Origin of the sequence: Sphingobacterium sp. JUb56 (genome assembly GCF_014191365.1) — a bacterium.
GTDB classification, from domain to species: domain Bacteria; phylum Bacteroidota; class Bacteroidia; order Sphingobacteriales; family Sphingobacteriaceae; genus Sphingobacterium; species Sphingobacterium anhuiense.
Genome location: NZ_JACHWL010000001.1, coordinates 519044 through 1441789, shown reverse-complemented (window position 1 = coordinate 1441789; position 922746 = coordinate 519044). Strand labels below are relative to the sequence as shown.

The window sequence follows — 922746 nt, the reverse complement described above, 5'->3', positions numbered from 1 at the left end:
CTACTTTGATCTTTGAAGCTGAAGAAAAAAGAGCTTGGGCGGTTTCTGCTCTTGAGGAGAAAAAGTATGCGGATGCTATTTATCATGCCTACAGTACTTTTATAGGTTGTGCTAAAGCATTATTATTGGATAAAGGTGTTAATGTGAGTTCACAGCATGCTGTGATCCAGGAGTTCCAAGCGCAATTTGTGGGACAACATATTTTTGAATTGGAAACTACGTTCCCAGAACTGGTTTTGCAAATAAATAAGAATGAGCCTACTCCAGAGTTTGCTGAAAACTACCTTGAGAGCTTGAATACATTCTTTAACGCTGTGTATGAGTATAGAAATGCGGTGAAAGTTAATTAATGAGGAGGATAGAAGATGAATATTAAACCAAAAGTAACTTTGGTCGGAGCGGGTCCTGGTGATCCTGAATTGATCAGCTTAAAAGGTATAAAAGCGATAAAGGCAGCGGATGTAATTTTATACGATGCTTTAGTGGATGAGAGTTTATTGGATTTTGCCAGTGCAAACTGCACGAAGGTATATGTTGGGAAAAGAGCGGAACAGCTTTCTACTTCACAGGATCAGATCAACCAGTTACTGGTCGATTATGCGCTGACTCATGGTCATGTGGTGCGATTAAAAGGCGGAGATCCATTTGTATTTGGACGTGGTGGTGAAGAACTTGATTTTATTAATCAATATGATATCGAAACAGCGGTTATTCCGGGTATTTCCTCTAGTATCGGATTAACAGGCCTCCAAAAGATTCCTTTAACTTATCGTGGTATAAGTGAAAGTTTTTGGGTGATAACTGGCTCTACAACTGAAGGAAAACTCTCAGAGGACTTATATGCAGCTGTTAAAACAAATGCAACAGTAGTGGTGCTGATGGGATTTGGTAAGCTAACAGAAATAGTCACATTATACAAACAGCATGGTAAAGAAAATCTGCCTATTGCATTGATTCAAAATGGCTCTATGCCAAATGAAAAAATTATTATCGGTACGATTGACGATATACTGGACGAAACTCAGGAAAAACGCATTGGTGTACCGGCTATTATTGTTTTGGGCGAAGTTGTTTCTAAGCATCCGAATTTTAAACATATTATAGAAAAATACGCAACTGTTTAAATGAATACGCTATTTCCAATTTTTGTCAAGCCAGATCAGATTCACATTTTATTAGTGGGAGGTGGACCGATCGGGTTAGAGAAATTTCAAGCAATCATTCAGAATAATGATAAAGCGCATATAACAGTAATTGCGACTAAAATATGTCATGAATTTAAAATCATCATGACGCAATATAAGCATATCGTTTTTGAAGAGCGTGATTTTGTGGAATCGGATCTTGATGAAAAACATCTCGTGATGCTGGCAACAAACAATCATGAACTTAATGATCAAATAAGAGCGTTAGCGAGTTCAAAACATATTTTGCTAAATGCGGCAGATAAACCGGAACTATGTGACTTCTATCTTGGATCGATCGTTAAAAAAGGTAATTTGAAAATTGCGATTTCAACGAACGGTAAATCCCCGACAATTGCAAAAAGAGTAAAGGAGTTTTTACAGGAAATGCTTCCTGAGGAGATTGATGAAACATTGGAATTGATGAGCCAGTTGCGGAATCAATTAAAAGGTGATTTTCAGTCAAAAGTCACGGCGCTGAATAAACATACAAAATCATTAATTGAGAGAGATGGAAATTAGTGGAATTAAAGAACTTTTATCAGGAAAACAGGGAGCGGATCTGCTTCAGGTTATTACTGAACAATATCCTGATCAGGTTGTATTTTCGACATCTTTCGGTATCGAAGATCAGATTATTACAGATTGGATAGGAAAGAGCAAAGTGAATATCAAAGTTTTTACTTTGGATACGGGAAGACTTTTTAAGGAGACTTATTCGTTATGGAGCAGAACTGCTGAGCGCTATGCGCTAAAAATTGATACGTACTACCCGAATACCGAAAAGGTTCAGGAATTTGTTTCTGAAAAGGGGCCGAACTCATTTTATGAGTCTGTTGAAAATAGAAAATCTTGTTGCTACATACGCAAAATAGAGCCTTTACAGCGGGCTTTGCGAGGTGCCAAAATTTGGATAACAGGAATTAGAGCGGAGCAATCGGCGAATCGTCACGATATGGAGTATATCGAGTATGATGAGGGGAATAATATTATCAAAATTCATCCGCTATTTGACTGGACTTTTGAGATGGTTACCAATTATATTAAAAGCGAGCGTATACCTTACAATATACTGCACGATAAGGGTTTTCCGAGCATAGGATGTGAGCCCTGTACCCGGGCTGTTCAGGAGGGTGAAGATTTTCGCGCCGGCCGATGGTGGTGGGAAGATCAGAGTAAAAAAGAGTGTGGATTACATGTGACAACAAAATAAAGCAAGATTAAATGGATTATTTAGATCAACTAGAAGCAGAATCAATCTATATATTACGTGAAGTGGCCGGGCAATTTGAAAATCCTGCGCTCTTATTTTCTGGTGGAAAAGATTCTATTACTTTGGTTCATTTGGCATTAAAAGCATTTAGACCGGGTAAATTTCCTTTTCCACTGGTGCATATTGATACAGGTCACAATTTTCCGGAAACCATTGCATACCGCGATTGGTTAGTAGAACAGATCGGTGAAAAACTGATCGTAGGACATGTGCAAGATAGTATCGATGCTGGTAAAGTTGTTGAGCAGAAGGGAAAAAATGCCAGCAGAAATGCTTTACAGACGGTGACTTTACTGGATACAATTGCTGAAAATGGTTTTGACGCCTGTATTGGCGGGGCACGTCGTGATGAGGAGAAAGCAAGGGCTAAAGAACGTGTATTCTCTGTTCGTGATGAATTTGGACAGTGGGATCCGAAGCGCCAACGTCCTGAATTATGGAATATCTTTAACGGAAAAATCAATAAGGGCGAAAATGTCCGCGTATTTCCAATATCAAACTGGACGGAACTGGATGTTTGGAATTACATCAAACGGGAGAATATTAAACTTCCAAGTATTTACTTCAGTCACGAGCGTGAAGTGATCACCCGGAATGGCCAATTAATGGCAGCTGCGTCTTTCTTAAACATCGATGAAGAGGATGTTGTGGAAACAAAATCGGTGCGATTTAGAACAGTCGGTGATATGACCTGTACTGCAGCTGTGGACTCGCAGGCTACTGCCTTAGATGATATCATTGCAGAAATAAAAGCCTCTACAGTAAGTGAGCGTGGTGCCCGAATGGATGATAAAGTTTCTGAAGCGGCAATGGAAGACCGAAAAAAACAGGGATACTTCTAAGGAGCAATGCAATAAGGTTTGGTGACTAATACAAAAATCTAGAAAATGAAAATTTTAAAATTTATAACGGCTGGTTCTGTTGATGATGGTAAAAGCACATTGATCGGCCGTTTATTATATGATACAGATTCGATACTGGACGATCAACTGGAAGCGATAAAAAAGGCTAACCGCAAAAATAATGATGGGACTGTGGATCTAGCAATTTTGACCGACGGATTGAAAGCTGAACGTGAACAGGGAATTACGATCGATGTTGCTTATAAATACTTTCAAACAGAGCACCGCAAATTTATCATTGCTGATGCACCGGGACACATACAGTACACATGCAATATGATAACAGGGGCTTCTAACTCTGATCTCATCATTATATTGGTCGATGCGCGTAAAGGGGTTATTGAGCAAACAAAGCGTCATTCTTTTTTAGCAAAACTACTTGAACTTAAAAAAGTTTTAGTGTGTATCAATAAAATGGATATGGTGGATTATAGCCAGGAAGTGTTTGAAAACATTAAAGCTGATTATCAGACCTTAGCGGAACGTTTAAAATTGACTGATGTTGATTTTATGCCGGTTTCTGCACTGAAAGGTGACAATATTGTGCATCCTTCGGAACATTTGACTTGGTATGAGGGACCTTCTTTATTGTCTTATCTCGAGACGATAGAATTTAAAGAGGCAGATCAGCAAGCTTGGCGTTTACCGGTACAATGGGTGGTAAGGCCACAGACTGAGGAGTTACATGACTACAGGGGATATGCTGGACGTGTTGTTGGTCATGGTCTAAAAGTAGGAGATGATGTGCTAATTTTACCTTCTTCTATTAAAAGTAGCATCAAAAGTATTGAACTGGCTGGAGTAGATCTGCAGGAAGCGGAAGATGGCCAGTCGGTTATTGTCCATCTTGCAGATCATGTTGATATCAGCCGTGGTGATACCATTGTAACGGCTCAAAATTCGGGTCTGGTGGAACGTAATTTTGAAGCGAATATCTGCTGGTTTGACAACAAGGCTCTGGATACGAATCAAATTTATTTGTTTCAGAATTTCGGTAGAACGACAAAAGTGAAAATAAATGAAATCATTCATAAAGTGGATATCAACAACCAGGAATATAAGTATGGTGAAGGGATAGCTCTTAATGATATAGGCCGTGTACAGATTAAGGCCGCTGAAGATATCTCGTTTGATCTTTACCAGGATCACCAGGCAACCGGCAGGGGCATTATCATTGACCCGCGCACTAACTTAACAGTTGCGGCTGTTATGATTGAAAGCGTTGCTTAGCAGGCGAGGGGGATAGAAAGTCAAGTAAATTACTTTTTAATTAACATGAAAAAGGGTGGCCAATAAGGCCACCCTTTTATCATTAACATTTTTTATTCTTATTTCCAACCTCCACCTAAGGCTTTGTATAACACTAATTGATTTAAGATCTTTTCTTCTAGAATATTGACCTGCTCAATTTGAGCAGCAAGGGATTCTCTTTGACTGGTGATGATCTCTAAGTAATTGATACGGCCTGCCAAAAATAAATCATGAGCGGAATTTACGGATGATTCTAAGGCAACGACTTGTTCATTTTTGTGCTGAAAGCGTTCAATAATATGATCTTCTGTCAGTAAGGCATTGGATACTTCGTTATAAGCCTGTAAAACAATCTTCTCGTAATTCAAGAATGAAATACCAAAATTTCCTTTGTACTGTTCATACTGCGTCTTTAATTCTCTTTGATTAAAAATCGGAGCTGTAATGCCACCGAATAAACCGTAAGTTGCCGATTTATTGATGTCAATCAGTTTATCGAAGCTAAATGAATTTAAGCCGATAAAAGGAGATAAGACTACTGCGGGTAAAAAAGCAGCTTTCGCAGCATGAACTTCATGCATGGCCGAAACCATCTGATGAGAGGCTTCGCGGATATCTGGTCTCAGTGCAAGCATTAATGCAGGATCTCCAGAAGCCAATTTATCAAACAGGTGTACTTCTTCCAGCTGAATTGCAGTACGTTCAATAGGCTGATTCACACGTCCAATAAGGAAATTGATGTGATTTTCGAGAATACTGATTTCTTGCTTTGTCTTAGCACGATCTGACTTGGAGTTTGCTAGAATAGCTTTAAACTGCTGAACAGCTAATTCGGTCGCTCGACCCGCTTCTTTTTGTACTTCAATAATAGCTAAGGCTTTTTCCTGCAGTTTTAGATTTCTTTCAAAGACTGCTAACTGATTATCCAGACTGATGAGCTGATAGTAGGCAGAACCAATATTGGTCACCAATTCGGTCGCAATCAATTGCTTTGCTTCAAGCTGTGCTAGATAATTCTCGTACGATGACTGTCTCAGATTTTTTAATTTGCCCCATACATCGATTTCCCATGAACTGCGCAGTCCTACAAAATAATCTGGAATAGCAGGTGATGGAATCTTTTCGTCTGATTTTAAGTTTTCTGAAAAGTTACTATCGTAGTTACCAATGCCTTCTTCTGTATAAAAGCCATACTTTGTCAAACCTGCGCCAACTTCAGCATTTACTTTTGGAAATAGCGCAGCTTTTTTCTGTTTGAAGCTTGCTTGAGCAATCTCAATACGCTTTATCGCCATTTGTAAATCATAGTTATACAGTAATGCTGAATCCACAAGGGCAATCAGTTTTTTATCTTCAAATACTTTTCTCCAAGAAATCTGACCTATCGAACTATCGGTTTGCACATTTGCCGGCGAAAATTTTTCGGGCAATGCTGTCGCTTGCATTGGTGTCAGCTTTTTAGGAACAGAACAGCTCGATATTAAAATAACAGCAAGCACAACAGAAACTACTGTTGCTAATTTCTTCTTCTTAACTTTTGTTGTTCTTTTTGAACAGAGAACATAAAGTGCAGGTATAATCAAAACACCGATTATGGTTCCGATCAACATACCTCCAACGGAAGCGGTACCAATTGTTCTGTTACCGATAGCACTTGCTCCAGAGGAGAACATCAATGGAATAAGTCCCGCCACAAAGGCAAATGATGTCATTAAAATTGGTCTTAGACGTGCTATCGCGCCGTCGATCGCGGCCTCCACAATGGACATACCCTGTTTGTTTTTGAGTACTGCATATTCGACAATCAAAATCGCATTTTTCCCTAAAAGCCCAATCAGCATGACGAGTGCCACCTGTGCATAAATATTATTTTCTAATCCCAATAACTTTAAGAATAGAAACGCTCCGAACATACCGGCGGGAATACATAAGATAACAGGTAAGGGCAAGAAGAAACTTTCATACTGCGCCGCCAATAGTAAGTAAACAAACAATAGTACTAAGGCGAAAATGTAAATAGTTTGATCGCCAGAAGCAATCTGTTCTTTAGTCATACCTGACCATTCAATACTATAGCCTTGCGGTAAGCTCTTCGCAATCTCCTGAATGGTTTCAATTGCTTGTCCGGTACTGAATCCAGATGCCGGCTGCCCATTGATCATGGCGCTTGTAAACATGTTATAGCGTGTAATCTGTTCCGGTCCAAATACGCGCTTCATGGTAATAAAGGCTGAGTAAGGAACCATTTCGCCATTATCGGTTTTCACAAAAAGATTTAAAACATCTTCGGGCTGTTTCCGATAATGTGCGTCTGCTTGCACCATTACTTTATACATCTGTCCATAACGAATGAAATTGGTGGCGTAGAAGCTACCCATAAGTGTTTGCAATGTATTCATTGCATTATCAACAGATATTCCTTTCTTGGCCGCTAAATCGTAGTCAATTTCCAACATATACTGCGGAAAGTTAACGTCAAATCCTGAAGAAACGCTTTCTATAGCTTCGCTGGCGTTTAGTTTATTCATGAATTCTTCCAATACAACAGCCGTTTTATTGAGATCTTCAGTTCCTGTTTTATCCAGTAAACGAACCTCAAAACCTGCGGCATTACCAAAACCGGGAACGGTAGGCGGAGGGAAGAACTCGATCTGTGCATCTGCGATATGTGCTGTTTTTTCTTTGAGTTCATTCATCACATCATCAACTGTCTGCGCACGGTCTTCCCAAGCTTTTAAATTGATCATTCCCATACCGTAGGATGAACCTGATACTTCTGTCAAAATACTATATCCGGCAAGAGTTGATACCGTTTCTACGGACTCTAAACTTCTTGATATACGATCTACTTCATCTAACGCTTTCTCTGTTCTATCAACTGTGGCTCCTGGAGGTGTTGTGACACTGACATAGACCATACCTTGGTCTTCCGTGGGAATAAAACCGGATGGTAGGATCGCACTTGTTCCCCAAGTTGCTACAAAAGATAATACCAGAACAAGTACTGTAAGTCCGCGACGGCTTACGGTTTTCGATAAAAATCCACGGTATTTTCCAGCTAATTTGTCGTAAGCTTGATTGAATTTTTTAAAGAAACGTGTCATCCAGTTATTTTTCTCTTTCTGATCGTGCGGATTCTTTAACATGATCGCACAAAGTGCGGGTGTTAATGTCAGGGCATTGATGCCGGAGATAATAATAGCTGAGGCCAATGTGAGCGAAAACTGTCGATAAAAAATACCGACGGGTCCATCAAGGAAGGCTACGGGTATAAATACGGCTGACATGACCAAAGTGATCGCAATTACAGCAGTACCCACTTCTTTCATTGCCGCTAACGTGGCTTCCATAGGTGGAAGATTTTCCTCTTCCATTTTGGCAAATACGGCCTCGACGACGACAATACCATTGTCAATTACAATTCCGATCGCTAATACGAGTGCAAATAGTGTCAATAAGTTGATTGAGAATCCGAGCATCTGCATACAGAATAGTGAACCGATCAAACTCACTGGAACAGCTAAGATCGGGATCAATGTCGCTCTAAAATTCTGTAAGAATATAAATACGACAATAAACACCAATAAAAATGCTTCAAGCAGGGTTTTGATAACACTGGATATCGATGCATCTAAAAAGCGGGAAACATCATAACCCATTGTATATTTCATACCTGCCGGGAATGTGGCTTTTTGTAATTCCGCCATTCTATCTTTAACACGTTTGATAACATCTTGTGCATTGGATCCCGGCAATTGCTTTAACATGATGGAAGCCGAAGGTCTACCATCAGTTTTAGAAACCATTTCGTAATCTAATGAGCCGAATTCGATCTCAGCAACGTCTTTTATACGGATAATAGAACCATCTGCATTTGCCCGAATAGGTACATTGGCATATTCTTCCGGTTCCGAGAATTTTCCCGGATAACGAAGTACATACTGTTGCATATTGACCATTTTATCCGAGCTTATACCCGTTTGACCAGGGGCAGCTTCGATATTTTGTTTACGAAGGGAAGCAATTAGTTCGTCGGTTGAGATGTTGTAAGCCGCTAACCGATCAGGTTTAACCCAAACACGCATCGCGTAATCACGCATACCCATAATCTGAGCAAAACCAACGCCTTCAATACGCTTGAGTTCCTTTAAAACATTGATATCTGTAAAATTGTAAATAAAGCGTTCATCAGCAGTTTCATCTTCAGTATACAGATTGAGATACATCAACATACTGTTTACCTCTTTTTCTGTGGTAACACCTGCGCGTGTCACTTCCTCGGGAAGCTCATCTAATACTGTTGTTACCCGATTCTGCACATTTACTGCGGCAATATCGGGATCAATTCCAACTTTAAAAACGACTTGAATGAGTGTTGTTCCATTGTTAGTGGAAACGGTATTCATCGAGGTCATACCTGCAACACCGTTGATCGCACGTTCCAGCGGAATGGCAACAGCATTGGTACTGACTTCCGCATTTGCTCCTGTGTAATTTGCGGTAACAACGACCGACGGAGGGACAATATCTGGAAACTGGGTAACAGGTAGTGTAAATAAGGCCAATAATCCTAGTAACGTTATAAATAATGAAATTACCAACGATAGGATAGGCCTTTTTATATAAACATCAAACATAAAATATTTTTAAAACAAAGTTTTTATAACTTAACAGGGATTACTTCCACCTTCATACCATCCTTCAAGGATTGTACACCTTCGTATACGATCTGATCTGTATCAGACAAACCTCCATTCACGATATAGTAATGCCCGACACGTTGGCCAGCTTCAAAAGATTTCATCGAAACAGTTTTATCTTTATTTAAGATATAGACGTAAGTTTTATCCTGAATTTCAAAAACAGATTTTTGATGTACAAATTTGGTGTCGCCGGTCTGTATTGGAACAGAGATTTTACCTGAAGCACCATGCTTTAACATGCCCTGCGGATTTGAAAACCTAGCCCGTAAAGATATTGATCCTGTGTTCTTCTCAAATTCACTCTCAACAATGGATGCCTTTCCAGGATATGGGTACGGATTACCGTCAGCGAGGATCAGTTTTACATCTTTGTTAAAAGAGTCTTTGTTAAACGATGAGTCAGATACAATACTTAAGTACTCATTTTCGGAAATGTCAAAGTATACATTTACTTCGTTAAGTGAGGAAACAGTCGTTAGTAAAGAACCTTGCTCTAAGAGTGATCCTTCTTTTAGGGGAATACGATCAATCTTACCATCAAAAGGAGCACGTACTAATGTGAAATTCAACTGCGTTTTAGCTTGTTGCATGATCGATCTTGCTTCTTCGACCTTTGACTCCGCAGCTGTATATTGTAATTTAAGTAATTCGACTTCTGTTTTACTTACGATGTTTTTCGCGGCTAGATCTTTTGTACGTTCTAACTCAAGAACCACTTTTTTGACATCTGTAAGTGCTGCATTAAAGTTGGCTTTTGCGCGCGCATAATCGGCTTTATATTCTTCATCACTGAGTCTGAACAATACTTGACCTTTCTTTACTGCAGCACCTTCATCCACATAGATGTGTTCTAAAAAGCCACTTAAACGTGATCGAAGTTCAATATTTTTGACTGATTGTATATCAGCAATATAGTCTTTGTAAATTGTGGTATCCATAACAACTAAATTGGATACAGGTACTTTTTTAGGAGCTGTACTTACCTGTTTATCATTGCTTTTGGCTGTGCAGGCAGATAAAATCGCTAGGCATGACAATGCATACCAAGACATGGAACGTGTTTTCATATAAAAAATAAAATGTTAACGAATAGAATAAATCAATATTAAATATTGATTACTAGAAAATTAGACTCTTAAAATCTAATTTAAAATTAAAAAATAGGGCAGGGGATAAACTAGAATAAACTGTATCGGTAGAGATACTGATAGTAACCTGATAAGCAGGCATTTTTCTTACTATAAAGCGGGTGCTTTTTCTGTTTTAAAATTGATAATGCAGAATAAACAAGCCCCAGAACGAAAATAAAAACGGATAAAATCTGAGGATTAAAATTGAAAATACGATAATCGTCAAATTGAACTTCAGAATCTTTTTCAGGAACTTCAATGGGAATATCCAACACATCGTCAAGAACAAATTCAAGTAATGAATCTCCGGTAAAATATTGTGTGGAAATATTTGATGCACGCGTATTGGTATTGACGCCAGCCTGATAAAAAAGGATGTTCAAGTAACCAAATAATGCCAAGAAGTGAAATATTTTAATCCACATAAAAAACAAATATATAAAATCAAATAGTTATGCTGGAACAACCACATAAATATTACAAAAGAAAAACATTGTCTTAATATTTGATGCAGCTGTATTTTATCAAAATTCCTAATCGCTGAGATTTCAATAAAAAAAAATGAACGGACAATTGTCCAGATAATCAAAATCTCAGAGATGGTTTTTTAGAATATAATTTCGCTGTTTTTTGTAAAATGTCCGAATTTAAAAATTTAATGAAATTCATATTTTTCATTTCGATTATTGATCGATCCATTTCGACAGGAAATTTGTGTACAGTTTTATTTAGAGTTCATCTGGTTTGAATTGTATTGAAGTTAGCCACATAAGATGAACAGTAATATGCAGGTGGTATTTTGATTAAGTCATACAGATCAATATTGATTGATTCTTTAGCACAATAAGCCTTTGGTGGTTATATCACATGAACAAAGTCTTATAAATAAAATATTTCCATGTATAAATGAAACTACCGCCATTATATGGAACCCTTGTAAATGAGCATATTAATAAGTCATATAATTTATATTATGTTAAATAGAAATTATATGATCATCCCCTGCATACATTTATATCTAAAATTTGTTTACCAAAAATGACTATTTCGCAACATCGTATTTAAGTTCATCTAGGTGTTTTTTAACAAATTATTACTGCGCTATATCAAGCTACTACAGTACAATTTATAATCTTCAGAATCTTTTCAAGAATGGTTTTATACGGGATTTTGATTCATCTATGACAGCTAGGTATATCGATGTCGATTGTTTTAAATTTCATTTCTATAATGCTATCAGATTGATTCTTTTCGATTCATAATACCGTTATATGCTATTGAATATCATGCTTTTATTTTGTAAATTAGATCATCAATGTATCTGTAAATGTGTAAATCGTATGAAAAAATCAAAATGGATTATAGACTCTGCCCACTCCTCGGTACAATTTCGTATTACTTATTTGGTAATAGCCTCTATTAGAGGAAGTTTTAACACTTTTAACGGTTTCGCTGAATGGGGTGAGCATTTTAAAGAAGCCTCTATACAATTTAATATTGATGCAAACAGTATCAATACAAATGTGGAAGAAAGAGATAAACATTTGAAAAGTGCTGATTTCTTTGATACAGCACAATACCCGACAATCTCATTTAAATCCACTAGTTTTAAAAAGATTAAGGGTGAGAAATTTAGATTGGAAGGCCATTTAACCATGCATGGTCATACAAAATTGGTGGAGCTACAAGTGGAATATAATGGTAAAATAATTGATCCACAAGGTCAGGAAAAAATTTCATTTGAGGTGACCGGAAAAGTGAGCCGATGGGAATTTGATATGAAATATAATTCAGTTTTAGAGGCCAATAGTCTCTTGATTGATGAAGATATTGATATTTCAATTCAATTGTTACTCAATAAAGAGCAATAAATTTATTATTTTGCGTGTGTAAATTAAATACTGTATCAAAATGGCACACGAACTTTTGGCAAAACTGGCGAATAAAGAAATTATTTTTTCAGATGTTTTGAACTACATAGCAGCTCGTTATGAGCACACCCCTACTGCATTTACGAATGGAAATCAAGTAAATCAAGAGACGGAAAATCAAGGCAGTGCAAAGATTCTTGCTTGTGCTAGTTTAAACAATTTAGATAAAGATCAGACTCTTGCCCTATTTGCGGAACATTATGAGGCTGTTTTAAATGATCCTGATGGTGATAATCATCAAAACATACGTCAATTTATGATTAGTGGCTGGGATGGCGTATCGTTTAGCGGTGTTGTTTTAACGCTGAAATTAGAGGCCTGATAATAAAAAAGCCGTTATTTTCATAACGGCTTTTTTTATGCAATAAAACTTGGAACTTGTCATTGATTAATGCGAATGTTCTCCGGAATTAGTCATTTTGGCTAATAAAAAGAATGCCCCTTTTTGAACAATCTTCGTATGTTCATCTAATTCTTTTATAGGAGTAATTGCGGTATATCCTCTTGAGGAAACTCCTTTAACAACCGGAACTCTTTCATATTCGTTACCTACTTCTCCATGGTTGTGGTCCGCATGATCTTCGTGACTATGGGTATCAGCTTCTTTTGGTTCTGATCCATGTGCTTTATGGTCTTCCTTTAATATGAAAATGTAATCTTTACCTTCGGCACTTACAATACAATCTGTGGGAACAGCAAGTGATTTTTCATCTCCAATAACAACTGTACCTTGAACCTGCATGCCATTAATAAGTCCTTCTTTGTTGCCTAAAACCTGGGCATGAACTGCGATTGCATTGGTCTCTTTTTCAAAAGCCTGTCCGAGCTGATCTATTTTTGCTTCATATGAAGCATTAGCGTTGTTAACAGGAGAAAATAGAATTTTTTGCCCTTTTTTCACTTTTGAGAAATCTTTTTCATATACATACATATCCACATGCAATGCATCATTATTGACAATTTCTAAAATTGGCGAAGACGCCTCGATACGCGTTCCAATCAATCCTTGAATCGAAGCCACCACTCCCGAGATTGGCGCCTTAATCGTAATTTGTGAAGAAATGTGCAAAGACCCTCCTCCGGATGACAGCTGTCGTGACAAACTGTTCTTTTGAGCTTTCAAATTGGCTAGTTCGACCTCAACTTGCTGTAGCTTTTTTAAAGGTGCAGCGTTTCCTTCTACTAATTCCTTCTGACGGTTGACTTCAATCTGAGTTAATGAAATCTGATTGTTAATCAGTTGTAATTGCTCTTGCATTTTAATCAGATCTGGATTGAGCACTTTTCCTAAAATCTGTCCTTTCTTAACAAAATCTCCCGGTCTAGCGTAAAGTTCTTCCAAGACTCCACCATATACAGATGTCACGTAGGCTTTTTTATCATTCGGCACATCAAGCACACCATTGAGTACTAAGCCATTACTTAGCATCTGATAGGATAAATTTGCATAGGTTAATCCTACCTGCTTTTCTTGGGCTGCTGTCAATGTAAGCGCCTCTTCCTCATGCTCTTGCTCCCCTTTCTCTTCTGTTTGCTGTTTTTCAGTTGAAGTATTGGTTTGACATCCTAGAGCGATTACGCTACTAGCAAAAAATAAACTATATCGAATTAAAAACTTTAGTTTCATGATACTTAATTTGAATGGTAATATTGATATTGAATCACACTTTGATTGTACGCATTCAAAGCTGTTAGGTAATTTATTTTTATATCAATGGACTGTGATAGAAATTGGATAAGATCTGCGTAACTGATTTCACCACTTTGATAGGCTAAATTGGCAGCTTTCATAATGCCCTCGGATTGCTTTAATCCTGATTGTTCATAAAACTGCAATTGCTTCTCATTTTTGGTGATTTCCTTCTTTGCATTACCTTGTTGCGCTGTAAGGCTTATTTTCAGCTGCTCCAATTCTTGTCTTTCTATTGCCGTCTCCAATTCAGCTATTTTAACTTTATTATGGTGATATTTATTAGAGAATAAAGGCATATTCATCGTTAGTGATATACCGGTAACAGGATTCCGTTGTCCCCAAAGTTTTTGGGAGAAAGCTCTACCAGAAAAATCTGGCAACTTGGTTTTTTGCTCCATTTTGGTATTTGCTTCAGCCATCTCTATCGATTTCTGCTGTATTTTAAGCAAAGGATGATCACCTATTGAATCTGGCAATTGAAAAGCACTTATTTTTTGCAGCGCACTCTTGATCGGTAAAATCAAGTTGTTGTTATTTAATAAAACGCTGAAGTTTTGTGCGGCAATGGCTAAATCCTGCTCATTTTGTAGCATAATGGTTTTATTTTCTTGCCATTTTGTTTCTGCTGCCATCTGCTCCAAACCGGCGGCTTCCCCTGTTTTTACCCGAAGTTTTGCGGATTCAAATAATTTTTGATGGGTACTATCCAGCTGTAGAAAGAAAGCTTGTCTAGCTTCTAGATAAATAAGCTGATAGTAATTTAAAGATACATCCCTTATCAGTTGTTTTTTCGCATCTTCTCTTTGCTCCAAAACCATTTGGGCATTCTTTTTTAAAAATTCTTTTCTAGCCTTATAAAACCCTGGCCAGGCGAAATCTTGACTTAACCCAACTTTCCATAATCCATTTGGCTCTAAAGGGGAGAAATCTTCATTCTCTACAAAAATTCCTGTTTTGCCATCGAAAGATTTCTGTTGGTCAATCTGTGATTTTTCAAGTTCTAATGCCGTGTTTTTAAAATTGAGATTGGCGTCCAAAGCTTGTGCTATAGCTTCTTCCAATTGAATCCTTTTTGGATTTTCTTGCGCTAAACTTATTGTAGAAAGTGATAAGAAAGCCAGCACTAATGATGTTATGATTGTCGATTTCCCTATTTTCATTTTCTTAGTATTAAAAAATAAGACATATAAACAAGGTAATACAAAAAGTGTCAAAAAGGTTGCAGACAACAAACCTCCTATGACAACTGTTGCCAACGGTTTTTGTACTTCTGCTCCAGCTCCCGTACTTAGAGCCATTGGTAAAAACCCTAATGAAGCCACTGTCGCAGTCATCAACACTGGTCTGAGTCGAATTTTTGTCCCTTCCCATACCCGCTCAAATACATTGGAAATTCCTTCCTTCTCCAATTGATTAAATGTGGAAATTAAAACAATACCATTCAGTACAGCTACTCCAAATAATGCTATAAACCCTACACCTGCGGAAATACTAAAAGGCATATCGCGGATTAATAGTGCAAATACTCCACCTATTGCACTCATAGGTATGGCTGTGAAAATTAGTAAGGATTCTTTAATTGACCTAAAAGTCAGGTAAAGTAATATAAAGATAAGCAACAATGCGCCCGGGACTGCCAGTGCTAATCTTTTAGAAGCTGCATTTAGATTTTCAAATGTCCCACCGAAAGTATAGTAGTAACCTGTTGGCATCACATCCATCTTTGTCAGTTTTTCCTGAATCTCATTTACTACTGAAGTAACATCGCGCTCTTTTATATTAAATCCGATCACGACAAGCCTCTTCCCTGATTCTCTGCTGATCTGTGCAGGGCCATCTTTTATACTAATGGTTGCCAGTTGGCTCAATGGAATCTGATCTCCATCCCCAGTTAAGACTGGTAGGTTTTCAACATCGGCCATTGACGTTTTATATGCGCTATCTAAACGAACAACAAGGTCGAATTTCCTTTCATTCTCATATATCGATCCTGTGCTTGTGCCAGCGAAAGACATAGCAATAACTTTATTTAAGTCCTTGACTGTTACGTTGTGCAGGGCTAACTGTGTTCTGTTGTAAACAATCGAGATCTGTGGTAGCCCTGTTGTACGTTCAATCTGTGGTGCTGAAGCTCCTTCAACACTTTGTACAACTTGACCTACACGACTTGCAATCGTTGCAAGTGAGTCTATATTTTCACCAAATATTTTTATGGCAACGTCCTGTCTCACACCTGTCATCAATTCATTAAATCGCATCTGAATAGGCTGCGATGCTTCAAAGAATACACCTGGAATGACGGAAAGTGAATCAAGCATGCGCTCTGCTAGTCCCGTATATGTATCCCCGGATTTCCATTCTGACATTGGTTTCAAGGTGATAATCATATCTGTTGCCTCGGGCGGCATTGGATCTGTCGGGATTTCGGCACTACCTGTTTTGCCTACAACAATTTTTACTTCGGGAAATTTTTTAATAATTTTCGCAGCCTGCATGGATGTTTCTATACTCTGCGAGAGTGAAGATCCTTGTGGTAAAATACAATGAAATGCATAATCTCCTTCTTGTAATTGCGGTATAAATTCACTGCCCATTTTACTAAATAGGAAGCCGGAAAAACCTAAGAGTGCTACTGTTAATAATAATAGTGTTCTTCTTATGCGGACAGCCTTTTGAACTAATGGTGCATACCATTGTTGCAATTTGGCCATCATCTTATCGGCGAAAGTAATTTTGTGGTGAGGCTTTTTGGATAAAAACAGTGCACTCATCATCGGTATATAGGTAAGTGATAATAATAGCGCTCCTATAATGGCAAAGCTAACGGTTTGCGCCATAGGGCCAAACATTTTCCCTTCGACCCCTACCAGTGTTAATATGGGTATATAGACAATGAGGATAATAATTTCACCAAATGCGGCGCTATTTCTGATTTTTGAAGATGATTGGTATACTTCCTCATCCATCTCAGCCTGATTCAGGACATGCTTACTTTTTCTAAGCCCCAGATGATGCATAGTTGCCTCCACGACAATTAAGGAGCCATCGACAATTAAACCGAAATCGATAGCGCCCAGACTCATAAGGTTGGCACTTACACCAAATAAACGCATCATTCCTAATGCAAACAGCATTGATAATGGAATTGCCGAAGCTACAATTAAGCCTGCTCTCAGGTTTCCTAGAAAAATGACTAAAACAAAAATGACGATCAGGGCACCTTCAATCAAATTTTTCTCAACCGTTCCAATAGCACGATTAACCAGATCTGTTCGGTCTGAAAAAGCTTCAACTACAACATCTTGAGGTAGAGATTGTTTAATTCTTTCGAGTTTTTCCTTTACTGCTGCGACTACTTCTGCGGAGTTCTGGCCTTTTAGCATCATAACAATGCCGCCTACGGCTTCTTTTTCTCCATTATAAGTCAGTGCACCATAGCGTACTGCAGCACCTTCACGTACTTCTGCGACATCCCTAATATAAATAGGGAAGCCATTTTTATTTTTTACAGCAACATTGCCGATATCTTCCATGGATGTCAAAAGACCAATACCCCGTATAAAATAAGCACTGGGTTTTTTATCTATATATGCGCCACCTGTGTTTTGATTATTTTCTTCCAGGGCTGCAAATATTTCATTGATTCCGACACCGGTAGCTTTTAATTTATAAGGATTAACAGCAACTTCATACTGTTTTAGTTTTCCACCAAAACTATTGACTTCAGCAACACCAGGCGTTCCATATAGTTGTCTGGCGATAATCCAGTCTTGCATTGTTCTGAGATCTGTGGCAGTATACTTTGATTCAGCCCCTTTTGCAGGATGAATAACATACTGATAAATTTCACCAAGTCCCGTACTAATCGGCGCTAATTCTGGACTTCCGAGACCTTCCGGTATATTTTCCTTTGCTTCCTGCAGTTTTTCGCTGATCAATTGCCTTGCAAAATAAATATTGACATCATCGTCAAAAACTGCGGTAACAACTGAAAGTCCAAATCTGGATATCGAACGTAATTCTACCAGATCCGGTAGATTTGTTAATTTTTGTTCGATCGGATATGTGACGAATTGCTCCACCTCTTGCGTTGCTAAGGCCGGAGAACTTGTGATTATTTGTACTTGATTATTGGTAATATCTGGATTAGCATCTATGGGAATGTGCAATGCACTCCATAGTCCCCAGACGATCCATATCAGTGTAAAGAGTCCGATAATAATTTTATTACGGATACTGAACCTGATGATTGCGTTCAACATAATATTTTACTTAAAATAGCTATACAAAATGCTCATCATGAAGATAAGCGAATGAAAAGTAGTCAATTAAGACTTTATCGTAAAATTATGCGAGCTGGGGCGGTTGCCAAATACTAGAGTAATCAAACGAATATAAATTGGTTTCGTACGCAATTTTTCGTTTTGATTCTAGTAATACTATAATAAAGGAAATGGTATTTGTTTGTTCGATATTCAATACAGTAGAACAACAAGAGCAGATGCAAAAAGGTGAGCAATAGTCCTGATGTTCATCAGAATGACCCTTATCTTGCGTTCCGGTTATGTGTATAGCGGTGGCCTCCTGCACTTGGTCTGCACAAGGAACCATCGTTAACCCGATGAAGTATAAGCATAATATATAGACGAATATCTTCAAATTTATCGATTGAATCTACTACAAAAATAATAAATTAATCAAGAATATGAAATTAAACGGCTATTTTTAATTTTCACACATAACTGCAAGTTTTTATAAAAAAAATGTAATGAAATAAGATTAATTTTTATATATTAGCAATTCAAAAGGGAAAATTTACTATAATACATGTCAAACACTTTTAACGAATTCATAAATTACGTTGAGAAACGCAATCCGAATGAACCAGAATTTCTACAAGCTGTACAAGAAGTTACAGAGGATTTAATTCCATTTATTTCTAAAAGTCATCCAGAATTACTTAAGCTGAAAATCTTAGAAAGATTAGTTGAACCTGAGCGCGTTATTTCTTTTCGCGTTGCTTGGTTAAATGACAAGAACGAGGTTGAAATCAATAGAGGTTACCGCGTGCAGATGAGTAGCTCTATAGGTCCATATAAAGGTGGATTACGTTTTGCTCCTTCTGTCAACTTAAGTATCTTAAAATTTTTAGCTTTTGAACAGGTGTTCAAAAATAGTTTAACAGGTTTACCTATAGGTGGCGGTAAAGGCGGTGCAGATTTTAATCCGAAAGGTAAGTCAGATGCTGAAATCATGCGTTTCTGTCAAAGCTTTATGACCGAGCTGTTTAGACATATCGGTCCGGATACAGATGTACCAGCTGGAGATATCGGCGTTGGAACACGAGAAATTGGTTATTTATTTGGCCAGTATAAAAGATTGCAAAATGCATTTACAGGCGTATTAACAGGTAAAGGAAGTTCTTGGGGTGGATCTTACACGAGACCGGAGGCTACTGGTTATGGTTTGCTTTATTTTGTTGAATGCATCTATGATTTCAATAATCAGGATTTAAAAGACAAAATCGTTGCTATTTCAGGTGCTGGAAATGTAGCGTATTACGCTGCTGAGAAATCAATCCAATTAGGTGCTACGGTAATTACGCTATCAAATAGTCAAGGAACAATCTATGATGAAGAAGGAATTACTTCTGAAAAATTAGCGTACATCGGAACTATCGGACGTGATTTAGATCAATATGTGGTTAAATATCCGAATGCAAAGTATTTTACAGACAAAAAGCCTTGGGCGTTTAAATGTGATATTGCACTACCTTGTGCTACTCAAAATGAGCTAACAAAAGAGGATGCGTTAACATTAATTGCTAATGGCTGTCAATGTGTAGCGGAAGGTGCTAATATGCCTTCAACAGCAGAAGCTATCAAAGTCTTCCACGATGCGAAAATTAGTTTTGCACCAGGGAAAGCTGCTAATGCAGGGGGTGTAGCTGTATCTGGCTTAGAAATGTCGCAAAATTCTATTCGCCAACAATGGACTAAAGAAGAAGTCGATTGTAAACTAAAAGATATCATGGTTAATATTCACAAAACTTGTGTTAAATATGGTCATGACAAAAATTACATCAATTATTTAAAAGGTGCAAATATTGGGGGATTCCTGAAAGTTGCCCGAGCAATGACTGAACAAGGCATCGTTTAATTTAACGTTGTATTTTTTCCATATAAACGGTTAATCCCTAAGTGGGATTAACCGTTTTTTTATTTACTTTGTAAAAAATAGCAACATGAGAATATTAGCAGAATTACCACATCCTGATTGTAAGATATCCATCTTTGGTATGAATCAAAAATTCATCATTAAGTTTGAACAAGGGACATTGGAACAGTCATATAAGATTGCAGAAACCGATATCGTAGGCGGTGTGAATGGTGTCTTCGAATTACTGGATGAAACCTTTATCGCGGAAGTGTTAAACCACTTCAGTATCATGCGTAAATCCTTTATTGTTGCCTTTGATCGATATGATTCATAGGTTAATAAATTTGATACAAATCACTTATTATCAATTCATTAGAAATTGATAACATCTAAAACAAAATTAAATTTGGTCATAAGGTAGGCGTATTTCAGTATTTTCTACAACATAGCTAATTTAGTTGTACCTTGAGTATATGTAATCTATGTAAAGCATTGTAAAACAAATAGCTACACAAGACCGCAAAATATAATTTGGTTTAATAAATAAGTGCTTTTAACAAAAAAAAGGATATCCGACTGGATATCCTTTTTCTTTGTACGTTAGCTATTTATTTTTCAAAAAATCATCTATTTCGGGCGGAACCATTTGAGCAATGGAGCCCTTATTTTTCCAGACATCCCGAACGATAGTCGAAGAGATATGGGCAAGTCCACTCCTGCTCATCAAGAAATAAGTTTCGATCTGCGGAGCTAACAATAAATTGTTTTGTGCAATGCTATTTTCAAATTCAAAGTCAGCAGTATTGCGAAGTCCTCTTAGCAAGAAATTCGCGCCGACCTTTTTACAGAAATTAATCGTTAACCCTTCAAATGAAACGATTTCAATTGCCGGATGATCTTTGAAAACAGCCTGGATCGTATATAACTTGTCTTCTACAGTTAATAAGCCTTGTTTGGCACTATTTACTCCAACTGCGATATAAATCTTATCAAAAAGAGGTAAAGCACGCTCCACTAAGTCTTGATGTGCTAATGTAAAAGGATCAAAGGATCCTGCAAAAACCGCAATCTTCATAATTTAAATAGTATAAAATGAAAATGATGAATATCCATACTTCCGTTTTTCAATAAAATTTGGATGTGGATCCATTTCCCGGGTGGAAGGATGTTCAATAATCAATAAGCCTTCTTTATCCAAAAGTCCGCTATCTAAAATAAGGTGTGCCAGCTGCGGCAGTTTTGGAATATCATATGGTGGATCAGCAAAGATAAAATCAAACTTACCTTTGGCTGTTTGAATATACTTGAATACATCTGCTTTTTTAGCTTTTATAGTGGATATGTTCATTTTCTTTGCTGTATCCGTAATATATTGAACGCATTTAAAATGCAGGTCTACTGATTCAACTGAAGCTGCGTATCGAGAAGCTAATTCAAAACTGATATTACCAGTACCTGCAAATAAATCTAAACAATTCAGTTCATCAAAATCCAGTCGGTTTTGTAGAATATTAAACAAAGCCTCTTTTGCGATGTCTGTAGTTGGTCTTACTGGTAAGTTTGTGGGTGGATTAAGACGTATACCACCATATTGCCCTCCTATTATTCGCATAGTATCGCGTCAAATAATGTATTATATTTTTTAAAATTGATTCCTTCGATATCCTTATTGATATGAGCCTTACTTTTAGATTCTAAGTGCGCTATGGTTGTCGAATATCTTTCTAAACATTTACGATAGGTATCATTAGGTATTTCGCCTGATATCAATACTTTAGAAACCTGATCAGTTAGTGAAAATTGTTGTATAATATTTAAAATGTAGTAATTTAAATCATCTGCAAAATGCACATCAAAAGAATTATACAACATAAATTGCCCATTTTGAAACAAGTATAAATCTACCAAATGATCGGATACAAAATGTACACCTAAAACGGAACCTCTAATTGGAACAAGATCTTGGGCCTGATCTAATATAATGCAGAACTCAGGGAAAATTTCTGCATCAGGGAAAAGCGCTTTCCATCTATTATATAAGATGAGATCGTATTCAAACACGGCAACAATTCCCAAATTTTTCATTTCATAGGTGTGAATATGATTGGGAACATGTTCTACCAAGTATGGTGCATATTCGCTTAATCGATCTTCTTGAAAAACCTCCTTAGGAATGAATGTTAAACTTTGATGAGGAATGACCACCTTAACATATCGAAAAGGTAAACTTAGGATTTGAGTAGCATCCAATTTTGGGTTTTCGGCGTCATATTCTAGCAACAGATTCAGATTTAACTGCTTGTCCGTAACTGCAATTACATCTTTGCTAAAACCCGCTTTCGCAGATAAGGTGTATTCTGGCAAAAAATGGATATTAAACTTCTCCGATATATAATTCATATTTATGCTTTCCAAATTCAATTATTAAATTGTACAACCTAACAAAATTAACTTTTCTAAACGATAAGACAAACCTTTTAGATAACTTTGATGGTGCTTATTAAAGATTTATTGATCCAACGCTTTCCTTGGACAGCGACTCCGCAACAAAATTCTGTTTTTGAACTGTTAGCTCAATTTCTGAGTTCTTTTCATACGCAAGATTGTTTTGTATTAAAGGGCTATGCCGGAACAGGTAAAACAACGATCATTTCCGCTCTAGTGAAAACCCTTCCCTATATCAAGAAGAAAGCGGTCTTGCTTGCTCCGACGGGTCGAGCGGCAAAAGTAATGAGTTTCTATTCGGGTAGACCTGCACTGACCATCCACAAGAAAATATACCGTAAGAAAAATGCGGTTTCTTTTCAGCTGGATTTCACTTTAGCTGAAAACCTGCATGAAGATACATTATTTATTATCGATGAATCTTCCATGATATCGAATGAAAGCGTCAACATGTTTTCGAAAAGCTTATTGGACGATCTTGTGAAATATGTACGAAGCGGTAAAAACTGTTCGATCATGTTTGTGGGTGATACCGCCCAGCTACCGCCGGTGGGTCTGTGGGAAAGCCCTGCTCTTAATCCGGCTTATTTAGAGCATGAATTTTATTTTCATCCTTATACCTTCGAATTGACAGATGTTGTTCGGCAACAGAAAAGTTCTGGAATTCTTTTTAATGCGACAAAGATCCGGCAGGAAATAAATCTTGAAGAGCTGGAAGGCACCTACCCTTTCCCTAAATTCATAACAAATGGATTTAAAGATATTTACCGAATGACAGGTGAACGTTTAATTGAGGGAATTAATTATGCATATGATAAGTTCGGAATCGAAAATACAATGATAATCTGTCGTTCCAATAAGTCTGCTAACTTATACAATCAGCATATCCGTAACCAGATTCTATTTCGAGACGAGGAGATTACAGGTGGAGATCATATCATGGTCGTACGCAATAATTATTTTTGGCTTCAAGATAATGGGATTGAAAATGGCTTCATTGCTAATGGTGATATGGCGAAAATAAGAAAAGTAAGCAACGTGCATGAGCAACATGGATTTCGGTTTGCGGATATTACTCTTGAATTTATGGATACTCAAAATCAAGAACCAATAACATGCCGTGTTATTCTGGATAGTCTCTATACAGACAGCCCTAATCTTCCTTATGAGGAACAGAAAAAACTGTACGAGGCAGTGGCGCTGGATTACGAAGATATTTTCTTAAAACAGGATCGACTGGAAGCGATTAAGAAAGATCCCTATTATAATGCCTTACAGATAAAATTTGCTTTTGCGATTACCTGTCACAAGGCTCAGGGTGGACAATGGCCAGCTGTTTTTGTCGACCAAGGCTATTTGACAGATGAAATGTTGACTACCGAGTTTTTAAGGTGGCTATATACTGGAATTACCCGGGCTACAGAAGAGCTCTTTTTAGTCAATTTTAATGAAAAGTTCTACTCTTAGGGCTCTTTAACTAAAATTTTACAAGACTTGCTTCTTTCTCATGTGATTACTTAATACTTTTGATTTATAAATTTCACATAAAACTAAAGAATGAATAAGATTTACTTATTCTTAGGACTGTTGCTATCATGTTTTTATGCTACAGCCCAAGAATCAACCTCACCACCTAAAGCAAACTACCTGTTAGCGTCAAAATTTTCGCCAGATAGGCTTAAGAAAATGATTTTTTCTACTACGGTTAAACCAAATTGGATAAACTTTTCTGATCGCTTCTGGTACGATTTCACTACACCTCAAGGAAAAAACTGGTACTTAGTGGATCCTGCTGCCAATAAAAAAGAAACACTTTTCGATAATGAAAAATTAGCGGCACAAATTACGAAGATTGTAAAAAATCCATTTGACGCTCAACATCTGTCTCTTCAGAATTTAAGATTTACAAAAGATGAGAAGAAAATCAGATTTGAGGTTGCCAGTACTAAAGATACAGTAAAGTCAAAAGAAGAGATTGAGAAGCTGAAAGTGAAAACTGACACGATAAAAAAGAAGCTTTTCTATCTGGAATATGATCTGGCAACACAGAAAGTCATTGAGCTAAGCGATAAATCAAAAGAGAAACAGCCTCTATCATGGGCAACCTTCTCTCCTGATACCAATACCGTCTACTTTGCTAAGGACTTTAATTTGTACTGGATGGATCGCGCCAATTATGAAAAAGCGGTTAAGAATGAAAAAGATTCAACAATTGTAGAACATCAGATCACTAAAGATGGCGTACAATATTATGCTTGGGCGGGTGATGAATATAGCACCACTACAGGCGACGATAAGAAAGATGAAGATCTTGTGAAGCGCAAGCGTGTATGGATGAACTGGTCTCCTGATGGTAAGCATTTTGTTATTACACGTAAAGATAACAGAAGTTTAAACCCGTTATGGGTGATTAATAACGTAGGAAGTAAACGTCCTACTTTAGAGACCTATAAATACCAGATGCCAGGTGAAATAGATTCTACGGAAACTCAAATGTTCATCTTCAAGGCTTCTGATAAAACTTACAAACAGATAAAAGTTGATGCTTTTAAAAATCAAACGATAAGTAATTGGTCTAAAACCACAGATAAAAATAGCTACAAGGGTGATTATTTTATCAATTACTGGTTAGGGTCAAATGACGCATTTTACATCGCACGTTCTAGCCGTGATTTGAAACGTATCGATTTGGTTAAGGTTAATATAGACGGATCAATTAAAGTGTTAGTTGAAGAGAGGTCTAACGTTTATCAGGATATCAAAAAGCCTTTATTAATTAATAATGGTGCTGAGTTTATCCATTGGTCACAACGTGATGGCTGGGGACATTTTTACCTGTATGATAATCAAGGTAATTTGAAACAGCAGTTGACAAGTGGATCTTTCAATTGTGAAGAAATTACAGGATCTGATATGGCAACAAGAACGTTGTATTTCACGGCTAATGGTCGAGAAAAAAATGAAGATCCGTATTATTTACATCACTACAGTGTGGGCTTTAATGGTGGAAATCTAAAATTATTAAACCCAGGAAACTTTGATCATCAGGTTGATGTCAGTGAAAGTTCTCGTTACTTTGTTAATAATTTTTCTAGGGTAAATACGATTCCAGAAATCGCTTTATACCATACAAATGGTAAGAAATTAATGACCTTAGAAAAGGCGGATCTATCTTTACTTTTTGCTGCTGGTTATAAGTTTCCGCAACCATTTAAAGTAAAAGCTGGTGACGGTATTACTGATCTATATGGTGTTATGTATAAACCATTTGATTTTGATAGCACCAGAACTTATCCCATTGTGGAATATATCTATCCTGGACCACAAACGGAGGCTGTAAATCAGTCTTTTGGTAGAAGCATGGATAGAATTGACCGCTTAGCACAATTTGGCATGATTGTCATTACAGTGGGTAACCGTGGTGGTCATCCTGCTCGATCACAATGGTACCATACATTTGGCTATGGTAACTTAAGGGATTATGGATTGGAAGATAAAAAGGCCGCTGCTGAACAATTGGCAGACCGCTACAAGTTTATTGATATCAACCGTGTTGGAATTACAGGACATTCGGGTGGTGGATTTATGTCAACTGCAGCAATGTTGGTATATCCTGATTTCTTCAAAGTAGCTGTTTCTGGTGCTGGAAATCATGAAAATAACATCTACAACAGATGGTGGAGTGAAAGACATCATGGTGTAACGGAGAAAATTAGTGCCAAAGGCGATACTACATTTGCTTATCAGATCGATAAAAATACAGACTTAGCAAAAAATCTTAAAGGTAAGCTTCTGATTGCAACTGGTGATATTGATAATAATGTACACCCGGCTAATTCTATTAGAATGGTGAACGCTTTAATCAAAGCAAATAAGCGTTTTGACTTCTTGCTTTTACCTGGTCAACGTCACGGATTTGGTGATATGACAGAATATTTTTTCTGGAAAATGGGTGACTATTTTGCAGAATACCTAATCGGTGATTCAAAAATTGAAGAAGTCAATATGACTGAAATGAATAGAGAAATACCGTTGAGTAGATAATCAATGATTACAAAACAAAAATTAGAAATTTTTTCCGCTATCTATACTCAGTATCAGGTAGCGGATTTTTCTTTGGATATTTTACAAGGATTATCTTTACTTGATCTTTTGGCGCTGTCTACATATGAAGCGGATAAGCAACTTGCCTTTAGAAGCGCCTGGATGTTCGAGACCATTGTTTTAAAAGATAAAGCCTTGCTTGACAAGAGTAACTACCAAATGCTGATTAAAAATCTGACAGATTTAAATAATTGGAGCTGCGCTAGAAGTTATAGCAAAGTATTAATGTACATCACCTCTCCAAAAGTAAATCATATCCGCTTGTCTGATGAAGAATATGATTGCATAATTGACGTCTCTTTCAAATGGTTAACTGATCCAAGTTGTCCGGTTGCTGTAGCTGCAAATTGCATGGATATTTTAGATCAAATGAGTAAAAAATATGCGTGGGTTAAAGAAGAACTTTATGCACAGGTCGAATATTTATTGAGAATAAACCCTACTCCAGCGATTAAAAGCAGGAGTTTGAAAATTTTGAAAAAGTACATCAAATAGGTTAAACTAAAATGCTATGACTTGCTTTCGCTCTCTTATCTTCAAGATTTTAGAGATGTCCACCATCATCATAGCATTTAATTACTATTTTTCAGATAACTCTAGCGCTAAAATAGTGTATTACCTTTATGTGAATATGCTCGCCCTAGGTGTCTAAAAGCAGCTTCAGTACATTCTCTCCCTCTCGAAGTTCGCATTAAATAACCTTCTTGAATAAGAAAAGGTTCATAAACTTCTTCAATTGTACCTTCATCTTCTCCTACGGCAGTAGCAATGGTTTTTAAACCAACAGGACCTCCTTTGAATTTATCTATGATGGTGGTCAGAATACGATTATCCATTTCATCCAAACCATTTTCATCCACGTTTAGGGCATTAAGTGCATATTTTGCTATCTCTCGCTCAATAGAACCTGTTCCTTTTATTTGTGCAAAATCCCGTGTTCTTCTCAACAGGGCATTGGCTATACGCGGTGTTCCTCTGCTTCTTCTTGCAATTTCATAGGCACCTTCATCTGTAATGGGTGTTTTTAGGATATCTGCAGATCTCAGTACTATGGTGGTCAATAACTTAACGTCGTAATATTGTAATCGCGCATTAATCCCAAATCGCGCACGTAATGGAGATGTTAATAGTCCTGAACGTGTTGTTGCTCCAATTAAGGTGAATGGGTTAAGCGATATTTGCACAGATCGTGCATTTGGTCCGGTCTCCAACATGATATCGATCTTGAAGTCTTCCATTGCTGAATAGAGGTATTCTTCAACAATCGGGCTTAACCGGTGGATTTCATCTATAAACAAGACGTCACCCTCTTCCAGATTGGTCAGTAATCCCGCCAGGTCACCGGGTTTATCCAGAACGGGTCCTGAAGTAATTTTAATACCTACGCCCATCTCATTGGCGATAATATTGGAAAGTGTCGTTTTACCCAATCCTGGGGGGCCATGAAGTAATACATGATCCAAAGACTCGCCTCTTAATTTTGCAGCCTTAACAAAAATATTAAGATTCTCTAAAATTTTCTCCTGTCCCGTAAAGTCCTCAAAAGCCTGAGGTCGCAATACACGTTCAATGTCTCTGTCTGTATGACTTAAGTTTTCCGCATTTGGATCTAAGTGTTCATTCATTTACGCTTTCCTTTCTTCAATTTAATTATACTTTCGCGTCCAACTTGAAATCTTTAGTTGAATAACACCAAAAAAAGCTTCTTTAAAAATACTGGTACTCATTTTTGAAGTACCTTCTGTCCGGTCTGTAAAAATAATCGGTACTTCGACCACATTAAACTTATATTGTATCGCCGTAAATTTCATTTCTATCTGAAAGGCATAGCCCACAAATCGAATTTTATCAAGCGGTATACGCTCAAGAACTTTCCGTCTAAAACACACAAAACCGGCTGTAGCATCTTGGATATTGATTCCGGTGATAAACCGTACATAAACAGATGCGAAATAGGACATCAAAACCCTATTCATCGGCCAATTAACGACATTGACCCCTTTGATATAACGAGATCCGATACTCATATCTGCACCATCTAAGCAACTTTGTCTTAAACGAATTAGATCTTCAGGATTATGGCTAAAATCTGCGTCCATTTCAAAAATAAACTCATATTCTCGTGCTAATGCCCATTTAAAACCATGGATATAAGCAGTGCCAAGTCCTAATTTCCCTTTGCGTTCCTCCATGAACAAACGTCCTCTGAATTCCGCTTCAAGCGATTTTACGATTTGTGCAGTCCCATCTGGAGAACCATCATCAACGATTAAAATATGAAAAGGTACTGAGAGTGAGCATACTTTGCGAATTATTTTTTCAATATTCTCTTTCTCGTTATATGTAGGTATGATAACTAAACTATCGGCCACTTTAAAAACATTTTGTGTGTGGTAAAGTTACTAATTTTATTGGGATTTTGACGTGCGTTTAATTGGTATAATGAGGTGTTCTGCAAAATAAAAAAGTCCACTATTTTGCAATAGCAGACTTTTATTAACCAATTATAAACTTAAATTATGAGACTACAAATATAGGATAAAGGAATGGTAAACCAAACTAATTTGCGGGTTGATGCGTCTTGATAACACAAAAATTACAAATACAGCGATTAGCGATCGACTTCGCCTAATACGATGTCCATAGAACCTAATATAGCGATCAGATCCGCAATTAAGGTTCCTTTTCCTAATTCAGGTAAAACGGAAAGATTGTTAAAACTCGGCCCTCTTGCTTTCACACGCTTAGGAATGTCTGTCTTTTCTTGTGTTACAAAGTAAAATCCTAATTCACCTTTCGGATTTTCTGCTCTTACATAATAGTCCTGTGCTTTTAAATTCACCTTTTTAGGTACAAGTGCTCGTGGGTCAAATGTATCTGTACGCGGAAATTCTTTTAATAGTCTTTCCAAACATTGTTCGATAATCTTAACAGATTCTTTTACTTCATCGACCCGGATTTTGTATCGGTCCCAGCAATCTCCGAGCGCTCCCATCTCTCCTTTTCCAACAGGGATTTCGAAATCAATTTCTGGATAAACAGAATAACCGTCAATTCTTCTCAGATCCCATTTGATTCCTGAAGCTCTTAACATCGGACCAGAAACACCATAATTGATCGCGACATCTGCAGGCAACACACCAATATTTGCTGTTCGGGATATGAAAATCTGGTTCTCGGTCAACAGTTCATCGAGTTCGACCAATTTTGGTTTAAAATAAGTTACAAATTCAGCACACCTTTCTTCAAAACCTACCGGTAAATCGTAAAATAAGCCTCCAACCCAAATGTAATTATAGAGCATGCGTGAACCGGATACCCATTCAAGCATATTCATGATATGCTCCCGATCTCTAAAACACCACATAAACGGCGTAAATGCACCTATATCAATTCCATAGGTACCGATACCAATTAAGTGCGATGCTATTCTATTTAATTCGCAGACCAGAACACGTATATATTCAACTCTTTTTGGTATTTTATCGTCGATACCGAGCATGCGCTCTACCCCCATTACAAATGCATGGCTATTATTCATCGATGATAAATAATCCAGACGATCTGTAAATGGAATACTTTTACCATAATTCATTGATTCCGCATGTTTATCAAAACAGCGATGCAAATAGCCTAAATGTGGAATGACTTCTTTTACAAGCTCTCCATCTGTAATCAATTGAAGCCGAAGCACGCCATGGGTAGATGGATGTTGCGGGCCCATATTAATAATCATTTCTTGAGAGCCAATGCTATCTAAATGTTGTTGGTATTTTTCTAAAGCTGCAGTATACTTCGTATGCGACATATTTTTGGTTATCCAGTTCTTATTTTATTTAATTGCTATGCCATGATAACTTTCAGGGTCTTGATAATCCTTTCTTAAGGGGTATCCTTCCCAGTCATCAGGGAGTAGAATACGTCTAAGATCAGGATGATTCGTGAAAAATATACCCATGAGATCAAAAGCTTCCCTTTCATGCCAATCTGCAGTTTTCCACACTGCGGCTAACGATGGTACTTCGGGTAATTGCTGTAAATCACGATCATTTGCAACGGCAACTTTTAACACCAAAGTGTGTTGGTATGGTATAGAGGTCATATGATAAGTTACCAAAAATCCAGCATCACCTAAATCAACTGCCGCAATATTATTTAAAAAATCAAAATAGAAGCCTTCTTGATCCCTCAGGTAATAACAGATTTGTTCTAAAAATGCTTTATTAACAAATAAAGCAGACTGCAAACCCGATTCCTCAATCTTTTCGATAGCCTCTTCCCCGAACTGCGCAGTTATTGATTTTGAAATTTCGTGTATATTCATATACTATGGTGCTAAACGGGTTATTTTCCATGAATCTGAAACTTTCTGAAAAGCAATCCGATCATGCAGGCGGCTTGAACGCCCTTGCCAGAACTCCATATATAGTGGTTTAATTAAGTATCCTCCCCAAAATTCGGGACGAGGTACTTGCTCCTGGTCTTTAAATTCTTCTGTTAGACCTGCCACTCTTTCTTCTAAAAAATTACGGTTTGGAATGGTATCACTTTGAGGTGAAGCAATAGCGCCAATACGGCTTCCTTTTGGTCTTGACTGAAAATATTCATCAGAGTCTTCTACTGGTAATTTTTCTATCAATCCCTCAATACGTACCTGACGTTGCAATTCTGGCCAGAAAAATAGTACGGCAACATGAGGATTAGCATCCATTTCTGTTCCTTTACGGCTATTAAAATTTGTAAAAAAACTAAAACCGTTCTCTTTAAGATCTTTAAGCAAAACAATTCTGGAAGAAGGTAGGGAAAACTCTCCTACGGTTGATAAGACCATTGCATTGGGTTCAAGAACCTCACTATGAACAGCTTCGTTAAACCATCTTTCAAATTGCACTAAAGGATCATTGCTTACTTCGCTTTCACACAGATTACCTAATGCATAATCTTGTCGAATAGCGGCAATATCTTTATGTTCGATTGCCATGACTTTGATTTTTTGTATGTCACAAACATACTAAATTCACTTATTTTTATCGACTAATCTAGTATAAATTAATCTGCAAAATGACTTTGGCATTAATTTTATTGTATAATAAGTCTAATATGTATCGCAATGTTTAACGAACTTGACCCAAAGGCTGGCTGTTTATTAATATCTGAACCTTTTATGCTCGACCCGCACTTCGAAAGATCTGTGATTTTATTGTGTAATCATAATGAAAAAGAAGGTACTTTAGGATTTATTCTAAATCATAAGGTTGTGGGCTGTATCGGTGATTTGGTTGAAAAAATAGCGAATTGCACATTTCCACTACATATTGGTGGACCTGTAGCACAAAATGAGGTATTCTTTATCCACTCAAGATTTGACTTATTGTTAAGTGGTGACGAAATTCGTGAAAATATCTATTTCGGCGGAGATCCAGAATTGCTATTTTCACTTATTAATGATCATAAGATAAAAGAAGATGAAGTCAAGTTTTTCTTAGGGTATTCGGGCTGGCAACCAGAGCAGTTAGATAAAGAAATTAAGGAAAATAGCTGGGCTGTACAGAACAAGTTTTCAACGGGATTGGTGTTTGAAAAAGATACAGAACTACTTTGGAAACAATCTGTTATGAGTCTGGGACCCAAGTATGCTCATGTGGTTAATTTTCCGCAGTCTCCTAGTCTAAATTAAATTGTAATTTTTATGAATAATATATAATATTCACTATTTTTTAGTATATTTGTGTCATTAAGCAGAGTCCTTACGTTTTAAAACATATCAATTTTATCTTAATTCGAGATATGGCTTTCACCTTTGAATTTATTTAATGCGCTGACTTTTGTTTACTTAAACTGCTATAAATTGAGTAGTTTAATATGGTTTAATATTAATTTTAAATAAATAAATGAGTAGTTCAGAAAGTTTTAGCAAAAAAGAAAAAGAGAAGAAAAAGTTAAAAAAGAAACAAGATAAGGAACAAAAGAAAGAAGAACGAAAAAACAATACCGATAAAGGTAAAAGTTTAGAAGAAATGTTTGTTTATGTCGATGAATATGGAAATATAACTTCTACTCCTCCTGATCCAACAAAAAAAACAAAAATTAACGTAGAAGATATCGCGATATCAACTGCTAAATATGAAGCAAACCCTGAGGATTTAATCAAATCTGGTATTGTGAATTTTTACAATACAGACAAAGGTTTTGGTTTCATTCGTGATCTCAAGACTCAGGATAAAATATTTTTCCACGTTAATGGTCTGATTGATGCTGTTAAAGAAAACGACAAAGTAACTTTTGAAACTGAAAAAGGATTGAAAGGTATGAATGCCGTAAATGTTAAATTGCAAAAATAACATTCAAGGTTAACGATATTAAAAAAGGGATTTAATTCATTAAATCCCTTTTTTAATATCGTTATTTTAACAATTTTACTTCATAAAGATCCTTTCGTCGATCCTTCATCACCTTGACGGTTCCATATTCATGCAGGTCACGAAGTGCATATAAATCGACATCTGCAATTAGCACCATCTCGGTGTTTGGTGTAGCCTCTGCTTTTATCGCATTATTTGGAAAGGCAAAATCCGAAGGTGTAAATACGGCCGATTGTGAATATTGGATATCCATATTATTGACCCGAGGTAAATTTCCTACAGATCCGGCAATAGCCACATAACATTCATTCTCAATTGCGCGAGCCTGTGCACAGGTTCTAACACGGATATAGCCATTCTGTGTGTCTGTCATAAAGGGGACAAATAAGATCTGCATTCCTTGATCGGCTAGAATACGGCTCAATTCTGGAAACTCAACATCATAACAAATCAGCAAACCTACTTTCCCGCAATCTGTATCAAATACTTTCACTTCATTACCTCCGGTCATCCCATAATATTTACTTTCATTGGGAGTAATGTGAATTTTTTTAAATGAATCCAGTTTACCGTTACGATGACAGAGGTAAGATATATTATATAGTTTCTTGTTTTCCATAATGGGCATCGAGCCAGCAATGATATTGACATTATAGGAAACAGCAAATTGTTGGATTTTATCAATAATTTCTGATGTCTTCTCTGCTAGTTTCTCCATTGCCAACCTTTCGGGCAATTCATTATACGGACTCATTAACGGTGAATTGAAAAATTCTGGAAACATAATAAAATCTGTTCCATAATCGCTCACGGTATCAACAAAGAATTCAATTTGATCAAAAAAGGCATCAATATTATCAAATAAACGCATTTGCCACTGTACTAAACCTAATCGAATAGTTTGTTTGGTTGTGGAAATAGAGCGTGTTTCTGATTCGTAATAGATATTATTCCACTCCAATAAGGTTGCAAACTCCATCGATTCTGAATCTTCAGGAAGGTAATGCTTCAATATCTTTTTGACATGAAAATCATTGGACAATTGAAAGGTTAATGTTGGATCGAAAATTTCTTTACGTTTTACTTTTTCAATATATGTCCTTGGACTCATTTTATCTGAATAATTGTGATAATTGGGAATCCTTCCTCCTGCTACGATAGATTTTAAATTCATCTGTTCACACAGTTCTTTACGTGCATCATATAAGCGCCTTCCTAACCTCAGTGCGCGATGATCTGGATGTACAAAGACTTCTATACCATAGAGTGTATCGCCGTCGCTGGTATGTTTTGAAAATTTTCCGTCATCAATAATTTCATAGTAACTATCGTATATATTACTTTTTTTTGAGTTCAAAATGATGGAAAGTGCGCAAGCTACGACATGACCGTCGATTTCTACACATAATTGTCCTTCAGGAAACATATCGATTAAATCGACAATATTTTCTCTTGTCCAGACATCTCCTACTCCTTGGTAAGCTTCGGTCATTGACCTTCTCAAATCAACATAATCTTTCTTCGTCAAGTTCCTGACTTGAATATCCATATAATATAATTTTAGTTATCTAAATTTAAACAAAATTCAAGCCTAAAAGCATCGTTTATGTGATATAAAAGAAAAAGAGCTAAAACCTACGGCTTTAGCTCTTTTGTAGAAGCTTATTTATTGCATTTTACAATGCGAAAAATTACGCTTGACCAGTTGTTCCACCAAATGGGAACGCAACAGTTGGATCACCACCGATTACTTCTGCATCAGCAGTTTGGTTTCCAGCAGCAATAGCGTCAAAGCGAATAACATTATCTTGTAATGCACCTAACAAACGTTTAGCATGTTCTGGTGTCAAAACGATTCTAGATTTCACTTTAGCTTTCGGCACACCTGGCATTACACGTACGAAGTCAATCACAAACTCTGTGTTTGAATGTGTAATGATCGCTAGATTTGAGTAGATTCCTTCTGCTACTTCTTCTGTCAACTCGATACTCAATTCGTTTTGATTTTGATTATTTTCCATAAAATTTATTATAAGTATTTAATATATGTTATTCTTATTATTTGCTAAAAGTCCTAAAGTCCTGTCCTGTTTCAATATTCAATAATGTTTCATAGATCAGGCGGATGACATTGTCGACATCTTCTTTGTGTACCATCTCTACAGTAGTATGCATGTAGCGTAAAGGTAATGAAATCAATGCAGATGGCACACCTCCATTACTGTATGCAAATGCATCAGTATCGGTACCTGTAGAACGTGATGATGCTTGACGTTGGAAAGGAATTGCATTTTTTTCTGCTACCTGAACCAATAATTTGTTTAAATTAATCTGAACTGCCGGAGCATAAGATAATACAGGTCCTCCTCCAGATGATAAATCACCCTGCGTAATCTTGTTAATCATAGGAGTCTGAGTATCATGCGTCACATCTGTAACGATCGCAACATTAGGTTTGATACGCTGTGCAATCATTTCAGCTCCACGTAGACCGATTTCCTCTTGAACAGAGTTTACGATATATAAACCAAATGGTAATTTCTTTTTATTTTCTTTGAGTAAACGCGCTACTTCAGCTATCATAAAGCCACCAGCACGGTTGTCCATAGCACGACCTACATAATAGCGGTCATTAAGGATGCTGAACTCATCTTCATAAGTAATAACACAACCTACATGAATACCCAAAGCTTCTACTTCGTCCTTGGAAATACAACCACAATCTAAAAAGATATTTTTTAATGTAGGTGCTTCTTCTTTCTCTCCTGAACGTGTATGTATTGCTGGCCAACCGAATACCGCCTTTACAATACCTTTATCAGTATGAATATTTACTTTTTTAGATGGTGCGATCTGGTGGTCGGAACCACCATTGCGAATCACATAAATTAAACCGTCCTTCGTGATATAGTTAACGAACCAGGAGATCTCATCAGCATGTGCTTCTATAACAACTTTATAGTCAGCTTCTGGGTTGATAACTCCTACAGCAGTACCATAGTTATCCGTGAATGTTTCGTCTACATACGGCTTTAAATAATCTAACCATAAGCGCTGTCCCTCCCATTCAAATCCAGTTGGTGACGGATTATTAATATATTTTTCAAAAAAAGAAATCGAGTCCTTTGTTACTATTGAAATATGTTTATTTTCTTTCTTCTTCTTGTCTGCCATGCTCCTAATTTTATTTCCGATGTCAAATTATGAAAAATTATAGTAACCACAAAAGTAAAAATTGAATTTATTTCATCTGTGCCCATATTGGGCACTTTTCTTGCTTTTTTAGCTTTATTCCGATGCAATCATGAGCTGAAAATGATTTTAAACATTATATTTACGCTTGTAAAAAAATTAATAGACAATATGGAGAATTTATTCAGCGTCATACATTGGAATTTAGATCCTGAAATATTTAAAATTGGCACTTTTGGTCTTCGTTACTATGCTTTATGCTGGTTAGCGGCATTTGCGGTATCGTATATGATCATGCTTAAAATATTCAGAAATGAAAATAAGAGTCAAGAATTATTGGATCAATTGAGCATTTATATCTTTCTAGGAACTTTAATTGGCGCTAGATTAGGACATTGTCTATTTTATGAATTTGATTATTATAAAGATCATTTATGGGAAATGGTATTACCATTTAAATTTGTAAATGGTCAATTTCAAATGACTGGATTTGCAGGTTTAGCTAGTCATGGTGGCGCGATAGGTATATTGGTCGCATTATACTTATTCTGCAGAAAAACGAAAACAAACTTTCTTTGGCTGGCAGACCGCCTTGTAGTGGTTGTACCAATTGCAGGAGCCTTCATCCGTTTAGGTAACTTTTTCAATTCGGAGATTATTGGTACACCTACCGATAAACCATGGGCGATTGTTTTTGATCATGTAGATCAAGTGCCTCGTCACCCAGGACAACTTTATGAAGCTATTGCCTATATCATCATCTTCTTTATTATTGTTTACTTATTCAAAAATAAAAAGTTGCAAAAACCCGGAGCATTAATGGGACTCTTTTTTGTCTTACTTTTTTCTGCTCGACTTTACCTCGAAAGTTTCAAAATTGACCAGGAAGCATTTGAACAAGGAATGGCTTTAAATATGGGACAGCTCCTAAGTATTCCTTTTATATTAGGTGGACTTTATTTTATGTTTAGAAAGCCTAAATAAGTAAAACGTTAATTAGAGGATCTTTAAGATTGATATAAAAAAAGCTTAGCATAGGATGTGCTGAGCTTTTTTTATGTGGAAGGTATACCTTTTGTGATTGCTTCTTTTCTAAAATTCAACGTGTCTAATATATACTATAGCCATCGTTTGATAGTACTAATGCATTAAACTGTTCTACTACTATATGCGTTGACAAATGCTTGTTACATTTTAGAGACATCATCGAGGTAAAACACGATCTATCCCCTCTATTTTCTGGCTAAAATATGTCAATACTGATTTAAATATTTTAATAAAACCAAAAGGAGACTTTAATTTGATAATAACAGGTGCTGTAATTTACAGTGAAAAGCAAACAAAAAAATCGGCTAGAATGAAATCATCCTGTTTTAATAGTATTGTTACAATTCTAAAAAAAACCTTATCTAAGTAAACAGATAAGGTTTTTATGGTTAAATATAGTTCAACCTATTTAGAATTTGATCCTATATTAGTTAAAGATATAACGAATACCAACTTGAGCAGACCATCTAGAAGAAAGATCTTGAACATAATAAGGTACATTACCATTAACGTTCGCTAATCTATACGTAGGTTTCTTAGTGGTCCCCTCATATCCAGCGAATGTAACTGGTATAAAACTATTGTCAAAGAATCCTCCGGAACCATTATACTGTTTACCCCAATCATTATTTAATAGGTTTCCAACATTCATGATATCAACCGAAAGTTGTAATTTATTTTTTGTACTACCAATATTGGTAAATAAATCTTGAACAATCTTTAAATCAAATTTATGAGAGAAAGGTGTTCTAGCTGCATTTCTTTCCGCATATTGACCTCTTCTGGATTTTAAATAATCATTTGATTCAATAAAGCTATTGAGCGCATCCCATTGTTGCTGTGGGGTTTGTTCTTTATTTTGGACAAATGTAATCTCTGATTGATCTTTCGGAATGTACATTAAGTTAAACTGATTACTAGGTGAAGATGCATACCCCGTTAAGTTTCCACCAGCTAGATAAGAGAATCTAGCCCCTGACTGTCCTGTATAAACTAAAGAAACTGATGTCCCAAGATGTTTAAGGTACTCTTTCGAGAATGATAAAAATCCAATTACACGACTTCCCGTACTGAATGGATTGTGTGCAAGAGTCACATTATTTGAACCATTTACTGAAGCAACCCGGTACCAATTTGATTGATTCTGAGAGGAAGTGCCGGAAATTAGATCCTTGGCTGCTGTATAGGTATATGCTACTGATGCATCTAAGCCAAACAAGAAACTTTTTGATAATGACGCAGTAGTAGACCAAGAATAGCCCTTATTGACATTATTTACATAGATAACTTCACTGTAGTTATCTAATACACGACGGTTATTGTTATTGGCATCATACACAAGACGGTTATCCGCTCCTTCTAATGTTCCAATTGGTCTCTCTAAATTTATATCTCTAAAATTGAATGCACTTAAATTCTTCGAATAAATCAATTCTAATGTTGCTTTGATGCCATATGGTAGCACTTGATCTATTCCTCCTGAAAAGCGGGCAATTTGCGGTAATTTTAAATTACGGTCAAGTACCGTAATATTTCCGGATGGAGTAACAGTTCCTTGATATTTAGGCAATTTATTAACATCGCTAATAAACGGAACATTAGCATCGGTACCGTTACCAAGATTATTACCACCTAGTAATGCTCCACTTTGCGTAAAGGCGCCTGCTGCCCATACAAATGGAACGCGAGAAGTAAATATTCCCATTCCCCCACGTACTATGGTAGAGCGATCTCTATTCACATCCCAGTTAAAACCTATTCTAGGAGAAAACATAAAGGCAGGACGTGGCATACGGTTGGTTTGAACATCGTACTGCTTAGCTAGGATAGAGTTGTTAAAATCGGTATTTTCCAATGGTTTATCCAAATAAATTGGAATATCTACACGTACACCTGCAGTAATTTTTAAATTATCCTGCATTTGAAATTCATCTTGAACATAGAATCCCAATTGAACTGCATTGAATTTGGCACCCTGACGAGGATCATCAGTATTACTATAGCTGAATTGCATGCTATTGGCCATGCCACGTTCAAAATTCTCAATTGCAGTATAGGGTTTTCCTGTTGCAGGATTTACATCTCCTACTTTAGAATCACTGAAAACAAATGCTCCATTCGAATTTCCTGTATAAGCATTATACATCTTGTAGAATTCATTTTGTGTACCAAATGTCAATGTATGAAGACCTTTATACCACGTTAAATTATTAGATAATGTATATACATCCTGGTCCAATTGATTGATATTACTAAATGGATCTGTTCCCAAATAATAGTTACCTGTTACCGTAGTTGGTTCTCCATTTACCTCAATTTGTCTTGGAACATTTATACGAACATTCGGAAATAAGGGATTTTTATAACTTCTCGCATCTCGAACTCGTGAATAACCTGCAATAAAGCTATTAGCAAATGAATTACTGATACGGCTACTAAATTCCAAGGTGAGCGCATTAGATTTAAAATCTTTTAATATGGCACCATTACCAAATGTCAGTGATGTAGCTGTACGAGTATTGCCAACATCTGTACCGTCTACGTAATTGTATCTTAATGAAAGTTTGTTTTTTTCGTCAATATTCCAGTCCAAACGCGTCATAATTTTATTGGACTTATTTTCATCTACTAGGTCTGTAAAAGAACCTGCATCATAACCATATTTATTCCGAGCAATATCATAAATACGTTGCGCATCGGCTTCTAGTAAATTCGATCCGGTTGAACCAACTTGAAAATTTTCTGGAGTTTTGCTTTTTGTATGCTCATAGTTCACAAAGAAGAATAATTTGTCTTTAACTATTGGTCCTCCAAGACGTACTCCATAAGTTTTCTCAGAAAAATCAGCTAATCTTGTCCCCTTTTCATTATCTTTTAGCAAAGCATTTGGAGTCTTCCCTGTTAAGCTTTGATTTCTAAAATAATGGTAAACTGAACCTTGAAATTGATTGGTTCCAGACTTGGTAACCGCTGAAATCCCTCCCCCTGCAAATCCACTTGAGCGGACATCAAATGGTGCCACCTGAACAGACATCTGTTCAATGGCATCTAATGAGATCGGACTGGTTCCACTACCACCTCCGTTTAATCCATTTGAGTTAAGTCCAAAAACATCATTCGTAACTGCTCCATCGATAGTGAACTGATTGAACCTATTATTCATACCACCGATGGATACCGATTGTCCTTTTACATCAGCTTGTGGTGTCAATCTTGTAAAATCTTCAATTGAGCGTGAAACCGTAGGTAAATTTTCTAACTGTTTTCTAGAGATAGACGTTTCAGCGCCAGTTTTTAAATTTTTTGATCCTTTAGTCCTTGTAACAGCTACTTCATCAAGCATAGTTTCGCCTGAACCAAATTTACCGTTAATAATGTACGGTTGTCCCAATTGAATATAAACATCATTATAAACGATCGGTTGTTGTCCTACATAGGTAATTTCTACCTTATAAGGACCTCCTACACGCATTGCAGGAAGATTAAAACGACCGGCAGAATTTGAAGATCCTGTGTACGCTGTTCCTGATGGTACATGGACTGCTTTAATGGTGGCTCCAGAAGTAATTTGACCACCAGATTGTGTTACTAAACCAGTCATGCTACTTGTTGTTACTTGAGCGTGAATAGTGCCATAACTTGCTAATACAAGTGCAAAAAAGAGTAAAGGTCTTTTCATAAAGAAAATTTTTATTATAAATATGCCTCAAAAGTATAAAGAGAATTTAACATTGAAAGCACTTAACAAAAACTTAACCTACTCATAACAAGAGTCTTCAATTAGATGCTTTTCTATTTAAATAAGTAATGATTGATAAATTGAGAATTTTAACAAAATTTAACATTCGTTTTTATAATTATTATAATTGATGCATTCAATAATTGCAAAAAAGACAATGCAATCGATTGTCATAATGGATCATTTTGGAGCAAAATAATTTTGAAAGTTTACCTGTTTTGTAATATTAATCTCTAAATAAAACAAAAAAACAACTTAAGTGTTTAGGATCCCTTCCTCGTATGCTTGAACAGCCATTCGTAAATTTCATCTTGATGAAAAAGGCGTTCTACACTCCCATGTGTACCACCTGGAATTATTGTCAACGTTACATCAGCTTCAGGATCTGCTTTCTTAATTGCATTGACTATTTTTTTTGATTCTGACATGGGTACAGCACGGTCACGATTTCCATGTTGTACCCAAAGTGGTACCTGACTTAGGTTGTCGGCATACTTAACACTTCCACCTCCACATATAGCTACTGCCGCTGCGATACGATCTGGATATTTACCTGCTACATCCATTGTGCCGTATCCGCCCATACTCATTCCGCAGATATATACCCTATCCGGGTCGGCGTTATAATGTTCGATAGCATAATCCACAATCTCAATAACTTTATCAGGATCCCATCCGCCTCTTGACTGTGGAGCGATTACGATACCAGGAACCTCCTGACCTTTATTCATCGCATAAAGTACGCCATATCGTTTAACACGATCAAGATTTGTACCCGACAGACTCCTTCCGTGGAGAAATATCAAAACGGGCTGTTTATAGCCTGGTAGGTTATCGATCTGTTCTTCTTCTGGTAAATTCAATAAAAAAGGATAGGTCGTCTCCCCTTTAATCGCCTTTAGTTGGGCATATACTTCATTATTCCAGATGCTACAGATTAGCATGAAAATAATACCTAAAAGCCAAAAATTACGTTTATGAGAATTGTTTATCGTATGCATAAGAAACAAAAATACATTTTATTCTGAATCAGCAAAATAGATATTAATATTAATTAACTTCTTTTTTATAGAAAATTCGAGGTAATTTTAAGTTTTCACAAGTAAAACATGTCGCTAAAAATTTTACATACAGCCGATTGGCATTTGGGTAAACGATTGGATTATTTCTCCAGATTTGATGAACAAAAAGAAGTACTGGATGAAATTGTTCAGATAGCAGATCAAGAACAAGTTGATCTTGTTATTGTCGCTGGAGATCTGTTCGATGCGTTCAATCCACCTGTCGAAGCTATTGAACTCCTTTATAAAACACTTAAACGCTTAACGAAAAATGGTTCCAGACCTGTCATTGCCATTGCCGGGAATCACGATTCACCGGATCGTGTAGATGCTCCTGATAGCCTTGCGAGAGATTGCGGAATTATTTTCGCGGGTAAACCCAACATGAAATTTAATCCTTATCAGGTTGAGGGCGGATTTGAAATCACTAAAGGAGATATCGGTTTTCTTGAAATTAAGCTTCTAGGTCATGATTTCCCAATTCGTCTCATTATAACTGCCTTTGCTAACGAACATCGACTCAAAGAATATCTTGGTGAAGATGAACAGATCGGGCTCAATGAAGTTTTAAGTAAAAAATGGAGTTCGCTGGCCGATTTATACTGCGATGATCAAGGCGCTAATATTTTGGTTTCACATCTATACATGAATAAAAAGGGAGGTCCTGTATTAGAGGAGCCAGACGGCGAAAAACCTTTGCGTATTGGTTTTGCAGATACTGTTTATACGGAATGTATTCCTCCTCAAATTCAATATACAGCTTTAGGTCACCTGCATCGCTACCAAGAAGTGGGGGGACATCGTGCACCAGTTATCTATTCGAGTAGTCCACTTTGCTATTCTTTTTCCGAAGCAGGGCAAGATAAAAAAGTGGTGACTGTAACGCTGGAGCCACACAAAGAGGCGGTCTATAAAACGATCAACATCCAATCTGGAAAAAAATTAATACGAAAAAAATTTCATTCTGTTACAGATGCTATTGATTGGCTTACAGTGAATCAAGATTGTTTAGTTGAACTAACACTTGTTTCAGAAACATCTTTAACACAAGGTGAAAAGAAACGTATTGAAGATAGCCACCCGGGTATTATCTATATCATTCCTGAAGTGAACAGTAGTGCTATCTATCAAAACGAACCCATATCCAGAAGAAGTAAAAGTATTAACGAAAATTTCTCTGATTACTTCCGATATCGAAATAATGACCAATCTCCATCGGAGGAATTGATAGCGCTATTTAACGAAGTTCTGGGTACTCAAACTGAAAAGGAGAATTAACGATTATGTTGCCATTATATCTATCCATAGAAGGGTTATATTCCTATCAATCAAAACAAGAAATAGATTTTACTGCTTTGACAGCGGCCGGTCTTTTCGGGATTTTTGGAAAAGTTGGTTCTGGAAAATCAACGATTCTGGAAGCCATTACTTTTGCCTTATTTGCAAACACAAACCGCTTAAACAGCAACAATAGAGCCTACAATATGATGAACTTAAATTCCAATCAGTTGCGGATTGAGTTTCATTTTATTGGAAAAGAAAACAAAAAGTATGCGTTTGAAGCTTCGTGGCGAAGAAATAGCAAGCAGTTTGAGAAAGTTACGACACCTGTACGAAAAGCTTATGTTTTTGAAGGTGATGAAAAAATACCACTTGAAAGTACCGATGCTGAAACTATATTAGGCATATCTTACAAAAACTTCAACCGTACAGTTATTGTACCTCAGGGGCAATTTAAAGAGTTTCTTGAGCTTAAAGGAGCTGAACGCTCGGGCATGATGAAGGAACTTTTTAATTTAGATCATTATGATCTATTTTATAAAGTCGCTTCTCTAAGTAAGGAAACAGAACTGAAACTCCAAAATATTTCTGGCGCAGTACAAACTTTAGAGGATTACACAGAGGAAAGTATAGCTGACTTGCTTTTACAATTGGAAAATGAACAATTGAAGCTCCAAGAAGTCACAAATACACATCAACAATTAGATCAACAACATCAAAAATTATTTGAAGTTCAACAGTTCCATAAAGAAATAGCTATACAGAAACAAGCTTTTGCTCAATTAAGTGCCGAACAAGGTACAATTGAAAATTTAAAGAAGCAGATTCTGTTATTTCAAAAAGTTGATCGTATTTTTAAGCATGCGCTCGATAATCTCGCAGATCTACAGACAGAGGAGTTCCAGCTAACACAAGATTTTGCTCGAACGAAACATCAATTAAATGCAGTCCATACAGCACTGTTAACAGCAAATAGTGCATATAAGATAGTAGAGCAGGATTTTAATCAACTCGATAATAAAAGAATTGCTGTTGAGGATATGAGAAATATTGTTCATATTTTAAAACTGCAAGTTGATATCAAAAAAGAAGCTGAACGATTAGCTAATGGACAGATTGTGCTGCAAGGTGTTGACCAGCAGATTTTAAATAAACAAACGTTAGTTCAGGAAAAACAGCAAGAAATTACCAATCTTAAAGCAAGCCGTGTTGCAAGTAGTTTATTAATGACTATAAATGATTGGTATTCAAAACAAGAGCAATATATTAAAACGCAACATGATTTAGAAGCAGATTTAAAAATTAAGCGAAAGGATTATCAGGATATCATACTTCAATTCGAAAAGGAAAGCCTCACTCCTACATCCTGGCGAGAGAAACTTACTGAAGATGAGAAGAGTGCATCTATTTTACTGGAAAGAATTCAGTCGGATGAAAATAAAATTCAGGTAAAACAGCAGTTAGCTAACTTTTCTCATGCTTTGACAGCTGGAGAAGCCTGTCCTTTATGTGGTTCCGAGCACCATCCACATATTATGCAAACAGAGGATGTTTCTGAGCAATTGGTTAAACTTAAATCTGAGAAAACTCATGTGCAAGAAACAATACTGCAAATTCAACAGCGTCAACAACGATGCATCCAACTAGATGCAAACCTGATAACATTGCAAAGGGATATAGATAAAAGTGTCGAAAAGTTGAATACGCTAACGATAGAATTAAATCATCACCTGACTCAATTCACGTGGACTAACTTTCAGCACAATGATCGTACAAGTTTCGATCAATGGAAATTGCAGGCTGAATCCATTGAACAGGCCTGTACACTAACAGAATCGACTTTAGCAGCAATTCAAAAGGAATTAGATGATCTAAAGATTAAAAAGGAAAAATACAGTAATGGTTTGAATAGTATTGCTCTTAGTAAATCTACACTTGAAGGACGATTAAGTATTCATGAACAACTGATTAAACGATTAAAATTATCGGAATTCGAACAATTTGAAATATCTGAAATTGAAATATTGATTACACAATCACTTCAATCAATAGACCATATAGAGCAGGAATACAATAGGTTGCTAAATGAAATTAATCAATTCAATATTTCTATAGCATCACTTTCTACAACAAGCAATACGTTAGAAATGCAATTAAAGAATAAGCAATCTAAGATAACATTGCAGCAGAAGCTGCTTGAAGAACTGTTGCAACAGCATGATTTCGTGTCTCTTGACGCTGTAAAAGAAATATTAAAACAGCAATATGATCTTGAAAAAGAAGAATTACGTATCAAACGATTTGAAGAGCATTTTGCTATTGTTAAGGCCAATCTGGTACAATTAGAGCAGAAAATAAATCAGCAAGCTGTTGATATTTCCCAGATTACAAAAATCAGCCAAGATCTGCAATTGGCAAAAGAAGCCAAAGAAATGCTGATAGGTCAATTGCAATCTCTCAAAGATCAAATTCTAATTTCAAAAAAGCGATACGCTGAGAAAGTAGAATTGCAAATTGCTTTCGATAAATTGGCACTTCGGAATAAGAATTTAAGTATTTTATCAAATCTCTTTAAGGGAAATGGTTTTGTTGATTACATTTCAACTCAATACTTAGAGGACCTATGTCATATCGCCAATCATCGTTTTGAAAGACTAACTCGAGGTCATCTGAAACTAATCATCAATAGTGAAAATGATTTTGAAGTAATGGATCATTTAAATGGTGGTAAATCACGATCTGTAAGGACATTATCGGGTGGGCAATTTTTTCAGGCATCTTTATGTTTGGCTCTAGCACTAGCGGAGAGCACGCGTAGTCTCAATCAGAATGAAAAGAATTTCTTTTTCATTGATGAAGGATTTGGAACTCAAGATACTGAATCTGTCAATTTAATTTTTGAAACTTTAAATGCCCTTCATAAAGAAAATCGTATTGTAGGAATTATCTCTCATGTTGATGAATTACAGGAGCGCATCCCTGTTTCAGTTAAAATTGTGAAAGATGAAGATTTAGGAAGCCTGATTCTAAATGACTTTTGAGTGCTAGAACAAGAACACATTACTTATAAAGCGCTGTGATCCTCTATAAATAGAAAGAGAGGCAACACCTCTCTTTCTATTTTACAGCATTAAATGCTCTCTTTGTGGGCAATTTCGAGGTTTATTATCACATCTCTTATATCACCTTCCACAAAGGATAAATTTCCAATGACAAAAACACCTTTATTTGAACCGTTTTTCTCCGTGATTCCATAAACTGTGTTTTCGTCATCCGGATTCGAATCTCCTTCATATCGATAAATATAATCAATCTTATAATTAGATGGATTTGCAATCAAAGAATCCAGTTCAATGTTATAATCTATTGTATACCCCGCTTCTTTCAACTTCTCTAGGGCAACAGTAGCTGAGTCATATTTATTTCTATCTTCCATAATCTTATATCTTGATCTTTAATAAAATAACAATTGGAACAGCAAAGTGTTTTTTATCATCTGGTTATTTTTTGGTAAACATACCAACAATATCATCTATGGCACTACCATCTTTATTCTTATCAAAAAAGTCGGAGATCTTGTCTGTCAATCCTCCTGAAGTAGTTGTGGCTGTTGGTTCATTTTTATCAGCACCGAATATATTCCCGATTATATTCCCTAATCCTCCTCCAGAACCCGTATTGCCACCTAAAAAGCCTCCCAGCAGATCACCTAAAGGATTACTCGTTCCATTTTGCGCGGCATTTGCTTTTTCCTTACCCAAATAACCCATAACAATAGGTGCCAGGGTAGCCAGTACTCCTGTAACCTGAGCCGAACTAAATCCACTTTTCTCCGCTAATCCAGAAGCAACATATTCAGTCTTACTGCCAAAGATGTGCTGCACGATCTTGTTGCCGTCTTCTGTAGGTCCCTGTTCGATTACCTCATCGACATGATCCAATATTTCACCGTTATGTTTTGTGTCTAATGCATTAGCAAAACCTTTAGCCTGACTGGTGTCGTCCTTACTTTGATTATATTTAATTGCTCCCGCGATCAAAGGAACCGCTATTGCTAATATCCAAGTTGCTTTGGTGCTGTCAATTCCCAGCTTTTTGGACAATCCTGCAGCCATTTGATTACCAAGGCCACCTGTGATTAAATCTGTCATTCCCATAATTTCATCTGTTTTAATTGCGTTTAGAAATTCAAAACAATAATTAAGCCAATGAATTGGATTAACCCGAGCTGATTAGCCACAAAAAAAGAGGTTATTAAACCTCTTTTTTTCTAAATTATATAGAAACTATCTTTTATAATACTTTAAAGCTTCTGGAAGCAATTTTTGAATATCACTGATACGTCTTGCATCACTAGGGTGAGTACTTAAAAATTCAGGATTCCCTTTAGACCCGCCACTTGCCATGCGTTCCCAAAATTTAACAGCTTCAGCAGGATTGTAGCCCGCCATTGCCATAATCACTAAACCCATACGATCTGCTTCAGATTCATTCCCACGCGAGTATTTCAATGACGTTAATTGACCGCCAATACCGTATGCGTTATTGATAATCCCGGCATAACTACTCCCTGCAGTTGCAACCCCAATAACACTACCAATTGCTTGTGTAGCATATTGACGAGACATCTGCTCCATAGAGTGACGTGCTATTGCATGGGCAATTTCATGTCCCATTACTGTCGCTAATCCAGTTTCATTCTGCGTAACTGGAAGAATACCTGTGTATATAGCTACTTTTCCACCGGGCATACACCATGCATTGACTTCATCGCTTTGCACCAAATTAAACTCCCAACTGAAATTAAATTGATTTGCAATACCTTGCTGCGTAAGGTATTGATTAACGGCTATCGCCAGTTTATTACCAACTTTTTTAACTAAAGTTGCCTGACTTGTACCTGTAATTACTTTTGTTTTTGAGGAATTTAAAAATTGTTTGTAAGAAGAAGCCGCTTGTTCCTGAATTTCACTATCACTCACCAAACTCAACTGCTTACGTCCAGTAATCGGCACAGTCGAGCAGGATGCTAAAGTAGCTCCAATCAGGAACATACTTGTATATTTAAAAACCTTTTTCATATTTTAAATGTTAAACACTGCATTAGATTGTACCCAACGCAATTCCTATGCCTAAATTTTCTTCTTTTTATTCTTGAAAAGATAAACTTTAGATTCGTGTCCCTTTAAGAGGCGTTCGATATTCTTTTGATGGGTAATCAATATCAATGCGCAGATCGCGATGCCATATAATAGAACTGAAGGAATAGATGTTTTAAATAAGAAGGCTATGCTAAAAGGAAAGGTAAAACCTGCCATTATTGAACTTAATGATACATAATGCGTTGTCAACAAGATTACAATAAAGACCGTAACGCAAAGTAATGCGGCGGGAGCATGAATTGCGAGGATCATGCCAAAGAGTGTTGCCACTCCCTTGCCTCCTCTAAAGCCAGCAAAGACAGGAAATAGATGTCCTAAAACAGCAATAACACCAAGTGCCAATTGATAGTTAACAAATTGGACATTACTGGTACTTTGCCCCGCTTCTATTAAATAAGCTAGATTTGTAGACGTGAACCCTTTAAAGATATCGACGAACATCACCACAGCACCTGCTTTTGGTCCCAAAACGCGAAAGGTGTTGGTTGCACCGGCATTACCACTTCCATACTCTCTAACGTCAACGCCATAAAATGCCTGTCCAAACCATACCGCAGTTGGGATTGAACCAAATAAATAAGCTAGTACTACTGCACTTACTAAATAAATAGAAATCATTAATTATTGTTAAATCCTAAACTAATTTGGCCTTTAAGCTTAAATCCAAACTTTTTACAGAATGCGTCAATGCTCCAACCGAGATAAAATCTACTCCGGCTGCTGCATATGCTTGAAGTGTGTCTTCTGTAATTCCTCCAGAAGCCTCAGTGACAAATCTTTCTGCAATAATATCGACAGCTTTCTTCACATCTGAGGGACTAAAATTGTCTAACATGATGCGGTCGACCTTACCAAAGGTAATAACTTCAGCTAGCTCCTCAAAATTTCTAACCTCAATTTCAATCTCAATATGCTTATTTAAGGTGTCTCTGTAGGCATTTGCGCGAGTTAAAGCCTGCGTGATACCTCCACTGTAATCAACATGATTATCTTTAATTAAAATCATGTCATACAAGCCAAAACGATGATTGGTTCCCCCTCCGATCTTTACCGCTTCTTTCTCTAACAAACGTAACAAGGGAGTTGTTTTGCGCGTATCTAATATTTTCGTTTTTGTTCCGGCTAATAATTTCGCATATCGGTTTGTGGTTGTCGCAATCCCGCTCATGCGTTGCATCACGTTTAAGATCAAGCGTTCGGCTATTAGGATACTATGGATTTTTCCTTTCAGGATTAAGGCTATATCACCAATTTTTACACTCGCTCCATCATGAATTAGCACATCATGAGCAAGTGTAGGATCTATTTGATTGATAATTTCTAATGCAATCTCTACCCCAGCAAGTATACCTTCTTCTTTAACAATTAATTTAGCCTCTCCAGCTTTGTCTTTAGGAATCGTTGAAAGTGTTGTATGATCACCATCTCCGACATCTTCTAGAATTGCCTGTTGAACGAATTTTTTAATATATTCTTTTTTTTCCATCATGAGTCCTCACAAAATATGTAGCGAAGATGGAAATTTAAATTTTATTCAAGAAAATAATTTGGAATTATTATTTAGAAGCCTGTTTTTCAACTCTAAATTCTTCTATAGTTTGTGTAGATTTTGCCGAACTTATCTTCACAAAAACTCGAAACAGATTTTTATTACTGGTAAGTTGATATACGTAATAACTGTAATTGGTTTTATTTGTAATTTTCTGTATTAATTTTACTGCACCTGGTTTGTTTTTAGAGAAAAATGACTCTAACAACATTTCAGCCTGAAATTTGGAATATTGGCCATCCTCACTTAAGATTGATAACGTTACATTTGTCGCAAAATGCCGTGCTATATTTTTGGCATTCCCTGCTTTCAATTGCAGCATTAAAGCATCGTTAATATCAGAAATAAATAAAGAAGATTCATACCTTGGTAAGCTGTTCTTGTCAATATTATTCGCTGATATGCGCATAGTTATACACATAAAAAGACTTATAAAAAATAGGATCTTTTTCATTAATTATAGAAATTAAACTCTGTGTAGTTCAAGAACTTACCCAATAGTTATTGTGTTAAAGACTAGCTTTGTGATTTGGTAGATGATTCACATAAACAATGCCAAATTTATATAAATTTTACATTAAACAAACTTTAATTCTTCATTACATTCCTCATAATCTTGAATTATCAGTTGTTTTAAATTATATTTGCTTATATAATTATGGAAAAAAAAGTAGCACTATTAATCCTAGACGGATTAGGATACGGAAAAGAAGATCAATCTGACGCAGCATTTGCGGCAAATACTCCTTACTTGGATTATTTGAAGGCGAACTACCCCAATTCAAAACTAGTAGCTTCTGGTGAAGCTGTTGGTTTACCTGAAGGTCAAATGGGTAACTCTGAAGTTGGACATATGAATTTGGGCGCAGGACGTGTGGTTTATCAAGAATTAGGCCGCATTCATAAAGCTGTTCGTGATGGTATTTTTAATACGGACATCACTATTCAAGACTCCTTTAAATATGCTTTAGCAAATAATAAGAAGGTTCATTTTATCGGTTTATTGTCCGATGGTGGCGTTCATGCACATACAAGTCATTTACGTGGTCTATGTGATGCTGCAAAACATGCTGGTTTAACTTCAGATCAGGTATTTATACATGCTTTTCTTGATGGACGCGATACAGATCCAAATTCTGGATTAAACTATGTGAAAGAATTGCAAGATTTCCTACCTCAGTCTGTCGGTACTCTTGCGTCAGCAATCGGTCGTTATTATGCAATGGACCGCGACAATCGCTGGGAGCGTGTAAAACTTGCGTATGATTTGATGGTACATGGTACTGGGACTGAAACTAAAGATTTACAAAACGCTATACAAGAATCATATAATCAAAACATTACAGATGAATTTGTGCAACCGCTTGTCTTAACTAATGCTGCAAATCAACCTGTTGCCACAATTCAAGATGGAGATGTCGTAATCTGTTTTAATTTCCGAACAGACCGAGGACGCGAGATTACTATTGCTTTAACGCAAAAGGCGTTTCCAGAGTACGACCTGAAACCATTGGATCTTTATTATATTACGATGACGTCATATGACGAGACATTTAAAAATGTTAAAGTCATCTTCCATAAAGACAATTTAAATAATACTTTAGGTGAAGTTTTAGCTACTCATCATAAAACACAGGTACGTATCGCAGAAACTGAAAAATATCCACATGTCACATTTTTCTTTTCTGGAGGACGTGAACAGGAGTTTGATGGAGAACACCGTTTGTTGGTACCATCTCCTAAAGTTGCGACTTACGATTTACAGCCAGAAATGTCTGCACAAGGCATTACTGATGCTATTATAAAAGATATTGAAGAAGCGCAACCAGATTTTATCTGTCTGAATTTTGCAAACCCAGATATGGTCGGACATACAGGTGTATTTGACGCGGTAGTAAAAGCGGTTGAAACAGTAGACAATTGTACTAAACAAGTTGTTGAAAAGGGTTTACAATACGGATATTCATTTATCATCATTGCTGATCATGGTAATTCCGAATTTATGGTCAATGCTGATGGATCAGTTAACACTGCTCATACAACAAATCTTGTTCCATGTATTTTGATCGATAAGGATTATAAAAGCATTAAGGATGGTAAATTGGGTGATATAGCGCCTACTGTATTGAAATTACTAAAAGTTGAGATCCCTGCCGAAATGGATGGCGAGGTATTGATTCAAGACTAATATGAAAAATAAACGTATAGGTAACGCACTCTCTTTATTAATTATAGGGGGTGCGCTCCTACTATCGTCCTGTCAAAACGACAAAACGGTGCAAAAGCAAGTAAAAGGATCAACTCTTTCTCTGGATTCATTTTTTAATTCTGAAATTGAAAAGTTAACAAAATTGAATCCAACGGTTGAAAAAACGGTCATTAAAGACTCCGATGAGGAAGTGAAATCTTTGAAGATCCCAAACTGGCAAAATGAACTAAGTGGATTTATAGCTGCTGATATTACAAAAAATGCTGATGCCAGTTTGTATAATTTTAGAGAAGAAGATTGTAAAACAATTTATCAGGCCAAAGATCCCGGATTAGCGATTCAGTATCTCGCTGTGGAGCATGATTTAAAAGGTAAGATTAGACAGGTTGTCATTGAAAGAAAAGTAGACAATAGCTTATATTCGAGTGAAGAAAAACTGACGTATGATGTTGACTCTATTTATAAAATTGAAAAAAATCAGGATATTCTGATATTGGGAAAAAGTCATTATAAAATTCTAGGAAAGTTTCTGAATCACTAAAATTTAGAAACCTCTCCTACATCTCAAGTAATTAAACAAAAAAACACCATATCGCGATATGGTGTTTTTTTGTTTTTGAAAGATTACTTCAAGTTATCTCTGTAAATTTTAGCTTTTTTGATTTCTGTTTGAATGTCTTTACGAGAAGCATCAAAAGTTAAAACTTTTTCAAAATCTTTTACTGCGTTGTTATAAGCATCAGTTGCAACTGCTTTATTGTAATTCGCAACTCCGGAAGTTCCAACTAAAATACCATAGTCACGGAAAGCTAGCGCTCTATTTTGATAAAGCTTCACATCACTTGCATTTAATGCAATCGCTTTAGAATAATCTTCGATAGCAGATTTTAATAATGCTTCACGAGCAGAACTGCTCAATTTTGTAGATGTTTGAGTCGCTAAATTATTATTTGCTTTTCCTTTAAAATAGTAACCGTTTGCATTTTTACTGTCCAAAGCAACTACTTTTCCGAAAGACTCTGCTGCCTTTTTAAATTCGCCATTCTGAAATTGAGAGTAACCTAACATATATAATACATCTGGATCTTTACTTTCCACTGGCAAAGACTTTTCTAAGTAAATTGCTGCTTTTTTGAAGTCACCATCCAATAGTGCTTTTTGACCTAAACGAACATTTGGATTCGAATGCTCTTCTTGTTTTGCTGTCTGTGCAAAAGATGAAAGTGACATCAAGGCAAATGCACCAGTAAATAAGCCTAATTTAATCGATTTAAGAGTCATATTTATTTAATTACGTTTCAATTTAAAGTATTTAATTCATATTCAACCGCTTAGTTTGTGTTGTTGAAATTCCGTTTTACTTGACTTCAACATACAACGCTAAATGCGTATTCAATATTACAATTATTATGCCTATTTACACAATAATAAATTGAATAATGTGACAAAATTCACATGTCAGACTGTCTTTTTTTCTTAAAGCACTGCATTAATGGATCATTCGTTTTCAAATAATAGGTTGGCATCTTACTTGCAATACCCTACATTCACAAATTTAAAATAACTTTTTATCAGAATTACGACATGTTGTCATAAACTGACATAAAAATATTAATATACCTTAACATAATATGAGCAAATTCGAAACATTTGATTTCAATCAGGCGATTCCCATAATATCTGAAGATACCGAATTCTTTCCATTATTAAGTCAACAAGATGAAGATGACATGCGCAATGCAGAGATTCCGGAGTCACTATCGATTTTGTCTTTACGCAATACAGTTTTATTTCCTGGAGTAGTTATTCCAATTACTGTGGGTCGGGATAAATCCATCAAATTAGTTAAAGACGCTTACCAAGGAGATAAAACAATAGGTGTTGTAGCTCAAAAGGATATGTCTATGGAAGATCCTACTATTGATGAGCTTTATCAAGTCGGAACTGTAGCACACATCATCAAAGTTTTACAGATGCCTGATGGTAATACAACGGTGATTTTACAAGGTAAGCAACGTTTTAAATTGCTTGAAGCTGTTCAGACCGAACCTTATCTAAAAGCTAACGTTGAGAAATATAAGGAAGAGAAACCGAAGTCGACTAAGGAATTTAAAGCCTTAATAGCGACTTTAAAAGAGATGGCTCTTCAAATTATTCAACTATCGCCGAACCTACCAAGCGAGGCAGGTATTGCCATTAAGAATATCGAGAGTCCGACTTTCCTTATTAACTTTATTTCTTCTAATATCAATGTTGATTTAATTCAGAAACAACAGTTATTGGAATTATTAAATGCTGATGAGAAGGCTCGCCTTTTATTAGAGTTATTAACTTCTGAAATTCAAATTTTAGAACTTAAAAACCAGATTCAAAATAAAGTAAGAATAGATTTAGATAAACAACAACGCGATTATTTCTTAAATCAACAGTTAAAGACGATTCAAGAAGAATTGGGCGGAAACACTCCCGATTTAGAGATTATCGAATTGAAAAAAAGAGCATCAAAGAAAAAGTGGAATGAAGTTGTTGCTAAGCATTTCGATAAAGAAATTGAAAAATTAGCACGAATCAATCCTGCAGCCGCAGATTATTCTGTTCAGATCAATTATTTAGAATTATTACTTGACCTTCCTTGGAATGAGTTTACAAAAGATAATTTTGACCTGAATAGAGCACAAAAAGTACTGGATAAAGACCATTATGGGTTGGATAAAGTTAAGCAACGTATTATTGAGTATTTGGCCGTATTGAAATTGAAAAACAATATGAAGGCTCCTATTTTATGTTTAGTAGGCCCTCCGGGAGTCGGTAAAACATCATTAGGGAAATCTATTGCAAAAGCATTAGGCCGTAAGTATACTAGAATGGCCTTAGGTGGTGTGCGTGATGAAGCAGAAATCAGGGGTCACCGAAAGACGTATATTGGTGCAATGCCAGGTCGTATCATTCAATCTTTGAAAAAAGCAGGTGCAGCGAACCCTGTATTTGTATTGGATGAAATTGATAAGATGAGTGCTGACTTTAAAGGAGATCCATCTTCTGCCCTATTAGAAGTTTTAGATCCGGAGCAAAATACGAGTTTCTATGATCATTATGTTGAGATGGAGTACGATTTATCTAAGGTCATGTTTATCGCTACAGCTAACTCCTTAAATAATATACAACCAGCGCTCTTGGATCGTATGGAGATTATTGAAGTTAATGGTTATACGATCGAAGAAAAAATTGAAATTGCCAAGAAACACCTTATTCCGAAACAGCGTGAAGCACACGGATTAACAGCAAAGGATATTTCGTTGAAATCTAAAATTATTGAGAAAATAATTGAAGAATATACGCGAGAATCTGGTGTACGTGGTTTAGAGAAAAAAATAGGTTCTACTGTCCGTGGTATTGCAACTCGCATTGTTATGGAAAAAGAATACAATGTCAATATTAATGATAAGGATCTTGTAGAGATTTTAGGTGCTCCTATTTTTGATAAAGATAGTTATGAAAATAATGAAGTTGCTGGTGTTGTTACAGGGTTAGCCTGGACTTCTGTCGGTGGCGATATATTGTTTATAGAGTCAAGTTTGAGCCCAGGTAAAGGAAAAATGAGCTTAACAGGTAACTTGGGCGACGTGATGAAGGAATCAGCTTCCATTGCAATGGCTTATCTACGTTCGCATGCTGAAGAATTTGACATTGATTACCGCGTTTTCGATCATTGGGATGTACATATTCACGTTCCAGCAGGAGCTACACCGAAAGACGGGCCTTCGGCAGGTGTAACCATGTTGACGGCATTAACTTCCCTATTTACACAGCGTAAGGTTAAAGAAAACTTAGCAATGACAGGTGAGATTACTTTACGTGGAAAAGTTCTTCCTGTTGGCGGTATTAAGGAGAAGATTCTGGCAGCTAAGCGAGCGAATATCAAAGAGATTATTTTATGTAAATCTAATCAAAAAGATATTGAAGAGATCAAAGAGAGTTATATCAAAGATATGAAGTTTCACTATGTGACGGAAATGGCTGATGTCATTGCGCTCGGATTATTGGATAAAAAAGTCAAGCACGCAAAAGATCTGACTAAAGGATTAGAGCCAAAGAAATAGTCAAAATTTTTCTAAAAATTAAAAGCCGCTATAAATAAATTTTTATAGCGGCTTTTACATGTAGACACATGAGCAACTCTGACTAGACGTCGACATACCTGAAATAATTAAATAAAAGATTGGAAAGGTCTATAAACACAAAATGCTTTCCGTTAGGAAAAGCAAGTGTCTAATTTGTGATTTTAAAAGCGTTGAGAATTATTTCTCAAGCTTGTCATTTTCTTTTTTCAATGCTACGGGACGATCTTCTTTGATTTCCGTTTCCATAAAACCCCAGTTAGTCATGTAATACATGTATGGGTTTTGTTCAATTTTTGATTTTCTTGTTCTTTCTCTTTTTATCATATATATATTGTTTTGATTACTTCATATCATTCAAATATCGAGCCAAACTCTCCTAAATACTGTTTATTAGTAATTATGAGTGTTCCTGCTGTTCTTTTGTAAGGATCACACTTAACACTTACAAATTGTAAATACTCGAAATGATACCGCTTATTTTCAAGGCTAGAATAAGTGCTGTTTAAATATTAGTTTTGACTTCTTTAATACCCAAAAGTTTAATTGACAATTAAAGACAGCTATTATATACTATGATTTTTAATGATTTACAGCAACTATTCATGAAGGTGGATGTGCAAGATTGTATTCTTTAGGGGGAATCTTATTTCTACAATCATCAGAAGATGTAGATAAATGCTCAAGAATATACGCTTATGGTGAAGGTATCATAATGAAGAGATAATTTTTAAAAAATTTACACTAGTATCAGATTTTTTTAGATAATAAACCGGGCATTTAATAAGAATGAAATGCCCAGTTTATTATATACAAGCTTATTTTTGATAATTCAACTACTGCTGTATTGCGCCTAAGACTTGAGCAATTTTTTTGAAAAGTTCGGTATTCTGATAATAACCCAAAAAGTTTTGAGCCCCGGGGCCATATGCCATTACAGGCACCATCATCGCACTGTGATCATTAGACGCAAAGCTGGCTTGTATACTGCCTGTTTTTACATCAGCATCTAATAAAGATAATGCGCCAGTTTCATGGTCTGCTGTTACCACTACAAGTGTCTCACCATTCTGATCAGCATAACGAAGTGCTTCGCCGACTGCCTGATCAAAATCCAAAGCTTCTGTTACCACATAGTTTAAATCTCGCGCATGGCCACCATAGTCAATCTGAGCCCCCTCGGCCATAATAAAGAATCCACTTCCCATTCCATGAAGTTTGCTGATGCTCGTTGCGAGCAATTCTTTTAAAATAGTACCTCTACCATCTTTGACAGCTACCATATCTTGTTCATTAAAATAAGCTACTGTTTTCTCTGATTTGGCGTTTTTTAATCCGGTTAGGTTATCAACAACTTGATATCCGGCTTGATTTAATTTTTTTTCCAATTCATATTTTCTTTCTTTTTCCCGATAAGGTCCAGGTAGTTCACCTGCCAATATTTTAACATCCTTATTCTCGATGAGCGCTTCTGTAATTGCAATGGATGCATTTCGGTCTATATTTGACGCATAAAATGCTGCGGGAGTCGCATCCGAGGCATCCCCTGTGGATAGTATTCCGCTTACCTTTCCAATTCTTGCTAATAGTTCAGGTAATCTCAGTAACCTATTACCAGATGTGTCTACGCTTATCGTACCGTTATATGATTTATGCCCGGTAGCAATTGCTGATCCCCCAGCTCCTGAATCTGTATTACCTGGACTGGCTGATGTTGTTAAAGAGAACCCTACATGTTTCATCTGAGCCATATGCAACTGACCACGGTTGGCAACCATAGCAGCTTGAATATGACCTAATCCCATACCGTCTCCTATTAACAGAATCACATTTCTAACTGTACCCTTACTCCCATCTTTTGCAAAATTAGGTTGATACACAGCGTATGGTTTATTTGCCGTAAAACGTGAACTCTCCAAATCATTTAAATAAGCTTTTAGTACATCAGGATGATCTGTATTTAACCAGGTAACGCCCATTTTTTCTAATACTATCCACGTATTGACACTTTCAGGTGCACCCCAGAGACGAAATGGTTTACCCCATTTTCGTGCCTTTGCTCCTTGCTGTTCAATTTTCATTTGCTCTTGCTTCGTTGGCACCCCCTTCCCGTTCCATTGCGTATAGTTTCGTAAATTATCGCTCATCATAGCTAACCGTTGCAGTTGCTGGCTGGTGTATGTGTTTTCAAATCTACCGTCAAAGGATATGTAGTCTGGATAGTTTTTAAAGAGAGCAGGTGACGGCATATTGCCACTGATGACAATTTGAATAGCATGTTTATTTTGTTTGGGATCTACTAGGTAACGATAAGGTGCTAACAGGTTTACTAATTTTGGCATCATAATCTGAAAATCTTCTTTCAAATCTAAAACCAGCTGTAAGTTTTTACTGCTGTCAGCAAAGGGATGTTGCTTATTTTGTTTAAATAAGTTTGCCAAAGGCTTTATATATAGATTTTCCAAGGTTCGCCCTGTTTTGATATCTTTAGCCTCATGCGCAACATATAAGGTATCACCTCGTAGGAATAGGTCTGCTTCAATGGATTCCATTCCCGCATAATAAGCACGTAACATGGGAATATCCTGTTCATAATCATTATGACTATGACCACGGACCCGAAGTGCATGGTGCTGCTGATGCGTATTATACATGAGTTTATCAAAACGATTAACAGTTGTAGCTGTTTCCTGTGCATCAAGTCTGACCATTATCCCAACTAAGGGCAGTATTAATAATAACTTAGCAAATTTCATTTTCATTCTTTCTATTGGACAAAAAACGACAGACCTGATCGCTCTTTCGCATCTTTCTAGCCTGCCGTCTTTGTGATTTAAGTTATTTTTAGGATAATTTTACCATCCCTCATTTTGACTGATCCCAGAATTACTCAAATCTGATGGCGGAATTGGCCATACATGATGAATAGCAGGATTAAAAGTTCGGGCAGGCCAAACTTGTACTATGGTGTAGCTAGAAGTTGGATCAGTTTTAGCAATATGTTGCCTTCCGGTTGCTGGTCGTGCATAGGCCGCTTGGGCATCACCCCAACGAACCAAGTCACTATGCCTATCGGTATATTCTGCAGCAAACTCTGAACGACGCTCTCTTTTTAAATTAACCATTGTTGCGCCACTTATTGCAGGGAGCCCTGCGCGGTTACGTACCAAATTAATCTCCACATCTCCAGATTTCCCTTGTTTAATCTGCGCTTCGGCTTTCATCAAAAGAATATCTGCATAACGGATTAAAGGAATATTTAGATCAGAAGTCGGATAATCTCCACTAGGATTTAAATGTTGATCCTTTGGAAAACGGAAAGGTTGCATATACTTTTTGAACTGAAAACCAGTTTGAGAATTAGACGAATAATATTTCCGATCCAATCCAAATAACGTAAATGTATCGTTAAATTCAAGTATGGTTGCCTTTTTACGATTGTCACCTGATTCGAAAGCGTTATACAATTCTAAAGTGGGGTGAAAATATCCCCAACCATTATAAAGTCCGTAACCTGTATTTTCAAATAATACAGCCGGCAATATGGAACCCTGAATTTTATTAGAAACTACAGAAAAGATATATTCAGATGAAAAATTGTTTTCGATGTAAAAGACGCTTGCAAAATCTGTTTCTGGTTTTCCTGTATTAATTAATTTACGGCCTGATCCTGAGTTGGTCACCATATCACAGTACTTAACAACTTGCGTCCATTTACTCTCGTCATATCGTGCCCATTGCAAATTTGTTTTGGCTAAATAGGCATAAGCAGCGTCTTTATGCGCTCTTCCTAAATCACCTGCTCCATATGTGTTGACAAGTGGCAATAGCTCTGCTGCCTTTAAAAGATCCCCTTCAATCTGTGCTAAATTCTCTTTTACATGCGTCGGTCGTACAAATTTAATTTCATTCATATTTGCATCTGTAACGATGGGAACACCAGCACGTTGATCTCCATAATATTGTGACAAATAAAAATAGGCATAACCTCGCATGAAATACGCTTGTCCTAACACGTGTTTTTTTACGTTATCGCTAATACTCATAGCTGGCACTTTAGTGATAATGGTATTTGCACGTTGTATGATCTGATAAAATTTCTTGTACATACTATTAATGCGGCTTTCAGCACCTGTAGCAGTAAAATTACGCACTGCTGCTGATCCTGCATCTGTACGTCCAGTGACCATATCGTCCGATGCGTTGATAAACCAAAACAAACCTCTTCCGAACATATTATCGTCATTGAAATGTTCATAAAGACCATTACTGGCAAATATCGCATCTGCTTCTGTCTTCCAGAAGTTTTCATTGGTAATTGATCCTTTTGGAGTCAGATCAGTAAAACTCTTACTACAGCCCTGTATACCTATGCTCAATCCTAGTAATGCTATTGTAATGTATTTGTATTTTTTTATGGATGGTGTTTTCATGATTTTCATTCTTAAAAATTAACATTTAATCCTATCGTGTATGTCTTGGCTAAAGGATAATTTGCTACATCTAATCCAATACTGCCGACCTCTGGATCTATACCAGAATAAGAGGTAAAGGTGAACGGGTTTTCCGCAGAAAAATAAATCCTAGATTGCAGTTTATTCAAAAACTTAGGTAAGTTATAGCCAACAGTAATGTTTTTTATACGAAAATAATCGCCACTTTCAAGGTACCAATCTGATATCGTTCCGTAATTAGCATTTGGATCTTTAGAAGAAAGTGCTGGAATATTACTATTTAGATTATCCGGCGTCCAGGCATTTAGGACACGATTATCCAGATTATAACCCTGTAAGCCCGCGTTATAGGCTGTGAATTTATATCCGTTAAAAATTTTTGCTCCTGAAATTCCATAGGTTAATACATTTAGATCAAAGTTTTTATAATCTAAATTAAGGGCAAAACCATAGGTGAACTTAGGAATCGCACTACCCATATATACACGATCATCAAAACTGATTTTACCGTCACCATTTGTATCTTCGAATTTTAAATCACCAGGACGTGCAAAGGGTTGAATAAGCTTACCATTTAGGCTATGCGCCTGTACTTCTGCTTCGGAATTAAATATTCCGGTATTCGGAATCAAATAGTAAGAATATAAGGCTTGTCCTGGCGTGGACCGATATGGAGACAATATACCCCTAACTTCTCCTGGATTTTCAATAAATTCGCTATTAACTCCATTCAGATGTAATACCTCATTACGATTGAAGGCAATATTAGCATTTAAACCAAGTCTCCAATCTCCAAATTGATGATTATATTTTCCGCTAAATTCAAATCCCTTGTTCATCACGTCACCTGTATTAATTGTAGGGCCTCTCTGCATACCTGAGTGTGGATCTGGAAGAATTTCATTGATCATTCCGATGGTCTTTTTCCGATAATAATCTGCTGTAAAACTTAACTGATGAAATAAAGTCATATCCAGACCGATATCCCATGATTCGGAAGTCTCCCAGATGAGATTAGGATTACCTTGTTTGATCATTGCAAAATGGCGTACCAAAATACCTTCCGACCCTAAAGGTGTGACAGTACCGCTATTCAAAGGTAAGTTATATGCGTATTTATCAACAGTTTGAATGTTCCCGATCTGACCCCAAGAAGCGCGTATTTTTAAATCATTAATAAAGTCACTTTTAAAAAATGATTCTGAAGAAATTTTCCAGGCTCCCGAAATTGATGTAAATACATCCGATCGATTATTTATTGGTAAGCGCGAACTGCGATCCTGCCGGATACTTGCTCCTAAATAATACCGTCCTGCATAATTGTAATTAACACGAGCAATAGCAGATGTTAGTGCATCTTCCCAGACATCACTTGTTGGAATTCCTGGTATAGATTGTGCATTCTCGATATATTGATACCAATCGTCTTCCCGTTCAAATCCCATTCCCTGAATGTAGTATTGTTCATACTTTGTTTTCTGAGCAGAGTATACTGCTACAGCGTCAATCTGGTGATCACCAAAACGTTTCGTATAATTCAATTGCTGATCCCAAATCCAACGATCTGTACGAGCTTCTTCTTGCGTCAAATAATTGTTGCCATTTGATCTTCCAATTTCTGGTATTTTGGGATCAAATCTTTTTAAAGAATACCGATTTATATCCAAAACAAAATTAGATTTGAAGGTTAGACCATCCCATAAATCCACTTTGGCAAAAACATTACCATTGAGGTTAAGTGTCGGATTGTTAACTGTTGGACGTAGAAGTAAAGCTACTGGATTATAAGTATCACCATATGCAGATGAAAATTGCGATAAATTAAAAGGAACAGTACCGTGAAATAATCCTTTCTCATCATATACAGGTGCTGCAGGATTCATATAAATTGCATTGATGATCGATCCACTATAACTGCTAGATGTATTTGTACCTCGAGCGGTGGTATGGTTGACATAAAAATTTTGTCCTAATGTCAATCGATCAAAAAAATCAAATTCGGATTTCAAACGATAAGCAAAACGTTTGTAACCTGTATTCAGCAATAAACCTTCCTTATCGTGATAACCAAATGAAGAATTATACCTGGATCGTTCTGATCCACCAGACACCTGCGCATTTGCATTTAAAATATTCCCTGTTCTGAAGATTTCATTCATCCAATTGGTACGGGTTTCCTGTCCCCAAGGATTTAATGTCGCATTATGACCATCGGCAGGATTCACTCCATCTCTTTTCGCTGCATCATTATAGGCTTGGGCGTATTGTGTCGCGTTCAAAGCAGTCGGTAGATTACTCGCATTTTGCCAACCTCGATACAGATCGACACTTAGTTTGGGCGCTCCAGCTTTACCGCTTTTAGTTGTGATCACGATAACTCCAGATGATGCCTGAGCTCCATAGATAGCTGCAGAAGCTGCATCTTTCAAGATATCCATGCTTTCAATATCATTTGGATTGATAGGTCCGCCATAATAGGGTGCTCCATCGACTACATAAAGTGGCGATTCGGCGTTTAGTGTCCCCATTCCTCTAATCATCACTTTGGGCATTGCCGAAGGATCGCCACCTGCTGACATCACCGTTACTCCTGCAACGTTTCCTTGCATCAGATCTGCCACGTTAGTTAATGGACGAGCAACATTTTCTGCGACATTAGGTAAAGAGCTTACAGCAGTTGTTAAATCTCCCCTTTTTTGCTGACCGTAACCAATGACAACCACCTCATCAAGAGCTGAAAGTTGCTCTTTCAATGTAATCAAAATTGAGTTACTATCACCACTCTTTATACCTTTAAGCTCTTCAAGGTAAGATTCGTACCCAATCATGGAAACCTTTATCTTATACTTCGCATCTTCATTTAATTCTTTAAATACAAATACACCTTTTTGATCTGTCGATATACTCGTGACAACTTGTCCTTTCGTATCTAAAAGTACAACCGTCGCTCCTGTTTTGACAACACCATTATTATCCATAATGGTACCTCTTATTTGCCCATTGGACTGGGCATAAGATTGCAGAGCAACGGAGATCGATAGCATTGTCAATAATGCTCTTAACTTCATCGGGTTTCTTTTCATTTCATTTAGTCTTTTAATTTGTAGGTGGTTTGTACCGCATGAACTAAAATTTAAACGGTATTATTTACTTCTTTTATTGCTTTTTATTTTTAATGATTATACTGTTATTGCTATGGGTATAGGTAAGTTCATTCATCTGACAAATAATGGATAGCATAACATCCAGTGGATAATGTTCTTCAAATTTCCCAGTAAAGGATAGTCCTTCAAGAGATACCTCTTCTAGATTAATGATTACACCCTTTAGTTTTACAATCTTAGAAAACACCTGTGGAAGTGGCGTCTGATCAAACTGCAGGCCACCCTCTTGTTTATGTTCGTCTGATTTCACGTTGTCCGCTAATTTTAGATTGTTCGCTTTTTCTTGTCGATCAACTAATAAAGCTGTTTTAAAATGATCATCAATCAATAACTGTTGTCCAGGCTTGAGCACCTGATCTTTCATTTCAAATGGACTGCGATTCGTTGATTTCACAACTATTTTTCCAGATATTAACCTAACCGATAATTTACTTTTAGTATAACTATCGACTGTAAATTCAGTACCAAGTGCCGTTGTTGTATAACCGTTGGCGGATACAATAAATGGTCGTTGCGCATCATGGGCGACATTAAATCTCGCTTCTCCAATTAGTGTCAGTTTTCTATCGATGTTTCCATATTCTTTTGTATAATAAATATTACTATTAGGGGATAAAATAATCCGAGATCCATCTTTCATTTTATAGGTAAGCGTATCTGTACTGCTGTTGGCAAGTTCATATATGAGTGGTTCTGGTATTTGTACTGTTGTACTGGGAACAGGCAAATTTGTTTGGACAAAGTGATACCCAAATATTCCCATAGCCAATAAAATGGAAGCGGCAATAGACCAGCCTATTTTTAAACGACGTCGATTAGGTAATGCTTTGATCACTCCCATTTTTTCATGAATACCGAATAACATCTGTTGATACTCTTCTTCTGTTGCCAATTTTTCGTTTTCATGTACTGTTGCAAAATCATTCCGAAGTTCCTCCATTAGAGGGTGTTTGGAATCTTCTAAGTCGGACAATAGTTTATGCTGATCATTTTTAGAAAGTTTTCCTTCCCAAAAACGAGTAATTAAATTAAGAATCTGTTGCTTCATCAATAGTAAATACACAGGAAATTTCCAAAGGGGATGCTTTTGTTGTTAAGAAATTATTAATAAAACATCAATTAAACATGTGGATACATCGCTTAATACTAAAGACATGATCACGTATGAGAAAGATTATATTTGAGCCTTAATGTAAACGCAATACTCTTGCTTTTATACTTATCAAAAAAAGACAAATAATCTTTGGGAGAGATGAATCACCCAACGTACTTAAAAAGAAATAATAATTCGAATTTTACGGAGGTACAAAGGATTATTTTTTTTTGTAAAAAAGCCTTTTGTAAAGTACTTATGAAGCGGTTTACTATGATTCAGATCGGAATGTTCCGGAGATAAGGCAATAAGGAGTGGATAAAAAAAATTAAAGATTCGCGAGAAGAAAGACGATGAGTAATGATCTTTCTGCATAGGCAGGGTATTGCTTAGCGACATATTCTCTAATGGCTTTGTTCGATTGTTTGAGATAATCTGCTACCGATTGTGGGCTAAGTCCTAAAAGATCAGCTACATCTTCTTTTGTGCGCCCCTCATAACGACACAATTTAAATACTTCCCGTTTTCTTTTTGGTAATACGGCAACGGCTTCTTCCAAGATTTCCATTTGCTTATTGAAAATTTCTTCTTGAATACTGCTATCTTCCTCGGCATAAATTTCTTCGGGATAATTGGCAATATACGCAACTGATTCTTTCAACTTACTGCGTAAAACATTAAGCGATTTATTATAACTGACAACAAATAACCAGCCTCCAACAGGACGATCAACCTGTATCTTAAATCGATTCTGCCAAAGCGATAAAAAAACATCTTGCAACACTTCCGTCGCTAATTCACGATTATCGATTAATTTTAGAATATTTGCATGTACAGGTTTATGATACCGCGCATATAATGCATTGAAAGCCTTTACGTCTCCCCTCGACATTGCTACGATTTCTTCAATTTCTGTTACCGTTTTATTCATGTTAATTGATATGTTTTATCTTCTACATCTGTGGTTTTGTGGTTTGAAAACCACGGGCAAATTTATTTAAAAAACAAACAGCTTAATCCTTTTAGGAGGTTATCAAATTGTTAAGAATATGGGTTGTTTCTGGTAATTAAATAATTGGTTACTTATCGTAAATATACAAAAATGATCTACATTACAAAATAAGATTTATGCAGTTTAATGGATGACTTGTACAAGGGTAATGCTATCATTCTGAAATTATATTTCATCACTATCTGAGAGAAGCGAATTGCAATAGATGTAAGGCAGATGGAGAAAGGGAAATTTACATATACTATGAATACATGGGAATTTAAGTCACTAAAACCTGATTTTGGAAAAACAAGACAGAACTAGGATACAAAAATAGCTAACCTGTATAATACAGATTAGCTATTAAAATCATAATGCTTATAGCACGTCAAGACCACTACTTGACACTTGCAGCTACAATTTCTGCAACGGAGGGAATACCTGTTTTTTTCCATATAGGTTCACCATTCTTATAAAGAATTAATGTTGGTATGGAAGTTATTTTAAAATCTTTAATTATTTCAGGATTTGCATCTATTTCTACTAAAATTGTTTTGATATTATTTTCCGCCTTGCTGTTGATTGAATCTAATACTGGTATTACTTTTTTACAAGGGGGGCAATAGTTTGATCCGAAGTCAACGAGAACATATTCCTGAGATTTCAATGCTGTTTTAAAATCAGCCAATAAAATTCTATTTTTATTTACAGTTGCTACCTCTACTGGATATCCTGCTCCGATCCAAGCTGAAATACCAGGTGCCAAAACATAGATCTTTGTAAATCCACGTTCTGCGAGTAAATTAGCGATTTTTGTAGATCGCCCGGTTTGGATAGAATAGATAAAGACTGGTTGACTTTTAATTAATCGACCCAATTGCTGTTCATAACCTTTAACGGCAGGATCGATCTGACGAGCTTGTGGTAAATGTGCCTGTTCATATTCTTCAGCACTGCGAGCATCTAAAATCTGAGGCTTATCCTGTTGGCTTATTTTTTCATGAAATAACGCCGCTTTTACGCGAAAATCTTTTTGTTCTCTCTTCTCCTTCTCTATCGGAGATGATTGGTTTTGTCCTTTGCCATCAAACACTGTGATGACCAATAAAATTAGGATTAATGTAATCTGTTTTTTCATTTGTTAAACACGATATAAATGTCGAATTTTCTTAAATTGTTACGAGTTCATTTTTTAGAAAAGATAATTCACTAAAAACGGAAAGCGGGTGCTGCTATTTCTTGTGTCTTACTTTTTCTAAATTCTTTCATAGATACCGGTTCACGATCCTCAAGTTCGGCGAAATCAACAACACCGTTTATTTTAGCCCATTTGAAATATGCTTGAGATAATTGGGATACCACATCATGATTTTGGCTAGCAACATCTTTTATTTCAGTAGGGTCGTTTTCTAAATTATACAATTCCCATTTATAAGAGGGCCAAGTTGAGATCAACTTCCATTTGCCTATTCGAGCCGCGCGATTACCGGCACGTTCCCAGAAAAGTCCTTCAGGTCTGTCAATTTTATTCTTATCATCAAAAATAACAGGCAACAGATTTTTACCTTTTAAATCATTGGTTTTTAAACCCTTGTATGTTTTTGGATATGTCGCTCCTGCTAAAGCGTAGAATGTTGGTGCTAAATCAATAATATGTCCCGTCCCATTTTTAATGGTATTTGCCTTTATTCGATTAGGAAACCAAGCTATAAATGGTGTATTAATACCACCTTCATATGTGTAATCTTTAAATGCTTTATAAGGTGTGTTGGAAGCATATGACCAGTTTTTACTCTGTGATTCATACGAACCTGTAGTGCCTACAGGCCCTGAGTTTATTCTTGCGCCATGATGCCACTTCACTAAATCTTCAGCTGGAGCTCCATTGTCGGATAAAAAAACAATGAGTGTATTATCCAGTTGATTATTGTCTTTCAATTTCTGGATAAGGTGACCAATACTCTGATCTAAGCGGTCGACCATAGCGGCATATATTTCCATTTTCTTTGCCCACAATTGACGTTGATCAAAAGATAGTCGGTCCCAATCGTAAATATCTTCATCACGTATTGATAATTTGGTATCAGGTGTAATTAAACCTAACTCCTTCTGACGTTTAAATCTTTCTTGACGAATTGCTTCCCAGCCTTTATCGTATTTCCCCTTATATTTTGCAATATCCTGAGGTAGCGCTATTAAAGGCCAGTGTGGAGCTGTATGAGCTAAATAGAGGAAAAAGGGTTTTTTATCATCTTTTACTTGATCCAAAAATGATAAAGCATGTTGATTGATTACATTGGTAGCATAGTTTTCAGGAAGTGGATATCCTTGTGCATCTGTTTCACCTTTAAAACCCGGCGCACCTGAATCAGAACTCTTTTCATCCTTTGGAAATACGAGATCAAAACCACGCTGCCAAGGAAGGCTCGTCCCTTTGCCAGATACATGCCATTTACCGGATGTGATGGTGTTATAACCGTTTTCCTTCAATACTTCAGCAAGGGTTAGTGATTCTTGATTAATATATCCTTGATAAGCAGGTAATCCGAGGTCATTAGAAAAATAGCCTACTCCAGCTTTATGCTGATACTGCCCTGTCAATAAAGACGCACGAGTGGGTGCACAAATGGAATTATTATAGAACTCACGTAACCGCAATCCTTCTGATGCAAGCCGATCTAAGTTGGGGGTTTCAATCTCACCTCCGTATGCGCCAAGATCTGAATAACCCAAATCATCGGCTAAGATTAGCACGATGTTAGGCTTTTTTTGCTGTGCTACACCAAGTGTCGTTAGGCTTGCAGTTAAATATAATATGGAAAATATTTTTTTCATGGTAATGTTTGATTTTAAATGTTAGCGAAATGAGGATTGTCCTTTGATTCGGTCATAATTGACAACGTCGTTTTCTTTTGCCCATTTTCGATACAGTTCTTCAAGCTGTTTTACAACTTGAGGATTCTGAGACGCGACATTATGATTCTCTCCTCTATCTGTATCGATGTCATATAACTCTACATTATTCCCGTTACGATAGGTAGACACCAGTTTCCATTTTCCGAAACGGACAGCTCGATTGCCGGCACGTTCCCAAAATAAAGCTTGATTACGCTCCACCTGTGCCAGATCAGTATTTAACAGTTTTCTAAGGCTGACTCCGGGAAGTGTATTGGTAGCGGTCCCATAATTCGTATTTGGGTACTTTGCTTGGGCATAATCATATAATGTTGGAGCAATATCAATTAGATGTCCAGTTCCTCTTTTAATGGTGTTGGCTTTTACTTCCTTAGGGTACCAAACAATAAAAGGAGCGCCAATACCGCCCTCGTATGGGTTATCCTTGTAACTTCTTAATGGTGAATTTCCCATTTGTGACCAATTGCTATTTTGCACATCATAAGATCCTGCAGAACCAACAGTACCCGTGTTTCTGCTTGTATAAATACGGGCTCGATCACCACCTTGTGCACCATTGTCAGACAAAAATATAATGATTGTATTGTCATCAACTTTTAACTCTTTTAGGGTCTGACGAATCTTACCGATACTTTGATCCACACGATCAATCATACCTGCAAATACTTGCTGTCTTCTTTTCCAGTATTGTTGCTCATCATAGGTTAATTTATTCCATCCTTGCGTTAATGTATCTTTAGCACTTATTTTCTGCTTCGCAGGGAATACGCCTTGTTTAATAGCATTTTCATATCGTTTTGTGCGTAAACTGTCCCAACCAATAGTATAAGTTCCCTGATACTTTTGCGTTTCTTCTTCTGGTGCCTGTAGAGGCCAGTGTGGTGCATTAAAGGCTAGGTATAGAAAGAATGGCTTTTTATCATGATGTTGCTCTTTCAAAAATCCAATTGCCTGATCGGTAATTTCATCGGTCAGATATCGATCTTTAGGTAAGTAGAAGGGTTTATTATTCTTGTACAAAGGCACTGTCGCTTGAGTAGAATCGCTGATTTCATAAAAATTAGACGCACCTCCTACAAAATTGAACGACCGTTCAAATCCTCGTTGTGCTGGCCACTGATCGTAATCGTCCCCAACATGCCATTTGCCTGATATAATAGTGGAATAACCTGCCTTTTTTAAGACTTCTGCCAACGTTGGCGATTCTTTATTCAAGAAACCTTGATATGCAGGAAGTCCAAGGTTTACATTGAAATAACCTAGTCCTGCCTTATGGGCATATTGCCCTGTCAATAAAGATGCTCTTGTTGGAGCACAGATCGAGTTGTTATAAAATTCTTGAAAACGAGTTCCTTGAGATGCCAATTCTGTTAGATTTGGGGTATGGATATCAGATGCACCATATGGTTCAATATCTGAAAAACCGAGATCATCGACCAAGATCAAGATCACATTTGGACGTTTGTCCTGGGACCATCCAGCGAGGCTGCTTAAAGTCATTAAGAGCGTCAATAAATAATAGTTTCTTTTCATTATGTGAAATTTTTAATGAATGTGAATTGATTTTAATTATTAACCCAATCTGGATGCTGTTTAAGATTTGGATTTAAATTCAGTTCGCGTTGTGGCGTGGGAAAATGAATATGTCTTGGAGCCGCATTTGTTTTACCTGCGGCCTTTAGTTTTGCAACATAATAGGTTGCCCCTCTGCGCGCTAAGTCAAACCACCTTTGATATTCAAAAGTTAACTCCTTCCTTCTCTCTTCAAATACTGCTTCTCTAAAATCATCTTTACTTAAATTTTTTTCGATATCACCTGTTGCTGCACGCATTCTAACTTTATTTAGAAAAGTCTGTGCTAGTGAACTTGATCCATTGAGTTCATTTTCAGCTTCTGCCAATATGAGCAATACTTCAGCATAACGAATAATGGGTAAATTTTTAGAAGATTGACTTTGGTTGCCTACTACACTCTCATCATAATATTTATTAAATTGAGGTTTTGCAAGAGCATAATACTTACCATCGACCGGAGAAATCATCCCTGTAGTAAATGTGGTATTTAAACGTTTATCCTGTTTAGAAAAAGTACCATATAAACCACCTTCAGCATGCCAAGCATCCGCATAGTCACCATTAATACCCGGAATATCCGCAGGTGCAGATCTACTTGCAAGCGAATTTCCCTGATATCCACTGTTCCCTTTGAATTGTGCAGAGAAAATATGTTCAATACCGTTTTTCTTATCGATATTGAATACATCCGTAAATTCGGGAAACAAATCATATCCCTCTTTATCAATTACATCCTGTGCTTTTAATTTTGCATTTGACCAATCTTGTTGTGTTAAATATACCTTTGCCAGTATACTTTTGGCAGCTCCTGATGAAGCTCTTCCTTTATCGTTGTCACCGTAAGATTTATAATTGGGTAGATTTTCTGCATCTTTAAGATCTGCAATAATTTGGTTATAGACTTCTTTTTCAGAAGCCTTGGTTACATAAAGCTCTTCCGTGCTAAGTGATGTTACAGGTTTTAGAACTAAAGGAACGGGACCAAACCAACGAACTAAATTAAAATAATGCAGTGCTCTTAAAAACTTGGCTTCATTAATTAAACGCTTACGGATTGCGTCATTAATCTTTTCAGGTGATATCAAAGCGATGTATTCTATATTTTGATTTGAAGCATTTATAGCGTCGTAACTTTGTTTCCACAATTGTTCCATCCGGTCATTCGATGCATCGTGTGTCAAGTTACTGATCGCACGTACATGTGCATTCCGCGCTCTTGGTCCGGCTTCATAATCATCAGTCGCCATTTCTACTCCAATTTGAAAAAGACTATTATAGATGGACTGTCCGCTTTCATATAGTTTGCGATATGTTCCGTTAACAGCAGAAACAGCTTGATTTTCATTCAGATAAAACTGCTCAGAAACCAGTAGACTTTCCGGTTTCTCATCTAATTTTGAGCATGATACGATTCCAATCAATAATGTGGATGCGAATAATATATTTGTAATTTTCATGTGCCTCTGGATTAAAATGTTAAAGAAAGACCTACTGTGAGGGAGCGTGAAGCTGGATAAATTCCAGAATCTGTCCCTATCTGTACGTTACTACCTGATGTCACTTCAGGATCAAAACCTTTGTACTTACTCCAGGTAAGTAAATTTTGTCCAGATAGGTATACGTTCAAATTGGATATTCGAGTAGCATTTAATACATGTTTAGGAATGGTATAGCCAAATTGAAAAGACTTTAATCTGACAAATGAACCATTCTCAACAAACTGATCTGAAAAAATTGGAGCAGGATCTAATTTCGCTCTAGGATAGCTTTGACTGGCATTTGTTTCAGTCCATCTGTCTAAAGCATCTGTTGATGCATTTTGTTGTCCCGTAAACATTTCCAAGTTTTGACGATTGATATTAAGTAACTCATTTCCAACTGTTCCTTGTATTAAAAAAGTAAGATCAAAGCCGCGATAAGAAAGCGTATTGGTTAGTCCAAAAATAAAATCTGGTTGTGCATTTCCAATGATGCCACGGTCATTTGCTGTTGTAAATTTACCGTCACCGTCGATATCTTTGTAAAGACGATCCCCAGCTTTTGGTATGGCATTTCCAGTAAATAAACCTTTAGTTGATTCCTCTCCTTTTTGTAAAATTCCATCGATCTGTGTGCCATAAAAAGTTCCGAGAGGTTCACCAACTTTAATGATATAATTTCCAGAAATATAAGATTGTGCTCCTGTACCAATGGTTAATACTTGATTTCGATTGAATGAAAAGTTCACATCTGTATTCCAGACAAATTTTCCATTTAGGTTCCTGGTTTTCAAGCCAAATTCAAATCCTTTGTTGGAAACTGAACCAAAATTCTGTAAAGAAGATGCATAACCTGATGTCCATGGAATTTCAACATTAAGTAATAAATCGGTGGTTTTTTTGTAGTAGTAGTCTAAGGTAAACTGTAGTTTACTGTTAAATAGCGCAATATCAAATCCTCCATCATACTGATAGGTCGTTTCCCAACCTAAATTTTTATTTGGTATACGTTGCGAAGCAAAACCGGTTACTATTTTATTGCCAAATAAATAATTTAAGTTATATAATGTCGAAAGCGACTGATACTGACCGATCTCCTGGTTGCCCGTAGTTCCAAAACTAGCTCGGATTTTTAAATCATTGACCGCACTGAACGTTTCTTTAAAAAAGCTTTCGTTGCTAGCTCTCCATGAAAAAGCTAATGAAGGAAAATTTCCCCATTTATTATCAGCTCCAAATCTAGAGCTACCGTCGCGCCTGATACTGGCTGATAAATAATATTTATTGGCATAATTATAATTTACACGAGCCAGATAAGAATGCAGTATCCAAGAATAAGCATCGGAATTTGGACGGACAAGGGTTGATCCACTTTGCAGACTGTTATACAAAAGATCATCCGTTACGAAATTTTCAGCTCCCGCGTTGAAGGTCTCATTCTTTGCTTCCTGTTGCGTAAATCCAACTAAAGCATTTAAATGATGATCTTGAAAAGAAGTGGTATAGTTTAACGTATTTTCATTCAGCCATGAATATGAATCTAGATTACCTAAATTTGCTTTTCCATTGTTACCTGCCCCCTCGTAGATGTAAGAAGGCAAATAAAATTTATCGGTCCTATTGTTTAAATCTACACCTAATAACACTTTCGCTTGAAGCCCTTCTATAATATCATATTGAGCAAATGAAGTTCCCAAAATGCGTAATGCGTTTGATGTATTGGTGGTTTCTTTTAATGTTGCAATAGGATTTGCAAAAATGTTTTCAAACGGATTTCTTAATGTGTAGGATCCATCGGCATCATATATGGTTGCGGTTGGAGGCATTATCAATAATGCATTGATAATTCCTGATGGTGCAATTTGAGATGTTGTTCTGTTAATTGAAAAATTAGCGCCAACATTTAAGCGCTTAAAAGGATTAGCATTGATATTGGAACGGAAACCTAAACGCTTAAAATCTGTATTTTTAATTACTCCATCTTGGTCAAAATAATTAGCTCCAATAAAATATTGCACCTGTTCAGCTCCACCTGATAAAGATAATTGATGATTCGTAATCTGTCCATTTTGGAAAGCTTCTTTTTGCCAATTTGTTCCTGAACCTAATTGATCGATTTTGTCTTGTGTGAGGTACTGAAATTTTCCCAGATTCGGATATGCATCATATAAGGCCTCATTGCGAAGAATAGCAAAATCTGGAGCTGTTAGGACATCTATTTTTTTTAACACCTGTTGTTGTCCTATACTACCATCATAGTTCAGTTGTACACGACCTGCTTTACCTTTCTTAGTTGTCACCAATATTACGCCGTTAGCACCACGAGAACCGTAGATTGCTGTTGCAGCAGCATCTTTTAAAACTTCAATACTTTCGACATCACTTGGATTGATGCTCGACATGGGATTGACAGGAGTTCCACTACCTACTCCAGTACTCTCTGTTTGATTATATATGGGAAAACCATCAATAACATATAAGGGTTCATTTCCCCCCTGAATAGATGCGCCTCCACGAATACGTATACTGACACCACCGCCCGGCTGCCCAGAAGTTTGCGTAACCTGCACCCCTGATATACCACCTTTCAAAGTCTGATCTAGCGATGATACATTCTGTTTCAATAAAGACTCATTTAAGGAAGCAACTGATCCCGTCAAATCGCGGCGTTTCTGCGTACCATAGCCTACCACTACGACTTCATCAAGATCTTCCGTAGTAGGGCTTAATTCAATTACAGTAGGTGATGTATTGATAACAATCTTTTTCTTTTCATACCCGACAAAAGATACAATCAGCGTAAAAGGGAGTTTTTGACCTGTGACAAATTGAAACCGCCCATTTCCATCTGTTTTTACACTATGTGTTACTGCTTCCAATTGCACAGTAACACCTTCAATGGGTTCTTTACTGGAAGCATCGATAACTGTACCAACTAAGGAGGCATTTATTATCGGTTTAGGTTCTATTTGAGCATACAGCGAATTCAGGCTGCGTATTAAGAACAAAATAAGTATAGAATACCGAAGTACTCCTAATTTTTTCATAGTTTTACGGTGTTTAATAGTGAATACTTACAAGTGCCAACGCCAATTGAAGACTTGTGGTTCATTATATCCAAACTTGGGGGAGCGTTAAAGCTTCCCCTATTTTTTTAAAGAAGATTTTTTGAAATTAGATGCACATTCGCATCCAGCAGGAAGGGAATTAAAGGAAACATAATCAGTCACGGAGACTGCTCTTGTAGATGGGTTAGTAAGATTGTTTTTCATAAACTTTGTTAAATAATGAATATTAATTTCGGTTTCGTTTGCCAACGCCAATTGAGTAACGATAAGGCAAATATAAAAATAAATTTAATAAAGTCTACCAACTAAGTAGATTTTATGTAATTATTTTTAAAACCTGAACTAAAGCACCATATAGCATCGTTTATTAATCATATTATCTGTTAAACAAATTTTTATATTGGCAACAATGCCAATGCATTAACATCAAAAAAGGAAATGAAAAATCGGATAAAGCTAATCTGTAGCTATTATCCGATTCAGTTATTAAATTTTCACTAAAAATACTGGGGTACTTCTATTTTTTTTATTGAGGCATGAACATGTACCATTTAGTTTGCATGATTTTTTAACCATTCTAAGCGTCTTTGATCAGCAAGATGTTTCACTTCGAAATGCTCAAATGTTGCGTTAAAACCATTACCATCAGGACATGCCGCCATTAAGCCCACCATAACAGGTGTATTATCTTGTAAATAGGCATTACGCATTAAAGTATAACTTTTATCATCAAAAGAGTAAAATATCTCTACAGCATCCAACCTCCTTACAGCTTTTATCCATACGTATGGAATGGCTTTTTCTAGACTGATGATACTCCAATCACTGGTGCGGTGTGTCACGACAGTACTTAAATTGTATTTTCCATCAACAAACTCGATTCCTGCTTTAATATAATTTTCTTTATCAATCCGTAGCATCAATCCCATCTGATCAAATCTCGCTTTATAGTCAGCAGAAATTTTTACTTTTGTCTCAAACTCACCACCATAAGTTCCATAATAAAATGGAGCATCGTCAACAGTAAATCCATAATGTGATATACGCCAATAATCACTCTGGGGTGTTACGAACATACTCAGCGTTTGGTCCTTTACCTCCCACTTTGCCGGTTCATTAAACCACTGCATTTTCGTTAGATTTTGTGCCATTGTCAACTGTTGGCAAAGAACAGTCATCATAAGTAGTATTAATTTCTTCATCTCTGTATTCAAATAATCTTATAATTTTTTACTTTAGCAAAGGTATACGAGCGTTTAAAGATTATCAATACTGATAAATAACCATTTTTTAAGATATGAATAACATTGCAGGAGTTCTTAACGAAAAGCTTTTAGAGCAAGTATTTGAACAAGAGCCAGATCCTCACAAACTGCTTCAGCAATGTCAATATATTGCACAATTTTATGCTCATATTGAAAATTCGATAGCGGTTTTGAGTGATCTTAAAAATGACAAAAGCTATATCTACAACGGAGGGCTTGCCCAAACACTAGGATTATCAGATCATGATTCAGAGATTGATTCCATATGGGAAGATGCAATTTTCAAGCTTATTCACCCTGATGATCTACTACGGAAGCATATCCTTGAATTGCAATATTTTCATTTTATAAAACATATACCTCTTACTGACCGTCACAATTTTCATGTCATTAGTAAGATCAGGATGTACAATCAGGAAGGTCAGTATATATGGATATCCCATCGCATGTATTATGTTCAGAATTCACCTAATGGCAGTATTTGGTTAGCCCTATGTTTATACAATTTTGCACATTTGTCCGATAACACAGAGTCTTACGAGGGCTTTATTGTGAATAGTGTTACAGGGCAAATTATTCAACCTGAAAAACAGGAAAGTAGCAATTTATTATCCAAGCGAGAGATAGAAATTCTTAGTTTAATAAAAATTGGCAGACGCAGTAAAGAAATTGCTGATGACCTCTCCATCAGTATTAATACTGTCAATCGACACCGACAAAATATTCTTGAAAAACTTCGTGTTACGAATTCAATTGAAGCATGCCGGATCGCATCTTCTTTAAACTTGTTTAAATAGTTGATATAGATGACCTATTTTCCCAAGCGATATAATTTAAAATCGGCGTCAAATTATTTCTTGACGCCGATTTTAAATAAGATTGCTATAATAATAAATCCTAATCCAGTTAATATGGGGGGTAATAGATTTCCTCTAATTCCAAAGTAAATCATCAATAAAGCGACTATAATGAGCAGTATAAGTAGTATGGTCTTCATATTTATGTATTGAGCAACACAGTGTGTTATCATAAAGCTACTTAAAAAAAAATAGACAGATCCTTTACTTTTTAAACATCCGTAATTTATACCATTATAAATAATATTCTTACCATTAGTACCAAAATCTCAATTATTTACTGACCTCATTCAATAATGCTAAATCTTCCTGATCTAAAGTGATTTTAGGAGCATCAAATAGCGTTTTCAATTGATTATTACTCGTTGCGCTTACTATTGGTGCTGTAATTAATGGATTGGCCAGTAGCCACGCTAAGGCTATTGTTGCTGGTTGTGTATGATATTTCAATGCGATTTTATCAAGAGCAGACAGCACATTTAATCCCTCAGCATTTAAATATTTCCGCACTCCTTCACCACGCGCACTCTTGTTAAGATCTGATTCATTTCTATATTTTCCTGTTAGAAATCCGGCGGCTAATGACCAGTATGAAAAAGTACTTAAATTGTATTTTTCAACTAAAGGCGCGTAATCTTTTTCAAAAGTAGTGCGTTCCATCAAATTATAATGTGGTTGAAGCGCTACATATTTCGGAAAATTGTTCTTCTCAGCAACATCAAAAGATTCTATCAATCGCTTAGGGGATAGATTAGAAGCTGCAATATAACGAACTTTACCAGCCTTAATAATCTCGTCATACGCAGATAATGTTTCCTCAATTGGTGTTATTTGATCATCAAAATGCGTATAATACAGATCGATATGGTCTGTACCTAAACGCTGTAAAGATTCATCAACGGATTTCAGGATATGTTTTTTACTGATATCAACAGGATGTTCTTTTGTTTCAGATCCCACTTTTGTTGCAATGACAATATTTTCTCTGTTATTACGTAGCTTCATCCATTTTCCAATGATAGTCTCAGACTGGCCTCCTACTCCATTCACCCACCAAGAATATGTATCTGCAGTATCCACAAAATTAAAACCTTCATCTACAAACGCGTCTAAAATATCAAATGATTCTTTTTCATCTAAAGTCCATCCAAAAACATTACCTCCAAAATTGATCGGAGCAATTTCTAAATCTGTATTTTTAATTGTTACTTTTTTCATGTTTATTCAAATAAATATTTCAGTAAAAATAACTTATTCACATTTTAATAAATTCATCAGTTTGTCAAGATGTTGACTCTTTAGTTCTAATAAAGTTATAATATCTTAGAACAAAAAGAGTAATATTATAGAAATGTATGTCTAATAGAAAAAGCCATATCTAACGATATGGCCTGATATAAAACCTATATTTTTCAGTGAAATTTTCTATTTATATGAGGTGACGGAGTCCGTTATTTTCCAAGTCCCCTTATCGTTGATTAAAGTTACAATGTCAATCTTGGTAAAGCTATCGAATTGCATGATCACTTTGGCAATAGCGTAGTCTTTGGAGGTTTCTAAAATCTGTGTAGTAGTCTTACAGTTTAATCGCTCTCCTTTTTGCTTTTTAAAGAAGTTAATAAGTTCTGATCGACTATTTGTTTTTGCATGTGTCCCTTGGACTTTCTGATTAAAATCGCTTGCAAACAACTGCTCTAATCCTATTGATTGTCCTTCGGTAATGATTTCTATATATTGACCAATTGCTAAGTTAGCTGTAGAAAGATTAACCATACTTTTTTCTGGTTTATCTGCCGCCATAGTAATGCTACCTAAAGTTACTAATGCTACCGCTGCGAATGTTTTTACTAACGTTGTCATCATGTTTTATTTTTTAGTACTCGTTTGTTGTGCTTTAAATGAGTAGATTTTTGGATAATTTTTCCCTTAATAATTTCCTTTAACTTTCTGATTCAAAATTAAGACAAACAACGTATATTGTTTATTACATTTAGATTAACAATATATTAAACTCGCTAAAAAACAGTATACTGAAGGTGAATAGACAATCCATCATTATTAAAGTAAATGACGTCGCGTGAATGCATGTTATAAATTACGTCCCTGTTAAATGTATATGAATAGATATTTTAAGCGGTTCGAGGGAAAAATAAATAGATAAAAAAAGAGAGTAAGTTCATCTTTAAAATGTCTTACTCTCTCTGAGATTGTCTATAATAATTTTAACACATCGCCTATATAATGATAACACTTATATAAATAACTTTATCATGTACGGATGATCTTATGTATAAATTTACATCCTGATAATTCGAAATGATTATAAAATAAAGAACTACCTAACAACATGTTATTTAATTGACTTCTGATCTTTTTTCTCTAACAATGCGATATACTTAGCATAACCTTTCGTAGCCATTTCATCTTTAGGAATAAATTTGATAGATGCACTATTGATACAATATCTTAAACCTCCTTTATCTGCAGGACCATCATTAAAAATATGTCCTAAATGTGCATCGCCTGTCTTACTGCGCACTTCAGTACGTTCCATTCCGTATGAATTATCCGATAGTTCCTTCACTATTTTCTCACTAATCGGTTTTGAAAAACTTGGCCATCCACAATCCGACTCAAACTTATCTGAAGATATAAACAATGGTTCGCCTGTCGTCACATCAACATAGATCCCTTCTCTAAATTCATTCCAGTACTCATTATCAAAAGCTCTTTCGGTAGCGTTTTTTTGCGTTACATTGTACTGGATATCCGTAAGTTCTTTTTTTAAGGTTTCTTTATCCTTTTTTTTATATTCCCCCACTTTGACAGGATTTGCCTTCTTTGCTAATTCAAATAAATCTGCTCCTATATGACAATAGCCTCCAGGATTTTTGTCCAAATAATCTTGATGATATGTTTCTGCATCATAAAAACTCTTTACAGGTCCAAATTCTACCACTATTTTCTTTTGCGGATAAGCCCTCCCTAATTCCTCAATTTTTTGATGTACTAAACTTTCATCTTCTTTATTGGAGAAAAAAATACCTGTCCGGTATTGGGTTCCTATATCATTCCCTTGTTGATTTAAAAGTGTTGGATCGATCGTTTTGAAAAACAAGTCAATTAACAGTTCTAAATCAATTTCTTCGGGGTCATAGACAACTTTAACGGTTTCTGCAGCTCCTGTTACACCTTTAGAAACTGCCTCATAAGTTGGTTTTACAACTGTTCCATTCGCATATCCTACTTCTGTAGCAGTAACACCTCTTACTTGTTTAAAAAAATGCTCTGTACCCCAAAAGCATCCTCCTGCAAAATAAATTTCTTTTGTTTTACGATTCATGTCGGTTGGTATTTTATTTAGTGGCTCTATTGTCTTTTTCTTTAAAGCAAGACCCATTGCCATCAATGTGACAACTCCAATAGAACATATCAATATTATTAATGTATTTTTCATTGTTTTATGTTTTAAACTGTCTTATAACTTACCAAATGCATACCAAATCCTAGATACATCAGATCTTTAAGTATAAAAAAATCTGTATAGGGTACGCCATCTATAATCTTCCACATATTTGGTGTGGTGAATAAGTAACTCAATGTCATCAGGAATATGACGCACATTGCAAATCCTGCATATTTTTTCAGTTCGTCAAATTTTAATGTCAGAATCAGTAAAATTGCTACCAAAATTTCCACTACACCAACTATATTCGATACGGTTTGCACACTCAATATGGTATACATCCAAGCCGATAGTGGATGATTTTCTATCAGTGGTTTAATCGCATTTGCCTCCGTAGGTGTAAACTTAAATATTCCTATCCAAAGTAAAATAAGAACTGCTCCTCCAAACGAAATATAGTAACCTAACGAAGACCCTATATTTGGATCATTATTTTTGTTTTTTGCATGCATTTTGATTGATTTTAAAGTTCAGTGATGTTTCTTTACATCAATAGTCGCTGATACTTTCAAATCCTGACAAAAAAGATTAAGTTTTAATTTTACTTTTTATTTTACTTTTAAACTCCTGTATATCATTTTCATGAATAACCTGATTATGCCCTTTATTCAGATTGTTGCGCAAAAGTGTATCCATAAAAATAAACTTTCTCTCATAAGCGCGGCACCATTTACAAATAGAAAGATGTCCCTTTAATCTTAGTCTTTGAATTAATGATAACTCGTCAGCATTTTGCAGTTCAATTAACAAAGTCGTCTCAGAACAAGAGAGCAGTAAAAAGTGTATGGTTCTTTTTAACATAGTAATGTTTTAATTTTGAGTATTAAACCAATTATTTTCCAAACAGGCCCGTAATTGTAAACGACTTCTCTGAAGTATTTTCCAAAGGTTAGTCGTTGTAATTCCGGTTTCCTGACAAATTATAGCTGCCTTTTTTTCTTCGAGATAATAAAGCTTTACAGGGATTTTCCACTTTAAAGGAAGACCTTCTAAACACTCCTCCAAAGCAATATGGAACTCTTTGTCATCCAGCAGATTTTGTTCTTCGTTCCACTCATATAGTATATCATCACTTTTCCATGATCCTGATTCATCAAAAAAATAATCCAAACTGATCTGATCGTTATGACGGTACTTTTTACGATAGAAATCAGCAACTTTATTCTTTAAGATACGCATGAGCCAAGTTAAGGGACTACTATTACCCTTGAAGTTAGTATATGACTCAAAGGCATTTATAAAAACATCTTGTACCAAATCCTCGGCATCTTCTTTATCAGACACTAAATACATTGCTCTTTTTAATAAGGGCAGACTGTATTGGTCAATCCACCTATTAATTGTCTCTATCTTTTCATTCATGCTGCGATTCAAATATACTGGTTTATAAAGTTAAAGAATAAACTTCTGACTTCTATCAACATTAACCGGACGATGTAAGCAGATTGGGTAGATTAATGCTAGATAAAAGGAAGTTTAAATATACTTTTCATTTTAGTTCAGACAATTTATCTTGTTAGAAAAAAAGATATATAACGAATTGATTATCAACAAATAATATATTATATTTACAGATAGGACTAACCTAACATTAAAAAAAAGATCTCATATATTGAAACTTATGCTAATTAAAAAGAATGAGAAATCGTGTATAGCGTTTTTTTCCTTTCAGCTTATTATTGTGTTAATACTGCTAATATCTACTGTCTCACCCATTTTTGCGAAAAAGAAACCTAGTAAGGTTATAGTCGCCTATGTAACTTCCTGGACATCAGATATACCCGATCCAACACAGATTACACATATTAATTACGCATTTGGTCATGTTAATGATGCTTTTAATGGTATTCGTATCGATAATGAAACACGGTTACAATCGATTGTCGATCTGAAGAAAAAATATGCTCATCTTAAGGTATTATTGTCGATCGGTGGTTGGGGAAGTGGCCGATTTAGTGAGGTGGCCTCAGATAACACTAAAAGAGAGCAATTTGCCCAAGATTGTGCTCGAGCTGTCAAACAATTTCATTTAGATGGTATTGATATTGACTGGGAATACCCTACTAGTTCGGCCGCAGGTATATCTTCCCATATTAATGATACCCATAATTTTAGTTTATTGATGAAAGCGATTAGAAAAGCTATTGGCACTAAAAAATTGCTAACTATGGCTTCTGTGGCAAGTGGTAAATATGTGGCTTTCGATATAGTTGCACCTTATCTAAATTTTGTCAATATCATGACCTACGATTCCGGTAATCCTCCTTACCACCATGCGAGCCTATACCGATCAGCATTGTCTGGTAATACAACATGTGAAGAAGCAGTAGCAGCACATATTACCGCGGGGATGCCTGCTCACAAACTTGTTTTAGGAGTACCCTTTTATGGAAGAGGAAATAAGGAAGAAGTTAAAAGTTTTATCGATTACAAAGACTTATTAAAGCTACAAGGATTGGAAAAAAAATGGGATGATGTTGCAAAAGCGAATTACATGGTCAATCAACAAGGAGAATTTGTTTTGTCCTATGAAAGCCCTGAATCCATCAGGCTCAAGTGCGATTTTATAAGAGCAAAAGGTTTATTAGGAGCTATGTATTGGGAATATGCTGGTGATACAGAAGAAGGAATACTTCGAAGTACAGTTTATTCAGGAATATTCGAGTAATCAACAATTGAACATAAGTACAGGAATAACCTTATTGTGAAAGAATGGAAAAGCAAAGTTTATTTTATCATAAGCGGAATCCAGCAATTGATATGATGCGGGCACTGACCATGTTGATTATGATCTTTGTTAATGATTTTTGGAAAATTCATGACGTTCCACATTATCTTGAGCATGCTGCTTATGGAGAAGATTTTATGGGGCTAGCAGATGTTATATTTCCATGCTTTCTTTTCTCTGTCGGTTTATCCATACCTTATGCAATCGAGATACGGTATACTAAAGGATATGAATCGCTATCGACAATAAAACATATTTTGTCCCGTACATTTGCACTTTTGATTACTGGAGTTTTTATCGGAAATTCCGAAGCCGGGCTAGCGGCAGACACTCCTTATTCAATCGCTATCTATTGGGTACTGATGATCCTAGCTTTTGTTGCCATCTGGAACGACTATTCAAAGGTTACGAATCATCGAATACAAGGCCTGATCCCCATCTTCAAAATAATAGGTGTACTCATACTTCTCTATTTAGCAATTAGCTTTAGAGGAGCAAATGGATCTGTATTTTCTTCGAATTGGGGTATTCTTGGGATGATTGGTTTTTCTTATTTCTTTTGTGCGACTGTTTATTTACTATTTTCTGATCGACAGAAATACCTATTTTACAGTGCTGTCATCCTTATTTTGATCGCAATTCTTAAAACGCCATTAAAAGCAGAGTTTGGTGGAACTTCAATCTTAAATCTACCAAAAGGTAATTTTATTGACGGATTCATTGCACTATTTCATATCGGCAATGGCGTATTAACAGCTTTCACCATGGGTGGTGTAATACTCAGTATGTCACTTGCTAAAATGGAAAAATTATCTAAAAGCATGCAATGGTTCTATATCATTTTATCTGGGTTGATCAGTTTAGCGATGGGATATTTCTGTCATCAATATTGGATTGTAAATAAAATCTCGGCGACATTACCTTGGTTATTTTATGTCTTATGTATTTCTCTCTTGACATATACTTTAATGGATATCTTAACCTATTATAACTTGACAGGATGGTTTAAATGGATCAAACCAGCTGGTACAAGTACACTTACTACTTATTGTATACCTTATTTGTATTATGCAGCCTCTAGTTTAACCTTAATTACATTACCCGATCAATTAACCTCTGGGTTGCCAGGTCTTCTTAATTGCTTTCTTTTTGCTATTTTAGTAATCTGGACAGCTGGCCTTTTTGAAAAAATGAATATAAAACTACGGCTATAAAACATAGAAAATATGATTATGTTGTGTTCTAAATAAGCTTTGATACCAGCACCATAGCTGACTTAAATATTTACCTTATATCTATAATGAGAAATTCGATTCGAGCTGTACTTCTTTTTTTCGCGGTATTTACAACATGTAACTTAACTGCCCAAGTGCATAACAGGTCAAAGTCTTTAACAGTAGTGAGATTGAAAACGGATATAGCTGATCCTAAAGATATCCCTCTTTTTTTTAATAAAGCGGCTATTACCTATCAAGCTATTGATCAGGTGAATTGGGCTACATATCCCTATAAACCGCGGGTTAGTTTTGCTATTGCATATACCGATAAGGCCTTATTAATTCATTACCTAGTGGAGGAGAAACATGTACGGGCTGTTACTAATCATGATAACGGGAAAGTATTTCAAGATGCATGTGTTGAATTTTTTGTCCAACCTCAGGCCTCTGATTTAACCTATTATAATTTTGAATTCAACTGTATCGGAAAGTTATTATTGCAGGCAGGTAAGCCTGGAAAACGTGCATTGGCCACAGAACCTATATTAAACAGTATCAAGCGATGGTCATCTTTAGGTAGCGATCCTATCAATATTCAAAATCAAACAACCTCTTGGCAACTAGCTGTCATCATACCATTAACTGCTTTCTATTTAAATCCAATGGATTCATTTGCTAATCAAAAGTTTAAAGGGAACTTTTATAAATGCGGTGATAAATTGGAACAGCCTCATTATTTATCTTGGTCTCCTATTCATTTACCGCATCCACAGTTTCATGCTAAAGATTTTTTTGGAAATATAAACTTTCAATAAAGATGAGTTAGATCTTTCGTATTATGTCTCTCATCCTATTTTCTTAGCAAGAACTTTATAAAACCTAATTCTGATGTAGTTTTCAGGTTTAAGCACTGATATGATCAAATTTAATCCAGGACCTGTATTTAAAGTAACCCTAGAGCATAATAAACTTTATGGACAGGTTGGTCATGATAAAAAAGAACTTGTACCCTTTGCAAAACATAAATTCTTCGCGCAAGACCTAGATTCTTCCCCTATCTTTCAGATTGATTCCAAAAACAAAATCATTGGTTTAAACAAAATTCAGAATAGTGAAATGAAAGCACATAAATTGTAGTCAAATTAGTGTTAATATTGGATATCTAGTATAATGGAGTTAAATTTGAAATAAAAAATGGCGTTCAAGCACATCTTTAAAGTAGCACTAAGTTGGTTTTCAACAGAGAAGGTAGCTTCTACTAAATCTAAAGTTTATAGTAAAAGCCATCACATTTCTATTGAAGGGAAAAGTGATCTGGCAATCTCTGCCGCTAAAGCTTTCAAAGGGGATCCAAGTCTATACAATCCAGAAGATCTCTTGCTGAGTAGCTTAGTTTCATGCCACATGATGTCTTATCTTTATCTTTGTGATCAAAACAACATTGAGGTCATCTCTTACACAGACCATGCAGAAGCTATATTAGAAGTTAATTCAGATGCTAGTGGCCGTTTTGTGGAGGTAATACTAAAACCTGCAGTGGTTATTTTAAATCCGGAGCAAATTGCATTAGCGTTAGATTTGCACAAAAAAGCTAATCAACTTTGTTTTATAGCCAATTCGTGCAATTTTCCTGTAATGCATAAGCCGACATGCCTCACAGAATAAAAATATAATAGGTACTTTCCATAAAAGACAGGTATATAAATAACGCATATAACTTCGCAATTTTCTTGGGTATATGATAAAATTCTTTACTTTCGCTGTTCATTAATACATACATGATATATGAACAAAGAAATTAAAATCTTTAGAGATACAGCTAAAAGCAGAAAGTTATTAATCAGTTCTGGAGCGATCTGTCTAGTCCTGGGCATTGTATTTATTTATGGATTAGGCACTTTTGACGATATTTTTAAAGCAAAGGTAGCAGTGGCTAGTGGGGCTGTATTTTTGATTATGCTGATTTTCGTGATAAAGAGTATCATAAATATGAATGATAAGTCTGCAATTTTTGAATTGAATGAAAATACTGTAAGCGGAAAAACCTCACCTCTATCAAGAGGTATTGGAGCAATTAACTGGAAAGATGTTACTGGTTTAGAGGTTCAAAAAGTTGGTGGCGATACTTTGGTGGTTGTATACTTAACGAATGTAGCATATTACCAAACAAAACTTTCCAAGATGTTTTGGAATATGGCTTTTGATAAACAATCGCAAGAATTACAGATCATGTATTCTGCTTCCGAAATTGATATGAGCATAAATGAACTCTATGACTTGTTTGTATCTTACTGGAAACAACAAGTTGCATAGTTATTCATTTTCGATAATATGAATGGTCTCCTGTAAAACCATCATACTATAATATAAACCTTCATTTCCGATTATGCGAAAAGACTTTTATGGCACTATTATTTAATTAAGGTCGATCTACTAAATTTCCAAATTTAATAAAAATACAAAAATAGAGAAGGCTTATCCCATCACAGATAAGCCTTCTCTTAATTACCTTCTTATTCTTCTCTTAAGGTTATGTAAGATCGATTATTTCCTACTATTGTTCCCAACCTAATGTTTGCACTAAGTTACTTCCACTCAACACCATTTGACTATTGGCGATAGGATAATAGTAGTGCTTATTTTTAATAAAGTTTTTCTTATTATCCCTAGCAACAGTAAACATAATATGTCCATTACTTCCATTCTCTAGGTAAATGCTATTATTATTACCATTTGCATCTTTGAGGTAGTAAAGTGTAATGTTCTTCAGTTGTTCTGGAGTAAACCCAGCAATAGGACCTGTATCTTTTGCCGATTCTAATATAGCTATATCGGCATTCCCGTCACCGGTGACATCCATTGCACCTAACGCCTTTACATACATACCTTGCTGTTGATCTGCAAGACGTTCACCAACTTCCCATCTAAAAATATCACGATAGCGCTGGCCTTCACATGCTAATTCAACCCGTCTTTCTCTTCTAACTTCTAAAATTAGTCCAACATTTCCTTTTACATTAGGATAGTATTGTTGCAATATGGGATCTACAGCACCCATCGCTTCACTTAAAATCATCGCTGGCATAGCAACACGAGCTCTAATCTCATTGATCGATTTGTCCAGGTCTGCTTGACTATTCAAAATTCCAAGTTCCGCTTTAGCTTCTGCATAGATTAATAAAACCTCAGCATATCTAAATACAAATGCATCCGTGTAAGAAGCTTCCCAAGCTATCATTTCTGATACCTCTGGATAAAACTTAATCTGATTATACCCACCTAAAGTTGGTTTCAACCGGTGTGGAGTTTTTGCGTCAACAGATTGAAAACCTGGTTTCATAAATGTTTGTGCAAAACGTGGATCTCTATTAACAAATATCTCATCCACATTTTTTGTTTTATAATTAGGCTGATTGGTAAATCTACTGCCGTCCTTCATCAAATAACTCTCCATCAGTGTCTGACTTAAAGCCCATTCATAATCCAATACCGTATGCGTATTCCGTCTCATACTTAGATCTTTATCATAATCGATAAACATAATAGTTTCCGGATTTGACTGAAGATTTTGACTGATAAACAAGTCTCTGTAAGCTCTATCTACACCACCGGCTTTACTGATCTGGAAGCCACCCTCATTTATGATTTTCTCCGAAGCAGATACTGCTCTTTCTAGAAACGTTTTAGAACTAGCAGCCAAACCTAAGTAGGTATGATATTTACGGTATGTACCTTCTTGCAGTGCAAACTGTGACAGCTGTGCTAAAGCAGCCCATTTAGTTACAGTCGATTTGTGTCCGTCAGGTTTTATATGGGCTGCTGCAAATTCTAGGTCAGCCATAATAGAATCAACCACCAAATCCCTGCTGTCTTGCTTTTTATGTAAAGGTTCAGTATCTGCTGTACCTAAAGTATTCCCATACCAAGGTACATCATTATACATATTGACTTTATCAATATAAAAGCGAGCACGGAAAAATTTGGCTATACCAACATAATGGTTAACTTCTTCTGCACTTGCATTTTTAACTCTACTATAATTTTCTAAAAAAAAATTAATATTTCGCAAGGTCGACCAGCCCCATACACTCGCATTTTGAGGTGTTATACCTCCCCTCATCATTTCATCTATAGCGCTTCCTGAATTATGATGGGCCAAGTTATCCGTTCCGATATCTGCGATCGGTGAACTTAAAGTATTGTAAAAACTATTTGTATATGTTTTTAAATCTGTAATATTATTGAAAAAAACTTCTTCAGTAACTGATGTAGTAGGATATCGATCCATAAAATCATCATTACAACTTGTTACTAGGGCAAACATACTCATTAATGTACCCCCGACGATTATCCATCTATTTATATTTTTCATGATACATTTCATTATTTAAAAATTAAAATTCAAGCCCAAAGAATATGTTCTTTGAAATGGATAAGCAGTTCTATCCCCTACAATCTCTGGATCTAAATAATCCATCAATTTCGTAAATTCAAAAAGATTTTCGCCGCTGGCAAATAAACGAACGCGATCCACTCCCCATCGATCTGTCAACGATTTTGGAAAAGTATAACCGACCGTAATATTTTTAACCCTTAAATAGCCCGCATTTTGTAAATATTTAGTTTGTGTAGCTGCCAATTCGATTCCACTTTGCTCAGCTACATAAGATTTAGGTCTAGGCAAGTATCCATTTGGATTATCTGGCGTCCAGTGATCTAAATTAAATTTTGTCAAACTCGCCCAAGGTTGAGCATAGATACCCCAAAAATAATGGTCGCCTCCAGGAGGATAATAATTTCTCTTACCGACACCTTGCAAAAATATACGGAGGTCGATTCCATTCCATGCCGATGTTAAATCAAGGCCATAAGTGTATCGCTGTCTTGAGTTACCGATCACTTTATAATCACCAGGGTTTGCTAATGTCCAATCACCGTTATTGATCTTTCCATCTCCGTTTATGTCCGCAAATTTAAGATCACCTGGCTCGAGGCCTCTTGTACCCGGATAAGAAGTAACATCATTCTGATCAGCATGTGCCTCTATTTCTGCTGCTGACTGAAAAAAACCTAATGTGGTCAATCCCCACATTTCACCGATCTCCTGTCCTACATAGTAATCATTTAAGTTATTTTTAGGATTGCTAAATTTTTCTATGTAAGCACGGCTGTCAGCAAGATTAAAGCGAGTTGCAAAGGAAAGAGGTTTAGAACCGACCATAAACTCTTTATTAAAACCAAGGGTGAACTCCCAACCTTTTGTCTTTAAATCTGCTGCATTTTCTAATGGTACTCCGGTACCGAGAACAATAGGTAACGTACGACCCGCAGTCAGCATATCTTTTGTCATACGTTGATACAAATCAAATGATCCAAAAAATTGATTACCAAAAAGGCCGATATCTACTCCGAAATTTGATTGTGTAACTGTTTCCCAAGTTAACGTAGGCGAGACCAAACCAGGACTTGTTACATAAGCAGGGCGTTTACCATCTAACACAATACTTGTACCTTTTCCCATATTTGCGATATATGGATAATAGTTATCACGCAGATCTTGATTAGCCAATGACCCATAGGATCCGCGTAACTTCAAATTTGAAACAGACGCACTTAGCGGAGCAAAAAAGTTCTCCTTTGAAATCACCCAAGCCCCAGAAACTGATGGGTTAAATGCAAATCGATCTTTTTTAGGAAATCTTGAAGAACCGTCATATCTCAGATTTGATTCAAAAATATATCGCTCTTTATAACTGTAGTTAATTCTAGCAAATGCACCTCTGACCGACCATGCATAGTCAGATGCACCAACTGAAGGTGTTTCTCCTGTGGCTAGTCCAATAGTAGGCAAAGAATTGGCAATCAATTGATCACGTGAGGCTGAAAACGACTCATAAATACGTTCTTCCTGATTAAAACCAACCATTAATGAAAAATAGTGATCCTTTAATGTCTGTTGGTACTGGGAATACAGATTATATACATTATAGCGGGTTTCATCACTTCCATTTGAAGCTGAGCTATTGAAAGCTTGGCGTTTGATAACACCTGGACCTGTACTAAATTCCAGTGGCACCACAAAATAATGACTTTTACCGGATACCCTTCTAAATGTTGCATCACCATTTAAAGTCCAAACATTTTTTAGTAGATCGATCTTAGCTCCAAAACTGCTTTGAAAATCATTGACTCTGCGAACACTTCTTCCTCCATCGGCAACAGCACCGATCATACTTACACCGGCTTCTGTATAGGTTCCGTCAGGATTGCGTACCGTATTTAATGAGGGCTGGCGGTTAACATTATGCCAATAAAGATAACCTTGATCAATAGCAGATGGTTGGTCATATTTATCTGCAGTATAGGTTGTATTATTAGATAATGTAAACCAATCAGTTAATTTATAATCTCCCTTAGCTCTAAAATTGTAGCGATCATAGGTATCTGGACTGATTCTGAGCATACCATTTTGTCTATAATACTCTCCAGAAAGATAAAATGAAGACTTTTCATTTTTTTGAGATATATTGATGTTGTTCGTGTAAGAAGGCTGAATATCTTTATATACTTCTTTGAACCAGTCTGTTGAACCTAAATAGATATAAGCATTAGGATTTTTTGGATCCACAATCACACGTGGTAATGAAGGATCATCATTTAAAGCTTTACCATATTCGAGCATCCTTTCATCATAAAGATTATACCAAGGAGCACCCATGATATTCCTATACTTCATGACTTCATATGGATTATCTTCAATGTCGACCGTTCTAGTTATTGCTTTAGCTGCAAAAATTGAATTGGCGGCTACCTTTATCTCTTTACTTGTTCCTGTTTTTGTCGTTACTAAGACCACACCAAAAGCAGCCCGGCTACCATAGATTGCTGCAGATGCGGCATCTTTTAAAACCGTAACACTAGAAATATCAATGGGATTCATTCTGTTTAATTCATCATTTGTGGCCGGAACGCCATCAATCACAATTAATGGTCCACCGCCAGATAATGATGTATACCCCCTTACATTAATCCCAGGTGAACTATTTGCTCTACCACTCGTAGGCGTTATGTTTAGATTAGCCATAGCTCCCTGTAGCCCAGTACCAACATTAGTAATCGGTCTGCTATCCAAAAACTTTTCACTGATCTGGTCAACAGCACCAGATAAATTGACTCTTTTTTGAGTTCCATAACCCACGACAATAACTTCATCCAAGTGCGACTCTGCGCTTTCCATTCGGATATTGATCACCTTTTGATTTGCAACCTGAACCTCTTGATCTTTGTAGCCTAAAAAACGGAAAAGTAAAATGCCATTTTCTGGTACACGAAGAGAAAACCGTCCATCTGCATCTGTCTTTGTCGAAAGGCCAGATACTCCCAAAACGGATACAGTTACACCCCGCATAACCCCAATAGAATCACGCACTGTACCAGATATTTCAATATCTGTTTTATTTCTTTCAGTAATAACGATTGTCCCCCCCATTATCTCAAATGCAAGATTTTGACCTTTTAGTGCCCGATTTAAGACGGTGCGAACATCTGATTTAGAAACAGACACATCTAAAAGATCGGTCTGCTCGAGTAATTTTTCATCGTAAAAAAAACGCAATTTAGTCTGCTTAGATATCTCTTTCAGCACATGCTCTATTTTCGCATTCTTCATCGAAATATTTACATTCTGAGCATATCCCGATGCTTGGGCCCCGAGTGTAAACAACACAACCAGCATACAAATTAACTTCATAATTAGCAGGATTTTAAAAACATAGGCATAGGGTCGACTCCTCCGATCATCCCGGATTATTATAGGAGAAAAAAAATTCATAACTTTGAATAGTTAAAGGTTGATTAATCTATAGAATTCACATTTCAATAAATTGCCTTTTTCCATTTGGGAGTGCGTCAACACTCCCTTTTTTTATGGATCTGGCCGTAAACTAGTATTTGTTAGGTTTCGATCATATCATTCAAATTTTAAGGTTTATAATTCTGTTATTTTATAATTACTTTTCGTCCATCAATTTCAAATTTTTTCTTAGTCACATATGCCAATGAATTTAGAATTTCGGAAAGTTTCAATTCACGACTTAAAGAGCCTTTATAAGATGAATTTAAGGTCAAAGCTTCAGCATTAATAATTTCAACATCATACCATCGCGCAATCTGTGATAAAATATCTTGAAGATTGTTGCCGTCAAAATAAAACTCTCCTCGTTGCCAAGCTATATGTTTTGAAACATCTGTTTGTTGGATTTTAATTTCATCACCTTTTATCAAAGCCTCTTCTCCCGGAAGCAACTCATGTTCGTGATTTCCTTTTAGAATCTTTACTTTACCTTCAACAAGAGTTGTATTCACTTGATCTGCATAAGCATTAATGTTAAAACTTGTACCTAGAACTTCAACAGTACTACCTTCGACTTCAATGCGGAAGGGCCTATTCTTATCCTTTTTCACTTCAAAATAAGCTTCACCTGTGAGCTTTACCCGACGCTCTTTTACACCAAAAGCATCCGGATAATCTAGTGTAGAAGAAGAATTTAACCAAACCAATGTACCATCCTCTAATTCCAATTTATATGTGCCAGCATTGGGTACTTCTATAAAATAGTTGCTGGAATGCGGGACATTACTCTTATTTAGTTGATGGTCTTTTATTTCACTTTTTTTACCCTTATAAGATAGATAAGCATAAGAAGACCCAGGCAGGATATCATTTTTATAAGTTCCAGTAGAATCTGGTATTTGTGCTGCCAAATGGACTTCCTTTAATTGAATATTATTTTTCACGAAGTATAATGTAGCAATACTCACGAGCACTATAACAGCGGCCGCTACGGAAAATCTTTTCCAGTCAAACATCTTTCTCACTGGATTTGAATCAGAAGTAACATCTAGCTGATCCATTACGATAGATTTTGATCTACCTAATGATTGAATCCGTTCGGTATCCGAAGTCTCTTGAGACTGGTCATCTTCAATTGAATAAAACCAATTCAAAAGCAGTCTATGTTCTTCAGGTGTACATTGACCATCCAGATATTTCTGAAGTAATTGTTTTTGAGAATCTATGGGTTTATTTTCCTTCATACATCCTTATAACCCGACTTCGGGTGAATAAGTACCGAAAAAAAGTAAAATAATTATTTGAGTTTAAATTTGAGTCTATTCAGCGCCATAGAAACATTATTCTTGACAGTCTGCTCAGATAAAGAAAGTTGATTGGCAATGTCTTTTATTGACATATCTTCACTCCTGCTGAGTCTAAAAACAGAACGCATAGTATCAGGCATACGAGACATTTCATTTTCTAAAAGCCTTGCAAGTTCTTTAGCGATCAGTTCATCTTCACTGGTATTGCCGATAAGATATTGATCTTTATTAATCTCAAGATAATCAAGATGACGATTTCTTTTTTCACTTTTAATAAGCCAATCAATCATCTCATATTTGGCCGCTTTAAATAAGTAAGGATAAATGGAATCACCCACTTCAATTTTGCTTCGTCTATTCCACATAGAAATAAAAACTTCCTGTATTATATCTTCGACATCTGGAATAGATTCAATCCGCTTTTGGATAAAACGAAAAAGAATATCCGAATATCGATCGAATAAAATTGAAAAGGCCATTTTATTGTCCTTCTTTAATTCCTCAAACAATTCGCTATCAGACCACGTCTTCATGATTTCTTACTCTTGATCAATTTAAATTGCATACTAGAACTTTACATTCCTTCAGTTGCAAAGTTATAATTGGTGTGTTAAGATAGCGTTAATATAATATTTAACAAAAAACAAATCACATTTTTAATCTGGTTTTTATTAAAAATATTCATTAATCAACTAAAATGTAGTGATCTATCGATGCTACGGTTTTACATAAAAATGAAATAATTCCGGACTAAGACTGCTTATTTAGATAAATTAGTACCTCCACATATAAAATGCAAATTCTAATTATAGTACAAAAGCCCTAGGTATTTAAACATAGGGCTTTTGAACAGTGATTCATTTCCATCTATCAAATTTATAATGAACCTTTGAATTTGATACCTTTAAAAACCCGGATGGGGTTACCACGCTCTATTTCAGCATGATTATGCCATTGGAGGTCTTTTTCTTGCTTAACAGTCAGATCCTGCATATTCATGATCTTTAACGCAAGACGTTCTGTTGCTAATTTTTTATTTTGTAATTGGGATCTTGTATCCATTGCTACGACCATTAACCCTGTCGGCATATGAAGTGCGCGAACAGCAGAACTAACTTTATTTACATGTTGTCCACCAGGTCCCGAACTTCGTATCATTTGATAAAGAATATCATCTTCCGAAATTGCTACCTCATTCTTCTCATTAACAATAAACAAAGCAATGAACCAATTTTTTCTTTTATGAAAAGTACGAAATGGACTTGTACAAGTCCATTGCAAAGAACCTGTCCACGATTGAAGAAATATATCGATATCGTGTCCTGTTAATTTACAAATTGCAGATCTTATTAACTCCCCCTCACTCTGCTCTTGACTCACAATAGTCACCAATATCTGCTTTTCTAATGCTTCTCTTTTAAAAATACTTAACACCTTTGTAAGGAAAAAGTCACACTCCTTGGGTCCTTTTCCTGAACTTAATTGAATATATACTTCCATTTTATTAACTTTCCATACGAACAAATTTTGGTTTGAAAATTCCCAAAACTGTTACTAATTCTTTTTGATAACTCATCACTTTTTCAATATCCTTATAGGCCATCGGTGATTCGTCCATACTGCCTCCGATAACTTGAACACCAGCATCGGCTAATTTTTTACTCATTGCTGTTTTGGTAAAAAGGGATTTTGCATCAGCTCTCGAATATAATCGTCCCGCACCATGTGAAGCGGAATTTAAACTTCCCACATGTCCCAAGCCTTCTACTAAGTAGCCTGGTGCGGTCATCGATCCGGGGATAATTCCCAAAACACCTTTACCTGCCGGCGTCGCACCTTTACGATGTACAATACATTCCTGACCACCGACCATTTCCTTCCATGCAAAATTGTGATGATTTTCGATTGTCACTTCAATACGCTTACCCAAGGCCTTAGCAATCCGCTGATGGATATTTTCATGACATGCTTTTGCATAGTCTCCTGCCAAATTCATTGCTAACCAATATTCCTGCCCATCATGTGTATTTAGGTCTAACCAAGCAAGGTGCTGTACTTGACGTGGTAAAGGACATTGCTTTTTAGCCAGATATGTATAATGTTTTGCAATATTTGCTCCCAATCCACGAGAACCACTGTGTGACAATACGGCTAAGTATTCACCAGCAACAAGTTTCCATTCAGGTTTGGGGTGTGTAAGTTCAATAATTCCAAATTCAACGAAATGATTTCCACCACCTGAGGTTCCCAGTTGCTTATAAGCTTTGTCTTTCAAGCTTTTTAAAAGCGGGATGTCCTGAAATTCGGATCGATAGAATAACTCATGGTCACTTTTGTTTTTATGCGTTTCATACATTCCAAATTTGGTGTGTTCTGATAAGATATTTAAAAGCATAGCATCTTTCCCTCTTATGAACGAGCCTGGCAAATTAAAAATAGACATACTCATACGACATCCAATATCTACACCAACACCATAAGGAATAACAGCCTGATGTGTAGCTAAAACGCCCCCAATAGGTAGACCATATCCCGAATGTGCATCGGGCATTAATGCGCCCGCCACTGCAACAGGAAGTTTTAAAGCATCATAGAGTTGAAATTTAGCCTTTTCATCAATCACATCTTCTCCAAAAATGGAAAATGGAGCGCGCTGTTTCAATAACTCCTGCATTTTCACTTCAACAGGCTTGATCAAACCCTCTGCTAACTTGCCCCAAATCCCATGATGATGAAAGATGCTAGGGTTAGACAATACCGCACTTAATTCTTGTAAGACAGCTTCTTTCTTCTCACGCTTTCTATAACGTTGTATTTGATTTAAACCAATATTTATTGTATTATTTTGAGGAAAACCTAATTTTATGAGGTCTTTCCCTGAGATTTTACTTCCCATGATTGTATTATAAAATTGAAAAATGTGTTAAAAAAACACAGTGAATATTTGGAAACAAGTTCCAATAATTGTCAATTCGGGAAAATTTGCATGTAAAATATAGAATAAACAAAAAAGCCCGAATTATCTTCGGGCTTTTAATATAATGATTTGATAGAATCCTTTATATCTGGGCACGAAGAACCATGACCGCATCTTTTGCAGTAATGTTAATGGATGTTATAGTAACTATAGACATTTTTGTGTTCTCCGTTTAAAGGGTTATTATTATTATTTATCGTGACAAATATATTATTTATTTTGAATTAAGTAAAAATTATTTTAAAAAAATTTATGATTTTGATTTTCGTATACAATCATTAATTTAATGGAGGATGTTCAATTTTAGATATAATTGTCAAGAACTAAAAAAGCTCCGGTTGATACCGGAGCTGATCTATAAAGTACTTTTATATGTAAAATATTTATTGTGCAACGGAAATCAAGACTTTCCATTCGCGTGTAGTTCCATCTGCAGAATACACTTGATACTTGAAATAACCTTTAGAAAAATCGCTAACTACACCTGCAACAGGTGCCCCCTCCAATGGTTCGATCTTTGTACCATAATGGGTAAATCGAATAGCCATTTTACTTAAATCAGTTCCTTTTACTGCAATAATGGTTATTGTTGCATTTTCTGGATTAACAATATTGGAGGAAGTAGGAATAGCATTGTATTTATATCCTGTTACAGGCTCACCATATCCCAGTTCATTCGTTACTTCTATATAATTAAACAGAACGGCTGTTGTTATAAAAGCTTTATCTCCGTAACTTCCTTCATCAAGTTCAACTCTAGGTTTCAAACAGGAAACCAACGAAAAGAGAAGTAGAAAAAAAGAGAAAACACTTACTTTGATATATTTCATCATTTTATTATTTAAAATTTTCAAATTAATTTATCCGATTAGTTCCATCCAGGATTTTGTCCAAGTGTTCCACCATTTACTTGATAGAGCATTATTTGTTTTAGTGGAATACCATTTAAATAATCTCTATTTTTATCAATATACAATCCGCGTCCGCCACTTAAAAAATCAGCTACCTTAAACCAAGGATTGATTCTTCCATCAGGGAAACGCGACACATTAGATCCTACTGTAAGTTTGAAGCTATTTTCATATTTTTCTACTACATAGCCATCTTTCCTAATCTGACTATACAGTGCAGGGTTATTACCTTGATCTAAGGAAAACTGTTCTGGTGTTCTGTTATAATAATCCAAATATTCTTGTAACAAAGCTCCTTTGGGCTGATATCCATTGATAACTTTTTCATACACGGCCCATCTTTTCAGATCATTGAGTCTATAACCTTCTAAAGCCAATTCTACCATTCTTTCCCTCCGAACTTCATTAACTAGAGCAGATTCGGATTTGTCGAAACCATATTCTTCATTGTAATTGGTACCTACCCCAGCATTCATTTGCATCGGTAACATTCCCACCCTTGCTCTCATTACATTAATGGTTTTGTCCAGATCTGACTGCGTAATACTTCCTAAAATCGCTTTCGCTTCAGCAAGTGCCAATAAAGATTCTTCATACCGCATCAAGATATCATCAGTCTCGCCTTTTGTGGCTTCTTGTGCAAATACAGCACCTTTAAAATTACGATACCCCGTAGATGTAAAACCTTCAGTATAGGGAGCCTGATGGGCTATAAATGGATATCTAAACGGATCGCCATCTCCGCCTCGTCCTGTTAATTTATTTTGCGGACCTCGGTCTGGTGTCCAGACCGTCTGTTTAAAACGCGGATCCAAATTATTACCCAAATCGTTTAATGAAGGTGTATAATTCTGTCCAAGCGGCTGAGGCGTGCCATCCTTTCTTAAATAAATATCAACCAGATGATTAGTTATTGAATGACCAAAATCCTTTATTTTAAAAAAGAAATTGTGACTGTAAGCTAGCTTAGAGGCATCATAGACTTTATAAAGAAAAACACCATCTATGTTACTGGCATCCTTTTGAGAAAACAATTGATTGTATGCCATCTCTTTGTCACCTGCCATCGTAAAGATACGGCTACCATGACGGTTCAATAATATATTTACAGTCGGTTCAATCAATTTCAAAAACTCTACACCATCTTGACCGGTCATAGCAAATGGTGTACCTTTTTTATTGTGATAATACTCCCAAGTTCCTTCATACAGGGCAACTCTAGCTTTTAAGTTTAATGCGGCCTCTTTATTTAATCGACCAGCCATTGCAGCTTGACCTTCACCTTTCCAGTGCAATCGATCTATAGCTGAATCGATATCACTTATTATCTGTTTAGCGACCTCGTATCGGGAAGATCTCGGTTTGTATAATTTATCCGTATCCTGTTCCGTAAGCAGTTCATTAACTATGGGTACTCCACCGAAGTTTTGCAATAAATTGAAATAGTCCCAAGCTCTAAAGAAATATCCTTCACCGATATAATGCTTTGCTGCATCTGTCTTTTCAGCATTCAAATTTGCATAATGAAGAAAGTAATTATCATTACGGAGACCAACGTAACCATTGTCCCATGTGCTGTTGACATCTGGTGCTGTAGAAGCCGTACTCCATCTATTCAAGCTTGCCGTCACCGAAGTCTGCATTATCATCACATCTGTATTTAAATCCAACCCAAGATTACTATTTCCGCCACTAACAGAACCACTCCCGCCCATCGTATTATATTGAGGTGCAAGTTTGGAATACAATCCATTAGTGTAAATCTGAAGGTCAGATGCTGTTTTGAAAAAATTAGTCGAATTGACTGATGTCAATGGATCTCTGTTTAAGAAATCTTTAGAACAAGAACCCGTCAGTACCACACATACAAACATCATCATTTTGTGGTATTTATTTAATTGTTTATGAGGTTTCATATTTATATTTTAATTTCTAAAAAATGAGATTACAAAGTCAAATTAACACCCAATGAAAAATAGCGCAATGGAGGGTACCCATTTGTACTCGCTGAGAAAAGTCCGCCAAGATTACTCAGAAGCTCAGGATCATACTTTATAAATGATTTATTATATAAAAATCCAAGATTCTCACCACTGAAATAAATATTTGCACGTTTCAATTTCACTTTAGACAAAATTGTTTGTGGAAGATCATAATCAATCGTTATATTACGTACCCTTAGATGGGCTAAGTTGAGTGTATAACGATCAGAAGCTAAGGTTCTACTGGTATTTAAAGCTGGAAAGAAAGCATCCTTATTAGTTGGTGTCCAATAACCAAGCTTGGTACTTTCTTCAAATGCTGGAGTGTAGAAATATGCAGTACCACCGCCACCTGCACTACTTCCCCATACCCAATCAGAGCTTGTAAATATTTTCCAATGCATGACCCCCTCAAGGACAGCTGAAAAATTAAAATTGTTCCAAGAGAATGAAGGAATAATCGAGTAAGATTTACGGGGATAATTAAAGCCATTTTTTATTTGATCACCCTTACTATACCAAAAACCTCCTGTTCCAGATCCAATATAACCATCACCATCTAAATCTTTATAGGTTAAATATCCAGGATAGTTATATTCTCCAGTAAGAGTTTTACCACTTAAGTCTGCAGTATTCTGAGCTATTCCATCGGCCTGATACATATAATTTTGACCAAATAGTTCCCCTACTGTCCAAACTCCGCTTCGGGCACCACTAGCATTTGCAGAATACTTGGTGACATATCCGATATAATCACTCATGTTAAACTTCACATCATATGTAAATGGTTTATTTGCCAATTGAAATTTGTCATTCCAACCAATACTCAATTCCCAACCTCTGGTTTCAGATTCCGAATTATTCAATTGTGGAGCACCGGTACCTAATACTGCTGAGACAGGATTTGCGGGTCCCATCTGATTAATAATCCTACGTTGATACCATTCATAGGTAATATTTAATCTCCTATTTAAAGTGGTTACATCCAGTCCAAGGTTGAGGACTGTTGGTTTCGCCCATGTTAGTGAAGAGCTCACTAAACCAGGAGCACTAGCTACATTCGAAAAATTACCGCCTAAAAGCGTATTTTTATTTACAGAAAATCCAAGTGTGGGTAGGTAGGTATAGTAGTTACTTGATCCCACAGAGGTCAAATCTCCTGATGTTGACCATGATACACGAGGTTTTAATTCACTAATAATGTCTTTTAAAGGCCAAAATGACTCCTTAGCCACATTCCATGCACCAGATATTGATGGGAAAAATCCCCATCGTGATTCGGGAGAGAAACGAGAACTAGCATCTTTTCTTCCTGCAAATTTGATCATGTACTTCTGTTGATAATCGTAGCTCGCAATACCGTAATATCCTAAAGTTGCCCACTCATACATATTATCACCCGCTACTGGATTATTTGCAGCGGCATTCAACGCCTCGATCACATCCTGAGCAAAAAGATCCGTTTTACTGCCGCTCAAAGACTGATAATTATTTTCTTCAGCCTGCATACCCACTTGTACTAAAACATTGTGTTTGTCTGCAAAATTCCTACTGTACTGTGCATTTAATTTAGCGAATTGATATTTCTGAAGTCCACTAGACTTAGCGATGCTACTAATATTTGCAGAGCGATTATTTTGAATTTTTGTTCCATCTGGAAGCTCTGTATATGCGACTTTATCTACTTTGGTAAATTGTGAATTATTGACCCTATAAGTATAGTCTCCGTTAATTTCAAAATATTTGAATGGCTTCAGAGTCGCTCCTCCTGTCATGACAATATCATTACGCTCATTGGTTATTGAACCACCCTCACCCATTATTCCAGCAGCACCTAATATCCATGAATAAGCATTACCAGACGGCACTTTTAGAGGAGTTGCAAAATATTGCATCATGCTACCAAAAATATCGCCATAATTAGCTATTGAGCTACCCGAACCAGCATCTGTTGCAGAGCCCGCTCTGTAATTTGGACCTTTACTTTGTTGCAAAACATAGCTTACATCAGTCCTCAAATCCAACCAATCAGCCGCTTTATAATTCAACTTTGACTGCAGGTTATATCGTTTATTATCATTAAGATCTCCCTTAAATAATCCTTTAGTTCCATTGTAACCAAAACTGGAGAAATACTGTGCACGGTCTGTTCCGCCACTTAAATTTACATTGTGCTGACTACTAACCGCCGATTTGTTTAAATAAGCATCATAAAGCTTTGTGGTAGCAAAAGACTGTTCTCTTGTCCAGTTCTTAAAACCAGCATTTGTTGTTGGAAACTGACCGTTTTCAATGTACAATTGTGCCTTATCTCCAAACTGTGCCCGCAATTCATCGAAAGAGGGGTCATTCCAGTCTTTCCGAAGCCATGCTTCCATTCTTTGAATCGTAATAGCATCAACACCATCTGTTCCTGTTCCATCAGGCCAACCGTTCTTTTGCGCCATATTGATATATCTGGCCCAATCAGGAGAATTTGGTTGGGTTGGAAAAGTTACTCGTTTACCGATCTTCACATTTCCGGAATAAGTAATGGACATCTTTCCAGATTTACCACTCTTTGTGGTAATTAAAATAATCCCATAGGGAGCACGAGATCCGTAAATTGCTGTTGAAGCACCGTCCTTTAATATGGAAATACTTTCAACATCATTCGGATTAACATCCTGAATTGGTCTTTCTACTCCGTCAATTAACACGAGAGGTGAAGCAGATCCATTGATAGCGGTAAATCCCCTGATATTTAATGTTGGATTGCTTTCTGGAGCGCCGCTCGGCATTCTGATGTTCAACCCTGGAGAAAGACCGATTAAGCCATCAGCAACATTACGAATTGGACGGTTTGCTAATTTTTCACCACTTACAGTAGCTACCGCATCTGTTAAACTGCTTTTCTTTACTTTCCCATAAGCTGTAATCACTACTTCATCCATTTCGAATAGGTTTTTAGCAATCACCATCGTAATATTGGATAAGTCTTTAGCGGTTATCTCTTTTGTTGTGTAACCCACCCCTGTGATAACGATAATAGCACTGCTGTTACTCACCTTAAATTGAAAATTACCCTTTACATCGGTCCTGGTACTATTCTTCGTACCTTTTTCAGTTAGGTTGATTCCTTCGATCGGATTTCCTTGCTCATCTTTTAAAGTACCTTTCACATTAAAATTTTGTAATGGGCGGCGGGTCTTTGATGATAGATGTTTATTGATAGGCGATAACAAGTTATTCTGATCAATAGCAGTGATGGCAAATGCATTATTTTTTGAAAAGATGAGGGCTAGAGATAGCACACTCGACACTATTGACACTCGAACAATAGGGGCAATAAACTTCCCTTCCCATTTGTTTACGAGAGAAATATTTTTCATATTTGAAAAAATAAGGTTAATTAAAAAACTCGAACTCTTTTGATTCCTTTAAAAGGAGATGTTGTCGCATCTCCTTTATCATTATATATATTTATCTACCCATAAGCTGTTTATTTATATTAGATTTAATGTGGTTAATACTTTTTATTAGAAAGATGATTTAACAATAATACTCAATTTGTTTAAAGTTTACAAATATTAAATTTAAAACGCAAAATATCAACAAATATATCAATTGTGTTTAGCTATTGTAAAGTACTAAGGTTAAGAAATTGTTATCTTTTCTTTATAAAATGTACATATCCTGTCGCGAATAAAGCAGTGTTAACGTGAATTCTTTTTAATGATTCATTCATTCACTTATATATTTTTTTGAATTCCCCCGCTAATTCCCACATTTTAAATATTACAGGAATTTTAAAGCTAAAAAAGCCCCCAAAAAAAAATTTCGAAAATCACTTTCCGAAATTTTTCAATAAATAGATTTATTACAAATTGATCAATTAATGTCTAAAGTCTGATATGCTTTTGCAAGATTGACTAGTTCTGGTAAAGCTCGGAAAGTAAAATAAGCGATATCATCATCTTGTCTTTCCCGAAGAAGTTTGGTATAAGCATTTACACTTGCATTAATATGTTCCAAAAATAACTTGTTCCACTTACTTTCGGACTCATCACTGTAATATAAAAAAGATTTCTCTCCTGCTTTCCAGATCTGCTCAAACTGATTTTGATCTAGATCAATGGTTTTACCCTTGATAATGTCGACCAATATCGGTTGTGTATTTTTATAATAATTTCTGATCTGTTTGCATAATACAAGTATATCCTTATTCTTACTGTGTTTTTCCATCAACTGTGTCATCACCAGCCCCTCAGTTCTCATAAAAACAATGTCCCTCAGTATATGCTCATCTTTATAATCCTGCGAAATAACAGCCGAACTTTGAAAAAGTAAAAATATAGTTATGATAATTGAGTATGTTTTTGAATGTGCTTGCATACGATTTGAATTAATGATAAATATTGGGTTGTCACTATTTTACTATAATGGAAGCAATAAATGTGCTTTCTTTTGACAATTATCATTAAAACAGGTATTTATAATAATAAATAAAGAGTTTACCACCTTTAAATGTATTTTTACTTAGAAAATTTTTTAAAGTCCAATGTACAAGTCTACTACACGACATCGAGACCAAGCTACAATTCTATTATCTTCCCATATTTTCATCATTATATGTAATTATCATAGATTTAATAATTTCTATAAAATTCATGAACATAAATCCATTAATAAACGAATACTAAAATATATAGCAACGACATTGCGGTTAAAAAAGACAAATTCACACCTTAATATTATACTAATTATTTTAGTTTTATTTCATTTTTCAAATTAATTTTAGAAGGATTTTTGCACTCAAAAATTGAACTAATTTATTTAGTATCCGGAATCTCATTTTCTCTAATAAATGAGATTAAAAAGAGAAATTAAAATAGCTAACATTTTTAGTTTAATTGATGAACTAACTTATTTTCAATAAGATATAATCACAAATACTTGTGTTTCATTTTTAAGTCATGTTATTAAAAGCACTATGAATCCCTTTAAAATCCATATTTAAAATATGTATAATAAGAAGATTTGCCAATGTTATTGTGAACAAAAAAATATGTGGTCGAAAGACAAGTTCATCCATTTAATTTAGATACTTTGCCAGTACTTCACCTATCACCATCTACTCCGCTATAAAAATACTTTACCCTCTGATGCAAGTAAATTCCATTTGAAAAATTTAAAGTCCTTTTTTTCAACCTCAACACAGGTCACAGGAAAGCTTATAATTATATTTTCGATGTTTTTGTCGTAAACATAACTAGTAGCGTCAGAGAGTTTAAAACAATATAATATCGTAATCAAAAAAAATCCAACCTAGACTATAACTGTATTTTGATACCTAATGAAATATTACGCCCAGGAAGCGGCGCGAGGTATTTCAACAATGAGTTTTGAGGGCGTGCTTCTACATTTAGCAAATTATGACCCGATAAGTAATATGTCAAAACATACTCCCTAATTTTAAAAGAATAACCAACTTGTGCGGCGAGTAATGAATAAGATGGCATCGCTGGCTCAAGATTTATATTTTTCCCAAGGTAGCGTTGCTTTAAATAATGATCAAAAGTTGTATTCCAGTAAAAACTGTTCAAAGTCATCGTCGTAGATACGCCATATCTACTTGTTGGCAAATTAGGCATATAGTCGCCCTCCGCCCAAGTACGCATTTTATCATCAGCAGTATTTTTATTTTTGACAAGATCTGCAAAAGTATTTAACTCAAAACTATGTTTATCTTTCCATTTAAAATTATAGGAAGCTTCCAATTCCCATCCTTTGATTTCTGTATCAGAAGCACGCCACTCTTTCACCAGAAAACCGCCAGAACGAGATATACCGGTGTGACCGAGGTAAATATAATTATCATAATTGCTACTGAAGTATGTTGCTGCCAGATGGAATCCACCTAAATTTAATCCCGTACCAAGCTCATAAGATCTTGCCGTTTCTTTACTCAAACGATCATCTCCATTTTCCTCTACCAAAATTGCAAAATGGTCATTTCCCGCATACAGTTCGTTGACCTCTGGAGCACGCTCAGCATGAGAATATGACGCCTGAACATAAGCAATATTTAATAGATGATAACGAATATCACCAGAAAACTGATTCAGATCAAAATCTCTTGGTGTCAATTTTCCACCGGCCATGCCTCTACTGGGTGTGTAACTGTTATCAGAAAGAACACGTCTAGCCACCCAGTCATGACGATAACCGTAATTGACTGTAAATAAATTATGTTCATATTTCTGCAATACAAAAGCTCCCAATTCTCTACTTAGATTGTTGGGAAGATATTTCTGTTCCCCTACCCCATCCATCCGTATAGATGAAAAATCTAAACCACTTATAGCTGTCCAATCTTTACTGAACTGATGAAGTAGTTCTGATCTTGTCGTATGTCTACGTGTATTAAATTTGTTCACCTGATAAATACCGACAAGTTCACGATCATCAGCAAATTGCATCGAATAATTAAATTTTATTTCCGTTATTTGTGAAAAAGATGGTTTAATAGCGCTTTCCATTGATAGGATATGTGACCAAGCACGGGTATTGACGGGTTCATATATTGGAGCTGGCAAAACAACATCATGACTATGTTTTGGTTTTGCCGCTTGTGCAAATCCTGGCACACCATAATAACCTTCTAGAGCCCGGTAACCAATTCCCACGCTGTAGTTTTCTTTAATAAAGCTACTCCCAATATTAACCGAGCGGCTTTCAGCATGACTATTAGGCATAATACCACGAGTAACCGGAACATAATCTGTTATACCGTGAACAACTTGTGTGTAAAGGGCTGTTGCTGGGTCCTGTCCAGCAATGTATTGGTCATTAGTAGGATTAGGAACCTGCTTACCACCAATAAACGAGTATTGCTGAAAAGTATAAAGATCGGCCTCGGACAATCCCCAATCGGGGTCATTCATATGGTTTTTTACAAATTGACTTATATACGGATATAAGGATAGGTTGCGGATAGTTTCCCTATCTACGTGTACCTGTGCCATTGTTTCTGTCAAGTGATCGATAGTCGGGTCGTACGCAATAGGAGCTTTTGTATTTGCGGGAATCTTCAGGTTTTTATGACTCTGATTCATTCCTCCTATATTCCAAACCCAATGTTTCCCAAGATTACCGGCAATTTGTAAGGCCTGGCGATTACCACTATTAGTTCCAATTTCAACAATTGCTCTTCCTGACGATTTTTTTGAAAGTAATGACTGTGGAACGGTATTATCCTTCATATCAACAGCTCCACCTATTGCCTTGCCACCATATCGTACACTTGCAGAACCTTTATAAATATCAATACCACTTAAATTATCCATATCCAGATTGACATTCAAATTAGGACTCATCCCAGAAAGGTCATGCATGGAAATTCCATTGCTAAGTATTTTTACTCTATTACCGCTTAAGCTCCGAATCATAACGCTTCCAGAATTTGGTCCAAAAGAAGCATTTTGCACACCAGAAATATGACTGAGACTCGCACTCAAAGTTTGTGTCTGGATCTGATCTAGCTTTTGTCTATTAATTTCTACACGACGAATATTGTTTGTTTTTATGCCTATAACCTGTGCACTTGGAAGTTTTATATTTTTCAAAGTGTCAAGAGGAGTCTTAATTTGTCCCGAACTTTCCGCACAGAATAGTAAAAATGCGATGAAAAGAGGATAAGCAATAGTATTATTTGAGGTCATCATACCTTGTTTTACATATATTTTCATGCAAAGGTATAAAACAATACTGTTAATGCAACATAATTGCATTAACAGTGAGCGATAATTATTTTCTCTTTTAGTTAGTAATACAGTTGGAGATTTTAAAAAAAAGTGAGAACATGCTTATAAACCTGCTCCTACTTTACTAAAAGACAGTTTTTAAATTGCTTCAACAAAATTTAAAATTATATTTATTCCTCAGATTAAATTTTCTATGGTACTTATTATCCCGATCCAAATCATACTGTCATACAGAACCTTCTATTTATCAGATTTTCAGCGACACCTCAGCTATATCTAGAAAAGTATAAGGCAGGCTTTTCATTAGTATCTACTGTAAAAAACTGAATTCCTTATAAAAATAGCAGAGGCATATTTTCAATCAACGTCAATACAGGTATTGTGACTGTACTAAAATTGAAACATTGGAAGCTATAACTTAACAGATTTTAATTAAAATCCTTAAAATTATCGATATGAAGTTTACTACTGACCTCACTATGGTGATAGCCACAGAATCATAAAAGGTTACGCAAGCTCGCATTTTAATCAACGATAGATTACCTGCTTATCTCATTTTATAGGCTTCCCACCATTCATCCAACATGTCGATAACCGGCAGAATCGTTTTCCCCATTTCACTCAATTTGTATTCGACTCGTGGCGGTGATTCGAGATAAACTTGTCTACAGATGATACCATCGCGTTCAAGCTCACGTAACTGCAACGTTAATGTTGTCTGGGCCATATCTTCCATGTCTCTTCGTAACTCGCCGAAACGCTTTGGGCATTGCTGTGCGATGGTTTTAATTAGCAATACCTTCCATTTTCCACCTATAATTTTAAAAATTCCGTTGACATCGCAACAACTTTCCGAATTTTTGATTTTTTTTTCTTCCATAAGCCACTTATACTGAGCATTAGTGCATAAAACCATACTAAGTATGCATCTTATAACTACTTGATATCGCTAATTATCACGCTTAAATTTGATCGATAAAATTACTAAAAACAATTGATATGCGTTTCCAAATTACCGATTTACTCAAAGTTTCCGTGCTCTCTGCCGGCATATTTCTATTTGTGGTCGATCTCTTCATTATTAATGTATCTTTACCAACCATGCAGAAATCGCTGCAACTCAGTACCAGCGATACTCAGTGGATCATTATTCTTTATGTCATTGGATATGCCAGTCTGCTCATCAGTTCCGGGAATGCGGGTAATTATTATGGCAGAAAAAAGATGTACCTCATCGGCATGCTGGGATTCACGATTTCGTCATTTATATGTGGCTTTTCTAATCATATCATTATTTTACTGCTTGGCCGATTTTTACAGGGCGTAAGTTCTGGTATTATGGTCCCACAGGGAATTGCGTTGGTTACTTCACTCTTTAAACAAAAAGAGAAACGCACTCTAGCACTTGGTATTTATGGAAGTATAGCTGGTATAGCATCCGTACTCGGGCAATTGTTAGGCGGTATCCTGCCCGATCAGTCCTGGATGAGTGACAGTTGGAGGTTGATTTTTTTAGTAAATATTCCTGTAGGCATATTGGCCCTACTGTTAGTTTATATCATAATTCCTTCTATTAAACCTGATGTTAAAGCAAAAGTTAGTGACACGCCCATCATCCAACTGTTTGTTTTATTGATTGGATTAATCTGTCCCCTTATTCTGGGGCCTGAGTTACACTGGCCTGTATGGACCATAGTGCTACTTATTGTCTCAATCTTTCTCTTAGTTACATTTCTGCAGCACCAAAAAAAACGAGAACAGTATGGACTTTCATCTCTTATCAATTTCTCATTATTCAAAAACAAAACCTTCAATATAGGTCTAGGGGCCGCATTTAGCTATTATATGGTACAGGATGCTTATTTCATTATCAATTCTAACTATTTGCAAGTTTACAAAAACTTTACACCTACCATGACGGGTATCGCATTTGTATATCAAGGCATCGGATACGTCCTAGCGAGTATTATTGTAAGCAAACATGTTCAAAAAAATGGAAAATCAGTTATTTTATTTGGATTAGCAATCATGGTTGTAGGTTTAATAGCGCATTTGTATATTTATAATCAACCTACAATAACCATCCATCAGATACATATCTTATTTTTCTTTTACGGCTTAGGTTGCGGTACTGTACTACCTTCACTTATGACGATGGCATTGAAGGATATTAGGACTGATTTAATCGGTACTGCATCCGGCATTTACCTCACCATTCAGCAGATTTCTATCTGTATGGGTATTGCATTAGTAGTGGGTATTTACTTTCACAATCAAAATACAACACTTTTAGGTATAGAAAACTTAAGTCATGCTTACAGCATAGCAACTCTCACTTCGATTACCTTATTAACATTTGTGATTTTTTTTATCTCGTTCTTACCATACAGAAAACAAAAATAATGAAGGGAAAAAAACCTCGATCACTAATCTGCTTAAAATAAGACTTCGTAATTTACAATTTTTTATTTATTTTAAACATTTAAACCATTTTGAAACAAAACTAATTATGAAAAAATCACTCAATCTAGCACTAGCTTTACTATTAGGGTTCTCTGCCAATGCCCAACACAAACTTGATAAAATATGGGAAACAGATAGCATCATCAATCTACCTGAGTCTGTGCTACCCGATACGGAATCCGGAATTTTATATGTGTCAATCATGGGAAACAGTGCTGATGAGAAAGATGGAATCGGCGGTATCGGCAAATTGGACATGAACGGAAAAGTGATGAACCTAGAGTGGATTAGCGGACTTCATGCACCAAAAGGTTTAGCTAAGCACGGTAATACACTTTATGCTGCAGATATAACTGATGTTGTAGTTATCGACATACCTTCTAGTAAAATACTTCTTAAAATTCCAATTTCCGAATCCGTATTTTTAAACGATATTACGGTAAGTGACAAAGGTGTAGTTTATGTTTCAGATACACGAACAAAAAAAATTCATCAGATCATCAATAATAAACCAAGTATTTATCTTGAAAATATTAATGGAGTCAATGGATTAAAGGCGATTGGTAAAGATCTTTATATCGCCGGTGGTGATAAACAATTACTTAAAGCTAATGAAAAGAAAGAAATCACAGCTTTAGCAGAACTACCTTGTGGAGGAGATGGTATTGAGCCAGTCGGCAATGGAGATTTCGTATATTCCTGTTGGGGTGGCTACATTTATTATGTATATGCTAATGGCAAATCAGAATTACTTTTAGATAGCACAACAGAAAAGAAAAATACAGCAGATATCGGTTATGATCCTATCAAGAAGATCGTTTATGTACCTACGTTTTTCAAAAAGAGCGTTGCTGCTTATCAACTAAAATAACATATTTTATTACACCTTTTTTAATAATACTATAGTTGTTTGCAACTACTTTAAACAACTATAGTTTGTTTTTTTTGATCCATAAAATAATTTTGCCTAGATAAAGTATATGAAAAATACATCTGATTAAGGATCTATCGTCGATTTAAGTGCTTTATAAAAAAATACGCTATAAGTGTACAAGCTGCACTAGACATGTTAAGTTTTAAAATTTATAACGATGACTTCGTGACTTTTCTTTGTCCAGTTTCGTTAAGAAAAAACGTTAAGATAATAGCTAGTATTATACCCCCTATCCAGAATAATCCTGTCGATTGAAAATGAGATGATTTGTTTATTCCTAAAGACAGCGTTTGTCCGAAAAACTTACTAAATATAGGATTTAATAGCGTAGTTACACCAAAAGTTATAAAGTTCATCGCTCCGGTAGCGCTACCTTTAACCTCATCTGGGTTAGACTCTTTAATAACTGCATAAGGAATCATTGCAGCTCCTGAAGCAACACCAAATATAAAATTAGTAGTATATACAGATATCAGATCTGGAAAAAAAAGAATCTGGCCAATTGCTAAAATCATAACCACAGCACCAACTAAAAGAACTGGCTTGCGCGCACCAATTTTATCCGTTATATAACCCAATAGCGGGCAACCTAGTACCCATCCCATAGGAATCATGGCACTTGCAATTGTTGCAGCATGAAAACTAAAATCTTTATCCTCCTGAAAAAAAGCCACACCCCAGGTCATGGCAAATATCGTTGTAGGAGCAAACAATAACCCGGATATCAAACCACATAACCAGGACTGGGGATTAGAAAAAACAACCTTATAGGGCCATAAAATACCTTTTGAATCTATGGTTTTCACAGGTGCATTTTTATCTTCATTTTTCGGTATAATAAGTAACAGGCCGAAAGCCACTACGATAGTGATCAAACCAACTCCTAACCAAAAATCGCTCGTTTGTAGTCCTTTTTCAACCCACGGTCCAACAACAAACTGTCCAGCAGAACCTGCAAGCATACCTACACATTGTGTAAATCCTATGGCAGTAGCTAGCGACTTCGCAGAAAATCCTTTTGAAGCAAGGTACACACATCCCGGAAAGGCAAATGCACAGCCTGCGCCTTGTAATAATCTGCCGGCATTACCAGCAAAAGAACTGGAGAGTACAAAAAGCAGGCAACCAAGACCTAAAATCAATGTACCTGTAAACAAAGAATATTTAGCCCCAAATTTATCAAGAGCAAGACCCGCCAATAAACTAACGATAGAATAGGTGTAATAATAGGTGCCTATAATACTAATAAGATTAACCGATGTTACGTTAAATTGTTCAGCCAATTGGGGTAACATGACTGCAGGAGATGAACGGATAACATAATCTAAAAAATAGAATAAAAGTCCAAATATCCATGCAATAACATATAATCTGGTTGATGATACTTTTTTTAGTCCCATATTACTTCTTTTATCTATATAAAGATAAGAAATTTTAAACCACCGAATTCTCCTAATTATATTAAATAATTAATCATGTTTAATCAATAATGAAATTTGTTTTTCTAAATGCTTATTTTGCTGATTAGCCTGTTCCATGGTCAAGCCAGAGGGAATGCCAGGTCTTTTATGCTTAGTATAGCGTAGCAAGGCTAGTTTCATTAGTTCTTGGTTCTTAAGAACAGCCTCATACAACTTGGGTAAATAAGTATGCTTAGCAACGTACTCATCCCACTTGATCACTTGCGGAAATGTAGGATTAAGATAGGAAATAATTGACCTGGCCATTAACCAGTGTCCCTCCTGCTCTGGATGTATACCATCCGGAGCCAGCTTATACGTGGGATCAATCCGTCTTCTGGATTCTAAGTATTTTTTCATGGGAAAATGAAGATCTATAACTTCCCAATTTTTATTCTTCCGCTGTTCTAATAGCCAAGTTGAATATCGATCCAATACTTGATTATATCCGTCAAGACCAAGATCTGGATCATCATGAACGGGCGGTGTAATCAATATAATCCGTTTTACACCACTTTTAAGCGCCTCCGTATATAATTTTTCTATACCGTCCTGATAAGCTTTGAAACGCACACTGTCAAAAGGGAGATAAATGCCGTCATTCATTCCGTAACATGCAAAAACAACATCAGGTTTGATCTTCTGCAATATACTTTCCAACCGATCGAATAAACAAGGTCTTGCAAACTCACCGTTCGCATGATTGTCCTCACTAAGCCCAGAAACAGTCTCACTTGGAAGCCCAAGGTTAATTATTGCAGTACCTTTTATAAAATGACTACTTAGAAGAACACTTTCTATCATCGCGACATATCGACCATCATAAGTTATGCTATTTCCAAGAAATAAAATCTTTTCGGCTCGATTCAAATGCAACAGAGAATTAGATTTTTGTTGCGCAACTAAAATCGAACAAAAAAAACTAACAATTATTAAAAGAGAATAATTTTTCATAAGTGGTATATTTATCAGGGAACTTTGTAAGTTAAAAATTTTTGCTATTTTCAAATTAAAATTATGATGTTTAAATAATTTAAAGAATATGATCTGATAATTCTATGTCCAGAGACTAAATATAATATATTGGCTGGTAATTAATAGATTATTTTTATTAAAATCCTCCAATTTTTGAAGTTAAAAAAACAATAGTAATCACCATTTAGTACTTTTAAAAAGTTTGATGGAATTAACCAAATGAGCTTTTGCTCTTAAAAATTTCCTCGGTTTAGACCAGGACTTAAAACAGAAAAATTTAATGTTGATTTTGCGATTGTCAAATCGCATATTTAACTTACTATTATGAACAAGGAAATTCAGGATTATATTATTACCTACTATCTGGATCTGATGTCGCCCGAAGAGAAGCTTGCATATAAACATGCTCATTCCACGCTAAAACTAGATGGCAGTGAAAATTTAGAGAAAATGCAACGAATATACCTGAAGACCGGATGGCTTACAAAGGATCAAACCGTATTGAGTCTTCTTAACAATGGTTTAGAAAAATTCAATGAAAATACGGCAACCCGCATATTGCGAGACCACCACCTGGATATCGTTTTCAATTATTGTCCAAAATGCCACAAGCTAGCCCGGACACCAACAGCAAAGCAATGCCGTTTTTGTTTTCACGACTGGCATAAAGAAAATAACAATATAACTGACTGTGATTTGTAACTAAACACGTAGATTAAGATGCTTTGCAAAAAAGCACCGCTACATTTGAAGCATTCTTGAAACAACATGAAATCCCAATATTTCAGATATCTCCACTGAGACTAATAATTAATTTCCAGCTATTTTTATAAAAGGATATATGCATTATTAAATTTTAATGCAATTAAAGAAGATGAAATATTACTTATAGCAATTCTAAAAATAAGTTCTATTCAAATAGTATCTGTAAACAAGAGAGCTAAAACAGAAAACAAAGATGAATCTAAAAGTGGCTTTGTTTTCATTTTGTTCAACTATCTTTGCTTTGCATTATTATTTTAACATGAAATTACTAAAAGACCGAATTTTAAAGGATGGTAAAAGCTTTGAAGGCGGAATATTAAAAGTTGATAGTTTTATAAACCATCAGATGGACCCTATTCTTATGAAATCTATAGGTGTAGAGTTTGTCCGTCGCTTTGGGCATCTACCAATTAATAAAATCATAACGATTGAAGCAAGTGGCATTGCTCCTGCAATAATGCTTGGATACTTATTAGAACTTCCCGTGGTATTTGTCAAAAAAGCTGTTCCGAAAACAATGAATAATATGTTAACGGCCTCGGTTTATTCTTACACCAAAGATAAAACATATGATATATGTGTAAGTACTGACTTCTTAACTAAAACTGACCAGGTAGTTTTTATCGACGATTTTTTAGCCAACGGAAATGCTTCTATTGGAGTTTATGAACTGGTAAAGAAAGCTGGAGCCACCATGCTGGGTATGGGATTTATTATTGAAAAATCTTTTCAAAAGGGAAATGAGCGCCTACAGGAATTAAATATTCAAATAGAATCTCTCGCACGTATTAAAACATTAGGTGATAATCTTATCGAGTTTGAAGACTAAAAATTACCTCATTCTAATTTCATCTTCTGGCATAACGCTATAGCATCCAGCTATGGGGATCAACATTCATCATTAGTATTAAGAGGCTTTAGTTTTAACACTATCGCCTCATTTTTAAGCTTGTGAAAATCATTTTAGTCCTTCTTCTCATGAAGCGGAAAGCCACTACATCTTTGTTTTAAACAAACAAAAGTATTTCTAGTCATACTTAATATTAAAATCCTAAATTGTTTATATGATACTTTCAAATCTGATCATATGTATACTTTTATTCAATATTTTACATTTCTGTAAATCAATATCAAAATAAATTATACAAACCGGTTTTGATATCTACTAATTCTAGTCTATTAATAATTTACAAATAAATACGTCTTTTTAAATGAAACAAAATCCCCTTCAAAATTGTTGATAAGACGTAAACTCCTATAATCTGCATTTTTATTAAATGGCTTATATGATGATGATTACAGATGGCTAAAGAGCGATTTATGCTGAAAGATAAGAGATCTGTATAATAATTATGAAGTAATTTGTCATGAAATCAGGTTATAATAGATCGTAACCAGTAATTAAACGATATGAATATGATAGAAAAAACAAAAATTGGTATCTGGATGGACCATTCATTTGCCAACTTGATGGATTATTCAATAAATCCTATGCAGACTAAAACTATTGAATGCAACTTTACCCATGAGGATAAGGAAGAGGCACTAAAACGTAGTGAAAGTGTCATGCATAATAAAAAACAGAATGAGCTATCCGAATATTATAAAGAAATAGCTAAAATAATCAAACAGTATGATGAAGTACTCATTTTTGGTCCAACTGATGCAAAGATTGAGCTATACAATACTATTAAAGATGATCTAGCATATGCTAAAATTAAAATCGGAATAAAACCTGCTGATAAAATGACCGAAAATCAGCAATACGCTTTTGTTCGAACATATTTCACCTCTAATTAATATTGAACGGATTCTTAAAACATCTGAGGGGAGACAAAACTTGATCAGCACTAAACTCCCCCTCTTGTATGATGTCTAAAAGGTAAATAAAATCAATATCAGTTCCTTTCATCGTCCTTAAAAAACTTTCACCTATTCACTAAACACTCCAAAATTTATGATATTCCTGTTTTATAGCTAAATATATATGAAGAAAAATGCTGATGTTATTATTATTGGTGGTGGCCTTGCAGGTTTAACAGCTGCATTACATTTAACAAAAAAAGGATTAAATGTCACATTAATTGAAAAATATAGTTATCCTCGTCATAAAGTCTGCGGGGAATATCTTTCAAAAGAAATATTACCTTATTTGAATTGGTTGAACTCAGACATTTTACAAGTATATCCAACAAATATTAACACACTTATATTTACTCATCAAAATGGTAAAACTGCAAAAGCAGACTTACCGTTGGGAGGCCTTGGCATCAGTAGGTATTCGCTGGATAATTCTCTATATCTACAAGCAGTAAAAATGGGATGTACCGTTATTAAAGCTACAGTAACAAAGGTAACATTTAATGAAAATGCATTCACAGTGATGACCGAAAATCAGATTTTAATAGCAGAAATCGTATTGGGAGCATTCGGGAAACGATCGAACGTGGATCAGGTCCTAAAACGTAATTTTATGAATAAAACTGCCCCGTGGCTAGCCGTAAAAGGACATTATTCCGGAGAATTTCCTGATGATGTAGTAGCACTACATAACTTTAAGGGTGGTTATTGTGGTATTACAAAAGTTGAAGACAATACTATAAATATGTGCTACCTGGCTGATTTAAAATCATTTAAAAAGCACAAGAATATAACAGAATTTGAACAAAATGTTCTTTACAAGAATAAACACATCAAATACTTTTTTGAAAATAGCACATTACTTTTTGATAAACCACTTACAATAAGTCAAATATCATTTGATAAAAAACCGATCATCGAAAACCATATATTAATGATCGGTGATACTGCCGGCCTTATCCATCCCCTCTGTGGCAATGGCATGGCCATGGCTATGCACAGTGCTAAAATTTCGTCAGAGCTAATCGTCGACTATTACACAGGTAAAATCGTATCCCGAAAATTATTAGAAAAAAAATTCACACAACAATGGAAACAAAATTTCGAAAAGAGACTCTTAATCGGAAACCTGTTATCGAAAGCACTTCAACATCAAACCATCACAACAGTATTGATCAGGATCGCAACGATGTTCCCCTCTCTTCTTCCTTTGATAATAAAGCAAACACACGGTAAAGCAATAACAATCAAATGAGAATAAATACCGATAATAGGACAGAAAAAACCGAATTAATGGATGATTTTTCACTCCAAGGTGAAGAATTACGAGAAGCTCTAGATAAAATTGCACGCATCAATCAATTTCTTGGAGGCAATAGTATTACACTTAATGGCGTAAAGCAATTGTTAGCACACGTTGATCGATCTAAACATATCACTGTTGCAGATATAGGTTGCGGTAACGGTGATATGTTACGTATGTTAGCCGAATACGGTATTAAGAACAATATTAATTTTAAAATGATCGGTATAGATGCAAATGAATATACGATCAACTATGCTCGAAAATTATCAACAAGCTACGCTAATATTGACTATGTATGCACTGATATATTTGAAGAAAATTTCAAAACATTAAAATACGATATTGCACTTTGCACCTTAACTATTCATCATTTTACTAATGAAAAAATAATAGATTTAATTACTATCTTTAGTCATAATGCCTCTGTAGGAATAGTTATAAACGATTTACAGCGCAGCAAATTTGCTTATAGACTTTACCAAATGGTATGTTTTGTTTTTAGATTAAACAGGATGTTGCAAGAAGATGGATGTACATCGATATTGAGAGGATTTAAAAGAAATGAACTACAAAGTTTTGCAAGAAAACTAAATTTAAAGAATTATACCATCCAATGGAAATGGGCCTTTCGTTACCAATGGATTATACCTAAACTATGAGTGTAAAGATCGTAACTGTTGCAAAACAACTGCCGAAATATTCAAGCGATACAGTTGAAATACTTCCTATGCTAGATACTTGGCTTTATGGACAAGAAACACGTTTTATAAAAAAAGTAAAAAAAATATTTGAAGGTGCGGCAGTAAATACACGGTATTCAATTATGGATCCTATTGAAGTATTTACAGCAACTTCTTTTGAAGATAAAAATAACATTTACAGCCGTGAAGTTATTATCCTTGGTGAACAAGTGCTTGAGAAAGCACTTAAAAAAGCGGGATGGGATCCAAGCACCTTAGACTATATTATTACTGTAAGTTGCACCGGTATTATAATCCCTTCTTTAGATGCGTATCTTATAAATAAACTGAAACTACGACAGGATATCGTCAGATTGCCAGTTACAGAGATGGGCTGTGTAGCAGGAGTATCGGGTTTGTTATATGCCAAAAACTTCCTCAAAGGCAATCCTAACAAACGAGCCGCAGTAATAGCGATTGAAGCTCCGACTGCTACATTTCAACTGGATGATTTTTCAATGTCAAATATTGTAAGCGCGGCTATTTTTGGTGATGGGGCAGCTTGTTGTCTACTTTCTTCTTATGAAGAAGATTATGGTCCCAACATACTTGATGAACAGATGTATCACTTCTTTAATACGGAGCATATTATGGGATTTAAACTGACCAATAGTGGTTTGAAAATGATACTTGGCACTGAAGTTCCGGATACCATAGCACAACATTTTGGTGATATTATACATCCGTTCTTAAAGAAAAATAATTTAGAAATCAGAAACATAGACCATATGATATTTCATCCCGGAGGAAAAAAAATCGTAATGACGGTCGAAAAACTATTTTCAGAATGGGGTAAAAATATTGATCACACAAAAGAAATATTATTGCAATATGGCAATATGTCAAGTGCAACTGTTCTTTACGTCCTAGAGCGCGTCATGGATAAAAATCCCATACAGGGAGAATTAGGTTTGATGTTAAGTTTTGGTCCAGGATTTTCTGCCCAAGGGCTTTTATTAAAATGGTAATGTACAATGAACGTAAAAGATATTATAGCAAAATTACCCTATACTAAACCATTTTTATTTGTCGATGAGCTGCTTCATATTGATGAAAATGGAAGTATGGGTACATATACCTTCGATGAAAATCTAGATTTCTATAAGGGACATTTTAAAGAAAAACCGGTTACTCCTGGAGTGATTTTAACAGAAACTATGGCGCAGATAGGTCTTGTTTGTCTCGGCATTTACCTTCTTAATAATGAGCTAAAAAATACTTCAATTGCATTTACATCTGTCGAAATGCAATTTTTAAAACCTGTATATCCAAATGAAAAAGTTACTGTAATTTCTCAAAAAATATATTTTAGATTCGGCAAACTCAAGTGTAACATCAGTATGAAAAACGAAGCCGAACAGATTGTTAGTCAAGGTATATTTTCAGGAATGTTAACCACTGAGCTATGAACCGAGTTGTAATAACGGGATTAGGGGTCGTTGCTCCAAATGGAGTTGGCGTACCTGCTTTTACCGATGCTATTAAAAATGGTATATCTGGAATACGCCAGGATGAACAATTACAGCAATTGCAGTTTTTTTGTCAGATCGCAGGAAAACCCCAAATTACAGATGAAATAAAGTCAGCGTATTTTACCGATCTTGAACTTAGAGGTTTTAACAGTAGCGGAATACTATATGGCGTCATTGCAGGTGTTGAAGCTTGGAAAAATGCCGGACTTCCGATAGAAAATAATAATGAGCCTGATTGGGACAGTGGAACTATATTTGGATCAGGAACATCAGGCATTGATAAATTGCGCGAAAGTATCTATAAAATTGATGATTTACAGACGCGTAAACTTGGTAGCAGTGTTGTTGCTCAAACTATGAATAGTGGTATAAGCGCATATCTGGGCGGAAAATTAGGACTAGGAAATCAGGTAACCACGAATTCTTCGGCATGCGCAACAGGGACCGAAGCAATAATAATGGCCTATGAGCGTATAAGATCAGGAAAAGCAAAACGCATATTAGCCGGCAGCACTTCAGATAGCGGCCCCTACATTTGGGCTGGATTTGATGCTTTAAGAGTTTGCAGTTCTAAATATAATGACAATCCTGAGGCAGGCTCCCGTCCTATGAGTGCAACAGCAGCAGGATTTGTACCTGCATCCGGTGCAGGAGCACTAATTATTGAGGACTTGGAAAGTGCGCTAAAACGAGGGGCAAATATTTATGCAGAAATTCTAGGTGGTAGTGTAAACTGTGGGGGACAGCGGGGAAATGGTACGATGACTGCTCCAAATAGCAAAGCTGTTCAAAGATGCATTATTGATGCTCTCAAAAACGCAACTATTTCAGCAAATGATATTGACGCAATCAATGGTCATCTTACAGCAACTGCTAAAGATAGTATTGAAATAGAGAACTGGACAAAGGCATTGGGCAGAAGTCATATTGATTTTCCCTACGTCAATTCATTAAAGAGTTTGATAGGACATTGCCTCAGTGCTTCAGGAAGCATTGAAAGTGTAGCTACAGTTCTGCAACTTCATCATGGGTTTTTATTTGGAAATACAAATTGCGATGATCTACATCCAGAAATAGCAACTCATATTGATGCCTCAAAAATACCGACAAAATCTTTTAACATTAATTTAAATGTAATAGCCAAAGCTAGCTTTGGATTTGGTGATGTGAATGCTTGTGTAATATTTAAAAAATTTGAAATTTAATCTTATGAATAAAGAAATGTTGATAGGTAAGTTAAAGGAAATTATAAAACCTTATACCACGAATTTAGAAGCATACGAAAACCTAAATGAAGACACCGATTTTATTAATGATCTTAACATCAATTCTGCAAATCTGGTAGATATTGTACTCGATATTGAACAAATATTTGATGTTGTCATCGATAATGCTGATATGGAACGTATGTTAAACGTGAGAACAGCCGTCGAAATTATAGAAATCAAATTAGAGCAGAAGTGATTGGTAATGATATCATAGATATACAGAAATCCCGTCAAGAAAGTAATTGGAAACGACATGGGTTTCTGGAAAAACTATTTACAGAAGAAGAACAGTGCTTTATAGCCAATAGTTCTGATCCAGAAATTATAGTATGGCTGATGTGGAGCATGAAAGAAGCTGCGTACAAAATCCTAAATAGACAGACAAAAAAAAGAGAATTCATTCCTAAGAAACTGATTTGTAAAATATTATCACAAACCTGTTTTAGTGCAACTGGTCAAGTATTGTATATCGGAAATATCTATCATACAAGAACTTTTTTAGCTGATGATTTTATCCATACTATTGCTGTTAATGACTTAGAAGATCTAGATTTCGTAGTGGAAATAGACAAAAAAGAAATGCTAAAAGATATAAATGGAATACCTTGGTTATGTATTACAAACTCAAATCAATATAAAGCAGCTTCAAATAGCAACCATGGTCGCTTTGAAAAGACAGTGACAATTAAAAGTAAATAATTCTAAATCAGGATCAATTTAATTGCGAAAGTTGCTGAAACCATTTTTAGACAAGGAAAAACTTTAATGATAATTAAATATGCTTACGAATACATTAGTATCCCTTTTTGAAAGAGATCTGAAAAAATTAATAACTGAAATAGAACTTTATGAAAATGAATCCAATATTTGGCGGATTGAGAAAAAGATCTTGAATTCAGCGGGAAATTTAACCCTCCATTTAATTGGTAACTTAAACACTTATATAGGTAAAGAGATCGGGAAAACTAACTATGTAAGAAATAGAGATCTTGAATTTTTAGAAAAAAATGTTCCGAGAAAAGATCTAATTACGAAAATAGAAGATACAATTGAAACCATTAGACTTGCACTAAGCCAAATAGCAGATGAAGAATTAGATAGCGAATATCCCATTTTAGTGTTTTCAAAAAAGACTTCAACCGAGTTTTTTTTAATTCACCTGACAACACATCTCGCTTATCATCTCGGACAAATAAATTATCATAGACGTTTAATCGAAAGCTAAAAAAAATTAAATAAGTTGAATTTCAATATCAAAAATCCCAAATATAAATTAGCAATTTAATAATAGAAAGACCAAAAATAAAAATCCGGCTAACTGTTGCTGATTATTTTCCTGCAAGGTTAAGTTGGATACTTTTAGCCACAATAGGTTTGATTCTAATGACTTGTAAAAGTTTGGGAGAGGCAGATGAATATGACAACTTGATTAATATTATCAAATTAGGGTAATTTTAGAATATTAAAAAAAGCCATTCTTAAAAAGAATGGCTTTACTATTTATGTAAATAAAGGTAGATTTATTTCAATTTCCAGATCGATCCCATCATAATCCAACATTCTTAATATAATTTAAAACGAGGTCGAATTCCGCTCCTTCTAAACACTGTAAATGCGCAGGTTGTTTAATAGCAAAAATGAGACCAAAGAAGCTATCTATTAAAAAATAATTATTGTTTTGCATAAAAATGTTTCAGTAAAGCTTACAAATAAAAAACGCAGTAATTTATCGTATTAGATTATCGGAGGAATAATTGTTTTTACCGGAATGTGTTTAAGTCTAAAATATATAAAAATTGACTACTATTCTTTAAAATAAAGTTAATAATCTCTTTTCTATTAACCTTGTAAGTCATACTGTTACTATTATAACTTATAAGGCCATTACAAGGGATTTCCTTTCAAATAGTTCTTAACCACATTACGAATTCATCTTCTTTAGAACCTTTTCAAAAGTATTAATATTTCTACTTGTAAATTGATCTCTAAGTGTCTTTTTACCCAAAATCTTTCCAAATGCTGAATCAAGCGTGTTTCCTTTAGGGACCTGCCAGTAGAAAATATGATTAACTATTGCTGCGCTCTCATTGGTATTTTGTGTCGCGTCCTGAAATTCAGCCATTAAAACTGTTTCTATTCCAGTATCTCCGACAAATGCATAGATATGAAAATCCGTAGTCTTTTCAAAAGGAACACTTTCCCAATATAATACCGTATCACGCTCCGACTTTATAAATAAAACAGCTTCGTAAGAAAAATAAGCTGACATGGACTTTTCCAAAATTAACTTTAATTCGATCTCGTTTTTATGTGATGAAAAAACAATATTACCAGATGCGATTATGGACCTAACATCCTGCATTCCTGCATCCCTAAAAACCTGACATACATCAGCCATCTTCATGTTGGTTCCTTTGACATTTACACCCCTCAGAAAAGCACAGTACTTCATAATTCTTAAAAAATTAAGTCAAAATACATACAATACATCATTATACGTTTATTTACAAATAGGACTCATTCATCAACTTGCAATTTCTTCAATATTAATTTCTCAGTTGGTAAATCGTCTTCAATCCCAATAAAATAACTTTCAAATCCAAATTTTTCAAGTAATTTTTTAGAAGCCATATTTTCTGGATCAATAATTCCAATAACCGCTAAATCAGGATATAAATTATGCGCTACATCTAGTAATTTTCGACAGATTAAAGATCCTATTCCATTTCTCCAAAAATTCTTTTTTATAATATAACCTATTTCAAGAATGCTCTCATCATGCTTATATCGCTCCAACTTGCAATCTCCCACAAATTCATTTTCTTCAGTAAGAACCTTAAAATATCCTAATTCACGTTCCTTACTATTGATTTCAAGAATACGATCGAACTTTGCTCTAGCCTGATTTTCATTCAATCCATTTCCAGAAATATATTTCATTAAATCATCTTCACAAACAAGTGTTTTGAAAGAGTTAAAATCTTCCGGTCCATACTTCTGTAAGTTTATTTTCATTATCTTCTATGATAAAGTGATTTATAAAACAATATTACGTCTAAAAGCACACCCCAGCTCGATAATAGTCTCCGTTTTGGCAATACCTGCAATACTGTCTATTTTCTCATACAATAATTGTCTCATATGCTCATGATCTTTAGCGATGATCTTTAAATATAGCGTATAGTTTCCAGTAATATAGTAACATTCTGTTACCTCAGGAATTTTATGAAGCTCCTCAATTATTCTTTTTGAATCATGATCTTTTTCAAGAGATATTCCAGTAAAAGCTCCCCAATCGTAACCCAATTTTTTTTCGTCCAAAACAGGCTTAATTCCCGTAAGAATACCTTGATCCATAAGGCGTGTAATACGCTGATGGACCATTGTATTGGAAACTCCTAGTTCTGTAGCTATAGCAGAATACGCCATGCGTCCGTCTGCTTCGAGCTGTTTCAAAATCTGTATATCAAAATCATCCAAATGATTCATGGTTATTTTTAATTATTAAGTTTAGAGTTAAATTAAATTTAATAAGCCACTAATTGAGTGAATTTAAATCCATATTAGGCTATTAAAATTAAATATCGTACATTTATTTCATAATTCCAATTACAAATAATATGGCAGACTTAACAAATTTAGCAAAAAGCAATGCATTCATTGCAAAGGAAAATAAATATGGTGCCCACAATTATCATCCCTTACCTGTGGTTTTAGCAAAAGGAAAAGGAGTATTTGTGTGGGATGTTGAAGAAAACCGATACTTTGATTTTCTTTCGGCATACTCAGCGGTAAACCAGGGACATTGTCATCCAAGGATTATTAAAGCCTTAACCCAACAAGCTGAAAAGCTTACCTTAACTTCAAGAGCATTTTATAGTGATAAATTAGGTGATTTTGAAGAGTATCTTTGTAATCTGTTTGGTTTTGATAAAGCTTTAATTATGAATTCCGGTGTTGAAGCCGTAGAAACAGCCATGAAGTTATGCCGTAAATGGGCTTACTTAGTTAAAGGGCTTCCTGCAAATCAAGCCAAAATAGTCTTCGCTAGTGGTAACTTCCATGGTAGAACCATATCCGTAATTTCTGCTTCAAATGATGATTCGGCAAGAAAAGATTTTGGACCTTTCTTAGATGGGGTTACACAAGTGCCTTATAACGACGTTCAAGCATTTGAAGAATTACTAAAAAATGATACGAACATTGCTGGATTTATTGTTGAACCCATTCAGGGCGAAGCTGGAATTATCGTTCCAAGTGATGATTATCTATCTCGTATAAAAGCACTTTGCAAAGACTACAATGTATTATTTATAGTCGATGAAATTCAAACTGGTATTGCAAGAACAGGAAATATGCTAGCCTCTTTTGATATTAAAGATACCAATTCAAATACAAAGCCTGATGTTTTAATTTTAGGAAAAGCACTTTCTGGAGGTGTACTTCCGGTTTCTGCTGTTCTAGCAGACGATTATATTATGCTGACTATAAAAGCTGGAGAACATGGTTCAACATATGGTGGGAATCCCCTAGCCTGTGCAGTATCCATGGAAGCTCTTCAAGTGATCATAGATGAGGATTTAGCATTAAATGCTGAAAAAATGGGTATAATATTCAGAGAAGGCCTTCAAGAAATGATGATAAGATGTCCCATAATTAAAGAAGTCAGAGGAAAAGGATTATTAAATGCAATTGTAATAGATAGCAAAGAAGAAGATAATACTGCTTGGGAAATTTGTCTAAAATTTAAGGAAAATGGATTATTAGCCAAACCTACTCACGGTAATAAAATTAGATTAGCTCCCCCATTAGTAATAACAGAAGATCAAATTACGGAAAGTCTATCAATTATAGAAAAATCACTTCATCAATTTGCACAAAAAATATGAATAGATCGATTAAATTAATTAAAAATAGATCGGATATTGGAGCAGGTACCCGCGGTTCCGACCTAGGGATTGACGCTATCGAAATTGCTGCAATTAATAAAGGAAGTCAATACTTCAATAACTATAATTTTATAGATATACAAACGCGCAATAACACTGTTTATGATCCGCTTGTTAATCCATTTGGTAAGAGAATAAAGCAGGTCTTACAGCAGTGCAAATTATTGGCAATAGCTGTTGAAGATAGCTTACTAGAAGAACAGTTTCCCCTGGTTTTTTCAGGAGACCATTCATCTGCAATTGGTACCATTAGTGGTATAAAGTCGGCATATCCAGAAAAAACATTAGGAGTAATATGGATAGATGCTCATGCTGATTTACATTCACCCTATACCACACCTTCTGGTAATTTACATGGAATGCCTTTAGCGGTGGTATTAGGTACGGACAATTTAGAAAATCAAATTAATAATGTTGATGCAGAAACCAAACAATATTGGAATAAATTAAAAACAATAGGAACTTCCCAAGCTAAAATAATAGCAGAACACCTGATCTACTTTGGTGTTCGCGATACCGAATTACCAGAAGAAAATCTAATTGCGGAACTGAATATAAAAAAATACCAAGTAGAGCAATTACGTGATATGGGAATAAAATCCTGTGTTCAGAGCACCCTTCAGCAATTGGAAGGATGTGACCATATTTATGTTTCATTTGACGTTGACAGTATGGACAGCGAGCTAATTTCTAACGGTACTGGTACACCAGTACCCAAAGGATTTAATCAAACGGAAATAACATCATTGCTTCAAGAAATTATTGCATCTAATAAAGTGGTTTGCTTAGAATTTGTAGAGGTAAATCCCCTTTTAGACAGTCAAGGGAATAGAATGGCAGAGGTTGCGTTCGAAATTTTAGACCAAGTGACAGCATCTATTGAAACTTTAAAATCAGTATCATAATTTCGATATGATTTCTTGGAATTGAACAATTGAAAATAAGAATTATTAGTTTCTAATTTCAATTGTTCAATTATTGTTATGCAGAGAATTCGCAACCATTTAATCCAATATACAATGATTCAGCATGTAACATTCTAATTAAAAATTTGTAACATTGTTACTATAATTATTTAAGAACAAAATAAAATGGTAAGATAAATTTAAACTGATCTACTATTTGTTATATACCTTAAATATATTGGCTAAAAAAATGTTATGATCGGCAAATTTTTCAGAAAATTCTATTTAGACATAGTCATCTGGACCATTTTATTGTTACTTCCCTTTATCACCTATCTCTATCAACCAGATAAGATTTCGGAGTTTAAGCCCTACTCTGCTCTATCTCATCTAGCCAATATTATATTTTTGGCAACAAATTTTTATTTACACTGCTATTATGTCGCACCAAAATACTTCTTTACACGCAGAAAGTTTCTGGTGCTTTTAATTGCTTGTGCTTTTTTATCCTATGTCGCGCTAAACTATGCTATTGTATACTTTAATCCTAATGGAGAATTGGCACATTTCACAAAAGAAAATATACTTTTCGTACGACTAGTGATCGGTCCTGGAATTATATATTCACTTTGTTTAATTACGTCATCCATGATTTTTCTATATGGGGAACAGGCCAGGCAAAAAGAATTAAATAAGCAGATTGCTTTGGAGAAAACAAAAGCAGAATTAACAATTCTAAAACTTCAGATCAGTCCACATTTCCTATTCAACACCCTTAACAACATCCGCTGGTTGATCCGTAAACAATCACCAGATTCTGAAGATACGATCGTCAAATTATCCGAAATATTGCGGTACATTCTCTATGAAGTTGATGGTGCAAAAGTAGAGCTCTTTAAGGAAATCGAGCATATGCAGAATTTTATTGCCTTACAAACACTCCGTCTTCCGATAGCTGGAAATGTGGATCTCGAAATTGAATCTAATCTAAAAAATAGATTGATACCACCTTTACTATTTATTCATTTTGTAGAGAATGCATTCAAATATGGTGTAGACAGTAAAAACAGTCCAGAAATCAAGTTTCAATTCGCACAGATTCCAGGCGGTATAATTTTTAAGTCCAGCAATAAAATACTACAGCATACAGAACTTCGAACAAGTGAAGGAATTGGATTAACCAATGTTCAGCGTCGCTTGCAACTGTTATATCCAAATCGTCATGATCTTTCCATTACAAAAACGGATGACGGTTATTTCCAGGTACTACTCAAATTGATGACCGATGAAAATTAAATGCTTACTTATAGACGACGAACCATTTGCTTTAAACATCTTAGAAGACGATTTATTAAGCTTTGATAAGGTTGAAATACTGCACAAGTTTAACTCGCCAATCGATGTCGTCGATTACTTGAGAGATCATGAAGTCGATCTGATTTTCTTGGATATACAAATGCCGGAAAAATTAGGAACACAATTTATCCGCGAACTTACTAATCCACCTTTATTTATATTCACTACGGCATATCATCAATATGCTGTGGAGGGTTTTGAATTGAATGCAGTGGATTATCTATTGAAACCCATTGCAAAAGAAAGATTGACTAGCGCTATTCGAAAGGTTGAAGACATTATGCTTTTACGAGCAAATCAAAATAATACAGTAGATCACATCGTCGTCAATGTTGAGTATAAAAAGATTAAAATATTTATCAATGAAATAAGTTACATAGAAGGATTAAAAGATTATGTTAAAATCTATATGGTAAATCGGAATGCTCCACTTCTTACCCGTAGTAACCTAAGAGGTATGGAAAAAATTCTGCCAGTAAAAGATTTTTTAAGAATCCATAATTCATATATAGTAAACAAAAATAGAATTCAGCACGTCGCTCTAACGAAATTAACACTTCCTGAGATTGCACTGCCAGTAGGCAAAAAATATGTTGGAAATATCGAAATTTTCTAAATTAAATTCTCTTGTCGATACTAACATTTGTTTCAATAACTTCATTCGTCTACACATTTACGCTGTCTGTCTACAGATCATTGTGTAGATTAAAAATCCTTCTCAAATTTGTCGTATATCAGACCTCTATTAAAAAGGGATAAACAAATCGATAAAAAAAGAATAATGAAAAGATATATATCAACGCTTATTGTAGCAACTGCAATATCAACTGTGCATGCTCAAAATACCGCTGAAAATTCACCTACAAACGTAAATAAGTCTGAAGGTACAATCTTTGGTCAAATTATAGACAGTCAAGGAAAACCTATTTCAAAGGCTTCGATTAATCTCTTTCAGGTTATCAAAGATCAAAAAAACAATCAGGAAAGAGAAATATTAATAAGAAGTACAAGTTCGCTGGAAAATGGAAATTTTAACTTTTCAGCTATTTCTAATACCAATAATTGGAAATTAAAAATCAGCTCAATAGGTTACGCAACGCTCGAGCTAAATGTTGATCATAGTGATGATAAAAAAGTCTTAAACAAAAATATAGGAACTATTGTACTTAAAAATGACAATCAACAACTTGCAGAAGTAACTGTCACAGGTCGAAAGGCTTTATTGGAAATGGATATTGATAAAAAAGTATTCAATGTGGAAAAAAACATCGTAGCAACTGGCGGTACTGCTATCGATGTACTTCGTAATATGCCATCTGTACAAGTAGATATCGATGGAAATGTCAAGCTCAGAAATGCTGCACCAACCATTTTTGTAGATGGAAAGCCTACAACACTTTCACCAGATCAGATCCCCGCAGATGTCATCGAAAAAATAGAGATCATCACAAACCCTTCTGCAAAGTACGATGCCTCAGGAAGTATGGCTGGAATTTTAAATATAATCCTTAAAAAAAATAAAAAAACAGGATATAATGGTATGGTTACCCTAGGTGGAGATCGATTTGGCGGAACTAATTTTATGGGAAGCCTCAATGCACGTCAAAACAAATTAAACCTGTCATTTACAGGAATGAATATGCGAATGCGTACGAATACTGAAGGAGATAGTCATAGAACGAGTAATATAAATAACATAAATTCAACTGTAGATCAAGATATTGAAGGAAAAACAAAAGGTATGATCACTTTTGGAAGACTTGGTTTAGATTATGATTTCAGTCCACGAACTTCATTATCAATTGCCGGAGTTTTGGTTGAAGGGAAATTTCGTCCAAATGAAGAAACCCTAATATCAACACAATCTGAAGGAAAAACCTCATTAAGCAATCGAATTTCGGAATCCGAACGAAGCTTTAAACCAAGAGGTCTACAGGCCGGAATAGTGCAGAAATTTAAAACAGAAGGTGAGGAATTAACTGTTGACTTTAATTATTTCGGAGGTAATAATAATTCAAACGGTCTTTACACCACAAATTATCTCAATGATATAAACCAGATAACAGGCACAAAAAAACAACAGAACATCGGTTCTGGAAATAATAAATTTATTACTATCCAAACGGACTATGTTAAGCCTTTCAAAAATGGAATGAAATTGGAGACCGGTCTTCGTGCCCAAATTAATAAATTAAAAAATCTCAACGATAATTCAATACAAGATATTGGTGAAGAAGACTTTAAAAATATTTCTTCAGCATCCGCTAATTACGATAGTAAAAATAGCGTTTATGCCGCTTACGTTTCACTCGGAGGAAATTTTAAAGATTGGGTATCCTATAAAGTAGGTCTACGTGCTGAAAACTCAACTTATAATGGAGAACTTTTAAATACTAATGAAAAATTTAAGAACAATTATCCATTAAGCCTATTTCCATCTGTGTTTTTAAGTAAAAAACTGACCGAAAAAGATCAAATCCAGATGAGTGTCACGCGTCGCGTGAATCGTCCTAATTTTTTTCAAACGATACCTGTTATCGATTATACAGACAGTTTAAATATTACGAAAGGTAATGCCGATCTTGTTCCTGAATTCACGACTTCTGGCGAGCTTTCGTATAGTAGAACACATGGAAAAGGCACTTTTTTAGCTTCAGTTTATTATAAATCTACCAATAATTTGATTACCAGATTTTTGACTCAGGAATTAAATCCGGTAACAGGCAAGATGGATTTTATAAATACCTATATTAATGCCAATTCTAGTAAAAACTATGGTGCAGAATTTACATATACCAATAATCTTAAAAAATGGTGGGATTTAACCGCAGACCTTAATTTCTATAATTCAAAAATAGAAGTTGACGACAGTACCCCGTCTGAAGCAATGTGGACAGTATTTGGAAAATTGAACAACACCTTTAATGTTAAAAACAATTGGAATCTTCAAGTCGCATTTGAATATCAAGGCAAAACAAATATGCCTGTCACACAAGGTCAGTCATTTGGTCCTCCAATGAATCAAGCACAAAGCTCATCCCAAGGATACATCAAACCTTTTTATGGTGTCGATCTAGCTCTCAAAAAGAGTTTCTTAAAAAATCAAGCTGCCTCAGTAACTTTAGCTGTGAATGATATTTTCAGAAGCCGAGGTAATACAATTGTATCTTCAGGAGAAGGGTTTACACAATCTTATTATCGACTTTCAAATCCTCAACTAATCAAATTGAACTTATCTTATCGCTTTGGAAAAATGGATATGAATATGTTTAAGAAAAACAAAAATCAAAATTCGATGGAAGGAATGCAGATGCAGTAATCTACCCGTACAATAACAAATAGAGGGGTGTATATAGATCTTAATCTATATACACCCCTTTACTTTATTTTAATCTAATTGATTTAACTTACAAAAATGAAGAAGTTGATTAAGATACTAACATTAAAATAGGGACCTTGGCATTAACTGCCAATTTTTTTGAGGCACTTTTTTGAAAAAACGAAGCGATAAATCCAAGTTTACGGGGTACAGTGATCAATACATGAATATTATGTTCTTGAACATATACATTTAGTTTCTCAACAAAATCTTCACCTTCCAAATAAGAGTAAGTCGGTTCAAGACTATCTAAACTTGCATGCAAAAAAGATTGTTCCTCAATTAAATCAGCTGCCTTATGCTTCCCTTGAACACTTACATTTACAACATACCATCTTAAAGATAACAATTCTTGTAAATGAAATATTGTTTTCACGGGCAATCGTTCATCTAAATGCATTAGATCCACTGCAAGGATCACATTTTTAAAGATATGTACTTTATCCATATCTGGCACCAATAAAAGGTTATACAGATGTGCCTGTATCAGCTCATTGGTAATAGTACCAATACTATTTTTACCATTATCATCATTTCCTCTCATGCCAGCAATAACTAGGTCAACATGCCCCTCTTCGGAAATTCGCTCCATGCCATCTAAAACAGTAAAACTATCATGTCTTGTATGGACGTTTGTAGCTGGTGAAACATTTAATAATTCCTGTTTCAAAAGAAGCATTTTTGAGTCTACTGCCACAATATCTGTTTCATCTACAAGAATTGGTGGCGGTATAAACTCGCCAACATAGTAAAATCCTCCATTTAGATACCCTAAGGAGTGGTATATGATGACTTTTTTTATAGCTGTTTGCTTAGCAAGGGTCAAGAGTTGATCGAAAGCATGTCTAGCAGGAACAGAAAAATCGGTTAAAAAAACAATTGTTTCCATGATCGTGATTTCTTGTAATGTATACTCGATTACTAAACAACCGAATCTTATTTTTAGTTTAAAAATTAAGAAAATAATACACATTAATCTAAATGCATAAATAAATATTCCGAATAAACTAGAAATGTCTTATGAACGATTACGCAAGTTGTTTCATATTTATAATTAGTTTTTCGAACCGAAATTTGCTAATTTTAATTTTTTCGGTTTTCAATTATTGGTCTGTTCCCATAGTTTATAGTAAAATACGTTGAAAACCTGGCAATTGTCTTTAATAATTATATAAAACTTATGTACATATATAATATCCACTGGATCCTTAAATTTATTTTTAATTTAGCTATAATCATCCTGATCAGTAGATTCTTCTATGCTCCTTTTGATGATAAGTTAGCTGATACAAACCTTGTTTACATATTACCATGTATTGGATTAATCAGTAGCTATTTATATCTCTCAGCTTGGTTTGGTTGGAAAAAGAGCTTTTACATCATACTTTATTTAGTAGCATACCTGATCTTCATGGGATATTTTTTGCTAAATCATCTATTGCCAAAATGGGTTGATAATACAATAATAATCTTAACTGTATCTGTAATCGGTTATTTTTGCTATCGCATTATTAATCGTATTATTAAAACAATGATTTATCGCTGTAAAGGAATTAAGAGCCGTATTAATACATACGTAATTCGAAATAAAAGAAATAAGTGATCTTTTCAGGAAGCTGGAGAATGACGTTAAAAACATAAGAACTTATACATAGATATGAAATCTAATATCGATAAACTGAAGTTTCCAATTGGTAAATTTATTGCGCCAAATACAATAGATAATGGAACGATAACAAAATGGATTGGAATTATACAATCTTTCCCAGATCTTCTAAAAAAAGAAGTTCAAGAATTATCGGAAGAAGCATTACAAAAAACCTATAGACCTAATGGTTGGTCAATAAGACAAATAATACATCATTGTGCTGACAGCCACATGAATAGTTTAATCAGATTTAAACTAGCTTTGACAGAAGATATACCCGTTATAAAACCATATGCTGAAGATCTTTGGGCAGAACTTATTGACTCAAAAGAACTTGCTATTAATTCTTCTATAAATATGCTAGAAGCTCTACATTACCGCTGGGTAGTTTTACTACAAAATATGACACCTTCGGATATGGCCAGACAATTTAGACATCCTGATTCGAACGAACTCATTAATATTAAAACAAATATTGGACTGTACGCTTGGCATTGTGAGCATCATATTGCACATATTAAAATCGCAAAAATGAATAAGGAATAGTCAATTTAAAATATTATGAAGGTAATAAGTTTTTTATAAAAATAAGCTAGCATTTTTTTGTAAAATTGCATTAAATTAAAAAGGTAAATTGAGATATTTTTTCCATATCGCCTATCAGGGTCAGAATTATAATGGTTGGCAAAGACAACCTGATGTAGAAAGCGTACAAGAAGTTTTGGAAAATACACTCCATAAAGTATTAAAAGTACCAACCACCATATTTGGTTGTGGCCGTACAGATGCTCAAGTCCACGCTAGTCAGTACTTTTTTCATGCGGATATTGAGAAAGAATATGATTTCGACTTATTATTTCGACTCAATAAGGCTCTTCCTGATAACATCGCCATTTACGATATAATAAAAATGGAAGGTAAGCCGCATGCTCGTTTTGATGCAGTGCATAGAGAATATGATTACTTTATTCACACGTACAAAGATCCTTTCTTAAGCAATCAAAGCTCATTATACTTATATCCCAAATTAAATTTAGACAAAATGAGTGAAGCTGCAAAATTGCTCTTAAAATATAAGGATTTTCGTCCCTTTTGCACACATCCTGATAAAAATGAACATACAATCTGCCACGTAACAGCTGCAGGAATATTTGTCAATACAAAAGGTGATAGAATTCGGTTTAATATTTCCAGTAATAGATTTTTAGGTAAGATGATCAGAATTCTAACCGGTAAACTTTTAAAAATAGGTAATGGGGAACTAAGTATTGATGAATTTGAAAATCATTTAATTACATTAGAACTTCCCAAAATATTGAGACCGGCCCATCCAATAGGTTTGTATCTATCCAAAGTTAACTATCCATACCTAAATCTTCCACCACGCACTGATTTTTTAACACCTTCCCAAAGTTCCGACTGGATTTCTATTTAGATACCCAATATTAAAAAAAATAAAGTATGCAATCCTATCTAGATACTTTTCATAACAAATAATGTTAACTTTCTGATATTAGTGTTATTACTTTATCAATCGGTCGACCGATAACGGCCTTACCATCTTTTAAAACAATAGGACGCTCAATTAGAATAGGATACTCCAACATAACGGAGATCCATTCTTCATCCGAAAGAACAAGATTTTTAAACTTTTCTTGAAAAATTGATTCATTACGTCGTATCAGCTCAAGAGGTTTTAATTGAAGTAAAGTGACCAGCTCAAGCAATTCATCTTTACTAGGAACATCTTGAAGATACTCCCGTATTGATAAATCTACATCTTTCGATTTCAATAAATCTAATACAGCACAGCTTTTACTACACAATTTGTTATGATATATCTTTATCATGATCCAAAATCTAGAGTATTATATCTTTTTTAATCACTTGAACTTCAGCACTAATTCGTACTTCATCACTAACCACAATATTACCAGCTTCTGTAACAGCATCCCATGTTAAACCAAATTCCTTACGACTAAGTTGCCCGCTTAAAGAAAAGCCTGCTTTTGTTTGGCCATAACTATCGACCACAATCCCGCCAAACAAAACTTGTAATGTAATAGCTTTGGTAATATTTCCTATTGTCAAATTTCCGGTTAGTTGCGCTTCATCCCCTATTCCTACATATTTAACACCAGTAAATTCTAAATAACGGTAGGCTTCAGCATTAAAAAAATCAGCTGACTTCAAATGTTCGTCTCTTTGTGTATCATTGGTATTGATAGAATTTATCTCCGCTTTAAATGCTATATTCTTAGCGGTATTAAAATCATTAGAAGTAGTTTCAAGATCAAGTGTGAACTTCCCAAAATAACCTGTTATCGTTGTAATCATTAAGTGTTTCACTTTAAAAGCGACTTCACTATGACTTGGGTCTATTGACCATTTGTATGTTGCCATAAACTGTTATTTTAATTAATTAGGTAGATATCTAATAATTGCAAAAATAAGGATTACTAAAAATCTAAAAATTGATTTAGATCATTTGTTTGATACGTTGAGTATGCTACTTTAGGCTAAATTAATTCCTATTCTCAACGCTTGCAATCCTTTAACACCCTGTAATTCTTCCAATTCCAATTCTTCTAGATCATCTAATAAAGATCCGCTCTTTTGTAGATATTGAATATATCCTAAATATTCCTTTTCCTCACGCTTTGTAAAATAGACAATAGCAATTTTACCCGGCTGAGTAAGGCGTTCGTTCGAACCTTTAATAGTCACTTTATCGATTCTCTTTTTTATAATCTGATAGCGAATATTATAAGCTCCCTCTACATCAAATCGGTGTTCATCTGTTCTAAAATTAATATCGATCAACGTAGCATTAACAAAAATAAGCTGCGTTGTTAGTAAACGTTTCTCCATTTGATCCAACAGACTATGTGTAATTTTTGCAATCGCCGCCATTGACGTCAATTGCCAAAGTCGGATATTTTTTAAGTATATCTCATTGAACTTTTTGTCTGGAGCGATAGATTGGCCTATGTAAATATCATATTCAATACCATCTGATCTAAATTTTTCAAAATAACAAGGGTAAGAATTTTGCAATTCCTTTTCAAATAACTCCAGATAACCACTTATTCCACTATTAATTAAACGTATCGATTTTTCTAAAACATTACGATTTTTATAAACAACCCCATTTAAAGGATGGATAGCATTTTCATATGCGGCAATAATCGGATGAGATTCTTTTAAATTCTCCTTAAAATAAGTGAGAACTTCAGCCACATTTTGATTAAAAAAGTCATTAAGCTGAATCTGCATACTATCCATTAATTCTTCATTAATTTCCTGTAACCATCTTCGGCAGTTGAAAATCATTTCATCAAGAATAACAATACTATTTAAGTGTTTCAATTGAATTAAGACATTCTCCAATAATTCTAATTGAACAATCATGTCCTGAAAAGCCGCCTTATTTCTTTCAATAGTTGAATTTCGAATATCGATGGCACCGTACAACGGATATATTTGTTCAAATTTAATATCACCAACAATAGGTTTAGGTTTATCTTGTTCTATTCTTTGTAAATATTCCCAAGCCTCTTGATTAAACTTCCACTGTACTGCTGATTGAAGAGATGTAAATTTTTCCTTTATAACCTCGTTTATTTTTGTCTGAAACTCAACAATTTCATCTTTTAGCAACTGTGCTAGTAAGGTACTTGCACTAAATATTCGAGCCAAAATCTGTTCATCAAGAACTGCATCTGTTTTTGTAAAGACTTCGATAACACCTACGATCTCTTTATTATGGGCTATGGGAATCAATGCATAGTTGACGATGCCCAGATCTTTCAGTCGTTCCCAAAGGAACGACATAGTTTTATCTTCAATAGGAAAATCTTTACTAAAAACAAGAATTTGGGGTTGCTTAATAAATTCATCCAGCAACTCTTGAATACGTTGCTCACTTCCTTTATTAATTTTTAATAAATCCAATAAAGCTGACGTTTTCTTTTCTTTAAAATCAAATACGACTTTGTTATTCAACTTAAAAAAAGGTAAAAGAGAAAATTCAATAGCAGGATTTCCTGCTAATGTTCTTAAAGCCATAATCACGTGTCCATAAGAATCTGCTTCATCAATTCCCCTTATAATGATATTTTTTATATTTTCAAGCGCCTGTTGTTCAGTAATATCAGTAACTGTTAAAATAGAAAAACCATCCATTTTGATTTTATTCAATGGAATCAAAGTTTTTATTATCTCAAAATTTAATGTTTTTGAAAACTCATCAATTACTTTTATCCGATCAAAAACAGGTAAATTTCCGATTACTTTTACATCTACAAAAGTATGATCGATATTGATCCGGTAATACTTTTGTAGTCCAGTCAATGCATCGATAAAGGAATGAATTATCTCAAAATGCTTTGCAGATTTTATCCCATATAACCTTTCTAATATAAATGAATACAACATCTGGATTTTCTCAGAAAACCCAACAGAATCATGTGCTAAAGCAAGTTGATTATCACATCTATACTGTTCAAGTAAAACATAGAATTTATCTGTTCCAAAACATATTTTTTGTCCTAAAGGAAAGCCCAATGCCCAATAAGTGTCCTCATCATCTTGTAATACTGGATTTAAAGATGCATGAATTAGTCTAAATTCGTTTTCAAATTGGTGAATATTGTGCTTATCCAAAGGACCATATTTTGCAAATGCTTGATTAAAATCCTTTAATACACTAGCTAAAAAGTTCTTTTTAATTGATATTTCATTTTCACCTTTTCTTTTCAGATAATTCAAAAATGGGTCAAAAGAAAGGTGGGTTTCAATTTCAGGAAATTGATCTTCCTCCTCATTTATTATAGTAAATAATGCTGATTGCATATTAAAAAATTAAATTACTAACACGACCCATCACATTTAAGATGGGAATGTGATGCAGAGTAGATTCAGTTCGTTATTTATTTGTGATTTCTGTTTTATAAGGTATCCGGTATGCATAATCTGCCTTAATACCCTTATTATCGTAAGTATAATAAGTAATCTGAGTACTTCTATCCAATAATAGATCCACAGTAACAAAACCCTGCATTGAATTTTTATAAAGTAAGTTACTATTACTTTTTATAGATGAGCTTTTTGCTCCAGAACCGCTAACAATTTGATATTGATCTCTTTTTTTTATAAACTGTAAGCCGTGATCGTGACCAGATATGTAAACATAATTCGGAACTCCCTCAAATACCGCATTTACTTGTAGTTTTAAACGTTTGTAATCCGAATGATTCATATCTTCAGGATTTGAAAACACTGTTGATCTCATTAATGGATACAATGATCCAATTACAGGTAATGGAAGGTAAAAATTTTTATTCAATATTGTAAGTGGAAAAATATGGTCCTTCCACGAATAGTAACCCGCATGAACACCGTATGAATAGAAAGGATGATGTGAAGCAACCAAAATTGTTTTATTTTTATTCTTATGAACCAATTCCTTCAGTTTTTCTATAACTTTAACTTCAGAATCACAGCCACATCTAATATTAGTATCGATCTTTTCATGAGGAAAAAGCCACCATTCACTATCATAGGCAATAATAACCAGATGATCTGAAATAGGAATTTCTACCGGATCAGGACAGCCATTTTTAGGAACTAATTGCAAAAGTGAATCTTGTTGTGCATCCAGAAAATTTCCTTGAGCTCTGATCTTTGCTAGTCCCTGTTTCCCCATCTTATCCCAATCATGATTGCCGGGTATAAAATATACCGGTGCATCAGCGACTCGCATAGGTTCATACTGTGACCTTAAGATCGATGCTGTTTCCAATTCTTCCTTACTACCGGGTAGCCCCATACCACTGGGGTAGATATTATCCCCCAAAAACATAACAGTTGTCTTCCCTTTTAAAACCAGTGCGGCGGCAAGTGGAATAATCGTTTCCTGTTTAAAATTAATCTCACCGGCATCACCAATAAAAATAACTCGGTTTACTACACTATCTTGTGCAAATACCCCAGTCATTAAAAATGAAAGAAGTGTAACACATAAAAATTTCAACATCTTTTAATTCAATTTAAATTTTAATAATGTTGCTTTATTTGCTTTATCTCCACCCTCATTACCAATATATAAACTGCCCGAATCATCAAATGCAATAGCTTCAGGCTGATTAAAAAGTGACGGATCTAATGGAAATGCGCCAACCACCTCCCATTTTTCATTTGCAACAACTAACATTTTATTAATCGAGGACAAAATATACCACTCGTTTGTCCGCTTGTTTTTAGTCAAAGCTGATGGCCGAAACTGTTTTCCTTTTAAACTACTAATTAAGTCAATTTGTTTCTCATCAATTTTAAATTCCCCTTTTTTGAAAAAATCACCCTCTTTAGAAAGTCCCAATACATAACCAGTAACTGTGCTAGACAATTTATCAACAGCACATTTCTTACATATAATATACAATAAACTGTCTGATTGAGAGGCCGCTAGTGATTCATATTCAGCTTTAGGAATCAGGTCTTTTCCTACTTTAACATTTGTAGCTTCCCTTTGAAGTATATCACTGTAAGGAAACGAATAGACTGTACCTTTACTTTCTAGCACTACAATATATCCATTACTGATGGCAATTCCCTCGTAGTCACCTTTCTTTGCAAACTTGATCTGCTGGTACTGGTGTTCACCTGGCGCAAAATAATACACCAGACCATTTTCATCCTCGTTTGCAAAGATATGTTTGGAGCTTTCTGCAGGAAATGCTATTCCAGATAGTTCATGAAGAGCATCTGGTAAAAATAATTTTTCTCCTTTATTGAAATCATAGCCCTTTGGACTCCTATAAACTTGAGTAGTTTGTGCACATGCTGTCAAGAAAAATAGACTAGCAATAGGCATACATATCAATAATAATTTTCTACCATTCATTTCCTTGCTCATTTAGTTGTTTACAATAATCATAAATACACTCTTGGGCGCGAATACCTTTATCAACAGATCTTTCGATGGAATCCATATGTTCATCCAGAACTTCAGCAGACGTATCGTCTTCCAATTGTATAGCAATAATTGTTTGAATCTCCTTTTTTAATCGTCTATTAACAATCGGAAAACAAACTTCTATCCTATTGTATATATTACGGTGCATCCAGTCTGCCGATCCTAAATACACCTGTTCTTGACCATTATTGTTAAATATAAAAACTCTACTATGTTCTAAGTATCTATCTACAATACGTCTAACGCTAATATTTTCACTTAGACCGGCAACACCCGGTATTAGACGACAGATACTCCTGACTATTAATTGAATTACCACTCCAGCTTGACTTGCCTCATACAACTTTTGGATCATGCCCTTTTCTTCTAAATTATTGACCTTAATAATAATCCATGCTGGCAATCCCATCTTTGCAGATGCAATTTCCTGATCGATGAGCTGCATAAAACCTGCTGCCAAATTATATTGTGACACCAGTAAATACTTGAAATGGGTACTATAATAGGAAGTTTGATCTCGTCTTTTTTTTAACACATTAAACACCTCCATTACTTCTTGTAAGATTTCTTGCTGAGCAGTCAATAAAACATGATCAGCATACCTATGGGCTGTTTTTTCATTCAGATTGCCCGTAGAAAGTAAACCAAAATACTGGACGGCATTACCTTGTTTTGTTTTTACTAAAGCAATTTTAGCATGCACTTTTAAATTTGGAATACTATATAGTACATTTACACCTGCTGCTTTTAATTTCTTTGCCCAATAAATATTATTTTCCTCATCAAATCTCGCTTTTAATTCCACGAAAACAGTTACTTTTTTTCCATTTTTGACTGCATTTAATACTGCATGTAGAATTTTAGAATCACTAGCTACCCGATACATGGATATATATATTTCTTCCACATCTCGACGAACCGCTGCCTCATTAAAAAATCTAAGCACCACATCATAAGACTCGTAGGGAGTATTAACGAGGATGTCTTCAACACTAATTTCATCTAACAAAGATAAAAATGAAGATTTAAACCGATAAGGTATTGGAGGTTGAGGTCTATATTTCCACTCTTTTTTATCAATCGGAAAAGAAAAAAAATCTTTTAGATTATGATAGTTACCTCCTTTTATACAACTAGATTTGCGAAGTTTAAACAACTTAATCAATGCACTTAAGAGATCATCTGGAAGATCTGGCTGATAGAGTAAACGTGTCGCTAGCCCAAAATCTCTTTTTCTGATCTGCTTTTCAATTTTCAGAAGCAACGAGCCTTCAAATTCATTATTTAACTCCAACTCTGCATCACGAGTCACCTTAAATGAATACATACCTGTAATGAAGTGATCTTTGAAAATATCTGGAAAGTTTTGCCTAATAATATCGTCAATAAAAACAATATACTTTTTATCTTCAGTGGCAACATAATAGAATCTGGGAACTTGATCCGACGGAATAGAAATCATTCCCAACTTATCAAGTTCCCCTTCTTTGAAAGTAAAAACAAAATAAAGTTGATTGTTTTTTGGAAAAAAAGTGACATCTTCGATAATAGATATTTCTAAGTATGATGCAATCCGTTCATAAAAATAATCTTTAGTTTGGTTAACAATAGTATCGGGGATTGTTTCATTATAGATGAAATGAATGTTAGCTGATTTTAAAGCAGGAATGATTTCACTTACCAAGATACTTCCAAAAAGAGATAACTGTTTTTTTATGCGTAACTTGACCTGTTTATAGATTTTAACGTCTTGCGAGTCATTATCTATGTTTTCCTGATGTTTAATCTTTTTCAAAGCAAGCAGTACGGGCATTCTAACCCGATAAAATTCGTCCAGATTTGAAGAGAAAATTGCTAAAAAATTAATTCTCTCTAATAGCGGAACTTGTTTTTTACCTGCTTCTCTCAAAATACGCTCATTAAACGATAACCAGCTCAAATCACGATTATAAAGACGTGTACTCACTTCTTCACTTTCAATGTTTAGCATACATTAGGAATTAATCAATACAACAATAATAAACGCACATACGGATACAATCAACCCGTACATAAAAATATTATAAGCTAATCGAAGTAATTTGAACTTTCTGCCCAACACAACACCCTGAGAATAGACATCTTTTATTAAAGTACTATACAGATAATCACGCTCTTCCATCATAAGTTTCATTCCGCTATTATAACTCTCTAGATTCATTCTGTAAAAGTTACCAAAAAACAACAAATTGACTTTTTTACTTTTCAAATCTTCATCGGTGTATTTTCCGTCCGGAACAGATGGTCGCGTTGCCAGAATAGCAATCACCATAGTTGCTAAACTAGTAAATAATAAAATTGATGTAGGAAATATTAAATGAGCATTATTGTCTAATTTACGTAATAGGAGCGCAATAACAACAGATAATATTATCGAATTAACAGTGATTAGGATATTGGATTTATTATCAGCCATATCACTTAAACGCTGATTATTAGTCGAGGTGATGCGAAACATTGTCTCAATCCCTCTTTCAGGTCTCCCGTTCTTTTTTTCTTGATCAGCAGTTCCAGAATTTTCTTTTTGTTTCAAAACCGTCATATTCTGCTGCTTTTTATTTTCTAGTAAATTACGACCATAATCCGTATGATAATGATGATCTTCCATTAATTTAATCGTATTTTTTCGCCACTCATCTTTACTCACTACATATCCACAAGCTTTCGCTTCTTGACGCATCAATTTATTGCGGGCATCAAAGCGATCGCTGCCTAAGTGAAATAAATCAGCATCACAAACAATTTCTTCCAATAGATTCTTTGGTGATTGCGGTAATTTTGTCGCTAATATACAGCCAGACACAGACTGAATAAAACTATCATTAACATCTTTTGAATGAAGGAAATCTGAAGCAATGGCCGCACTCCTCTCTTCATGACTATCTTTGCCATGAACACAATAACCAAGATCATGAAAATAGGCTGATAACGTTACAATTGCGGTGTCGCGCTCTTCAAGATTATAATAACTTGCCATTTTCTGAACTGCATCCACAACCTCCTGCGTATGTGCATCATTATGGAAGCTGAATTTTGAAAGGTCATGTTCATCCATATACTTATGTACAAATTCGGCCGTTTCCTTTATCAATTGAGAGTAGTCCATAAAATATAAATTAGTTTGGGTTGATCGTAATCAATACTGATTCAATATACATTACTATTATTTAAAGATAAGAATTAAATAATATCTTCTTAAGATCCATCCAAACAAAGATCATTTATTTTTGGCAGATATGGATGAAAATAATCATCCTAAAAGATACGATAAATAATAATATTACATTTTTCAAAAAAAGCCGAATACATTTTTGTATCCGGCTTTTTTTATCATTATTTATAAATTAAGGTTACATATAGCACTTTCTCTTATTTAAACTGATTTATAGGTTTTGATACCGTTCTGAGTTTCGTATCATTATTTTGTAATTCCACCCATGCAAAATATACCTGATCTCCTACAAGCTCCATCTGAGGAAAACCACTCTTTCGACTAGATGAAAGTTGTGTAACTTTTCTCAACGGACCGCTTGTACCATCTTTATTAACGAGCATCGCATATAGATAAGTTAAATCACCTTCAGTTTGCATCCAGCTTACTATCGCTTGGTCAGTATCAACAAGGGCTACATCAACACGCCCAAGTACACCCTTGTTACTGATCAATATAGGATCCATAAACTGCTCTCCACCATTACCTGAAAACACCAGTTGCACACGAGGAGTTTCATCTGATGCAGTAAACCATGCAACCGCTAAAGTATTACCAATAGCAGCTGATTTTGGTCCATTCACAGGACAACCCTGGATAAACCAATTATCGGCATGAATAGGAACCGGTTTAGTCCACCCATTTCCCACCTTTCTTACAATAACAATATCACGTATATTATCAGAAGTACAGTCTCTATACAGTACCACCGGCCCATTTGCTGTTAGGCTAGTAGTCGTTTGACAGCAAGTACATGCACTGTCATCAACAATAGTTTCATCTTGTATTTCACCCTGAGCTGTTACTTCCGCAACCCTTACACTCATTGTTCCACTATGATGTCCATGAGCATGAGCATCAGTAACCATATTTCGACCATCTAACCAAGTAACCAAAAAACTACTGTCACGATAAGGAATCATAGATACAAATCCATGTTCAGTAGCCGTATGGTCACTGTGCAACAATTTATAATAAGTAGATCCTTGATGATCAGAAACATTAAATTTAATATCATAAGCCATCTTACCTGTGGTTGAGAGTTGTAGATAATGACTCAATATCTTCCCTTTATGCATAGTAATCATAGGATAATCGGCCCAATTCACAAACCAGTTTTTACCAGAAGCTAGTAGTACCTGTGGTTGCCATTTCCCGTTTTGAAGCTTACTGTACCGTAAGCTAGGATTCGAGTTAGATACTGTATCTACCCAAGATAAATATAATTGCCCCATATAAGACGTTAGATGTGGCAGAACAGCATTTGATCCTTCTTCAAATGGAATTTCCTGAAAATCAGTTTCCTTTTTCAGCTTATTATCACATGCAGACAGCAATAGTATCATATATAGCAATCCAATTATTTTAATTGTATTTTTCATAAGAATAACTTTTAGTAACCAATAGTTTGTTTCATTCCACTAGCGCTAATTTCATTAGCCGGAATCGGATAGATCATTTTTACAGATATAGCTGGTATATTCAAATTTTTACTATTAAGTCCAGTATTGATATGATCAGTTAGCTTCCTTTCTAAAGCCGTTCCAGTTCTGATCAAATCATAGATTTCATGCCCCTCTAGTGCTAATTCTTTCCGTCTCTCCTTTGCAATTCTATTTAATAGCCCCACACCACTTTCAGTAGCCCTATCCCGTTGAAAATCGCCAGTTCTTCGTTTAATCAACATATTTAAATAACGAAGTGCAGCTTCTTCTCCTCCTGTGGCCCCATTTGCACAAGCCTCAGCAGCAATTAACACAATCTCTGAAAGCCTGATGACAGGAATGTTATGAATACTTAAGCCAGACCCACCACTTCTATTGATGTATTTCACAAAAGCATTCTTCGTCCCTTCCTTATCAGTCAATAGTAGATTAGCACGTGGATCTGCAACATATTCCCGCAGTAAATCAATAAAAGTCTGTGTCGCTAAAATATCTCCCTGTCCCCCTGCTCTAAAATCAAATTGAGCACCTAAACCATTACTCCCCGGCGAGTTATCATTTGTGACACTGAGCTCAAATATTGATTCAGAAGTATAATCTGAAAAAACATAATTCGTCAATCCCATCAGTTTTTCTTCAGGTATAACTTCCATTACTTTTTGAGCATAATGAAGTGCCATCTGCCAATTCTCTTGATACAAATATACTCTTGCCATAAGCGCCTGTACTCCAACTTTAGTAATATACTTGGAACTCCCTGCTGCGGGAACACTCTCCTTTAGCAAAGTTTCAGCCATCTGTAAATCCATCAAGATCTGATTGTATGTCTGTGCCAGGGTTCCTCTTTCAATAACCACCTCATTTGGTGTAAGCTTTAATGGAATCCCCTGTGACTTTCCTTTATCCTTTATCCATGGATATGCAAATGTTCTGGAAAGATCAAAATAGACCATTCCACGTAATGCCAAAGATTCAGCTTTAATTTGTGCACGAAGTGCATCATCACCAATAGCACGATCTATATTAGCCAAAATAAGATTGAGGTTGCCGATTACTTTATAACATTGCAACCATAATATCGACGCACTACCGTTGTTATTACCACTTTCTTCATAACGATATTCGATCTGTTCATAATTTCTTGGATTGTATATGGTTTGTACGAATCTAAAATCTGAACTTTTTACGGCAGATCGCTTATATAGCACTCTTCCCAAATAATTACCATTTGAAATTTCATTATATGATCCCGCGAGCAAGCGTTTTAACTTGTCTACCGAATTGATCACCAGTTCTTCTGATATGACATGATCCGGCTTTTGATTTAATAAGTCCTTCTGACACCCCATAAGGATTGTCAAAATCAGCATAAAAGCTCCACTTATATAGTATTTATTTCTCATGTAAGATATCTTATAATTTGAATTGAACGCCTATTAAAACACTTCTCGAAGTTGGCGTTTGAAATAAATTGACTCCATTAGTAATTGCTTCAGGATCAAAATCGTCTAATCTTGTCCATAAAAGCAGATTATCGCCTTGAATAAAACAGGTAGCACCTTGCAAAAACCTAAATTTATCCAAATGATAGCTCAACCGTATATTTCTAACCTTTAAATAATCGGCATTATATAGATGTCTGGTAGACACATCATTTGAAAAAGTATTATTACCGTTAATGCGTATCGGTACTTTTGAATCTGGATTAAGTGGGGTCCAAGGGTTCAATTGAGCTTTTGTGCTTGTAAACTGTGGTAAAAAACCATCATCATCACGTTTAAATGCAGTCCAATCATAAGCTTTGCCTCCAATTCCATAATTTAACAATACATCAAGACTAAATTTTTTGAAATTAAATTGATTTAAAAAACCTCCTTGAACCTTTTGTACAGCGTTTCCGAAAATTCCAAATCCGGCCTCCTCTGCATTTGTCGTCAGCTCGCCTGTTCTTCTTCCATCATTAAGAACATGGTAGCTTGCCAAACCATTTTCATGGTTTACTCCAGCATAATCTCTTAGATAAAATGAATTTAAGCTTTCGCCAACTTTAGTAATAAGGGGATTTTGACCGTTGGATGAACTATAGGTCGGAATAAGATCAGATGGTAACTTAGTAATTTCATTATGGAGGATGGTCCCATTAATACGTGTATCCCACTTCAAGTCTTTATGGTCAATTACTCTGTATTTCATACTAAATTCCCAACCCCAATTCTTCATTTCGCCATAATTTTGCAATTGGCTAGTGAATCCTGTAGTTGAAGAAACCGGTATATTTAACAATAAATTGCTCGTTTTTTTATTAAAATAATCTAATGTAATATCTAAAATATTAAACAATCGCGCATCTAAACCCAAATCAATATTTTTACTTAGCTCCCAAGATAAATTCGGATTAGCTAACTGTCCATAAGACAATCCCGATTCCGAAGCATAAGCCTTACCTGCCGTCGTGAAAAAACCTAAAGAAGCATAAGAAGCTGGCGGCAGATTTCCGTTAGTCCCCATACTTCCTCTAAGTTTTAAAAGATTAATTTTATTATGATTAATAAAATTCTCATCAGAGATTAACCATGCTCCCGAAACCGACCAAAAATTACCCCAACGGGAATCTTTTCCAAATCGCGATGAGCCATCACTTCGTATACTTCCAGAAATAAAATATTTATTGGATAAATTATAATTCAAACGACTGAAATAAGAAATCAAAGCATAGTTATCCGATTGACCATTCCATGACCACAATGTTCCAATACTGCTCGAAGACAATAATTCATTATCCAAAATATCATATCCTGAATTATTAATGGACTTCATTTTGGATTCCTCTGCCTCAAATCCAGCAAGAATATCAAAAGAATGCTTATTTATCCTATTTTGATAAGACAATATATTAGAAGTCATTAATTGAGAACGCTGTCCCTGAGCAACATAAAGCGCTCCATTCCATTGTCCTCCTCCAGCTCCAAATACTTTATTATCATATAAAGTCTCTTCCAGACTTTGATGATCAATACCTAAAGTTGATTTAAATTTAATTGAATAAGGTAATACTAATTCTGCAAAGGCTGACCCCCTTAACCGCAAATCTTTATTTTCATATTTCCCCACTTCAATCACTCCGATAGGGTTAGCATTTTTTTCAATGAGATTTGGTAGGTCTGCTATTCCCTGATAACCGTTTTTATCATATATAGAAGCTGCCTGCGGCAAGACCCTAGCCATAAATAAAGGATTTAATCCGCCAACGTATTCTGAATCATACTGTCCGCTATTACGGTCTGATTGAGCGACAGATAAATTTGCTCCTAAGTTTAACCATGATTTAGCCCTATTCTCCATATTCAACCTACCGGATTTTCGTTCTAGGTCAGATTTGATAATCGTACCATTTTGTTTTAGATATTCACCCGATGCGTAAAAAAGAGTCGACTCATTCCCTCCACTTGCAGCAATAGAATACTGTTGTGTAGTTCCTGTTCTGTAAATGGCATCTAACCAGTTTGAATTCGCATCATCATGACCATAAACGGAAGAATAATCTTTTTGAGCCAAAGATTGATAATGTTGTAACAACTGTGAATCGTTATAAATACGGGTATAATCCGATCCTTCATTATTTTGAATATATTGATTCACCTGACCAACTTGCCAAAGCTGTTTAAAGTCCTGATTTGAAATAGTCTTCTCTTTAGTTAGATTAGAAAGTATTCCGCCTTGCGAAAGTACACTGAGAATAGTTTCCCCCTTACGTCCTTTTTTTGTCGTGATTAAGATAACACCATTTGCAGCTCTTGAACCATACAGAGAAGCAGCGGCCGCATCTTTCAAAACAGTAATACTTTCAATATCATTTGAATTGATGGATGTCAGTGGATTAATTTGATTAACGGCACCGTTACCTCCTATTTTTGAATTGTTATCACTGTTCATAACAACTCCATCCAATACATAAAGAGGTTCTCTAATTCCATTAATCGAACCCATCCCCCTAATCTGAACACTCGACTTACCACCAGGTTGACCGGTAGTATAAACAAGAAGGCCTGTCACATTTCCCTGCAATGAAGTCTCAAAACTTGCCGCTGATGTTTTCGTTAAGTTATCCGCTTTTATCTCCTGTAACGAGCCCGTGAAATTACGCTTATTGGCACTGCCGTATGCAGTCACCACAACTTCATCAATAATACTCGACTCCTCTTCTAGCGTAACCAAGACTTTATGCCCTGCATTAACTTGGATAAGCTTATTTTTAAAACCAACTGCAGAAAATTGCAATGTGACAGTATTATTATTAGTTTTTAATGAAAATTGACCGTACTGGTTCGTTTGAGTGCGATTAACTGTTCCCGCCTCGACTACAGTCACATGAGCAATTGGGTTACCCTTAGCATCCTCAACGGCCCCAGTAATCGTAATCTGTTTAAATAAAATCTGGTCTGGATATACTCCTGCAAATAGCGTCCGACTATTGATCAATTGCAATGTAATGATCAAGCCGAGCACATAACCTAGTCCCATAGGACTTTTAGATAGTGGCATAATGACATAAAATACTTGTTTGGCTCACATGACAGTCGCTTACATTATAGTTCATATAATGCAACAAAAAACTTCATAATCGGAACCATCCAATTGTTAAAACTGATGTAAAATAAGGCCTGTAGCCATAGGATACTGATGTGAAGTTCTCTAAAACTTCAATTCAGAAACAAAATATTTTATGTAAACTGGGGAGGACGAAAAGGATTTCCTAGATATATTTTATTATAATTAACTGGGATATAAGCAACTTTACTAGATTTTTGTATAATAGGACTTAAGAAACAATGTTGAATTTCTTTGATCCAATCAACTTGAACCATTGCATTATCAACCGGAAGGCGATCAGATTGTTCCTTTTTCTTGGATTCTGCGATTTTCTTAGCCAAAAAACAAGTACCTTCACAATGCAACATCGGTTTATCTTTGTTCACACAAAAATACTCCTTGATATAGTTGACATTCGCCAAATAAAAAAGCGTAGGAACAAACGGTTTCATTAGAAAGACCATAGTCATTGTCATAATAAAAATTCGTCCTAGATTCATTCTTTGTTGAAAGTCAATTTGGGCAAAAATAGCTTTTATAAATATCCAAAACAAAGATTATCTATTAAAAATAAATATCAAATACTAAAGTGAATATTCACACAAATAAATACAACAAAATATATAACAGTTAATTATAAAACTTTTCTAACTTAATAATAGAAGTATAATTCCAATCAAAGCTGGTAATGCTTGCTTAAAAAAAATACCTTTTTCTGCTGTTGCAGCCCCATAAATACCCGCTATAAAAACACAACTTAGAAAAAACAAAGCTATATTATGTTGCCATAAAGAGTCTCCTATTAAAAGCGACCAAAAAAGACCAGCAGATAAGAAGCCGTTGTAGAGGCCTTGATTTGCGGCTAGAACTTTGGTATCCTTAAATAAGTGTTTAGGTAAAGATCTAAATGTTTCCTTACCCTTGGTTTCCCATGCAAACATCTCTAACCATAAAATATAAAGATGTTCTACAGCAACAATACCAATCACAATTTTTGCTGTAATTCCAATAATTCCTTCCATGTAAGTAATATAAAAATGAATTTAATCAATATTTTTTAATAAGAGGTTTATCAATAATATATAGTAAGAAATTAACACTTACCTTTTATGCATCAGTAATAATGGAATACTGGTATTTAATGTTAACTTTTTTGTTTCGCTTTTATGAAATAAATTTTCTAAAAAACCTCTTTTAAGAGGTACTGCAACAATGAGTCCAACTTGTTTAGACTGTGCAAATTGTAGTAAAACCGGCACGGTATCTTTGCTTTTTAAATAGTGAAACTCAGGATTGAGATCATCGATAAGCTCATGTAAAACGGTCTGCTCCTGTACTACAGATACCGCATCCATATCATTTTCCTCACCAACATTGACTACAAAAAGATGTGCGTTTAGATCATGTACAAAATCTTTTAGCTTCTTATCAGGAAGAATTTGAACAATATTTTTTAGGTCGCAAGCCAGCATTACATTATCCATACGATATGATTTCGAGTTTGAAGGAACAAGCAGAAGATCTAAACTATGGTTTTTCAGTAAATGGGCAGGTATTTTTCCAACACTGTTTTTACCCCCATCATCACTTCCATTTATACCTAATACGACAAGATCAATATTCTTCTCCTGTACGATTTCATGAACAGCCTCAACAACAGGTTTAGAGTCAATCAAAACATCGATCTCGACATCTTGCAATGCTTCTAATAATTCATTGCGAAATTTTTGAAGTGTGGCAATTGAATTTTCAAATAATTGATGTTCATCACCTAGAATAGGAATTTTAATTCCATCAGGCACCAATGTGTCAATACCTTGAGGACCAAATGAATGATAAATCAATATCCGTTCTATACCAAGCTGTAATCCATTTTCTTTGATATAACCTATTGTTTGCTCTGTAGCGGAAGAAAAATCGGTGAGAATAAGAATAGACTTCATAATCAAATCATTTAATTGATAGCTACATATCCATTTTTCTAGAAAATAATTGACCAATAAATCAATATTTTCCACATTAAATATCCACACAACAATTATGCCTGTATAATGAACCTAACACAGTAAAAATGACAACGATTACATTAAAATAAATCATCGAATCGAGTACTGGCTTTCATTGATTTTAACACTAATTTTCATTAAATTAGTAATGAACTAATCTATGAGCAAGATCAATGGATTAATATTGAGCCTTATAAAAATTTAGGGAAAATACTTTCAAATCAGAAAAGAGCATGTTCGGCACCTCATTAAATCATTAATAAACGATCATAAATGACTTCAAAACTATACGTACACTCAATAAACGAAACCACTACAAAATGACTAATTCCAAAATTAAAGTGATCATCACCGGCGCAAGTGGAATGGTCGGAGAAGGTGTCCTACAGGAATGCATTGCTGATGATAAAGTTCAAAGTATTCTTGTCATTGGTAGAAAACCTTGTGGATATTCGGGAGGGAAAATTAAGGAAATCCTGCACAGCGACTTTAGTACTATCTCCGTTATTTCTGATCAATTAAAAGAATATGACGCATGTTTTTTCTGTGCCGGAATTTCATCTTTAGGCATAAATGAAGATCAATTTACCAAGATTACTTATGATCTAACCTTAGGTTTTGCAAAAACCTTTGCTGAGGTCAATCCCAATAGCATATTTTGCTACATATCTGGAGCGGGTACGGATAGCAGTGAAAAAGGGAAACAAATGTGGGCAAGAGTAAAAGGAAAAACAGAAAATGATCTTTTGAAACTTCCTTTTAAATCTGTTTACAATTTCAGACCAGCATTTATGAAGCCCAATAAAGGGGCTAAAAATGTAAAAGGATTTTACAGAGTAATTAACGCTATTTTTCCATTATTGAGAGCATTCAATAAAAACTATTTTTTAACGTTACAAGAGGTAGGAAAAGCGATGATAAATATTACTGTTAACGGATATCCATCACATACTATAGAAGTTAAGGATATCGCAATTCTTGCTAATAATAAATAAGGATAATCCAATTTCCCTTAGTTCCTATTAAAAAATATTATTCACTAAATATGCACCACATAATTATTTTACATATTTATCCCCTATAATCCAATAGAGCAATTTGCGATTGCTCTATTGGTATTATTCGACAACAACTATCTTTCAAACTAAGGCTACATGCGATAATACTCCTCCCACCCTTTTGCAGGTGGAGGGCCGGCCAATAAAGCATTAGCAAAAATGTCATTGACAATTTCGTTCTTTTCAGAATCAAAAATAAGCTTTGTATTTAAACGCTGTGCAATAACACCTAAACAAAAAACTTGACTCAATGGCCCGGCTATTTCAAACGGCGATCTTGTTTTTTCTTCACCTTTACATCCCTTTAAGAAATTAGCAAAATGGTCTGATGGCGAATTTGGTACCACAGGTAACTTTGACTGCAGTTCTTGCGCTTTAGATTCTGGAATGATTTGTAACGTACTTCCATGTGAACCGCCTTTAAATAGAAGATCTTTACTATAGATAATTTTACCTGGGTTCAATTTTGCTGGTTCAAGCTTCCCTGTACTTGGTGCAGGAATATTTGGATCTAATCCTGAAACACCATAACCTTCAGGTATCGGAGGAAGATTGTTCAATCCATCGTACCAATTAATATCTACTGCAGGCATTCTCCTTCTTTTTGGAAAATGAAACTTAAGTGTAGAAGACATCGGAAAGAAATATGAATTATGTCCTTCCAGATTAACGGCTGTAATTTCAGTAGGTAAACCCAGATTAAGAAATTCATGAGCAGTATCCAATATATGTGCTCCCCAATCACCAAGTGCGCCCATGCCAAAATCATACCAGCATCGCCATTGCCCATTGACGAAATCTTTATTATAGTCATGCCCCATAGTCTGCATCTGCCACAGATCCCAATCCAATGTCTGAGGAACAGCTGTAGCAGCTGGAAACCTTTTCATATGCACATCCCAACCATGCCATCTACGAGGCATATTCATGTGTGCATCAATACGCGTCACATCCTTAATAATTCCAGCATCTTTCCATGCTTTAAATTGAAAATAATTAGATTCCGAATGTCCCTGATTACCCATCTGCGTGACTAGCTTGGGGGATTTCTTTGCTTTATTTGTCATCAATTCAACTTCCAGAAAAGTTCTTGCCATAGGTTTTTCTACGTAGACATGCTTCCCAAGATCTAAAGCTAACATTGTAACCGCGAAATGGGAAAAATCAGGTGTTCCAATACTTACAGCATCAATCTGATTAGACATTTTATCAAACATAATTCTGAAATTCTTAAATCGGGGTACATCAGGAAACATCGAAAGAATCTCCTGTGTATGTTTAGCGCCCAGATCAACATCGCAAAGGGCAACAATATTACATAAACCGGTCTTATATAACGATTTGATGATTTCTCCAGCTCTGTTTCCCAAACCTACGCAAGCTAAATTAACACGTTCATTAGGCTTCGCCAAATTAATGTTTCCAAATACACTATTTGCCATTAATACAGCTCCACCCGCTAACGCAGATTTTTTCATAAAACTTCTACGCGATAAATAATGATTCATACTTTTATAATTTAGTTACTAGCATTGATTTTAATACTTCGGAATGATACTTGATCGCCATGATCCTGCAATAGAATATAACCTTCATTAGCCTCTCCAAAATTCACCCAATCCTTATATTTGCTTTTTGCAACCAAGTCCTTAAATTCTTTAGAACCTCGTTCATAGCTCAACATTTTAACACCATTCAAATAGTGTTCAACTTTATTATCGGCAGTCACTACAACACGACCTCTATTCCACTCACCAATTGGTCTGCGAGCACGTCCATCTTGATTTGATGTCATCAAATCATACAGTGAAGCCAATGTACGATTGCCATCTCTACCTAACTTTGCGTCTGGATGCAGCTTATCGTCCAACACCTGATACTCCAAGCCTATAGCAGATCCTTTTGTCTTCTCTTTGAGTGTTACAAAATATTTAACGCCGCTATTAGCTCCCGGACTGAGTTTAAATTCAAATGATAGATCAAAAACCTTATATTTAGCTTTTGTCACAATATCGCCACCATTAGTGGACTCACCACCATTGGACTTCAAAACCATTAATTGCCCATCTTTTACTTCCCAACCCTTTTCCGGAAATTTTGCCCCATTAACACTACGCCACCCATTGCTGCTCTTTCCGTCAAATAGCAATTTAACTCCATTTTTTTTCTCAGAAGCAACTACGTCGTTAGGTTTTAGATTTACGATGTAAATATCTTTAGGAAAAGCACGAGATTTTAAATTAGAAGTTTGGATCTTGATATTTTTAAAGTAAACCTTCTTTCCATCTAATTTCTCAGGTATACTATGTACTTGTAGACCTATAAATCCAGATCGGTCAATTGTATCCACGACATAGGAGACCGGAATATCATTTACCCAGGTACGTAACTCATCTCCAATAGCTTCAATGCGGATATGATTATATTCTTCTTGCTTATAAGCCTTCTTTGCATTTTCATTTAGATCCAGCGGATAAAGCCAACTACGACGTGCCTCATCATATATTCCACCTGTCCATGATCTTGAAGTAGGATCAATTTCAACCTGACGACCATACACCCGGCCAAGTCCGCCATTCGCAGTAGGGTCTAAATGACTCCGTGTCTGAATACCCGAATTTGTTTGGTCTCCCTCAAGTTTCACATCTAGCTCTAATATAAAATCACCGTATTCCTTATCGGTGATTAAAAATGAATTAGGTGTCCCTTTAGTCATCCGTCCAACAATAGCATCCCCTTCTACAGAATAGGGTGCCTTGCCTCCTACAGATTTCCAGCCATTTAATGTTTTCCCATCAAATAGACTCATCCACCCTTTTTCTGTATCTGTATTCATCTGAGCATATGAGAATACGCCATTACTTAACATTGCACCGATAAAGACTGCTTTGACAATTGCATTTTTTTTCATTGGAATTATATTTTTAAACAAGATGAATCACGTATAAAGCATGAATTGATCTATAATAGTTTCACCTACATAATTAGTTATTGAGCACAAGGCTCATTTTATTCATATTTAATCAATATGATCAGGACAATCACTATATGTTTTCACATAAATTGCAATGATAAATGCTTTAGTAAAAACAATAATTAAAGAATTTATGAAATTAACTCATAAATATGATTATTGATCAAGAAATAATATAAAACGGTTTACAATTGAAAACATACATCATGGTAATTTTTCAATCAGTTGGTTTATCATTTTATTAAAATTAAAACAATAGTATCAATTACATCTCTAAAAATCCACCAAAACAAATTAATTATTTACGAAAACGTTTGAATATGTCACTTATAACACATACTTACATTTCATATGCTACACTTAAAAAAAACAAATTAGCGCATTTAAATAACCGCAAAAAGATGAATTTACATTAATTAACAATTATTTTAAACAAAAATCTATTAATTACTGTTATGGAATCAGTAGCGATAGTGAAAAAATATTTCATTAAGTAAGGTACTTAAAAAGCATCAATTAACATATTAAGCGAACCAGATTAGCTTAGATTTTAGAATGGAAAAATAAATTTTAAAAAGAATGCTCATTATTTAGTAAAAATTAGAAATAAGAAAAAATCAGTATCATGAAAGAAATCACCTCAAAATTTGAAAAAGTACTTAATGCATCTAGTTCTTATGGTAATGTAAATCACGAACCCGATTCAAGCAAAGAACAACAGCGAAATACTCCTCAGAAATCAATGCCATTTTCCGATCAAATTGGTAATTATCAACGCAATAAAGGTATTCCCCCAAAATCTTATCGAAATAGTAAAGTGTATATTATTGGAAGTGGTATTGCAGGTATGTCGGCCGCTTACTATTTCATAAGAGATGGACATATTCCTGCAGAAAACATAGTCTTTCTAGAGCAACTTCACATTGATGGCGGTTCCCTGGACGGATCTGGGAATGCTACAGAAGGCTATGTGATTCGGGGAGGACGAGAAATGGATATGACCTACGAAAATTTGTGGGACATATTTCAAGATATTCCTGCTCTTGAAATGCCTGAACCTTATTCAGTTCTTGATGAATACCGTTTGATCAATGATAATGACTCCAATTTTTCCAAAGCACGGTTGATCCATAACAATGGAGAAATTAAGGACTTCAGCAAATTTGGATTAGCAAAATTAGACCAGCTTGCTATCATTAAACTTTTATTAAAGAAAAAAGAAGATTTAGACAATATCACGATATCGGATTACTTTAGTGAGTCATTTTTGAGCAGTAATTTCTGGACTTTTTGGCGAACCATGTTTGCTTTCGAAAACTGGCATAGTTTACTGGAGCTAAAACTATACATGCATCGCTTTCTACATGCTATTGATGGGCTAAATGACCTATCTTCGCTTGTATTTCCAAAATATAACCAGTACGACACCTTCGTTACACCATTACGTCGTGTATTACAGAAAAAGGGCGTTAATATCAGATTAAATGTATTAGTTAGTGATCTACATATTCACAGCAATACGGAAGGGAAAACCGTCGAAAGTATCATTACTGAACAAGATGGAAAGGAAGTAATCATTCCAGTAGGAAAGGAAGATTTTGTGATCGTTACTACAGGCTCTATGACCGAAGATACGTTTTATGGCGACAATAAAACAGCACCCATTATTGAAATCGATAACAGTACAAGTGGACAAAGTGCCGGATGGAAATTATGGAAAAATCTCGCTGCTAAGTCGGAAGTATTTGGAAAACCAGAGAAATTTTGTAGTAATATTGAAAAGTCATCGTGGGAATCAGCTACATTAACTTGTAAACCTTCTGCTTTAATTGATAAACTGAAGGAATATTCGGTAAACGATCCATATTCTGGAAAAACAGTTACTGGAGGTATAATTACGATTACAGATTCCAATTGGTTGATGAGTTTTACCTGCAATAGGCAACCCCATTTCCCTGGACAACCTGACGATGTACTCGTTCTATGGGTATATGCATTGTTTATGGATAAACAAGGTAACTACATCAAAAAAACAATGCCAGCATGTACAGGAGATGAAATTTTGAGCGAATTATGTTTTCATCTAGGTATTGTGGATCAATTGGATGATGTGATTAAAAACACCATAGTAAGAACTTCATTCATGCCATACATCACCTCCATGTTTATGCCTCGCGCCAAAGGAGACCGCCCAAGAGTAGTCCCAAATGGTTGCAAAAATTTAGGCCTTGTGGGGCAATTTATTGAAACAAATAATGATGTCGTGTTCACCATGGAAAGTTCGGTGAGAACAGCACGAATCGCAGTATATGAATTACTGAACCTGAATAAGCAAGTTCCAGATATTAATCCTTTACAATATGATATCCGCCACCTCTTGAAAGCGGCTAAAACTTTGAACGACGATAAGCCTTTCGTTGGAGAAGGTCTATTAAGAAAGGTATTGAAAGGTTCATACTTTGAACATATTTTACCAATAGGAAGTAACGAAAATGATGATCATGAATCTTTTGTGCAAGAACAGATCACCAAGTTTAAAGACTGGATAAAAGGTATAAAAGGCTAATCAGCAACATTAAATCCAATGTAATTACAACAGTTACATTGGATTTTTTATTTTAATCATCGCAAACGATACAGTTAAAAAGAGATTTTCTTAATATTTCCTATTTGGATGATTTCGCATAATGGAATAATAAGACGCTGTAAAAGCAGCTAAACTTTTATATCCAACCATAAAACCAATTTCACTTAAAGTATGTTGTTTCGTATCGATGAGCTCAATACTCTTGAGCACCCGAATAAGTTGTATGTATTTTTTTAAGGTTATTCCTGTTTCCTTTTTAAACAAACGCTGCAGTGTACGGATTGACAATGTGGACTGCGCGGCAAGTTCTTCAATTTTAAGGTTTATAGTATAGTGATTATTTATATAATTGCAAACAGACAACAAACGTTGATCTCCAGGTACAGGTATTTGTAAGTAATTGCTCTCTTTGCAAAAATTAGGCAGACTAGTCTGCAATGCTTTTAAGAATATAGCCTGTTCTTCATCCTCATTAAGAAGTTTATTCCATTTTGATGCGTAACGAAGCATCTCTATTAAAACAGCCGGTGCAGGAAATACATGAATGTCCTGAAAAAAACTGTTTTCTAAATCAGATTTAAATAAGACGACCATAAGTTTCACCTGTGAAGCTTCCGAAACAACACGATGTTTGAGACCCGAAGGAATCCAGATAACATGATTTTTAGGAACAAGGTATATATTACGATCCAGATGAAAATACTGGTACCCCTCTTCTACAAAAGTTAATTGACTTCGCGCATGAAGATGCTCATGTTCATCATGTTGCCAATTATCTTCATACCAAACATACATATCCTTTGGAATAAGATCTACATAGATTCCTTTACCTTGTTCCGTAAGTCCGCATTTCGATCTGTCGTTTTGCATGTTGTTTTTGGCAAATTTACTAAAAATGACTTACCTAATTTTGTAAGTGAACATAATAATTAAGATCTATGATTAACTTACGTAATATATTAATCGCATTAATATCAATATTTTCAATTGTAGCACACGCACAACAAAAAAAAGCGCGTGTACTTGTACTCATACATTCCGACAATGGAAGCACTTATGAGCTTGCTAAAGAATTTGCAAAAGGACTAGAAAGTTCCAATCAAGCAGACGCAATTATCAAAATGGTTAAAAAAAATGAGCAAGCAAAATTAAAAGAAATTCCTGTTGCTACCCCAAATGAACTTTCATCATATGATGGAATAGCTTTTGGTTCACCCATTTATTTTGGGAACATGAGTACTGCTATGAGCGAATTTTTATCAATGACTGTCGATCTTTGGACAAAACATGGTTTGGAAGGTATGCCTGCTACCGTTTTCATGTCTGCAGGTAGCGGCGCGGGTAAAGAACTAGCCATTCAATCCATTTGGAATAGCCTCGCTGTACATGGGATGGTACTCGTTTCAAATGGCATTCGTGGTAATGAAAAAATTGACGTCAAAATTCCACAAGGTAACACGGTATTGGGTACAACAAGTCTTTCCTCTGCAAAAAATGTCGAAAGACCAAGCGAAAGTGAGCGCTATTTAATTAAGCTCCAAGGTGAAAATTTTGCCAAAATTGCACTTGCCTTAAAAGGCACCTTCTTTAAGAGCACTGTTCCTTTGTTAGAAAATAAAACAACAGTTGCATCAACATTAAAACAAAAAAAGATTACACTACCAGAAGTTCCCCAACCAGCAGGTAATTACAAACCTTACATTCGTACAGGTAATTTAATCTTCATCAACCAGGTAGCGTTAAAAGACGGAAAGATTCTTAACCCTGGAAAATTAGGAAAAGAACTCAACGAACAACAAGTAAAAGAAGCGACCAGAACAACAATGCTGAATGTGATAGCTGTGCTAAACGAAGCTGTTGGCGGAAATCTCGAACAGGTTAAACGCTGTGTTCAGTTAACTGGAATATTCAATACACCCGAAGGTTATACCAAGCATGCTGACTTAATGAACGTAGCCTCTGATCTTACAGTTGATGTTTTCGGAGAAAAAGGAAAGCATGCCCGCGCAACATTTGGTGCATCTTCCATTCCTGTAAATTCTGCTGTTGAAATTCAAGCTATCTTTGAAATTGACTAAAAAAATTAAGCTTCATTGTTCATCAGCTAAAAACTTCCATTTGGTCCTAGAGCTTATAGAAATCTGGTGGATCCCTATCTTTTTCAATTGAATCCCATTATCCTTGCCCTGTTAAAGGAAAAAATAAAATATATTTGCCACAGATCACCAAATGATGTTACTAAAGCGAAAATAAGCAGGTACATCAGAAATTTATTTAGAAATGGAAATAAGAAACAGCACAGCTCATGATATTGAGGATATCTTCAAAGTTTACGAACAGGCCTCAGCATATAAACTACAAGTTGGTAATAAAGGTTGGAAGGGGTTTAAATTAGCTCAGGTACAAAAGGAGATCGATGAAAATAGACATTTTGTTATACTAGAAGGATCAGTTGTAGCTTGTACATTTGTACTTACTTTCAAAGATGATGTTATCTGGAAAGAATCTGCTAACGATAACGCAATTTATATTCACAGAATAGCGACAAATCCTCTATTTAGAGGAAATTCTTATGTAACAAAAATCGTCGCTTGGGCTAAAGAATATGCAATTGCAAATGAAAAAAAATTCATTAGACTAGATACTCATAGTGGGAATGATAAAATAAACAACTACTACATAAGCTGTGGTTTTATATTTAAAGGAGTAAGTCAAATTAAATGGACCACAGAATTACCTGAACATTATAAAGAAGGATCATTTAGCTTGTTTGAGATAGCATTATAAAAAAACTATTCGCTTCTTATCCTCAGCAAGATAAGAAGCGAATACTACATATTGATCCAATAATTGATCTTCATCATAAAAGTATTGCTTGCGGGTAACCCAAACATCCGATCTAGATTATTTCCCCAGCCGGTTTGATAAATCTCGTCACGATTAGATCGATTATGTTCCCAGACAAGATACAAAGTAGATCCAGGAAGATACTCCCAGCGCGCAACTAAGTTTGAGCGAAATTCATTAAAACTAAAGTTTGGATCTTTGAACTTTAGCACATGGTTTCCTTTATCAACTTCATAAACACCTGAATTAAAACTTATTTCCTCTGCAGTAAACGTTCTAAAACGATCCTCATAAGTGTGAGAATTTGTATTCGCGGCTTCTTTAAAGTGATCATATTTAGCAACTGAAGTGAAAGGAGAACCATAATATTGAATTGAAATATCAGGTGTTAGATTCATCTGCATATTTAAGGTAATACCATAGGTTTGTTGTTTCATACGCCCCATAACATAGGTCGTGCGATCTGTACTGTTTTCCGTTGGTAAAATACTATTTACATATTGCAGATTATCTTTATTCCATGCATAATTTAGCTGTCCTGTAAGACGAACATGGTCCCCTAACCGGAAGATCATACTTGGGTGTATTGCATTATACCCTGTCTCTTGTTCCAAATAGTGTCGCCCATTATAATCTAATTTAAAAACGATCCGTTTTGCACGATCTGAACTAACCATTACATTAGATTCAAAATTAGAATTCAATCTTAAGTCTGGCCCTCCACGAAGTTGACGGCTATCAATGGTATTCCAGTTAAAGGTTTCCTTGATATCCATTTCGATACGACGTTTCGTACTTAAACTCCTCCAACGGAGTGCAATATTATTATTAATAGCCTTTCCACCATAATTCCACATATTTTTCTGCGTTAGATTAATTCCTGCAAAACGAAATGGGCCCCATGGATCTGTTTTTCGATAGGTGATCTCAGATTCATTAAATTTAAAATCAGATTGACGAAGATACCCCACATTGTTAAGATCGAATCCCGGTGATGACCAACTAAAAGTTTCTGCAAAATTCCATTGTGCATTTCCTCTCTTACCCACTTTTACATAACCACCTGTACCTTGTAAGATCTTCTTATCCGGATCTAAATTCAGATACCCCGAGCCTGATTCACGTTGATAATAGTGGGTCGCATTCATTTTCGTATTAAGGATCGCATCCGCTGAGCCATGTAAAGTACTGAACATACCTTTTGCATCGATATAGTAAAGACGCTTAGCAAAGTACTGCGTAAAATCAACTCCACTTGTGAAAGCATTTTCAACCATTGCATCTTCCAGATGTTTTCTTCCTAACTTACGATTTACCGAAGTTACCATACCACCTAATAGCGTATTACCTTCCCAATTTTTTTGTACACGAGCCACCGTATAATTGGTTAAAGGCTCTGTAATCTCTTTATCGGGTTCACCATTTCGCATCAGTTTAGAAGTAGTCTCCGCAGTAATGCTTTCCAGAAACCCAACTGTAACACCATTTCTGTTCGTGCCCGTTAACTTCATAGCACCTAAAATGGGAATAGGATTTGGTGTGCTCGCAAAACTTGTCAGATTATCTATATTTTTGGGTCGATAAGTAGGCATTGCTCCTATTCTACGGGAGTAAAACATCATCCCCTCTTCATTATTATCAAACTCCAAAATATGTTTACCTTCAAGAAAAAAAGGTCTCTTTTCATCATAAAAAATCTCGAAAGCAGATAAATTCATGACCGACGGATCCAGTTCAACCTGACCATAATCTGGATTTATAGTCATATCCAGTGTAAAATCATTCAGTGCAAATTTCGCATCTAAACCCGCAGTGGCTTGCCACCTGCTCCCTTTCTGAAAAGGGCTGTTAGGTACTTTCGGATTTCGGACAAATTTGCTCATCGTGTATGGCAAAAATTCAATTCCTCTTGGCTTTGGCAAGTCTGTCATACCGTGCATCTCTCCAAAAGAAAAAACATGTCCATTATTTTTTATTGGAATTAAACTCCAATTCTGGACCTCATTATTTCTCCGAATGATACGCCTTACGTGTAAACCCCAAATACCATCTTCATTTTTCTGATTATAACGTAATTGACTAAAAGGAATCCTCAGTTCTGCCGTCCAGCTTGAATCTGCAAGGTCGATATTCGTCCGTCCTTCCCACACAGTATTCCAACTCAGATTGACAGATAATTTATCCGTCACCGTCAAATCTGTCTTATTTCCCCCCAGATTAACATTAAATTCAGATGCCACACGATAATCATGATAGGTGTCAAATGCAATACTGATCAAATCTCCATTACTGTTATCATCGCGATTACCAATAAATGCATTCATGGTTTCCGGGTGTACATCCTTACAATAAACTCCTACATAAACATTTTCATCATCATAAAATATTTTCATCCGAGTCCATGAGGGTGTATAAACGCGTTCAAAAGGAATTACCTGAGAAAACTTTTCCGACCATTCTCCCTTATCCTTCCATATAGTTTCATCCAGTTTCCCATCAATTCGAGGCTGTTCTCCTGTAAGTTTTGTAATATGATACGCTCTTTTATAAGCGCTGTCTAAAGAAACGACCTCTTTTCTTTGATCCTGAGCCTGACATAGACTATGGATGAACAAAGAAGCCAGGAAACAATAATATTTCATAAATTATCCAATTATTTTTGTAGGTTCTATATAATATTGGTGTTATATATAAGTCAATCGACCAAGTTAAATAAAATAAATCATACTATAATTGAATTTGCAACAGATTATTAAGATAACTTCCTTTGTTAAGAATTAAAATTCAAAAAAAGCATACCGAACTCAGTTCCTAGCATCAATCTATAAACATCCCAACAATATTTCTCGCAAGTAAATGGAAAATTAAATGAAAACACTATCTTAGTAATCAATAGCTAATTATTTAAACCTTTTTATGATTAATTACACTAATAACACGACCATATACTGGAGTTTTGGAAAAAAAATAGGATTCCGTTTTTCTTTCGTTTTTATTTTATTATTTATAGTGATATGTAATAACGGTTCATTCCCTCTTTTCAGCTTCATCAATAGACCATTGATTATGCTAATGCATATCTGTACACCATGGTTTTCGAAAAATATATTAAAATATCAATACGACTATTCCATTTTCTCCAACGGTAGCGGAGATACTTCTTATGACTGGGTAACACTTCTGATATTAGTTATCATTGGAGTTCTGGGAACCATCATTTGGACCTTGATAGATACTAAAAGAAATAATTACAATAAGTGCTATTATTGGTTGACGGTCTTTATTCGCTATTACATTGCATTCATGCTCATCAACTATGGTGTAAGCAAATTGATGCATGCGCAAATGCCGCCTCCAGGATTGACCAAGCTTATGCAACCTCTAGGTGAATTTTCTCCAATGGGATTGGCATGGAATTTCTTTGGTTTTTCGAAAGGATACAATATTTTTATTGGCATTGTGGAGGTAATGGCAGGCCTACTCCTGTTTAGGAAAACAATGGTTTTAGGCGCTTTAATCACAGTGGCTACAAGTTTAAATATAATGGCCATAAACTATTTTTACGATGTACCTGTAAAGTTGATGTCAACTGCACTAGTCTTATTATCGGTATTTTTATTACTTCCATATCTCAAATCTTTAACAGATCTTTTTTTCAAAGGCGAGTCTAGTCAACTTAAGCAAATTAATAGGCCAGTGTTCAATAGAGCATGGAAAAAGTGGGTTGCATCGATATGCAAAGTCTTAGTGATTATGCTGTTTATCTCAACCCAGCTATTTGGTGTTTTTAATCAAAAAAAATTAATAGCACAATATTTAAAAAAATCGCCATTATATGGTATCTATCAAATTGACACAAGTTCACAAAAAAGAGTTAGCATACCCAATGATTGGTCATTTCTAATCTTTGAATATGAAGGAAATGCACGAGCTCGTGATAATTTTTACAATGTACAACGAATCGGAGTCGGCTTTAATACATCAGAAAATAAGATGACCTTAAACAATTACACCTTTGATTATAAACTGGAGGAGAATGGTGATGTGCTATTAAAAGTAAAAATAAAAGAGCGATTGGAAGAAATCAGACTTAAAAAAAGAGATCCGAAAACATTTGAGTTAATGAATCGTGGTTTTAACTGGATACAGGAATATCCGCACAACAAATAATTGTATCCAATCATTAATCAAAAAACTCTTATTTAAATAGCCTGTTAAAGAAAGAACCTGAAGATTCAATGGCAACATACAATTCTTCATTTTCAACTTTAGTAGGGTATATCTTAATAAAATCCCCTTGTCCGGGACAACCTTTGCCACTTGTCAAATTAAATCTATGCCGGTGATAAGAACAAACAATCTCTTCACCTTCGCACCAAGCCGTTACAAATGAAGCTCCCGCATGTGGACATTTCCTAGAAAATGCTTTCCAGCCATTTGCATTATGCAAAATACACAACCGGGTACGCCCCGCTTCTACCTCATAAATTCGGTCTTCAACATAAATACTCGTCTTATCGATCTTATACCATTGCAACATAATTAAAGATACATAGAAAGTTTCGACTTATTTTTTATCTTTGCGTAAATTCAAAAAACTAGCATATTTTATGGCTTTACAATGCGGTATCGTTGGATTACCTAACGTAGGTAAATCAACACTATTTAACTGTTTGTCTAACGCTAAAGCACAAGCGGCAAACTTTCCTTTTTGTACTATTGAACCAAATGTTGGGGTTATCACTGTTCCTGATACCCGTCTTAATAAATTAGCTGAATTGGTTAATCCTCAAAAAATTGTTCCAAATACAATTGAGATTGTTGATATCGCTGGTTTAGTAAAAGGCGCTTCTAAAGGTGAAGGTCTTGGTAATCAATTCTTAGGGAATATTCGTACAACAAATGCAATTATTCACGTTTTACGTTGTTTCGATGACGGCAATGTGATCCATGTTGATGGATCTGTAGATCCTATTCGTGACAAAGAAATCATTGATACTGAGTTACAGTTGAAAGATTTGGATACTGTTGTGAAACGTATTCAAAAAGTAGAAAAAATGGCCAAAACAGGTGGAGATAAAGATGCAAAACGCACTTACGAAATCTTATCTATTGTAAAAGACCATTTAGAAGCTGGTAAATCAGCTCGTACAGCACCTCTTGAAAAAGACGATTTCGATTTCATTCAAGATTTAGCATTACTAACTGTAAAACCTGTATTATATGTGTGTAATGTGGACGAAGCTTCTGTCAATACCGGTAATGCTTATGTTGACCGTGTAAAAGAAGAAGTTAAGGATGAAAATGCACAGGTATTAATTATTTCTGCTCAGATTGAATCGGAAATTGCACAATTAGAAAGTTTTGAAGAGCGTCAGATGTTCTTAGATGATCTAGGTTTAGCAGAATCTGGTGTTTCTAAATTGATCGTGGCAGCTTATTCACTACTGGACTTAGCAACATACTTTACTGCTGGTGTGCAGGAAGTTCGTGCTTGGACAATTGAAAAAGGATTTACAGCCCCACAAGCAGCAGGTGTTATCCACACAGACTTTGAAAAAGGATTTATCCGTGCAGAGGTCATTAAATATAATGATTTTATCGAATTAGGATCTGAGGCAGCTTGTAAAGAAGCTGGTAAATTATCGGTAGAAGGAAAAACATATATTGTTGAAGATGGTGATATTATGCACTTCAGATTCAATGTATAATTAATATTAAAATAATTAGAAAGGGCTGAAAATAAATATTTTCAGCCCTTTTCGTTTTAGTCATATAACAATACACCCGATACATTCCAGCTGCTGAAGCTTGTTCCCTCGCTTTCGCCTTGCGGAATATGAACACGGACAGTATGCTTTCCAGATTTAAGTTTTCCTATATCGATAAAAATAGGATAAGTTACCGTTCCTGGACACCAATTAGAACGACTCAAATCCGAAGAAGATAGACCATTAGCAAAATTTCCGGAAGCAGGATTACTTAATCGATATGATCCACAATCATTACGCCATGGTGTAAAGCTAAATAACGGCACTTCGTTAAGAAATATACGATTTGTTTTAGGGACAAATTCATCACCATTCCCCCATCCACCATGTCCAGTAGTAACATAGCGCAGTTGAACATTTTCCGCATCCTCCTTCAACTCAAAAGTTACTGCCAAACCTTGATCCTTATTGAACATCGTTCCATACTCCTGCCCACCCATTTCCATTACATTAGTAGTATTAAAAATTGGCAGTAATTTTTTTAATGATTGGCTTCTATCAAAACCCGGATGTACCGTCAATTCAAGACTTATCTCATGGCCATTTTTATCATAATTTCCAATAAAAGCACCTACATAAACTTCCTGATCACTGATAGCCCCCGCAAGCTCGCTGATATCCTGTCTATATAATACAGAATCTTGCCAGGTCTTGCCCTTCAATTTTAAATAATTAAATTGACTCACACCAAAAGGTGTAAAGAAGCGCATAAGCTCTAAGATAGGAGAATAATTAGCCGTACGGATCACGCCTTGGTATTTTTTACCATTACCATTATCATAAAACGGTAGCGTATTCATCCCTTTTTGCATACCATCTAAAAAAGACAGTTGCTGATCTTGTGGAATAATAAAAACAGAACCTGTACGATCGTAAGCGTCACCTTTAGATTTTTCAGTCAATTGCACAAATACAGTTTGTCCTGGATTAATCTTTGGAATTTTCACTTTTTTAACAATGACAGTACCATTTGCAAATCTTAAAATACTATCCGATTTACTATCATCAGAGAAGCTGATCTTTTCATTTTTAAAGACAGGAACTTGTGTAAACCTGCTTTTCCACAGCTCATCTTTATAGGTCAAATCATCAACATAAACCAATGACTGCGGCAAGTTTAATGACGTTGGCCATTCCTTTAGTTTTTCTATTTTACTTGCTGTTACTGCAGAATTACCATTACGGACTACTTCAAGTACAAAGCCAAGGTTCTGCCCTAAATCTGAAGGACCACCTTTTACCTTCAGCTCGGTCGTATACCAGATATCAATGCTATTCGAGTTTACACTTGTTTTTGCCCTATAGCAAGTATAGCCTAATATTTTTTTAGTTTCCTTAGTAATTTCCAAATTTTGTTTATTGATCGCATTGTAATCAATTGTACCTATTTGTTTCATTGCATTGACCCGTGTCATCTTATAATAAGCATTTGAAGGTCTTTTAATAACAAAAAGCTCATAAGGCATCTTCGCTTCACCGCTCATAATCTTACGGCTTGTAATCACTGTTTGCTCGGTATTTGCATAAACTAAAGTCGGATCCTGCGATTCCATAACTTTATTGTTACTGGAACGCTGATATTCAACTAAAATGCCTTTCTGAGCATAAAGTGATTGGAAAAAAAAGAGAGATAGAAATAGATATAATATACGCATAGTATGGAATAAATGATTAATCTTCAAATTTAAAAAAATGATTGATAATATGGCTATAAAATAGAAAAGCCTGAGAGAATCGAGCGATTTCCCAGGCTTTAAAGTACCTCTTGAAAGAGGTAATCAACCTAAACCTACGTCAAAGGTAAAATATATTTATTATTCTTACAAAATAATTATTTGAACACTGAAAAAATAATAAGGAAATATAGTGTAAAACGATACATTATTTATTATTTATCAATAAAAAATAAAGCTAAAAATACCATTACTGCAACTCTTTTAACCAGTAATAAGATATTGGTATGCCCCATTTGGTATGGTGTAAATCCAACACAATAACGTTTTTTGAATAAAAAACAGTGAAATCAAAATAAAACCTATATAATTAGAAAAATGACAATATTAAAACTTAAAAGATAAATAATATCGCTATAAATAAATAAAGGTTTTCAAACGGGGAGAATGAAAACCTTTAAAACCAATTATAAACCTAAATTATGATGCAACAAAGATAGTGTATATATTACACTATAACAAATTATTTATTCTTATTTTTTTTAATAATATTAAATTGTAGTGATCTTACTACAATTTAGAATGATTCTAAGTGTTTTTATATCCTCAGATTATCTTTATCTTTGTATAAAATCAGAAAAACACATGTTTACAGGAATTATAGAAACCTTAGGAAAGGTCAAAGATATTGTCAAAGAAGATACAAATATTCATTTGTATATCGAGAGCCAGATTTCCAATGAATTAAAGATAGATCAAAGTGTGGCCCATAACGGAGTTTGTTTAACCGTTGTTGGAATTGAAGAAAATTTGCATCAAGTGACTGCAATTGATGAAACACTGCAAAAAACAAATCTTCAAGATTTAAAGATTGGCGATGTCATGAATATAGAACGTTGTACGCAGGCCAATGGGCGTTTTGACGGACATATTGTACAAGGTCACGTTGATCAGGTAGCAACATGTATTAACAAACAAGATCAAGATGGAAGTTTCGTATTTACATTTCAATATGATCCAAAGCTTCAGAATATCACAGTTGAAAAAGGATCTATTACAGTAAACGGGATTAGCCTGACTGTAGTTAACTCTAAAATTGATCAATTTTCTGTCGCAATTATCCCCTACACAATTGAACACACAAACTTAAAAAATGTAGAAGTAGGTACAAAAGTAAATCTGGAATTTGATATCATAGGCAAATATGTATCAAAAATTATGGCTTTGAGAGGTTAATCTCAAAGCCATATTTCATGTTACTCCAAATAATGTCCTTGTCGCATCAGCAATGCCCTGTACTTATTAAAGACACTTGATTTTGATACAAAGCCGAGGTAATTCCCATCCTTATCAATCACTGGTAATATCCATACATCATCTTTTTTCATCTTAAGCATGACCGACTCCATATCTTCTTCATGTATTTTAACAAGATCAGTAGGTGTTTCCGCTAACTTACTAAAAGGTTGGTCGATACCTTCCTCCTCACCCAATAAAATAGAAAATAACCGTTCGCTATATAAGATACCGAGCAATTTGCCCTTTTCAGTAACAATAGGAAAAATATTACGCTTACTGTGAATAATATCAGACTGTCTCATTTTAGGGGTTTCTTCAGGTCTTAGTATGACAAAATTAGTTTCTAAAACATACCTTACCTTCATCATACTCAATACAGATCGATCCTTGTCCTCGTAAGACAGCAAGTCTCCTGAATCAGCTAAAACTTTCGTATAAATAGAGTATTTCAGTATCGATCTATTAATTAAATATGAAATGGAAGTGACAAGCATTAGCGGTACCATCAATCCGTACCCTCCAGTGATTTCTGCGATTAGAAAAACACCTGTCAATGGTGCATGCATGATTCCACTCAAGGCGCCGGCCATGCCGACCACTACAAAGTTAGGAACATTCAATTCTGTTATTCCTGTCAGATTGACTCCATAAGCAAAAGCAAAGCCCAATAGCCCGCCCATCACCAGACTAGGACCAAAAACACCGCCGTTTCCACCACCATTAAGGGTAAACAGAGCGGCAAATGATTTGGCAAAAAGAGTTAAGACCGAATAAGCTAATATTACAAGCCCGATATCCTGATAATCTGCAAATAGACTATTCTTAACAATGGCATTAAATTGACCATTCAATATTTGCTGAATCGCAATATATCCTTCTCCGTAAAGAGCAGGGAAGATAAAGATCATCAACCCCAATGATATGCCACTAACCCACACCTTATTGTAAGGATTTTTAATATTAGTAAACCAATTCTTTACAATACTGCTGATTTTCGCAAAATAAACAGAATATCCACCAACCAATAAAGCTAACAATAAGTAGAAAAATAGTGCTGATACCTCCCACTCTGTACTAAAAGTGTGAAATAGGGGTTCACTATACAATGATTGTGCAACTACCGATGCCATTGCAGCCGAAATCAGTAACGGAATAAGCACCGGAATAGAGAATTCCGGTAATAAAATTTCGATGGCGAACACCATCCCAGCTAAAGGGCTGTCAAAAGCGCCTGCGATACCAGCTGCAGCCCCACAAGCCAATAGCATCGTCACCTCTTTATATTGCAAGCCAAAAAATCGCCCCGTATTAGATCCGATGGCAGATCCACTCATCGCAATAGGTGCCTCTAATCCACAAGATCCTCCAAACCCAACGGTTATAGCCGAGGTGACTATCTGCGAATAGACATTGTGAACAGGAATCTGACTCGATTTTCTGGAAATGGCATAAATAATCGGTGTTATACCGTGCTCAAGATGTTTTGCCTTTAGCACCTTACGCACATACAAGACACTCAAAAGAATACCTAATAATGGGAAGAATAAATAGAATGAATATTTATAATGCCAATCCACATCATCCTGTAAGGTCGAAGCAATAAAGTGCGTTAATGCTTTTAACACAGAAGCAGCTACCCCACCTATAATCCCGACTACAAAAGCTAAAATAATGATAAAGTTTCGATTCGAAATTTTATGCATCCGCCAATGATTAAGCGCATCTAATTTCCTATTAAGCCTGCCTCTTAATGTTTTACTATTCATTTTATATTATTGAAAACTTAGAACCTCTTTCTTTTTCTTTGATTTAAACTTCTCCGGTATTGCTTCCATAATCTCACGCGATAACGCTTCAATAGCTTGTTTTTTGACAAAATTCTGTGTTGTTACAAGACTTATTTCACGGACAGGTTCCGGAGCTTTAAAATAACGAATCCGGTTTAGCTGATCTTCATTATAATCTACAATAGATAATTCGGGTAATATTGTAATTCCCGAATTGATATCCACCATCTTTTTTAAAGTCTCTACACTCCCGGTATTATATTCAAAACGACCAGAACTATCATAATTATGTTTATGATGGCAGATGTTTAATACCTGTCCACGCATACAGTGACCTTCATTCAATAACCAAAGCTTATCCTCTCCGATATCATCAGAGCTCAACATCTTTTTACCGAAAAGCGGACTGTTTTCCGAAATATATGCAACAAAGTTTTCATAAAAAAGTGGCTTTTCAATTATTCCTGCTTCATGTAATGGTGTCGATAAGATCCCGCAGTCCAAAAGTCCTACTTTCAACTCGTGAACAATTCTTTCGGTGGTATACTCCCAAATTTGTAATTGCATTTTGGGGTATTTATCCATAAACCGTGTTAGAACCGTCGGTAACAAATAAGGGGCTATCGTCGGAATCACTCCTATACGTAACTCTCCGTCCAATTCACCATTTTCATTTTGGACAATCTCCAAAACTTTTTTACTTTCTATCAGAATAATACGAGCTTGTGCAATTATCTTTTCTCCAATTTCAGTAGGAATTACAGGTTGACGGCTTCGGTCAAAAATTTTAACTCCAATAGACTCCTCCAGTTTCTGGATTTGCATACTTAATGTGGGCTGTGTTACAAAACATTTTTCGGCAGCGGCTACAAAGTTTCTATATGTATCAACGGCGACTATATACTCTAATTGAATGAGCGTCATCTTATCAATTTTATTTATACAAAAGTAACAAACATATTTCATACCAAATGATCGAATCGCAATCGAAAGATATGTACTTAATATTTTTTATCTTTGAGCTTCGATCGGACAGAACAATCCTATTTAATAATATATAAACAAACATGAAGTTACTGAATACAAAATCCTGGAGTTTACTCCTACTTTTAGCAACAGCTGCCCCTACTATCCATGCGAAATCTCCTGACGAAGGAATGTTTCCTCTTAGCGAATTGAATAAAGCGGGATTGAAAAATGCGGGACTAAAAATAAATGAAAAGGATATCTATAATCCAGGAAAAGTTGGACTAGTTGATGCTTTAGTACAAGTAAGCGGATGTACGGGTTCATTTGTATCAGGAAGTGGATTGATCATCACGAACCATCACTGTGCATTCTCAGCAGTACAGCTTGCGAGTACTCCCATCAACAACTATCTTAAAAATGGTTTCGTAGCACAGTCACATGAACAAGAAATTGAAGCAAGAGGACTAACTATACGTATTACAGACTCTTACGAAGATGTTTCTGAGAAAATTCTGGCGGCAGTTGCACATATCACGGATCCATCCGAAAGAATAACAATTATTAAGAAAAAGCAACAAGAACTGGTAGAACAGGCTCAAAAACAGGATCCAACGATCAAAGCTGAAGTTTCTGAAATGTTTATCGGTAAGACATATGTACTATTCCGATATAAAACAATTGAAGACGTACGCCTAGTATATATTCCTCGTCAAAACATCGGAGAATTTGGAGGTGAAACCGACAACTGGATCTGGCCAAGACATACAGGAGACTATTCATTCTTACGTGCTTATGTTGGTAGAGATGGAGCATCTGCAAAATATTCAAAAGAAAATGTCCCTTACCAACCGAAGAAGTTTTTAAAAGTAAACCCAAAAGGTGTTAATGAGAATGATTTCGTCTTCATTTTAGGGTATCCAGGTAAAACATTTAGACACCGTCCTGCGCAATATATTCAATATCAACAAAATTTTTTACTGCCTTATGTTTCTAATTTGTATGAATTTCAAAATGAGCGCATGTACGAAGCAGGAAAAACAGATAATGATGCCGCCCTTTACTTAGCGACACGTATTAAAAGAAACGCTAATGTTTTAAAAAACTATAAAGGAAAACTAAAAGGTCTTCGTAATATTGATTTAATAAATACCAAAATAAAAGAAGATCAAGCGCTAAGTACTTTTATCAATAGCAAATCAGATTTAAAAAATAAATATGGTACTCTGATGGATGATATTGATGGCCTATACAAATTAATCAATCAAGACGTCTACAAGGAAATGTGGATGAATAATATCTACACGAGCACGAGTTTAATGCGCGTTGCAAAAGAAATAAATACGTTTAAAGCCGCGATGCTACAACAAAGTACATCACAAGATCAAAATGCTTTTTTTGAAGCTAATATTAATAAGTTAAAAACAAACTTAAAAGGTATCTACGAAAGTTACAGCATGTATGCAGATCTCCGTATCTTTGCTAAGATGCTAGCTGACGCACATGCTTTCCAAGGGAACAATCAAATCGAAACAATTCAAAAACTGAAGTTCCAAGATAATAATCTTGCAAGTGCATATGCCGGGGAACTTATTACAGAATCGAAATTAAATAACAGCGCAGCAGTATTTAATGATATTTTATCAAATAGGACTAATCTATTGGCTTATTCAGATAACCTAATGAAATTTCAATCGTCGTTAGAACAAGATATTCAGCAATTTGCTGTTGAGCAAAAAAGAAGAGATGGAGTGTTAAATAAATTGATGGGAGATTATGTGGCAGTTAAGGAATTGTATCAGTCTAAAAACTTTATTCCTGATGCGAACTCCACATTGAGACTAACATTCGGAAACATAAAAGGTTACTCTCCTGTTGACGCTACTTACATGAAGCCATTTACAACACTAGCAGGTATTATACAAAAAGGCAATCTTGGAGAGGCAGATTTTGAATATCCAGCTGAAATAAAAACTGCTTGGGAAAACAAGAATTTTGGACCATATGTTAAGAAAGAACTGAACGATGTACCTGTTAATATGCTCTATAATATGGATACTACCGGAGGTAATTCAGGATCTCCTATTATGAATGCATATGGCGAATTGATCGGAGTCAATTTTGACCGCTCATACGATGCAACCATTAATGATTTTGCATGGAACGATAGTTATAGCCGTTCGATAGGTGTTGATATCCGTTACGTACTATGGGTAGCAGACAAAATTGACAATGCTCAATTTATATTAAAAGAAATGGGTATATAAGTATCCCCTGCAATAAATAATAAAAGGCTTATCGTATTTCCGATAAGCCTTTTATTATTATTTAAATCTCAAACCAAACTATAAATCTCCATCGTTTGTTAATCTTCCAAACCCAAATATATCCGTACGGTCGTCTTTCTTTCCCAAAATTATATTTCGGATCACCTGTGCGGCAATCATACTAAATGTTATACCATTTCCGCCATATCCCAATGCATAAAGCATTCTTTTTTTACCGGGCCAGCTACCGATAAATGGCAAACCATCTGCTGTAGAAGAAAAAGTACCACACCACGCCATATTGACATCGATAGCAATATCCGGATATAATTTATTGAATTTCTTGACCAGTTTTTTAACTTTTCCCTTTAACAAACGGTTCCGTTTATCAGGATCTCTAAATTCCTCGTCTTCCCCTCCCATCATGATACGATTATCTGCGGTTGTACGCATATAGAAATAAGGTTCCGCAGTTTCCCATATTAAACTTCTTTCTTTCCAAAATTGACCTGTATGAATAGGCTTAGAAACTAGAGCATAGGTTGAATTAAGATTCATAACCTGTTTTGGCAAAAATTGACCCGCCTCAAATCCTGCGGCAATGATCACATATTTACAGCGAATCTTAAACCCATTATTCGTCACTAGTTCATACCCATTTTTCACTTCATAATAATGATCGATCTGAACTGGAGAAAAAATTGGAAGTTGATGTTTTTTTTGATGATACTTAAGAATACCGGTCGCAGACTTATAAGTATCCATTTGTGCAGATGTATCATTATATAATGCGCCAAGACCTGCAATTCCATATTCCTTCTTTAATGCTTTCCTATTTAATAAACGAACAGGAAGGTCATGTTTCACCCTCGCCTCATATTCATCTTTAATACTACTCCATCCTGCCTGATCACTTGCCAGATAACATGTTGAGACACGTTTAAAATCACCCTTCACACCTGTTTTCTCAAATACTTGCTCGATATCTGTAATGGACCTTAAACTTGCACGATAAGCGCCAACTGCACGAGCTTCACCGATGTCCTTAATCATTTCATGAAGAGGAACATCAATTTCATATTGCAACTGTGCTGTACTAGCAACTGTACTGCCATTTGATACGATTCTTTTATCAAAAATAGCACACTTTATACCGTATTCACAGAGCTCGTGCGCAACTAGTGTTCCTGTAATACCAGAACCAATAATTGCCACATCAATTTCATAATCATTTTCTAAGGGATTGTTATAATCGTAAAGCGCATTTTTAATAATCCAAAAAGGTAATCCTGCGTATAAATCCATAAATTGTATTTACAAATACAACATTGGGTTTGGCAATTTGTTTTTTCTTAAAAGAAAAACAACACCAACAAATGAAAATAATAATTCGTATTTCCTAAAATTCAATTAGATTTGAAGGATCATTAACAGTAAATCACAGACATGAATTATCTCTATTTCTTATTATTTTGGATTTGTCAGATCGTTTCAACTATTATTTTTAAATATGGCGGAATTCACCCAAAATACCACTGGTCAGCATTAGTTGCGGGTAATATAATTCTAATCACTGCAAGCTGGTTTCTCATTCAATTATTCAAAACATTTCCACAGCCGATTGTAATTGCCTTGTGTTCAGGGGGCACATTTTTAACAGTTCAGCTGGCGATGGCTCTTGTTTTTAAACAACATTTGACCTGGATGCAGATCCTTGGTTCTACAATCATTGTAATAGGAATGGTGCTGGTGACCTTTGGTGGAAAAGAATAAGCAGTCTAAACCGATATTCTCCATAAATTGTATCAAACTCAGTGTTTTGCAATCGATGGAGAATATTTTAAGTAATTTTAAAAGCGAAGACCAATACTTAAATAAGGACGAAATCCTTCTTTTGAAAAACCTCCAACAGCCTGAATAACTAAAAGATCAGCAGGAATAAAATAAAAGCCACCGCCATACCCCATGTGCCAGCGACTAGAGGATTCGTTTTTCATCCAAACTCTACCCACATCGTGAAAACCAATAAGTCCTACAGTGCCAGGAACCAAATAGGAATCATAACTAAAAACTTTAAAACGTAACTCAAAATTATTATAGAGCATAGTTTGTCCACTGAAACGTTTCGAGTTAAAGCCACGAAGGCTATTTTCACCTCCTAAATGCGCATATTGAAAGATTAATGGATCACCGATCAGTGTTTCAAATCCAGTGCGATTGGCAAGAGTTATCCAGTCGCTTTCATTAGTCTTATAAAAGTTGAAAATAGATCTTAATCTTATAAATTGATTATCGTTGCTCTTTAGCTGTGACTTTGCCTCAATCAGATTATCCCAGAAAATACCTTTTTTGGCATTATCTTTTTGATCACGACTATCGTATTGAACAGATCCTAAAATTCCTGTAAAGAAAAACTTACCAAATACAGGTATAGCTGGATTTTCTGCGGCATACTTTTCAAAAAAATGTCCCTCATTAGCTTCTTCATGGCTCATAATAAATTCTGAAGAAGAACCCATCTTCCATTTCCAGTTTTCAGCAAATTCTCTCTTCAATAAAAAGTTGGCATAAATAACGTCATATCGGTTTCTATAATATTGAATCCCACGTTCTTTACGCTGTTCATAATCTGTATTATTTCCCAAACCAAAAAAGTTTTCTTGGTTTTTAGGTCCATCAGATTCCAATTGAATCAAGAGGTCATTTTTATTCCATATCGATTTAATATCGGCATTATATTTAAAACTAAAGGACTTGCGTCCAGTTGTATAATGCGCCCAAAATTCTTGTTTAAAAGCATAAGGTTCTTTTCGAAAGCCCTGTTTTTCGATCAAATAACCAGCCCCGAACAAAAGGCCTTTATCTACTCCATATTGTAAAGAAGCCAACACACCGGTGCGATCATATTTGAAACTATTTCGATCATAACGATGCACTAAGGTATCATTTGACAATTTTAGATTTATAAAAGGCGTGTTCTTAAAATTAGGTTGAACTTCCTTATCATCATAAATATAAACAAGTTTACCGTTCTCAAAATTAGGGTCTATGCGGTAATCATCCTTCCCCTTACCCCCTATCAACCGAAGCTTTATTTTCGATTTATTTTGACCACGAATATCATATACATCTGAACCATCAAGCCCATAAACCCGTAATTCTTTTGTCTCCTTCGGAAGGAATGTTCTTTTAACCAGTTTCCTCCCTTCAGATCCATCTTTCTTTTTATTTCTGATTTCTAGCTCAAGCGAACCGTCAGTATGATAGTTAAAATAGAAAAACTCATTCTTAGCTGAAGTGGCGATATCAACGTTCTTTGCTAGATCACCATAATAATCTAAAGCAGTAGACATCAGATTATCTCTTCTAGCACGTATATGACCTTTAAGCTGTTCTCCACCCAATCGTACAATAGTATCTGGCATCTGTGCTATTGCTTCATCTATAACAGCATCAGTAACAACCGTTTGTACAAATTTGATCTCCTCTTTCCAATCCTTTCGATCCAAATGGTTTAAGAAATAACGGTCAAAATGTCTTTCATTAAAATTCCACTGACCGACATTGCGAATATGATCACCAAAAGGTTGCAAGTGCGCTTTCAGCCACTGCATGGATAGTAATACCGGAAGTATACCCGATGTTTTATAATACACTTTATCACGGTCTCTTGGTACTGGACTATACACTTTCTTATCGTCAATCTTTTTAGAATCCCATCGCCAATTATCCTCATGACGATCCCAATCTCCTAAAATGAAATCAAGTAGTCTTGCACGCAATGTTAAACGCTGATCCACTTGAATATCATTATCTTCCTCCAACTTTCTTTGCGCTTTAAGTGTATTGTCAGTTTTCGCATCTTCATCCTCCAAAGGGACTCTTGGCTCAAACATATAAGCTCTATTTTTAAATACAGCACGGTGTTCTTCTAAACCTGGATCATCACCAACAAAGACCAGTTCTGGACTAGCATGTGGGATTTTTAATACCCGATTAAAAGTCGGTACAGTTAGCGCTCCAAATGGATGAGCAATCGAAATTTGATCCTGAACAATATCCTTTGCAATCGTATTTCTCAAATGTTCAGGCAGACTCCTTTCCGGAAATTTATTAATAGACCTCAAAACCCATTCTCTACCCGTACTGTCTCTTAAACGTAGCGATTGTGTTTGCATACCTCCACCAAGCTTGACAACAGTAAGACCGCCAAGTTCCTTTTGAAGATGCATGACCCGCATTTTAACCGGCGTATTGTATAGTTCACGATAAGAATCACCTAACCAGAAACGATGCAACTTACTCACTTGATCATATGTAGGATCGATCATGGCAACTGCCGAATCACCTTCCATTTTAAATGACGACTGCCCACATACATGAGATACATTAGTGATGAACAATAGTGTACTTACAATGCTGTAGACATGCTTTTTAAGATGAAGGTTTTGATTATTCATACGGTAATAATTAATACGAGGTCAATTTTGAAACTAAAATACAGTAAAAAATTTAATTGCACTTCTGCTTTTCAATAGAAGTCAACAAAAATCATCACATTTGGTTGTAAGAATAGTGTTATGGGACTTGCCTTATACTTTTTCTTTTACAAATTACAATATAACTGCAGCACTGCACTTTGGATGTTTTGCCATAAAAATGCCCCCAGAAAGCATCTAACTCTTCGGGGGCAAACCTAAATATCAAATTCTTTTAATTAATCTTTCTTAACGAATTTCTTGAATTTTTTCTTTTTAGAAGGTTTCTTCTTTTGATCAGAATAACGTGTTGGATCATAAACCGGTCCTGCAGAAAAGCCTTCAGGTAAATCCAATTTTTCTATGCTTGAACCGATAAGCTCTTCAATTTTTGCAAACCGCGGCTGATCTTTCTGGTTCACAAATGTAATAGCTGTTCCTGTTGTCGCCGCTCGTGCTGTACGGCCGACGCGGTGGATATAATCTTCAGGGTCTGGAGGTACATCATAATTGATAACCAAACTGATACCGACGATATCAATACCTCTGGAAATAACATCTGTACCAATTAATACATTTATCTGCTTCGCTTTAAAACGATTCATGATATCTTCACGTTGTGCTTGCTCCAAATCAGAGTGGAATGCTTCTACTGCGATACCGCTTTTATACAGATCAGTACTCAACCGTTTGACAAACTCCTTTTTGGAAGCAAAAATAATCGTACTCGTATAAGTTGGATTAGTAAGAATATGCTGTATCAATGCCGTCTTTTGGTCATCATAAACCATATAAACTTGCTGATTAATTCCTTCAGAAGGTTTTGATAAGGCAATATTAATCTCGGTCGGATCATGTAAGATCTGCTTAGCCAATGTCCTGATTTTACCTGGCATCGTCGCTGAAAATAAAAGATTCTGTCTCTTTTTTGGCAAAAAGCTGATGATCTTCATAATATCTTCATGAAATCCCATATCGAGCATACGGTCTGCTTCATCCAATATGAAATGTTTTACTTTATTAAAATGAAGTTTTCCTGATGCTAAATGCGCTATTAAACGTCCAGGAGTAGCAACAATAATATTTGCTCCTTCCTTAATTGCTGTCCGTTGCTGTTCATAATCCATGCCATTTCCACCACCATAAACAGCAATTGAAGTTGCCCCAGTGAAATAGCCAAGCCCCATGATTTGCTGATCAATTTGCAAAGCGAGCTCTCTGGTAGGAACTAAAATCAAAGTATTTATATAATCGGATTGTTCTTCAGCTATTTTATGTAAAACAGGCAATAAATAAGAAGCTGTCTTCCCTGTGCCAGTCTGCGCGCAAGCGATCAGATCTTTATGTTGCAACACAACAGGTATGGCCTGTTCCTGTATGGGTGTTGCATCTTCATATCCCATGCTATCTAAGCCTTCTTCCAATGAAGGTGCTAAACCAAATTCTGTGAATTTCAATATTTTTTTCTTTTACTGTAAAAATCAGGATAATGTAGGCTTTTTTTTCTAATTTACCGCATAGAAAATCCAAAAGATTGATTTTTTATTGGAAAATTCATGAATTAGCTGGGAATTATTAAATTAATTTAATGCTAAATAAATAATTGAAAAAATCTACGTAAGGTAATGAATTAAAAAAGGTCCAATACGTTACATATTAGACCCCCTCTGTATAAACCTAAATTAGAAATGCGAATTAGTCTTTCTTCACAAAATAGCGATGCTCAATAACTTCTACACGTTCTACATCGTCTTCAATGGCTTTTTTTATTGCACATTTTCCAGTTATACCACGGTAAACTAAAGCACCACCCAAAGATAATCCAGAAAGTGCCGTTAGTGGATGTTTAATCAAATACCGAACACCTGCACCTAATATAAAACCTCCAGCCACAACAGAAAGGATACGTTCTGAAGTCTCAATAGTACCATTCTCACATTCTTCGTCTATTTTACTTTTTACTTTGCTTATTACTTTATCTACTATCGCGCCCATATGTATAAAATTTATAAGTTCTTCTGTAATTAATAACAAGCAGTACACTATTTTGTTTTTGTTTACTAATAATTATTCCGTTCTTTGGCCACACAATGTTGCAACGATGGAAATTATAGGGTACACTTTGTCTATTTTCATCGGTATCACCCTCGGATTAATCGGTGCTGGTGGTTCCATATTGACAGTACCAGTCTTAGTCTACCTATTCCATATACATCCTACACTAGCAACGTCCTATTCCCTATTTATTGTTGGAAGTACAAGTTTCATAGGAAGTTTCATCAAAACAAAGGAAAAATGTGTAAATTTCCGGGCAACATTATACTTCGGAATTTCCTCTGTTATCGTTGTACTTTTAGTCCGTAAAGTTTTACTGGTCCATATACCCGAAGTTATTCTAGAAATCAACCATTATCAGCTTACAAAATCAACGTTAACCATGATCTCATTTGCTACATTGATGCTCGGATCTTCGTGGAGTATGATAAAAAACAAGAAAATTCAATCTAGCCCTCAACATCCAGTTAAACAACATACCATTAAGATGATTGCATGGGGCATTGGAATTGGACTTGTAACCGGTTTTTTAGGTGCTGGAGGAGGATTTCTGATCATACCGGCCTTAGTTATATTGCTTCATATGCCTATACGTATAGCAATAGGCACATCATTATCAATCATTACGATCAATTCTCTTATTGGTTTTCTTGGCGATATCGATCATATAACGATAGACTGGAATTTTCTGTTCAAGCTGCTTACCATAACAACCTTGGGTGTTGGAATAGGAAATCAACTTCAGAAAAAAATTCAAACAGATCATCTAAAGCCCATATTCGGCTGGTTTATATTTATTGTTGGTATTTATATTTTAATTAAAGAACTCTTTTAGCTACTTTTAATAGCAATGGCAAGTAAATTGCAGGAGTACATTAAACTGTAACCATAATCTAATATGCTGGTAAAAAAATACTCTGGAGAACTAGTTCCATTTAACAGTGACAGCTTACGTCATTCTTTAACGCGATCTGGTGCCAACAATGAACAAGTTGAAAAAGTTTATACACAAATCAAAGAAAAACTATTTGACGGGATAAGCACAAGAGAGCTATATCAGTTAGCTTTTGAAGCACTAAAATCGCAAAGAAATTCTTTTGCAGCTCGATATAGCCTAAAAAAAGCACTTCGTGAATTAGGTCCTGAAGGTTTTTATTTCGAAAAATGGATCGCACGCTTATTTCAAGAATATGGTTTTGAAAGTACCACAGGACAAACAATCCAAGGCCACGCAGTTTCTCACGAGATAGACGTTGTCGCATCGAAAGGAAACGAGATGTTGGCCATAGAGTGCAAATTTCGAAATGATATAGATGCGAAAATTTCAGTGACAACTCCCATGTATTTCTTATCCCGATTTAAAGATATCAGTGATATATCCTATCATTTCTTCGGTCAAAATAAAAAATTCACGCAAGGATGGCTCGTTACCAATGCCTATTTAACTTCAGACTCCAAAGACTTTGGTAAGTACTATAACGTCAATTTTCTTTCATGGGACTACCCAACAGACAATAGCATAAAAAAAAGAGTGGATAAAGCTGTTTTTTATCCTGTAACCTGTCTCACAACCCTTACAGATGTAGAAGAGAAAACTTTATTACAGAACCAGATCATACTCGTGAAAGATATTATCAATAATAAAGAAGCACTCAAGTCGCTAAAATTAGACTCCGAAAAGTTAAGGTTAGTACTTGAAGAGGCTAGAGAATTAATTGACTATAAACTTGAAGAAGAGTAAAATCAAAGCTTTAGTACGCACCTACTTAGCCTTCAAAACCAAAATAAAGTTCTTATTGTCGCCTTATTCTTTAAGAAATAAAGCGACAATAAGATATAAAATAATCTACTTTCAATAATCTACTAACAGAAAAAAATCAACACATTTCTTCCAATTCCATTAAGAAAATTAGATAACACTTATGATAGATCAATCGGATAATAAATATCACCATAAATTTTTAAATCATCCAGCACAACAGGATTTTCAAATATTCCAAACACAGAAGAACCTGAGCCCGACATCGCGGCATATAATGCGCCAGATGAATACATTGCATCTTTAAGTTCCTTAATTTTAGGAAATTGCTCGAATATAGTTAGTTCAAAATCATTGTTCAGATAATACTTCCATTCCTGGATTGGCAACTGAATAATGGACCTTAAATCAAACTCAGGAGTTTTGGCAGCAACTCCGCTATAAGCCTCAACGGTAGATATGTGAATATTAGGATTCACTATAACAATATAGTATGCGCTCAAATTGACCTCAATAGGAGCAAAATCAGTCCCAATACCAGTTGCATACACCGGTTTATTTTCAATAAAAAATGGACAGTCTGCGCCCAGCTGCTTCGCATAATTTTCCAGTTGTACAACAGATAGTTGCAGCTCAAATTGATCATTTAGCATTTTAAGCACATAAGCTGCATCTGCAGATCCACCACCCATGCCAGCTCCGATTGGTATTCTTTTTAATAAATGAATAGCAACCGAAGGAATATCAAAATCTTGTTGAATTAAATGATATGCACGCTCACATAAATTCATACCCTTTCCAGGGATCACAATACCCTCCGACGAAAAAGTTGTACTACCGGAACTTAGTGGAACAATTTCAACAGCGTCATAAAGGTTAACGGGGTAAAAGATCGTCTCTAAATCATGATAACCATCAGGTCGCTTACCTACAATATGAAGACCCAAGTTTATTTTAGCATTTGGAAAAGATAGCATAAAAGATATTTAATAAAGATCAGTGATAAAATTATGGATTCTATGTTAATATTCAAAAGTACCTGCTAACCAGATAGGAACTGTAAATTCTTCAATGAGATGTGCTAATTTATAATTTTTATAATTATCTACGGTCAACCAAGTTACTTCTTCAAGCTCTGCCTGTGGTATTATAACTAATTTTTCCTTAAACTCAATTCTAAAAACGTCACCTCTAACGAGCGTATCAGCTTCATTAACTGCTTCGGTTTCATGAAAGCCCATATATTCTAAATCTCGTGATAAAATATCCAGATCTAATTCTTCTTTTAGCTCGCGAATAAGGGCTTGAGAAGATAGCTCACCTTTTTCAATTTTACCACCAGGCATCATAAAATAGGATGAGCCTTTTTTTCTTACAACCAAAAGCCTATTATCAGCATCAACAATCATTGCACCTGCTAAATAAATCTTATTCATAGTTTCTCGTTTTAAGATGCCATAAGTGGCATCATGTTATAAAGTAAAAAGCGACTATTTCCATAATCGCTTTTTATATATTCATTTCTAACACTATTATGTATCTAAACCTTTTAAAAGTGTTAAATATCTTTCAATAGCTTCTCGCTTTTTAGCTGTAAGATGATAGTTCAAACTTGATGTAAGATAATGATGGTAATCAAAATCCTTATATTCAGGCAATCCTGGAATCACAGCTTCAGGATGCGAAACTCCCAGTTTTAAAGCTTCATTAAATGAAGTGATAAAAGCTTCCGGTAACTGCTTTTTACTGACCCAAACTGCGAACGCAAAAGGAAGACCTGTAAATTCTTTCCAGGTAAGTCCAAGATCGTAAACATAAGGGACTTCATTCTTTTTGCCAAATGTTCGGTCTCCTATCAAGACATAAGCATCCGCCTCATCTATGTTGGCAACAAGTTTAACTTGACGCTTCCAGTGATGCTTTAACAACACGCGTGCTAAACCATTAGAAGTGCGTGATTGCTGATCCAGATATAATGTCTGGATTTCTTCAATCGGTTTATGGGAAAAAATAAAAACCGAATCAACAGCCCCCTCTGTACCGATACAGTAGTCGGTGATGATATGCGCTTGAGGAAGACTTAATAACGCCGCTATGGGAATAATCCCCAAATCAGCTTTATCATCAATTACTTTGTGTGCACATACACTCGGATTATCCAAGCTCAATTCGATCTGATCTAAAACTGCAGATTGTCTAATCCCATTTAAAAACGGCAATGTATTCGTATACGAAACTGCCGATACTCTCACTTTATCCATTTGTCAATACCTCTAGATGTTTCGTATTATAATAGTCAATGATTTCAAATTGATCATTATCATACGTTAATTTATATAAGGCAGTGTTTGTATGAGGAAATTCATCCATTTTTGAGGCATCTACACCTGTCAATAGGCAAAGAATAATACGTAAGGCACGACCGTGCATACAGACAAGTACGGTTTCTTCATGCTCTTGTTTAACCATATGTGCTATGGCATCACTTTGACGTAACATCAATGCATTAGGAGATTCCCCCTCATCTACACTGACATCCAATTCACCATTTTTCCATGCTGATACCAGCGCATTGAATCCACTCATGATAGATTCGTCTTGCTCTTTACCTTCGTAGATTCCCCAACTAATTTCATCTAAGCCCTCGAGCTCTTGCCAAGAAATACCATCTCTAATAAAAGATTCTACTGTTTGATGTGTTCTCAACAAGGTTGAGGTATAAATTTTATCAAACGGGATATCTTTATAAGCATCATAAAAAGCTTGAGCCTGTGCCAATCCCGTTTCATTTAGAGGAGAATTCACGCCACGTCCCTGAACAATACCTTTCAAATTCAGATCAGTTTGTCCATGGCGAATAAAATAAAAAGTCTTTTTCAAAATATATCTTAATTATTTACAACAGGAAGTGCATAATAATTCTTCTTCTTGCTATCGTCTTCAAAAACCACATCCTTGTAATCTGTGACAACATGATATAAGGTATCACGCTCTATTGGATGACGTCCTACCTTTCTAATCAACTCAACCAATTGTTGCGTCGACATACCGGGATTCTGTTCCTCCGCTCCTGCCATACTGTAAATCTTCGTCGTATCATCCAGTGTTCCATCGATATCGTCAACACCAAATGCTAAGGACATTTGTGCAGTATCCCTTGAAATCATTGCCCAATACGCTTTTATATGATCAAAATTATCTAGATAAATACGTGCTATCGCATAATTTCTTAAATCTTCAATCACAGAAACCTCAGAAATATGTGACATTTGATTTTCTTTATTTCTAAATTTCAATGGAATAAAGGTTTGAAAACCGCCAGTCTTATCTTGCAACTGACGAAGTCTTTCCATATGATCTACACGATGCCAAAATTGCTCGATATGACCATAAAGCATGGTTGCATTGGTATGCATTCCCAACTTATGTGCCTGTTCGTGGATATCCAACCACTGTTCAGCAGTACATTTATCATGGGCAATCTGCTCTCTGATCTCCGGATGGAAAATTTCAGCCCCACCACCAGGCATCGAATCCAAACCACAAGATTGCAAATACTTCATACCTTCATAATGACTCAATTTAGCCTTTTTGAAAATATAATAATATTCCACAGGAGTCAATCCTTTAATATGCAATTCCGGACGATGTGCTTTACATTTTTTAAAGAACTCCGCATAAAAATCAAGATTTTGCTTCGGCACCACACCACCTGTAATATGTACTTCCGTTACAGCTTCATCATCATACTTCTTCACGATATCCATCATGCCTTCCACATCCATTTCCCATCCTTCAGCACGTTCCTTGATCATACGGGAGTATGAACAGAATTTACAATCGTAAACACATACATTAGTAGGCTCAATATGAAAATTACGATTAAAAAATGTGATATCCCCGTGTCTTTTCTCACGAATAAAATTCGCCAAAACACCTAAATAACCCAATTCGGCTTTTTCATAAAGGTATACCCCTTCATCAAATGTGATGCGTTCCTCTTGCAACACTTTATTCGCTATATTTCTTAACTCACTATCCAAAAGCGGATTAGAAATTAAGAAATTTAATTTTTCTTTAGCATCCATTAGCATGTCTCCTAGTCTATAACAAATGTACCAAAAACAAGGCTAAATTCGTAGAATTTAGCCTTGTTTTTGGTACTGCAATATATGTTGAACAACAATTAATCTGTGAACTGTTGCATATCTATTAATTTCCGGTATAAACCCTCCTGCTGAATCAATTCACTATGGCTACCTAATTCCACAATTTGACCAGCATCAATTACGACAATTGTGTCGGCGCTCTGAATCGTACTTAGACGGTGTGCAATAACAACTGTAGTACGATTTTCCATCAACTTATATAAGGAATCCTGAACCAATTTCTCAGATTCAGTATCCAAAGCTGATGTTGCTTCATCAAGCAACATAATGGGAGGATTTTTTAAAACAGCACGGGCAATACATATACGTTGGCGCTGCCCTCCAGAAAGTTTAGCCCCTCGATCACCGATATTTGTTTCATAACCCAATTCTGTTTTTAAAATAAATTCATGAGCATTCGCGATTTTTGCAGCAGCTTCAACCTCTTCCTGCGTAGCAGAAGTATTAGAGAAAGTAATATTATTAAAAATCGTGTCATTAAACAAAATGGATTCTTGATTAACTACTCCAATCATCGTGCGCAAAGACTCTTGATCGAGATCTCTTAAGTCTATTCCGTCAAAAAGAATCTGACCGCCGGTAACATCCATAAACCGTGGTATCAGATCTACCAGTGTAGATTTACCACCCCCGGATGGGCCTACTAGCGCAATTGTCTTACCTTTTTCAATAGTCAAATTGATATTCTTCAAGATGCTCTTTTCACCATAAGAAAAATCAACCTGTTGAAATTCAATCGCTTCTTTAAAATCGGTAACTTCCTTAGCATTAAGCTTATCAGTAACTTCACTTTTGGTATCAATCAATTCCAGTACACGCTCACCAGCAGCGATACCATTATGAATATTGCTAAATGCGTCAGTTAATGCTTTTGCAGGACGCATAACTTGGGAGAATATCGCGATATATGCAATAAATTCCGACGCACCAAATTCATCACTACCTGACAAAACTAAATTTCCCCCATATAATAAAATAATCGCCACCATGATTACACCTAACAATTCGGATACTGGCGAACCCATCTGTTGCCGTCTTGCCATAGCACGCATAATACCGGCATAACGATCGTTCTCATCATTGAAGCGTTTTTTAACAAAATTTGTTCCATTAAAAGCCTTAACAATACGGGCTCCTGATAAAGCCTCATCTAAAAAGGAAATCATATTCGCATACGAAGTTTGTCCTGCGATTGCTTGCGCCTTTAATGTTTTCACAATCTTCGATATAAAAAATGCAGAAACAGGGATGACCAACATGGCAAAAAGAGTCAACTTGGTCGATATAGCAAATAGCATAACTAAATATGCAACAAGTTGAAGCGGCTCTTTAAAGGCTACTTGCAAAGTGCCTGTCACAGAAAACTGTACCACCTGAACATCTGAGGCTATTTTTGAAATAATATCTCCCTTTCTTTGTCCATTAAAATAACCTAAATGCAGATCCATCACATTATTAAAAACCGTTTTCCGTAAATTCAATAAAGTATGAATACGTAAGTTTTCCATAATGCGTTGAGATAGATAGCGAAACAGATTACTGATAAAAACAGAAAAAATAATTGCAATACATACATATTGTAATGCTTTATAAGGGCCAAACTCTTGATTGGCAAAATTTGCATAATAGTTGAAATAATCCAGAGGATTATAACCAACTGGCTTTACCAAAATCACCTGAGTAGCAGGTTCACCCTTAATAAATAAGGTATTTAACAAGGGAGCTAACAAGGCCAAGTTTAATGTACTGAATACAACTGTAATTAATGTACAGATAATATACGGAATAGCATATTTCTCAATGGGTTTGGCAAAAGAAAGTAATCTAAAGTATGTTTTCATTTATGATATTAAGGTAGCAAAAATACTAAAATTACGCGCAATATATAAGGAATACTTTAAAGGAATGAAATCTTGCACTTGGATGATATTAAAAATTTAATTCAATAAACACCAATTTAAACGACATTATACTAGTATTTTAATAGAAAAAGCCTAATTTAGTCCTTGTAAATTGTAAAATACCAGAACATAATGCAAATAGAAGTTGCCAAAAGGTTGCAACAAACCGAAGAATATTATTTCTCAAAAAAATTAAGAGAGATTGATGAGCTCAATAAAGCAGGTGCTCGCGTGATTAATTTAGGCATCGGAAGCCCCGACTTACCTCCTCACCCTGAAGTTATTCAGACCTTGACGACAGAAGCGGCTAAAACCAATGTACATGGCTATCAGAACTATAAAGGTTCACCTGTTTTGAGGCAAGCAATTGCAGATTGGTATCAACGTTATTATCAGGCAACATTCAATCCAAATACAGAAATTTTACCTTTAATAGGCTCTAAGGAAGGTATTGTTCACATTTGCATGACTTACTTACAAGAAGGTGATGAGGTTTTAATACCAAATCCGGGATATCCAGCATATGCGGCAGCAGTACGGCTAAGTGGAGCCACGGCAATTACCTATGATTTATCTGAAGAAACAGATTGGTTACCTGATCTTAAAAAGCTTTCTGAAAACGATTTATCAAAAGTAAAATTAATGTGGATCAACTACCCTCATATGCCAACTGGTTCGAGTGCAAACGAAGGATTTTATCTTGAATTGATTGCTTTTGCAAAGGCAAACCATATTTTAATCTGCCACGACAATCCTTATAGTTTTATCTTGACAGACAGCCCTAAAAGCATTATGTCTATTGAAGGTGCAAAAGATGTTGCCTTGGAACTTAATTCATTAAGCAAATCCTCCAATATGGCCGGATGGCGAATCGGTATGTTAGTGGGCGCAGAGGCACGGATCAATGAAGTATTACGTTTTAAAAGCAACATGGATTCGGGAATGTTCTTACCAGCTCAATTAGCAGCGGCCAAGGCATTGCAGTTGGATCAAACATGGTATCAAGATTTAAATGCAATCTATCACGAAAGAAGACAGTTGGTTTTCGAAATCATGAACCTGTTGGGCTGTACATATAAAAAGAATCAGGTCGGTTTATTTGTGTGGGCCAAAATTCCAGATAATTACGAATCAGGCTACACGTTAAGTGATGAGGTGTTAGATCTATCACGTGTCTTTATTACTCCCGGAGGTATATTCGGAAGTGCTGGAAACAGCTATATTAGAATAAGTTTATGTGCCTCAGTTGAAGTATTAAAAGAAGCAATTGCTAGAATAGAACAAGCAAAACAAACGAATTAAGATTGAAATAACATGATGAATATAGCCATTATTGGCGTCGGTTTAATTGGTGGCTCCGTCGCCATGAAACTAAAAGAAAAAAAATTCTGTGATCAGGTTTTTGGTGTTGACAAAAGCGATGCTAATCTAACGAAAGCATTGCAAATAGGCTTCATTGATCAAAAGGCAACATTAGAGGAAGCTTTAGAAAAATGTAAAGTGATCATTCTCACAGCTCCAGTTGATGCGATAATCACATTAGCGCCCAAATTATTGGATCTCGTAAAAGATCAAGTCATCATTGACATGGGCTCTACCAAACTAAATATTTTACAGTTAATCTCGGAACACCCTAATCGTGGCCGCTATGTTGCCGCCCATCCAATGGCTGGTACCGAATATTCAGGCCCCGAAGCAGCATTACCAAATTTGTTTAAAGATAAAATGATGGTTTACGTTGAGGCATTTAAATCTGATGAAGATGCGTTCGAATTAACAGATTCCATTACCGAACAACTGGAAATGCGGACGTCATTTATGACTGCAGAGGAGCATGATACACACACAGCCTATGTTTCCCATATTTCTCACCTGACTTCTTTTGCTCTAGCGCTAACTGTTTTAGAGAAAGAGAAATCGCAGGGTCGAATATTTGAATTGGCAGGATCTGGTTTTGAATCAACGGTACGCTTAGCAAAAAGCTCACCGGATATGTGGACACCTATTTTCAAACAGAACAGAGTTAATGTACTCGAAGTGTTAGAGGAAAACATCAAGCAGCTGCAGGCTTTAAAAGATGCCATCCAAAATGAAAATTACACTCAATTACACAAATTGATTAAAAAATCAAATAAGATTAAACGTATTATTAAATAAAACCCACTTGCTCCAACTGGCAAAGGCGAATTATTGTTTCATACAAAGTAATGGGAAGAAAGCATAGGAACTCGCAAGGTTCCTATTTTCTTTTTTATAAAAAAAGATCACAGGATCATCGCTCTGCCGTTGTTTGTTTAACACCGTATGCTTCGGTTATATTGCTTTCAATTACTGATATGGATTTCATCCACGACGTATAAACATATCGGAATAAATAAATGCTGCCCCCATTAACTACCAATACTTACATAATAGTGAGAGCTTACGATCAATTACGAGTAGAATTAGAAGTATTTTCTAAGAAATAGCATAAAATATTTTGGTTTGTAAAAAGCAAGGCATATATTTGCAACGTAGTTCAAATAGAAATACATCTAATCAACACCTCTTAATCAGGTCTTGATTTATAAAGAAGTGGCGAGAGACTGGCTCAATGACCCACTGGCAACCTTCAAAATACGTTTGAAAAGGTGCCAATTCCTGTCCAAAGTAATATTGCTTTGGAGGATATAAATGAAACGACAAATGATAATAACATTACAACAAAACAAGAAGGTAAATTCTAGCACCAACGTAACAGATACAAATATTCCATCAAAACAGATGCGAATGCTTTTGCACATGTTTACGTTTTCTTGTTAATCAATCTTTTTTAAAATTTATTGATTTCAAGTACATATCCATGTGCACAATCTCACCCCTATTTTTTATTAACGAATCTTCAACTAATTAATTATAACTACAATGTCTACAAATAAAAATTTAAAATTCGAAACACTTCAAGTGCATGCTGGTCAAGTTGCCGATCCAACAACTGGAGCGCGTGCAGTACCTATATACCAAACCAGTTCATACGTATTTGAAAATGCAGAACATGGAGCGAATTTATTTGCTTTAAAACAATTTGGAAACATCTATACACGTCTGATGAATCCAACAACAGATGTATTTGAGAAACGTATTGCTGCATTGGAAGGTGGTATCGCCGCTGTAGCAGTCGCTTCTGGACAGGCGGCACAATTCATTGCATTAAATAATATCGTAGAAGCTGGTGAAAATTTTGTTTCCAGCAGTAATGTATACGGTGGTACATATAATCAATTTAAAGTAGCATTTAAAAGAATTGGTATTGAAGTACGTTTTACTAAAGAAACAACAGCCGAGGAGTTTGAATCACTAATCGATGAGAACACAAAAGCTTTATACCTAGAAACAATTGGAAACCCAAGTTACGATATTCCAGATTTTGATAAGATAGCAGCTGTTGCTAGAAAACATGACTTACCACTTATCGTAGACAATACTTTTGGAGCTGGTGGATATCTATTTAAACCTCTTGAACACGGCGCTTCTGTAGTTGTAGAGTCTGCAACAAAATGGATTGGTGGCCACGGAACAAGTATTGGTGGTGTCATCGTTGATGGCGGTACGTACAACTGGGGAAATGGTAAATTCAAACAGTTTTCTGAACCTTCAGAAGGATACCATGGATTAGTTTTTTCAGATGTTTTTGGCGTTAATGGCCCATTTGGAAACATTCAATTTGCAATCCGCGCACGTGTTGAAGGACTACGTGATTTTGGACCAGCTATTTCACCCTTCAATTCATTCCAATTAATCCAGGGCCTAGAAACATTATCACTTCGTGTTCAGCGTCATGTAGACAACACATTAGAAATTGCGAAATGGTTAGAAGCCCATCCGCAAGTGGAAAAAGTGAATTATCCAGGGTTAAAAAGCTCTCCTAGCTATGCAAATGCACAAAAGTATTTAAAAAATGGATATGGTGCTGTTCTTTCATTTCAAATAAAAGGTGACGTGACAAAAGCCGATGCTTTTATCGATAGCTTAGAGCTAATAAGTCATCTCGCAAATGTGGGTGATACGAAATCATTGATCATACACCCTGCGGCGACTACACATCAACAACTGAGTGAAGAAGCTCAAAAAGCTGCAGGTGTATTTGTAGGATTATTACGCCTATCTGTCGGTATCGAACATATTGACGATATCAAAGCAGATTTACAACAGGCCTTCGATAAAATTAAATAATTTCAGATAGCACTATTATATAAAAGCGTAAAAAAAACTATGAGTAAGAAATTAACGATTGGAATGTTTGGATTTGGGGTTGTAGGACAAGGATTGTACGACATTATCAAGACTAAAAACTTAAATTTAGAAATTAAAAAATTTGTCATCAAGAACGCTGACAAAAAAAGATCATTACCTGCTGAATTATTCACAACAGATGCTGAGGCTATTCTTGGTGACCCTGAAATCAATACCGTAGTAGAATTGATCGATGATGCTGATGCGGCTTACGCACTGACTGTTCGTGCATTAAAATCTGGAAAAAACGTTGTTTCTGCAAATAAGAAAATGATTGCCACGCATTTAGAAGAATTAGCGGCAATACAACAAGAATACGGAACAAGTCTACTATATGAAGGTGCAGTATGCGGAAGTATTCCAATTATCCGCAATTTAGAAGAGTATTATGACAATGAATTATTACATGCCGTGACCGGTATTTTTAATGGCTCCTCTAATTTTATATTGTCTAAAGTCTTCAACGAAAATCAACCTTATGCAGATGCACTAAAAGAAGCGCAGGAATTAGGTTTTGCTGAAACTGATCCTACATTAGATGTCGGTGGTTTTGACCCTAAATACAAATTAACGATCGTCGCTGCTCATGCTTATGGTATCAATGTAAATCCTGACGATGTTTTCAATATCGGTATTGATAAATTAGGAGCACAAGATATTCGCTTTGCAAAAGAGAAAAATTTCAAGATCAAATTGATCCCTACTGCTCGAGAAATAGATCAAAATAAAGTGGTTCTTTATGTTATTCCTAAGTTTATCAGTTCGGAAAACATTTTATTCAATGTTGAAAATGAAAATAACGGCGTCCTTGTAAAAGCAGCATTTGCAGATGAACAATTTTTCTACGGTAAAGGTGCTGGAGGTCATCCTACCGGATCTGCAGTATTATCTGATATTACAGCGCTACGTTATGACTACAGATATGAGTACAAGAAGCATTTAAATACAGATGCATTATCATACAGTACCGATCATGAAATCAAGGTGTACTTGAGATATGAAGATGACAGCCTAGTTGAAAAATTAGGTTTCACAAAAATTATTGAAAGATATTATGCTCCTGATTTTAAGTACGTTATTGGAACAATAAATTTGAAGAAAATCACAGACCTTAAATCTGAAATAAACAAAACAGGAAATTTTATAGCTGAAATTGCCTAAATTAATAAAAAGTACCGAATACCAACCAACCCTAACACTTGCTAATCACAAGTGAAAAACGTTGGATCTACTTGTAGGTTCAACGTTTTTTTATTTATCATCACCCCAATTCACTTCTATAAACCCCGTGCTGCAGCCACTACAAATCATGACTTATATTTAACAATTTAGATCTTTCATTAATGGCATTACTTACCACATAATTAGGTTCAAAACCATTTAAACTGCTATTTTTTGTTAAAAAATAGCATATTTAGAACTATAATAAATATGTGGCAGAAAATTTGCTTAATATCGTTAATATCACTATATTGTGATGTTACTAAAAATATTATAAATTATGGCTAAGTGGTTAACAATTCTACTGATAATGGTAGGCAACTTGGTTTTTGCAGATACCAATACAATTAATGCACAAGAACACTCGAATTCTAGTTATATAATTCTTGCGGTTGTTGCTTTATTGGCAATAATCTATATTCTATATAGAAGACAAAAAAGAAAATTTAACGATTAAGGGCATAAAGGGGAAGTGAAACTTCCCTTTATGCCTTAGTGTTTCCATATCTAATATCATCCTCCCGCCAATCATAGGTCATTCTAAAAGACCTTCATCACGAAAACTATAATACCCATTGTCTGTAAAAATAATGTGATCATTAACCCGGATATCCATTATTCTCGAAGCCTCCGCAATCTTTTTTGTCAGAATTTTATCCGCTTTACTTGCTTCACGCGAACCCGATGGATGATTATGAATTAATATCATAGAATGAGCTTTACAATTAAGAGCATTTCGTAGAACAATGCGAACATCAACTGGAGTAAAATCATTGCCTCCACGGCCTATTAATTGTTTATCCAGCACCTTACAAGCTGTATTTAAATACAAAACCCAAAATTCTTCGTGAGGAAGATCTTGTAACTGGTACCGAAAATATTCATAGACCCGCAGACTACTATTTAACAAAGGTTTTTCAATATATTCAGATTCCTTGCGTCTACGTCCTAGTTCAAGTGCGGCGACAATCGTAATCGCTTTAGCTTCACCTATACCTTTAAACTCACAAAGCCGCAATACCTCCATTTTGGAAAGACTATCCAGATTGTTTTGAACACTGGATAAAATACGTCTGCACAATTCAACTGCAGTTTCTTGCCTTGAGCCCGAACCAATAAGAATAGCAAGCAACTCTGCATCAGACAGTGAACGACGACCTTGCTCCAATAATTTCTCTCTAGGACGATCTGCCTCCGCCCAATCTCGAATGACCAGTTTGCTCATATCACAATAATAAGGTGTAAAAAAGGTTTATATAATCTACTAATTTAATCATAAATTTAAAAACTTAAAATAATTAGTATCAATTATTTAAATAAATTTTAGCATTTCAGAGCATACATGAGCATGCATTCTTTTTTTCAAATCGTTTTGAAATCTTATATTTGTAATTGAACATTTATTTTAATAAAATGAGTAAAGCGATTATTAAAACAGAAAAGGGCGACATGACTGTACAATTTTATACAGCAGATGCTCCAAATACCGTTGCAAATTTCATCAAATTAGCTAAAGAAGGATATTACGATGGATTAAGTTTCCACCGTGTGCTACCTGACTTTGTTATTCAAGGTGGATGTCCAAATTCACGTGAAGGTGCTTCTGGTATGCCTGGAACAGGTGGCCCAGGTTACAAAATCGACTGTGAGTTAACCGGTGAAAACCAATTCCATGATAGAGGCGTATTATCAATGGCACATGCAGGCCGTAACACTGGCGGATCTCAATTTTTTATCTGCCACAGCCGTAACAACACTGCTCATTTGGATAGAAATCATACTTGTTTTGGAAAAGTTATTGAAAACGTTGATATTGTAGATGATATCCGTCAAGGTGACCGTATTTTAAGTATTGAAGTTATCGAAGACTAGTTCTCAATAAGAAAAAGTGTATTATGAATTTAAGAGCATTAGTTTCTGTAACAGGAAAACCAGGATTGTTCAAATTAGTTGGACAAAATAAAGGCGGATTTATTTTAGAGACTCTCGACAGCGCTAAAATTAAATCGGTAGTAAGTTTATCTTCTACGAAAATGGCAACATTAGAAGATATTACAATTTATGGCGAAGAAGAGGAAATTCGCTTATTGAATGTTTTTGAAACAATCAAAGAAAAAGGATTAACTGTAGATCCTAAAGCAGATGGTCAAGCATTACGTGATGCTTTCCGCGAAATTGCACCAGGTCACGATGAATCTCGCGTCTATTCGTCAGATATTAAAAAAATCTTTACATGGTACAATATCATTAAAGATTTACCTTTATTTGAAGAAGAAGCACCGGCTCCTTTAGTATAATTTAGGATAAAAAAAAGAGAGGGTCTTAACATATGTTAAGACCCTCTCTTTTTTTATCTTTAATTTTCTACTTTCCTGCTTGAACAATTCCTTTACAGATATCCGATATCAATGCTGGTCCCTCATAAATAAATCCTGTATAAATTTGAACAAGACTAGCCCCAGCATCAAGTTTTTCAATTGCATCTGCCGCAGAATGAATCCCGCCAACACCTATAATAGGAAAAGATCGGTTTGATTTTTCTGAAAGATAGCGAATAACTTCTGTCGAGCGCTTGGTCAAGGGAGCTCCACTCACCCCTCCCATTTCTTTAACCAAATTTTCATCACTTTGAAGCCCCTCTCTAGATATCGTAGTATTTGTTGCAATGACACCAGCAATACCCGTTTCTTGAACAATTTCAACAATATCATCCAATTGACTATTTGTCAAATCTGGAGCAATTTTAAGAAGAATAGGTTTCTTATTTAATTTTCGTTTATTCAATTCCTCGAGCGTATTTAAAATATGTTTCAGAGGCTCCTTTTCCTGCAGATCACGAAGTCCAGGAGTATTTGGAGAACTGACATTGACAACGAAATAATCAACATAATCAAAAAGTGCATTGAAACAATAAATATAATCATCTACCGCCTGTTCATTTGGAGTGATTTTATTTTTACCGATATTTCCACCGATTAAAAGTCCTTTACGATCTTCAGTAGTTAAATGTTTAAGACGATTAGCCGCAACGTCAGCACCTTGGTTATTAAAACCCATACGATTGATTAATGCCTTATCAGGAATTAAACGAAACATCCGTGGTTGATCATTTCCTGGTTGAGGTCGTGGCGTTACAGTACCAATTTCAATAAAACCAAAACCAAAATTGGCCATATCAGTGATGTATTCGGCATTTTTATCAAAGCCTGCAGCCAATCCTACAGGATTTTTAAATTTAAGGCCAAATACTTCGCGAGCCAAATTCGGATTTTCATAGGTATACAGATTGCTTAATAATTTTTTAGCACCCCAGATTTTTGAAAACATTTTTAATCCCCCAGTCACCGTATGATGAGCAGATTCAGGATCCATTGAAAAGAAAATAGGTTTTACCAACTTGTACATATGCACAAAGGTAGGCAAAGAAGAAGAAATTTCATTACTTTTGCAATCGAAATGATATCAATAAATAACTTAACATTCGAAATAGGCTCTCGCGCATTGTATGATGAGGCCAACTGGCATATTAAACCTGGAGATAAGGTAGGTCTAATTGGAGCCAACGGTACCGGTAAATCTACTTTGTTGCGATTGATCGTAGGACAGTATACGCCTACTTCAGGAAGTATATCGATGGCGAAGGACTTAAAAATTGGTTACCTAAATCAAGATTTATTATCTTATCATTCTGATAAAAGTATTTTACATGTAGCAATGGAGGCGTTTGAGCGCCAAAATCAATTACATACTGAAATAGAAAACTTACTCCAAAAATTAGAAACAGACTATTCTGACGATATTCTAAATAAATTAAGTGACAAGCAGATGGAATTCGAAGCTTTAGATGGCTATAGTATCGAATTTAGGGCTCACGAAATTTTAGCGGGCTTAGGTTTTTCAGAAGATGAGCAGAAACGTCCGTTAGCGACCTTCTCCGGTGGATGGCGCATGCGTGTCATGCTGGCAAGAATCTTATTGCAGACTCCAGACATTTTATTGCTGGATGAGCCTACCAACCATATGGATTTACCTTCTATTAAATGGCTGGAAAATTACTTGCAAGGCTTTGAAGGTGCGATCGTCATCGTCTCACACGACAGGTACTTCTTAGACCGTATTATTAAAAAAACGGTAGAATCCCGCAAAGGTAAATTAACGCTGTACGCTGGTAATTACAGTTTTTATTTGGAAGAGAAAGCACTAAGAGGTGAAATTCAAGCTGGTCAATTCAAAAATCAGCAAGCTAAAATCAAACAAGAAGAACGTTTGATCGAACGTTTCCGTGCGAAAGCCTCAAAAGCAAAGATGGCACAATCCCGTATTAAGGCTTTGGATCGAATGGAAAGAGTGGAAGATGTTGACGATGATAATCCAACGGTAAACTTTAGCTTTAAATTTTCAAAACCATCGGGAAGACATGTTGTTACCTTAGAAAATGTATCGAAATCTTATCCAAACCTCGAAATTTTAAGAAATACGGAGGGGATCATTGAAAAAGGTGATAAAATAGCCTTGATCGGTGCCAATGGTAAAGGTAAATCGACCTTGTTGCGTATTGTGGCAGGTGCAGATACCGAGTATGAAGGGAAATCTGAACATGGCCACAATGTATTGCAAACGTTCTTTGCACAGCATCAATTGGAAGCCCTGCATCTGGAAAACAGCATAATAGCAGAGATGCAAGCTTTTGCGCCTAAACATACAGAAACGGAGTTACGTTCAATCTTAGGCTGTTTTCTATTTTCCGGTGATGACGCATTCAAAAAGATCAAAGTCCTGTCTGGAGGCGAAAAATCACGTGTTGCACTAGCAAAAGCATTAACAGCTGATGCTAACTTCTTAGCACTAGATGAGCCTACCAATCACTTGGATATGCAATCGGTTAATATTTTGATTCAAGCGCTTCAGCAATTTGAAGGTACCCTGATTGTCGTTTCTCACGATCGTTACTTTCTGGATAATGTTGCCAACAAAATATGGTATATTGAAGATAAAGAAATTAAAGAATACCCAGGTACATACCAAGAATTTGAAGAGTGGAATTCAAAACGTGTGATCAAACCTGAAGAAAAAAAGGTCGAGAAAAAAGTTGTAGCAGAAGAACCTAAAAAAGTCAAAGCTGCTCCTTCTGAAGATAAATTCAAACTGATCAGCAAAAAGAATAAAGAACTAGCGGCATTAGAGGTTAAAGTAGCTGAAAAAGAAGTTCTTCTAAAAGCACTGGAGACAGAATTGGCAAAAGAAGAGATCTATTCCAACGCAATCAAATTACAAGAACACACGCGTAATTATAATTCCTCTAAAGCAGAATTAGAACAATTACAAAAAAATTGGGAAGATTTAGCTGAAGAAATTATGGAATTGGAAGATTAATTACACTCACTTAATTAGAAAGGTATACAATAGGCAGGCTTATTGTATACCTTTTTTTATTATGAAGGAATTGTGAATATAAACTGGATCGAAAATATCTTATACCCGAAAGTATTTTTAAATAGACGGAAAGCAACAAAGTATTTCCAAGGAAAAACTATTTTAATCACCGGAGCAAGTGAAGGTATTGGAAAAGCCTGTGCAACACTTCTTTCCAAATTCCAGGTACACCTCATTTTAGTGGCTCGATCACAAGAAAAATTAGAAGAAGTAAAAGCAATTGCCATCCAAAACAATTCCACTGCGTCCATCTACGTGACAGATCTATATCAAGAACAACAAATAGATCAACTTATTGAATATATTCATGCAAGACAGATGACGATAGATATCCTTATTTCTAACGCAGGTAAATCGATTCATCGCAGTTTGACAAAATCCTTGCCGCGCTACCATGATTTTACAAGAACAAACATGCTGAACTATTTGGCCCCAGTGAAATTGACATTAGCACTTACTCCTCTTCTATCACAGCAAAAAGGTCAGATTATCAATATTTCTGCGCTCAATGTTCTGCTCCCACCTGCACCACATTGGGCTGCATACCAAGCATCAAAAACAGCATTTGATCAATATTGCCGATCAAACCAATCTGAATGGAAAAAAATGAATGTAAAGCTAAAAACAGTCTACTTACCATTGGTAAAAACAGAAATGATAGCGCCTAACGATCTTTATAAAAACTTTCCTGCCATGCAAAGTAGTGAAGCAGCCTTACGTATTATAAAGCTCATCTTTGGTACGGGCAGTTATTCTAGGCCATGGTGGTCTCCCTTTCCTATAACAATCGGATTTTTTATTCGAAAAATATGGGATAAATTTTAACCATATTCCTATGAGATTACGACAAAAAATTGATTTCGCTATTCAAGTATTTAAATCCCTCCTATATACGCTTCAATCAGGTATTAATTTATTTACTTTATTGAAATCAATTCGGAAAGCAAAAGATTCCTACTTAAATGATGGTAATCGTACCATAACTTATGCAGCTCTGTATGATGAAACCTGTCTTACGATTGAAAAATTAAAAATAGTACCCAAAAACAAGCTATCTTCCCGAGTCATTCTCATCGCAGACAACAGTTTCAATTTTATTAGCTATCTATTTGCCCTTTCCGCACTTTCAAAAGAGGTAATTATCATGAGTTCCCAATTATCCGATCTCCAATTAGAGAAAATTTTGGATAATTATCCTCAGGTTCTAATGCTAACAGATAACAAAGACCGATTAGCAAATCTACGTACAAAGTCTTTGATCTATTCTTTTGCGGAAATTAATGTATGCGTCATCAATAAAGTCTCTCATAAAATAAGACGAAACAATGGTAAAATAACAATTTTAAGTACAGGTTCTTCAAATATTCCAAAACCCATTGAACGTAAACTCAATATCTCAAAAATATGGAGTCCATTTACAGAATTAATTTCAAAACTTGGGCTACTTAACTATTCCTCTACTTTCATTACAGTTCCATTTTATCACGGTTATGGTCTTGCAAGTTTGATTTTAGCACTATTTTTAAAGCACAACCTACACTTCACCACAAAATTTAGCGCTAAATGCATTACTCAATTCACGAACAACAGAATAGAATGTTTGGTTCTTTTACCTTCTATGATTCCCAAATTCATTGAAATAGATCAAAATGCACTGGGCCTGTTCCGATGCATTATTTCCGGAGCAGATAAACTAGAAGCAACATGGGTATCATGTATTCTAAATCAATATCCCGAGACGAACATATATAATCTCTATGGAACCACAGAATTGGGAATCTGCAGCATTGCTACCCACACGGATTTAACAAACAACAACAATACGATTGGCCGATTTCTAAAAGGTATCGAATACCACTTGCAAGCAGATCAGCAGCTCAAAATAAGATGTCCATGGATACACGATCAGTGTAAAAATCAATATGTAAGTACTGGAGATCGCATACACCAGGATAAAAACGGATTATTATATTATCTTGGCAGAACAAACTCTTCATTTAATATTGGCGGAGAAATTATTCATTTCAGTGAATTAGAAGAAAAAATAAACAGTTATAAATCCGTTGCCAAAACTAGAATTCTCGTATCTAAAAATGAAATGATGATAAGCGAATTGAATTTAGAACTTACCTTAAAAAAAGATTCGGCATTTAATGAAGCAGAATTTAGAAAATGGCTCAATAGGACATTCCCTAAATACTTGCAACCAAAGTCCCTTCACTACAACGATAATTAATCCGTTCGGCTACAATAAAAAACCCTCAACACAGCACATCTATTACCACCTATATATCAACAAATTAAAGATATATTTGTAAATAAAAAATTAAGATTAATTATAATAAAATTCCTTAATCGGCTCAAAATGGATGAGTCTTTCATTGAATTTATTAATGTTCTCCATCTTACCAGATAAGTCATAGATCACAGCCAATTCACCACCTAGCTTTTCAATAGTTTTCCGATTGAATTTCACCTTAAATTTTAGAGCCTCATTTTCGAAATTCGTAACCTGTTCAAAGTCACAATCCATAAATCGTACATGCACGGTACGAATTAAATAATACCGCGATAGCATCAATTCAATTTCTTGAAATAAGGATAAGATAATAACCATGAAGAAAGTAAAAAACATTGCTAATTTTGTTTCTCCTATTCCCGAGATCATACCTAACCCTGCTGTTGACCATATCACGGCGGAAGTCGTTAAACCTTTTACCGACAATTTTCCTTTAAAAATAACACCCGCACCGATAAAACCAATACCAGTAACGATATTAGCGGCAATACGATCATCACTCCCATTGCCACCCATCATTTTTGAAACAACAGTAAAAACAGCTGAACCAAAACAGATCAAAACAATCGTTCTAAATCCAGCTGCTTTATTTCTATATTCCCGCTCAAAACCTATTATAGCGCCACAAAATATGGCAACCAGCACATTCCAGATGTATTGATTATCAAAGAAATTCAACAAAGAGTCCATAATTGACGAACGTATTATAAATATGCATAAGTAATACCATCACCACCGCGGTCCTGATGTTCGTCTTCAAATCGGGAAATATGGCTGTATTTTCTTAAATAATCACGTATAAACTTGCGTAAAATACCATCCCCTTTACCATGAATAATTTTTAAAGAAGGGTAACCGATCATTACTGCTCTATCCAATACTTTCTCCAGCTCATATAGCGCATCTTCGGTGCGCATACCGCGAAGATCAATCTCAGGATTGAAATCAGCTACAGCATGTGCAGAAAGTGTCTTAGATCCAGCTTTTGCTGCTTTCTTCAAATCTTTACCCGCTAACTTGATAACATTTTTGCGCTTCTGCACCGTTCTCAGTTCACCCATCGCCAGAATAAGATTGTTTTTTGCAACCTCTAATACAACAGCCTCATTTTCCGAATCGATAATCTTTACCCAATCGCCAACAGCAATTTCCTCTGTTAAATCAGCGGTAGCAATAGGTTTCTTCTCGATCTTTTTATCCTTAGGTAGTATGGTCGAGAATGAACGATCCAAATTGGCACGAATTTCCTTAGTCTTTTCTTTATCAGCCTGAGCAGACTTAATCTCTGCTACTGTATTTTCAATTAATTTATTGGAGTTTTTTAAGAGTATCTGGGCTTCTTCCTTTGCTTTTTTGAGAATTGTCTTTTTATTCTCCTCCAAATAAGATTGTAAATCCTCGTATTCAGATTTTATTCGGATCAATTCCTTTTCTCGTCTTGTTATAGCAGCTTTTGTATCAAATATTTCCTTCTTCTCGCGCTCCAGATCTACCAAAAGTGTATCTACTTTTTTCTGATGGTTTCCAACCTTCTGTTTTGCTAAATGAATAATCTCTTTATTCAATCCAATTTTTTGCGCAATTTCAAAGGCGTAAGAACTCCCCGGTTTTCCGATCTGCAAGATATAAAGCGGTTTCATGGCGACATTATCAAATAGCATCGAAGCATTTTCTAAACCAGGTGTTTGATTTGCAAATACTTTCAGGTTCGAATAATGCGTCGTCACAACACCGCGAATGTTCTTTTTATTTAAAGTTTCCAAAACAGCCTCAGCAATGGGTCCTCCAAATAATGGATCAGTACCCGTACCAAACTCATCAATTAAAATAAGCGTTCGAGCATTCGCAAACTCTGTAAAATACTTCATCTTAGAAAGATGAGCGCTATAAGTACTTAAATCACTCTCTATCGACTGATCATCACCAATATCTGCAAAAATTTGCTTATAAATCCCCATTTTGGAGTGCGCATCAGCGGGTATTAACAATCCGGATTGCAACATGAGCTGCATCAATCCTACTGTTTTCATACAGACAGATTTACCTCCAGCATTAGGTCCTGACACCACTATAACACGCTGTACATCGTCAATCTTGATATTGAGAGGAACGATTGTCCCGCGGTCGTGCCCAGCATTTAGTGTCAGTAAAGGATGGCGCGCATTCACTAAATTTATTTCAGCCTCTTTGGATAATTCAGGCATTTCCGCCTCAATATCTAACGCAAAAAGTGCCTTCGATCGAACAAAATCTACCTTAGTAAGTAAGCCATCATACGAAAGCATCAACGGTATATGCGGTCTCAATTTGGTTGTTAACTCGACTAAAATACGTATAATCTCACGTCGTCTTTCAAACTCCAAATCTCTAACCTTATTGTTCAGGTGAAATACTTCTTCAGGCTCTATGTAAGCAGTTTGTCCCGTAGCAGATTCATCATGAATCAGTCCTTTCACCTTACGTTTATTCTCAGCTAAGATAGGAATACAAAGACGGCCGTCTCGAATAGTCAAATTACCGTCAGCTGTCCATCCGCTGTTCTGCGCGCTTTTAAAAATGATATCAATTCTTTTACGTGCTTCCTGTTCTGCTTTCAAGATGCTTTGAGAGAGATCAAGCAACAGGCGTGAAGCATTGTGCTTCATTTTACCCCGATCATCAATGATCATTTCAATATCACGGATAATCTGCTTTTCAATAGGAAGATGTTCAAACAGTAATTCTAAATTAGGATACTGCCCTTCCCGATCATTGAAATATCGGATGATAGCATAAACAGTTTTCAACGAAAGAAGCACACGATGAAACTCCTCCTCCATTAAAAAGGCGCCTTCGACTTTAGCTTTTTCAACTAAAGCACGAATAGGATATAAATGATCAACTGGCAAAGCATCATCAGTTGTTAATAAATCTTTAAATTCATTCGTTTGACGTAAAAACTTGTCTATCTGATCAAATCGGGTTTGTGGCTGTATCTTATCAACCAAATTACGCCCCGACTCACTGATACATTTTTGTTTTATCAATTCCTTAATCTCGGCAAAACCGAGCTTATCACTTGCGTTATTAGGATAAATCATGTTTCTATTACTATTTATTTAACCGGTTCTGGAGAAAGAATCTCCGTTTTTTGTTTGACCTTTCGGTCAAGTAAAAGAGGTTGTTTAACCGGGTTTCTCACCTCCTTTACATCAGTTTTAAGAGGTATATCTTCAGAAGCCTTGACCGATTCAAGTTTAGGTCCCTGGCCATTTCGTATGGATTTGGCCTCAACTTTCTTAGTAGCAGTCGAATCGCTTTTGGAAGTAGCTGGTACAGACATATTTTTAAGTAAGAATGTGCCTAGATTCAAATTACCTTTTAAACCCGATTTATTATAAAATTCTTGCGCTGCCTTTTTGTAATCCCATTTTACACTATCTTGTTTATAATTTAGGATTAGTTTTTTCTGCGACTCATAAAGTTCTTTAAAATCATTAATGCGAGTTAAACTATCTTGAAAATGTGCATTCTGTATAGAATCTTTTCGTCGAATAGAATCCATTCTGACCTGGTCAGTTTTGATATAACCGTCATTCATATTTTTCAGATTCTTACCGACCTCCTCATATATCTTGTTCATCACTTCGGCATCACTACCATAAAAAGAAAGATTTTTCTTAAAAGAAGTGGAATCCAAATCATACTTTTTGAACGTATTGTCATATAACGGAAATATAACGCGCTTTGCACTATCCGAGTTTAATGTTGACAGATAAGCATCAGTTATATAAATCTCCGTTAGGACCTTCACAAAATCCTTTTTTGGAATAATATCTTTCTCATTTGTACTTTTACAAGAAACAAATAAAAAAATCAGAGCAAGTACATTCAGTATTAATCGTTGCATTTCGTAATTTTGTACAAATTTATAAAAAGGCCTGACATTTGTCACCCTTTGAATTCTTAAATATACAATTATCATGAGTATTGCAAGCAACCTAGAAGCGATTAATTTAGAAGTTAAAGCGCTCGGCGTTCAACTAGTCGCTGTATCAAAAACAAAACCGAATGAAGATATCATGGAAGCCTATGAAGCTGGGCAACGTGTTTTTGGTGAAAACCTTGTTCAAGAACTTGTTGAAAAATATGAATCATTACCAAAAGATATCGAATGGCATCTTATTGGTCACTTGCAAACAAATAAAGTTAAATACGTAGCTCCCTTTGTAACCTTAATCCATGCTGTTGATTCTTTCAAACTTCTGAAAGAAATCGATAAACAAGCCGCTAAAAACAAGCGTGTGATCGACTGCTTACTTCAGGTACACATTGCTGAAGAAGATACTAAATTTGGTTTTGACCATGCAGAATTAATCGAAATGTTACGCGATGAGGAATTTTTAGCTTTAAAACATGTCAACATCCGTGGCTTAATGGGTATTGCAACCAATACAGAGAATGAAAAAGAGATCAAAGAGGAGTTTTATGAGCTAAAATCATTATATGATGGTATCAAGGCAAGTTTCTATCGTAAAAACGAAAGTTTCAATACGCTGTCGATGGGTATGTCTTCTGATTACAAATTAGCAATAGAAAAGGGATCTAATATGATCCGGGTGGGAAGTACTATTTTTGGAAAACGCGTCATCAAACATTTTAAAAACAATGACTAAAGCAATTATTAGAACTGCTGTTGAAGCAGATTGTCCTGCAATGCTGGAATTAATTAAAGAACTTGCCATATTAGAAAAAGCACCCAATGAGGTAACGGTCTCTATGGAAGAGTTTATTGACGCAGGATTTGGACAAAACCCAATATGGGGAGCTTTTATTGCAGAATTTGATGGGAAAATCGTCGGAATTTCACTATATTACATTCGTTATTCCACTTGGAAAGGAAGAAGGCTCTATCTTGAGGATTTAATTGTGACAGAAAGTATGCGTGGCTATGGAATTGGCAAACAACTTTTCGAAGAAACTATCAATTACGGCAAATCTAAAGGATATCAAGGCATGGTTTGGCAGGTTTTGGACTGGAATGAACCTGCTATTCAATTCTACCGAAAGTATAAAGCGGACTTCGATGCCGAATGGATTAATGTATCGATAACATATTAGAACAGAAAAGGACGGTTAAATTACATGAAACCAAAATACTATTTCAACCCCTCGATCATTTTTGCATTAATTGCCATTACTTCATGTACTGGTAACGATACGGCAAAAGAACAAAAAAAAGCTAGTGGTGATACGCTTCATTATGATATGAAAGAAGTGCATCGGTATAGCAACTTTTTTGTGAAAGAAGGTGAAAAAATAGACACAACATTCTTCAGAGCTAAATATCCACAATTCAAGGATACCGTCATCAACACATTACTCAATCAATCGATTAATTTAGAAGGTGATTCTGAAATCAGTATTTCAGCCAAAAGATTCGTCGATGCATATGATGAATATGTAGAAGAAAATAGTGGCAGTTCTTCTGCAGCCTGGTTTCGGGATCTACAGGCAAAAGTATATCAAAATACCCCTAAGTTTATCAGCATAGAAACCAACCAAACCGAATATACCGGTGGTGCTCATGGTGACCATTTTACTCTTTTTACACATTATGATATCAATTCAGATCAAAAAATAACATTAAACGATATCATAAATGAAGAAAATCAGAAAGAATTGATTAAAATTGCAGAAAAATACTTTCGCAAACTGGAAAATCTATCTGACAAAGAATCTTTAAATGACAAGTTCTTTTTTGAAGCTGGCAATTTTGCCCTTGCAAACAATTTTGCTTTAGACAAAGAAGATCTACTTTTCTATTACAATGTATATGAAATTAAACCCTATTCTGGGGGAAACACAGCACTAAAAGTGCCATATAAGGATATAAAACACTTGATTTCAAACAAGGGTCTAGAATATATCAATAGTATTAATTAGCAATCAACCTCAACGTAATCCTATCCGATGCAAGTTTTTAAATTTGGTGGCGCATCAGTCAAAGATGCTGAAAGTGTAAAAAATTCAGCACATATTATCTCTAAATATAAAGTGGACGCTTTATTGGTCGTCGTATCGGCCATGGGTAAAACCACCAACTTATTAGAAGACGTAACAAAAGCATATCACCAAAATACAGGTGAAGCATTTGAAATACTTGAAAAAGCCAAAGCATTTCATTATAACATATTATCCGGTTTATTCGAAGATTCCAATCATCCCATATTTGATGAAATCGCCAATTGTTTTGTCGAAATCGAATGGATATTAGAAGAAGAACCACAAGATTCTTTTGATTATTTATTTGATCAAATCGTTTCTACGGGTGAAATCGTTTCTTCCAAAATTCTAGCGGCTTATCTCAATCACATTGGTGTAAAATCCCAATGGTTAGATGCCCGCAACTACATCATGACCGATAACACCTATACCGAAGCGCAGGTTAACTGGGAAAAGACAGAAGCTATTATTCAAGCTGAGATCCCAAAAATCCTTAGCGAATATATCGGGGTCACACAAGGATTTATAGGCTCGACATCCGAAAATTTCACGACAACATTAGGTCGTGAAGGATCAGACTATTCGGCAGCAATCTTTGCAGCATGTTTAAATGCTGAACACGTGACAATCTGGAAGGATGTACCAGGTGTACTCAATGCCGATCCAAAATGGTTTGAAAAAACTGAATTGATACCTGAATTATCTTATACAGATGCAATTGAATTGACCTATTATGGAGCAACCGTTATTCATCCGAAAACAATTAAGCCACTTCAGAATAAAAATATCCAATTAAATGTGCGGTCGTTTCTAAATCCGGAAGTGCCAGGAACTAAGATCAAGAGCACAAATGTATCTTTACCTGTACCATCGTTTATTTTTAAGGTCAATCAAATTTTGATATCCATTTCACCGCGTGACTTTTCATTTATTGTAGAAGATAATCTGCGCGATATTTTCAATTTGTTTCACCAATTCCGCATTAAAATCAATATGATGCACAACAGTGCAATCAATTTTTCAGTTGCTGTAGACGATACCGGTCAAAACATCCTGGAAGTACTGGACGAATTAAAGAAAAAATTCAAAGTCAATATTGAAACTGGCCTAGAGCTTATCACCATCCGTTACTATAACCAAGAAACAATCAATAGAGTTTTAGTGGATAAACAGGTGATCAGCGAACTGAAAGATACCTATACTTGCCAGCTTCTTGTAAAAAAAATATAGATGAATACACTTATCCTTCAAAAGGAGGTTCAAGATTTTATTAATCAAAATGAATCAGAATCTTCCGCTAAATTAGCGCTAAAAAAATCTCCTTTTGAAGGAATTACCTCGTCTGAACTTGCGGCACAAATAGATGGCAGACAGCGATGTCGCAAAAAAATTCCGCTTTGGGCAGAAACTGCGAACATATATTACCCCGATAAATTAAACTTAGAACAATGTTCTTCGGAAAAAACAGCGATATTCAAAGCATCACTAATTCCGGAAAATGTTACTTTAATCGATATCACAAGCGGCTTTGGTATTGATGATTTTTACTTTTCAAAAAAAGCTAAAAAAGTAATTTCCTGTGAGATCAATCCGCAACTTGCACTCATATCTCAATACAATGCCAAGCAATTACAAGCTAAAAACATAGAAGTTATCGCTTCAGATGGAGTAGACTATATTGCTAAAAATAAAGATCTTAACATAGGGTATATATACATAGATCCTTCCCGCAGGGTTGCGCAGCAAAAAGTTTTTATGTTGAGTGATTGCGAACCCAACATCGTTTCCTTACAGAAAAACTTTCTACAAAGAGCAGCCCATATCATGATAAAAGTTGCTCCTCTTCTGGACATCACAGCAGCATTGTCAGAACTGAACCATGTCAAGCAAATCTATGTCATTAGTCTCCAAAATGACTGTAAAGAGCTACTTTTCATTCAAGAAAGAGATTTTTCTGGTCAACCTGAGATTACCGCTGTCCGTATTTTTGGTGACAAAACACAACAATTCACATTCACACAGGAAGAAGAAACTAAAACGGTCACTTCATTTTCAGCACCGCTGCGTTATCTTTATGAACCTGATGTGTGTCTTACTAAAGCTGGTGCTTTTAAGAGCATAACCAAAGCATTTGATCTTAAAAAACTGCACCAACATACGCACCTATATAGTTCAGAAATTTACCAAGAAGATTTCTTAGGGAAAATTTATGAAATCATCGAAGTTATTCCGTTTTCCATCTTCAAAAAATCAAAAGAAAAATTAAGAACAAACGCTGTAGCTAGAAATTTCCCTTTAAAAACAGAAGTACTAAAAAAGAAATTTAAAATTATGGATGGCGGTGAATTACATAGTTTCTTTACTACAGATCATACAGGAGAACTGATTGTCATCCACGCGACACGAAAATAGTAAAGCGACAATACCATTACATATTTTCCTAAAATAAAGCATAATTTTATTATATGAGAAATATTGCTTTATCAGCTTTAGATCTTGCGCCAATCAAAAAAGGTTGCACAACGTCAGAAGCATATAACAGAACCATAAAAATAGCGCAACATATTGAGCAGTTAGGATATAAAAGAATCTGGGTAGCAGAACACCACAATATGGAATACATTGCCAGTTCAGCAACCTCGCTCGTTATTCAGCACATTGCAGCAAACACCAAAACCATTCGTGTTGGATCTGGAGGTATTATGCTACCGAACCATTCGCCCCTTGTCATTGCAGAGCAATTCGGTACCTTAGAGACTCTTTATCCAAATCGTATTGATCTTGGATTAGGCAGAGCTCCTGGAACGGACCAAGAAACAGCAATGGCATTACGTCGCAATAATTTTAATACAGCATACCAATTTCCACAGGATGTTGCGGCACTGCAACAATATTTTAGTGACAGTAATGTTGACTCCAAAGTAAGAGCTTTTCCGGCCGAAGGTCTAAACGTTCCTTTATATATTTTAGGATCCAGTACAGACAGTGCCTATTTAGCCGCCAGCCTTGGACTACCCTATGCATTTGCTGCACATTTTGCACCGGCACAACTTGCTCAAGCAAGTGCCATCTACCACCAGAACTTCAAACCGTCAGCTAGTCTTTCAGCACCATATTTTATTGTTTGTGTCAATGTAATTGCCGCGAAAACAGTAGAAGAAGCCGAATTACAGTCAACAAGTGTAAAAAATTTATTTGCGGGGATTCTAACCAATACAAGAGCACCATTGTCACCTCCAACATTTGAGGTTATTTACAAAGGGATTCCAAGTATTGAGCAAGCCGCAGACAATATGCTTTCCTGCAGCTTTATAGGAGACAAAGAGACCATCAGAAAGGAATTGGAACCGTTCATCGAAAAACTACAAATCGATGAACTTATGGCCATATCTTATATTTATGATGATCAAAAATGTCTTGACTCATTCCGCATATTGAAAGAAGCATTAACAGATTAAGAAAGTTTATTTACATCGTGCATTAAAATTTCTATATTTAATTATTCAAATTATAATGCACGATGAAATATTTAAGCCTTACAGCACTATTTATAACACTTATTTTTCAGTCCTGTCAAAATCAGAGCCCGGTTAATAAGACAATTCCTAATGACACTGCCGCTAGTGAAATAACAAGTGACACAAATGCAGTGAGCAGTCCTAGCATCAAAACCTCTCCCAATAAAGAAGCATCCATATTTATGATAGATACCTATCGGATTTATGACGATTCAGAAGATCCGAGCAAGATTTTAAATGATGAATGGTTGGACCTTTATGAAGAAAATGGAGAATATTACCTTGCAAAGGTCGATTATAAAATTGAAAATGGTTTCAGTGAATGTGCTGGAGTACCCACGAAAGGAGTAATTTCAAAAAGAAATTCCATCCTATTTCTCAACTTCCCTTTTTTAAAAGCAGGAAAAATTGAAAATCTAAAGATCACCAAAGCTGAAATATGGCCTAAAGAAACTGTTCAGTATAATTTTAACAACCAGAAATACTTGTTAAAAGGATATGGTGACATTGTAGGAACCAATATTCAAACAAATGAGCAAAACCATGAAGAAGTCTTTCACGATGTTAAGAATTATAAATTAACATGTTCATTCAACGGAAACTCAGAAATAAACATGTTCAAAGCTGACCAATTTAATGACACTTTTATCAAAACATTATTTGTAGGAGATATTGATCGTGATGGAAAACTTGATTTTATTATTTCAACCCCGACCGATTACGAAGAAAACAGTATTATGCTTATCCTTTCGTCTCAAATAAGAGATAACGATATGGAGAAAAGCAGCTATAAGCAAGATGTGCAATTTGATTGTTAACGATGAAAATAAAGGCGATCATACAGGATTTCAATCCGGTTCAAAAATGTATATTTTCATTTTCCATTAGCATCCTAACAGCTGTTATTTGCTATTGTCTAAATATAAACCTCATAATGAGTGCTATACTTTTTTGGATTACCTTTAGTTTGAGTTACAGCGCTGTGTCGTGGTTTATCTTTTATCAGATGCCCGTAAACCGAATTGTTAGAAAAGCGGCATCCGAAGACGGAAGCCGTTTATTTGTATCCATTTTTATTTTAATGGCAAGTTTTGCCTGTTTGTTCGCTGTACTTCTCATTATTATCACAGATAATACGACCGATATGCCCAAGGGCGCAAGCATCAGCATCTGTGTATTAAGTATGATGAGCTCTTGGTTTTTGGTACATACGACCTATGTCTTCCATTACGCACATCTGTACTATGCAGACGGTGCCACTGGTAAAGGATTGGATTTCCCAGGAGATGAAAAACCTGACTATATGGACTTTGCATATTTTTCATTTGTGCTCGGTTGTACATTTCAAGTTTCTGATATTGAAGTTTCGTCACGAAAAATTAGAAGAGTGGTTCTGTTTCATGGATTACTCGCTTTCGCTTTAAATACATTTGTTGTTGCATTAACAATAAATATTATTTCCGGCCTTATACATTAACCAAAAAATTTGTACTGGCTACAGCCCCTTTCTGGATCAATACAAAAAAATCAAATAGCATACCGTTCTACAACGCTAAGCTTCGTTGCAAAATGCCCATTTAAAAAGAAAACGCACCCATCGAGCGATGGTGTGCGTTTCTAATTGAAAGGGAATTGAAAGGAATCTTTATAATTTCTCTGCATGTTGTGAAATATCCATACCTAATAACTCCTCCTCCTCAGATGCACGAAGGGGTGAAATCAGATCTGTTATTTTCAACAATAAGAAAGCAACAATTAAAATAAAAGCAGCGGACGCAAACAAACCAATTATATGCGCCTTAAATAGGGTTATTTCACCAAAAAATAAACCGTTATGCTCAACCACACCATTAATTTGTTTATGAGCAAATACCCCCGTCAAAATCATCCCTACAATACCTCCAACACCATGACAAGGAAAAACATCTAGCGTATCATCGACCTTTGAACGGGTACGCCAATCGACCACAAGGCGACTTACAATTGCCGCTACAGCACCAATTACTAATGAATGCGGAACAGTTACAAATCCGGCGGCCGGCGTAATCGCAACCAGACCCACTACTAGACCAATACAGGTTCCCATTGCAGATGGTTTAGTACCACGGATAGCATCAAAGAAAATCCAGGTAAGTGCAGCTGCTGCCGAAGCCGTCATTGTTGTTGATAGTGCCGTCGAAGCAAGGCTAGAAGCAGAAAAGGCTGAACCTGCATTAAAACCAAACCAGCCAAACCACAGCATACCGGTACCGAGCAATACATAGGTTACACGTGCAGGTGTATGATGACCAGGCTCTCTACCCTGTTTTAAGTAAATCGCTGAAGCCAGTGCTGTTAAGCCCGCTGACATATGTACGACAGTTCCTCCGGCAAAATCCAAAACACCCAGCTTAAACAATAAGCCATCAGGATGCCAGGTAGCATGTGCCAAAGGAGCATATATGAAGACGAAAAATAAACAGATGAACAAAATATAAGATGTAAAACGGATGCGCTCTGCAAAAGCCCCCGTAATAAGCGCCGGTGTAATGATCGCAAATTTCAATTGAAACATAGCAAACAGTGCAAATGGAATCGTTGGAGCACCCACCCAAGGTTTACCATCAATTACATGATCAAACATAAAATACGTCATCGGATTACCGATGAAACCTCCGATACTATCTCCAAATACTAAACTGAAACCAAAAACAACCCAAATAACACTAACAACAGCCATACAGATGAAACTTTGAAGCATCGTTGAAATAACATTCTTCTTTCTTACCATTCCACCATAAAAATACGCTAAACCTGGTGTCATAATTAGCACTAATGCCGTTGAAGTCAACATCCATGCTACATCAGCTCCATTATATTCATAATTTCCATCATTTTTAGGTAAAGAAGGAAAAAATAGTGCCATTAAAACTATTATTACCATAAAATAGAAAGGAATCGCTGTTTTTTTAATCATTTTTAATTGTTTTGTTAATCAATATCCAAATTAAGGTAAAAATTACAGTAAAAACAATATTTATTTCAAATATTTTCAAATAAAACATCAAAATTCTACAAAAACACAAACAACAACAGATATATAATGCATTTTACTCAATATAAAACAGAAAAAGGGGGTAGAAACTTAATTCTACCCCCTTTAACAAGACTTATATAACAAAAAACTACATTTGTCTACTTGATATTATCTTAATAATACTTGCTTAAGCACCAATTTGCTTATCCAGTTTCTCACTTAGCACTGATTTTGGTACAGCACCGATTTGTTTATCGACAATCTCACCATTTTTGAAGAATAATAACGCAGGAATATTACGAATTCCAAAACGAACTGAAATTTCTGGGTTTTCATCAACATTTACTTTTCCGATTACCGCTGTATCAGCATAATCCTTAGCCAACTCTTCTACAATTGGACCTACCATACGACATGGACCACACCACTCTGCCCAAAAGTCAATTAAAACTGGTTTGTCTGATTTCAACACAACTTCTTCAAAGTTGCTATCTGTAATTTCTAAAGCCATATTTTTATTTTTTTAACCGAAGTTATTTGATAATTATTATTTACTCATTTATAAGAACAAATATAATAAAGATGTCCGTAATATAAGTGTAATATTAAATTGACACCATTTAATTCAATCGATAATTTACACCTTCAAACTGCTCTATAGCCTCTAAGAACTCATTTGTCAAGTTGATACGCTTTAATTTCGCAGGCATCTCAATAGAAATTTCATCCTGCGGATCCCAAATTTTGAAACGCAGTTGACAATTCGGGACCACCCCTTCGATCTCATTTGAATCCAGCACTTGCTTCATCTCCTCTAAAAATAGATCATTTAATGCTGGCAATGCAATATTAATAGTGAAAATTTTAGCCATTTTCTCTCTCAAATCCGACAATAGCTGGATACCCTTGATCTCAAAACCCCAGTTCCCAACTTGCTTAAACCTTTCTTGCACCAAACCTCGGAGCTGCACAAAATAGCCTTCTTCGAGATATCCCTTGAACTTCACATAATCTTCACCAAAAACCATTATTTCATAAGAGTCTGAATAATCCTCAATAATGAAAGAACCAAAAGGCTTACCCGATTTTGCAATACGATGGTTGGCAAGAGCAATAATACCACCGATAACAACCTCCTTATTTTTTATCCGATTAAAATCCAACAAAACATCTTCTTCAACTTCAGAAGCCTTAACCTTATTGATTAACTGCAGATCACTCACTTTGTTTTGACAGAAATGCTTAATCTCAAACTTATAGTTATCCAAGGGATGACTAGTCAGATAAATACCGATTACCTCTTTCTCGTACTTTAATTTTTCGATCAAACCCCATTGTGGACAAGAAGCCAATACAGGTTCTGGAAGCTCAGCCGCACCATCTCCACCAAATAAACTTACCTGAGCCGAATTTTCATTTTCCTTGAATCGCTGTGCAAACTTAATCGCTTTTTCCAAACCCGTGGAATTATCTTCACTGTGAAAATATTGAGCACGGTGCATATTTTGAAAACCGTCAAATCCACCCGCATAAGCTAAACTTTCAAAAGCTTTTTTATTAGCGGCACGCAGATCAATCCGTTTTGCCAAATCAAAAACCGATTTATAGGGCCCCTTCGCACGTGTCTGTACAATCGTATCAACCGCTCCTGCTCCCACACCTTTAACAGCTCCCATTCCAAATCGGATCGCACCACGATCATTCACAGTAAATTTATAATGTGACTCATTCACATCTGGAGCCAATACTTCAAGTCCCATGCGCTTACACTCCTCCATAAAGAAAGTGACCTGCTTGATATCATTCATGTTATTTGAAAGTACAGCTGCCATGTATTCCGCCGGAAAATGCGCTTTTAGATAAGCCGTTTGATAAGCAATCCAAGCATAACAGGTCGAGTGCGATTTATTGAAGGCATAACTTGCAAAAGCCTCCCAATCTGTCCAAATTTTTTCTAATACTTTCGGGTTATGTCCCTTTTCAGCAGCCTGAGCAACAAACTTAGGTTTCATCTTATCCAAAACCGCTTTTTGCTTCTTACCCATAGCTTTACGCAACACATCGGCATCACCTTTGGAGAATCCTGCCAATTTCTGAGAAAGAAGCATCACCTGCTCTTGATATACAGTAATACCATATGTTTCCTGCAAATATTCCTCACAAGCATCTAGATCATAAATAATAGGCTCTGTCCCGTGCTTACGCTTGATAAAACTGGGGATATACTCCATTGGTCCAGGTCTATAAAGGGCATTCATAGCAATTAAATCCGCAAAAACCGTTGGTTTCAGATCTTTCATATGCTTCTGCATACCCGGAGATTCATATTGGAATACCCCAACCGTTTCCCCTCTTTGGAATAACTCGTAAGTCAATTGATCATCAATAGGAAATTCATCGGGATCTAACTCCAGGCCATTACTCAACTTCACGTTAGCGACCGTATCCTTTATTAAGGTCAATGTTTTTAACCCTAAAAAGTCCATTTTCAACAAACCGGCAGATTCAACAACAGAGTTATCAAACTGTGTCACATATAGATCTGAATCTTTTGCTAATGATACAGGAACAAAATTAGTGATATCGTCAGGAGTAATAATTACCCCACAAGCATGGATACCTGTATTACGCATTGAACCTTCCAATACGCGGGCCTGCTTAATCGTTTCCGCTTCAAGACCCGCACCTTCCGATATGGCGATCAGACGATTAACAGCTTCCAGTTCATCTGCGCGCAAAGTCTCTTTCAACGCTTTTTCATCCATATTGAAGATCTTTGCCAGCTTCAAATTTGGAATCAGTTTTGCAATTTCATTGGCTTCCTGCAAAGGCAGATCCAGTACACGAGCCGTATCTTTAATAGACGATTTGGCAGCCATGGTACCATATGTAATAATCTGGGCTACTTGCGAAGCTCCATATTTATCAATTACATACTGCATCACGCGACCACGACCCTCATCGTCAAAGTCAATATCAATATCGGGCATCGATACACGATCGGGATTTAAGAAACGCTCAAATAGCAAATCGTATTGTATCGGATCCAAATTTGTAATCCCTAAACAATATGCTACAGCAGATCCAGCGGCAGAACCACGACCTGGACCAACAGAAACCCCCATTTTACGAGCTTCAGCAATAAAATCCTGTACAATCAAAAAATATCCAGGATAACCGGTCTTCTCAATGGTAGTTAACTCAAAGTCCAGGCGCTCCATAATATCGTCTGTTACACCCTGCTTGTAACGACGCTTAGCTCCTTCTATAGTTAGATGTCTTAAATACTTATTTTCCCCCCTCTTACCATGATCTTCCTGATCTTCTGCAACCTGAAATTCCTCAGGGATATCAAAAGCCGGTAAAAGAACGTCACGGTATAAAGTAAAGATTTCAATTTTATCGACGATCTCTTGAATATTGATAATCGCCTCTGGTATATCCTTAAATAGCTTCTTCATTTCTGAAGCAGGCTTGAAGTAATATTCCTGATTAGGTAATCCAAACCTAAAACCTCGCCCCCTTCCTTTCGGTGTGCTCAACTTTTCACCATCCTTCACACACAACAAAATATCATGGGCGTGAGCATCAGGCTTATTGATATAATAGGTATTATTCGTCGCAATCAGCTTTACATCATGTTTACGAGCCAAACTGACTAGCGTCGTATTTACGCGGTCTTCATCCTCCTGACCATGGCGCATCATTTCAATATAAAAATCATCCCCAAACTGATCTTTCCACCAGATCAAAGCTTCTTCAGCCTGATTTTCACCGATATTAAGCACTTTATTGGGCACCTCTCCTTGAAGATTCCCAGACAGGACAATTAAATCCTCTTTATATTGCTCAACAACCTTTCTGTCAATACGAGGTACATAATAAAACCCTTCCGTATAGGCTACTGAGGCCATTTTAGCCAGGTTATGATAACCTTTTTTATTTTTCGCTAAAAAGACAATCTGATAACCATTATCTTTTCTTTTCTTATCAAAATGATCATCACATACGAAAAACTCACAACCCACAATAGGTTTGATTATTTTCTCCGTAGGACTTTCTCCAGCAGCTTCTAATTCTTCATTTTTTGCTTTCGCCGCTTTATTATGATCGCCTACTTTAGAAACAAAATGAAAAGCACCCATCATATTACCATGATCGGTCAATGCAACAGCTGGCATGCGATACTTCGCAGCAGTATCCACCAAATTAGCTATAGAAATTGTTGATTGCAGGACCGAAAACTGAGAATGATTATGTAGATGTGCAAAATCGGCATTTTCAAAATCATTCAGCACATCATGATCAATCACAACTTCCTGACCACCACTTGGCTGACTGCGCTTTCTAATTTCATCTGAAGCCGCCTTCAGATTCACGTGCTTTAAACCAACAGTTGGAATTACTGATGGGTTCTGCTGTTTAAAATCTACAAAATATCCTGTATCAGTCTGTAACTGATCAACAGTAAAAACTTCCCTTCTAACTAATTCAAAAAAACAACGTGTAGTTGCTTCCACATCGGCAGTTGCATTATGTGCTTCAGCAAAGGGAACTCCAAATAGATACGAATGAAGTTCAGTTAAATTTGGTAATTTAAAACGACCTCCACGTCCACCAGGCAATTGCAGTAAAGCAGCTGTAACCTCAGTACAGGTATCCAAGATAGGCATTTCACCCATAGGAGATTGAACATCATAACGATAGAACTCGCTACCCATAATATTCAAATCAAAACCAATATTTTGACCTACAATAAATTTGGCTTTGGCTAATGCTTCATTAAACTTAACCAGAACATCTTGAATGGGAACACCCTGTTCTGTCGCTAACTCGGTCGAAATACCATGAATTTTCTCGGAGTCATAAGGAATATTGTAACCATCCGGCTTGATCAGATAATCCTCATGCTCAAGCAGATTACCCATTTCATCATGTAACTGCCAAGCTATTTGAATACATCTGGGCCAATTATCAGTATCTGTAATCGGCGCATCCCAACGTTTGGGTAATCCTGTTGTTTCCGTATCAAATATAATGTACATACCTTAATTCTTTATTCTTTCCTAAACAGCTAAATATCAACAACTAAAAGACTTTCAAACAGATTAAAACAGACCTGTTTAAAAGTTTACTAATTTACAAATTTATTCCTCACTAAAGCTGAAAAACAAGTCATTTTACTAAAAAAAATAAGCTCATTTTTCATCTTTTCGCCTCCCCTTATCCTGTTCAAACAAAAACTGCGTTGTGCAAAAAAAGCAATGAACTTAAGCCATCTTTTTAAAAGCTTTTACTAATTCACTAACAGCCTGATCTAATTCATTTTCAGACAAGGATGCAAAGCCAAATCGAAATGCATTTTGAGTTTCATCGATACGAACAATTTCAAGCGAACAGTTCAAAAGTAAATCATTCACCAAAAACGGAGGCTTTAACCGCACCCAAATGGCCATTCCACCAGCAGGCAAGGAGAAATAAATATAATTACCTAATCGATCCCGTAAAAGCTGATCCAAATAATCCCTTCGTATTTTATAGCAACGTCGTGCTTTTTTCAAGTATCTGTTCAACTCTCCCTCTTTAATTAACTCGGCTAAAGCATGTTGCATATAACCATCTCCTCCCACATCAATTATCTTTCTATAGGCAGTACACTGCGCAATGAATTTTTCTGGAGCAACCATAAAACCAATACGGATCGAAGGATCTAAGATTTTGGAAAAAGAACCGATATAGATAACATGCCCCTGATGATTACTACTGGCCAATGGTAAATAAGGAGATGAGGTATAATGATAATCATAGTCATAATCATCTTCAATAATCACAAATCCATACTGTTCAGCTAATGCTAATAATTTCATTCTACGCTCTACCGAAAGCGTAACTGTGGTGGGATAATGATGATGTGGTATAACATATATCAAGCTGATTTTTTTCAACTTACACCAAGCTTCCACGGCATCCGTATCAATACCATCCTCATCAACCGATACCGAAATAACCGATGCACCGGTATCTTTAAAAACCTGATTTGCCAATGGATAGTTGGGTTCACCAACAAGCACATGTGAACTATTATCCAGTAAAAGTTGTGCTGCCAAATATATACTCATTTGCGCTCCATGAGTAATCAGCACATGTTCCACCCCCATAGTGAGACCTCGAGATTCGATCAGATGATTCGCCAATTGCTCGCGAAGCTTGAGCACACCTTGCCCCGTACCAATATTTGCAATCTTCGAAATTGTTTTCCGGTTTGTAAAAGTCCGATAGGTCTTCAATAAATCATCAATTGGTGACAATCGTATATCAGGATATCCGTCATCAATAAGCACCTTATCAAATCTTTCCGCGATCTCAACCGACACTTCTGGCTGAGATTTTTTATACGAAATGGGAAGATCTTTTCCGTACCCCGTACGCACGAATGGCCTATTCCATTTTTGGGCCTTTAAAATTGGGATAAAGTTTGAAACAGCAACATATTTACGCGGTTCCACAATAATCCAGTCCTGAGACTGGAGCTCTTCGTAAGCAGCGATCACTGTTTTACGGTGAACAGCAAGATTTTTTGCCAATTCACGACTGCTGGGCAGATGTGCCCCAGGTTTTAAAACCCCATCGCTGATCGCATTAATGATTGAAATCGAAATCTGCCTGTATAGGGCAATATTACTCGATTTATCAATGGTTATAATATGTTCAAAAGGAAGCATACTGGACTACTTAATTACTTAAAACTGGAGCACAAAGGTAGTCCTATTTAAGAGTAATTTTGTCATAACAATTAAAAAAAGAAAATATGAAATCAGAAATTAGACAAGCAACATTAGCAAACCTTGACGAAACAGCAGTATTATTTGATTTATACCGTGTTTTTTATCGTCAGCAACCAGATCTTGAAAAAGGAAAAGCTTTTCTTAAAGAAAGATTTGTAAATAGCGAATCGACGATCTTCTTAATCTATGTGGATAATCAAGCAGTAGGGTTTGTACAGCTTTATAAACTTTTCCATTATACAAAACTAGCTAAACAATGGTTATTAAGTGACTTGTATGTACACCCGGACTATCGCGGCCAAGGTCTATCGATCGCGCTTATTGATCGCAGTAAATTATGGTGCGAAGAAACAAATGCTTGTGGGCTAATGCTGGAAACAGAAAAAACAAACATAGTCGGCAATAAGTTATATCCGAAATGCGGATTTGAATATGATGGATTACATAATTATTATCATTGGTGGAAATAAGCATACTGGAATGGCGAACGTAAAACGTTCGTCATTCTTCAAAAATTAAACTCAAGCTTTATTCAAAAATTAATAAATTGCCACCATGAATATTTCCGATCTGATTATTACTAAGAACGAGCAGACTGAACTGGCTAATATTTTTCTTAATCAAGAGAACAATGCTTCCATACAGCAGTTAATAAAAGAATATACCTACAGCGAAGAGCTCCTTCAATATGGACTACCTGTAAACAATAAAATCCTCTTGCATGGAAGTTCCGGATGTGGTAAAACAACAACCGCCAAAGCAATCGCGCAAACACTGGGAAAATCCATTTTAACACTAAACCTCAGTACAATTGTCTGTTCCCGTATTGGCGAAACATCTCAAAACATAAAGCAAATATTTGATAAAGCGGCCCGCGAAAAGGCTGTCCTGTTCCTAGATGAGTTTGATCAAATTGCAAAAGCAAGAGGTAATGACGACAAAGATGTTGGGGAGATGAGACGCCTGGTTAATACACTGATTCAACTCATCGATTATTTACCACAGACCGTATTATTTATCGCTGCAACGAACCATGTATCCATTATTGATAAAGCATTGCTGCGCCGATTTCAATTACAGATCAGCTATGATTTACCATCACAGTTAGAATTAGACAAGTATTATGATAAGCTTGTCGAAAAATTCCCTGCAGATATCAAACTGTTTCAAAGAAAATATGAGATATCCTACGCAGAAGCTCGAGATCATGCTTTCACACAAGTTAAAGCAAGTCTGATAGCAAAATTGGAAAAACAATAAAATCACGATGATATGACTAACACAACCTTAGAGAATCTGAAGGTAATTGAAGATAAAATCAAAGCATGCTGCCTGCTAAACAATCGTGACCCCAAAGAAGTCAAACTATTATTAGCGACTAAAACAGTTCCGGCAAATCGTATAAAAACGGCTTTACTCGCAGGATATACATTAATTGCAGAAAATAAAGTTCAAGAATTAAGGGACAAATATGACGATTTAAAAAATATTCCGCATACCAATCATTTTATAGGCCATTTACAAACCAATAAAATCAAATACATACTCCAGCATGATGTCACTTGTGTGCAATCTATAGATCGGTTTGATCTAGCCCAAAAAATAAATCAAAGATTACAACTTGAAAATCGAACGATAGACATTTTAATCCAAGTGAATACTTCCATGGAAGAAAGTAAATTTGGCATATCACCTGATAAAGCCATTGATCTGATACGACAGATAGCCATATTAGAAAATGTAAAAATTAAAGGGCTAATGACCATTGGTCTATTCAGCGCAGAAGAAGATAAAATTCGTGCCTGTTTCCGATTATTGAAAAACCTCCAGCAAGACATTATCAAAGCTGAAATACTTGGCGTCGAAATGACAGAATTGTCCATGGGTATGAGTGGCGATTATGAAATTGCTATTGCCGAAGGAGCAACAATTGTACGCATAGGGACAGCAGTATTTGGAAAGCGGATATATCCAGACTCCCACTATTGGGACGAAAGTAAAAACTAATATCACAAAAAAGGCTTTCCAATGAAAGCCCTTTATATCCTGTTATAATTAAGAATTATTTTGCATCCAAAATAATAACCTCAACTCGTCTATTCTTTTGACGACCTTCTGGAGTTTTATTATCTGCTACAGGTTTAGTCTGACCAATACCCTTTGCCGCGATTCTAGACTCTGCAATTCCAGCATCTACCAAAAACTTTTTTACCGAGTTAGCTCTCTTTTCAGCTAACCATTGGTTATACTCCACAGTACCTGTCGCATCTGTATGCCCATCAACACGGATCTTACTTTTATTTTCTTTTAAAAGTGTTGCCAATTTACTCAATTCCGCTTTAGCTTTTTCTGTTAAATAAGAAGAGTTTGTCGGAAATAGCAAATCTGATGAAATCGTAAATTTAATTCCTTCATCTGTACGAGTAGCATCTTCAAAATCACGTTTAACGTTTTTCAATCCATCATCAGTACCATCAATACTAACAACAGCACCTGGATTAACAATTACAGCTTGTTGTTTACATGAAAACAAAGAAATTGAACAAAGCAAAGCAACAGCAATACTATTTATTTTTTTAATCATCGAATGTTTAGATTATTTATGAAAGCAAAAACTAACTGTAAAGATATAAAAAAAAGTGAACTCAAGAAAAACAGAAAGGGATACAGATCTTAGACATAACGCTACAAGATCTTGTATCCCTTTAATTCGTGCAGCAGTTTCGCTTATTTCTTATGATAGATCTTTTTAATAGTTGCATTAACCTCCGGTATCTGGTTATACAATTTCCAGATCAATCCAGATTTTGCATTCTCCATTAAAACAGCCACACTCGCCTGATTTTTCGCATTAAAACCATCGGAAACATCATTATTTTTCAAATCAATCCAAGATCTAAAACCATATTGGGTAAACAGCACCTTAGCATATTGATCATAAAATTTGCGCAAAGATTTTTGACCGATCTCCTGTTCGAAAGCAACAGCCGAAATTGCGATTGCTGGATTCACTAAATAATGCCCCACGCTATCGCTCGGATTCTGTACTCCCCAAATATCTGTATAACTAGATCCCAAGTTTAATTCATTATCCCTTCTTTTATAAGCTAAAATATAATTACTTGCTAGCTCACCATAATCGACATAACCATCGTATTTTCCGCTCGGATCTAAGGTTAAAAATGGTTTATAAAACTCAATCAAACTTTTATTTAAATCGCCAATTGCAATTTTTTTACCATACAGCATATGTTTTTCAAAGATCAAACTATCTTCAAAGGATACGGGGGTAGCTGGTTGTACCTGCGGTATGATAAGCCCACCATTCATATGTGAAGCAGCTCCTTGATCAACTGTCGATGGAGATAAACGAAGTAAACTATCCGCTAGAGGTAATTTTTTAGCATATCCATTCAGGTAACTCGCTTCCGTCAATGGATAAGTCGGAGAAGACATCGCTAATAAATAAGCACTTAAACCATCATTCAGGCCGTTTAAAACTTTAGACTGATAGGTGCTATCTACAGCTGACCACCGATCCATCAGTGCATCAGGATTTGACTTTGATGTTAGCTTTTGCCAATTCACCCGCTTCCATAATTTCGTTACATCCTCTCTAAAATTGTGTTCATCAGCAACATCCTTTGAAAAATATTCCCGAGCAACAAGCAATCCTTCCATAAGTTTCGTCGTCGCTTTAACATCATACATCTGTACGCCATCAGTATAAAATGGCACGCCTTCCCTTCCATCATAAAATGCCGTAAATACACCCTCATGATGCTGAGCCTTGTTTAAAAACTTGATCATCCTACTCAAACGCAACAATAAAGCTTGACGCGAAATAACATTGTTTTCAGCACCAACCAATAACGAAAGAATTGCATAACCCGATTCTTCTATAGAAACTATAGCCTTCTTATTTGATTTATTTGGTAGAAAAAGACCACTGTTGATATCATAGTTCTCAATAAAATAATTGACATTTGTCAATTTGATTAAGTTCGAAAGCTCTATATCACTTGCAGGTTTGGTTTGAACTTCTTTTACCGAAGAAAATGGAGATTCCAGATAATCATAATCTACCCATGCGATCTTATAGTAATATTTTTTATTATATTCTTCGACAAGATCATAGCATTTTTGCATAAAAACTGGTCGAATGGCAATCGCTTTAAAATCAACATTATCTGTCGATCTGTAAATTTTTATATACCGGATACTTGGTGTTAACGGCAGTTGCCATTGAAGCTCCACCTGCTTATCAATACTGGAGACCTGTGATAGAATAGCTCCTGAAGACAACTTGACGCGTGAAGGATTTTTAGGTAAAAACTCCAATTGATCTAAAAACAGCTGATGCGTCATCTCATCAGTTCCGTTTTGATGAAAAACCACTTCAGAAACTGCTTCCCCTGCTTTTAAATTTCCAAATTTTGACAAGGGTATCTCTATATTAAGCCAAGTATCATGATCAAAGTCATCTATAAATGGGGAAAGTTCTAAAATATTAGTTTCAGAACCATTTTGAAGCAATTGAATTTTCGGAAGAGTTTTTTCTTTCGTTTGCGGTGTTTGCACATACATTTTAATTGTCAGCACATCACTGGCCTGGACCTGATAATTGATCTTATGGCGATCATTTAGTAAAGCAACCTTCCAATTTCCAGCATTTGATGACAAATAACGGAGTGAAAGTGAATTTCCTGGAGTAAAAAATAAAGAATCTGTAGTCGGTAAATTTTTCTTTACATTCTGTACCCAACTGTCTCCCGAATATTCCACCAAGCTTTTGGCATAGTTACCTGACAAAAGACTGTTCTCAAACACAACTTCAGGGTAAGTTTGTGCAGACAAGGTTGTTGCAGTAGAAATAGATAAACCGATTATGAATAGTAATTTTTTTGACATGCGCATAAATTGATAATAAACATCAAACAAAAAGTAAGCCATCTATACTTTAATGAATCACAAATGTAATAAAGGATTTCCAATGTAAATGTCATACGTAATTTTAATTTCGGAAAAAATGCACTAATTTAGCCATCTGATTTTTTCATAACAACTTTATATGAAAACTACATTTGAATTTGAAAAGCCAATTGCAGATTTGCAATTGCAGATAGAAAAAGTGGAACAAGTTGCCGTAAAGACGAAAGTCGATATGAGTGCAACTGTGTTAGAGCTACAAGAAAAACTAGCGAACGCTGAAAAAGAGATATACGGTAATTTGTCTGGTTGGGAAAATGTGCAGATGTCGCGTCATCCGGAGAGACCTCAAACATTTGATTACATTAACATGATCTGTGATGATTTTATCGAATTACACGGAGATCGTACTGTAAGAGATGATAAAGCCATCGTCGGTGGATTTGCATCGATCGGAGGTCAATCAGTTATGGTTATCGGGCATCAAAAAGGAAAAAACACCAAAGAGCGTCAATACCGCAACTTTGGTATGGCTAACCCTGAAGGATACCGTAAAGCTCTTCGCTTAATGAAAATGGCAGAAAAATTCAACAAACCTGTCGTTACATTGATCGATACAATGGGTGCATACCCAGGTTTGGAAGCTGAAGAAAGAGGTCAAGGAGAAGCCATAGCACGCAACTTACTGGAGATGTCGGTACTAAAGGTGCCTATTATCTGCGTAGTAATCGGTGAAGGTGCTTCTGGTGGTGCATTAGGTATCGGTATCGGTGATCGTGTATACATGCTAGAGCATACGTGGTATTCTGTCATCTCTCCTGAATCTTGTTCCTCTATTTTATGGAGAAGCTGGGACCACAAAGAAAAGGCGGCAGAGGCATTAAAATTAACCTCTAAAGACATGCTTGGCAATGGCCTTATCGATGGTATTATCAAAGAGCCACTAGGTGGAGCACATCAAAACCCTGAATTAGCGGCCGAGTTATTAAAAGCAAAATTGGTTGAAGATTTAGCGATTTTGATCGCCAAAGACGAAGATGTTTTGGTGGACGAACGTATAGCGAAATTTAGCAAAATGGGTGTAGTAGTTGAATAGCACTACCATTCACAACAAAATAAAAGGGACGCTTTAATAAAAAGTGTCCCTTTTATTTTGTCCCGCCCCTCTCCAGTACAGAAAATAGAAAAAATAAGATTTTAAAAAAGAATACGTTACAACATATTTCAAAAAAATTAGCAAATATATTTGTTCCCTTTGCTAGATTTTTCTAGCTTTGCATCACTCCAAACAACGAAGGAAACTTCATAAGAGTAAGATTCCGTAGCTCAGCTGGTAGAGCAATACACTTTTAATGTATGGGTCCTGGGTTCGAATCCCAGCGGGATCACAAAAGAAAAGCTAATCTTATGATTAGCTTTTCTTTTGTATAAAACGGTTAAATTCGAATATCACTCCCTGCTTCTATCAATCAATCATTGGAACTTGTAATGCTATAAATGATACGATCATCAGCTATACCATTTACAATAAAAATGAACTTGATGCAGTCATCTGTTGACTATTGTTATGTAGAAATAAGATATAGATATCAAGAGAATGAGTGCATAATCATACGAGTAATTCCAATGCTCATTATTAAAACAAACGAAGCGTAAAGAATTCATTAAGTACAAGTGAAAACTTTCCTGACAAATAATTTATTCTAATGAAAAAATCAAATAAGGCCATATCAGCGGCATTACTATCTATGGTCAGTGTCCAAGGTGGTGCCTCTATCGCTAAACAGCTTTTTCCTGCCATAGGAGCAACAGGAACAAGTATGTTGAGAATTGGCCTGTCTACCGTATTGCTAAATATTATAAATCGTCCTAAATTCTTTCAATTCACGAAACAACAATGGTTATATTGCGCTATTTATGGAATAGGAATTGCCGCAATGAATCTTATTTTTTATTTAGCCATCCAACGCATCCCCTTAGGGCTGGCTGTAACGGTAGAATTTATAGGTCCACTTTTTCTAGCCTTATCTTTATCCCGAAAATGGCTAGACGTCCTTTGGGGATTAATCGCTTGTGCTGGTATTCTATTTATCGTTCCATGGCAAAGTAACAACATTGACTTAATCGGACTTCTTCTCGCATTTCTAGCGGGTATATTTTGGGCAGTCTACATTGTTATGGGAAGCAAAGTGACCGGCATTATGCCAGGAAAAGACGCTGTAAGCACGGGAATGCTATTTGCAACCCTAATTATTATACCCTTTGCCCTATGGGATGGTGGTATTTTTAATCTTACCCCAATGCTGTTTTTAAAAGGACTGGGCGTCGCTGTACTTTCTAGCGCAGTACCATTTTCACTAGATTTAGTGGCTTTAAAAAGACTTCCAGCAAAAACATTTAGTATTTTAACAAGTTTGCAACCGGCATTTGCCGCCCTATCAGGTATGATATTCTTATCAGAACGTCTTACACCGTTACAATGGATTTCCGTTGCTTGCGTTATAAGTGCAAGTATGGGCGCTACTATTTTCAGTAAAACGAAACAACAGATCGAAGAATAATTAAGAACGATCTATCCTACATACGAACAATATCACAAAAGCGCTATCTCCCGATAGCGCTTTTTTTATGTCAATCGAATAAGAAATAAGTTATAGAAACAAATCGACCATAAACTAAAAGAAATAAAATCAATGAAAATCCGTTAAAATAAACGGATATATTATTTTATCTTTATTATCGACATCATATCGTCACTCAAAATCTAAATTGATTACCATGAATAATTTCGATTGGACATCATTTACAAAACGTATCGCGATTAAAGCCTCTCTTTCCGAGATTTATGAAGCTTGGTCTGTTGCGGCGAATTTAGAAAGATGGTTTTTGGAACGTGTCATTTTTCGTGATGCGGCAGGAAATCAGCTTGAACAGATCAACCCAGAAGAAAGCGGCATGCAGTACGATTGGTATTGGTACCTGGATCCGACGCCCATGCATGGAGAAATCCTTAAAGCAAATGGTAAAGATTTTCTCCAGTTTACATTTGAAGGTACCAGTATGGTTGATGTGACATTAAGTACACTTCATGAGTATGTTATCGTAGAATTACGGCATCACCATATTCCACAGGACGATCACTCAAAGCAATACATTCGTCTGGGATGCTCTAATGGTTGGGCATTCTATTTACATAATTTGAAATCAGTATACGAAGGAGGTCTCGACCTTCGTAATAAAGACCCTAGAATCGGTAATATGATCAATAACTAACAAACACCAATAAACCAGCTTTCAACGAAAGCCAGTCAACCTTTTATCACGGCACTACGGAGGAACAACGCCGTATATGCTGGTCGTTATCATCAATACCTAGTCCTGCAGCAATTCCATTTCTCTTTTCAGGTTTTCTTTTGCCCGTACTTCAAAACGGTTATAAAAATAATCTGTTTTAAAAATCCGGTCCATGGACAGAAAATGAGTTAATGCTTTCTTGCGACCAGAGTGGTACTGTACATCTGGATAAATCTGATATTCCAAGCGGATATTTGTATAGTATTTTGCATATTTCTCCCATGGTTGTCCCAAAATAGAAAGATCAGCATCAGTAAAATAATTTGTGTCCTGATCGTTAGAAATTAAGTGCGATTTTGTCGCCAGGATCTGTTCGGTGCATGTCAAGATAATTGCTTCGGAAACAGCAATCTCTTTCATCCGTTTTACGGCAAAATGAGCACTTTCATCTTCATTATTCTGTTTTGACGCATCGTAGATAATATCATGATAATAAAGTGTAAACAATAGAGCTTCCCAATTCTTGATTTTCTCTTTTACAGCCGTAAGTTCAAGCAGCAGATTTTCAAGATGATCTAAAGTATGGTAATGTCTGAGAGTATCACCATAATAGGCTTCTACCTCCCTCCATAAGGAAGCGATCAATTGCTCATCTTTCGTATAATTTTTCAATAGCCCCACAAATGTTTCTTTAAGTATCATCGCTTTTAGATTATCATCATGTTACCGAGCAGATCTGATGCCACAGATTAATAAGTTATTATTCAATAAATGAAAATGATGACATTCATCAATTTATGTGACATCTATCACCTCAAACATCTTGGCACGCCGGCAGTATTTAAGTAACTTAGTATGAAATAAAAAAGCATAACAATATGGATAATACAATGAAAGCAGCACGATGGTATGCCGCAAAAGATATCAGGGTAGAATCAACGGAGATCCCAGCTCCAAAAGCGAAACAAGTTAAAATTTCAGTTCAGTTTGCAGGAATCTGCGGCTCCGACTTACATGAATATGTCCATGGTCCACAGCTCATCCCGGTAGCCGCCCCCTATCCGCTCAATGGACACCAGGGCACAACCACATTAGGACATGAATTCTCCGGAATTATTGATGCCGTGGGCGAAGGTGTACATCATTTAAAAGTTGGCGACCGGGTAGTCGTAGAACCAATCTTTAAAAACTTTGATAGCCCCTTTATTGCAAACGGAGAATACAACCTGTCAGAACCATTAGGCTTTGTTGGCCTATCTAGCAATGGCGGATTTGCTTCTTACGTTGTAGTAGAGGATTATATGGTGCACAAAATACCAGACACTATGTCCTTCGAGAAAGGTGCATTGGTAGAACCCGCAGCAGTAGCAGTTTATGCGGTCATGCAAAGTAATCTAAAAATCGGCGGGACTGTTCTAGTTTCCGGAGCCGGTCCAATTGGTTTATTATGTGTTCAGGCGGCCCTGGCAGCCGGAGCTAGTACCGTTATCGTAACCGATATCGCCGACAAACGTCTTGAAAAAGCAAAATCTGTAGGCGCTACACATATCATCAATGCGAAAGAGGACGGTATACCCGAAAAAATTAAGACCATAACAGGTCTCGGAGTAGATGTTTTCCTTGATTGCGCAGGTGTACAAGCCTCCTATACAACGGGTATCACGAGTTTAAAAAATGGAGGAACCGCTGTATTAGTAGCACTATTTGGAAAACCTGTTACAACTGATGCGCTCGATCAAGTACTTCGTGAAATCACCATTAAAGGAATTATTGCCTATCGCAATATTTTCCCGCAAGTCATTGCACTGATCGATAGCGGTAGGATGCCGGTAGAGAAATTGGTTACACGCAAGATTGTTTTAGATGAAATCGTCACGAACGGATTTGAAGCCTTAGTTAACGATCCTACTGAAGTTAAGATATTGATTGATATACAAGCAAGCTAAATTTAAAAACAACAGCCCAAAAGTTGGTTCAAAAATAATCATCAGGAATAAACAGCAAAGCCCAATCGAAAGATTGGGCTTTTTAGCTTTCGGACCAAAGAAAACGACTTTAAACCCTATTCGTTAATTATTAAACATTTCATAACCTCAAAAAACTACCAACCTCGTGATCAGCACCATTAACTGACAAAAATTCACCAATAGCCAACCGTACGTGATCACAATAATTTGAAATTCTTGAAAAAAAATTTGCGTAGTCAAATAACTACACTTATATTTGTAGTCAAATGACTTCATAATTTAAAACTAACCAGCACTATGGAGATTTGGAACATAAAAAACCGATATATAATTAAAGAAATCGTGTAGCGATGTACTTATTTAATTCCAGAACAGTAAAAGATCAAACAATGGATCGAAAACTAACATGCGATAAATAAGGTATTAAGTAATACCGCTCAAGTATAAACAGATCAACATACGAATTGTACCGATTAAAAAACACAGTATGAAAAAGAGAGATAAAATCATCTATTGGTTTTCTACCATTTGGCTAAGTTTAGGAATGGTGTCAACTGGAATTGTGCAGATCATCCACATGGATGAAGAAGTTCATAAAATGAAAGATCTAGGCTATCCCTCCTATTTTCTCACCATTATCGGTATTTGGAAGCTGCTAGGAGTAATTGCCATTCTCCTTCCAAAGCTCCCAGTAGTAAAAGAATGGGCATATGCAGGATTTTTCTTTCTAATGTCGGGCGCAATTTTCACCCACCTTGCAGTTGCTGATAAAGCAGTCACCTATTTTGGTCCTGCGCTGTTACTCCTGCTCACGATTATTTCGTGGTATTTCAGACCAGTTGAACGTAAAGTTGAGAACAGATGAAAATAGAACTGAATCCAGGAGTTGACAAATATTTGATAGATGGCTGTATGCGTTGCAAATATGGCGGTACACCATTATGCAAAGTCAATAACTGGAGAGAAGAATTAGAAATGCTCCGCCAAATTGTACTGGAAGCGGGTTTGAAGGAAGAAATAAAATGGGGTGCACCTGTATATACCTCCCAAGGAAAAAATATTGTTTCCGTTGCTGCATTAAAACAATCCGCCAATATCGGTTTTTTTAAAGGAGTATTATTATCCGACGATCATAAAATCTTAACCCAACAAGGTAATTTACAATCGGACAGGATCATCAAATTTACCAATATAGCAGAAATCAAAAGATTAGAAAATACCTTAAAATCGTATATATCCGAGGCCATAGCGATAGAAGAAAGTGGTCAAAAGGTAACATTTCAAAAAAATCCAGAACCTGTCCCCGAAGAACTCCTACAGGTATTCGAACAAGACTCTAAGTTAAAAACAGCATTTTACGGATTGACACCGGGGCGGCAAAGAGGATACATCATTTATTTTTCACAACCCAAAGTAGCACAGACAAGAATTGGAAGAATTGAAAAATACCGACAACAAATTATAAACGGTATAGGATTAAACGATAAATACAGTTCCAAATAGCGTTAATAAAACATGATCATAAACACATCAAGCAATGACAGGACAGATCATAATAGATTGAAGTGTTAAAGCGACTAAGAGCATAACAATGAATTTAAGAAGAGACGTTTTTCAAGCCCTTGCCGATCCGACAAGAAGAGCAATATTGCTACTGGTTGCCTCACATGCGATGCCTGCTGGAGCCATTGCTTCCAATTTTGACACATCCAGGCCCACCGTTTCTAAGCACCTGCAGATTTTGACCGAATGCGAACTCCTAAAACCTGAGCAAAATGGCCGGGAAATCTATTACCATCTCAATCCGCAAAAAATGAAAGAAATTGCAGATTTTATCGAACCGTTCCGCCAGATGTGGGATGACAGATTCAATAAATTAGAAGCCGTAATGAAAAACTATATAGCCAAATAATCATGGAACAGAAAACAAAAATCAGTGCTGAACATGACAAACAAGAAATCATCATCACACGCGAATTTGATCTTCCTCTAGAATTGCTTTTTAAGGCATATGAAGATGCTGATCTCTTTGAACAATGGATGGGTACAAAAGTACTGAAACTGGAAAACAAGAAACATGGTGCCTATGCATTTGAAACATCACACGATGGCACTGTTGTATTTCGGGCAAACGGAACAATCCATGAATTTGTACCAAACGAAAAAATCACAAGAACATTCGAGATGGAAGATAGTCCATTCCCTGTTCAGCTTGAATACCTCACATTTGAACCCTATACAGATGCAAGCAGTAAACTTACTATCCAGATTATTTTTAAATCTGTTGCTTTTAGAGACCAGCTGCTCAAGATGCCTTTTGCACAAGGCATCAATATGGCGCACAATCGGTTAGAGGAGATCTTAAATACACAGAAACAAGATTAGGACAACTCAATCTATTAACAGACCGTTTCTTTGTCTATGAATTACTTCTAGCTGTTCCAGACAATAAATCAGGCCCTATACTTAAAAAACAACCATTATGAACACACAGGTAGAACATTTCTTTGAAAAAACACAACAATGGTCCGAAGAGTTCAATTTACTTCGTGATATCATTACTGAAAACAAATCCTTAGAAGAAGAATACAAATGGATGCATCCATGCTACACGCTCGATGGAAAAAACATCGTTCTGATTCATGGATTTAAAGAATATTGCGCGCTCCTGTTTCATAAGGGAGCTTTACTCAAAGATCCTGAAGGTATATTGATCCAGCAAACAGAAAATGTACAGGCAGGCAGACAGATCAGATTTAAACATATAGCAGAGATTATCACGCTAAAACCAGTTATTCAAGCTTACATACGGGAAGCCATTGAGATCGAAAAAGCAGGATTAAAAGTGGAAATGAAAAAAGTGAACGACTACCCTATTCCTGAAGAATTCCAGCAGGCACTGGCACAAGATCAAGAATTAAATACAGCATTCTATTCCCTAACACCTGGACGACAAAAAGGATATCTATTTTATTTTAATCAGGCGAAACAATCCAAAACTCGGCAAAATCGAATTGAAAAATATTATCAGCAGATCCTGGACGGCAAAGGGATTGATGATTAAAGGCCAGTAAAACCGAGCCCTCTATCACAAAATAAAGAAACCCGGTTTTACTATCCTTTACCACCACATCAATCTAATTATTTGGGTATCACATTCTCTGCACGAAGACGTTCAAACAAGTGGACAAATGCTTCTTCGGTATTCTGGTAAGCCGTAAATCCCAGTTTTCGGCTATTGGCCATATCCACCATCACTTCGATAGGTCTGCCCAGATCAAGATCTGTATGCCATGGTGAAGCCAATTGAAAAAGTTCATGCTGTTCCAGTCCATACTCCTTTACCATATCAGACCACAATTGACCATCATTTTTAAGTTGTTCGGCAAGAGGCCTCGGCTCTCCATGAAATCCTTCAGCCTCAATGCCGAAATATGACGCGATGCGCTCCCATAACCAACTCCACCGAAAGACATCGCCGTTCACAATATTAAAAGCCATATTCTTAGCTTCCTCAGTCGTCGAAGCCCAGATTAACTGCTTCGCCAGAACACCAGTATCCGTTACATCCGAAATTCCGTTCCATTGCGCTTCCGAACCCGGCCAGATCAATTTCGCCCCTTTTTGTTTACAAATACTGGCATATACGGCAAGCGTTACCCCGAGATTCATCAAATTACCGATCGCATGCCCGATAACCGTATGCGGCCTATGTATACTCCACGTAAATCCATCTCTTGCCGAAGCTTCATATACCGCATCTTCCTGAGCGTAGTAAAAATTAGGATGACTTAGTCTAGGCTGTTCTTCCCGAATAGGTGTATTAGGAAATACACCCGTAGCTACGTATGACTCAAAAGGACCTAAATAATGCTTTAACCCCGTTACCAAAGCCACATGCGCAACAGTTTTCTTTTCAGACAGAACATCGAGAAGATTACGGACAAGAGCACGATTTACAATAATATTTTCTGTCTCATTGTCTTTCCGCATCCATGTTGTAAAAAACACATGTGTTGGGTAAACATTTTCAAGTGCGATCTTTAGATTTTCAACATCCATAAGATCAGCTTTTACCGGAATTACGCCGTTATCAGTTTGACCGGGATGACGTGCCAAACCATAAGTTTGCAATCCATGGCCAACAAGCTCCTCAGCCAAACGACTTCCCGTGATCCCTGTTGCGCCAACTACTAATGCAATTTTATCCATTGTTATATCTCTTTAAATTTCTACAACAAAGTTCGCTGCATTAAAAACTGAAAGAGATGATACAGATCAAGAAATTCCATTGATCCAGATCAATGAAATTAATCTGTAGATGCAATTTTCTTACGGATTCTACTCAAGGTTTCAGGAGCCAATCCCAGATAAGATGCCACCAGATGTTGCGGCACACGTTGCATAATTTCAGGACTAGCCTGTAGCATACGCTGAAATTTTTCTTCAGCAGTATAGCTGTTCGAACTGATCAGCCGTTCATCTTTTGTAACCAAACTATTTTGATAGAGCATTCTAAAATACCGCTCCATCACCGGGACCTCTTCCATCAATTGTTCATAATCTGCCCGCGATAAAAGCAGTAACTCTGTATCTTCAATAGCATCTATATAGAGAATTGCCGGTTGCTGATTAATAAAACTCTTAAAATCAGACACCCACCAGCCTTCCCATCCAAAAAGGCTGATATGCTCATTTCCTTTCTCATCCAAACGGTACGATTTGATAAGACCTTTTTTCACAAATGAAAGATGCGTACAAACAGCTCCTTCTTCCAAGATATATTGCTTCTTTCTGATTTTTTTGAATGTAAAAAAAGAAGCTATCGCCTCTTTGTCACCACGAGAGAGCGTCACTTTTTTTTCAATATGAGAAAATAATACTTCTAACATGAATTTTCATTTATAGCGTACTCAAACTTAAATAAATTTGTTTTATTTACCCCAGAAAAACCTGCTAAACACCAAACATATTCACGTACGCATCTGTTTTATACCCGATATAAAAACATTAAACCCAAAGACATGATCATTCAATATTTGACAACCGAATTCGAACAAGAGGTCAACAACACCCGTAAATTACTGCAGGCAGTACCTGAAAAAGACATACACTACAAGCCAGCAGCTATTTCCTGGACAATGGGAGAACTGGCACAACATATCGCAACCATTTATTATTGGTACGTAGGCACATTTACAGATGATGTATATGATATGGCCACCGATCATCTTGAGCGCGGTGCACCTGATGATATCAAAGCCACGCTCGAACTTTTTGAAAAAAATGTAGCACGAGCCAGAACCGCTCTATCAACACTTACAGAAGAAAAACTACGCGATCACTGGACAATGAAAGCAGGTGAACGCATACTCTTAGGCCCAATGGAAAGAGGCATTGTGGCACGAGGATTCCTTTTTAATCATATTTATCATCATCGCGGAGAATTGATTGTCTACCTAAGAGCAACCGGAAATAAAGTGCCTGGACTGTATGGTCCTACTTACGAAGACAGCAAAAAGATGTAAACGCAAGTCATGCCACAGTAGAGCGAAATTTTTCATGCAGATCAGTTACAAAACTAAAATGACAGAACAAATTAATCCCATACCAGACATACCCAATGATAGATCTGCTATGGGATTAATATTAACTGTTCATTTAAGACAAAACGTGACACGAAATTTCATCCTATTCGTCGCTTAGTTTAAAACCTTTTACAATTTTCTGACCAGGCATATGAAACTCCAAAACCAGGCTATCTGGCGTATCCTTTAGGACATCCAGGCCGATCACACTTTCATATCCCACCTTAAGATTATCATTTTTCAGGAAATCGGCATCGGTAAACAAAATCACCTTCTCAACAATTCCTTTATTTTCAATAATCTGTAACCGCGGACGAGCCATCACACTTTGAATAAGCTGTACTCTATATTTCCCGGTATCTGGTGTATAGTACGATCGTCTTTCCATGCCCGTACTTGAAAATAGAATACCAAAAAAAGGCAACATCATCGCGGCTATGCTAAACAATAGCCCCAATACTAATACGATACAGTATATTTTCGTATAAATACTTTTCCAGAAAATAATTAGAAATGGAAGCGTCGTGAGTAACCATATCCAAAAGACCAAGCGGTCACTCCAATACCCCGCCAAACTGATCTGCCACGTCAGTATAAGTGTAATATCGACCAACATGATCAGTGAGATCAACATATAAGCGATATAAAACTTTTTTCTACCTGTCACTTTTTGCATAACTCCATTAGATAATTTAACGACAACTTCATTAACGGCTAAAATAGAATTATTCTCCTGAAATTAAACTATGGGATCATATTTATATGACTCGCCTTCACTAAGGAAGGAAAATACGGCAACACTTCCGCTCCCAGCTCATCAATAACATCGGCAATAGGTCTCTTACTGAATTGAATCCCTAAGGCTGCATGATTGACACCCGCTTCTTGCCATTCATGTAACAGTTCCAATAAACCATTCCTTCCTGTTTTAAGCACAAATCCACCCTGCAATGGCGTTCGAGGAAAATTGGGATCTTCCGTTAGTTCAATCCATTCATTGGTCATATGAGGCTTAAAAATCTGATCGGGAATTAAGTCACGCCAAGCTTTTATCTTTTCTCCCAACGGCCTAACATGTAATTTCGACGTTGTTGCTCCCGGATAAGTAATCCAGCCATCCCCATGTTCAGCAATCCAGGAAAGAGGCTGTTGACTGCCACCGGTTATTAAACTCGGAATATATTCTTGAACGGGTTTAGGGATAAGATCCAATCCGTCAATGTGGGTCAGCTCAGACTTAATTTTTGGATAATGTTCCTTATTTAAGCGTCGAAAATCCTGTAAAACCTGTCTAAAACGTTCACCTCGATGCTCAAAATCTAATCCAAATGCAGGAAATTCAATCGATCTATCCCCCGATCCTACTCCTAGCAATAATCTGTTATTGGATAGCTGATCTAAAGATGCGGCTGTCTTTGCTAAAGAAATCGGGTGCCAGAAAGGTAAAACAATACTTCCTGTTCCTAATGCAACCCTGCTTGTCTGTCCGGCGATAAAAGATAAATAACTAAAAGCATCATACACTTGACCAGCATCACCAAAACTCGGATCAAACATCGGAATATCACGAACCCATATCGACGCAAAATCTAAGCGATCGATCTGTTTTATATATGCCATATGCTCCTCAACTAGGGGAAGCTTTCCGGTATATACTTCTAAGGGAAGAAATAGGCCAATAGTCAACACATCTGGAGCAAATACACGGTTAAATGCATAGTGGTTTTCAAAGTTTCTTATCATGTTCTAAAATTTTAATGTAAAGCATTATACTATTTCGATATATCTAGATTTATAGATATATCGGATTAAAAAAAGGAAGGCTTCTTACCTTCTGAAATGAATTATCAAATAAAATGAGTGGTATGTACAGATCTAAATCAGGTCAATAGCTTATTTAAAGATTGTGTTCAGATCCGGATTTCCTTACAGCACCGTAACTGCATTAAAAACTGATCCCTAAAATCAACAAAATATTTCGACATATCTAGATTTATAGATATACTTGAGTAAAAAAAATGAAGATATTTATATCTCCATCCATCAAATAAATAATGAGTAACTACAGCGTATTCTTGATATAAGAAGCCAATTCCTGAAGTTTTTCCTCATTTCTCTTATAATAAGTCCACTGTCCCTCCCGCACAGATTTCAACAAACCACAATTCACCATCGATGTCAAATAAGATGATATCGTTGATTGGGACAAACCTGCCTTCTTTTGGATGACGCTCATACAAACACCATAATCCGTTACCTCCGGTTCAATATCTTCGGCGATAAAATTAGCATGCGGATTCTTCAACCACTGCAATATCTGTAACCGATGTTCATTTGCTAAAATCTTAAAAATATCAACCATATCTACATATCTAATAATCTCGAAACAAACATAACAATTAAGCGCTCCATATTTGTTGTCTTTATGTCATTTTGATATATTTATTAATGAGCTTTTCAACAAAGCAACATTGAGCTTTTGAGCAAAACAGCCTCTTTATAATCCCGCTACCTTTGAATAAACAAATCAGCAGAACATGAAAAAGATAAATCAGATTTATGTAAACGGTGCCTTTATCACACCACATGGGACAGAAACTTTTGATCTCATCAGCCCCACTACTAATGAAAAATTGGGTGAAGTTACCCTTGGGGACGAAATGGATACCCATATTGCGGTCCAGGCCGCAAAAGAAGCATTCAAAACATTCTCTAAAACAAGTAAAGAAGAACGTATTGCTTACCTGGAAAAACTACATCGTGCTGTCAGTAAGCGCGAAGAAGAACTGATTGCTATTATGGTCGAAGAATATGGCGGAACTTACCAATTTTGCCAAACCAGTGTGCAGATTGCGATCGCGTCATTCCCAACAATGATCGAAACACTTCAAAACTATGACTTTGAAAAAACTGTTGGACAATCACAAGTCCGTATGGAGTCATTAGGGGTTGTCGGCATCATCACCCCCTGGAACGCCAGCAATGGTTTTATCTGCAGTAAGCTTGCCACAGCTATTGCTGCCGGATGTACCGTCGTCATCAAGCCTAGCGAAATGAGTGCCCAACAGACACAGCTTATTGCCACATGTTTCCATGAGGCGGGTTTACCTAAAGGCTTATTCAATATCGTAAATGGTCTAGGAAATGTTGTAGGCGCCGCAATAACCAATCACCCTGATATTGCCAAAATATCCTTCACCGGTTCAACTGCGGTTGGCAAAACAATTGCTAAAGGCGCAGTAGATACGATGAAACGTGTCACTTTGGAGCTTGGTGGCAAATCCCCGAATATTATTTTAGAAGATGCCGATTTAGAAACCGTTATCCCCATGGCTATCTATGGCGCTTATATGAATAGTGGCCAAGCCTGTATTGCTCCTACCCGACTGCTAGTCCCTGCGAGCAAACTAGATCAGATCAATGCTTTAGCACAAGCCACCATCACACATGTAAAAGTCGGTAATCCTGCAGATCCAGATACCCATGTAGGACCTATGGTAAGCCATAAGCAATATGAAAGAGTTCAACAGTTCATTCAGATCGGACTTGATGAAGGAGCAACGTTACTAACAGGAGGTCTGGGTAAGCCAGCAGGTTTGGAAAAAGGTAACTTTGTTCAAGCCACCATCTTTACAAACGTTCATAATGATATGCGTATCGCACAAGAAGAAATATTTGGTCCTGTCCTCTCCATCATTCCGTACCAGAGTGACGAAGACGCTATTTCCATTGCAAATGACACCACTTACGGTCTAGCGGCATATATCAGCTCACCAGATCTTGCACGTGCCAATCGCATAGCATCACAGATTGATGCAGGAAGAATCTGTATCAATGGCTTTAAACACGACCCACAGGCTCCTTTCGGAGGATTCAAACAGTCAGGTATCGGCCGAGAGTTCGGAACTTATGGATTAGACGCATATTTAGAACCTAAAGCAATTTTAAGCTAAATAGCTAAAATTCAACATCCTTATCTTAAATTTGCATCAGAGATGGAAACAAAAAAAGACAACATTCAGGCATCGGGCATTGCTTATTCGTGTTACGCGACAAAAAGCAGAGAAGGAGAACACTTCGTCCAAGAATGCACCTTCACCTATCAGATAGCTGGTTCCCTGGTGCTGAATGATGGAAATCAAACCTACATTTCCAATGCGGGAGCATTTCGTCTGGTAAGGAGAAATCAATTGTTAAAATTTATAAAGGAACCGCCTGAAAATGGCGAGTTCCGATCTTTGACTATTTTTCTTAACCAGCAGACATTAAAAGATTTCAGTCTCGAATACGGCATTAATGCGGAACAAAAACAATATGATCAACCTGTCTTGGATATTGAAGATCATGTACTGTTGCATAGCTATTTTCAATCTTTGATGACGTATCACCAGACCCACAGTTTTGACAATCCCAAACTCGTTCAGATTAAAATGAAAGAAGCGATATTACTCCTCCTACAGATCAATCCTGAACTCAAAAATGTATTGTTTGATTTTACCGAACCGCATAAAATAGACTTAGAAAGCTTTATGAACAAAAATTACCACTTTAATGTTCATTTAGAACGATTTGCCTATTTAACAGGTAGAAGTCTGGCAACCTTTAAAAGAGATTTTGAAAAAACATTCAATACCACACCTGGACGCTGGCTGCTGCACAAAAGACTACAAGAAGCATATTACCTCTTAAAAGAAAAAGGTAAGGCAGCCTCAGACATTTATTTGGAATTGGGATTCGAAGACCTTTCCCATTTTTCATTTGCCTTTAAAAAAGCATTTGGCGAGGCTCCTTCAAAAATCATGAACCGATATAGCCCGGTCAATACCGCTTCTTTCAACAGCATGTAATTAAGCCTAACCATTCAGCACCCCATACATGAAAATATTTTATAAAACTATGCTCATCATCCTCATCCTTATCATCGTATTCGTTGCGATTATAGTCCTGTACATGCAACAGCCCAAATTTGGTAAAGTACCAAGTGGCGCTCGGCTTGAATTAATTAAGAAATCACCCAATTACAAAGACGGTAAATTTGTTAACTTTAGCCATACCCCTCAAATCGTTGAAGATGCAAGCTATGCGAGCGTACTCTATGATTACTTTTTCAAAAAAATAGACCGGAAGAGTCCACTGGAAAATATACCGACCATAAAAACAGATCTGCAGAACTTGTCCCGCAAGGAAGACGTATTGGTCTGGTTTGGGCACTCCTCTTATTTTATGCAAATAGACGGAAAACGCATGTTGGTCGATCCCGTATTCAGCGGAAGTGTCTCTCCTGTTCCCGGAACCAATAAATCATTTAAAGGAACAGACATTTATACAGTAGAAGACCTACCGGAGATTGACTATTTATTTATTACCCACGATCATTATGATCACCTGGATTATGAAACCATTATCAAATTAAAAACAAAAACCAAGAAAGTAATCTGCGGACTTGGTGTGGGTTCACATCTGGAATACTGGGGTTACAATCCTCAAGATATAATTGAAAAAGATTGGCATGACAGCATTTCACTCGACAGTGGATTTACCGTATACACAACTCCTGCAAGACATTTTTCAGGTCGGTCTCTTCAAAGCAGCAAGACACTATGGATGTCCTATGTAGTACAGACGCCAACGATGAAAATCTTTATCGGCGGAGACAGTGGCTATGACACCCATTATGCGGCTATTGGTGAAAAATTTGGTCCTATTGATCTAGCTATTCTAGATAATGGGCAATTTGACAGCACTTGGCGTTATATCCACCATCTCCCTGAAGAAGTATTAAAAGCAGCAAAGGATCTGAAAACGAAGCGTCTATTCCCGGTGCATAACTCCAAGTTTGATATCGCCAATCATTCTTGGGATACGCCATTAATTCAGATTACCGAATTAAATAAAGAAGCGCATATTCCATTGATAACACCTATGATCGGGGAAGAGGTATTGCTAAAAGACGATCAACAGCAATTTAAACAATGGTGGGTAGGCAGAAAATAACGCACTAAAAATAATAAGTAGCATCGGACTGTAAAGAAAATAAATTATTTATAGTCCGATACAACAATCATAATTTCAAATAAATGCTATCGAAATTCATGTTTCTTTACATATGAAAAACATTAAACCGATGGCCATCGGGGTCCGCAAATACAAAACCATAATATCCCTTTCCAAAAGCTGCAGGCTTAGAAATCAATGTTCCACCAGCATCTTCCACCTCAGTAGCCCAACGATCCGCCTCTTCTGTACTTGATGCGGCAAGCGTAAAAATGATTTCATTAGATTTGGATGTATCTGCCATAGCCCCTAACATCGCCTCGCGAAGGATATGCTTTAAGAAAAAATGGATTACAAAATGATCTTCTCCAAACAGAAAACTTGTCAGATCTGCTGATCGCCCATTGGATTGAAAACCCAACGCAGTATAAAATTTTGTTGTCCGGTCTAAATCGGTCACTGCCAAATTAGACCATATCTTTTTTGGATTCATACGCTACTATCTTTTATATCTATTATAAAATTAAGCAAATCAAATTCTATTCTACTTCTCATAGGACAAGTAAATCACATCACCTCCTTAAACCTTTCATATCCGCACAAAAGGATGACACTTAATTTGTTTGAATTTTATACATTTACACCATGAAACAAGCAGAAAGTGTCAATGATTTTTACAGCCGCTTGCCAAGTCATGCACCCACTCATGTGCCATTGGACAATGCAGGCATCGGTCATATCAATGTTTTCAGTCGAGAGACCTGCGCAGTTGTAAGTCCCTATAGCAGACGTGATTTTTATAAAGTTTCCCTGATCATTGGCAAAGGAAAGATTTATTATGCCGATAAATGGATCCAGATTGATCGACCAGCACTGCTTTTTTCGAATCCCATTGTCCCCTATTCTTGGAAAGCTGAATCCGAACAACAGTCCGGTTGGTACTGCCTCTTCACAGAAGATTTCATTCAACATAGTGAACGCACAAGTCAGTTACACGACACGCCCTTATTTCAGATCGGATCTAATCCCATTTTCTTCCCAAACGAAGCCCAATTAGCGGAGTTGTCCTTTATTTTCCAGAAAATGCAGGCCGAGATGTCTTCCACCTACGCTCACAAATACGATGTATTGCGCAGTTATCTGCACTTGATCATTCATGAGGCTATGAAAAACAATCCGACCACCAACTTTCATAAGTATGTGAATGCTACTTCTAGAATATCCGCCTTATTTCTCGAACTACTGGAAAGACAATTTCCGATAGATTCACCAGCACTCGTACTCAAATTGAAGAACCCTGCAGATTATGCCACTGCACTATCCCTGCACATCAATCATCTTAACCGCTCGGTCAAAGAAATAACGGGTAAAACCACTACAGCACATATCGCCGCACGCATCATCAAAGAAGCAAAAGCTTTACTGCAGCATACCGATTGGAATATTTCCGACATCGCCTACAGTTTAGGTTTCGAATACCCCTCTTACTTTACACTATACTTTAAAAAACACACCGGCATGGCACCCACACAGCTGCGGTAGATTGTTTGATTATTATAACAATCTGTTTGATCGTTATAAGTCAGTTTTTGAGACCGTGCACTACATTTGTATAAACAAAATGAGAACATCATGAAATACAGAAAACTCGGCACAACAGACGAACAGCTATCCGCATTAGGATTGGGTTGCATGGGTATGAGCTTTGCTTATGGACCTACGGACGATAAAGAGAGCTTAGCCACATTAGAAAAATCCCTTGACCTGGGCATCAATTTCTGGGATACCGCCGACATGTACGCAAATGGAGCAAATGAAGAACTGATCGCTAAAATTTTAGTCCCCAATCGGGAAAAGATCTTTATTGCTACTAAATTTGGATTTCGCTTTAAAGATGGGATTGCAGGACCAAGCAATGCCGCAGGAACATATTTTGACGCTTCGCCCGCATGGATGAAAATTGCCGTTGAACAAAGTCTCAAGCGACTTAAAATTGATACCATTGATCTGTATTATGCACATCGTGTCGATGCCAATATCCCTATTGAAGAAACTGTCGGTGCAATGGCCGATCTCGTTAAAGAAGGAAAAATACGATACCTTGGACTGAGTGAAGCTTCGCCGGCATCATTAAGAAAAGCACATGCAGTACATCCCATTTCTGCACTCCAAAGCGAATACTCCCTGCTAACCAGAGATGTAGAAAGCGAGATTTTGCAGACAACACGTGAACTTGGGATTTCACTTGTGCCCTATTCACCTCTAGCTCGTGGTTTAGTAACCAATACGCTCCAGATGGATACCCTTGCAGCCGATGATTTTCGAAAATCTTTACCACGCTATCAAGAGGAAAACATCGTCAATAACAATAAACTGGTGGTCGGATTTGCGGCCTTAGCCAATCATATAAATTGTACACCAGCACAACTTGCTTTAGCATGGGTCTTAGCACAGGGAGAAGACATTATCCCGATTCCCGGAACTAAAAAAAGAAAGTACCTGGAAGAAAATGTAGGTGCAATTGATGTTCAACTAACACCTGAACATTTAACAGAAATTAATTCCCTGATCCAAAGATACCCCATCTTGGGAGAACGTTACAACGAAGGGTCTATGAAACTCGTGAATCAATAATGGAGAAAAAATCGAAGCAGGCCAAAAATAAAGTCCTGGTAACGAGCATCTATTTTAAATAAGGAATTCATCTATAGAAAAACAGAAAAAGCAACACCATGGTGTTGCTTTTTCTGTTTTCAGATCAACGATACCAATCCAATATTAATCACTTTTTGTCTCAATAACCAGAGGAACAATAATAAAGGCAATAAGTCCGGCAGCTATTGCACTGACGATTACATTGCCAAATTGCTGAAACTGAAGTCCTGATAAAAATCTCAAAGCAACAATAAACAACATCAGCCCCAACAGCAGTAACCAGTACATTAAACGAGCAGAAGTTAAATTTTCCTTTTGAACAGGTAGTTTATAAATAGCAAAAGCAATAACGATCGCACCAATAAAACTAGAAACATGTTGCAATATCTTTACAATAGGCACTTGTATACCCAGAAGATTAATCGAAGTTGCCAGCTCAGAAAATCGCCGAACAAAATAACCATCATCGTGTGTAAAACTGTCCCATAACACATGTGATAGCGCACCGATAAGCACTGAAATAATAACGATTGTCCAATTCTTTCTAAAATAACGATTCCAGTCAAACTGTTTAAATACAAAACACCTTGATTTGAGGATGATAGGCATATTATCAACTAAGCTATTACGAACTATATTGTGAAAAATAAAAGCAAGTACTAGTCCTAATGGTAGATCAAACCATAATAGACCTGCGATTGTATGACTATAATCGCTCCTAATCTTCATTCTCAAAAAGTATTCAAAATCAGGCGTCAAACTGCCGATAACAAGTCCCGTCAAAGAAAACCAATGTCTTGGTAAATATGTCAATGGCAATACCAATGCAGGATGAGAAAATGTAAAAGGCATCTATTCTTTAGTTTTTTGTCAAATTACAAAATATACCCCAAATCAAAAAAGTTATATTCATCCTCTTGATGAAGGACTCAAAAATATCCGCAATGACAAACGTTTGCATGACCGTTTTACTTCGAAAAAACAGAAATAAGGACAGCTCTGTCGATCAGCTGCATTGCTTTGAGAACACGTATTAATCTGATTACAATGGCCGTAAATGCATTTTTAAACCAATATCCACTTTGAAATCCTGATCTATTAAACTATGTTTGTACATAATATATCGGACATAAAGCCCCCAATATAAAACCTTAAATCTTTTAAAAACCGAACTTACTAATTTATTAAAATGACAAATTGGTTCAGAAAAAACATGTCGGTCGTTATGATCGCTTTCATCAGCTTTCAGGCACAGGCAAATTCTACGCCCAAAGTCTACGACTTAACAAAGTATGGCATCAATCCCAATACGGGGAAAAACAGCAGTGCAACCCTCAATCAAGCGATTCAGAAAATAGTTACTGAGGCTGGAAAAGGTAATCCTATAGTAATCAAATTCAAAAAAGGACGTTACGATTTCCATGAAGAAGGAGCACAAAAAAGAACCTATTACATCTCCAACCATGATCAGGACAATCCTAAGACCGTTGGTATTACCTTAGAAAACCTCAGCAACATCACCATAGACGGACAAGGGTCAGACCTGATCTTTCATGGACGTATGTTACCCCTTTCATTGGTTGAAAATCAAAACCTCAGCCTTAAAAATCTGCATATCGACTTCGAGCAACCCCAGATCTGTCAGGTTAAAATCTTAGAAAACGATACCCAAGCAGGTACAATCACGTACCAGACTGCTCCCTGGGTCACTTATACCATCAAAGACAGCACCTTTTACAATACCGGTGAAGGTTGGGAAATGAAACCCACCTCCGGTATCGCTTTTGAAGAAAAAACAAAGCATATCGTGTACAATACCAGTGATATCGCAGTGGGCACAGCACATGTAGCAGAAATATCAAAAGGAATCATCAAAGCCTTCAAGTGGAAGAATTCAAAATTAATACCCGGAACAGTCGTTGCCATGAGAAGCTGGCATAGACCTAATCCCGGTATTTTCGTGCACAAAGGTAAAGACACCAGATTAGAAAATATATCAGTTCACTATTCCGAAGGAATGGGTCTCTTAGCGCAACTGACTGAAAATATTTATTTAGAAAAATTCAATGTCTCATTAAGAGGGAAAAACGATCCCCGTTATTTTACAGCACAGGCAGATGCAACCCATTTCTCAGGCTGTAAAGGTGTGATCATATCCAATAATGGACGATATGAAAACATGATGGACGATGCGATCAATATTCATGGTACCTATCTCAAAATCACACAAAAACTGGACAATAAAACCGTAATTGCAAAATACATGCACGAACAGTCCTATGGTTTTGACTGGGGCTATGCGACCGATTCAGTACAATTTATCCAATCCAAAACAATGGAGCTCTGGGACAATAAAAACAGTATTCAATCCATCGAAGTAATCCGTAGAAAAGATAGCGATCCGATCCAGGATTTCAAAATTGTATTCACAAAACCCTTAGATGATTACATCGATCCAACCAAATTGGACATCGGTATTGAAAACCTGACGTGGACACCAAAAGTAGAGTTTAAAGGCAATACTGTACGAAACAACAGAGCACGGGGTGCACTGTTCAGTACTCCTCAAAAGACCGTAGTGGAAAATAATCTATTTGATCATACCTCAGGAACAGCCATTCTTTTATGTGGCGATAGCAACGGCTGGTACGAAACAGGCACATGCCGTGATATCACGATCAAAAACAATAAGTTTATCAATGCTTTGACCAACATGTTCCAGTTCACCAATGCGGTGATCTCCATCTATCCAGAGATTCCAGACTTAAAAAACCAGCAGAAATACTTCCATAGCGGTATTAAGATCGAAAACAACTATTTTGAAACTTTTGATAAGCCGATTCTATATGCGAAATCTGTAGATGGCATTACTTTCAATAACAATACGATTAAGACAAATAAGGAGTATCCGGCATTTCACTGGAACAAAAAGGAAATTTTGTTTGAGCGCGTTATCAATGCCAATATCAAAAATAATACGATTGATGGTAAACCTTTCGTTTATCCTGCTAATTAATCGCAGCTTATAAAAAGTAAAAAGGCCAATCTCAATACAGGAGATTGGCCTTTTTATTTCTTACCCTATCCCGAATGGATTCGGTCACAGTGATCATTATGAGAACTGCAGATTCAGCTGATCGAGCATCAAAAATAATTCATTTTCTTTCTATGCACATGACATTGGTCAAAAGTTACTCCTGTTGAATCCACTCAAATTTACCGTTATTCATGTAAATGATCCCACCACCACAAGCTTCTGCCTGGTGGATAAAAACACCATCATGCGGTAATTTAATTTTATCCTTTTCATCAACCTCATCTGCTGTCATAATTTCACCTTCATCACTAACATTATTATAATAGATCTCTCCTCTCGGCGCTTTTTCAAAAATACCGACCCAGTCAATATCATCAAATCCCTGACCTAAAATATCCTGTCCCATTCCTAGATAGGTAGTTTTTTTGTTGCCGAAAGACACTTTAAGACCATATTTATTGTTCATCGTATTTTGAACGATATGCACCGTATCCAACCGGCTGTCGCCATCCATATCACAGACAACAACATTGGGATCATGTTTTTTAGAAATCACGATGGTATCAGCCAATACCGTTCTTTTATCTGCCTGCATAACTAGAGAATCACGTATAACGAAAGTGCTGTCTTGATCCGCAGTTCTATTTTGTACGGTATCTGTTGCTCTATTTTGGCAACTGCACACCGTCAACGTTATACCAGATAACAAAACAAACAGTCCCAACCAGTTTATATTTCTCACCATAGCTCCATGATTTCAATTTCTAATAACGATTACGAAGTATAAAATTATCGGATTACTTAGCTGCCACAAGCAATATAATACGTCGGCACACCATCCACTTCAGTAGGTTCTTCGGCAATACCCTCGAAAAATACATGGTCGCCAAGTTCCTTATTTGCCTGTTGATTATGTGCCTTCATCAAAAATTCCAAAGCACTGAAATTCTGACCATTATCTGCTTTAAACTGAGCTACAATCTCGACCTGATATCCTTCATCATCGGCCTCCCCATCAAAAATATCCTCATCCTCCGAAATCAGACGTTCATTCTCCAGCAAGTCCGATGGTTTCATGATCCAGGCTTCATATTGGATCTGCACCGCTGAGGCGTCAAGTACGATCTCATTCGGATTCCATCGCTCGGCCGACCCGAAAATATCTTTTTGGTATTGCATTACCTCCTCATCAAATAGTGCTGCATCTGTGTACGCTTCCGAAGAAAAAGACCAGGCAATCTGATTTAAAGTCGATTTACGTTCCGTATTTCCTTCATTATTATCCATTAAATCAGCGTAAACCGTAAATGTCTTTTCAATAATCTGATCTTTATTATCCCAGTACTGTAGATCCAGGACCTCAGAAATTTCATGCTGTTCAGCATCCGTTAGATAATTCGGAATATCCCACAACTTCTCTATTTCTTTATTATCCTCCAGATGTTCAATAATTTCATATTGCTTTTGTATAACAGCTAATGACTCCGTTGCTTTTAAGCGCATCAATGCCCTTACCGCATGGCCATAACAAGCCGTTCCCCAATTACAGAAAAACTGAAGAAAACCGCCATTATACATATCCATTTCAAGTTTCCAAAGCGCTGCCAATTCCTGTTCGTGCTCCGACAGGGCGTTCCAATCGTTCTCATTATTGCTGAGCTTATCAACAAATTGTGAGGTAAAATCAAACCATTTTTTATCCAGATCAGCACCATCATTTGTTGGAGGTTGCTCCATTTTATTTTTCAGCTCCTGAACACACCATTCCTCAAAATTCTTAGCCGTGCTATCCCCTAACGCGGCACTTTTTTGAAAATAAGGCAATGCCTTTTCATATTCCTTACCATAGTAGTAAGCATAGCCCACCCTAAAATTCCACAAGGGATCTTCCGCTCCTGCCGTACGTTCCGACAGTAAAATGTCAAGCGCTTTTCCGTAATCCGAAATATTATTATAGGCCCGTCCCAGCATGTTTTTCAACGTATAGGTTAATTCCGATGCCGGCAGTTGTTCAAGCGTATCAATAATTTGACGGTGCTTACTTTTCTCATGCCATAGATTGAGCTGTTCAATTAATTTATCGTCCATTTTTTAGTTTTAATCATTACCGTTAATACGATCAAATTTTAGTCCGCTTTTAATTTTAACGGAAGCTCTTCCAAATTATTTTTAGCCGTTATCTTTTCTATTTCACCTTGCTTATTAATTTTACAGGTAACAACTACTGTTATTTTCTGTTTACTCATCGTAAGCTTCTCAAACACACTAAACGTATTTTCCTCATCTAAAACAACATAATCACGCTTTGTTTTACCATCAGGTCCAGTCGAAGTTAAAAATAAAGAAGAAGGTACAGCATGCACTGGAAAATCCTGTTCGGGCAATAGACTGTCGATGATGGTCACCTGCTCACCATTAAAAAATTCAACTTCCACCTCCGGATTAACCAAATCAGCATCCTTCACAAACTGAAGACGCCACGCATAGGGTGTGCGATATTTTTTACGCCATTTATCGTATGCCTGCGGATTAGCCGCAGTATGTGTCTGCTCAACCCAGTCTTTTGATGCACGAAGTCTTCCCAATTCCTCCTGGATCATCTGACGTTGACCAAGTTCAATCTCCGTACTATCTATTTTTTGTGCCTGATAAAAACTCACTTCGACAGCATTTCCCCAATTTCCGCCAACCCATAACGCTGCATCTCCTCCCGGTGCCAATCCGACAATAATTTCATCATAAGTCCGATGGAATACGCCATTATGATTCTTCGCTTCAAAACCCTTCTTAAACAGGCCACTTATTTTTTCTTTATCCAGGGCCACATTAAGTTTATAATAACAATCTTCCACAACAGAATACCAGGAAAGACGCAAGCTGTCCGGCATCACCAGAGCACCCTGATCCGAACTCATAAAAGTAGACGTACCTATCCCCCAGCGACTATCGTAAAATTTATTGTCAATATCCGGAAAAGCATTATTTCTACTCCACGATTCAATAAAAAAACGACCTTCCACCACACGAACCGGATAGCCTTCAGGATTGGATATTGCAGGTTCCCATTCGTATTTTTCAGAACTGCGCCATTTCCGCTCAACCGTCATTTCAGACCGGGAAACCGTCGTATGCTTAAGAATAAGTACGATATTCGCAATCACGGCAATCAAACAGTAGATACCGATGATCCACATTTGCTTGACGGTCAATTCTTGGCCCTTTGTACCTGTACCACAAATGATCAGCAGCACAATAAAGTGGAGTATAAACTGAGACAGTAGAATCACAACCCCTAACAGGTTGGCAAAACTAGCCCATATACCATGCGTTTCAAATGCAACACCATCTCCCAGAAAGAGATAAAACAAAAAACCAAAGCCCGTAAGTGCACCAGCTATTAGCAGGATTTTATGGAGGTGTATTAAAGTCATGCTGTTCTTATCTTGATGAGCGGTATTGAAAGATTAAAGTCTTAAATATAAATTGGTATTAGCGGCAATAGCCAGTACTCAAATATACACAACTCCTCTTGATTTCAAAATCGCAAAAAACGGTACCCAGGCATATTTTAAACGTCCTGGATACCGTCCCTTAATCAGCCACTCTTAAAAATAGGTGTCACTGACAATTTCTTAATTGCGAAGAGCCCAGCTATTTATCCAGCCACACCACCTTTTGCTCACTCACATGTTCTTTTCCTAAAATATCTCGGTACAGGGCAGGCTTCCTTGCCTTGATATATCGGTATCCGCCCGCTTTCACCAACTTATCGGCAGTTAGTTCCGCTACACAGATTTCATTATCCAATGAACGGCATTCCGCCATGATATCACCATAAGGATCGATAATCATCGCACAGCCATTCTTCAACTGATCGTCATCCATACCGATAGGATTTGAAAAAACAGCATATATGGCATTGTCATAGGCACGTGCAGGTAACCATTTCATCAGCCAGCTGCGGCCTTTCAACCCGTCAAACTCTTCCCGAAGTAACGTAGCATTTTCTTCTTTATTTTCCCATAATTTGGCATCTACAAATCCAGCACCTGGACGTGTTGAAGGTGTACACATGGTTACATGCGGCATAAAGATCACCTGCGCACCAAGTAAAGTCGTCGCCCGAACATTTTCAATTATATTATTATCATAACAGATTAAGACCCCACATTTCCAGCCCTTGATCTCAAAAACGGTATAAGCTGTTCCCGGAGAAAGATGCGGATTGATAAACGGATGCAGCTTTCGGTGTTTCGCGATCAGACCTGTTTCATCAACACAGATATACGCTTTAAAAAGATTACCGGCAATATCTTTTTCAAAAAGGCCGGCCAAGATGGTCATTTTATATTTTTTAGCGATTGCTGTTAATGCGTTTACTGATGGACCATCAGGGATCAGCTCCGCGAGCTCCAGCATGTCCTCACGGGAAAGGTTGCGGGCAAAGGTATAACCGGTAATTGAACATTCATGAAAAGCAACCACATCAGCTCCCTGTTCTGCCGCTTCAGCAGTAAGCTTTTTGATCAGGTCAAGATTATAAGACTTATCTCCACTTCGATTTTCAAACTGTACACTGGCAATTTTTAAGTTTTCCATTGATTTCTAATTTTTTAAAACCATTAATGATTCAAAATTATTGGGATGAACACGCAATAAATTGGAAAAAACCGACAATATCGTTTTACAGCACCTGCATCAGGTTGATCGCAAGAAGATGATCATGATGGCGATACTGCATCGGGGTAACACCTGCCTGACGCTTGAAACAATTATTCAGATGCGCCTGATCATAATAGCCACAGGCATATACAACCTGAGAAAGGTTAACATCCGAAGAAGATTTTTGCAATGATTTGAGAAAATGCTGGAACTTGATGACGTCTATAAATTTCTTAGGAGCGATTCCGACCTGCTCTTTAAACTTGCGCTCCAATTGCCGTTCCGTTACCGGCAGTTTTTGGATCAGGTCAGCAACAGCAATCATTCCGTTTGCTTGATAAATCAAATCTAAAGACCCATGCATAAGACCATCTTGCTTTTGAAACCGATTCACGCGGCATATCAACAGCTTTTCGATCGCTTTTATCGCTTCAGAAGGGCTTTTAGAACTCAATACCTGCTCCTCCATATCACTTCCCTCCTGACCAAAAACAGTACGCAAAGGTGTAATGGTATTGTTCAATTCATAAGCCGATAAGTTCGTCAGCGCATGCAGACCATGTGGATGGAGAACCACAATCAACATATCCAATTTTCCGACCGACTTGATATCATTAAAATGTGTCATCTGTCCATAAAGAAAACTATGCGGCTGTTTACTTCCCGATTCACAAGCATTCACCTGTAAGAAAGGATCTTTAAAGTGGAAGACCAAACCCGGATTGCCATCCGAAAACAAGCGGTAATCGGCATACCCATCATGATCATGCTTGATGATGAGGTAGTGTTTTACAATAGCGGAAAGCATCAATGACGGATACAGCTGCATAATCTCAATAGATAATTTAACAAAGGTAATCCATTTATTCTGATGGAAGAAACAGCTTCGGGTCAAAACCTTCCAGATAATCAATTTTCCAGATACCGTTAGCTAACACAGCCTTCGCTTTATAATTAAAGCCATCTCCCCACGACCAGTTGAAAGTGGCCAGATTGTTGGCAAAATTTGCATCTTTTAATATGATCTTTTCCCAGAAATTATCTGGATTATCCTGACAGTTGCACCAAGGATTTGCTCCGTTACCAAATGGCGGAAGTTCACCCACATACCATACCCACGATTTGTTTCGGAGTTTCTCGTCGATGATCAAGCCTATATTATCATAATTGGAAATAAACTGATCCGTGAATAGATTTGTTTCTCGCAGTTCGTTGATTCTCTTTTTATGTATTTCCAGATCAAGTCCCGCGTAAACACTATCCGCTTCTTTTAGTAGTAAGGGTTCAAAATCCACATGAGTGCTCTTGGTTTCATTCCATTTATACAGTTCCTTTACCTTATTATGTAAGTCCCCTATCAAGTCGATCACGTTACTTTTCCGGGCTGTTTCCTGTTCTTTTCCTTTTGATGCCCCAGCATTCCCATGATGGTTGCAGGCAGAAAAGAGCACTAATGCAAGTAATACGGTGGTTAATTTCGAATATTTCATGTTAATGATCAACTTCATTAAGGTTTACTATATAACGATCCTTTAAGTTCTTTAGTAGAACATCAAATAGTTAATTGCTGTGCTAAAATTAACATATTTCACTATAAATAACTACCTTCAAGAAAGATTAAATAAAATAGAGCCTGTTAACAATAAAAATATGATGAAACAACTAGCTATACTCCTTATACTAGGATTCAGTATGGGTACAGCCGATGCACAGATTACCAGCATTTCGGTCAATAAAGCAAATTTCGAAAAATCTAGTATTCCCTTCAAAGGAAAAAGAGTGCTACAGGTAGAGCATATCACCACAGCAAATGAAGATAATTTTATTGTATTCTCTAAAGAACAACGGAATGCAGATCCCGATCACCTCTATATCCAGCAGTTTCAAAAAAATAACGACAAATGGACTGTTGTTGCCGAAGACCATGTCTCAGAAAAAGATATCGTCACTTCCGTCTGGGATGCCCGCAAAGCTTTTTTTGATGCCGATAAAGATGGAAAACTAGATGCTATTTTTGTCTATTCACGACATCCAAAAGGTGATATGGACAAACAGCTTAGCTGTATCGCTCTTGTACTCTACAACAAACAGTTTTACAGATTACAGGCAGATCAAGCAGATGGCTACCAAAAGACGACCTATTCGGATAATTACAGTCAGTTGCCTGAAGTGATCAAAACACAAGTAGGACAATTCTGGGAAAAACTAGATAAGGATTAAAAACATAGCGCTACGTCTGTATCGGACGAAGCGCTATGCGGAAATTTCAAAAATAAATTATAGAGAAGCTAAGACCATCTTTTCTTCATCTGCCCCTATTTTACTGATGGTATAGCGTTTAATATCGACATGCTTCATTTCGTCCAGCGCCTGTACCACATCCACCGCCCGTGCTTCCTTACTTGGTTTGATCAATACGATCATGTCCTTGCCATCCGCCTTTGCAGGGATCTCCAATTTCATTCGATCCAATACTTTTCTTATCCCATTCTTACTGAGGTCAGTGAACTCCGGTTTCGAGATCGGATGGTTAAAATCGCCATGATACCACATCAATCCTTTATCGGTTAACAGAAGCGATACCACACGCCTTTCGTCCAATAATATTGGTTCATGCCCAGATTTATCAGGCATTGCGATATCTAGACGATGAGGTTTATTTAATGTTGTCGTCAGCATAAAAAAAGTGATCAATAAGAATGCAAGATCCACCATTGCTGTCAGATCGACTTTAGGAGCCAGTTTTTTACTTCTGATTTTCTTTTTTCCTGCTTCCGGTTGTTTTTGATTTAGCTCTGCCATGATGTTCTAGATTAAATGATAGAATTGGTTAATACTCATCTTTAAGATGCCAGTATCAATCATATTCCATATTATTTTTCAATAAAAAAGATGCATGATCAATGTTCCTCATCCAGTACTCCAAATGTCTTAAGCTTATTTTCATACGTAAATCACAGCATTTCAGCGGGCAATAACATCCTAAAATCAACTAATCCATTCGCTGATCACTACTACCCAAACACCCGATTGGTCACCCTATGAGGCTGCGATTGAAGTGTTTTATACAGAAAACAGTCAAAAACTAGCCGAAAAGAAAAATATTTGCTGTACAACTGTGATTTTTTGACACGCACTGCGAATAATTAAGGAAATAAGTTTAATTAATATTTTTAACAATGGAATTTTCAATAACTGCTGCCACTTTAAATCGTATGCTACCGAAGCGGGTAGCACCTGTTTTCCATCATTGGAAACCGTACTTTCAGGTTACTAACATCCAGCTTTTCTGGTCGAGCATAGCAAAGTTCGTTTTAGCAAACATTTCTGCGCAAAGCCTTATTATGGATAAAGCAAGAGATAAAAACATCAGGTATAACCCAACAACTTTACCTAAAATTAAGAGTTGGCATGCGCACTTATCATGAACAAGCAGGAACAAAAAGAATTCTTTCAGCAAATAATTGAACAGCACAAAGGAATTTTGTTCAAAGTTGCCCGTGTGTATTGCCATGACGAGCATGATAGGGATGATCTGATGCAGGAAATGATGATACAGATCTGGCAATCTGTTCCGAGATATAAAGAGCAGTTTAAAATATCAACCTGGTTATACCGTATCTCACTCAATGTCGCGATTTCCTTTTATCGGAAAAACACAACGAGAGCAAACCGATTCACGGTTCTCAATGAGCAGACATCAGATTTATACAAGGAAGAAAAAGTAGAAACAGAACAGCAGCTGGACTTATTAGAACAGTTTATCAGTGAATTGAGAGAATTGGACAAAGCCCTTATATTGATGTATCTGGAAGACAAAAGCCATCACGAGATGGCAGAGATTTTAGGGCTATCCGTCAGCAACATAGGAACAAAAATTGGACGCATCAAGGATAAATTAAAAACAAAGTTTTCACAATAAAACCATAAATAAATGAACGAGTTAGAATTAAAAAAGCTTTGGCAAACGGCACAGGAAAAGTTGGATACTAACCTGGCTATCAGCACACAAAATACAGCAGCTATTACGCATATAAAAGTGGCGCATTTCCTATCATCAATGAAGCCGATCAAGCTTTTCACGATCTTAGTGGGGGTCGTCTGGGTCGGTCTTTTAGGAACAGTAGTCGTTTACTTATTCTTAAACGCTTTCCCTAAAACAAATCTCTTTTTTCTGTTTTCAGCTACGGTGCAAGTCATACTGTCGGCCATTGCATTAATCACCTATAGCTACCAGCTTATCACCATTTATCAGGTCGATATCAGCGGCCCCATCTTAGAGACACAAAAGAAAATAGCTCATTTAAAATCAACCACCTTATGGGTCACCCGTCTACTTTTCTTACAGTTACCGGTCTGGACCACCTTTTATTGGAATGATAGCATGCTGGACAATGGAAGCTGGCTGTTATGGTTTTTACAGGGCAGCATAACCTTTGCATGCACTTATCTGTCCATTTGGCTTTTCATCAATATCAATTTTGAAAATAGAGATAAGAAATGGTTTCGCTTTATTTTCAACGGCAATGATTGGACGCCCCTACTAAAGTCAATGGAACTTTTAAAACAGATTGATGCCTATCAAAATGACAATAAACCACAGCAAAGCAACCTGAGCTAAATCCTTAATACACCCCACCATCCAGCTATTCGACGATTGTTATGCAATAACATTTGTTCGCATTTTTCTTCATCTTTTTATTAAACCGAAAAGATGAAGAAAATAAACAAATTAACGACATTTAGCCACCCATTAACACCTCAAAACCGGCTAATATTTCGTATATTTATCATTTAAGAATAATGCATCTTGAGGCCCTCAAAATAGACATTTAAACAACCTACACCCCGTATTTGCAGGCTGTTTTCACTGCGTTTTTTTATCCTTGTAGATTATTCGCAGACGCAAAAAAATACTGTTGCGGTAACCTGAAAAATAAGGATATATTTTGATCCAAAGCAGTACATGAACACGGCTGCCAAAAAATTATAAATAGGAACGCTTACTTGTCAATAGACCCTATTCGCAGGATACATTTCTTAAAGAATAAAACATCATAAGCTGTGCACATACGGCACTAATTTAAAAACAACATACAGATGGATATCATACTGATCAAAGTACTGGGTATAAATTTTATTGCAACATTAGTCAGATCGACATTTGGATTCGGCGAAGCCTTAATCGCAGTTCCGTTATTAAGTTTTATTCTGCCACTCGATATCGCAGTTCCCATGTCCGTCATGTTATCCGTCGCCATTGCCTTATTGGTCGTCGTTCAGGATCACAAAAAAATAGATGTTAAAAGTGCCAAATACCTCGTACTTGCTGCATTGATCGGCCTGCCAGCCGGTTTGGGTATGCTGCTGTATGGCAATGATAAATGGATTAAAATCGGATTGGGAATATTACTAATTGCATATTCAGCCTATGCCTTAACTGCTAAAAACACACAGGCTAAAACAGCAGATCATAACAGCTTATGGCTCTGGACCTGTGGTATAGCTTCAGGTGTATTGGGTGGAGCCTTTGGCATCAACGGTCCTCCGCTCGTTGTATACGGAAAAATCAAAGGCTGGAATCCCAGCGAATTTAGAGCAACCTTACAAGGTTATTTTTTACCTGTCAGCTTCATCAGCGTAGTCGGTTATTATTTTAAAGATCTCATCACAGAAGAAGTTGTCCTCTATTTCTTAAAATCAATACCCGTTATGATTCCGGCTATCTATATCGGCAGATGGTTAAACCACCGGATCGAACATAAAAAATTCTTTATATACGTGTACATCGGATTGATCATAATCGGCCTTGTCTGTATTATCAATACATTTATATAAACATTGTACAGTTATCTTTGGAGCGCTACAGACTGTTATTCTCGCATAATGTTCACTTGCATAAGCTGCTTTTACGTAATACCGTATCCGTACAAATCGATATCCACAGCAAGAAAGCAGGAATCAATCTTGTTGTGGCAAATTTAGCCAGATTTTCAAATAAGATTGACTCCAGATCTAAGGTAATTGGACTTTGAAAACACGATACGGTAATTCCGTTCTGTTCTTTCCATTGCTCCAATTTGGGTCCTGTGGAAGTTGAGCACAAGAAAAATACAGAAAGCCATCTGTTCCGATGCCTAGTGAATCTGGCCAGAGTAATCTTGAATCCTGTACTAAAGTATGCAAGTGACCATCTGGACTTAAATACTTAATCGTATAGTCCAAGGAGTTGGTTAAATAAATATTGCCCTTTTTATCGGCAATCAGTCCATGTGTCACACCCACATCCCCCATATCTTCAACTTTCGACTCCAATTCTTTCTCGGTCAAAGATTCATCGGTCAAATATTTCGTTTCGATGCGATATAAATGTGTTTTATTAATCGGTTTAAAATAAAAATATTTAAAATCATGCGTTAAAGCAATACCATTCACATTTGACATAAACGGTTTACCGTTTTTATCCCGCATTTCCACTCCATCATACACAAGTATCAGATCAGGATCGGCTAAAGTAAAAGATGTCTTTTCTAAAACTTGACGTGTTTTCCCTGTTGCTAAATCCAGTACAATAATTGCCGCTTGACCAGGATCTGATAGATAGGCTTTATTCTTTTGGACATCAACACGCACATCGTTCAAACCCGATTTAGATTTATCCAGATCATCAAAGCTATAGCGCTTCTCAACTTGATTTGTCCGGGTATTGATTTTTAATAATTTGAACTGCCCTTCTGCAGCTTCGCCTTTATCACCAAAAATAGAACCTGATGGTGCAGGTTTCGAATCCAATACCCAAAGAAAATCATTCGCATCAACATACAAATCCTGGACGCTCACAAAATGCCCGGCTTCTTCGCCCGGTTTATTCCATTCTTCATTCGGATAAGGAACACGTTCGCCGTTCACAATTTCTGTTAATCCGTACTGATAATCGGTATTTTGTTTCGGAAAAGCCACAAATAGCCGATTAGCAGTGTTTACACTTACGCCAATGGCCCGATATTTCCCAAAAGAAGCGGCTTCTATCAGCGCATCGCTGTGGTATTGCTGAGCTAAAGTATGATCCATAATTCCGAATAAAGTCAGTACAAAGACCATGTTATTGATCCATTTCATTATTTTAATCTATTTTAGTTTAAGTACGGTCCAATAAGCATTACAACCGTGCGTAATGCAAAAAAGCGATAGCAAAGCAACTTCCAACATTTAATTTCCACTGATAGCAAATAGCTATTCCATAAAATCAAGAACCTGTGCTAAGCACATCTTTTCCTATTTTATACAATTGGTATCGCGCAAGCTGAAAGGCATGTGATCACTACTTTGCTATGGCCATTCCGCTATCCTTTTAACTACTTTTCAATTTCTTCATAAATTCTAAAATTGCCGGACGTAAATCCTCAAACAAAGGATTTTCTTTGTTTTTCAACATAACTTCCGTAAACAATTTCAGTCCCAAAGCAAATTCAGTCGCTGTTTCCTTATTATCAAAAATCTGTTTCGAACTGATCACCTCAAAAATGTTGAACAGATCATCATGATTATCAAAATTTAAATGTAAAGATTTTGTTCCCGCATCTCCATTCTTCAGACTAACTTCTTTTAATTCTAATTGATAAGCATTATTTCTTTTTTCCATAGCTCTCTAAAAATTACTAACAAATTCATTAATGGTATCTATTTCTTCTTGACTTAAATGGATCGCAATTGCCTGCGCATTTTGAACCGCTTGATCTGCATTTCTTGCTCCTGCCAAAGCAACAGTAATTCCCGCCCTTTCGATGGTCCATCGCAGCACCAATTGGGCTAAGGTAGCATGATGCTCATCAGCAATCGGTTTTATTTTCGCCAGTAAGTCATTGGTCTTAGCAATAAATTCAGGCTGAAAATGCGGTAAATTTGCACGATGGTCTCCTGGTTGAAATTGATAATCCGTTGTTATCTTACCTGTCAGTAACCCTCTTTGTAATGGACTATAAGCTAAAATCGATTTATTGTTCACCACACAGTAAGAAACGGTTTCCTCTTCAATACCCCGATTCACCATACTGAACGGAACTTGATTGGATACCAATTTCAACGTTTTTTCAGCTTCCTCCATTTGTGAGGCACTATAATTACAGACACCGGCATAGCGCACCTTGCCCTGTTCAATCAACCGGCCAACGGCTTCAAACGTTTCACTTATTGCAGTTGTCGTATCGGGCCAGTGAATTTGATACAGATCAATATAATCTGTCCCTAGACGGCGTAAACTCTGTTCACATTCGTAAATAATACTGTCCTTCCCCGCAAACTTGTAGATATCGATCGCTTCACCCGCATTGTTTTTACTATGCATTGCTAAATTCCCCTCTGCCAGATCCCAACGCATGCCAAATTTGGTCAATAGCTGGACCTTATCCCGCGAAATTCCCTTAATCGCCTCACCGACGATTTCTTCACTCGTTCCCTGACCATAGATCGGTGCAGTATCGATAGCCGTTACACCGACATCATAAGAAGCTTTGATCGCTTCGATTGCATCGTTTCGATCCGTACTGCCCCACATCCAACCTCCAGCGGCCCACGCACCGAAAGTAATCGCTGAAATCTCTAAATCACTATCTCCTAATTTCCTGTATTCCATTGTTTTTTATATTTTATGTTCTAAAATTCTAATTCGCTTGATCATATTTCTCACTTCAGTTTTCCGACCGGCTAAGGTCATACTCTTATAAAACAGTTAACTTGGGATGTTGTTTCCTGTTAACCTGAATATCGTTGTAGCTTACCTCAAAAAACGATTTGCCCAGTTGCCCACATATTAGAGCGAAACTTACATCGTTTTAAAATCAGTCGGACGCATATTGGTCAGCTGGGAAAATGTATTACTGAATGCCGAAATATTCGAATAGCCCACTTCATAGGCAATTTCGGTAATCGTAAGATCCGTGTCCTTCATCAATTCCATCGCACGGATCACCCGGAGCATTTTCACATACTGCACAATAGAAATATGCAATTTGCTTTTGAACAACCGCGTTAAAGTCCTCACACTATAACCAAAAGTTCTGGCAATGTCCTCCAGCGCCAAAGATTCACTTATTTTCGAACGTAAATAGTTCGTGATAGCATTCAGACGGGTGTCATCGGTAACCGGAAGCTGAATTGCAAATTTCTTCAGATGCTCCTTCGGCAACAGATTTTTCACCGTATTCAAAAACTCAAATTCCCAGGACCCCTGAAAAAAATCACCCTGCCATTTTTCACTGAAGACGAGCATTTCGGACAAGAGCTTACTCACCGGATAAATCCCCAGTTCATCGTAAAAACCAGCATCACCCTGACTGGGGTAGTAAAAATTGATAATCTGTAAATCCTTGGTATTGAACATCAGATTATGGGAAAAATGGCCCGGGATCCAGATATAATGATTAGAAGGAATATAAAAGTCCCTTTCCTGCGTCTGCAGGTAAGCAATCCCACCGTAAACCAGTAAAAGCTGCCCCTTATCATGCTGATGGGCGAGCAATTGCTGTTCCGTCTGTTGACGGATCACCAAAATCGAATCGGGATGCTGATCGATATTCTTAATGAGCTGCTTCAAAAGATCCATATGGCCCAATTTAACAAACTTTAGGCTAATTATATAAAACACCTCCTCTTTTCTTCCGATAATTTTGCACAAAGATTATTATACAGCATACAAAAATGAAACAGTACCCCTTTTTAATCATCGCATTGATCGGCAATCTTTTCCTCACAAACGCTTCTTTCGCACAAGCTCCTGATAGTACCTGGACATTGGAAAAGATATGGGATCTCGCCGCAAAGCAGAACCGGCAGCTGCATCTGGCGAATTTAAGTGTACAGGAAAGCAGGACCAGTATCCAGGAAGCACGGGACAAACTGCTTCCCGATCTGGCAGTATCCGGAAATTACGCCCTTAACTCCAAATTTCTAATTTACGACAATGGTCTCTTTTCAAAACCGCAGGATGTTCCCGTTTCCAGTTATGGCTATGGCTTTGGTTACAACCTGGATTTCAATATTTACAATGGTGGAAGGGATAAACGAAATATCCACATCAAACAAGAAGAGCAGCAGCGCAGACAAGTTGAATTTGAACTGCAACATGACAACATCAAGTTTGCCATCGCCCTAGTCTATTACGAACTGTATAAGTATCTATGCTACCATGAATTTCTGCAGACAGAAATCAAAACTGAAAAACAGCAGCTCAGCAGCATCCAGAGCCTACATAAAAATGGTGTCGTCCTCAAAAGTGACGTCTTACGTACTTCGGTCAAGCTCTCGCAATTGGAACTCAGTTTGTCGGACGTGGAGAAAAAAGTAGTGCTGGCCAAACAAAGGCTCAATATACTCATCGGAAGAAACGAAACCGAACCACTGGAAATTCCTATTCAGGAAATCGTGAACTTAGATGCTGGCAACCTGGCAACTTATGCAAGCTATCAGGCAGAGGCCCTCAGTCAATCGCCGGAATTTAAAATCACCCAAAGTGATATCAAAATCAGCGAGCTTCAGATCAAACAGGCAAAATCCACCTTGCAGCCTAAGATCTCCTTGTATTCACATTACAACTACACGTATCCGCAAGTATCCTTTTATCCCTACTCCAACGATCCCTGGGGCTATGGACAGACCGGTATCAAGATGCAGTTTGCGCTAGACAACCTCTACAAAAGCAAGCATACCATCGCACACGCACGCAATCTCAGCGAACAGCAGAAAGAAAAAGCAAACATCAAAAAAGATGAAATTTCGGTCAGGGTCAAGGAAGCATACCTGCAACAGCAACAGGCACTCGAAAGCGTCACAACAGCAACCGACAATATCATCCAGACGACCGAAACTGTGCGGGTCATCCGAAACAGCTACCTCAATCAGGAATCCCTGCTCACCGATCTGCTCGATGCAGAGAACATCCTGCTGGAATCAAAATTTAATTTAACACAAGCACAGGTCAATCTAAAATTAAGCCATATCAAGCTTCTGCTGATTACAGGAGCACTTTAATTGTAAACACCATGGACAAAAATAAAACAGATAAAATTGTAGTCGCAATCACCAAATGGTTAGGCATCTTATTATTGGTCGGTATCAGCAGCTGGTGCGTCGTCTATTTCTGGAAAGGATATCAATACGAGCAAACCAACGATGCGCAGATCGATGCCTACCTCTCACCCGTAAACGCAAAAGTCGGTGGATACATCAGCAAGATTTATTTCCAGGATAACCAACAGGTAAAAAAAGGCGATACCTTATTGCTCATCGAGGAAAGTGAATACGGCCTGAAACAGGAAGCCGCATTGGCCGAACTGCTGAGTTCAAGTGCAAAACTCCCGATCCTCAGTGCCCATGAAGATACCCAGCTCAAGACCATCGAAGTGATCAAAGCACATCTTTCCGGATCAAAGGCAAAACTAACACAGCAACAAAAAGAATTTAACCGCTATCAGAACCTGCTAGCCGAACAATCCACCACACAGCAGAAATTTGATCATGTGGAGGCAAACTTGGCCATCAATCAAGCAGATTATGATGAATCGCAGGCTAATCTGCAGGTTGCGCAGTCCAAACTGCAAGATTTCAAAGCTCAGCGATCGGCGATTGAGGCCGAAATCCGGATCAAAGAAGCCCTGCTCAAAAGACAGGAATTGGATGTCCGCTACACCGTGATTACCGCACCTTTTGATGGGCAACTGGGTAAAAAAAACATTCAGGAAGGACAATTGGTACAACCGGGACAGACCTTAGCATTTCTCACCAATGATACCGAAGAGAAATGGGTCGTGGCCAATTTTATGGAAACCCAGATCGGCAGCCTACATATCGGAAATAGGGTCAACATTGAAGTTGATGCCTTTCCTGGAGAACAATTCACCGGAACCATCCAGTCCATTTCCCCCACTACCGGATCGCGCTACTCCCTATTACCTCCAGATAATGCCACCGGTAATTTCGTGAAGATCATCCAGCGCATGCCTGTCCGCATTAAACTAAACCAAAGCCAAGGGCTAGACAAACTCGCTGCCGGCATGAACGCACATGTATATGTGGTAAAAAACTAAAGATGCAAGCACATAAAATTCCTTTATTTAAACACTGGGTATCCGAGTGGCTGGCCAGATCGGTTATCTTCGCAATCCTGATGACCTGTTTATTCAGTTTTGCCCTCTACAGCAGTCCTGTAACCGTGATGGGGTATTACGGCGTAGCAACCACAGATGTACAATATGCCATGGTACTCATCTATGGATCCACAGTGACATTCTTGGCGCTCGATTCCCGTATTGTGAAATACTTCACCTCACGCAAATACCTCTTGATCGGATTAACGACCAATGGTATCTGCACATTGATTTGCTTCCATAGTAAAAGCTGGCCCCTCTTTCTCATCTGTCAATTTGCACAGGGCATCACCTGCGCACTGCTATCGAGTATTGTACTCCATCTGGTGTTCCCCAGACTGCATAGCACCCGGGCCAGAGTCATCGGGTACACCATCCTCTATGCTGGCATTCAGATTTCTATTCCACTTTATTCCATCTACTGCAGCATGGTACTTCATTATCTGGATTTTAACTGGCTGTTTTACGGAGCCAATATCTTACTGCTGCTGCTCACCGCTACCGTATTGATCACGATGGATGCCAAAGCAAGATTGCATAAAAAGATACCGCTCTATCAGGTGGACTGGATCGGCTACCTCTTCTATACCAGTTTTGTACTGCTCTTGGGCTATATCCTGATTTACGGAAGGCAGCTGGGCTGGTTCAGCAGTACCGTGATCTGCCAGCTGGTTCTGGCCGCAGTATGCATCCTTATACTTTTTATTATCAGGGAAATGCGCTTAAAACGTCCGTTGATTAATCTGCGGATTTTCAAAGCGAAAAACTTTGTTATCGGTCTTTTACTGCTTTTTGTATTTTACCTCTTCAAAGGCAGTACAGGACTGACCTACAGCCATCTGGAAACGATCTTAAAAACCGATCCTTTACATACCATTCCCATCTGGTTGGCTGTCATATCCGGAACAATACTGAGTATGTATGTAACAGCGCGCTTTATACTATTGGGAACCCATCTGATTCGGATGATCATCGTCGGATTTATCATCATGGGCCTGTATTATAGCTATATGCTGTTCTTTATTTCCGTGACCGGATCGACAGCAGACTTTATATTGCCTATGTTTATCTATGGCATTGCGACGGGAGTTTTATTTGTGCCTATCGTAACCTTCACAGCATCCGCTGCTCCTGCTAAAATCGCTGTAAATGCATCACTGATCGGTATTCTGGCTCGATTTATCGGATTTTGCAGCAGTATGGCAATTAACAACGAACTGCAGTTATTTACCCGGGCCGCGGTTCAGGATCAGGTACGCCATGCGGTCAACCAGATCAATCCGCAGTTGCCCCTTACCTTGCAGCAGATCGAACAGACCTATCAAAATGCAGGTAATGACGGCTTAAAATCGCAGGTGGCCGCCAATGCCTTCTTCAATACCATGCTCAAAGAACAGATCCTCGCCCGCGCAAGCCGCGATTATTATGACCTGATGCTTACCGGAGTCGTACTGGTCATTATTATGCTGATCTTTTTACCCAAAATGCAACAGGTGGTACTGAGATTGACAAAATTCAATGTTCCTTATTAGATCTGACCCCATGTGCAAAAATAAATCAAAACCAATACAGCGCCTCTTTGTTTACCTAATGTCAGAAGGCAAGGCACATGTACGATATTGATCTAGGTCAATAATTATAACGGTGTTAACCTTTATTTTTGTAGCATCATATTAGAGAAGAAAATAAAAAATTTATAAACAAATTTAAACATTAAAGTTATGGCAAATTGGAGTTTAGACAAAGCACACAGTGAAATAGAGTTTAAAGTAAAACACATGATGATTACTAACGTAAAAGGTCAATTTCAAGATTTCGACGTTACGATAGATAGTGATTCAAACCATTTAGAAAATGCCAAAATAGACCTGACCATTCAGACAGCGTCTATCAACACGAAAAACGAACAACGTGACGAGCATTTGAAAAGTGCAGACTTTTTTGATGTTGCGGCCAACCCGACCATTACATTTCATGCTACGAGCAGTAAAAAAGACGGTGATGATATTAAATTAACAGGCGATCTAACGATCAAAGGCATTACCAAATCCGTTACATTCGACGTGGAGTTTGGTGGTGTAGCAAAAGATCCTTGGGGTAATGAAAAAATCGGTTATACCGCTACTGGTAAAATCAACCGTCAGGATTTCGGATTAACTTGGAACGCGGCTTTAGAAACAGGTGGATTGATGGTAAGCGACGAAGTAAAATTCCAAGCGGATTTTCAGTTCATTGTGACGAAATAAGCAACATATACCCTTATAAAAAAAGTCATGCTCCCATCAGAAGCATGACTTTTTTATATATGTACGAGATCGATAGTTGCCGCACTAAGCAGGCACTTTCCGTCCTTTCTCCCGATCCCATACCCGGTGACCTTTCATCGCTTTGATAAAGTCTGCCGTCAGGTTATTTTTTGATTCGAGTACCACGCCGGCATCTTTTTCCTGCTTGGCGATATACGATCCTGCAATTAATTTTTCAGCACCTTTAGCAAAGGCCAAAGCCTTACAATGTCTAAATCCTTCGTTGATAAAATGGATATAATCCGGCTCATCCTCCAATGTTGCAACCGAATCACCATCGGGTGTATAGAATGCATCATAACAGACCGAAGCTTCCGTCAGATAAGTATGCTGGATTTCTGCTTCTCCACCTTCCTTAAACTTCACGTTACCCGTATGTGTCGAGATCAGAACGGCCTCAGCACCCTCCGCTTCCAATGCTTTTTTCATCTCATCGACCGATGCTTTGCTCACACCATCTGCCACTAGAAAAGCCACTTTCCGAGTTTCAATCGTTCCTTCGCCCGGAGCGGTAGCCATACTCAATGCGGCAGATTTCTCAACCTCTGGCTTAGGCGCTTTCACCGGATATTCCGGATGGTTCTGACGCGCAAACTGTAACGTCAGTTCATCCAGTTGCTCCGGAGGTGTCAATCCCAGATTGGCACCCACTCTTTTCGCCAGTTCCTGATCGATCTGATTTAAGATCGCCAGCTCCCGTGTACGGATAGCTACCGAATTTACTTTAGATAGCTCAAAACTATAACCACTGATGATATGTTCCTTTTCAGGTGCTGTCTGCGAATTGAAAAACAAGCGGGCTTGTGTAAAGTGATCAGCAAATGACGAAGACCTGCGTCTTACTTTATAGCCATCCACTTTTTCTTCATGGCTCTTAAAGCCGGTCTCGCCTTTTAACATGGCCTGATAGGGACAACCGCCACCCAAACTATTTGGGAAATAGCTGACGTTGCCTTTCAGGATATCCTGTCTGCCAAAACCGTCTTTTTGATTGTTATGTTTACCGTTGACCGGTCTATTGATCGGAAGCTCATGAAAATTAGGACCTCCCAATCGGTAATTCTGTGTATCTGCATAAGAGAATATACGTCCCTGCAATAAAGGATCATTGGTCAGGTCAATACCCGGTACCAGACGTCCTGGATCAAAGGCTACCTGCTCGGTTTCTGCAAAGAAATTTTCCGGATTACGGTTCAGTGTCATCGTTCCGATAATCGTCACCGGAATTAATTCTTCCGGAATGATCTTCGTTGCATCCAATAAATCGAACGAATATTTCTGTTCATCCTCTTCCGGTACAAGCTGGACACCCAGATCCCACTGTGGAAAATTACCCTTTTCGATATTCTCCCACAGATCCCGGCGTAAGAAATCCGAATCAAATCCCGATAATTTTTGCGCCTCGTTCCATGCCACCGAATGCACTCCCAATTTAGGTTTCCAATGAAACTTCACAAAAGTGCCTTTACCTGCTGCATTGACAAATTTAAACGTGTGGACACCAAAACCTTCCATCATTCTAAAAGAACGTGGAATAGCACGGTCGGACATTGCCCACATCAGCATATGTGCAGATTCAGGCATCAAAGAAATAAAATCCCAGAACGTATCATGAGCCGATGCGGCCTGAGGCATCTCATTATTCGGTTCTGGCTTAACAGCGTGGATCAAATCCGGAAAGTTCATCGAATCCTGAATAAAAAATACCGGAATATTGTTACCCACTAAATCATAATTACCCTCCTCCGTATAAAACTTTACCGAGAATCCCCTTACATCGCGCGCCAGATCAGTCGATCCTTTGAAGCCCGCAACGGTTGAAAAACGGATAAATAACGGCGTTACCGTACCTTTCTTTAAAAAAGCGGCACTGGTATATTGAGAAACATCTGCTGTCGCTTCAAAAACACCGTGAGCACCAGAACCTCTTGCATGTACCACGCGTTCCGGAATCCGCTCGCGGTCAAAATGAGCCAGCTTATCTTGAAAAATAAAATCTTCTATAAGTGCAGGGCCACGTTCTCCTGCTTTGAGCATGTTGTTGTTATCATTGATCGGAACTCCATCATTCGTCGTCAATACCCGATTGGCATTGTCAATCGTATGCTCCTGAATCTGTTGCACTTTTTTGTTTTCTTGTTGCTTAGCCATGTTTAAATAAAGTTATTGATGAAGATTAGAACATGTCGGTACCCTTCACATGACCGACACTATTACTAGTAACAACGTAACCTCCGATTTGTTTCCAAAGATCCCCGGCGCAACAAGCCCCGACCGAAGACGTAAGACTGAGCGGCAGTCTTTCTAGAGTCAATTTAAAGGTAATATAGTTTTAATAAAAGGTAATAAACTTGCATTTTTATTCATTCTAACCTCCTATTTTTAACCTAATCATTTGTTTCGTCAAATAATCAAGCGGGAGATTTTTAGCGAAACACCTGACAGCCAGAGCAAGATCACGTATAGCAATTGCCTAAATCCGTACATATACGGTTCGTCCCGAATAAGATGCAAGTACCCCTTTTTTCAATACGATCATTTAGAATAACCCATATATCCTTTAACCAAAAACAACTGTTATGAAAATTTACCATCTCGTACTTGCAGTGGCCCTTTTATTCGGTTCCTGTAAAAGAACAGAAATTCTCACCCGTATTGATGCCAATACGAACACCCTCGACACCGTCTACACGTCAGACCACCCCTACAACCTCAACGTCGTCTTGTTTGTCCCCTCGGACATGGTTCCCAATCCCGATTACGAAAGACGTATCAGCGAAACACTGATCTACCAACAAAACTTTGTCAAAACCTGGATGCAGCATTGGGGACATGGCGACAAAACCTTCGGATTGTTAAAAAATGCTTCCAATAGGGTCAAAATCCATGTTGTACAGGGCAATCTCCCGACTTCCTCCTATCCATATGAGGGTGGAGAATCGGCCATGTGGCAGGAAATCACCACGTATTTTCAGACCCATCAAAAATCCAGTGACCATTACCTGATCCTGACCACGGTTAATAAGTTCGGTGAACAAAATGCGCCGTACTATGGCATCGGAACAAAATGCTACGGCATCGATTTCCCCGATATGGAGATCGCCAATATGAGCCGTACAGATACAGCTGGACTGGCTTCTTCCTGGATCGGAGGCAATACGCATGAGATGATGCACGGTCTCAATCTGCCGCATAATGGCGGTCTGGTGTCGCAGAACAATCTCTACGGTACACCGATCATCACCGGAAACGGTGGTACTTTTGTCGTAGCACCGACTTATTTAGATGCCTGGGATTGTGCTGTACTGAGCCGCGGACAGGTGTTCAGTACCACAACTCGTTCGGACTGGTATGCCGCTGCCAATGCGAAAATCACCAAATTGAATGCCCGCTATGACGATGCTACACAAAAAGTAATTGTATCCGGACGGTTCAGCAGCAACAAAAAGGTGGACTTCATCGGCTTTACCAACGATGCCAAGCGCAGTGCCGGAGATGGTAACTACGACTCTGAAAACTGGGTAACCACCCCGATCGGTCTGGATAGTTTTTATACCGAAATCGCCATTACCGAATTCAAAGACCGAAGCAACCTACAGAATGATTTTACGATCAGCCTGATCCATGAAAATGGCTACAGACATTGGAACAGCTACAGTTATCAGATGCAGAACGGTAAACCCGATATTCAGTTTGGCGACAGACCCGAATACAATAAAGCAAACTGGAGTATCGTTGCCGTAAGTTCTGAAGAGACTCAGGCAGAAAGTGGTCAGGCTGTGCATCTCATCGACGGAGATAAAACAACGCAGTGGGTGAGCCGCTGGACGGGAGCCAATTCTACCCATCCGCATTTCTTTACCATCGATATGGGAGTCTCAAAACCGGTGAACCGCTTTACCTTTGTACAGCGCTCTGGAGGAAGTAAACCCAAGAATATTCAAATTCAGGTCAGTGCCAATAACAGCACCTGGCAAAATGCCGGCAGTTATGTGCTCCCGGATGCGGCAGGACCTGCCTACGTGACTTTACCCAATAGCCTAACCTTCCGTTACTTTAAAGTGACGATTTCAAGTGCCACCGATGGCACCCAATGGGCGGCGCTGAACGAAGTGGGCACTTATCAAGATTAACCTTAATTTCATCAAAAAAGCTCCTGAACGGATCCGTTTAGGTGCTTTTTAAATATATAGCTAGCAACAGGCTGCGTCACAAGCCACAGATCATTCCCTTTTCTTTTACCTAAAAAAAGAAAACCAGGCTTAAATGCCTTTAGATTTCATTCAAAAAATCACTTAAAGACTGATCTTTTCCTACTGGTAGTTTTTTACGTAAACGGTACCGGTGTATTTCAACTCCTCTGACCGTAATATTCTGCAACTGCGCGATCTGCTTGGTGGTAAAATTCAATTTCAGATAAGCACAGACTTTAAGATCATTCCGTGATAACCCCTCGTGATTGGATTTCAGCTTATTCAAAAAGCCATCATTCAGTTCATCAAAATGCAGCGCAAACTGATCCCAGTTGGCACTATTTTTCTCTACATCTTTCAGTAAATTGTTGATCCGTTTTAATTCCGAAGCCTCTTCCTCACTCCCTTCTATTTTTGCCAGTTCATCACGGACTTTAACAAGCGTTCCCGAATTTTCCAAAAGCTGCATACTCGCACTGGCCAGCTCTTTCGTTTTCACCAGGACTTCCTGTTCCAGCTTTTCATTATTGAGCTTGACAATTTCCTTTTCGCTCTTTTCGATTTCCAACTGATGGATGTAGCGGAGCTGTGCCATTTTCTTCTCATATTGGAGCTGTTGCTTTTTCCAGACCTGCTTTTGCACCTTAAAAAAGAGATAGATGCCCAATGCTCCCAATAGAATATAGACCAGCTTTGCCCAGATGCTCAGATACCAAGGTGGTAGAATCGTAAAATCATAGCTAACGGTTTCGGAGATCTGATTTAAATTGTTTCGAACCCGAACCTGAAAACGATACTTTCCACTGGGCAGGTTGGTATATGATTTTTCAGCAATATTCTCCCATGCAGACCAGTTCTCATCATAACCGACAAGTTGATAGCTGAACTCCATATGTTCATGGATACCAAAACTTGGCGAAGAGAAAGCAAACTGAAAAGAATTGAATTTGGAGGCCAGCTCCAACCGTTCCGCACGGAGCTGTTCGTAAGTTCCGGTGGAGTTTTTCGTGAAATACCCGGCAAATAGAATACTGTCCTGCGCTGATTTTGCCGTTACCTGCGACAATAGCACAAGTGGTTTCCGCGCTTCCTGAATATACTTTTCATAGTTGATATGGATAATCCCTTTTTCAGCACCGATATAGATGTTGTTTTTATCATAGGTATTGATATGATCAAATCCCGAAGTATTCATGCCTTCAATTTCTGGAAATTTGATAAGCTGATAGCTCTTATTTTTTGCATCAAATTGTGCGACCCCGACGTATTTATCTGTACAGTACCAGATATTGCCCTCTTTATCCTCCTTTAGATATCGGATCGTCAGACCATCAAATTCCTTATAATCAGCAGACTTGACAAACGCATTTTTGGTATAATCGTAGGTGTACAGTCCCTTTTCTGTAGCAAAAACGATCTGATCCTTAATCTTGAACACAAAATTCTGATAGTCTGACGGTAAACCATTCTTCTTCGTTAAGAGAACAGCATCGTAAGCATGACGGTCTGCCGCCAAGCGTATGCGGTAAATGCCACGATAAGGATGCGAGGCCCAAATTGTATTTTTATCATCCAGTTCTAAAAAGCGATATGAATCCACAAACCCGCGCAACTGACCGCCGGACTGAAAAATACCGTTTTGATAATTTAACAGCTCTAAACCCTGATAAGTACCCACCAGAGCCTGATTTACCGGATAAACGGAACTCAATGGCAGTACATTCCAGGTGCCTGTCCGATTGGACAGCGGCAGTAAAGCTTGATCCTGAATCTGAAACAATCCTTTATTGTGCCCCAGTAATAAGCGTCCGTTCAGTTCTTCCAGCAACCAGGCCTCGCCACCATCACTTTTCGGAAAAAGTGAAAAAGAACTCAACGAACGGCTCTGATCTTTCAGCCCTTTGCTGATAGGTGCCACATATACCCCGTTGGATGAAGATAAATAAAGCTTATGATCAAAGATCAGCGACGATAGCCCAGTCACCTCATTTTCAAGATTGGGACGCAGATACCGTACCGCAGATCCGTACGAAATCACCGAAATCCCATTGTCACTGGCCACCCAGATATTTTTTTGCTGGTCCACAAATACCGCTGAAATATTCTTGTTCACCAAACCTTCCCGAATACCGATGCGTTGAATCGTTTTCCCATCGCGATCACGGATATGACAGCCCTCTTTTGCATTGCCGACAACGAAGGTGGAGTCATCGATACGCGCGGCAGATGGTGTATAACTATCATCCCAGCGCTCCTTATTCAACTGCAATAATACCCTGTCTTTCAACAAGTAGTTCTGGTTATTTAAAGTAGATAAGACGATCCGGTCTTTACCCAAAGGAAGCATCGATGCGATTTTCATTTCGCGATAAGGCAACGTTGCCAGCACGGGTGACCAGTGGTTATTACGGTAGACCAATAAGCCATTTTTTTTATCTTGCGCAAAAAGCGATTCACCCACTTTACCCATAAAATACCATTCCGCGGCGGCGGGATGTACCGTTATTTTTTGCCCTTTGAGTTCAAAAATCACATTGGTCGCCCTAAAAAAAACAGACTGTCCAAAAGACAGCGTATTCCAGATGTCAGCAAAATTGCGGTACTCCTCCGGAATCAGGGCTTTCAGTGATGTATACGTCAGACCACCCTGCTCAGCAGGTTCGAAGTATCCAAAATCTCCCTGACCGCCCACATAGATCCGATCATGGCTGTCAATCCATAGCGAACGGATAATGGTATGGTTGGGCAACGCATAAGATTTCCAGTACCGCCCATCAAAAGTAATCAGCCCTTCACTGTTGCCAAAATATAGAATGCCCCTGCTATCCTGTTTAATATCCCAGGTCCGGCTCCCGCCACCATATACGGTTTTATTATAGTTATTGACTAAGGGTAATCCCAATAAATTCTGTCCGCACAAAGAAATCGGTGCTATAAAAAAAACGAAAAAATAAAGGAATGCGAGATACTTCATATACTGTTTATAAGGGTTGACGTACAATTGACGTACCCCAAATATAGCGATTTTAACCGCATTAACGCAACATGAAGTAGTAATGAAGTAGTGTTTAAATTTAACTTATGCCTATCTAAATCTAATTTTGAGCTAATTATAAACATTCCTAAATTTTTTAATTCAGCAAGCATGAAAAATAATGTTAGCATCATGGCAAGTGTTGCTCTTCTGTCTTGTCTTACCCATACGGTAAGTGCACAGAGCAGAACGATCACAGGTAAGGTCACAAATGAACTGGGGATTCCGCTAGTGGCAAGTATTACCTTATCTGGAGGTTCCAAAATTGGAACAAGTAGCAACGAGAACGGAGATTTCTCCCTCACTATTCCCCAAAACACCAGTTATTTGACCGTCTCTTCTTTGGGCTATGAAACCAAAACAGTCACCATCACCGGCAATGCCGTCAACATCCAATTAAAGGCTAATGCCGATTTTAATCTGGATGAAGTCGTGGTAGTCGGTTACGGTACACAGCGCAAAGGGGATTTAACAGCACCTATTTCAACGGTCAATATGCAGGATATGGCCAAACGTACGGTTTCCAATTCGATGGATGCCCTTCAGGGTGCCGTTGCAGGTGTACAGGTCGTGAGCTCAGGAGCTCCGGGATCAACACCCTCCGTGCGCGTCCGCGGTGTAGGCTCGTTCAACAATGAAAGTCCGCTGTATGTTGTCGATGGGATGTTTATGGATAACATTGATTTCTTAAACCCCAATGACATTGCCGATATCTCCATCTTAAAAGATGCATCCGGTGCTGCCATCTATGGTGTCCGTGCCGCAAATGGGGTTATCCTCGTCACCACAAAAAAAGGAAGCATCAATATGAAATCGCGTGTCACCTACAATGGATTTGCAGGTTTCCAGACCCCGACCAATATCTTAAAAATGGCCAATGCGCAGCAGTATGCCAATTACGCCAATGCGACCGGAAATGGTGCCTTTGTCAAAAAATCGGTTGAAAAGTATGGTGGTACCGAAGCCAATCCGGCCATGGATACCGACTGGTTCGATGAACTATTGCGCTCAAAAGCACTCATCACGAACCATAATCTTGACATCATGGGTGGCAGTGAAAAGATTACCTATGCTTTTGGTCTCAACTACGTAAAACAAGAAGGCATCATGGACGCTAAAAACAACAACCAAAAGTTTAACATGCGCATGCAGGCCGATGCTAAGGTTACAGATTGGCTGAAAGTTGGATTCATGGCACATTTAAATAACTTTAAATCCTACCACCCTAATAATGCGGCTTTCCGTCAGGCGTATTTTGCATCGCCTTTATACCCTGTTTACGATCCAACCATCGAACTTTCAAAACCTGAAAAGTTCGGATCCAGCACGGCAATCGGGATGCAGTCGGGATTTTGGTACAACAATCCGATCGCGACAGCCTTCTACAACAACAATCAGACGAAAGGATTTCAGATCCTGCCGAGTTTCTATGTAGAGGCAGAACTATGGAAAGATAAAATTACCTTTAAGTCACAGCTCAGCCAGCGCTATCAATCGACACATAACATCGGCTATAACCCAATTTATTACATCGATAACGACCAGCGAAATGACCGCTCTTTCCTACGTTCGGCACAGGCACGTAACAACAACTACATCTTAGACAATTTATTGACGTATAAAGATGAAGCCGGCAAACACCACTGGTCGGTCCTATTGGGACAGTCGACACGTGAGGAACGCTGGCGTGAAACCTGGGTGCAGGCCAATGATGTACCTGAATCGGAAGAATTCTGGTATGTAGGTGTTGGCGCTCAGGGAATCGGTTCGGCAACAGGATACGGTGAGAACGGCTCCCGAAATGCCGGTATATCTTATTTTACGAGAGGAACGTACGATTATGACAACAAATACTTACTGACCGCTACTTTCCGTGCTGACGGAAGTTCAAAATACCAGACCAAGTGGGGCTATTTCCCATCTGTGGGTTTAGGATGGGTGCTGACGAGAGAGAAGTTTATGGAAAACCAAAAGCTTTTCAATCAACTGAAACTCCGTGGAAGCTGGGGTAAACTGGGGAATGACGGCATCCAGCCCAATGCAGGCTATGCAACCGTGTATTCCGGAAACAATTTCTCAGGCATCTTTGGCAGTGAGGGCACGACAAACGGAACCCGTATTCCGGGATACCGTGTCGGCAGGTTCTTTTCACAGGTCCGCTGGGAGGTCGTGGAAGAATGGGATGGCGGGATAGATTTTGCCTTGTTGAACAACCGTCTGAGCGGTACATTAGACTATTACCACAGAACAACCCATGATCTTGCCTTCAGCAGACCTATTCCATTTTCGTGGGATCGCGTATATGGAAATTGGGGCAGTGTCGCCAACAGCGGATGGGAGCTTTCGCTTCAATGGAAAGATAAAGTCGGTGCATTGGGCTATTCCATTGGCGGAAATGTAACGACATTGAAAAATACCGTTAAAAATCTGGGCGGACTTGAGAATATCATGAACGGTTACCCGGAATGGTCGGCAGAATTTCCGGCCAGAATCCAGATCAACGAGCCCATCAACTTTTACTATGGTTATGAAGTCGCTGGCGTGTACCAAAATCAGGCGCAGATCGATGCCGATCCAATAGCAAAGGCGTACAATGAGCAAAATCCAAACGCCCCTATTTTACCGGGGTATCTCCAATATAAGGATCAGAATAATAATGGCGAACTGGATGAAAACGACCGTATCAATCTCGGAAACTACCTGCCAAAGATCACCTATGGCTTCAACCTGGCATTCGATTACAAAAAGTTTGACCTAAGCGTCGCCTTTCAAGGGGTAAGTGGCAATAAAATCCATAACCTCAACCGGGCTATGCGTAGAAAATACAATCAGATGAATGTGGATGCGGCCTTTGTTGATAAGCTATGGACAGGTGAAGGAACAAGCAACACCCATCCATCGGCAGCAGGTTCGGTGGCTTCATGGAACCTACAGGCTAGTTCGTTCTTTGTCGAAAGTGGTGCTTACCTCCGTGTACAAAATATTCAGTTAGGTTATAGTTTTGACTTCCCGAAAATGCCAACCCGTATATTCGTTACGGCAGATCGACCTTTTATGTTTACCAAATACAACGGTTTTACTCCTGAAGTATCCGGAATGGGATTTGATGCCAATGTGTATCCAATTGCATCAACGTACAGCCTAGGAGTCAAAGTTTCCTTTTAATTTTTAACCTTACTTTTTAATCTTATGAATACCTTTAAATATATCCTCATAGCAAGCTGTATAGCAGTACCGTTATCCATGACGAGCTGTAAAAAGTTTTTGGACAAGCCTCTTGAAAACCAGCAGCGTTCGGAAGAAATCGACTACAGCAACCCTGCCCTGATGTACAGCCCCGTTTCTGGCGTATACCGCTCGGCAGCCGATGACAACCTGGTCCATTGGATCGATCTATCCATCCGCTGCATGCGCGATGATGATTACCTGCAGGCTGCTCCCAGTCCCAATGATAATCCGGAACTCATGGCCATCAAAAACTTCCAGAACGATGTAACCGTACAGTCGTACTGGGGACTGAACCAATCGTGGATCAGTTACTACAGTCTGGTCATCGCAGCCAACAATGCCCTGATTGAACTGGACAATTTCGCTGCAAAAATACCGGCCGGCAACAGCAAAGACCTCAACCTCAATAAGCAGTACAAAGCGGAGGTGCGTTTTCTGCGCGCATATGCCCACCTGATGGCCTCCCGCCTCTTCGGAAACGTTCCTATTTTGATCGACAGTGAAAATATTGGACGTCTGGCGACCATTGAAAAGAGCACTGCGGCCCAAGTAAGACAATTTATCATTGCTGAAATGAATGAATGCATCGAAGCACTGGAAGATGCACGTCCAAATCAGTCCATCCATATCGGTGCAGTGACCAAGTATACGGCACTGCTCCTCAAAGCCAAAGCCGCAGCAGATCTTGCCGGTAATGATAACAGCAGTCCGCACTGGGAAGAAGTCCTGGATGCGACCAATAAGATCATTGCGAGCAATAAATTCTCCTTATATCCAAACCTCTACGAGCTCTTTAAGCTTCCCGGAAAACTGGCCAATGAATCCTTATTTGAACTGCAATATTCCGATTTTGGTGTAGGTACTGGCGATATTGTACGTCCCGGAGTAGACTGGGGAACATTCTTTAGGTGGCAGGGACCGTCGGGTGATCAAAAAGGAAGTCCCATCTCCGGAGCGGGCTGGGTACCGCCATCTCAAAATATTGTCGATTTCCTAACGAACCGTGGCGATGTTGAACGCTTGAAAAACACGATTCAATACTGTGGCATCAACGGTAATCCTGCTACTTCGGTTACCACCCCGAGCGGTGATGTGGTCTATGGCAATCCATTTGGTATCAAATATTTCAACGGAAAAGCGTATCTTCCTAAAGCACAGATGACCGAAGGACGTATGGAATATGGCGCCAACAATAATGTTCGTATCTTACGTTATGCAGATGTATTGCTTCTAAATGCGGAAGCAAAAGTACGGAAAGGACAAAATGGCGACGAACCGTTCCGATTGGTACGCGAAAGAGCTAAATTGGGTGCTATTGCCAATGTGACGTTAAACCAGATTTTAGACGAGCGCAGGGCAGAATTTGCCTGTGAATGGTGGGGTGAACGTTTCAATGACCTGGTACGTACCGGCAAAGCAAAAGAAGTATTTGGCGCTAAATTTATTCCTGGTGTGAGTGAATCATTGCCTATACCGCAAACGCAGATCGATGCTAACCCTAACTTCAGATAAATCATGATGCATATAAAAACAGGAATTTTATGTTCCCTGCTCCTTTTCAACGTACAGCTGGCGGTATCGCAGGACAACAAACCCGTCAAAACCGTCATCGCTAAAGAAAACGGTGGTTATACCATCAAGCGTGACGGGCAGCCGTATTTTATCAAAGGCGCTGGTGGCAGCAATTATATGGATCGTCTAAAAGCGTATGGAGGTAACTCCATACGTACTTGGAGTCCACAAAATGCAGGCAAAATATTGGACGATGCGCATCGCTTGGGACTTACCGTGACCTTAGGACTGGATGTACGGGCCGAAAGACACGGATTTGATTACAACAATCCCGAACAGGTAGCACAACAATTGGAGGGCATCCGCAAGACCGTCCTGCAGTACCGCAATCATCCTGCACTCTTGGCCTGGGGAATCGGCAATGAACTGAACCTCCATTACAGTAATCCCAAGGTATGGGATGCCGTCAATGCGATTGCAGTAATGATTCATGAACTAGACCCTAATCACTTGGTGACAACCATGTTGGCAGGTATCAACCAAAAGGAATTTGATTATATTCAGGAAAAATGTCCGGCGATCGATCTGATTGCTGTACAGGTATATGGAGGGCTCGCTTCCGTACCACAACAGATTAAAAGTGTCGGCTGGACTAAACCTTATATCGTGACCGAATGGGGTCCTACAGGGCACTGGGAGGTGACACAGACACCTTGGTCTGCTTCCATAGAAGAGAACAGCAGTGAAAAAGCTGCTGTCTACAAAAGCCGTTATGAAGCCTCTATCGGCACAGACAAGAACTGCCTAGGGTCTTATGTCTTCTTATGGGGACAGAAACAAGAGCGCACCCCGACCTGGTACGGACTGTTCACCGAAGCTGGTGAAGAAAACGAAGTGGTCGATGTGATGCAATACCTCTGGTCAAAAAAATGGCCTGAAAACCGTTCCCCACATGTATCGTCCCTCCTGTTAGATGGAAAAAAGGCGGCTGACTTTGTTTATGTCGAACCGGGTAAAACTTATCCCGTTGCCGTGTCTGTAAACGATCCGGATGGCGACAAGTTAATGACGCGCTGGGAGCTCCTGCACGAAAGTACCGACCTGAAAGAAGGTGGTGACCGTGAAGAAAGACCGAAGGCTATTCCAGGACGTGTGGCAGATGAGGGGCAGCAGCACACACAGCTCACAGCTCCTGCGGAAGAAGGCGCATACCGGTTGTTTGTCTATGTTTCCGATGGTCATAACAACGTGGCTACTGCCAATATCCCATTCTATGTAACGGCTAAAAAGTCAAACACCAGCGCCGCAGCCGCAAAAAACACTTACCGCTTTTCGACTGAACCTGTGTGGGCTGACGAATTTAATTACGAGGGCTTACCCGACACGACCAAATGGTCGTATGATGTAGGTTCAAAATATAACGGCTGGGGCAATAATGAGGATCAGTATTATGTTGCATCTTCGCTAAAAAACTCGGTCGTCGGTAAAGGGGTCTTAAAAATCAAAGCTTTAAAAGAAAGCAAAGGCGGTAAACCTTACACTTCTGCCCGATTAGTGAGCAAAGACAAAGGTGATTTCCTGTACGGCCGCTTTGAAGCTCGTGCCAAATTACCGCGGGGACGAGGCAATTGGCCTGCGATCTGGATGCTACCAACAGCATCTAAATATGGCAATTGGCCTAACTCGGGTGAGATCGATATCTTGGAACACGTGGGTTACGATCAGGATGTGCTCCATATCTCAACCCATACCAAAGCCTACAACCATAATATCAACACCCAAAAAACAGCAACAACAAAAGTAGCAGGTGTTTCCGATGATTTTCACCTTTACCGTGTGGATTGGACGCCCGAATATATCAAAGGATTTATCGATGATCAGGAGATTTTTTCTGTTGAAAATGAACATAAAACCTTTGCCGAATGGCCCTTTGATCAAAAATTTCACTGGCTGCTCAATTTAGCCATCGGCGGAAATTGGGGCGGTAAACATGGGGTTGATGACAAGATATTCCCGAATGTTTTTGAAATCGATTACGTCCGTGTATATGAACTATTACCTTAGATCATATTTATTATACAGCTATAATAGAGCACATAACAGCTAACACAATAATTTAAAAGACCTTTTCAGCTATGGGCTGAAAAGGTCTTTTTGTTATACTACTTCGAGAGATCGATTCTGTTTAAGCTCCCGTTAAATCCCGAAACTTGAGCAGGTAAATCTGCCAGTTTAACTTCATGCTTATCATCCGCTCTTATCGCGCTTACTTTTACCGAACCCTTATTTTTGATGTTTTTCGGGATCTCAATAAAGCCATAGGACTTATAGGGAGCCTCATGATGCCCCAATAAAGAACGAGGCCCTCCACCCAGGCAACCGCTGTGATATAAAATCACCGATTCCTTTTTGGCAGGGTAATACACATGTTGATGACCCGATAAATACAGGTCTACCTGATTTTCTTTCAAAAACTGCAAGGTCTCATCAGCATGCTCCAGAACTTCTCCTGGTTTACTTTTACTTTCAACGAGTGCATATAAAGGCAGGTGACCTAATACGATTTTAAATCTCGCCTCTTTAGCCAAAGGGCTATCCAGCTGATCCTTCATCCAGCTTTTCACTTCAGCTGGGATTTGAGATGATGATGCATCCCAGGAGATCATGAACACATTATTTTTTAAATAAGAAAAGTAATACGGAAAATGACTGCTATCAATGAAAGTAAGATTGACATCAGCTTTATGATTGGCCCAAAATGAGGCCGAAACTTCACGGTCCAGCACAAAATTGGGAGAGGCATCGTGATTGCCCATCGTAAATCCAAATGGTACGCCAGAAGCCTTTATAGGTTGCAGTACAGCCTGATCAAATCCCTTCCACATAGCCTGAATAGCATCTCTCGTTAAAGTCTTCTTTTGTCCTGCAACCATATCGCCACCGCACAAAATAAGATCTGGCTTTAATGTTGAAACACTTCCCACTAAATCCAACACTTCCTGACTGTAAGTCGTAGATCCATAACTATCATTTAAATCCGATATAACTAAGATCTTCAGACTTTTATTTTGCTGTTCCTTGATGATATCCTTGTCAGAAATCTGAGAAAATGCAGGATGAATAAAGATGATCAGCGCAAAGCAGCAAAGTAAAGCCAATAAATTAGATTTCATATGTTAAGGTTTGAAGTACTAGTTTCAAATGTAAAACTATAATTTTATAATCCAGTTAAAAACGGAAATCATAGCCAGTAGCATTTTTAACTTCAGAAAATATTACTCCAGCACCTTTTTCTTATGATTAATACCCCAATCCTTCAGTGCATAAATAACTGGAGTCAGCGTATCGGCATATTCCTCCAGCTGGTAGGAGATCTTTACCGGATATTCCTCGATAACAACTCTCCTGACCAGCTTATGCTGCTCCAGATCTTTGAGTTCTTTTGCCAAAACTTTGGGCGAGATCCCAGGAATACTCTCCTGGATATCCGTGAAACGATCATTACCGACACCAATGGATATAATAATAGGTATTTTCCATTTACCATTGATAACATCCAACGTGTCGCGCACTGGTCTTATGGTTTCTAGACAGTCACAGTGAACTTTTTTTTGTGCCATTGTTTTAGTTTTAAATATAATGAAAAGCGGATTAGGTTAATGTTAATCCGTGCTATCATCCGCATTGATTTCGCTCATTACTTCAGCAAACAATTCGGTCGACTTGATTCGATCCTTGAAATCATAGATTGTCGATACGACGATCAGCTCATCCACTTGAGTTTGCTCAAGGAACGCCTTAGTCTGTGCTTTTACAGCTTCCTTAGTGCCCACAAATGAGTATTTCAGCATCTGATGTACACTTGGATGATGGAAAATATCCTGCAAATCCTCTGTCATTTCTGTCGGTGGATGCAGCGGTTGAGAATTTCCGGTCAAGATACCCAAAAACATTCGGACCACTGATGTAAACAATTTTTGTGCTTCTTCATCCGTTTCCGCAATAATCACATTAACACCCGCAATCGTATAAGGTTTTTCCATCATTTCAGAAGGTTGGAACTCTTCCCGGTAGATTTTTAATGCCGACATTAAATGATCTGTCGCAAAATGGCTTGCAAATGCATAAGGCAATCCTTTTCGAGCGGCGAGATGCGCACTATCGGTACTTGATCCCAAAATATAAATCGGCACATCAGCACCTTCTGCAATCGGAGCCCTCACCTTACCCGTACTGTTGGATTCTGAAAAATAATGTTCAATTTTCTCAATTTCCGCAGGAAAAGAGTGCGCAGCTTTCATAAAGTCCGAACGGATTTCCTGAGCCGTCAGTGTATCTGTACCCGGAGCTCTTCCCAGACCTAAATCAATCCGGTTTGGATAAAGATGCGCCAATGTTCCAAATTGCTCTGCAATAATCAAAGGCGAGTGATTGGGTAACATAATACCACCCGACCCTACTCTTATTTTACTGGTGTTTTCGGCTACATATAAAATTAATAGCGAAGTGGCACTGCTGCCTACCGAAGCCGAATTATGATGTTCCGCAAACCAGTAACGTTTATAATTATTTGCTTCTGCTACTTTAGCCAATTCCAGCGAATGCTGTAATGTCTGTCCAAATGTACTGCCTTCTGAAACGATGGCGAGTTCTAAAATGGAATGAGCGGTATGTTTTTTCATGTTTTTGTATTTTTGATTTAATTAAATCCCTTGATGCTTTTAAAAATTTCTGAATGCTGGTTTTGGAAGTTCGAGGTTTCCGCGCAGCGTTGTTTCTTCGTACTCCGTATGGAAAATTTCGCGTTCTTGTAAAATAGGAACAACCAGTTCGATAAAGTCTCGGAGACCATAGGGATGATCCTGTTTAATGATCAGCATATCCATTATTCCCTGTTCGTGCCATTCTTGAATTTCATCAGCTACACTTTCGGCAGACCCTAAAAACAGCGGTGGAGCAATTCGCTGATACCGATTTAGTACAGCCAGCTCCATATATTTCTGATGCGCTTCAGCATCCGTTCTCCCCACGATCGGGTTTTGCGAAGTGGCGATGATAAAGTTGTCCTGGTTTCTTTGTTTCTCATCCAACTTTCTTCTCAACGCCATAGCGGTATGTTTTGTCTCTTCCATGGAAAAGCCTCCTATAAAAGCACCATCTGTGTAAGTAGTCGCAATATCAACGAATGTTGGCGAGCTACCTGCGGTGTATAGAACAGGTCTTCCCTGAACAGAACGGCTTATATTCAAAGGACCTTCAACAGAAAAATATTTTCCCCTGTAGTTTGTTAAATGCATTTTGTGTGGATTCAAAAAGATTCCATTTTCTTTATCTCTTACAAATGCATCGTCTTCATAAGTGTCCCACAAGTTCCTTATAATTTCTAAAAACTCGATATGCATGGGATACTGATCTGCTTTCGACAAATGACCCCGACTGAAATTTACCATCCCTCCCGGATTGGAAGTAATGGCATTCAGTGACACTCTTCCGCGGCTTATTTTATCCAATGACAAAACCTGACGCGCAATATTATAGGGATCTGTATAAGAACTTGAAGCTGTTATAGAGAGTCCTATTCGTTCGGTTTTCATCGCTAAGGCAGACATAATAGAAACTCCCTCGAACATACTCAGATAATGTGGAATATTCCCGGGACCAACATGACTGACATCAATCAAAAATAAACTTTCAAATTTGGCATCTTCCGCAAGTTTAGCCTGCTGAACGTAAAAGTCGATATTTTCGCCTGCGTCTGATGGCATATCCGGATGTTGCCAAGAGGTATGATTCCATCCAGGTCCATCAATTATCGCAGCGAGTTTCAATTTCTTTTTATTACCCATAATACGTGGTGATTTATATAAAAGGCGCCATCTCAATTCGAGATTTTCTTAAGTATTGACCGCACCAATTTTACACCTTGCAAAATTACAGCAAAATTACTAACCAAAAGATAGTAGTTACCTAAAGGAAAGTGAAATTTATAAAGGGCAATTAGAGCACTTCTAGCCGTTTAAATCCAAAAGTCTGCTTTCCTTCAGGAAAGGCCTATACAAATGATAGTGAAATAGCGATAACTTTGTGCTGTGCGAAAGATCATTCCGAACAGCTTTTGAATAGAAGTCAAATGATAGCATGAATACAAGATAATCCATATTAAAATAAGGAGCATATGAAAATAGGAATAATAGGTACCGGTGCAATAGGCGGAACAATCGCTAAAAAAATGGCTGCAGCTGGTCACCAGGTGAAAATTAACAATACAAGCGACATGGATAAATTGAATGCGCGCGCTCAGGAATTAGGTGTTACAGCTGCCGATCAGAAGGAAGTGGTGAAAGATGTTGATGTGATCATTTTAGCGATACCGACCATAGCAATACCGAAATTACCTCAAGATCTTTTTGCAGACGTTCCTGAAGAGGTCATTGTGGTCGATACCTCCAATTATTATCCCTTCCGTGATGCTGATATTGAAGAGATCAAAAATGGAAAAGTAGAGAGCATCTGGGTATCTGAGCAATTGGGAAGACCTGTCATAAAAGCATTCAACAACCTATTGGCGGAAACACTTGCCAGTTGTGGAAAAGCTACTGGAACTCAGGACAGAATTGCAATGGCAATAGCGGGTGATGATGTTGAGGCCAAAAAAGTAATTGCGACATTAGTTAACGAAGCGGGATACGATATCGTTGACGCTGGTCCACTTTCAGAATCCTGGAGACACCAACCCGGAACCCCAGCCTACTGCACAGAATTGAATGCGACAGCACTAAAACAAGCATTGGCGGACGGCGTGAAAGAGGATGCGCCCATTTTGAGGGATAAAGCTATTGCCGAACTTTCAGCTATGTCTAGCTATCCTTCGCATCCAGAGGTTGTAAAATTCAATCGAGCATTATTCGCTTGAGAAAATAGCGTTGTCATATTTAAACTTGACCTACGATGCATAACTTGCAGGTAACGTTAGATCTTATAATCTCACATGAATGATAATATATATTGGAAAATATGGGTTACGATCAGAATCTACTATATACTTTCACTTTAGATCATAACAGTTATAATGCTACAATACAACCCGTAACACAATTAATCCAAAATCAAAAAAGTCTATTCAGCTAATCGCTGAAAAGACTTTTTTTGTTGATTCCATTGCTGCAACATGTTCTTGTTAAGCAGATCATATCCCTCATTTTATATAAATACCCGAAAACAAATAGTCTTCATCAAAGTTAAGAGTAACCTTACCGTTCCCTCTTTTGACTTCTATATAATTCGAAAATTTTAGATCATTGAAATTGATGATGTCATTTTTGTTGAATAATTTGATAGCTTCCTTAAAAGAGATTCCAGGGCGAAGACCATTGTCAAATGAAATATCCACCTGTTTAAAATCCTGCAGGCTATAGCCACTTAAAAGATTGTTTTTGGGATTCTCACCATCACCTTGACCTGCAGAAAAATAGAAAAAGAAGTTTTTGTCTTTATTGTCATAAGATACTTCCGTGGTCGAAGCCGTACTGCCGTCGATCACAACCGTCCGCTCAAAATTTTTATTCGTAGATGAGGATACGAACTCCTGTTCCGTAGTTTTCCCTACGACCAGCTGATTGAGGTTCCAATCTTTGTCTATTTTCACAACAGGCTTATCTGTCACTTCCTTTTCAGGACTGGTATTTTTAAGCAGTTCCTTCGTATACGCCTCCTGATCACATCCCCCAAAATCAATCGTTCCATTCATAATATCCCAATAACAGGTTTTGGAGAGATCTGTACTGTTTAAAACGATCAGTCGGTCATAATCTGGCGCAAAGAAGATGTATTTTTGCTCTTTCGCGACATTCCAATACAGCCCGTTATCGGTATTCGGATTTTTAGTTCCTTTTCCATACCTGCTTTCCAGTTTTGCAAGTATCTGTTTCTTGAAGTCCTCCGTTTTCATTTCGATCCGCATTCCGTAGATGGTATTTGCTGCTTGGTAGTTTTTTAGGATTTCAGCAAGCTCATTCTTGTCTTTGAAAGATCGCACGTCGATATGACCACCGCCCTGTTTCGTCAGGCTGTCTGTTTTAAGCAATTCGGAATCGATCTGGAAAAATACCTTTTGGCCCGTCAGATCAAGACCGTCAAAAGTATAGTTTGCACCATCATTTATTTCAATCATCAAGCAAAAGGGGTATTCAACCGTTTCAACACCGATTGTTTTAGGTTCAGCAAAATCAATGAGGCTCTCGATGCTTTCATTCAAGTGCAATTGGGAAAGATCTATCTTGTCGCGGTCTTTACAAGATACCAGGACAGGAAGCAGAGCAAATAGTAGGATAAGTTTTTTCATAAAGTTCAATTCAAGGTCATGTACGCTAGCGTAATAAATCCGCAATGGTTTCTTTTCGTTTATTTTTTCTTAACAGCTCAGACAGGTTGTCTTCAAATATCGTCCACCTTCGTTGCTGTCCAAAAGTATCATGCAGATTTTTCACAAAACGTTTTGCATCTGCCTGATTATTTGTTAACAGTAAATATTCAAATAGTTCCTGATAATTGTTGAGCCCATTTTTGTTGATCATCAAGTCCGTCAGATCGCTGGTCCTGTTGATGTTATTATATTGCAACAGCACCGCTTTTAGATCCTGGTGAAGTGTCAAACTTAACGTTTCCAAGTCCGTGTCCTTTGTGATCAAGTAACCGTCATCGACGGCATTGATCAGCGAAGAAATCCGATCTTTGAAATAGCACTCGTACTCTTTCGGTTCCACAAGTTCCGATCGACCTATCACTTTATCGATAACGGTCGAATGAATACCACAATTGATATAAAATTTTGTCTGTTCAGAACTGTTCCCATGGCTATTTTGAACGTTCAAAAGGAAAACCAGATCAGCATATCTTTTATAAAAATTCATCCCTTTCTTCGTGAAGCCATTTTCTTTCAGTAACGGTTTTACCACTTCTGCGATCAGCTGATTAAATTTTTCTTTCATTGTCTGGGATCAAATATTATCTTAAAGGGTCTAAAAGAGGCACATCGGTTTGCCAATATCCATTCGAATTACTCCAATAGATAACAAAACACCGCCGGGTTTAGTTTTGAGCCATACCATCAATGACAGACGGTAGTACCAGTCCATATATATTGCCAAAGCTCACGGGGCAATTTAGAAAAAATAGCGCAATCATTTTATAACTTAATATACGATGCATAACTTGCAGTTGACTTCACATATTATAATCTCATATGAATGCTATAAAAGATACATTGCGAGCACATATCGAAAAAATCGTCAGCCTTTCGGATGAGGAAATATCATTGCTATTTGATCATTTCACATTTCAGGAATTTAAGAAAAATGAACTGATCATCGCAGCAGGTCAACCGGTTAAGCATGTCTACTTTGTAATTTCAGGATTGGTAAAGCTAACATATACTGATAGTGATGCAAAGGAACATCTCATTTCTTTTGCGATGGAAGACTGGTGGGAAACAGATTTCGTAGCCTTTTATTCCCAGAGCCGCGCTACCTTATCGTTAAAATGCATTGAAAACACACAAATGCTTTGCCTTACCCTAGAAAATTTTGAGAAGCTATGTACGCAAATGCAAAAGATGGAGCACTTTTTCCTTAAAAAATCAATTGCTGGACATATTGGCTCGCAACAACGTATTTTATCATTTCTTACTTCCAGTGCAAAGGAAAGATACGAGCAGATCATTAAAAACCAGCCCTCTTTGATACAGCGAATTCCCAAAACATTGTTGGCATCCTATCTCGGCGTATCCCGCGAAACATTGAGCCGCATCTTATAAGACATTTGAAAACTGTGATATTTGTCACACGCTCATATAAAGCAACATCTTGATCTTTGTACCATACTTTAATAAAACATTAAAATGGAAAAAAAGATCATTAATCCATGGACTTGGCAAGATGCCCGAAGCTATGTCCAGGCAGTAGAAGTGAAACATGTTGAAAGCACCTTGTATGTATCCGGCCAGACAGCGATCGACGAGCATGGAATTTCAAGTGATGAGCATATGCGCGTCCAACTGCAGAAGACATTGGAAAATCTTGAAAAAGTAATTCGTGAAGCTGATTTCCAACTCAAGAATATTGTCAGGCTCAATATCTACACAACAGACTCAGCGGCATTGTTTGAAAATTTTGATCTTTTCCAAGAATGGATCGATCGGAACCAAATCAAGCAAACAAGTACAGTACTGGAAGTACAGCAACTATTTGAAACCCTAAAAGTTGAATTAGAAGCTACGGTTGTTAAATAAACGAGTCAAACAACGCTTTATACTTTACCCGTTATTTTCTGGCGGTGCATCTGCCCCCATTCATACATTGTTGAGATTACTTCATTAAGGGAAACGCTATAAGCAGTAAGCTCATATTCAACTGAAATTGGTCTTGTATCAAGAACCGTCCTGCTTACAAGACCATTTGCTTCAAGTTCCTTGAGCTCCTTGGATAAAATTCTGGGCGATATTCCAGCCTCTTTGGCAAGCTCACGAAACTTCATTTTTCCCCCTCTTAAAATGGATATCAAGACCAATTTCCATTTACCCCCTACAATATCTAAGGTATCATGAAGTGTAAGCCACGCCTTCCTGCATTCATCATCAGTGGCTGGTAGTAGACAGCGATCTTTATTCATTGTGGTATCTAATTTTTGATGATATCCTTTTTGTAACCCATAGCAAAGGTATAGAATTGAATCAATAATTTTGCTTCATCAATTCAATTAATAGTATATAAAACACAGGTAAACACCATGGATAGTACACAAAAAACAACCCTTGCACAACATCTTTTTCAGAAGCATCTTTCTAAATTCACTAACCCAGAAATGTCACGGGAAGCATATGCGGCATTATTTACAGAAGACGCCGTTCAGCAGTATCCTTATGCCCCTGCTCCATACGCAACAGAGCTTATAGGCAGAGAAGCTATTGCCGACTATATCACAAATGTCGTTAATGGTGCGACCAACTGGCAATTTAAAAATTTTGTATTCACATCAACAGCTGATCCTGATACTTTCTTTGTCGAATTTGAGGGCGGTGCTGATGTGATCGCTACGGGCAAATCTTATCAACAAATCTATATTGGTCGTATTACATTACAAGATGATAAAATTTTAAGCTACCGCGAGTACTGGAACCCGATCTGGATCATGGACGCATTTATGTAGGTCAAATTAAAAAGGGAACTTCCATTCTATTACGACTGTTCTTTTACCTTAATTCCTTTTGAAACTATTTTCAAAAGGAATTAGTTGTTTATACTGATTTAACTAATTCTACCGGCATCCCCCTTCTCATCCTTATGCTGATTTATTTAAGGGTTATAAGTTTATGATATGCATCACGAATTTTACTACAGGTGCCAAATAGTACCGCTCCATCGTTTGAATGATACAAGTTTCGGTTTCTTTCAAACAATTTTAAAAGTAGTCATTACTATAATTTTGTCATACACAATATGAAACATATTTAAAGTTAACAAAATGAAAACAGTACTAATAACGGGATCATCTTCAGGAATAGGAAGAGCATCTGTATTGAAATTCAGTAGAGAAGGATGGAATGTCATCGCAACAATGAGAAGTCCCGAAAAGGAATTTGAATTACAAAAGACAGCACATATCCTAGTCACGGCTCTGGATGTCAATAAACCAGAAACAATTGACACAGCAATCCAAGCAGGGCTTAAAAAATTTGGAAATATCGATGCAGTCGTCAATAATGCCGGCGCTGCTGTGTTCGGTGTTTTTGAAAATGCTACACAAGAGCAGGTGACAAATCTTTTTAACACTAATGTATTCGGTCCGATGCATGTTCTGAGGGCGTTACTACCACATTTTAGAAAACAGAGATCTGGAACAGTCATTAATATAACTTCGACTGGTGGTAGAATTACATTTCCAACTTGTAGTCTCTATCATGCAACTAAATTTGCTTTAGAAGGATTCACCGAAGCACTGGCGTACGAACTTATACCTTTTGGAATCAGAACTAAGATTATTGAACCTGGATCAACAGACACTAAATTTATTGGCGCTGCTGAAGGAACACCCGGAGATAACAAGGAATACGAAGAATTTATTAATATTGGACTGCAAAACTGGATAAAATACGATACAATGACTTCGTCGCCAGAAGAAATTGCAGCTACCATTTTTGCTGCCGCAATAGATAATACCGATCAGCTACGTTATATAGCTGGTAAAGACGCAGAATTATATATCGGAAAATTACAGAATGATGAGAATCAAAACTACGTTGATTACATGCGTGCAAGATTTATCCCGGAATACCTGAATAAAACCCCTATTGAATCATAAAAAGTAAAAAATATTCGATCAGAAGAACAAAAAATAGAATATTATATATTTGTAAATACGTTCACCTATCGCGCCCTAGATAGTTGAACGTATTTATAATATGCAATTCATCTAATGAAATAGGCATGCGTGAAAAATACATAAATCATACACAAAAGTTCGCAGACTTTGAATCCTCTGCTCGTTTTGATCAGAAATATAATGATCAATCCTCATCTTTCCGATTTTTCAATTCTTCCGATTGCGCAACCGGAAATACGATTGCATACCGGAGAAGGGATTTTTATAAAATCAGTTTATTGAAAGGCGATTATATTGTTCATTATGGCGATGAAAGTATTAGCGTATCAGGCCTATCATTATCTTTTTTTTCACCTTTAGTTCCCTATACGATTGAGGTATTGAAAGAGGAAGAAAACGCGGGTTTTATCATTTTCACAGAACTTTATTACGATTCATTTTTTAAAAGCAGTATCTCGCTATTTCCTATATTTAATGGAAAAAATAAACCAATTTATAATATCCCGGCAACGCTAATAAAAGAAGTTGAAAATTTATTTTATAAAATTGAAAAACAGAGTCGCTCTGCATATGTATTGAAAGACGATATGATCCGAAATCATATCAATGAATTGATGCACATTGCTCATACGCTTACTCCAGTAGCCGAAAGAAATCATAAACTTACTTCCAAAGAACGTCTCTATACTATTTTTAATGAGTTATTAGAAAGACAGTTTCCGATTGATAGTTCAAAGACTTCATACCTCCGTACTGCAAGTAACTTTGCTGCATTATTGCATGTGCATGTGAACTATCTCAATCGCATTTTAAAAGAAGTGACAGGTAAAACAACCAGTACACTTCTTTATGAAAGGTTACTAAAAGAATCAATTATTCTTCTTAAACACACGAACTGGAGCATATCAGAAATTTCCTTTTCTTTAGGTTTCAAAGATGTATCACATTTTAATCACTTTTTCAGAAAGCAAACCAATGCCACACCAAGCACTTTCAGGAGCTAATGATTAAAAATTTAAGATATCAAGCGATATTTTGTCCAAAGTATCAAATACGCTGTTTACAACAGCCCTTAATACGGATTCCTGACTGTTGACTTATTAGGTACCAAACTAATGGGGTTGTGAAATTGTTGTATTCTAAACGATATCATTTACTAAGTATACTATATGCTCACAACGGACAAAGAAAAACGGGAATCAGGAGATTTTTATAAAGACGCACTACTCCTCTTACAGGAGTGTGAGTGTCAGTTTATGTTAGGCGGTGCTTTTGCCATGTTCCACTATACGGGCATCTTTAGAGACACCAAAGATTTGGATATCTTCTGCAAGAGCAGTGAATATCCTAAAATTCTGAAACACTTTGCCGAAAAGGGTTATCAAACCGAGCTGACGGATGTAAGATGGCTTGCAAAAGTCTTCCATGGCGATTATTTTATCGATATTATATTCGATACCGTAAACAATATCTGTACAGTAGACGACAGTTGGTACGAACGGGCACCAAGCGGTCATTTTGCAGACGTACCTGTTAAATTTATTCCCGTAGAAGAACTCCTTTGGTGTAAAATTTATGTGCAGAACCGAGAGCGTCACGATAGTGCTGACATCAACCATATTCTGTTGAAATATGGAAAAAATGTAGATTGGGAATTACTGCTGAAACGCTTAGACCCACACTGGCACCTTCTATTGGCTCAATTGCTTATTTTCCAGTTTGTATATCCTTCAGACTATCGTGAGATAATCCCCAAATGGTTATTTGACGAACTGATGAGAAGAGCTGCAGAGCAATATGACATTCCCTCTCCCGTCGAAAAAGTATGTCGCGGTCCGCTTATTGACCAAACCCAATATGAGGTAGATGTAAAAGAATGGAATTACAAATCATACACGATAACGACAATATAATCTATGGAAGTACGCAAAAAAACGAGAATCGCCGCCATGGCGGATATACATGTTCGTGTTTCAGACAAAGGATTGCTCAAGGGCATATTTGAAGAATTAAATGAAAAAGCCGATGTACTGGCGATATGCGGTGATCTGACTGATACTGGAGACGAAGAAGAAGCTAAAATATTAGGTGAAGAATTAAAAGCATTGCGCATACCTGTTGTCGGCGTTTTAGGCAATCATGATTACGAAAAAGGCAGACAGAAAATCATCAAACAAATTCTGACTGAACATCATATGACTATTTTAGATGGCGAATCTATTGTCTTAGCAGATGTTGCATTTGCAGGTGTAAAAGGATTTGGAGGTGGATTTGATCAATATATGCTGTCTATTTTCGGAGAAGATATGATGAAGCAATTTGTGCATGAAGTCGTCAATGAATCTTTGCAGCTTGACCGTGCACTGACTCGGCTAGAACAAGAATGTCCTCATCTGCCTAAAGCCGTACTCCTACACTATGCACCGATAAAAGATACCGTTGTAGGTGAACCCGAGCAGCTGTTCCCTTTTCTTGGCTCTTCACACCTGGCAGAACCCCTGACCAGAAGACAGGTGTCGATTGCCTTTCATGGTCATGCACATGGCGGCACACTCAGCGGTCATACCACAAGTGAAATCCCCGTATACAATGTCGCTCTTCCGGTATTAAAACGGGAGAAAGAGGGTCAGTCCTATTTAATTGTAGAAGTTTAAAATTTTTCTGATCAAAAAAGGTCTTAGGCAACGACCTTATTACCCTTCGTCTTTTTAAATTCTGATAAGCTCATCTGATGCCGTTTTTTGAAAAACTTATTCAGATGGCTTTCATCTGAAAAACCAAACTCTGTGACGATTTCATTGACACGCATATCACTGAACAGCACCCGGTGTTCAATCAAGCGCATTTTATAATTCAAGATGTACTGCTGAATCGTTTCTCCGGACTGATTTTTAAAGTAACTGCCCAGATAGGTTTCTGAAAACCCGAATTTCTTCGCGATCACAGCAACTTTCAATAATGCGGGATCATGGATGTTGCCTTGGATATAATCTATAATCTGAATCACCCTCTTATCCGAATTGGAGGTAATCTGCTCCGCTCGCATCTTCGAAATATTTCGTGCTGCGATGACAATCAACGCATTCACGTAATTCAACGTCAGCTCATCCTGATACAGATCCGGATGATGGATACCATGAAGCAGTGATTCCACAATCGAATTGACTAAAACAACATCAGGCTTATTCTGTAAAATACAGCCCGACAAAAAAGAAGCACCGTACAGGAGGCATTCCATGGAATTAATGCTGTTCCAGGGGTAGTTTTTCACATAACGTTCACTGAACTTCACAAGCAACAGGTCTGTACTTTCCAAGATTTCGAGGTGATGCTGATCATTTGGTGTCAGGAGAATCAGACTGCCTTTACTGTAAGAAGCCATATTGTTGTTGATGTTCAGAAATCCTTTTCCAGAAATAACATACACAATCTGAAAAAAGGAAAAATGCATATCCCGTAATGGACAACTAGCGCCCTGATGGTATTCCACCTTGACCAATTCATCGATGTTCTCGCGTTTCATAAGGCAAAAATACCTAATTATCATGAAAATATACTGATTTTTCACATTTTTTCTGTTCAATTTTGCCATACATAAATTTTAACAAATAATGAAAACATCAATTTACGTCTTAGCACTTGGCGCTTTTGGCATTATAACCACAGAATTTGGGATCGTCGGCATCCTACCGACCATCAGTCGGCAATTTGACGTATCCATCGATACGGCAGGTTGGCTGTTGAGTGCCTTTGCGATCACCGTCGCCGTTTCCTCCCCTTTTATCACCTCATTTACGACGAAGATAAACCGAAAGCTATTGCTCTCTCTGGTCATGAGTATCTTTGTATTTTCGAATTTAATTTCCGCCTTTTCGACCAACTTCAACATGCTGATGGTCGCCCGTATCTTACCTGCGATCCTGCATCCGCTATTCTGGAATATCGCCATCGCCATTGCATTTAAAGAAAAGGGTGCAAAAGGCGTTTCTACCGTTATGCTGGGGTTAAGCTTAGCGACGGTACTGGGTATCCCCCTCACCACCTATGCCGTAGATCTGTTCCAGAACTGGCAGGCTTCCTTTTTCCTCAGTAGCGCAATCAGTTTAATCGCCTTTATCGGTCTATTGCTCTTTATTCCTTCTATGCCGGCCGATCAGGCGATATCGACCAAAAATCAGGTCGAAGTGTTGAAAAGCCCGCTTCTATGGCTCAATCTTATTTCTACCATAGCCACTTTAGGAGCCATGTTTGCCAGCTATACCTACCTGACCGCCTATCTGGAAGAGATTACCAAGATGGACGGTGCGCAGATCAGTATGATGCTGCTCCTTTTCGGTGGCATGGGAACTTTAGGAAACTGGCTGATGGGACTGGCCCTGAACAGAAATGTACTCTTAACCGCCAGACTGTTTTTAATACTCTTAGTCACGGTACAGATCCTCGCTTACTATTTTGGCGGACATTATATTCCGATGGTCATCATCGTATCCCTTTGGGGGATGATCCATACCGGCGGATTTTTGGTGTCCAATATCCGGACCACGCAATCTGTTCCGCATCATGCCTTAGAATTTGTGAACAGCCTACTGACTTCCTCTTTTAATATCGGAATTTCCTTAGGAGCATTTCTAGGCGGAATAATCAGTGTACATTATGGTGTTCATTACGTTTTATGGGTGAGTATCCTGTTGCTGTCGGTTACGTTTATCCTAAGTTTTGTAAGCTTCCCGAAGAAGATCTCAGAAAACGAAGAAGAAAACCAATTGGACAGAGCTGCATCAGCCTGTGTACACTAAATGAGACGAAGGTTATATTATAACCAAAGAGCGCTTCCATATGGAGGCGCTCTTTGGTTATGATTTATACAATACCCATAAAATTGCTATTTTATCGTAATAAAACATGAACTCCTAAAAGGTGTAGTCAAGTTTGGTATAATGCAAACCAAAAATTCTAGAAAGAATATAATTGTAACGAAAAAAACACGATTATTTATAAAAACTATCAGCTAAAATTTCACTATTTTAGCTGAAACATATTTTTAGTTCAATCCATGACAGAGCCTAATCAATTGCTTTTCTTTTTTAGTGCATTAGGTGCTTTCAACGGTTTGCTACTTTCTCTTTATGTTGCGATCAATACAAAGAAAAAGGTTTTTGCCAACTATTTTTTAGCTTTCTTGTTACTGGTGCTAAGTATCCGGATTATCAAATCCGTCTTTTTCTATTTTAATCCTGAATTATCCAATATTTTTATTCAGATCGGTCTTTCCGCTTGCATTTTGATCGGCCCGTTCCTGTTTTTGTATCTTAAATCTTTTTCCGGCAACAAGAATTCCAGTTGGGTCGTTCATATCCTGCCGTTTATCGTGGGCATTACAATTTTAGGAATTGCCTATCCTTATACCGAACATCGAGGTGTCTGGAGCCACTGGATTGTCCTGGGTATTTACATGCAATGGCTGGTTTATATGATCGCATCATTTAAATACCTGATACCAATTTTAATTAAAATAAAGGCAAAAGAAAAATTAATGGATTTCGAGGTATGGTTGCTCAGTATTTATACAGGTGTTGCCATTATTTGGTTCGCTTACAAATTTGGTGCTTACGCCTCTTATATTGTAGGGTCATTGTCCTTTTCTTTTGTTTTCTACTTAATTCTGTTACTTATCATTTTTAGAAATAGCCGGGAAACTACTTTTTTCCAGGAAAAAGAAAAATACAAAAATAAAGAAATTGATACCGAAACATTAGATCTCATGCATCAGAAACTCGCTATCATCGTTGATCAGGAATTATTCCTGGATCCCAATTTCACCCTTGAGACCGCAGCAAAAGAACTAAAAGTGACAAAGCATCTGTTGTCCCAGTATATCAATGAAACCTTGGGGAAATCCTTTTCCAACCTCATCAAAGAATATCGGATTGAAAAAGCAAAACAATTATTGGAAAAAGAAAGCAATTACACCATCGAAAGTTTAGGTTATGACAGTGGCTTTAGCTCGAAGTCAACTTTCTTCACCGCATTTAAAAAAATCACCGGTTCCACTCCTGCTGAATATCAAAAATCACAGTCCAAATAAGTTCTATTTTATAACATCGAACTTCTTATTTATAACCTAAAACCCCTTTCAATAGCCTTTCTCAGATATTTGAACTTATTAATTTTAACAATTTCAAATCATTAAAAAAATGAGAAAAGTACTATTATTTATCGGGCTAATTCTGTTGATGCTACAGGTTAACGCTCAAACTGATGATGCCAATAACGACTGGAATTTGGTTCAAAAAACCCTAAATCTCTACCTAGACGGAATAGGCACGAGCGATTCCATCAAGGTTTCTAAATCTTTTCACGATTCTTGGCAATTGAAATATTTTGAGGATGACAAGATAAATATCATCAAAAAACCAAAATATATGGAACGTTTTGACAGTGCTCCCCATGCAAAATCGGCTAAATGGTCGGGACGTATTGTCTTTATTGATATCACCAACACTGTTGCCGTCGCAAAAGTGGAAATCAGCACAACAAAATTACTGTTTACCGATTACTTTAATCTCATGAAGACCAGTGACGGCTGGTATATTGTCGATAAAATTTCGACCAGAAGTCCGCACAGAACCTTAGAAACCCCAACTGCTTCAGCAAAATAAAAATCGATCTAACATGACAAAACTATTCATATTGCTACTTGCTATTGTAGGTTTGAATGTAAACATTCACGCGCATATAGATTTAAATGTCAGTATTCAAACACAACATAAAATCTTGTTTGTTACCTCAAATCAGGATTTTTACGGAAACACCAAGATCAGTACATCCAACCATTTCGGTGAAATTATTCATCCTTACGATGTTTTTATAAAGGCGGGGTTTCAAGTTGATTTCATCAGCCCCAAAGGTGGCGCCATCTCTATTGGTTACCTCAACACTTCCGATAGTCTCCAGAAGAAGTACCTGTATGATGCGTGGTTTATGGATAAATTGGAACATACATTGAAACCAACCGAAATAGTGGCAGATAATTACTCCGCCATTTTTTACAGTGGTGGTGGCGCTGCTATGTTCGGAGTAGCGGAAGACCAGACCATTCAGCAGATCGCCAGAGACATCTATAATAAGAATGGCGTTATTTCCACCCTCTGTCACGGAACAGCCGGAATAGCTTATTTGAAGGATCATAACGGTAAATCGCTTTATGCAGGAAAAAAAATTACCGGTTACCCCGACAAATTTGAAGATACCGAGATGGACTATTACAAAGCATTTCCGTTTTCAATAGACCAGGCCATTAAAAAAAATGAGGGCAATTTTGTTTATTCCGACAAGGCTGGAGATGGCTTCTATATAGTCGATGGCAGATTTGTAACAGGTCAAGATCCAAGTTCAGCGACGTTAGTGGCTAATGAAGTGGTGAAAATTTTAAACAAAAATATAAAAAGCACCAGTCCTGTTTTTCAAACCGATTCAGAGCAAGTAACAGCAACACTTCTGCATTACATAGAGGGAACAGCAAACGGACAACCAGAAAGGCTTCGCAAAGCCTTTCATCCCAATTTTAATCTATACACCGTAGCAAAAGATTTTTTATGGACACGCTCTGGTCAAGAATACATCGCGAATATAAAAGTTGGAGAAAAAGTAAATAGAATCGGGAAAATTATCTCCATTGACATTGAAAAAGATGCAGCCATTGCCAAAGCTGAAATTGTAATTCCCAATGTGCGCAGGTTTACCGATTATTTCTTACTCCTAAAATATGAGGGTACCTGGAAAATAGTTCATAAAAGCTATTCGTGGATAGATTTACCCCCAACGGAAAGCAAGTAAATGATCTGATCTATTTTCTCGCTCTATTACTTTCAACTGGATCAGCACTTTATTATGACTTTTATGGGAACAGAATTAAATAATGATCACAAGCCACTACGCTGCAAGATAAAAAAACAGCACTTCCATACGGAGGTGCTGAACTTATTAATGATACATTATGAGTCTTTTTCTACGATAAATTATCACATTACCATCATTTAATATTCGATTGCCGGAAAGAAGCTCAGCACACTTTTGCTATAAACTTTTGTTTGCTAAAATAAGAAACGATTTTCTTCGTTTATGATTGTATCTATGAATTAACATCAGCTTGTGAGCCAATAAGGCATCAATTTTGTGTTATACTATTGGTCTGGCTAGAGACGTAATAAAAAAAGGTAATTAACTATTTTTATTATATCTCCGAGATGCCTGTCAAGCATTAATTTTTAATTTTAAAAACTATGAAATATCCGTTAATTATTTGCGCTCTCCTAGCGCTGGCAACTTTAGGATCAAGTTGTACCAGTAATAAAAAATTTGCCGCACTACAAGCAAGTTACACCCAACTACAGCAAAGTAATCAGGACCTGAGCAGTCGCTTACAGGCATCTGAAAGTGATTTAAACGGTTCAAAAATACGGATTAAGAGTCTCGATGAGCAGATTGCTTCCGAAAAAGCAAATGTTGCCGCTTTACAGACAGCTTTAAACAATTGTCTAAATTCCAGCACGCAGGGAAATGCTAATGTTTCGAAACTTGTCGATGAGATTAATTCGTCCAACAAATACATTCAGCAGCTTGTCAATAGCAAAAACAAAAGTGATTCACTTAATTTAGTGCTGACCAACAACCTGACACGCTCCCTAAGCAGAGAAGAAATCAGAGATGTTGATATCCAGGTATTAAAAGGTGTCGTCTATATATCCCTTGCTGATAATATGCTGTACAAATCTGGAAGCTATGAGATCTCAGACAAAGCAGGTGAAACATTAGCGAAGATTGCCAAGATTATCACCGATTACAACAGTTACGATGTATTGATTGAAGGTAACACCGATAATGTGCCTATCAGCATGCCTAATATCCGCAACAACTGGGATTTAAGTACGTTAAGAGCTTCATCCGTGGTGATGGCTTTGCAGAACAATTATGGAGTAGATCCAAAACGTTTAACCGCAGCGGGACGTGGCGAATATAATACCATCGCACCTAACGATAACGAAGCTGGAAAAGCAAGAAACAGAAGAACACAGATCATCATTACCCCTAAGTTAGATCAGTTTATGGAACTTATCGGTAAAGCGCCAGAAACAAGTCTGGACTAAATAATTGATGGTTTACAGCTGCAACATTTGTTATTCGAATGGCAGCGAAATCCAAAAAGAAAAAGCTAATCGAAAGATTAGCTTTTTCTTGTTTAAAGACCTTGATTACCTATTTAACGGATCGGTTATCGACGGTAGTACTGTAATAATCAATTTTATTGCTTTACCAAGAGCATATCCTGCAACAATTGGTTATTTTATTGCCATCTGACAAGGATCTCAAATTCAAGGGCTAAGTACTGCATTACATAACCACTAATAACCAACTTATTACGTATTATTATTTTTTTAGGATGTAGTCCTTACCTTTTTCTTTAAACCAATTATTTAGCTTTTCAATTCTACTTTTATTGAAGTCCATAAACCTAAAGTCAAGTGATGTTAAAGTATCCATTGCTGTTAAAAAATAAAATTGCTCTGCTTTTAGTTTCGTGTTAATTTCTTTTAGTAATAACTCTTCCAACATGGGCAAGGTTTGCAGAATTTCGGGATTCTCCCAAACTTTCATACAATCAAATTCCAATTTTTTCAACTTTGTGAGTTTAGCTAAGCTTGGTAATGTCTCTACTCTTGTAGCACCAAGTCTTAAAGACTGTAAGTTTTGAAAGTCTGCCAAAAAATCAACATTTTCTAACATTTTTATCGAAGTAATGCTCAGGTTGATCAGGGTCTCCCTATTAATTTGGTTAAAATCACTTGACGTTATACAATTATCAATACTCAAATGCCTAATATTATTCAAAGTTTTGAAAAAACTAAACGAATTAATTGTAGTAGATAAATGCAGATTAGTCAATTTACTACAACTTGACAAAGGCTCTAATGCCATAAATTTTCCTGTCAAACTAATACTGGACAGTTGATTTAATTTTTCAATAAAGGAAAGATCAAGCTTTTTTTTAGGTTCAAGTCGTAAACTTGTCAGTTGCTCCATTTCTGCAACTTCTTGTAAAGAAGTATTATTAAAACCATTGAAATAAAGTTTTTTAACATTACCCATTTTTGTCAATAATGACAGTTCTTCATTTGTTATGATGCGATTATCAGCAACACTCCAAACATGAAGAATTAAATCTGGTCTTACCTGAAAAACGATTTCATTTAGATCTTTTAATACGGATAATGCTTCCGCTCCAAAAGCAAATGTTACAGAAGCATTAGGTCGCAATATTTGAATTGCATCATTCATTTTAACGTTTGTCCAAGGAACTCCGTTCATGGAATGAATCCATTTTTCTGCCATAACTTATCCTAACGAAAACCTATTTTAAACACTTATTACCAATTACTGATTGTATTCGATTTATCAATAATCTGTTTTACGATTGCATTAAGATGAGTATTCAGTCCATTGGTAGCATCTTCTAAAATCAATTTGCCATTTTGGTCATAAATCGCCACTCGATCGTTCTTGCCTTTAACAAGATTTAGCGTCGTCCAGCCACTATTGCCATAGCTTCTTCCAGCTCTGAAAGTTCCTTCGTACCATCTTTTAAGTTCAAAAGTAGGACTGTTGACCCGAATCTTGCCATCTTTAAAAAGAAAGGACAAGGTATACGACAGGTCATATTTATAATTCGTTTTTCCAAAACCACCACTGCTATGTCTCACAGGTATGGCTTTTTCTTCATATGCTGTCAGTGTAATACTTTCACCTTCCAGGACACTGAGACCTTTTTGAGGATTGCTGTACAGCGAATTTATGGCATTGAGTACATTCTTGTACAAATCCGCCTGTTTTACGTTAGGAACATCTACGACAGCAAAATCTTTATTGTCGTTGGATACAAAACCGTTGGCTGTTAGTTTAAAATATTGCGCAAAACTCAGCTGTGTAACCAGCAAAAGTATCACCATACCTAGCATTTTCTTCATATTCATCATCTTGAAAATTTTCAATTCTACCTTTGTTGCTGGATTCATGATTTAAATCATGCATGATCCAATTTGGATCAACAAAAATATAATTATTTGTCAAATGGCAAAAAATAAGTTTTAGAGATACGTGATTTTCAGAAGGCCACTTCTTTATTTCAAAGTAAATTACCAGTTATTGATCGTTCCAGATTTATCAATGATCTGTTTTAAGAGTGTATTAAAATGACTGTTTAAACCATCGTAGGCATCTTCAAATCTTACTTTTCCATTATCTTCAAAAAGATATAATTTCGATTTTCCGACTTTTTTCAGGCTTAACGTAACCCATTCATCCCCACTCCAGCCACTTGCTCCTTTGTAAGACCCTTCGACATATCGTCTCGCTTCAAAATCAGGACTGTTGATCCGAATCTTACCGTCTTTAAAAAGAAAAGTCAGTGTATACGATAAATCATATTTACGAAGTGTTTTTCCCAGCCCATTAGAAAGTTTTATCGGTAAAACTTCCTCCTCATAGGCTGCTATACTAATACTTTCACCCTCAACGACACTAAGCCCTTTTTGAGGATTTCTGTATATGGTATTAATCGCATTGAGAACATTTTTATATAAATCCACTTGCTTTACATTCGGGACTTCCACCACCGTATAATCACTGTTGTCGCTGGATACAAAACCCTTAGGCGTTAGTTTAAAATATTGAGCAAAACTCATCTGGGTGACCAGTACAAGGATGACAATACCTAGCATTTTTTTCATATTCATAATTTTTTAGTATTTTAAATGAGCTGCTTTCTCTTGGATCAATGATTGTTCCATTTTCCTAAATTACGCCCTTTTTTGTTTTAAAATTTACGTAAATAGACTGGAGACCAATTTTGATTGCCGTTTTGAGTATTTCAGTTGCATTTGGATACAAGAAACACGAAGTGCTTTGGTGGTTTTAGGCGCTTCATTAATCTGTTATATATTGACACGAATAGGACTACAAACACGACAGAAAATAAGGGCGAACATACAACAGCCATTTGGCAAAATAAAACAATAAAAAACGAAAACACGATAGCTAACAAGGTATTGCCAAAAGAGGGGCTGAAGGAAATCAATTAAACTTTTTAACTATATTTGAATAGGTATTTCTATTAAATGGCGATGTTAAAAATCCCCGTAGCAACTTTATGATTCGCCAACAGCTAAATATAAACAAAATGTCAAAATCAGTCCTAACCATAACATTAAACCCCTGCATTGATAAAAGCAGTACGGTTAAAGGGCTTGTACCCGAAAAGAAACTGCGTTGTGAAGCTCCAAAATATGAACCCGGTGGCGGAGGTATTAATGTATCACGCGCATTAAAAAGATTAGGGATAGCATCAACTACAATTCTTACATCGGGAGGCAGGACAGGGAAACTTCTTGAAGAGCTTTTGCAAAAGGAAGAGCTTGATATTTTGCCTTTGCCGGTTGGAAATGAAACAAGAGAAAACTTTATTGTTGTAGATACTTTAAATAATCAACAATTCAGGTTTGGTTTTCCGGGGCAACCTATATCTGAGGAAGAACAAATCAATATTTTAAGAACTATTGAAAGCATAAGTACTTTTCCTGAAATAACAATTATAAGCGGCAGCTTACCTGAACAAGTTAAACCGGAATTTATAAAGGACATTATTCAGATATGTAAGCACAAAAACAGCAAAGTCATTGTAGACACCTCTGGTAAAGCATTGGAAATAGCTGTGAACGAGGGTGTTTTTCTTGTGAAGCCGAATATTGGAGAGTTAGCAGCTCTTTCAGGAAAAAGCGAATTGACCGAAACCACAATGGATGAAGCCGCTAAAAATTTGATACAAAACGGTAAAGCGGAAATAATTGTTGTTTCTTTAGGTGCTAAAGGTGCTGTACTGTATTCTGAAAAAGGAAAGATACAACAAGCCGCTCCCCTTGTAAAAGTCAGGAGCACTGTCGGAGCAGGAGATAGTATGGTCGCAGGTATGGTTTCTGTTATGGTAAATGAGGGAAATGCGGAAGAAATATTGCGTATGGGCATTGCTTGTGGTACAGCGACCACAATGGCAGAAGGAACTGGGCTTTTTTTGAAGGAAGACGTAGATAATTTATACCAATATCTCCTCCAAAAGCATAAGGGCAATGGTAAATAATCAACCGGGTTAGACGTAAAAAAAAACGGTAAGATTATTCAAATAAAAAAGTCCTGAGGCATTTATATGAATATCATCTGTGAAAATTTTATCATTTAAAAAAGCCGTTTACATGATTGCAAACGGCTTTTTTTGAATTAGTAACGATATGCGTAGTGTATTAAACTGCTATAGCCCAAGTGAATCTCTGATCTGCTTATTAGATTCCTTTAGGATAGAATCCATATTAGTAATATTACTTTCTTTGATAAATTTATTATTATTGACCAGATCTTTTTGGATTAATTCATAATATTCAACAGGAATTCCTTTGGCTACAAACTCTTTTTCACTTAAGTTGAACACCATCTTATTATCTTTTACGGCAAGATTTTCATAAGTAACAATCGCAAGCTTTTTTAATAATGCTTGCTGTTCAGGCGTTCGTAAACTATCCGGTATCTGCTGTACATAATGATAACCTGATTTAAAATAAGGCTCATCCTTCTTAATTTCCGTTACTTTTTTATTTTCTACTGTTTTATTACTATTCTGACATGAGAATAATATTAAAATTATAAATGGAATAAAAACAAGCTTTTTCATCCTTCCAAGATAACGTTTTTTTTATGTTGTTGCCTTCCAATTTGCTTTACCTCCATTAGAATCAGTAGTTTGAAAGGTAAAACTAACGGAGATATTAGAAGCATCAAGATCTACATCTATTGAAGTCCATGATACATCGCTTCATTACATATTTCTGAATTGACGTTCCGAATAACAGGTTGGAATACTCCCGAACTTTCCATTTGGAGAATTTAAGATACGTAGCAACATTATCCATAACATCCGCGGAATTACTTTTAATGCACCATTTTGCAGTTCACCCTATTGTTACTTATGCAAAAAACGCATTAAATAATAGTAAAATAGCATTTTTTTCCATTAATACATTTGATACTTTTACACTTAGAAAGAGGATAAGGTATATTTAGAATTAGATAATAACTAAACTTAAAATCACATCTATTGTATTTAGAAGCATGATCTACGAATTATCTTATAGATCAATTCAAATACAAAAAAACTTCAATTCAACTTTAAAAATATGAATGCAAACCATCCAGAAATAAAAATACGCAAGGCAGTTGCTGCCGACAGTGAAAAGCTGTGGCTTCTGATGAAAGAATTGGCAGTCTTTGAAAATTACATCGAATCATTTGCTATTACACCAGATATCGTTTTAGAAAGTGGCTTAAAAAAAAGTCCTCCCGACTTTTACGCTATCGTTGCTGAAGATGGGGATGCACTCGTAGGTATGCTGGTATATTACTTTCTTCCGTATACGGCACAGAACAGACCGTCGATCTATTTAAAAGAACTATTTGTGGATACCAATTACAGAGGTCAAAAAATCGGAGAACAGTTAATGAATGCATTACGTATCGAAGCTGAGCATAACAACTGTGCACAAATAAAATGGACCGTAGCACCTTGGAACGAATCTGGAAAAAAATTCTACGAACGGCTGGGTGCAAATGAGAATACAGAATGGTTAAACTATGAGTGGAACATTTCAAAATAAAAAAAATGGAAAAAATCAATATCAAAAAGGTCACTTTAAGTGATATAAAAGATTTACAAAAAATTGGAAAACAAACGTTTTTCGAAACATTTTCCGAAAGCAATACGGAAGAAAATATGAAAAAATATCTTGAGGAAGGTTTTTCAGTAGATAAGTTGACAGAAGAACTGACCAATCCGTATTCAGAGTTTTATTTTGCTTTAGATAACCAGGAAGTGATAGGATACTTAAAACTAAATGTTGGAGAATCTCAAACTGAAGAGCAGCATCACGAAAGCTTGGAAATAGAAAGGATTTACGTATTGCAGGATTATCACGGAAAAAAAATCGGTCAGATTCTTTACGAAAAAGCGCTACAGATCGCATTGGAAAGAAAATCTGAATATGTATGGTTAGGTGTTTGGGAAGAGAACCCTAGAGCGATAAGCTTCTACAAGAAAAATGGTTTTGTAGAGTTTGACAAACACATATTTGTTCTAGGTGACGATGAGCAAACTGATATCATGATGAAAAAAATGCTGTAGTCATCTTTTAATATGAAAAGTAAAAATCTGTTTATACTGCTTCTGATTCTTGGAACAGCTTTTTGGGGCATTTCATTTCCGGTCACAAAGACTGCCATAGGGAGCGGGTCATCGTATACATTTTTATTTTACCGATTTTTTCTGGCCACAATAATTCTTTCGATACTTTTTTTTAAGTATTTTTCTAAAATAGATAAGAGCATATTAAAAAATGCTCTTCTCCTTGCTGTACCACTCACGTTCGGAATCAGTATGCAGACATTAGGAGTCAAGATGACCTCAGCCTCTCAATGTGCTTTTATTGCTGGCATCTGTGTTGTAATAATTCCCATTATAAAACTGGTTTTCTTTAGACATATAGTAAAATTAAAAATTTGGTTGGCAGCTACAGTTGCGTTGATGGGTTTGATGATAATCTCCGTCAATAAAAACTTCAGCATTGGACTAGGTGACTTGTATACATTTATAGGTGCCATAGGATTTGCAGTCTATTTAATAAAGGTGGAAAAGTATAGTCTACTGAAGAATATTTTACCTACGATTGTTCCTATGTTTTTCTTTTGTACCATTATTATGTTTGGTTTTACAGTGATGGATAACAATACAGTATGGATTCCGCAAAACGAAGGTTTTTGGTTAGGTATTTTGTACTGTTCAATATTTTCAACAGCCTATATGTATACCATATCCAATATATCCCAGCGATATATTTCCGCTGAAAAAGTAGCTATTATTTACTTGTTCGAACCTATTTTTGCGGCAGTGGCGGCCTACTTTATTTTAGATGAGAGTTTATCCATAAAATTATTGCTCGGAGGAAGCCTCATTTTTATTGGAACTCTGATCTCGGAATTGAAGTTTAAAAAGAAAAGAACTTTAGAATTGTCAGAGTGAGCATCCTATCTCTACATTACTTTTGATCCCATCAACAAAGGCTAAAAACTTTTCAAAGGTAGCAACCAACAGATTTTTAAAATCAAATATTCCCGATAAAGAGAATTTAATTTTGTTAATCTATTTTACAATCACTAAATTTACAAAGAAAACCAAATGTGATATAAGCAAAAATAGAGCTTTTAACTTTATAAGTTTAATGAAATGAGAATACCCGCTATCAATATTCGATATATCCTTATACTTTTTATAGGAGCTATCGTATTCCAATCCTGTACAAAAACAACTCCCGAAGAACCAAAAGTAATACCTGAGCCAGAACCTGAGAAAGGTCCAGACCCGATAAAGGATCAGACATATGTTTACAGCTCGGAGAGCCAATTGGAATTTGGCCTTTATCAAAATAATGCGTTAATATCTTCATTTGGACAAACTGATCAAGAAAAAAAATTCAAGAATCGTCCAAAATATTTCAGGCCTCAGGCCATGACCCTCAAAAAGGATTCACTGTTCATTACTAAAGCTGGTGGCTACAAAGAGTCGTATAAAATAAAATGGGAAAAAGAAGATTTGTTTATTTATCAGGATCAAAACAAGGATTGGAAACACTTTGCTACCAAGAACGACAAAAATGAGATCTCATTAAATATTGCACTCTATAACAGCCAATTAAAAAGCGAAAATTCCAATGCCCTCCGCTCGGGTCAGCTTTACAATCCATCGTCGATCAATGACATATTGAGTGATAAAAGTAGAGCCGCTATGAAAACGATCTGGTTAAAGATCAAGATTATTTATGTACCCGAAAATGTAAAGTCATGAAAGTAAAAATACTCATACTACTATTGAACCTATTTTGTTTAAACGTCATAGCACAAGAAGTCGACGATGACAGAGACAGGATTTTCACCAATAAAAATATTGAGAAACTATACCTAGGTGCAATTATGAAGATCAGTTCGCTCAATGCGGATAATTATGAATTTGTCGAAGCTCCAAACCTTCCGCCTGTAGATTATTTACAGACAACAGATGTCACGCTCATAGTTCCGAGCAAATCTGCGATGATCAAATTTATAATGAAAGATTTTGATGAGGATGTATTACCAGTAATAGTAAGCGAATCGTCACCCCATACCCGAAAAGTAGCATCTTATGACAAGTTAGGGGCATTTTTTGGTCAAAAAATTAATGCAGAAATAATGCTTGCAGTCAACCCAAAAGCTAAAAATTCCAAACCCCTATATGCTGCAAAATTCACCAATCTTATCTATAGTTTAGATTGTATGCCCGATTTTGCCAAAGCAAGAGCACATGTTGCTATGAAGGGTCGTGACCCACAGGACTATATGTATGTTGATGGAATCTCCTTTGGAAGAGCCGCATCAATTTTCATTGAGTCTGATGCGGACTATGAAACGATAAAAACATTGATAGAAAAAAAATATTATAAAAGAGCAGTAACCGAGCAGGACGAGGCAATCTTGGCAAATTCAACCATTCATTTCCAAATTTCGGATACAAAGCAAGTAGACCTTCTGGACGGAGACCCTTTTGAAATTATTCGTCATTATCTGACTACCCCTATCACAAAAGAAGATTTCCTAAGACCAATCTGGTTTACAGGATCTGATTTAAAAGATGGCTATATGGTAGTTACGCCGTAGAAATATTTGAACATGATCACATTTCAATGATTATAGCTTGGCACAAAGTATAAAACCTAGTTACGCATTGGATAAGATGGCGCCGGATAATCCCTGTCGACATGCATTTTATTGATCAAAATATCGTTGATCCGTTCACGCATGCGCTTATCATCGACCGAAATTTTTAGAATTTTGTTGCTATAATACGTATCGCTTTTAAATTCGCTTTCAATTTTATTGGCAAATGTGGGAGCCAGCGATTTATATGCAAATGAAAGCTCAGTTTCGTTTTCTGCTATTTTTTTTACGGTCAGTGTCCAGATAAACCCGTATTCAAAAAATAAAAAGCTTTTTTTTATCGGCACAAACTGCGTTTTTTTGCCTTTTAACTTGTAATTATAGAGCATATAAATACTTGGTTTGGAAACGTCTTTTGCTGCCGCTGCGACCAGCTTATTATACTCTTTTTCGTTATCAACAAGAATTTCAGTACTTAAACCTTTTTCCTGGATTTCAAAGGTAGCCGTAGTATCTGTATGCGCCAGGGCTTTAACCTCCATATCCTGATCAATATACCAGCCGGGCATATCTGGGATAGCATCTTTTACACGTTCAAAACTTGCCTTTAATTTGGTAGGAAGCAATTTACTGGTCACCGTTTGCGCATGCAGACCATCCACTGCAGCGATAAAAAGAAGCATTATACAAAGATATTTTCTCATCATGATTATATTCATTTAGCAATACTAAGAACTCCCGTAAATTACACGTTTTATCGCTGGCAATCTATAACCAATTTATATTTGAGGGTCATCGTTTACAATTCGTAAGGTATTTGTCTCCATTCGTACGCTTCAATATTGAATTCCCCTTACCCCTCGCCTTCTTAAATACCACCGCCCAGCAGCTTATTTTTCTAAATGAGTTCTGTAATGGGCTTTAGTTACATATTATGGCTTCCTAGTTTTTCCATTACTTCGCGAGGAGCTGGAATGCGAAGAGAAGGATCAGGAGTTTTCTCATAACTAGTCTTTTATATATATCCTTTTCACCCGGGGTGAAATCGATGTTAACACTTCATAGGTTATTGTTTTGCAGTAGTCTGCGAATTCTTTTAAACTTGGTTTTGCATTAAAGATGGTGACCGTATCACCCTCTTTTACATTTGGGATATTGTCTACATTGATCATCATCATATCCATACAGAGATTCCCTACGATGGGTGCCAATACTTTGTTTACTCCCAAACTTCCCGTCTGGTTGCCGATAAGTCTTGGTATTCCATCAGCATATCCTACAGGAATAGTAGCAATTCTTGATGGATGATCTGCTTTGTATCTTCTGCTGTAACCTACAGATTCTCCGGTATCAACCGTTGATATCTGTGAAATTACGGTTTTAAAACTTACCACAGACTGAAGTTGTTTTTGTATTTCACTACATGGTGACTCTCCGATCATTCCGATTCCAATTCTAACCATATCATACTGATGGTCTGTATAGCTTGTTATTCCTGATGAATTCAGGATATGTCGGATAGGAATGTAGTTCAGTTTTTCAATCAGATAACTGGAATTTTTTTCGAAAACGTCAAACTGTCTGATTGTAAATTCTTTTTCTTCAGGCATATCAGAAGATGATAAGTGACTGAATATACTTTGGACTTTTACATTCTTTTGTCTTAAAGTTTCGCTTAGCTGATCTAATTCAAAATCTTTAAAACCAAGACGGTGCATTCCTGTTTCAAGCTTGATGTGAATAGGATATATTTTATCATAGCCGGATTTTTGAACTGCTTCATAAAACAGCTCTAAAACTCTGAAACTGTAAATTTCGGGTTCCAGATTATATTCAATAATCGCTTCATAGCTGTGCTGTTCAGGATTCATGATAATAATGGGAGTCGTGATTCCTTTTTTACGAAGCTCAATACCCTCGTCCGCATATGCAACTCCCAGATAATCAATATGATGATGCTGTAAGAATTCAGAAATTTCGTAGCTACCCAATCCGTAAGCGTTAGCTTTTACCATCGCCATCATTTTCGTCCCTGATTTCAGTAGGGATTTGTGATAATTGATGTTATGCAAAATGGCATTAAGGTTAATCTCCAGAACGGTATCGTGCTTTCGCAGTTCAAGGATATCTTTCAGTTTCTCTATTTCAAATTTTCTGGCTCCTTTGAGCAGAATAAGCTGATTTTCAATTTCAGTAAGATGCTTACTGTCAATTAATTCTTGGGTATTGAGGAAAGTTGAAGTTTTGGACTTGAATAATTCAGTGAATTTTGATATTTCTTCCCCAATCAGGAAAACAGAATCAAACTTTTGATCATTGACTAGTTCAGAGACTTCTTCATAGAGTTCTTTGGAATTAGAATTAACCCCTACGATATCTGTTAAGACCAGTGATTTTTTAGATTTCTTATATTCATTCAGAAATTGAAGCGCCGTTTTTAGGGAATCAAGATCCAGATTAAAAGAATCATTAATAATCATATTATTTTTAATTCCTTCAATGGCTTCCAGACGCATTTCTACAGCTTTCAGAGAGTTGATCTTCTCAATGATCTTTTGATTATCAATATTCAGTTCTTTTAAAACCGTTATCAGAGCCAATGCATTAGTCAGTGTAGCTTCGTCCTTCTGATGAACAGGGAATGAGATTTCTTCGTCAAAATAAACAACAGTAATATTATCATCCTTGGTAATACCTTCTTTAATGAAAACATTATTATTATTTTTAAGTCCGTAAGAAATTATTTTTTTACTTGAATACAGTTCGTGTATCTTCTTGGCAACCAATAGATGATCGCCATTGTAAACAATAACCTTAGAATCTTTAAAAAGCTTTATTTTTTCGTCTATCAATTCTTCTTCCGATTTAAAATTGGCTGCATGGGCATTCCCGATATGGGTAAGCAATCCAATCTCCGGATGAAAAATATCTTCAAGTTTCTCCATCTCGTGAGGCTTTGAAATACCTACTTCAAAAATCCCAAGTTTATAAGAATCGTTGATCTGCAGTAGAGATAGTGGGAGGCCAATCTGAGAATTAAAACTTTTTGGACTTTTTACGGTTGGAAATTCATTCCAAAGGCACTGATAAAGCCATTCCTTAAGAATGGTTTTTCCATTACTTCCGGTAATTCCAATAGATTTAATATGAGAATGTTTAAAATGATATTGGGCGAGTTTCTGAAGGAAAGCAACCGAATTTTCGACAAGGATCCATGTTACATTTTCAAACTGCGGATATTGATGCTCAGAAATGATCACACTGATACCGCGGTCTATTGCAGATTCAATAAATTTTTCACCGGAATTCTTATGCGTATTGATCGCAATAAATGCCGTATTCTTTATAGAATAAATAATCCTGCTGTCAAACGCGATATTTCTGATCACTAAATTTTTATCACCCATGATCTGTGCATTGGTGATCTCTGCAATTTGTTTTACTGTATAGTTCATTGGTATTCTTGCTGCTTTATTTTGAGAAAATTGAATTAATCTGTTGCTTTGCCTTTTTTTTCAATGTTTTACCACTAAAAGTTAATTATTTTTTTTGACCAGTATCAATACACAAAATTATTTTCGGTGTATCACCATTTTTTAGGCCGTTACATCCAATATTTCAGTCTTTTTCGGATGCTGAATGAAAATTCCAAACCTGATAAAAGGAGTCTTTATAAATTTAATCTGTGTTTATGGTCATTAATCCTTTATGGGATTTAGTGTTTTACTTTATTATTCTTTTTATTAATTGAACTGATTTACCGGGCAAATTTCTTTGTACCTCCCACACAAAGGATTACACCGACTGTAACGGCCAACATACCAATACTAACATGTTCGTGAAGTAAATACGCGGCTAACCCCAAACCAAAAAACGGTTGTAACAACTGTAGCTGTCCTACGGTCGCAGTGCCGCCCTGTGCTAACCCTCGATACCAAAAGATGAAACCAATAAACATACTGAACAGTGACACATAGGCTAGGCTCACCCAAGCTCCTGTACTAACACCCTCCAACGATGACGGCATATAGATAAATGTGAGTGGTAACATTACAGGCACTGAAAGTATCAATGCCCAAGAGATTACCTGCCAACCGCCCAGTACCTTTGTCAATTTTGCCCCTTCGGCATATCCCAATCCACAAATAATAATAGCGCCAAGCATTAGCATATCACCAATAGGTGAAGCTGACAGACCTTCCGCCACTGCAAAACCTATCACCAAAAGACTGCCTATAATAGAGAAAAACCAAAATATAGATTTTGGGCGTTCGCCACCACGAATGATGCCAAACAAAGCCGTTGTCACGGGTAATATCCCTAAAAATACAATGGAATGAGCCGAAGTAATGTATCTCAATGCTAATGCACTCAATAAAGGAAAACCTACGACAACACCAAGGGCTACAATAGCCAAGGGTAAAATGTGTATTCGTTCCGGGCGTTTTTCTTTAAAGAGCAACAAGGCAATAAGGGCAAGTATTCCCGCAATGGAAGCACGGGCAACCGTCAGGAACACAGGATTAAGTTCTAAAACCGCTATTCGCGTTGCCGGTAACGAACCGCTAAATAATACGACACCAATAAAGCCGTTTAACCAACCTTGTGCTATGCTATCTTTTACTTTACTCATACCCGATTCTATCATTGTATATTATTTTTATGCAAAATTCGGATATTTACATAAATAAACACAGTTACAGTTTTTGATATCTCAATGGATACAGTTAAATTTACAACATGAAAAGAGATTTTTTATACAATGAGATAGCTGGAAACATTGCCAATAAAATCAAGGCAGGTATTTTGAAAGCGGGGGAACGTTTGCCGTCTATAAGAATATTGAGCAAAGAACATGGAATAAGCATGAATACAGCCAAAAGGATTTATCTTGAACTGGAAGCACAATCACTTGTACAGTCAAAACCTCAGTCAGGTTTTTTTGTTAGTCCATTAAGTTATTTAAAACTTACGTTACCAGAACCTAGTGCGCCCTTGTCTGTTTCCAATAATACAGAGCCGAACGATTTAATTAATGATGTTTATTCCACTATGGGACGTAATGACTTAACGCTATTTTCTATCGGTGTCCCCTCTGGCAGTTTATTGCCGTTGGCAAGGCTGAAAAAAGAAATCGTACTTGCCACAAGGGAACTAAAAGAGGGTGGTACGGAATATGAAACTTTACAGGGCAATGTAAAGCTACGGAGAATGATTGCTGCTCGTTCATTGTCTTGGGAAGGGAATTTAAAGGAAAGCGATATCATAACATCACATGGTTGTATGAACGCTTTGTCGTTGTGCCTTATGGCATTAACGAAACCAGGCGACACCTTAGCATTAGAAAGCCCCTGTTATCCGGGTATTCTGCAACTTGCTGTTAGTTTAGGACTGAATGTAGTCGAAGTGGCTACACACCCTGTCAGCGGAATAGATATTCATGCTTTGAAAAAATTGTTACCTAAGATAAATGTTTGCCTTTTAGTACCCAATTTCAACACACCTTTGGGATATTGCATGCCCGATGAAAGCAAAAAAGAAATAGTAGCCCTTTTGTCAATGGCTAATATTCCGCTTATTGAAGATGATACTTATGGGGATATTTATTTTGGTGCTGAGCGTCCGAAATGCTGTAAGTCTTTTGATATGGACGGTAATGTTTTGTGGTGTAGTTCTATATCTAAGACCCTTGCTCCTGGTTATCGTGTTGGTTGGGTTGCTCCCGGTAAGTACAAAGACCAAATACTAAAATTGAAACTTGTACACTCTTTATCTGCTACATCTGTAGTTCACGAAGCTGTTGCCAACTTCTTAATGACAGGCAGGTATGACAATCATCTTCGTCGTTTTCGTAAAACGTTGCAGGAAAACTATCAGCATTATGCGCTGGCCATTGCTGAGTATTTCCCTTATGGAACTAAAATAAGCAGACCACAAGGTGGACTTGCGTTATGGGTAGAATTTCCAAAAGGAATTGATACGGTCGAACTGTACAAGTATGCCTTGAAAAAGCAAATAAGTGTCGCACCCGGTAGAATGTTTACTTTACAGAACCAATTTCAGAATTGTCTGCGTCTTTGTATAGGCTTACAGTGGACGGATGATTTAAGATTGAAATTAAGACAGCTGGGGAATCTCGCGAAAATTTTCTTAAATAATAATTTTTCTTAAAGCATTGACTTCTTTGGTTAGTTTTGAGCAAGCTGACGAATAGTAAATCATCCCTAGTAGATAGAAATTGTAAGGTTCGAGCTCCAAGAGGTCACCCTGTTGGTACTCAAACATCTTGTCAATAAAAAACACAATAAGAGACAGTCTATTGTGCTGCTTGTTAAATAATTAAGACTTTACGATGTGATTTTAAAAGAGTTAATCTTCTTCTTCATCAACTGCGAAATATTCAGGTGTATTTAACCTTATTAAGTCAATGACATCATTTTTGTCCTTCACCGCGTTTTCTCTTATCGTTATTAAGTTTGTCATTGTAATTGCCAATTTTGATGGTTCTATTTGAGTTTTGGTGTGGCAATTAGCTTGACCGCTAATAACAAAAGTAGTTAAGTTTTTAACCAAATAGGTTCAAATAGAAATGAATCAAGGTATAGACCACGAATAATCATTTATTTTTTTACGTAAATAAATCCTTTTTTACCTGATTGAAACTCGACCTCAATTCTTTTGTAATCATCCACTTCATATTTATCCGCGTTTAGTGTTTCAGTTTCTGATATTTCGAAAAGCATACCTTCAACTTTATCATCTAAGTTTCCTGTAGGTTCAATTATTGGATGAAATTGTTGTCCGCTTTTTCGTAAAACTTCGGGGTCCGTAATTTCAACCATTTTTAAAATATACCCTAATAAAGTATCTTTCTCTCCAGTGAGCAGTCTACCAAAAGTTTCCATTTGCACTTGCTCTTTCTGTAAGGTTCCGTAAGAAAATAAATTTTGCATTTTTAAATTAGTTTTATCAAGTATAGACTTGTTATATCATTCATAATTTTTTAAAGTCTGGCTCATATTTTATTAGAATCTTTTTTTCAGCACATGACAAAAACTATAAGTTATTGACATTCAGTAAAATAAGCTACTTAACACTTATGTAAATAACTGATATTTAGTAAATTAGATGATGTTTTCTAGGCAATCAACTAAGCGCACAAATACCAATCAAGGGTGCGAAGTTACAAAAAAATGTTGTGCGCAAGCCAACTAAGATTAGTTCTAGAGCACAGCTTTGAAACAAAAATCAAAAAAGCCCGATTGAAATTCATTTTGATGATTATTATAACCAATTTATATTTGAGGGTCATTGTTTACAATTCGTAAAGTATTTTTCTCCATTCGTACGTTTTAACATTGTTTACACAACCACCTAGTAGACTACTTCTCGTGCAATTTAGCATCTGATTGTCAGTGACAATGGAGATGTTTTCTTTTTTCACAACAGCTGTCACTCCCTAAATTGCTTTATTATTTTCCTTTTGGAATATTTAATATCTCTTGTTTAAATTCCTTTGTCAAAAGCGGTAACAAGTCATCATAATCGAACAACCCCATTGGAGAAATTTGAATGTGCTCAACAGGATACCAATTTTTTGCAAACCTTAATATCGCTTGTTTTGCATTATCGATTTGCCCTGTCAGATAAAAAAGTCTTGCGGCATTTATGTGGATATCATCTAGGAAAATTTTAGCAGCAAACTTTTCATAATAGGCTAGACTTTCGTCCGTATTTCCTGACTCTAGCATAAAGTGAAGCAGGTATTCCGCTCCTTTTTCACTATCAAATGTCAATTTTGGTCGATACTGCTTTAATTGTGCAATAAATTCAGCAGTTGATTTACCGTCTTTTACAATTTTGAGCGGTTTACGCGAAATACTCAAATCATTTTCACCCTTTAGTTTAGCTAAATGACGTTCAATTTGAAACCTATAAGTACGTATCTGATGTTCAGGTAAATTTAATTTTTCTTTTTCAGTCAAGAAATTGCTGTAAAAAGTCTCTGCTCTTAAAATACTGCCCGTCATTAGAGCCGTATTTGTGTATGCAGAAAAGTGCTCACTTAAAACGTTTCCAGCATACCATTGCTCATTAAAAGGCAAACCATTTTCATCGTTTGTCATCGCACTTTCGTAATTGCTGTTGAAGTAATTTATCTCCGCATGAACTATAGCTTTCTGAGGTTCAAAGCCTTTTATTTGCTCTAACTGCTCTAGACCAATTTCAATTTGTCCACTTCGTAAAGTGTCCAAAATATCTCGTAATTTTTTCGGTATTTTTACTATGCTCATTTTTAAATTTCAATACTTTGGCGGAATTATTACTTTAATGTCTACTGTAAAATTTAGTCGTTAGAGACTACTTCATTTCAAAAATTTCTTTAAAAAGCCAAACCTGCCTTTAGGTTTATGATCACATTCATTTTCCAATCCTTCCTTATAAAGCCGTTTCAATATTTTCTCATCCGTACCTCCGTACCGTAGACCCGCAATACATGAAACCTGCATAGCACATATCGCTCTTTCCAATTCATCTGGAGTTTCTGGCTGTTTTTTAAAATAGCAATGTTCGTATTCAGCTTTCGAATGATCAATGAGGTCAGGCGCCTCAAATTCCGGAGCCCCGCAACGAATACAAGCATCATTCTCCACATAAAAATCTCCTTGAGAATTTTCTGGGTACCTAGCAGGTGGCTCCTTGCTCTGTTTTTTTTCAAATATTTTCATTGCGTTAGTATTTAAGGTGGTTTCGCATTCTTTTTTCGAAATTTAATCATTGTTAAGATCAAAAGATCTTCAATGTTGTCTCATTGAAACAAAAACAAGCAGCTCTGTAGCAAATTTTGTTACAAAGCAATTGTCCCCTTTGAGCTAGTACTAATTTACTGAAAAAATTCATTTAAGCTTCAAAACCGATACTTTTCAGAATATTGGAAATTTATATTTTTTCCCTATAATAGGAAAAACTTGATAACTCTTCTTTTCTTGTTTAATTTTAGTAAGCATATATAAATTTCCCATTTTATTACTAATTATGATTAGTGTTTTAACGAACCTAAGGGAGCTCATAGCAGCCTATGGTATCCCTCATTTGAACAAAGAAGAAGATGAACAGATCGATCAAGATCTTTTAGAAGCGCTAAAGGATATTGAGATCAATTCGCATACAAGATACCTCAGTCATGGTAACCGTGAGCTCGTTCAACAATCCTTCCGTATTTTCTACAGTCAATTGCGACGTATGTTCAATATTATTTACCGTAAAAAAAATCAGCAGGTTGATTCAATAATATTGAAATTTCATGAACTCTTTAAGACATATGAAGATATATACAGTCAAGATATGAATCTTGAAGAACCATTGACCGATTATCAATATCAGCTTTTAAAAATAGAATTGCAGGAGAAATTCCCTACGTTAAAAGAAGCACTTTTAAAAAAGAAAATAGAAATACATCTGCTGGCAGAAATCCAATCAGCAATTGATAATCATTTCAACAGCGCTGTTTGCCAGATCTGTTATTATCATTATCTGTTTTTCAGTAAGTTATTACAGTCGTTAACCCATATTGCTGGGGACAACCGCAATAAAGATTGGGAACGTCGTTTTATCGAGACCATCATCAATATCAACTTCAATCATATGGGATTCTTTAATCGATGTACGGAGCTGATTAACTATCAGCTTCAAATTCTTTGCGAAAACCATCAAATGATGTGTATTGATATTAACCGGCTTAGAATAAGTCAAGCCTCCCGTGATCCTAAATTATACTTTGATCCTACCCGTAAGCATCTTGCAGATCTCCTCATCGAATATGTGGAACAAAGAAAAACCGTTAAACTAAAACCTATAGCGGCAACCGAAACCAAACCTGAAGAAGTAAATAAAATAGAGGAGCTTAATAAACCCGCAGAAGTTGAGAAACCGGAAGGAATACCGACGCAATTGTTTGCGACCCATATCAATCTTTTTACGCATTACATGCATCTTGCTGACGTGTACCCCCAAGATATGACCAAACGAGAAGTCTGTTCCTATGTTTCCACTTGTGTCCGGACCAAACGTGGGCATTTGGTATCTAAAGATAGTCTGGAAAAATTCGATAGACAAAAACTGGAAAGTGGAGCAACTCATGTCCACGGCATTTTGACAAAAATGCTGCAGGCTATAGAGCGTGATTTTGACCATTTGGGCGGAAAAAATCGCAGATAATTTAATAAATTTTTAGAAATCAGGGACTCCCCCCATAATTTCTCATGTACAAACCAAATAAAGGTCAATATTCAAGCGTAATAGGCTTGAATGACCTTTTATAACAAGAAATTCTTCTACACCAATTTCGCCTCATTTCTCCCCTTTGCTAAAAGGGAGCTCATTTTAAAGCCCTTTAAAACAGGTTCCATCTCAAAAAAGTCTCCCCTCCAAAATGTTCGTTTTCGTATTAGTTTTGAATTGAAGCGTACGATAGAAGTAGTACAAGCGCTTTCCAAAGGTGACTATATCGAACCAAAAGAACGCTATAGTCCCCTTTGTTAAAGTAAAATGAATGCGCTACTCTTTAAGTAAGAGATTGATTATAAAAAAATTAATCGTCGGTGATGTTGGATGCCGCCTGTTAATGTGAAACCAGCCATGACTCCCTAGCTCCAAAAGAGCTAGGGTTTCAATGAATAAAATTTAAAAAGAATATGATAAAAACAGATAAGACAAGAAAAAGTAAAATACTACCGCCATACCCGATTTGAGATCTGAATTTGTCCTTTATTTTGAAATAGACAAATGGAAATAAGAACTAAAAACAATAGCTATGAAAACAGATAAGACAAGTATCAAGCGATACAGACAAAAATTTGCAGTCTTCCCCATAGGCGGGTAAGAGCAATAAAAGCCCTGCTGTTTATCTTTATGATAGATACACCCTTCGGGGTAACTCAGCAGGCCGGACCGTAGAATTGACAACTCTGCACCTCGCAACCAAGGATAAATCAATTTTTCAGTTTATTATTAAAAATGGGCAGTTCAAAACTTTTAAAATTGTCTGTAATAATAAGCTTCATTATTACTAAAGAAGACCAAGATGGCACTATTTGAAATCATAGATCCCGCACATCCTGCTGAGCAAACGAGTTATACTCCTGCAGGATCGCCCCCTCCTAATTGTTTAGGAAATAACCAAATTTGTACAATCAATGCGACAAATTCAGGAGGACAACCCGTTATCAATCAAGCTTTATTAAGCGAAATGGTAACTGCACTAAATACACGTACAAGCAGTGCAAATGTTAAATTGAAAGCTTAATTCGCTTTAATTGAACAAATGGAAGGCTGAAGAATAATCTTCAGCCTTTCTAATTATCACTTAGATCGAACTACCAAAGATAAAATAGGCTTATCTACGCGCTGTAAATCAAATCCATTTTTATTTAAAACAAGTTTTAAACTGTCAAAATCTGTTACTGTCTCCGTATTTATTTCTATATCGCTTACATTTTCTAGCTCTATAGGAGGAAATGCCGTATTAAAGATTTCAAGCATCGTAATCCAGTTTCTGAGGGATGTCTTCTTTTTGATATTACTAACTAAAGGGAGATTTGCTTGCAATGCTCTTACAACCCAGATAGATGATTTTTCATATTTGAGCTCAACACTCAGATTCAAGCGATTGCTAAGATCATTAATTATAGCTTCCATACGCTTTTTATGTTCTAGCTTTAATGACCAAGTTGTTTCATAACCAAAAGCATGCTTTTGCATCCATAAAGATTCTGGTATAGAATCCAGATTCTCAAAATCATTCACGTCAACATTTTGAAGAATGATTCGTTCTTTCTTCATTAATGGTAATTGCTCCAATTGTCCAAAAAGGTAAAGGAAAGCAGGTACGGTAGTAACATTAGTCATCTTAACACGGACATGGTCACCAATCGTATCAACGGCATAATTCAATGCCGCACCATTTATATAAGGCAACAATTTGCTGTAAAATCCTGAATCGACACGATGCGATACTGTTTGCTCCTCATAATAAAAATCATCTTTCATTGGCCATTCTGATACGGACTGACCAGTAAGTATCTGTTCTATATTTTCGGCTGTAACCATATCGCCGGTTGTTATTGCAGCTACCTTTCCTTTATAAATCCAGACGACATGGGGAACACCTTGATGCGGGAAAATCTTAGTCAATGCGGTATCTTCAACAACTAAAGGAAATTGAAGATTTTTCATATAGCTATTATGGCTTACTAATTTAGTGATTCTTTCCCGCGACTCAATTCCAACAGGAAGTATTTGTATTTTACTGTTAAAAATAGTCTGCAATTTATTATTTTTTGGCATTGCTTCAATACAACTTCCGCAAGATGAGGTGAAAAAATCTAGTATTAACAGTTCTTTTCCAAGACTAGTGACATCAATAGATCGTACAGGAGAATTTATAACCTGTAACGGTTGAGTATAGCTAAAATGATCACCTATACGAAGTGATTTTAATTGACCACTTACTAAAAATGGCAAATAACAAAGTATATATAATAGTGTTGTTAAGTTTTTCATATTATCTGATATTTTGAGTTATTTCTGGAGCTAAACCGACTACTCCAGAAGGGATTAAAAATGCGTATCGTAGATCTCCTATTGATAAATCATATCGCTTTCCATCCATCATTCTGATCAATGGTTTGCCAAGCAGCGGAATCAAACTTAACCGTTTTATATCCATCCATCTCACATTGCGCATAATAAGAGATTTTCTTCTCTCCTCCAGAATTTTGGAAAGCGCTTCTTCTTTATTTAAGGCTGTAAATTTTACAAATTCTGAAGACTTCCATCTCGTAATTAATAGCGTGTTAAGTTGATCCATTCCCGCATCAATTTTATTTTGATGCGCATATGCTTCTGCCAAATTGAAATAAACTTCATCCAATACCAATCCTGCAAAAGAAGTATAATTGTTTTCACCATCATATTTACCTTTAAAGGCATACACATCGGGTTCAACATTCCTGAAATAAAGCACCTGTCTTAAATCCATTTCCATATAAGATCGGTACAAAGTACTGTCTACATAAGCTACGTTTGGATCCAGGCAGTCAGAAGTCAAAGTTGTAGCATGAAACAGTGTTTCACTGTTAAACCTAGAAAAAGGAGCGTCTGAATTGATGTTTAATGTATTATAGTCTATTAAAACCAAGTTTTGATTAAGTACTTCTTTCGAAGATGAAACCGTTAGGTTATAATCTCCTATAATCAACCCGAGTCTTGACATTGCCGCATAAGCGGCCATTTTTGTGGGGCGCGTTTTGTAATTAGAGCTCATGGGTAACAGTAAAGAAGAAGCAGTCAAGTCTTCCAGTATCTGATTATAGGTTTGCTTGAGTGATGATCTTTTTGACTGCTCATCGACAGAAGCTGTCTGTCTCAATACCAAACCAAGATCTTGATCTGCCGTGCTGGTATTATAAGGCAATGTAAATAGATTTGCTAATTGCATATATGCAAACGCTCTAAAAAAAAGGGCCTCCCCTTTCACACGATCATAATGACTGACATCTCCTTCTCTGTTGATATCTTGTAGAACTTCTAGAACCTGGTTAGCATTGAACACCACTTTATAGCAAGAAGCCCAATTTTCAGTAGCAATATCGGTTTGCGAATTCCATAAATAGCTGTCTCTATCTGCATTTTGGGTTATTGCTTCAAAGGAAGTACTTGTTAAATAATAATGATCAGAGGCGATCTCTCCCACAACCGGGTAACTATTATTCATGGTATAATAATCATCCAACAACGCATCACAATCCTTAAGTGTACTTGGAACAGTCATTTTTTGATTTGGTTTAACTTCTAAAAAAGAATCACATGAAACTAGAGAAACGAGGCTTACCAAAAAGAAATAATATATATTTTTCATCATATTCAGTTTTAAAATTAAAGACTCATATTAACGCCAAAAGAAACTGACAACGGAAAAGGTATTGCATCTCGATATTCAGGATCTATGCCCACGTTATTTTTGCGCCAGAGCATAACATTCATATTTTTAACGAAACCATATATAGAAAGATCCTTGATATACTTTAATCGTCCAACACGATAAGAAATCAAAATATCCTGCAAACGTATATTTGCTCCGTCTTCTACCCAATCGGTAGTTCCACTGTTAAATCGACCACGGAATATATCAATAGGATAATTTAACGATGGTACATTTGTATACATTTCATCACCAGGTTTTTGCCATCTTTGGTTATAATCGCCATAACCTACCCTATTTTCTGCCGCAGTCTGTTGATTAAAGGATTGTCTAAAAAATTTAAATCCCCAACGCGCTTGAATATTGAACGTCATAGAAAAATTCCCCACCGTAAACTCGTTACCAAGTGAACCATAATAGCGAGGAACGCCAGAACCGACATCTAAGATATTTTCCATGCCTCCATACATAATCCCTCTGTAATTTTTACTGATTTCTCCATCAAGATATCCTCGTGGATCACCAGTCTCAGGGTCAAGGCCTGCTGAGCGGTACGCAAATACAGTCCCTACATCATATCCCTTCCTATATTGTGAACTGGTAGATCCAGAAGTCATCACATAATTATAAGGAAAAGCAAATTTGTAGTCATATTTCTGAACTCGAGTTCTATTGCGGTTTACCAATAGTTTTGTTTTCCATTTGAATAACCGAGTTTCTATATTCGAACTATTTATTTCAAGCTCCCACCCCTTTCCTTCCAATTCACCACCATTTTTTATTGTGGATTCAAAACCGATAGTAGGATCGATTAAAACAGTACTCATCAAATCTTGAGAATTTCGCTTATACCATTCAACAGACCCCATCAATCTATTACCAAAAAAACTATAATCCAGACCAAGATTAATCGTACGAATTTTCTCCCAGGACAAAGAAGGGTTAGCAGGAGAAGTAATATTGGCATAGGGCAGATTTGTCAAAGGTATCGTACCGTTATAGTAAATAATAGATTGTGCGGCATATTCAGCATTTGCATGTCCACTAAAACCGAAGGATCCCCGTAATTTCAAAAGATTGATATCCTTAGAATTTAAAAACGATTCTTTATTGATCTCCCAGGCAGCACCGATAGACCATAATGGTTGCCATTTTTGATTTGTCTTTGCTCCAAAAAGATTCGAGGCATCTTTTCGAATATTAGCAGATAGGTTGTATCGGTTGAGATAAGAATAATTTGCGTTAGCAAGAAATGATACGTATCTATTAATAGTCTTTTCAAAAGCATCTGCAGTCGAAATGGCACCTCCTCCAAATTTTTGGTTTAAATACGGAAATATGGAAACGGCATCAATTGGAATAAAATTAAGATTGGTAGGATCATATCCAAATTGGGTATTAACATCGCGCTCAAATTGTTTCTCTCTCACTTCGGCAGCACCAAGAAAATCAACCCGATGAATACCATCCTTAAAAACAGGTGAATAATTGATCTGCACTCTTCCCATCTGAGTTTGATTTCCCGTATTACTCAGGGACAACCTATCACCAACTGGAATCGGTGTTTTCAAAAGTTCAACATCATTCCATTGACTGTAATAGTTAATAAGATTTCTCATTTTAAACGATTTTAATCCTAACCAATCTGAAACCTTTACTGGATTATATTGATAATTGTAAATCAACTGCACATTGAGATCAGGCTTAAATTGATATGCCATAGAAATAGTAGCCATTAGATTTTTGGATTTTAAAATCTGCGAATTCCCATCAACTTCGTTCAGCAGGTTGTAAGTCCAGTCCTGTAACTTTCCATTTCCCGCGGTATCACGAAAAGCCTTATTTACAGGTACTGCATCATTTGGAATCGGTTTACCCGAAGCATCTACCAATCTGAGATAAGGCCATGCTAGTCCCCCTGCCCCTGCATCAAGAGCACCATAAGCAATACTCTGATCTATACTGGCATCCCTTGCATTTACGTTTGTAAAATTGATGTCAGCAACAATGTCAAGTTTAGATAGCGGAGATACCTTTATGAAAGATCTTAATGTGGTCCTTTCATTATCAGAAGAAATCTTGTTATTGATATTTTTGTCATAGCCCGCTGAAAAACTATACGAAATCTTATTGCTACCTCCCGAAAGATTCAGTGCATATTGCTGGTTGATAGCATTTCTATAGACATATTTATAATAATCATCACGAATATCATAGGTACTGTAAAGGTCCATTTGCGTCTTTGCCTCAGCAGATGACAGGTTTCCTTTTCTCATTTCATCCAAAAGCTTTACCACAGGGCTCACTGTAGTATAACTATAGGTATCATTCAATCTCGAATTAAAATAGCCTTTGTCAAATAAAAAAGTTTCATATTCAATAAAATCTTTACTGTTCATAAAGGGTAAAGCATATATATCTGGCTTCTTTTGAATGGTTAAGTTTGAATTGAATGATAATTTTGTAGCACTATTCAAACTCCCCTTTTTTGTCGTTAAGACAATGACACCTCCACCTCCATAAATGCCCCATAATGAAGTCGCAATTGCATCTTTAAGTATAGACACCGATTCGATATCATTCGGATTGATATCTCTTAAATCTCCTTCATACACCACATTATCCAAAATAATAGTCCGTGAAGGCGCACCCAGTAAAGCAGATTTACCTCTCATTTCGAAACTATAATTGGGGACAGATTGGTACTGTGCACGATCAAGCCATTTGAATTCTTTATCAATACGCAAGCTATTGCTCATATTTTCCAATCGATCGATAATAGATGAGCCAACACGCTTGTTCAACTGTTTATTATCCACAAATTCAAAGCTCCCTGTTGCTCGCTCTTTTGGGATTTTCTGAAACCCCGTACTCACCACTTCTACTTCGTCAAGCTGGTTTTCAATAGCGTATAGTTGCACAGACAACACCGCGCCAGATGTATAATCCAGTTCTAGAGTTTTATAGCCGACAGACGTAAACTTCACTTTGCCGGTACGCTGGGATACAGCGATATTGAAAGAACCGTCTTTCTTGGTCGATGTCTTCACATTGTCCGCTTCAACACGCACGGATACAGCCTGTAATGGCTTCTTATCTACAGCAGAAATAACCGTTCCCTGCAGCACATAATTTTGCTTATTCTGAGCTTGTGCGGATACCGATCCGAAGGTCACTATCAGCAGTAAGATCATTACCGCTGAAAACCTTGATTTTAGTGATAGCTTTACAAATCCCTCATTCACAACATCACTAACACCTCCTTGCGCTTGATTTGAAAAGCATTTTAAGCGATTAGACTTATTATTAATGCAAAACCACTCAGATGCCCGGCAAAAGAAATTGGATCGCTTAAATCCTCTTATTTGAGATAATGAACTTTCCGTGTAGGGATTAAGTATGGATGAAGCATAGATAATGCGTTGATAGTGCGTTAGTAGTGCGTAAACAGGTACCGTTTTACGCACTATCCATGCATTACCAGTACTTAGCATACGCATTACGGACGCTTGGGCAACACATGAACAACCATATCCCCGTACTTGCCTAGCACAAGCCATTCCAAGCACTGCTAAGCTACTAACCTCACTAGCTCTTTGGTAGCTCTCCAGTACATCCGCAGTACCTTTTTGGTACCTTTTCAGTAGGGCATTCGTGAATAAACCGTACGCTAACCGTATATCAAGAACGATTTTAGCAAGTACATTTTTCATGAAAACCATAAAAAAAGCAAAGCCATTGGTTCGGATCTTGTTCGGACTTTCTTTTAACCTTCTTTTACCCTTGTAGTAAGTTTCCCCGTAACTGCAACACACTTGCACCGTAGTTGCGCCGTCCTTTTCCTGGTACACTTTCTCCTCCCTTTTTTCACCCCTTTTTCTACTTCCACTCAGGTTTTGCTCGACCGTGCTTCGACTTTTCATGCACTGTAGCCGATGAAATCCCGATGCCGACCCGAAGCCCAGTCGCAGAAAATTAGAAGTTGGTGTTAAGTTGGTCAGGAAAAAATCAGGATTTACTCTACCTAATATCTTTTGTTTGACACCTGTTCGAGTGTTGTTCGACTGCGCTTCGACACGTGTTCGACACTCCTTCGAGTCTTGTTCGGGTGCTGTTCGACTGCGCTTCGACTGGCCTTCGGGAACTTGCCGAACAGCAGTCGAAGAACTGCCGAATGATTTCCAAATCAGTCCCGTACCAGTCCCAAGGTTATCCCGAACGTTTGTCGAACCTTCATCGAAGGCATATTGACTGATAAAATCAACACTAGTTGCATGTGCAATATTATTTTCTAGCGCATTTTTAGCAACAGAATATTCAGGTAATTCCGTATCCTTTCTGCTCAATAGCACACCTTCCCTTTCAGGCTTAAATAGCTTCCGGAGATAATCCCAGAACTTGACTATATATTGTATGTTTATGTTCATTATTTTAATTTTTTGGACATAAAGCTTCCCTGCTCCATTTACTACCAAGGGAAGCTTGATCATCAAGCCTTTTTCCCTAGGCAGCATCCGGAGATCACAGGTAGTGAAACTTTATTAATACTTTTCTTTTGTTAATGCTTACTTCTTCCGTATGATCATTGTGGTCAGCTCGTCCCAGATCAACTCTACCGATTCGCCATCTTCAGTGTTGATCGGTCTACTGTCTTTCACTACCGAGAGTTTCTCGATTTTCACTTCCAACTGAAAGTGCTCATTTAGGTCATTGATGATCCGTTGCTGATAGTCTTCTCTTGCGGTATTGACAGGCACGGTGAGCTCATATTCATATAAATGCTTACCTCCGTAATAGCAGCTTCTACAAGGAATATACTTTACGCGGTCTTCACCTAAAACGATGATCTGCTCTTTCGGAAAATTACTGGGCAGTCCAAAGGCATACAGGTAGCACTCATAAACGGCCATGCACACAAAATTTATCCGCAGTACATCATTACGGGTGCCATGCAGCACAGAAATAAAGGGACTGATATCTTTTTCCGAAGGAACCAGCAAAGAATAGTACCGTTCCTTTGGACGTTTGTCTACTATAGCCTTGGGCACATAGGGCATACGACCTCTGGATCTAGTCAGTGTAGCATTTTTCAATGCTGTTTTGGATAAAAGTGTAGTCATAATCGGTTTTTTAATAAATGGGACGCACTTTTCACTCAAAAACGAAGACAGTTCTCTCTCTGGGGACAGCGCATAGCTCTCCCAATAACAAGTATTTTGCATTTTTTAAAAGTTTAAATTGGTTCCCTTAAAACCGAACTAATTGGACATGGCTCGCGCCGTAAGGAAACCAGTTAAAAAAATATTAAATCAAGAAAATGCAATTTTACGTCGTCGTCAATTGGTTATCTAATGGTCTTCATTATTGCATTATTTGGGTTAAAGAACAAGAACCGACTTTCTTTTATTGATGTAATTCAATAAAACTTGATGACAAAAATTTGCTTTATAACTGGAAAAGTGTAATTTTAGGTTACGAAGACTAAAATCCGATCCAATTTAGCCTATGCAAGCAATTGTATATCAAAATGAAAGTCGGTAACATAAGCCATCATAGTATGGGAACAAGCTAGTTTTAACCTTATTAGAACGTAATTTTTAGTATTAAGTATGGTCAGCAAACCACACTTTTACTAAAACGCGCCTTTTAGATTTGGAACAAACTTCCCCTTTCCTATTTATACTTATGTTTTACTAAACGCCCTATTCTGGCGCACAGGATATGTTCTTTATTAAAGTTAAATTGGCAAACCGATGACTCTGATCCTCGATCATGTCTTGAGTGGTTCTGTGGGTGGTTACTTTTCGTTTAATCATAATTTTTTTTTGGTTATGACAACGATATCTTGAGAAGAGTTCTAGCTGAAAAAACCAGCAGGAACGGTCTTTACTCCTTCTAAATTGGAGGGAATCCGCCTGGCAAACCTCTCTAATAGTAAAAACTATTAGGGCCCTTAGAAGTACAAACGCAAAGACCGCCCCTACTGGTATTATACAAAGATATAATTTCCAGTAACAAATGGGCGACCTTACGGTACTCTCTTGGGCAAATTTGGCGGATTTTCCAATAAGAGAGACATCGTTATGGAGAGTATTTATTTCTTACCCTCTACATGTCGCATACATAATGTAAACAAATATAGGACATTAAATCGAATATTACAAATTTGTAAAATAGTTTTTATGAGTAAATCTCAATCTAAACAATATATAGATCCTGAGTCGTTGAGTCTATTTAGACAAACTTTTTGGGGAAAATGCAAAACAAGTGGAATTACATTAGAAGATCTTGCAGAAAGAACTGATCTAAGCTATATTCAAATTTTCAGAATAGTTAGAGGAAAAAATAATACATCATTAAGTAATGTTATGGCAGTTATTAAAGCTGCTGAATTCCAACCTTTTGAAATATTCACATTTAATATTGAAATTCCGGACTACCCTCCACTAAGAAAGTATCGTCAGGACCAGAAATTACCAAAATCACCTGGTGCAATATTTTACCTGAGGGCATATATAGAAAATGGAGTCTTTGAAGGGAAGTCATTTACTCCCGCTGAGTTTAAAAATCTAGTAAATTCTGATCTAGATTCAAAATTTAGTGACAAAGATTTCTCGGTTGCATTTAGTAAAATATTCAATGGTCTTCAGGATAAGAATCCTTTAAAAAGAGTACAAGAAGGAAGCTCATATAGATACTTTTTGCTTTCCGAGGATGATAAAGATGTAATACTTACTGATAAAAGGAAAATGAAACGAACAAAATGACATTCGGGAAAAGCATACGCTTATATTTAAAGGAAGGCACTGTAACTAGCTTAAAATTTGGAGAAATTGTCATTCATACAATTCAGGCCATTTCATGTCCACGAAGAAGGTTAAATGATTTAATTAATGATCAGGAGTTCAAATCAGAAAAGTTTTAAATAAAAGTGGAATACATGACATACAAATAGTTTAAATTAGATTAATTGGGCGTCAATAATTAAAAATTACAAATAAATATTATAGTACCTATTATGTTCAACTTAGGAATAAATAATTTTCGGAGTTTTCAAAATCAAAATTTTAATTTTAAAAGAATTAACATTTTGATTGGAGAAAACAGTGGTGGCAAAAGCTCTTTGTTAAAGTTTCTATTATCGCTTAAGCAGACAATAGATTCTCCCAATGAATCAAATTTAAAATTGAAAGGCGATTTTACTGATTTGGGGAATTATGAAGAAATGATTTATAACAGGGAAAAAAGCAGAAAACTAGAATTCTATTTTGAAGCTAAAGACGAGCACTTTAAACATGTAATCGAGAATATTAATTTTTATGATCGTACAGAAAAAGATTTAGCTCTTGATGGATATATTCGTTTTAAGCATTTAGAGAACAGCACGACAAAGTTACATATCACCCTTTCAAATAAATTGGATGTACATTCCAATATAAATCTTAAATTTTCAAATGATTTACTTGGAGAATTACAACTTGAGCATATAGATATGCTTGATGATGAAAATTACAAAGAAATCTACTGCAACTTGAAATTTAAAGATTTACTGGGAGAAGAAAAAATTATTCAAAACTGTGTTTGTTATAAAGAAGGATTCTTATCCTTACTTGATAGTTCTTTAAAAACTAAAGTAATCGAACAATACGACCACCATACTTATTATAATATTCTTTATCTCTTAACCTTCCAAAACTATATAATTCAAGAGATTAATAAAATTAAATTTGTTAACCCAATAGGCTCTTCGCCGAAAAGATTCTATTTTCACGAAGACAAGAAATCCACTTACAATACAATCGATATTGAAAAGCTGATTAATGTTCTAGGCGACCCATCGTTAACGCCACGAGAATATCAAGACAGAATTACATTACTTAACAAAACTATTAATAGCTTTGGTATAGCAGAGCAAGTAGATATTATTAAAAATAAAGAATTTCCAGTCCTAGGGCTTAATGTAAAAACAAATGACTTTTGGTCTAATATTACAGACGTGGGATATGGAGTGTCTTTACAACTTCCAATCCTATTTCAGGCCTTATTATCGGAGAACTATACTCGAAAAGGACAGATATTACTTATTGAACAACCTGAAGTTCATTTACACCCATCCCTTCAAGCCAAGTTTATTGATACTTTATTAAGCATCGGTAATAAAAATTCATATTTTATTGAAACCCATAGTGAGCATATTATTCGAATGCTGCAGGTTATAGTTAAAAACAAAAAATTTAACGTTACATCTGATGATATTTCAATATATTATTTTAAAAGAATTAAAGATAAGTTTGAAATTACGCAACATACTATATGTGAAGAAGGTAGATTATCACCATCATTTCCATCAGGATTTTATGATGCCTCATACTCACTTGTTAAAGAATTATTATAATGAATATTATATCAGATTTAAATACTTTTAAAAGTGCTTTCAAATTAAAGGTTAATAAGGATTCACATGAAGACTTGGCGATTTTTCTTCAAGAAAACAACACTCATATAATTTCACGAGAATACGTGGATATTATCGAAAAAGAAGTTGAGAACACTGATCTATGGGAAACAATACTTAAAGAACTGATGGACGAAGGAAGATTAAAATCCTTAAAATCTACCAGCAATAATGCGAATGAAATATGTGTAGAAATGTATAATACATTTAAACAATCCCCATGTGTACTGTTAACAAAAGATAATAAATCTATTGATTCAATGGGCTACAATAATATTGATTTGAAAAAAGAGGAAAACAAGGTCATTAAAAAAGTATTAAAGGACTCAACTTGCATAGTGACTGTACATGATTTTGATAATGACGAGAAAATAAAAGATTTTTTTAAAAAAATCTTTTCATTGCAAACTCTTAATACTGACATTTTTATTTTCAACAGAGAGTTCGACTTAAGATTTTTAAATCATTTCAAAGATGCAAAAGTTCATTATTACACTCTATTAAAAAATAAGCATTATGATCAATCTGACTTGAAAAGTGATTCAAAAAATAAAAGAACTTACGAAATAATAGGTGGCAGGATGAGGTGCTACTATACCTTTAATAGAAAGATTATCCATGAAAGAAAAGTAATAATTGGTAATTTAATCATTTCTCCAGATAACGCATTTATTAATTTAAATATAAATGACCCGACTTGGCAAATAACCATAAGTAATAATCCAAGGATTTCATCTAAATGGAAGGAAAAGTGTAATTCATTCTTACGCCTCAATTAGTTATAAAAAACTTTATAGCAAGACCTTTAAAGATAAAAGGTTCAATTACCTGTAAGCTTGAAAAACTTTAGATTATGAGGAGTTTAACTCAAACCATCTGATAATTAAAAAATGCATCACCAAGTGATTTAATGGGTACATTAATCACTTGGTGATGTTATTCAAAATAAATACATTAAGAGCGCAGCAAACCTGATAAAATGTAAATTATTTGAGTCACAGATAAACTCCCTATTTTTTTTATATTCTATTAATTAAGCACCTTATTTATAGTTTCGTCAATAAATTCTCTCAAACTAAAATTCTGTCCCGTCCTAAAAAACTTTACAGATTGGGCATTTTCGTCTTCAAGTCGGCGCAGTTTTCGGATTTCCGAAACTCCTAGACCGCAGTATTTCTTTTTCCAATTGTAAATATAGACTCGCTGACACCCAATGCACAGCAGCAACAGACAGCTGCTTAAGCCCTGCCATGGGAACAGCAGACAAGACAGAAGCGGGGAAGGTAAATAGACGGATAGCGCGAGAAATATCTTTTAGCTTGGTTTACATTTTGATAAGTACCACTGAGAAGCTATAATTAAGTTTAATTTTTGTATATATTTGATATAAATGAATGAGAGAGTATTATATCGTTATCATCAGTTAACTTCGATCAATTATGTATTGGTTATAGATAAACAGCCGACAACACTTTCATTCATTCCACCTTCCGAGTTTCATAATAATGTTCTACGCTTTATAAGTTTTCTCCCGAAAGACATACTACAGATGAAGGACTCGCTTAGTTATTTTGAGACTACTTTAAGAAGCGGATTTAGTGACCCATATCATTTCCATGTTAAATACAGTGAAAATCTGGAAGAGTATTTAACTGTGATGCCCAAAAACAGAATTTATTTGTTTTTTGTGGATATGAATTCAACAAGGATTGATAAGATCAATCAAATTCTATTTTCGCTCCATTCCGATCTTAGGTATTATTGCTTCATAAACGATCAAGATAAGAAATGTGTGAGATTACCTAACGAGGTTCACAATCCTGGACATTTTATGCAACTAGTTTACGAGAAACAGAGGGCAGTTTTCCAATTAATGGGGATTCCTCCAATATTATTGACTCCTGAAGTTTCTATGGGTTGGGATGGTTACTATGATTTCCCTTCCTTTATCCCAGCACAATCTAATTATAGGGTTGCAAATAGCATAATTGGAAATTTCGATTATGGCGAACGAATTAATAATACTATTACCGAAGAGCAACTTCTCACACAATCTAGAGGATACGAAGAGGCTAATATAAACTCGAAGTCATTTATAAGGCAACAACTAATAATCGATCAAATAGATAAAATTGATTATTTCTCTGAAACCTGTTTTGAAGAGGGGCTTGTAAATCAGGTATATGAAATTGACCCGGTTCTGGCACCACTGATTATCATTGCCCCTTTTCAAAATCCAGATGTTCAATCTTTTCTTGATGGGAATAGTGGAGAAGAGTATAGAGAATACTTCTCGACATTGAACTTTGAGCAGACCCAAAACTATATACATTTAACAAAACCACCTAAATCGGCAAAGGCTCTATTATTTACTTCCCAATTAATTACGCTGAAAACTCAATTTCTAGATGATGTTGCCTTCCTTCATAGCTCTTTTACATTTTCGCCGATAGTTCGTTTACCTGCACAAGGAAAGACGTTGTATCGGAGTCTGTCTTTTTTTAGAACAGAGGTAGCGGGTAGACTGACTGCTCCAAATAATCGTACCAAAGTATTAAGGACAATCCAGTCTTTTGGTCAGGAGTTTCGTAGGAGGGCGATATCACCAGAACTTCTACAGCGACTAGCTGATGACAATCGTCAAATTGTAGCTATAAGCGATCTCCCTGTCGAATGGCTGGATATTAACGGTGTACCACTGAGTTTTACACATGATGTATGTCGCCTGCCAGAAACAGCTCTACATGGATTAATGGCTAACTTTGTTTCTCATGAACAGCGACAGTATTTAGTACCGCGAGATATTTTAAAAAAAACTCTAGTAGTTTTTGGTAACAATGAACCGGAATTCAGTCGATGGCATCCTGCCGTTAAGCTATTAGCAGAAGAAAATGATGTGATTATAAAAGAGTGTTTTTCAATTGAAGCATTGAAAACAGCAGTAGAGGAGGTTAAACCTCATTTGTTAATAATAGATAGCCACGGAGCATATGATAAAGAGAGTAAATCTTCTGTACTGTTCTTTGGAAGCGAAAAATTGAATGGAAATCAGGTAATAGAGTTTCAAATCTCAGCACCTTTGGTATTTCTTTCTGCCTGCAGTACGGCACCTACATATGGAACGATTGATACCATCGGCAATGCATTTTTTGAAGTTGGTGCGTTATCTGTAACGACAACATACTTACCAATCAGTGTAGATTCAGGGACAATACTGTATATTCGAATGCTTAATAATTTAAAAACTGCATCAAACTCTGCAATACATCAAAACTGGTTGGCTTTCATAGCCCATCTGTTACGAACTTCTGCTGTTGAAGAAGCCTATAAGCGTTATGCCTCTAAGCATTCGCGAGATTTGAAAGCAACAACGGAAGCGCAAGCAAATGATTATACTTACTTGCTGTCATTTTACGAGCGGAGAAATATTTATGAAAAGCTGTTGAAGGGTGAAGGCCCAAGTTTAATCGGTTCCTCGGCAGAATTTCTATTTTATAGTGTTTTGGGACGGGCGGACTTAATCAAGTTTCAATCTTGGGCAGAAGAGTTTAAAAAAAAGAATCATACGATTATGTAAACCCATTCTGTACAACACATCTTTAAGTTTGGTGCATATTCCGGGGATGTTGACCCCTTTCCGGAGATACTGACCCCTCTAAAGAGTAGTATCTCAGTCCAACTGATGATCTGACAATATTACTTCTTTTCCCTAAACTTGTTCCTTTCTTATGTAAAGCTTTCCAAAAGAAAAGAATTTGACATTACGCGTGTCAAAATGACCCTAATAGAGATAGAATCTGTACGATGATCGTATGGAAAACATGCTTAATAAAGGTGGATAAGTTTGGGTACCCAGGCCAGATCAACTCTAGTATTAACTTCCCCCCCGTTGGAATAGATCACTTCGACCTTTTGGATCGTATTGTTTTTTGGTAAGACCTCAATAAAACCTGAAGAGGTTTTTCTTCTTTGCAGACATCGATCCAATAAGCTAAAGTATGGATCTTGATACCGTGAAAAGAACAAAACTCATGTTGTGTCTGGTCACTGCTACGCCACTTTTCAACTAAAGATAGCATATGACTCCTTTTTTCTTGTGCTGTATTTATAGAAACAAAAGTAATTAACACAAATAATCATTCAAATATGTACTTGCTAGGATGCATACACTCCTGCAGTAATACATACTTTAAAAAAGCCATTAATTATGCGATGGAAAAACTGCAGAAAAAATATAAAAAGATGCAAGAAAACTCTTAATTCTATAAATATTAAACTCAGAAAAATGTAATGCATTCCTAGTATTAGACCAAAATATAAAGGTTTAGTAACAATTGATGTTTTTTGAAAAATCAAACATTAAATGATAAAGGATTACACTTTTTTCTGACACTTTGTGACATGAACAATATGAGAAACCAAAATCTACAACAATTTCCCTGTATTGCAAGTTTTGTGTAGTATTTGTCCCTGAAAAATCAGTTGCTAACAAATTATTAATTGAATCAACATTTATATTAATATCAATTGGATCTATAACAAAGCCAATCATACCATTTGTTCTATAATAAGTCGAATACTTCTCTGAAATAAATCTACATATTCCTTCTGATATGTATTCAGAGTTCAAACCTGATTTACCTGCTACATTTTTTGAACTTAATCTTTTACATTCAATAACATAATAAGCTTCATCATTAATAAATGGGTTTACTGGCATTATTCTTATATCAATTCTGCCAGTATTTTCCGGTAATTCAGGATCAAAAAGATAGCCGGTCATTCCATATTCTGTTTTAAACCACTGTTTTTTTAGATAATTGTAAAGAATAAAATCTCTAATACTATTCTCATTGTTGCTTAATGTTATATTATTTACATATATAAGTTTATAACAAGCAATCATCTTCGCCAATATTCCTTCAAATTCGGCATTGTAAAACATATCATTATTAGCATAACCAGATGCATTCAATTCTCCAAACATCATTTCCATTCCCTTCCAGCTTTTAGAATGGCATCAGCAAATTCATTCACATCTAAATGACCGATGGCTTTGTGCCAAAGTCGCTTTTCATTTGGTTTAAAAATATAAAAATAGTCTTTTTCAAATCCTCTTACATCTTTCTGTATAAAGAGTTTATCTGTAACTTTCTCAGAACCTATTTTTATCAGGAGTGATATTATTTCCCAGTCTCTATCTTGCTTGTTCACCCAAACTATTTCAGTTTTAAAAGAATTTATAGGAACAAGTTTAAAAAACATACCAACAATTTGATTAGTATACCAGATTTCTACAACAAATTTATAGTCATTATTACTAAGATAGGATTGGAAACGATTGATAAATAATTTGGCATAACTTTCTAGTTCTAGATCTTTTTCTTTGATGGAGAAAAACAATTGCTCATATTTTTCATGCCTCATTATCATAGGTATAATTACTCGATTTGCATAATCAAGTAAGCTAACCTCCTCACTACTGATTGAAAATGAATCAATTATACAATCATCAAGTTCTAATTGCTTATCCCTAATCAACATCTTTAAAGTTGGATCTTGTAGCACTTTGTCATTACTGTATTGGTCTGATAAAAGCTTTTCTAGAGATTCTACGGCTAGCGAGATTTTTTCGGTCTCTATTAGTGGAATATTGAGTTTTTCTTCATCATGTGACTCTTCTCTTTCTATTCCAGAAGAACTGAATGTCATCAAATTAAAATACGAGAAAAAAGTCGAGTTTAAAATACCCGATATTTGCCTTAACGTTTTTATTGTGCTATCATCTTTTCCCTTAATCCCTGTTAAAGAACTTTTATAGACTGAATCTTGATAACAAACAGCAGATACAGAATTCAAATTAGTATTTACACCTCCTGAAATTAATAAAACAGGAGCTTTATAAAGCTCTTTATTCCTTGTCCTGTGTACAATATCAAATTCCCATTTCTTTCTATTCTCTGGATTTATCCAATATTGCTTAATATCTAAACGTGTATCTATAAATGGCTTTCCCAACATATCAAAAGCATCATTTTTATCTCCACCGCCGACCATTACCCCCTGTCCTATAATAAGATCACTACCATTTTTTATCCTATCCTTTAATGTTAAATAATCAGCTTTTAACCTTTCAATTAAATTGAAGTCAAGATAAGTACCATAAACTAAGACCTTCCAAAGCCAGTCAAATTCCTTTAATTTACTTTGTTGAACTTTTTTAAAGTCCGTTCGGTTGATGGTAAATATTTTAAAAAGTGAGAAAAATCTACTTGGCTTTAAAGCAATATGCTCTATGATATTAGCATCTGTAGTAGTGTTATGGGCATAGCTGAAAAATAGGACACACGCGGGAGCAATTGCTTTGTCATTAGATTTATCAAAAACCTCACGTCGCACTGGTGCTAATTCAAAAACCCTTTTTAAAATAAAGTTATGCAAGAAGTATTCTCTAAAAGATTTACTTTGTAGATTATAAAGAACCTTGCTTGTAACTATTAATGCGCACTTAGTTACTGATTTTGAAAAGTCACTACTTCTTAATAAAAATGCTTGTGCGATTTCTTTATTTCCAATATTAATTTTTGGTGAATTAAATTCCGCCTCTTTCTTTTGTCTTTTTTCAATATATTCAACATATAAAGGTTTTTGTTTTTCTCCTTTTCCTCTCATCCAAGGAGGATTTCCTAGAATAAAGTTAAACTCAATATCTTTGAATTGGTTGTTAAATGTAGCGTTTTCATCAAAAAAATCTGCTTCAAAGAAATTTGAATTAAAAAGAACTGGAAACTTGAATGTCTCTATAGCAGGAGGCTCCAAATAGTCCAATAAGGTAAGGTAAATTGAAAATACGGCAACTTGAACAGCACTTAAATCTTTATCTACACCATAAATATTTTCTTTAGCTAAATTTTTTATAGCAGTTTTGAATTTTTCATCCTTGACCTTTATACCAGTATCTTCAATATACTTCTCAATAATTTTTCGAAGTGTTTCTACAAGAAAAATTCCAGAACCACAAGCTGGATCAAGCACTTTACAATAAGAATAATTGCCAGATTTCTTTGACAAGGCTTCGTTAAATTTAAGTTCTAATTTACTAGTGTCTGACAAATGTTTTTCTACTGTTTCTTTTAGAATGTAATCCACTAAAAAAAGTGGTGTATAATAAGCACCTTCTTCTTTTTGATTGTTTTTACCTATGAACATTTCATAGACATTACTAATAAACTCAATTGGTATAATGGAAAAATCATACAACTCAAAGAGTGATGGTTGGTTCTTGGCTATATCATCACCAAGTAATAACCTTTTTAACACTTGATAATCGCCTTTCCCTACTTGTTTATATTCGCTTGATGATAATGGAAATAAATCACCATTAAAACCTTGGTCCTTATCTTCTATGTATTCAAAAAAAGCTTGTATCTTTTCTGGATTATCTAATAACTCACAAAACTCTAAATTAGACCAAGTACGTGACTTGCCATCAAATTTCATTTTAACTTTTCGATCAATTAAATATCGCACAAAAATGATTTTGCCTAAAATTGCATTAACAAGTTTAGATCTTTTTTCATCGCCTTCAACTAGAATTTCACGTGCAGCTTTGATATTTTGTAATAAATGATAATCTACTCGATTTTTATAATCTAAGTGTTCTTTATATTGCTCCCAAGTTCTTCCTGTTACTAATTCAAAGTATGTAAAATTCGTAAGCTTATCCGCATTCCCAAGCTTTTCTAATGACTTATTCTCTTTTAAATAGTTGAATCCATTAAAAATTTCAACAGACTCATTCTCTATAAAAATAACAATCGGGCATTCATTGAAATTCCAAATAGCTTCATGTAGTTCAGACTTATTTTTCCTGTTTTCGAAAAACAATACCATTGGTTTATTATCAAACACAAAAATAGCATCAGGCTCAATTTTGCGTTCAATCAACCTTTTCACCCTATTAGGAAAAGAAGTTTCGATTTTCCACTTATCCTCTCTAATAAGAAAAAGACCGTTTTCCTTATTTAAACCGAGCTTCGAAAATATTTCAATTAATTTTTTCATTTGCTCTTGCAATATATCATTTTAGACACACATCTCGTATCTATTTCCTCAATAAATATTGTTACGTTTTTATAACCAAAAACCACAAATCCTCTGTACATGCGCTCCATGCCTGCGTTCCACATGTTCTTAGTATAATATTTTATCATATTTAACTTTTGTCCCATTTATTCAAACTATCAATATAAAAATATCGTTAATAATGAACTCTTTTAACACCTTCAAAAGTAAGCATAAACATTTAACATCCCACTGAATGAAAATGTAAACAGTTTATTATATAACTAATTGAGCAGTTCCTCCAAATCACTTAATTACACAAAAACTTTTATTTAAAATTGCCCTAAAGGTTTGATTTAGACCTATAATGTAATTATAAACTTAAAATGTGACTCCATAAATAATATATACATTATAAGATCAACTTTTATTCTTTATTATCCAACTAATGAAATCCGTATCCACAAAACTACAATATTTACTAATAATATTAGCTAAAAAGTTTTTATTTTATCATTTATTGTCGTACTTTTAGATAGATAAATCTATTATGAAAAATAACACACGGATCACGAACGCAAGTATAGAATCGGCAGATTTGCCGAAAGACACCAAGCACGTCATAGCGGAATATATCTGGAATGGATTTGATGCGAAAGCAACTGAGGTATCAGTAGATATAAGAAGTAATGCACTCGGATTTATCGAAAGTATCAGCATTCGAGATAATGGTGAGGGAATAGCAAGGGAAACACTGGACTATTCTTTTGGCAATTTCTTGGATTCTCTGAAAAAAATAATTTAAAACGAAGTTCTTATACACATGGAAAAAAAGGAAAAGGCCGCTTTTCTTTTTCTTTATTTGGTACTCGCGCAACTTGGAATACATCTGTTAAGGTATGTGACGAGCTATTTTCTTACACCATACGTATATATCGTGATGCTAAAGAACAATACGAAATCAGTAATATCAAAGTATATGAAAAAGATAAAGGGACTGATACAACTGTAAAGCTAGAAGGTATCTTTGGCTTTACAGCTGCAGCACTAGAATCTGAAGAACTTAACGATTTCCTTGCGCAAGAATTTGGCTGGTACTTACATCTCAATCGGGATTCGGGTTACAGCATACTTATAAATGGAACTGTGTTTAATTATAATAATTTGATCCAGGCAACGGACAGCAACATATTCACACTCTATAGTAGCCAAGAAAACTGCTACAGTTTCCAGGTCAATAATATCCGGTGGAAACAACAAATCGGAGTCCGCTACTATTATTATTTTTTAAATGGCAACAAAACCGAGATTACAAAACTGCTGAGTAGTTTTAATAATAATGTAATAAACTTCCACCAATCGGTGTATATAGAGTCGGCTTTTTTCGACAATTTTGAGCAAGATGATATCGCTGTATCTGTGGATAGCAACCTCTTCAGTGAAAAGGAGCCCCAAGTAGTTTATCGTAACTTATTGTCCGAGTTACACGATTTTATGGACCGCAAGCAAAAAAAGTATATTCGCGAGCAGGCTGTAACAGTATAACTGGAGCAGCTTAAAAAGAAAGCCCTTCTACCTCACTATAGCAGTCTGGAAGTAGATGTAAAACGCAAAAAAGTTTTATTGTCTCTTATACAAGAACTATAGATTGCAGATCCACGTGTATTTGTAGTTGTCAAACCCGATCTGATACGAACTTATTTACGTTTATTTGATTTGCTCCTGCAAACTTACCGTAAACAGGATATACTGCCTCTATTTGAAAATGCGATAGCTCTATCGGATAAGGAACGGAAGACTATTAAAATGATATTAGAGGGATAGTTTTGAAATTATTATTTGGGAAATATTTCGGTATACTCTTATCCAGTACTCCCATTTCGATGATTTAAAGTTTTCCAAAAAAGAATATAAATTTAAAAATCCAAATACCATTCATAAATGAAAGATAACGACAACAAAGAATTTAATAATAAAAATATAATCCTACATAGTTCCTTTAAGCATATTAGTCTTATCTTGTTATACTGGAATTGGAAATAGGTTGAATAGAATATTTTCTTTATAACTTTAACTTTTAAAAATACTAATCTATGTGTAAAATTCTCAACTGGTTATCAGAAAACCAGAATTGGAAAGATTTTCTAATTCCAATTATTGGTTCAGGAATTGGTGTTATTGGAGCATACTTAATAATGCTTCATCAAATTTACAAACAACAAAAAAATAGCAATTTAGAGATCTCTGACAATCAATCGTTATTAAGATCAGTGTATGAAATAAATTTAGACATTCTTAAAAATAGAATAAACACGACTCTCACACCTTTAACAGAGCATAAGGATCGAATTTTGATTGAAAAATTAGATTTTTCTATTACTATTTCTGAAATTTACATTAATACTTTTGATCTATTACAACAGATTGACTACGTTAAGCTTTACGAGTCATATAGACCAATTTTTCTATCTTCAAAAGCAAATCTATTTAGCGATTTTATAAACTCTTATGATAATTATAAAAGATTACAGTATTTAATGACCAAAATAAACAGTGAATTTCAAAGTTTTTTAAGATACAACAATGAAATTAATGCAAAAATTTCCTCTAATAAATCAAATTTCACTGATATCTATAAAATAAACTTACAAAGTGAAAAACCTCATTATAAAATTATAAAGACTCACATGGATTTATATTATAAGCAAATAGCAACAGTCGAAACTAATGAGGGGTATATCAGTTTTATGAATGCCTTGTTCTCAACACGTGAATTACATCATAATTTAGATGAAGATCTATTTGCAATCATAAAATTAGTTAAAAATAATCTTATGCTGGCGCACGATTTAAATAATAACTCACTATTATTATACTCATTTTTGGAAAAAGTTTTAGAGGAAATACCATCACTTCTTCTGAACATTCAATCTTTTATAAATAATGCCAAAGCGCACTATGATTTAATGGCTGATAAAAAAGTTACTTACATATAAAGATATACATTTTATCAAAAAATCTCTCGACGTGGCCTTTGCTAAACATATGATTTAACTTACTTATAAAAGTTAATGGATTGGGATATTTTCCAGTTATCACCATCGTTGACCAAGGTGATCAAATCGGCCTTATTAAACCCTTCAAATTGTTGGGTCACTTTTGCAACCATATAATCATCCGACTCATCAACTATAGTGGTAATTGTTTTACAGTTCAACTGCTCACCTTTTTGTTTTTTCAAGAGTGAAATAACTTCTGAACGGCTGTTCGTTTTATCTTCTGATGCATGTACTTTCTGATTAAAATCTGATGTAAACAATTGCTCTACTCCTGCCGACTGTCCCTCTATCATAAACTGCTACGTAATGATCAATTGCTAAGTCTGCTGTGAATAGATTGACTACTGCTTTCTTAGATTTATCTCCTACTGGTTTGCCTGCTGCCATAGTGAATGTAGATACTGCGATCAAGGTTGTGTTTGTTCATGTATTTGTCAAGATTGTCTTAAAGGCAGGTGCATATCCTAATTTTTCAATTCAAATTGAATAGAAAAATGATACGTACTAAAATTATTAAGTAACTTTAAAAAGAACTATAAGCGAGAGTTACCATGAAAACCGGAGACCCAATTGATCATCATTACGTTCCTAGAGTTTACCTAAAACGATTCGTAGATGAGGACAACTATTTTCATCAACTATGTAAACAATATAGGAGCATTTCAAGAAAAACTACTCGACAAGTATGTTATGAAAAGAATTATTTCAAGATTCAACGTGAGGAATCTAAAATAATTAGAGGTATCAGCGATGATTATTATATTGAAAAAAATGCTTTCACATCGCAAGAAAATAGCTACTCCGATCTTGCAGATCTGATATCTCAAAAACAAGAGGTATCTTTTAAAATGACTAGATCTCAACTCGAACTTTTACTAGCAACGCTTGTCACAATAAAGCGACGAAATCCTACTACACGAGACTCACTGACAAATACCTTGAAAAAAGACGTGTCGGCGGGAGGGCTAGAAGAGCGATTTAAACCATATATGGGGCTAGCGAGAAGAGTTGATAAAGTAGACCCAACAATCTACTTAAGAAAAATGAAAGAGGAATTTATTAATGAACCTTCAAAAGCTGAAGACCTATACACGGGTTCATTTATAGATCAGCAATCGACAATTGTCAAAAAAGTAACAGAGACCTTTTTATTATCAGCAATTCAAATCTATCATGCCCCAACTGGACATGAATTCTTTACTTCTGACAATCCAGGCTTTGTATTAAGTGGAAATGAAGTTATCAATTTTGGAGGCTTGGGAGATTCCTATCTTTTTGGATTTCCAATCAGCCCTACAGTATGCTTAATTATTGATAGTGATAAAATAGCACAGCAATCGGTCGATGGCTTTACAATTTTTCCAAAGGTTTGTACAGAAGAGGAATTAGAGCGTATAAACTGGGCAACAGCATTAATTGCAAATAAAAAACTCTTCATGAAAGATCGTGATTATATGGCAAATTTTAGGGATAGATATATGAAATAGACTATCAAATTTATATCATTAAACTCTAATCACAATTACGAATATTTAAATGAAGTAGTCAAAATTTAATCTGACTACTGCATTTATAAAAAAAAGATATTCCTATTCATAAAATCTAGAACAGAGGAATTTGAGTCTCTTGCTCTACTTCAACATTAACCTGTGCCATCAAATTATACAATGGTATTTCCCCATTTAGTACCTCAAAGCTGACTACAAATGCATAATCGACATCTTCTTCAACATTTTGCTCCCAGCCCTTGTGCCCAACAACGGCAAAAGAGAGCTCATTCGGAAGGTTATAAGATTTTACAGTTGCCCAATCCTTCTGATTGGCATTTGCGTGCCTTTATATAAAAAAATAAGTTTTTCAGTTAATTTATTACTGCTTAATTTACAATTACGCGCAATGATAAGTAATCTTATTTTACCCAGTATACGGGAAACCGTAAAAGAGAGAAAGGAGGAAAACATTCGGCTTTATCGAGTCTGCATAACAAACCCTACATAATTTATACTACAGATTGCAATTGCGCCTTTGTCTTTCGATTCGTTTCAGGAATAAAAATGATAATTACACCTTTTATATTAATTCAAAATCAATTACATTCATCGCTGATAAAAGTCTTTTTTATTTCCTTTTGTAGTATATTAGCAAATACTATATCCCTTATGCTAACAGTGATGCAAATTTAAAATTCAGTCTGCCATTTTCGCCAAGCCACAAACCATCTGTAATTTTATAAATACGACAAATACAAAATGAGAGTTTATAAAACGGGACTTATTCTGATTATTTTAAGTTGGATTGCTTGCTTAAATCTTTATTGGATAATATTTGGAGGACCAGTTTTTATAATCGGACTTTTGATAGTATGGCTCTCTAAAATCAAGCTAAAGACAAAATTACTAACGACCTTTTTACCACTGCTACTTTGGTTTCCTGGAATGCTTGCATTCGTCTTTTTAGCCTCAAAGCATATGACACCACAGACCTTTCTTATTCCTAAAGACTTTAGAGGTCAAATCACGCTAATTTATAATGAGCCTTGTGGACAGACTGTTCCAAAAGTAGACGGAAGACTGATTTACAAAATTCCAGATAATGGAGTTATGATACTCACAAACAAATTTGAGACTGGTATCATAGACCAAGAGTATTATTTTGTTGATAACAACTGGAACAAAATAGAAAAAATACCTGAACTTATACAGCAAGACTTTAACGAAGACTACACACTTGAAAAGAACAAAAATGAGCCTCCAAGAAATAGAGGCGGTGCCCCAATTTTATGTTTGCGCGCTGATATAATTTTAAGGTCAAATGCTGTGCGAGAATCAAATTGTTCAAGAGCATGAATCGATCTTTCCTGTTTTCTAAATTAATAACAAAGGTTGGTATGTGAATATTTTTGTACATAAATGGAACAGTACTTATTTAGCGAAGAAAATTCCAGAATCAAATTCGCCAACTTTTTTTAGTCTCATAGTGCGACTTTTATTCTCACCTGTTACTTTAAAATCCATAATATCTTTATCAATACGCTTTATTTGAAATAAAAAAGAACCAGAATTACCATCGGGGGTTGAATAATCATATCCCTCCCCCTTTATTAATCCGTCTTTAATTTCAGTTATCTTAAAATGCTTAGTTATACCGGTTCCTTTTTGCATTATTTCAAAAAAACCTGCCTTATTAATTGACAGCTTTTCCAAAAAGCCAATTTCTGTTGAAGACCAAAGCCCATACATAAATGTTTCGCATGAATCCATTTTCTGAGACATTGTGTTTTGAGAATACATTAATAAAATTAAAGATAGCGAAGAAAACCAAATTTTTTTCATAACCAAATAATTTATTGTAAATACTCTAGTTAGATATTTACAATACAAATTACAAAATATTATTCTAATTATCAAACATATAGCGCAATTGTTGGGTTAAATAATAGAAGTATAGACATTACCCTCTGAAAGTGAAGATATACATATTAACTGCGAGCTTTATTTTGCTAGAGCTTCTAAAAATTGGGATTATGTCGCAGCTGAAAGCTTTTTTAAAACGCTACAAACTGAAATGGTCTACCATAGAAAATTTCTAGATCAGCAGTCCGCAAAACTGCGTAGTTGAGCGTTATGTTTTTCGTGTGCTAGCGCGGGGGATCCATTTCTAACAACTAATCTGCTAAGCTAATAGCTACTTGTAATTGCGGATAGTCATCACTTACTTCATTAACTTGATCAATACTCGTGAGTGATATATTGTTATTAAACACTTCAAATTTTAGTATGAAATTGTCTTTTTTGTTGTAAAGTAACCCATGCTCTTTCCCTTCAGCATCTTCATAGTAACCGACTAATAGCGTCCTTTCTAAATTAATGTTGTTTGATATGATTAAATTTTTCAAATCAAACCATTCATTATGTAGTAATGCTGTTAATTCTTCTATTTCTAATTTATAATCTTGGAATTCTTCTGTAGTTATTTTCATGGTTAATAAAGGTTTATAGGATCTTAATGTACTGTTTAAAATGAAATTGTTGTTTATAAATTCCTATCAAAAGCCTTGTTTAATTTATGTTTTATTTTCCGTTAAACTGCTTTTGAAAATCAAGTCTGGAAGCGACTGATTGAAATCAATCTTTTGTAAGGCTAACTTTTTCATAGTTCAAAATTATCTACTTTTTTGTGTGAAAACTTCAGCGTATAATTTATCTCTCCTACTTTTTTTGTTGCAATTCGTGCTTGATTAAGGTCAAGCCGATAATCTTTGAGACAGGTTTTGATACTGCTAACCGCTTTTTCACTGTCTACAACCTTACAAAAAAAATTTAATTTCTTTTGACCCATATCAAAACCATCCACATCGCCTACTCCATTCCAGCCTAGATGGTCTTTTAGATATTCTTGCACCTTGTCTTTTAGCCATAAATCTCTTTTATTTCCTAATTCACTCTTTAAAGGAAACTGAACAACAACCCAATGGTGATTATCTTCATCGATTTGATAATAGCCATTACTTTCACAGTCTTTACAGAAATTATGTACAAAATCGTCATTTGCATTTTTCGTTTCAATCGGTATCTCTTCTACTTTTCCCTTATAACCAACTTTTCCATAGTGAACAATGGCTACTTTTCTGTTTTCGTCAAACCAAGTTTCTTTGTAAAGTAGTTGTTCTTTATCGTCAGTTTTATAATATTTTATCATGGTAAGTTCACTCTATTTATTGTGTACTGGAGTCGTTCTGACCAGCATATCCAATTAATTTTCGATAGTTTTCATAATCTTATCCATTTTTTATTGGTTATTATAATTAAAACAACAGCTTCATATGCTAAAGTCTTTAATAAACAATAACCGTTGACAAACATTGCTCCAACTTACATGCCTAAATTATGCTGGCATCTGGTTAAATGTTAAAAGTAAATAATGATATATTATGACTATTTTCAGAATTATAACCGGAAAGCGAAAATTCTAGTGGATTTTCTTCAAAATGAAGTCGTCGGTATCGTCTTTATTATAAATTACAATTACCTTTTCTCCTATTTCAAAATATGAAGGGTAAGTTCCAACAGAATATCTGCGTCTGACGTTCTCCTTATACAAAGTTTGATATCTGACTACTGGATAGTAGACATTGATTCTACTCCAGAGATCAAAATCTAAATCGACAATAATTCCTTCTGTTCTTAGTCCGTTCTTTTCTAATCGACGTTTCTGCTGTGTCCTCAAAACCAACACATATACTATTACAGTACTGATAAACAGAACGAAGACTACAGTGGTAAAATCATCCATCTTCATTTAATTTTTGTTAATTACTTTCTTAAACCAATTGTTGAAATAATTTGTGGTAGCTTCTTTATACTGATCAATTGATTCTACCATTATTACTTCATTTGAGGGATCTATCTCCGTTCGTTTCATTTCAAAAGTAAAAGATACGACATTCCACAGTTCTATTTTATCATTCCAGATATGATCTTTGTTTGACCTATGGGAAGAACTGGATAGAATGGCAAGAAAATCAATTTGCTGCTTGTTTATTAATGCTTAAAGAAGCAGTATTATTAAGGCTTATGATGTGGCAGTTGAGCAATGGAATCAGTACACCAGTTTTTTAATGTTATAAAGCAATGATGCAGTATAGGATGAAAAGTCTTGGATTAATAAGATATTGTAAAAACAATCCTATTGATTGGTGTAATATTATGTAACCAGAGAATGAAGGTGAACATATTAAAGGTATTATATAGCTTATGATGAAACAATTTTAAGCGTAAAATGCACGTCTCGTTCTGAAAAAACTTTATACACTATAGTTATTCCATTTGAATTTACAGTATCGTGATTTGCCTCGCATTGACAAATCTGGGCACCTTGTGGAACGATAGTTCTCACTCGTATAGGTACCAGGATATTGTCAAACTCCTTATAATTTGATCTAATCGGATAACCTATTGCGCCATAAAGGAAGATATTTCTTCGCAGATCTTGGAGATATTATTTTTGCCACTAATACTATGCCCCTCGTTTTCTAAAATTTTTATTCGTGCCCCAGACTCTTGATGTTTCTTCAAAAGTTGTATTCTATCTTTATTGTAGAGCATGAAATCTTTATCTCCAAAAATATAAAGTGTGCTGATGTCTTTAATAAAAAAATTAGAATCCGTACCAATACCCGAGAAATCAATAAAATGATCAAAATTATATTTTCCTTCCTTAATAAGTTGTTGCGCAATCTTACTGCCATAACTTACTCCCACCAATGATATCTTTTTAATCCTATTATTTTTTATAATTTTATCCAAATCATGTCCAATCGATCGCACTTGATATTGAAGCGACTCATGATCTGGCACACCCAATAATTCCCTTTTATTTCCCTTACCTGTTGATCCCGGATAATTTATTGCTATCACACCGACCCCACTTTCCAAAAGAGAGTAAAAATATCTATTGTACCTCAAAGAAACTTGCTCATTTGGCCCTCCATGCAGCCACACAACCCAAGAATTTTCCTTCTTTAATGGATAAAAAATCAGATTATCAACTCCTTCATATTTAGAATCCGTAACAACCCTATACGGTTTAATATCCAAATGCTGTCCAAGAATATCTTTTAACTCACCTTGGTCATTTATAAACAAAGAAGCCGGTTTGTTCAAATCTGAATACAACATTAAAATGCTATCTTGCTTTAAAAACGCATCATAAAGAACTCCTTTACTTTTTATTGGCACATCGTCTGAAGAAAATGTTAATCCTACATTCCTAATATAGGATACGCTAGAATTGTCGGCGATCTGGCTTAACAAAAAAATATCATTATTTTCTACAATCGAATCTATTATTAGATTTTTAGTTTCATCAAGTACAAAAATAGAATTGAAGCCATTAATATGATCACTTAAAAAATATAATTTATCTTGATTATATTTTATCTGTCTACTTCCAACAAATTCGGATGTGGACTGCCATAATTTTTTAAAAAGATGATCTTCAAAGCTAAAAGACCAAATATCCCCCTCAAAATCCTGTAAATAAGCTTTATTATTTTGCCCTTTAAAAAGAAAGCGGAAATCTACAGATGATGCTAAAAGTGACCATGTGCTTTTATTTACATCATACAACTTAATTTTTCCATTCTCCAACATTAACAGATTATCCTTATTTATAAAAATCGGATCAGAAAATTCAGCATGCGAACCATTTGTTATGTTAACTTTCAGTTTTTTTAAAAAATTGTAGTAAATCACATCATAACCAGTTTTATTAGTTCTTTCCGTTAAGAACACACCACAAGTACAATCCATTGAGAAATCACGTGGATAAGTATTCTGATTTAAATTAAAATCCAAATATTCGATTTTTCGGTAATTGCTAAATATATTGGAAATAAGTAAAGGAGTAAAGTATCCTTGCTTATTGCTTGACAATAATACCTTCCCACATTGTTGGTTATAAATAATCTTTTTATTTATTTCAAATGGACCTGCCTTTTTATTACAATTGTAAAAGGTAATACTAATTAATACGACAAAGGAAGCGATCCCAAAACTTCTTTTCAGTGGGGCGATATAAAACATAATTAACTTTTCCTATGATATTATTTCTACTAACAGAGCCGAAAGTCCTCGAATCAGTAGAGAAATTTCGGTTGTCACCCACGAAATAAACTCCACCTCTGCTAACTCTTTCCGATAATTCACTTACACTATCCAATTCAAACTGAAAATTCTGTAATGTCAACAAGTTAATTTCATCCGGTGTTAAATTTAATTTATAAAATGAGTATACTCCGGGAATAGCAGGCCGTATTGTCTGGAAATCAAATTTCGAGGAGCTCTTGATTCTGTTTAACTGCGAGTTCTCGATTTGAACATTATAAACTCTTTTAACAAATTTATTGTTATTCTCTTTACCATTAACATATATTCCAGATTTGAAGTTATCTACTGAATCATTCTCGACAGCTATCATACGTTTTACCATAATAGTGTTATTTCGTATAAAAGTTACTACATCGTCTCTTTTAGGCTGATAAAATCCTAAAAACCTTTCTCCTACTTGTCCAAAAATCAAATATCGCTTAAGCGAAGCCGGAATTGATGGGCCATACGCTAGTTTGTTGACTAAAATAATATCGCCCTTTGTCAAGGTATTTTCCATCGAATTACTCGATACTCGAAACACATCCAATAAAAATGTTCTCACTATTATTATTAAAATATACACTAAAATCACCTTGAAACAGATGCTCCACCATGACTTATTTTTAACCAAAAACAATAAAGTTAATAGAGCTATTATTAAGACGAATAAAATGACCCAGAAAAGCATTTTTACTAATTATTTTTTATGTATTCAAGATAATAATTTCGCAATTCAGGATTCAAAACAGGATTTCCTATCACTTTGATTCGATCTTTTTGATCTACAAGTAATACTTGGAATCTTTTATCCCAAATATTATTTCGAACTGGAATAAAACGAGCAGTATCGGCTTTCCAATTGAGTTTGAATTTTAACTTTGAAATTGTTTCTTTATCAAAATCAGCAGGATCTGGTGAAAAAATAAATATATTTAATGACTTATCATCAGGACTTATAGATCTAAGATCATCTGAAAACTTCTCCCAAAAATCGAGTTCCTTTACACATTGACTACAAGTACCATCAATATATGCGAAAATCCTATGCTTAGGAATAGTATCACTATCTTCCGTTTTAACATGCTCAAAATATGGAGCATCTGTAGGATAATAAAATGTTTTGTCCAAATGCTCTTTAAGGGTATTTTCGACTTTATTTTCCCACTTCTTTTGTTTAGCAGATCTGTTTCCACAGGAATAAAAGGTCAAACAAGCAATTGCAAATATTAAGATTAGTTTCATTATATTAAAGAGATGTCAAATTTTACAACTTCGGGTGTATTGTTTTCATTAATAGTTATTGCATAAATCGCCTTATTATCTTTTGCCACTGCAATTCGTTTAATTTGCTTGTCAGTATTCAAGGTATATGCATGTTTTCCATCAGTACTAATTACCCTGATTACACTTGAAGCAGACTTCTCCTCCATAGACTTTCCAGAATATAATCCATATACATAGTTATCTGTAACAGCTAGATCAGTATATCCCATTTTTGATTTACTAGTAAAATAATAAACTGGAATTCCCCTGATTTCATCAAAAATAACACTTTCAGGTTTCGAATAATGATAGTTAAAATGCTCATTATTTTCAAGATTAACAACATCCAGCATATCAGCATTAATTGTGGCTGCAACCACTATTTTTTGGTTAGGACTTATTTCAATTAATGAACTATATATCGAAAGATTCATTGCTTCCGATATGGAATCATTATATTTTGTAGGCAACGAAAGTAAACTTTGTTGGTACGCATTATTCTTTCTATTATATATCGTAATTCGCCCTTTCATATGTTCCTCACTTGAGCAAATGATCAAATCCTGTGACAATAGCAGGTTTTTATCAGTTACTTTTATTGAGGATAAATTTTCTAAGCCAACCATACTTTCATTTAATGCAAATACTTTTCCTGAAAACAAATCCGATATAACTAGTCGATTATCTACAATATTCATTCTACCGATAATTCCTTTGCCCATGATATCGTTTCCTTCTAAAACATATCTAGCTTTCCTTTCTCCTTTGAGAGTATAGGACTCCAACATAGGGCGTGTATTTTTGTTACCGATATAGATGAGAGAGTCATTCAAAGCTATATCCCATGGGTCGGCTAACTCAATCGAACGTATTAACACTTTGCCTGAAATGTCCATATGGACAACATTGGAATTTTCAAATTTGAATGAATTAGATTGACAAGAAACAAAAATGAGAATAATAATGCTACAGCTAAAAATTTTAAAATTGTTGATCATAAATAAGGTTAAATCCATAGAGGAATGATAAGAGTGGGGAAATTGCCCCACTCTTATGAAATGTTTAAAAATTACCAATTAACGAAAGGAATTCCGTAACCATTCATGACGATCTGTCCTGTATTAATAATACATGCTCGGTCATTAACTGCTCTACATCCAGCCTCTGCAGCTGAAGCATTAAGCAATTTTAGATTATCAAGGGATTCTAATGTCGTAACACTATTACTATTGGCATTTATCATGTTAAACCCAATAATTACTGCAAACACAGTCAAACTAGATAATAATTTTATCTTCTTCATAAAATATTTTTTAAAAATTAGCAGTAGGTATTCCTGATCCAGAAATTGTAGTGCCAGCGATCGTTATAACACAAGGGTTTGCTGCCGGCTTACAATATGCCTCACCTGCAGATGCATTCATAATTTTGAAATTATCTAAGCCTTGTAAGGAATATTCTACAGGTTTATCAGATGTCATAAAGTTTAATGTAAAGACTCCCGCCAAAATTAAACCACCAAATAAAATTTTCTTTTTCATATTAATGATTTACATAAGGTTGGCCAACACCAGAAATATTAGCATTAGGTACGCTGATATCACATGCATTCTGCGTAACAGGTTTACAATACGCTTCTCCAGCGGAAGCATTTAAAATTTCCAGATTAGCAATATTCGAATTTGAAATAGATGTAAAAACTGTTTCTGTTAAACGAATATTGGCAGAAATAGCGATGACCGCGCAAGCGCTAATTCCGACAAATAATTTGATCTTGATCATAACTAGTTGTTAGTATAAGGCTGTCCTGTACCTTTAATAGTTACACCACCGGAAGTAATTTCGCAACTATTGGACGAATTATCCTTACAATATGATTCTCCAGCAGAGGCATTTAATACCTGTAAGTTATTTAAAGCTGAAATAGTACTCTTAGCATCATTTGAAGAAGCATTAGAATATACAAAATTGCAAGCGGCTATTCCTAAACCTAAAACTGCAAATACAGAGAAAATTGATTTCTTTTTCATAACAAAGTAAATAGTTTAAATTTGATTAAAATTAAATAATTAGCTGTCGCGAACATGCTATATCAAATCTAAAACAATAATTTATATTAAACAATAGTAAATGTGCAATAATTTAAAACTATTGTTTCAAAAGCCATTTATTTACACTATCCCTCATTTCCTTTACAACTAGTTGATCTGACTCATTACTCCTAAATAGAAATTCCTTTGCTCTGTTTTTAAACTTAACCTCACTACGGGAATTATAATACATTTTACACAATAAATATTCTCCATAAAATAATTTAGGTACCATAAACAAAGCATCCTCGTAATATCTTTCAGCAAGTTCATATTTTCCTTGACGACTTAACGACTCAGCATAAAGCAAATAATTGTTGACATTAGGCCTAATTTTAACAGTACGTTTACTTACTAGGTCAGACACGTAGTAGTTTTCAGTTAAAAATAATACTTTCGCATAATGGTCTAAAAAAAGGGGATTATTATTTAAGTATCCTAAAGAATATACTTCGTCATAAAAAGATTTAGATCGTCTAAAATCACCATTGTCATAATAAGCTATAGCGGATTTCCATTTCTTAAATGAACCATAAACTGATAAGCAAAAATTTAAGTAAAAAACTGCTAAAACTAATAGTGATAGTGAAATAACATACACTCCATTCTTTTTGAAACCTGGAAATACAAGAAGATTATGATTGGTATCAATAGATGATATTAGACCCAAAATAAAAAATAAATAAATGCAAATAGCTGGAATCTCACTCGGATACGAAAAAAGAGAAAAGATACAAATAGTCAAGCAACTAGCCTTAAGAGGCTTTGATAATTTTGAATTAAACTTAGGTGCGAAAAGATAATACAGCATGATTGAAAGCAATAACAAACCCACAATACCAAGTTCAAACCAGATTAGTAGCAGGTCATTATACAGATACTCCACATTATCAGCAATAGATAAATATTTACTTGTTGTATTATTTTCGAAATAATCTCGCTGAAAGAGCATGTAGTTTTGCTTAAAAGACCCAATTCCGTTTCCTAAAAAAGGACTTTTTTCAATACCAGTTAATGAATTCGTCCAAATAAATAATCGTCCATTTGCAGATTTATATTTATATAGATAAACAAAACCACAAATAAAAATTACTGATACCATTACCAAGATCATGTAGCTTTTTTTTGCCAGAAGTTTTGACTTAACCTCTCTAACAATTTCATCATTCCAGTATAAATAGCTAATAGAAACAATTACTGCTAAAAAAGCAGCCCGGGAATCTGCAGAAAACAGTAATATCACAGAACCTACCATCACAATATAAACTATAATCTGAAACAAGGTCTCAAACCTCCCCTTAAATAAGTTATAATTTTTATAATAACAAAGTGGAACAATCATTGCCAAGAAACCGGCATAAGGAGCTGGGTTAAAAAAGGTTCCAGAGATCTTAAACATGGAATTTGGGCTCTCTATTAGATTTAAAATTTGGAGTTCACCTATAAAAATCTGTAAAATAGAAGAGGCTAACATCAAAACTATAGTAACTTTCAGATTAAGTTTACCAGAGAGCTTTCCTACGAAATAAACAATTAATAATGCAAGAAAATAATGCATGTGAGCATAATCAGGCATTCTACAAAAGAGGTAACAAAAAAAAACAACAAGAACAAGATCAAATTTATTTAAAATAACTCTGTCTCGTTTTAAGATTAATATACTTGAATAAATAATAAGTATCGGCATCAAAATATATACATACACCTTTTGTCCGAATACACTTGGATAAGCAACATCAAAAAGAGCCCCTAAAGGACAAATTAATAAAATTGCATAAAATAAAAAATTAATAAATCTCATTTGGAATAATTTGTTTTTATATATAACTTAGATCACTTTAATAACTTAATTTTAAATTTAGAGATTATATCCATATTATGAAGAACAATAAAATAAATTATTTTCACTTAGCACTATTTTTAGCGATATTTTTAAGTAATTTAACAAGAATTGCAGCTTCAGAAAAAGTTCAGATTTCTTCCAACGTAAAAATTGACAGTATACTATTTTTTATTGACGGTGAAAAGAAAATAGCAAATCAGGAAGTAGTAGAATCTGTGAATAATGAAAATATTCACAGAAGCTTTTTGTTATTTGGTGAAAATGTACAAAAGGCTTTAGGAAGTAATCAAGTAATGATTATAATTACTGACAAAAACAAAGATAGCGCAAAGGTAAAAAATTTACTAGCAATAATTAACAAAAATAACCTAATTAGATCAAAACCAATCGAAAACGAAATAATAAACAAACAAACGATAGATGAACCAAACAAAGGTTTTAGTAAAATGTATGTTCTAGATCTTAAAACAGCCGGTATAAATGAGATGGAGCAACTCACCAAAGAGCTACAAAAAAACAATATTTACACTTCACCTATAAAATACTCTTTTTTAGAAGGTAAACTTAACAGTTTAGCTTTTTCGTGGAATTACAACAAAATTAACAAAGAAATTAAATGTAACGACATCAATGATCATAAAAACTATCTTCTTATATTAACAAATGAAAATGGTGTAATCGAAATAAAAAAAGTAATTAAATAGTTTATGACATTTTATTGTGTTGCAATCTAACTTTGTGAATTATTTTAAATTACAGAAAAGCCTATAACTAGGTTGTATATGACCATTATAATATAATTCATTCAAAATGATATTTAAGCGTTAAGTTTAACCTATCCAGACGCCAAATATAACCTATAAATATACTTCTTCATGTCAATTAAATTATTCTTAGTATTTTTAACTAGTATTCTTTTCTTTAATTTATCGCTTGGACAAAGAAAATTAAGTGGTATCATTTACAATAAAATAGACACTACAGCTACAGTGGGTCGTAGTACAATTTATCTGATCAAAAAAACCGATTCTATTCTTCTATCACATACCTTTTCGGATCGCAATGGAAGTTTTTCTTTAAATGTCCCTGCATCAGATTCTGCCACACTTATCGTCTCAACCAAGGGCTACATTGATTATAATGAAGATTTTATTTACACAGATAAAATGAAAATGATCTCAATAATTAAAAATTCCATAATTCTTGATGAGATAAAAATTCATAAAAAAATTCCAATACTGATCAAGGGGGATACAATAGAATATAATGCTAATTCGTATAAAACGGAGAAAAATGCTAATGTAGAAGAGTTATTGAAACAACTCCCGGGTTTACGAATAGATAGAAATGGTGAAATAACGGCTAATGGAAAAACTGTAAATAAAGTATTACTCGATGGGGAAGAATTTTTTGGCAATGACCCCACCCTGCTAACAAGAAATATACGTAGCGATATGGTAGATAAAATACAAGTTTATGATACCAAATCGGATTTCGAAAAGCTGACTAATATAAAAGATCAGAGCCAAAGCGAAAAAACAATTAATGTTAAATTAAAAGAGGATAAAAAAAGAGGGCAATTTGGAGAACTTTTTGCAATGATAGGTAATCTTAAAAAGTACGATGGCCAGGCTAAATTAAATAGATTCAACGGAAGTTCTAAATTTTCTATTTATGGTTTAATAGGAAATATAGGAACTACTTCTTTATCTATTTCGGATCAAAACAAATATGGTTTTAACATAAAACGCCCCGGAATCACGGTACTGAACACAAATACTTCCTTAAATTCATTTAATGGGAGATACGATGGAGAAGGATCACCTCAATCATTTTCTGCCGGAGGACATTATAGTATAACAGCAAATAATTCAAAAACAACGTTAAATACCAATATTGTTTCAAGTGGTATTGACCTTGAAAAAACAAGCAATTCCTTTGATCAATTAATTACAAATACTTTCGATTACAATAGGGAGAACAATGCATTTAATAAAAGTAAAATTCGAAAAAATAATTTTGACGTAATCATAAAGCACAATATTGATTCACTATCTGATTTAAAATTCGATATTAACTATTTTCAACAAAAAACAACACTTAATGAAATTGCAAGCGGAAAACTCATTACTGGAGATAAAAATTTTAATTATCTTAATACAGTAAATAGCGATGGTCAAGAAAACTCGTTTAATATAGTAGGACGTCTGACTAGAAAAATTGGACAAAAGCAATCTCTCTCTTTATCAGGAACTTTTAACACTGCAAATAATAATGGGAACACAAGTGTTTATTCAATTAGCGATAATAAAATAGGACTAAATCAGTTAAAAAACAATGAAAGAAATATGTCCGTAATTGCTTTGGATGCGATTTATTCCTATAAATTTAACAAAACTTTCTCCTCAATTCTAAGTTACAGCTATTTAAGAAATACTAACAATGCGGATTTACTATCATATAACCGCGATACTTCACAATATTCGACACTTGATTCTTCAACAAGTTCATTAAATAAAATAAAACAGACTGTCCATTTACTTAACCCAAGCTTCAAGTATAATTTAAAGAAAGGAGCAATATCTTTTTCTAATACTTTTCTTTTTTCAAACACGAAATTAACAGATAACTTATTCAATCAAGGAGTGGTTGATAATATTTTGAATGCAAATCCACAGTTTAAAATAGACTTAGATGTTTCAACAAAATCATCAATAAGCCTAAAATATTTGGGAACGACAATCCAGCCTTCAATTACTGAAAGAATACCCTATTTAGATAATAGTGATCCTCAAAATTTAAGAGTAGGAAACCCAAATTTAAAATCAACATTTAAAAACACTATTTCAGGTACTCTAAATTACTTTAATCCAATTAATAGTGTGTTCTTGGGAATTGCCGTTGCACATAACCAGATCTTAAAACCAATCATCTATGACTTAAGTATAGATAATGAAGGTATTAAAACCTATCGTGCACAAAATGGAGAAAAAGCGTCATTAAATGAGGAGATTTCTATTTTTTTTGGTAGAGAATTGACAAAAAAAATTAGAATTGGATCAAACTTAAGTACTTCATTTAATCAGTTTTACAATAAAATTGACGATAATTTTACAAAAAATTCAATATTAAAAATCTCTCCTGAATTTAATATTTCTTATACAGATTTACGTATTGCTAGAATTTCATATTCAGCAAACCCATACTATGAAAATTTTGAAAATAATATTTCTTCCATTAAAATGGGAGGTTTATATAGTTTTAAAATGCATTTTGAATTTGACCTATACAAACTTAAAAAAATAACAAATTTAAAAATTGATGGTTGGTATGAACAAAAATTTGGAAATAATAATTTTCTACCATCATATAATCAAAATTTACTCAACGCTAAGCTCTATAAGGAAATACTGAAAGACAAAAATCTACAGCTGTCATGCGGAGTTTACAATTTATTAAATTCCAATACACGATACTCAAGAAGCCTATATCAGAGTATGCAAAATCAAATTTATGCAAATACAATTCCAAGATTTTATAACATTTCAGTTAAATATTCATTTTCAAAATTTTAATAAGATGAAGCCATTATTATTACTCGTCATTTTGTCTTTCACAAAAATCACCTCTATAGTAGCTCAAAATCAAAGTAGCGAAAATCTAATTATTTATGAAAGAAGTCTTAATATGCATGCATTTATAAAAGCACAGAACAATTCAGATCAATCTATACCTATAGATCTAAAAATTAACGAGTATAGAAAAACAAACCCTCAATTTTTAAAAGTTAATTATAAACTAGAATTTGATAAAGATCATTCTTTCTTTCAAGAAATTAAAAATTCACAAAATACAAATGGGGGAATTTATGAACAATACACTGAGCTTCAAATAAGAAATACGATATATACAAAACATGCTGATAGCATGTATCAAATCGAGAAAGAATTGTTCAATAACAAATTTTTCATAAAAGACAAAAAAAAACAAATACGCTGGAAAATAACAAACGAGAACAGAGAAATTTTAGGATATACCTGCATTAGAGCAAACGGTGTTTTAAATGATTCTATCTATGTTGTTGCTTTTTTTACTCCATCTATTCCATATGATGTGGGACCGGAATGTATTGGTGGATTACCTGGAGCGATTCTTAACCTTTATTTACCAGATGATAACGTATCTTACATTTCTAAAGAAATTAATAATATAGCTATTGGTACTAGCGGGAATCAAGCATTTATCAAAAATTTTCCAAAACATACAATAAATTTCCAACAATTTCAAGAACAGGTTTATCCGCTAATAGATAAGCTTTACGCGGGTAAGAAAAGAATAAAAAGATTGATAGAGCTTTAACTGGGTGTTCCGCGATAAAGTACATCAATGATTCCGTTGCAAAGTACCCTTTTTTTATGAAGTTGCTTAGAAGATTACTTTCTCTTTGTTAGTATCCGGTCGACGAACTACACATTTGATTGTTTGATGATTTGTTTATAATTCTGCAGGAAAAGGCCTTTTAAGTTTTTGCAATTTATTGATATATTTAACTTCCATTTTTATTTCTCTAAATATTTAAAATTAATCAACATTTAACGAGCTTTATATTTTTTTTAGATAAAAACAAACAAAGCCACATCTCTCGACGCGGCCTTTACTAAACATATGAAATTTACTTAACTTACTTATACGTGTTGATAGATTGGGATACTTTCCAGTTGCCACCATCATTAACCAAGGTGATCAAATCGGTCTTGGTAAATCCTTCGAATTGTTGAGTCACTTTTGCTACCATATAGTCACTGGATTGCTCAACAATGGTAGTACTGGTTTTACAATTTAACTGCTCTCCTTTTTGCTTTTTCAAGAAGGAAATTACTTCTGAACGGCTATTGATCCTATTTGTTGAGGCCTGAACTTTCCGATTAAAATCTGATGTAAACAATTGCTCTACTCCTGCCGACTGTCCCTCTGTTATAACTGCTACATAATGATCAATGGCTAGATCGGCTGTGGATAGATTGACAACCGCTTTTTTGGAGTTGTCTCCTACTGGTTTGCCTGCTGCAATAGTGAATGTTGATACTGCGATCAAGGCTGCTGCTGCGAATGTTTTTGCTAAAGTGTTCATAAATATCATTATGTTATATTGTTAGTTTATTGTTCTTAATTGTTGATTCAAAAGTAGGGTGTAAATCGTTCCTACGCTATGGCAATTAGACTAAACCAACTAAAAACTCGGTGAATGGTGGAAATGGCTAGGTGAAGTGGTTGAACCTGGAGTGGAGTTATTCCGCTGTCCCCCACTTGTCCATAACAAAGGCACAAAAAAAACCGCTTGGTCATCCCAAACGGTTCTGTATATTTTAGAACACTGTTCTACTTCAGTTTTTCGATCTCTTCTTTGGAAAGACCGGTACCCTTAGCGATTTGCTCTACAGGTAAACCCATCTCTTTAAACCTCAAAGCTGTTTCAATGGCTTTCTTATGCTCGCCTTCAGCTTTTCCTTCAGCAAGTCCTTCAGCTTTAGCTACTAATGATGCTTTTTTAGCTTCTTCCAATTGCTTTTCTAGTCCTCCCAATTGTTCCTCTAATCCTTCTTGATACATCCGCACTGCTTCAGCATCCCACTTACGTTTTAAACTAATATCATACATAGTCCGTTCCTCCTTTGTCAATTTTGCGTAGCTGGCCAACTGAAAGAAGCGTTGAAATACTTCGGAATTCATAATCCTTGGCAGGGTCTTTAACGTAGACATATTCTTGAGCATAAAGAATACTTTGTCCAGTTCGTCTTCAACCTCAGCTTCGCTTTTAACAAAGTTAATCAATTCCATATAAATAAACCCAAATCCTTCATAGAAAATTTGTCCTGAATCTCTATGACACAGGCAGGTATCGTGAAAATAGGTTTTATGATCACCTCCCGGCATATGAAAACCGTCCATCAGGACAATTGTATAAACCTCGGGAATGGCATACCCCCAGGCTTTACGGTTCCCTTTGGGTGCTGTGTCTGAAATGACCTTGCTGGCATAATACAGCATACGTTGCTTCAGGTTGGTCTGTGTACTGGTCTGCATCTCGATGATGATCTCTTCTCCTGTACTGATCTGGACTACAAGATCAAAGATAACTTTGCCGATCTCTTCGGTCGCTCCGATACGCTCGGTATCCCGATAAGTAAGATCTGTGATGATCTTACGACCACGAAAGATGATGTTTAAAAAGTTGATCAGGTTGACCTTGTCTCCGAATAACCGCTTGAATCCTTCATCGGTGGTTGGATCAATAAATACGGGTTCTGCATGTGCTAACATAATTTTAGGATTTACTTAAATAATCAATTACATAAATCAAATATGATAAAAACTAAAAATATTAGCCGATTATTAAACGTTTGTAGTCGTTTGTAATCGTTTGCTGTCGGCTAGCAAAAATTGGATCAATATTTCGAGATACAGTAGAAAAAAGAAAAGCCACATCTCACGACGTGGCTTTAACTAAACATATGATTAAACAATAAATTACTTATAAGAGTTGATCGATTGGGATACTTTCCAGTTACCGCCATCATTAACCAATGTCACGAGATCTGTTTTGGTAAAACCTTCAAACTGCATGGTTACTTTGGCGATCATATAGTCACCAGACTCCTGTACGATTGTAGTATTGGTTTTACAGTTTAACTGCTCTCCTTTTTGTTTCTTCAAGAAGGAAATAACTTCAGAGCGGCTGTTAGTTTTATCTTCTGATGCCTGTACTTTCTGGCTGAAGTCTGTTGTAAACAGCTGCTCTACTCCTGCTGATTGTCCTTCTGTCATAACCGCAATGTAATGATCAATGGCTAGATCTGCTGTGGATAAGTTGACTACTGCTTTTTTAGGGTTTGCTACCTCTGGTTTGCCTGCTGCCATAGTGAATGTTGATACTGCGATCAAGGCTGCTGCTGCGAATGTTTTTGCTAAAGTTTTCATAATATCTTTATGTTATATTGTTAGTTTTTTGTTCTTAGTTATTGATTCAAAAGTAGGGTGTAAATCGTTCCTACCCTATGGCAATTAGACTAAACCAACTAAAAACTCGGTGAATGGTGGAAATAGGTAGGTGAATCTTTCTAAACTTTTTTGATTGGAAAGGAATTGTGATTAAATGTAAACCAAAAGTTGAGTTTATGAAATACTGCGATGGATTGGCTAAACTTTTTTGTAAATTAGATTCATAAATACAAATGTAATCGGTATACAAAAAATCAGACGTTTTATTAAAATCTTAATGCTTTATTTCGGATTTGATCATATCACAAAACAAAAAAGTAAAATCTGAATAATTTTTTTTGTCTTTAAGGATTTCAATATTAAAAACGAAGGGATCTGTCCATTGTTCAGTTGAATCTATGATGCCCCAAATCATTACTCCTTCAAATGTTAATATATCATTATTTGTTGTAACGCGAGTTATGAGACTGTCATCGATCCACTTCTTTTCATCCCAATCAATATGATATTGTTTTAAGAGTGACTCAAGTAATGCCGCTAATAGAAATGACGTGTCTCCTAATTTCTTATTTTGATACATTAACAATGTATCAAAATGTTCACTTTTTTCAAGGTACATAATTAGCTCTTCAAGTAACATTTCGAGAATTTCTTTTACTGATTTCATATAGTATTGCCCTAAGAATTTTTCTATTGATTTTATTAGATCCTATTTCGCTCCTTGTCTTTGACCTTGCCCCATATCTGCTCCCATTTTAGAAGTTACTTCAATTCGCTTTTTAAGTCTTTGATTTAGCTCTTTTAATGTTAGTTCAGCGGAGATCTAAGCGATATTAAACGGATCATCATAACTAATGTCCTCCTCCCCAAAAAGTGGCCATTTTAAAAGTATAGAATTCGGACCAGAATTACTAATTTTAAATAGGAGTACTCAAAATGAAAAAATCGAAGAAAGTTATGCTTCGATGAGCTCGCTTCGGTCGGTTACCGAAGCACAGATCCGCTTTGCTCTCAAGCAGTCCGTAACCGGGCACCGGATGGAGGAAGTCTGTCGCAAACCGGGTATCAACGGATCAACATACTATGTTCATAATCTGCACATTGTCAACCTAGACTATGGTCATTGGATACAGCAAGAAAAGCCAGATGAAACCTACCCAATCAATTTTAAAATGCCTTGAAAAACAAAATGCTTAATAAAGAGAGTGTCCTCAAAGCCGAACAGATTAGAGACAGTGGTTGGAAAAAAAATTATCAGTCCAAACAATCTGTTTGGCTTGATTATGACTCGAAAAAGTCTAATCTTCATTCATTAAAATGGAGTGGAGCTGTTGATGAACCGCTGTGCTTAGGCTGGATTGACGGGACAACAAAGCGAAAATTATATAGATTTGCTATTAGCAAACCTTTTATATGCTAAACAAAAATCCAAAATAGATACGCCGATCCTGAAAAAATCTGCTTAAAGAAGAGAAATCCATATTTGGATTTAGTAGTAATTCAGACAACTTCACTAAAAAAATGCTGAAATACTTTTGCTGAAAAATGACAAGTTTTCTTTATATTTAAAAAACATAAACTGATAAATTTACCAGATGAAATATTCATTTTTTAACATTAACAAATGTATAGTATACTTCATATTACTTTTCTTTGCTATCCCTACAAAAGCGCAGGAAACTATTGTTACCTACATGAAAAAAAATGGTGGATACACGGCAAATAAAGATTCTGCTGATTACACAAATATACTCCGCCTTATTCCTAATGAAGCTGGAGTACATGAATTGAATGAATACTATCCTAACGGAAATCTAAAGCGACATGGTTGGGTCAAAACAACTGATCCAAAACGGTTATACTTTGAGGGGACCCTAGATACATACTATGATAATGGCTCCTTAGAATCGAGTACAACTTATGTAAATAATAAATTGGCAGATACCGTAAAAAGATATTATAACAATGGCATTTTGAAAGAAAATAGAATTTACTTCAATCTAACAGAAGCACCTAACGAGTTCTTATCGACTGATATGAACAGTAGATTAATTTATTATGCTGATTCTACAGGTACCGTTCAGATAAAAGATGGTCATGGTAAGGTAGAGCTAAAAAATGGTCAAGATGTAGAACGAGGAAGTTATTCGGGAGGTCTTCGAACAGGCTATTGGGAAGGTTCATTTATAAAATCAAAATATCAATTTGAGGAATGGTATGAAAATGGTGTTCTGACAAAAGGAACAACAACCGATAGTCTAGGAAAAAAGCATCCTTATGAACAACGTGAGATACAACCGGAATATAAAGGTGGAATACCAAAACTGATGATGTTTATAGCACAAAATTATGAATTTCCAAATGAAGCATTAAAAGCTCAAGTAAATGGTCAAGTAATGATTAGCTTCGTAATAGATACAACGGGTGTACCAGTTGATCTTAAAATAATCAGTGATCTTGGTTATGGAACAGGACAAAAGGGAATTGATGTCGTTAAGAAGGCTAAAGAATGGATTCCCGGATACAGAAGAGGTATTCCGGTGCGTGTGCAATATTTTATACCAATCAGGTTAAATTCACATCCTGCTCCAAACAAATCATAGTATCCTATTTTGCATCTGCTTAAGAATAACCTGCATTTGACGGCTAAGTTCTTTATTGGGTTTGTAATAAAGTATTGCTTGCTGCTGTTCGAACTCCGCCTGGGCATAAAAACCTACTTGATATAAGAGTCTGGCCATTGTGTGATGATATCTTCCACTATTTGGATATAGTGAGATTACTTTTTGTTGCCATCGAATAGCATCAAAAAGTGCATTAACATTATTTTTTCCAAATACCAGAATTTGCTCCGAACCATAATTTAAGTTCCGTGCCTGCTCGTCTTTAATGTACTGAAGACCTACGTTTGCAGTTTTCATATAAAGCGCATTATCGGCACTGTCTAGAACAAAACTCCGGCGGAAGTCTTTTGTCTGCCGAGAAGCCGCAAAATCTACTCTTGATATGGAATCTGGCTCAATCCTATAAAAACTATTATCATAATAGTCTTTTGCCATCGAAACATAAGAAACGGAATCTTTCATAAGGCGTTTGTACTCTAAAGGATAAAATCTATGTGAAATTTCTCCACGTAAATAATTTGGCTTCCAGGTAGTATAGCTAAAATAACCAATACTTTCAGCTAAAGAAAAATCCTTTTTATTCAAAGCTTCTCTAAAAGTTTGTTGAATGATCCTGTTATTTATTTTCACCCGCTGCGGCAACGGCAAGGTTGAATACAGGCTATCAACCATCTTGCTATTCGTTCGCGCTAAGAGATAATTTTGACTATTATATACTGGGCCGCTACTGAGCAAAAATATAACGGTCTCAAAATTATTTAATTCCTGAACGGTTAGTTGCGCAAGATAATCACTTAGTAACTGCTGATCGGTATATAAGTCTAATGATTGATATTGCGTGAGTAATGTTGTCAATAGCACTCTATTTCGCATACCTTTCCGATATTGTTGTGTCAGCTTACCAAGAGTCTCGCCTTTGGCAAGGGTATGAACAGAATCGATTAGACGAACTAAAGTCTGTTCATCTTTTATTGGAAAATTGTGTCGTAAAATAGGAATACCATCCTTATCGGTAAAGAGATATATTGGAGAACTAAGAGAAAAAATCTTATTTAAGGGATGATTAAAATCATCTCGTTTAAGCTGGACAGTTCCTGTGACAAACTGTGTTTGCAATTCATCTATCATCTTTTGTGAAATCTGATTTTTAAAAGGTAAAAACTGATCCCCATTATTATGAATGACAAGAAACATTGGTTTGTCACCTTGTTTTGCTTCATTTAAAAGTTCGTTGTAATTCTTATCCTCAGGAAACTTAGATTGAGCATTCACTGTAAAGATAAAAAAACAGCTTAAAAAGAACAAAAATTCAGATTTATAAAAATGATGAAAGCTCATGTGTTTATATGATTAAAAATTACAATCTAATATATAAAAAACAATCTTTAAATAGCAACGATTTTTTTTTAATTATAAAACTAATTATTGCAAGAAAAATCAGAGGAAATTATTTAATCCATTTTAAAATGGTTAGAACGACAAAATGCTTCATAAGGTGGTATCCTCAAAGCCGAACTGATTGGAGACAATGGTTCGAAAAAAAACATCAGTTCAAATAATCTGTTTGGCTTGTTTATTATGCAAAAAAGTCTAATCTTCATTCATTATGTTAGAGCGAAGCCGTTGATAAAGCACTTTGCTTCGGATGGAGTGGCAGCACAAAAAAACAATTGACGAAGTTGTAAAAAGTGCAGAGCAGAATCGTAATTACGCTAACGAAACTTAATGAAGACTAATTATCTCTAATTCCATTTTCATAATGATAATGATCTTGACTTGCACATGTAAATTGTTGGATAAAATTTGGCATCAGTTGAGATTCTTTTTTTACATTGAAAAAACTATTAAATAATGCCCAGTCGTACACTCCTTCATCAATTGGATATTCTGTTAAAACTCCTGATAATTTATATCTATCTATCCATATTTCTGCCTTTTCAATTGAAGTAAAAACCCCACTTGAAAACCTTCCTCCTTCACCATGAAAAACCCAAATTGTCTTTAACCTATCATTCATTTTTTTATTGATTATTGTAATTAAACAGCAGCTTCATATGCTAAAATCTTTACCAAACGATAGCCGTTGACAAACATTGCTCCAACTTGTATACCTAAATTATGCTGGCATCTGATTCAATGTCAAAAGTAAATAATGTTTTATTATTACTGTTTTCAGAATTATAACTGGAAAGCGAGAATTCTAGTGAATTTTCTTCAAAATGAAATCGTCGGTATCGTCTTTATTATAAATTACGATTACCTTTTCTCCTATTTCAAAATATGAAGGGTAAGTTCCGACAGAATATCTGCGTCTGACGTTCTCCTTATCCAAAGTTTGATATCTGACTACTGGATGGTAAACACTGATTCTACTCCAGCGATCAAAATCTAAATCGACAATAATTCCTTCTGTTCTTAGTCCAATCTTTTCTAACCTACGTTTCTGCTGTGTCCTCGAAACCAGTACATATACTATTACAGTACTGATAAACAGAACGAAGACTACAGTGGTAAAATCATTCATTTCCATTTAATTTTTGTTAATTACTTTATTAAACCTATTGTTGAAATAATTTGTATTAGCTTCTTTAAACTGATTAGTTGCTTCTACGATTTTTTAAAGGTTCACTTTTACATTTAAATAAAAGTTTCCCCATTTACTCCAAACGGTTATTTCATTTGAGGATTTTACTCTACCATTCATATCATGAAGTAATTGGAGGTGCGCGATGATAGTAACACCAACAGAAATAAGTACAAGATTCTTTCCATAATTTAGTCCGGATTTCCTTAAAACTATATAGATATTTTAGAAATCATCTACAATATAAACTGAAAATCAAAGATTAAAAAATGAAAAGCAAAATAATGATATACTTAGCGATAGCGCGTAATGCTATGTAATCTTATTTTGTTCATTACACTAGAAATCGCAAAGAGATGAAATGCGGGAAACATTCGGTCTTTATTCGAGACTGCTTCGCCCCTTATTCGGAACGCCTCTACTGTTTCTCTACTCTGCCTATACATTGCCTATACTGTTTCTATAGAGGCGAGGTAGACAAACAGTATACAAACAGTAGAGGCACAGTAGACATTTCCCGAAGCCTTCCCGAACAGCTTGTGAATCATGAGCGAAGCTGACTGCTATGTATGATCTTCCAATAAATATAGATACATACCTTTCATATAATCGGAAAATATTTTTGAATGTCCATACATTTTTTTCAATTTGATTTTTTTCGCGCCGAAATACTCAAGAGCTCTTTCTTTGTTAAAAGGGCCTTCACAATATTTATTAATGCTCTTTTCACAATCAACAACGCACGTATCCAAATGAAAACTTAAAGATTTATTTATGAACCAATAATTTGTATCTGCGGTCAATTTATTAAAAGTTTCTACAGCTATTACGTTGTTATTTACAGCAGCACCTAGGACATGTACATGATACTTACCTGTCGAGTCATAATGTAGATCGTAACTTGGCACAATATATATACCTGCAAAGCAACCACTATTATCCTTCTCCTTACAATAAACCACCACATCATCTTCTTCTCTATCGCCTTTCATGATGTGAAATCCATTGCCTAAATTATTCTTCTCACTATTTGAACACGAAAACAATGTCATAAAAATAAGAGTTGTTATAAATATCTTCATCTTATCAAAATTTTGAGTCACCTACTTTAGGATACTGTGGTCTAAAAATTCAATTATGCTGATCCATAAGGATGTATTCATCATCATGCCGCTCTCGCCAAATTCCAACGTATGTGTACACAGATTTAAGTCACGCTGCATTTATCAGATCAATAATTGTTTTTTATCTGCACTGATGATCCCTCTGGGGTTTCCTTGCTATTTTAAAGATACTTATAATTTATATTATTTATCTGTCATTTACCTTCACAATCGAGCTCATCGCTACGCTCTTTCAGTTATTTTTCACTCAAGTTGGGTAAGCTTCAAAATGTTTAAATAAAATTATATCATTATCCATTGTCGATCTCTCCAGGTCATCTTCATATGGATCAAAACTTATTTTATTATTTTTTTTAATGCTTTTTGAGCTTCCTTTCTTACAAGAGGTTTAGGGTGATCAGTCAATATTGTTATTTTATCTTTTGCTTTTTGTGATTTAATTTTTCCAAGTGCTATTAAAGCGTGAGCAACTACTTCATCATCATTAAGCAAATTTATTAGGACATCTTCCACTTCTGCAGATTTAATTTTCCCTAAAGCGAAAACAAACATCTGTCTTGAAGTTCCGTTTGTTTTATCCTGAACAATTGGTAAAATGCTCTTGACGTCATCTTGAGTAATTGTCATATCTACGGTATTGCCAATAGCCCAACGTAATGAATCATTATCTTTAGGAATTTGGTGATACATAGTGATTAAATAAGGAGTTGCCTTTCCTTTCGCTTCTTTTACAGCTAATGCCCTTATTATTCCTTCTATATTTCTTTCATGATAATCTTTTTGTAGGTGATCTAATAGAATTGGGATAGCATCAGGATATCGTTCATTTGTATTAACCAAATCCCATACAGAATTTATTTTAATTCCTATTGAATTAAGATCGTTCACTAATTGTGCGACCTCCTCTCTTAAAGATTTTTCTAAAGCAATTCTTATTTCTTCTTTTAATTTTAAATCTTCACTAGATTTAAATGGTTTAGTGATTAATTCTTTAAATTTCTCATTCAATTCATGTATGTTCACATTCATGACTATCTATTTAACTGGAATATGTTTATGAATTATTTTTCCTGCATCTATTAAAGTTTGTAATGGAGCAGAAATAGTAGTATTTGGTCGTGTGATATAAATTTATACTTTCATTTTAAAAAAAAATGAAAGTAGTACTTGCCACTTATTACTTATATCTAAACAGAATCATATAAACAAGCTTTCATGTCCATTTTGAACTTTTCTTTATCAAAATCTTTTACAGCCTTGGGCAGCTTATCTAAATTTGATAAGGACTCCAATATTCTAGTTTTTAAAAGTTCTTGTTAGATAGGTCTGTTGAACCATATTATAGCTCACAATATTAATCACACATTCAGGTATTTCCAAAATGTTTTCAAGCGTATGTTTAGAACTATTATCCCGCGCCCTGCTTGTAACCGAAAAAACACATATCGGAGGATTAATACTGACAACATTAAAAAAACTAAACGGACTTAAATTAATCTTACCGTTTTTATCAATAGTGGATGCGAAGCATATCGGGCGGGGTGCAATGGAAGCGTGCAAATAACTTTGTATTTCCGTTTGCGTTAATGATGAAATATCAAAAGTTTTTAAGCCCATTTAAATTTTTATTAACGTGAGTTTGGAATTAGAAAAGTATACAAAAGATATGGTTTCTGCGTGCTAAATGATTGCCAACAATATATACACTAATACCAAAATCCTGTGCTTAGAAATGAAGTTACAAAAATCTTTGTAAACACTCCTACTACACCATACAGAAAACATTGATCAATGCGATAAAACTACCCACACATCTACAACAAAGGCAAAAAAAAACCGCTTGGTCATCCAAGCGGTTCTGTATATTTTAGAACACTGTTCTACTTCAGTTTTTCGATCTCTTCTATTGAAAGTCCGGTACCCTTAGCGATTTGCTCTACAGGTAAACCCATCTCTTTAAACCTCAAAGCTGTCTCAATAGCTTTATTGTGTTCGCCTTCAGCTTTTCCTTCAGCAAGTCCTTCAGCTTTAGCTACTAATGATGCTTTTTTAGCTTCTTTTTTAGCTTCTTCCAATTGCTTTTCTAGTCCTTCTTGATACATCCGCACTGCTTCAGCATCCCACTTACGTTTTAAACTAATATCATACATAGTCTGTTCCTCCTTTGTCAATTTTGCGTAGCTGGCCAACTGAAAGAAGCGTTGAAATACTTCGGAATTCATAATCCTTGGCAGGGTCTTTAACGTAGACATATTCTTAAGCATAAAGAATACTTTGTCCAGTTCGTCTTCAACCTCAGCTTCGCTTTTAACAAAGTTAATTAATTCGAGGTAAATAAACCCAAATCCTTCATAGAAAATTTGTCCTGAATCTCTATGACACAGGCAGGTATCATGAAAATATGTACTCCGATCACCTCCCGGCATATGAAAACCGTCCATCAGGACAATGGTATAAACCTCGGGAATGGCATACCCCCAGGCTTTGCGGTTTCCTTTAGGTGCTGTGTCTGAAATGATCTTGCTGGCATAGTACAGCATGCGTTGCTTCAGGTTGGTCTGTGTACTCGTCTGCATCTCGATGATGATCTCTTCTCCTGTACTGATCTGCACTACAAGATCAAAAATAACTTTACCAATCTCTTCGGTCGCTCCGATACGCTCGGTATCCCGATAAGTAAGATCTGTGATGGTCTTACGACCACGAAAGATGATGTTTAAAAAGTTGATCAGGTTGACCTTGTCTCCGAATAACCGCTTGAATCCTTCATCGGTGGTCGGATCAATAAATACGGGTTGTGAATGCGCTAACATAATTTTAGGATTTATTTAAATAATTAATTACATAAACTAAATATGATAAAAACTAAAAATATTAGTCGGTTATTAAACGTTTGTAGTCGTTTGTAATCGTTTGTTGTCGGGTAGCACAAATTGGATCAATATTCAGAGATACAGTAAAAAGAAAAGCCACATCTTACGATGTGGCTCTGACTAAACATATGAATTTAACTTACTTATACGTATTGATGGATTGCGATACTTTCCAGTTGCCTCCGTCATTGACCAAGGTAACTAAATCGGTCTTGGTAAATCCTTCAAATTGCTGGGTCACTTTTGCTACCATATAGTCACCTGATTGTTCAACAATGGTAGTACTGGTTTTACAGTTCAACTGCTCTCCTTTTTGCTTTTTCAAGAATGAAATTACTTCTGAACGGCTGTTGATCTTAGCTTCTGCTGCCTGTACTTTTTGATTAAAATCTGATGTAAACAATTGCTCTACTCCTGCCGACTGTCCCTCTGTCATAACCGCAACGTAATGATCAATTGCTAAGTCTGCTGTAGATAGATTGACCACTGCTTTTTTGGAGTTGTCTCCTACCGGTTTGCCTGCTGCCATAGTGAATGTTGATACTGCGATCAAGGCTGCTGCTGCGAATGTTGTTGCTAAAGTTTTCATAATGTCTTTATGTTATATTGTTAGTTTATTGTTTCTAGTTGTTCTTAGTTGTTGATTCAAAAGTAGGGTGTAAATCGTTCCTACCCTATGGCAATTAGACTAAACCAACTAAAAACTCGGTGAATGGTGGAAATGGCTAGGTGAAGTGGCTGAACATTTCTAATTTTAGTTTAGTAAGTATTGAGATTAAAAGGAGAGTTTATCGAAACCAAATTATCTTTTGAAACATTCAGTCATATTGAGAAATGGAATTCAAATTGTAATTAGTAAATTCGTATAGGACACAAACATGTTAATGGCTAGTCATTAAAGTTGAAAGACCTAAAGCAATATGATAAATGATCTCAAAATATTAGATGAATCTCCAGAATATACGTTAGGCTATATTGATGAAGATATAATTTTAGTCAATAAAGGGGAAAAGATAGCTATATGCATTGGAGATATGTATGGAAACCCATATTGTGGATTGATCGTAAACAAAGTATGTATAATCGGAGGTCAACATCTTTTAATCTGGGATAATCATCAAATAACTAAATTGGACACGGTAGGTTATATAGTCCAAATGCGCATTATGAATGATGATATGATCAAGCTTTTAATTGATCCTTGGTCCACGGATGCATCAGTCTGGCAATTGAACTTAAAAGATAGGATACCCTGTAAAATAAGCGATTTTGAAAATCTTAAAAACATGCCATATACAGAAGAATATACTTGGTGAAAGCATAGATTAAAAAAATAATAAATGATTAACTTTTATAAATGGAAAAGTTCTATTTTATAATCAAGCAATATTAAATTAGAGATTTCATTCAGTTACTAAAAACAATTATGTGTCAACAATATTAAAAGAATATAAGCAATTTTTAAGAACCAATTTCAAAGAGCTTAGGCTTAGAACACCTTTGTTCTACAGGTGGGATTTCGGACTTCGCTTTGACTTACAAACTGAGGAAACCGGTACAAACGAATACTTTCAGGAGGTAACAAAACGTGCTTCAACAATTTTTCATTCTGTATTTGACAGTTCTGATAAAGTATTTTTAGTTTATATGGACCATAAATATAAACGGCAGAAAATAAGATTATTAAACTTTACATTTAAGCAAATCGAGAATCTGCAACAGACTGAGATTAGTTATACAAAAGAGAAACGGCTCCATGAACCAAGTGAGAAATTTGACGTTAGAAACATAGCTATTGTTAAACTGACTACCGACCGAATACATCATCAAAATATACTAACAGCAATTGGGAACACCGATTTTCCTCCAAGAAAACCTAGGTTAGACAACAACTCAATTTTCACAAACAAAGAAATTTATTTTATCAACATTGACAAAAAACTAATCTTTCATATGTATGACGACAGAGGCCTTGACCTGATATCAGCTGATAAAGAATCATTAAGGTCTATCTATGAAAAATATAATGACTGGATTCTTGATAATGACAGAGAAAAGATTCAGAAACAGTTTGAATAAATGGAATCTCCATAATTACTTTATCAATGCTGAAAAGGTCTTCTTGAAGAAGAAAAGAAAACCTTTTATTATTTATATCATGGATGTTTTATTAATACTGATTGTGCTATACATTCAATTCTGTTATTCCTGTTTCTGCTATACTTCCAAAGCCTCAGGTTTCAGGATATTGAAAAGCTTAGTGAAAGTGAATAGAATCACGGATTTCTCTCTGCGTGATGCATTCCTCGCAAAGAGTAAGATGCAGGAGATACCCAATGCAAACAACGTCCAATCTTTATGAATTGGGCGTTGTTTGCATTACAAGCCAATTAAGGAACAAGACTATAACCGTCTTCTTCTTTACCAGCCTTATGAAGTAAACGCATATATTCCTTATTTTCTAACGGATAGTAAACTAATTTTATAGATCGTAGACTTTCCGAAACTTTAACTTCCTTCCATTTTAGGTAAAAAATAGTCAGTGTATCTCGATGAAATCGATATACAAATGGGGAGAGTCCCTTCATCGTGTTCAAAGTATCTGATCTTGTTTTAAGTCTATTTATATCCTTTGTGATGACCGTATATTGGTTGTCATCCGTAACACCCCAATTAAGTGTATTGATATAAACTTTTTCACCAGTACTTGACACAAGTTCTTTAGTATTGAGAGTATCACCAACGCTATCACAACTACCGCACAATAGCATCAATATAATAATCAAGCTAAACAATGGTTCATTATTTCTTTGTTCCATAATTAATACCTTGTAAGATTCGACGACCAGAATAAGATTCTTCACCATAGTATGGGGCTGGACCAAAGGATTTCCCGAACATCATTATCAAACCAATATTTTTAATCGACAATTGCCCTTGCTGATATGCTCCAGCTTGCTTCATACAGGTCAGTCCAATAATTTTAAAGTGCTGATGGAGATGCCATAACATTCAATCCGGTTTGTGGATTTAAATAAAATGTTACAGGATTATTAGCATTCCTATATGTCCCCTGAATTATTTGTGTTCCTGATGCGTTAATATGTTTCAAATTAAAATCATTCATTGTTTGATAAAAATCATTAGAGAATTTACCGAATATCTTTTGTGCATTATTAATTTTGTCATTGATCATTAATTAGGCTATCTCTTAATAAATTTGAAATTTAAACAAATTTATTAGATTCGAGAAAATAAATTAAGTATCCTTTTAAGGAGTATGGATTAGGAAAATGCACCGAAACTGCTTAATTTGAGACTTCCAACTTTCTTAGCTGATGAATTGCTTCCTGTAAAATAGTAGAAATAACAATATACTCAAGCCTATTTTAACGAGCATCCAAGTTGCCAAGTCTTGGTTGGTTGCATACCATCCTAAAGCAAACTCTAGGCTAAAAACACAAAATAAGATCAGTAGTCTATTCCGCTTACTTTGTCGAAAAGACAATCTTACAGGAAGAAATAATAACACTACTTCAAGTATTGGAAGAGAAAGCAACATAAATACCGCCAAGAAAAACCCTTCAACGTTAACCCTTCCAAAATCCCATTTGGAATTACCTTCTAAAAAAAGATAGATATAAAAAATTATCCACTTCACCGCGATATATCCACCAAATTTCACAAATGCTCCCATATTTTTATATATGTTATTATGGTAATCTAATATAAAACTAAACTATCATCAATAGCTAGATTTTTTGTAATATGGGGTTCAACACATCATAATCTGACCAATCACCAAAACCTTTAAATTTCAGATTTTGACTCCACGAAACCATGGCTCTACATTCAAAACAGATTTTAGCGATTCCAATACACTTTTTGTCTTTATAAAAAACTAGGATATCACGAAACTCTTGTATGCATGAGGTATCGAAATAATGCTTTCGAACTTTTGAAAAAAATAAAGAATCTATAGGTCTATAAAGAGACTTATTGATTGAGCTATTTGAATATCCTATTTCTTTCAATCTAGGTAGCAAAGAAATATCAACCTGACTGTCTTGCAGTACAGACAGCAAAAGGTTATCTTTCTCGATTTTATTTTGCTTATCCTCCAATTCGCTTATCTTATAAAGATCAATTGCAATCGAATAATGCTCTAATGAATCAAAATTTGAGAATACTAAAGGTGATCTTTCTTCGGTGTTAGATTCGCTATTATTTATACAGCTCTGTACGTAAATAATACTAAATATACTGCAGGCTATAAAAAGAGATGCTATTTTCATATTTATCATTCTCATGTCTATAAACAGCTATTGCTGTTATTCTAATTTTCAAAAACCAAAGCTCTTTTTATCGGAGAGATTCGTTTCTTTCAAAAGTCTTATCATAACATTTAAAATTAGTAATTCATCTCAGAATGCTATACTTTTAAAATGTAATTTTTTGGGGAGGATGTCACCTCATATTGAGAATTCCTAATTCATCACTAAGATCTACCTTTTGCCTCCATTCTGCTTCTTCTTTGCATCTAACATTTAACAAATCGACCTCTTTTCTAGCCGCCTTTAACATTATATATTCATATATGGGGAAATTACCTGCTTCCCATTTTTTCTTATATCCAACCAATCCAAAATCAGTCAGAGCTTCCTCTAATGACAAATAAATACAATCAAATAACTCCTCTGTTTTAATGTTTATATTGAGTAGCTCCTCTTTATACTCCGAATTAGAAGGTGATAATTCATAAATTTTGATATTGATGCAGTAATCAAGTGAATGCATGCTTATATTCCATTTATAATTCACAAAATCGTCCTGCCAAAGTACATCGGTAGAATACGGAAAATAGATACTATCATTTTCTTTTACTATTTCATATATGAAAAAAAACTTGTTAAGTAACTCCTGAAATTTATCTCCATAATTTGAACTATGACCTATTTTTAATCGCTTTGTATCTGATAAAAACTCAGCAACAATATACCCTAATGTTTCAATTTTAAATTTAACTTCCATTTTTATTTCTCTAAATATTTAAAATTAATCAACATTTAACGAGCTTTATGCTTTTTTTAGATAAAAACAAACAAAGCCACATCTCACGACGTGGCTTTGACTAAACATATGAATTTAACTTACTTATACGTGTTGATGGATTGGGATACTTTCCAGTTGCCTCCATCATTGACCAAGGTGATTAAATCGGTCTTAGTAAAACCTTCAAATTGCTGGGTTACTTTTGCTACCATATAATCACCTGATTGTTCAACAATGGTAGTACTGGTTTTACAGTTCAACTGCTCGCCTTTTTGTTTTTTCAAGAAGGAAATTACTTCTGAACGGCTATTGGTCTTATCTTCTGATGCATGAACTTTCTGTTTAAAATCTGATGTAAACAATTGCTCTACTCCTGCCGACTGTCCTTCGGTCATAACTGCTACATAATGATCAATTGCTAAGTCTGCTGTGGATAGATTCACTACCGCTTTTTTAGAGTTGTCTATTGTTGGTTTAGCTGTTGCCATAGTTAATGTTGATACTGCGATCAAGGCTGCTGCGAATGTTTTTGCTAAAGTTTTCATAATATCTTTATGTTATATTGTTAGTTTTTTGTTCTTAGTTATTGATTCAAAAGTAGGGTGTAAATCGTTCCTACCCTATGGCAATTAGATTAAACCAACTAAAAACTCGGTGAATGGAGGAAATGGCTAGGTGAAGTTGTTGAACCTGGAGTGGAGTTATTCCGCTGTCGCCCACTTGTCAATAACAAAGGCATAAAAAAAACCGTTTGGTCATCCCAAACGGTTCTGTATATTTTAGAACACTGTTCTACTTCAGTTTTTCGATCTCCTCGATGGAAAGTCCGGTAGCCTCAGCAATTTGTTCTACTAATAAACCCATCTTTGTAAGCTTCAAAGCTGTCTCCATAGCTTTTTTGTGCTCGCCTTCAGCTTTTCCTTCAGCAAGTCCCTCTGCTTTAGCTGTAATTGATGCTTTCTTAGCTTCTCTTTTAGCTTCTTTCAATTGCTTTTCTAGTCCCTGCAGCTTCCCTTCAAGTTGTTCTTGTTGTTCCTGTTGGTACATCCGCACTGCTTCAGCATCCCACTTACGTTTTAAACTAATATCATACATAGTCCGTTCCTCCTTTGTCAATTTTGCGTAGCTGGCCAACTGAAAGAAGCGCTGAAATACTGCCGATTTCATAATCCTTGGCAGGGTCTTTAACGTAGACATATTCTTGAGCATAAAGAATACTTTATCCAGTTCGTCTTCAACCTCAGCTTCGCTTTTAACAAAGTTAATAATTTCTAAATAGATAAACCCCAAACCCTCGTAAAAAATTTGTCCTGAATCTCTATTACACAGGCAGGTATCGTGAAAATAGGTTTTATGATCACCTCCCGGCATATGAAAACCGTCCATCAGGACAATGGTATAAACCTCGGGAATGGCATACCCCCAGGCTTTACGGTTTCCTTTGGGTGCTGTGTCTGAAATGACCTTGCTGGCATAATACAGCATACGTTGCTTCAGGTTGATCTGTGTACTCGTCTGCATCTCGATGATGATCTCTTCTCCTGTACTGGTTTGGACTACGAGATCAAAAATAACTTTACCGATCTCTTCAGTTGCTCCGATACGCTCGGTATCCCGATAAGTAAGATCGGTGATGGTCTTTCGACCACGAAAGATGATGTTTAGAAAGTTGATCAGGTTGACTTTGTCTCCAGATAACCGCTTGAATCCTTCATCGGTGGTTGGATCAATAAATACGGGTTCTGCATTTGCTAACATAATTTTAGGATTTATTTAAATAATTAATTACATAAATCAAATATGATAAAAACTAAAAATATTAGCCGGTTATTAAACATTTGTAGTCGTTTGTAATCGTTTGCTGTCGGCTAGCACAAGTAGGATCAATATTTCGAGATACAGTAGAAAAAAGAAAAGCCACATCTCACGACGTGGCTCTGACTAAACATATGAATTTAACTTACTTATACGTATTGATGGATTGCGATACTTTCCAGTTGCCTCCGTCATTGACCAAGGTAACTAAATCGGTCTTGGTAAACCCTTCAAATTGCTGGGTTACTTTTGCTACCATATAGTCTCTGGATTGCTCAACAATGGTAGTACTTGTTTTACAGTTCAACTGCTCTCCTTTTTGCTTTTTCAAGAATGAAATTACTTCTGAACGGCTGTTGATCTTAGCTTCTGCTGCCTGTACTTTTTGATTAAAATCTGATGTAAACAATTGCTCTACTCCTGCCGACTGTCCCTCTGTCATAACCGCAACGTAATGATCAATGGCTAGATCTGCTGTGGATAGATTGACCACCGCTTTTTTAGAGTTGTCTCCTGTTGGTTTAGCTACTGCCATAGTGAATGTTGATACTGCGATCAAGGCTGCTGCTGCGAATGTTTTTGCTAAAGTGTTCATAATGTCTTTATGTTATATTGTTAGTTTATTGTTCTTAGTTGTTCTTAATTGTTGATTCAAAAGTAGGGTGTAATTCGTCCCTACCCTATGGCAATTAGACTAAACCAACTAAAAACTCGGTGAATGGTGGAAATGGCTAGGTGAAGTGGCTGAACATTTCTAATTTTAATTTAGTAAGTATTGAGATTAAAAGGAGAGTTTATCGAAACCAAATTATCTTTTGAAACATTCAGTAATATTGAAAAATTTAATTCAAATTGTAATTAGTAAATTCGTATAAGACACAAACATGTTAATGGATAGTCATTAAATTTGAAAGACCTAAAGCAATATGATAAATGATCTCAAAATATTAGATGAATCTCCAGAATATACGTTAGGCCATGTTGATGAGGATATAATTTTAGTCAATAAAGGAGAAAAGAAAGCGATATGCATTGGCGATATGTATGGAAACCCGTATTGTGGATTGATCTTAAACAAGGTCTGTATAATCGGAGGTGATCATATCTTAATTTGGGATAATCATCAAATAACTAAATTGGAGATGGTGAGTGATATTGTCCAGATGCGCGTTAAGAATGATGATATGATCGAGTTTTTAATTGATCCTTGGTCCAAGGAGGCATCAATCTGGCAATTGAACCTAAAAAATAAGATACCCTATAAAATAAGCGATTTTGAAAATCTTAAAAACATGCCATATACGGAAGAATACACTTGGTGAAAGTATTGATTAAAAAAATAATAAATGGAACCGATATTCAGGTGTGCAACTAGAAAAGCAATTGACGAGCTAGCACAAGAGCTCAACCTATCAAATGAGGAATGGATGCAGGATTTGCCTATTGAAGTCACCAATCCCTCTGATATTGACAGATATCTTGATCACTATAAGACATTAAATGATGATGATAAGAAGTTTGTGTTAATGGAAGGAATAATAGATGCAATGGAATACCAACCTACAGAAACGTTATTTAATAAAAATTGTGATAAAGTAAAATCGCTTTTGGAAAAGGATTTTCAAATTCATGCATACACAATTTATTATTGGGCTTGCTTTGACATAGAAAACGTAGAAGAATGGTGGAAAATAACTCCTATTATGAGAAAAATTTGGCAAGACAATCATAGCGAATATATTTAATATACTAAAATACGTATCTACACAATTTATAATTTTGATAACTGTGGTCAATATGGGTTATAGCCAGATCAATGATACAACACAAAAAACTTTTAATTTTGCTTCTGATATATTGACGCACGGCGAGTATGTAGCGTATCAATATAATGTGCCAGACCCTAACGAAGAGCAAATGGCATTTATGATTAAAATGCAGGCAAGCTTAGCGATGCATAAGGATTGGGTAAAGGGGGTATTGCAAAATCTGAAACCTAGAGATCCAATGCCTTATCATGAGAATCTCGTAATCACAAAGGATGAATATAGTATATAAACAATTTATCATTAAAATCATAGATGAACCGGATTATGAAAATGATTCATCAGATAATATATTTAGATATTCTAAAATTTATTCTGGGAATGACTTCACTTACCGTATAACATCAAAACATGGTATCAAAGTTTATCATGAGGGTCAAGTTATCTACAGTTGCATAATCACCGGTACGGCAGGGGCAACAAGTGTTAATCAAAATTCTTACATCATAGACGAAGATCAACTCGTAATATGCTGCAGTGATACAATATTTTGTTTATCATTACCTGATCTCAACTTGATGTGGAAAATGCAGACTGACCCAATCACTTGTTTTCAAATTTTTAAACATAATGACGACTACCTCGTTCATGGCGAAACTCAAGTAACAAAGCTTAATAAAAACGGTAAGATAATTTGGAAATTTGAAGGTGCTGATATATTTGTTTCCCTTGATGATGAATCATTTAGGATTGAAAACGACAGTATACTATTGATGGACTTCTCTAATAGAAAATATAAAATCGATTTTGATGGTAAAATAATAGAAGGAACCAAATAACTTTGATAAATGGAAAGTTCTATTTTATAATCAAGAAATATTAAATTAAAGAATGCATTCAGCTAATAAAAACAATTATGTGTCAACAATATTAAAAGAATATAAGCAATTTTTAAGAACCAATTTCAAAGAGCTTAGGCTTAGAAAACCTTTGTTCTATAGGTGGGATTTCGGACTTCGCTTTGACCTACAAACTGAGGAAACCGCTACAAACGAATACTTTCAGGAGGTAACAAAACGTGCTTCAACAATTTTTCATTCTGTATTTGACAGTTCTGATAAAGTATTTTTAGTTTATATGGACTATAAATATAAACGACAAAAAATAAGATTATTAAACTTTACATTTAAGCAAATCGAGAATCTGCAGCAGACTGAGATTAGTTATACAAAAGAGAAACGGCTCTATGAACCAAGTGACAAATTTGACGTAAGAAACATAGCTATTGTTAAACTGACTGCCGACCGAATACATCATCAAAATATACTAACAGCAATTGGGAACACCGATTTTCCTCCAAGAAAACCTAGACTAGACAACAACTCAATTTTCACAAACAAAGAAATTTTTTTTATCAACATTGACAAAAAACTAATCTTTCATATGTATGACGACAGAGGCCTTGATCTTATTGCCGCCGATAAAGAATCATTAAGGTCTATCTATGAAAAATATAATGACTGGATACTTGATAATGACAGAAAAAAGATTCAAAAACTGTTTGAATAAATGGAATCTCTATAATTACTTTACCAATGCTGAAAAGGCCTGCTTGAATAAGAAAAGAAAACCTGATATTATTTATATCTTTAACAAGAAAGATTATAACCAATTTAAAGAAATGGATGATTTACAGGACAAAGCTTGGTATGCGTGCTATGGCTCTAATCTTTTGGAAGAGCGTTTCCTTTGCTACATATTAGGTGGACAACCGGCAGGTGCAAAAACGGTATATGGTGGATGTCTTGATAAAACAATACCCTCTGAAAGTGAAGACATGTATATTAACTCTGAGCTTTATTTTGCTAGAGCTTCTAAGAATTGGGATAATGGTGGTGTTGCTTTTATCAGAACGACTTTTAGTCCTACTATAAAAACAATGGGAAGGATCTATCTGATAACAAAGGGTCAATTGATTGATATAGCTAAGCAGGAAACGAACACGGTATCTGGTCTTAAAATGGATTTTAATAAGGCTATACTGGACGGTTCTTATATATTTAAAGAAAAGTCTTGGTATGGTAATCTGTTATATATAGGACAACAGAACGATTATCCAATATTCACCTTAACAAATGAAAGTGATAACCAAACGGAAACTAAACCTAGTGCAGACTATCTAAAGACTATATGCCAGGGTATAAAACAAACGCATGGATTTGATGATTTTACAATCTTAGATTACTTAAAAAATAAGCGCGGTATAATAGGAAACTACACCGATGAGCAATTGATGCAAATCATAACTGAACAATAGAGCAAAACAAAAACTTACATTATCGACTATGAAATACACCATCACATGCATTCTTCTACTTATTACAACTCTAATATTTGGACAACAAATAACGTATTCAAATTGGAAAAAAGAAGCAAAAACTGAAATACGTCTTCTACCTAAATATGGAAATGCTGTCAAGACTGAGGAGCAAAAAACACTTGATCAGGAACTTATAAAGGCGTATTTAGAAAAAGCTGGAACGAATCGTAAAGCTTCTGACCTTCTTGTTAAACAAGGCTTTGATTATTTATATAAGCAGGACTTAAAAACAGCCATGTATAGGTTTAATCAGGCCTGGCTTCTCGACCCGACAAATGCAGATGTATTTTGGGGATTCGGTGCTATTTATTTTTCATTCGAGGATTTTGAAAGTGCAATGCAGCAGTACGACGAAGGTTTGAAATTAAATGCTAACAGTTCCAACATTCTGACCGATAAGGCAACTGTTTATATGACAAGGTTTATGGAAAATCATGATGATAAAGATTTCAATTTGGCTATAAATAACTTTAAAAAATCTTATTCTACTGATCCCAAAAACCAAAATACCCTTTTTAAAATGTCAGTATGCTACTTTGTAAAAAAGGACTGTGAGAATGCTTGGAAGTATTACAATGAATGTAAAAAACTTGGCGGTAAACCAATAACAAAGGAATATACAGAAGCTTTAACACAAGGTTGTAAGAAATAAACGCCTGCTGAATAATTGGACAAACTTATCTACTTTTTTTGAGTATGATGAGCAGGTTCGCAAGACTATCTACACCACTAATCCTATTGAAGGAATGCACCGTAAGGTCCGTAAAATTACGAAACCGAGCATAACGACCTCATGAATACCTATAAAAAAAATACGAATGAATAAACTAGAGATGCATGCAGTTCTGAGCAAGCTCTTATCAAGTTAATATTCCTGATAATAAAGGACATCTCTAAAAAGTGGACAATGCCGATGCACAACTGGGGCTTGACGATATCCGGGCTTTATATTAAATTTGGACATAGGCTCAAGCTGGATAGAGGCTTTTAGAATTAAGCTAATTATCCAATGACACAGTTTGAGTTACACTCCCTTCTTGTTCTCCGAAAGGAGGCCATATTATAAGATATAATTTTTCAACTTTCTGTCCAATTAGCTCTTTAAATTCTGTCATCTACTTATTTAATTGGTATTGCTTTCACATAATGTGAGTTTGAAGTCTTGTTAATTACTGTAATGAATTCCCCATTTAATTTTGTAACTAGCATTTCCCCGTTATTGGTAATATGCATTAATACATTATCTGCCTGACCAGGCCATGCACCAGTTCTTGTTAATGTTGAATTAAGATTATTATATAGTTGATTTGCGGCACTCCTCAATTGTGGCACCATTTTTTGAAGTTGTTGAATGCTATATTCTCCAAATCCGAGTGCATTAGACATACCTAAATAAAATGTACCTCTATTAGCAACTTCCTGCTATTTCCTTTTCTCTTCCTCTAATTTCGTTAAATCCTAAACTAGTTTCGTTAAATTCCAATTCATTCTCATACACTTTAAAGTAAGAAGCGCCGACATAGTATTTTTCATTTTTAGTTTCTATCTCAAATAAATAATTTTCGTTAGTACTCAAAAAAGAATTTACCGTGGAGTAGTTAATGATTTCTTTATTGTTCTCTACCAAACTAATTGATAAACCAGATAAAGATGTGAATAATTGAATATATCTCGTGCCAAAAAATATGATATCGATATTCTTAAAATTATCCTCATCCTTACTGGCTCTTAACAATAATTGACCATGACTTATTACAAAATCAAAAACTGTAAAATATTTATTTGATTTAAAAATTTCTTTGCTCATAATTTATCGTTTTTAAAATGGACTAGGTTTTACTTTTCCATTGAAATAGAACGTAGTTCGTTCTAATGCTGCGGGATTCGAATATAATTGAAATAATTCCGCTTAAGTTGAGTAAGCTTCAAAATGTTCAAATAAAATTATATCATTATCCATTGTGGATCTCTCAAAGTCATCTTCATATGGATCAAAACTTATATAATAAAATCCATCACATTTTAAAAGTTTAAACATTTCTATGTTGTAGAAAAAAGACATAGAATTATAATTAAATCCATATTCTTTCACAACTTGAAATACTATTTTCATTTCTTTTACTTTTGAACCTTGGATTTTAAAATTTACTTCCACGCAAAGAACATCGTCTATCAAACATACATTAATACGATATATCACCGCATTTGACAAATAAGCTTGATTTACCAATATGTCTAGTAATTCATCATCCTTTCCTAAATACACCATAGTACAGTTCCTTTATTATTAGCATTTGAATCATTATTATCTTGATTATAACTCGAATTAAGCATCATCGGATTCAACTAAAAATTGCTCCGTATACCATCATGTCTCATACATATCCCAATTGAGGATACTTATTGCATGAGATACTACTCCAATAGCTGTTACAAAAAAAATGCAGTAGTGATAATTTAATATTATGTCGTTCCTCCAATAAAATATGGACTTTTGTCAATTTGATTAGGACACAATCTCGCACATTTACATAACTTAAGATTTAACAATAAATATTGTTAAATCTATAAAAAATAATTTCTAATAATAACAATGATAAAATATATGAAATGACAAACAACTGGACTAACAAATAAATAATCCAAAAAATTGCTTTGAATTTTATTTCGGTTCAAAACAACTATATAGATTGCAGCTATTAATAAAACCAATAACATGGGGTTAGCAACTCCATTATTATATTGGTTTTGAGCTTTTCGTAAACAATCGGATTCTAAACTAATTCCAGTAAAGTTAAAATTTACCACAATAAAATAATTAATAACAATTAATACACTAGCTAATGAGGGCAGTTTTATATTTTTCATAAAATTATTTTAAATTCATTCATTTGTTCATATTCTGATAACTAGCATTTATTGTTCTTTGATCTTCCGAAAATTCCCTCCGAATGACAATTCATTATAAAAGAGAAGAGCTAAGGTATTAGCTAATCCCTTTTCATCTTTATTTTTATCATTGTTTTTCAATAAAGAAAGTGTTTCTTCTTTAACTGTAAATGTTGCCTCTCAGGGAACTTATCCCAATAATTATCGAAATGATGATCTCTACTAAATAATCCTTTATAAAACTTCCAAAAATCAAACATTATTTAATAATTTTAAAGATATTAATCCAATTATTAAACATATATGTATTAGAATGTATGCCTAGATTCATTGCAGAACCCTCTGCCTTTCATAATTGATTTCCTCGACCAGTCCAAGTTCTTGCCCCTGCTGCTGTACTGTGCATTACGCCAACTTTATTAAAGTAATTCATTGCGCCACATTTAATATTAAATTGTACCAAAACATCATATTTGTTTGGGTAAAGTAACATACTATAACTTTTCGTAGTTTGCTGAATCCTGTGGTAATTACAAAAGGGATTGTTAAAGAATGAATACAATTCAAACCATATTTTCATTATTGGTTTTATTGTCTTTCCTCATATATAATCTCAAAAAATAAATTTTCTGGCCTTTCACCTACAAAACTCTTTACAAGATCATAAATATTCTCGTTTTCCATCGAAAAACCACTAAAATCAACACTGTTTGCCAAACTTGGCTGGGTACTATCTTCTGTTATATAAAATCCATCTATTCCTAAAATAGATACAGTGTCTTTCTCGCACTCCTCAATAAATTTTAATGTATCTTCTTTTGAATAAAGATTCAGTCCCCCTCTCTTCAATATCCGATCTTTAAATAAATTCGCGATCTTATTCATAATTATTTTACTATATATGGCTTAATAACTGTCTCATCTGGTATCCATTTAGGATCCAAATCTATTATTAATTTGAATAACTTCATTATTTACGTTGTCTTTGATGACATAAGAATTAATTTTTTCGAAATATGCAGGGGAGTCCGATTTTTAAACTGACACTGTTCTACTATAGGTTTTGCTAACTGATACTTGGGTTATAATTGCCCCAAAACATCTGAATAGATACCAAAATTGATTATGAATTTGATTACGTCTGTTGTACTATCTAGGTTTTCGAAAGTTCACAATCCCATTATTTTCACATAATTTCCACTAAAAGCTATGCTCCTTTTTATTAAACCCACTTGCTTTAGCAAGGTGAGTTACGCTTTCATAAGATCTTTAAACATATTCATTACTTTTAGCAGTTTTATTGATTTAAATCAAATTTCAGTTCTTTACTTTTTCCAATCCAGACCACATCTTCTTCAGCACCTTTAAACATAACATAACTAGTTTCCTTTTGCGTAATATCCTTCCAAGACATCCCTTTAGTAATAAATTTCTTTCCTGAACTACGAAAAAAACTAAAAGCTACGTGCTGATAATGAAACCAAATAAGTGGTAACAAATTTATCACTTCCTCGTTAAGATTAGTCCCTTCAAATGAAATTTCAAAATTGTTATAAATGAAGTTTTTTTTATCATTTAAAACTAAATTCAATTTTGATAATAACTCTGAATCAGTATAATCTGGTCTACTTGCATTTATGTAAAAATAGCCCATTTTCTCACTTAAATTTAAAATTGCATTAATTAAACAATTTCTGTCAGAATATGTATTTTCAAAAGATTTAATAGACAATAAATTCCCTCCTTCATTACTATGAATTTTATGTTCTTTCATTATTTTATTTTCTTTATTTGCTAAAAAAATGGAGCCTTTAACATCGACGCTAAAGCTGTGTCCTCGAAATCAACACATATACTATTACAGTACTGATAAACAGAACGAAGACTACAGTGGTAAAATCATTCTTCTCCATTTAATTTTTGTTAATTACTTCCTTAAACCAATTGATGAAATAATTTGTGATAGCTTCTTTATACTGATTAGTTGCTTCTAAATAAAAGCTTGCCGATTTGCTCCCAACTGTTACTTGATTTGAGGATTTTACTCTACCATTCACATCATGTAGTAATTGGTGGTGCACGATTATAGTAACACCAACAGAAATAAGTACAAGATTCTTTCCATATTTTAGTCAGGATTTCTTTAAAACGATATGGATGTTTTAGAAATCATCTACAATATAAACCGAAAATCAAAGATTAAAAAATGAAAAGCAAAATAGTGATATTCTTAGCGATAGCGCGTAATGCTATGTAATCTTATTTTGTTCATTACACTAGAAATCGTAAAGAGATGAAATGCGGGAAACATTCGGTCTTTATTCGAGACTGCTTCGCCCCTTTTTCGGAACGCCTCTACTGTTTGTCTACTCTGCCTATACATTGCCTATACTGTTTCTGTAGAGGCAAGGTAGACAAACAGTATACAAACAGTAGAGGCAAAGTAGTCATTTCCCGAAGCCTTTCTGAACAGCTTGTGAATATGTAGCGGAGCTGAATACTGTAATATTCATTTGAATTCCTGAAAAGTGATGATTTTTTTTTCGATTTACGCAGTTAAATAAGGCTTCATCAAATTTTTAAAGACCGCGAAATCGAATTGATAGAGCAATGCATAGCCATTTCTAACTAACGTTCTTAACGGCTGCAATATCAATCTAAACTTTGGAGGTTCTGAATTTTATTATAATACTTTTGTAAAAGAATATCCATAAAATAATCACCCCTATAACTAAATTATATACACCCAGACTCTTGTCTGAAGAAGCATACAGATACGTATAAATAAAGTATTCGGCGATATATAATAAAAGAATGAAGAATATGAACCATCTTGTGCTCTTGAATGTCAAAATGAATTGCAACGGAAAAAACATGATTAATATCATGGGAATGATATATATTATTACATATAAAGTATAATCTAAGCTGAGTTTAAATATCTCCGCATGTGTTGTTGCATTGTCGAGCACAATGTGTTTAAACCTATCACCAACAAAAGCAAGGACAGTAAAAAAAACGATATATTTTAAAAGTAAATATATAAAAACACTTATTCCATTTATTTTAAACATTGGATTTGCAAATAAAATCGACAGTATAAGTTAAGCAGTTCTTTTTAAATTCTCATTTAGAGTATTCTGTTTCAAAAGGGAATTGAAATTAATCTTTAAATAAGTCTTCCATAATTAAAAGTCCTACATTACCTAAAATCCCTTCGGGATCATCAATTATTATCTTTCCAAAAATATCTTTTTTTATAGTTGCACTATGTCCATTACTGTCACTAGCATCATAATTTCCGAATATATCCTTTTTTACGGATATACGATTACCCTTATCATCAGAAATTGTTTTTCCACCTAAAATATCAGTGCTTATTTTCTTATGATTTCCTTTGTCATCACGAATATTTATATTACCCATGATATCTTTTGATACTATCGTATTATTCCCTTTGTCGTCACGAATATTTACATTACCCATAATATCTTTTGATACTGTTGTACGATTCCCTTTTTCGTCACTTATCTCTAAATTACCCATTGTATTTTTACTTACTGTGGTCTGACTAGCATGATCTTTTATTACCACGATATTACCTGAGAAATCTTCCTTAATACGGATTTCAGAACCATTTTCAGTCACTTTCGTAAGATTGCCAGAATAGTCTTGCTTGTATTTGATATTTTTAGACCACTGATCTGAAACAGTAATATTACCCCAGCTATCAGTTGAAATTTTTATATGGTTTTTATCTAAACCATCCGAAATTGCTGATTTTATAATGTAGTTTTTCATATTATTACTCAGAGTATCAGCGCCGTGAGAAAATAGGTTCTGTTCGGAACAGAGATCAGCCTTTATTGCAGTTGTAGAAAATACCAATACAAAACTTAATATGATAAATAAACGATCCATATGTCTGCGATTTATTATTAAATATACACTTTTTTGTGATCCTAAATTGAAAAGGAATAGATTGAAAAATTGATATACCTTGTGCTAAGTAAGAGCAGATTGGATTTGACAAAAAGGACAAAAAGGTATCTATAACTAAATTGATTGAGCGTTTAAAGGACTCTTCTATTTACAGTATACTGAAGAAATTGATCAATGCTATAAAACGGAGTTTGCTTGCTATGAAAGCAGTCAAAGTGCTCAAACCTAAAATAGATACCAAGATTTATTTTAGGTTTGTTGGTAGAAGAAAAAAAGTATTGGCAGTTAAATAATAGACATGCCCCAAATGGTTTCTAACTTTTTGGGGCATGTTTAAAAGCTTATACCTTTCGACTCTTTTTTATTGTTGTAATTATGCAATTAGCAACGGACTATCAATCTGCCAATAATTTGTCTACAGCTGTTACTAAATCATTCTTCTCACTAGGTCGTGGTGCTTTCATATTGACAAAATTACCGTTCTTATTCAGTAATAGATAGGAAGGAAAGCTATTGATCCCCAGTCTGGTTTCTATCAGTGATTGCTGTTCATCTTCTAGGTTATAGTGGAATACATTTTTGCCTTCCAGTTTTTTAAGTTTGATAAAGTTTTGCCATGCAGCTTTTGGTGTTCTGTTTGCAAAATAGATAAACACAACATCTTTTCCCTCTAATGCCTTTTTTGCTGCTGGAGCATGTTCCATCTCTGCAACACATGGTCCACACCAGGTTCCCCAAAAATCAATGTATACAACTTTACCTTTATGCGGCGCTAGAATCTCTGCCAGTAATTTATCAGCATCTTTGGATGCTTTGAGATGCTCCGTTCTTTTTAAATTTTCTTCATATTGTAATGAACTATTTTCCAGCTTTGATAGTTTATCATTTTTTTCCTTAATCTCGTTAACAAAGTATGCATTGCTTATAGGACTAGTGATCTCAAACAATGTTTCTGCACTATATGGGACCGGTGTAGATTTAAAGTGTCTGATTATATTTTGTGTATGATAAAGATCCCGCAAATCTGGGCTTAAATTTTTGACATAATATTGCAAAGGATTTGTAAGATAGAGGTTTAATAAAGTTCTTTCTTTGATCATCTCTTGATATTCATCAGCCATTAACATATACCTTTTCTGAATGGTCGAATCTTTCTGGATAAGCTCACTTAGTATTAATTGATCTTGATTATTCCGGTTTCTATTACTGACTAACTTTGAATACAAAGCTATGTCTGGACTGGTCGTTATTTTTTTATTAACGATCAGATAGTCAATTACCTCATTATGGTACACGGCAGCTTCATAAGTAGAGTCTGTTTCTTTTACATAATCGATGTAATCATTTAAGAATGTGCCGTTATCATTAAGAAGACTTCTAGGTTTAAGATTATTATCGTAGAAATTTTCTTTAACTTTCGTCATATATAGTGTCGAAAATTGTTCTTTCGTCTTGCGGTCTAATGAATATTTCTTTTGCATGAGATCGAAGGCAATCTGATAATTTGAAGATTGTTCAATAAAATATTTGGCTCTGTCTGAAAGTGTTGGTTGTTTTTTAAAAAAAAGAGCATCAACTTGTCTTAAACTATCTAATTTTTTCATTTCGTAAGTAAGAAATTCATCCCCCTTAAGTTTATGTTCATACATGTATTTTTCTCTAGCTATCGCTGATGTAATTCTAAATTCCTGGGAATAAGCATCTATAAAACGACTGTATGCTGTTAATTCATTCTGAACACGAACATCTACACCAGCAAATAACAATTGTTTGGTATCTAAATCATAAAAGAGCGTGTATTTTTTACCTGGTTCAAGTACAGTCTGTATGGTACTTCTTTGCCAATCTATATAAACTTGTGCGCTATTGGACATCGGTAGTTTAACTTCAAATCTTCCGAGACTATCCAGATCACTAAAATAATCTTCATTTTCTCCGCTTAGCCAGTTGCGAATACTGATTTTAAAGGGAGCATTTGAAAGATTATTTCTTAAATAACCAGTAACGATGGTCGTGTCTCTTTTTTTGAATTCTGTATCATTAAATAAACGATGATCAGGAGTGGTACTTGTCACAAGTGTTTCCTGTACAGGAAGTAATTTTGTAACTTTACTCTTGCCTGATTTTAGAAATAATGCTCCTTTATCTAGTCTTGCTCTAAGAGTAATTTTATTATTGTTTCTTGAAATCAAGCCTAGCTTAATTTCGTCCTTCTGTTGGTCAACGCTACTGTAATCAAAAAAATCACCTTTAATGATCGCAAAATATTCATAAAAACCATACTCCCAGTCGCTTGTCGTCGTGTTATACCAATTACCATACAGTGTAGATAGCAGTTTATGGGGTCCTTCCTTATGATATAAAGCTGATTTGGCATTGTATACAATTTTAAGATTGTTTTGTGTTTTATTTAAATAGAACAGGCCATGTTGCTCATTATACTTAGCTAACATTCTGTATTCACCTGTTATAGGGTATTTTCCTAGCCACACAATATCCCAGGTTTTACCGTTGAAAAGTAGCTGATTATCTTTAATTTCTAATTTATCGTTACTCTTTTGACTAACCCAGCCGGTAGCATATAGGGTATTTTGATTGATTTCTGTAGGTATAATATCCGGATCCGATTCAAAGTGTCTACAGGATAAAGTATCTTTTCGGTTGCTAAACGAAAACTTACTATTCTCGGAATTTAACGAATTTAATACCGTTAATGTAAGGCGATTTTGACCATTTACAAGATCGATATGTAGCTGATCACCTTCTGTTTTTATCTTTTCAACTTGATATAGTGTATAGTAGTATTCTACATAGTCGTCACCTATATGAAAACCATTCCAGCCCCCAGGTTTATCTACATGGAATTGCCAGAATCCCTGTATGTTTTTGGGAACCTGTGAAAAGCTCGCAAGACCTACCAAGGTCAACAAGAATGTTAATGCTAATTTTTGCATAAAAAGGAAATAATTGGTTTACAGCATAAATTTACTAATCTTAAATCAAATTAATACTAGTGTTTATTAAATTTATAGCGACGAAAACAGGATTAACCGTTTTATTTATATTTCTTACAACGATAACTTTGAACAAGGTAGATAAATCGACACGCCCATATTAATGCACAAAAAAAACCGCTTGGTCATTCCAAACGGTTCTGTATATTTTAGAATACTGTTCTATTTCAGTTTTTCGATCTCCTCGATGGAAAGTTCGGTACCCTTAGCAATATCTGCCATAGGTAAACCCATCTTTTTAAACCTCAAAGCTTTCTCCATAGCTTTTTTATACTCGCCTTCAGCAAAACCTTCAGCTTTTACTTCGGCTTTAGCTGTTATTGAAACTCTTATAGCTTCTTTCAATTGCTTTTCTAGTCCTTCTTGATACATCCGTACTGCTTCAGCATCCCGCTTACGTTTTAGAACGAATATCATACATAGTCCATTCCTATATACATGTGGCTTAAATAGGTAAAATTTTTGATCGGATTATTACTTTATGATCTATCAACTTTCAGGTAAAATGAATGGTCTAACCTTATTTTATAATTTAGTTAATTTTTAAACGCTTCAATCAATAATGAATCTAACTTTATAAAATCCTAAATAATATCTATATGATAGTCGCTTGCTGTTGTCCAGCGCATCTGAGGATGCTAAAAAGCAAAGCCACATCTCCGATGTGGCTTTTACTAAACATATGCATTCAAACTTAACTTACTTATACGTGTTGATGGATTGGGATACTTTCCAGTTGCCACCATCATTGACAAAGGTAACTAAATCGGTCTTGGTAAATCCTTCAAATTGTTGGGTCACTTTTGCAAGCATATAGTAACTGAATTGCTCAACAATGGTAGTGCTAGTTTTACAGTTCAACTGCTCGCCTTTTTGCTTTTTCAAGAAGGAAATTACTTCTGAACGGCTATTGATCTTAGCTTCTGCTGCCTGTACTTTCTGATTAAAATCTGATGTAAACAACTGCTCTACTCCTGCCGAATGTCCCTCTGTCATAACCGCAACGTAATGATCAATTGCTAAGTCTGCTGTGGATAGATTGACCACTGCTTTTTTGGAGTTGTCTCCTACTGGTTTGCCTGCTGCCATCGTAAATGTTGATACTGCGATCAAGGTTGCTGCTGCAAATGTTTTTGCTAAAGTGTTCATAATGTCTTTATGTTATATTGTTAGTTTATTGTTCTTAGTTGTTGATTCAAAAGTAGGGTGTAAATCATTCCTACCCTATGGCAATTAGACTAAACCAACTAAAAACTCGGTGAATGGTGGAAATGGCTAGGTGAAAACAATCAACCGATATTGCTAGTATTTTTCAACCTTAAAAAACGAAGATCAAAAACCCAAAAAAAGAAGATTAAATAATAATAAAAAAGGCTTAGATCATCATTCTAAGTCTTTTTATTTTTTATAATATTTCTACTTTGTAGTGGTAAACATTCTTATAGCAGTGCTCGTTTTTGCATCCCAAAAGATAACGCCCCATCAGCAGACTAGCATATAATAATATTATTATTTCAAATTTAATATCATGGCTTAATATTATATGTCATTTTTTTGTCGTCATTATAACTAGAAGTACCAGCACTCCAATTATCAAATGAATAATATCCATCTTGGGAACCTCCCCATCCCCAATTCATATGAAAATATAAATAAGTCCATGAATTATTACAATTACTAGAAAAAATTTTATCTCTTCGATATCCATCAGCAACCCAAGCGTGACCTGCACCTAATGCATTATTTTTACCACTCAAAAGAACCGGTCTGCCAGCACTTATTTCACTTTCTACTGTAGCTGGATTATAATTACTAAAGGTAGCAGAAGAATATTTATACTTTTTCTTTAAAACACCAGCGATGTCTTCACTATACGCACCAGAAGCAGCGCAACCATAATTCATATTTACGCCATCAGGTGCTCCAATATCAGCCATCAGCCTAGCTGTTTCATCTCTTGCAGAAAAATTATCCATAGCATTCCAATTAAAAGTATTTGGATATTGATGATATTTCATAACTTGAGCCATAGCAACAGCAACACAACCAACTAAAGCTCTATTGTATGCATTATTAACGCAACCTGTAAATGGTACTTGTGAATTAAAACCGTTCCCCTGGGACCATTCAGTTTTTAATAAAGGTCCTCTCGTAAAACTTGTATTAGGACAACCTCCAGTACATTCACCATCTACGGGAGGTCTTTTTGTTACTCTACTAATCATACAATCCGACCATAGTTCCATATCATCAGATGATAATTTTGCTTTACTTTCCCGAACTTTTGCCACATATTTCTTGCTGCTTTCTAACCAATCTACCACTCCTTCAGGATACTCTGTATTATCTATTGGAAATGAATTTTCATTTGAATATGCTAAAACTGGTCTTGCTCTTTTGTCAGCGGAAAGTATGAGAAACCCACCACCTTTATAATTTATTATATAATAAGATATAACATTATTTGAGTCTGTAACCTCTTTAATATTCTCAAATTTTCCTAATGAGTTACCTAGCGACTTTAATTTAGTATTACTAGCTCTAGTAGGAATTGTTGTCAATTCATGTTTGACCCCAATACTTTTAGCTTCTGTTATAGAAACTAAACATTCTTTACATTCAGTTGTGTTCGGTTGTATTAGTTCATCATTGTTAGAACATGAATACAATAAAATTGCAATAATAAAAAAATAAATTTTTTTCATTTTTCGGTTAAATTTATTAGATATAATGTTATAAAAAACTAATTTAAGATATATATATATTTATTTATACATTTTTTTTTAAATTTCACAACTAAGCTTAATTTATAATAAATTTTTAAATAAATGCAATTTTAATCTTTGTTCTTTTTTGCTATTCTTTTCTTGCATTTATATTTCTTTTATGAATCATAAAAAACTTTTTACAATACATTCAAAACAATTACTCATAAACATTAACTACAAACATTTAAAGATATATCTGATTTCTTAACAATTCTCTTCGAAACATCTTCAACTCTAAACTTATACCTATAAAATGACTCTCTAAAATCTTTCGATAATATGAAAGATTAAAAAATTAAAAGCAAAATAGTTATGTAATCCGCAATTGCGCGCAAGAATAAGTAATCTTATTTTAATTAATGTACGGGAAACCGTAAAAGAGAGAAATTCGAGTATTGTTTGAATGAGCTTCGGGACTGCTTCGCCCTTTATTCGGTAAAAGCATACAGTTACACTAATTCTGCGATCTATTTGATTCTTAACTTACTATGATCGAGCGTCAAATTTAATGACAGCTCGATTTTATATTGACTATTCTACTTTTGGACGCATCAATTTAATTGGGAGGAGGTAACGAAAAACGTCACTCATAAACGATACTTCTAGTATAAGATTTTTATCATCCACTTCTTTAAATCTGATTCAAACTTTAGGATGTCAAAATCTTCCAATCTATATTTCCTAATTATAGCAGGAACCTCATTAATCAGCTTTTCAACCACGATTTTCTCTCGTTCTTTCTGTTCAACCTTCAAAAATTGGTTTAAATCAAGCATTATATCTAAATAGATTTTCTTTTCTTTTTTAGATAACTTTACTCTTTGCTTTAGTTTTAGATTTGGATCTTGGCACATCAATACAACTGTAATACCATTTAGTGCAGAACCATAATACTGTTCCGAAAAAAATTGTCTATACGCTGTTTCTGACAAAGTATCTAAAACCTTATCTATTTTACTATCCCAATAAAAATCTGCTAATATATTGAATCTAAAACTCATCATTTAATCAATTTTTGATATCACTATCAGTTGGTATATGAGGTAAAAACCTAAATTTTAAACAACAGCTTCATATGCTAAAATCCTTAATGAATGATAACCGTTATCAAACATTGCTTCCATTTGAACACCTAAGATTTTATTTAGCCATTCTTTTTCTCAAATAATCGTAGAGCCGTTTCGATCCTTTTATTCACATGATAATACTTGCCCTCCCGAATCTTTCACTAAGATAAAAAGCTTTATTCTTTTTTAGCAAAAATCTTATATTTAGCAAACTTCTTATATTTAGCAAACTTCTTATATTTAGCAAACTTCTTTTGATTCTCAGGAGTGTTCATCCGTGTTGTATTTATACTCCCAAAGGAAGCTGGCTAGATCTGGGACTCAATGGATGTTCAGACAAGGCCACATCGCGACATGTGGCTTTGACTAAACATATATATTTAAACTTAATTACTTATATGTATTAATGGATTGAGATACTTTCCAGTTGCCTCAATCATTGATCAATGTGATTAAATCGGTTTTGGTAAATCCTTTAAATTGTCGGATCCTTCTGCAAGCATATAAGCAGAGGAGCGATTTCAAGATAGACCAGAAACAGCAACAAGAAAGGTTTAGGGCGCATAATAATATTGAAATATAATCAATAATCAACTTTTTAAATTTTAATTTATTATAAGGTATTCCCGATCTCATTAAAGTCGAAATACAATAAACTAAAAACATCAGCTTTATTAAGGTTTAACAGTTGGACCGTCCACTATAAGCTGACCGTTAGGTAAAATTTTCAGTTCATCTAAGAATACTAAGCGCTGACTGCCTGTTTTGGTCGTGCGGGCATGATATACACACCATACTTTACCTTCTTTATCTTTCAAAAGACTGTTGTGCCCCGTTCCTGAAACAATACCTCCATTGGATATGTTTTTTTGTAATATAGGGTTTGTTGCTGACTTTTCGAATGGGCCAAGTGGATTGGAGGCTGTTGCATAGCCAACAGCATAATTTTCTCCTCCGAAATGATTTGCAGAGTACATCATGTAATAGAGATTGTTATGCTTAAATAGATAGGATCCTTCTGTCCATCTTCTATTCACTTCACCTGAAGTCACAGACCTACTCTCCCATTCAGATTGTTTATCATCCCTTGACACAGGAGGCCGCAACAATAAGGTTGGCTCTCCAATTACATTTGAAAAATCTGAAGCTAACTCCACTCCATATATCCAGCTTTCTTCTATTTCATCAAACATCCCCTGTTGCTTTGCCCAAGCTGCAATCTCAGACTGAACTGGATTTTTATAACAGCATCGTGAATAGTAAAGATACAAACGTCCATCTTCAGCAAAGTACACGTTACCGTCAATAATGGGATATCCGGGGTCACATAACGGACGACCTGTCAAATCTATAAATGGGCCTGTAGGATTGATTGAGGTTGCAATACCAATGCGATAATTTTCTAATTCATCATTCGGATTTTCTTTCCAATGTGCACTATAAAACATATAGTATTTTCCTCCGCGCTTATATACTTCCGGGGCCCAAAAATCTTTCGTCCCCCAGCTTTTATCTTGCTGAGCGGTATACACTGTACCCCTATTCTCCCATTGTTTCAAATCCTTAGAAGAATACGCTACAAAACCATTCTCAACTCCACCAGTACCATACATATAATAGGCATCTGTTTCTTGATCATAAAGTACAAATGGATCACCAAAAGCAACATCAAGTGGATTATTTGATTGGGCTTTTGAGGTGGAGAATAACAACAGCCAGCAACCAATCAATAAGGATAAACATAAATTTTTAGTAATCATATTTCAATTAATTTTAAAATACAGTGCCCCACCTTCGCCGAATGAACCAGATCGCCCGATCGTATTATAGGCATCAATGGATTCCCATTATCATCTCCCCAGTTGTCTTCAGTTCTATGGAAATAGCCAGTTTGTTTATTTCTTATAACTGTAGAATCTACCAAAATGAGTTCAAATACCAGGTTTATGTTTTTTCGTTTTTGATACACCTGCTCGTTTATAGTACATCTAGACACAAATATTCCACAGGATTATGCCGTTAATAATAATCCAATAGAATAAATTAAAAACTTAAAGCGCTGTTTTCATTTCACATCCGTTTACAATTTGGCCTTTCACATCTACCTCAGGCTCTGTAATTTCTCTTTTTTATTTATAAATTTTATTTTTTTTGTTTATAATTGTATTGAAGCCCAATTACAAATCTATATCACGTAAAAATGTAAATTAAAGTTTACATAACATTGCCCATTTTATTCAAAATTATTCCAATTTGTATCATGCATGAGCAAAATGCTCAACAGATTCGTCGGTATTTGAATTTATGGCTAATTCTTCATAAGATTTGAATTCAAAAAAATGAAAATTATGACAAGCATTCCTTATCGTTTAATAACGATTATAAGTTTATTTTTTATACTGTCTTTATATTGTAATGCAAATGATAATAAGTCTGTTAAAATTATCGAAAACGAGCTACCTATTGCAGACCCTTACGTATTATTCCATGATGGCAAATACTATGCATATGGCACCCGCATAAATGGTTTTGAAGTTTATATTTCCGATGATCTAAAGCATTGGAAGCGTCATAAAAATTTAGCACTTTCCCCTCAAGACTCTTGGGGAACACGATGGTTCTGGGCACCAGAAGTATATTATGTAACCGCTCACAAAAAGTTTTACATGTTCTATTCTGTTGATGAACATATTTGTGTTGCTTCTTCCTCAAGCCCAGAAGGACCTTTTATTCAAGAAGAAAAAAAACCTATTATTCCAAATGAAAAAGGAATTGACACTTCTCTTTTTATCGACGAGGACGGAACGCCATATTTATTTTATGTCCGATTTACGGATGGAAATGTCATTTGGATGGCCGAGATGAATAATGATTTACAAAGTATAAAAGCAGAAACGCTCACAAAATGCATAAGTACAAGTGAACCATGGGAGAAGAAACAAGCAACAGTCGTAGAAGGGCCGTCAATCTTAAAACGAGGCAATACGTACTATCTCATTTACTCTGCCAATCATTTTGAAAGCCAAGATTACGCCGTAGGCTATGCAACAGCCAGTTCACCCAAAGGTCCTTGGAAGAAATATAGTGGCAACCCCATCCTAAGGAGAGATCATCCCTCAGCATCGGGATTGCTCGGCACAGGCCATGGAGCTCCATTTATAAGTGCTAATGGCGGATATAAATATATATACCATGCTCATGCCAGCTCCACTAGTGTCGCTCCAAGGACATCATACATTAATGATTTAACAATTTCATCTGATGGCGTATTAAGCATTGTTGGAGAACCTATTAGACCATTAATTGTTAAATAAATTATGTCAATATAATTGCCAGCGTTACAAAGAAAAATGTGCAAAAGTCTGCTCTAAAATAGACTTCCATAGCAGATCATCAACATTGCTGGAAGATTTACTCTTAATAAACGACTTATAATAAAGCTACTATAGTAAAAATATAATTATATACAAATTTGGACTTTAAAAATGATCCTACAAGCGTATTTTGACAACTCTCATTTATTTTAGACTCCTGACATAAGGCTGTCACTTCTCCCTTATAGATTTGCGTCATTAATTAATATTTAAAAGATATAGGAATGACAAACGTAATCAATACGGGATCTAATGCAATCGAATTTCCAGAACCTAAAATGATCTCTGTTAATGGAGTAGTTCTGGAAGTATTTGAAGCAGGTCAGCAAAATTCTGAGAAACCTATCGTTCTCTGCCACGGATTTCCAGAGCATGCATTTTCATGGCGTTATCAAATACCGGCTCTTGTCGCAGCTGGCTACCATGTAATTGTCCCAAATCAACGTGGCTATGGTAATTCTTCAAGTCCGACTGAAGTGACGGATTATGATATTGAACATTTGACTGGTGACCTTATTGCCCTGCTCGACCATTATGGATATAAGGATGCTACATTTGTGGGTCATGACTGGGGTTCAAATGTGGTTTGGAATCTAGCACTATTGCATCCTGATCGGGTAAATAAAATCATCAACTTGGCTTTGCCTTATCAAGATCGTGGTGAAAAGCCATGGATTGAGTTGATGGAAGCAATATTTGGAGCAGACTTCTATTTTGTTCATTTCAACAGACAACCTGGGGTAGCAGATGCGATTATGAATGAAAACACTGCTCAGTTCCTTCGTAACATATTCCGCAAAAACTCAGCTCCCACACCTCCTGAGCCAGGAATGCTGATGATTAATCTTGCAAGGGCGGAAAAACCGCTTGGCGAACCCTTGATGAGCGACAATGAACTCGCGGTGTTCGTTTCTGCCTTTGAATCTTCAGGATTTACAGGAGGTATAAATTGGTATAGAAACATGGATAGAAACTGGCACTTAATGGCGGACGTAACACCAATCATTCATCAGCCGACTCTTATGATATATGGTGAGCAGGACACGATTCCAAAGTCTGAAAACCTAAAAAATATTGTTTCTAATCTGGATGTTGTTAGTCTGGATTGTGGTCATTGGATACAGCAAGAAAAGCCAGAGGAAACTTCGCAATCAATTATAAAATGGTTAGAGCAACACAATGATTAACAAGAGTGTAGAAACATATTGTCCTCAACGCCGAACAGATTGGAGACTATGCACATAGCTGAGGATAATAACAAACAAAGCCACATCTCTCGATGTGGCTTTTACTAAACATATGTATGCTAACTTTACTTACTTATACGTGTTGATGGATTGGGATACTTTCCAGTTGCCACCATCATTGATCAATGTTATTAAATCGGTCTTGGTAAAACCTTCAAATTGTTGGGTCACTTTTGCAATCCTATAGTCACTGGACTGCTCAACAATGGTAGTGCTTGTTTTACAATTTAACTGCTCGCCTTTTTGCTTTTTCAAGAATGAAATTACTTCCGAACGGCTGTTTGTCTTATCTGTTGATGCCTGTACTTTCTGTTTAAAATCTGATGTAAACAATTGCTCTACTCCTGCCGACTGTCCTTCGGTCATAACTGCCACGTAATGATCAATGGCTAGATCTGCTGTGGATAGATTGACGACCGCTTTTTTAGAGTTGTCTCCTGTTGGTTTAGCTGCTGCCATCGTGAAGGTTGATACTGCGATCAAGGCTGCTGCTGCGAATGTTTTTGCTAAAGTTTTCATAATGTTTTTATGTTATATTGTTATTAAGTTGCATCAGCCCCACATCCACCAACTCAAACCCTGATGCCTGCTTTGCAGTTTTTTCTAGTTGTTCTTAATTGTTGATTCAAAAGTAGGGTGTAAATCGTCCCTACCCTATGGCAATTAGACTAAACCAACTAAAAACTCGGTGAATGGTGGGAATGGCTAGGTGAAGTGTATAAACCTTTTTTTACTTTTAGTAAGTAATGAAATTAATTGAAGAATTTATCGAAACCAAATTATCTTTTGAAACATTCAGTCATATTGAGAAATGGAATTCAAATTGTAATTAGTAAATTCGTTTAAGGTTGGATCATATTAATGGCTAGTCATTAAAGTTGAAAAACCTAAAGCACTATGATAAATGATCTCAAAATATTAGATGAATCTCCAGAATATACGTTAGACCATGTTGATGAGGATATAATTTTAGTTAATAAAGGAGAAAAGACAGCTATATGCATTGGAGATATGTATGGAAACCCGTATTGTGGATTGATCGTAAACAAAGTATGTATAATCGGAGGTGATCATCTTTTAATTTGGGATAATCATCAAATAACTAAATTGGACCTAGTAAGTGATATTGTCCAGATGCGCATTAAGAATGATGATATGATCGAGTTTTTAATTGATCCTTGGTCCAAGGAGGCATCAGTCTGGCAATTGAACCTAAAAAATAAGATACACTATAAAATAAGCGATTTTGAAAATCTTAAAAACTTGCCATATACGGAAGAATACACTTGGTGAAAGCATTGATTAAAAAAATAAATGGATGCAGGACTTCACAAATATTCCTCTATTAAATAATCTCCATTATCTCTAACTACTTTTGATAGACTTCAAAATAAAAATCAACTTTGATGGTAAATTACAATGAGCAAACAAAGAAATTTGAATAGTAATATTTTCTAATCTAAATAATGTTCATCCCCATTAACCATAATAGAAATTACCAAACCAAGCTTTCCTCTAGCCCAAACTTGTAATCCTATATGTGGATATTCATATACATATTGGGGCACCTTTCCTTCTTCAAAATCCAGTTTATCCTCTTCAACATAGTCTTGGCCAACTAATACAGAAAAATGAGCGATCGATATTCCTATCAGATTAACACCATGGTATAATAACTCTTCATAACATCCGATAAAATCAATACGATTATCGCTGACAAATAATGTAATTGATGGATTGGGAATACTATAATTTATAGATGGTGCGACATCATCATTATTCATATCTGCTACATCGAATTGATAACTACTTAAGTATTGAACAATAGGGCTACCGATCAAAAAATCACCTACTTGCTTAAATGGTAATAATATGGGAATCATTCTATATTTAACTTATTTTGTTAATATCATCATACTCCTTCCATTCACGGTGGGAATAAACAGTTTCTATGGTTCCGATTTTGGAAAATACCATTTCAAAATAACCATCGTTTAACACTGTTTCTATGATTTTATGAATACTTTGATAAGATAAATCTTCTACAATAAGCATATCTGCTGACCAAAAGTATACCTTACTAATGTTGATCATAAGCTTTCTAATATTTTTTAATGTAAACAACGTGCCAAAATAAACATCACCGTTACTTAAAACAATATTTATATCAAGATTATCATCATAAATATCTGTTACTTGATACGGAGCAGGAAAAATAATCTTAAATGGCATGTTTTATTTTTTTTATAAAACTGATCAATAACGTCAGATAGTGGTAAAATCAGTAGCTATCTTACCGGAAGATACTAATTAAATTTACCATCATGTAAAAATTATTTTATTTTTCTTTTTAACAAGAAGGTTATAACCAATTAAAAAAATCAGGAATATGAACCATTCGGAGCTTTTTAATAATAGCAAATCTAAAGGACGGAAATGATGAAAATTAAATATTTAAAGTGGTAGTGGTTCGGTTTAACGAAATTCGAATATAGATAGGGATTAGCGAATCTTTTATTATATTAGTTTCGTTAAACATAATATGAGCTGTAATTTTAGACAATACCACAGCGAAACAAGAATGATAAATTTTGAAAACATCAAAACTAATTCAACTGAGTTCCCAGATGCTTGGAGTTTCTTGTGGTCGCCAGAAGAAGCCAGTAATATACCGCAGGAACACAAAGACCAAATCTTCTTTCTGAATAGCGGAGCAAGCGAGTTTGTAGAAAACTATATCAACAGCTCGAAAATGATTACAGGCCCATTATGGAAACCATTTAATGAAAAATACTTTAAAACAATTGAAGAATTTGAAGTAACAGAAAACTGTGAACACGAAATTAAAAAATGGCTTTATTCGAAACCTATTCCCTTCAACAAGTTTGTATTTATTCACAGCGATAGAAGTGGACAATCTGTAACACTGACTTGGAAGATGGTAATTAAATATTGGAAAGGACTTTTTTTTGCTGACGACTTAATAATATTTGACGAAACACTAAATTGGGGACTTTTTTATTTTCACGAAGACAGAATTTACTTTGGTTCAGACAAAATCTACGACAAAGAACTTGAATATGAAAAAAACTAGAAAACGTAACGAATTGAAACATAAATTTCTCAATAAAGATAATCTTAACTTTAACAATGTGGATAAGAAGAAATGTATAAGAGATTTTAAACAGAAATACAATACAGATAGAATTGAATAAAACTACCGGCTAACATCAGTTTGGCAAAATGGTGGGTTTAGTGCGAAATTAAAGTTCAATTTTTATGCTTTGATTTCCGCCACTTCGGCAAGCTGAAAAACGTTATGTGCTATTTTAAAACGACACCCTACAACAAATGAAACTATTTGAAAAAATATTCAAGTCCAGCAAGACAGTACCAGCCGATTTGACAATGATAACAAGAACAGAAGTTATTGAAGGATTTTCTATTCCAGGAATTATACACAATATGCAATATCATTTTACTGACTTGCAAGTGTATAGTGATGGACTTATTTCTTGTTGGGAAATGGTTGATTTATCTTTGTTCAAAGACAAGTTAAATGAAGATTGGGTTGTCACTTCAATTCCTGACGGAGAAGCAATTTCTATTTTCAGTTTAGGCCATTGGAATATTGAACAGGGTGAGTGGAAACATACTAAAGAAACCTTGTATAATTATGTTTATTCACTAGTAAAACAGCTTAATCCGAAACTTGAAAATTTACATAATTATCAAGGCGATAGTTCCAAAATGGTAGGTAAAGCAAAGGTTGCAAAACATATTTTACCTACACCACAACCTTATTATTTTGACGAGCCAAAATCCTTCTTTTCTAAAAGGATTAATGGCGAAAAATTTCATTTCTTTTACAGAAATGAAGATAATAAAACTTATTTGGCAGAATTATCTATTTACAAGAGTGGCAACATCGAGATAACGAATTTACCAAAAAAGAAAATCTACAAATTTGAAGACTTAGATATGCTTATTGAAAATGAAACACTAAGAACAGATTTGAAAATTGGAGAAATCGTTACAATTTTGAATTTGGGTTCTTTTAAGGTTGTTTCGGGAAGTGGCGTTGACATTAAATTCAAAATGAACGAGTTGACTGACAAGTTCAATGAACTGAACGGCAGAGAAAATAGTATTAATAAATGTGTAAGAATATTTGATGAATACAAACAAAATCCAACAAAAAAATTACGAGATGAATTAAAATTTGCATATGAAGCAGTTCCAAAACATCAGAGAATTTTTGTTGGGACAATGGACACTAAGGACTATGAAGTTCGCCAAGTAATTTATGGCGATATTGTTAAAAAGGAATGGGAAGACGATTATGGTTATGAATATCCATATGACGATATGCCCAAACCATGTGATAAATAGCAATCAAAACAGCAAATAAAAAGATATTGTGAACTAGTAGCTTGTAGGCACATAATATTTGATCTTTAGACTTCCCTTTTTTGCTAGATAAGCTTGAAACTGAACTGCGACTTTTGGATTGTACCAATCAACTTTCAGTTCATTTTTAATATCTCCGCCAGCGATTGAGATTCCATGTACTTTTATGGAGTCATCTGTATGTCCATCAATTTCAAGAATCAAAGTAGTGGCATCACTTACATTGGATTCTACATTAAGCATAGTAATCACGACTCGCATCGGAAACTTCCCATTCGCCACGGTTTTGAGTATTACACGAGACAAAACCTGATGCTAGAAAACATGTTAACACAAGTAAAAAAATGAATTTCTTACAAAACATATAAGGAAAGATATAATGATTAATGAAATTAAAATTTCCTATCTCTTTCAAAAATCTTATTATAATACCTAAAATTAATAATTGATACCTGTCCTTTTGTTAAATAATTATTTTTGATAATGGTATCTTTACTGGTAAAGATGCAATGTCTTTACGACCTTTAATCACAATATTACCGTTCTCAATCGCAATGGATTTATACATCTCAAGGAAAATTTCCACTCCTTTCTCCGTTTTATCTAACACCTGTTCAAAAATTAAGTTTTCAGAACTTTGTAACGTGAATTTTGAAGCCATTCCATCCTTTTGAAATAAAATCCAAATAGAAGCTCTCACTTCTTTTCCATCTATTGGGATGAAGACATCAATCACTCTAAAATCAGGATTCAATTCTAATTCTAATCCTTTTTTGTAAGCATAATTGACAGCTTCTATTAATTTTGGATTTTTATTATTCTTAGCTGCTTCAATCAAATATTTATGCGCTTTTTCCCACACAAAATTATACCGTTCCTCATAACTAAAACTTTCAAATAAATGAAAATCAAATACCCCGTAGTATCTTAAATGTCCATTGTAACAATAGGGAGCTTCTTTAGGAAGAATTGGATAAAGTTTAAAAGTATTTTCTGTAAAAAAATCTATATTAATAAATTTAATTTTTTTCCCGTCATACTTTTCATTTAGAAGTCTGTTTAATAAAAACCCTAAACCAAAAAAATCATCTGTAAGTTTGTTAAGTTGTTCATCTCCATCTTTAAACCAAAATAATGTTCTACCAATCTTCATATGTACTAAAATTTTATAGGCGATTTAACAGGTAAGCCTGTGTTAAAATTATATCATTTAAACCTGTATAAGAATTTGTCAAGATTAAACGATTTTTTAGATATGTAGGTAAATCATTCAGTGACTTATCATCATTTATAATGACAACATCTTTATAGTCTAAATTATTCGATTGTATCCATTTTAAAATTTCCTCTTTACGAGTATGTCGATGATTTGATAAATATTTTTTATCATCTAAAATGGATAGATTTCGAATCTCCAATCCTCTCCTTTCAAAAATGACTTTCCATTCTTGAATATTATATTTAAAACGATGTGATGTGGAAAGGATGACTTTGTCCTTTGTTTTGTAAATGATAGATTTTAGAATCTGAATAGCTTGTGGATTAAACTTATAAAAGCTATCATCTTCCAATTCCACTATTTGATGTGGATTAGCATGAACCAATACTCCTTCTATATCTAAGAAAAAAATCATTGCACCGTCTTTTATATTTTTTTTGAAAGGTTTGGGTTTGGAAAATATAAGCTATCATTTATTAAAAATAGCGATTTCTTTCTTTACATACTCCTAAAAAAATACATTATGAGTGGGTGAAATTAAAAGAAGAAACTTCCAATATCTTTAGTTTACCAAGTTTCTTATAAATTATCTAAAAAATTTTTGGATACCTTTTCTTCTTTTTATGACTAAAAGAAAAGTTTATCCTAAAAAACAGATATTATTAGAGTATCAAAAAGCAGAAAACTACCTTTCATTCATTGAAGAAGGAATGATTTGGAATTGGAGAAATATTTTACTGGAAGAGTTTATTCCTTTTGTCAGCAGGAGACTTTCATTACGAAACAAGATTATGTAATAACCTTTCACAGTCTCCTAAAAATCAATATGACTATTCCTTACAAACATTGTCGAAAACCCATACATACCTTATTTACTAATGGTTACAGCAATGAAGATTATTTCTCGATATGTGAGATTAAGCTATAGATGTGAATTTTAAAATATTTTCGACAAAATATAAGTATACTATTATACTTTGTTAAATAAATATTAGTACATTTATATACTTTAAATATAGATATGAAATACGATATGGTAAAAAATGTTTTAAAACTTCTAGAACAATTTGAGCTAGAGAACGCTTTACACATAAAGTACCAGTCTAATATTGAAGGCTTTAAGAATTGGATTGCTCTTAACTGTATTGATTCCAATAAGCAAATTGACCCTTATTGGGAGGGAAAAGAAAATGGACGTAGTGCAGCTAGTGTAATCAATACGTTGATTGTACATTTAAATAGGTACGCTAAGAGTTATTCGAAATCCGCCATATTTGGATCCGAATTTTCTACTCAAGAAGATTTTATCTATCTCATTATCTTGAAAGATTTTGGAGAAATGATCAAAATGGATTTAATAAAAAGAAATGTACATGATAAACCTGTAGGCATGCAAATAATAAACCGATTGATTACGAAAGGTTGGGTAGATCAAACAAATTCTGACGTTGATAAAAGAAGTAAATTTTTAAAAATAAATGATAAAGGCTTAGCTGTTTTAGAACAGCAAATGGAAAAGATAAGACAAGCTAGCGAGATGGTGACAGGTAATTTAACGGATAACGAAAAAATGGAATTAATAATATTACTGAATAAGCTCAATGAATTTCATATGCCGATCTACGATAGAAATATCGAATCTGAATATTTATTGACTGACGTTTTAAAAGAAAAAAAATAATGGGGAAAAAGATAGCTGTTATCGGTTCTGGCTTTTCGGGTCTGTCTGCTGCTGCCTATTTGGCAAAAGCAGGAAATGAAGTTCATGTTTTTGAAAAACATGACCAACCCGGAGGAAGGGCCAGGCAATTTAAAACGGAAGAAGGGTATGTTTTTGATATGGGACCGAGTTGGTATTGGATGCCTGATATTATCGATAATTTTTTTACTGATTTCGGATCTAAAACTTCTGATTTTTTTGAGTTAATTTCATTGAATCCACAGTTCGAAATGATCTTCGCCGATGATAAAATTGCTGTACCTGAAAATTTAGATGAATTAAAAATCTTGTTTGAAAAAATCGAAGAAGGTGCCGGATCGCAATTAGAAAAATTTATGAAATCTGCCAAATTTAAATATGAGGTGGGTATGCAGGATTTTGTTAATAAGCCTTGCCACAACTGGGCAGAATTTATCTCTCCTAAAATAGCCCGAAGTGCCTTAAAATTAGATCTGCTATCAAATTTCAGAAACTACGTCGCCAAATATTTTAAGAACGAAAAGCTAAGAACTTTGATGGAATTTCCGGTCATATTTCTGGGTGCTTCACCAAAAAATATTCCTGCTTTATATAGTTTGATGAATTATGGTGGGTATGCTCTTGGGACACATTATCCAGTAGGTGGTTTTTATCAATTGGTATTAGCGATGAAGCATGTTGCGGAAAAACAAGGTGCAATTTTTCATTTTAGTAAAATTGTTGAAAGCATAAATACTGAAAACGGAAGCGTTATTTCTCTAACTGTCAATGGAAATAAACTAGATTTTGATACGGTAGTTGCTTCTTCAGATTATCATCATACGGAGACGCTCCTCAATAAAGTGGATCGAAATTATTCTGAAGAGTACTGGAAAAATAGAGTATTTGCTCCTTCGAGCTTAATCTATTATTTGGGCATTAACCAAACTCTTCCTAATCTTAGGCATCATACGCTTTTCTTTGAGCATGACCTGGACGAACATATTGATTGTATATATGAAGATAAAAAATGGCCGGAGAAACCGCTATTCTATGTGTGCTGTCCTTCCAAAACCGACCAAGGTGTAGCACCTGACGGTAAAGAGAATGTATTTCTACTGATGCCTTTAGCTACTGGAATTAATGATGAAGAAGCTGTAAGAGAAAAGTATTTGGCAGCCATGCTTAAAAGACTGGAAAATCATCTGGGCATTAGTGATTTAGTGACAATGATTGAATATAAAAGAAGTTATTGTGTGCAAGATTTTATTTCAGATTATAATGCTTATGATGGTAATGCTTATGGACTGGCAAATACATTGGGGCAAACTGCTGTTTTAAAACCTAAAATAAGAAACAAAAAAATTAAAAATTTATTCTATACCGGTCAATTAACGGTTCCCGGTCCTGGAGTACCTCCATCTATCATTTCTGGTAAAATTGTATCTAATGAAATTATTAACGCTAAAAAATAATCTATATGAAACAACTATTCGACGAACTTTCTTTCGTAGTAAGTAAAATCACGACACAAAAATATAGTACAAGTTTCTCACTAGGCATTTTAGCGCTCAGTCCTTCCATTCGCAATGCGATTTATGCCATATATGGATATGTTCGGTTAGCAGATGAAATTGTAGATAGTTTTCATGGATACGATAAAGAGAAACTTTTGAATAGATTAAAAGAAGAAACAGAAAATGCGCTGGAGGAAGGAATTTCACTCAACCCGATTTTACAATCTTTTCAACACGTCGTCCATCAATATTCAATTGACACAAAACTAATCAGCCAATTTTTACATAGTATGGAAATGGATCTTCACAAAATAGATTATAATTCTGAACGCTATAAAGAATATATTTTTGGCTCAGCAGAAGTAGTCGGCTTAATGTGTCTGCAGGTTTTTACAAATGGTAATAGAGAGCACTATGAAAAATTGAAACCTTATGCGATGAAATTGGGCTCAGCCTTTCAGAAAATTAATTTTTTAAGGGATTTAAAAGATGATTATCACATTTTAGGTCGTACTTATTTTCCAAACATTGATATGGAGGTGTTTGATAATCATGTGAAAAGTAGGATTGAAAATGAAATTGAAGAAGAATTTAATGAAGCATTATTGGGAATAAAAAAACTTCCGAATTCCGCTATGTTTGGTGTTTATCTGGCTTATAAATATTATCTTTCTTTATTTAAAAAAATCAAAAGAAAATCATCCGAAGACATATTGAATAGCAGGGTGCGAATTGCTAATTCTGAAAAAGCATATGTAGCATTTAAAAGCTATGTGAGGTATAAAACTGCTTATTTATGATTGAAACTATTTCCTTATTCCTGCTTTCACCTTGTTTTCTGAAATGCCTCAAGTCTCCCCTTTTGACAATATTATAATGGGAAACAGAGAAAAGATTAGTGGAGAGATTTTGAAAAAACATAAATACGCTTAAAACAACTAGAAGATGAGACATCAACTATATAGAGAACAACAATTAAATTGCGATATTAAAACTGCTTGGCACTTTTTTTCTTCTCCGGCTAACCTGTCGAAAATAACCCCAGAAGATATGCGATTTAAGATAATATCTAAAGATGATCATCAAGATATTTTTGAAGGGATGATTATTGATTATACTGTTTCGCCCATGTTCAAAATTCCGTTAAAATGGAGAACAAGAATCAGTCAAGTTGAGTTTAATAGGAGTTTTACTGATTATCAAGAAAAAGGTCCGTATAAATATTGGAGCCATTTTCATGAATTTATCCCAAATAACAACGGGGTACTGATAAAAGATACTGTAGATTATGAATTGCCGTTTGGTATATTGGGTAATATCGCACATCGGATATTTGTAAAAAAGAAACTAGCTGATATTTTTGATTTCCGATATGCTGTACTCGAAAAAATGTTTAACACCCTAAAATAATAGCATGAACTTTTTAATAACAATGATCGTTTTTGTACTGATGGAAGGCGCCACCTGGATTATCCATAAATACATTATGCATGGCTTTTTATGGGGCTTACATAAGGATCATCACGATCACAGCAATGATGGTCTGCTCGAAAAAAATGATTACTTCTTTGTGATATTCGCGATACCCACGATAATTTTAATGTACTTTGGTTCCCTCAAAGAGTTCAATTATCTATTTTATATTGGATTGGGTATCATGCTGTACGGTATGGCCTATTTTTTTATTCATGATATATTTATCCATCAACGGATTAAATTTATGACCAAAACTCAAAATGCTTATTTTCTAGCGCTCCGTAGAGTGCACAAACAACATCATAAGCATACTACGAAACACGATGGTGAATGTTTTGGTTTTTTATATGTGCCCTTCAAATATTTTCAAATGTATTTTAATCCGGATAAAAAATGATGACATATACGTATTCTTTGATTTTATTTTTTACAGTCATCATTTGTCTGATCGCTTCTTTTGATAAACGAATTCTTTTCAACCGACATTTTGGAGCATTTTTTAAAGCTGCTGTAGTGGTTGCTATTCCCTTCATTGCTTGGGATGTCTGGTTTACCTCAAAAGGTGTTTGGTGGTTCAATACCGATTATACGCTTGGAATTGTCGTTGCCGGTTTACCTATCGAAGAGTGGTTATTCTTTATTTGTATTCCGTTTTCTTGTGCCTTTACATATTTCTGTTTTGATAAATTTTTCAAATTAGACAGACTTTCAGGTTTTAATAATATAATTGTTTTTGTCAGCATTATTGTTTGTTCGGTGATCGCTTTGCGTCATCATGATAAGATCTATACTCTAGTGACCGCAATAGCGACAATCATAACCTTAATTTATCTCCATTTTATTGCCCGAGAAGATTGGATTAGCAAAGCATCCTTAGTATTCAGTGTTTTGATGCTTGGCTTTCTTCCGGTCAATGGTGTGCTGACTGGCTTTGGATTAGAATCTCCTATTGTAAATTACAACCCCGGTGATTTTTTGGGTATACGCATACTAACAATACCGATCGAAGATGCTGTGTACGGATATACTCAGTTTCTATTGGTCATTTATTTTTTTACAAAATTTAAAAAAATGAAAACGCATACTAAAACTTTAATCTTTATTTTTTCTCTATTAATTGTACTCTTTAATTCCTGTGCTTCAATTCCAAAAAACACAAAGGCAGTTGCAAATTTTGATGTCAATAAATATTTGGGAACTTGGTACGAAATAGCACGTTTTGATTTTAGTTTTGAAAAAGATCTAGACAACGTTTCGGCTCAGTACAGTTTGAACGAAAAAGGAGATGTAAAGGTATTAAACAGTGGATATAATTTTAGAAAGAATGAATGGAAAAAAGCCGAGGGTTTGGCAAAATTTAGAGGAGAAAAAGATATTGCAGCATTAAAAGTTAGTTTTTTTGGCCCTTTTTACTCGGGATATAATGTTGTTTCAATGGATGATGATTATAAATATGCATTGGTGGCAGGTAAAAACTTAAATTATCTATGGATTTTATCAAGAACAAAAGAGATTCCCGAAGCAGTTAAAACGAAGTTCCTAAATATTGCGAAAGAAATTGGTTATGACACGTCTAAATTAGTGTGGGTAAAGCATGACAGAACGGATAGTCCATTTATCCCGAAAAACTAAATTTTCAGTTTTTTGGTTCCATAGGGATCTACCATTAGAGGCTCATTTGGAGTGATAAAAATCACCTTCTTTCAGCACAAGAAATACAAATCTCAATTTTAATAGAAATAACTAAATATCATTCAAAATGAAAAAAATAACTCTTATAGTTCTAGTCTTCATCGGTATAGTGCAAGTTAGTATAGCTCAAGAAACTAAGTTTCAACTTTCAAGTCATATTTTAGACATCACGACCGGTAAACCTGCTACCAACGTTAAAATTACACTGTCGAAAATGAACAAGAATCAAAGTTGGACTATGGTAGAGGAAAAAAATACTGATAGTAATGGTAGAATAAAAGATTTTTTAAAACAGGACGGAAAAGATAATACAGGCATTTATAAGTTAACATTTCATACCAGTTCTTACTTCAAATCTCTTGGAAATAAATCGTTCTACCCGTTTATAGAAGTTGTTTTTGAACTTGTTGACAATGAACATTACCATGTACCTATTACCCTATCTCCTTTTGGTTATTCGACATATAGGGGAAATTAACATCTTTTTCATACGATGATTACCTTACTATTACGCTAATGATATTTAGAGCCTATTAAATTTAAATAGGCTCTAAATATTTTAAAATAAATCAACATGTATTGATCTTTTTGTTTTATTGTTGGATAATAACAAACAAAGCCACATCGCTCGATGTGGCCTTTACTAAACATATGAATTAACCTTACTTATACGAGTTAATGGATTAAGATACTTTCCAGTTGCCACCGTCATTGACCATGGTGATTAAATCGGTCTTTGTAAACCCTTCAAATTGTTGCGTCACTTTTGCAATCCTATAGTCACCTGATTGCTCAACGATCGTAGTACTTGTTTTACAGTTCAACAGCTCTCCTTTTTGCTTTTTCAAGAAGAAAATCACTTCTGAACGGCTGTTTGTTTTATCTGTTGATGCCTGTACTTTCTGTTTAAAATCGGATGTAAACAACTGCTCTACTCCTGCCGACTGTCCCTCTGTCATAACCGCAACGTAATGATCAATCGCTAGATCTGCTGTAGATAGATTCACTACCGCTTTTTTAGAGTTGTCTCCTACTGGTTTTCCTGCTGCTATCGTAAATGTTGATACTGCAATCAAGGCTGCTGCGAATGTTTTTGCTAAAGTGTTCATAATATCTTTATATTTTATTGTCATTAAGTTGCATCAGCCCCACATCCACCAACTCAAACCCTGATGCCTGCTTTGCGGTTGTTTCTAATTGTTGATTCAAAAGTAGGGTGTAAATCGTCCCTGCCCTATGGCAATTAGACTAAACCAACTAAAAACTCGGTGAATGGAGGAAATGCTCAGGTGAAGTGGTTGAGTCTGAAATGGGGTTATTCTACTGTCGCTCACTTGTCAGTGACAAAGCCATAGATGGCTCCAACTAATAGTAAAAATATCTCCCAAATATTATTGTTATTCCTTTTCTATTTAAAATAAGTTGTATGACGATTCATATCTAAATCGACAACATAATCTGGACATAATTCATTAAAAAATAAGTGGTTGTTTTCTTAAAAATATTTATCTTTAATCGCCATACGAAGTTCAAAAAAGAAAACAGCAGAAGACTTCCTTATATTATTAAACAATTTAAGTATTCCTAAAAAGGAAACAAAATAATGACGCCAGAACTTAAAGAATTAGAAAGACAGATAATCAAAAAACATAAGTTTGGATTTACACCCAAATATGAATCAGGTTTTCAAACATGTCTTTCGGAAAAAGCATTTTTTGCTATTACGAATCAAGTCTTCGAAAAACTTGAATGGGATATCATTTACATTGATGAACATGCTGTCGAAGCCAAACGAAAAGTAAAAAGTTTAGGAATAACACAATACACAGAATCTATAATTATCTCCTATAACTACGGGAGTATAACGGTCAAAAGCGAATCCCTAGGAAGCGAAATGTGGGATAATGGCCGAAATTCAAAAAGGGTGCATTTATTTATGCTCGTATTTCAAGATATTGAAAAAAATTATAATCGAGAAGATTTAAAACAATTAGAAAAAGAACAAGAATCTATAGAAAATTGGGACAACTACATTATCCCAAAAGAACTACCTCAGCCTAAGAATGTAAAAAAGCCAACTATTATATTTGTATTTGTAATCGGTATTTTAATTTCTATCATTTTGGCCTTCCTATTGGCTAAGATCTCAATAACAGGTAGATACATAATTTTTTTATTTGAATTCTTAGTTGGTCTTGCTTTAGCATTTTCAATAAAACAAGGTATTAAACTTGGAAATTACACGAATTTAACAAAGTTAAAATATATACTTATTTTGTGCACATTGATTATTTTTGTAGGTACTCAAATTTTTGAGTATTATATCATTCTAATCGAGAACAATTTTGAAAAAATAGGTTTTTTTGAATTTATGAAAATAAGACTTCAACAAGGACTAACCATAAAAGACTTAAATATTGGAAGCATAGGACTTATCATAAGTTGGATAATTCAACTATTTTTAACGTTCATATTTGGATTCTTATTTTTGACAAGATTCTTAATCAATTATCTCATTAAGCGAGTACCACAAGAAGTGACAGAATTTGCATATTATCTCATTATCAAAGGAAAAGATGAACATGAAGTGAGAAAAGAATTAACATATTTAGGATGGTCAGATGAAATAAGTCAAAATGAAGTTTTTGAGGCAATTGATGGAATCCAAGGTAACAACGAATTGAATAGAACAAGGTAGAAATAATAGCAATAATCTAATAATGAGTGTAAAAAGAAAAGTTTTAGAAGCTAAAACTGACCAAGAATTAGAGTATTATCTTCAAGAGGGCAATAAATTTGTACCTCAAGCAAGTCAATTTGCATACGAAATTCTGAAATCACGTGGTCGGATTTTTACTCCTGAAGATACGGAAAGAATTACATTGATGATTGAAAAGAAGTCTGAAGAAGATAAAATTATCATTCATGAAAATCACAAAAAAGCGGCAAACTTAATTTACATATCAGCGACACTGGGGATTGTAAATATGATATTATTTCCTGACTTACCTTTTTCATTCTTCTCCATTTTTGTTGCAATTATTATTTTGGGGTTCATGTTTGGAATTGGTTATATGATTAGCAAAGGAAGTAATGGTGCAAAATATATTTTATTAGTATGTATGATTTTTGGAATTATATACATACCCTTCATCCTTTTAACTATAACCCGAACTCCAGTTGTAGGAATTATTAATATAGTACAGACAGTATTACAGGTTTGGGCAATAGTTCTATTATATCAAATACCAAAATATAAATTGGAGTAAAGTGGCGATTTTGCCTTTATTGTCATCCGTTCCAACATTAATAAACCAATATCAATATATTCTTGAATAACATGAGTGTACAGTAAAAATAGAAAGGTCTCCTGCACCAATGTGGGACCTTATATAAATTATGTGGCGATATTGATTCCACCCCAGTTTTGTTGTTGACATTTGACTGATGATTTGCGCATAGAAATATCGAGAAACAAAAATTAAAAACTTCTGTCGCTATTGCAGTCAAAATCCACAAATATATGTGCTCAAGTGTCTTTAAAGGCAATCTGACAATCGAATCTGATGCCGTCGATAAACATCAGATTCCTTTTATCATACTTAGCTAGAAAGAATATCTACGCGATTAAATATTGAAGCTGTAATCCTGTAAAATCATAACGAAATTAAAAAAAATGGATAAAAACCGTCCTTCGCTCATCAAGAGAATATCAAAAATATTCTTGAAATCAATCATCGGAATTGTAGTGATAATCGCTATTTTACTCTTTGCGACATTTGTGATTCATCAAATCAATTTAAGCAGCGAAGCCGATAAAATTGAAGATTATGGTCAAAAAATAAAAATTTTTGACGGCACGGTAAATACGACAATAGATGGACACGGTGCAGACACGATTGTATTACTCACCGGATTTGGAACAGCAAGCCCAAGATTGGATTTTGAACCATTAATCAGAGAATTAGACAAAAAATATACAGTGATCACGATTGAACCTTTTGGTTATGGATTGAGCAGTGAAACAAATCGTGAACGCAATTTGAATAATATGGCGGAAGAAATCCACGAAGTGGTGAAGCAATTAAATCTAAATCGTTTTATACTAATGGGGCATTCCATTGCTGGGCTTTATAGCTTAGCATACATCAATAAATATCCAGGTAGAGCAGCCGCTTTTGTAGGTATTGATACGAGTGTGCCAACACAACCTTGGCCGGGTTATAATTCGGCACCTTTGGATTTTTTAGCCAAAGCTGGTGTAATGCGTGCATTTTTTAAGTTTTTCGGTGACGAAAAACCTAAAGACGAATCAGAAGCACACCGTTTTGAACAAAAGCACATGATTACGATGAAAGTGACCGGAAACAGTACTTTGGGCAGAGAAGCTACATCATTGAGTAATAGTTTTAATGATGCACAAAAACTAGCTTTCCCGAAAAATTTGCCGGTTTTATTATTTGCAGACGAAAACTCGGCTGTCAAAGGCTGGACAGAACTGCACCAAGAGCAAGCCAACAGCGTGGATAAGGGAAAACTAATCTTATTACCCGGTTCTCATTATCTACATCATACTCAATCGAAACGAATTGCAGCAGAGCTTGAGTCGTTTTTAGGAAAACAAAATAATTGAGCAAAATATAACTGCAATTTGTTGCGGCCAACTGAAAGAAGCGTTCAAATACTGCGGAATTCATAATCCCTGGCAAAGTCTTTAACGTAGACAAATTTTTAAGCATAAAGAATACTTTATCCAGTTCGGCTTCACCCTCAGCTTCTCTTTGAAATTCGTAAATAGATCACCTTCATCTTTGAGGATGACCTCATGTTAACCTAAAACGCAAAGTTGGTCGATAAGCTCTTTTCCTAAAAGTTATTCTAGTCAGCTGGTTAAGTTGATTCGTAATTAACATATTTCAACTAAATAACGATAAGCAGTTGTTTATAATTAGAAAGTCTTGCGCTAAACGCTCATCAATCAATGCTTATTGATGGAATTACTTCTATAATCTTTACAATTATTATTAGAGAGATGAACAAGGACAGTTAGTCGACTATTATAAATATTCATCTACACTTCGTTCTGTTTCACTGAATACTAACATAAAAAGCCACATGTCATAACGTGGTCCTTAATAAACATATGCATTCAAACTTAACGCACTTATACGAAAATAGCCGGTGATCTCCATCATCGGCTATTTTATTTATTCTTATGTGTATCTATTTTTTGGCGTAATCTTTCTCAAATTTATCTGAAGCGACATTGACACCATTCGCCATATCTTCAAATGCCTTATTAATATTGTCCAGTAATCCTTGTTCTACCACCGGATCTTGAGTAGTACTCTTTCTAATATTAATCAGTTTTGGGTAATCTTCTGAAACAATTTTACCATAGCCTTTCAACCCTTTTAGAATGGCTTGCTGCAACTGGTCATCACCGTTGAAATCGCCAATTTTTTCAACCTTTTTAATGTCTTCTTTTACAGCTTGGTCCCATTTTAGGGCTACTTTTTCTGCTTCATCATATTTTTTTGACTGCATTGCGCTGTTCATTTCGCTAATATGTACCTCTTCACTGTTGATAATCGTCATCAGTTCATTGTTATAGGCAACCGCATCTTTCTTTTGGCCACAACTTAAAAGTGTGCAGAACATAATTAAAGCAGCACTTCCTGAAATCACTTTTTTCATCTCTTTTTATTTTTTGTGTTGATAATTTGTTAAAACCTCTTCTGAAGGATAAACAAATTTAAAGGATGAAAAAATTTCAGCAAATCCCTGAATGTAGTGGTTTTTTGACCATTAGTCACGAAGAATACCATATTCAAGTGCAAGTTTGATGACAGATGCAATGCTTTTCACCTCAAATTTTTCGATGAGATTCTTTCTATGACTTTCAACTGTATGATGACTGATAAATAAAGTTTCGGCGATTTGAACGGTAGTTGATCCCTTGATTGCTTCCATTAATATTTCCTTCTCTCTGCGCGTGAGCTTAGGTACATTTTGAAGACCAATATTGTCTTTCTTACTCATTTTTAACTTAGTCTTCGCGCACAAAAAAAGTTCTCCCTGACACACGCTCCGAATACCTGCTATAATCTCCGGTCCTAAAGCATTCTTTTGGATATATCCGTCCGCACCTTGTGTGATCATACTATTAATGACAGCGTATTCATTATGAACACTGATAGCAACAATCTTCATGTGTGGGCACCGTTTCTTAAATAAGGCGACTAACTCTATACTATTCGTATCAGGAAGATTAATATCAAGCAATAATATATCAGGATTAATCCGTTTAATCCGTTCGAGTGTTGATTTACCATCTGTAAAGCAATCCAAAATTTTAAAATCGGGTTCTGCCTCTAGAATATTTTTTAAACCTTCCAGCATCATCGGATGATCATCAGTAATTACTATATTAACCATAATAAGGATTATTATTTATCGGAAACTCTATTTCTATACTTGTACCTTTTCCGGTACGGGAATAAATATGCATCTTCCCGCTTAAAAATTCGAGGCGAGACTGTACATTGTGTATTCCGGCTGATTTTTTTCCATCTGCAAGATGCGGATCAAAGCCCTTTCCATTATCTTCCACAGTGATCAGGATATGATCATTGTGTTGCGACAGTTGCACTATAATCTGTGAAGCCTGAGCATGTTTCACCGCATTATTTACCAGCTCCTGGATTATTCTGTAGACGACTATTTGTTTATCTTTTGAAAGGTCGGCTTCCAATTTTACAAATTGACTGGAAATCTCAAGCTCATCGTTACTCATGCGTTCAGCATATTCTTTAAGAGCTTCCTCTAAGCCATATTTATCCAATAGTTCAGGCATAAGGTTATGTGCAATGCGGCGCAACTCGACTACAGCAACATCGAGCTGATCTAAAGATTTACTCAGTGTATTTCTACTGGAATCATTCTCATTCAATAGCGTAAGACCGGATAAAGTGATTTTTGTCCCGGACAAAATACCGCCTAATCCATCATGAAGATCTCTGGCTATACGTGAACGTTCGGTTTCCTGCCCCTCCAACATGGAGACCAAAACCTGTAGGCTTTCTTTCTGTTTTAATGTTTTGAGATGCTGGCGATAAGCATAATAGATCAACATGGCAGCTATGATAAATGTCAGGATAAGGAAAAAATAGACTGAATTTATTTTTGATTTGTATGCAAGTTCTTTTTGAGAAGTTTTAAGTTGTGCTGCCCGTTGCTGTATCTCAACACGTGAAAGTTTAAGTTCTTTACCTCTGTTATCTGCCTCTAGCTGGATAACTTCTATCTGCTGACGCTGAATTTCTTCATTTAATTTTAAGTTTTCCAAATCCTGCAGCTGCGCCTTATTATGCGCATGCATCAACGAGATTTGTTGTTTTCTCTTTTCGGCTTCAAATCGCAGTCTTATCAACTGTTGTTGCTGTCTCTCTTTTTCAAACTGCGCTTCTAATCTGCGCCCCTGTTCCATTTTATTTGCATTGAAAACTTCTTCGTAGAGCTTGACATATTGTTTATAGTAATGATAGGCTTCATGATACTGACCTTCTGTCTCATATACCTCTGCGAGCTTTTGATATAAGCTAAGGGCAATCGTATTTTCTATTACAGTATCTTTCATGAGCGCGGCTAATGAAGCAAGGAGGTATTTTTTTGCGGTTTCTGTATCACCTTCTTTCATGCTATATTCTGCCATTATTCCATAAGCCGAAGCTACCTGGGCATATTGTTCTGTTTTTTGTCCAACTTCTAGTCCCTGTTGCGCATACTGGAGCGATTTTGTTTTATAGGACGCCGGATAATACTGTAAATACAGATTGGCCAGGTTAATTGCGGCAAAAGATAAGTCAGAGGGCACAGCCATTGTTGAGCTGTTCTTTTCATAGAATTTAATAGCTTGGAGGTAATAACTTTCAGACTGGTTACGAAGATGCTCATTTTCGGGCTGATTGATGTACTGCTCCTGATAATTATATCCCATAGACATGTAAGCGTCAAAAATATCCATGGGTCTATTTCTTAATTTAGCGACTTCCAGAGTAAGTTTAGCGTATTTTTCCTGTAAGTCATATGTTTTCCAGTTTGAATAGATCGATGATAGCTCCTTATAAATTGCAGTTTTTCTAGATATAACGATATCTGTCTGAGGGGCTTGATCGTAAAACACTAAAGCGTTCTGGAAGCATCGGATCGCCTGTTGCTCCTGATTATTCCTCGCATGCATCCAACCCTCACAATACGACACATATCCTTTAATGCTCAGCTCTTTGGTTTTTTTTGCAAATATTTTAGCCTGCGCGAGATATCTGTTAGCGGATGTATTATCTTCTAGTATCTTGCTGTTCATTGCGGCAATACCACACAGCTGTGCGGCGTATTGTCCATCAAGCTTTTTAGATGCTCTAGCTATATTTTTTTGCAGCAACACCATCGCTTCCTTTTGCTGACCATTAAAAAAAAGTGCATGCGCATATTTGCCCGCCAACAATAGCTGTTGCTCACTGCCTTCAGCGACCTGATGATATTCACTTGCAGCGGTTTCAACAGCACTCTGAGCACTAATCTTCCCGAAGAAAAACATCACTAAAATTAATACTAAATACTTCTTCACTGTACAGATTTTCATGTTTGCTTTTGAAAGCAAGATTTAGGACAGGAACAACATCTTTTTATAATCATATTTTCTTTAACAATTTATAATTAAACCAAAATATAAAAAGACCGTTGAAATGCTCGTAAAAAGACAAAATAGTTAAACAATAATAAGATATTCCATTCGATTTGCTATTATTTTTACAGCATCTTGTACTTATTGATGTTCGGAGCGGCGAGAAAAATGCTGATATAGCTTCTGGCCCTTAAAATAAAATTAACAAAGGAAGGTAATCACAGCTTGATTTTCTGCTACCGCTAATTGCAAAAATTCTTTCAATTTTCGGAATTCCTGAATCAGATAATTTAGCGCTTCAGGATCTTCCCAAAATTCAGGATAAACACCTTCCTCATTCATTTTTTCGGCATCAAATCGATCTGATAAAGAGGATTCAGAGATGTCATTCACAGCTTCTAATAATTCTTCAGTCTGGGGTGACGTAAGGTATTTCGCAGGGCCATATCCCATATCCTGTTCCACGTCAAGTATATTGGGACCAAATATTAGCCATTGCAAAGGTGGGGGCACTATTTTGTAATTATTTAAGGGTTCACCTGTAACAACGTAAAACAAGCCATCCCAGCTTTTACCGATGTCTAATAGGTTTGTTTTTTCAGAATTAGAAGTAGAAAAAAGGTCATCTTCCAATAACTGACTGTTATCAAGATAACGCAGTAAAGTACTTTGGTCTATCCGTAGATATTGTTGTATTATTCCCATCCAATAAAATTAACTAATTTTAATTTTATTCTAAAGCAAAGAGTTTTGATATTTCAACTTTACTTTGACTTTGACTAAAACTTAGTTAATAAAAAGATTGACAACCTGATCTTATCAACCTGTTTTAAAAAAAAAATGCATCGATGAAAAGTAGTGATATATTTTATCAATATGTTGTATCTTTCTAAAAAAAATATGAAGAAAACCAAACTACTTATTCTTAGCCTTTTTATTGCCAATTTCAGTTATGCGCAAACCTCACTAATGGATAGCTTAATTCAAAAAAACTATTCCACTTTTAAAAAAAATAATAGCAACGCATTCGAAGGAAAAGGATGGACTACCCTTCAGGGTGAAATCAGCAAAAACAATTCTGTGTTATTGGGCGAATACCATTTCACCAGTGAAATCCCTTACTTCACAAATGCGATTGTAAATAGTATTAAGTTCGACAACTATTTTATGGAAATTGATCCCTATACAATCAATACCATATCAACAAAAATTAAATCCTTATCCCCTGCTGAACTGGACAAATTCCGCAATGAAAACGGTTCTGCTTTATCTTTTTTACAAGGTGAGGCTGAGTTTGATTTGTATAAAAACATACTTCAGCAGAACATCAAGATATATGGAGCTGAACAAATTAGTTTATTTTCAGACCAGTTACTCTTTTCTGAACTGAGTAAAAAATCCAAAAATAATAAAGCAATAGAAATTTATAAGCAGATGATCGCTAATTCGGCTGCCTATGACACAAAACACAACACCACATTCTATTTGTTCTCTGATGATTGTCAGGCTAAATTGGACGCACTGAGCGCTCTAAATTTATCAGCAAACGAAAAAGAGCAACTTGAAGCACTCAAATTAAGCAAAGAACTTTATTTAAATCGAATTCATCCTTTAAGAATTCAATACTTGAAACACTTGATTCTTGATAAACTCCCTGAATGGAAAGACAAAAAGAATCTATTCAAATATGGTGCTAATCACATGCCTAAAGGAGAGAGTTTAATGGAAGTATTTGATATTGGAAACCTAGTGTCTAATATTGAAGAGGCAAATTACCGCAACTCATTGCATATTATGATTATCGGAAAGGGTGAAGGTGAAACATTGGCTGATTTAGACGAATATAAACCTTTCTTAACCGTTGTGAAAGATGACAATTGGTATACCTATGATTTAAGACCTCTGAAACAAGCTATTTCTAAAAAGAAGCTTAAAGTGGAGGATTTAACGCTGGAAAGAATTATAAAAGGTTATGACTATCTGGTTTTCATTCCAGAACTAACTAAGACCCCAAAAACAGGTAAACAAAATCATTAAATAAGCTAAAAAGAAAACATACGCCACTAGAGTAATTAAAAATTACTTGGTAAATAACTACTTCAATTAATTTTCTTACATTAGAGTAATTTAACCAATTAACCGATGAAGTACTTACTCTTAGTGGTCAGTTTGTGTGTACAAGTGGCTGTGGCACAAAAGAAGCCAACCGTTTATTATATCGTAAAAAAAAACAGCAATTACAACCGAAATGCTGATGAAAAAACCTATTATATAGCATTAATAAAACTAAAGAAGGTAGCCAGCCAAGGTGATCTTATGGAATTGCGCGTAACTGGTTTTGAAAGTAAAAATGGAGACCGTATATTTTCTACTGAAGACCTGAACAAAGGGGAAAATTTCTTGGCTTCGACAGCCGCGATCTCCGACATCTATGGTTTGACAAAACCTTTGCAATTTACAGTCAATAAGGGAGTAATAAGCATAGATACGCTGAAATGGAAGGATGAGATAAGACAGCAACTTACTGCATGGGAAATTAAAGATGATATTGCTGAAAATGCCTTAACCAATACATTTTCAGAATACGGTAACCTGCTGCAATCTCTCTATTTTGCGGCATTATCATCTTCGGATGAAAATGCATTGAAGAAATCTGATATCACAAAAAATGGTCTAGTATACCATATGGTAAAACAGAATAAGTCTGAAATTGCCGTCAACTATTCGCAAAGCGACAGCTCTTCAACAACGGAAGGAAGTACCAGCTTTGATCCTAAAACCCACCTTGTACGAGATGAAAATCGAATAGCTAACTATTCATTTTTAGATGCGAATGGCAAAAAGATAAACGGCCACTCTTCCAGTTCAATAGAACGTGCGAGCAAATATACTGCAGCTGCGATTGAAAATGATTATTATGATATGCTCGTAAAAGGTAGCTATTGGAGCAATGCAATAAATACAAATGATAAAACAGATAGTATTAAATTACAACGGTATATAGAGCTATACGAAGCGAAATATGCAGGAAATCGTGATTACGTTAAAAATAAACTGGGACATCTGCAAAGCTTTCGAGATAAGCAGTATTATGATGCTTTATCATCCATATCTCCAAAGTTACTGGCCGGGACTTACCATCTGAGCAACAAAGTTTCATTCGATAATATCTCAGACCATGACTTTAAGGAAATCATACCACTCCTGAATGATAAGCAACTCTTCGAATATCTACAACAAACGCTAAGTCAATACATCATGTCTCTAAACAGTTCAGCTCTGCAAAAGCTCGATCTTATTGCCAATCAATTTAGCGAGAGAGAGCGAGTGGCGGCTAGACCAATGTACTTATGGGCAAAGGCAATGCAGAATCAGAATATAGATAGCCTTAAGCAAATCCAAAATGAAGTGCTCGATATGGATAATGAGTACTGGAATCAAGGAAATGCCAGTCGTTATGCACTTTTGATTCAGAAAATCCTTTCTGAACATGGTAGATATGATGCACAGACGATGCAAATAATAATCGATAAAATTACAGCTCTGTATGAAGACGAGGCAAATAAGAAACGTTTCCTACAAAAAGCTCATTTAGCTTATGCATATTATCTGGCGTATGAAAAGACACCAGTAGACCAAGAAGATCAGGCGCTCCTGTTTTTGGAAAAAGCGGCCTATTATTCTCCAAAAAATTCTGCTGAAAAGGAATATGGAACTTTTTATGACCGCGTCTTTTTAAAATCAAAAGAAAACTACAGTGACGATTATATGGTGTTATTAAGTAAGGGGGGTAAAAAGGATGTGGCTCTTCAAAACTATATACAAGAGTTTTTGAATAATCCGGCGAGTAGTTTTAAAAGCTTATCATCTTTTTATCGAGAAAATTATGCTGAGAGCAGTTTCAATGATTTTTTCAAGAAAGAGATTATTTCAAAACTTGCAGATGCACCATCCTTTTTGCTAAAAGATATGCAGGATAAAGAATTTTCATCCGCGCAATTGGCTGGAAAATGGACCGTCGTCGATTTTTGGGGTACCTGGTGTGGCCCTTGTGTTGCTGAAATGCCAAAACTCAACAAGTATTACCTGGAACTAAAGCAGGATAAAATGAGCAAAATTAATTTTATGAGCATTGCCTGTAGCGATACAAAAGAAAAAGTGCAACGCTTTTTAACGAACAATAATTATGAAATACCGGTACTGATGTCCGATTCTAAAGTAGAACAAAATTATAAAGTCCGTGGATATCCAAGCAAATACATCCTTACACCAGAAGGGAAACTGATTCCTACAGAATTTGGATTCGACTGGGAAAGTTTAGTCTTGGAATTAAGTAAGCTATAAACAGATGAAATAGGCTTATAGTTGTAATATTTAAAATGGCTATATACTTTAACACCCCTATTTCTTATTGTTGCTTTCAATTCTAACGGACAAGTTAAAGCTAAGTGTAATTACGTGGTGTTTTTACCAAAGGATTATATTGGTTTAAACCACTTTATTGTGAATAGTCTTCCTGTTTAAAAGACAACTTCAACTTGGATTTTCATTTTTTGTTATTTTTTAGATGATTAATCATTTCGAAGACACCAAGTTGAGCTGATTCAGCGCCACTATTCACTAGTACAATATAACCTATTAGCTTTTTTCGGTCAATTTGTGAATAGGAAAAAAATGTACCGTCCGACCCGGCGTGTTCTGAAATTGCTTCATCGTTTTTAGTGTAATTTCCCCAGCCTAATGCGTATTCATCGCTTGCAGTATGAAGAAATTTATAAGTCCTAGATTTTAAAAAATTGTCTTGTCCAGCTAAACCTAGCAAATTTAGTTGGATGAATTTTGCATAGTTTTCAATATTCATACTCAAATCTCCAGCAGGTTCAGCCATTTTTAAATTGTAATCATTATCAGAATAAATTGAGACAATCTTTCCATTTTCAGACCAATGTCCAAAGGGCTGATTTTCGAAGTTTCTATTGGGCCAACCGAAAGCGACGTCAATATTTAATTCTTCACTAAGAAATATATTGATTAATTCTTCCCAAGATTTTCCACTAACTTTTTCAGCCATTAAAGTTGCAACACTATATCCTGCATTTGAATAGTTGTATTTATTACCTTTATCGAATGGAGGAAGCGTTAATACATATTGGGAAAACTTTTCACGCATTTCCTGTTTATTTCCGGTAAATTTTGGAAGTTCTTGATATGCAGCTCCGCTTGTGAAAGGCTGTATATTCGCTTTATGAGCAAGCAGATCTGCTAATGTTATATGTTTATAATTTGTGTGTGATCCAACGATTAGGTCTGGAAAAAGGTCAAAGAATTTGGTGTTCCAATCAATTTTTTCGCTTTCGACTAATTTTGCGATCACAAAACTTGTTATAGCTTTTGTATTTGAACCTAAATGAAAATAATCTGATAAGTTAGCATCCGATTTATCATCTATTTCAGAGATTTTATGATGTCCTAAAACCTTTTTAATGATAATGCTGTCTTTTGTAACGACAGCAAATGCCATTTCAGGAATGCTATCTCTTTCCATAATTTTTCCCGCAATTTGGGTGAAATCTTGTCCATTCACTGAGATAGATAAAAATATTAAAAATGAAAAAATGACTGTCTTAGGCATTGATTTTATAATTGGATGTAACACTCAAATATACTACATTTCTCCATACTTGATCTTGCACAGCTTTTGTTAAATTAGGGTTACATACCGAATAGATTTCGATCATTTGAATTTGATATTTTAAATAACCTGAATAAGTTGCTAATTATACTTTTTACTTCTACTGCAGAAGTAAAAGAGTAGCTCTGCGTTGCAAGCAACTCCTTTCTAAAAAATTAGCGTGCAACTCGGCTAAAAATAATAACAAAGCCACATCTCACGATGTGGCTTCTACTAAACATATGCATTCAAACTTTACTTACTTATACGAGTTTATGGACTGGAATACTTTCCATTCAAAATTCACATCTCTGACATCTATAAAAAAATAATAGCTACAGAAGAACTTAGACTCAAAGATGAAAATCTTAATAATATGAGGCTATGCATTGATCTGATCTACTCTGTTTAATAATGAATAACCCCATTCATAGAGATACTTAACACTTACGTGATCTTATCTTCCACAATTACTTGATATATCAAATAAATAATTATATTTGTTTGATATATCAAGTAAATATGAAATTCGAAACTCCAACTAGCACCGTATTATACTCCATTGAAGAAACTATAAAAGCTTATCGTAGATTATGTCAACAGAATATATCTAGTATAGTTCCAACAATTACTGTGGACCAAGCTTTGATTCTAATTATCATTGACAGAGAGGATAAAAGTCAATCTGAAATTGCCGATTTAGTTTTTAAGGATTATGCATCAATGACCCGAATAATTAAGTTGATGATAAACAAAAACTATCTAACAAAGACTATTGACGATGCTGACAAACGAAAATCGGAGTTAAAAATCACACCTAGTGGTAAAGAAATCATTGAAAAACTAAATCCTGTTATAAAGAAAAATAGAGAGATTGCATTAAACTCATTGTCAGAACAAGAATTAAAACAATTATTTGAAATATTAAACAAAATTACCCAAAACTGTAAAACATCTATGAAATGAAAAAATGTATCCAACTATTAGTTGTCACCATTATATTTTCTTGTACGAATAATAAAACCGCTTTTTCGCAAGACACTATAGCAAGGGAGATTGTTAGCTATCTGGATTCTTTAGACGGTTTTAGCGGTGCTGTTTTAATAGCGAAAGATGATCATGTTTTATTGCAGAAATCTTATGGGTTTGCTCATTTGGGACACAAAGTCAAAAATAATACGGACACAAAGTTTTCTTATGCTTCCATAGGGAAATCATTCACAGCAGTTGCTATATTCCAATTAATCCAAGCTGGAAAATTATCCTTAGATGATCCTATTGGAAAATTTCTCTCAAATTATCCAAATAAGGTAGCACGAGATTCCATCACAATTAGATTATTACTCATGCACAGAAGTGGACTGGCTGATTATTTTTATTCGGATAAGTTTTTGAATTCTTCTAAAGTAAAATTTAGAACAATAGAAAGCCTTAGCGACTTATATGAAAATGAACCGTTGGAATTTAAGCCGAATGAGCAATTCTCTTACAGGAATACAAACTATATTGTGCTCGGTAGAATTATAGAAACTGTGAGTAAAATGCCTTATGAAGATTATATTAAAAAGCATATTTTCGCTAAAGCAAACATGCAAAATACGGGCAATTTTGATATTGACCATATTATAGAAAATGAAGCAGAAAACTATACACTCTCGGATGTTTATCCAAACCAATTACAAAAAACATTTTTTATGAGTGCTGTCAAGGGTAGTTCTGCGGGAGGAGGCTATACCACCATAAATGATCTGTATAAATTTGCATTGGCATTTAAAAATAATAAGCTCTTAAATGCTAAGTATACAGATTTTATGAAAAAGGAACCTGAAAATGGTTGGTATGGATACGGAATGCAGTTTGCAGGAGCAAAAGGATCTGGAATATACGGCCACAGTGGCGGACATTTTGGTGTTGGTGCTGAATGGCGGATATTTAACAAACAAAATTATACTGTAATTCTACTTACGAATAAAGACCTGGATCAAGGATTTTTAGATGCTCGTTTTTTTATTGAAAAAACAATTGCAGGTTCAACACCAAAGCTAGATACTTATTTTTACACCAAAAAAGTGATCAACACTTGTTTGGATAAGGGTCTTGATAAAGCTGCAATTCTTATAAAAGAATCAAGATTTGAACTATCTGAAGCCGACCTGAATGCCAAAGGGTACGAGATGATTAAAAGAGGTTTATATAAAAAAGCAATAGACGTATTCACACTCGAAATTTTATCTTTTCCGAAATCGTATGAAGCTTACGATTCTTTAGGAGAAGCTTATATGATGGACGGTAATCTTAAAAAAGCTATTGAAAATTATAAAAAAAGTTTAGCATTAAACACGGAAAACACGAATGCAAAGGAAAAGTTAAAAGAATTGATAAAGTAAAATACAACGTAATACTCCAACTTCTGCAAGCTGTAAAATTAACAGCAGTTAATTACTTTATCATAAATAATTCTTCTTGATGAAATGATAGAGCCCTTCGGGGCTCTTTATAAATAAAGCCGAAACATTTACGCAACCAATTGATTTCTTTCTGTAAGTATCTCTAAAAAATATTTTACTTCATGAGCTGAAATTAGAGGAAGAACTTTGCGCTAAGTTAAGCCTCCTACATTTCTTTGCAATATCCCTGATTCGAGGGGTAATCTAGGTGAGCCATTCTCTGTAATTTTGTAGAAAACATCTCTGATTTTCCTATCCAAACTTAAGTAGATGATAAAAAATACTTTCATTACGATTGTGTTAACAGCAAGACCTGCAGCTGCACAAAGTAACGCAAAAAGAAAGTGAAAATCAGAAAGAATACTATTTTTAGACAAATAGCACTATGATATGAATAGATTTAATGACATTGATCCCACGATCATCCAAAAGGGAATCGCTTTCGCTAAACAAAAAATAGAAGCTGATTACAGCGACAAATTTGTTTATGCACTTCCAGATTGGGCGATGCTAACTGGCAATCCAGAACCGATTGCTGTAGTTCCGGTTCACGGAAATGAAGGCATTTTGGTTACTAAGCAACGTGTGGATTTTGAAGTAGATTTTAGTGACGAAAGCTCAATCGTTTTCTACACTAACTATCTGAACAGTCAAATGAACACGCACTTACCCCTTTTGGGTTATGTATTGTTTTACAAGAATGTATTAATGGTACAAAAAGATCCAAGTTATGCGTTAGCATTAAGTGACTTCGAGTCGGCCGAAATCATCCGTTATAACAGTAATAATATAAGCACAGATTTTTCTTTTATTACCTTTAACAAAGATTTGGAATTAGTGGTTTATACTTCAGATTTGCAAAATTAATCCTGCCATGAAAGGCATACTTTTCAGGAAAGTTATCAGGCAACACAAAAACTTTCAAAATTAAATGCTAACATGAAACTGGAAATGGTGCTTTGAAAGTGCATACATGTGGCTTCAATCGGCTATATTTTAAAACGGATTATCATTTTTTAATCTATCACCTTTCGGGTAATATTTTCTTTCTTACGAAAGTTATTAAGACAGGTAAATCAATTTGTTTTTGCACAAAATAAAGCGTCCGTTATATAACGGACGCTTTATTTAAATTTATTGACGGATAAAACGGGCGACTAAACCACCCCCCGATATAAAATCGTATTTAATGTTACTTTTAGATGTCACCACTGATGTTTTGATTATGATTTTCTTGGCATCATCTGTATTATCCTGAATGAGTTCCATTTTGTATTTGCCTTTGGGCAAAAAGTCAAGTGAAAAAGTTTCTGATCTGACTCCCTCACCATGTAGCACGCTGAGGTACCAGAGATCATCTTTTCTTCTTGCAAATGCCGCTAATTCTCCAATAGTACTCTGCGGCAAAACAATTGTTTTGTCCCACTCCACAGGAACACTTTCAATAAAACTCCGCGCTGGAGAAGATTGCAGATCTTCAATATCTGCTGCAAACATCAAAAATGGTGAAGTCATGATATACATGGAAGCCAGCTGATGCGCATAGCTCGTTCCTCCTGGCCAAAAGGCTCTAAAATTGAGCAGGGTATAATCTGCAGGCCCTGCTAACCAACGTGTAAAAGGAATAACGGTATTGTGATATGGCCACGGTGGTCCTGGAGCCCATGAATTTTCTCCGCCAACGGTTTCTAAACCCCTTACTGCTTCTTTTGCTAGAAGATTGGGATAGGTTCTCGAATCTCCAGTCGGTTTATTCACGCCGTGGAAAATGACCATCAGTTTTTCTTTTGCTGCATCTTTCAAGATGTCTTCCATTAGGTTAACGGTGTATTCATTTTCCGTGTGGAAAAAATCAATCTTTAGGCCTTTGACCCCTATTTCTGCACATTTCCTCATAAATGCACGACGTTCTGAGGGTAAATTTAGGCCGATGTCACTACCATTGCCATAACGCGGTGCTACGGGTCTCCACACCCAGATATCTATTCCTTTTGCTGTAGCATAGTCTGTGACTTCCTGCAACAGCTGCCATTTGTTTTTAGTGCTTCCTTTCTCTGATCCCCATTTTTCCCATCCATCGTCTATAACCAGCGATTTAATATTCAAAGCAGGGGAATCGTCAATATATTTTTTATGAGTCTCCACACTTAGCCGTTCCTCTCCCCCTTCCCGTAACCAGGTGAAAATGGAACGGCTTGGATGGATCCACTCGGTCTCCATGCCTTTAGGAAAAAGCTTTGGATCTGGTTTATCGGCAACATTGCTGACCATATCATTATTAACTAGGCCGTTCAGATCCGAACTGATGGTCAGCACACGCCATGGAGATACGATTTCATTCGAATCGGTATTTGGTTTTGCGATCCAGGGAAGTCCGGTCACTTTCTCATGCCAGTATTGACTGGACGGTAGTCCGATCTTAGCTCCAGTAACCACATGTCCTTTGTTTTCCACAAAACCAAACTTGACTTGATTGGCTTTTGTTCCGAACAGGACAGCCCCATGAAAATTGAACAGATTACTCTCTGTAATGGAGGCATAAACGCCATTGGGTAATAAGAAAGTAGGTGGCGGTGCCAATAGCTCACCTTCGATCTTTGCTAGATCACGGTGCTGATACTGTTGCAACCAATCATACTGAAAGGGTCCGCTGGAATACCATACTTTGGTACCCTGTGGAAATTGGAAGGTTGTTTTGTCATCATAGATAGCACGGGATTCTTTTGCTTCAAGGCGGTATCTGATCGCTATACCGTTTGGGTAAACGCGGGTATCTAAATAGAAAACCTGACCGGTTGGATTATGCTTCAGCTCGAAAGTCTTACCGATATAATGATCGCGATTGAATTCGTGATTGCCACGACTCTTATAAGTTTCGTCATGTTGCGTATCTTTAACATTTAATATGGTAACATCGCTCGCTATGTTTTGGTTATCTACCACCATACCTAAGGGAGAAGCCAAAATAGCTGGCTGACCTTTGTATTCAACAGCATAACGAATATCATCTTTTAAGATCTCTACATTTAGTCTGAGTACTCCTGCTGCAATTTCTTTTTCATCTAAAATCGATTGTGGTGAGCTTAATGTGTAATTTTGTGCATGTAAACAGCCGTATAGAAATGTACTGCTGAAAAGCAGGCCTACGGCCTTAATGGTTGTATTGGTCATATGTACGATTTTGTTTTTTTTCGGAGTTACATAAATTTTGGTCTTCATCCATATACCTTCAGATTCCTTTTATAGCTGACCTTATATCGCGTATCCATCAGAAAATAAGCACTCGAGTTCTCCACTTTCATTTTAACACTCCGAATCCAGAGCTGAAAGAAAAAACCCTTTCAGAATTTTTCATAAATTGAGAGTAATCGTTGACTCCCCCACTTACTTTCAAAAATGAAACCAACTCCTGATCTTTGTATTTTTTTATCAAACATAATTTCAGATTCCACATCGAAAACAGTTAACTGCGTAATGCATTCTTCCTTAATAAAGGATAAAGATTTATAAATCAGATTATATACCCATAAGATGTACATACGGATATCTAATTGGTAACTATACAGTATTTAAGCAATATTGTAGTACAATAATATTGTAAATCTATATAATATTATAAGTCAATATTGCTACATGTATATGCTATATTACCATAAAGAACCTTTAAATTATAAACCATCAAATAGGTATCATTATTATGATAGAGTTGAGATAGAAAAAATCTTTATTACTGCTTTTATATTCAATGACCACTATGGCACATACCCAAGATATATGTTCATTTAGCTTCCGCTTTTTACTGAAATGAGTTTGTTTGCCTAATACAATATCTGTGATACATATATGGTATTCTTTTAAAAATCTGGCATTAGGATGTGAATGAAGTCTATAGAAAAATTGGAATATTCACTTTTGATAGTCCAAATTCCTTCGTTTAAGAATGGACTTCAGGAGAAGAAAAAGAGTCGGGTCAACTTTTAATTATAATCGCTTAAATATAAGCACTAGGGCTATCTGAACTAAAAATAGAGACTGAAATTTGGAGAGTGAAAAACGAAAGTCCAACCGAGACAAGGCCCCTTTTTACTCTTCTAACCTTTTAGTAAGATACTCCAGGTTTTCGGTTATCATTTCAATATCCCAATCCCACCATTGCAAGTCTAAAAGCTCTTGTACTTTCTTTTGTGAGAATCTCATTTTAATGAGTTTTGCAGGATTTCCCCCCTAAAATCGAATAGGGCTCCACATCACGTGTGACGGTAGAATTTGCAGCTATAATAGCACCATCACCTATTTTTATACCGGGTAAAACTGTTATATAATTAATAAAGATCTTTATCAGAAAATTTAATATCTTGTATTTTGGGTAAAGGTCTTATTAAAACTCTTTTTTTTCGAACCGCCAGCGGTTTAGTAGATCCTAACTTTTCATCAGATTCGGTTCTAATACCTGTAATCAAGTCAAATTTAGTTTCTGTGAATATCGTATTTTCATCAATATAACCTTTGGTAGCACTGTATATAAGCTTATCGACATAAATCAATTCAAAATTCCCTTTCTTATATTTGAAGTGGTAGGTAATATTTCCACCTTTAATTTCGCTCCACATTTTTAATATTCCATTTTCTATAAAGAAACTAGGAATTTGATAGCCATTAAACTTGCCGTGGTTTTCGGTGGGATACTGAGGTTCGATAATTTTATCTGAGGATGCCGTCAAAGCTAGCTTTCCGTTAGGTTGAGATAAGAAAATTTGCAATCTTAACGGCCTGGTTTCATCTATAGTATCCATTTTTACAGTTACTCTATCGATTTTACCATCGTGATTTAAGTCCCCCTTTTCTTCTCTTACCTCGTAAGTATACTTGTTTTTATTTTTAATACTTTGGGAGAATACATGCGTCGGGACTGAAATTAAAATGAAAATAAAAGAGCGGTAAAAATATTTATTGATGTTATTCATTTTATTTGGTTAATGAAGTGATAAGTATCGCAACTTGTATGATTACCTATTTTATTTATTTTTTTATATGCCTGACGTAGTTTGTGCGTATTAATCAAAACTGAAATTTCCCTGATTATGCTAAAAGGGCATTGTTACAACTCTAGCTTTATAGATCCCCTTTTCTATCTTAAACAATACAACATACCCTCCCGCTCCATCACCATTGAGAGTAGTGATGTATAAAGTATCATTTAGATTGTCATAGTAACATCCTGCAAACTCATTATTTACATTAAATAAGTTCTCAATTTCCTTTTTTGGGATCTGGATAATTCTTCCTTTTATCGTAGCTGTTATGGATGTATAATGGCTTGCAGGAACTGTACCATCTGTGCCCCAGACCTGTTGCCCTTTGAATTTGTCATCAACGATATAATCCTCATATTTTGTCGATGAAAAGTATCTTTTATTTTTTTTGTAATCAAATTTTTCTGACTTAATTTCCACAGAAACATCTTTCGATATAAATTTTGCAATGCTATCATTAAAGGATTTAATTGGGATCTTTTCATAGGATTCGATTAGTTTAATCCTAGATTGGTGTACATATCCAGTAATATTCTCATTTTGACGATCGGTATAGTCAACAATAACCCAATCTCGCAGTTTTTCATCGGGAAATGCATACACAATCTCCTCTGTATTGATTTTTGAAACGATGTCGCTCGTAATTGTCGCTTGCTTCCTCACATTTACATAGCCATCTTTATCAATAATTTTTGCAAATTGTGCGTAGGTAAAATGGCTTAATGTAAGCAAAAGTAATGTAAGTAGATATTTTTGATTCATTTGAAATAAAGTTATTAATTATAATATCTTAACCTGGCTTCGAAAAAGAATTTGATTTTTTGCAAAATCGTATATTTTCCCAAACCAGATCAAGTGTCTCGTGTGTATACAAGATCTTTAAAATGCTAAGTTGCTCAATTGATTATTTCGGAGGCATAACTTTGTCCTATAAAATTAATATAATTAAACTAGTTTTTGACAAGAGGATTATATGTTATCACTTATTAAATAACCTTATGCTTACTTGCTCAATTTAGAAAATAGCATTTCGAATATCTCATTTTGATTATTATCAAAAAACTTAACCCTTACGTTAGAACCTAGTTTGAAAATATTCCAATTTCAAAAGTATTGCTCGAGAGAAATATTTAAAATCATTATAAGTCGTAATTATAAAAAGTTCCATGATCAATATTAGTAAAACAATATGAATTAAAAAATTGGAAAAACTATTATCTTAGACAGATAATCCAATATGTGTTTAAATGCAAACTCTGCTTTTATCTGCTTTTTTATTTTAAGTAACCATTGCTCAAAAAAACAAAATTGTGAATATTGAATTTACAGTTTTTGAGATCAACAATAAGCAGGTCAATGATAAACCGTATTGGATCGATGTTATGGACGCTATTTTAAATTGGTCATTAAAAATTTAGAAAACATCCATGCAGAATCTTTATAAAAAAAAATACATTTCAATACAAATCATGTTAATGTTGGCTTTGCACAGTTCTTTTACTGACCAATTGGATGAAATCTCTACTAAAGCATTTAATTTTGCTACAGGTAAATTAAAACAGTGCTACTTGCCCCTTCTTCAAATCAGTAAGACCAATAATATTTTACCAAACAAAATACCCTTATGTCCCAAACAAACCCAGTGATCTACTTTGAAATTCCAGTCCATGATCTAAATCGTGCGGAGAAATTTTACACTGCAGTATTTAATTTTAAATTCGAAAAAGAAATCATCGATGGTTATGAAATGTCCCTTTTTCCTTTTCAGGAAGCTAGTGGTGGTATTTCTGGAGCACTGGCCAAAGGTGATGCCTATACACCTACCAAACAGGGTGTTATTATTTATTTTAAGACGCAAGATATGGATGCAACACTTGAAAAAGTTATTTCGGAAGGTGGAAAAATATTATATCCAAAAACTATAAATGATTTACTTGGTTTTATTGTTGCTGAGTTTGAAGATAGCGAGGGGAATAGAATTGCTTTACACCAAACGATCAAGTAAAAAAAGGAGCCATATTATAGTTTGGCTCCCTTTCTATTTATTGTTTAGCTCTTACGGCTGTTCTATCTGTTGATCAACTAAATACAGCAAAGAGGCAATAGCCGCTACTCCTGATTGCAGTTCTCGTTTATCGACGGCTTCAAAGACATCTTTTGCCGTATGGTGCAGATCAAAATAACGATGCGGATCTGGTCTAAAGTTGAACATTACGGTATTTGGAAAATGCTGTCCCCAGACTCCTGAATCTACTCCCGGACTTCCCTGTAAAAAACGTGATACCCAGAATTTCTGTTCAAATAAAGGCTTCCAATGTTGTTGCATCCACACAACCCTTTCGGCGGAGGCTTTAATGTCAAAACCCCTAGGTGCAAATCCACCAGCATCACTTTCTATTGCGGCAACAATCTGTTCCCGCTTATCTTTAGCGACCTGTCCATAGGTTGATGCACCATGCACTCCATTTTCCTCGTTCATATAAAATACTAAACGGATGGTGTGCTTAGGCTTATATCCTAATGCCATCAAAGTACGTATCGCATCTAGAGTCCCCATAGTACCGGTTCCATTATCGTGTGCCCCTTCTCCTACATCCCAAGAATCAATATGTCCACCGATCGTGATAATCTTATCAGGAAATTCTGCACCTTTCCATTCTGCAATAACGTTGTGTGTCTGCACCATTCCTTTCCAAGCGGAATGCTGCTCCAGATAAACTTTTGTGTGAGGATTGGTTTTTAATGCTTCGCTCAACTTAATGGCTGAAGTCGCAGATATTGCCATAGCAGGAATACTATCGATTCCTTTGACATAACCTGTTCCTCCTGTATGGGGATAGTCATCAGTTGTGGATGATGATAAAGATCGAAATAAGTAAGCTACTGCTCCTAATTTAGCAGCCTCAGCTGGACCGCGACTTCTCTGACTTGAGTTGAGTCCATATGCAACACCAGTTTCTACGATAGACTCGTCCCATGGTTTATTGACGAAAACAATTTTTCCACGTACCTGGTCACCAAATTTCTTCAGATCACTTAACAATTGGACTTCAATAACCTCGGCTGTTATCCCTTTGGATGGAGTGGCTACTGAACCTCCTAACGCGAGGATATTTAGAGACTCCTTTGAACCTACTATGTAGGCTTTTTCTTTTGGACCTCGATCCCAATAAGGGAGTTTTACATCCTGTAGGTATACCTTGTCGAAATCAAGTTTTTCCATCAGGCTTTTGGACCAGACTACAGCTTTATCAGCCGCAGGTGATCCGGCAATACGATGGCCGATCTGTTTTGTGAGGTAGTGCAAATTGTCGTAAGCCTGTCCTTGATAGAAAGATTCATGATAGATTTTATCTAACATCATGGAATCCTGCTGTGCAAAAACTGCAGTGGTAAAGGTGGAAATAGAAAGTAAGGTTAGTAATGCTGTTCGTTTCATTCGTTTATTTTGTATTCAATGGAATAAACATAGTTATTTTTTTTAGGATACGGGTATTTCTTTTCCTTTGGCGTTCAATTTTATAGATTAACATTTCCTTAATGACAACTTTACATCTTGATAGCATTGATTGGATAGCTTTGTCTACCATAAAATGGATTGCGATTGCAAATCCTGAAACGATCTGCCAAATACATGTACTGCTATGGATAACTTTCTAATTACAGATACCTCACAACAACCTATTGCTATCGACATGCATAAGTTTGCACAGTTGTATGACACATATGCAAATGCGGTATACGCTAATATTCTGCGTTTGGTTAAGCGACCTGAATGTGCTGAGGATTTATTGCAAGAGGTATTTACTGCACTTTGGCAAAATAGACTAAAGCTGGTGGATGAAAAATCAATTCCTGGGTGGCTATTTGTGGTGAGCTATAATAAATCCATTACTTTCCTTAAGAAAAAGGTGAAAGAAGCTATTGAAAGTGTGGATACTTATGATCAATACCTACAACTTGAAAATGAAGATGTGATTGATGAAGATCTGTATGAACAGCAAATCAGGATGATCCATCAGGCGGTTGAAAAATTACCAAAAAAGAAACGGGAGGTTTTTAAACTTTGTCGATTTGAAGGGAGATCTGCGGATGAGGTCGCAAAAATAATGGGGATAAGCAGTCATTCTGTTAAAGATTATCTGAAACAGTCTAACCGTGCAATCAAAGATTATATCCAAAATGAGGCTCCATATACTGCACTGGGACTATTGGTGATCTTTTATACCGAGCATCTTTAGAATTTACATAATCTTAATCATTTGTTAATCCAAAATTTCATCCCCTAAACCATCATTGCTAGTATTTATACCAACGATATGAATACAAAGCAACTTATACAGAAATTTTGGTCCGGTTATGCTTCTCCAAAGGAGAAACAGCAATTACTCGACAAACTCGAAATAACAGATCATGAACTCAAAGCGGAACTGCAAAAGGAATTTGATCAGCCGACTCTTTTATCGGAGAGACTAAGCCCAGAACAAAAAAAGAAAGTTTATGACCGTCTCATCACGACAATCGGAGACCAGTCTGCTCGTAAAAAACAATCGTTATCCCGTATTATTGTCAAAATAGCGGCAAGTTTACTTCTCGTTGCAGGTGGACTCTCGATTATTTGGAAAAATCAACAGGATTTTGTTCATACTTCGGTTACAGTACTACCCCTTCAAAAGCGGATTGTGAGCAGCACGAGTGTATTTGTGAGACATATATTGCCAGATGGTACAAGCGTCACTTTATCTCCTCATAGTTCCTTGACTTATAACCCTCAGTTTACGGATACCTCCCGTATGCTTTCTCTAACCGGAAAAGGAAAGTTTGATGTTACAAAAGATAAACACCGACCTTTTACGGTTATCTCAAATGGAATAGCTACTACTGCTCTGGGTACAGTCTTTATCATTGATGGGCAAAATAATAAAGAGACCAATATTCATCTGGTAGAAGGATCTATCCGAGTAGCACCTACAGCCCAAAGTTTGCACAGATTTCATGAAACGGTATTGCGTGCCGGCGAACAGATCGTCATCAATAATATGACCAAGCTATTGGAATGGAAAATATCAAAAAAAGCGAAAAGTCCTATCAAGAATATGGATCCTATTCCGCAGCATAGCGTTGCTGTATCGTTAGCAGCAACTTCTTCAAGCCTGAATTTTGAAAAAGAAAATCTAAAAACGGTATTTGCTTCAATCGCAAAAGCAAAGCAGGTTGCAATTATATATGACGGTGTGAACGTCAATCAACTGACCTTTACCGGTGCTTTTGAGGCATCTGAAAGCATCGAAAATATCCTACATATTTTATGTGGTCTAAACGAGCTTGAATATAGAAAAGAGCAATCTACTTACTATGTGAGCAAAAAGGCTGAATCTTCCAATTAATGAGCTGATCCACTGAAATTTCCTTGGATAGACAAAGTATAATTAATGTATTACGTGAAATCATATTGACTAATTTTTTAAAATAAACATGAAAATTAACGAACACCTAAAAAAACGAGCATTGATTTTCGCACTGGGGAGCATTGTGCTTACATCTCCGCTGTACGGGCAACAAAAAGGTCGTGTAAAAGGAACTGTCGTCAGCCAAACAGGTTCGCTCCTGTCTGGCGTAACTGTTACGGTCACCGATTCTCTGAACAAAGTGATCACCAATACCGCCACAGATGCTAAGGGACTATTTCTATTTGAATCCCTTGAAGCTGGTAAATCGTATAACATTCGATTTTCAATCGTCGGTTATGGAAACAAAGAGGAAAATAATTTTATTGTTAAACCTGCGGACAATAACTCCATTTTGATCCGAATGGAAGAAGGTTCTTCTCAACTGGACGAGGTTGTTGTGGTGGGTTACGGTACGCAAAAAAAAGCTAATCTTACTGGAGCTGTCGATATGGTCGGCAAAGAAGTGTTTGAAGGACGCATGGCTGCTAATGCAACGCAAATGCTACAAGGTGCTGTTCCAAATTTAAATATCAATCTGGCCGATGGCAAACCGAGTCGTTCAGCGAGTTTTAACATACGCGGCACGACTTCCATTGGTCAGGGTGGAGCTGCTCTTGTTCTGATTGATGGTGTGGAAGGTGATCCTGCAAATTTAAACCCGGATGACATTGAGTCTGTATCTGTTTTAAAAGATGCTTCATCGGCTGCGATATATGGATCGAGGGGTACTTTTGGCGTAGTACTTATCAGTACAAAAAAAGCAAAACAGGGTCGCACTTCTGTCAATTATTCGGGTTCCCTGGCAAGCCAGAAGCCGACCGCAACGCCTCAATTTGTAACGGACGGCTATACCTATGCATCCCATTTTTCGGAGGCTTACAATTCCTGGAATAATTATTCATCAATTCCGAGTAAGATGAACAAGACACAACCTTTTTCACTGGCCTGGCTGGAAGAATTTAAAAAGCGCAATGATGCCGGTATTCAGGAACAGGTGACTGTCGATGGTAATGGAAATTACGTGTATTATGGCAATGAAGATTATTATAAAGCTTTGATCAAGGATAATACGATGGCTCAGAACCATAATATCGCGATCAATGGATCTTCTGGAAAAACAGATTTTTACCTTTCGGGAAGATACTATGGCTACGATGGTCTATATCGCTATAATACCGATAAATTTAGAAGTCTTAATTTAAGAGCAAAGGGAGGCATACAGGTGACCAACTGGTTACGTATCGCTAATAATTTAGACTATTCGGCCAAAAAGTACCATATCCCGATGACTGTTGGTGAAGGCGGAAATATTCTGCGTAACATCGCCGATGAAGGGCATCCGACCTCTCCTATCTTCAATCCTGATGGAACGCTTTCATATTCTGCGGCGTATTCTGTGGGAGATTTTATCATGAGTAAAAATGGTAAAGATACCGATGATGGTCTATTGCGTAATACAACAAGTTTTGAAACTAAATTTTTCAACAACACGTTCAGAGTAAAGGGAGATTTCACTTTTATGAATAAGGATGATGTGGCGACAAGAATACGTATTCCTATTCCTTATAGTATAAAGGAGGGTGAAATCCTTCAGCTGGCAACCCAGTATAATGATATATCAAAGTATGTGCTTCAAGAACGTAACTTATTTACAAATATCTATGCGGAGTATGAGAATACGTTTAAACAGAATCACTACTTTAAAGGGTTAATTGGGTATAACTATGAGCAAAAGGTAAGAGAAAGTGTTGATGTTTCTAAAAATGGACTATTAACCAATGATGTCAGCAATATTAATCTTGCTCTTGGGGATGCCATTACTGCTTCTGGTAATTATGAAAAATACCGGATCGCAGGATTATTTTTTAGAGCTAACTATGCTTACAAAGACCGCTATCTGTTTGAAGTGAACGGTCGTTATGATGGCTCTTCCAAATTCCCGATAGGTTCGCAATGGGCGTTCTTTCCTTCTGCTTCTTTGGGCTGGAGAGCATCGCAGGAAGATTTTTGGTCTGTAAATCCTGAAATTATCTCAGATTTGAAATTTCGAGGCTCTTACGGCTCTTTAGGGAATGGTAATATTAAATCTTATTCCTTTTTACAGATTTATAACATCAGTACTTCTGACCGTATCATAAACGGTGAACGGCCACGCTATACGCAGCAACCGGTAGTACTGCCCGATCAGCTAACCTGGGAAACGGCGACCACTGCCAATTTTGGGGTGGATATGAGTTTCTTAAATGGTAAACTGCAATTGGTAGCCGATATGTATACACGTAAAACAACTGATATGTTTACTGTAGGCATGACATTGCCGGATATATTTGGTGCTACATCTCCTAAAGGTAACTATGCTGATATGACCACAAATGGTTATGAACTTACACTTTCTTACAACAATCGATTTGATGTGGCGGGTAAATCATTGCGCTATAGTATTAGAGGAACCTTAGCTGACTATAAATCTAAAATCGATAAATACAATAATCTAACAGGTACGTTAGGCGATTACTATGCCGGTCAAACAGTCGGTGAAATCTGGGGATACGAAACTCAAGGTCTGTTCCAATCGCAAGCGGAGATTGACAATGCCGCAAAGCAGATTTTAATCAAATCGTCTAGTGCTGGTATTGTGTATCCAGGCGATGTCCGTTTTGCAGATCTAAACGGTGACGGGAAGATCGATTACGGCACCAATACATTAGACAATCATGGTGATAAAAAAATCATCGGTAATAAGGATCCCCGGTATATCTATGGATTTAACTTTAATGCGGACTGGAACGGCATATCATTGTCCACATTTTTTCAGGGAGTAGGCCGTCAAAACTGGTATCCAAGCAATGAATCAATTTTCTGGGGACAATATAATAGACCGTACAATAATCTGCCGGAATGGCACTTAAATAACTACTGGACTGAGGACAACAAAGGTGCTTACCTACCCCGCTACGCTGGCTATAACCAGTCTATCAAAGAAACGCCTCAAACACGTTACTTACAAAATGTGGGTTACATTAGACTGAAAAATATTCAAGTTGGATATAGTCTCCCTAAATCTATCGTATCACGATGGGGCTTTCAGGATATAAAAGCTTCGCTATCGGGTGAAAACCTATGGAGCTGGTCACCGTTCTATAAGCATACACGCGATCTGGATGTAAGCAATATCGGTTCATCCGACCCGGATATCAGCGACAGTAATGCTGGTGATGGCTTCAACTATCCGACCATGAAATCAATCAGCTTAGGTATATCAGTCACTTTTTAACATTTATGATTAGAAAGATGCTTCTAGATAATCAGAAGCATTATGCAACGATTAAGAAAAAACACACATGAAAAAGATATTCTATTTATTAAGTATACTGGCTTTATGCAGCAGCTGTGAGCTAAATGAATTTCCGGAATCGTCAGCCTTAGAAGAAGACGTATTTGGAACCGAGGGAGGACTCCGTCGCTATTCGATCTCATTTTACAATGATCTGCCTTCTTCTTCTGATGCCTACAGATTGGACCAGATGTCTGATTATGGCGCTGTCAATAACCTCGACAATTTTTTAAAATTGAATGCCTATACGGCACAGACAAGTTCTGGATGGGATTGGAAGAACCTTAGAAATATCAATCATTTTTTAGCAAGCAATAACCGGTCAAACGTATCGGAAACAAGTCGTAACCATTATAATGGTGTTGCTCGCTTTTTTAGAGCATACTTTTACTATAAAATGGTCACTCGTTTTGGCGATGTGCCCTGGGTGGATAAGGCTCTTTCAATTACTGACAACGATATCTTATATGGTGACCGTGGAGACCGTACTGTAGTGATGGATCATATCTTGGCAGATCTGGATTATGCCTACGCGAATATACAGACCAGCTCCTCTACAGACGGTTCGGAGATCACGAAATGGACTGCTCTGGGACTGAAAACAAGAATTGCACTTTTTGAAGCTTCATTTCGTAAATACCATACTGAGCTGGGCTTAGCATCAACTGCAAACAAATATTATAAACAGGTGGTGGATGCCGCTCAGGAACTGATGACAAAGGGACCGCACAGTATCTATACCGCTAAAGGTCCCGAACTATCGCAACGTCAGCTTTTTGTCAGTGATGCTGCAGTTACTCAAGAGGTCATGCTAGCTATTGCTTTTAATAAGAACCTGGCCATCCTAAGTTCTGCGAACTGGTATTGGACTTCTCCGACCTATGGCCCACGTTATAGTTTTGTAAGACCGTTTATCAATACGATATTAAACCGAGATGGTACTCCGTATACGAATAGAACAGGATACAATACACAAGAGTTTTATGATGAGTGTCAAAATAGAGATTACCGCTTATCTCAGCTGATCCGTACCCCAGGCTATAAAATAGATGGAAAACCAGCAGCACCAAATTTTAATGGTTATTCGTACACAGGTTATCAGCCAATAAAATATACACTTGATGAAAGTAAATATGATAATGGACAGCTAAATACGAATGCTATTCCATTGATGCGCTATGCAGAAGTACTGCTTAATTATGCTGAGGCACGTGCTGAATTGGGTGAAATTACAGATGGCGACTGGCAAAAAACTATTGGTGCACTACGTTCGCGTGCAGGTATTACAGGAGGTACCTCGCAATTACCGACAGTGATTGATACTTACATCAAAGAAAAATTCTTTAAAGATATCGACAACCCTGTACTGCTAGAAATAAGACGTGAAAGACAAGTTGAACTGGCGCTTGAAGGTTTTAGATTTAATGATCTAAAAAGATGGAATGCGGGTCATATCATGGCTTCTTTAGAATGGTCCGGTATCTATATTCCGGAATTGGACAAACCGATGGATCTGGATCGCGACGGCAATGTAGATGTTATCTTCTATGATGGCAATAATAAAGGTCCTTCGGTAACGGTTGGAGCCAAAGTTGCAAAAATAGCTATTGGTGGACCAGCGACTAACTACCAGACGTTAACTGCAGATAAACATCTGGAGTGGTTTAAAGCGCAAACACGTACCTGGTATGATGACGGCAGACAGTACTACTATCCAATACCAAGCAATGCGATTGTTTTAAACAAAAATTTGAAAAATTATCCTTTCTGGCAATAGTAGGTCTGCTGCTTAACCTAGTAATATGAATATTTAGAAAAAATATGAAAACACGCTATATCAAAACCATGCTCTGCCTCATGATTTCGGCAGTTACATTAACTGCTCAGGCTCAAAAAATGCGCGTGGCGACGTATAATCTTCGCTATGATACGCCTAATGATAGTCTGGACCGCTGGCAAAACAGAGTGACTCCGATCGCACAATTAATCCAATTTCATGAATTTGATATCTTTGGGACACAAGAAGCATTAAAGAATCAATTGGATGACCTTAGTAAGCAACTTCCTCAATTTGAACGTTATGGACTAGGACGAGATGACGGTAAAGCTGCGGGCGAGCATGCGGCAATTTATTATAAAAAGGACCGTTTTGAGCTGGTCAGTAAAGGCGACTTTTGGTTATCTGAAACTCCAGATAGACCAAGTCTAGGATGGGACGCGCCATCCAACATCAGAATATGTACTTGGATACAGCTAAAAGATAAAGATTCTAAAAAGTCGTTCTTCCTCTTCAATGCTCATTACGACCATCGCGGAATATTAGCCCGCAAAGAATCGAGCTTGTTAATATTAAAAAAGATTACTGAAATCGCAAAAGAACAGCCAGTTATACTTATGGGTGATTTTAATGGCGATAGCTATTCTGAATGGTATAAGAGTTTAGCGACATCTGATTTATTGAAAGATACTTATCATATGGTAAGCATGCCCTATGCTTTAAATGGAAGCTCCAATGGTTTTCGGACAGGTGAAAAATTCCCTGTTCATAATACGATCATTGATCATATTTTTGTATCCAAACATTTCAAAGGTCATAAATGGGGAATTTTGACAGATACTTATTCCGGTAAATTTCCTTCAGACCATTTCCCTGTACTTACTGTACTGGAACTCTAATGATACATTTTAAGCTAAAAAGCTGTACTACCTAAAAAATAGTACGGCTTTTTTGCAATATAAATTATTCTAACTATTTTCAATTAGCTCTGTTTTTTGATCCAAATTGTTCAAATCTACCGTAATCAGTGTATCGATACTGATCTGATGATATTGACATAATTTCAATAAGACTTCTATCGGAGGCTCTGAGAGGGCTTCCTCGTACTTCGCGTACCTAGCGCGTGTAATGGTTAAGTCTGCTGCTATCTCGCGCTGTGATATCCCTTTTTGTGCTCTTAAATACTTCAAGTTTTTTGACAACATCATACTGCTAATATTTATAGCTTCAAATTAAACAAAAATACTAATATAATTAGTATTTTTGTTGTATCATATTTTAATAAGCATAATAGGAACGTTACTATATATAAATCCGAAGAGCCAGCTGCTGTTTTTGATAACCAAAAAACGTACAATTGGAGACTCTAAAGTTTATAGTAAATGAAGAAAACACCTATTGACTGTTACCACTTTACTAAAACATATACGATGAATTTATTTAATGACACTGAAATATTCGCACCTGGCCATGGAGGTAAGGTTGTATTCGATGTACCTGATACGGAACTCATGCTAATTGATTCTTTTTTTTCAAAGGAAGAATCGGACCATTACTACAATATTTTGCTCCATACTACGAAATGGCGCGAATATGAAATGGAGATCTTTGATAAAACAGTTAAAGCGCCACGCATGATCGCTTGGTATGAGGATAAAAGCAATTTGGGTGCTGATCCCGCAGGTCCTGACTGGACCACAGCACTATTAGCCATCCGAAAACGAGTGGAAGAAGAAACTGGTTTAAGCTTTAATGCTGTTTTACTCAACCTCTACCGTAACGGGAAAGATGGTGTTGCGTGGCATAGTGATCATACTGATAAGTCTGGTCCTAATCCTGTGATTGCATCGGTCAGTTTTGGGGAAACACGTTTATTCCGATTGCGTCATAAATTTCTAAAGAATATAAAGCAGATCGAAATTCCTCTGCATCATGGATCTTTCCTGCTGATGGCTGGTACGACAAACAGTTGCTGGCAGCACCAGGTACCTAAAACAGCTCGACAAATCCTGCCCAGAATAAATCTGACCTTTAGAAGGGTCTGCCGTGCTAAAACTCGTGACGATGTGGCTTTATAGGAGTGTCCGGCTGTTAAAATTTAATTTACATTAAAATCCATCAACCGGACACTGTTTATGAAAACGATCGTCTTAAAAGACGCGTTTTATTTTCTTTTATTGTTCCCAAACGAGTGCACTTGCACCTAAAATTGCGGCATCTGCTTCAGGAAGTTCACTAAATACCAATCTCACTTTATCTCTAAAGATGGGAAGTAGGTTTCTTTCCATATGTAATTTTGCAGGCTTGAGAATAAAGTCTCCGGCTTGAATAACTCCGCCAAACAATAAGATCGCCTCAGGAGATGAAAACATCACAAAATTAGCTAATGCTTCACCCAGCTTCTGTCCTGTATAGCGGAATACTTCAATAGCAATTGGATCTTCTTTTATGGCACACTCGTAAACTGTTTTAGAATTGATTGATTCTTCTGGATATTGATTGAGCATAGAACTTGGAAATTCTGCTCTCATTTTCTTTGCTGTAATGGCTATGCCGGTAGCAGATGCATATGCTTCCAGACTTCCTTCCGAACCTGTACTCCAGTGTTTTCTACCTCCTGGTTTTACAATGGTATGTCCTAACTCTCCCGCAAAACCATCATGTCCATAGATTACATTTCCATTGGCAACGATTCCGCTTCCTACACCTGTTCCTAAAGTAATCATGATAAAATCTTTCATACCACGTGCTGCTCCGAAAAGCATCTCTCCCAAAGCTGCCGCATTCGCATCGTTGGTAATGGTACACTCCATACCAAATTTATTTTCCATAAGTTCGGCAAAAGGAATTACACCTTTCCAAGGTAAATTAGGAGCTAATTCTACCGTACCTGTATAGTAATTACCGTTAGGTACACCGAGACCAATTCCATCAAAGTTTTTCACTGTACCGTATTTCTCGATAAGTGGAGAAACCTGAAGATATAATGCATCAATAAAATCTTCTATTTTCTTATATTCATCTGTTCTTAGGGATCCTTTTTCTAGAACTTCCCCGCGATGATTTACCACTCCGAATTTCGTATTGGTTCCTCCAATATCGATTCCGAGAGCGACTCGTCTTGACAAGTTTGTTAACGCCATTTCTCTGTTTAATATGCTAAATCGCTAAAACTATAAAAAAAAATGTATAAATGCGCTATTTAAAAATACTTAATCGATCTTAATGTGTGCTTTATGGAGAGAAAAATGCACTAAAAAGGCATCGCTACTCGATAATAAACGGATATATATTTTTACAAAAAAGTTTCTGGTTAAGGTAACGGAGTACATAATTCAATTAGAAAACCATCTAAATCTCTCACATATGAAACGGTCTGTCCCCAAGGTTTGACTGTAGGCTGTTCAACAATAATTCCATTATACTCCCATACTTTGTCTACTAGATCTTCAACATTATCCGTGATAACGCCCAATTCTATTCCAAAAGGTTTCGCTAAACGAGAACTTTCCTGATATCCTGCACTCAAATTAGTCTGTGCTAAACTGTGTTTGGCAAATGAAATGGTGGTTTCTCCTGTTATTAATTCGCCGTAATCTTTTTCAGGTGTTATAAATTTTCGTACAAAGCCAAATACTTGTTCATAAAACTGAATGGCCCGTGTCACATCGGACACATATAAGATAGTATATTTAAATTTGATCATTTTTAACTGTTTTGTTTCTTCAAAATTTTACCTTTTCTATTTTCGCTATATCAATTTGACGTTGTATCAGATTACTGGAAATAGACAAGTTCGTCGTCCTACTATGTTTTAGCTAACACAAAAATAAGTCTGCTAATGACAACAGTATGTCAGTAAACCTTATTAAAAAACGATAAAAAATAAAAAAGCCTTGTCGAAGTGATCAAGGCTTTTTATAGTTCAATTACAGCTTAATCGGTTCTACTATTGTCAAGTGCTCCTGCTGCTGCACCTAAAGCCACCACCCCTCCTAACAGCAAAGCATTTTCACCTTTTACTTTCTTATAAGCCATTAGATCACCTTGTTTTGTATAATACTCAAGTACATTATTTAATGATGTACCAGTCTGAAATAATGTTTCAGCATAAAATTTTTGTTCTGTAGTTCTGAAAGTAACCTCGCCATTATTCAACACAGAATAGCTCAAAAAACTGCTCAGGATATAAGGCGAATCCTGTATGTTAAACTTGGCTTGTTGTACATTATATGTTCCACCGTTCATGCCATACCGCACAACTTTTTCTTTTTTTGCTTGGGATACCGATTTCTTTACATCATCGCGAAGATCAAAAAACCTTCCATCGACAAACGCATGAGGTGGTATTAATAACATATCTTTAGGTAATGTTGCTGTGCCGTTAAAATATCCATGAATAATATCCTCACTAAAAGCGGAAACATTCTGATTCACTTTACCTTTTAAATCTATCTGGTTGTTAGCGTAACTAAGGGCCTTTCCGTTGATTACTAGTGCAGAATTTTTTAAGTTCCACATGATTGGATAATCTAATTTATTTTCAACCTTAACATATACTTTACCATCCTTCCCCGCAAAAGAGTATTGAACAGCCAAAGTGTCATTTGTGTAGAAGAAAGTTCCTTGGTCTTTTTCTTTAATCGTATTGGTGGTATTAACAGTCATCAGGTAATTTGAAGAACAAGCTGACAAGAATAAAGCAGTGCAGAGCGGAATAAATGATTTGTACATCTTCATTTTCAATATGGGTTAATTTAGTAATGGGTTCTTAGCGCGATAAACTTTGAAAGTTTCGTCTGTGATACTCTAAGATATTACAAATATTTAAAAATAAAGTAGCCCTATAACCTATATTTCACTTTATTAATTACCTAATGACCCTAACAAACTGTAAACGTTGTATTTAAATTGACCCAGGAACATGTAAATTATTCTAAAAATCTTGCGATCTGTAATACCGTAAATGTGATTAATTCTTCATCTACTATCCCTGATTCATCGGCCATCATATACCCGCCGTGGGTGGCAGGAAGTATGCATAATCTTGCATCAGGGAGCAACTGACAGATGGTTGCGGCATGTGTGACTGTAACAACATCTCGATCTCCATAAATGAGCAGAACAGGATTTTTAATATGCTGCATATCACGATCTTTCCAGTCTTCAAAATGGATCATCCGCTGACTGTCTTTTTGAAACATATTATGCAACTCATCTATATTCGAATTTAGTTTCAGAAAGTTCTCTTTCAGATAGGTCGGCATATTATCAATTGTTGCCTGTTCCATTGCTTGAAAGAAACCTGGTATCAGGCCATTTCTTTTATAAACTCCAGAGGCTGCTACGATCTTCACGACGCGATCTGGGTAAATCTTTGCTATCTCTAAGGCAGTCGTAGCACCATTGCTAAATCCAAAAAAAGAGGCTTTAGGTATTCCCAACAGATCCAATAATGCGACAATATCCTTTGCATCCTGTTCAAAAGTTTCAGGTTCTTCCCTATGATCTGAGCGTCCGTGATTTTGCAGATCAATGCCGATCAGCAAAAAGCGTTCTTGTAACCGGATAATCGTTTCTCTAAAATCAAACTGTATAGAACCCGCCCCTCCATGAATCAAAACCAAAGGTTCACCTGCTCCATAAATTTCATGATACAGGCGAATTCCGTTTACCTCTAGGTATCCTGTTACATGTGCTTCCATGCTAATATGTGATCTTGTCATCTACACCGTAACTCATACTCGAATAATTAAGGATACGTCTCATCAATGCCATCTGCCCGCCAATATAATCCTGCCTACCTATACACATTCCGATAAAATTGAGTTTATCTTCTGTAACAAAGGGGATATTCATTCCAATCGGAAATAATTCAGACAATTGTTCATCATTGACGGCCAATAAACTCCGGTAAACTTTAGGAGAGATTTTATGAAAACTAGCAATGAGATCGGCTAGAGTCGGGTATTGAAATTGTTCATCTAATGTCTTTCCCATATAAAACAAATCGTTATAGGGATCTGTTTCTTCCAAACCTAAAATGTTTGCTATTCCGTAACGTACATTGACAAAGTTGCCGGCCATCCAAATAATATGATTCGTTCGTCCATCGATCCGCTTCTTGGCATCCACTTCAGATATCCCAGATAACACACTTAAAAAAGTCTGTGTATGCATTCTATAAGCGGGAATAATCACTTCTAGTTTTGTTGATTTTGGCTTATCCATTGTTTATTGATTTAGTGATGGTTAACTACCATCTGTTTAATCAAAAATAAACAATAGATCATAAAGTCCCCTTGCCCTATGACAAGAAAACAAACTATCGTCTGCCATTTAAGTCTTGGACTGGTTTATAGTGTCGCAAGTTCTAATTCAAGAAACGCTTGTGGTAAATACTGAATAATATCGGAGGGAAGAAGACTATAAGTACCGATGGTCTTAACTGCCAAATCTGCTGCCTTTCCATGTAAATATACACCCATGATTAACGCTTCGTTTGCAGGATATCCCTGTCCAAGCAATGCGGTTATAATCCCTGTTAATACATCGCCGCTACCCCCTGTTGCCATTCCTACATTTCCTGTACTATTCAAGTAGATCTTACCGTCGCTCATCACCATTGCACTATTTGCTCCTTTTATCAATATATTGACCTGATATTTACTTGCAAATTCTTTTACTTTTTCTAATTTATCCCAATCGTCCATCCACGATCCTATAATCCGATTCAGTTCTTTTGGATGTGGAGTCAGAATGGTGTTTTTCGGTATAAAGTTCCATAATTCGGGATTTTTTGACATCATATTTAAACCGTCAGCATCTATAATCAATGGCGTTTGGATTCCTCTACTTATGTAATCTATCCAGGCTACACTTGTTTCTGCTGCGGTTCCCATTCCTACTCCAATGCCAACAGCCTGATAATTTGCTAAGTCGGGCATGGTGGTTATCACATCATTATGGTCATCTAATAAGACCATAGCTTCGGGCACAGCAGTCTGGATAATGATATGCCCGCAAGCAGGTACAAAGGCGGTAGCTAAACCACAGCCACTTCGCAAAGCTGCTTTTAGTGCCAGCTGGACAGACCCCATTTTTCCCTTGCTTCCCCCTATGATCATGCTATGTCCAAAATTGCCTTTATGTTCAAATTTTTTCCTTTTTCTATAGTATTTGAGTATTAACCCTTTTTCCACATAAATCAAATCGGAATTTTCTTTTTCAATAGCATTTTTACTCAATTGAATGTCCAGTATTTGAAAATCATCATAAAAAACTTGGTTCTGAGGCATTAATAATGCGAGCTTAGGCATTTGGAAAGTATATACCAAATCTGCATGAATCACAGGAGCAGTAATCGATGTTGGTCTATCTGCCAATAAGCCTGAAGGCATATCAATGGCATATACAGGAACATCAGCTTCATTGATCTGCTTGCAGATATAAGCCCATTTTCCGTCTAATTCTTCTCGCAGTCCATATCCGAACAGACAATCTATAACAATGGTATTATCCGGGATTTGTAACTGATCTGTTTCGTTAAAAAAATGAATTTGCGCCGCGGATAATCTTGCCTGATTGCGGCTATTATCAGGCGCGTAAATTTCGGATTTTAGGACATATACCATCACATTGGCTAAATGTGCATCTAATAAACGTGCTAATACCAATCCATCTCCGCCGTTATTTCCTTTTCCGCAGATGATGGTGAAATGTTGTTTTGGGAGATCTGGGTACTTGATCTTTAATGCAGCAAAGACCGTTTGGGAAGCTCTTTCCATTAAATCTAAGCTTGTAATTTGTTGTTCGTTGCAGGTCAGTACATCTGCGTTCATCATTTGTTTTGCGGTAAGAATTTTCATTTGATCCAGATATACGCTAAATATACTTGTATTTATTTAATGTTTAATTTTATAAATTCCTGATCGAGATTAATCAATTCTGGGAGTGCATAAAATGAAAAATAGGTAACACTTGCCCATTCTCTATCTTGCAAAAGTAGGCTATAGGAGCGTATACAGTTTTGAATGTGATTTTGATAGAGTTTAATCCAATGACCTTCATTTTTGATGTCGTAATTTTGGAATTTTTTTTCAGCTTCTTGAGAAATGTAATCGAACTGTTTTTGATCTAGGGCAAGTGCTTTACCTTTTATAACTTCTAGTAGCATAGGCTGGGTCTCTGTGTAGTAACGTTTGGCTCGCTTAATTGCGGAAAGCACTTTTTTATTCTTTGACTTTTGCTCTATCAGTTGGGTCATAAGTAATCCCTCGGTACGCATGAAAACAATGTTCGTCAGAATCGCTTCTTCCTGCGATACCTGCTTTAACTGCTGGGGGTTGGCATTTACAAAAGTTGCAATGAAAAAAAGTAGTAAAGGTATGCGCATATGTCTCACATCTGGTCGCTTGAAATAATCTGTACAACTTTTAAACAAATTACATCCTCTTATTGTTTAGATTTTCTCTATTTCAAGTTAAAAAACAACCATTTATATTTAGAAATCGAAAAAATTAAAGCGCTCCAAAATAAACAAATAAACTTCATGCTTAGGTGATCAATACATGAGGAGATGGTCAAGAGCTGTTTATGATAACGAAAATAATCCCTATTCATGTTTTGCAAATGGCTGTTATCAGGGATAAAAATGGTAAAAAACTATCATGACTTTTGTGTTAGAATTACATTAATATCATGAAGAGAATAACACTAACACTAGCAACAGTGTGCTTAATGAGCTTAAGTGCCCTAGCTCAATCCAACAAGTTTTTTCGTATCGATTACGGAATAAAATCGGGAGAAAACAATGGACAGCTGGATGATACGCAATTAAGAGCTTGGGTGAATCAGGATTATATGCGCATCGCTTATACGCAGGATGAAAGTCACATCGAGATAAAAGATAAGAAAAAATTAAAATCATTTATTTTAGTTCCTAACTCTCAAGAGTACTTGATGCTACAAGACGGTACCAAAAATGATTACAGTGATATCCAGATCGAATACATAAAAGGCCAAGAGAAAAAAATAGCGGGATATACATGTAAACTAGCAATAATTAATATAGGAACTGATGAGGAGTCTGGCGAGGATGTAAAACTTGCGGTTTATTATACTGAGCAGATCCCTAATTTATCTTGGGCGGAATTCAATTTCTTAGAAACTTTACCTGGGGCACCATTGTCAATTACGGTATCGGGAGATGGCTACATTGCAAAAAAGATCGACTCTGAGGAATTGACTCAAGAGCTATTCGAAATTCCAGAAAGTTATACGGAAATGCAAGCTGATAGTGCAATAGGATATGGTGATCTTCAAGTTGCTGATAATCGCTATATTTTCACTAATGAAACCGGAGATTTATATGGACTAAAAGATGAGAATGATCAAGTTTTTTTTCAACCTAAGTATACTTTTATAGCACCTTTTGATGGAGACATATCTATAGTAAACAATGCAGAGGATAAATTTGGAGCGATCAACTTAGCCGGTCAAGAAATTATTACGCTACAACACGATTTTCTAAACTATTCTGACGACTCCAAAACATTCATGTACGGTGCACAAGATAAATACGGTTTATTACGTGCTGATGGAAGCGTTTTGATTAACGCAACATATGAGATGGTGAGTTTTCCGGAAAATGGGCTGATCCAATTCATGAAAAATGATAAAAGCGGTTTTATGAATGAGAAGGAGCAGGTGATCATACCAGCAGTACATGAACACATTTTCATGAGAAATAAAGACTATTTTATTACGTTCGAGGATACTTCTTATTCTTTACTCTCTATTAAAGATAATAAAAAAATAGCCGGAGGATATGAATATATGGCTTTACCTGATGAAGGAAATATTTTCTTAGCGATGAAAAATGGTAAGTATGGATACATTGATGAAAAAGGTAAAACAATTATTCCTTTTAAATTTTCAACAGCACTTGCGTTTGATAATGGTGTAGCCATTGTCTCGGAAGATGAAGCTGGTGAAAACATATATTATATTGATACTAAAGGTCAAGAGGTTGCTGCTGTAGAGGCTGAATAATATGAGAAAACTCCCATATTTATTTTACTAAATATGGGAGTTTTCTTGCATTTATGGGGTTTAAACAACTATTTTAATGTTTCGATCTATACATTGTTTATAAAAAATGATATCTTAGTCTCCTATATAACAGGTCCAGAATAAATGCAAATGAAGAAGAGTGCACTATATTTTACCAATAAATCGAGAGAAACTCTGCTTCTATTAATCTTGTGTTTTTTATTTAACTTTTCTTCTGCTCAGGAAGTGCTAGATAAACTAAAGGAACAATATGATAAAGTATCTGTTACGAATCCAGAAAGATTAATAGTTGCCGGCAAATATGCAACTGCCTTATTTTTCAATCAACAAGAAGTTAAGGCCGGTCAAATCCTTAAAGATAATATCCAGATAGCAAGTCGCTTACCAGATGGAAAATATGCGGCTAATCTTTATGCGATTGAGGCTATGAATTATAGAATCAGCGAGCGTATAAAAGAATCTAAAAGTAGTTTTGATAAGGCAAAAGAGTTTGCTAGCAAATCTAAAGATGTAGAGATCAAGGGTTATATAAGTTATTGTGAAGGATGGCTATATACCAGAAATAATAAAGAAGGTGAAGCTGTTAGAAGTTTTCTACGTGCGATCCGCTATTTTGATCAGGCTCCCCCATCCCGTACACTTAATAGCCGTAAATCTACAACTTACAAGGAGCTAACTTCAATTTATGCGAATTGGAATGAGCATCAGCTACAGGAGAAATATAGTCTACTTGCTTTAGATCTTGCTATTCAACAAAATGATCCCATTGCTATATTTGACGCTTATATGCTCATGGGGTATATGTATGAACAACAGTACATAAAGAACGATACTAACCACAAATTACGAGATCAGGCAGAAAAGTATTACCTCTTAGCTATTAATACGTATAACAAAAATAAGGCTACAATCCCCTTCCCATCTAATCTATCTTTTGTTGCTAATAATCTAGCTTACCTCTACTTTAGTTTTTTTCCTGATTCTTATCAAGATCAGGCAATTCAATATGCTGAGCTCGCCCTAAAGCAGGGAGCAGCGACTCAACAATACACGCATGTTGCGTCTGCTTACGGTATAATGGCGGAGATCGCACTGAAAAACAAAAAACCTGAGCGTGCTAAAGCCTATTTGTTGTCGGCACTTATGGAGATTACTAAAAGCAGTGTTCCGGATCAGAACATCATCCTCAGTATTTACGAGAATCTCTCTGAAATTGCGGAACAGGAGAATAATCTTGCTGAAGCCATACGTTACCATAAAGTGTATATGGAAACATTTAAATCCATATACAATCAAGAACAATTGGAATTGGGTAAACGACTAGAAGCACAGTTTGATAAAGAAAGACAGCAACAGCAACTTATCAGAATGCAACTGGAAACGGATAAAAAAGAACAGCAGCTCCGTTTGCTGCATACCGTCAGTCTGCAGCAAAAACAGCAATATGAGAATTTGAAGTTGCATGAAGAAAATCAGCGAAAAGAACTTGAGCTCACACAGCTTGAATCTGAAAAAAGAACCCAGGAACTTAAGCTATCTCGTTTAGAGACACAAAATCGTGCTCAGGACATCCTCAGTTTCAAAAATGAGATTTCTTATAAAGAGAAAATAAATAAATATTATGTGGCTTTGATCTTGTTTTTTTTACTGGTTCTACTATTAATGCTATACGCATATAAACAGCGATCCAAAAGTATGCGTCAAAATAAGGAACTGTACAATTTCTCTTTAGATAAGGAACGTCAGAATTCAAAAATATCAATATTAACTGCTATGCTTGATGGTCAGGAACAGGAACGAGGACGATTGGCCAGGGACCTTCATGATGGACTAGGAGGCCTCTTATCCACCACAAAAATCAGTTTATCTCAATTGACAAATAAAGTGGATAGCCCAATGAAAAATGATATGCAAAAATCTCTTCTGCAATTGGATACTGCTGTAGAAGAGCTAAGACGCGTAGCTCATAATCTGATGCCCGATTTGCTAAATAGATATGGTCTTGAGGAAGCATTACAAGATTACGCTGTTCGTATGTCCAATGTAGAATTGGATATTGATGTACAATTTTTACATTATTCGAATCAACTTACAAAAGATGAACAATTACTTGTTTATCGGGTAATCCAGGAGTTGGTTAATAACGCAATAAAACATGCTGCCCCCAAACAAATTATCATTCAAATTGTAGAAGAAGCTGATTATTACACCATCACTGTTGAAGATGATGGAAAAGGATTTGATATTGATCAGGTTAAGGGTAATCACTCAGCAGGCCTTCATAATATACAATCGCGGATCGATTTCCTTAAAGGGAAATTTACTATACAGTCGGAAAAAGATGTGGGGACAAGTGTTGAAATTATATTTCCAAAAAAATAAAATAAATGATTAAAATAGCAATTACAGATGATCATCCTTTGCTTTCGGAAGGATTGAAAAATATCCTTTCTAAGGAAGATATGTTAGAAGTAGTGGGTTGTTATCCTGATGCATCAACCATGCATAAAGCGCTTTCGGATGGGCCTGTTGATGTGCTTTTACTGGATATTAATCTTCCTGATGCCAATAGTATTGAGCTGATCAAACCGTTACGGTCCAAGTATCCTCAAATGCGTATTATAGTAATCAGTGTACATAACGAATATGCTGTTATCAATAGTGTACTGCAAGAGGGGGCCCAAGGTTATATTCAAAAAAATGCTTCTGTGGAAGAGATTGTTGCCGGAGTTGAACAGGTTATAAAAGGAAACAAATTTCTATGTTCTCAAACCAAAAATATTGTTGAAAGAAAATCAAAAGATGAACTCAAAAGTGTTCCAAAATTGACCCGTAGGGAAAAGGAAGTACTAACTGAGGCATCTTTGGGATTAACAACGGGGCAAATCGCAGAAAAACTATTTATTAGTCCGCATACTGTGGAAAGTCACCGTAAAAATTTGATTGAGAAATTTGACGCAAAAAATCTTAGTTCTGCAATTAAATTAGCGTTAGAATATGGATTGATTCGTCAATAGTAGAACTTTGATTGGTAAAACCACTAGTTTCGGGGATTGTAGAAATTGCTTCTAATCTCTAGCTTTGAGTAGACGTAAAATTGCTAAGAACCTAGAAAGAAAATCTGATGCCGTACGATGATGGCACGGTAATTAGCAGGAATAATAGCAAATCCTTTAAAACAATAAAAAATGATAAAACTTAAGTCGTTTTCGCGATTAATAATCTTAATCTGCTGTTGCAGTTTATTGACAAGTTGCTTTGACTTTATCGAAGATATCAATCTAAATGCCAATGGTTCTGGCAGTATTAAAGCTACACTCAACCTTAGTAAAAGTAGTACTAAAGTGGCCTCTCTGATGAAATTAAAAAGTGTAAATGGCATTCAAATTCCGACAAAAGAGAAGATAAAGAGTGAAACCGAGGACATGATCCGTATTTTAAAAAATACCCCAGGTATAAGTCAGGTGCAATATAATTTAGATTTTAACAATTATATTGCAACTGTCTCCTGCAATTTCGCTTCCGTAAATGCTCTGAATAATTTTAGTAAAGCGCTTGGAACTCATTTTAAAAGTGCCCTCGGTAATAATAATAATTATTCCTACGATGCTAAAACTGGAACCTTTACCAGAACATATACACACTCTCCTACTTTAAGTAAAGAGTATGCCCGTATATCTGAAACTGACCGCAAATATTTTAATGATGCCTTTTACACACAGATTATACGTTTTGATAAAACGGTCAAATCACAAAAACATGCTTCAGCAAAAATATCCAGTTCTGCAAAAGCTGTTCTACTTAAGTTAAAGGCTACAGATCTTGCTAGTGGCAAAGTTTCATTAGCCAATACCATCACTTTAAATAACAAATAACTACATGAATATTAAATTCTTACCCTTGTTAGCATTATCTGCTTTTGCAGGAATGGAGGCTACAGCTCAAGAACTGACCAGCAAAATACCGGCTCATGCCGACTTTGTTGTTTCTATTAATAATAAAGCTATCGTAGAACAAAGTTCTATGGAACTGCTAAACGAAACACTCACTAAACTAGGTGCATTTGAACAGGCCAAAAACATGGATTTTCCAATCAAAAACCTAAAAGAGCTGGATTTCAATCTAGATAAACAGGCTTATGTTTACCGTGCAAATACCGATAGTTTACACTACATTGGAATTTTACTTCCCCTGAAAGCAAACCATCAGGTTAAACAACATATGTTTTCACAATATGAAGTTCTTCCAATATATAATGGATATGAAAGAAGAGTTTCCAAAGATGGTAAAACACAGGTTGCCTGGAATTCGGAAACAATGTTTATTCTCACAGGTGATGTACACAGTCAATACTTTCAAATGAAAGATGTAGCAGACCGTTACGGCTTAGATCTTGGCTCTTATGCGACGGACACCTGGACCTATAATGAAGCATTAGGTGATGCGGCAACCGCAGCTACGGCTGCTGCTGAAGAAGCTGTGGAGGCTATGGAAGAAGAAACTTTTGAGAGTGAAGAGGAAATTTTACCTGATACCGTGAACGTATTAGAAGAAATAAGCGAAGCTGAAATGGAGGCCGTTGAAGCTGTTGTTGATTCGACTATAGCCATATCCGCAGATCAATGGGATGATTCAGTAGACACAGTAGAGGCTTACGATTTGGAGTCGGACTCACTTTATCTTCTAAATCAAGCTCGAGAAGCTAAAAATGATTCTATTAAAAATAAATTATTTGGAACATGGCTTGCAAATGACTTTAATGGCTACTTAGATCCTAAGAGCAACATGGCAAACAATAAAGCGATCAAATTAACAGATAACAAACATCTGATTCGTCTGTGGGTGCCCAATGTAGATAAATTATATCAAGGTGCATTGCCTTATGATGTGTTAAAATTGGCCTATGGTATTGATATGGATAAATTTAAATATGGATATGAGGAAGGTACATTTGATTTAATCCAGGATCAGCATACGATTAAGTTTACTGGAACTTTGGGAGTCGATGCTGAAATGGCAAAGATTTTCAAACCGTTGTACAATGGTAAAATCAACAAGAAATTTGCAAAATATATCCCTGAAAACCATTTAGCATATGCTGCCGTAAATATTAATACGGAAGCTTATCTAAAACAACTGCCAGCCCTTGTGAATCGTTGGTATGCTCCCATTGCTGGCGAATATAGTGACGTTGTCACCATTGGCGCTACAGCTTTAGAAATTGCACTAGATGAGAAAGCAATCGGTAAAGTGATGAAAGGTGACCATGCTTTTTTCTTAAATGATCTTCAAAAGGTTAATAAAGAGTATGTAACCTATGAGTATGATGATGATTACAATTACAAAGAAATTACGAAAATGAAAGATGAGTATGTACCTAATTTCTTATGGATGTTTACTTCTCAAGATCAAAGATTGTATAAACGTACACTTGACTTCGCTGTAAAAAAACAAGAAGTAACTTTGGAAAATGGTATTTACAAAATTGCTGAGCAGAAAAATATAAAACCAATCTATATCCTTTTCAAGGAAGATCTTGTATTTGTGGGTAGTGATGTAGAACAATTAACTTCTATTGAACAAAACCGTTTTAAAGGTACTAAAAATGCAAAAGTGAAAAAGGATTTACTTGCTAACCCATTCAATTTGGTTGTTCACGCAAATGCTATTCCTGAAGTAGTCCATAAACTAGAAGTACCAGTAACTGCTTCATTGCAACAAACAATGAAAGACCTATCGACTTACGGCGATATTCAATTAAAAGGAAGTACGTTAAAAAATCGTCAATTCTCTGGTGAACTTTCTATAGAATTGCCAAAAGAGGATAAAAATGCATTACAGTATATTTTAAAACATATCATGCAGAACATGGATAGTAAAATCGCTAATTAATTGTACATGAAAAGGATTACAATTATCATCTGCTCGCTATTACTTATACTTATATCGTTCCTATGGGTGACTTATACTGTCCGTAAAAATAGGATTGAAAAACAATATGTCAGTCAATCAAGTACCGGTATTCTCTCCATTGCTGTTGATGACTTAGTGTTGGATAATGTATCTCAGCTCTTGAGCTTTGATACCCGTTCTACAGGAATAGAAGGTGGTGAAGACTTGATAAAAAAAATCGTATGGAATTCAGGAATATCTATTCCAGCCCGTCTGTTTTTATTTAGTACTGATACACAGAAAAATCAATTCTGCGGAATATTAGCTGTATCGAACTATGATGATTGTTTTTCTTTTTTTGCAAACCAATATCCGAAGGCAATTAATTTTGTAGATAAAAAACAAGGTATTGTCAGTGTTAATATAGCAAAACATATTAAAGTACTGTTTGATCATAATCATCTTGTTTATTCGATTGGACTTGATCCTAATTCGGATTTTAGTGAGCTCCATGCACTGTTAAAAAATCAGGATGCATGGGTACAGATCGGTTCTTTTAAAGGCTTTGAACATGCTTTGACCAAAAAACATATTGGTTATGCCCTAAAAGACAGAAGTTTAATGGCTGAAGCTACTGTTACGAAACATAAGACAGACATTACTGGACAGTGGTTGTTATCTGAAAGTATAGAACAGAACCTTCAGGTAAGAAAGATAGATACAGCTAATCAAATTGTTACCTTATGGAGTTTATTGTCGCTAAATGATCTTCCTTTGTTATCCCAGATTATGAGCAAGTATACAGGATTCAATCAGGAACAGTTAAAGAAGAATTATGCTAATTATTTGGATTTAGAGATTAAAACCGATAGTGTCATCCAAAAAGATACCTCGATTGCATATGCATATGATGATGATTTTAATGCTATAGAAGAAATAAAAGTAACAGAGATTGCTGTTCCTTATATTGTACATACCTGGAAATATAACGAGCCATTAGCTGCGTCCCTTCCTGGAAAAATGTTTTATCAATTTCATAAAGCACATATCGATTCATACTTGTTAAATACAACTTCTGAACGATCTCCTGATCGGATTCAAAATGAAAGAACTCAACACCCTTTTTACTTCTTTATTGATTTTAATGCATGGCCAGAAAAGTGGACAATATATCCGTTTAGTAAATTAAAACAGAGCAAAGTCAGCGCTACAATGACAACTACTCTTATGGATAAAAATAAACTTGCTATAAAGGGAGAAATCACCTACTAATACTAATAGTCATATTTGGTTTCATGAAAACAGACAGTACTTAAAAATACTGTCTGTTTTTTGTTATATCTAAGGTTATATACTATGCTAATATCACTCGCTTTAAAAAGATCTGCACAAGTCTCTTTATATTTGCAACAATACAAGTTTTAACAAAGTTTGAAACTGCTTACCATGTTCAAGCAATTCTTCAAATGCATAATCCGTTTCATATAAATAAGCTTTTTAAATTATTATATACATCACATTGCAAGATATTACCCTTACCCCTACGGAGATTCAGCTCATCAATACATTTATTTTTCAGCCCTGTGGATTAACAATGGCACATAGAAAATATGAACGAGAAAGTCAAGAATATGATGCTCAAAATTTTGATCTAGACCATTTGAAAATTAAGTATAGGAAAGCCAAGATAACACCTAAAAAGATTGGTCAATTCGTTACCTTATGGTATAGGGATGCAGCTGGAATTACGACTCCGTATGCAGGCAGTAACCCTATTGATTTTTATATAATAGCTACCCGAAAAGATAATGATTTTGGATTGTTTATATTCCCTAGAAGCATTCTGTTAAAACATGGTATCTTGAGAGGTGAATGTAAAGCTGGTAAACGAGGTTTTAGAGTCTATCCAAATTGGGATATCGCCGAGAATAAACAGGCTAAACAAACACAACTTTGGCAAAAATTATACTTTATAGAGATTCTTGCAGGTGAAGAAGTTGACTTAAAAAAAGCTAAACAACTATTAACCTTATGATGGGGTAATTTTAAAAAATTATTTTCAAGATTCCAATCTATTGTACTTTTCATTTATTTTATGTAAATTGTAAATACCAATTACAGACATAATCGAATCATTATGCATCCATTTCGAAATAAAAATAGAAATCATTCCATTATGAATGAAAATAAGGATTCTAAAAAACCAAATGCTCATCCTTTTGTGAGATCTAATTTTCATTTACTCGACAATGATACAAAACTGCAAAGTATGGTAAAAATACAACATATACCTATTGTTAATGAAGAGACCTTAGAACAGGTTATACTCGAAATGAATTTAATGAAGAACAAAAATTAGTATTCCATAATACTTTATAATTTTTATAAATAAAAGGGCTCCATTCACGATGAATGGAGCCCTTTTATTTATAAAATCACTACTATAAAGAAGCGATTGCATTATTTAATGTTTGCGAAGGACGCATAGCGGCTGTAGCCAAATCATCATTAGGGAAATAATAACCACCAATGTTTTGTGCTTTACCTTGAGCACCAATCAACTCTTCGTTGATCTTAGCCTCATTTTCAGCTAATGACTTAGCTAAAGGTGCAAACTTCGCTGCTAGTACGCTATCCTTTGTTTGTGCAGCTAAAGCTTCAGCCCAATAAGCTGTCAAATAGTAGTGAGAACCACGGTTATCGATTTGACCTACTTTACGTGCTGGAGATTTATCATTCGCTAAGAATTTTTCTGTTGCAGCATCCAATGCTTCTGCCAAAACTAATGCCTGCGCATTATTCTGTGTTTGTGACAAATGCTCTAAAGATGCTCCTAAAGCTAAAAACTCACCTAGAGAATCCCAACGTAAATAACCTTCTTGTAAGAATTGTTCAACATGTTTTGGAGCAGAACCACCAGCACCTGTTTCAAATAAACCTCCACCATTCATTAAAGGAACGATAGAAAGCATTTTTGCAGATGTACCAACTTCTAAAATAGGAAATAAATCTGTTAAATAATCACGTAATACGTTACCCGTTACAGAAATTGTATCTAATCCTTCGCGGATACGGTCTAAAGAAAATTTAGTCGCCTCAACAGGATTCATAACAAAGATGTCTAATCCATTTGTATCAAAATCACCTAAATATTTCTCAACTTTTTTGATGATTTCTCTATCGTGAGCACGGTTTTCATCTAACCAGAATACTGCAGGTGTAGCCGATAAACGCGCGCGGTTAACCGCCAATTTTACCCAGTCTTGAATAGGTGCGTCTTTAGTTTGACACATGCGGAAGATATCACCAGTTTCAACTCTTTGTTCCATCAAAACATTTCCATTTGCATCTACAACACGGATCGAACCGTTTTCTGATGCTTGGAAAGTTTTATCATGTGAACCATATTCTTCAGCTTTTTGAGCCATTAAACCCACGTTGGGAACAGAACCCATAGTTGTAGGGTCTAATGCGCCATTTTCTTTACAATCTTCAATAGTTGCTTCATACACTCCTGCATAAGAACGATCTGGAATAATAGCGATGGTATCTTGAGATTTTCCTTCTTTATTCCACATCTGTCCCGAAGTACGGATCATCGCTGGCATAGATGCATCAACGATCACATCTGAAGGCACATGTAAATTCGTAATACCTTTATCAGAGTTTACCATTGCTAAATCTGGACCATTCGCGATAGCGGCTTCAATAGCTGCTTTAACTTCTGCCTCTTGCGGATTACCCGATATTTTTGCAAATACTTCTCCTAAACCATTATTTTTATTGATACCCAAAGAGTTGAATAATTCACCATATTTAGCAAATACATCTTTAAAATAAACCTCTACGATAGCACCAAAAATAATAGGATCTGATACTTTCATCATCGTTGCTTTTAAATGAGCAGATAATAAAACACCTTCCGCTTTAGCCGCAGCAATTGTATCTGCAACAAAACCTTTTAATGCATTTAAGCTCATTACTGATGAATCAATTACTTCACCTGCCTTTAATGGAGATAAACCTTTTAATTCTGTAGCGGTACCCGCTGCATTAACAAATTCAATTTTGAACTGTCCTGCGTTTTCTACTGTTACTGATTGCTCAGTCTCATAAAAATCACCGTGAGACATGGACGCTACGCGTGTCTTAGAATCTGCTGACCAAGCACCCATTGAATGCGGGTTTGCTTTAGCATAATTCTTAACAGCTTTTGGCGCACGGCGGTCAGAGTTTCCTTCACGTAAAACTGGATTTACAGCTGAACCTAATACTTTTGCATACTTTGCCTTAATCTCAGTTTCTGCTGCAGTTTCTGGATTGTCAGGGAAATTTGGTATCGCATAACCTGCTGCCTGCAATTCAGCAATTGCTCCTTTTAATTGCGGAATGGAAGCTGAAATATTTGGTAATTTGATGATATTAGCTTCTGGAGTTGTTGCCAACTGCCCTAATTCAGCTAAAGCATCAGCTACTTTCTGATCTGCGCTTAATACATCTGAAAAGTTTGCTAAAATACGACCTGCAAGAGAAATATCTCTTAATTCAACATCGATATCAGCTGTTTTGGCGAATGCTTGTACAATAGGTAAGAATGAGTAAGTCGCCAACAATGGCGCTTCATCTGTCTTGGTGTAAATGATTTTAGATGACATAATTTTTTTATTGAAATCTTTTAATTTGCTTAAACAAAATTGAAATTCAAAACGAACGCTGAGGCTGATTCAAAATTCGCCTAAAGATAGGAAATTGAAATTTAAATCGCTACAAAAGGTTGAATTATGACGGTTAAAAGTAAAATGTTGGCATGACTGGATTAAACACAATTATATTTGTCTATTACCTTTCTTTTCAGATGCATGTGCACTTATATTCTATATGCGCTACAGCCTACATCTAATTACTTAGTTAGTGCCCTCATTTCTTTTAATGAAATTACTTGAACGGTTGATCCATATGAAAAAACACTTTCTATCATTGCTTGAGCGAGCTGATGCGTTTTAATAGGCGCATAATGCCGAAAAAAACCTAATGAATTAAAAAAAGTAATTGCTTTCAGTCCGACCTTTTCTCCAAATCGATTTGAATTAGGTCTTTCTATAAAGCCTGGTTGCAATATCATAAGGTGTTTAAATCCAATTTTTTTGATTGCTTCTTCTAAACTTCCTTTCATACGATTATAGAAAATACTGGATTTTGCATCTGCTCCTATTGCTGATAATAGAACAAAATGGGATACTCCATTGTTGAAAGCTAGCTGTGCAAAATCCAGTGGATAATCGTAATCTATATGCCATTGTGCATCTTTACTTCCTGCATCTTTTAAAGTTGTGCCGAGACATGAAAATGCAACTTCTCCTTTTATAACTTGGTGATAAGATGATAATTTGTCAAAATCGACAATAATCTCTTCTAACTTATCATGTTGTTCAAAATAAGCTTTACGTACTAATACACGGACTTTAGTGAAGCGTACATCTTCTAATAATAGCCTAACCAGTTCTCTTCCTGTAGCTCCACTTCCTCCAATAACAATTGCTTCCATGTATTAAATATAATGATTCGTTTCCATATTTCATTATGTTGTCAAATTCTCACTAAAATAAACGGAGGAACTGAGATTGCCTGTTAGAATCGTTAATTTTAGTTTTATTATTTACAAATAACTTTAATACATGACTACATATACATTAAACAACGGGATTAAGATTCCTGCTATCGGTTTCGGAACCTGGCAAATCGAAGATGGTGCGCCTGCCTATAATGCGGTAGCTGAGGCATTAAATGCGGGTTATATTCATATCGATACTGCTGCCGTTTATGGTAACGAAAAAAGTGTTGGAAAGGCCATTCAAGATAGTGGAATTGATCGTGATGATCTTTTTATTACGACAAAATTATGGAACGCGGACCGTGGATATGAAAACACATTAACTGCATTTGAAAAATCACTAGCTTTACTCAATTTAACTTATGTTGATTTATACCTTATTCATTGGCCGGCTAATGAAGCACAATTTGAAAATTGGGCAGAAATTAATGCTGATACCTGGAGAGCTTTTGAAAAATTATATGTTGATGGAAGAGTCAAAGCTATTGGTCTAAGTAATTTTCCTAAGAAATATGTTGAAACCCTTTTGAAAACAGTACAAATTAAACCAGCTGTCAATCAACTGGAATTTCACCCTGGGTATTTACAGGAAGAAACAGTTTCGTACTGTAAAGAAAACAACATTTTGGTACAAGCTTGGTCACCTCTTGGATCAGGTCGAATTCTTGACAATGAAGTATTGCTTTCGTTAGCGCAAAAGTATAACGTTAGTGTCGGCCAGATCTGCATTAAATTTGCACTACAGGAGGGTATTAATCCTTTACCAAAATCTACTAATCCGATCAATATCAAGGCAAATCTTGACCTATCAAATTTTGAATTGACTGCTGAAGATATAGCATCAATTAAAAATATGAGGGACTTAGGTTTTTCAGGACTCAACCCAGCAGAGGTGCCATTCTAAAAAAGAATTGTACTTAAAGTGCTACACGGGTCTTGTTTGTGTATAATTTACATCTGTACCAAGGTGACCAGGACTCTTAGTTAAGAATAAATTTTGTTGTAGAGATGTGATTGACTATGTTTGCATACATGTCTAATTCAGAAAAAAATCCATATCAACTGTTCAATAAAACCATCTGGTCAAATTGGAAAAATCAAGATGTTGTCTGCATAAAAGTGGAGGAATTATCACAGAGCAATGGAATTACATTCTTTGAGCTCATACCTGATTCTGAAATGCTTGATGCAGATAGTGAAACTTTGTATCCAATAGATTCGGAAGATGTCATGGATATGCTATTACCTAATGCACAAGTTAAATTTGTCGTACATGACATCTACATGGCGGATTTGGATGATTAATTATCGTGCATCAAAATTGATTGATAATCACAGACAACACGGGCTCAGATTATTTATTGATCACATATAAAACCAGGTATTTATATCAAAAAAGCTGTAAGGATATCAAAGTTTCCTTACAGCTTTTTAATTTATTACATCAGTTTAAATGAATTATAACGTTTTTGTAATAACAGCTTTCTGCTTATCTGCCTGAACTATTTTTTTATAAAAATCAACATACTCACTGTATTTTTCTGGTGGATATATTTTATCATTCATTTTCTGAGTTCGGCTGTAGATAAGAAGACCATCTTTTTTTTCAAATGTCGCCGTGTAAATACCGAAATCTGATTCGATCAGAATATCTTTTGGAATAAAGTCTATCTGATAGCCTTGTGGCAATTCGAAAACGATCTCATCTTTATCTTCATACGCATAAGGAACGGAAAAAAATGTTTTTCGATCTGCAATCTTAATAGGTACAGCTTCCCTTCTATTCATTTGATTCAGTAACAGAAAATATTTATCACCACCCTTACTTAATAATGGTTTTGATTTAAATGATAACTCCTCTACTAACTCCGGTTTAGTTTTATCTTTTTGATCGCATTTATAATAACCAAATGTTTCAATAGGAATATTGCTATTTTCTAATGCTCTTTTTTTCTGTTCACTTGGTTCTAAAACTGTTTTTCGTAAATTATCTTCAAATTGAGAATTACCATATGATGTGTTGATCAATACATCAATATCATTTTCATTGTTAAATTTAATTTTTGTTTTACTCACCTGATAGTTTTGTGAGGCATTATAAGCCGGCGTCTTTACAAGTTTTCCACCAGCTTCGGTCACTAACAGTACGTTTCTATTTGAGTTTCCGTAACCAATAAATCCCATGGGATAATAAGGGCTCGTGCACTCCAGAAAGGTAGTGTCCTTCCCTATCGGTACAGCTAATATCATATGATTAGCCTGCCCGATACTTGAGTATTGAGGGTTTAAACTAGGTTTGCCATTTCCAATCATCACTAAATGTGAATTAATTCCCGCTTCATTCAGCATCGCTTTCATAAAATTGGACAGCCCCTTACAATCACCATAATTAACTGTAGCTACTTTCTCGGCCAATACAGGTCTAAATCCGCCAATACCCAATTGAACACTGACATAACGTGTATTCTGTTGCAGATATTGATACAGGATGCGCATCTTTTCTTCTGGAGTCCGTGCTGCTTGAGTTAAATCGCGAATCTTAATTTTAAATGCTTCAGGTAATTGATTTCCACCTTCATTAAGCTTATAAATCCATTGTCCAAAATTATTCCAGTTATCAAAATTACCGGTGGAGCCATCATATTCAAATAAGTTCGGAGAGGCTTTAACCCAGGAACTTAGATTATCAATCCCTATAGCCATCGGTTCTTTAGCTAAAGCAGGTACTTGACTACTCTCCCATTTATAACGTATTTTACCTCCAATACTGGTCGAATCAACTTTCAACCCTGTACTGGAGAGGTATTTCATTTGATAATTTTTATCTTTTTGAATACAATAACTTGATTTTTCTACGGAAACACCAAAATCTTTTAGATCGCGCCACTGGGGAAAATAAAGTAATCCTTTAAAATCTTGGCTAAAACTATATTCAATGGTATACGGATAACTATTACTTACAAATTTCAGACTCTTTAGCCTATTGTCCTCAAATATTGAAAAACCAGATATCAAGCTTTGATCTTTTATATCAGAGGATTTATATTCCTTAATCTTCTTACCGGTGGCATCATACAAAACCGCTTTTATATTATAAATAGTAGAAAACTTATCGTAAACTTCTTCCATTGCAGCAAAGTCATCACCTGCTTTGCTAAAAATGGTTGCAGTTATTTTATAATCATATTTTGCAGCATTGATGCCTTTAATATCGAGGAACTGTTCTTCATTTCTAATAACAATAGTGGCATCTTTTTTAAGCGCTTCGTGGATATTTGCCACATCCCAATTTGTCTGTGCATTAGCGTGAGAAAAAAACAGCAATGCCATTAAACCCAATGTATACTTCATTATACCTTCTTTTTAAATACAATTTTTTCTGCTTGCTTCTCTACAATAGCGGCGAAAAGTTCTTTAAGATAGAAATACTCTTCTGAACTGTACATCGACTTATTGATATGAATAGCACTTTTTATTAGAAGTGTCTGGCCATCGATTAAATACGATATCGAAAAGGAGCCGACATCTTCAGGAAGTTTAAAAATGCCGCCCTTAGGAAGTTTATCAATCTGATAATCTTCAGGAAAATTAATGACTACCCGGCAATTTTCAAGTATCGGATGAGCGAAATCTACAGGAAAAAGTCTTTCCTCATGTTTCAATGGATTTTCCTTTGTTCGTTCGAAAAGTAAAGGTGTGAAATAAACCAGATCTCCAGCTTCTTCCACATTATCTTCTATCTCAACATCCATCGTTTCAATCAATCGATCATCTAGACTATCCAGATTTAAGATCTTGAAGTTATTAAGCTCTAATCCCGTTTTATTTTTTTTCAGGTTCTTGATATAATCTTCTTCATTGATGGCAGTCCTGTAGCTGTTGCGAGCACTTAAACCGGCATATCCATTGAAATAATTGGTTACACTACCTTTTAATCGGTTTTCTTTATCTAACACGAGATTATACACATGCATGCTCTCATCTCCGAAAAGCGTTTCAGTGCTGATCCACCCACCACTTTTTTCACCAACATTGATCAAAAAACCCTCATGATTTAAATTTTGATAATTCATCATTCCAAATGGCATGTCCTTAACCGTTGCATCGAGAAAGTATGATTTGCCTCCAATTTCTACCGCAGCCACAACATTATCAAATTTACTTATGATTGGGTATCCTGGATGTTTCCCATTGGAACGTGTACTAATTAACACTGGATAAACACTGTAATTCGCTTCTTTCAGAAAGTTGATCAGCACCAAATTTAAATCGGCTGAATTTCCTGTTTTTTTCTCAAAAATTGTTTTGGGATTTGTTTCCGTACTATAAAAATTGTACTTCTCATTCCACTTAAGATTATCCTTAACATATTTAAAAATTGATTTCGCATTTGCCAAAGAATCGTTTTCAGCTTTAATGATAGATTTCAAATTATTTTTAGCGAAGCTTGTTTTCTCTATATAACGTCCAAAATTTTCATCTTCTAGCAAAGAACTGATAATCTTTGGCCATGATCCTGTATAATCAACAAAAAACTGTCCAGGGAAATTGGTGGATCGAAGTTCAAAATCTATAGAAGGTCGATAATCATCTAGGCTTGAAATAAAAGGTTCGTCCTTCAGAGCGGGCATATTTTCTGCAACAAAGCGATCACGAATCGCAGCAGATTGAACACCGGAAACGTAACTTGCATTAACGGTTTCGTGCATAGGATGTGCAATATCATAATATCCATTTCTACTGAATTTATAATCTAAATACTCTGGAATAGTTACTGTATATTCGGACCAACGGGTCGGAATTTCACTTTGAAAACTCCATCCGCGAAGATTAAAAATGAAATCCGATTTAATCTTATACTTATATTCAATTATAGATCCTTCTTTTACATTAGGTAATGTAAATTTTTTCTGGATAACATTCTTATTTACTTCTTCCGTAAATTTTGAATCTTTATCAATTTTGTCTGTTTTCATGACACCATCCACCATATTATAGGTAGCTGCGCTCATATTATCTAACGTTTCCTTGGACTGTGAATTACTTTTATACAATCCAATAGTATGATTTGCGTAATCATACCCATTTTTATTAATGATTTTATAACGCACGTGTCTTTCATATACATAGACAAATGATTTTGAAGCAGGACTTAATTCAAAATAACAGTTACCGATGTCAAACAATTTAATGGCTGAAGCGGCAGAGTCTGCACCAGATGGCATAATTGAAAATTCTTCAGGTTGAATTTTACCAAACTTATATTCGATTTTTTCTTTTTTTTGTGCAGACACCTGATAGTGACTGATGGTAAATAACATCAGAAAAACTAATAATACTTTTTTATATGGCATTTTATTTATAATTGGTCATGCAAATATAAATAATAAAACGATATTTAATAGCTATTAAATATCGTTTTAAACTTAAATTGTTTCCTGAAAATATGAATAATATAACTACATAAAATATTTATCAACCATCTATTGTTCTATTTTGAAAGATTTATTTTTTGTTTTTATATTATCGTCTAATTCGACAGTTTTGAAATTAATTTATGGGCACATTTTATAAAGCCATTGAGCTCGTCACGTTGCTGCAAAATAAAACTATTCTCAGATAATTTGCCAACAACCAAATCGCGTTCTTCTTCACTGTTGTATACCATATTTCGAAAAGGATTCTCGTAATCTTTCGCCCTACTTGCGTAAATTTCATCAACCATCCATGTTCGATGCGAGATCGCTTCTTTCAGCCAAGCTTGCACAATTTCAATCGATATAGATTCCGATGTTACGTCTGTAATTTCGAGTAACGATGCAAATGCATGCGCCCTTTTTGTTTCTAAGTAAGATCGACTCAATTCATGATAATATTTATGGATATCTTCCCAATCATCAATCTTGCCTGATTTAATTTCACGAAGCAATTGATCAATAGCATTTTTTTCTATCAATTGCCCACCGATATTTTCCCACTCTAGGCGTTGACTATTTGTCATCTCATTTTTCAACTCTTCAAAGCTATGAGTTTCTAAAAAGTCAATCATATGAATGGTTCCGTAGTATTGGATAAATCGCTTAAAAAGTGGATAAGCAGTGCCAATTTTGACCAATTCCACTTTCCTTTTCGAATGTTCAAATCCTTTTACAAGAACTGATGTAGGTATCTGATCTAGCGGTCCAGTCAATTTTGCTCTACCAGCTCGAATAATTTCTTCTTTGGTGAGTGAATTGCTCTCTTCATTCATCTGTGAACCAACTGCCAATTCAATAATGCGCAAGGAATTGAAAAGCTCATTGATCGTATCTGGAGCAAGCATATCATACTCTAAATATTGATTTTTCAATAAACGTTTATCTCTACTTGCGTACTTATTTGCATTACGAACAAGCGCATACATATTATACATAAACCAATAACCAGGTATGATCATTAATTTATCGTTTTTAACATCATTGTTGACCAAAGAAAATGGAATCGGAATATCCATTTCATATGGAAAATCACCCTTTACTAGAAGTGTATAAGATGCAAATCTTGAATTATGCTTTAAACTAACACATAGGCCTGGCCAGAAACCCCTTCCTGCAATAATTTCACCATCTGCAGCTCTAGAATTATGATTGGAACCAACTGTCGCACCTGCAGCCATATTGCTCTGCCCCATGATCGTTGCCGCGCATAAGAAAGAATTGTTATGATGCTGCTCATGTGCAGGAAAGATTAAAGAATTTAGAACTTCGCAACACGAAATAGTTGAGTTATCTCCTAAAAAAGAATTTATAAGACGAGCGCCATATTTCAATTGTGAAAAAGACGACAAAATAAACCTTACGGCTTTAACTCCGTAGAATATACGGCATCCATATCCGACAATTCCATTGACCAATTCACAACCTTCACCGATTTGTGTAAATGCTTCGGGCGAAGAATTAATGGTAAGATTTTTCAGTTTATTGATTCCTTTAATATATGCATCTGAACCAATTTGCACATTTTTTATATTCTGCGAATTTTTAATGATACAGCGATCGCCAATCATACTATAGGTGCCTCGTACTGTGGAAAATCTCTTTTCAGTCAGCTCCTTGAATCTATGCTGCAAAACAGTATCTTGCCTATTTCGTGTCCACAAATAAGCATCCGCTGCTTGCATCCCATCAAAAGGAAGAATAGAGCGTACCCCATTTTCGTTACATAGCTCCAATGCTATCCGTAGATCTTCAGCCTCCCCTTCTCGTAAAACTCCATTTCCAAATTTAGCAGTACTACTCGTCTCCATTTCGCTGATGTTACTTAATATAACATCGTTACCAATAATGAAATGAGACATATAACGGACATGGTGTATAGCCACGTAATCACCCAAATCAGAACTTACAATAGTGCTATTATAAATACCTGATTCCAGTTTAAGATTACGATATTCTAAATAGGTTGGGGCCATATGACCAATTCGAACCAACCCAAAGAAATTACTCTGTCTAATTTGATAAGGGATAAATGATTCACTTACCAAGATATTCTCCCAATTATCTGCCCTATTACCATTTTCGATAAGAATGACGATTTCTTCTACTGTCAAATTCCTATAATCTGAACGTGGATTTTGTTCAAAACGATGATGATTTTCATCTTTCCCTTTTGGTATAAATACCTGTGGAATAAAATCAAATCCTAATCGAGTGATGCTACCTTTTTTTATTTGACTCATATTTTTATTCAACAGTCACAGATTTGGCTAGATTACGAGGTTTGTCAACATCTTGATTACGTTCAACGCCCATATAATATGATAATAATTGCAATGGAATAACGGATAAAATAGGTGCTACAATTTCATCAGCATCCGGAATTTCGATATAATCTTCCGCCAACCCTTTTGATACTTCATCTCCCTCAGTAATAACCGCTATAATACGACCTTTTCTGGCCTTCACTTCCTGAATATTACTCACAATTTTCTCATGATATCGGTCCTTGGTAGCCACAAATACTACTGGAAGATTTTCATCTACTAATGCAATAGGTCCGTGCTTCATCTCTGCTGCCGGATACCCTTCTGCATGGATATACGTAATTTCCTTTAGTTTTAAGGCACCTTCTAATGCAATAGGGAAATTATATCCTCTACCTAAATATAGAAAATCTCTTGCGTCCTTATATTTACGAGCTATTTCTCTGATTTTTGGAAGCTGCGTATCTAAAATCGTTTGTACTTTATCTGGAACTGCACTCAGTTCTTTTAAAAGATGTGCATATTGCTGCTCGTCAATTGTTTTTTTAATATGCGCTATTTTAATTGCTATTAATTCAAGAACTGTTAACTGCGCAGTGAATGCCTTTGTACTTGCCACTCCAATCTCTGGACCAGCGTGCGTATACGCACCAGCATGCGATAATCTTGCAATAGATGATCCTACAACATTTACAACTCCCAATATAATTGCGCCTTTGCTTTTCGCATTTTCTAAGGCAACCAATGTATCAGCTGTTTCACCGCTCTGTGATATCGCCAAAATAACATCTCCTTCATTGACAATAGGGTTTCGATAACGAAATTCTGAAGCATACTCCACTTCAACATTGATACGGCAAAGCTCTTCAATTAAATACTCAGCTACTAGTCCGGCATGCCAACTTGTACCGCATGAGACGATAACTATTCGATTTGCTTTACAAATCTGCTCTGCGTATTGTTCAATGCCGCTCAATGTAATGGTCAGTTTATCTAAATCCAAACGTCCACGCATTGAATCAAAAATAGCTTGCGGCTGTTCTATAATTTCTTTGAGCATAAAGTGATCATAGCCTCCTTTTTCAATCGCAGCCAATTCCAGATCTAACTTTTGAACATAAGGTGTAACACGCTCATTTCCTATATTTTTTAATATTAATTCATCAGGTTTAACAATGGCCAATTCGTAATCATTGATATACACAACCTCATTGGTATATGCTAACATTGGAGATGCATCGGAACCAAGAAAATGCTCTCCTTTACCAATACCGATCACCAATGGACTTCCTTTACGTGCCGCAATGATGGTTTCAGGATGTTCCGGTTCTATCAATAAAATAACATAAGCACCAACAACCCGTTTTAAAGCAATACGTACTGCTTCCTCTAAACTACAGGCATTATTTTTCTTAATTTCAGAAATAAAATAGAGTAAAACTTCGGTATCTGTATCGCTTTTAAACTCATACCCTTTACTGATTAATTCATTTTTTATAGTTTGATAGTTTTCAATAATACCATTATGAATCATGGCAATTTGACCATCAGGTGTATAATGTGGATGAGCATTTCTGTCGGAAGGCTCACCGTGTGTAGCCCATCTGGTATGTCCAATAGCGGTATGTGAACTAACATCATGGCCAGAAACGGCAGTTTCCAAATTTGCTACTTTACCTGCTTTTTTAAAAACATTGAGCTTGTTTTCTTGAACTAATGCTATACCAGCACTATCATATCCACGATATTCTAATCTCTTAAGTCCATCAAGCACGATAGAAAATGCCTGACGCGGACCCGTGTAACCAACTATTCCACACATAATTTATTATTAACGTTATTAATTTAAACAATTGAATCAAAATTAGCATTTTTTTTAATGCAATCGATTGTTTGAAATAATTTTATCAAAATTTAACATAAATTAAATACGAACAGTAACAAAAGAAGAAAGCCTTGCAGTTTTGCAAGGCTTTCTTCTTTTAAATAAACGTATGAAAAATGTTTAGTGCTTGCTGGACATTTCATCCACATAATCATCACTTGGAACATAGTCTGCAACCATTTCTGCTTCGTAATCTACCTTTTCATGATTACCCAATCTTCTTTGAATGCCATCGAAAAGAGAGTAAACAACTGGTACGATTATCAGCGTAAGAAACAACGATGACAATAAACCTCCAATAATCACAATTGCAATACCACGGTTCATGTCAGCACCGTCACCTTGCGCCATTGCAATCGGAACCATACCAATAACCATTGCGATAGTTGTCATTAAAATAGGACGTAAACGTGCATGGTTTGCCGCAATTAATGATTCATATGTAGTAAAACCGGCGTCTTTCTTATGATTTGCAAAGTCAACCAACATAATGGCATTTTTCGCAACTAAACCAATCAACATAATAATACCTAAAATAGTAAAGATATTTAAAGTCTGGTTCGTCAATGCTAATAACAAAAATGCACCAATGAAAGATAATGGGATTGAAAACAATACAATAAATGGCGTTGCAAAACTATCGTACAAGGCTACCATCACAAAATATACTAAAATAATAGAAGCTAATAATGCAATACCTAATGTACCGAAACCTTCTTGCTGATTCTCCATATTACCACCCCACTTGAACGATACACCTGGTTTAAGTTCAAGTTTCTTAAATTCAGTTTCCCATTCAGTCGCTATCGTACCAGCAGGTTTACCGACAACTTGCGCTTGTACTGAAACAGATGGTGACTTATCACGTCTCTCCAATAAAGTTGGCCCAGATCCATATTCGATATCTGCAAATTGTTCTAAGGAAATCGACTCGCCCTTCGCATTAATGAATTTTAAGTTTTTCACATTATCCATACTCGTTCTCCCAGATTGATCATAACGAATGTTGATATCATATTCTGTATCACCAGCACGGTATTTTGTATCAGTATTACCAGAGAATGCTGTCTGCATCGTCATACCTACAGAAGCGACATTTAATCCCAGAGCATTCATCTTGTCACGATCTAATTGCACATTGATCTCCGGATTACCATCTTCTGATGTCAATTTTACTTCCGTTGCCCCTGAAATATTACGCAATAATGCGGCAGCCTTATCGGCAAATTCTAAGGCATCTTTTTGCGATGATGCAATTACAGTTAAATTTAATGGAGCCTGCTCTGCACCCATAATACCAATTGAAACCGTTTTCACTTTAGCTCCAACTAAATGCTCTTCCATCTCTCGTTTCAACTTCGCTGCATACACCTTTGTTGGAACTAATTTGTTTTGACCATCTTTCAAATAAATCTGCATTTCAGATTTATACTTCGTTCCTGAAGTACCAGCCATCATACCATCAGACGCCTGTCCCACAGTTGTGATCACTCTTTCGATCTCTGGTTTAGCCGCTAAAAATGATTCAGCTTTTTGTGTCATAAAGTTGGTTTGTTCAATCGAAGCATCTTTATTAAGTTCTAGCTGTAAATAGAATTCTCCTTTATCATTACCAGGAAAGAAATCTGTACCAATGTAACCCATCACCAATAAACTAATGGATGCGGCAAACATCACGATCGTAACGACCAGTGTAATTACCTTATTCCAGCGATTACGTAATGCCCATTCTAAAATGCCAGAAATCCAATGTGTCAATTTCTGTAATCCTGCTTCAAATTTTTCTAAAATTCTACCAAAAAAAGTCGCATTGCTAATGTGTGACAATTTTCCAAAACGTGAATACAACCAAGGTACTACGGTAAATGAAACAAGTAAAGAGATTAATGTTGCAAAAATAACCGTTACACAAAATTGACGCAAGATGTCAGATACTAAACCTGATGATAAAGCAATCGGTAAGAATACAACGACAATTACTAACGTAATGGCAGTTACGGTAAAACCAATTTCTGCAGCACCATCATACGCTGCACGAATCTTGCTTTTACCCATTTGCATGTGCCTGTGAATATTCTCAATAACAACGATCGCATCATCCACCAAAATACCAACCACTAGGGAAAGACCTAATAAAGACATTAAGTTAAGCGTATACCCCATTACATAAAGCCCGATAAAAGTTGCAATCAATGACAAAGGAATAGCTACAACAGCGATAAAGGCATCACGTAAACTATGCAAGAAAAACAACATGATAAAACCTACCAAAGCAACAGCGATCATTAAATCGTGCATTACGTTACTTGCGGCATTAATGGTGTATTCAGTCGAATCACTCGCGACATCAATTTTGATTTTTTGTTCCTTGTAATCTTTTTCTACAACCTCGATTGTCTTTTTAACAAGTTTCGATACAGCAACCGCATTGGCATCTGACTGCTTGAAAACCTGCATTAAAATGGTGTTTTTTTGGTCAATACGAGATATCTTTTCAATATCCTTGATACCATCCTGAACATCTGCAACATCACTTAAACGAATTGATACACCAGAAGGCGTAGTGATCGGAAGATTACGCATTTGGTCCAATGAAGTAAATTTACCCGATAGGCGGATTGTTGTCTGATTGTCTCTCGACTTAATGCTACCTGTTGGAAAATCTAAGTTAGAAGATGCAATTATTTTTTGCACATCACTGATAGTAAGTCCATATCCTTCTAATTTTTCAGGATTAGCACTTACTTGGATTTCGCGTTCTTCACCACCGGTCAAATCTACTTTTGCAACACCTAATATACGGGCAAAAACAGGTTGAATTTTTTGATCTAATAAGTCGTATAATTCTTTTTCAGATAAGCTTGAGGTTACTGAAAGGTTCATTATCGCCACATCATCGAGTGAAAATTTACTTAAAGAAGGGGTTTCGGCATCTTCCGGTAAATCATTGATCACAGCATTGATCTTACGTTGTGCATCTGTCAATAGAAAATTGACATCAGCACCTGTATTTAGCGTAATCATGACGACCGAAACACTTTCCATAGATTTTGTTTCAATCTTTTTTACGTTCTCTAAAGATGAAACGGCATCCTCAATTACTTTAGAAACAGATGTTTCTACTTCCGAAGGAGCTGCTCCGGGATAGACGGTCTGTACAGTTATAACATTCACATCAAATTTAGGAACTAATTCGTAGCCTAAATTCAAATAAGATCCGATACCACCTAATGTCAATAATAAAAATATGACAATGATGATACTCGGTCGTTTTATAGATATTTCAGAAATTTTCATTTAAAACTCACGTTAATTATTTAATGATTTCTACAGCAGTACCATCCAATAAATTGATCTGTCCTGTCGTAATGACTTGTGCACCACTTTCGATACCTGAAATGATTTCAACCTGATCTCCAAACACACGACCAGCAGTTACTTTAGTTAATACCGCTTTTCCGTCTTTAACAACAAATACCTGATTCGAGCTTACACTACCGACAAAAGCATCTCTAGGAACAACTAATGCTTGAGCAGTCTGATCATCACCAAAATAAGCTGTTCCGTACATTCCTGCCTTTAAATCATTAGCAGCATTATTACTTATTTCCAATTCAACAGGGAAATTTAAACTTCCATCTGCTTTGGGCGCAATAAATGTTACTTTACCTTGGAAGGTTTTATTAGCTAACACTGCTGACTGAACCTTGATGTTTTGACCTAATTTGACAAATCCTATATTTTTCTCGTCCACGTTTACCTTCAATTTTAATGAAGAAACATTGACGATTTCAAACATTTCATTTCCTGGACTTACATATGAACCTGGCTCAATACTTCTCTTATTGACAATACCGGCAAATGAAGCTTTTACGTTAACATCTGAGGCCGTAATCTGTGATGAGCGTAAATTGTTTTTTGCATTTTCCAATTGCAATTTCATCTGATCCAATTGTTGTTTCGTAACACCACCTGTTGCAAATGCACTTTCAAATCGAGCTACCTCATTTTTCGCATTATCGTAAACCGCCTGTGCATTGTTTACACTTACGTTTTGTTTATCTCCAACAATAATGGCTAATGTCTGTCCTACCTTAACATAATCACCTTCATCTACAAGTACACGAGCTACACGTCCAGCAACTTCTGAAGAAAGTTTAACTTCTTGTTTAGGAACGAAAGTTCCATTTGTTACGTATACTGTATTGACATCCTTAATGCCTGCCTCAGCAATACGAACAGCAACTGCTGCATTTTTTTGCGCTACTACAGCTGTTTGAGCTTCATTTTCCTTTTTATTTTTTTTCAACACATACATAATACCTGCTAATGCAGCAATAACTATGATTCCTGTAATAAATATCTTTTTCATATATATCGGTTACTATTTGCTATTTAATAATGTATTTAATTCCCCTTTAGCCTTAATCAACTGAACTTCAGCTACTTTATAATTTAATAATGATGTACTTAAATTGTTTTGTGCATCTGCATAAGCATTCTCAGCATCTAATAAATCTGTGAGCGTTGCTAATCCATTTTTATAATTATTCTGCGTATTATCCAAAACTTCTTTTGCTAATTGCACATTTTCGCGATTACTGTTAATTGTCAATAAGCTATTTGTAATCTGTGATTTAGCATTTTCATTGGATAAACTCAACGCCAATTTGGTATCTTCCAAATCAACCTGTGCTTGTTTCAACTGAATAGTCGCTTGGTTAATTTTAGCTTTTGTTGTTCCTCCTGTAAAAATAGGAATTGAAAGGTTTAAGCCTAAACCTGAAAAACCCGACCATTTAACTCCTTCATTTTTTGTGAAAATCGGGAAAGTAGGTCCCATTCCCAAATATCCCAAATTACCAGAAAATGAAAGTTTAGGGTAAAGTTCAGCTTTCATAGCATTTCGGTTCAATTCCAATAGTTGATTTTGCTTTTCCAACAACCTCACTTCGGTTCTTGATGCTAATTCTGCCGCGGCTAAATCAGCTGTTGATAGGTTTATTTCAAAAGTCTCATTGGGAAGTTTAACTTCCTGTTGCATCGGCATACCAATAGCAAATTTTAACGCATTTTCTTTCAATTCCAATGCATTAATCAAAATTTGACGGTTTGCTTTTAAGTTATTGACAGCTACACTTGTACGATCCAAATCAATTTTCTTTCCCAAACCCGCTTGTACCAAACCCGCGATTACATCTCTTGTTTTAGTTGTGCTATTTAAATTATTATCAACGGTCTCTAGTTGTAGCTGTGTCTGAAAAACATCATAATACGCATTTGCGACCTTTTCAATTAATTGCTCATCAGACAAGCTTTTATTAATGATATAAAACTCTTTCGTAGTTTTTGCGGCTTTTAAACCCGTAAATAAAGATTGATTAAATAGTTGCTGATTAACCTGCAGGGAAGCATTTGATTGCCACTTTTGCCCCATTGCGACCATTACTGTTTCACCGGGTTTTCCAATAATTTCTCCAGGTAGTGCCACCTTCTGTAACATTGGGTTATATGTCAATGTACCTGCACCACTAATCTGCGGAAGAGCTCCCCCTCGGACTTCGTCAATTTTATACTGGGCGTTCTCTAAATCAAGTGTTGATTTTTTTGCCTCTGCTTTGTTTTCCAGCGCATACTTAAGAGCTTGATTCAATGTTAATATTTCCTGCGCATGCACGAAATTCACTGAAAACAAAGCGGCTAATAGCACTCCTACTATTTTTATCTTTTTCATTTTTATAATTAATTCGAAACCGTATTAAACTTTAAACCATTGTATATTAACATTGTTGCATCTTTTTGTTTCTGTAAAACATCGCCCACGTTACATTGGGTTGGAATTCCTGTAAACACATCACATAATATTCCAACTAATCCGATACTTTTCATCAGGTAAACGTACATTTCACTAGTTTTATGTACATCTTCTATGGCAAGTTCTTTACTATCGACTCCTTTTTGAAATAATTTGGCGACTTCGACAACTTCCTTTTCATGAATTTCCCGCATCAATGTTTGTAAGGGAGCACCCTTTATCCATTCCATGTTCTCATTCATGTGCAACATATAATGACGTTCAATAAATGCAGATTTTAAATCTAATAAATCCAAAAGAAGATTTATTACAGATGATTTAGACTTCTTAATTAGGTCTTGTTCCTGCTTCCTGAAATCATCAGTTACGGATAAGATTACATCATGCACTAATGTTGTTTTATCTGGATAGTAATAGTAAAGGTTTGCCTTGGTAATTTTTACATCTTCTGCAATCTCATTCATGGTTGTTTTAGAAAAGCCATAGTGCGCAAATCTTCTAATAGCTGCGGCAATAATGAACTCTTTCTTATTATCATTGTTTGTTGACATACTTGATTCTAAACTTTTGACTTTATGTAAACTTTGGTCAAATATACAAAAAGTGAAAAACACTCACAATTTAATTGTCAACAGATCGTCAATTTTTGAAATAAAAAAAGTGCATACTATACGATATGCACTTTAATTACTTTAAACTTATAACTGTTAAAAAGTTATACTGTTTTGAAATTGCTTTAAAAACTTGCGTTTATCCAACTTGTAAAGCCTTGCCGCACGATAAGCTACTCCTTTTTGGACTTCGTCCAATTCTTTAAGAAAACCGTAGTTAATCATTTTTTTTCTAAAATTTCTTTTATCCAATTCTCTTCCCAAAATACTTTCATAGACCATTTGTAACTGTGTCAACGTAAATTTGTCTGGCAACAGTTCAAAAGCGATGGGTGTATTAGCAATACGACGTCTCAATTTTTCAACACTTTGTTTTAAAATTGTACTATGATCAAAAGCCAAATCTGGTACTTTATTTAAAGGGAACCATTTGGCCTGTCGCATATAAGAAGTAACTGGCTTTAACTTAATTTTTGTCTTATCCAATTGTAGTAAAGCATAGTAAGCAACTGTCAAGATCCTTCCCTGAGGATGTCTTTTTAAACCTGCAAAGGCATACAATTGATCCAAAAATACATCCTTAAGACCTGTATTTTCATATAATATCCGTTTAACAGCATCCTCCATTTCTTCATCATTATTAACAAAAAAACCAGGCAACGCCCACCAATCCTTAAAAGGATATTCATTTCTCTCCGTTAGTAGAACATGTAGTTCCCCCTCATAAAAACCGAAAATGACACAATCGACTGTAAATGTAGTATACAAAACTTTTCTAATTTATTATCTTTACTTAAACCAATGAGTTGAATATGTAGCTTATGCTATAAAGTTAATAACTTTACCTTAATTTTTATCGAAACAAAAAAATAAAAAATAATTTCAATAGTGTAAAAAATACACTATATTCGTACAACCTAAAATTTTTGACAGTGGTGAATATTAAAAGAATCGGAGTTTTTACATCAGGCGGAGACGCTCCAGGCATGAATGCTTGCATTCGAGCGGTTGTCCGTACAGCATTATACGAAAAATTAAGTGTTACCGGTATATACCAAGGATATCAAGGTATGTTGGACGGTAACTTTACAGAAATGACATCACGTTCGGTTAGTAATATTATCCAATTAGGCGGAACTATTCTTAAAACAGCGAGATGTCTCGAATTTAAAACAAAAGAAGGAAGAGCAAAAGCTTACGAAAATGTAAAAGCGGCCGGTATTGATGCTTTGGTTGCTATAGGTGGAGATGGAACTTTTACAGGTGCAGACTTTTTCTCAAAAGAATATGATATTCCAGTTATTTGTATCCCTGGTACAATCGATAACGATTTATACGGATCTGATTTCACATTAGGTTATGATACGGCAACTAATACAGTTATCGAAGCAATAGATAAAATTAGAGATACAGCTGCATCCCATGAGCGTTTATTTTTCATTGAAGTTATGGGAAGAGACTCTGGCTGTATTGCCTTGAATGCTGGTATAGCTGGTGGTGCAGAAGCAATTTTGTTGCCAGAAAAGGAAACAGCGATAGATGAATTAATTGCTCACTTATCAGCTGCAGATGGCCGTGGAAAAAAATCATCTTCAATTGTTATTGTCGCAGAAGGTGATCAAAACGGAGGCGCCTATAATGTAGCTAAAAAAGTGAAAGAAAAATTTGATTATTATGACACAAAAGTTAGTATCTTAGGGCACTTACAACGCGGTGGTTCTCCATCAAGCTTTGATCGGGTACTTGCGAGCCGTTTAGGTTTTGCTGCCGTAAAAGAATTATTAAAAGGAAACAATCGTATGACTGTTGGTGTTAGAGGGAATGAAGTTGTTACGACTCCACTAGAGGAGGCTATTAATAATAAAGAATACAAATTAAGTTCTGATATGTTAGAACTTGTTCAAGTATTGGCTATTTAAAATAAAAAAATAGAGAATTCAGATGATTGCAGTGGTCTACAGTGGTTCAAAATTTGCAGATTGGAGATTAGCCGATAAAGGTCGTGTGATCACGGGCTTTCGTACAAGTGGAATTAACCCTTATCTGCAAGACGAGCGATATATTGCACAACTATTAAATAAGAATACCAATTTGATCAATAATGCTGAAAAGATCAAACGGATTTATTTTTTTGGTGCTGGTTCATCTTCTCCGGAACGCAAGAACAAAATCAAAACTGTATTTGAAAAATTCTTTATTAACGCGAAAGTAAAGGTGGAACATGATGTTATCGCCTCTGCAATTTCTTCTTTTGGCGATGAAAAAGGCATTATCGGCATTATCGGAAGTGGCTCAAATGCGGCATTTTATACGGGAAAAAAAGTTATCCCAAATAACTATGGCCTCGGTTATATTTTAGCCGATGAAGGATCGACGAATTGGACATCAAGAATGTTGTTAAAGCATTATTTAACAGATACACTCCCGCAAGATCTGCAGGATAAACTATTAAATAAATATGCTATTGATCGGAAAATAATCTTGGAAAAGGTTTATAATTCCCCTCAACCAACTATTTTTCTCAATTCATTCTCCGAATTTGTGTTGGAAAACAAAAATCATCCATTCATTATTCAGATTGTAAAAAATGGATTTCGTTTGTTTCTTAAAACTTTCATTAAACCATTGTACAAGGAACATCCTGATAATGACATTCACTTTACAGGCTCCGTAGCCGCTAATTTTGAAAATTTGCTTAAAGAGGTGGCAACGGAAGAATTTAATATATCAATAGGGACAATTATAAAGGAACCTATTCATAATCTTATAAAATATTATATCAATAAAAATTAATAATATGAAAATTGGAATTAACGGATTTGGCCGTATTGGTCGTTTAGCATTCAGAGCTGCGGTAAATCGTCCAGATGTTGAAGTTGTTGGTATCAATGACTTGGTGGAGCCAGATTATATGGCGTATATGTTGAAATATGATTCAACACATGGTAAATTCGATGGAACAGTAGAGGTTGTTAACGGAAACTTAGTGGTTAACGGAAAAACAATTCGTGTTACAGCAGAAAAAGATCCTGCAAACTTAAAATGGAATGAAGTTGGTGCAGAAGTTATTATTGAATCTACAGGTTTCTTCTTGACACAAGAATTAGCACAGAAACACATTGATGCTGGTGCGAAAAAAGTAGTAATGTCAGCACCTGCTAAAGATGATACTCCTACTTTCGTTATGGGTGTTAATCATAAAGACTTAAAAGCAGATCAACATATCGTTTCAAACGCTTCATGTACAACAAACTGTTTAGCACCTGTTGCTAAAGTATTAAACGACAAATTTGGTATCGTTGAAGGTTTAATGACAACTGTACATGCTGTTACTGCAACTCAAAAAACAGTTGATGGACCTTCAGTGAAAGACTGGAGAGGTGGACGTGGTGCTTATCAAAACATCATCCCTTCTTCTACTGGTGCAGCTAAAGCTGTTGGTTTAGTTTTACCTGAATTAAAAGGTAAATTAACAGGTATGTCTTTACGCGTTCCTACAGCAGACGTTTCTGTTGTTGATTTAACAGTACGTTTAGCAAAATCTGCTACTTACGAAGAAATCAAAGCGGCTATGAAGGAAGCTTCTGAAGGTGATTTAAAAGGTATTTTAGGTTACACAGAAGACGAAGTTGTTTCAACTGATTTCGTAGGTGATGCGCGCACATCTATCTTTGATGCTAAAGCGGGTATTTCATTAAATGAAAACTTCGTTAAAGTTATCTCTTGGTATGACAACGAGTGGGGTTACTCTAACAAGATCGTTGATTTAGTTCAAGAAATTGGTAAATTAGGTTAATCCTTATCGATTGAATAGTAAAAGGGCTTTTAATAAATATTAAAAGCCCTTTTTATTTCCTCAATAACTTCCTATGGTTATTGCTCGGCAATGATCGAGCGATCAAGATGAACATAACCACCATCAACATGAATCAACTGCCCTGTTGTATGACTAGATTTGTCGGACAAAAGAAATAATGCTGTATTAGCAATTTCCTCTGAAGTAGTCATTCTATGTTCTAGTGGAATACGATCTGTGATTTTCTTTAAAGTTTCTACAGGATTATCTAAAGTTTGTATCCAGGTATCATATTGTGGCGTAGCACATTCTGCGACGACAATTGCATTCACGCGGATTCGGTGTGGAAGCAGTTCCACAGCCCACTCCCTTGTTAGCGCATTTCTACCGCCATTAGAGGCTGCATAAGCTGATGTATTGCCTTGCCCTGTCTCTGCCGTCTTTGAAGTAATATTTACAATACTACCTTGTGATGCGATCAAAGCATCTAATGCATGATGCGCCATTAAATAATAATGAATTAGATTTTTATGTAAAGAAGCTAAAAACTTTTCATAATTACCAGAGGCTAAACCTACTCCGTCATTCACTCCTGCGTTATTCACTAAGCCATCTATACGCCCAAAATGAGTAATTGTTGTCGCAACTGCAGTCTCACAATCTTTCGGATCAGACAGTTCTGCCTGCACAGCAAAAGCCTGCCCGCCAAGAGCTTCTACTTCTTGCTTAACAAGATCATTATCAACCTGTCTACGTCCAACAATTACCGGAATAGCACCCTCTTTTGCCAAACCTAAAACAATTGCCTTACCAATGCCTTTTGCACCTCCTGTGACAATTATAACTTTATCTTTCAAATTCAAATTCATATTCTACCTTATAAATTATAGGTTTTTAATGCATTCAATCCCCAGAACGCCTCTTTCTCAGCAGCAGTAAATGCGTCCAATTTCGATTCCACAATAGTAACACTTTCTTCATAAGATGCTGCTAATAAACATACCGGCCAATCGGATCCAAACATAATTCGATCTTTACCAAATGAATCAAATACATGTCCTAAATACTGTGTAAAATCATCCAGTCGCCAACTTTTCCAGTCTGCCTCAGTAGCAAGACCAGAAACTTTGCAACTAACATTTGAAAAAGCTGCTAATTCTTCAATAAATAATGCCCATTCTTCAAACTCGCGTGATTTAATTGGGGGTTTAGCAATATGATCCAAAATAAATGTTTGGTTTGGATTTGATTGGACGCATGTTATAGCACCAGCATAATGACGAGGACGAATCAGAAGATCGTATGTATAACGATGTTTCGTTAGAGATTCTATCCCTTTTAAAAATGAATCTCGCTGTAAGAAATCGGGATCTTCCTCCCCTTCTACAATATGTCTAAATCCTTTAATAATAGCTTCATCTCTATACTGATGCAACTGTTCATCAATATTCGAAGCTCGTAAATCGACCCAACCAACGACTCCTTTTACAAAAGAATATTCTTTTGCCAATTGCACCAAATACTTTGTTTCTTCATCAGACTGATCTGCTTGAACAGCAATACAGCCATCAAAATCATTCTTTTCCAGTATAAACTGCAGATCTAGCGGAATAAAGTCTTGTTGTAAAACCTTCATTTCACTAGTAATCCAATTATGTCGTCTGGGATCGTACTGCCAGAAATGTTGATGAGCATCTATACGCATAAGAATTAATTATTTTGAATAAGCAATTACCTCTTGACGGGACTCACCTAGACCATCGGCACCCAATTCAATCACATCGCCAGGTTTTAAATAAATTGGAGGATTAAATCCTAATCCAACACCTGCTGGTGTACCAGTAGAAATTACATCGCCCGGCAGCAATGTCATAAATTGAGACACATAACTCACAATAAAAGGTACTGAAAAGATTAAATTTTTAGTACTTCCATTTTGATACATTTTACCATTTACCTTCAACCAGATATTGACGTCATTAATATCTTTGATTTCATCTTTAGTTGACAAAAAGGGTCCCATAGGAGCGAACGTATTACAACCTTTACCTTTATCCCATGTTCCACCACGTTCTAATTGATATTCACGTTCAGAAACATCATTATGCAACACATATCCCGCTACATAATCCAATGCAGTAGCTTCTTCCACATAAGATGCGGTTTTACCAATAACAATTCCGAACTCCACCTCCCAGTCAGTTTTAACAGAATCGCGAGGTATCATTACCTGATCGTATGGACCTACTAAAGAAGTAGTAGATTTCATAAAAATAATAGGTTCTGCAGGAATTGTAGCTCCTGTTTCTTCTGCATGATCTTTGTAATTAAGACCAATACAAACTATTTTAGAAGGTCTTGCAAATGGTGCACCAATTCTTTCAGTATCTGGTACAGGAATTAATTTACCATTATTTGCTTTAACAAACTCTTCTAAAGCCTCTAAACCGTCATTCTCAAAAAAAGACTCATTATAATCACCTCCAAATGCAGATACATCATAATTTACACCATCTATCTGAACACCAATTTGTTCTTTTCCCGCTGCTCCAAAACGTATTAATTTCATATTTTCAATATTAATATTATATAAAGTGATCTCAAAAGATCCTTAATTTAATTATTTAGTTTTATAAAACCTCCATCAATAGGATAATCATTTCCAGTGATAAAACCGGCATCGTCACTACATAAAAACAAAGCCAATTTAGCAATTTCTTCAGGTTGTGCCATACGTCCAATCGGTTGACTCTTTGACAATTTCTCAAAGACCTCTGCTTCTTGTCCTGGGTAGTTTTTGGCAATGAAACCATCCACAAATGGTGTGTGTACTCTTGCAGGTGAAATACTATTACATCTAATTCCATCTGCCATGTAATCACGAGCAACCGATAGTGACATTGCAAAAATGGCACCTTTACTCATTGAATATGCGAATCGATCTGTAATTCCGACCCAAGCTGCAATGGACGCTAGATTAAGAATTGCCCCGCCACCATTTTCCTTCATTTTTGGAACAACTGCATAAAGCGCATTATAAGCACCTTTAACATTTACATTAAATACTCTTTCAAAATCTTCAGTTTTACAATTTTCTAGATTTCCAACATGAGCGATACCTGCATTGTTAACTAAAATATCAATTTTACCGATAGTATTTACAATTGATAACACCTCATCCTGAAGACTTACATTACATGCATGGACAAATCCCCGTCCTCCTTGATTAGTTATTTCAGAAACGACACTTTGCCCCCCTTCAATATTTAGATCCAGAATATGAACAGTTGCTCCTTCTGCGGCAAAAAGCAAACTTATTGCACGACCTATTCCACTTCCACCACCTGTGATAACAGCTACTTTATTTTGCAATTTTGACATGTTATTATATTATTTATTATTAATATCTGATCCATGGTACTTCATGAACAGCTACCCAATGATTATTAAAATTTATTAACAAAAAGAACGTGTCTACCAAGCTTTACTGATAATCTTGACACAAAATTATGATTATAAAGATACGCCTCTTCTCCAAGGAATAAAGTCATCCTGTCCCAGAAGTACCGCTTTCGGCACCACTGCTCCGCTAGCCACTTCAATCACATAATCTAATATACGATGTGCCGCTTCTTGAATTGATTCCTCACCCTCGATAATAGTCCCACAGTTAATATCGATGATATCTGGCATTTTCTCAAATGTCTTTGTATTTGTAGACAGTTTAATCACTGGAGTTATTGGATTACCCGTTGGTGTTCCTAGACCAGTGGTAAACAAAACAATATTTGCTCCTGCAGCAACTTCTGCGGTAGTACTTTCAACATCATTTCCTGGTGTACATAGCAGATTAAGACCTGGCTTATTGGCTAACTCTGGATAATCAATTACTGCAGTTACAGGCGATGTACCGCCTTTCTTGGCAGCTCCAGCAGACTTTATTGCATCGGTGATCAGACCATCACGAATATTGCCAGGAGAAGGATTCATATAAAAACCAGAACCATCAGCCTCAGCTTTCGCATTATAAACACGCATTAACTCCATAAATTTATCCGCAGTCTCTTCATCTACACATCGGTCACTTAACTCTTGTTCTACCCCGCATAACTCTGGAAATTCAGCTAAAATAACAGATCCACCTAACGTTACTAAAATATCAGAAAGATATCCGAGAGCAGGATTTGCAGAGATACCAGAAAACCCATCCGATCCGCCACATTCGAGACCTATACATAATTTATCTAAGGTAGCGGGTTGACGTATACATTTATTTGCTTCCATCATTCCTGCAAATGTTGCCTTCACAGCCTTTTGCATTAATTCCTTCTCCGTACCTTCTTTTTGTTGTTCAAAAATATACAAAGGTTTATCAAACTTCGAATCCCTTTTCGCGATCTCCGCTTGTAATATTGAGGCTTGAGCATGTTGACAACCTAAACTTAAGATGGTTGCACCTGCTACATTTGGATGTGTAATATAGCCTGCAAGCAAACCACAAAGTGCATCCGAATCCATACGTGTACCGCCACAGCCCATTTCATGATTTAAAAACTTGATTCCATCGACATTTTCAAATAAGCGATGGTCGCTTGCTCGCGTTGCCGAAGAACTTAAATCCTGAGCAATGATCTGATTAATATCTGCACCTGATTGATATAAACGGATCAATTCATCCACTTCAGTGGTATAATCATTTGCCCTTACTTTATACCCCAACTTCTCTTCAAAAGCTGTCTTTAAAGTCAGGACATTTCTATTTTCACAAAAAACCAATGGGATTACTAACCAGTAATTAGCAGTACCGACCGATCCATTAGATCGATGAAAGCCATTGAAGGTTTTTGCTAAAAAAGATGAAACATCAGGTTTTATCCAGTCCGTTCTTCTTTTACTTAGCTTAAAATCATCGGCGGCATGACGTAGATTTTCTGTAGAAATCAAGGCACCAGTTTCTAATGCACAGTTAACCTTTCCAACCAACACACCATACATATAAACCTCAGCGTCTTGACTTAAAGGAGAGATGGTAAACTTATGTTTGGCAGCTACATCTTGCAATAAATGAAAACTGCTATTTTTCCATTCAATTAACGTTCCTTTAGGCAAATCTTGCAAAGCCACTAATACATTATCCTCTGGATGAATCTGCAAATATGTTTTTTTATCCTTTATCATTTTATTTCTTCAAATCAAATATCTGTTTCATTAAAACCCACTTCTCATTTTCTTTAGCTCCCGGAATAGCACTCTGGTACTTCCACATCAGCTGTTCCCATTCCTGAACTTTTGGATTGGTAGCATCCATATTTGCTTTTCTTTCAAATGTAAAAGTGTCATCCACTTCCATGATCATAAACAAGCGATTTTCAAATCTAAAAATTTGCATTTTAGTTACACCGGCATCTAAAATTGATTGTTGAATTTCCGAACTGACGCTCCTATGATATTTTTCATATTCAGCAATTAATTTGGGATCATTAACCAGATCTAAGGCAAAAGTATATTGAGTCATTTTACAATTATTATTCGTGAGAAGATTGTGTCTTTAAATTATTTTTATTAGCTAAAGAAAATAAAAGCACTACTACAAAACAGATCATCGGTACCCAGTAGCCCAATTGAAGATTACCAGTTTTATCTGAAATCAATCCCAATAAAGGTGGCAAAATCGCTCCACCTACAATCGACATAATGATTAAACTTGAAGCTGATTTGGTATCTGCCCCAATTCCCTCAACTCCGACAGCAAATATTGTGGGAAACATAATAGACATAAAAAATGCTACTGCAATTAATGCATAAACTGTTATTGTACCACTTCCGTATATCACAATAAATGACAATGCAATACAAATGATTGAATAAATCATCAGCAAAGTTAGCGGCTGTATAAATTTCATAAAAAATGTTCCAACAAAACGACCTAGCATAAAAGCTAAACCTGCAAAACTAGCATATTTGGAAGCATTTAAGGGAGTGATTCCAGCAACCTCAGTGGCATAAAGTACCATAAAACTCAACACACACACCTGTGCTCCCACATAAAAAAACTGTCCGATTACTCCCCACTTTACATTTTTATGCTTAAATGCATGAAAGAAACCAGCCTTTTGTTCGCCTTCATCATCTTTAATATCAGGAAGTTTAGTAAAAAAAAGAATTGCGGCAACAATCAATATAATTAAGCCTAAAATCATATAAGGCGCTTTTACAGTTGCAGTCTCTGCCTGCATATAGGCTAATTTAACCTGCTCGCTCATGGCGGCAATCTCAGTATCAGATTTTGGTTGTTCTGCTAAAATAAATTTTCCGCCTAAGATTGGAGCTATAAATGCTGCCAGTCCATTAAAGGATTGGGCAAAATTCAATCGATGCGTTGCTTTACTGGGGTCACCTAATACCGTAACATAGGGATTTGCCGCAGTTTCCAAAATAGTTAAACCACAAGCCACAACAAATAAAGCCGTTAAAAAGAATACATAACTAATCTGATTAGCTGCTGGTATAAATAAAAAACAACCAATAGCAAAAATTGTCAGACCTATTAAAATACCCGATTTATAACCATATTTTTTCATGATCATACCGGCCGGAATAGCTAGTAAAAAATAAGCAATAAAAACAGCTGAATCCACTAAAGAAGCCTGTAAATGCGTTAGACTAAATGCATTACGAAGATGCGGAATTAAAATAGGGTCCAAATTATGAACAAAGCCCCAAAAGAAAAAGAGGGATGTTACGAGTACAATCGCTAATTTATTATTTTTACTAACTGACATATAAAATATAATTTATCATTGGTTTATGTAAAATAAGGAATAATTAATGAAAGAAAATTTAAGTATTTTACCCAATTATTACGCTATATTACCATTCAAAATAGTAGAACTGTAAAATATAGTGCATATATTTATTAATAAATGAAACCACAACTACTAAAAGTCAATAATAGTAACGTACAGTCATTCAGCGTGAGGAACGATATTATTCCACAAAATCATAATATTTGGCACTACCATGAAGAGCTTGAATTAATTCATTTCGGAAAGGGATCGGGAACCCAATTTATTGGTGACAGTATTAAAAATTTTACAAATGGTGATATTGTATTGGTTGGATCTAACTTACCTCATTATTGGCTATTTGACTCCTGCTATTTAGATGATAACTGTCCCGAACCTGCGGACATTAGAGTTTCCCATTTTAAAGAAAATTTTCTTGGCGACGCTTTCTTTAATCTGCCGGAAAATTACAAATTAAAGAATTTATTAAAAAAATCTAAAAGGGGAATTCAGTTAAATAAATCAATTTTGCAATTAGCTAAATCTCTAATAGAAAAGGTTTTAAACAATAACAACTCAACTAAAATAATAGCACTAATAGAAGTCTTAACTTTAATAGCAGAATCTGAAGCCTATACTTTGTTGTCCAGTGAAAATTATCCGATTGACAGTCAAGATCTAGATTTCAGAAGAATGACTGTTATCATGGATTATATTACACAAAATTACAAATCACAAATCAAGTTAGAAGATATTGCGACATTAACTGGAATGACTACAAACTCGTTTTGTCGCTACTTTAAAGCTAAATCTGGAAAAACTCTATTTCAATATCTTATCGAAATACGTATTGGGCATGCCTGTAAATTGTTAGCAGAACGTAAATATAATGTGAAACAAATTTGCTTCGAATGTGGTTTTCAAAACTTTGTCAGTTTTCACAAATATTTCAAAGAAGCGACAGGATTTACTCCATTACAATATCAAAAAGGAATTGCACATCTATTTTAAAGAACAAAGACAAGCTTTCCTGTAAAGTCACCAGAATCTAACAATGCATGGGCAGCAGAAGCCTCTTCCAATTGAAAGGTCTTGTAGATATTTGCTTTAAAAACACCTGGTTTGATTAGAGGTAAGATCTGTTTATTTATGTCATCGCGCACATTTTTTTTAAATAAAATAGATCTACTTCTTAAAAGACTACCTGATAGGTAGATTCGTTTTTGCATCAATTTAAAAAGATTTAATTCTACTTTAGCACCTTTCATTGCGTTAATGTAGATCAGATGACCATCCGGTTTCAATACTTCAAGGTTCTTTGCAAAATAATCGCCTCCTATACTGTCAAGTATAACATCAATTTTATTGTCTCCAATAATCTCCATAAAGTCCTGCTCCTTATAATTAATGATCACTGACGCTCCCAATTCTTTACAGTAAGTAGCTTTGTCACCCGATCCCACTGTTGTATACACTTTTGCTCCTGCAAGCTTTGCTAACTGAATTGCCATTGATCCAATACCTCCACTTCCACCATGAACTAAAAAGCTATTGCCATATTTTAGTTCCCCTCTTTGAAAGACATTGTGGTACACGGTAAACAATGTTTCTGGTAAAGCGGCAGCTTCTTCATAAGTCAATCCTTTAGGTATAAGCAGGCACTGTCCCTGATCAACAGCGACATATTCTGCGTATCCTCCACCAGATAAAAGAGCACAGACCTGATCACCAATTTTCCATTCATCTACCAACTCACCAATGGATACAATTTCTCCCGAAATCTCAAGACCTGGAATATCAGCGGGGGCACCTTCAGGGGCCGCATAATTTCCCTTCCGTTGAAACACATCTGGCCTATTCATACCTGCTGCTTTTACAGCAATCAACACTTGATGCCCAGTACAAGTTGGTGTATCCACCTCCTTTATCTTCAAAACTTCAGGTCCACCAAATTTTGTTATAACAACTGCTTTCATTATGATTTTTTAGGATATTTTTGTAAACGGAAATTTAAAGAGACCATAAAATAACGAGATAACCTTTCATTTTGAACGTCAAATATATCATTTCCTATTACATCTCTGGTAATACCTGAATTTTGATTTAGTAAATCAAAGCCCTGAATCCGTAACATTGCTAAATTATTACGCATAAAAGTATATTCAAAATATGCATTAATAATTGTGGGATTTATATTTGTCCATGATGATGATGAATATCCCGAATTTAACCTTTGCGATACCTCTACACCAAAAGATCCATGTGCGCTCACATAATATTTGGATCCCAAACCAAGCACACCGGTATGCGCCACAATTTGATCATTATAAGGTCGTTTATAGGTAGCTTTGTTTAATGCGTAATTTCCATTAAGTTCAGCTTCAAATACATCATTAAACATGTACCTGAATTGCAGAGACTGCGAATATAAAAAATGTCCACCGTCATTACGAATGTCATTTATGTAAGTGACATTATTATAAAAATCAGCATTGCCATTCAAACTCATCTGTATATTATCGTTAAACAAAGCTGCAGTAAATAAGTAGTATGCCTTGATATCATAATAACCCGATGTATTTAAGAAGGTAGTTTTTTGTATTGTTGAATTAGGAATAGTAGTCCGATTAGAGACAATTTTATTTGAAATAAAATTATAAGCAATACTACTTTCAAAATATTGTCCCCTTTTTACAATTGATTTTCGATATTTAGCCAAGATACGGTTAGCGAATTCTGCTTGTAATTCTGGATTTCCTTGTATAATATTTTGTGAATTTGTATTATCCAATATCGGCTGAATCTGATAGAAATTAGGTTGATTATTTTTACCTAAGTAATCAATTGACAAATCAGAATTCTCATTAAATTTCCATTTGACCCCCGCTGCTGGTATAAGATTTACATTACTATAAGATGTTTGAATTGATTTATCTTTAGAAAAACCTTTAAGTTCTGTTGGTTGAACCGCAAATCCGATATTATATTTAAATTTATTGAATATATCCTGTTGATATTTCATGCCAACTCTATTGGATGAAAAAGCATAATCGTAACTTAAACTAAGAGAATCAACTCGACCAAAATCTACCAATTCATTATTTCGTTCATGAACTAACCGCCTTGCATCAATTGAGGTGTAACTAAAGTCATAATTCAATTCTAATACTCCGCCCTTGTCCACTGGCTCTATAATAGATAGCGAACTTTTAATATCTTGATTTTTGTTTTCACTTTTCACAAATTGATTTAAGAAACTATCCTTAATTTGCACTTGATTAAACGCACTATCTATAATCTTATTCCGGTCAACTATATCCTCTTTTTTATCGACTGAATTATATCCCAGATGTAAATTGTACACTAATTTCCGTCCTGGCTTCTTAAAACTTTTGGCATATAAGATGTCTACTTCAGCATTTGGACTCGTACTACTGTTGTCAGAAGCATATTCCCCATCGTTTGTGATCTGTCTATTCTTAATATATCGATCTCTAGATTCATTACCTTTCGATTTATTCCATGAAAAAGTTGGAGATATTTTTAAAAGATCTGAATCAGATAATTTTATATCAAACCCCCAATTCATATGATGCGCATTATCAACAGTCTTTGTTACATAATCCTCTTGGTTGGTTATAATGTTATTACCATATACAGACTGTAGATAGGAATTCCCCCTCGTCGTATTCTTTGTATTTGTATAGCTGTAACGTCCAAAAGCACTAATTTTATCATTCAAATTAGTGGAAAAACTTGTTCCCAAGGACCCAATAGCATTAAAACCATCAGTAGGGTCGGCAAAGTCTGCCAATTCGCCCATTACACGATCCCTGGAACCTCCTCCATTTGGAGAACCGAAAGAAAAAAGATTCGTATTTGTATTATTAACAGATCCTACAAAAGATAGTTCTTGACCATCATTGAATTTATTGAGGCCTGCACTCGCAAGGTATCGTTCCTGATCACCTAAACCACCTGTAACCTGTCCAAAACTTATTTTTTTCTTGTCATCTTTCAAAACAATATTTAGAATTTTCTCAGACTCACCAGTTTTTGTTCCCTTAGCACTTGCTTCATCTCCGAAAAAATCAATAACCTGAATATTTTTAATAAAATCCGCAGGAAGATTTCGAGTAGCGGTAAGCACATCTCCTCCAAAGAATTTTTTACCATCTACTTGTACAGAAGTAATCGGTTTACCAAAAGCATATACAGAGCCATCACGAGAAACCTGGAAGTTCGGTAATTGTTTAAGCGCATCCTCCAGCAGTGTGCGTCGATCAAACTGGAAAGCTCCCATATTAAATTGAACCGTATCCTCTTTGAAGACGATTGGTTTATATTTCTTAATAACAATTTCTTTGAGCACTGAAACCTGTGGTTTTAAAACAACAGTCTCCGCAATAACACGATCTGTTGTATTATACTGAGGGTAAGAACGATCAACAATCTGTAAGCCTAAAGAACTGTAGTTTAAACGGATATTACTTCCTTTAATTTGGTAAAATTTGTAGAAACCTGTTTTGGAAGAAATTGCCATGACGGTATCCAAAGAAGTTGTCAGACGCACATTGACGCCAGCAAGCGGTTGCCCATCGATATCCACAACAAATCCGTACACCTCCTTTTTCTGGAGTTGGGCTTGTGCATTACCCACAACAAAAAAGAAGACGATAAGAAAGATGACCCTATGAGTATTTCCTGATATTTCGAATTTATCCGACATCAAAACAACTTATTCTATTTGTATCTCAATATACATAATAATTTACACAACCATAACGCAAAATAATGAATAGTTGTATATAAAAAAGGCGGCTTATTTGAAATAAGTCGCCTTTCATTTTATTTATAAGAATAAATTAATTATTCACCAGCAAAAGTAACTTTAAGTAAGTGTTTATCAATTTCCCAACGTCCAGTACCATCTTCTCCAATTACATCAAATAATTCTAAGATTCTTCTCGCAACAAATTCCTCTTCAACTTGCTCTGCTAAGAACCATTGTAAAAAGTTAAATGTTACGTAATCTTTAGCTTTCATACATTTGTCTGCGATGTTGTTAAATTGTTCAGTAACAAACATCTCTTGTTCCAATGCTGATTCGAAAATCCCACGGAATGAATCAAAATCTGAAGGAATACCTGTTACTTCTGGTGAAATAGCACGACCGCCTCTATTGTTAATATAATTGAAGATTTTCAACATATGCTCACGCTCTTCATTGGACTGTTTAGCAAAAAAATCTGCTGCATTCTCCAAACCTTGATCATCACACCAAGATGACATCGCTAAGTATAGTGAAGAAGAATGTGCTTCAACTTTAATTTGAGCATTTAATATATTTTCGATCTCTTCTGTTAAAGAAGATTTTAATTTTAATAAATCTTTCATATCTGTAAGTTTTAATACTAATTATAATAATCAAGTTTCAAATACTTGACTTACTTGAACACTACAAATATAGGGGACATTACAGATTTTTGTATAAAAAATTTGCAATACGAATTCAGTCTAAATTAGCGGAAAAAAGGTTAAACTGTTTAGAATCAGTATAATTACAAAGAATGGAAAATTAAGCTAACACAGTAATCTGAGAACTACGTAAACAAGCCTTAACAATACTATTTAATTCGATCATAAATTTAGCTCCATCTAACAAATCTCTTAAATTCAAAACATCTTGAACTGCCAGGAGAAAGCAACGTTCTGTTCGAAAAGGCATTACCAATGTAAAATCCGCAGAACGTGCAGTGTCTGTTAGCATTTTCTCGACATCAATATTATCTATTGATTTCTTAAATTTAAAAAAGTCTGACACCGAAAAAGATGTCGTTGAACCCGCAAATTCCATCCAATAGCAGTTTTTACGACTACACTGATATATGGCACCAGTTTCAGTTTTAAAGACCTCTTCTACATTTGTTAATGGACAGATTTTGTTTGACATTTCTTAATTCATTATGATGAAGCAAAAATAATCATTATTTATAATCAATCCAAGTAAGTTTTAAATTATTTTGAACAATTATAAATAGTTGTCTTTAGCATAAAAAGAAGCCCAGATGCGCATTGTTAACTCCTTGTTTTACACAAAAAAAGACTAATCATAATGATTAGTCTTTCATTTATTAAACTATTATATACTAATATTCTTCTTCTTCAGTCGTCAAGATCTCTTTATGATTACTGGCCTGTGTTTTAGTTTTGGTCTTATGTTTATTAATCTGTCTCCTTAAGGATTCTACTGCAATATCAGTTGCTTCTTCAAAACTCTTAGCTTGTCCTTTTGCAAAAAGTTGACTCCCTGGTATATTTATTTTAATTTCCGATACCTTATTAGATTCATCATCTACATTTTCTAAACGTAAATAGCATTCTCCACCAATGATTGAGTCTAAAAACTGATTCAATTTACCTGTTTTTCTTTGGATAAACTCAATTAGCTTTTGATCAGCATTAAATTTAATTGATTGCACAGTAATGTTCATTTTTCCTCCTTTTTTTAAGCTTTTGGATGAGCTTGTTTATAAATAGACTTTAACCGCTCCGCAGAATTATGCGTGTAGACTTGTGTTGCCGCAAGCCCCGCATGCCCGAGGAGCTCCTTTATTGCATTAAGATCTGCACCATTGTCCAATAATGCTGTCGCGAAAGTATGTCGCAAAATATGCGGACTTCTCTTCTGTTGTGAAGAAACCATCGACAGACATTTATGCACAATTCTATAGATCAATTTCTCGTAGGCCGGTTTTCCCTCTTTAGTAACGATTAAGAAACTTGATTTATTATTTTCAATGTATAAACTTTTAGCGTGTAAATAAAGCTGTAGCTCTTTTATTAATGTCCCATTAATAGGAACTAACCTTTCCTTACTCCTTTTACCGAATATAAGAATATTTTTGTTATAATAATCAATATCTCTATCCTGAATTTGTAATAATTCTGCAAGTCGAATACCTGTACCAAATAAAAGTTCCATCACCAATTTATTTCGACGACTTTCAAAATCATGCACGTTCTCTTCTAAGTGGTCCAGCAACAACATCAATTTATCCTTCTCAACTACCACTGGTAACTTCTTAGGCATTTTCAGAGCTTTCACTTGTATCGGATTATCTTTCACAATATCCTCTCGCTGTAAGAACTTATAATAAGTCCGTAATGCCGAGATGCTTCGATTCACTGTCGTAGCCGATTTATTCGCTTCTGTCATCATGGCGAAATAATGACGCATATCACGATGGCCAACCTCTTCGAATGGAAGATGTTCATTCTCTAGAAACACTAAAAACAGACTAATTTCATGTAAATAAGCTATTAAAGTGTGTTTAGAGTAGCGCCTTTCATATTGAAGATACCGTTCAAACTCTTTTATATACATAATCCATTCTATTTGTAACTAATTTACCGAATTAAAGCGCATAAAAAAAGGGAAAAGTAAACTTTTCCCTTTTTTATATCTTTTTAGAAACCTTAGATTGAAACCTCTTGGTTTAATCCTTGTTTGTAGATCGCTTTCTTAACTTGAATACGACGAGTTACAGATCTCTTTTCATAAGCTTGACGAGAACGTAGTTCTCTTAAAACTCCTGTTTTTTCGAATTTCTTCTTGAAACGTTTTAATGCTCTATCTAAAGATTCTCCTTCTTTTACATTTACGATAATCATGCTCTGTATATACCTCCTTTCGTAGCCTTTTAATTTTTAAAGTGATGCAAAGGTACAATTATGATTGAGATATACAAAAAGAATCTCACTATTTTTTCAATAAGCCTTCACGATAAATTAAATCATATAAGGTATCAGGTTTAGTGAGCAAATAAGTTTTTAATCCCAATTCACTCGCAGTCTTTAAATGCTGTGGACTGTCATCTATAAAAACCGTCTCATCGGGGACCAAACCATTTTCCTTTAATACAAATTGGAAAATCTCAACATTGGGTTTACGCATACCCATTAAATGTGAATAATAATCTTTTTCAAAAAAAGCTGTATTATCATCGAGGTCAAAATTATTTTTTAGATAATCCATAATCCAACCATAATGAATTTCGTTATTATTGCTCAATAAAAATAAGCGATATTCATTTTTAAGATCGAGCAATAATTCATGATTTCCATCCGTCACACCAATTAACATGGCATTCCATGCAGCATCTATTTGTGTATCCGTCAAAGAATATATACCGGAAATTTCACGAATTCCATCTCGAAATGCTGTTGCGGGAATTTTTCCTTGTTCAAAATCATCAAAAAGTTTTGTTTGTGCTCGGTGACCATAATAATCTCGTACATTTTTGATTCCCAACTCACTAAAGGCAGACTCCATCCTCAAAAAGTCGATCATAAAGACCACATCTCCATAATCGAGGATAATATTTTTAATTTTTTTCATCTTTTTATTTTGAAATATCAATACAAATATCAATATTTGCATCGTCAAAACGCGGTAAACGTTACATTTTGACAAAATATAATAACCGCTCCTATAGCTCAGTTGGTTAGAGTAGAAGACTCATAATCTTTTGGTCACTGGTTCGAGCCCAGTTGGGAGCACTGTTTAGAAAGCCTTACTTTTAGTGAGGCTTTTTTGTTTATGGCGGAAGAAACACGATATTGATTAAAATTAAAACTGTAATGTTGTAACAACTATTTGGAGTTTATTTGAAGCAGCTTTAAATTTCAAGATCTCCATTTAAATCCTTCCACTCCGCCTCTTACAAAGCTATTCATCTCATTTCTCTAAAAGCAAATATACAGGACTAATATTGTTATCAAAAAAAATACTGAGTAAAATTAGATATGTTGAATAAGCAATTTTCAAAACTATTGATAAATAAACATGCGCTTATTATTTATAACAAATCTATCGATGGAAATAAAAAAAGGTCGTGTTAGACTTAACGCGACCTTTTCATCTACCTATGAAAAACATGCCCTTTTGGGATGGGCTTCACAAAGCTAAAATTTTTTTTTCACAAATAAGGGAAAATAATGAAAATAATGCGCAAACAACTGATTTTCAGATCATTTTTTTTTAAAATAAACAATTGAAATGTATTATTTTTTAAAATATTAAATTATTAAAAGATGAATCAGGCACTGTTGTAATAATAAATTATTGGAGACAAAAAAAAATGGTTAAGCACTTATCGTACTTAACCATTTTTTATGCTATATAAAACTAAAATTTACTATTTCAATTTATCTAACCAATCTTCTACCTCTTCCTTAGTTTTTCCGGTTTTCTTTTGAAGTTTACCTAATAATTCATCTTCTTTTCCCTCGGCGTACAATAGATCGTCATCCGTTAGATCTGCATATTGTTGTTTCACTTTACCTTTTAGTTCGTTCCAACGACCTTTCCATGTTAATTCGCTCATAATAAAATCTCCTTTTTTAAAGTAAATACTATAGATATAACACTTGGGAAGTGAAATTGTTTTCATGCGCTGGATAATTTGATTCGATTAACAAATATTTAACAGTACGGTAAAAAGAAATTTCTATTGTTGATTTAAAAAGAAGTACCTTCAACAATTCAAAAACATTCAACTTTTCTAATTTCTAATTGTTTAGTATGTTGAATATGGGCAATTCACTAATATTTATTCAGAACCTATACTTTCAATAGCTCTCAAGCCAAGCACAACAGCCATGAAAAGCTATCGTGCTTAGCTTGAGGATCAAATACATATATAAATAATTTTTTTAACACCATGTACATTCCTTAAAAAATAAATACGATCATTCTTAATAAACTCATTAAAAATAACAATGATCACCGAATACCATTATATCAACCTGTTTCAGTCATGAAACATAAATAAGGTAAATTCATCAAAAACAGCTGAACTAAAAAATCAGGCATATCAAATCATTTAATTATTTAAAAAATTTAAGAATTCAACATGAAAATAGCCTACATCAGTACTTATTTGCCAAAACAATGTGGAATAGCAACTTTTACCAATGATTTACTACAATCCATAGACCATCAGGATTCAACTATTACCCAACATATTATTGCTCTTTCAGACCGACCTTATTCTTATAATGAGGAAGTTGTTTTCGAAATTAACCCCCAACAGCAATTAGATTATATCCAAGCGGCCAATTTTATTAACGAGAATAAATATGATTGTGTAGTGCTGGAACATGAATATGGTATTTTTGGAGGTAATAGCGGTGTTTACATACTCTCTTTGATCAATTTACTTCATATGCCCTTATTGGTCAACTTACATACTATATTAGAAAAACCAAATATTGATGAAAGAGCAATATTGATTGAAATTGCAAAAAGAGCTTCTATCGTAGTAGTCATGAGTTCCTATGCTATTGGACTTCTCCAAAAAATATATCATGTACATGAAAACAAAATACGTTTAATACCTCATGGAGTTCCAGCCTTTGATTACCAACAGAACGATGCAAAAGAAAAACTACAGTTGACTGATAGACGCATCATCCTTACTTTTGGCTTTATAGCTCGTAACAAAGGAATTGAAACAGTTATACATGCACTTCCAAAGGTCGTACAAGAATATCCTAATACTGTTTACCTTATTGTAGGAAAAACGCATCCAAACGTTTTATTGGAATCTGGCGAAGAATATCGGGAGTATCTAACTGCCTTAATAAAACAAATGGGCTTGGAAAACAACATCATTTTTGTCAATGATTTTGTCAGTAACGAAACCCTAACCACCTACTTAACAGCATGTGATATCTATATTACTCCCTATATTAATGAAGCTCAGATTACGAGTGGAACATTATCATTTGCTGTAGGGGCTGGAGCGGCTGTATTATCTACTCCCTATTGGCATGCGAAAGATTTATTGGCAGATGGAAGAGGCATTTTATTTGATTTTAAAAATCATAAAGAATTAAAGAATATTCTCATTGACCTATTTGATAACCCTAAAAAACTAGAAGAACTTAGAAGTAGGGCTCGCCATCATGGTGAAAAAATGACCTGGAACAAATTAGGCGGATCTTATGTCAAGTTACTCCAAAAGCTCTCCTCTACACAAGTAAATCTCGACACCGATATAAAAATAACGATGTTAGAGCGTTTTCCAAAATTCAGATGGGATCATCTTGATCGATTGACAAATTATGTAGGAATTATTCAACATGCCACATTTGCAACACCTAACTATCGAGAAGGATACTGTTTGGATGACAACGCAAGAGCACTTCTGGTTAGCCTGATGCAATATGAAGCCTTTGGAGAAAAGGATACTAGAAAGAGAATCTCGACCTATCTTAATTACATTTACTATGCTCAAAGAGAGGACGGATTATTTCATAACTTCATGAATTTTCAGAATGAATTTTTAGAAGAAGTCGGATCTGAAGATTCTTTTGGTAGGGCTATATGGGCATTGGGATATCTATTTAATACAGCACCTTTTGTTGACTTCTATCAGTTAGGATCAAATATGTTTTTTAAAGCTATGCCACACTTTGAAAATTTAAAATCCATACGTGCTATCGCTTATACGATGATGGGTATTGCTGAATATCTAAAACAACAGCCAAATGATGAAAGAGTCACAGAGTTACTCCGTAAACTGGCTTTTAAATTAGTACATGAATATGATTCCAGTGCTGATGATGAGTGGAAATGGTTTGAACCCGTTCTGGCATATGACAATGCGATTATCCCACTGGCAATACTCATGTCGACCAAATATTTAAATGATGATAAACTTAGAAAAATAGGATTTTCAAGCTTTTATTTTCTTGAAAATATCATTATGCAAAATGGGTTTTTATCTATTATTGGCAATCAAAAATGGGCAAAACAAAATCAAAATATAAGCAAATTCGGGCAACAGCCCATTGATGTTACAGCCACAGTACTTTTATTTAGGGAGGTATTTGAAATCACTAAAAATGAAGAATATTTTGAAAAAATGATTCGATCTTTTGAATGGTTTTTAGGCGAAAATGACCTTAAGCTCCCGCTATATGATCACAGCACCAAAGGATGCTGTGATGGGTTAGAAACTTATGGCATTAACCGCAATCAAGGAGCAGAAAGCACGTTATGTTATTTTATAGCCTACTTAACTGTTTATAAGTCTTTAAAAATCAAATTTCAGGTTGAAGAATAGCCTGAATCAACTCATTCAAGTTAATGGTCGCATAAGTCGAGGCATAGTCCGACATGGCGTAAGGCATAATTAACTGATCATTATGAACAATAGCTCCACATGAATAGACAACATTTGGGACATACCCTTCTCTTTCCATATCATTAGGAGTTAAAATAGGAAGACTAAGGCGTCCTATTTCTATATGTGGATTTTCCAAATCTAATAATGAAGCCCCAATTGAATACTCGCGCATAGGGCCAACAGAATGTGTAATAATTAACCATCCGGCTGCGGTTTCAATTGGGGAACCGCAGTTTCCGATCTGTATAAACTCATAAGGACTTTCAGGTTCTTGCACTAAATGAATGGCTTCATTCCAAATGTTGATATAATCGGAATAGGCGATATAATTATTTTCACCATCAATACGACATAGCATAGCATATTTCCCTTTGATCTTTCGCGGAAAAATCGCAGCACCTTTATTTGCAATTTCTCCATGGATGGGCTTGACTGTAAAATGATAAAAATCCTTAGTTGTCAATAGTTTTGGTAAAATACTAAATCCGTCATATGCAGTATAAGTTGCATAATAGATAACCTCTCCCTTAGGTGTTATAAAACGAACAAATCTCGCATCTTCAATCCCCCTTTTTTCAGTATCAGAAATTGGAAAAATAACCCTTTCAGATATTGAAGTATCCAAAGAGAAAGTCATCTCATAATGCGATGAAGCGAGCCATATCGCTTGCTTCAATATACTATCATTATCCTCTGTATGCTCTATTTCAGCACGTATTCCCTCCACATATCTCTTCAACTCCTCATATGTAAATGTTTCTGTTAGATTTTCGCTAAGCTTTTGCATAGCCGTCGCATCTTTTGGATGCAACTCAACCAATTTAGAAATGAAGCTATTTTTATTATACCGATGATTTTTAATATTGATAGGCTTGTCCAACAATGTTCCCACAACATCTAGATGAATATTATTCTCCGTATCAATATAACCAGAGCGGAATACGATCGAAGATACATGTCCCTCACCGGTTGCTCTAAAACTGATAATAACCCTTTTTTCCCCTTTATAAAGCTCGCTCTGATCTGGATGCTCAACAATAGATGGATTAAATAAAGCTGCCGATTCGATGGAATATTCCATCGTAAAGTAAGAACCAATTAATAATTTAGCTGTCATCGATATTTTATCCGTCGGCATTTCTAATCTTTCCAATAGATGTCTTATGCGATCAAAATTACGCTCAAACACCTTCACAATACTGCGGTGCCGCTGAGAATAACTTCGTAAAACCTGTCCAAAAACTTCCTTTTGTTTTTCATCCGATAATTGTAGCACCCGATGAATTACTTTAATGGAACGTTCATCACCTAATGAAAAAAAACGAGCAAGGACACGTTTGGTATCTGGCCTAAAATAAATATCTTTCCGATTAACTTGAACGGGTTTATACATACATATCAACAATAAAAGTGACTAATAAATTCTTTTTATAAAACACATCAATGATCACATTGTTATACAATTTAAGCACAAAAGATTATTAACAGTTATAAAAATCTTATTTTTAATTCTTTAGAAGTACCTTCTGCAGAGAAATATCATTCAAATTATAACGATTGTATGATAAGTATAGAATACGTATTCGCTAAAAACGGACCATTTATAAGCAATTTCGCAAAAAATTAATCCAATTCGAATGTGCTATTTTATCTAAAGCATCCTCACTATATCCCCTTTGTGACAATATATCAAAAACCAACTGCATATCAGCAATAGTTTTCAGGTCATATGGACATTGTTCTTTACCAAAAGCGCCGTCGAGATCACTTCCTACACCGACATGATTTGTATTACCGGCCAATTGACAGATATGGTCAATATGATTGGCCATTACCTCTAATGAACAATTCATTGTCTTAGGGTCAGATACGCCTCTTACCCATCTGGGAACCATCATCCAGGCATCTAAAGCCACCCCAATTACTGCTTTTTTCGAAATCAAGATTTTGATCATATCATCGCTAAATTGTCTGTTATGGTCGACAAGTGCGCGACAATTGTTGTGACTAGCCCATATTGGACCATTAAATCTATCCATAGCATCCCAAAAAGCATCATCATTAAGATGAGTTGCATCTAAAATTACATTAAGGCGTTCCATCTCCCTTAATAACGCTATTCCCTTTGCATTTAGTCTCCCATTTGAGTCCGTACCATTCGCATACCTTCCTGGCCCATAATGAGCTGGCCCAACCGCACGTAATCCCTGCTCATAAGCATATTCGAGATAAGATAAATCAATTAAAGAATCAGCTCCCTCTAAACTTAGCAGAAAACCGATTGGTTTATTTGATTTATTGGTCTCATCATTCCAAAGAATGATATGCTCTTCTAAATCCGTTTTAGTTTTGATCATGCGCATATGCCCATCCTTTTCCATTGCTCTATACCAAGCTAATTGCCCTTGTGTTTGTGCCCAAGCTTGTTCTGGAGAATACCAACCAGGCAAAGAACTTCCCTTCTCCACGTATCTTGCAATTTGAGTAGCGACAACTAGGCCAATATTCCCCCTTTTCAGTTCACCAAAAGAGACTGTTGCATTTCCACGATCAGGTTTATCGTTCATCCCCTGCTCTCTACTATTTAGTTCAGCAATCGGAAGTCTTAAATCCCGATTCCATTCCATTGCATTCATACTAAGATCTAAATGCGCATCAAAAATCAATCTTTGTTTTTTCATCCTTTAGAAATTAATCTTTCTATCTCTAGCAGTAACATACCAATAATTATCGACCTCTCCATCAGTGATGACCACCAATTTTTCGTACAGTGCCACAGTTGGACATATATGCTTTGGAACAGCATAGAAAGCTGCACCTATTTCATATACTTGTGCATTTGGAACCTTTACGACCATATGTTCTTCACTTTGGCTTACGACTTCAAGATCGGGTTGATCTAAAAATTTGACACGCGGTAAAGCTGATTCACTTGCGACAGCTTTATATCCCAAATCCAAACAAATATGATGCTGATCAACAATACTTATAACACGGGTTAACAGTAATGCCGCATAATCAAAAGGTTGCTCTTTTAGAGTTTCTCCATAACCATAGTCCCAAAATACAAACGTCCCTGGACTACAAATCACATCAGTTCTATCTGCGTGAAAAGTAAAAGAAGGTGAACCTCCGATAATCATCCTTGATATTGAGCTACATAATTGGTTTAATAATAAATGTGCTTTACTTAATAATGCATATGATATAGCACTTTGTTCTTCTCTGATTTTGAGATCAGAGTCATGGATATGACCATCATATCCATGTACCCCCATTAAACGAAGCCCTGGAAGTGACAGTATGGTTACGGCTAACTTCTCGACCTCTTCCAATGCTACCCCTGTCCTATTCATCCCAATATTGACATCAATATACACATCCATAGAGCAGTCTGCTAAAACACATGCCCTATTTAATGCCCTAGCGCTCTCATTATGATCGATTAAGCACGAATAATTGGTTTTACCATAATGTTTTTTGAGTTTAATCAGACGTTCAATCTTAGGTCCTGTTGGCTGATAAGCCAATAGGACGTCTTTAGCTCCCACATCTCCCAGAATTTCAGCTTCAGCAATAGTAGCACATTTAAATTGATTTATACCCGCCTTCCTTAAAGCAATACAGACATCTGTCGATTTATTTGTTTTGACATGTGGACGAATCCGGCTACAATCGCCCCCTACCATCTCAATAGCTTTTTGAATATTATCGACAACCCGCTCTTCATAAACCAAGAGTGCGGGAGAGTCTACTTCAGAAGCATCATTTAATTCATACCAATGCTTAATCATACTGTTTCATGTAATTCAAACAAAGCTTCTATTTCTACAGGAATATTATCCGGAAGTGATCCAAATCCAACCGCACTACGCGTTCCGATTCCATTCTCAGTTCCCCAAACAGCAGCAAACAATTCACTGCAACCATTAATAATAGCTGGATGTGCTTCAAAATCAGAAGTACAATTGACCATTCCCAACACCTTGATTACACGTTTTATACGATTAAGGCTACCTAGATTAGTTTTTATAGTAGAAAGCATTGTTAATCCAACCTGTCTTGCGGCAAGTTTACCTTCCTCAGGATTAAGGCTTGCACCTATCCGACCGATAATTAATGATGCATCATCTTGTACAGGCCCATGACCAGATAAATAGAGATATTTACCATCAATTACAAAAGGTTTATAAACACCCTTAGGTGCAGGTGCCGGAGGTAATGTTAAACCTAATTTTTCAAATTGTTCGTCTGCATTATAATTCATAATATGTTATATATTTTATGTTATTCAAATAATTATTTAAGGTAATTAAATTTTAAGTAATGATCATATCCAACGCTAGGACAGCAAGTAAACCGACAACAGATACAATAGCTTCCATGATTGACCATGATAGAAGCGTATCCTTTACACTCAACCCAAAGTATTCTTTAAATAGCCAAAAACCAGCATCGTTAACATGTGAAAACATCAAACTGCCTGCTCCAATTGCGAGAACCATCAAACTTGGATGAATATGCCCACCTGTAGCTAGTGGCAATAACACACCAGCCGCTGTTAACGCAGCCACTGTTGCAGAACCGATACATCCTCGTATTACAGCAGTTATCAACCACGCTAAAACCAATGGATGAATGGGTAAGGTCTGTAAATAATTAGCGAGTGCCAAACTGACCCCACTATCTTCCATTACTTGTTTGAATACACCTGAGCCTGCAATAATAAATAAAATCATTGCTATATCTTTCACAGCTCCATCAAAGATCTCCATAATTGACTTGATACTTCGCCCCTGTTTTATGCCCAAGCTATATCCTGCAAATAAAATAGCCAGTAACATAACGAGGGTTGGATTTGAAATAAATTTCACCCAAGACAATAATTTTTCATTATCCGTATCAATTACATAAGGAAGAACTGTACCGATAATCAATAAAAAAACTGGAAATAGCGAGGCTAAAAAACTAATCCATGCACTGGGCACACGATAATCACTACCTACTTCATTACCAACTGGTTTAAAAAACAGCTCGTGCTTTGGTCTTATATTTCGTAGTGTCATTCCAAAAATAGGACCTCCTATAATTATTGCAGGAGTTGCAATTAGCAGCCCGTAAATCAATGTTACTCCCATATCGGCATGAAATAATGCCACTAGTGCCACAGGAGAAGGATGCGGAGGTATGAATCCATGTGTCACTGATAATGCAGCGAGCATAGGAAGACCTATATATACGGCAGGAAGTTTATAGCGATAGGATATTGAAAATATCAGTGGCACTAACAGGACAAATCCTACTCCATAAAAAAGAGGGATTCCGACTATAAAACCAGTTAGCATCAAACCCCATTGGATATACTTCTCTCCCATTAATTGCACCATGACTGCCGCTATACGCTCGGCGGCTCCACTATCTGCAACAATTTTCCCAAGCATAGCACCTAGTACCAAAATTAACATGAGGCTTCCCATTACTGAGCCAATACCTTTTTCAATAGCAAGAATAAGACTATCCAAAGGCATGCCCAGCAAAATTCCAGAAATAACAGAAACTATTAAAAAAGATAGAAAAGCATTTATTTTTGCCTGTGTAATAAGAACAATTAGCAAAAACAAGCTTAATACAATGACGGTCAAGATCATTAGAGCAAGTTTAGGTCTATCCCAAAAGCATATTTGCTTCAGAATATTGGTTCAATAAATCATTTTTTTCAATAATGAAGTTAGTGAACTAAACTCATAACTCCTAAAAAATATAAAAATAAAATCCTTTCAAACCTCTCCCCCAGTACAATAATGAAAAACTATATCAATCGTAATTTATTAGAAGAAACAATTGATTTATTATATGTTGATGATTATTTTTATATCATAAAATTTATGACAAAAAGAACAATAGCTATTTTAAAACGAATAAGAAGGATGAAAAATAATTATCCGACAAAATTGAATGACAAATATTAGTGATTGAAACGCTTATTTGCATATCCATCTACAATTATACGAAGTTTATCACCTAGACTTGGATGTATATGAAAATAACCAGAAGGTTTACCTTTAACACGATAACTATTTAGTTTTTCATTCACACGCTTACTTCTAATATTATGTAAATTTCGATCGATGGCGGGATTTAAAACAACATAATTATCTTCAAAGTTAAAAATATACACTTGATCTATCCTAAAATATAAAGCTATATTAATATGTAAAAAGTGACACTCTGCTAATACTATTTCCGGATTTTCATCACCAAAGATAAACGGAATATCCAGTCCGGAATCTAATAAACAGTAATCAAAACCATCACCGTAAACATAAATTACGATATTAAAATTAACATCTCCAATGGGTTCAACTTCCAGCTCTTCTGTAGAACTAATTAACTTCTCAACCCTTTTAATCAGTTCGTCATTTGGATTTTCCTCATACTTTGGCTCTTCATTTTCTTTTATTGGAAGCTTTCTAAAATCATCTAAACGAAACTGATCTCCAGCTTTACCATAACTTTGGTTATAGGCAAAAACCATCGCATTTTTAAAAATAGACTGAAAACCTTTTATAAAATGTAAAACAATAACACCAGCAATCAATACAGTGACTCCAGACAATATCACATAAACAGTATCTACCAAACCCCACTTATCCTCACTAGTAAAATCATTATAGCCAGGTCTAAATAAAAGAAAATATACACCAAATACACTAACCATAGGCAAATAGGGTAACAATTTCACCAAAGCATAATCAACATTTTCCTTTTGTAGATATTCAAAAAAGAATATGGGAGAAACAAAAAATGTCGTTACAAGAGTTAATGAACTTATTACAAGCAAAGAGTAAAGAATATAAGTCCCATTTATAGAAGCTTTATCTAAAGCATTTACAATTATGAGTTTATGATATTGAAGAATAACAACACTGATAGCTACAACGAATATACATATCATAATGTACAGTACTATAGATCTTAGTCCAAGATTATTTTGAAATAACTTTCGCATAAGCTTTGATTTTATTGGTTATATAAATTTATTAATTTTTTATTTAAAAATCAAATATTAAACATGAACACAGCAATCTTACATGATAGTCAAAAAAAACAAAATATAAATTAACTACTTAAGACATCTTTTTGTTATCTGTAGTTTTAAAAAAAGTGGTGCTTAATGATACAGGCAGCAAACCCTAATAAATTATCAATGTAAATAGTATATTCAATTCGTATTGGAAGTATTTAAGAATCTGCTACTAAATGTTAAAAGCTCAAAAAATCTATTTTTAAATGCATGAGAATATCTCTACATTCTAAATAGGTTAATTTAACCTACTGTAAAAACAATAAATAAAAACAATGACTTTAGAGATTAGCCATAAATCAAATGCATAAAAAAGGTCAGAAGTAAAACTTCTGACCGACAACGAAGCTCCAATAATAATTAAAATTATTTTCCTTCAAATATTTGTTTTAATTTTTTAAATAAAAACTCTCCCTTAACATTGACAGCAACAATCTTTCCATCAGGACCAATCAAATAATTCTGAGGAATTGCTTTGATACCGTATAGCTTTGACACCTCATTATTCCACCCTTTCAAATCCGACACTTGAGGCCAAGTTAACCCATCTTTTTCTATAGCTTTTAACCAGGCATCTCTTTTACCTTCTTTGTCCAAAGACACACCCAAAATATCGAATTGTTCTCCTTTATAAGTAGCATAAGCCTTCACCAAATTGGGGTTTTCAGCACGGCAAGGACTACACCAAGACGCCCAAAAATCGATTAAAATATATTTCCCACGGAAGTCTGATAAACGAATTTTTTTGCCATTAGGATCCACTTGTGTAAAATCAGGAGCCATCTGACCAATACCTAATTTTTTAGCGACTTCAATATTTTTACCCAATTCTGTCCCTAAGTCAGATCCTCTTAAAGACGAACTTAACATCAAATAAAGTGGCTCTATTTTTGGAACATCAATTGAATATCCAGCAACCTCATTTAAAGCCTGTAAGCTGAAGTATGAAGATGGATTTTCACGTATAAATATAATTTTAGCTTCCGATTTCTGATCATTGACCTGATCGATCAGATGCATCACTTTCTCAATAGCCTTATCATCTTTTATCGATGCATTGTAAAGTACACTTCTTTCTGCAGATAGTTTCTCAAGTTGCTGATCAAAGCTTGCTAAATAATCGCTATACTTCTTGAAAGCATCTTGCAATAGACCACTTTTTACAGTACCCTGTTTAAACGATTTGGCAAAATTAACTTTCGTGATAGGATCAACAGTGTCAACATAAAAAACTATTTTTTCTAGAGCTCCTCCTTTACGATTAAAGAAAGATCCACCATCAGCTGAATAGAACAAACTAACATGCGTCGGTTCGGTAATACTTCCAGTATAATTAAATTCATTTTTTTGAAAATGCACTGAATCCAACACGAGTTTCCTATCCACCATGTAACGGATAAATACTTTAGCATTTGCAGGAACTTCTGTTCCTTTTACATCAAGTTTAAACTGCTTTTCCTGTGCTACAGCTGTACTCAATAAAGCACAGAACAATAAACTATTTTTAATCAATTTCTTCATACGTTAGAGGGCATTAGCACGAGCCAACAGAGCGTCAGCTATTTTAATAATTTTTGAGGTTTCCAATTCAGCTAAAGCACGAGCTGCTTCAGCCGCTTTTACTGCTTCTTTCTTCCTTTTCAAACTGATACAAATTTCCGCAAAAGTCCCTTGATTCGAGTAACTCGATTCATTGAGCTCCACAGCCTGCTTAGCCAATACATAGCATTGTTTCAATTTTGTCGGATCTGAGGAAGTCATCTTATTTCCACCATTCCGACGTGCTATAAAACTCAGTTTTTCATCCTCGTCCTTTAAGATACCCCTTCGTAGTACATCAGTCAATTGTATAAATTCTTTAGTTGTACCATTTGTACCTGCCCATTCCGCTTCATACATTGCTGCATCTATCTGTTTCTCTTTATCATCACTATTTTTAAAATAAACGAGACCAGTATCAAAAGCTGATTTATCCTTGTTCCGGATATAAGTATACATCGCATAACGCAATAATTGAGTATCCTTTTTCTCAAAATCCTCAGGGGTAGCGATCCCTCTGAAGTAAGCCTTATTATCCTTAAAAAATTTACCGTATCGATCTTCTGTGCTTCTAGACATCATCAATATGGTCTGCCAACCAGCAGGACTTAATAAAAATTCATCTGTTGCTACTTCTGACAATACTTTTTTAGCCTCCTCCGCAGATTTGGTATCTGCATTAGACATCACTTGGATATAATTCAGTAAAAATCCTGATTCGCGATTCCCGGCATCGAAACTTGCTTTCAATGCAGGAATCTGAAATTTAGGATCATTTGCCTGTTTACCTTCGTTCAAAAAAGCTTCAGCTTCCATACGTGATTGTGTACGATAAATCAAAACTCCTTTATGATCTAAAAACAAATACGTTGGAAAACTTTTGATCTGGTATTCTTTGGCAATTGTAATTCCTTCACCTACCTCGCAGTCAAATTTAGTATTGATAAAATTAGCATTATAATAATTAGCAATAGCAGGTTGATTAAATACATTTGCTTCCATCCATTTACATGGAGCACACCAAGAAGTATAGCCATCTAAAAAGATCAATTTATTTTCCTGTAAAGCTTTCTCTTTCGCCTGATCGAAAGTCAATTTTTGAAACTGAATATGATTTTGAGCATATATAAAAACCGATTGCGACAGCGCAAATAGTGTAATGAGTGTTTTTTTCATTGTTCTAAATGTATAATTAACGTTCATATTGGGGAATACCTGGATTTAAAGACAATACTTTTGGTGGTATTGGTAAAATCATACGCTTATCGGTTGATTCCATTTCAAATAGTTCACCCTCCAAAGGATGCTGAATTGTTTTCTTTAAATCTCCTGTAACAGCTAAGCGTTTCAAATCAATTAAACGAGAAGCTCCAATAAAAGATGTTTCACGGCGTCGTTCATCTAATGCTAATTGAAGTACCTTAGATGAGGTCGTAACAACCAGAGGTATATTATTCTCTATCCTACTGGATCTCAACGAATTTAAATACGCTATTGCACCCTCTGGATTTCCTAATCTAGCCTCACATTCTGCTGCAATCAATAACAGTTCTGATGTACCAAAAGCGGTATTAAAATCAACATATGGAGCATACAATACTTTTCCAGGGAATTTCACCAAATTGGGACCAAAAGAAGCTTGATCACGGCAAAAGAACAATTCATAGCGCTTATCCACTGCTCCTTCCGGTAGATCCTTTGCAAAGGTTTGAATCAGATCCCTCGATGCATAAAATTCAGCATTAAATGTACCATCACTAGATGTGCCTCTTTTTACCCATACTGACTCTGGGTTTTCTCTAAAATCTGGAAAAGCTACCGTATTATCAGTCTTTAGACAAACACGGCCAAAGGTCGTTTTATCTTTGTTCGTATAGAGGGTATAATTAATCAAGGTGTTGTTTAAAGCCAATGCCTTTTTCGCATTGGTTAACGCTTCCTTATAATTACCTTGAAAAAGATACACTCGACTTAAAAAGGCAAAACCTACTGAACGTATCGCTTGAAATTTATTTGCTTGAACCTCGTTTAAATAAGGTAATGACTCATTTAGATCCGTCATCACTTGATCATATACTGCCTGAACAGAAACGCGCTTATAGGGAACGTTGACATCTTCTGATAACACCAATGGCACGCCTAGATCTGTCGCAGCACTTGCGGGATTATAGTGTGCCGCATACATGTTGACCAGGTTCAGGTATTCAAAAGATCGTCCTACCTTAGCTTCTGCCCATACTCTTCTTTTCGCAGCATCAGTTCCATCGTGAGCAGCTAAAATATTATTGATTATTACATTATAGGTGAAAATACGGCTATAAGCTGATTCCCAATAGCTATCCGTTTGGCCATCTTCAAAAATAGCACCTGGAGCAAAAGTGTACAATTGCTTTTTCATATACGAATAAAAATCAAATCGAGCAGCAGATTGCACGTCATTTCGATCTCCGGAATTAAGGTCATCTGTTAAATAAACCGGATATGCTGGTGTCGAAAATATCAAACTCGTATTATTCAACAAAAGCTGGTAGTCATTCAAATTCTCGGGAATGGTAAATCCCTTTGGTTTGATGTCAAGATACTTATTGCAACTACCTAAAGTAAAAAGACCCAATAATAAACTTATACAAATTTTTTTCATCTTATTCTGTTCCTTATAAACCTACCGAAATACCTAAATTATAAACCGCCGGAGTCAATACCCCGCGTGTTGGGATCGTTATCTTCTTATTACTAGCATCAGTGTACATAGCATAGCCTGACCAAGCCTCTGGATCCAGATTATCACTGTTCGCTGTCCATCTCCATGGATTCTGCACTTGTCCAGTAATACGGATATAGCTCAATTTCGTGCGTTCTACCCACTGTTTCGGTAAAGTATAGGACAGTGAAATATCCCTCAACTTAAGGTAATCTGCTTTTTCAATAAAACGTTGCGCTGCATTATAGATATCAGAGATATTCCCAGAAGCTGCAGAAACAAATTTTGGTGCAATATCCGGATTACTTTCATCTCCAGGTTTCTTCCAGTAATTCAACCATTCACGATCAAAATTACTGTTGTAATTCAATTCAGCATATTTACTTAAAAATTCAGGATGTACTCCGCGCATCACATGACCACCATTGAAAATAAACATGAATGTCAAACTCAAGTTTTTATAGCGTAAACCATTATTCAATGAAACATTATAGAGTGGCACTGTTGTACCCGAATAGATCATGTCTTCTGCCGTCAACTTTTGCGTAGTTTCTACAATAGTTCCATCGGCCTTACGAGCTGTTGGGAGCCCTTCGGCATTTAAACCGGCATAATCTATACTGTAAAGACTTCCCATAGCAACACCTACACGGTTTTGAGGTTTACTGTAATAGTAGTATGGGGTGTTTTGTTCTACTGACAACTTAGTTATTTTATTTTCATTATAGCTAAAATTCAGAGTACTGTTCCAAGTAAAATCAGTCCTTTTGATGATTTGTCCATTCAAACCGATCTCGATACCTCTATTTTGCATGTTGCCGTAATTCATCATGACAGAGTTCCAGCCTAACGTCGGATCTGTTGACGTATTCCCAAGTAAATCAACGGTTTTCTTATTGTATATGTCGACACTACCACCGAGACGATTTTTAAATAAAGAAAAATCCACGCCTAAGTTAAAAACATTGGTTCGCTCCCATCTTAATAATGGATTGGGTGGCGTGGTTATCCCGGCCTGCATCTCACCAGTATAACTATTCAATCCATTACTAACTTTTGAAATCAGGTACGGTCCTGTTTCCTTCGGTACATTGCCATTTACCCCGTATGTCATTCGTACGGACCATTTATTTAGACCTTCCCAATTTATTTTTGGCAAATGATATAAAGCGCCCAGTGACCAGAGTGGTTTATATTGGTTTTTAATATCGGTACCAAACAAATTAGACTGATCAACTCTTAAACTACCACTTACTGTTAATTTACGGCTATAGGTATAGGATCCATTCGCATAGAAAGAAACAAAACGGTCAATTAAATCTTGAAAACCAAGCTCCCTTTTTGTCAATATATAACTATTGAAAAGTGCTTGTGTATTCGGAATATTGATACCAAAAATCTCTTCATTGATTCCTTTGTAAACCAAACTGCTCTCGTCATATCCATATTTATAAATATCTGTAAAACGATCGTTGATCTGTCTACGTTCGGCACCGGCGATGGCAACTATTTCATGCTTATCTGCAAATGTATTTTGATAATTTAACTGTCCTCTCAGGGTATAACTGTTGATATCATTACGTCTTTCCGAAAATTGTCCCCCATTAGGTACATTACGTTTAATCAATCCACTTTTATCAATCTGGGTAGCATCATTCACCATTGTTGCTACATCAAATAGTTGGTTTCTACTTAATGTACCATTATAACCTTCTGTCCTCTCCGTCTGGTAAGATAGATCAAAATCTAATCCTTTGGCCAATTTATAATTTGCACCAAAATTTAGATTGATATATTTATTATAAAACTCCTCGTGTTTAAAGTTCAACTGATCGAGAGGAATATAGGTTTCATCTTCCAGTCCCAGACTATTTAAACGATCTATTTCAAACTGAGATTTATTATTGTACCATTGTGCTGGTGAACCATCTTCATTTCGCAATAAATAATAAGAAGCTTTTCCTCCTATATAATGATCATAAAAGTTGAAACCAATATTACCCTCACGACTCTGATTTTTACCAAGAACATTAGCCCTTAACGTCAAACGGTCATTCATTTTAAATGTATTTCTCAAATTGAAGCCAATTCCTTTAGTAGTCGCTCTTCCTTTATTATAGTCTCCAGGTTCAGTATAATTCAATGAATAATGATAAGTATACCGATCTGATCCCCCTGAGAAGGAAAGGTTATGCTGTTGATCAAAACGTGTTGTGTTCAAAAATTCACCCATATTGGAATACCGGTCCCGATTACGATAAACATCAAGTTGCCGTTCCATTTCCTCATCTGAAATTACGCCACCTTTATGATCATAAAGAATACGGTACACATCATTCATCGATTTACGTGGATCAATCGCATTGTAATCGCCTGAACGAAAAGCAAACATTTCCTTTTGAAAATTAACCAATTCCGCACTGGTCATCTTATTTAGATAGGAACGGCTCGGTAGACCTCTAAAAGAAAGCGTATTGCTATAATCAATTTTTGTTTTACCTGGTGTACCTATTTTGGTAGAGATCACAATAACACCATTGGAAGATCTTACCCCATAGATCGAGGCTGCAGAAGCATCTTTTAATACCGTTACCGAAGCAATATCATTAGGGTTCAGAGCTGTTAAATCTCCTTCATAAGGCATACCATCGACCACAACTAATGGTGCGCCTTGCGCATTAATTGTTGAACGGCCACGAATCTCAATACCTAGATTATTTCTATCAGTTTGCGGACTATTTTCATTACGAACCAAATTCAAACCTGGCAACATTCCATCCAGACGGTCAAGTAGATTCATTTGTAAACGACCTTCCATATCCTTAGCCGTCACCTGTGCTATGGAACCCGCAGCACGCTCTTTACTGATCTTCTGATAACCTGTATTAACCGTAACATTAACTTCATCCAACTGTCCTTCAGAAATTTCAAGGACAATCTTACCCATTCCTAATGTGGCTGGTTTTATTACAGATTTATAACCGAGCATACTAAACTCCAGTTCAGTATACTGCGGAATTTGAGTCAATTCAAAATAACCCGTACTATTAGTCGAAGTTCCCTTTCCATCCGTTCTAACACGAACAGATGCTCCTACAAGTGGATTACCATTTACATCAACTACCTGTCCAGTAACAGCAATCTTCTGAACTTCGTTTGAGATTATAGTTTTTGCCAGTAGCTTTTCTCGAATGACAATGGTCTTATCCTTAATTTCGTAATCGAGATTCAGTTTCCCTAATACATTCCCCAGGGTTTGATGCAACGGTTCATTAGTAACATTTAAACTTACTTTTGTAGCTGGATCAATGGTTTTTGCTGCCCAAAAATAAGTGTATCCCGTTTGCTTGTTAATGGTTCCGAAAACTTGACGTAAGGATACTGATTTCTCTTTGATGGAGACCTTCTGCGCATATGTAGTTGCCCCTACATGCATCAGGCTACAGGTCATCAATAACGACGTAAATGAAATACGCATAATTTTACTTTTCAATTGCGGTTTTCCCCAAAAACAGGAATAACCACTACTTTTCATTTTTTTTCCCCGATCCTGCTGGGCACGACCAAGTTGTGCATAATTTTTATACATTTGTTTTAGGTTAATAACAATAGTTTAGTTCAAGTTAGATTATATTGACCCCTTATGTTCAGGGTGTTGCAACCACCCTGAACTTTTTTTTTCATTAAAGTTTATTTTTTACTTACATATATTGTTCTTTTTTTGAATTTAAAAGTTACTTCATTGGTTCCTTCCAGTACGCTTATTATATCAATCAATTGACTGTTGCGGGACAACATGCCTTCATATTGCTCCTCTTTAACTTCTTCATCCAAATAGACGATATCAACATTGTACCACTTTGAGACTTCCACTAAGATATCAGACAGTTTATCCTCATTAAAAATAAAATACCCATCTTTCCAAGCCACATTTTGGTCAGTATCGATCTCTTTACGAACTATTTTACCATCTTGCAATCTTGCCTCTTCTCCAGGAAGCAATACACAGACGTGTTTCTCATTGCTTACCTTCACCTTCCCTTCCATTAAAGTTGTCCGCTGTATTTTTGCATCTGGATAAGCCGAAACATTAAAATGAGTACCTAATACCTCTACATGCATTCCCTTAGTTTTAACAATAAATGGTTTTAGTCCAGAAGTTCCATTCTCGTTTTTAAATGTTCTTTTGGCAACTTCAAAATAGGCTTCTCCAGACAAGGTCAAACTACGTAAACTATCAAACTCGTCATATGCAATTCGTGTATCCACACTCATCCACACTTTAGATCCATCAGGCAACTGAAGAGCATATTTTTTTCCTTTGGGTGTAACTACACTAAAGTGAGATGGAATTCCCACAAATGACCCCGCTTGCGAATGCTTTTTGTTTATATTAAATGAACTGTCAATGATCATTAAATCAGACCCTTCATTCAATGTAATACGTTCACCGGAGGGAAGAAGCATTTCAGCATGATTTTCTGCTGGTACAATTGCTTGGCTCGGTAGATCTTCATATTGTCCCACAGTGATGTAATAGGAAATACCGATCAACAAACCGATTATCATAACGGAGACTGCCGCATACCACGGATTAAATAATTTTTTTATTTTTTCATCAGCTACCTGCAGATGATTTTGTTCAAATGTCTTAAAAGAACTTTCCCAATCATATTTTCCAAATGTGTTGAGATCGTTTTTGAAGATATCCTTTGAGGAAAAACGTAACCAAAGCCTCTTATTCTCCTCATCCTCTTCTAACCAACAATTCAGATCTGACTGTTCTTGTTCGGTCAAATTCTGAAATGTTGTACTATGTAATATATTTATGATATGTTGAGGTATATGCTCCATGAGTTGTCTTATTAATATAAGAACAAAAAAACAGTATGCGATCTCTAAAGAGACAAGCAATAAATTCGCAAACAACTGATTTTAAACAAGAAATTAATCAATGAAATTTTAAAACGTATGAATAACGGTTGCACTGAGCAACATAAAACAGAAAAATTGATCTCGAGTTAAGCGTAATTGCAATAAATCAATAGCTCGTTTCTTCTGATTATAAACGGTACTTGTTGTAATACCAAGTGCATCGGCTACCTCTTGAGGAGAAAGCTCTTCAATAGTTAGCATACTCATTATTTTACTGCATTGTTCGGGTAATGCAAAAATCGCTTCATGTATTTCACGAAGCGTCTCTAAGTAAATGATCTGATTACTAACAGGCCATTCTAAAATATCAAGCTGACTTATATAAGACTTTATCTGCTCCTGTTGACGTTTTTCTTTATGAATTAAATTTAATGCTGCATTTCTACAACTTGTATATAAGAAACTTCTGATTGCAGAAAAGTGATCAAAATCTTTATGCCGATCCCAAAGCTTTATAAAAACATCCTGGACTAACTCTTCAACTTTGTATGAGTCGAGATGCATCTTTTCCAAATAAAAACACATCGCTCCATAGAACGTTTTATATAGAAAACGCAATCCTTCAGGCTCACCTGATCGAAATAACTGCAAATACAGTTCTTCTTCTTTCTTTTGCGTACTAACATTCTCCACAGATCAATATTAGACATTTTTAAAGAATTCTAAAAAACAATCGCAATAAATTCGTTATTTTTATGTTTCAGACAATTATTTTAAAAAAAAAGTAATTATAAACACAAAAAAGTAATGTGGTTTAAACTACATTACTCATCCCTTACAATTCAAACACTTATAACAAATAAGAATAAGAAATCATAACCATAGGTAATACCCAATAACAAATCACCATTTCTATCAAAATTTTGTGTTCACGACATTTGTATCAGTCAAAAACACAAATCAAAACAGGACTAGTAACGAAAGGATAGAGATGGAAATTAAGGACAAAATAGTAGTTATAAGGAATAATCGTATCCGACAAATTATATTTGTAACGATAGCTATCACTTGCTTTATACCAGCACTCATCTCACCTCCTATAGCGCTCCTATTAGGGATAGTTATTGCCCAAACAGTTGGGCATCCCTATCTCCATCTTAATCAAAAAGCAACGCATATTTTATTACAGGCTTCCGTTGTTGGCTTAGGATTTGGTATGCAAGTAGACAAAGCGTTAGAAACAGGAAAAACAAGTTTTCTATTAACGTTGACCTTCCTCTCATTCACATTAATTTTTGGTTATCTCCTTGGTAAACTTTTGAAAATAGAAAATAAAACATCTTTCCTAATAGCTGTCGGCACAGCTATTTGTGGTGGAAGCGCAATAGCGGCTATTTCCCCTGTTATCAGAGTACAAGAAAAACAACTTTCTATTGCATTAGGGACTATATTCACCCTTAATGCTGCAGCACTGTTTATATTTCCTGCAGTTGGGCATGCGCTTGATCTTTCGCAACTTCAATTCGGAATATGGAGTGCTATCGCTATTCATGACACCAGCTCGGTAGTTGGCGCTGCCAATAAATATGGTCCTGAGGCATTAGCAATAGCAACAACAGCTAAATTAGGTAGAGCATTATGGATCATACCTGTTGCTTTTTTAGCAGCTTATTTGTTTAAAACCAATGGTCCAAAAGTAAAAATTCCGTGGTTTATAGGACTTTTTGTAGTAGCCATGTTGGCAAATAGCTATATACCAAGTATCCATAACTATCAGCATATCTTCACTTCTTTTGCAAAAACAGGTTTAACACTAACACTTTTCCTAATAGGTTGTGGACTAAGCCGTAAACTCATTATCGAAATGGGGATAAAACCGTTACTTCAAGGAATAATACTTTGGGTCATCATTTCCCTGCTTTCTTTAGGGGCTGTACTTTACTTTTTTTAATTTTTTCCATCATAAATGAAGGGAATAGTAAATCTAAATTTCTTAAAAAGGAACGCAGAAGATTATGCACGGTATAAGCATTGTTCAACTCTTTTTCATTTGTCGAAACAGCCTAAACCGATTCTTATCGATTATGCTTTTACCTGCCATTCCATTATTCAGTCAGTCCCTTATACTGCTCAAAATCTCCATATATACACACCGATACTGTACAAATTATTACGTATTATTTCCGCGACATTTAGAAGATAAATAATTGTAAATTTCTATAAATACCATCTTGAGTTTAATAAAACTTTTACATGAGAATAATCCTCAAAACAATTTAAAAATAACATATTAAATTAAAACTATTTACATATCAATATGTTATATATTAAGGATAGCAATTATCATTAATTTAAAGCTATACCAAATCAGTCAACAAAGAAAAACATCAATATTTAATTTTAAAGCTATGAGCAACACTGATTTAGATTCTGTACAAATGCCAGATGGTTATCTTGAAAAAGTATACCTTTCCGCGCTAGAAATTGCACGAAGAGAAGGATTCATAGAAGGTGAACGACACTTAAGAGAAGCCTTAACGCAATTTCCGGAATACATCGATCAAGTATTAAGGAGACTAAAACAGACTTGTTCCCTATAAACTGGAGATAAACTTTTAAAGAATTTAATTCCTAGTTGTAAACAGTAAAATTCATTCACTATGCGCGCTATATGGACGGGAGCTATAGGATTTGGGCTTGTTAATATTCCAATTAAATTATATAGTGCTACTGAAAGTAGTAATCTAGATCTGGATATGCTCGATCGTAAAGACCAAGCTAATATTAAATTTAAAAGAGTAAACGAAAAAACCGGAAAAGAAGTGGTTTGGGAAAATATTGTAAAAGGATATTTTCTTAAAGATCATTATGTCATCTTAGAAGATGCCGACTTTGAAGAAGCGAGTCCAGAAAAAACAAAGATTATTGGCTTACATGCTTTTGTACAACTCAACGAAGTAGATAGTATTTATTTTGACACTCCTTATTATTTAGAACCGCAGAAAGGTGGGGAAAAAGCTTATCAATTACTTACAAAAGCACTTGAAAAAAGTAAAACTGCTGGACTTGGATCATTCGTCATGCGCAATGTTGAACACCTTGCCATAGTCAGACCCTACAAGGGTACATTATTGCTTAATAAAATCCGATACGAACAAGAAATTAGGGCTATCTCTGATTTGAAGTTACCAACTACAATCAAAATTCAGAAGAATGAGATGGATATGGCACTTCAACTCATAAAGCAACATAGCAAACCATTTGACATTAGTAAATACAAAAATGAATATACTGAAGATCTGCTAAAAATAATCAAACAAAAAGATAAAGGAAAAAGAGCAACAATCAGAAAAATTAGTATAGACAATACGAAAGCCAGCGACCTACTCGCTAAGCTGAAAGCAAGTCTCGCATAAATGACCGTATTTTACAAAAAGAAATTTTGAATAAAAAATGTAGGCTATCTTAACAATAAGAAACGTCTTACCAATAAATCATAATTTCAGCAACATTCCAAATAATCTATAAAAGACAATTTCTAGAATTAAGTAAAAAAGACTTATCTTACATTTGTTTATTGTTTGTGCATCAACAGGCCATAATTTTGGATTAAAGATCAAGCATCAAACATTTCAAATAGATATTTTTAGGATTTACCCCAATTGATTTATTAAACATGATACATCTTGAATCCAGTTTCCACGAGATTACAGATACCATAGGCGGTACGCACGACATCTTTAAAACTCTTTACTTCCCCACAGAGAAAAAAGCCAAAGCAACAATACTCATATTGCACGGTATGCAGGAACATAGTGGACGTTATGATGATTTCGCAAGATTTCTCGCAACAAACGGTTTTGTAGTAATGACCTATGATCATCTTGGACATGGCCGCTCCGTTAAAAATAAAGATGCATTAGGATTTATACAACGTGAAAATCCGGGAGTCCGATTAGTAGATGATGGTATTGAGATGGCAAGACTAATTTCAAAACAGTATCCCGATCTACCACATTTTATTATAGGACATTCTATGGGTTCTTTTATTACCCGTTGTGTTTTACAAGAAATTGGTGATCTATTCCACGGCGCCGTACTCATCGGTACAGGCACAATGGATAAAGCCGCAGTTGTGGGAGAAAGACTACTCGCTTTATTGAACAAAATGTTTCCTAAAACCCGATCGAGTTTTATCAATCATTCATTTGGAGCATTTAATAATAAAAAATTTAAAGACGAGCCCAACCAAAAAAACAGCAACTGGTTAAGTTTAGCAAAAGAAAACCGAGACCATTTTTTAGCTGATACACTATGTGGAATTCCATTTTCGAACAACGCTTTTTATGCGACCGCATATGTTGCCAATCGTGGTTCCGGTCCAAACTGGACGGATGGTATTCCAAATCAACTTCCATTTCTCTTAGAAAGCGGTGAAGAAGATCCTATAGGTAATTTTGGAAAAGGTGTTATTAAGACTGCTCAAGACCTTATTGACCACGGTAATCAGGATGTAAAATACCATCTGCATCCCATGATGCGTCATGAACTTCTCAATGAATCGATCAAAGAAAAGGTATATATCGAAATCTTACAATGGCTTGAAAGTAAATTGCCTATTGAATCGATCTCTGTGACTGAGCATCTTTAAGTCTCAAAAAAGAAAGATCGCTGTATATTGTATATATAGCGATCCTTATTTGATTAGAGCTTTACTTATTTTTGATTTCTCACAAATGCTGTGAATTTATCTTTGTAATCCAAGAAAGTAAACTCTCCTATCAAGGTTGCATAATTCCGTTTATCTATACAATTCGGATACAGCTTTTGTGATGCAGATAGCTTTCCCTGATCCCAACTTAATTCTTTGAGAATTCTTTTAATCGAAGCAACAGGGAAAGCGACCTTTCCGCTTACAGTTCCAAGTACTTTAAGTTTGTCGTCATCAAATCCATTCTGCCGCATTGCTTTAATCAGATCATTCAGCTCAACCTCAGTCATTCTCTCCAGATAATCACGATCGACAGGCTGATTTTTTATAAAATCCATCAATTTATTTTTACTATCTCCAAAAGCCAGTTGATCAGTTAGTGTTATGTAGTTTCTTTTTTCCGGACAATTAGGATAGGCCATTTTTGCAAAAGCAATCTTACCCTCATCCCAAGAAAACTTCTTAAGAATCTCTTTGATTTGATTCACTGAAAATGCAACCTGAGGAGCAGTCATACCAGCTATTTTCAATTTATCATTATCGAATCCAGCTTGATCTATCGTTTTCAAAAAAGCATTAAACTCTGCATTCGTCATTTGTTCTCCATAATAATCATCACCGCCAGATCCTGGATCAAGCTCTCCCTCCATGATTTGCTTAGGTCTACCGTAAACAAATACCTGTGCTGTTCGCGAGTCAGGCATATTCTCTTCAGCAGGAAACAAAGCATACAAAGTCAAACTACGGGTTCTGTTACTTCTGGAGGTATTAGCCAAATAAGTCAAATCCAAAAAAGAACCTTCTTCATTAACCATTGAAATACCCCTTTTTAAAAGTGTCGATTTTTCTCTTCCGACAAAATCAACCTGAATATCGTAGCTATGGTCTTTCATACGCTCCACTCTGATTTGTTTCGTGGGCAGTTCGTTATATTGAATCCCATTGATATATAAATAGAAGGCTTCCCGATCCGAAAATACAGTTACATTTCCTCCTCGACTACTACGATTTTGACCATGAACAAGGCAAAAGCAAAGCAAAAAAACAGCAATTAAATAAGATTTCTTTAACATAAAAAAGGATTGATTGTGTCTATGTTCGACAGGCATAAATATAAAAGGATTAACGCAATTAACAATATATTTTAACAGAGATGATTGATTGGCATTCTTATTAAAAATGCTTTATTTAAACATTTCACTCACTAGATCTACAAATAAATTAAATAACTAAATTTCCCCATTAATAAGATAGAGTGAAATTTAATCTTTATATTCATTTAGAGATAAGAAATATATCATTATAAACCAATCTAAAATTCTATTAATATATGATACGAATAGTTAAAATTATCTTGTTTATTATTTTTTGTCAGTTAACTGCGCAAGCACAAGAAGTGACCATTTATGGCAATATTTATGGAAAAAATCCTATTCCGAAATATATTTATCGGTTATATGAAGGTAGCAAATTAGATCAGCAGCAAATTGTCAATAAGCGTTTTAGCTTTAAACTAAAAAAAGAAATAACGAAAGATATTTCGGGTTCAGAAACTTTTATCGTTTCTGATTCGATTTATAAAGATTTTAATGCATTAAATATCGCTTTTAGCAATGGGGACATTAATCCCAATAGAGATTTAATCTCCGTAATTATTGATCGTAAAAATATAAACTGCAGTATCGATAATGACACAAAAATTATATATGTTAAAAATTCGATTTTAAATGAGGAGATGCAAAAAATCGTAGCAATAAATAGGGAATTTGGCGATCCGCTATTACAAACTGATAATAGCCGTCAAGAAGAATGGGATCGTAACAAACTAGCGCAATATTTAGTTATTTTGAATAATTATCCTCAATCATTGGTATCCTATGAGATGTTATTATCTATGATAGCTAACCCCTCGTTTTACTATGTAAATTCGGGGCATGTATACAAAAATCGAGAACAAATTTTAAACACGGTTTTACGCATCGATACTGCAACTATTGGAAGTAAAAAAGCAACCTTACTCTATAATGCCTATGACAACATGGTTTTAACCTATAGTGATAAGAAAAACGCTTTATTTCCTTTAATCACATTAACATCGCAAAATAATAAGGTTAAAAGTCTAAAAGAAGTTAGTGGTAATTCAAACTATCTAGTTATTGATTTTTGGCACACTGCATGTGGCCCTTGTAGACAGCAACATCCCGAATTCTCAAGAATATCAAAAGCATATGCAGATCAAAGTCAATTAAAGTTTATAAGCATATCGATGGACAGTAAAATGCAGGATTGGAGATTATATTTACAAAACCACAATTTTAACTTTATCAATTATTGGTTAGATTCAAAGCAATACCCGGCTTTCCAAGTTGAAGCCGGCATAGTGTCGTACCCTCGTTATATTCTAGTCGATATGAGAACCAATCGGATTGTAAATGGTAATATCAAAATAGAGCATCTAACTACAATATTAGAAAATATTCTTAAAGAAAACTCATCAATATTTCAAAATACTGATCAGTCATAGTTAAGAGCTATTAAAAAAATGCTTCCATCTTTTCTTTTTTATAATTTCATTTTTAATGAAATAAAACACTTTGTTTCACTATATTTGACATAAAGCAATAAAAATCATTTAGCATGAAACACTTTATATTGATGAGCGATGTGATTAGAAGCGGTCAAAAAAATCAAGCATTGCTGATGCAAAACTTTAAAGAAACAGTAAGTAAAATCAATCATGATTATGAAAACAGTCTATTATCTCCGCTTACCATCACCCTAGGCGATGAATTTCAAGGTCTAACAAAGGATTTAGAAACAGCATTAAACATCATTATAGCGCTAGAAGAACAAATTATCATACAAGGATTTGATTTTCAATTGCGCTATGTGCTTATTTACGGTGATATTGAAACCAACATTAATAAGAGAATCGCCTATGAAATGTTAGGTGAAGGATTACGCGATGCACGTTACAAACTCAACAGTATGAAGTCCAATTCTCAAAGATTTTACATACAGATTGAAGATATTAATCTAGACTCTCTTCTAAACAATACATTTCTCATCTTCGAAAATATCATTGACAAATGGAATCCCGAGAAAGATTATGATTTAATCTCTGCATTTATTAAATTTAAAGATTATAAGATTGTTGCAGAAAAAATAAATAAAACAAGATCTCAGATTTGGAAACGTGAGAAAACTTTAAATATTTCATCTTATGAAGCAACTAAAACAATTTTAAAATCCATAAGTAAACTACCCCATGCCCTTCGTTTATAAAACAATAATTATCCTTTTTTCAGAAGTCATACTTAGTTTATTATTTTGGCTTTTCACACCTAAATCGGTCAATAACAAAAAGTTTGACCCTAAATCAACAGTAAAAGGTATTTTGGAACGTCTATTTATGACTTATAGTTTATGTCAAGGTTTTCCACATGTACTCACGCTCTTTGGTGCTTTAAAATTAGGAACGAGGCTTAAACGCGCGGATAAAGAAGACACTCCTGAAAACATCAAAAAAGAAGCGGCTTATAATGACTATTATTTGATCGGAAATTTAATTTCCGTAGCCCTAAGCATATTCTATTATACACTATTTAAGTAAAATGGATCATTGCACTGCCATCCAAATCTAAATAGAAAAAGAAAAAAATCACACAGTCGCCAGAGAACTTACTTTGCTAACATGATGATAGGCATTTATATAAGCTTTTGGTGATTGCCCAACCACACTTTTGAAAGCCCGGTTAAAATTTGTCAAGCTATTAAATCCCACTTGATATGCAACGCCAGATATACGGTCCTTATGTTTCCCTGTCAGTAAGCTTTTGCAGGCATCATTAATTCTGATTTCATTAAGAAAGGTAACAAAAGTATTTCCGGTATGTTTTTTAAAATAACGGCAGAAAGCCTGAGGTGTCATATGTGCCTCATTTGCAACATCCTCTAAAGTAATCTGACTATTAAAATTTTGCATGATATAATTGATAATAGCATCAAACCGAACTCCTTCATTCGCATTAAGATCAGACGAATACACATCGGTACTTAATGGTAACAAATGAGGTGACATTTCTTTCAATTGGTTCAATAAGCTTAGTAACTGTAACAGCACATCCACACCGCTAGCATTGTGAAGTTGTAGCATTAGATTTGCAATTTCGACCGTATACCTGCCCGGTATCTGAAAGCCTTGTTTATTCTGATTTAAGAAAGAACGTAACACATGCATCTCTGGCAATTGGAATAAACCCGATAATATACCCGAAAGGTTAAAATATAATGAACATGCTTTCACTTTTAACCGATCTTTCATTGTGAAATATTCCGGATTGGATTTAAATACATGAGGGACATTTGCTCCAATTAGAAAAATATCTCCTGAACGAAAACTATGCATATTATTTCCAACCAGTAAAGTTCCTTCACCTTGTTCTACCCAAATAATTTCGTATTCATTATGATGATGCATATGCTGATAGAAATGTGGCAATTCAACTCTTTCCGATAGCATACTCTTACCATCAGGTATAAGCAAAGTAAATGGAAGTACTTTCATATTAATTGATCTTATTGGTGGTTTAGTTGGTGATTAAATTCCCTATTTACAATCACATGTTGCACATTATTCCTCTTTATAATTTCTATCGACTTATCACGTCACTAAACTAAAGAATAAAAAAAATGTATTGACAATGCTAAAAATAGCACTAAAAAACATGCAACATGTTTAATATATACCGTTGTTGAATAATGAACATATTTCCATTCTTCAAAACCACCATTTCGCTTTCACAAAAAGAAATCAGAATTTAAGCAGTCTTTCCCACATATCCATTTCTAAATCTGCTGCGGTATTCGCTCGGGCTGCATTTATATCTTTTTTTAAAGGCTGTAGCAAAATATTGAGAACTAGTAAAACCACAAGAATAACCAAGGTTGGTTACGTGTTCTTCCTCCTGATCAATCAGCATTTTTGCCGCAGTTTCCAATCTGATATTAATTAAATAATTGACAGGAGTCATATTTGTTAAATGCTTACAATATTTAGAAAGACTCGTTTTTCCAAGTCCACAGTGTTCTGCCATATCTTCAAGTGTCCATGATTTTTCAAAATCGGTACGCAAATGGTTTAAAAAGATTTCAACAGTTCTTAGATTATGTGTTAACGATTGGTCAAACTCAATATCACCCTTTTTAAAAAGACTTAATATTTCCAGCAGTAAGCTGTTGATTAAGATATTAAGCCTAGACTGCGGAATTTCTATTTCCGCATGATCCAGGCACTTCCCTATCTCAATAAAACATTCTTGTATTTTCTTATCCGATTGCCAAACCCTAACATCATTCTCACGTAAGATTTTTGTCAGATATTCTAAATCTTCTTTTGAAAGAATGATCCAGTCAGGCCACTTCCATTCTTGATGAGGCTGTCTCACACCAACATCAATAATAATCCAGTATTGTTTACCTATCGTTACGATCGGATTACCGACCTTATGCAATTGCCACGGTTTAGTTATTGTTAAGCTACCGGGGTGAAGATGAACAGTTTCATTTTCAGTAGAAAAATATAAACTACCAGACTCCATAAACGAAAATTCTATTCCTTCATTCCTATGCCAGTCCAATCCCCAGTTCTGATCAGTTTTAGCATCCCAATAACCCATACTATAAATTCCCGGCAAAATAGCATCTGGTAATTCCAGTCCTGGATAATCATATCGACTAAGACCTTTCATCTGCACAACCCCGTTCTTCGAAGCATGAATTAAAGGTTCACAACGATCAGGCTGATAGTAATCATAAAAATTCTTTACTTGCTTTTTTCTCATAAATTAATTCAATTGGCGTCGATCTTCTAATTTAATGATCATTTGACCATCATTCCAAAAATGCGACGATAATTTTACACATCGTCACTTAAAAAACAATTAAAGGAATATAAATTAAGGGGTGTCTATTAAAAATAATAGACACCCCTTATTAAACATTTATATAAGAAAATATACTAATCCAATCCAATCAATTTTCTATTGTATGCTTCATCACTCCCTGTTGAAGCAAAATCGTCAAAAGCTTTATCCGTTACGTGAATAATGTGATCGGCAATAAATTTAGCACCTTCTATTGCACCATCCTCAGGATGTTTAAGTGCACATTCCCACTCCATCACAGCCCATCCTTTGTAATCATAAGCTGCTAGTTTACTGAATATCGATTTAAAATCCACCTGTCCATCACCAAGCGAACGAAAACGACCTGCACGATCTATCCAGTTGGAATATCCGCCGTATACACCCTGCTTACCTGTAGGATTAAACTCAGCATCTTTGACATGAAACATCTTAATACGCTCATGATAATGATCGATATAAGACAGGTAATCCATTGCTTGTAAAACAAAGTGTGAAGGATCATACAATAAACAGGCCCTCGCATGGTTACTTACCTTTTCAAGAAAACGCTCATAACTTACACCATCATGTAAATCTTCTCCAGGATGGATTTCATAACAAAGATCAATCCCGTGATCCTCGTAAACATTTAAGATTGGAAGCCAACGCTTTGCCAATTCATTAAAACCGGTTTCAACTAATCCCGTAGGACGCTGAGGCCAGGGATAAACTGTATGCCATAACAAAGCACCACTGAAGGTCGCAACGGCATCTAAACCCATATGCTGAGAAGCCTTAGCGGCATATTTCACCTGCTCTACTGCCCATTCTGTTCTTGCCTTAGGATTTTTATGATACTTTTCCGGAGCAAAACCATCAAACTGATCATCATATACCGGATGTACTGCAACCAATTGTCCTTGGAGATGTGTACTCAACTCTGTTACTTCGAGTCCATAGCTATTGACAATACCTTTTATCTCTTGTGCATAATCCTTACTTTCAGCTGCAAGTTGTAAGTCAAAATAAGAAGTTGCCCAAGTTGGTATCTGCACGCCTCTAAATCCAATCTTTTGCGCCCACTGACAAATGGATTCTAAATTATCAAATGGAGGATTTTCTCCCAAAAATTGGGCTAAAAATATACCAGGTCCTTTAAGTGTTTGCATTTTTTAATTATTTATTTCAAAAACAGTCCATTTTTCATTACTATCACCACTTTTAATAACGGTATCAATAAAAGCCATTCCTCTGATGCCATCATCGACCGAAGGAAAATCCCATAAATCAGAAGAACTCTCACCATCCAATCGCGCCGATAAAGTTAAAGAGAAACTACGATACAAATTTGCAAACGCCTCGAGATACCCCTCTGGATGTCCGGCAGGTGTTCTGCAATTAAACTTCGCAATATCAGAAAGAAAACCATTTGTTCCTGCCCGATACGTTTGGGTGGGTTCTGTATGCCATTTTACAAGTAAAGTGTTGGGCTCCATCTGAGCCCATTCAATTCCGCCTTTTTCACCATATATACGAATCTTTAATGCATTTTCTTCACCTGCAGCGACCTGAGAAGCCATAAGTACACCAGCGGCACCATTGTCAAATTTCAACAAAACATTTCCATCATCTTCCAATCTTCGTCCCTCTACCATCGTATTCAGATCTGCACAAAGATGTGATATTTTCAAACCAGAAATATACTCCGCTAAATGTGCTGCATGGGTACCGATATCACCCATAGCTCCACTTTTCCCTGATTTTGTCGGGTCAGTTCGCCAAGCGGCACCTGCATTACCTTCACGTTCGGTGAGTGTACTTAGCCATCCTTGCGGATATTCCACATATATTTTACGGATTTTACCAAAAGCATTATCTTCAACCATCTGCTTAGCCTGCTTTACCATAGGGTATCCAGAATAAGTATGTGTCAACATCAGAAGCAAGCCTGTTTCTTCTACCTTCTTTTTCAACTGTAGAGCTTCGTCTAGACTAAAAGTTATCGGTTTTTCAATAACGACATGGAAGCCATTATCCAATGCCAACATAGCAGGGGCGAAATGCGCAAAATTAGGTGTCACGATTGTCACAAAATCCATACGTTCATCAGCAGGTAATTGCCGCTCCTTCTCAATCATTTCTTCAAAATTGAGATAAGTTCGGTTTTCAGGAAGAAATAACGCTTTTCCGCTCTCCTTAGCTATTTCAGGATTAATACTTAAAGCTCCGCAAACGACCTCTACTAATCCGTCCATATGAGCCGCAATTCGATGTATTGCACCGATGAAAGCATCCTTGCCTCCACCGACCATTCCCATTCGTAGTTTTCTATTCATTTTATTGGTTTAATATTTTTTGATGTATTGATACTATTTCTACTTTTAATTTTCAACAGATACTATTTTACCCCAGGTTTATTTTCATTTCTGAAAGACAATTTTTCACAGCCTCTACAAAGTAAATGATGGTTTTGATTGATTAAACAAACTAATAAAAATAAAGATACCGCTAAACAGCATGTAATTAATTCATTATATTAATAGAAAACAGGCAAATATTAACCTAAATAAATTTCAACAAATAAGTTACAAACCTAAAGATGGGCTTTAAATAAGTTTGAACGCATTATTGCAACACGATCTCACAAGAATGTTCATATAACATTAGTTTGGGGTAATATTGAGTCAGATTCTCCAGTTTCATCTGATTAAATTTGATTAAACCAGTGATTTATAAAAGTCACCAATTATAAACAAGCAAACCAATTGCGTATCACACGCAAGTACTAACAACTCGTAAATATGTATCGAAGACCTATTTATTCTATGCTCGTGATCTTCGCTTGTATATATATGATACAGGCATGCCATAGACCGTCATCAAATCAGATGAGTGAAGAACCTATACCTGACAGTATCAGCTATAATTTTCATGTCAGACCTATTCTTTCCGATAAATGCTTTGCCTGTCATGGTCCCGATGCAAATAAACGCGATGCAGATTTACGCCTCGATATACCTGAAGAAGCCTATAAAGCATTAAAGAGTAATGCCGCAGCGCACGGTATTGTACCATTTGAACCAAAAAATTCTGAAGTATTTTTGAGAATCTCATCAAAAGACACATCTTATATAATGCCACCCATAGCTACAAACCTCACTTTAACCGCAACAGAAATCGCTATTATTGAGAAGTGGATCAAACAAGGTGCTAAATATGAAAAACATTGGGCCTTCACAGCACCCAAAAAGCCTGCGGTTCCCAAAGTAAAAAACACAACATGGGTAAAAAATGAAATCGATTATTTTGTACTTGATAAACTGGAACATAAAAAAATAGCACCAAATCCCGAAGCCGACAAAGAACGATTACTTAGAAGAGTTAGTTTGGATATTACGGGGCTACCTCCATCACTGCAGATGATGGATAAATTTATGGCAGACAACAGTCCCAATGCCTACGAAAAGGTAATAGAAACCCTACTGGCAAGCCCTGCTTATGGAGAACGGATGGCTTTACACTGGATGGATGTTTCCAGATATGCAGATTCGCACGGTTACCAAGACGACAATTACCGTAGCCAGTGGCCATGGAGAGACTGGGTTATTCACGCTTTTAACAACAATACTCCTTATAATAAATTTATCAGCTGGCAACTCGCGGGCGACCTGATGCCTCAATCCTCTAAAGAACAGCTTTTAGCAACAGCTTTTAACCGAAACCATAAAATAACAGAAGAAGGTGGTGTAATCGATGAAGAATACCGTGTAGAGTATGTAAAAGATCGAACAAATACACTTGGAAAAGCAATCTTAGGAATCACCTTAGAGTGTGCACAGTGTCATGATCATAAATATGATCCCTTCTCACAAAAAGAATATTTTCAAATGACCGCTTTCTTCAATAATGTCAAAGAAGTGGGACTCGAATCAACGGTTGGTGGGCCGGAGACATTCGCTAAAAAACCATTCATGGAAATCAGTAATGCTGATGTCCAAGACATCCTAAAGTTTGTCAACAAACAAGATACCAATAAGTTGATCGTATCTGTGATGGGTGATCAAGACACCCTCCGTAAAACCTACGTACTCAACAGAGGTGTGTATGATGCCCACGGAGAAGTCGTACAGGCAAGCACCCCTAAGTCAGTATTGGGATTTAGTGAAAAATACCCTAAAAACAGACTTGGTTTAACACAATGGTTATTTGATAAACAAAATCCATTGACCTCCCGTGTATTTGTTAATCAGGTATGGCAGGAATATTTTGGAAGAGGTCTGGTCAAAACATCAGGCGATTTTGGGATGCAGGGAGAATTACCTTCACATCCAGAATTATTAGATTGGCTAGCAGTTGATTTTATGAATCATGGCTGGGACATCAAGCGACTAGTCAAACAGATCGTCCTCTCAGCAACATATAGACAATCTGCGGTGATAGATCCTGACAAATTCAACGTTGACCCCGACAACATTTTTCTTGCTCGTGCTCCCCGTTACCGTATTCCGGCAGAACATGTCCGTGATGTCGTCTTATCCAGTAGCGGATTGTTGGTTCCAACCATCGGTGGTCCAAGTGTCAAACCCTATCAGCCGGCAGGGCTATGGGAAGCGGCCACATCAGGTCGTGGATTATTGGCCTCATACCGACAAGACCACCAGGCGAGTTTATACAGAAGAGGTTTATATACATTCATAAAAAGAACGGTACCACCTCCAGTGATGGCCATTTTCGATGCCAGTAATAGAGATCAATGTGAAGTTAAGCGACTGAATACCAACACTCCTCTTCAAGCACTTGCGATGTTGAATGATCCAACCGTACTTGAAGCTTCTCGCGTACTGGCCGCTCGCTTACTACAAGACAAAGGAACTCCGGAGACCAAAATAATAACCGCATTTCGTCGCATAGTCTGCCGTAAACCCAAGGAACAAGAAATAAAACGATTAACAACTTATTATGCCGACCAGTTAAATGCATTCAAACAAAAAGCAAATGCTGATAAAGTCTTGGCCGTCGGAGAGTTTCCTATAGATCAGAAAGTCAATAAGACACAACTTGCGGCGTTAATGGGCGTAATTACCATTATATACAATTTAGAAGAAACCATTACAAAATCCTAAATTATGGACAAAAATATTTTAGAACATGGTCTTAATTTCAATAGACGTCGATTCCTTTCAAAGCTAAGTTTAGGCTTAGGCAGTGTAGCATTAGGGTCTTTGCTCATTCCCGATCTATTTGAAGGAGGCTTTGAGCAAGCAGGACTTCCCTCGGGTATTCCAGATTTTGCTCCTAAAGCAAAGCGTGTAATTTATCTCTTTCAGAATGGGGCTCCATCACAACTCGAATCTTTCGATTATAAACCCAAACTCAGAGAAATGATGGGGCAAGAGCTGCCTGAATCCATACGGGGAGCACAAAGGCTTACAGGCATGACTGCCAATCAGGCGTCATTCCCTTTAGTAGGTTCTTATTATGATTTCAAGCAATATGGGGAATCGCGTGCATGGATCAGCGATTTATTCCCACATACAGCAAAAGTCGTTGATGATATTTGCATCATTAAATCTATGTTCACAGAAGCGATCAATCATGATCCCGCACTGACATTTTTTCAAAGTGGTGCACAGCAAGGAAACAGGCCCAGTATGGGTGCTTGGCTTAGTTATGGTCTGGGAAGTGAAAATAAAAACCTCCCGGCGTACACCGTATTATTATCAAGGGGAAAGGGTAATGGTCAGGGTGTTTACTCCAAATTATGGAGCAACGGTTTTCTAGACTCGACCCATCAGGGCGTACAGTTCAGCAGTGGTGAAGATCCTGTGCTTTATCTAAAAGACCCTGATGGCTTAAATCGCTTCGAACGCAGAAAAATGCTTGATCAATTAGCCGAAATGAATGATCTCTCCTATCAGGAATTTGGTGATCCAGAGATCAATGCCAAAGTACAGCAATATGAAATGGCCTACCGGATGCAGACCGCGGTTCCAGAAGTCACCGATCTTTCTAAAGAACCCGATGATATCATCAAACTGTATGGCGCAGACTGCCTTAATCCCGGTACTTTTGCGGCCAATTGCCTACTTGCCAGAAAACTTAGTGAAAACGGAGTTCGTTTTGTTCAACTTTATCATCAAGGATGGGATCAACATGGTAACCTCCCCTCAGAAATGGCAGGTCAGGCAAAAGATGTAGACCAAGCATCGGCGGCGTTAATTACAGATCTCAAACAGAGAGGTTTATTGGATGAAACACTCGTCATCTGGGGAGGAGAATTTGGACGTACCAATTATAGTCAAGGCGCGATGACCAAAGATAATTATGGCCGTGATCACCATCCCCGCTGTTTCAGTATCTGGATGGCAGGTGGAGGAGTTAAACCAGGAATTGTATACGGTGAATCTGATGAATTAGGGTACAACATCATCAAAGACCCTGTCCATGTGCATGACTTTCATGCCACAATCCTGCATCAACTTGGATTAAACCATGAAAAACTCACCTATAAACACCTCGGTAGACGGTACAGATTAACCGATGTAGCAGGAAAAGTAATCAATGACATATTAGTATAACCTTATTTTTTATGGAAAGAAGATCATTTATCAAAAATACAGCAACTTTATCTGCAAGTTTTTTCATTATGAAAGACCTGATGGCTAAACCAAAGGGTCCAATATACGGACATCATCACATGCGTTACACCCTTGATAACAAATGGGGACAATTAAATCCGCTCAAAAACCCCGTAAATGACTGCCATGAAATGGTCCAAGATAAAAAAGGGCGTATTATACTATTAACCAATGAAACTAAAAACAATATATTAATTTATAACAAATCGGGTAAATTATTGAGCTCCTGGGGGCATGATTTTCCAGGCGCACATGGATTGACCATCGCCAATGAAGGCAAACAAGAATCGTTATTTATTACTGACACTGATAAACATCAGGTTTTTAAAACAACTTTAGATGGCAACATATTAAAAACCATCGATTATCCTATGGAAACTGGGTTATATAAAAAAAAGGAAGAGTTTGTGCCGACTGAAGTCGCAGTTGCTGACAATGGCGATTTCTATATTGCCGATGGTTATGGCTTGCAGTATGTCTTTCATTATAATGCTGACGGGAAGCTACAGGGCTACTTTGGAGGAAGAGGAAAAGAAGTAAAACATTTAGACAATGCTCATGGGGTTTGCGTAGATAAAAGAAGTGGAAATCCGACCTTACTGGTTACTGACCGCACACGCAACTGCTTTAAACGTTTTGATATGAACGGCAATCTCCTAGAAGTCATCACATTGCCAGGAGCATGTATCTGTCGCGCAGTCATTAAAAATGAAAACCTTTATGCTGCTGTTTTAAGATCTCCTGATCTCAATAAAGCAGACAGTGGTTTCGTCACGATTCTAGACAAAAACAATAAGGTAATATCCAATATTGGAGGTACCGTCCCAGTATATAGCAATGGCACCTTACAGCCCATGGCCCAAGAATTACAAATATTACATAACCCACATGATGTTTGCATCGATGACGACGAAAATATCTACGTAGCACAATGGGCATCAGGAAAAGTATATCCATATAAATTTACACGAGTCTAATTTTTATATGAAAATTACCTTCAAAGGATTTACAGAACATGCATTGTTTGCGCTAAATATTTTTATTATCTTTTTATTAATATTTGGAAAGCAGATCTCGGTACCACTATGGCTCCAATCATTTGGAAGATTGCATCCCATGTTACTACATTTTCCAATCGTGCTATTGCTATTAGTTATGATACTTGAAATTTTTCGTTTCAATAAATCATATGCTACTTTAACTATCTATCACAAATTTACATCGGGACTACTATTGGGCGGTATTTTCTTGGCAACTGTAACTGTTATTATGGGTTTATTACTATCAAAAGAAGATGGTTACAGCGGAAGTACTTTACAGTGGCATAAATGGACCGGAGTAAGTCTTGTCTTTATATCTTCTTTCATTTATTGGATACGGGAAAAATCATGGTACAATTCTCCACTTTCAAAAACGTTTGCCATGCTCACCATTATTTCACTCCTTCTCACTGGTCATTATGGTGCCATATTGACCCATGGCGAAAATTTCGTACTAGCTCCTGTCACACCTGCTCCAGAGAAAGTTTCATTAGAGCAAGCGCTGATCTATCAAGATGTGGTTTTACCTATTTTTACAGCCAAATGCGCCAGTTGCCATAATATGGAAAAGGCAAAAGGAAGTTTAAACCTTACCGATGCGTCATCTATGTTAAGAGGTGGAAAAAACGGAAAACTATTTGTGCCCGGCAATCCCCAAATCAGTCTATTATTGCAACGCCTGCATCTTCCAATTGAAGATGAAAAACGGATGCCCCCAAAAGGAAAGCCCGAGCTTACTGTCACAGAAATAGCAATACTTACACTCTGGATAAAAGGAAATGCGCAATTGGATAAAAAAGTAATCGATTTACCACAGCAAGATTCTTTACGTATTCTGGCTTCTACAACTTTAGCTCCATCAACTTCAATAGCTCAACAATATGATTTTGATGCGGCATCAGAGGCAACGGTCAAAAAACTTAATAATGATTATCGGGTTATTTCCATCTTAGATAAAGGCTCCCCTGCTCTATCAGTTAATATTTATAACAAAACCATTTACAAACCAGAAGCACTAAAAGAATTGACAGAAATAAAAAAACAGATCGTGTTTCTCAACTTAAACGGATTACCTGTCCAAGACGAAGACTTAAAAACGATTAGCTCATTTGAAAATTTACGCAAACTGAATCTCAACTTCACAGCTATTAAAGGCGACGGACTGAAGCATTTACTTCCATTAAAACAGTTAAATACCCTATCACTATCTGGTACAGCAGTAAATTTCAATACCGTGAAGCAACTTGTTGCTATGAAAAACCTAAAAGAGCTATCATTATGGCGAACTGATATAAAGGAAAATGAAATTGGCCAATTGAAACAATTAGCAAAAGGAATTCGCATTATTACAGGCTTTAAAGACGACGGAAAGAGTCCCATAAAGCTAAACCAGCCACATTTAAGTACAACCGTTTCTATTTTCAAAAATAGAATACCATTACAGATTAAACACCCCATCAACGGTGTAGAGATCAGGTATACAACCGATGGAACCGAACCCGATAGTTTAAAGTCACCTCTTTACGACAAAGAAATTGAAATTAAAGAGTCCATTACATTAAAAACTAAAGCATATAAAACCGGATGGTACGGTAGTGATGTCTTGACTTTTAACTTTTATCAAAGTCGCTACAGTCCCGACAGTATTGCATTTATAGTAGCGCCAAGTGAAAAATATAAAGGTGACGGACCGAAGACGTTGACAGATTTACAACTCGGCAGCTTTGACATCCAGAATGGCAAATGGATCGGTTACAATGAAAACATGGCACTAATGCTATTTTTCAAAGAACAGCTACCCCTAAAATCTATATCGATCAACATGATGAAAAAAATCCCGACACATATCCTTCCCCCACAGGAACTTGAAGTATGGGGTGGTACTAACGAAAAAAACATGCGCTTATTGCAACGTGTAAAAAATCCAATGCCACAAAAAGATGAAGCAGATGCATTTATCAAGATGGAAGTAAAATTTAAATCGCAACCAATCTCCTGCATCAAAATTGTAGGTAAAAACTTCAAAAAACTACCAGAATGGCACGCCGGAAAAGGACAACCAGCTTGGATATTTATGGATGAAATACTTTTAAACTAATCAATTTAACCTAACTATATGCATCAAATTCAAACATCTAAACTATTTTGGGCAAGTTGTCTCGCTCTTTTAGTCACTTCGCTTTCTTTCGGTATCCGTGCGGGTATGATGGATCAACTCGGCATTGATTTTCAATTAAATGCCACACAGTTGGGAACCATCACAGCTACAGCTTTTTGGGGATTTCCACTTGCCATCGTGATCGGTGGTTTTGTGGTTGACATCATCGGCATGAAACGCCTTTTGGTGATGGCTTTCCTTTTCCATTTGACAGGTATTGTATTGACCATCTTTGCACAAGGGTATTGGACTTTATTTTTCTCCACCCTATTAATTGGCATTGCAAATGGTACGGTTGAAGCCGCTTGTAATCCATTAGTGGCCGCCTTATATCCGCAAGAAAAAACAACTAGGCTCAACTATTTCCATCTCTGGTTTCCTGGAGGTGTTGTGATAGGTACTTTATTGGTCACGCTATTTGTCTATCTAGGTATCGGATGGCAGTTTCAAGTTGGGATGATGTTAATTCCAACGGTCATTTATGGCTATATTTTTTCAAAGCTGGATTTCCCGGTTACAGAACGGGTATCCTCAGGATATTCCACTACAGACATGTACAAAGCAGTAGGCTCTCCTTTATTTCTATTCCTATTTCTATGTATGTTTATGACCGCTATTACAGAACTATTTACCGGTCAATGGATTAGTTTACTGCTTAAAAATGTAACCGACAACGCCATTTTATTACTTACCATCACCACCGGAATTATGGTAATAGGCCGAGCTTTTGCAAAACCAATTGTTCAAAAACTTGCCCCTCAAGGTGTACTCCTTTTTTCAGCAATCTTTGCCGCAGCAGGTTTATATATGCTTGGTAGCTTTACAGGTAACGCTGTTTTCTTTGCAGCAATTATTTTTGGTATCGGTGTTTGTTACTTCTGGCCAACGATGATTGGTTTTGTTGCTGAAAATATTCCACAATCTGGAGCTTTGGGTTTAAATCTTATCGGTGGAGCTGGCATGTTTGCCGTTTCCATCTATACGATGATCATGGGCAGTTATTATGACGGATTAATCATCAAGCATCTACCCATTGGCTCCAATCTCGATCTGTATAGTTCAGCAACAGAAGGAACGGCAGAAGCTTTGGCATACACAACAGCTAAAAACCTAGCTGGCCCCGAAGTATTACAGATCACGTTAATCCTTCCTATCTTATTGATCTTTGCTTTTGGAGGATTATACCTTTACATGAAAAAAAAGAAAGAAGTGGTGCCTATAGGCAGTGTAGTGAATTAAAAAGTTGAATAAAACGCAAAGACTATAGCTATCAATAGCCCTTATATTTTATCAATTTAAAGCTAAAATATAGCTGATCATCGTTTCATATAAAACGTCATATACTTAAAAAACCAATTCATAGTTGACCATACATGACCGTATTTAATGACAACATTTCCGGTCGTTTCATCTTGTTTTACGTTTATTTTTTATATATATTTGAGTTAAACCGAACGGCATAACAAACTGGTTTCTACAGCACTATTTGTTCCTCGTTTATACAATTAAACCTAATTATAAAACCATAATGAAGCATCTAAAAAGCATTATATGTTTAATGACAATAGGCATATTGCTATCAAATGTATCTCCATCGGCTGGTCAAAGCAAAAAGAAAACAGTCAAAAAACCTCTAGTTGTATTTGTAACGGGCGACCACGAATACAGTGGCGAAGAAACCCTGCCTATGCTAGCTGCCGAACTTGAGAAAAACTATGGCATGCGAACTTTGGTACTAAAAGCAAGTCCTGACTATAATTCAGAAGAAAATATCCCGGGACTAGAAGCACTAAAAGATGCCGATCTAGCTATTTTCTACCTTCGTTGGAGACGATTACCTGCCGATCAAGTTAAACATATCGACGATTATTTAAAATCCGGAAAGCCGGTTATTGGCTTCAGAACCAGCACACATGCTTTTAATTATCCCAGTGGACATCCCTTAGAGAAATGGAATGCTTTTGGTGAATTCGCTTTAGGAGGTCCTCCGGGATGGGGAAAAGGTGGTCATACCCATTACGGTCATAATTCCAGTACCGATGTATCCATTATTCCCACACAAAGTAAAAATCCGATCTTAACAGGAGTAGATCCAAACTTTCATGTACGCTCCTGGTTGTATCATGTAGTACCCGATTATCCTTCAAAAGGATCAACTTGGTTATTAATGGGGAAAGCTGTAGATCCAGATAAAAAAGCAGTTGAAAACCCTGTGGCTTGGACCTGGCAAACCGCCGCCGGAGGAAAAGTTTTCACCACGACACTCGGTCATCCCGATGATTTTAATGTAGCAAGTTTTCAGCGGTTACTGATTAATGCCATACATTGGACGTTAGGAAAACCTGTGCCAAAAAAATGGGCAGGAAAAATAAATATCAATGTTCCGTACAGACAATAAGAGCATCAATACACACGATATATTTTATCCGAAACATTATATACCCTATGGAATTATCAATACATAACTGGATGCGATCCGAAACAATAGAAACAACAATTCGCAGAGCCTCCAGTTTAGGCTATACTAAAATTGAAATTGCTGGCAGTCCAGAACATTATGACACGAAAGAGGTCAGAAGACTTTTAAAACAATATGGATTATCCTGCTGGGGCTCTGTCACATTGATGTTAGGAGATCGAAATTTACTGGCTAAAGATGAAGCTCAGCGCTCCAAATCCATACAATATGTCAAAGATGTGGCGCGCATGGTTAAGGAACTCGATGGTCACATGATCTCTGTGGTGCCCGGTACGGTGGGTAAAATCATACCCGATGGCAGACCCGAAGAAGAATGGCAATGGGCCGTTGACTCGCTACAAGACGTATATCAATACACACAGTCATCAGGCATATTGATCGGTATTGAACCAATCAATAGATTTGAAACTTATTTCGTTAACAGGGGTGATCAAGCGCTAGCACTTGCTGCAGCCGTAGGTCCAGACTGCGGTGTATGTCTAGATACGTTTCATATGAACATCGAAGAAGATGATCTCTATGAAGCGATCAAAAGAGCCAAAGGAAAACTCGTTGGATTCCATGTTGCCGACAACAATAGGATGGCCCCAGGAATGGGCACGCTGAATTGGAGTAAAATACTTGAAACACTCGATCAGATTGGTTATAACGAAGTGCTGTCTGTAGAATTTTGTTCACCTTTGGACCGCACTCCTGCAAACCCTTACCCCAATTCTATTGATGAGCATCCCGAAAACCTCTCTCCGGAACAAAAGAAATTTCTTGAAGACCATGGCAGTGCGTCAGTTTCAGAAGAGTTTTATACAATGCTCACTCAGAAATCATTCGAAACTTTGTCCAAACTTATTAAGTAGCTGTCATGAAAAATGTTTTAGGCTACAACATCCGAACAGGAGTCAAAGATATAAAATGAGTTTTTCGCAACAACAGCAACAATGCAATTGAATAACTCATCGAACTTGATATCACAGACTAAGGAGCAATCAATATTAAATTTCGGTAAATAGCATTATTTACCCTATTAGAAATAGTAACAATGAAGATAACAAACGTAGAAGCATTCTGGCTTCGATGTCCTATACCAAAAGAAAAACAGCATTTTTCAGATTACGGTCTGCTAACCAATTTCGACATGACGCTCGTAGTCATTACCACTGAAGATGGTCTTCAAGGTTTCGGAGAGGCAAAAGCAGCTGTCGGATCATCTGGAGTATGCGCATCAATAGTAAGCTGCATTGAAAATGAATTAAAACCCATTTTAATTGGTAAAAATGCAAAAAATATAAACCGTCTTTGGGAGGAGATGTACAACGGCACACGCGATCATTATGCACTCACGAGAGGTCGAAGATTCCCCATCCTTGGTCGAAGAGGATTGACTATAGCCGCAATGAGCGGTATCGACACCGCTCTGTGGGATTTAAAAGGTAAAGCGTTGGGAGTACCTGTTATGGACCTACTTGGCGGAGCCTGTCGCGAACAAATGCCTGCGTATGCCAGTGGTGGCTGGGCTCCCGTTGATCACATAGGCGAGCAGCTCAATAGTTATGTCGCTAAAGGATTTAATGCCGTAAAAATGCGTGTCGGTATTATGGATCAAACTGTTCAAAACAGTATTGACCGTGTCAAAGCCGCAAGAAAAGCACTCGGTCCTCACATTAAGCTCATGACAGATGCACACGGTACCTTTAGTGTACCTGAAGCAAAACAGTTTTGTCGAGGAGTAGAAGATTGTAATTTGTACTGGTTTGAAGAACCCATTAATCCCGACAATAGACACGGTACAGCAGAAGTCCGCGCTTCCACTGCAATTCCCATAGCTGCAGGAGAAAGTGAATTTACAAGCTTTGACATCCGCGATTTACTTGAAGTCAGAGCGCTAGATGTTTTACAGCCCGATGCAGCGATTATTGGCGGTATTTCCGAAACCATGCGCGTAGGACACCTAGCAAGTGTTCATCAATTAGAACTTGCTCCGCACTGTTGGGGTTCTGCTTTCTCATTTATGGCAGGGCTCCATGTCGCATTTGCGTCCCAAGCGGCAACAATCATTGAGTTTTCACTTGGAGGCAATCCTATGATGTATGATCTGGTCCAAGAGCAGATTACAGTTACTGATGGCGTCATCGCGGCACCAGTAGCACCAGGGCTGGGACTAACACCCAACTGGAATTTTATTCATGAGTTTAAACAGAAAATCTAACTAACAAAATAAATCAATAGATATGGCACGGGCAATCAAAATCAACCACGTTACACTTATCGTAGATAATCTTGAAAAGGCAGCAGCATTTTATCAAAACGAACTGGGTCTGGAACCCCTTGCTGCCTTTAGATTTGATTACCCTGTGATGTTTTTTAAATTTAATGATGAGCAACAGCTTCATCTCTCGGAATGGGAAGATACGCCTTCATTTCGCGGACATATTTGCGTTCAAGTAGATGATTTTAACAAGATTTTTTTTCGCATGAAAGAACTCCAGCTGATCGATATTACACCCTGGGGGAAAGTAAGAAAATTACCAGATGGTGCCATGCAGCTTTTTCTACGTGACCCAGCAGGCAATCTCGTCGAAATATCATCCGCACCGGGCAGTGAAATTGATCCACTTATTCTAGAAGACGATCTCTATGAGGAAGGTATCTATATTTCCAATAGAAATGATTTCAGGGGATACAAATCTGATGAAGCTACCTTATATCATAAATAAACGCCAATAAAGAGTATTGCGGAATCCCATCATATGACAATCAAAAAAAACGTTTTATTACTGGAAACTATAGCTGAAGAAGCCTTAGTCATGCTGCAAGATCAAGTTAATGTACTGACAGGCTACGACAGTATTTCATTGCAGAAAGCAATTGACAAATACACCATAAACGCCATCATTACCCGTGGAAAGGGTCAGATCAACAAGGCACTATTGGATGCTTGTCCCGCCCTACAGGCGGTCGCCCGATGTGGCGTAGGACTTGATAATATTGATGTACATGAAGCAACTGCTCGCAATATCAGCATCATACATGCTCCTGCATCCAATGCTTCAACAATTGCAGAACATACACTAGCCCTCATGCTTATGCTCACACGCAACCTGTACGAATCCATTCAGCAAGTAAAAAATAACAACTGGAACTGGCGTAACCAATATAACGGAGATGAGCTCCATGGAAAGACCCTTGGTATTATCGGTCTGGGCAATATAGGTCAACGTGTGGCTAAACTAGCTGATGCATTTGGTATGAAGGTCATATATTCAAGCCGATCTACCAAAGATGTTCCTTATCGACAGGTTACACAAACAGAACTCCTGCAACAGGCCGATATTGTCAGTCTCCATCTCCCCTATACTACTGTTATCGGAACCTTATTGGGTGCGCAGGAGCTCAATCTGATGAAACCTACGGCTTTACTCATTAATACAGCCCGAGGAGCATTAATCGATCATGAAGCACTTGTAAAGGCACTAAATACAAACAGCCTTGCAGGTTTTGCTGCCGATGTATTACCAGAAGAACCTCCAAAGCATCCGGACGTACTTGTCGATCATCGACATACACTCATTACTCCGCACTCCGGTAGCCTTACTGCTACGACCTATAGACACATGTGCGTCTATACCATCACCAATGTACTGGCGCTTTTACGGGACGAAAAACCAGAAAGTAGAAGTGTCTATAATTTGAGTGCCCTACAGAGGCAAGCTTAAGGGTATCGCCGATATAAAAAAGGTTAAGTAGCATAACACTACTTAACCCTTAGTATCAAATAAGTTCGTAACATTACTTTTCTAATGGAAACTCCTGCAACAATTCCGCTGGAGCATAAAACCCCTTTTTGCTTTCTGAAGCTGCCCTGACTGCTTTTACTTTTTCTTTGGAAACTGCAGATGCTTTGTTCCCAAAGGAATTGCGTACATATGTTAATACCGCGGCCACTTCCTCATCACTGAGCATTCCTTCAAAGGGTGTCATCGGTACCTGACCCGGAAATTTTGTTCCATTGACTTCCATCGGCCCATGTAAACCTTTAAGTACTAGTTTAATTAAACGATCTTGGCTACCTGTCACCCATTTCGTTCCATGAAGAGGTGGAAAACCAGACATCGGTAAACCATTGCCATCAGCTTGATGACAGGTGATACAAAATCCTTCTTTTGCAAAAAGGGCCTTACCTTTAATATACTGATCACGTTCTATTCCGGTAAGAGACGTTTTGACTTTATCTGGACTATCCTTCAATTCCTCCCTCCCAGTCAAATTAGCAACAGCCATTGTATAGGCAGGTTCGATCCAATCATCAACACCCTTTTTAGCTATTGCCAGCATGATCGGCATGCCTTTCTCCCTTGGCATCCAAGATGCGGCAGTAAGCACCTCAAGACGTACACGGCCGTGCGGATCAGATGCGGCCTGCATCAGCAACTTTTCCTGATCTTTTACCTGATGCCCCGTATAGCGCAATACCCTTACTGCTGCAGCCCGAGCATGATAATCATCCGATTTCAACACCTTACTCAATAACTCTTGATCAACCTGATTCAAACCCCAGCTTACCCATAATGCTTCAACCAGCTGATGCGCATATTTCGGATTACTTTTATCCAATTTCGCTACCCAGTTTTTTAATTGTGGCAGTACTTCTGAGGATTTCCGCCCCCGGAGTTCAGCACGGGTACGATAACGGGTACGGTATTCCGGTAATTTCAGATTATCAAGCAATTGAGAAATAGATGCTCCAGCAATTTGAGCCGGTTTTAAAAGTGGTCTTGACGGGTAAGTGATCCGATAAATACGTCCGTGTACATGATCGCGCAACGGATCACGGGCATTATGCTGCATATGCCCGATTAAGATATTGTGCCAATCCGCAATATATAAAGACCCATCCGGAGCAAATTCCAGATCCACAGGCCTAAAATTCTTATCTGAACTCTGCAGTAAGTCCTGTCGATGTGTACTCTTATAACCTGTCCCATCATCGGTCAACCGATGTTCTTTCGTTCCTAAAAAGCCGATGGTATTATTGATTAAGAAATCTCCTTGCAGTGAATCTGGAAAATGGCGGCTTGAAACAAACTCAAGACCAGAAGTCGGTCGCACCCGATGTTCATCCTGTACCAGATTTCGGGATTTGGTCGTTGCTACACCATATTTAGGTTTTATAGTCACGGGCAGCATCCAGCTGACATCAGGTCCGGAGGTTTCAGCATAAAAATTTTGCCCCCATTCATCAAAAGCTATACCCCAGGGGTTGGGTACATTAGGCTGCGCCATCCGTTCCAAATAGCGACGTTGTGGACTATAACGGTAAAAACCACCATTCGTACCACGAACAGGCCCATAAGAAGTTTCTATATTAGAATGTAAAAATACTCCTTCTCCCATAATGATTGCTCCCGAAGGATCGACCGTAAAGGCATGAATATTATGATGGGTATCATGATCATCAAAACCACTCAATAAAATCTCTCTAACATCAGCCCGATCATCGCCATCCGTATCTTTTAAAAGCATAAAATTAGTTCCTTGAGACAGATAAACACCGTCAGCAGTAATTTCGAAGCCGACAGGAAGATGTAGTCCATCCGCAAAAACGGTCTGCTTATCTGCTTTACCATCTTGATCAGTATCTTCGAGTATAATCAACTTGTCATTAGGTTTCGAGTCTCCTGGTTTATAGTGAGGGTAACTAGGCATTGTAGCAACCCATAAACGACCTTTATTATCAAACGTAATTTGACAAGGATTAGCCAAATCTGGAAATTCCTTTTCTGAAGCAAAAAGATCAATCTTAAAACCTGGGGCAACTTTCAGGGTTGCTAAAGCATCATCACCGTACAGATAAGCCAAATTGCCATTCTTTCCAGGATCATAGTTTGTTTTTACTTCAGGTACAGGGGTTGTCTTTTTATCCGCTGCCGCCAAATCCATTTTCTTTCCATGCGCAGCCAGCCAGATTGCCGTATCTCTGATCGCAGTCATTTCTCGGATTTTCTTAATTTCAGCAGGGTAATTATCAGGCCCAAATGGATCATATCTTCTACCATAAGCATGTACCCCATTCGGAATTTTAATATCGTTATGCCACATCCAATTTTTTTCAAGAACAGCATGACGTACAAGATCACGATTATCTTCATTTTTAACATCAGCCTTCCCAAAAATTAGGTCTGCCAACAAAGGCGCAAAACGCGCATAGCCAGCATCTGTAAGCTGCGATCCATCTATTGTTAGGGGCTCTTTTGTCCAGAAATACCAGCGCTCTGTAGGGTTATACACATCGACAAAGTGTACTTTATTCTTCGCTGCGATCTCTTTCATTGCAGCAGCATATAAAGACAAATTCCGATTCTCTTGCTTCCCGTCAGGCAGATCATACTGCTTAGAGAGGTTTTCAAAAGCAATCGGAGAAACTAATGCCAGTTTCACCGGAGATGTACCGTTATACTGCTGTTTAATCGTATGTTTAATAAAAGCATCCAGCTCCGACTTATAATTTTCCAAACCCTCAGCGCCTTCAAACGATTCGTTATAGCCGAAGAAAGCGATGATGATATCAGCTTTTAAACGAGCCAGCCATTGATCCTCAGTCTCAAAAAAACCTTCACTTCCTGAGGGTTGAGCAAGATCCGTTTGAAAATTTTCTGCTCCAGGAAAAGCCCAAGGCGATTTCCGGCTCGCATGAGGCCTAAAACCAGGCGTGTTGCCCCCATCGCACATGTTTCTGATATAGAGGTTTGAATCTGGATAACGTAACTGAAGCTCTGTTTCAAAATGCCCATAATTCATCATCCGAGATCCCAAATTATTGCCAATAAGAACAATATGCGCTCCTTTTTTTAAAGGTAAGGTTGGTTGCTTTGATCGTACTAGAAAAAGAATAACGCCAACTGCTACGGCAGCCACGATAATAAAAAGAACCCACGTTCTTTTCGTTACAATTTTCATCATTTTGTCATTTAGGTTATCGCTCAATCTTGATTAAGCTTGGTTGCGTCTACGTTGCAATATAACAAATTATCAAGCAATTACATTTTTAAAACAATGCTATTTTATAAAAAACCCTTTTCAAAAAAACCTCCGAATAATATAAAAACACACGCTTAGGAGTACTACAAGCCGAAAAACACAGAAAATGTAACAAATAATTTCTTTGTATCATTATTGAAACATAAAGATATAGCGGGATAAAAATAAAAGAGACTATCATCCCAAATATTCTTTTTTTTCATAGAAAGCGTATCACTCAATAACCAAAATAGAACCAGGTTCTGCATTCCACAATGCTCTTTTTATGATTTTGACTGACGACAATACGGAAAAGGCATTGCCACACTGTAATCTTGAGAAATCATTTTGCGCCATGGAGATAAAACAATGCGTTAGGGCACATTGACTTCCCATCCTTGCCAACTCTTATAGCAGTATGGCTGCTTGTATTCACGCTGCAGCTTAATCATTTTGCGCCACGGCGGTACAGCTATTCGCTGTGGCCAATTGATTCCGTACAACCGCCATCACATATTGGTGTAAAGCGGAATACATTTGCACTTCGGATAGTTCATATTGCGCTACGGCTTATTGACAACATGTGAAGGCTGAAAGCTATCTCTACGTAACATGCTTTAAAAGAAACAGGATTTTATTATTAAGAAAAACTAATTAAGTAACATGTAAAACGTCAGTATTATCTAGTCTTCCGTCAAAACCAAAAGAACTTCTGGCAGACAGCCTATCCAGCTAGGGGAAGTCTAATTTTTAGTTGAATCTGTTCGAAATCATCTCGGGGGTCTTATTTTTCCTACTGTCGTAATAAAAAACCCATAGAATTCCTTTGCATTGCGGTACGGCGAAATAAAATAAGTATAGGGATTTGTGCGTAAACCATACCACGACAAGATAAACCACAAGCGCGTCCGCTCCATGTTACGTAGAAAATTGAGTAAATCTTAGTCTACAACCAAAGAAACTATTTCGTGAATTTTATTTGGAAAAAACACAATTATGAAGATCAACCTATCGAACACCAACGATCTTTCTAAAATTGTTTTTAACAAGAAAGGCTGTCTCATTTTATGATGAGACAGCCTTACAATTCTTGACTCCAAGTAAATAATACTACCTATTCTCCTTACGCTGAATGAGCAACGAAGTATTTTCAAGCCATGGTGCTGAAAACTGTACGGCAACATCACCTTGCCCCCGATTCAATTGAATGTAAGCAATCATTTTGCCATGATACAAGCGTTGCTTATTATCGGTATAGTCTGTCATATCGCTGTTATTTCCAGCCTCCAGTCCCAAAAGCCTAGCGGCACCCACGATCCTACAGGTAACCTCATCATCTGCCAGCACAACAGGTTTGTTGTTTTTGTCTACCACTTGCAGTTCCACTTGGATCACCTCGCCTGCTGTTGCCGAGACGGAAGAGTTTGAAATGATCGCTAAAGCATGAGAACGTCCGGATGTTTCTAGAACTTGACGTACCAGCTCCTTTTTTTCCTTATCAAATCCAATAGCTTCCAATCTACCATCTGCATAAGGGATATCCCAATAAACAATGCCCTGCTCATCATTATACGGCTTGATATCACCGACAACTTTACCGTTCAGTTCTAATCTTGCAAAAGCGGTATTCGTATAGCAGACAACACGTATCAATTGACCTTCCCTATAGTTCCATATTGGCCAAGCATCCATTGATGGAGCTTCATTTTTCCGTTGCCCCCTTTCAGCTTCGAGATCCGACCACACATCAGTTTTACCAACCTCACCTTTCAAGGCATAAGTACCTAGATAGGCCATCGGTGTTTCTGACCATAATGCTTGTCGAAAATATCCCCTTGGTTTAATAAAACCTGCGAAATCCAACATCCCAGAATAAAAACCACGGGATGGCCAACGACCTGATTCACCGAGGTAATCGATTCCTGTCCAGAGAAACTGACCAAAAATATAATTATTGTCTCGGACAGCTTTCCACGCGGCCACATCATGTCTATTTTCGCTACCAAATATTACTCGTTTCGGATAGCGAATATGATCTTCTTGATAACGACTCTCCGTGTAATTATATCCAGTGATATCCAGAGCATCCGGATATTCGGTTTCGTTGGACATGGCAACTCCTGCCAATCCGCCGGTAACAGGTCTGCTCCTATCATATTTCCTCACCACAGCGGCTAAACGCTTGGCGATATCACCCAATCGCATTGCATCTGGAGCATCTTTTTTATATCCCCCAAAGATCGGCTGTGTAAAACCACTGCCTTGCTCCCCTGCAAGTATCGGATGTGAATAAGGATCATTGGGATAGTCAACTTCATTCCCGATACTCCAAGCAAAAATTGAAATATGATTCCGGTCTCTCTTTACTATATCTGCAAGATCACGCTCGCCCCATTCTTTAAAAAATTGATAGGACCCCTCAAATCCCGGTGTTCCAACATTCCAACCCGAAAGCCATTTACGCTTCGGATATTCCCATTCATCATACGCTTCATTCATCACCATAAGACCGAGTTCATCACAGAGATCATATAATGAGTTTGCTTGTGGATTATGACTGGTACGGATCGCATTGACACCTAATGACTTTAAGGTCATCAATCTACGTCTCCATACTTCAGAATAAACTTCAGCGCCCAATACACCAGCATCATGATGGATACACACGCCCTTTAATTTTGTCCACTTACCATTTAACGCAAAACCTTGATCAGGGTCGAACTTTAAGCTTCGGAAGCCGGTTTTTATTTCCGATCGATCAATCTCCTGACCATCTTGTAGCACTAAGGTTTTTAAAATATAACGATTTGGCTGTTCCAGACTCCATAGTTTTGGATTTTTAACGCCCATTTTCATTGGAATTGTCAGATGGCCATTTGCGGCTACAGTAATCTTCTTAGCATGCTTAGCCACCACATTCCCAGATGCATCGATCAACTGCTGGATGACCGCTACAGCGGTTGACCGGCTTGTTTCATTAGCAAGTGCGACTTCGACATTTAAAGTTCCTTGATTTCCATTAATTTCAGGATAAGCATATACCCCCCATTGTTCTAAATGAATAGGATTCGCTTTGACAAACCAAACGTCGCGATAGATCCCAGATCCGGTATACCATCTCGAATCAGCGCTGTGGCTATGATCCACTTTCACTGCAATGGTATTTTCCTGGCCAAAATTGACGAACGGTGAGATATCATAAGAAAAAGAAATATAGCCATTTGGGCGCTTACCAACTGATTTTCCATTAATAAATACCTCACTATGATTGTAAACACCCTCAAAATACAGGTATATTTTTTTTCCTTGATCTGCAATCGGTATCAGCAATTTCTTTTGATACCAGCCGATTCCTCCCGGCAGATAACCGGTAGCGCTTGCGAGATTTGGACTTAACGGATACTTCACACTCCAATCATGTGGAAGCTGCACCGATCGCCAATTTTGATTGGCTTGTGCATTTATCTTTGCACCATCCAGATCTCCCAGATGAAACAGCCAGTCTGCATTAATTTTTTCAGCGCTCCCAAATCCAGGCTGTGCAAATAAAGATCTTGATCCCAGCAGTAAAACTGGGATAATTAAGCGGATATGTTTTAATATTTTCTGCATTTTAAACCGAACTACTTCAATAAATATATGTTACTCTCCAACGATCAGAAACCCGCCGTCTGCCTGAAGAGTCACTTTTACCAACTTATTTTTTTGCACAGGTATTTCCTTGTATTGTGCTGTTCTATCCTTATTATCGGTGTACAATTGCCACTTTTCTCCCGAAAGCATCGGTAAATGAATCGTTAACTCTTTTTCCTTTTTCTCTGCATTGATGCCTGCGATGTACCAACGGTCAGCATGTCTTCGGGCTAATACCACATACTTTCCCGGATATCCATCTATCAAGACCGTTTCATCCCACGTCGTGGGTACTGCTTTCATAAAATCAATAATATGTTTAGGCATCTCCGTCAGATTGTTCGGTGTAATTCCAAAATTCTGAACCGGTGTCTGAAACAGAACGGCTGTAGCCAATTGAAATGTTTCAGTTGTCTTTCGGATCATCCCACCGTTGTTTTCACGATTATGCTTTTTATTGAGTAGAACGGGGCCGAAATCCATTGATCCTACAGCATTCCGAATAAAGGGATGTAAACTCGCATTAAAAGCTTCATTATCATTCGCATGCTGCGTAAAGATCAAGTTCTCTGAAGCAAGTACAGCCTCGCTCCCCACAAAATTGGGGTACATACGTTCCCATCCCCTTGGCAGAGTACAGCCGTGAAATATAACCGATAGACCATAATCATTCGCATCCGATAAAATATCTTCATAGAGTTTCATGGTCTCCTGTTTGTCACCACCAAAAAAGTCAACCTTGATACCTTTTATACCGACACTTTGCATCCAAGCCATCTCCTTTTTTCGAGCGACAGCTGTATTCATCCTATTTTTAGGTGTTTGTGGCGCATCATTCCAAAAACCGTTGGAATTGTACCATAAACAGATGCCGACACCTTTGTCTTTTCCATAGCCAATCAAAGCTTCAATTTTATCGCGTCCGATTTTGCTATCCCACCAATTATCGACCAAAACAAATTCATAGCCCATAGCTGCAGAGAGATCTACAAATTTTTTCTGATCTTCAAAATTAATACTGCCATCCTGCCACTCCAGCCAGCTCCAAGTTGAACGTCCATAAGAATATTGTTTTGATGCCTTGTAAACAGGCTCAACCACATCAAATGAGATGGTAGTCTCTACAATGGGTTTTAACGTACTACCAACAGTCAGTGTGCGCCACGGTGTATTACCCGGTAAAGCAATTGCAGGTTGCGCACTACCGATCCCGTTGTTTTCCCCGATCTCCGGAAATGCGACCTTATATTGTCCGTCTTCGCTTCCTTCACTCAACTTAGATCCACAGTATAGTGCTCCTACTCCAGTTTCAGAAACGAGTACCCAGCCACGGTCACCAACACGGAATAATCCTGGAAAGGTATAACCGTATCCATACTTAGAAGGAACTCCCAATTGCGCATCCACCGTATACTCCTCTTCATAACTTGGTTTCGTTTTCATCCAACCAGACATGGGTGGTGCTTGAGGAGTCAAAAAGGTGGTCGTCAGATTCGGGAATTTAAATGCACTCAATTCCTCTTCAATATATAGATTGGCAGCTTCACCGACCTGTGGCACATGGTACCGAAAAGCAATATCATGATTACTAACCCGAAACACCACATGTAAAGCTTGTTTATCGCTATTTTCTAATTTACAGATCAGCTCATTTGCCTGGTAATGGACCAGTTTACGTTTTATTTTATGCTCCTCATACTGCACATCAACTTGGTTATTGATCTGATCAACTAGTTTCAAATTAGTCGATAGATCAACATGACGTCCTTTTAATCCGAGTGCAGATCTTTCAAGCATCACCTTTCCATCTAAATGGACATCATAATAAAGCTTGCCCTTTTCCAAAGAGACATTGACCACTAATCGTTTATCAGGTCCAGAAATAGTCAGATTTTGCGCAAAAACCAACAGTGAGCTCAAGCTAAGAACAGTGACGATAAGTAAACGTTTCATTATAGTGTAAGTTTTTTTGTATAAAAAATTATAAAGAAAGTAAACCCTACTCGTGTGTAGGAATTACTTTTTTAATGGTTCCATCTGCTTTAAATTCCAGCTTATCCATACATACTTCCCGATTGTAACCTGCTGCATCGCCCATATGTATACCATTAGGATAATTAAATCGGTGATAGACGATATACCATTCATCGGTACCGGGTATTTGCAATACAGAATTGTGTCCTGTACCATAAATTCCTTGTGCAGGATCTTTCTCAAGAACAATATTATTCTCTGGGATATGGATCTCTCCCATTGGTGATGATGAAGTACCATAACGTACCCGATAGTTCTCACTTCGGGTATCATCCTCAGACCAGAAGAAATAATAAGTTCCATTTCGGTAAATGACATAAACACCCTCACGAAATGTACCATCAATCTTTAAGGTTTTCATTGTATGTTGTTTGATCGATACCATATCCTTGTTCAATTCCGCAACAGCGAGATAACCATTGCCCCAATACAAATAACTTTTACCAGATTTCGGATCGTTAAAAACTGCTGGATCAATTTCCTGTCCGCCTTTAATACCATCAGGTTTAAAATCGATCAAGGGTTTTCCAGAATCCTTAAATGGACCTGTAGGCAAATCAGCAACAGCAACGCCTATCTTTTGCGCGGCTGTGAAATAGTAATAATATTTATAATCTCCCTTGGCCTTTTTTTCCGTTATGGTTGGAGCCCACGCATTACGAGTTCCCCAAGGCACTTCTTTTTTCAAATCTAAAATAACGCCTTCATCTTTCCACGATTTCAGATCATCAGAAGAAAATGTCTTAAAGTAATAACCTCCCCAGCCATCAAATCCATCACTCGTCGGATAGATATAATACTTTTTCGTTTTATTGGAATACAGCACATCTGGATCTGCATAGAATCCATCCAATACCGGATTTTTTCGATTTGGCACTGTGATGTCCTTTGGTGTACCCCAACGATCTGTCACTGCTTTAAATTCACTTCTTGACAATGGAATAATAGAACCGTGTCGGGGATGAAAATCCATGTTAACATCATGATCAATCACCTTGAAACGATCCAAATCATCCGATTCACAGAACTGATACTTCCCTTTCCCATACACATCGTACATTAAAATGTATCGATCTGATTGATTAAGTTTAAACACACTCGAACCTTCAACAGCGTCAGTAGTCTGTTGTTTATAACCAGGCTGTTCGATCCATTTTCCAGAAGTAAGAGAATCGGTTAAAGCTAATCTAAGACCGTTACCGTGTCCTTCAGTTTTGTAAAACATATAAAATAGTCCATTCTTATTGATGATATCGCCATCTATACAAGATTTCCCATTTTTAGGAACAAACAAGACCTTAGGTTCTGCTTCAAAATCAGTAAAGTCGCTATTAGCGTAAGCATAATAAATGATATCAGCACCATCGCCATGCTTCATCGACCAGTAAACCATATATTTATTAACAGCGGGGTCATATATGGTCTGTGGAGCCCAAACGCGCTTCAAATTTTCATGACCTTTAAATCGATCTTGAATATTAATTACGCGATGTTCCCAATGAATAAGATCATTCGATTTTAACAATATCAAAGCACGATTAGAGTCCCAACCTTTTGATGAGGTCATATCGGTCAGCACCATATAGAAAGACTGACCGTCCTCACCCCGCAAAATATGCGGATCGCGTACGCCACCCGTTGTACTAATAAGCTTTGAATCCAAGATAGGCTGATTCTGGTTCAATGCGCGATAGGTATAACCATCGGTACTAACAGCAAAACAAACGGATTCATCTGCTACCGAATTGCCTTTAAAATAAGCAAATAGGTAACCGACAAAATCCTTTTCGGCAGGACCGAATTTATATTCCTGACCTCTGGCCTGACCGATCATATTAATGGCAAAAAAAGTAATTAAGATTGTGGCTAACGGCCATTTTCTTTTCTTCATGTAAAGTTTAAGTTATGAGGTTAATAGAATAAGGTTGAGCATGCTTTTTACGAATTTACAAATAGGATTGCATAAATTACTTGAGGACTATCTTTTGTACCGGAGTATAAGTATACTCTTCCGACGAGGAAGACTTCACACCCACACGCGCAAAAATATAATCCTGATCTTTCAATCCTGAAGACAACTGAGCGGAAACACGTGTTTCCGTTCCTATCACGATGTTGTTAAGATCAATTTTAATCTCCTGATCAAAGACAACATGATCGGTCAACATAGATTTACGTAAGAAAACCTTTACTTGATCCAGATTGGAAGACTCAGCGGTCTTTCTGATGATAAAGTTTGCCGCTATTTGACCGTTTGTTGCCTGAAAACTTTCATTTCCCACAGAAAAATAAGGGGTAACTGGTACATCAAGAACGGTATTTCCATCCACATTTACGACAATTGTGTCGGTCGATTGCCGTAACCAGGGTGAATTTCCTTTTCGGACTAATTTATACTTGCCTTTAAATAAACTGACAGAAAACTCCCCTGCTTGATTAATATAGACCGGAATCAATGATTTTAAAGGATAACCGTCCTGCCATAATTCCAGTTCTGGACCGTTATTCCTTACACCGACAGGTTTGCCCTCAAAAACCACTTTTCCGGTTAACGAATCTTTAGGTGCTTCAAAATTATCATATTCACAACCAACTACTAAAAGACCTAGTGTAGCAGTTAGTACTGTTAAAAATTTTATTTTCATGACTCAGTAGATTATTGTAATGGATTTCTAACAATTTTTGGATTATTGTCCAGTACTCTTTGCTCAATAGAGGAATAATAATTTGCTAAACGGAAAAAACGAGCTTTGCGGAAACGACTAGGTTTGATGCGTGCATAGATAAATTTACCATGGTCCACATGTCCCGGACGTACCACACGATAACCATACAGACCGCGCACCACAGCATTCGGATCATTTTCAGATCCATTCCATACCGTATGCGCTAAACGCCATCTTTTCAAGTCGAAAAAGCGGTGATCTTCAAAAGCAAGTTCTACCCTACGTTCATTACGAATGACATCCATGGTTAATGTGGTGACACTGTTGGCTGGAAACCCAGCACGTTCACGTAAAGTATTGATATATTGAGTCGCTTCACCGATTTGTCCAAGTTCAAATGTTGCTTCAGCAGCATTGAGGTAGACTTCGCCAAGACGGAACCAAGGCCACCAATTAGCAGCAGATGTCCCTCTGGCACTAGCAGCAGGAGCATCACTCACAAATTTACGAATGTAAAATCCCGTATTACTCACATCCTGTGCATCATCCTTCGGCCCATCAAAACCAGTCCACAACCCACCTGCATTTGCTTCCCCAAGTTGATTTCCCAATTGTTGTCCCAATTCTGGAGCTGTTGTAAGCTGGTAAGTTCCGTTTTGCCATGTAGCAACACCTGCCTGTATGCTCACACCACTATTTCGGAAAGAACTTCCTGGATAAACCACAGTACCATATAGACGAGCATCCTTATTCTTAAAAATATCATCAATACCAGTATAAGTGATGTAATTTCCATTCGCATCACGGTCTTGAAGTGTACCTTTTCGTCCATCAAGGTAGTCGAAACTCTCGACCAAGCTGAGCGAAGGAGAAATGGTAGATGAGGACTCGTTATCTTCTGTCAGGCTCTTCACAATATTATCATAGGTAAAGCGATGGGTTTTAAGACCAACTGCAAAATCCTTTGCAAAAATCACTTCAGATCCTGTTTTTTTGTTCAGCATTTCATAGAAATTAGCACCCTTATCCGGATTTTCATTAAACAGACGATAAGGACCGCTCATCAACTCTTTTGAAGCTGCTAATGATTTACGATAATAATCATTGGCCATAGTTGCTGGGATTCCTACTTCACCGCCCGCTGTAACAATAGGTTCTGTCATCAAACCATTGTATTTAGCTAAGGATGCCGCATACAACATTGCTCTACTTTCCAAAGCAAGAACCGTATATTTATTGGCTCTTGTCTTACTCGTACTATTACCTGCGAGATCCTCTTTTATTGCTTCCATTTCCTGGAATATAAAATCGTAAATCTCATGCTCTTTAGCCCGAGGCACTTGAAGTGGCGTGGGATCACCGCTAAAATCATAGATAAGTTGCGTCGTCACCAAAGGAACTCCTCCCATACGTTTTACCATTTCAAAATAAACCAGTGCCCGAATAAATCGCAGTTCCGCCAAATATTGCTTCTTTGTTACTTCCGTTAATTTGATGCTTAATGTTTCTACGTTTTCTAATGAAAGGTTGATATCACGAATTAACCCATAATCCCAATAACGGCCGTAATCATCGCCAAATTGAAAATCATTACGCCAATTCTGATCACGGTGCCCGGACCACATGGCATCATCCAGTTCAGTCATACCACCCGTGTTAAAAACACCATGAAGGGTTGGTAAGCGATTATAATAATTTGCCAGTAGAGAAGTCAGCAATTTTGGATCGTTCCAAAGCTGATCATCCGTGATCATGCTTTTGGAATCCCGATCAAACCATTCGTCGTGTTTACACCCCCCAAATCCAAGGCATACAAACAGAGCCAAACATGTATATAGCTTTTTCATTATTGATTTTCTTTAAAATGTAACATTAAACCCAACCATAAATACGCGCTGCTGCGGATATACTACGGCTGCAGCTGCTTCGATCTCTGGATCGATCTGAAATCTTTTCACGTTATCAAAAGAAAACAGATTAGATCCATTGGCGTAGATACGAATTTTCTCTGCTTTGATTTTTTTCACTAAACCAGTAGAAAAGTTGTAACCAAGCTCTAGATTTCTGATTCTTAAATAACGGGCATTGGTTAACCAAAAGTCACTGTTTCTGCTATTGGGACCCGAATTTCCATTTCGAAGTGCCGGATAATAACCTGCAATCCATTCACTATTTGAATCATAAGGATCGGCACGATGCCAGCGATCTTCCAAAAGATAGGCAGGAGAATTACCGCCTCCGTGAAAGGCATTACGCAGTTCGTAATCCTGAAACCAGGACTGTACCGCACCCCCAGAAAAATCAACATTCATGTCGATACCTTTCCAGTTCAAGCCTATCCTTCCACCGAATGACATAATTGGAGCCCAACCTGTTGGATAACCAATAGGACGTTCGTCCATACCGTTGATAACACCATCACCATTAACGTCTTTATAGATAAAATCTCCCGGCAGTTGCGTACGATTATTGGCGCCATCGTTGTTGATCGGATGATTGCGAATTTCGTCTTCCGATTGGAAACGTCCAACCACTTGATAACCCCACCATACACCACCCCAACGGTCTTCGGCCGAACTCCGGTATTCATTCCACGAATTGCTGAACCTTGGTTTGTATGATTCAAGATTCTTAAAGCGTGAGTAAGTCAGATTAGCACTCACCACATAGTTCAATTCCCCGATCTTATCGGTATAGGTAATGATACCTTCAGCACCGTAGTATCCATTTTTACCCAAATTTTCATTAGGAAGGTCATATCCAATTTCTACCGGAAGTAGAACATCGTATTTCTTTCCTGGAAATCCAGTTCGGATAATCTTAAAGGCATCTGCCGTCATTGTCAATTTATTGTCCAACATCCCCACATCTACACCAATGTTATAATTGGTATTTTTCACCCAGGAAAGTTTCCTTACCGGCAAACCTCGAGGCTGTAAACCGGGTACGTAATTCCCGTCCAGTACGGCATCGCCCGAAGCCCAATTATAACCCGCTAAGTAGCCGTGCATACCTACGCCTTCTTCCAGACCGGTCTGTCCGATAGATGCACGGATCTTCAAGTCATTAACGACTCCTTTTAGTGGTTTAAAGAAGTTTTCATCGGAAATCCGCCATCCAAGAGAAGCACCAGGAAAAAATCCCCAGCGGCGATCTTTATAGTACAAATACGAACCATCGTATCGTCCCAGTAACTCAAGTAAATATTTTCCTTTATAATTATAGTTCAACCGACCGATATATCCGGCACGAGCTTGATAATCCCAGTTGTCCCCAAGTTCATTTAATTCAGAAAGACGTAGCAACGGAATATAATTATTCGATGGATTTGCTCCCAGTGTTTTCATCGTTCTCTCCCAATCGGAACGTTCGTACCCGATTGTACCGGAGAAAGCATGATCACCGATCTGCTTATTATAATCCACTAAGAACTGCGCAAAACGGGAAACAATATCCCTATTGGTATCATAGCGCCATCCCGAACGGCTTCCTCCAGTAGCTTTATACTCATTATCTTCAAAACGGTATACATCATAGGTATATTGAAATCCGTCGAACTTATTATTCGTGTAATTGTAGGAAACAGTTCCTTTCGCAGAAAGACCAAATTTAGTTTTATATGACGCAAATAAATTTACATTTCCAGCTAAGTATCTATTATCTTTATAACCCGCAATATCGCGGTCAAAAACAGCGGGATTGTACGCAAAATCATTGGTGTGTGTTGGATAATCGGGATTATCATTCACATAAGGTGACACCGTAGGTCTGTTTTTGAACATGGCCAAAATCGATGAAAAGTAGCCATCTCCCCCTGGTAAACCAACATCTTGGGTCCCCTCATGTCTTCCTGAAATTTGTGTCCCTACTGTCAAACCTTCCAGAACTCGGGCTTCCATATTAGCTTGTAGATTGGTCCTTTTATAATTAAAATCCTTAATCATGGCATCTTGAGTAAGATGACCTATCGAGAGAAAATAATTAGACTTATCACTACCTCCCGTTACATTGGCACTGATGTTACGTTGCGGAATATTCTTACGTATAATCATATCGTAATAATCATAGCTTTTATAACCAGGATCTGTCCCCATTTGCCATTTTGCAAGCTCATCGGGGGTATAGACCGCATTCGGATCTTTTCCCTCATTTTGGGCAGCTTCCACTAATCCACGTGTATATTGCGCCGCATTTGCCAAATCAGGAAAACGTGTTAAATTCTGCCATCCTTGGTATCCATTGATATTGATTTTTGCCTTTTCACCTTTATTTCCTTTTTTAGTGGTGATTAAAACCACCCCACCAGATGCTCTGAATCCATATACAGCGGCTGCGGCATCCTTCAAGATGGATATGCTTTCAATATCCTCCAGATTTAGGGCATTAAAGATATCCGCACCAGAACCATTTTGAGTTCCTACCCAGTCCGTACCTGTTTGACCGCCATAAGCTACTCCATCGATGACGTAAAGTGGATTACCCATGTTACGGATCTCGAGAGCTGCTCCTCTTCCTGGACGAGCATCCTTTCCACGCACAGAAATACCCTGCACCTTACCCGCTAGTGCACCCGCTGCGGTTGTTGAAGAAGAACGAACAATATCTTCCGATTTAATATTACTCACGGCTCCTGTAATATTACGTTTAGACTGCGTTCCATAACCAACCACCACCACCTCTTCCAGCGATTGATCACTCGTTTCCAGTGTAATGAAAAATTTGGTTTCATTACCGATCGCAACACGCTGCGTCTTGTATCCAACATAGGTAATCAGTAAGAAGCCTTTTCCATCATTCAATTGGAAACGACCATCATAATCTGTACTTGTTATTAAATTGGGCATTCCTTCAACAAGTACGCTCGCGCCTACTATCGGCTCTTTGTCCTTATTTATTACCTGCCCAGTAATTTTAGTTTGTGCATATGTCAATAAGGGTAGTAACCACATAAAGACATATAAAAAAAGAATTTTTTTGTTTTTCATAATTTAGTCGTTTTCGATAACTGGTTTCACTTTTTTAAAATTCCGATCAGGTAAAAGAGTTCATGAGCAAGATCAAATGACATAAGCATCAGAACCAGTAAATAAATGAAATGTAAAAACCATTATTATTAAATGTTAAACATACACTTAAAAAAATGTGACAAATTTTTTTATCCTTGATAATAAATTCAAGCATAGTATTAGGAATCCATAGTCGCTAATTGAAGGTGAAAAAACTATATTGGTTATAATTGTGAAACAAATATAAAAAAATAAATGTAAAACAAACATTTATTTTTTTATATTCAGTAAGGGCATTATCCACCCAAAAAAACAACAACGCAAATACTTAAAAACTTGTAAAATAGGTAAAAATCGTATTCAATTTTTTTGTATTTTTAACAATACGATTAAGTCATGCCTTCTAAAATCCAGAAGGAATTCCAAATTTATCAGTCAGTTTTTGCAGCTCGCTACTGGTTATAGACATAACGGAACCATGTCTGGGAGTAAACTTACCGAGCAATGGTGTATTTTGAACAAAAGTAAAATGCGATAAGTCTGAACTTTTACAAAACTGATAATAGCCCTCCGTGTAACAGTCATACATTAATATGTAATCATCCGAATCGATCAACTTAAATACACTGGAACCTTCAACAGGTTTATGCTGATCCGGATTGAGATGACGATATTCGGTGTGATAGGGTCCGGTCACATTTTTACTTGTTGCACGCATCACACCACTCTTTGTCTGTAAACCATTATTCACTGTAGATAATCCCTCATCCTTAAAAAATAAGACGTACTCCTTTTTCTGTTTATCGAACACAATATCACCATCAATAGCTGCTGTTCCAAAGTCAAATAACAATTCCGGTGTACTGATATCCGTAAAATCGGAATTTGCATACGAGTAATAGATCTTAAAATAGGGCTGTTTTTTATCTCCTACAGCATACTCCCAATCGTGTCTACCGATAGAGTAATAGATCATGTATTGTTGTTTGTCATTGTCCCAAATGGTTTGCGGGGCCCAGACCGCATGTAAATTATCCTGAGCAAATCCTTCTAGATCAGGAAACCGCTTTGGGAAATCAATCGCTTGATGTTCCCAATGAATAAGATCGGTACTTTTCATCAAAATAATACCCTTATTGCTCTGCCAACCTTCACTTGAACGCATATCTGTCAGCACCATATAGAACGTTTTTCCATCTTCAGAACGCGTGATATGGGGATCGCGAATACCTTTTTTTAAAGCAATGCTATCAGATGCAATAACTGGTTTCCCCTCATTTAAGGGCTGATAATTTAAACCATCTTTGCTTATTGCATAACGGACTTGTTCGCCGTCTGGACTATTGTCAGAAAAATAAGCAAACAGATAAGCTACTGCTTCAGATTTTGAAGCTGTACTATGTTGTCCGAATACTGTGATTTTAATCAATACCGCCATCAATATCAATGGCAATCGGATTATAATTTGTATCTTTTTCATGTCATTACTTATTTTTGAGCAGGTATGCGAAAAACGGTGAACGAATAAGGAGACAATTTGCATCTGTCTAATTGAAGTGTTACTGCAACAGGTCTAGCTGTCTGATCTGTTGGTTTTCCTGAAATAACATTTGCATTCACTTGTTGATTTGCAACACCAATAGTCGAAAGATCAAGTTCAAGGTCAATTTCAACAGGTAACAAATTCACCAATTTGACGATGATATCACCCGATTTAGCGTCGCGTACGATTGATTTCCCAACTCGTTTACGAACCGTTTCATCTTGATTAGACAACTGTAAATCACTAAACAGATAGGTATCGCCAGCATGTTGTCCAAATGCCTGTTGGATATAGTAACCCACAGTAGGTTTCACTGTCGTATTATCGAAATAAATCAGATCTGGAGACCACTGCGTATTTCCTTCTTTTGCCAATAGGGGTGCATAAGAAGTCATCGTAACGACATCGGCATTCCGCTCCACGTTACACAAGTGCAGTGCCTCTGCCAATGCTGTTTCAATTGTACTGGCACGATCAGGAAGATGCGCAGCATACTCTCCAAGATATACCTTAGCCTTATTACGGTCATAACGATCGTAAAAGTCCTGATTATGGATAAACCATCCTGGAGGGTTATAGTAATGTTCATCAATTAAAGGAACCTCCAATTTTGTCGCTAAATCCCACCCTTCCACATAATCCGATCCTTCGTAAAAAGGACCCGCCGTTCCAATAACTTTAACATCAGGATATTTCTCTTTTACTGCTTGATAGATCATTGTAAAACGTTCTTTGAATATATCAGTAATCAAATCTTCATTACCAATACCTATGTATTTCAAATTAAAAGGAGCAACATGTCCCGCTTCAGCACGTTTCTTACCCCAAAAAGTTTTACTATCTCCATTAGCATATTCAATTAAATCCAAAATATCTTGAATATAATCGCCCATATCTTCCATTGGAATGCCACACTGCTGCCCACCAAGTTCGTGACCATGATGTCCTGAATTTTGGCATGGTACGCCTGCCGCCACAACAGGCACTGGTTCTGCACCTAAATCTTCACAAAATTGAAAATATTCAAAATATCCTAAGCCAAATGATTGATGATACCCCCAGAGATTACGCTGTGGCTTTCGTTGCTCCACAGGTCCTATCGTATTTTTCCAATGGTAGATATTATCGATACCATCTCCATGAGCTACACAGCCGCCAGGGAAACGCACAAACCGAGGTTTCATGTCAGCAATAGTCGTAGCAAGATCTGCTCTTAAACCGTTCGCTCTATTTCGGAAAGTATTTTTAGGAAATAACGAAATCATGTCCATATCGACTGCTCCATCATGGGAATAAGTAATCACCAATCGCGCATCCGAAATGGTTGCGTTTCCAACCATATCTAATTTATACTGTTCCCATTTTTTAGATATTTTTTTTGTTTTCGTTTCACCAATAGTATTCCCCTTCCTATCTACTAATCGAATGATCAGTTGCCCAAATTGACCAGATATTGTTCGAGCATATACCGAAAACTTATATTGCTCGCCTTGCTGTATAGAAATCCCACCAAATCCCTCATTAACAATTCCTCCTCCATTTTTAGCATGCATGCTTACATAGTGGTGGTTATTTTTGTGAATCGGTGATACCGTATCAATCGAAAGAATCGTTTCCGTATTCGTCGTACTCCAGGCAGTCAGACTGTTCCATTCTTTTCGGTCCATAGCAGAGTATTCAAATCCTCTATTCTGAATCAATTCTGCATATAATCCGCCATCAGCGGCATAATTGATATCTTCAAAAAATGCTCCAATAAGCAAATCACTGATCTTACGATCAGCAATATGTTCATCTAATTTTAGTTTTCCTTTTAGAGGAGTAAGTGAAGCAAAGCGTTGCACATCATCGACCATCCGTTCACTGTTCAACTTTCCTTTGTAAGTATCCAATTGCTGTTTTTTTAGCAGATTTTCAAGTGTTTGCCACGCAACTTTATGAACAGTCCCTGTGTAGATTCCATCCACTAGACGTACCTCAACTTTGCTGTTTTGAGTAACCATTACTTTCTTATTTGCTGAAAATATTTTAAAATCCTTTGTTTCTACAGCATAATATTCTTCAACATTCCGATCCGTCTTCCAGACGACCTGGTAGATACCTGTCGTTTTGTTGTAATCAATTACAGGACTGAGGCAGTTACCTCCTGCAAATACTAAAGGATAAGACTGGCTCTCCCACTGTATCAAATCGCGCGATGCACTGTGTGCAAAAGCACCATCTTCTTTATTCAAACTCCAGACACAATGCCAAGTTCCCGTTGGAGATAAAAACAAAAAAGGATCAATCATCTTCTTTTCCGATCCCCATCGACCATAGTCAGACCTTAAGAAACTTGCTTCAGCGCCAATGTTGTTCCATTTCTTCTTATCCAGGCTCCACGCAAAATGCAAACCATTATGGTGATCATTCTTTCCAGAGCTATAGGCAAAAATATAAACCGAATCCGGTTCATTGGCATACAATATTGAATGTTGTATAAGAAAGAAAAGCAATAAGCATATGTAAATAAGCTGTTTTTTCATCAGAATAAAAAATTAATATGAGTTATTTATTTGCAATAACACAACTCAATTATGATATCTTTTATCAATCAATAATTGAGTCATGAATATAAACAATGGAGGTGTACACCTTTTATTTTTATCATAAAATGAAGAGTCCTAGATGGTGCCAAATAGAAATTAAAGTTACATTAGTTTAACAGTCTGCACCCTATCAAGACTGACTGCTTCACCTCCGCCTTTAAGCCCATATTTACACCGTAAATACCTTGAAATAATCCGAAATAGATAACTTACATCAACCTAAAAGCGCCAACACAACCATATGCCTGCTTCACCTTTCGGTTTAAAGGTTATTTTGATGTAATGCCTTTTTCTAGATCGCATCCATTTCAAATGATGTCCGCCTACAGTACCAACAAAACCAAGATGTACTGTTTCGAACGGTTTTAAAGACCATAGTAATTGTAATCACTTTTCCAAATGGCACCAAGTAGAACTTCAGATCATATCTCCCCTCACCGGCTGCATCATGCTCATCACATCTCCGCAGACAAATAATAATGGAGTCAACAAAATGATACGATCAAGAGTATATTTATAACCTGACGCCTAGGTGAAGGCTTCAGGCTTAATCATATAACTGCTTTGTCTAAGACAAAGCTTCGTATAGTTCATGGTGATTTTGCACTGCATTGCGACCCATGACCGTATCATTGTAAAAAACTTATTTTATTGAACAGCCAGCTTAATGACTGTCAAAGAGTATGGTGCAAACGTATCTGCTATCTTTTTCCCTTTATAATTAACTTGTTCCACTTTGGGCTGTATTTTCAATGGTTCTTCAAAACTTGTTGATATACTCAAGTCCCCATTTGCCAATGTCGTTTTCATAGCATTTTGTTTAAGTTTTTTCTTCGAGTTGATATCAAAGTTAACCTGTACCGGTTTACTATTATAATTCACAAATTTGATAATCAATTCCTTCGTGATACTGTCGTAAACAGACGATGCGAATAAACTATCTTTACCTGCGACAGCAGCTCCATTCCATTTAACGGGTACGATATCCGTACCAGTATTGGTGGAATACAATTTCTGCACCTGATAACTTGGTGTTCCATATGCATTTAAATTATCCACCCAAATCAAATCTGGAGTCCATTGCCAGCCATCCACATGGCCAAATAATGGTGCATACGATGCCATTTGCACAACATCAGCATTTCGTTCGAGTCCAGTTAAGAATGCTGCTTCTGATAGAGCTGCTTCCCAAGTACTCCGACCAGGACCGTTTGGTCGCGTAGTGTGTGAAGCATATTCACCGGCAAACACTTTAGGACCGTTACGGTCATAATCATCATAACGAGATACACTCGACAAAAACCATGATGGCGGTCTATAATAATGTTCATCAATAATATCAATCTTCATCTCCCGTAATTGTTCATCCAGATAAGCAAAACGCTCGCCATCGGGATCTGTTCCTGAGCTTGCTATAATGGCGATTTCAGGATGCTTCTCATTTAAAACCTTTTTAAATGCAGCTAAACGCTCTATATACTGAGGTCCCCAATTTTCATTCCCTACACCCAACATTTCCAGGTTGAAAGGAGCCGGATGCCCCATGTCCGAACGAAGTTTACCCCAAGTAGTCGTCACAGCCCCATTGGCAAACTCAATCAGATCCAGTGCATCCTGAACATATGTGTCCAACTCATCCATTGGAACAAGCTCTGCCGTATTAAACTGACATGCCATCCCACAGTTTAAGATGGGCACTGCCTTAGCGCCAATATCTTCAGCCATTAAGAAATATTCATAAAATCCCAATCCAAAAGTTTGAAAATAATCCGGTGCCGGTCTGTGCTTAAATTCAGTATTCCAACGGTTAATGATCAATTCACGTTCCTCGATCGGACCTACTGTTTTTTTCCATTGGAACCGACTCGCTAGATCCCTACCTTCCACTATACAACCTCCAGGAAAACGGATAAATCCAGGTTTCATATCTGCCAATAGCTGCACCATATCCTTACGTAAGCCTTTAGGTCTATTTTTCCAGGTATCCATTGGGAAAAGAGAAATCATATCCACTTCCACATCGCCCGCTCCTTCGATCCAGACATTCAACTTACCTTTAGCAACAGTCTCTAAAGCCGTAAATTTTGATGCCCCACTTTGCCAATCACTTCCACTAGCCAATGTTAACTCACTTGATCCAATCACTTTATCCTCTTCATTTAGCAATTCGACACGAATACGCATTCCGCTAGAAGCTTCTTTAAAAAGAAGTGAAAATTCATACTGCTCCCCTTTCTTAATTCCCATACCTCGGAACCCTTCATTTTGCACCCCAAGCTGGACACCCTTTGGATTATGAATCTTCAATGAGCGCGGATTTCCTTTTCGTTTACTGTTGTTTGTAATTAGAAAAGTGCCTTCTGGTTCTTTAGTCAGTTTTTTCCATCCCATCCAAGGTTCGTTAAACTCGAAAGATCGGTTTTTAACTAATTCAGCATATATTCCACCATCGGCACCCATGTTAATATCTTCAAAAAATACACCCCACATGCCTTGTGACATCTTTCCTGCAGATTGGTCAAGGTCTACTTTAAAACTTACAGGAGTTTGTGCAAATAATGACGTAGATCCAACCATCATAGCTGCTAATAATAGCTCAATTTTTTTCATCCTATATTATCTTATGGTAAATCTATATTCAGATTTCGTGCTATAAGTCTGTTCTGGTTTCAACACGGTAGAAGCAAATGCTGGATGGTTAGGTGCATCTGGATAATGCTGTGTTTCTAAACAAAAAGCAGAGCGGAAGGGATATGCCAAACCACTTTTACCTTTTGGATCAGTGTCCCTCATGAAATTGCCACTATAAAACTGTAAACCCGGTTCAGTGGTCAATACTTGCATTTCTATTCCCGTTTTCGGTGCATAAACAGATGCAACCTTTCTAAAACCAGACGCTTTAGACAATTCAAAGTTATGATCATAACCCTTTCCAATTTTTAATTGGACATCCTCTGTTTCAATGCGATCACCGATGACAAATGCTTGACGAAAATCAAATGGTGTTCCCCCCACTTGAATACTTTTTCCTGTTGGTATCAAAGTGTCATCAACTTCTGTAATTGCCTCGGCATCGATTTGCAGTTCGTGATCCAGTATCGTTGCAGATCCTGCACCACTTAAATTGAAATAAGCATGGTTCGTTAAGTTTAATACGGTTTCTTTATCCGTAGTCGCTTGATAATCCATTACCAGTCCGCCTGTATGACTTAAAGTATAAGTTACCTGCATTTTCACTTCTCCAGGATAACCAGCCTCTCCATCAGGAGAAATATAAGTGAATGTGATGGATGTATCCGAACTATTCGCGACATCCCATACCTGATTGTACACACCATGTGTACCGCCATGCAGGGAGTTTTTACCATCATTCTTCTCCAGTTCGTATTTAACTCCCTGTAAAGTGAAAGTTGCATCCCCGATTCTATTTCCATAACGACCTACGATAGCCCCATAAAAATTACTTGCATTAGCTTTATACGCTGCAGCACTGTCATAACCAAGGATCACATCTGTCAAGTTGCCGGCTTTATCAGGAACCTGTAAGTTCACTAACCTTGCACCATAATTTGTCAGCGCAGCTTTAAGCTTGCCATTCGTTAATGTATACAATTTGACATCTTTACTATCGATAACCGTATCAAAAGACTTATCCACAGAATCTGTCGTTTCATTCGTATGCTGTTTATTCGAGCTCTGTTGGCAACCACAAGCCAATACGGAGGTCAATAAAATACCATTTATAATTTTACTATTCATATTGTTATGATTTACAATTGATTAATCATTATTACATCTACCAAAAACGCACATATATAGCTGTTACTAATAAGAGTGTTACCACAATCAATACCAAAATCGAGGGCTCTACTTTGAACATCTTTTTGTCCAGAACAAATGCTTTTGGATTCTCTTTTGGACCCAATAAACTAACACCGATCATCATGGCCAAGGTAAAAGCAAAAGCTAGTCCCATACAGATCTGAAATGGAATTTCGTAGTTGCCGCTTTTATTGATGTAGGCTGTGTACAGCCAAGTTTCAGGACCAAATACCTTTGTTGCAAACTCATTGAAAAATATCGATAAACCAAATCCCGAAATCAATCCCGTGATTGCAGCAGGACCTGTGGTACGTTTCCAGAACATTCCCAATAAGAACATTGCAAATACACCAGGACTAATAAAGCCCGTGTATTTTTGGATGAAAGTGAATCCTCCAGCACCACCAATTCCTAATGTATCATTCCAGGTAAATAGGACAGCCACAAGGATAGAAATGACGATCGTGATTTTACCTACCCATACCATTTTCGATTCCGAAGCACCTGCATTGATGTATTTTTTGTAGATATCCAACGTATAAATAGTCGCAATACTATTTGCTTTACCCGCTAAACCGGCAACGATAGCAGCCGTTAGTGCCGCAAGTGCTAAACCCTTCATGCCATTTGGCAGATGTCCAAGAATGGCAGAATAAGCATTATCAGCATGAAATACCCCTCCTGGAGCCATCTCTTCTTGCAATGCTCCATTTTTATAAAGTACATAAGCTGCTATACCAGGCAACATCACGATTAGCGGCATTAACAGTTTTAATAAGCCTGCAAATAAAATACCCATACGCGCAGTTTTTAGATCCGCTCCCAATGCACGTTGGGTGATGTATTGATTACAGCCCCAGTAATTCAAATTCACAATCCAGATACCTGCCAGGTACATGCCTATTCCGGGCAACATCAAATATTTATTGATCTCCTCTTGTGTCGCGCCGACTCCAGGTTTATCCACGATCATTTCAAAGTGCTTAGGCGAATCTTCCATTAGCTTGTTGAAACCAGCCAATACGTCCTTGCCTAGACCAAAGTGTTCACTCACCAATGTTAATGCAACATAAGTAGTAGCGATACCGCCGATAATCAAGACTACTACTTGAATGACATCGGTAAAACCGATGACACGCATACCTCCTAGTGTAATAATCACAGCAAATACAGCCAGTGCCACCATGATCAAGTGAAAACTATCACCCCCACCGGCCATACTCGATATAGCGATTGCGCCGAGGTATAAAATCGAAGTTAGGTTGACAAACACATATAAGAAAAGCCAGAAAACAGCCATAATCAGACTGGTCGTTTCATTGTATCGATTGTTTAAAAACTGTGGCATCGTAAAGATTTTATTCTTCAGATAAACAGGTATAAACCACACGGCCACAATAATTAATGCTACAGCAGCAATGAGTTCGTAAGCCGCAACGGCAATACCGACCTCAAATCCGTTACCACTCATGCCAATAAATTGTTCGGCAGATATATTGGATGCAATTAATGATGCCCCAATAGCCCACCAGGTCAATGAACCCTCTGCCAAGAAATAGTCTTTACTGCTATTATTGGCTGCTGTTTTTCTGCTGTAAATCCAGAAGCCATATCCGGCTACAATAATAAAGTAGACGACAAAGATGATGTAATCTACCGTTGCAAATTTATCCATAGTGTTGCGACTTGCTTATGATGAAGTCCCTCTGCAAAAAAACAGAAGGACAATTTCGTTTATTTCTTCATTAAAAAATAGAGTTCATTCCACTTCAATTGGTTTTCCAGATGCGTCAACGTCGTATTTTCATCAATAGCGACATACTCCAGTCCAGCAATACGGGCAAAATCTTCCAGATATTCAGGTGTTAAACTTAAACTATAAGCAGTATGATGAGCACCACCAGCATAGATCCATGCACTACAAGCAGTTTTCATATCCGGAAGGGGTTTCCATAGAACCCGTGCCACCGGCAATTTAGGCAACTCCTCTTTCACATCGACACCCACCACTTTATTGACGATCAAGCGAAAACGAGTTCCTAAATCAATCAGTGAAGCATTCAAAGCAGGACCACTTAAGCCATCAAACACCAAACGCGCAGGATCGGCCTTACCGCCAATTCCCAACGGATGTACTTCTATTCGAGGCTTATCAGCTGCTAAAGCAGGATCCACCTCAAGCATATGCGAACCTAGTACCATTTCATTCGCAGGATCAAAATGATATGTGTAGTCTTCCATAAATGCTGTAGTACCCGGCAAACCAGCACCCATTACTTTACATGCACGCACTAAAGCTGGTGTTTTCCAATCACCTTCACCAGCAAATCCATATCCTTCTGCCATCAATCGCTGCACTGCTAATCCCGGTAGCTGTACAAGTCCATGCAAATCTTCAAAAGTATCAGTAAAACCTTTGTAGTTTCCCGATACTAAAAACTTCCTTAACCCAAGTTCAATACGGGCAGCTTCAACTAAACTATGACGCTGCTCACCACCTTCCAATACATTTGGCGCTAAATCGTAAGTCGCCTCGTAATCCGCTAACAACATATTGATTTCAGATTCCGTTACTGCATCGACCACAGCAACAAGATCGCCAACGGCATAAGTATTCACTGAAAATCCAAATTCTGCCTCTGCAGACACTTTATCTCCATCAGTAACCGCCACGTAACGCATATTGTCACCAAAACGAACAAATTTTGCTCCTTGCCAGTCATGCCAAGCAGCTGCTGCACGTACCCACACATTTATGCGTGCAATGACCTCCTCATCTTTCCAGTGACCAGTAACTACTTTTCTACCAATATTCAAACGAGTCACAATATGACCAAATTCACGATCACCATGTGCACTTTGGTTTAGATTCATAAAATCCATGTCCATCGAACTCCAAGGGATATCACGGTTATACTGAGTATGCAAATGAAGTAAAGGTTTCTGTAAAGCCTGCAATCCTCTAATCCACATTTTGGCGGGTGAGAATGTATGCATCCATGTAATCACACCGATACAGTTTGCAGCAGCATTAGCAGCAGTTAAAGTACTGTATATTTCTTCACTATTTTTGACAATGGGTTTGTATACTACCTGTACAGGGATCTCTCTATGTGCCGCAAAGTATTGTGCCACTTCTTCAGCATGTACCGCCACTTGTTTTAGGGTCTCTTCACCATATAAATCCTGGCTCCCAGTAACGAACCAAACTTCCAATTTATTTAAATCGATATTCATAGTTAATAATTTTTGATTGGCTTTAGATCCAATCTCCTTTCAATTTTATTCGTTTATTTTTGATTATTAGGTATTTTTATTCTTGACCATAATACGCAGCACCACCATGCTTACGTTCATAATGTTTTTTGATCAATGCATCCTTTAGACGTGGGGCCTTCGGATTGATCTGCTCCGTAAGCAAAGCCATTTTTGCTACTGTTTCCAAAACAGCGCTGTTGTATACCGATTTATCTCCCGTTTTCCCCCATGTAAAAGGTGCATGGTTACCAACTAAAATCATCTCCACTTCCTTGTAATCGAGCTTATGTTCATTAAAATGATTGATTATCTGAAATCCAGTTTCGTATTCATAATTACCAGCTATCATATCATCTTCCATAGGTGCCGCACAAGGAATATCGGAAGTTAAGTGATCGGCGTGAGTCGTTCCAAAAATGGGAATATCACGCTGGCTCTGTGCCCAAGCAGTGGCATAAGTTGAATGCGTATGTGTAATACCACCCACACCTTCCCAATGCTTATAAAGTACAGCATGTGTTTTCGTATCTGATGATGGCCTCAGCTTACCTTCAACCACACGACCCTCAAAATCAACAATAACCATATGATCCGGTGTTAATTGATCATAAGGCACTCCACTGGGTTTAATGGCAAATACAGCCTTGTCACGATCCGCAACACTTACATTACCAAAAGTAAAAAGTACCAGTCCCAATTGAGGCAACTGCATATTACATTGATAAGCTTCTTCTTTTATAGATGTATATATCATTATTTTAAATTAAAAAATCATGAAGAGCGGTAACAATTAGTAAGGCGTTACGACACTTTTCGCTTAGTGTTTAGTTTCTTCGATAAATGTACCGAGCTTAAGGTAGTGCTGGTATCGTTTGGCATAGATGGCGACCATCTCAGCACGAGGTTCGTAAGTTTTTTCGAAACCCTGCCCCATCGCTTCCATAGCATCTTCAACCTTAGCATAAATACCAGCCGCAGTAGCCGCAAACATAGCCGCCCCTATAGCGCAAGTCTGTTCAGATTTATGAATACGGATAGGCATATTCATCACATCAGCCATGGTCTGCATGATATATGGAGATTTTTTTGCTACTCCACCCATACCAATTAATCCCTTGACTGGAATCCCTTGTTCTACAAAACGATCTGCTATACTTTTTGCTCCGAAACAAGTAGCTTCGACAATTGATCGAAAGATACGTACCGCATCTGTACCAAGATGAAGCCCCATTAAAGCGCCTTTTAAAGTTTGATCAGCATCAGGTGTACGACGGCCATTAAACCAATCTATTGCCAATTCAGAAGATGTTGTGACCGGTAATGCTTCAGCCTTTCGACTTAATTCAGGGATTAATTGTGTATCAATAAGGTTCGCGATTTTTGTTTTATCTGCGGCCGAAAAATCGTTTGATTGCGCAATTAAATTAGTAACTGGCCATGATAACACTTGTCTAAACCAAGCATAAGCATCACCAAAAGCCGACTGGCCAGCTTCCATACCCATCATACCCGGGATAATCGAACCATTGACCTGACCACAGATACCCTTTACCAATGTGTTGCCCACCTCATTTTGCGGAGCTACCAACATGTCACAGGTAGAAGTTCCCATCACTTTACTTAAATAATACGGTTCGATCTGTCCACCTACAGCACCCATATGGCAATCAAAAGCACCAACACCAACAACTACATCAGTGGAAAGTCCCAGTCGGTCTGCCCATTCTTCCGAGAGCGTTCCAGCAGATTCGGCAGCAGTATACGTTTCGGTAAATAAACGATCAACCATACCATCTAAATACGGATCCAGTTCTGCAAAAAAATGATTCGGTGGAAGACCACCAAAATCAACAGCCCATAAAGATTTATGCCCTGCCGCACAAACACTACGTTTGATATCCTGAGCACTTTTTCCTCCTGTCAATAAGAACGGGATGTAGTCACAGTGCTCCACCCAGGTATATAGTGCCTTGCGAACATCCTGATCATCACGCAGTATATGAAGCAATTTTGCCCAAAACCATTCTGACGAATATATTCCACCAACATATTTTAAGTAATCCGTATCGTATTTTTGTGCATGCGCATTAATTTCCTTCGCTTCTTGAACTGCTGTATGGTCTTTCCAAAGCACAAACATCGCGTTGGGATTGTCTGCAAAACGATCGGACAAAGCGAGCGGTATTCCCTGTTTATCAACAGCTATCGGTGTAGAGCCAGTTGTATCGACAGAAATTGCTTTTACCGCTTTGACAATCTCATCATTATCGGCCTTTTGAAGGCATTCTCGTATCGTTGATTCCAGTCCCTCTATATAGTCTAACGGATGCTGACGAAACTGATTCGTCATCGGATCACAAAATTTACCGCTGCTCCATCTCGGGTAATAGAATACAGCGCTAGAAACTTCTTCGCCATTTGCCGCATCTACTAAAACCGATCGAACGGAATCACTCCCGTAATCTAAGCCGATCACATAAGCTTTATTCATTTATTGATTGATTTGGTTTATAATATTGATTTATAATCAATTACATATTAAAACACGTTCACGAATCCATCATGCGATTCGGCGTCTCTAGTAATTAATGTCAAATTAACATTTATTTTTTTAAATAATGAAATTTTAATTTTTTTTTTCGTTGATTTGTATTGCGATAGAAATAAAATATGACCTTTTTTATCACGCAATCGTATAAAAAAGACAGAAAATATATTATTTCTTAAACATGTTAGATATTATAACAGATACGAGACATTTTGTATCTTTAATTAATTATAAAACGAGATTAATCAATTATGGATTTTTACAAGAACGAACCAAGCTTATTATTAGCTGTGGACTGTATTATTTTTGGCTTTAATGGCGAATCACTAGAAATTTTGCTGATAAAACGTGGGTTCGAGCCCGAACGAAATAAATGGAGCTTAATGGGAGGATTTGTTCAACCTGATGAAAATCCACAGCAGGCGGCTTCCCGTATCTTAAAAAAACTAACAGGTTTAGAAGATGTCTATATGGAAGACTGCGGTATCTTTGGAGATCCTGACCGTGAAAAATATGGCCGAGTTGTCAGCATCGCACATTTCGCATTGATTGATACCCACCAATATCAGCATATTATTAGTGAGGAGTTTGAAGCGCGCTGGTTTCCGCTCAAAGAACAACCGGAATTGATTTTCGACCACCCTCAGATGATCGAGAAAGCAAAACAAAAATTGCGCATGAAAGCTGCTCTCTACCCCATTCTGTTTGAGCTATTGCCTGAAAAATTCACCATTCCACAAATTGTTGCACTTTACGAAGGTGTCTATGATACCGAACTGGATACTCGCAATTTTAGTCGTAAGCTCCTGTCTTCAGAACTGATCATAAAACTTAAGGAAAAAGACAAAGAAAATTCGAAAAAAGGAGCCTTCTACTTCCGTTTAAACAAAGATATTTATAAAGAAAAGATCATGTCATTTTTAAGCTACTTACCGAGTTGGTCCTTAAATGGTTAGTCAAATGCGCTCACGTACAAGAGCCATTTTTTTTGCCTAGCTAAATAAATGTATAAATAACATTTAACACTCTATTACAAAATCATTACCTCCACCTGAACTTTTATGAAGCTAAAACTAATCCTTTCCTATGCTACTTACGCGGTTATCTTTACGAGCATACTAGCTGCTCAAACGAAACCTCAAATAAGCTATTTTGAACTGAAAGATGTCCGTTTACTTCCGGGTGAATTCAAACATGCTGAGGATCTAGATTTAACATATTTATTAACACTTGATGCAGATCGTTTACTCGCTCCTTTTCTTCGCGAAGCAGGTTTACCACAAAAAAAAGAATCTTATACCAATTGGGAAAACACAGGATTAGATGGTCATATAGGTGGTCATTACCTCTCCGCTCTAGCACATATGTATGCTTCAACAAATGACATACAAATCAAAAAAAGATTGGATTATATGCTGTCCAATTTGAAAAACTGCCAAGATGCCAATGGTAATGGATACATCGGTGGTGTTCCCGACGGAAAAACCATCTGGGAGGAAATCAAAAAGGGGAATATCCAAGCCGGCGGATTCACGTTGAATGGTAAATGGGTCCCTTTATATAATATTCATAAAACCTATGCCGGTTTACGAGATGTCTACCTCCTCACTGGCACTCCAGAAGCTAAGGACATGTTGATCAAAATGACTGATTGGGCTATTGCCCTTGTGCAACAATTGTCTGAGAAGGAGATTCAGGATATGTTGCGCAGTGAACATGGGGGTCTCAATGAAATCTTTGCAGATGTTGCTGCCATCACACAAAACCCTGCCTATCTAACACTTGCGCGTCAGTTTAGCCATCATGATGTGTTAGATCCATTGATCAAACACCAGGATAAACTAACCGGTCAACATGCCAACACACAAATCCCAAAAGTACTAGGATTCAAAAGAATCGCTGATCTTGCGCAGGATGAAACATGGGAAGATGCTGTTCGCTATTTCTGGGAAAGTGTCGTGACGCAACGTTCTATCTCCTTTGGTGGTAATAGTGTTAGTGAACATTTTAATCCTACAGATGATTTCTCGAAGATGGTACACAGTATTGAAGGTCCTGAAACCTGCAATACTTATAATATGCTCCGTTTAACAAAAATGTTATATCAGACCGATCCGCAAGGTCGATATCTGGATTATTACGAAAGAAGTTTATATAACCATATCCTTTCCAGTCAACATCCTGAACATGGAGGCTTTGTCTATTTCACACAAATTCGTCCTGGCCATTACCGGGTCTATTCACAGCCCCATACCAGCATGTGGTGCTGCGTTGGATCGGGAATGGAAAATCATGCCAAATATGGAGAGATGATCTACGCGTACAAGGAGGCTGAGCTTTTTGTCAACCTCTTTATTCCTTCTCGTTTAAACTGGCAAGAACAAGGAGTCGAAATTGTTCAGGAAAATAATTTTCCTGAACAAGCAAATACCACATTACGTATTCATCCGAAAAACCACGCAGCGAACTTTACGTTGCATATCCGCAAACCAGCGTGGTTAAAGAAAGAACCAGTGGTCAGGATCAATGGAAAAGTACAAAAGACCAATCCTAGAGAAACGGACTTCATCACCATCAAGCGGACATGGAAAAAAGCTGATCGCGTCGAAATTGAGCTCCCTATGGGTATCCATACAGAACAATTGCCTGATCACAGTAACTATTATAGCGTACTCTATGGTCCCATTGTCTTAGGGGCACGTACTGCGACTGAGCCATTACCGGATTTACTGGCCGACGACAGCCGTATGGGGCATGTGGCAAAAGGGGTGCAGATACCTTTACGTGATTTACCGATACTGAGCAGTGAAGCAAGTACCATCCCTAATTTAGTGAAGCCCATCGCATCAAAACCTTTACACTTTTCGTTATCCGGACTTCGACTAGGAAAAGAAGCACTAACCATGGAGCTAGAACCATTTTACAAGATTCACGATAGCCGCTATATCATCTATTGGCCGCAAGCGACGGAACAAGAGCTTGCTGGTACACAGGAAAAAATGCAACGCGATGAACAAGAGAGTCTCCGTTTAAACACCCTAACCATGGATAAAGTTGTCTGCGGGGAGCAACAACCGGAATCTGATCATTTTATTCAACAGCTGAATAGTCATGCAGGTGTATTTGACGATACCCGTTGGCGTGAAGCAGACGGCTGGTTCAGTTATATCTTAAAAAAGCAAGATGGAAAAAATGCAGACATCTATATCAAATATCTAACGGAAGAAGGTCCAAGAACGACAGAAATCATGGTAAACGATGTTATCGTTGGAAAATTAATGCCAGCTACAGCAACATCTGATATCAAAACAGCACGTTTCACATTGACACAGGGTCTAGAAGCAGAAAAACAATTAAACATAAAAATCAAAGGAGCAGACCAGAATAGAAGCCACAAAATTCTCGAAATTCGTATCCTCAATAATCAATAAAAATTGAGACAATTATGTCTATAACTGGCAATACTTTACCTTGCATGATGATATCCTGAGACTCAATACCCAGTCTCAGGGTTCATATTTTTACTTCTCCTCATCCGCCTTCAAATCAATGATTTTTTCCGTAAGCAATTTCAATACGGAATCAGTGGCAATTAAATTAAAATTCCATATCTCCATTAAAAATAGAAAAGCTCCAAGAATTTCTTCTGGGAGCCTACCAATCAACCAATTATAATGATAACCATCTTACTTCTTTACTTGCTCAGCAGATAACCCTGTTAAGCGGTCGCCGACAATTGTAATCTCATTTAGCTTTGCCGTCAAACTAGTCAAATCTGAAGAGGAAAATGCATAAACTGCAGCCCAAAGATTCTCCTGCAAATGGGCTAATTTAGTTGTCCCTGGAATCGGTACGATAAAAGATTTCTGCGCTAAGAGCCATGACAGTGCCACCTGTGCAACGGTTAATCCACGGAGATCTCCAAATTCTTTAAGAGTGTCAATCAATTTCCAATTCGCAATTACATTTTCAGGTTGATACCGCGGCAATGAAGGCCTGTTATCATTATTAGGATCATATATTGAACGCTCATTTAAGTATCCCGTAATCATCCCACGACTTAGCGGACTATACGGGACAAAACCAATCCCCAATTCTTCACATAGCGGAATCACATCCTTTTCCGGTTCACGTGTAAATAAAGAATATTCACTCTGCAAAGCTGTTAGCGGTTGCACAGCATGGGCTTTTCTTATATTGTCCACATTCGCCTCATTCATTCCAAAATGCCTCACCTTGCCTGTTGCTATGAGATCTTTCACTGCACCAGCGACTTCTTCAATAGGGATATTAGGATCAACACGATGTTGGTACAATAAATCGATGTAATCTGTTTTTAAGCTTTTCAATGAATGTTCGACAACTGCTTTAATACGATCTGGATGACTATCGAGACCTTCAGACGGTTTACCATTTTTAAAACCAAATTTAGTAGCTATGATGATATCCTTACGAAACGGAGCCAATGCCTCCCCAACCAGTTCCTCATTGAACAGAGGACCATACGCTTCTGCTGTATCGTAAAAATTCAATCCCAATTCTGGAGAGCGTCTCAATAAGTCAATCATTGCCTTTCGATCGGGAATAAAACTCCGATGATAGCTCATACCCATGCAGCCTAATCCCAAAGCCGATACTTCAAGACGTTGCTTCCCTCTACCCAAAGTCCTTTTTTCTGATGAAAGATTCATTTTACTTTTGTCACTATGGTTTTCTTTTTCGGATGAACGATTACATCCTACAAGTCCTAAAGAAGAAGTTGCCAATAAGCTCGTTCCGATAAACGCTCCCTTTTTTAAGAAGTCTCTTCGATTATTCTGTTCCATATCATTTAAGTTTATTCTTTACTATTTAAAAAATCCCAAAAGTCGATTCAAGCTCTAAAGAATCCACGTTCTTGTACTTATTCAAAAATCGGCACAAATATGTAGCATTATAGGATACAAATTACTGTTTAACTTACCATTATTACAGATTACATGCTTTAAGGCTCCCATCAGACACTCAACATGTTCTAAGATTACATGAATCATCATCCTATTCTTCCGAGATCGCGAGCAATTCAGCAGATAGGCGCTCACCTTGAATGGAGATCCTTCTCAGGGCAACCTCTATTTCGATCAGATCCTCGGCTGTCATCATGACGTTGGGCGCCTGAATATTATCATCAATGTAGTCGAGCTTATCCATTCCCGGGATAGGAACAATAAGACGGTTTTTACTAAGCAACCAAGCTAATGCGAGCTGCACCGTTGATATTCCTTTTTTTAGTGCCAATGCATTTAACATTTTGATTAAAGGCATATTCGCCTGCATCGCTACTTTGGTAAATCTGGGAAAGCTCGCGCGCAGATCAGTTTCAGGATCAAAGGTAGTTTCTGCTGTTATCGTACCGGTCAAAAAACCAGTACCCAAAGGGCCCCACGGCACAAAACCAATTCCCAATTCCTCACAAAGCGGTAGCACATATTGTTCCGGCTCACGTGTCCAGATCGAATACTGGTTTTGAACAGCAGTGACCGGTTGAATAGCGTGTGCCTTTCTGATAGTAGATGCACCCACCTCAGAAAGTCCAAAATGCTTTACCTTCCCCTCCGCAATTAAATCTCCCACCGTACCGGCGACATCTTCAATCGGAACATTCGGATCAACCCGATGTTGATAAAATAAATCAATATAATCTGTCCTTAATCGCTTAAGCGAAGCTTCTGCAACTTTACGTATGTGTTCAGGTCGACTGTTCAAGCCACCTTCTTCCGAGATCATACCAAACTTGGTTGCGATAACGACCTCCTTGCGAATAGGGATCAACGCCTCACCCACCAATTCTTCATTTGTAAAAGGTCCGTAAGCCTCCGCTGTATCAAAAAATGTGATTCCTTTCTCAAAAGCTCCACGTATCACACGAACACCTTCCCGTATGCTAACTGCCTTTCCAGTACCAAAACTCAGATTCATACAGCCCATCCCTATTGCTGACACTTCAACTCCGCTATTTCCTAAAACTCGCTTTTTCATTTTCTTTACCCATTTAATTTGTTTAAATTCATTAGCCAATCATCATTTGTTAAATAACAGGACAAAATTCGCTAGGTTCAGTTGATTCTTGCTTATACAGATTACGGCAATGCTTACCATTATTACTGTTAATAGCCTAAGCCTATCCCGACCTATGCTGTAATTGCTTAATATTGAATTATAAAAAAAGAGTTATGGAAGAAATCATCAAAATAGACAGTATTGATGCCTACAATAAAATGCGTGGCATAGAAACCTTGCATCCCTTAATTACAGTAATCGACTTATCGAAAACAAAACCGATGCCTGCACAGACTTTTAACTTTGGTCTTTATGCCATCTTTCTGAAAGAATTAAAATGTGGCGAATTGAAATACGGTCGCAACAATTATGATTTTCAGGAAGGAACATTGGTTTTTATTGCTCCGGGACAAGTATTGGGCGTACAACCTAATATCACAACCTTTCAACCCTCAGGGTGGGCACTCTTGTTTCATCCAGACCTGATCAAAGGAACTTCATTGGGAAAGAAAATCCATGAATATAACTTCTTCTCATATGATGTAAACGAGGCTTTACATCTTTCCGAAAAAGAGCGGCATATTGTTTTAGATTGCTTTACCAAAATCCAATATGAAATGGAACAAAGCATTGACAAGCACAGCAGAACATTGATTACATCCAATATTGAATTATTTTTAAACTACTGTACCCGATTCTATGACAGACAGTTTGTAACCAGGGACCATTCCAACAAGGGTATACTGGAAAAATTCGAAGATATATTAAACGCTTATTTTACCGAAGATAAATCTCAAAAAATCGGACTACCGACGGTAGCTTACTGTGCTTCAGAATTGAACCTATCTCCAAATTACTTCGGCGATATCATCAAGAGTGAAACTGGTATTACTGCGCAGGAATATATCCAAACTAAGGTTATCGATTTCGCCAAAGAAAGAATTTTTGATCACGAAAAATCAATCAGTGAAATTGCCTATGAATTAGGTTTCAATTATCCCCAGCATTTCACTCGTCTGTTCAAGCAAAAAGTAGGCATGTCTCCCTCCGAATACCGATCATTAAATTAATTATATAATAGTCTTAATCCACAAGTTTCTCCTCAAGACTGTCTTAAAATGTTATTAAGTAAGAAGAAATACCAAAGGAAGTCTATCCAGTCTTTATCAACTTTGTCAATTTGTTTTAAAGAAGACCGCCGACGATTTATATGCATGATGATAAAATTATTTTGCCAGTTCAATCTCAAACAAATTTCATTAACTTTATAGCTTATTAAGATCGACCATATTACATAAAACAATCTATTGGAAATGAATAAATTTGTTTATTTATCGCTTTGCTTATTTGGATTTCCGTTTGCTTCCTTTGGCCAGGAAACAACGCTGACTGCCGATGAACTTTTTGTTAAAGCACGAACAGAGGCTTTTGATCAAAAAAATTATGCGGAAGCGATAAAAATCAGTAAACAGGCTTTGAAACAGGCTCCCGAATATACGGATATCAGTATCTTTTTAGGACGTCTATACACTTGGTCTGATAAAATAGATAGTGCCCGTACCATATTTTCCAAATTAGAAAGTCAAAATGTGCAAGATGAAGATTTGTACATAGCCTATGCTTCTTTAGAGTACTGGAACGATCAAGCGGCCAAAGCAATAAACTTGGTGGATAAAGGTCTTTCTTTTCACCCGACCTCAGAAGATCTTCTCCTTTTGAGGACAAAAATAGATTACAGTAATAATGCGTATGAAAGTGCTGAAAAATCAGTAAATAACCTACTAAAATTAAATCCTAAAAATGCTGAAGCAAGAGCTTTAGCAAAAAGTATCCAGGAGTATACAGCTAAAAATGCTATCGGGCTTAATTATAACTTTGTTCACTTTGACAAACAATTTGACGATAACTGGCATATTGTAGCACTTAGTTATAAAAGAGCTACCCCACTAGGATCAGTAATCTTCAGAACAAACTATGCGAATAAATTTGCTGACAATGGACTACAATTTGAAGTAGAGGCTTATCCAAGATTATCTAAAATGTTTTATCTCTATGTGGCTGGGGGCTATTCCAACAATGTAGGTATATTTCCTAAATACAGAACTGGTGTTTCTTTATATGCAAATTTACCGCACAGCTTTGAGGGTGAAGTCGGATACAGACAGCTATATTTCAGTGACAACATCTGGATGTATACAGCATCAATTGGCAAATATTATCAGAATTTCTGGTTCAACCTAAAAACGTATCTGACCCCAAGCAATGAAAATATATCACAGTCATACGCTGGTACAGTTCGATACTATACCAAAGGAGCAAATGACTATTTAGGATTTCTAATCGGAACAGGAATTAGTCCTGAAGAAAACCGGAATAATCTCCTAGACCAGTCCATTTATAAGCTTAAAACATTCAAGATCGGAGCAGAATATAACTTTTCGGTCAACCGTACAAATCTGTTTTCCATTTCTTCTACATACTTCAATCAAGAGTTTAGACCTAATGAGAAGGGTAATCAGATCGATATCACAGTGGGCTATATCAAAACCTTTTAGGGTTTTGATATCGTTTGCTTAAAATAATTCTTAAAAATACTGTCAGGCAGTAGCTGTTTCTTAGTATAGAATTGCTTATTCTGACGCTTAAACAGTTCGAAACGCTTGATGAGCAGATCACGCTCCGAACCCTCAAAAAGAGGTTCCTCATTAAGTGTTGCATCTAATTTATACAACTGGCCATCCGAAATATGGTAGTCACCATAGACAAAGTCAATCAACTGATTCTTACTTTGCATCATCGCCGCTCCATTTCCTTTAGCAGAAGCTCCGATCTCCAGACCACGGCCTATCCAGGTTACCTGTCCTGGGGTATTCACCTGATAATTATTACGATAAAAAGCAAGCAGAGAAGGTGTCACATCAAAGTGACTTACCTTATGACGGAAAGTATGTGCCGCCTTTAGTAATGGTGAATAAATCATTAATGGAACATGATAGCGATCAATTTTACTTTCTAAAGGAATCTCAGGCATAGCGTGATCACCGGTTATAATAAAGATCGTATTAGCGAAATCTGCCCGCTTTTGATAATCCATGAAAAACTGTTGCAATGCATCGTCCAAGTTCAATACAGACACCAGTTGCTTCCGGTTTTGCAAAGCCCATTTTTTGCGATCAGGTGTCAGATCGCCCAGAGCTAACCGCTTATCAAAAAGTTTTTCATAAAAAGCAGCATTATTGATTAGAAAAGGATTGTGGGTAGAGAGCGTTAACAAAAGATGAAAGTAAGGTGTCTGCTGCACTTTCTGTACCTCCAACATTTTTGCGAATACCGCTTGATCCTCATACCCCCAACTTTCTCCCCCTTTTTCGGGAAGCTTTTTATATGGTTCGGCATAAGACCACTGATCGACCAAAGTATCCACTTTACTGTAAGTCATGAATTTTTCCATGAAATCAAACTTTGAATTACCGCCATAGAAAAAACCTGTATTGAATCCATTTGCTTTTAAGATATTGAACAGGTTAAAATGTGCCGGTAGAGTATCCTGTTCTAAGAAGCCATGCGAAGCAAAGGGCAACGATCCTGTCAATGTCGGCAAAACAGAAAAAGTTCTACCTGAAGAACTTAAATTATTCTCCCAATACAAGGACTTCTTCGATAAAGAATCTATAAAAGGTGTAAAATTTCCGATATACCCTGAAGGAGAACTATAGGCATGCCCTAATCCTTCGACCACAATAATGACCAAATTTGGGACAGATGAACTTTTTTGAAAGTAGGTCCCTAATATGTCCTTTGTATCTTCATTTCGAAGAAAAGGATAGCTTTGGTTTTCCCCTGACGTCTCTTTTTCTGCTCCAAATACCAACATTCCCGGATGTTCTTCGATATAATTGGTGACATTAGAATTTAGAAAATAACGCCATTTACTACGAGCAGCATTTTGAGCAAACTCATCACCAGATATCTTAAAAACCTTAAAGCGGTCTACAGGAATAAAACTTACAATAACTCCTAAAAATAGCATACTTAGGCCTACATAGGTGCTCTTAATCGTTTTTTTCGACGCTATCCAAAAAGGAATATAGGCACATGCGACGAGCAAGATTAATAAAGCGATATTGGTAAAACTCAGCATACCACTCGCTTCCAAAATTTGCATCATCTCGGCAGTATTATAATAAAACATATCCGCTCCCAACAAATTGCGTGATTCTGCAAAATATAAAAATAAAATATATTGCATTACTACGACAAAAGATAATAACACGATGGATAATATCCTGGCTACTGAAAGATGAACAAGTTGTACTATCAGATACACAAGACCGCAACCACTTAGTATCTGAAAAGCGAAAACGAGATTATTCAAAAGAAGTGGTATTAAACCATTTGATTGACCTAATTGTGGAAATTGCCCGTTATACCACCACCATTCTACAGCGACAGAAAGCATATACAACACTAAAAACACAAGGCTTACAGCACCATAATTTTTCAATCCAATACGCAACTGTAAACCAATCCGTTTAAAAAATGGAATATCTTCAGCCCCTTGCTGAAAACCCTGACGTTTCATATCGCCCCAGCTATGCTGTTTACGAAAATAATCCACCACACCGCGTACACCTGCACCGACTACAATTGGATGGAAATAAAAAGGTTCCAAAATAGCTGTAACTATCAATTTGGAAAGATCTTGTTTCTTGGTATACACCTGGTGACTCACCAAGTCGACCAAAATAGCGTAAATAGAATATAAGATCCCCGATGAAATAACCAGCGCAAAGAGTGCAAAGAAAAATGGCCAGTTTATAATACCGAGAAAAAGAAAAATCAGAAAAATAATATATCCTGAAAATTCAATTACAGGACCAAGGAATTCAAAGAAAAACCAATAGGGCATACTGACCATTCCTAACCGTCCGTACTTCGGGTTGAACATAAGCTTACGGTGCTTCCAAAGTGTTTCCATGGTACCTCTCATCCAGCGATTCCGCTGCTTTTTCAAAATCTCCTTAGACTCAGGCACCTCAGTCCAACATAATGGATCCGGTATGTTGACCACTTCATAAGGAAGTTTCTGTTCTTCCATATAACGGCGCATGCGTACCACCAGTTCCATATCTTCACCTACAGTTTTACTGTCATATCCACCACAGGCTAGTACAATCTGTTTATCAAAAGCCCCAAAAGCCCCTGAAATCAAGATAAGACCAGAAGCTCGGGACCAAGCCATTCTTCCCAATACAAAAGCACGAATATATTCCAAAGCCTGTGTACGTCCAAGCCAAGATTTAGGAAGGTTAACGTCAACTACTTTACCATTTTCTATACGGCAGTTATTAGCTAAACGGATGACGCCACCACAAGCAATGACCCTTTTATCAGTCTGCTCTAGGAAAGGTTTTGCAAGTTTTAAAAGTGCATCCTGCTCTAGTATACAGTCCACATCGATGCAGACGATATAATCGCCAGAAGATATATTTACCCCCACATTGAGCGCATCTGCCTTCCCGCCATTCTCTTTATCAACGACAATCAGCTTTTTGAAAGCGGCATTTTTACTTTTATAAATACCGCGGATCTCTTTGGTTTCTAGATCACCTTGTATAAAAAACGGAACAGATTCTAATGCATAAGCTTCAATAAGCTTTTCCATAGAATCATCACGACTTCCATCATTAACAATAATAATTTCTAGGTTATGGTAGTAGAGAGATAATAACGATCGTACATTTTCAACGACGGTCATACCTTCATTATAGGCCGGGGCGATTAAGCTAAAACGAGGTGCATTGACATTGGTTGCAATGAGATTATAATCAGTATAGGAATTATCATGCTTATAACGTATTACTGCACCATAGGCATAGATACCCACCCACGCAGAGATCAAAAATATAGCGGCCGAATATACAAGAAATATCCAGATCACTACTTCGTAAACAATATGTGAAAATTCTAGCATACTTTTTCCTGCAATGCGTGGTTAATAATATGTTTAAACTCATCCGGCGTGTTCTCATCCAAAGCCATATCCCGTAAATACTGACGCTCCCCTAAACTAACTAACACTTCGGCGGACCAGATTTTGATCGCAACTGCTGGATGCTCCCACAACTGTTTTTTCAAAAACGCATCACATTCCAGACTCTTGGACACCTTCATTGCTTTTAGGATCTCAATCTGAACGGCTAATGTTTCTTCTGGAAAAGCGCTCACCAATTGCTCCATCGTATTATTATTTTCAAAAGCCTCCAGTGTACGCACTACCTGTAGCTTTACAGCAGTATCATTATGCGCTAGTAATTCTAGCACTTCATTATAATAAGACAACATCTGGAATTTACGCATTAAACGCAGCGTAAAAATAACCACAGATGTATTTTCACTTCGCAACCATAAAGTAATATTGACAATTTGCGGATCGGGAATATCAATAATAGAATTTAGTAAACGAAGCTGTTGCCACTCAGAAAGAGGATGCTTCAGGTTGTCTAAAAAACTTAAACCTTCAGCTCCTTTAAAACTGACTATTCCATACTGTGCTTCTAAATATACCTGTTTCTCCCGGTGCTCGAGCAAGGATGTAAATGTAGGTAATGCACGTAAAACACGCATTGCGGTCAGCTCCTGAATCCCTCCTGCTATGTGATATGCTTTCTTTTTAATCAGATTACGCCAAGCCTCATCCTCAAGACTAAACTTATAAAATAAATGTGTAATCTCTTCTCGGGCAACACCAGAAAATTTGCGTTCTGAAGCCACTAAAAGATCTAAAAAAACACTTCTGAACGCTGGTTCCCGCAGATGCATATCAAAGGATTCATCGTTTTCAACAAAATTCTGTCCCAACACTATAGATTCAGTAATCTTATTTTCAATGATCTGTGTCCAGACTTGTCTATTAGATAAAACACGGTATTTATAAAAACTATAAAACAATACCGCAATAATCAATAGCAATACCAGCACAAATACAATAATTATGGCCAATACCAGTTCGTGAAGTGTTATTTTTTGAAACATAATAACCTTTATTTACCTGTCAGACGTTTTATCCGCAGCAGCAGTTCATTTGGACTAAAAGGTTTGACCATAAAATCTGATGCCCCTAAATCAAATGCATCTGTCACAACTTCCTCCTGTCCCATGCTAGAAAGCACAATGACCGGTATTTTTTTTCCTATTGTGTGCATGGCCGACAAAATCTCGATACCCGATGCAAACGGCATCATGATATCGGTCACAACAAGATCAAGATCCAACTCACTGATCTTTTCAATAGCTTCCTTTCCATTGCGTGTTAAAATGACAGTATGCCCCTCTTTAATTAATTTATGTTCTATTGTTCGTAAAATCAATTCGTCGTCTTCCGCTATTAAAATCAACATATTACTTTTCGTTTAAAAGGTTCGTTATTAACTGTAATCCTATTTCAATTTCTTGCTTTATATCATCCAGCAAGTCCAAGCTGGGGTTACTGGATGATAGTTCTTTTTCCAGATTAGATGTCAGTATGCTCAGTTTCTTAAGCCCCGCAGTAGATGCTGTTCCCCGCAATTTATGGAGGATCACTTTCATTCGTTCAATATCTTCCGATTCCCTGACATTTTCCAATTGAAACCATGCTTGCTTAATCTCTTTGATCACAAGATCTAAGAAAAATGATTTAAAACTAACGTCGTCTCCAATCTGCTCCTTAAGTGCATCCATATCTAGATGATCATCAACCACAGCATCTTCTTTTTGTTCAAGCACCTGTTTCTGAATAAATTGCTGCAATACCGTGTACAGATCATGTTGCCTTATCGGCTTAGGAAGAAACTCAGACATACCGGCCTCTAAACATTTTTCTCTTTCTCCACGGACATTTCCAGCAGTAATACCAATAATAGGTATAGCAGAATAACCTGTTAATAGCCTTATTTGTTTGGTCGCTTCGATACCATCTACACCAGGCATCTGCACATCCATTAAGATAAGGTCAAACTTTGAATGTAGGCATTTTTCGATTGCATCCCCTCCATTAGTAACCTCTATCAGTTCAGCATTAGGCATAATAGTCGCCATCATACGCAGATTGAGCGCCATATTTACAGAATTGTCATCGGCTAAAAGAACCCTAGCCTGTTGTTGGTAAACCGTTGTTCCACTATCACTATCCTGTCCCAAATGATTAACATCAGCCTTACTTTGCTGTATAGCTTTACGTAAAGTAAGATAAAGTTCGTCGGATCGAATAGGCTTAAGCAAACAATAGGAGCGTTCTTGTTGCCTGAAAGCAGAAATGACCTCATGCTCCTCCGACGATGTATGCAATACAATGAGTGGAATACTTTCCTCCTGTTTATAAAACAATTCCTTTATTTTTTCTATCGTCTCCAATCCGGAGAGAATAGGCATGTGATAATCCATTAAAATAACATCAAACCTTTCACCGCTCATCAGTAATTGTAAAGCCGCCAGACCATTCTCTGCAAGTACTGAATCAACTCCTCTATAAGTCAGCATATGCTGTATAATCGTACGGTTATTGGCATTGTCATCTACAATAAGAACGCGTTTTAAAGGCAGTTCCTCATCCTCTTCGATGCCACCTTCTTCATAAGCGATTTCCAGATCAAAGTAAAAATCAGATCCTTTATTCAGTTCACTCTCCAGACAAAGTTTACTTCCCATGTATTTCAATAAATTATTGGAAATGGTGAGTCCTAAACCGGTGCCTCCATAACGTTTGCTCACAGAGCTGTCTTCTTGGGTAAAGGCATCAAAAATACGTTGCTGTTTTTCTACCGGAATACCGATACCAGTATCACGAACAGAAAAACGTAATTTAATTTTGCTTTCGTCACTGCTGCGCTTTTCGATCTTAAGTTCGATCTCTCCCTTTTCCGTAAATTTAACGGCATTTCCCAAGAGATTGATCAAGATTTGCTTGATGCGTGCCTCATCTACCCAGATAGAAGCAGGTAATCCCTGCTCAATATTTAATAAGAGTTCGACATCTTTGCGCTGTGCTTGGTAAAGTACGACATTGATTACCTGATGTGCCAAATCATATACATTGAATTTATCGATATACAGTTCCAATTTTCCAGATTCAATTTTTGAAAAATCAAGGATGTCATTGATAATATTCAATAAACTGCTTCCCGACTCGTTAATATAATTGAGGTATTGCTTCTGTACATCGTTCAACGGTGTTTTGAGCAGCAGATCCGAAAATCCGATCACACCGTTCAAAGGGGTTCGGATCTCATGGCTCATATTAGCTAAAAATTCAGACTTTGCTTTACTCGCTAAGTCCGCAAGTTCTTTTGCTTTCTTCAATTCTAAATTTACAGCGACAGATTCGGTGATATTTTGAGTAAAAATAATAATACCGCCAACACTACCATCAGACAAATTCCAAGGTCTTACTTCCCAATTAAAGTGCTGTGGTTCCTCATAGTCATCAACATCAATCAATTCATCGACATTTTTATAAGATTTACCCTCAAGAGCATCATAGTAAATATTTTTTCTATTTTCCGGTATATTAGGAAAGACATCAAACAGATTCTGATCTAGAATATTATCCATATCTTTATGGAAGTCTTCCATCCATTGATGGCTGACGGATACATAACGAAAATCCCGATCAAACATCGCTACAGAAGCCGGAACATAATCCACAAATGCTCGGAGCATCGCTTCCTTACGTTCCAATTCCAGGTAAAGGTTTTTACTCGTATCAATATTTTGTATAATACCGAAAACACGCTTACAGGTTCCGTTATCGAACTCGGGAATTCCTTTAACACGTACCCAAATGATTTCACCTTCTTGCTGTCTCAATCGCAATTCAACATCAAAAGAACAACCACGCTGAGTTGCTTCCTCTAAAATACCCGTTAGCTTAACCTGACTGTCTTCATCAAAAAATCCGACGGCATGATCAAAGTTAGGAACAAAATCTTTACCCACTCCATGGATCAATTTTGTTGAATCGGACCAAAAAACCTGATGCAGATCCAGATTAACCTCCCATCCACCGACTTGTGCAACAGTATTCGTCTGCTCCAAAATCTGTTTCGTATGCAGGAGGTCATTTTCAAGCTGTATCCGTTCCGTCATATTAAGTGCAGTACTAACCACATAAGGTTTCCCTTCTGGATCCAGCTCGAGCATGTTATGATAAAGCCAATAGATCTTTTCACCATCCTTCGACTTTAGAATCATCATACCTGAATCCTCTCCATTTTGAAGTATACGCTTGAGATAATCATCGAAAGCCTGCAGGTGATGTGTAGGTACAAGTTGCTTTAGATTGAGATGCTTTGCTTCCTCCTCAGAATACTTCAAAAGATTACGGCCTTTCTCATTTACAGCAAGAATATTACCTTCCATGTCATGCATACTCATTAAACCAATAGCATTCTCGAAAAAATTGCGAAACTTGCGTTCAGAAACAGCTAACTTTAATTGCTCCTCCCGTTCACTGGTAACATTTCTCCCAAATCCGAAAATTTCTGACGTTGCCGCATCATACTTGAAGTACCATTCAATCACGACATCACTACCTTCGTCCTGCGATGTAACTGTTGTATATTGTATGCCTCCAGTAATATTTGCGATATTTTTCAGACGCTCCTGAAAACCTTCATCATGATTATCCAATAAAGTAAAAAAAGAAGCTCCTAAAACCTTAGACTTTTCAATTTTCAGCGCCTCAGAAAAAGCAGGATTTAGTTCTTTTATGCAATATTGGTCGTCCAATACGCAGATCATATTATTGGTAATATGAAATACTTCTTCAAAATATCCCGCTTGAACCTTTCTCTTTTTTCCTAAGAGAATTTTGGCGACAGCTTTTCCAAGCTGTCCTAAAGAATCCACTTGCTTAGTAGATAACGACTTAGGCTCAAACCCGATGACACAGATCGTACCGAGTGCATTCCCTTCGTCATCCAATAAAGGTACTCCCGCATAAAACCGGATATTTCCCTCTCTGATCAAAGGATTGGTGGCTGATCTTGGATCCTCAAAAGTATCTTCGATGACAAGTACATCTTTACTCATAATCGTATACTGACATACCGTATTACGTCTTTCAACAGTATCCAACTCCATACCGACACAGCTCTGGATCCGTTGCGTGTCTTCCTCCATCATGGCAATAAGCGCCGCCGGACAATCTGTTATAAGACAGGCTGCCTGCGCAAACACATCAAGATCAGGGTCTTTCCCCAATCCCAATAGCTCATAAGATTTTAATTGGCGGATACGCTCCAATTCATTTTCCGGGACCGGGTATTGCTCCATGCCTTTAAATTATATAGTAAATAGATGTGTTCATTGAGATTGTGAAAATAACAAAAATAGTTCTCCTTTTAAATAAATAACAACCGAAAATCGGCAATAATCTTAAATTACAATATCATAAGCATTTATTCCCTAAATTTTCAGATTTTATGCTTTGTACAACTCTTAGATAGCAAAGTTATAAGGTACAATTACACCATTAAAGCTGTGGAAATTGTATTATTCATGAATGATGGGAGAATTACAATTTTGAGTAAAATCTTGCCAATTGACAACTTAATATCAATTGTATAATCTTATTTTTGAAGAATGGAAGACTTGATCAATTATCTGCTCAAATTTGGACATCTCAACGAGGATCAATGTGCTTTAATATTAGCTAAAGCGCAGCATAGGATGGTCAATAAGGGAGATTTCTTTTCTGAGGCGGGCAAGGTGGCAAGAAATATAGGCTACGTCACCCAAGGAGTTTTCAGAATCTGTTATTACAATAAAGCAGGAGATAGCTTCACTCGTTATTTCGTTTACGAAAATCGATTCGTTGCCGATACGATCAGTTTCATTGATGAGTTGCCTTCAGCAGAATATATCGAAGCCGTAACCGACTGTAAACTGCTCGTTTTCTCTAAAAAAGATTTTATGGAGCTAGCCGCCACCATTCCCGGCTGGTCAGACATCTTTTCCAAAATCACCTCTTATGTCCTCGAAAATAAAATGAGGGCAAGCAGTAATATGTTGGTGCAGAATGCACAGACACGCTATTTACATTTCTTAGCGCATTACCCTGGATTAGCCAACAGGATTCCACAACTGATGCTCGCTTCCTATTTAGGCATTACAGCAACATCGCTTAGCCGCATCAGAAAAACCATTAGCTAAAGGTTTTATTGCCAATTGGCAATTGTAGCCTGCTCCTTTCCCCCGAACTTTGTCGTATTAAATATTTGAACATAGGATTATGCAAGTTGATGTATTATTAGGCCTCCAATGGGGCGACGAAGGTAAAGGTAAAATTGTTGATGTGTTAAGTGCAGATTATGATCTCATAGCGCGTTTTCAGGGTGGCCCCAATGCAGGTCATACGTTAGAATTTGACGGTAAAAAATTTGTATTAAATACCATTCCTTCCGGCATATTTTTCGATCGTACCATGAACCTGATCGGAAATGGAGTTGTTCTGGACCCGATCAGTTTAATCAAAGAACTGGATATGCTTAAAAAAGCCGGCCACGACTTATTGAAAAAAGGTAATCTACTGATTTCAAAAAAAGCACATCTAATCTTGCCATCACATCTTTTGCTTGATGCGGCATCAGAACAAAATCTAAACACAGACAAAATAGGATCTACTTTAAAGGGTATATGTCCAGTGTATATGGACAAAATAGGACGTAATGGGCTCCGAATGGGCGATATTTTGCTCCCAGATTTTAAAGAACGTTATCAAAAATTGTTAACAAAGCATAAAGCAATGCTTGCTTCATTTTATCAAATGGAAGTGAATATAATGGAACAGGAAGCTGCTTTTTTTGATGCAATTGAACACTTGAAGCAATACCCTCTGGTCGATTCCGAACACCTGGTCAATCAGTATCTTCAGGAAGGGAAAAGGGTTTTAGCCGAAGGTGCACAGGGAAGCTTGCTTGATATTGATTTCGGATCCTACCCTTTTGTTACCTCGTCCAATACTACAACAGCAGGTGCTTGCACAGGTTTAGGGATTGCTCCAAACAAAATCGGGGAGGTAATCGGTATCTTTAAAGCATATAGCACCCGTGTTGGCGGCGGTCCCTTCCCGACAGAATTAGCCGATGAAACAGGAACGCAGATCCGTCAAATTGGTAAAGAATTTGGTGCAGTTAGCGGTCGTCCACGTCGTACCGGATGGATCGATCTACCTGCACTAAAATATGCCTTAATGCTAAATGGCGTGACCCAATTGGTGATGACAAAAGCAGATGTTCTAAGTGGTTTAGATCACATCTTTGCTTGCACCCACTATCGCCATCATGATAAAGTGATCGATTATATGCCTTATGAGCTAATTAATCAAAAAGCAACTCCTATATTGAAGAAAATAGACGGGTGGCATAAAGATATCAGCACAGTCACCGATGTTTCGGATATTCCACTAAAGCTTAAAGCATATATTAATTTCTTGGAAAAAGAGCTACAAGTTCCCATTAAATTTTTATCTGTAGGCCCAGATCGGAAGCAGACTCTACGGCTTTATTAAGGTTGAAAATACCTATAAAAAATATGTTTTGAATGGTTAAAAGCGGGTTTCCAACAATTTAGGAAACCCATTTTTTCAAATCAGAGCGATTTGAGAACCCAAAGACATCTTTAAATAGTGTATTTCAAATCGATCGTATTTATAAATCAAGCTTAGACAAAAACGATTAATAATAACAAAAGCAGATATCGTATGTTGTAGATATATGAAGATTGCAATGCTTGCGCCAATCGCTTGGCGGACACCTCCTGTTCACTATGGTCCATGGGAACAGATTACCTCATTACTTACTGAAGAACTTGTAAAATTAGGTATCGAAGTCACATTATTTGCGACCGGTAATTCAATTACCACGGCACGTTTACAGGCAGTCTGTCCTTTAGGATATGAAGAAGATCGCGATATCAATGCCAAAGTGTGGGAATCGTTGCATATTTCGGAGTGCTTCGAAAATGCACGCGACTTTGATATTATACATAATCAATTTGATTTCCTCCCACTTTCCTATTCCAGATTGGTGAAGACACCAGTCGTTAGTACAATCCATGGTTTTTCGTCCCGAAGTATCTTACCTGTTTATAAAAAACACAATAAAGACGGACATTATGTATCCATCAGCAACGCCGATCGTGCGGAAGAATTGAACTATATTGCTACCGTTTACCACGGGATTGACCTTGGACAGTTTACGTTTAACGATAAACCTCATGATTATTTATTGTTTTACGGCAGAATCCATCATGATAAGGGAGCTAAAGAAGCTATTGCAATAGCCCAAGCCTTGGGAAAACGTCTAATCATAGCTGGTATTATTCAAGATGAAAATTACTTCAGACAGCATATCCAGCCCCATTTAAAACCCGGTAAAATTGAGTATATTGGTTCCGTTGGCCCGGAAAGACGCAATGAATTACTCTCGAACGCCAGTGTACTATTACATCCCATAAATTTTAGGGAACCTTTTGGTTTATCGGTCGTCGAATCGATGGCTTCCGGCACACCGGTTGTTGCTTTTAACAAAGGCAGTATGCCCGAACTGATCGATCATGGTCAAGATGGATTTCTCACAGAAAACATCGACGAAGCAATTGAAATGGTTAAAAATATCGGTTTCATCAACCGAAAAGTATGTCGAAAAAAAGTGGAGGATCACTTTTCCAAGGAAAGAATGTGTCAGAATTATTTAGCAGTATATAGACAAATTTTGAATAAATAAATGCTATTGTAAATAAACTCCAGCTTCCACTTTAATTTCATATAGTGAAAGCTGGAGGGATATCTTATTGATTGGAAACACTTATTTTGACCTCGATATTTCCTCTTGTTGCGTTAGAATAAGGACATACTTGATGAGCTTTTTCTGTTAAAGCTTCTGCTTCTTCCAATGAGACTCCCGGGATGTTGGCTTGAAGTTCAGCTGCTAATCCGAAACCACCGTTTTCCAGTTGTCCTATGCTCACTTTTGCCGTAACAGTGGTCTCCCCTGTCTGCACTTTTGACTGTTTGATCACTAAATTCAGTGCACTGTCAAAACACGCTGCATATCCTGCTGCAAACAGCATTTCAGGATTAGCATAATCGTCATTAGCTCCTCCTAAGGCTTTCGGCATACGCACCTCAAGATCCAACACATTATTTTCACTTTTAACATGCCCATTTCTACCGCCAGTAGCTTTAGCACCTATTGTATACAAATTTTTCATTACTATATATTTAAATTTTTACTCTTTTTTCAATTCGACCAATTCCCTGACTATAGACTTTAAACGCTATATCAGCAAAGATTTTTTGACCCTACTATTTGTATAGTACAAACTTAAAGAAATTATATTGTGCACAATATAATTTTCAGCAAGGCAAACAGATTTTACTCAACATTGACAAATCTTTATTTATATAAAACTGTTATTTGATCGGCATTTTGAAAAAATGTCCTTGCACTTTCAATGTATAATTTGAATCTTGGAAGCTTGCAGATTTTTCGTTCACCACTAGTTGAACTATCTCAAAATTCAACATCTTACTCTGTTTGTAACAAGTGAAGGCTAATACATCCGACTTTTGAATATAATCCAGCGACTTCGATTATTTTGAAAATCTCGTGAGATAATATCGTTTGTAGATCACAAGTGTACAACATATAGCATACTTATAGGTAATAGGACATTTATATCGTAAAAAGGATAAAAACAGCAAAGCCCCCAGGCATGGAGGCTTTGAAGCACAACAAGTTAACTGTGTGCAATTTTATGAAAGGTTATGTGAATATAAACATAAACATCTGATAACAAAAAAAAATGTTTAAAATTTTCCATTATGATTTATACACGATTAATTCCCTATGATGATCTGAAGAACCTAGTGAGTAACGAGAATTAAAAATGATATTTACTCGTTTTGTGGATAATTATTTTAGGAATGATCCATTGCTAAAAAATGTCCTTGTTAAGTTTAAATTGTAAAAATTTGCTTAAAGTACGTGCGAAATCTAGTTGGAGTCATTATCGATTATTTATAGTATTCAGATTCCTATTTCAACAAAAATATTTATGATCAAAATGGACAAACGATGGATAAAACTGGAGTTTAAGGACAAACTTTATCACAATATGACATTCCAAAAAGCATATTAGTAAGTCCCAAATTCCAACTATTTCATGATTATATCCGGTAAATTAAAAATCAATATAATCTTGCCACTTGATGCGGTATTATATTTTAAAAACAACATTAAAACAGAATAAAAACGCAATAAAATTCTTATATTAATATTTTAAACCTATATTAGTATTTGTTTATGCATGTTTAGTGATAAACCAAATATTTAAACATGCACAACTAACCAAAAAAAAGTACTAACCTATTTTAATTTAATATACCAATTATGAGAAAATCGCTATTGTTCTCAGTTGCTGCAGGCTTAATTAGTTATCCCGACGCTCATGCGATTAGTGTTTCTAAAAATGCCAACCTAACAGTTACTGCCTTCGAATTTTCAGATCGAATCTTTCAAAGTACGGTACAGGGTAAAATTTTGGGACCATCAGGCCCTATTGCCGGAGCCACTGTCACTCTTGCTGGCACAAAGAATTCTACGATGACGGATGCCGAAGGAAATTTTAAAATCATTGCACCTATAGGTGCTACCCTCCACATTTCTATTATCGGTTTCAGGTCTAGGGATGTTAAGATAACAGCAAATACCTTATCCGCTACATTAGAAACTAATGAAAGTACGCTCGATGAAGTGGTGATTGTAGGCTACGGTTCTCAAAAAAAATCGAACCTGACTGGAGCAGTATCCACTGTTAATGTTGAAAAAGTTCTGGGCAGTCGGCCAATTCCTGACGCGGCAAGAGGTTTGCAGGGAACCATTCCAGGTTTATCTATTGTAGTGCCATCAGGAGAAGTCGGATCTGATCCTATAATGAAAATCCGTGGCCAGATTGCTTCGATAAATGGATCTAGTAATCCGCTGATTTTAGTAGATAATGTCGAAATCCCCAGTATTAATCTGATCAATCCGAATGATATTGAATCTGTCACCGTACTTAAAGATGCGGCTTCAAGTTCTATTTACGGAGCAAAAGCTGCTTTTGGTGTTGTATTGATCACAACAAAAAAAGGTTCCAGCACAGATTCTAATGTGGTCACTTACTCGAACAATCTTTCGCTACAGTCCCCGTTCAAACCCATCGAAATTGCCGGAATCGACGGTCTGGAATATACCTTAGAGGCACATGAAAATATGAAAGCAAGCGGACCTGCAGGTGGATTTTGGAGGGTTAATAGAGAAAGCTTTGAAAGAGTGAAAGAATGGCAACAGAAATATGGAGGTACCGTGGGCAACTACGATCCTGTACTTTATGGCCGTGACTGGTACTACGAAAGTGGAGAGAAATACGGACTACGGCTCTATGATCCAGCTGCTGTAATGATCAAAGACAATGCTTTTTCTCAAATTCATAACCTGAGTCTAAATGGAAAAAGTAATAAAACCACGTATAATTTAAGTGCTGGCTACCTTGGACAGCAAGGAATGATGAAGCCTGCCCCACACGATGACTACAGCCGTTTTAATGCCACTTTAAATGTATCCACAAAAGTCAGCGAATTTTTAACGGTGCGGGGTGGAGCCATGTATGCTGATGGAACCAAAAGATACCCTAATTCTGCTACAGGATTCACATCGGATCCATGGCTTTATCTATATCGGTGGAGTCGCTTATTTCCGATCGCAGCCCAACAGGACGGTGTTGATGTCAGAGACCCTTATTTCGATACTAAAAATGCACATGATGCGTTTAAAATCAATCGCTACCTTAATCTAAACTTGGGTTCGACCTTAAATGTCACAAAAAATTGGGACATTCAATTGGACTATGCCTACAGCACGCAGAATAATACTGATAAATCTTCGATGCCTACCGCCAAGGGCGCATGGCATTGGTATGCGCCGATAGCAAGTGTTGATGCTGACGGCTGGCCGATTTACGTAGATGAAAATGGTGTTGCGACCGATACTGGAGGCATTCCTGCTTATCAGTTTCCAATAGAACAATACATCGGAAAAGATCAAACCTATATCTCGAGATCAAATTATTTTTCAAAAAAACATACTTTCAATGCATTTTCAACTTACACCCTAAACATAGCTGATAAGCACGACTTTAAGTTTATGGCCGGGACAAATATTGTCGCAAATTTATGGGAAAGCAATTATGCAAAACGGACTAATTTAATAAATGAGAAAAATCCGCAGTTTAATTTTGCAACAGGTATTGAGACTTCTGGGGGCGATAAATATTGGGAATCTCAGGCCGGATTTTTTGGCCGTTTAAATTATGCATATGATAATAAATATTTGCTTGAAGCAAATTTGAGGTATGATGGCGCTTCAAAATTCCCTACACATTTACGCTGGCGATGGTTCCCTTCATTTTCTGCCGGCTGGGTAATTTCAAATGAACGCTTTATGGAACCATTAAAGCCCGTATTAAGCTTTGCAAAATTCCGGGGTTCCTGGGGAAGTATCGGTGACCAGTCTATCAGCAACTCGATGTATGTACCGACTATGGCCATAGGGAAAAATAGTTGGGTCAGCAGTGCCGGCAATCAGTTTTACCAACTTGGAACACCTTTAGCCGTTTCCGATGCAATCATGTGGCAGGATATTGAGCATATTAATTTAGGTGCCGATCTTCGTTTTTTTAATAATAAATTGGGTCTGGTTGTCGAACTCTATGAGCGAAGCACTAAAAATATGATAGTAGGCGGAGACGCTTTGCCAGCAACATTTGGTGCCGGCGCTCCACAGGGCAATTATGGAAATTTAAGAACAAGGGGTTGGGAATTAGCATTGGATTATAGCCACAAATTTCAAAATGGCCTGCGATTAAATTTTAATGCAAACATCGCTGATGCAATCTCTGTAGTGACCAAAGGAATCGATTGGCAGGATAAATGGGAGGATAGGAAATTGGCTACTAGTTATTCAACAGGAAGAAGATATGGAGACATTTATGGTTTTGTAACAGACCGTTTATATCAAAGAGAAGATTTTGTCTATGATGATCAAGGGAAGTTTATGCAAACCACCATTGTTCGAGACGGATCTGCTAAAGTCACAAATATGCTGACAGGCAATAATCCTGTTTACCAGACTTATTTTGAAGACGGCAATCAGATCTTACTGATGAGTCCGGGAGATGTGAAATTTGTGGATGTTAATGGCGACGGATACATTGATGCAGGCAAAGGTGTAAATGGCGACATGGGTGACATGGTGGTGATCGGAAATTCGACTCCTAGATATGATTTTGGTTTTCGCTTGGGTGCCGAATATAAGGGTTTTGATCTGTCTTTATTCTTCCAGGGAATCGGTAAAAGAAGTATCTGGGGTGATGGTCAACTGGCAATTCCGGGCTATCATGTTAAAGATGGCGCCATGCCCCAAACTATCGCAGAAGATTTTTGGAAAGCGGACCGTACCGATGCCTTTTATCCACGCGCATGGAATCTTAATGGGTCCAATTCGGGCTACGTCATGAGACCACAAACACGCTATATGCTGGATATGTCCTATTTCAAAATTAAAAATATAACTTTTGGATACGCCTTATCTCCTTCCGTACTCAAAACGATCCACTTAAAAAATGCCCGTATTTATGTCTCTCTGGAGAATTTTTTCACTTTTGATAATTTAAAAGGCCTGCCGATCGATCCGGAAACAATCTCGGGCAACTCGATGCTGCAATCCGGTGGAAATTATAATCTAGGACGTACCGGAGCTGGAAATCCTTCCTTTAAATCCGCATCGATGGGCATTCAGATTGGTTTGTAATAAAAAAACGTAAAACATCATGAAAAACAACTATAATTTTATTTTAATCATATTGACGCTATCCTTTTCGGGATGTGCAAAATTTCTGGATAGACCTCAGTTAACCAATGAAAATGATGAAACTGCCTGGAATTCGGAAGATAATGTTCGTTTATATGCGAATAAGTATTATACCGATTTCTTTACCGGATATGGCGTAGGCTTTGATAATGCTGGAGCTTTACTCGCCGGTTATACATTTAGCGATGATGTGCTGTTTCAAGGTAATCAATCCAACTTTACCCGGTCAGTGCCCAATAGTCAGATCTGGAGTTACGCTACCGTTCGATCGGTCAATATTATGCTCAATCGAATTGAAAATAGGATGTCTAAAATTTTAAGTACGGAAGCTTATAATCATTGGAAAGGTATCGGGAAATTCTTCCGGGCAATGCGCTACTCGGAGCTGGTCGGTACGTATGGCGATGTTCCCTATTATGGTGACATCGTTAGCGATGTAGACTTCGATAATCTATATAAAACTCGTACACCAAGAAATGAAGTGATGGATGCCGTTTATGAGGATCTAAAATTTGCTCTGGCAAACGTCCGATTGAATGATGGTGATCAGTTCGTAAATCGTTATGTGGTGGCCGGATTTATCTCCCGCCTAGCACTAACCGAGGGATCCTGGCAAAAGTACTACTATAAGAATCAGGATCGTGCTAAGAAATTTTATGAACTAGCCTTGGAAGCTGCAGAATTTGTTATTTCAAGCGGAAGGTACGATATCGTCACAGATTATAGGTCAATCTTTACGTCCAATGATCTGAAGGGAAATAAAGATGTCATCTTATACAGACATTATGATGCTGCAGTCAATATCAGACATTCTATTGTTTCTATCCATAATTTATCAGAGTCGGTTACCTACGGTCCCACAACCTCTTTAATTAAATCATATGTCTGTAGTAAAGATGGTCTGCCATGGCAGCAATCGGCTGAAAAAAATGCCACCAATTTTTCATTGGACAGTTTAATCGCCAAACGGGATTCTCGATTTGAAGCGACCTTTCATTATAAAAATACTATAAAAAACAAAGCATCATTTCTGTATATAACAAAGTTTTTGCCCCGTCCGGTACAAGCAACTGTAGCCACTGGCGGTGCCCCTGGCATTGATTATTCGGGATCAAATAATGTTACTGACGCTCCAGTCCTTCGCTATGCCGAGGTTTTGTTGAATTGGATTGAAACAAAAGCTGAGCTGGCATCGTTGGGAGGTGTAGCAGTGGACCAATCTGATATTGACAGATCCATTAATAAACTGAGAAACCGACCTTTAGCCACCGAAGCTGAATCAAGAGGTGTAAAGAAAACTGCTCGTTTACAACTGACCAGTTTACCTGTCGATCCTTCTCGAGACGTTCAGGTTTCAAGCCTGCTATGGGAAATTAGAAGGGAACGTAGAATGGAACTGACATTCGAAGAATCCCGTTTATCAGATCTAAAACGCTGGTCAAAATTAGAATATATGGACACAGATCTGAACAAAGATCTTCTTTCGGGTGGATGGGTTAATTTTCCTCAAGAAGCACCTGCAGAAATCAAAGCTGGTATTTCTGTCGTTAAATTGGACGGTCAAGTGGTGGTATTTAATCCTTCTGATGCATCAAGCAGTGCAAAGATGACCGGTTTTTATCGTTACACCCTGAACAGTGGCAGGCAACCATTTCTAAATTTGTCTAATATTAACCCCTATTTAGCCCCTATTGGACGCGTTCAGATAGATGAATATGCTGCAAAGGGCTATGTATTGAAACAAACCGAAGGTTGGCCTCAGAATTAAGATGGATTTTACTTGTAGTTTATTAAAAAAAGAGATGAAAGATATATATAATATTTCAAAAATAGGATTCTGTGCAATATGTATCTGTTGCGCTTCCCTGAGCACCTTATATTCATGTAAAGATGATTTCCCTGTAAATGTTGAATCGGATAAAATCACTGTTTTAAAATCGATAAAGATTGTAAATGCTGGAAAAGCAGGTAATGAAATTATAGAGGGAGTCGTAAATGAAGCTTCTAAAACCGTTTCATTTCCACGAATTGATCCAGAAACAGACTTGTCTGCTATTAAATTTGAAGCAGGGACATCGGATGGCGCTATTTTAGAGCAGGATACTTATGCCATTCCATTCAAAGAAGGTGAAAGTGAAAGTACAGTAGTTATTAAAATAACCAATAGTCCTAGGTATCGGGAATATCTGGTCAAAATACGCTTAAAAATACCCGTTTATGGTGCCGATTTTACAAAATCAGCAGTTTATGATTACACGAACAATGAACTGGGAAATCCGATTTATGAAACTTTTACAGGTGCTTTTACGCGTGGAACTGGTTTTGACGGTGAGCATGTGCTAATTGTCTCCAGGCATGCGGCCGGCTCTCATTTATTAAAAGTAAGTGACCTTAAAAAAAATGTCATCAACAGAATACCCTTGAATATGACAGGAGTGGCTCTGGGTACTTTCACCGTTAACGTCGGCGATATCGTTAATGGACATACTTACATTGCAAATCTATCAGGTGCCAGTGCTGCAAGTCCTATAAAGATCTACCATTGGACAGATCCTTCCGTACCACCTCAAACGGTAGCAAATATTGATGTCAGTAAAATAACCGGTGCCGGTGTTCGTCATGGTGACAATATGTCGGTTAACCTGGACAAGAACGGTAATGGGTATATTTTTCTTGGGGACAATGCGGGCACTAAAGTATTAAGATTGAAAGTTTCCAATTACAAAACTGTTGGCGATCCGTTTGTCATTAGTGCCGCAGTCAATGTCGGATCATGGAGTTCATTTAATCAGATCGGTGAAACTGATGATTATCTATTTACCGGTCACGATGCACCTATCATGGCCGTAAACAGCGGTGGTTCTGTTTCGTATACCCTGTCCCGTACCGCAATTCCGGTCAGAAGCTCAGACAGCAGAGTAGTTGAATTTAATGGCGAAAGATATTTACTTACAACCACAGCTGCACGTACAGGTTCTGAACCCACTGCCCTCTCCTTGTATAATATCACAAAAGGAAACAATATTGTGGATGCACTGACCGCTTTCGAACAATCTGATCGAAAGCCCATCTACGATTATCCTTTACTGGGGCCTGTTAATACTTCTCCTGCTACACAAACAGGTTGGTCCGTACTGAAAGATGAAGCGGGTAAGGATAAATCTTTACTAATCTACACTGCGGCCAGTGATGCAGGCTTTGTAATTGTAGAAGTACCGAAAAAAGAACTTGAAGATTAGTTTAAAAGGGACTGCGAATCGATTCTGTTTAGGTGTCGGTTCGCATTAATTGATAATTTTAAATTCCAATATAATCTATTAAATGATGATGAAAAGAAATGCTACATACGCTATCCTACTGCTGTGCTTTACAGCATTGCTGTTTAGCTGTTCCAAAGATTCAGACATAACGGCTGAACCGATAGATCCCCCTATTGAGGAAGGCCCGCTATTTCCCCGGAAAGAAATGAGAGCCGTCTGGATGACGACAGCCTGGGGCCTGGACTGGCCTCAGAGTGTTTACTCGGAGAATGCTCAAAAAGCCCAATATATTGCTTATCTCGATAAATTTAAAACCCTAAATATTAATACCATTTACTTTCAAGTAAAAGGAATGGGAGATGCGTTTTTCAATTCTGCATACGAACCCTGGAGCGCTGCTATCACCGGAACAAGAGGAAAAGATCCGGGTTACGATGTACTCAAATTTTTAATTGACGAAGCGCATGCGCGGGATATTGAATTCCATGCCTGGATGAACCCTTACCGGATAGGTACGAGAGCTGGTGTAGCACAGCCCTACCCTGCACTACATCCTACTATTGATCCGGACTGGGTAATCAGTCATGAAAAGATTCAGATCTATAATCCAGCACTACCCGAAGTACGCCAGCGTTTATCGGATATTGTAAAGGAGATCATTTCAAAATATGATGTTGATGGAATTCACTTTGATGATTACTTTTATCCAGACCCCTCTAGTGCTGGAACAATGATTTCTGATGAACAAGATTTTGCTTTATACGGACTCGGAGAGAAAACGATTGGTGATTTCAGAAGAACCAATGTAGACAAAGCGATCAAAGCGGTCTATGATGTAATTGTTTTGACAAAACCAGGTGTAGCGTTTTCTGTATCACCTGCACCAAGTAATGCGTATAATATGAATACACTCTACGCAAATGTAACCAAATGGTGTCAAGAAGGGTGGGTTGATATTGTTATTCCACAGCTCTATCAGGAAATAGGAAATACCACTAACGACTTTAAAACTAATCTAGGCTTTTGGCATCAGTATAATTACAAAGCGGCACTGGTCATAGGACACGGATTCTATAAGTTTGGCGATGCAACAAATCCAATTGCTTTTCAGTCAACCGCAGAATTGCAAAAACAAATTGACCTGACGAAAACTCGGAAAAAAGTCGTTGGCAATGCCATGTACAGTGCAAAGTATGTGATAGACAATCGTATTGGGATAACAGATAAATTGGCTGAAATATATAAATATCCTGCTGTTCGCCCATTTGTTGGCAGAGCGGTGACTGCTTTACCCACTGAAGCACAAAACGTAAAAATTGAAGACGATGTACTGAAATGGACCATATCTGGAGATGTAAAATCTGTTGTTTATTATTTCGAAAATTTAAAAACAGCAGGAGAAGTTGTAGCGATAACAAAAGAAAACAATCAATTGATTTCTAAAAATGGTTTTTACAGTGTAGCAACTTTTAATCAAGATAACCAAGAGAGCAAGCCCTCTCCTTTTGTCGAGAAAAAATAAAGCAATATTAAAATTATGTAAAAAATCCCAAAACACATTTTTCATCATGTGATTTTGGGATTTTCTGTTAACATAATAGGGACTTCAATCTAACATCATTAATTAACCATCCAATGAGTTGAATTCTTAGTTTTTTTAATGAAAGTATTGACCCTATAAGAAGGTCATAAATCCCCCTATACATATTATTATTCTATTCAATTGCATCTTTATATTTAATATTTCTGCTGGAATTAAAAGATTTTGAAATCTATCGTGTCTGTTCAGGACAACCTTGTACATCGATACCAATATGACCTGCTGATCAAATTTTCAAACAGATGAAAATTTATTGATAAAATAAGTAATTACCCGTGTAAGATGTTCATAATTTAAGCATTTCCACGAGTAATATTATGATGTACTAATTTGAGATTAAATTATCTTTCTTTAACTGCTTGGCCATTGCCTTTTTATATCCCGCTAAAAAACTATCCAAAGAACCTGGATTATAACTCTCAGATTGAGTTGACCAGACGAGTTTCCCTGTGCTCACATCGTATAAATTTGTTTCGATGTAATAAGTTTTCTCTGTAGTATAGTAGCCATTGTTATAAAGGTTACCGTACCAAAAATCATAATAACCACCAAACGTTCTATAATAGCCAAAAGTGTTCACAGGATAAACAGAAACATTTGGAATGTATCTGGATTCTGACTTAGAATCAATTAGAGCAATGGTCAATATGGCATCACTATTTGTTCCGGCTACTTTCTGCATAGCTAGATCTGAACGCTTGGGCTCCATACTTGCAAGATTAGGCGGAAAAACATCAATACTCTTTACACTCGTTAAACCGAGTGAAGTGAGTGATGAAGCAATTTCATCTTCCACTTTCTGACGAGCAGGAACATTATCTGTCATAACTGCCACAAATATTCTACTATACTTCTTCAGATCGACAGCGGGATCACGCCAAGATCCTGTAATCATACTGCTGGTTGCACAGCTGGAAAAAATAAGCACTATGGTGCAAATTTGTAAAATGAACTTTTTCATAATTATAAAATTTATTATTTCTTTTGTAACACTAATTCTCAAACTTGATTTCTAACTCATAAATTGGGACAATAGATTAATAATCGACAAACTTCTTTAAGATAAATGCATTATTCAACACTTTTCGACTATTATATTTCAATCTAAGAACATAATTTAAGCCTATTTTGTTTAATAATTTTCATTACTGTTATTAAAATGAAAAAATACCCGTTTCAAAAATGGTATCATGACCCTTTAATTTACTGAGTTTTCTAATAATAGATTTTGTGAAAAATTATATTTGTGTTTGAGTATCACCCTAGAGAAGCTAAATTTACGATAGAAATACCTCTATCTTTTCTTACTGATAAAGTACGATACCCACTAAACATAATCTTTTAAGGATTTGTTCTATGGGGTACTATTTTTTTTTGCATTATCTTAACTCAAAAAAACAACATTGATACGCTGTACTGAGAACTCTATCCTTACAAAATGGAAGACTAACTAATCGTAAATCATCAATAGAAAAATTAAGTTTTAGGTTGTTTAAGAAAGACAAAGCCTTGTTCCATTTTATGGAAACAAGGCTTTATTTATGATATAATCACAGCTAGAATTATTTTTGATATGTTTTCTTTACAAATGGAGCTTTTAGTAAATAATCTATACTTTGTTTTAGTCCAACTTCTAGATCTGCAGTTGTCTCTTCAAGCTCAACAAATATATTCTCAACACCTGCAATATCGGTATTGGCAAATATCGCATCAAAACCTACCATACCACTCTGACCAATCTCACGGTGATCTTTAATATGCAAAGTAGCATATCTTCCAGGATATTTTTTAAAATAATCTACAGGACTTGCTTTTCCAATAATAGTCCAATATACATCCATTTCAAAAAAGACATTTTCAGGTTTAGTATGTTCAATCATGTAATCAAGCATAACCACTTTTCCTTCTACCTTTTCAAACTCATGGGCATGATTATGATATCCGTACTTGATACCATATTCACGGCAAAGCTGACCAATCTCATTGAGATACTGACATTCAGTATCAAGATCTTTTATTGTCTTTGGTAAATCTAACCATGGGGTAACGATATATTTGATTCCTGCTGCTTTGTGTGCAATGATAGTCTCTTTCCACCATGATAAGGCTTTGGAAAAATCGCCTGAAGCTAATTCCTCTTGCGTTAAAGTTCTTGACGCATGTGAAGAAAGAACTTTCATGCCTGCTTTTTCTACATTTTTTTTGAATACTTGCGGTGTGGTATTATAAAACATACCGTCCTTATATCCTGCAGACTCAACGGATGTATAACCCATTTTAGCCAATTTTTGTAAAACTGAGAAATAATCAGCATTATACGTATCTGGCTGTACGTGACTTCCAATCATACTTCTAACAGAATATAACTGTAAACCTATTTCTTTTGTTCTTATTTGTTCTTGCGCCTGTACATTATTGAAAGTAGTACCCATACCCGTCACAGCTAAAAGAAGTGAACAGGTTAAAAATTTAAGTTTCATATATTAAGTTTTATTTTTTTTTGTCTTAAACCAATGTTATCGGTTGGTGCCTAAATTCGTCTAAGCTCTTATCTGTAGTGGCTAAATTGGTAATCAATACATCAATTTGTTCTACATCACATACTTTAAAAGATTCTGTAACTCTTAAACGATCCTGATTTGCAAGAGCTAATACTTTCTTTGCTGATGCCAGCATTGCTAACTTAACTTCTGCATCTTCTTTAACTACTGCAGATATGCCAAATTTCGAATCAACCCCACATGTACCCATGAAATAAAGATCTGCAATGTAACTTCTTGCCTCATTACAGGTTGTCTGGCCTACCGTGCTCGCTGTCTGTTTATGGTACTTCCCGCCCAACAAAATCAGTTCAATATTGGGATAATTTTCTAGAATTGGAATAAGCATGGCATTGCTTGTTATAATTCTAAGATGAATATCCGCAGGCAGGTAATTAACAATAGCACATATTGTTGTGCCTCCATCCATAAAAAGAGTCATTTCTTCTTTTATAAACTGCTGTGCCTTGAGAGCAATAACATCCTTCTCTCTCTTTAAATAGCTGTTTCGATCTTCGAAAGTAAGCGGATTTTTAGAACGTTGAATTGCACCACCACGCACTTTAGATAAAAGACCTATTTTATACAAATGATCAATATCTCTTCTGACAGTATCTTCGGAAACATCGAGCTTTTCTGCTAATGATTCATAGCTGACCATCTCCTCACTTTCTAGTTGATTTAATATAAATTCAAATCGTTTTTCTTTTAACATAGCTACTTACTGATATAAAGATTTGCCTACAGGATTTTCTATTATTTCTAATACAACTTGATTTGCAATATTATGCATTTAAATTTTAATTCGCAAAAAATTGCAATTAATATATTATAAACTTAAACAAAGCCCTGAATCCTCACTTTTTGCAATTCCAACTTTAATGCTATTGAATTTGTAAAATGTATGGCAGCAAATCCAAGCTTTACTGAGGCCTTTACATTTTCAATGTTATCATCGATAAAAATGCATTCTGTTGCCAGCAAATTGTATTTTTGCAACAAAATTTTATAGAGCTTTTCATCTGGTTTAATAAACCCTTCTTCACCAGAAACAACAATGCCATCAAAATCTGCAATAAAGTCAAATCGATTTTTAAACAATGGGAACGTTTCGGAAGACCAGTTCGTTAAAGCATAGACTTCATAGTGTTTTTTTAACTCCTGTAGAATAGCAACAGTACCATTAATTTCATCTTTTAGCATCTCCGGCCATCTTTTCCAAAATACATCGATTTCATTTTCAAATTGGGGATACTGCTTTTTCAGCTTATACATTCCTTCTTTAAATGATCTTCCCCTATCTTGTTGCAGATTCCAATCTATAGAACAGACATTTTCTAAGAACCACTCCATTTGATCACTTTGAGAAAATATATCCCGATATAAATATCGAGGATTCCAATCTAAAAGAACACCTCCGATATCAAAAATTACAGCTTTTATCATTATTACTATCTTTAAGCCGAAATTTCTAAATAATTCCCCTCCGGATCCAGCACAACACTCTCATAATATCCGTCACCTGTAGTACGCGGCTCACTTGCAATTGTAAAACCGTCATTTCGGAACCTTTCTGTCAACAGATCAACAGCCTCAGTTCCCCCTATTGAAATAGCAAAATGTGCAATTCCTTTGTTAAAACCTCTTTTTGACGGTTCATCAAGAATATCGGGTCTGTTCATAAGTTCTAAGCGCGTAACGCAAGTACCAAACTTGAGAAAATATGATGTGAAGCCATTTTTTAAATTCTTATATTTCTCACTACATTCAAAGTTGAAATAAGTCAGGTAAAAGTTGCGCATTTTTTCCAAGTCATCTACCCAAATTCCAATGTGTTCAATTTTCATGTTCATCTTATTATTGTTTAATTGTTTTGCAAACATATGCAAATTTATATAAATTTGCATATGTTTGCAAAACAATATTAAGTATTAGAAAATTCATTTAGAAAAATAATAATGATAGAAAATCAAATAAAAAAAGCAAAAAGAGCAACCCAATTCATTTTTTTAGTGTGTGGATTAGCAATTTCAAGCTGGGCACCAATGGTACCATATGTAAAGGAAAGATTGGATATTAACGAGGCAGAATTAGGATTATTACTTTTATTTCTTGGCTTGGGTGCCGTAATTATGATGCCAATAACAGGTCTTTTATCAAAACGCTATGGTAATAAAATTGTGATTCTATGTACAACAGCAATCATTGCTCTTACACTTCCTTTACTGCTGATTATTTCATCTGCTTCACTTATGGCATTGTGTATATTTATTTTTGGTGCCAGTATTGGCGCCATAGATGTTGCGATGAATTCTCATGGTATACTAGTTCAAAACAAATATAATCGTCCGATTATGTCTTCATTGCATGGTCTTTTCAGTTTGGGAGGCCTATTTGGATCCCTTGGTTTAGGATTTTTAATTAAAATGGGATTGATTCCTCAAATAGCAGCAATTTCAATATCACTCCTGTTATGTTTAATTGTTATTAGTCAATTCAACTATTTATTTGATCATGCTACAGAACAAAAATCTCAGATTATACATAAACCAGAAAAACAGCTAGAACATAGTTCAAAAAAACTGATTTTTAATAGAACAGTACTTTTTTTTGGTATACTATGTTTTGCCAGCTTTCTCTCAGAAGGCGCTATGCTAGACTGGAGTGCTGTATTTTTAAAAGATATCAAAGATATTGATGTCGAATTTACCGGAGCTGGATATGCCACTTTCTCTATTGCTATGGCTAGCATGCGATTAATGGGGGATCGTTTGGTTGAAAAATTAAATGCAAAAACAATGGTCATTGGCGGCAGCCTGCTAGCAGCTCTAGGGTTGATAATAGCTATTTATTCAATCTGGATGCCTTTCGTTCTTTTCGGCTTTCTATTGTTAGGAATAGGTTCTGCAAATCTTGTCCCCTTGTTTTTTAGTGAGGCTGGCAGAATACCGACAGTCCCTACATCTATAAGTATTCCAGCAATAACAACAATGGGGTATGCAGGTCAACTTATGGGGCCTGCTATCTTAGGATTAATTGCTCATCAATTCAATCTTGAAGTCGCATTTTTATTTTCCGCTACATTAATGGTATTAATTGCAGTCTTATATTTCTTTCGTAAGTAAAAGTGCAAATAGTAATACATGAATGAATTTGACTTTGGGTTTTAAGTTATTTTAAGACAATCGTTAATTTCTAACCTAAATATTTAAAGAAATTATTTACTGCCAATAAACCCTATGACATTGAAATTAAAAGCTACAAAAAAACCATTCAATAGAGTTTATTTAAGGGAATTATCTTAACGTCAGCTTCGCTATTTTTCAAATTATGGGTAACTAAAAAAGAACGACAAGAACAAATAAATCACTCTGCTCTTAAACTGAGAGCATAAAGGGGCTAACGAAAGTTGGCCCTTTTAATTATTAATAATAACTCGCAAAATAATAACTGCAGAAGTAAAGATTCCGATTCGATATTAAATCACGCTATGATGAGACAAATCTCAAATTTTCCATCCGATCAAAGTTGGGAATGACATGAAATTGCCGGTTCAATTTTTGAAATCAAATTATAATGGATATATTCAAACATAACTTACTCAAAATCAAAATATAATAAGAAACACATTATCTAAACAAATTCAGCTCATTTATGAAAACACAAGAATTATTAGCAGTGACAACTATCCTCTCTGGTCTCATGTCGGGCTTCTTTTTTGCATATACATTTTCAGTAAATCTGGGACTTGCCAAACTAAATAACAAAGAATACCTCACCACGATGCAAAGTATTAACAAAGAAATATTAAATCCAATTTTTTATATTAGCTTTTTTGGCACTTTGTTTTCACTTATTATATCTTCGATCATATATTTCGATATTCATTCGCCTAAATTTTTTCTGATATTTTTTTCATGTATAAGTTATATAATCGGTGTATTCGGCATTACAGCTATACGGAATGTGCCATTAAATAATCAAATAGAACTATTTGATATCTCAAAAGCATCGGAAGAATCAGTACAGAAAATGAGAGCTAACTTTGAAAAGCCCTGGTTGTTTTGGAATAATATTAGGACATTAGCTTCATTTGTAACTTTCGCCTGTCTAGTCATAGCTTTAGCTTGCCTAAACCACTGATTTAGATCCGTATAAAAGAGACAATATCCTATCAACAATTACACTATTTATACAGCAATTAGCAAGATCCGCTACTAACTAAAACAGAAATACTAACTGAAGATATTTAATTTTAACACATGACCTTATTACAAACTGTACATTTTTACTCTCCTAATTTTTCAATTGTAAGACTATAATTAATAGACTAATTTTAAATTTACTGCCTTTTTGTAAAAAAAGGAGCTATTTATCATCTACTTAGTGTAATTTTGTAGTTTAAATTATATTAAAATGCCATATCAAACTGTTTTTGTTGAATTTTATGAACACGTAAAATTAAGTATCAATCAAGGAACTTTTGCAAAACTTACCTTGGCCAAAACAATTGGAGATACTGACCTTAAAAATATTTATGTCCGACTTCATATTTTAGAAACCGGAGGGTATAAACTTGCCTTAACATTGCGATACAAAACAGAAGAAATTGAGAGCTTTCACACTTTTGATGAAGCACTGACAATTTTAAGTTCATACCTTAAAAATCCTTTTATAACTGCTTTACTTTTCACTACCGAAATGGATCTAACATTTAAAATCAATAAAAAAAATGCAGGAAGTCTTACAGAACAGATACCCACATTTAAAAATGCTTCACCCGTAATGTTAGAAATGCTTGATAAAGGGATTGTAAAAGTATAATTTAAACTACATAAGTGAATGAATCATTACCGGGGACAGCAGTTGCTCCTAGCAGGTTCAGACAACTGCTATTCGAAGACTAATAATAGCTAAAATATTATAATATCGAAAAAGGCTTAAAAGATCATAAATTAGATTTTACAAACGGAAATTACTGCTAATAATCACAAGTTAACAGGACTCTCAAACAGCAATAACCCGGTATTTCCATTTAGAGAATATATGAAAGTTATTCTTTTAAACTAAACATTAAAAGAATAACGGGAAAAACTTAGTTAAAGTTTGCTTTTCTTAGTTGCAACGATAGAATAAATCATCGGTATTTTATTGTCCAAATGCTTAATACGGTATTTTTTAGTTTCGAACTCAATCATGTTATTGAAGACATCATAAGGCGAATAATCGTATTCCTGAAAATCCACAACTTCCATTTGGTAATTGATCAAACTTCGCACAACTTCACTCATACTGTGATTCCAAGTTACGTAAGACTGAGAAATAGTTGCATCTTTGTCTGCATAGGTACCGTTTTCTGTTTCCACAATGGGAGCCACATTAAAATAATTATAACCAATTTTATCGAAATTATCATCAAACATCCAAACAACTGGATGAAACTCAACAAAAATAAATTTTCCTTCTGGCTTCAAAAAATGCGAAATTAATGTTGCCCATTTCTCTAAATCAGGCAACCATGTTATGGTACCATAGCTTGTAAAAACAATATCAAACTGCTTATCTAAATGATTTTCTAAATCGTACAAATCACAGCAAATAAACTGGGCATCTGAATCTGTTTCTAAAGCAATTCTTTTTGCACTTTCAATAGCTTTGTCAGATAAATCAACACCTGTAACTTTCGCACCAAGTCGACCTAATGAAATGGTATCTTGCCCAAAATGACATTGCAGATGTAAAATACTTTTACCTTCAATATCTCCGAGTAATTCTATTTCTATGGGATTTAGTGAGCTTGCTCCTTTAAAAAATCCTTCAAGATTATAGAACTCTGATTTTAAATGCGTATCAGTTCTATTATTCCATGAATGTTTATTTATTTCAATATAGTTATCTTCAGTTTTCATTTAAGTTTTGTTAAAAAACACAATCATTCATTAAATTATGACTTATGCCCGTTTATAATTTTCCCACCTTGGTTAAGGCTAAATTACAAAAAATCACAGGAACAATGTTGGATTTGATATGGTTAACCAGTTGGTTTCCTATAGATTCTTATCTACAATTTATTTTTCAAAGCTAACTTAGCTTTTACATAAGATGAACAAAAACACAGGCAACAGTAAGTTTTTTTTAGTATTTTATCTAATACACCTTTACTCTTCAGGAATAAGATAAATTAAACTTATTTTTGAGTATGAGCATATTTACATACCATTTAGTAAAGACATCCTATTTATCAGCTTTAAAGGCCATTTTATTTCCGCCTAAGCCATTTCATAATTCGGGATTAATTCATATGGAATGTATGACAGCAATGACATTAGGCTCTGCCATCACATCTCCTTCTCGACTTTTTTCTAAACAAGTTGCAGTATTCGCACAGTGGAACGATGAAGCATCGGTTGACCAATTCTTAATCGAAAACAAATTTGGGAGAGTATTGTCCAAAGGATGGCACACACGATTAATTTTTCTAAGGCAATGGGGGGAAATAACTAAATTCCAGATTCCGGAAGTAACACTTGAACTCGAACCTCTTGATAGCCCCGTTGTAGCAGTAACCTTAGCTCGCATGAAATTATTTGAAATTCCAAGATTTATACGCTGGGGCAAACCCGTAGAAAAACTGGTCCGTGATCATCCCGGCACTACTTTTTCTTTGGCATCGATAAGACACCCGAGAACTGTTTCTACATTTTCAATTTGGAGATCCCAAAAAGAAATGACTGATATGGTTTTAGGGCATAGTAATGTTCATGCTCCGACAAGACATGTCGATGCAATGAAGGAACGAAAACGCAAAGATTTTCACTTTGAATTTACAACTTTGCGATTTAAGCCTTTATCTGAATTTGGTGAATGGAATGGACGTAATAACCTCATACCTCTTATATGATCAAAATAAGTTTCGCCCATCCGATGCAAAAGATTCAAGATTGGATTACACAACAATGGGTAATTCTATCCGGTCGAAAAATTGACTCAAAAAATGATAACTGGTTAATGGGTCCATTTGGTAATTTGGAAGCAATTGATAAGAACTATATCGATAAACTTGCTAAGCTAGAAAATCTAATAATTGATACTCCATCCAAAATGCATGGATTGATACCAACAATGAGCCAACTTCATTTTTCTCCGCATGAATACGCCCGATTATCAGCTAAAGTGATTGATTTTTATGAACGAACAGGACATTATGATCTAAATGTTTCAGTAAAATGGAATTCTTTTTTTAAAGTTTTTGGATTTCTGTTAAAAAAATTATTCAGTAATAGGTTAAATCAATTAAATATCCCAATCTATGATATGCATAATTCGGAATCTATTACAAGCGAAATAGTAAGACTTTTGGATGCCAAAACGAACCAAATTAAATATATATTCTGGCTCAGAAAAATTGCATCAACTGGCAAAGGAATATATTCTGGAGCATATGGGATCTGTCAATTGCCAAGTGGCCGGTATTGTGTAAAAGCTATTTTCCCATTACCTCATGGTAATGCCACCGTTATTATGGCTCCTAAAGTTGGCGTAAATGGTGAATTAGTATTAAATTCGTCTGGTCAACGTTTTGGTGATGCAGGTTTTTATTTTTTGCTAAAAGATTCTAAAGGTGAGCATTGGTCAAAATATATCCGTTCATTCCGTGATGAATTAATCATAAGCGAGGCTGATAAACAATTGACTGCAACACAAACGCTAACCTTATGGAATTTAAATGTTTTGAAATTTAATTATGAAATATTTCAAAAACAATAGCCTACTAATTGGCGAAAACAATCTAACTAAATAAAACGTCATTAAAATAGCGAATCAAAGAATTTCATAGTTCTAACATCCTTTATAAAATTCGAATAATTCAGAATTGTAGGTGTTCAACAGGATCAAATAAATCATTAATAGCGGAATCTAGCTCCCGCTTTTATAACAAAATATAAATACAGTTTATTTTTAGGCGTCTAAATAGATACAATAAAACGAAATGTTTTACCTTTATAACCTGGATACAATTGTGCATTAAGAATTATTAAAAAGAACTTATGGTAGAGGAGAATGTCCTATTAGTTTTATCGCTATTTTTTGTCATGGCGATGCTATTTGTAGTAAGTCAAAGGATCAAAATTTCGTATCCCATTTTATTGGTCATTGGAGGTTTAGGCATCTCGCTAATTCCAGGCATGCCCGTGATCAGTATCAATCCTGATTTGGTATTTTTAGTGTTTTTACCACCTCTCCTATTTGAAGCCGCCTGGTATACCAGTTGGGACAGTTTAAAAAAATGGCGACGATCCATTATGAGCTTAGGCTTTGGTTTAGTATTTTTTACATCTATTGCTATCGCCTACTTTTCCGTAAATATTATTCCGGGGTTTACTTTGGCGTTAGGATTTTTATTGGGCGGTATTATTTCTCCCCCAGACGCTGTCGCTGCGACATCAGTATTAAAAGGTGTGAAGATTCCTAAACGAGGATTAACACTGCTAGAAGGAGAAAGCTTGGTAAACGATGCGGCCTCTCTGACTGTATTTAGGTTTGCCATAGCGGTAATTCTTACTGGCCAATTTGTATTTCAAAAGGCGGCTTCGGAATTTGTCATATTATCAATTATGGGTGTTATCGTAGGTTTAGCAGTAGCTCATATATTATATTTATTTCTACGCTATGTTGCAAAATCTTCAAGTATTTCGACTCCGATCACATTAATCGCCCCATACATCATGTATCTTGTTGCTGAGCATTTTCATTGGTCGGGTGTACTTGCTGTTGTGAGTGGCGGATTATTTTTATCATTTCGTTCAGGCGATTATTTAAATCATCATACCCGAATTCAAACCAAGGAGGTATGGGCAACATTGGGATTCTTACTAAACGGATTTGTATTTATTTTAATTGGCTTAGAATTACCTGTTATTGTAGCAGGACTAGGTCAATATTCACAAGAGGAAGCTATAAATTATGCGCTCATTATTAGTGCTATTGTTATTGTATTACGAATAATACTGGTATATCTTTCAGAATATCTACCTCGCATGCTATCTAAAAAGATCAGATCAAGAGAGAAAAGTCCAGGCTGGAAATTACCCCTTGTCGTAGGTTGGGCAGGTATGAGAGGTGTAGTATCTCTTGCATCGGCATTAGCTATACCACTAACGCTAAATAATGGGGAGCCGTTTCCTCACCGTAATTTAATTCTCTTTATCACCTTCGTTGTCATCTTAATTACATTAGTTTTTCAAGGACTGACACTCCCTATTCTCATCAAAATAATAAAGATGGATGATGTGGATGTGGAAGAACCTATAGAGAATCAGATTGACGAGATTCGGGTTCAATTGGCAAAAGATTCCATTGCCTATCTGGACAGCCACTACAGTAAAGAAATGGAAGAATACGAAACAATTGCTAGAATTAAAGAACAATTGTTGAGAAGTATCAGGGTATCTGAAAATGCTAAGCTAGAAGATAGGCGAGCGCAATTGACTGCTGTAAGAAGTCTTTACAATAAGATCATGTTAGAGATCGTAGCTGTTAGAAGAAATGGATTATACAAATTACGACAAGAAAAGCACTACGATAGCAGTATTATTAAAGATCTAGAATATACGCTTGATCTAGAAGAATCTAGATTAAAACGTAAATAAAAGAATAGATTTTTGTTCTTACGATATAATTTACAATAAATCATGACTAATGAAACTAAACAATTGCTTTCATTTGAAGCTAAATTAGAGATCATAGGAATTAATCCCTTCGTGTATTTGCCCCAGGAAGCTTTATCTGAAATCTTGAAAAGAGCAAAAAAAGAAAAAGGAAAAATTCCGGTAAAGGGCCGTGTAAATAACATCGATTACACACAGACATTGTTAAGATATAAAGGAGAATGGCGTCTTTACATAAACACAAAGATGCTAAAAAATTCACCCCAAAGAATTGGTGAACTTTTACAAATTACAATACAGATCGATACAGAAACAAGAATCATAACGCCCCACCCTCAATTGATGCAGGCACTACAAAATAATTCGGTTGCAGAAAAAAAGTTCAATGAGCTTACACCATCCTTAAAATTAGAAATTATAAAATATATTTCATTCTTAAAAACTGAAGAAAGTATCAACAGGAATGTTGAAAAAGCAATAATTTTTTTAATGGGGAATGGTACATTTATTGGTCGAAAAAATTTAAATAAGACAGGGAATCATGATGAAATTCAAAAGCATAGTTGATTAATTAAATTCATTGCAGTAGGAAATCTTCACGTGGAGGATTAAAAGAATCGATAAGTTCACCTGCAGATATGCACTCACAACCATGTACTATATTTCCAGGAATGATGCAACTATCCCCCTCTTTCATGACATGTACAACATCACCAATAGTATAATGAAATACACCCGATTTAACGTATGAAATTTGTGTATGAGGATGTTGATGCAATTCGCCCCTAGCGCCTTCTTCAAATTTAACTTTAGTGAGCATCATAACTTGATTATGAACTGCAATTTGTCTTTTAACTCCTTGGCCTAGATCTTCCCAATCGTTTCTATTTTCAAAGTGAAAAACTTCATTTTCCATATGTTCTGGTATTTTTATTATATTTTTTCTGCTAATATATAAAGGATTCGTTCAATAAAAAATACCCTCTATTCATTCATGAGAACTAGCTGCGATCAAAATAGACCTCTCTTTAATTTAAACTATCAAATTAAAAAACTGCAATACATTTACTAAATTGTGATTTATCATAACTCATTTCTAATTATGAAAAAACATTAAGCGCTACGTTTCATCCACCACGATTTTCTATTAATTTCGAAAGAAAACTGCTTATTTATTTTATAAATAACTGTGCAAAAGATCGCGATGAAAATGGTTGAAAATCTAAAAAAGTTCGAATAAGTTCCTCCTAAAACATTGGTATCAACATCAAAAATAAGCCAGTATAAATTCATGAAGCAATGTAAAAAAATAGCAGTCCATAAATTGAATTTCCATTCAGCATAAATCCAGGCGAATAAAACTGAGCCTGAAAATGTCATTACAAATATTCCGATTAATTCGTTTATATCATTTCCCTGATACAAATGTGCGGAACCAAATAACAATGAACCTATAAATACAGAAGGAAAAAAACCTAGTCGTGTGTACCTGTATAATTGTCCAAAGAGAAAGGCTCGATAGATAACTTCTTCAAAAAAAGCAGATGAGATTGTATTAACGATAATTGTATCAAAAGATAGTTCCTTGTTTAATGGAAATTTCACAATAAAACCGATTAACATGGGTAATGTGGTTATTAAAGCAAATAAAGTACCTGTCCATATACCGTTGGATATTCCCAGTCTTTCAGGAATGTTTCGATAGTCTTTGTGAAGAGCCGCGACAGTTATAAATAAAGGTATTAAGGTTATACTATATGTGGCAACATGTCCCAAGGCTTTTGAATGCGTTATTACGAATATTTGCTTTAATATTAAAGCAAAGAAATTGGTGTCGATGTAAAAGTAAATTACAAATCCAATAATGAAAACCAAATAAAACCTTAATCTGTCCATAGCTGTTATTTTTTTATAATCACGAAGATAAAAGACCTAAAACACCTTAGCAAAACAAAGTGGCGGCTAACAACAATTAGGGACGAACGGCAAACTCTTTTAAAAGAGGAATAACCGAACTAACGTAGTTTCTTGACACCGTTAATTCTCTATTTATATTCTTTAATGTTATTCTATATCCAGAAGTATTTCCTTTGAATTTCGTGACCTTTTTGAGATTCACAATCAATGAACGGTGCACTTTTCGTATGGTATCACACTGAATCTGGCTCAATAATTTAGTCAGAGAAATTCGAATTATTTCATTTTTAAGGATATCATTTTCATAAAAATGAAGAACACAATAATTATCAGCAGCTTCTGCAAAAACAAAATCCTCGACAGCTATTTCCTTGTAAAAATTAGAATATTCGGAAACGACACATAGTTTTAAATTACTTTCTATATCGAAATGACGATATGTTTCTGTAATATTTTCTTTTTCATAATTTTCTCCCTCTTCATTAAATTGGCTTTCATTGCTTAGATAAATATACCTTGCCAAGATATAAATACATGAAACTGGAGTTCCTATTGCCGCGGAATATGCAAACATGTACAAAAAATTTTCAAATGAGAGCTGCACTTTACTTAAGAATAAAGTATTGTAGAAGTATGCAAATATTGAAATCAGAAATAAAATTAAAAAAATCTTTAAAATTTCTCGACCAGTTGTCCATTTCTTTTTCCATTGCATAGATAAGAAGTTGACAATGTAAAACGAAAATGTGGTAATAATTGCATAAGGAGCTAGTAATAAATATTTAGAGGTATGTTCAAATTGACTTGTACCAAAAGGTTGATATACAATCAAGAGTATGTAAAATGAAATACCTACCAGTGAAGATGTTAAAATAATTTCTTTACCTGACCTGCTTTCAGGATATAAAGTGCTTAATGTCATGCTTATTTTTGATTAAAAATGGTAACCATTAAATATCTGAAATTTTAGCAATAAAAATTAAGAATCTTTCACTTATTATCTATGGTAATGGTTAGATCATTTCTTTCGTTTACGGAATCAATACCGACACTTACCGCTAATATGGGCGCATTTACCGAATACCGCTTAAAAAAATAAAATAATCATTTGATATTGAGTTAATTACTATAAAAAAAGAATAGCACCATACTTTAAATATAGAAGCATGAAATTAATGATCATTTTAACCTTTATTACATCTTTTACGATCTCCTTAGTTTATCCTCAAGTCTCTGAGCGAAAATTAATATCCATTAACAATAAAAATATGGCTTATAGCACATTTGGACTTGAAGGTAGAAAAACCGGTGAACCGATTGTTGTATTTGAGAGTGGACTTGGTTCTTCTGGAGGAAGTAATGGAAGCTTATTTCCATTTATTCAGAATAATTTTGCAGGTATTGTTTACGATAGAAACGGAATAGGTGAATCTGAATTGGATAGTACAATAAGAAGCGATGCGGATGTCATAAAAAGACTTCACGATTTATTGACTACTTTAAAAATAAGTCCACCCTACCTCCTAGTTGGGCACTCGATAGGTGGACCATTTATTCGTTTGTTCGCTTCAAAATATCCTGAAGAAATAGCCGGTCTATTTTTCATAGATCCAACAGATTTTATGTTGACCAAAGAAGAGGATGATGAAGTAAAGTCCAAAACAGGTAGTAGAACAGGGTATCAGGAACTTTTGAGTATAAACCTTCAAAATATCCTAAAAGACCCTACTATATCAAGAGGTTTCCGACATGAATTGAAGAGAGAGTTGGATGAAAGTACCCCAAATTTTTTCAAAAATTATACTTCTTTACAACCACTACCTGATATTCCGGTTACCGTAATGATTGCATACAATAAGCATATCGAACAATACGAAACTAAAATGAATGAAGAGTTACAATTGGGTATCAACTTAATTCCTTGGTGGAAAGCACTCGATTACCTTCGTATAGAGCACTACGCGGAAATGATAAAAAATAACCGTAACAGTAAATTAATCTTATTACCACGGTACAGTCATGGTATCCATCAACAGGATCCTAAATTAGTAGCTGAGGCTTTGATAGCGACATATAAGAGTTGTCTTCGATCTTATTAACAAAAATTAATGATTGAAAATTCACTTGTACGAGTTAGCTTACTGTAGTAAATAACTCTACATTATCTATAAGATCAATTCAATAACATAATTACTAAAACTATATGCCATGAAAATGGCAAAGTTGAAAATAACAATAAAAGCCGCATCTCACGACGGGGCTTTTTACTTTATAAACATATGATACTTAATGGGGGTTTCGCTAGATATGTATTGAAGCAATCAACTACCCCCAGAATTGATTTGAACTAAAATTCTATTGATAAGTATGAATAGAAGCTATAACTTTCCAGTTTCCATCTTCATTAATTAAGGTAATCAGATCAGTCTTCATAAAAGACTCAAATTTCATGATAACTTTAGCAATCAAATAATGTGCACATTCATCAATAATTTGAAGTGTCGTTTGACAGTTCATCTTCTCTCCACTCTGCTTTTTCAAAAAACTAATAAGTTCTGAACGGCTATGATTTGGATATTTTAAACCTTGCACGCGTTGACAAAAATCAGAAGAAAATAATTCCTCTATCCCTTGAGATTGTCCCTCAGTCATGACATCAATGTAATGATGGATAGCTAGCTTTGCCATTGAAAAGTTTATGCTCCTTTTCACAGGTCTTCCGTCAGCCATAGTACAAAATGACAGTATAACTAAAAATGTTACTAAACCTATTTTTATTGAAGTCTTCATTGTTTCTTTTCTTATATGTTCCCTTTGAAACTAACATCCCTAATTAAAATGATCAAAGTGAATAGAGTACCTACAGCTTTGAATACATGAATGTCTGTTCTGAACTACATCATAACTTTTGTAATTACAAGTTATTATTGAAAAGCAATATCCCATATATCTAACTCTATGATAATTAGAGTCATTATTCTCTTATAATCATACTATCTCCAAGTTCTACAAATTATAAAAATAAAAAAAAACCTCCGAAACTTTTATTCCGGAGGGTTACAAATAATGATTATAGCAGTCGCAAAAACAAGTGCTAATATGAATTTACAATTAGTTCGTTATCTTAATCGATAGCTCATTCAATAGGGCCTTAGCTTCGTTTAGATTTGAATTCCAAACTTTAGTTCTTTCTGCACTATTTAACTTCTGGATCGCAGCTTCGAAACGCTTCAAATCCTCAGTCAACCCCTTCTCCTTAAGCGCTTTCTTGACGATTTGCACTTTTTCATAATCTTGAACACCTTCGAGTGTTCTTTCATAACGGATCGAGCTTCGCCCATTTGGATACACAATATAGGTATCACCTGCTGGCCAGGTACGGAATCGGGAATCTAAAATCGGGTTTTCTACCCATGAGTTGAATGCCCAATGCAATAATCCATCAAAATCAGCAGCTTCAGCATACCATCCCATGTAAGCAGACTCTGCAGGATCTGAAAACGTAAATTGATTTGGAAAATTATTCCCACAGTAGACATAAAAAGTAGTGATCAAACCTCTTTTTTTACGATCGAGCAGATCTTCATGAGAAAAGGGATGATTTGCGGCAATACTAATATCTTTACTGTCAGGATAGCGCTGATAGGTTTTCTGATTATCCGCATAAGAAACACCTAAAGTTGGTGCCACCTTTTTTAAAAGAGATAAAGCACCATCTACTTCTTCTTTTGTACGTTCGTCCATGGCGATATTTGTAATCCCCAACCAACCTTTTGAATCCAAATGTTTTACAAGGTCTTTTAAGAAAGGGGTCCATAATTCCTCAAATGCAGGTGTTCCTGGTTTTGCAACAACATTGACAACTTCATTTTTTGCTACATCGCGATAATGTATTTCATTATTCCATGGAACAATCGAATAGATATTAATCATCTTTTTAATGCCTAAGTCCATCATAAACTGAACCCAACGGTCAAATACTTTATAATCGTAAGCCCAAGTACCATCTACATTTTTGTTCCAAACAATCATGTCAGCATATGGATCATAAGTCTGTACATTCCATGGATCTTTATTCATGGTTGCAGTGATCACTTTCTGTCCTGCATCGGCTAACATTTTCATAACTGGTTTCATCGCTTCAAAATGGGCATCACTCCACATTTCTAATCCATGCACACGTGCTACAGCCGATGGATGTTGCCATTGATCCAAATGGAAGACCCATTCACTAGGCTTTGGCAATATATTTTCTAAAACAGTAACTTTCAATGTTAATTGGTCAGTAGTCTTTCCTTTACTCTCGATGCGCACTTTTGCTTGATATTCTCCAGGGGTAGCATCACTCGGGATCTTCACCGTCAGCCAAACAGGACGTGCTTTGCTAGCTTCAAGATCGAATGCTGTTAGATCATCTAACATATCTGGTGATAATGAAGAAGCAAAATCCTCTTTCTTCCGATATCCACAGCCAGCGGCAAATTCATCAGTCATTACATAGCGAACGAAACGTGCTGAAGCAACATTTGAAGACATTTTAGCCCCCTTTGTACCTTTGAAATCTGATATAGTCACCTTGACATCCGGCGCAGCCTCTTTCGTCCATAATAACACTTGTGATGAAACCCTTTCTCCACGCCATCCGACTATAGCATCGCTAGACTTCTTCTCTAAATCAGGAACCAGGGATTTAGGATAACGCTTATCTATTGTTACGAACGAACTATGTAAGCCCTTTTTAACCGTGGACCAGTCAGACAATGCATCTTTCGTTGGATCCGCCATTTCTTGAAAATTTACCATTTCAAAGGCAGGTGTCTGTGCCTTTGCCGTTTGTACACTCCATAGCGCTCCGACAAGAAGTGCCGACGCTAAAGTTGTATTCTTAAAGCTCATATTTATATAACTTATTATTCAATTCAGATTCATCCTACCGATTTGATTAGTTTTTAAACAAGTATATTTAAAAACTAATCACAAAATATATTTTCACAATATGAAGCAAACTAATTAAATTTTAAGATGTATACAAATGCTAAACAAGAACAAACGATTGCTCATTTTTATCACCCCGTTAAGTCCATACTTTTTCATTGTAAGCAGCCTCCCAAAATTGATACTCCAGTCTAGATGCTAAAACAAATGCTTCACTCATCTTATTACGAATAGCAACAGTCGCATTTGCGGCTACTTGATCACACATAGCAATTGATTGTCGTACAGAAATAGCAAAATCTTCTCCTCCATACGTATCAATCCATTTTTGATAAGGATTATCAACTGATTTTTCTTGTCTAGCAATATATTCCCCCACTTCTTTATATATCCAAAAACAGGGTAAAGTTGCAGCCATCCCAACCTCTACAGGATCTAGCGCTGCTGTACTTTTTAGATAATGCACATAATGATGGCAAACAGGCTGCATATGACCTTTTTCGTTGACACCAAAATCCTTAAAATAAGAGTCGTGCAAAGCATTTTCGACAACAATCGCATTTTCTCCAAAACGCATATAGGATAGCGCATCTTGAACATCATGTGCCCGAGCACCAATAAGGGCTAATGCTCGACCAAAATGTTCAAGATAAAGCGAATCTTGAGCCATGTAAAATTGAAATTTTTCTTTCGGCAAATTTCCTGTCGTAAGTTCCTTTATAAAAGGCATGTCTAATATAGACTGATATTTATCTGAGATACTATTCCAGACCTGTTCAGACCAATTCATATTTAATTTGTTTTTGAGGATTAAAAAAATGATTTAAAGGACCGTTTCCCATCCCTAATTGTACATTTGCCCCCTGCTCTATTGCCATAAAAACATAATTTTGCGCTAAAGAAACGGCTTCAGATATCGTATGCCCCTGTGCCAAATAAGCGGCTATTGCAGATGATAGTGTACAACCGGAACCGTGTGTATTCTTCGTTTTTATTTTTTTACTTTTAAATATTTCTGGGTGACTATTCTTATCAAATAATATAGATTGCAGCGTATCTTGTTCCAGATGCCCCCCTTTTACCAAGACACGCTCACAACCTAATGCAAGGATGCTTTCCCCTGCAACGTACATATCTTCTAAAGTTGCCACTGACACCTTGGCAAGTATACCTGCTTCATCCATATTCGGTGTAATCACATCTGCTAAAGGGAATAGTAGGTCGATCATTGCAGCAATAGTTTCTTCCTCAATAAGCTTGTGGCCACTGGTAGCAACCATAACAGGATCAAATACAAGGGGTACTTTTTTATATTTCTGAAGCGTCTGTGCGATCGTAATAACCAATTGTGGTGTATGCACCATTCCTATCTTTATGGCATCAGGAAAGACATCGTCCATAATAGATTCAATCTGATCCGCTACAGCTTCCAGCGCTATAGGATAAATTTTGCGGACACCCATCGTATTTTGTACAGGCAATGCTGTCAGTACTGAAGTAGCGTAGCATCCTAATGCTGAAAAAGTTTTGATATCAGCTTGGATTCCGGCTCCCCCACTGCCGTCGAAACCTGCGATCGTCAGCGTACTTGGATAACGGTATTTTTTCATTTCAAAATTTCATTTTTAAGTTCATAAGCTGCTTTTTCCGGATCTTCACTTCCACATATAGCAGATACTACAGCTAAACAATCGGCACCTGCTTGTATAACACGACGAGCATTTTGTATGTGAATATTGCCGATAGCAACTAGCGGTTTGTCTGTTCGTTGCCGAATCTCGACAATACCTCTTAACCCCCATTCGGTGATAGTGTCTTTTTTCGTTTCAGTATTAAATACAGGGCTGATACCCAGGTAATCGGATAATGGAATTTGCTCATTTTTTAACTGTTCAAGATTTTCAATAGAATAACCGACTAGAGGTCTTGGGCTATACCAGACTTCTCTAATACCACGAGGAGAAATATCACGGTTACCTACGTGAATACCATCCGCACCTACTTTTTGGGCCACTTCAAGATTATCATTGATGATTAGCGGAATTGTGTATTTATCTGTAATCTCTTTCAATTGTTTAGCTTTTGCTAAGTATAGGTCAGATGTTAGATTTTTTTCTCTAAGCTGTATGACATCGACACCACCCAGAATTGCTCTCTCTGCTACGTGAAGGAAATTTTTCCCACGGCAATCCTGCTCTGAAATTACGAGGTATAGCTGATAAGGAAAAGATGTATCTAAATTCATAATATGCCAAATTTTAATGTATTATTAAATTCAGCCTCAGTGATATTATATAGTTTATCAAGAAGTTTAACTTGCAAACTACCCGGCCCATTACTTTCCTTCTCAGCTAACTCCCCCGCTACTCCGATTAGAGCCATTGCAGCAGTTACAGCCTCTGTTTTATTGGTGATTACAGCCATAAATGCCCCAATAATCGCAGTTGCAGAACAACCTAAACCGGTTACTTTTGTCATCAAAAGATGTCCATTTTTTAGATGAATCTCCTGACTCCCAGAAATCACGATATCTGTTTCACCAGAAATACAAACAATGGAACCATATTGTTGATGAAGATTCAATGCTGCCAAAACTGCTTCACCACTTTGAGAAGTACTATCCACTCCTTTCGTCTTTATAAGATTAGATTTGTTTAGTGCGATAATTTCAGATGCATTACCTTTTATGACAGTGGGTTTTTCACGAAGCAATTCTTTTAGAATATGATCGCGATAAGATGTCGCCCCCGCTCCAACAGGATCTAAAATCCAAGGTTTTCCTAATTGAGAAGCAGTATTTGCGGCCAATAACATAGATTCAGACCACACTTCGTCTAATGTTCCTATGTTAATAACAAGTGAATCGCTGATCGTGACCATCTCGACTACTTCAGATTTAGCATGCGCCATAATGGGTGAAGCACCAACAGCCAACAAGGCATTGGCTGTATTATTCATGACCACAAAATTACTAATATTATGTACGAGTGGCGATTGCGCTCTTACTTGTTGGATATACTTCCAAAGTGTTTTTTCCATGTTCATTTCATTTAGTAAAAAATCGAATGCTTTAGGAAAAAACCACATACAAAACAGCACAGGTGTACTGTATTGCTTTTCCCTACGTCGGTATTAGCCGTATCAGGTTCAAAGGGACTCTCTCAATTCTTTTTAGAATACCCCTAAAGCATAACAAAGATATAAAATATAAACATTCATTCTTATAGTTATCAAAGTTTATATTTCATAATGAAATGATGCTAGACAATACATCAGCGAACAATTCCTATAATGAATAGTTTTTAATAATTTATGAGTGATTTTCAACACTTTTTAATTTTCCCTTTAAAGATAAAATTTATATTGTCAGATATATACTTATTTTATAGATTACAATTTCATGTAAACTATTTATTATAATCTTTTTCATTGGATATAGAAAAAAGAGCTATGGTTTATTATTTTTAAAAATAAACTTATCCCAAAAAGAAGCGAAATTATTCTCACTACCATATTGAACAAAGTTCAGTAAACTTATCATAATCAATATATTGAATAACAAAAAAAAGATATAACCACATCAATAGTTACTTTTATTGATTTATTAATAATGTTTTATTTCTTCAAGAAACTTTAATTTTTTTTTTAAAAAGATTTGCAACTTGTAACATTTTTCTGTTATTTTATCAAATATTACTAACCCCTATTTTTTTAACCTACAGTAACATGAAAAAACTTTACACCTCCTGTTGTATGGCGGTTTCGGTATCCCTCATTTCGATATCCAATCTGCAAGCACAACAAGCTCTCACTGGAAAAGTGACGAGTGCCACTGGACCAGTTTCAGGAGTCACCATTACCGTAAAAGGTACTTCCCGAGCCACTCAATCGAAAGAAGATGGTAGTTATACCATCCAAGCCCAAAAAGGCGAGACACTTCGTTTTACCATCATTGGTTACGTCGCTCAAGAAGTACAAATTGGCGATAGTAAAATCATCAACATGATTATCAAACCCGAAGAGGGCTCGTTGGAAGAAGTCGTTGTAACGGGATTTACACAGCGTAAAAGAAGCCAAATTGGTTCTGCCGTTACGACAGTTTCTGGAGATGATATCCGTCGCACAGGAGCGATAAACCCGATTGCGGCACTACAGGGAATGGTACCTGGACTACAGGTACAATCTGGCGTTGGTGGTCCTCAATCTACACCAATTTTCCGTATCCGTGGTAGTGCTTCTTTGGATCCTTATAACAACCAACCTTTAGTCGTTATTGACAATATTCTTATGGACACAGATATGGTCTTACCTAATCGAGGTGGAAATCAAGATTTTGGAAATATCTTAAAAGATCTCAATCCCGATGATATCGAAAATATTACAGTATTAAGAGGGGGAGCGGTAACAGCTCTTTATGGTAGCCGTGCACAAAATGGTGTTATTTTGATTACCACAAAAAGCGGGTTTGCACAAAAGGGATTGGGAGTAAGTATTACTCAAAATACCCAATGGGAACAGGCATATAAAACCTTAGATTTTCAAAATCATTTTGGTCCTGGTACTACCAGTAGCGATTTGGACTTTATAAAAACAGCGGATGGAAAATTACAGGTTGCCGCTCCTGGTTATAACTTTGGTCCCAGATTTCAAGGTCAGACCGTACTCGATAATGATGGTCGCGAAATTGTCTATTCTGCACAACCAAACAATATGCTTGACGCGTATCGTCTAGCACCTAGTACAAATACTTCTGTAAGTATTTCCGGCGGAAGTCCACAAGGTTCTTTTCGTCTATCTTACTCCAATAATTCATCAAAAGGGATTACACCCAACAATGATTTCAAAAGAAATAGCGTTAATTTTCGTGGATCACAACGTCTATTAGGAAAAATAATTGTTGATGCCAACGTAACGTATGTTAAAAGTAAAGCTAAAAATCCTGCAGATGTAGGTGGAGGAAATGCATTACTCTCTGGAAATACTGATGCTGGAAGTATTTTAATGAACTTCGCTTCAGGTATACCTCGTTATTATGACACTAAATACTGGAAGAACAATTACATTGCCCCCATTGGTGGCTGGAATGATGCCGATCAAACAGGATTCAGCAGCGTTTTATATAATTTGTACGAAAATAACCGAGTTTCCGAGGATGATAATTTTAGAGGCGTAATTGATGTCCAGATTCCATTCAACGATAATTGGAAGTTTCAAGGATTTGCCAATGTCAATTACATTGGTAGCAACTTCGAAAATCAGACACGAGGACGTGACTCTGCTTATACCAATCCATACTATGCTACGAACACAGGTAATCGCTTCACTTCTCAGTTTAGAGGAACATTAAACTATACGAAAAAATTCAATGATTTTAACGTTATGGTATTAGGTGGTGGCGAATACTACAGTTTTACATCTAAAGGACAATGGGCTAATATTGATGGAGCTATCTACCCAGATATATACCGTCTTAGCAATTCACGGAATCCGGTAAAAGCAGGCGAATATGCACCTAACAAAAGTAATTTAGGATCCCTCTTTTACCAAGCATCCATCGATTATCGTGATGAATTGACCTTAAATGTTTATGGACGTAACGACTGGAATTCCACGCTAGTCTACAATGATGGACATGGAACCTATTCTTATTTTTATCCGGGAGTAGATGCGATCTGGAAATTTAACGAAACCTTTAAGGAAAAATTATCACCTTTGTTCAACTATGCCGCTTTACGTGTTTCTTATGTAAAATCAGGTAATGGAACAGCCGCCTACAGAGCGAATACAGGGGCATATTCCGCCGGCAATCCTTATTTATCCTATGCAGGACTTTCCGTGCTTAATTATTCCTTTTCAGATAATACCCTTCCAAATCAGAATTTAGTTCCTGAACGCACGGGCAAGTATGAAGTTGGATTAGAGGTACGAATGCTGAAAAACCGACTAGGTACCGATTTCTCTTTTTACACACAAGATTCCAAAAGTCAGATCATTCCATTCGGAGCTCCGGCACCTTCTGGTGTTACTGCAGCTCTCCTAAATGGCGGAACAATCCGTAACCGAGGAATCGAACTGTCATTATTTGGAGTACCTATTAAGACAGAAAACTTTTCTTGGGATACCCGCTTTAACTATACCCGTAACCGTAACACCGTTCTTGATCTCCCATTTGGTTTAGAGAGTATCAGACTTGGCGGAGGAGACGGCTATCAAGCCATAGCAAAAGCTGGTGGAGATTATGGAACAGTTATCGCTCCATATGCATATGCAAGATACCAAGCGGTTGACGGCACCCGAAATCCTATTGAAAGTCCCCTTAATGGTCAAAAAGTATTGCTAATCAGTGGAGCTTCCACATTATACGAACGTGCTGCGAACTATACTGAAGGTCTGGACAAAGCTCCTGTTTTAGGTTCTATTGTTCCTAAATTTTTAGGAAACTGGCGCAACACCTTTAATTATAAAACCGTGCAATTGGTTGTCGCTTTAGATGCTAAATTTGGCGGTATGGTTTATTCATCTACCAAAGACCTAGGTTCATGGTTAGGAACTTTAGAGAGTACGCTTCCTGGACGTTCAGCTGAATTTGGTGGGGTTCCCTATACAACTGCTGCAGGCGTACAAAGAACCGACGGGGTTGTATACGATGGTGTATATAAACAGGGTAGTACAGTAACTGTAGCAGGCAAGTCAGTGGATTTATCAGGTATGTCTCACCAACAAGCTATAGATGCAGGCTACGTACGCCCCGCTAGTGCCTTAGCTTACTATGCGAATTCTCATTCCTGGTTTAGAGGTATCCGTGAGCGCTCTATGTACACATCTTCATGGGTTTCTGTTCAACAAGTAGGTTTGAATTATGATTTACCAGCTACTGTTGCAAAAAAATTAAAAATGAATGGGCTACGTGTTGGTGTTTATGCAAACGATCTTTTCTTCTTGTACAATAGTGCCCCAGACAATTTTAATCCATACAGCGTTAGCGACAGTGGTTCAGGCGCGATGAATGAGGGGTCGGCAATGCCCTACGTTCGTCGTTTCGGTTTTAGTATAAACGGGAGTTTCTAGCAGAATGATCATTGAATTAAAATTTACGGAAATGAAAAATAAAATTAATATATGGGCCATTCTTTTAGTCTTTGCACTATCGTCTGGCTGTGGCAGGGATAAATTTGCTGATTTAAATACAGACCCTGATGCAATCTTAGCAATCCCACCCGAGTATGAATTACCTACAGGATTATTGGCTATTCATGGCGGGGAACGCTATTACGACCTTTATCTAGGTATTTATTATTGGTCGCAGACCTTTTCTATTGGTTCTGGAAATGCGGAAGGTTCTTATCAGGCTTCGGGAAATATTGGAGCTAGATGGGGTATGTTCTATACCGGTGTGGGGAATCGTCTGGTAGATATTAAGGAAATTATTAAGAAACTACCTGCTGAAAAGCAAGCTTCTTATGCACATCTTAATGCTATTGCGGATATTCCATTGGCTTACTTCGCTTGGTATACTTCGGATGTATATGGTAGCCTCCCTTACTCAGAAGCATTCCGAGCACGATACACTACACCCGCTCTACTTGCCCCAAAATATGATACGCAAGAACAATTGTATGAGATCTTAGATCAGCAATTAAAATCTGCAGTTGAAAGACTTAAAGCCCCGACGACAGTTACCCAGGCCAATCTCACAGGATATGATATTTATTATGATGGTGATGCTGTGAAATGGATTAAAGCAGCGAATAGTTTACGTCTTAAAATGGCAATGCGTTTAATGAAACGCAACCCTACAAAACTACGTACCATAGCAGCAGAGGTATTGGGAGATAATGTAGGTGTTATAAACAACGATGCTGAATCATGGAGATTTATTGCAGGAAATGGACGTACCGGAGGTGACGATAATCCTGCTAACCAACGTCCTGTGTCTGGTTCGAAAAATATGGTCGATTTTATGTGGAAAACGAGTGATCCACGTATTCGGATTTACTATGAACCATCACATTTTACTAAAGAACGTTTCGAAGCAGCACAGCAACAGGGAAAAATTCCAGCTTCTTTTGTTTGGGATGGACAACTCTACCGTGGACAATACATTAGCCCTGATGCTTCGTTAGATGCAACTAAAGCTCCATATTTTGCAGCGATCTCGTACAAATTTAATAATGTAGATGTAACTGGGGTTAGATTACCATCATCTATCCGTCCCAGCTACTTCAATAGTACTCCAAATTCTGGAAATATGACATACCCCCTGATCAACCTTTCAGATGTTTTATTTATGCGCGCTGAGCTTGCGCAACGTAGTATCTATGGAACTCCAGCAGATGCGCAAAACTGGTATTACAAAGGCATTGATGCGGCTTTAGCTGAGCATGATAAAGCAGCATCAATTGCAAAAATAACAGGTTACCAGGCCTTGACTCCGGAAGAAGTGACTGCATACAAAGCAAAACCAGGTATCTTATTTACCCCTGCCAATGCACTTGAACAGATCTGTGTACAACAGTACATCAATTATTTTAAAAATAACAGTGAAGCATGGGCACTTATTAAACGAACAGGTTATCCATCTTTAACTGGAAATATACTGAAGTCTGAGGAATTCATCAGTTCAGGTGTTACTTTAGAAATGCCAAGACGGTTTTCAATTACACGTCCATTTGCTACTGATCTAAATGCTGTAAATGCCAACAATGCTATTGATGAAATGATGAAAGATCCTGAATTCCGTAATCCTAATGAGATAACTGGAAGAGTTTGGTGGGATATGAAATAATTCCCATATAATAGTAAATAAATGACTAATTGCTTATATCCAATGTATTTAAAATTTACGTTGGATATAAGCAATTTTGTCTATATTCATAATTTGAAAACAAGACCATTTAAAAACTAACAAAGTGAAGAATATCGGCATAGTACTTATTTTACTTTTAGGATATCTAACCATCCAGGCACAACCGAGTCAGATCGATTACAGGTCGATTCCAACAGGCGTAACCATTGATAATAATCAGCTCATATATAACGCTTTAAAAGATACTCCTCACGTTTATATTTTTTATGCTCCAGAATGTCCACTAAGCCAAAAATATACATTGACAATAGCTTCTCTCTTCACTAAATTTGGAAACAAAGTCAAGTTTATTGGTGTATTTCCTGGATCCGAAGAAAGCATAGGTCAATTTCAAGAATTTAAAACTAAATACAAGATTAACTATCCTTTAATCAAGGATGAAAAATTAGAACTTATATCCGCTCTAAAAGCGACTGTTACACCAGAAGCTTTTCTTATCGACTCATATGGAAAAATTGTGTATCATGGCGCGATAGATGATTGGGCTATAAAACTAGGAAAAACAAAACAGCAGGCAACAGTTAATTATTTAGAAAATGCAATAGAGGGATTACTGAACAACACCGCGGTAGAAACTCGTTATGTTAAACCAATCGGATGCTATATCGAACAATGAAATCAACTCACCTCTATTTATTAGGTTTAATGCTGCTTGCTACTTTAACAGTACAGCAAACGCATGCTCAAACCTATCAAGATGTTAAACAAATTTTAATAAGCAAGTGTGCCGTCTGCCACAAGAGTACCGATGGTGAGGCTCCTTTTCCACTGGAAACCTACCAAGACTTCAAGAAACGATCTAAAATGGTGAAAGAAGTAATTCAAACCAACTTCATGCCACCCTGGATGCCAAATCCGCATTATCAAGACTTTGCAAACAACCGTCAATTATCATCAACTGAAAAGGAAATGATAATTAAATGGATAGACTCAGGAGCTCCTGAAGGAAAAAACAAAGTTAAACGACAAGTCGCGGCATCTGTGCCAGTATTAACAGACCGTAAGCCTGACTTAACCTTAAAAATCGACAAACCGTTTATTGTAAAAGGGAATAACAAAGAGCGCTTCGTTCTGTTTAAGGTTCCGTTTGAAATGTTGGAGGAAAATACCATTGAGGGTATCGAATTTTATAGTAACAACAAAAAGGTTGTCCACCACGTAAATTACATGTTCACTTCCATTCCTGATATATCAATGGATCTTAAGGCAGGAGATCCATATATTGACAATGCCGAGGAAACGGACTTAAAAAAACTTATGCAATATGAACCCTATCAGACTAATCCTATATTTTATACCGGATGGGTTCCTGGTGCTTCTGTTGAATATTATCCACAAGATTTTGGCTGGATACTTCCAAAAAGAGGAGTCGTGGTTTTTACAGTCCACTATTCTGCTACTGCCACTGACGAACAGTCTGTAGTAGGCGTGAATCTATATTTTAAGAAAAAACCAGCTAAAAGGCAGGTCAGAATTATTAGCTTAGGTTCAGGTGGGATTGGAGAAAGCGATATCTACCCCAGATTTGTTATACCTCCGAATCAAGTTTCTACTTTTTCATTAAAAATCAGAACTCCTGAAGATCAATCTTTATTATACGTATGGCCACATATGCATTACCTTGGAAAAGACTTTCTTGCTTTTGCTGTTACAGCACAGAATGATACCATTCCATTAATTCATATCCCAAATTGGAATTTTGAATGGCAGGAAATGTATCGTATGAAAAAGCTCGTTAAGATACCTGCTGGATCGACTATTAATATTGTTGGTACTTATGACAATACTGCAAACAATCCGCAAAATCCAAACTCCCCTCCTAAGCAAGTATATTCAACTGGTAATATGACAGCAAAAGATGAAATGCTGACTTTCTTACTAATTTATGCTCCATATCAAGAAGGAGATGAAAATGTCTCATTAGAATAAATAAACTAAAAACCAACTCCAACCTACAAGGGTGCTTAATTAAACTTCAGGAACTTGATCTACAAAGATATCGTTCCTGAAGTTTTTTTTATTAAATCTGAGACATACTAAAAACAGATTAACAAAATCTACTCATCCGTATTAGTTTTTTAAAATCATATTAAAGCGGCTCTTTTTCATAGTGTGTCACTATCTCATAACCACAATCCTTTTATTGTATCAAAATAAAAAGGATCGACCATACTTATCCATTTACATGGTGATGATTCAGTAGATCACTATTTCGCTTCAGAAGCTATTTTTACCAGTTCAGTCAATTATTTCTTTATTAAACAATGTAATCTTCTGTTATTTGTATTTGAAATTTTAATCATAAAAAAATGGTAAAGCAAGAATTCAAAGCAAGAAACAATTTCAATCTATATATAGCCGTATTTGCTTTCGGTTTATTATTCATTTCATGTGGCGGACAAAAACAAGATGAATCGTATGAACAACAAGCTGTTCCTGCTGATTTCATTGAATTAAAAGAATCTCCTACTACGATCGTAGAAACTTATCCTGGTACCATAGAGGGAACAGTCAATGTCGATATTAGAGCACAAGTTTCTGGTTACCTCGAAGTAACATATGTGAAGGAAGGACAATATGTACAAAAGGGGCAATCACTTTTTAAAATTAAAAGTGATGTTTTTAATGAACAGGTGAACAACAGTAAAGCTTCGTTACAATCGGCACTAGCTGCACAGGCAAATGCACAGATTGAATTAGAAAAAATAAGACCGCTAGTTCAGGGAAAGGTTGTTTCAGATCTACAGTTAAAAACTGCTCAAGCGCAATATGATGCGGCAACAGCTCAGGTGGCACAAGCTAAGTCGGCAGTGAGCTCTTCACAGTTAAACGCCGCTTTCGCAATTATCAAAGCACCAGTAAGTGGATATATCGGCCGTATTCCGAGTAGGGTCGGAAATTTGGTCACACCTTCTGATGTGAATCCATTGACAAGTCTATCTGAAATCGATCAGGTATTTGTCTACTTCAACCTTAATGAAGCAAAATTCATTGCTTTTATGAATGATCGAAAAACTGATGCTGGAATGAATACAGTGGAAATTATCATGGCAGACGGTAACCGTTACAATCAAAAAGGTCAGGTCGAAATAGCAAGCGGTAACATTGATCGTAACACCGGTACGATATCACTAAAAGCAATATTTTCAAATCCAGATAAAATTTTACGCTCAGGTGGTGCTGCACGCGTAGTTTTAACTAAAAGTCTAAATAGTGCAATTAAGTTACCTATGGCGGCAGTGAAAGATATTCAAGACAAATTTTTTGTCTATGTGCTCGCTGATAGCAATAAAGTGGCAATGAAAGCTATTGAAATAAATGGTAGAACTGGTGCAGATTATATCATCAAATCAGGCGTAAAAGCAGGCGATAAAATAGCCGTAAATAGTATTGATCAATTAACAGAAGGTATAGCAGTTCAACCTAAAGTAATCAGTCAAGACTCATTGAAAAATTAATTTTTAGACGAGTATCAACATGTTAAAAAAGATTATAGATAGACCAGTAATGGCCACCGTTATTTCGGTTGTGCTGTTAATATTGGGCGTTATAGGATTATTAAGACTTCCTGTAACAAGATTTCCAGATATATCTCCACCTACCGTAATGGTTTCGGGGAGTTATCCTGGAGGGAACAGTGAGGCCGTGATCCGCTCAGTGGTAACACCACTGGAAGAGCAGATCAATGGTGTGGAAAACATGCAGTATATCAAGTCTACTGCAAGTAATGATGGTTCTTTTTCCATTTCCATTATCTTCAAACAAGGTGTTAATCCAGACCAGGCTGCTGTAAATGTACAAAACAGAGTTCAACAAGCAACGCCCATACTTCCAGAAGAAGTAATCCGGATGGGGCTTACAACCTCAAAGCAACAAAACAGTATGATCATGATCTTCAACGTGTATACGGAAGATAATGAAAAATATGATGAGTTGTTTCTTCAAAACTATGTCAACATTAATGTCATACCACAAATTAAACGTGTACCTGGTGTAGGTCAGGCACAAGTTTTTGGTTTAAAGGACTATTCAATGCGTGTATGGCTCAATCCGCAGAAAATGGCATCTTATGGTTTAGAACCTGCTGATGTAAGTAAAGCCATTGGCACTCAAAGTTTAGAGGTGGCACCCGGTAAATTGGGTGAGGAATCGAATGCGGCATTGGAATACGTTATGCGTTATAAAGGTAAAAAGAGCCAACCTCATGAATATGAAAATATCGTTGTTAAACGTGATGGCGAACTTTTGGTACGCTTGAAAGATGTAGCACGTATAGAATTTGGCTCTCTTAGTTATAGTGGAAATACAACTATGAGTGGTAAAAATTCAGTTACTGTTGCAATTCTCCAGACTACGGGATCTAATGCAAATGACATCGAAATCGGTGTGCGCGATGTATTAAAGAGTGCTTCCAAAAACTTTCCTCCCGGCGTAGACTACACGAGTTTGATGAGTACAAAAGAGCGTTTGGACGAAGCAACAGGCCAGGTGAAATCTACTTTGATTGAAGCATTTATTCTGGTATTTATCGTCGTATTCTTGTTTTTACAAGACTTTAGATCGACCATTATACCTGCAATTGCTGTACCGGTAGCGATCATAGGAACATTTTTCTTTCTGCTTGCTTTTGGTTTCACCATAAACGTATTGACACTCTTTGCACTGGTACTTGCAATCGGTATTGTCGTCGATGATGCCATTGTGGTCGTCGAAGCCGTCCATAGTAAAATGGAAGGTACAAACATGACCGGAAAAGAGGCAACTCATAGTGCTATGGGCGAGATCACGGGTGCAGTTGTATCGATCACTTTAGTCATGTCTGCGGTATTTATACCGATTGGTTTTATGACAGGATCCGCAGGTATTTTTTATAAGCAGTTTGCCTATACATTAGCGATTGCAATTATTATATCTGCGATCAATGCATTAACCCTTACTCCTGCCCTATGTGCCTTATTATTGAAAAATAATCATGCCGATGGTCATCATGGAGAAGTCGAAAAGAAAGGATTTGGAAAAAGATTCTTTACTGCATTTAATGCTGGATTTGAGAATTTAACAGGTAAATATATCAAAGGATTACGGTTCTTAATTGTTAAAAAGTGGATCGGTGCAGGTTTAGTTATTGTGATTACTGCACTAGCAGGCTGGATGATGATCAGTACACCAAAAAGCTTTGTTCCGATGGAAGATGATTCATTTATTATCTTCAGTTTAAGTATGCCTCCAGGTACTGCCTTAGATCGGACAACTGCCGCTGCTGCACGTATAGATGATATGTTGGAAAAAGAAGAATCAGTACAGAATAGTACCATTATTACAGGCTTCAATATTTTATCAAATAGTGCCAGTCCAGCATATGCTATGGGTTTTATCAAGTTGAAAGATAAGAAAGATCGTGGTGCGGAGAAAGATATTGATGTAATTTTAGGAAATCTAACAGCAAAGTTTGCAACGGTTAAAGAAGCTACTATTATGGCCTTTAGAAGTCCACCGATAGACGGATATGGGGTTACAAGCGGTGCCGAAATCGTGTTACAAGATAAGGCAGGGAAATCTCCCGAAAAGCTAAAACAGATGTCTGATGAGGTTATTGGAAAAATTATGCAACAACCAGGGGTACAATTTGCTTATACAACATTCCGTACGGACTTCCCGCAATTAGAACTTGAAGTTGATGAGGATAAAGCCCAACAAATGGGTGTAGAAATCAGTAATATGATGAACGTAATCCAGACCTATTTCGCAGGTGATCAGTCCATGAACTTTACACGATTTGGCAAATTCTACCGTGTCAATGTGAAAGCTGATGGAATATTCAGAACAGACGAAAATTCGTTTAATGAAATATTTGTTCGGAATGACCAAAATCAAATGGTTCCTGTGAAATCACTTGTTACCCTACATAAAGCATATGGTCCTGAATCCTTAAGCAGATACAACTTATTTAATGCGTTGACCATTAGTGTAGTGCCCCTACCCGGCGCAAGTAATGGTGAAATCATGGATAATCTGGAAAAAAATGTATTGAGCAAATTGCCTTCAGACTACGGTTACGAATGGACTGGCTTAAGTTTAGAAGAAAAGTCAGCAGGAAATCAAACGTTAATTATTTTATCGTTGTGTCTCCTATTCGTTTACTTTTTATTAGCGGCGCAGTATGAAAGTTACCTTTTACCACTAGCAGTATTGCTATCTATTCCAACAGGTATCATTGGTGCATTTGCTTCAATTAAAGCTATAGGATTGGATAATAATATTTATGTACAAGTAGGATTAATTATGCTTGTGGGGCTATTAGCTAAAAATGCAATCTTAATCATCGAATTTGCCGTACAACGTCGAGCTGCAGGTTATTCTATTGTAGAGTCTGCTATTGAGGGTGCAAAATCAAGATTACGTCCTATCATCATGACATCTCTAGCTTTTATTGCTGGTATGATTCCATTAATGTTTGCTACGGGTGGATCTGCAATGGGTAATAGATCGATCAGTACAGGTGCTGCAATAGGGATGCTTTCAGGCGTCCTATTGGGTGTATTTGTCATACCGATCCTTTATATTCTCTTTCAATATCTGCAGGAAAAGGTATCGGGTAAAAATAAAAATCAAAAAATTCAAAGCGTTGAATAATGGCATTATCTATAAATAATATAATTTACGCTGTTGGAATGGCAACTTTATTGTCATCCTGCTCTGTAAACAAAAAGTATAGTCGTCCAGAGTTGGAGACCCCACAACATTATAGGAATACGATTGCGGTGACAGGTGATAGCATTAGTCTACCCTATAAAACCTTCTTTAAAGATACTCATTTGACGGCTTTGATCGATAAGGCACTTGATAAGAACAAGGATATATCGATCGCTATGATGAGTCTTCGTCAACTGGATCTTTCCTATAAACAGGCAAAACTGGGACTTCTTCCTACAGCTGATCTTTCGATATCTGCGGCAAGGAACTATTTATCAAAAAGCTCTTTGAACGGTTCTTTGAGTGAGCAGTTTACAGGAAATCAACACATGGACGATTATTCTGCTTCTCTTAATATTTCGTGGGAAGCGGATATATGGGGGAAAGTTGCGTTGCAAAAAGAATCTGCAAGAGCAAGCTTCTTCATGCAACGTGAAAATTTATCAGCATTGCGAACACGTATTGTAAGTCAAGTCGCACAGGCTTATTACAATTTAATTACTTTGGATGAGCAACTTAAAGTTGCTTCGCGAAATATTGCTTTGAGCGATACGACTTTGCACATCATAAAACTTCAGTTCGAGTCTGCACAAACCAATTCACTGGCAGTGGATCAAGCTGAAGCCCAGAAGAAAACTGCTGAATTATTGGTACCCCTTGCTAAGCAAAACATCGCACTACAAGAGAATGTACTGAGTATTCTTTGTGGGTCTTTTCCAGATAGCATATCACGAGCAAATACAATGGATACGACACCCTTTGTGGAAAGCTTTCCAATAGGTGTTCCTGCCGATATGCTCAGTAGACGTCCTGATGTTAGAGCTGCAGAATACGCTGTGGTAGTTGCTAACGCAGGTACTGGTCTTGCAAAGGCTCAGATGTATCCATCTTTGAGATTAACTCCTTCTATTGGAACAAATTCATTCCAGTTTGAAAATTGGTTTGATTTACCCGGTTCATTAGTAAAGAATATTGCTGGTAACATTACCCAACCTATTTTTCAAAATAAGAAGTTAAAAACAGCTTATGAAATAGCAAAAATCGAACAGGAAAAATCTGCCGAACAATTTCGTCTGGCAGTCATGACTGCTGTGAGTGAGGTATCTGATGCTTTAGCTAAAAGAGAGTACGCAAGCCAACGTATTACACTGATAGAACAGAAAAAAACGGCATTGCAAAAGGCCGTTAGTGATGCAATGTTGCTGTATAGAAGTGGAATGGCCACATATCTTGAAGTTATCACCGCACAGAATAACTCCCTTCAAAATGATCTAGAGGCCATATCGATTCAAAAAGAACAGTTTGATGCTTCAACAGATCTTTATCGTGCATTAGGTGGAGGAACAGAATAAATAATCATAGCATATCAAAAAAAGGATCGATATACCATCGATCCTTTTTTGATTTAATCATATCTCTTTTCTTACCCTCGAATCTATCCAAAAGAGATCATGCATAGGCAAAAGATCTTGTGGCGCTATGCGATTGTAAATTAACTGCTCAGTATCACCAGAAATGTTCCATCTATAATCATCTCCCTGAACAGCTAATACTTTTAAAATAGCATCTTCATCACAGACCCAAATATCCGATTCTATTACTGCGACATTGTGCATCATAAACCAGTTATGTGCTTGAGTAGAATCAAGACAGATTAAAGATCGGGTCAAAGACTCCAAATCTTTCATTCCTACAGCAACATGTTCTGGATAATGTAATTGAAGGTAATCCAGGTACATGCTATGATCCCCAGTATGTAAGGCATAATTGCGGATAATCAATCTTTGTGGGTCGAATGAAAAATCATAGACTTCCGGATTGGCTACAAATTGATAATATTGATTATAGATGTGAAACCGTTGATTCAATCTTAAGTAATGATCATCTTCAATAAATACTTCCCCATCAAGCTGTTCATCTTCCACATTTAATAAAGCGTCTTCAATAACAAGGACAGCCGGTTCCTGAAAACTCATTACCTTTGTTTTACCATCTAGTTGCAGCAGGTAATCCCATACATTGGGTACACTAATCGGATACCAAGTAGGATTCTCATCATCAATCCTGTTCTTAGATGTTAAAATATTGTACCCTTTAGACTGCAGGTCTAACAGGATGGATCTGGTCAGAGTAGCAAACTGCATAACGTGATCTTTAGGAGGTTCAACTTAATTCATTTAACACATAAACACTAACCGTTGCAGATCAGGTGTTTATGATTAAACACTTAAATAACAAAGTTGTTTTACCTAGATATTGTTCAACAAATGAAGGTCCGAATCGAATCTATCCCATAAATAAACCCATTCGTCACATATAATTTGACAACTGATAAAAGGTTGATATTCTTGTATGGTCAATTAATACAAGAATATATGAAAACGAAATTAATAATGGTATTTCTCTTATATGTAATTATTCTAAATCATCTTCATGCGACTGCGCAAAATCATAAGGACCTAGATCGTGATTACGTAAAAAAGGATAGTATCTTATGGAATGAATATGAAAAACGTATGGATAGTATTGTTAGAAATATTGCAGATAGACAAAAAAGAAAAGCAGACCTTATTGCTAATCTAGATGAAACAAATCGTAAAAACAAAGAATTAGCGATCTCGTTCAAAAATACTATTGGCGGAATAGAACGTATATTTATGACCCGAGCACAGTTTACAAAAACTGAACTCAAAAATGTTTTAGAAAGCACGTCCTTAAGAGTAAGAAAAACTTCAGCATTTAAAGCAATTCAAGACCATCTTAATATTGATCAGATAAAAATCGGAAATTTATGGCCAGAGCATCTCACGATAGTCGATACGGCAAATTTACCTATAAGATTAAAAAAGAATATCACGAATATCATTATCTATAATGGATCAGGAATGAGTGACTGCATGGGAGAATCCAATAGATCTGAATTGAACAAACTTGCTAAAGATGCACAATTCTCTAGCCGGGCTAAGATTTATTTATTTTACAATACAGAAAATATAAATACATTGAAAAACATTAATGCTAAATTTAACGATCATTTGGCATATACCAGTGACCTGACTGGTGATTATAGCAAATTTAAAATAGCAATGGGAAGCCAGGCAATTCCAACTGTTTATATCTTTAATTCAGATGGCAAGCTAGAAGCTATTCAACTTGGTGTTGAAGATATAATCACGAAGTGGCAAAATAAATAACCTTAAAATCAAAAAAAAATGAATCTGCGAAGAATTGAATTTATCATACTAACAAGTATATATCTATTTTTAATGCTCTTGATATATACACGAACCGCTAACGAACAAAGCCATGCAATGGTCTATCAAATCATCGGTCTTACCATCTTTTTGACCACAATATCCTTTATTTGTTATCTACGGCCCTACCTGTTTGGTAGAGGTAAAACAGATTGGGGAATTGGTGCTACAATACTACTTTTCATACTGTCATGGTCCACACTTACATGGTGCTATTCCAATATTAACATCAACCATAATTCATGGAAAGATAATTTTTTTGATTCACCTTCTTTTCCTATTTCATTGTTTACTTTCATAACTTTATTTGCCTATGAAGGTATAAAAACTTGGTTTTATTACTTCTCTCATAAAAAAGAAACTCTTATTAGAAAAATAGCAAAAGAGGCATTTATAGTAGTTATCTCAGGAGCTCTACTAACCTTTATATCTTTTGGCCTTTCCAGTTATTTAGCTTATCTGACTTTAGCAATTCCTTATGGATACTGCCTATATGCTCTACAGCAATATTTGCTACTAGAACATTTAGAATCCGGCAAATTAAACCGCTCACTGTATACCATATTTACCATCATCAGCGCTATTTTAACCTATATCCCTTTTGCCTCCATAATCAAGATAGCTTCAGGAGCGAGATTGCACAATGAGATTATTCTCACAGGTGTATTAATAAGTATTATGATCATTCCATTGACCTACATCCTATATTTCAATCAGCGTAAGCAATCTAGACAACTTGTTAATCTTCGCAATGAACTTGGGCAGACTGAATCAGATCTCAAACTTTTACAATCTCAGATTAATCCCCATTTCCTTTTTAATGTAATGAATACGATATATGGGATTGCGCTTCAGGAAAATGCAGAGCGGACTGCTGAAGGCATACAAAAATTAGGAGATATGATGCGCTTTATGTTACACGAAAATCAACAAGATTCGATACTATTGGCTAGAGAAATAGAATATCTAAAAGAATACATCGATCTACAAACATTAAGAACCGCGCCAGTGGAAATGATTAAGATTACTTATGAGATTCCTGAAGTACTCGAATCGCATGCTATTGCCCCTATGCTCTTAATTCCATTTATAGAGAATGCTTTTAAGCATGGTATAAGTCTTAACAAGCCGTCATGGATCCGTATTCATTTAAATATACACAAAGACGTATTAAAACTGAGTGTTTACAACAGCATTCATAGATTGAACGAACGCGATCCCGAAAGCAACAAATCTGGGTTAGGCTTAGATAATGTCAAACATCGATTAAATTTACTATACCAAGGCAACTATGAATTGCATATTGAAGAAACTCCAATTGAATTTTTTACATTGCTGACTTTGAAAATTGGAAAAAGTAGTACGCACGCTTATTCCTAAGGTCTTTTTATGTATATTAACTTTAAATCGATTATAATATAAATATGATAACAGCTATTGCAATAGATGACGAACCAATTGCATTGGATATTGTCGATCGCTATGCACAGAAAGTCCCTTATATTACTTTGGAAGCAAAATTTTCAAATGCATTTGATGCTTTAGAATACTTGAGGAGAAAACAAATTGACCTTTTGTTTCTCGATGTAAAGATGCCTGATATTTCAGGCATCGATTTTTTCAATAGCCTAAGTAAAAAACCGATGTTAATATTCACAACAGCGTACTCAGAACATGCCGTAACAGGGTTTGAACTAGAAGCAATTGACTATTTACTAAAACCATTTTCATTTCCCAGATTTTTAAAAGCCTGTAATAAAGCAAACGAACAAAAACAACCAGTTTCTACTGTAAATCATATCTTTGTTAAAGATGGAATTAATATGGTGCGGATTGATTTTGATCAAATTTTATTCGTAGAAGCAACAGGCAATTATATAAAATACATCTTAAGAGGTAAAAGTATTTTAGTTCGTATGACCGTAAAAGAAGCGCTAGAATTATTGCCAACACATCAGTTCTTACAAGTACACAGGTCATATATCATCAATCTAAAGCTGGTTGAAAAAGTCGAAAGACATCTTGTTTTGATCGCTGATCATATAATTCCAATAAGTAGCTCCTATATCAGTGATCTCAAAGAAAAATTAAAAGGCAATGTTAACATTAAATTATAAATTTCTCGATAATTCATTTATATGGGTCTAAAGTGAGGACTTCAGGATTGTAGTAAATAAATATTACCATTATATCACTAAATAATACAATTAATTTATAAATTTGTCATATTGAAGAATTTGAAGACTCATATTGGTATAATCTTATTATTCTGTCTTGGCTTTTTATTCCTGCCAAGTACGGGGTATTCCTGTGATATGGATCATACCAACACACAGCAGGCTTCCTCCGCACAAGAACATCAGTCCACACATTCAAAAACAAATAATTCCTGTTCAGAAAATGCTTCTAAGAAAGCTGATCACGGAGACTGCAACCATAGCAAGTGCGACCATGTCACGTGCAGATGCCTCTCTTCTTCTTGTTCTGTTTTCTTAACCATTCCATTTGATATAAATCTGAAAGAGTTTTCTTTTGTTGCCAAACAAAAATTCGGATTTCAGCAAAATAATTATTACTCAGAATTTTCAAGCATCTGGCTACCTCCCAAAATAGGTTAAAAAGGGCTCTTAATGCCCAAAGTACGTCATATCAAAAGCTAGAGTTAGCTTTTGGAAAGCTTTAATTTATTTTAATTATTAAAATCATGAAATCAATATCAAAAATATTGATAGTAATCACTGTATTATTATCATCCATAAATACGTATGCCCAAATTAATAATACCAAAACTGAAACCGTCAATATATATGGTGAATGTGACATGTGCAAAGCAACCATAGAAAAAGCAGGAAATAGTAAAAATCTCGCTCAGGTGGAATGGGATGTGGATACAAAGAAAGCAGTAATAAATTATGATGCTCAAAAAACAAGTAGAGAAGAAATCTTAAAACGTATTGCCTTAGCAGGTTATGACAGCGAAGATTTTCTAGCTCCCGCAGATGTATATATGAAACTTCCCGAGTGTTGTCAATATACAAGAGAATTAAAGACTGGTACAAAAACTGATGCCGTACAGTTGAAAGATCACAACGAGGTGTCAAATCATGCAACGCATACTCCTACCACAAACAAAAATCAAATACAGACTGTTCTTAACAGCTATTTTTTAGTTAAAGATGCTTTAATACAGACTGACGCGACGGCTACCTCCACCCGAGCAACGGCATTCCTTGCTGCAGTCAAAGCAGTAGATATGAATACACTATCTTCAGAAGAGCATCAGGTATGGATGAAAGGAGTTAATGGCTTAACTGTTAATGTCGAAAATATTTCCAAATCTAAATCGGTTGCAAAACAACGTGAACTATTTGCAAACGTTTCCAAAACAATTTATGATCTAGCAAAAACATCTGAATTGGAAAGTCCCATTTACTATCAGCACTGTCCCATGTTTAACGCGGGAAAAGGTGCACATTGGTTAAGTAAAGATAGTGCCATCAAAAACCCATACTTTGGTTCTAATATGTTGACTTGTGGTAGCACAGTGGAAACGTTGAATTAATAAATACAATTCTAAAATAACATAGACACCGTATATCATATTCCTATACGCTATATGTAACTATTAAATGCAGAAAAAACAAAAATACTTATTCACTGGTTAAAACTAGGAATAACTTCCACTAAAAAATAAATAAACAATGTATATAGCTAAGCATGTATCTATAAAAGCATTACAGACATTGATTATGCTCATTTGTGCAACAACTGCGTTTGCACAAAAAGTTGTCAAATATGACCTGTATGTTCGAGATACGATTGTCAATTTTACAGGGAAAGAAAAACGGGCAATTTCGGTTAACGGACAAATTCCTATGCCCACCCTTACATTTACAGAGGGTGATACTGCTGAAATTGTGGTCCATAATGAGCTAAAAGAAAATACATCCTTACACTGGCACGGCATATTTTTGCCTAATAAAGAGGATGGAGTAGCTTATCTTACTCAAGAGCCGATAAAACCCAATACCACATATACCTATCGCTTTCCTATTATCCAACATGGTACACACTGGTACCACTCCCATTCCGGCTTACAGGAGCAGATCGGCATGTACGGCAGTTTCATCATGAAAAAAAGAAGCGATGATAAAACTTTCAGAAAAGGAATTGACGACTTACCTACTATACCCATTATATTAAGTGAATGGACTGACCTTAATCCGGATAACATACATAGAATGCTGCATAATGCGAATGATTGGGCCGCCATCAAAAAAGGTGCTACCCAATCTTATGCCGAGTCTATTAAAGAAGGTCACTTTAAAACTAAAGTCAAAAATGAATGGAAACGTATGATGGCTATGGATGTAAGTGATGTGTACTACGATAAGGTTTTAATGAACGGAAACGAGTTCTCCAATCTAGAAAAAATAGATAATAAGACTTTGAAAGCAGGAGACAAAGTTCGTCTTCGCGTATCAAATGGTGGTGCATCATCCTATTTTTGGCTTCGCTATGCAGGAGGTAAAATAACCGTTGTCGCAAATGATGGTAACGATGTAGAGCCTGTACAAGTAGACCGATTAATGATTGCAGTATCTGAAACCTACGATATAGTACTCACAATCCCTAATGAAGGCATTTCGTATGAATTCATGGCGACGACAGAAGATAGAACAAAATCAACAAGCTACTTTGTAGGAAACGGAAAAAAACAGCTCATATCTCCCCTGCCTAGACTTAAATATTTTGAAGGCATGAAGATGATGAATGACATGATGAAAATGAACGGGGATCTGGATGATATGGGCATGAAAATGAGCCTAAACCAAATGGATATGAACGTAGTCATGTATCCTGAAATATCTGGTGATAAGACAAAAAAAGAAGATCATAGTCAACATGGTTCACATAAAATGACCGAGGATAAAGATCGATATAATGCCAATGCTATAGGAGATATTGTAACGCTAAATTATGCCATGCTCAAATCTCCTTATAATACTACACTCCCAAAAGATGCACCGGTAAGAGATCTTAAATTTACCCTAACCGGAAATATGAACAGATATGTCTGGAGTATGGACAATAAAGTGCTGGCTGAAAGTGATAAAATTCCTGTAAAGAAAGGTGAAGTATTACGCATCACACTATACAATAACTCCATGATGAGACACCCAATACATCTACATGGGTTTGATTTTAGAGTACTTAATGGTAAAAAAGAAAATGCACCTCTTAAAAATGTTATTGATATCATGCCAATGGAAGTCGACACTATTGAATTTTTAGCTAACGAAGAGGGAGACTGGTTTTTTCATTGCCATATTTTATACCACATGATGGCGGGTATGAACAGGGTTTTTGAAGTTGGAGATTATAAAAACCCCTTACTTCCCAATAAAGAAAAGGCCTATAAAGCCTTACAGAAAGAAAGTAATATGGCCCACTTCATGGCGCAGAATGATTTCGCAACAAATGGTAATGACGGTAGTGCTATGATTCAAAATGCAAGATGGTCATTAGGAACAGAGTGGAGATTAGGCTACAACGATATGCATGGATATGAAGTAGAGACCCATCTTGGAAGATACATCGGAAAAATGCAATGGTTGATGCCATTTGTAGGTTTCGATTGGAGATATAGGAGAATGGGCGAAGATGAGCATGAAAAAAACATCTTTGGTCAAGTTAATAAAAAAGATGTCAGAAGAGCTGTCAGTGCCGGATTTATGTATACACTTCCGATGCTTGTAAATTTTCAAGCTGAAGTTTATCATGACGGAATAGTACGCCTACAATTGATGAGAGAAGACATTCCTATTTCACCCAGATTAAGAGGAGGTTTTATGGTTAACACAGATCTAGAATATATGGGTGACCTTACGTATGTGATCAATAAAAATATGGGTATACGTACGCATTATGATAGTGATATGGGCTGGGGATTCGGATTATCATTAAACTATTAAGAATGATATATTTCTCTTAATGTGTTGTATCGTTAATAAGGAAATAAGAAAATAAGAAACAACTGAACGCACAGATAAAGGGTCTATTTTTTCATTAGACCCTTTTTGTTAAAGATTTATATTTACTTTCTAATGTATGAAATGACAGCAACTTGAATTTTTGTTTTAGAAAAGAACATAAACTCGCGGAGATGGTGTCGAAAAACTTTTTGCAGGAACAGTTTGTTCCTACAGTAGTTATATTTCTAAAAAATAAATTATGTATACAGATACTGTTACTGCAGGAATTCTAATAGATTTGATTCAGATTAACAACGACAGAATCGAAGGCTACACGCTAGCTTTAGAAAACCTAAAATCGAACCGTGATAATGACTTACGCTCCCTATTCGAAGGTTATATCCAAGAAACCATCTTGTTTAACTCCGAACTTGCTCCATTTACCGTAGTCGATGGCGAAACTCCAACAGTACCGCCACGAATTTCTGGTAAATTGCATCGCTTCTGGTTAGATCTCAAAGCAACACTAAGCGGTCATGATCGTAAACAGATTCTCGAAGAATGTGAGCGCGGTGAAGACGCTAGTAAAAAAGCATATGAAAGAGCTTTAAAAGAGGCTCCAGATCTTCCTATTGCTATTGTCACCATAATTCGAAATCATGCAGAAAAGCAAAAAAAGGCACACGATCAGATTCGTACCCTCAGAGATGAGGCTGATTAAACTGGGTATACTATAAATCAAAGTTCCTTTAAGCCTAAACTTATAAATGACCGACGGTATCTGTAGCATCATCGCGCTCAAGATTATTGAGAGGAAGACCTGATTTACTGTCATTAACATCAACAGTTGAGTCCCCAGTTCTACTTCGATGAAGATTATCAAGAGGAAGTCCTTTCAGTTGCTGATGAACTGTATCTTGAGTCTTAATTACATCGGAACTAGCTTTTGTCCGATCGCGACAAGACGAAAAGAAAAAAGCATTGATGATCAGTATTAAAGCAATATTTAAATTTTTCATTTGTATATTTAATTGAAATTAGCATTTATAGAATTATAGCAATTGATAATAAATATCACCTATTTGCTCCTAGCTTTTTCAATAGCGTTGCTTCATCAGTCAAGTCTAATCTCAGTGGAGTTATAGACACCATATCATTCTCCACAGCCCATCTGTCCGTACCTTCATCAGCTGGTTCAAGTGGAGATACCGTAAACCAATAGTGCTTACGCCCCAATGGATCAGTTCCTGGTATTATTGTACCATCATATAGACGTACAGACTGTCTCGTCCAAACGATATCTTTTGGCTTTTCAGGAAAATTAACGTTATAGAGAGCCAATTCTTTGTCCTCTAAAAGAAGCGCTAATGTTTTTTCTACAAAAGGTTCTAATGCTTCAAAATCAGGTTCTGTTTTTCCCACGGGTGTACTCAGTGCAATGCCCTTAATACCAAACAAAACGGCCTGCTTTGCAGCAGCCAAAGTTCCTGAATGCCACATCGAATTACCTAGATTTGGCCCCATGTTAATACCAGATAGAACCACATCAACATCGTTCCATAGATGAGTCCCCATAGCCACACAGTCTGCTGGAGTTCCGTTTACCCGATAAGCTTCCACATCATCAAATATGATGGGAGATTTTTTATAACTCAACGGTCTAGAATGCGTGACTGCATGTCCCATGGAAGATTGCTCAACATCTGGTGCCACTAACTTCACCTGGCCAAATTTCCTAGCCACTTTGGCCAGCGCGGCAATGCCTGGACTGTAAATACCGTCGTCATTTGTAATTAAAATTCTCATAGTCTCTATCGTTTCTGCAAATAAATATTTTATATAAATAACAACAAATGGATAAGCTAAATGTTGTTATATAAATTAAATCTATGGAACAAGCAATTTTATTACACAATCCCGGAGCAGGCGATGAGGACCATCTGAAATCTGATTTAATAGCGTTAATTGAGCAAGAAGGTTATGCTTGTGTATACTTTTCGGTAAAAAATGGAGATCAATGGATTCATCAAATAGATCAAGCAGATTTTGCCGTAGTAGCCGGTGGCGATGGGACCGTAAGAGGAGTCGCTAAGGAATTGGTTAAAAGAAATTCTCTTGAGAAAAAGATCCCTATTACCATATTACCGATGGGGACTGCCAATAACCTATCTATAGCATTGGGTATTGACAGTACTAAAAAAAACCTAGATCATATTAAAAATTGGAAAAATACGAAACGGCAACGTTTTGATGTAGGTGTAATTAAAAATGCAGATTCTACAGATTTTTTCTTGGAGGGAGCAGGATACGGTGTTTTTCCACACTTAATCCAGAAAATGGAATCGGTTGATAAAAGTAAAGTTGAAAATGCCAAAGATGAGTTAAAATTAGCTTTAGAAGTCCTGCATGAAATTATTAAAACTGCCAAAGCTGAAAAATATTGGATAAAAGCGGATGATAAAATCTACGAAGGTAAATGTTTATTACTAGAAGTGATGAACATCCAATCTGTTGGCCCCAATTTAATATTATCACCACAAGCAGTAACAGATGATGGCCTTTTTAACGTTGTATACGTTGATGAGGATCAGAGATCAGATTTCGCTAATTTCATTAAGAAAAGATTAAACGATGAAGAAGTGACGTTCGACTATAGAACATTTGAAGCGAAACAACTCACCATTGATTGCGAAAGCACCTATATGCATATAGATGATGAACTGGTACTGCCGCTCAAGAATGTTGCAATATTGGAAGTAAGAGAAAATGTCCTTGAGTTTCTTGTTCCGCAATCATAAATTAACATTTAAATTAGGGCTTTCCAAATTGCAGAAGATAAATGCTGATGAACTATAATAATTGAAGTATAAAAATATAGAACTAAATTAAAAAAGGATCCTGTTCAGGATCCTTTTTTAATACATATACAATAATCAATTCATCTATACATTTAAATCTGATTTCGATAAGTTCAACATAGATTTAACAGCATTTTCAAGATCATCCAAGTTAAATGGCTTCTCGAGATAACTGTCTGCACCCGCTTCTTCTGCTAAGAGCTGAATATCATTATTAGCAGATACGTATATAACAGGAATATGATTGAAATCTGGGTGCTGTTTAACAAGTTGAGTAGCTTTGATGCCACCAATCTCAGGAATCCAGTTATCCATTAAAATAACATCAGGTTTAACAGCCGTTACTTTTTCAATAATATCATGTGATGTCTCAGATGTAGCCACCTGATATCCATAATTTTCTAAAATAATGGTGCAAACTTCCAAGATGTTCACATCATCATCAAAGAGCAATATAGTCTTATCTTTCATCGTAAATCAAAGTATGGGAAAACGTTAATAAGGCGCTAATATAATAAAAAACTAATGCAAGATTAGTTGCGTCAAATACGCAATTGATTGATATAAGACGCAATTTCGGTCGGTTTTAATACCTGGTCTACCTCCATAGCCAATAGGGCTTGCTTAGGCATATAATCTATTTCTGCTGTCTCTGGATCTTGCACCAAAATAGTTCCACCATATTTTTTAATTTCTTTCAATCCATTTACGCCATCAGCGTTTGCTCCCGATAATAGCACTGCAACCGCATGTTCCTTAAAGGTTTCTGCAGCTGATCGAAATGTAATATCGATAGAAGGACGTGAAAAATTTAATTTTTCTGAAAAGTCTAAGGATACCTGAGTTTGATTTTCAAACAGCATATGATAGTCAGGTGGAACGATATAAATACTCCCTGGCAAAATAGTCATCTTATCCTCCACCTCCATAACCGGCAATTTACTGCTATTAGCTAATAATTTATTGAGTACAGATCCAGGGTAAGATTTACGGTGCAAAATGATAACAATAGGAAATGATAAACCCATATCAAGTTGAGGCAATACCTCTAGTAATACTTTGATACTTCCTGCTGAACCTCCGATTACGAATATTGAATCACCCATTTAAAACGAGAATTATGATGAACGTGTTTTCCTCCAGATTCGTTCATCGTTAATTTGTTTATATTTTTTCTCCAAATTAGAAAAACGAATAGTTTCCTTAGACCCCAATGCCAGATATCCTAGCGTATCTAAGCTTTCATCAAATAAATCAAAAACACTGTTCTGTAAATCCTTGTCAAAATAAATCAGCACATTCCGGCAAAGGATTAGCTGAAATGCATTGAAAGAGGTATCCGATACTAGATTATGTGTCGAAAAGATCATTTTATCTTTTAAATCACCGTTAAACTTTACAGAATCATAATTAGCGGCATAATATTTAGAAAAATCCTCTAAACCTCCAGATTGTATATAATTCTCCGAATATTGTTGCATTTGGCTGATGGGAAACATCCCACTGCTTGCCCGTTCTAAGACTCCTGGATTAATATCTGTCGCATAAATCAATGATTTATGATACAAATTAGCCTCCTTGAGCAAAATTGCAATTGAATAGGCTTCCTCTCCAGTAGAACACCCCGCTACCCAAATCCGTATAAAAGGATAGGTACCTAATCGGGGAAAAACATCTTCGCGTAAAGCCTTATAAAAATTTGGATCACGAAACATTTCGGTGACGTTGACGGTAATTTCCTCAACAAAACGTTGCAGGTATTCGGGATCACTTATTACCCGATATCTCAGTTCTGCAAAGCTTGTAAATTTATCGATCAGACACAGTCGATTTAACCGTCTTTTCAATGAAGCTTTACTATATTGCGTAAAATCATAACCATACCGTTCTGCCACATCTGTCAAAAGTAGCTCGATATCCTCATTTTTTATAATACTAGGTTCCCACATCTAACTATTCTGTTCAATTATACGGATTAAGAGATCTAAATCTATTGGTTTTGGCACATAAGCACGAGCACCCGCCTCCAAACATTTCTCACGGTCCCCCTGCATGGCTTGAGCTGTTACAGCAATCACTGGAATATGACCATAAGTCTTGGATGCTCCAATCACCTGAATAGCCTCATAGCCATCCATATCGGGCATCATCATATCCATTAAAACAATCTCAATGTCGCTATTCTTATCCAATAACTCCAACCCTTCTTGGGCACTGTTACAGGAAAGTGATTGATATCCTCGCGACTTTAAAGCCAATCGCAATGCGAAGATGTTGCGATTATCATCATCGATAATCAATACTAACTTAGCTTTCTTCATCACCTATTTTATGCTCTTAATTATCATATAACCATACGCGGAGTAGAGATAGCAGTTGATCGGTGTCAACTGGCTTAGATATATAGTCAGATGCACCTGCTACAATACACTTTTCCCGATCACCAGTCATTGCTTTTGCAGTAACAGCCATGATAGGCAATTTTGAATATTTCGGATTATTTCGCATTAGCCTGATCGTCTCATAACCATCCATTTCTGGCATCATCATGTCCATCAGAACGATAGATACATCGGGATTATTTTCTAGCTGTACCAAAGCTTCCTTCCCGTTTGTAGCTGATATAACATTCATTTGATACTTTTCTAATGCTTTTGACAATGAAAATATGTTCCTTACATCATCATCTGCGATCAAAACCTTCTTTCCTGTTAATACCTCACTCAAAGAACCCAACTTATTCACTTTTCTTTTCTGTACGTCGGCAGTATTTTCTTCAACTAGGTGAAGAAAAAGTCCTACCTCATCTAAAATTCTCTGATAAGAATGGGCAGTTTTAATAACAATGGAATCTGCATATTGTTTAATTTTGACCTCCTCCGCATGTGACAGATTTTTTCCTGTAAAAATAATAATAGGAAGATTTTCCAAACCCTTATTATTTTTGATTGCTTCTAACGTTTCATAACCAATCTTATCGGGCACCCCCATGTCTAGAATTACACAATTTGCGCCATCCGAACTTAATGCCTGAACACTTTCATCAACATTTGTCTTAATTTCAGCAGTAATATTAAAATTGCTCAAAAAATAAGAAAGTGCTGAAGCATGCTTTGGATTCTCTTCAACAATAAGAACCTTTCTTGGGTAGCGCGTTAGCGCATCCTCTATTTTTTTAAACATAACCCCGATCTGCTCAACAGCAACCGGTTTATTAATAAAATCTATTGCACCTTTGAGTAGACTCTCTCTTTTGACCTGAAGAGAAGACATGATGTGAACAGGTATGTGCCTAGTAAGTGGATTGCTTTTTATTTCATCCATAACCTGCCAGCCATCTTTTATAGGCAACTGAATATCTAGTAAAATAGCTAAGGGCAAATAGCGAGCAGCAAATTCTGCCGCAATATCTCCTCTGACCACAACTACCCCTTTATAGTTCTGTTTACGGGTATACTTGAGCAAAGCCTTCGCAAATGCAGTATCATCCTCCACAATAAGAATAACTTTATCTCCTTTTACAATATGATCGCGATCATCTTCGACCTCTTCAGGAATAGTATAAACGACATTTGGGGAAACTGATTCACCAACAATACTCTTCATTTCATCTATATCGGAAGCAATGATATCGATCAATCGCTCAGACGTCGGTTTTATTATGTCAGCAGTTTTCCTTTTCGGAATAATTAATTTAAAGACACTACCCTCGCCCTCTTTACTAGTCAATAAAATCTTACCACCAAGGAGGCGGGCTATCTCCCGGCTGATAGACAGTCCTAATCCAGTACCGCCAAATTTTCTCCGTGTTGAACCATCAGCTTGCTGAAATGCTTCAAAGATAATTCTCTGCTTGTCTTCAGCTATACCAATTCCAGTATCCTTAACCTCAAAAATCAAATTCTCCGGATGGTCTTTATCTTCAGAAATTGATAAACTAATCTTACCTTCAGACGTAAATTTAACCGCATTTGATAACAGATTTCTTAAAACCTGATCCAGTCTTAAACGATCTGTCTCTATCGTATGAGAAATATTCGAATCAATAGATATATCAAAAGAAAGTGATTTTTCTTTGATTAATGGTAAAAACAGATTCTGCAAATCATGGGTTATATCTTGTAATTTTACATCTTGATAATCCAGTTCCATTTTACCAGATTCGATCTTAGAAAGATCTAAGATTTCATCTATTAAACTTAATAAACTTGTTCCTGAACTCTGAATAACTTTTGCTGATTCAATTTGATCATCATTCAAATTACCATCAGTATCCTCTGACATCAACCTGGATAAGAGAAGGATAGAATTAAGCGGTGTTCTAAGTTCATGCGACATGTTAGCCAAAAATTCCGATTTATATTTTGTGCTCAGTGCCAGCTCTTCAGCTTTGCGCTGTATCTCTAAATTACGCTCGGCGATAAGATGGTTTTTTTCTTCAAGAGATTTAGACCGTTCTTCTAATTCGTGATTCGACTGTACTAATTCTTCCTGCTGCACCCGCAATTCTTCCTCCGAAGATTGTAATTTTTGAGTCTGCGCTTCAAGTTCAGTATTTAAATTCTCCAATTCAGCATGTTGTGCTTGTAATTCTTCCGTTTGCGTTTGCGTTTCCTCAAGAAGTTGCTGTACTTGATCACGGCTTTTAGCCGCAGCTATCGCAATCCCGATATTTCGGGTTGCTTCTATGAAATAAGGTAATTTTACATTTTCAACAGGATTGATAGATCCCAATTCAATAACACCAATACAATTATAATCCGCAAAAACAGGTAATAAGAGCACATGATCGATACGAATCTGACCACTGGCAAAACTCACGACATAATCACTTTTCGATAGATTTTCAAACCGTTTAACCTTTCCTTCCTTAAAAACCTGGCCAATCATACCTTCCCCCGGAGTAAAATATTTTACCATACGGTCTTCTAAACCATATGCATTTTTAAGTACTATACGATTTTGCTCCCACAGGTAAAATGCACCATTGGTACAATTACCGTAGGTGATAAGTTGATCTAAAGCATCTGATATTAAGATTTGTTCTGTTTTATTTCCAACAAGAGTTTCATTAAGTTGAGCTAACCCTGTTTGTCGCCATTCATTGTTATTTAGGTCATCAAATGATCGTTTTAAAGCATCAGCCATCTGATTCAACGAACCGCCGAGAATCCCTAGATCATCTTGCTCCGTATCATTCACATTCACGGTATAGTCTCCTCCTGCAATCTTATTTGCAATCCTTTGCGTAATTTTTAGCCTACGGCTAATTTCTTCATCTTTATCTTTCAGTGATTTTTGTAACTCTTCTCGCTTGATAAAATCTTCCCGAATACGTAGATAAAAAACTATGGTGATCAATAGCGAAACAATAGCCGCAATAACGACAAAAATTGAGGTATAGAACGACGATTTATTAAGTTCATCAGATCTTCTATTGAGTAGAACCTCTTCAGCATCAATAAACCTGGCAATAATAGCACGGCAACTATCCATGTATTGCTTACCCTCTTCCAATTGTGCTAAAGAGACGTCTCCCCCCTGTCTTTTTATGGTAATGAGATTAGCTAAAATCCCAAGCCTTGAGTTTACTAAAGAGGATAGACTATCCGCTACTAGACTTTGTTTAGGATTATCAGTCACAAGTTCCCTTGTCAAGATTAGTGCTTGAGGTAAAGATTTTTGACTATTAATATACGGTTCTAAAAAAGTTTCCTTTCCGGTAAGATGGAACCCCCGTTGACCGGTCTCGGCATTTTGCAAATCATTTAAGATTTTATTTGCTGATGCAATAACGCGCCGACTATGATCAACTTTTGTACGGTTATTGATCTGCTCTTTAATACTTATATAAGATGCAGTAGAACTTGCCAATAACAGAACCAAGGAAAAACCAAAGCCAATCTGTAAATTTCTTAAAAATGGTTTAGACATTTTCTTACTAATTTAAAGGTAGAGTAAAATAAAAAGTAGATCCCTGACCCAATTCACTTTGGATACCTACAGTACCATTATGTTGTTTAATGATCTCCGAACAGATATAAAGGCCTATACCAAGTCCCTGAAATCGCACGGATGATTCTTCTACCCGATAAAATTTACCAAATATATTCTTTTGCTTATGTTCAGGAATACCGATACCATAATCCTTAACACTAACGATTAATTGATCATTCTCTTTTTCTGTACGTACAATGATCCGATCTGTATTTGGCGCATATTTAATGGCATTTGTCAAATAATTGATCAAAACCTGTTCGATACGAACTTCATCACCTAAAAAGAGCTCTTCTATTCGATCACCTTCCCTCTCAATAGTAACGGTATTATTTTCATGGGTTTGATAAATAATATCAATAGCATTGGTTAGTAAGTTTTCAAAATCAAAATTCTTTTTTGTAATCTTCAATTTCCCGTTTTCAATTTTTGAGATGTCCAACAAATCTGTAATAAGTCCACTAAGTTTGGTGACCTGGCTTTGTACCCTATTGATATATTTGACTGCTGTGACGTCTTTAGCAGTATTAATTGTTCGCTCCAATAACTGGGCATATGCCTTAATACTTGTTAATGGGGTTTTCAATTCATGACTGGCTATACTTAAAAACTCATCCTTCTTCTTTTCCATCTGTTTTTGATCATCAATATCCGTAAAGGTACCGACCCACTTAACCTGATTATTCTTTTCTTTAATGGGAATGATTCGTAATAAATGAAATCTGAACAGCTCTGCTTTTAATTCTTTAATACGTACTTCAAGCTCTATTGGTGTTTCAGCAATTAATGCTTCTGCCCAAGATACATGTATATCCGGATCATCAGCATGCGTTGCAGGAAATTTATTTGATGTTGCATAGGATAGCCATTTGCTGTTCACAAATTCTATTTCACCATCTCCATTTGCCGTAAAAGCCAGCTGTGGCAGTGACTCTAATGTCGAATGCAAATTTTCAACTTGTTCTTTTAACTCCTGCTGCGCTTTTTTTCGCTCCTCAATTTCCAATCGTAGTATCTGCTGCATATCATTCAAAGCCACTGTCTGCTCATATAAACGAGAAAATGTTTTCACTTTCAGCATTAAAATATCTGGATCAATAGGCTTGGTAACATAATCTATACCACCTGATGCATAACCTTTAGTAATAAACTTTTTATCCTTATTGACAGCAGATAAAAAAATAATCGGAACATCCTTAGTTTTATTAAAACCAGATAACGTTTCTGCAACTTCAAAACCATCAATTCCCGGCATCTGAACATCCAAGATAATCAATGCATAATTATTCTTTAAAACCTTTTTTAGTGCCTCTTCTCCAGATAGCGCAGTATCAACTGAAAAATTTTGAGATTCGAGTAATTTCTTAAGTGAATAAATATTCGCTTCTTGATCGTCAACAATTAAAATCATAGCAGTTTAGTTCAATTCGTCTGTAAACAACAATCGTGTAAACACAGGTATTCGAATGATAAAGTTTAAAAATAGTATTTTATTTTTTAATAATGACACCTAGACACAAAGCAAACTATATTGGTCCAAAAATATTACTTTGCAAAAAGCGATATTTTCCAATTATGAACAATAAAAAGGAATTATTTAAACGATAATTCTATGAGTTACTGACAAATAAAGAGACAACCTCGGAGATAACAGTAATTTATACCTGTTTATCAGAATAAATGCCTGTTTACATCACCGGATTCGATTCGAATTGAACTTAACAGCGTTTACCCTGTTCTTAACACAAGAAGAATGTACAGAAATATTCCATATCATTCAATAATTCTTGTGGATTTAATTTATACTAAAAAATGAAAATAGCTATTATTGGAACTTACCCACCTAGGCAGTGCGGAATTGCAACGTTTTCACATGATCTTTATCACTCCCTGCCACGATCTTTAGCGAATGAACATCACATATTTGCGGTATCTGATGGTTCGGAATATGTGTTTCCTGAAGAAGTAACTTATATCATAGAGAAAGAAAATTTAGATAGTTATATTCAGGCGGCCGATGTCATCAACAATGCATTTGATGCCTGTATCATCCAACACGAGTACGGAATATTTGGCGGAGAAACAGGGAGCTACATTATTGACTTACTTCAAAACTTAAATGTACCCGTTCTTACCAACTTACATACCGTGCTGGAACATCCCCATCATAATGAATACCGTATTCTCCGTGAACTAGCGCAGTATAGCAGTAAAATCACGGTTATGACGAGTCGTGCCATCAATATGCTAGAGACAATATATCAAATTGATCGTAATCAGGTAAGTCTAATACCACACGGTGTTCCAAACTTCGATTGCGACCAAGAGATGGCAAAGAGAAAATTAGGATTTCAAAATAAAAAAGTCATGCTCAGTTTCGGCTTTTTAGGTAAAAGCAAAGGTTTTGAAACAGCGATTCAGGCAGTTTCTGAAATTGAGAATGACGACTTCGTTTATATTATATTAGGTTCAACACATCCAAATGTTTTAAAGCATGAAGGTGACGCGTACAGACATGATTTGATGGATATGGTCATGGCCCGTAATATTGGTCATAAAGTGCAATTTGTCAATCAATTTGCATCCGAAAAACTATTAAAGGAATATTTGAGCGCTTGCGATATTTATGTCACTCCTTACCCAAATGAAAACCAAATCAGCAGTGGAACACTGTCATTTGCACTGGGCGCTGGAGCGGCCTGTATTTCAACTCCATATTGGTATGCTAAAGACCTCTTAGCAGATGACCGTGGGTTATTCTTTCCTTTTAATGACGCACATGCACTTTCGTCAGTTGTCAATGATCTTTTAGATCAACCTGAGAAAATGCACTATTACAGAAACAATGCTTTAGAATATGGAAAACAAATGTCTTGGGCAAATGTAGGAAAGAAACAATTTCAGTTACTGAATGAGCTATGCACAGCATCGAAAACTTCAACAATTTGTTTCAATGACACTGTTCAGCAAAACAACATTACGAACATATTTCACAGCAATAAACGACTATCTTCATAATGAAACTACCACAATGATTTGTTTATATGAAAAATAAAGCTCTAAAAACAATAGCAAAAATTCCCAAAGAGAAATCTAATGATTTATCTCAGAACAAAGTGAAAAGCAATACCGGTACACCACCAAAAAAAGACACGAATCCGCTTCCGCCAAATCCAAATGAAGTGGACAATCACGACACGTAGTGCCATGACTATCATGGCACTACATTCCAATTATTGAGCTCAAAAATTTATTCTTTACCTTCAAACTTTTTGTACAGATCATAATCAAATGGAATACGCATCGTCAGATCTTTAGCTTCCCAAATATCGCCTTTTGACGGCTGATAAAAATCATACGCGGGCTTAAGAAAATTATCTCCATCAGGTGCTTCCTGCCAATCTTTCTTATCTCTATTATATAACAAAATCATACAGCTTACACAATTGTAATTGCCATCTGTATTTGGGTTATCGTAACACTTACCAACTTTTATATTGATCTTTTGATTAATAATGACGTCCGTTAATCGGCCATCAGTATGGCGGATCAACGCAGCCTGTGCATCTTCATGATCAGGTCTAATTTTAGCTTCAACAAGACGATCAAAATTTGCTTTTTTAATCTTTTCAAGTTCACTTGCAACAACTTCAGGTGCCACACGGTTCGTATCTAACGAGTAAATATCATCAGGAGAAACTACCGCAGCTACCTCAGTTTGAATATTACCGTCTGTTGGATTATTTGCTAATATTCTTTTATTTTCTTCATAATTTTCCCAATCAGCTTTTGAATAGGTTACATATTGCTGCGCTTTATAGAGCAATGTTTCATTTGGCGTGATATATATAAAATTACTAGCAATAAGCAATACGATTAATACAGCTACTGTTCCTAAAAGAATCATTTTGGTTTTGTTACTTTTCATTTAAATTTATCTTATGTTTTAATTATTTATATTACTGAGGTTTTTACACCTGCAATCGTAGTCTTATCCAATTGATTACAAACAGACCAATAAAACAGATCAGGATATAAAGCTGAATTTTATTTACTTTTCTTGTTCCAAATTTCCAAACACAGATTCTGTCAATCACAATGATGAGCAAAACAGGAATCAGTCCAAAAAAAATGTACATCGCGGCTAACTTATCTGGAGCAGAAACCCCCGTAGCTAATATAATCGCAATTAAAATTCCGATCAAAATCGATAATGCACTTAACGTAAAAAAGATCGTTATTTTATTTTTAAAAAAATCTTTCATTTTTCAATAGCTTTAATAAGCAGATTTTCGCAACGTTATTATGATACATAATAAGGCTTAAAAAAAAGTGTTCATTATTTTTTTTTAATTATTCCATTTTCATTTACATCATATTCTATACCTTCTGATACAAGTGTTACGCTACCATTTTCAAAACGACTTGGATAAGAAAAACGAGGTGGGCTAATTATTTTTTGATCAAAATCCATAATTCCCCATTTAGCGGTATTGTTACCATTACCTATAGGAATCAAAACTTGAAACATGATCAAGCCATTCTTGCCCATCATAAATAAATCATCATATTTTACCGGAACAATAATTTGACCAGTGGCATTGATGTAGCCCTTCTTATCATTTTTACTGACTTTTATCAATCCAAATTTTGTATCCATCGAATCGGCCGCATTATTCCCAAAATAGATATCATCAAATTGAGGGTTTACAATTTCAACACCATCGCTATTGACTATACCATAATTATTAAGGGAATCACTAACGACGAAAAAATCATTTTCCGTCCTAATGCGCATCGTTACACTGCTGTAAATAGGCTGTATAATAACTTTCCCACTCTTATCAATAAGACCCAGTCCCAAACTATTTCCATCTTTATCCAACTTACTGAATGTGGCATAAAGATCTTCTCCAAATGAAGAATAAGCATCATAATTCGGATCGCTGTTTTCCCATGCATTATCCTGCACATTATAATGTCCTGGCAATTGCACTATTTTAGATTTTCGCATGTCCTGCTTTTGTATCGTATTATTGGTACAGGCAGATAAAATCGTAAAGAAAAATAATAATAAATAGTTCATTTATATAATTTGAAAATGACACCATTAGCAATCTCGATGATGTTCAATTGTTACTATTACAAAAATACCTTAAACATCGACAATATTGTGATGGGTTTACAATTCGCTTAAGAGATCTTACAATCCGTGTTCGACTATTTTAAACGAAAAAACTAGTATATGATTTAGCTATGAAAATATTAATACTGAAAAGTACACTTCATACTCTTGCTAAAAATTTACTAATGACAACTGGCAGAATAACCATTAGTATTAAACAGCAAAGCGTTAGGATATGATCTTTACCATTATTTCCGAAGAAATAGATAACAAGTGCCAAAACGAGGATAGGACTAAAAATATAAATCTTATGAATGTAATATTGATTTTCTTTACTTAGATTTTGTTGAATAAACTCGTCTCTATTTAAAAGATTTGGATAATTAATTTTTACAAAATCGTAAATCTGTTCTAGATCAATTGTTGTTAGCGCTCTAGGTCGTATCAATAGATCATCTATTGCAATGGTCATATCTTTTCTTTTGAAAGAGATAGCGCTAATTTTTTCTGCAGCATACTTCTTTAAATAACTTCTAGGATCTAGTGCATAGCCTTTATAATCTGCATCATTCTCCGTTGATAAACAATGTAGCTCTCTGCTATCCAAATAGAAAATTTCAAAACTATCAAGTGCTTTATAAGTTTGATAACTCGATTTTATGAAAAATAAAAAAGTTAGAAAAATCGAAGAAAGGACGATCTGTAAAAATTCAATATCCTGCCATTCACTCAACAGATATATAGCAACAAAGGACAAGCCAATAAAGTAGAGAAAATAGTTGAACTTGACGAAGCTATGAACAACATATAGTACAGTTACTAAAGCAAGTCCGGAAAGTCCACTTTTCCAATCTATTATAATGCCAATGACTCCTAAAAGAGAAAACATAATGACAAAAATTAATGAAATGGCACTATTATTCTTTCCAAACTTTTTTTTCGAAATACTGATAGAATTATTTTTTTTACTCATTATCAATTGACTTCAAAATATCATCAATGTATGGTATCAAAGTATATAAGCAACAACCTGAATTTTTTAGCGCATAGCCTCAATTAAAAAGAAATTATTCCATGTACACATTGATCTATCTAGGACAAAGAGAAAGATTACATCGTCTATGAAGGTTTATATTATTTATGGATCTTTTTACTATTTTTCTCATTCCCCGTATTAGTTTGTTCGACCGGCAATGTCATTATAAGAGGTGCCACAACCTCCTTCATCTCTTCATCATCGACCTTCTTCAATACTTTTCCTTTATAACGATATGACTTTTCGATCTCAGTACAGCTACTGAAAAAGATAGTTGAATCGGAAAATACTAATTCTTCTCGTCCCTTCATAACCCTATCCATAAGATTCTGTTTAAGAAACTGACTCAAGATACGATCATCCTGATACACATTATCTTCATAATAGGCATCATTATCCGGGTCATCCTGCCGCATATACTGGTTAGTAAATTTGTCCAGACGATAGGTAGAAAGATCCCTTTCAAAAGTGCCATAATGCTTATTAACAAGCATAAAATCACGTGATTTAAACGATGTAAGATATTCATTTTTCATCATCATGATATCATTCCATTCTTGATCACTTTCCTGTTTCTTATAACCGTCTTCCCCTCCATAATTAGAAAGCTGGATCACCAATTGATTATCTTCATTCTTATATAACGCTCCGGAAAAATCTTCATATTCTCGTCGGGCTTTATTGTGTACGAGCACAAAATTATTAAAGCCTTTATCATTCTGATAATTCCATGAAGCTAGAGAATCGTCCTGACTATTTTCTGCGGCATATAAACTAATACTTCTCGGAAAAGTATTTTTTTCATATACAAATGGGCTACTAAAGCAGTTCGCATCGTCATTAAACACTTGCTGTACACTGTCTTTATCAAACTTGACATAGGTATTTCCATCTTCAAAACCTACAAAAGCCATTTTCGTTCCCGCGCCTAGAGATGGATCTTGGTGGGCATAGATCTCAAATAGATCTTGTTTATCCGTATAAAAAAGTAAGTAGTCCTTTTCAAAACCATAATGCCCAAAAACTGCTGTAGCATAGCCATAAAGCATAAAAGTACCATCTTCAAAAAGACAGATGCCGTCATTACTCCCGTACCGTCCACTGATTTCTTTATATCTTTCTTGATTTTCTCCCTGCGGAAGATAACCCTTCCGCTGTGCCGATACAGAAATTCCCATCATCATAACACATACCATTAAAGATGTCTTTATCATCATTTATATTTATTAATTGAAAAGTAATTCAACTGCCAGATATCTTTACCGCAGATCGGAAAGAAAATAGCATTGATAACAACAAACTTATCATTAATATTAACCTTTTCGAAATAGTATTATCAAAAAATTTATACACCTCCTATTCATGAAAATCTAAATAACAGCATAAAATCCTGATAATCATCTGACAACATTATATTAAGACACCCCTTGATCAGCGGGTTTGGCCGGAATTTCTTCCACCACACGCTCACGCTCCTTTTCTTCTACATAAACCGCATAGTCAGCAGGTTTAATCGGTATACCGTTTGCAATGGCATTTTCACGTGTGTAGACCGCACCAAAATACAAGATAGCAGCAGTATAGTATACCCATAATAATACTAATACAAGTGCACCTGCAGCACCATAGGTTGACTCAGTTCCGGAAGATTCTAAATATAATCCAATGGCATACCTACCGATAATAAATAATAAGGCTGTAAAAAGAGCTCCCGTGCGTACAGTCTTCCACTCGATCTTAACATCAGGCAATGTTCTGAATATGATTCCGAATAAAATAAATATAATTCCAAAGCTTAATGCAAAATTAACTGCATTCATAAAGAAAACTGTTATATCAGGGAAATAGACCTGCAATCGATCTGTAAAAGCTAGAATGATACCATTGACAACCAATGTGACCATTAATAAAAATCCAAGTCCAACAACTAGAGAGGAAGATAGCAATCGATCCGTAATCAACTTGAGCCAGCCTCGTTTTGGTTTTGCCCGAACATGCCATATCCTATTAATGGAATTTTGAATATCTCCAAATACAGTCGTAGCTCCAATTACCAAGGTGATAATACTAGCAATCAATGCAAAATTTGATTTACCTGATAGTTTCAGATTGCTGATCACTTCCTGAATTTGTCTGGCGGCGCTTGGACCAACCAAACCTCTCATTTCTGAAAACACTTTCCCTTGAATCGCATCCTCTCCAAAAAAGATCCCTGCAAGGGAAATCATAAGCACGAGAATCGGACCGATTGAAAATATAGTGTAATACGAAAGTGAGGCACTGTATTTAAGACAATCTTCATTCATAAATCCCGATACTGTCGATTTAAATATGTTTATGTATTTACTTATAAATCCTTTTTTTTTATTTTCCATAGTCCTGATCACTTTGTTAAACGCCTAGAAATCATTTTTTATAATTTATCTATAACACAATGTCGCTGTAACACTAAATTTGTGGCACAGGAGCATTGTTATAAATTAAACCTTCATTTTTTAATTCCGCCCAAAGTTGAGGGGGAATTACGGTATTCAAAGCCTCAACATTGGATCGTACTTGATCTGTAGTACTTGCACCAGGTATGATTGAAACGAAATCCTCACTTGCAAGCACAAATTGAAGGGCAATAGGGATAATTCCGACACCATGAGAAGCTCCTATTTGTGCAATACGCTCACGTTTTTCAATCATGCCCTTTGGTATAAAAGATTTGTAATTATATCGGTTTCTCCCAGCAATAAATCCTGAATTATATCCAGCACCAGAAACGAGCTTTACTCCACTTTTTTGCACAGCGGGTAGAAGGCGGTCGACAGCATCTTCATGTTCTAATATTGAATATTGAGTGGCAGACAGACAGATATCAGGGTCCGCTACTGCAAGACAGTCCAAAATAGGTTCAATTTTATTGACACCAAGTCCCCAGCCTTTTATTATACCTTGGTCACGGTAGTCCGATAATACTTTAAATGCGCCATCTGCTGCTTGTTTGAAGTAATAGTCATAGCGGTCACCAACTTGATCTTCAGACAGATCATGTACAAATACAATATCCAGATGATCAACGCCCATCCGCAGTAAGCTATCATCAATCGAACGCTTAGTTCCATCTGCAGTATAGTCATGTTCGAAATCAAATGGAAATGGTGCCTTCCACATGGTAGGCGGAACAGCTTCGGGTATCACTGGATCAAATAATCGACCAATTTTTGAAGAGAGGATATAGTCAGACCGATCTTGATCTTTTAAAAATTCTCCAAATCGCGCTTCACTTTTTGTTAGACCATACCAGGGAGACGTATCATAGTATCGAATACCCAGATCCCATGCCTTTTGCAGTATATCATATGACTGCTTATCTGATAATACTTCAAAACCAGTTCCTATAGCCACGCCACCTAAGCCCAAGCGATGTTTTTCATTAAATAAATTCTTCATATACAATTTTTATATCCTGCTTCCTATATAATAACCCAAAATCCATAAAAATGTTCCCTTTATGGAATCGGAAAATACCATTCCAAAAAACACAAACAGGAAAGTTGAAAACAAAAAAAGAAAGGCTTCCTAAGGCCTAAACCCAAGGAATGCCCTTCTTTTCACAAAATGGAAATTAATCCTGTTTAATTTTTATATGTTGATAAAGTTCCCTTTAGTCTTTTTCTCGCAATATGGATACGAGTTTTCACTGTTCCAATAGGAAGGTTAAGATGTTCAGCAATTTCATTATATTTATATCCTTCGTACAACATAGTAAAAGGTATATAGAACCCTTCATCCAATTCTCCCAATGCTTTCTGAATATCTTCCATCACAAATTTATCTTCTCCACCATTTCTTACCGAAGAATATTGCAAATGCGAAGTACTGATCTCTTCTTCTGTTGTAATAAAAGAACGACTTTTAGTTGTACGTCGATAATTATTAATAAAAGTATTGCGCATGATGGTATAAAGCCATGCTTTTAAATTAGATCCTTCTTGAAAATTACGGAAATAGCTTACCGCTTTTAACATGGTATCTTGCAAAAGATCATTGACCTCGTCATAATCATTTGTAAAACGCTTTGCAAAAACTTTGAGCTCATTTGTTTGCTCGATCACTTGGGTGTTAAATTCTGTCTTTGTCATAAAGGATAGTTTTTTATTGCTGTACTTGCGTACATCTTTGTTAACACTTAATCTAATTTTATCTAGCATGGATCATTTTAATATTCATGCATTGTTGATAACATTAAAGCAATCGCTGTGCTATATCCTTTAATATTTTTTCAAAAAAAAGAGTATTAATACCCCCTAAACCACAAGTTAAATCATCAACACTATTTTCAAACAATTAGAAATGTGTATTCAACCATTGAATTTATACGCAAGAGCGGGTATTTAACCCCAATGAAAGATCATAATTTTTCACATAAATGGTTAAATTTCTTTATGGTATTGCTATTCAACAAATAAACCGTCTACTTCTCTATACAATTTACTAAAAGTAAGACAAAAATTGGTATTTATAAATCTGAAAATATTCAAATATCAATTAAGTGTTCACGCTTTGACAATAGTTATAAGTTCGCTAAAGCTTCTTTAATATTACTAGGTGTGTCGAAAAAGGTTTTCCATGGATCCTCCACTTTCTTCAATCGCTCCGTTATAGTCTTTAAATTAAATTGTCTGATGTCCAAACCTTTCTTTACTTCCTCCCAATGTAAAGGCGTGCTGATAGTAGCACCAGGTTTAGGACGTATAGAATATGGAGCTGCGATGGTCTGTCCTCTTCTATTTTGTAAAAAATCAAGATAGATTAAACCCTTTCTTTTCTTAGGATCCCGGATAAGGCTTGTTGTATCAGGATGCTCCTCATGAATCATTTCTCCGATGAGCTGGATAAAATCGCGTACAACCTCATAAGTATACCGTTGTTTGACATACAAGTAGATATGTAATCCTGTCGAACCAGATGTTTTAATATAATCTGCAACTCCAACTTGTTGAAAAATTCGATGAGCAGTCAGCCCTATTTCAATTACCGAATCAAAATCTGCTCCATTTGGATCAATATCCAGAACTGCAAAATCCGGATTTTCAATCTTTTTATACGTCGATAGCCATGGATTTATCTCAATAGAGCCAAGATTTGCAATAAACAAGAGGGTTGCTCTATTATTGCACACTATATAATCGATATTTTTATCCGTATTTTCAGCATATATGGGCACGGTCTTTACCCAATCTGGAATTTGTTTTAAATCGACATCCTTTTGAAAAAAACTATCAGCTCCTATTCCATTAGGAAAACGATGAAGTGAAATTGGCTTATCTTTTAAGTAAGGCAATAGTAAATCACCATATTGTTCATAATATTCAAGCATTTCACCTTTCACATATCCTTCATCTGGCCAATATATTTTATCAAGATTAGTGAGTTTTACACGATGGCGGTTTATAGAAATTATCTTCTCTTTTACCCTTTCATTTCTGACCTCTTCCATGACGATCTCCTTAGCTTTTTTATCTGTACGTAATCCCTTGAAAACCGGGTGACGTAAATGATGGTCCATTGTCCACTCCGAATAATAAACTTCGCAGACGAGATCCGGCTTCACCCAAGTCACTTCCTTTTCCTTCGCAACAGATACATCTTGAGGAAACGGCTTCTTGCTTATTATAAGCCCTTTCAATTTATCCATTAATATTTCCAACAACTCATCACTAAATCCAGTACCACAGTTACCTAGATAGGTTAACTCCGAATTGTCATAACAACCCAAAACGAGAGCTCCAAAAGAAGAACGGTTTCCCTGCGGTTTTGTAAAACCGCAAATAACAGCTTCCTGGCTTTGTCGAATTTTAATCTTAAGCCATTGATTGCTTCGTTTTCCAGCATGATAAAAACTGGTAAGATCTTTGGCAATGACTCCTTCCCATCCCTTTCGTTCTGCTTGACGATAAATGGACATAGGCGTCCCTTTTAGTAAGTTAACCAACTCAATCATTTGACTTTTGAAACCTTTAAAAAACAAAGTCAATAGTTCTTTTCGCTCAGATAAAGGGTATTGACTTAAGTCATTTTCATCCAAATTCAAAATATCAAAGATATAATAATGCAGTTGATAGGAACTACCCAATGGTTCGCCTGTTGCCAACATCTGAAAATACGATTTACCTCTGCTATCTTCTATCACCACTTCCCCATCTAACCAAACATTCCTATTTAAAGCCATTAGCTCCTTCACAATGGAAGGAAATAGTTTGTTCATATTTTTTCCATTTCGGGAATAAAGAAAAATATGTTCATCCTTTTTTACTGCAATAATGCGAAAACCATCAAATTTCTTTTCAAATAACCAATCATTCCCTTCGGGCATAGCATCGGTTAGCTTGGCCAACATTGGCGACAGCTGAGTCAGCTCTGGTTCACTATTATTCGATGGCTTAGCTATTCGTTTTGACTTCTTCTTTGCTCCTACTTTTTTATATTCTAATCCTTCTTTTTTTATTTTTTCAGGAACTGCATCTTCAGCATTATAGGATACTTCGGTTGCATATTCATCTTTATGTTTAATGAGTAACCACGACTTACCTTCTTGATCGCCTTTTATTCTGACAAGAGCAAATTCTCCTTTGAGCTTATCTCCATGTAGGACAAATTTAATAGATCCATCCGCTAAACTACTTAAAAAAGTATCTTCATCTTGTCCATTTAAAGGCTCATAATACCCTTTATCAAAAACACTTACGGTACCAGCACCATAATTACCTTCCGGAATTGTTCCTTCAAAATTTGCGTAATCGACGGGATGATCTTCAACTTGAACAGCCAATCGCTTATCGGTAGGAAACAATGATGGTCCCTTTGGTACAGCCCAACTTTTTAGTACACCGGCTACTTCCAATCTAAAATCATAATGCAATCTACTGGCATGATGTCTTTGTACAACAAAGCGCAATTTTTTATCTCGTTTAATCTTTAACTTACCTTTAGGCTCTTCTGTACTTTCAAAATTACGTTTCTCGTGATATTGCTTTAGTGTATCCATGTTTTTAGTTATTGATGTACATGAAACCCTCGAAGGGCTCTATCCTGACTGAATGAAAAACTAGGTGACGATAAAGTGTTTCCTTTTATAATTATAACGCTTAAATGCATCATTTTGTTAGTTTTGGTGGACAACCTTTTGTCCTAACTTTAAAACATGAGTTATACCCTCTTTTCGATGGTCATTTTCAATCATTCTAAACTTCCATCACAATAGTCTTACATAAAAGCATGTCAGATTTTAACATTGAATACTTATATTTACGTGAAATCAATCTATTACAAAATGAACAAAATTTATATATCTTGCTGTGTCCTCAGCATGAGCCTAATTGGTTCTTTAAGTTATGCCCAAACGAAATTTCAACCGCAGGATACCGAGTTTTATACTCCAGTACTGCGTACGGTGACAACTACTGAGAACAAAGCCCCTTCTGACGCGATCGTTCTTTTTGACGGCTCCAATCTGAACCAATGGGTAAGTTCCAATAACGTAAAAGAGCAGGCACCCTGGAAAGTAAAAAATAACGTTTTAACGTCCACCCCAAAAACAGGGAATATCCAGACAAAAGAAAACTTTGAAGATTTCCAGCTTCATGTCGAATGGAAAAGTCCCGAAGTCATCAAAGGTGAAGGACAAGGAAGAGGAAACAGCGGTATCTTTTTGCAGGGTCAATATGAATTACAGGTCTTAGACAACAATAATAACCCAACCTATGTCAATGGACAAGCAGGATCGATCTATAAACAACAGCCACCCTTGGTCACAGCAACCAAACCAGCTGGACAATGGCATACTTACGACGTCTTGTATACCGCTCCACGATTTAATGCCGATGGTGTATTAATCAAAAAAGGCATCGTAACCGTTTTACACAATGGTGTTGTGGTACAATACAATACGCAGATCGAAGGAACTACAGAGTACATCGGATTACCAAAAACATTAGTTCACGGTCCAGGACCAATCGTATTGCAAGACCATGGCGATCTTGTTGACTTCCGCAATATCTGGATAAGACGTCTTTAATCAGTAAAAAAATTAAAATGGCCGAGTGAATTACACTAGGCCATTTTACATTCATATTTATAGCTTGTACCTACAAAACTGTTTTTACAGAATACAGACTACCTTAGTTTGTTCCTGAATAAGGGTTTTGATCAGCCTCTGAAAGTGCCGTATTATTGGCAATTTCCAATTGTGGTATTTGACAGAGCATACGGTAGTCATTAGAAGGAAAAGTTCCCGTTGGTGCCGGACTGCTTGCAACATAACCGTTCAAGTTCGTCACACCCCAAGTATAGTGCCCCTCTACATAAGTTGCTGTTTCCTGAATACGGACAAGTGGTTTTTGCAAACGCAATAAATCATAAATTCCAGTAACTCCCTCACATAACAGTTCCTTGCGTCTTTCCACATAAATAGCCTCTAGCAACGGAGTTCCAGAAGCGGCAACTGTCAAGCCTTTAACTCCACGAGCCGTTTGCAATCTATTTAAATAACCCAAACCCTCACCATTATTTAATTGAGCTGAAGCCTCAGCCATAATCAATAACATCTCAGATCCACGCATTAAAGAAACCTCAGGTCTCGTATTTCCCTGTTTAGCACCATTCGCATCACCATAATGTTTGTACTTATTATACGCCCATTTTGTCGACCATTCTTTAGAAGCATTTTTAGTACGTTTCCAAAATTGGTAACGATCTTCCGTTTTTTCAAACAGTTTTTCATATTGACCATCAGCAAAGAAATCCAAAAATGAGTAAATAGGCCCATCCGTATAACCCTCGCCATAGCTTTCATCCTGGTTATACCAGAAGTTAAATTGTGTTCCTCCACCTAGGTTATTAGTCGTTGTAAATGGAACTGCCCACATCACCTCAGCATAGTTGTTTGTAATCACATCATCAAATCCAGACTGATACTGTGTCTTGGTCATCAATTGACTATAATTTGTATAAGCAGTTTTCGCCTCTTGATAAGCACCTTGCCAATTGTTCATCACCGAATACACACGTGCCAACTGACCAGAAACCACATACTTATCAATGGTCCATTTATTAGGCTGTGTATAATTAGCTAATAACGATTTTGCATCCGTCAAATCTTTGACGATTTGCGCATAAGTCTGTTCCACAGTAGCTCGAGGTAAATTTTCACTTTCCTTAGGACTCAAACGCAAAATAACACCTGGTTTCTGCTTAGCCAACATATAAGTTTGCTGATAATTTTGAATCAGATGGAAATAGCAAAGACCACGAATCGCTTTTGCCTGACCCATAATCTGGTTTTTTAATGTCTCTTCCCCCTGCGCGGCAGGCAACGCTTCAATAATGATATTTGTTTGATTGATGATTTTATACATCATCGTCCAAATTCCATTAGATAAACCTGTCGTCTGTGTTTTTTGCGGTTCATAAGTATATGCTGTTACCTGATTGCCTCCCATATTGGTGTGACTCACAATATCAGCCCCCCCTAAATCAACATACATCTGCAAACCGGGTAAACCAGCATATACCCGATCCATTCCTTGATCATTGAAATACAATTGTCTATAAGTAGCAGTCAATACACGCTCCAATTGAGAAGCACTTGATAAAACAACATTCTCTGAAGTCGCTGTTGAAGAATTAGCATCAAGGAAATCCTTACAGCCTGTTTGCATTAAAACAACCGTTCCTAATGCAATATATTGTAAACTTTTAACGATATTTTTCATTTTCTATTCTTTCTTAAAATGACACTTGTAAACCAGCCATATACACTCTTCTTGAACCTTGGATTCCATTATCTTTATCTGCAGAACCATTATAATTATTACCAGATAAAGCCGTCTCCGGATCAGAATAGCGATTCTTAGCCGACCCAAACGTTAGTAAGTTGTCTCCAGAAACATACAGACGCACTTTAGAAAGCCCCAGTCTCGCCATTGTAGCTGTCGGCAGCGTATAACCTAGAGAAACATTTCGAAGTCTTAAGTAATCGTTATCAAACACATAGAAATCAGAATTTTTACGGGTACTCGCATAGTCATCATTCGAAAATTTAGGTAATAAAGCCTGATCACCAGGTTTGCGCCAATGGTCTTCTATTAGATCCTGGATTACACCAACACCACCACGTACTGCTGTACGCTCCACATAAGCATAATCAAACATTTTAGAACCTAGCGAATAGTACAACATGAAGGACATATCCAACCCTTTATAATTAAACGCATTGGTCAAAGAACCATACACTTTAGGAAGAGCAGACCCTATACGTTGATAATCATTCGAAGTGACATCCTTATCATAGTTTTCCGTCATTTTCCAATTTTCACCATCACGTATCCAGTAACGCATGTTTCCTGTTTCAGGATTAACACCTGCATTTTTCACCATATAAAATTCATACAAGGAATATCCCTCCGAAAGTTTATAACCAGCACCACGGTTGTTGTACGTAAATTCACCTCCTGGCAAATAAGTGATCTCATTCTTCAACGTCGAAAGATTCGCATCAATTTTCCATCTAAAGTTTTCATTACGGATCGCATCAGCACCCAATGAGAATTCAAAACCCGAATTTTTCAAATCACCTAAGTTTGTATTCAAACCATTCGCATTACCGACCTGTGCAGAAAGTGGAAACTCTTTGTAGTAAAGCAAATCAGAAGCAGTACGGGAGTAATACTCAATGGTACCGTAGATGTTTTTCAGAATACCAAAATCAAATGCAGCATTAAATTGCTTGTTCTTCTCCCAGATCAAAGCAGGCGTAGGAAATGCAGATGGTTTTAAACCCGCTTGACCATATAGATCACTTGCTTCATATACACCCTGGTAGGCATAGTAAATATCACCGGTTCCAACACCGTTATCTCCTCTACGGCTTAACTTATCATTACCGGTAGTACCATAACTGGAGCGGAAGGAAAAGTTATCTAACCAGCTCACATCCTTTAAGAAATCTTCCTTAGCGATCTGCCAGGAAAGTCCTGCGGAAAAGAAATTTCCCCAGCGGTTATCCGGATGAAAACGGGAAGATCCATCACGACGGAATGAACCGGATAAATAGTATTTACCGCTATAATTGTAATCTAACTTTCCAAAGTAAGATAATAAAGCAAAACGGTTTTTATTGGACTGCACCTGCCAGTTCTTTGTTGTCGAACTTAGTTCATATTGCCCCAATTGCATAATGCCTTCACCATAACCATAGTCGTAAAGACTGTTGTTGGTATACGATTCCTGACCGGCCAATGCAGAAAAATTATGATTACCAAAATCCTGATTCCAGCTTAAGATATTGTTAAACGTCACTGATTTAGTGTTCGTATTCGAGCGAGTCGCATTTCCACCATTAGTAAGCACCGTTACACCATAAGGAGCGAGCTGTCCTGCTCCATGAACTGCAGATCCGTACAAAAAGTTTTTAGAACTGTTATCGTCAATACTGAGGCTCGTTTTGAAACTCAAGTTATAAGGCAAGTTAACCTGAGCAAAGAAACGGGATGCCATCATCGTACGCATAAAATTATTAAAATCTTCATCATTGTCATTATTCCAATAATCACCATTATTCTGTAACACATTGGCTCCAAAGAAATTATTAACATAATCGCCATAATCGTACATGCGTTTACCTGTTTTTTCGGAGTAAACCCAATCTGTATTATCGCGATTACGTAAATAAGGTGAATACATCGATGTCGTAAACACTAAAGCACGTGCTGCACCAGAAACATTCTGTCTAGACCCACTGTAAGAAACATTTCCACCCACCTGTAACCATTTGTTGATTTGAGTCGTCACATTCGCACGGAAGCCATAACGCTTAAAGTACTGATTGGAAGCATATCCTTTATCATCTAGGTACGAAGATGAAAGGAAATAATTTGTCTTTCCATCACCAGCAGTTCCCGACACATCCATGCCATAATCCTGTCTTAGTTTTCTAGAAAAAACAGCCTTATACACATCATAATCTTCTTCATTCCAGATCATTTTCAAGTTTGGATTGATATAGGGATTACCCTTACCATCATGCAACACATAGTCTTCATTGATATGCTGAAAAGGAGAAACATATGTAGGTTCACCTTTCGAATTGGTCACCTGCTTAAGCAGTTTACTCAAGACATTGTCCGAAGCCCAATCCCCGGCCTTGTCCGATGTTAAGTTATATTTATAGAACTGATCATTGTACATGGCTTCCCAAGTATTCAGTAATTGTTCCTGCGGAGAAGCTTTTGTCGGATTTTTGACTGCATTGTCCGAAGTACCCCATGCCGATCTAAAATTCAATTGCGGTTTAGCTGTTTTTCCCTTTTTAGTTGTCACCACGACCACACCATTTGCTGCGCGCGACCCGTACAATGATGATGCTGCAGCATCTTTCAATACTGTAACCGACTCAATATCCGAAGGCGATATTGAATTCAGTTGTCCATCATAAGGCATGCCATCCACCACATATAGCGGATTAGAATTACCCGACATAGAACTGATACCACGAATTTGAATACGGGTGTCACCGCCCGGGTTACCTTCATTATTCACCACATTAACACCTGGACTCATCCCCTGCAATGCCTCTGCAAACCCCGATCCTGATATTTTCTCCAGCTGATCCGATTTCACCACCGAGGCAGATCCTGTAAAGGTTGATTTTTTAGCGGTACCGTAAGCAACTACAACAACTTCATCCAGATCATTTGATGTAGACTCCAGTTGCACATTCAAGGTACTTTCCCCTTTCCATTCAATTTCTTTAGATGCATAGCCGACATAGCTGATCACAATTTTTGATCCTGCAGGAATAGTCGCTAAAGTAAATCGACCTGAAGCATCCGTAAAAGTGGCGATCGATGTGCCCTTTACAGCAATAGATGCTCCTGAGATCGGACCAGTCGCATCTTTAACAACTCCAGAAATCTTAACTTGGTTGCTTTGATATTCAGACAGCGTACTGGCGATCGATTGGTTGAGACCACCAAATCCAAATACCATAGAAAAGGCTAAAACATGAAATAGTTTAGAATTTTTCATTTAATTTAGTTCGTTAATGTATGTTAGTGTGCATGATTCCAAGTGAACACGCAGAAACAAATAAATAAAATATTTTTAACAATAGGTGTTAATTGCGCAAAAAATTTAAAATCATTTACATAATCATTAACAAAAAAGCAACACAAACAGCATTTTCATTGAAATAAGTGCAATACAAAACTCATCACTATGAAGAGCTAAATGATAGAAAATGACCTTATTATATGATTATGAATCTGCCTGCATATACTATGCAAAATGAAAAAATTGGTAGGCTTAAAGAGAGTCATATGCTACCCATAAAAAATCAAAATGGATCAGCTATTGTAACATAAAGTTAATAAATACTTTACTTTTATTCCCTCGCCTCTCCTGTAAAACAATATACTTTTGTATCAAGATCAACCTTATTTGGTTGCTCGAACCGTACAGCCTACAACGTGGTAGCTGCCCAATGGAATAAACCTCTTCTGGAGTATTCCACATCATTTGCAAATAGCTGTAGAAAAATCTGTAACTTCGCAGGATTATGGGTTACGCAAAAGAAAGAAAAAAGCTTGAGAAGCTTTCTGAAAAAACAAATGAACTTCAACATTTTGATAGTGCAAATTTAGCTGTCATCACGGATATATTTGAACAATATTCACACACGATAAGAATACTGAAAAATAAAGATACCGCAACATTTAACGATCTTTATTTAAATGAACTGCAAGCTGTAAAGACAGCTAAGACAGCTTTAAAAGTATCTGAAGAAGTAGATCGTCAGATCCATTTCATGGCATATAAGGAAGTATTATTGGATGCGATTACGAAGACAATTCAAGCAACACTAGAGGTCGCTTAAAGTATGTCAGTCTATTTTGTAATAGACAAAAACATTAAAAAATAAGGGTTGTTCAATAATTGAACAACCCTTATTTTTTAAATCAATACCCTCATTATTCCACAGTAGCAAAAGCATCAATAATCTGCATTAACGTTACCGCTTCTTCAATGGAACTTGGATTAGATCCCATATCCTTAAAGAAATTAACTGTACTTGCAATCATAGGTAGCTGTATATTTTCGGGATGATCAAATGAAAATTCCTCCTCTCCACTTTCATTTTTCAAAACAACTTTATTACCAAAAATTGAAAATGTTAAGCTCCCCGTTTCTCCAACTATTTCGCAGCAATCCACGTTATCCGACGATGCTACATTAAAAGACCAGCTTCCATTAAAAACGATCGTGCTATCAAAAACAATTGTGCCTCTTGTTTGATCAGCAACAGCACTATCCGTAGATTGATTTAGGCTAAAACCATGATAAGACAAAGGCGTGCCAAAAAAATAGATCATCAGATCCAATTGATGTGGTGCAAGATCAAAGAAATAACCACCACCAGATATCGCAGGATCTGTCCGCCAATCAGCAGCTCCCTTAGTGACTAAAGCCGGAGAACGGCTCTGCCAAAGACGCAACTCCACCATCCGGACATTACCAATAAGACCATTATTGATCATTTCTTTAATTTTTAAAAATAGCGGAAGCTGTCTGCGATAATGAGCAACCACCAATTTACCTTGATATTTCTGAACAGCATTTGCCAAAATCGACACTTCACTGGCGTTAAGTGCCACAGGCTTTTCAACATAAACATACTTTCCGTGCTTCAATGCTAAAAGTGCGTATTCCAGATGCGAAGATGGAGGAGTTGCAATATAAATGGCATTAATTTCGGGATTGTTTAGTATTCCGTCAACATCAGCATACCAAAAAGGAACTCCATGCCTATGCGCATAATCAGCAGCTTTCTCAGCATCTCTACGCATAACAGCAAGCAGCTCACTACCCGGTACTTTATTAAATGCAGGTCCGCTCTTTTTTTCCGTTACATCACCACAGCCTATTATTCCCCATTTTATCTTAGTAGTTTCCATAAAATACGCTTAAAATTATCGGGCCATTACTTTTCTAAACAATGTTTTAATATGATCAATTTCTTCCTGATGGAGTGTCTTTTTTCGACAACCAAAATATAACGTATTTTTGAGTTTTTTATCTCCTTCCCACACCAGTTGGATCTGCCCGTTATCAATCTCAGTATTACATAAAAAATCAGGCACAACAGCCAGACCTCCACCTGCACTTAAACAGCGTACGATAGAATTCAGATTGGGGACAATATAATTAGGTCTAAAATCTGGTTTTTTACCAAAATTTAAGTTCCAAAAATTAAAAAGATGTTCCATATCGCCAGTTGTACCGTACCACTTCTGCTGTTTCAGCCAATCTTCAATAAAACCCTTATTTTTTGTTTTCAGGACTTCTTTAAAAGCGTCAATATCGACCTCTTTACCCCCTACAAGTACTATTTTTTCATATGAAAACGGTTCATGCTCAATATTGGCCGACACCCCCTTTTTAGGGGTGATGATCAAATCTAGAATACCTTTGTCCAGCTGATCAAGCATTTCGGGATACTCGCCGAAACTGATAATCAGATTAAAAGGCAGTGTTGAGACATATTGTTCCAAAGTAATCTGAAAAGTTTCAAAACACATGCCTACACTTATTGTCGGGATATGTTTCTCTGTTGAGCGCTGAAAGTTTTTCTCCACCTCCTCGAGTTTTGTTAAGGGCTCGACCAACGCATTATATAATACTTTTCCATGTTCTGTTGGGATCATTTTTCGACCTGTACGGTCAAACAACTTATTACCAACATAGGTTTCTAATGAACTTAAATGCAAACTAACACCCGGCTGTGAAATAAATAAGATTTCCGCAGCACCTGTTAATGTTCCTGTTTTATAGATCGCTTTAAAAGTGCGGTACCATTCCAAATTAACCATATTATCAAAAATATGATTTAAAAATACTAAAAGTATCATAAAAATAATACGTCTATAACAATAAAAAGATTATAAATGCTAGTATCGGTCATTTTCACTAGAACATAAACCGTTATTTTTCAGAATATTAAAAAGGTTCATTAATGCTCACCCTCCTAATTCCTATATAATCGTCTATATTAAGTTTGGTAAATCATGTACGGTATGATGTGAAAATACAAGTATCATAAATATAATACTTAATTATAATTTATACTATTTCTGTAATAACAAAAACCCCGATACCTTTGTAACAGTAAATTTAAAATAAAGCAAAATGAAATATCCACGATAGCCTAACAGCAATAAAAATAATCTGGATATTCCATATGCCCATTAAAAGAAAATTCATTTACATATGAAACATATATTAATTATCAACGCCGGACAATCATTCGCGCATTCAAGCGGACGGTTCAATAAAACAGTAACCGAAAATACAATCGCTTTTTTTGAAAAATTTGACTCCGTAGAAATCAAAGTAACCCATATTGCAGATGGTTACGATCATGACGAAGAAGTTCAGAAATTTGTTTGGGCAGATTACATTATTTACCACACTCCAATGTGGTGGTTCCAGGTACCAAATGCTTTTAAAAAGTATATTGACGAAGTGTTTACCGCAGGGCACCGTACAGGCATATACCACAGTGACGGCCGCCGCTCTGAAAACCCGGACATCAACTACGGAACTGGTGGTATGTTGCAGGGTCGCAAATATATGGTGACCAGCAGCTGGAATGCGCCAAAGACTGCCTTCACTTTACCCGGAGAGTTTTTCAATCAAACCAGTGTAGATGACGGTCCTTTATTTGGTTTTCATCGTATGAATGCATTTGCATCCCTTGAAAAATTAGAAAGCTTTCATTTCCATGATGTGGAAAAAAATGCGGACATATTACGTGATATGGAAGCCTACCAAAAACACCTTGACAAAGTATTTACCCCACAACTAACAGAAGCATTAGTATCATGAAAATACATTTAACAGCCATCATTAAAACAAAAGATGAACATAGAGCTGCAGTTCTTTCCGTACTGCAGCATATGGTAGAGCAAACCCGAAAAGAGGATGCCTGCGAACTATATAGCCTGCATCAAGGTATCGATGACAGCAACCTGTTCACCTTTTATGAAATATGGAAGAGCCAGCAAGGTTTAGATGCGCACAATCAGCAACCCTACATACAGGCATTTGGTGAACTTGTAGCAGATAAGCTTCAGGAAAAACCAATCATTCTTGCAACAACATTAATTTAAAAACAACCGCACAATGGAATATAGAAAATTAGGAAATACAGCATTAGAATTATCGGCCATCACGTATGGATCATTTGCCATTGGAGGCAATATGTGGGGCGGAAATGAAAAAAAAGATTCCATTGCTTCCGTACATGCATCACTTGATCACGGTGTGACAAGTATTGATACTGCACCTTTCTATGGATTTGGTCTCAGTGAAGAAATGATCGGCAAAGCCATTAAAGGAAAAGACCGATCAAAAATACAGTTACTGACCAAATTTGGTTTGGTCTGGGATGGAAGTAACCAGGGAAAAGGTGAATTTTTCTTTGATGCATCAGAGAACGGTAAAACAATACCGGTATATAAATTTGCATCTAAAGCCAATATCATTAAAGAGCTGGAAGAAAGTTTGAAACGTTTGGGTACCGACTACATCGATCTGTTGCAGATCCATTGGCCGGACTCGACTACCGCTATCAGCGAGACGATGGAGGCTTTAGAAGTTCTGATCCAGCAAGGAAAAATCCGTGCAGCGGGCGTTTGTAACTACAGCGTTGATCAATTAAAAGAAGCATCGGCAACACTTACCCTAGCCAGCAATCAGGTTTCATACAGCATGCTCAACCGCAGTATTGAACAGGATCTAGTGCCTTATGCATTGGAAAACCAAACCGGCATTATCGCCTACAGCCCGATGGAAAGAGGACTACTGACCGGAAAATACTTCACAGAAAACACCTTAAAACAAGATGACCACCGCAACGGTTATTTCTCACAGTTTGATCTCGAAAAAGTAAAAAGCCTGATCGCAACACTTGCCCCTATTGCACAAAACAAGGGAGTTACCGTAGCACAATTGGTCCTTCGCTGGACAACATTGCAACCAGGCATAACTGTGGTATTGGCAGGCGCCAGAAATGCGTCACAATCGATAGCCAATGCACAGGCAATGGATATCAATTTTACTGCTGAGGAACTTATTTTAATAAATAACGAACTATCAAAATTATAAGTTTTATAAGATTATTATCCCTTAGAAATGAAATGTATTCAATGACTCGCTTTAATACATGCATTTTTAAACAAACAAGACCAGAAGTTAAAACTTCTGGTCTTGTTTTCCATTCTAAATTAAGTTACTTATATCTCAATGGTTTATAGACAACTCTAAAACAGTATTTACTTTAAATTTACAAAGCTTGTACTGCCTTTATGATGAAATCTGCAATCTCTTTAGGATGGGAAGCCATAGAAGCATGGCTGGCATCAAGACCAATTACCTCTTTTGCCTTTATCCTTTCGGCCATTTCCTTTTGTGTTTCAGGTGGAATCATATGATCGTTATTGGAAATCTGATACCAACTCGGTTTTACTTTCCAAGCGGGTTCATCAGCCTCAGCGCCAAAAATACTGCCATGAGTAGGTTTCTGAGACAAAGCCATTACCATTGATTCTATAGGATCAAGATCCTGTGAAAAACTCTCATGATACTTGTCATACTTGATCCAAAGAAAACCCTTCGCATCAGGGACAATATTAGCAGCACCGCTGGGCTGCTCTCTACGTGAAAAAATACCTCCTAAACTTTCACCCTTGTCCGGAGCAAATGCCGCAACATAAACTAGTCCCGCTACATTCTCATGATGACCAGCCCCTGAAATCACAGCGCCACCATAAGAATGTCCAACAAGTAGCACCTTACCTTCTTCTTTATCAATAAGATCGATCGTTCTTTCAATATCAGCGGCCATGGAGGTTAAAGGATTCTGCACGCTTCTAACCTTATATCCTGCCTCATATAAGATTTTTGTTACTTTACTCCAATGTGATCCATCTCCCCAGGCTCCATGTACCAAGACAATTGTTATATCATTCTTTTCCATACTATTATATTTATTTTACAAAATTCAAATAACATCTTTATAAATAAATAATCACACTTTTTTGTTTGTCATAAAATAAAATATATCAAAAAGGCATTCACAAGCTGTTTCAATAAATTCCCTAGGATGTTAAAAGAATTTATCCGTCATTAATTTAAAGTTGAATGTATAGGTAAGGAAAAAACTTATCAAAATATGTAACTTAGTACTTTTTACAATATTTAGCCAAGTAATTTTCATCGAGTTATTTTCTTGTTATAAACATATAATATCTTTTACTTTTCATCAACGCTACATTACTATGAATTTCAAACAAAAAATACTACATACTTTATATCCCCTAATCAAAAAACTTTCCAGATCCGGAAAAATGGGAACAATATTGCATGCTCCTTCTGGCAAAACTGCACTACAGTCTTTTTACCAGTTAACAGCAGTAAAAAGCAATGGTATGACAATAGACTTCTCAGATTTTAAGGGAAAGAAAGTAATCCTTGTCAATACCGCTTCTGATTGCGGTTACACACGTCAATATGAGGAATTACAAGCGCTATATCAGAAAATGGGCAACCGCATTGCTATCATCGCTTTTCCTTCCAATGATTTTGGAGAGCAAGAAAAAGGCACAGACAAAAATATTGAGCAATTTTGTCAGGTAAACTTCGGAGTCACCTTTCCTGTTGCAAAAAAAAACATAGTGATCAAATCTAATGAACAGCATCCTGTATTCCAATGGTTAACTCAAGCTTCACAAAATGGATGGAATGATCATGCACCCGATTGGAATTTCAGCAAATATATAGTCAATGAAAACGGTAATCTAAGTCATTATTTTGCGTCGAGCATATCTCCTTTGGATCCAGTATTTTTAAAAGCATTGGAAAGTTAAAATTTTATTAAAACATCGATTATGTTTTAGTGGCCAGAGATTTTACTAGGTATTTGTCTCAAAATCTATTTAAAATTTTTCATTAAATTCATCGCATAAAAATGATTCGACTGATGAAAACAGCTATAATATATTTTAAGATTATAATTTTCTATCTTTTTACGCTCATTGTATTTGCCCTAGCTTCTGGTGTAACAAAAAATAGCACCAACCCTGACCTATTTTCACTAGGACTTGCCGCTACACTTACCTTCATAATTGCTTACCTCTTTACGTACTGGGATAAAATTAGTTTAACAAAAATCGGAATCCAATATAATCAGAAAAGTATAACTGAATTTGGAATAGGTATTTTGCTAAGTGTTCTGATGGTAATGACGATGACAGCACTACTGACATATTTTACTGATGTTACATTCGTAAAATCACGATCTTTTAATTACAAACTTCTTACCGCTAATATATTTTTATATTTTTTTGTATCCTGTCGTGAAGAGCTCGCTTTTAGAACATACCTTTTATGGCGATTGCGCGACAATTTAAGACCATGGCTAGCATTATCAATTGTTATATCAGTTTTTATCGGAGAACATATTTTAACAGGCACTAATTTAAAAATGGCAATATTTGGATCTGGATTGGGAGCAATTTTGTTCGGTTTAGCTTCTTTAAGAACAAAAAATATTGTCTTACCATTAGGACTCCATTTTGGATGGAATACCGCTCATTGGTTAATGGGATATAAAAACAATACTGGTTTATTTCATGAAACTGTACCTTTAGGATTCGAACAACAGGCAGAATCTACCGCACTCATTGCCTACACAATTACAATGATTTTAGGCATTGGAATTATTTTATTACTATTTCCACAATCTCAAAATAGCAAAAAAATATAACAGATTTTTATCCACAAAGTACGATTTCCATTAATTTTATTTTAGCCTCATCATAAATAAAATTAATTAATAACTGGATTCAAAAGTTCATATAAATAAAGTAAACAGTATTTATAATATTTCAAATCACCACTTGTAAGGTTAATTTTTAAACCAATCGATTGCAGCTTTTACTTTAGCATCATCAGACAGTGATTTAAAATTATCACCTGCATTGATCAATAAATCGGGTGAAATATCCTCTGCATACACATTATTATCCCTAGCTTTAATATCCCCCCCTGAGTAAGTAAAGATAAGATCATCACTAAATTGCACCAGCTTTGTCATTGTTAAATACCCTGCAGTATTTTCACCAATAAACTTAACATTAGACTTCCCTTTAAAAGCGAGTGCTGTTTGTTCTGCCGCACTACCAGTCAAAGGTCCTAACAACACTGCAATCTTGCTAACTTTAAAAGAGCAATCAGCTTTGGTGTTAGAAATTATATTGCCATTCTCCAGCATACTTCCATTAACTAATTTCACCTCAGTATTACTGTTGGCCTGTTGAACAGTAAACACGGTACCGTCACCAATTAACGGAGATAAACCACTTATTGGTATAGCATATGATCCTCCCAAACTTAATCTTAAGTCCACAATTATTCCATCTAACTTTTGGGAAGTTAAACTGCATAATGAATCTTGCAATGTCTGAGACATACTCGAAAGCATTTCTAAAGCAAGTTTTCTATCTTTTATCAATCCCAGTGAAATAGTAGGTGATGGTACTGATATATAACCATATTTGTCATTAAGTATCTTTGTACAAAATGCATATTGTTCATCATATGCATAAGTATAAAGCGACGAATCTATCTTACGATTAACGTATTTTTTTCTTCCTTTAAAAATATCATTTTTATATATAAGAACACCATGCTGATCACCGAGTAATGAAAAAAGCTTCTGAACTGCTGGAATGATTTGATATATTGAATCAGCAGCTTTAGAGTCTACTGATTTGTAAATAGTAGATTTTATATGTTTCCAATTTACAGAAGTTCTATACATAGAGTTATTCTCTAGCACTCGAACAATAGAATCAAGAACAACATGACGTTGCGCGTAACTGTGTAACGTATTGAAAAGAAACAAAATCACCGCCACTACAATAAAACGCAAATAAATGTATCTCATTAGATAACTTGTAAAAGGATTATAATATTTAGTATTGTTGTTATTAAATAAAGATACTATTTTCAGTAAATTTTAAACAATATTTTTCATTATTCTGACCGATATATCCCGAATACTGCTGGTTCTTTGCTATCATAAATTCTGAAAAATATAACTTGTATGCAGATATCATTTCTTAAAAATCCCCAATTTCAGCGAATGTTTTAGGAAACTAATCTTTTTATCTTTGATTAGGATCTTAATAAAATTATAAAAATGGCACATCGCATTTACATCTATAATATCGACTCCCAATCTGGTGAAAGCTATCCCTATTATTTGGGAGAATGGAACTACGAAATACCCCCTCTTTTATTACCACTTTTTGCTTCTGAAATCAGGGCAAAAGGAAAACTATTATATGCAAACCGAGAAGCGGGAATTGTGTTATTAAGGCAATTCTACACGCTATTGGCCGATGAATACCAATTGCACTATAAAAAGGCGTATTACGAGCCCGTCAATCAGCTATTTGATTTGTTAGAAAACTTACCCTATGATACGTTCTTGATCGATGGTACGGATGTCTTCAATATGAATGAGGAAAGAAAATCAGAACAAGCGAAAGATTGGGTTATTGAAATCCAACAAAAAAATAAAAGTTACCTAAAGGCAACAAAATCTCAAAGCTTAAAACCGCTCGATAGTATATTGAAAGCATCCGGTTATCAAAATTTTCTTGAGGCTCTAAAAACAGATTGGATAAACTACGGATTAGGATATTGGAATGAAGATGTTTATAAACACGATTATGCTGAAGTGTTTACAGAAAATGATGTAAAAGGATTAAAAGATATAAAAGGTAATATCATTACTCCTGCCTACTATGATGAAATATCTGAATTTGAGGATGGAATTGCAGTTATTCAAAAAAACAACAAATTTGGTTACCTAGACACAAAAGGAACTGAAATAGTTCCACCAACTTATGATGATGCATCTCATGTTTTTGAAATTTATTACGGACTAGTTTCAGATTACGATTACGAATTTAAGCATCTAGTTGGTTGTGTAACTTCTGATGCTAAGGTTGGGCTTATAAATATGGTAGATCATCAATTGCTTATTCCACCTATTTATGAGGAGTTAACACATCTATATGGGAATTATTTTAATGCAAAAACAGGTAGCACATACACGTTAATCAATCATAAAAATGAAAACGTCATCAATCAAGATAGTGAAAGTCCTTTTGATTTTGACGGGAGTGAACTTTTCTTTATAAAAATTGCAGGAACTTCAAAGCGTAAGTATTTTAATAATAGAGGGGTCCATATTGGCGATTATCTCGAAGATGTATTACATGTACTGCCCTATAACTTTTTCTATGTAAAACCAAACAAAGGGAATAAAAAAATTGAAATTATCAAATCTGATGGAAAAATTCTTGATACAGAAATAGATCAGGTAATCACACTTTCGAACTACCAGACTTTTGTTTACCTTAAGGCTAAAAAATGGTTTATTTATAATCCGATAAATGAAAATTATCTAAAAGAAGATGCTAATATTCAAAAAATTGAAATTGATTATCTGGCAAACTTCTTTAAAGATATCTACATATTATATACCGAAATTGGTAATGGAATTTTTGATGCCTTTAACAACCATTGGTTACTAGAGCCCAATGCTTCTTATCTTAAAATCGAACAGCTTGAAAAACACTTTTTAAGAGTGCACTTAAAAGATGGAATGCAATATTGGGATGGACAGACCAATCAATTAAGTCCAATTTACGAGTATGTTTCAGAAGTAATTGACCATCATAACGATGAGCTTTTCCTCTATCAGAAAGAAGAATTGTTTTGTCTTGACAAACTGATGAAAATCAGAAAAATTACACCTGAGGAGATGGGTAAATGCTATAACCAAAAAGAGAACTTAAGGGGAAAAGACTTAGCTTTTTTCTTAAAATATTACACCGGTTGGAAATCTAAAATCGGCGCAAATTACTTTCACTATTTCGATAATCAAAGCTTGTACGAATTAGGTCTTGATCTTTTGAAAAAAAACAAAATAGAGGAGGCAATTGAAGTTTTAAAAATAGGTGTGCAGCGAAAGCATCCTCAAATGATGACCGAATTGGCCATGATTTATACCGATACCGAAGATCAAGTTCATGCCAACCTAGCTTTAGGTCTAGAATTATATGAAAAGGCTGCAAAATTAGGAGAAAAGAATGCCTGGAACAATTTGGGATATCACTATCAAAATGGCCTGGGCTGTAAGAAAGATATTGATAAAGCAGTAAATGCATACACTAAAGCTGGAGAATTGGGCAATGGATTAGGATGGGCTAATTTGGGAGATCTTTATTACCACGGCCAATGGGTAGAAAAAGATGAAGACAAAGCGTTAGATTATTATTTAAAAGCCCAGAAATTATATTATTTCAATTCGGATAAGCTAGCCGATATATATTTTACAAAAGAAGATTATAAAAAGGTTCTACCGCTTTTAAAAAAAGATTACGATGAAGAATTTTCACCTATTTACTATGCTATTATGTATGAACGTGGCCTCGGTGGATTAAAAATAAATCTTAAAAAAGCAATCAGCTATTACGAAAAAGCAATGCAGATAGGTGTTTACCATCATGCTGTAAACCAATTATTATATTATTATAGACCTGCTTCAGAATATGCTGATGAAGTTCAATTTGCAAAATGGTATGCGTATGCGGAAGAAAATAATATCGAAATAGATCTGAAAATCTTAGGTCTTGATAAACAGCGAAAAGACACATTAAGTTCATTTTTTAAAAATCTATTTAAAAAGTAATAGAGCCATAAATAGTAATGTCTATAAGACCAGAATATTCTGTGGCCTTATAGACATTACTATTTACTGATTATTTACCACTTCACCAACTTACCGATCCGATAAGTCAATACTCCAGTTGTTGGATTATAGTTATCTGTCGACAGAACCGGCATTGGCATTGCAATCTGATCCTGATCCGGATGATGTGTTCTGTTATGATGAGTTTTTATTTCCTTTGGAATAAACTCTTTATCATTTATCCTCAAATTACTTAAAGTCATATCAATGACTGGGATATCCTTATATCGGAGATACCCCTCTCCTAGTTTACGATCCTTACTGGCAAAATCAAACGCTTTATGATACTGCTCTGTAAAGTATATGATACTTTTGCCCATCACTAACTTCTTGCCAGGAAAAGCCATGGAACCTATGGTATCAATTTTCTTAGTTTCCAAATTTTCAACCGTGTAGGTTACCCACGTATGTTCCATATCGCCCCAGGCGAAATATAGATCTTTAGGATTATAGTGTTCTGGAACTGCTTTTCCAGGAACATAATCTGCTTTTGAAAGTTTTAGGCGATATTTTCCCTTATTCCAATTAAGTTTATTTCGAACACTGATGAAATCACCTTCGCCATCACTACTATTGTAATATCCTTTGGAGCGAGTAGCTTCCTTACTTCGTTCATACCAACGCGAAAAAATCCCACCTCTGCCGATCTGCTGATAGGAATTATCTTTCACACTAAAACCATCAGAATGGGTTTGGATGCCCCCATATATAGGCATACCATTTAAGCTGATGTTGAAAGGTGAAATATAAAACGCATAATCATCAGGAATGTCATTCAATATTTCTACATCGATACTGAAAGATTGAAAGTCACTAACAGCGCTATCTAAAGTAACGAAAGAGTTTGTAAAATGAAGAGGTGCTAGAATCACACTATCGGGATAGGCTCTAGAATTTCTCATCTTTTTCTCCGTTTCCTTATGAAGATCGCTGTTTTCATATTTTTTCTTAAGCTCTTCTTTAGTCTGCGCCAATAGACATGTACTTGAAAGAGAAAGAAGCAATAAAATAGAATGTATTGAATATCGCATTGGGTTATAATTTTAAGACCTAAATTACACTTATTTTTAAATATTCAAATTTAATCACAGCAAATCTTAAAAGAAAAAAAAGTAAGGTTAAAATTATGATGTAGGCAGATCAACACGAACACCATTTTTCCAATAACATGGCTTATAATTTACAGGAACGTCTCCTGTTGAACCTGTTACATAAACATCTTCACCGTTAATAAAAATTCCTGAAGCTTGAGCATTATCTTCTAATTCGTGAAGAACGCCGTTTTTCCAATAACAAGCAGTATGACCAGTACTGTTTGATTGATGTTTATTAATTAATCCAACAGCATAGATATCATTGTTCGATTGTGTAATTTGCAGAACTTCACCATAACGTTCATCCAATACAACAAGTTCTTTATTTTTCCAATAGACCGGAAAACCACAATTACCACCTATATAAACTGTATTTGCACTACCTTGAAAAATTGTTGTTACTTCTTTAAATATTCCTTTGCTCGGCAACGGTAGTTCTTCTGGAGCAGATACACCATTCCAATAAAAAGGTTTACCTATAGCTAATGAGCTTCCTCCGAAATTTCCAGAAACCTTTCCATACATTCCTGCAAACAATGGTTTATCATTATACATTGTCATAGTCCGTAGGACCCCCACACTATCACTATTCATCTTTACCTTCACATTGTTTTTATAATAATACATAACGGTATCTAACAGGAAGCTACCTTGGTCCATCTGATAGGATTCCTTTGCTCCTGACTTATTTTTATATTCAAAATTTATTCTTGATTTATCATCAATAGCTTTACGATAAAAAGTTCCATTCGGAATATTTTTAATAAATGTAGTCGCATCTATCTTTAGACCATCTAACCAATAGACTGTACTAACTTCACCAACAAAGGATCGATAGCCACTAATTGCAACGTGGCCATCAGTCGCGATAATGGATAGACCATTACTTAAGAGCTCCTGTTTGACATCCGATTTTTTACAAGAAAAAAATAGAAATATAATTGAAAATATAGCTAAAAGGCGACTAGGATATATGCGACTCATCATCAATGGAATTTATGTTTACTAAAATTGATTAGTTGTATTGTCAAAGTTAAAAAAAATATAAAGATCAAGCATATATTAATAGTACTTTTTACAGGCTAAATATAGTTGTCGTTTGGTTAGATGAAATGAGTTAAGGATAAGAAATTGTTGAAATAATATAGATTAGATCAATTTATTCTCTGTTGCAACCCTTACTAATTCGATCATATTTTTTGCCTGAAATTTTTTCAGGAGATTTCTGCGGTGAGTTTCTACAGTAATGATGGAAATGAATAACTTCTCAGCTATTTCTGCTGATGTTAGTCCGTCAGCTACAGATTTTAGAATCTGCTGTTCTCTCTTTGTCAGTCGTGGTATTTCGAAAGTATTGAGGGAAGGCCTTAACATAATCTGCTGTACTTCTTTACTTAAAGCAATCTCACCGCCCAATGCTTTTTCGATGCACGCAACGATTTCTTCTGAATCAGCATTTTTTAAGATATAACCATTACCACCATTTTCTAAAAACCGGAAAATAATACTGCGCTCAGCCTGATTGCTTATACCAAGTACAATGGAATGTGGTGATTTTTGTTTAATATTTTTACAAAAATCCAATCCATTACCATCACTTAAAATAATATCCAATAATACAATATCGACTGTATTTTCCTGAATAAAATCCAATATAGCGGCACCTTTTGTAAATGAAAACACTTGAAATTTATGTTCATTTTGAAGTAAAGATCTTAGTCCCTCCACAATCATCGGGTGATCATCAACTATTGCCAGATTTAACGTATTTTTACTAGACATAACATTCGACATTTATTGTAGTCCCTTCCCCTTTTGCAGAAGTAATATCTACCGTTCCATTAATCAATTGTACACGGTTTTCAATGTTCTTTAATCCTAATCCTTTTGTAATTTGATTTTTATCAAATCCAACGCCATCGTCTTCAATGGTAAGATTCAAAAGATCGTCATTCTGACTGATCTGAACAATTACATTATTTGCCTGTGCATACTTGATGACATTGCTTATACTTTCTTGGGTAATGCGATAAAGAGCAAGCTGAGTTTCAAAAGGAATATTTTCCGATAAATCAAAAGCTTCGAATTGAATGCGTAATTTTTTATAACTCATGGATTCACAAAGCTCTGATAATGCAGTTTCAAGACCTAGATTTTTTAAGGTCTCAGGCATCAAATTTCTAGAAATACGACGCATTTCCGAAATAGACCTATCTAGCTTTTGGACGATATCATTTGTTTCATTAATATTTCCTATCCCATCCTTTGAAATGGACATTCTGATGTTGGCCAGCATTCCTCCCATACTATCATGTAGATCCTGGGCAATACGCTGACGTTCCTGCTCTTCTCCTTGTAAAAGAGCGTGTGTTGCATCATATTTCCTTTTGTTCTCAATACGTAACAACTGTTGCTGATGACTCAAACTGATTTGTTCATTCAATTTCCTCTGTTTCGAATAATTGAGATAGGCTAAGAATGCAATAACCAAACTCAAACCAAGCGCAATGCCCAATAATATAGTACGCAGATTCTTATTTCTAGCTAAGAGTTCATTTTCCTTTTTTTCCTGTTCTAAACGATTTATGGTTTGTTGCTTTACTGAAGTTTGATGTGAGATTTCCAACGCGTTCATTTTCTCCAGTAATTTTTTTTGTTGCAGGCTATCGCTTAATGCGCTTGACTTTTTTAACCATTGATAAGCTTGTTTATAGTCGCCCATTAATTCATTAACCGTAGCCAATTGGGTTATTATTATCTTACGATTGATACCTTCTTTTGTCAAGATATCCTCATCTAAAATCCCCTCCATTAAGGCTTTAGCTTTCGTATAATCTTTTTGCATCAGATAAACATTATACATCCTAAATTTTAACATCTGCAACATCTTTCCTTGCTTTTTTATTTTTGCCAATGGAATACCCTTACTTAGATTTTCCAAAGCTGGAGTAAATTCCAGTTTTGTTGTATGATATATGGCTACCTGATAATAATAATTAGCCGCATGCTGTGTATTGGGATATTTTTTAATAAGTGCTGTTGCCTTGTCCAGATAGATTTTTGCAGTTTTGCTGTCAGGTTTATAACAGTAATTACTAACAAGATTGAGGTAAGTAATAAGATGAGCTGTATTTTGTTCAGGTATACTAAGGAGTTGCTCCAATGCCTTTTTTTGATATTCTTCAGCAGTATTAAGCTGTCCAACAGACATAAAAGTTAAGCCTAATTGGGTATAGCAATAAGCTAAAAGTTCTGTATTTCCACTTTTTTCACTCAAGGGTATACATTTCTCAGTCAAAGTCTTGACCAAAAAATCATAACCTTTGTCCTCCATTTGCATGTATGCGTAGTTATACCAAGATTTGATCAAGGTACCTTTATTCTTTGATTCTTTTTCAAGTATAGATATCGCATCATTGTACAATTGTTTAGCCTTAGTTTTATCACCTTGACTTGTTTCATACACTGCCTGGTAATAATTTAAAAGTCCGGAGCTTAAAATATTTTTATTCTTAGCGTGTAATACTGCATCCAATGCCTGCTTGCTTTTTAAAGCGTCTGTTGGCGCCCAATATTCTGAAAGCAGTAAATAATTGTAGAGGCGTGTACTATCGCTATTACCACGATTGATCTGATCATTAATTTGCCTTACATAAGCCTCTTCATCCAACGGGATAAGCTGTTGTGCTTTCGCATAATATGCAAAAATAAAAATCGAAAATATGATTGATAAAAAATATCGCTTTAACATGGGTTTAGTAATTAAATGACAAATATCTGCATAAAAAGAGTTGATCTTTTATTTGCAAAAAAAATCATGGTAAACCATTAGAAATTAAATCATGGTTTAAGATGATTGTTCAAATAACCCAATCTATGGAAATTTGCTATCACAAAATAAATAAAATTAGTAATTATGAAAAAAGTAAATGTAAAAATAGCACTTTTAGGGATTTTGTCAGCGCTGACATTTAGCATGTTGACGATAGGCTGTAGTAAAGATGATGATAATACAATACCAGAACAAAAGGGAAGTCACTATAAAATCACAGTAACCCTTAACAATGTAAATGCTGACCAGGATTTTGTTTCGATTGCTGTGGCAGGAGGAAATCCAGGCGGAAAAACAGATGTCTGGAAAGTTAATGGTGTCGTGAAAACAGGTGAATCGGCTATTGGATTAGGCGATACTGATTTCACTGGTGCTACTAAAACATACGTTATTGAAACGACAGAACCGATTCGCGCATTTTCAGGCGGTGTACAAATAATCAATTATGGCGCACCTTTATCTGTGGACTATAAAATAGAAGTAGATGGTAAAGTTAAAGTTACTGAAAATCCTACACTAACAGGAGATGGTGCGAACTTAACGAAACAATATTCGTTCTAAGATTCTTAGCTATTTATATTATTTATAATAGATTTTATTTAAAATCTCGTGATATAACAAGAAAAGCCTCTATCGAGGCTTTTCTTGTTTATTGATTAATACAATAGCAAACAGAATCAATATAATTCCACCCCACTGTATTGTATGAACTGACTCATTTAATATAATTACTGCCGATAATATCGATACAGGAATCTCCAAGCTGGCAAAGATATTACCAAGTGAAATTCCAACTTGCGGAATACCTTTAGTGAAAAGAAGTGGAGGCAGAATAGTTCCAAAAATCGCAATCATAATTCCCCAATATAAACTGACCGCACTCATTTGTTCGACAATATGAATATTCCAGAATAAAACAACTAAGATTAATCCACCAAGAACAAGATACTTACTTCGTAAATGACTGGGTACATCTAAAGCTACGGAACTTGAAGCAAAGAGTGACAAAGTGTATGAGGCTCCGGCTCCTAATCCCAATAGAAGACCTTTTACGCTGATATTAAGTTCAGTTTCAAAAATATTTGTCGCAAGCACTGTACCAATTAAAACAATGATTACACCGATTATTTTAGCTGTAGTGGGTCGTTTTTTATGGACAACAATCTCCACAATGAGACTAATCCAGATAGACTGCATGAGAAGAATAATTCCTACGGATACAGGAATATACTGAATCGAAAGGTAGTATAATGTGGTTGTGAGTCCAAGTGATGTTCCCCAAAATACCAATCTTGACTTTGATCTGAAAGATACAATAACCTTCTTCTCCCCTCTTCTTTTTTTCCAGATCAGGTCGAGGAATAATAGAAATATAAATCCAATAAAAAATTGCCAAAATGTTAGGGCACTTGTCCCTATACCTAAACCATTCGCATATTTAACGATAGTCGCCAATAATCCGTAACTAATGGCGCCTGCAAGTACATAAATAACTGCTTTAAAGTTTTTCATAGTAAAAGTAGTTATTAAATAAAGCCAATTGATTGGAAAGCGATCTGCTCCAGTAAGCGGTATCGTGACGACCATTTGATTCCTGGTAAATATGATCTACATTTGCCTTTATCAGCTGATTATGAAAGTCACGATTCATACCGATCATCTGCTCGTCCTGAATACCGCAGTCCAAAATATAAAACTGATCTGCAGTTTGCATTTTTGCGAACTTACTGGATGTCAGAAATGCTCGATCTAACTGTTCGTATTGACCTAATACTTGATCAACTTGGTATCCATGATAAGCTTCTCCAAATCGAGTAAAATCCAATGCTCCACATGAACTGCCTACTAATGAGAATGATTTTGAATAAGTAACACCAATATTTATAGCGCCATACCCTCCCATACTCCAACCGAGGATCCCTCTACTTTCTCTATGAGCAAAGACTGGATAATGTGCATCTACATAGTTTACTAATTCATCTCCTATAAAAGTTTGATATTGTGATCCTATGTCGATGGGACTATCGACATACCAGCTGTTAAAATTAGCATCAGGTAAAACATAAATAGTTTGGTAAAGTTCCGACTTTGCGAAAAGATCTGGAATATCTTGTTGATGAGTTCTTTCGGAATTGCCACTATAACCGTGCAAAATATAAACAGATTTATAGCTTTTCCCCGCTATTATATGAGGTGTGATAATGACCACTGGAATTTTCTTGTTCATTTTCGCACTATAAACATGTTCATGGACTATGTGTTGTCCAAAAACAGGAAGTATTAATGTAAAAATAAAGCACATCATTGCAATTTTTTTCATCTTCTTATTGTTTTAATTCAAGACAAAAGTCAAGTTTCAAAAGATGAAAAACGTTTACATATGTTGAAGGATTAAAAATTTAATTCTTTTCGTATTCGACTGAGTTGTGTTGGCGTAATGCCAAGATAGGAGGCAATATGATGTTGCTTAAGTCTTTTAAACAATTTCTGATTTTCATAAAGCTTGATATAACGTATTTTTGCTGTATCCCATTTCAGGTCGATTTCCAAAGGCTCTTTTTTTACAACCCAATTTTTCTCTAAATAATGAATATGAAACAATGCAAGATCGTGATATTTGATCAGCAATTCACGAAAAACTTGAGCAGGATACATAATTACTTCACAATCTTCAAGCGCTATGATGTGGAATAAACTTGGCTTATGTTCAATAATTGCGGCTGTGGAAGCCACAAAGCTATTCTCTTCAAAGAAAAGTTTGAAAATTGTATTACCACTCTCATTAATAGTATAGTAACCCAGCAATCCTTTACGAACATAATAATAATAACGTGCCATATCTCCCGCTCTTAAAATTAAATCATTCTTTTTAAAAGAGTGTATTTTGCAGATTGCCTTCAGAGCATCTGCTGTTTCTTCAGATAGTGAATAATAGGCATTTATCTGTTTCAAAAAATCATCCATGTCGAGTTGAATTACTATCCGCTAAATTAGGTAATGAAAAATAAATATTAGACTATATTCTGTATGCATTAATAATCACTTGGCATAAATTACCACCAGCTTCCCGAAATATTTAGTTATTTTCGCTAGATCGCTATTTATAAAACATCAGCTTTAAAAGAATATATTTTAAAAGTGTTTTAAGAAATTTTGAAATGTTGCTAATACATGATAAAAAACAGTAAAAATAAAAGAACAACCTACGTTGGTTTAGTAGCTATCACAATAATACTTGGTTTGGTTTCTAGAAGAATTGATTTTGTTCCTGCAATAACAGGCGACGTGTTATACGCTATAATGGTATATTGGATCTTTCGTTTTCTATTTTTTACGCGTCCACTCCTATTTTCAATTATACTCACTCTAGTTTTCTGCTTTTCGATAGAATGCATGCAATTAATACAAACTTCCTTCTTTATTTATATCAGAAACAACCCAGTTCTTCGTCTTGTTTTTGGGCAAGGTTTTCTCTGGTCAGATCTATTCGGTTATATCGCTGGTACCTGTATTGCCTATCTATTGGACAGAACTCTTAGAAAAACTTTAGAGAATTAAAAGTCAGAACTATAGTATCATGATAATAACTGTATTAGATATTTATTTATAATAAAAAAGAAACTTATGATTAAAGGATTATTTGAAACTCATATTGAAGTGAGTAATTTGGAAAATGCAATCACATTCTATTCAAAAAAAATAAATTTGGAATTAGCTTTCATTGACCACCCACGTCGAATCGCATTTTTATGGCTGACTGCAGATAAAAAGGCGATGTTAGGTTTATGGGAAAAAAATCCCTCTATACAAAAAAGACACTTCGCATTTCAATGTGATCTCGAGTTTGTACGCGACGATGCAGTATCTTGGTTAGAAAAAAATGATCTAAAACCTTACAATTTCTTGAAAGATGATTCGACAGAACCTATGGTTTTTGCATGGATGCCAGCACTTGCAATCTATTTTGATGATCCTGATGGCAATAGTTTGGAATTCATCAGTATGCTTGAAGGAAAAGGGCAACCAGAACATGGTGTACTGCGCTATGCCGATTGGTTAAAAGTAGTAGGAAAACATGAAAAGTAAATAAATTCATATTTAAAGACATCTCTATTTATCGATATTTACACATCTTATGACCACCCAGCTAACTTTTAAAAAATATACCGAAGAAGACTTTTCAGACTATCTTAATCTTGTTAAAGAAGATGACCTGATGCAATACATCACCGGAAAAGGTCTATCTGAAACAGATGCTAAGAGAAGGTTTGCATTTATCTTAGATTTAGGCAAACAGCATGATTCTCTTGGTTATTACCAAGTATTGGATACAGCTACTGGTCAAATCATTGGTGATTGCAAACTAGTCTTCTACAAAAGAAATATCCATATTTTTGAAATTGGTTATTTACTGCGAAAAGAGCATTGGAAAAAAGGTCTAGGAACTAAAATTTGTGAATATTTGTTATCCCAAGCGTCAACCATCAATAGAAAAAATGATGTAATTGCTGTCATTCACCCAGAAAACATCGCTTCAAGAAAACTACTCGAAAAATTTAATTTTAAAAGCTATTTTAAAGGAAATGAAGATGGTACTACAATCGAAAAGCTGATATTAAAACGGACTTAAAAAAGATATATCCTGTATACATATCATCCTTCAAAATACCCAGTAACAATTCACTATATAATCATAAAAACTCATTACTAAAATGATTCTTAGAACAGCATTAAATAAAATAATGTTGTTTCTTAAGATATCATTCCCAAGAAACAACATTAAAATGTGCGCTGTACGGACATACCAACAATCAGCGAAATTGATCTATCGTTATTAGTATCGAACGGTATCAGAAGCTAGAAATGGTAACTGATAAGATCCTGTGTCGATCAGAACTTGTTTTGATATCTTCCTTAAATTTTCAACACTTGCCAACGTCGCTTTTGTCTGATAGGCATAGATTTGTTTCAATTTTGGCATTTTATTGAGCTTTTCTAACCCTTTATCAGTAACTGGCACTGCAAATAAATTTAGATAGGATAAAGCTGGATGTCCATTCAGATGTTCAAGTCCTAAATCTGTAATTTTTGTATTTTCTAAATGTAACTTCATTAGGTTTGGGAATTCGGCCATCATCTTGAGGCTTTGATCAGTTATAGCGGTATTCCCTAATTTCAACTGCACAATGTTATCCTTGATCTTTAAAAGATCTTTTAAGTCTTGATCCTTAAATTCAGGATAGTTAATTGCGTTGATTGTTACATATTCACTATTACCTGCAATAGGCAAAACTTTAATTCCTTTTGCTTGTAACTGCTGTACAAAATCAGCCGGTAGCTTTTTTGCCTCCGGTAATTCTTCAAATGGAGAAGTCGGTTCACTTCCCTTTTCTAATTTCCCTAAAATTTCTTTTATTTCTGCTGTCTGCGCCAAGTCACTTGATTTTTTAGCAAAATCAGCACCTTCTTTCACCCACCATCCGATCAACTTAATTTGTTCTGCAGTAATTGGCTTACGGCCTTTTGGAGGCATTCTTTTCTTATGACCCTCTGGCAATATCAATCGCGCATATAATTCACTCTTTTCTAAATCATTTGCAACCAGTACTGTCCCACCATCACCACCTTTTAATAAATGTGCTTGATCGTGAAGAGCAAAACCACCTTCTTGCTTTTTCTCGCCGTGACAACTTTGACATCGCTGTTTAAGAATGGGCTGAATAATTCCGGAATATACCTGCGCTTGTTGCACATTAGTCAGTAAAACAGGTTCTTCAGATGCATCCTCTATCCCGACAACAGTTTTAATCGCTGTAGGAAGCGCATCTTTAAAATACCCTTTCCCATGTGTTAAAGTACCTCCAAAGTGACCAGTAATGCCAATAAGAATAAACATCAAAAATAATAATGTAACACGCTTAGATTTAAACTTTTGAATGAATGAATTACGAACACCTTCCTTATATAAAAAATATAAAAAAAGACTAATAGCAGCAACTGCAAGTCCTAACCACTGATGGAAATTCAAAGTATCTTGCTCATAACCGCCTTGTAAAGACAACAGATACCCTGTAAAACAAGCGAATATAGCCGCCACACTACCAAACAATAAGGATAATGATATTGCTGGGCCTATATTCTTATAATTTTCCTTTCTTGAGAAAAGTGCCAATACACAGGCAATAACTAACATTCCAATAGGAAGATGTACCATAACTGGGTGCCATCTTCCTGTAAAATTCATTAACTCTTCAAAAAACAACATCATGATTTATAGCGTGTCTTTAAAAGATTTAACATAAAGACATTGATACTCCATTGATCAGCTACAGGCTGTTGTGTATAAGGTAAAGTCGGTAAATATCCAGCGGGACCAAATTCAGTTGTTATGGTTAGGACTTTTGCTTTACTTTCTTTGTGAATACGTACAATTTCATCCCACCATGCCAAATGCTGATCCAAAATAGATTTCCATTCTGGAGCTGCGGGATCATTAACCTGTGGTCCTTGCGGATGACCAATACGGGCGTGTATATGTCCAGTTTTTAAAAGCGCCAATTGAACGGCTTCTTTCTGATCTGATAACATGGACTCATGAACATTACACCAATGTGATATATCTAATGTTAAACGCAAATGCGGAATCTCTTCTAAATATTTTTTTGTAATATGTGCGGCAAAGCTAAATCGGCCGCGGTGTGTTTCATGTCTAACTGGGATACCCGTTTTTTTAGAAATGGCTTCTGCTGCATCAATCAAAGCTTTATTTTGTTCAAACGTATAATACTCTTTTCCAGTATGACAATTAATATAATCTGGTTTTTGTTGCGCGGCATCCTCAACATTTTTTATAAAAGAAGCAAGATACTGATCAAAATTGGCACCGCCACCTCCACTTAATAAACCCAAAGAAAGGTTATGTTTTTTTAAAGCATTAAACATGGCTGTACGCTCTTCCCCTGCCGCTGGAAGCCAGGTCTCTAAACCATCAAATCCAGCCTGACTTACTCGAGCACAGTAGCTGTCCCATGACTCTGACATACCCCAATTGGTACAATAGAACTTTATTTTTAAATTATTATTCACTTGAGCTTGATTTGGTAGAGCCCATAAAATAAAAAGCATAATGCTGTATATATATTTCATTCCAATTATTTATTAAACAACTGCACTAATCAGGTTACCTTCAACATCCGTTAAACGGAATGGTCGGCCCTGAAATTCATAAGTAAATTTTTCATGATCGAAACCGAGCAAATGAAGCATTGTCGCATGTACATCATGAACGGACGATCTTCCGCTTACACCCGTAAACCCGATTTCATCAGTCTCTCCATAGGTCACCCCTTTCTTGACACCGCCTCCTGCCATCCAGATCGTATAGGCATCAGTATGATGATCACGTCCTAAAAAGGGCATATCGCTGTTATCTCTATTTTCCTGCATTGGAGTTCGTCCAAATTCTCCTCCCCACACTACAAGCGTTTCGTCCAGCAATCCACGTTGCTTAAGATCCATAATCAATGCGGTCATAGGTCTGTCAATTTCCCTACATTTATTACGGAAACCATAATCGATAGAATCGGAGGCATTAGTTCCATGGCTATCCCATCCCCAATCAAACAACTGTACATAACGGACTCCTTGTTCGACCAGTTTTCGTGCTAATAAACAATTATTCGCAAAAGACTCTTTACCCGGTTCTGTACCATATAATTCATGAATATGCGCCGGTTCTTGACTGATGTCCATAACCTCTGGAACCGCGACCTGCATTTTGTAAGCCATCTCATATTGGGCTATTCGAGATAATGTTTCAGGATCCTTATAGGTATTATATTCGTCCTTGTTGACTTCATTAATCGCATCGATAGCATGTCTCTTTAAGTCTCTGCTCATGCCTTCCGGATCGGCAAGATATAGAACAGGATCACCTTTCGAACGGCATTGCACACCCTGATATACTGAAGGTAAGAATCCTGATCCCCAAACACTTTTTCCGGCATCAGGAGTCTTTCCTCCTGAAGTCAATACTACGAAACCTGGCAAGTTGCTGTTTTCTGATCCTAAACCATAAGTTACCCAAGATCCGATACTAGGCCTACCCAATCTTGCACTACCAGTTTGCATAAACATCTGTGCAGGACCATGATTAAACTGGTCTGTATGTACAGCCTTTAAAAAGCTTACATCGTCCACAACTTTACTAAAATGCGGTAGATGATCGGAAACCCAAGCTCCACTTTGCCCATACTGTTTGAAAGTCGCTTGAGGACCTAGCATTTTAGGAGTACCTCTGATAAATGCAAAAGTTTTACCTGCTAATAGTGACTCAGGACAGGGTTGATTATGTAATGTCTGCAACACTGGCTTATAGTCAAAAAGTTCCAATTGTGAAGGAGCCCCTGCCATATGCAAGTAAATGACACTTTTTGCTTTTCCAGGAAAATGAGGTGATTTTGGTACAAGTGGATTTAATGCATTTAAATCTATAGCTCCAGATCCACTGGAGTTCCCTCCACAACTTGCCAAAAAACTTGCTAATGCTATGCTTCCAACACCTGCCACACAATCTTTCAAAAAATGTCTACGCGTTACCGCCTGCAATTTCTGCTGTTGCAATTCACGAAATAATTTATCGAGATCTTTCATGTCGTTTAAGATTTTGTAAGAAATTCATCCAGATTTAATAAAGCATTGGCTACCACCATGTAGGCAGCCTTTGATGTTAAAGATGGATCTTTTAAATCACTCGCATTAACAGCCATGAATTTAGCCGCCTCTGCAGGTTTTTTATTAAAATTTTGTAATGCTTCTTTATATAATTTTTCCAGTGCAACCACTTTTTCTGCACTCGGATTTTTTAACATCAGTTTCTTATAACCATAAGAAATTATTTTTTTAGAATCTCCTGCTCCTTCTTTCTGCATGAGTGTTGAAAGATGTTTAGCTGCCTCCAGATAAACGGGATCATTTAACGTGGTTAGTGCTTGTAATGGAGTATTTGTTCTGATCCGATCAACCAAACAGACCTCTCGACTGGATGCATCAAAAGAAATAAATGAAGGATAAGGACTTGTCCGTTTTAAAAATGTATATAACCCCCTTCTAAATTGATCTTCACCTGTACTTGTTGCCCACGATTCACCACTATATACCGTCATCCATACACCATCCGGCTGATAGGGCATCACCGAAGGTCCATACATTTTAGAACTTAGAAGACCACTTACGGCTAATGTCTGATCCCGAATCTGCTCTGCCGAAAGTCTGAATCGTGGTCCTCTCGCTAGAAATATATTAGCCGGATCTTTCTCCGCATCTCCTTGATTTAAACTCGATGATTGCTTATAGGTAGAAGACATAACAATATCCTTAACAAGCGCTTTCATACTCCACTTTTTATTTTGCATGAGATCTAGCGCTAAGTAATCCAATAAATCAATATGCATAGATGGTGTACTCTGCGTCCCCATATCTCCTAGTGGTTCCACCAACCCGCGTCCAAATAATTGCGCCCAAATTCGATTTACCAAAGTACGTGCTGTCAAAGGATTATCTTTACTTACAATCCATTTAGCAAAGCCCAATCTATTGTTAGGAGCTCCCTTTGGAAAAGGATTTAATGTTTCAGGAACTGCAGGTTGCACCTCTTTACCTAGCGCTAATCTATTTCCTCGCTCAAAAACATGTGTTTTACGATGCATTTCTGCAGGATTTTCAATCATCACAGGTACACTTTCAGGATTTGTATTAATCAGTTGCATAAAGTTATTTTGCATACGCTGGGACTCCGGGTCTGCAGATACTGGAAACCCTTCGCGCAATGCGAACCACTCAATCATACAAATCGGCTGATCTTTTGCTGCTGTTGCATTCTTAAATATTAAATAAAGGTCATGAACTCCGGTATCTTCCTTCAGATCTGCTTGAATAACTTGTCTTCCTGAAGTACTAGGCAATTGGACTGTCGTCAGTAACGGGCCTGTTTTACTACCCTTTCTGACTTCTATGGCACCTCCATTTAATGATGTCCAATAATTAATATAAAATTGCTTTTTACCCTGCAAGGTGATGTGTTTCAATCGAGCACTTCCTCCTGAACGTATTCCGAGCCATTTAGTATCATACAAAGCGCCATTTTCAACCTGATCACTATAATGTGCATGAATTTTTGGTTCCAATGTATGCAAGAATAAGTCTGTAGAACGAATCAGCTTTTGATTCCCTTTCTGGGTCAACCAAGATTTGATACTATCCACTCTGCTTTCATCTTCGGCCTTATAGAACCGCAACCTTGGATGATCACCTTGGGTATCTTCATCTCGTGTATTATTAAAAAAAGCAACAGATTTATAATACTCTTCAAATTTAAATGGATCGTAAGTATGGCTGTGACACTGTACACACTCAAAAGTTGTACTTAACCAAACCTGGTAAGTTGTATTGACCCGATCTAGAACAGAGGCCACACGAAACTCTTCACTGTCGGTCCCCCCTTCATCATTATTCATTGTATTTCTGTGAAAAGCAGTTGCAATAAGTTGATCTTTAGTTGGATCAGGTAATAAGTCACCCGCTAATTGCTGTACCGTAAATTCGTCGAAAGGCATATCCTTATTAAAAGCTTTAATGAGCCAATCGCGATAAGGCCATATTTGTCTTGACCCATCCTTTTCATAACCTTTAGTATCCGCATATCGGGCTAAGTCCAGCCACCAACTAGCCCATTTTTCACCATACTGTTGTGAAGCTAGTAAACTATCAACTCTTAACTCGTAAGCATTTCCCCTCGTATCATTTACAAATGATTGCAATTCGGTTAAACTTGGTGGAATACCGACCACATCTAGATACAATCGTCTCAATAAGGTCTCCTTATCTGCCTCCTTTGAAAAAGACAGGTCTTTCTCTTTCATTTTATCCTGAACGAAATAATCGATATTATTGGATATACCCGATGGATTCATTCCAAATAAACTAGCAAAAGAAAATGGTTTAGGTACTTCAACTTTTTCAGGTAACGTATAAGCCCAGTGCTTGCCCCATTTCGCCCCCTCGTTGATCCATCTTTTCAAGATGTCGATTTCATCATCACTCAATCGTGGTGCATTGTATGGCATTCTTAACTCGGGATCATCAATGGTCAACCGTTTAATAAATTCACTATGATCTGCATCGCCTGCGATTATAGCCGGCTTACCAGACTCTGCCTTAGCAAATGCCTCATTTTCGAAAAGCAAACTAAAACCTCCATTTTTCTTTACGCCACCATGGCAAGTAATGCAATGCTTATTAAGGATAGGTTTCACTTCAGCACTAAAATCAACAGGATCTTCCTTCTTAAAGGTAAACAATCCGACGACCACAATGGCACTCAATAAGAGGGATACGACGACGACTTTCTTTTTCATGTTTAATACGATTTATAACTTCTAAGCTTTTATTTTAAATCGCAGTACAGCGATTTTAAACAAAGCAAATTAGTTGTATTCGCTTATTAGGTTTATAAAATAATACAAAGGTTTTATAATGTATCTTGCTAACAGCAGTTCTTCTTCATTTATAAAAAATAAAATTAAGGATCTTCAACCTCATAAAATACAACCTCATTAACAAATAATGACAGTATATTGACGTTAATACCTTTTTTGTGTAATTTATTTGTTTCTTTCAGCGTCATAGTAAACCTATGTTTAATTTATGATGCTCTTTATAACTTGAAATGCTATGGCTATCATGGAGACTTTTTCCCTTTAAAACTAGCGACCATTTACAATATCAAAAATTTTACTATTCAAGATTTGATCACCTCGCTTATGGGGAGTCGCTCATCCATCACATTGTTCTAATGCTTATTAGCCTAAATCAACATCTGCAGTTCATCTTTTACAACTATATATCCCTAAAAAGCGATCGAAGATCACAAAAGATCAAAAATTGTTTTATTATACCGAAATTTATATATTCGTAGGTTACAAGCCAATTATCTAGACGAATGAAAGCTAAATTAATAGAAATCAGTCCACTTCCGAAGAAAACAATACATATCAAACATGTGGACGAAGCTTTTTTTAGTAATCCTTTGCACTTTCATGAACTATGCGAACTAGTCCTTATCGAAGAAAGTTACGGCAAACGTATTGTTGGTAATCATATTGACTCATTTAGTGCAGGAGATATGGTATTAATCGGGCCTAACATTCCACATATTTGGCATAATGATGATGCTTTTTTAAAGCCAGACTACCATGAGCGTGCTAAAGCTCTTGTTATTTACTTTCCAGCTGACTTTCTTATTCAATTGACCGATGATCAATCGACAATTCAAGCCATGCAAAAATTTATTGATAAGACTAAAGATGGTTTACGTTTTTATGGGAATACATTAAAAAATGCAATGACACTCATGCGGGATCTAGTCCATAAAGATTCTTTTTCAAAAATAACCGGTTTCCTAAACCTTATAGCATTATTGCATCAAAGTACCGAATATGATCATTTATCATCAGGCACATATAAACCTGTTTACAGCGAAAAGGATAATAAACGGATAAACATCATTTATGTTTACGTAATGCAAAACTTTAGAGAAACCGTTTCATTGCAGGAAGCGGCTAGCCTCTTAAATATGAACTCAAATGCTTTCTGCAGGTTCTTCAAAAAACACACCCAAAAATCGTTTTCTAAATTCGTAAATGAAACACGCATAGGACATGCCTGCAAATTGCTGGAAGATAAGAATCTGAATATTTCAGAAGTATGTTATGCTAGCGGTTATCAAAATTTAACAAACTTCAATAAGTTTTTTAAAGAAATTATGAATAAAAATCCGAGAACCTATCGAAAAGAAATGGAGGTTGGTAGATTCAGCACACCAATAAAACCTATTTCTTCCAATGATTAGTATTATTCACAACGAATAAAATGTCCTAAATAATTATGGTAACATTCATATTCCAAAGTTTTCAAATAAAAAATAATTCGCTTTCTTTGGAACTGATAAAGAATAAAAGTTTAAGGGTATTCTATAGTAGATATATAATATCAACATAAACCATAAAAACTAAATGAAAATAATTAAGAAAATTGCTCTTTTAGGATTATTATCGACAGCAGTATTATCGAGTAATGCGCAATCTATTCCATATGAAGGAGTATCCGGATGGGAGGAAACAAAAGACAGTCGGATGGCGTGGTTCAGAGAAGCCCGATTTGGACTTTTCATCCATTGGGGACTTTACAGTGCCGCTGGAGGTAGCTGGGAAGGAAAACAATATCCACAACATTATGCCGAATGGATTCAAGCATGGGCAAAAGTACCGAGCAAGCCATATGCCGAAGTTTTAAAACCAAAATTCACAGCTTCAAAATTTGATGCCTCTGCTTGGGCATCCCTTGCAGAAGAAGCAGGCATGAAGTATGTTATTATAACCTCACGTCACCACGAAGGATTCTCAATTTTTAATAGTCAACAACCTTATTCATTAAAAAATGACATCACAGGTGGTACTAATATTTCACCTAAAGGACGTGATCTTTACGGAGAAGTCGTTAAAGCTTTTCGTGCTAAAGGTCTAAAAGCGGGTGCTTACTATTCATTATTAGATTGGCAACATCCGGACTCATATGAAGGTCTTTCCTATTTAAACCCCAACCCTACTGGCTATAAGCCCAATCATGAAGTCTATAAAGATTATTTATATGGGCAGGTGAAAGAGCTTGCAAATAATTATGGAGGTCAGGATGTCCTATGGCTTGACTTTAGTAGTAAAAATCATCAGGGTGAGAGCTGGGGTACAAAACGTATTCTTACAGATTTAATTAAATGGCAACCTCGGATTATTGTCAATAACCGTTTCTGGGATGGTCTTGAAAATAAAAATGGGGATATTGGAACTCCCGAAAAATATATACCACCAACAGGTCTTCCGGGTATGGACTGGGAAGTGAGCCACACGATGAATGAAAGCTATGGCTATAGTGCACATGACCAGAACTGGAAATCATTTGATAAAACAATGCGTCTATTTATCGAAACAGTAAGTAAAGGTGGAAATTTCCTACTCAATGTTGGTCCGGATGGTGAAGGTGCTATTCCAGAGAAAGCCGTCAAGCTGCTTAAGGACATCGGTAAATGGATGAAAGTAAATAATGAATCCATATATGGAACCACTGCAAGTCCGTTTCAAGGATTAGATTGGGGCTACTGTACTCAAAAAGATGGTAAACTATATTTCCATGTATTCGATATTCCATCAAATGGCAGTATAGAAGTACCATTGGCTAATACTATTCATAAAGCCTATTTATTAGGAAGTTCTAAAAAATCATTAAAGATATCAAAATCTGCTGCGGGAAAAACAATCCAATTACCTGCGGACTTTAAAGGACAGATGCCAATGGTTATTGTTGCAGAAATCAAAGGAACTCCTCAAGTAATACAGCAACAGATATTAACTCAAAAAGATGGTAGAATAATCTTAACGGCTAACAATGCTAAATTAATCGGTACTGGAGGAATTAAACTTATTGGCGCAACGACTCATGATCCGAATCGTCCAAATGCAATTGGCGACTGGTCTAAAAAATCCGATCAAGTGGCGTGGGATGTAAAAATCCAGCGTCCTGGCACCTATAAGATAGTCGTTAATTATCTTCCGCACGAGCAAAAATCAGGAACTATTTCGCTAAGTCTCGGAACGAACAACTTATCTTATCAACTCAAGGCAACCAAAGGTAGCCAATTTGTAGATGTTGAAACAGGAACATTTGAAATTTCACAACAGGCACTTGGAGACACCGCTTTAAAAGCGGAACTAAAAGCGCTTGAAATTACGGGAAATTCACTACCTGAGATTAGTTCAATCAGTCTCGTTCCTGTCAAATAAACTGAAATAAATAGACAGCTAAGAGCCTGTTTCCATCTTTAAAAAGTAAATGGAAACGGGCTCTTTTCATTTAAATTTGATGTCGAGTTTCACAAAAAATGAAAAATATTTTTTGTTTTCAATTAATTGCCGTTAAACTATTTTGAACAGAAAGAATTAAAATTCAATTTTTTAACATCAGATTCGAATGATTTATATTGCTCTGCAGTCATATTTTTGACTGGTAGTCGAAATTCTCCACAGTCTAGTCCAACCTGTTTCATATATGCCTTACCTACTGAAATACCGCCATATTTTCCAAGAAGGGTAATCATATCAATAGATTGTTGCTGAAGATCATTTGCCCTGTCGAAATCACCATCATCAAATGCTTTGATCAGGTCATAATATAATGGTGCGGCATAATTGTAAGTACTCCCAACCGCTCCCCTTGCTCCTAATACTAGAGCAGATAGCATATTCTCATCTCTGCCCCACAGCATATCATACTTTCGATCCGCATAGTTCATACACGATAGAAAATCCATAAAGTCTTCATGTGTGTACTTAATTCCTGCAAAATTCGGAATTTTGCCATCTACTGCTTTCAGTAAATCAATCATTGGAAAATTACCACCTGTCAACACCGGAATATGATAATAATAGAATGCCGTATTGGGAGCTGCTTCAGCAACAGCGGCACAACATTTAGCTAGCTGATCCACATTTGAAGGCTTGAAATAAAATGGTGATGTAAATGAAATAGCGTCTACGCCTTCTGCTTCAGCAATTGTGGCCAACTCTCGGCATTCTTTAATGTTTGAACCTCCTAAGAGAATCATTAAACTAAAATCAGGATCGCTTTTTGTTAACTTGGTCCATGCTTTTAAGACATCGACTTTTTCTTGAAAAGTTAATGAGACTCCTTCACCTGTTGATCCACAGATAAAGCCTCCCGTAACCTTATTATTTTTTAAAGACTGGTAGTAATTTGGTATTTGTGCTAAATTTAATGCTCCATTCTCGTCAAATGGTGTGAAAGGGGCGGCAATTAAGCCATCTATTTTTTTTGTGATCATATATAATAATTAGATTTTTCTAAAGTGAAATTCTACTCCATAATGGAGTAGAATTTTTGTGGTTAGGTTTCGGAATAACCGGGATTTTGTTATTGCAGTACTTGTATTTTAGTAAAATTAAAACTCAGGATAACCAGCCGTTTGTTTAAGAGCTCTGTTGTTGGTTAAAGAAGTACGATCAATAGGCCAAAACAATTTATAGGATTCTTGCGCAGATAAACCTGTATGTAAAAATACATACTGATCTCCAAATCTTCTGAGATCATACCAATATTTGCCTTCTCCTAAAAATTCCAATTTTCGTTCCTGCAATATCGCTTCATTTGCATTTTTATCCACTGCTTGATTTGGATATCCAAATACACTTTCACTATAATTACTTCCAAAAGCACGGGTACGAATCTGATTGATTTCTTCTTTTGGATTTTCTCCTAAAATTACTTTAGCTTCTGCCATCAATAGTAATAGATCAGCATAGCGATACAATGCATAGTCATTGGTGTAGGCCCTAGAACCCGCATTTTGCTCACCCTGATATTTCTTAAGGAAGCAGCCAGCAATTTTATAGTTTCCATTACCATCTTTAGTGTATGCAGCCTGAATAGATATATTTTTACGGGTATCTAGGTCATTATAATTACGATATGTACTAATACGCGTTGGTATCCTTAATAAGCCTCCATAATTATCTTGTGTTACGCTAAATTTACGATTAGTCAATGAATCAGAAAAGTTAACAAGAATATTTGAATTGGGAACAAAATCAGTAATAAATCCAAGAGTAGCCTCGTTCAGTTTATGTCGAAGCACAAATATCATCTCATTATTGCCCCTACTTTTTACATCATTTACGTTATTAAAGTCTGTTTGCAAAGCTAATGGCAAATTGGATTTCACATCTGTAAGTGCGTTTTTCGCAATAGTAGCATCTGGTTTACCGCCCTCACGATGCGCTGACCACAAATAGACCTCTGCTTTGAGCATTAAAGTCGCATTTTTAGACCAAAAAGAACGTTCTTGACGTATAGAATAATCAGTACCAAAAGCTGAAATTGAGCTTTCTAAGTCCGCTTTGATCAATTTCATAACATCAGCGGCCGGTGATGCAGCTTTCGCTAAATTGGAAACATCAATGTTGCTTGGTAATGCATCTGTTTGAATGACAACATCTCCCCAGGTACGATACAATTGAAAATAGTAAAAAGAACGCATACCATGTGCAATCCCAAGGTAATAATTCTTGCTTCCTTCAGTAAGCACAGTTGTTGTATTTAGTTTACTAATCATCAAATTAAGCTGATTAATCTGTTCATACAAATTAGCAAAATTAGTCACTCCAGAATTATCCATATCTAGATTGTGTTGCCACATTCTTTCTAAACCTTGTGATGCTTCACCTGTGAAGGACGCCGTAGTTCCTGGATCATTACCAAATAGACCGGCACGTAATTCACCTAAAAGTAAAAAATTACGTTCATTCGTTCTAAATCTTGAATGCAAACCCACAGCAAACGCTTCAAATTGATCAGCTGTCTTCCAATAAATTTCATCACTATAGTTACTGATCGGTGTAAGTTCTAAATCATTCGTACAGGAGTTTAATCCCATACAGATTAGGCTTCCTAAAAAAAGATATGTTAATATTGTTTTTTTCATGATAGTTTCAATTAATACAATTAAAAAGAAAGTTGAACGCCCAATACATAAGACCTCGGAGTTGGATATGTACCTCCATATACGCCTGTTGTTACATTATTTACATCTACTGGCGGTTCAGGTGTTGGTCCAGAAAATTTAGTGATATAAAATAGGTTGTTCGCACTTACATAAACTCGAGCACGTGAAAGAATATGAGTTTTTGAGTGCAACCATTTCGGAAGATCGTAAGAAAGCGTAATCTCACGAAGAGCTAAGTAATCTCCTTTCTCATAAAATCTTGAGTTATTACTGTTCAAATTTGGATTTGCATTATTTCCTCTTGTATAGTTTTGTTTCGATCCTAAAACCTGATCTGCAAAGTAAACTTTTGGAATATCTGTATCTGTATTCGTTGGAGACCATGCCTGTTTTTGCATTTCTAAATAATTAAAAGTCCCTTGATAATTACCTAATGTACGTGCTACCAAATCATTATAAATAGTATGACCCAATGCAAATTCCCAATTAGAAAACATACTGAATCCTTTATAACTCATGTTTGTTGTAAAGCCACCAGTCCATTTAGGGTTGATGTTCCCTATATACACTTGATCACGAGAATCAATAATATTATTACCGTCAACGTCCTGCCAGTTTACATCTCCTGGTGTTATACGTCCATTTTTCCCAATTGGTAGATTCGGTCCAGTAATTCCGGCAATATTATCAGTCCTATTTCCTGCGATTTGATTTACTTCTGCATCGTCCTTAAAGATAGAAACCTGCTTGTAAGCATAAATATCCCCCAAAGTATGACCTTCTTGATAGCCACCAACCCACTTCACCTGACCCGAAACTGGGTCATAGATTTGCAAACCACCCTGTCTATTATTTTCATTCCCATTATAAGGAAGTTCAAGAATTTTGTTTTTAACAAAAGCTGCATTTGCGCCTATACTTAAGTTAAAACCTTCAGGATCTTTTAATATTTGAGATTGAACAGCAATTTCAAATCCTTTATTTTGAAGCGTTCCTAAATTTGTTGTAATGGAAGGGAAACCAGTATAACTTGGTAATAGCAAATTAGTTAACAAATTACTTGTGCGACGATCATAATAATCTAATAATACTGTAACACGATTGTTCAGTATGCCTAAGTCTAAACCAGCACCTGTTGTTTTACTTGTTTCCCAGGCTAGATTCTTATTTACTGGTGAAGTATTTAAATAACCTGCAAGACCATTGTAACTAGGCTGCACGTTGTACACTCCCTGTACTTGGTAACGCTCTAATCCTGCAATATTTCCGTTCTCCCCATAACTTAATCGTGGTTTGAACGTAGTAATATATTTTGAAAGAACAGATTTTTTAAAAAACTCTTCCTGATGCATATTCCAGCCGGCAGATGCTCCCGGAAAAAATCCGGTACGGTTGCCGCGTGCCAGTATTGAAGTTCCATCCAATCGATAAACAGCATTCACCAAAATTCTGCCATCATAATCATATGCAAGACGTCCCATGGAAGAAATGATGCGGTATTCAGACGCAGTGCTTGTATTATTTCCTACAGGAAAAACGGTAGAGGCATTGACGGTAGTGATATCATCTGTAGGTGCATTTTTTCCATACACTTGCATGTAATCAGTCTTAACCTTAAAATATTCCGCACCTACCATTGCTGAAATATTATGCTTTTCGGCAATGCTTTTCGAATAATTCAAGATACCATTAAACTGTGTTTGAAAATCTCTATTCAAGTTACGGTAAGCATCTCTTGAAGTACTACCAATGGTTTGTGGATTTGAAAAAATGTTAGAATATGTTTGTGTTGACATCTGAAAAGATTCATTTAACACTTCTTTCATATAGGCATTAGCTGTTGCCTTGAAATAAAGTCCGGGAATAATGTCCCATTTTAATGAAGCATTTGCCACAATACGATTCGTTTCATTTTTACGCTTTAACCGACCTAACCAGTATAGGGGATTACCATCACTTGCAGAAACTCCCGGATTTGGCTGTGTTTGCGCTTCATCAATCCACGGATTAAAAGTAGGCCAAATTGCTAATGTCCTATAAAGTGCATTGGTTTCCGTAGATGGAGTACCATATTGAGAAGCAGTAGAGAGTGTAACATTGGTAGATACTTCCACATTTGGTTTTAACTTATATGAACCATTGATATCTCCTGTATACCTTTTATAGCTAGATCCAACTATAACCCCATCTTCATCATAAGCATCAAACGCTGCGAAATACTTTCCTTTCTCATTCCCTCCAGTGACATTTACATAATGATCTTTCGTATAAGTATTTCTAAATAAAGCATTCTCTACTTCACCACTATGATCTTTATAAATTATCTGGCCTCCATAGGGATCATCAACAAGCTTCCAACCCTCATTTAATAATGGCTTTAATTCATCGGTGAATTTTCTAATGTCAAATGAAGCATTGTAAGCAGGATCAGAAGAAATCCCTAGTCCCCTTGAACTATTGACAGATTCCAATGATCGTCCAGCATTTAAGTAGCCTTGCCGTGTATATTTTATATAATCACCCGCATTCATATATGCATAGCCGGCTCTACGTTGATTATATCCTCCTACAAATTTATATGATACATTAGCAGTACCCGATTTACCTGTTTTTGTAGTTACAAGAAGTACTCCATTATTTGCTCTAGCACCATAAATAGCTGTTGCAGAAGCATCTTTTAATAAGTCTATCGATTCAATATTTTCAGAACTAATATCATTCAAATCACGAATTACCCCATCAACAATAACTAACGGCCCTCCTGGGTTATTAATAGAAGCTCCTCCTCGTAACTTTAGCATGGGAGCTGCACCTGGTTGACCAGATTTATTGACAACCTGTAATCCCGGAATACTTCCTTGAAGTGCAGTTGCAACATTAGATCTAGGAGAATTTTGAAGTACCTCTTTATCAAGTTTAGCAATAGATCCGGTCACACTTCTCCTACTCTGTGTTCCATAGCCCACAACAACAACCTCATCAATTTGCTGATTGGAAGATTCTAATTTAATTTCCAAGGATTCTGCCTGTCCAACTTTTACTTCCTGAGGTTTGTATCCTGTAGAAGTAATGACCAGGATCGCATTCGGATTTGTCGGTAAAATAAAGGAACCATCAGCTTTTGTTTGTAAAGATTGCTTACTTCCCTTCACGTTAATAGTTACATTTCCCAAAACTTCTCCTGTAACGGCATCTCTGACTTTACCTTGAATGTTTCGATCCTGCGCATGGATTACAGCTAGATTTCCTGCTAGCATAGACCAGAGTAATAAATGTTTTAATTTTCGGTTTGAATACATATTGGTTATTATTAAGTATTACATAAAGCAAATTTATATAATTTAATTTGTAAAAAACAACATTAAATCAACATTATGTACAACATACTTGTAAAAATTTATATGTATATTTGTTTTTAGGCGTATAAATGCACTTTTATGAGTACAAATCCAACATTGATCAATTTTGTTAACACCATTGATACCTCTTCACTCGTTGATAAAGTGGAGAAAGAAATCATCAATTTATTCATTAGTCAGGGATTAAAAATAGGCGATGCACTTCCCAAGGAATTAGAATTAGCGGAAACTTTAGGAGTAAGCCGCACTGTGATCCGAGAAGCAATGTTACGTTTAAGGCTAGTAGGCTTAGTAGAATCTAAAAAACATAGAGGTGCTGTATTAACCAGTCCTGATCTGATCAGTCCGATGAAAAAATCGCTTTACCCAACGATCATGGATGATAAGACACTGCGTGATTTATTTGAAATGAGATTGATATTGGAACTTGGAATGGCAGATTTACTTTATCAAAGAATTACTCCTGCAGATATTCAAGAATTAGAAGTAATTGTTGCTAAAGAATCAAATGATAATGACAACAGCATATTTGATATCGAAACAGAAGTTGCATTCCATGGTAAATTATATGAGATCAGTGGGAATATCATGCTTAAAGATTTTCAAAATCTTCTTTTACCAGTCTTTAAATTTGTACATTCGAGTGGCATGCTGATTGAAAAGTCAAATTCAAAGAATTTTATATCTCACCGTGGCTTGGTGGACATATTAAAGGTAGGAACTCCTGAAGTTTTCAGAAATGCGATGCGCCAGCACTTAGATAATCACTTTCAGCGTATACAACAATACGATAACAAACCTATTGATTAAAGATTCAATATTTCATCATAACTTATTACTATACAGCAACTGCTTTCATACCAGAAGTATGAAAGCAGTGTATCTCATACCTATCAACTTGCTACTTAAATGTTAAGTATAATGAATATGTAGCGCTCCCGTAGCCGACTTCATTCGAACAACATCTATATTTATTCTAATTTTATAGCTCACTTCTATTTACCTTTATGCCCACAAAAAAAGTACGATTTATAAAGGCTTTTCTTTAGCAATTGCAGCGGCTATCCTATGGGGAGTATCTGGGACCTTAGCACAATTTCTATTTCAAAAAAGGGAAATAAATGTTGAATGGTTGATTACAGTTCGTATGTTACTATCTGGCATCTGCTTACTAAGCTTTGCAAAAACTAGCGAAAGAGCGCCTATATTTAAAATTTGGAAAACTAAAAATGACCGTTTACAACTACTTGCCTTTAGCATTTTTGGTATGCTGGCTGTACAATATACTTATTTTGCGGCCATTAAGCATTCGAATGCCGCTACCGCTACTGTGCTACAATATGCTGGTCCAATCATAATCGCCATCTATTTAGCGTTTAAGCATAAAAGATTACCCAGCCTTTTAGAATTATTTGCTATTATTCTGGCAATAATTGGAACTTTTCTATTAGTCACAAATGGTAACATCAATACCCTCGCCATATTCAATACCGCGCTGTTTTTTGGCTTAGCCTCTGCGGTCGCACTAGCGATCTACACTTTAATGCCGATAACATTACTATCAAAACACAAATCCTCTGTAGTGATTGGCTGGTCTCTCCTTTGTGGTGGTATTGCCTTCAGTTTCATGAAAGCACCTTGGGATATTCAGGGCGTTTGGGATACTAAAACTTATTTATTTACGGCACTCATTATTCTTTTCGGAACTGTTTTTCCATTTTACTTCTATCTGACTTCCGTAAAATTAATCGGTGGACAGAAAGCGAGTCTGTTAGCATCAGCTGAGCCTCTTTCTGCCACATTTTTGGCCGTATCTTGGCTTCATGTTCCCTTTTCCTTGTAGGATTGGATAGGAACTTTCTGCATTATCGCTACGGTCTTCATATTAAGTAAAAAATAAAAAAGGCTGTAAGATTATTACAGCCTTTAAATAATTTATAAAATCTTAGAAAGAAAAATCATCTTTAGATGATTCACTTACATATGCTGGATCATCAAAATTAGGCTCGTAGCGTTTTTCAAGAACTTCCTGATTCGATTTAATGTATTCAACAACATCTGTCAAACCCTCTGCAAATTTCTCAAAGTCTTCTTTATACAAGAATATTTTGTGTTTAATAAACTGGCCGTCTTCAAAACGTTTCTTGCTTTCAGTGATGGTAATGTAGTAATCGTTAGACCGTGTAGCCTTTACATCAAAAAAATAGGTACGCTTACCCGCTCTCACTTTTTTTGAAAAAACCTCTTCTCGCTCTTTGTTTTCAAAATCTCCCATTGGTTATTATTTAAGTTTAAGTTATCTTAATCTTTGATAAATATATAATATTTAGCATGTAACTTCCAAATATTATTCAAAAAAAATAAATTTTGAATCTATGATAAGCTCTTTTAACGAACTTGATTTTTATATTTAGCCGATAAATGTCACCTATCGCTCCTCAACGATATTTTTTCACCGAGGATTTTATTACATTTACCGAATATTATTGATCGATTACCTATTTCAATTACTTCGGGTTATATAACAACTATACCTTTGAAGTATAAATTTTAAAAGTCATGGAAAAAGAGCCATTCGTACCAAAAAGCAACAACAGTAAAAATATCATAGGTGGTATCATCATACTCATCGGTATTCTATTACTATTAAAAAATTTAGATTTAGACTTCTTCTTCCCTTCATGGATATTTGGCTGGTATATGATTTTGATTATTATCGGTCTTGTAATAGGTGTCAATTCTAATTTTCAAAAAAAATCTTCTATCATCTTAATTGCGGTTGGTCTAGCATTTCTAGCTAGAAGAATCATGCACACCGATTTTGGAGGAATTATATTCCCGATCTTGATTATTGGATTAGGAGCATATTTTATCATGGGAAGAAAAAAAGGTTTACCTCCTATGCCTCCCATGCCTATCAACCCGAGTGGTCCTCCAAAGCCTCCCGTAGACTTTGACTGGGATAAGCGTGTTATCGATCCGGCAACTGAAAATGATCAACAAACAGTAGCTGAAAATGACGAGACAAGCGGAAACGCCAACAGCAATACAAATAGCAATCAAGGTCTGCCTAATGAGCAGGCCTTTGCCACTCCATATTATGCACAGACAGAAAATAGCTTTGAAGATGTTTTAAATGTCAATTCCATCTTTGCAAGCCTCAAAAAATTTATTCTATCTAAAAATTTTAGAGGTGGTAACATAGCTTGTATGTTCGGTAGCGTATCCATTGATCTGACACAGGCGGATATAACCGACATAGCCGTAATTGATGCTTTCCAAATGTTCGGAAGTGCTAAAATTATTGTTCCTGCGAATTGGACCGTTTATTCTAATGTTTCATCCGTGTTCGGTGATGTTGATGACCGACGTTTCAATGTAGGTCTAACAAGAGATCCAACTAAAAAATTATATATCACAGGTACTTGTCTTTTTGGAAATTTAACCATTAGAAATGCCTAGACATGAAGGATAAACTTTTATTGCAGAATAAAAATAAACTGATTTTAATCATTTGTTTAAGCATATTGCTTGGCTACTTTGTCATGCAATATGCTTTAATGTATAGGTCCGGGTTTCCAAGCGAAATAACAATAAAGGACTCCATCATCAACAGTTTAATGATGATGCTCTGTTGCTATGCAATTTCCACCACGCTCAATTACTATATACCTAAACCTAACCAAATCTGGAAGGTGCTTATTATAGGCTTCATTATGAGCGGCATAAGCATTCTTGGAAGCCGACTGGTCGTTCAATATTATCTTCCGAAGGAGCATTTAAAAATCTATGACCTCATTATTCCTTATCGCTATATTGTTAATTTTTTAATCTTAACATCAGTAGCTATTTTCATTATTGTATGGAATATACAGGAAGAATATATTTCTAACATCAAAAGAAAGCAAGATTCGGAGAATCAACTGCGTGAAGCAGAACTGTACAACCTAAGACAGCAATTACAGCCTCATTTCCTCTTTAACAGTCTCAATTCCATTATTGCTTTAATAGGTAGTAAGCCAGATCAGGCCCGCAATATGACCTTTCAATTGTCCGATTTTTTAAGGGGTACACTCCGAAAGGAAAATAACCAGTTGATCGTACTTCAAGAGGAATTAAACCATCTCGAACTATACTTAGATATTGAAAAAGTAAGATTCGGTCACCGACTTAATATCCACATTGATCATGACCAAGATGTTTTATCGACCAAAATACCGGCGATGATTTTGCAACCGCTAGTTGAAAACGCTATTAAACATGGCCTATACAATGTAACAGAAAATGTAACCATCAGCATTAAATGTTTCTTAGATAATAAAACATTACATGTTTCGATAGAAAATCCCTTTGAGCCAGGTGAATCCGTGCAATCTAAAGGAACAGGCTTTGGGCTTACCAGTATCCAAAGGCGCTTATTTCTTCTTTTTGGAAGAAATGACCTACTAACGACACAAACCGAACAAAATATATTTACAAGCAGTATCAAAATCCCGCAATATGATTAAAGTTATCCTTATAGATGATGAACCTCTAGCGCGTTCTATCTTAGTAGAGTACCTGAGCAAAGATCCGTTAGTTTCTATTGTTGCAGAGTGTGGAGATGGATTTGAAGGAGTAAAAGCAATACAGCAACACCAACCAGACCTACTCTTTCTAGATGTTCAAATGCCTAAATTAACAGGCTTCGAAATGTTGGAATTAGTCGAAAACCCACCCGCAGTAATCTTTACAACAGCATTTGATGACTATGCACTCAAAGCTTTTGAAAAAAATGCGATTGACTATCTGATGAAACCAATTTCACCGAACAGATTTAAGCAAGCATTCGAGAAGTTTAAATTAAGTTTTTCAAAACCAAATGCAGAACCGGCACCTAATTATGAAGCTGTCATTCATCAAGAGGAATCAAAACTAGACCGCATTGTTGTAAAAACAGGAACACAGATTAAAATAATACCCGTTCCACAGATTAAATATCTGGAAGCTTATGATGACTATGTGAAAATTCATACAGCAGATGGTCTTTATCTGAAAAATAAAACAATGGCTTTCTTTGAAAAGCATCTCGATGAACAGACATTCGTTAGAATACACCGTTCTTATATCATCAAGATCGATCAGCTGGCACGCATTGAACCATGGGAAAAAGATAGCTTTGTCGCTATTTTAATAACCGGTGAAAAGCTTAACATCAGTAAATCTGGATATGCCAGATTAAAACAAATGATTGGCATATAAATAAAGTTTATGTAAATTTGTAGCAGTATAATCATTATGAAAAATTTTATTGCTGCACTTTTACTCAGTAGCTCATTGACTGCTGTTGCTCAAAATTCTAATCAAGAACAAATTAATCACACGTTCTATAATAAAATAGAATTTTTTATCAATTCACAACAGACAGATTCCATTTATAAACTGGCGAATGAAAACTTTAAAAGAGCAGTACCATATTCTTCTTTAAAAAACTTACTGGAAAATGAGATCTATCCGTTAGGTAGGATCAAACATGCTGAAAAAATAAACTTCAGTAATGGAGTAAGTCAATATCGTGTAGATTTCACCGATAAATCCTTTCAGGTTCCTTTCGGTGTGGATAGCACGTTGCATTACCATACTTTAGGTTTTCAACCCGTTACAAAACCTGTTGCAGAGAAACAGGCACCCGTATTAACAAATACCGTTGTCGAAAATAAAGTTGATTTTTTCATTGATTCTGCTGCCAATATTTATACCAAAAAGGGGAATACACAATCTTTAGCAATTGGTATCATAAAAAATGGTCAGTTAAACACCTACTTTTATGGTGAGACTGAAAAAGGAAATAAAATTCTACCCACAAGCAGTACCCTTTATGAAATAGGTTCACTGTCAAAAATCTTCACGGCTACATTATTAGCGGATTTCGTTCAAAGTGGAACATTAAGTTTAGAACAGCATATCGTTGATTTTTTACCTGATTCATTAAAAATAAATCCTAGCTTACAAAAGATAACGTTTAAAACCTTAGCAAATCATACTTCCGGTTTGCCCCGATTACCAGATAATCTTGAGAAAACAAAAGGTTTTGACCCCAACAACCCGTACAAAAATTATGATAGGAAATATTTACACCAATATTTGGCAACTTTCAAAGCCGAAAATGAAAGCGGAGAAAAATATGAATATAGTAATCTTGGGTATGCATTATTAGGAGATATATTAACATCACTCCATAAAAAAAGTTACAACACGGAAATTCAGGAAATTATCGCAAAACCTTTAGGCTTAACATCGACTACTGATGTTCTAAATCCTAAAACACAATATCTGCCAAAAGTCTATAACATAAAAGGAGAAGAAACGAAAGCATGGGATTTTCAAATTTTTAGTGCGGCTGGAGGTTTAAAATCGACTGTTACCGATTTAATGACCTTTGCGCAGACACAGTTCAAAATGCCGGAAACGCAATTGGAGAACGCTATGGCACTGACACGTCAGTTCACATATTTCCTTCCTCCTAGCACAGACATTGGCCTGGCTTGGCACATGGATTTATTGGATGATATTACTTACTGTTACCACACAGGTGGTACAGGTGGAAGCAGTTCATTCATAGCTATTGCACCAGATAAAAAAACAGCGGTAGTTTTACTTTCCAATGCTGCCGAATCTATCGAGACAACTGGATTATCGATTTTCCATTTTCTACTTTTTCAAAAATAAGATAAAGCAGCCATTCAAATAGTTAGGGGACATATTATGCAATATGTCCCCTATTTTTTTAATCGTCTCCATAAAATAATGATGAACCAATGAGATATCGATTTGTTTTACATATATAATTACATCATAAATAAAACAAATTTAGCTAAGTTTGGTAATAGAAAATTGATTTTAAGCGTATGAAAGTTTTTATCTGCAGAACAATTCCTCAAAAAGCGATTGATAGTTTACAACAAGCTGGTTTTGATATCTCTTATCGCACAGAACCCGGGAATATACTTCAATCAGATTTAATTAATGCCTGTAAACAGGTAGATTATTTATTTGCCGCCGGACATAATCTGCTAGATGAAAAATTTTTCGAACAATGTAGTCATCTTAAGGGAATAGCATTGATGAGTGCCGGATATGACAGTGTTGACCTTGAAGCCGCAACCAAATATGGTATTCCTGTAAGCAATACACCTGATGTTTTATCCAACGCAACTGCTGATATCGCTTTTCTATTAATGCTCGCAGTGTCGCGAAAAGCGTTTTTCATGAACCGAAAAATCATGAATAACGAATGGAAAGATTTTGAATTAACGGAACACCTCGGAGTGGAGCTTGATGGAAAAACTTTAGGAATTTTTGGATTAGGCCGTATTGGCTTTGAACTAGCAAGGAAAGCCAAAGCGGCTTATAATATGGATATCATTTATTACAATAGACATCCAAACAGTAATGCAAAACGACTTTTGGATGCTACCTACGTAAATTATGATGAATTATTAACCCGAAGTGATGTGCTATCGGTTCATGCGAATCTTACAGCAGAGACGAAAGGGAAATTTAATAAAGAAGCCTTCAAAAGAATGAAAAACACAGCTATATTCATCAATACAGCACGTGGGGGATTACATCAAGAAGAAGATTTGTACACAGCATTAACAAGCGGAGAACTGTGGGGAGCTGGTCTAGATGTCACTAACCCTGAACCTATGGCATTTGACAATCCACTGCTAAACTTACCCAACGTGGCTGTATTGCCCCATATCGGATCTGCTACAACAGAAGCTAGGGATAATATGGCGTTAATGGCAGCTCATAATTTGATTGCCGCTATTAAGCACATCAAAATGCCTCAAATTATAAACAAAGAGATTTATGAAAATAATATATAAATTCATCAATAAAATCAATAAACTGATTTTACCGCGGTATGCAAAGAAAGATCCTTCAAAACTAAAAAAGTACCAACAAGCTATATTAGCTTATCGGTACTTTATTTTGATCCGATCACTCGATTAAGATTTCATAATGCGGTCCTGTCCTCCCTTTAGATCCGAAATAATACGCATCTCAGTCTGTGGATAAGGAATGCTGATATTATGTTTATCCAAAGCATTTTTAATAGCTTCTTGATTTTCATTGTTCGCTGGCCAAAAATCTTCCTTTTTTGTCCATGCACGAATAGTTAGATTAACGGAACTATCTCCCAACCCTTTCACAAAAACCTCAACTGGAGGAGTTTTCAGAATACGTGAATCATTATGGAGTACGTCCATAATAATTTCCCGCGCTTCCTTAATATTGGCATCATATGAAATACCGACCGTATACTCAAAACGGCGATTGGTAATTTTGGTAAAATTTTGAATAACAGAATTTGCTAAGGGACCATTTGGACTAAATACACGAACGCCATCTCCAGCAATTAACGTCGTATATAAAATATCAATCCTTTCCACAGTGCCCGATGTACCGTTACTGCTGCTCACATAGTCTCCAACTTCGAAAGGTCTAAATAAAAGAATCAATACCCCGCCGGCAAAATTACTTAAACTGCCCTGCAATGCTAAACCTGCTGCCAGACCAAAAGCTGATAAGGCGGCAATAAAGGAAGTTGTTTCAATTCCCATGGTACTCGCGACTGTTAGGAATAATAGGGCGTAAAATACAACACGCAAGATACTCATCGCAAATCCTCGTATTGATAAGTCTACATTACGCTTTTCAAATCTCCTACTGATCAGGCCAAGTAAAAACTTGACAATATAGTTTCCAACGATTAATATAATAATCCCTGTAATAATACTTGGTGTCTTTAAAAGTACAACTTCTAGTAACGTATCCAGACTGCTTTCTAATCTATTCATTTGTTATCTGTTTTTGTTTCTCATAAATATAACAATTGAGTCACGAATTGGCAATAAAATTATCAATCGTTGAAAAACACCATAAAATCGATAATTAAATCAGTTGCAAATGTGATTTTTGAAGTAAATTTGTCATGTGATAAAGAAAAGTACCATACCCGTATTAGATAACTGCTCCATCAATAACGATTCGAGCAGCCTCTTATTTGTCGATCATCTTGCTGATTACATCGCTATGCATCACAATATGGTATTTCCGCATAAACACAATTTCTACCATTTTGTGCTCTTTACAAAAGGTTCCGGCAGTCACCTGATCGATTTTGAGAAACACGAAATAGAAGCATATCAAATCTACTTTATGGCCCCTGGGCAAGTTCACACTTGGAATTTCAACGGTGATGAAGAAGGTTTTGTTGTAAACTTTGATCCGGAATACTTTCAATCTTTCTTATTACGAACGGATTATTTAAACCGTTTCTCGTTTTTAAGCGGTCAGAATGATCAGATTGTATTTACAATTCCCGAGTCGAATAGACAAGACGCTGTAAAAATATTTGAGGCATTTTACCAGACAAGTAAAAATCCGACTGCTAGCGATTTAATACGGGTGAGCTTACTTCAGCTATTGCTCTGGATTGAATCTTGGCATGGTACAAAAACAGAAAAGGCGAGTAATCCCTATAATTATACCATATTCCACAATTACCAGCGTTTAGTGGAAAAGAATTTTAAAGAGATTAGATTACCTAAAGCATATGCGGAACAGTTATTTATTACTCCCAATCATTTAAATGCCATCTGTAAATCCTATATCGGAAGTGCAGCAGGAGAAATAATACGAGAACGCGTATTACTTGAAGCAAAGCGATTATTAGTCAATAAAAATCTCAATATTAATGAGATCGCTATCGAGTTGAATTTTAATGACAACTCTTATTTTACTAAATTTTTTAAAAAAGCTACTGGATTAACACCCGATGAATTCAGAAAAAACAACAGTTAGATATGAAAGAGAAGGAAACTACTTACGAATTATCAGAATTTAAAGCCGCCAGCAAGGCACTATGTCCACGCTGTCGTAAAGGAAAAATATTCACAGGGAATACTTATGGCTTTAAAACACAAAAAATGAACACACATTGTGATTATTGTGGTTTACGCTACGAACGTGAACCCGGTTATTTCTACGTGTCAATGTTTGTGAGTTATGCATTCACCGTTGCTGAGATGATAACAGCCTGTGTAGCAACTTATATACTAACGGGAAATGACAGTTCTTTTTGGCTTTACTCCATTGTGGCACTTGTAACCGTTTTTGTATTGAGCCCTTTCAATTACCGTTATTCCAGAGTGGTACTGATGTACTGGTTGAGTCCAGGATTGAATTACAATCCGAATATCAAACAAAAAGAAATCAACCCCACATCAAGGACTTTATAAACAAGATAATATTTACCTTTATACAATGAAGGAGTTAATTTATCTCGACAATAATGCAACAACTAAAATCATGGATGAAGTATGGGATACCATGGTACCCTATTTCATCCATAATTATGCAAATGCATCCAGTGTGTATCATAGCATGGGGCGTGAAGCCAACGGAGCAATAGAAAAAGCCCGTCTACAGGTTGCCCGATCTCTTAACTGTCAACCTAAAGAGATCTTTTTCAATTCAGGTGCAACCGAATCCATTAACACAGTACTAAAAGGAATTTATAAAAATTATAAATCCAAAGGCAATCACATCATTACAGTCAAAACAGAGCACAAAGCTGTTTTAGAAACCCTGCTACAATTAGAAAAAGAGGGGGCTTTAGTTACCTATCTTGATGTTGATCACACTGGAAAAATAGATTTAAGTGTTCTAGAAGAGCATATTACGGCACAGACCATATTAGTCTGTATTATGGCCGCAAATAATGAAACCGGATATATCCACCCTATTCAGGAAATTGCGGCGTTATGCAAAGATAAAGACTGTTTATATTTTTGTGATGCTACACAATACATTGGCAAAATCCCACTTAACCTTGCTCACATCCCCATTGACATACTATGTTTAAGTGCTCACAAACTCCATGGACCAAAAGGCATCGGCGCATTATTCATCCGTCGCAAGTCCAAACCCATCCAAATCAGTGCACTGATTACAGGAGGAGGGCAAGAAAATGGTTTTCGGGCAGGTACATACAATGTCCCCAATATTGTTGGTCTCGGATCAGCAATAACCCACATACAGCATCATGAAAGAGATTTTGAGCATACGATTCAATTGAGGGAATATTTAGAAAATGCATTAAGTAAAATCCCTGCAACTTATATTCATGCAAAGACAGCTTCACGTTTACCTAACACCACGTCGATCTGTTTCAAGCATTTACTTGCGAGCGAGCTCATGACCCATTGTCCACAATTAGCATTATCATCCGGTTCTGCATGTGTTAGTGGTACCAGAGACCCGTCTCACGTACTACTTGCAATGGGGGTTTCAAAAGAAGATGCGTTAGCAACAGTACGATTCAGTATAAGCAGATTGACAACAAAAGAAGAAGTAGACACCACCACTAGGCTCATTACAGAAGCAGTGACAAAAATTAGACAAAACTCTCCTATCTGGCAACTCTTCCAAGCCGGTCTTATTACTTAATTATTACATTTAGGGTCAGATTTGTATTGGAAATAAAAAAGAAGTTAGCGTAATTTGTACTATTCAATATTAATATAATTATTCAGCGATATGGTAACCGTTACAGACAAAGCAAAATCTCGAATTGAAGAGATAATGAGTACTGAAAAATATGACAGCAGTTATTTTGTGCGTGTTGCTGTTGAAAGCGGAGGTTGTTCAGGCCTAAGCTATAAACTGCATTTCGATAACGAAGAAAAAAAAGGTGATCAGTTTTGTGAAGATAAAGGTGTTAAAGTATGTTTAGATATCAAGTCATTCTTATATCTAGCTGGAACAGAGCTTGACTATTCTGATGGATTAGATGGTAAAGGATTTGAATTCCATAATCCAAATGCCACAAGAACTTGCGCTTGCGGTGAAAGTTTCTCCGTTTAAAAAAACAAACATATAAAAAATATTGGAGGTCGCCATATCAAAATGGCGACCTCCTTATTTTTTAAGATCTCATCAATTCAGGCAATTTCTTGCCATCACATCAAAAATATATCATTCTGGAAATAAATTTACCAACAATACCTTGTTATGTCTGAAATATTGCTATTTTTGAAGAAAATTGAGGGAATCAGAATTTGTTTTGAGTATAACTCTATACAGATTCTTAACAGATACAAATAAAAAATAGATAACTAAGAGGCTATTTTTTGATATATATACATTTCATGGATAAAAGAAAGTTATTAAAAACTGAAGTTGCTATTAGTTTTGTAAAGGATACTTTTGCACAACAACTTAGAAATAATTTAGGATTGATTCCTATCTCATCACCTTTGGTTGTGCTTGATGGTACAGGTATAAATGATGATTTAAATGGCATCGAAAGACCAGTAGCCTTCCCTATCAAAGCGCTACAGGAACGTAAGGCTGTTGTTGTTCACTCACTAGCAAAATGGAAGCGCTTAAGATTAAAAGAGCTTGAACTTGAGGTTGGAGAGGGCATATTGACAGATATGCGTGCATTACGTCCTGATGAGGACTATACGCCGATTCACTCTATCTATGTAGATCAATGGGATTGGGAAAAAACAATCTCCGCAGAACAGAGAACATTTTCTTTTCTACAAGATACCGTTCTAAAAATATATGATGCTTTACGTTTCACTGAAAAGCAAGTAGAACGTCAATACCCAGATATTAAATCTGTTTTACCTGAAGAGATTACCTTTATTTCTTCAGAAGAATTGTTGCAAAAATATCCAACATTCACACCTAAAGAGCGTGAAAATGCCATTGCAAAAGAGCATGGCGCTGTATTTATCTATGGTATAGGTGGAATTTTATCGAATGGCGAAGCTCATGATGGACGTGCAGCAGATTACGATGACTGGAGTACTGAAAATGGAAGTGGAACAAATGGATTAAATGGTGATATCTTAGTTTGGAATCCTATTTTAAACACTGCATTTGAACTATCTTCTATGGGCGTACGTGTAGACAAAACTGCGTTAGAGCGACAGCTTAAAATTAGAAATAATGCTGAACGCGCAACATTATCATTCCACAAAATGTTGTTAAATGATGAGTTGCCAGAAGCCATCGGTGGTGGAATCGGACAATCACGTGTATGCATGTTTATGCTTAAAAAAGCACATATTGGTGAAGTTCAGGTCAGTATATGGGATGAACAGGAAAAACAATCATTACAAGATAAAGGAATTCATTTATTATAATTGAATCCATAAACATAAAAAAAGGTCTGCCGTAAGCAGACCTTTTTTTATGTAATACTTTGTGTACTTTTGCAAGATGCAAATAGACGCCATATTACAAAAACTCCATATCTCTTCGCTGAATGACATGCAGAATGAGGTCATGGATAAATTCAAAGAAAAAGAAAATCTCATCTTACTTTCACCAACCGGTTCAGGTAAAACATTAGCTTTTGCACTTGCTTTGATGAAAACATTAAACAAAGATGTAGCTGACGTCCAATCTTTGATCCTTGTACCCACCCGCGAATTGGCTTTGCAGATTGAATCCGTATTAAAAAGAGTTGCTACCGGTTTTAAAATCACCTGTTGCTATGGCGGTCATGATACCAAGACTGAAAGAAACAATTTAAAGAATCCTCCTGCTATCCTCATTGGTACACCAGGTCGTATTGTTTATCATCTTGAAGGAAACCACTTTGATCCGACACAAATCAAGACGCTGGTTTTGGATGAATTTGATAAATCATTGGAATTAGGTTTTCAGGATCAGATGTCTTTTATAATTGACTACTTAACTAACTTAGAAACACGTATCTTAACGTCGGCTACCGCAATGAAAGAAATACCTGATTTCACAGGCATTTCTGCTGCAACGGAGGTTAATTTTCTAAGTCATATACAAAGTGCACCAGCCTTAACGATAAAAAAGATTGTTGCTCCAATCCATAAAAAATTAGAAGCGCTATTTCAATTGCTATGCAAAATAGGTAATCAAAAAGTACTTATCTTTTGTAATCACCGCGATGCTGTTGACCACATCAGCGAATTGCTACAAAACCGTGATATCATACATGATGTATTCCACGGCGGACTGGAACAAAGTGATCGCGAACTTGCACTCTTGAAATTTAGAAACAATAGCAATCATATCTTAATCACGACCGACCTTGCTGCCCGAGGACTTGATATCCCTGAAATCGATGCCATTATCCATTATCAGTTACCTTACCGTGAAGATGATTTCACACATAGAAATGGTAGAACAGCACGTATGCAAGCAAAAGGAAAAGTATTTATCATCTTAAAACCTGACGAAGATTATCCATATGTGGCGGATAATATCGAAATCGAAGAAATCGATGGTGAATATAAGCTACCTGAAAACTCTGATTTCGCTACCCTATACTTTTCAGCAGGTAAAAAAGATAAAGTCAACAAAATTGATCTCGTTGGCTTCTTACTTAACCTCGAGGGAATAGAAAAAAGCGATGTCGGTATTATTGAAGTTAAAGACAGGGAATCTTTCGTTGCTGTCAAACGCTATTTAGTTAGCACCATACTTAAACATTCTAACCTCGGTAAGATTAAAGGCAAAAAGATTAGAATATTGAGAAGCTAGGCTATTCCTATCCTCTCCCAAAAACAGATAACTGTTATTAAAAAAGGCCAAATTAAATCATGATATTTAATCTGGCCTTTTTTTAATCCAGTCTTTATTCATTTTTCTTATCTTGTCCTATCGTAAAATTAATCTAATACCATGAACAAAGTATTTTTAGCTTTTTCAGTGCTTGCAACAACCTTTTCATTTCAAGTAAAGGCTCAGTCAATCCTCGAAACAGACTATGTTAAAAAGAATTATGATAAAAAGGAAATTTCAGTTCCGATGCGTGATGGGGTCAAATTATTTACCACCATTTACACACCAAAAGACAAAAGCCAGCAATATCCTGTTTTATTAAACCGCACCCCTTATACCGTAAGCCCTTATGGTGAAGATAAATACAAAGAAACGTTAGGGAATTTCCCGGCAATGACTTTAGAAGGTTACATCTTTGTTTACCAAGATGTACGGGGCAAATGGATGAGCGAAGGAACCTTTGAAGATATAAGACCGACAAACTTAAAAAAAGGAAAAAAAGATATTGATGAAAGTACAGATACCTATGACTTACTAGAATGGCTCAGCAAAAACCTAAAGAACTATAATGGTAAAGCAGGCATGTACGGCATTTCTTATCCAGGATTTTACTCCACAGTAAGTCTTACGAAAACACATCCATCATTAAAAGCAGTATCACCGCAAGCTCCGGTAACAAACTGGTACCTGGGCGATGACTTTCATCATAATGGCGTACTTTTCACAGGAGATGCATTTAAATTCATGTCCAGCTTCGGTATTCCTAGACCTAAACCCATTACGCCAGATCAGGCACCCAAGACTTTTCAATATCCTTCAAAAGATGTTTATCAGTTCTACATGAATGCCGGGACAGCGAAAGACCTGAAAGACAACTATTTTGCCGATTCTATCAAATTTTGGAATGATGTCTTTGACCACCCACATTATGATCAGTTTTGGAAAGATAGAGAGATATTACCGCACTTAACCGATGTTAAACCAGCCGTTATGGTAGTTGGAGGCTTTTTTGATGCCGAAGATGCCTACGGAACATTTGAAACTTACAAAGCGATCGAAAAACAAAACCCAAAGAATAATTCGATCCTCGTGGCTGGCCCCTGGTTTCACGGAGGCTGGGTACGTGGTGACGGTAGCTCTTTTGGTGATATTCAATTTGACCAGAAAACAAGTGTGACGTATCAGGAAAAATTTGAACTACCCTTTTTCAATTACTATCTGAAAGGGAAGGGTGATTTTAAGGGGGCAGAAGCGAATATCTTTGTAACAGGAAGCAACCAATGGAAATCATTTGATAAATGGCCTCCAAAAGATGTAGAGGACAAAAAACTCTACCTACAACCTCAAGGCAAACTAGAGTTTGAAAAAGTAGGACGTACAGATTCTTGGGATGAATATGTTAGTGATCCTAACAAACCTGTACCTTATCAAGGTGGTGTTATGGAGAGCAGGACACGTGAGTACATGATCGACGACCAGCGTTTCGCCTCATCTAGACCCGATGTTATGGTTTATCAAACAGAACCTTTAAACGAAGATATCACATTAGTTGGCCCCATTAAAAACTTCCTAAAAGTATCAACCTCTGGAACAGACGCAGATTATGTCGTAAAACTTATTGATGTCTACCCTGCAAACAGCCCATCCTCCAACAATAAAGTAATGGATGGCTACCAAATGCTGGTTCGCGGTGAAATTATGGCTGGAAAATATCGGAATGGATTTGAGAAGGCAGAACCTATGCAACCGGATTTTGTTACTGCGGTTAACTACAGCATGCCTGATGTAGCGCATACGTTCAAAAAAGGACACCGCATCATGATTCAGGTACAAAATACGTGGTTTCCAATTGCAGAACGTAATCCACAGCAGTTTTTTGAAGGTTATGAAGCCAAATCGAGTGACTACAGGAAAGCAACACATCGTATTTTTCATGATCACAACAATTCGTCATATATTGAATTTTCGATCTTAAAATAGAAAAAGCATGCTTTACCATTTCTTTCTTGCCCTACATTCGGCTAGCAGATGGATGATCGTCGTTTGTCTTATCGCATTATTAGTACGTGCCTATATGGGCTGGAAAAAAAAGTATCACATGAAACCGTATGATTATATACTACAGATAGTAACGTTAATCTTACTTTACATACAGTTTATAGTAGGATTAACACTCTATTTTGAAAGTCCGATCGTACATTATTTTATCAAAAATTTTAATGAAGCCATCAAACTGCGTCAGGTACGTTTTTTTGGAATGGAACACATCACCATGATGACTATTGGCATTTTAGTGTTTACCATTGGATATATAAAGGCCCGTAAACAACAAAGCAGTGTAGCTAAATTCAAAACGATATTTATCTACACTGCTTGGGCTATATGCATTATCTTCACCTCTATCCCGTGGGAATTTTCACCTTTAACGAGTAGACCTAGCTTCAGAATGTTTTAATAACAATTACTCTCCTTTCCAATTTGGAGGTCTTTTTTCCATACGCGCGGCCATTCCTTCTTTAAAATCATGGCTTGTTCTCAGTCTTTGCAACTGCTCAAGAAGAAAAGCATACTGATCAGCCTTTCTAAGCCCTTCTAATTGTTTCGCTGACTCAAAGCCCATCTTAACCGCTAATGGCGCAATAGACGTCAGCTTATTGATCAAATCTGGCAACATATCGGGTTTCTGATCCATCAGTTCAAAAACTAAACCCATATTTTTCATTTCTTGAGCTGAAATCACCTCTGGACGAATGCATAGATCCATTGCTTTGTTATGGGGCAAATGCTTCAGCAGACCCGCCAAAACCTGAAAAGGAAACAATCCTAACTGCACCTCTGGTAAAGAGAACTGAACTGTCGACTTCGCAATAACATAGGTGCATTCTAGAATCATTAAAAAACCTCCCGCAATCACATTTCCTTCGAGCACTGCGATCGAAGGTTTATTCAATTGTGATATGACTTCTCCCAAAGACAAATCAACATGTGGAACCGTCTTTGCCAGCTCGGAAACATCTGGATTTTCAAAAGCTTTCAAATCCATACCAGCACAAAATACAGGACCTTCCGCGTCGAGAATAAGCACCCTAACATCCGGATCTGAATCTGCCATTTGTATGGCATGATAGATCTCATCGATCATCAACGGTGTAAAAGCATTTCGTTTTTCAGGACGGGCCAAGGTCAAATAAAAAACATGATCGGCCTGTTTCACCTTAATAAACTTATAATTCAAATGACCACTCATAAACTTCTGACTTTATGCTATTAAATTAATAAATTCACCACCAAAGGTCAATATTTTATCCTGCCCTTTTCGCTCAAAATAATATATCAAATCTTCCGTTGGAATATTCCCTACCAACTCATCTTCGGCAAACGGACAGCCTCCGTATCCTAAAATAGCACCATCAAATTTTCGACATCCAGCAAGGTAAGCGGCATTGATTTTATCTAGACTACTTGACTTAGGAGAATGAAAATGTGCACCGATATTTAAGGTTGGAAACCGTTGTAATGCCTGTTCAAAAAGTTGTGTTATCTGTGGCAATGTTGCCTCAGAAGTTGTGTCTGCCAAAGAAAATTCCACCACCCCTAAGGCAGCAATCTTGGCCATCCAATCAAGCACGAGCTCATTACTCCAAAAATCACCAAATGGATTTCCAAAAGCCATGGATATATACACCACCATTTCTTTTTTGTGTTGATGTGCAATTTCCACAATACCTTTGAGACGTTCAAATGAATCAACGATAGAAGAATTTGTATTTCGTTGCTGAAAAACCTCAGAGATGGAAAAAGGATAGCCCAAATAAGTGAGATTATCCGATTTCACAGCACGTAGAGCACCTTGTTCATTAGCAATGATCCCCAGCAGCTTCGTTTTACCGGACGTATTCAGCTGACGAAGCACTTCTTCAGTATCCGCCAATTGCGGAACAGCTTTTGGAGAAACAAACGATCCACAGTCAAGCCAGTCAAACAATTCGCTTTCAAGCAACATGTTCAAATACTTAACTTTTTTTTCCGTTGGAATCACATGCGATATACCTTGAATGGCATCCCTGGGACATTCTACCAAAATTATATCTTCTTTTTTAGGCATCTTTTTGAATTTCCCGAGAAATAACCATCTTCTGTATACTGGACGTACCTTCCCCGATTGTACATAATTTTGCGTCTCTAAAGAACTTTTCAGCAGGATAATCTTTTGTAAAGCCATATCCTCCAAAAATCTGAACAGATTCATTAGAAACCGAAACTGCCGTTTCTGAAGCGTATAGCTTTGCCATTGCTCCTATTTTAGAAATGCGTTCACCACGATCTTTCATATATCCCGCTTGACGGGTCAGCAGCTCTGCTGCCTGAATTTCTGTAGCCATCTCTGCAAGCTTAAATCCAACCGCCTGAAATTCAAAAATCTTCTGATTGAACTGTTCTCTTTCGTTTGCATACTTTAACGCACATTCATAAGCACCACGAGCAATACCCAATGATAAAGCAGCGATAGAAATACGGCCACCATCCAATAGTTTCAATGCCTGAACAAAACCCTGCCCCTCTTCACCGACCATCTGATCCTGATGAATACGACAATTATCGAAAAACAAACATGCGGTCTCTGAAGCACGCATCCCTAATTTATTTTCCTTTTTACCTGCAGAAAAACCTTCCGTCCCCTTCTCGACAATAAAAGCAGTAACACCCTTTTTGTCACCTTTCTCACCGGTACGGGCAAGTACAACAGCTACGTCCGAGCTTATGGCATGTGTGATGAAGTTTTTAGAACCATTCAGCACAAAATAATCACCGTCGCGAACTGCAACAGTCGCTAATCCTCCAGCATCAGACCCCGAACCCGTTTCTGTTAAACCCCAAGCTCCCAGCCATTCTCCTGTTGCCAATTTTGGTAGATATTTCTGCTTCTGACTTTCATTTGCGAAACTCAATATATGATTTGTACACAATGAATTATGTGCCGCTACCGAAAGTCCTATGGAACCACAAACTTTGGAAATCTCGTCCAAAACGGTTATATACTCCTGGTATCCAAAGCCAGATCCACCATAAGCTTCCGGGACAATAATGCCCATAAAGCCATGCTCGCCGAGCTTCTTAAATAAAGGTGCAGGAAATGTTTGTGCTTCATCCCACTCCATGATGTAGGGACGAATATGAGTTTCAGCAAAGTCTCTAGCACTTTGGCGAATCATCATCATTTGTTGTTCATTTTCAATAAACATAAATGTAATCTTTAATTTATAATTGGAATTCTGTTATTTACAATAATAACAAAATTATAACATCTTTTTTTAGAGAAACTCAAAATATAATGTTAAATTTATCTCATATTATCAAATTCTGAATTTGACATGCTTAAAATCCAATTATAACATGAATGAACTAATTGTAGAGTTAGAACTAAAAAGAGCAGCACTTCGCTTGGGAGGTGGCGAAGATAAAATCAAAAAATTAAAAGCCAAAGGAAAGCTCACTGCATGGGAGCGTGTCGAATACCTCCTTGATGATCACAAAGCTTATGTTGAAATTGCCCAGTTTGCCGGAGACAATATGTACCCTGAAGAAGGCGGTTGTCCAAATGCAGGTGTTGTCTGTGTTTTAGGGTATGTTAAAGACGAATTATGCGTCATTGTCTCTAATGATGCAACTGTAAAGGCTGGTGCCTGGTTCCCCATTAGCTGCAAAAAAAATCTACGTGCGCAAGAAATTGCTATGGAGAACAAAATTCCCATCATATACCTTGTCGATTCTGCAGGTGTCTTTTTACCGATGCAGGATCAAATATTCCCTGATAAAGAGCATTTTGGACGCATTTTTAGAAATAATGCTAAAATGTCATCTATGGGTATACCTCAAATAGCCGCTATAATGGGCAGTTGTGTTGCGGGAGGTGCCTATTTACCGATCATGTCTGACTACGCATTTATCGTTGAAGGAACCGGCTCTGTATTTTTAGCTGGCCCCTATCTGGTCAAATCTGCTATCGGTGAGACTGTTGATGCCGAAACATTAGGAGGCGCAAGCACACATTCTGTTATTTCTGGCGTTACAGACAATAAATTTCCAGATGAAGCAAGCTGTCTTGATGCTATAAAAGGTGTTATGGATAAACTTGGTGCGCATCCAAAAGCAGGATTTAATCGTAAAGAAGCCAAGGCGCCTTTACGTCAAAGCTCCGAAATCGCAGAAATATTGCCTTTAGATCGCACAAAACCGTATTCCATGCACAAGCTTTTAGAAGCTTTAGTGGACGAAGGTACTTTTGAAGAATATAAACAGGATTATGGCAAAACGATTGTCTGTGGTCTTGCCCGTATTGACGGATGGGCAGTAGGAATCGTTGCGAACCAACGTGAAATTGTTAAAGCAAAGAAACCAGCTGGTGCTGTTGAAATGCAGATGGGTGGCGTAATATACAGTGATTCTGCAGATAAGGCCGCACGCTTTATTATGAACTGTAATCAACAATTAATTCCATTGGTATTTCTGCAAGATGTAACAGGTTTCATGGTCGGTAGTCGCTCCGAACAGGGCGGAATCATCAAAGATGGAGCTAAGATGGTCAATGCGATGGCAAATTCCGTTGTGCCCAAGTTTACCTTTATCATCGGCAACAGTTATGGCGCTGGCAATTATGCGATGTGCGGTAAGGCATACGATCCTAGACTCATATATGCTTGGCCTACGGCGCAGATGGCTGTTATGAGCGGTGCTGCTGCCGGCAATACCCTCTTACAGATTCAAGAATCTGCTTTAAAAGCGAAAGGCATAGATATATCTGAAGAAGAAAAGAACACACTGCTAGATGATATCAAGAAACGTTACTTGGAACAGCTAAGCCCTTACTATGCTGCTGCCCGCATTTGGGTCGATGGCGTAATCAGACCCGATGAGACAAGAACTGTTATTAGCCTTGGTATAGAAGCTGCAAATCATAACCCAATTACAGAACGTTACAATGTCGGTGTGATCCAAACTTGATCCCCTACATCACATTTTGCAAAAGTAAAATAGCATAAATAATGCCCCGATTTTTGACCGGGGCATTATTTATTTACATACAGTAATTATTTACATTAATAATAACTACTTACTATCCAACAACAATTTAACCCAAAAATCAAGAGATTTAGAATCTCTTAATACAGCGACGCTGACTGCCTTCTCTAACGGAGTTCCCATCATAATTTTTTTCACAGGAATCTCCAGTTTCTTACCACTAAGCGTGTAAGGAATGATTGGTACTGCTACAATAGTATCGGGTACATGACGTGGACTATAGCTTTTTCTTAGCTTTAATTTGATAGCCGTTTTCAGCTCATCGGTCAAAGAGACTCCATCCTCCATCTGCACATACAGGGGCATGGTAGACGTCCCGTCCGCATGATCAAGACAAATAATTAAACTATCGGCAACTTCCGGAAAAGTATTTAATATGTTATAAATTTCAGCAGTCCCGATACGTACCCCACCCCGATTCAAAGTAGCATCAGAACGACCGTAAACGATAATACCCTGATGTTCCGTAAATTTGATCCAGTCGCCATGACACCACACTCCTGGGTATTTTTCAAAATAGCTCTCCTGATACTTTTCATTATGAAGATCATTCCAAAAATATATGGGCATTGATGGCATAGGGAGCGTTATAACCAGTTCACCTACTTCATTTTTCACTGATTCTCCATTTTCATTATAGGCTTCAATCTTTGACCCTAAGGTTAAACATTGTATTTCACCGGCATAAACAGGTAATAAAGGATTTCCGGATAAAAATGCGCTACAGACATCTGTACCGCCACTCAGTGAAACAATCTGCGCTTGGGGAAATTGCTTTTGTAACCAGGAAAAGGTCTGCGGAGGCAATGGAGAGCCTGTTGAACCAATCGTTTTGGGTTGAAAACGAGGTTGCGTCAATTCAATATGCTGATTGGCGATATAATAGGCGGCGCCAGCCCCCACATGGTCAATCTCGTGCTGTCCAATAAAATTCCAAAAAGATAACTTTTCAGGATAGGCCAATGAACCCTCATAAATACAAAGGGTAGCCCCCAGTAATAAGGAAGAAAGCGCATAGTTCCACATCATCCACCCGGTGGTTGCATACCAGATAAATCGCTCCCCCTCTTGCACATTCTGGTGTAAAGCCAATGCTTTTAAATGCTCCAATAAAATACCACCACAGCTGTGCGTAATTGCCTTAGGCTTACCTGTCGTACCAGAAGAGTATAAAATCCAAATTGGATGGTCAAAAGGTACCGCTGTAAAACGCAACGGCACTCCTGTCTCTTGTGATACCGCATCTTTCCAGACCTGTTCATCCACAAAAACGACATCGTGTACCAGACTTTCCAGATTTGAAGATAGATCAATCATTGAAGCTTTAAGATCAAATAATTTGCCGTTATAGCTGTATGCAGCATCTGCGAACAAAAGCTTAGGTGTCACCTGAGAAAATCGTTCTACGATACTTGAAGCTCCAAAATCTGGCGAACAGCATGACCAGATAGCGCCAATACTGTTTGTCGCTAAAAAAAGAGCGATAGAAGCGGGACTGTTTCTCAACACACCCACAACACGATCTCCCTTCTCTATACCCTGCCCTATCAAGAACCGCTGCAATGAACTAACCATTCCTTCCAGTTCGTCCCAAGAAATGCTCTGAAGGGGCTTATTCTCTTCCTGGAACAAAAGAGCCGGCCGTTCTGCAGTAGATTTTCGGAAAATATGTTCCGCATAATTTAAAGTGGCACCTTCAAACCATTTAGAACCAATAAATCCTTGTGGAGAAGCTTGAAAAATTTCTTGGTGAGGAGTATGAAAAATTACGTCAAAAAACGCGGCGATATCTTCCCAGAATTCCTCCAGATTTGAAACTGACCAGTCCCAAAGTATAGGATAAGAATCCATCTTAAATTGTCGTTTCTGTTCTACAAATTGCTTAAACTGGTATAAAGAAGATTCCTGTTGATAAGCAACAGAAGGCTTCCAAAGTAAATTACTCATTATTCTGATTCATTTGGTTTGAATCAAATCTAACGAAAATAATGTAAAATAAATCAGCTCAAGAAATTGATTTGTAAACAACAGATGTATTGCTATAATCAGGTCTTAAATCTAATAAAAATGCTAATCAGGGTTGTAGCCATTACGAGAAACATCAATAAATCTAAAAGATTCAAACATAGACATCAGCTTTTATACCCCCGTTAAATCGTGAAGAGAACTCCTTGAAAGTCCGTACAAGTCCATGAAAGTCCGTGAAAGTCCACACTCTACTCGACAACGGCTCTGCATTGATAGGTATTTACTAGGATACACCTCCGCCTTTCGTTCGACTCCTGTTCGACTGTACTTCGACTCCTTTTCGATAAAAAGACAAACAAATGCCAAATAATCATCGAACGAATCCCGAACCAGTTCCCTAGCATCCCCGAACCAACACGAATCAATATCCGAACCATTACCAACGGATATCAAAAGAAAATGGCCTAAGCGTATTTAATATTAACATGAACCCCTAAATAATGGCTAATGTTTGTACTAAAGCACATCGATAATCGTATCTGTTTCAATTGGATGTCCCGTACAAAGTAAAATACGTCCATTTTCAACTTCACGATCTGTCAGTACCTCATTATACGACATACGCACTTTTCCTTGGGAGCAATTTGATATACATGTACTGCACATACCCGACTTGCAGGAATATGGAAGCTTAATCTTGTTTTCCAAACCCACATCTAAAATAGATTTATTATAAGGAATATCTAAATGATAGCTTTGGCCTTGAAAGTTTAATTTGATGGAGTAAGTCGTCTTATCCACCTCTTTTTCTGTTTCATCATCATCGTCTTCTTCATTTTCAGGAAGCAAAAAGGTCTCCCGTTTGATTTGAGATTCATCAAACCCCATCCCCAACAAAGTGAAACGACACAAGTCCATATAGATCACTGGACCACAGGTGTAAAACAGAACGTCCTGATGTGCAGTTGGCAAATGATTTTTCAAAATGGAAAGGATATAATCTCTATTCAATCGTGCTGTCATCAGATTTTTACTATTTGAATAAATCCAAATGATCTGAAGACGATCCGGATATTTTTTTGCCCATTGCTGTAGTTCTTCTTTAAAAGGAGTTACCTCTGGAGAGCTATTGCTATAAGCCAGCACTATCTTTGATTTACTTTCACGAACCAACGCAGTCTTCAAGATGGAGAATAAAGGAGTGATACCAATACCTGCGGCGAATAAAAATACGGTACGTGCGCTATCTTCAATAGGTTCATAAATAAACAGACCTTGTGGATCTAATGCATCCACAATATCTCCCTCCTGAATTTTATGATGTAAAAAACGGGAAATCTCACCGTTTTCAACCCGCTTAACCGTAATACTTAAGGGTTCATCGACATCTGGTGAACTACTAAAAGAATACGATCTCCTCAACTCCCGATTAGCAAATTCAAAAGATAAAGTCAAAAATTGACCAGCTTTATAAGTTGGAAACTCCCCTGATACTGGTTCGAAATTAATGGTTACATTGTGATTTTCACGCGGAATGATGTTCGTAATTCTGAGCTTGTGCATAACCAAAGATAGTATTCACATCGAGTTTTATCAAATCATTAATTGCAATAGGCTATAGATAGCTGTAATAGACAATTCTTCAAAAAAGTGGAACATTATGCTTCCCAACTATCAAGCATATCATCTACAGCACCCCTTCCTTGATAAAAAGCTTCTTCAAAAATAGAAACTCCACTTAAATCAGAATGAGCAAAGAAAATCTTGTTAGCAATTGGTAGAGTCAGCTGTTTTCTATATTCAGAAGACAAATAACCCGGAATTGGGGAAACCATGCCATGGCCATGCCTAAAAATCTCTATAGAAATGATTTCATCTTCAATACCAAAATGCGCTATTGAAAGATCCTTAATAATAAACTCCTTCCATTGCTCATCAGTTTGATTATACAGTTTACGCCTTTGTTCATTTAAATCCGTACCATCCAAACTATGATAATAAGAAATCACAAATGGACTTGTGAATTGGCCTAAACTCTGGTGCTGTGCATATACATACCCTAATCCCTTTGCTCCAAAAATAATGTTTTCCCAGGCAAGATTGGCGCCATCAGCAAAAGGAAATTTATGCAACACCACTGTTGCAACAATCCAGGGAGCATACTGTAGCAGTTGAAAATTTTTGCCTCTTTGCGGCAATAGGTACTTGTTGACATATTGCGGACAGCAATTAATCACTTTTTCAGCTATTATTTTTTTTGACACCTTTCTCTGCGCATCGAACAACAACACTTCAACATTACTTTCATTTACCGTTATTTTGTAAACCATATGTTGTTTCAGAATTTGATTTTCGAAGCTTTCAGCCAATAACTTGGCTAATCGACCATTTCCTTCTTGCCACGTAAGTACAGCATCTTCATCTTTTTTAAAATCGTGCTTTCGAGCGGCAAAATAGTGAATCACCGCAAATGCAGCGGTATATTTTATTCCAGTACCATAGTCATCCCTACAGCAATAATTAAGATACTCATGAAGATAGCTCGAAGTATAACCTTCTTTTCGTAACCACTCTTCCATCGTTATTTGATCAAGGCCTAAATCAAATTTTTCGGGTGAAGAATAGCACATTGGAATATTAAAAATATAATGGCCATTTTGATCTTTCAAGGCTTTAAACTCTTCCATCTTATGCAGAAACCTTGTAAACTCCTGTTGATCAGCATCACTACTTCCATATTGCGGTACAATACCTTCCTGCCAATAATTTTTGATAAATAAACGTTCCTGTGGAGCAAAGGACAATTGCTCTTCGTCAAAAATTGGATTGCCATTGTCATCTCGGCCAATTACAACTCCTACATCAAATAAAAAATCAATCAACTCAACATTAGAAGCATTTGGAAGTGGTAAATAATGAGCTCCAAGTGGATATTTGGAATACTTATTTTCTCCACTCTTTGCATTCCCTCCCGTCTCAGCCTCTAATTCTACAAGAAAAAAATCTTTCCCTCCACGCTTATTTAATGTATATCCGGCTGTAAGCCCTGCAATCCCACCCCCTATAATTAAAACTGGAATCTCCAGTGTCTCACTAATATTTGGAAAATCAGGAAACCGTAGTTTATGTCCTAAAATATGGTTTGTCCCCGTTAATTTTAGAAATATGGTATTCATTCTCCTTTTACAAGAAGATAAAAGATAGCTTCCTAACGTCAGTAAAATACTATTTTTAACAAATGATCGCCTGGATTCTTTATATTTTACTCCACTCCTCATCAAAATACCGTACTAAAATCTGATTATCTAAACGATTTATTTCCACATCTACAGCTTTCATATCAGCTGGAAAATCGGTCATTTTCTGAAGATTATAATTATAATACTTCAAATTTGGAACACGCTGGTTTACACGATTAAAATTGACTCTCATATCGGGTGAGAAGAGGTTAAATCCCCATTCGCCAAAAGAAGGAACATAAGTATGATAGGCCAAATTATTCGGAAAAACAGATGCGATAGTCTCATAAATGCACCAATAAGATTTTGGTGCAAAATAGGGAGATGTTGTTTGAACAGAAACGATACATTGCGGCTCCATGAGTGGATATAGGCTTTTGTAAAAATTGTTTGTATAGAGTTTTCCCAAACTATAATTAGATGGATCAGGAAAATCGATAATCATCACATCAAATTTATCTTTTGCTTCCTTCACCCAAAGAAACGCATCCCTATTTATAACCTCAACACGAGAATTGTTCAATGCATTAGCATTATGCTTTCTCAACAGTTCATTTGTCTGGAACAATTTTGTCATCCCCTCATCCAGATCGACAAGCACTACTTTTTCTACAGAAGAATATTTTAAAATTTCTCTTACTGCAAGCCCGTCACCCCCTCCTAAAACAAGTACTTTCTTTGGACTTTTAGCAATAGACATCGCTGGGTGGACCAACGTTTCATGATATCGATATTCGTCCTTTGTATTGAATTGTAGATTATTATTTAAGAACAGCTGATATTCTCCTTTTGCCTCAGTCAGTACAATACGTTGATATGGCGTAGAGTGTTTATAAATAACATTGGTACTGTATAGCTGATTCTCGGAATATTTTAACAGTTCATTAGAGTAAAAAAACAAACCAATCAAAATAATAAAGCATACAAGTGACTTTATTTTAAGAATAATTGGATTTTTAAGTTGTTTACTCAAATAAAAAGAGAGAAATATGCCAACAGTAACATTGATAATTCCAAAAAATAATGATGTCCCCATTACCCCAAGTTTCGGAATGAGTAATATTGGAAATAATACAGAGGCAATAAGAGCACCGATATAATCAAAAGTGAAGACATTAGAAACCAAGTCTCTAAAGTTGACACGATCTTTTAAAATATTCATTAACAGCGGTATTTCCATTCCGCTAAGACATCCTGTTAAAAAAACAAAAAGATATAAGATCAACTGGAAATGTTCAACTTGTTGAAATAACAGAAATAAAATAACAGAACTAGTTCCACCAATTATTCCAATCAACAACTCGATATCTATAAATCGGTCTAAAAGATTTTTAACAATATACTTAGCAAAAAACGAACCCACGCCCATCGCAAAAAGATAGGACCCAATAATAAATGAAAATTGTTTTACAGAATCTCCTAACAAATAACTAGCTAATGCACCTGCAACCAGTTCATAAATAAGACCACATGTAGCAATTATGAAAACAGATATCAGCAGAAATATGGGCAGATTCTTTTTTTTATCCATGAATAGCTGCCGCAATAATAATCGATATGCCTAGAATGAATGCAGCAAAAACAATCGCTAATGCAATATTTTTGTTTTTAACGATTTCTTGCCATGATTTTTCAGGTGTTAACCTCTCTATAACCCAATAAGCAAATATAAAAACGACAATTCCGATTATAGAATAGACAATAGATGCCGCTATTCCTTTGTAAAAGATTTCATAATTCATATGACTATATATTTTTATTTGTGACTAGAACCATAATCCGAATATGTTGGTCGATAATAATGATACCGAGATCCGGTATATGTATTATCTTCCACTGTATTTACCTGATAAGATGTTGTGCAAGTTTTGATATATTTATTATAGTACTGTAAGCCTAAAGATAATCCAAACAAGATCACGAACCAGGATCCAAAGCCTTTATAATTCAATACCGCTAAATAATTAATTTCTTTATTGACAAACATAAGGCTATCTTTTCCAAGTCCTAACAATGAATTTCTTATCCACAAGACCAACAATACGAGCAAAACATAAGTAATAATTAAGCCCCAGTAATCTACACCTCCAAAAGTAATCTTGTAGTCTTCATTTAGATATACTGAAGCAACATTCTTATTAGTTGAGTAGGTTTCAAATACCATGTGATATGTGCCGGGCTCTACTTTGCAAAAACTCACCGAAATACCGCAAGCATGATTAACTTCATTATAATGATGTTGCAAAAGTGCTGTTTCCTGTATTTGGTTGGTAAGTTCATTAACCAACTTGATCCGAAGATGCACATTTGGAACATTAACATCTGAAATTCCTTGAAAAGTTAATTTTTGTGGTTCACTGCCATTTACACTAAAAGACTCCCCAATGTACTCATTATTCAATTTTGAGGAAGTAAATTTTTGATCAAATTGATAGTAATACTCCTGAATATTAGACCTGTTAATTAAAAAGAATCCTAGTCCGATTAAGATAACAAAACCAATGGTCAATATATTGAGGATCGTACTCGTCTTTTTCTTCCGGCTTAGGTATTCATTATAATATTCAAAGGTTTGAAAATAATCTTCTTGATTTTGATATGTTCCACTATAGTACTCGTTCACGTTTTCAATTATTTCATGCGATACGAAACGATCTTCATTGATACTATTGATATAAGTCTTAGCTTGAGATCTTGCATCAAGATCTTCAAAGACAAACCCTTCCGCGTACACGACCTTTAAAGTATCCTGATATTTTAAAATATAGGTCCTTGTCTGTAATTTAAGCCGATCTTCCTTTACTGATTTTATTTCTGGCAGTCCAACTGAATGTAGAATAGCTGCATAATCAGGTCCATCACTCCAGTAAATTTCGTTGTTTTTGGAATTGAGACCTACATATTCATTACTATACTCGCCATCTAGATTAACCCGTTGTATTTTGGTAATAACCACATAATCGTTTTTCTTTTCTCCAATCCGTTCCCCTAAGCTAGTCCATAAAATATATTCAGGCTTCGGAAAGACTTTAACAAAAGTCCAAGTTGTATGATCTTCACCTTTATAATAACTTCCGCAATTAGAACATACGAAACCCTTATAATCAACCACTTCAACATCAAAACCATGTTTAAAATTACATTTCGAGCAAATGATAAGCATAAACTATCGATTAACAATGGTTTCATTCAATACTGACGCATCAAAATAATGCTTAAAAACCTTCCCTAGCTCAAGTACTTTCTTCGTATTATCCTTGAGATAATTACATAGATAAATATCTAGTGTAAGCTGTGAAAACTCAGGCCATGTATGGATACAGATATGTGATTCCATCAAACATATAGCTACTGTGAAACCTTTACTGTCAAATTCATGAGATGAGATTCCGACAATTTTCAGACCATGATCATTTATTTGATGTATTGTAAAATCTAAAAAATTCGACATATCGGTTAATAGATTAACATCATTCACCTGAAGTGTTAACAATTGATGGGTTCCTGGCTTATACTGTTCGTTCATTTCTAAAAATGGTTCTCGGCTATGGCGGCAAATATATACATTTTTTTAATTTAAAAGATATTAAAATAGAGTAGATTAACCAACTTATTGCCCGATATGACACCTAGATTCATCGGCTATACGCTAATTATCTTATTCATAAACATCTGTTTGCATTTCAATCAACGTGTTTTTTAAAATAGAATAATTGCTCGTCATTTAAAGGTCTCATTTCAATAAATTAATTTAGATCTATTACAAATAATGTATATTTGTAATAAGGTATGATTATAAAAGCAAAGATAAAACAACATAATGAATGGCTATTTTGGGAAGAGCTTCCTGAGATCAGCTCGATCAATACCATTTTATCCGAAAAGCATATTGCAATCAATAAAAGCCCAATAAATATCAGTACCTATCAGATCCTGAGCAGAGGCTTGTTTGTGCTCTGCGCGGATATGCGTGTTTCAGCTCCCGTAGATATTATCTCGGAGATAGAAGGAGAAGCTGTCGTGAGCCAATTTATCCTCAGTAAATCAGAATCTGCGCATGGATTTACTTTCAGTAAACATAACATACGTTACATTCCTTCTCTTTACGAAGAGCATCCGATTCAGAGCAATCAGGACTTTCTGTATTTTATGGTCATCATGACACCTGAACTCTATCAGAATATGATCAGCATACATACGCCACTTCATTTGGAATTCAAAGAGAAGATGAAGGAAAAGAAAGTGATCTCCATTGTCGAAGAAGATCTTTTTGTTACCACAGAAATGAAGGGGATCATTGATAGTATTCGTACCACAACAAATAAAAATGAATTGAAGCAGATATTTGTCAATGCGCGCATTCTCGAACTCATCATGCTTCAGTTTGAACAGTTCAGTTTCATCAGCGATAAACTTACGGATCTTTTAAAGATCGAAGATGTTCAAAAACTGGAAGAGGCACAGCGGATCCTTCGCAATAATTTTGTCAATCCGCCAACACATAAGCAATTATCAAAATTAGTACTATTGAATGAGTTTAAACTTCGCAATGGCTTTAAACAACATTTTGGTACTACCATTTACAACTACATCACACGTATCCGAATGGAGGAGGCAAAACGTCTGATTTTAAATGAAAACAAAAACATGTATGAGGTGAGTACGATCGTGGGTTTTAAACATCAGGCTAGCTTTACACATGCATTTAAAAAATATTACGGCTTACTCCCTTCAGAAATAAGCCGTTAATTTACTTTTATACCTTTTGACCTTGCAATAGCGAACGCCATGATTCTAATTCAGGAATACCCGGTTTTCGTTTCCCAAAAAGTTGAACAATTAGATTTCCCTGCTTGTCGTAAACTTCCAATGCGTTTACATCACCATCCGTAGAAGGTTTTCTAACCTGCCATATTTGGTCAATCGCATCCATATTAAGATGCAGATTAAACTGTGGATCTAGTACATTAAACCAATTCTCCATAGTTACAAGTTTCTTGATCAATCCCGAATGTATCTGTATACAGCCTTTATTGCTAACAAAAACCATGACAGGAACTTCCTGTTCTGAAGCCTGGTTTAAGATTTCTGTAAATCGCTCTAATGGCAATTGCTCTGCGAAACCAGAAGGTGCTAGACGTAATGCCTGTGTCCGTTGTAAGCTATATTTACGTAAAATACCAAAGAATTCATGGCTATCCTTCATATTCAGCCAATCTGACTGAAACCTATCGACAGCAATTTCCGTATCTGGAATGGAGATATCGCTTAAAACTGCGGGAATATTGATTGTAAAATACGTCTGGTCTGCAGCACGATAAGAATTTACAAGTTCTTCATAAACAGCAATCGGATTAGAGTCTTTGGTCAAATAAACTTTATGAACAGCTAATCCCGCTGTATCAAAGAACTGGATACTCAAAAGATCTTTAACTTTTACAGCAAATGCATAAGCCCAATTCTGAATAAAAACGCGTAGGTCAATATCATCATTATGGAATAATACGACATGCCCCTCATTGGAAGGTGTGGGATACGTTCCTTTTCTTTCATGAACACATGCATCATTACGTGTCAAAGCCATAACATGCCCTAAGCGCGGTAATTCCTGCAAAATAGCCCAAATATCATCCTTAAGTAACACCACATCATCTGACAATTGTGTCAATAGAAGCTGTGCTTCACTTACCTTAAGTGCTTTTGCACAGTCGTAAATCCTTGCCTTAGGATTATCTTTTTTATAATTTTCGTACTTTTCTTTTAATTCCATCGCCAGTTCATGTTTATAATTTGAATTAAATTTTGCTGCTGAATAATGTACTGTACAGGTTTGTACAGACGGTGTCAGCGTAGCCATATCAGTACTCACTTTTGTTTGTACACCAAATATAGCATATATATTTTCAGGCTTGAGCACTTCAATAGGAGCTCCCTCCCACCATTTCCTACCCGATTTGAGCATCAATACACGATCGGCATACTGTGCAACAAGATTCAGTTCATGTAATATGGCGACAACACTAAATCCAACAGCAGTCAAAGCTTTCGCAATGGCTAATGTTTGATGTTGAAATTGGATATCCATACTCGCAACAGGCTCATCTAATAATAACAAAACTTCTTTCTGATCCCACACCTGTGCCAATACCCTCGCAAAATGAACACGTTGCTGCTCTCCACCCGACAGTTGCTGTATTTTTCTATCGCCCAGATGTTCGACTTCACAGATGCGCATACACTCTGCTATAGCCACGTCGTGTTGCTCCTGAGATGCTTTCAAATGATAGCGTCCCATACGAACGACCTCCTCGACTGTAAACGCCATAGCCATACTATTGGACTGATGTAGGAAAGCTCTCGCATAAGCAAGTTCTTTCAATGAGTAAGAACGAAGTGGTTTGCCCTTAAACAATATTTCTCCCTTTGCAGGTTTCAGATCGGAAGCCAACATACGTAACAAAGATGTTTTTCCGGCTCCATTTGCTCCTACAATTGCGTAAAATTCGCCTTTTTGAATAGAGATATCAATATCCCTTAAAATGGGACGCCCTTTGATTTCGTATGATAGTGATTGTACTTGTAGCATAAACTAGATTTTATTCTTGTCTCTGATCAGGATAAATAAGAAAACTGGAGTACCCAATAATGCTGTAATAACCCCAATAGGAAGTTCCAATGGCTGAATAATTAAGCGCGAAAGCAGATCAGCAAGTGTGAGGACCAATGCTCCGGCAATACTTGATGCCACGAGCACGTAACGATTATCAACCCCACCAATCAACCGGATTGCATGCGGCACTAATAAACCCACGAAGCTGATAACTCCGGAAAATGCAACAGCTGCGCCTACTGCCAATGTTGAAAACAAAATAACAACAATTTTCAACCGGCTTGTATTGACTCCCATCATTTCAGCTTGAGATTCTCCTAGAGCAAATACATTCAATTGTTTCGCAAAAAGAGGTAGGATAACTAAAGAAATCAAGACACAGGGATATAGTACTTTAATATTTTCCCATGATGCTCCCGCTAAACTGCCCAATGACCAAAAGGTGATGGAACGTAATTGTTGTTCAGTTGCTAAATAACTTAATAATCCTGTTAAGGCTCCTGCAAATGCATTCATAGCAACACCTGCTAAAAGCATGGTTGCAATATGAGATTTCCCATTGTTCATGGATATACGATAAACAATAAGCACTGTTAATGTTGCTCCTAAAAACGCGGCAAATGCCAGAACGTAATAACCCAGGCTTGCAGAAATCATAGGAAGTAACAAGCCTTCGAAAGAGATAACGAGTGCGGCAAAGAAAGAAGCACCTGAAGAAATTCCCATTAAACCAGGTTCCGCTAATGGATTTCGAAATATACCTTGGATAGCTGCTCCACTGATTCCTAAAGCTGCACCAACTGCTATTCCCATTAGAATTCTAGGCAATCGTATTTGCTCCAAGACATTCACAGTCAGCTCATCTATACCTGATGAAGCTTGAAGACCTATCTTATGTAATAGTATAGAGCAAACATCCCAAAAGGAAACCGAAATCGATCCCATCCCTAATGAAAATATGACTACGATAATAAGTAATATGCTGAGTAGCGTGTAAATTAAGGTATTTTTCATTACAGCAACTATTTTCCAAATAATTTTTCGTGCAACTGCTGTATCGCCTGTGGTAAACGCATACTGAAACCGTTTAACAAGGATGCATCCATAGCAATTACTCTTTTATTTTTACCTGCTGTAGTTAAATTAACACCTGGTAATTTCAAAATAGCTTCTTTTCCTCCTAAACTGGACATCCCAAAATCAAATAACAAAATAACTTCCGGATTGGCCTGAACTAAAGCTTCTGTATTATATGTTTTGTATCCTGTAAAACCTTTCATCACATTTTGAGCACCGGCTAACTTGATTACCGCATCAACGGCAGTTCCTGAACCAGATACACTCATTGCTCCTGCCCCACGTGCATATACAAACATCATTTTAGTTGCTTTACTCGATTTCCCCTTCGCAATTGCCGACTTTAGATCTTTCGATAATTGATCTGCAACCTGATTTCCCTTTGTAGTAACATTTAAAGATTGTCCTACTTTGCGAACCAATCCTGTTAATCCTGCCTCAGAAAATTCCTGTTTAAACAAAACACATGAAATATTCAAGGTCTTAAATTGCGCCAATACAGCCGCACTGACCTCTCCTTCAAAACCTAGTACGATATCTGGACGAAATGAAGCAATTCCTTCAGCCGTAATTGATCTGTTTTTGCTCACTTTAGGAATCTCTTTCACATAACTTGGATAATCGCTTGTCACATCAACAGCCACTAGATTAGCACCTAGCCCTAATGCATCAACAATTTCCGTCAAACTTCCACTTAAGGAAACAATTCTTTTTGGCGTGTTGCCCTGTGCTATAGCTACTGTATAGCTAGACCATAAAATGATGACAAGCGCAAAATTATTTAATATTTTCTTCATATAATTTGTTCATTTATGAAGAACAAAAATGGGCTTATTTAAACTAATTACAAATAAAGAGTTCTGTTTGCAATACGCTTACACTAATACACAAGAATAGATATAAACAACTTAAATACTCTGGTTAACAATAAATTAACTAAATAGCAGGGATCATTATGTCATTTAAATAATATCATATTGCACAAAAATTAATACGCTTTGCACAAATCAAAATACACAATGCATAAATAAACTTTGGCATTTTATGGAGATACTTGCATTATTATTTAGAATTATTACAAATAACTTTGAAGACAACACACTATCTATGCCTGCTATTTAGTTTTCTTTTTCTAATCGGGAAAAGCAATTCAGTGCTTGCACAACAGAATGCGCAATTTCAGGGGCTTATTGTGGATGAATTACAAAGACCGTTGGCAGATGTTAGTATTTTAATCGAACCAGACCGATCTACGACAAAAACAGATAATCGGGGAAATTTCATAGTCAAAAAATTATATGCCGGAACATATACTTATACTTTAAGTGCAATTGGATATGAAACCTTAACTGGCTCTATTGAGTTGATCGCAAAAGATAAGCAGCTACATCGCTTCCAGCTTCATAAATCGAATCAAGTTTTAGATGAAGCATTGGTTACGCAAGAGATTCAAAACCGTCCAACATTAATTGATCCTAAGAACTCTGCTATGCCGGTTACTATTATCGACAGGAAGGCAATTGAACTTATGGGGAGTAGACGTTTGGACGAGGTCTTAAAAGAACAGACAGGTATTGCTATTGTTAACAATACTGCTGGGGGTAACCGTTCTGTAGGTGTGCAGCTGCAAGGATTCTCTAGTGAATACGTCATGATCCTTATTGACGGACAGCCGATGCTCGGCAGAAGTTCCGGTAACTTTGACTTATCACGTATTTCGGTAACAAATATAGAACGTATAGAGATTATCAAAGGGGCTTCTTCTTGTCTTTATGGGAGTGATGCACTGGGAGGAGCGATCAATATCATCACCCGTTTAGGTAAAGTAACTCCTCAAATGCATGCAAATATTAACTATGGAAGTTTCAACGTATTGGATGCAACCTTAGAAGGTGAGACTTCCTTTAATAAAAATAGAGGAACAGCTTTACTCTCTACGAATTACTACCGTACGGATGGTTTTAATACAAACAAAAAATTTCAGTCAAGCGGAACCACGGTCCCACCCTACCAAACTTTTTCCATCCAGGGAAAAGTAAGACATCAATTGAAAGATAATCAGCATTTCATTGGCGCTTCAGGGCGTTATAACTATCGCCAATCCGATATGCACCGTGGTTACGGACAAGATTTCAGCACGCTAGATCAACAAAAAGAGACTGACATCAATGCTTCATTGTTCTACGATAGCCGTTGGAATGAACGCTGGAAATCACTTTCTACCTATTACGTATCGCATTATCAATCCGATAATAAAGTAACAGCACAGCAAAACAATGCCAATTTAGCTTCAGACAATTTCACACAGATGGTCCATCGTCTGGAACAACAATTTGCTTATCAGTCAGAAGGCTTAAATGTGACTATGGGACTAGGTGGCGCTATAGAAGCTATGGATCTTGCTGAAAATTTTGACAGCAAAAATCAGAAGAACTTCTTTTTATATACCCAAGCGAATAAAACAATCGGAGAAAAAACCACTGTTGTTGCAGGATTGCGCTATGACCAGACAGACAATTACGGAGGGCGATTAAACCCAAGTTTAGGTGTGACCTATCAATTGCTGCCTCAGCTTGCTTTGAAAACAGGTATAGGAACTGGATTTAAAGCTCCTGACTTCAAGACCCGTTATCAGGTGTTTTACAACCCTGCTGCCAATTACTACGTTATCGGCAATGAAGTTTTAAACAGTACTCTGGATGAAATGGATGCCGCAGGACAAATTTCTGAACGTCGCAATTACATCATCAATCAACTTGATGGTAACTTAAAAGCCGAGCACAACACCTCAATCAATGCAGGTTTGACCTGGAAGCCGTTAACGAATACAACAGTAGAAGTCAATGTATTTCGTCATCAGCTTAAAAATCAAATCAATAGTATACAGGTTGCTACAGGTATGCAAAACATGGCGATTTATTCGTATCAAAATTTACCAAAGTCAGTCAATAAAGGATTTGACATATCTTTTTCTACTCGGGTGTTAGAAAAAATCACAATCAATGCAGGCTATCAATACCTGATTGCGAAAGATATGAGTGTTGTTGACAGCATAAAACAAGGGAATTGGCCATTTAATACCTTAAGAGATCCAAAGACCGGAGAGACATTTACGCCAACATCAAAAGACTACTGGGGCTTAGAAAACAGATCAAGACATCAATTCAACATAGGTGCAATTTATCAAGCTCCTTGGAATCTGACAATAAATGCACGTGCTAACTACCGAGGGAAGTATGCATTTTCAGATGCAAATGGCAATCATTTTATTGATCGTTTTGACACATTTGTCAATCAGCATATTCTCTATAATGCAACTATTGAAAAAAAGTTTGACAAACTTCCTTTAACTGTCCGGGTGACTGGAGAAAACCTCGGAAACTATATTAATTATTTAATTCCAGGCCAAATTGGTCGAAGTTTATCCTTTGGCCTATCCTACAGATTAATAAAGTAAAAAGATGAAATTATCCATAAAAATATTCTTTTATAGTTGCATAGCAACAGTGTTTACTTCATGTTTTAAACCTAACATTGAGCCAGACATCTTAGCCGACGGAAAAAGTACGATCATAAAAGATCTTGCTGGTGATGTAAATGCTTATGTCGGAGCTGGTGTCGGTGGCGGAAACCCCAAAGAAACAAGAGACTTTTATACTTTCCTATTTCGGTTTTCAGATCAAAACCAGACTTGGTTAAAAAATCATACCGATTCGGTAACGAACTTTGCAAAAACAGATTGGGATCTTGCCTTTACAGGACAATACAATGGAACACTTTTTATAAATGATGGAACGATGGAAAATAATCCCGCTTACGGAAATCCATCAAGACACCGCGTCGTACTGATTAAAAAGCCATATGACCAAGTCGATTCAGCTCCTGAGGATATTGAATTTGAAAACTCAAAAATAAATGCATTCGGTATTATTATGGATGCCGAGTCGTCAGGCTGGTATGATTATAATATACAGCGTCATCTGGTACAGGCCATGCCTGACCGCACCTATGTCATCCGTTTAAGTAATGGAAAATATGTCAAGCTACAAATGATCAGTGTATATCAGGGTATTCACAATTTTACGCCTATTACTGACCTTTACTGGCCTGCCCCCTACTTTACTTTCCGATATTTCATACAAGAAGATGGAACAAAAAATTTAAAAACGAGTAATTTATAAAATTAATAAGCAAATATCATGTTAAACTTAAAAATCAAAGAAGCCACAAAAAATGGCCATCAAGAGTTAGAAAAAAATGTTATTTTTAAATTGAAGGCTATTGAAAATAACTTAGATTATGCAGACGTATTGAAATATTTCTATGCTTATTTCAATGCTGCAGAAGGAAACATTGAAGCGGCATTACCAGCAAGCTTAGCGTCTTACTATGCCACACGCAGAAATGCATCACATGTTGCCAAAGATATCATTGAACTAGGTGGTAGTTTAGAAAACTTACCTGAAGTTGTGTTACCGACGATCAGCACAAAAAACCAAGCTATCGGTGCTCTTTATGTACTAGAGGGATCTATCATGGGCGGGCCACATATTGTCAAAATGCTTCAACATAGAGGTATCAATTCGGGATTTAACTTTTTTAATGGTTATGGTGACCAATCAATGGAAAAATGGGCGGAATTTACTGCAATAATCAATGCAGAAGTTGCCGAAAATGACGAGCAAGAAGCTATCGATGCTGCATTAGCGACATTTGAAGCATTTACCAATACATTTAATTCAAAAGCAGTTATCTCGTAATTTTAAATCCGTGTAATCATGAAATCATCACACAAATTAAAAAGTATCCTGTGTGTTAGTGCTATTGCACTGACCTCTTTTCAATTTACAGCTTGTAAAAAAGATAAAGTTGAAGATCCAAAAGAAGAAGAAGTTTTCAAAACTGAAGGACTTAATGTTGCTGTACCAAGCGGTAAAACCATATTTTACGACTTAAAGAAACAAGAAGATGCGACAGAAAGCTCTTATACTTTTAAACTTTCAGGCATGTACGGGTCTCGTTTAGATTTGGGAAACCAAGGCTATCAAATGGGATATTTTGACTTGAAAAATACGAGTATCAAAGATATTAAATTGACCAATACAGCAGACTTTAACCAATTGGATGTTAAAGAAACTAATTTTTTAACTATAGATGCATCCACTGCAGGAGAACCGGCAAACGGTCCAACTTGGATTATTTATGACTATAAAAATAATCATGCTGTATACCCGACTGCAGATCGTTATATTGTATTCTACAAAAAAGCAGACATCACAAGTGGTGCACAAACTGAAGTCATCATTATGCAAGCAGATAAAGTAACAGCCAAAGATGGAAATGCACGATACCAATTAAAATCGGAATCGCATGATATCAATATCCTTAAAGAAAAAGAAGTAAAAACGGGTACTGTTGCTGTTCCTTCTGGTAAGACAGCATTTTATGATGTGTTAAATGATAAAATTACAGAAACTGTCGAAACAAGTCTAGTAAATTTCTCAGGAACTTCCGGTACAACTCTTAAACCAAGTACAACAGCTTATAAATTTGGATATTTTGATTTAAAAGGAAAGGCTATTGAAGATATCAAAATCGCGAACTTAAAAGAACTTGATTTTAAAGAAGCAACATCATTAGGATTAGATGCCACAAGCATGAACGTACCAGTAACAGGTCCAACATGGATGGTGTACGCAGGTGCTCCAACACATGCTGTATATCCTACTGCTGATCGGTATGTATTATTGTATAAAGGAACATCCTTATCTGAAAATCCAAATGAAGTCATCATCTTCAAAGCAAATGAACTCGTTACTGCAGGTAGAGATGTGACCTTTAAATTGAAAATAAAACAGTTCATAAAATAGACCTAAAAGTCAATTTTTATAATAGCATGAAGCATCTTGATTTGTATCAAGATGCTTTCTTCTTTTTAGTACGATGTATGATATCTCCGTGATATTCGGTCTCTTTTTTGAAATCAACTGATTTCAGCATAACTTAGGGAAGGTAAAAAAATCTTAGATCTGATCATTTTACGCAGCAATACAGACATTCAAACTACTGCAACCATATTGCTTATACTGCATTTTATTTCCGAACCCTAGTCAACAATATAAATAAGCTATTTAAAAACAGCCGTACTTATTTCTTGTTTAATTGGAAAGTCCTACTATATTTGCCGTTCGATAATACTATTTACATCTTAAAGATCTACAACGTGCAGACTATGAACACTCTTGTGTTGATAAGAAGCTCAGACCTATTTGAAAGGACATAATTAACTATTGATGAAAAAAATCAAAGATATTACGACACTAGGATTCGCCTTATTTGCTATGTTTTTTGGAGCTGGAAACTTACTGCTACCTCCTTTTATTGGTTTAAATGCGGCAGATCAATGGGATTGGGCAATAGTAGGTTTTGGGCTTACAGGTATTTTACTTCCTCTGTTAGGCGTTTTATCGATCATCAATTCAGGTGAATCATTCAAAGATTTAGGTAATCGAACTCATCCTTATATAGCCACTATACTGGGTATTATCATCATGCTGGGTATAGGGCCTCTAATTGCCATTCCGAGAACAGCCGCGACTACTTTTGAAGTAGGTTTATTGCCTGCATTTCCGAACTTATCTCCCATCTGGGGTTCAATACTATTTTTTGCGGTTACTTTTATCCTTTCTATCCGCCCTTCCAAAGTCGTGAATGTAATTGGAAATTTTCTAACACCGTTACTTTTGATTTTATTGATCGGTATGATCATCATGGGAATTTTGTTTCCTTTATCACCGAATACCGCACATCAGATGGAATCCATGCAAGCCTTTAAGCTTGGTTTCATAGAAGGGTACCAAACATTGGATGTGTTGGCTTCAGTCATTTTTAGCAGTATTATTATCGCTGCAGCAAAAGCCAAAGGATATGAAAAACTTAAAGATAAAAATAGAATCGTCACGAGTGCAGGTTGCCTAGCAACATTTTGTTTATTATTGATCTACGGTGGTTTAGTTTTTTTAGGGGCAAAATCTGGATATCCTTTATCTCCAGATGTAAAACGGGCAGAGTTACTCCTGTTTATTTCGCATAAAATCTTTGGAAGCTATGGGGTGCTTGCCATTTCAGTGAGTATTGCTTTAGCGTGCCTAACTACTGCAATCGCCTTAACTTGTGCTGTAGGTACATTTTTTAGTCAGCTGTTTAATAATCGAATTACCTACGAGTGGATTGTCATTATTTGCTGTCTCTTTTCGGCAGTACTTGCCATAACCGGCGTGGAGTATATTATTCAAATTGCTTATCCATTTTTAGCATTCATTTATCCAATTGTAATTACCCTCGTACTCTATGTACTTATCTTTGGTCGTTTGATTAAATCTAGACTACCCTACATTGGAGCTTTAGCAGGAACAACACTTGTTTCTACAATTTATCTCTTAGCAGGATTTGAAATACATATTAAAGGAGCTGAAAATATATTAGCATCAATTCCTTTGGCGACATATGAACTGTGGTGGGTTATCCCTTCAATTGTTGGATTTTTATTGTTTTTGCTCTTGGATAAGTTAAAAGTTAGCCGCTAGATATAATATCCTAAAATGGGTTGTTGTCAAAGAGTATGATAACAACCTTTTTTCATAACCGCTATATACAAAACCAAATTTCCCGTCAGAACTATTGCTGGTGCAAGATAAATGTGGCTATCCTCATGCATTTACAGCATCAGCAAACAATTATAATTTCAAAAGAAGAGCTTGTGTCATACCGCGGTATTTCGACTAGAAGTTTAAATCGTGTCTTAAAAAGGTTGAGCCACGAAGTCAACATTAAGAGTTAATACTTCGCCACTTTTTATACTTAATTTTAACTTTATTAATTTTAAAAGAAAATTACAGCTACAATAGCATCTTAAAAAAATAGCAAAAGTCATGGTTTAGTAACATTCTCGTTCTATTCTAAAATTTCCCGTGTTAAAGAATAATAAAACAAAAAAAACGCGTTATATTACTACCATTAACTTAATAAATAAAAGAATGCAAACACGTAGAAACTTCCTTCACAACACCGCTAAAGCAACCTTGGCTGTCGCAGTATCGGGCAGTGTTTTAACTAATTTAGCCCAAGCTGAACCTGCACGTAATCAAGCCGCTCCTCTTTCTTTTAGTCAAATCAAACTTCCTTATACTTATTCCGACCTCGAACCCAATATTGATGCCTTAACAATGGAAATCCATTACACGAAGCATCATACTGCATATATTAAAGCTATCAATGAGGCAATAGTGGCAGAAAATATTACTGAAACTTCTGAAGAGCAGTTGTTGGCAAATATTTCTAAATATTCTGCTAAAGCACGCAATAACGCTGGTGGGGCTTGGAATCATAATTTTTTCTGGGAAAACCTATCTGGAAAACAAACGGGTCCTTCTGAAAAAGTGATGCAATTGATCATCTCATCTTTTGGATCAATGGACAAATTTAAAGAACAGTTTGCGGCTGCGGCGACTTCAAGATTTGGTTCAGGCTGGGCCTGGTTAATCTTGGACGATTCAGGTAAGCTAAAAATAACATCAACCGCTAATCAAGACAATCCATTAATGGATGTGGTCGATCAAAGAGGTATTCCAGTTTTAGCATTAGATGTATGGGAACATGCCTACTATTTACATTATCAAAATAAGAGAGCAGATTACATCAAAAACTGGTGGAATGTAGTGAATTGGAATAAAGTACACGAAAGACTTGCATAATATATAAAATGAAAATGTCTTCCAAATTGGAAGACATTTCTTTATAGACTGAAAATTTATAGGATAAAATAGGGATAGATTATCCTAAAATCTCTTTCAATTTATTCACTTGAAAATCAGCTAATTTTTGAAGAGGTCCTGAAGCGATCATTTTCATCATCATATTCAAGTCAGCTTCAATCGTAAATGTTGCCACTGTTACGTTAGCCGAAACTGTTGACAAAGTCCATTTTAATGTAACATCAAAAGGAGCCTTTTCAGATGGAACTAGTTTTATTTCTTGATCTTCTATCCTTTCGTCTACTTTCAGGGCCAACTTAGCCATATTCTGAATTGTAAAACGTGCCTCATCGGCAGTTGACGACCAATTATAAATATTCTCAGGCATCAATTGCTCATGATTATTTAAGTCTTTCAAAAAAGCATAAACCTCCTGAACCGACTTTTCAATTGTTACATTGTTCTGAATAGTTGTCATAAAAATTCCTTTTTATAAATTAGACAATTGGTGACCAGGTTGAAGGATTTTTTCTCCAATCTTTTAATAACTCAACATCTTCTTCAAAAATAAAACCATTTTCTGCAGCCACTTGAATGAGTGAATTGTAATCACAAAGACTATGTAAAGTACATTTTGCATCAGCAAAATTCTTTGTTGCTTCATCCAGACCATATGTGAAAATAGACACTAGACCTACCACATTACATCCTGCCTCACGTAAAGCTTTTACCGCAATTAAACTACTTTTACCCGTTGAAACTAAATCTTCAACAACAACAACACGTTGACCGCTAACAATCTCACCTTCAATCATATTTTGACGACCGTGATCTTTAGCACTGCTTCTCACATAAGAAAATGGTAAGCCCAAATCTTGAGCAACTAGTACACCTTGTGGAATACCTGCAGTAGCTACACCAGAAATCATATCCACTGATCCAAATTCTTCTTGAATCAACTTTGAAAGCTTCTGACGAATATACGTACGGATTGCTGGATACGATAAAGTAATACGATTATCACAATAAATTGGAGACTTCCAACCCGATGCCCAAGTAAAAGGGTTTTTAGGTTGCAATTTTATTGCTTTAATTTGCAATAAGGATTCGGCAACTTTTTGTTCAACCTCATTTAAATTATTCATGTCGCAAATTTATAAAATTTATATGAACCAATCTGTGCTAATTTTGGCAGATTTTGTTCCCACGGGTATTAAAAACCCTCAAACTATTGATGTTCAAGATATTGAACTTGAAAAACTTTTTAAATTATCTGAACAAAATGACATTCCTAAATCATTTTTATATATTCATAAAGACTGTGAATTGATTTTCCATAAATTAAAGGAAAAGAATAAAATCATAAAAGCGGCCGGAGGCTTAGTGAAAAATGGCGATGGCGACTATTTATTCATCTTTAGATTAGGCAAATGGGACCTTCCGAAAGGGAAAGTAGAAAGTCATGAAAAGATGAAAGAAGCTGCTGTAAGGGAAGTGGAAGAGGAATGTGGCATAAAAATAGATTACCTCGGAAAGAAAATACAGACATCATACCATACCTATTATTTGAGAAATGGTGATTTTATCCTGAAACAAACCAATTGGTATGAAATGGGTGTTAATAAAATCCCTAAACTCATACCTCAAACTGAAGAGGATATCACCAAAGCAGAATGGTTAGATAAACATAGTCTGAAGCAGGTAAAACAAAATACCTATCCGATCATCGCAAATATTTTAGAGGAAAACTTGTAATTATTAAATTTGATTGACATTAAACTGGACTTGAATCAGTAATTTTAAAACATGGAAAATATAGCTGGGAAAAAAGCACTCGTCACTGGTGGTGCTCGTGGATTAGGAAAAGCAACTGCTATCGCACTAGCGAAAGAAGGTGTTCATGTGGCTATCACAGGTCGTAACGAAGAACTTCTGAAAACTACGGTAAAGGAATTACAGGATATAGGCGTACAAGCTACTTATGAAGTTTTTGATGTTTCAGATTTAGCAGCTGTGCAGGAAGCAATAGCAAAATTGAATGCTTCATTTGGTCAGTTTGACATTATCATCAACAATGCCGGAATTGCAGCCTTTGGATCTTTAGTGGATATGGATGCCGAAACTTGGACAAATATTATTAACACAAACGTATTGGGTAGTTACCACGTAACAAAAGTAGTACTTCCACAGTTGATTGAAAAAAATGAAGGTGACATTATTTTTGTTTCTTCTACCGCAGGGCTGAATGGAGCCGCAACGACTTCTGCTTATAGTGCATCAAAATTTGCTGTAATCGGTATGGCGGATTCGTTAATGCGGGAGGTCCGTAAACATAATATTCGCGTTTGTACGCTAATGCCAAGCACAATTGCTTCGGATATGTCCAAAGATCTCGGATTAACAGATGGAAATCCAGAATCAGTATTGCAACCTGAGGATTTTGCAGAATTGATTATTGCAAACTTAAAATTACCAAGAAGAGCGATGTTAAAATCTGCTTCGCTTTGGTCAACAAATCCATAATATAATTTAAAGGAGCATCATGCTCCTTTTTTATTTCATTTAAATCATTTTATATGAGCATTCTATTTTCAAGCCTTAGCCTAAAAAACATAAGTTTAAAAAACAGACTAGTCGTTTCTCCGATGTGCCAATATTCGGCTGTAGATGGTTTTGCCAATAACTGGCACCTTGTTCATTTGGGACAGTTTGCAATGGGAGGCGCCGCCGCCATTATTCAGGAAGCAACGGCTGTTTCGCCCGAAGGAAGAATCAGTGCCGGAGATCTAGGGATTTGGAAAGATGAACAAATCGAAAAATTAAAAGAAATAACGACATTCATAAAAGAACAAAATTCAATACCTGGCATACAGTTAGCACATGCTGGACGTAAAGCAAGTTCAGGCAAACCTTGGGAAAATCATTATCAAATTGCACCGGATGCTGAAAACGGATGGCAAACAGTTGCACCTTCTGCTCTGGCATTCAGACCCGAGAAGGACATAGCCCCTCGTGCCATGACCTTAGATGATATCAAAAAAACAATTACTGATTTTCAGCTAGCTACGAAAAGAGCTGTCACCGCTGGCTATGATATTATCGAAATTCATGCCGCTCACGGATATCTAATCCATCAGTTTCTATCTCCCCTATCGAATGATAGAACTGATCAATATGGTGGTTCTCTAGACAACAGAATGCGATTTTTAAAAGAAATCATTGAGGCCGTTCAGCATGAACTTACAACACAATCGTTATGGGTCCGTATTTCTGCGACAGACTGGGCTACTGATGGCTGGGATCTGGAACAGTCTATTACTCTTGCCCAAGAATTGAAACAATTAGGTGTTGAAGTAATTGATGTTTCTACTGGTGGAGCAGTTGCACATCAAAAAATTAGTCCTGCAAAAGATTACCAACTACCTTTTGCTGCGGCAATAAAGAAAGAAACAGATCTTATCACAGCAACTGTTGGGCTTATCAAAGAAGCGTCGCACGCTGAACAAATCTTACAAGATAAAAAAGCAGACATCATCATGATAGCGCGTGCTTTTCTAAAAAATCCACATCTTCCACTCTATTTTGCAGAAACTTTAGGTGATCACATCGAATGGACCAATCAATACGCCCGTGCTAAATAATCTGGTATGAAATTAAATTTACAACAAGTACATCATATTGCTATTATTTGTAGCGATTATGAAAAATCCAAAAAGTTTTACACCGAGTTACTCGGATTTACCATTATACAGGAAGTGTATCGTGAAAACAGAAACTCTTACAAGTTAGACTTAGCCTTAAATGGCAATTATATCATTGAGCTATTTTCATTTCCAAATCCTCCCAAACGACCTTCAAGACCTGAGGCCGTAGGGCTGAGACATCTTGCTTTTGCGGTACAGGACATCTCCAAAGAAGTCCAACTATTACAGCAGTCTGATATTTCAGTAGAGCCCATCCGAATTGATGAACTTACAAATAAAAAATTTACATTTTTTGAAGATCCCGATGGATTACCCATTGAGCTTTATGAAATTTGATTTCAATAGCGCTAGCTGTACTTTAGTCCAACATTTTTTTATTTCATTCCGGAACTTGCTTAGTCCTATTTAATCAATTTCAAGTATAAAATAATTCTTGAAGGTAGCGCAGATATCGATAAATTTGTTTTATATTATGATACAATTAAATAAAACAAATTTATCTTAGTTTAGCTAAAAAATGCTTAGTATTTATTTATTCTGAGGATCCAGCCATGAAGTACAAACAAATAAACAATAACTCCATTAACCAAATCATGTTGATTACGATCATACTTTTGATCTGTATATTAATATTTACAAATTTATCATACTATCTACCGGGCTTTTTAGGAGCAATAACACTTTATATATTATTTAGAAATATTTACCATACCCTCACTGAAAAGAAAAAGTGGGGTAAATCTATTTCAAGTATATTCCTGATCAGTCTTTCTGTGATCTTTATTGTGTTTCCATTATGGGGATTGATTAACTATCTAATTCCCCAGTTAGAACAGCTTATTGTTAATCAAAAAGACCTATTGTCTAAATTTGATTCTGTAAAAGACTATATGCACAATAAGCCTGTATTAAAAAACATAGATTTATCCGATGCCGCAATTCTTAATTCTCTTCAAAAATTAGCAAAATACATACCCAATGTTTTAAATTCTGTCGCAGAAACTGTCGTGAATATCATTGTCGCTTTATTTGTACTTTATTTTATGCAGTATTATAGCAAAGAGATGGAGTCTACAATTCAGCATGCTATTCCTTTTTCGCAACAAAGTAAAAAAGAACTATGGAACGAAATAAGCATGATGGTACGTTCAAATGCTATCGGTATTCCAATTCTTGGCATATGTCAGGGCGTTGTTGCCGGTATTGGCTATTGGATTTTTGGAGTTGACAGCCCTATTCTACTGGGAATAATAACGGCCGTTTCCACGATTATCCCGGTCTTGGGCACGATGACTGTTTACGTACCTACCGCAATTTATCTGTTAGCTATTGGCTCGACAGGAAATGCCATTGGTCTGGCTTTATATGGATTTATATTAATTGGTGGTATTGACAATGTACTTCGTTTTACGATATTGCGTAAACTTGGCGATGTACCGCCACTGATTACGGTATTTGGCGTATTACTGGGGTTAAATCTTTTTGGTATGCTGGGACTTATTTTTGGACCATTGATCATCTCATCAGTTCGTGTATTATTAAAAGTATACAACAATGAATATGGAAAGGGAAAACCTGAAATCATAGAATCAACCTCCTTCACAAATTATGACAATGATAATAATATCATTACTTAACATCGTATGATTATACAGTACAGTGTCATTAATCAGCTTTTTTAAGGTTTAAATTCAATATTTTTTATAGTTTTGATAGATAATTGATACCCATTACCATGAATAAAAAATTAATATTAGGCATAACAGGAGTTGTCACAGCGTCCCTGTTATTCTCTTGCAATTCAAATACTAAAACGCAAGAAGCGGCAAAAACAGAAGCACATGATGAGCATGATGGTCACGATCATAGTGGGCATGATCATAGTGCACATACGGAAGCTCCTGCAGCTATGCAAAAAGAAGCTGCAAAAACACTTCCTGACTTCACTTTTTACCAATTAAGATCGGGTATTAAAGTTTCAAAATCAGATGTTTCCAAAGATAAAAACACAGTTTTTATACTTTTTGATCCAGGATGCAGCCACTGTCAACAAGAAGCAACTGCTTTAGAAAAAAACAGAGAGCGCTTGAAAGATGTTAACATCTACTATGTTTCAATGAATGATCCTGCTTTAATATTAGGCTTCTTTGACAATTTCGCTCCAAAATTATCAAAAATGGAGAATGTTGAAGTTTTAGTAGACAAAGGCCAAGAGTTTATTCAAAAAATACATGTTCCTGAGCAATTCCCTGCAAATTATGTTTACGGTGCCGACGGTCAATTAAAAGCACAATGGGAAGGTGATAAAAATATAAATGAAGCTATAGCTGAATTTCATAAATAACAATCAGTTATGCATATTGCAATCAATGGGTTTGGACGTATTGGCCGTAATACACTGCGCAATATTTTCATTAGGGATGCTGAACATCTAGAAGTCATTGCGATCAATGATCTAACAGATACAAAGACATTAGCACATCTATTCAAGTATGACTCTGTTCACGGTCCATTTTCTGGAACGGTTGACTTTGATGACAATCATCTCATCATCAATAACAAGCGTATTTTAGTCACGAATGAAAAGAATCCCGAAAATCTGCCCTGGAATACGCTTGACATTGATGTCGTTGTCGAGTCAACGGGTCATTTTACCAGTAAAGAGAAAGCAAATTTACATTTGATAGCGGGAGCAAAAAAAGTAATCATTTCTGCCCCCTCTTCAGATAAAGATATACCAACAATCGTATTGGGCATTAATGACAAGGATTTTGACTTAAATGTCCCTATTCTTTCTAATGCTTCTTGTACAACGAATAATGTTGCTCCTTTGGTCAAAATTTTAGATGAAAACTGGGGAATCAAAGACGGTTATATCACGACGGTACATTCCATGACAGGTGATCAGAATCTGCATGATGCCCCCCACCGTGATCTTCGCCGGGCACGTGCTGCGTCATCTTCCATTATTCCAACTACAACTGGTGCTGCCAAGGCAATTACCAATGTTTTTACTCATTTAGAGGGTAAACTAGGTGGTGCCGGTATTCGTGTTCCTGTTTTAAACGGTTCGTTAACAGATTTTACCTGTACATTGACACATCAACCAACAGTAGCAGAGATTAATGCAAAATTTAAAGAAGCAGCAGAAGGTGAATTGAAAAATGTACTTTACTATACAGAAGATCCAATTGTATCTGTTGACATCATCAACAATCCATATTCTTGTGTCTTTGATTCAGAACTTACCTCAATTGTAGGAGGTCTGGTAAAAGTTGTTGGCTGGTATGATAATGAGTTTGGATACTCAAATCGACTTGTTGATCTTCTTGATAAAATCAGTAAGCTATAAAAGACGAAATCACATGCTATTCAAGATAAAAAGGGCCTCCATGGAGGCCCTTTTAACATAAACTATAAGCAAACTAAACATTTTAAAATTTATACGTCAATGTTGTCATGAAACTTCTTGGAGGAATTGGATTCACACTGTAGTTTTCATGGATATAATAATTGAAAGCATTATTAACATTAGACATTTTAGCTAAAATGCTCCATTTTTTATATGTATAACCAGCAGAGATATCTACTGTTGTGAATGGGCTAACAGTAATTAAACGGTCAACACCATCTCTCACATTGATTTTTGTGTTATTCCAACCGGCATTTCTTCTTCCAGTGTAAAATGCAGAAACCCCAAATTTCAGACCTTTAGCACCACCATTTTGCAAAGTATAGAAAATAGTTCCATTGGCTGTATGTGCTGTTGTTCCCACCAAACGTACATCTTCCTCATTACCAGAAACCTCCGTAACTTTAGAACTACCGTTGACAACAGTCGTGATCTTTGTGATCGGACTTGTCTCCGTATAGCGCATGTAGTTGTACGAGTATCCGGCCAAGATATCTAGTCCTGGTAAGATAGAACCAGTTACATCTACTTCAACACCATCTGAAGATGTTTTTCCAGAAAACTCTTTCATGTTTGTATCACCATTATCAGTGCCATCAGGTTTCACCAATAATTGCTGAGCAAAGCGATTGTTATTGATTCTGTAAACCGATGCATTCAGGGTTAAACGACCATTGAAGAAATCATTTTTAACACCAGCTTCGTACTGATCAATCGTTGAAGGCCCCATTGGCTTATAATCAACATCATAACCTGCGTTTGATGTGAAGTTATTCGCGTAAGTTACATAAACACTAGAGCTCTTAATCGGTTGATAAATCAAACCAAATTTTGGCGACCATGCCTGATCAACTTTAGCACCCAGTTCATTTTTGTTTGCATCTAGGTTCTTTACCTCCTCTGTTTCACCAGTTGCATAGGTGTATTTATCTGCATATGGAGTTCTTTGGTAAGTATAACGTAAGCCCGCTAATACTTTGAATTTTTCCGAAACTTCAATTAAATCTTGAAAAAATACACCATAACGGTAAATATTAGTCGTTGTTCTGGTCAAATACTCTGCACCAGGCATATCTGTGCGCAAACCTTTGCCAGAAGGTAAATGAGCCGCCGTTTCACTCGGATTAAAGACATAAATAGAATCATAAACATTGACTTTTAATGCCCCTTGCTTATCATAATAATTAATACCGTCTATAAAGTATGCATATGCTTTTGTATTAGACTGATCAGCATCAGCTCCGATTAAGATCTTATGCTTGATAGCACCTGTTTTAACAGTTCCGGTTAAATTCAACTGTTGATTGAAAGTAAGTTCATCCGATTTTGAACGTGTTAAGCTACGTGGAGCAATACCTTGTGCATTTGCTTGAACCCTATCCGATCCATAGTAATCACGTCCATAGCTTTGATAACTCGCAATTGCATTCAACTTCCAGTTATCATTAAACTGATGATTTAAGTTGATCTGCCCATTTGTGGTATTGGTTTTATTATACGCCCATAAGGTATTCACAAATGTATTGCGACCAACATCTTTATTCAATTTACCGTCTACCGATCCAATACCAAAATCTGGTGTGTAATCGCTTTTTAGGTAATCAAACATAAAGTTGATATCCGTACGGTCATTGATCTTATATAAAATAGAAGGATTGACATACAATCTTTTTGAGTCGACATGATCTCTAAAACTTCCAGATTTTTCATAAGTACTGATTACACGGAAAGCAACCTTATCTGAAATAGGCCCGTACACATCAACCGTTGGTTTGTAAAAATCATAACTTCCCACACGGAATGAAGCTTCACCTCCATATTCAAATTTAGGTTTCTTAGTTACTAAATTCACGACAGCACCCCCAGTTACACCACCATATAATAATGCGGCACTACCTTTCAATATTTCTACCGACTCTAATGTACTCGCTTCAATAGATCCACCGTTATTGGTACGTGCACCATTTTTGAAAATATTATTCGCACCAAGGCTGTATCCACGTGCATAAAAATTTTCATTTACACCACCTCTATTTGCGCCCATAGCAATACCATTGGCATTTTTCAAGGCATCACTCAATCGATTAACCTGTTGATCCCGGATCACCTGCTCATTAATGATCTGAACGCTTTGCGGTAAGTCTTTATCTATAATTCCAGCTTTTCCAACATTGACAGTCTGATTATTATGCGAGTTATATCCTCGGACATCTACCACATCCAATTTCGAATCACGGCTTTCTCCAACCAAATTAATAGGCTGAGAAGAACCGTTCACTACTTTTATCTTCTCTTCGTCTATAACATTACCTAAACTTTTAACAATTATGGTATAAGTTCCATCTGGTAAAGTTGAAAATGAAAACGATCCATTCCGATCTGTTGCAGTAGAAGTCCCCAATTCTTTAACTGTAACTGTAGCTGCTTCGATTGGAGCACCGGATTTGCTTTTTAGTTTCCCATGAATTCCATGATGTTGTGCAACCCCCTCAAGTTGTACCCCTCCAACTAATCCTAAGCTTAAAACTAAGCCGAGAAATGACTTTTTCATATGTATATGAATAATTAGATTAATTTTATTTTGGATGCAAACTTACAATCTTTTTTTGATTCTATTTAGATTTATTTTAAATAAAAGGAGTTGATTTATAAATAGCCATAACAAGCTAAAATACAGTATTTTAAACTACATAAAAAAGTAATTTAAATTATATTTTATAGCTACTGTTACTAAAATCGGGTTCTATGATATGGGTTCCCATTTATGATCCCAAATTTTTGAAAACCGAATGAATCAGCATAAAAATTGCATAAAAATGCAAGACAATATCATGATTCTTATTAATTATTTATACCTTTCCAATACTAATCCTTAAATCATGAAAAAGTACGTTCCCCTTCTTTTAATTTATTTGTTTCTGATAAGTCCAATAACGTGGGCACAAACCAACAGTTTAGACAAAAAAATTACTGGTATCATGGCTCAATATAAAGCTATTGGACTGTCGGTAGCGGTTATTAAAAATAACGAGTTGTTTTTCAATAAATCTTACGGCTTGAAAAACAGAGCACAAGCACAACCTTTGGATCAGGATGACCTATTAAGAATTGCCTCTATATCAAAGTCCTTTTCAGCAACAGCTATTATGCAGTTAATAGAGCAAAAGAAATGTCATCTCGATGATGACTTTGGTGATCTAATAGGTTTTAAAGTTCAAAATCCAAAGTTTCCGAATAAGAAGATTACACTCAGAATGGTTCTCTCCCATACTTCCAGTATTAATGATAAAAATGGATATTTTGATCTTGATGTCATCAATCCATCAAAGTCAGATCAATATGCCTCTTCTTACAGCCCAAACGAACCTGGCACGACCTACGATTATTGCAACCTCAACTTTAATATGGTTGGCGCTGTGATTGAGCGCCTTTCAGGACAACGTTTTGACCAATATATTAAAGAACATATTTTAGATCCGCTGCAGTTGTATGCAGGATATTGCGTGGACTCTCTAGATCAAAACAAATTTGTAACCTTGTATGAATACGATTCTGCTAAGCATGAGTTTTTTCCACAGCCCAGCGCTTATAATCCAAGATCGCTGGAAATAAAAAATTATACACTAGGGCATTCCACTCCTATTTTCTCACCTACGGGCGGGATGAAGATCTCAGCAGTCGATCTCGCTAAATACATGGGTATGCATATGAACTATGGTACAGGATTAAATGGAAAACAGATCATTAAGAAACGGAATTCTAAAATTATGCAGACGCCCATTACTGCTGAAGAAGGATATGGGCTAGCTTTAAGATCCATCAACACATTGATCCCTAATAAAGTATTAATTGGACATACAGGCTCCGCATATGGTCTCTACAGTGCTATGTTTTTCGATCCTAAAGAAAAATTCGGAATTGTTGTGATAACAAATGGCTGCCGTATACCTGAAAACGTAGACTTTAACCCACTATTAAAAGATTGCATACAGCTCATTTATAAAGAAATGATACAGCAATAACCACTATATTATCATATTATTAAGGTTTATTTTTTCCAAAACAAAACTAGTATATTCGTGTAAATAGTAAAAAGAGAATATCATGCAACTTTATACAATTGAAACGCAGAACTTCAAATTAGATGGAGGTGCCATGTTCGGTGTGGTTCCAAAATCCATATGGCACAAAACAAATCCTGCCGATGCAAATAATATGTGCACCTGGACCAATCGCCTATTACTTATAGAAGATGGCGTAAAATTAATTCTTATCGATACTGGACTCGGAGACAAACAGTCTGAGAAATTTTTTGGACATTATTATATACACGGAGACAACTCCATTGACAAGTCTTTAGCAAAATATGGATTTAATAGAGAAGACATCACCGATGTTATTTTAACACACTTGCATTTTGACCACTGTGGGGGTGCTATAGTCCGCGAAGGTGAAAAACTGAGGCCTTCTTTTACAAAGGCGAATTACTGGAGTAATGCCGAACATTGGAACTGGGCCACAAATCCAAATCCAAGAGAAAAAGCTTCTTTTCTAGAGGAAAATATAAAACCGATACAAGAAAGCGGACAACTCAAGTTTGTCGAAAAAGAAAAAAATCCGTTTGGACCAGATATCCAAATCAGATATGCCCATGGACATACAGAGTCAATGATGTTGCCCCAGATCAAATATAAAGACAAAACAATTCTTTATATGGCAGATTTACTTCCTTCTGTGGGACATATACCCCTTCCGTATGTGATGGGTTACGATGTAAGACCATTGACAACCATGGAAGAAAGGAAAAATTATTGGGAAGAGATTGTCGATCAAGAATATATACTTTTCTTAGAGCATGACGCCGGGAATGCTTGCTGTACCTTACAGCATACAGAAAAAGGAATACGGCTCAAAGACAGTTTTCAACTTTCTGATATTTAAACAAAAATGGGATGATTTTTAGATCATCCCATTTTTACTTTATTAGAATTTAAATCCAAGGACCCAATAGTTCTCGAAAAACCATATGGATTGACTTGCTTTATCTATATTATTTCTACCCGTTGTACGAATATTATTCAGGTCTGTCCAACCTGTTTTAAAACTCGTTTGAAGATATAATCCTCTAAAAAAATGATACTGCAAACCTACTTTTGCAGCAGCACCGTAGCCGGCAATGTTCCAATAGTTATTCTCTCCAACTCCAAACAGACGAACATCAGTTCTAGGAACCAATAAACCTACTTCGGCACCTGTTTCCATCGACAAGTAAGACTTTCCGGTTCTGGAAACCCAGATATCATCATGTCTTTCTAAAGCGACAGAGGCAAAATTATAACCATCGGTATGCTCAAATTGCAATACCGAATCAACCAAAGTAACCTGTTCCCCATTATAGGTTCCAGCCATGCCATATGTTGGGATACCTGGTTCGGAGATCTCAGGACTAATATGTCCTTTAATTCTTACCGTCTGCGGAATATCAACAACATATTTCATGTGATCCCAACCTAGCGAAATCGAATAATTATCTTTTATAAAATAACCGAAGTGGAAATTAAACTGCGGAATCGAGATCGTTGCCGGGTTAATATAGGTCATAGACAGTTTAGTCGGTCTATCTGCCGCTTTTACATCCATTAATGTAAAATCATATCCGGTTCCTTTAAAACGGATATCACTCTTACCATAAGATGAAAAATTATAACCCCAGTGAAAATAAAATTTTCCCTTATTACTTTCTGTACGGGAATATTTCGGATTGAAAATACTCTTAGCAATTGGTTTTGCAGGAGATTCATTACTATTATCTTGCGCAAATAAAGAAGAAGCAGATAAAGTTAGCGCACTTAAGGCTAATAAAAATTTATTCATATTGTTGTCAAAAAAAACCCGGCACAAAAGTACCGGGTTATGCGTTGATAAGCAAATAAAATTATTTTGCTTGGTTTTTACGTATAATGTTCAAAGCACCACCTTCTTTAAACCACTCAATTTGTTGAGCGTTGTAAGTATGGTTAGCTAAGATCTGATCTTCCGTTCCATCTGCATGGTGAAGTACTAACGTTAGCGGTTGCCCTGGAGTAAAGGTTGTCAATCCTAAGATGTCGATTGTATCGTCTTCTTGGATTTTATCATAATCTTCTTTATTAGCAAAAGTTAAACCTAACATACCTTGTTTTTTCAAGTTTGTCTCGTGGATACGAGCAAAAGATTTAACCAACACTGCACGAACACCTAAATGACGAGGCTCCATGGCAGCATGCTCACGTGAAGAACCTTCACCATAGTTTTCATCACCAACAACGATAGATCCGATACCGGCAGCCTTATAAGCACGTTGCGTTGCAGGAACTGGTCCGTACTCACCTGTCAATTGATTTTTAACGGAATCTGTTTTCTCATTAAAGTAATTAACAGCACCAATCAACATATTGTTCGAGATGTTATCCAAGTGACCTCTGTATTTCAACCAAGGACCAGCCATAGAAATATGGTCAGTTGTACATTTACCTTTAGCTTTGATCAATAATTTCAAACCTTTCAAGTCTGTACCTTCCCAAGCCGCAAAAGGCTCTAATAATTGCAGACGATCAGAATTTGGATCCACATCAATCTTAACCGATGAACCATCCGCCGCAGGTGCTTGATAACCTGCATCCTCTACAGCAAAACCTTTTGAAGGTAATTCATCACCAGTAGGCGGGTCTAATTTAACCTGCTCACCCTTAGTATTTGTCAAGGTGTCTGTCAATGGATTGAAACCTAAATCACCCGAAATGGCAATTGCAGCAACGATTTCCGGTGAAGCTACAAAAGCAAATGTATTTGGGTTACCATCGGCACGTTTAGCAAAGTTACGGTTGAACGAGTGAACAATCGTATTTTTCTCTTGTTTTTCAGCACCAACACGGTCCCACATACCAATACATGGACCACAAGCATTTGTAAAGATCGTCGCATTCAGATCTTCGAAAGTTTTCAATAAACCATCACGAGCGGCAGTATAACGAACTTGCTCAGAACCCGGATTGATACCAAATTCTGCCTTCGTTACTAAACCTTTATCAACCGCTTGTTTAGCGATAGAAGCAGCACGTGACAAATCCTCGTAAGAAGAGTTTGTACATGAACCGATCAATCCCCATTCTACTGTTGTAGGCCAGCCATTTTTAGCCGCTTCTTCACGCATGCGTGAAACTGGAGTATATAAATCTGGTGTAAAAGGACCGTTTAAAGAAGGTTCTAATTCAGATAAATTAATTTCAATAACTTGATCAAAATATAGCTCAGGATTTGCGTAAACCTCAGGATCCGCAGTTAAATGTTCTTTAACAGCATTCGCTGCATCCGCAACATCCGCACGGTCAGTTGCACGTAAATAACGTTCCATTGACTCATCATAACCGAAAGTAGATGTCGTAGCACCAATTTCAGCCCCCATGTTACAGATGGTACCTTTACCCGTACAAGACATAGATTGAGCCCCTTCACCGAAGTATTCTACAACAGCACCAGTACCGCCTTTAACGGTTAAGATACCTGCAACCTTCAAGATAACATCTTTAGGAGACGTCCATCCGCTTAGCTTACCTGTTAATTTAACACCGATCAATTTCGGGAATTTCAGTTCCCAAGGTAAACCAGCCATCACGTCACATGCATCAGCACCACCGACACCGATAGCCAACATACCCAAACCACCAGCATTAACAGTATGTGAATCTGTACCGATCATCATACCACCAGGGAAAGCATAGTTCTCCAAGACAACTTGGTGAATAATACCTGCTCCAGGTTTCCAGAATCCGATACCATACTTATTAGCAACAGAACCCAAGAAATTAAAAACCTCTTTTGATTCTGTATTTGCTCTTTGTAAATCCACTTGAGCTCCTTCTTTTGCCTGAATCAAGTGATCACAGTGCACAGTCGAAGGAACAGCCGCTTGAGGACGACCTGCTTGCATAAATTGCAATAAAGCCATCTGTGCAGTCGCATCTTGCATCGCTACACGGTCTGGAGCGAAATCTACATAAGATACACCTCTATCGTATGTTTCAGTTGCATTACCATCCCATAAGTGAGTATATAAAATTTTCTCAGATAGGGTTAAAGGTTTATTAACCAGATTACGAGCAGCGTTTACACGCTCCTCATAACGGCTATAGACCTTTTTAATCATTTCTATATCAAAAGCCATATATTTCTAATTTATGATATTAATTTAGTTAATTACCAAAACTTCAATATTAGTTTTTTCTACTTTGTCGAGATAGGCGCAAACTTAGTTAAGTTGATACCTTCGACAGCAGCTTTGTACTCTTCAACGTTTGGAATTCTACCTAAGATAGCAGAAAGCACAACCACTGGAGTAGATGCTAATAAAGATTCTCCTTTTTTACCGTCTCTATCTTCAACAACACGACCTTGGAAAAGACGGGTTGAAGTAGCCATTACCGTATCACCTTTTGCCGCCTTTTCTTGGTTACCCATACAAAGGTTACAACCTGGACGCTCTAAATACATGATATTTTCGTACTCTGTACGTGCAGTACTTTTTGGCAAAGCATCACTGAATTCAAAACCCGAATATTTCTGTAAGTATTCCCAATCTCCTTCTGCTTTCAATTCATCAATGATGTTGTAAGTAGGCGCAGCGACAACTAATGGTGCATTAAATTTAACAACACCAAGTTGTTTCTCCACATTCTTAAGCATTTGAGAAACGATTTTTAAATCGTCTTTATGTACCATACAAGAACCTACGAAACCTAAGTCTACTTTTTTGTCACCGCCGTAATAAGAAAGTTCTCTAATCGCGTCATGTGTATAACGTTTTGAAACGTCAACATTGTTAACATCAGGATCGGCAATCATCGGCTCATCAATAATATCAAGATCGATCACGACTTCAGCATAATATTTAGCATTTGCATCTGGAGATAAAGCTGGTTTTTCACCTGTTCTAATTTCCTCGATACGTTTATTAGCTTTATCGATCAATCCCTGTAATACTTGATTTTTATTCTCCATACCCTTATTGATCATGATCTGGATACGGCTCTTAGCGATTTCTAAAGACTGAATTAACGTTTCATCTTGGGAAATACAGATCGAAGCTTTTGCTTTCATCTCTGCAGTCCAGTCTGTAAAAGTAAAGGCCTGATCGGCAAGAAGTGTACCGATATGTACCTCGATAATTCTACCTTGGAACACATTCTCTCCACCAAATTGCTGTAACATTTGAGATTGTGTCGCATGAACCACATCACGGAAATCCATGTGCTGTTTCATACTGCCTTTGAAAGTTACTTTAACGGATTCTGGAATCGGCATAGACGCCTCACCCGTAGCTAATGCTAAGGCAACAGTTCCAGAGTCAGCTCCAAAAGCAACACCTTTAGACATACGTGTATGAGAATCGCCACCAATAATAATCGCCCACTCATCAATCGTAATATCGTTTAATACCTTGTGAATAACGTCAGTCATGGCATGGTATTCTCCTTTAGGATCACGTGCAGTGATTAATCCGAAGTCGTTCATAAACTTCATCAACTTAGGAATGTTAGCTTGCGCTTTCTTATCCCATACAGATGCTGTGTGACATCCTGATTGATACGCACCGTCAACTGTAGGAGAAATAACTTTAGCAGCCATGGCCTCTAACTCTTGAGCGGTCATTAAACCTGTTGTATCTTGAGATCCTACGATATTCACTTTAACACGAACATCAGAACCAGCATGTAACACTTTTCCTGGAGTTGAACCAACAGCATTTTTATTGAAGATTTTTTCAACAGCCGTTAAGCCTTGATTTTCAATAGAAATTTCTTTTGCAGGAGCAAAAACAGTCGGAATTGAAATCCCTAAAACTCCAGCTGCAAACGTTTGGATCTTTTTACCAAATACAATTGCATATGAGCCACCTGCTCTTATAAACTCTCTTTTTTGAGGAGTAAGGGCTTTAGAGATGTCGATCAATTCCTGATCTCCATTATATAATTTTTCAGTCTTCGTGTTGATTGTAAGAACTGTTCCTGTAGCAACAGAATAAACTTCTTCTAAAACAGGTTCATTATTTTCATTACGGACAACTTGACCATTTTCGTCTACTTTTTTCTTCCAGTTCTGAAGATCAATTCCAATACCACCGGTAACATCTACCGTTGTCAAAAAGATTGGAGAAATACCATTTGTACCACCAACAATTGGAGCAATATTTACAAATGGGATATAAGGACTTGCTTGTTTACCTGTCCATAACGCCACATTGTTTACACCTGACATCCTTGAAGATCCCACTCCCATTGTACCTTTTTCAGCAATCAGCATAACGCTTGCGTCTGGATATTGTACCTGTAAAGCTTTGATTTCTTGCTGCGCTTCTGGAGTGATCATACATTTTCCATGTAGCTCACGATCAGAACGCGAGTGCGCCTGGTTACCTGGAGACAGTAAATCCGTAGAGATATCACCTTCACCTGCAATATAAGTTACCACTTTTATTTCTTCTGGTAACTCTGGAAGTTTCGTGAAAAATTCAGCTTGAGCATAGCTTTCAAGAATCTCTTTCGCAATTGCATTACCGCTGTTAAATGCTTCTCTTAGACGCTCTGTATCGGCATCATAAAGGAAAACCTGTGTTTTAAGAACTTCAGCAGCTTGCTTAGCAATAGCTGCATCATTACCTAACGCCAAATCCAGAAGTACTTCAATAGAAGGACCGCCTTTCATATGAGATAACAACTCAAATGCGTAAGTAGGTGTAATTTCTGCAACAGTCTCTTGACCAAGAATAATTTCTTTTAAGAACTTTGCTTTTACACCAGCCGCACTAGTCGTACCAGATAAAGTGTTGTAAATAAATAACTTCAGAGACTCGACTCTATTTTCGTTATTCAAATCTTTAATTTGAGCAATAACTTCACTTAGTAATTCTGCTCCGTCAATTGGTTTAGGATTTAAACCTTCACCTTTTCGTTCTACAACCTCTTGTACGTAATCGTTGTAAATACTCATAGTATATAAATCTTTTATATGTTTAAAGGCAATACAAAAAATATCAAATATTATCTCCTGATACTACCACACGTTTAATAATTAAGCTAAAAAAACATCAGTAATGCACTGCAAGCCGGTGCTTAAATTTAACTCTACAATTCTTTCATTTTGACGATCTGTTTTCATTTAAAAAAACTTCTCATCTCGTACTACAAAAATACTAAAAATCAACGGTTAATACGTACCAATAAGACTTATTGCTTTAATTTGGAAATATTCTAAACAACATTTATTTTAAAATAAAATATCGAAACAACATACTAAAATACAGACACTTGACTATTTAAATTTAAAATATTTAGAGTAAGAAATTAGTAAATTTTGACGCTAAGATTAAATATAATGTGGAAATAACCAACAAAAAAAGGGAAATCATATCCGATCTCCCTTTATAGCCAATATATTAGTTTAACTAAATATTTTTCAATTGAATATCAACAGCTTTCAAATCAGCTATTGACTGTGTTGGATTTGCTGCTGCAAACACAGAACTTCCCGCTACCAACACATCTGCGCCAGCTTGTAAAAGAGCGCCTGCATTACCTACTCCGACACCTCCATCGATTTCAATCAATAATCCATCATTCACACCTGCTGCCATAGCGCGCAATTGTTTTACTTTATTGTAGGTGTTTTGAATAAATTTCTGCCCGCCAAAACCTGGATTTACAGACATTAAACACACTAAATCTAAATCTGCAATCACATCTTCCAATAAAGAAACTGGTGTATGCGGATTCAAAGCGACGCCAGCTTTACAGCCTAATTCCTTGATCGCTGCTAACGTGCGATGTAAATGTGTACAAGCCTCATAATGCACGGTAATAACAGCAGCTCCAGAATCTTTACATAACTGTAAATAACGATCAGGATCTACAATCATTAAATGTACATCTAAAGGTTTTGTAGCATGTTTAGCGATTGCCTGCATTACTGGAAAACCAAAAGAAATATTTGGCACAAACACGCCATCCATAATATCAATATGAAACCAATCGGCTTCACTATTGTTTACCATTATAATATCATCGTACAATTTAGCGAAATCCGCTGCCAAAACTGAAGGTGCAATAAGATGCTTTTTACTTGACATGAGTCTTTGATTTGTTTTTGCAAAGATAATTAAGTCTTGCGGATAGCCCGAATTTAAATCAAAAAAATTAAATATAACCTGACCTCCTAATGACAATGAACTTTATAATAGCGCATTTTTAAGTACATTTGTTTGAGTAATTTTTTATTATCCAAATACAATTCAACCCCGTGAGTAGATTAAAAATTAAATATAATCGTGAGTCCGACACTAATCTTAACCTTATTCGTAAGATAAGCTTAATATTGGCAACCATCATTCTTATTTGTATCTTCCTTCCAAAGCAGGCTCGCTTTCGCTATGAATTTCAGAAAGGAAAAGTCTGGGATCACGAAAACTTAATTTCTCCCTATAATTTTGCGATACTCAAAACACAGGAGGAACTAAATGAAGACAAGAAAAATATTCTTAAAACCATTCAACCTATCTATGATGTTAATTCGACCATCAGTAGGGAACAGATCGATCAATTTGAAACTGATCTAGCTGAAAAATGGCAAACCAATAAATTAGACACTACTCCTCAAAAAATACAGGATTACCGTGCCGTCGGAAATGCCATATTAACGCATCTCTACGATCGAGGCATCCTGTCTTTAAATAATCGTTTTCAAAACCGAAATGACGACAAGAGTCCTGCTGCAAAGCAGTATAATTTTACTTTGATACAAGATAAAGTCGCCACTCAAAAAAATACGGCAGATTGTTATACAATCGAATCTTCTTATGAATACGCCAATTCAGTCTTAAGCAATTCATCAAAGATCGTGTACAAGAAATGGCTCTTAGAGACATTAAAAAACTACATTACCCTAAATTATGTTTACAATGATCAACAGACAGAGCGACTGGAACAAAATGCTTTAGCAAATATCTCCTCTACCCGGGGAGTTGTACAAAAGGGAGAATTAATTGCTGAAAAGGATAAAATTATCAGTAATGAAACCTATCAGAAACTAGAATCATTACGCAAGATTTATGAGGACGAAGGAAAAATCTCTGGCAATCAGATTTACGTTACACTGGGGCAATTTTTGATTATCTCTCTTGCTTTATGTATTCTGATGGTATTTCTATATCTTTTCAGAAAAGACATCTATTACAACAATCGCCTGCTATCAATCATTATGATTGTGATCATCGGCATGCTTGCCGTCTTGTCATGGGCCATTAAGATTAAAATTCCTAATTTATACTACATTCCATTCTGTTCAGTTCCGATCATTATCCGCATCCTATTTGATTCCCGGGTAGCTTTGAATATTCACCTACTCATGGTCCTACTGGCAGCGTTATTTGTTCCGAACTCGTATGAATTTGTATTTCTGCAATTCATGGCTGGAATCGTGGCGATTTACAGTATCAAAACATTAGTAAAGAGAGAACAATTCTTCATCTCGTCAGCCATTATACTCGCGACTTACTTGATTGCTTATTTTGGACTTTTACTCACACGTAACGGATCCTTAAGTACCATTAACGTTATGGACGTCATCCCTTTTGTGGTCAGTGTCATGATCACATTAATGGCGTACCCATTAGTATACGCATTTGAAAAACTATTTGGAATCGTATCTGATCTGACATTAATGGAATTGACCAACAGTAATTCAAAGCTTCTGCGTGAACTTTCATTTAAAGCCCCTGGTACTTTCCAGCACTCCTTACAAGTAGCCAATTTAGCTGAAGCGGCTATCTACCGAATTGGCGGAAATCCTCTCTTAGTACGGGCAGGTGCACTTTACCACGATATTGGTAAAATGACAAACCCGCAGTTCTTTATTGAAAATCAAAAAACAGAAAAGAATCCGCACGATGAATTATCGCCTGAACAGAGTGCACAAATTATTATTTCACACGTTATAAAGGGCGTTGAGATTGCAAAAAGAAATCAGCTTCCAGATGTTATAATCGATTTCATCAAAACGCATCACGGTACGACAAAAGTCGATTACTTCTATAATTTATTTATAAAGAATAATCCCGACAAACTAGTTGATGAATCTTTGTACCAATATCCTGGGCCTATTCCCTATTCGAAAGAAACAGCTGTACTAATGATGGCAGATTCTGTAGAAGCAGCATCTAGAGCTCTTAAAGAACATACGGAAGATTCTATTAATACGCTTGTCGATAAAATTATTGAGCATAAGCTGAAGCTGAATCAATTTGCAAATAGTAATATTACATTAAAGGAAATCACAGAATCTGCAACCATTTTCAAGGCAATGTTGAAGAGCATTTACCATGTTCGGGTCGATTACGATCTCAGCAAGAAAAAATAAGTGAAAATTATTCTGTAAGCAATAAATTGACATACAATCGCTTACTATAACCTTACGTATTTTTTGTATTTTTTTTATAAAATTGACTTTGCAGAATAGAATAATTGCCTTATGTTTGCAATGTCAAAACGAGGAAGGGTGCCTGAGTGGCCGAAAGGAACAGTTTGCTAAACTGTCGTACTGGAAACGGTACCGAGGGTTCGAATCCCTCCCCTTCCGCAAAGACAAAACAAAGCCCGACAATAGTCGGGTTTTGTTGTTTATGGACTTTTGTAAACGTTAGTTTTAACAAAAAGGATATAAACAACAAAAGTAATGAACAAAGTGAATGGCTTTGTTTTGTATTGAAGCCCCCCTTTTTTGGGATCATGAAAATAATCCCTCCCCTTCCGCAAAGACAAAATAAAAGCCGACTTATAGTCGGCTTTTGTTGTTTATATACGTTTGTAAAAATCGATTTTAAGAAAGTCGATGTACAGTAAAATAATGGACGAAGAGGATCATTAAATTTTATAAGAATAACGATCTCCATTCATGATGAAGTAAATAATCCCTTCATCAAGACAAAATAAAGCCTGCTGATAAGTGCAGTTTTTGCTATTTATCGACTTTCATAAAAAAAAATCAATAAAAGGATAAAAAAGGCGTTTCTAGACTTTGCAAAAATAAAATAATTGCCTTATGTTTGCATTGTCAAAACGAGGAAGAGTGCCTGAGTGGCCGAAAGGAACAGTTTGCTAAACTGTCGTACTGGAAACGGTACCGAGGGTTCGAATCCCTCCTCTTCCGCCAAGACAAAATAAAGCCCGACTATTAGTCGGGTTTTGTTGTTTATATATGTTTGTGAACGTAAGTTCTAACAAAAAATATATAAACAACAAAAGTAATGAACGAAGTGAATGGCTTTGTTTTGTATTGAAGCCCCCCCTTTTGGGATCATGAAAATAATCCCTCCTCTTCCGCCAAGACAAAACAAAGCCCGACTATTAGTCGGGTTTTGTTGTTTATGGACTTTTGTAAACTTAAGTCTGCATAATTTCCAAGAACGGGCCCTAAAAGTCGCCTGACCTGAAAACACTGGTGGCAAAAAGACAGATCCTCCCGATGATTGGGACAGTCTTTTCGCATCAATCGGTGCAACCCCTTTGTCAAAATATCCCTGCACAATTCCTCTCCTTCCATTTTACCAAATAGATTGCGATAATATTTTCGTGGGATATTCATTATCCCATTATTTGTTTAAGGTTGACTTCTTTTCTTTCCAAATCTGCAACCAAAGAAAACAAGCAAAAGAGCGTCGCTATATTGATGTTAGATTTTACATATTTCATAAATTTAAAGTATATTAACAACTTAAATAAGTCTAATAAAACAAAATATGCATTGCGTCAATTTTTGAGTTAATGGCAATTTTAAAACAACGCACCAGCAAAAATGAAAATCATTCCAATAGAAGAAATAAGAATAACACTTTTAGTTGAGAATTCTAGTAAACAGAATTTTCCTAAAACTGTCAATTACATATTTGACACGCTCTATTCAGAAATTGTAACTCAAATTAAAACTATTGAAATTTCATCTGAATGCATTTTATTCAACAGCGTTGAAGCACATAATATAACTAAAGAATTTTCAGACAAAAGCTATTGGACAGAAAACATAACTTCAACAGAAATAGAAAATTTTTGGTTATTCGGTCAAAACGGACAAGGAGATTTTTGGCTATTTGACAAGAATAACAAGGTCTTATTTTACGACCATAACCACGAAGAATTAAGCCCAATAAATTTTATAAACCTTGGTGTTAATTTTCAGCAATGGTTGCAATTTTCCTTTTTAAACAAACAACTTGATGAAATTTATGATACAATCGGAAAACTAGACAAACAAACAAAAATTGAGTTTAAAAAACAACTTCAATCAATAAACGAACATTTATTAGAAAATTATCCTTTTGAAATATAAACAAATGACAAGTGAGTTTAAAAATGCAATAGATAAATATTTTTCATCAGAAGAAACTAAAATTTTTCTAAAAGAGAGAAACGAAGAAAAAGATATTCAACAAACAGAAAAAGAGTTAAACATAACGTTTGACAATACTTATAAATATATACTTTTAAATTATGGAGATGCTTATGTAGGAATTGATTTGCTTCCTTGCACAAAAAGAGGTTCAAAAAAAGCAGAACAAACCATTCTTGAAATTACAAAATCATTTAGAAGTAGTTATTTAGAATTTCAGGTTTGTAATGAAATCCAATCAAGCTATGTAATTTCTATTGACGGTTCAGGAGACCCAATATTTATTACACCAAATGGAAATGTAAAAATATATTACCACGACAATAACGAAATTGAAAAACTTGCTGAAAATTTAAAAGAATTAATATTGAATAACATATAAAAAACTGCCACTAACAAGGGTTTCCGTCAGGCGGGCTGAAGTGCAAAACTCAATAGTAGTTTTTCAATTTAACTTTAGTAATAATATCGGCTTTTGTGCTTCGATTTCCTGCCCGAACGCAAAGCCCCAAATCGTTGTGCGATATGCTAAACCGATAACACGCAGACAACCAAAATTTAAATCAATGGATACAAAACAATTATTTAGATTTTTTCACAGTAAATGTGACTTAACGAATTGGCTAAATGAAAATGGAGAGTTAGCCCAAAGCGAAGGAGATGTAAAATGGTTTTACAGTGGTATAAATGAAGATTTTAAATCCGAATTTGTAAGTCAAAAAATCGAAGAGACTTTTAATGATGGGGATATCTATTTGTGCATTTCTTCAAATAAAAGTTCTTTGGTTTCTAAATCAGAAGCTGTCACAGAAATCGCAAAAATTCTACATAAAAAGGAAATTGGCATTATAGATAAATCATTTACGAAAATGATGTTCTTTAATTCATATGGCACATTTAAAAGTGGTATTATCAGAGAATTTCCCGAAAGTCGTTCAAGACCTAACGGACATCGTTTGAAAATGGAATTTTTTGCGAATATTATGGATAAAAATACCACTAAAGTAGCTAAAGCCATTGACAAATATTTTGAGCACTTTGAAAAAGAACTAAATAATGATTATGGAGGTATTATGGAATATCTTTGGATAGATTTGGAGTTGGTAGCACATCACAAATCTCATCCATTTCGTTATCAGAAAAGAGTTAGTCAGCCTTCCTCATACACGGACTTCTTTACATATAATGTTGGTCATTATAGTATTCATCCAGATTACGAAAGATTGAAAGAATTATCAACGGATAAAGAAATTTGCGACTATGTATTTGAATTGTTATATAATTCAACACAAGTTTTAGTTGACAAACAAAAGAAGTTTGGAAATTTTGACGCTACGAAATTTCGATTGGATTTTCTGTCTGCTATGGAAAAAATAGAGTATTCTTGATAGACTAAAAAGCACAATCGCACAACAAGGGTTCTTTGCAATAGTGGGGCGAAACTGCTAAATTCAAGTTCAGTTCTTCAATTGAACTTTTGTGCAAAATTGAAGATTTGTGCTTCGATTGCCCCACCATCGCCAATGCTTCAACGTTACCTGCAATGCTTCTCAACCTCCCGTATGAAAATAGGTTGACACAACCTAAACAAATACGGCCAACAATGGACAGACAAAGGAATGAAAATTACTAAAATGAAAAAACTACTCTCGCTCACAACACTACTTTTCACCTGCTTTCTTGCTTTTGCACAAAAGGGGCAAGACACATTGAAAGTAAATCTTGGGAATACAGAAACTGATAAGGTGTTCATGCAAAAAGTAACAGTGTCCGACAGCGGGAACGATAGAAAAGTATTACTAAATGATGGGAATTACGCTTTTAAGAATAACGAGCAAACGATTGATATTTCCATAAAAAAAGGTCTGATTTACGGATTGGTTTTCGTTACAAATAATCATAAGAAAGAGAAAGTAACCCAATACAAGATTGAGAATTCTATGGTAAAAGAATTCACGATATATATTGACAGCCTTCTATGCCAGACAGGACATAGGGATGATGAAAGAGCCTACTACAAGGAATATTATCCCGACGAAAAGCAAACGTTTAAATCTGAAGGATGGATGTCTTTAGACAAAAACAAATACTATGGCAGAGGAATATCAAAGAAGTATTATGAAAACGGCACTTTATCTTATATATCAGACAGGGTTACAGAAACTTATACAGAGTTCTATCCCAACGGTAATAAAAAAAAGAAACAAGGACAAAATATCTATGAAACCTATAATGAAGACGGCAACTTACACAACAAACAATACACCAAAAATAATATCAGATACAATAACTATTACAATAAAGGGAAATTAAATACACGTTCTTACCAAGACGAAGAAAAAAATGAAGTAAGAGAATACTATCAAAATGGTGTTTTCCAAAAAAAGGCTGTAGAAAAAAAGCTCAACGGAGAAATACGCACTTTAAGCTACGACAAAGCAGGGAAACTTATCAATAATGAGCCACCATATTCTGGCGTATCGGAAGTACGAGAAAATAAAAACAAATGAAAAAACTATTTACCGTGCTCACTTGCACTATAATATTGAATTCTTGTAACAGTAAAGACAAAAACAACCTTGAAAAGTCGGTATGGAAATCGTGTGGAGATGATTGCAGTGTCGCTGATGTATTGGATTTTAGAAAAGATTATTTGCATAAAAAGAATGATAGCATTTATATAAATTGGCATCACAAAGATTCACTAATTGGCATTATTGATACTATAACCTATCATTACGGAGAACGAAGATTGTATGTAAAGAACCTTACAAAAGGTTGCATAGCTAGATATTGTGAACAATAAATAGATGAAGAAAAAAATTGCCATAGCATTATACTTAATTACCATTCTAATTTGCGGATGGATAATTATTAATTATGTCAAATATGTTGACATCTCATCTAACAAAACTGATTGGTATGTAATGGATGCAAAACATAAAGTAAGTGAAAGAACTGACATTAACAATTATGAGAAAGAACTTCTGAAAAATCAAATAGACCAAAATCGCAAAAATGAAAAAAACATTGCAAAACATCGCTTTTCAAACTCAATTAGTTGCTTTTGTTTTGATTGTCATACAACTAGTTTGGTTAGTTTTTATTTTCCTAGTCCCAAATAAACAGAAAATATGATAGCAAATTAGCACAGCAGGTAACAAGAGTTTTGCAATATTGGGGCGAAACTGCAGAGTTCAACGGCAGTTCTTCGGTTCAACTTTTGTATAAAACTGAAGATTGTGCTTCGATTACCCCACCATCGCAAAGCCCCGAAACGTTATGTGCAAGTATTTTCAAGCATAATCCATAGACTGAAAGATGAAAAAATTATTTAGTACAATAAGGAAAAAAGAAATTAACGAAATTTCTAAAATTCTCGACAAAAATCCGGAATTAGTAAATTGTATTGCAAAAGGAATATCTAAACGCGATGATGGAGAAATTCCTTTACAGACTGCAATTAAAACTGAAAACTTTGACATAGCTAAACTGCTCATTGAACGTGGAGCTGATGTAAAATTTATGGAAACAGAAATTGAAGATGAAGATTGGAGAAAACCGGCCTTACATTTTGCAATTGAAGCAGTTATTGCCAATTCAAGAGATGAAATTTACATTCCTAAATATAGTCCTCAAAATAATTCTGGCTTTTTAGGATTATTCAAAAAAGACCAATGGACGGTTAAAAGTGAACCGACAAAAAAATATCGAGAGGCATTTGAAATTATGAAATTACTAATAGAAAAAGGTGCTGACATTCATTCATCTAATTCAACTAGTAATTATCAAATAAGTGCTAGCGAATTTATATGTAATTGCATTGCAAATTATCATTTTGACAATAAAAGACCACTTGTTAAAGAAACATTAGATGATTTACATCCGATATTTGAGCTATTCAAGATAACGAAAATTACTGACTTTGATTTACCAAGTGTTAGCGAAAGAGGAAATACGGTTTATGAAAGTTACAAAAATTTAATTGACCAAATTTTCGAATGAAATTATGCCTTCACATGACAAGGGTCTTGCCGAACCATTAGTCGCAAGCGTATCGCGAATCTGCAAAATAACAAATGACCATTTCATTAAATTTTCAGATGCACTTTATGAATCAGGCGAAAGTTGTAAATTGGTGTTAATTGATTGGAACAGTTTGGAGCTAATAGACTTAACTGACAGAAATAAAATTGAAAGAGTATTTCCTCATCTATACAAAATAATATGACAAGCGATAAACAACTGACACATATAAGCAAGTTTTTAAGTTTGGTACTAAGACACCAACCTAAAACAATTGGTATTCAACTTGACCAAAATGGTTGGACCGACGTTAAAGAATTAATTGAAAAGGCAAACGAAAATGGTATAAGTTTCGACCGAGATACACTTAACTATATTGTTGCGACAAATCCAAAAAAGAGATTTGCTTTTAATGAAACGCTTGACAAAATAAGAGCAAGTCAAGGACATTCAATAGAAATTGAATTAGGCTACGAGAGCCAAAAACCACCTGAAATTCTATATCATGGAACAAGCGAAAAATCAGTACAATCAATAATTGACAAAGGACTTGAAAAGCGGAGCAGACAGCACGTTCATTTGAGTAGCGACATTGAAACAGCAATTAAGGTTGGACGAAGACACGGAAAGCCTGTTGTAGTTAAAGTCCTTGCTGAAATAATGTACACCGACAATTTTCAGTTTTTCATTTCGGCCAATGGTGTTTGGCTGACTGACCATGTACCTGCAAGATATCTAAAGTCGAATGACGAATAAAATAATAAAAGTTGGTAACAAGCAATGGGGTATCACATCTTGTCTTTTTTTGTTTTAATGATTACATCGCAGATGACAATAGTGAGCGGAATGTACATACTTCAAGTTTTGTGCTTTGGTAGAAATTTGTATTTGAGTTGAAAGTTTCGGCTCCGAAATCCGCCATTACGTAAAGCACCGGAACGTTTAGCGTCAGCTTAAAAACAATCCCGTGCAAATAACAACAGTCCTCCTACTCGTTTTAATTATAAAGCTAGGGTTTGTAAGCGTTGTAAATTTCATCAACACTTTTGATACACTAACGTCGTTATATTGATGTTGGATTTTAGATATTTCATGAATTTACGGTATATTGATAACTAAAATAAGTCTAATAAAACAAAATATGCATTGCATCAATTTTTGAGTTAGAGGTAATTTTAAGAAAAACACCATAGAAGGGAAAAAGATAATAAATGGAAGTGAAAAGTTATTATTTATCTAATTTTAGGTCCATAACTATAGGAGTAATTTTTATAATTATGGGCATTGCCACAACATTTATTGGGTTTGATATAAAAAGGTCATTTTGGAATAACTTTCAAAGCATGATTATTGATTTCAGAGGTATAATGCATTTTATTGTCTCTATATTGTTATTGCTTTTCAGAGCTGGCTTCATCTTTTTTGGATATATTACTATAAAATATAGAAGTAAAATCATTAGAGCAAAAACTGATGACAAGGGATTATATTTTAAAGAAATTACAGGAGGCAATAAACTTGAAAGATTATCTTTTGACCTAAATCCATTTACACTTTTACATTATTCAAAAATTACTAATATATATTATGTAGAAGATTTCTGGAAAGGAAACTATTTGGAAATAGAAACAAGGTCAGGACGAAAAATATTGACCGCGCTAAATGTCTTGTCTAAGTCAGACAAAAATGAAATTTATAATACTGTTAAGAAGCAAATAAATAAAAAAAATTGCTAACATCGCTTTAACTATAGTGGAGCTCAACTGCTAAATTTCAGCATGAGTAATTCTAGTAATCTTCAGTAATAATTTGAGCGGAATTGCGTACAATTCTCCACAATCGACAAGCTGTAAGACATTGGGCGACATTTCAATAAATAAAATAATAAAAGCTAAAAATAAGGTAAAATGAATTCGTCTTTTATAAAATTATCATTCACTATTTCAATTGTAAGTTTATTAATATCTTGTAAAACAAGCAAAATATCAACTGATACAAGTAAAACTTTAAATGATGTTGATATATATGTTGTAGGGTACGAATACAATGATAGCAAGTTTGAATCTTCAATAGAAGAAATTGCAGACGAGGTAGGCATGAAACACGTAGCAAAACTATGGAAAAATGGTAAAGACATTCACTTAGAAAACAGTGAACTATATTCAGATGCTAAATCCGTATTTGTAAACAACAATGATGTTTATATTGTAGGATCAATTATACTTGATAATGAATACGTTGCAACTATTTGGAAAAATGGAAAAATACAAAAATTAACAAACGGTAAAACTGCTGCTCATACCAGTTCTTTGTTTATAGATAAGAACAATATTTATATTCTTGGTGCTCAGTATAATACAAAAAATTATATGATTAAAGTATGGAAGAATGGTGTTTATACTGATATAACAAATGGAGAAAACCCAACAGATGATGCTTCGATTTTTGTATATAAAGGAGATGAATATATATGTGGACACGAACAAACCGGAAATAAAAGTAAACATTACAGAAATAATAGCGTAGCTAAAATCTGGAAAAACGGAAAACCACAAAATCTTAGTAATGGATTAAATGATGCTTATGCGCTCTCGTTATTTGTTGAAAATGGTACCATTTATGTTGTGGGATATGAAATAGAAAATGATAAATATATAGCCAAATTATGGAAAAATGGAAAATCTCAAAATTTGTCTGATGGCCTAAATGATTCATATGCAAGATCCATATATATTTGGAACAATAATACATATATAGTTGGTAGTGAAAATATTAATGGTGTTGAAGTGGCGAGATTATGGATAAATGGAAAAGTACAATCCATTACAGATGGAAAACATCACGCTGTTGCTAATTCAGTTTTTGTAAACAACAATAATATTTACATCGGAGGATATGAAAAAAATGATAACGACAGAGATGTGGCGAAATTATGGATAAACGGGGTTGCTAAAAACCTAACTGATGGTACAAAAAACGGATATGCACAATCTATTTTTGTTGAAATAAAAAAATAAAAAACGATCGACCAACAAGATTTGCCTTTTATACACCTATCGTTTTTTTTCAATACTTCTCATCTTTGAAGAGACCTAACGAGACCTTTAAATTTGGTCATCTAGGGTCTCGATAAAATGAACTACTTTGTGAATTGTTCAACTATTCCCTTTGGGCTCATTTAAATAGTTTTTTCGTATTTCCACGACCCACCTTTAGCTCCAAAAAAGCCTCCATCATGAGCAATCAACCGATGTCCTTGATTATAAAAAGGATTGATCAGGAATCCGTAGCCAAAGTTTTGTTGTTTATGGACGTTTTGTAAACGTAAGTTTTAAGAAAGCACATAAACAATGAAATAGCTTAATACCCTATTGCACTACAAATTGGTAAGAATCCATAATTATTGTCAAGGAATTCGTTAAAAAAGAGTAAATAGTTTTTGATAACTTAACGTTGAATTTCTAGGTATTCAATATTAAAAAGAATTGTCATGAAACTTTCGTCAAAAACAGCGCATATTCTAAGTCAGATCAGCACAACAACTAAGCTCGGAGACTTAAGAAAAATTGCGAAGGAGATCAAAAAAGATCACGAATTAGCACTGGAGTTATGGTCTACACCTGATTTTTTAGCAAGGCTATTGGCCATTCTGATTATGGATAATAAGCGCATTTCACAAGACACCGTCAATCAGCTCGATCAGGATATGCTTATGCATCCACCCGAAGAACGGAATCAGCTTATGGATTGGCTTATGGCAAACCAACTGACCAAAGACAAAAAAACGATTGCACTTATTGAATCCTGGCAAAATAGTGTATCACCGCTACAAAGGCGGATATTCTGGTACTACCAAGCCCGTTTAAGATGGACAGGACAAATACCTCCTCCTAATTCACTAGAATTATTAAATGAAATAGAAGCCAAAATTGCCAGAGAAGAGCCAGAAGTACAATGGGCAATGAATTTCCTAGCAGGATGGATTGGCGTTTATGAAAAACAATACCGAGACCGGTGTATTGCAATCGGAGAAAAAACAGGCCTCTATAAAGGTGATATGGTATCAAAAGGCTGTACACCAAATTATTTACCAGAATTCATTGCTATAGAAAGCAACAAACGAAATTTATAATCCAGTTAACAATTTCTAATCAACAATAGATCAATTCAATGCGTTATGATAGGATCACTAATAATCTCCTATCGTAACGCTATTGCTATTTTTAGTGCTTACGACTAAAATCAACTATTGAATCCCTCCATATCGCTGCAGATATCGTATACTGGTTACCTCAAAAATAGTTTACCTATAAATCCTACATCAAATATCAATTCAAAAAAATAAACAATTTTAAACCAAGTACTTTGTTATACTATGTATTTTCTTTAGCTTAGCTCCATGGATAATGACTTTGTAAATAAATGGACTTCACAGCTCAAAAAGGGAACCTTATCTTTTGTTGTTTTAAGGATCTTAATGGATAAGCGTGAATATTATGGCTATGATCTAATTAACGAAATAAAAAAAAGGACGGCCATTGAAATCGCGGAGGGCACATTATATCCGTTGATGAACAGACTTAAAGATGAAAAACTTGTTGACTATAAATGGGTAGAACAGAATTCAGGAATTCCCAGAAAATATTACAACATCACAAGTTTAGGTCAGGAAACAGCCGAAGAGATGAAAAAATACTGGATCACATTAAACGACACCATCAATTCAATCTAATATGAAGTTTAAAGAAATAGAATTTGAAAACAGGAATTGTACACGGATATACCGAGATTACCTTAAACGTGTCCGAAATACTGTTAAGGTATTAAATGAACAAAATCAACAGGAAATTTTACTGGAGATAAACAGTCATCTTTTCGAAGGCTTTTCAGATAATCCCAATGGTCGGGACGAAGTGGAACATTTATTAGATATTTTAGAAAAACTCGGACAACCGGAAGAATTTCTAAAACCTCTGGTAGCAAATAAGAAACTGGAGGAAGCAACACGTACTTTCAATCCTCTCGAAATAGTGAAAGCTTTAACATTAAATATTAGCAACGGAATTTCCTATATAATATTTGCAATACTATATCTATTTTTATTTGGATTTCTTTTTTTAATCATTGCTAAACTGATCGACCCGGATCACGTGGGACTCTTTTATCGTGCAAAGGACATCTTTATACTCGGGCAATATAATAATTCAGATGGTGTCAGTTATCTTCAATATGAGCGCTTAGGAAATTGGTTTATCCCTTTAATGGTTGTAGCCTCGATCACATTATATATACTATTAACCTTACTGTTAAAATTGAAAAAAAATATAAACCACAAACCGTTATGATTAAAAAATATCTCTTCTTATTATCCTGTTTTTTTGTTTCGACATTGACAAATGCGCAACAATTTGACACGAACAAACTCGATTTGTATTTCAGCTCCTTGGAGAAAGCTAATAAATTTATGGGAACTGTTGCAGTGTCGAAAAATGAAAAAATTATCTACAGTAGATCCATAGGTTATTCCAATTATGAAAATAATACCAGATCTAATGCTAATACCAAATATAGAATCGGTTCAATCTCTAAAACGTTTACTGCAGTACTGATCATGAAAGCAGTTGAGGAAAAAAAACTGGACCTCGCTCAACATATTGATAAATTCTTTCCTTCCTTAACAAACGCATCTGCCATAACAATTGGTCATTTGCTTAGCCATAGAAGTGGTGTCCATGACTTTACGGATGATGAAAATTACATCAACTGGTGCTATACTCCCAAAAGCGAAAAGGAAATGATGGCATTTATTGAAAAGGGAGGTTCGGACTTTCAACCTGATACAAAATCGGAATATAGCAATTCAAACTATGTACTATTAACTTATATTCTTGAGAAAATTTACAAAACGTCCTATGCAACACTTTTGAAAAAATGTATTACTGATCCATTCTCGCTTAAAAATACTTATTTTGGAGGTTCAATTAATACTTCAAATAATGAGGCAAAATCATATACCTTTGAAGATAACTGGAAAGTTGCCAAAGAAACCGACACATCAATTCCTTTAGGAGCTGGAGGAATCGTTTCTAATCCGCTTGATCTGATAAAATTTAGCGACGCCCTTTTTTCAGGAAAGATATTAAAAGCCGAAAGTCTGGCATTAATGGAAAACATCCAAGATGGACATGGTCTGGGACTTTTTAAACAACCTTTTTACGACAAGCAAGGATTTGGTCATCGTGGCGGAATAGATAAGTTCACCGCAGTATTTTCTTACTTTCCGAGCGATCACATATCTTTTGCACTGACTTCAAACGGTTCCAATTATAACAATAATGAAGTAGCTGTGACTGTTTTGAATGCCATATTCGGTAAACCTTTTGAAATTCCCGAATTTTCAACATATCAAATAAATGCTGAGGAACTGGCAAAGTATAACGGAGTTTATGCATCCGCTCAAATACCCATAAAAATAACAATAACCAATGATGGCAAAAATTTAACTGCGCAAGCTGACGGACAAGCATCCATGCAACTTGAATGTACTGCGGAAAATATATTCAAATTTGATAAGGCTGGAATTGTACTCGAATTTAAACCTGCAGAGAACGTAATGATTCTTAAACAAGGTGGTGGACAATACATCTTTAATAAAGAAAAATAAGTTTCTATCCAGAGGACATCCTGAATAATAAAAACCCGACAATAGGTCGGGTTTTTCAGTTATTACAAATTGATCAATCTATCAACCTCTTCTGCCGTTTCAATAACATCAAAAGACGTCGTTCCGTGCGTTGACGAAACAATACAAAATATAGTAGTCAAGGTCCTTCCCTGATATTCATTTTGAACAAAATGAACAATGTTTTCGGCTATAAAAAAGATGGGTCTTTCTACTACTTCATCACCTTTTTTAACCCTTTGAGTTAGTTTAATTGATTTAGCCATATGAAGATATATTTTTTAACTAAATATACAAAAATCAAATTCTTATTCCAATTCATAATTCCCGCCTATTCTCTTGGAAAAAATTGACACGAAAGCTTTATTACTAGCTATGGTATTGTCCTACTAAACAACAGCTAAATTTCAAAATAGAAAATCCTACTATCATAACAGATGATCATAGATTTGCGGTAAACATCCACACTATATAGGCCCGTATTTATATTTCCGGTTCAATTTAGTTTATTCCTAGTCGTAAATGCCTATTTTTGCAGATCATGAACGAAGATCCTATTATCATCATTGGTGCTGGTCCAGCTGGACTGATGGCTGCGCAACAACTGGCAACAAGAGGTTATCAGGTACACATCTATGAAAAAAATAAAGCTGCGGCCAGAAAATTCTTAGTCGCTGGTCATGGCGGATTTAACCTAACGCATAGTGAGCAAATAGAAAACTTCGTTACTCAATATGATGCCGCGGAAATCCAAAAGATCGTACGCCATTTTGATAATAATGCTACTGTGGAATGGCTTTCATCAATCGGAATTCCGACATATGTTGGCAGTTCTGGAAAAATATTTCCCGAAAAACATATAAAACCCATCCAAGTTTTACAAGCATGGCTAGATCATCTTAACCAACTGGGAGTCCTCATTAACTATGAGTACAGTTTCGTGGATTTTGATGTAAATTCTGTCACATTGCTGCACAACAAAGAAGTTGTGCGCAAAAGTTATCGTCAGCTCATCTTGGCACTAGGTGGTGGTTCATGGAAAAAAACAGGATCAGATGCTTCATGGATTCCGATTCTGACAAATAAAAAGATAAACATTACCCCTTTACAAGCTGCCAATTCGGGATATAATACGACCAATGACCTGAGCGATCTAGAGGGACAGGTATTAAAAAACATTCAGGTTGCATTTAACGGCACGAGTAAATTAGGAGAAATTGTATTTACAACCTATGGAATAGAAGGGAGTCCGCTCTATTATATGAACCGCTACAGCAGACCATACGAATTCCCGATCACACTTCATATTGATCTCAAGCCCAATGTGTCATTAGATGCAATTTTAAAGCAGATGCAATCTGGCGGAAATATAAGTTCACTATTAAAAAACAAACTTAAACTTTCATCCACTGCAGTTGCGCTATTAAAGAAATTGGATAAACAAACATTCACAGATCCAATAGCACTAGGACAGCATATTAAAAACTACCCTATCCAAGTATCAGGATTAAGACCCTTAGATGAGGTGATCTCTACGGCTGGAGGTATACCCTTTAATGAACTGAATAAAGACCTTTCATTACATAAATTTCCTTTGGTATACTGTGCCGGCGAAATGGTAGACTGGGAAGCACCAACAGGCGGATATCTGCTACAAGCTTGTTTTAGTACAGGTGTTTGGGTTGCTACATCGATCAGTAAAAATCACCCTTTAACAATTTAAGGGTTTTGATTATCGCAAGGAGGACGAACTTATGCTCCAAGTCCCTTCTATGAATAGGCTTCTAACTTGAAGCACATAAAAAATGCTTAATTACAGCTATAACACAAACTGTAATTAAGCATCTAATGCTAGCAATTGGACGCTTAATGAATCATGATAATGGCCCATTTGGTCGCAATAAAACTACGTTTACTTTTTAACAATTTTATTGATCAATTTTTGATAAGCATCGGCTATTTTTTTCATTCCAATATCATTTGGATGAGCAGAATCTACGGTTGAATTAATATCTAAACCAATTTCCCTATTTGTTAATAGATAGAGATTTTTATCTCCAGATTGCTTAATACGATTTACAAATTGGTTAGCGACAGCACTGCTCTTTTTATATTCTTCGTTAATATCTAAATTGAAGATGGCGTTATTAAATCCTGAGCTATGCTCGGTAACAATAATCGGTGTCTTCGGATGTTTTTTTCGAATTTCGGTAACTGCATTAGACAGTAAAGAATCCAGTTGCTGTGCAGTTCTATCTTTCGTTAAAGCTAGATTTGGAATACAGTCCAATATAAAAACAGCAGCATCCACTTGGTTTATATGATCGATAATAGGTTGTTCTAAACGACCATTACCCGAAAAGGCAACATTGATGACTGGGTTTTTAATAGCTCTACCTAGCATATTACTCCAGGCTAATCCAGGTCTAGTAGCACATGCGCCTTGAGCGATTGAAGTTCCGTAAACAACAACTGGCTTACCTTCTTGAACAACAAATTTAAAACTCTTATCAGACCCTACTCCTATTTCCAACCATTCCACTGTATTGTATAAAGGCAGGTATAAGCGATACGTAAAATTTGAATTTTTGCCTAATGCTTTGTAATTATAGGTTACCGTATCAGCAAAATTATAGTTACCAAATGCCCAGTTCCAATTACCCCTATCATCTTGCGCATATAAATCGACACCACTAACACCAATCGTAGGCATATGTGGCATATTTAAAGATCCGCTTACTTTATAGCGTACTTTAATGGCTTCCGCATCGGTCTGAAAGTCAACATACAAACCGGCACTATTGGTACCTAAGCTCCATACAGGAGATCGCACCTGACTTTTCAGGCTCTCGGGCAAACGGTAATAATTCGATAATTCTTCCGTATGAATACGTCCTTGAATCACCTTATTTTTAAGCGGATCATTCCAGTTGATCGATTGTTGAGCAAATGAACTAAAAGCAACAAATAGACTGGCAAAAGATAAAACTAAGTTTAATTTCATAATTTAGATTGAAAACCAAATCTACCAATTATCAGGATAAATAGAAATAATTCTTTTGTATCATTCGAATTACTTTAGTTGCCATAAAGAATTCATCGAGGCAACAAGAAATAAGTGCATAAAAAAAAGTCATCGTTTAGAACGATGACTTTTCTTTATGATAAAAGCTCTTTAATTAAAGAATAGCTTGTCTTACACGAACTAACTTTTCCATTAAGTCTTCTAAGTAATCTAAATGTAGCATATTAGCGCCATCAGATTTTGCTTGTGCTGGATTTGGATGAGTCTCAATAAATAAACCATCAGCTCCAACTGCTATTGCAGCTTTTGCGATCGTTTCTATCAATTCAGGTTTACCACCCGTTACGCCAGAAGTTTGATTTGGCTGTTGCAAAGAGTGTGTACAGTCCATAATAGTCGGTACACCAAAACCTCTCATCTCTGGAATTCCTCTGAAATCAACAATTAAATCCTGGTAACCAAATGTATTACCGCGATCTGTTAATAACACGTTCTTATTGCCCGAGTCAATAACTTTATCAACAGCAAACTTCATCGAAGCTGCATTTAAAAATTGTCCTTTTTTAATGTTTACTACCTTTCCAGTCTGCGCTGCTGCAACAAGCAATTCTGTTTGGCGGCATAAAAAAGCTGGAATCTGTAGAACATCAACATATGCTGCAGCTAAAGCTGCTTCATGACTTTCATGAATATCTGTTACAGTGGGTACACCAAATGTTTTACCAACCTTCTCTAAAATACGCAAAGCTTTCTCATCACCTATTCCTGTAAAAGAATCAACACGCGAACGATTTGCTTTACGGTAAGATCCTTTAAATATATAAGGAATATTTAAGCGGTCTGTAATGGTTACGATTTTCTCTGCGATTCTTAAAGCGATTTCTTCTCCCTCTATCGCACATGGTCCTGCCATTAAAAAGAAATTCGTCGAATCTCCATTTTTAATTTGAGGTAGTACTGTATTTATCATTTAATATATGCGTTTCTAATTCCCTAATTCAGACATGAACTTTATTCGCATCAGTTGAATATCTTCATACGAATAATCATCTCCACCTAAATCTTTTAAAGCTTCATCAATAGAATCCGAATCTGCTTGCTTAAAATAATCGTAGACTTCATCTTGACGATCTTGATCGATCATCTCATCAACGAAATATCCGATATTAAGTTTGGTACCAGCATTTACAATTGTTTCAACTTCTTTCAACAATTCTTCATAGCTAATTCCTTTTGCGGCTGCGATATCATCTAAACCAATTTTACGGTCTATATTTTGAATAATCGCGACCTTAAGCGCTGATTTATTTGCTGTACCTTTTATAACTAAATCTACCGGACGATCAATATCATTTTCTTCGACATACGCCTTGATCAATTCTACAAACTGAGCGCCAAATTTAACCGCTTTGCCGTTACCGACACCCTGTATCTGTTTCAGTTCGTCCAATGAGACGGGATAATGCGTACACATTTCATCCAATGATGGATCTTGAAAAATAACAAACGGAGGAAGTGACTTTGATTTCGCAATCTTTTTACGAAGATCTTTCAGCATTTTCAATAGCTCCGTATCTAAAGCGCCTGTTGAATGTCCAGCATCTTCAGATGATGAATCATCTGAAAAATCCAAAGGACGGTTCATCACAAATTTCAGTGCATACGGATTTTCCAGGTAATGACGACCAATGTCCGTCATCTTTAATAAGCCATAATGATCAATATCCTTTGCTAGAAAGTTATTGAGCACCGCTTGACGAACCAATGATTCCCAATACACTACTCCTTTATCTTTACCTTTTCCGAACAAAGGATGCTCATCATGTTTATAAGCAGAAACAGGTTGATTATTCTGACCCACCATGACATTGATCACGTGTAGATCGTCAAAGTTTTCACCTTGTTCTTTAATAAAAGAAAGAACTTCAAATAACGATTGTTCTGCTTCAAAATAAGTTTTTTGAGCACGACAATTATCACACATATTACTACATCCGGTTTCGTCAAAATTCTCACCAAAATAATGTAGAATTTGTTTACGACGACAGACTGCAGATTCTGAATAATCAATAACTTCTTTTAAAATTTGTGTTCCGATTTCCCTTTCAGCAACGGGCTTATCCTTCATGAATTTCGTTAATTTCTCAACGTCTTTCTCCGAATAAAAAGCTAAACATAGACCTTCTCCACCATCACGTCCAGCACGACCAGTTTCTTGGTAATAACCTTCCATAGATTTTGGAATGTCATGGTGAATCACAAAACGTACATCGGGCTTATCAATACCCATACCGAATGCTATCGTTGCTACGATAACTTCGACATCTTCCATCAAAAACTTATCCTGTGTATCGGCGCGTGTTTTCGCATCCAATCCAGCATGATAAGGAAGTGCTTTGATTCCATTGATATTAAGAACTTCACTAATTTCTTCAACCTTCTTACGGCTCAAGCAATAGATGATACCTGTTTTACCAGACTGTCCTTTTATAAAACGAACAATTTCTTTAACGACATTTTTCTTCGGCCTTACTTCGTAGAATAAGTTACCTCTGTTAAATGAAGATTTAAAGAGCATAGCATCATTCATTTGAAGATTCTTACGAATATCTGACTGCACCTTAGGTGTAGCTGTAGCTGTCAATGCAATAATGGGTATTTTTTCACCTATACCATTGATAACCTGACGAATCTTGCGGTATTCCGGACGGAAGTCATGTCCCCATTCGGAGATACAATGGGCTTCATCGACAGCAACAAAAGATACCGTAATCTGCTTCAGAAACTCGACATTCTCCAATTTCGAAAGCGATTCTGGTGCTACATAAAGTAATTTTGTTTTCCCTGCTGTAACATCCTGTTTGACACGCATGATATCACCTTTGTTCAATGAAGAATTTAAAAAGTGAGCAATACTATCCTCTCCGCCAAATGCGCGAAGCTGATCAACTTGGTTTTTCATCAAGGCAATTAACGGTGAAATGACAATCGCTGTCCCCTCACTCATCAATGCCGGTAACTGGTAACAGATGGATTTACCACCCCCAGTAGGCATTATGACAAATGTGTCCTTTCTCTGTAGTACATTTGTTATGATTGCTTCTTGATCCCCCTTAAAAGTATCAAAACCAAAAAAATCTTGTAAATTGTCGAAAAGTGATTTTTCTATTTCCATCGAGCCTCGGGCAAAAATAAGATAGATAAATGACCAAAAAATCTGTAAAATAACCTATTTTTGTATTCATTCTTTAATATAAAAGTAGATATTTTTTTTGTGAAAAGCAACATCGATATAAAAAATATAGCTATCCAAGCTATACAAGAAGAAGCTAAAGCGGTAGCTGATTTATCACAACGGATTGACGACGACTTTGTTAACGTGGTTAAACATATAATTAACTTACAAGGCCGTGTTATTGTCACTGGGATAGGAAAAAGTGCTATTATCGCACAAAAGATTGTTGCGACAATGAATTCGACTGGAACACCCTCCATTTTCATGCACGCAGCCGATGCCATTCATGGTGATTTAGGGATCATTCAAAACCAAGATTTAATCATCGCAATTTCAAAAAGTGGTACAACTCCTGAAATCAAAGTCCTGGTGCCTTTCTTGAAGCAGACCGGAAATACATTGGTCGCTCTGGTAGGAAATATCAATTCTTATCTGGCTGAACAAGCGGATTTCGTACTGGACACCACTGTTGAAAAAGAAGCATGCCCTAACAATCTTGCTCCTACCTCAAGTACCACTGCTCAGCTAGCAATGGGCGATGCACTGGCGGTATGTCTACAGGAATGTCGCGATTTTTCAGATCAGGATTTTGCAAAATACCATCCAGGAGGTGCGCTAGGTAAAAAATTATACCTAAAAGTAGCGGATCTCTCCGATCAAAATGAAAAACCAAAAATCCCAAGTAATGCCACTATCAGAGAAATCATACTGACCATCACACAAAACAGATTAGGTGCTGTTGCAGTATTGCAAGATGAAAAGATTGTGGGCATCATTACCGATGGGGATATTCGCCGTATGCTTGAAAATCATGAAGATCTTACAGGATTAACTGCGAGCGATATTATGGGGACACATCCTAAAACGATCGACAAATCAGAGCTTGCTGTAAATGCGCTGCATATGATGCGTCAGAATAACGTGTCTCAATTAATTGTTTTACAAGGAAATAAGTATGATGGCATCATACATATTCAAGATTTATTAAAAGAAGGAATAATCTAGTCATACATAATGTAATATTATTGTTATCGCGTTCTTTTCTAAGGCAATTACGTATTAAAATTTCTATTTTGGTACGTTGTTTGACATTATCAAAGAGCATAGTTAACAAATTAAGAAGAAGAAGATATGAAAAAGTTTTTAGCCGTATTAACTGTTATTATTGCATTTGTAGGATTTACTGCAATGCAAACAAGTCAGAGCGAATTTAAATTTGAAAAAGAAACACATGATTTTGGAAAGATCGCACAAGGAACTCCAGTATCATACAGTTTCAAATTTTCGAATGCAGGAAGTGAGCCTATCATTATTTCTGATGTTAAGCCTTCATGTGGATGTTCAGTAGCAGAATTTACAAAAACACCAATCAAACCAGGTGACACAGGAACAATTAAAGTTACTTTCAACGCTGCTTCAAAAGCACCTTTTACAAAAAGCTTTACAGTAACATCGAACACAAAAACACCTGTAAAAACTTTATACATCAAAGGAATTGTAGAATAATTACTTTGCGTACATAATTAAAGAAAAGCCACTTCAAGTAAAGTGGCTTTTTTAGTTTTAATTCAGTAGATTTGCTTCGCTAATTTATATAAAATAATGCCATCAATATCAGAAAAAGGGTATAACATGCCCGCATCCCCAATTAGAAAACTAACACCTTTCGCTGATCAAGCAAAAAAAGAAGGGAAAAAAATCTATCACTTAAATATCGGACAGCCGGACATTGAAACGCCAGAAGTAATGCTCAATGCATTAAAAAACATTGATTTCAAAGTTTGGGCCTATACGGCATCTGAAGGAACAGCATCTTACCGCAATAAACTGACGACATACTACAATAAATTAAACTACAATATCGAACCTACTGATATTTTAGTGACAAACGGTGGCTCTGAAGCGATCATGATTGCGATGCAGGCTTGTCTTAACCCGGGTGAAGAAGTAATCATTCCTGAGCCTTTCTATGCCAATTACAACGGCTTCGCATGCTCATCAGACATTGTGGTAAAACCGATCATGTCTTATATCGACAATGGATTCGCTTTACCTTCTATTGCGGAGTTTGAAAAAGTAATCACTGAAAAAACAAAAGCGATTGCGATCTGTAATCCGAACAACCCTACAGGTTATTTGTATTCTAGAGAAGAACTAGAAGCATTGCGTGAGCTTTGTTTAAAATATGATTTATACTTATTCTCTGATGAAGCCTACCGCGAATTCTGTTATGATGGGCGTGAATTCATTTCACCTATGCATCTGGAGGGATTGGAACAACATGTTGTTGTTTTTGATACCGTTTCAAAACGTTACTCAGCATGTGGTGCCAGAATAGGTTGCTTAATCACAAAGAATAAAGAACTGTACCAAGTCGCTCTAAAGTTTGCACAAGCGCGTTTAAGCCCTTCTTTGGAAGGACAAATTGCAGGTGAAGCAGCTGTAGATACACCAGATAGTTATTTTGAGGCAGTGTCTGAAGAGTATACTGCACGTCGTGATACTTTAGTCAACGGCTTAAATAAAATTGAAGGTGCATTTTCACCTAATCCAGGTGGCGCATTTTACGTTGTAGCAAAACTACCGATCGATAACGCAGATAAATTCTGTCAATGGATGCTAGAAGAATTTGCATACGAAAATGAAACGGTTATGATGGCTCCTGCAACAGGCTTCTACAGCACTCCAGGTGCCGGAATCAACGAAGTTCGACTAGCATACGTTCTTAATCAGAACGATCTAAAAAAAGCATTGATCTGCTTAGAAAAAGGACTGGAAGTTTACCCAGGCCGTACACACTAATCAGTGAGTATAGACGATAAAAAAGGGTTGCTCAAATGAGCAACCCTTTTTTATTTAAAACATTTTGACCACTTTATACGTTATATATAGTAATTGATCACTAAATTTTATATAATATGGATAAATTGAAGAAATTTGAATTGATGGAAAAAATTGCGAGAGAATTAGAAGATGTTAGGAAAAGTCAGCAAGCCGTATTAGAAAAAATTGGGAAAATCGAGGTGGATAATATCGAACTTGGAGACCAAAATCTAGAAAAGATTCTACCGGATATTTTTCAACGTACAGCAGACAATTCAGATGCAATCCGTCAACTATTAGATTCTTTCCAAGAAAAAACAGAAGAATTTGGAGAGAAAAATAATGTTGCGAAACTAAAAGAACAACAACAAATCAATAGCATTAAATAAAAAAGAAGAGCTTCCTATTTGGAAGCTCTTCTTTTTGTATATTCATCAATGACAAATGTCAATTGATCTTCTTGACTCATATAAGAATTATCCAGTACAATGGCATCTTCCGCTTTACGCAAAGGACTTTCTTCCCTCGTACTATCAATATGATCACGATGTGCCAGATTCTTAACAATTTCATCGATCGTCACCTGCTCTCCCTTATTGGTCAATTCTAAATAACGTCGATTAGCACGTACTTGCGGATCCGCTGTCATAAAAATTTTCATATCTGCATCCGGAAATACAGTTGTGCCTATATCGCGACCATCCATCACGATATTGCGTCTCCGCCCTAATTTTTGCTGTTGTTTTACCATGGCTTGACGCACAGCTTTTATTGTACTCACTTCACTCACCATATCCGAAATATACATCTGACGGATCTCATCCGATATATCTTCATCATTAAGATGAATCTCAGTTTTATCATCATTAGGAATGAAATCGATATGAATATTTTCCAACGCCTCAGCTATTGCTTTATCATCTTTCATATCTATTCCCTCTCTGAGAAAATAAAGTGTCACAGCGCGGTACATTGCACCACTGTCAATGAAAACAAATTTTAATTTTTTGGCCAGTGCTTTTGCCACTGTACTTTTACCACATGATGAAAAACCATCAATAGCGATAATAAAGTTATGTCTTGTTGTCATAAAACTAATTCATCCCCCCAATAATCACCCCAAGCTTATTCACTAAAGGAACCAGTATTAAATTCCCTTCTATAATGCTTTCAGGTAGGAAGATGTATTTTTTATCGTAAATAATATTATCAATATAAAAGCTTAACCAATATTCATTGGTTAAACCGAATACCTGTTCATCAATAGCTTCGATTTTTTCGAAAGAATGTGGAGCAACATTACCGATAAAATGACGTAATGTGCTTGTGATCACATTTGCACCATCCTTTTCGCCATAACCTTTTGAAGTAACCAAGACATTTTGAATTTCTTGATTCTTTTCATTAATTAAATAAACATTCCAAACTTTTGACTCCGGGCTTTCACTCTCCAAAACAACAGCAATCGTAATATTTTGAACAATGTTTTCAGGTAAATCCTTTTTCATTTCAATTATTTATCTTTAGTCGCTTTCACAGCAGCCTTTGTAGCTGTCTTTTTAACCGCAGTCGCTTTCTTCGCTGCTGGAGCTTTTTTAGCAGGAGCTTTCTTTGCAGTAGTCGCTTTTTTAGCAGTTACTTTTCCTTTACCTTTAGGAGCATCAGCTTCCGCCCATTTCAAGACATCTTCATACGTGATCTGCTCTACTTCTGTTCCTTTTGGAATTTTCAAATTCTGTTTTCCAAAACGGATAAACGGTCCCCAACGGCCTTGTTCAATTTGAGCTTCAGGATTTTCGTCAAAAACACGAATTACCTTTTCAATATCTTTTTGTCTCTTGTCTTTGATAATCTGGATACACTCTTCCTCTGTCACATCAAGTGGATCAACATTCTTTGGTAAAGAATAAAAAGAAGAATCATGACGGATATAAGGTCCAAAACGGCCAATAGCAACAGTCATTTCCTTTTCTTCAAAGATACCAACCTTCTTAGGAAGCTTAAACAATTCCATAGCATCCTCAAAAGTAATCGTTTCGATCATCTGTCCTTTTCTCAAAGATGCAAAACGAGGTTTCTCTTCATCATCTTGTGCACCAATCTGCACCAAAGGACCAAACTTACCAATACGTACAGAGACAGGTTTACCCGATACAGGATCGACACCCAACTCACGTTCGTTGTTAGCACGTTCAGCATTTTCTAACGTATTCTGTACTTCTGAATGAAAAGGTCCGTAGAATTCACGCAACATATCTGTCCATTCGGTCAAACCATGTGCAATTTCATCAAATTCCTTTTCTACTTTTGCCGTGAAATTAAAATCTACAATGCCTTTAAAGTGTTCAACTAAGAAATCATTAACAACAATACCTATATCTGTTGGAAACATTTTTCCTTTTTCAGCGCCAGTAATTTCAGTCTTAGTAACGGCAGAGATTTCCGTATTTTCTAAAGTCAATACACGATAGTCACGTGAACGTCCTTCTCTTTCTTCTTTCACTACATAACCGCGATTTTGAATCGTAGAAATTGTCGGTGCATAAGTAGATGGTCTACCAATACCCAATTCTTCCAACTTCTTCACCAAAGCAGCCTCTGTATAACGAGCAGGAGGTCTTGTAAAACGCTCTGTCGCGTTCATGCTTTTCAATACGACCGATTGTCCTGTTACCAAAGGTGGCAACAAGGAGTTATCGCTATCATCATCATTCGTTACCTCTTGATCATCATCTGTAGATTCAAAATAAACTTTCAAAAATCCATCAAACTTCATGACCTCACCTGAAGCAGATAAATCCTCCTTACGTGTAGAAATAGAAATTTTAGCTAATGTTTTCTCGAACTCTGCCTCACTCATTTGAGAAGCAATAGCACGTTTCCAAATTAAATCGTATAAACGTTTTTCTGCTGCATCACCTTCAATGCTATGTTCAGAAAAATAAGTTGGACGAATGGCTTCGTGGGCTTCTTGAGCTCCAGAAGTTTTTGTTTTATATTTTCTTAACTTATGGTAACGATCACCATAAGCAGAACGAATTTCTTTCTCAGCAGCTTCTGTTGCTGTATCACTTAAATTAACAGAATCGGTACGCATATAGGTAATGCGACCAGCTTCATATAAGCGTTGAGCAACCTGCATAGTACGCGCAACAGAAAATCCTAGCTTACGACTAGCCTCCTGCTGTAGCGTTGAGGTAGTGAACGGAGCCGCTGGAGCTCTTTTCGCAGGTTTTGTTTCCAAACTCTTAACAGCAAATTCCGCTGTCTTACAATCCTCTAAAAACTGCTTTGCTTCAGCCTCTGTTGCAAAACGCTGTGGCAACTCAGCTTTAAAACTATCTTTAACTTTTCCAGTATGGAAAAATGCCACAATACGAAATGATGCTTCCGCATTAAATTTTATAACCTCGCGCTCGCGGTCTACAATTAAACGCACTGCTACCGATTGAACACGTCCTGCGGACAACGATGGTTTTACTTTCTTCCATAATACAGGTGAAAGCTCAAATCCTACCAAACGATCCAGTACACGACGGGCCTGCTGTGCATTTACTAAATTATAATCTATTTTACGTGGATTCTCAATGGCCTTTAAAATTGCAGGTTTGGTGATCTCATGAAATACAATACGCTTAGTACTCTCATCTTTTAAACCTAAAGTCTCAAATAAATGCCACGATATAGCCTCCCCCTCGCGGTCCTCATCGGATGCTAGCCAAACTGTTTCTGCAGCTTTTGCTAATTTCTTTAACTCACTGACAACAGCCTTCTTATCACTCGGCACTTCATATTTTTGTTGAAAATCTTTATCTGTATCAATAGCATCATCGGTCTTCACCAAATCACGAATATGTCCGTAACTGGACTTTACCAAAAAGTCCTTCCCTAAATACCCTTCTATTGTTTTCGCTTTCGCCGGAGACTCTACTATGAGTAAATTTTTAGCCATTTAAATTTGAGATTTGTGCAAATAAAGGCATTTCTTTAACGAATGACAATATTTTTAGTCTTTTTTTACATTATTTAAGGAAAAAAAAATAAATAACCATTTGTTTTATTCCAAAACAAGGGTTCATATTTTTTTATAAAATTCTGTTTTTTACCCGTAGAAATTTAACAAACAAGCTTTAATAATACCAAAGACGTACCTCTTTAAATTACATCTATATTGGATGAAATCGTACATCAAATGTATGACCTACCAATTATTGACAACAACCATATAGCTAATAAATGGTTAAGGTATCGTTATAGCTGACGAAAAGATTACCTTGGTTTACCTAACGACAAGAAAACAAACTCCAATCGGTTGGTGACTTTGTAAAAAACAATTTGGAGAACAAAATACTAATTAAAAAATAAATAAAACAAACTTTCAAGCTATTTCGTTTATAATGTAAGGCCCTTCTTTATAAAAGATATACCTGAAAAAGTGAACATTTGATAAACAAAATATCCAAAATCATATCATTGTATGAGCAATTTCAAAAGAAAGACGAATCTAGAAAACGTAAATAAAACTTCAAAATGGGACATTGTTATCATTGGAGGCGGGGCAACTGGGCTTGGTATCGCTGTCGATGCGGCTTCTCGAGGATTTAAAACATTATTACTCGAAAAATATGATTTTGCAAAAGCAACCTCAAGTAGGAGTACGAAATTAGTCCATGGTGGTGTGCGGTATCTCGCAAATGGAGATATTAAACTTGTCTATTCCGCATTGCATGAAAGAGGATTAATTTTCCAAAATGCACCACACTTAGCTAAAATTCAAAGCTTTATTATTCCATGCTATACATTTTTCAGTAAGTGGAAATATCTGATTGGATTAAAAATCTATGATTGGATGGCCGGTGCATACCGGATCGGAACTTCCAGATTTTTATCCAGCAGTCAGGTTGTTGCAAAACTGCATGCTGTCAAACAGGATAATCTAAAAGGGGGTATAATCTACTATGACGGCCAGTTTGATGACTCCCGATTTGCGATCAATCTAGCACAGACAGCAAATTCTCTTGATGCAACAATCTTAAACTATTGTGATGTAAATGCCATTCATAAAGATACAAATGGTCAAGTTTGTGGTGTTTCTTTTACAGATTTAGAGTCAAACCAGAATTTTGAAGTTAAAGCAAAAACCGTCATTAATGCGACCGGAATCTTTGTTGATGATATATTAAAACTGGAATCACCTGTCCATAAGAATTTAGTAAGACCATCTCAGGGAACACATATTGTCATTGACAAGAAATTTTTAGGGGAAGAAGATGCCCTTATGATTCCGGAAACTAATGACGGACGTGTGCTATTTGGTGTGCCATGGCACGACCACATCCTATTAGGAACGACAGATACGCCCTTAGATATTCACACTATTGAACCAAGACCTTTAGAAGAAGAAGTAGATTTTATTTTGGAAACGGCTAAAAACTACCTCAATCCTGCTCCTAGCCGAGCGGATATACTCAGTGTATTTGCAGGTTTACGACCACTGGCTGCACCAGATGAAAGTAATCCAGCTTCAACAAAAGAAATCTCCCGGGACCATAAACTGATCAGCAGTAAATCAGGATTGATTACCATTACAGGAGGGAAATGGACGACATATCGTAAAATGGCAGAAGATACCGTCAACAAAGCCATTCAGATCGGAAAGTTAAATACAGCTCCTTGTATTACAAAAACCTTAAAAATACATGGTTATCTTCAAGAAAAACAGCAGGGACACTGGCAGATATACGGTTCAGATGCAAAGTTAATACAAGAGTTAGCACAAAAGGATCCAAATTTGTCCCAAAAGATTCACCCCAAATTTGATTATATCGCAGCAGAAGTAGTATGGGCAGTAAGAAATGAAATGGCAAGATGCCTGGAAGATGTTTTAGCAAGAAGGATACGCATGCTGTTTTTAGATGCAAAAGCAGCCATGGAGGCAGCTCCCCTAGTTGTTCAGATTATGTCCAAAGAACTTGAGCAATCGAAAACATGGGAAGAAGAACAGCTTGAACAATTCCTTATACTTTGTAAAAACTATACTTACAATTCCTAATCCATTAACAACGCACTTATGAGTACTAAAGAATACATTTTGGCATTAGACCAGGGCACAACGAGCTCAAGAGCAATTATCTTTTCGAAGTCAGGAAAAATAGAAGCGATAGCGCAAAAAGAATTCAAGCAGATTTATCCAAAATCTGGTTGGGTTGAGCATGATCCTAAAGAGATTTGGTCCAGTCAACTTTCAGTTTTTACAGAAGTTATGGCCAAGATGAAGATTACCCCAAAACATATCAAAGCCATCGGAATTACAAATCAGCGTGAAACCACTATTATTTGGGATAGAAAAACCGGGGAACCCATCTATAATGCGATTGTATGGCAAGATCGAAGAACAGCAGACTATTGTAAGCAGATCGAAAATCAAGGTCATGGCAATACCATTCAGAAAAAAACAGGTCTTCGTATCGATGCCTACTTCTCCGCATCTAAGATCAACTGGATATTAGATCATGTAAAAGGTGCTAGAGAAAGAGCAAATGTGGGCGATCTCGCTTTTGGAACCATAGACAGTTGGATTATTTGGAACCTAACTGATGGAGCTGTCCATGTAACCGATGTGTCCAATGCATCAAGAACGATGTTGTACAATATCGAAACGTTAACATGGGATAATGAATTGCTGACCATATTTAACGTACCTGCAAGTATCCTTCCTAAAGTTGCCTCCTCGTCAGAGGTATATGGACATACTTCGGGTCAGATCCTTTCCAGCAGTGTACCTATCGCAGGGATTGCGGGCGATCAGCAAGCGGCACTATTTGGACAAATGTGCACACAAAAAGGAATGGCAAAAAATACCTATGGAACAGGTTGCTTCTTATTAATGAACATTGGCTCAAAACCAATTTTTTCGAATAACAATTTAGTCACTACGATTGCCTGGAGAATTGGAGGAAAGGTAACATACGCTCTGGAAGGAAGTGTATTCATTGGAGGAGCTGTTGTGCAGTGGTTACGAGATGAATTAGGTATCATCAAAACTTCTGCAGAAATAGAAAAATTGGCTGAAAGTGTAGCGGATAGCGATGGTGTCTATATGGTTCCGGCTTTTTCAGGTTTAGGAGCACCACATTGGAATCCTTATGCACGTGGTACGATATTAGGGCTTTCTCGAGGCACCAATGTCGCTCATATTGCCAGAGCTGCGCTAGAGGGAATCGCATTTCAAATAACAGATATTCTGACTGCCATGCAGTCTGATTCAAATATTGAAATCAAAGAACTTCGTGTTGATGGTGGCGCAAGTGCGAATAATTTCCTGATGCAAACCCAGGCCAACTTTCTCAATACAATCACCATACGTCCTGAGGTAACAGAAACGACAGCACTTGGAGCAGCATATTTAGCCGGTCTAGCGGTTGGATTTTGGCCCAGTGTGGAAGAAATAGCAAAACAATGGCAAATTAACAGAACATTTACACCAATACCAGATCCATCAATTGAACAATCATTGCGAGAATGGAAGCGCGCTGTAGAGACAACCAAGTTTTGGGCTAACTACGATCTCAACGCTTAACAACAGTTATTATGAATGTACTAATCGCAGAATTTATTGGGACAGCCGTGCTCATTTTATTAGGAGGAGGAGTTGTCGCAAATGTTGTATTAAAAGATACTAAAGGGAACAATTCAGGTTGGATGGTAATCAGTACAGCTTGGGCTTTAGCGGTATTTGCCGGAGTAACGATTGCAGGACCCTATAGCGGGGCGCATCTTAATCCTGCTGTTACGCTTGCTAATTTAATATTGAACAAAATGACCTTAAGTTTAGGACTTCAATACATCACAATGCAAATTTTAGGGGCTATGTTTGGTTCATTTGTCGTTTGGTTGATGTACAAAGATCATTTCACCCAAACCGAAGATGCAGGAGCCAAAGAGGCCGTGTTTTGTACAAGACCTGCTATCTTTAATCCTAAAATTAATATCATCAGTGAAATTGTAGGTACTTTTGTCTTAATTTTTTGCATCCTACATTTCACTGAACCAACTATCCAACAAGGACAAACTTTGGGCTTAGGTACTATAGGAGCAATACCGGTAAGTTTTATTGTTTGGGTAATCGGATTATCTTTAGGCGGTACAACCGGGTACGCCATCAACCCTGCCCGAGATTTAGGCCCTCGAATTACACATGCTTTATTACCGATAAAGAATAAAAAAACATTTAATCTAGCATATGCCTGGGTGCCTATAGTCGGTCCACTTATAGGCAGCACTCTTGCCACATTGATCTATTTATGTATAAATTAAGACGATTAAAATTTGTCCAATTGCAAGAATAAAAATCCAATATTCTATAATAAATATCATAATAAGCATTAAGAATAACCTAATCCAGCTAAATAAATTGGATTAGGTTATTTTTTATCAAGTATAATGAAAGGGAAACCTATTGCCCGTAAATCATGTGATCTCAAATAGACTATCATATGCTACATACAAAACTGAATAGCTAAGTGATAACGAAGAAATAAAAAGGCATTGCACAAACCCAGCGTTCACGAGAACATAATAGTTCCTAGTATATAAGAAGTATCAAATAGCATTATATGAGTATTAAAAATTAGAGATCGGAAGATATAGTGACAGTATGCTTGTCCGATAGGAAGAGGATATAGAAGCTGAATAGGTTAAATGATGAGCATGAAGGGCCTGCAGAAGTCACCGAAAGAACCGGAATAGCCCTGTTCACAGCATAAAAAGGTAAAAACACAAAAAAGCCTCTGCTGTATAGCAAAGGCTTCTGTATAAAAAAAGGCACCGACCTACTCTCCCACCTGTTACGGCAATACCATCGGCTCTGGCGGGCTTGACTTCTCTGTTCGGAATGGGAAGAGGTAGACACCGCCGATATAGGCACCTAAAATGTTTTTATGTGATATATGCTCTATAAAAAGCATTATCTATAGACAATTGAAAGAAAAACTAAAAGAGGAAGACAACAGTGTTTGCGTTGCTTGAGAAAGCTTCGGGTGATTAGTATTGCTCAGCTATGGTATTTCTACCTTTACACCTGCAACCTATCAACGTAGTAGTCTACTACGGCCCTATAAGGAAGTCTCATCTCGTGGCTAGTTTCGCACTTAGATGCTTTCAGCGCTTATCTATTCCCGACGTAGCTACCCAGCCGTACACCTGGCGGCATAACTGGTTTACCAGCGGTCAGTCCATCCCGGTCCTCTCGTACTAAGGACAGATCCACTCAAACTTCCAACGCCCACAACAGATAGGGACCGAACTGTCTCGCGACGTTCTGAACCCAGCTCGCGTGCCACTTTAATGGGCGAACAGCCCAACCCTTGGGACCTTCTCCAGCCCCAGGATGTGACGAGCCGACATCGAGGTGCCAAACCTCCCCGTCGATATGAGCTCTTGGGGGAGATCAGCCTGTTATCCCCAGCGTACCTTTTATCCTTTGAGCGATGGCCCTTCCATACAGAACCACCGGATCACTATGTCCGTCTTTCGACCCTGTTCGACTTGTTGGTCTCACAGTCAAGCAAGCTTATGCCATTGCACTCCTCGTACGGTTACCAAGCGTACTGAGCTTACCTTTGAAAGCCTCCGTTACCTTTTTGGAGGCGACCACCCCAGTCAAACTACCCACCAAACAATGTCCTCGACATGATCGAGTTAGAAACCGAATACAGAAAGGGCGGTATTTCAAGGTTGATTCCATGACTCCTGGCGAAGCCACTTCAACATCTCCCGCCTATCCTACACATCCTGTACCCAATTTCAATGTTAAGCTATAGTGAAGGTGCATGGGGTCTTTCCGTCCCGTTGCGGGTAATCGGCGTCTTCACCGATACCACAATTTCACCGAGCTCATGGCTGAGACAGCGCCCAGATCGTTACACCATTCGTGCAGGTCGGAACTTACCCGACAAGGAATTTCGCTACCTTAGGACCGTTATAGTTACGGCCGCCGTTTACTGGGGCTTCGATTCAATGCTTCTCTTGCGATGACATCCCCTCTTAACCTTCCAGCACCGGGCAGGTGTCAGGCCTTATACTTCATCTTTCGATTTTGCAAAGCCATATGTTTTTGTTAAACAGTCGCCTGGGCCTTTTCACTGCGGCTTCTCCATCGCTGGAGGAAGCGCCCCTTCTCCCGAAGTTACAGGGCCATTTTGCCGAGTTCCTTAGCCATGATTCACTCGAGCACCTTAGGATTCTCTCCTCGACTACCTGTGTCGGTTTACGGTACGGGTTTTTATAACCTGAAGCTTAGCGGGTTTTCTTGGAAGTCTGTTTACCTGCTCTATCAGCGCCGCCGAAGCTTTGCTGTACTATTGGGTTTCAGCAGGGTCGGCGGATTTGCCTACCGTCCCTATACCTACGCCTTTTAACGAACTATTCCGTCAGTTCGCGGCAGTGTCACTACTCCGTCACCACATCGCAGTTATAAAAAGTACTGGAATATTAACCAGTTGTCCATCGGCTTACTCCCTTCGGATGCGCCTTAGGCCCCGACTAACCCTGATCCGATTAGCGTTGATCAGGAAACCTTAGTCTTTCGGTGGGCGGGTTTCTCACCCGCCTTATCGTTACTTATGCCTACATTTGCTTTTCTATCAACTCCACGGCCCATTACCAGACCGCTTCTCCGTAAATAGAATGCTCCCCTACCAGACATACATATAATGCATGAATCCATAGCTTCGGTAATACACTTGATGCCCGTTTATTATCCACGCCCGACCGCTCGACTAGTGAGCTGTTACGCACTCTTTAAATGAATGGCTGCTTCCAAGCCAACATCCTAGCTGTCTGTGCAGTCGGACCTCGTTAGTTCAACTTAGCGTATATTTAGGGACCTTAGCTGATGGTCTGGGTTCTTTCCCTCTCGGCCTTGGACCTTAGCACCCAAAGCCTCACTGCCGGCCATATCTTATAGCATTCGGAGTTCGTCTGGATTTGGTAGGATTTGACTCCCCCGCACCCAATCGGTAGCTCTACCTCTATAAGACTCCATGCCGACGCTGTTCCTAAAAACATTTCGGGGAGTACGAGCTATTTCCCAGTTTGATTAGCCTTTCACCCCTACCCTCAGGTCATCCGGAAACTTTTCAACGTTTATCGGTTCGGTCCTCCATTACATGTTACTGCAACTTCAACCTGCCCAAGGGTAGATCACAAGGTTTCGCGTCTACCTCATCTGACTATGCGCCCTATTAAGACTCGCTTTCGCTTCGGCTGCGTGGCTGAACCACTTAACCTTGCCAGACAAGAGTAACTCGTAGGCTCATTATGCAAAAGGCACGCCGTCACTGGACCTGCCAGCTCCGACCGCTTGTAAGCACACGGTTTCAGGTTCTTTTCACTCCTCTGTTCGAGGTTCTTTTCACCTTTCCCTCACGGTACTAGTTCACTATCGGTCTCTCAGGAGTATTTAGCCTTATCAGATGGTGCTGACAGATTCCCACAGGGCGTCTCCGACCCCGCGGTACTCAGGGTACTGCTAGGCTAGCATTCTATACGTGTACAGGGCTATCACCGTGTATCGCTGGGCTTCCCATCCCATTCCACTTCTGTTTGCTAATACCATATCGCAGCCCTACAACCCCAACAATGCCGTAACATTATTGGTTTGGGCTCTTTCCCGTTCGCTCGCCACTACTTGGGAAATCATTATTATTTTCTTCTCCTACGCCTACTTAGATGTTTCAGTTCAGCGCGTTCGCGTATTTTACAACATACCTTCAGTATGCTAGGTTGCCCCATTCGGAAATCTTCGGATCAAACTCACATTTGCTAATCCCCGAAGCTTATCGCAGCTTATCACGTCCTTCATCGCCTCTGAGAGCCTAGGCATCCCCCGTGTGCCCTTATTTACTTTCTTCACCTCATAGCCCTTTTGCTACTATGGGTTGCTTTTTGATATATAACCGTGATGCTACGCATTAATCCGTTCGGCCTTGACCGAGGGTCTTCATAATACATCAAGCACATCACAGTATTGTCTCTACTGTTGTCTTCTCTTGTAATTTTTTTTCTTTCAATATGTCAAAGAACTCTTTGTAGCCTTATCGTGAACACAATATCTTAGTGTCTAGGCATACGTGTGGAGAATATCGGAGTCGAACCGATGACCCCCTGCGTGCAAGGCAGGTGCTCTAGCCAGCTGAGCTAATTCCCCGTGGTGTAGATTATAGATTCAGGAACAGAGAAAGTAGACTTTACGTCTCAGATCTCATGTCTGTCATCTCACATCTAGATGGTAGTCCCGAGCAGATTTGAACTGCTGACCCCTACATTATCAGTGTAGTGCTCTAACCAACTGAGCTACGGGACTAGCTTATCATTCTATCTCTCTGGACCATCCATTTTCAGGGATGGGCACATTTCTTCAAATGCTTTTTTATAGTAATCAGTACTTAGATATCAGTAGTTAGATAGAAAATAATCTAAATACTAAATACGCTGTACTAAATACTTTTTTAATCATGTGTATCCGTAACGAGCTTCAATTCCGAATGCTCTAGAAAGGAGGTATTCCAGCCGCACCTTCCGGTACGGCTACCTTGTTACGACTTAGCCCCAATTATCGGTTTTACCCTAACACGCTCCTTGCGGTTACATGCTTTAGGTACCCCCAACTTTCATGGCTTGACGGGCGGTGTGTACAAGGCCCGGGAACGTATTCACCGCGTCATTGCTGATACGCGATTACTAGCGAATCCAACTTCATGAGGTCGAGTTGCAGACCTCAATCCGAACTGTGAACGGCTTTTAGAGATTAGCATCATATTGCTATGTAGCTGCCCGCTGTACCGTCCATTGTAGCACGTGTGTAGCCCCGGACGTAAGGGCCATGATGACTTGACGTCGTCCCCACCTTCCTCACAGCTTACGCTGGCAGTCTGTTTAGAGTCCCCACCTTAATGTGCTGGCAACTAAACATAGGGGTTGCGCTCGTTGCGGGACTTAACCCAACACCTCACGGCACGAGCTGACGACAGCCATGCAGCACCTAGTTTCGTGTCCCGAAGGACTGATCCGTCTCTGGATCATTCACTAACTTTCAAGCCCGGGTAAGGTTCCTCGCGTATCATCGAATTAAACCACATGCTCCTCCGCTTGTGCGGGCCCCCGTCAATTCCTTTGAGTTTCAATCTTGCGACCGTACTCCCCAGGTGGATAACTTAACGCTTTCGCTTGGACGCTTACTGTGTATCGCAAACATCGAGTTATCATCGTTTAGGGCGTGGACTACCAGGGTATCTAATCCTGTTTGATCCCCACGCTTTCGTGCATCAGCGTCAATACTAACTTAGTGAGCTGCCTTCGCAATCGGAGTTCTAAGACATATCTATGCATTTCACCGCTACTTGTCTTATTCCGCCCACTTCAAATAGATTCAAGTCCTACAGTATCAAAGGCACTGCGACAGTTAAGCTGCCGTCTTTCACCACTGACTTATAGGACCGCCTACGCACCCTTTAAACCCAATAAATCCGGATAACGCTTGGATCCTCCGTATTACCGCGGCTGCTGGCACGGAGTTAGCCGATCCTTATTCTTCAGGTACATTCAGCTTTCTACACGTAGAAAGGTTTATTCCCTGACAAAAGCAGTTTACAACCCATAGGGCAGTCATCCTGCACGCGGCATGGCTGGTTCAGAGTTGCCTCCATTGACCAATATTCCTTACTGCTGCCTCCCGTAGGAGTCTGGTCCGTGTCTCAGTACCAGTGTGGGGGATTCTCCTCTCAGAGCCCCTAGACATCGTAGCCTTGGTGAGCCGTTACCTCTCCAACTAGCTAATGTCACGCGAGCCCATCCATATCCTATAAATATTTGATCACAAACCGATGCCGGTAAATGATGTTATGCGGTGTTAATCTCTCTTTCGAGAGGCTATCCCCCTGATATGGGTAGGTTGCTCACGCGTTACGCACCCGTGCGCCACTCTCATCAGTTCGTAGCAAGCTACTCCCTGAATCCCGTCCGACTTGCATGTATTAGGCCTGCCGCTAGCGTTCATCCTGAGCCAGGATCAAACTCTCCATTGTAAAATGAAGTGTAAGATCAAGACTATTTATAATAAATAGAATTGTCTTGTATTTTAATTTCTAATTCTAAAATTGAACAGGTTGATTTTTTTTAACTTTCGCCGTTTCTCAACACTACTCGTTACGTTACATGATTATATTTTTAAAGAACTTCTGTCGCTTCCGCATCTCGCTTCGGCTTTTATGATGTCGGCATTGCGCCGTTATCGATCTTGTTTCTGTTTCCCTTCGTTTCCGTTGGGACTGCAAAGGTAGAAATCTTTTTGGTTTCTCCAAAATAAATGTGAAAATTTATTTTTTTGTTTTCCTGCTGTTTCTGCGTTTAATCTTCATTAAACCCTTCTTTTTTCAGTGCCTCCCCTTTCGGATCAGCCGCTCCTCCCTTGCGGAGTGGTGCAAAGATAGCGACTTTTTATAATCACTTCCTAATCTTTTCCGGAAATAGTTTGCCGTGAACGGGTAAACAGCTTATAACCTGACCGATAAATTTACCCATGACCTGTTCTCGGGGCTGAGAAACGGACAATCCTGGCTTTGAACTATAAAAAGGGTATACGGGCGGATGGTTCGTCCTGGGCCTTCTTTTATGGATGCAGTATGCTTTTAGGAAATGGTTCCGCAGAAATTATATCTTTTTCAGTACAGCGGAATCATCGACACTATTACTATTACTATTACTATTACTATTACTATTACTATTACTATTACTATTACTATTACTATTACTATTACTATTACTATTACTGATAAGGTGATCCATGTCTCCTCATGCTTTCCGCAGGGCCGACATCTTTACTTTATACTATATTACTATATACTACAAAAGGGGTCCAGAGAAGTCGGGGTGTTTTACTATAGCCAGCTCCCCTCCGTACAGATACTCCGGAATAAGGCATATTATAACCTGATCCGGAACTGACAGGGAACTGATTATTATTTAAGATGGGATTTATATAGAGATTACTGAGGGTTTATAGGGGGTTTCTAGGGGTTTACCTCTACTAACCCCCTCTAAACCCCCTCTTATCCCCCTGTTATACCTCCATTATATGCGAACAAGATTCCTACTTGCTTATAATATGGTATCACCCTGCTAACAACAGCAGTTTTCTCCAGATTCAATTGGTTTAAAGAGCTGCTTTATCATTATACTGACGAACACAAATCCAATCCCTATTATTAGGTCCAATTGCTGTAAGCACCTCGCCCATCTCTTGCTTACTATAAAGCTGATTTTTCACATACTCACTATCATGGTATTGAAGACCACTATGCCTAATACACAAAAGTGAAATAAACCGATATATAACAAAGGTTTTGCATTTTTTTTATAACTTTAAAATCAACAAGAAATCAAAAAAGTTTTGATGGAAATTTTCAAAATATATCAAGTCGATGTAGCTGAAGCAAACCGCATCGCCCAAAGCGAAAATAATGTTCATCACCATGATTTCGAAGAGTTAATTATTGGTATTGAAGGAGAATTAGAACATTTTATTGATTTTAAATCCGAAACTTATGCAGCACCATTTATAAGTTTTGTTACCAAAGGAAAAACACATCGCGTAAAACCTAAGCTAAAAGCAGGAAAATGTCTATTTTGGGTATTGCGATTCAAAAGTGAATTTATTGCCGAAACGACTTTTCAACTGTACAATCATTTTCATGACCAAGCTACATTTAGGATCACTCCATCCGCTTGTTTTCAAAGAATAGTTCATATAGCTCAAATGATAGCCGATGAAATGCACGAAACACAAAGTGATTTGGGTATCGTCCGACAATTATTAAGCACCTTATTTACGATGATCGAATCCGAATATCGGAAACAGTTTCCAGAAGGCCTACCCTATTCATCGACTTCTAGTACAACATTTAAAAACTTTTTAACCATATTAGAAGAAAATTATCGTCGCCCAGAATCCGTAAATTTTTATGCGGAAAAACTCTTTATGAGTGCACGTGGTCTTAATATGATCTGTCATCAAATATTACAGCAAAGTGTTTCCGAAATTATTGAAACCAGAAAATTGATAGAAGCTAAAAATTTGTTGATGAATACCGATAAAACAATTTCGGAAATTGGATTTGAATTAGGATACAGTGATAAAGCCTACTTTACAAATGTTTTTAAGCGAAAGTCGGGGCAGACGCCTACAGAATTTAGGACTGATATAAAAGCGATCATTTCCAAATAGTACAACATTATTACCAAAAAACAATACCTATCCTCCTGTTATACTTCCGATATTTGTTTTAACTATTAAAAAGCTGTCAACAACAATATATCACCAGGAGTTAATAGCATGAATCGAAAAAAATTTATAACCGCTATGGCTGTATTACCTTTAACAGGAGCTGCTTTAAAAGTAAACTCCTTACGCAACTTATCTAAAAATTTTGAAGCAACCGAGAAGTTTCCCGTGTTATTTTTGGGACATGGAAGTCCTATGAATGCGATCGAAGAAAATGAATTTGTGGACGGATTCCGAAATATCGGTAAGACTTTTCAAAAACCAAAAGCAATATTAGTTATTTCAGCGCACTGGGAAACGCGTGGTACATTCGTTACTGCTATGGACAATCCTCCGACAATTCATGATTTTGGCGGATTTCCTCAAGCATTATTTGATGTACAGTATCCAGCTCCCGGAAGCCCTGAACTTGCACAGGAAACAAAAAAAATCATCACAAAAACTGATGTATTATTGGATGATAAGTGGGGCCTTGACCACGGGGCATGGTCTGTTGTCAAGCATTTATACCCAGATGCTGAGGTTCCGGTTATTCAAATGAGTATCGATTATACGCAACCTGCGTCTTACCATTATGAATTAGCACAGGAATTAGCTTCCTTACGTCACAAAGGTGTATTGATAATAGGCAGTGGCAATATGGTCCACAACCTGCGTATGGTAGCCTGGGATAAATTAAATGAGGCGGGATTTGCATGGGACTGGGCTCAGGAAGCAAAAGAAAAAATGAAAAATTACATTTTAGATGGTAATCACAAAGCTTTGATCGACTTCCGGAATCAGGGAAAAGCATTTGATTTAGCTATACCCACACCAGAACATTATCTTCCCATGATCTACAGCCTGGCACTAAAAGATAGACAAGATGATTTACTGCTGTTTAACGACAACTCTATAGGAGGATCTCTTGCCATGACCTCATTCAAAATTGGCTGATAAACACGACAATTATCCGTATTGCTGCACAGTAAATAGTAATAGCACAGTTTAAGAATATAAAAATAAATCCCTTATATTCGCCATATAAGCTATATAGAAAGATGGATATATCAAAACCTACAATTTCAGTTGAATACTGTCCGAAATGTAACTGGATGTTACGCGCGGCCTATATGGCGCAAGAAATTTTAAGTACTTTTACAGAAGATATTCATGGTGTCTTACTGATTCCGAGTGAAATAGCTGGTAAATACTCCATTTCAATCGATCATCAACCCATATTTGACCGTAAAGAAATGGGAAGGTTTCCTGAAATAAAGGAATTAAAACAGTTGATAAGAGATCACATTAACCCGGATAAAGATTTAGGTCACTCTGAAAAGAAATAGTTATATTTTGCATTTTTAAGTATATTACAAAAACTATAAACGAACAGTATTGTTTTAGCTCTTAAAACAATACAAAAATTGCAAAAGTACATACATTAACACATCACGTTTTTAGAAATAAAACATATTATAATGAAAAAAATCTTCATAGGCTTATTCGTAATTACTGCTTCATTTACATCTTGCCAAAATTCAACACCAACAAAAGAAAAAAAAGCACAAGACAGCAGTACAGTTGCTACTAAACAAGATACGGCATTTCACGATGAGCATAATACACAAAACTCTGTTGATTGGGCTGGAACCTACGAAGGAACTCTTCCATGTGCAGACTGTTCGGGCATTCATGTTATCTTAACCTTAAATATGGATGGAACTTTTGAAAAATCAGAACAGTATCTTGAAAAAGGTGGACCTTTTAAAGAAACTGGTACGTTCACATGGACTCCAGACGGCGGTTCGATTATTTTAAAGGAGAAAGATGGCGAAAGCAAATATAAAGTCGGTGAAGGTATGATGAAGAAATTAGATATGGAAGGTAAAGAAATTAAAGGAGAATTAGAAGAATTCTATAACTTCAAAAAGATAAAATAGATGCTGATCATCAGCGTCATATGACATAAAAAAAAGCTCCTGAATAGTATTCAGGAGCTTTCTTTTTTAGACTTTAAGATCTATTTTGCATCTGGTAACAAAATAAATTCAAACATGCGGTCTTCTTTTAAATATTTATCAGCGACAGCTTTTACACTTTCTACAGACACTTTACTCAGGTCATCTAATTTTCTCAAGATTTCCGTTACATCCTCTTGATTTTGATAAGATCCTGATAGATAGCTAACCCAAAATCCATTCTCTTTAAGCTGAAGCTCTAATTGACGCTTTTGTTCAATAACAAATTTATCAATATCCTCTTTTACAGGTCCACTTTTCTTAATTTTAGAGACTTCATCTACAGCAGATTTTATCAGCACATCCACTTTATCCGGAGCCGTGCCAAAGCCGATACCAAAACTATAGCGTTGACGTGGCAACTTGCCGTAATTAGCAGAAGCGCCCACACTGTAAACCCCGCTTTCGGCTTCACGAAGACGTTCTAATAATTTAATGGTCAAGATACTTTCTAAGGCTTCCATATTGATATTTTCGCTTTCCGAATAAGTATAATCACCATAATAAGCTAATTGTACAGAAGCTTTATCCTCTTTCCCTTTATGAACAACAACACGCTTTCCTTGAGCTGGTTCTACTACACCTAAATCTTTATAAGACTCTTTACGTCCAAGATTCGGCAAGGCCGCTAAGTAATTTTCTAAATAAGGTTTAATTTCTTCTTCAGTAAAAGAACCTACGATGGTAAAGGTGAAGTCCGAAGCATCAGCAAATCGCTCTTTATAAATTTGAAAAGCTCGATCTTTGTCAATAGTTTTCACTAAATCGGCAGTCGCATTTTTTCTGCGGATATTATCCCCATAAAGCGTTTCTTTCACTTTATCGGAGAAAACATTTGACGGATCACTATCTCTATTTTCTAAACTTCCTACAGAACGGGCGATGATACTTTGGTAAACATCCTGATCCAGACGAGGTTCAGTAAAATAGCCATAAATCAATTCAAAAGCATTTTTTAAACCTTCTTTGTCCGAACTTCCATAGATTCCTTCATATCTTTCTGAAATATACGGTGTGATCCCGATATTTTTACCTGTGAGATACTTTTGTAATTCAACATTATTCAATTGACCCACACCACTCGCATCCACTAGACCCGCAGCATTACTCGCTGAATAATAATCTGCATCTGGATATAAAGAAGAACCACCTGGACTAAAAGCTGAGATACGTATTTCATCATTCTTGAAATTGGTAGGTTTCAAGATTACTTTGACACCATTGCTTAAGGTCAATTCTTTTACATTGATCTCTTTTAATTCCTTATTGGAAACAACAGATCCTTTAACAGGTTCCTTCGATAATAATGGCAATTTAGAAACCTTATCCTCATAAGCTGTTAAGTTCTGAGACTCCACTTCCTTTATCCAATTATTGACTGTTTGTTCAGCAGGTAAAGTAGCTTTATCTTTCTCCGGCCCCATGATGATGATATCACGGTTCAGATCAGTATAATATTTTGAAATCAGTGCATTAACTTCTTTCAAGGTCAATGTTGGTAATAGCTGTTTTGTTATTTTATAACTATCATCGTTACTTAATGCGGCATCATCTTTTAAGAAGTTATTCAAATAACGACCCACATAACTATCCGATTTTTTCTTGCTCTTTTCTATATAAGCAGTCTCATTACCTTTATTCATTGAAACGATGGCTCTATCCAATTCAGACTGTGTAAATCCAAATTTTTGGATGCGCTCAAATTCTGTCATCATCTTTTTAAATCCTACTTCCAATTGGTTTGGTTTAGGAACTACCATCAACGAAAACACATCTAATCCGGCAATGAAACCAGATATACTGCCTCCAGCTTGCATAAAAGGAGCATCTGCCTGTTGCATGATTTCAGAAAAACGATCGGCAACGATCGAGTTAAATGCCGAAATCAGTAAATGTTTGCGATAATCTTTTACGGTCACTGTTTTTTCCTCTTTACTTTTGATCATAATCTGAGCAACTGTGTAAGGAAGTTCAGGATCTGTAATGGCAATAAATTGATTTTTATTCAATAAATCAACATTATACTTGGTACGTTCCAGCTTTTTAGCAGGAGCTTTTAAATCCGAAAATAAGGCTTTAACTCGAGCTTCCATATCTTTCACGTCGATATCACCAACAATGATGATAGACTGTAAGTCCGGTCTGTACCAGTCTTGATGAAATTTCCGGATCGTCTCCGGTTTGAAAGTTGTAATAATTTTTTCTGTTCCGATCGGTAAACGTTTAGAATAGCGAGATCCATTTAAAACAATTGGAAAATATTGATCCTGCAAACGTTGACCTACACCACGTCCGCCACGCATTTCCTGCATCACAATACCGCGTTCTTTATCAATCTCATCATCAGCAAGCAATGCATCTTGTGCCCAGTCGCGCATCACCTGTAAACCATTTTTCAACAGTTCAGGATCATCAGATGGAATGGGCAACTGATAAACCGTTTCATCAAATCCGGTATAAGCATTCAAATCGGAGCCAAAACGAACACCAGCTTTTTGTAGGTAATTGACCAACTCGTTTTTAGGAAAGTGTTTTAGACCATTAAAGTTCATGTGTTCTAAAAAGTGAGCCAAGCCTAATTGGTCATCTGTTTCTAATATAGAACCTACTTTGTTTGCTAAATACATCGTAACCCTTTTTTCTGGTTCTACATTCCGACGGATGTAGTAAGTGAAACCATTTTTAAGTTTACCTGTAAGCACCTCATTGTCAAAAGGAAGTTTTTGATTCCAACTAACGGTGTCTTGTGCTAAAATTGCTCTCGCTTCAGCACGAAGTGATGTTGCCGCAGTACTAGGGGTTGTACAATAAAGAGTTGGCAACAAAAATGTTAATGCAATTGGTTTAATAAATCTCATGTTTTTGATTTACCTTAAGTTTTTAATTTAGTTGTTTTATAAAATTAATGTTCGAAAGTACAATTAATCTATTGTATTTTTGTTATGCATGAAGGAAGAAAATAATTGGTTGCTTTTAAAACGAGAATTCGGCCGTTTTTTGAAATTTGAACGCGGTCTGTCCGATAATTCTATTGAAGCTTACCTCAATGATGTTTCCAAACTGGAAGTATACAGTGAAGAAAATAAATTGACATTGCAACAAATAACCAGTAAGGATATACAGCGCTTCCTGATCTGGATAAATGGATTTGGTATTTCTCCCTTCACGCAGTCACGCCTATTGTCAGGACTTAAAACATTTTATAATTTCCTACACTTGGAATACGATTGGGAAAATAATCCAGTCGAATTAATTCAAGCCCCTCGAATTGCACGAAAGATACCTAGCGTGCTTAATATCCAAGAAATCGATCAACTTATCAATGCCATCGACTTATCAACTCCCGAAGGTATGCGCAACAAAACAATTCTGGAGGTATTGTATGGATGTGGACTTCGGGTCTCGGAGCTGGTAGGTCTTAAACTATCAAATCTTTACTTAGACGTAGAATTTATCAAAGTTGAAGGAAAGGGTAATAAAGAACGTCTGATTCCAATCGGGAGCCAAGCCATTAAATACTTGAAAATTTATATCAATGAAGTCCGACCGCACATTAAAGTCAAGTCGGGGCAGGAAGATTTTGTTTTTCTAAATAAGCGTGGAGCTGCTTTATCTCGTGTTATGGTATTCATTGTCATAAAAGAGCTGGCTACAAAAATTGGTCTTCAAAAAAACATTAGCCCGCACACTTTTAGACATAGCTTTGCTTCTCATCTTGTGGAAGGAGGGGCAGATTTACGTGCCGTACAAGATATGCTGGGGCACGAAAGTATCACAACTACAGAAATCTACACCCATATCGACCGCGATTATCTACAGAGCGTGATTACCCAATATCATCCCCGTTCCTAATCGGATATTTACAACTCTAAAATCACAACCCTAATTTTTTACAGTTAACTTATTCGTTAGCTGATACCTGTACCATTTTGATTATTTGGACCAATCTCCACGGTTCAAAAAAATAAAGGATAATCCATTTGTATTATAAAGCGGTATAAACCATGACTTTTTAAATTATATACAACATTGTTGCATTATTATTTTAATTTAATGCAACAATGTTGTATTTTTGAGGCGTAATTTAATTTAAGCATGACAAAACAGTTCAGCGTCATCTCTATATTGGCACCCGTATTCATCTCATTATGGCCTTCGTACAGCCTATTTGCACAAAAAAAACAAATAAGCGGAAAGATCATTGCGTTAGAAAACACCAGTCCCATTCATGGAGCTAACCTACACTACGAAGGACATAAGAAAGCGATAACTTCCAACTTTTCGGGTGAATTTCAATTTAGTACTGAACAGAACTTCCCGATAAAATTAGTGACTTCACTCGTTGGCTACGAAAATGACACTACTTATGTGAAAAATGACCGTCCCGTACTGATAAGACTAAAAAAAGACGTTAAGAGACTCGCTGAGACACAGGTTTACGGTTATCAGGTTGCCGCCAAAACACAGATTGCACAACAGGTCAATGCGACAGCTTTAACTGAAAATAGAAACCGTTCGCTAGCAGAAGTTTTAAAAAACATCTCCGGAGTCCATCTCCTGCAGACCGGATCTACCATCAATAAGCCCATTATTAACGGTCTTTACGGCAATCGCTTGGCGATACTTAATGATGGTATGAAACTCGAAAGTCAGCAATGGGGTAATGACCATGCTCCAGAAATTGATGTGTACGCAGCGAATGCGATTACGGTCGTAAAGGGAGCAGAAAGCTTACGTTATGGTGGTGAAGCATTAGGTGGAGCAATTCTGCTATCCACTAAGCCCTGGAATAAAATTGATAGCCTTAGCGGGCAAGTCAGTCTAAACGGTTTCACAAACGGCAGAGGTATGCAAAGCGCATTAAACCTGGAGGGCATCACTCCCATAGCAGGACTGAAATGGTCTTTCAATGGAAACTACAGCAAAAGTGGTAATCGAAAAACTTCCGATTATTATCTAAACAATACCGGGCAGCGCATTTATAACCTAAATGCTGCAGTAAATTATCAATACAAAGACGCTAATTTTGAAGCTTCCTATAAACAATATCACAATGAAGCGGGCATTTTATCTTCTACTCATATCGGCGATATTACCTCTTTTCAGGAACGTCTAGCCTATGGGAGACCGTATCCCAGCGAACTCTTCGGATTCTCATACCATATTGATGCTCCCCGTCAAGAGGTTAAACACGAGGTATTTCAGTTTGCTTACAGCCAGCGCTTGAGCGATGCTAAAACCTTATCCATAAAATATGCTTACCAGAATAACCACCGGCAGGAATACGATAAAAGACGTGCAGGCCGTAGCGCAATTCCAAGCATGGATATGGTTTTACGGACACATGCACTTGATGCATCTTATACTATTGAGGGCTTAAATCAAAAATTTATCACTGGCCTTCAGGGGCAGACACAGGTTAACAACAATATTGCTGGGACTTTTAATACCCCATTAATTCCTAATTACAATGCCTTTAATATCGGAGCATACGGTATATATCAATGGCAAAAAGACCGATTTGCCTACGAATTAGGAGCTCGTTATGATTTTAAGAATTTCGATGCTGCAGGGTATGACTTTTATGGTAAAGCTTATGGTGGCGACAATCAGTTTCATAACTTGTCGACCAACCTCGGTTTATCCTATACTCTCGACAACCATATGACTCTTAAATCAAACTTAGGGCTTGCCTGGAGAGCTCCATCTGCACAAGAACTGTACAGCCAAAACGTACACCAAAGTACAGCACGCTATGAAAGAGGAGATGCAGCATTAAAAGCAGAGAAAGGCTTAAAGTGGATCACCAGTTTAAATATCCATGAGCAGAAAAATTTCTTAAACATTGACATCTATGCTAACTACATCAATAATTACATTTACGTAAAACCGACCGAAGAATACGTACAAAATCTTTCAGGTACATTTCCGATCTGGCAGTATAGTCAAAACAATGCATTATTGGCCGGAATTGATGTACAGGGAAAATATGCCATCAGTGAACATTTAGATTACAGTGCAAACACCTCATTTATCTACGCCCGTAATCTAGATGAAAAAAACTATCTGCCTCTTATTCCGCCCCTATCGTATACACATGAAATCGCTTTTACAACAAAGGGCAAGACGAACTGGATGCATGACGTGAAATTTGCCTTAGGTCAAGAAATCTATGCCAAACAGTTTTTAACAACAACTAGTATGGAGATGGCCCCCGCACCATCGGCGTATCAGCTTATCAATGGTTCCATTAGTTTAGGCTCTCTTATTAGCAACAATAAATTGCAAACTCGCCTTTTGGTAGAAAACATATTCAATAGCACCTACAAATCTTACACAGATCTATTCCGTTATTACAGTCATGGTGTAGGCCGAAATATACAGTTGACAATTAATTACACATTCTAATCATAACAAATACAGCTATCATGAAAAAAATCATTAACAGCAGCAAATTAGTACTGATCGCAGCAGTTCTCCTTTTCAACTCATGTAAAAAAGACGATCCTGTCCACGAACATGATAATGAAGAAATGAAAACCATGACTTTAAGTTTTACAGAAAAAACAACAAATGCCAAAGTCGAAGTTATCATCGATGCTACCGATACAAAACCACAGTCGTTAAATTTAAAAAAAGGCAACTATGATTTAGATATCAAATTAAAGGATTTTGATGGACATGAGGTACAACAGGAAATTTCTGACGATGCCGATGAGCATCAGTTTTTCTTCGTAGGCCCTACAAAGGAGCAGATCACCTTTACGTATTTAGATCAACAGGTAGGTTTAAAAAGCAACTGGAAAGTATTAGACAAAGCAAGTGCTATTCCAATGAAAATTGTCTTGATGCACGGTCTAAATAAAACGAAGGTTACCGCAGCAGACTGGAACAATTCGAGCTACCAAAGCATTGGTGGCGGTACTCCAGATATTTCAGTAAATGTAACTTTAAATCTTATTGACTAAAGATGAGGGTGTTGGCAAGAGATTGCATTTAGCTATTTTCATTTTTCATGAAATAGTATATCTTTGCTAGCATGTCCCTGTAGTTTAATGGATAAAATTGCAGATTCCGGTTCTGTTGATATGGGTTCGACTCCCTTCGGGGACACACAAAAGCAGCGTTTAATAGTATTAAACGTTGCTTTTTTTATAATTTCTAACGTACAAATTTCCCATTTCATTCCATCCAGCGTCTTTAGGAAAATCCTATATTACGGTGAAACAGCCCGCAGCAGCACCCTGATATTTTTTTGTGACTAAAACTAAAAAACCTCATCCTCAAGAAATCTAAAATCACTGCGTATTGCAAATAATAGTAAAGCAATTTGTGCAATGGACATGAATTGTCAAGCCAGTACTTTGGATATAAAAGACAATATTATTAAGTTTGACTCATCAATCAGCAGTACATCATATCAATAAAAAGAATGGTCTACAGTAGCCCATACAATCAAAGAGAAAACATTATACCAGTATATTTTGGAAAAAATTACGTTTAGATTTGGCACCCTTCATGATATTGTTTCCCTGCAGGAACTGTTTGTCGGTACTATTAAGAGCATTTGCATCCAAGATTATAGCGCAGAGCAGGTAGCGGTTTGGAGTTCCGGTAGTGAGAATATGCAACGATGGACTCAGGTGTTAACAGAGCAGTATGTACTCATAGCTGTGTTAAACAACAGTATTGTCGGCTTTTGTACCTTAGCTGAAGGTCGTTATATTGATTTATTTTTTGTTCATAAAGATTACCAAGGTCAAAAAATAGCTTCCCAGCTCTACCAATATATAGAAGCAGAGGCAAGGCGACAGAACACCGATCGCTTAACGGCAGATGTAAGCAAGACGGCGAAACCATTTTTTATAAAAATGGGATTTACAACCGTAAAAGAGCAGGAAGTGATTTTAAAAGATGTAGCATTTATCAATTACAAAATGGTTAAAGCGATCACGCCGAATCAAAACTCCGCATGTTTCGGATTGTAAACAAAGACAATCATGATGAAATTTGGGTATAAATTAAAATGAAAATGGAAACACAATCAAATCTCAACTACAATCGAATCGCTTCGGCTATCGAATATATTCAACATCATTTTAAGGAACAGCCAAATTTGGATGAAGTCGCTGAAAAAATTCATTTAAGCCCCGCTCATTTTCAACGGCTCTTTACAGACTGGGCAGGTACAAGTCCTAAAAAATTTTTACAGTACATCAGTTTGCAATATGCAAAGAAACTGCTTGATGACAACAAAGAACTTACACTCTTTGATGCCGCATACCATACCGGACTTTCGAGCAGCAGCCGTTTACATGATCTATTTATCAATATCGAAGGCATGACTCCTGCTGAATATAAAAATGGAGGTCAATTTCTCAAGATCAATTACCGTTATGCAGACAGTCCTTTTGGTCCAATAATTATTGCATCTACAGCCAAAGGAGTATGCTATATCGCATTTGAAAGTAATGAAGCAAAAGCTTTCACCGATTTACAGGCTAAGTTTCCAAATGCCGTGTTTCAGCAACAGGATGACGATCTGCAACAAAATGCCCTATCCATTTTTCAAAACGATTGGTCTGCCCTTTCACAGATTAAATTACATCTCAAAGGCACCAACTTTCAATTGCGTGTGTGGGAGAGTTTACTCAAAATACCCATGGGGAAACTGGCTACATATGGAACAATAGCGGAACAGATCGGAAATCCAAAAGCAGCTAGAGCTGTTGGTACAGCTGTTGGCAGTAACCCCATTGCATTTCTTATTCCCTGCCACCGCATTATCCAATCTTCTGGCATAACAGGAGGATATATGTGGGGACCAACTCGAAAAACAGCTATTATAGGATGGGAAAGTGCCAAAACTCAACAGGAATTATAATACGAAGCAGCACCATTTAAACATTATTTATGGAATTATTTGAATATCCGATTGATAGTACGAAAAATTGGCTTCCAAAGGACGGAACAGTACATTATTATGGGAAAGTACTGGGACAGGAACGTGCAGATTACTTTTATGAAAAACTATTGACAGCCATCGAATGGCGTAACGATGAAGCCGTTATTTTTGGTAAACATATATTAACGAAAAGAAAAGTCGCTTGGTACGGTGAGAAACCTTTTGAGTATACCTATTCCAATACAACCAAGCATGCTCTTCCATGGTCAATAGAATTATTGGAATTAAAAGAAATAGTTGAAAGAACAACGGGAGAAACGTTCAATTCTTGCTTATTAAATCTCTACCATAACGGCGATGAGGGTATGGCATGGCACAGTGATGGCGAAAAAGATTTAAAGAAAAATGGTGCTATCGGATCATTGAGTTTTGGGGCTGTCCGTAAATTTGCTTTTAAGCATAAACAAACGAAAGAAAATGTAGGATTGATCTTAGAACATGGTAGTTTATTGGTCATGAAAGATGAGACGCAATCTCATTGGCTACATCGACTGCCACCTACTAAAAAGATTCACTCTCCAAGGATTAATCTAACTTTTAGAACAATTGTCGAATAAAAATAGACGGTGCACACCACGTCTTAATATTTTCTCGTATTTTTAGCTTCTCTTAGCTGTGCAATAATCAGGTTTGAAGATATACACATCCCTATCATGCGTCAAAAAAATAAGTCCATCCCTATAAAAACAATGACTGCTGAATTCGGTTCAGGAATCAGTATGGGCAAAGCGCACTTTGATGAACAGGATATCATGAATCTGGATGACGTCAGACGATCACACCGTGATAACTACCATTCGTTCTTTCTGTTGGAAAATGGAACTACTGAAATCGAAATAGATTTTCAACAATATACTGTAAAGCCTTATTCTATTCTATATATACATCCACATCAGGTACATCGTATTGTTGCTCTGACAAATGTGAGCGGTAGTTTTTTGAGGATCAATAGTGAACATATAAATCCGGAATACCTCCATTTGTTAGAAGAGCTGGCTCCCCTCAAACCTCTAATGGTTCAAGAAGATATCTTTTCTATCCTAGCCAACAGTGCATCGCTATGCCTTACCCTATCTGCACGAAAAAATCAGCAATTGTATCACGCCTTATTAAAAGACAGCTGCAATACATTGATTGGGCTCTTGACTTCGATGTACCTCGAGGGCGCTATACCTGTCGACAAACTTTCACGATCTGAGATTATCACAAAAGCATTTAAGGCTTCCCTGCAACGTGACTTTCTCTCTATAAAAAGACCCGCCGCCTATGCTATGGGTCTCAATATCTCTACCCCCTATCTGAATGAATGTGTCAAAGACGTCACCGGCTACCCTGTGTCCTATCATATCCAACAGCGTATCATTTTAGAAGCTAAACGTCTGCTTTATCATTCTGACAAGTCAGTAAAAGAAATCGCCGATGCCTTAGGTTTTGAGGATTACCCCTACTTCTCGAGATTATTCACTAAAGTGACCGGAATGTCGGCACTATCCTTTCGGAACAAAAACCGCGATTAGTCCAATACCCTCTTCCTTTGCTCCATTGTTTGCGTTACAAATTAGCTGTTTCTTTGTCATGAACAAAAAAGCAATACCATGATATCAACACTACCCAAATGGGCAGGCGGCATACTAGAAAGTCTCGTTGGCCAACGTGCTGAAGTGATCGGCACCACTTACCTCAGCCCCCATCTTAAAAAGGTGCGTTTTCAGAGCGACCTTGCCAAAATGAATTTCCAGATTGGCTATGCGAGTGTGATCCGTGTAAACGAAATCGAATACCGGAATTATACGATTGCCTATCATGATATGCAACTGGGTATCCTGGACATTATCTTTCACATCCACAATAATGGTCCCGGAAGCAGTTATGCAGACACTTTAAGCGTTGGTGATCATCTCTATATCAGTAGCCCGAGGGGACATAAGGTGTATAACCCAAAATTTCAGCATCAGTTACTATTCGGCGATGAAACTTCGCTCGGATTGGCCTGTTCGCTACTTCCCACACTCAAAAAAAACAATCATTCCTTCCAGTTCTATCTAGAACTAGACGATGCAAATCGAGAAGTTCCTGAGCTGTTGGGCTTAGAAAACTGTAGTATCTTTCCAAAAAATGGATCGTTTACCGATGCAGAATGGATCGATGGTCTTCCCATTTTTCATCATGAAAACTGGCTTCATGCCAGCTACACTTTAGTCGGCAATGTCACTTCCGTTCAAGCTTTTCGAAAGGCCCTTAAAAGAAACGGTGTAAACCGTATAACTACTCAAGGATATTGGCTACAAGGAAAAAAAGGATTATAACAGATTGTATTAAAAATTTAAAATTAAAAACCGCATGATTTATGTATTTAAAACCTCAGTAGAAACTGAAAAAGACATTCTCATTTTAGAATATGATTTAAATGAACACTGCACACCGGGCAGATGGAATTTCGATCTACAGGATTGCGATCGTATCTTACGCATCGATACTTTAAAGGAAAATCCACAATCTATCATCGGACTGTTGCAGGATAAAGGCTTTCACTGCGAAGAGCTTCCCTACTAATCAGATCAAATATAGGGTCGTGTAGCTAACCTTAATATCAACATATTTACGCTAATTACTAATCTAGATTTTTAATCAGGATAAAGCTCTCTGTCGTAGCAACGATAAAATTGTTATAGTTCGAGCATTATGCTGTTCTAAAATCAAGGATTTATGTAACTCAATCAAAAATCAAATCTTAAGATCAGTTGATGAAAATTAGCTACTAGCAAGTATATGATTCTTGGAAAGAACATACAATATCTACGAATTACAAACAAACATGCGGAATTTTGTGCTTTACATAACATCAATAAATTCACTTTGCAGATTGGTAGTTCCAACTTCGATAGGTATATTTAAAACCTCATGACAACATATGGTTTGTTTTGTAAACGTTTATCTTTTATAGATACTCCTTATGTTGCAATGCGTTCTTACGCAAGCGGTAAAACCGGCACTTGCAAGTTTTAATATTATAGGGAAGTAATACAGAAAATATGAATTTCTTAATCCAACAGCTAAAAAAATACGGACCAATTCATACTGATCTTGAGGAAGAATTGATTAAGAGAACTAAATTCATGACCAAACAAAAGGGTGATTTTTTTCTTAAACAGGGGCAAGTTGTATCCAATATGTTTGTTATTGAAAAAGGAATTGTTCGCGCATTTTACAATAAAGAAGATCGGGAGATCAATGTTTGGTTTGGTATCGAAAATATGATCTTAGGTTCAGTGATTCCTCTTTTCTTCAATCTTCCTTCTTTAGAGAGCATTCAGTTTTTAGAAGATTCCTCTATTTACTATATTTCCAGAGAAGATATGAATGAGCTTTATCAAAAATATCATCAAATGGAAACCATTGGGAGAAAATTAGCGGAAGAATATTGCAAAATATTAGAGGAACGTACCATTTCTTTACAGACTGAATCTGCTGAAGAGCGTTACAACACACTGCTGAAGAATGAAACCGCAGCGGCACAACGCATTTCGCTAGGACATATCGCTTCTTATCTTGGTATTACTCAGGAAACATTAAGCCGGATCCGAAAAAAATAATGATAGTTTGTATTGAAATTTTAACTTAATTTGATATATATCAAAAAAAATAATCTCAATCTACCGTTCCTTTGTATGATTCTTAATCATATAAAAAAATGAAATATTTATTTCTAGGCTTAGCTATTGCATTTGAATTACTTGGCAGTAGTTTTTTAAAAGTATCCAATGGGTTTTCAAAGTTAATTCCATCTATTGTCACTATTCTGGCCTTTATAGCTTGCTTTTATTTTCTTTCCCTGGCGCTTAAATTTATTCCCCTTAGTATTGCTTATGCAGCTTGGGGTGGTATCGGTATTGTTTTAACAACTGTTATCTCGGTTGTTATTTTCAAACAATCACTTGATCTTCCAGCAGTGATTGGTATTGTTTTGATTGTTGCCGGAGTCATTATAATGAATTTCTTTTCAAAAGCTGCCTCACATTAAGCGATAGCATCTGAAATATATTTTTTTGAATATATTTTTTTTCAACCATAAAATATACCTTGAGTGGCACGATGGAGAAACCGAACACAACTCATCGTTCTTGGTTTAATGTTAAAAAAAAGGTCCTTATTACTTTACGTAATAAGGACCTTATAAAATGAAATGGTATAATCCTTATTTCAATTTTTTTACTCTGATATTTTTAAAGAATACTTCCGAACCATGTCCTAAGAAGGCAAGATGACCCGTTGTACGTTTTAAACCTGGATGATCTTTACCATCCAAAGTACCATTTTTGCTTGCCGATGCAATATCAGCATCAAGAATCACTGTACCATTTAAAGTAACTTTAACACGGTTACCCTTTACAACGATTTCTTCCGTATTCCACTCGCCTACTGGCTTTAAAAATCCTTTTTTAGCCGTTACAACACCATACACCGAACCATGGTATTGGTAAGGTTTCAAATCTTTATAGATATCTGCAGTGTTATCCAACACTTGGATTTCCATACCAGCATAAGCGGCATCACCCTCTAAAGGAGCTCTGACACCCACACCATTGTTTGCACCGTCCGTCAATTTGAAATCAAAACGATAGATGAAATCTCCATACTCTTCTTTTGTATAAAGATTACCACCAAATTTAGCATCTGGCACTACTCTTAGATATCCTTCATCATTGATCACATAACCATCGTTTTTCGTCCACTTATCTAAGTTTGTACCATCAAACAGAACCTCAAAACCTTCTTTCTTTTCAGCCGCACTCAATTGAAATACATTTTTTCTAGCCAGCTCTTTTACGTAAATGTCTCTGTAAGACACCACTGTACCATGAGCCTGCAACTCAAGTTGCTCGGTCGGGAAAATAGATTGATTGCGATCCCAATAATTTTCTAAAGGCACATTATCTGTAACCAATTTACCATTTAAGTAAACTGTCACCTTGTCGTCAACCATCTTAATTCTGAACGTGTTCCACTCACCTAGGGCATTATCCGCCACCAATAATGGTTTCGATTCAGCCTTTTGGTTATTATAAAGACCACCAGAACCCACTTGAGCACCATCTTTTACGCGAGAGATGTCCCAGATTTGAACCTGTGGTGTACCACGAAGATAAATCCCTGCATCACCTTCTTTACCGTTTTTATCAAGTTTCCAGTCAACCAACATCTCAAAATCGCCATATTGTTTAACCGTAGCAATGTTATCTCCCTTACCGTTGAAGATCAATTCACCATTATTAGCAGCCCATCCCTGACGCATTTGCTCATCAGCTTTTACCTGCGCAGCAGCCAATTCCTTCTCAGTCATTTGACCTCTTTTAATCGGGTTTGCGACTAGACCTTTCCAGCCCGTCAGATCCTGTCCATTAAACAGGCTTACAAAACCTTCAAATTTAGGCATTTCTGCAAGGTGCTTAACAACAGCTTCTCTTAAGTATGCACTTTCGCTTCCGCTTAAATTGTTGATCACCTCATTCAAGATGTTGCGGACGTCAGAACCTATAAAAGATTTATTATCTAAAGCAATGTTCATTGCAGTGTTAACGGCAGTACCCTTCAGTTCCGGATCTTTCAAAAACTTACCTGAAAATACAACTGCCTGGTAGGTGCCCGTACTTTGTAGAGAACCTAAAACAGTTCTTTTTTGGTTGTTATTTTTAGCAACTGCAAAAGCATCTTTCAATAAAAGGGTCTTCTGATCGTTTGTTTCACTCGATCTATTGATATTCTTGATCAATCCAGCAAATACTTTTTCACTTAAACCACCTGATAAGTTTGTTCTTGACAACTGGATGAGCTCATTTAATGCTAAAGGAGTCGACCAGTCTGCGATCGCTAAAACAGCGGCATCACGAAGAGCAGGATTATCAGATTTCAAATAATTCGTAACCGCATTCAAAGACTCCTGATCGCCAAGTCTGGCAAAAATTGGAAAGAATTTGGTTGCACTAGGTGCTGCAGAACGGGAAATATTCGCGGCAAGTTTTTGGATATGTTGTTCTTTGTTAGGACTAGACTGGATCACATTTGCAATCGCAACCTCTAAATTCCTGCTTGAAGCCTCATCCGCTTTTGTCAATAAATTAACAAGTATTTCTAGATCTTTCTCCTGTGCAACATTTGGTAAAGCCTTGTTGATGGCTTTATTTACATCAGCATTGGTGCTATTCAAAGCCAATACAGCTTGCGAAGAATTAGCATTTGCCCTTGTGCTCAAAATGTCCAATAATTGGATTTTCTTAGCATCATCAACAGTTGCTAATGAATTGTTGATCACGTCCATTGTCTGTTCATTTTTTGAACTTAACAAAAGTGCTTTGATCGATTCATTCAGTTGCGTATCTGTAGACAAATTATCAATTAATGCTTTCGAGTCAGCACCTTTAGAAAGGAGGTTGATCGCCGAGAGACCCGCTAATTTAGCATGTGCATCTGTAGACTTACCAACAATTTTTTCGATTGCTTTTAATTGAGTTATCGAACCGTTTTGAGCAATATAGTTCAATAATGATTCTTGCACAGCAGGGCTTGATTTCGCTGCTAATCCTAATAGTTTTTTAGTATCATTTGCATCTCCGTATTTGTGCAATAGATTTAAAGCAACGTGACGGTAGACATTATTTTCGTTTTGAGCTGCCGCAAACAAGTTTTTCTTTTGTTTTTTAGCATCCAATCCTGTCAATAAAGTTAACGATCCTACTTGTGCATTGATTGCTTTCAATTTAGAAGCCTCAGCAAACAAAGTATTTAAATAAGCAATTGCTTCTTTATTTTTTTTGTTCTCAATTAGAGATTCGGCATAGTCCAGACCTAAACCGATACCATTTAGGTTATCATAACTATAATTTGCAGTTTTAAGCTCTTTTTCAAAGATCGGAAGCGCTGCTGTTCCTCCAATTTTGCTCAGGGCAATCAAAGCAGTACGTTTGAAGCTATCCGATTTGAACTTATCGATCAAAGCGATGATAGCCGTCTCGGTATCTTGATTTTTAACATCTCCCAAAGCGGTCACGAGCGCAACTGCACATTTTTCATCTGTTACTTTCGCTAATCCTTGTGCTAATGCATCGCTTGATTCTTTCGTATTGATCGAGACCAATGTGCGTGCCGCACCATCAGCTAAATACGGTGTATTTAAATAAGTAGCTACTTTACTCACAGCAGCGTTCGTTGCACACTGACGTAAAAGACGCAATACAAAAGCTTTGTTGGTATCCTCTTTCACCGTACCCAATGCATCCAATAGACCTTGTACAAATACTTCTTTCTGTTTTTCTTTGCCTGGTTGGTTAACAAAGAAAGAATAGCTATTTGTGGCATACTCTACTTGCGCATTGTTTTGGCCCTGCGGTTTCAATTGATTTAGCATCGCCGCGATTTCACTTGATGTAAAGTTTTCCAACTCGTTCATCGCGTATAAAAACTTAGCCTTTTCTTCGGCAGGTTGTTGCCCCAGTACATCAGCTATTTTAGTAGCAGTCGTTCTATTTTGGGGCTGTTGTGCATATGCTGCCACTTGAAGTATTAATAAGGCAGATATCGTATTAAAAACTTTTTTCATTTTAGATAGATTAGAAAATTACATTGACCAAGGGCCACGCATCGGTTGATAAACTAAACGGTTTGCTGCATCGTCATTGATAAACTCATCTTTTGTAGAATCAAATTTCAATGAGCGGTTTAAACGTAAGGCGATCAAGCCCATGTTGACCAATGTACATGAACGGTATCCGTTCTCTTCATTTAATGCAAATTTCTCGCGTGTACGTACCGATTCCAAGAAATCTGTAATCTGTGGTGCTGGCTCAGGAAATTGTGCCAGTTTTCTTTCCATATCCGGTATATCAGACACAAAGCCTTTATACAGCTTCCCTTTAGGTCCCTCTATATAAGCCATGCCTTCATCTTTACCTTCACCATCTAAAATAATCTGACAGCCATCAGCATATGTATAAACAATTCTTCTCCAGGTACCGACCGCATCACTATGTTGCTGCGGCGCATCAACTTCTACCGATACAGGACTTTCGCCATCTTTTCCTAAGAAATATTGAACAGGATCCAAATAATGTTGGCCCATATCACCAAGACCACCGCCATCATAATCCCAGTATCCTCTAAAAGTTGTGTGCACGCGATGCGTACTATAAGGTTTGAAAGGTGCAGGACCTAACCATAATTCATAATCCAATTCTGCTGGTACCGGTTCAACAGGAAGGTTTTCTTTCCCTACCCAGAAAAATTTCCAGTCAAAACCAGTATGCTTGCTGATCGTTACTTTCAACGGCCAACCCAACATACCTGTATCTACCAATTTTTTAATTTTTTTAACCGGAACATTCATTCCGTAGAAATTATCGGCAAAACGAAACCAGGTATTTAATCTAAACATATTACCATGTTGTGCGATCGCTTCTTTGACACGTTTTCCTTCACCGATAGTACGTGTCATCGGCTTTTCACACCAGATATCTTTTCCTGCACGCGCTGCTTCCAAAGACATCAAACCATGCCAATGCGGAGGAGTTGCAATATGCACGATATCTACTTCAGGGTTTTTAATTAAATCACGAAAATCATGATGTTCTTTAACTCCGCCACCTAAAGCCTGTTGCGCTAGAGCCAAATGTCTTGTGTCGACATCACATATCGCCACTGTTTTTGTTCCCGCGTATCCAAAATGACCACGCCCCATTGAACCTACGCCAATGATGCCCTTCGTTAAATGGTCACTTGGAGCCAAATATCCTTGTCCCCCTAATACGAATCTAGGGACAATTGAAAATGCCGCTGCTCCTGTGATGGATTTCTTTAAGAAATCTCTTCTGGAGCTATTTTTTTCTTTCATACTTATTTAATAAATGATAGTTTGGTTGTGTTAGATTTAATAATCTGTTAAAATACAACTTTTCACTAAAAAGCAGGCCAAAAAAAAGCTTCGTCGGGTAACAAAGCTTTTACAATCAAAATAATACGGTATCCTAACCCTTAGAACGTCGGTCGTTCATATAATGTTCTCGTCGCTATTGACCTTCCTAAGGTCAATTCATCGACATATTCAAGCTCACCGCCGAAAGCAATACCACGTGCGATAGTGGTGACCTGGATATTAAATTCTTTGAGCTTACGATACAAATAAAATATCGTTGTATCTCCTTCCATCGTAGCACTTAATGCCAATATCACCTCCTTGACATCTTGCTTACGCATACGGTCGACCAAACCGTCAATCTTCAAGTCAGACGGTCCTACCCCATCCATTGGTGAAATAAGTCCCCCTAGTACATGGTAGATTCCTTGGTAAGAATTGGTATTTTCAATCGCCATCACATCACGCGTATCTTCCACGACACATATAATGGAATGATCCCGCTTTGGAGAGGTACAAATTTCACACTCATGATAGTCTGAAATATTAAAACAGATATGGCAATACTGAATTTCTTCTTTCAATTGATTAATAGTAGATGTAAATCGTGCAACTTCAGCATCCGATTGCTTTAACAGGTGTAAAACAAGTCGCAATGCAGTTTTTTGACCTACTCCAGGTAAACGTCCAAACTCGGATACAGCGTTTTCTAATAATTTAGAAGAAAAATTCATGGCACAAATTTAACAATATAATAGTTAAAGAAACTGTTCAAATTAAAAATATTCCTTATCTTGTATTCCCTTCAAATGAAAAGGAACAGTAATTTTTATAATAAGAGTATAGCATGGATATTACAAAAGACGACAAAATAAGAAGTGCCTTTGAAAACAAAACGTGGCAGGAGATAAAAGTAAAAGATTCGTGGCAAATATTTAAGATCATGTCCGAATTTGTAGATGGATTTGAAAAATTAGCTAAAATTGGTCCTTGTGTTTCCATTTTTGGATCTGCAAGAACTCCACAAGATCATAAATACTATCAAATGGCTGTCGATGTGGCAAGTTTGTTGACTGCACGTGGCTATGGAATTATATCTGGAGGTGGCCCCGGTATCATGGAAGCTGCAAATAAGGGAGCTTATGAATCCGGCGGTAAATCAGTAGGATTAAATATAGAATTGCCGTTTGAACAATTTCACAACAGATATATTGACCGTGATAAACTTCTTGAATTTAACTATTTCTTTGTTAGAAAAGTCATGTTCATGAAGTATTCGCAGGGGTATATTGTTATGCCGGGCGGATTTGGAACAATGGATGAATTATTTGAAGCAATTACATTAATCCAGACAGGTAAAATCGCACGCTTCCCGATCGTGTTAGTGGGTTCCGAATATTGGTGTGGCCTTTTCGACTGGATCAAGAACACAATGCTAGGTGAACGCTACATCAGCGAAGAAGATCTAAAACTCTACCGCATCGTTGATACGGCGGAAGAAGCCGCAGATCATATTTTCAGATTCTACGACAAGTATTTATTAAAACCAAACTTTTAATAATAACCGGTATCGATATACAACGGGTTCCATACATATGTATGGAACCCTTTTTTTTTTGTTATAACAAGGGATTTTGCAAAACTACCGTACGCTACGCTATCACAACTTCGCAATCTTAAGCTTTAAAAAATGGGAACATGCAAAAACTCATCTCATCTCCGTGTCCGATAATTGACACTGAAAACACCACCTCTATTAAAACCATCCCAAATGATTAGTGGCATAGCTAAGACCCTACATCAAAATTAAGGCTAAAGCCAGTTGTTACTTTGGACTTGATCGGTGCAGTATGCCACAACCTGATAATGATAAAAAAGTAACATTATTGGCAAATATAAAGGTAGTATTTTGAAAAAATATATTGAATCTTTATATCGGTTCTAATAGTTCCAAAACTTATAACTAAACTCTAAATTCCCTACTACTGTAACCTCTCAAAATATAATGAAGATAAAAAGAAATCTAACCTGTTGTATATTATTATTAAGTTTTTCAAGTCAGGCGGAACAAAACGTCAATTCATCTCATAATATAGGCAGTCGTGCACAATCACAGCAAAAGAGAAGTTTGATAAAAAATTCTGATGCAGATAATCAATTCTTTTTAAGTAAAAAAAACTTAATGACTGCCGTCTGGAACGCACCTTTTAGCTATGAAAGTATCCGCAGTAATCATGCACCTATTGGACCTTATATAGGCAATGGTGATGTTGGTGTGGTGTGCCATACTGCTGAAAACAGCCAGACTTTCAGCATCTCAAAAGTCGATTTTGTAACAGATGGCTGGTCGGACTGGGCCGGATCCGGCCCCGCTGCCCTTCCTGTTGGCGGGGTTAAAATAACCGTAGAATCACCGATAAGCGCTGGTTTTAAGTATGAGATGGACCAACTAGGTAATGAATTGCGCATGCGTACAGCAACAACACAACCTGTGCATATGAAAAGCTGGATATCTGTTAATGAAAATCTTTTAGTCACTGAACTGGTAAATAACACAAAAACTCCAATCAAAATATCTGTAGATACTTATGCCGATAGCATATCGGCAACATATGGCACAACAGCCGATGTAAACAGTAACGTAACGCAGGTAACTAGACAAACTAAAACTACAGATGTAAGATGGGTCTCTAAAGCCGGTATATCGACTAAGGTTCTTGGCGCATCATCAATTTGCAGTAGAGAATCCCAAGCCCAGACCAATACGCACTTTACTCTTAAAGCTGGAAAAACTGTCTATGTACTGTCTTACATATCGGGTGGCGGTATGAAGAACGATGCACAGATGGAAAACGCATATAAAACACTTCATGATTTGCAAAATAACCGTTTAAATGCTTTAAGAAATACAAAAATAGCATGGTGGAAGGATATGTGGAATAGGTCATATGTGGAAACAAATGATGAATTGATCAACAGACAGTACTTAAGTTCTATCTATTTTCTAGCTTCTGCCTATAACGAACATTCCCCGGCATGTGGCGGCATGTATGGTGTCTGGAATATGGATGACAAAATGATGTATCATGGTGATATCCATTTAAATTATAATAGCCAAGCTGGATTTTATAGCGTCTTCTCCGCGAATAGACCCGAAATTGCAAAACCTTTTTACAACTTCATTGAAGCAATCTTACCTGATGGAAGAAGACGTGCGCAAAATGACATGGGAACTGTCCATCCTTCTTTAGCTGGGAAATCATTTAGAGGAGCTGTTTTCTTAGTTGGTGGACTGGGAATTGGCATACCTTACAATTATTACTGGCAACAAACGATGAATGCGCCGTTCAATGTACCACTCTTCAGCTGGTACTATGAATATACTGGTGATTTGGATTTTTTAAAAAACAGAGCTTACCCCTTTATTAAAGAATGTGGTGATTTCTATGAAGATTACCTGAAAAAGGAGCCATATGGTGATACTTATCGATACAGTATCACTACTGGCGCACATGAGAGTTCCTGGGATCTCAATCCTCCCTCCGATCTAGGTTTCGTCAAGCAAACCTTCAGCTTACTTCTCAAGTATAGTAAGTTATTGGATGTGGATGAAAACCGGAGAACGCTTTGGCAGGATATTCTCGATCACCTTCCTAAATACAAGGTAATACAGCCGACCAAGACACCGAATAAAGGCTTGCCTGTTTTTGCAAAAAATGAAGCAGGATGGGATCTGCCAAACCACATGATACAAATGCATCCGGTCTACCCCTGCGAAGTCCTCGATTTACTTTCAGATCCAGATTCTTTACAGATAGCTAAAAATACGGTTGAATACTATGAAGTTGACCAAAATGGATTTCAAGGATCAATGAATGCGTTAGGTCTAAGCGGTTATATTATGGCTGCACGCGTTGGCTTCTCCCCTGAAATAATTATTAAAAACCTAAGCATATTGGCCAGCGGTGCTCAAAAAAACTTCTTGATTATAGATGGCCATCATGCTTCGGAAAAAACAGCCCTAGTTGAAACGGTCAACTCAATGATGCTTCAAACACTTGATAACACGTTGTACATATTTCCCAACTGGGTAAAATCAAGCGCTTCATTTACGCGCCTACGGACTAAAGGTGCCTTTTTAGTTTCTGCAGATTATGATGGCACTACCATAACAAATCTGTCCATTTATAGTGAAAAAGGCACAAAATGCCAGATCCACAATCCTTGGAAAGAAAAAGAAATACAAGTGATGGAAAATGGTAAGCAAATAGCCGTAAGTAAGACAGGAGAAAGGTTTTCATTTGAAACAAAAATAGGTCGCCACTATATAATCAAGCCTATAGGTGCTTAAGCTCAATAAAATTAAATTTATGCCGGTTCATCGCTGGTATAAATTTAATTTATATAAAGCACACGATCTGTAAATAATTGGGCATTAAATCTTTCGATCAGTATAAACACAAAAAAGGTCAACCTTTTTGAGATTGACCTTTTTGAGCCTCCTATCGGAATCGAACCAATGACCTACTGATTACAAGTCAGTTGCTCTACCAGCTGAGCTAAGGAGGCATCATGTGTGAAAGTTAAAAAAGAGCCTCTTATCGGAATCGAACCAATGACCTACTGATTACAAGTCAGTTGCTCTACCAGCTGAGCTAAAGAGGCTTTTTTAAATAACCCTTTCGAATTATGATGGTGCAAATATCGAAACCTTTGACAACAAAATCAAACTTTCCTGGCATTTTTTTTCATATTTTTAATAATTTTCTGAAAATCAAGCCATTTATTTTCAATTCAAATCGGAACCCATCGCGGAAAAACACACAAACATGAAATTTTGTCATTTCACAATAAAAATACAAGACATTTTTTCCGAAAAAAGAATAAAAACAGATATGGCATTTTGATTGTTATCCAATTATCAAATCAAAAAGCAAATAAAACCATGAATTTCAATAACTATACAATTAAAGCACAAGAGGCGATTCAAAAAGCTTCGGAGATTGCCACAGGCAATCAACAGCAGGCTATTGAGACCGCACATATACTTAAAGCCTTGCTAACAGTTGATGAAAATGTAATCAGTCATCTGTTAAAAAAATTAAATGTAAATATCCCTTACTTAAGTGGAGAACTTGATAAGCAAATTCAGGCATTCCCGAAAGTCAGCGGCACAAATGTCTATTTGAGTAACACCTCAAATTCGGCCTTGCAAAAAGCGCAAAGCTACTTGAAGGAGTTTAATGATGAGTTTGTATCTGTAGAGCATCTACTTCTAGGTATTCTAAATGCAGGCGATAAAACATCTAGTCTACTGAAGGATCAAGGTGTAAATGAAAAGGATCTTAAATTAGCGATCAAAGAACTACGTGGCAACACAAGAGTGACGGATCAAAATGCCGAAGCTACCTACAATGCTTTGGGAAAATACGCCCGTAATCTAAACGAGTTTGTTGAATCGGGAAAATTAGATCCTGTGATAGGCCGTGATGAAGAAATTCGTCGCGTGATGCAAATCTTATCCCGTAGAACTAAGAATAACCCCATCTTGGTGGGTGAACCAGGGGTTGGTAAAACCGCTATTGCCGAAGGTATTGCACACCGCATCATCAATGGTGATGTGCCCGAGAATTTGAAATCAAAAATCGTATTCTCTTTGGACATGGGGGCTTTAATAGCCGGTGCAAAATACAAAGGTGAGTTTGAAGAAAGATTAAAAGCTGTTGTCAAAGAGGTTGCAGACAGTAACGGTGAAATCATCCTGTTTATCGATGAGATCCACACCTTAGTTGGTGCTGGTGGTGGTGAGGGTGCAATGGATGCAGCCAATATCTTAAAACCGGCGTTAGCACGTGGAGAACTTCGTGCTATTGGTGCAACAACATTGAACGAGTATCAAAAATACTTTGAAAAGGATAAAGCATTGGAACGTCGTTTTCAAAAAGTAATGGTTGACGAACCAACTACTCAAGATGCAATTTCAATCCTGCGCGGATTAAAAGAACGTTACGAAACGCACCATAAAGTGCGCATTCTTGACGAAGCAATCATTGCCGCTGTCGAATTGTCAACCCGCTACATCTCGGATCGTTTCTTACCAGATAAAGCGATTGACCTAATGGATGAAGCGGCTTCTAAATTACGTCTTGAAATGGACTCTGTTCCTGAAGCTGTAGATGAACTGAACCGCCGTATTATGCAACTCGAAATTGAACGGGAGGCAATAAAGCGTGAGCATGATGAAAAGAAAGTCAGTGAACTTTCTGAAACGATCGCTAATCTATCTGCCGAACGCGATTCTTTACGTGCATCCTGGCAGTCAGAAAAAACGTTGGTGGACAGTGTCAACCAGGAGATTGAAAATATAGAAAATTATAAGCAGGAAGCTGATCAGGCGGAACGTGCAGGCGATTATGGAAAGGTAGCTGAGATTCGCTACGGCCGTATCAAAGATGCGCAGGATAAGGTCGAAAAATTAAAAGCAGAATTAGCTGAAAAGCAAGATAGCAAACGGATGTTAAAAGAGGAAGTGACTTCTGAAGACATTGCTGATGTGGTATCTAAATGGACCGGCATTCCTGTAAATAAGATGATCCAGTCTGAGCGCGATAAGCTTCTTTCTCTAGAAGAGGAATTACATAAACGGGTTGCCGGACAGGAAGAGGCGATTGAAGCGATTTCTGATGCTATCCGCCGTTCAAGAGCGGGACTTAGTGATGCTAAGCGTCCCATTGGTTCTTTCATCTTTTTGGGAACTACCGGTGTGGGTAAAACGGAGTTAGCAAAAGCACTAGCTGAGTTCTTATTTGATGATGAACATGCGCTTGTCCGAATCGATATGTCCGAGTACCAAGAGCGTCACGCAGTGTCCCGACTTATCGGAGCGCCTCCAGGATATGTAGGTTATGAAGAAGGTGGACAATTGACTGAAGCTGTTCGCCGCCGTCCATATTCTGTCGTACTTTTGGATGAAATTGAAAAAGCACACCCTGATGTGTTCAACATTTTACTGCAAGTACTCGACGATGGTCACTTAACAGATAACAAAGGTAGAACGGTGAATTTCAAAAACACGATCATCATCATGACTTCCAATACCGGATCGCATATCATTCAAGAGAATTTCTCGCAGTTGAATGATAATAACAGAGATGAGGTTATTGCAAAAACAAGAGGTGAAGTGTTTGAGCTTTTACAAAAATCAATTCGCCCAGAGTTCCTGAACCGTATTGATGAAATCATCATGTTCACACCTCTAAGCAGAAATGAAATTGCAAGCATCGTACGGATGCAATTTAGCCATATTCAAAAACAATTGGCTGAGCAAAATATCTTCATCACTGCTTCGGATGATGCTATGGATTGGCTAGCGCAATTAGGATATGATCCGATCTATGGTGCAAGGCCATTGAAACGTGTTATGCAAAAACGCATCCTGAATGAACTTTCGAAAGAAATCCTTTCAGGAAAAGTAAATAAAGATGCGGTAATCCAATTGGATGTATTTGATGGTCAATTTGTCTTCTTGAATAAAAATGAGGTTGAATAAAGGTCAAAGCACCTTTTAAAATTAAAAAAGTGGCTACTCGCAAGAGTTAGCCACTTTTTTAATTTTAAAGAATAGTTGAAAACAATTTTCATTTATCCTTAACGCTGAACATGATTTTAGTTCATCAGAAAGTCATGGATAAGCCTTACTTTTTCCAGACAGTTCTTGTTGTATTTGAACTTTTATATATCGTGTAAGTAAAGTATGCGAAACCAGAAAACAATACTATAGCTAATGCAGCACTGCCCATAAAACCCAACTGCTCTGCAATAGCAGCTAAAACACTTTTGAAACCCGATCTGTTACCACTCGTATCAGGCACTTCGCCATTTTCTAATTCCCTTGCCATCATCACCAGCGAAAAACCGAAAAAAGCAATTGCAATTGTATAAAGCAAATTACGTATCCAGGTTTTGTCTTTTATAACTTCTACTGTTTCTCTAAGCCCTGATTGCTCTTCAATTGCCTGAATGGCTTCTTTCAATTGGGCTTTATTCTCAAAGTCTGCAACTACAGCTTGATAATCTTTTGGATCTAATACATCAATATCAAGCAATGGTGGCTGATTATCAAAAAGTGGTACAGCTCTTTTTATTTGACTAAAAGGGATGAAAATAATATGTTCTTCTGATTCTTCAGAATTATTTAAATATGCTGTTAAAGATGCTTCTGGCAATTCCGCTTCGGCGAAGTAAAATCCAGTTGCTGTCATCCAACGCGTTTTAAAAACTAATTCTTTATTTTGATAATACTTATCCATAATTTTTTCAGTAAAAATTCGTCAAGTTGCTAAAATAGCAGATTAATTCAATACATCTGCTACTAATTTCCGTTAGAATTTCATGTTATATTAACTATTCGCCCAAATCCCACTCCCAAACACTATGGTAGCTTTGCATGGTATCTACATATTTAATAAAATTATCATAAAACTCATGCTTACCCACAGTGGCACTATCCCCCACCACAATGAGCTTTTTCTTTGCCCTTGTCATAGCAACATTCATCCTACGCACATCGGAAAGGAAACCGATTGCCTGCTGATCATTGCTCCTTGTTAAACTGATATATATGATATCTTTTTCCTGCCCCTGAAAACTATCGATAGTGTTAATTTGGATATGATGACGAAAGGGAACAATCTGCTCATCATTTACTAATAATTCATTGAGCACTGTCGCTTGTCTCCGGTAAGGAGTAATAACTGCAATCGCCGGAAAATCACTTTCATCATAAACCTGTTCAAAAGATACCAATGATTGTTTCAAATGATTGATAACAAAACGAGCCTCCCCTACATTAAATGTTGCTGTACCATCCTGTTCTTCCTCAAAACCCGCCCCTGCAGTGTCAATAAAAACAACAGGTTCCGAATCTTCTTTGAGCGTCCAATGCTGTACATGATCTCCTGCAATGAGATGATCATCATATAGTGCCGTAGAAGGGTATTGCATAATCTTTTCATTCATCCGATACTGAACGTTTAATAAAGAAACATGTTCAGGATAACGTTTTACTAATTTTTCAAACAACGTATGATAAAGACCGATATTCATCTGGGCATTTGACTTCACCGTGGGAGGAAGCTGACAATGATCACCTGCAAGCACCACCTTATTTGCTTTTAGAATCGGAATCCAACAAGCGGGTTCTAAAGCCTGTGCTGCCTCATCGATAATAACAACCTGATATACTCTATTTCTGACTGCGTACTGATTGGATCCGACTAAAGTAGCAGTAACAACCTGTGCTTTATCCAGAATATCTGCGACCATAAAATCTTGTATATCGCCAATTTCTTTTCCTATTTTTCTAGCTTCATCAAAAAGTGCTTTACGCTGTTCCCGTTCAGATCTTCCAAAACTTCGTTTATACTTCTGAGCCATTTCGGTGTAAGCCCGTGCTTTTTTCTTGAGTAACTTGACTTCCTTGTTTGCCGGATGCTGATCCACTTGGGCATCAAGTGCTAATTCTTGTAAATGTTCTGAAATTTTGACGGGATTTCCAATACGTGTCACTAACACTCCTGCGGCATCTAATCGTTCGGTCAAAACATCAACTGCCGTATTACTCGGTGCCACAATTAAAATTTGCTTATTTTCCTTTTTCAGTAGGGCTTGTACTGCTTTGACCAAAGTTGTCGTTTTTCCTGTACCGGGAGGGCCATGTATAATGGAAATCGGATTCTCACTTAGAATATGAACTATGGCTTCATTTTGACTCTGATTTAAAGTACCGTTATCGTAATTAATTTCTTTTTTATATCCCTTTAACTCCTCCTCACCTATTATCTCGCGGATCAGTCTTCCTTCATTTAAATCTAAACGCTGTTCTTTGGCTTTCCTTAATGCTTCATGCATTTCTTTATATGAATTTTCATCAAATAAAAGATCCACCCCAAGTTTACCTCTTCTCGTCCAGTCAGGCAGTTCATCGACCCGCAATGCAATTTTCATTGTATCTCTATTCACAAAAGAAATCAGTCCTTCTGCCCGATCAACCAGGGGATCATGATTCGAGAAAAGAGCGACCGGCATACCAAAACGAAAACGATGTTCATCCTCCTGGTTATTTGTTTTGGATAATGTAATGGTCAGATAATCACCACGCCCCATCTCTTCACCTTTAATCTGAATCGGAAACCAGGTCACACCTTTTAACTTTCTTTCATTCAAGCTTGACTTTAGCAAAAGGGTTTCATATTGCTCACGATCAAAGTCTTGTTCTATATTCAAGAGCGTTTTAAGCTCATCAAAATAATTCATATTTTAAAATCCTACTCTATTATATACAGCAAAATAACCATTTTTTAATTTGAATAAGGGTGGAATATGATAAATAAAAATTAAATTGGCTATGAGAAACGATCACATTATTTATAAGCTTAAAGATCTTGGAACTATGGAAACAGTCATTCTAGCAGGAGGTACAGGAACTATTGGTCGACATTTAACAAAATTGCTTGTTAGCGAAGGGTTTCATGTCATTATATTCAGTCGAAACCCCAGCGTAAATAAAGACAGCAATCATATTGAACATTTACACTGGGATCCAGATACTAAACGTATAAACAATGATGCGATAAAACGGGCAGATTATATTATCAATCTTGCTGGAGCTGGCATTGCTGACAAGCGATGGACGAAGAAGCGTCGTCAAGAACTGATTTCCAGCCGGGTTAATAGTGGTAATTTAATCGCAGAAGCGCTACAGCAACTTCCTAACAAAATTAAAGCTGTCATTTCAACATCGGCAGTTGGCTGGTATGGAGCAGACAAAAAACCCGGACATGCTTTTACTGAAAATGAAGAACAGGGTACGGATTTTTTAAGCTGGACCTGCAAGCTATGGGAAGACAGCGTAAAACCTGTTGAATTATTGCATAAAAGAGTGGTCATTTTCAGGTTAGGCGTAGTTTTCAGTAAAGATGAGGGTGCTTTAAAAGAATTGACCAAATCATTAAAGTTTAAAAGTGCAACTTACTTAGGTTCGGGAAAACAAAAAATGAGCTGGATCCACATCGATGATTTGTGCAAGTTGTATTTAACAGCCATACGTAACAATGAAATAGTGGGAATTTACAATGCTGTATCCTCAGAAGTACTGGCACAAAAAATAATAATCGATCGTATCGCTAAACAAAAAGTAGGTTCAATCTACCTACCGATTTACGTACCTGCTTTTCTTTTAAAATTTGCTCTTGGACAAATGGGCGAAGAAGTTTTGCTGACAAGTACAACAGCGAGCAACCAAAAAATAATTGATACAGGCTTTAATTTTAAATACCCATTTCTAACTGAAGAATGCATCAAAACCCTGTAATGTGAATATAAGTATTGTGATTTAGGGCTACTTTTGATACATTTGCGCTAAAATATAGTAATATGCCTTTGTTTAATATGGCCATTACTGAATATCCATTAGCCTTTCAGGACATGTTTGAAAGGTTTTTTTGTAAGATTAGTTTTTACTATACATAAATGATAGAATTAATTAACATTTCCAAGACATTTGCAGTAAAAAATAAGTTTACGAAAGCATTGGATCAAGTAACACTTGCTATTCCAAAAGGGCAAATATTTGGGGTTATAGGTAGCTCAGGTGCAGGAAAAAGCACATTAATCCGATGCGTCAATTTATTGGAAAAACCCGACGAGGGACAAATTTTGATTCACGGTGTCGACCTGATGAAATTATCCAATCAGGATTTAATTCAGCATCGACGCAAGATCGGTATGATCTTTCAACATTTCAATTTACTTTCCTCCCGTACGGTATATCAGAATATCGCTTTTCCGCTGGAACTGACCGGCACTTCGAAAAATGATATTCAGCTAAAGGTAATGGAGCTACTGGCTTTGGTAGGACTGGAAGACAAAGCACATGACTATCCTGCAAGTTTATCTGGCGGTCAAAAACAGCGTGTTGCTATTGCTAGAGCCCTCGCAAGTGATCCTGAGATTTTGTTATGTGATGAAGCAACCAGTGCTTTGGACCCTGCTACAACCAAATCTATTTTGCAGTTGCTAAAAGCAATCAATAAAAAATTAAATTTAACCATCTTACTGATTACACATGAGATGGAAGTGATTAAGATCATTTGTGATCAAGTTGCTGTCATTGATGGCGGAAAATTAATCGAAACTGGCACAGTGGAACAGATCTTCACATCACCTACGCAGACATTAACAAAGCACTTCATTCAATCGTCACTTCATGCCGAATTACCGACAATCTATCAAGAGCGTCTGAAAGAGAGTGGAAATCCCATCGTCCAGATTTATCTTGCAGAACATTCTAATCAAACTTCTGTTATCAAGCATCTGCATGAGCAATATGCAATTGATGTGGCTATTATCAGTGCGCAGATTGATTATGTAGGTTCAATCAAATTCGGCATACTTAATCTGGAACTTATTGGTGATGCTGATAATATCAGAAACAGCCTCCACTATTTAAAATCAAATTACTCACAAATAGAAATCATAGGATATGTCTGATACAGTTATTGATTTATTGATAAAAGGTACTATCGAAACTATCGTCATGACTTTTCTGTCTGGCTTTTTTGGTTTTCTGATTGGCCTCCCTACTGGTATTTTTCTTTTTTTAACACGAAGAAACCAATTACATGAAAATAAATATATTCATCAATTACTTGCCATACTGGTCAATATATTTCGATCCATACCTTTTATTATCCTGATCGTTTGGATGATACCTTTTACCAGGCAGCTTGTAGGCACTTCTATTGGTGTTACTGCAGCTTTGGTACCTTTAAGTTTCGCTGCCGCACCTTTCATTGCCAGGTTAGTTGAAAACAGTCTATTGGAAATTCCGCATGGTCTAATTGAAGCTGCGCGTGCCATGGGAGCCACTACATTACAGATAATATACAAAGTTTTACTCCCCGAGTCTCTACCATCACTCGTTAATAATCTGACAATTACATTGATTACCTTAGTCGGTTATTCAGCTATGGGCGGAGCAGTAGGTGCAGGTGGACTTGGACAGATTGGATACCAATATGGTTATATCGGTTATGATACTTTTATTATGAATGCTGTATTAATTTTACTAATTTTAATTGTATTTATTCTTCAATTTACAGGAGATTACCTGTCTAAAAAAGCTAATCATCGTTAACATCTATTTTAAAAAACTATGAGATTACATTCTAAAATTTGCGTTGTAGCATTGGCTCTATTTGGCTTAACAGCTTGTAACGGAAAAAAAACAGATTCAAAAGTCCTTAAAGTAGGAATTGTCGCCGGTCCAGAGCAAGACATTGCTGAAGAGGCAAAAAAGGTGGCAAAAGAAAAATTTAATCTTGACGTCGAGCTTGTAACTTTTAACGATTATGTAGTCCCTAATGAAGCGTTGAACCAAGGTGATATTGATGTTAATTCATTTCAGCACCTTCCTTATCTTCAAGAACAATCGAGACAGCGCGGATATAAATTAGCCGCAGTCGCCAATACCTTTGTCTTTCCTATAGTTGCTTATTCTAAAAAAATAAAGTCAATCAATGAATTACAGCCAGGAGCAACTATTGTCATTCCTAATGACCCAACGAATGGGGGCAGATCGCTGTTGTTACTTCAAAAAGAAGGATTAATAAAATTAAAAGATGATGTGGGCCTTCTGCCAAAAAAGACAGATATCATAGAAAATCCGAAGAGATTAAATATTATGGAGCTTGAAGCTCCCCAATTACCACGGGTTTTAGATGACAAAGAGGTTATCATTGCTATTATTAACAATACTTTTGCTGCTCAGGCTGGTTTAGACCCTGAAAAAGAAGGTTTATTTGCTGAAGACAAAGAATCACCGTATGTGAATCTAATTGTATCGCGAGAGGATAATAGAAATGATGAGCGTATCAAACAATTTATAGAAGCTTATCAATCACCGGAAGTAGAAGCCATCGCTAAAAAAGTTTTCAAAGGCGGAGCGATCAAAGGGTGGTAATCAACTTTAATTGATTAACGATAAAAGCCAATATTCTGATGCAGAATATTGGCTTTTATTTTTTTATCCCCTTTAGGTTTGCTTCCTTTGCAGCATGTTATCCAAATCTTTACAAAAAGCGGCGCAGGACTACCGCTTTCAGATTGCTAGCTATGCGATTCTAACCTTCTACGGTTACTTCACCATTGGTCTTTCGTTAGCAGTCCTTCCTATTTTCATCCATGAAACTTTGGGATTCAATACCATAATCGCTGGCGCAGTAATTGGCTCACAATATATTATGACCTTTTTTATGCGTGCTTATGCCGGGACAATTGTGGATAAAAAGGGGCCTAAGCCTGCTATCATCATCAGTATGATCTGCTTTATCCTTACAGGGATACTTTTATGGGCTGCATTCTCCAATAGCTCATCTCCGCTTCTTGCTTTAAGTTTGTTGGCTGTCTCCCGATTACTTACTGGCTGTGGAGAAGGAATGGTCGGTGCCAGTCCGATCAATTGGGCAATCTTACGTGTTGGGGAACAACATACCAGTACCGCAATTTCATACAATGGAATCTTCAATTACACCTCAATGGCCATAGGAGCTCCGCTAGGCGTCTTAATGTCGTTGCACCTGGGCAATTGGTCTATCGCACTTTTAACTACCTTGGTCGGGCTTATTGGCCTTATTACAACCATTAATAAAAAAGCACTGTATGCTATATCGAAAGAGGTTCGGAATTCGTTTTTTTCGGTTCTCAAATCTGTTGCTCCTTTTGGGACAGGACTCGCATTGGCGGGTATAGGTTTTGGAACGATATCAACCTTCATTACCCTGTACTATAATTATAAAGGTTGGGAGAATGCTGCAATTTGTATCACCTGCTTCAGTACAATGTTTGTTTTAGGTCGATTTGTCCTCACGGGAAGCATTAATAAAATTGGAGGCGTCAAAATAGCCCTCTACTCCATGTTGATCGAAAGTGTTGGTTTATTATTAATCTCCTTTGCCCCTACACCTTTTGTAACCATCATCGGTGCGGCTATTACAGGATTGGGATTTTCAATGGTTTTTCCAGCGTTAGGAGTAGAAGCTGTAAAAAGTGCTTCGAGCGCAAACAAAGGTGCGGCCTTGGGCGCATATGGTTTGTTTATTGATATTTCACTAGGCATCTCCGGTCCACTTGTAGGATTGGTGGCAAAGCAATTTGGGATGAAGTATATATTTCCTTTTAGTTTAATTCTCGTATTATCTGGAGTTGTTGTCTGCATTTTTCTACAAAAATCAAAAAGAAATTCTTAGCAAAATTTTAGCATTTATATAAATAAAATTTTTATATAAATGCTATTAAATAGTTGACAATAAGATATTAATAAATATCACGAACATCGAGATTACCTTCAAAATGCTGTTTTAATATTCGGCCATCTCCATGCAGTGTCCAGACCTCCTGTGGTTTTACCGCTTGAATAAAATACAAAATGTCATTCCAGTCCACATGATCGGATATGAAGAGCGAAAGATCATTATGTTGCTGCAACCTCTTCCATCCGGATGCAAAAGCACGGACAACGTTGGTGGCACGAATATAACTATTGAATGTCATAGGTGGCACCATATACACCTTATTAGGTTCGCCCACTTTCATCTCCCGTCGACTATACTGCTCGTACACCAGCTTTTTAGGCCCCAGATCATCATAAATACGATGAAGTGGCAGTATCCCATGATGAACCAGTACTCTTCGATCAGGGCAATGTTTATTAATCAGATCGGTCAACCGCTGTGCCTTCCCAAGTGCATATGTTCCTAAGAGAATATTAAAAGGTTGCTCGTTTAGTTTTTTTATTTCCGCAATAGGATCAGGATGGACAACATCTGGATCGGCAAAAGTACATTCTGTAATCAGTACATCTGCTTGTACAATCTCTATAGGCTCGCAGGTTTCATCTTCCTGCAATTTGTAATCTCCAGTATATAGATACCTCACCCCCTTGTACTCCATCAAAATTTGAGCAGAACCTAAAATATGTCCTGCTGGAATAAAGGTTAATTCAACTTGGCCAATGTGAAAACTACTTTTAAAATCTATTTTTCGGTAGCTTAATAGTGGCTGCTGCGCATAGCGATAATGCATAATAGCGCCTGTAACAGCTGTGCAGTAAATAATACCGTGACCGGGTCTTGCATGATCTCCATGACCGTGAGAGACAACATCTACCGGCACGGGTAACATTGCGTCAATATAGAAGTCACCATATTGACAATAATATCCTTCTGGTCTTCGAACCAGAAAGTCTGATAATATATTTAACATAAAAATTTATTTCTGAAATTGATGGTGCAATGCCATCACTTGTGGAATTATTGGGGTAATGCCGTCATTGATAATGACAAAATCCGCTAATTTGGTCTTTTCTTCGTCAGACATCTGATTATTCATCCGCGCAAGGACTTGCTCTCTAGTAACCTGATCGCGCTCCATTACTCTAGCAATGCGTATTTCTATCGGAGCTGTAACCAAAATACTGTAATCAACTTTTTTATAAGAGCCGCTTTCAAACAAAATAGATGCTTCTTTTAACGAATATGGAGCTGTCTGTGCATCAGCCCAATCCTCCGCTGCCTGAATGACTGCCGGATGAACGATGCGATTTAATTGCGCAAGCTTAGCAGCATCGTTAAAAACCTGAGCTGCGAGAAACGCTCGGTTTAACACGCCATTACTGTAGGCTTCATCACCGAATTCCTGCATCACTGCCAATCGCACTTGATCACTCTTATTCATGATCAATTTTGCTTCTAAATCCGCATTGTAAACGGGAATACCTAAAACCTTAAAAACATGGCATATGATTGTTTTTCCTGAACCGATACCGCCAGCTATTCCTACTTTTATTCCCATATTACTTCCGTACAAAAAAATCAACATTCTGAGGTTCTATTCTCAGAACAGAACAAAAATCAGGAACTTTAGTCAAAATAACTGGTAAATATTTGACTTTTGCTTCTTCCCAATCGTTGATATCAACAACTGCTTCAAAATCCCGGGCAGTATAATTATTATAATCTTTTACAGACATTAGAACCGTAATTGCAACCTTACTAGGCATCGTTCTTACCGACTTAAAATGTGTGTTATTTTCAACCTTTAAGGGTAGTTCTATAATTTTCTCCGTCAATTCGCCTACTGGCATCAGTACTTCAACTGAAGTTGGATACACATTGATGTTCGCCCTTTGATTCTTATTAAGATAGGCTACTGTTCTTAAATCTGTTGATACATCTTTTCCTCTGATTGTATCTGTTTCCCAATATTCAATGTTCGCCACATCCTCATAAGGACCAGAAATTGTCACATATTTTGGATTGACGAGCGTCTCCCCTATAAAACCATATTGCTTTCTAAATTGAATATCTGCCATTGCTTTTACAGGCACTTTACGCTGTGTCTGTTTTGAAAAATCAAAATAAAGGGTATCAGGACTTACGGAAACCACAAGCTGTTCATGTGGGAACTGACGATTAATGAAACCGATCTGATTGGAGAAAACGATCCAATTTTTATTTTTTAAACCGCTGATATCAACATGCACCGTCGGAATTTGCGATTTTACTTTTGAAAACAACACCTGCCAGCCGGTCATCTTTAACTTAATATTGACAGTATCCGATTGCTGCGGATGAAAAGCACGCTTTTCTGGCAAATTTACATATTCAATTCCTGCCTTAACAGTAATAACATATTCATTTGAGATGGAAAATAACAGCCAGGCAAATAAAGAAATAAGAACACACCGCGTGAATGTGATTAATTTCCTTTTTTGTGATTTACTGATACGAATAATATTTGCCATACTACAAACTTAAACATTTTGTATTTCATATCCTGATGAAATATAGGGCAATTTGAATGTGATTAAATAAGAAGGCCGATCTTATTTTAGTAAGATCGGCCTTCTGGAATTTCTGTTGTGTTATGCTTTTGCATTCAATGCCTTAGAAGCATCTAAAGCTACTGCTGATTTGTCAAAACGAATTTTAACACCAGAACCTACATCAACTAAAAACGTTGTTTCTGAAACTTCAACAATACGACCATGAATACCCGCATTTGTTACAATTTGAGAATTAACACCTAATTCTTCAATGTATTTCTTATGATCTTTTTGTTTCTTCATCTGAGGTCTAATCATAAAGAAATAAAAAACAACCACGATAAGAATCATCGGTAAGAAGCTCATTAAACTACTTCCTGAGCCCGCTGCCTGTAAAAAAACTGTGTTCATATGTATCTTTGTTATATTTTATTATTTAGCTGCCAATACTTCACCTTTCAGCTGAACTGTCGTCAACCCATTTGAAGCATTAGAGTGTATGGTAATAATTTTCTGCTGTTTACCCACCTGACCCTCACTTTTGAAAGTGACCTTTATATCTGAGGTCTTACCTGGAAGAACTGGACTTTTTGAAAACTCAGGTTGTGTACATCCACAAGAAGCTCTAACTTCTGAAATAATTAAAGGTGCATTTCCTGTATTTTTCAGCGTAAAAGTATGTGTAACCTCAGCTCCCTCTTTGATCTGTCCAAAGTCAAATGCAGGCTCTGCAAATTCGATAGTACCGATTGCACCAGCTGCAGCTTCTGTATTTACAGATGTATCTGCTGTTGCATTTACGGAATCTGAACTTGTATTTTCGCTCTTGTTACTGGTACCACATGAACTTAAAGTCCAGATACCGAATGCTAAAAGCAGTGAATAGTTCATTTTTTTCATATCAATATTTTTAATTATTCAATCCACGACCTTGTTTTTGAATACGGCCATCTTGATTTAAATCACTTAAAATTTTATCTAAAATACCATTAATAAAGGTATTACTCTTCAGTGTACTGAATACTTTTGAGATTTCAATATACTCATTAATTGTAACCTTTACCGGAATAGAAGGGAAATTCACCAATTCGCAAATAGCCATGCGCATTAATAAAGTATCGATTAATGCAATACGATCTGATTCCCAATTTTTTGTTTTCTCGGTAATCATTTTTTGATATTCATTTGTATATCGGATTGTTTTTGCAATCAGATTTAAGATGAAATCTTTATCATCGTACCAGTTCTGCGTAAGCTCTGCCAGTTTATTTTGTCTCGGTTCTTCTGAACTGAAGTTTTTAAATGTTTTGGCAATTAATGCTTGTAAAACTTCCTTATCGACCGTCCAGTTGATAAACTTCTCTTCAAAAACCTGTTCAATTACAGGGGACTTTAAAATAATTTTTTTGAAGATAAACTTAATAATATCTTTTTCCACTGCAATCGAACGATCTGATGACTGCATATAATATGCATAATCTTCAGAATGCTTCAATTGAGCGAATACTGTACGAACGATTTCAGGATCAAAGTTCCAAGAAACACCGTATTTCTTTACTCCTTCTGCGTACTGCGGATTTTGTCTTAAAGACTCGATAAAAGTATTGCTACTTAGTTTGGTGTTGTGCGATAAATCTTTTTCTGTTGGCAAAAACTTATTTGCACGACCTTCTGCATCTATCAATGCATAATCGGCCACTTCATCCAGGAGATTTAAAGTCCAAATGTACATTTCGTACACTTCATCCACATTTTGCAATAATGCCTTTTCAAAGGCTTTGATATCTTTATCTTCAGATAAACTGTACGCATAAAGCGTCTGCACTACTTTGACCCTTAGGTGTCTTCTATTTAACATAGTATTTTAAAGAACGATTTGTATGTAAGAACGATTGTTTTGTTTGTTTGTTTTCTCTATCTTTTGAGTTTTCGAATGTCAAAGATACGTTTTTCTGCGATTTGATTAGCAGCTTGGAACGAAGAAATATTTTCTTGTTTTGATTTTTGTAATACTTCGCGTGTTGCGTTGTATATATTTTTAATGACAAACTCGGTATGATCAGCGCCATAGCCCTGTATTTCGGAATAACAACTAACCAATGCTCCTGCATTAATTAAATAGTCCGGTGCATATAAAATACCTCTTTCATGCAGGATGTTGCTCGTAACCAATTCATCCTTCAATTGGTTATTTGCTGCACCAGCAATAATTTTACATTGCATTTTTGCGGCAGTTTCAGGATTAACAGTCCCCCCTAATGCACAAGGTGCATAAACATCACAGTCAAAATCAAAAACTTTATCGAAAGCAATGGTTTCAACTTTGTATTTTGCTGCTGTTTTCAACATCCGGTCTTCCGTAATATCACTTACATATACGCGCGAATTTTCATCACGTAACATTTCGATCAAACGCTCACCAACACTTCCTATACCATGCACGATAACTTTACGTCCCGCTAAACTGTCTGAACCGTATAGTTCTTTTAAGGAAGCTTTAATACCATAGAGTACGCCTTGTGCCGCAAAGACTGAAGTATCACCCCCGCCATTGATCGCTTTAGGCAAGCCTGCCACATGTGAAGTTTCTGTAAAAATATGTTCCAAATCGCGTTGACCGATACCTACATCGATCGAAGCGATGAAATTACCATTTAGGCCCTCAATAAATTGTCCTAAGCGTCTCAGCAAAACCTCAGATTTATCTATACGATGATTACCGATGATCACGGCACTACCACCACCTAGATTAAGGCCCGTGATTGCTGATTTGTAAGTTATTGCTCTAGAAAGGCGAAGAGCATCTTCGATAGCTTCTTCTGTACTGGAATATGGCAACATGCGGACACCGCCTATTGCTGGACCTAATGTAGTGTCATGAATCGCAACTATTGCTTTCAAACCAACTACTTCATCATTACAAAAAAACAAATTCTGGTGACCAAATTGTCCCAATAATTCGAAAATTGGAGTTTGAGATGCTGACATAAAATTCTGCTTCAAGTTTTATTTATGGTAATTTGGGAACAAAAGTAGAAAATATATTTCACACTAAATTTTTCTTTCAAAATAAATACAAAACTTATGAACTGTTTGTGACAGTATAAGTTCGTAAAATAGAAAATTAAATGCCGAATAAGTTTTACATTTGTATTATCATATGAAAGAGTTAGCTTATTTAAATAAATATTTTTACAAATATCGCTGGAAGCTTGTTCCTGGGGTAATTTTTGTTATAATTTCCAATTATTTCGGTATCCTTCCTGCAAAAGTAATTCGAGAAGCTTTTGATCTGGTACAAGAGAATATCTATTTATATAAACTCTACCACGGATTTGAAAGACAAGAATTGATCTATAAAGTTTTTGGATCTAGTTTGTTATTTTTCGGTGGGGTAGTTTTATTACTTTCTCTGCTTCGTGGTATTTTCTTGTTTATGATGCGCCAGACAATCATTCTGACATCTCGCCATATTGAGTATGATTTAAAAAATGAAATCTACAGACATTATCAAAAACTAGATTTTGCTTTTTTTAGAAGAAATAACACGGGAGATCTTATGAGTAGGGCTACGGAAGATGTCAACCAGGTCAGAAATTACCTCGGCCCTGCTATTATGTATGCCATCAATACCGTTGTCTTATCGATCATGGTGATTTATGCTATGTATGATGTTAATGCCCGTCTAGCGACATATGCACTTATCCCTATCCCTATTCTTTCTGCTGTTATTTTGTTTGTAAATAAGATCATTAATAAAAGAAGTGAGAAAATTCAAAAGCAACTGGCACGTTTAGCGTCTTTTGTTCAAGAAAACTTTGCAGGTATCAGAGTCATTAAAACATACAACAGAGAAAAATATAAAATGGATTCTTTTGAAGAAGAGAGTACCATCTATCGGAATACGGCTTTATCACTTGTCAAAGTACAGGCAGTTTTCTTTCCGCTAATTCTATTATTAATTGGTTTAAGCACCATAATAACCATTTATGTGGGTGGTTTGGAAGTTGCAAAAGGTACTATCACTGCGGGAAATATTGCTGAGTTTATCATTTATGTCAACCAATTGACTTTCCCTGCTATGTCTTTAGCTTGGGTAACTTCACTGGTACAGCGCGCCTCAGCATCGCAAAAACGGATTAACGAATTTTTAAATACCGAGTCTCCTATTATTAACGGCGAAATTAAAAAAGTACTTACAGGAGATCTGAAGGTTGAAAACATTTCATTCACCTATCCTGAAACGGGGATTCAAGCGATCAAGGATTTATCGTTTCATATTCCTGCAGGGAAAACACTGGCGATCATTGGTAAAACGGGATCGGGTAAATCGACTTTAGCGAATTTACTGCTTCGTATGTTTGATATCGACAAGGGGGCCATCAAATATGACGACACTGCTATCACAAAACTAGATTTTCAAGATCTAAGGCAACAAACAGGCTTTGTGCCTCAGGAGGTTTTTCTATTTTCAGATACGATCAGTAACAATATCGCATTTGGTCTAGACCACTTTACACAGGAACAAGTCGAGCAGGCAGCGAAAGATGCCGCAGTCTATGAAAATATAATGGGATTTGATCAAGGTTTTGAAACTTCGGTTGGGGAACGTGGAATCACGCTTTCTGGAGGACAAAAGCAACGTGTCTCGATCGCGCGGGCTTTAATTAAAGAACCTAAGATCTTGATTTTTGATGACTGTCTGTCTGCCGTAGATACCAAAACGGAAGAACAGATATTGACTTCCCTAAGCCGTATTATGAAAGGAAAGACATGTGTGTTTATCGCGCATCGTGTATCGACAATCAAAAATGCCGATAAAATCATTGTGTTGGATCAGGGAAGAATTGCGGAAGAAGGTTCTCATGATGAACTTATGAACTTAAAAGGACAATATTTTGAACTACATGAAAAACAACTTTTAGAAGCGATATAGGTTTTAATAAAGAACGCTTAATAAAACAATAAAAAAAGCTCTTCATCATATGGAAGAGCTTTTTTGTTTCAAGTCTATTCTTTACTTAAGAGATAACCATACATATTGAATAGTAGTCCCCTAACAACAATCAGGTAACATGATTAAGCAGGACTCAGGTCTTGCTGAAATGCCATACTTAATGCTTTGTAAAGCTCTGGATGATGATTTTTAAGCCGTTCTGGGTTCTCAAAAAAGTATTCGGAAGCAACGGCAAAAAACTCCGCCCGATTTGTAATGCCATACGGATTGATATCAGATTTACCTTCTTGAATTTTTAAAATTTCTTTACGAATCATTTCTAACCAGGCTAGACTATACGTATGATCTATCAAAAACTGCGGCAATCCATCGACTTCACCATCCGTTTTATCCAACAGGTGGACAAACTCATGAATGGCCGTGTTTTGGCCGTCCTTTGTATTTGAGAAACCAGCTTCAAGAGCCTCTTTTGATAAAATCATCTGACCGTTCATGGACCCCTCGCCTACCATTCCTAAAATATTGCGCCCCTGACTGCCTTCGAACTGGTAATCTTGATTAAAAGTATTGGGATAAAGCAGTACAGTTGTTAAATTTGTATATTTCCAATTTTTAAAAGCGAAAACAGGTATTATAGCACTTGCCGCTACTAACATATAATCTTTTAAAGAAACCTCAACACCAATTCCTTCTACAGATACATGATCTAAAAAATGTAAGCAGCGCTTTTCAAATTCAATTTTATCAGCTTCGTTCAAATTTCGATAGTACTGTACTTCTTTCAAAAGAATATCTTTTCCCTCTTTACTCAGAACACGCCTGATGGCTTTGCTATTTTTCTCCGTTTTATTTAAAAGGTAATACACCAGATATATAACAGCGGGTACCAAAATAACAATAAACAATTTCTCCATATTTTCTTATTTTACATTTATCCAATCCGGGTTACGCTCTTTCAAATATTTGAGAAAGCCTTTGTAATGCGCGGCCCCAAACATAATTAGAATTTTCTTTTGTGAAGCATCCGCCACCAAAGCTGCTAAATTTTGTTCTCTTTTTTTCATTATAAATTCCCGGTCGAAAATATTTCTAAACTTTGCTTTTATAGGTTTACAAGTATAAGGCTCATTTAAAGGAGTTTTCCAGTCACATGAATCAAGAATAATATCACCATAGCTGTATTCAAATTCGTCCAAAAGTTCATTTTTGGGAATATCTGCAATAACTGCTGTATTATAATCAACTTTAAAAAACGAATATTGGGGCTGTTGGATGATTCTACTTCCGAGATTTTTATAAAGTGGAGCCATTAATACTTTTGTTGTATCGGAAGTTTTTTCATAGACTTTGGTACTACCTATTACGTGTCCTACTAATTTTCGAAACTTGCGATCATATACATCTCTTTGTTGGGCACTATCCACTTGGTAGGCAATACTTTCATAAAATACAACAAACCCTTGATTTTGTAATGAGTCAACCATTCGCTGAATATAATCGTAATAATTACGTTTACCTAAATGCCGCATGGGAATGTAAATCAGCTCACGTTCACCATTTTTTAAGTGATGTGTCCGCGATGCATTTTGTAAAACTCCAGTCGATTGTACCATAAGGGATTCGGCACATGAGAAAAACAGAAGCGAAAAGATAATTAAAACAAAATAATAGCGCATACTAATGGAAAAATAAATTTGCAGTGATGTAATGCCCTTTACAATTATCATGCAGTTTTTAGTACTTTCAATAAAAAAGCAGTACCGAGGGTACTGCTTTTTTATTGAAAAGATTGTTATAAAAGTTATGCTACATGAGCACGTAACATCCAAGCCATCTTTTCATGCTGCGCTAGTAAACCAACAAGAAAATCTTCAGTCGCCTGATCTCCAGCTTTTTCAACTGCATCCAAATTTCCTCTAATATTCATAATAACAGATTCATGATCTGACAGTAATTCCTTGAAAAACCCTTTACTATCTGTATGTTCGTACTTCGTCTCTGTAAGATGGGTCAATTCTAGATATTTGGCGTATGAACCTACTGCATAATGTCCGATTTGACGGATACGTTCTGCGACTTCATCAATAATTTCTGCCAATTCATTATACTGCGATTCCAAAAATAAATGCGCGGCATGAAAATCTGGACCTTCAACATTCCAATGTGCATTTCTTGTTTTTTGATACACAATACTTTCATCCGCTAACACATTATTCAAAATAGCGGCTACCTTTGCCAAGTCTGCTTCTTTAATACCAATTTTTGCTTTCATAATGAATTATTTTACAATTTATTTAAATTATTAAAATCACCGTTACTTGATATACAATATTAATAAAATGAGGCCGTAAAGCCCATTAATTAAGAAATAATATTGTCATAAAAATAACATCATTTTTGTACTTTTGTACGCATAATGAAAACAACAATGATGAAGGGGAATTGTTTGAACGGTGATCTATACTTTCACGAATTTAATGAGGAAATCAAGGAAATACTTTTACCTACACATTTTACTTTCCCCTTCTGTTATGAACCACATGAACTGGCAAAACAAGCCTGCGCATCTGTTCAAGAATATATTCTTACTCAAACGGAATGGGTTCATAATTTTGGTTTAAACGAAAAAATGGATGGACAGGCCATTGGTAAAATGTTCGGTGTATTAATTGTCCAAGATCAAGATGGTCATATTGGATTTCTAGCTGGTTTCTCCGGTAAACTGGCTGGCAAAAATGATCATCGCTATTTTGTACCTCCGGTTTTTGATATGTTAACGGAAAATTCTTTTTTTCTGTTAGAAGAGGAACACCTCAATAACCTTAATAAGCAAATTACAGCATTAGAGCAGAGTGAAACAGGTACGCAACTGAAAGAAAAGCTCGATGATACTAAAGTGAGGCTGGATCAGCAATTGGCCAACTTTAAAGAAAATCTGAAAATTCAAAAGAAAGAACGTAAACAACTTCGAGACAAATCAAAATTAACCCTATCAGCTGCATCATATCAACTGCTTGAAGAAGATCTGATCAAACAGAGTTTAAGAGATAAGTTTGAACTGAGTGTTTTCCAAAAACAATATCACCATGATATTTCCATCGCTGAAAAACCACTAAATGATCACCTCAATATAATAGCAGATTTAAAGGAAGAGCGTAAAAAACGTTCTGCACAGTTGCAAAATCAATTATTTGCACAATACAATTTTAAAAATGCGAAAGGGGAAACTAAAAATGTCATTGACATTTTTAAAGCATACAATTTGCAACCACCTGCTGGATCTGGTGAATGTGCCGCACCAAAACTATTGCAATATGCTTATTTAAATGATTACAAGCCAATTGCACTTGCCGAATTTTGGTGGGGACAATCGCCTTCGGCTGAAGTACGAAGACACCAAAGCTACTACCCTGCATGTCGTAATAAATGTGAACCTATTCTCGGCTTTATGCTTGAGGGATTACAGGTTGATAAAAATCCGATGCTCGAAAGCCCTGATGAAAGCATTGAACTCCCGATTATTTACGAAGATGAAACCCTGGTCATTATAGATAAGCCTGAAGAATTCCTATCCGTACCTGGAATACATGTTAAAGATTCGGTCTATACACGCATGCTTAAAAAATATCCCGATGCAGGGCCTTTAATTGTTCATCGGTTAGATATGTCTACATCCGGAATTCTTGTGATAGCCAAAACTAAAGAAGCTCACAAATTTATTCAGAGTCAATTTATCAACCATACCATCGTCAAGGAATATATTGCTTTACTTGATGGCATTATCGATACCGATTCTGGAATTATATCACTACCTCTACGGGTTGATCTTGACGATAGACCTCGACAGTTAGTCTGTTATGAACATGGAAAGAAAGCAGTTACTAAATGGGAAAAAATCGAAATTATAAACGGTAAAACCAAAGTGCGATACTTTCCATTGACAGGAAGAACACATCAACTTCGCCTTCATTCTGCTCATCCTAAAGGAATGAACTGTCCTATTGTTGGAGACGATCTTTATGGTCAAAAATCCGATCGATTACACTTGCATGCTGCTTATATTGAGTTTAACCACCCTACTACAAAAGAGCGCATTCATTTTGCGTCGGAACCAAATTTTTAAAAAATCAAAACAACTTCGCTGACCTTTTTGTTACAATAGTCAACGAGATTGGTTGTATTTAGGTCGAATTTCATCATAAAGAAGTAAAATTATAGTCAGTTTATTCTGACATTAAAACAAATGTACTGCTATTCAACAAGTTAATAGTCGATTAATAAAAATAGTGAAGTTAAAAAATTGTAAATGTTTTATTAATTCTTAATTTTTTATTTCTTTTGCATACAACTTATTAGAACTTTTAAGTTAAAAAGTCAGAAATTAAGATGGTGTTATAACACGTATCGGTAATTTGTGATATAATTAATGTAAAATTATGGAATACCAACGTAGTAGCAGTACAATTGCAAAAACACTATTTTTACTGGCATCAGTCATGTTAGTAAGTATTACTGCAGCATTAGGCCAATTAAAAACAGTACAGGGTATCGTTAAGGACAGCAAGACGAAACAACCGATTGGCTACGCGACAGTTGCTGTTGTTGGAGCACCTGCAGCCCCCGGCAATGCTACTTCGACTGAAGAGTCTGGACGGTTCACCTTAAAATTTCCAAAGAATTATGTGAAAATCCGTGTATCAAGTGTTGGGTATGATTATAAAGATGTATTTGTTACGAATGACGAGACGCAACAGATCGAGGTATTGATGGAATCTCAGGACAATACCCTTGACGAGGTTGTAGTCAGAGCAAAAAAGAGAAAGTATACAAACAAAGATAATCCTGCTGTCGCTTTGATCCGTAAAGTAATCGAAAATAAAAGTAAAAATAGATTAACAGGGCAACAATTCGCGCAGTATGACCAATATGAAAAGATCTCTTTAGGACTGAGTAATTTGTCAGAGAAATTTGTAAACAAGAAAATATTCAAAAATTACCAATTTCTTTTTGAAGTAGATGATTCGGCTAAAACTGCAAATAAATATCTATTGCCTGCTTTTATGGAAGAGAAACTTTCAAAAGTATATTTTCGTAAGGACCCTAAAAAAACAAAACAATATATCATAGGAGAGCAACGTGCGCAATTTGATCCCAAATTTATTGATAATGATGGTTTAAGTGCATATTTCAATAAACTTTATGAGACAGTAGATATTTACGATAACAATATCACGCTGGTAACGAATCAATTTTTAAGTCCAATCGCCAACTCGGCTCCCACATTTTACAAGTTTTTTATCACAGATACGATAAAAACACAGCAACCGTGGTTAGTTGAACTTAGTTTTTTTCCACGCAATAAAGCGGACATGCTTTTCAAAGGCCAGTTATATATTACACTGGATGGTAACTATGCTGTACAAGGTGCTAATATGACTGTCGCTGATGATATCAATTTGAACTTTGTAAGGGACATGAATATTGAACTAAAATTTGATCAGGATGAGAGTAAAAGATTCTATTTAAGTCAAAGTACACTTGGTATTGATTTTTCTTTAACAGATAAAGGAACAGGTATTCGTGGTAATAGAACTGTCAACTATAAAAATTATAAAACTGGCGTTGTTCAACCGGATAGTATTTATAGTGGTCCTGAAACGGTAATTGCTTACAATATAGCAGATGGAAAGGGTACTCGAAAACTTTTTGATACGCAACGTCAAATTCCTTTAACGAAAAATGAGCTGAATATTTATCATAATATCGACACCCTGCAACAGATTCCTTCTTTTAAAACCTTTATGGATATTGCAGCTTTGGTATTATCGGGATATAAACAGGCTGGTCCTGTTGAAATTGGTCCGGTAAATACTTTTTATAGCTTTAACCCTGTCGAAGGATTTAGACTACGTGTTGGTGGTAGAACTACAGAATCATTCAGTAAAAGGTTTTATGCTGAATCGTATGCAGCATATGGATTTAAAGATGAAAAATGGAAATACTTTTTAAGCGGAACTTATGCTTTCAACAATAAGTCTGTTTATTCATTTCCACAACACTACATCCGGGCATCGTTCCAACGTGACACCAAGATTCCTGGTCAAGCTTTAGAATTTATACAAGAAGATAACTTTTTGCTATCCTTCAAAAGAGGTGATAATGAAAATTACATCTATAATGATGTTTATCGCGTTGATTATAGAAAAGAATTTGAAAATCGCTTAAGTATTGGATTGGGATTTAATGCAACAAAACAATCGCCAGCAGGATCTTTAAGGTATCAGATCATAGATGATAATGGTCAAACTAAAGTGTTCAACGAAATCAATTCAACGGAGTTATCAGTAAATATTCGCTACGCTCCGAATGAACAGTTTTATCAAGGAAAGCTTTATCGTACTCCTATATTTAATGAATACCCTATTTTTAACTTTAACTACACGGCTGGACTTAAAGATGTATTCAAAGGCGAATATAGTTATCACAACTTTAACGTAGGAGCATTCAAAAGATTTTACCTGAGCCAGTTCGGCTATGCAGATATTGATGTCGCAGGTACTTATATTGCTGGTAAAGGAATTCCATTTCCTTTCTTAACGATACACCGTGCGAATCAGACTTATGCATATCAGCTTAATTCTTACAATTTGATGAACTTCTTGGAATTTGTCAGTGACCACCATGCATCCGCTAACATCCAATACTACATGAATGGTTTCTTGTTAAACAAAATTCCTGGTATTAAAAAGCTAAAACTTCGTGAAGTATTTAGTTTTAAAGCTGTATACGGTGGGCTTCGAGATGAGAACAACCCAGATCATTCTGACAAAGTATTTGACTTTCAGAAAAATGCTGACAATATACAATCTTCGTACACCTTTGGATCGGATCCATACATGGAGGCTAGTGTTGGATTGTCCAATATTTTCAAAATACTTCGCGTAGATTATGTCCGGAGATTAAATTATCTTGATCACCCAGGTGCTCCTAAATCGGGCATAAGGGCTAGAATAAAATTTGATTTCTAACATAAAAAAGGCTTTCTAATAATAGAAAGCCTTTTTTTTATAATATGATTTTAAAGCTTATTTACCTTCCAGTGCGGAAATAAACGGAGCGCGGAATTTAGGATCTTTCTCTTTAAATTCTAAAGATTTTTTATACGTATCAATGTTGAAAAACATTTCAGCCGGTTCCCCTGACTTTTGCTCTAAAAATAATTTAAAGCTATAAGTTGCTGTTTTATCAAGATCAGCATTTACTTTATTTGAAGAGAAAACTGTCGGTATCAATGTTGCACTTGCGAAAGGGCCAGAAGCTGGTACTTCATATATTTTACCCAATGCTTTTATAAAAGCATCACTCTCTGCACCTAAAGAAGAAATTTTAATTTTACCTTTTGTAAAACCAACATCTTCATTAGCGACATCATCAATAATTCCGGCAGGGATAAGATTTACGACTTCTACTTTCAATCCAACAGTATCTCCTTTGAAGGTACTTTTAGCCGTATAGATGTAACTAGAATCCGTTTTTACATCATCAACAATACGTAAGAAAAGATGTTTATTATTAGTGACAGGTCCATCAATGGTCAATTCCTCAATAGGAATGTTACTTTTTTTTGATTTATCGCCACCTTGTTGGTTTTGGGTAGTGTTGCCACATGCTGTCGCAAAAGCTAACGCAGATAGAACAGCAATTTGATTTATTTTTCTCATCTTTTTCAGTAATTATGTTTATCAGTAAAATCGTTTACTAAAACTAACGATTTTTACTGATAAACAAATAAAATAGATTGATTGTTTTACTTAATTAAAGCATCATATAAGATTTCTACAGGGTGGTAAGAATGTCTTGCCGCTCCATCTTTAATCTGGTGCCGGCAAGATGTACCTGCCGCAGCAATCCATGTAGAAGAATCCGTATTTCGGACAGTAGGCAACAAAACCAATTCTGCTACTTTCATCGAGATGTCGTAGTGTTCTTTTTCATAACCAAATGATCCCGCCATACCACAACAGCCTGATGGAATCACCTCTACTTGGTAGTTTTGAGGAAATGACAAGACTTTCTCTGTTGTTTCTACTAAATGAAATGCTTTTTGATAGCAATGTCCATGCAACTTAATTGTTTTCTCACGCGTACTGAACTGCTCTTTTTGAATACGGCCAGCTTCAATCTCTTTCAGTAAAAACTCATCAAACATCAATGCATTTTTAGCTACTCTACTTGCATCTTCATAGAGATCCGAATCTACCAAAGAAAGATATTCATCTCTAAAGGTAATGATACCCGATGGTTCTATTCCTAATAAGGGGGTCTCCTCTGTTATTAGATCTTTCAAAAAAGTAATATTTTTATTAGCGATCTTCTTCGCTTCTTTAACCAGACCTTTTGAAAGATAAGTTCGGCCACTCTCAATATGTTTTGGAATAATCACTTCATAGCCTAAAGCAGTTAGTAATTTATATGCTGTAATACCTATTTCGGCATCGTTATATTCTGTAAATTCATCTGCGAATAAGTATACACGCCGCTTTGCATCTGTCTTGTATTTCTGCTTTCTCACCCATTGTGACAATGTAGTACCAGCTACCAACGGCAGTGATCTCTTAGGGGCAAAACCTATGGTTCTTTTTACAAGGCCCGCTAAAAAGTCATTTTTGACAACAAAGTTGTATAAGGGCGCTACCAGTGATCCTAATTTTTGAGATTCTGTGAAATTTGCAATCACTCGCGACCGGAAGGGCACACCATGCTCATCGTAATAATGTTGTAAAAACTCGGCTTTCATCTTAGCTACATCAACACTAGAAGGGCATTCAGTTTTGCAACCTTTACATGATAAACATAAGTCCATCACTTCTTTTAATTCTTCATGGTCAAACCGGTTCTCTTTTGTTGAATTTGTCAAAAATTGACGCAACATATTGGCACGAGCGCGTGTCGTATCCTTTTCATCGCGTGTAGCCATAAAAGAGGGGCACATCGTTCCACCGGTAATTTCTGTTTTTCGGCAGTCACCTGATCCGGAACACTTCTCGGCCAGACGTAGGATACTTTCCTCTTTCGAAAAATCGAAATAGGTCTTTATCTGTGTTGTATTTTTATTATTATCATAACGGAGATGGGTGTCCATTGGTGGTGTATTTACAATCTTATTGGCATTAAATACGCCTTTAGGATCAAATATTTCTTTAACCTGCTCAATGAGTTTAAAGACTTTTCCTCCTAAAACTTTCTCAATAAACTCACCTCTCAGACGACCATCACCATGCTCACCACTTAAAGATCCATTGTATTTTAAAACTAAATCTGTTGTCTTTTCTAAGATCGAGCGAAAAGTTTTTACCCCCGATTCTGTTTTTAAATTAACAAAAGGCTCAATATGGAGTTCTCCTGCTCCAGCATGCGCGTAATAAGATGCGTGAACTCCCTCTGCAATCAATAAATTTTGAATATCTGCTACATATGCAGGTAAATCTTCCGGAGAAACCGCACAATCCTCAATCAAATTAACCGGCTGACTATCTCCGGGTAAATTACGGATTAACCCTAAACCCGCCTTCCGTACATCCCAAACCAAATTGGTCTGCTCACCTGTTATATATGGATAAGCATAACCCAAATGCTTTTGAATCAACGCGGCCTTCAATGCCATCGCCTTTGCTTCCACTTCATCTGGCGTATTTCCTCTGAACTCCACTATAAGCAAAGCTTTGGGATCACCTTCTATAAAAAAACGATTATATTGATAAGTGGGGTGCCCGACAGTAAAATCCATGATATACTTATCGACAAGTTCCGAGGCTTCGGGATTATGTGACAAAGCAATCACATTACCTTCCATACACGCAATCATATCGTCAAAGTGGATACATAGGAGACCTAATTCTTTAGGCGGTAATGGTAATAATTGCAACTTGGCCTCTGTAACGATCGCTAGGGTTCCTTCAGAACCAGCTAATAGACGGCACATATTGAAAGGAGCAGTTTTATCTGATACCATATCCAGTGCATATCCTGTATTTCGTCTTGTTATCGACCGTTTGGGATATCCCGATGCTATTGCCTGCATATTTTCTTCCACTGTCAACATCGCATTCAATTCGCGGTAAATTGCACCTTCCCTATCTTTTTGTATTAATTTCTTGAAATAAGATGCTTCGTCCAACGCTTCAAATACGACCTCAGACTGATCATCTAATATGACATTCGCTGTTAATAAATTTTGACGGGTATCGCCCCATACAATGGAATGTAATCCGGAGGAATTATTACCGATCATTCCACCAATCATCGCACGACTTGCTGTTGAGGTTTCTGGACCAAACATGAAGCCAAATGGTTTGAGGTAATGATTGAGATCATCACGAATAACACCAGGTTGCACACGCACCCATTGTTCTTCGACATTTAATTCAAGTATCTTATTAAAATACTTCGAGATATCCATAACGATACCATTTCCAACAACCTGACCAGCTAAGGATGTACCTGCTGTCCTCGGAATAATCGTAATGCCGTTTGCAGATGCAAACTGTATTAAAATTTTGATATCTCCACTATTTCTGGGAATCGCTACAGCTAAAGGTAGTTCTTGGTACACGGATGCATCAGTGGAATAGGCAAGACGGATGGTATGGTGATAAGCAGAATCATCATAATACAAGTCCCCCGTTAAAGATTGCGATAATTGATCTAAAGAAATATTTTCCTTCACAGTATGGTATAATTTGTATCAACAAATCTAACTATTTTAAATAATGAAAAGAATTGATAATGCAAGAAAATGAAAAAACAATATTAAACATGCATAAAAACGCATGTATATGATTTTTTGATGCTGCAAATAAGATGTACTTTTGCAGTAAAATATTTTAAGATGCGTAAAACCCTCATGCGATATAGCCTTCACTCCGACTTCATCATCTATCTGATTCGTATTTTGATCGGTTTTTCTATTGGTTACTTTTTATATATCAGCTTTCCTGAATATTCAGCAATATGGGCTTTAATTTCTATTGTTTTAGTGATTTCTCCGGATGATAATGAAGCAACAAAAATTGCTTTTGATAGAACTAAGTCTAATTTTATTGGTTCGGCGACGGGTATACTGTTTTATTTTACCAATCTTCCTCAGATGTGGTCTATGCTTTTGGGTGTCATCACATCCGTCGCTATATGCAGGTTATTCAATATCCTAAGTGTGGCCCGTACAGCAATGGTAGCCATGATCATTGTCGTGGTTCATGAACATCAATTAAAGTCATATGTTGCCGCACTCGATCGTTTTGCCTGTGTCACTATTGGTTGTCTCATAGGATTGATTGTCACTCTTAGCACCAGTTATATCATTAAAATATTACGTGAAAAATACTCGATGGAAACCTTTAGCGAATAATATTCGATGAGACACCTAAAATACCAAAGATAATTCAAAAGAACACAAATGCCCTAATAATCAGATTATTAAATAAAAAAAACTAGTACTCAGGCTAGTGAAAAGACTATTTGTTCTAAAAAAAATAACCTCGCAAATAGAATTATATTCTGAATTTAACTAAATAATTTGAATATTATTCGAAATATCACTACCTTTGCATTCGATATGACAAAAGTAGAATATAATTTAGATCATGTAGATTTCAAAATCTTGCGTTTAATGCAGGATAATGCTCGAATCAATAATGCTGATATAGCAAGAGAGCTTAGTATGGCTCCTTCTGCGATTTTAGAACGTGTTAAAAAATTAGAGCAAAAAAATGTAATCCTACAATACAACGCCAAGATAAATCCAGCGGCAATTGATCAGAAATTACTATCGTTTATATTTATCAAAGCGAACGATATAATTGGAGAACAGAAAGTCGGTATTCTTCTAGCAGAGATACCCGAAGTGCAGGAAGTGCATGATATTGCTGGAGATGATGGTTACCTAATCAAAGTTCGGACGGCTGATTCTACTGCGTTAGTCGATTTGATGCGTAACACTTTGGGAAAAATTGAAGGAATAATTTCAACAAGAACCACAATTGTTTTGCAAACAGTGAAAGAAGAACAACAATTAGTTATACCGGAATAATTTAGGAAAGGAATAGAGAGATGTTAAATAATAAAGTACAACAAGCAAGCCCTTTAATGATCGTACTCGCGTATGCTGTCGTATACATTGTATGGGGGTCGACTTTTTTCTTTATTGAAAAAGCGCTACACAGTTTCCCGCCATTCATTTTAGGATCTTTTAGGTTTATTACTGCAAGTATTTTGCTGATGGGGTACTGTGTATTGAAGGGTTATAAAATATTCAACAAGAGAGCAATCCGCGATTCTATTGTTGTCGGATTTTTACTCTTATTTATTGATATGGGTGGTCTTATCTGGGCAGAGCAATATGTTTCAGGTGGTGTTGCGGCGATTATTGCGGCAGCAGCGGCGATTTGGTTTGTTATTCTTGATAAACCAAAATGGAAAGAAAATTTCAGCAGTAAATCTACCATCGCTGGTTTGATTTTAGGTTTTGCTGGTGTTGTTTTACTCTTTGTAGAGCAAATCATCGCAAGCAAATCTTCTGCAAATAAAGAAATAACCGTTATTGCTTTAGTGATTATGGTGCTTGGATCTATCGCCTGGACTGCAGGTTCATTATATTCCAAATACCAGAAGAAAAGCCAGCAAGAAGAGACGGAAGATTTACATGTCTCCGTAAAGACTGCATGGCAGATGATTACAGCAGGTGTATTATTTACAATTGTTGCCAGCTTAAATGGTGAATTTGCTCATTTTAGTTTTCAACAGGTAACGCCTATCGACTGGTTTAATATATCGTACTTAATTGTTTTTGGATCTATTTTAGCATTCAGTTCTTACATCTGGTTGCTATCAGTAAGACCTGCTACGGAAGTAAGTACATATGCCTATGTTAATCCTATTGTAGCATTGGTATTAAGTTACTTTTTCAGTAGCCATGCCGTGACATACATACAAGTAATAGGCCTAGTTATTATATTGGTTTCCGTATTGCTGATGAACTGGAAATTATATAAGAATAATAAAATGGTTGCAAAAATCACAAAAACGACCATTGCAGATCGTCGGAAATCAATACGATTGAGAAATCAAAGAGATGCTGTGGTCAGAAAAGACATTAAAAAAACAGAGGTTGCCAATTAGAAAAAGCGCCTTCTTTTGCATATTGATAATAAAAGCTTAACAAAAATGTTAGGCTTTTATTATCTACATTTGTACCGAAAACACTTATTACATGATGAAACTTACTATACATCAACTTCAATATGTAACCTTCGGGTTTTTAGCTATTTTACTTAGCACATCTTGCAGCAAAAAATTAAGTCCTGTCCAAAAGGACTTTAAGCAATACGAGATCAATAAAAGCACCGTTGAGGATACCGCGATCGTAGCTATTTATAGTCCCTATAAAAAGCAAATGCAGGCAGAGATGAACCGGGTAATCGGCTTCTCGGAAGTTGCATTGACTAAAGAAAAGACTCCTGAAACTTTAATGGGAAATTTCTTTACACAAGCGCTATTGGTTGCCAGTGAAAAAATCAACAACAAGGCTGATATCGCTTTTGCAACAAAGGGCGGTATTCGCAATGAAATAAAAGCGGGAGATATTACTGTAGAGAGTGTTTTTGAGGTTATGCCATTTGAAAATCAGCTTACAGTGATGGAGCTGAGCGGTGAACAAATTGAACAACTCGCCAACTTTATAGCGGCAACAGGGGGGCAACCTGTTTCAGGAATTACCTTATCTATCCAAGATAAAAAGCCAATAAATATTCAGGTACAGGGAAAAGATATAGACAAAAATAAAACCTATAAAGTAGTCACCTATGATTACCTAGCGAATGGAGGAGACAATTTAGATTTATTTACACATGCGCTTAAAAGAACTGATTATCCTCAAAAAGTAAGGGAAAGCTTGATGGACTTTATTTCCAGCTTTACAAAAAATGGTCAAAAAATTAATATGCAATTAGATGGAAGAGTTAAAATCATTAAATAGAAGAGGCTTTATAAAGACTGCCGCAGGCCTTTCTGCAGCAGTAACCCTTGGTACGTTACCATTCTCATCATTTGCAGGTTCAAAAAAAATAAAATTAACCATTCTACATACCAATGATGTTCACAGCAGAATTGAACCCTTTCCTATGGATGGCGGTAGATATCAAGGATTGGCAGGAGTTGCACGCAGAAGTACACTTATCAAAAAAGTAAGGGCTGAGGAAGATCATGTTCTTTTGTTGGACGCAGGCGATATGTTCCAAGGTACTCCCTATTTTAATCTGTTTGGAGGGAAATTAGAGCTTGACTTAATGACCAAATTGGGATATGATGCGGGTACATTTGGTAATCACGAATTTGACAATGGGTTAAATGGGCTTATCAAATATCTGGATCACGCCAAATTTCCTTTTTTAACGGCAAACTATGACTTCACAGGAACAGTGCTGGAAGGAAAAACACAAGATTATACCATCTTCAAAAAAGGTGGAGTGAAGATTGGTGTTTTTGGTTTAGGGGTAGATATTGAAGGGCTGGTTGATCCGAATAATTTCAAAGGCATGAAATACCTGGATCCAATTCTTATTGCAAACCGCGTGGTCAAAGAATTAAAGGAAAAGCATAAATGTGACCTTGTCATTTGTCTATCTCATTTAGGGTATCAATACGAAAGTGAGAAGGTATCCGACCTCGTATTAGCTTCCAAGACTAGTGATATCGATTTAATCATTGGTGGACATACGCATACCTTTTTGAAAGAACCTACTTTTGTAACGAACTTAAAGGGAACAAAGACAGCCGTTAACCAAGTGGGTTTTGCAGGAATAAACTTAGGAAGAGTTGATATTATTTTTGAACCTTCGACAGGTAAAAAGAATATGTTAGCCTCAACTTATGAAATTAACAATTCTATCGAAGCATCCCAATTAGTTTAAAAATAACATTTTTATCTAGCCAAAGGGATATGATTTATTCCTTTGGCTTTTTTTACATATTCACTTGAAAAAACTTTTATCCATCTATATCGGATCCTTCAAAGGGTTATCGCGCTCCGCATGGTTGCTCGCAATTGTAATGCTTATCAACAGAATGGGAAGCATGGTAATCCCATTTTTAGGAATTTACATGACCCAGGCTCTTAATTTCAACATTAAGCAGGTTGGTCTTGTTCTGATGTGTTTCGGCTTTGGATCTGTTTGCGGTTCATATGTAGGGGGTTGGCTGACAGATCGATTTGGGAGTTTTAAAGTCCAGCTACTCAGTTTGACATTAGCAGCTCCCCTATTTCTGATCACTCCTTACTTCAGGACTGTCGAGTCTTTAGGTATAATGATCTTTATTTTGAGTGCTGTCTTTGACGCATTCAGACCTGCCAACTCGGTTTCGGTCGCAAGCTATGCAAAACCTGAAAATATAACACGTGCTTTTTCATTGAATCGATTAGCGGTTAACCTGGGGTTTTCAATTGGACCTGCGGTTGGTGGCTTTTTAGCAGGGATATCCTTTAACTGGATATTCTACGGAAATGCAATGGCGGCAGCAGTGGCAGCGGTTGTCTTTTTTCTATTTTTCTATAAGAAGGAAAAAAACAATTTAAAAACTTTAAAAACAGCACCTGTTACCACGACATCGCAGCATAAAAAAGAACGAAATCCCTATAAAGATAGTCCATTTATCATCTTTAATATCCTTTGCTGTATATTCTCATTATGTTTTTTCCAACTCATATCGACACTTCCTATTTTCTATCGTGAAGTGCATCACTTAAATGAACATGAGATCGGATTTTTAATGGGCTGGAGCGGTTTAATTATCGTTCTTTTAGAGATGTTTATTGTACATATTGCAGAAAACAAATTGACCATCACAAAAACATTGGTAATCGGAACACTTTTCTGTTCTATATCTTATGCCATGTTCAATATACATGCAGGGGTATTCATGCTCTATGTTACTTTTTTCGTGTTTGGCATCGGCGAAATGTTAACACTGCCTTTTATGGCAACTGTAACCATAAACAGGTCAACAGCCAAAACACAGGGAGCCTATATGGGCTTCAATTCATTAGCCTTCTCTGCTGCGAATATTTTTTCACCGCTTTTAGGGACAAATATAGTTGGATCCTTTGGATTCACAACACTTTGGTGGGCTACCTCTGCCGTTCTCGCGTGTACAGCAGTAGGATTTTACTTTGTTTTGAAACGTTTGTAGCAGTTCTAACGAATAGGTATACAATCGATTATTTTAGATTAAAATTGACTTAAAATACATATTATAGAAAAGGCCCGATATATAAATATCGGGCCTTTTCTATAATATGTATTTCGCTCTTATTAACTGCTGAAGTAAGCTCTTACGTTCTTACCTTCTACCCAGTTCATAAATGCTTTATTAACAACTTTATTTCCTCCAGGAGTCGGATAATTACCAGAGAAGTACCAGTCACCTTTATGATCAGGACAAGCAATATGTAAATTATCTAAAGTCTGGAAAATCACTGTTACTTCAGCTTTCAAATGATGTGGCGTAATGATTCTCGCAATTTCATTTGAAATTTCATCATCTGTAAAGGGTTCGTAGATAGCTTTGACATAATTTTCTATGTCGTCAATATCTGCTGTTATCGAAACCAAACATTTTTGATATACTTCATCAATAATATGTGCTAAACCACGTTGTCTTAATAACGATATAGCCGCTTCAAAAGCAACAAACTCACCCATTCTAGACATATCGATACCGTAACAATCTGGGTAACGAATTTGCGGTGCTGATGAAACAATTACAATCTTCTTCGGATTCAGACGATCTAAAATTGTTAAGATACTTTGTTTTAAGGTTGTTCCTCTTACAATGGAATCATCAATCGCAACGATTGTGTCTTCATGATCTTTAACAATTCCGTAAGTTGTATCGTATACATGCTGTACCATATCAGTACGATCAGCATCTTGCGTAATAAATGTACGTAACTTAGCATCTTTCACATTCAATTTCTCAAAACGAGGATGAATGCTTAAAATATCTTCTAACTCACCGTCATCAATCTTATCCGCTCTATTTAATAAGGCATCCTTTTGAAAATCTCTAACGTAGGTATTGATACCATCCATCAGACCGTAGTAAGATACTTCAGCCGTATTTGGAATAAAAGAAAATACCGTGTTCTTAATATTATTATCAATTGCATTTAATACTTGCGGACATAAAAGGCGACCTAATTTTTTGCGCTCTTTATAAATATCAGCATCTGAACCTCTTGAAAAATAGATACGCTCGAAAGAACATGATTTTTGCTCAACAGGCTCTCTAAACATTTCTTCGGTAACTGTCCCATCTTTTTTTGCAATCAACGCATGTCCAGGTTTAATTTCCTGCACTTTATCAATAGGAATATTAAATGCAGTCTGAATAACTGGTCTTTCCGAAGCAACAACAAGCACTTCATCGTCTTTATAATAGAAAGCTGGACGGATACCGGCAGGGTCGCGCATAACAAATGCATCTCCATGACCAAATATACCTGCAATCGTATAACCACCATCCCAAGTTTTTGCTGAACGCGTTAAGATCTTAGGAACATCCAAGTTTTTTGCAATCAGAGAACTGATTTCAATATTAGAATAACCTTCTTTCTTAAACTTGTCAAATAAATCCTGGTTTTCGTCATCTAAGAAATGTCCAATTTTTTCCAATACAGTAACTGTATCTGCCTTTTCTTTTGGGTGTTGACCTAGCTCGTACAACTGTTGCAATAATTCGTCAACATTTGTCATGTTAAAATTACCGGCAACAACCAAATTGCGAGACATCCAGTTGTTCTGTCTTAAGAAAGGGTGACAACTTTCAATGCTATTTTTACCATGAGTACCGTAACGCAAATGACCTAATAATACCTCTCCGGTAAAACTAACATTATCTTTTAACCATTGTGTATCTTTAGATTCCTCCGGATATGCCTTGTGTACAGATGCAAACTTCTTTTGTACATATTCAAAGATATCAGCCACAGCACTGGATCCCATCGCTCTGTAACGAGAAATGTACCGATTTCCTGGCTTTACGTCGAATTTTATGGTCGCAATACCCGCACCATCTTGGCCACGGTTGTGTTGCTTTTCCATCAATAAGTACAATTTGTTTATGCCGTAGTAAGGCGTACCGTATTTTTCCTGGTAATAAGAAAGGGGCTTTAACAGTCGAATAAGTGCAATACCGCACTCGTGTTTAATTGAGTCGCTCATATCTTGATTTGATGTCGCAAAAATAGCAAATATTTATAATTAGTTGTATCAAAAAAAGACTCTTGTATTTAAAAATTACAACTAGAAGACAAGCAAAACTATTTGATTAGCTGTTGCAAAGCTACTTGCAATACCTTAACATCATCAACACCATCTAAATGTTTTAATAATTTGTGTGTTTTTGCATCGTAGATATACAGTGAAGGTGTTTGTGTAGGTTTAAATAAGCTGATAAACTGTCCATTTTTATCTAAAATAAAAGACACGTTAGGATGAGGTCTCAATTTCTTTGCAAACATATTTATAAATCCTTCCACATATTCGACATCATTCATGGCAACAAAGTAGAATTTAATATTTTTAAACGACTGTATCTGTTCCGCTATCCCCGCCCCCATTTTTTGACAATGACTGCAACCCGTGTCATAGTAATTAAAAATGATAAGTCCCTCCTTTGGTAAATCGGACGTTTTAAAAGATTTACCGGTAAATACCTCTTGAAGAGAAAAATAAGGGATCTGTGTAGGCGCCTGAGCACTGACACGCTTTGTTGGTATAAGTAAAAAAGTAATTATTATTAATGTAAATGTTTTCATAAGATTAAAAATAAAACAGTATTGACAAAGGTTAAATATACGAGTCAAATTGTACACATAACACCAAGCTGTTAGTTTATTTACAAAAAATAACGTAAGTTTGGTTGATTAACTTTTTTTAGAACGTCACTTAACACAATTAAACTGTGAAAAAACGTATTGCCATATTTGCTTCAGGTTCTGGTTCCAATGCCCAAAAAATAATGGAGTATTTTAAATATTCTGAAGATGCCGAAATCGCTATCGTATTGAGCAATAATGCTGATGCATATGTTATCCAAAGAGCTGATAATTTTGAAATACCTGTCCACGTATTTGACCGAAATGAATTTTTCAAATCGGACGAAATTGTTAAAATGTTAAAAAACTTAAACATTGACTTAATTGTACTTGCAGGATTCCTTTGGTTAGTTCCTAATAATCTTTTACAAGCTTTTCCCAATAAGATTATTAATATCCATCCAGCGCTGTTACCTAAATATGGTGGCAAAGGTATGTATGGTGATCATGTTCATAAAGCCGTATTGGCAAATAAAGAAACAGAGCATGGCATAACAATTCATTTTGCAAATGAGCATTTTGATGAAGGAGAAGTAATTTATCAAGGCCGATTTAAAGTAGAGCCTCATGATACTTTAGAGGTAATTAAGTTTAAAGGACAACAATTAGAACATCAGCAATACCCTAAAGTAATTGACAACTTACTAAAAAAGATGTAATTTAACGTTTTTTATTTAGACTACTTATAAATAATATATATCTTTGCATTATGAATACTTCAGAATTGCAAGGAACAGAACTTCAAGATACATTCTCAAAGGAGAAAATAGATTTTTGTGCTGATACAAAAGCATTAAGTCCGTTTTCTCCTTTTTCATGTGCTTGTTTCAAAAAATGTTGTAAGAAATATAAAAAAGGGAATCGTTGCGGCAAATGTCCAAAGCGCTAATTTTTGCCTACTCTTCTTCCAGATAATTCAGATCTTTATCAAAGCTCTCTTCGAGCTGTGTTAATGCATATATAGCAATTCCTGATAATAAAAATATCATCATAAATGCGGCTGTAATAATACCCCAGTGATTGACAAGAACACCGTACAACATTGTTGAAGGGATCAGTGCTCCACGAACAAAGTTTGGTGCAGTAGTGGCCACTGTAGCTCGCAAATTCGTCCCGAACTGTTCTGCAGATATGGTGACAAAAGTTGCCCAATAACCTATACCAAGTCCCATAAAAAAGGAAAGCCATATAAATTTAGTCTCAGAAAAACCATCACTTAATAAATACCATGAAGAACTTACGAGGATAATTATTTGACACAGTAAAACGACTTTCTTTCGTGATTTCAAAACCTGAGCTAATAAACCTGCCAGTAAATCCCCTAAAGAAATCCCCAGATAGGTGAACAAAACTCCTTTTCCAGCACTAAGAACCACTGGCGCATGTAGCGCTTTACCAATCTCTGGAGCCTGAGTAACCAGTACGCCTACCACAAACCAAATCGGTAATCCGATGCACAAACAGTATAAATATCTTTTAAAACGACGTTTATCAGTGAAAAGCATACTAAACTTGCCCTTCACTACTGTTTTCTCTTCTGCTGTTTTAAACAAGCCAGACTCGAGTGCCCCTACCCGCATTAACAGTAACAACAATCCCATACCGCCACCAACAAAGTAGGCAGTTCTCCAATCATATTGTTCAGATATAAAATATCCTAAAACGGCGCCTAAGACACCAACTGTAGCAACCAGCATGGTACCATACCCTCGTTTTGATTTATGCATGCTTTCGCTAACTAAGGTAATACCGGCTCCCAATTCACCCGCTAAACCAATACCGGCAATGAAACGAATGATACCGTACGTCATCACATCATGTACAAAACCATTCGATATGTTCGCCAATGAATACAGCAAAATCGAACCAAACAAGACTTTCAATCGCCCAAACTTATCACCAATGATCCCCCAGATCACACCTCCAATCAGTAATCCACCCATCTGCATATTTAATACAAACTCCCCCTCGGAACGCATATCCGCAGGAGAAACACCTATTTCTTCAAAAGATTTAACACGAACAATCGAAAAGATAATGAGGTCATATATATCAACAAAATACCCCAATGAGGCAACAAGAATAATAATCCAAACATTCTTGTTTGAGGACATTTCGGGTTGGTTAGCCATATTTTATTTTTTTATAAAAATATCATTGTGGAACCATTTTTACAAATCAATTAGCAAACGAATTTTAATTTATTGTATTACATTTGCACCATGTTGTATAGTCCCAAATCCCTAAAGTGGTTATTAAGAATTTACCCGCCATTTTTATTCCAACGCATATGGGTCAAAAAAATTCATACAGACTTTCAAGGTGTGGATGTAAAAATTATCAAAAGCATTTTCAATAAAAACTCAAACAGTACCATATTTGGTGGAACAATTTTTTCAGCAGTTGATCCTTTTTATGCGATTCTTATTGATCAGCGCTTACAATCGCATGGATTTAAAAAAACTGTAGCTTGGCTCAAATCAGCATCCATTGAATATAAAAAGCCTGGCTTGACCAATCTTAGATTTTCGATCAAAATAACTGACGAGGATTTTAATGAATGCATGGATACACTTAAAAACAGAGGTCGGATTATTAAGACATTTTCTGTAGAAATTGTAAACGATCAAAATGAAATTTGTGCCATTGCGAAAAATGAAATCTATATTCGTGACCTGAATTTTACATACACGAGAGTATAATAAGCTATTATCTTCTTTATCTATTTGGTATCTTTGTCGGTAACAGACAAAATATTTCAATATGAAAAAATTAGCTTTTTTAGTTGCGTCAGCTTTTGCAATAACTTCATGTGCCAATAGCTCAAATACAAATAATCAAAATGATTTAGCGAAAACACAAGAAGAAACCATGAAAATTCATGATGAGATCATGCCGCAAGTAAGCATTTTTGATAAAGATGCAGTTACTATCGATTCAATCCTCACAAATCTTAGTGCTATAAAAACAGCTAAACCTGATCTAGATACAACAAATACTCGACAAGAATTGTCTCAGTTAAAAAGCAATCTCGAAGATGCAACAGATCATATGATGGATTGGATGAAAGACTATAGTGCCGATTCAACGACAGTAGATTATGCTAATCGCGAATTGACTAAAGTAAAAGACATGAAAGCAGTCTTTGATCGTGTATCAAAAGAGAAACAAGAAATCTTAAAAAAGTATTAATATGTTAAAATCAATTCAGATTGGTGCTTCTTTTCTTATTGGACTAACAACATTTACAATATCTAGTTGTCAGTCCAATACTGTTACACTTCCTATTTATGGTCAACGTGAACCAGTAGAGAAAATTATAGATGGTAAGACGGTTATTGATACCCTATACCATACCATCCCCCCTTTCAAATTTCTAAACCAAGATAGTGTCTATATAACGGATAAGAATTTTGATAACAAAGTGTATATCGCTAATTTCTTTTTCACTCATTGCCCAAGTATATGCCCTACTATGAATAGAAATCTGTTGAAAGTATACGAGCAATATAAGGATAGTGATCAAGTTTACTTTTTATCACATAGCATTGATTTCAAATATGACCAGCCACATGTCTTAAAAGAATATGCCAATAAATTGGGTGTTAGCAATGATCATTGGAATTTTGTAATGGGATCAAAAGCTGATATCTATGGAATTGCAAACCAATACCTAGTCTACACAGCAGAAGACAAAAATGCGCCAGGGGGATATGATCATCAAGGATATCTGGTATTAGTAGATAAACAAAAAAGAATACGCGGTGCTTATGACGGTACTAATGATGAGCAAGTTGCGAAACTACAAAAAGAACTTGCTATCCTACTCGAAGAAAAGTAAAATGATAAAACTATATCTTTTAGGAGTATTGATCGCTCTATATTCTTTATGCTCGATAAGCAGTTGCCAGTCAGGCAAAGATATAAAGACAGCACAATATGCCGTAAATGGACAAAAAATATATATTAATCATTGTAAAAATTGTCATGGCGATAAGGGTGAAGGCTTAGGCCTATTATATCCACCATTAACCGATGTAGAATTTTTAACAAAAAATAGAGATCGTTTATCCTGTATTGTTAAGAATGGACTAGAAGAAGAAATTGTAGTTGCGGGCAAAACATTTAACACTAAAATGCCAGCGAATGAAATCTTGACCGACATCGATATCGCCTATGTTTTAACCTATATTACTACAAATTTTGGTAAGCAAGATAAAATATTCAGTCTAGAAGAAGTTCAGATGAGTTTAAAAAATTGCAAGTAGGACATTCCATGATTTAAAGAAAAGCTTAGTTAATCAACTAGGCTTTTTTTGTGTTGGCACCTATTTAGGTAAAAAAAGAAAGGTTTTCAAACGGGGAGAATGAAAACCTTTACTAACCAATTATAAACCTAAATTATGATGGTACAAATATAGGCCATGCAAATTGATTAGCAAACCAACTAAATGTTAAAATATGTTAACATTGGAAATGCGAATAAATAGATGTCTGCAATGAATAAAATATAGTTTTTCATTACAATATTTTGACATTTAGATTTGATTAAAATTTCTACATTTGGAACCGAATGAACGTTCAATACACAAAAAATAATTCTAAAGTGATTTCCATATTTGAGACCACACTTCGGTTGATCAAAGATCATGGATTTCATGGCACAGCGATGAGCAAGATAGCTCAGGAAGCTGATGTCGCAATCGGTACAATCTATCATTACTTCCCATCGAAAGATGATTTGATCGTTAGTCTGTTTCAATACTGTGGCGACACTTTAAATGAAGCAATCTTTGGATCGCTGGATGATAAATTGACTTATAAAGACACTTTTTTTCATATATGGAAAGGCTTTGTAAAATTTTACAGAGAACATGTAGAAATGTTCAGTTTTTTTGAACAATTTTACTCATCTCCTTATTATAAGGTGAACAGTTATGAAACAAATGAATCTATTAGTGGTCAGAGTAATATACTTAAATTCTTAACAACAGGAATCAATAAAGGCGAATTAAAAGACACCAATGTAGAAGCATTAGCTTGCGTCTTCTTTGGAACTGCTGTATCAGCAATTAAAGGAGTGAAACACAACAAATTAAAATCAAATGAAAGCATCGAAGATGTTGTAAACATCATTTGGGATGGAGTTAAAAATAAATAATTTTATGAAGTTTAGACAAATAGCCTTTTCTTTGGCAGCCATGACTACAATATACAATGTTAGTTATGCCCAACAAACAGGCAATGAGACATTACCTGCTAAAGCAAATTTGCAGCAACTCATTGACTATGCCCTTAGCAACAAGATAAGTCTGAAACAGGCTGCAATTGATGAGGAAATTGGCGAAAAAGATATCGACATTGCCTTGTCTGGCTGGTTGCCACAGGTAAACGCTAATGGTTCTTACAACTACAATGTTAAAGTTCCCACCTCTTTTATAGGTGGACAGAACATTGCGTTAGGACAGAAGAATGCTAGTGCTTTAACCTTACAGGCTGATCAACAGATTTTGAATCCGGCACTTATGCAAGCTTCAAAAGCAGCAACACTTATCCGTCAATCCAATAAGCAAAACACTGAAAGTCAAAAAATCAACACAGTGGTTGAAGTGAGTAAAGCTTACTATGATATTTTAACGAGTGAAGAGCAGATCAAAATTGTTCGTGAAAACATTGCTAGACTTCAAAAACAATATAACGACGCTAAAGTACGCTACGAAGTTGGTATGGTTGACAAAACCGATTTCAAAAGAGCTCAAATTGCGTTAAGCAATGCAAATGCGGACGAAAAACGGACTATTGAACTACGCCGTTATAAATATGATTATTTAAAAAATTTAATAGCAGTTGATCATAAAGTTGATATTACATTATCTTTTGAGAATGCGAATATGGAAAATCAGATTCTGATTGACACGACTTCATCTGCTAGCGTAACCAATAGAATTGAATTCCAACAATTGGAAACGTCCAAGAAAATGCAAGAATTAGAAACGCAATACTATAAATGGACCTACCTCCCAAATGTAAGCGCATTTTATAACTATGCATTTAATTACAGAAATAACAAATTTAAGGATTTGTATAATGACAATTTCCCAAGCTCTGTAGCTGGATTATCTGTATCTATTCCAATTTTTCAAGGTTTTAAAAGAAAGCATCAGATCAATCAATCCAAACTACGCGAAAGTAGAATTGATTTAAGCATGGAAGATTTGAAAAATCAAGTCAACACAGAATATGCACTTGCAACAGCTTCATATAATGCCAACCTAATTGATTGGAAAACATCAAGAGATAATGTTGACTTATCTAAGGAAGTCTATGATACCATTAAGTTACAATATGATGAAGGTATTAAGACTTACTTAGACTTAATGACAGCTGAGACTGATCTTAAAACAAGTCAATTGAATTATTTAAATGCACTTTATGCACTTCTATCGAGTAAGCTAGATGTTCAAAAAGCATTAGGAACTGTAGATACAAAATAAACAACATTAAGAAACCAAGAATATCATGAATAAAAAACATTTATTAGCAGCTTTTTTTATTGGGACTACGCTAATCTGGCAGTCATGTGGCAATAAAGATGCTCAGAAACAACAGGCTGCACAGCAAGCAGAACGTGTTGTACCTGTTTCCATAGCAACTGCCACAGAAGAAATTGTCACAGGAAACCAAACATATCCAGCTACTGTAAAACCCTTAAATGAAGCTGATTTATTTGCTGAAGTTTCTGGTTATGTAACGCAAATATTTGTAACTGATGGAGCATCGGTATCCAAAGGTCAAAAATTATATGAAATTGACGGCACTCGCTATGCTGCGGCTTTAGATCAAGCCAGAGCAAATCTTAAAATTGCACAATCTAATTTGGATCGTGTGCAAACAGATTTAAACCGTTACCAAGCATTAGCAGATAAAGATGCGATCGCAAAACAAACTTTAGATTATGCTAAAACAGATCTGGCAAATCAAAAAGCGCAGATCTTAGGTGCACAAGCTGCTGTAACAACAGCACAAACAAACTTAAATCGTTCAACTATAAGAGCGCCATTCGCGGGTATTGTAGGTATATCCGATGTACGTCTTGGGGCTTTGGTTAATCCTGGAACTACACGATTAAATACGGTATCTTCAATCAATCCTGTGGCAGTTGAAATCCAAGTGAGCGAACGTGATATTCCTCAATTTGTAAACTTACAAAAATCAGGTTCTGCAGCACAGATCGGTGCAGTATTACCGGATGGAACGGAGTATACAGCTCCAGGAAGAATTGCCACTATTGACCGAGCAGTTGATCCACAGACAGGAACGATAAGAGTACGTGCTAATTTTGACAACCCTGGTAATGTCTTGAGAGCTGGAATGAATCTATCTTTAAACATCAAAACGAATTCAGCAACTGAAGAAATTGTTATTCCTTATAAAGCTGTTCAAGATCAGTTGGGAGTATTTAACGTTTATGTTGTTGGTGACAGCAGTAAAGCTGAACAACGTAAAGTTGATCTAGGTTTAAAATTAGGAGATAAAGTAGTTGTAAAATCAGGCCTTAAAGTCGGTGAGAAAATTGTTGTTGATGGTATCATGAATGTGCAAACAGGTGTAAAAGTTGCTGAGGCTCCTGCTGCTGCACCTGATGCCGCTGCACCAAAAAAATAATTTTCACAGACTTTATAAGATACAAAAAAACATATGATTTCAGAAGTTTTTATAAAAAGACCCGTCACTGCCATTGTGATTTCCCTATTGATTATGATCGTAGGTGGAATTTCAATTGTGTCATTGCCGATCAGTCAATATCCATCCGTAGCCCCACCAACTGTTTCAGTAACAGCAAACTACACTGGCGCGGATGCTCAAACTGTTGAACAAACAGTAACGACTCCTATTGAGAGTCAAATTAATGGTACACCGGGCATGCTTTACATGTCCTCGAACAGTACATCGAATGGTCAATCACAGATAACCGTAACTTTTGAAGTAGGTACTGATATTGATATCGCTACATTAGACGTTCAAAACCGTGTGGGTATTGCTGAACCAGCGTTACCCGAAGCTGTTAAACGTTTAGGAGTAACGACACGTAAAGCGAATACAGATATCTTAATGCTCGTTTCACTGGTATCACCAAAAGGTACCCGCGATGCTAAGTTTTTAGATAACTATGCCAATTTATACATCAAAGATGCGTTATTACGTATCACTGGTGTTGGTGAGGTTACCGCTTTTGGACAGCCATTCTCCATGCGCGTTTGGTTAGATGCCAATAAATTAACGAATTTAAATCTAACTCCTGCAGATGTTTCTACAGCAATTGCTGAACAAAACTTAAGAATTCCGGGAGGATCAGTAGGTTCTACTCCGCAAAAATCAGATCAGGTATTTGAATACCCAGTGATTACGGATTCAGATTTATCTTCGGTACAGGATTTTGAAGAAATCATTGTGAAATCAAATACAGATGGATCAATTGTTTTATTAAAAGACGTAGCGAGAGTAGAATTGGGTCAATTCAGTTATGCAACAAGTACGCGTGTAAATGGCATGACTTCTTCTGGTATGATGGTTTCTCAAACTCCAGGAGGTAATGCTGTGCAATCTGCAGAGGGTATCTATACTGCATTGGAAAGATTAAAAAAATCATTCCCTGATGATGTTGACTATGTTGTCGGTTATGAGACAATTTCTGTTGTTAATGCTTCCATTGAATCAGTTATTCATACTTTGATTGAAGCTTTACTATTAGTAACTTTAGTTGTATTCTTCTTCTTACAGTCATGGAGAGCAACACTAATTCCTGTATTAGCGATTCCTGTATCTATTGTTGGTACATTTATCTTCTTCTTATTATTCGGTTTCTCAATCAATAACTTAACTTTATTGGCATTCGTGCTTGCTATTGGTATTGTGGTCGATGATGCGATTGTGGTGGTTGAGGCGGTGCAGCATTATATAGATCATTATAAGATGTCTGCGGCAGATGCAACGCGTCGTGCCATGAAAGACATTACAGCTCCGGTTATTGCAATTGCTTTGATTCTTTCTGCAGTATTCGTTCCTGTAGGATTTATCCCAGGTATGGTGGGTCAATTGTATCAACAATTCTCCATAACAATTGCCGTTTCGGTTATGTTGTCTGCATTTATTGCCCTGTCATTAACACCGGCATTATGTTCGATCATGTTAAGACCAACAGCAGTTCACTCGGAAGCGAAAGGTCTTAATAAGTTTTTCTACAAGTTTAATATCTGGTTCGAAAGAGTAACGAACAAATATTCTAATGGTGTAAAATACTGTATCAAAAAGGCTCCTATGGCGTTAATCATCTTACTTTGTATCTTCATTGGTACAGGTTATATGTTTAATAAAAAACCAACTGGATTTATTCCTGGTGAAGATAATGGGATGTTCTTTGCCGGTATTACCTTGCCAGAAGGTTCGTCTACAACACGTACAAAAGAAATTTTAAATGAAGTAGAGCAAGAATTACGTAAAGATTATCCAGAGATTAAAGATATTACGGCTATTGCCGGTATCAATATTTTGAACAGAGCTTTCCAGCCTAACGTAGCGACAGTTTTCGTTTCTCTAAAACCTTGGAAAGATAGAAAGCGTACTGCTAACCAAATTACGGGTGGTATCATGGGAAAATATGCTGGCTATAATAAAGCACGTGTACTCGCTGTTACTCCTCCTGCAATTCCTGGTCTTGGTACTTCTGGTGGTTTCAGTTTAATGATTCAAGATCAACAGACCGTAGATATCAAAGTCTTCGAAGGTGTAGTTGGTAAATTCTTAGCTGCAGCCAATCAGAGACCTGAAATCGGTATGGCCTATACCCTATTTAACACAAAAACTCCAAATTACAAGTTATCTGTTAATAGAGAGCAAGCGAAGAAAATGGGGGTTCCTGTTTCGACAATCTATACCACTATATCTGCATACCTTGGATCTTCTTATATTAATGATTTTACAAGATACGGACGTAACTTTAGGGTTGTATCTCAGGCGGATAAAGATTACCGTATGAACATTGAGGACATCAACAAATTATATGTTAATAATGGCCGCGGTGAATCTGTTCCTTTAAGTTCATTGGTTACTTGGAACCTTGTTCAGAATCCAGCTATTATCAATCACTATAACATCTTTAGAAGTATAGAGGTCAGTGGTAGTGCTGCGCCTGGTTATTCGTCCGGTGATGCCATCAGAGCGCTTCAGGAAGTTGCCGCAGAAACATTGCCGAACGGTTATAGTTATGATTTCTCAGGATTGGCTTTACAAGAAACAAAATCTGGAAATATGACTATTATGATCTTTGGTTTATGTATTCTGTTTGTATTCTTGCTACTAGCTGCGCTTTATGAAAGTTGGTCTGTTCCATTCTCAATTTTATTATCGGTACCACTAGGGGTATTTGGAGCAATTTTAACATTAACATTGATTCCAGCATTAGATAATAATATCTATGCGCAAATTGGTTTAGTTGCAATTATTGGTTTAGCGGCTAAAAATGCGATTCTAATTGTTGAGTTTGCTAAAGAACGTGTAGATATCGGAATGAACTTATATGAGGCAACATTAGATGCTGTTAAGCTTCGTCTGCGTCCTATTATCATGACATCTTTTGCATTTATCTTAGGTATTATTCCTTTGATGTTATCGACTGGCGCCGGTGCCATTTCTCGCCAAACAATTGGCTGGACAGTATTTGGTGGTATGTCTGCAGCGACAGTTTTAGCAATCTTTATCGTTCCGGTACTGTTCGTTGTGATCACACGACTGGCTTATGGTAAAAAGAAATTAGCCGAGTTAGAAGCTAATTTTGATGAAGAAAAAGCTAAAAATTTATCTGCTCACTAAACATTAAAATTTATCTCAATATAATAAAGAAAGCCTTTCAATTCATTTTGAAAGGCTTTCTTTATTATAAGCTGTTTCAAATCGCTAAAAACATTGCCGGTTGAAGCTACAATCTTAACAATAATCTTACAATTGAAAAATGCTTTAATGTTAGCACAATTTGATATTTTAGCACTTCAACTAACCATCTAAATATGAAGCTAAAATTCATTACTTTATTACTGCTTGCCGGTACGATAAGTAGTCTACATGCGCAATCTGCTAAAGACTATGCAGACGCTTATCAAGACTTACAAGTATTCGAAACTCCTTTAGCCGTTAAGCTAAAAAAAGGAATCAAAAAATCTGATCTTGATAAAATTAAAAATCCACAGGTCAAACAGGTTGCCACCTCCTTATTAAATAATCAATATGATCAAAAGTACCGGTTTGCAGAATACAAGGCTATCCTTAGCCCTTCAACCTTAGGCCATAACTTAATGATCGGTGATGGATACAGCAAATATGAAAATATAACCGGAATTTATCTGCCTATAGGCCGCCATATCATATCTGTTGATCATATCGCTGCAGATAATGAAGTTAAATTGATCATTCCAAATTGGAACCGCCGAGCTCCCGAAGGAATGGATCCGACCAAAGACCCAAAGGGATGGGGTATTGTAAAGCAAGAATTTAAACTCAAAAATGGTATCAACATCATTGATGTCAAAGATTTCGACGGTCTGGCTTATATCGATTATTTTTCCGAAAATCCTAAAAAAGAAAAAGCAATCAGTGTACATTTTATTGGTAGCCCAGTTAATGGTTACTTTGATATTACGAAAAACAATGACCAAGATTGGAACAAGTTGGTAGATCAGGCTGTATATCCGGTTATTGATGCCAAAGGTCGACACATTCAGATTGCCTACCCTGCTGCCGATATTAAAAAGTATGCTTATGGAAAAGGTGTCGAGCTGATCAGTAATTATGATTCTCTTATTTACAGACAGCATCGTATTATGGGACTTATTAAATATAACAAAGTCCCTGAAAACAAAATTCTCTCGCGTGTAAATTATAATTATTACATGTTCCGTGACGGAGATGGAGTTGCTTATATGGGTACGGATCCTGGCAATGCAATGCCGCTTGTTGTAGACCCAGCCCGCGTAATCAAAGGTGATCCATGTTGGGGGTTTTCACATGAAGTAGGACACGTGCATCAATTAAGACCTTACTTGAACTGGGGAGGATTGGGTGAAGTAAGTAATAATATTTTCTCTCTTTATGTAACAACTTCTTATGGCAATAAAAGCCGTCTTTCAGAACAAGGTAATTACAAAAAATCCAGAGAAAGTATCATTAATGGTAAAATAAGTTACCTACAGGATCCAGATGTATTCAATCGCTTAGTACCTTTCTGGCAACTTCAACTGTATTTCGCAAATCAAGGTAAAAATCCTAATTTTTACCCCGATTTATTTGAAGCCTTCCGCAAACAGAATCCTGAACGTAGAAGCAGACGCGGTGGCGGTCAAGTAATGGGCGATCGTGGAAACAACCCTGCTGTACACCAATTGAATTTTGTAAAAACAGCATCTCAGGTCGCAAAACTTGATCTCACAGATTTCTTTGATCTGTATGGCTTCTTCCATGTTGGAAAATTTACTTATGATGATTATGGTAATTATACATACGAAATGACACAAGAAATGGTTGATAAGTGCAAAAAAGAAATTCAACAACTTAATCTTCCAAAGCCAGATATGGATATCTCTACACTGACCGATTAATATAAAACAGACGTAAAAGCAAATTATAAAAATAAAATGCAGATATGCCCTAAAGGTGAAATACTTTTAGGGCATATTTCATTAATACTTATAAAAACTGATTTGAGCGAGCAAACCCTAAAAAACTCGAAAGTAGATCTCTTTCAGCGCTTGTAAAGAGTTAAATTTACAGATACAGAATTTTGGGCATCATTAGGAACAAGTGGCTTAAAACAGGATATTTCGATCAATAAACTCTTTCCTATGTTATAAAAAATTATACGCCTTGAATAAATAAAGACAGATAATAGGTAGGACTTAGTATCAAAAACTAAGCCTCCAGAAGCATGAGTTTCTGGAGGCTTTAAAAATAAAATAATCTTAAAAATTACTTAATAATTTCTTCGATCTCAGCTATTATTTTTTGTGCAATTGCTTCTGCGGCTTCAGCTGTAGGACCTTCAGAATAGATACGAATAATCGGCTCTGTATTTGATTTGCGTAAGTGAACCCACTCATTTTCAAAATCAATCTTCAATCCATCAATAGTTGAATGCTCTTCATGCTTATATTTTGCTTCCATTTTTGCTAAAAGATCATCAATGTCCAATTCTGGAGTTAATGTGATTTTATTCTTAGACATAAAATATTGTGGCAATTCGGCTCTATATGCAGATACCTTTTTACCCAACTTTGCTAAATGTGTTAAAAATATTGCTACACCAACCAGTGAATCGCGACCGTAGTGTGATGCCGGGTAAATTACACCGCCATTACCCTCACCACCGATAACGGCATTAACTTCTTTCATTTTTGTCACTACATTAACTTCACCAACTGCGGCCGCAAAATATTGACCTCCATGTTTAACAGTTACATCGCGCAATGCTCTTGTTGAAGATAAATTAGAAACTGTATTTCCTTTTGTATGTTGCAAAATATAATCTGATACTGCTACCAAGGTATATTCTTCACCAAATAAATCACCATCTTCCATCATGAAAACCAAACGGTCAACATCAGGATCTACTGCAATACCTAAATCAGCTCCATTTTCCAATACTGCCTTAGAAAGATCTGTAAGATTTTCTTTTAGCGGTTCAGGGTTATGTTGAAATTTACCATCAGGCTCACAATGAATTTTATAAATTGTTTCTACTCCTAGTGCTTCTAACAAAGCAGGAATGAACAAACCTCCTGTGCTATTAACGGCATCCACTGCAATTTTGAAATTTGCATTTTTAACAGCTTCTACATCTACCAGATCCAACGCTAAAACATCATCAATATGTTTCTGCATGTAGCTTGTGTCTTTATGAACTGTTCCCAAATCTTCGAATTCTGAAAAATCAAAATCTAAGCTTTCACCTAATGCCAGTACTTGCTTACCTTCGGCGTCATTGATAAATTCACCTTTAGCATTTAATAATTTTAAAGCATTCCATTGACCTGGATTATGAGACGCCGTTAGGATTATGCCGCCACCAGCATTTTCTTTAGGAACCGCAATCTCAACTGTAGGAGTTGTGGATAAGCCTAAATCAATCACATCTACACCAATACTCTGTAAAGTACCAATAACCAAATTACTGACCATTTCACCGGAAACTCGTGCATCACGACCAACAACAATTTTGTTAATTCCAGTCTGATTCACAATGATCTTACCATAAGCTGCCGTGAACTTCACGATATCGATAGGTGTCAACCCTTCTCCAGAACGACCACCAATGGTACCTCTAATACCAGATATTGATTTAATTAAAGTCATGTTAAATTACGTTTATTCCGTAAAAATAAAACAATAGTCCAAATATTTATAATAAAGCGTTTCCTTTTCTGAAATAATTAACATACTTTTGTTGCAACATTGTTTCTTTTACATATATATCCGCATCAAATTGAAATTATTTATACATTTGGATTCAGATCACGAAGAACTGTTATCAAATAATTTCACTTTAATACAGCAACATGATTGACCAAATAGTACATATTGATCAAGAAATTTTTTTAGCCATTAATCAGGGATTAAGTAATCCGGTATTTGACTGGCTACTTCCAATTTTAAGAAATCCATATACTTGGGCTCCTTTATACCTATTTTTAGTTATTTTCTTTATTAAAACATATGGTAAAACGGGCATCCTGATTGTTGTTATGACATTAGCTACATTCGGAGCTTCTGATGCAGTCTCTTCTCACTTAATCAAGAAATCAGTTAAACGGGTTCGTCCTTGCAATGATATCGTATTTAAAGAAGAGGTCAATATCCGTGTGAGATGTGGTTCAGGATTTAGCTTTACCTCTTCTCATGCCACCAATCATTTTGCTTTAGCATTTTTCTGGATCGCATTATTCAGAAGAAAATGGAAGCATGCAATGTGGTTATGTATCACATGGGCAACATTAATTTCTGTTTCACAGATATACGTGGGTGTTCACTATCCGTTTGATATCTTATGTGGAGCAATTTTAGGGATACTGATCGGTATGGCAACCGGATATATCTTTAAGAAACTAAAACCAGAATTCTTTAATCCCGTTATAGCGAAATGAGCGCAATCATCTTAGTAAGTATTCTTTTTTTCTCTGCATTAGCAAGTGGTTTAGCAGTGTTCTTTGTAAAAAGAAACAATACGAATTTACTTAAATTAATTCTATCATTTAGTGGTGCCTATCTGTTTGCCATCACGGTACTGCATTTAATACCGCATGTCTATCAGACACGTACTACAGATGCAGAAATTTTAGGAATATATGTATTAGGAGGATTCTTATTCCAACTGGTGCTAGAACAGTTCTCGCAAGGAATCGAACATGGCCATCTTCATCATGAAGAAAGCCATCATCATGCTTTTCCTATGGGAATTATGATCAGTTTATGTTTACATGCATTTTTGGAAGGGATGCCTTTAGCTGCTACCCATCAAACAGAGCTGGTTTTTGGAATAGCAATCCACCATATACCTGCTGCATTTGCATTAGGAAGTTTATTGATCAGTACGCATCTTTCTAAAAAGAGTATTACAACACTGTTAATTGTTTTTGCTGCGATGACACCTCTGGGATTCTCTTTCAGTAAAGCAATAAGTACCGGTGAAATTGGTAATATTCAACAGTATTTTGATAAAATAATGGCTGTTGTCATCGGTATATTCCTACATATATCGACAACAATATTATTTGAATCTGGCTCAGCAGATCATCATAAATTCAATAAAAAGAAAATGATAGCCGTATTTGTCGGTGTTGCAATTGCTTTGATGAATTTTTTATTTGATGGCCACGGTCACAGCCATTCTTCTTCGGAGGATACGCAAGAAATCAATCATGATGGTCATGACCACAGCCATGACCATCATGATCACTAATTAGTTTTGGTTTCAGGTTCTAAACTTCCTCGAAATTTATCCAAGAGTTCATTTAATTGGGTACATTCAGCTTCCGATAGATGATTCGGGAGAATATCACTCAGAAGCATTTCTTGTTCTAGTTCTTCGAGGATTTTAAGCCCTAATTCTGTTATTAATAAGTTGACTGCACGTTTATCTTCATTTGACTTACAGCGATCGACTAGTCCTTTTAGAACCAATCGGTCTATCAACCTCGAAATATCAGGCGTATTCGTCAGCATTCTAGATTTTATCAAATTATTAGTAACCGGTTTCGGAAATTGTCCCCGCAATATCCGTAGCACATTGAATTGACGTAATGTAATTTGCTTTTGTTCTGCCCTCTTCTCCAAAACTGCAGTTACCCAATTACTTGTGTACAATAGGTTAACAGTGGCACGTTGCCACTCCGTACTAAATTTTTTCACTTGTATGGCTTCATCAATTTTCATAATTTAAATATATCACATATTTATCATAAATGCATAAGAATTACATTAGAATCATTCTAAATCAGATAAAATTCATATATTTGAAAATTACATATTAAGAGAAATAATGCGCGATAAATCTAGTTTAGACAAGCTTAAAAAGGGACAAAAAGCTATAATAGTTGATTTGAATTCGAATGACATTCCCGCTAAATTTTATGAAATGGGATTCCTTCCCGGAACCGAAATTGAAGTCAAACATATTGCCCCTTTAAACGGTCCGATCTGTCTAAATATAATTGCTAGTAACTCATTGATTGCTATCAGAAAGTCTGAAGCCAAAGTAATCATTATCGATCCAAAATAAATGAACAATCCTATTATTGCACTTTTGGGGAATCCAAATGTGGGTAAAACATCGCTGTTTAATCGTATTACGAAACTCAATCAGAAAGTTGGAAATTATCCCGGTATCACCGTTGAGAAACGCGAAGGCTCGTTAACGGCAAACAATAAAACATATAAAATCATTGATTTACCTGGTACTTATACCTTATTTCCGAACTCTTTGGATGAAGAAGTTGTATTCAATATACTTGTCGATCAACAACACAAGCTTAAACCAAATTTAATTGTTGTTGTCGGTGAACCGTCCAACTTAAAAAGATCAATTATTCTCTATCAACAAGCACGAGAACTTGGATTACCGGCCATTTTTGTCATCAATATGATTGATGAAGCAACGACAAAAGGTATTCAAATTGATATTCCAAAATTGGAGTCCCTATTAAAGACTAAAGTTTTTTTAACAAATGCACGTAATGGTGAGGGAATTGACAAATTGATCAAAGCTTTTGATTCAATTCCACCACTATATATTGGAAACTTTAGTATTCCCGCACAATATGTTACACCTGTTGAGGAAGCAAAAAAACTATTCCCACTGGAACACGAGTACAATACATGGCAGTATTTAGCAAAAGGTAACGTAGAATTTCTACCGGAGGAAAAAAATAATGCTCTAGAAAGTATTAGAAAACAGCATAATCTAACTCCACAGGTATTACAAAAAGAAGAATCCATTCAGCGTAATAAGAATTTAGAACATGCATTAAGTACAATCGTATCAAAAGATATCGATTCGAAAAGTGTTACGAATGGTATTGATAAAATCTTACTACACCCTATTTTAGGTTATCTGATTTTCTTTGGGGTGCTGTTTTTGATATTCCAAGGTATTTATAATTGGTCTGGACCAGCCATGGATTTCATTGATACGCAATTTGCCGATTTAGCGGCTTATGTGCAGAGTGTCTTACCAGCAGGACCACTTCCAGATCTGTTATCCAATGGTATTATTAAGGGAATTGGCGGTATCGTTATTTTTGTTCCCCAAATTGTGATCTTATATATTTTTATATCATTGATGGAAGAAACAGGCTATATGAGCCGTGTAGTATTCTTAATGGACCGTTGGTTAAGACCTTTTGGACTTAATGGTAAATCAGTCATTCCATTGATCTCAGGTGTAGCTTGTGCTGTTCCTGCTGTAATGTCTGCACGAAACATTGAAAATAGTAAAGAACGTCTGGTAACGATGTTAGTAACACCGTTTATGACTTGTTCTGCACGATTACCAATTTACATTGTTATCATTGGTTTAGTCATTCCTGACACTAAATTTCTTGGGTTCAATATTCAGGGTATTATCTTATTTGCGCTTTATATTCTGGGCATTTTAGCGGCTCTTGGTTCAGCATGGTTATTGAATAAAATTATTAAGACCAAACATAAATCTTTCTTAATTTTCGAATTACCAACTTATAAATTCCCGGACTGGAAAAATTTATTTTTAAATGTTTGGGACAAATCATCCAGTTTCGTGTTTGGCGCAGGTAAAATCATCTTAGCCATATCTGTCATACTTTGGGCGCTCGGAAGTTTTGGTCCTGGTGATAAATTTAAAAATGCTGAAGAAATTGTAACGCAGAATAATCCGTCGCTATCGCAAGAAGATCTCGATCATGAAATATCTTCTTATAAGGTGGAACACTCCTATTTAGGATATCTGGGCATGGTAATTGAGCCTATTGTAGAACCATTGGGGTATGATTGGAAAATGGGAATTGGCTTGATATCATCATTTGCAGCGCGTGAGGTCTTTGTTGGAACAATGGCTACAGTTTATAGCATTGGTGATGATGCAGATATTGAAGATGATGCTTCTAAAAGAACAATCTTAAGTAAAATGAGAGCTGAGGTAAACAGAAATACAGGTTTACCTGCCTATAATCTTGCTTCAGGTGTTTCCCTTTTACTATTTTATGCTTTCGCAATGCAATGTATGAGTACAATAGCAATTGTAAAAAAAGAAACAGCATCTTGGAAATGGACTTTAATTCAAGTAGGATTTATGACAGGCTTAGCTTATATAGCAGCTTTAATCGCCTATCAGGCATTAAAATAAAATATTATGACGAATTTAACTATTCAATACATCATCGTTGGAGTAATCATTATCGCAGCGGTAATCTACTTTTCAAAAACGATGCGTGCTTCATTCAAAGGTAAAAAAAGTTGTGGTAAAGGTTGTGGCTGTGATATGACGCAACCGAAAGTTCAACAAAAAAATAATCTGTAACCACATTCAAATTAGAGATCATTCTTTAGTAGAATATATACTGAGGATTAAAAATAAAAACCGTTGTCATGTTCGATGTCAACGGTTTTTGTATTCCATTCGGAGCTGAAATTGAAAAGTTATTTTTGTTGCTAAATAATAAAAAATTACCTTTCAGCTTTCATTACTTGCTATTAGCTCGTATTAACATCAATACAATGCCGAATTATTGATAGATAAAAACTATATTAGTCCTATCTAATGATATCAGCCCGTATATTAACTTTATAAAAAACAATTACGTGGATCAAAATCCAAAACAAAATAACGAATTAAAAAGAGGTCTACAGAATAGACACATTCAACTCATTGCTTTAGGCGGTGCTATTGGAACAGGCCTATTTTTAGGTATCGGTAAGGCTGCTATTTTAGCGGGCCCATCTGTGATATTGGGCTATGCTTTAGCAGGAATCATTGCTTTCTTTATCATGCGCCAATTGGGCGAAATGGTTGTAGAGGAACCCGTCTCTGGGAGCTTTAGCTTTTTTGCCAATAAATACTTAGGATCTTTTGCAGGTTATGCTTCAGGATGGAATTATTGGGTCTTGTACATATTGGTAAGCATGGCAGAGCTAACTGCTATTGGTGTTTATGTGCAGTTTTGGTGGCCTGAAATACCACTCTGGACTTCCAGTCTGTTTTTCTTTTTTATCATTAATGGGCTAAACCTAGCTTCTGTAAAAGTTTACGGAGAGGCCGAGTTCTGGTTTTCTATCGTAAAGGTAGCCGCGATTATAGCCATGATTTTGTTTGGTTCTTATTTGCTTATCAGTGGTACAGGCAGCCCACAATCTTCGATCAGTAATCTTTATAATGACGGTGGATTTTTCCCAAAAGGCTGGCTATCCCAAAGCAGTAATGGTACGTACGAAGGTCTACTTGCCGCGATCGCTTTGATTATGTTTTCTTTTGGTGGCTTAGAATTAGTCGGCATCACCGCCGCAGAGGCCGAAAACCCTGAAAAAAATATACCCAAAGCGACAAATCAGGTGATCTATAGAATTCTTATTTTTTATGTTGGCGCCCTTATTGTTTTGTTCTCACTATCGCCTTGGCAACAGATTACGGCAGATACAAGTCCTTTTGTAACGGTGTTTGACTCTTTGAAAAGTTTTCAGTTTACCCTATTTGGTAAAACCATCTACGCAACAAGCTTAATTGCCAATGTGTTAAATCTCATCGTACTAACGGCAGCATTATCCGTTTATAACAGTAGTGTCTATAGCAATAGCCGTATGCTATATGGTTTAGCAAGTCAGGGCAATGCCCCGAAATTTCTAAACAAATTAAGTAAGAACCATGTTCCTGTCAATGCCATCTTAGTTTCGGCATTATTTGCAGCTATCTGTGTTGTTATTAATAAAATAATGCCCCAGGATGCATTAGAAATATTAATGTCGTTAGTTGTTTCTTCGCTCATTATTAATTGGGTCATGATCACCGTGACACACTTCTACTTTAAAAAGGATAAAGTCCGTAGGCATATAAAAACAAAATTTCCATCTTTTCTCTTTCCGATCAGTAATTACATCTGTATTTTATTTTTAGTAGCCGTATTGGTTATCATGTGGATAACAGGAATGAAAGTACCTGTTGAACTAATTCCGATATGGATGGTCCTTCTTTATTTATCTTATCTTTTGGTGAAAAGAAACAAATCCAAACAATAAAAATATAGCGTTCATACTTTTGAACGCTTTACTTGTTTAAAATGTATGGGAATGATTCCCAAATTGATCACCACTCTTTTCAATTGTAATCATCACATAAATAAAAAAGCTTCTAAACGGTAATACCGTTTAGAAGCTTTTTTATTGAATTTCTACTTTACTTTATTCAGGATCGTTATAATTCCAGTTTTGCAATTTATTCTGCAATATTCTGGAAATTTTATTGAAATATCTTTTTTGTTTATAACCCATGACCCATTGTACCCCTTGAACAGCGTTCGTGAGAAATATCTCTTCTGCTTCTTTCATGATCTGGGGGCTTATCTGAGCTTCTACCACCTCGATTCCTTCATCAATGGCCATGTCGATCACAACACGTCTCATAACACCTTCAATACAGCCTTCTGAAAGAGCAGGTGTATATAACGTTTTCTCGTAATGAACAAATATATTTGAACTCAATGCTTCGCATAAAAATCCTTCTTGATTCAATAATAAAACATCATCAAAACCCATCTTTTTCTTGTGAATTCCAGCTAAAACATAAATTTGAGAATTTAGTGATTTAATTTTTGATAAATCACTAAATGGTTTTTTATATTCTGTGTACAAATCAACAATTAAACCTACTTTTTTATCCTTCAGATTAGGTTCAGGTCTCGCAACTTGAAATACGTATGACGGTTTATTCGAATTTGGGCTATATAAACCTCCTCCACTTCTAAAAACAGTTAAGCGTATCCGGACAAGCTGACCGACCATATTATTTTTCCGTATCAGTTCTTCCACCTTTGAACGAAAGAAAAACTCATCAAAGAGATTAGCATCCTCCAAATGTAAAGCGCTCATCCCCTTTTGCAACCTTTCCATATGGAAGGCAAGGAATCTGATCTCACCATCTTTAAACAGCATCGTTTCAAACAAGCCGTCGCCATAACGTACTGCCCTATTCTCAATAGAGAATATCTCTTGTTCTTCAGGTAAAATATTACCGTTAAAATTGATATATGTTGTTGGCATTTAAGTATAAATATTATTCTTCAGTTGGTTTTGATAAAGCGGCATAATGACGCCATTTCTCCAATCCTAAACGAAAATCTTCTGGTAATGGTACTTCAAATTTAATATTTTCTTTTGATGTTGGATGCACAAAACCAATCACTTCAGCATGAAGAGCTTGTCTAGGTAATATTTTGAAACAATTTTCTACAAACTGTTTGTATTTTGTAAATACGGTACCTTTTATAATCTTGTCTCCACCATACATGGCATCATTAAATAATGGATGACCAATAGATTGCATGTGTGCACGAATCTGATGTGTTCTTCCAGTTTCCAACTGACATTCAATTAAAGTCACATAACCTAAACGTTCTATAACCCGGTAATGGGTAACAGACCAGCGCCCATTTGCTTCACTGTCGTACATAGCCATAATACGTCTATCTTTCTGATGGCGTCCTATATAACCTGTAATGGTACCATCTTCTTTAATATCACCCCATACTAGCGCAATGTATTTTCTTGTGATACTGTGATCAAAAAATTGCTTCGCCAAGTGAGTCATCGACTTTTCATTCTTCGCTATAACAAGTAACCCAGACGTATCTTTATCAATACGGTGCACTAAACCTGGACGATCAGAGTTTCCGGGTAACTGTGGCAACTGCTGAATATGATGCGTTAAAGCATTTACTAATGTTCCATTATAGTTATTAAAACCAGGATGGACAACCATTCCAGATTCTTTGTTGACGATCAATACATCATTATCTTCATAAATGATATCCAAAGGAATATCTTCGGGATATACTTCGGTATCTCTTGGGGGATCGGGCAAGACAACAGTGATCACATCAAATGGTCTCACTTTGTAGCTTGCCTTTACAGGCTTTTCGTTCACTAATACGGACTCCGCTTCAATAGCTGCCTGAATTTTATTTCGAGATGCATTCTCTACTCTATTCATCAGAAACTTATCGATGCGCAGTAACGCTTGTCCTTTATCTACCTCTATACGCAAATGTTCAAATAACTCTTGATCATCTTGCTCTTGTAACTCTAAATTTTCAGCCATCGTACAAAAATAACCTAATTCATACAAATTCTACTAACTTTGTACATTAAAGTGTATGATATCTTTTAATTTTTATAGTCCCGAACAAAAAATTAGTTTTCCAGACTGGGAAAAAAAAACTATTTATGTCTCTATAAAGCGTGATGACATGATCCATCCGTTTATTTCAGGTAATAAATGGCGGAAATTAAAATTTAATTTGGAGCGTGCATTAGCAGAAAATAAAAACCATTTGGTCACTTTTGGCGGTGCATGGTCTAACCACATTTTGGCAACAGCTTGCGCCGGTGCTACCTTTGGTCTAAAAACAACAGCGTTTTTACGGAGTGACCCTGGAATAAATAATCCGCTCATCGCCATGTGTCGATTATTTGGGATGGAAATTATCTATACTGATCGTACCGAATATAAAAATAAGCAAGTTCTGTTTGATAAACATTTCAGTAATAACTCAAATGCTTATTTTATAGATGAAGGAGGTCATGGACCGCTTGGTTCTAAAGGATGCGAAGAAATTATATCATCACTACAGGAATCTTACGATCATATTTTTTGCGCCTGCGGTACTGGGACTACCCTCGCAGGATTACAACACGCTGTAGCGGCATCTGGATTACAAACCGTTGTCCATGGTGTACCTGTCTTAAAAGGAGGAGATTTTATTCATGATGAAGTGCACAAAATATATCCTAGCGATCCTGTTGCAACCCTTCATACTGGATATCATTTTGGAGGATACGCGAAAACTAAACCCGAACTTTTACGGTTCATTGAAAAATTTGTTTCCAATACAGGAATCATGATCGAACCAACTTATACAGGTAAACTCTTTTTTGCGGTTAATGATTTGATTTCTCAAGATTACTTTAAACCTGATGCACGCATTTTGGTTATTCATACCGGAGGGTTAACTGGCTTTCTGGGCATGTATGAACGTTTTAATCTTGATCTAGGTCAATAAATAACTATTTTGAAACCTTTCAAACATTATTTTGACATTTTCATAAAATTAATATTGTACGTTTGAACATCAAATAATAAAAGCTCAAAATGAAAATATTAGCATTTGCTGCTAGTAACAGCAGAAATTCAATTAACAAAACTTTCGTTACTTCAGTTTCTAAATATTATAAAGAAGTAGACGATGTAATCGATATATTAGATTTGAATGATTACGAAATGCCCTTGTATTCTATTGATAGAGAAATAGAATCTGGCATTCCACAATTAGCATTAGATTTCGCATCAAAAATTGATGAATCCGATTTTTTATTGATATCGATTGCAGAATACAATGGTTCTTACAATGTTGGTTACAAAAACATCATCGATTGGGTATCCAGAATTGCAGGTCGTAAAACGTTCAATGGAAAACCTGTTTTTCTATTAGCTACTAGCCCAGGACCTATGGGTGGATCTACTGTTTTAAATACAGCCGTAAATAGAATCACTTGGGATGGTGCAGAAGTTTTGGACTCATTCTCCTTACCTGAATTTGGAAATAATTTCGAAAGCGGAAAAGGAGTTACAAATATTCAACATAGAAGTAAGTTAGAAGCTAAAGTACGAGCAACTAAACGTGCTTTAAAAGAGAGAACGGCAAAGCTAGTTTAACCATAACTTAACAGAAAAAGTCATAGTCGTCTGTGACTTTTTTTGTATCTTGGAGAGATAAAAAACAAATTTATGGCAAAGAAAATATTATTACTTGTTGGCGATTTCGTAGAAGACTACGAAGCAATGGTTCCTTTTCAGGCTATGGGTTCTCTAGGTATTGATGTTGATGCTGTAGCACCAGATCGCAAAAAAGGTGATGTAGTACCGACTGCAGTTCATGATTTCACAGGTGACCAAACCTATAAGGAATTACGTGGACACAATTTTGGAATCAATAAAGATTTTGATACCATTAATGTAGAAGAGTATGATGGTCTGTATATAGCGGGAGGTCGATCTGCAGAGTATATCCGACTGAACAAACGTGTATTAGAAATAACAAAGTATTTTTTTGACAACAATAAGCCAGTTGCGGCGATCTGTCATGGCATACAAGTTTTAACAGCAGCAAAAGTACTCCAAGGACGTACATTAACGGCGTATGTAGCTGTAGGACCAGACATCGAACTTGCTGGCGGAACATGGAAAAACATCCCCGCAGATCAAGCGATTGTAGATGGAAATTTAGTAACATCACCTGCTTGGCCAGGTCATCAAGCTATTCTTAAGGAGTTTTACAAACTATTAGGAATTACAATAGCAATTTAAGTACAATACGTTTAAGGAAGCTATCAAGATCGTGAAATAAGTAAGGATATAAATTTTTTGCTCATGATAGCTTCATTAATATTACAAAAACAACTCGAGTCCGCTGAGCTTACTGATACAAATGGAAGCTTATACTCATAATGAATAAGTTTAATGAAAAAAAATAAACGGGTATGGTTAATTATCATACCTATTCTAGCAATTCTAGCCTTCATGTTAAAGGATTCTTTAACACAAAAAAGCATTGAAGATCTACCTGGCGAATTTAAAGAGGTTGCATTTGTAAGAAATGAGCAAAATAAAGGCGGTATCATACGCATATATGCAATTTCTGTTGGCAAACCTGCTGAAGCAGATTATAAGGCCTGCATAGATTTACTACCGGTAAATGATTATGGAAGCTCAACTACGGCTTACTTTTTTGATAAAAATACGCCCTATCCAACTTCACTAACTATAGAAGCTCCCCACTATGACGGTAAGAAGTTTCAAGCGATTCAAATTTCAAAAAAATCGGGTATGGATAAAAAATAAAAAGGAACAATAAATTCTTTATATTTAAAGAGAATACGCATTGTATTCTCTTTTTTTATTTTCTATAGGTTTTATCATGAAAAAAATACTCCTTTTCATATCCTCATTATTGTGCTTATCGCATTCATATGCACAAAAGAAAAACAATCTAGCTCCCTTATGGATGCAGATTGACAGTCTGGCTGATAATCAATTTTGGAAAGAGATCTCTCCTATTCTTGCTAAGGTAGAAGCAGAAGCAGTAAAAAGAAATTGGTATGATGAACAGGTCAAAGCTTTTCTATATCGCCAAAAGATAAACTTGCAGACTTCTGATGATTCGGATATAAAATTAAAAGTCATTCAAGAATTTGATATCAAAATTAAACAGCTCGAGAATAAAACCGCGAAAGCCATTTTAACCATTCAACAGGCCCGTAATTATAACGATTATTTCATCAGTAATTATTACAGCATTAATCAGCGTACTGAAGTACAAAACGATGTTAATAACGATTTTACTTTCTGGACAAGTAAACAATTTGAAGATAAAATCAAATCCTTATATCAAAATGCCTTAATAGAAAAAGACATGCTCTTGCATGAACCAAAAGAAAAATGGAGTAAACTCATTGAATCACCGCAGCAGTCCTATCTGCCAACCCTATACGATATTGCAGTTTATGATTATATCGATCTCCTTCAACAAAATCAGCCCTACCAGATCTCTTCAGCTAGAAATCAAAAAGATAGTAATACCAAAATTGTCGATAGCTTATACCACGATCTTATAAAAATCCATGAGGGCAAAAATATAGATGCTTACTTATTTAATCAATACCAATTATTGCGTAGCAAAAATAATCCGGATTCTTCCAGATTACAAATTCTTGAAAACTGGATCGCAAAATATAAGCAGTCCCCACTCAAAGAAATTATGATTGTAGATTATATCAACATCTACAAAAACAAGGCAAATATTGTCGCGGTAAATCAACAAGAACAAATAAATATCTTACTACGAAAAATAGAAACGTATTTACCGCTTGCGGACAGTGCTCATACAAAAACCTATCTCTCAACAGTCCGTCAAAATATATTAAAACCAGAAATTCTTCTTGAATCGAAGGAATTTAATAGCGCGAATAAAGAGGCATTAATGAAAGTGACACACCGAAATGTCAGTAAGATATTCTATAAAATAATACGTCCAAGAAATATCTTAGATCGTTTTCAATCCGAAATTAACAACGCTAATGATAGTACATTATGGAACAATATCCACACTTTTACCAAAAAAAACAACGTTGTAAAGGAAGGCTTTTTTGATCTTAAAGATTTTAAAGATCAAGTAAGTCACGAGACAACTTTGCTAATCCCCGCACTTGATGCAGGTTCTTATACCATCGTATATGCTTCCTCTCCATTTGAAAACGAATACAATGAAAAAAACTGCTATGGTTATCTAAAATCAAATTTTAGCAAATACGCAATGTTGCAAGATGATCAAGTTGTACTGATCGTAAACCGGGAAACAGGGGCACAACAATCCAATGTCTCATTGAAATTTTACAACTTACGTCAAGATAAGTTTGAACTACAATCAACTGAAGCGACAGATAAGAATGGTGTTTTTAACAATAAAAATCAAAATAGAAATCTATTTTTAAGGATTAATGATGAACCTGTATTCATCCCCTTCAATTCATACTATTATCCTCAAGTTGATCATAAAGAAGACACACATAACGATGCAAAAATATTTACGGATAGATCGATCTATAGACCGGGCCAGATTGTCTATTTCAAAGCAATCGTATATAAGAATTACGAAAAGATTAAATACGCAACTATGGCTGATAAACGTATCGTTGTGGGATTATACGACACCAATAATCAACGTGTTGATGAAAAAACATTGGTCACCAATGATTTTGGATCAATAGCAGGATCATTTATCTTAAATACAGGTAATGTAACAGGTCAGTATTATATACAGATTACTGGTGATGGCATAAACCAAAATTACAGCTTCAGTGTAGAAGAATATAAACGTCCAAAATTTGAGGTTACTTTTGACGAATTTAAAGATAAGAAATCATTAGGTGACTCCATTTCTATAACAGGAAAAGCTATATCTTTTAGCGGTGTTCCTATAGCTAATGCCACGGTGGCATATTCGGTCAACAAAGTTGAAAATAGAATAAGACCTTTCGATGTATATGATAGAATTATCGATCGCACAGTTAGCGAGACAATCAAAATAGATACCATACGAACTGATAACGAGGGAAATTTTATCATTAGTTTCAAAAGTGAAATACCAAAAGATTTTAACAGCAAGTGGCGAGTTACCCAATCATTCAACATCGATGCCTCAGTAATGGATGCTACTGGTGAAACCAATGAAAGTACCACCCGTTTAACTATCGGAAATATTCCCTTTATTTTACAGATAGATGCACCAGAACTAATTGATGCAAATGATCTGGATTCGATTACAATAAGTGCACAAAACCTATCTGGACAAAAGGTACCTGCAAAAGGTAAATTTATACTAAAAAAACGTATAGAAAATCAACGTCTTATTGTCTCCCCGTCATTCTATATTGCGCATGACTTTAGTTACTACAATAGCATTCCTAAGGATGAATTTTTACAGAAGTTCCCCTATGAACCTTACGGAATTGAATATAAAAAAGAAGAGGATTTTACGGTGGTTTACGAGGCAGATTTTGATCTTTCCCAATCAAATAAAATAAAACTTCCAAACAGCAGTAGTTTTGCAGGAAAATATAAATTAGAAGCAATTTCAATTGTTGCGGAAGATACTATTCGTAGTGAGCGGATGATTGAAATCAACAATTCACGGCTACAATCAGATGAAAAATCACCTTTGACCGTTACTGCGGACAAAGCTAATTATCAACTAGCTGACCAGGCTAAAATAAGTCTGGAAACGGATTTTGATTCTCTTCATCTCAACATGACTTCTTCCGAAGATGAAAAAATAGATTTTAAAGTCGTTTCAAAAACGAAAACAACAATTCAAGTTGAAATTCCTAAAACCATCAAGAATAGTTTGGTATTGAATTTCACTGGTGTTAAAAATGGACAGCTTTTCACTAAAACTTTGGTGTTGCCAATACAACAATATAGCCCATCGCTAACAATAGAAACAAAAACTTTCAGAAATAAACTGTATCCTGGACAAAAAGAAACTTGGGAATTGGTCATTAAAGGAAAAAAAGGGGAGCAGATTGCATCAGAGCTTTTGGTGAATATGTATGACGCATCTTTAGACAAACTTAAAAATGTGACCAGCAATGATTTTTCATTTCCTCTAAATCCTTATTCATATCCTTCTTATAGAGCCTGGTATTATACCAATAATCTCAACAGAAGTACTTTCATCCAAAATTTTAGCGAATTGAATTTTAACACGGCACTAGATTACGATCGATTTAAGAATTTTGGATTCAATATCAATAATTATGATTTTGGCCGTACCAGAAGAATGTCCCCTACTGGATCACTTAGAATCCGAGGTGCAGTAGCAAAACAGGCGGCTGCAGCAGCCCAAGAAGATCTTATGCTCGCAGATGCAGCATCTCCTGTAATGGAAGAGGTAGTCGTAGTCTCCAGTCAAGCAGAAATCGACAAAAATAAAGGCGAGAATCCAATTCAGATTCGGAAAAATCTACAGGAAACAGCTTTCTTCTTACCTCAACTACGAACAGATAAAGATGGTCATGCGGTGTTCAGCTTTGATTCTCCAGAAAGTTTAACCCGCTGGAAGTTTATGGCAATCGCGCATAGTAAAGAATTAGCTATAGGTACCTACACTAATTTTGTTGAAACACAAAAAGATCTGATGATTGTACCCAATATGCCACGTTTCTTTAGAGAAGCAGATCAAATAACAATCAAAGCAAAGGTCAATAACTTGTCTGCAAATGATTTAAAAACCTCTGTTTCGCTAGAAATGTTTGATGCAATTACCATGGCGCCCCTAGCTCTTAACATTCCAATAAAACAAATTACGGTAATTGCTAAAGGCAGTGAAAATACGAGCTGGGAAATTACGATCCCTAAAAATATTGAAGCAATCACCTACCGTATCGTGGCAAAAGGAGGTAACTTCTCTGACGGTGAAGAATCCACTATTCCTGTTCTAAAAAACAGTATGTTAGTCACAGAAACTTTACCTATTGCTGTAAGAGAAGGTCAGTCGAAATCTTTTGAAATGAAAAGTTTACAACAGGGCTCGTCTACTTCCGAACCATACCGCTATACAGTAGAATTAACAAGCAATCCGATCTATCATGCATTATTTGCGCTACCCTATGTCAATGAGTATCCATATGAATCATCGGAATCAATTTTCAGTAAATTCTATCTAAATTCATTTTCTGCACATCTGATCAATCAGCACCCAAAAATAAAGCCTGTATTTGAACAATGGAAAGGTAAACAGCAACTTCAATCAAACCTACGTATCAATGAGGAATTGAAAGCAATTATGATACAGGAAACACCTTGGTTAAAAGATGCAATTAATGAGGAAGAAACAATGAAGAACATTGCACATCTATTTGATCAGAATACGCTTAAAAATACATTAAAAACAGACGTCGCGAAACTTGCTGCTTTGCAATCATCCCGTGGAGGGTTTTCATGGTATCCTGGAGGTAATGAGAATTTCCAGGTCTCCACCTATATCCTTGAGGGCATCAATAAATTAAATGCGAAAGGCATCATTGCTGAATTTGATTTGACAAATATGGTTAAACCGATCATCACGAAAGGCTTCGCATTTTTAGACAATGAGATTTTACATAATTGGTCCCGTTTTCAGCAAGACAATAAGATGAAACCTAATATTGATCAAGGAATCGAATATCTCTTCGTAAGAAGCAGTTATTCGCCTGAAGATAAAAATACGCAACTGGAACCAGCTATTGCATATTTTCTAAAAGAGATAGATAAAAATAAACTAACATACAGTATTAGCACGCAAGCCAAAGTAGCCCTTATTTTAAATCGCTACAACTTAAAGGAATCCGCTGCACTAGTCATCAAACAATTGCAACAAAAATCTATTGAATCTGTTGAAAAAGGTATGTACTGGAATCAAAATCAACCTGGCTGGTCTTGGTATGAAGCACCAATTGAGACACAAGCCCAACTGATAAGAGCATTTGACGAAGTAAGTCAAGATAAAAAAGCAATTGAAAATATGAAGATCTGGTTGATCAAAAATAAACAAGTACGGCACTGGAATTCAACTAAAGCGACCGTCGCTGCTGTTGATGCCTTGATCAACTATGGCGAAAACTGGCTAGATGCTCCAGAAGGTCTTACCATAAAAGTCGCTGGTAAACCATTAGATGAAACACAAATATCGAAACAAATCGGTTCTGGTTACAGGAAAGAAAGTTGGATGAAAAAAGAAATTAAACCTGCATTAGGAAAAGTTGAGATCTCAAAAGCAAGTCCTGGCATAGCATTAGGAGGTTTGTATTACCAGTATTTTGAACAATTAGATCAGATAAGGTCCGCCTCATCAACCATTAGCTTACAAAAAGAGCTTTATCTCAAGAAAATTGAACAGTTGAAAGAAGTACTAGTCCCTATAACAGCAGCAACACCTATTCAACTTGGAGATATTGTGAAAGTACGGATTTTGATCAAAAGTGATAGAAATCTATCATTCGTACACCTCAAAGATATGCGAGCATCTGGGTTTGAGCCAACAAATGTAACATCAACCTATAAATACAAACAAGGTTTTGGTTATTATGAAAGCACCAAAGACGCTGCAACTAATTTTTTTATCGATTATTTACCACAAGGAAGCTACGTATTTGAATATGAGTTAAGAGCAAATAATGCAGGTATATTTTCAAATGGAATAACAACTATTCAAAATCTATATGCGCCAGAAATGTCATCACATTCGACAGGTATTCAGATCAAAATAACGGATAATTAGATCACTTAATAGTATTAAAGAGGTGTTACTACATATATATTTAACAATTATTTAATACTATTAAAATACTACATTAATTAAGTAAATTTACATTTGAGGCTAATCGCATAAATAAGAAGTATTAAAAAAATATGGCACGAAAATTCATTCCTAGAGATGTCAGCTGGTTAAGTTTTAATAGCAGAGTTCTACAGGAAGCGGCTGATGAAACAGTACCTCTTCCTTCTAAAATAAAATTCTTAGGCATATTTTCTAATAACCTAGACGAATTTTTTAGAGTACGCATACCGGGGCTAAAACGCGCAATAGATATTAAAGACAAAGAGGCTAATACATCCTTTTTTGAAGACCCGCAAATTATACTGGATGAAGTCAATACGATTGTTATAAAACAGCAAAAAAAGTTTGATAATTTTTGGGCGCTTATACAAAAAGAGATGGCGCAACAACATGTATATATCAAAGATGCAAGTCAGCTCAACCTTAAACAAGAAGAATTTGTTCGCAATTTCTATTCAGAAGATGTCGAGTCTAACGTCATTCCATTATTGCTCGATGATAGTCGCCCTATGCCCTATCTTCGCGATAAAAGTCTTTACTTAGGAATTTCCATGCGCAAACAGGAATGGGAATATGAAACAAGATTTGCCATAATCGAAATTCCAACTACGCTAAATGGTCGTTTTGTAATCTTACCCGCCTCAGCGAAGGAAAAACATATTATTTTACTAGAAGACATCATTAAATTCAATCTTCCTTATATCTTTTCTTATTTTGGATTTGACGAATTTCATGCGCATGTCTTCAAAATAACTAAAGATGCAGAATTTGATATTGATAATGATATCAATACCACATTAGCAGAGAAAATATCAAAAGGGATAAAAAATAGAAGAAAAGGTAAAACAACACGCTTTATCTTTGATAAAGAAATGGACCCTAGGCTAGTCGAATTTTTAATCAAAAAATTACAATTAACGAAAAAAGATAATATCATACCCGGGCAGAAAATCCATAATTTCAAACATTTTATGGACTTCCCTAATGTATTTAAGCAACCAAACCTGCCTATTACAAACCCAGCATTTACACATCCTCAACTGAACAAAACACAAAGGATTACCGATATCATTATCAAAAAAGATATCTTGCTATCATTTCCTTATCACACTTTCCGTCCAGTAATCGATCTGCTCCGAGAAGCGGCAATGGATCCAGATGTTAAGACCATTCAAATCACAGCATATCGCCTCGCATCAAATAGTAAAATCGTCAATGCGTTGATTAATGCGGCACGAAATGGAAAAGATGTAACAGTAATGCTTGAACTACAGGCACGATTTGATGAAGAGAATAATCTATTTTGGAAAGAGAAACTTGAACTTGAGGGTATTCGGGTTTTAACTGGTGTTCCTAATAAAAAGGTACATGCAAAACTCTGCATCATTAAAAAAAGAGTTGGTGCCAAAACCATTCAATATGGTTTTGTAAGTACAGGGAACATCAATGAAAAAACAGCAAAACTATATGGAGATTACTGTTTATTGACCAGCAATAGAAGTGTCATGGCAGATATAAACAAAGTCTTTCATTTCCTAAAAAAGCCAAAAAGCAATCCAGCTGAAGTCATTAAAAACTGCAATAGCCTACTCATCTGCCCTACAGATATGCGTAATGGAATTATTCATTATATCGATAAAGAAATTGAGGAGGTTAAAGCTGGAAGAAAAGCGCGTATCATCTTAAAGGTGAACTCGCTCAGTGATCGGATACTGATTAAGAAATTATATGATGCCGCCGAAGCGGGTGTACAGCTTGATCTAATTGTAAGAGGTATCTATTGCGCCACGAATCAAACAAAATTTAAAAGAGCAATCAATGCTATCAGCATCGTTGACGAATTTTTAGAACATGCTCGTGTGATGTATTTTTATGCTACTGGAAAAGAAGTGACCTATATCTCTTCAGCAGATTGGATGACGAGAAACTTGGATCACCGTATAGAGGCTGCTGTAAAAATTAACAGTAAGAAAATAAGGGATGAAATTAAAGATATGTTGCAGATCCAGCTGCGCGATAATGTAAAAGCCCGTATTTTGAACAATGAACTCAATAATCGGTACGTTGAAAATGACAAGGAGTCTTGTCGCTCACAAATTGAAATCTATAATTATCTCAGGAAAAAAACAGACGAGGTATAAAAAAAGGTCAGCGATTGAATCGCTGACCTTTTTTTATTAACCTCTACTATTGTAGTTAGGAGCTTCTTTTGTAATCGAAATATTATGTGGATGAGATTCACGTAATCCAGCACCAGTAATACGTACAAATTGTGCTTCTTGCAGCTTTTCAATTGTAGCTGCTCCACAATAGCCCATTGATGCCTTCAATCCGCCCATGTATTGATATACAACCTCAGCTAACGTCCCTTTATATGGAACGCGACCAACAATACCCTCAGGAACTAATTTCTTGATATCATCTTCAACGTCTTGGAAGTAACGATCTTTAGATCCTTTTTCCATCGCTTCGATAGATCCCATTCCGCGGTATGATTTAAATTTACGTCCTTCGTAAATGATCGTTTCTCCCGGAGCTTCTTCAACACCTGCAAATAATGATCCGGCCATAATGGTATAAGCACCAGCTGCAATTGCTTTTGCGATATCACCTGTTTGTTTTATACCACCATCAGCGATCAATGGAACACCAGTGCCTTTTAATGCCTTTGCTACTTCATAGATGGCGTACAACTGAGGCACTCCAACACCAGCAATAATACGTGTTGTACAGATTGAACCTGGTCCGATACCTACTTTTACAGCGTCAGCACCGGCTTCTGCTAATGCTTTTGCAGCTGCACCTGTAGCAATATTACCAACAATAACCTGTAAGTCAGGGAATGTTGCTTTCACCAATTTCAATTTATCAATTACACCTTTTGAATGACCGTGTGCAGTATCAATAGTAATCACATCAACACCAGCTTTTACTAAAGCCTCTACACGATCTAAAGTATCTGGTGTGACACCAACTGCACCACCAACCAATAAACGACCGTGCGTATCTTTAGCTGCATTTGGATAATGTTTGTATTTTTGAATATCTTTAAAAGTAATAAGACCTTTTAATATACCTTCATTATCAACAACTGGAAGTTTTTCAATCTTATGATCTTGTAAAATTTCTTCTGCTCGTACTAAATCTGTCCCTTCTGGTGCAGTAACAAGATTGTCTTTCGTCATTAACGAAGAGATCGGTTGACTCATGACTTTTTGGAAACGTAAATCACGGTTCGTTACAATACCAACTAACTTGCCTTTTTCATCTATTACAGGAATGCCGCCAATCTTATGATCTTTCATAATTTTAAAAGCATCTCCTACTGTTGCAGTTTGCAATAAAGTTACAGGATCTTGAATCATACCGCTTTCTGAACGCTTTACTTTACGTACTTCAGCAGCCTGCTCTGCAATCGTCATGTTCTTATGCAACATACCAATACCGCCGGCTTGTGCGATAGCAATAGCTAAATCAGCACCCGTCACCGTGTCCATAGCCGCAGATACTAATGGAATATTTAATTTGATTTTTTTTGTCAGAAAAGTACTTGTATCGACATCACGTGGTAAAACTTCAGAATAAGCTGGAATTAATAATACGTCGTCGTAGGTAAGTCCTTCTGCTACGAATTTTTGTGGATCTAATTGCATGGCAAATATGTATTGGGTTCTCTATTTGCCAGGCAAAATTAAGTATTTTTAGTGAAATATAAAAATTAATTTCACTAATTACATTTAAATGATTATCGTAACATGTAGTTAACAGCTCATTATCATTGCCTTAATAATACAACCTTATCAGCCCGTCAATATTCTTGCATCGTACGTAACAACTTTTGGCAGGTTATTTGCATAAGATGTCTAAATTGAATTTATATAAAACACATATTATGAAAAAAGTATTACTATCGGTAGCAGCTGTTGCCATATTAGCTCTAGGAGCACAGGAGGCAAAAGCACAATCACCACAACGCGCTGCAATAGGTGTTGTATTTGATGGTACAGCAGGCGATTTATGGGGTGTTCAGTACAAACAGTCTATGGGAGGCGCAAACAATGGACAAGCACAAATTATGTTCGATGACAATGTGGTTGCTGTAGGAGCAGATTACCAATATGCAAGACCATTTTCTGGTGCTAAAGGATTAGGTTGGTATGCAGGTGTTGGTGCTCAATTATCTTTTATTGATGCAGGTGATAATCAAACTTGGGTTGCACTTCGTCCTCAATTAGGTCTAGAATTTAAAATTCCAGCTGCACCTATTGGTTTTCACGCAGATTGGAAACCAGATTGGAGATTAAACCACGGTAATGATTTTGATGCTTCGACTTTTTCATTCGGTATCAAATACACTTTGAGATAATTAAAATCGTATATTTTAATAGAAAAAGCCTCCCAAACGGGAGGCTTTTTCTATTATATCGCATCCTTATATACTGTTCATTACAATTTAATCGCTTTTTATCATAAGCTTAATCAAATAAAGCTTTTCATTTTACAAAATTTTTATACCTTTGGCATTCTTGGAGAATTGTAATTTTCATACAAGAATGAGTTATCAATTATATCATATAATATCAAACTAATACACTAAAAACAGACGATGCAAGGTAAAGGGCTGATTAAATTTTTGGTGATAGCGGTATCTATAGCATGTCTATACGCCCTATCATTCACTTTTGTAACCCGCAAAGTTGAGCGTGATGCTGAGAATTATGCACAAGGAGATATGGCACGTGAAAAATCGTACCTAGACTCTATCGCTGGCGAGGTTGTTTACAATTTAGGTTTTGCAAAATACACCTATAGAGAAGCTAAAGCGCAAGAACTTGCTTTAGGACTTGATCTAAAAGGGGGTATGAACGTTACGATGGAAATCTCAATCGATGAGTTGATTCGTAACTTAGCAGATAATCCTAAAGACGAGAAATTCAATGCTGCACTTACAGCTGCTATTTCGAAAAGTAAAACAAGTCAAAAATCTCTAGTTAATTTATTCATTGATGAATATAAAGCTACAGGTAGTACGACTCCACTTTCAACTTATTTCGCGACTAAAGATAATGCATCTTTAATCAAAGCGGGGGACTCTGATGCACAATTGGAATCTTTTTTACAAAAAGAAGCTGATAATGCTATCCAAAACTCATACAAAGTACTTCGTACACGTATTGATAAATTTGGAGTTGCTTCTCCTAACATCCAGATTCAACAAGGTACAAATCGTATTCTGATCGAACTTCCAGGTGTTAACGATGAACAACGCGTCCGTAAATTATTACAAGGATCAGCTAAATTAGAGTTTTACGAAACTCATGCTAATCAAGAAGTGTATCCTTTATTGGAAAACATCAATAAAACTTTGTCTGCAACTTTAAAAGTTGCTTCGACAGATGATAAAGCAACAACAGATTCGACTAAAAAGTCTGATGACTTATTAGCGAACCTTGGTGCTAATAAAAACACAAAAGATAGCGCTGCTGCTAAATTGTCGCAAGAAAATCCATTATTTGATGTTTTGAGACCTGCTGTTTACATGGGTGAGAATCAACAGATGGCTTTAATGCCTGGCGCAATGGTAGGTAGTGCAGAACTTAAAGATACTGCCAAAGTAAATGCTTTTTTAAACAGACCTGAGGTTAAATCTATTATCCCTGGAAATCTAAAAT

Annotated in this window: 772 protein-coding genes, 9 tRNA genes, 3 rRNA genes, 2 pseudogenes and 2 riboswitches (2 of these 788 only partly in view); of the genes and pseudogenes, 382 read left to right on the top strand and 404 right to left on the bottom strand. The window is 36.2% G+C overall.

All coding sequences use genetic code 11. From position 1 onward, the window contains the following. The 6 genes in view from FHR29_RS05780 to FHR29_RS05755 are tightly spaced (at most 45 nt apart) and all read left to right on the top strand, a layout consistent with a single transcriptional unit that may run on beyond the window. A protein-coding gene (locus FHR29_RS05780) for a HEPN domain-containing protein (protein WP_183913029.1) crosses the window boundary here: on the top strand, positions 1 to 350 show its final stretch. 1753 nt of this gene lie to the left of the window's left edge; 350 of the gene's 2103 nt are visible here — the last part of the coding sequence; its start codon lies off the left edge, out of view; it ends in the stop codon at positions 348 to 350. A 15-nt stretch (positions 351 to 365) separates the two neighbouring features. Continuing rightward, complete coding sequence (cobA, locus tag FHR29_RS05775; protein WP_183913027.1) at positions 366 to 1124, top strand: uroporphyrinogen-III C-methyltransferase; 759 nt, start codon at positions 366 to 368, stop codon at positions 1122 to 1124. After that, entirely contained in the window at positions 1125 to 1706 is a 582-nt protein-coding gene (locus FHR29_RS05770) for a bifunctional precorrin-2 dehydrogenase/sirohydrochlorin ferrochelatase (RefSeq protein ID WP_132768216.1), read from the top strand. Further along, a complete protein-coding gene (locus FHR29_RS05765) occupies positions 1696 to 2397 on the top strand; it encodes a phosphoadenylyl-sulfate reductase (protein WP_183913025.1) in 702 nt (233 codons plus the stop codon). The genes FHR29_RS05770 and FHR29_RS05765 overlap by 11 nt, the downstream gene beginning before the upstream one ends. A gap of 11 nt (positions 2398 to 2408) precedes the next feature. After that, on the top strand, positions 2409 to 3299 hold the full coding sequence (cysD, locus tag FHR29_RS05760; RefSeq protein WP_132768218.1) for a sulfate adenylyltransferase subunit CysD: 891 nt from the start codon (positions 2409 to 2411) through the stop codon (positions 3297 to 3299). A gap of 45 nt (positions 3300 to 3344) precedes the next feature. Further along, entirely contained in the window at positions 3345 to 4589 is a 1245-nt protein-coding gene (locus tag FHR29_RS05755) for a sulfate adenylyltransferase subunit 1 (RefSeq protein ID WP_183913023.1), read from the top strand. 98 nt (positions 4590 to 4687) lie between these two features. On the opposite strand, the gene FHR29_RS05750 is transcribed toward FHR29_RS05755, so the two are convergent. From FHR29_RS05750 to FHR29_RS05740, 3 genes are all read right to left on the bottom strand, one after another. Next, the gene (locus FHR29_RS05750) at positions 4688 to 9247 is read right to left on the bottom strand and encodes an efflux RND transporter permease subunit (protein ID WP_183913013.1); all 4560 of its coding nucleotides are present in this window, start codon (positions 9245 to 9247) and stop codon (positions 4688 to 4690) included. Between the two features lie 23 nt (positions 9248 to 9270). Continuing rightward, the gene (locus FHR29_RS05745; protein WP_021188205.1) at positions 9271 to 10380 is read right to left on the bottom strand and encodes an efflux RND transporter periplasmic adaptor subunit; all 1110 of its coding nucleotides are present in this window, start codon (positions 10378 to 10380) and stop codon (positions 9271 to 9273) included. Positions 10381 to 10490: 110 nt separating this feature from the next. After that, entirely contained in the window at positions 10491 to 10868 is a 378-nt protein-coding gene (locus FHR29_RS05740; protein ID WP_132839778.1) for a hypothetical protein, read from the bottom strand. 915 nt (positions 10869 to 11783) lie between these two features. Between FHR29_RS05740 and FHR29_RS05735 the strand changes: the two genes are divergently transcribed. Both FHR29_RS05735 and FHR29_RS05730 read left to right on the top strand, forming a co-directional pair. Next, positions 11784 to 12314 (top strand): YceI family protein, encoded by a 531-nt coding sequence (locus tag FHR29_RS05735; RefSeq protein WP_031287132.1) that lies wholly within the window; start codon positions 11784 to 11786, stop codon positions 12312 to 12314. Positions 12315 to 12354: 40 nt separating this feature from the next. After that, the gene (locus tag FHR29_RS05730; protein WP_183913011.1) at positions 12355 to 12696 is read left to right on the top strand and encodes a HopJ type III effector protein; all 342 of its coding nucleotides are present in this window, start codon (positions 12355 to 12357) and stop codon (positions 12694 to 12696) included. Between the two features lie 66 nt (positions 12697 to 12762). Here the strand turns inward: FHR29_RS05730 and FHR29_RS05725 are convergent, their stop codons facing one another. The 3 genes from FHR29_RS05725 to FHR29_RS26825 form a co-directional block, all read right to left on the bottom strand. Next, on the bottom strand, positions 12763 to 14001 hold the full coding sequence (locus FHR29_RS05725) for an efflux RND transporter periplasmic adaptor subunit (protein ID WP_183913009.1): 1239 nt from the start codon (positions 13999 to 14001) through the stop codon (positions 12763 to 12765). A gap of 5 nt (positions 14002 to 14006) precedes the next feature. Continuing rightward, positions 14007 to 18329, bottom strand: a complete 4323-nt coding sequence (locus tag FHR29_RS05720) for a CusA/CzcA family heavy metal efflux RND transporter (protein WP_183913007.1) — start codon at positions 18327 to 18329, stop codon at positions 14007 to 14009. Between the two features lie 85 nt (positions 18330 to 18414). Further along, positions 18415 to 18726, bottom strand: a complete 312-nt coding sequence (locus FHR29_RS26825; RefSeq protein WP_409049524.1) for a DUF6660 family protein — start codon at positions 18724 to 18726, stop codon at positions 18415 to 18417. Between the two features lie 168 nt (positions 18727 to 18894). On the opposite strand from FHR29_RS26825, the gene gdhA reads away from it, so the two are divergent. Both gdhA and FHR29_RS05710 read left to right on the top strand, forming a co-directional pair. Next, complete coding sequence (gdhA, locus tag FHR29_RS05715) at positions 18895 to 20226, top strand: NADP-specific glutamate dehydrogenase (protein ID WP_021188209.1); 1332 nt, start codon at positions 18895 to 18897, stop codon at positions 20224 to 20226. Positions 20227 to 20311: 85 nt separating this feature from the next. Further along, a complete protein-coding gene (locus FHR29_RS05710) occupies positions 20312 to 20560 on the top strand; it encodes a hypothetical protein (protein ID WP_021188210.1) in 249 nt (82 codons plus the stop codon). Positions 20561 to 20830: 270 nt separating this feature from the next. On the opposite strand, the gene coaD is transcribed toward FHR29_RS05710, so the two are convergent. Genes coaD through FHR29_RS05695 form a run of 3 tightly spaced genes read right to left on the bottom strand, consistent with a single transcriptional unit; the run spans position 20831 to position 22626 of the window. Continuing rightward, positions 20831 to 21301, bottom strand: coding sequence for a pantetheine-phosphate adenylyltransferase (coaD, locus tag FHR29_RS05705; protein ID WP_132768230.1), 471 nt, complete (start codon positions 21299 to 21301; stop codon positions 20831 to 20833). Between the two features lie 3 nt (positions 21302 to 21304). Further along, positions 21305 to 21838: a 16S rRNA (guanine(966)-N(2))-methyltransferase RsmD gene (rsmD, locus tag FHR29_RS05700; RefSeq protein WP_021188212.1), complete on the bottom strand. Its 534-nt coding sequence runs from the start codon at positions 21836 to 21838 to the stop codon at positions 21305 to 21307. After that, positions 21829 to 22626, bottom strand: coding sequence for a DUF3822 family protein (locus FHR29_RS05695; protein WP_132768232.1), 798 nt, complete (start codon positions 22624 to 22626; stop codon positions 21829 to 21831). The genes rsmD and FHR29_RS05695 overlap by 10 nt, the downstream gene beginning before the upstream one ends. A 93-nt stretch (positions 22627 to 22719) precedes the next feature. On the opposite strand from FHR29_RS05695, the gene FHR29_RS05690 reads away from it, so the two are divergent. From FHR29_RS05690 to FHR29_RS05680, 3 genes are all read left to right on the top strand, one after another. Further along, the gene (locus FHR29_RS05690) at positions 22720 to 24138 is read left to right on the top strand and encodes an ATP-dependent RecD-like DNA helicase (RefSeq protein WP_037524810.1); all 1419 of its coding nucleotides are present in this window, start codon (positions 22720 to 22722) and stop codon (positions 24136 to 24138) included. Between the two features lie 90 nt (positions 24139 to 24228). Continuing rightward, positions 24229 to 26715, top strand: coding sequence for a DPP IV N-terminal domain-containing protein (locus tag FHR29_RS05685; RefSeq protein ID WP_183913005.1), 2487 nt, complete (start codon positions 24229 to 24231; stop codon positions 26713 to 26715). 3 nt (positions 26716 to 26718) lie between these two features. Then, on the top strand, positions 26719 to 27270 hold the full coding sequence (locus tag FHR29_RS05680) for a hypothetical protein (protein ID WP_183913003.1): 552 nt from the start codon (positions 26719 to 26721) through the stop codon (positions 27268 to 27270). 107 nt (positions 27271 to 27377) lie between these two features. On the opposite strand, the gene ruvB is transcribed toward FHR29_RS05680, so the two are convergent. The 5 genes from ruvB to pdxH all read right to left on the bottom strand — a co-directional run bounded on the left by ruvB (position 27378) and on the right by pdxH (position 31756). Then, positions 27378 to 28400: a Holliday junction branch migration DNA helicase RuvB gene (gene ruvB, locus FHR29_RS05675; protein WP_021188218.1), complete on the bottom strand. Its 1023-nt coding sequence runs from the start codon at positions 28398 to 28400 to the stop codon at positions 27378 to 27380. A 21-nt stretch (positions 28401 to 28421) separates the two neighbouring features. Beyond that, a complete protein-coding gene (locus FHR29_RS05670; protein WP_021188219.1) occupies positions 28422 to 29147 on the bottom strand; it encodes a polyprenol monophosphomannose synthase in 726 nt (241 codons plus the stop codon). 239 nt (positions 29148 to 29386) lie between these two features. Then, positions 29387 to 30583 carry an NADH-quinone oxidoreductase subunit D gene (locus FHR29_RS05665; protein ID WP_132768242.1) on the bottom strand — a complete coding sequence of 399 codons (1197 nt, stop codon included), beginning with the start codon at positions 30581 to 30583 and terminating at the stop codon, positions 29387 to 29389. Positions 30584 to 30607: 24 nt separating this feature from the next. Next, positions 30608 to 31099 (bottom strand): NADH-quinone oxidoreductase subunit C, encoded by a 492-nt coding sequence (locus tag FHR29_RS05660; RefSeq protein ID WP_132768244.1) that lies wholly within the window; start codon positions 31097 to 31099, stop codon positions 30608 to 30610. Positions 31100 to 31102: 3 nt separating this feature from the next. Beyond that, positions 31103 to 31756 carry a pyridoxamine 5'-phosphate oxidase gene (gene pdxH, locus FHR29_RS05655; protein ID WP_183913001.1) on the bottom strand — a complete coding sequence of 218 codons (654 nt, stop codon included), beginning with the start codon at positions 31754 to 31756 and terminating at the stop codon, positions 31103 to 31105. Positions 31757 to 31885: 129 nt separating this feature from the next. Here pdxH and FHR29_RS05650 point away from each other — a divergent pair, with 129 nt between their 5' ends. Both FHR29_RS05650 and FHR29_RS05645 read left to right on the top strand, forming a co-directional pair. After that, complete coding sequence (locus tag FHR29_RS05650; RefSeq protein WP_021188223.1) at positions 31886 to 32452, top strand: YqgE/AlgH family protein; 567 nt, start codon at positions 31886 to 31888, stop codon at positions 32450 to 32452. A gap of 214 nt (positions 32453 to 32666) precedes the next feature. Continuing rightward, complete coding sequence (locus FHR29_RS05645; protein ID WP_021188224.1) at positions 32667 to 33116, top strand: cold-shock protein; 450 nt, start codon at positions 32667 to 32669, stop codon at positions 33114 to 33116. 61 nt (positions 33117 to 33177) lie between these two features. On the opposite strand, the gene FHR29_RS05640 is transcribed toward FHR29_RS05645, so the two are convergent. From FHR29_RS05640 to FHR29_RS05630, 3 genes are all read right to left on the bottom strand, one after another. Then, on the bottom strand, positions 33178 to 34686 hold the full coding sequence (locus FHR29_RS05640; RefSeq protein WP_132768247.1) for a carbon-nitrogen hydrolase family protein: 1509 nt from the start codon (positions 34684 to 34686) through the stop codon (positions 33178 to 33180). A gap of 142 nt (positions 34687 to 34828) precedes the next feature. Beyond that, entirely contained in the window at positions 34829 to 35158 is a 330-nt protein-coding gene (locus tag FHR29_RS05635) for a DUF3467 domain-containing protein (RefSeq protein ID WP_021188225.1), read from the bottom strand. 37 nt (positions 35159 to 35195) lie between these two features. After that, positions 35196 to 36311, bottom strand: coding sequence for a M42 family metallopeptidase (locus FHR29_RS05630; protein ID WP_183912999.1), 1116 nt, complete (start codon positions 36309 to 36311; stop codon positions 35196 to 35198). Between the two features lie 189 nt (positions 36312 to 36500). Between FHR29_RS05630 and lgt the strand changes: the two genes are divergently transcribed. After that, a complete protein-coding gene (lgt, locus tag FHR29_RS05625) occupies positions 36501 to 37313 on the top strand; it encodes a prolipoprotein diacylglyceryl transferase (protein ID WP_132839770.1) in 813 nt (270 codons plus the stop codon). Positions 37314 to 37803: 490 nt separating this feature from the next. Here the strand turns inward: lgt and FHR29_RS05620 are convergent, their stop codons facing one another. Together FHR29_RS05620 and FHR29_RS05615 are read right to left on the bottom strand one after the other, a co-directional pair. After that, positions 37804 to 41055: a TonB-dependent receptor gene (locus tag FHR29_RS05620; RefSeq protein WP_183912996.1), complete on the bottom strand. Its 3252-nt coding sequence runs from the start codon at positions 41053 to 41055 to the stop codon at positions 37804 to 37806. Positions 41056 to 41378: 323 nt separating this feature from the next. Further along, entirely contained in the window at positions 41379 to 42059 is a 681-nt protein-coding gene (locus FHR29_RS05615; protein WP_183912994.1) for a prolyl oligopeptidase family serine peptidase, read from the bottom strand. Positions 42060 to 42224: 165 nt separating this feature from the next. On the opposite strand from FHR29_RS05615, the gene FHR29_RS05610 reads away from it, so the two are divergent. Continuing rightward, positions 42225 to 43454 carry an exonuclease SbcCD subunit D gene (locus tag FHR29_RS05610; protein WP_183912992.1) on the top strand — a complete coding sequence of 410 codons (1230 nt, stop codon included), beginning with the start codon at positions 42225 to 42227 and terminating at the stop codon, positions 43452 to 43454. Positions 43455 to 43459: 5 nt separating this feature from the next. Continuing rightward, positions 43460 to 46498: an AAA family ATPase gene (locus FHR29_RS05605; RefSeq protein ID WP_183912990.1), complete on the top strand. Its 3039-nt coding sequence runs from the start codon at positions 43460 to 43462 to the stop codon at positions 46496 to 46498. Positions 46499 to 46587: 89 nt separating this feature from the next. Here FHR29_RS05605 and FHR29_RS05600 read toward each other — a convergent pair whose 3' ends face one another. From FHR29_RS05600 to FHR29_RS05575, 6 genes are all read right to left on the bottom strand, one after another. Continuing rightward, positions 46588 to 46893: a hypothetical protein gene (locus FHR29_RS05600; RefSeq protein ID WP_021190213.1), complete on the bottom strand. Its 306-nt coding sequence runs from the start codon at positions 46891 to 46893 to the stop codon at positions 46588 to 46590. A 64-nt stretch (positions 46894 to 46957) separates the two neighbouring features. Beyond that, positions 46958 to 47614, bottom strand: a complete 657-nt coding sequence (locus tag FHR29_RS05595) for a DUF937 domain-containing protein (RefSeq protein WP_183912988.1) — start codon at positions 47612 to 47614, stop codon at positions 46958 to 46960. Between the two features lie 129 nt (positions 47615 to 47743). After that, positions 47744 to 48538 (bottom strand): M48 family metallopeptidase, encoded by a 795-nt coding sequence (locus FHR29_RS05590; protein ID WP_132839761.1) that lies wholly within the window; start codon positions 48536 to 48538, stop codon positions 47744 to 47746. Between the two features lie 51 nt (positions 48539 to 48589). Then, the gene (plsY, locus tag FHR29_RS05585; protein ID WP_132768282.1) at positions 48590 to 49237 is read right to left on the bottom strand and encodes a glycerol-3-phosphate 1-O-acyltransferase PlsY; all 648 of its coding nucleotides are present in this window, start codon (positions 49235 to 49237) and stop codon (positions 48590 to 48592) included. Between the two features lie 16 nt (positions 49238 to 49253). Beyond that, entirely contained in the window at positions 49254 to 50108 is an 855-nt protein-coding gene (nadC, locus tag FHR29_RS05580; protein WP_183912986.1) for a carboxylating nicotinate-nucleotide diphosphorylase, read from the bottom strand. A gap of 67 nt (positions 50109 to 50175) precedes the next feature. After that, positions 50176 to 50577 (bottom strand): DUF4783 domain-containing protein, encoded by a 402-nt coding sequence (locus FHR29_RS05575; RefSeq protein ID WP_183912984.1) that lies wholly within the window; start codon positions 50575 to 50577, stop codon positions 50176 to 50178. A 246-nt stretch (positions 50578 to 50823) separates the two neighbouring features. Here FHR29_RS05575 and gpmI point away from each other — a divergent pair, with 246 nt between their 5' ends. Then, positions 50824 to 52356, top strand: a complete 1533-nt coding sequence (gene gpmI, locus FHR29_RS05570) for a 2,3-bisphosphoglycerate-independent phosphoglycerate mutase (protein WP_183916541.1) — start codon at positions 50824 to 50826, stop codon at positions 52354 to 52356. A 1-nt stretch (position 52357) separates the two neighbouring features. Then, a complete protein-coding gene (locus FHR29_RS05565; protein ID WP_183912981.1) occupies positions 52358 to 52918 on the top strand; it encodes a hypothetical protein in 561 nt (186 codons plus the stop codon). Between the two features lie 83 nt (positions 52919 to 53001). On the opposite strand, the gene FHR29_RS05560 is transcribed toward FHR29_RS05565, so the two are convergent. Continuing rightward, entirely contained in the window at positions 53002 to 53658 is a 657-nt protein-coding gene (locus FHR29_RS05560) for a tetratricopeptide repeat protein (RefSeq protein ID WP_232789279.1), read from the bottom strand. Positions 53659 to 54008: 350 nt separating this feature from the next. Here FHR29_RS05560 and lon point away from each other — a divergent pair, with 350 nt between their 5' ends. Next, the gene (gene lon, locus FHR29_RS05555; protein ID WP_021190219.1) at positions 54009 to 56477 is read left to right on the top strand and encodes an endopeptidase La; all 2469 of its coding nucleotides are present in this window, start codon (positions 54009 to 54011) and stop codon (positions 56475 to 56477) included. Positions 56478 to 56675: 198 nt separating this feature from the next. On the opposite strand, the gene FHR29_RS05550 is transcribed toward lon, so the two are convergent. The 12 genes from FHR29_RS05550 to FHR29_RS05495 form a co-directional block, all read right to left on the bottom strand. Then, a complete protein-coding gene (locus tag FHR29_RS05550; protein ID WP_021190220.1) occupies positions 56676 to 56822 on the bottom strand; it encodes a hypothetical protein in 147 nt (48 codons plus the stop codon). Between the two features lie 509 nt (positions 56823 to 57331). Then, positions 57332 to 59251 carry an alkaline phosphatase gene (locus FHR29_RS05545; protein ID WP_183912979.1) on the bottom strand — a complete coding sequence of 640 codons (1920 nt, stop codon included), beginning with the start codon at positions 59249 to 59251 and terminating at the stop codon, positions 57332 to 57334. 99 nt (positions 59252 to 59350) lie between these two features. Then, positions 59351 to 60928, bottom strand: coding sequence for a RagB/SusD family nutrient uptake outer membrane protein (locus FHR29_RS05540; RefSeq protein ID WP_183912977.1), 1578 nt, complete (start codon positions 60926 to 60928; stop codon positions 59351 to 59353). An 11-nt stretch (positions 60929 to 60939) separates the two neighbouring features. Next, positions 60940 to 64017 (bottom strand): TonB-dependent receptor, encoded by a 3078-nt coding sequence (locus tag FHR29_RS05535; protein ID WP_183912975.1) that lies wholly within the window; start codon positions 64015 to 64017, stop codon positions 60940 to 60942. Between the two features lie 88 nt (positions 64018 to 64105). After that, positions 64106 to 65161: a FecR family protein gene (locus FHR29_RS05530; RefSeq protein ID WP_183912973.1), complete on the bottom strand. Its 1056-nt coding sequence runs from the start codon at positions 65159 to 65161 to the stop codon at positions 64106 to 64108. A 373-nt stretch (positions 65162 to 65534) separates the two neighbouring features. Beyond that, positions 65535 to 66137 (bottom strand): RNA polymerase sigma factor, encoded by a 603-nt coding sequence (locus FHR29_RS05525; protein WP_132768299.1) that lies wholly within the window; start codon positions 66135 to 66137, stop codon positions 65535 to 65537. Positions 66138 to 66594: 457 nt separating this feature from the next. Continuing rightward, positions 66595 to 67335, bottom strand: a complete 741-nt coding sequence (locus tag FHR29_RS05520; RefSeq protein WP_183912971.1) for a thioredoxin domain-containing protein — start codon at positions 67333 to 67335, stop codon at positions 66595 to 66597. Between the two features lie 71 nt (positions 67336 to 67406). Continuing rightward, entirely contained in the window at positions 67407 to 69032 is a 1626-nt protein-coding gene (locus tag FHR29_RS05515) for an arylsulfatase (protein WP_183912969.1), read from the bottom strand. A gap of 21 nt (positions 69033 to 69053) precedes the next feature. Continuing rightward, on the bottom strand, positions 69054 to 70646 hold the full coding sequence (locus FHR29_RS05510) for an arylsulfatase (protein WP_183912967.1): 1593 nt from the start codon (positions 70644 to 70646) through the stop codon (positions 69054 to 69056). A gap of 32 nt (positions 70647 to 70678) precedes the next feature. Next, positions 70679 to 72145: a RagB/SusD family nutrient uptake outer membrane protein gene (locus FHR29_RS05505; protein WP_183912965.1), complete on the bottom strand. Its 1467-nt coding sequence runs from the start codon at positions 72143 to 72145 to the stop codon at positions 70679 to 70681. Positions 72146 to 72156: 11 nt separating this feature from the next. Beyond that, complete coding sequence (locus tag FHR29_RS05500; protein ID WP_183912962.1) at positions 72157 to 75213, bottom strand: TonB-dependent receptor; 3057 nt, start codon at positions 75211 to 75213, stop codon at positions 72157 to 72159. Positions 75214 to 75785: 572 nt separating this feature from the next. Beyond that, positions 75786 to 76436 (bottom strand): DUF1349 domain-containing protein, encoded by a 651-nt coding sequence (locus FHR29_RS05495; RefSeq protein ID WP_132768311.1) that lies wholly within the window; start codon positions 76434 to 76436, stop codon positions 75786 to 75788. Between the two features lie 95 nt (positions 76437 to 76531). On the opposite strand from FHR29_RS05495, the gene FHR29_RS05490 reads away from it, so the two are divergent. Further along, a complete protein-coding gene (locus FHR29_RS05490) occupies positions 76532 to 77296 on the top strand; it encodes a response regulator transcription factor (RefSeq protein ID WP_183912960.1) in 765 nt (254 codons plus the stop codon). Between the two features lie 333 nt (positions 77297 to 77629). Here the strand turns inward: FHR29_RS05490 and FHR29_RS05485 are convergent, their stop codons facing one another. The 7 genes and pseudogenes from FHR29_RS05485 to FHR29_RS05460 form a co-directional block, all read right to left on the bottom strand. Continuing rightward, positions 77630 to 78574 carry an aldo/keto reductase gene (locus FHR29_RS05485; RefSeq protein WP_183912958.1) on the bottom strand — a complete coding sequence of 315 codons (945 nt, stop codon included), beginning with the start codon at positions 78572 to 78574 and terminating at the stop codon, positions 77630 to 77632. A gap of 207 nt (positions 78575 to 78781) precedes the next feature. Next, positions 78782 to 79219, bottom strand: coding sequence for a nuclear transport factor 2 family protein (locus FHR29_RS05480; RefSeq protein WP_132768317.1), 438 nt, complete (start codon positions 79217 to 79219; stop codon positions 78782 to 78784). A 487-nt stretch (positions 79220 to 79706) separates the two neighbouring features. Continuing rightward, a complete protein-coding gene (gene msrB / locus FHR29_RS26820) occupies positions 79707 to 80177 on the bottom strand; it encodes a peptide-methionine (R)-S-oxide reductase MsrB (RefSeq protein ID WP_262708415.1) in 471 nt (156 codons plus the stop codon). Between the two features lie 60 nt (positions 80178 to 80237). After that, positions 80238 to 80699 (bottom strand): annotated as a pseudogene (msrA, locus tag FHR29_RS26815) (peptide-methionine (S)-S-oxide reductase MsrA); the annotation flags it as partial. Positions 80700 to 80824: 125 nt separating this feature from the next. Then, positions 80825 to 81274, bottom strand: a complete 450-nt coding sequence (locus FHR29_RS05470; RefSeq protein ID WP_132839737.1) for a DUF417 family protein — start codon at positions 81272 to 81274, stop codon at positions 80825 to 80827. Between the two features lie 76 nt (positions 81275 to 81350). After that, on the bottom strand, positions 81351 to 81623 hold the full coding sequence (locus tag FHR29_RS05465) for a hypothetical protein (protein WP_031288290.1): 273 nt from the start codon (positions 81621 to 81623) through the stop codon (positions 81351 to 81353). A 9-nt stretch (positions 81624 to 81632) separates the two neighbouring features. After that, positions 81633 to 82184 carry a sigma-70 family RNA polymerase sigma factor gene (locus tag FHR29_RS05460; RefSeq protein ID WP_183912956.1) on the bottom strand — a complete coding sequence of 184 codons (552 nt, stop codon included), beginning with the start codon at positions 82182 to 82184 and terminating at the stop codon, positions 81633 to 81635. A 319-nt stretch (positions 82185 to 82503) separates the two neighbouring features. Between FHR29_RS05460 and FHR29_RS05455 the strand changes: the two genes are divergently transcribed. From FHR29_RS05455 to FHR29_RS05430, 6 genes are all read left to right on the top strand, one after another. Next, a complete protein-coding gene (locus tag FHR29_RS05455) occupies positions 82504 to 83490 on the top strand; it encodes a glycoside hydrolase family 18 protein (RefSeq protein WP_311732291.1) in 987 nt (328 codons plus the stop codon). Positions 83491 to 83534: 44 nt separating this feature from the next. Further along, positions 83535 to 84764 carry a DUF5009 domain-containing protein gene (locus FHR29_RS05450; protein ID WP_183912952.1) on the top strand — a complete coding sequence of 410 codons (1230 nt, stop codon included), beginning with the start codon at positions 83535 to 83537 and terminating at the stop codon, positions 84762 to 84764. Positions 84765 to 84955: 191 nt separating this feature from the next. Beyond that, positions 84956 to 85582 (top strand): carbohydrate-binding family 9-like protein, encoded by a 627-nt coding sequence (locus tag FHR29_RS05445; protein ID WP_221197802.1) that lies wholly within the window; start codon positions 84956 to 84958, stop codon positions 85580 to 85582. Positions 85583 to 85682: 100 nt separating this feature from the next. Continuing rightward, positions 85683 to 85904, top strand: coding sequence for a hypothetical protein (locus tag FHR29_RS05440; protein WP_132768330.1), 222 nt, complete (start codon positions 85683 to 85685; stop codon positions 85902 to 85904). A gap of 57 nt (positions 85905 to 85961) precedes the next feature. Further along, positions 85962 to 86432: an OsmC family protein gene (locus tag FHR29_RS05435; protein WP_183912948.1), complete on the top strand. Its 471-nt coding sequence runs from the start codon at positions 85962 to 85964 to the stop codon at positions 86430 to 86432. Between the two features lie 120 nt (positions 86433 to 86552). Further along, positions 86553 to 87080 carry an STM3941 family protein gene (locus FHR29_RS05430; RefSeq protein WP_132768334.1) on the top strand — a complete coding sequence of 176 codons (528 nt, stop codon included), beginning with the start codon at positions 86553 to 86555 and terminating at the stop codon, positions 87078 to 87080. 241 nt (positions 87081 to 87321) lie between these two features. Here FHR29_RS05430 and FHR29_RS05425 read toward each other — a convergent pair whose 3' ends face one another. The 12 genes from FHR29_RS05425 to FHR29_RS05370 all read right to left on the bottom strand — a co-directional run bounded on the left by FHR29_RS05425 (position 87322) and on the right by FHR29_RS05370 (position 108457). Further along, the gene (locus tag FHR29_RS05425; RefSeq protein ID WP_183912946.1) at positions 87322 to 89139 is read right to left on the bottom strand and encodes a RagB/SusD family nutrient uptake outer membrane protein; all 1818 of its coding nucleotides are present in this window, start codon (positions 89137 to 89139) and stop codon (positions 87322 to 87324) included. A gap of 15 nt (positions 89140 to 89154) precedes the next feature. Beyond that, positions 89155 to 92517 carry a TonB-dependent receptor gene (locus tag FHR29_RS05420; RefSeq protein WP_260291904.1) on the bottom strand — a complete coding sequence of 1121 codons (3363 nt, stop codon included), beginning with the start codon at positions 92515 to 92517 and terminating at the stop codon, positions 89155 to 89157. A 248-nt stretch (positions 92518 to 92765) separates the two neighbouring features. Next, entirely contained in the window at positions 92766 to 93863 is a 1098-nt protein-coding gene (locus FHR29_RS05415; RefSeq protein WP_132839727.1) for a FecR family protein, read from the bottom strand. 53 nt (positions 93864 to 93916) lie between these two features. Next, entirely contained in the window at positions 93917 to 94459 is a 543-nt protein-coding gene (locus FHR29_RS05410; RefSeq protein ID WP_132839726.1) for an RNA polymerase sigma factor, read from the bottom strand. 343 nt (positions 94460 to 94802) lie between these two features. Next, positions 94803 to 95426 (bottom strand): peptide chain release factor H, encoded by a 624-nt coding sequence (gene prfH, locus FHR29_RS05405; protein WP_132768344.1) that lies wholly within the window; start codon positions 95424 to 95426, stop codon positions 94803 to 94805. A 4-nt stretch (positions 95427 to 95430) separates the two neighbouring features. Beyond that, entirely contained in the window at positions 95431 to 96822 is a 1392-nt protein-coding gene (locus FHR29_RS05400; RefSeq protein WP_132839724.1) for an RtcB family protein, read from the bottom strand. Between the two features lie 464 nt (positions 96823 to 97286). Next, positions 97287 to 97736: a DUF5018-related domain-containing protein gene (locus tag FHR29_RS05395; protein ID WP_183912942.1), complete on the bottom strand. Its 450-nt coding sequence runs from the start codon at positions 97734 to 97736 to the stop codon at positions 97287 to 97289. Positions 97737 to 97771: 35 nt separating this feature from the next. Further along, complete coding sequence (locus tag FHR29_RS05390) at positions 97772 to 99730, bottom strand: RagB/SusD family nutrient uptake outer membrane protein (RefSeq protein WP_183912940.1); 1959 nt, start codon at positions 99728 to 99730, stop codon at positions 97772 to 97774. Between the two features lie 29 nt (positions 99731 to 99759). Then, on the bottom strand, positions 99760 to 103167 hold the full coding sequence (locus FHR29_RS05385; RefSeq protein ID WP_183912938.1) for a SusC/RagA family TonB-linked outer membrane protein: 3408 nt from the start codon (positions 103165 to 103167) through the stop codon (positions 99760 to 99762). 499 nt (positions 103168 to 103666) lie between these two features. Continuing rightward, entirely contained in the window at positions 103667 to 104170 is a 504-nt protein-coding gene (locus FHR29_RS05380) for a hypothetical protein (protein ID WP_021188363.1), read from the bottom strand. A 938-nt stretch (positions 104171 to 105108) separates the two neighbouring features. Further along, positions 105109 to 107526: a TonB-dependent receptor gene (locus tag FHR29_RS05375; protein WP_260291902.1), complete on the bottom strand. Its 2418-nt coding sequence runs from the start codon at positions 107524 to 107526 to the stop codon at positions 105109 to 105111. Between the two features lie 562 nt (positions 107527 to 108088). Continuing rightward, positions 108089 to 108457: a helix-turn-helix domain-containing protein gene (locus FHR29_RS05370; protein WP_132768348.1), complete on the bottom strand. Its 369-nt coding sequence runs from the start codon at positions 108455 to 108457 to the stop codon at positions 108089 to 108091. A gap of 83 nt (positions 108458 to 108540) precedes the next feature. Here FHR29_RS05370 and FHR29_RS05365 point away from each other — a divergent pair, with 83 nt between their 5' ends. Next, positions 108541 to 109944, top strand: a complete 1404-nt coding sequence (locus tag FHR29_RS05365; RefSeq protein WP_183912929.1) for an MFS transporter — start codon at positions 108541 to 108543, stop codon at positions 109942 to 109944. A 106-nt stretch (positions 109945 to 110050) separates the two neighbouring features. After that, entirely contained in the window at positions 110051 to 110875 is an 825-nt protein-coding gene (locus FHR29_RS05360; RefSeq protein ID WP_183912926.1) for a YncE family protein, read from the top strand. A 212-nt stretch (positions 110876 to 111087) separates the two neighbouring features. Here FHR29_RS05360 and FHR29_RS05355 read toward each other — a convergent pair whose 3' ends face one another. Then, complete coding sequence (locus FHR29_RS05355; protein WP_183912924.1) at positions 111088 to 112338, bottom strand: MFS transporter; 1251 nt, start codon at positions 112336 to 112338, stop codon at positions 111088 to 111090. A 69-nt stretch (positions 112339 to 112407) separates the two neighbouring features. Next, positions 112408 to 113352 (bottom strand): SGNH/GDSL hydrolase family protein, encoded by a 945-nt coding sequence (locus FHR29_RS05350; RefSeq protein ID WP_183912922.1) that lies wholly within the window; start codon positions 113350 to 113352, stop codon positions 112408 to 112410. 345 nt (positions 113353 to 113697) lie between these two features. Between FHR29_RS05350 and FHR29_RS05345 the strand changes: the two genes are divergently transcribed. The 11 genes from FHR29_RS05345 to FHR29_RS05295 all read left to right on the top strand — a co-directional run bounded on the left by FHR29_RS05345 (position 113698) and on the right by FHR29_RS05295 (position 122009). Continuing rightward, a complete protein-coding gene (locus tag FHR29_RS05345) occupies positions 113698 to 114075 on the top strand; it encodes a hypothetical protein (protein WP_132768357.1) in 378 nt (125 codons plus the stop codon). 322 nt (positions 114076 to 114397) lie between these two features. Further along, complete coding sequence (gene xpt / locus FHR29_RS05340) at positions 114398 to 114967, top strand: xanthine phosphoribosyltransferase (protein ID WP_132768969.1); 570 nt, start codon at positions 114398 to 114400, stop codon at positions 114965 to 114967. Between the two features lie 587 nt (positions 114968 to 115554). Next, complete coding sequence (locus FHR29_RS05335) at positions 115555 to 115938, top strand: hypothetical protein (RefSeq protein ID WP_132768359.1); 384 nt, start codon at positions 115555 to 115557, stop codon at positions 115936 to 115938. A gap of 187 nt (positions 115939 to 116125) precedes the next feature. Beyond that, on the top strand, positions 116126 to 117253 hold the full coding sequence (locus tag FHR29_RS05330; RefSeq protein ID WP_132839711.1) for an NAD(P)/FAD-dependent oxidoreductase: 1128 nt from the start codon (positions 116126 to 116128) through the stop codon (positions 117251 to 117253). Beyond that, the gene (locus FHR29_RS05325) at positions 117250 to 117963 is read left to right on the top strand and encodes a methyltransferase domain-containing protein (protein ID WP_132768363.1); all 714 of its coding nucleotides are present in this window, start codon (positions 117250 to 117252) and stop codon (positions 117961 to 117963) included. The genes FHR29_RS05330 and FHR29_RS05325 overlap by 4 nt, the downstream gene beginning before the upstream one ends. Next, positions 117960 to 119012: a type III polyketide synthase gene (locus tag FHR29_RS05320; protein WP_132768365.1), complete on the top strand. Its 1053-nt coding sequence runs from the start codon at positions 117960 to 117962 to the stop codon at positions 119010 to 119012. Before FHR29_RS05325 ends, FHR29_RS05320 begins: the two co-directional genes overlap by 4 nt. A 6-nt stretch (positions 119013 to 119018) precedes the next feature. Next, positions 119019 to 119453 carry a 3-hydroxyacyl-ACP dehydratase FabZ family protein gene (locus FHR29_RS05315; RefSeq protein ID WP_132768367.1) on the top strand — a complete coding sequence of 145 codons (435 nt, stop codon included), beginning with the start codon at positions 119019 to 119021 and terminating at the stop codon, positions 119451 to 119453. Beyond that, a complete protein-coding gene (locus FHR29_RS05310) occupies positions 119450 to 120721 on the top strand; it encodes a beta-ketoacyl synthase (protein WP_183912921.1) in 1272 nt (423 codons plus the stop codon). The genes FHR29_RS05315 and FHR29_RS05310 overlap by 4 nt, the downstream gene beginning before the upstream one ends. 4 nt (positions 120722 to 120725) lie before the next feature. Continuing rightward, on the top strand, positions 120726 to 120980 hold the full coding sequence (locus tag FHR29_RS05305; protein ID WP_183912918.1) for an acyl carrier protein: 255 nt from the start codon (positions 120726 to 120728) through the stop codon (positions 120978 to 120980). After that, positions 120977 to 121483 carry a 4'-phosphopantetheinyl transferase superfamily protein gene (locus FHR29_RS05300; RefSeq protein WP_183912916.1) on the top strand — a complete coding sequence of 169 codons (507 nt, stop codon included), beginning with the start codon at positions 120977 to 120979 and terminating at the stop codon, positions 121481 to 121483. The genes FHR29_RS05305 and FHR29_RS05300 overlap by 4 nt, the downstream gene beginning before the upstream one ends. 79 nt (positions 121484 to 121562) lie before the next feature. Then, positions 121563 to 122009, top strand: a complete 447-nt coding sequence (locus FHR29_RS05295; RefSeq protein ID WP_021188340.1) for a DUF1572 family protein — start codon at positions 121563 to 121565, stop codon at positions 122007 to 122009. A gap of 696 nt (positions 122010 to 122705) precedes the next feature. Here FHR29_RS05295 and FHR29_RS05290 read toward each other — a convergent pair. The 3 genes from FHR29_RS05290 to FHR29_RS05280 all read right to left on the bottom strand — a co-directional run bounded on the left by FHR29_RS05290 (position 122706) and on the right by FHR29_RS05280 (position 124273). After that, positions 122706 to 123236, bottom strand: a complete 531-nt coding sequence (locus tag FHR29_RS05290) for a DUF1697 domain-containing protein (RefSeq protein WP_183912914.1) — start codon at positions 123234 to 123236, stop codon at positions 122706 to 122708. 65 nt (positions 123237 to 123301) lie between these two features. Beyond that, a complete protein-coding gene (locus FHR29_RS05285; protein WP_183912912.1) occupies positions 123302 to 123799 on the bottom strand; it encodes a GNAT family N-acetyltransferase in 498 nt (165 codons plus the stop codon). A 21-nt stretch (positions 123800 to 123820) separates the two neighbouring features. Further along, positions 123821 to 124273: an Lrp/AsnC family transcriptional regulator gene (locus FHR29_RS05280; RefSeq protein ID WP_132768379.1), complete on the bottom strand. Its 453-nt coding sequence runs from the start codon at positions 124271 to 124273 to the stop codon at positions 123821 to 123823. Positions 124274 to 124404: 131 nt separating this feature from the next. Between FHR29_RS05280 and rocD the strand changes: the two genes are divergently transcribed. The 5 genes from rocD (at position 124405) to FHR29_RS05255 (ending at position 131313) form a co-directional block, all read left to right on the top strand. After that, positions 124405 to 125673 (top strand): ornithine--oxo-acid transaminase, encoded by a 1269-nt coding sequence (gene rocD / locus FHR29_RS05275; RefSeq protein WP_183912910.1) that lies wholly within the window; start codon positions 124405 to 124407, stop codon positions 125671 to 125673. Continuing rightward, positions 125670 to 126638 carry an arginase gene (locus FHR29_RS05270; RefSeq protein WP_183912908.1) on the top strand — a complete coding sequence of 323 codons (969 nt, stop codon included), beginning with the start codon at positions 125670 to 125672 and terminating at the stop codon, positions 126636 to 126638. The genes rocD and FHR29_RS05270 overlap by 4 nt, the downstream gene beginning before the upstream one ends. A gap of 255 nt (positions 126639 to 126893) precedes the next feature. Next, the gene (locus FHR29_RS05265) at positions 126894 to 127934 is read left to right on the top strand and encodes a sensor histidine kinase (protein ID WP_132768384.1); all 1041 of its coding nucleotides are present in this window, start codon (positions 126894 to 126896) and stop codon (positions 127932 to 127934) included. Further along, positions 127924 to 128610, top strand: coding sequence for a LytTR family DNA-binding domain-containing protein (locus FHR29_RS05260; protein WP_132839700.1), 687 nt, complete (start codon positions 127924 to 127926; stop codon positions 128608 to 128610). Before FHR29_RS05265 ends, FHR29_RS05260 begins: the two co-directional genes overlap by 11 nt. Before the next feature lie 165 nt (positions 128611 to 128775). Further along, the gene (locus tag FHR29_RS05255; protein WP_183912905.1) at positions 128776 to 131313 is read left to right on the top strand and encodes an outer membrane beta-barrel family protein; all 2538 of its coding nucleotides are present in this window, start codon (positions 128776 to 128778) and stop codon (positions 131311 to 131313) included. A 109-nt stretch (positions 131314 to 131422) separates the two neighbouring features. On the opposite strand, the gene FHR29_RS05250 is transcribed toward FHR29_RS05255, so the two are convergent. Further along, the gene (locus FHR29_RS05250) at positions 131423 to 132262 is read right to left on the bottom strand and encodes a universal stress protein (protein ID WP_183912903.1); all 840 of its coding nucleotides are present in this window, start codon (positions 132260 to 132262) and stop codon (positions 131423 to 131425) included. A gap of 768 nt (positions 132263 to 133030) precedes the next feature. On the opposite strand from FHR29_RS05250, the gene FHR29_RS05245 reads away from it, so the two are divergent. Together FHR29_RS05245 and truA are read left to right on the top strand one after the other, a co-directional pair. Beyond that, positions 133031 to 133567, top strand: coding sequence for a YfiT family bacillithiol transferase (locus FHR29_RS05245; RefSeq protein WP_183912901.1), 537 nt, complete (start codon positions 133031 to 133033; stop codon positions 133565 to 133567). Positions 133568 to 133655: 88 nt separating this feature from the next. After that, positions 133656 to 134456 (top strand): tRNA pseudouridine(38-40) synthase TruA, encoded by an 801-nt coding sequence (gene truA, locus FHR29_RS05240; RefSeq protein WP_132768392.1) that lies wholly within the window; start codon positions 133656 to 133658, stop codon positions 134454 to 134456. Between the two features lie 64 nt (positions 134457 to 134520). Here the strand turns inward: truA and FHR29_RS05235 are convergent, their stop codons facing one another. The 13 genes from FHR29_RS05235 to FHR29_RS05175 all read right to left on the bottom strand — a co-directional run bounded on the left by FHR29_RS05235 (position 134521) and on the right by FHR29_RS05175 (position 151225). Beyond that, positions 134521 to 134871: an ArsC/Spx/MgsR family protein gene (locus FHR29_RS05235; RefSeq protein ID WP_132839693.1), complete on the bottom strand. Its 351-nt coding sequence runs from the start codon at positions 134869 to 134871 to the stop codon at positions 134521 to 134523. Between the two features lie 10 nt (positions 134872 to 134881). Next, a complete protein-coding gene (locus FHR29_RS05230) occupies positions 134882 to 135424 on the bottom strand; it encodes a YceI family protein (protein ID WP_183912899.1) in 543 nt (180 codons plus the stop codon). Between the two features lie 111 nt (positions 135425 to 135535). Beyond that, positions 135536 to 137875, bottom strand: coding sequence for a GAF domain-containing protein (locus FHR29_RS05225; RefSeq protein ID WP_183912897.1), 2340 nt, complete (start codon positions 137873 to 137875; stop codon positions 135536 to 135538). Positions 137876 to 137948: 73 nt separating this feature from the next. After that, positions 137949 to 139058 (bottom strand): metallophosphoesterase, encoded by a 1110-nt coding sequence (locus FHR29_RS05220; RefSeq protein ID WP_183912895.1) that lies wholly within the window; start codon positions 139056 to 139058, stop codon positions 137949 to 137951. Positions 139059 to 139061: 3 nt separating this feature from the next. Next, on the bottom strand, positions 139062 to 139925 hold the full coding sequence (locus FHR29_RS05215; protein WP_183912893.1) for an SdiA-regulated domain-containing protein: 864 nt from the start codon (positions 139923 to 139925) through the stop codon (positions 139062 to 139064). Continuing rightward, positions 139915 to 141987 (bottom strand): polyphosphate kinase 1, encoded by a 2073-nt coding sequence (gene ppk1, locus FHR29_RS05210; RefSeq protein ID WP_183912891.1) that lies wholly within the window; start codon positions 141985 to 141987, stop codon positions 139915 to 139917. The genes FHR29_RS05215 and ppk1 (FHR29_RS05210) overlap by 11 nt, the downstream gene beginning before the upstream one ends. Positions 141988 to 141990: 3 nt before the next feature. Next, positions 141991 to 143142: a Pycsar system effector family protein gene (locus FHR29_RS05205; protein WP_183912889.1), complete on the bottom strand. Its 1152-nt coding sequence runs from the start codon at positions 143140 to 143142 to the stop codon at positions 141991 to 141993. Positions 143143 to 143405: 263 nt separating this feature from the next. Continuing rightward, positions 143406 to 144629: a hypothetical protein gene (locus FHR29_RS05200; RefSeq protein WP_183912887.1), complete on the bottom strand. Its 1224-nt coding sequence runs from the start codon at positions 144627 to 144629 to the stop codon at positions 143406 to 143408. Positions 144630 to 144640: 11 nt separating this feature from the next. Beyond that, on the bottom strand, positions 144641 to 146095 hold the full coding sequence (locus FHR29_RS05195) for a RagB/SusD family nutrient uptake outer membrane protein (RefSeq protein ID WP_183912885.1): 1455 nt from the start codon (positions 146093 to 146095) through the stop codon (positions 144641 to 144643). A gap of 10 nt (positions 146096 to 146105) precedes the next feature. Next, the gene (locus FHR29_RS05190; RefSeq protein WP_183912883.1) at positions 146106 to 149234 is read right to left on the bottom strand and encodes a SusC/RagA family TonB-linked outer membrane protein; all 3129 of its coding nucleotides are present in this window, start codon (positions 149232 to 149234) and stop codon (positions 146106 to 146108) included. Positions 149235 to 149413: 179 nt separating this feature from the next. Next, positions 149414 to 149836: a hypothetical protein gene (locus tag FHR29_RS05185; protein ID WP_183912881.1), complete on the bottom strand. Its 423-nt coding sequence runs from the start codon at positions 149834 to 149836 to the stop codon at positions 149414 to 149416. Between the two features lie 93 nt (positions 149837 to 149929). Further along, positions 149930 to 150304 carry a DUF1304 domain-containing protein gene (locus FHR29_RS05180; protein ID WP_206368295.1) on the bottom strand — a complete coding sequence of 125 codons (375 nt, stop codon included), beginning with the start codon at positions 150302 to 150304 and terminating at the stop codon, positions 149930 to 149932. A gap of 78 nt (positions 150305 to 150382) precedes the next feature. After that, positions 150383 to 151225: a universal stress protein gene (locus FHR29_RS05175; RefSeq protein ID WP_183912879.1), complete on the bottom strand. Its 843-nt coding sequence runs from the start codon at positions 151223 to 151225 to the stop codon at positions 150383 to 150385. Between the two features lie 383 nt (positions 151226 to 151608). Here FHR29_RS05175 and FHR29_RS05170 point away from each other — a divergent pair, with 383 nt between their 5' ends. Continuing rightward, on the top strand, positions 151609 to 152283 hold the full coding sequence (locus FHR29_RS05170; RefSeq protein WP_021188317.1) for a hypothetical protein: 675 nt from the start codon (positions 151609 to 151611) through the stop codon (positions 152281 to 152283). A gap of 155 nt (positions 152284 to 152438) precedes the next feature. Here the strand turns inward: FHR29_RS05170 and FHR29_RS05165 are convergent, their stop codons facing one another. Together FHR29_RS05165 and FHR29_RS05160 are read right to left on the bottom strand one after the other, a co-directional pair. Continuing rightward, positions 152439 to 153854, bottom strand: a complete 1416-nt coding sequence (locus tag FHR29_RS05165; protein WP_183912877.1) for a Gfo/Idh/MocA family oxidoreductase — start codon at positions 153852 to 153854, stop codon at positions 152439 to 152441. Positions 153855 to 153865: 11 nt separating this feature from the next. After that, a complete protein-coding gene (locus tag FHR29_RS05160; RefSeq protein WP_183912876.1) occupies positions 153866 to 155257 on the bottom strand; it encodes a DUF1080 domain-containing protein in 1392 nt (463 codons plus the stop codon). Positions 155258 to 155945: 688 nt separating this feature from the next. Here FHR29_RS05160 and FHR29_RS05155 point away from each other — a divergent pair. After that, a complete protein-coding gene (locus FHR29_RS05155) occupies positions 155946 to 157886 on the top strand; it encodes an oleate hydratase (protein ID WP_183912874.1) in 1941 nt (646 codons plus the stop codon). A 90-nt stretch (positions 157887 to 157976) separates the two neighbouring features. Here FHR29_RS05155 and FHR29_RS05150 read toward each other — a convergent pair whose 3' ends face one another. Then, on the bottom strand, positions 157977 to 158777 hold the full coding sequence (locus FHR29_RS05150) for an AraC family transcriptional regulator (RefSeq protein WP_183912872.1): 801 nt from the start codon (positions 158775 to 158777) through the stop codon (positions 157977 to 157979). Between the two features lie 68 nt (positions 158778 to 158845). Here FHR29_RS05150 and FHR29_RS05145 point away from each other — a divergent pair, with 68 nt between their 5' ends. Further along, positions 158846 to 159985 carry an Atu1372/SO_1960 family protein gene (locus FHR29_RS05145; RefSeq protein ID WP_183912870.1) on the top strand — a complete coding sequence of 380 codons (1140 nt, stop codon included), beginning with the start codon at positions 158846 to 158848 and terminating at the stop codon, positions 159983 to 159985. Between the two features lie 202 nt (positions 159986 to 160187). Continuing rightward, a complete protein-coding gene (locus FHR29_RS05140; protein ID WP_183912868.1) occupies positions 160188 to 160694 on the top strand; it encodes a GNAT family N-acetyltransferase in 507 nt (168 codons plus the stop codon). Positions 160695 to 160738: 44 nt separating this feature from the next. On the opposite strand, the gene FHR29_RS05135 is transcribed toward FHR29_RS05140, so the two are convergent. Then, the gene (locus FHR29_RS05135) at positions 160739 to 163396 is read right to left on the bottom strand and encodes a DUF5916 domain-containing protein (RefSeq protein WP_183912866.1); all 2658 of its coding nucleotides are present in this window, start codon (positions 163394 to 163396) and stop codon (positions 160739 to 160741) included. Positions 163397 to 163670: 274 nt separating this feature from the next. Between FHR29_RS05135 and FHR29_RS05130 the strand changes: the two genes are divergently transcribed. Next, a complete protein-coding gene (locus FHR29_RS05130) occupies positions 163671 to 164924 on the top strand; it encodes a hypothetical protein (protein ID WP_183912864.1) in 1254 nt (417 codons plus the stop codon). 28 nt (positions 164925 to 164952) lie between these two features. Here the strand turns inward: FHR29_RS05130 and FHR29_RS05125 are convergent, their stop codons facing one another. Continuing rightward, entirely contained in the window at positions 164953 to 165294 is a 342-nt protein-coding gene (locus FHR29_RS05125) for a Rieske (2Fe-2S) protein (RefSeq protein WP_183912862.1), read from the bottom strand. 70 nt (positions 165295 to 165364) lie between these two features. Between FHR29_RS05125 and ychF the strand changes: the two genes are divergently transcribed. Beyond that, positions 165365 to 166465 carry a redox-regulated ATPase YchF gene (ychF, locus tag FHR29_RS05120; protein WP_021191342.1) on the top strand — a complete coding sequence of 367 codons (1101 nt, stop codon included), beginning with the start codon at positions 165365 to 165367 and terminating at the stop codon, positions 166463 to 166465. Between the two features lie 56 nt (positions 166466 to 166521). Here the strand turns inward: ychF and FHR29_RS05115 are convergent, their stop codons facing one another. Further along, a complete protein-coding gene (locus tag FHR29_RS05115; RefSeq protein WP_183912860.1) occupies positions 166522 to 168180 on the bottom strand; it encodes a GLPGLI family protein in 1659 nt (552 codons plus the stop codon). A 663-nt stretch (positions 168181 to 168843) separates the two neighbouring features. Between FHR29_RS05115 and FHR29_RS05110 the strand changes: the two genes are divergently transcribed. Further along, complete coding sequence (locus tag FHR29_RS05110; protein ID WP_132768434.1) at positions 168844 to 169434, top strand: riboflavin synthase; 591 nt, start codon at positions 168844 to 168846, stop codon at positions 169432 to 169434. A gap of 20 nt (positions 169435 to 169454) precedes the next feature. Here the strand turns inward: FHR29_RS05110 and FHR29_RS05105 are convergent, their stop codons facing one another. Both FHR29_RS05105 and FHR29_RS05100 read right to left on the bottom strand, forming a co-directional pair. Then, positions 169455 to 171263: a chloride channel protein gene (locus FHR29_RS05105; protein ID WP_132768436.1), complete on the bottom strand. Its 1809-nt coding sequence runs from the start codon at positions 171261 to 171263 to the stop codon at positions 169455 to 169457. 6 nt (positions 171264 to 171269) lie between these two features. Further along, positions 171270 to 172208, bottom strand: a complete 939-nt coding sequence (locus FHR29_RS05100; protein WP_021189329.1) for a hydrogen peroxide-inducible genes activator — start codon at positions 172206 to 172208, stop codon at positions 171270 to 171272. 143 nt (positions 172209 to 172351) lie between these two features. On the opposite strand from FHR29_RS05100, the gene FHR29_RS05095 reads away from it, so the two are divergent. After that, the gene (locus tag FHR29_RS05095; RefSeq protein WP_183912856.1) at positions 172352 to 174517 is read left to right on the top strand and encodes a S46 family peptidase; all 2166 of its coding nucleotides are present in this window, start codon (positions 172352 to 172354) and stop codon (positions 174515 to 174517) included. A gap of 78 nt (positions 174518 to 174595) precedes the next feature. On the opposite strand, the gene FHR29_RS05090 is transcribed toward FHR29_RS05095, so the two are convergent. Then, the gene (locus FHR29_RS05090; protein ID WP_183912854.1) at positions 174596 to 175822 is read right to left on the bottom strand and encodes an FAD-binding oxidoreductase; all 1227 of its coding nucleotides are present in this window, start codon (positions 175820 to 175822) and stop codon (positions 174596 to 174598) included. Positions 175823 to 175963: 141 nt separating this feature from the next. Between FHR29_RS05090 and FHR29_RS05085 the strand changes: the two genes are divergently transcribed. After that, entirely contained in the window at positions 175964 to 176290 is a 327-nt protein-coding gene (locus FHR29_RS05085) for a hypothetical protein (RefSeq protein WP_183912852.1), read from the top strand. Positions 176291 to 176367: 77 nt separating this feature from the next. On the opposite strand, the gene FHR29_RS05080 is transcribed toward FHR29_RS05085, so the two are convergent. The 3 genes from FHR29_RS05080 to FHR29_RS05070 form a co-directional block, all read right to left on the bottom strand. After that, positions 176368 to 178977 carry a hypothetical protein gene (locus tag FHR29_RS05080; protein WP_183912850.1) on the bottom strand — a complete coding sequence of 870 codons (2610 nt, stop codon included), beginning with the start codon at positions 178975 to 178977 and terminating at the stop codon, positions 176368 to 176370. Between the two features lie 257 nt (positions 178978 to 179234). After that, positions 179235 to 180452 carry a DEAD/DEAH box helicase gene (locus tag FHR29_RS05075; RefSeq protein WP_132845471.1) on the bottom strand — a complete coding sequence of 406 codons (1218 nt, stop codon included), beginning with the start codon at positions 180450 to 180452 and terminating at the stop codon, positions 179235 to 179237. 238 nt (positions 180453 to 180690) lie between these two features. Beyond that, entirely contained in the window at positions 180691 to 180990 is a 300-nt protein-coding gene (locus tag FHR29_RS05070; protein WP_021189673.1) for a DUF2892 domain-containing protein, read from the bottom strand. Between the two features lie 106 nt (positions 180991 to 181096). Here FHR29_RS05070 and FHR29_RS05065 point away from each other — a divergent pair, with 106 nt between their 5' ends. Both FHR29_RS05065 and FHR29_RS05060 read left to right on the top strand, forming a co-directional pair. Continuing rightward, on the top strand, positions 181097 to 181885 hold the full coding sequence (locus FHR29_RS05065; protein ID WP_132768448.1) for a sulfite exporter TauE/SafE family protein: 789 nt from the start codon (positions 181097 to 181099) through the stop codon (positions 181883 to 181885). Positions 181886 to 181948: 63 nt separating this feature from the next. Further along, positions 181949 to 182791: an ATP cone domain-containing protein gene (locus FHR29_RS05060; protein WP_132768450.1), complete on the top strand. Its 843-nt coding sequence runs from the start codon at positions 181949 to 181951 to the stop codon at positions 182789 to 182791. Between the two features lie 179 nt (positions 182792 to 182970). On the opposite strand, the gene ispE is transcribed toward FHR29_RS05060, so the two are convergent. The 6 genes from ispE to FHR29_RS05030 all read right to left on the bottom strand — a co-directional run bounded on the left by ispE (position 182971) and on the right by FHR29_RS05030 (position 188819). Continuing rightward, the gene (gene ispE, locus FHR29_RS05055) at positions 182971 to 183786 is read right to left on the bottom strand and encodes a 4-(cytidine 5'-diphospho)-2-C-methyl-D-erythritol kinase (RefSeq protein ID WP_132768452.1); all 816 of its coding nucleotides are present in this window, start codon (positions 183784 to 183786) and stop codon (positions 182971 to 182973) included. A gap of 45 nt (positions 183787 to 183831) precedes the next feature. Further along, on the bottom strand, positions 183832 to 184245 hold the full coding sequence (locus FHR29_RS05050; protein ID WP_260291899.1) for an NUDIX domain-containing protein: 414 nt from the start codon (positions 184243 to 184245) through the stop codon (positions 183832 to 183834). A gap of 96 nt (positions 184246 to 184341) precedes the next feature. Then, a complete protein-coding gene (locus tag FHR29_RS05045; protein ID WP_183912848.1) occupies positions 184342 to 185070 on the bottom strand; it encodes a menaquinone biosynthetic enzyme MqnA/MqnD family protein in 729 nt (242 codons plus the stop codon). Further along, positions 185063 to 185689 (bottom strand): histidine phosphatase family protein, encoded by a 627-nt coding sequence (locus FHR29_RS05040; protein ID WP_183912846.1) that lies wholly within the window; start codon positions 185687 to 185689, stop codon positions 185063 to 185065. The genes FHR29_RS05045 and FHR29_RS05040 overlap by 8 nt, the downstream gene beginning before the upstream one ends. 8 nt (positions 185690 to 185697) lie before the next feature. Next, positions 185698 to 186897: an aminofutalosine synthase MqnE gene (gene mqnE / locus FHR29_RS05035; protein WP_168126676.1), complete on the bottom strand. Its 1200-nt coding sequence runs from the start codon at positions 186895 to 186897 to the stop codon at positions 185698 to 185700. 98 nt (positions 186898 to 186995) lie between these two features. Beyond that, positions 186996 to 188819, bottom strand: coding sequence for an ABC transporter ATP-binding protein (locus tag FHR29_RS05030; protein WP_183912844.1), 1824 nt, complete (start codon positions 188817 to 188819; stop codon positions 186996 to 186998). Positions 188820 to 189011: 192 nt separating this feature from the next. Here FHR29_RS05030 and FHR29_RS05025 point away from each other — a divergent pair, with 192 nt between their 5' ends. The 4 genes from FHR29_RS05025 (at position 189012) to FHR29_RS05010 (ending at position 194312) form a co-directional block, all read left to right on the top strand. Next, positions 189012 to 190181, top strand: a complete 1170-nt coding sequence (locus FHR29_RS05025; protein ID WP_183912842.1) for a pyridoxal phosphate-dependent aminotransferase — start codon at positions 189012 to 189014, stop codon at positions 190179 to 190181. A gap of 12 nt (positions 190182 to 190193) precedes the next feature. Then, a complete protein-coding gene (locus FHR29_RS05020) occupies positions 190194 to 191036 on the top strand; it encodes a prephenate dehydrogenase (RefSeq protein WP_260291898.1) in 843 nt (280 codons plus the stop codon). A gap of 404 nt (positions 191037 to 191440) precedes the next feature. Next, positions 191441 to 191555, top strand: a riboswitch (SAM riboswitch). Positions 191556 to 191783: 228 nt separating this feature from the next. After that, positions 191784 to 193091 (top strand): O-acetylhomoserine aminocarboxypropyltransferase/cysteine synthase family protein, encoded by a 1308-nt coding sequence (locus FHR29_RS05015; RefSeq protein WP_183912840.1) that lies wholly within the window; start codon positions 191784 to 191786, stop codon positions 193089 to 193091. A 39-nt stretch (positions 193092 to 193130) separates the two neighbouring features. Continuing rightward, positions 193131 to 194312 carry a homoserine dehydrogenase gene (locus FHR29_RS05010; protein ID WP_183912838.1) on the top strand — a complete coding sequence of 394 codons (1182 nt, stop codon included), beginning with the start codon at positions 193131 to 193133 and terminating at the stop codon, positions 194310 to 194312. 595 nt (positions 194313 to 194907) lie between these two features. Here the strand turns inward: FHR29_RS05010 and radC are convergent. Next, positions 194908 to 195597, bottom strand: a complete 690-nt coding sequence (radC, locus tag FHR29_RS05005) for a RadC family protein (RefSeq protein ID WP_183912836.1) — start codon at positions 195595 to 195597, stop codon at positions 194908 to 194910. A 188-nt stretch (positions 195598 to 195785) separates the two neighbouring features. On the opposite strand from radC, the gene FHR29_RS05000 reads away from it, so the two are divergent. Both FHR29_RS05000 and FHR29_RS04995 read left to right on the top strand, forming a co-directional pair. Further along, positions 195786 to 196244 (top strand): peptidylprolyl isomerase, encoded by a 459-nt coding sequence (locus tag FHR29_RS05000; RefSeq protein ID WP_021189688.1) that lies wholly within the window; start codon positions 195786 to 195788, stop codon positions 196242 to 196244. A gap of 23 nt (positions 196245 to 196267) precedes the next feature. Further along, positions 196268 to 196669, top strand: coding sequence for a DUF5606 domain-containing protein (locus FHR29_RS04995; protein ID WP_132768468.1), 402 nt, complete (start codon positions 196268 to 196270; stop codon positions 196667 to 196669). Between the two features lie 67 nt (positions 196670 to 196736). On the opposite strand, the gene FHR29_RS04990 is transcribed toward FHR29_RS04995, so the two are convergent. After that, the gene (locus FHR29_RS04990) at positions 196737 to 197777 is read right to left on the bottom strand and encodes a quinone-dependent dihydroorotate dehydrogenase (RefSeq protein WP_183912834.1); all 1041 of its coding nucleotides are present in this window, start codon (positions 197775 to 197777) and stop codon (positions 196737 to 196739) included. Between the two features lie 51 nt (positions 197778 to 197828). On the opposite strand from FHR29_RS04990, the gene FHR29_RS04985 reads away from it, so the two are divergent. From FHR29_RS04985 to FHR29_RS04975, 3 genes are all read left to right on the top strand, one after another. Further along, a complete protein-coding gene (locus FHR29_RS04985) occupies positions 197829 to 199745 on the top strand; it encodes an ABC-F family ATP-binding cassette domain-containing protein (RefSeq protein ID WP_132845490.1) in 1917 nt (638 codons plus the stop codon). A gap of 72 nt (positions 199746 to 199817) precedes the next feature. Then, the gene (locus FHR29_RS04980) at positions 199818 to 200630 is read left to right on the top strand and encodes an SDR family NAD(P)-dependent oxidoreductase (RefSeq protein WP_183912832.1); all 813 of its coding nucleotides are present in this window, start codon (positions 199818 to 199820) and stop codon (positions 200628 to 200630) included. A gap of 10 nt (positions 200631 to 200640) precedes the next feature. Further along, positions 200641 to 202041 carry an AMP-binding protein gene (locus FHR29_RS04975; protein WP_183912830.1) on the top strand — a complete coding sequence of 467 codons (1401 nt, stop codon included), beginning with the start codon at positions 200641 to 200643 and terminating at the stop codon, positions 202039 to 202041. A gap of 96 nt (positions 202042 to 202137) precedes the next feature. Here the strand turns inward: FHR29_RS04975 and FHR29_RS04970 are convergent, their stop codons facing one another. Genes FHR29_RS04970 through FHR29_RS04960 form a run of 3 tightly spaced genes read right to left on the bottom strand, consistent with a single transcriptional unit; the run spans position 202138 to position 205993 of the window. Beyond that, positions 202138 to 202794, bottom strand: a complete 657-nt coding sequence (locus FHR29_RS04970; RefSeq protein WP_021190497.1) for an MgtC/SapB family protein — start codon at positions 202792 to 202794, stop codon at positions 202138 to 202140. A gap of 14 nt (positions 202795 to 202808) precedes the next feature. Then, positions 202809 to 205184 (bottom strand): endonuclease MutS2, encoded by a 2376-nt coding sequence (locus FHR29_RS04965; protein ID WP_168126683.1) that lies wholly within the window; start codon positions 205182 to 205184, stop codon positions 202809 to 202811. Between the two features lie 14 nt (positions 205185 to 205198). Beyond that, positions 205199 to 205993 carry a DUF4296 domain-containing protein gene (locus FHR29_RS04960; protein WP_183912828.1) on the bottom strand — a complete coding sequence of 265 codons (795 nt, stop codon included), beginning with the start codon at positions 205991 to 205993 and terminating at the stop codon, positions 205199 to 205201. 73 nt (positions 205994 to 206066) lie between these two features. Between FHR29_RS04960 and FHR29_RS04955 the strand changes: the two genes are divergently transcribed. The 8 genes from FHR29_RS04955 (at position 206067) to FHR29_RS04920 (ending at position 213084) form a co-directional block, all read left to right on the top strand. Then, positions 206067 to 206759 carry a YggS family pyridoxal phosphate-dependent enzyme gene (locus tag FHR29_RS04955; protein ID WP_183912827.1) on the top strand — a complete coding sequence of 231 codons (693 nt, stop codon included), beginning with the start codon at positions 206067 to 206069 and terminating at the stop codon, positions 206757 to 206759. Further along, a complete protein-coding gene (locus tag FHR29_RS04950; protein WP_132845499.1) occupies positions 206752 to 207204 on the top strand; it encodes a GNAT family N-acetyltransferase in 453 nt (150 codons plus the stop codon). Before FHR29_RS04955 ends, FHR29_RS04950 begins: the two co-directional genes overlap by 8 nt. A 24-nt stretch (positions 207205 to 207228) precedes the next feature. After that, the gene (locus FHR29_RS04945) at positions 207229 to 208029 is read left to right on the top strand and encodes a DUF3298 and DUF4163 domain-containing protein (RefSeq protein ID WP_021190494.1); all 801 of its coding nucleotides are present in this window, start codon (positions 207229 to 207231) and stop codon (positions 208027 to 208029) included. 27 nt (positions 208030 to 208056) lie between these two features. After that, positions 208057 to 209319, top strand: coding sequence for an aspartate kinase (locus FHR29_RS04940; protein ID WP_021190493.1), 1263 nt, complete (start codon positions 208057 to 208059; stop codon positions 209317 to 209319). After that, complete coding sequence (locus FHR29_RS04935; protein ID WP_183912825.1) at positions 209320 to 210501, top strand: class I SAM-dependent methyltransferase; 1182 nt, start codon at positions 209320 to 209322, stop codon at positions 210499 to 210501. Between the two features lie 53 nt (positions 210502 to 210554). Further along, positions 210555 to 211547, top strand: coding sequence for an LLM class flavin-dependent oxidoreductase (locus FHR29_RS04930; RefSeq protein ID WP_021190491.1), 993 nt, complete (start codon positions 210555 to 210557; stop codon positions 211545 to 211547). Positions 211548 to 211609: 62 nt separating this feature from the next. Further along, on the top strand, positions 211610 to 212425 hold the full coding sequence (locus FHR29_RS04925; protein ID WP_183912823.1) for a hypothetical protein: 816 nt from the start codon (positions 211610 to 211612) through the stop codon (positions 212423 to 212425). A 116-nt stretch (positions 212426 to 212541) separates the two neighbouring features. Continuing rightward, the gene (locus FHR29_RS04920; protein WP_232789291.1) at positions 212542 to 213084 is read left to right on the top strand and encodes a DUF1345 domain-containing protein; all 543 of its coding nucleotides are present in this window, start codon (positions 212542 to 212544) and stop codon (positions 213082 to 213084) included. 168 nt (positions 213085 to 213252) lie between these two features. On the opposite strand, the gene FHR29_RS04915 is transcribed toward FHR29_RS04920, so the two are convergent. The 4 genes from FHR29_RS04915 to FHR29_RS04900 form a co-directional block, all read right to left on the bottom strand. Then, the gene (locus tag FHR29_RS04915) at positions 213253 to 214563 is read right to left on the bottom strand and encodes an ammonium transporter (protein ID WP_183912819.1); all 1311 of its coding nucleotides are present in this window, start codon (positions 214561 to 214563) and stop codon (positions 213253 to 213255) included. Positions 214564 to 214810: 247 nt separating this feature from the next. Then, positions 214811 to 215134, bottom strand: coding sequence for a thioredoxin (trxA, locus tag FHR29_RS04910; protein WP_021190487.1), 324 nt, complete (start codon positions 215132 to 215134; stop codon positions 214811 to 214813). A gap of 109 nt (positions 215135 to 215243) precedes the next feature. Beyond that, positions 215244 to 219668 (bottom strand): DNA polymerase III subunit alpha, encoded by a 4425-nt coding sequence (gene dnaE, locus FHR29_RS04905; RefSeq protein ID WP_183912816.1) that lies wholly within the window; start codon positions 219666 to 219668, stop codon positions 215244 to 215246. A 225-nt stretch (positions 219669 to 219893) separates the two neighbouring features. Beyond that, on the bottom strand, positions 219894 to 221345 hold the full coding sequence (locus FHR29_RS04900) for a PLP-dependent aminotransferase family protein (RefSeq protein WP_183912814.1): 1452 nt from the start codon (positions 221343 to 221345) through the stop codon (positions 219894 to 219896). 86 nt (positions 221346 to 221431) lie between these two features. Here FHR29_RS04900 and FHR29_RS04895 point away from each other — a divergent pair, with 86 nt between their 5' ends. The 3 genes from FHR29_RS04895 (at position 221432) to FHR29_RS04885 (ending at position 223415) form a co-directional block, all read left to right on the top strand. Beyond that, positions 221432 to 221878 carry an N-acetyltransferase gene (locus FHR29_RS04895; protein ID WP_021190484.1) on the top strand — a complete coding sequence of 149 codons (447 nt, stop codon included), beginning with the start codon at positions 221432 to 221434 and terminating at the stop codon, positions 221876 to 221878. Between the two features lie 85 nt (positions 221879 to 221963). Further along, complete coding sequence (locus FHR29_RS04890; RefSeq protein WP_183912812.1) at positions 221964 to 222668, top strand: AAA family ATPase; 705 nt, start codon at positions 221964 to 221966, stop codon at positions 222666 to 222668. 12 nt (positions 222669 to 222680) lie between these two features. After that, positions 222681 to 223415 (top strand): YggS family pyridoxal phosphate-dependent enzyme, encoded by a 735-nt coding sequence (locus FHR29_RS04885; RefSeq protein ID WP_183912810.1) that lies wholly within the window; start codon positions 222681 to 222683, stop codon positions 223413 to 223415. A 55-nt stretch (positions 223416 to 223470) separates the two neighbouring features. On the opposite strand, the gene FHR29_RS04880 is transcribed toward FHR29_RS04885, so the two are convergent. Both FHR29_RS04880 and FHR29_RS04875 read right to left on the bottom strand, forming a co-directional pair. Next, positions 223471 to 223992, bottom strand: coding sequence for an OmpA family protein (locus tag FHR29_RS04880; protein WP_206368298.1), 522 nt, complete (start codon positions 223990 to 223992; stop codon positions 223471 to 223473). Positions 223993 to 224135: 143 nt separating this feature from the next. Continuing rightward, a complete protein-coding gene (locus FHR29_RS04875; RefSeq protein WP_183912808.1) occupies positions 224136 to 226319 on the bottom strand; it encodes a glucoamylase family protein in 2184 nt (727 codons plus the stop codon). A gap of 160 nt (positions 226320 to 226479) precedes the next feature. Between FHR29_RS04875 and FHR29_RS04870 the strand changes: the two genes are divergently transcribed. The 4 genes from FHR29_RS04870 (at position 226480) to FHR29_RS04855 (ending at position 229610) form a co-directional block, all read left to right on the top strand. Then, positions 226480 to 227433, top strand: a complete 954-nt coding sequence (locus FHR29_RS04870) for an acetyl-CoA carboxylase carboxyltransferase subunit alpha (protein ID WP_132845519.1) — start codon at positions 226480 to 226482, stop codon at positions 227431 to 227433. 219 nt (positions 227434 to 227652) lie between these two features. After that, a tRNA-Lys gene (locus FHR29_RS04865) sits at positions 227653 to 227725 on the top strand. A gap of 318 nt (positions 227726 to 228043) precedes the next feature. Then, positions 228044 to 228898, top strand: coding sequence for a DMT family transporter (locus tag FHR29_RS04860; RefSeq protein ID WP_183912806.1), 855 nt, complete (start codon positions 228044 to 228046; stop codon positions 228896 to 228898). A 217-nt stretch (positions 228899 to 229115) separates the two neighbouring features. Then, positions 229116 to 229610, top strand: a complete 495-nt coding sequence (locus FHR29_RS04855) for an SRPBCC domain-containing protein (RefSeq protein ID WP_132768511.1) — start codon at positions 229116 to 229118, stop codon at positions 229608 to 229610. Between the two features lie 99 nt (positions 229611 to 229709). Here the strand turns inward: FHR29_RS04855 and FHR29_RS04850 are convergent, their stop codons facing one another. Continuing rightward, complete coding sequence (locus tag FHR29_RS04850; RefSeq protein ID WP_132768513.1) at positions 229710 to 230333, bottom strand: hypothetical protein; 624 nt, start codon at positions 230331 to 230333, stop codon at positions 229710 to 229712. A gap of 176 nt (positions 230334 to 230509) precedes the next feature. On the opposite strand from FHR29_RS04850, the gene FHR29_RS04845 reads away from it, so the two are divergent. The 6 genes from FHR29_RS04845 (at position 230510) to FHR29_RS04820 (ending at position 234662) form a co-directional block, all read left to right on the top strand. Beyond that, positions 230510 to 231577 (top strand): 2,3-butanediol dehydrogenase, encoded by a 1068-nt coding sequence (locus FHR29_RS04845; RefSeq protein ID WP_260291888.1) that lies wholly within the window; start codon positions 230510 to 230512, stop codon positions 231575 to 231577. Between the two features lie 508 nt (positions 231578 to 232085). Beyond that, entirely contained in the window at positions 232086 to 232463 is a 378-nt protein-coding gene (locus tag FHR29_RS04840) for a DoxX family protein (RefSeq protein ID WP_183912804.1), read from the top strand. Further along, positions 232460 to 233101: a YdeI family protein gene (locus tag FHR29_RS04835; protein WP_183912802.1), complete on the top strand. Its 642-nt coding sequence runs from the start codon at positions 232460 to 232462 to the stop codon at positions 233099 to 233101. Before FHR29_RS04840 ends, FHR29_RS04835 begins: the two co-directional genes overlap by 4 nt. An 88-nt stretch (positions 233102 to 233189) precedes the next feature. Beyond that, entirely contained in the window at positions 233190 to 233510 is a 321-nt protein-coding gene (locus FHR29_RS04830) for a helix-turn-helix transcriptional regulator (protein WP_132768519.1), read from the top strand. 2 nt (positions 233511 to 233512) lie between these two features. Next, positions 233513 to 233983: an SRPBCC domain-containing protein gene (locus FHR29_RS04825; RefSeq protein ID WP_183912800.1), complete on the top strand. Its 471-nt coding sequence runs from the start codon at positions 233513 to 233515 to the stop codon at positions 233981 to 233983. Between the two features lie 97 nt (positions 233984 to 234080). Then, entirely contained in the window at positions 234081 to 234662 is a 582-nt protein-coding gene (locus FHR29_RS04820; protein ID WP_183912790.1) for a YdeI family protein, read from the top strand. 77 nt (positions 234663 to 234739) lie between these two features. Here FHR29_RS04820 and FHR29_RS04815 read toward each other — a convergent pair whose 3' ends face one another. Then, positions 234740 to 235810 (bottom strand): SDR family oxidoreductase, encoded by a 1071-nt coding sequence (locus tag FHR29_RS04815; RefSeq protein WP_183912788.1) that lies wholly within the window; start codon positions 235808 to 235810, stop codon positions 234740 to 234742. A 98-nt stretch (positions 235811 to 235908) separates the two neighbouring features. After that, positions 235909 to 236490 carry a Crp/Fnr family transcriptional regulator gene (locus FHR29_RS04810; protein WP_132768527.1) on the bottom strand — a complete coding sequence of 194 codons (582 nt, stop codon included), beginning with the start codon at positions 236488 to 236490 and terminating at the stop codon, positions 235909 to 235911. A gap of 132 nt (positions 236491 to 236622) precedes the next feature. On the opposite strand from FHR29_RS04810, the gene FHR29_RS04805 reads away from it, so the two are divergent. Continuing rightward, positions 236623 to 237126, top strand: a complete 504-nt coding sequence (locus tag FHR29_RS04805; RefSeq protein WP_183912786.1) for a DinB family protein — start codon at positions 236623 to 236625, stop codon at positions 237124 to 237126. A 163-nt stretch (positions 237127 to 237289) separates the two neighbouring features. On the opposite strand, the gene FHR29_RS04800 is transcribed toward FHR29_RS04805, so the two are convergent. The 3 genes from FHR29_RS04800 to FHR29_RS04790 all read right to left on the bottom strand — a co-directional run bounded on the left by FHR29_RS04800 (position 237290) and on the right by FHR29_RS04790 (position 239548). After that, on the bottom strand, positions 237290 to 237862 hold the full coding sequence (locus FHR29_RS04800; RefSeq protein ID WP_183912784.1) for a hypothetical protein: 573 nt from the start codon (positions 237860 to 237862) through the stop codon (positions 237290 to 237292). A gap of 68 nt (positions 237863 to 237930) precedes the next feature. After that, positions 237931 to 238929, bottom strand: coding sequence for an LLM class oxidoreductase (locus FHR29_RS04795; protein ID WP_183912782.1), 999 nt, complete (start codon positions 238927 to 238929; stop codon positions 237931 to 237933). A 319-nt stretch (positions 238930 to 239248) separates the two neighbouring features. Beyond that, positions 239249 to 239548 carry a helix-turn-helix transcriptional regulator gene (locus FHR29_RS04790; RefSeq protein WP_132768533.1) on the bottom strand — a complete coding sequence of 100 codons (300 nt, stop codon included), beginning with the start codon at positions 239546 to 239548 and terminating at the stop codon, positions 239249 to 239251. A gap of 175 nt (positions 239549 to 239723) precedes the next feature. Here FHR29_RS04790 and FHR29_RS04785 point away from each other — a divergent pair, with 175 nt between their 5' ends. From FHR29_RS04785 to FHR29_RS04775, 3 genes are read left to right on the top strand one after another with little or no spacing between them, the layout of a single operon-like run. Beyond that, positions 239724 to 241139, top strand: coding sequence for an aldehyde dehydrogenase family protein (locus FHR29_RS04785; protein ID WP_183912780.1), 1416 nt, complete (start codon positions 239724 to 239726; stop codon positions 241137 to 241139). Positions 241140 to 241181: 42 nt separating this feature from the next. Further along, positions 241182 to 242033: an AraC family transcriptional regulator gene (locus tag FHR29_RS04780; protein WP_183912778.1), complete on the top strand. Its 852-nt coding sequence runs from the start codon at positions 241182 to 241184 to the stop codon at positions 242031 to 242033. Positions 242034 to 242061: 28 nt separating this feature from the next. Beyond that, positions 242062 to 243180 carry an MBL fold metallo-hydrolase gene (locus FHR29_RS04775; protein ID WP_260291885.1) on the top strand — a complete coding sequence of 373 codons (1119 nt, stop codon included), beginning with the start codon at positions 242062 to 242064 and terminating at the stop codon, positions 243178 to 243180. 106 nt (positions 243181 to 243286) lie between these two features. On the opposite strand, the gene FHR29_RS04770 is transcribed toward FHR29_RS04775, so the two are convergent. Then, the gene (locus FHR29_RS04770; RefSeq protein WP_132845544.1) at positions 243287 to 243673 is read right to left on the bottom strand and encodes a VOC family protein; all 387 of its coding nucleotides are present in this window, start codon (positions 243671 to 243673) and stop codon (positions 243287 to 243289) included. A 152-nt stretch (positions 243674 to 243825) separates the two neighbouring features. Between FHR29_RS04770 and FHR29_RS04765 the strand changes: the two genes are divergently transcribed. After that, positions 243826 to 244722, top strand: a complete 897-nt coding sequence (locus FHR29_RS04765; RefSeq protein ID WP_183912776.1) for an AraC family transcriptional regulator — start codon at positions 243826 to 243828, stop codon at positions 244720 to 244722. Positions 244723 to 244812: 90 nt separating this feature from the next. Continuing rightward, a complete protein-coding gene (locus tag FHR29_RS04760; RefSeq protein WP_183912774.1) occupies positions 244813 to 245814 on the top strand; it encodes an aldo/keto reductase in 1002 nt (333 codons plus the stop codon). 144 nt (positions 245815 to 245958) lie between these two features. On the opposite strand, the gene FHR29_RS04755 is transcribed toward FHR29_RS04760, so the two are convergent. Further along, positions 245959 to 246687: a DUF4184 family protein gene (locus FHR29_RS04755; RefSeq protein ID WP_183912772.1), complete on the bottom strand. Its 729-nt coding sequence runs from the start codon at positions 246685 to 246687 to the stop codon at positions 245959 to 245961. Positions 246688 to 247024: 337 nt separating this feature from the next. Here FHR29_RS04755 and FHR29_RS04750 point away from each other — a divergent pair, with 337 nt between their 5' ends. After that, on the top strand, positions 247025 to 248851 hold the full coding sequence (locus tag FHR29_RS04750; protein ID WP_221197801.1) for a right-handed parallel beta-helix repeat-containing protein: 1827 nt from the start codon (positions 247025 to 247027) through the stop codon (positions 248849 to 248851). A gap of 175 nt (positions 248852 to 249026) precedes the next feature. Here the strand turns inward: FHR29_RS04750 and FHR29_RS04745 are convergent, their stop codons facing one another. The 6 genes from FHR29_RS04745 to FHR29_RS04720 all read right to left on the bottom strand — a co-directional run bounded on the left by FHR29_RS04745 (position 249027) and on the right by FHR29_RS04720 (position 255024). Further along, on the bottom strand, positions 249027 to 249617 hold the full coding sequence (locus FHR29_RS04745; protein ID WP_183912770.1) for a hypothetical protein: 591 nt from the start codon (positions 249615 to 249617) through the stop codon (positions 249027 to 249029). Between the two features lie 56 nt (positions 249618 to 249673). Then, positions 249674 to 250960 carry a DUF4375 domain-containing protein gene (locus tag FHR29_RS26430; protein ID WP_221197800.1) on the bottom strand — a complete coding sequence of 429 codons (1287 nt, stop codon included), beginning with the start codon at positions 250958 to 250960 and terminating at the stop codon, positions 249674 to 249676. 38 nt (positions 250961 to 250998) lie between these two features. Then, complete coding sequence (locus FHR29_RS04735; RefSeq protein ID WP_183912768.1) at positions 250999 to 252303, bottom strand: DUF2931 family protein; 1305 nt, start codon at positions 252301 to 252303, stop codon at positions 250999 to 251001. 220 nt (positions 252304 to 252523) lie between these two features. Further along, positions 252524 to 253471, bottom strand: coding sequence for a nitrilase family protein (locus FHR29_RS04730; protein WP_183912766.1), 948 nt, complete (start codon positions 253469 to 253471; stop codon positions 252524 to 252526). Between the two features lie 85 nt (positions 253472 to 253556). Further along, entirely contained in the window at positions 253557 to 254363 is an 807-nt protein-coding gene (locus FHR29_RS04725; protein ID WP_183912764.1) for a helix-turn-helix transcriptional regulator, read from the bottom strand. Positions 254364 to 254397: 34 nt separating this feature from the next. After that, positions 254398 to 255024: a hypothetical protein gene (locus FHR29_RS04720; RefSeq protein ID WP_183912762.1), complete on the bottom strand. Its 627-nt coding sequence runs from the start codon at positions 255022 to 255024 to the stop codon at positions 254398 to 254400. Positions 255025 to 255184: 160 nt separating this feature from the next. Between FHR29_RS04720 and FHR29_RS04715 the strand changes: the two genes are divergently transcribed. After that, positions 255185 to 255754 (top strand): hypothetical protein, encoded by a 570-nt coding sequence (locus FHR29_RS04715; RefSeq protein ID WP_183912760.1) that lies wholly within the window; start codon positions 255185 to 255187, stop codon positions 255752 to 255754. A 57-nt stretch (positions 255755 to 255811) separates the two neighbouring features. On the opposite strand, the gene FHR29_RS04710 is transcribed toward FHR29_RS04715, so the two are convergent. After that, positions 255812 to 256336 carry a biopolymer transporter ExbD gene (locus FHR29_RS04710; protein WP_021191605.1) on the bottom strand — a complete coding sequence of 175 codons (525 nt, stop codon included), beginning with the start codon at positions 256334 to 256336 and terminating at the stop codon, positions 255812 to 255814. A gap of 377 nt (positions 256337 to 256713) precedes the next feature. Between FHR29_RS04710 and FHR29_RS04705 the strand changes: the two genes are divergently transcribed. From FHR29_RS04705 to FHR29_RS04690, 4 genes are all read left to right on the top strand, one after another. Further along, entirely contained in the window at positions 256714 to 256962 is a 249-nt protein-coding gene (locus tag FHR29_RS04705; protein ID WP_183912758.1) for a hypothetical protein, read from the top strand. Then, complete coding sequence (locus tag FHR29_RS04700; protein WP_183912756.1) at positions 256959 to 257456, top strand: RNA polymerase sigma factor; 498 nt, start codon at positions 256959 to 256961, stop codon at positions 257454 to 257456. Before FHR29_RS04705 ends, FHR29_RS04700 begins: the two co-directional genes overlap by 4 nt. Before the next feature lie 12 nt (positions 257457 to 257468). After that, positions 257469 to 258155 carry a hypothetical protein gene (locus tag FHR29_RS04695; RefSeq protein WP_183912754.1) on the top strand — a complete coding sequence of 229 codons (687 nt, stop codon included), beginning with the start codon at positions 257469 to 257471 and terminating at the stop codon, positions 258153 to 258155. A 479-nt stretch (positions 258156 to 258634) separates the two neighbouring features. Next, positions 258635 to 259372, top strand: coding sequence for a sulfite exporter TauE/SafE family protein (locus FHR29_RS04690; protein WP_183912752.1), 738 nt, complete (start codon positions 258635 to 258637; stop codon positions 259370 to 259372). Between the two features lie 177 nt (positions 259373 to 259549). On the opposite strand, the gene FHR29_RS04685 is transcribed toward FHR29_RS04690, so the two are convergent. The 4 genes from FHR29_RS04685 to FHR29_RS04670 form a co-directional block, all read right to left on the bottom strand. Next, positions 259550 to 260653 (bottom strand): L-dopachrome tautomerase-related protein, encoded by a 1104-nt coding sequence (locus FHR29_RS04685; protein ID WP_183912750.1) that lies wholly within the window; start codon positions 260651 to 260653, stop codon positions 259550 to 259552. Between the two features lie 232 nt (positions 260654 to 260885). Further along, positions 260886 to 261176, bottom strand: a complete 291-nt coding sequence (locus FHR29_RS04680) for a DUF3861 domain-containing protein (protein WP_021191612.1) — start codon at positions 261174 to 261176, stop codon at positions 260886 to 260888. A 6-nt stretch (positions 261177 to 261182) separates the two neighbouring features. After that, positions 261183 to 262166 carry an aldo/keto reductase gene (locus FHR29_RS04675; RefSeq protein ID WP_132845333.1) on the bottom strand — a complete coding sequence of 328 codons (984 nt, stop codon included), beginning with the start codon at positions 262164 to 262166 and terminating at the stop codon, positions 261183 to 261185. Positions 262167 to 262355: 189 nt separating this feature from the next. Beyond that, positions 262356 to 263135 carry an AraC family transcriptional regulator gene (locus FHR29_RS04670; protein WP_183912748.1) on the bottom strand — a complete coding sequence of 260 codons (780 nt, stop codon included), beginning with the start codon at positions 263133 to 263135 and terminating at the stop codon, positions 262356 to 262358. A gap of 95 nt (positions 263136 to 263230) precedes the next feature. On the opposite strand from FHR29_RS04670, the gene FHR29_RS04665 reads away from it, so the two are divergent. From FHR29_RS04665 to FHR29_RS04650, 4 genes are all read left to right on the top strand, one after another. Further along, positions 263231 to 264559 (top strand): TolC family protein, encoded by a 1329-nt coding sequence (locus FHR29_RS04665; RefSeq protein ID WP_183912746.1) that lies wholly within the window; start codon positions 263231 to 263233, stop codon positions 264557 to 264559. Positions 264560 to 264570: 11 nt separating this feature from the next. Further along, complete coding sequence (locus tag FHR29_RS04660) at positions 264571 to 265614, top strand: HlyD family secretion protein (protein ID WP_183912744.1); 1044 nt, start codon at positions 264571 to 264573, stop codon at positions 265612 to 265614. A gap of 2 nt (positions 265615 to 265616) precedes the next feature. Beyond that, positions 265617 to 267206: an MFS transporter gene (locus tag FHR29_RS04655; protein WP_183912742.1), complete on the top strand. Its 1590-nt coding sequence runs from the start codon at positions 265617 to 265619 to the stop codon at positions 267204 to 267206. Between the two features lie 189 nt (positions 267207 to 267395). Beyond that, a complete protein-coding gene (locus tag FHR29_RS04650) occupies positions 267396 to 267920 on the top strand; it encodes a YceI family protein (RefSeq protein ID WP_132768582.1) in 525 nt (174 codons plus the stop codon). Between the two features lie 84 nt (positions 267921 to 268004). On the opposite strand, the gene FHR29_RS04645 is transcribed toward FHR29_RS04650, so the two are convergent. Further along, complete coding sequence (locus tag FHR29_RS04645) at positions 268005 to 270131, bottom strand: catalase (protein WP_183912740.1); 2127 nt, start codon at positions 270129 to 270131, stop codon at positions 268005 to 268007. A gap of 428 nt (positions 270132 to 270559) precedes the next feature. On the opposite strand from FHR29_RS04645, the gene FHR29_RS04640 reads away from it, so the two are divergent. After that, positions 270560 to 272113, top strand: a complete 1554-nt coding sequence (locus tag FHR29_RS04640) for a discoidin domain-containing protein (protein ID WP_183912738.1) — start codon at positions 270560 to 270562, stop codon at positions 272111 to 272113. A gap of 139 nt (positions 272114 to 272252) precedes the next feature. Here FHR29_RS04640 and FHR29_RS04635 read toward each other — a convergent pair whose 3' ends face one another. Continuing rightward, entirely contained in the window at positions 272253 to 275147 is a 2895-nt protein-coding gene (locus tag FHR29_RS04635; RefSeq protein WP_183912736.1) for a triple tyrosine motif-containing protein, read from the bottom strand. Positions 275148 to 275318: 171 nt separating this feature from the next. Between FHR29_RS04635 and FHR29_RS04630 the strand changes: the two genes are divergently transcribed. The 3 genes from FHR29_RS04630 to FHR29_RS04620 are packed head-to-tail and all read left to right on the top strand — an operon-like array spanning position 275319 to position 282011. Next, entirely contained in the window at positions 275319 to 278372 is a 3054-nt protein-coding gene (locus tag FHR29_RS04630) for a TonB-dependent receptor (RefSeq protein WP_183912734.1), read from the top strand. A 24-nt stretch (positions 278373 to 278396) separates the two neighbouring features. After that, positions 278397 to 279947 (top strand): RagB/SusD family nutrient uptake outer membrane protein, encoded by a 1551-nt coding sequence (locus FHR29_RS04625; RefSeq protein ID WP_183912731.1) that lies wholly within the window; start codon positions 278397 to 278399, stop codon positions 279945 to 279947. 3 nt (positions 279948 to 279950) lie between these two features. Next, the gene (locus FHR29_RS04620; protein ID WP_183912729.1) at positions 279951 to 282011 is read left to right on the top strand and encodes a glycoside hydrolase family 16 protein; all 2061 of its coding nucleotides are present in this window, start codon (positions 279951 to 279953) and stop codon (positions 282009 to 282011) included. 98 nt (positions 282012 to 282109) lie between these two features. Here the strand turns inward: FHR29_RS04620 and FHR29_RS04615 are convergent, their stop codons facing one another. The 4 genes from FHR29_RS04615 to FHR29_RS04600 form a co-directional block, all read right to left on the bottom strand. Further along, a complete protein-coding gene (locus FHR29_RS04615; RefSeq protein WP_183912727.1) occupies positions 282110 to 283120 on the bottom strand; it encodes a metallophosphoesterase in 1011 nt (336 codons plus the stop codon). Positions 283121 to 283222: 102 nt separating this feature from the next. Continuing rightward, positions 283223 to 283519, bottom strand: coding sequence for a helix-turn-helix domain-containing protein (locus tag FHR29_RS04610; RefSeq protein ID WP_232789294.1), 297 nt, complete (start codon positions 283517 to 283519; stop codon positions 283223 to 283225). Positions 283520 to 283609: 90 nt separating this feature from the next. Beyond that, positions 283610 to 284629 (bottom strand): LLM class flavin-dependent oxidoreductase, encoded by a 1020-nt coding sequence (locus tag FHR29_RS04605; RefSeq protein ID WP_183912722.1) that lies wholly within the window; start codon positions 284627 to 284629, stop codon positions 283610 to 283612. 39 nt (positions 284630 to 284668) lie between these two features. Beyond that, positions 284669 to 285793 carry an LLM class flavin-dependent oxidoreductase gene (locus FHR29_RS04600; protein WP_183912720.1) on the bottom strand — a complete coding sequence of 375 codons (1125 nt, stop codon included), beginning with the start codon at positions 285791 to 285793 and terminating at the stop codon, positions 284669 to 284671. 329 nt (positions 285794 to 286122) lie between these two features. On the opposite strand from FHR29_RS04600, the gene FHR29_RS04595 reads away from it, so the two are divergent. Further along, positions 286123 to 286860 carry an NADPH-dependent F420 reductase gene (locus FHR29_RS04595; RefSeq protein WP_183912718.1) on the top strand — a complete coding sequence of 246 codons (738 nt, stop codon included), beginning with the start codon at positions 286123 to 286125 and terminating at the stop codon, positions 286858 to 286860. Between the two features lie 282 nt (positions 286861 to 287142). On the opposite strand, the gene FHR29_RS04590 is transcribed toward FHR29_RS04595, so the two are convergent. Both FHR29_RS04590 and FHR29_RS04585 read right to left on the bottom strand, forming a co-directional pair. Beyond that, positions 287143 to 288288, bottom strand: a complete 1146-nt coding sequence (locus FHR29_RS04590; RefSeq protein WP_183912716.1) for a hypothetical protein — start codon at positions 288286 to 288288, stop codon at positions 287143 to 287145. A 25-nt stretch (positions 288289 to 288313) separates the two neighbouring features. Continuing rightward, positions 288314 to 288934 carry a DUF4304 domain-containing protein gene (locus FHR29_RS04585; RefSeq protein WP_183912714.1) on the bottom strand — a complete coding sequence of 207 codons (621 nt, stop codon included), beginning with the start codon at positions 288932 to 288934 and terminating at the stop codon, positions 288314 to 288316. Between the two features lie 254 nt (positions 288935 to 289188). On the opposite strand from FHR29_RS04585, the gene FHR29_RS04580 reads away from it, so the two are divergent. After that, the gene (locus FHR29_RS04580; protein ID WP_221197799.1) at positions 289189 to 289758 is read left to right on the top strand and encodes a Crp/Fnr family transcriptional regulator; all 570 of its coding nucleotides are present in this window, start codon (positions 289189 to 289191) and stop codon (positions 289756 to 289758) included. Between the two features lie 84 nt (positions 289759 to 289842). Beyond that, positions 289843 to 290232, top strand: coding sequence for a RidA family protein (locus tag FHR29_RS04575; RefSeq protein ID WP_183912712.1), 390 nt, complete (start codon positions 289843 to 289845; stop codon positions 290230 to 290232). Between the two features lie 17 nt (positions 290233 to 290249). On the opposite strand, the gene FHR29_RS04570 is transcribed toward FHR29_RS04575, so the two are convergent. Continuing rightward, a complete protein-coding gene (locus FHR29_RS04570) occupies positions 290250 to 290612 on the bottom strand; it encodes a helix-turn-helix domain-containing protein (RefSeq protein ID WP_168126726.1) in 363 nt (120 codons plus the stop codon). A 117-nt stretch (positions 290613 to 290729) separates the two neighbouring features. Between FHR29_RS04570 and FHR29_RS04565 the strand changes: the two genes are divergently transcribed. The 5 genes from FHR29_RS04565 (at position 290730) to FHR29_RS04545 (ending at position 294976) form a co-directional block, all read left to right on the top strand. Then, positions 290730 to 291149 (top strand): nuclear transport factor 2 family protein, encoded by a 420-nt coding sequence (locus FHR29_RS04565; protein ID WP_183912710.1) that lies wholly within the window; start codon positions 290730 to 290732, stop codon positions 291147 to 291149. A 315-nt stretch (positions 291150 to 291464) separates the two neighbouring features. Beyond that, a complete protein-coding gene (locus FHR29_RS04560; protein ID WP_183912708.1) occupies positions 291465 to 292301 on the top strand; it encodes an SDR family oxidoreductase in 837 nt (278 codons plus the stop codon). Between the two features lie 125 nt (positions 292302 to 292426). Beyond that, positions 292427 to 293326 (top strand): AraC family transcriptional regulator, encoded by a 900-nt coding sequence (locus FHR29_RS04555; RefSeq protein ID WP_183912706.1) that lies wholly within the window; start codon positions 292427 to 292429, stop codon positions 293324 to 293326. Positions 293327 to 293491: 165 nt separating this feature from the next. Then, positions 293492 to 294235, top strand: coding sequence for a nucleotidyltransferase (locus tag FHR29_RS04550; protein ID WP_132845302.1), 744 nt, complete (start codon positions 293492 to 293494; stop codon positions 294233 to 294235). Between the two features lie 36 nt (positions 294236 to 294271). Continuing rightward, positions 294272 to 294976 (top strand): metallophosphoesterase, encoded by a 705-nt coding sequence (locus tag FHR29_RS04545; protein WP_260291872.1) that lies wholly within the window; start codon positions 294272 to 294274, stop codon positions 294974 to 294976. 23 nt (positions 294977 to 294999) lie between these two features. On the opposite strand, the gene FHR29_RS04540 is transcribed toward FHR29_RS04545, so the two are convergent. Then, a complete protein-coding gene (locus FHR29_RS04540) occupies positions 295000 to 295845 on the bottom strand; it encodes an AraC family transcriptional regulator (protein WP_183912701.1) in 846 nt (281 codons plus the stop codon). Positions 295846 to 295933: 88 nt separating this feature from the next. Between FHR29_RS04540 and FHR29_RS04535 the strand changes: the two genes are divergently transcribed. The 5 genes from FHR29_RS04535 to FHR29_RS04515 all read left to right on the top strand — a co-directional run bounded on the left by FHR29_RS04535 (position 295934) and on the right by FHR29_RS04515 (position 301468). Further along, positions 295934 to 297118, top strand: coding sequence for an MFS transporter (locus FHR29_RS04535; protein ID WP_183912699.1), 1185 nt, complete (start codon positions 295934 to 295936; stop codon positions 297116 to 297118). Between the two features lie 257 nt (positions 297119 to 297375). Next, a complete protein-coding gene (locus tag FHR29_RS04530; RefSeq protein ID WP_183912697.1) occupies positions 297376 to 298407 on the top strand; it encodes an AraC family transcriptional regulator in 1032 nt (343 codons plus the stop codon). Positions 298408 to 298516: 109 nt separating this feature from the next. After that, positions 298517 to 298981: a nuclear transport factor 2 family protein gene (locus FHR29_RS04525; protein ID WP_183912695.1), complete on the top strand. Its 465-nt coding sequence runs from the start codon at positions 298517 to 298519 to the stop codon at positions 298979 to 298981. A 13-nt stretch (positions 298982 to 298994) separates the two neighbouring features. Beyond that, positions 298995 to 300158, top strand: a complete 1164-nt coding sequence (locus FHR29_RS04520; protein ID WP_183912693.1) for a nuclear transport factor 2 family protein — start codon at positions 298995 to 298997, stop codon at positions 300156 to 300158. Between the two features lie 446 nt (positions 300159 to 300604). Next, the gene (locus FHR29_RS04515; protein WP_132768623.1) at positions 300605 to 301468 is read left to right on the top strand and encodes an OmpA family protein; all 864 of its coding nucleotides are present in this window, start codon (positions 300605 to 300607) and stop codon (positions 301466 to 301468) included. 280 nt (positions 301469 to 301748) lie between these two features. On the opposite strand, the gene FHR29_RS04510 is transcribed toward FHR29_RS04515, so the two are convergent. From FHR29_RS04510 to FHR29_RS04500, 3 genes are all read right to left on the bottom strand, one after another. Further along, on the bottom strand, positions 301749 to 302711 hold the full coding sequence (locus FHR29_RS04510) for a hypothetical protein (protein WP_183912691.1): 963 nt from the start codon (positions 302709 to 302711) through the stop codon (positions 301749 to 301751). Positions 302712 to 302746: 35 nt separating this feature from the next. Next, the gene (locus tag FHR29_RS04505) at positions 302747 to 303391 is read right to left on the bottom strand and encodes a DUF4468 domain-containing protein (RefSeq protein WP_183912689.1); all 645 of its coding nucleotides are present in this window, start codon (positions 303389 to 303391) and stop codon (positions 302747 to 302749) included. A gap of 120 nt (positions 303392 to 303511) precedes the next feature. Next, positions 303512 to 304105, bottom strand: coding sequence for a DUF4468 domain-containing protein (locus FHR29_RS04500; RefSeq protein ID WP_183912687.1), 594 nt, complete (start codon positions 304103 to 304105; stop codon positions 303512 to 303514). 419 nt (positions 304106 to 304524) lie between these two features. Here FHR29_RS04500 and FHR29_RS04495 point away from each other — a divergent pair, with 419 nt between their 5' ends. Further along, a complete protein-coding gene (locus tag FHR29_RS04495; protein WP_260291863.1) occupies positions 304525 to 305508 on the top strand; it encodes a 1-phosphofructokinase family hexose kinase in 984 nt (327 codons plus the stop codon). 168 nt (positions 305509 to 305676) lie between these two features. Here the strand turns inward: FHR29_RS04495 and FHR29_RS04490 are convergent, their stop codons facing one another. Continuing rightward, on the bottom strand, positions 305677 to 306093 hold the full coding sequence (locus FHR29_RS04490) for a hypothetical protein (RefSeq protein WP_183912685.1): 417 nt from the start codon (positions 306091 to 306093) through the stop codon (positions 305677 to 305679). A gap of 502 nt (positions 306094 to 306595) precedes the next feature. Between FHR29_RS04490 and FHR29_RS04485 the strand changes: the two genes are divergently transcribed. From FHR29_RS04485 to FHR29_RS04465, 5 genes are all read left to right on the top strand, one after another. Continuing rightward, positions 306596 to 307072, top strand: coding sequence for a GNAT family N-acetyltransferase (locus FHR29_RS04485; protein WP_183912683.1), 477 nt, complete (start codon positions 306596 to 306598; stop codon positions 307070 to 307072). A gap of 5 nt (positions 307073 to 307077) precedes the next feature. After that, positions 307078 to 307596, top strand: a complete 519-nt coding sequence (locus FHR29_RS04480) for a GNAT family N-acetyltransferase (RefSeq protein WP_183912681.1) — start codon at positions 307078 to 307080, stop codon at positions 307594 to 307596. A 12-nt stretch (positions 307597 to 307608) separates the two neighbouring features. Further along, positions 307609 to 308490 carry a DMT family transporter gene (locus FHR29_RS04475; RefSeq protein ID WP_183912679.1) on the top strand — a complete coding sequence of 294 codons (882 nt, stop codon included), beginning with the start codon at positions 307609 to 307611 and terminating at the stop codon, positions 308488 to 308490. Positions 308491 to 308694: 204 nt separating this feature from the next. Next, the gene (locus tag FHR29_RS04470) at positions 308695 to 309312 is read left to right on the top strand and encodes a hypothetical protein (RefSeq protein ID WP_183912677.1); all 618 of its coding nucleotides are present in this window, start codon (positions 308695 to 308697) and stop codon (positions 309310 to 309312) included. Beyond that, positions 309309 to 310157, top strand: a complete 849-nt coding sequence (locus FHR29_RS04465) for a hypothetical protein (RefSeq protein ID WP_183912675.1) — start codon at positions 309309 to 309311, stop codon at positions 310155 to 310157. The genes FHR29_RS04470 and FHR29_RS04465 overlap by 4 nt, the downstream gene beginning before the upstream one ends. Before the next feature lie 56 nt (positions 310158 to 310213). On the opposite strand, the gene FHR29_RS04460 is transcribed toward FHR29_RS04465, so the two are convergent. The 3 genes from FHR29_RS04460 to FHR29_RS04450 all read right to left on the bottom strand — a co-directional run bounded on the left by FHR29_RS04460 (position 310214) and on the right by FHR29_RS04450 (position 314805). Then, on the bottom strand, positions 310214 to 310864 hold the full coding sequence (locus tag FHR29_RS04460; protein WP_183912673.1) for a transcriptional regulator: 651 nt from the start codon (positions 310862 to 310864) through the stop codon (positions 310214 to 310216). Positions 310865 to 311164: 300 nt separating this feature from the next. Then, the gene (locus FHR29_RS04455) at positions 311165 to 313612 is read right to left on the bottom strand and encodes a bifunctional UDP-N-acetylmuramoyl-tripeptide:D-alanyl-D-alanine ligase/alanine racemase (protein WP_183912671.1); all 2448 of its coding nucleotides are present in this window, start codon (positions 313610 to 313612) and stop codon (positions 311165 to 311167) included. Between the two features lie 302 nt (positions 313613 to 313914). Next, positions 313915 to 314805 (bottom strand): DMT family transporter, encoded by an 891-nt coding sequence (locus FHR29_RS04450; RefSeq protein ID WP_260291857.1) that lies wholly within the window; start codon positions 314803 to 314805, stop codon positions 313915 to 313917. A 92-nt stretch (positions 314806 to 314897) separates the two neighbouring features. Between FHR29_RS04450 and FHR29_RS04445 the strand changes: the two genes are divergently transcribed. Continuing rightward, positions 314898 to 316328: a PLP-dependent aminotransferase family protein gene (locus FHR29_RS04445; RefSeq protein WP_183912669.1), complete on the top strand. Its 1431-nt coding sequence runs from the start codon at positions 314898 to 314900 to the stop codon at positions 316326 to 316328. A 449-nt stretch (positions 316329 to 316777) separates the two neighbouring features. Here FHR29_RS04445 and FHR29_RS04435 read toward each other — a convergent pair whose 3' ends face one another. The 3 genes from FHR29_RS04435 to FHR29_RS04425 all read right to left on the bottom strand — a co-directional run bounded on the left by FHR29_RS04435 (position 316778) and on the right by FHR29_RS04425 (position 318886). Beyond that, positions 316778 to 317110: a gamma-glutamylcyclotransferase family protein gene (locus FHR29_RS04435; RefSeq protein WP_183912666.1), complete on the bottom strand. Its 333-nt coding sequence runs from the start codon at positions 317108 to 317110 to the stop codon at positions 316778 to 316780. A gap of 519 nt (positions 317111 to 317629) precedes the next feature. Then, the gene (locus tag FHR29_RS04430; RefSeq protein ID WP_183912664.1) at positions 317630 to 318451 is read right to left on the bottom strand and encodes a hypothetical protein; all 822 of its coding nucleotides are present in this window, start codon (positions 318449 to 318451) and stop codon (positions 317630 to 317632) included. A 72-nt stretch (positions 318452 to 318523) separates the two neighbouring features. After that, the gene (locus tag FHR29_RS04425; RefSeq protein ID WP_183912663.1) at positions 318524 to 318886 is read right to left on the bottom strand and encodes a ferredoxin; all 363 of its coding nucleotides are present in this window, start codon (positions 318884 to 318886) and stop codon (positions 318524 to 318526) included. A gap of 307 nt (positions 318887 to 319193) precedes the next feature. Here FHR29_RS04425 and FHR29_RS04420 point away from each other — a divergent pair, with 307 nt between their 5' ends. Both FHR29_RS04420 and FHR29_RS04415 read left to right on the top strand, forming a co-directional pair. Next, positions 319194 to 320375 (top strand): hypothetical protein, encoded by a 1182-nt coding sequence (locus tag FHR29_RS04420; protein WP_183912661.1) that lies wholly within the window; start codon positions 319194 to 319196, stop codon positions 320373 to 320375. A gap of 865 nt (positions 320376 to 321240) precedes the next feature. Beyond that, positions 321241 to 321462: a hypothetical protein gene (locus FHR29_RS04415; RefSeq protein ID WP_183912659.1), complete on the top strand. Its 222-nt coding sequence runs from the start codon at positions 321241 to 321243 to the stop codon at positions 321460 to 321462. Positions 321463 to 321518: 56 nt separating this feature from the next. Here the strand turns inward: FHR29_RS04415 and FHR29_RS04410 are convergent, their stop codons facing one another. The 4 genes from FHR29_RS04410 to FHR29_RS04395 all read right to left on the bottom strand — a co-directional run bounded on the left by FHR29_RS04410 (position 321519) and on the right by FHR29_RS04395 (position 329258). Next, a complete protein-coding gene (locus FHR29_RS04410; protein ID WP_183912657.1) occupies positions 321519 to 322718 on the bottom strand; it encodes a hypothetical protein in 1200 nt (399 codons plus the stop codon). A gap of 1 nt (position 322719) precedes the next feature. Further along, positions 322720 to 324078: a RagB/SusD family nutrient uptake outer membrane protein gene (locus tag FHR29_RS04405; protein ID WP_183912655.1), complete on the bottom strand. Its 1359-nt coding sequence runs from the start codon at positions 324076 to 324078 to the stop codon at positions 322720 to 322722. Positions 324079 to 324092: 14 nt separating this feature from the next. Further along, on the bottom strand, positions 324093 to 328565 hold the full coding sequence (locus tag FHR29_RS04400; RefSeq protein WP_183912653.1) for a SusC/RagA family TonB-linked outer membrane protein: 4473 nt from the start codon (positions 328563 to 328565) through the stop codon (positions 324093 to 324095). A gap of 138 nt (positions 328566 to 328703) precedes the next feature. Next, positions 328704 to 329258 carry a hypothetical protein gene (locus FHR29_RS04395; RefSeq protein ID WP_183912644.1) on the bottom strand — a complete coding sequence of 185 codons (555 nt, stop codon included), beginning with the start codon at positions 329256 to 329258 and terminating at the stop codon, positions 328704 to 328706. A gap of 1062 nt (positions 329259 to 330320) precedes the next feature. Between FHR29_RS04395 and FHR29_RS04390 the strand changes: the two genes are divergently transcribed. The 4 genes from FHR29_RS04390 to FHR29_RS04375 all read left to right on the top strand — a co-directional run bounded on the left by FHR29_RS04390 (position 330321) and on the right by FHR29_RS04375 (position 336170). Further along, positions 330321 to 330905, top strand: coding sequence for a helix-turn-helix domain-containing protein (locus FHR29_RS04390; RefSeq protein WP_183912642.1), 585 nt, complete (start codon positions 330321 to 330323; stop codon positions 330903 to 330905). A gap of 251 nt (positions 330906 to 331156) precedes the next feature. Next, complete coding sequence (locus FHR29_RS04385; protein WP_183912640.1) at positions 331157 to 332533, top strand: DUF3696 domain-containing protein; 1377 nt, start codon at positions 331157 to 331159, stop codon at positions 332531 to 332533. Beyond that, positions 332533 to 333372, top strand: a complete 840-nt coding sequence (locus FHR29_RS04380; RefSeq protein WP_183912638.1) for a hypothetical protein — start codon at positions 332533 to 332535, stop codon at positions 333370 to 333372. Before FHR29_RS04385 ends, FHR29_RS04380 begins: the two co-directional genes overlap by 1 nt. A gap of 611 nt (positions 333373 to 333983) precedes the next feature. Further along, complete coding sequence (locus FHR29_RS04375; RefSeq protein WP_183912636.1) at positions 333984 to 336170, top strand: CHAT domain-containing protein; 2187 nt, start codon at positions 333984 to 333986, stop codon at positions 336168 to 336170. Positions 336171 to 336492: 322 nt separating this feature from the next. Here the strand turns inward: FHR29_RS04375 and tnpA are convergent, their stop codons facing one another. From tnpA to FHR29_RS04365, 3 genes are all read right to left on the bottom strand, one after another. Next, on the bottom strand, positions 336493 to 336723 hold the full coding sequence (tnpA, locus tag FHR29_RS26810) for an IS66 family insertion sequence element accessory protein TnpA (RefSeq protein ID WP_409321889.1): 231 nt from the start codon (positions 336721 to 336723) through the stop codon (positions 336493 to 336495). Positions 336724 to 336917: 194 nt separating this feature from the next. Further along, positions 336918 to 337589, bottom strand: coding sequence for a hypothetical protein (locus tag FHR29_RS04370; protein WP_183912634.1), 672 nt, complete (start codon positions 337587 to 337589; stop codon positions 336918 to 336920). Beyond that, complete coding sequence (locus FHR29_RS04365) at positions 337580 to 340657, bottom strand: Eco57I restriction-modification methylase domain-containing protein (protein ID WP_183912632.1); 3078 nt, start codon at positions 340655 to 340657, stop codon at positions 337580 to 337582. Before FHR29_RS04365 ends, FHR29_RS04370 begins: the two co-directional genes overlap by 10 nt. A gap of 550 nt (positions 340658 to 341207) precedes the next feature. Here FHR29_RS04365 and FHR29_RS26555 point away from each other — a divergent pair. The 3 genes from FHR29_RS26555 to FHR29_RS04355 all read left to right on the top strand — a co-directional run bounded on the left by FHR29_RS26555 (position 341208) and on the right by FHR29_RS04355 (position 343653). Beyond that, positions 341208 to 341462 carry an ATP-binding protein gene (locus tag FHR29_RS26555; RefSeq protein WP_260291845.1) on the top strand — a complete coding sequence of 85 codons (255 nt, stop codon included), beginning with the start codon at positions 341208 to 341210 and terminating at the stop codon, positions 341460 to 341462. Positions 341463 to 341803: 341 nt separating this feature from the next. Continuing rightward, positions 341804 to 342202, top strand: a complete 399-nt coding sequence (locus FHR29_RS26550) for a hypothetical protein (RefSeq protein ID WP_260291843.1) — start codon at positions 341804 to 341806, stop codon at positions 342200 to 342202. Between the two features lie 548 nt (positions 342203 to 342750). Beyond that, the gene (locus tag FHR29_RS04355) at positions 342751 to 343653 is read left to right on the top strand and encodes a hypothetical protein (RefSeq protein ID WP_183912630.1); all 903 of its coding nucleotides are present in this window, start codon (positions 342751 to 342753) and stop codon (positions 343651 to 343653) included. Between the two features lie 59 nt (positions 343654 to 343712). On the opposite strand, the gene FHR29_RS04350 is transcribed toward FHR29_RS04355, so the two are convergent. Then, the gene (locus tag FHR29_RS04350) at positions 343713 to 344009 is read right to left on the bottom strand and encodes a nuclear transport factor 2 family protein (RefSeq protein WP_183912628.1); all 297 of its coding nucleotides are present in this window, start codon (positions 344007 to 344009) and stop codon (positions 343713 to 343715) included. A gap of 35 nt (positions 344010 to 344044) precedes the next feature. Between FHR29_RS04350 and FHR29_RS04345 the strand changes: the two genes are divergently transcribed. The 3 genes from FHR29_RS04345 (at position 344045) to FHR29_RS04335 (ending at position 346562) form a co-directional block, all read left to right on the top strand. Then, on the top strand, positions 344045 to 344206 hold the full coding sequence (locus FHR29_RS04345; RefSeq protein WP_183912626.1) for a hypothetical protein: 162 nt from the start codon (positions 344045 to 344047) through the stop codon (positions 344204 to 344206). A 61-nt stretch (positions 344207 to 344267) separates the two neighbouring features. Continuing rightward, a complete protein-coding gene (locus FHR29_RS04340; protein WP_183912610.1) occupies positions 344268 to 345203 on the top strand; it encodes a DUF4238 domain-containing protein in 936 nt (311 codons plus the stop codon). Positions 345204 to 345965: 762 nt separating this feature from the next. Beyond that, entirely contained in the window at positions 345966 to 346562 is a 597-nt protein-coding gene (locus tag FHR29_RS04335; protein ID WP_183912608.1) for a DUF6843 domain-containing protein, read from the top strand. A gap of 75 nt (positions 346563 to 346637) precedes the next feature. On the opposite strand, the gene FHR29_RS04330 is transcribed toward FHR29_RS04335, so the two are convergent. The 13 genes from FHR29_RS04330 to FHR29_RS04270 all read right to left on the bottom strand — a co-directional run bounded on the left by FHR29_RS04330 (position 346638) and on the right by FHR29_RS04270 (position 356519). Continuing rightward, positions 346638 to 347048 (bottom strand): hypothetical protein, encoded by a 411-nt coding sequence (locus FHR29_RS04330; protein ID WP_183912606.1) that lies wholly within the window; start codon positions 347046 to 347048, stop codon positions 346638 to 346640. 332 nt (positions 347049 to 347380) lie between these two features. Next, positions 347381 to 347695, bottom strand: coding sequence for a hypothetical protein (locus FHR29_RS04325; RefSeq protein ID WP_183912604.1), 315 nt, complete (start codon positions 347693 to 347695; stop codon positions 347381 to 347383). Between the two features lie 170 nt (positions 347696 to 347865). Then, entirely contained in the window at positions 347866 to 348414 is a 549-nt protein-coding gene (locus FHR29_RS04320; RefSeq protein WP_183912602.1) for a hypothetical protein, read from the bottom strand. 270 nt (positions 348415 to 348684) lie between these two features. Continuing rightward, positions 348685 to 349008 carry a DUF3592 domain-containing protein gene (locus FHR29_RS04315; protein ID WP_183912600.1) on the bottom strand — a complete coding sequence of 108 codons (324 nt, stop codon included), beginning with the start codon at positions 349006 to 349008 and terminating at the stop codon, positions 348685 to 348687. Between the two features lie 659 nt (positions 349009 to 349667). After that, complete coding sequence (locus FHR29_RS04310; protein ID WP_183912598.1) at positions 349668 to 351299, bottom strand: S9 family peptidase; 1632 nt, start codon at positions 351297 to 351299, stop codon at positions 349668 to 349670. Then, a complete protein-coding gene (lepB, locus tag FHR29_RS04305) occupies positions 351238 to 351927 on the bottom strand; it encodes a signal peptidase I (protein WP_183912596.1) in 690 nt (229 codons plus the stop codon). The genes FHR29_RS04310 and lepB overlap by 62 nt, the downstream gene beginning before the upstream one ends. A 131-nt stretch (positions 351928 to 352058) precedes the next feature. Then, positions 352059 to 352607, bottom strand: a complete 549-nt coding sequence (locus FHR29_RS04300) for a hypothetical protein (protein WP_183912594.1) — start codon at positions 352605 to 352607, stop codon at positions 352059 to 352061. Further along, entirely contained in the window at positions 352607 to 353644 is a 1038-nt protein-coding gene (locus FHR29_RS04295) for a BF3164 family lipoprotein (RefSeq protein WP_183912592.1), read from the bottom strand. Before FHR29_RS04295 ends, FHR29_RS04300 begins: the two co-directional genes overlap by 1 nt. A gap of 53 nt (positions 353645 to 353697) precedes the next feature. Further along, positions 353698 to 353931 (bottom strand): hypothetical protein, encoded by a 234-nt coding sequence (locus FHR29_RS04290; RefSeq protein ID WP_183912590.1) that lies wholly within the window; start codon positions 353929 to 353931, stop codon positions 353698 to 353700. Positions 353932 to 353941: 10 nt separating this feature from the next. Beyond that, entirely contained in the window at positions 353942 to 354169 is a 228-nt protein-coding gene (locus tag FHR29_RS04285) for a hypothetical protein (RefSeq protein ID WP_183912588.1), read from the bottom strand. Between the two features lies 1 nt (position 354170). Continuing rightward, positions 354171 to 354410 (bottom strand): hypothetical protein, encoded by a 240-nt coding sequence (locus FHR29_RS04280; protein ID WP_183912586.1) that lies wholly within the window; start codon positions 354408 to 354410, stop codon positions 354171 to 354173. A 2-nt stretch (positions 354411 to 354412) separates the two neighbouring features. Further along, entirely contained in the window at positions 354413 to 354658 is a 246-nt protein-coding gene (locus FHR29_RS04275) for a hypothetical protein (protein ID WP_183912584.1), read from the bottom strand. A 118-nt stretch (positions 354659 to 354776) separates the two neighbouring features. Beyond that, entirely contained in the window at positions 354777 to 356519 is a 1743-nt protein-coding gene (locus FHR29_RS04270; protein ID WP_183912582.1) for an O-antigen ligase family protein, read from the bottom strand. Between the two features lie 77 nt (positions 356520 to 356596). On the opposite strand from FHR29_RS04270, the gene FHR29_RS04265 reads away from it, so the two are divergent. The 3 genes from FHR29_RS04265 (at position 356597) to FHR29_RS04255 (ending at position 360920) form a co-directional block, all read left to right on the top strand. Beyond that, complete coding sequence (locus tag FHR29_RS04265) at positions 356597 to 357265, top strand: hypothetical protein (RefSeq protein WP_183912580.1); 669 nt, start codon at positions 356597 to 356599, stop codon at positions 357263 to 357265. 171 nt (positions 357266 to 357436) lie between these two features. Next, complete coding sequence (locus tag FHR29_RS04260) at positions 357437 to 360136, top strand: outer membrane beta-barrel protein (protein WP_183912578.1); 2700 nt, start codon at positions 357437 to 357439, stop codon at positions 360134 to 360136. Positions 360137 to 360140: 4 nt separating this feature from the next. After that, entirely contained in the window at positions 360141 to 360920 is a 780-nt protein-coding gene (locus FHR29_RS04255; protein WP_183912576.1) for a GLPGLI family protein, read from the top strand. Between the two features lie 322 nt (positions 360921 to 361242). Here the strand turns inward: FHR29_RS04255 and FHR29_RS04250 are convergent, their stop codons facing one another. The 4 genes from FHR29_RS04250 to FHR29_RS04235 all read right to left on the bottom strand — a co-directional run bounded on the left by FHR29_RS04250 (position 361243) and on the right by FHR29_RS04235 (position 364227). After that, a complete protein-coding gene (locus FHR29_RS04250; protein ID WP_183912574.1) occupies positions 361243 to 361692 on the bottom strand; it encodes a nuclear transport factor 2 family protein in 450 nt (149 codons plus the stop codon). Between the two features lie 248 nt (positions 361693 to 361940). Beyond that, on the bottom strand, positions 361941 to 362882 hold the full coding sequence (locus tag FHR29_RS04245; protein ID WP_183912572.1) for an Rpn family recombination-promoting nuclease/putative transposase: 942 nt from the start codon (positions 362880 to 362882) through the stop codon (positions 361941 to 361943). Positions 362883 to 363089: 207 nt separating this feature from the next. Further along, positions 363090 to 363539 (bottom strand): nuclear transport factor 2 family protein, encoded by a 450-nt coding sequence (locus FHR29_RS04240; RefSeq protein ID WP_183912570.1) that lies wholly within the window; start codon positions 363537 to 363539, stop codon positions 363090 to 363092. A gap of 295 nt (positions 363540 to 363834) precedes the next feature. Continuing rightward, complete coding sequence (locus FHR29_RS04235; protein WP_183912568.1) at positions 363835 to 364227, bottom strand: hypothetical protein; 393 nt, start codon at positions 364225 to 364227, stop codon at positions 363835 to 363837. A 187-nt stretch (positions 364228 to 364414) separates the two neighbouring features. Between FHR29_RS04235 and FHR29_RS04230 the strand changes: the two genes are divergently transcribed. From FHR29_RS04230 to FHR29_RS04220, 3 genes are all read left to right on the top strand, one after another. Then, entirely contained in the window at positions 364415 to 364741 is a 327-nt protein-coding gene (locus FHR29_RS04230; protein WP_183912566.1) for a hypothetical protein, read from the top strand. 8 nt (positions 364742 to 364749) lie between these two features. Further along, positions 364750 to 364980: a hypothetical protein gene (locus FHR29_RS04225; RefSeq protein ID WP_183912564.1), complete on the top strand. Its 231-nt coding sequence runs from the start codon at positions 364750 to 364752 to the stop codon at positions 364978 to 364980. A gap of 175 nt (positions 364981 to 365155) precedes the next feature. Further along, positions 365156 to 366163 (top strand): energy transducer TonB, encoded by a 1008-nt coding sequence (locus FHR29_RS04220; RefSeq protein ID WP_183912562.1) that lies wholly within the window; start codon positions 365156 to 365158, stop codon positions 366161 to 366163. Here the strand turns inward: FHR29_RS04220 and FHR29_RS04215 are convergent. The 8 genes from FHR29_RS04215 to FHR29_RS04180 form a co-directional block, all read right to left on the bottom strand. Continuing rightward, on the bottom strand, positions 366158 to 367522 hold the full coding sequence (locus tag FHR29_RS04215) for a hypothetical protein (protein ID WP_183912560.1): 1365 nt from the start codon (positions 367520 to 367522) through the stop codon (positions 366158 to 366160). The genes FHR29_RS04220 and FHR29_RS04215 overlap by 6 nt on opposite strands. 394 nt (positions 367523 to 367916) lie before the next feature. Next, positions 367917 to 368201, bottom strand: coding sequence for a hypothetical protein (locus tag FHR29_RS04210; RefSeq protein WP_183912558.1), 285 nt, complete (start codon positions 368199 to 368201; stop codon positions 367917 to 367919). A 183-nt stretch (positions 368202 to 368384) separates the two neighbouring features. Then, the gene (locus FHR29_RS04205; RefSeq protein WP_183912556.1) at positions 368385 to 368708 is read right to left on the bottom strand and encodes a DUF3592 domain-containing protein; all 324 of its coding nucleotides are present in this window, start codon (positions 368706 to 368708) and stop codon (positions 368385 to 368387) included. A 623-nt stretch (positions 368709 to 369331) separates the two neighbouring features. Further along, positions 369332 to 369850, bottom strand: coding sequence for a hypothetical protein (locus FHR29_RS04200; protein ID WP_183912554.1), 519 nt, complete (start codon positions 369848 to 369850; stop codon positions 369332 to 369334). 378 nt (positions 369851 to 370228) lie between these two features. Continuing rightward, positions 370229 to 370921: a HEAT repeat domain-containing protein gene (locus FHR29_RS04195; protein WP_183912552.1), complete on the bottom strand. Its 693-nt coding sequence runs from the start codon at positions 370919 to 370921 to the stop codon at positions 370229 to 370231. A gap of 267 nt (positions 370922 to 371188) precedes the next feature. Further along, the gene (locus FHR29_RS26805) at positions 371189 to 371509 is read right to left on the bottom strand and encodes a flavin reductase (RefSeq protein WP_183912550.1); all 321 of its coding nucleotides are present in this window, start codon (positions 371507 to 371509) and stop codon (positions 371189 to 371191) included. Positions 371510 to 371772: 263 nt separating this feature from the next. After that, the gene (locus FHR29_RS04185; RefSeq protein ID WP_183912548.1) at positions 371773 to 372705 is read right to left on the bottom strand and encodes an Rpn family recombination-promoting nuclease/putative transposase; all 933 of its coding nucleotides are present in this window, start codon (positions 372703 to 372705) and stop codon (positions 371773 to 371775) included. 199 nt (positions 372706 to 372904) lie between these two features. Further along, on the bottom strand, positions 372905 to 373354 hold the full coding sequence (locus FHR29_RS04180) for a nuclear transport factor 2 family protein (RefSeq protein ID WP_183912546.1): 450 nt from the start codon (positions 373352 to 373354) through the stop codon (positions 372905 to 372907). 331 nt (positions 373355 to 373685) lie between these two features. Here FHR29_RS04180 and FHR29_RS04175 point away from each other — a divergent pair, with 331 nt between their 5' ends. Both FHR29_RS04175 and FHR29_RS26755 read left to right on the top strand, forming a co-directional pair. Further along, positions 373686 to 374081: a hypothetical protein gene (locus FHR29_RS04175; protein WP_183912544.1), complete on the top strand. Its 396-nt coding sequence runs from the start codon at positions 373686 to 373688 to the stop codon at positions 374079 to 374081. 112 nt (positions 374082 to 374193) lie between these two features. Next, positions 374194 to 374844: a DUF3885 domain-containing protein gene (locus FHR29_RS26755; RefSeq protein WP_183912542.1), complete on the top strand. Its 651-nt coding sequence runs from the start codon at positions 374194 to 374196 to the stop codon at positions 374842 to 374844. Positions 374845 to 375155: 311 nt separating this feature from the next. Here the strand turns inward: FHR29_RS26755 and FHR29_RS04165 are convergent, their stop codons facing one another. The 8 genes from FHR29_RS04165 to FHR29_RS04130 all read right to left on the bottom strand — a co-directional run bounded on the left by FHR29_RS04165 (position 375156) and on the right by FHR29_RS04130 (position 380227). Next, complete coding sequence (locus FHR29_RS04165) at positions 375156 to 375584, bottom strand: hypothetical protein (RefSeq protein WP_183912540.1); 429 nt, start codon at positions 375582 to 375584, stop codon at positions 375156 to 375158. After that, positions 375568 to 375777, bottom strand: coding sequence for a hypothetical protein (locus FHR29_RS04160; RefSeq protein WP_183912538.1), 210 nt, complete (start codon positions 375775 to 375777; stop codon positions 375568 to 375570). The genes FHR29_RS04165 and FHR29_RS04160 overlap by 17 nt, the downstream gene beginning before the upstream one ends. Positions 375778 to 376096: 319 nt before the next feature. Beyond that, a complete protein-coding gene (locus tag FHR29_RS04155; protein WP_183912536.1) occupies positions 376097 to 376462 on the bottom strand; it encodes a hypothetical protein in 366 nt (121 codons plus the stop codon). Between the two features lie 55 nt (positions 376463 to 376517). Next, positions 376518 to 377060 carry a hypothetical protein gene (locus FHR29_RS04150; RefSeq protein WP_183912534.1) on the bottom strand — a complete coding sequence of 181 codons (543 nt, stop codon included), beginning with the start codon at positions 377058 to 377060 and terminating at the stop codon, positions 376518 to 376520. A gap of 172 nt (positions 377061 to 377232) precedes the next feature. After that, complete coding sequence (locus FHR29_RS04145) at positions 377233 to 377796, bottom strand: hypothetical protein (RefSeq protein WP_183912532.1); 564 nt, start codon at positions 377794 to 377796, stop codon at positions 377233 to 377235. Positions 377797 to 377915: 119 nt separating this feature from the next. Beyond that, the gene (locus FHR29_RS04140; RefSeq protein ID WP_183912530.1) at positions 377916 to 378362 is read right to left on the bottom strand and encodes a nuclear transport factor 2 family protein; all 447 of its coding nucleotides are present in this window, start codon (positions 378360 to 378362) and stop codon (positions 377916 to 377918) included. A gap of 247 nt (positions 378363 to 378609) precedes the next feature. Next, positions 378610 to 379575 (bottom strand): Rpn family recombination-promoting nuclease/putative transposase, encoded by a 966-nt coding sequence (locus FHR29_RS04135; protein ID WP_183912528.1) that lies wholly within the window; start codon positions 379573 to 379575, stop codon positions 378610 to 378612. A 202-nt stretch (positions 379576 to 379777) separates the two neighbouring features. Beyond that, positions 379778 to 380227, bottom strand: a complete 450-nt coding sequence (locus FHR29_RS04130; protein WP_183912526.1) for a nuclear transport factor 2 family protein — start codon at positions 380225 to 380227, stop codon at positions 379778 to 379780. Between the two features lie 331 nt (positions 380228 to 380558). Here FHR29_RS04130 and FHR29_RS04125 point away from each other — a divergent pair, with 331 nt between their 5' ends. From FHR29_RS04125 to FHR29_RS26800, 8 genes are all read left to right on the top strand, one after another. Next, a complete protein-coding gene (locus FHR29_RS04125) occupies positions 380559 to 380954 on the top strand; it encodes a hypothetical protein (RefSeq protein WP_183912524.1) in 396 nt (131 codons plus the stop codon). Between the two features lie 24 nt (positions 380955 to 380978). Beyond that, positions 380979 to 381377 carry a hypothetical protein gene (locus FHR29_RS04120; protein ID WP_183912522.1) on the top strand — a complete coding sequence of 133 codons (399 nt, stop codon included), beginning with the start codon at positions 380979 to 380981 and terminating at the stop codon, positions 381375 to 381377. 52 nt (positions 381378 to 381429) lie between these two features. Continuing rightward, on the top strand, positions 381430 to 381690 hold the full coding sequence (locus tag FHR29_RS04115) for a hypothetical protein (RefSeq protein WP_183912520.1): 261 nt from the start codon (positions 381430 to 381432) through the stop codon (positions 381688 to 381690). Then, the gene (locus FHR29_RS04110; RefSeq protein ID WP_183912518.1) at positions 381674 to 382237 is read left to right on the top strand and encodes a hypothetical protein; all 564 of its coding nucleotides are present in this window, start codon (positions 381674 to 381676) and stop codon (positions 382235 to 382237) included. Before FHR29_RS04115 ends, FHR29_RS04110 begins: the two co-directional genes overlap by 17 nt. A gap of 79 nt (positions 382238 to 382316) precedes the next feature. Continuing rightward, positions 382317 to 382967 (top strand): DUF3885 domain-containing protein, encoded by a 651-nt coding sequence (locus FHR29_RS26750; protein ID WP_183912516.1) that lies wholly within the window; start codon positions 382317 to 382319, stop codon positions 382965 to 382967. Next, entirely contained in the window at positions 382933 to 383715 is a 783-nt protein-coding gene (locus tag FHR29_RS04100) for a hypothetical protein (RefSeq protein ID WP_221197798.1), read from the top strand. The genes FHR29_RS26750 and FHR29_RS04100 overlap by 35 nt, the downstream gene beginning before the upstream one ends. A 28-nt stretch (positions 383716 to 383743) precedes the next feature. Beyond that, the gene (locus FHR29_RS04095) at positions 383744 to 384430 is read left to right on the top strand and encodes a tetratricopeptide repeat protein (RefSeq protein ID WP_183912512.1); all 687 of its coding nucleotides are present in this window, start codon (positions 383744 to 383746) and stop codon (positions 384428 to 384430) included. 4 nt (positions 384431 to 384434) lie between these two features. Further along, positions 384435 to 384575: a transposase gene (locus tag FHR29_RS26800; protein ID WP_183916521.1), complete on the top strand. Its 141-nt coding sequence runs from the start codon at positions 384435 to 384437 to the stop codon at positions 384573 to 384575. Between the two features lie 322 nt (positions 384576 to 384897). Here FHR29_RS26800 and FHR29_RS04085 read toward each other — a convergent pair whose 3' ends face one another. The 13 genes from FHR29_RS04085 to FHR29_RS04025 form a co-directional block, all read right to left on the bottom strand. Continuing rightward, positions 384898 to 385164 (bottom strand): hypothetical protein, encoded by a 267-nt coding sequence (locus FHR29_RS04085; RefSeq protein WP_183912510.1) that lies wholly within the window; start codon positions 385162 to 385164, stop codon positions 384898 to 384900. Between the two features lie 22 nt (positions 385165 to 385186). Next, complete coding sequence (locus tag FHR29_RS04080; RefSeq protein WP_183912509.1) at positions 385187 to 385585, bottom strand: hypothetical protein; 399 nt, start codon at positions 385583 to 385585, stop codon at positions 385187 to 385189. A 102-nt stretch (positions 385586 to 385687) separates the two neighbouring features. Further along, positions 385688 to 386047, bottom strand: coding sequence for a hypothetical protein (locus tag FHR29_RS04075; RefSeq protein WP_183912507.1), 360 nt, complete (start codon positions 386045 to 386047; stop codon positions 385688 to 385690). 296 nt (positions 386048 to 386343) lie between these two features. Further along, positions 386344 to 386646, bottom strand: a complete 303-nt coding sequence (locus FHR29_RS04070; RefSeq protein ID WP_183912505.1) for a hypothetical protein — start codon at positions 386644 to 386646, stop codon at positions 386344 to 386346. Positions 386647 to 387255: 609 nt separating this feature from the next. After that, the gene (locus FHR29_RS04065) at positions 387256 to 387552 is read right to left on the bottom strand and encodes a hypothetical protein (RefSeq protein WP_183912503.1); all 297 of its coding nucleotides are present in this window, start codon (positions 387550 to 387552) and stop codon (positions 387256 to 387258) included. Positions 387553 to 387964: 412 nt separating this feature from the next. Then, positions 387965 to 388441 (bottom strand): hypothetical protein, encoded by a 477-nt coding sequence (locus tag FHR29_RS04060; RefSeq protein ID WP_183912501.1) that lies wholly within the window; start codon positions 388439 to 388441, stop codon positions 387965 to 387967. A gap of 1388 nt (positions 388442 to 389829) precedes the next feature. After that, positions 389830 to 390588, bottom strand: coding sequence for a hypothetical protein (locus FHR29_RS04055; protein WP_183912499.1), 759 nt, complete (start codon positions 390586 to 390588; stop codon positions 389830 to 389832). 416 nt (positions 390589 to 391004) lie between these two features. Next, the gene (locus FHR29_RS04050) at positions 391005 to 393563 is read right to left on the bottom strand and encodes a TlpA disulfide reductase family protein (protein WP_183912497.1); all 2559 of its coding nucleotides are present in this window, start codon (positions 393561 to 393563) and stop codon (positions 391005 to 391007) included. Positions 393564 to 393785: 222 nt separating this feature from the next. Then, positions 393786 to 394040 carry a hypothetical protein gene (locus FHR29_RS04045; RefSeq protein WP_183912495.1) on the bottom strand — a complete coding sequence of 85 codons (255 nt, stop codon included), beginning with the start codon at positions 394038 to 394040 and terminating at the stop codon, positions 393786 to 393788. A 282-nt stretch (positions 394041 to 394322) separates the two neighbouring features. Next, positions 394323 to 394772: a nuclear transport factor 2 family protein gene (locus tag FHR29_RS04040; RefSeq protein WP_183912493.1), complete on the bottom strand. Its 450-nt coding sequence runs from the start codon at positions 394770 to 394772 to the stop codon at positions 394323 to 394325. A 377-nt stretch (positions 394773 to 395149) separates the two neighbouring features. Continuing rightward, positions 395150 to 396328, bottom strand: a complete 1179-nt coding sequence (locus FHR29_RS04035) for a C10 family peptidase (protein WP_183912491.1) — start codon at positions 396326 to 396328, stop codon at positions 395150 to 395152. Between the two features lie 665 nt (positions 396329 to 396993). After that, complete coding sequence (locus tag FHR29_RS04030) at positions 396994 to 397395, bottom strand: hypothetical protein (RefSeq protein WP_183912489.1); 402 nt, start codon at positions 397393 to 397395, stop codon at positions 396994 to 396996. A 737-nt stretch (positions 397396 to 398132) separates the two neighbouring features. Next, positions 398133 to 399218 (bottom strand): glycoside hydrolase family 43 protein, encoded by a 1086-nt coding sequence (locus tag FHR29_RS04025; RefSeq protein ID WP_183912487.1) that lies wholly within the window; start codon positions 399216 to 399218, stop codon positions 398133 to 398135. 579 nt (positions 399219 to 399797) lie between these two features. On the opposite strand from FHR29_RS04025, the gene FHR29_RS04020 reads away from it, so the two are divergent. Together FHR29_RS04020 and FHR29_RS04015 are read left to right on the top strand one after the other, a co-directional pair. Then, positions 399798 to 400772 (top strand): glycoside hydrolase family 43 protein, encoded by a 975-nt coding sequence (locus tag FHR29_RS04020; RefSeq protein WP_183912485.1) that lies wholly within the window; start codon positions 399798 to 399800, stop codon positions 400770 to 400772. A gap of 284 nt (positions 400773 to 401056) precedes the next feature. Continuing rightward, positions 401057 to 402019 carry an alpha/beta fold hydrolase gene (locus FHR29_RS04015; protein WP_183912483.1) on the top strand — a complete coding sequence of 321 codons (963 nt, stop codon included), beginning with the start codon at positions 401057 to 401059 and terminating at the stop codon, positions 402017 to 402019. Positions 402020 to 402148: 129 nt separating this feature from the next. Here the strand turns inward: FHR29_RS04015 and FHR29_RS04010 are convergent, their stop codons facing one another. Further along, a complete protein-coding gene (locus FHR29_RS04010; RefSeq protein ID WP_183912481.1) occupies positions 402149 to 402598 on the bottom strand; it encodes a nuclear transport factor 2 family protein in 450 nt (149 codons plus the stop codon). Between the two features lie 378 nt (positions 402599 to 402976). Between FHR29_RS04010 and FHR29_RS04005 the strand changes: the two genes are divergently transcribed. After that, positions 402977 to 403372, top strand: coding sequence for a hypothetical protein (locus FHR29_RS04005; RefSeq protein ID WP_183912479.1), 396 nt, complete (start codon positions 402977 to 402979; stop codon positions 403370 to 403372). A 161-nt stretch (positions 403373 to 403533) separates the two neighbouring features. Here the strand turns inward: FHR29_RS04005 and FHR29_RS04000 are convergent, their stop codons facing one another. Continuing rightward, positions 403534 to 403962, bottom strand: a complete 429-nt coding sequence (locus FHR29_RS04000) for a hypothetical protein (RefSeq protein ID WP_183912477.1) — start codon at positions 403960 to 403962, stop codon at positions 403534 to 403536. A 7-nt stretch (positions 403963 to 403969) separates the two neighbouring features. Next, positions 403970 to 404311 (bottom strand): hypothetical protein, encoded by a 342-nt coding sequence (locus FHR29_RS03995; RefSeq protein ID WP_183912475.1) that lies wholly within the window; start codon positions 404309 to 404311, stop codon positions 403970 to 403972. 349 nt (positions 404312 to 404660) lie between these two features. Here FHR29_RS03995 and FHR29_RS03990 point away from each other — a divergent pair, with 349 nt between their 5' ends. Next, positions 404661 to 405173, top strand: a complete 513-nt coding sequence (locus tag FHR29_RS03990; RefSeq protein WP_221197797.1) for a hypothetical protein — start codon at positions 404661 to 404663, stop codon at positions 405171 to 405173. Positions 405174 to 405430: 257 nt separating this feature from the next. Further along, positions 405431 to 406471 (top strand): hypothetical protein, encoded by a 1041-nt coding sequence (locus FHR29_RS03985; protein ID WP_183912473.1) that lies wholly within the window; start codon positions 405431 to 405433, stop codon positions 406469 to 406471. A gap of 33 nt (positions 406472 to 406504) precedes the next feature. Here the strand turns inward: FHR29_RS03985 and FHR29_RS03980 are convergent, their stop codons facing one another. The 3 genes from FHR29_RS03980 to FHR29_RS03970 form a co-directional block, all read right to left on the bottom strand. Then, positions 406505 to 406732, bottom strand: a complete 228-nt coding sequence (locus FHR29_RS03980) for a hypothetical protein (RefSeq protein ID WP_183912471.1) — start codon at positions 406730 to 406732, stop codon at positions 406505 to 406507. 220 nt (positions 406733 to 406952) lie between these two features. After that, positions 406953 to 407642 carry a hypothetical protein gene (locus tag FHR29_RS03975; RefSeq protein ID WP_183912469.1) on the bottom strand — a complete coding sequence of 230 codons (690 nt, stop codon included), beginning with the start codon at positions 407640 to 407642 and terminating at the stop codon, positions 406953 to 406955. Between the two features lie 13 nt (positions 407643 to 407655). After that, positions 407656 to 408123 (bottom strand): HAD domain-containing protein, encoded by a 468-nt coding sequence (locus FHR29_RS03970; RefSeq protein WP_183912467.1) that lies wholly within the window; start codon positions 408121 to 408123, stop codon positions 407656 to 407658. Between the two features lie 606 nt (positions 408124 to 408729). On the opposite strand from FHR29_RS03970, the gene FHR29_RS03965 reads away from it, so the two are divergent. From FHR29_RS03965 to uraH, 7 genes are all read left to right on the top strand, one after another. Next, positions 408730 to 409389 (top strand): MarR family winged helix-turn-helix transcriptional regulator, encoded by a 660-nt coding sequence (locus tag FHR29_RS03965; protein ID WP_183912465.1) that lies wholly within the window; start codon positions 408730 to 408732, stop codon positions 409387 to 409389. Then, on the top strand, positions 409389 to 410861 hold the full coding sequence (locus tag FHR29_RS03960) for an NAD(P)/FAD-dependent oxidoreductase (RefSeq protein ID WP_183912463.1): 1473 nt from the start codon (positions 409389 to 409391) through the stop codon (positions 410859 to 410861). The genes FHR29_RS03965 and FHR29_RS03960 overlap by 1 nt, the downstream gene beginning before the upstream one ends. Positions 410862 to 410866: 5 nt before the next feature. Beyond that, entirely contained in the window at positions 410867 to 411703 is an 837-nt protein-coding gene (locus tag FHR29_RS03955) for a phytoene/squalene synthase family protein (protein WP_183912461.1), read from the top strand. A gap of 145 nt (positions 411704 to 411848) precedes the next feature. Next, positions 411849 to 412313 (top strand): SRPBCC family protein, encoded by a 465-nt coding sequence (locus FHR29_RS03950; protein ID WP_183912458.1) that lies wholly within the window; start codon positions 411849 to 411851, stop codon positions 412311 to 412313. A 4-nt stretch (positions 412314 to 412317) separates the two neighbouring features. Continuing rightward, a complete protein-coding gene (locus FHR29_RS03945; RefSeq protein ID WP_183912456.1) occupies positions 412318 to 412776 on the top strand; it encodes a sterol desaturase family protein in 459 nt (152 codons plus the stop codon). Then, the gene (locus FHR29_RS26535) at positions 412773 to 414011 is read left to right on the top strand and encodes a lycopene cyclase domain-containing protein (protein WP_260291807.1); all 1239 of its coding nucleotides are present in this window, start codon (positions 412773 to 412775) and stop codon (positions 414009 to 414011) included. Before FHR29_RS03945 ends, FHR29_RS26535 begins: the two co-directional genes overlap by 4 nt. A 127-nt stretch (positions 414012 to 414138) precedes the next feature. Further along, a complete protein-coding gene (gene uraH, locus FHR29_RS03930; RefSeq protein WP_132842608.1) occupies positions 414139 to 414549 on the top strand; it encodes a hydroxyisourate hydrolase in 411 nt (136 codons plus the stop codon). Positions 414550 to 414754: 205 nt separating this feature from the next. On the opposite strand, the gene FHR29_RS03925 is transcribed toward uraH, so the two are convergent. After that, positions 414755 to 415180 (bottom strand): nuclear transport factor 2 family protein, encoded by a 426-nt coding sequence (locus FHR29_RS03925; protein WP_183912454.1) that lies wholly within the window; start codon positions 415178 to 415180, stop codon positions 414755 to 414757. A 494-nt stretch (positions 415181 to 415674) separates the two neighbouring features. On the opposite strand from FHR29_RS03925, the gene FHR29_RS03920 reads away from it, so the two are divergent. The 3 genes from FHR29_RS03920 (at position 415675) to FHR29_RS03910 (ending at position 418704) form a co-directional block, all read left to right on the top strand. Further along, positions 415675 to 416769 (top strand): hypothetical protein, encoded by a 1095-nt coding sequence (locus tag FHR29_RS03920; RefSeq protein WP_183912452.1) that lies wholly within the window; start codon positions 415675 to 415677, stop codon positions 416767 to 416769. Between the two features lie 22 nt (positions 416770 to 416791). Beyond that, positions 416792 to 417340 (top strand): hypothetical protein, encoded by a 549-nt coding sequence (locus tag FHR29_RS03915; protein WP_183912450.1) that lies wholly within the window; start codon positions 416792 to 416794, stop codon positions 417338 to 417340. 407 nt (positions 417341 to 417747) lie between these two features. Continuing rightward, positions 417748 to 418704: an alpha/beta fold hydrolase gene (locus FHR29_RS03910; protein ID WP_183912448.1), complete on the top strand. Its 957-nt coding sequence runs from the start codon at positions 417748 to 417750 to the stop codon at positions 418702 to 418704. Between the two features lie 590 nt (positions 418705 to 419294). Here FHR29_RS03910 and FHR29_RS03905 read toward each other — a convergent pair. From FHR29_RS03905 to FHR29_RS03890, 4 genes are all read right to left on the bottom strand, one after another. Next, entirely contained in the window at positions 419295 to 419768 is a 474-nt protein-coding gene (locus FHR29_RS03905) for a hypothetical protein (RefSeq protein ID WP_132842591.1), read from the bottom strand. A gap of 111 nt (positions 419769 to 419879) precedes the next feature. Further along, positions 419880 to 420509, bottom strand: coding sequence for a response regulator transcription factor (locus FHR29_RS03900; RefSeq protein WP_132773625.1), 630 nt, complete (start codon positions 420507 to 420509; stop codon positions 419880 to 419882). Then, the gene (locus tag FHR29_RS03895) at positions 420502 to 422715 is read right to left on the bottom strand and encodes a sensor histidine kinase (protein WP_183912446.1); all 2214 of its coding nucleotides are present in this window, start codon (positions 422713 to 422715) and stop codon (positions 420502 to 420504) included. Before FHR29_RS03895 ends, FHR29_RS03900 begins: the two co-directional genes overlap by 8 nt. Positions 422716 to 422958: 243 nt before the next feature. After that, positions 422959 to 423462 carry a YfbM family protein gene (locus tag FHR29_RS03890; RefSeq protein WP_132773622.1) on the bottom strand — a complete coding sequence of 168 codons (504 nt, stop codon included), beginning with the start codon at positions 423460 to 423462 and terminating at the stop codon, positions 422959 to 422961. 195 nt (positions 423463 to 423657) lie between these two features. Between FHR29_RS03890 and FHR29_RS03885 the strand changes: the two genes are divergently transcribed. Then, complete coding sequence (locus FHR29_RS03885; RefSeq protein WP_183912444.1) at positions 423658 to 424794, top strand: hypothetical protein; 1137 nt, start codon at positions 423658 to 423660, stop codon at positions 424792 to 424794. Positions 424795 to 424899: 105 nt separating this feature from the next. Continuing rightward, entirely contained in the window at positions 424900 to 427101 is a 2202-nt protein-coding gene (locus FHR29_RS03880) for a TlpA disulfide reductase family protein (RefSeq protein ID WP_183912442.1), read from the top strand. 202 nt (positions 427102 to 427303) lie between these two features. On the opposite strand, the gene FHR29_RS03875 is transcribed toward FHR29_RS03880, so the two are convergent. After that, complete coding sequence (locus FHR29_RS03875) at positions 427304 to 428413, bottom strand: serine hydrolase (protein WP_221197796.1); 1110 nt, start codon at positions 428411 to 428413, stop codon at positions 427304 to 427306. Positions 428414 to 428950: 537 nt separating this feature from the next. Here FHR29_RS03875 and FHR29_RS03870 point away from each other — a divergent pair. From FHR29_RS03870 to FHR29_RS03860, 3 genes are all read left to right on the top strand, one after another. Then, positions 428951 to 429394, top strand: coding sequence for a MarR family winged helix-turn-helix transcriptional regulator (locus tag FHR29_RS03870; protein ID WP_183912440.1), 444 nt, complete (start codon positions 428951 to 428953; stop codon positions 429392 to 429394). Beyond that, positions 429391 to 430815, top strand: coding sequence for a serine hydrolase (locus FHR29_RS03865; protein ID WP_183912438.1), 1425 nt, complete (start codon positions 429391 to 429393; stop codon positions 430813 to 430815). The genes FHR29_RS03870 and FHR29_RS03865 overlap by 4 nt, the downstream gene beginning before the upstream one ends. A 450-nt stretch (positions 430816 to 431265) precedes the next feature. After that, complete coding sequence (locus tag FHR29_RS03860; RefSeq protein WP_183912436.1) at positions 431266 to 431742, top strand: hypothetical protein; 477 nt, start codon at positions 431266 to 431268, stop codon at positions 431740 to 431742. Between the two features lie 267 nt (positions 431743 to 432009). On the opposite strand, the gene FHR29_RS03855 is transcribed toward FHR29_RS03860, so the two are convergent. From FHR29_RS03855 to FHR29_RS03840, 4 genes and pseudogenes are all read right to left on the bottom strand, one after another. Beyond that, positions 432010 to 434046 (bottom strand): glycoside hydrolase family 97 protein, encoded by a 2037-nt coding sequence (locus tag FHR29_RS03855; RefSeq protein ID WP_183912434.1) that lies wholly within the window; start codon positions 434044 to 434046, stop codon positions 432010 to 432012. A 912-nt stretch (positions 434047 to 434958) separates the two neighbouring features. Next, a pseudogene (locus tag FHR29_RS03850) lies at positions 434959 to 435193 on the bottom strand (acetyltransferase); the annotation flags it as partial. A gap of 4 nt (positions 435194 to 435197) precedes the next feature. Next, a complete protein-coding gene (locus tag FHR29_RS03845; protein ID WP_132842578.1) occupies positions 435198 to 435839 on the bottom strand; it encodes a hypothetical protein in 642 nt (213 codons plus the stop codon). Positions 435840 to 435959: 120 nt separating this feature from the next. Then, complete coding sequence (locus FHR29_RS03840; protein ID WP_183912432.1) at positions 435960 to 436670, bottom strand: hypothetical protein; 711 nt, start codon at positions 436668 to 436670, stop codon at positions 435960 to 435962. A gap of 862 nt (positions 436671 to 437532) precedes the next feature. Between FHR29_RS03840 and FHR29_RS03835 the strand changes: the two genes are divergently transcribed. Next, positions 437533 to 437913 (top strand): VOC family protein, encoded by a 381-nt coding sequence (locus FHR29_RS03835; RefSeq protein WP_183912430.1) that lies wholly within the window; start codon positions 437533 to 437535, stop codon positions 437911 to 437913. A gap of 51 nt (positions 437914 to 437964) precedes the next feature. Here the strand turns inward: FHR29_RS03835 and FHR29_RS03830 are convergent, their stop codons facing one another. After that, entirely contained in the window at positions 437965 to 439347 is a 1383-nt protein-coding gene (locus tag FHR29_RS03830; protein WP_183912428.1) for a M20/M25/M40 family metallo-hydrolase, read from the bottom strand. A gap of 205 nt (positions 439348 to 439552) precedes the next feature. Here FHR29_RS03830 and FHR29_RS03825 point away from each other — a divergent pair, with 205 nt between their 5' ends. The 5 genes from FHR29_RS03825 to FHR29_RS03805 all read left to right on the top strand — a co-directional run bounded on the left by FHR29_RS03825 (position 439553) and on the right by FHR29_RS03805 (position 447368). Beyond that, entirely contained in the window at positions 439553 to 440149 is a 597-nt protein-coding gene (locus FHR29_RS03825) for an RNA polymerase sigma factor (RefSeq protein ID WP_183912426.1), read from the top strand. Between the two features lie 78 nt (positions 440150 to 440227). Next, positions 440228 to 441295: a FecR family protein gene (locus FHR29_RS03820; RefSeq protein ID WP_183912424.1), complete on the top strand. Its 1068-nt coding sequence runs from the start codon at positions 440228 to 440230 to the stop codon at positions 441293 to 441295. Between the two features lie 88 nt (positions 441296 to 441383). Beyond that, the gene (locus FHR29_RS03815) at positions 441384 to 444632 is read left to right on the top strand and encodes a TonB-dependent receptor (RefSeq protein ID WP_183912422.1); all 3249 of its coding nucleotides are present in this window, start codon (positions 441384 to 441386) and stop codon (positions 444630 to 444632) included. Between the two features lie 67 nt (positions 444633 to 444699). Next, positions 444700 to 446469, top strand: coding sequence for a RagB/SusD family nutrient uptake outer membrane protein (locus FHR29_RS03810; protein ID WP_183912420.1), 1770 nt, complete (start codon positions 444700 to 444702; stop codon positions 446467 to 446469). A gap of 44 nt (positions 446470 to 446513) precedes the next feature. After that, positions 446514 to 447368, top strand: coding sequence for an endonuclease/exonuclease/phosphatase family protein (locus FHR29_RS03805; protein WP_183912418.1), 855 nt, complete (start codon positions 446514 to 446516; stop codon positions 447366 to 447368). 69 nt (positions 447369 to 447437) lie between these two features. On the opposite strand, the gene FHR29_RS03800 is transcribed toward FHR29_RS03805, so the two are convergent. Beyond that, on the bottom strand, positions 447438 to 447677 hold the full coding sequence (locus tag FHR29_RS03800) for a helix-turn-helix domain-containing protein (protein ID WP_183912416.1): 240 nt from the start codon (positions 447675 to 447677) through the stop codon (positions 447438 to 447440). A 174-nt stretch (positions 447678 to 447851) separates the two neighbouring features. Here FHR29_RS03800 and FHR29_RS03795 point away from each other — a divergent pair, with 174 nt between their 5' ends. Beyond that, positions 447852 to 448547: an alpha-ketoglutarate-dependent dioxygenase AlkB gene (locus FHR29_RS03795; RefSeq protein WP_221197795.1), complete on the top strand. Its 696-nt coding sequence runs from the start codon at positions 447852 to 447854 to the stop codon at positions 448545 to 448547. A gap of 96 nt (positions 448548 to 448643) precedes the next feature. On the opposite strand, the gene FHR29_RS03790 is transcribed toward FHR29_RS03795, so the two are convergent. The 7 genes from FHR29_RS03790 to FHR29_RS03760 all read right to left on the bottom strand — a co-directional run bounded on the left by FHR29_RS03790 (position 448644) and on the right by FHR29_RS03760 (position 454864). Beyond that, the gene (locus FHR29_RS03790) at positions 448644 to 449612 is read right to left on the bottom strand and encodes an ROK family protein (protein WP_132773587.1); all 969 of its coding nucleotides are present in this window, start codon (positions 449610 to 449612) and stop codon (positions 448644 to 448646) included. Positions 449613 to 449782: 170 nt separating this feature from the next. Then, the gene (locus FHR29_RS03785) at positions 449783 to 450175 is read right to left on the bottom strand and encodes a VOC family protein (protein ID WP_132842562.1); all 393 of its coding nucleotides are present in this window, start codon (positions 450173 to 450175) and stop codon (positions 449783 to 449785) included. Between the two features lie 230 nt (positions 450176 to 450405). Continuing rightward, on the bottom strand, positions 450406 to 451209 hold the full coding sequence (locus FHR29_RS03780; protein ID WP_183912414.1) for a hypothetical protein: 804 nt from the start codon (positions 451207 to 451209) through the stop codon (positions 450406 to 450408). A 191-nt stretch (positions 451210 to 451400) separates the two neighbouring features. Next, complete coding sequence (locus FHR29_RS03775) at positions 451401 to 452174, bottom strand: alpha/beta fold hydrolase (protein WP_183912412.1); 774 nt, start codon at positions 452172 to 452174, stop codon at positions 451401 to 451403. A 1-nt stretch (position 452175) separates the two neighbouring features. Beyond that, on the bottom strand, positions 452176 to 452700 hold the full coding sequence (locus tag FHR29_RS03770) for a DinB family protein (RefSeq protein ID WP_132773583.1): 525 nt from the start codon (positions 452698 to 452700) through the stop codon (positions 452176 to 452178). 125 nt (positions 452701 to 452825) lie between these two features. After that, positions 452826 to 454337 (bottom strand): NAD(P)H-hydrate dehydratase, encoded by a 1512-nt coding sequence (locus FHR29_RS03765; RefSeq protein WP_183912410.1) that lies wholly within the window; start codon positions 454335 to 454337, stop codon positions 452826 to 452828. A gap of 32 nt (positions 454338 to 454369) precedes the next feature. After that, the gene (locus FHR29_RS03760; protein ID WP_132773580.1) at positions 454370 to 454864 is read right to left on the bottom strand and encodes a hypothetical protein; all 495 of its coding nucleotides are present in this window, start codon (positions 454862 to 454864) and stop codon (positions 454370 to 454372) included. Between the two features lie 305 nt (positions 454865 to 455169). Between FHR29_RS03760 and FHR29_RS03755 the strand changes: the two genes are divergently transcribed. The 8 genes from FHR29_RS03755 to FHR29_RS03720 all read left to right on the top strand — a co-directional run bounded on the left by FHR29_RS03755 (position 455170) and on the right by FHR29_RS03720 (position 464794). Then, the gene (locus FHR29_RS03755; RefSeq protein WP_183912408.1) at positions 455170 to 456522 is read left to right on the top strand and encodes a WG repeat-containing protein; all 1353 of its coding nucleotides are present in this window, start codon (positions 455170 to 455172) and stop codon (positions 456520 to 456522) included. A gap of 150 nt (positions 456523 to 456672) precedes the next feature. After that, a complete protein-coding gene (locus FHR29_RS03750) occupies positions 456673 to 458925 on the top strand; it encodes a sensor histidine kinase (RefSeq protein WP_168126862.1) in 2253 nt (750 codons plus the stop codon). A 5-nt stretch (positions 458926 to 458930) separates the two neighbouring features. Further along, positions 458931 to 459560: a response regulator transcription factor gene (locus FHR29_RS03745; RefSeq protein WP_132773576.1), complete on the top strand. Its 630-nt coding sequence runs from the start codon at positions 458931 to 458933 to the stop codon at positions 459558 to 459560. Between the two features lie 171 nt (positions 459561 to 459731). Next, the gene (locus FHR29_RS03740) at positions 459732 to 460418 is read left to right on the top strand and encodes a hypothetical protein (protein WP_031288690.1); all 687 of its coding nucleotides are present in this window, start codon (positions 459732 to 459734) and stop codon (positions 460416 to 460418) included. A gap of 4 nt (positions 460419 to 460422) precedes the next feature. Continuing rightward, positions 460423 to 462435 carry a hypothetical protein gene (locus FHR29_RS03735; protein WP_183912406.1) on the top strand — a complete coding sequence of 671 codons (2013 nt, stop codon included), beginning with the start codon at positions 460423 to 460425 and terminating at the stop codon, positions 462433 to 462435. Between the two features lie 6 nt (positions 462436 to 462441). After that, a complete protein-coding gene (locus FHR29_RS03730) occupies positions 462442 to 463707 on the top strand; it encodes a hypothetical protein (RefSeq protein ID WP_132773573.1) in 1266 nt (421 codons plus the stop codon). A gap of 322 nt (positions 463708 to 464029) precedes the next feature. Beyond that, positions 464030 to 464470, top strand: coding sequence for a MepB family protein (locus FHR29_RS03725; protein WP_168126865.1), 441 nt, complete (start codon positions 464030 to 464032; stop codon positions 464468 to 464470). 102 nt (positions 464471 to 464572) lie between these two features. Beyond that, positions 464573 to 464794 (top strand): hypothetical protein, encoded by a 222-nt coding sequence (locus FHR29_RS03720; protein WP_132773569.1) that lies wholly within the window; start codon positions 464573 to 464575, stop codon positions 464792 to 464794. Between the two features lie 82 nt (positions 464795 to 464876). On the opposite strand, the gene FHR29_RS03715 is transcribed toward FHR29_RS03720, so the two are convergent. Then, the gene (locus tag FHR29_RS03715; protein WP_183912404.1) at positions 464877 to 467090 is read right to left on the bottom strand and encodes an NADP-dependent isocitrate dehydrogenase; all 2214 of its coding nucleotides are present in this window, start codon (positions 467088 to 467090) and stop codon (positions 464877 to 464879) included. A 245-nt stretch (positions 467091 to 467335) separates the two neighbouring features. After that, positions 467336 to 467980, bottom strand: a complete 645-nt coding sequence (locus FHR29_RS03710) for an NAD(P)H-binding protein (RefSeq protein ID WP_132773565.1) — start codon at positions 467978 to 467980, stop codon at positions 467336 to 467338. Between the two features lie 130 nt (positions 467981 to 468110). Here FHR29_RS03710 and FHR29_RS03705 point away from each other — a divergent pair, with 130 nt between their 5' ends. Together FHR29_RS03705 and FHR29_RS03700 are read left to right on the top strand one after the other, a co-directional pair. Continuing rightward, complete coding sequence (locus FHR29_RS03705) at positions 468111 to 468950, top strand: aldo/keto reductase (RefSeq protein ID WP_183912402.1); 840 nt, start codon at positions 468111 to 468113, stop codon at positions 468948 to 468950. A gap of 128 nt (positions 468951 to 469078) precedes the next feature. Continuing rightward, positions 469079 to 469351, top strand: coding sequence for a hypothetical protein (locus FHR29_RS03700; RefSeq protein WP_132773561.1), 273 nt, complete (start codon positions 469079 to 469081; stop codon positions 469349 to 469351). 153 nt (positions 469352 to 469504) lie between these two features. On the opposite strand, the gene FHR29_RS03695 is transcribed toward FHR29_RS03700, so the two are convergent. The 9 genes from FHR29_RS03695 to FHR29_RS03655 form a co-directional block, all read right to left on the bottom strand. Further along, entirely contained in the window at positions 469505 to 471397 is a 1893-nt protein-coding gene (locus FHR29_RS03695; protein ID WP_183912400.1) for a DUF3857 domain-containing protein, read from the bottom strand. After that, positions 471397 to 473400 (bottom strand): DUF3857 domain-containing protein, encoded by a 2004-nt coding sequence (locus FHR29_RS03690; protein WP_183912399.1) that lies wholly within the window; start codon positions 473398 to 473400, stop codon positions 471397 to 471399. The genes FHR29_RS03695 and FHR29_RS03690 overlap by 1 nt, the downstream gene beginning before the upstream one ends. A 176-nt stretch (positions 473401 to 473576) precedes the next feature. Continuing rightward, on the bottom strand, positions 473577 to 475763 hold the full coding sequence (locus FHR29_RS03685) for a DUF4954 family protein (protein ID WP_183912397.1): 2187 nt from the start codon (positions 475761 to 475763) through the stop codon (positions 473577 to 473579). 4 nt (positions 475764 to 475767) lie between these two features. Beyond that, positions 475768 to 477609 (bottom strand): glutamine--fructose-6-phosphate transaminase (isomerizing), encoded by a 1842-nt coding sequence (gene glmS / locus FHR29_RS03680; RefSeq protein WP_132842530.1) that lies wholly within the window; start codon positions 477607 to 477609, stop codon positions 475768 to 475770. 183 nt (positions 477610 to 477792) lie between these two features. Then, positions 477793 to 480969, bottom strand: a complete 3177-nt coding sequence (locus tag FHR29_RS03675) for an efflux RND transporter permease subunit (RefSeq protein ID WP_132842528.1) — start codon at positions 480967 to 480969, stop codon at positions 477793 to 477795. A 16-nt stretch (positions 480970 to 480985) separates the two neighbouring features. Beyond that, on the bottom strand, positions 480986 to 482044 hold the full coding sequence (locus tag FHR29_RS03670) for an efflux RND transporter periplasmic adaptor subunit (RefSeq protein WP_132842526.1): 1059 nt from the start codon (positions 482042 to 482044) through the stop codon (positions 480986 to 480988). Between the two features lie 12 nt (positions 482045 to 482056). Continuing rightward, positions 482057 to 483406, bottom strand: a complete 1350-nt coding sequence (locus FHR29_RS03665) for a TolC family protein (RefSeq protein ID WP_183912395.1) — start codon at positions 483404 to 483406, stop codon at positions 482057 to 482059. Positions 483407 to 483414: 8 nt separating this feature from the next. Continuing rightward, positions 483415 to 484038, bottom strand: a complete 624-nt coding sequence (locus FHR29_RS03660) for a TetR/AcrR family transcriptional regulator (protein ID WP_183912393.1) — start codon at positions 484036 to 484038, stop codon at positions 483415 to 483417. Positions 484039 to 484194: 156 nt separating this feature from the next. After that, the gene (locus tag FHR29_RS03655; protein ID WP_021190385.1) at positions 484195 to 484866 is read right to left on the bottom strand and encodes an NrtR DNA-binding winged helix domain-containing protein; all 672 of its coding nucleotides are present in this window, start codon (positions 484864 to 484866) and stop codon (positions 484195 to 484197) included. A 164-nt stretch (positions 484867 to 485030) separates the two neighbouring features. On the opposite strand from FHR29_RS03655, the gene pfkA reads away from it, so the two are divergent. From pfkA to gap (FHR29_RS03640), 3 genes are read left to right on the top strand one after another with little or no spacing between them, the layout of a single operon-like run. Continuing rightward, positions 485031 to 486017: a 6-phosphofructokinase gene (pfkA, locus tag FHR29_RS03650; protein WP_021190386.1), complete on the top strand. Its 987-nt coding sequence runs from the start codon at positions 485031 to 485033 to the stop codon at positions 486015 to 486017. Between the two features lie 22 nt (positions 486018 to 486039). Beyond that, the gene (locus tag FHR29_RS03645; RefSeq protein ID WP_021190387.1) at positions 486040 to 486891 is read left to right on the top strand and encodes a hypothetical protein; all 852 of its coding nucleotides are present in this window, start codon (positions 486040 to 486042) and stop codon (positions 486889 to 486891) included. A gap of 4 nt (positions 486892 to 486895) precedes the next feature. Beyond that, positions 486896 to 487894, top strand: coding sequence for a type I glyceraldehyde-3-phosphate dehydrogenase (gene gap / locus FHR29_RS03640; protein ID WP_132773545.1), 999 nt, complete (start codon positions 486896 to 486898; stop codon positions 487892 to 487894). A 77-nt stretch (positions 487895 to 487971) separates the two neighbouring features. On the opposite strand, the gene FHR29_RS03635 is transcribed toward gap (FHR29_RS03640), so the two are convergent. The 7 genes from FHR29_RS03635 to fucP form a co-directional block, all read right to left on the bottom strand. Next, positions 487972 to 488763: an SDR family oxidoreductase gene (locus FHR29_RS03635; RefSeq protein ID WP_132842521.1), complete on the bottom strand. Its 792-nt coding sequence runs from the start codon at positions 488761 to 488763 to the stop codon at positions 487972 to 487974. Between the two features lie 8 nt (positions 488764 to 488771). Next, positions 488772 to 489599, bottom strand: coding sequence for an amidohydrolase (locus FHR29_RS03630; protein WP_183912391.1), 828 nt, complete (start codon positions 489597 to 489599; stop codon positions 488772 to 488774). 9 nt (positions 489600 to 489608) lie between these two features. Then, positions 489609 to 490463, bottom strand: coding sequence for a fumarylacetoacetate hydrolase family protein (locus FHR29_RS03625; protein WP_021190390.1), 855 nt, complete (start codon positions 490461 to 490463; stop codon positions 489609 to 489611). 47 nt (positions 490464 to 490510) lie between these two features. Next, complete coding sequence (locus FHR29_RS03620) at positions 490511 to 491275, bottom strand: SDR family NAD(P)-dependent oxidoreductase (RefSeq protein ID WP_021190391.1); 765 nt, start codon at positions 491273 to 491275, stop codon at positions 490511 to 490513. Positions 491276 to 491407: 132 nt separating this feature from the next. After that, positions 491408 to 493072: a UxaA family hydrolase gene (locus FHR29_RS03615; RefSeq protein WP_021190392.1), complete on the bottom strand. Its 1665-nt coding sequence runs from the start codon at positions 493070 to 493072 to the stop codon at positions 491408 to 491410. Between the two features lies 1 nt (position 493073). Beyond that, entirely contained in the window at positions 493074 to 493409 is a 336-nt protein-coding gene (locus FHR29_RS03610; protein WP_132773537.1) for an L-rhamnose mutarotase, read from the bottom strand. A gap of 10 nt (positions 493410 to 493419) precedes the next feature. Then, a complete protein-coding gene (gene fucP, locus FHR29_RS03605; RefSeq protein WP_183912388.1) occupies positions 493420 to 494676 on the bottom strand; it encodes an L-fucose:H+ symporter permease in 1257 nt (418 codons plus the stop codon). A 141-nt stretch (positions 494677 to 494817) separates the two neighbouring features. On the opposite strand from fucP, the gene FHR29_RS03600 reads away from it, so the two are divergent. Beyond that, positions 494818 to 495690 carry an AraC family transcriptional regulator gene (locus FHR29_RS03600; protein WP_021190394.1) on the top strand — a complete coding sequence of 291 codons (873 nt, stop codon included), beginning with the start codon at positions 494818 to 494820 and terminating at the stop codon, positions 495688 to 495690. Here the strand turns inward: FHR29_RS03600 and FHR29_RS03595 are convergent. From FHR29_RS03595 to FHR29_RS03560, 8 genes are all read right to left on the bottom strand, one after another. Further along, on the bottom strand, positions 495687 to 496655 hold the full coding sequence (locus tag FHR29_RS03595; RefSeq protein ID WP_132842515.1) for an NAD(P)H-quinone oxidoreductase: 969 nt from the start codon (positions 496653 to 496655) through the stop codon (positions 495687 to 495689). The genes FHR29_RS03600 and FHR29_RS03595 overlap by 4 nt on opposite strands. Then, on the bottom strand, positions 496655 to 499408 hold the full coding sequence (locus FHR29_RS03590) for an outer membrane beta-barrel protein (RefSeq protein WP_132773530.1): 2754 nt from the start codon (positions 499406 to 499408) through the stop codon (positions 496655 to 496657). The genes FHR29_RS03595 and FHR29_RS03590 overlap by 1 nt, the downstream gene beginning before the upstream one ends. A gap of 140 nt (positions 499409 to 499548) precedes the next feature. Continuing rightward, positions 499549 to 500076 (bottom strand): ferritin, encoded by a 528-nt coding sequence (locus tag FHR29_RS03585; protein WP_021190395.1) that lies wholly within the window; start codon positions 500074 to 500076, stop codon positions 499549 to 499551. Positions 500077 to 500257: 181 nt separating this feature from the next. Then, entirely contained in the window at positions 500258 to 500632 is a 375-nt protein-coding gene (locus FHR29_RS03580) for a DUF6686 family protein (RefSeq protein WP_021190396.1), read from the bottom strand. Between the two features lie 196 nt (positions 500633 to 500828). Next, the gene (gene hpf, locus FHR29_RS03575; RefSeq protein WP_132773528.1) at positions 500829 to 501173 is read right to left on the bottom strand and encodes a ribosome hibernation-promoting factor, HPF/YfiA family; all 345 of its coding nucleotides are present in this window, start codon (positions 501171 to 501173) and stop codon (positions 500829 to 500831) included. Between the two features lie 14 nt (positions 501174 to 501187). Further along, entirely contained in the window at positions 501188 to 502066 is an 879-nt protein-coding gene (locus FHR29_RS03570) for a tyrosine-type recombinase/integrase (RefSeq protein WP_021190398.1), read from the bottom strand. Positions 502067 to 502158: 92 nt separating this feature from the next. After that, a complete protein-coding gene (gene rpsU / locus FHR29_RS03565; protein ID WP_021190399.1) occupies positions 502159 to 502353 on the bottom strand; it encodes a 30S ribosomal protein S21 in 195 nt (64 codons plus the stop codon). Between the two features lie 88 nt (positions 502354 to 502441). Further along, entirely contained in the window at positions 502442 to 503080 is a 639-nt protein-coding gene (locus tag FHR29_RS03560; RefSeq protein ID WP_183912386.1) for an HAD family phosphatase, read from the bottom strand. Positions 503081 to 503167: 87 nt separating this feature from the next. On the opposite strand from FHR29_RS03560, the gene FHR29_RS03555 reads away from it, so the two are divergent. Then, a tRNA-Ile gene (locus FHR29_RS03555) sits at positions 503168 to 503241 on the top strand. Between the two features lie 638 nt (positions 503242 to 503879). Here the strand turns inward: FHR29_RS03555 and FHR29_RS03550 are convergent. Beyond that, a complete protein-coding gene (locus tag FHR29_RS03550) occupies positions 503880 to 504068 on the bottom strand; it encodes a CsbD family protein (RefSeq protein ID WP_031289203.1) in 189 nt (62 codons plus the stop codon). 528 nt (positions 504069 to 504596) lie between these two features. Here FHR29_RS03550 and FHR29_RS03545 point away from each other — a divergent pair. Next, the gene (locus FHR29_RS03545; protein WP_183912384.1) at positions 504597 to 506813 is read left to right on the top strand and encodes a glycosyltransferase family 4 protein; all 2217 of its coding nucleotides are present in this window, start codon (positions 504597 to 504599) and stop codon (positions 506811 to 506813) included. Here FHR29_RS03545 and FHR29_RS03540 read toward each other — a convergent pair. The 12 genes from FHR29_RS03540 to FHR29_RS03485 all read right to left on the bottom strand — a co-directional run bounded on the left by FHR29_RS03540 (position 506791) and on the right by FHR29_RS03485 (position 523768). Beyond that, on the bottom strand, positions 506791 to 508269 hold the full coding sequence (locus FHR29_RS03540) for a glycoside hydrolase family 130 protein (RefSeq protein WP_132773521.1): 1479 nt from the start codon (positions 508267 to 508269) through the stop codon (positions 506791 to 506793). The genes FHR29_RS03545 and FHR29_RS03540 overlap by 23 nt on opposite strands. Before the next feature lie 208 nt (positions 508270 to 508477). Then, on the bottom strand, positions 508478 to 509557 hold the full coding sequence (locus tag FHR29_RS03535) for a dipeptidase (RefSeq protein ID WP_183912382.1): 1080 nt from the start codon (positions 509555 to 509557) through the stop codon (positions 508478 to 508480). A 3-nt stretch (positions 509558 to 509560) separates the two neighbouring features. Beyond that, positions 509561 to 510670, bottom strand: coding sequence for a D-TA family PLP-dependent enzyme (locus FHR29_RS03530; RefSeq protein WP_221197794.1), 1110 nt, complete (start codon positions 510668 to 510670; stop codon positions 509561 to 509563). Next, positions 510667 to 511143, bottom strand: a complete 477-nt coding sequence (locus FHR29_RS03525) for a RidA family protein (RefSeq protein WP_021190979.1) — start codon at positions 511141 to 511143, stop codon at positions 510667 to 510669. Before FHR29_RS03525 ends, FHR29_RS03530 begins: the two co-directional genes overlap by 4 nt. Positions 511144 to 511195: 52 nt before the next feature. Continuing rightward, on the bottom strand, positions 511196 to 512524 hold the full coding sequence (locus FHR29_RS03520) for a gluconate:H+ symporter (protein ID WP_183912380.1): 1329 nt from the start codon (positions 512522 to 512524) through the stop codon (positions 511196 to 511198). A gap of 317 nt (positions 512525 to 512841) precedes the next feature. Further along, positions 512842 to 513885, bottom strand: coding sequence for a hypothetical protein (locus tag FHR29_RS03515; protein ID WP_183912378.1), 1044 nt, complete (start codon positions 513883 to 513885; stop codon positions 512842 to 512844). A gap of 441 nt (positions 513886 to 514326) precedes the next feature. Next, positions 514327 to 515481 (bottom strand): TlpA disulfide reductase family protein, encoded by a 1155-nt coding sequence (locus FHR29_RS03510; protein WP_183912376.1) that lies wholly within the window; start codon positions 515479 to 515481, stop codon positions 514327 to 514329. A 3-nt stretch (positions 515482 to 515484) separates the two neighbouring features. Further along, complete coding sequence (locus FHR29_RS03505; protein ID WP_183912374.1) at positions 515485 to 516675, bottom strand: thioredoxin family protein; 1191 nt, start codon at positions 516673 to 516675, stop codon at positions 515485 to 515487. A 16-nt stretch (positions 516676 to 516691) separates the two neighbouring features. Continuing rightward, positions 516692 to 518140 (bottom strand): RagB/SusD family nutrient uptake outer membrane protein, encoded by a 1449-nt coding sequence (locus tag FHR29_RS03500; protein ID WP_183912372.1) that lies wholly within the window; start codon positions 518138 to 518140, stop codon positions 516692 to 516694. A gap of 13 nt (positions 518141 to 518153) precedes the next feature. Continuing rightward, positions 518154 to 521789, bottom strand: coding sequence for a SusC/RagA family TonB-linked outer membrane protein (locus tag FHR29_RS03495; RefSeq protein ID WP_183912370.1), 3636 nt, complete (start codon positions 521787 to 521789; stop codon positions 518154 to 518156). Between the two features lie 101 nt (positions 521790 to 521890). Then, positions 521891 to 523054 (bottom strand): FecR family protein, encoded by a 1164-nt coding sequence (locus FHR29_RS03490; RefSeq protein WP_183912368.1) that lies wholly within the window; start codon positions 523052 to 523054, stop codon positions 521891 to 521893. Between the two features lie 108 nt (positions 523055 to 523162). Continuing rightward, the gene (locus tag FHR29_RS03485) at positions 523163 to 523768 is read right to left on the bottom strand and encodes an RNA polymerase sigma factor (protein ID WP_183912366.1); all 606 of its coding nucleotides are present in this window, start codon (positions 523766 to 523768) and stop codon (positions 523163 to 523165) included. A gap of 298 nt (positions 523769 to 524066) precedes the next feature. On the opposite strand from FHR29_RS03485, the gene FHR29_RS03480 reads away from it, so the two are divergent. The 4 genes from FHR29_RS03480 (at position 524067) to FHR29_RS03465 (ending at position 527726) form a co-directional block, all read left to right on the top strand. Then, complete coding sequence (locus FHR29_RS03480) at positions 524067 to 525026, top strand: YeiH family protein (RefSeq protein WP_183912364.1); 960 nt, start codon at positions 524067 to 524069, stop codon at positions 525024 to 525026. A gap of 457 nt (positions 525027 to 525483) precedes the next feature. After that, the gene (locus FHR29_RS03475) at positions 525484 to 525675 is read left to right on the top strand and encodes a hypothetical protein (RefSeq protein ID WP_183912362.1); all 192 of its coding nucleotides are present in this window, start codon (positions 525484 to 525486) and stop codon (positions 525673 to 525675) included. 60 nt (positions 525676 to 525735) lie between these two features. Further along, positions 525736 to 526491 carry a Ku protein gene (locus FHR29_RS03470; protein ID WP_183912360.1) on the top strand — a complete coding sequence of 252 codons (756 nt, stop codon included), beginning with the start codon at positions 525736 to 525738 and terminating at the stop codon, positions 526489 to 526491. A 260-nt stretch (positions 526492 to 526751) separates the two neighbouring features. Continuing rightward, positions 526752 to 527726 (top strand): alpha/beta fold hydrolase, encoded by a 975-nt coding sequence (locus FHR29_RS03465; protein ID WP_183912358.1) that lies wholly within the window; start codon positions 526752 to 526754, stop codon positions 527724 to 527726. Positions 527727 to 527791: 65 nt separating this feature from the next. Here FHR29_RS03465 and FHR29_RS03460 read toward each other — a convergent pair whose 3' ends face one another. Beyond that, complete coding sequence (locus FHR29_RS03460) at positions 527792 to 528859, bottom strand: DUF4476 domain-containing protein (RefSeq protein WP_183912356.1); 1068 nt, start codon at positions 528857 to 528859, stop codon at positions 527792 to 527794. A gap of 257 nt (positions 528860 to 529116) precedes the next feature. Between FHR29_RS03460 and FHR29_RS03455 the strand changes: the two genes are divergently transcribed. The 3 genes from FHR29_RS03455 (at position 529117) to FHR29_RS03445 (ending at position 531399) form a co-directional block, all read left to right on the top strand. Beyond that, positions 529117 to 530310, top strand: coding sequence for a TlpA disulfide reductase family protein (locus FHR29_RS03455; RefSeq protein WP_183912354.1), 1194 nt, complete (start codon positions 529117 to 529119; stop codon positions 530308 to 530310). Between the two features lie 113 nt (positions 530311 to 530423). Next, positions 530424 to 531071 carry a SatD family protein gene (locus tag FHR29_RS03450; protein ID WP_183912352.1) on the top strand — a complete coding sequence of 216 codons (648 nt, stop codon included), beginning with the start codon at positions 530424 to 530426 and terminating at the stop codon, positions 531069 to 531071. After that, positions 531055 to 531399 (top strand): hypothetical protein, encoded by a 345-nt coding sequence (locus tag FHR29_RS03445; protein ID WP_183912350.1) that lies wholly within the window; start codon positions 531055 to 531057, stop codon positions 531397 to 531399. The genes FHR29_RS03450 and FHR29_RS03445 overlap by 17 nt, the downstream gene beginning before the upstream one ends. 48 nt (positions 531400 to 531447) lie before the next feature. Here FHR29_RS03445 and FHR29_RS03440 read toward each other — a convergent pair whose 3' ends face one another. The 4 genes from FHR29_RS03440 to FHR29_RS03425 all read right to left on the bottom strand — a co-directional run bounded on the left by FHR29_RS03440 (position 531448) and on the right by FHR29_RS03425 (position 536028). Further along, positions 531448 to 532353: an AraC family transcriptional regulator gene (locus tag FHR29_RS03440; protein ID WP_183912348.1), complete on the bottom strand. Its 906-nt coding sequence runs from the start codon at positions 532351 to 532353 to the stop codon at positions 531448 to 531450. Between the two features lie 253 nt (positions 532354 to 532606). Then, positions 532607 to 533629, bottom strand: coding sequence for an AraC family transcriptional regulator (locus FHR29_RS03435; protein ID WP_183912346.1), 1023 nt, complete (start codon positions 533627 to 533629; stop codon positions 532607 to 532609). A gap of 176 nt (positions 533630 to 533805) precedes the next feature. After that, a complete protein-coding gene (locus FHR29_RS03430) occupies positions 533806 to 534861 on the bottom strand; it encodes a sugar phosphate isomerase/epimerase (protein WP_183912344.1) in 1056 nt (351 codons plus the stop codon). A gap of 3 nt (positions 534862 to 534864) precedes the next feature. Continuing rightward, positions 534865 to 536028, bottom strand: coding sequence for a Gfo/Idh/MocA family protein (locus FHR29_RS03425; RefSeq protein WP_183912341.1), 1164 nt, complete (start codon positions 536026 to 536028; stop codon positions 534865 to 534867). Between the two features lie 465 nt (positions 536029 to 536493). On the opposite strand from FHR29_RS03425, the gene FHR29_RS03420 reads away from it, so the two are divergent. The 10 genes from FHR29_RS03420 (at position 536494) to FHR29_RS03375 (ending at position 549717) form a co-directional block, all read left to right on the top strand. Continuing rightward, positions 536494 to 538815 (top strand): PSD1 and planctomycete cytochrome C domain-containing protein, encoded by a 2322-nt coding sequence (locus FHR29_RS03420; protein ID WP_183912339.1) that lies wholly within the window; start codon positions 536494 to 536496, stop codon positions 538813 to 538815. A 3-nt stretch (positions 538816 to 538818) separates the two neighbouring features. Beyond that, the gene (locus FHR29_RS03415) at positions 538819 to 540270 is read left to right on the top strand and encodes a DUF1501 domain-containing protein (RefSeq protein WP_183912337.1); all 1452 of its coding nucleotides are present in this window, start codon (positions 538819 to 538821) and stop codon (positions 540268 to 540270) included. A gap of 11 nt (positions 540271 to 540281) precedes the next feature. After that, positions 540282 to 541307: a 6-bladed beta-propeller gene (locus FHR29_RS03410; RefSeq protein WP_183912335.1), complete on the top strand. Its 1026-nt coding sequence runs from the start codon at positions 540282 to 540284 to the stop codon at positions 541305 to 541307. 7 nt (positions 541308 to 541314) lie between these two features. Next, positions 541315 to 543468, top strand: coding sequence for an FN3 associated domain-containing protein (locus FHR29_RS03405; RefSeq protein WP_183912333.1), 2154 nt, complete (start codon positions 541315 to 541317; stop codon positions 543466 to 543468). Positions 543469 to 543486: 18 nt separating this feature from the next. Next, positions 543487 to 544767 (top strand): sugar MFS transporter, encoded by a 1281-nt coding sequence (locus FHR29_RS03400; protein WP_183912331.1) that lies wholly within the window; start codon positions 543487 to 543489, stop codon positions 544765 to 544767. A 319-nt stretch (positions 544768 to 545086) separates the two neighbouring features. Further along, entirely contained in the window at positions 545087 to 545926 is an 840-nt protein-coding gene (locus FHR29_RS03395) for a ThuA domain-containing protein (protein WP_221197793.1), read from the top strand. Positions 545927 to 545973: 47 nt separating this feature from the next. Beyond that, positions 545974 to 546861 (top strand): sugar phosphate isomerase/epimerase, encoded by an 888-nt coding sequence (locus FHR29_RS03390; RefSeq protein ID WP_183912327.1) that lies wholly within the window; start codon positions 545974 to 545976, stop codon positions 546859 to 546861. Positions 546862 to 547043: 182 nt separating this feature from the next. Next, positions 547044 to 548210: a mandelate racemase/muconate lactonizing enzyme family protein gene (locus FHR29_RS03385; RefSeq protein ID WP_183912325.1), complete on the top strand. Its 1167-nt coding sequence runs from the start codon at positions 547044 to 547046 to the stop codon at positions 548208 to 548210. A 22-nt stretch (positions 548211 to 548232) separates the two neighbouring features. Then, a complete protein-coding gene (locus FHR29_RS03380; protein WP_132773946.1) occupies positions 548233 to 548718 on the top strand; it encodes a VOC family protein in 486 nt (161 codons plus the stop codon). Between the two features lie 33 nt (positions 548719 to 548751). Continuing rightward, complete coding sequence (locus FHR29_RS03375) at positions 548752 to 549717, top strand: 2-hydroxyacid dehydrogenase (protein ID WP_221197792.1); 966 nt, start codon at positions 548752 to 548754, stop codon at positions 549715 to 549717. Positions 549718 to 549790: 73 nt separating this feature from the next. Here the strand turns inward: FHR29_RS03375 and FHR29_RS03370 are convergent, their stop codons facing one another. The 15 genes from FHR29_RS03370 to FHR29_RS03300 all read right to left on the bottom strand — a co-directional run bounded on the left by FHR29_RS03370 (position 549791) and on the right by FHR29_RS03300 (position 580059). Next, the gene (locus FHR29_RS03370) at positions 549791 to 552961 is read right to left on the bottom strand and encodes a PVC-type heme-binding CxxCH protein (protein ID WP_183912323.1); all 3171 of its coding nucleotides are present in this window, start codon (positions 552959 to 552961) and stop codon (positions 549791 to 549793) included. Between the two features lie 1167 nt (positions 552962 to 554128). Then, positions 554129 to 556630: a sugar-binding domain-containing protein gene (locus tag FHR29_RS03365; RefSeq protein ID WP_183912321.1), complete on the bottom strand. Its 2502-nt coding sequence runs from the start codon at positions 556628 to 556630 to the stop codon at positions 554129 to 554131. Between the two features lie 30 nt (positions 556631 to 556660). Next, a complete protein-coding gene (locus FHR29_RS03360) occupies positions 556661 to 558604 on the bottom strand; it encodes a glycoside hydrolase family 97 protein (protein WP_183912320.1) in 1944 nt (647 codons plus the stop codon). A gap of 46 nt (positions 558605 to 558650) precedes the next feature. Beyond that, positions 558651 to 560576: a family 43 glycosylhydrolase gene (locus FHR29_RS03355; RefSeq protein WP_183912318.1), complete on the bottom strand. Its 1926-nt coding sequence runs from the start codon at positions 560574 to 560576 to the stop codon at positions 558651 to 558653. Between the two features lie 76 nt (positions 560577 to 560652). Continuing rightward, positions 560653 to 561330 carry a DUF3823 domain-containing protein gene (locus tag FHR29_RS03350; RefSeq protein WP_183912316.1) on the bottom strand — a complete coding sequence of 226 codons (678 nt, stop codon included), beginning with the start codon at positions 561328 to 561330 and terminating at the stop codon, positions 560653 to 560655. Between the two features lie 11 nt (positions 561331 to 561341). Beyond that, a complete protein-coding gene (locus FHR29_RS03345) occupies positions 561342 to 563198 on the bottom strand; it encodes a RagB/SusD family nutrient uptake outer membrane protein (protein ID WP_183912314.1) in 1857 nt (618 codons plus the stop codon). Positions 563199 to 563210: 12 nt separating this feature from the next. Next, the gene (locus FHR29_RS03340) at positions 563211 to 566336 is read right to left on the bottom strand and encodes a TonB-dependent receptor (RefSeq protein WP_183912312.1); all 3126 of its coding nucleotides are present in this window, start codon (positions 566334 to 566336) and stop codon (positions 563211 to 563213) included. A gap of 424 nt (positions 566337 to 566760) precedes the next feature. Further along, positions 566761 to 567837 carry a glycoside hydrolase family 43 protein gene (locus tag FHR29_RS03335; RefSeq protein WP_221197791.1) on the bottom strand — a complete coding sequence of 359 codons (1077 nt, stop codon included), beginning with the start codon at positions 567835 to 567837 and terminating at the stop codon, positions 566761 to 566763. A gap of 8 nt (positions 567838 to 567845) precedes the next feature. Then, a complete protein-coding gene (locus FHR29_RS03330; protein WP_183912310.1) occupies positions 567846 to 570425 on the bottom strand; it encodes an alpha-L-arabinofuranosidase C-terminal domain-containing protein in 2580 nt (859 codons plus the stop codon). Between the two features lie 711 nt (positions 570426 to 571136). Then, the gene (locus tag FHR29_RS03325) at positions 571137 to 573098 is read right to left on the bottom strand and encodes an alpha-L-arabinofuranosidase C-terminal domain-containing protein (RefSeq protein ID WP_183912308.1); all 1962 of its coding nucleotides are present in this window, start codon (positions 573096 to 573098) and stop codon (positions 571137 to 571139) included. Between the two features lie 6 nt (positions 573099 to 573104). Further along, positions 573105 to 574247, bottom strand: coding sequence for an aldose epimerase family protein (locus FHR29_RS03320; RefSeq protein WP_183912306.1), 1143 nt, complete (start codon positions 574245 to 574247; stop codon positions 573105 to 573107). Positions 574248 to 574284: 37 nt separating this feature from the next. Then, complete coding sequence (locus FHR29_RS03315) at positions 574285 to 575985, bottom strand: sodium:solute symporter family transporter (protein ID WP_183912304.1); 1701 nt, start codon at positions 575983 to 575985, stop codon at positions 574285 to 574287. A gap of 59 nt (positions 575986 to 576044) precedes the next feature. Then, positions 576045 to 577547 (bottom strand): L-arabinose isomerase, encoded by a 1503-nt coding sequence (araA, locus tag FHR29_RS03310; protein ID WP_183912302.1) that lies wholly within the window; start codon positions 577545 to 577547, stop codon positions 576045 to 576047. A 76-nt stretch (positions 577548 to 577623) separates the two neighbouring features. Then, the gene (locus FHR29_RS03305) at positions 577624 to 578322 is read right to left on the bottom strand and encodes an L-ribulose-5-phosphate 4-epimerase (RefSeq protein ID WP_183912300.1); all 699 of its coding nucleotides are present in this window, start codon (positions 578320 to 578322) and stop codon (positions 577624 to 577626) included. Positions 578323 to 578385: 63 nt separating this feature from the next. Next, a complete protein-coding gene (locus FHR29_RS03300) occupies positions 578386 to 580059 on the bottom strand; it encodes a ribulokinase (RefSeq protein WP_183912298.1) in 1674 nt (557 codons plus the stop codon). Between the two features lie 308 nt (positions 580060 to 580367). Between FHR29_RS03300 and FHR29_RS03295 the strand changes: the two genes are divergently transcribed. Next, positions 580368 to 581072: an NrtR DNA-binding winged helix domain-containing protein gene (locus FHR29_RS03295; protein WP_183912296.1), complete on the top strand. Its 705-nt coding sequence runs from the start codon at positions 580368 to 580370 to the stop codon at positions 581070 to 581072. 105 nt (positions 581073 to 581177) lie between these two features. Continuing rightward, positions 581178 to 583547, top strand: a complete 2370-nt coding sequence (locus tag FHR29_RS03290) for a glycoside hydrolase family 127 protein (RefSeq protein WP_183912294.1) — start codon at positions 581178 to 581180, stop codon at positions 583545 to 583547. Between the two features lie 255 nt (positions 583548 to 583802). Here FHR29_RS03290 and FHR29_RS03285 read toward each other — a convergent pair whose 3' ends face one another. After that, positions 583803 to 584942, bottom strand: a complete 1140-nt coding sequence (locus FHR29_RS03285) for an aldo/keto reductase (RefSeq protein ID WP_183912292.1) — start codon at positions 584940 to 584942, stop codon at positions 583803 to 583805. Between the two features lie 211 nt (positions 584943 to 585153). After that, positions 585154 to 586134: an aldo/keto reductase gene (locus FHR29_RS03280; RefSeq protein ID WP_183912290.1), complete on the bottom strand. Its 981-nt coding sequence runs from the start codon at positions 586132 to 586134 to the stop codon at positions 585154 to 585156. Between the two features lie 194 nt (positions 586135 to 586328). Between FHR29_RS03280 and FHR29_RS03275 the strand changes: the two genes are divergently transcribed. Next, complete coding sequence (locus tag FHR29_RS03275; RefSeq protein ID WP_132842448.1) at positions 586329 to 587225, top strand: AraC family transcriptional regulator; 897 nt, start codon at positions 586329 to 586331, stop codon at positions 587223 to 587225. A gap of 243 nt (positions 587226 to 587468) precedes the next feature. Beyond that, positions 587469 to 588710, top strand: a complete 1242-nt coding sequence (locus FHR29_RS03270) for a YaiO family outer membrane beta-barrel protein (RefSeq protein ID WP_183912288.1) — start codon at positions 587469 to 587471, stop codon at positions 588708 to 588710. On the opposite strand, the gene FHR29_RS03265 is transcribed toward FHR29_RS03270, so the two are convergent. The 4 genes from FHR29_RS03265 to FHR29_RS03250 are packed head-to-tail and all read right to left on the bottom strand — an operon-like array spanning position 588707 to position 597468. Continuing rightward, the gene (locus tag FHR29_RS03265; RefSeq protein ID WP_183912286.1) at positions 588707 to 592129 is read right to left on the bottom strand and encodes a sulfatase-like hydrolase/transferase; all 3423 of its coding nucleotides are present in this window, start codon (positions 592127 to 592129) and stop codon (positions 588707 to 588709) included. The genes FHR29_RS03270 and FHR29_RS03265 overlap by 4 nt on opposite strands. Further along, positions 592123 to 593190 (bottom strand): hypothetical protein, encoded by a 1068-nt coding sequence (locus tag FHR29_RS03260; RefSeq protein ID WP_132773898.1) that lies wholly within the window; start codon positions 593188 to 593190, stop codon positions 592123 to 592125. The genes FHR29_RS03265 and FHR29_RS03260 overlap by 7 nt, the downstream gene beginning before the upstream one ends. 8 nt (positions 593191 to 593198) lie before the next feature. After that, positions 593199 to 593555: a response regulator transcription factor gene (locus FHR29_RS03255; RefSeq protein ID WP_132773900.1), complete on the bottom strand. Its 357-nt coding sequence runs from the start codon at positions 593553 to 593555 to the stop codon at positions 593199 to 593201. A gap of 1 nt (position 593556) precedes the next feature. Then, on the bottom strand, positions 593557 to 597468 hold the full coding sequence (locus tag FHR29_RS03250; protein ID WP_183912284.1) for a response regulator: 3912 nt from the start codon (positions 597466 to 597468) through the stop codon (positions 593557 to 593559). Between the two features lie 309 nt (positions 597469 to 597777). Here FHR29_RS03250 and FHR29_RS03245 point away from each other — a divergent pair, with 309 nt between their 5' ends. The 3 genes from FHR29_RS03245 (at position 597778) to FHR29_RS03235 (ending at position 600920) form a co-directional block, all read left to right on the top strand. Continuing rightward, the gene (locus FHR29_RS03245) at positions 597778 to 598347 is read left to right on the top strand and encodes a Crp/Fnr family transcriptional regulator (RefSeq protein ID WP_183912282.1); all 570 of its coding nucleotides are present in this window, start codon (positions 597778 to 597780) and stop codon (positions 598345 to 598347) included. Positions 598348 to 598426: 79 nt separating this feature from the next. Further along, complete coding sequence (locus FHR29_RS03240) at positions 598427 to 599704, top strand: adenylosuccinate synthase (RefSeq protein WP_183912280.1); 1278 nt, start codon at positions 598427 to 598429, stop codon at positions 599702 to 599704. Positions 599705 to 599909: 205 nt separating this feature from the next. Next, entirely contained in the window at positions 599910 to 600920 is a 1011-nt protein-coding gene (locus tag FHR29_RS03235; protein ID WP_183912279.1) for a glycosyltransferase family 4 protein, read from the top strand. A 64-nt stretch (positions 600921 to 600984) separates the two neighbouring features. Here FHR29_RS03235 and FHR29_RS03230 read toward each other — a convergent pair whose 3' ends face one another. Beyond that, the gene (locus FHR29_RS03230) at positions 600985 to 601407 is read right to left on the bottom strand and encodes an organic hydroperoxide resistance protein (protein WP_183912277.1); all 423 of its coding nucleotides are present in this window, start codon (positions 601405 to 601407) and stop codon (positions 600985 to 600987) included. A 1181-nt stretch (positions 601408 to 602588) separates the two neighbouring features. Here FHR29_RS03230 and FHR29_RS03225 point away from each other — a divergent pair. From FHR29_RS03225 to FHR29_RS03210, 4 genes are all read left to right on the top strand, one after another. Continuing rightward, positions 602589 to 606047 (top strand): TonB-dependent receptor, encoded by a 3459-nt coding sequence (locus FHR29_RS03225; RefSeq protein WP_183912275.1) that lies wholly within the window; start codon positions 602589 to 602591, stop codon positions 606045 to 606047. A 19-nt stretch (positions 606048 to 606066) separates the two neighbouring features. Continuing rightward, the gene (locus tag FHR29_RS03220; RefSeq protein WP_183912273.1) at positions 606067 to 607875 is read left to right on the top strand and encodes a RagB/SusD family nutrient uptake outer membrane protein; all 1809 of its coding nucleotides are present in this window, start codon (positions 606067 to 606069) and stop codon (positions 607873 to 607875) included. Between the two features lie 34 nt (positions 607876 to 607909). Continuing rightward, positions 607910 to 609346 carry a DUF4623 domain-containing protein gene (locus tag FHR29_RS03215; protein ID WP_183912271.1) on the top strand — a complete coding sequence of 479 codons (1437 nt, stop codon included), beginning with the start codon at positions 607910 to 607912 and terminating at the stop codon, positions 609344 to 609346. 82 nt (positions 609347 to 609428) lie between these two features. Next, entirely contained in the window at positions 609429 to 610889 is a 1461-nt protein-coding gene (locus FHR29_RS03210; RefSeq protein WP_260291724.1) for a glycoside hydrolase family 10 protein, read from the top strand. 403 nt (positions 610890 to 611292) lie between these two features. Here the strand turns inward: FHR29_RS03210 and FHR29_RS03205 are convergent, their stop codons facing one another. From FHR29_RS03205 to FHR29_RS03185, 5 genes are all read right to left on the bottom strand, one after another. Beyond that, the gene (locus FHR29_RS03205; protein ID WP_183912269.1) at positions 611293 to 611928 is read right to left on the bottom strand and encodes a DUF4136 domain-containing protein; all 636 of its coding nucleotides are present in this window, start codon (positions 611926 to 611928) and stop codon (positions 611293 to 611295) included. A gap of 601 nt (positions 611929 to 612529) precedes the next feature. Beyond that, positions 612530 to 613447, bottom strand: a complete 918-nt coding sequence (locus tag FHR29_RS03200) for a sugar phosphate isomerase/epimerase (RefSeq protein WP_183912268.1) — start codon at positions 613445 to 613447, stop codon at positions 612530 to 612532. A gap of 25 nt (positions 613448 to 613472) precedes the next feature. Next, the gene (locus FHR29_RS03195; protein ID WP_183912266.1) at positions 613473 to 614222 is read right to left on the bottom strand and encodes a DeoR/GlpR family DNA-binding transcription regulator; all 750 of its coding nucleotides are present in this window, start codon (positions 614220 to 614222) and stop codon (positions 613473 to 613475) included. A gap of 122 nt (positions 614223 to 614344) precedes the next feature. Continuing rightward, positions 614345 to 614953, bottom strand: coding sequence for an HAD family phosphatase (locus tag FHR29_RS03190; RefSeq protein WP_183912264.1), 609 nt, complete (start codon positions 614951 to 614953; stop codon positions 614345 to 614347). Between the two features lie 11 nt (positions 614954 to 614964). After that, on the bottom strand, positions 614965 to 615360 hold the full coding sequence (locus FHR29_RS03185) for a VOC family protein (protein WP_260291719.1): 396 nt from the start codon (positions 615358 to 615360) through the stop codon (positions 614965 to 614967). Positions 615361 to 615465: 105 nt separating this feature from the next. Between FHR29_RS03185 and FHR29_RS03180 the strand changes: the two genes are divergently transcribed. The 3 genes from FHR29_RS03180 to FHR29_RS03170 all read left to right on the top strand — a co-directional run bounded on the left by FHR29_RS03180 (position 615466) and on the right by FHR29_RS03170 (position 618331). Beyond that, positions 615466 to 616632: an MFS transporter gene (locus FHR29_RS03180; protein WP_183912262.1), complete on the top strand. Its 1167-nt coding sequence runs from the start codon at positions 615466 to 615468 to the stop codon at positions 616630 to 616632. A 529-nt stretch (positions 616633 to 617161) separates the two neighbouring features. Beyond that, on the top strand, positions 617162 to 617650 hold the full coding sequence (locus tag FHR29_RS03175; RefSeq protein WP_183912260.1) for a DUF1772 domain-containing protein: 489 nt from the start codon (positions 617162 to 617164) through the stop codon (positions 617648 to 617650). Positions 617651 to 617923: 273 nt separating this feature from the next. Continuing rightward, the gene (locus tag FHR29_RS03170; protein WP_183912258.1) at positions 617924 to 618331 is read left to right on the top strand and encodes a hypothetical protein; all 408 of its coding nucleotides are present in this window, start codon (positions 617924 to 617926) and stop codon (positions 618329 to 618331) included. A 275-nt stretch (positions 618332 to 618606) separates the two neighbouring features. Here the strand turns inward: FHR29_RS03170 and FHR29_RS03165 are convergent, their stop codons facing one another. Next, entirely contained in the window at positions 618607 to 619416 is an 810-nt protein-coding gene (locus FHR29_RS03165) for a bifunctional 2-polyprenyl-6-hydroxyphenol methylase/3-demethylubiquinol 3-O-methyltransferase UbiG (protein ID WP_183912256.1), read from the bottom strand. A gap of 290 nt (positions 619417 to 619706) precedes the next feature. On the opposite strand from FHR29_RS03165, the gene FHR29_RS03160 reads away from it, so the two are divergent. The 4 genes from FHR29_RS03160 (at position 619707) to FHR29_RS03145 (ending at position 623742) form a co-directional block, all read left to right on the top strand. Beyond that, positions 619707 to 620408, top strand: coding sequence for a hypothetical protein (locus FHR29_RS03160; RefSeq protein ID WP_183912254.1), 702 nt, complete (start codon positions 619707 to 619709; stop codon positions 620406 to 620408). Between the two features lie 23 nt (positions 620409 to 620431). Next, entirely contained in the window at positions 620432 to 621274 is an 843-nt protein-coding gene (locus FHR29_RS03155; RefSeq protein WP_221197790.1) for a hypothetical protein, read from the top strand. 281 nt (positions 621275 to 621555) lie between these two features. After that, a complete protein-coding gene (locus FHR29_RS03150; protein ID WP_183912250.1) occupies positions 621556 to 623157 on the top strand; it encodes a Na+/H+ antiporter in 1602 nt (533 codons plus the stop codon). 42 nt (positions 623158 to 623199) lie between these two features. Next, complete coding sequence (locus FHR29_RS03145) at positions 623200 to 623742, top strand: YdeI/OmpD-associated family protein (RefSeq protein ID WP_183912248.1); 543 nt, start codon at positions 623200 to 623202, stop codon at positions 623740 to 623742. Positions 623743 to 623752: 10 nt separating this feature from the next. Here the strand turns inward: FHR29_RS03145 and FHR29_RS03140 are convergent, their stop codons facing one another. The 3 genes from FHR29_RS03140 to FHR29_RS03130 form a co-directional block, all read right to left on the bottom strand. Beyond that, positions 623753 to 624091 (bottom strand): cupin domain-containing protein, encoded by a 339-nt coding sequence (locus FHR29_RS03140; protein ID WP_021188113.1) that lies wholly within the window; start codon positions 624089 to 624091, stop codon positions 623753 to 623755. Positions 624092 to 624288: 197 nt separating this feature from the next. After that, a complete protein-coding gene (locus tag FHR29_RS03135) occupies positions 624289 to 625071 on the bottom strand; it encodes a CPBP family intramembrane glutamic endopeptidase (protein WP_183912246.1) in 783 nt (260 codons plus the stop codon). A gap of 76 nt (positions 625072 to 625147) precedes the next feature. After that, entirely contained in the window at positions 625148 to 626014 is an 867-nt protein-coding gene (locus FHR29_RS03130) for a LytTR family DNA-binding domain-containing protein (protein WP_183912244.1), read from the bottom strand. Between the two features lie 244 nt (positions 626015 to 626258). Here FHR29_RS03130 and FHR29_RS03125 point away from each other — a divergent pair, with 244 nt between their 5' ends. Next, positions 626259 to 627191, top strand: coding sequence for an alpha/beta fold hydrolase (locus tag FHR29_RS03125; RefSeq protein WP_183912242.1), 933 nt, complete (start codon positions 626259 to 626261; stop codon positions 627189 to 627191). Between the two features lie 256 nt (positions 627192 to 627447). Here FHR29_RS03125 and FHR29_RS03120 read toward each other — a convergent pair whose 3' ends face one another. The 6 genes from FHR29_RS03120 to thiM all read right to left on the bottom strand — a co-directional run bounded on the left by FHR29_RS03120 (position 627448) and on the right by thiM (position 633066). Further along, positions 627448 to 627780, bottom strand: coding sequence for a nuclear transport factor 2 family protein (locus tag FHR29_RS03120; protein WP_183912240.1), 333 nt, complete (start codon positions 627778 to 627780; stop codon positions 627448 to 627450). A 423-nt stretch (positions 627781 to 628203) separates the two neighbouring features. Beyond that, positions 628204 to 629988, bottom strand: coding sequence for a DUF4091 domain-containing protein (locus FHR29_RS03115; protein ID WP_183912238.1), 1785 nt, complete (start codon positions 629986 to 629988; stop codon positions 628204 to 628206). Positions 629989 to 630166: 178 nt separating this feature from the next. Then, positions 630167 to 630817: a thiaminase II gene (gene tenA, locus FHR29_RS03110; RefSeq protein ID WP_183912236.1), complete on the bottom strand. Its 651-nt coding sequence runs from the start codon at positions 630815 to 630817 to the stop codon at positions 630167 to 630169. Next, positions 630804 to 631637 (bottom strand): bifunctional hydroxymethylpyrimidine kinase/phosphomethylpyrimidine kinase, encoded by an 834-nt coding sequence (thiD, locus tag FHR29_RS03105; RefSeq protein ID WP_183912234.1) that lies wholly within the window; start codon positions 631635 to 631637, stop codon positions 630804 to 630806. Before thiD ends, tenA begins: the two co-directional genes overlap by 14 nt. Further along, positions 631634 to 632272 carry a thiamine phosphate synthase gene (gene thiE, locus FHR29_RS03100; protein WP_183912232.1) on the bottom strand — a complete coding sequence of 213 codons (639 nt, stop codon included), beginning with the start codon at positions 632270 to 632272 and terminating at the stop codon, positions 631634 to 631636. The genes thiD and thiE overlap by 4 nt, the downstream gene beginning before the upstream one ends. Beyond that, entirely contained in the window at positions 632269 to 633066 is a 798-nt protein-coding gene (thiM, locus tag FHR29_RS03095; protein WP_183912230.1) for a hydroxyethylthiazole kinase, read from the bottom strand. The genes thiE and thiM overlap by 4 nt, the downstream gene beginning before the upstream one ends. A 62-nt stretch (positions 633067 to 633128) precedes the next feature. Beyond that, a riboswitch (TPP riboswitch) is annotated at positions 633129 to 633221 on the bottom strand. Between the two features lie 532 nt (positions 633222 to 633753). On the opposite strand from thiM, the gene FHR29_RS03090 reads away from it, so the two are divergent. The 7 genes from FHR29_RS03090 to FHR29_RS03060 all read left to right on the top strand — a co-directional run bounded on the left by FHR29_RS03090 (position 633754) and on the right by FHR29_RS03060 (position 646938). Next, a complete protein-coding gene (locus tag FHR29_RS03090; protein WP_260291703.1) occupies positions 633754 to 637095 on the top strand; it encodes a SusC/RagA family TonB-linked outer membrane protein in 3342 nt (1113 codons plus the stop codon). Between the two features lie 31 nt (positions 637096 to 637126). After that, complete coding sequence (locus FHR29_RS03085) at positions 637127 to 638812, top strand: SusD/RagB family nutrient-binding outer membrane lipoprotein (RefSeq protein ID WP_183912228.1); 1686 nt, start codon at positions 637127 to 637129, stop codon at positions 638810 to 638812. A 124-nt stretch (positions 638813 to 638936) separates the two neighbouring features. Beyond that, positions 638937 to 639509 carry a redoxin domain-containing protein gene (locus FHR29_RS03080; RefSeq protein WP_183912226.1) on the top strand — a complete coding sequence of 191 codons (573 nt, stop codon included), beginning with the start codon at positions 638937 to 638939 and terminating at the stop codon, positions 639507 to 639509. Beyond that, a complete protein-coding gene (locus FHR29_RS03075) occupies positions 639506 to 640822 on the top strand; it encodes a cytochrome c (RefSeq protein WP_183912224.1) in 1317 nt (438 codons plus the stop codon). Before FHR29_RS03080 ends, FHR29_RS03075 begins: the two co-directional genes overlap by 4 nt. A 380-nt stretch (positions 640823 to 641202) precedes the next feature. Beyond that, positions 641203 to 642351: an efflux RND transporter periplasmic adaptor subunit gene (locus FHR29_RS03070; RefSeq protein WP_183912222.1), complete on the top strand. Its 1149-nt coding sequence runs from the start codon at positions 641203 to 641205 to the stop codon at positions 642349 to 642351. A 19-nt stretch (positions 642352 to 642370) separates the two neighbouring features. Next, positions 642371 to 645526, top strand: coding sequence for an efflux RND transporter permease subunit (locus tag FHR29_RS03065; protein WP_183912220.1), 3156 nt, complete (start codon positions 642371 to 642373; stop codon positions 645524 to 645526). Next, positions 645526 to 646938, top strand: a complete 1413-nt coding sequence (locus FHR29_RS03060; protein WP_183912218.1) for an efflux transporter outer membrane subunit — start codon at positions 645526 to 645528, stop codon at positions 646936 to 646938. The genes FHR29_RS03065 and FHR29_RS03060 overlap by 1 nt, the downstream gene beginning before the upstream one ends. A 57-nt stretch (positions 646939 to 646995) precedes the next feature. On the opposite strand, the gene FHR29_RS03055 is transcribed toward FHR29_RS03060, so the two are convergent. Next, on the bottom strand, positions 646996 to 647730 hold the full coding sequence (locus tag FHR29_RS03055; RefSeq protein WP_183912216.1) for a hypothetical protein: 735 nt from the start codon (positions 647728 to 647730) through the stop codon (positions 646996 to 646998). Between the two features lie 231 nt (positions 647731 to 647961). On the opposite strand from FHR29_RS03055, the gene FHR29_RS03050 reads away from it, so the two are divergent. The 7 genes from FHR29_RS03050 (at position 647962) to FHR29_RS03020 (ending at position 655536) form a co-directional block, all read left to right on the top strand. Then, positions 647962 to 648780 (top strand): hypothetical protein, encoded by an 819-nt coding sequence (locus FHR29_RS03050; RefSeq protein ID WP_183912215.1) that lies wholly within the window; start codon positions 647962 to 647964, stop codon positions 648778 to 648780. A gap of 18 nt (positions 648781 to 648798) precedes the next feature. Continuing rightward, positions 648799 to 650220: a sensor histidine kinase gene (locus tag FHR29_RS03045; RefSeq protein ID WP_183912213.1), complete on the top strand. Its 1422-nt coding sequence runs from the start codon at positions 648799 to 648801 to the stop codon at positions 650218 to 650220. 44 nt (positions 650221 to 650264) lie between these two features. Next, entirely contained in the window at positions 650265 to 650957 is a 693-nt protein-coding gene (locus FHR29_RS03040; protein WP_132842400.1) for a LytTR family DNA-binding domain-containing protein, read from the top strand. Positions 650958 to 651068: 111 nt separating this feature from the next. After that, positions 651069 to 651458, top strand: coding sequence for a hypothetical protein (locus tag FHR29_RS03035; protein ID WP_183912211.1), 390 nt, complete (start codon positions 651069 to 651071; stop codon positions 651456 to 651458). Positions 651459 to 651544: 86 nt separating this feature from the next. Continuing rightward, complete coding sequence (locus tag FHR29_RS03030) at positions 651545 to 652402, top strand: DUF3347 domain-containing protein (RefSeq protein WP_183912209.1); 858 nt, start codon at positions 651545 to 651547, stop codon at positions 652400 to 652402. Between the two features lie 139 nt (positions 652403 to 652541). Then, complete coding sequence (locus tag FHR29_RS03025; protein ID WP_183912207.1) at positions 652542 to 654815, top strand: multicopper oxidase family protein; 2274 nt, start codon at positions 652542 to 652544, stop codon at positions 654813 to 654815. A 259-nt stretch (positions 654816 to 655074) separates the two neighbouring features. Beyond that, a complete protein-coding gene (locus FHR29_RS03020; RefSeq protein ID WP_183912205.1) occupies positions 655075 to 655536 on the top strand; it encodes a PA2169 family four-helix-bundle protein in 462 nt (153 codons plus the stop codon). Positions 655537 to 655576: 40 nt separating this feature from the next. Here FHR29_RS03020 and FHR29_RS03015 read toward each other — a convergent pair whose 3' ends face one another. Further along, positions 655577 to 655834: a hypothetical protein gene (locus tag FHR29_RS03015; protein ID WP_183912203.1), complete on the bottom strand. Its 258-nt coding sequence runs from the start codon at positions 655832 to 655834 to the stop codon at positions 655577 to 655579. 55 nt (positions 655835 to 655889) lie between these two features. Next, a complete protein-coding gene (gene surE / locus FHR29_RS03010; RefSeq protein ID WP_183912201.1) occupies positions 655890 to 656621 on the bottom strand; it encodes a 5'/3'-nucleotidase SurE in 732 nt (243 codons plus the stop codon). 83 nt (positions 656622 to 656704) lie between these two features. Here surE and FHR29_RS03005 point away from each other — a divergent pair, with 83 nt between their 5' ends. Next, positions 656705 to 657613, top strand: coding sequence for a diacylglycerol kinase family protein (locus tag FHR29_RS03005; protein WP_183912199.1), 909 nt, complete (start codon positions 656705 to 656707; stop codon positions 657611 to 657613). A gap of 144 nt (positions 657614 to 657757) precedes the next feature. On the opposite strand, the gene FHR29_RS03000 is transcribed toward FHR29_RS03005, so the two are convergent. The 6 genes from FHR29_RS03000 to FHR29_RS02975 form a co-directional block, all read right to left on the bottom strand. Continuing rightward, a complete protein-coding gene (locus tag FHR29_RS03000; RefSeq protein ID WP_132842392.1) occupies positions 657758 to 658144 on the bottom strand; it encodes a response regulator in 387 nt (128 codons plus the stop codon). A 71-nt stretch (positions 658145 to 658215) separates the two neighbouring features. After that, the gene (locus FHR29_RS02995) at positions 658216 to 658779 is read right to left on the bottom strand and encodes a chemotaxis protein CheB (RefSeq protein ID WP_132842390.1); all 564 of its coding nucleotides are present in this window, start codon (positions 658777 to 658779) and stop codon (positions 658216 to 658218) included. 12 nt (positions 658780 to 658791) lie between these two features. Continuing rightward, positions 658792 to 659622 carry a protein-glutamate O-methyltransferase CheR gene (locus FHR29_RS02990; RefSeq protein WP_132842389.1) on the bottom strand — a complete coding sequence of 277 codons (831 nt, stop codon included), beginning with the start codon at positions 659620 to 659622 and terminating at the stop codon, positions 658792 to 658794. Then, positions 659623 to 659994, bottom strand: coding sequence for a response regulator (locus tag FHR29_RS02985; RefSeq protein WP_183912197.1), 372 nt, complete (start codon positions 659992 to 659994; stop codon positions 659623 to 659625). 16 nt (positions 659995 to 660010) lie between these two features. After that, complete coding sequence (locus FHR29_RS02980; RefSeq protein ID WP_183912195.1) at positions 660011 to 663607, bottom strand: response regulator; 3597 nt, start codon at positions 663605 to 663607, stop codon at positions 660011 to 660013. 7 nt (positions 663608 to 663614) lie between these two features. Continuing rightward, entirely contained in the window at positions 663615 to 665081 is a 1467-nt protein-coding gene (locus FHR29_RS02975) for an ATP-binding protein (protein ID WP_183912193.1), read from the bottom strand. A 401-nt stretch (positions 665082 to 665482) separates the two neighbouring features. Between FHR29_RS02975 and FHR29_RS02970 the strand changes: the two genes are divergently transcribed. Further along, positions 665483 to 666688: a glycosyltransferase family 4 protein gene (locus FHR29_RS02970; protein ID WP_183912191.1), complete on the top strand. Its 1206-nt coding sequence runs from the start codon at positions 665483 to 665485 to the stop codon at positions 666686 to 666688. 26 nt (positions 666689 to 666714) lie between these two features. Continuing rightward, the gene (locus tag FHR29_RS02965; RefSeq protein WP_165902415.1) at positions 666715 to 666873 is read left to right on the top strand and encodes a hypothetical protein; all 159 of its coding nucleotides are present in this window, start codon (positions 666715 to 666717) and stop codon (positions 666871 to 666873) included. Between the two features lie 47 nt (positions 666874 to 666920). Here FHR29_RS02965 and FHR29_RS02960 read toward each other — a convergent pair whose 3' ends face one another. The 9 genes from FHR29_RS02960 to ligD form a co-directional block, all read right to left on the bottom strand. After that, positions 666921 to 667598 carry a hypothetical protein gene (locus tag FHR29_RS02960; RefSeq protein ID WP_183912189.1) on the bottom strand — a complete coding sequence of 226 codons (678 nt, stop codon included), beginning with the start codon at positions 667596 to 667598 and terminating at the stop codon, positions 666921 to 666923. 43 nt (positions 667599 to 667641) lie between these two features. Further along, the gene (locus tag FHR29_RS02955) at positions 667642 to 667935 is read right to left on the bottom strand and encodes a hypothetical protein (RefSeq protein WP_132773818.1); all 294 of its coding nucleotides are present in this window, start codon (positions 667933 to 667935) and stop codon (positions 667642 to 667644) included. A 74-nt stretch (positions 667936 to 668009) separates the two neighbouring features. Further along, on the bottom strand, positions 668010 to 668756 hold the full coding sequence (locus FHR29_RS02950; RefSeq protein WP_183912187.1) for a WG repeat-containing protein: 747 nt from the start codon (positions 668754 to 668756) through the stop codon (positions 668010 to 668012). Positions 668757 to 668955: 199 nt separating this feature from the next. Beyond that, positions 668956 to 669768 carry a hypothetical protein gene (locus FHR29_RS02945; protein WP_183912185.1) on the bottom strand — a complete coding sequence of 271 codons (813 nt, stop codon included), beginning with the start codon at positions 669766 to 669768 and terminating at the stop codon, positions 668956 to 668958. 161 nt (positions 669769 to 669929) lie between these two features. Next, entirely contained in the window at positions 669930 to 671048 is a 1119-nt protein-coding gene (locus FHR29_RS02940; protein WP_183912183.1) for a hypothetical protein, read from the bottom strand. 198 nt (positions 671049 to 671246) lie between these two features. Then, a complete protein-coding gene (locus FHR29_RS02935) occupies positions 671247 to 672206 on the bottom strand; it encodes a YihY/virulence factor BrkB family protein (RefSeq protein ID WP_168126924.1) in 960 nt (319 codons plus the stop codon). 73 nt (positions 672207 to 672279) lie between these two features. Further along, a complete protein-coding gene (locus FHR29_RS02930; RefSeq protein WP_168126925.1) occupies positions 672280 to 673269 on the bottom strand; it encodes an aldo/keto reductase in 990 nt (329 codons plus the stop codon). A 185-nt stretch (positions 673270 to 673454) separates the two neighbouring features. Continuing rightward, a complete protein-coding gene (locus FHR29_RS02925; protein WP_168126926.1) occupies positions 673455 to 673961 on the bottom strand; it encodes an RNA polymerase sigma factor in 507 nt (168 codons plus the stop codon). 431 nt (positions 673962 to 674392) lie between these two features. Next, positions 674393 to 676867 carry a DNA ligase D gene (gene ligD / locus FHR29_RS02920; RefSeq protein WP_183912181.1) on the bottom strand — a complete coding sequence of 825 codons (2475 nt, stop codon included), beginning with the start codon at positions 676865 to 676867 and terminating at the stop codon, positions 674393 to 674395. A gap of 285 nt (positions 676868 to 677152) precedes the next feature. On the opposite strand from ligD, the gene FHR29_RS02915 reads away from it, so the two are divergent. After that, on the top strand, positions 677153 to 677896 hold the full coding sequence (locus FHR29_RS02915) for a DUF1080 domain-containing protein (protein ID WP_132842368.1): 744 nt from the start codon (positions 677153 to 677155) through the stop codon (positions 677894 to 677896). A 103-nt stretch (positions 677897 to 677999) separates the two neighbouring features. Here the strand turns inward: FHR29_RS02915 and FHR29_RS02910 are convergent, their stop codons facing one another. Then, the gene (locus FHR29_RS02910; RefSeq protein WP_183912179.1) at positions 678000 to 679592 is read right to left on the bottom strand and encodes a RagB/SusD family nutrient uptake outer membrane protein; all 1593 of its coding nucleotides are present in this window, start codon (positions 679590 to 679592) and stop codon (positions 678000 to 678002) included. Positions 679593 to 679605: 13 nt separating this feature from the next. Further along, positions 679606 to 682905: a SusC/RagA family TonB-linked outer membrane protein gene (locus FHR29_RS02905; RefSeq protein WP_183912177.1), complete on the bottom strand. Its 3300-nt coding sequence runs from the start codon at positions 682903 to 682905 to the stop codon at positions 679606 to 679608. Between the two features lie 529 nt (positions 682906 to 683434). Here FHR29_RS02905 and FHR29_RS02900 point away from each other — a divergent pair. Further along, a complete protein-coding gene (locus tag FHR29_RS02900) occupies positions 683435 to 683752 on the top strand; it encodes a hypothetical protein (RefSeq protein WP_132842363.1) in 318 nt (105 codons plus the stop codon). Positions 683753 to 683846: 94 nt separating this feature from the next. Here FHR29_RS02900 and FHR29_RS02895 read toward each other — a convergent pair whose 3' ends face one another. Next, positions 683847 to 684830 (bottom strand): Gfo/Idh/MocA family protein, encoded by a 984-nt coding sequence (locus tag FHR29_RS02895; protein ID WP_132842362.1) that lies wholly within the window; start codon positions 684828 to 684830, stop codon positions 683847 to 683849. A gap of 15 nt (positions 684831 to 684845) precedes the next feature. Next, positions 684846 to 685784 (bottom strand): LysR family transcriptional regulator, encoded by a 939-nt coding sequence (locus tag FHR29_RS02890; RefSeq protein ID WP_311732290.1) that lies wholly within the window; start codon positions 685782 to 685784, stop codon positions 684846 to 684848. A 358-nt stretch (positions 685785 to 686142) separates the two neighbouring features. Here FHR29_RS02890 and FHR29_RS02885 point away from each other — a divergent pair, with 358 nt between their 5' ends. The 3 genes from FHR29_RS02885 to FHR29_RS02875 are packed head-to-tail and all read left to right on the top strand — an operon-like array spanning position 686143 to position 688041. After that, positions 686143 to 686760 (top strand): NAD(P)H-dependent oxidoreductase, encoded by a 618-nt coding sequence (locus tag FHR29_RS02885; RefSeq protein WP_132842360.1) that lies wholly within the window; start codon positions 686143 to 686145, stop codon positions 686758 to 686760. Beyond that, a complete protein-coding gene (locus FHR29_RS02880) occupies positions 686757 to 687044 on the top strand; it encodes a putative quinol monooxygenase (protein WP_168126932.1) in 288 nt (95 codons plus the stop codon). The genes FHR29_RS02885 and FHR29_RS02880 overlap by 4 nt, the downstream gene beginning before the upstream one ends. 13 nt (positions 687045 to 687057) lie before the next feature. Continuing rightward, entirely contained in the window at positions 687058 to 688041 is a 984-nt protein-coding gene (locus FHR29_RS02875; protein ID WP_183912175.1) for an aldo/keto reductase, read from the top strand. 178 nt (positions 688042 to 688219) lie between these two features. Here FHR29_RS02875 and FHR29_RS02870 read toward each other — a convergent pair whose 3' ends face one another. Next, a complete protein-coding gene (locus FHR29_RS02870; RefSeq protein WP_183912173.1) occupies positions 688220 to 688912 on the bottom strand; it encodes an alpha/beta hydrolase in 693 nt (230 codons plus the stop codon). 370 nt (positions 688913 to 689282) lie between these two features. Between FHR29_RS02870 and FHR29_RS02865 the strand changes: the two genes are divergently transcribed. Continuing rightward, complete coding sequence (locus tag FHR29_RS02865) at positions 689283 to 689801, top strand: glutathione peroxidase (RefSeq protein ID WP_221197789.1); 519 nt, start codon at positions 689283 to 689285, stop codon at positions 689799 to 689801. Between the two features lie 113 nt (positions 689802 to 689914). After that, the gene (locus FHR29_RS02860) at positions 689915 to 690700 is read left to right on the top strand and encodes a CPBP family intramembrane glutamic endopeptidase (protein ID WP_183912171.1); all 786 of its coding nucleotides are present in this window, start codon (positions 689915 to 689917) and stop codon (positions 690698 to 690700) included. A gap of 141 nt (positions 690701 to 690841) precedes the next feature. On the opposite strand, the gene FHR29_RS02855 is transcribed toward FHR29_RS02860, so the two are convergent. Further along, positions 690842 to 691882, bottom strand: coding sequence for a S41 family peptidase (locus tag FHR29_RS02855; protein ID WP_183912169.1), 1041 nt, complete (start codon positions 691880 to 691882; stop codon positions 690842 to 690844). Positions 691883 to 692137: 255 nt separating this feature from the next. Here FHR29_RS02855 and FHR29_RS02850 point away from each other — a divergent pair, with 255 nt between their 5' ends. After that, the gene (locus FHR29_RS02850; RefSeq protein WP_183912168.1) at positions 692138 to 694702 is read left to right on the top strand and encodes an SEL1-like repeat protein; all 2565 of its coding nucleotides are present in this window, start codon (positions 692138 to 692140) and stop codon (positions 694700 to 694702) included. A 74-nt stretch (positions 694703 to 694776) separates the two neighbouring features. Here the strand turns inward: FHR29_RS02850 and FHR29_RS02845 are convergent, their stop codons facing one another. From FHR29_RS02845 to FHR29_RS02830, 4 genes are all read right to left on the bottom strand, one after another. Further along, complete coding sequence (locus FHR29_RS02845; protein ID WP_183912166.1) at positions 694777 to 695793, bottom strand: hypothetical protein; 1017 nt, start codon at positions 695791 to 695793, stop codon at positions 694777 to 694779. Between the two features lie 93 nt (positions 695794 to 695886). Next, entirely contained in the window at positions 695887 to 696843 is a 957-nt protein-coding gene (locus tag FHR29_RS02840) for a hypothetical protein (RefSeq protein WP_168126937.1), read from the bottom strand. A 162-nt stretch (positions 696844 to 697005) separates the two neighbouring features. Next, complete coding sequence (locus FHR29_RS02835; protein ID WP_132842343.1) at positions 697006 to 697638, bottom strand: response regulator transcription factor; 633 nt, start codon at positions 697636 to 697638, stop codon at positions 697006 to 697008. Next, on the bottom strand, positions 697631 to 699607 hold the full coding sequence (locus FHR29_RS02830; RefSeq protein WP_183912164.1) for a sensor histidine kinase: 1977 nt from the start codon (positions 699605 to 699607) through the stop codon (positions 697631 to 697633). Before FHR29_RS02830 ends, FHR29_RS02835 begins: the two co-directional genes overlap by 8 nt. Before the next feature lie 165 nt (positions 699608 to 699772). On the opposite strand from FHR29_RS02830, the gene FHR29_RS02825 reads away from it, so the two are divergent. Beyond that, complete coding sequence (locus FHR29_RS02825; protein WP_021189107.1) at positions 699773 to 700249, top strand: hypothetical protein; 477 nt, start codon at positions 699773 to 699775, stop codon at positions 700247 to 700249. 69 nt (positions 700250 to 700318) lie between these two features. Here FHR29_RS02825 and FHR29_RS02820 read toward each other — a convergent pair whose 3' ends face one another. The 3 genes from FHR29_RS02820 to FHR29_RS02810 form a co-directional block, all read right to left on the bottom strand. Then, positions 700319 to 701200: a DMT family transporter gene (locus tag FHR29_RS02820; RefSeq protein ID WP_183912162.1), complete on the bottom strand. Its 882-nt coding sequence runs from the start codon at positions 701198 to 701200 to the stop codon at positions 700319 to 700321. Further along, complete coding sequence (locus FHR29_RS02815; RefSeq protein ID WP_183912160.1) at positions 701187 to 702008, bottom strand: alpha/beta hydrolase family protein; 822 nt, start codon at positions 702006 to 702008, stop codon at positions 701187 to 701189. Before FHR29_RS02815 ends, FHR29_RS02820 begins: the two co-directional genes overlap by 14 nt. A gap of 71 nt (positions 702009 to 702079) precedes the next feature. After that, on the bottom strand, positions 702080 to 702652 hold the full coding sequence (locus FHR29_RS02810; RefSeq protein WP_132772994.1) for a Crp/Fnr family transcriptional regulator: 573 nt from the start codon (positions 702650 to 702652) through the stop codon (positions 702080 to 702082). Positions 702653 to 702859: 207 nt separating this feature from the next. Between FHR29_RS02810 and FHR29_RS26795 the strand changes: the two genes are divergently transcribed. The 3 genes from FHR29_RS26795 (at position 702860) to FHR29_RS02795 (ending at position 704318) form a co-directional block, all read left to right on the top strand. Next, a complete protein-coding gene (locus FHR29_RS26795) occupies positions 702860 to 703246 on the top strand; it encodes a DUF2809 domain-containing protein (RefSeq protein WP_183912158.1) in 387 nt (128 codons plus the stop codon). Positions 703247 to 703312: 66 nt separating this feature from the next. After that, the gene (locus FHR29_RS02800) at positions 703313 to 703774 is read left to right on the top strand and encodes a VOC family protein (RefSeq protein ID WP_183912156.1); all 462 of its coding nucleotides are present in this window, start codon (positions 703313 to 703315) and stop codon (positions 703772 to 703774) included. 49 nt (positions 703775 to 703823) lie between these two features. Next, positions 703824 to 704318, top strand: a complete 495-nt coding sequence (locus tag FHR29_RS02795) for a GNAT family N-acetyltransferase (protein ID WP_183912154.1) — start codon at positions 703824 to 703826, stop codon at positions 704316 to 704318. Positions 704319 to 704522: 204 nt separating this feature from the next. Here FHR29_RS02795 and FHR29_RS02790 read toward each other — a convergent pair whose 3' ends face one another. The 4 genes from FHR29_RS02790 to FHR29_RS02775 are packed head-to-tail and all read right to left on the bottom strand — an operon-like array spanning position 704523 to position 711102. Then, positions 704523 to 705956, bottom strand: coding sequence for a c-type cytochrome domain-containing protein (locus tag FHR29_RS02790; protein ID WP_260291666.1), 1434 nt, complete (start codon positions 705954 to 705956; stop codon positions 704523 to 704525). Further along, complete coding sequence (locus tag FHR29_RS02785; RefSeq protein ID WP_260291664.1) at positions 705953 to 706834, bottom strand: sugar phosphate isomerase/epimerase; 882 nt, start codon at positions 706832 to 706834, stop codon at positions 705953 to 705955. Before FHR29_RS02785 ends, FHR29_RS02790 begins: the two co-directional genes overlap by 4 nt. 12 nt (positions 706835 to 706846) lie before the next feature. Further along, positions 706847 to 708340 (bottom strand): DUF1501 domain-containing protein, encoded by a 1494-nt coding sequence (locus FHR29_RS02780; RefSeq protein ID WP_132773005.1) that lies wholly within the window; start codon positions 708338 to 708340, stop codon positions 706847 to 706849. A gap of 5 nt (positions 708341 to 708345) precedes the next feature. Next, a complete protein-coding gene (locus FHR29_RS02775; protein WP_183912152.1) occupies positions 708346 to 711102 on the bottom strand; it encodes a DUF1553 domain-containing protein in 2757 nt (918 codons plus the stop codon). 584 nt (positions 711103 to 711686) lie between these two features. On the opposite strand from FHR29_RS02775, the gene FHR29_RS02770 reads away from it, so the two are divergent. Further along, positions 711687 to 712595, top strand: a complete 909-nt coding sequence (locus tag FHR29_RS02770) for an AraC family transcriptional regulator (protein ID WP_183912150.1) — start codon at positions 711687 to 711689, stop codon at positions 712593 to 712595. A 163-nt stretch (positions 712596 to 712758) separates the two neighbouring features. Continuing rightward, complete coding sequence (locus FHR29_RS02765; RefSeq protein WP_183912148.1) at positions 712759 to 714579, top strand: alpha-L-fucosidase; 1821 nt, start codon at positions 712759 to 712761, stop codon at positions 714577 to 714579. A 137-nt stretch (positions 714580 to 714716) separates the two neighbouring features. Here FHR29_RS02765 and FHR29_RS02760 read toward each other — a convergent pair whose 3' ends face one another. The 3 genes from FHR29_RS02760 to FHR29_RS02750 form a co-directional block, all read right to left on the bottom strand. After that, a complete protein-coding gene (locus tag FHR29_RS02760; RefSeq protein ID WP_183912146.1) occupies positions 714717 to 715637 on the bottom strand; it encodes a dihydrodipicolinate synthase family protein in 921 nt (306 codons plus the stop codon). A gap of 117 nt (positions 715638 to 715754) precedes the next feature. After that, positions 715755 to 717293: a SusD family outer membrane lipoprotein NanU gene (gene nanU, locus FHR29_RS02755; protein ID WP_168126948.1), complete on the bottom strand. Its 1539-nt coding sequence runs from the start codon at positions 717291 to 717293 to the stop codon at positions 715755 to 715757. A gap of 20 nt (positions 717294 to 717313) precedes the next feature. Further along, positions 717314 to 720613: a SusC/RagA family TonB-linked outer membrane protein gene (locus FHR29_RS02750; protein WP_237682750.1), complete on the bottom strand. Its 3300-nt coding sequence runs from the start codon at positions 720611 to 720613 to the stop codon at positions 717314 to 717316. 138 nt (positions 720614 to 720751) lie between these two features. On the opposite strand from FHR29_RS02750, the gene FHR29_RS02745 reads away from it, so the two are divergent. Continuing rightward, complete coding sequence (locus FHR29_RS02745; RefSeq protein WP_021189128.1) at positions 720752 to 721483, top strand: FadR/GntR family transcriptional regulator; 732 nt, start codon at positions 720752 to 720754, stop codon at positions 721481 to 721483. Between the two features lie 187 nt (positions 721484 to 721670). After that, positions 721671 to 722516: a DMT family transporter gene (locus FHR29_RS26745; RefSeq protein ID WP_183916496.1), complete on the top strand. Its 846-nt coding sequence runs from the start codon at positions 721671 to 721673 to the stop codon at positions 722514 to 722516. Positions 722517 to 722618: 102 nt separating this feature from the next. On the opposite strand, the gene FHR29_RS02735 is transcribed toward FHR29_RS26745, so the two are convergent. After that, on the bottom strand, positions 722619 to 722948 hold the full coding sequence (locus FHR29_RS02735; protein ID WP_132773015.1) for a DUF3276 family protein: 330 nt from the start codon (positions 722946 to 722948) through the stop codon (positions 722619 to 722621). Positions 722949 to 723232: 284 nt separating this feature from the next. Between FHR29_RS02735 and FHR29_RS02730 the strand changes: the two genes are divergently transcribed. The 6 genes from FHR29_RS02730 to FHR29_RS02705 all read left to right on the top strand — a co-directional run bounded on the left by FHR29_RS02730 (position 723233) and on the right by FHR29_RS02705 (position 728671). Next, on the top strand, positions 723233 to 724135 hold the full coding sequence (locus tag FHR29_RS02730) for a LiaF transmembrane domain-containing protein (protein WP_183912144.1): 903 nt from the start codon (positions 723233 to 723235) through the stop codon (positions 724133 to 724135). Between the two features lie 2 nt (positions 724136 to 724137). Next, on the top strand, positions 724138 to 725181 hold the full coding sequence (locus FHR29_RS02725; RefSeq protein ID WP_021189131.1) for a sensor histidine kinase: 1044 nt from the start codon (positions 724138 to 724140) through the stop codon (positions 725179 to 725181). Then, entirely contained in the window at positions 725174 to 725914 is a 741-nt protein-coding gene (locus FHR29_RS02720) for a LytTR family DNA-binding domain-containing protein (RefSeq protein WP_132842306.1), read from the top strand. Before FHR29_RS02725 ends, FHR29_RS02720 begins: the two co-directional genes overlap by 8 nt. Before the next feature lie 36 nt (positions 725915 to 725950). Then, on the top strand, positions 725951 to 727381 hold the full coding sequence (locus FHR29_RS02715) for a serine hydrolase (protein ID WP_183912142.1): 1431 nt from the start codon (positions 725951 to 725953) through the stop codon (positions 727379 to 727381). A gap of 179 nt (positions 727382 to 727560) precedes the next feature. Further along, on the top strand, positions 727561 to 728544 hold the full coding sequence (locus FHR29_RS02710) for a D-glycerate dehydrogenase (protein WP_183912140.1): 984 nt from the start codon (positions 727561 to 727563) through the stop codon (positions 728542 to 728544). Continuing rightward, positions 728528 to 728671 (top strand): hypothetical protein, encoded by a 144-nt coding sequence (locus FHR29_RS02705; RefSeq protein ID WP_183912138.1) that lies wholly within the window; start codon positions 728528 to 728530, stop codon positions 728669 to 728671. Before FHR29_RS02710 ends, FHR29_RS02705 begins: the two co-directional genes overlap by 17 nt. On the opposite strand, the gene FHR29_RS02700 is transcribed toward FHR29_RS02705, so the two are convergent. After that, a complete protein-coding gene (locus tag FHR29_RS02700; protein ID WP_183912136.1) occupies positions 728668 to 729519 on the bottom strand; it encodes a mechanosensitive ion channel family protein in 852 nt (283 codons plus the stop codon). The genes FHR29_RS02705 and FHR29_RS02700 overlap by 4 nt on opposite strands. Before the next feature lie 136 nt (positions 729520 to 729655). On the opposite strand from FHR29_RS02700, the gene FHR29_RS02695 reads away from it, so the two are divergent. The 8 genes from FHR29_RS02695 to FHR29_RS02660 all read left to right on the top strand — a co-directional run bounded on the left by FHR29_RS02695 (position 729656) and on the right by FHR29_RS02660 (position 737738). Continuing rightward, the gene (locus FHR29_RS02695) at positions 729656 to 730525 is read left to right on the top strand and encodes an AraC family transcriptional regulator (RefSeq protein ID WP_183912134.1); all 870 of its coding nucleotides are present in this window, start codon (positions 729656 to 729658) and stop codon (positions 730523 to 730525) included. Positions 730526 to 730527: 2 nt separating this feature from the next. Further along, positions 730528 to 730962 carry a DUF983 domain-containing protein gene (locus FHR29_RS02690; protein ID WP_168126953.1) on the top strand — a complete coding sequence of 145 codons (435 nt, stop codon included), beginning with the start codon at positions 730528 to 730530 and terminating at the stop codon, positions 730960 to 730962. Between the two features lie 25 nt (positions 730963 to 730987). Further along, positions 730988 to 732172: a cysteine desulfurase family protein gene (locus FHR29_RS02685; protein ID WP_183912132.1), complete on the top strand. Its 1185-nt coding sequence runs from the start codon at positions 730988 to 730990 to the stop codon at positions 732170 to 732172. 90 nt (positions 732173 to 732262) lie between these two features. Further along, positions 732263 to 732589 (top strand): iron-sulfur cluster assembly accessory protein, encoded by a 327-nt coding sequence (locus FHR29_RS02680; protein WP_021189141.1) that lies wholly within the window; start codon positions 732263 to 732265, stop codon positions 732587 to 732589. 284 nt (positions 732590 to 732873) lie between these two features. Beyond that, positions 732874 to 733881: an aspartate--ammonia ligase gene (gene asnA, locus FHR29_RS02675; protein ID WP_168126955.1), complete on the top strand. Its 1008-nt coding sequence runs from the start codon at positions 732874 to 732876 to the stop codon at positions 733879 to 733881. A 76-nt stretch (positions 733882 to 733957) separates the two neighbouring features. Continuing rightward, a complete protein-coding gene (locus FHR29_RS02670; RefSeq protein ID WP_183912130.1) occupies positions 733958 to 735262 on the top strand; it encodes a DEAD/DEAH box helicase in 1305 nt (434 codons plus the stop codon). Between the two features lie 141 nt (positions 735263 to 735403). After that, on the top strand, positions 735404 to 737263 hold the full coding sequence (locus tag FHR29_RS02665; RefSeq protein ID WP_183912128.1) for a CocE/NonD family hydrolase: 1860 nt from the start codon (positions 735404 to 735406) through the stop codon (positions 737261 to 737263). A 7-nt stretch (positions 737264 to 737270) separates the two neighbouring features. After that, on the top strand, positions 737271 to 737738 hold the full coding sequence (locus tag FHR29_RS02660; protein ID WP_183912126.1) for a hypothetical protein: 468 nt from the start codon (positions 737271 to 737273) through the stop codon (positions 737736 to 737738). Between the two features lie 6 nt (positions 737739 to 737744). Here FHR29_RS02660 and FHR29_RS02655 read toward each other — a convergent pair whose 3' ends face one another. From FHR29_RS02655 to FHR29_RS02645, 3 genes are read right to left on the bottom strand one after another with little or no spacing between them, the layout of a single operon-like run. Next, positions 737745 to 738530, bottom strand: coding sequence for an enoyl-CoA hydratase/isomerase family protein (locus FHR29_RS02655; protein ID WP_183912124.1), 786 nt, complete (start codon positions 738528 to 738530; stop codon positions 737745 to 737747). A gap of 12 nt (positions 738531 to 738542) precedes the next feature. Then, positions 738543 to 739388, bottom strand: a complete 846-nt coding sequence (locus FHR29_RS02650; protein WP_183912123.1) for a hydroxymethylglutaryl-CoA lyase — start codon at positions 739386 to 739388, stop codon at positions 738543 to 738545. Beyond that, complete coding sequence (locus tag FHR29_RS02645) at positions 739381 to 740526, bottom strand: acyl-CoA dehydrogenase family protein (RefSeq protein WP_021189893.1); 1146 nt, start codon at positions 740524 to 740526, stop codon at positions 739381 to 739383. The genes FHR29_RS02650 and FHR29_RS02645 overlap by 8 nt, the downstream gene beginning before the upstream one ends. A 151-nt stretch (positions 740527 to 740677) precedes the next feature. Here FHR29_RS02645 and FHR29_RS02640 point away from each other — a divergent pair, with 151 nt between their 5' ends. Continuing rightward, complete coding sequence (locus FHR29_RS02640) at positions 740678 to 742285, top strand: acyl-CoA carboxylase subunit beta (RefSeq protein ID WP_168126962.1); 1608 nt, start codon at positions 740678 to 740680, stop codon at positions 742283 to 742285. Between the two features lie 105 nt (positions 742286 to 742390). On the opposite strand, the gene FHR29_RS02635 is transcribed toward FHR29_RS02640, so the two are convergent. From FHR29_RS02635 to FHR29_RS02605, 7 genes are all read right to left on the bottom strand, one after another. Further along, positions 742391 to 744310 (bottom strand): acetoacetate--CoA ligase, encoded by a 1920-nt coding sequence (locus FHR29_RS02635; protein ID WP_183912121.1) that lies wholly within the window; start codon positions 744308 to 744310, stop codon positions 742391 to 742393. Positions 744311 to 744847: 537 nt separating this feature from the next. Further along, positions 744848 to 745894, bottom strand: coding sequence for a ferredoxin--NADP reductase (locus FHR29_RS02630; RefSeq protein WP_168126964.1), 1047 nt, complete (start codon positions 745892 to 745894; stop codon positions 744848 to 744850). A 95-nt stretch (positions 745895 to 745989) separates the two neighbouring features. Next, positions 745990 to 747507: an NAD(P)/FAD-dependent oxidoreductase gene (locus FHR29_RS02625; RefSeq protein WP_165905979.1), complete on the bottom strand. Its 1518-nt coding sequence runs from the start codon at positions 747505 to 747507 to the stop codon at positions 745990 to 745992. Positions 747508 to 747586: 79 nt separating this feature from the next. Beyond that, a complete protein-coding gene (locus FHR29_RS02620; RefSeq protein WP_183912119.1) occupies positions 747587 to 749101 on the bottom strand; it encodes a polyamine aminopropyltransferase in 1515 nt (504 codons plus the stop codon). Continuing rightward, positions 749094 to 749312 carry a DUF350 domain-containing protein gene (locus FHR29_RS02615; protein ID WP_108160091.1) on the bottom strand — a complete coding sequence of 73 codons (219 nt, stop codon included), beginning with the start codon at positions 749310 to 749312 and terminating at the stop codon, positions 749094 to 749096. Before FHR29_RS02615 ends, FHR29_RS02620 begins: the two co-directional genes overlap by 8 nt. 14 nt (positions 749313 to 749326) lie before the next feature. Next, positions 749327 to 750733, bottom strand: a complete 1407-nt coding sequence (locus tag FHR29_RS02610; protein WP_183912117.1) for a hypothetical protein — start codon at positions 750731 to 750733, stop codon at positions 749327 to 749329. A gap of 3 nt (positions 750734 to 750736) precedes the next feature. Then, positions 750737 to 751096, bottom strand: coding sequence for an S-adenosylmethionine decarboxylase family protein (locus FHR29_RS02605; RefSeq protein ID WP_183912115.1), 360 nt, complete (start codon positions 751094 to 751096; stop codon positions 750737 to 750739). A 263-nt stretch (positions 751097 to 751359) separates the two neighbouring features. Here FHR29_RS02605 and FHR29_RS02600 point away from each other — a divergent pair, with 263 nt between their 5' ends. Next, on the top strand, positions 751360 to 752319 hold the full coding sequence (locus tag FHR29_RS02600) for an AraC family transcriptional regulator (protein ID WP_021189896.1): 960 nt from the start codon (positions 751360 to 751362) through the stop codon (positions 752317 to 752319). A 7-nt stretch (positions 752320 to 752326) separates the two neighbouring features. Here the strand turns inward: FHR29_RS02600 and FHR29_RS02595 are convergent, their stop codons facing one another. The 3 genes from FHR29_RS02595 to FHR29_RS02585 are packed head-to-tail and all read right to left on the bottom strand — an operon-like array spanning position 752327 to position 756054. Next, complete coding sequence (locus tag FHR29_RS02595; protein WP_183912113.1) at positions 752327 to 754156, bottom strand: heme ABC transporter ATP-binding protein; 1830 nt, start codon at positions 754154 to 754156, stop codon at positions 752327 to 752329. Positions 754157 to 754159: 3 nt separating this feature from the next. Continuing rightward, the gene (locus FHR29_RS02590) at positions 754160 to 755194 is read right to left on the bottom strand and encodes an iron ABC transporter permease (RefSeq protein WP_183912111.1); all 1035 of its coding nucleotides are present in this window, start codon (positions 755192 to 755194) and stop codon (positions 754160 to 754162) included. 8 nt (positions 755195 to 755202) lie between these two features. Continuing rightward, positions 755203 to 756054 carry a hemin ABC transporter substrate-binding protein gene (locus FHR29_RS02585; RefSeq protein WP_132842273.1) on the bottom strand — a complete coding sequence of 284 codons (852 nt, stop codon included), beginning with the start codon at positions 756052 to 756054 and terminating at the stop codon, positions 755203 to 755205. 290 nt (positions 756055 to 756344) lie between these two features. Here FHR29_RS02585 and FHR29_RS02580 point away from each other — a divergent pair, with 290 nt between their 5' ends. The 6 genes from FHR29_RS02580 (at position 756345) to FHR29_RS02555 (ending at position 764010) form a co-directional block, all read left to right on the top strand. Next, entirely contained in the window at positions 756345 to 758714 is a 2370-nt protein-coding gene (locus FHR29_RS02580) for a TonB-dependent receptor (protein WP_243656025.1), read from the top strand. 4 nt (positions 758715 to 758718) lie between these two features. Then, a complete protein-coding gene (locus FHR29_RS02575; RefSeq protein ID WP_132842271.1) occupies positions 758719 to 759438 on the top strand; it encodes an HmuY family protein in 720 nt (239 codons plus the stop codon). 18 nt (positions 759439 to 759456) lie between these two features. Beyond that, positions 759457 to 760017, top strand: a complete 561-nt coding sequence (locus tag FHR29_RS02570) for a biliverdin-producing heme oxygenase (RefSeq protein WP_132842269.1) — start codon at positions 759457 to 759459, stop codon at positions 760015 to 760017. Positions 760018 to 760035: 18 nt separating this feature from the next. Next, complete coding sequence (locus tag FHR29_RS02565) at positions 760036 to 761127, top strand: hypothetical protein (protein ID WP_183912109.1); 1092 nt, start codon at positions 760036 to 760038, stop codon at positions 761125 to 761127. A gap of 423 nt (positions 761128 to 761550) precedes the next feature. Then, positions 761551 to 762843 (top strand): branched-chain amino acid transport system II carrier protein, encoded by a 1293-nt coding sequence (gene brnQ / locus FHR29_RS02560; RefSeq protein WP_183912107.1) that lies wholly within the window; start codon positions 761551 to 761553, stop codon positions 762841 to 762843. Between the two features lie 450 nt (positions 762844 to 763293). Beyond that, the gene (locus tag FHR29_RS02555; protein ID WP_132842264.1) at positions 763294 to 764010 is read left to right on the top strand and encodes a superoxide dismutase; all 717 of its coding nucleotides are present in this window, start codon (positions 763294 to 763296) and stop codon (positions 764008 to 764010) included. Between the two features lie 79 nt (positions 764011 to 764089). Here the strand turns inward: FHR29_RS02555 and FHR29_RS02550 are convergent, their stop codons facing one another. Together FHR29_RS02550 and pyrE are read right to left on the bottom strand one after the other, a co-directional pair. Then, complete coding sequence (locus FHR29_RS02550) at positions 764090 to 764488, bottom strand: SRPBCC family protein (RefSeq protein WP_132773065.1); 399 nt, start codon at positions 764486 to 764488, stop codon at positions 764090 to 764092. Between the two features lie 19 nt (positions 764489 to 764507). Further along, complete coding sequence (gene pyrE / locus FHR29_RS02545) at positions 764508 to 765155, bottom strand: orotate phosphoribosyltransferase (protein ID WP_021190349.1); 648 nt, start codon at positions 765153 to 765155, stop codon at positions 764508 to 764510. On the opposite strand from pyrE, the gene FHR29_RS02540 reads away from it, so the two are divergent. From FHR29_RS02540 to gap (FHR29_RS02510), 7 genes are all read left to right on the top strand, one after another. Next, positions 765154 to 765765, top strand: coding sequence for an NUDIX domain-containing protein (locus FHR29_RS02540; protein WP_021190350.1), 612 nt, complete (start codon positions 765154 to 765156; stop codon positions 765763 to 765765). The genes pyrE and FHR29_RS02540 overlap by 2 nt on opposite strands. Before the next feature lie 51 nt (positions 765766 to 765816). Further along, on the top strand, positions 765817 to 766533 hold the full coding sequence (locus FHR29_RS02535; protein WP_021190351.1) for a 3-ketoacyl-ACP reductase: 717 nt from the start codon (positions 765817 to 765819) through the stop codon (positions 766531 to 766533). Positions 766534 to 766586: 53 nt separating this feature from the next. After that, entirely contained in the window at positions 766587 to 767651 is a 1065-nt protein-coding gene (locus FHR29_RS02530) for an NADH:flavin oxidoreductase/NADH oxidase (RefSeq protein ID WP_031288490.1), read from the top strand. A 6-nt stretch (positions 767652 to 767657) separates the two neighbouring features. Beyond that, positions 767658 to 768050 (top strand): VOC family protein, encoded by a 393-nt coding sequence (locus tag FHR29_RS02525; RefSeq protein WP_132773073.1) that lies wholly within the window; start codon positions 767658 to 767660, stop codon positions 768048 to 768050. Between the two features lie 215 nt (positions 768051 to 768265). Beyond that, positions 768266 to 769351, top strand: a complete 1086-nt coding sequence (locus FHR29_RS02520; protein WP_132773075.1) for an AI-2E family transporter — start codon at positions 768266 to 768268, stop codon at positions 769349 to 769351. A 98-nt stretch (positions 769352 to 769449) separates the two neighbouring features. Then, complete coding sequence (locus FHR29_RS02515) at positions 769450 to 770058, top strand: redoxin domain-containing protein (protein ID WP_132842258.1); 609 nt, start codon at positions 769450 to 769452, stop codon at positions 770056 to 770058. Between the two features lie 9 nt (positions 770059 to 770067). After that, positions 770068 to 771066, top strand: a complete 999-nt coding sequence (gap, locus tag FHR29_RS02510; RefSeq protein ID WP_021190354.1) for a type I glyceraldehyde-3-phosphate dehydrogenase — start codon at positions 770068 to 770070, stop codon at positions 771064 to 771066. Positions 771067 to 771148: 82 nt separating this feature from the next. On the opposite strand, the gene FHR29_RS02505 is transcribed toward gap (FHR29_RS02510), so the two are convergent. Continuing rightward, positions 771149 to 773677: a TonB-dependent receptor gene (locus FHR29_RS02505; RefSeq protein ID WP_183912104.1), complete on the bottom strand. Its 2529-nt coding sequence runs from the start codon at positions 773675 to 773677 to the stop codon at positions 771149 to 771151. 328 nt (positions 773678 to 774005) lie between these two features. Here FHR29_RS02505 and FHR29_RS02500 point away from each other — a divergent pair, with 328 nt between their 5' ends. Next, positions 774006 to 775148, top strand: coding sequence for a serine hydrolase (locus tag FHR29_RS02500; RefSeq protein ID WP_183912102.1), 1143 nt, complete (start codon positions 774006 to 774008; stop codon positions 775146 to 775148). An 82-nt stretch (positions 775149 to 775230) separates the two neighbouring features. Further along, positions 775231 to 776067 (top strand): MBL fold metallo-hydrolase, encoded by an 837-nt coding sequence (locus FHR29_RS02495; RefSeq protein ID WP_183912100.1) that lies wholly within the window; start codon positions 775231 to 775233, stop codon positions 776065 to 776067. 42 nt (positions 776068 to 776109) lie between these two features. Here FHR29_RS02495 and FHR29_RS02490 read toward each other — a convergent pair whose 3' ends face one another. The 4 genes from FHR29_RS02490 to rpe all read right to left on the bottom strand — a co-directional run bounded on the left by FHR29_RS02490 (position 776110) and on the right by rpe (position 783286). Further along, positions 776110 to 777000, bottom strand: a complete 891-nt coding sequence (locus tag FHR29_RS02490; protein WP_132773085.1) for a hypothetical protein — start codon at positions 776998 to 777000, stop codon at positions 776110 to 776112. Between the two features lie 61 nt (positions 777001 to 777061). Next, on the bottom strand, positions 777062 to 779329 hold the full coding sequence (locus FHR29_RS02485; RefSeq protein ID WP_132842250.1) for an aconitate hydratase: 2268 nt from the start codon (positions 779327 to 779329) through the stop codon (positions 777062 to 777064). 59 nt (positions 779330 to 779388) lie between these two features. Beyond that, positions 779389 to 782151 carry a bifunctional aconitate hydratase 2/2-methylisocitrate dehydratase gene (locus tag FHR29_RS02480; RefSeq protein WP_132842248.1) on the bottom strand — a complete coding sequence of 921 codons (2763 nt, stop codon included), beginning with the start codon at positions 782149 to 782151 and terminating at the stop codon, positions 779389 to 779391. Between the two features lie 454 nt (positions 782152 to 782605). After that, positions 782606 to 783286: a ribulose-phosphate 3-epimerase gene (rpe, locus tag FHR29_RS02475; protein WP_021188287.1), complete on the bottom strand. Its 681-nt coding sequence runs from the start codon at positions 783284 to 783286 to the stop codon at positions 782606 to 782608. Between the two features lie 170 nt (positions 783287 to 783456). Here rpe and FHR29_RS02470 point away from each other — a divergent pair, with 170 nt between their 5' ends. The 16 genes from FHR29_RS02470 (at position 783457) to FHR29_RS02395 (ending at position 798286) form a co-directional block, all read left to right on the top strand. Next, positions 783457 to 785571, top strand: a complete 2115-nt coding sequence (locus tag FHR29_RS02470; RefSeq protein WP_132773093.1) for an HD family phosphohydrolase — start codon at positions 783457 to 783459, stop codon at positions 785569 to 785571. 132 nt (positions 785572 to 785703) lie between these two features. Next, positions 785704 to 785790 (top strand) — tRNA-Ser (locus FHR29_RS02465). Positions 785791 to 786273: 483 nt separating this feature from the next. Continuing rightward, positions 786274 to 786363: transfer RNA gene (locus FHR29_RS02460), tRNA-Ser, on the top strand. A 642-nt stretch (positions 786364 to 787005) separates the two neighbouring features. After that, the gene (locus FHR29_RS02455) at positions 787006 to 787536 is read left to right on the top strand and encodes a hypothetical protein (RefSeq protein WP_132773095.1); all 531 of its coding nucleotides are present in this window, start codon (positions 787006 to 787008) and stop codon (positions 787534 to 787536) included. Between the two features lie 4 nt (positions 787537 to 787540). Then, positions 787541 to 787978, top strand: coding sequence for an SMI1/KNR4 family protein (locus tag FHR29_RS02450; RefSeq protein ID WP_183912098.1), 438 nt, complete (start codon positions 787541 to 787543; stop codon positions 787976 to 787978). A gap of 184 nt (positions 787979 to 788162) precedes the next feature. Beyond that, positions 788163 to 788984, top strand: coding sequence for a hypothetical protein (locus FHR29_RS02445; RefSeq protein WP_183912096.1), 822 nt, complete (start codon positions 788163 to 788165; stop codon positions 788982 to 788984). A 246-nt stretch (positions 788985 to 789230) separates the two neighbouring features. Then, the gene (locus tag FHR29_RS02440; protein WP_183912094.1) at positions 789231 to 790106 is read left to right on the top strand and encodes a hypothetical protein; all 876 of its coding nucleotides are present in this window, start codon (positions 789231 to 789233) and stop codon (positions 790104 to 790106) included. Positions 790107 to 790406: 300 nt separating this feature from the next. Then, positions 790407 to 790721, top strand: a complete 315-nt coding sequence (locus FHR29_RS02435) for a hypothetical protein (RefSeq protein WP_132773103.1) — start codon at positions 790407 to 790409, stop codon at positions 790719 to 790721. Between the two features lie 196 nt (positions 790722 to 790917). Beyond that, positions 790918 to 791601, top strand: coding sequence for an ankyrin repeat domain-containing protein (locus FHR29_RS02430; RefSeq protein ID WP_132773105.1), 684 nt, complete (start codon positions 790918 to 790920; stop codon positions 791599 to 791601). 222 nt (positions 791602 to 791823) lie between these two features. Further along, complete coding sequence (locus FHR29_RS02425; protein WP_132773107.1) at positions 791824 to 792378, top strand: RNA 2'-phosphotransferase; 555 nt, start codon at positions 791824 to 791826, stop codon at positions 792376 to 792378. Between the two features lie 455 nt (positions 792379 to 792833). Next, positions 792834 to 793358 (top strand): hypothetical protein, encoded by a 525-nt coding sequence (locus FHR29_RS02420; RefSeq protein WP_132773109.1) that lies wholly within the window; start codon positions 792834 to 792836, stop codon positions 793356 to 793358. 171 nt (positions 793359 to 793529) lie between these two features. Beyond that, the gene (locus FHR29_RS02415; protein WP_183912092.1) at positions 793530 to 794639 is read left to right on the top strand and encodes a hypothetical protein; all 1110 of its coding nucleotides are present in this window, start codon (positions 793530 to 793532) and stop codon (positions 794637 to 794639) included. A gap of 473 nt (positions 794640 to 795112) precedes the next feature. Then, positions 795113 to 795754: a DNA alkylation repair protein gene (locus FHR29_RS02410; RefSeq protein ID WP_183912090.1), complete on the top strand. Its 642-nt coding sequence runs from the start codon at positions 795113 to 795115 to the stop codon at positions 795752 to 795754. A gap of 267 nt (positions 795755 to 796021) precedes the next feature. After that, entirely contained in the window at positions 796022 to 796354 is a 333-nt protein-coding gene (locus FHR29_RS02405; RefSeq protein WP_021187958.1) for a PadR family transcriptional regulator, read from the top strand. Position 796355: 1 nt separating this feature from the next. Beyond that, the gene (locus FHR29_RS02400) at positions 796356 to 796967 is read left to right on the top strand and encodes an HAAS signaling domain-containing protein (RefSeq protein WP_132842237.1); all 612 of its coding nucleotides are present in this window, start codon (positions 796356 to 796358) and stop codon (positions 796965 to 796967) included. Next, a complete protein-coding gene (locus FHR29_RS02395; protein WP_168126988.1) occupies positions 796964 to 798286 on the top strand; it encodes a serine hydrolase in 1323 nt (440 codons plus the stop codon). Before FHR29_RS02400 ends, FHR29_RS02395 begins: the two co-directional genes overlap by 4 nt. Before the next feature lie 62 nt (positions 798287 to 798348). Here FHR29_RS02395 and FHR29_RS02390 read toward each other — a convergent pair whose 3' ends face one another. Beyond that, positions 798349 to 798570: a hypothetical protein gene (locus FHR29_RS02390; RefSeq protein WP_132773120.1), complete on the bottom strand. Its 222-nt coding sequence runs from the start codon at positions 798568 to 798570 to the stop codon at positions 798349 to 798351. Positions 798571 to 798845: 275 nt separating this feature from the next. Here FHR29_RS02390 and FHR29_RS02385 point away from each other — a divergent pair, with 275 nt between their 5' ends. Continuing rightward, positions 798846 to 800027 carry a TIGR03862 family flavoprotein gene (locus FHR29_RS02385; protein WP_183912088.1) on the top strand — a complete coding sequence of 394 codons (1182 nt, stop codon included), beginning with the start codon at positions 798846 to 798848 and terminating at the stop codon, positions 800025 to 800027. Between the two features lie 189 nt (positions 800028 to 800216). On the opposite strand, the gene FHR29_RS02380 is transcribed toward FHR29_RS02385, so the two are convergent. The 3 genes from FHR29_RS02380 to recQ all read right to left on the bottom strand — a co-directional run bounded on the left by FHR29_RS02380 (position 800217) and on the right by recQ (position 804504). Beyond that, positions 800217 to 801308, bottom strand: coding sequence for an SGNH/GDSL hydrolase family protein (locus tag FHR29_RS02380; RefSeq protein WP_168126990.1), 1092 nt, complete (start codon positions 801306 to 801308; stop codon positions 800217 to 800219). A 175-nt stretch (positions 801309 to 801483) separates the two neighbouring features. Then, positions 801484 to 802299 carry a 3-deoxy-8-phosphooctulonate synthase gene (kdsA, locus tag FHR29_RS02375; protein ID WP_132773126.1) on the bottom strand — a complete coding sequence of 272 codons (816 nt, stop codon included), beginning with the start codon at positions 802297 to 802299 and terminating at the stop codon, positions 801484 to 801486. 15 nt (positions 802300 to 802314) lie between these two features. Then, positions 802315 to 804504: a DNA helicase RecQ gene (gene recQ, locus FHR29_RS02370; protein ID WP_132773128.1), complete on the bottom strand. Its 2190-nt coding sequence runs from the start codon at positions 804502 to 804504 to the stop codon at positions 802315 to 802317. 99 nt (positions 804505 to 804603) lie between these two features. Here recQ and FHR29_RS02365 point away from each other — a divergent pair, with 99 nt between their 5' ends. From FHR29_RS02365 to FHR29_RS02350, 4 genes are all read left to right on the top strand, one after another. Further along, complete coding sequence (locus FHR29_RS02365) at positions 804604 to 805569, top strand: SIS domain-containing protein (protein WP_183912086.1); 966 nt, start codon at positions 804604 to 804606, stop codon at positions 805567 to 805569. Between the two features lie 126 nt (positions 805570 to 805695). Next, a complete protein-coding gene (locus FHR29_RS02360; RefSeq protein ID WP_021191797.1) occupies positions 805696 to 806070 on the top strand; it encodes a DUF1573 domain-containing protein in 375 nt (124 codons plus the stop codon). Positions 806071 to 806166: 96 nt separating this feature from the next. Beyond that, on the top strand, positions 806167 to 807366 hold the full coding sequence (locus FHR29_RS02355; RefSeq protein ID WP_183912084.1) for a pyridoxal phosphate-dependent aminotransferase: 1200 nt from the start codon (positions 806167 to 806169) through the stop codon (positions 807364 to 807366). Between the two features lie 116 nt (positions 807367 to 807482). After that, positions 807483 to 807776 carry a hypothetical protein gene (locus FHR29_RS02350; RefSeq protein WP_021191795.1) on the top strand — a complete coding sequence of 98 codons (294 nt, stop codon included), beginning with the start codon at positions 807483 to 807485 and terminating at the stop codon, positions 807774 to 807776. A 14-nt stretch (positions 807777 to 807790) separates the two neighbouring features. Here the strand turns inward: FHR29_RS02350 and cmk are convergent, their stop codons facing one another. Genes cmk through topA form a run of 3 tightly spaced genes read right to left on the bottom strand, consistent with a single transcriptional unit; the run spans position 807791 to position 811339 of the window. Next, a complete protein-coding gene (cmk, locus tag FHR29_RS02345) occupies positions 807791 to 808477 on the bottom strand; it encodes a (d)CMP kinase (RefSeq protein WP_132842228.1) in 687 nt (228 codons plus the stop codon). Between the two features lie 4 nt (positions 808478 to 808481). After that, a complete protein-coding gene (locus FHR29_RS02340) occupies positions 808482 to 808895 on the bottom strand; it encodes a hypothetical protein (RefSeq protein WP_021191794.1) in 414 nt (137 codons plus the stop codon). A gap of 5 nt (positions 808896 to 808900) precedes the next feature. Next, positions 808901 to 811339, bottom strand: a complete 2439-nt coding sequence (gene topA, locus FHR29_RS02335) for a type I DNA topoisomerase (protein ID WP_183912082.1) — start codon at positions 811337 to 811339, stop codon at positions 808901 to 808903. A gap of 525 nt (positions 811340 to 811864) precedes the next feature. Here topA and FHR29_RS02330 point away from each other — a divergent pair. The 3 genes from FHR29_RS02330 to FHR29_RS02320 are packed head-to-tail and all read left to right on the top strand — an operon-like array spanning position 811865 to position 815703. Then, complete coding sequence (locus FHR29_RS02330; protein ID WP_183912080.1) at positions 811865 to 813439, top strand: glycerol-3-phosphate dehydrogenase/oxidase; 1575 nt, start codon at positions 811865 to 811867, stop codon at positions 813437 to 813439. A gap of 18 nt (positions 813440 to 813457) precedes the next feature. After that, complete coding sequence (glpK, locus tag FHR29_RS02325) at positions 813458 to 814966, top strand: glycerol kinase GlpK (RefSeq protein ID WP_132773138.1); 1509 nt, start codon at positions 813458 to 813460, stop codon at positions 814964 to 814966. 11 nt (positions 814967 to 814977) lie between these two features. Further along, the gene (locus FHR29_RS02320; protein ID WP_132773140.1) at positions 814978 to 815703 is read left to right on the top strand and encodes an MIP/aquaporin family protein; all 726 of its coding nucleotides are present in this window, start codon (positions 814978 to 814980) and stop codon (positions 815701 to 815703) included. Positions 815704 to 816205: 502 nt separating this feature from the next. Here the strand turns inward: FHR29_RS02320 and rrf are convergent. The 5 genes from rrf to FHR29_RS02295 all read right to left on the bottom strand — a co-directional run bounded on the left by rrf (position 816206) and on the right by FHR29_RS02295 (position 821471). Then, positions 816206 to 816317: ribosomal RNA gene (rrf, locus tag FHR29_RS02315) — 5S ribosomal RNA — on the bottom strand. A gap of 93 nt (positions 816318 to 816410) precedes the next feature. Next, positions 816411 to 819298: ribosomal RNA gene (locus FHR29_RS02310) — 23S ribosomal RNA — on the bottom strand. 223 nt (positions 819299 to 819521) lie between these two features. Next, positions 819522 to 819595: transfer RNA gene (locus FHR29_RS02305), tRNA-Ala, on the bottom strand. A gap of 79 nt (positions 819596 to 819674) precedes the next feature. After that, positions 819675 to 819751 (bottom strand) — tRNA-Ile (locus FHR29_RS02300). A 190-nt stretch (positions 819752 to 819941) separates the two neighbouring features. Further along, positions 819942 to 821471, bottom strand: a 16S ribosomal RNA gene (locus FHR29_RS02295). Together the 16S, 23S and 5S rRNA genes with 2 tRNA genes alongside form the textbook arrangement of a ribosomal RNA operon. Positions 821472 to 822838: 1367 nt before the next feature. Between FHR29_RS02295 and FHR29_RS02290 the strand changes: the two genes are divergently transcribed. The 4 genes from FHR29_RS02290 (at position 822839) to FHR29_RS02275 (ending at position 825648) form a co-directional block, all read left to right on the top strand. Beyond that, a complete protein-coding gene (locus tag FHR29_RS02290) occupies positions 822839 to 823669 on the top strand; it encodes an AraC family transcriptional regulator (protein WP_221197786.1) in 831 nt (276 codons plus the stop codon). Between the two features lie 108 nt (positions 823670 to 823777). After that, positions 823778 to 824662, top strand: a complete 885-nt coding sequence (ygiD, locus tag FHR29_RS02285; protein WP_132772744.1) for a 4,5-DOPA dioxygenase extradiol — start codon at positions 823778 to 823780, stop codon at positions 824660 to 824662. A 104-nt stretch (positions 824663 to 824766) separates the two neighbouring features. Next, positions 824767 to 825054, top strand: coding sequence for a SelT/SelW/SelH family protein (locus FHR29_RS02280; RefSeq protein WP_183912076.1), 288 nt, complete (start codon positions 824767 to 824769; stop codon positions 825052 to 825054). 132 nt (positions 825055 to 825186) lie between these two features. Continuing rightward, complete coding sequence (locus FHR29_RS02275) at positions 825187 to 825648, top strand: copper resistance protein NlpE (protein ID WP_168127484.1); 462 nt, start codon at positions 825187 to 825189, stop codon at positions 825646 to 825648. Positions 825649 to 825728: 80 nt separating this feature from the next. On the opposite strand, the gene FHR29_RS02270 is transcribed toward FHR29_RS02275, so the two are convergent. Then, complete coding sequence (locus FHR29_RS02270; RefSeq protein ID WP_183912074.1) at positions 825729 to 828584, bottom strand: pitrilysin family protein; 2856 nt, start codon at positions 828582 to 828584, stop codon at positions 825729 to 825731. A gap of 88 nt (positions 828585 to 828672) precedes the next feature. Between FHR29_RS02270 and xerD the strand changes: the two genes are divergently transcribed. The 12 genes from xerD to FHR29_RS02210 all read left to right on the top strand — a co-directional run bounded on the left by xerD (position 828673) and on the right by FHR29_RS02210 (position 838712). Continuing rightward, on the top strand, positions 828673 to 829578 hold the full coding sequence (xerD, locus tag FHR29_RS02265; RefSeq protein WP_183912072.1) for a site-specific tyrosine recombinase XerD: 906 nt from the start codon (positions 828673 to 828675) through the stop codon (positions 829576 to 829578). A gap of 243 nt (positions 829579 to 829821) precedes the next feature. Further along, entirely contained in the window at positions 829822 to 832134 is a 2313-nt protein-coding gene (locus FHR29_RS02260; protein ID WP_183912070.1) for a TonB-dependent receptor domain-containing protein, read from the top strand. Between the two features lie 20 nt (positions 832135 to 832154). Continuing rightward, a complete protein-coding gene (locus FHR29_RS02255; protein ID WP_021191776.1) occupies positions 832155 to 832694 on the top strand; it encodes a hypothetical protein in 540 nt (179 codons plus the stop codon). Positions 832695 to 832767: 73 nt separating this feature from the next. After that, positions 832768 to 832839, top strand: a tRNA-Arg gene (locus FHR29_RS02250). Positions 832840 to 833210: 371 nt separating this feature from the next. After that, a complete protein-coding gene (locus FHR29_RS02245; protein ID WP_221197785.1) occupies positions 833211 to 833714 on the top strand; it encodes a GNAT family N-acetyltransferase in 504 nt (167 codons plus the stop codon). A 44-nt stretch (positions 833715 to 833758) separates the two neighbouring features. Beyond that, positions 833759 to 834610 (top strand): methylated-DNA--[protein]-cysteine S-methyltransferase, encoded by an 852-nt coding sequence (locus FHR29_RS02240; RefSeq protein WP_183912068.1) that lies wholly within the window; start codon positions 833759 to 833761, stop codon positions 834608 to 834610. A 29-nt stretch (positions 834611 to 834639) separates the two neighbouring features. Next, positions 834640 to 835248, top strand: a complete 609-nt coding sequence (locus FHR29_RS02235) for an alpha-ketoglutarate-dependent dioxygenase AlkB (RefSeq protein WP_132772736.1) — start codon at positions 834640 to 834642, stop codon at positions 835246 to 835248. Positions 835249 to 835344: 96 nt separating this feature from the next. Beyond that, positions 835345 to 836208, top strand: a complete 864-nt coding sequence (locus FHR29_RS02230; RefSeq protein WP_183912066.1) for a helix-turn-helix transcriptional regulator — start codon at positions 835345 to 835347, stop codon at positions 836206 to 836208. Positions 836209 to 836286: 78 nt separating this feature from the next. Further along, complete coding sequence (locus tag FHR29_RS02225; protein ID WP_168127479.1) at positions 836287 to 836997, top strand: siderophore-interacting protein; 711 nt, start codon at positions 836287 to 836289, stop codon at positions 836995 to 836997. Positions 836998 to 837031: 34 nt separating this feature from the next. Further along, positions 837032 to 837244: a hypothetical protein gene (locus FHR29_RS02220; protein ID WP_168127478.1), complete on the top strand. Its 213-nt coding sequence runs from the start codon at positions 837032 to 837034 to the stop codon at positions 837242 to 837244. A gap of 479 nt (positions 837245 to 837723) precedes the next feature. Further along, positions 837724 to 838284, top strand: a complete 561-nt coding sequence (locus FHR29_RS02215; RefSeq protein ID WP_168127477.1) for a Crp/Fnr family transcriptional regulator — start codon at positions 837724 to 837726, stop codon at positions 838282 to 838284. A gap of 98 nt (positions 838285 to 838382) precedes the next feature. Next, positions 838383 to 838712: a multidrug efflux SMR transporter gene (locus FHR29_RS02210; RefSeq protein WP_132772730.1), complete on the top strand. Its 330-nt coding sequence runs from the start codon at positions 838383 to 838385 to the stop codon at positions 838710 to 838712. Between the two features lie 174 nt (positions 838713 to 838886). On the opposite strand, the gene FHR29_RS02205 is transcribed toward FHR29_RS02210, so the two are convergent. The 3 genes from FHR29_RS02205 to recR form a co-directional block, all read right to left on the bottom strand. Next, complete coding sequence (locus tag FHR29_RS02205) at positions 838887 to 842285, bottom strand: DUF1080 domain-containing protein (RefSeq protein ID WP_183912064.1); 3399 nt, start codon at positions 842283 to 842285, stop codon at positions 838887 to 838889. Positions 842286 to 842303: 18 nt separating this feature from the next. Further along, a complete protein-coding gene (locus tag FHR29_RS02200; RefSeq protein ID WP_132772727.1) occupies positions 842304 to 843572 on the bottom strand; it encodes a Gfo/Idh/MocA family oxidoreductase in 1269 nt (422 codons plus the stop codon). Positions 843573 to 843712: 140 nt separating this feature from the next. Beyond that, positions 843713 to 844327: a recombination mediator RecR gene (recR, locus tag FHR29_RS02195; RefSeq protein WP_021191006.1), complete on the bottom strand. Its 615-nt coding sequence runs from the start codon at positions 844325 to 844327 to the stop codon at positions 843713 to 843715. A gap of 119 nt (positions 844328 to 844446) precedes the next feature. Between recR and FHR29_RS02190 the strand changes: the two genes are divergently transcribed. Both FHR29_RS02190 and FHR29_RS02185 read left to right on the top strand, forming a co-directional pair. Continuing rightward, positions 844447 to 845151, top strand: coding sequence for a TIGR00730 family Rossman fold protein (locus FHR29_RS02190; protein WP_037526690.1), 705 nt, complete (start codon positions 844447 to 844449; stop codon positions 845149 to 845151). Positions 845152 to 845598: 447 nt separating this feature from the next. Then, the gene (locus FHR29_RS02185; RefSeq protein ID WP_183912063.1) at positions 845599 to 847944 is read left to right on the top strand and encodes a glycosyl hydrolase family 95 catalytic domain-containing protein; all 2346 of its coding nucleotides are present in this window, start codon (positions 845599 to 845601) and stop codon (positions 847942 to 847944) included. A 145-nt stretch (positions 847945 to 848089) separates the two neighbouring features. Here the strand turns inward: FHR29_RS02185 and FHR29_RS02180 are convergent. Next, positions 848090 to 848162: transfer RNA gene (locus tag FHR29_RS02180), tRNA-Thr, on the bottom strand. A 23-nt stretch (positions 848163 to 848185) separates the two neighbouring features. Beyond that, positions 848186 to 848258: transfer RNA gene (locus FHR29_RS02175), tRNA-Thr, on the bottom strand. 280 nt (positions 848259 to 848538) lie between these two features. On the opposite strand from FHR29_RS02175, the gene clpB reads away from it, so the two are divergent. Continuing rightward, the gene (gene clpB, locus FHR29_RS02170) at positions 848539 to 851142 is read left to right on the top strand and encodes an ATP-dependent chaperone ClpB (RefSeq protein ID WP_183912061.1); all 2604 of its coding nucleotides are present in this window, start codon (positions 848539 to 848541) and stop codon (positions 851140 to 851142) included. A gap of 145 nt (positions 851143 to 851287) precedes the next feature. Here the strand turns inward: clpB and FHR29_RS02165 are convergent, their stop codons facing one another. Both FHR29_RS02165 and FHR29_RS02160 read right to left on the bottom strand, forming a co-directional pair. Next, on the bottom strand, positions 851288 to 851902 hold the full coding sequence (locus FHR29_RS02165; protein ID WP_021189931.1) for a hypothetical protein: 615 nt from the start codon (positions 851900 to 851902) through the stop codon (positions 851288 to 851290). Positions 851903 to 851996: 94 nt separating this feature from the next. Continuing rightward, positions 851997 to 853907, bottom strand: a complete 1911-nt coding sequence (locus FHR29_RS02160; protein WP_183912059.1) for an AAA domain-containing protein — start codon at positions 853905 to 853907, stop codon at positions 851997 to 851999. A 91-nt stretch (positions 853908 to 853998) separates the two neighbouring features. Here FHR29_RS02160 and FHR29_RS02155 point away from each other — a divergent pair, with 91 nt between their 5' ends. The 5 genes from FHR29_RS02155 (at position 853999) to FHR29_RS02135 (ending at position 858898) form a co-directional block, all read left to right on the top strand. Next, on the top strand, positions 853999 to 854964 hold the full coding sequence (locus tag FHR29_RS02155; protein ID WP_168127473.1) for a TIGR01777 family oxidoreductase: 966 nt from the start codon (positions 853999 to 854001) through the stop codon (positions 854962 to 854964). Positions 854965 to 855122: 158 nt separating this feature from the next. Beyond that, positions 855123 to 856142, top strand: coding sequence for a methionine ABC transporter ATP-binding protein (locus FHR29_RS02150; protein ID WP_183912057.1), 1020 nt, complete (start codon positions 855123 to 855125; stop codon positions 856140 to 856142). Further along, a complete protein-coding gene (gene metI, locus FHR29_RS02145) occupies positions 856135 to 856788 on the top strand; it encodes a methionine ABC transporter permease MetI (protein ID WP_132772716.1) in 654 nt (217 codons plus the stop codon). Before FHR29_RS02150 ends, metI begins: the two co-directional genes overlap by 8 nt. Positions 856789 to 856806: 18 nt before the next feature. Beyond that, on the top strand, positions 856807 to 857613 hold the full coding sequence (gene metQ, locus FHR29_RS02140) for a methionine ABC transporter substrate-binding lipoprotein MetQ (RefSeq protein WP_132772714.1): 807 nt from the start codon (positions 856807 to 856809) through the stop codon (positions 857611 to 857613). 94 nt (positions 857614 to 857707) lie between these two features. Further along, positions 857708 to 858898, top strand: a complete 1191-nt coding sequence (locus FHR29_RS02135) for an MFS transporter (protein ID WP_183912055.1) — start codon at positions 857708 to 857710, stop codon at positions 858896 to 858898. 67 nt (positions 858899 to 858965) lie between these two features. Here FHR29_RS02135 and FHR29_RS02130 read toward each other — a convergent pair whose 3' ends face one another. The 7 genes from FHR29_RS02130 to FHR29_RS02100 form a co-directional block, all read right to left on the bottom strand. After that, positions 858966 to 859913 carry an MBL fold metallo-hydrolase gene (locus FHR29_RS02130; protein WP_183912053.1) on the bottom strand — a complete coding sequence of 316 codons (948 nt, stop codon included), beginning with the start codon at positions 859911 to 859913 and terminating at the stop codon, positions 858966 to 858968. A gap of 6 nt (positions 859914 to 859919) precedes the next feature. Continuing rightward, positions 859920 to 860501 (bottom strand): dephospho-CoA kinase, encoded by a 582-nt coding sequence (gene coaE / locus FHR29_RS02125; protein WP_031287811.1) that lies wholly within the window; start codon positions 860499 to 860501, stop codon positions 859920 to 859922. Position 860502: 1 nt separating this feature from the next. Further along, positions 860503 to 861453: a hypothetical protein gene (locus FHR29_RS02120; RefSeq protein WP_132772709.1), complete on the bottom strand. Its 951-nt coding sequence runs from the start codon at positions 861451 to 861453 to the stop codon at positions 860503 to 860505. A 120-nt stretch (positions 861454 to 861573) separates the two neighbouring features. Further along, entirely contained in the window at positions 861574 to 861885 is a 312-nt protein-coding gene (gene yajC / locus FHR29_RS02115) for a preprotein translocase subunit YajC (protein ID WP_021189218.1), read from the bottom strand. Between the two features lie 21 nt (positions 861886 to 861906). Further along, positions 861907 to 862374: a DUF1573 domain-containing protein gene (locus FHR29_RS02110; protein ID WP_021189219.1), complete on the bottom strand. Its 468-nt coding sequence runs from the start codon at positions 862372 to 862374 to the stop codon at positions 861907 to 861909. 10 nt (positions 862375 to 862384) lie between these two features. Then, positions 862385 to 863332: a transcription antitermination factor NusB gene (gene nusB, locus FHR29_RS02105; protein ID WP_021189220.1), complete on the bottom strand. Its 948-nt coding sequence runs from the start codon at positions 863330 to 863332 to the stop codon at positions 862385 to 862387. Between the two features lie 56 nt (positions 863333 to 863388). Then, positions 863389 to 864462, bottom strand: a complete 1074-nt coding sequence (locus FHR29_RS02100) for a Glu/Leu/Phe/Val dehydrogenase (protein ID WP_031287814.1) — start codon at positions 864460 to 864462, stop codon at positions 863389 to 863391. A gap of 172 nt (positions 864463 to 864634) precedes the next feature. Between FHR29_RS02100 and FHR29_RS02095 the strand changes: the two genes are divergently transcribed. After that, positions 864635 to 866410, top strand: a complete 1776-nt coding sequence (locus FHR29_RS02095; RefSeq protein ID WP_132772705.1) for an ABC transporter ATP-binding protein — start codon at positions 864635 to 864637, stop codon at positions 866408 to 866410. Between the two features lie 143 nt (positions 866411 to 866553). On the opposite strand, the gene FHR29_RS02090 is transcribed toward FHR29_RS02095, so the two are convergent. The 3 genes from FHR29_RS02090 to FHR29_RS02080 form a co-directional block, all read right to left on the bottom strand. Further along, positions 866554 to 867345: a zinc-dependent peptidase gene (locus FHR29_RS02090; RefSeq protein ID WP_168127468.1), complete on the bottom strand. Its 792-nt coding sequence runs from the start codon at positions 867343 to 867345 to the stop codon at positions 866554 to 866556. 6 nt (positions 867346 to 867351) lie between these two features. Then, positions 867352 to 868158 carry a hypothetical protein gene (locus FHR29_RS02085; RefSeq protein WP_132844740.1) on the bottom strand — a complete coding sequence of 269 codons (807 nt, stop codon included), beginning with the start codon at positions 868156 to 868158 and terminating at the stop codon, positions 867352 to 867354. A 74-nt stretch (positions 868159 to 868232) separates the two neighbouring features. After that, positions 868233 to 868703 carry a Dps family protein gene (locus FHR29_RS02080; protein WP_132772702.1) on the bottom strand — a complete coding sequence of 157 codons (471 nt, stop codon included), beginning with the start codon at positions 868701 to 868703 and terminating at the stop codon, positions 868233 to 868235. A gap of 156 nt (positions 868704 to 868859) precedes the next feature. Here FHR29_RS02080 and FHR29_RS02075 point away from each other — a divergent pair, with 156 nt between their 5' ends. Next, entirely contained in the window at positions 868860 to 870554 is a 1695-nt protein-coding gene (locus tag FHR29_RS02075; RefSeq protein WP_260291586.1) for an RluA family pseudouridine synthase, read from the top strand. A 313-nt stretch (positions 870555 to 870867) separates the two neighbouring features. Beyond that, complete coding sequence (locus FHR29_RS02070) at positions 870868 to 873459, top strand: DUF5686 and carboxypeptidase-like regulatory domain-containing protein (protein WP_168127466.1); 2592 nt, start codon at positions 870868 to 870870, stop codon at positions 873457 to 873459. Between the two features lie 57 nt (positions 873460 to 873516). On the opposite strand, the gene FHR29_RS02065 is transcribed toward FHR29_RS02070, so the two are convergent. Both FHR29_RS02065 and FHR29_RS02060 read right to left on the bottom strand, forming a co-directional pair. Beyond that, positions 873517 to 874152 (bottom strand): hypothetical protein, encoded by a 636-nt coding sequence (locus FHR29_RS02065; RefSeq protein WP_132844744.1) that lies wholly within the window; start codon positions 874150 to 874152, stop codon positions 873517 to 873519. An 86-nt stretch (positions 874153 to 874238) separates the two neighbouring features. Further along, entirely contained in the window at positions 874239 to 877157 is a 2919-nt protein-coding gene (locus FHR29_RS02060) for an FAD-binding and (Fe-S)-binding domain-containing protein (protein ID WP_168127465.1), read from the bottom strand. Positions 877158 to 877319: 162 nt separating this feature from the next. Between FHR29_RS02060 and FHR29_RS02055 the strand changes: the two genes are divergently transcribed. From FHR29_RS02055 to FHR29_RS02030, 6 genes are all read left to right on the top strand, one after another. Continuing rightward, on the top strand, positions 877320 to 877838 hold the full coding sequence (locus tag FHR29_RS02055; protein WP_132772694.1) for an aromatic acid exporter family protein: 519 nt from the start codon (positions 877320 to 877322) through the stop codon (positions 877836 to 877838). A gap of 207 nt (positions 877839 to 878045) precedes the next feature. Continuing rightward, positions 878046 to 878519, top strand: a complete 474-nt coding sequence (locus tag FHR29_RS02050) for an Lrp/AsnC family transcriptional regulator (protein WP_021189230.1) — start codon at positions 878046 to 878048, stop codon at positions 878517 to 878519. Between the two features lie 20 nt (positions 878520 to 878539). After that, complete coding sequence (locus FHR29_RS02045) at positions 878540 to 879607, top strand: EamA family transporter (protein WP_132772692.1); 1068 nt, start codon at positions 878540 to 878542, stop codon at positions 879605 to 879607. A 91-nt stretch (positions 879608 to 879698) separates the two neighbouring features. Continuing rightward, positions 879699 to 880463, top strand: a complete 765-nt coding sequence (locus FHR29_RS02040) for a 5'-nucleotidase C-terminal domain-containing protein (RefSeq protein WP_243655493.1) — start codon at positions 879699 to 879701, stop codon at positions 880461 to 880463. Then, the gene (locus tag FHR29_RS02035) at positions 880438 to 881397 is read left to right on the top strand and encodes a metallophosphoesterase (protein WP_132772690.1); all 960 of its coding nucleotides are present in this window, start codon (positions 880438 to 880440) and stop codon (positions 881395 to 881397) included. Before FHR29_RS02040 ends, FHR29_RS02035 begins: the two co-directional genes overlap by 26 nt. 64 nt (positions 881398 to 881461) lie before the next feature. Continuing rightward, positions 881462 to 882673 (top strand): MFS transporter, encoded by a 1212-nt coding sequence (locus FHR29_RS02030; protein WP_132772688.1) that lies wholly within the window; start codon positions 881462 to 881464, stop codon positions 882671 to 882673. A 122-nt stretch (positions 882674 to 882795) separates the two neighbouring features. On the opposite strand, the gene FHR29_RS02025 is transcribed toward FHR29_RS02030, so the two are convergent. Next, complete coding sequence (locus FHR29_RS02025) at positions 882796 to 884706, bottom strand: class II glutamine amidotransferase (protein WP_168127462.1); 1911 nt, start codon at positions 884704 to 884706, stop codon at positions 882796 to 882798. A gap of 98 nt (positions 884707 to 884804) precedes the next feature. After that, positions 884805 to 885302 (bottom strand): peroxiredoxin, encoded by a 498-nt coding sequence (locus FHR29_RS02020; protein ID WP_183912051.1) that lies wholly within the window; start codon positions 885300 to 885302, stop codon positions 884805 to 884807. A gap of 146 nt (positions 885303 to 885448) precedes the next feature. On the opposite strand from FHR29_RS02020, the gene purN reads away from it, so the two are divergent. Further along, on the top strand, positions 885449 to 886021 hold the full coding sequence (purN, locus tag FHR29_RS02015; protein ID WP_183912049.1) for a phosphoribosylglycinamide formyltransferase: 573 nt from the start codon (positions 885449 to 885451) through the stop codon (positions 886019 to 886021). 50 nt (positions 886022 to 886071) lie between these two features. Beyond that, positions 886072 to 886251 carry a hypothetical protein gene (locus FHR29_RS02010; RefSeq protein WP_183916746.1) on the top strand — a complete coding sequence of 60 codons (180 nt, stop codon included), beginning with the start codon at positions 886072 to 886074 and terminating at the stop codon, positions 886249 to 886251. Positions 886252 to 886258: 7 nt separating this feature from the next. Here FHR29_RS02010 and FHR29_RS02005 read toward each other — a convergent pair whose 3' ends face one another. Then, a complete protein-coding gene (locus FHR29_RS02005) occupies positions 886259 to 887494 on the bottom strand; it encodes an MFS transporter (protein ID WP_260291578.1) in 1236 nt (411 codons plus the stop codon). Between the two features lie 90 nt (positions 887495 to 887584). On the opposite strand from FHR29_RS02005, the gene FHR29_RS02000 reads away from it, so the two are divergent. The 9 genes from FHR29_RS02000 (at position 887585) to FHR29_RS01960 (ending at position 898009) form a co-directional block, all read left to right on the top strand. Continuing rightward, a complete protein-coding gene (locus tag FHR29_RS02000; RefSeq protein WP_021189716.1) occupies positions 887585 to 888064 on the top strand; it encodes a DUF4442 domain-containing protein in 480 nt (159 codons plus the stop codon). 61 nt (positions 888065 to 888125) lie between these two features. Beyond that, positions 888126 to 888554: a hypothetical protein gene (locus FHR29_RS01995; protein ID WP_021189715.1), complete on the top strand. Its 429-nt coding sequence runs from the start codon at positions 888126 to 888128 to the stop codon at positions 888552 to 888554. Position 888555: 1 nt separating this feature from the next. Next, a complete protein-coding gene (locus FHR29_RS01990; protein ID WP_183912047.1) occupies positions 888556 to 889203 on the top strand; it encodes an SCO family protein in 648 nt (215 codons plus the stop codon). Between the two features lies 1 nt (position 889204). Further along, positions 889205 to 889630, top strand: a complete 426-nt coding sequence (locus tag FHR29_RS01985) for a cytochrome c (RefSeq protein ID WP_132772679.1) — start codon at positions 889205 to 889207, stop codon at positions 889628 to 889630. Between the two features lie 305 nt (positions 889631 to 889935). Continuing rightward, positions 889936 to 890523, top strand: coding sequence for a TetR/AcrR family transcriptional regulator (locus FHR29_RS01980; RefSeq protein WP_132772678.1), 588 nt, complete (start codon positions 889936 to 889938; stop codon positions 890521 to 890523). Positions 890524 to 890527: 4 nt separating this feature from the next. Continuing rightward, complete coding sequence (locus FHR29_RS01975; RefSeq protein ID WP_031288119.1) at positions 890528 to 891856, top strand: TolC family protein; 1329 nt, start codon at positions 890528 to 890530, stop codon at positions 891854 to 891856. Between the two features lie 25 nt (positions 891857 to 891881). Continuing rightward, positions 891882 to 893027, top strand: a complete 1146-nt coding sequence (locus FHR29_RS01970; RefSeq protein ID WP_132772676.1) for an efflux RND transporter periplasmic adaptor subunit — start codon at positions 891882 to 891884, stop codon at positions 893025 to 893027. Between the two features lie 33 nt (positions 893028 to 893060). Further along, on the top strand, positions 893061 to 896231 hold the full coding sequence (locus FHR29_RS01965; RefSeq protein ID WP_168127458.1) for an efflux RND transporter permease subunit: 3171 nt from the start codon (positions 893061 to 893063) through the stop codon (positions 896229 to 896231). Between the two features lie 194 nt (positions 896232 to 896425). Beyond that, positions 896426 to 898009 (top strand): M60 family metallopeptidase, encoded by a 1584-nt coding sequence (locus FHR29_RS01960; RefSeq protein WP_183912045.1) that lies wholly within the window; start codon positions 896426 to 896428, stop codon positions 898007 to 898009. 367 nt (positions 898010 to 898376) lie between these two features. Here the strand turns inward: FHR29_RS01960 and glmM are convergent, their stop codons facing one another. Then, entirely contained in the window at positions 898377 to 899759 is a 1383-nt protein-coding gene (gene glmM / locus FHR29_RS01955) for a phosphoglucosamine mutase (RefSeq protein WP_021191171.1), read from the bottom strand. A 203-nt stretch (positions 899760 to 899962) separates the two neighbouring features. Between glmM and FHR29_RS01950 the strand changes: the two genes are divergently transcribed. Together FHR29_RS01950 and FHR29_RS01945 are read left to right on the top strand one after the other, a co-directional pair. Beyond that, on the top strand, positions 899963 to 900547 hold the full coding sequence (locus FHR29_RS01950) for a phosphatase PAP2 family protein (protein ID WP_021191172.1): 585 nt from the start codon (positions 899963 to 899965) through the stop codon (positions 900545 to 900547). Continuing rightward, positions 900544 to 901362: a ZIP family metal transporter gene (locus tag FHR29_RS01945; RefSeq protein WP_183912042.1), complete on the top strand. Its 819-nt coding sequence runs from the start codon at positions 900544 to 900546 to the stop codon at positions 901360 to 901362. Before FHR29_RS01950 ends, FHR29_RS01945 begins: the two co-directional genes overlap by 4 nt. Here FHR29_RS01945 and FHR29_RS01940 read toward each other — a convergent pair. Next, positions 901359 to 901835, bottom strand: coding sequence for a MarR family winged helix-turn-helix transcriptional regulator (locus tag FHR29_RS01940; protein ID WP_021191174.1), 477 nt, complete (start codon positions 901833 to 901835; stop codon positions 901359 to 901361). The genes FHR29_RS01945 and FHR29_RS01940 overlap by 4 nt on opposite strands. Positions 901836 to 901941: 106 nt before the next feature. Between FHR29_RS01940 and FHR29_RS01935 the strand changes: the two genes are divergently transcribed. The 4 genes from FHR29_RS01935 to FHR29_RS01920 all read left to right on the top strand — a co-directional run bounded on the left by FHR29_RS01935 (position 901942) and on the right by FHR29_RS01920 (position 906164). Next, complete coding sequence (locus tag FHR29_RS01935) at positions 901942 to 902181, top strand: FeoA family protein (protein WP_021191175.1); 240 nt, start codon at positions 901942 to 901944, stop codon at positions 902179 to 902181. Then, positions 902182 to 904281, top strand: coding sequence for a ferrous iron transport protein B (feoB, locus tag FHR29_RS01930; RefSeq protein WP_183912041.1), 2100 nt, complete (start codon positions 902182 to 902184; stop codon positions 904279 to 904281). A gap of 6 nt (positions 904282 to 904287) precedes the next feature. Then, positions 904288 to 904455: a FeoB-associated Cys-rich membrane protein gene (locus FHR29_RS01925; RefSeq protein WP_021191178.1), complete on the top strand. Its 168-nt coding sequence runs from the start codon at positions 904288 to 904290 to the stop codon at positions 904453 to 904455. Positions 904456 to 904736: 281 nt separating this feature from the next. Next, positions 904737 to 906164, top strand: coding sequence for an amino acid permease (locus FHR29_RS01920; RefSeq protein ID WP_132772666.1), 1428 nt, complete (start codon positions 904737 to 904739; stop codon positions 906162 to 906164). 162 nt (positions 906165 to 906326) lie between these two features. Here FHR29_RS01920 and FHR29_RS01915 read toward each other — a convergent pair whose 3' ends face one another. Continuing rightward, positions 906327 to 907184, bottom strand: a complete 858-nt coding sequence (locus FHR29_RS01915) for an aminotransferase class IV (RefSeq protein ID WP_132772664.1) — start codon at positions 907182 to 907184, stop codon at positions 906327 to 906329. 13 nt (positions 907185 to 907197) lie between these two features. Next, positions 907198 to 908241 carry an RluA family pseudouridine synthase gene (locus tag FHR29_RS01910; RefSeq protein ID WP_132772663.1) on the bottom strand — a complete coding sequence of 348 codons (1044 nt, stop codon included), beginning with the start codon at positions 908239 to 908241 and terminating at the stop codon, positions 907198 to 907200. Between the two features lie 55 nt (positions 908242 to 908296). On the opposite strand from FHR29_RS01910, the gene FHR29_RS01905 reads away from it, so the two are divergent. The 6 genes from FHR29_RS01905 to ppk1 (FHR29_RS01880) all read left to right on the top strand — a co-directional run bounded on the left by FHR29_RS01905 (position 908297) and on the right by ppk1 (FHR29_RS01880) (position 919215). Further along, the gene (locus FHR29_RS01905) at positions 908297 to 909202 is read left to right on the top strand and encodes a 1-aminocyclopropane-1-carboxylate deaminase/D-cysteine desulfhydrase (RefSeq protein ID WP_183912039.1); all 906 of its coding nucleotides are present in this window, start codon (positions 908297 to 908299) and stop codon (positions 909200 to 909202) included. A gap of 89 nt (positions 909203 to 909291) precedes the next feature. Next, entirely contained in the window at positions 909292 to 909855 is a 564-nt protein-coding gene (locus FHR29_RS01900) for an NADPH-dependent FMN reductase (RefSeq protein WP_132772660.1), read from the top strand. A gap of 72 nt (positions 909856 to 909927) precedes the next feature. Beyond that, positions 909928 to 910506: a DJ-1/PfpI family protein gene (locus FHR29_RS01895; protein WP_021191181.1), complete on the top strand. Its 579-nt coding sequence runs from the start codon at positions 909928 to 909930 to the stop codon at positions 910504 to 910506. Between the two features lie 153 nt (positions 910507 to 910659). Beyond that, positions 910660 to 911040 carry a hypothetical protein gene (locus tag FHR29_RS01890; protein ID WP_183912037.1) on the top strand — a complete coding sequence of 127 codons (381 nt, stop codon included), beginning with the start codon at positions 910660 to 910662 and terminating at the stop codon, positions 911038 to 911040. 76 nt (positions 911041 to 911116) lie between these two features. Continuing rightward, complete coding sequence (locus FHR29_RS01885; protein WP_183912035.1) at positions 911117 to 917014, top strand: alpha-2-macroglobulin; 5898 nt, start codon at positions 911117 to 911119, stop codon at positions 917012 to 917014. A gap of 131 nt (positions 917015 to 917145) precedes the next feature. Continuing rightward, positions 917146 to 919215 (top strand): polyphosphate kinase 1, encoded by a 2070-nt coding sequence (ppk1, locus tag FHR29_RS01880; RefSeq protein WP_132841325.1) that lies wholly within the window; start codon positions 917146 to 917148, stop codon positions 919213 to 919215. 36 nt (positions 919216 to 919251) lie between these two features. Here the strand turns inward: ppk1 (FHR29_RS01880) and guaB are convergent, their stop codons facing one another. Next, the gene (guaB, locus tag FHR29_RS01875; RefSeq protein ID WP_021191186.1) at positions 919252 to 920727 is read right to left on the bottom strand and encodes an IMP dehydrogenase; all 1476 of its coding nucleotides are present in this window, start codon (positions 920725 to 920727) and stop codon (positions 919252 to 919254) included. 239 nt (positions 920728 to 920966) lie between these two features. Between guaB and FHR29_RS01870 the strand changes: the two genes are divergently transcribed. Beyond that, entirely contained in the window at positions 920967 to 921440 is a 474-nt protein-coding gene (locus FHR29_RS01870) for a hypothetical protein (RefSeq protein WP_183912033.1), read from the top strand. A 240-nt stretch (positions 921441 to 921680) separates the two neighbouring features. Next, positions 921681 to 922746: the 5' portion of a protein translocase subunit SecDF gene (gene secDF / locus FHR29_RS01865; RefSeq protein ID WP_183912031.1), read on the top strand. The gene runs 1901 nt beyond the window's last position; the window shows 1066 of its 2967 coding nt (coding positions 1-1066); the start codon lies at positions 921681 to 921683; its stop codon lies beyond the right edge, outside the window.

Excerpts from the sequence above, each read along its gene's own strand:
- FHR29_RS05320 (WP_132768365.1), top strand. The coding sequence starts at position 117,960 with ATGAGTGTAAAGATCGTAACTGTTGCAAAACAACTGCCGAAATATTCA.
- FHR29_RS02350 (WP_021191795.1), top strand. The coding sequence starts at position 807,483 with ATGGATAAATTGAAGAAATTTGAATTGATGGAAAAAATTGCGAGAGAA.
- FHR29_RS02660 (WP_183912126.1), top strand. The coding sequence starts at position 737,271 with ATGCTTTACCATTTCTTTCTTGCCCTACATTCGGCTAGCAGATGGATG.
- FHR29_RS05165 (WP_183912877.1), bottom strand. The coding sequence starts at position 153,854 with ATGAATCATTATTTATCGCGTAGAAGTTTTATGAAAAAATCTGCGTTA.
- FHR29_RS03415 (WP_183912337.1), top strand. The coding sequence starts at position 538,819 with ATGGACAAAAATATTTTAGAACATGGTCTTAATTTCAATAGACGTCGA.
- FHR29_RS04615 (WP_183912727.1), bottom strand. The coding sequence starts at position 283,120 with ATGAAATCTAATTTATTGGCTTTACTTTGCTGCTTTGCGCTGATCATC.
- FHR29_RS02620 (WP_183912119.1), bottom strand. The coding sequence starts at position 749,101 with ATGGATAAAAAAAAGAATCTGCCCATATTTCTGCTGATATCTGTTTTC.
- FHR29_RS03205 (WP_183912269.1), bottom strand. The coding sequence starts at position 611,928 with ATGAAAAAGTTCATTTTACAAATTTGCACCATAGTGCTTATTTTTTCC.
- FHR29_RS04540 (WP_183912701.1), bottom strand. The coding sequence starts at position 295,845 with ATGAAACGCGAGAACATCGATGAATTGGTCAAGGTGGAATACCATCAG.
- FHR29_RS01905 (WP_183912039.1), top strand. The coding sequence starts at position 908,297 with ATGATATCTTTTAATTTTTATAGTCCCGAACAAAAAATTAGTTTTCCA.
- ygiD (WP_132772744.1), top strand. The coding sequence starts at position 823,778 with ATGAATCGAAAAAAATTTATAACCGCTATGGCTGTATTACCTTTAACA.
- FHR29_RS04250 (WP_183912574.1), bottom strand. The coding sequence starts at position 361,692 with ATGAACACTTTAGCAAAAACATTCGCAGCAGCAGCCTTGATCGCAGTA.
- FHR29_RS04365 (WP_183912632.1), bottom strand. The coding sequence starts at position 340,657 with ATGAAAAAATTAATTGAAATATTTTCGAAGCTCGGTTTAAATAAGGAA.
- FHR29_RS01895 (WP_021191181.1), top strand. The coding sequence starts at position 909,928 with ATGGCAAAGAAAATATTATTACTTGTTGGCGATTTCGTAGAAGACTAC.
- FHR29_RS04640 (WP_183912738.1), top strand. The coding sequence starts at position 270,560 with ATGAAAATTTACCATCTCGTACTTGCAGTGGCCCTTTTATTCGGTTCC.
- FHR29_RS02765 (WP_183912148.1), top strand. The coding sequence starts at position 712,759 with ATGAAAATAATTAAGAAAATTGCTCTTTTAGGATTATTATCGACAGCA.
- FHR29_RS03060 (WP_183912218.1), top strand. The coding sequence starts at position 645,526 with ATGGCATTATCTATAAATAATATAATTTACGCTGTTGGAATGGCAACT.
- FHR29_RS05310 (WP_183912921.1), top strand. The coding sequence starts at position 119,450 with ATGAACCGAGTTGTAATAACGGGATTAGGGGTCGTTGCTCCAAATGGA.
- FHR29_RS02070 (WP_168127466.1), top strand. The coding sequence starts at position 870,868 with ATGGAATACCAACGTAGTAGCAGTACAATTGCAAAAACACTATTTTTA.
- FHR29_RS02000 (WP_021189716.1), top strand. The coding sequence starts at position 887,585 with ATGTTGTATAGTCCCAAATCCCTAAAGTGGTTATTAAGAATTTACCCG.
- plsY (WP_132768282.1), bottom strand. The coding sequence starts at position 49,237 with ATGATTTCTATTTATTTAGTAAGTGCAGTAGTACTAGCTTATTTATTT.
- FHR29_RS03510 (WP_183912376.1), bottom strand. The coding sequence starts at position 515,481 with ATGAAGAAATTGATTAAAAATAGTTTATTGTTCTGTGCTTTATTGAGT.
- FHR29_RS02955 (WP_132773818.1), bottom strand. The coding sequence starts at position 667,935 with ATGAAAGATTTTTTTAAAAATAAAATAACGATCTTTTTTACGTTAAGT.
- FHR29_RS03515 (WP_183912378.1), bottom strand. The coding sequence starts at position 513,885 with ATGCGAAAGTTATTTCAAAATAATCTTGGACTAAGATCTATAGTACTG.
- FHR29_RS03715 (WP_183912404.1), bottom strand. The coding sequence starts at position 467,090 with ATGTCATCTAAAATCATTTACACCAAGACAGATGAAGCGCCATTGTTG.
- FHR29_RS02635 (WP_183912121.1), bottom strand. The coding sequence starts at position 744,310 with ATGAGTAATTTACTTTGGAAGCCTTCTGTTGCTTATCAACAGGAATCT.
- FHR29_RS03735 (WP_183912406.1), top strand. The coding sequence starts at position 460,423 with ATGAATATTAAATTCTTACCCTTGTTAGCATTATCTGCTTTTGCAGGA.
- FHR29_RS02815 (WP_183912160.1), bottom strand. The coding sequence starts at position 702,008 with ATGAAAAAAATTGCAATGATGTGCTTTATTTTTACATTAATACTTCCT.
- FHR29_RS03740 (WP_031288690.1), top strand. The coding sequence starts at position 459,732 with ATGATAAAACTTAAGTCGTTTTCGCGATTAATAATCTTAATCTGCTGT.
- FHR29_RS03635 (WP_132842521.1), bottom strand. The coding sequence starts at position 488,763 with ATGAATTTGAATTTGAAAGATAAAGTTATAATTGTCACAGGAGGTGCA.
- FHR29_RS04400 (WP_183912653.1), bottom strand. The coding sequence starts at position 328,565 with ATGAACATAAACATACAATATATAGTCAAGTTCTGGGATTATCTCCGG.
- FHR29_RS04715 (WP_183912760.1), top strand. The coding sequence starts at position 255,185 with ATGATGAAACAACTAGCTATACTCCTTATACTAGGATTCAGTATGGGT.
- FHR29_RS04225 (WP_183912564.1), top strand. The coding sequence starts at position 364,750 with ATGCTTAATAAAGAGAGTGTCCTCAAAGCCGAACAGATTAGAGACAGT.
- FHR29_RS03120 (WP_183912240.1), bottom strand. The coding sequence starts at position 627,780 with ATGGCAAAGCTAGCTATCCATCATTACATTGATGTCATGACTGAGGGA.
- FHR29_RS02720 (WP_132842306.1), top strand. The coding sequence starts at position 725,174 with ATGATTAAAGTTATCCTTATAGATGATGAACCTCTAGCGCGTTCTATC.
- FHR29_RS03025 (WP_183912207.1), top strand. The coding sequence starts at position 652,542 with ATGTATATAGCTAAGCATGTATCTATAAAAGCATTACAGACATTGATT.
- FHR29_RS03550 (WP_031289203.1), bottom strand. The coding sequence starts at position 504,068 with ATGAGCGAATTAACATGGAAAGGTCGTTGGAACGAACTAAAAGGTAAA.
- FHR29_RS03890 (WP_132773622.1), bottom strand. The coding sequence starts at position 423,462 with ATGGGAATAATACAACAATATCTACGGATAGACCAAAGTACTTTACTG.
- FHR29_RS03745 (WP_132773576.1), top strand. The coding sequence starts at position 458,931 with ATGATTAAAATAGCAATTACAGATGATCATCCTTTGCTTTCGGAAGGA.
- FHR29_RS05345 (WP_132768357.1), top strand. The coding sequence starts at position 113,698 with ATGAACAAGGAAATTCAGGATTATATTATTACCTACTATCTGGATCTG.
- FHR29_RS04375 (WP_183912636.1), top strand. The coding sequence starts at position 333,984 with ATGAATGAGAGAGTATTATATCGTTATCATCAGTTAACTTCGATCAAT.
- FHR29_RS02945 (WP_183912185.1), bottom strand. The coding sequence starts at position 669,768 with ATGAGTAAAAAAAATAATTCTATCAGTATTTCGAAAAAAAAGTTTGGA.
- FHR29_RS05685 (WP_183913005.1), top strand. The coding sequence starts at position 24,229 with ATGAATAAGATTTACTTATTCTTAGGACTGTTGCTATCATGTTTTTAT.
- FHR29_RS01950 (WP_021191172.1), top strand. The coding sequence starts at position 899,963 with ATGATTGACCAAATAGTACATATTGATCAAGAAATTTTTTTAGCCATT.
- FHR29_RS02270 (WP_183912074.1), bottom strand. The coding sequence starts at position 828,584 with ATGAGATTTATTAAACCAATTGCATTAACATTTTTGTTGCCAACTCTT.
- FHR29_RS03340 (WP_183912312.1), bottom strand. The coding sequence starts at position 566,336 with ATGAAAAACAAAAAAATTCTTTTTTTATATGTCTTTATGTGGTTACTA.
- FHR29_RS03130 (WP_183912244.1), bottom strand. The coding sequence starts at position 626,014 with ATGACATTAAGCACTTTATATCCTGAAAGCAGGTCAGGTAAAGAAATT.
- FHR29_RS02590 (WP_183912111.1), bottom strand. The coding sequence starts at position 755,194 with ATGAAAAATACCTTAATTTACACGCTACTCAGCATATTACTTATTATC.
- FHR29_RS03005 (WP_183912199.1), top strand. The coding sequence starts at position 656,705 with ATGGAACAAGCAATTTTATTACACAATCCCGGAGCAGGCGATGAGGAC.
- FHR29_RS04145 (WP_183912532.1), bottom strand. The coding sequence starts at position 377,796 with ATGGAAGTTAAATTTAAAATTGAAACATTAGGGTATATTGTTGCTGAG.
- FHR29_RS02090 (WP_168127468.1), bottom strand. The coding sequence starts at position 867,345 with ATGGAGAAATTGTTTATTGTTATTTTGGTACCCGCTGTTATATATCTG.
- araA (WP_183912302.1), bottom strand. The coding sequence starts at position 577,547 with ATGAATATCGATTTAAATAAATTGGAAGTTTGGTTCGTTACTGGGAGC.
- FHR29_RS05730 (WP_183913011.1), top strand. The coding sequence starts at position 12,355 with ATGGCACACGAACTTTTGGCAAAACTGGCGAATAAAGAAATTATTTTT.
- FHR29_RS05170 (WP_021188317.1), top strand. The coding sequence starts at position 151,609 with ATGACTAATTCCAAAATTAAAGTGATCATCACCGGCGCAAGTGGAATG.
- FHR29_RS05560 (WP_232789279.1), bottom strand. The coding sequence starts at position 53,658 with ATGACTCTTAAATCGATTAAATTAGGCTTATTTACTGGTGCATTTGCC.
- FHR29_RS04765 (WP_183912776.1), top strand. The coding sequence starts at position 243,826 with ATGAAACAAGCAGAAAGTGTCAATGATTTTTACAGCCGCTTGCCAAGT.
- FHR29_RS05470 (WP_132839737.1), bottom strand. The coding sequence starts at position 81,274 with ATGCATGCAAAAAACAAAAATAATGATCCAAATATAGGGTCTTCGTTA.
- FHR29_RS03380 (WP_132773946.1), top strand. The coding sequence starts at position 548,233 with ATGGCACGGGCAATCAAAATCAACCACGTTACACTTATCGTAGATAAT.
- FHR29_RS03225 (WP_183912275.1), top strand. The coding sequence starts at position 602,589 with ATGAGAAAATCGCTATTGTTCTCAGTTGCTGCAGGCTTAATTAGTTAT.
- FHR29_RS02220 (WP_168127478.1), top strand. The coding sequence starts at position 837,032 with ATGATTTATGTATTTAAAACCTCAGTAGAAACTGAAAAAGACATTCTC.
- rpsU (WP_021190399.1), bottom strand. The coding sequence starts at position 502,353 with ATGATTATCGTAAATGTAAAAGAAGGAGAATCTTTAGATAGAGCATTA.
- FHR29_RS03610 (WP_132773537.1), bottom strand. The coding sequence starts at position 493,409 with ATGACTCAATATACTTTTGCCTTAGATCTGGTTAATGATCCCAAATTA.
- FHR29_RS02995 (WP_132842390.1), bottom strand. The coding sequence starts at position 658,779 with ATGGGTGATTCAATATTCGTAATCGGAGGTTCAGCAGGAAGTATCAAA.
- FHR29_RS05620 (WP_183912996.1), bottom strand. The coding sequence starts at position 41,055 with ATGAAAAGACCTTTACTCTTTTTTGCACTTGTATTAGCAAGTTATGGC.
- FHR29_RS04125 (WP_183912524.1), top strand. The coding sequence starts at position 380,559 with ATGATAAATGATCTCAAAATATTAGATGAATCTCCAGAATATACGTTA.
- FHR29_RS02415 (WP_183912092.1), top strand. The coding sequence starts at position 793,530 with ATGAATTCGTCTTTTATAAAATTATCATTCACTATTTCAATTGTAAGT.
- FHR29_RS04035 (WP_183912491.1), bottom strand. The coding sequence starts at position 396,328 with ATGAAAAAAATTTATTTTTTTATTATTGCAATTTTATTGTATTCATGT.
- thiE (WP_183912232.1), bottom strand. The coding sequence starts at position 632,272 with ATGAATTTAGATACATCTTTTCCTTATCAGCTATACCTCGTAATTTCA.
- FHR29_RS03000 (WP_132842392.1), bottom strand. The coding sequence starts at position 658,144 with ATGAAAGATAAGACTATATTGCTCTTTGATGATGATGTGAACATCTTG.
- FHR29_RS03295 (WP_183912296.1), top strand. The coding sequence starts at position 580,368 with ATGGATTTTTACAAGAACGAACCAAGCTTATTATTAGCTGTGGACTGT.
- FHR29_RS04120 (WP_183912522.1), top strand. The coding sequence starts at position 380,979 with ATGGAACCGATATTCAGGTGTGCAACTAGAAAAGCAATTGACGAGCTA.
- FHR29_RS05130 (WP_183912864.1), top strand. The coding sequence starts at position 163,671 with ATGATTAATTACACTAATAACACGACCATATACTGGAGTTTTGGAAAA.
- FHR29_RS03470 (WP_183912360.1), top strand. The coding sequence starts at position 525,736 with ATGCGCGCTATATGGACGGGAGCTATAGGATTTGGGCTTGTTAATATT.
- FHR29_RS03645 (WP_021190387.1), top strand. The coding sequence starts at position 486,040 with ATGATTGCAGTGGTCTACAGTGGTTCAAAATTTGCAGATTGGAGATTA.
- FHR29_RS05750 (WP_183913013.1), bottom strand. The coding sequence starts at position 9,247 with ATGTTTGATGTTTATATAAAAAGGCCTATCCTATCGTTGGTAATTTCA.
- surE (WP_183912201.1), bottom strand. The coding sequence starts at position 656,621 with ATGAGAATTTTAATTACAAATGACGACGGTATTTACAGTCCAGGCATT.
- FHR29_RS03270 (WP_183912288.1), top strand. The coding sequence starts at position 587,469 with ATGAATAAATTTGTTTATTTATCGCTTTGCTTATTTGGATTTCCGTTT.
- FHR29_RS05355 (WP_183912924.1), bottom strand. The coding sequence starts at position 112,338 with ATGGGACTAAAAAAAGTATCATCAACCAGATTATATGTTATTGCATGG.
- FHR29_RS05025 (WP_183912842.1), top strand. The coding sequence starts at position 189,012 with ATGCAAATAGAAGTTGCCAAAAGGTTGCAACAAACCGAAGAATATTAT.
- FHR29_RS05425 (WP_183912946.1), bottom strand. The coding sequence starts at position 89,139 with ATGAAAAATATAAATAGATGGATAATCGTCGGGGGTACATTAATGAGT.
- FHR29_RS05155 (WP_183912874.1), top strand. The coding sequence starts at position 155,946 with ATGAAAGAAATCACCTCAAAATTTGAAAAAGTACTTAATGCATCTAGT.
- FHR29_RS02165 (WP_021189931.1), bottom strand. The coding sequence starts at position 851,902 with ATGGATAAGTATTATCAAAATAAAGAATTAGTTTTTAAAACGCGTTGG.
- FHR29_RS03985 (WP_183912473.1), top strand. The coding sequence starts at position 405,431 with ATGAAACTATTTGAAAAAATATTCAAGTCCAGCAAGACAGTACCAGCC.
- FHR29_RS05080 (WP_183912850.1), bottom strand. The coding sequence starts at position 178,977 with ATGAATAATCAAAACCTTCATCTTAAAAAGCATGTCTACAGCATTGTA.
- FHR29_RS04530 (WP_183912697.1), top strand. The coding sequence starts at position 297,376 with ATGACAGAGCCTAATCAATTGCTTTTCTTTTTTAGTGCATTAGGTGCT.
- FHR29_RS04015 (WP_183912483.1), top strand. The coding sequence starts at position 401,057 with ATGACAAACGTAATCAATACGGGATCTAATGCAATCGAATTTCCAGAA.
- FHR29_RS05065 (WP_132768448.1), top strand. The coding sequence starts at position 181,097 with ATGGAAATTATAGGGTACACTTTGTCTATTTTCATCGGTATCACCCTC.
- FHR29_RS04545 (WP_260291872.1), top strand. The coding sequence starts at position 294,272 with ATGGCGGATATACATGTTCGTGTTTCAGACAAAGGATTGCTCAAGGGC.
- FHR29_RS03125 (WP_183912242.1), top strand. The coding sequence starts at position 626,259 with ATGAAATTAATGATCATTTTAACCTTTATTACATCTTTTACGATCTCC.
- tenA (WP_183912236.1), bottom strand. The coding sequence starts at position 630,817 with ATGAATTGGTCTGAACAGGTCTGGAATAGTATCTCAGATAAATATCAG.
- FHR29_RS03955 (WP_183912461.1), top strand. The coding sequence starts at position 410,867 with ATGAAACAACTATTCGACGAACTTTCTTTCGTAGTAAGTAAAATCACG.
- asnA (WP_168126955.1), top strand. The coding sequence starts at position 732,874 with ATGGATAAAAGAAAGTTATTAAAAACTGAAGTTGCTATTAGTTTTGTA.
- FHR29_RS03820 (WP_183912424.1), top strand. The coding sequence starts at position 440,228 with ATGAATACAAAGCAACTTATACAGAAATTTTGGTCCGGTTATGCTTCT.
- FHR29_RS02420 (WP_132773109.1), top strand. The coding sequence starts at position 792,834 with ATGGAAGTGAAAAGTTATTATTTATCTAATTTTAGGTCCATAACTATA.
- xpt (WP_132768969.1), top strand. The coding sequence starts at position 114,398 with ATGAAATTACTAAAAGACCGAATTTTAAAGGATGGTAAAAGCTTTGAA.
- FHR29_RS04310 (WP_183912598.1), bottom strand. The coding sequence starts at position 351,299 with ATGTTTTATATCGCCCCACTGAAAAGAAGTTTTGGGATCGCTTCCTTT.
- radC (WP_183912836.1), bottom strand. The coding sequence starts at position 195,597 with ATGAGCAAACTGGTCATTCGAGATTGGGCGGAGGCAGATCGTCCTAGA.
- FHR29_RS01970 (WP_132772676.1), top strand. The coding sequence starts at position 891,882 with ATGAATAAAAAACATTTATTAGCAGCTTTTTTTATTGGGACTACGCTA.
- FHR29_RS03560 (WP_183912386.1), bottom strand. The coding sequence starts at position 503,080 with ATGAAAAAAATTAAAAATATTATCCTCGATTATGGAGATGTGGTCTTT.
- ligD (WP_183912181.1), bottom strand. The coding sequence starts at position 676,867 with ATGGATACACTAAAGCAATATCACGAGAAACGTAATTTTGAAAGTACA.
- FHR29_RS05435 (WP_183912948.1), top strand. The coding sequence starts at position 85,962 with ATGGCGTTCAAGCACATCTTTAAAGTAGCACTAAGTTGGTTTTCAACA.
- FHR29_RS03785 (WP_132842562.1), bottom strand. The coding sequence starts at position 450,175 with ATGATCAAATTTAAATATACTATCTTATATGTGTCCGATGTGACACGG.
- FHR29_RS02480 (WP_132842248.1), bottom strand. The coding sequence starts at position 782,151 with ATGAGTATTTACAACGATTACGTACAAGAGGTTGTAGAACGAAAAGGT.
- FHR29_RS04495 (WP_260291863.1), top strand. The coding sequence starts at position 304,525 with ATGATTCGCCAACAGCTAAATATAAACAAAATGTCAAAATCAGTCCTA.
- FHR29_RS04155 (WP_183912536.1), bottom strand. The coding sequence starts at position 376,462 with ATGGGAGCATTTGTGAAATTTGGTGGATATATCGCGGTGAAGTGGATA.
- FHR29_RS03670 (WP_132842526.1), bottom strand. The coding sequence starts at position 482,044 with ATGAAAAAGATATTTATTACAGGAATCATAGTTATTGCTGCATTAGCA.
- FHR29_RS03910 (WP_183912448.1), top strand. The coding sequence starts at position 417,748 with ATGGATAAAAACCGTCCTTCGCTCATCAAGAGAATATCAAAAATATTC.
- FHR29_RS03065 (WP_183912220.1), top strand. The coding sequence starts at position 642,371 with ATGTTAAAAAAGATTATAGATAGACCAGTAATGGCCACCGTTATTTCG.
- FHR29_RS03920 (WP_183912452.1), top strand. The coding sequence starts at position 415,675 with ATGACGCCAGAACTTAAAGAATTAGAAAGACAGATAATCAAAAAACAT.
- FHR29_RS02705 (WP_183912138.1), top strand. The coding sequence starts at position 728,528 with ATGAAAATAATATATAAATTCATCAATAAAATCAATAAACTGATTTTA.
- FHR29_RS04010 (WP_183912481.1), bottom strand. The coding sequence starts at position 402,598 with ATGAAAACTTTAGCAAAAACATTCGCAGCAGCAGCCTTGATCGCAGTA.
- FHR29_RS02450 (WP_183912098.1), top strand. The coding sequence starts at position 787,541 with ATGACAAGTGAGTTTAAAAATGCAATAGATAAATATTTTTCATCAGAA.
- FHR29_RS04065 (WP_183912503.1), bottom strand. The coding sequence starts at position 387,552 with ATGAATAAGATCGCGAATTTATTTAAAGATCGGATATTGAAGAGAGGG.
- FHR29_RS04935 (WP_183912825.1), top strand. The coding sequence starts at position 209,320 with ATGAATACACTTATCCTTCAAAAGGAGGTTCAAGATTTTATTAATCAA.
- FHR29_RS03630 (WP_183912391.1), bottom strand. The coding sequence starts at position 489,599 with ATGCGTATAGATGCTCATCAACATTTCTGGCAGTACGATCCCAGACGA.
- FHR29_RS02980 (WP_183912195.1), bottom strand. The coding sequence starts at position 663,607 with ATGTCTAAACCATTTTTAAGAAATTTACAGATTGGCTTTGGTTTTTCC.
- FHR29_RS02485 (WP_132842250.1), bottom strand. The coding sequence starts at position 779,329 with ATGGCTTTTGATATAGAAATGATTAAAAAGGTCTATAGCCGTTATGAG.
- FHR29_RS04485 (WP_183912683.1), top strand. The coding sequence starts at position 306,596 with ATGAATGCAAACCATCCAGAAATAAAAATACGCAAGGCAGTTGCTGCC.
- FHR29_RS01870 (WP_183912033.1), top strand. The coding sequence starts at position 920,967 with ATGAAAAAAGTATTACTATCGGTAGCAGCTGTTGCCATATTAGCTCTA.
- FHR29_RS04815 (WP_183912788.1), bottom strand. The coding sequence starts at position 235,810 with ATGGATAAAATTGCATTAGTAGTTGGCGCAACAGGGATCACGGGAAGT.
- FHR29_RS03135 (WP_183912246.1), bottom strand. The coding sequence starts at position 625,071 with ATGGACAGATTAAGGTTTTATTTGGTTTTCATTATTGGATTTGTAATT.
- ychF (WP_021191342.1), top strand. The coding sequence starts at position 165,365 with ATGGCTTTACAATGCGGTATCGTTGGATTACCTAACGTAGGTAAATCA.
- FHR29_RS04760 (WP_183912774.1), top strand. The coding sequence starts at position 244,813 with ATGAAATACAGAAAACTCGGCACAACAGACGAACAGCTATCCGCATTA.
- FHR29_RS04160 (WP_183912538.1), bottom strand. The coding sequence starts at position 375,777 with ATGTTATGGCATCTCCATCAGCACTTTAAAATTATTGGACTGACCTGT.
- FHR29_RS03695 (WP_183912400.1), bottom strand. The coding sequence starts at position 471,397 with ATGAAGTATACATTGGGTTTAATGGCATTGCTGTTTTTTTCTCACGCT.
- FHR29_RS03775 (WP_183912412.1), bottom strand. The coding sequence starts at position 452,174 with ATGGAAGCACATGTAACAGGATACCTAGAGGTAAACGGAATTCGCCTG.
- FHR29_RS26805 (WP_183912550.1), bottom strand. The coding sequence starts at position 371,509 with ATGGGCTTAAAAACTTTTGATATTTCATCATTAACGCAAACGGAAATA.
- FHR29_RS01925 (WP_021191178.1), top strand. The coding sequence starts at position 904,288 with ATGACGAATTTAACTATTCAATACATCATCGTTGGAGTAATCATTATC.
- FHR29_RS03540 (WP_132773521.1), bottom strand. The coding sequence starts at position 508,269 with ATGTATAAACCCGTTCAAGTTAATCGGAAAGATATTTATTTTAGGCCA.
- FHR29_RS05515 (WP_183912969.1), bottom strand. The coding sequence starts at position 69,032 with ATGAAAAAAATATTTTCCATATTATATTTAACTGCAAGCCTAACGACA.
- FHR29_RS04890 (WP_183912812.1), top strand. The coding sequence starts at position 221,964 with ATGAATATTTCCGATCTGATTATTACTAAGAACGAGCAGACTGAACTG.
- FHR29_RS03220 (WP_183912273.1), top strand. The coding sequence starts at position 606,067 with ATGAAAAACAACTATAATTTTATTTTAATCATATTGACGCTATCCTTT.
- FHR29_RS04670 (WP_183912748.1), bottom strand. The coding sequence starts at position 263,135 with ATGGATCTTTTGAAGCAGCTCATTAAGAATATCGATCAGCATCCCGAT.
- FHR29_RS04990 (WP_183912834.1), bottom strand. The coding sequence starts at position 197,777 with ATGTACAAGTTGGTAAAACCTATTTTCTTTTCAATGGATCCTGAATCT.
- FHR29_RS03360 (WP_183912320.1), bottom strand. The coding sequence starts at position 558,604 with ATGAAACGTTTACTTATCGTCACTGTTCTTAGCTTGAGCTCACTGTTG.
- FHR29_RS02790 (WP_260291666.1), bottom strand. The coding sequence starts at position 705,956 with ATGATGTTGTTTTTTGAAGAGTTAATGAATTTTACAGGAAGATGGCAC.
- FHR29_RS02895 (WP_132842362.1), bottom strand. The coding sequence starts at position 684,830 with ATGGAAACTACTAAGATAAAATGGGGAATAATAGGCTGTGGTGATGTA.
- FHR29_RS04230 (WP_183912566.1), top strand. The coding sequence starts at position 364,415 with ATGTCCTCCTCCCCAAAAAGTGGCCATTTTAAAAGTATAGAATTCGGA.
- FHR29_RS05115 (WP_183912860.1), bottom strand. The coding sequence starts at position 168,180 with ATGCGTATATTATATCTATTTCTATCTCTCTTTTTTTTCCAATCACTT.
- FHR29_RS01975 (WP_031288119.1), top strand. The coding sequence starts at position 890,528 with ATGAAGTTTAGACAAATAGCCTTTTCTTTGGCAGCCATGACTACAATA.
- FHR29_RS04420 (WP_183912661.1), top strand. The coding sequence starts at position 319,194 with ATGATTAGTGTTTTAACGAACCTAAGGGAGCTCATAGCAGCCTATGGT.
- metQ (WP_132772714.1), top strand. The coding sequence starts at position 856,807 with ATGAGATTACATTCTAAAATTTGCGTTGTAGCATTGGCTCTATTTGGC.
- FHR29_RS02630 (WP_168126964.1), bottom strand. The coding sequence starts at position 745,894 with ATGCACAAGCTCAGAATTACGAACATCATTCCGCGTGAAAATCACAAT.
- FHR29_RS05535 (WP_183912975.1), bottom strand. The coding sequence starts at position 64,017 with ATGAAGTTAAGAGCATTATTGACAATGCTATCGATCTCCGTTGCTCTG.
- FHR29_RS05270 (WP_183912908.1), top strand. The coding sequence starts at position 125,670 with ATGAATAGATCGATTAAATTAATTAAAAATAGATCGGATATTGGAGCA.
- FHR29_RS05390 (WP_183912940.1), bottom strand. The coding sequence starts at position 99,730 with ATGAAACCTCATAAACAATTAAATAAATACCACAAAATGATGATGTTT.
- FHR29_RS02830 (WP_183912164.1), bottom strand. The coding sequence starts at position 699,607 with ATGTTAAAGCGATATTTTTTATCAATCATATTTTCGATTTTTATTTTT.
- FHR29_RS05610 (WP_183912992.1), top strand. The coding sequence starts at position 42,225 with ATGTCGCTAAAAATTTTACATACAGCCGATTGGCATTTGGGTAAACGA.
- hpf (WP_132773528.1), bottom strand. The coding sequence starts at position 501,173 with ATGAACATTACTGTGCAATCAATTAAATTTAATGCTGATCAAAAGCTA.
- FHR29_RS05195 (WP_183912885.1), bottom strand. The coding sequence starts at position 146,095 with ATGAGAAATAAATACTATATAAGTGGAGCTTTTATGCTGATTTTGACA.
- FHR29_RS04735 (WP_183912768.1), bottom strand. The coding sequence starts at position 252,303 with ATGACTTTAATACACCTCCATAAAATCCTGCTAATAGCTGGTGCACTT.
- FHR29_RS04500 (WP_183912687.1), bottom strand. The coding sequence starts at position 304,105 with ATGAAAAAAATGCTAGGTATTGTCATCCTTGTACTGGTCACCCAGATG.
- FHR29_RS04285 (WP_183912588.1), bottom strand. The coding sequence starts at position 354,169 with ATGAAAAAGAAAATTTTATTTGGTGGTTTAATTTTGGCGGGAGTCTTT.
- FHR29_RS05190 (WP_183912883.1), bottom strand. The coding sequence starts at position 149,234 with ATGCCACTATCTAAAAGTCCTATGGGACTAGGTTATGTGCTCGGCTTG.
- FHR29_RS05605 (WP_183912990.1), top strand. The coding sequence starts at position 43,460 with ATGTTGCCATTATATCTATCCATAGAAGGGTTATATTCCTATCAATCA.
- FHR29_RS02930 (WP_168126925.1), bottom strand. The coding sequence starts at position 673,269 with ATGAAGAATTTATTTAATGAAAAACATCGCTTGGGCTTAGGTGGCGTG.
- FHR29_RS05140 (WP_183912868.1), top strand. The coding sequence starts at position 160,188 with ATGGAAATAAGAAACAGCACAGCTCATGATATTGAGGATATCTTCAAA.
- FHR29_RS05245 (WP_183912901.1), top strand. The coding sequence starts at position 133,031 with ATGAAATCTAATATCGATAAACTGAAGTTTCCAATTGGTAAATTTATT.
- FHR29_RS02535 (WP_021190351.1), top strand. The coding sequence starts at position 765,817 with ATGGAAAATATAGCTGGGAAAAAAGCACTCGTCACTGGTGGTGCTCGT.
- FHR29_RS05335 (WP_132768359.1), top strand. The coding sequence starts at position 115,555 with ATGATAGAAAAAACAAAAATTGGTATCTGGATGGACCATTCATTTGCC.
- FHR29_RS04920 (WP_232789291.1), top strand. The coding sequence starts at position 212,542 with ATGAGTGCTATACTTTTTTGGATTACCTTTAGTTTGAGTTACAGCGCT.
- FHR29_RS04895 (WP_021190484.1), top strand. The coding sequence starts at position 221,432 with ATGAAATCAGAAATTAGACAAGCAACATTAGCAAACCTTGACGAAACA.
- FHR29_RS04205 (WP_183912556.1), bottom strand. The coding sequence starts at position 368,708 with ATGAATGATTTTACCACTGTAGTCTTCGTTCTGTTTATCAGTACTGTA.
- FHR29_RS05630 (WP_183912999.1), bottom strand. The coding sequence starts at position 36,311 with ATGGCAGACAAGAAGAAGAAAGAAAATAAACATATTTCAATAGTAACA.
- FHR29_RS02840 (WP_168126937.1), bottom strand. The coding sequence starts at position 696,843 with ATGATGAGTCGCATATATCCTAGTCGCCTTTTAGCTATATTTTCAATT.
- FHR29_RS04520 (WP_183912693.1), top strand. The coding sequence starts at position 298,995 with ATGACAAAACTATTCATATTGCTACTTGCTATTGTAGGTTTGAATGTA.
- FHR29_RS04570 (WP_168126726.1), bottom strand. The coding sequence starts at position 290,612 with ATGAATAAAGATCGCTGTCTACTACCAGCCACTGATGATGAATGCAGG.
- FHR29_RS04030 (WP_183912489.1), bottom strand. The coding sequence starts at position 397,395 with ATGATGAGTTTTAGATTCAATATATTAGCAGATTTTTATTGGGATAGT.
- FHR29_RS05465 (WP_031288290.1), bottom strand. The coding sequence starts at position 81,623 with ATGTTAAAAAGAACCATACACTTTTTACTGCTCTCTTGTTCTGAGACG.
- FHR29_RS02075 (WP_260291586.1), top strand. The coding sequence starts at position 868,860 with ATGATGAAGGGGAATTGTTTGAACGGTGATCTATACTTTCACGAATTT.
- metI (WP_132772716.1), top strand. The coding sequence starts at position 856,135 with ATGTCTGATACAGTTATTGATTTATTGATAAAAGGTACTATCGAAACT.
- FHR29_RS05145 (WP_183912870.1), top strand. The coding sequence starts at position 158,846 with ATGATTAACTTACGTAATATATTAATCGCATTAATATCAATATTTTCA.
- FHR29_RS04000 (WP_183912477.1), bottom strand. The coding sequence starts at position 403,962 with ATGATTCCCATATTATTACCATTTAAGCAAGTAGGTGATTTTTTGATC.
- FHR29_RS04525 (WP_183912695.1), top strand. The coding sequence starts at position 298,517 with ATGAGAAAAGTACTATTATTTATCGGGCTAATTCTGTTGATGCTACAG.
- FHR29_RS03285 (WP_183912292.1), bottom strand. The coding sequence starts at position 584,942 with ATGGAACAGAATAATCGAAGAGACTTCTTAAAAAAGGGAGCGTTTATC.
- lgt (WP_132839770.1), top strand. The coding sequence starts at position 36,501 with ATGGAGAATTTATTCAGCGTCATACATTGGAATTTAGATCCTGAAATA.
- FHR29_RS04100 (WP_221197798.1), top strand. The coding sequence starts at position 382,933 with ATGACAGAAAAAAGATTCAAAAACTGTTTGAATAAATGGAATCTCTAT.
- FHR29_RS03410 (WP_183912335.1), top strand. The coding sequence starts at position 540,282 with ATGGAAAGAAGATCATTTATCAAAAATACAGCAACTTTATCTGCAAGT.
- FHR29_RS05640 (WP_132768247.1), bottom strand. The coding sequence starts at position 34,686 with ATGGATATTCAAGTCAGGAACTTGACGAAGAAAGATTATGTTGATTTG.
- FHR29_RS03230 (WP_183912277.1), bottom strand. The coding sequence starts at position 601,407 with ATGAAAAATTTGTATACAATAGGTGCTAAAGCTACTGGCGGTAGAAAT.
- FHR29_RS03445 (WP_183912350.1), top strand. The coding sequence starts at position 531,055 with ATGCCCTTCGTTTATAAAACAATAATTATCCTTTTTTCAGAAGTCATA.
- FHR29_RS02725 (WP_021189131.1), top strand. The coding sequence starts at position 724,138 with ATGAAGGATAAACTTTTATTGCAGAATAAAAATAAACTGATTTTAATC.
- FHR29_RS04005 (WP_183912479.1), top strand. The coding sequence starts at position 402,977 with ATGATAAATGATCTCAAAATATTAGATGAATCTCCAGAATATACGTTA.
- FHR29_RS02625 (WP_165905979.1), bottom strand. The coding sequence starts at position 747,507 with ATGAATACCATATTTCTAAAATTAACGGGGACAAACCATATTTTAGGA.
- FHR29_RS02825 (WP_021189107.1), top strand. The coding sequence starts at position 699,773 with ATGAAAAAAGTAAATGTAAAAATAGCACTTTTAGGGATTTTGTCAGCG.
- FHR29_RS02110 (WP_021189219.1), bottom strand. The coding sequence starts at position 862,374 with ATGAAAAAAATGAACTATTCACTGCTTTTAGCATTCGGTATCTGGACT.
- FHR29_RS04435 (WP_183912666.1), bottom strand. The coding sequence starts at position 317,110 with ATGCAAAATTTATTTTCTTACGGAACCTTACAGAAAGAGCAAGTGCAA.
- FHR29_RS04505 (WP_183912689.1), bottom strand. The coding sequence starts at position 303,391 with ATGAATCCAGCAACAAAGGTAGAATTGAAAATTTTCAAGATGATGAAT.
- FHR29_RS03705 (WP_183912402.1), top strand. The coding sequence starts at position 468,111 with ATGACTACATATACATTAAACAACGGGATTAAGATTCCTGCTATCGGT.
- FHR29_RS02355 (WP_183912084.1), top strand. The coding sequence starts at position 806,167 with ATGCCATCAATATCAGAAAAAGGGTATAACATGCCCGCATCCCCAATT.
- glmS (WP_132842530.1), bottom strand. The coding sequence starts at position 477,609 with ATGTGTGGAATAGTTGGTTACACGGGTCCGCGTCAGGCATTTTCTATC.
- FHR29_RS02735 (WP_132773015.1), bottom strand. The coding sequence starts at position 722,948 with ATGGGAGATTTTGAAAACAAAGAGCGAGAAGAGGTTTTTTCAAAAAAA.
- FHR29_RS04290 (WP_183912590.1), bottom strand. The coding sequence starts at position 353,931 with ATGAAGAAGATAAAATTATTATCTAGTTTGACTGTGTTTGCAGTAATT.
- FHR29_RS05595 (WP_183912988.1), bottom strand. The coding sequence starts at position 47,614 with ATGGGAATGACAGATTTAATCACAGGTGGCCTTGGTAATCAAATGGCT.
- gdhA (WP_021188209.1), top strand. The coding sequence starts at position 18,895 with ATGTCAAACACTTTTAACGAATTCATAAATTACGTTGAGAAACGCAAT.
- FHR29_RS05295 (WP_021188340.1), top strand. The coding sequence starts at position 121,563 with ATGCTTACGAATACATTAGTATCCCTTTTTGAAAGAGATCTGAAAAAA.
- FHR29_RS01885 (WP_183912035.1), top strand. The coding sequence starts at position 911,117 with ATGAAAAAAATACTCCTTTTCATATCCTCATTATTGTGCTTATCGCAT.
- FHR29_RS03945 (WP_183912456.1), top strand. The coding sequence starts at position 412,318 with ATGAACTTTTTAATAACAATGATCGTTTTTGTACTGATGGAAGGCGCC.
- FHR29_RS04795 (WP_183912782.1), bottom strand. The coding sequence starts at position 238,929 with ATGATAAGAAACTTTGAAAACCACTATGCATTTAACCGTGTATTTGCT.
- FHR29_RS03425 (WP_183912341.1), bottom strand. The coding sequence starts at position 536,028 with ATGAATAGAAAACTACGAATGGGAATGGTCGGTGGAGGCAAGGATGCT.
- FHR29_RS03420 (WP_183912339.1), top strand. The coding sequence starts at position 536,494 with ATGTATCGAAGACCTATTTATTCTATGCTCGTGATCTTCGCTTGTATA.
- FHR29_RS03450 (WP_183912352.1), top strand. The coding sequence starts at position 530,424 with ATGAAACACTTTATATTGATGAGCGATGTGATTAGAAGCGGTCAAAAA.
- FHR29_RS02780 (WP_132773005.1), bottom strand. The coding sequence starts at position 708,340 with ATGAAAGATCTCGATAAATTATTTCGTGAATTGCAACAGCAGAAATTG.
- FHR29_RS03870 (WP_183912440.1), top strand. The coding sequence starts at position 428,951 with ATGAAATTCGAAACTCCAACTAGCACCGTATTATACTCCATTGAAGAA.
- FHR29_RS02185 (WP_183912063.1), top strand. The coding sequence starts at position 845,599 with ATGAAGATAAAAAGAAATCTAACCTGTTGTATATTATTATTAAGTTTT.
- FHR29_RS03980 (WP_183912471.1), bottom strand. The coding sequence starts at position 406,732 with ATGCTTAATGTAGAATCCAATGTAAGTGATGCCACTACTTTGATTCTT.
- FHR29_RS04295 (WP_183912592.1), bottom strand. The coding sequence starts at position 353,644 with ATGGATTTAACCTTATTTATGATCAACAATTTTAAAATTTTTAGCTGT.
- lon (WP_021190219.1), top strand. The coding sequence starts at position 54,009 with ATGAGCAAATTCGAAACATTTGATTTCAATCAGGCGATTCCCATAATA.
- FHR29_RS03990 (WP_221197797.1), top strand. The coding sequence starts at position 404,661 with ATGATAAATTTTGAAAACATCAAAACTAATTCAACTGAGTTCCCAGAT.
- FHR29_RS04820 (WP_183912790.1), top strand. The coding sequence starts at position 234,081 with ATGAACACACAGGTAGAACATTTCTTTGAAAAAACACAACAATGGTCC.
- FHR29_RS03925 (WP_183912454.1), bottom strand. The coding sequence starts at position 415,180 with ATGAACACTTTAGCAAAAACATTCGCAGCAGCCTTGATTGCAGTATCA.
- FHR29_RS05280 (WP_132768379.1), bottom strand. The coding sequence starts at position 124,273 with ATGAATCATTTGGATGATTTTGATATACAGATTTTGAAACAGCTCGAA.
- FHR29_RS04430 (WP_183912664.1), bottom strand. The coding sequence starts at position 318,451 with ATGAGCATAGTAAAAATACCGAAAAAATTACGAGATATTTTGGACACT.
- FHR29_RS05010 (WP_183912838.1), top strand. The coding sequence starts at position 193,131 with ATGAGTAAGAAATTAACGATTGGAATGTTTGGATTTGGGGTTGTAGGA.
- FHR29_RS04620 (WP_183912729.1), top strand. The coding sequence starts at position 279,951 with ATGATGCATATAAAAACAGGAATTTTATGTTCCCTGCTCCTTTTCAAC.
- FHR29_RS04195 (WP_183912552.1), bottom strand. The coding sequence starts at position 370,921 with ATGAATGTGAACATACATGAATTGAATGAGAAATTTAAAGAATTAATC.
- FHR29_RS02520 (WP_132773075.1), top strand. The coding sequence starts at position 768,266 with ATGAAGTACAAACAAATAAACAATAACTCCATTAACCAAATCATGTTG.
- FHR29_RS04325 (WP_183912604.1), bottom strand. The coding sequence starts at position 347,695 with ATGAAAATAACTACAGAAGAATTCCAAGATTATAAATTAGAAATAGAA.
- FHR29_RS03320 (WP_183912306.1), bottom strand. The coding sequence starts at position 574,247 with ATGAATAGTAAAATTATAAATGGTATTTTATTGACCTCCGTATTGGCT.
- FHR29_RS02390 (WP_132773120.1), bottom strand. The coding sequence starts at position 798,570 with ATGGCTAAATCAATTAAACTAACTCAAAGGGTTAAAAAAGGTGATGAA.
- FHR29_RS02395 (WP_168126988.1), top strand. The coding sequence starts at position 796,964 with ATGATTAAAAAATATCTCTTCTTATTATCCTGTTTTTTTGTTTCGACA.
- FHR29_RS03350 (WP_183912316.1), bottom strand. The coding sequence starts at position 561,330 with ATGAAAATAAAATTTTTAACAGTACTAACTGCTACACTAGGTCTTTTA.
- FHR29_RS03545 (WP_183912384.1), top strand. The coding sequence starts at position 504,597 with ATGAAAATAGCCTACATCAGTACTTATTTGCCAAAACAATGTGGAATA.
- FHR29_RS03700 (WP_132773561.1), top strand. The coding sequence starts at position 469,079 with ATGTCTAATTCAGAAAAAAATCCATATCAACTGTTCAATAAAACCATC.
- FHR29_RS03345 (WP_183912314.1), bottom strand. The coding sequence starts at position 563,198 with ATGAAAAAGCTATATACATGTTTGGCTCTGTTTGTATGCCTTGGATTT.
- FHR29_RS02340 (WP_021191794.1), bottom strand. The coding sequence starts at position 808,895 with ATGAAAAAGGATTTACCTGAAAACATTGTTCAAAATATTACGATTGCT.
- FHR29_RS03045 (WP_183912213.1), top strand. The coding sequence starts at position 648,799 with ATGAATCTGCGAAGAATTGAATTTATCATACTAACAAGTATATATCTA.
- FHR29_RS02210 (WP_132772730.1), top strand. The coding sequence starts at position 838,383 with ATGAAATATTTATTTCTAGGCTTAGCTATTGCATTTGAATTACTTGGC.
- nadC (WP_183912986.1), bottom strand. The coding sequence starts at position 50,108 with ATGATGGAAAAAAAAGAATATATTAAAAAATTCGTTCAACAGGCAATT.
- FHR29_RS04315 (WP_183912600.1), bottom strand. The coding sequence starts at position 349,008 with ATGGATGATTTTACCACTGTAGTCTTCGTTCTGTTTATCAGTACTGTA.
- FHR29_RS05105 (WP_132768436.1), bottom strand. The coding sequence starts at position 171,263 with ATGAATAGTAAAACATTAAGAGGCAGGCTTAATAGGAAATTAGATGCG.
- FHR29_RS03725 (WP_168126865.1), top strand. The coding sequence starts at position 464,030 with ATGGCACATAGAAAATATGAACGAGAAAGTCAAGAATATGATGCTCAA.
- FHR29_RS05645 (WP_021188224.1), top strand. The coding sequence starts at position 32,667 with ATGAGTAGTTCAGAAAGTTTTAGCAAAAAAGAAAAAGAGAAGAAAAAG.
- FHR29_RS03810 (WP_183912420.1), top strand. The coding sequence starts at position 444,700 with ATGAAAAAGATATTCTATTTATTAAGTATACTGGCTTTATGCAGCAGC.
- FHR29_RS02925 (WP_168126926.1), bottom strand. The coding sequence starts at position 673,961 with ATGACAAAGACAGAATTTAACACCCAAGTGATCGAGCAAACAAATGAG.
- FHR29_RS04175 (WP_183912544.1), top strand. The coding sequence starts at position 373,686 with ATGATAAATGATCTCAAAATATTAGATGAATCTCCAGAATATACGTTA.
- FHR29_RS02290 (WP_221197786.1), top strand. The coding sequence starts at position 822,839 with ATGGAAATTTTCAAAATATATCAAGTCGATGTAGCTGAAGCAAACCGC.
- FHR29_RS02800 (WP_183912156.1), top strand. The coding sequence starts at position 703,313 with ATGATTAAAGGATTATTTGAAACTCATATTGAAGTGAGTAATTTGGAA.
- FHR29_RS03200 (WP_183912268.1), bottom strand. The coding sequence starts at position 613,447 with ATGAAACTTAAATTTTTAACCTGTTCACTTCTTTTAGCTGTGACGGGT.
- FHR29_RS03805 (WP_183912418.1), top strand. The coding sequence starts at position 446,514 with ATGAAAACACGCTATATCAAAACCATGCTCTGCCTCATGATTTCGGCA.
- ppk1 (WP_132841325.1), top strand. The coding sequence starts at position 917,146 with ATGGCACGAAAATTCATTCCTAGAGATGTCAGCTGGTTAAGTTTTAAT.
- FHR29_RS05510 (WP_183912967.1), bottom strand. The coding sequence starts at position 70,646 with ATGAAAAGAAACTATTATTTATTGACGCTCTTAATGACTTTAAGCAGC.
- FHR29_RS01960 (WP_183912045.1), top strand. The coding sequence starts at position 896,426 with ATGAAGCTAAAATTCATTACTTTATTACTGCTTGCCGGTACGATAAGT.
- FHR29_RS03915 (WP_183912450.1), top strand. The coding sequence starts at position 416,792 with ATGAGTGTAAAAAGAAAAGTTTTAGAAGCTAAAACTGACCAAGAATTA.
- FHR29_RS04745 (WP_183912770.1), bottom strand. The coding sequence starts at position 249,617 with ATGGTGAGAAATATAAACTGGTTGGGACTGTTTGTTTTGTTATCTGGT.
- FHR29_RS01940 (WP_021191174.1), bottom strand. The coding sequence starts at position 901,835 with ATGAAAATTGATGAAGCCATACAAGTGAAAAAATTTAGTACGGAGTGG.
- FHR29_RS03260 (WP_132773898.1), bottom strand. The coding sequence starts at position 593,190 with ATGTTTCAAAAAATAACACTTCACGAACTGGTATTGGCCATAATTATT.
- coaE (WP_031287811.1), bottom strand. The coding sequence starts at position 860,501 with ATGGGAATAAAAGTAGGAATAGCTGGCGGTATCGGTTCAGGAAAAACA.
- FHR29_RS03760 (WP_132773580.1), bottom strand. The coding sequence starts at position 454,864 with ATGCGCATACCTTTACTACTTTTTTTCATTGCAACTTTTGTAAATGCC.
- FHR29_RS05000 (WP_021189688.1), top strand. The coding sequence starts at position 195,786 with ATGAGTAAAGCGATTATTAAAACAGAAAAGGGCGACATGACTGTACAA.
- FHR29_RS05085 (WP_183912852.1), top strand. The coding sequence starts at position 175,964 with ATGAATTATCTCTATTTCTTATTATTTTGGATTTGTCAGATCGTTTCA.
- FHR29_RS05545 (WP_183912979.1), bottom strand. The coding sequence starts at position 59,251 with ATGAAATTTGCTAAGTTATTATTAATACTGCCCTTAGTTGGGATAATG.
- FHR29_RS26555 (WP_260291845.1), top strand. The coding sequence starts at position 341,208 with ATGAAAAATAACACACGGATCACGAACGCAAGTATAGAATCGGCAGAT.
- FHR29_RS03325 (WP_183912308.1), bottom strand. The coding sequence starts at position 573,098 with ATGAAAAAAATTGAGCTATTATTAGCAGCTATGATGGTTGGATCTACG.
- FHR29_RS03825 (WP_183912426.1), top strand. The coding sequence starts at position 439,553 with ATGGATAACTTTCTAATTACAGATACCTCACAACAACCTATTGCTATC.
- FHR29_RS02685 (WP_183912132.1), top strand. The coding sequence starts at position 730,988 with ATGAAGGAGTTAATTTATCTCGACAATAATGCAACAACTAAAATCATG.
- FHR29_RS05070 (WP_021189673.1), bottom strand. The coding sequence starts at position 180,990 with ATGGGCGCGATAGTAGATAAAGTAATAAGCAAAGTAAAAAGTAAAATA.
- FHR29_RS05385 (WP_183912938.1), bottom strand. The coding sequence starts at position 103,167 with ATGAAAAATATTTCTCTCGTAAACAAATGGGAAGGGAAGTTTATTGCC.
- FHR29_RS04875 (WP_183912808.1), bottom strand. The coding sequence starts at position 226,319 with ATGTCAAAAAAATTACTATTCATAATCGGTTTATCTATTTCTACTGCA.
- FHR29_RS03885 (WP_183912444.1), top strand. The coding sequence starts at position 423,658 with ATGAAGAAAACCAAACTACTTATTCTTAGCCTTTTTATTGCCAATTTC.
- FHR29_RS03900 (WP_132773625.1), bottom strand. The coding sequence starts at position 420,509 with ATGGTTAATATAGTAATTACTGATGATCATCCGATGATGCTGGAAGGT.
- FHR29_RS02890 (WP_311732290.1), bottom strand. The coding sequence starts at position 685,784 with ATGATACTTTTAGTATTTTTAAATCATATTTTTGATAATATGGTTAAT.
- FHR29_RS04265 (WP_183912580.1), top strand. The coding sequence starts at position 356,597 with ATGAAGAACAATAAAATAAATTATTTTCACTTAGCACTATTTTTAGCG.
- FHR29_RS05650 (WP_021188223.1), top strand. The coding sequence starts at position 31,886 with ATGTTTAACGAACTTGACCCAAAGGCTGGCTGTTTATTAATATCTGAA.
- FHR29_RS02035 (WP_132772690.1), top strand. The coding sequence starts at position 880,438 with ATGGAAGAGTTAAAATCATTAAATAGAAGAGGCTTTATAAAGACTGCC.
- FHR29_RS02880 (WP_168126932.1), top strand. The coding sequence starts at position 686,757 with ATGAAAATACATTTAACAGCCATCATTAAAACAAAAGATGAACATAGA.
- FHR29_RS03140 (WP_021188113.1), bottom strand. The coding sequence starts at position 624,091 with ATGGAAAATGAAGTTTTTCACTTTGAAAATAGAAACGATTGGGAAGAT.
- FHR29_RS02950 (WP_183912187.1), bottom strand. The coding sequence starts at position 668,756 with ATGAACTATTTATTATTATTTTTCTTTACGATTTTATCTGCCTGTACC.
- FHR29_RS05030 (WP_183912844.1), bottom strand. The coding sequence starts at position 188,819 with ATGAAAACATACTTTAGATTACTTTCTTTTGCCAAACCCATTGAGAAA.
- FHR29_RS03965 (WP_183912465.1), top strand. The coding sequence starts at position 408,730 with ATGAAATACGATATGGTAAAAAATGTTTTAAAACTTCTAGAACAATTT.
- FHR29_RS05500 (WP_183912962.1), bottom strand. The coding sequence starts at position 75,213 with ATGAAAAAATTAGGAGTACTTCGGTATTCTATACTTATTTTGTTCTTA.
- FHR29_RS02235 (WP_132772736.1), top strand. The coding sequence starts at position 834,640 with ATGGAATTATTTGAATATCCGATTGATAGTACGAAAAATTGGCTTCCA.
- FHR29_RS02795 (WP_183912154.1), top strand. The coding sequence starts at position 703,824 with ATGACCACCCAGCTAACTTTTAAAAAATATACCGAAGAAGACTTTTCA.
- FHR29_RS02380 (WP_168126990.1), bottom strand. The coding sequence starts at position 801,308 with ATGAAATTAAACTTAGTTTTATCTTTTGCCAGTCTATTTGTTGCTTTT.
- FHR29_RS04390 (WP_183912642.1), top strand. The coding sequence starts at position 330,321 with ATGAGTAAATCTCAATCTAAACAATATATAGATCCTGAGTCGTTGAGT.
- FHR29_RS03170 (WP_183912258.1), top strand. The coding sequence starts at position 617,924 with ATGCCATATCAAACTGTTTTTGTTGAATTTTATGAACACGTAAAATTA.
- FHR29_RS02025 (WP_168127462.1), bottom strand. The coding sequence starts at position 884,706 with ATGAGCGACTCAATTAAACACGAGTGCGGTATTGCACTTATTCGACTG.
- FHR29_RS02750 (WP_237682750.1), bottom strand. The coding sequence starts at position 720,613 with ATGTATTCAAACCGAAAATTAAAACATTTATTACTCTGGTCTATGCTA.
- FHR29_RS04180 (WP_183912546.1), bottom strand. The coding sequence starts at position 373,354 with ATGAAAACTTTAGCAACAACATTCGCAGCAGCAGCCTTGATCGCAGTA.
- FHR29_RS04635 (WP_183912736.1), bottom strand. The coding sequence starts at position 275,147 with ATGAAGTATCTCGCATTCCTTTATTTTTTCGTTTTTTTTATAGCACCG.
- FHR29_RS02490 (WP_132773085.1), bottom strand. The coding sequence starts at position 777,000 with ATGAATAAATTTTTATTAGCCTTAAGTGCGCTAACTTTATCTGCTTCT.
- FHR29_RS03145 (WP_183912248.1), top strand. The coding sequence starts at position 623,200 with ATGACTAATGAAACTAAACAATTGCTTTCATTTGAAGCTAAATTAGAG.
- FHR29_RS03855 (WP_183912434.1), bottom strand. The coding sequence starts at position 434,046 with ATGACCAATACAACCATTAAGGCCGTAGGCCTGCTTTTCAGCAGTACA.
- FHR29_RS02710 (WP_183912140.1), top strand. The coding sequence starts at position 727,561 with ATGAAAGTTTTTATCTGCAGAACAATTCCTCAAAAAGCGATTGATAGT.
- FHR29_RS02915 (WP_132842368.1), top strand. The coding sequence starts at position 677,153 with ATGAACAAAATTTATATATCTTGCTGTGTCCTCAGCATGAGCCTAATT.
- FHR29_RS05415 (WP_132839727.1), bottom strand. The coding sequence starts at position 93,863 with ATGAAGGAAAATAAACCCATAGATTCTCAAAAACAATTACTTCAGAAA.
- FHR29_RS02010 (WP_183916746.1), top strand. The coding sequence starts at position 886,072 with ATGAATACTTCAGAATTGCAAGGAACAGAACTTCAAGATACATTCTCA.
- FHR29_RS03365 (WP_183912321.1), bottom strand. The coding sequence starts at position 556,630 with ATGCAGAAAATATTAAAACATATCCGCTTAATTATCCCAGTTTTACTG.
- FHR29_RS04165 (WP_183912540.1), bottom strand. The coding sequence starts at position 375,584 with ATGGAACAAAGAAATAATGAACCATTGTTTAGCTTGATTATTATATTG.
- FHR29_RS05050 (WP_260291899.1), bottom strand. The coding sequence starts at position 184,245 with ATGAATAAGATTTATTTAGCAGGTGCAATGATTGTTGATGCTGATAAT.
- FHR29_RS05530 (WP_183912973.1), bottom strand. The coding sequence starts at position 65,161 with ATGAAGCAACAGATTCTTAATTTAATTACTCGTTTTTGGGAAGGAAAA.
- FHR29_RS04320 (WP_183912602.1), bottom strand. The coding sequence starts at position 348,414 with ATGATAAAATATTATAAAACTGACGATAAAGAACAACTACTTTACAAA.
- FHR29_RS05230 (WP_183912899.1), bottom strand. The coding sequence starts at position 135,424 with ATGGCAACATACAAATGGTCAATAGACCCAAGTCATAGTGAAGTCGCT.
- FHR29_RS02495 (WP_183912100.1), top strand. The coding sequence starts at position 775,231 with ATGCAACTTTATACAATTGAAACGCAGAACTTCAAATTAGATGGAGGT.
- FHR29_RS03800 (WP_183912416.1), bottom strand. The coding sequence starts at position 447,677 with ATGATGTTGTCAAAAAACTTGAAGTATTTAAGAGCACAAAAAGGGATA.
- FHR29_RS03950 (WP_183912458.1), top strand. The coding sequence starts at position 411,849 with ATGAGACATCAACTATATAGAGAACAACAATTAAATTGCGATATTAAA.
- FHR29_RS04565 (WP_183912710.1), top strand. The coding sequence starts at position 290,730 with ATGGATAGTACACAAAAAACAACCCTTGCACAACATCTTTTTCAGAAG.
- FHR29_RS04020 (WP_183912485.1), top strand. The coding sequence starts at position 399,798 with ATGAAAATTATGACAAGCATTCCTTATCGTTTAATAACGATTATAAGT.
- FHR29_RS03675 (WP_132842528.1), bottom strand. The coding sequence starts at position 480,969 with ATGAAAATTTCTGAAATATCTATAAAACGACCGAGTATCATCATTGTC.
- FHR29_RS04885 (WP_183912810.1), top strand. The coding sequence starts at position 222,681 with ATGACTAACACAACCTTAGAGAATCTGAAGGTAATTGAAGATAAAATC.
- FHR29_RS03590 (WP_132773530.1), bottom strand. The coding sequence starts at position 499,408 with ATGTCGGATAAATTCGAAATATCAGGAAATACTCATAGGGTCATCTTT.
- FHR29_RS04925 (WP_183912823.1), top strand. The coding sequence starts at position 211,610 with ATGAAATATTTAAGCCTTACAGCACTATTTATAACACTTATTTTTCAG.
- FHR29_RS04300 (WP_183912594.1), bottom strand. The coding sequence starts at position 352,607 with ATGAAACTAATCTTAATATTTGCAATTGCTTGTTTGACCTTTTATTCC.
- FHR29_RS01910 (WP_132772663.1), bottom strand. The coding sequence starts at position 908,241 with ATGGCTGAAAATTTAGAGTTACAAGAGCAAGATGATCAAGAGTTATTT.
- FHR29_RS02320 (WP_132773140.1), top strand. The coding sequence starts at position 814,978 with ATGAATGTACTAATCGCAGAATTTATTGGGACAGCCGTGCTCATTTTA.
- FHR29_RS05095 (WP_183912856.1), top strand. The coding sequence starts at position 172,352 with ATGAAGTTACTGAATACAAAATCCTGGAGTTTACTCCTACTTTTAGCA.
- FHR29_RS04185 (WP_183912548.1), bottom strand. The coding sequence starts at position 372,705 with ATGTTAGCGCATTCACAACCCGTATTTATTGATCCGACCACCGATGAA.
- FHR29_RS02650 (WP_183912123.1), bottom strand. The coding sequence starts at position 739,388 with ATGCCTAAAAAAGAAGATATAATTTTGGTAGAATGTCCCAGGGATGCC.
- FHR29_RS03015 (WP_183912203.1), bottom strand. The coding sequence starts at position 655,834 with ATGAAAAATTTAAATATTGCTTTAATACTGATCATCAATGCTTTTTTC.
- FHR29_RS03960 (WP_183912463.1), top strand. The coding sequence starts at position 409,389 with ATGGGGAAAAAGATAGCTGTTATCGGTTCTGGCTTTTCGGGTCTGTCT.
- FHR29_RS05160 (WP_183912876.1), bottom strand. The coding sequence starts at position 155,257 with ATGAAAAAAAATGCAATTGTCAAAGCAGTCTTTATCGGTGCAATGTTA.
- FHR29_RS02655 (WP_183912124.1), bottom strand. The coding sequence starts at position 738,530 with ATGAGTGGTCATTTGAATTATAAGTTTATTAAGGTGAAACAGGCCGAT.
- FHR29_RS04900 (WP_183912814.1), bottom strand. The coding sequence starts at position 221,345 with ATGCTTCCTTTTGAACATATTATAACCATTGATAAATCGAGTAATATT.
- FHR29_RS02440 (WP_183912094.1), top strand. The coding sequence starts at position 789,231 with ATGAAAAAACTACTCTCGCTCACAACACTACTTTTCACCTGCTTTCTT.
- FHR29_RS04270 (WP_183912582.1), bottom strand. The coding sequence starts at position 356,519 with ATGAGATTTATTAATTTTTTATTTTATGCAATTTTATTAATTTGTCCT.
- FHR29_RS03385 (WP_183912325.1), top strand. The coding sequence starts at position 547,044 with ATGAAGATAACAAACGTAGAAGCATTCTGGCTTCGATGTCCTATACCA.
- FHR29_RS04580 (WP_221197799.1), top strand. The coding sequence starts at position 289,189 with ATGAATGCTATAAAAGATACATTGCGAGCACATATCGAAAAAATCGTC.
- FHR29_RS04685 (WP_183912750.1), bottom strand. The coding sequence starts at position 260,653 with ATGAAATGGATCAATAACATGGTCTTTGTACTGACTTTATTCGGAATT.
- recQ (WP_132773128.1), bottom strand. The coding sequence starts at position 804,504 with ATGGAAATAGAAAAATCACTTTTCGACAATTTACAAGATTTTTTTGGT.
- FHR29_RS02870 (WP_183912173.1), bottom strand. The coding sequence starts at position 688,912 with ATGGAAAAGAATGATATAACAATTGTCTTGGTACATGGAGCCTGGGGA.
- FHR29_RS02585 (WP_132842273.1), bottom strand. The coding sequence starts at position 756,054 with ATGAAGAAAATATTAAATAATTTTGCGCTTGTCATCATTTTATGGTCT.
- FHR29_RS05495 (WP_132768311.1), bottom strand. The coding sequence starts at position 76,436 with ATGAAGAAATTAATACTACTTATGATGACTGTTCTTTGCCAACAGTTG.
- glpK (WP_132773138.1), top strand. The coding sequence starts at position 813,458 with ATGAGTACTAAAGAATACATTTTGGCATTAGACCAGGGCACAACGAGC.
- FHR29_RS05755 (WP_183913023.1), top strand. The coding sequence starts at position 3,345 with ATGAAAATTTTAAAATTTATAACGGCTGGTTCTGTTGATGATGGTAAA.
- FHR29_RS03765 (WP_183912410.1), bottom strand. The coding sequence starts at position 454,337 with ATGAAAATTCTTACCGCAAAACAAATGATGAACGCAGATGTACTGACC.
- FHR29_RS04705 (WP_183912758.1), top strand. The coding sequence starts at position 256,714 with ATGGAATTTTCAATAACTGCTGCCACTTTAAATCGTATGCTACCGAAG.
- FHR29_RS04770 (WP_132845544.1), bottom strand. The coding sequence starts at position 243,673 with ATGAATCCAAAAAAGATATGGTCTAATTTGGCAGTGACCGATTTAGAC.
- FHR29_RS03455 (WP_183912354.1), top strand. The coding sequence starts at position 529,117 with ATGATACGAATAGTTAAAATTATCTTGTTTATTATTTTTTGTCAGTTA.
- prfH (WP_132768344.1), bottom strand. The coding sequence starts at position 95,426 with ATGGAAGTATATATTCAATTAAGTTCAGGAAAAGGACCCAAGGAGTGT.
- FHR29_RS03880 (WP_183912442.1), top strand. The coding sequence starts at position 424,900 with ATGAAGTACTTACTCTTAGTGGTCAGTTTGTGTGTACAAGTGGCTGTG.
- FHR29_RS04235 (WP_183912568.1), bottom strand. The coding sequence starts at position 364,227 with ATGAAATCAGTAAAAGAAATTCTCGAAATGTTACTTGAAGAGCTAATT.
- FHR29_RS04790 (WP_132768533.1), bottom strand. The coding sequence starts at position 239,548 with ATGGTTGATATTTTTAAGATTTTAGCAAATGAACATCGGTTACAGATA.
- FHR29_RS03335 (WP_221197791.1), bottom strand. The coding sequence starts at position 567,837 with ATGAAAAAGATACAAATTATAATCCGATTGCCATTGATATTGATGGCG.
- FHR29_RS03535 (WP_183912382.1), bottom strand. The coding sequence starts at position 509,557 with ATGAAAAAACAAAGATTGATTTTTGATGCGCATTTAGATCTTAGTATG.
- FHR29_RS03180 (WP_183912262.1), top strand. The coding sequence starts at position 615,466 with ATGATAGAAAATCAAATAAAAAAAGCAAAAAGAGCAACCCAATTCATT.
- FHR29_RS03300 (WP_183912298.1), bottom strand. The coding sequence starts at position 580,059 with ATGAATAAAGCTTATGTGATCGGCTTAGATTACGGGAGTGATTCCGTT.
- FHR29_RS05525 (WP_132768299.1), bottom strand. The coding sequence starts at position 66,137 with ATGAATAAAACGGTAACAGAAATTGAAGAAATCGTAGCAATGTCGAGG.
- FHR29_RS03265 (WP_183912286.1), bottom strand. The coding sequence starts at position 592,129 with ATGCTAGAATTTTCACATATTGTTTACGAAGTAGTGATCTGGATATTT.
- FHR29_RS02835 (WP_132842343.1), bottom strand. The coding sequence starts at position 697,638 with ATGTCTAGTAAAAATACGTTAAATCTGGCAATAGTTGATGATCACCCG.
- FHR29_RS02050 (WP_021189230.1), top strand. The coding sequence starts at position 878,046 with ATGACAAAAGTAGAATATAATTTAGATCATGTAGATTTCAAAATCTTG.
- FHR29_RS02085 (WP_132844740.1), bottom strand. The coding sequence starts at position 868,158 with ATGATAATTGTAAAGGGCATTACATCACTGCAAATTTATTTTTCCATT.
- FHR29_RS04785 (WP_183912780.1), top strand. The coding sequence starts at position 239,724 with ATGAAAAAGATAAATCAGATTTATGTAAACGGTGCCTTTATCACACCA.
- rsmD (WP_021188212.1), bottom strand. The coding sequence starts at position 21,838 with ATGCGAATAATAGGAGGGCAATATGGTGGTATACGTCTTAATCCACCC.
- FHR29_RS03030 (WP_183912209.1), top strand. The coding sequence starts at position 651,545 with ATGAAATCAATATCAAAAATATTGATAGTAATCACTGTATTATTATCA.
- FHR29_RS05745 (WP_021188205.1), bottom strand. The coding sequence starts at position 10,380 with ATGAAAACACGTTCCATGTCTTGGTATGCATTGTCATGCCTAGCGATT.
- FHR29_RS02200 (WP_132772727.1), bottom strand. The coding sequence starts at position 843,572 with ATGAAAGAAAAAAATAGCTCCAGAAGAGATTTCTTAAAGAAATCCATC.
- FHR29_RS03505 (WP_183912374.1), bottom strand. The coding sequence starts at position 516,675 with ATGAAAAAAACACTCATTACACTATTTGCGCTGTCGCAATCGGTTTTT.
- clpB (WP_183912061.1), top strand. The coding sequence starts at position 848,539 with ATGAATTTCAATAACTATACAATTAAAGCACAAGAGGCGATTCAAAAA.
- FHR29_RS03795 (WP_221197795.1), top strand. The coding sequence starts at position 447,852 with ATGAAGAAAACACCTATTGACTGTTACCACTTTACTAAAACATATACG.
- pyrE (WP_021190349.1), bottom strand. The coding sequence starts at position 765,155 with ATGAATAATTTAAATGAGGTTGAACAAAAAGTTGCCGAATCCTTATTG.
- FHR29_RS02990 (WP_132842389.1), bottom strand. The coding sequence starts at position 659,622 with ATGTGGGAACCTAGTATTATAAAAAATGAGGATATCGAGCTACTTTTG.
- FHR29_RS04750 (WP_221197801.1), top strand. The coding sequence starts at position 247,025 with ATGACAAATTGGTTCAGAAAAAACATGTCGGTCGTTATGATCGCTTTC.
- FHR29_RS04215 (WP_183912560.1), bottom strand. The coding sequence starts at position 367,522 with ATGAGCTTTCATCATTTTTATAAATCTGAATTTTTGTTCTTTTTAAGC.
- FHR29_RS02230 (WP_183912066.1), top strand. The coding sequence starts at position 835,345 with ATGCGTCAAAAAAATAAGTCCATCCCTATAAAAACAATGACTGCTGAA.
- FHR29_RS02385 (WP_183912088.1), top strand. The coding sequence starts at position 798,846 with ATGAACGAAGATCCTATTATCATCATTGGTGCTGGTCCAGCTGGACTG.
- FHR29_RS05720 (WP_183913007.1), bottom strand. The coding sequence starts at position 18,329 with ATGTTGAACGCAATCATCAGGTTCAGTATCCGTAATAAAATTATTATC.
- FHR29_RS04415 (WP_183912659.1), top strand. The coding sequence starts at position 321,241 with ATGGCACTATTTGAAATCATAGATCCCGCACATCCTGCTGAGCAAACG.
- FHR29_RS04340 (WP_183912610.1), top strand. The coding sequence starts at position 344,268 with ATGAAAACCGGAGACCCAATTGATCATCATTACGTTCCTAGAGTTTAC.
- FHR29_RS04055 (WP_183912499.1), bottom strand. The coding sequence starts at position 390,588 with ATGGATCGTTTATTTATCATATTAAGTTTTGTATTGGTATTTTCTACA.
- cmk (WP_132842228.1), bottom strand. The coding sequence starts at position 808,477 with ATGACAACAAGACATAACTTTATTATCGCTATTGATGGTTTTTCATCA.
- FHR29_RS03440 (WP_183912348.1), bottom strand. The coding sequence starts at position 532,353 with ATGAAAGTACTTCCATTTACTTTGCTTATACCTGATGGTAAGAGTATG.
- FHR29_RS03690 (WP_183912399.1), bottom strand. The coding sequence starts at position 473,400 with ATGCCATATAAAAAAGTATTATTAGTTTTTCTGATGTTATTTACCATC.
- FHR29_RS04050 (WP_183912497.1), bottom strand. The coding sequence starts at position 393,563 with ATGCAAAAATTAGCATTAACATTCTTGTTGACCTTGGTAGGTCTTGCG.
- FHR29_RS04455 (WP_183912671.1), bottom strand. The coding sequence starts at position 313,612 with ATGAACTATACAGTAAAACAAATTGCAGAGATCACCAATGCACAGATC.
- FHR29_RS02160 (WP_183912059.1), bottom strand. The coding sequence starts at position 853,907 with ATGAATTATTTTGATGAGCTTAAAACGCTCTTGAATATAGAACAAGAC.
- FHR29_RS04560 (WP_183912708.1), top strand. The coding sequence starts at position 291,465 with ATGAAAACAGTACTAATAACGGGATCATCTTCAGGAATAGGAAGAGCA.
- FHR29_RS05590 (WP_132839761.1), bottom strand. The coding sequence starts at position 48,538 with ATGAAAAAGGTTTTTAAATATACAAGTATGTTCCTGATTGGAGCTACT.
- FHR29_RS01965 (WP_168127458.1), top strand. The coding sequence starts at position 893,061 with ATGATTTCAGAAGTTTTTATAAAAAGACCCGTCACTGCCATTGTGATT.
- FHR29_RS04515 (WP_132768623.1), top strand. The coding sequence starts at position 300,605 with ATGAAATATCCGTTAATTATTTGCGCTCTCCTAGCGCTGGCAACTTTA.
- FHR29_RS04755 (WP_183912772.1), bottom strand. The coding sequence starts at position 246,687 with ATGCCTTTTACATTTTCTCATCCTGCATTGGTATTGCCATTGACATAT.
- rpe (WP_021188287.1), bottom strand. The coding sequence starts at position 783,286 with ATGTCAAGTAAAAAGCATCTTATTGCACCTTCAGTTTTGGCAGCGGAT.
- FHR29_RS03375 (WP_221197792.1), top strand. The coding sequence starts at position 548,752 with ATGACAATCAAAAAAAACGTTTTATTACTGGAAACTATAGCTGAAGAA.
- FHR29_RS04240 (WP_183912570.1), bottom strand. The coding sequence starts at position 363,539 with ATGAAAACTTTAGCAAAAACATTCGCAGCAGCAGCCTTGATCGCAGTA.
- FHR29_RS02205 (WP_183912064.1), bottom strand. The coding sequence starts at position 842,285 with ATGAAAAAAGTTTTTAATACGATATCTGCCTTATTAATACTTCAAGTG.
- FHR29_RS04110 (WP_183912518.1), top strand. The coding sequence starts at position 381,674 with ATGAATATAGTATATAAACAATTTATCATTAAAATCATAGATGAACCG.
- FHR29_RS05665 (WP_132768242.1), bottom strand. The coding sequence starts at position 30,583 with ATGTCGCATACGAAGTATACTGCAGCTTTAGAAAAATACCAACAACAT.
- FHR29_RS04490 (WP_183912685.1), bottom strand. The coding sequence starts at position 306,093 with ATGAAAAAGCTTGTTTTTATTCCATTTATAATTTTAATATTATTCTCA.
- FHR29_RS03405 (WP_183912333.1), top strand. The coding sequence starts at position 541,315 with ATGAAAATTACCTTCAAAGGATTTACAGAACATGCATTGTTTGCGCTA.
- FHR29_RS04025 (WP_183912487.1), bottom strand. The coding sequence starts at position 399,218 with ATGATTACTAAAAATTTATGTTTATCCTTATTGATTGGTTGCTGGCTG.
- FHR29_RS26430 (WP_221197800.1), bottom strand. The coding sequence starts at position 250,960 with ATGGACGATAAATTAATTGAACAGCTCAATCTATGGCATGAGAAAAGT.
- FHR29_RS02985 (WP_183912197.1), bottom strand. The coding sequence starts at position 659,994 with ATGAAGAAAGCTAAGTTAGTATTGATTATCGATGATGATAATCGCAAC.
- FHR29_RS03050 (WP_183912215.1), top strand. The coding sequence starts at position 647,962 with ATGAAAACGAAATTAATAATGGTATTTCTCTTATATGTAATTATTCTA.
- FHR29_RS02130 (WP_183912053.1), bottom strand. The coding sequence starts at position 859,913 with ATGTTAAATATATTATCAGACTTTCTGGTTCGAAGACCAGAAGGATAT.
- FHR29_RS03190 (WP_183912264.1), bottom strand. The coding sequence starts at position 614,953 with ATGATAAAAGCTGTAATTTTTGATATCGGAGGTGTTCTTTTAGATTGG.
- FHR29_RS05200 (WP_183912887.1), bottom strand. The coding sequence starts at position 144,629 with ATGAAAAATACAATTAAAATAATTGGATTGCTATATATGATACTATTG.
- FHR29_RS02065 (WP_132844744.1), bottom strand. The coding sequence starts at position 874,152 with ATGAGAAAAATAAATCAAATTGCTGTTCTATCTGCGTTAGCTTTTGCG.
- FHR29_RS03235 (WP_183912279.1), top strand. The coding sequence starts at position 599,910 with ATGAAGATTGCAATGCTTGCGCCAATCGCTTGGCGGACACCTCCTGTT.
- FHR29_RS04725 (WP_183912764.1), bottom strand. The coding sequence starts at position 254,363 with ATGCAGCTGTATCCGTCATTGATGCTTTCCGCTATTGTAAAACACTAC.
- FHR29_RS03315 (WP_183912304.1), bottom strand. The coding sequence starts at position 575,985 with ATGGATAAATTTGCAACGGTAGATTACATCATCTTTGTCGTCTACTTT.
- FHR29_RS04835 (WP_183912802.1), top strand. The coding sequence starts at position 232,460 with ATGAAAATAGAACTGAATCCAGGAGTTGACAAATATTTGATAGATGGC.
- topA (WP_183912082.1), bottom strand. The coding sequence starts at position 811,339 with ATGGCTAAAAATTTACTCATAGTAGAGTCTCCGGCGAAAGCGAAAACA.
- FHR29_RS02260 (WP_183912070.1), top strand. The coding sequence starts at position 829,822 with ATGACAAAACAGTTCAGCGTCATCTCTATATTGGCACCCGTATTCATC.
- FHR29_RS02100 (WP_031287814.1), bottom strand. The coding sequence starts at position 864,462 with ATGTCAGCATCTCAAACTCCAATTTTCGAATTATTGGGACAATTTGGT.
- FHR29_RS02900 (WP_132842363.1), top strand. The coding sequence starts at position 683,435 with ATGGGTTACGCAAAAGAAAGAAAAAAGCTTGAGAAGCTTTCTGAAAAA.
- FHR29_RS03845 (WP_132842578.1), bottom strand. The coding sequence starts at position 435,839 with ATGAATAACATCAATAAATATTTTTACCGCTCTTTTATTTTCATTTTA.
- FHR29_RS02330 (WP_183912080.1), top strand. The coding sequence starts at position 811,865 with ATGAGCAATTTCAAAAGAAAGACGAATCTAGAAAACGTAAATAAAACT.
- FHR29_RS03600 (WP_021190394.1), top strand. The coding sequence starts at position 494,818 with ATGAAACCACAACTACTAAAAGTCAATAATAGTAACGTACAGTCATTC.
- FHR29_RS03595 (WP_132842515.1), bottom strand. The coding sequence starts at position 496,655 with ATGAAAGCAGTTGTTATAACAAAATTTGGTGGACCTGAAGTTTTGAAG.
- gap (WP_132773545.1), top strand. The coding sequence starts at position 486,896 with ATGAAAATTGGAATTAACGGATTTGGCCGTATTGGTCGTTTAGCATTC.
- FHR29_RS05205 (WP_183912889.1), bottom strand. The coding sequence starts at position 143,142 with ATGGACTACTCTCAATTGATAAAGGAAACGGCCGAATTTGTACATAAG.
- FHR29_RS05015 (WP_183912840.1), top strand. The coding sequence starts at position 191,784 with ATGTCTACAAATAAAAATTTAAAATTCGAAACACTTCAAGTGCATGCT.
- nanU (WP_168126948.1), bottom strand. The coding sequence starts at position 717,293 with ATGAAAAAAACAATATTAACATATCTTTTTTTAGGAAGCCTAATCTGT.
- FHR29_RS03480 (WP_183912364.1), top strand. The coding sequence starts at position 524,067 with ATGGAAATTAAGGACAAAATAGTAGTTATAAGGAATAATCGTATCCGA.
- FHR29_RS05360 (WP_183912926.1), top strand. The coding sequence starts at position 110,051 with ATGAAAAAATCACTCAATCTAGCACTAGCTTTACTATTAGGGTTCTCT.
- FHR29_RS04870 (WP_132845519.1), top strand. The coding sequence starts at position 226,480 with ATGAAAACTACATTTGAATTTGAAAAGCCAATTGCAGATTTGCAATTG.
- FHR29_RS04840 (WP_183912804.1), top strand. The coding sequence starts at position 232,086 with ATGAAAAAGAGAGATAAAATCATCTATTGGTTTTCTACCATTTGGCTA.
- FHR29_RS03150 (WP_183912250.1), top strand. The coding sequence starts at position 621,556 with ATGGTAGAGGAGAATGTCCTATTAGTTTTATCGCTATTTTTTGTCATG.
- fucP (WP_183912388.1), bottom strand. The coding sequence starts at position 494,676 with ATGTCAGTTAGTAAAAATAATAAATTAGCGATTGTACTCGTAACATCC.
- FHR29_RS03520 (WP_183912380.1), bottom strand. The coding sequence starts at position 512,524 with ATGATCTTGACCGTCATTGTATTAAGCTTGTTTTTGCTAATTGTTCTT.
- FHR29_RS02975 (WP_183912193.1), bottom strand. The coding sequence starts at position 665,081 with ATGATTTTAATTGTTGACGATCAAGAAGCGAATATTTATTCACTTAAG.
- FHR29_RS02935 (WP_168126924.1), bottom strand. The coding sequence starts at position 672,206 with ATGGAAAATAAAAAAAAAGGATTTATAAGTAAATACATAAACATATTT.
- FHR29_RS01935 (WP_021191175.1), top strand. The coding sequence starts at position 901,942 with ATGCGCGATAAATCTAGTTTAGACAAGCTTAAAAAGGGACAAAAAGCT.
- mqnE (WP_168126676.1), bottom strand. The coding sequence starts at position 186,897 with ATGGATGCTAAAGAAAAATTAAATTTCTTAATTTCTAATCCGCTTTTG.
- FHR29_RS04605 (WP_183912722.1), bottom strand. The coding sequence starts at position 284,629 with ATGAAAAAACATACCGCTCATTCCATTTTAGAACTCGCCATCGTTTCA.
- FHR29_RS01945 (WP_183912042.1), top strand. The coding sequence starts at position 900,544 with ATGAGCGCAATCATCTTAGTAAGTATTCTTTTTTTCTCTGCATTAGCA.
- FHR29_RS02875 (WP_183912175.1), top strand. The coding sequence starts at position 687,058 with ATGGAATATAGAAAATTAGGAAATACAGCATTAGAATTATCGGCCATC.
- kdsA (WP_132773126.1), bottom strand. The coding sequence starts at position 802,299 with ATGATAAATACAGTACTACCTCAAATTAAAAATGGAGATTCGACGAAT.
- FHR29_RS04200 (WP_183912554.1), bottom strand. The coding sequence starts at position 369,850 with ATGAAGATATTTATAACAACTCTTATTTTTATGACATTGTTTTCGTGT.
- FHR29_RS05660 (WP_132768244.1), bottom strand. The coding sequence starts at position 31,099 with ATGAATATACACGAAATTTCAAAATCAATAACTGCGCAGTTCGGGGAA.
- FHR29_RS05480 (WP_132768317.1), bottom strand. The coding sequence starts at position 79,219 with ATGATGACAACGTTAGTAAAAACATTCGCAGCGGTAGCATTAGTAACT.
- FHR29_RS04825 (WP_183912800.1), top strand. The coding sequence starts at position 233,513 with ATGGAACAGAAAACAAAAATCAGTGCTGAACATGACAAACAAGAAATC.
- FHR29_RS02045 (WP_132772692.1), top strand. The coding sequence starts at position 878,540 with ATGTTAAATAATAAAGTACAACAAGCAAGCCCTTTAATGATCGTACTC.
- FHR29_RS02155 (WP_168127473.1), top strand. The coding sequence starts at position 853,999 with ATGAGAAACGATCACATTATTTATAAGCTTAAAGATCTTGGAACTATG.
- FHR29_RS03970 (WP_183912467.1), bottom strand. The coding sequence starts at position 408,123 with ATGATTTTTTTCTTAGATATAGAAGGAGTATTGGTTCATGCTAATCCA.
- FHR29_RS03665 (WP_183912395.1), bottom strand. The coding sequence starts at position 483,406 with ATGAAAAAGATAAAAATAGTAGGAGTGCTATTAGCCGCTTTGTTTTCA.
- FHR29_RS02610 (WP_183912117.1), bottom strand. The coding sequence starts at position 750,733 with ATGCTTATCATTTGCTCGAAATGTAATTTTAAACATGGTTTTGATGTT.
- FHR29_RS03195 (WP_183912266.1), bottom strand. The coding sequence starts at position 614,222 with ATGTTAAAAGAAAAACGATTTGAATTTATATTAAATCAACTAGAAAGT.
- FHR29_RS05235 (WP_132839693.1), bottom strand. The coding sequence starts at position 134,871 with ATGATAAAGATATATCATAACAAATTGTGTAGTAAAAGCTGTGCTGTA.
- FHR29_RS05090 (WP_183912854.1), bottom strand. The coding sequence starts at position 175,822 with ATGGATTTATACGCAGGATTACCTTTTTGGATTATTAAAAATGCGCTT.
- FHR29_RS01980 (WP_132772678.1), top strand. The coding sequence starts at position 889,936 with ATGAACGTTCAATACACAAAAAATAATTCTAAAGTGATTTCCATATTT.
- FHR29_RS04675 (WP_132845333.1), bottom strand. The coding sequence starts at position 262,166 with ATGGAATACAGGAAATTAGGAGATAGTGATTTAGAGATTTCAGCGATT.
- FHR29_RS02680 (WP_021189141.1), top strand. The coding sequence starts at position 732,263 with ATGGTAACCGTTACAGACAAAGCAAAATCTCGAATTGAAGAGATAATG.
- thiM (WP_183912230.1), bottom strand. The coding sequence starts at position 633,066 with ATGGAAAAAACACTTTGGAAGTATATCCAACAAGTAAGAGCGCAATCG.
- FHR29_RS02860 (WP_183912171.1), top strand. The coding sequence starts at position 689,915 with ATGAAAACAGCTATAATATATTTTAAGATTATAATTTTCTATCTTTTT.
- FHR29_RS03215 (WP_183912271.1), top strand. The coding sequence starts at position 607,910 with ATGAAAGATATATATAATATTTCAAAAATAGGATTCTGTGCAATATGT.
- FHR29_RS04040 (WP_183912493.1), bottom strand. The coding sequence starts at position 394,772 with ATGAACACTTTAGCAAAAACATTTGCAGCAGCAACCTTGATCGCAGTA.
- FHR29_RS05045 (WP_183912848.1), bottom strand. The coding sequence starts at position 185,070 with ATGGATAAAGTGAGAGTATCGGCAGTTTCGTATACGAATACATTGCCG.
- FHR29_RS04535 (WP_183912699.1), top strand. The coding sequence starts at position 295,934 with ATGAAAACATCAATTTACGTCTTAGCACTTGGCGCTTTTGGCATTATA.
- FHR29_RS04410 (WP_183912657.1), bottom strand. The coding sequence starts at position 322,718 with ATGAAAAACTTAACAACACTATTATATATACTTTGTTATTTGCCATTT.
- FHR29_RS05225 (WP_183912897.1), bottom strand. The coding sequence starts at position 137,875 with ATGCAATCAGCATTATTTACTATAATAAATGAGGAGGAAGATCAATTT.
- FHR29_RS03075 (WP_183912224.1), top strand. The coding sequence starts at position 639,506 with ATGAAATCAACTCACCTCTATTTATTAGGTTTAATGCTGCTTGCTACT.
- FHR29_RS04115 (WP_183912520.1), top strand. The coding sequence starts at position 381,430 with ATGGGTTATAGCCAGATCAATGATACAACACAAAAAACTTTTAATTTT.
- uraH (WP_132842608.1), top strand. The coding sequence starts at position 414,139 with ATGAAAAAAATAACTCTTATAGTTCTAGTCTTCATCGGTATAGTGCAA.
- FHR29_RS05440 (WP_132768330.1), top strand. The coding sequence starts at position 85,683 with ATGATCAAATTTAATCCAGGACCTGTATTTAAAGTAACCCTAGAGCAT.
- FHR29_RS03860 (WP_183912436.1), top strand. The coding sequence starts at position 431,266 with ATGAATAGATTTAATGACATTGATCCCACGATCATCCAAAAGGGAATC.
- FHR29_RS04950 (WP_132845499.1), top strand. The coding sequence starts at position 206,752 with ATGACTAAAGCAATTATTAGAACTGCTGTTGAAGCAGATTGTCCTGCA.
- FHR29_RS04850 (WP_132768513.1), bottom strand. The coding sequence starts at position 230,333 with ATGATACTTAAAGAAACATTTGTGGGGCTATTGAAAAATTATACGAAA.
- cysD (WP_132768218.1), top strand. The coding sequence starts at position 2,409 with ATGGATTATTTAGATCAACTAGAAGCAGAATCAATCTATATATTACGT.
- FHR29_RS04655 (WP_183912742.1), top strand. The coding sequence starts at position 265,617 with ATGCAAGCACATAAAATTCCTTTATTTAAACACTGGGTATCCGAGTGG.
- FHR29_RS03115 (WP_183912238.1), bottom strand. The coding sequence starts at position 629,988 with ATGAGCTTTAAGAATACAACTTTAGCGTCGGCACTTCTTGTCGGAGCG.
- FHR29_RS04595 (WP_183912718.1), top strand. The coding sequence starts at position 286,123 with ATGAAAATAGGAATAATAGGTACCGGTGCAATAGGCGGAACAATCGCT.
- FHR29_RS05430 (WP_132768334.1), top strand. The coding sequence starts at position 86,553 with ATGAACAAAGAAATTAAAATCTTTAGAGATACAGCTAAAAGCAGAAAG.
- FHR29_RS05635 (WP_021188225.1), bottom strand. The coding sequence starts at position 35,158 with ATGGAAAATAATCAAAATCAAAACGAATTGAGTATCGAGTTGACAGAA.
- FHR29_RS02855 (WP_183912169.1), bottom strand. The coding sequence starts at position 691,882 with ATGAGATACATTTATTTGCGTTTTATTGTAGTGGCGGTGATTTTGTTT.
- FHR29_RS03160 (WP_183912254.1), top strand. The coding sequence starts at position 619,707 with ATGAGCATATTTACATACCATTTAGTAAAGACATCCTATTTATCAGCT.
- FHR29_RS05540 (WP_183912977.1), bottom strand. The coding sequence starts at position 60,928 with ATGAAAACACCATCCATAAAAAAATACAAATACATTACAATAGCATTA.
- FHR29_RS04855 (WP_132768511.1), top strand. The coding sequence starts at position 229,116 with ATGAATAATTTCGATTGGACATCATTTACAAAACGTATCGCGATTAAA.
- FHR29_RS04480 (WP_183912681.1), top strand. The coding sequence starts at position 307,078 with ATGGAAAAAATCAATATCAAAAAGGTCACTTTAAGTGATATAAAAGAT.
- FHR29_RS02280 (WP_183912076.1), top strand. The coding sequence starts at position 824,767 with ATGGATATATCAAAACCTACAATTTCAGTTGAATACTGTCCGAAATGT.
- FHR29_RS04575 (WP_183912712.1), top strand. The coding sequence starts at position 289,843 with ATGGAAAAAAAGATCATTAATCCATGGACTTGGCAAGATGCCCGAAGC.
- FHR29_RS05460 (WP_183912956.1), bottom strand. The coding sequence starts at position 82,184 with ATGAATGAAAAGATAGAGACAATTAATAGGTGGATTGACCAATACAGT.
- FHR29_RS05735 (WP_031287132.1), top strand. The coding sequence starts at position 11,784 with ATGAAAAAATCAAAATGGATTATAGACTCTGCCCACTCCTCGGTACAA.
- coaD (WP_132768230.1), bottom strand. The coding sequence starts at position 21,301 with ATGAAGATTGCGGTTTTTGCAGGATCCTTTGATCCTTTTACATTAGCA.
- FHR29_RS04475 (WP_183912679.1), top strand. The coding sequence starts at position 307,609 with ATGAAAAGTAAAAATCTGTTTATACTGCTTCTGATTCTTGGAACAGCT.
- FHR29_RS02555 (WP_132842264.1), top strand. The coding sequence starts at position 763,294 with ATGCAAACACGTAGAAACTTCCTTCACAACACCGCTAAAGCAACCTTG.
- gap (WP_021190354.1), top strand. The coding sequence starts at position 770,068 with ATGCATATTGCAATCAATGGGTTTGGACGTATTGGCCGTAATACACTG.
- FHR29_RS04985 (WP_132845490.1), top strand. The coding sequence starts at position 197,829 with ATGATATCAATAAATAACTTAACATTCGAAATAGGCTCTCGCGCATTG.
- FHR29_RS05285 (WP_183912912.1), bottom strand. The coding sequence starts at position 123,799 with ATGAAAATAAACTTACAGAAGTATGGACCGGAAGATTTTAACTCTTTC.
- nusB (WP_021189220.1), bottom strand. The coding sequence starts at position 863,332 with ATGTTAAATAGAAGACACCTAAGGGTCAAAGTAGTGCAGACGCTTTAT.
- FHR29_RS05180 (WP_206368295.1), bottom strand. The coding sequence starts at position 150,304 with ATGGAAGGAATTATTGGAATTACAGCAAAAATTGTGATTGGTATTGTT.
- FHR29_RS03865 (WP_183912438.1), top strand. The coding sequence starts at position 429,391 with ATGAAAAAATGTATCCAACTATTAGTTGTCACCATTATATTTTCTTGT.
- FHR29_RS04965 (WP_168126683.1), bottom strand. The coding sequence starts at position 205,184 with ATGATTTATCCTAATAACGCAAGTGATAAGCTCGGTTTTGCCGAGATT.
- FHR29_RS04630 (WP_183912734.1), top strand. The coding sequence starts at position 275,319 with ATGAAAAATAATGTTAGCATCATGGCAAGTGTTGCTCTTCTGTCTTGT.
- FHR29_RS03355 (WP_183912318.1), bottom strand. The coding sequence starts at position 560,576 with ATGAAGAAAAGAAAATGGCCGTTAGCCACAATCTTAATTACTTTTTTT.
- FHR29_RS05305 (WP_183912918.1), top strand. The coding sequence starts at position 120,726 with ATGAATAAAGAAATGTTGATAGGTAAGTTAAAGGAAATTATAAAACCT.
- FHR29_RS05260 (WP_132839700.1), top strand. The coding sequence starts at position 127,924 with ATGAAAATTAAATGCTTACTTATAGACGACGAACCATTTGCTTTAAAC.
- FHR29_RS04660 (WP_183912744.1), top strand. The coding sequence starts at position 264,571 with ATGGACAAAAATAAAACAGATAAAATTGTAGTCGCAATCACCAAATGG.
- FHR29_RS03020 (WP_183912205.1), top strand. The coding sequence starts at position 655,075 with ATGTATACAGATACTGTTACTGCAGGAATTCTAATAGATTTGATTCAG.
- FHR29_RS04335 (WP_183912608.1), top strand. The coding sequence starts at position 345,966 with ATGAGAGTTTATAAAACGGGACTTATTCTGATTATTTTAAGTTGGATT.
- FHR29_RS02120 (WP_132772709.1), bottom strand. The coding sequence starts at position 861,453 with ATGGCAAATATTATTCGTATCAGTAAATCACAAAAAAGGAAATTAATC.
- FHR29_RS04350 (WP_183912628.1), bottom strand. The coding sequence starts at position 344,009 with ATGATAGAGGGACAGTCGGCAGGAGTAGAGCAATTGTTTACATCAGAT.
- FHR29_RS05375 (WP_260291902.1), bottom strand. The coding sequence starts at position 107,526 with ATGAAAATATATGTAAAACAAGGTATGATGACCTCAAATAATACTATT.
- FHR29_RS04585 (WP_183912714.1), bottom strand. The coding sequence starts at position 288,934 with ATGAAAGAAAAATTTAATCAGCTGATCGCAGAAGTGGTAAAACCGTTA.
- FHR29_RS04780 (WP_183912778.1), top strand. The coding sequence starts at position 241,182 with ATGGAAACAAAAAAAGACAACATTCAGGCATCGGGCATTGCTTATTCG.
- FHR29_RS04930 (WP_021190491.1), top strand. The coding sequence starts at position 210,555 with ATGAGAAATATTGCTTTATCAGCTTTAGATCTTGCGCCAATCAAAAAA.
- FHR29_RS02715 (WP_183912142.1), top strand. The coding sequence starts at position 725,951 with ATGAAAAATTTTATTGCTGCACTTTTACTCAGTAGCTCATTGACTGCT.
- recR (WP_021191006.1), bottom strand. The coding sequence starts at position 844,327 with ATGAATTTTTCTTCTAAATTATTAGAAAACGCTGTATCCGAGTTTGGA.
- FHR29_RS03055 (WP_183912216.1), bottom strand. The coding sequence starts at position 647,730 with ATGCAGTTTGCTACTCTGACCAGATCCATCCTGTTAGACCTGCAGTCT.
- FHR29_RS05725 (WP_183913009.1), bottom strand. The coding sequence starts at position 14,001 with ATGAAACTAAAGTTTTTAATTCGATATAGTTTATTTTTTGCTAGTAGC.
- FHR29_RS02910 (WP_183912179.1), bottom strand. The coding sequence starts at position 679,592 with ATGAAAAATATCGTTAAAAGTTTACAATATATTGCATTAGGAACGGTT.
- FHR29_RS02455 (WP_132773095.1), top strand. The coding sequence starts at position 787,006 with ATGAAAATCATTCCAATAGAAGAAATAAGAATAACACTTTTAGTTGAG.
- FHR29_RS03835 (WP_183912430.1), top strand. The coding sequence starts at position 437,533 with ATGTCCCAAACAAACCCAGTGATCTACTTTGAAATTCCAGTCCATGAT.
- glmM (WP_021191171.1), bottom strand. The coding sequence starts at position 899,759 with ATGACTTTAATTAAATCAATATCTGGTATTAGAGGTACCATTGGTGGT.
- FHR29_RS02445 (WP_183912096.1), top strand. The coding sequence starts at position 788,163 with ATGGATACAAAACAATTATTTAGATTTTTTCACAGTAAATGTGACTTA.
- FHR29_RS03685 (WP_183912397.1), bottom strand. The coding sequence starts at position 475,763 with ATGAGTCAAATAAAAAAAGGTAGCATCACTCGATTAGGATTTGATTTT.
- FHR29_RS04220 (WP_183912562.1), top strand. The coding sequence starts at position 365,156 with ATGAAATATTCATTTTTTAACATTAACAAATGTATAGTATACTTCATA.
- FHR29_RS04960 (WP_183912828.1), bottom strand. The coding sequence starts at position 205,993 with ATGCAACGATTAATACTGAATGTACTTGCTCTGATTTTTTTATTTGTT.
- FHR29_RS02505 (WP_183912104.1), bottom strand. The coding sequence starts at position 773,677 with ATGAAAAAGTCATTTCTCGGCTTAGTTTTAAGCTTAGGATTAGTTGGA.
- FHR29_RS02885 (WP_132842360.1), top strand. The coding sequence starts at position 686,143 with ATGAAACATATATTAATTATCAACGCCGGACAATCATTCGCGCATTCA.
- FHR29_RS02360 (WP_021191797.1), top strand. The coding sequence starts at position 805,696 with ATGAAAAAGTTTTTAGCCGTATTAACTGTTATTATTGCATTTGTAGGA.
- FHR29_RS02760 (WP_183912146.1), bottom strand. The coding sequence starts at position 715,637 with ATGATCACAAAAAAAATAGATGGCTTAATTGCCGCCCCTTTCACACCA.
- FHR29_RS04710 (WP_021191605.1), bottom strand. The coding sequence starts at position 256,336 with ATGGCAGAGCTAAATCAAAAACAACCGGAAGCAGGAAAAAAGAAAATC.
- FHR29_RS05100 (WP_021189329.1), bottom strand. The coding sequence starts at position 172,208 with ATGACGCTCATTCAATTAGAGTATATAGTCGCCGTTGATACATATAGA.
- yajC (WP_021189218.1), bottom strand. The coding sequence starts at position 861,885 with ATGAACACAGTTTTTTTACAGGCAGCGGGCTCAGGAAGTAGTTTAATG.
- FHR29_RS03430 (WP_183912344.1), bottom strand. The coding sequence starts at position 534,861 with ATGCAAACACTTAAAGGACCTGGTATATTTTTAGCCCAATTTTTGGGA.
- FHR29_RS03770 (WP_132773583.1), bottom strand. The coding sequence starts at position 452,700 with ATGGATAAGCCAAAATCAACAAAACTAGAAGTGATTATTCCCGCTTAT.
- FHR29_RS04280 (WP_183912586.1), bottom strand. The coding sequence starts at position 354,410 with ATGATCAAGATCAAATTATTTGTCGGAATTAGCGCTTGCGCGGTCATC.
- FHR29_RS04800 (WP_183912784.1), bottom strand. The coding sequence starts at position 237,862 with ATGCAAAAAGTGACAGGTAGAAAAAAGTTTTATATCGCTTATATGTTG.
- FHR29_RS05765 (WP_183913025.1), top strand. The coding sequence starts at position 1,696 with ATGGAAATTAGTGGAATTAAAGAACTTTTATCAGGAAAACAGGGAGCG.
- FHR29_RS03495 (WP_183912370.1), bottom strand. The coding sequence starts at position 521,789 with ATGTATAAAAATTATGCACAACTTGGTCGTGCCCAGCAGGATCGGGGA.
- FHR29_RS04150 (WP_183912534.1), bottom strand. The coding sequence starts at position 377,060 with ATGAAAATAGCATCTCTTTTTATAGCCTGCAGTATATTTAGTATTATT.
- FHR29_RS03460 (WP_183912356.1), bottom strand. The coding sequence starts at position 528,859 with ATGTTAAAGAAATCTTATTTAATTGCTGTTTTTTTGCTTTGCTTTTGC.
- FHR29_RS04915 (WP_183912819.1), bottom strand. The coding sequence starts at position 214,563 with ATGATTAAAAAAACAGCGATTCCTTTCTATTTTATGGTAATAATAGTT.
- FHR29_RS02575 (WP_132842271.1), top strand. The coding sequence starts at position 758,719 with ATGAAATTATCCATAAAAATATTCTTTTATAGTTGCATAGCAACAGTG.
- FHR29_RS03750 (WP_168126862.1), top strand. The coding sequence starts at position 456,673 with ATGAAGAAGAGTGCACTATATTTTACCAATAAATCGAGAGAAACTCTG.
- FHR29_RS03660 (WP_183912393.1), bottom strand. The coding sequence starts at position 484,038 with ATGTCAACAAACAATGATAATAAGAAAGAGTTCATTATTGCCGCAGCT.
- FHR29_RS04255 (WP_183912576.1), top strand. The coding sequence starts at position 360,141 with ATGAAGCCATTATTATTACTCGTCATTTTGTCTTTCACAAAAATCACC.
- ispE (WP_132768452.1), bottom strand. The coding sequence starts at position 183,786 with ATGCTATCTTTTCCAAATGCTAAAATAAACTTGGGTCTTCATATTGTA.
- FHR29_RS04970 (WP_021190497.1), bottom strand. The coding sequence starts at position 202,794 with ATGGACTCTTTGTTGAATTTCTTTGATAATCAATACATCTGGAATGTG.
- FHR29_RS05520 (WP_183912971.1), bottom strand. The coding sequence starts at position 67,335 with ATGAAAAAACAGATTACATTAATCCTAATTTTATTGGTCATCACAGTG.
- FHR29_RS04395 (WP_183912644.1), bottom strand. The coding sequence starts at position 329,258 with ATGACTACACTTTTATCCAAAACAGCATTGAAAAATGCTACACTGACT.
- feoB (WP_183912041.1), top strand. The coding sequence starts at position 902,182 with ATGAACAATCCTATTATTGCACTTTTGGGGAATCCAAATGTGGGTAAA.
- FHR29_RS03815 (WP_183912422.1), top strand. The coding sequence starts at position 441,384 with ATGAAAATTAACGAACACCTAAAAAAACGAGCATTGATTTTCGCACTG.
- FHR29_RS03290 (WP_183912294.1), top strand. The coding sequence starts at position 581,178 with ATGAAGCTAAAACTAATCCTTTCCTATGCTACTTACGCGGTTATCTTT.
- FHR29_RS02940 (WP_183912183.1), bottom strand. The coding sequence starts at position 671,048 with ATGATGATAAAGACATCTTTAATGGTATGTGTTATGATGATGGGAATT.
- FHR29_RS04775 (WP_260291885.1), top strand. The coding sequence starts at position 242,062 with ATGAAAATATTTTATAAAACTATGCTCATCATCCTCATCCTTATCATC.
- FHR29_RS04080 (WP_183912509.1), bottom strand. The coding sequence starts at position 385,585 with ATGAGCAAAGAAATTTTTAAATCAAATAAATATTTTACAGTTTTTGAT.
- FHR29_RS04975 (WP_183912830.1), top strand. The coding sequence starts at position 200,641 with ATGAGATTACGACAAAAAATTGATTTCGCTATTCAAGTATTTAAATCC.
- FHR29_RS02040 (WP_243655493.1), top strand. The coding sequence starts at position 879,699 with ATGATGAAACTTACTATACATCAACTTCAATATGTAACCTTCGGGTTT.
- FHR29_RS04060 (WP_183912501.1), bottom strand. The coding sequence starts at position 388,441 with ATGAAAGAACATAAAATTCATAGTAATGAAGGAGGGAATTTATTGTCT.
- FHR29_RS02080 (WP_132772702.1), bottom strand. The coding sequence starts at position 868,703 with ATGAAAGCAAAAATTGGTATTAAAGAAGCAGACTTGGCAAAGGTAGCC.
- FHR29_RS03070 (WP_183912222.1), top strand. The coding sequence starts at position 641,203 with ATGGTAAAGCAAGAATTCAAAGCAAGAAACAATTTCAATCTATATATA.
- FHR29_RS03155 (WP_221197790.1), top strand. The coding sequence starts at position 620,432 with ATGCAAAAGATTCAAGATTGGATTACACAACAATGGGTAATTCTATCC.
- FHR29_RS01995 (WP_021189715.1), top strand. The coding sequence starts at position 888,126 with ATGAAAAAATTAGCTTTTTTAGTTGCGTCAGCTTTTGCAATAACTTCA.
- FHR29_RS04665 (WP_183912746.1), top strand. The coding sequence starts at position 263,231 with ATGAAACAGTACCCCTTTTTAATCATCGCATTGATCGGCAATCTTTTC.
- FHR29_RS02005 (WP_260291578.1), bottom strand. The coding sequence starts at position 887,494 with ATGGCTAACCAACCCGAAATGTCCTCAAACAAGAATGTTTGGATTATT.
- FHR29_RS02905 (WP_183912177.1), bottom strand. The coding sequence starts at position 682,905 with ATGAAAAATTCTAAACTATTTCATGTTTTAGCCTTTTCTATGGTATTT.
- FHR29_RS02275 (WP_168127484.1), top strand. The coding sequence starts at position 825,187 with ATGAAAAAAATCTTCATAGGCTTATTCGTAATTACTGCTTCATTTACA.
- FHR29_RS04860 (WP_183912806.1), top strand. The coding sequence starts at position 228,044 with ATGAAAAAATCAAATAAGGCCATATCAGCGGCATTACTATCTATGGTC.
- FHR29_RS02405 (WP_021187958.1), top strand. The coding sequence starts at position 796,022 with ATGGATAATGACTTTGTAAATAAATGGACTTCACAGCTCAAAAAGGGA.
- FHR29_RS04095 (WP_183912512.1), top strand. The coding sequence starts at position 383,744 with ATGAAATACACCATCACATGCATTCTTCTACTTATTACAACTCTAATA.
- FHR29_RS05600 (WP_021190213.1), bottom strand. The coding sequence starts at position 46,893 with ATGGAAGATAGAAATAAATATGACTCAGCTACTGTTGCCCTAGAGAAG.
- FHR29_RS05265 (WP_132768384.1), top strand. The coding sequence starts at position 126,894 with ATGATCGGCAAATTTTTCAGAAAATTCTATTTAGACATAGTCATCTGG.
- FHR29_RS04940 (WP_021190493.1), top strand. The coding sequence starts at position 208,057 with ATGCAAGTTTTTAAATTTGGTGGCGCATCAGTCAAAGATGCTGAAAGT.
- FHR29_RS03525 (WP_021190979.1), bottom strand. The coding sequence starts at position 511,143 with ATGAATTATAATGCAGACGAACAATTTGAAAAATTAGGTTTAACATTA.
- FHR29_RS03710 (WP_132773565.1), bottom strand. The coding sequence starts at position 467,980 with ATGGAAGCAATTGTTATTGGAGGAAGTGGAGCTACAGGAAGAGAACTG.
- FHR29_RS04845 (WP_260291888.1), top strand. The coding sequence starts at position 230,510 with ATGGATAATACAATGAAAGCAGCACGATGGTATGCCGCAAAAGATATC.
- FHR29_RS04450 (WP_260291857.1), bottom strand. The coding sequence starts at position 314,805 with ATGATAGAATCGGGTATGAGTAAAGTAAAAGATAGCATAGCACAAGGT.
- FHR29_RS02785 (WP_260291664.1), bottom strand. The coding sequence starts at position 706,834 with ATGAAATATATATACAGCATTATGCTTTTTATTTTATGGGCTCTACCA.
- FHR29_RS05615 (WP_183912994.1), bottom strand. The coding sequence starts at position 42,059 with ATGCTAATCTGTAGCATCTGGAATAATGAAGTATATGCCCAACTAAAG.
- FHR29_RS04330 (WP_183912606.1), bottom strand. The coding sequence starts at position 347,048 with ATGAAAAAAATTTGGTTTTCTTCGCTATCTTTAATTTTATTAATGTAT.
- FHR29_RS03995 (WP_183912475.1), bottom strand. The coding sequence starts at position 404,311 with ATGCCATTTAAGATTATTTTTCCTGCTCCGTATCAAGTAACAGATATT.
- FHR29_RS05110 (WP_132768434.1), top strand. The coding sequence starts at position 168,844 with ATGTTTACAGGAATTATAGAAACCTTAGGAAAGGTCAAAGATATTGTC.
- FHR29_RS04460 (WP_183912673.1), bottom strand. The coding sequence starts at position 310,864 with ATGATGAGAAAATATCTTTGTATAATGCTTCTTTTTATCGCTGCAGTG.
- FHR29_RS05290 (WP_183912914.1), bottom strand. The coding sequence starts at position 123,236 with ATGAAGTACTGTGCTTTTCTGAGGGGTGTAAATGTCAAAGGAACCAAC.
- FHR29_RS04355 (WP_183912630.1), top strand. The coding sequence starts at position 342,751 with ATGTGTAAAATTCTCAACTGGTTATCAGAAAACCAGAATTGGAAAGAT.
- FHR29_RS04445 (WP_183912669.1), top strand. The coding sequence starts at position 314,898 with ATGAAAAGAGATTTTTTATACAATGAGATAGCTGGAAACATTGCCAAT.
- rocD (WP_183912910.1), top strand. The coding sequence starts at position 124,405 with ATGGCAGACTTAACAAATTTAGCAAAAAGCAATGCATTCATTGCAAAG.
- FHR29_RS02730 (WP_183912144.1), top strand. The coding sequence starts at position 723,233 with ATGGAAAAAGAGCCATTCGTACCAAAAAGCAACAACAGTAAAAATATC.
- FHR29_RS01990 (WP_183912047.1), top strand. The coding sequence starts at position 888,556 with ATGTTAAAATCAATTCAGATTGGTGCTTCTTTTCTTATTGGACTAACA.
- FHR29_RS05315 (WP_132768367.1), top strand. The coding sequence starts at position 119,019 with ATGAACGTAAAAGATATTATAGCAAAATTACCCTATACTAAACCATTT.
- FHR29_RS26795 (WP_183912158.1), top strand. The coding sequence starts at position 702,860 with ATGATAAAAAACAGTAAAAATAAAAGAACAACCTACGTTGGTTTAGTA.
- ruvB (WP_021188218.1), bottom strand. The coding sequence starts at position 28,400 with ATGAATGAACACTTAGATCCAAATGCGGAAAACTTAAGTCATACAGAC.
- FHR29_RS03895 (WP_183912446.1), bottom strand. The coding sequence starts at position 422,715 with ATGAAAATCTGTACAGTGAAGAAGTATTTAGTATTAATTTTAGTGATG.
- FHR29_RS04260 (WP_183912578.1), top strand. The coding sequence starts at position 357,437 with ATGTCAATTAAATTATTCTTAGTATTTTTAACTAGTATTCTTTTCTTT.
- FHR29_RS02410 (WP_183912090.1), top strand. The coding sequence starts at position 795,113 with ATGAAACTTTCGTCAAAAACAGCGCATATTCTAAGTCAGATCAGCACA.
- FHR29_RS05400 (WP_132839724.1), bottom strand. The coding sequence starts at position 96,822 with ATGGGAAGTAAAATCTCAGGGAAAGACCTCATAAAATTAGGTTTTCCT.
- FHR29_RS03975 (WP_183912469.1), bottom strand. The coding sequence starts at position 407,642 with ATGAAGATTGGTAGAACATTATTTTGGTTTAAAGATGGAGATGAACAA.
- FHR29_RS02645 (WP_021189893.1), bottom strand. The coding sequence starts at position 740,526 with ATGTTTATTGAAAATGAACAACAAATGATGATGATTCGCCAAAGTGCT.
- FHR29_RS05370 (WP_132768348.1), bottom strand. The coding sequence starts at position 108,457 with ATGGTTTTATGCACTAATGCTCAGTATAAGTGGCTTATGGAAGAAAAA.
- cobA (WP_183913027.1), top strand. The coding sequence starts at position 366 with ATGAATATTAAACCAAAAGTAACTTTGGTCGGAGCGGGTCCTGGTGAT.
- FHR29_RS03390 (WP_183912327.1), top strand. The coding sequence starts at position 545,974 with ATGGAATTATCAATACATAACTGGATGCGATCCGAAACAATAGAAACA.
- FHR29_RS02670 (WP_183912130.1), top strand. The coding sequence starts at position 733,958 with ATGCAAATAGACGCCATATTACAAAAACTCCATATCTCTTCGCTGAAT.
- FHR29_RS03500 (WP_183912372.1), bottom strand. The coding sequence starts at position 518,140 with ATGAAAAAAATTTGTATAAGTTTATTATTGGGTCTTTTTACTTTAGGT.
- FHR29_RS02595 (WP_183912113.1), bottom strand. The coding sequence starts at position 754,156 with ATGCTACAAGTACAATCACTATCATACGAAATCAAAGGGCGTCCCATT.
- FHR29_RS04425 (WP_183912663.1), bottom strand. The coding sequence starts at position 318,886 with ATGAAAATATTTGAAAAAAAACAGAGCAAGGAGCCACCTGCTAGGTAC.
- FHR29_RS02530 (WP_031288490.1), top strand. The coding sequence starts at position 766,587 with ATGAGCATTCTATTTTCAAGCCTTAGCCTAAAAAACATAAGTTTAAAA.
- FHR29_RS04245 (WP_183912572.1), bottom strand. The coding sequence starts at position 362,882 with ATGTTAGCACATGCAGAACCCGTATTTATTGATCCAACCACCGATGAA.
- FHR29_RS01900 (WP_132772660.1), top strand. The coding sequence starts at position 909,292 with ATGAAAATATTAGCATTTGCTGCTAGTAACAGCAGAAATTCAATTAAC.
- FHR29_RS04590 (WP_183912716.1), bottom strand. The coding sequence starts at position 288,288 with ATGAAAAAACTTATCCTACTATTTGCTCTGCTTCCTGTCCTGGTATCT.
- FHR29_RS03085 (WP_183912228.1), top strand. The coding sequence starts at position 637,127 with ATGAAAAATAAAATTAATATATGGGCCATTCTTTTAGTCTTTGCACTA.
- FHR29_RS05150 (WP_183912872.1), bottom strand. The coding sequence starts at position 158,777 with ATGCAAAACGACAGATCGAAATGCGGACTTACGGAACAAGGTAAAGGA.
- FHR29_RS04380 (WP_183912638.1), top strand. The coding sequence starts at position 332,533 with ATGAATATTATATCAGATTTAAATACTTTTAAAAGTGCTTTCAAATTA.
- FHR29_RS05550 (WP_021190220.1), bottom strand. The coding sequence starts at position 56,822 with ATGATAAAAAGAGAAAGAACAAGAAAATCAAAAATTGAACAAAACCCA.
- FHR29_RS02150 (WP_183912057.1), top strand. The coding sequence starts at position 855,123 with ATGATAGAATTAATTAACATTTCCAAGACATTTGCAGTAAAAAATAAG.
- FHR29_RS02600 (WP_021189896.1), top strand. The coding sequence starts at position 751,360 with ATGATTATAAAAGCAAAGATAAAACAACATAATGAATGGCTATTTTGG.
- FHR29_RS03620 (WP_021190391.1), bottom strand. The coding sequence starts at position 491,275 with ATGTCAAAATTGCAAAATAAAGTAGCTGTTATCACAGGTGGTGGAAGT.
- FHR29_RS03490 (WP_183912368.1), bottom strand. The coding sequence starts at position 523,054 with ATGGAGCATATACCTCAACATATCATAAATATATTACATAGTACAACA.
- FHR29_RS03400 (WP_183912331.1), top strand. The coding sequence starts at position 543,487 with ATGCATCAAATTCAAACATCTAAACTATTTTGGGCAAGTTGTCTCGCT.
- FHR29_RS02810 (WP_132772994.1), bottom strand. The coding sequence starts at position 702,652 with ATGGATGATTTTTTGAAACAGATAAATGCCTATTATTCACTATCTGAA.
- FHR29_RS02865 (WP_221197789.1), top strand. The coding sequence starts at position 689,283 with ATGGGAACAATATTGCATGCTCCTTCTGGCAAAACTGCACTACAGTCT.
- FHR29_RS02570 (WP_132842269.1), top strand. The coding sequence starts at position 759,457 with ATGTTAAACTTAAAAATCAAAGAAGCCACAAAAAATGGCCATCAAGAG.
- FHR29_RS02640 (WP_168126962.1), top strand. The coding sequence starts at position 740,678 with ATGAATGAACTAATTGTAGAGTTAGAACTAAAAAGAGCAGCACTTCGC.
- FHR29_RS04625 (WP_183912731.1), top strand. The coding sequence starts at position 278,397 with ATGAATACCTTTAAATATATCCTCATAGCAAGCTGTATAGCAGTACCG.
- FHR29_RS03435 (WP_183912346.1), bottom strand. The coding sequence starts at position 533,629 with ATGAGAAAAAAGCAAGTAAAGAATTTTTATGATTACTATCAGCCTGAT.
- FHR29_RS03040 (WP_132842400.1), top strand. The coding sequence starts at position 650,265 with ATGATAACAGCTATTGCAATAGATGACGAACCAATTGCATTGGATATT.
- FHR29_RS02960 (WP_183912189.1), bottom strand. The coding sequence starts at position 667,598 with ATGAAAAGTAACAAAACCAAAATGATTCTTTTAGGAACAGTAGCTGTA.
- FHR29_RS05505 (WP_183912965.1), bottom strand. The coding sequence starts at position 72,145 with ATGAAAATTACAAATATATTATTCGCATCCACATTATTGATTGGAATC.
- FHR29_RS04995 (WP_132768468.1), top strand. The coding sequence starts at position 196,268 with ATGAATTTAAGAGCATTAGTTTCTGTAACAGGAAAACCAGGATTGTTC.
- FHR29_RS05450 (WP_183912952.1), top strand. The coding sequence starts at position 83,535 with ATGGAAAAGCAAAGTTTATTTTATCATAAGCGGAATCCAGCAATTGAT.
- FHR29_RS04275 (WP_183912584.1), bottom strand. The coding sequence starts at position 354,658 with ATGAAAAAGAAATCAATTTTCTCTGTATTTGCAGTTTTAGGTTTAGGA.
- FHR29_RS05060 (WP_132768450.1), top strand. The coding sequence starts at position 181,949 with ATGCTGGTAAAAAAATACTCTGGAGAACTAGTTCCATTTAACAGTGAC.
- FHR29_RS04550 (WP_132845302.1), top strand. The coding sequence starts at position 293,492 with ATGCTCACAACGGACAAAGAAAAACGGGAATCAGGAGATTTTTATAAA.
- FHR29_RS04730 (WP_183912766.1), bottom strand. The coding sequence starts at position 253,471 with ATGGAAAACTTAAAAATTGCCAGTGTACAGTTTGAAAATCGAAGTGGA.
- FHR29_RS05710 (WP_021188210.1), top strand. The coding sequence starts at position 20,312 with ATGAGAATATTAGCAGAATTACCACATCCTGATTGTAAGATATCCATC.
- FHR29_RS03585 (WP_021190395.1), bottom strand. The coding sequence starts at position 500,076 with ATGAAAGATTTATTAAAATTAAAATCTTCTTTAACAGAAGAGATCGAA.
- FHR29_RS02215 (WP_168127477.1), top strand. The coding sequence starts at position 837,724 with ATGAATTTCTTAATCCAACAGCTAAAAAAATACGGACCAATTCATACT.
- FHR29_RS02225 (WP_168127479.1), top strand. The coding sequence starts at position 836,287 with ATGATATCAACACTACCCAAATGGGCAGGCGGCATACTAGAAAGTCTC.
- FHR29_RS04135 (WP_183912528.1), bottom strand. The coding sequence starts at position 379,575 with ATGTTAGCAAATGCAGAACCCGTATTTATTGATCCAACCACCGATGAA.
- FHR29_RS05395 (WP_183912942.1), bottom strand. The coding sequence starts at position 97,736 with ATGATGAAATATATCAAAGTAAGTGTTTTCTCTTTTTTTCTACTTCTC.
- FHR29_RS03625 (WP_021190390.1), bottom strand. The coding sequence starts at position 490,463 with ATGAAATTAATACGTTTTGGAGCAGCGGGAAAAGAACAAATTGGTGTT.
- FHR29_RS02845 (WP_183912166.1), bottom strand. The coding sequence starts at position 695,793 with ATGCGATATTCAATACATTCTATTTTATTGCTTCTTTCTCTTTCAAGT.
- FHR29_RS04645 (WP_183912740.1), bottom strand. The coding sequence starts at position 270,131 with ATGGCTAAGCAACAAGAAAACAAAAAAGTGCAACAGATTCAGGAGCAT.
- FHR29_RS02055 (WP_132772694.1), top strand. The coding sequence starts at position 877,320 with ATGCGTAAAACCCTCATGCGATATAGCCTTCACTCCGACTTCATCATC.
- FHR29_RS02605 (WP_183912115.1), bottom strand. The coding sequence starts at position 751,096 with ATGAACGAACAGTATAAGCCAGGAACCCATCAATTGTTAACACTTCAG.
- FHR29_RS03185 (WP_260291719.1), bottom strand. The coding sequence starts at position 615,360 with ATGAACATGAAAATTGAACACATTGGAATTTGGGTAGATGACTTGGAA.
- FHR29_RS03780 (WP_183912414.1), bottom strand. The coding sequence starts at position 451,209 with ATGAAGATGTACAAATCATTTATTCCGCTCTGCACTGCTTTATTCTTG.
- FHR29_RS03830 (WP_183912428.1), bottom strand. The coding sequence starts at position 439,347 with ATGAAACGAACAGCATTACTAACCTTACTTTCTATTTCCACCTTTACC.
- FHR29_RS05220 (WP_183912895.1), bottom strand. The coding sequence starts at position 139,058 with ATGTTGAAATTTTTATGTGTTACACTTCTTTCATTTTTAATGACTGGG.
- FHR29_RS03840 (WP_183912432.1), bottom strand. The coding sequence starts at position 436,670 with ATGAATCAAAAATATCTACTTACATTACTTTTGCTTACATTAAGCCAT.
- FHR29_RS05695 (WP_132768232.1), bottom strand. The coding sequence starts at position 22,626 with ATGAATTATATATCGGAGAAGTTTAATATCCATTTTTTGCCAGAATAC.
- FHR29_RS02665 (WP_183912128.1), top strand. The coding sequence starts at position 735,404 with ATGAACAAAGTATTTTTAGCTTTTTCAGTGCTTGCAACAACCTTTTCA.
- FHR29_RS04075 (WP_183912507.1), bottom strand. The coding sequence starts at position 386,047 with ATGGTGTATTTAGGAAAGGATGATGAATTACTAGACATATTGGTAAAT.
- FHR29_RS05330 (WP_132839711.1), top strand. The coding sequence starts at position 116,126 with ATGAAGAAAAATGCTGATGTTATTATTATTGGTGGTGGCCTTGCAGGT.
- FHR29_RS02515 (WP_132842258.1), top strand. The coding sequence starts at position 769,450 with ATGAATAAAAAATTAATATTAGGCATAACAGGAGTTGTCACAGCGTCC.
- FHR29_RS03475 (WP_183912362.1), top strand. The coding sequence starts at position 525,484 with ATGAGCAACACTGATTTAGATTCTGTACAAATGCCAGATGGTTATCTT.
- FHR29_RS02615 (WP_108160091.1), bottom strand. The coding sequence starts at position 749,312 with ATGAATTATGAAATCTTTTACAAAGGAATAGCGGCATCTATTGTCTAT.
- FHR29_RS03305 (WP_183912300.1), bottom strand. The coding sequence starts at position 578,322 with ATGATATATACATCTATAAAAGAAGAAGCTTATCAATGTAATATGCAG.
- pdxH (WP_183913001.1), bottom strand. The coding sequence starts at position 31,756 with ATGGCAATCGAACATAAAGATATTGCCGCTATTCGACAAGATTATGCA.
- FHR29_RS02770 (WP_183912150.1), top strand. The coding sequence starts at position 711,687 with ATGAAAGCTAAATTAATAGAAATCAGTCCACTTCCGAAGAAAACAATA.
- FHR29_RS01915 (WP_132772664.1), bottom strand. The coding sequence starts at position 907,184 with ATGCCAACAACATATATCAATTTTAACGGTAATATTTTACCTGAAGAA.
- FHR29_RS04830 (WP_132768519.1), top strand. The coding sequence starts at position 233,190 with ATGAATTTAAGAAGAGACGTTTTTCAAGCCCTTGCCGATCCGACAAGA.
- FHR29_RS02255 (WP_021191776.1), top strand. The coding sequence starts at position 832,155 with ATGAAAAAAATCATTAACAGCAGCAAATTAGTACTGATCGCAGCAGTT.
- FHR29_RS02970 (WP_183912191.1), top strand. The coding sequence starts at position 665,483 with ATGAAAATAGCTATTATTGGAACTTACCCACCTAGGCAGTGCGGAATT.
- FHR29_RS03330 (WP_183912310.1), bottom strand. The coding sequence starts at position 570,425 with ATGAAAAAACAGCTTATTTACATATGCTTATTGCTTTTCTTTCTTATA.
- FHR29_RS04650 (WP_132768582.1), top strand. The coding sequence starts at position 267,396 with ATGGCAAATTGGAGTTTAGACAAAGCACACAGTGAAATAGAGTTTAAA.
- brnQ (WP_183912107.1), top strand. The coding sequence starts at position 761,551 with ATGAAAAAAATCAAAGATATTACGACACTAGGATTCGCCTTATTTGCT.
- FHR29_RS05410 (WP_132839726.1), bottom strand. The coding sequence starts at position 94,459 with ATGAAGACGTGGTCTGATAGCGAATTGTTTGAGGAATTAAAGAAGGAC.
- FHR29_RS04210 (WP_183912558.1), bottom strand. The coding sequence starts at position 368,201 with ATGAATGATAGGTTAAAGACAATTTGGGTTTTTCATGGTGAAGGAGGA.
- FHR29_RS05485 (WP_183912958.1), bottom strand. The coding sequence starts at position 78,574 with ATGAAAAAAGTAACAATTAAAAATACAGATTTAGAAATTGCTCCGATC.
- FHR29_RS02425 (WP_132773107.1), top strand. The coding sequence starts at position 791,824 with ATGACAAGCGATAAACAACTGACACATATAAGCAAGTTTTTAAGTTTG.
- FHR29_RS03245 (WP_183912282.1), top strand. The coding sequence starts at position 597,778 with ATGGAAGACTTGATCAATTATCTGCTCAAATTTGGACATCTCAACGAG.
- FHR29_RS04085 (WP_183912510.1), bottom strand. The coding sequence starts at position 385,164 with ATGTCTAATGCACTCGGATTTGGAGAATATAGCATTCAACAACTTCAA.
- FHR29_RS03090 (WP_260291703.1), top strand. The coding sequence starts at position 633,754 with ATGAAAAAACTTTACACCTCCTGTTGTATGGCGGTTTCGGTATCCCTC.
- thiD (WP_183912234.1), bottom strand. The coding sequence starts at position 631,637 with ATGAAAAAATACCGTTATCCAAGTACGCTGACGATCGCAGGTTTCGAC.
- FHR29_RS02135 (WP_183912055.1), top strand. The coding sequence starts at position 857,708 with ATGTTATCCAAATCTTTACAAAAAGCGGCGCAGGACTACCGCTTTCAG.
- FHR29_RS03240 (WP_183912280.1), top strand. The coding sequence starts at position 598,427 with ATGCAAGTTGATGTATTATTAGGCCTCCAATGGGGCGACGAAGGTAAA.
- FHR29_RS03210 (WP_260291724.1), top strand. The coding sequence starts at position 609,429 with ATGATGATGAAAAGAAATGCTACATACGCTATCCTACTGCTGTGCTTT.
- FHR29_RS04510 (WP_183912691.1), bottom strand. The coding sequence starts at position 302,711 with ATGGCAGAAAAATGGATTCATTCCATGAACGGAGTTCCTTGGACAAAC.
- FHR29_RS04945 (WP_021190494.1), top strand. The coding sequence starts at position 207,229 with ATGAAACCAAAATACTATTTCAACCCCTCGATCATTTTTGCATTAATT.
- FHR29_RS04555 (WP_183912706.1), top strand. The coding sequence starts at position 292,427 with ATGCGTGAAAAATACATAAATCATACACAAAAGTTCGCAGACTTTGAA.
- FHR29_RS03165 (WP_183912256.1), bottom strand. The coding sequence starts at position 619,416 with ATGAAAACTGAAGATAACTATATTGAAATAAATAAACATTCATGGAAT.
- FHR29_RS05215 (WP_183912893.1), bottom strand. The coding sequence starts at position 139,925 with ATGAATGGTAGAAAATTATTATTGATATGTATGCCTATTGCTAGTCTA.
- FHR29_RS02565 (WP_183912109.1), top strand. The coding sequence starts at position 760,036 with ATGAAATCATCACACAAATTAAAAAGTATCCTGTGTGTTAGTGCTATT.
- FHR29_RS02020 (WP_183912051.1), bottom strand. The coding sequence starts at position 885,302 with ATGAAAACATTTACATTAATAATAATTACTTTTTTACTTATACCAACA.
- FHR29_RS04385 (WP_183912640.1), top strand. The coding sequence starts at position 331,157 with ATGTTCAACTTAGGAATAAATAATTTTCGGAGTTTTCAAAATCAAAAT.
- FHR29_RS04140 (WP_183912530.1), bottom strand. The coding sequence starts at position 378,362 with ATGAAAACTTTAGCAAAAACATTCGCAGCAGCCTTGATCGCAGTATCA.
- FHR29_RS05125 (WP_183912862.1), bottom strand. The coding sequence starts at position 165,294 with ATGTTGCAATGGTATAAGATCGATAAGACGAGTATTTATGTTGAAGAC.
- FHR29_RS02430 (WP_132773105.1), top strand. The coding sequence starts at position 790,918 with ATGAAAAAATTATTTAGTACAATAAGGAAAAAAGAAATTAACGAAATT.
- FHR29_RS05175 (WP_183912879.1), bottom strand. The coding sequence starts at position 151,225 with ATGAAGTCTATTCTTATTCTCACCGATTTTTCTTCCGCTACAGAGCAA.
- FHR29_RS04600 (WP_183912720.1), bottom strand. The coding sequence starts at position 285,793 with ATGGGTAATAAAAAGAAATTGAAACTCGCTGCGATAATTGATGGACCT.
- FHR29_RS02540 (WP_021190350.1), top strand. The coding sequence starts at position 765,154 with ATGTCGCAAATTTATAAAATTTATATGAACCAATCTGTGCTAATTTTG.
- FHR29_RS03530 (WP_221197794.1), bottom strand. The coding sequence starts at position 510,670 with ATGATTAAGCATTGGTATGAATTAAATGATGCTTCTGAAGTAGACTCT.
- FHR29_RS03720 (WP_132773569.1), top strand. The coding sequence starts at position 464,573 with ATGCATCCATTTCGAAATAAAAATAGAAATCATTCCATTATGAATGAA.
- FHR29_RS02095 (WP_132772705.1), top strand. The coding sequence starts at position 864,635 with ATGAAAGAGTTAGCTTATTTAAATAAATATTTTTACAAATATCGCTGG.
- FHR29_RS05350 (WP_183912922.1), bottom strand. The coding sequence starts at position 113,352 with ATGAAAAATTATTCTCTTTTAATAATTGTTAGTTTTTTTTGTTCGATT.
- FHR29_RS02500 (WP_183912102.1), top strand. The coding sequence starts at position 774,006 with ATGAAAAAGTACGTTCCCCTTCTTTTAATTTATTTGTTTCTGATAAGT.
- FHR29_RS02850 (WP_183912168.1), top strand. The coding sequence starts at position 692,138 with ATGGCACATCGCATTTACATCTATAATATCGACTCCCAATCTGGTGAA.
- FHR29_RS03280 (WP_183912290.1), bottom strand. The coding sequence starts at position 586,134 with ATGAAAAAGCGAGTTTTAGGAAATAGCGGAGTTGAAGTGTCAGCAATA.
- FHR29_RS02690 (WP_168126953.1), top strand. The coding sequence starts at position 730,528 with ATGAAAGAGAAGGAAACTACTTACGAATTATCAGAATTTAAAGCCGCC.
- FHR29_RS02775 (WP_183912152.1), bottom strand. The coding sequence starts at position 711,102 with ATGAAAAAGAAAGTCGTCGTCGTATCCCTCTTATTGAGTGCCATTGTG.
- FHR29_RS02400 (WP_132842237.1), top strand. The coding sequence starts at position 796,356 with ATGAAGTTTAAAGAAATAGAATTTGAAAACAGGAATTGTACACGGATA.
- FHR29_RS03255 (WP_132773900.1), bottom strand. The coding sequence starts at position 593,555 with ATGTTGATTTTAATAGCGGAAGACGACGAATTGATTTTACGAACAATA.
- FHR29_RS04695 (WP_183912754.1), top strand. The coding sequence starts at position 257,469 with ATGAACGAGTTAGAATTAAAAAAGCTTTGGCAAACGGCACAGGAAAAG.
- FHR29_RS26535 (WP_260291807.1), top strand. The coding sequence starts at position 412,773 with ATGATGACATATACGTATTCTTTGATTTTATTTTTTACAGTCATCATT.
- FHR29_RS04955 (WP_183912827.1), top strand. The coding sequence starts at position 206,067 with ATGAGTATTGCAAGCAACCTAGAAGCGATTAATTTAGAAGTTAAAGCG.
- FHR29_RS05250 (WP_183912903.1), bottom strand. The coding sequence starts at position 132,262 with ATGGAAACAATTGTTTTTTTAACCGATTTTTCTGTTCCTGCTAGACAT.
- FHR29_RS03580 (WP_021190396.1), bottom strand. The coding sequence starts at position 500,632 with ATGTCAAACAAAATCTGTCCATTAACAAATGTAGAAGAGGTCTTTAAA.
- FHR29_RS03790 (WP_132773587.1), bottom strand. The coding sequence starts at position 449,612 with ATGGCGTTAACAAACTTGTCAAGACGAGTCGCTCTCGGAATCGATATT.
- FHR29_RS03370 (WP_183912323.1), bottom strand. The coding sequence starts at position 552,961 with ATGATGAAAATTGTAACGAAAAGAACGTGGGTTCTTTTTATTATCGTG.
- FHR29_RS02745 (WP_021189128.1), top strand. The coding sequence starts at position 720,752 with ATGAGTACAAATCCAACATTGATCAATTTTGTTAACACCATTGATACC.
- FHR29_RS04880 (WP_206368298.1), bottom strand. The coding sequence starts at position 223,992 with ATGATTAAAAAAATAAATAGTATTGCTGTTGCTTTGCTTTGTTCAATT.
- FHR29_RS03730 (WP_132773573.1), top strand. The coding sequence starts at position 462,442 with ATGAAAAGGATTACAATTATCATCTGCTCGCTATTACTTATACTTATA.
- FHR29_RS03275 (WP_132842448.1), top strand. The coding sequence starts at position 586,329 with ATGGAAGAAATCATCAAAATAGACAGTATTGATGCCTACAATAAAATG.
- FHR29_RS04370 (WP_183912634.1), bottom strand. The coding sequence starts at position 337,589 with ATGGAAATGATGTTTGGAGAATTGAATGCATCTGGTTATGCTAATAAT.
- FHR29_RS03250 (WP_183912284.1), bottom strand. The coding sequence starts at position 597,468 with ATGGAGCAATACCCGGTCCCGGAAAATGAATTGGAGCGTATCCGCCAA.
- FHR29_RS02240 (WP_183912068.1), top strand. The coding sequence starts at position 833,759 with ATGGAAACACAATCAAATCTCAACTACAATCGAATCGCTTCGGCTATC.
- FHR29_RS04045 (WP_183912495.1), bottom strand. The coding sequence starts at position 394,040 with ATGATATTCGTTCTAAAACGTAAGCGGGATGCTGAAGCAGTACGGATG.
- FHR29_RS04690 (WP_183912752.1), top strand. The coding sequence starts at position 258,635 with ATGGATATCATACTGATCAAAGTACTGGGTATAAATTTTATTGCAACA.
- FHR29_RS05575 (WP_183912984.1), bottom strand. The coding sequence starts at position 50,577 with ATGCGCATATCAGCGAATAATATTGACAAGAACAGCTTACCAAGGTAT.
- guaB (WP_021191186.1), bottom strand. The coding sequence starts at position 920,727 with ATGCAATTAGATCCACAAAAATTCGTAGCAGAAGGACTTACCTACGAC.
- FHR29_RS01985 (WP_132772679.1), top strand. The coding sequence starts at position 889,205 with ATGATAAAACTATATCTTTTAGGAGTATTGATCGCTCTATATTCTTTA.
- FHR29_RS05680 (WP_183913003.1), top strand. The coding sequence starts at position 26,719 with ATGATTACAAAACAAAAATTAGAAATTTTTTCCGCTATCTATACTCAG.
- FHR29_RS01890 (WP_183912037.1), top strand. The coding sequence starts at position 910,660 with ATGAAAAAAAATAAACGGGTATGGTTAATTATCATACCTATTCTAGCA.
- FHR29_RS05380 (WP_021188363.1), bottom strand. The coding sequence starts at position 104,170 with ATGCAAGCACATTCAAAAACATACTCAATTATCATAACTATATTTTTA.
- FHR29_RS02820 (WP_183912162.1), bottom strand. The coding sequence starts at position 701,200 with ATGAAAAACTTTAAAGCAGTTATTTATGTACTTGCAGGCGCCATTAGT.
- FHR29_RS03615 (WP_021190392.1), bottom strand. The coding sequence starts at position 493,072 with ATGATAAAGGATAAAAAAACATATTTGCAGATTCATCCAGAGGATAAT.
- FHR29_RS04470 (WP_183912677.1), top strand. The coding sequence starts at position 308,695 with ATGAGAATACCCGCTATCAATATTCGATATATCCTTATACTTTTTATA.
- FHR29_RS04805 (WP_183912786.1), top strand. The coding sequence starts at position 236,623 with ATGATCATTCAATATTTGACAACCGAATTCGAACAAGAGGTCAACAAC.
- FHR29_RS05490 (WP_183912960.1), top strand. The coding sequence starts at position 76,532 with ATGAATAACATTGCAGGAGTTCTTAACGAAAAGCTTTTAGAGCAAGTA.
- FHR29_RS04700 (WP_183912756.1), top strand. The coding sequence starts at position 256,959 with ATGAACAAGCAGGAACAAAAAGAATTCTTTCAGCAAATAATTGAACAG.
- FHR29_RS03905 (WP_132842591.1), bottom strand. The coding sequence starts at position 419,768 with ATGAAAAAAGTGATTTCAGGAAGTGCTGCTTTAATTATGTTCTGCACA.
- FHR29_RS02435 (WP_132773103.1), top strand. The coding sequence starts at position 790,407 with ATGAAGAAAAAAATTGCCATAGCATTATACTTAATTACCATTCTAATT.
- dnaE (WP_183912816.1), bottom strand. The coding sequence starts at position 219,668 with ATGTACATTATATTTGATACGGAAACAACAGGATTACCCAAACGTTGG.
- trxA (WP_021190487.1), bottom strand. The coding sequence starts at position 215,134 with ATGGCTTTAGAAATTACAGATAGCAACTTTGAAGAAGTTGTGTTGAAA.
- FHR29_RS05020 (WP_260291898.1), top strand. The coding sequence starts at position 190,194 with ATGATGAATATAGCCATTATTGGCGTCGGTTTAATTGGTGGCTCCGTC.
- FHR29_RS04810 (WP_132768527.1), bottom strand. The coding sequence starts at position 236,490 with ATGTTAGAAGTATTATTTTCTCATATTGAAAAAAAAGTGACGCTCTCT.
- FHR29_RS05325 (WP_132768363.1), top strand. The coding sequence starts at position 117,250 with ATGAGAATAAATACCGATAATAGGACAGAAAAAACCGAATTAATGGAT.
- FHR29_RS02525 (WP_132773073.1), top strand. The coding sequence starts at position 767,658 with ATGAAATTAAATTTACAACAAGTACATCATATTGCTATTATTTGTAGC.
- FHR29_RS05740 (WP_132839778.1), bottom strand. The coding sequence starts at position 10,868 with ATGTGGATTAAAATATTTCACTTCTTGGCATTATTTGGTTACTTGAAC.
- FHR29_RS04465 (WP_183912675.1), top strand. The coding sequence starts at position 309,309 with ATGAAAGTAAAAATACTCATACTACTATTGAACCTATTTTGTTTAAAC.
- FHR29_RS04130 (WP_183912526.1), bottom strand. The coding sequence starts at position 380,227 with ATGAACACTTTAGCAAAAACATTCGCAGCAGCAGCCTTGATCGCAGTA.
- FHR29_RS05565 (WP_183912981.1), top strand. The coding sequence starts at position 52,358 with ATGAAAAATAAACGTATAGGTAACGCACTCTCTTTATTAATTATAGGG.
- FHR29_RS02700 (WP_183912136.1), bottom strand. The coding sequence starts at position 729,519 with ATGAATAGATTAGAAAGCAGTCTGGATACGTTACTAGAAGTTGTACTT.
- FHR29_RS02965 (WP_165902415.1), top strand. The coding sequence starts at position 666,715 with ATGAAAAATAAAGCTCTAAAAACAATAGCAAAAATTCCCAAAGAGAAA.
- FHR29_RS03465 (WP_183912358.1), top strand. The coding sequence starts at position 526,752 with ATGATACATCTTGAATCCAGTTTCCACGAGATTACAGATACCATAGGC.
- FHR29_RS03395 (WP_221197793.1), top strand. The coding sequence starts at position 545,087 with ATGACAATAGGCATATTGCTATCAAATGTATCTCCATCGGCTGGTCAA.
- FHR29_RS05770 (WP_132768216.1), top strand. The coding sequence starts at position 1,125 with ATGAATACGCTATTTCCAATTTTTGTCAAGCCAGATCAGATTCACATT.
- FHR29_RS03175 (WP_183912260.1), top strand. The coding sequence starts at position 617,162 with ATGAAAACACAAGAATTATTAGCAGTGACAACTATCCTCTCTGGTCTC.
- FHR29_RS04405 (WP_183912655.1), bottom strand. The coding sequence starts at position 324,078 with ATGATGAAAAATATATATTATTTCTTTTTGGTAAGCCTCGTTTCTCTA.
- FHR29_RS05135 (WP_183912866.1), bottom strand. The coding sequence starts at position 163,396 with ATGAAATATTATTGTTTCCTGGCTTCTTTGTTCATCCATAGTCTATGT.
- FHR29_RS03570 (WP_021190398.1), bottom strand. The coding sequence starts at position 502,066 with ATGTATATAAAAGAGTTTGAACGGTATCTTCAATATGAAAGGCGCTAC.
- FHR29_RS03755 (WP_183912408.1), top strand. The coding sequence starts at position 455,170 with ATGAAGAGAATAACACTAACACTAGCAACAGTGTGCTTAATGAGCTTA.
- FHR29_RS05420 (WP_260291904.1), bottom strand. The coding sequence starts at position 92,517 with ATGAAGTTAATTTGTATGCTGGTTGTGTTGTTTACACTCGGGGCCCAA.
- FHR29_RS05255 (WP_183912905.1), top strand. The coding sequence starts at position 128,776 with ATGAAAAGATATATATCAACGCTTATTGTAGCAACTGCAATATCAACT.
- ppk1 (WP_183912891.1), bottom strand. The coding sequence starts at position 141,987 with ATGCTAAACATTGAAAGTGAAGAAGTGAGTACACGTCTTTATAATCGT.
- FHR29_RS04720 (WP_183912762.1), bottom strand. The coding sequence starts at position 255,024 with ATGAAATATTCGAAATTAACCACCGTATTACTTGCATTAGTGCTCTTT.
- FHR29_RS04680 (WP_021191612.1), bottom strand. The coding sequence starts at position 261,176 with ATGGAAAAAAGAAATAATGCTTATCAATTAGAATTAAAAGAAGTTAGT.
- xerD (WP_183912072.1), top strand. The coding sequence starts at position 828,673 with ATGAAGGAAGAAAATAATTGGTTGCTTTTAAAACGAGAATTCGGCCGT.
- FHR29_RS04070 (WP_183912505.1), bottom strand. The coding sequence starts at position 386,646 with ATGAAAAATATAAAACTGCCCTCATTAGCTAGTGTATTAATTGTTATT.
- FHR29_RS05365 (WP_183912929.1), top strand. The coding sequence starts at position 108,541 with ATGCGTTTCCAAATTACCGATTTACTCAAAGTTTCCGTGCTCTCTGCC.
- FHR29_RS02550 (WP_132773065.1), bottom strand. The coding sequence starts at position 764,488 with ATGACAACTATTCAGAACAATGTAACAATTGAAAAGTCGGTTCAGGAG.